At 43.5% G+C, this 922,746-nt stretch carries 730 protein-coding genes, 10 tRNA genes, 1 other RNA gene, 13 pseudogenes and 2 riboswitches (2 of these 756 only partly in view); of the genes and pseudogenes, 410 read left to right on the top strand and 344 right to left on the bottom strand.

The genetic code is table 11. From position 1 onward, the window contains the following. From JMY01_RS14155 to JMY01_RS09665, 5 genes are all read left to right on the top strand, one after another. A protein-coding gene (locus JMY01_RS14155; RefSeq protein ID WP_227677821.1) for a hypothetical protein crosses the window boundary here: on the top strand, positions 1–122 show its 3' portion. The gene continues 70 nt to the left of window position 1, outside the view; 122 of the gene's 192 nt are visible here — the last part of the coding sequence; the start codon falls outside the window, past its left edge; its stop codon occupies positions 120–122. Between the two features lie 3 nt (positions 123–125). Then, positions 126–677, top strand: coding sequence for a DUF305 domain-containing protein (locus JMY01_RS09680; RefSeq protein WP_227677820.1), 552 nt, complete (start codon positions 126–128; stop codon positions 675–677). A gap of 46 nt (positions 678–723) precedes the next feature. Continuing rightward, complete coding sequence (locus JMY01_RS09675; RefSeq protein ID WP_201574175.1) at positions 724–1,074, top strand: IS630 transposase-related protein; 351 nt, start codon at positions 724–726, stop codon at positions 1,072–1,074. Beyond that, positions 1,001–1,573, top strand: a complete 573-nt coding sequence (locus JMY01_RS09670; RefSeq protein WP_201574176.1) for an IS630 family transposase — start codon at positions 1,001–1,003, stop codon at positions 1,571–1,573. Before JMY01_RS09675 ends, JMY01_RS09670 begins: the two co-directional genes overlap by 74 nt. Before the next feature lie 376 nt (positions 1,574–1,949). Further along, positions 1,950–3,239 carry an iron-containing alcohol dehydrogenase gene (locus tag JMY01_RS09665; protein ID WP_201577468.1) on the top strand — a complete coding sequence of 430 codons (1,290 nt, stop codon included), beginning with the start codon at positions 1,950–1,952 and terminating at the stop codon, positions 3,237–3,239. Between the two features lie 205 nt (positions 3,240–3,444). Here the strand turns inward: JMY01_RS09665 and JMY01_RS09660 are convergent. From JMY01_RS09660 to JMY01_RS09640, 5 genes and pseudogenes are all read right to left on the bottom strand, one after another. Beyond that, a pseudogene (locus tag JMY01_RS09660) lies at positions 3,445–4,638 on the bottom strand (low temperature requirement protein A). Between the two features lie 175 nt (positions 4,639–4,813). After that, a complete protein-coding gene (locus JMY01_RS09655) occupies positions 4,814–5,431 on the bottom strand; it encodes a YceI family protein (RefSeq protein WP_201575372.1) in 618 nt (205 codons plus the stop codon). A 270-nt stretch (positions 5,432–5,701) separates the two neighbouring features. Next, positions 5,702–6,505: an SDR family oxidoreductase gene (locus JMY01_RS09650; RefSeq protein WP_201575371.1), complete on the bottom strand. Its 804-nt coding sequence runs from the start codon at positions 6,503–6,505 to the stop codon at positions 5,702–5,704. Then, complete coding sequence (locus JMY01_RS09645; protein ID WP_201575370.1) at positions 6,505–7,611, bottom strand: hypothetical protein; 1,107 nt, start codon at positions 7,609–7,611, stop codon at positions 6,505–6,507. The genes JMY01_RS09650 and JMY01_RS09645 overlap by 1 nt, the downstream gene beginning before the upstream one ends. A 206-nt stretch (positions 7,612–7,817) precedes the next feature. Then, entirely contained in the window at positions 7,818–8,726 is a 909-nt protein-coding gene (locus JMY01_RS09640) for a LysR family transcriptional regulator (protein ID WP_201575369.1), read from the bottom strand. A gap of 197 nt (positions 8,727–8,923) precedes the next feature. Here JMY01_RS09640 and JMY01_RS09635 point away from each other — a divergent pair, with 197 nt between their 5' ends. The 3 genes from JMY01_RS09635 to JMY01_RS09625 all read left to right on the top strand — a co-directional run bounded on the left by JMY01_RS09635 (position 8,924) and on the right by JMY01_RS09625 (position 10,745). Next, the gene (locus JMY01_RS09635; protein ID WP_201575368.1) at positions 8,924–9,322 is read left to right on the top strand and encodes a DoxX family protein; all 399 of its coding nucleotides are present in this window, start codon (positions 8,924–8,926) and stop codon (positions 9,320–9,322) included. Between the two features lie 114 nt (positions 9,323–9,436). Continuing rightward, entirely contained in the window at positions 9,437–9,991 is a 555-nt protein-coding gene (locus JMY01_RS09630) for an NADPH-dependent FMN reductase (protein ID WP_201575367.1), read from the top strand. Positions 9,992–10,061: 70 nt separating this feature from the next. Further along, positions 10,062–10,745, top strand: coding sequence for a YoaK family protein (locus JMY01_RS09625; RefSeq protein ID WP_201577465.1), 684 nt, complete (start codon positions 10,062–10,064; stop codon positions 10,743–10,745). Between the two features lie 105 nt (positions 10,746–10,850). On the opposite strand, the gene JMY01_RS09620 is transcribed toward JMY01_RS09625, so the two are convergent. Then, positions 10,851–11,186 carry a GNAT family N-acetyltransferase gene (locus tag JMY01_RS09620; protein ID WP_201575365.1) on the bottom strand — a complete coding sequence of 112 codons (336 nt, stop codon included), beginning with the start codon at positions 11,184–11,186 and terminating at the stop codon, positions 10,851–10,853. A gap of 312 nt (positions 11,187–11,498) precedes the next feature. Between JMY01_RS09620 and JMY01_RS09615 the strand changes: the two genes are divergently transcribed. Further along, the gene (locus tag JMY01_RS09615) at positions 11,499–12,206 is read left to right on the top strand and encodes a pirin family protein (protein WP_201575363.1); all 708 of its coding nucleotides are present in this window, start codon (positions 11,499–11,501) and stop codon (positions 12,204–12,206) included. 79 nt (positions 12,207–12,285) lie between these two features. On the opposite strand, the pseudogene JMY01_RS09610 reads toward JMY01_RS09615, so the two are convergent. Continuing rightward, positions 12,286–12,986, bottom strand: a pseudogene (locus tag JMY01_RS09610) (IS1 family transposase). A gap of 315 nt (positions 12,987–13,301) precedes the next feature. Here JMY01_RS09610 and JMY01_RS09605 point away from each other — a divergent pair. Both JMY01_RS09605 and JMY01_RS09600 read left to right on the top strand, forming a co-directional pair. Further along, the gene (locus JMY01_RS09605) at positions 13,302–14,240 is read left to right on the top strand and encodes a pirin family protein (RefSeq protein ID WP_201575361.1); all 939 of its coding nucleotides are present in this window, start codon (positions 13,302–13,304) and stop codon (positions 14,238–14,240) included. 183 nt (positions 14,241–14,423) lie between these two features. Then, entirely contained in the window at positions 14,424–15,032 is a 609-nt protein-coding gene (locus tag JMY01_RS09600) for a nitroreductase family protein (RefSeq protein WP_201575359.1), read from the top strand. A 202-nt stretch (positions 15,033–15,234) separates the two neighbouring features. Here the strand turns inward: JMY01_RS09600 and JMY01_RS09595 are convergent, their stop codons facing one another. The 4 genes from JMY01_RS09595 to JMY01_RS09580 form a co-directional block, all read right to left on the bottom strand. Further along, complete coding sequence (locus tag JMY01_RS09595; RefSeq protein WP_227677816.1) at positions 15,235–16,029, bottom strand: transposase; 795 nt, start codon at positions 16,027–16,029, stop codon at positions 15,235–15,237. 319 nt (positions 16,030–16,348) lie between these two features. Continuing rightward, positions 16,349–17,425: a helix-turn-helix transcriptional regulator gene (locus JMY01_RS09590; protein ID WP_201575357.1), complete on the bottom strand. Its 1,077-nt coding sequence runs from the start codon at positions 17,423–17,425 to the stop codon at positions 16,349–16,351. 165 nt (positions 17,426–17,590) lie between these two features. Next, positions 17,591–18,088 (bottom strand): hemerythrin domain-containing protein, encoded by a 498-nt coding sequence (locus tag JMY01_RS09585; protein WP_201575355.1) that lies wholly within the window; start codon positions 18,086–18,088, stop codon positions 17,591–17,593. A 63-nt stretch (positions 18,089–18,151) separates the two neighbouring features. Beyond that, positions 18,152–19,069 carry a LysR family transcriptional regulator gene (locus JMY01_RS09580; RefSeq protein WP_201575354.1) on the bottom strand — a complete coding sequence of 306 codons (918 nt, stop codon included), beginning with the start codon at positions 19,067–19,069 and terminating at the stop codon, positions 18,152–18,154. Positions 19,070–19,338: 269 nt separating this feature from the next. On the opposite strand from JMY01_RS09580, the gene JMY01_RS09575 reads away from it, so the two are divergent. The 6 genes from JMY01_RS09575 to JMY01_RS09550 all read left to right on the top strand — a co-directional run bounded on the left by JMY01_RS09575 (position 19,339) and on the right by JMY01_RS09550 (position 27,041). Then, positions 19,339–19,728 carry a RidA family protein gene (locus JMY01_RS09575; RefSeq protein ID WP_201575353.1) on the top strand — a complete coding sequence of 130 codons (390 nt, stop codon included), beginning with the start codon at positions 19,339–19,341 and terminating at the stop codon, positions 19,726–19,728. Between the two features lie 154 nt (positions 19,729–19,882). Further along, positions 19,883–21,358 (top strand): aldehyde dehydrogenase family protein, encoded by a 1,476-nt coding sequence (locus tag JMY01_RS09570; RefSeq protein ID WP_201575352.1) that lies wholly within the window; start codon positions 19,883–19,885, stop codon positions 21,356–21,358. Positions 21,359–21,516: 158 nt separating this feature from the next. Then, the gene (locus tag JMY01_RS09565; RefSeq protein ID WP_201575351.1) at positions 21,517–22,506 is read left to right on the top strand and encodes a membrane dipeptidase; all 990 of its coding nucleotides are present in this window, start codon (positions 21,517–21,519) and stop codon (positions 22,504–22,506) included. 218 nt (positions 22,507–22,724) lie between these two features. Then, positions 22,725–24,407 (top strand): BCCT family transporter, encoded by a 1,683-nt coding sequence (locus JMY01_RS09560; protein ID WP_201575350.1) that lies wholly within the window; start codon positions 22,725–22,727, stop codon positions 24,405–24,407. Between the two features lie 153 nt (positions 24,408–24,560). Beyond that, positions 24,561–26,303: a hypothetical protein gene (locus JMY01_RS09555; protein WP_265089867.1), complete on the top strand. Its 1,743-nt coding sequence runs from the start codon at positions 24,561–24,563 to the stop codon at positions 26,301–26,303. A gap of 12 nt (positions 26,304–26,315) precedes the next feature. Then, positions 26,316–27,041, top strand: a complete 726-nt coding sequence (locus tag JMY01_RS09550) for a DUF3726 domain-containing protein (protein WP_201575348.1) — start codon at positions 26,316–26,318, stop codon at positions 27,039–27,041. Between the two features lie 67 nt (positions 27,042–27,108). On the opposite strand, the gene JMY01_RS09545 is transcribed toward JMY01_RS09550, so the two are convergent. The 6 genes from JMY01_RS09545 to pstS form a co-directional block, all read right to left on the bottom strand. Further along, positions 27,109–27,471 (bottom strand): MliC family protein, encoded by a 363-nt coding sequence (locus tag JMY01_RS09545; RefSeq protein ID WP_201575346.1) that lies wholly within the window; start codon positions 27,469–27,471, stop codon positions 27,109–27,111. A 175-nt stretch (positions 27,472–27,646) separates the two neighbouring features. Beyond that, positions 27,647–28,441 (bottom strand): phosphate signaling complex protein PhoU, encoded by a 795-nt coding sequence (gene phoU, locus JMY01_RS09540; RefSeq protein ID WP_201575344.1) that lies wholly within the window; start codon positions 28,439–28,441, stop codon positions 27,647–27,649. A gap of 223 nt (positions 28,442–28,664) precedes the next feature. After that, positions 28,665–29,423: a phosphate ABC transporter ATP-binding protein PstB gene (gene pstB, locus JMY01_RS09535; protein ID WP_227678023.1), complete on the bottom strand. Its 759-nt coding sequence runs from the start codon at positions 29,421–29,423 to the stop codon at positions 28,665–28,667. A gap of 251 nt (positions 29,424–29,674) precedes the next feature. After that, entirely contained in the window at positions 29,675–30,577 is a 903-nt protein-coding gene (gene pstA, locus JMY01_RS09530) for a phosphate ABC transporter permease PstA (protein WP_201575340.1), read from the bottom strand. Positions 30,578–30,642: 65 nt separating this feature from the next. Next, positions 30,643–31,596 carry a phosphate ABC transporter permease subunit PstC gene (gene pstC, locus JMY01_RS09525; RefSeq protein WP_201575338.1) on the bottom strand — a complete coding sequence of 318 codons (954 nt, stop codon included), beginning with the start codon at positions 31,594–31,596 and terminating at the stop codon, positions 30,643–30,645. A gap of 210 nt (positions 31,597–31,806) precedes the next feature. After that, positions 31,807–32,970 carry a phosphate ABC transporter substrate-binding protein PstS gene (gene pstS, locus JMY01_RS09520; RefSeq protein WP_201575336.1) on the bottom strand — a complete coding sequence of 388 codons (1,164 nt, stop codon included), beginning with the start codon at positions 32,968–32,970 and terminating at the stop codon, positions 31,807–31,809. A gap of 319 nt (positions 32,971–33,289) precedes the next feature. Between pstS and ccmI the strand changes: the two genes are divergently transcribed. The 5 genes from ccmI (at position 33,290) to torD (ending at position 40,376) form a co-directional block, all read left to right on the top strand. Beyond that, positions 33,290–34,570 carry a c-type cytochrome biogenesis protein CcmI gene (ccmI, locus tag JMY01_RS09515; protein WP_201575334.1) on the top strand — a complete coding sequence of 427 codons (1,281 nt, stop codon included), beginning with the start codon at positions 33,290–33,292 and terminating at the stop codon, positions 34,568–34,570. Positions 34,571–35,271: 701 nt separating this feature from the next. Continuing rightward, positions 35,272–35,445 carry a periplasmic nitrate reductase, NapE protein gene (locus JMY01_RS09510; RefSeq protein WP_201575332.1) on the top strand — a complete coding sequence of 58 codons (174 nt, stop codon included), beginning with the start codon at positions 35,272–35,274 and terminating at the stop codon, positions 35,443–35,445. A 112-nt stretch (positions 35,446–35,557) separates the two neighbouring features. Further along, a complete protein-coding gene (gene torC / locus JMY01_RS09505) occupies positions 35,558–36,802 on the top strand; it encodes a pentaheme c-type cytochrome TorC (protein WP_201575330.1) in 1,245 nt (414 codons plus the stop codon). A 174-nt stretch (positions 36,803–36,976) separates the two neighbouring features. Next, a complete protein-coding gene (gene torA, locus JMY01_RS09500) occupies positions 36,977–39,517 on the top strand; it encodes a trimethylamine-N-oxide reductase TorA (RefSeq protein WP_265089866.1) in 2,541 nt (846 codons plus the stop codon). A 163-nt stretch (positions 39,518–39,680) separates the two neighbouring features. Further along, entirely contained in the window at positions 39,681–40,376 is a 696-nt protein-coding gene (torD, locus tag JMY01_RS09495; RefSeq protein ID WP_201575327.1) for a molecular chaperone TorD, read from the top strand. A 121-nt stretch (positions 40,377–40,497) separates the two neighbouring features. Here torD and JMY01_RS09490 read toward each other — a convergent pair whose 3' ends face one another. Then, a complete protein-coding gene (locus JMY01_RS09490; protein WP_201575326.1) occupies positions 40,498–40,917 on the bottom strand; it encodes a hypothetical protein in 420 nt (139 codons plus the stop codon). Between the two features lie 343 nt (positions 40,918–41,260). Between JMY01_RS09490 and glp the strand changes: the two genes are divergently transcribed. From glp to JMY01_RS09410, 16 genes and pseudogenes are all read left to right on the top strand, one after another. After that, positions 41,261–42,550 (top strand): gephyrin-like molybdotransferase Glp, encoded by a 1,290-nt coding sequence (gene glp / locus JMY01_RS09485; protein WP_201575325.1) that lies wholly within the window; start codon positions 41,261–41,263, stop codon positions 42,548–42,550. 213 nt (positions 42,551–42,763) lie between these two features. Further along, the gene (gene moaA, locus JMY01_RS09480; RefSeq protein WP_201575324.1) at positions 42,764–43,861 is read left to right on the top strand and encodes a GTP 3',8-cyclase MoaA; all 1,098 of its coding nucleotides are present in this window, start codon (positions 42,764–42,766) and stop codon (positions 43,859–43,861) included. Positions 43,862–43,937: 76 nt separating this feature from the next. Further along, positions 43,938–44,468, top strand: a complete 531-nt coding sequence (gene moaB / locus JMY01_RS09475; protein ID WP_201575323.1) for a molybdenum cofactor biosynthesis protein B — start codon at positions 43,938–43,940, stop codon at positions 44,466–44,468. 3 nt (positions 44,469–44,471) lie between these two features. Next, positions 44,472–45,308, top strand: coding sequence for a molybdenum cofactor guanylyltransferase (locus JMY01_RS09470; RefSeq protein WP_201575322.1), 837 nt, complete (start codon positions 44,472–44,474; stop codon positions 45,306–45,308). 57 nt (positions 45,309–45,365) lie between these two features. Then, the gene (gene moaC / locus JMY01_RS09465; protein ID WP_201575321.1) at positions 45,366–45,887 is read left to right on the top strand and encodes a cyclic pyranopterin monophosphate synthase MoaC; all 522 of its coding nucleotides are present in this window, start codon (positions 45,366–45,368) and stop codon (positions 45,885–45,887) included. A gap of 80 nt (positions 45,888–45,967) precedes the next feature. After that, positions 45,968–46,249, top strand: coding sequence for a MoaD/ThiS family protein (locus JMY01_RS09460; RefSeq protein WP_201575319.1), 282 nt, complete (start codon positions 45,968–45,970; stop codon positions 46,247–46,249). 35 nt (positions 46,250–46,284) lie between these two features. Next, positions 46,285–46,776: a molybdenum cofactor biosynthesis protein MoaE gene (locus JMY01_RS09455; protein ID WP_201575316.1), complete on the top strand. Its 492-nt coding sequence runs from the start codon at positions 46,285–46,287 to the stop codon at positions 46,774–46,776. Positions 46,777–46,845: 69 nt separating this feature from the next. Further along, positions 46,846–47,679 (top strand): molybdate ABC transporter substrate-binding protein, encoded by an 834-nt coding sequence (gene modA / locus JMY01_RS09450; protein ID WP_201575314.1) that lies wholly within the window; start codon positions 46,846–46,848, stop codon positions 47,677–47,679. 191 nt (positions 47,680–47,870) lie between these two features. Next, the gene (modB, locus tag JMY01_RS09445; protein WP_201575313.1) at positions 47,871–48,569 is read left to right on the top strand and encodes a molybdate ABC transporter permease subunit; all 699 of its coding nucleotides are present in this window, start codon (positions 47,871–47,873) and stop codon (positions 48,567–48,569) included. 145 nt (positions 48,570–48,714) lie between these two features. Beyond that, positions 48,715–49,578, top strand: coding sequence for a universal stress protein (locus tag JMY01_RS09440; protein WP_201575312.1), 864 nt, complete (start codon positions 48,715–48,717; stop codon positions 49,576–49,578). A gap of 37 nt (positions 49,579–49,615) precedes the next feature. After that, entirely contained in the window at positions 49,616–50,353 is a 738-nt protein-coding gene (locus JMY01_RS09435) for an SDR family NAD(P)-dependent oxidoreductase (protein WP_201575311.1), read from the top strand. A gap of 150 nt (positions 50,354–50,503) precedes the next feature. Next, positions 50,504–51,600, top strand: a pseudogene (locus JMY01_RS09430) (NAD(P)-dependent alcohol dehydrogenase). Positions 51,601–51,826: 226 nt separating this feature from the next. Further along, the gene (locus tag JMY01_RS09425; RefSeq protein ID WP_201575310.1) at positions 51,827–52,366 is read left to right on the top strand and encodes a DUF924 family protein; all 540 of its coding nucleotides are present in this window, start codon (positions 51,827–51,829) and stop codon (positions 52,364–52,366) included. A gap of 83 nt (positions 52,367–52,449) precedes the next feature. Continuing rightward, positions 52,450–53,403, top strand: a complete 954-nt coding sequence (locus JMY01_RS09420) for an arsenic resistance protein (protein WP_201575309.1) — start codon at positions 52,450–52,452, stop codon at positions 53,401–53,403. A 108-nt stretch (positions 53,404–53,511) separates the two neighbouring features. After that, positions 53,512–54,048, top strand: a complete 537-nt coding sequence (locus tag JMY01_RS09415) for a cytochrome b (RefSeq protein WP_201575308.1) — start codon at positions 53,512–53,514, stop codon at positions 54,046–54,048. 57 nt (positions 54,049–54,105) lie between these two features. After that, positions 54,106–54,396 carry a DUF4031 domain-containing protein gene (locus JMY01_RS09410; protein ID WP_201575307.1) on the top strand — a complete coding sequence of 97 codons (291 nt, stop codon included), beginning with the start codon at positions 54,106–54,108 and terminating at the stop codon, positions 54,394–54,396. 162 nt (positions 54,397–54,558) lie between these two features. Here the strand turns inward: JMY01_RS09410 and JMY01_RS09405 are convergent, their stop codons facing one another. Next, positions 54,559–55,074, bottom strand: a complete 516-nt coding sequence (locus JMY01_RS09405; RefSeq protein WP_201575306.1) for a DUF302 domain-containing protein — start codon at positions 55,072–55,074, stop codon at positions 54,559–54,561. 411 nt (positions 55,075–55,485) lie between these two features. Between JMY01_RS09405 and JMY01_RS09400 the strand changes: the two genes are divergently transcribed. After that, positions 55,486–57,276 (top strand): potassium/proton antiporter, encoded by a 1,791-nt coding sequence (locus tag JMY01_RS09400; protein WP_201575305.1) that lies wholly within the window; start codon positions 55,486–55,488, stop codon positions 57,274–57,276. Between the two features lie 16 nt (positions 57,277–57,292). Here JMY01_RS09400 and JMY01_RS09395 read toward each other — a convergent pair whose 3' ends face one another. Then, positions 57,293–57,985, bottom strand: a complete 693-nt coding sequence (locus JMY01_RS09395; RefSeq protein WP_201575304.1) for a haloacid dehalogenase type II — start codon at positions 57,983–57,985, stop codon at positions 57,293–57,295. 189 nt (positions 57,986–58,174) lie between these two features. Here JMY01_RS09395 and JMY01_RS09390 point away from each other — a divergent pair, with 189 nt between their 5' ends. Then, positions 58,175–58,783 carry a TetR/AcrR family transcriptional regulator gene (locus JMY01_RS09390; RefSeq protein ID WP_201575303.1) on the top strand — a complete coding sequence of 203 codons (609 nt, stop codon included), beginning with the start codon at positions 58,175–58,177 and terminating at the stop codon, positions 58,781–58,783. Between the two features lie 147 nt (positions 58,784–58,930). Here JMY01_RS09390 and JMY01_RS09385 read toward each other — a convergent pair whose 3' ends face one another. Together JMY01_RS09385 and JMY01_RS09380 are read right to left on the bottom strand one after the other, a co-directional pair. Continuing rightward, positions 58,931–59,584, bottom strand: a complete 654-nt coding sequence (locus JMY01_RS09385; protein WP_201575302.1) for a DsbA family oxidoreductase — start codon at positions 59,582–59,584, stop codon at positions 58,931–58,933. A 33-nt stretch (positions 59,585–59,617) separates the two neighbouring features. Continuing rightward, positions 59,618–60,172, bottom strand: a complete 555-nt coding sequence (locus JMY01_RS09380) for a carboxymuconolactone decarboxylase family protein (RefSeq protein WP_201575301.1) — start codon at positions 60,170–60,172, stop codon at positions 59,618–59,620. Positions 60,173–60,934: 762 nt separating this feature from the next. Between JMY01_RS09380 and JMY01_RS09375 the strand changes: the two genes are divergently transcribed. The 4 genes from JMY01_RS09375 to JMY01_RS09360 all read left to right on the top strand — a co-directional run bounded on the left by JMY01_RS09375 (position 60,935) and on the right by JMY01_RS09360 (position 64,045). Continuing rightward, positions 60,935–61,321 carry a rhodanese-like domain-containing protein gene (locus tag JMY01_RS09375; RefSeq protein WP_265089865.1) on the top strand — a complete coding sequence of 129 codons (387 nt, stop codon included), beginning with the start codon at positions 60,935–60,937 and terminating at the stop codon, positions 61,319–61,321. Between the two features lie 96 nt (positions 61,322–61,417). Continuing rightward, positions 61,418–62,794: an NAD(P)/FAD-dependent oxidoreductase gene (locus JMY01_RS09370; protein ID WP_201575300.1), complete on the top strand. Its 1,377-nt coding sequence runs from the start codon at positions 61,418–61,420 to the stop codon at positions 62,792–62,794. Positions 62,795–63,045: 251 nt separating this feature from the next. Continuing rightward, entirely contained in the window at positions 63,046–63,393 is a 348-nt protein-coding gene (locus tag JMY01_RS09365) for a hypothetical protein (protein WP_201575299.1), read from the top strand. 103 nt (positions 63,394–63,496) lie between these two features. Beyond that, the gene (locus tag JMY01_RS09360; protein WP_201575298.1) at positions 63,497–64,045 is read left to right on the top strand and encodes a Spy/CpxP family protein refolding chaperone; all 549 of its coding nucleotides are present in this window, start codon (positions 63,497–63,499) and stop codon (positions 64,043–64,045) included. A gap of 66 nt (positions 64,046–64,111) precedes the next feature. On the opposite strand, the gene JMY01_RS09355 is transcribed toward JMY01_RS09360, so the two are convergent. Further along, the gene (locus tag JMY01_RS09355; RefSeq protein ID WP_227677814.1) at positions 64,112–64,990 is read right to left on the bottom strand and encodes a LysR family transcriptional regulator; all 879 of its coding nucleotides are present in this window, start codon (positions 64,988–64,990) and stop codon (positions 64,112–64,114) included. A gap of 195 nt (positions 64,991–65,185) precedes the next feature. Here JMY01_RS09355 and JMY01_RS09350 point away from each other — a divergent pair, with 195 nt between their 5' ends. Beyond that, complete coding sequence (locus tag JMY01_RS09350) at positions 65,186–66,310, top strand: S-(hydroxymethyl)glutathione dehydrogenase/class III alcohol dehydrogenase (protein WP_201575297.1); 1,125 nt, start codon at positions 65,186–65,188, stop codon at positions 66,308–66,310. A 151-nt stretch (positions 66,311–66,461) separates the two neighbouring features. On the opposite strand, the gene JMY01_RS09345 is transcribed toward JMY01_RS09350, so the two are convergent. Together JMY01_RS09345 and JMY01_RS09340 are read right to left on the bottom strand one after the other, a co-directional pair. Continuing rightward, positions 66,462–67,130: a DsbA family protein gene (locus JMY01_RS09345; protein ID WP_201575296.1), complete on the bottom strand. Its 669-nt coding sequence runs from the start codon at positions 67,128–67,130 to the stop codon at positions 66,462–66,464. Between the two features lie 209 nt (positions 67,131–67,339). Then, positions 67,340–67,810 carry a carboxymuconolactone decarboxylase family protein gene (locus JMY01_RS09340; protein ID WP_227677812.1) on the bottom strand — a complete coding sequence of 157 codons (471 nt, stop codon included), beginning with the start codon at positions 67,808–67,810 and terminating at the stop codon, positions 67,340–67,342. Positions 67,811–68,322: 512 nt separating this feature from the next. Between JMY01_RS09340 and JMY01_RS09335 the strand changes: the two genes are divergently transcribed. The 6 genes from JMY01_RS09335 to JMY01_RS09310 all read left to right on the top strand — a co-directional run bounded on the left by JMY01_RS09335 (position 68,323) and on the right by JMY01_RS09310 (position 75,117). Continuing rightward, a complete protein-coding gene (locus JMY01_RS09335; protein ID WP_201575295.1) occupies positions 68,323–68,979 on the top strand; it encodes a 2Fe-2S iron-sulfur cluster-binding protein in 657 nt (218 codons plus the stop codon). Next, a complete protein-coding gene (locus tag JMY01_RS09330) occupies positions 68,976–69,968 on the top strand; it encodes a xanthine dehydrogenase family protein subunit M (protein ID WP_201575294.1) in 993 nt (330 codons plus the stop codon). Before JMY01_RS09335 ends, JMY01_RS09330 begins: the two co-directional genes overlap by 4 nt. Before the next feature lie 2 nt (positions 69,969–69,970). Then, positions 69,971–72,394, top strand: coding sequence for a xanthine dehydrogenase family protein molybdopterin-binding subunit (locus JMY01_RS09325; protein WP_201575293.1), 2,424 nt, complete (start codon positions 69,971–69,973; stop codon positions 72,392–72,394). 109 nt (positions 72,395–72,503) lie between these two features. Then, positions 72,504–73,838, top strand: a complete 1,335-nt coding sequence (locus tag JMY01_RS09320; RefSeq protein WP_201575292.1) for an XdhC family protein — start codon at positions 72,504–72,506, stop codon at positions 73,836–73,838. Continuing rightward, a complete protein-coding gene (locus JMY01_RS09315) occupies positions 73,838–74,524 on the top strand; it encodes a nucleotidyltransferase family protein (RefSeq protein WP_201575291.1) in 687 nt (228 codons plus the stop codon). Before JMY01_RS09320 ends, JMY01_RS09315 begins: the two co-directional genes overlap by 1 nt. 20 nt (positions 74,525–74,544) lie before the next feature. Beyond that, a complete protein-coding gene (locus tag JMY01_RS09310) occupies positions 74,545–75,117 on the top strand; it encodes a GNAT family N-acetyltransferase (protein WP_201575290.1) in 573 nt (190 codons plus the stop codon). A 28-nt stretch (positions 75,118–75,145) separates the two neighbouring features. On the opposite strand, the gene JMY01_RS09305 is transcribed toward JMY01_RS09310, so the two are convergent. From JMY01_RS09305 to JMY01_RS09280, 6 genes are all read right to left on the bottom strand, one after another. Beyond that, positions 75,146–75,817 carry a methyltransferase gene (locus JMY01_RS09305; RefSeq protein ID WP_201575289.1) on the bottom strand — a complete coding sequence of 224 codons (672 nt, stop codon included), beginning with the start codon at positions 75,815–75,817 and terminating at the stop codon, positions 75,146–75,148. 357 nt (positions 75,818–76,174) lie between these two features. Beyond that, on the bottom strand, positions 76,175–76,780 hold the full coding sequence (locus JMY01_RS09300) for a hypothetical protein (protein WP_201575288.1): 606 nt from the start codon (positions 76,778–76,780) through the stop codon (positions 76,175–76,177). An 89-nt stretch (positions 76,781–76,869) separates the two neighbouring features. Continuing rightward, positions 76,870–77,520: a hypothetical protein gene (locus JMY01_RS09295; protein WP_201575287.1), complete on the bottom strand. Its 651-nt coding sequence runs from the start codon at positions 77,518–77,520 to the stop codon at positions 76,870–76,872. A gap of 92 nt (positions 77,521–77,612) precedes the next feature. Further along, entirely contained in the window at positions 77,613–78,362 is a 750-nt protein-coding gene (locus JMY01_RS09290; protein ID WP_201575286.1) for a PhnD/SsuA/transferrin family substrate-binding protein, read from the bottom strand. Between the two features lie 3 nt (positions 78,363–78,365). After that, positions 78,366–78,860 (bottom strand): PAS domain-containing protein, encoded by a 495-nt coding sequence (locus JMY01_RS09285; protein WP_201575285.1) that lies wholly within the window; start codon positions 78,858–78,860, stop codon positions 78,366–78,368. Between the two features lie 108 nt (positions 78,861–78,968). Further along, on the bottom strand, positions 78,969–79,331 hold the full coding sequence (locus tag JMY01_RS09280; RefSeq protein WP_201575284.1) for a roadblock/LC7 domain-containing protein: 363 nt from the start codon (positions 79,329–79,331) through the stop codon (positions 78,969–78,971). A gap of 648 nt (positions 79,332–79,979) precedes the next feature. On the opposite strand from JMY01_RS09280, the gene gdhA reads away from it, so the two are divergent. After that, positions 79,980–81,326 carry an NADP-specific glutamate dehydrogenase gene (gene gdhA, locus JMY01_RS09275; RefSeq protein WP_201575283.1) on the top strand — a complete coding sequence of 449 codons (1,347 nt, stop codon included), beginning with the start codon at positions 79,980–79,982 and terminating at the stop codon, positions 81,324–81,326. 593 nt (positions 81,327–81,919) lie between these two features. After that, a complete protein-coding gene (locus JMY01_RS09270; RefSeq protein ID WP_201575282.1) occupies positions 81,920–82,510 on the top strand; it encodes a PepSY domain-containing protein in 591 nt (196 codons plus the stop codon). Between the two features lie 126 nt (positions 82,511–82,636). Here JMY01_RS09270 and hutI read toward each other — a convergent pair whose 3' ends face one another. The 5 genes from hutI to JMY01_RS09245 all read right to left on the bottom strand — a co-directional run bounded on the left by hutI (position 82,637) and on the right by JMY01_RS09245 (position 89,694). After that, on the bottom strand, positions 82,637–83,956 hold the full coding sequence (hutI, locus tag JMY01_RS09265) for an imidazolonepropionase (RefSeq protein ID WP_227677811.1): 1,320 nt from the start codon (positions 83,954–83,956) through the stop codon (positions 82,637–82,639). Between the two features lie 287 nt (positions 83,957–84,243). Continuing rightward, positions 84,244–85,371 (bottom strand): formimidoylglutamase, encoded by a 1,128-nt coding sequence (locus JMY01_RS09260; protein ID WP_201575281.1) that lies wholly within the window; start codon positions 85,369–85,371, stop codon positions 84,244–84,246. 101 nt (positions 85,372–85,472) lie between these two features. Further along, positions 85,473–87,035 carry a histidine ammonia-lyase gene (hutH, locus tag JMY01_RS09255; RefSeq protein WP_201575280.1) on the bottom strand — a complete coding sequence of 521 codons (1,563 nt, stop codon included), beginning with the start codon at positions 87,033–87,035 and terminating at the stop codon, positions 85,473–85,475. 55 nt (positions 87,036–87,090) lie between these two features. Further along, positions 87,091–88,824 carry a urocanate hydratase gene (gene hutU / locus JMY01_RS09250; protein ID WP_201575279.1) on the bottom strand — a complete coding sequence of 578 codons (1,734 nt, stop codon included), beginning with the start codon at positions 88,822–88,824 and terminating at the stop codon, positions 87,091–87,093. Between the two features lie 168 nt (positions 88,825–88,992). Next, positions 88,993–89,694 (bottom strand): IS1 family transposase, encoded by a 702-nt coding sequence (locus JMY01_RS09245; RefSeq protein ID WP_201575278.1) that lies wholly within the window; start codon positions 89,692–89,694, stop codon positions 88,993–88,995. 222 nt (positions 89,695–89,916) lie between these two features. Between JMY01_RS09245 and JMY01_RS09240 the strand changes: the two genes are divergently transcribed. The 4 genes from JMY01_RS09240 to JMY01_RS09225 all read left to right on the top strand — a co-directional run bounded on the left by JMY01_RS09240 (position 89,917) and on the right by JMY01_RS09225 (position 93,337). Further along, entirely contained in the window at positions 89,917–90,648 is a 732-nt protein-coding gene (locus JMY01_RS09240; RefSeq protein WP_227677809.1) for a UTRA domain-containing protein, read from the top strand. A 335-nt stretch (positions 90,649–90,983) separates the two neighbouring features. Then, a complete protein-coding gene (locus JMY01_RS09235) occupies positions 90,984–91,802 on the top strand; it encodes an amino acid ABC transporter substrate-binding protein (RefSeq protein WP_201575276.1) in 819 nt (272 codons plus the stop codon). Positions 91,803–91,855: 53 nt separating this feature from the next. After that, positions 91,856–92,539 carry an amino acid ABC transporter permease gene (locus JMY01_RS09230; RefSeq protein WP_201577445.1) on the top strand — a complete coding sequence of 228 codons (684 nt, stop codon included), beginning with the start codon at positions 91,856–91,858 and terminating at the stop codon, positions 92,537–92,539. Between the two features lie 54 nt (positions 92,540–92,593). Further along, positions 92,594–93,337 carry an amino acid ABC transporter ATP-binding protein gene (locus tag JMY01_RS09225; RefSeq protein WP_201575275.1) on the top strand — a complete coding sequence of 248 codons (744 nt, stop codon included), beginning with the start codon at positions 92,594–92,596 and terminating at the stop codon, positions 93,335–93,337. Between the two features lie 123 nt (positions 93,338–93,460). Here the strand turns inward: JMY01_RS09225 and JMY01_RS09220 are convergent, their stop codons facing one another. Continuing rightward, positions 93,461–94,408: a DMT family transporter gene (locus JMY01_RS09220; protein WP_201575274.1), complete on the bottom strand. Its 948-nt coding sequence runs from the start codon at positions 94,406–94,408 to the stop codon at positions 93,461–93,463. Positions 94,409–94,708: 300 nt separating this feature from the next. Between JMY01_RS09220 and JMY01_RS09215 the strand changes: the two genes are divergently transcribed. The 3 genes from JMY01_RS09215 to JMY01_RS09205 all read left to right on the top strand — a co-directional run bounded on the left by JMY01_RS09215 (position 94,709) and on the right by JMY01_RS09205 (position 97,057). Beyond that, positions 94,709–95,914, top strand: coding sequence for an energy transducer TonB (locus tag JMY01_RS09215; protein WP_201575273.1), 1,206 nt, complete (start codon positions 94,709–94,711; stop codon positions 95,912–95,914). Between the two features lie 131 nt (positions 95,915–96,045). Next, a complete protein-coding gene (locus JMY01_RS09210) occupies positions 96,046–96,639 on the top strand; it encodes a MotA/TolQ/ExbB proton channel family protein (protein WP_201575272.1) in 594 nt (197 codons plus the stop codon). Between the two features lie 16 nt (positions 96,640–96,655). Then, a complete protein-coding gene (locus JMY01_RS09205) occupies positions 96,656–97,057 on the top strand; it encodes a biopolymer transporter ExbD (protein WP_201575271.1) in 402 nt (133 codons plus the stop codon). 210 nt (positions 97,058–97,267) lie between these two features. Here the strand turns inward: JMY01_RS09205 and JMY01_RS09200 are convergent, their stop codons facing one another. After that, the gene (locus JMY01_RS09200) at positions 97,268–97,813 is read right to left on the bottom strand and encodes a DUF2799 domain-containing protein (protein ID WP_227677807.1); all 546 of its coding nucleotides are present in this window, start codon (positions 97,811–97,813) and stop codon (positions 97,268–97,270) included. 421 nt (positions 97,814–98,234) lie between these two features. On the opposite strand from JMY01_RS09200, the gene JMY01_RS09195 reads away from it, so the two are divergent. After that, positions 98,235–98,807, top strand: coding sequence for a hypothetical protein (locus JMY01_RS09195; RefSeq protein ID WP_201575270.1), 573 nt, complete (start codon positions 98,235–98,237; stop codon positions 98,805–98,807). Positions 98,808–99,132: 325 nt separating this feature from the next. Continuing rightward, positions 99,133–101,784 carry a type I DNA topoisomerase gene (gene topA / locus JMY01_RS09190; RefSeq protein WP_201575269.1) on the top strand — a complete coding sequence of 884 codons (2,652 nt, stop codon included), beginning with the start codon at positions 99,133–99,135 and terminating at the stop codon, positions 101,782–101,784. 242 nt (positions 101,785–102,026) lie between these two features. Here the strand turns inward: topA and JMY01_RS09185 are convergent, their stop codons facing one another. The 4 genes from JMY01_RS09185 to lon form a co-directional block, all read right to left on the bottom strand. Continuing rightward, complete coding sequence (locus JMY01_RS09185; RefSeq protein WP_201575268.1) at positions 102,027–102,584, bottom strand: superoxide dismutase family protein; 558 nt, start codon at positions 102,582–102,584, stop codon at positions 102,027–102,029. A gap of 192 nt (positions 102,585–102,776) precedes the next feature. Next, on the bottom strand, positions 102,777–103,886 hold the full coding sequence (locus JMY01_RS09180) for an META domain-containing protein (RefSeq protein WP_201575267.1): 1,110 nt from the start codon (positions 103,884–103,886) through the stop codon (positions 102,777–102,779). 39 nt (positions 103,887–103,925) lie between these two features. Further along, positions 103,926–105,002, bottom strand: a complete 1,077-nt coding sequence (locus JMY01_RS09175) for an META domain-containing protein (RefSeq protein ID WP_201575266.1) — start codon at positions 105,000–105,002, stop codon at positions 103,926–103,928. A 145-nt stretch (positions 105,003–105,147) separates the two neighbouring features. Continuing rightward, a complete protein-coding gene (lon, locus tag JMY01_RS09170; protein WP_227677805.1) occupies positions 105,148–107,685 on the bottom strand; it encodes an endopeptidase La in 2,538 nt (845 codons plus the stop codon). Positions 107,686–108,036: 351 nt separating this feature from the next. Between lon and JMY01_RS09165 the strand changes: the two genes are divergently transcribed. Next, complete coding sequence (locus JMY01_RS09165) at positions 108,037–109,398, top strand: Na+/H+ antiporter family protein (protein ID WP_201575265.1); 1,362 nt, start codon at positions 108,037–108,039, stop codon at positions 109,396–109,398. 100 nt (positions 109,399–109,498) lie between these two features. On the opposite strand, the gene JMY01_RS09160 is transcribed toward JMY01_RS09165, so the two are convergent. Then, positions 109,499–110,356: a 5-formyltetrahydrofolate cyclo-ligase gene (locus tag JMY01_RS09160; RefSeq protein ID WP_227677803.1), complete on the bottom strand. Its 858-nt coding sequence runs from the start codon at positions 110,354–110,356 to the stop codon at positions 109,499–109,501. A gap of 131 nt (positions 110,357–110,487) precedes the next feature. Between JMY01_RS09160 and fumC the strand changes: the two genes are divergently transcribed. Next, complete coding sequence (gene fumC, locus JMY01_RS09155; protein WP_201575264.1) at positions 110,488–111,867, top strand: class II fumarate hydratase; 1,380 nt, start codon at positions 110,488–110,490, stop codon at positions 111,865–111,867. A 467-nt stretch (positions 111,868–112,334) separates the two neighbouring features. After that, positions 112,335–112,766, top strand: a complete 432-nt coding sequence (locus JMY01_RS09150) for an adhesin (RefSeq protein ID WP_227677801.1) — start codon at positions 112,335–112,337, stop codon at positions 112,764–112,766. 89 nt (positions 112,767–112,855) lie between these two features. Here JMY01_RS09150 and JMY01_RS09145 read toward each other — a convergent pair whose 3' ends face one another. From JMY01_RS09145 to JMY01_RS14320, 4 genes are all read right to left on the bottom strand, one after another. Continuing rightward, positions 112,856–113,305 carry a hypothetical protein gene (locus tag JMY01_RS09145; protein WP_201575263.1) on the bottom strand — a complete coding sequence of 150 codons (450 nt, stop codon included), beginning with the start codon at positions 113,303–113,305 and terminating at the stop codon, positions 112,856–112,858. Beyond that, positions 113,302–113,685, bottom strand: a complete 384-nt coding sequence (locus JMY01_RS14150) for a transposase (protein ID WP_227678017.1) — start codon at positions 113,683–113,685, stop codon at positions 113,302–113,304. Before JMY01_RS14150 ends, JMY01_RS09145 begins: the two co-directional genes overlap by 4 nt. After that, a complete protein-coding gene (locus JMY01_RS14145) occupies positions 113,682–113,930 on the bottom strand; it encodes a hypothetical protein (protein ID WP_227677800.1) in 249 nt (82 codons plus the stop codon). The genes JMY01_RS14150 and JMY01_RS14145 overlap by 4 nt, the downstream gene beginning before the upstream one ends. A 94-nt stretch (positions 113,931–114,024) precedes the next feature. Next, positions 114,025–114,147 (bottom strand): hypothetical protein, encoded by a 123-nt coding sequence (locus tag JMY01_RS14320; protein ID WP_265089864.1) that lies wholly within the window; start codon positions 114,145–114,147, stop codon positions 114,025–114,027. 377 nt (positions 114,148–114,524) lie between these two features. Here JMY01_RS14320 and JMY01_RS09135 point away from each other — a divergent pair, with 377 nt between their 5' ends. Continuing rightward, positions 114,525–114,803 carry a type II toxin-antitoxin system RelE/ParE family toxin gene (locus JMY01_RS09135; RefSeq protein ID WP_201575262.1) on the top strand — a complete coding sequence of 93 codons (279 nt, stop codon included), beginning with the start codon at positions 114,525–114,527 and terminating at the stop codon, positions 114,801–114,803. A gap of 51 nt (positions 114,804–114,854) precedes the next feature. Then, the gene (locus JMY01_RS09130; RefSeq protein WP_201575261.1) at positions 114,855–115,154 is read left to right on the top strand and encodes a HigA family addiction module antitoxin; all 300 of its coding nucleotides are present in this window, start codon (positions 114,855–114,857) and stop codon (positions 115,152–115,154) included. Between the two features lie 102 nt (positions 115,155–115,256). On the opposite strand, the gene JMY01_RS09125 is transcribed toward JMY01_RS09130, so the two are convergent. The 6 genes from JMY01_RS09125 to JMY01_RS09100 form a co-directional block, all read right to left on the bottom strand. Beyond that, positions 115,257–115,685 (bottom strand): Hsp20/alpha crystallin family protein, encoded by a 429-nt coding sequence (locus tag JMY01_RS09125; RefSeq protein ID WP_201575260.1) that lies wholly within the window; start codon positions 115,683–115,685, stop codon positions 115,257–115,259. Between the two features lie 72 nt (positions 115,686–115,757). Further along, positions 115,758–116,603 carry a DMT family transporter gene (locus JMY01_RS09120; protein ID WP_201575259.1) on the bottom strand — a complete coding sequence of 282 codons (846 nt, stop codon included), beginning with the start codon at positions 116,601–116,603 and terminating at the stop codon, positions 115,758–115,760. A 175-nt stretch (positions 116,604–116,778) separates the two neighbouring features. Next, positions 116,779–117,588, bottom strand: a complete 810-nt coding sequence (locus JMY01_RS09115) for a MipA/OmpV family protein (RefSeq protein WP_201575258.1) — start codon at positions 117,586–117,588, stop codon at positions 116,779–116,781. Between the two features lie 112 nt (positions 117,589–117,700). Continuing rightward, on the bottom strand, positions 117,701–118,624 hold the full coding sequence (locus JMY01_RS09110) for a rhomboid family intramembrane serine protease (protein WP_201575257.1): 924 nt from the start codon (positions 118,622–118,624) through the stop codon (positions 117,701–117,703). A 132-nt stretch (positions 118,625–118,756) separates the two neighbouring features. Then, entirely contained in the window at positions 118,757–119,944 is a 1,188-nt protein-coding gene (locus JMY01_RS09105) for an alpha-hydroxy acid oxidase (RefSeq protein ID WP_201575256.1), read from the bottom strand. A gap of 80 nt (positions 119,945–120,024) precedes the next feature. Beyond that, a complete protein-coding gene (locus JMY01_RS09100; protein WP_201575255.1) occupies positions 120,025–120,339 on the bottom strand; it encodes a glutaredoxin family protein in 315 nt (104 codons plus the stop codon). 335 nt (positions 120,340–120,674) lie between these two features. Between JMY01_RS09100 and mtgA the strand changes: the two genes are divergently transcribed. The 6 genes from mtgA (at position 120,675) to JMY01_RS09070 (ending at position 125,274) form a co-directional block, all read left to right on the top strand. Then, positions 120,675–121,352 (top strand): monofunctional biosynthetic peptidoglycan transglycosylase, encoded by a 678-nt coding sequence (gene mtgA, locus JMY01_RS09095; RefSeq protein WP_201575254.1) that lies wholly within the window; start codon positions 120,675–120,677, stop codon positions 121,350–121,352. 200 nt (positions 121,353–121,552) lie between these two features. Further along, positions 121,553–123,748: a polyphosphate kinase 1 gene (ppk1, locus tag JMY01_RS09090; RefSeq protein ID WP_201577433.1), complete on the top strand. Its 2,196-nt coding sequence runs from the start codon at positions 121,553–121,555 to the stop codon at positions 123,746–123,748. A 308-nt stretch (positions 123,749–124,056) separates the two neighbouring features. Beyond that, complete coding sequence (locus JMY01_RS09085) at positions 124,057–124,242, top strand: hypothetical protein (protein WP_201575253.1); 186 nt, start codon at positions 124,057–124,059, stop codon at positions 124,240–124,242. A 115-nt stretch (positions 124,243–124,357) separates the two neighbouring features. After that, complete coding sequence (locus JMY01_RS09080) at positions 124,358–124,609, top strand: hypothetical protein (RefSeq protein ID WP_201575252.1); 252 nt, start codon at positions 124,358–124,360, stop codon at positions 124,607–124,609. Positions 124,610–124,699: 90 nt separating this feature from the next. Continuing rightward, complete coding sequence (locus JMY01_RS09075; RefSeq protein ID WP_201575251.1) at positions 124,700–125,029, top strand: hypothetical protein; 330 nt, start codon at positions 124,700–124,702, stop codon at positions 125,027–125,029. Between the two features lie 44 nt (positions 125,030–125,073). Further along, entirely contained in the window at positions 125,074–125,274 is a 201-nt protein-coding gene (locus JMY01_RS09070) for a hypothetical protein (protein WP_201575250.1), read from the top strand. Positions 125,275–125,453: 179 nt separating this feature from the next. Here JMY01_RS09070 and JMY01_RS09065 read toward each other — a convergent pair whose 3' ends face one another. Beyond that, on the bottom strand, positions 125,454–126,164 hold the full coding sequence (locus JMY01_RS09065) for a tRNA-(ms[2]io[6]A)-hydroxylase (RefSeq protein WP_227677795.1): 711 nt from the start codon (positions 126,162–126,164) through the stop codon (positions 125,454–125,456). Between the two features lie 821 nt (positions 126,165–126,985). Between JMY01_RS09065 and JMY01_RS09060 the strand changes: the two genes are divergently transcribed. The 12 genes from JMY01_RS09060 to JMY01_RS09005 all read left to right on the top strand — a co-directional run bounded on the left by JMY01_RS09060 (position 126,986) and on the right by JMY01_RS09005 (position 142,682). Then, positions 126,986–129,196, top strand: a complete 2,211-nt coding sequence (locus JMY01_RS09060; RefSeq protein ID WP_201575249.1) for a malate synthase G — start codon at positions 126,986–126,988, stop codon at positions 129,194–129,196. A 619-nt stretch (positions 129,197–129,815) separates the two neighbouring features. Further along, entirely contained in the window at positions 129,816–130,829 is a 1,014-nt protein-coding gene (locus JMY01_RS09055; protein ID WP_201575248.1) for a porin, read from the top strand. Positions 130,830–131,039: 210 nt separating this feature from the next. Further along, positions 131,040–132,230, top strand: a complete 1,191-nt coding sequence (locus JMY01_RS09050) for a porin (RefSeq protein ID WP_201575247.1) — start codon at positions 131,040–131,042, stop codon at positions 132,228–132,230. A gap of 230 nt (positions 132,231–132,460) precedes the next feature. After that, positions 132,461–134,095 carry a CTP synthase gene (locus JMY01_RS09045; protein ID WP_201575246.1) on the top strand — a complete coding sequence of 545 codons (1,635 nt, stop codon included), beginning with the start codon at positions 132,461–132,463 and terminating at the stop codon, positions 134,093–134,095. Between the two features lie 274 nt (positions 134,096–134,369). Then, positions 134,370–135,245, top strand: coding sequence for a 3-deoxy-8-phosphooctulonate synthase (kdsA, locus tag JMY01_RS09040; protein ID WP_201575245.1), 876 nt, complete (start codon positions 134,370–134,372; stop codon positions 135,243–135,245). A gap of 125 nt (positions 135,246–135,370) precedes the next feature. After that, a complete protein-coding gene (locus tag JMY01_RS09035; RefSeq protein WP_201575244.1) occupies positions 135,371–135,616 on the top strand; it encodes a cation transporter in 246 nt (81 codons plus the stop codon). Between the two features lie 99 nt (positions 135,617–135,715). Continuing rightward, positions 135,716–135,940, top strand: coding sequence for a heavy-metal-associated domain-containing protein (locus JMY01_RS09030; RefSeq protein WP_201575243.1), 225 nt, complete (start codon positions 135,716–135,718; stop codon positions 135,938–135,940). A 342-nt stretch (positions 135,941–136,282) separates the two neighbouring features. Beyond that, entirely contained in the window at positions 136,283–138,631 is a 2,349-nt protein-coding gene (locus tag JMY01_RS09025; protein ID WP_201575242.1) for a cation-translocating P-type ATPase, read from the top strand. A 333-nt stretch (positions 138,632–138,964) separates the two neighbouring features. After that, positions 138,965–140,281: a phosphopyruvate hydratase gene (gene eno / locus JMY01_RS09020; protein ID WP_201575241.1), complete on the top strand. Its 1,317-nt coding sequence runs from the start codon at positions 138,965–138,967 to the stop codon at positions 140,279–140,281. Between the two features lie 145 nt (positions 140,282–140,426). Then, positions 140,427–140,735: a septum formation initiator family protein gene (locus JMY01_RS09015; protein ID WP_201575240.1), complete on the top strand. Its 309-nt coding sequence runs from the start codon at positions 140,427–140,429 to the stop codon at positions 140,733–140,735. A 151-nt stretch (positions 140,736–140,886) separates the two neighbouring features. Beyond that, positions 140,887–141,633 (top strand): 2-C-methyl-D-erythritol 4-phosphate cytidylyltransferase, encoded by a 747-nt coding sequence (gene ispD, locus JMY01_RS09010; RefSeq protein WP_201575239.1) that lies wholly within the window; start codon positions 140,887–140,889, stop codon positions 141,631–141,633. A gap of 428 nt (positions 141,634–142,061) precedes the next feature. Next, the gene (locus JMY01_RS09005) at positions 142,062–142,682 is read left to right on the top strand and encodes a BLUF domain-containing protein (RefSeq protein WP_227677793.1); all 621 of its coding nucleotides are present in this window, start codon (positions 142,062–142,064) and stop codon (positions 142,680–142,682) included. A gap of 381 nt (positions 142,683–143,063) precedes the next feature. Here JMY01_RS09005 and JMY01_RS09000 read toward each other — a convergent pair. The 4 genes from JMY01_RS09000 to pyrC form a co-directional block, all read right to left on the bottom strand. Further along, positions 143,064–143,139 (bottom strand) — tRNA-Glu (locus JMY01_RS09000). Positions 143,140–143,191: 52 nt separating this feature from the next. Continuing rightward, positions 143,192–143,389, bottom strand: coding sequence for a hypothetical protein (locus tag JMY01_RS08995; RefSeq protein ID WP_201575238.1), 198 nt, complete (start codon positions 143,387–143,389; stop codon positions 143,192–143,194). A gap of 233 nt (positions 143,390–143,622) precedes the next feature. Further along, positions 143,623–144,282, bottom strand: a complete 660-nt coding sequence (rnt, locus tag JMY01_RS08990) for a ribonuclease T (RefSeq protein ID WP_227678015.1) — start codon at positions 144,280–144,282, stop codon at positions 143,623–143,625. Between the two features lie 294 nt (positions 144,283–144,576). Continuing rightward, on the bottom strand, positions 144,577–145,647 hold the full coding sequence (gene pyrC, locus JMY01_RS08985; protein ID WP_201575237.1) for a dihydroorotase: 1,071 nt from the start codon (positions 145,645–145,647) through the stop codon (positions 144,577–144,579). 504 nt (positions 145,648–146,151) lie between these two features. Here pyrC and JMY01_RS08980 point away from each other — a divergent pair. Continuing rightward, complete coding sequence (locus JMY01_RS08980; protein ID WP_201575236.1) at positions 146,152–147,390, top strand: argininosuccinate synthase; 1,239 nt, start codon at positions 146,152–146,154, stop codon at positions 147,388–147,390. 131 nt (positions 147,391–147,521) lie between these two features. On the opposite strand, the gene JMY01_RS08975 is transcribed toward JMY01_RS08980, so the two are convergent. Next, the gene (locus tag JMY01_RS08975; RefSeq protein WP_201575235.1) at positions 147,522–148,841 is read right to left on the bottom strand and encodes a hypothetical protein; all 1,320 of its coding nucleotides are present in this window, start codon (positions 148,839–148,841) and stop codon (positions 147,522–147,524) included. 135 nt (positions 148,842–148,976) lie between these two features. Between JMY01_RS08975 and JMY01_RS08970 the strand changes: the two genes are divergently transcribed. Both JMY01_RS08970 and JMY01_RS08965 read left to right on the top strand, forming a co-directional pair. Then, a complete protein-coding gene (locus JMY01_RS08970; RefSeq protein ID WP_201575234.1) occupies positions 148,977–149,492 on the top strand; it encodes a L,D-transpeptidase in 516 nt (171 codons plus the stop codon). Positions 149,493–149,675: 183 nt separating this feature from the next. Next, the gene (locus tag JMY01_RS08965) at positions 149,676–150,296 is read left to right on the top strand and encodes a nitroreductase family protein (protein ID WP_201575233.1); all 621 of its coding nucleotides are present in this window, start codon (positions 149,676–149,678) and stop codon (positions 150,294–150,296) included. Positions 150,297–150,550: 254 nt separating this feature from the next. Here JMY01_RS08965 and JMY01_RS08960 read toward each other — a convergent pair whose 3' ends face one another. Both JMY01_RS08960 and JMY01_RS08955 read right to left on the bottom strand, forming a co-directional pair. Then, positions 150,551–152,125 carry a CYTH and CHAD domain-containing protein gene (locus tag JMY01_RS08960; RefSeq protein WP_201575232.1) on the bottom strand — a complete coding sequence of 525 codons (1,575 nt, stop codon included), beginning with the start codon at positions 152,123–152,125 and terminating at the stop codon, positions 150,551–150,553. 245 nt (positions 152,126–152,370) lie between these two features. Continuing rightward, positions 152,371–153,957 carry an isocitrate lyase gene (locus JMY01_RS08955; protein ID WP_201575231.1) on the bottom strand — a complete coding sequence of 529 codons (1,587 nt, stop codon included), beginning with the start codon at positions 153,955–153,957 and terminating at the stop codon, positions 152,371–152,373. Between the two features lie 620 nt (positions 153,958–154,577). On the opposite strand from JMY01_RS08955, the gene JMY01_RS08950 reads away from it, so the two are divergent. After that, positions 154,578–155,567, top strand: a complete 990-nt coding sequence (locus tag JMY01_RS08950; RefSeq protein ID WP_201575230.1) for a LysR family transcriptional regulator — start codon at positions 154,578–154,580, stop codon at positions 155,565–155,567. Positions 155,568–155,848: 281 nt separating this feature from the next. Then, the gene (locus JMY01_RS08945; protein WP_201575229.1) at positions 155,849–157,237 is read left to right on the top strand and encodes an NAD-dependent succinate-semialdehyde dehydrogenase; all 1,389 of its coding nucleotides are present in this window, start codon (positions 155,849–155,851) and stop codon (positions 157,235–157,237) included. Between the two features lie 120 nt (positions 157,238–157,357). Here the strand turns inward: JMY01_RS08945 and purN are convergent, their stop codons facing one another. Both purN and purM read right to left on the bottom strand, forming a co-directional pair. After that, positions 157,358–158,071: a phosphoribosylglycinamide formyltransferase gene (purN, locus tag JMY01_RS08940; protein WP_201575228.1), complete on the bottom strand. Its 714-nt coding sequence runs from the start codon at positions 158,069–158,071 to the stop codon at positions 157,358–157,360. Next, positions 158,071–159,132 (bottom strand): phosphoribosylformylglycinamidine cyclo-ligase, encoded by a 1,062-nt coding sequence (gene purM, locus JMY01_RS08935; protein ID WP_201575227.1) that lies wholly within the window; start codon positions 159,130–159,132, stop codon positions 158,071–158,073. Before purM ends, purN begins: the two co-directional genes overlap by 1 nt. Before the next feature lie 393 nt (positions 159,133–159,525). On the opposite strand from purM, the gene JMY01_RS08930 reads away from it, so the two are divergent. From JMY01_RS08930 to JMY01_RS08920, 3 genes are all read left to right on the top strand, one after another. Continuing rightward, positions 159,526–160,632: an AI-2E family transporter gene (locus JMY01_RS08930; RefSeq protein ID WP_201575226.1), complete on the top strand. Its 1,107-nt coding sequence runs from the start codon at positions 159,526–159,528 to the stop codon at positions 160,630–160,632. A gap of 304 nt (positions 160,633–160,936) precedes the next feature. Further along, a complete protein-coding gene (gene hda / locus JMY01_RS08925; RefSeq protein ID WP_201575225.1) occupies positions 160,937–161,740 on the top strand; it encodes a DnaA regulatory inactivator Hda in 804 nt (267 codons plus the stop codon). A gap of 140 nt (positions 161,741–161,880) precedes the next feature. After that, positions 161,881–162,561 carry a DUF2057 family protein gene (locus JMY01_RS08920; RefSeq protein ID WP_201575224.1) on the top strand — a complete coding sequence of 227 codons (681 nt, stop codon included), beginning with the start codon at positions 161,881–161,883 and terminating at the stop codon, positions 162,559–162,561. Between the two features lie 115 nt (positions 162,562–162,676). Here JMY01_RS08920 and JMY01_RS08915 read toward each other — a convergent pair whose 3' ends face one another. Beyond that, positions 162,677–163,162 (bottom strand): Dps family protein, encoded by a 486-nt coding sequence (locus tag JMY01_RS08915; protein ID WP_201575223.1) that lies wholly within the window; start codon positions 163,160–163,162, stop codon positions 162,677–162,679. Between the two features lie 386 nt (positions 163,163–163,548). Then, the gene (locus JMY01_RS08910) at positions 163,549–164,208 is read right to left on the bottom strand and encodes a YcxB family protein (protein ID WP_201575222.1); all 660 of its coding nucleotides are present in this window, start codon (positions 164,206–164,208) and stop codon (positions 163,549–163,551) included. A 444-nt stretch (positions 164,209–164,652) separates the two neighbouring features. Here JMY01_RS08910 and serS point away from each other — a divergent pair, with 444 nt between their 5' ends. The 3 genes from serS (at position 164,653) to JMY01_RS08895 (ending at position 169,103) form a co-directional block, all read left to right on the top strand. Then, entirely contained in the window at positions 164,653–165,939 is a 1,287-nt protein-coding gene (gene serS / locus JMY01_RS08905; protein WP_201575221.1) for a serine--tRNA ligase, read from the top strand. 415 nt (positions 165,940–166,354) lie between these two features. Further along, entirely contained in the window at positions 166,355–168,352 is a 1,998-nt protein-coding gene (tkt, locus tag JMY01_RS08900) for a transketolase (RefSeq protein WP_201575220.1), read from the top strand. 361 nt (positions 168,353–168,713) lie between these two features. Then, on the top strand, positions 168,714–169,103 hold the full coding sequence (locus JMY01_RS08895) for a hypothetical protein (protein WP_201575219.1): 390 nt from the start codon (positions 168,714–168,716) through the stop codon (positions 169,101–169,103). A gap of 113 nt (positions 169,104–169,216) precedes the next feature. Here JMY01_RS08895 and JMY01_RS08890 read toward each other — a convergent pair whose 3' ends face one another. After that, positions 169,217–170,377, bottom strand: a complete 1,161-nt coding sequence (locus tag JMY01_RS08890; RefSeq protein WP_201575218.1) for an alpha-hydroxy-acid oxidizing protein — start codon at positions 170,375–170,377, stop codon at positions 169,217–169,219. A gap of 424 nt (positions 170,378–170,801) precedes the next feature. On the opposite strand from JMY01_RS08890, the gene JMY01_RS08885 reads away from it, so the two are divergent. The 3 genes from JMY01_RS08885 (at position 170,802) to JMY01_RS14450 (ending at position 172,909) form a co-directional block, all read left to right on the top strand. Continuing rightward, positions 170,802–171,512: a pirin family protein gene (locus JMY01_RS08885; protein WP_201575217.1), complete on the top strand. Its 711-nt coding sequence runs from the start codon at positions 170,802–170,804 to the stop codon at positions 171,510–171,512. Between the two features lie 30 nt (positions 171,513–171,542). Continuing rightward, positions 171,543–172,529 carry an NERD domain-containing protein gene (locus JMY01_RS08880; RefSeq protein ID WP_227677791.1) on the top strand — a complete coding sequence of 329 codons (987 nt, stop codon included), beginning with the start codon at positions 171,543–171,545 and terminating at the stop codon, positions 172,527–172,529. Between the two features lie 158 nt (positions 172,530–172,687). Next, positions 172,688–172,909, top strand: a complete 222-nt coding sequence (locus JMY01_RS14450) for a DUF2798 domain-containing protein (protein WP_227677789.1) — start codon at positions 172,688–172,690, stop codon at positions 172,907–172,909. Positions 172,910–172,980: 71 nt separating this feature from the next. Here the strand turns inward: JMY01_RS14450 and JMY01_RS08870 are convergent, their stop codons facing one another. The 4 genes from JMY01_RS08870 to JMY01_RS08855 all read right to left on the bottom strand — a co-directional run bounded on the left by JMY01_RS08870 (position 172,981) and on the right by JMY01_RS08855 (position 177,919). Next, on the bottom strand, positions 172,981–174,609 hold the full coding sequence (locus tag JMY01_RS08870) for a GMC family oxidoreductase (RefSeq protein ID WP_201575214.1): 1,629 nt from the start codon (positions 174,607–174,609) through the stop codon (positions 172,981–172,983). Positions 174,610–174,718: 109 nt separating this feature from the next. Beyond that, the gene (locus JMY01_RS08865; protein WP_201575213.1) at positions 174,719–175,051 is read right to left on the bottom strand and encodes a DUF779 domain-containing protein; all 333 of its coding nucleotides are present in this window, start codon (positions 175,049–175,051) and stop codon (positions 174,719–174,721) included. A 175-nt stretch (positions 175,052–175,226) separates the two neighbouring features. Beyond that, the gene (gene adhP / locus JMY01_RS08860) at positions 175,227–176,255 is read right to left on the bottom strand and encodes an alcohol dehydrogenase AdhP (protein WP_201575212.1); all 1,029 of its coding nucleotides are present in this window, start codon (positions 176,253–176,255) and stop codon (positions 175,227–175,229) included. A gap of 137 nt (positions 176,256–176,392) precedes the next feature. Then, positions 176,393–177,919: an aldehyde dehydrogenase family protein gene (locus JMY01_RS08855; RefSeq protein ID WP_201575211.1), complete on the bottom strand. Its 1,527-nt coding sequence runs from the start codon at positions 177,917–177,919 to the stop codon at positions 176,393–176,395. Positions 177,920–178,241: 322 nt separating this feature from the next. On the opposite strand from JMY01_RS08855, the gene JMY01_RS08850 reads away from it, so the two are divergent. The 3 genes from JMY01_RS08850 to JMY01_RS08840 all read left to right on the top strand — a co-directional run bounded on the left by JMY01_RS08850 (position 178,242) and on the right by JMY01_RS08840 (position 181,606). Next, on the top strand, positions 178,242–180,185 hold the full coding sequence (locus JMY01_RS08850; protein WP_201575210.1) for an AAA family ATPase: 1,944 nt from the start codon (positions 178,242–178,244) through the stop codon (positions 180,183–180,185). Between the two features lie 83 nt (positions 180,186–180,268). After that, positions 180,269–181,426, top strand: coding sequence for a type I glyceraldehyde-3-phosphate dehydrogenase (locus JMY01_RS08845; RefSeq protein WP_201575209.1), 1,158 nt, complete (start codon positions 180,269–180,271; stop codon positions 181,424–181,426). A gap of 89 nt (positions 181,427–181,515) precedes the next feature. Further along, positions 181,516–181,606: transfer RNA gene (locus tag JMY01_RS08840), tRNA-Ser, on the top strand. A gap of 157 nt (positions 181,607–181,763) precedes the next feature. Here JMY01_RS08840 and JMY01_RS08835 read toward each other — a convergent pair. From JMY01_RS08835 to JMY01_RS08815, 6 genes are all read right to left on the bottom strand, one after another. Further along, positions 181,764–182,498 (bottom strand): hypothetical protein, encoded by a 735-nt coding sequence (locus JMY01_RS08835; protein WP_201575208.1) that lies wholly within the window; start codon positions 182,496–182,498, stop codon positions 181,764–181,766. A 54-nt stretch (positions 182,499–182,552) separates the two neighbouring features. Then, positions 182,553–183,095 carry an IS630 family transposase gene (locus JMY01_RS08830; protein WP_265089828.1) on the bottom strand — a complete coding sequence of 181 codons (543 nt, stop codon included), beginning with the start codon at positions 183,093–183,095 and terminating at the stop codon, positions 182,553–182,555. Continuing rightward, on the bottom strand, positions 183,046–183,399 hold the full coding sequence (locus JMY01_RS14140; protein ID WP_227677608.1) for an IS630 transposase-related protein: 354 nt from the start codon (positions 183,397–183,399) through the stop codon (positions 183,046–183,048). The genes JMY01_RS08830 and JMY01_RS14140 overlap by 50 nt, the downstream gene beginning before the upstream one ends. A 381-nt stretch (positions 183,400–183,780) precedes the next feature. Further along, positions 183,781–184,110 carry a CopG family transcriptional regulator gene (locus JMY01_RS08825; RefSeq protein ID WP_201575207.1) on the bottom strand — a complete coding sequence of 110 codons (330 nt, stop codon included), beginning with the start codon at positions 184,108–184,110 and terminating at the stop codon, positions 183,781–183,783. A gap of 239 nt (positions 184,111–184,349) precedes the next feature. After that, positions 184,350–184,425 (bottom strand) — tRNA-Asn (locus JMY01_RS08820). A gap of 340 nt (positions 184,426–184,765) precedes the next feature. Beyond that, positions 184,766–184,841, bottom strand: a tRNA-Asn gene (locus tag JMY01_RS08815). Between the two features lie 540 nt (positions 184,842–185,381). Here JMY01_RS08815 and JMY01_RS08810 point away from each other — a divergent pair. From JMY01_RS08810 to uvrB, 7 genes are all read left to right on the top strand, one after another. Continuing rightward, positions 185,382–186,122 (top strand): SDR family NAD(P)-dependent oxidoreductase, encoded by a 741-nt coding sequence (locus JMY01_RS08810; protein ID WP_201575206.1) that lies wholly within the window; start codon positions 185,382–185,384, stop codon positions 186,120–186,122. A gap of 76 nt (positions 186,123–186,198) precedes the next feature. Then, positions 186,199–188,037, top strand: coding sequence for an NAD(P)/FAD-dependent oxidoreductase (locus JMY01_RS08805; protein WP_201575205.1), 1,839 nt, complete (start codon positions 186,199–186,201; stop codon positions 188,035–188,037). A gap of 63 nt (positions 188,038–188,100) precedes the next feature. Further along, a complete protein-coding gene (locus JMY01_RS08800) occupies positions 188,101–189,096 on the top strand; it encodes a DUF1365 domain-containing protein (RefSeq protein WP_201575204.1) in 996 nt (331 codons plus the stop codon). A gap of 89 nt (positions 189,097–189,185) precedes the next feature. Then, entirely contained in the window at positions 189,186–190,601 is a 1,416-nt protein-coding gene (locus tag JMY01_RS08795; protein ID WP_201575203.1) for a cyclopropane-fatty-acyl-phospholipid synthase family protein, read from the top strand. A 139-nt stretch (positions 190,602–190,740) separates the two neighbouring features. After that, the gene (locus JMY01_RS08790; protein WP_201575202.1) at positions 190,741–191,151 is read left to right on the top strand and encodes a DUF2177 family protein; all 411 of its coding nucleotides are present in this window, start codon (positions 190,741–190,743) and stop codon (positions 191,149–191,151) included. A 220-nt stretch (positions 191,152–191,371) separates the two neighbouring features. After that, on the top strand, positions 191,372–191,902 hold the full coding sequence (locus tag JMY01_RS08785) for an acyl-CoA thioesterase (protein ID WP_201575201.1): 531 nt from the start codon (positions 191,372–191,374) through the stop codon (positions 191,900–191,902). A 295-nt stretch (positions 191,903–192,197) separates the two neighbouring features. Then, entirely contained in the window at positions 192,198–194,309 is a 2,112-nt protein-coding gene (gene uvrB / locus JMY01_RS08780) for an excinuclease ABC subunit UvrB (protein WP_201575200.1), read from the top strand. Positions 194,310–194,408: 99 nt separating this feature from the next. On the opposite strand, the gene JMY01_RS08775 is transcribed toward uvrB, so the two are convergent. Further along, the gene (locus tag JMY01_RS08775) at positions 194,409–195,152 is read right to left on the bottom strand and encodes a hypothetical protein (protein ID WP_201575199.1); all 744 of its coding nucleotides are present in this window, start codon (positions 195,150–195,152) and stop codon (positions 194,409–194,411) included. Between the two features lie 94 nt (positions 195,153–195,246). On the opposite strand from JMY01_RS08775, the gene JMY01_RS08770 reads away from it, so the two are divergent. Further along, entirely contained in the window at positions 195,247–195,597 is a 351-nt protein-coding gene (locus JMY01_RS08770) for an IS630 transposase-related protein (RefSeq protein ID WP_201574560.1), read from the top strand. Then, the gene (locus JMY01_RS08765; protein WP_201575198.1) at positions 195,524–196,090 is read left to right on the top strand and encodes an IS630 family transposase; all 567 of its coding nucleotides are present in this window, start codon (positions 195,524–195,526) and stop codon (positions 196,088–196,090) included. Before JMY01_RS08770 ends, JMY01_RS08765 begins: the two co-directional genes overlap by 74 nt. Positions 196,091–196,223: 133 nt before the next feature. Here JMY01_RS08765 and JMY01_RS08760 read toward each other — a convergent pair whose 3' ends face one another. From JMY01_RS08760 to JMY01_RS08755, 3 genes are read right to left on the bottom strand one after another with little or no spacing between them, the layout of a single operon-like run. After that, positions 196,224–196,859 (bottom strand): IS630 family transposase, encoded by a 636-nt coding sequence (locus JMY01_RS08760; protein WP_227677788.1) that lies wholly within the window; start codon positions 196,857–196,859, stop codon positions 196,224–196,226. Continuing rightward, a complete protein-coding gene (locus JMY01_RS14135; RefSeq protein ID WP_227677680.1) occupies positions 196,835–197,074 on the bottom strand; it encodes a transposase in 240 nt (79 codons plus the stop codon). Before JMY01_RS14135 ends, JMY01_RS08760 begins: the two co-directional genes overlap by 25 nt. 45 nt (positions 197,075–197,119) lie before the next feature. Further along, positions 197,120–197,551: a hypothetical protein gene (locus JMY01_RS08755; RefSeq protein ID WP_201575197.1), complete on the bottom strand. Its 432-nt coding sequence runs from the start codon at positions 197,549–197,551 to the stop codon at positions 197,120–197,122. Positions 197,552–197,940: 389 nt separating this feature from the next. On the opposite strand from JMY01_RS08755, the gene JMY01_RS08750 reads away from it, so the two are divergent. From JMY01_RS08750 to JMY01_RS08740, 4 genes are all read left to right on the top strand, one after another. Beyond that, entirely contained in the window at positions 197,941–199,011 is a 1,071-nt protein-coding gene (locus JMY01_RS08750) for a histidinol-phosphate transaminase (protein ID WP_201575196.1), read from the top strand. Positions 199,012–199,310: 299 nt separating this feature from the next. Further along, positions 199,311–199,970, top strand: a complete 660-nt coding sequence (locus JMY01_RS14315) for an aminotransferase class I/II-fold pyridoxal phosphate-dependent enzyme (protein WP_265089863.1) — start codon at positions 199,311–199,313, stop codon at positions 199,968–199,970. Continuing rightward, entirely contained in the window at positions 199,961–200,311 is a 351-nt protein-coding gene (locus JMY01_RS14310; protein WP_265089862.1) for an aminotransferase class I/II-fold pyridoxal phosphate-dependent enzyme, read from the top strand. Before JMY01_RS14315 ends, JMY01_RS14310 begins: the two co-directional genes overlap by 10 nt. Positions 200,312–200,508: 197 nt before the next feature. After that, a complete protein-coding gene (locus JMY01_RS08740) occupies positions 200,509–200,886 on the top strand; it encodes a hypothetical protein (RefSeq protein WP_201575195.1) in 378 nt (125 codons plus the stop codon). 120 nt (positions 200,887–201,006) lie between these two features. Here the strand turns inward: JMY01_RS08740 and JMY01_RS08735 are convergent, their stop codons facing one another. Beyond that, complete coding sequence (locus JMY01_RS08735) at positions 201,007–201,399, bottom strand: hypothetical protein (RefSeq protein WP_201575194.1); 393 nt, start codon at positions 201,397–201,399, stop codon at positions 201,007–201,009. A gap of 198 nt (positions 201,400–201,597) precedes the next feature. After that, positions 201,598–201,816, bottom strand: coding sequence for a DUF6122 family protein (locus tag JMY01_RS14130; protein ID WP_265089889.1), 219 nt, complete (start codon positions 201,814–201,816; stop codon positions 201,598–201,600). A gap of 63 nt (positions 201,817–201,879) precedes the next feature. Between JMY01_RS14130 and JMY01_RS08730 the strand changes: the two genes are divergently transcribed. After that, a complete protein-coding gene (locus JMY01_RS08730; RefSeq protein ID WP_201574958.1) occupies positions 201,880–202,725 on the top strand; it encodes an IS630 family transposase in 846 nt (281 codons plus the stop codon). Between the two features lie 30 nt (positions 202,726–202,755). Here the strand turns inward: JMY01_RS08730 and JMY01_RS08725 are convergent, their stop codons facing one another. Beyond that, positions 202,756–202,944 (bottom strand): DUF6122 family protein, encoded by a 189-nt coding sequence (locus tag JMY01_RS08725; protein ID WP_201577703.1) that lies wholly within the window; start codon positions 202,942–202,944, stop codon positions 202,756–202,758. Positions 202,945–203,062: 118 nt separating this feature from the next. Then, on the bottom strand, positions 203,063–203,578 hold the full coding sequence (locus JMY01_RS08720) for a hypothetical protein (protein WP_201575193.1): 516 nt from the start codon (positions 203,576–203,578) through the stop codon (positions 203,063–203,065). 351 nt (positions 203,579–203,929) lie between these two features. Here JMY01_RS08720 and recJ point away from each other — a divergent pair, with 351 nt between their 5' ends. Continuing rightward, positions 203,930–205,777, top strand: a complete 1,848-nt coding sequence (gene recJ / locus JMY01_RS08715) for a single-stranded-DNA-specific exonuclease RecJ (RefSeq protein WP_201575192.1) — start codon at positions 203,930–203,932, stop codon at positions 205,775–205,777. Here recJ and JMY01_RS08710 read toward each other — a convergent pair. From JMY01_RS08710 to JMY01_RS08680, 7 genes are all read right to left on the bottom strand, one after another. Then, on the bottom strand, positions 205,774–206,409 hold the full coding sequence (locus tag JMY01_RS08710) for a trimeric intracellular cation channel family protein (RefSeq protein ID WP_201575191.1): 636 nt from the start codon (positions 206,407–206,409) through the stop codon (positions 205,774–205,776). The two genes, recJ and JMY01_RS08710, sit on opposite strands and share 4 nt — an antisense overlap. Positions 206,410–206,502: 93 nt before the next feature. After that, the gene (locus tag JMY01_RS08705; RefSeq protein WP_201575190.1) at positions 206,503–207,561 is read right to left on the bottom strand and encodes a multidrug resistance efflux transporter family protein; all 1,059 of its coding nucleotides are present in this window, start codon (positions 207,559–207,561) and stop codon (positions 206,503–206,505) included. Between the two features lie 61 nt (positions 207,562–207,622). Then, positions 207,623–208,363, bottom strand: a complete 741-nt coding sequence (gene queE, locus JMY01_RS08700) for a 7-carboxy-7-deazaguanine synthase QueE (protein WP_201575189.1) — start codon at positions 208,361–208,363, stop codon at positions 207,623–207,625. 409 nt (positions 208,364–208,772) lie between these two features. After that, positions 208,773–210,002: an L-2-hydroxyglutarate oxidase gene (lhgO, locus tag JMY01_RS08695; RefSeq protein ID WP_201575188.1), complete on the bottom strand. Its 1,230-nt coding sequence runs from the start codon at positions 210,000–210,002 to the stop codon at positions 208,773–208,775. Between the two features lie 199 nt (positions 210,003–210,201). After that, the gene (dapD, locus tag JMY01_RS08690) at positions 210,202–211,023 is read right to left on the bottom strand and encodes a 2,3,4,5-tetrahydropyridine-2,6-dicarboxylate N-succinyltransferase (RefSeq protein ID WP_201575187.1); all 822 of its coding nucleotides are present in this window, start codon (positions 211,021–211,023) and stop codon (positions 210,202–210,204) included. A gap of 137 nt (positions 211,024–211,160) precedes the next feature. Continuing rightward, positions 211,161–212,090 carry an alpha/beta fold hydrolase gene (locus JMY01_RS08685; RefSeq protein WP_201575186.1) on the bottom strand — a complete coding sequence of 310 codons (930 nt, stop codon included), beginning with the start codon at positions 212,088–212,090 and terminating at the stop codon, positions 211,161–211,163. Positions 212,091–212,186: 96 nt separating this feature from the next. After that, positions 212,187–213,947 (bottom strand): amidohydrolase, encoded by a 1,761-nt coding sequence (locus JMY01_RS08680; protein ID WP_227677783.1) that lies wholly within the window; start codon positions 213,945–213,947, stop codon positions 212,187–212,189. A gap of 446 nt (positions 213,948–214,393) precedes the next feature. On the opposite strand from JMY01_RS08680, the gene JMY01_RS08675 reads away from it, so the two are divergent. Genes JMY01_RS08675 through JMY01_RS08665 form a run of 3 tightly spaced genes read left to right on the top strand, consistent with a single transcriptional unit; the run spans position 214,394 to position 218,019 of the window. Beyond that, the gene (locus JMY01_RS08675) at positions 214,394–215,425 is read left to right on the top strand and encodes a TAXI family TRAP transporter solute-binding subunit (RefSeq protein WP_201575185.1); all 1,032 of its coding nucleotides are present in this window, start codon (positions 214,394–214,396) and stop codon (positions 215,423–215,425) included. Next, positions 215,403–215,978 (top strand): DUF1850 domain-containing protein, encoded by a 576-nt coding sequence (locus JMY01_RS08670; RefSeq protein ID WP_201575184.1) that lies wholly within the window; start codon positions 215,403–215,405, stop codon positions 215,976–215,978. The genes JMY01_RS08675 and JMY01_RS08670 overlap by 23 nt, the downstream gene beginning before the upstream one ends. 46 nt (positions 215,979–216,024) lie before the next feature. Next, positions 216,025–218,019, top strand: a complete 1,995-nt coding sequence (locus tag JMY01_RS08665; protein ID WP_201577414.1) for a TRAP transporter permease — start codon at positions 216,025–216,027, stop codon at positions 218,017–218,019. A 117-nt stretch (positions 218,020–218,136) separates the two neighbouring features. On the opposite strand, the gene JMY01_RS08660 is transcribed toward JMY01_RS08665, so the two are convergent. The 3 genes from JMY01_RS08660 to JMY01_RS08650 form a co-directional block, all read right to left on the bottom strand. Continuing rightward, positions 218,137–218,610, bottom strand: a complete 474-nt coding sequence (locus JMY01_RS08660) for a GFA family protein (protein ID WP_201575183.1) — start codon at positions 218,608–218,610, stop codon at positions 218,137–218,139. Positions 218,611–218,924: 314 nt separating this feature from the next. Further along, complete coding sequence (gene lipA, locus JMY01_RS08655; protein ID WP_201575182.1) at positions 218,925–219,968, bottom strand: lipoyl synthase; 1,044 nt, start codon at positions 219,966–219,968, stop codon at positions 218,925–218,927. A gap of 161 nt (positions 219,969–220,129) precedes the next feature. Beyond that, positions 220,130–220,522, bottom strand: a complete 393-nt coding sequence (locus JMY01_RS08650; RefSeq protein ID WP_201575181.1) for a carboxymuconolactone decarboxylase family protein — start codon at positions 220,520–220,522, stop codon at positions 220,130–220,132. Between the two features lie 395 nt (positions 220,523–220,917). On the opposite strand from JMY01_RS08650, the gene acnB reads away from it, so the two are divergent. From acnB to JMY01_RS08635, 3 genes are all read left to right on the top strand, one after another. Continuing rightward, the gene (acnB, locus tag JMY01_RS08645) at positions 220,918–223,521 is read left to right on the top strand and encodes a bifunctional aconitate hydratase 2/2-methylisocitrate dehydratase (protein ID WP_201575180.1); all 2,604 of its coding nucleotides are present in this window, start codon (positions 220,918–220,920) and stop codon (positions 223,519–223,521) included. Between the two features lie 200 nt (positions 223,522–223,721). Next, entirely contained in the window at positions 223,722–224,150 is a 429-nt protein-coding gene (locus tag JMY01_RS08640) for a DUF805 domain-containing protein (protein ID WP_201575179.1), read from the top strand. Between the two features lie 173 nt (positions 224,151–224,323). Further along, positions 224,324–224,767 (top strand): PACE efflux transporter, encoded by a 444-nt coding sequence (locus tag JMY01_RS08635; RefSeq protein ID WP_227677782.1) that lies wholly within the window; start codon positions 224,324–224,326, stop codon positions 224,765–224,767. Between the two features lie 130 nt (positions 224,768–224,897). Here JMY01_RS08635 and JMY01_RS08630 read toward each other — a convergent pair whose 3' ends face one another. Next, entirely contained in the window at positions 224,898–225,695 is a 798-nt protein-coding gene (locus tag JMY01_RS08630; protein WP_201575178.1) for an enoyl-CoA hydratase/isomerase family protein, read from the bottom strand. 535 nt (positions 225,696–226,230) lie between these two features. On the opposite strand from JMY01_RS08630, the gene JMY01_RS08625 reads away from it, so the two are divergent. Then, a complete protein-coding gene (locus JMY01_RS08625) occupies positions 226,231–227,043 on the top strand; it encodes an alpha/beta fold hydrolase (protein ID WP_201575177.1) in 813 nt (270 codons plus the stop codon). Between the two features lie 91 nt (positions 227,044–227,134). Here the strand turns inward: JMY01_RS08625 and JMY01_RS08620 are convergent, their stop codons facing one another. The 6 genes from JMY01_RS08620 to JMY01_RS08595 form a co-directional block, all read right to left on the bottom strand. Further along, positions 227,135–228,223 carry an HpcH/HpaI aldolase/citrate lyase family protein gene (locus JMY01_RS08620; protein ID WP_201575176.1) on the bottom strand — a complete coding sequence of 363 codons (1,089 nt, stop codon included), beginning with the start codon at positions 228,221–228,223 and terminating at the stop codon, positions 227,135–227,137. A 91-nt stretch (positions 228,224–228,314) separates the two neighbouring features. Further along, entirely contained in the window at positions 228,315–229,517 is a 1,203-nt protein-coding gene (locus tag JMY01_RS08615; protein ID WP_227677780.1) for a cysteine protease StiP domain-containing protein, read from the bottom strand. 60 nt (positions 229,518–229,577) lie between these two features. Beyond that, positions 229,578–230,396 carry an HAD hydrolase family protein gene (locus JMY01_RS08610; protein ID WP_201575175.1) on the bottom strand — a complete coding sequence of 273 codons (819 nt, stop codon included), beginning with the start codon at positions 230,394–230,396 and terminating at the stop codon, positions 229,578–229,580. Positions 230,397–230,455: 59 nt separating this feature from the next. Then, positions 230,456–231,736, bottom strand: a complete 1,281-nt coding sequence (locus tag JMY01_RS08605) for a phosphoribosyltransferase domain-containing protein (RefSeq protein ID WP_201575174.1) — start codon at positions 231,734–231,736, stop codon at positions 230,456–230,458. Then, the gene (locus tag JMY01_RS08600) at positions 231,729–232,877 is read right to left on the bottom strand and encodes an NYN domain-containing protein (RefSeq protein ID WP_201575173.1); all 1,149 of its coding nucleotides are present in this window, start codon (positions 232,875–232,877) and stop codon (positions 231,729–231,731) included. The genes JMY01_RS08605 and JMY01_RS08600 overlap by 8 nt, the downstream gene beginning before the upstream one ends. A gap of 210 nt (positions 232,878–233,087) precedes the next feature. Next, positions 233,088–234,230, bottom strand: coding sequence for an ATP-grasp domain-containing protein (locus JMY01_RS08595; RefSeq protein ID WP_201575172.1), 1,143 nt, complete (start codon positions 234,228–234,230; stop codon positions 233,088–233,090). Positions 234,231–234,524: 294 nt separating this feature from the next. Here JMY01_RS08595 and JMY01_RS08590 point away from each other — a divergent pair, with 294 nt between their 5' ends. Then, positions 234,525–235,799 (top strand): TerD family protein, encoded by a 1,275-nt coding sequence (locus tag JMY01_RS08590; protein ID WP_201575171.1) that lies wholly within the window; start codon positions 234,525–234,527, stop codon positions 235,797–235,799. 109 nt (positions 235,800–235,908) lie between these two features. Here JMY01_RS08590 and JMY01_RS08585 read toward each other — a convergent pair whose 3' ends face one another. The 8 genes from JMY01_RS08585 to JMY01_RS08550 all read right to left on the bottom strand — a co-directional run bounded on the left by JMY01_RS08585 (position 235,909) and on the right by JMY01_RS08550 (position 245,863). After that, the gene (locus JMY01_RS08585) at positions 235,909–236,517 is read right to left on the bottom strand and encodes a TerD family protein (protein ID WP_201575170.1); all 609 of its coding nucleotides are present in this window, start codon (positions 236,515–236,517) and stop codon (positions 235,909–235,911) included. Positions 236,518–236,554: 37 nt separating this feature from the next. Further along, entirely contained in the window at positions 236,555–237,307 is a 753-nt protein-coding gene (locus JMY01_RS08580; RefSeq protein ID WP_201575169.1) for a TIGR00266 family protein, read from the bottom strand. A gap of 297 nt (positions 237,308–237,604) precedes the next feature. Next, positions 237,605–238,180 (bottom strand): TerD family protein, encoded by a 576-nt coding sequence (locus JMY01_RS08575; RefSeq protein WP_201575168.1) that lies wholly within the window; start codon positions 238,178–238,180, stop codon positions 237,605–237,607. Positions 238,181–238,589: 409 nt separating this feature from the next. Then, positions 238,590–239,657 (bottom strand): DUF475 domain-containing protein, encoded by a 1,068-nt coding sequence (locus JMY01_RS08570; protein WP_201575167.1) that lies wholly within the window; start codon positions 239,655–239,657, stop codon positions 238,590–238,592. Positions 239,658–239,896: 239 nt separating this feature from the next. Beyond that, positions 239,897–240,472 (bottom strand): TerD family protein, encoded by a 576-nt coding sequence (locus JMY01_RS08565; protein ID WP_201575166.1) that lies wholly within the window; start codon positions 240,470–240,472, stop codon positions 239,897–239,899. A gap of 209 nt (positions 240,473–240,681) precedes the next feature. Further along, the gene (gene rlmKL, locus JMY01_RS08560) at positions 240,682–242,985 is read right to left on the bottom strand and encodes a bifunctional 23S rRNA (guanine(2069)-N(7))-methyltransferase RlmK/23S rRNA (guanine(2445)-N(2))-methyltransferase RlmL (RefSeq protein WP_201575165.1); all 2,304 of its coding nucleotides are present in this window, start codon (positions 242,983–242,985) and stop codon (positions 240,682–240,684) included. A gap of 139 nt (positions 242,986–243,124) precedes the next feature. Next, positions 243,125–244,309 carry a mechanosensitive ion channel family protein gene (locus JMY01_RS08555; protein ID WP_227677778.1) on the bottom strand — a complete coding sequence of 395 codons (1,185 nt, stop codon included), beginning with the start codon at positions 244,307–244,309 and terminating at the stop codon, positions 243,125–243,127. Between the two features lie 60 nt (positions 244,310–244,369). Then, positions 244,370–245,863 (bottom strand): dihydrolipoyl dehydrogenase, encoded by a 1,494-nt coding sequence (locus JMY01_RS08550; RefSeq protein WP_201575163.1) that lies wholly within the window; start codon positions 245,861–245,863, stop codon positions 244,370–244,372. A 335-nt stretch (positions 245,864–246,198) separates the two neighbouring features. On the opposite strand from JMY01_RS08550, the gene JMY01_RS08545 reads away from it, so the two are divergent. Together JMY01_RS08545 and JMY01_RS08540 are read left to right on the top strand one after the other, a co-directional pair. Next, positions 246,199–248,187: a DUF1800 family protein gene (locus tag JMY01_RS08545; protein WP_201575162.1), complete on the top strand. Its 1,989-nt coding sequence runs from the start codon at positions 246,199–246,201 to the stop codon at positions 248,185–248,187. A 63-nt stretch (positions 248,188–248,250) separates the two neighbouring features. After that, complete coding sequence (locus JMY01_RS08540) at positions 248,251–249,624, top strand: DUF1501 domain-containing protein (protein ID WP_201575161.1); 1,374 nt, start codon at positions 248,251–248,253, stop codon at positions 249,622–249,624. A 79-nt stretch (positions 249,625–249,703) separates the two neighbouring features. Here JMY01_RS08540 and JMY01_RS08535 read toward each other — a convergent pair whose 3' ends face one another. The 3 genes from JMY01_RS08535 to queC form a co-directional block, all read right to left on the bottom strand. Further along, positions 249,704–250,201 carry a peroxiredoxin gene (locus tag JMY01_RS08535; protein ID WP_201575160.1) on the bottom strand — a complete coding sequence of 166 codons (498 nt, stop codon included), beginning with the start codon at positions 250,199–250,201 and terminating at the stop codon, positions 249,704–249,706. A 159-nt stretch (positions 250,202–250,360) separates the two neighbouring features. Then, positions 250,361–250,690 carry a hypothetical protein gene (locus JMY01_RS08530; protein WP_201575159.1) on the bottom strand — a complete coding sequence of 110 codons (330 nt, stop codon included), beginning with the start codon at positions 250,688–250,690 and terminating at the stop codon, positions 250,361–250,363. Between the two features lie 175 nt (positions 250,691–250,865). Next, complete coding sequence (queC, locus tag JMY01_RS08525; RefSeq protein ID WP_201575158.1) at positions 250,866–251,663, bottom strand: 7-cyano-7-deazaguanine synthase QueC; 798 nt, start codon at positions 251,661–251,663, stop codon at positions 250,866–250,868. A gap of 307 nt (positions 251,664–251,970) precedes the next feature. Between queC and ttcA the strand changes: the two genes are divergently transcribed. Next, entirely contained in the window at positions 251,971–253,083 is a 1,113-nt protein-coding gene (gene ttcA, locus JMY01_RS08520; RefSeq protein ID WP_201575157.1) for a tRNA 2-thiocytidine(32) synthetase TtcA, read from the top strand. A 146-nt stretch (positions 253,084–253,229) separates the two neighbouring features. On the opposite strand, the gene JMY01_RS08515 is transcribed toward ttcA, so the two are convergent. The 6 genes from JMY01_RS08515 to ccoN all read right to left on the bottom strand — a co-directional run bounded on the left by JMY01_RS08515 (position 253,230) and on the right by ccoN (position 259,292). Further along, entirely contained in the window at positions 253,230–253,820 is a 591-nt protein-coding gene (locus JMY01_RS08515) for a FixH family protein (RefSeq protein ID WP_201575156.1), read from the bottom strand. A 192-nt stretch (positions 253,821–254,012) separates the two neighbouring features. After that, on the bottom strand, positions 254,013–255,422 hold the full coding sequence (gene ccoG, locus JMY01_RS08510) for a cytochrome c oxidase accessory protein CcoG (RefSeq protein ID WP_201575155.1): 1,410 nt from the start codon (positions 255,420–255,422) through the stop codon (positions 254,013–254,015). A 410-nt stretch (positions 255,423–255,832) separates the two neighbouring features. After that, positions 255,833–256,984 (bottom strand): cytochrome-c oxidase, cbb3-type subunit III, encoded by a 1,152-nt coding sequence (ccoP, locus tag JMY01_RS08505; RefSeq protein ID WP_201575154.1) that lies wholly within the window; start codon positions 256,982–256,984, stop codon positions 255,833–255,835. After that, positions 256,981–257,163, bottom strand: a complete 183-nt coding sequence (locus tag JMY01_RS08500) for a cbb3-type cytochrome c oxidase subunit 3 (RefSeq protein WP_201575153.1) — start codon at positions 257,161–257,163, stop codon at positions 256,981–256,983. The genes ccoP and JMY01_RS08500 overlap by 4 nt, the downstream gene beginning before the upstream one ends. Then, entirely contained in the window at positions 257,163–257,801 is a 639-nt protein-coding gene (ccoO, locus tag JMY01_RS08495; RefSeq protein WP_201575152.1) for a cytochrome-c oxidase, cbb3-type subunit II, read from the bottom strand. Before ccoO ends, JMY01_RS08500 begins: the two co-directional genes overlap by 1 nt. A 9-nt stretch (positions 257,802–257,810) precedes the next feature. Beyond that, a complete protein-coding gene (ccoN, locus tag JMY01_RS08490) occupies positions 257,811–259,292 on the bottom strand; it encodes a cytochrome-c oxidase, cbb3-type subunit I (protein ID WP_201575151.1) in 1,482 nt (493 codons plus the stop codon). A 1,117-nt stretch (positions 259,293–260,409) separates the two neighbouring features. Between ccoN and JMY01_RS08485 the strand changes: the two genes are divergently transcribed. Then, the gene (locus JMY01_RS08485; RefSeq protein ID WP_201575150.1) at positions 260,410–260,799 is read left to right on the top strand and encodes an SCP2 sterol-binding domain-containing protein; all 390 of its coding nucleotides are present in this window, start codon (positions 260,410–260,412) and stop codon (positions 260,797–260,799) included. Between the two features lie 130 nt (positions 260,800–260,929). Here JMY01_RS08485 and JMY01_RS08480 read toward each other — a convergent pair whose 3' ends face one another. Next, the gene (locus tag JMY01_RS08480; protein ID WP_201575149.1) at positions 260,930–261,910 is read right to left on the bottom strand and encodes a hypothetical protein; all 981 of its coding nucleotides are present in this window, start codon (positions 261,908–261,910) and stop codon (positions 260,930–260,932) included. A 503-nt stretch (positions 261,911–262,413) separates the two neighbouring features. On the opposite strand from JMY01_RS08480, the gene JMY01_RS08475 reads away from it, so the two are divergent. Both JMY01_RS08475 and lolD read left to right on the top strand, forming a co-directional pair. Further along, the gene (locus tag JMY01_RS08475) at positions 262,414–263,649 is read left to right on the top strand and encodes a lipoprotein-releasing ABC transporter permease subunit (RefSeq protein WP_201575148.1); all 1,236 of its coding nucleotides are present in this window, start codon (positions 262,414–262,416) and stop codon (positions 263,647–263,649) included. 79 nt (positions 263,650–263,728) lie between these two features. Then, positions 263,729–264,409 carry a lipoprotein-releasing ABC transporter ATP-binding protein LolD gene (gene lolD, locus JMY01_RS08470; RefSeq protein ID WP_201575147.1) on the top strand — a complete coding sequence of 227 codons (681 nt, stop codon included), beginning with the start codon at positions 263,729–263,731 and terminating at the stop codon, positions 264,407–264,409. 341 nt (positions 264,410–264,750) lie between these two features. On the opposite strand, the gene JMY01_RS08465 is transcribed toward lolD, so the two are convergent. Then, the gene (locus tag JMY01_RS08465; RefSeq protein ID WP_201575146.1) at positions 264,751–265,326 is read right to left on the bottom strand and encodes a DUF2062 domain-containing protein; all 576 of its coding nucleotides are present in this window, start codon (positions 265,324–265,326) and stop codon (positions 264,751–264,753) included. Positions 265,327–265,723: 397 nt separating this feature from the next. On the opposite strand from JMY01_RS08465, the gene JMY01_RS08460 reads away from it, so the two are divergent. From JMY01_RS08460 to JMY01_RS08445, 4 genes are all read left to right on the top strand, one after another. After that, positions 265,724–268,741 (top strand): ComEC/Rec2 family competence protein, encoded by a 3,018-nt coding sequence (locus JMY01_RS08460; RefSeq protein ID WP_201575145.1) that lies wholly within the window; start codon positions 265,724–265,726, stop codon positions 268,739–268,741. A gap of 287 nt (positions 268,742–269,028) precedes the next feature. Then, positions 269,029–270,090 carry a signal peptide peptidase SppA gene (sppA, locus tag JMY01_RS08455; protein WP_201575144.1) on the top strand — a complete coding sequence of 354 codons (1,062 nt, stop codon included), beginning with the start codon at positions 269,029–269,031 and terminating at the stop codon, positions 270,088–270,090. Positions 270,091–270,223: 133 nt separating this feature from the next. Next, positions 270,224–271,111 (top strand): alpha/beta hydrolase, encoded by an 888-nt coding sequence (locus JMY01_RS08450; protein WP_201575143.1) that lies wholly within the window; start codon positions 270,224–270,226, stop codon positions 271,109–271,111. Between the two features lie 173 nt (positions 271,112–271,284). Beyond that, positions 271,285–272,094 carry a CPBP family intramembrane glutamic endopeptidase gene (locus JMY01_RS08445; RefSeq protein WP_227677776.1) on the top strand — a complete coding sequence of 270 codons (810 nt, stop codon included), beginning with the start codon at positions 271,285–271,287 and terminating at the stop codon, positions 272,092–272,094. Positions 272,095–272,139: 45 nt separating this feature from the next. Here JMY01_RS08445 and dusA read toward each other — a convergent pair whose 3' ends face one another. From dusA to JMY01_RS08430, 3 genes are all read right to left on the bottom strand, one after another. Then, positions 272,140–273,111: a tRNA dihydrouridine(20/20a) synthase DusA gene (gene dusA, locus JMY01_RS08440; protein ID WP_201575142.1), complete on the bottom strand. Its 972-nt coding sequence runs from the start codon at positions 273,109–273,111 to the stop codon at positions 272,140–272,142. Between the two features lie 55 nt (positions 273,112–273,166). After that, positions 273,167–274,468 (bottom strand): MFS transporter, encoded by a 1,302-nt coding sequence (locus JMY01_RS08435; RefSeq protein WP_201575141.1) that lies wholly within the window; start codon positions 274,466–274,468, stop codon positions 273,167–273,169. 195 nt (positions 274,469–274,663) lie between these two features. Further along, on the bottom strand, positions 274,664–276,379 hold the full coding sequence (locus tag JMY01_RS08430) for a phospholipase D family protein (RefSeq protein WP_201575140.1): 1,716 nt from the start codon (positions 276,377–276,379) through the stop codon (positions 274,664–274,666). Positions 276,380–276,811: 432 nt separating this feature from the next. Between JMY01_RS08430 and JMY01_RS08425 the strand changes: the two genes are divergently transcribed. The 4 genes from JMY01_RS08425 to JMY01_RS08410 all read left to right on the top strand — a co-directional run bounded on the left by JMY01_RS08425 (position 276,812) and on the right by JMY01_RS08410 (position 280,707). Then, positions 276,812–278,077, top strand: coding sequence for an O-succinylhomoserine sulfhydrylase (locus JMY01_RS08425; RefSeq protein ID WP_201577397.1), 1,266 nt, complete (start codon positions 276,812–276,814; stop codon positions 278,075–278,077). A gap of 150 nt (positions 278,078–278,227) precedes the next feature. Next, positions 278,228–278,557, top strand: coding sequence for a YbaB/EbfC family nucleoid-associated protein (locus tag JMY01_RS08420; RefSeq protein WP_201575139.1), 330 nt, complete (start codon positions 278,228–278,230; stop codon positions 278,555–278,557). Positions 278,558–278,662: 105 nt separating this feature from the next. Then, on the top strand, positions 278,663–279,256 hold the full coding sequence (recR, locus tag JMY01_RS08415; protein WP_201575138.1) for a recombination mediator RecR: 594 nt from the start codon (positions 278,663–278,665) through the stop codon (positions 279,254–279,256). 128 nt (positions 279,257–279,384) lie between these two features. After that, positions 279,385–280,707 carry an HRDC domain-containing protein gene (locus JMY01_RS08410; protein ID WP_307781398.1) on the top strand — a complete coding sequence of 441 codons (1,323 nt, stop codon included), beginning with the start codon at positions 279,385–279,387 and terminating at the stop codon, positions 280,705–280,707. Between the two features lie 17 nt (positions 280,708–280,724). Here JMY01_RS08410 and JMY01_RS08405 read toward each other — a convergent pair whose 3' ends face one another. The 6 genes from JMY01_RS08405 to gcvT all read right to left on the bottom strand — a co-directional run bounded on the left by JMY01_RS08405 (position 280,725) and on the right by gcvT (position 288,275). Next, positions 280,725–281,399: a triacylglycerol lipase gene (locus JMY01_RS08405; RefSeq protein ID WP_201575137.1), complete on the bottom strand. Its 675-nt coding sequence runs from the start codon at positions 281,397–281,399 to the stop codon at positions 280,725–280,727. A gap of 120 nt (positions 281,400–281,519) precedes the next feature. After that, positions 281,520–282,227 (bottom strand): triacylglycerol lipase, encoded by a 708-nt coding sequence (locus JMY01_RS08400; RefSeq protein ID WP_201575136.1) that lies wholly within the window; start codon positions 282,225–282,227, stop codon positions 281,520–281,522. Between the two features lie 171 nt (positions 282,228–282,398). Further along, positions 282,399–285,293, bottom strand: coding sequence for an aminomethyl-transferring glycine dehydrogenase (gene gcvP / locus JMY01_RS08395; protein WP_201575135.1), 2,895 nt, complete (start codon positions 285,291–285,293; stop codon positions 282,399–282,401). 117 nt (positions 285,294–285,410) lie between these two features. Then, positions 285,411–286,163 (bottom strand): nitroreductase family protein, encoded by a 753-nt coding sequence (locus JMY01_RS08390; RefSeq protein ID WP_201575134.1) that lies wholly within the window; start codon positions 286,161–286,163, stop codon positions 285,411–285,413. 403 nt (positions 286,164–286,566) lie between these two features. Continuing rightward, the gene (gene gcvH, locus JMY01_RS08385) at positions 286,567–286,947 is read right to left on the bottom strand and encodes a glycine cleavage system protein GcvH (protein ID WP_201575133.1); all 381 of its coding nucleotides are present in this window, start codon (positions 286,945–286,947) and stop codon (positions 286,567–286,569) included. Between the two features lie 152 nt (positions 286,948–287,099). Continuing rightward, positions 287,100–288,275 carry a glycine cleavage system aminomethyltransferase GcvT gene (gene gcvT, locus JMY01_RS08380; RefSeq protein WP_201575132.1) on the bottom strand — a complete coding sequence of 392 codons (1,176 nt, stop codon included), beginning with the start codon at positions 288,273–288,275 and terminating at the stop codon, positions 287,100–287,102. 170 nt (positions 288,276–288,445) lie between these two features. Beyond that, positions 288,446–288,601: riboswitch (glycine riboswitch) on the bottom strand. 42 nt (positions 288,602–288,643) lie between these two features. Then, positions 288,644–288,771, bottom strand: a riboswitch (glycine riboswitch). 359 nt (positions 288,772–289,130) lie between these two features. Between gcvT and JMY01_RS08375 the strand changes: the two genes are divergently transcribed. The 6 genes from JMY01_RS08375 (at position 289,131) to JMY01_RS08350 (ending at position 297,326) form a co-directional block, all read left to right on the top strand. Continuing rightward, complete coding sequence (locus JMY01_RS08375) at positions 289,131–289,451, top strand: YcgL domain-containing protein (protein WP_201575131.1); 321 nt, start codon at positions 289,131–289,133, stop codon at positions 289,449–289,451. Positions 289,452–289,759: 308 nt separating this feature from the next. Then, positions 289,760–290,566, top strand: a complete 807-nt coding sequence (locus JMY01_RS14125) for a hypothetical protein (RefSeq protein ID WP_227677774.1) — start codon at positions 289,760–289,762, stop codon at positions 290,564–290,566. Positions 290,567–290,792: 226 nt separating this feature from the next. Continuing rightward, a complete protein-coding gene (locus tag JMY01_RS08365; RefSeq protein ID WP_201575130.1) occupies positions 290,793–291,659 on the top strand; it encodes a MoxR family ATPase in 867 nt (288 codons plus the stop codon). An 11-nt stretch (positions 291,660–291,670) separates the two neighbouring features. Beyond that, on the top strand, positions 291,671–292,903 hold the full coding sequence (locus tag JMY01_RS08360; protein ID WP_201575129.1) for a VWA domain-containing protein: 1,233 nt from the start codon (positions 291,671–291,673) through the stop codon (positions 292,901–292,903). Between the two features lie 837 nt (positions 292,904–293,740). After that, the gene (locus tag JMY01_RS08355; RefSeq protein WP_201575128.1) at positions 293,741–296,809 is read left to right on the top strand and encodes a YadA-like family protein; all 3,069 of its coding nucleotides are present in this window, start codon (positions 293,741–293,743) and stop codon (positions 296,807–296,809) included. 82 nt (positions 296,810–296,891) lie between these two features. Then, entirely contained in the window at positions 296,892–297,326 is a 435-nt protein-coding gene (locus JMY01_RS08350; protein ID WP_201575127.1) for an outer membrane protein assembly factor BamE, read from the top strand. 311 nt (positions 297,327–297,637) lie between these two features. On the opposite strand, the gene fdhD is transcribed toward JMY01_RS08350, so the two are convergent. The 4 genes and pseudogenes from fdhD to JMY01_RS08330 form a co-directional block, all read right to left on the bottom strand. Further along, positions 297,638–298,672, bottom strand: coding sequence for a formate dehydrogenase accessory sulfurtransferase FdhD (gene fdhD, locus JMY01_RS08345; RefSeq protein ID WP_201575126.1), 1,035 nt, complete (start codon positions 298,670–298,672; stop codon positions 297,638–297,640). A gap of 193 nt (positions 298,673–298,865) precedes the next feature. Beyond that, a pseudogene (locus JMY01_RS08340) lies at positions 298,866–301,246 on the bottom strand (FdhF/YdeP family oxidoreductase). A 226-nt stretch (positions 301,247–301,472) separates the two neighbouring features. Further along, positions 301,473–302,405, bottom strand: coding sequence for a c-type cytochrome (locus JMY01_RS08335; protein WP_201575125.1), 933 nt, complete (start codon positions 302,403–302,405; stop codon positions 301,473–301,475). Continuing rightward, positions 302,398–303,780, bottom strand: a complete 1,383-nt coding sequence (locus JMY01_RS08330; protein WP_227677768.1) for a cytochrome c — start codon at positions 303,778–303,780, stop codon at positions 302,398–302,400. Before JMY01_RS08330 ends, JMY01_RS08335 begins: the two co-directional genes overlap by 8 nt. 200 nt (positions 303,781–303,980) lie before the next feature. Between JMY01_RS08330 and JMY01_RS08325 the strand changes: the two genes are divergently transcribed. Further along, positions 303,981–306,098, top strand: a complete 2,118-nt coding sequence (locus JMY01_RS08325) for a PhnD/SsuA/transferrin family substrate-binding protein (protein ID WP_201575123.1) — start codon at positions 303,981–303,983, stop codon at positions 306,096–306,098. Between the two features lie 22 nt (positions 306,099–306,120). Continuing rightward, complete coding sequence (locus JMY01_RS08320; RefSeq protein WP_201575122.1) at positions 306,121–306,798, top strand: response regulator transcription factor; 678 nt, start codon at positions 306,121–306,123, stop codon at positions 306,796–306,798. Between the two features lie 138 nt (positions 306,799–306,936). Here JMY01_RS08320 and fabG read toward each other — a convergent pair whose 3' ends face one another. The 10 genes from fabG to JMY01_RS08270 all read right to left on the bottom strand — a co-directional run bounded on the left by fabG (position 306,937) and on the right by JMY01_RS08270 (position 319,329). Next, positions 306,937–307,656 carry a 3-oxoacyl-ACP reductase FabG gene (fabG, locus tag JMY01_RS08315; protein WP_201575121.1) on the bottom strand — a complete coding sequence of 240 codons (720 nt, stop codon included), beginning with the start codon at positions 307,654–307,656 and terminating at the stop codon, positions 306,937–306,939. 148 nt (positions 307,657–307,804) lie between these two features. Then, positions 307,805–309,142 (bottom strand): acetyl-CoA hydrolase/transferase family protein, encoded by a 1,338-nt coding sequence (locus tag JMY01_RS08310; RefSeq protein WP_201575120.1) that lies wholly within the window; start codon positions 309,140–309,142, stop codon positions 307,805–307,807. 228 nt (positions 309,143–309,370) lie between these two features. Beyond that, a complete protein-coding gene (locus JMY01_RS08305; protein WP_201575119.1) occupies positions 309,371–310,165 on the bottom strand; it encodes an ABC transporter ATP-binding protein in 795 nt (264 codons plus the stop codon). 102 nt (positions 310,166–310,267) lie between these two features. Beyond that, a complete protein-coding gene (locus tag JMY01_RS08300; protein ID WP_201575118.1) occupies positions 310,268–311,362 on the bottom strand; it encodes an RNA-guided endonuclease TnpB family protein in 1,095 nt (364 codons plus the stop codon). An 83-nt stretch (positions 311,363–311,445) separates the two neighbouring features. Continuing rightward, the gene (locus tag JMY01_RS08295) at positions 311,446–312,357 is read right to left on the bottom strand and encodes an ABC transporter permease (RefSeq protein WP_201575117.1); all 912 of its coding nucleotides are present in this window, start codon (positions 312,355–312,357) and stop codon (positions 311,446–311,448) included. A 385-nt stretch (positions 312,358–312,742) separates the two neighbouring features. Beyond that, on the bottom strand, positions 312,743–313,759 hold the full coding sequence (locus tag JMY01_RS08290) for an ABC transporter substrate-binding protein (RefSeq protein ID WP_201575116.1): 1,017 nt from the start codon (positions 313,757–313,759) through the stop codon (positions 312,743–312,745). Positions 313,760–313,826: 67 nt separating this feature from the next. Next, a complete protein-coding gene (locus JMY01_RS08285; RefSeq protein ID WP_201575115.1) occupies positions 313,827–314,873 on the bottom strand; it encodes an ABC transporter substrate-binding protein in 1,047 nt (348 codons plus the stop codon). A gap of 395 nt (positions 314,874–315,268) precedes the next feature. Beyond that, positions 315,269–315,553 carry a hypothetical protein gene (locus JMY01_RS08280; RefSeq protein ID WP_201575114.1) on the bottom strand — a complete coding sequence of 95 codons (285 nt, stop codon included), beginning with the start codon at positions 315,551–315,553 and terminating at the stop codon, positions 315,269–315,271. Between the two features lie 47 nt (positions 315,554–315,600). After that, positions 315,601–317,706 (bottom strand): methionine--tRNA ligase, encoded by a 2,106-nt coding sequence (metG, locus tag JMY01_RS08275; protein ID WP_201575113.1) that lies wholly within the window; start codon positions 317,704–317,706, stop codon positions 315,601–315,603. 207 nt (positions 317,707–317,913) lie between these two features. Then, positions 317,914–319,329 (bottom strand): GntP family permease, encoded by a 1,416-nt coding sequence (locus tag JMY01_RS08270; RefSeq protein ID WP_201575112.1) that lies wholly within the window; start codon positions 319,327–319,329, stop codon positions 317,914–317,916. A gap of 396 nt (positions 319,330–319,725) precedes the next feature. Here JMY01_RS08270 and JMY01_RS08265 point away from each other — a divergent pair, with 396 nt between their 5' ends. From JMY01_RS08265 to dcd, 7 genes are all read left to right on the top strand, one after another. Continuing rightward, positions 319,726–320,439, top strand: coding sequence for a CoA transferase subunit A (locus JMY01_RS08265; protein WP_201575111.1), 714 nt, complete (start codon positions 319,726–319,728; stop codon positions 320,437–320,439). A 93-nt stretch (positions 320,440–320,532) separates the two neighbouring features. Then, complete coding sequence (locus JMY01_RS08260; protein ID WP_201575110.1) at positions 320,533–321,162, top strand: CoA transferase subunit B; 630 nt, start codon at positions 320,533–320,535, stop codon at positions 321,160–321,162. 62 nt (positions 321,163–321,224) lie between these two features. Then, positions 321,225–322,025: a 3-hydroxybutyrate dehydrogenase gene (locus JMY01_RS08255; protein ID WP_201575109.1), complete on the top strand. Its 801-nt coding sequence runs from the start codon at positions 321,225–321,227 to the stop codon at positions 322,023–322,025. A gap of 259 nt (positions 322,026–322,284) precedes the next feature. Then, positions 322,285–323,625, top strand: a complete 1,341-nt coding sequence (mgtE, locus tag JMY01_RS08250; RefSeq protein WP_201575108.1) for a magnesium transporter — start codon at positions 322,285–322,287, stop codon at positions 323,623–323,625. A gap of 234 nt (positions 323,626–323,859) precedes the next feature. Then, entirely contained in the window at positions 323,860–325,077 is a 1,218-nt protein-coding gene (gene apbC / locus JMY01_RS08245; protein WP_201575107.1) for an iron-sulfur cluster carrier protein ApbC, read from the top strand. Between the two features lie 11 nt (positions 325,078–325,088). After that, positions 325,089–326,171 (top strand): DUF2804 domain-containing protein, encoded by a 1,083-nt coding sequence (locus JMY01_RS08240; RefSeq protein WP_201575106.1) that lies wholly within the window; start codon positions 325,089–325,091, stop codon positions 326,169–326,171. Between the two features lie 118 nt (positions 326,172–326,289). Then, positions 326,290–326,865 (top strand): dCTP deaminase, encoded by a 576-nt coding sequence (gene dcd / locus JMY01_RS08235; protein ID WP_201575105.1) that lies wholly within the window; start codon positions 326,290–326,292, stop codon positions 326,863–326,865. Positions 326,866–326,978: 113 nt separating this feature from the next. Here dcd and JMY01_RS08230 read toward each other — a convergent pair whose 3' ends face one another. From JMY01_RS08230 to JMY01_RS08205, 6 genes are all read right to left on the bottom strand, one after another. Further along, positions 326,979–327,419 carry a ClpXP protease specificity-enhancing factor gene (locus tag JMY01_RS08230; protein WP_201575104.1) on the bottom strand — a complete coding sequence of 147 codons (441 nt, stop codon included), beginning with the start codon at positions 327,417–327,419 and terminating at the stop codon, positions 326,979–326,981. Positions 327,420–327,499: 80 nt separating this feature from the next. After that, positions 327,500–328,114 carry a glutathione S-transferase N-terminal domain-containing protein gene (locus JMY01_RS08225; protein WP_201575103.1) on the bottom strand — a complete coding sequence of 205 codons (615 nt, stop codon included), beginning with the start codon at positions 328,112–328,114 and terminating at the stop codon, positions 327,500–327,502. Positions 328,115–328,269: 155 nt separating this feature from the next. Beyond that, positions 328,270–328,986 carry a cytochrome c1 gene (locus JMY01_RS08220; RefSeq protein WP_201575102.1) on the bottom strand — a complete coding sequence of 239 codons (717 nt, stop codon included), beginning with the start codon at positions 328,984–328,986 and terminating at the stop codon, positions 328,270–328,272. Further along, entirely contained in the window at positions 328,986–330,206 is a 1,221-nt protein-coding gene (locus tag JMY01_RS08215) for a cytochrome bc complex cytochrome b subunit (protein WP_374220371.1), read from the bottom strand. The genes JMY01_RS08220 and JMY01_RS08215 overlap by 1 nt, the downstream gene beginning before the upstream one ends. Before the next feature lie 7 nt (positions 330,207–330,213). Further along, positions 330,214–330,798 carry a ubiquinol-cytochrome c reductase iron-sulfur subunit gene (petA, locus tag JMY01_RS08210; RefSeq protein WP_201575101.1) on the bottom strand — a complete coding sequence of 195 codons (585 nt, stop codon included), beginning with the start codon at positions 330,796–330,798 and terminating at the stop codon, positions 330,214–330,216. A 389-nt stretch (positions 330,799–331,187) separates the two neighbouring features. After that, entirely contained in the window at positions 331,188–333,137 is a 1,950-nt protein-coding gene (locus JMY01_RS08205; RefSeq protein WP_201575100.1) for an ATP-binding cassette domain-containing protein, read from the bottom strand. A 429-nt stretch (positions 333,138–333,566) separates the two neighbouring features. Here JMY01_RS08205 and JMY01_RS08200 point away from each other — a divergent pair, with 429 nt between their 5' ends. From JMY01_RS08200 to JMY01_RS08190, 3 genes are all read left to right on the top strand, one after another. Further along, entirely contained in the window at positions 333,567–333,848 is a 282-nt protein-coding gene (locus JMY01_RS08200; RefSeq protein ID WP_201575099.1) for a SlyX family protein, read from the top strand. Between the two features lie 197 nt (positions 333,849–334,045). Further along, entirely contained in the window at positions 334,046–335,290 is a 1,245-nt protein-coding gene (locus tag JMY01_RS08195) for an OmpP1/FadL family transporter (protein ID WP_201575098.1), read from the top strand. Between the two features lie 408 nt (positions 335,291–335,698). Further along, positions 335,699–337,285: an OmpP1/FadL family transporter gene (locus JMY01_RS08190; protein ID WP_201575097.1), complete on the top strand. Its 1,587-nt coding sequence runs from the start codon at positions 335,699–335,701 to the stop codon at positions 337,283–337,285. A gap of 466 nt (positions 337,286–337,751) precedes the next feature. Here JMY01_RS08190 and putP read toward each other — a convergent pair whose 3' ends face one another. Both putP and JMY01_RS08180 read right to left on the bottom strand, forming a co-directional pair. Continuing rightward, the gene (gene putP / locus JMY01_RS08185; protein ID WP_201575096.1) at positions 337,752–339,251 is read right to left on the bottom strand and encodes a sodium/proline symporter PutP; all 1,500 of its coding nucleotides are present in this window, start codon (positions 339,249–339,251) and stop codon (positions 337,752–337,754) included. A 653-nt stretch (positions 339,252–339,904) separates the two neighbouring features. Continuing rightward, positions 339,905–340,777, bottom strand: a complete 873-nt coding sequence (locus JMY01_RS08180; RefSeq protein WP_201575095.1) for a LysR family transcriptional regulator — start codon at positions 340,775–340,777, stop codon at positions 339,905–339,907. Positions 340,778–341,124: 347 nt separating this feature from the next. Here JMY01_RS08180 and leuC point away from each other — a divergent pair, with 347 nt between their 5' ends. The 5 genes from leuC to JMY01_RS08155 all read left to right on the top strand — a co-directional run bounded on the left by leuC (position 341,125) and on the right by JMY01_RS08155 (position 346,634). Next, positions 341,125–342,543 (top strand): 3-isopropylmalate dehydratase large subunit, encoded by a 1,419-nt coding sequence (gene leuC / locus JMY01_RS08175; protein ID WP_201575094.1) that lies wholly within the window; start codon positions 341,125–341,127, stop codon positions 342,541–342,543. A 51-nt stretch (positions 342,544–342,594) separates the two neighbouring features. Beyond that, positions 342,595–343,245: a 3-isopropylmalate dehydratase small subunit gene (gene leuD / locus JMY01_RS08170; RefSeq protein ID WP_201575093.1), complete on the top strand. Its 651-nt coding sequence runs from the start codon at positions 342,595–342,597 to the stop codon at positions 343,243–343,245. Between the two features lie 114 nt (positions 343,246–343,359). Next, positions 343,360–344,013 (top strand): hypothetical protein, encoded by a 654-nt coding sequence (locus JMY01_RS08165; RefSeq protein WP_201575092.1) that lies wholly within the window; start codon positions 343,360–343,362, stop codon positions 344,011–344,013. Between the two features lie 54 nt (positions 344,014–344,067). Further along, the gene (gene leuB / locus JMY01_RS08160) at positions 344,068–345,171 is read left to right on the top strand and encodes a 3-isopropylmalate dehydrogenase (protein WP_201575091.1); all 1,104 of its coding nucleotides are present in this window, start codon (positions 344,068–344,070) and stop codon (positions 345,169–345,171) included. 341 nt (positions 345,172–345,512) lie between these two features. Then, the gene (locus JMY01_RS08155) at positions 345,513–346,634 is read left to right on the top strand and encodes a L,D-transpeptidase family protein (protein ID WP_201575090.1); all 1,122 of its coding nucleotides are present in this window, start codon (positions 345,513–345,515) and stop codon (positions 346,632–346,634) included. Between the two features lie 317 nt (positions 346,635–346,951). Here JMY01_RS08155 and infA read toward each other — a convergent pair whose 3' ends face one another. The 8 genes from infA to dinB all read right to left on the bottom strand — a co-directional run bounded on the left by infA (position 346,952) and on the right by dinB (position 356,167). Continuing rightward, entirely contained in the window at positions 346,952–347,173 is a 222-nt protein-coding gene (infA, locus tag JMY01_RS08150) for a translation initiation factor IF-1 (protein ID WP_265089859.1), read from the bottom strand. Between the two features lie 152 nt (positions 347,174–347,325). Further along, positions 347,326–348,213 (bottom strand): tRNA pseudouridine(38-40) synthase TruA, encoded by an 888-nt coding sequence (gene truA / locus JMY01_RS08145; RefSeq protein WP_227677766.1) that lies wholly within the window; start codon positions 348,211–348,213, stop codon positions 347,326–347,328. A gap of 79 nt (positions 348,214–348,292) precedes the next feature. Then, positions 348,293–348,832, bottom strand: coding sequence for a hypothetical protein (locus JMY01_RS14305; protein WP_265089858.1), 540 nt, complete (start codon positions 348,830–348,832; stop codon positions 348,293–348,295). A gap of 89 nt (positions 348,833–348,921) precedes the next feature. Next, the gene (locus tag JMY01_RS14300) at positions 348,922–349,407 is read right to left on the bottom strand and encodes an asparaginase domain-containing protein (RefSeq protein ID WP_265089857.1); all 486 of its coding nucleotides are present in this window, start codon (positions 349,405–349,407) and stop codon (positions 348,922–348,924) included. Positions 349,408–349,554: 147 nt separating this feature from the next. Next, a complete protein-coding gene (locus JMY01_RS08135; RefSeq protein WP_201575089.1) occupies positions 349,555–351,243 on the bottom strand; it encodes a FimV/HubP family polar landmark protein in 1,689 nt (562 codons plus the stop codon). Between the two features lie 57 nt (positions 351,244–351,300). Next, on the bottom strand, positions 351,301–353,250 hold the full coding sequence (locus JMY01_RS08130; RefSeq protein WP_201575088.1) for a FimV family protein: 1,950 nt from the start codon (positions 353,248–353,250) through the stop codon (positions 351,301–351,303). Positions 353,251–353,400: 150 nt separating this feature from the next. After that, entirely contained in the window at positions 353,401–354,585 is a 1,185-nt protein-coding gene (gene queA / locus JMY01_RS08125) for a tRNA preQ1(34) S-adenosylmethionine ribosyltransferase-isomerase QueA (protein WP_201575087.1), read from the bottom strand. A gap of 496 nt (positions 354,586–355,081) precedes the next feature. After that, the gene (gene dinB, locus JMY01_RS08120) at positions 355,082–356,167 is read right to left on the bottom strand and encodes a DNA polymerase IV (protein ID WP_201575086.1); all 1,086 of its coding nucleotides are present in this window, start codon (positions 356,165–356,167) and stop codon (positions 355,082–355,084) included. Between the two features lie 429 nt (positions 356,168–356,596). On the opposite strand from dinB, the gene JMY01_RS08115 reads away from it, so the two are divergent. From JMY01_RS08115 to JMY01_RS08105, 3 genes are all read left to right on the top strand, one after another. Then, a complete protein-coding gene (locus JMY01_RS08115) occupies positions 356,597–357,979 on the top strand; it encodes a cytosine permease (RefSeq protein WP_227677764.1) in 1,383 nt (460 codons plus the stop codon). 280 nt (positions 357,980–358,259) lie between these two features. Continuing rightward, positions 358,260–358,439, top strand: coding sequence for a hypothetical protein (locus JMY01_RS08110; RefSeq protein WP_201575085.1), 180 nt, complete (start codon positions 358,260–358,262; stop codon positions 358,437–358,439). 18 nt (positions 358,440–358,457) lie between these two features. Continuing rightward, a complete protein-coding gene (locus JMY01_RS08105) occupies positions 358,458–359,264 on the top strand; it encodes an AraC family transcriptional regulator (RefSeq protein ID WP_201575084.1) in 807 nt (268 codons plus the stop codon). A 62-nt stretch (positions 359,265–359,326) separates the two neighbouring features. Here JMY01_RS08105 and JMY01_RS08100 read toward each other — a convergent pair whose 3' ends face one another. After that, on the bottom strand, positions 359,327–360,328 hold the full coding sequence (locus tag JMY01_RS08100; protein WP_201575083.1) for a D-cysteine desulfhydrase family protein: 1,002 nt from the start codon (positions 360,326–360,328) through the stop codon (positions 359,327–359,329). An 840-nt stretch (positions 360,329–361,168) separates the two neighbouring features. Between JMY01_RS08100 and JMY01_RS08095 the strand changes: the two genes are divergently transcribed. After that, positions 361,169–361,705 carry a HAMP domain-containing sensor histidine kinase gene (locus JMY01_RS08095; protein WP_201575082.1) on the top strand — a complete coding sequence of 179 codons (537 nt, stop codon included), beginning with the start codon at positions 361,169–361,171 and terminating at the stop codon, positions 361,703–361,705. Between the two features lie 267 nt (positions 361,706–361,972). Further along, on the top strand, positions 361,973–363,334 hold the full coding sequence (locus JMY01_RS08090; RefSeq protein WP_201575081.1) for a ferric reductase-like transmembrane domain-containing protein: 1,362 nt from the start codon (positions 361,973–361,975) through the stop codon (positions 363,332–363,334). A gap of 58 nt (positions 363,335–363,392) precedes the next feature. Here JMY01_RS08090 and JMY01_RS08085 read toward each other — a convergent pair whose 3' ends face one another. After that, positions 363,393–364,937, bottom strand: a complete 1,545-nt coding sequence (locus JMY01_RS08085) for a histidine kinase dimerization/phospho-acceptor domain-containing protein (protein WP_201575080.1) — start codon at positions 364,935–364,937, stop codon at positions 363,393–363,395. Between the two features lie 57 nt (positions 364,938–364,994). Next, positions 364,995–365,663: a response regulator gene (locus tag JMY01_RS08080; RefSeq protein WP_201575079.1), complete on the bottom strand. Its 669-nt coding sequence runs from the start codon at positions 365,661–365,663 to the stop codon at positions 364,995–364,997. A 206-nt stretch (positions 365,664–365,869) separates the two neighbouring features. Here JMY01_RS08080 and JMY01_RS08075 point away from each other — a divergent pair, with 206 nt between their 5' ends. From JMY01_RS08075 to JMY01_RS08065, 3 genes are all read left to right on the top strand, one after another. Further along, positions 365,870–366,916: a phosphatase PAP2 family protein gene (locus JMY01_RS08075; protein WP_201575078.1), complete on the top strand. Its 1,047-nt coding sequence runs from the start codon at positions 365,870–365,872 to the stop codon at positions 366,914–366,916. A 250-nt stretch (positions 366,917–367,166) separates the two neighbouring features. Further along, positions 367,167–367,949, top strand: a complete 783-nt coding sequence (locus JMY01_RS08070; protein ID WP_201575077.1) for a glycosyltransferase — start codon at positions 367,167–367,169, stop codon at positions 367,947–367,949. Between the two features lie 51 nt (positions 367,950–368,000). After that, the gene (locus JMY01_RS08065) at positions 368,001–369,329 is read left to right on the top strand and encodes an LssY C-terminal domain-containing protein (RefSeq protein WP_201575076.1); all 1,329 of its coding nucleotides are present in this window, start codon (positions 368,001–368,003) and stop codon (positions 369,327–369,329) included. A gap of 697 nt (positions 369,330–370,026) precedes the next feature. Here JMY01_RS08065 and JMY01_RS08060 read toward each other — a convergent pair. The 6 genes from JMY01_RS08060 to JMY01_RS08035 all read right to left on the bottom strand — a co-directional run bounded on the left by JMY01_RS08060 (position 370,027) and on the right by JMY01_RS08035 (position 381,456). Beyond that, positions 370,027–373,551: an AAA domain-containing protein gene (locus JMY01_RS08060; RefSeq protein WP_201575075.1), complete on the bottom strand. Its 3,525-nt coding sequence runs from the start codon at positions 373,549–373,551 to the stop codon at positions 370,027–370,029. 230 nt (positions 373,552–373,781) lie between these two features. Beyond that, the gene (locus tag JMY01_RS08055; protein WP_201575074.1) at positions 373,782–374,366 is read right to left on the bottom strand and encodes a hypothetical protein; all 585 of its coding nucleotides are present in this window, start codon (positions 374,364–374,366) and stop codon (positions 373,782–373,784) included. Between the two features lie 14 nt (positions 374,367–374,380). Continuing rightward, the gene (locus tag JMY01_RS08050; protein WP_201575073.1) at positions 374,381–377,452 is read right to left on the bottom strand and encodes a tyrosine-type recombinase/integrase; all 3,072 of its coding nucleotides are present in this window, start codon (positions 377,450–377,452) and stop codon (positions 374,381–374,383) included. Then, a complete protein-coding gene (locus JMY01_RS08045) occupies positions 377,449–379,944 on the bottom strand; it encodes a hypothetical protein (protein ID WP_201575072.1) in 2,496 nt (831 codons plus the stop codon). The genes JMY01_RS08050 and JMY01_RS08045 overlap by 4 nt, the downstream gene beginning before the upstream one ends. 118 nt (positions 379,945–380,062) lie before the next feature. Continuing rightward, positions 380,063–381,238: an Arm DNA-binding domain-containing protein gene (locus JMY01_RS08040; RefSeq protein ID WP_201575071.1), complete on the bottom strand. Its 1,176-nt coding sequence runs from the start codon at positions 381,236–381,238 to the stop codon at positions 380,063–380,065. Between the two features lie 2 nt (positions 381,239–381,240). Next, positions 381,241–381,456: a hypothetical protein gene (locus tag JMY01_RS08035; RefSeq protein ID WP_201575070.1), complete on the bottom strand. Its 216-nt coding sequence runs from the start codon at positions 381,454–381,456 to the stop codon at positions 381,241–381,243. A 124-nt stretch (positions 381,457–381,580) separates the two neighbouring features. Between JMY01_RS08035 and JMY01_RS08030 the strand changes: the two genes are divergently transcribed. The 3 genes from JMY01_RS08030 (at position 381,581) to JMY01_RS08020 (ending at position 382,658) form a co-directional block, all read left to right on the top strand. After that, positions 381,581–381,802 (top strand): helix-turn-helix transcriptional regulator, encoded by a 222-nt coding sequence (locus JMY01_RS08030; RefSeq protein ID WP_265089856.1) that lies wholly within the window; start codon positions 381,581–381,583, stop codon positions 381,800–381,802. A gap of 225 nt (positions 381,803–382,027) precedes the next feature. Continuing rightward, positions 382,028–382,306 (top strand): hypothetical protein, encoded by a 279-nt coding sequence (locus JMY01_RS08025; RefSeq protein ID WP_201575069.1) that lies wholly within the window; start codon positions 382,028–382,030, stop codon positions 382,304–382,306. Between the two features lie 31 nt (positions 382,307–382,337). Then, positions 382,338–382,658, top strand: a complete 321-nt coding sequence (locus JMY01_RS08020; RefSeq protein WP_201575068.1) for a hypothetical protein — start codon at positions 382,338–382,340, stop codon at positions 382,656–382,658. Positions 382,659–382,761: 103 nt separating this feature from the next. Here JMY01_RS08020 and JMY01_RS08015 read toward each other — a convergent pair whose 3' ends face one another. The 3 genes from JMY01_RS08015 to JMY01_RS08005 all read right to left on the bottom strand — a co-directional run bounded on the left by JMY01_RS08015 (position 382,762) and on the right by JMY01_RS08005 (position 388,430). Further along, the gene (locus JMY01_RS08015; RefSeq protein ID WP_201575067.1) at positions 382,762–384,393 is read right to left on the bottom strand and encodes a hypothetical protein; all 1,632 of its coding nucleotides are present in this window, start codon (positions 384,391–384,393) and stop codon (positions 382,762–382,764) included. A 917-nt stretch (positions 384,394–385,310) separates the two neighbouring features. Next, entirely contained in the window at positions 385,311–387,992 is a 2,682-nt protein-coding gene (locus JMY01_RS08010; protein ID WP_201575066.1) for a DEAD/DEAH box helicase, read from the bottom strand. A gap of 3 nt (positions 387,993–387,995) precedes the next feature. Continuing rightward, positions 387,996–388,430 carry a site-specific DNA-methyltransferase gene (locus JMY01_RS08005; protein ID WP_201575065.1) on the bottom strand — a complete coding sequence of 145 codons (435 nt, stop codon included), beginning with the start codon at positions 388,428–388,430 and terminating at the stop codon, positions 387,996–387,998. A gap of 36 nt (positions 388,431–388,466) precedes the next feature. On the opposite strand from JMY01_RS08005, the gene JMY01_RS08000 reads away from it, so the two are divergent. Beyond that, positions 388,467–389,351, top strand: a complete 885-nt coding sequence (locus tag JMY01_RS08000; protein WP_201575064.1) for a hypothetical protein — start codon at positions 388,467–388,469, stop codon at positions 389,349–389,351. Then, positions 389,308–389,985, top strand: coding sequence for a hypothetical protein (locus JMY01_RS07995; RefSeq protein ID WP_201575063.1), 678 nt, complete (start codon positions 389,308–389,310; stop codon positions 389,983–389,985). The genes JMY01_RS08000 and JMY01_RS07995 overlap by 44 nt, the downstream gene beginning before the upstream one ends. Positions 389,986–390,037: 52 nt before the next feature. Here JMY01_RS07995 and JMY01_RS07990 read toward each other — a convergent pair whose 3' ends face one another. Continuing rightward, entirely contained in the window at positions 390,038–392,290 is a 2,253-nt protein-coding gene (locus JMY01_RS07990; protein ID WP_201575062.1) for an ankyrin repeat domain-containing protein, read from the bottom strand. 550 nt (positions 392,291–392,840) lie between these two features. Between JMY01_RS07990 and JMY01_RS07985 the strand changes: the two genes are divergently transcribed. From JMY01_RS07985 to JMY01_RS07975, 3 genes are read left to right on the top strand one after another with little or no spacing between them, the layout of a single operon-like run. Continuing rightward, a complete protein-coding gene (locus tag JMY01_RS07985) occupies positions 392,841–394,175 on the top strand; it encodes a hypothetical protein (protein ID WP_201575061.1) in 1,335 nt (444 codons plus the stop codon). A gap of 22 nt (positions 394,176–394,197) precedes the next feature. Further along, positions 394,198–395,196 (top strand): AAA family ATPase, encoded by a 999-nt coding sequence (locus JMY01_RS07980; RefSeq protein WP_227677762.1) that lies wholly within the window; start codon positions 394,198–394,200, stop codon positions 395,194–395,196. Between the two features lie 23 nt (positions 395,197–395,219). Then, positions 395,220–396,464, top strand: a complete 1,245-nt coding sequence (locus JMY01_RS07975) for an McrC family protein (protein WP_201575060.1) — start codon at positions 395,220–395,222, stop codon at positions 396,462–396,464. Positions 396,465–396,794: 330 nt separating this feature from the next. On the opposite strand, the gene JMY01_RS07970 is transcribed toward JMY01_RS07975, so the two are convergent. Next, positions 396,795–396,871 (bottom strand) — tRNA-Asp (locus JMY01_RS07970). Between the two features lie 56 nt (positions 396,872–396,927). Then, positions 396,928–397,003, bottom strand: a tRNA-Val gene (locus JMY01_RS07965). Between the two features lie 217 nt (positions 397,004–397,220). Here JMY01_RS07965 and JMY01_RS07960 point away from each other — a divergent pair. The 7 genes from JMY01_RS07960 to JMY01_RS07930 all read left to right on the top strand — a co-directional run bounded on the left by JMY01_RS07960 (position 397,221) and on the right by JMY01_RS07930 (position 407,961). Beyond that, positions 397,221–398,855: a cardiolipin synthase gene (locus tag JMY01_RS07960; protein ID WP_227678012.1), complete on the top strand. Its 1,635-nt coding sequence runs from the start codon at positions 397,221–397,223 to the stop codon at positions 398,853–398,855. Between the two features lie 51 nt (positions 398,856–398,906). Next, a complete protein-coding gene (locus JMY01_RS07955; protein ID WP_201575059.1) occupies positions 398,907–400,493 on the top strand; it encodes a tetratricopeptide repeat protein in 1,587 nt (528 codons plus the stop codon). 345 nt (positions 400,494–400,838) lie between these two features. Beyond that, positions 400,839–402,443, top strand: a complete 1,605-nt coding sequence (locus tag JMY01_RS07950; RefSeq protein WP_201575058.1) for a 3-deoxy-D-manno-octulosonic acid transferase — start codon at positions 400,839–400,841, stop codon at positions 402,441–402,443. 191 nt (positions 402,444–402,634) lie between these two features. Next, positions 402,635–403,390 carry a 16S rRNA (uracil(1498)-N(3))-methyltransferase gene (locus JMY01_RS07945; protein WP_201575057.1) on the top strand — a complete coding sequence of 252 codons (756 nt, stop codon included), beginning with the start codon at positions 402,635–402,637 and terminating at the stop codon, positions 403,388–403,390. 277 nt (positions 403,391–403,667) lie between these two features. Beyond that, positions 403,668–404,801 carry an extracellular solute-binding protein gene (locus JMY01_RS07940; protein ID WP_201575056.1) on the top strand — a complete coding sequence of 378 codons (1,134 nt, stop codon included), beginning with the start codon at positions 403,668–403,670 and terminating at the stop codon, positions 404,799–404,801. A gap of 127 nt (positions 404,802–404,928) precedes the next feature. Then, positions 404,929–406,599 (top strand): iron ABC transporter permease, encoded by a 1,671-nt coding sequence (locus JMY01_RS07935; protein ID WP_201577368.1) that lies wholly within the window; start codon positions 404,929–404,931, stop codon positions 406,597–406,599. Positions 406,600–406,704: 105 nt separating this feature from the next. Beyond that, positions 406,705–407,961 carry an ABC transporter ATP-binding protein gene (locus tag JMY01_RS07930; RefSeq protein ID WP_201575055.1) on the top strand — a complete coding sequence of 419 codons (1,257 nt, stop codon included), beginning with the start codon at positions 406,705–406,707 and terminating at the stop codon, positions 407,959–407,961. Positions 407,962–408,006: 45 nt separating this feature from the next. On the opposite strand, the gene JMY01_RS07925 is transcribed toward JMY01_RS07930, so the two are convergent. Together JMY01_RS07925 and JMY01_RS07920 are read right to left on the bottom strand one after the other, a co-directional pair. Then, positions 408,007–408,873 carry a methyltransferase domain-containing protein gene (locus tag JMY01_RS07925; protein WP_201575054.1) on the bottom strand — a complete coding sequence of 289 codons (867 nt, stop codon included), beginning with the start codon at positions 408,871–408,873 and terminating at the stop codon, positions 408,007–408,009. Between the two features lie 78 nt (positions 408,874–408,951). Next, positions 408,952–409,233: a hypothetical protein gene (locus JMY01_RS07920; protein ID WP_201575053.1), complete on the bottom strand. Its 282-nt coding sequence runs from the start codon at positions 409,231–409,233 to the stop codon at positions 408,952–408,954. Positions 409,234–409,589: 356 nt separating this feature from the next. Here JMY01_RS07920 and JMY01_RS07915 point away from each other — a divergent pair, with 356 nt between their 5' ends. After that, the gene (locus tag JMY01_RS07915; RefSeq protein WP_201575052.1) at positions 409,590–411,263 is read left to right on the top strand and encodes a S9 family peptidase; all 1,674 of its coding nucleotides are present in this window, start codon (positions 409,590–409,592) and stop codon (positions 411,261–411,263) included. 398 nt (positions 411,264–411,661) lie between these two features. Next, positions 411,662–413,563: pseudogene (gyrA, locus tag JMY01_RS07910) on the top strand (DNA gyrase subunit A); the annotation flags it as partial. 135 nt (positions 413,564–413,698) lie between these two features. Here gyrA and JMY01_RS14445 read toward each other — a convergent pair. Continuing rightward, on the bottom strand, positions 413,699–413,794 hold the full coding sequence (locus tag JMY01_RS14445) for a hypothetical protein (protein ID WP_374220370.1): 96 nt from the start codon (positions 413,792–413,794) through the stop codon (positions 413,699–413,701). Here JMY01_RS14445 and JMY01_RS14440 point away from each other — a divergent pair. The 6 genes from JMY01_RS14440 to JMY01_RS07885 all read left to right on the top strand — a co-directional run bounded on the left by JMY01_RS14440 (position 413,771) and on the right by JMY01_RS07885 (position 419,796). Further along, entirely contained in the window at positions 413,771–414,508 is a 738-nt protein-coding gene (locus JMY01_RS14440) for a DNA gyrase C-terminal beta-propeller domain-containing protein (RefSeq protein ID WP_227678007.1), read from the top strand. The two genes, JMY01_RS14445 and JMY01_RS14440, sit on opposite strands and share 24 nt — an antisense overlap. A gap of 197 nt (positions 414,509–414,705) precedes the next feature. Continuing rightward, positions 414,706–415,776, top strand: coding sequence for an EamA family transporter RarD (gene rarD, locus JMY01_RS07905; protein ID WP_201575051.1), 1,071 nt, complete (start codon positions 414,706–414,708; stop codon positions 415,774–415,776). A gap of 268 nt (positions 415,777–416,044) precedes the next feature. Beyond that, the gene (gene rarD, locus JMY01_RS07900; protein WP_201575050.1) at positions 416,045–417,115 is read left to right on the top strand and encodes an EamA family transporter RarD; all 1,071 of its coding nucleotides are present in this window, start codon (positions 416,045–416,047) and stop codon (positions 417,113–417,115) included. Between the two features lie 438 nt (positions 417,116–417,553). Then, positions 417,554–418,222: a glutathione S-transferase gene (locus JMY01_RS07895; protein ID WP_201575049.1), complete on the top strand. Its 669-nt coding sequence runs from the start codon at positions 417,554–417,556 to the stop codon at positions 418,220–418,222. 152 nt (positions 418,223–418,374) lie between these two features. After that, the gene (locus JMY01_RS07890) at positions 418,375–418,623 is read left to right on the top strand and encodes a hypothetical protein (protein WP_201575048.1); all 249 of its coding nucleotides are present in this window, start codon (positions 418,375–418,377) and stop codon (positions 418,621–418,623) included. Between the two features lie 42 nt (positions 418,624–418,665). Then, positions 418,666–419,796, top strand: coding sequence for a ribonuclease Z (locus JMY01_RS07885; protein ID WP_201575047.1), 1,131 nt, complete (start codon positions 418,666–418,668; stop codon positions 419,794–419,796). 134 nt (positions 419,797–419,930) lie between these two features. Here JMY01_RS07885 and JMY01_RS07880 read toward each other — a convergent pair whose 3' ends face one another. After that, positions 419,931–420,926, bottom strand: a complete 996-nt coding sequence (locus tag JMY01_RS07880; RefSeq protein WP_227677760.1) for an ATP-binding protein — start codon at positions 420,924–420,926, stop codon at positions 419,931–419,933. A 70-nt stretch (positions 420,927–420,996) separates the two neighbouring features. On the opposite strand from JMY01_RS07880, the gene JMY01_RS07875 reads away from it, so the two are divergent. After that, positions 420,997–422,025, top strand: a complete 1,029-nt coding sequence (locus JMY01_RS07875; RefSeq protein ID WP_201575046.1) for a protein kinase — start codon at positions 420,997–420,999, stop codon at positions 422,023–422,025. Between the two features lie 163 nt (positions 422,026–422,188). Here the strand turns inward: JMY01_RS07875 and JMY01_RS07870 are convergent, their stop codons facing one another. Continuing rightward, positions 422,189–423,493 carry a lytic murein transglycosylase gene (locus tag JMY01_RS07870; RefSeq protein WP_201575045.1) on the bottom strand — a complete coding sequence of 435 codons (1,305 nt, stop codon included), beginning with the start codon at positions 423,491–423,493 and terminating at the stop codon, positions 422,189–422,191. Between the two features lie 324 nt (positions 423,494–423,817). Here JMY01_RS07870 and JMY01_RS07865 point away from each other — a divergent pair, with 324 nt between their 5' ends. From JMY01_RS07865 to JMY01_RS07845, 5 genes are all read left to right on the top strand, one after another. Further along, positions 423,818–424,180, top strand: coding sequence for a helix-turn-helix transcriptional regulator (locus tag JMY01_RS07865; RefSeq protein WP_201575044.1), 363 nt, complete (start codon positions 423,818–423,820; stop codon positions 424,178–424,180). Between the two features lie 224 nt (positions 424,181–424,404). Continuing rightward, positions 424,405–424,812, top strand: a complete 408-nt coding sequence (gene arsC / locus JMY01_RS07860; protein WP_201575043.1) for an arsenate reductase (glutaredoxin) — start codon at positions 424,405–424,407, stop codon at positions 424,810–424,812. Next, a complete protein-coding gene (gene arsH, locus JMY01_RS07855) occupies positions 424,799–425,557 on the top strand; it encodes an arsenical resistance protein ArsH (RefSeq protein WP_201575042.1) in 759 nt (252 codons plus the stop codon). Before arsC ends, arsH begins: the two co-directional genes overlap by 14 nt. Positions 425,558–425,651: 94 nt before the next feature. After that, on the top strand, positions 425,652–426,962 hold the full coding sequence (locus tag JMY01_RS07850; protein ID WP_201575041.1) for an arsenic transporter: 1,311 nt from the start codon (positions 425,652–425,654) through the stop codon (positions 426,960–426,962). A gap of 291 nt (positions 426,963–427,253) precedes the next feature. Next, positions 427,254–428,237, top strand: a complete 984-nt coding sequence (locus JMY01_RS07845; RefSeq protein WP_201575040.1) for a glutathione S-transferase family protein — start codon at positions 427,254–427,256, stop codon at positions 428,235–428,237. Positions 428,238–428,525: 288 nt separating this feature from the next. Here the strand turns inward: JMY01_RS07845 and JMY01_RS07840 are convergent, their stop codons facing one another. The 5 genes from JMY01_RS07840 to JMY01_RS07820 all read right to left on the bottom strand — a co-directional run bounded on the left by JMY01_RS07840 (position 428,526) and on the right by JMY01_RS07820 (position 435,745). Further along, positions 428,526–429,479, bottom strand: coding sequence for a 2-hydroxyacid dehydrogenase (locus JMY01_RS07840; RefSeq protein WP_201575039.1), 954 nt, complete (start codon positions 429,477–429,479; stop codon positions 428,526–428,528). A gap of 331 nt (positions 429,480–429,810) precedes the next feature. Beyond that, on the bottom strand, positions 429,811–431,082 hold the full coding sequence (locus JMY01_RS07835; protein WP_201575038.1) for an LlaJI family restriction endonuclease: 1,272 nt from the start codon (positions 431,080–431,082) through the stop codon (positions 429,811–429,813). Further along, positions 431,075–432,952 (bottom strand): McrB family protein, encoded by a 1,878-nt coding sequence (locus JMY01_RS07830; RefSeq protein ID WP_201575037.1) that lies wholly within the window; start codon positions 432,950–432,952, stop codon positions 431,075–431,077. The genes JMY01_RS07835 and JMY01_RS07830 overlap by 8 nt, the downstream gene beginning before the upstream one ends. 32 nt (positions 432,953–432,984) lie before the next feature. Continuing rightward, positions 432,985–434,106: a DNA cytosine methyltransferase gene (locus tag JMY01_RS07825; RefSeq protein WP_201575036.1), complete on the bottom strand. Its 1,122-nt coding sequence runs from the start codon at positions 434,104–434,106 to the stop codon at positions 432,985–432,987. Further along, positions 434,093–435,745: an N-6 DNA methylase gene (locus JMY01_RS07820; protein WP_201575035.1), complete on the bottom strand. Its 1,653-nt coding sequence runs from the start codon at positions 435,743–435,745 to the stop codon at positions 434,093–434,095. Before JMY01_RS07820 ends, JMY01_RS07825 begins: the two co-directional genes overlap by 14 nt. Positions 435,746–436,445: 700 nt before the next feature. Here JMY01_RS07820 and JMY01_RS07815 point away from each other — a divergent pair. After that, on the top strand, positions 436,446–437,141 hold the full coding sequence (locus JMY01_RS07815) for a hypothetical protein (RefSeq protein WP_201575034.1): 696 nt from the start codon (positions 436,446–436,448) through the stop codon (positions 437,139–437,141). A gap of 59 nt (positions 437,142–437,200) precedes the next feature. Here JMY01_RS07815 and JMY01_RS07810 read toward each other — a convergent pair whose 3' ends face one another. The 6 genes from JMY01_RS07810 to JMY01_RS07785 all read right to left on the bottom strand — a co-directional run bounded on the left by JMY01_RS07810 (position 437,201) and on the right by JMY01_RS07785 (position 445,686). Beyond that, on the bottom strand, positions 437,201–438,667 hold the full coding sequence (locus tag JMY01_RS07810; RefSeq protein ID WP_201575033.1) for a TolC family protein: 1,467 nt from the start codon (positions 438,665–438,667) through the stop codon (positions 437,201–437,203). A 128-nt stretch (positions 438,668–438,795) separates the two neighbouring features. Beyond that, the gene (locus tag JMY01_RS07805; protein WP_201575032.1) at positions 438,796–439,914 is read right to left on the bottom strand and encodes an ABC transporter permease; all 1,119 of its coding nucleotides are present in this window, start codon (positions 439,912–439,914) and stop codon (positions 438,796–438,798) included. Continuing rightward, positions 439,915–442,764: a ribosome-associated ATPase/putative transporter RbbA gene (gene rbbA, locus JMY01_RS07800; protein ID WP_201575031.1), complete on the bottom strand. Its 2,850-nt coding sequence runs from the start codon at positions 442,762–442,764 to the stop codon at positions 439,915–439,917. It lies immediately after the preceding gene. Between the two features lie 83 nt (positions 442,765–442,847). Next, positions 442,848–443,933 (bottom strand): HlyD family secretion protein, encoded by a 1,086-nt coding sequence (locus tag JMY01_RS07795; protein ID WP_201575030.1) that lies wholly within the window; start codon positions 443,931–443,933, stop codon positions 442,848–442,850. A gap of 686 nt (positions 443,934–444,619) precedes the next feature. Next, positions 444,620–444,706: transfer RNA gene (locus JMY01_RS07790), tRNA-Leu, on the bottom strand. Positions 444,707–444,912: 206 nt separating this feature from the next. Then, complete coding sequence (locus JMY01_RS07785) at positions 444,913–445,686, bottom strand: ferredoxin--NADP reductase (RefSeq protein ID WP_201575029.1); 774 nt, start codon at positions 445,684–445,686, stop codon at positions 444,913–444,915. 533 nt (positions 445,687–446,219) lie between these two features. On the opposite strand from JMY01_RS07785, the gene JMY01_RS07780 reads away from it, so the two are divergent. Continuing rightward, complete coding sequence (locus JMY01_RS07780) at positions 446,220–447,122, top strand: tRNA (N6-threonylcarbamoyladenosine(37)-N6)-methyltransferase TrmO (RefSeq protein WP_201575028.1); 903 nt, start codon at positions 446,220–446,222, stop codon at positions 447,120–447,122. Between the two features lie 73 nt (positions 447,123–447,195). Next, positions 447,196–448,983, top strand: coding sequence for a GspE/PulE family protein (locus tag JMY01_RS07775; RefSeq protein WP_201575027.1), 1,788 nt, complete (start codon positions 447,196–447,198; stop codon positions 448,981–448,983). A gap of 21 nt (positions 448,984–449,004) precedes the next feature. On the opposite strand, the gene JMY01_RS07770 is transcribed toward JMY01_RS07775, so the two are convergent. After that, positions 449,005–449,670, bottom strand: a complete 666-nt coding sequence (locus JMY01_RS07770; RefSeq protein ID WP_201575026.1) for an acyltransferase — start codon at positions 449,668–449,670, stop codon at positions 449,005–449,007. A gap of 276 nt (positions 449,671–449,946) precedes the next feature. On the opposite strand from JMY01_RS07770, the gene JMY01_RS07765 reads away from it, so the two are divergent. From JMY01_RS07765 to gspK, 6 genes are all read left to right on the top strand, one after another. Then, positions 449,947–450,735 carry a TatD family hydrolase gene (locus JMY01_RS07765; protein ID WP_201575025.1) on the top strand — a complete coding sequence of 263 codons (789 nt, stop codon included), beginning with the start codon at positions 449,947–449,949 and terminating at the stop codon, positions 450,733–450,735. A gap of 231 nt (positions 450,736–450,966) precedes the next feature. After that, complete coding sequence (locus tag JMY01_RS07760) at positions 450,967–451,656, top strand: TetR/AcrR family transcriptional regulator (protein WP_201575024.1); 690 nt, start codon at positions 450,967–450,969, stop codon at positions 451,654–451,656. Between the two features lie 125 nt (positions 451,657–451,781). After that, on the top strand, positions 451,782–452,588 hold the full coding sequence (locus JMY01_RS07755; protein ID WP_201575023.1) for a prepilin-type N-terminal cleavage/methylation domain-containing protein: 807 nt from the start codon (positions 451,782–451,784) through the stop codon (positions 452,586–452,588). A gap of 3 nt (positions 452,589–452,591) precedes the next feature. Further along, complete coding sequence (gspI, locus tag JMY01_RS07750; protein WP_201575022.1) at positions 452,592–453,086, top strand: type II secretion system minor pseudopilin GspI; 495 nt, start codon at positions 452,592–452,594, stop codon at positions 453,084–453,086. Then, a complete protein-coding gene (locus JMY01_RS07745) occupies positions 453,083–453,988 on the top strand; it encodes a prepilin-type N-terminal cleavage/methylation domain-containing protein (RefSeq protein WP_201575021.1) in 906 nt (301 codons plus the stop codon). The genes gspI and JMY01_RS07745 overlap by 4 nt, the downstream gene beginning before the upstream one ends. 12 nt (positions 453,989–454,000) lie before the next feature. Continuing rightward, positions 454,001–455,071: a type II secretion system minor pseudopilin GspK gene (gene gspK / locus JMY01_RS07740; RefSeq protein WP_201575020.1), complete on the top strand. Its 1,071-nt coding sequence runs from the start codon at positions 454,001–454,003 to the stop codon at positions 455,069–455,071. 105 nt (positions 455,072–455,176) lie between these two features. Here the strand turns inward: gspK and JMY01_RS07735 are convergent, their stop codons facing one another. The 3 genes from JMY01_RS07735 to ychF all read right to left on the bottom strand — a co-directional run bounded on the left by JMY01_RS07735 (position 455,177) and on the right by ychF (position 458,652). Continuing rightward, positions 455,177–455,857 carry a TetR family transcriptional regulator gene (locus JMY01_RS07735; RefSeq protein ID WP_201575019.1) on the bottom strand — a complete coding sequence of 227 codons (681 nt, stop codon included), beginning with the start codon at positions 455,855–455,857 and terminating at the stop codon, positions 455,177–455,179. Between the two features lie 107 nt (positions 455,858–455,964). Further along, positions 455,965–457,374 carry a deoxyguanosinetriphosphate triphosphohydrolase gene (locus JMY01_RS07730; protein WP_201575018.1) on the bottom strand — a complete coding sequence of 470 codons (1,410 nt, stop codon included), beginning with the start codon at positions 457,372–457,374 and terminating at the stop codon, positions 455,965–455,967. A gap of 186 nt (positions 457,375–457,560) precedes the next feature. After that, positions 457,561–458,652, bottom strand: coding sequence for a redox-regulated ATPase YchF (gene ychF, locus JMY01_RS07725; RefSeq protein WP_201575017.1), 1,092 nt, complete (start codon positions 458,650–458,652; stop codon positions 457,561–457,563). A 150-nt stretch (positions 458,653–458,802) separates the two neighbouring features. Here ychF and JMY01_RS07720 point away from each other — a divergent pair, with 150 nt between their 5' ends. Next, positions 458,803–459,183: a hypothetical protein gene (locus tag JMY01_RS07720; RefSeq protein WP_201575016.1), complete on the top strand. Its 381-nt coding sequence runs from the start codon at positions 458,803–458,805 to the stop codon at positions 459,181–459,183. A gap of 19 nt (positions 459,184–459,202) precedes the next feature. On the opposite strand, the gene JMY01_RS07715 is transcribed toward JMY01_RS07720, so the two are convergent. The 3 genes from JMY01_RS07715 to JMY01_RS07705 all read right to left on the bottom strand — a co-directional run bounded on the left by JMY01_RS07715 (position 459,203) and on the right by JMY01_RS07705 (position 463,479). Beyond that, entirely contained in the window at positions 459,203–460,036 is an 834-nt protein-coding gene (locus JMY01_RS07715; RefSeq protein ID WP_201575015.1) for a phosphodiester glycosidase family protein, read from the bottom strand. A 103-nt stretch (positions 460,037–460,139) separates the two neighbouring features. After that, positions 460,140–461,945, bottom strand: a complete 1,806-nt coding sequence (locus tag JMY01_RS07710; protein WP_201575014.1) for a glutamate synthase-related protein — start codon at positions 461,943–461,945, stop codon at positions 460,140–460,142. 301 nt (positions 461,946–462,246) lie between these two features. Next, a complete protein-coding gene (locus JMY01_RS07705) occupies positions 462,247–463,479 on the bottom strand; it encodes an RtcB family protein (RefSeq protein WP_201575013.1) in 1,233 nt (410 codons plus the stop codon). A 435-nt stretch (positions 463,480–463,914) separates the two neighbouring features. Between JMY01_RS07705 and JMY01_RS07700 the strand changes: the two genes are divergently transcribed. Next, entirely contained in the window at positions 463,915–464,301 is a 387-nt protein-coding gene (locus JMY01_RS07700) for a hypothetical protein (RefSeq protein WP_201575012.1), read from the top strand. On the opposite strand, the gene JMY01_RS07695 is transcribed toward JMY01_RS07700, so the two are convergent. After that, positions 464,298–465,125 carry an IclR family transcriptional regulator gene (locus JMY01_RS07695; RefSeq protein WP_201575011.1) on the bottom strand — a complete coding sequence of 276 codons (828 nt, stop codon included), beginning with the start codon at positions 465,123–465,125 and terminating at the stop codon, positions 464,298–464,300. The genes JMY01_RS07700 and JMY01_RS07695 overlap by 4 nt on opposite strands. Positions 465,126–465,330: 205 nt before the next feature. Between JMY01_RS07695 and JMY01_RS07690 the strand changes: the two genes are divergently transcribed. Together JMY01_RS07690 and JMY01_RS07685 are read left to right on the top strand one after the other, a co-directional pair. Next, on the top strand, positions 465,331–466,515 hold the full coding sequence (locus tag JMY01_RS07690) for an acyl-CoA dehydrogenase (RefSeq protein WP_201575010.1): 1,185 nt from the start codon (positions 465,331–465,333) through the stop codon (positions 466,513–466,515). A 220-nt stretch (positions 466,516–466,735) separates the two neighbouring features. Continuing rightward, entirely contained in the window at positions 466,736–467,995 is a 1,260-nt protein-coding gene (locus JMY01_RS07685) for a CaiB/BaiF CoA transferase family protein (protein WP_374220369.1), read from the top strand. Between the two features lie 119 nt (positions 467,996–468,114). On the opposite strand, the gene JMY01_RS07680 is transcribed toward JMY01_RS07685, so the two are convergent. Then, entirely contained in the window at positions 468,115–468,885 is a 771-nt protein-coding gene (locus JMY01_RS07680; RefSeq protein ID WP_201575008.1) for an IclR family transcriptional regulator, read from the bottom strand. 304 nt (positions 468,886–469,189) lie between these two features. On the opposite strand from JMY01_RS07680, the gene JMY01_RS07675 reads away from it, so the two are divergent. The 3 genes from JMY01_RS07675 (at position 469,190) to JMY01_RS07665 (ending at position 473,905) form a co-directional block, all read left to right on the top strand. Further along, positions 469,190–470,644, top strand: coding sequence for an NAD-dependent succinate-semialdehyde dehydrogenase (locus JMY01_RS07675; protein ID WP_201575007.1), 1,455 nt, complete (start codon positions 469,190–469,192; stop codon positions 470,642–470,644). Positions 470,645–470,751: 107 nt separating this feature from the next. Continuing rightward, entirely contained in the window at positions 470,752–472,014 is a 1,263-nt protein-coding gene (gabT, locus tag JMY01_RS07670) for a 4-aminobutyrate--2-oxoglutarate transaminase (RefSeq protein ID WP_201575006.1), read from the top strand. Between the two features lie 433 nt (positions 472,015–472,447). After that, complete coding sequence (locus tag JMY01_RS07665; RefSeq protein WP_201575005.1) at positions 472,448–473,905, top strand: APC family permease; 1,458 nt, start codon at positions 472,448–472,450, stop codon at positions 473,903–473,905. Positions 473,906–474,030: 125 nt separating this feature from the next. Here JMY01_RS07665 and JMY01_RS07660 read toward each other — a convergent pair whose 3' ends face one another. The 6 genes from JMY01_RS07660 to JMY01_RS07635 form a co-directional block, all read right to left on the bottom strand. Then, positions 474,031–475,404, bottom strand: coding sequence for an NAD-dependent succinate-semialdehyde dehydrogenase (locus tag JMY01_RS07660; RefSeq protein ID WP_201575004.1), 1,374 nt, complete (start codon positions 475,402–475,404; stop codon positions 474,031–474,033). 40 nt (positions 475,405–475,444) lie between these two features. Then, a complete protein-coding gene (gene aguA / locus JMY01_RS07655; protein ID WP_201575003.1) occupies positions 475,445–476,644 on the bottom strand; it encodes an agmatine deiminase in 1,200 nt (399 codons plus the stop codon). Between the two features lie 58 nt (positions 476,645–476,702). Then, complete coding sequence (gene aguB, locus JMY01_RS07650; RefSeq protein ID WP_201577365.1) at positions 476,703–477,575, bottom strand: N-carbamoylputrescine amidase; 873 nt, start codon at positions 477,573–477,575, stop codon at positions 476,703–476,705. Positions 477,576–477,711: 136 nt separating this feature from the next. Beyond that, positions 477,712–479,205, bottom strand: a complete 1,494-nt coding sequence (locus tag JMY01_RS07645) for a Na+/H+ antiporter NhaC family protein (protein ID WP_201575002.1) — start codon at positions 479,203–479,205, stop codon at positions 477,712–477,714. Between the two features lie 239 nt (positions 479,206–479,444). After that, complete coding sequence (locus JMY01_RS07640; RefSeq protein WP_227677755.1) at positions 479,445–480,803, bottom strand: FAD-binding oxidoreductase; 1,359 nt, start codon at positions 480,801–480,803, stop codon at positions 479,445–479,447. Between the two features lies 1 nt (position 480,804). Further along, positions 480,805–482,148: a glutamine synthetase family protein gene (locus tag JMY01_RS07635; RefSeq protein ID WP_201575001.1), complete on the bottom strand. Its 1,344-nt coding sequence runs from the start codon at positions 482,146–482,148 to the stop codon at positions 480,805–480,807. A 641-nt stretch (positions 482,149–482,789) separates the two neighbouring features. On the opposite strand from JMY01_RS07635, the gene JMY01_RS07630 reads away from it, so the two are divergent. Together JMY01_RS07630 and JMY01_RS07625 are read left to right on the top strand one after the other, a co-directional pair. Continuing rightward, a complete protein-coding gene (locus JMY01_RS07630) occupies positions 482,790–483,530 on the top strand; it encodes a gamma-glutamyl-gamma-aminobutyrate hydrolase family protein (RefSeq protein ID WP_201575000.1) in 741 nt (246 codons plus the stop codon). Further along, positions 483,505–484,227, top strand: a complete 723-nt coding sequence (locus JMY01_RS07625; RefSeq protein WP_201574999.1) for a cupin domain-containing protein — start codon at positions 483,505–483,507, stop codon at positions 484,225–484,227. The genes JMY01_RS07630 and JMY01_RS07625 overlap by 26 nt, the downstream gene beginning before the upstream one ends. 94 nt (positions 484,228–484,321) lie before the next feature. Here JMY01_RS07625 and JMY01_RS07620 read toward each other — a convergent pair whose 3' ends face one another. From JMY01_RS07620 to carA, 6 genes are all read right to left on the bottom strand, one after another. Beyond that, positions 484,322–485,662 (bottom strand): glycosyltransferase, encoded by a 1,341-nt coding sequence (locus JMY01_RS07620; protein ID WP_201574998.1) that lies wholly within the window; start codon positions 485,660–485,662, stop codon positions 484,322–484,324. 112 nt (positions 485,663–485,774) lie between these two features. After that, a complete protein-coding gene (locus tag JMY01_RS07615; RefSeq protein WP_201574997.1) occupies positions 485,775–486,647 on the bottom strand; it encodes a TIGR03915 family putative DNA repair protein in 873 nt (290 codons plus the stop codon). A gap of 9 nt (positions 486,648–486,656) precedes the next feature. Further along, on the bottom strand, positions 486,657–487,925 hold the full coding sequence (locus JMY01_RS07610; RefSeq protein WP_201574996.1) for a putative DNA modification/repair radical SAM protein: 1,269 nt from the start codon (positions 487,923–487,925) through the stop codon (positions 486,657–486,659). Positions 487,926–488,511: 586 nt separating this feature from the next. Then, positions 488,512–488,988, bottom strand: coding sequence for a transcription elongation factor GreA (greA, locus tag JMY01_RS07605; RefSeq protein WP_201574995.1), 477 nt, complete (start codon positions 488,986–488,988; stop codon positions 488,512–488,514). Between the two features lie 329 nt (positions 488,989–489,317). Next, the gene (gene carB, locus JMY01_RS07600; RefSeq protein ID WP_201574994.1) at positions 489,318–492,596 is read right to left on the bottom strand and encodes a carbamoyl-phosphate synthase large subunit; all 3,279 of its coding nucleotides are present in this window, start codon (positions 492,594–492,596) and stop codon (positions 489,318–489,320) included. Positions 492,597–492,783: 187 nt separating this feature from the next. Further along, the gene (gene carA, locus JMY01_RS07595; RefSeq protein ID WP_201574993.1) at positions 492,784–494,019 is read right to left on the bottom strand and encodes a glutamine-hydrolyzing carbamoyl-phosphate synthase small subunit; all 1,236 of its coding nucleotides are present in this window, start codon (positions 494,017–494,019) and stop codon (positions 492,784–492,786) included. Between the two features lie 578 nt (positions 494,020–494,597). Here carA and JMY01_RS07590 point away from each other — a divergent pair. Further along, complete coding sequence (locus tag JMY01_RS07590; RefSeq protein WP_201574992.1) at positions 494,598–495,134, top strand: gamma carbonic anhydrase family protein; 537 nt, start codon at positions 494,598–494,600, stop codon at positions 495,132–495,134. Between the two features lie 49 nt (positions 495,135–495,183). Here JMY01_RS07590 and JMY01_RS07585 read toward each other — a convergent pair whose 3' ends face one another. Further along, positions 495,184–495,633 carry a hypothetical protein gene (locus tag JMY01_RS07585; protein WP_201574991.1) on the bottom strand — a complete coding sequence of 150 codons (450 nt, stop codon included), beginning with the start codon at positions 495,631–495,633 and terminating at the stop codon, positions 495,184–495,186. 199 nt (positions 495,634–495,832) lie between these two features. Between JMY01_RS07585 and JMY01_RS07580 the strand changes: the two genes are divergently transcribed. From JMY01_RS07580 to JMY01_RS07525, 12 genes are all read left to right on the top strand, one after another. Beyond that, positions 495,833–496,534 (top strand): HAD family phosphatase, encoded by a 702-nt coding sequence (locus JMY01_RS07580; RefSeq protein WP_201574990.1) that lies wholly within the window; start codon positions 495,833–495,835, stop codon positions 496,532–496,534. Between the two features lie 243 nt (positions 496,535–496,777). Beyond that, positions 496,778–497,873, top strand: a protein-coding gene (prfB, locus tag JMY01_RS07575; protein WP_201574989.1) for a peptide chain release factor 2 whose coding sequence is annotated in 2 segments (ribosomal slippage) — positions 496,778–496,849 and positions 496,851–497,873 — 1,095 coding nt in all. Because the reading frame shifts where the segments join, the coding sequence is not laid out codon by codon here. A 57-nt stretch (positions 497,874–497,930) separates the two neighbouring features. Continuing rightward, complete coding sequence (locus JMY01_RS07570) at positions 497,931–498,215, top strand: pyrimidine/purine nucleoside phosphorylase (RefSeq protein WP_201574988.1); 285 nt, start codon at positions 497,931–497,933, stop codon at positions 498,213–498,215. Positions 498,216–498,397: 182 nt separating this feature from the next. Further along, entirely contained in the window at positions 498,398–499,516 is a 1,119-nt protein-coding gene (locus tag JMY01_RS07565) for a DNA topoisomerase IB (protein ID WP_201574987.1), read from the top strand. 216 nt (positions 499,517–499,732) lie between these two features. Continuing rightward, the gene (locus JMY01_RS07560; protein ID WP_201574986.1) at positions 499,733–501,424 is read left to right on the top strand and encodes an AMP-binding protein; all 1,692 of its coding nucleotides are present in this window, start codon (positions 499,733–499,735) and stop codon (positions 501,422–501,424) included. A gap of 73 nt (positions 501,425–501,497) precedes the next feature. Next, the gene (locus tag JMY01_RS07555; protein WP_201574985.1) at positions 501,498–502,277 is read left to right on the top strand and encodes an SDR family NAD(P)-dependent oxidoreductase; all 780 of its coding nucleotides are present in this window, start codon (positions 501,498–501,500) and stop codon (positions 502,275–502,277) included. Between the two features lie 114 nt (positions 502,278–502,391). Continuing rightward, the gene (locus JMY01_RS07550; protein WP_201574984.1) at positions 502,392–502,961 is read left to right on the top strand and encodes a murein L,D-transpeptidase family protein; all 570 of its coding nucleotides are present in this window, start codon (positions 502,392–502,394) and stop codon (positions 502,959–502,961) included. Between the two features lie 435 nt (positions 502,962–503,396). Beyond that, positions 503,397–505,994: an ATP-dependent chaperone ClpB gene (clpB, locus tag JMY01_RS07545; protein ID WP_201574983.1), complete on the top strand. Its 2,598-nt coding sequence runs from the start codon at positions 503,397–503,399 to the stop codon at positions 505,992–505,994. Positions 505,995–506,172: 178 nt separating this feature from the next. After that, the gene (locus JMY01_RS07540; RefSeq protein ID WP_201574982.1) at positions 506,173–507,432 is read left to right on the top strand and encodes a PQQ-dependent sugar dehydrogenase; all 1,260 of its coding nucleotides are present in this window, start codon (positions 506,173–506,175) and stop codon (positions 507,430–507,432) included. A 167-nt stretch (positions 507,433–507,599) separates the two neighbouring features. Continuing rightward, positions 507,600–509,249 (top strand): BCCT family transporter, encoded by a 1,650-nt coding sequence (locus JMY01_RS07535; protein ID WP_201574981.1) that lies wholly within the window; start codon positions 507,600–507,602, stop codon positions 509,247–509,249. A 172-nt stretch (positions 509,250–509,421) separates the two neighbouring features. Beyond that, positions 509,422–511,050, top strand: a complete 1,629-nt coding sequence (locus JMY01_RS07530) for a BCCT family transporter (RefSeq protein ID WP_201574980.1) — start codon at positions 509,422–509,424, stop codon at positions 511,048–511,050. Between the two features lie 204 nt (positions 511,051–511,254). After that, entirely contained in the window at positions 511,255–512,910 is a 1,656-nt protein-coding gene (locus JMY01_RS07525; protein ID WP_201574979.1) for a BCCT family transporter, read from the top strand. Positions 512,911–513,012: 102 nt separating this feature from the next. On the opposite strand, the gene JMY01_RS07520 is transcribed toward JMY01_RS07525, so the two are convergent. Beyond that, positions 513,013–513,363, bottom strand: coding sequence for a hypothetical protein (locus tag JMY01_RS07520; protein ID WP_227677753.1), 351 nt, complete (start codon positions 513,361–513,363; stop codon positions 513,013–513,015). A 232-nt stretch (positions 513,364–513,595) separates the two neighbouring features. Between JMY01_RS07520 and JMY01_RS07515 the strand changes: the two genes are divergently transcribed. Continuing rightward, on the top strand, positions 513,596–513,934 hold the full coding sequence (locus tag JMY01_RS07515) for an IS630 transposase-related protein (protein WP_201574978.1): 339 nt from the start codon (positions 513,596–513,598) through the stop codon (positions 513,932–513,934). Positions 513,935–513,957: 23 nt separating this feature from the next. On the opposite strand, the gene JMY01_RS07510 is transcribed toward JMY01_RS07515, so the two are convergent. Then, positions 513,958–514,500 carry an IS630 family transposase gene (locus JMY01_RS07510; protein ID WP_265089828.1) on the bottom strand — a complete coding sequence of 181 codons (543 nt, stop codon included), beginning with the start codon at positions 514,498–514,500 and terminating at the stop codon, positions 513,958–513,960. Then, a complete protein-coding gene (locus tag JMY01_RS14105; RefSeq protein ID WP_227677608.1) occupies positions 514,451–514,804 on the bottom strand; it encodes an IS630 transposase-related protein in 354 nt (117 codons plus the stop codon). The genes JMY01_RS07510 and JMY01_RS14105 overlap by 50 nt, the downstream gene beginning before the upstream one ends. A 69-nt stretch (positions 514,805–514,873) precedes the next feature. Between JMY01_RS14105 and JMY01_RS07505 the strand changes: the two genes are divergently transcribed. After that, on the top strand, positions 514,874–515,353 hold the full coding sequence (locus JMY01_RS07505) for an IS630 family transposase (protein WP_227678005.1): 480 nt from the start codon (positions 514,874–514,876) through the stop codon (positions 515,351–515,353). A gap of 148 nt (positions 515,354–515,501) precedes the next feature. Here the strand turns inward: JMY01_RS07505 and JMY01_RS07500 are convergent, their stop codons facing one another. The 8 genes and pseudogenes from JMY01_RS07500 to dnaQ all read right to left on the bottom strand — a co-directional run. Further along, positions 515,502–515,798, bottom strand: coding sequence for a DUF3144 domain-containing protein (locus tag JMY01_RS07500; protein WP_374220368.1), 297 nt, complete (start codon positions 515,796–515,798; stop codon positions 515,502–515,504). A 196-nt stretch (positions 515,799–515,994) separates the two neighbouring features. After that, positions 515,995–517,161, bottom strand: coding sequence for a methionine adenosyltransferase (gene metK / locus JMY01_RS07495; RefSeq protein WP_201574976.1), 1,167 nt, complete (start codon positions 517,159–517,161; stop codon positions 515,995–515,997). A gap of 144 nt (positions 517,162–517,305) precedes the next feature. Then, the gene (locus tag JMY01_RS07490; RefSeq protein ID WP_201574975.1) at positions 517,306–517,902 is read right to left on the bottom strand and encodes a DJ-1/PfpI family protein; all 597 of its coding nucleotides are present in this window, start codon (positions 517,900–517,902) and stop codon (positions 517,306–517,308) included. Positions 517,903–517,960: 58 nt separating this feature from the next. Then, complete coding sequence (gene nth / locus JMY01_RS07485) at positions 517,961–518,656, bottom strand: endonuclease III (protein WP_201574974.1); 696 nt, start codon at positions 518,654–518,656, stop codon at positions 517,961–517,963. Positions 518,657–518,774: 118 nt separating this feature from the next. Next, a complete protein-coding gene (locus JMY01_RS07480) occupies positions 518,775–519,605 on the bottom strand; it encodes an RnfABCDGE type electron transport complex subunit B (protein ID WP_201574973.1) in 831 nt (276 codons plus the stop codon). 68 nt (positions 519,606–519,673) lie between these two features. Continuing rightward, positions 519,674–520,669 carry an NAD(+) diphosphatase gene (nudC, locus tag JMY01_RS07475; RefSeq protein ID WP_201574972.1) on the bottom strand — a complete coding sequence of 332 codons (996 nt, stop codon included), beginning with the start codon at positions 520,667–520,669 and terminating at the stop codon, positions 519,674–519,676. A gap of 57 nt (positions 520,670–520,726) precedes the next feature. Then, entirely contained in the window at positions 520,727–522,409 is a 1,683-nt protein-coding gene (locus JMY01_RS07470; RefSeq protein WP_201574971.1) for a hypothetical protein, read from the bottom strand. Between the two features lie 189 nt (positions 522,410–522,598). Beyond that, positions 522,599–524,098 (bottom strand): annotated as a pseudogene (gene dnaQ / locus JMY01_RS14295) (DNA polymerase III subunit epsilon); the annotation flags it as partial. Between the two features lie 413 nt (positions 524,099–524,511). On the opposite strand from dnaQ, the gene JMY01_RS07455 reads away from it, so the two are divergent. After that, entirely contained in the window at positions 524,512–525,096 is a 585-nt protein-coding gene (locus JMY01_RS07455; protein ID WP_201574969.1) for a hypothetical protein, read from the top strand. 82 nt (positions 525,097–525,178) lie between these two features. Next, positions 525,179–525,484: a hypothetical protein gene (locus JMY01_RS07450; protein ID WP_201574968.1), complete on the top strand. Its 306-nt coding sequence runs from the start codon at positions 525,179–525,181 to the stop codon at positions 525,482–525,484. A gap of 164 nt (positions 525,485–525,648) precedes the next feature. On the opposite strand, the gene JMY01_RS14435 is transcribed toward JMY01_RS07450, so the two are convergent. After that, the gene (locus tag JMY01_RS14435; protein WP_374220349.1) at positions 525,649–526,179 is read right to left on the bottom strand and encodes a YkvA family protein; all 531 of its coding nucleotides are present in this window, start codon (positions 526,177–526,179) and stop codon (positions 525,649–525,651) included. 115 nt (positions 526,180–526,294) lie between these two features. Here JMY01_RS14435 and JMY01_RS07440 point away from each other — a divergent pair, with 115 nt between their 5' ends. The 8 genes from JMY01_RS07440 (at position 526,295) to JMY01_RS07405 (ending at position 534,540) form a co-directional block, all read left to right on the top strand. After that, positions 526,295–527,563 (top strand): LD-carboxypeptidase, encoded by a 1,269-nt coding sequence (locus JMY01_RS07440; RefSeq protein WP_201574966.1) that lies wholly within the window; start codon positions 526,295–526,297, stop codon positions 527,561–527,563. 150 nt (positions 527,564–527,713) lie between these two features. Then, positions 527,714–528,736, top strand: a complete 1,023-nt coding sequence (locus tag JMY01_RS07435; protein WP_201574965.1) for a DUF1852 domain-containing protein — start codon at positions 527,714–527,716, stop codon at positions 528,734–528,736. A 55-nt stretch (positions 528,737–528,791) separates the two neighbouring features. Beyond that, positions 528,792–529,820 (top strand): methionine synthase, encoded by a 1,029-nt coding sequence (locus JMY01_RS07430; protein WP_201574964.1) that lies wholly within the window; start codon positions 528,792–528,794, stop codon positions 529,818–529,820. Positions 529,821–530,117: 297 nt separating this feature from the next. After that, positions 530,118–530,618, top strand: a complete 501-nt coding sequence (locus tag JMY01_RS07425) for a flavin reductase (protein ID WP_201577356.1) — start codon at positions 530,118–530,120, stop codon at positions 530,616–530,618. Between the two features lie 250 nt (positions 530,619–530,868). Beyond that, on the top strand, positions 530,869–531,702 hold the full coding sequence (locus JMY01_RS07420; RefSeq protein WP_201574963.1) for a sulfite exporter TauE/SafE family protein: 834 nt from the start codon (positions 530,869–530,871) through the stop codon (positions 531,700–531,702). Positions 531,703–531,964: 262 nt separating this feature from the next. After that, positions 531,965–532,126 carry a hypothetical protein gene (locus JMY01_RS07415; RefSeq protein ID WP_201574962.1) on the top strand — a complete coding sequence of 54 codons (162 nt, stop codon included), beginning with the start codon at positions 531,965–531,967 and terminating at the stop codon, positions 532,124–532,126. A gap of 310 nt (positions 532,127–532,436) precedes the next feature. Further along, entirely contained in the window at positions 532,437–533,009 is a 573-nt protein-coding gene (locus JMY01_RS07410) for a TetR/AcrR family transcriptional regulator (protein WP_201574961.1), read from the top strand. A 100-nt stretch (positions 533,010–533,109) separates the two neighbouring features. After that, positions 533,110–534,540, top strand: coding sequence for an MDR family MFS transporter (locus JMY01_RS07405; protein ID WP_201574960.1), 1,431 nt, complete (start codon positions 533,110–533,112; stop codon positions 534,538–534,540). A 229-nt stretch (positions 534,541–534,769) separates the two neighbouring features. Here JMY01_RS07405 and JMY01_RS07400 read toward each other — a convergent pair whose 3' ends face one another. Further along, positions 534,770–535,708 (bottom strand): AraC family transcriptional regulator, encoded by a 939-nt coding sequence (locus JMY01_RS07400; protein ID WP_201574959.1) that lies wholly within the window; start codon positions 535,706–535,708, stop codon positions 534,770–534,772. A 266-nt stretch (positions 535,709–535,974) separates the two neighbouring features. On the opposite strand from JMY01_RS07400, the gene JMY01_RS07395 reads away from it, so the two are divergent. Further along, positions 535,975–536,625, top strand: coding sequence for an IS1595-like element ISPssp3 family transposase (locus tag JMY01_RS07395; RefSeq protein WP_201574297.1), 651 nt, complete (start codon positions 535,975–535,977; stop codon positions 536,623–536,625). Between the two features lie 483 nt (positions 536,626–537,108). Next, entirely contained in the window at positions 537,109–537,954 is an 846-nt protein-coding gene (locus JMY01_RS07390; protein WP_201574958.1) for an IS630 family transposase, read from the top strand. Between the two features lie 80 nt (positions 537,955–538,034). On the opposite strand, the gene JMY01_RS07385 is transcribed toward JMY01_RS07390, so the two are convergent. The 3 genes from JMY01_RS07385 to JMY01_RS07380 all read right to left on the bottom strand — a co-directional run bounded on the left by JMY01_RS07385 (position 538,035) and on the right by JMY01_RS07380 (position 538,883). Further along, a complete protein-coding gene (locus JMY01_RS07385; protein WP_201577347.1) occupies positions 538,035–538,328 on the bottom strand; it encodes a transposase in 294 nt (97 codons plus the stop codon). Positions 538,329–538,359: 31 nt separating this feature from the next. Beyond that, on the bottom strand, positions 538,360–538,494 hold the full coding sequence (locus JMY01_RS14095) for a transposase (RefSeq protein WP_227677749.1): 135 nt from the start codon (positions 538,492–538,494) through the stop codon (positions 538,360–538,362). A gap of 86 nt (positions 538,495–538,580) precedes the next feature. Further along, complete coding sequence (locus tag JMY01_RS07380) at positions 538,581–538,883, bottom strand: IS630 transposase-related protein (RefSeq protein ID WP_201574957.1); 303 nt, start codon at positions 538,881–538,883, stop codon at positions 538,581–538,583. A 430-nt stretch (positions 538,884–539,313) separates the two neighbouring features. Here JMY01_RS07380 and JMY01_RS07375 point away from each other — a divergent pair, with 430 nt between their 5' ends. Further along, positions 539,314–541,725 carry a hypothetical protein gene (locus JMY01_RS07375; protein WP_201574956.1) on the top strand — a complete coding sequence of 804 codons (2,412 nt, stop codon included), beginning with the start codon at positions 539,314–539,316 and terminating at the stop codon, positions 541,723–541,725. Then, positions 541,722–543,653 (top strand): alkaline phosphatase D family protein, encoded by a 1,932-nt coding sequence (locus JMY01_RS07370; protein ID WP_201574955.1) that lies wholly within the window; start codon positions 541,722–541,724, stop codon positions 543,651–543,653. The genes JMY01_RS07375 and JMY01_RS07370 overlap by 4 nt, the downstream gene beginning before the upstream one ends. 374 nt (positions 543,654–544,027) lie before the next feature. Here JMY01_RS07370 and JMY01_RS07365 read toward each other — a convergent pair whose 3' ends face one another. Together JMY01_RS07365 and JMY01_RS07360 are read right to left on the bottom strand one after the other, a co-directional pair. Then, the gene (locus tag JMY01_RS07365) at positions 544,028–545,842 is read right to left on the bottom strand and encodes an NAD(P)/FAD-dependent oxidoreductase (RefSeq protein WP_201574954.1); all 1,815 of its coding nucleotides are present in this window, start codon (positions 545,840–545,842) and stop codon (positions 544,028–544,030) included. A 562-nt stretch (positions 545,843–546,404) separates the two neighbouring features. Continuing rightward, a complete protein-coding gene (locus JMY01_RS07360; protein WP_201574953.1) occupies positions 546,405–547,403 on the bottom strand; it encodes a DUF2939 domain-containing protein in 999 nt (332 codons plus the stop codon). A 444-nt stretch (positions 547,404–547,847) separates the two neighbouring features. Here JMY01_RS07360 and JMY01_RS07355 point away from each other — a divergent pair, with 444 nt between their 5' ends. The 5 genes from JMY01_RS07355 to JMY01_RS07335 are packed head-to-tail and all read left to right on the top strand — an operon-like array spanning position 547,848 to position 555,294. Continuing rightward, positions 547,848–549,437, top strand: coding sequence for a class I SAM-dependent DNA methyltransferase (locus JMY01_RS07355; protein ID WP_201574952.1), 1,590 nt, complete (start codon positions 547,848–547,850; stop codon positions 549,435–549,437). After that, entirely contained in the window at positions 549,427–550,812 is a 1,386-nt protein-coding gene (locus JMY01_RS07350; protein WP_201574951.1) for a restriction endonuclease subunit S, read from the top strand. The genes JMY01_RS07355 and JMY01_RS07350 overlap by 11 nt, the downstream gene beginning before the upstream one ends. Positions 550,813–550,864: 52 nt before the next feature. Continuing rightward, positions 550,865–551,713, top strand: coding sequence for a hypothetical protein (locus tag JMY01_RS07345; protein ID WP_201574950.1), 849 nt, complete (start codon positions 550,865–550,867; stop codon positions 551,711–551,713). A gap of 40 nt (positions 551,714–551,753) precedes the next feature. Continuing rightward, positions 551,754–552,047, top strand: a complete 294-nt coding sequence (locus JMY01_RS07340; protein ID WP_201574949.1) for a hypothetical protein — start codon at positions 551,754–551,756, stop codon at positions 552,045–552,047. 52 nt (positions 552,048–552,099) lie between these two features. Beyond that, on the top strand, positions 552,100–555,294 hold the full coding sequence (locus JMY01_RS07335) for a type I restriction endonuclease subunit R (protein ID WP_201574948.1): 3,195 nt from the start codon (positions 552,100–552,102) through the stop codon (positions 555,292–555,294). 453 nt (positions 555,295–555,747) lie between these two features. Here JMY01_RS07335 and JMY01_RS07330 read toward each other — a convergent pair whose 3' ends face one another. Together JMY01_RS07330 and JMY01_RS07325 are read right to left on the bottom strand one after the other, a co-directional pair. After that, positions 555,748–556,716, bottom strand: coding sequence for a hypothetical protein (locus tag JMY01_RS07330; protein ID WP_201574947.1), 969 nt, complete (start codon positions 556,714–556,716; stop codon positions 555,748–555,750). A gap of 79 nt (positions 556,717–556,795) precedes the next feature. Continuing rightward, positions 556,796–557,209 (bottom strand): hypothetical protein, encoded by a 414-nt coding sequence (locus JMY01_RS07325; RefSeq protein WP_201574946.1) that lies wholly within the window; start codon positions 557,207–557,209, stop codon positions 556,796–556,798. A gap of 458 nt (positions 557,210–557,667) precedes the next feature. Here JMY01_RS07325 and JMY01_RS07320 point away from each other — a divergent pair, with 458 nt between their 5' ends. The 8 genes from JMY01_RS07320 (at position 557,668) to JMY01_RS07285 (ending at position 564,862) form a co-directional block, all read left to right on the top strand. Next, positions 557,668–558,561 carry an inovirus-type Gp2 protein gene (locus JMY01_RS07320; RefSeq protein WP_201574945.1) on the top strand — a complete coding sequence of 298 codons (894 nt, stop codon included), beginning with the start codon at positions 557,668–557,670 and terminating at the stop codon, positions 558,559–558,561. Positions 558,562–558,878: 317 nt separating this feature from the next. Continuing rightward, complete coding sequence (locus JMY01_RS07315; RefSeq protein ID WP_201574944.1) at positions 558,879–559,169, top strand: hypothetical protein; 291 nt, start codon at positions 558,879–558,881, stop codon at positions 559,167–559,169. A gap of 50 nt (positions 559,170–559,219) precedes the next feature. Beyond that, positions 559,220–560,212 carry a DUF932 domain-containing protein gene (locus JMY01_RS07310; RefSeq protein WP_201574943.1) on the top strand — a complete coding sequence of 331 codons (993 nt, stop codon included), beginning with the start codon at positions 559,220–559,222 and terminating at the stop codon, positions 560,210–560,212. A gap of 116 nt (positions 560,213–560,328) precedes the next feature. After that, positions 560,329–561,432 carry a YqaJ viral recombinase family protein gene (locus JMY01_RS07305; RefSeq protein ID WP_201574942.1) on the top strand — a complete coding sequence of 368 codons (1,104 nt, stop codon included), beginning with the start codon at positions 560,329–560,331 and terminating at the stop codon, positions 561,430–561,432. Between the two features lie 107 nt (positions 561,433–561,539). Beyond that, positions 561,540–562,451: a hydrolase or metal-binding protein gene (locus JMY01_RS07300; RefSeq protein WP_201574941.1), complete on the top strand. Its 912-nt coding sequence runs from the start codon at positions 561,540–561,542 to the stop codon at positions 562,449–562,451. A gap of 186 nt (positions 562,452–562,637) precedes the next feature. Continuing rightward, positions 562,638–563,096 (top strand): hypothetical protein, encoded by a 459-nt coding sequence (locus JMY01_RS07295; RefSeq protein ID WP_068326698.1) that lies wholly within the window; start codon positions 562,638–562,640, stop codon positions 563,094–563,096. A 196-nt stretch (positions 563,097–563,292) separates the two neighbouring features. After that, complete coding sequence (locus JMY01_RS07290) at positions 563,293–563,544, top strand: AlpA family transcriptional regulator (protein ID WP_068034983.1); 252 nt, start codon at positions 563,293–563,295, stop codon at positions 563,542–563,544. 152 nt (positions 563,545–563,696) lie between these two features. Then, positions 563,697–564,862 (top strand): IS3 family transposase gene (locus JMY01_RS07285; RefSeq protein WP_201574940.1). Its coding sequence is split into 2 segments (ribosomal slippage): positions 563,697–563,955 and positions 563,955–564,862, totalling 1,167 coding nucleotides; the frame shifts between segments, so codons are not numbered across the junction. A gap of 565 nt (positions 564,863–565,427) precedes the next feature. Here the strand turns inward: JMY01_RS07285 and JMY01_RS07280 are convergent. The 9 genes from JMY01_RS07280 to JMY01_RS07245 all read right to left on the bottom strand — a co-directional run bounded on the left by JMY01_RS07280 (position 565,428) and on the right by JMY01_RS07245 (position 578,992). Then, positions 565,428–568,256: a restriction endonuclease subunit R gene (locus tag JMY01_RS07280; RefSeq protein ID WP_374220367.1), complete on the bottom strand. Its 2,829-nt coding sequence runs from the start codon at positions 568,254–568,256 to the stop codon at positions 565,428–565,430. A gap of 170 nt (positions 568,257–568,426) precedes the next feature. Next, entirely contained in the window at positions 568,427–570,679 is a 2,253-nt protein-coding gene (locus tag JMY01_RS07275) for a site-specific DNA-methyltransferase (RefSeq protein WP_227677747.1), read from the bottom strand. An 86-nt stretch (positions 570,680–570,765) separates the two neighbouring features. Next, on the bottom strand, positions 570,766–571,581 hold the full coding sequence (locus JMY01_RS07270; protein WP_201574938.1) for a DUF4391 domain-containing protein: 816 nt from the start codon (positions 571,579–571,581) through the stop codon (positions 570,766–570,768). Beyond that, positions 571,578–574,928 carry a helicase-related protein gene (locus tag JMY01_RS07265; protein WP_201574937.1) on the bottom strand — a complete coding sequence of 1,117 codons (3,351 nt, stop codon included), beginning with the start codon at positions 574,926–574,928 and terminating at the stop codon, positions 571,578–571,580. The genes JMY01_RS07270 and JMY01_RS07265 overlap by 4 nt, the downstream gene beginning before the upstream one ends. Before the next feature lie 115 nt (positions 574,929–575,043). Then, complete coding sequence (locus JMY01_RS07260) at positions 575,044–576,402, bottom strand: tyrosine-type recombinase/integrase (RefSeq protein ID WP_068034987.1); 1,359 nt, start codon at positions 576,400–576,402, stop codon at positions 575,044–575,046. A gap of 164 nt (positions 576,403–576,566) precedes the next feature. Then, positions 576,567–576,653: transfer RNA gene (locus JMY01_RS07255), tRNA-Leu, on the bottom strand. A gap of 124 nt (positions 576,654–576,777) precedes the next feature. Further along, positions 576,778–576,851: transfer RNA gene (locus JMY01_RS07250), tRNA-Cys, on the bottom strand. 311 nt (positions 576,852–577,162) lie between these two features. Beyond that, entirely contained in the window at positions 577,163–577,297 is a 135-nt protein-coding gene (locus JMY01_RS14430; RefSeq protein ID WP_227677745.1) for a putative transporter small subunit, read from the bottom strand. Between the two features lie 45 nt (positions 577,298–577,342). Next, positions 577,343–578,992, bottom strand: a complete 1,650-nt coding sequence (locus tag JMY01_RS07245) for a sodium:solute symporter family protein (RefSeq protein ID WP_307781409.1) — start codon at positions 578,990–578,992, stop codon at positions 577,343–577,345. Positions 578,993–579,835: 843 nt separating this feature from the next. Here JMY01_RS07245 and folD point away from each other — a divergent pair. Then, complete coding sequence (gene folD, locus JMY01_RS07240; protein ID WP_201574935.1) at positions 579,836–580,708, top strand: bifunctional methylenetetrahydrofolate dehydrogenase/methenyltetrahydrofolate cyclohydrolase FolD; 873 nt, start codon at positions 579,836–579,838, stop codon at positions 580,706–580,708. A gap of 156 nt (positions 580,709–580,864) precedes the next feature. Here the strand turns inward: folD and corA are convergent, their stop codons facing one another. Further along, a complete protein-coding gene (gene corA, locus JMY01_RS07235; RefSeq protein WP_201574934.1) occupies positions 580,865–582,079 on the bottom strand; it encodes a magnesium/cobalt transporter CorA in 1,215 nt (404 codons plus the stop codon). Between the two features lie 136 nt (positions 582,080–582,215). Then, positions 582,216–582,605, bottom strand: coding sequence for a DUF2237 family protein (locus JMY01_RS07230; RefSeq protein WP_201574933.1), 390 nt, complete (start codon positions 582,603–582,605; stop codon positions 582,216–582,218). A gap of 613 nt (positions 582,606–583,218) precedes the next feature. Between JMY01_RS07230 and JMY01_RS07225 the strand changes: the two genes are divergently transcribed. From JMY01_RS07225 to radA, 27 genes are all read left to right on the top strand, one after another. After that, on the top strand, positions 583,219–584,460 hold the full coding sequence (locus JMY01_RS07225; protein WP_201577345.1) for an ATP phosphoribosyltransferase regulatory subunit: 1,242 nt from the start codon (positions 583,219–583,221) through the stop codon (positions 584,458–584,460). 212 nt (positions 584,461–584,672) lie between these two features. Then, entirely contained in the window at positions 584,673–585,962 is a 1,290-nt protein-coding gene (locus JMY01_RS07220) for an adenylosuccinate synthase (RefSeq protein WP_201574932.1), read from the top strand. 207 nt (positions 585,963–586,169) lie between these two features. Next, positions 586,170–587,312, top strand: coding sequence for an IS200/IS605 family element RNA-guided endonuclease TnpB (tnpB, locus tag JMY01_RS07215; RefSeq protein ID WP_201574931.1), 1,143 nt, complete (start codon positions 586,170–586,172; stop codon positions 587,310–587,312). Between the two features lie 278 nt (positions 587,313–587,590). Then, positions 587,591–588,022, top strand: coding sequence for a nucleoside-diphosphate kinase (gene ndk / locus JMY01_RS07210; RefSeq protein WP_201574930.1), 432 nt, complete (start codon positions 587,591–587,593; stop codon positions 588,020–588,022). A 465-nt stretch (positions 588,023–588,487) separates the two neighbouring features. Continuing rightward, complete coding sequence (rlmN, locus tag JMY01_RS07205) at positions 588,488–589,732, top strand: 23S rRNA (adenine(2503)-C(2))-methyltransferase RlmN (RefSeq protein WP_201574929.1); 1,245 nt, start codon at positions 588,488–588,490, stop codon at positions 589,730–589,732. 154 nt (positions 589,733–589,886) lie between these two features. Next, positions 589,887–590,798 carry a type IV pilus biogenesis/stability protein PilW gene (gene pilW / locus JMY01_RS07200; protein ID WP_201574928.1) on the top strand — a complete coding sequence of 304 codons (912 nt, stop codon included), beginning with the start codon at positions 589,887–589,889 and terminating at the stop codon, positions 590,796–590,798. Further along, the gene (locus JMY01_RS07195) at positions 590,789–591,613 is read left to right on the top strand and encodes a RodZ domain-containing protein (protein ID WP_307781397.1); all 825 of its coding nucleotides are present in this window, start codon (positions 590,789–590,791) and stop codon (positions 591,611–591,613) included. Before pilW ends, JMY01_RS07195 begins: the two co-directional genes overlap by 10 nt. A gap of 96 nt (positions 591,614–591,709) precedes the next feature. After that, the gene (gene ispG, locus JMY01_RS07190; protein ID WP_201574927.1) at positions 591,710–592,825 is read left to right on the top strand and encodes a flavodoxin-dependent (E)-4-hydroxy-3-methylbut-2-enyl-diphosphate synthase; all 1,116 of its coding nucleotides are present in this window, start codon (positions 591,710–591,712) and stop codon (positions 592,823–592,825) included. Positions 592,826–593,080: 255 nt separating this feature from the next. Continuing rightward, complete coding sequence (gene hisS / locus JMY01_RS07185) at positions 593,081–594,373, top strand: histidine--tRNA ligase (protein WP_201574926.1); 1,293 nt, start codon at positions 593,081–593,083, stop codon at positions 594,371–594,373. Between the two features lie 112 nt (positions 594,374–594,485). Beyond that, positions 594,486–595,304 (top strand): tetratricopeptide repeat protein, encoded by an 819-nt coding sequence (locus JMY01_RS07180; protein ID WP_201574925.1) that lies wholly within the window; start codon positions 594,486–594,488, stop codon positions 595,302–595,304. An 84-nt stretch (positions 595,305–595,388) separates the two neighbouring features. Then, entirely contained in the window at positions 595,389–596,597 is a 1,209-nt protein-coding gene (gene bamB / locus JMY01_RS07175) for an outer membrane protein assembly factor BamB (RefSeq protein ID WP_201574924.1), read from the top strand. Positions 596,598–596,967: 370 nt separating this feature from the next. Further along, entirely contained in the window at positions 596,968–598,401 is a 1,434-nt protein-coding gene (der, locus tag JMY01_RS07170; RefSeq protein WP_201574923.1) for a ribosome biogenesis GTPase Der, read from the top strand. 219 nt (positions 598,402–598,620) lie between these two features. Further along, positions 598,621–599,586: a hypothetical protein gene (locus JMY01_RS14085; protein WP_227677743.1), complete on the top strand. Its 966-nt coding sequence runs from the start codon at positions 598,621–598,623 to the stop codon at positions 599,584–599,586. Further along, entirely contained in the window at positions 599,516–600,568 is a 1,053-nt protein-coding gene (locus JMY01_RS14080) for a HAMP domain-containing sensor histidine kinase (protein ID WP_227677742.1), read from the top strand. Before JMY01_RS14085 ends, JMY01_RS14080 begins: the two co-directional genes overlap by 71 nt. Before the next feature lie 264 nt (positions 600,569–600,832). Then, entirely contained in the window at positions 600,833–601,174 is a 342-nt protein-coding gene (locus JMY01_RS07160; protein ID WP_201574922.1) for an isoprenylcysteine carboxylmethyltransferase family protein, read from the top strand. Between the two features lie 181 nt (positions 601,175–601,355). Further along, on the top strand, positions 601,356–601,685 hold the full coding sequence (locus JMY01_RS07155; RefSeq protein ID WP_201574921.1) for a DHCW motif cupin fold protein: 330 nt from the start codon (positions 601,356–601,358) through the stop codon (positions 601,683–601,685). A 615-nt stretch (positions 601,686–602,300) separates the two neighbouring features. Continuing rightward, complete coding sequence (locus JMY01_RS07150; protein WP_201574920.1) at positions 602,301–602,906, top strand: 6-carboxytetrahydropterin synthase; 606 nt, start codon at positions 602,301–602,303, stop codon at positions 602,904–602,906. Then, entirely contained in the window at positions 602,906–603,427 is a 522-nt protein-coding gene (gene tsaE, locus JMY01_RS07145) for a tRNA (adenosine(37)-N6)-threonylcarbamoyltransferase complex ATPase subunit type 1 TsaE (RefSeq protein ID WP_201574919.1), read from the top strand. Before JMY01_RS07150 ends, tsaE begins: the two co-directional genes overlap by 1 nt. 45 nt (positions 603,428–603,472) lie before the next feature. Continuing rightward, complete coding sequence (gene mutL, locus JMY01_RS07140) at positions 603,473–605,251, top strand: DNA mismatch repair endonuclease MutL (protein WP_201574918.1); 1,779 nt, start codon at positions 603,473–603,475, stop codon at positions 605,249–605,251. Positions 605,252–605,295: 44 nt separating this feature from the next. Beyond that, entirely contained in the window at positions 605,296–606,468 is a 1,173-nt protein-coding gene (gene miaA, locus JMY01_RS07135; RefSeq protein ID WP_201574917.1) for a tRNA (adenosine(37)-N6)-dimethylallyltransferase MiaA, read from the top strand. A 424-nt stretch (positions 606,469–606,892) separates the two neighbouring features. Next, complete coding sequence (gene hfq, locus JMY01_RS07130) at positions 606,893–607,423, top strand: RNA chaperone Hfq (protein WP_201574916.1); 531 nt, start codon at positions 606,893–606,895, stop codon at positions 607,421–607,423. Between the two features lie 417 nt (positions 607,424–607,840). Next, entirely contained in the window at positions 607,841–608,833 is a 993-nt protein-coding gene (locus JMY01_RS07125) for an SIS domain-containing protein (protein WP_201574915.1), read from the top strand. Positions 608,834–608,906: 73 nt separating this feature from the next. Then, positions 608,907–609,473, top strand: a complete 567-nt coding sequence (locus JMY01_RS07120; RefSeq protein WP_201574914.1) for an HAD family hydrolase — start codon at positions 608,907–608,909, stop codon at positions 609,471–609,473. Continuing rightward, positions 609,470–610,066 carry an LPS export ABC transporter periplasmic protein LptC gene (lptC, locus tag JMY01_RS07115; RefSeq protein WP_201574913.1) on the top strand — a complete coding sequence of 199 codons (597 nt, stop codon included), beginning with the start codon at positions 609,470–609,472 and terminating at the stop codon, positions 610,064–610,066. The genes JMY01_RS07120 and lptC overlap by 4 nt, the downstream gene beginning before the upstream one ends. A 193-nt stretch (positions 610,067–610,259) precedes the next feature. Continuing rightward, positions 610,260–610,742, top strand: coding sequence for a lipopolysaccharide transport periplasmic protein LptA (gene lptA, locus JMY01_RS07110; protein ID WP_374220366.1), 483 nt, complete (start codon positions 610,260–610,262; stop codon positions 610,740–610,742). Positions 610,743–610,920: 178 nt separating this feature from the next. Further along, the gene (gene lptB / locus JMY01_RS07105; protein ID WP_201577340.1) at positions 610,921–611,631 is read left to right on the top strand and encodes an LPS export ABC transporter ATP-binding protein; all 711 of its coding nucleotides are present in this window, start codon (positions 610,921–610,923) and stop codon (positions 611,629–611,631) included. 268 nt (positions 611,632–611,899) lie between these two features. Beyond that, positions 611,900–613,336, top strand: a complete 1,437-nt coding sequence (gene radA, locus JMY01_RS07100; protein WP_201574911.1) for a DNA repair protein RadA — start codon at positions 611,900–611,902, stop codon at positions 613,334–613,336. Between the two features lie 108 nt (positions 613,337–613,444). Here the strand turns inward: radA and JMY01_RS07095 are convergent, their stop codons facing one another. Continuing rightward, positions 613,445–614,059 (bottom strand): septal ring lytic transglycosylase RlpA family protein, encoded by a 615-nt coding sequence (locus JMY01_RS07095; RefSeq protein WP_201574910.1) that lies wholly within the window; start codon positions 614,057–614,059, stop codon positions 613,445–613,447. 747 nt (positions 614,060–614,806) lie between these two features. Next, complete coding sequence (rodA, locus tag JMY01_RS07090; RefSeq protein ID WP_201574909.1) at positions 614,807–615,949, bottom strand: rod shape-determining protein RodA; 1,143 nt, start codon at positions 615,947–615,949, stop codon at positions 614,807–614,809. Positions 615,950–616,267: 318 nt separating this feature from the next. Here rodA and JMY01_RS07085 point away from each other — a divergent pair, with 318 nt between their 5' ends. After that, entirely contained in the window at positions 616,268–617,167 is a 900-nt protein-coding gene (locus JMY01_RS07085; RefSeq protein WP_201574908.1) for a D-Ala-D-Ala carboxypeptidase family metallohydrolase, read from the top strand. Between the two features lie 230 nt (positions 617,168–617,397). Continuing rightward, positions 617,398–617,955, top strand: a complete 558-nt coding sequence (locus JMY01_RS07080) for a hypothetical protein (RefSeq protein ID WP_201574907.1) — start codon at positions 617,398–617,400, stop codon at positions 617,953–617,955. On the opposite strand, the gene JMY01_RS07075 is transcribed toward JMY01_RS07080, so the two are convergent. From JMY01_RS07075 to JMY01_RS07065, 3 genes are all read right to left on the bottom strand, one after another. Continuing rightward, on the bottom strand, positions 617,952–619,517 hold the full coding sequence (locus tag JMY01_RS07075; protein WP_201574906.1) for a pitrilysin family protein: 1,566 nt from the start codon (positions 619,515–619,517) through the stop codon (positions 617,952–617,954). The genes JMY01_RS07080 and JMY01_RS07075 overlap by 4 nt on opposite strands. Before the next feature lie 52 nt (positions 619,518–619,569). After that, positions 619,570–621,078, bottom strand: coding sequence for a pitrilysin family protein (locus JMY01_RS07070; RefSeq protein WP_201574905.1), 1,509 nt, complete (start codon positions 621,076–621,078; stop codon positions 619,570–619,572). 470 nt (positions 621,079–621,548) lie between these two features. Then, complete coding sequence (locus JMY01_RS07065; RefSeq protein WP_201574904.1) at positions 621,549–621,758, bottom strand: hypothetical protein; 210 nt, start codon at positions 621,756–621,758, stop codon at positions 621,549–621,551. A 654-nt stretch (positions 621,759–622,412) separates the two neighbouring features. On the opposite strand from JMY01_RS07065, the gene ftsY reads away from it, so the two are divergent. Together ftsY and JMY01_RS07050 are read left to right on the top strand one after the other, a co-directional pair. Then, positions 622,413–623,390, top strand: coding sequence for a signal recognition particle-docking protein FtsY (gene ftsY, locus JMY01_RS07055; protein WP_227677999.1), 978 nt, complete (start codon positions 622,413–622,415; stop codon positions 623,388–623,390). Positions 623,391–623,432: 42 nt separating this feature from the next. Continuing rightward, entirely contained in the window at positions 623,433–624,005 is a 573-nt protein-coding gene (locus JMY01_RS07050; RefSeq protein ID WP_201574903.1) for a methylated-DNA--[protein]-cysteine S-methyltransferase, read from the top strand. A gap of 136 nt (positions 624,006–624,141) precedes the next feature. Here the strand turns inward: JMY01_RS07050 and JMY01_RS07045 are convergent, their stop codons facing one another. Beyond that, the gene (locus JMY01_RS07045) at positions 624,142–624,891 is read right to left on the bottom strand and encodes a YebC/PmpR family DNA-binding transcriptional regulator (protein ID WP_201574902.1); all 750 of its coding nucleotides are present in this window, start codon (positions 624,889–624,891) and stop codon (positions 624,142–624,144) included. Positions 624,892–625,378: 487 nt separating this feature from the next. On the opposite strand from JMY01_RS07045, the gene JMY01_RS07040 reads away from it, so the two are divergent. Next, a complete protein-coding gene (locus JMY01_RS07040) occupies positions 625,379–626,209 on the top strand; it encodes an ion transporter (RefSeq protein WP_201574901.1) in 831 nt (276 codons plus the stop codon). Between the two features lie 35 nt (positions 626,210–626,244). On the opposite strand, the gene JMY01_RS07035 is transcribed toward JMY01_RS07040, so the two are convergent. Both JMY01_RS07035 and aroQ read right to left on the bottom strand, forming a co-directional pair. Further along, positions 626,245–627,555 carry an AarF/ABC1/UbiB kinase family protein gene (locus JMY01_RS07035; protein ID WP_201574900.1) on the bottom strand — a complete coding sequence of 437 codons (1,311 nt, stop codon included), beginning with the start codon at positions 627,553–627,555 and terminating at the stop codon, positions 626,245–626,247. 164 nt (positions 627,556–627,719) lie between these two features. Further along, complete coding sequence (gene aroQ / locus JMY01_RS07030; protein ID WP_201574899.1) at positions 627,720–628,271, bottom strand: type II 3-dehydroquinate dehydratase; 552 nt, start codon at positions 628,269–628,271, stop codon at positions 627,720–627,722. 336 nt (positions 628,272–628,607) lie between these two features. On the opposite strand from aroQ, the gene JMY01_RS07025 reads away from it, so the two are divergent. Next, positions 628,608–628,823 carry a cold-shock protein gene (locus JMY01_RS07025; protein WP_201574898.1) on the top strand — a complete coding sequence of 72 codons (216 nt, stop codon included), beginning with the start codon at positions 628,608–628,610 and terminating at the stop codon, positions 628,821–628,823. 315 nt (positions 628,824–629,138) lie between these two features. Beyond that, positions 629,139–630,293, top strand: a complete 1,155-nt coding sequence (locus JMY01_RS07020) for a DEAD/DEAH box helicase (RefSeq protein ID WP_201574897.1) — start codon at positions 629,139–629,141, stop codon at positions 630,291–630,293. Between the two features lie 258 nt (positions 630,294–630,551). Here the strand turns inward: JMY01_RS07020 and JMY01_RS07015 are convergent, their stop codons facing one another. The 9 genes from JMY01_RS07015 to ilvA all read right to left on the bottom strand — a co-directional run bounded on the left by JMY01_RS07015 (position 630,552) and on the right by ilvA (position 638,218). Continuing rightward, on the bottom strand, positions 630,552–631,397 hold the full coding sequence (locus tag JMY01_RS07015) for a sulfite exporter TauE/SafE family protein (RefSeq protein ID WP_201574896.1): 846 nt from the start codon (positions 631,395–631,397) through the stop codon (positions 630,552–630,554). 152 nt (positions 631,398–631,549) lie between these two features. Continuing rightward, the gene (gene ccoS, locus JMY01_RS07010) at positions 631,550–631,837 is read right to left on the bottom strand and encodes a cbb3-type cytochrome oxidase assembly protein CcoS (RefSeq protein WP_201574895.1); all 288 of its coding nucleotides are present in this window, start codon (positions 631,835–631,837) and stop codon (positions 631,550–631,552) included. A 132-nt stretch (positions 631,838–631,969) separates the two neighbouring features. Then, on the bottom strand, positions 631,970–632,740 hold the full coding sequence (locus JMY01_RS07005) for a YdcF family protein (RefSeq protein ID WP_201574894.1): 771 nt from the start codon (positions 632,738–632,740) through the stop codon (positions 631,970–631,972). Beyond that, on the bottom strand, positions 632,730–633,827 hold the full coding sequence (gene murB, locus JMY01_RS07000) for a UDP-N-acetylmuramate dehydrogenase (RefSeq protein WP_201574893.1): 1,098 nt from the start codon (positions 633,825–633,827) through the stop codon (positions 632,730–632,732). The genes JMY01_RS07005 and murB overlap by 11 nt, the downstream gene beginning before the upstream one ends. Before the next feature lie 175 nt (positions 633,828–634,002). After that, entirely contained in the window at positions 634,003–634,500 is a 498-nt protein-coding gene (locus JMY01_RS06995) for a low molecular weight protein-tyrosine-phosphatase (protein ID WP_201574892.1), read from the bottom strand. 320 nt (positions 634,501–634,820) lie between these two features. Next, a complete protein-coding gene (locus JMY01_RS06990; protein ID WP_265089887.1) occupies positions 634,821–635,681 on the bottom strand; it encodes a transposase in 861 nt (286 codons plus the stop codon). Next, entirely contained in the window at positions 635,624–635,968 is a 345-nt protein-coding gene (locus JMY01_RS14290) for a helix-turn-helix domain-containing protein (RefSeq protein WP_265089854.1), read from the bottom strand. Before JMY01_RS14290 ends, JMY01_RS06990 begins: the two co-directional genes overlap by 58 nt. A 141-nt stretch (positions 635,969–636,109) precedes the next feature. After that, positions 636,110–636,529, bottom strand: coding sequence for an RNA-binding S4 domain-containing protein (locus JMY01_RS06985; RefSeq protein WP_201574891.1), 420 nt, complete (start codon positions 636,527–636,529; stop codon positions 636,110–636,112). A 135-nt stretch (positions 636,530–636,664) separates the two neighbouring features. Next, positions 636,665–638,218: a threonine ammonia-lyase, biosynthetic gene (gene ilvA / locus JMY01_RS06980; RefSeq protein ID WP_201574890.1), complete on the bottom strand. Its 1,554-nt coding sequence runs from the start codon at positions 638,216–638,218 to the stop codon at positions 636,665–636,667. Between the two features lie 256 nt (positions 638,219–638,474). Between ilvA and rpiA the strand changes: the two genes are divergently transcribed. After that, complete coding sequence (gene rpiA, locus JMY01_RS06975; protein WP_201574889.1) at positions 638,475–639,134, top strand: ribose-5-phosphate isomerase RpiA; 660 nt, start codon at positions 638,475–638,477, stop codon at positions 639,132–639,134. A gap of 135 nt (positions 639,135–639,269) precedes the next feature. On the opposite strand, the gene argF is transcribed toward rpiA, so the two are convergent. The 3 genes from argF to dnaB all read right to left on the bottom strand — a co-directional run bounded on the left by argF (position 639,270) and on the right by dnaB (position 643,008). After that, the gene (argF, locus tag JMY01_RS06970) at positions 639,270–640,196 is read right to left on the bottom strand and encodes an ornithine carbamoyltransferase (RefSeq protein WP_201574888.1); all 927 of its coding nucleotides are present in this window, start codon (positions 640,194–640,196) and stop codon (positions 639,270–639,272) included. A 166-nt stretch (positions 640,197–640,362) separates the two neighbouring features. Continuing rightward, positions 640,363–641,475, bottom strand: a complete 1,113-nt coding sequence (gene alr, locus JMY01_RS06965) for an alanine racemase (RefSeq protein WP_201574887.1) — start codon at positions 641,473–641,475, stop codon at positions 640,363–640,365. Between the two features lie 132 nt (positions 641,476–641,607). Beyond that, the gene (gene dnaB / locus JMY01_RS06960; RefSeq protein ID WP_201574886.1) at positions 641,608–643,008 is read right to left on the bottom strand and encodes a replicative DNA helicase; all 1,401 of its coding nucleotides are present in this window, start codon (positions 643,006–643,008) and stop codon (positions 641,608–641,610) included. A gap of 355 nt (positions 643,009–643,363) precedes the next feature. Between dnaB and pdxA the strand changes: the two genes are divergently transcribed. The 3 genes from pdxA (at position 643,364) to JMY01_RS06945 (ending at position 646,408) form a co-directional block, all read left to right on the top strand. After that, the gene (pdxA, locus tag JMY01_RS06955) at positions 643,364–644,485 is read left to right on the top strand and encodes a 4-hydroxythreonine-4-phosphate dehydrogenase PdxA (protein WP_201574885.1); all 1,122 of its coding nucleotides are present in this window, start codon (positions 643,364–643,366) and stop codon (positions 644,483–644,485) included. Between the two features lie 152 nt (positions 644,486–644,637). Further along, complete coding sequence (gene rsmA / locus JMY01_RS06950) at positions 644,638–645,501, top strand: 16S rRNA (adenine(1518)-N(6)/adenine(1519)-N(6))-dimethyltransferase RsmA (protein WP_201574884.1); 864 nt, start codon at positions 644,638–644,640, stop codon at positions 645,499–645,501. A 70-nt stretch (positions 645,502–645,571) separates the two neighbouring features. Continuing rightward, the gene (locus tag JMY01_RS06945) at positions 645,572–646,408 is read left to right on the top strand and encodes a symmetrical bis(5'-nucleosyl)-tetraphosphatase (protein ID WP_201574883.1); all 837 of its coding nucleotides are present in this window, start codon (positions 645,572–645,574) and stop codon (positions 646,406–646,408) included. 369 nt (positions 646,409–646,777) lie between these two features. Here the strand turns inward: JMY01_RS06945 and JMY01_RS06940 are convergent, their stop codons facing one another. Together JMY01_RS06940 and JMY01_RS06935 are read right to left on the bottom strand one after the other, a co-directional pair. After that, complete coding sequence (locus JMY01_RS06940; protein ID WP_201574882.1) at positions 646,778–647,305, bottom strand: hypothetical protein; 528 nt, start codon at positions 647,303–647,305, stop codon at positions 646,778–646,780. A 39-nt stretch (positions 647,306–647,344) separates the two neighbouring features. Next, positions 647,345–648,331, bottom strand: coding sequence for a hypothetical protein (locus JMY01_RS06935; RefSeq protein WP_201574881.1), 987 nt, complete (start codon positions 648,329–648,331; stop codon positions 647,345–647,347). Positions 648,332–648,928: 597 nt separating this feature from the next. Between JMY01_RS06935 and JMY01_RS14285 the strand changes: the two genes are divergently transcribed. After that, positions 648,929–649,060, top strand: coding sequence for a hypothetical protein (locus tag JMY01_RS14285; RefSeq protein ID WP_265089853.1), 132 nt, complete (start codon positions 648,929–648,931; stop codon positions 649,058–649,060). A 63-nt stretch (positions 649,061–649,123) separates the two neighbouring features. Next, positions 649,124–649,339 (top strand): DUF3955 domain-containing protein, encoded by a 216-nt coding sequence (locus tag JMY01_RS06930; protein WP_201574880.1) that lies wholly within the window; start codon positions 649,124–649,126, stop codon positions 649,337–649,339. A gap of 12 nt (positions 649,340–649,351) precedes the next feature. Here JMY01_RS06930 and JMY01_RS06925 read toward each other — a convergent pair whose 3' ends face one another. The 13 genes and pseudogenes from JMY01_RS06925 to JMY01_RS06865 form a co-directional block, all read right to left on the bottom strand. Then, positions 649,352–650,023, bottom strand: coding sequence for a hypothetical protein (locus JMY01_RS06925; RefSeq protein WP_201574879.1), 672 nt, complete (start codon positions 650,021–650,023; stop codon positions 649,352–649,354). Between the two features lie 308 nt (positions 650,024–650,331). Beyond that, on the bottom strand, positions 650,332–650,760 hold the full coding sequence (locus JMY01_RS06920; RefSeq protein ID WP_201574878.1) for a PaaI family thioesterase: 429 nt from the start codon (positions 650,758–650,760) through the stop codon (positions 650,332–650,334). 320 nt (positions 650,761–651,080) lie between these two features. Further along, the gene (locus JMY01_RS06915) at positions 651,081–651,698 is read right to left on the bottom strand and encodes a trimeric intracellular cation channel family protein (RefSeq protein WP_201574877.1); all 618 of its coding nucleotides are present in this window, start codon (positions 651,696–651,698) and stop codon (positions 651,081–651,083) included. Between the two features lie 644 nt (positions 651,699–652,342). Beyond that, positions 652,343–654,798 (bottom strand): annotated as a pseudogene (locus tag JMY01_RS06910) (site-specific recombinase). A 192-nt stretch (positions 654,799–654,990) separates the two neighbouring features. Next, on the bottom strand, positions 654,991–656,775 hold the full coding sequence (locus JMY01_RS06905) for an acyl-CoA dehydrogenase C-terminal domain-containing protein (RefSeq protein WP_201574876.1): 1,785 nt from the start codon (positions 656,773–656,775) through the stop codon (positions 654,991–654,993). A gap of 387 nt (positions 656,776–657,162) precedes the next feature. Then, a complete protein-coding gene (locus tag JMY01_RS06900) occupies positions 657,163–658,461 on the bottom strand; it encodes a PHB depolymerase family esterase (RefSeq protein WP_201574875.1) in 1,299 nt (432 codons plus the stop codon). 56 nt (positions 658,462–658,517) lie between these two features. Further along, complete coding sequence (locus tag JMY01_RS06895; protein WP_201574874.1) at positions 658,518–658,940, bottom strand: CopG family transcriptional regulator; 423 nt, start codon at positions 658,938–658,940, stop codon at positions 658,518–658,520. Positions 658,941–659,193: 253 nt separating this feature from the next. Further along, on the bottom strand, positions 659,194–660,987 hold the full coding sequence (locus JMY01_RS06890; RefSeq protein WP_201574873.1) for an acyl-CoA dehydrogenase C-terminal domain-containing protein: 1,794 nt from the start codon (positions 660,985–660,987) through the stop codon (positions 659,194–659,196). A gap of 423 nt (positions 660,988–661,410) precedes the next feature. Further along, complete coding sequence (locus tag JMY01_RS06885; RefSeq protein WP_201574872.1) at positions 661,411–663,108, bottom strand: bifunctional diguanylate cyclase/phosphodiesterase; 1,698 nt, start codon at positions 663,106–663,108, stop codon at positions 661,411–661,413. Positions 663,109–663,187: 79 nt separating this feature from the next. Then, a complete protein-coding gene (locus tag JMY01_RS06880) occupies positions 663,188–664,147 on the bottom strand; it encodes a 16S rRNA (uracil(1498)-N(3))-methyltransferase (protein WP_201574871.1) in 960 nt (319 codons plus the stop codon). Between the two features lie 216 nt (positions 664,148–664,363). Then, complete coding sequence (locus JMY01_RS06875; protein WP_201574870.1) at positions 664,364–665,212, bottom strand: methylenetetrahydrofolate reductase; 849 nt, start codon at positions 665,210–665,212, stop codon at positions 664,364–664,366. Positions 665,213–665,225: 13 nt separating this feature from the next. Then, positions 665,226–666,650 carry an adenosylhomocysteinase gene (gene ahcY, locus JMY01_RS06870; RefSeq protein WP_201574869.1) on the bottom strand — a complete coding sequence of 475 codons (1,425 nt, stop codon included), beginning with the start codon at positions 666,648–666,650 and terminating at the stop codon, positions 665,226–665,228. A gap of 368 nt (positions 666,651–667,018) precedes the next feature. After that, a complete protein-coding gene (locus JMY01_RS06865) occupies positions 667,019–668,914 on the bottom strand; it encodes a TonB-dependent siderophore receptor (RefSeq protein WP_201574868.1) in 1,896 nt (631 codons plus the stop codon). 340 nt (positions 668,915–669,254) lie between these two features. On the opposite strand from JMY01_RS06865, the gene JMY01_RS06860 reads away from it, so the two are divergent. Further along, complete coding sequence (locus JMY01_RS06860; protein WP_227677740.1) at positions 669,255–671,174, top strand: mechanosensitive ion channel family protein; 1,920 nt, start codon at positions 669,255–669,257, stop codon at positions 671,172–671,174. 136 nt (positions 671,175–671,310) lie between these two features. On the opposite strand, the gene JMY01_RS06855 is transcribed toward JMY01_RS06860, so the two are convergent. The 5 genes from JMY01_RS06855 to JMY01_RS06835 all read right to left on the bottom strand — a co-directional run bounded on the left by JMY01_RS06855 (position 671,311) and on the right by JMY01_RS06835 (position 675,929). Continuing rightward, the gene (locus JMY01_RS06855) at positions 671,311–671,943 is read right to left on the bottom strand and encodes a DNA-3-methyladenine glycosylase (protein WP_201574866.1); all 633 of its coding nucleotides are present in this window, start codon (positions 671,941–671,943) and stop codon (positions 671,311–671,313) included. Positions 671,944–672,336: 393 nt separating this feature from the next. Further along, entirely contained in the window at positions 672,337–673,068 is a 732-nt protein-coding gene (locus JMY01_RS06850; RefSeq protein WP_201574865.1) for a Smr/MutS family protein, read from the bottom strand. Positions 673,069–673,173: 105 nt separating this feature from the next. Continuing rightward, the gene (trpC, locus tag JMY01_RS06845; protein ID WP_201574864.1) at positions 673,174–674,043 is read right to left on the bottom strand and encodes an indole-3-glycerol phosphate synthase TrpC; all 870 of its coding nucleotides are present in this window, start codon (positions 674,041–674,043) and stop codon (positions 673,174–673,176) included. Between the two features lie 75 nt (positions 674,044–674,118). Further along, positions 674,119–675,225, bottom strand: coding sequence for an anthranilate phosphoribosyltransferase (gene trpD, locus JMY01_RS06840; RefSeq protein ID WP_201574863.1), 1,107 nt, complete (start codon positions 675,223–675,225; stop codon positions 674,119–674,121). Positions 675,226–675,305: 80 nt separating this feature from the next. Continuing rightward, positions 675,306–675,929, bottom strand: coding sequence for an aminodeoxychorismate/anthranilate synthase component II (locus tag JMY01_RS06835; protein ID WP_201574862.1), 624 nt, complete (start codon positions 675,927–675,929; stop codon positions 675,306–675,308). A 208-nt stretch (positions 675,930–676,137) separates the two neighbouring features. On the opposite strand from JMY01_RS06835, the gene JMY01_RS06830 reads away from it, so the two are divergent. The 3 genes from JMY01_RS06830 (at position 676,138) to JMY01_RS06820 (ending at position 679,444) form a co-directional block, all read left to right on the top strand. Then, positions 676,138–676,611 carry a hypothetical protein gene (locus JMY01_RS06830; RefSeq protein ID WP_201574861.1) on the top strand — a complete coding sequence of 158 codons (474 nt, stop codon included), beginning with the start codon at positions 676,138–676,140 and terminating at the stop codon, positions 676,609–676,611. 417 nt (positions 676,612–677,028) lie between these two features. After that, positions 677,029–678,438 (top strand): type I glutamate--ammonia ligase, encoded by a 1,410-nt coding sequence (glnA, locus tag JMY01_RS06825; RefSeq protein ID WP_201574860.1) that lies wholly within the window; start codon positions 677,029–677,031, stop codon positions 678,436–678,438. Between the two features lie 205 nt (positions 678,439–678,643). Then, positions 678,644–679,444: a DUF4124 domain-containing protein gene (locus JMY01_RS06820; RefSeq protein ID WP_201574859.1), complete on the top strand. Its 801-nt coding sequence runs from the start codon at positions 678,644–678,646 to the stop codon at positions 679,442–679,444. Positions 679,445–679,612: 168 nt separating this feature from the next. Here the strand turns inward: JMY01_RS06820 and JMY01_RS06815 are convergent, their stop codons facing one another. Then, on the bottom strand, positions 679,613–680,329 hold the full coding sequence (locus JMY01_RS06815) for an SIMPL domain-containing protein (RefSeq protein ID WP_201574858.1): 717 nt from the start codon (positions 680,327–680,329) through the stop codon (positions 679,613–679,615). A gap of 405 nt (positions 680,330–680,734) precedes the next feature. Between JMY01_RS06815 and ffs the strand changes: the two genes are divergently transcribed. The 10 genes and pseudogenes from ffs to JMY01_RS06765 all read left to right on the top strand — a co-directional run bounded on the left by ffs (position 680,735) and on the right by JMY01_RS06765 (position 694,084). Next, an RNA gene (ffs, locus tag JMY01_RS06810) (signal recognition particle sRNA small type) lies at positions 680,735–680,831 on the top strand. A 205-nt stretch (positions 680,832–681,036) separates the two neighbouring features. After that, positions 681,037–681,633 (top strand): LemA family protein, encoded by a 597-nt coding sequence (locus JMY01_RS06805; RefSeq protein WP_201574857.1) that lies wholly within the window; start codon positions 681,037–681,039, stop codon positions 681,631–681,633. A gap of 50 nt (positions 681,634–681,683) precedes the next feature. Beyond that, on the top strand, positions 681,684–684,695 hold the full coding sequence (locus JMY01_RS06800) for a M48 family metalloprotease (RefSeq protein ID WP_201574856.1): 3,012 nt from the start codon (positions 681,684–681,686) through the stop codon (positions 684,693–684,695). 123 nt (positions 684,696–684,818) lie between these two features. After that, positions 684,819–685,739, top strand: a complete 921-nt coding sequence (locus tag JMY01_RS06795) for a hypothetical protein (protein WP_201574855.1) — start codon at positions 684,819–684,821, stop codon at positions 685,737–685,739. A 343-nt stretch (positions 685,740–686,082) separates the two neighbouring features. Continuing rightward, positions 686,083–687,190 (top strand): annotated as a pseudogene (gene serC, locus JMY01_RS06790) (3-phosphoserine/phosphohydroxythreonine transaminase). A 290-nt stretch (positions 687,191–687,480) separates the two neighbouring features. Further along, positions 687,481–689,313 (top strand): extracellular solute-binding protein, encoded by a 1,833-nt coding sequence (locus JMY01_RS06785; RefSeq protein WP_201574854.1) that lies wholly within the window; start codon positions 687,481–687,483, stop codon positions 689,311–689,313. Positions 689,314–689,401: 88 nt separating this feature from the next. Next, a complete protein-coding gene (gene gloB / locus JMY01_RS06780) occupies positions 689,402–690,181 on the top strand; it encodes a hydroxyacylglutathione hydrolase (protein WP_201574853.1) in 780 nt (259 codons plus the stop codon). A 42-nt stretch (positions 690,182–690,223) separates the two neighbouring features. After that, positions 690,224–691,294 carry a microcin C ABC transporter permease YejB gene (gene yejB, locus JMY01_RS06775; protein ID WP_201574852.1) on the top strand — a complete coding sequence of 357 codons (1,071 nt, stop codon included), beginning with the start codon at positions 690,224–690,226 and terminating at the stop codon, positions 691,292–691,294. Then, positions 691,294–692,376: an ABC transporter permease gene (locus tag JMY01_RS06770; protein WP_227677738.1), complete on the top strand. Its 1,083-nt coding sequence runs from the start codon at positions 691,294–691,296 to the stop codon at positions 692,374–692,376. The genes yejB and JMY01_RS06770 overlap by 1 nt, the downstream gene beginning before the upstream one ends. 106 nt (positions 692,377–692,482) lie before the next feature. Further along, positions 692,483–694,084, top strand: coding sequence for an ABC transporter ATP-binding protein (locus JMY01_RS06765; protein WP_227677997.1), 1,602 nt, complete (start codon positions 692,483–692,485; stop codon positions 694,082–694,084). Positions 694,085–694,197: 113 nt separating this feature from the next. Here JMY01_RS06765 and folE read toward each other — a convergent pair whose 3' ends face one another. Further along, the gene (gene folE / locus JMY01_RS06760) at positions 694,198–694,794 is read right to left on the bottom strand and encodes a GTP cyclohydrolase I FolE (protein WP_227677736.1); all 597 of its coding nucleotides are present in this window, start codon (positions 694,792–694,794) and stop codon (positions 694,198–694,200) included. A 356-nt stretch (positions 694,795–695,150) separates the two neighbouring features. Here folE and JMY01_RS06755 point away from each other — a divergent pair, with 356 nt between their 5' ends. Then, positions 695,151–695,957 (top strand): enoyl-ACP reductase, encoded by an 807-nt coding sequence (locus JMY01_RS06755; RefSeq protein ID WP_201574849.1) that lies wholly within the window; start codon positions 695,151–695,153, stop codon positions 695,955–695,957. Positions 695,958–696,101: 144 nt separating this feature from the next. Continuing rightward, on the top strand, positions 696,102–696,803 hold the full coding sequence (locus tag JMY01_RS06750) for a YoaK family protein (protein ID WP_201574848.1): 702 nt from the start codon (positions 696,102–696,104) through the stop codon (positions 696,801–696,803). Between the two features lie 58 nt (positions 696,804–696,861). Here the strand turns inward: JMY01_RS06750 and JMY01_RS06745 are convergent, their stop codons facing one another. Then, on the bottom strand, positions 696,862–697,023 hold the full coding sequence (locus JMY01_RS06745; RefSeq protein WP_201574847.1) for a hypothetical protein: 162 nt from the start codon (positions 697,021–697,023) through the stop codon (positions 696,862–696,864). Between the two features lie 423 nt (positions 697,024–697,446). Between JMY01_RS06745 and JMY01_RS06740 the strand changes: the two genes are divergently transcribed. The 9 genes from JMY01_RS06740 to mmsB all read left to right on the top strand — a co-directional run bounded on the left by JMY01_RS06740 (position 697,447) and on the right by mmsB (position 711,029). Next, positions 697,447–698,868: a DASS family sodium-coupled anion symporter gene (locus JMY01_RS06740; RefSeq protein WP_201574846.1), complete on the top strand. Its 1,422-nt coding sequence runs from the start codon at positions 697,447–697,449 to the stop codon at positions 698,866–698,868. 216 nt (positions 698,869–699,084) lie between these two features. After that, the gene (locus JMY01_RS06735) at positions 699,085–700,284 is read left to right on the top strand and encodes an MFS transporter (RefSeq protein WP_201574845.1); all 1,200 of its coding nucleotides are present in this window, start codon (positions 699,085–699,087) and stop codon (positions 700,282–700,284) included. A 256-nt stretch (positions 700,285–700,540) separates the two neighbouring features. Further along, a complete protein-coding gene (locus JMY01_RS06730) occupies positions 700,541–702,211 on the top strand; it encodes a fatty acid--CoA ligase (RefSeq protein WP_201574844.1) in 1,671 nt (556 codons plus the stop codon). 235 nt (positions 702,212–702,446) lie between these two features. Continuing rightward, the gene (locus tag JMY01_RS06725; protein WP_201574843.1) at positions 702,447–704,477 is read left to right on the top strand and encodes a propionate--CoA ligase; all 2,031 of its coding nucleotides are present in this window, start codon (positions 702,447–702,449) and stop codon (positions 704,475–704,477) included. 231 nt (positions 704,478–704,708) lie between these two features. Next, positions 704,709–706,193 carry a CoA-acylating methylmalonate-semialdehyde dehydrogenase gene (locus tag JMY01_RS06720; protein ID WP_201574842.1) on the top strand — a complete coding sequence of 495 codons (1,485 nt, stop codon included), beginning with the start codon at positions 704,709–704,711 and terminating at the stop codon, positions 706,191–706,193. Positions 706,194–706,367: 174 nt separating this feature from the next. Beyond that, complete coding sequence (locus JMY01_RS06715) at positions 706,368–707,528, top strand: acyl-CoA dehydrogenase family protein (RefSeq protein ID WP_201574841.1); 1,161 nt, start codon at positions 706,368–706,370, stop codon at positions 707,526–707,528. 214 nt (positions 707,529–707,742) lie between these two features. Next, positions 707,743–708,525, top strand: a complete 783-nt coding sequence (locus JMY01_RS06710) for an enoyl-CoA hydratase (protein WP_201574840.1) — start codon at positions 707,743–707,745, stop codon at positions 708,523–708,525. 66 nt (positions 708,526–708,591) lie between these two features. Beyond that, positions 708,592–709,845, top strand: coding sequence for an enoyl-CoA hydratase/isomerase family protein (locus JMY01_RS06705; RefSeq protein WP_201574839.1), 1,254 nt, complete (start codon positions 708,592–708,594; stop codon positions 709,843–709,845). A gap of 242 nt (positions 709,846–710,087) precedes the next feature. Continuing rightward, the gene (gene mmsB, locus JMY01_RS06700; protein ID WP_201574838.1) at positions 710,088–711,029 is read left to right on the top strand and encodes a 3-hydroxyisobutyrate dehydrogenase; all 942 of its coding nucleotides are present in this window, start codon (positions 710,088–710,090) and stop codon (positions 711,027–711,029) included. A gap of 102 nt (positions 711,030–711,131) precedes the next feature. On the opposite strand, the gene JMY01_RS06695 is transcribed toward mmsB, so the two are convergent. Continuing rightward, positions 711,132–711,890, bottom strand: coding sequence for an IclR family transcriptional regulator (locus tag JMY01_RS06695; protein WP_201574837.1), 759 nt, complete (start codon positions 711,888–711,890; stop codon positions 711,132–711,134). Between the two features lie 764 nt (positions 711,891–712,654). On the opposite strand from JMY01_RS06695, the gene JMY01_RS06690 reads away from it, so the two are divergent. Continuing rightward, positions 712,655–713,560 carry a hypothetical protein gene (locus JMY01_RS06690; RefSeq protein WP_201574836.1) on the top strand — a complete coding sequence of 302 codons (906 nt, stop codon included), beginning with the start codon at positions 712,655–712,657 and terminating at the stop codon, positions 713,558–713,560. Positions 713,561–714,787: 1,227 nt separating this feature from the next. On the opposite strand, the gene JMY01_RS06685 is transcribed toward JMY01_RS06690, so the two are convergent. The 4 genes from JMY01_RS06685 to JMY01_RS06670 all read right to left on the bottom strand — a co-directional run bounded on the left by JMY01_RS06685 (position 714,788) and on the right by JMY01_RS06670 (position 718,447). After that, a complete protein-coding gene (locus JMY01_RS06685) occupies positions 714,788–715,558 on the bottom strand; it encodes a 4'-phosphopantetheinyl transferase superfamily protein (protein WP_201574835.1) in 771 nt (256 codons plus the stop codon). 119 nt (positions 715,559–715,677) lie between these two features. Next, entirely contained in the window at positions 715,678–716,826 is a 1,149-nt protein-coding gene (gene tnpB / locus JMY01_RS06680; protein WP_201574834.1) for an IS200/IS605 family element RNA-guided endonuclease TnpB, read from the bottom strand. A gap of 233 nt (positions 716,827–717,059) precedes the next feature. Continuing rightward, positions 717,060–717,620, bottom strand: a complete 561-nt coding sequence (gene pal / locus JMY01_RS06675) for a peptidoglycan-associated lipoprotein Pal (RefSeq protein ID WP_201574833.1) — start codon at positions 717,618–717,620, stop codon at positions 717,060–717,062. Positions 717,621–717,760: 140 nt separating this feature from the next. Further along, positions 717,761–718,447 carry a DUF6231 family protein gene (locus JMY01_RS06670; RefSeq protein WP_201574832.1) on the bottom strand — a complete coding sequence of 229 codons (687 nt, stop codon included), beginning with the start codon at positions 718,445–718,447 and terminating at the stop codon, positions 717,761–717,763. A gap of 304 nt (positions 718,448–718,751) precedes the next feature. Between JMY01_RS06670 and pepN the strand changes: the two genes are divergently transcribed. From pepN to JMY01_RS06650, 4 genes are all read left to right on the top strand, one after another. After that, entirely contained in the window at positions 718,752–721,394 is a 2,643-nt protein-coding gene (gene pepN / locus JMY01_RS06665; RefSeq protein WP_201574831.1) for an aminopeptidase N, read from the top strand. 237 nt (positions 721,395–721,631) lie between these two features. Next, entirely contained in the window at positions 721,632–723,200 is a 1,569-nt protein-coding gene (locus tag JMY01_RS06660) for an inorganic phosphate transporter (protein ID WP_201574830.1), read from the top strand. A 103-nt stretch (positions 723,201–723,303) separates the two neighbouring features. Continuing rightward, positions 723,304–725,148, top strand: coding sequence for a Na/Pi cotransporter family protein (locus tag JMY01_RS06655; protein ID WP_201574829.1), 1,845 nt, complete (start codon positions 723,304–723,306; stop codon positions 725,146–725,148). Beyond that, positions 725,135–725,461 carry a hypothetical protein gene (locus tag JMY01_RS06650; RefSeq protein ID WP_201574828.1) on the top strand — a complete coding sequence of 109 codons (327 nt, stop codon included), beginning with the start codon at positions 725,135–725,137 and terminating at the stop codon, positions 725,459–725,461. The genes JMY01_RS06655 and JMY01_RS06650 overlap by 14 nt, the downstream gene beginning before the upstream one ends. A 51-nt stretch (positions 725,462–725,512) precedes the next feature. Here JMY01_RS06650 and JMY01_RS06645 read toward each other — a convergent pair whose 3' ends face one another. Then, complete coding sequence (locus JMY01_RS06645) at positions 725,513–726,595, bottom strand: 3-deoxy-7-phosphoheptulonate synthase (RefSeq protein WP_201574827.1); 1,083 nt, start codon at positions 726,593–726,595, stop codon at positions 725,513–725,515. 276 nt (positions 726,596–726,871) lie between these two features. Between JMY01_RS06645 and lpxB the strand changes: the two genes are divergently transcribed. The 3 genes from lpxB (at position 726,872) to JMY01_RS06630 (ending at position 730,670) form a co-directional block, all read left to right on the top strand. Next, positions 726,872–728,167 (top strand): lipid-A-disaccharide synthase, encoded by a 1,296-nt coding sequence (gene lpxB / locus JMY01_RS06640; protein ID WP_201574826.1) that lies wholly within the window; start codon positions 726,872–726,874, stop codon positions 728,165–728,167. A gap of 84 nt (positions 728,168–728,251) precedes the next feature. Beyond that, positions 728,252–729,178 (top strand): ribonuclease HII, encoded by a 927-nt coding sequence (locus JMY01_RS06635; protein WP_201574825.1) that lies wholly within the window; start codon positions 728,252–728,254, stop codon positions 729,176–729,178. A gap of 250 nt (positions 729,179–729,428) precedes the next feature. Then, positions 729,429–730,670, top strand: coding sequence for a CAP domain-containing protein (locus JMY01_RS06630; protein ID WP_227677734.1), 1,242 nt, complete (start codon positions 729,429–729,431; stop codon positions 730,668–730,670). Between the two features lie 118 nt (positions 730,671–730,788). Here JMY01_RS06630 and JMY01_RS06625 read toward each other — a convergent pair whose 3' ends face one another. Beyond that, complete coding sequence (locus JMY01_RS06625) at positions 730,789–731,454, bottom strand: DUF924 family protein (RefSeq protein ID WP_201574824.1); 666 nt, start codon at positions 731,452–731,454, stop codon at positions 730,789–730,791. Positions 731,455–731,554: 100 nt separating this feature from the next. Here JMY01_RS06625 and nspC point away from each other — a divergent pair, with 100 nt between their 5' ends. Then, complete coding sequence (nspC, locus tag JMY01_RS06620) at positions 731,555–732,784, top strand: carboxynorspermidine decarboxylase (RefSeq protein WP_201574823.1); 1,230 nt, start codon at positions 731,555–731,557, stop codon at positions 732,782–732,784. Between the two features lie 284 nt (positions 732,785–733,068). Then, positions 733,069–734,343 (top strand): saccharopine dehydrogenase family protein, encoded by a 1,275-nt coding sequence (locus tag JMY01_RS06615; RefSeq protein ID WP_201574822.1) that lies wholly within the window; start codon positions 733,069–733,071, stop codon positions 734,341–734,343. A gap of 181 nt (positions 734,344–734,524) precedes the next feature. Here JMY01_RS06615 and JMY01_RS06610 read toward each other — a convergent pair whose 3' ends face one another. After that, positions 734,525–735,088, bottom strand: coding sequence for a biotin transporter BioY (locus JMY01_RS06610; RefSeq protein WP_201574821.1), 564 nt, complete (start codon positions 735,086–735,088; stop codon positions 734,525–734,527). A 114-nt stretch (positions 735,089–735,202) separates the two neighbouring features. Here JMY01_RS06610 and JMY01_RS06605 point away from each other — a divergent pair, with 114 nt between their 5' ends. Then, entirely contained in the window at positions 735,203–736,003 is an 801-nt protein-coding gene (locus tag JMY01_RS06605; RefSeq protein ID WP_201574820.1) for a BPL-N domain-containing protein, read from the top strand. 95 nt (positions 736,004–736,098) lie between these two features. Here the strand turns inward: JMY01_RS06605 and htpX are convergent, their stop codons facing one another. The 5 genes from htpX to tolQ all read right to left on the bottom strand — a co-directional run bounded on the left by htpX (position 736,099) and on the right by tolQ (position 741,233). After that, positions 736,099–737,013: a protease HtpX gene (gene htpX / locus JMY01_RS06600; protein ID WP_201574819.1), complete on the bottom strand. Its 915-nt coding sequence runs from the start codon at positions 737,011–737,013 to the stop codon at positions 736,099–736,101. Positions 737,014–737,427: 414 nt separating this feature from the next. Next, positions 737,428–738,720 (bottom strand): PD40 domain-containing protein, encoded by a 1,293-nt coding sequence (locus tag JMY01_RS06595; RefSeq protein WP_201577330.1) that lies wholly within the window; start codon positions 738,718–738,720, stop codon positions 737,428–737,430. A 149-nt stretch (positions 738,721–738,869) separates the two neighbouring features. Then, positions 738,870–739,913 carry a cell envelope integrity protein TolA gene (locus JMY01_RS06590; RefSeq protein WP_227677732.1) on the bottom strand — a complete coding sequence of 348 codons (1,044 nt, stop codon included), beginning with the start codon at positions 739,911–739,913 and terminating at the stop codon, positions 738,870–738,872. A 124-nt stretch (positions 739,914–740,037) separates the two neighbouring features. Then, entirely contained in the window at positions 740,038–740,499 is a 462-nt protein-coding gene (tolR, locus tag JMY01_RS06585; RefSeq protein WP_201574818.1) for a protein TolR, read from the bottom strand. After that, positions 740,496–741,233: a protein TolQ gene (gene tolQ / locus JMY01_RS06580; RefSeq protein WP_201574817.1), complete on the bottom strand. Its 738-nt coding sequence runs from the start codon at positions 741,231–741,233 to the stop codon at positions 740,496–740,498. Before tolQ ends, tolR begins: the two co-directional genes overlap by 4 nt. 699 nt (positions 741,234–741,932) lie before the next feature. On the opposite strand from tolQ, the gene JMY01_RS06575 reads away from it, so the two are divergent. The 3 genes from JMY01_RS06575 (at position 741,933) to JMY01_RS06565 (ending at position 747,523) form a co-directional block, all read left to right on the top strand. Then, positions 741,933–743,228, top strand: coding sequence for an NCS2 family permease (locus JMY01_RS06575; protein WP_201574816.1), 1,296 nt, complete (start codon positions 741,933–741,935; stop codon positions 743,226–743,228). A gap of 321 nt (positions 743,229–743,549) precedes the next feature. Further along, the gene (gene putA, locus JMY01_RS06570) at positions 743,550–746,819 is read left to right on the top strand and encodes a bifunctional proline dehydrogenase/L-glutamate gamma-semialdehyde dehydrogenase PutA (RefSeq protein WP_201574815.1); all 3,270 of its coding nucleotides are present in this window, start codon (positions 743,550–743,552) and stop codon (positions 746,817–746,819) included. Between the two features lie 11 nt (positions 746,820–746,830). Beyond that, positions 746,831–747,523, top strand: a complete 693-nt coding sequence (locus tag JMY01_RS06565) for a 1-pyrroline-5-carboxylate dehydrogenase (protein ID WP_201574814.1) — start codon at positions 746,831–746,833, stop codon at positions 747,521–747,523. Positions 747,524–747,713: 190 nt separating this feature from the next. On the opposite strand, the gene JMY01_RS06560 is transcribed toward JMY01_RS06565, so the two are convergent. Next, on the bottom strand, positions 747,714–749,171 hold the full coding sequence (locus tag JMY01_RS06560) for an anion permease (RefSeq protein WP_201577326.1): 1,458 nt from the start codon (positions 749,169–749,171) through the stop codon (positions 747,714–747,716). Between the two features lie 329 nt (positions 749,172–749,500). Between JMY01_RS06560 and JMY01_RS06555 the strand changes: the two genes are divergently transcribed. The 3 genes from JMY01_RS06555 to JMY01_RS06545 all read left to right on the top strand — a co-directional run bounded on the left by JMY01_RS06555 (position 749,501) and on the right by JMY01_RS06545 (position 754,954). Then, positions 749,501–749,818, top strand: coding sequence for a hypothetical protein (locus tag JMY01_RS06555; RefSeq protein ID WP_201574813.1), 318 nt, complete (start codon positions 749,501–749,503; stop codon positions 749,816–749,818). Between the two features lie 195 nt (positions 749,819–750,013). Continuing rightward, positions 750,014–754,246, top strand: a complete 4,233-nt coding sequence (hrpA, locus tag JMY01_RS06550) for an ATP-dependent RNA helicase HrpA (protein ID WP_201574812.1) — start codon at positions 750,014–750,016, stop codon at positions 754,244–754,246. A 405-nt stretch (positions 754,247–754,651) separates the two neighbouring features. Beyond that, positions 754,652–754,954 (top strand): NifB/NifX family molybdenum-iron cluster-binding protein, encoded by a 303-nt coding sequence (locus JMY01_RS06545; protein ID WP_201574811.1) that lies wholly within the window; start codon positions 754,652–754,654, stop codon positions 754,952–754,954. A 228-nt stretch (positions 754,955–755,182) separates the two neighbouring features. Here the strand turns inward: JMY01_RS06545 and JMY01_RS06540 are convergent, their stop codons facing one another. Together JMY01_RS06540 and JMY01_RS06535 are read right to left on the bottom strand one after the other, a co-directional pair. Then, a complete protein-coding gene (locus JMY01_RS06540; RefSeq protein WP_265089851.1) occupies positions 755,183–755,734 on the bottom strand; it encodes a peroxiredoxin in 552 nt (183 codons plus the stop codon). A 255-nt stretch (positions 755,735–755,989) separates the two neighbouring features. Next, the gene (locus JMY01_RS06535; protein ID WP_201574810.1) at positions 755,990–757,402 is read right to left on the bottom strand and encodes an aspartate ammonia-lyase; all 1,413 of its coding nucleotides are present in this window, start codon (positions 757,400–757,402) and stop codon (positions 755,990–755,992) included. Positions 757,403–757,622: 220 nt separating this feature from the next. Between JMY01_RS06535 and JMY01_RS06530 the strand changes: the two genes are divergently transcribed. Then, positions 757,623–758,240, top strand: coding sequence for a bifunctional 2-polyprenyl-6-hydroxyphenol methylase/3-demethylubiquinol 3-O-methyltransferase UbiG (locus tag JMY01_RS06530; RefSeq protein WP_265089850.1), 618 nt, complete (start codon positions 757,623–757,625; stop codon positions 758,238–758,240). A gap of 32 nt (positions 758,241–758,272) precedes the next feature. Here JMY01_RS06530 and JMY01_RS06525 read toward each other — a convergent pair whose 3' ends face one another. From JMY01_RS06525 to JMY01_RS06515, 3 genes and pseudogenes are all read right to left on the bottom strand, one after another. Then, a complete protein-coding gene (locus JMY01_RS06525) occupies positions 758,273–758,602 on the bottom strand; it encodes a hypothetical protein (RefSeq protein WP_201574809.1) in 330 nt (109 codons plus the stop codon). A gap of 524 nt (positions 758,603–759,126) precedes the next feature. Continuing rightward, positions 759,127–760,397 (bottom strand): annotated as a pseudogene (locus tag JMY01_RS06520) (IS256 family transposase). Positions 760,398–760,429: 32 nt separating this feature from the next. Next, positions 760,430–761,131, bottom strand: a pseudogene (locus JMY01_RS06515) (IS1 family transposase). Between the two features lie 88 nt (positions 761,132–761,219). Here JMY01_RS06515 and JMY01_RS06510 point away from each other — a divergent pair. Then, positions 761,220–761,819, top strand: coding sequence for a cyclopropane-fatty-acyl-phospholipid synthase family protein (locus tag JMY01_RS06510; RefSeq protein WP_201574808.1), 600 nt, complete (start codon positions 761,220–761,222; stop codon positions 761,817–761,819). 38 nt (positions 761,820–761,857) lie between these two features. Here JMY01_RS06510 and JMY01_RS06505 read toward each other — a convergent pair whose 3' ends face one another. Next, complete coding sequence (locus JMY01_RS06505; protein WP_201574807.1) at positions 761,858–762,349, bottom strand: M48 family metallopeptidase; 492 nt, start codon at positions 762,347–762,349, stop codon at positions 761,858–761,860. 577 nt (positions 762,350–762,926) lie between these two features. Between JMY01_RS06505 and JMY01_RS06500 the strand changes: the two genes are divergently transcribed. Together JMY01_RS06500 and JMY01_RS06495 are read left to right on the top strand one after the other, a co-directional pair. Next, the gene (locus JMY01_RS06500; protein ID WP_201574806.1) at positions 762,927–763,901 is read left to right on the top strand and encodes an OmpA family protein; all 975 of its coding nucleotides are present in this window, start codon (positions 762,927–762,929) and stop codon (positions 763,899–763,901) included. A 96-nt stretch (positions 763,902–763,997) separates the two neighbouring features. Next, positions 763,998–774,722, top strand: coding sequence for a Calx-beta domain-containing protein (locus JMY01_RS06495; RefSeq protein ID WP_201574805.1), 10,725 nt, complete (start codon positions 763,998–764,000; stop codon positions 774,720–774,722). Between the two features lie 66 nt (positions 774,723–774,788). Here JMY01_RS06495 and JMY01_RS06490 read toward each other — a convergent pair whose 3' ends face one another. Then, positions 774,789–775,541 carry a hypothetical protein gene (locus JMY01_RS06490; protein ID WP_201574804.1) on the bottom strand — a complete coding sequence of 251 codons (753 nt, stop codon included), beginning with the start codon at positions 775,539–775,541 and terminating at the stop codon, positions 774,789–774,791. A gap of 273 nt (positions 775,542–775,814) precedes the next feature. On the opposite strand from JMY01_RS06490, the gene JMY01_RS06485 reads away from it, so the two are divergent. From JMY01_RS06485 to JMY01_RS06460, 6 genes are all read left to right on the top strand, one after another. Then, on the top strand, positions 775,815–777,275 hold the full coding sequence (locus JMY01_RS06485) for a TolC family protein (RefSeq protein ID WP_201574803.1): 1,461 nt from the start codon (positions 775,815–775,817) through the stop codon (positions 777,273–777,275). A 105-nt stretch (positions 777,276–777,380) separates the two neighbouring features. Next, complete coding sequence (locus JMY01_RS06480; RefSeq protein WP_201574802.1) at positions 777,381–779,687, top strand: type I secretion system permease/ATPase; 2,307 nt, start codon at positions 777,381–777,383, stop codon at positions 779,685–779,687. After that, positions 779,680–780,849: an HlyD family efflux transporter periplasmic adaptor subunit gene (locus JMY01_RS06475; RefSeq protein WP_201574801.1), complete on the top strand. Its 1,170-nt coding sequence runs from the start codon at positions 779,680–779,682 to the stop codon at positions 780,847–780,849. Before JMY01_RS06480 ends, JMY01_RS06475 begins: the two co-directional genes overlap by 8 nt. A gap of 104 nt (positions 780,850–780,953) precedes the next feature. Beyond that, positions 780,954–781,466: a helix-turn-helix domain-containing protein gene (locus JMY01_RS06470; RefSeq protein WP_201574800.1), complete on the top strand. Its 513-nt coding sequence runs from the start codon at positions 780,954–780,956 to the stop codon at positions 781,464–781,466. Then, positions 781,370–781,996, top strand: coding sequence for an IS3 family transposase (locus JMY01_RS06465; protein WP_201577322.1), 627 nt, complete (start codon positions 781,370–781,372; stop codon positions 781,994–781,996). Before JMY01_RS06470 ends, JMY01_RS06465 begins: the two co-directional genes overlap by 97 nt. Positions 781,997–782,032: 36 nt before the next feature. Then, positions 782,033–782,293 carry an IS3 family transposase gene (locus JMY01_RS06460; RefSeq protein ID WP_201574799.1) on the top strand — a complete coding sequence of 87 codons (261 nt, stop codon included), beginning with the start codon at positions 782,033–782,035 and terminating at the stop codon, positions 782,291–782,293. A gap of 87 nt (positions 782,294–782,380) precedes the next feature. Here the strand turns inward: JMY01_RS06460 and JMY01_RS06455 are convergent, their stop codons facing one another. The 4 genes from JMY01_RS06455 to pnuC form a co-directional block, all read right to left on the bottom strand. Then, positions 782,381–782,752 carry an MliC family protein gene (locus tag JMY01_RS06455; protein ID WP_201574798.1) on the bottom strand — a complete coding sequence of 124 codons (372 nt, stop codon included), beginning with the start codon at positions 782,750–782,752 and terminating at the stop codon, positions 782,381–782,383. A gap of 219 nt (positions 782,753–782,971) precedes the next feature. Beyond that, entirely contained in the window at positions 782,972–783,853 is an 882-nt protein-coding gene (locus tag JMY01_RS06450; protein ID WP_201574797.1) for a DMT family transporter, read from the bottom strand. A gap of 152 nt (positions 783,854–784,005) precedes the next feature. Next, positions 784,006–784,632 (bottom strand): AAA family ATPase, encoded by a 627-nt coding sequence (locus JMY01_RS06445; RefSeq protein ID WP_201574796.1) that lies wholly within the window; start codon positions 784,630–784,632, stop codon positions 784,006–784,008. Next, a complete protein-coding gene (gene pnuC / locus JMY01_RS06440; protein ID WP_201574795.1) occupies positions 784,583–785,311 on the bottom strand; it encodes a nicotinamide riboside transporter PnuC in 729 nt (242 codons plus the stop codon). Before pnuC ends, JMY01_RS06445 begins: the two co-directional genes overlap by 50 nt. Positions 785,312–785,583: 272 nt before the next feature. On the opposite strand from pnuC, the gene JMY01_RS06435 reads away from it, so the two are divergent. The 4 genes and pseudogenes from JMY01_RS06435 to dnaX all read left to right on the top strand — a co-directional run. Beyond that, positions 785,584–786,729 (top strand): beta-ketoacyl-ACP synthase III, encoded by a 1,146-nt coding sequence (locus JMY01_RS06435; RefSeq protein WP_201574794.1) that lies wholly within the window; start codon positions 785,584–785,586, stop codon positions 786,727–786,729. A gap of 219 nt (positions 786,730–786,948) precedes the next feature. Then, positions 786,949–788,040, top strand: coding sequence for a peptide chain release factor 1 (prfA, locus tag JMY01_RS06430; RefSeq protein ID WP_201574793.1), 1,092 nt, complete (start codon positions 786,949–786,951; stop codon positions 788,038–788,040). Between the two features lie 114 nt (positions 788,041–788,154). Continuing rightward, on the top strand, positions 788,155–789,708 hold the full coding sequence (gene lysS / locus JMY01_RS06425) for a lysine--tRNA ligase (protein ID WP_201574792.1): 1,554 nt from the start codon (positions 788,155–788,157) through the stop codon (positions 789,706–789,708). Positions 789,709–789,882: 174 nt separating this feature from the next. Continuing rightward, positions 789,883–791,071, top strand: a pseudogene (gene dnaX / locus JMY01_RS06420) (DNA polymerase III subunit gamma/tau); the annotation flags it as partial. 149 nt (positions 791,072–791,220) lie between these two features. Here dnaX and JMY01_RS14425 read toward each other — a convergent pair. Further along, positions 791,221–791,466: a hypothetical protein gene (locus JMY01_RS14425; protein WP_374220365.1), complete on the bottom strand. Its 246-nt coding sequence runs from the start codon at positions 791,464–791,466 to the stop codon at positions 791,221–791,223. Between the two features lie 725 nt (positions 791,467–792,191). Between JMY01_RS14425 and JMY01_RS06410 the strand changes: the two genes are divergently transcribed. Further along, a complete protein-coding gene (locus tag JMY01_RS06410) occupies positions 792,192–793,091 on the top strand; it encodes a LysR family transcriptional regulator (RefSeq protein WP_201574791.1) in 900 nt (299 codons plus the stop codon). 146 nt (positions 793,092–793,237) lie between these two features. Here the strand turns inward: JMY01_RS06410 and JMY01_RS06405 are convergent, their stop codons facing one another. Both JMY01_RS06405 and JMY01_RS06400 read right to left on the bottom strand, forming a co-directional pair. Beyond that, the gene (locus JMY01_RS06405) at positions 793,238–794,419 is read right to left on the bottom strand and encodes an aspartate aminotransferase family protein (protein ID WP_201574790.1); all 1,182 of its coding nucleotides are present in this window, start codon (positions 794,417–794,419) and stop codon (positions 793,238–793,240) included. An 85-nt stretch (positions 794,420–794,504) separates the two neighbouring features. Next, positions 794,505–794,696 carry a DNA gyrase inhibitor YacG gene (locus JMY01_RS06400; RefSeq protein ID WP_201574789.1) on the bottom strand — a complete coding sequence of 64 codons (192 nt, stop codon included), beginning with the start codon at positions 794,694–794,696 and terminating at the stop codon, positions 794,505–794,507. Between the two features lie 215 nt (positions 794,697–794,911). On the opposite strand from JMY01_RS06400, the gene JMY01_RS06395 reads away from it, so the two are divergent. After that, positions 794,912–795,589, top strand: a complete 678-nt coding sequence (locus tag JMY01_RS06395; RefSeq protein WP_201574788.1) for a DUF938 domain-containing protein — start codon at positions 794,912–794,914, stop codon at positions 795,587–795,589. Positions 795,590–795,667: 78 nt separating this feature from the next. Here JMY01_RS06395 and JMY01_RS06390 read toward each other — a convergent pair whose 3' ends face one another. Both JMY01_RS06390 and purD read right to left on the bottom strand, forming a co-directional pair. Further along, positions 795,668–797,062, bottom strand: a complete 1,395-nt coding sequence (locus tag JMY01_RS06390; protein WP_201574787.1) for an AarF/ABC1/UbiB kinase family protein — start codon at positions 797,060–797,062, stop codon at positions 795,668–795,670. Between the two features lie 309 nt (positions 797,063–797,371). Continuing rightward, positions 797,372–798,706, bottom strand: coding sequence for a phosphoribosylamine--glycine ligase (gene purD, locus JMY01_RS06385; RefSeq protein ID WP_201577317.1), 1,335 nt, complete (start codon positions 798,704–798,706; stop codon positions 797,372–797,374). Positions 798,707–799,330: 624 nt separating this feature from the next. Here purD and JMY01_RS06380 point away from each other — a divergent pair. Next, positions 799,331–804,166 carry an NAD-glutamate dehydrogenase gene (locus JMY01_RS06380; RefSeq protein WP_201574786.1) on the top strand — a complete coding sequence of 1,612 codons (4,836 nt, stop codon included), beginning with the start codon at positions 799,331–799,333 and terminating at the stop codon, positions 804,164–804,166. Between the two features lie 92 nt (positions 804,167–804,258). Next, the gene (locus JMY01_RS06375) at positions 804,259–804,897 is read left to right on the top strand and encodes an HdeD family acid-resistance protein (RefSeq protein ID WP_201574785.1); all 639 of its coding nucleotides are present in this window, start codon (positions 804,259–804,261) and stop codon (positions 804,895–804,897) included. Between the two features lie 100 nt (positions 804,898–804,997). Here JMY01_RS06375 and JMY01_RS06370 read toward each other — a convergent pair whose 3' ends face one another. The 3 genes from JMY01_RS06370 to JMY01_RS06360 form a co-directional block, all read right to left on the bottom strand. Then, entirely contained in the window at positions 804,998–806,053 is a 1,056-nt protein-coding gene (locus JMY01_RS06370) for a WG repeat-containing protein (RefSeq protein WP_201574784.1), read from the bottom strand. Positions 806,054–806,095: 42 nt separating this feature from the next. Further along, on the bottom strand, positions 806,096–810,043 hold the full coding sequence (locus JMY01_RS06365) for an AAA family ATPase (protein WP_201574783.1): 3,948 nt from the start codon (positions 810,041–810,043) through the stop codon (positions 806,096–806,098). Between the two features lie 90 nt (positions 810,044–810,133). After that, complete coding sequence (locus JMY01_RS06360; RefSeq protein ID WP_374220348.1) at positions 810,134–811,762, bottom strand: exonuclease SbcCD subunit D C-terminal domain-containing protein; 1,629 nt, start codon at positions 811,760–811,762, stop codon at positions 810,134–810,136. A 347-nt stretch (positions 811,763–812,109) separates the two neighbouring features. Here JMY01_RS06360 and JMY01_RS06355 point away from each other — a divergent pair, with 347 nt between their 5' ends. Further along, positions 812,110–812,646 carry a DUF4377 domain-containing protein gene (locus JMY01_RS06355; RefSeq protein WP_201574782.1) on the top strand — a complete coding sequence of 179 codons (537 nt, stop codon included), beginning with the start codon at positions 812,110–812,112 and terminating at the stop codon, positions 812,644–812,646. Positions 812,647–812,810: 164 nt separating this feature from the next. On the opposite strand, the gene JMY01_RS06350 is transcribed toward JMY01_RS06355, so the two are convergent. The 5 genes from JMY01_RS06350 to JMY01_RS06330 form a co-directional block, all read right to left on the bottom strand. Beyond that, on the bottom strand, positions 812,811–813,305 hold the full coding sequence (locus tag JMY01_RS06350; RefSeq protein ID WP_201574781.1) for a hypothetical protein: 495 nt from the start codon (positions 813,303–813,305) through the stop codon (positions 812,811–812,813). A gap of 120 nt (positions 813,306–813,425) precedes the next feature. After that, the gene (gene cysG / locus JMY01_RS06345) at positions 813,426–815,039 is read right to left on the bottom strand and encodes a siroheme synthase CysG (RefSeq protein ID WP_201574780.1); all 1,614 of its coding nucleotides are present in this window, start codon (positions 815,037–815,039) and stop codon (positions 813,426–813,428) included. A 265-nt stretch (positions 815,040–815,304) separates the two neighbouring features. After that, on the bottom strand, positions 815,305–815,943 hold the full coding sequence (locus tag JMY01_RS06340) for a phosphoadenosine phosphosulfate reductase family protein (RefSeq protein WP_201574779.1): 639 nt from the start codon (positions 815,941–815,943) through the stop codon (positions 815,305–815,307). 58 nt (positions 815,944–816,001) lie between these two features. Further along, positions 816,002–816,592, bottom strand: coding sequence for a DUF934 domain-containing protein (locus JMY01_RS06335; protein ID WP_201574778.1), 591 nt, complete (start codon positions 816,590–816,592; stop codon positions 816,002–816,004). Further along, positions 816,585–818,270 carry a nitrite/sulfite reductase gene (locus JMY01_RS06330; RefSeq protein WP_201574777.1) on the bottom strand — a complete coding sequence of 562 codons (1,686 nt, stop codon included), beginning with the start codon at positions 818,268–818,270 and terminating at the stop codon, positions 816,585–816,587. Before JMY01_RS06330 ends, JMY01_RS06335 begins: the two co-directional genes overlap by 8 nt. A gap of 250 nt (positions 818,271–818,520) precedes the next feature. Between JMY01_RS06330 and sat the strand changes: the two genes are divergently transcribed. Continuing rightward, positions 818,521–819,774, top strand: coding sequence for a sulfate adenylyltransferase (gene sat / locus JMY01_RS06325; protein ID WP_201574776.1), 1,254 nt, complete (start codon positions 818,521–818,523; stop codon positions 819,772–819,774). Positions 819,775–819,888: 114 nt separating this feature from the next. Here the strand turns inward: sat and JMY01_RS06320 are convergent, their stop codons facing one another. Then, a complete protein-coding gene (locus JMY01_RS06320) occupies positions 819,889–821,010 on the bottom strand; it encodes a Fic family protein (RefSeq protein ID WP_201574775.1) in 1,122 nt (373 codons plus the stop codon). Between the two features lie 311 nt (positions 821,011–821,321). Here JMY01_RS06320 and JMY01_RS06315 point away from each other — a divergent pair, with 311 nt between their 5' ends. From JMY01_RS06315 to JMY01_RS06300, 4 genes are all read left to right on the top strand, one after another. Continuing rightward, positions 821,322–822,416: a sulfate ABC transporter substrate-binding protein gene (locus JMY01_RS06315; RefSeq protein ID WP_201574774.1), complete on the top strand. Its 1,095-nt coding sequence runs from the start codon at positions 821,322–821,324 to the stop codon at positions 822,414–822,416. 287 nt (positions 822,417–822,703) lie between these two features. Further along, complete coding sequence (gene cysT / locus JMY01_RS06310) at positions 822,704–823,588, top strand: sulfate ABC transporter permease subunit CysT (protein ID WP_227677730.1); 885 nt, start codon at positions 822,704–822,706, stop codon at positions 823,586–823,588. Position 823,589: 1 nt separating this feature from the next. Then, positions 823,590–824,555: a sulfate ABC transporter permease subunit CysW gene (gene cysW, locus JMY01_RS06305; protein WP_201574773.1), complete on the top strand. Its 966-nt coding sequence runs from the start codon at positions 823,590–823,592 to the stop codon at positions 824,553–824,555. A gap of 75 nt (positions 824,556–824,630) precedes the next feature. After that, entirely contained in the window at positions 824,631–825,353 is a 723-nt protein-coding gene (locus JMY01_RS06300) for a sulfate/molybdate ABC transporter ATP-binding protein (protein WP_201574772.1), read from the top strand. Positions 825,354–825,458: 105 nt separating this feature from the next. Here JMY01_RS06300 and JMY01_RS06295 read toward each other — a convergent pair whose 3' ends face one another. After that, positions 825,459–825,773, bottom strand: coding sequence for a helix-turn-helix transcriptional regulator (locus JMY01_RS06295; RefSeq protein ID WP_201574771.1), 315 nt, complete (start codon positions 825,771–825,773; stop codon positions 825,459–825,461). A gap of 542 nt (positions 825,774–826,315) precedes the next feature. Here JMY01_RS06295 and JMY01_RS06290 point away from each other — a divergent pair. From JMY01_RS06290 to bfr (JMY01_RS06280), 3 genes are all read left to right on the top strand, one after another. Then, positions 826,316–826,507, top strand: coding sequence for a bacterioferritin-associated ferredoxin (locus tag JMY01_RS06290; RefSeq protein ID WP_201574770.1), 192 nt, complete (start codon positions 826,316–826,318; stop codon positions 826,505–826,507). Positions 826,508–826,704: 197 nt separating this feature from the next. Then, positions 826,705–827,193 carry a bacterioferritin gene (gene bfr, locus JMY01_RS06285; RefSeq protein ID WP_201574769.1) on the top strand — a complete coding sequence of 163 codons (489 nt, stop codon included), beginning with the start codon at positions 826,705–826,707 and terminating at the stop codon, positions 827,191–827,193. A 64-nt stretch (positions 827,194–827,257) separates the two neighbouring features. Continuing rightward, a complete protein-coding gene (gene bfr / locus JMY01_RS06280) occupies positions 827,258–827,740 on the top strand; it encodes a bacterioferritin (RefSeq protein WP_201574768.1) in 483 nt (160 codons plus the stop codon). Between the two features lie 143 nt (positions 827,741–827,883). Here the strand turns inward: bfr (JMY01_RS06280) and JMY01_RS06275 are convergent, their stop codons facing one another. Then, on the bottom strand, positions 827,884–829,260 hold the full coding sequence (locus tag JMY01_RS06275) for a DHA2 family efflux MFS transporter permease subunit (protein WP_201574767.1): 1,377 nt from the start codon (positions 829,258–829,260) through the stop codon (positions 827,884–827,886). 336 nt (positions 829,261–829,596) lie between these two features. Between JMY01_RS06275 and yghU the strand changes: the two genes are divergently transcribed. Beyond that, complete coding sequence (yghU, locus tag JMY01_RS06270; protein WP_201574766.1) at positions 829,597–830,469, top strand: glutathione-dependent disulfide-bond oxidoreductase; 873 nt, start codon at positions 829,597–829,599, stop codon at positions 830,467–830,469. A 391-nt stretch (positions 830,470–830,860) separates the two neighbouring features. Next, entirely contained in the window at positions 830,861–831,979 is a 1,119-nt protein-coding gene (locus tag JMY01_RS06265; RefSeq protein ID WP_227677729.1) for a DUF1176 domain-containing protein, read from the top strand. A 401-nt stretch (positions 831,980–832,380) separates the two neighbouring features. Here the strand turns inward: JMY01_RS06265 and JMY01_RS14270 are convergent, their stop codons facing one another. Then, the gene (locus JMY01_RS14270; RefSeq protein WP_265089848.1) at positions 832,381–832,503 is read right to left on the bottom strand and encodes a hypothetical protein; all 123 of its coding nucleotides are present in this window, start codon (positions 832,501–832,503) and stop codon (positions 832,381–832,383) included. Positions 832,504–832,647: 144 nt separating this feature from the next. Here JMY01_RS14270 and JMY01_RS06260 point away from each other — a divergent pair, with 144 nt between their 5' ends. The 10 genes and pseudogenes from JMY01_RS06260 to JMY01_RS06215 all read left to right on the top strand — a co-directional run bounded on the left by JMY01_RS06260 (position 832,648) and on the right by JMY01_RS06215 (position 857,337). Then, entirely contained in the window at positions 832,648–834,300 is a 1,653-nt protein-coding gene (locus JMY01_RS06260; protein ID WP_201574765.1) for a DEAD/DEAH box helicase, read from the top strand. Positions 834,301–834,548: 248 nt separating this feature from the next. Continuing rightward, complete coding sequence (locus tag JMY01_RS06255; RefSeq protein WP_201574764.1) at positions 834,549–835,793, top strand: DUF819 domain-containing protein; 1,245 nt, start codon at positions 834,549–834,551, stop codon at positions 835,791–835,793. Between the two features lie 268 nt (positions 835,794–836,061). Then, complete coding sequence (uvrA, locus tag JMY01_RS06250; RefSeq protein ID WP_201574763.1) at positions 836,062–838,638, top strand: excinuclease ABC subunit UvrA; 2,577 nt, start codon at positions 836,062–836,064, stop codon at positions 838,636–838,638. 196 nt (positions 838,639–838,834) lie between these two features. Next, positions 838,835–839,287, top strand: a complete 453-nt coding sequence (locus JMY01_RS06245; protein WP_201574762.1) for a hypothetical protein — start codon at positions 838,835–838,837, stop codon at positions 839,285–839,287. A gap of 69 nt (positions 839,288–839,356) precedes the next feature. Then, the gene (locus tag JMY01_RS06240) at positions 839,357–840,100 is read left to right on the top strand and encodes a zinc-dependent peptidase (protein WP_201574761.1); all 744 of its coding nucleotides are present in this window, start codon (positions 839,357–839,359) and stop codon (positions 840,098–840,100) included. Positions 840,101–840,473: 373 nt separating this feature from the next. Beyond that, positions 840,474–842,222: pseudogene (locus tag JMY01_RS06235) on the top strand (hydantoinase B/oxoprolinase family protein). Between the two features lie 89 nt (positions 842,223–842,311). Beyond that, entirely contained in the window at positions 842,312–844,393 is a 2,082-nt protein-coding gene (locus JMY01_RS06230; RefSeq protein WP_201574760.1) for a hydantoinase/oxoprolinase family protein, read from the top strand. 161 nt (positions 844,394–844,554) lie between these two features. After that, positions 844,555–845,568, top strand: a complete 1,014-nt coding sequence (locus JMY01_RS06225) for an AraC family transcriptional regulator (RefSeq protein ID WP_201574759.1) — start codon at positions 844,555–844,557, stop codon at positions 845,566–845,568. Positions 845,569–845,792: 224 nt separating this feature from the next. Continuing rightward, positions 845,793–853,928, top strand: a complete 8,136-nt coding sequence (locus tag JMY01_RS06220; protein WP_201574758.1) for a hypothetical protein — start codon at positions 845,793–845,795, stop codon at positions 853,926–853,928. Between the two features lies 1 nt (position 853,929). Then, entirely contained in the window at positions 853,930–857,337 is a 3,408-nt protein-coding gene (locus tag JMY01_RS06215) for a hypothetical protein (protein ID WP_201574757.1), read from the top strand. Positions 857,338–857,490: 153 nt separating this feature from the next. Here JMY01_RS06215 and JMY01_RS06210 read toward each other — a convergent pair whose 3' ends face one another. From JMY01_RS06210 to JMY01_RS06190, 5 genes are all read right to left on the bottom strand, one after another. Beyond that, positions 857,491–858,165: a hypothetical protein gene (locus tag JMY01_RS06210; RefSeq protein WP_201574756.1), complete on the bottom strand. Its 675-nt coding sequence runs from the start codon at positions 858,163–858,165 to the stop codon at positions 857,491–857,493. Between the two features lie 854 nt (positions 858,166–859,019). After that, complete coding sequence (ppc, locus tag JMY01_RS06205) at positions 859,020–861,794, bottom strand: phosphoenolpyruvate carboxylase (protein WP_201574755.1); 2,775 nt, start codon at positions 861,792–861,794, stop codon at positions 859,020–859,022. Positions 861,795–862,064: 270 nt separating this feature from the next. Then, positions 862,065–863,207: an FMN-dependent L-lactate dehydrogenase LldD gene (gene lldD, locus JMY01_RS06200; protein WP_068408375.1), complete on the bottom strand. Its 1,143-nt coding sequence runs from the start codon at positions 863,205–863,207 to the stop codon at positions 862,065–862,067. Positions 863,208–863,334: 127 nt separating this feature from the next. Then, the gene (gene dld, locus JMY01_RS06195) at positions 863,335–865,143 is read right to left on the bottom strand and encodes a D-lactate dehydrogenase (protein ID WP_227677726.1); all 1,809 of its coding nucleotides are present in this window, start codon (positions 865,141–865,143) and stop codon (positions 863,335–863,337) included. After that, positions 865,140–866,846, bottom strand: a complete 1,707-nt coding sequence (locus tag JMY01_RS06190; RefSeq protein ID WP_201574754.1) for an L-lactate permease — start codon at positions 866,844–866,846, stop codon at positions 865,140–865,142. Before JMY01_RS06190 ends, dld begins: the two co-directional genes overlap by 4 nt. A gap of 294 nt (positions 866,847–867,140) precedes the next feature. On the opposite strand from JMY01_RS06190, the gene JMY01_RS06185 reads away from it, so the two are divergent. Both JMY01_RS06185 and JMY01_RS06180 read left to right on the top strand, forming a co-directional pair. After that, positions 867,141–868,046, top strand: a complete 906-nt coding sequence (locus JMY01_RS06185; protein WP_201574753.1) for a LysR family transcriptional regulator — start codon at positions 867,141–867,143, stop codon at positions 868,044–868,046. A gap of 111 nt (positions 868,047–868,157) precedes the next feature. Further along, positions 868,158–869,428 (top strand): annotated as a pseudogene (locus JMY01_RS06180) (IS256 family transposase). Positions 869,429–870,538: 1,110 nt separating this feature from the next. Here JMY01_RS06180 and JMY01_RS06175 read toward each other — a convergent pair. Next, positions 870,539–871,447: a LysR family transcriptional regulator gene (locus JMY01_RS06175; RefSeq protein ID WP_201574752.1), complete on the bottom strand. Its 909-nt coding sequence runs from the start codon at positions 871,445–871,447 to the stop codon at positions 870,539–870,541. Between the two features lie 349 nt (positions 871,448–871,796). On the opposite strand from JMY01_RS06175, the gene JMY01_RS06170 reads away from it, so the two are divergent. The 6 genes from JMY01_RS06170 to JMY01_RS06145 all read left to right on the top strand — a co-directional run bounded on the left by JMY01_RS06170 (position 871,797) and on the right by JMY01_RS06145 (position 878,124). Continuing rightward, positions 871,797–872,924, top strand: coding sequence for a zinc-binding dehydrogenase (locus JMY01_RS06170; protein WP_201574751.1), 1,128 nt, complete (start codon positions 871,797–871,799; stop codon positions 872,922–872,924). Between the two features lie 369 nt (positions 872,925–873,293). Further along, positions 873,294–874,220, top strand: a complete 927-nt coding sequence (locus JMY01_RS06165) for a bestrophin family protein (protein ID WP_201574750.1) — start codon at positions 873,294–873,296, stop codon at positions 874,218–874,220. Positions 874,221–874,376: 156 nt separating this feature from the next. Then, positions 874,377–875,741: an amidase family protein gene (locus JMY01_RS06160; protein WP_201574749.1), complete on the top strand. Its 1,365-nt coding sequence runs from the start codon at positions 874,377–874,379 to the stop codon at positions 875,739–875,741. Positions 875,742–875,840: 99 nt separating this feature from the next. Continuing rightward, complete coding sequence (locus JMY01_RS06155; protein WP_201574748.1) at positions 875,841–876,743, top strand: polysaccharide deacetylase; 903 nt, start codon at positions 875,841–875,843, stop codon at positions 876,741–876,743. A 104-nt stretch (positions 876,744–876,847) separates the two neighbouring features. Beyond that, a complete protein-coding gene (locus tag JMY01_RS06150; RefSeq protein ID WP_201574747.1) occupies positions 876,848–877,135 on the top strand; it encodes a hypothetical protein in 288 nt (95 codons plus the stop codon). Between the two features lie 5 nt (positions 877,136–877,140). Further along, on the top strand, positions 877,141–878,124 hold the full coding sequence (locus tag JMY01_RS06145) for a GTP-binding protein (protein ID WP_201574746.1): 984 nt from the start codon (positions 877,141–877,143) through the stop codon (positions 878,122–878,124). Between the two features lie 96 nt (positions 878,125–878,220). Here the strand turns inward: JMY01_RS06145 and JMY01_RS06140 are convergent, their stop codons facing one another. After that, positions 878,221–879,057, bottom strand: coding sequence for a hypothetical protein (locus JMY01_RS06140; protein WP_201574745.1), 837 nt, complete (start codon positions 879,055–879,057; stop codon positions 878,221–878,223). Positions 879,058–879,413: 356 nt separating this feature from the next. Here JMY01_RS06140 and JMY01_RS06135 point away from each other — a divergent pair, with 356 nt between their 5' ends. From JMY01_RS06135 to JMY01_RS06080, 12 genes are all read left to right on the top strand, one after another. Beyond that, positions 879,414–880,394, top strand: a complete 981-nt coding sequence (locus tag JMY01_RS06135; protein ID WP_201574744.1) for a LysR family transcriptional regulator — start codon at positions 879,414–879,416, stop codon at positions 880,392–880,394. A 176-nt stretch (positions 880,395–880,570) separates the two neighbouring features. Beyond that, positions 880,571–881,842 (top strand): NRAMP family divalent metal transporter, encoded by a 1,272-nt coding sequence (locus JMY01_RS06130; protein WP_201574743.1) that lies wholly within the window; start codon positions 880,571–880,573, stop codon positions 881,840–881,842. A gap of 384 nt (positions 881,843–882,226) precedes the next feature. After that, the gene (prpB, locus tag JMY01_RS06125; protein ID WP_201574742.1) at positions 882,227–883,117 is read left to right on the top strand and encodes a methylisocitrate lyase; all 891 of its coding nucleotides are present in this window, start codon (positions 882,227–882,229) and stop codon (positions 883,115–883,117) included. A gap of 91 nt (positions 883,118–883,208) precedes the next feature. Then, positions 883,209–884,336 carry a 2-methylcitrate synthase gene (prpC, locus tag JMY01_RS06120; RefSeq protein ID WP_201574741.1) on the top strand — a complete coding sequence of 376 codons (1,128 nt, stop codon included), beginning with the start codon at positions 883,209–883,211 and terminating at the stop codon, positions 884,334–884,336. Positions 884,337–884,561: 225 nt separating this feature from the next. Beyond that, positions 884,562–887,222: a Fe/S-dependent 2-methylisocitrate dehydratase AcnD gene (acnD, locus tag JMY01_RS06115; RefSeq protein ID WP_201577306.1), complete on the top strand. Its 2,661-nt coding sequence runs from the start codon at positions 884,562–884,564 to the stop codon at positions 887,220–887,222. Between the two features lie 113 nt (positions 887,223–887,335). Then, complete coding sequence (gene prpF / locus JMY01_RS06110) at positions 887,336–888,589, top strand: 2-methylaconitate cis-trans isomerase PrpF (RefSeq protein ID WP_201574740.1); 1,254 nt, start codon at positions 887,336–887,338, stop codon at positions 888,587–888,589. A 196-nt stretch (positions 888,590–888,785) separates the two neighbouring features. Next, complete coding sequence (gene bioA / locus JMY01_RS06105) at positions 888,786–890,087, top strand: adenosylmethionine--8-amino-7-oxononanoate transaminase (RefSeq protein WP_201574739.1); 1,302 nt, start codon at positions 888,786–888,788, stop codon at positions 890,085–890,087. Next, positions 890,084–890,803, top strand: a complete 720-nt coding sequence (bioD, locus tag JMY01_RS06100) for a dethiobiotin synthase (RefSeq protein ID WP_201574738.1) — start codon at positions 890,084–890,086, stop codon at positions 890,801–890,803. Before bioA ends, bioD begins: the two co-directional genes overlap by 4 nt. Before the next feature lie 109 nt (positions 890,804–890,912). Beyond that, positions 890,913–892,760, top strand: coding sequence for an ABC transporter ATP-binding protein (locus JMY01_RS06095; protein WP_227677724.1), 1,848 nt, complete (start codon positions 890,913–890,915; stop codon positions 892,758–892,760). A gap of 151 nt (positions 892,761–892,911) precedes the next feature. Next, on the top strand, positions 892,912–893,346 hold the full coding sequence (locus JMY01_RS06090; protein WP_201574737.1) for a hypothetical protein: 435 nt from the start codon (positions 892,912–892,914) through the stop codon (positions 893,344–893,346). A 188-nt stretch (positions 893,347–893,534) separates the two neighbouring features. Further along, positions 893,535–894,143 carry a GNAT family N-acetyltransferase gene (locus tag JMY01_RS06085; protein ID WP_201574736.1) on the top strand — a complete coding sequence of 203 codons (609 nt, stop codon included), beginning with the start codon at positions 893,535–893,537 and terminating at the stop codon, positions 894,141–894,143. Between the two features lie 205 nt (positions 894,144–894,348). Next, the gene (locus JMY01_RS06080; RefSeq protein WP_307781396.1) at positions 894,349–895,854 is read left to right on the top strand and encodes a bifunctional 2-methylcitrate dehydratase/aconitate hydratase; all 1,506 of its coding nucleotides are present in this window, start codon (positions 894,349–894,351) and stop codon (positions 895,852–895,854) included. 103 nt (positions 895,855–895,957) lie between these two features. Here JMY01_RS06080 and JMY01_RS06075 read toward each other — a convergent pair whose 3' ends face one another. Beyond that, positions 895,958–896,722, bottom strand: coding sequence for an SDR family oxidoreductase (locus tag JMY01_RS06075; protein WP_201574735.1), 765 nt, complete (start codon positions 896,720–896,722; stop codon positions 895,958–895,960). A 312-nt stretch (positions 896,723–897,034) separates the two neighbouring features. On the opposite strand from JMY01_RS06075, the gene JMY01_RS06070 reads away from it, so the two are divergent. The 3 genes from JMY01_RS06070 (at position 897,035) to JMY01_RS06060 (ending at position 901,227) form a co-directional block, all read left to right on the top strand. Beyond that, positions 897,035–897,786, top strand: a protein-coding gene (locus tag JMY01_RS06070; protein ID WP_374220347.1) for an IS5 family transposase whose coding sequence is annotated in 2 segments (ribosomal slippage) — positions 897,035–897,263 and positions 897,263–897,786 — 753 coding nt in all. Because the reading frame shifts where the segments join, the coding sequence is not laid out codon by codon here. Between the two features lie 63 nt (positions 897,787–897,849). Continuing rightward, positions 897,850–899,244 (top strand): DUF2868 domain-containing protein, encoded by a 1,395-nt coding sequence (locus JMY01_RS06065; RefSeq protein ID WP_201574733.1) that lies wholly within the window; start codon positions 897,850–897,852, stop codon positions 899,242–899,244. Between the two features lie 282 nt (positions 899,245–899,526). Then, positions 899,527–901,227: a DUF3482 domain-containing protein gene (locus JMY01_RS06060; RefSeq protein ID WP_227677720.1), complete on the top strand. Its 1,701-nt coding sequence runs from the start codon at positions 899,527–899,529 to the stop codon at positions 901,225–901,227. 82 nt (positions 901,228–901,309) lie between these two features. Here the strand turns inward: JMY01_RS06060 and JMY01_RS06055 are convergent, their stop codons facing one another. The 3 genes from JMY01_RS06055 to JMY01_RS06045 form a co-directional block, all read right to left on the bottom strand. Further along, positions 901,310–902,305: an ArsA family ATPase gene (locus JMY01_RS06055; RefSeq protein ID WP_201574732.1), complete on the bottom strand. Its 996-nt coding sequence runs from the start codon at positions 902,303–902,305 to the stop codon at positions 901,310–901,312. Positions 902,306–902,363: 58 nt separating this feature from the next. After that, a complete protein-coding gene (locus JMY01_RS06050; protein WP_201574731.1) occupies positions 902,364–902,642 on the bottom strand; it encodes a cory-CC-star protein in 279 nt (92 codons plus the stop codon). A gap of 177 nt (positions 902,643–902,819) precedes the next feature. After that, complete coding sequence (locus JMY01_RS06045; protein WP_201574730.1) at positions 902,820–904,499, bottom strand: carbon starvation protein A; 1,680 nt, start codon at positions 904,497–904,499, stop codon at positions 902,820–902,822. 375 nt (positions 904,500–904,874) lie between these two features. Between JMY01_RS06045 and JMY01_RS06040 the strand changes: the two genes are divergently transcribed. Then, complete coding sequence (locus JMY01_RS06040; protein ID WP_201574729.1) at positions 904,875–905,555, top strand: hypothetical protein; 681 nt, start codon at positions 904,875–904,877, stop codon at positions 905,553–905,555. Positions 905,556–905,663: 108 nt separating this feature from the next. After that, positions 905,664–906,227: a hypoxanthine-guanine phosphoribosyltransferase gene (locus JMY01_RS06035; RefSeq protein ID WP_201574728.1), complete on the top strand. Its 564-nt coding sequence runs from the start codon at positions 905,664–905,666 to the stop codon at positions 906,225–906,227. Positions 906,228–906,301: 74 nt separating this feature from the next. Here JMY01_RS06035 and recD read toward each other — a convergent pair whose 3' ends face one another. From recD to JMY01_RS06020, 3 genes are all read right to left on the bottom strand, one after another. Next, complete coding sequence (gene recD, locus JMY01_RS06030; protein ID WP_201574727.1) at positions 906,302–908,599, bottom strand: exodeoxyribonuclease V subunit alpha; 2,298 nt, start codon at positions 908,597–908,599, stop codon at positions 906,302–906,304. 101 nt (positions 908,600–908,700) lie between these two features. Continuing rightward, on the bottom strand, positions 908,701–913,155 hold the full coding sequence (locus tag JMY01_RS06025; RefSeq protein WP_374220364.1) for a UvrD-helicase domain-containing protein: 4,455 nt from the start codon (positions 913,153–913,155) through the stop codon (positions 908,701–908,703). Positions 913,156–913,344: 189 nt separating this feature from the next. After that, entirely contained in the window at positions 913,345–917,877 is a 4,533-nt protein-coding gene (locus tag JMY01_RS06020; RefSeq protein WP_201574725.1) for an exodeoxyribonuclease V subunit gamma, read from the bottom strand. Between the two features lie 499 nt (positions 917,878–918,376). Between JMY01_RS06020 and JMY01_RS06015 the strand changes: the two genes are divergently transcribed. The 4 genes from JMY01_RS06015 to JMY01_RS06000 all read left to right on the top strand — a co-directional run bounded on the left by JMY01_RS06015 (position 918,377) and on the right by JMY01_RS06000 (position 920,800). Then, positions 918,377–918,889: a hypothetical protein gene (locus JMY01_RS06015; protein WP_201574724.1), complete on the top strand. Its 513-nt coding sequence runs from the start codon at positions 918,377–918,379 to the stop codon at positions 918,887–918,889. An 85-nt stretch (positions 918,890–918,974) separates the two neighbouring features. Next, the gene (locus JMY01_RS06010) at positions 918,975–919,793 is read left to right on the top strand and encodes a hypothetical protein (RefSeq protein WP_201574723.1); all 819 of its coding nucleotides are present in this window, start codon (positions 918,975–918,977) and stop codon (positions 919,791–919,793) included. Positions 919,794–919,866: 73 nt separating this feature from the next. Continuing rightward, positions 919,867–919,942: transfer RNA gene (locus JMY01_RS06005), tRNA-Arg, on the top strand. A 462-nt stretch (positions 919,943–920,404) separates the two neighbouring features. After that, positions 920,405–920,800, top strand: a complete 396-nt coding sequence (locus JMY01_RS06000; RefSeq protein ID WP_201574722.1) for an ACT domain-containing protein — start codon at positions 920,405–920,407, stop codon at positions 920,798–920,800. Positions 920,801–920,920: 120 nt separating this feature from the next. On the opposite strand, the gene JMY01_RS05995 is transcribed toward JMY01_RS06000, so the two are convergent. Together JMY01_RS05995 and JMY01_RS05990 are read right to left on the bottom strand one after the other, a co-directional pair. Beyond that, positions 920,921–921,979, bottom strand: coding sequence for a zinc-binding alcohol dehydrogenase family protein (locus JMY01_RS05995; RefSeq protein WP_201574721.1), 1,059 nt, complete (start codon positions 921,977–921,979; stop codon positions 920,921–920,923). A gap of 109 nt (positions 921,980–922,088) precedes the next feature. Continuing rightward, positions 922,089–922,746, bottom strand: partial view of an SDR family NAD(P)-dependent oxidoreductase gene (locus tag JMY01_RS05990; RefSeq protein WP_201574720.1) — the 3' portion only. It continues 191 nt past the right edge of the window; the window shows 658 of its 849 coding nt (coding positions 192–849); its start codon lies off the right edge, out of view; it ends in the stop codon at positions 922,089–922,091.

Here is a 922,746-nt window from a genome sequence, read left to right as displayed (position 1 = left end):
CTTGTCAGCCTGCCAACGATGCAGCTGAGACTACCGATGCAAGTACAACAACAGCCACTACAACCGAAAATGTGGCAGCACGGATAATGCTGCTACAGATGCGCATGCTGGTCATGATATGACAGATGACAGCCATGCATAAAGAGTACAATGACTCCATGACGGTCATGCATGATGAGATGATGGTTGGCATGGGATACAATGATCCAGATGCTGCCTTTGCTCAAGGCATGCTCGGTCATCACATCGGTGCCGTCGACATGGCAGAGATTCAGCTAAAGTATGGCACTGATGCCGAGATGCGTCAGCTTGCACAAGAAATCATAAATGCGCAAAAAGCTGAGATTGAGCAGATGCAGACTTGGCTTGCCAGCAACCCTGATGCTGCTGAACCAACGGCTGATACTGCAGCCATGCAACAAGCTTATGCGGACGGCATGGATGCAATGCATGATGATATGATGGCTGGTATCGCTGATCCTAACCCTGATATGGCATTTGCTCGCGGTATGTTGCCACATCACGTTGGTGCGATCGATATGGCAGAAGTACAGCTTAAATACGGTAAAGATGCAGAAATGCGTAAATTGGCAGAAGAAGTTATCGCTGCACAGAAAGCTGAAATTGAGCAAATGCAAAACTGGATTGCCACTCATAGTATAGCTAAGCACACCTAAAAGTGTTATAAATTAATTATCAAACCCAATTGTTATTATAAAGACCATGACTTACTCACTAGATTTTCGTATGCAAGTTCTTAAAAGTATAGATGATGGTATGACCTTTGCCGAGGCAGCTGAGTTTTACAATCTGAGCCCAACCACTATACAGAACTGGAAGAGACGTGTTCATAGTAAAACAACCAGGCAAACCAAACCCTATAAAATACCAGATGACGTGCTACTTAATGATGTTCAAGAACATCCCGATGATTACCAGTATGAGCGAGCTCGTCGTCTAAACTGTAGTAAAACAGGCATTTATCATGCCCTAAAGCGACTTGGCATCAGTCAAAAAAAAGACCTTAGAACACCCAAAAGCCTGTCCGATCAAAAGAGCGATATACCACAGTAAGCTTGATAACTTTAAACAACAAGGCTATCCCATCGTCTATATGGATGAAAGCGGCTTTGAGCACGAGACCATTCGCTCTCATGGTTATGCACCGATTGGTAAACCCTGTATCGATAGTTACAACTGGCAAGGTAAAAAGCGAACCAACGTTATCGGTGCTCTATATGAAAAGATGCTGTTTGCACTAGATTACTTTAAGCACAACATTAACAGCAGCATATTCTACGACTGGTGCAAACACAAGCTAATCCCAAGTCTTAAAACCAAATGCGTGATTGTGATGGATAATGCCAGATTTCATAAGAATAAACGCATTCAAAAGCTACTGAACAGGCATGGTCATCGTATTCTTTGGCTACCGCCGTACAGCCCTGATCTGAACCCTATCGAGAAAAAATGGGCACAGGCTAAGTTTCTACGCCAAGGCTGGTTGGAAAATGACTTATCCAAGTTGTTTTATGATGTTTGTCCTAACCATAACAATTTTATTTTGAACTGACTATAGTTAATTACTTAGTGGTTAATTACTGAATGATTATTTTTAATCTTTCTTCTTAGAAGGTTTGGCATTGTTAGAAAGTATAAAGCAGCACTCTAAATTTTAGAGGGCTGCTTTTTTATGGTCATCATAAAATGGCTATTTTATGAGAACACATCAGTCATTAGTAATAGCGACATACCAAAAACTTTAATGGCACAATAAGACTATATCAGTAGCCAATGTTTTTATCTGCCGAAACGCTTGTCAGCGCTTGCTTCACACAGTCGCTATTATTTACTATATTTTTTTAATATTTTTGACAGCTCTGGTAGATAGGCCATAAGACTGTTTTTATTGCCCTAAAAAGCCTCATCAAAAAGGATTTTCTATGCTCATAAATAACCAGACCAGTATTGCTAAGTTAATGAACAATGACACTTTGCATCATGCAGGCTACTTAGCCGTTGCTAAGACTCGTGCAAAGGTACTCAAGGTGTTTTCACTTGTCATTCCTATGCCACGACCTTTGTTATTCGTCGGCGAAAATGCTTGTGATGAGCTGTGTGACATGATTATCAATGAAGGCGCCAGCAATGTATTCATCGTCACTGATGCGGTACTAAACAAGCTGGGCGTCCCCTCAAAAGTGACCGACTACTTAGATAAAAATAACATTCGTTATCACGTTTATGATGGCATTACTCCAGATCCTACTTTTGAGGTGGTCAATGATGGGCTGAGTGAATCTGTCAATGCGGGCTGCGATGCGGTACTCGCGATTGGTGGCGGCTCGGTGATTGATGCCGCCAAAATGATTGCGATGGCTCAAGGCAATAAGTGTCAGCCGAAGCAGCTTATCGGACTGTTTAAAGCCAGAAAGCCCTCTGTGCCTTTATATTGTATTCCTACCACAGCAGGCACAGGATCAGAAGCAACGATTGGCGCTGTGGTATCAGATGATAAAACCCATCAAAAAGAAATCGCTATCGATCCCAAAATGGTGTCACTGGCAGCGGCCATTGATCCAAACATCATGAAAGGCATGCCTGCCCACATTACAGCCGACACGGGTATCGACGTGCTCACCCATGCGCTAGAGGCATGGATGAGCGTAAACGCTGGTGCTGAGACAGATTATTATGCTGCCTCTGCTGCCAAAGCGGTGATGCAATATCTACCGACTGCCTACAAGAATGGTGATGATCTTAAAGCAAGACAAGAGATGGGCGTGGCGGCGCACTATGGCGGCATTGCTTTTAACAAAGCGGGTCTTGGCTATGTCCATGCCATCGCGCACCAGTTAGGCGCACATTATAGTATTCCGCATGGTCGTGCCAATGCCATTGTGTTGCCTTATATCCTTGATCTAAACCGCAAATCAAGTGAAAAGAGACTGGCAACTTTGGCAAAAAAGATTGGTCTTGTGAAAACGGGGCAAGCGGGTAGTAGTGATGGTGAGTTGGCAGACCATCTGATCGCGCAAGTGCGAGAGCTGCTAGAGACAGTAGGCATTGATCCGACGGTTAAAGGCATGCAAGAAAGCGACTTTGACAGTATCGCAAAGGCCGCTGCCAAAGAGGTCAGCGATACCTACGCCGTTCCGACCTATATGCAAGCATCAAAAATCAAAGACATCTTAATGAAGATTAAGACCGCCAGTGATGAGCGTGCTGCTACAAGCTAAAGATGGCTTTTCGTGACTGGTTTTTAAATGAAGTGCATATGACCGCTAAGGTGGTATGCGCTTTTTTTGTTTTATGCAGTCGATCTACTATAAAATAAACACAGTGCTACGGGGATGAATTTTTTGCAGCCTCTGGAGTGACGAAGTCGCACAGCAAGCAAGGAAAATTTATACCCGTAGCATGCCCTAATAGGCTAAGTGCTTTTTATGCCAACCAGTGCTTATTGTCTTGAGTAAAGTAACCAATCATCACCACAGGGGCTAGGATACTCAGCCAAACGCCATAGGTAATCGGCAAGCCCAGTACGACAGCGATATAACTAAAGCCAATGAGTGCGGCGGCGATGGTCATAGCAAGGATGTTATGGCTGGACTTGCGGCAAATCAGCGAGCGCAGGGCGGTTAAGGTGAGCAAAAACGCGAGCAACATCGCCATCAGCAAGCCCATTGCGTAAGGCTGCAACACCGCTTGCTTCGCTATATCAGTATCAACGGCGTCAGCAACCAAGTTTAGCGCACTACCGAGACCTGCTAGTGATGCGAACACAAAAAAGTGTCCATAGCCAAATAAAAATAAATCATGGCGGCGGCGTTGATTGGCCAAGATAGTATCAAAAGGAATGGTGAAATATAGCCACCATAAGGCAAACAACAAAGCTACTAAGCTTGAGCCTAGCAAGATAATGGCGTTGGCTGGATAGATGGAGTTGACCATAAAGTGATGAATAGTATTACTCACACCCAGTACACCCTCACCCAATACAATAATGGTCAATAGACCATAACGCTCAGCGATATGCTGAGGGTGCCAGTTATTAAATTGCTCTGTGCGTGCCCACAGCGGCATCAATAGCTCAGCGGCAATAAATAAAAATAAGGCAGGAGTCTGTAGTGAGGTTGGTAAAAACAACCAACTTATCCACATAGCCTGCAAGGTCAATAGACCGACAATACTGCGTTTAGCGATCTTTTGATGCCCTGGCACCTGCCGTTATACTCGCCACCATTGACTACAGCTGGCCAGACGCATAATGGCGTAACCCGTCACCCCAACCCATGTCAGCCCTTGTTCAAAAAACTGATTGATATTGGCCGCTATCATCAGGGAGCCAAACATTTGCATCATGACCGATAGACGATAGTACCAGTCGTCAGGATCATAGCCTGAGGCAAACCAAGTAAAGCTGGTCCACGCATTCCACAAAATAAAAAATGCCACGATAAAGGTCAAAAAACCTGAAAAATCATGCTCACTGAGGCGCTGATGAAAGCCGCTTGCCGCTGCAGAGACCGCAATGACATAGACCAAATCAAACAGTAGCTCAAGTGTGGTTGAGGTTCGGTTTGGCTCGTACGTATCTCGCGCTTGAATTTTTTTGATAGTGGGCAGGACAATCATATGGTGTGTTCCGGCAGGCTTTAATAAAGATCAGATGACTAGATAGTTTAAAACATAGGGCAGCAAACAAAAAGGTCAAGAAAAAAAAAGCGCCACTTTTAAGTAGCGCTTTTTGCGTCAGTTAGATAGGGTACCTCTAACTGATAACTTAGTTTTGCAGGACCAACAGATACAGTTATTTACTGTCGTCTTTTACACTGGCTTCTACCTGAATGACCAGTTTGACGTCTTTCATGATACCGCCATCTGTAAAGGTATCGATACCCCACTTAGTTCTGTCGATAGTGGTTTCGAAGTCACCACCACAAGCCTCAGTACCGAGTACAGGGCTGTCGTAACAGCCGAACTTGGTGGCTGTTAAGGTGACAGGATGAGTTTCATCAAGTAGGGTTAAGTCACCTTTGACAGACTTGACTTTATCACCATCAAACTGCCATTCAGTTGACTTGAAGTAAGCGGTTGGATACTTTTCGACATTAAAAAAGTCAGCAGATCTGAGGTGTTTATCAAAGGTTTTAATCCCTGTGCTCAAGCTGCCCATAGGAATGGTGATGCCTATAAAGCCTCTTTTATCTTCAGGAGCGTATTCAAGAGTCCCTGATAAATTATAAAAACCGCCTGCGTTGGTAGAGGTGCCAAAGTGATCTACCGTAAAGCGTGCGGCTGTATGATGAGGATCAATCTCATAGGTAGCAGCGTGACCTACAGCACTCAGCATACCCAATCCGCTAATAGCGGCAATAGCGATGGCGCGATTTGTTTTTTTAAGAAAAGCGTTTTTTGATAGAGCCATGGTAAATAATCCTTATACAGTAATTAAAAAGTGCAGTAAGTAAAAAGTACAGTAAATGAACAATCGAATCAAATTGTTAAGCATGTCTTATACAACAAGCCACTTAGTTTAGCAAATACTCACCCTGTTTGATGCCAGATTATATTAAGAAATGTGTGTTTCCGTTATCTTTTGGTTACTGTAGCCAATCTTAAGCGTCAGCTCTTGAGCTTTAATCGACACAGCTTGTTTTCTCGTGGCTTACTTTTTCATGCCTTACTTTCTCATGCTTTATTTTTTCATAGACAGGGCTACCGCAGTATTGCCTATCCAGTTCACCCATTTGACTGGGAAAAACCGCAATTGTAGTCTGATTAAATTTGCCATTACCCCAGGCACGACCAAAAACTCGCGGTTTTCTACGCCTTTTAGCATGGATTTGACGGCGTCCTCAATCTTTAGCTCACCGGCCAGTTTTTTCATGCCGACCCCCGCTTTGGACATCACCCCGACTTCAGATTGGGTGAGTGGCGTGTCTATCGTTGGCGGCGCAAAGACGGTGATATCAATACCCAATGGCTTCCATTCAAAACTTATCGACTGCATCATGCCCCAGATGGCAAACTTCGACGTACTATAAGAGCTGTAACCGTAGCTGCCAGTAAACGAAAACATGGAAGCGGTCACCATCACTTGTTTACCATGTGACAAAAACGGTCGCACGGCTGCCAGTACATTGCGTGTCCCAAATAAGTTGATGGTCATCACCCGCTCAAACTGCTCTTGACTCATGTCATCAAACGTCCAAGGCCCTGTAATTCCAACGAAGTGCATCAAGATATCTGGCGATAAGTCGCTTGCAGCCGCAGCGATTTGCTTGGTGGTCATATCGGCATCGGTCACGTCCAAATCATAGCTGGCAATCGACGCATCGTGTTTATTCATGGCTTGTAGGGTCGATACGACCTCATCAAGCGCTTGTACATCAAACAGCACAAGGTTTGAACCTTGTTTGATAAGCTGCTTGGCGGTCTCAAGCCCAATACCTGAGGCGGCACCCGTGATATAAACGGTCTTTTTAGAAAAATACCCCATTAGCCGCCTACCTTTTGTGCTGAGCCTGTTTGTAATGAACCAAACTTGGCTTCTCCGATTAAGTGGCTGACTTTGTGACCAGGAATCAGCCAATAAGGCGTGGCTTCACTGCTCGACGCGCAATTGGGAAAGTCAGGGTTGCTTGAGGGGCCAGCGATGGTTTTTTCAACGACCATAGAGATGTATTGGTCATTACTACCTTCGAGAGTATTGCCATTTAAGATGACTTCCATACCTGTCTCTTTAGCATAACGACGGATGGCGTTAACTTTCGAGTTCATCGGCGCATAAGCATCTGCGCCCACGCCATTCTCAGAAGTCACTCTGATGCCGTCTGGTACACGCGCAACTAATGAGTGATTGCCCTCGGTATGACCTGGGGTATGTACCAGCGCCAACCCTTCACCTAACTGGATGCTGCCAGTAAACTTAATCACTTTATCAGGGTCAACACCTTCAATGCCGTTGGGGCAATACCAATCCGCTTGTACTGGCAATAGGGAAGTTGTACTGAGCCATTCTTGCTCGTGAATGAGCAGCTTGGCATTGGGGAAGTAGGCGGGCTTGTCTGTCGTAGCAGTGCTGGTACCGAGCCAGCGGCGTATGTCTTGGGTGTGCAAATGATCATAGCTAATATAGTCAATGTCTTCTGGCGTCAGTCCTGCTTTGGCAATGGCTTCAGTCACATCTTGCATGACGGGGGCGACCACGCTCTCAAGCGGCGACCAGTTTGGCATTTTGTCCGTCAAACGCTTAAAAAATGGTGTCTCACGGTCAGCGTCAATGTCAGAGGGAGAGAATAGCAACGTCTTTAATTCGCCCAAAAAATCATGATACTGAATGATAAAGAGACGATTTAGAATGTGTAGGTAGGGAAATTTATAGGTGCTTTGGGTATAAACCCCGCTGTAAGCGTACCACGTTGGGTAGGGCACTCTGACCATATTGGCGCTTTGATAAAACGGCACACACGGCTCATTCATAAAGCGCTCTCTGAATGCCTCGGCTTGTTTGCGTGCTGCCTTTAGACGCTCTTGTGGTAACGGGCTTTGACGAATGTCATCAAACTCATGAATGGCTTTCATGCCTAGTGCTTGCAAATCCATAATGCATTTCCTTATGATTGATGGAGATTTTTAGAGGGTTTTACTTGTTGCCTTAATGCTCGATTGATAGGCTACTTGACAGATGAATGAGATCATCTAACTATCAGCGTAAATAAGGCTTAAACGATAGTAGCAATATTGTTTTAAGCTTGGTAGTCGCTTTAGAGCACTCTTTAGTTTTTTAAAAACAGTATTCTAAAAACGGCCTAATCAAGCTGATCCCAGTAGGGCTCATCACCAAAACGCTCAGCAATAAAATCAATCAGATAGCGGCAGCGCTGCGATAAAAAACGATTTTTTGGATAGACGGCATAAGCGTTTAAGGTCGGCAGTTGATACTGCTCAAGTATGGATACCAGCTCACCACGTGCTATCTCTTGATAAGCTATGAAAGTCGGTATAAAGATAATGCCATGGCCTTTGACCGCCATATCGACTAAGAACTCGCCATTGGTGGCTTTGATTTTGGCGTTTATCGTGTGGTTATGCTTTTTTCCTTGGTCATCTATCAATTCTAGATTGCTTGTCTTGCTAAGACCATACTGCAAAAACTCATGTTCCTCTAACTCTGCCAGTGTGCTCGGTGTGCCATTCTTACTTAGGTACTCAGGGCTGGCACAGAGCGCGTAACGAATCAGCGCTAAGCGTTTGGCTTGATAGCTCGAGTCTTGCAGCTCTCTGATACGAATGGCCAGCTCATAACCTTCTTCTACCAAGTCAACGTGCCGATCGGAGAAATCGAGCTCAAAATTCAAGTGCGGATGCAAGGTGGCATACTCATCAATCACCTCACCGAGGTGCATCAGACCGAACGACAGCGGCGCCGTCATCTTCAGCGTGCCTTCGATACGAGTGGGGGTGCCGCTGGTTTGTTCATTTAATTCATCCACGTCATTCAAGATGCTGTTTGCCCGCTGATAATACTGTGCACCCGCTTCGGTTAAGTTGGATTGACGGGTGGTGCGGTTAATCAATTGACTGCCCAAGCGTGTTTCCAAATCCTTTAGCCGCCTGCTCACGGCTGACTTGGCGATATTTAGTTGCTCTGCTGCTTTGGTAATACTGCCTGCATCGACAATGCGTACAAACATTGCCATGTCTTCTAATTGCCCCATCCTAGCTGCTCCTTTGATGATTCTCACGAGTGCTTTTTATCAAAGCTGTTATCGCGGCTGCGGTATAGTCGACTTATTGTTGCCAATAATAGAACTATCATTTGTAATTATTGCTGTTTATTGAAGTACAGTCAACGAATATAATAGCGTCATTATTTGATTACCAGCTTATTTAAACACATTTTTGGAGAACACCTATGAACAAGCTACAAACGCTTAGTGCCCCAATTGGCCGCGTACTTTTATCACTGATTTTTATTGTGTCAGGCTTTAGCAAGATTGGTGGCTACGCTGCTACGCAAGGTTATATGGAAGCCATGGGCGTACCAGGCTTCATGCTGCCTTTGGTTATTTTGCTTGAGTTGTTTGGTGGTATCGCTATTCTTATTGGCTTTCAGGCGCGGTTAGTCGCATTGCTATTTGTTGGCTTCAACATCGTATCTGCCATTTTATTCCACAACTTCTTGGCGGATGCCTCAGAGATGAATAACTTTATGAAAAACATTGCGATGGCGGGTGGTTTTTTACTGATATTTGCCCACGGTGCAGGCGCTTATTCAATTGATAATCGCAATACGACCAAAATGTCGTCATAATGACGGTTGCTTAAAATCCTAAGCGATAGCAATAATCGCTAGGATCAATAACACAATCAATCATCATTATAATCAAGATCATGATTCATAAGTTATGATTAACAAGGAGTTACTATGACCGCATCAACGAATATTGCCCTAATCATCGGTAGTTTGCGCAAAGAGTCGATCAATCGCAAGTTTGCAGAGTACATCGTGTCACAGATACCGGATAGCATCACGGTATCAGAGGTCGATATCGCAGATTTGCCGCTTTATAATCAAGATTATGATAATACGACGATTGAGAGTTATGAGCGTGTGCGCGCGCAACTAAAAGCGGCTGATGCGGTACTGATTGTCACACCAGAGCACAATCGTACGATGCCAGCGGCACTAAAAAACGTGGTAGATATCGCTTCTAGGCCTTTTAAAGAGAGTGTGTGGACGGGCAAAAAAGTAGCGTTAGTGACGGCATCACCAGGCAGTTTCGGCGGCATTAATAGCGGGCTTGATGTGCGTAAAAGTATGCAAATGCTCTCTGCGCAAATGATGATTAACCTTGAAATAAATCTAAGCCGAGCGACTGAAAGCTTGGATGAACAGGGTGTCAGCAGTGAGAGAACGCAAAAATACTTGCAAAGATTTGTCGATGAATTGGTAGAGTTTGTGGGAAACACAGGTGCCTAATCCTAATAGCTCCGCACAACAGCACAACTCTGAACAGAGTAACAATCCAAATGACAGTCAGTCAACGCAGTTGAGCTTTTGGCAGCGTTATCAGACGCCTGTGTTGCTGACGGTCGTTGGCGGTGCCATTGATACCATTGGTTTTATCACTTTATTTGGTTTCTTTACCGCGCATGTCACGGGTAACTTGGTGATGGCGGGTAGTGGGCTGGTCAAAGGTGAGGACGGTCTGTGGATTAAGCTTGCTGCCTTACCGCTGTTTATCTTGACCGTCATGGTGACCAAGGTATTCATTGACAAGAGCAAAAAGCAGCACTTGATACTGAGCCATCTGTTCTTAGCCGAAGCGGTATTTTTGACGGCCTTTATGGTCGCGGGCTTATACTTTCAACCCTTTATTGATGCTGGAGATATCACCGTGGCCATCACTGGTGGCCTAGGTTTGATTGCGCTGGCGATTCGTAATACGGCCAGTAAAACGGTGATTAAACACATGAGTCCAACGGTGCTGATGACCGGTAATACCACGCAATTGGGGATTAATCTTACCGATTATTTGGTCAATCGCAGCGCCAAAAACGCCAATGATCTGGGACATAGCTCGGCCTTGGTATTGAGTTTTTTGATAGGTGCACTGGTGGGTGCTTTGCTATATATTAAGCTCAGCTTTTGGGCCGTTGGTTTGTTTGTGTTGCCAGTATTGTATTTATCTTTTAAAGCACGCGATAAAGAATTTTTGGCGCATATTGCTTAAGATAGAAGGTCTTTATTTAGGGTCTGTTGAACATTCAAATATTATGCAATCAAAAACGCCATGCTGTGAAGCATGGCGTTTTTTTACGTTCTAAAAACATCTTTACTAAGGCGCTGCATTGTGAAACACAGAGTTGTCTTGATATTCTGGATGCTTATCAATATAAGACTTTACATAAGGGCAGGTCGGTTTGACACGCAGGCCTTTTGCCGCGGCATCTTCTAAGATGTGTTTGACTAAATAGCCTGCAATACCCTGACCACCTAGCGCTTCTGGTACCTCAGTGTGTTTGTATTCGATGCCTTTTTCGCCTTGACTGGTCGTAAAAAACTCATAGTCTTCAAGAGCAATTTGATCACCAATATGAATCTCAAAACGCTGTTGCTCAGTGTTATCGATGACTTCGTAGTTTAGTGGTTCTCTGTTTGAATCGTTTGACATGGCTTGTCTTCCTTGTTGTTGATTGTGTGTTGTTAATTGCCTTATTATTGATTGGCTGTATGTATGGATTATCACGCTTTATAAACGCAGTTTAATTAACATTAATCATATTAACAGCTTATGCTAATCGTTTTGTTATAACAATATTACCCTATCTTAATGATGCTATTGTTCTTATAATGAGAATAGTAAGTTGCTATTTATTGGGTTTATCTAATCACTGACAACAATTATAATGGTTCCATTGTTTCAAAGAAGTGAATGAATCATCAGCTTGTTTGAGATTAACCTATTAATAAGTAAGGATATATTATGAAAACCATCTATCATGCAGCAGACTCTCGTGGCAATGCCGATCATGGCTGGTTAAAAAGCCGTCATACCTTTAGTTTTGCTAACTACCACAATCCAGAGCGTATGGGTTTTGGTGCATTACGCGTAATCAACGATGATTTTGTCATTGGTGGTCAGGGCTTTGGTAAGCACTCACACCGCGATATGGAAATCATCAGTATTCCATTATCTGGCAAGCTCGGTCATGGTGACAACATCGGTAACAATGGCATTATCGAGACTGGCGAGATTCAAGTCATGTCAGCGGGTACGGGCATTACTCATAGCGAGATGAATGGCGATAACGAAGAAGCGGTTAAGTTTTTACAAATTTGGGTGATTCCAAACAAAATGAACGTAGAGCCACGCTATCAGCAAATACGCATGGACGAGATCATGCAGCCGAATAAGTTCAATCAGGTATTGTCACCAAATGCTGATGATGCGGGTGTTTGGATTCATCAAAATGCTTGGTTTAGCATGGGTGATTTCGATAAAGGTTTGACCGAGACTTATCAGCTAAAAGATCCTAGCAACGGTGTCTATATATTTGTCATCAGCGGTAAAGTCGTTGTAAACGGTAACACTTTAGATACTCGTGATGGGCTTGGTGTTTGGGATACTAAGAACTTCACCATGGATGTAGAAGAAGATGCTAAAGTGCTACTAATGGAAGTACCTATGTAGGTTTATGTGTAAACTTATAAAAATAACCCACTCTCAACTTATTTTTGTAGGGGGTGGTGTTCTAAAAAGTATACTGGCATCAGACGTAGCCATAATTGATATAAAAGAACACCAGATCGAATACTTTAAAGTGATTATCAAGCTTTTTTGAGAAGCAACAAGTCTTTCTAACCGGCCGACGCAATCGGTGTCTAAGACGACAGTTATTGCCTTCAATCCCTATCGTATGCTGTTTACCAATTCGTTTGTTATCACTTTTAAAGGCGGTTATAAAACTGTCCCAGTTGTCCATACTGATAGAGCCATAGCTGACTGTAAGCTGCTTTAAACGTGCTCTTAACTTCTTAGCCGTTTTTAGGTCACGTTTGCCCCAGACATAAGCGACAATCTCATTAGTAGCACGGTCATAAGCGTAGATGAGCCACACTTTACGTTTCTTGCGATATACGTAAGTCCAGAACTCATCAACCTCTAAGCGTTCATAGTAGCGCTTCTAGGTACAATCTTGTAAATGGATGAGCCTATGGTGCTAAGCACTTTTCCAATACTAACCTTGGCTATAACTGCTATGTCTCTAACACCACAACCTCGGACAGTCATCAGTCGTATGATGTCTTCTATTCTAGAGTGACAGCCGTTATAGGTTATCGCATGATCGCCAATAAATTGGCGTTTACAGTCCTTACATTGATAGTTCTGCTTACCATAGCTTTTTATACCATTTTTCTTTAGACTAAGACTGTGACAGTCGGGGCAATTGATCTGTATTTGTGTCTTCATAACCTCAAATATATCATCTTGCTTCGGCTGTCACCCTCCTTTATTCCCTCAGCATACTTTTTAGAACACCACCTTATAGGGTGGGTTAGCGGCAGCGTAACCCGCCAAGTAGTCTAGATAACATTCGCCAATATAACATCGGCGGGTTACATTTTATCTTCATTCTCTACGAGAATTTAATAAAACTAACCCACCCTACGAGAGCTGAGTTCAGAACTCAGTCTAGGCCCAAATCTAAAATTAAAATATTTAAGATATCTAAAACTGTATCATTAAAAAATACAGTAATAAAAAACAAGTAAGGAGAGCTGAATAATGAGTATCGAAATCCTAGAGCCACGGTTGGCAGATGTTGGCGGTATTCCTATCGCGCGTCTTTTACCGAATAAAGGCAAAAAGCCAATTGGTGCTTGGTGCTTTTTGGATCATGCAGGCCCTGCTGAGTTTGGTGAAGATGAGTCAGGCATGCAAGTTGGCCGTCATCCGCATACTAACTTGCAAACCTTTAGTTGGATGTTGAATGGCGAAGTGCTGCACAAAGACAGCTTGGGTAATGAGCAAGTCATTACCAAAAACCAAGTCAACGTCATGACCGCCGGTACAGGACTCAATCAAGGCATCAGTCATACTGAGCAAAGCGTCTTTCCAGATACTGGTGGCTCACCAGATTCCGCACGGGCACTGAGCATGGTGCAGTTGTGGATTGCGCTACCGACGGATCAGCAGATCGAACGCGGTTTCCATCATTATCCAGAGCTGCCAACTTGGACGGAAGATAGCGTCGAGATGATACTGACGACGGGAAGCTATACCAGCGTCTCAGGCGAGCGTTATGAAGCACCGACGATACAGTACTCGAAGATGGTCGGAATCGATGTGTACTTCTTGCAAGACGGTGAGGTCACGCTCAACCTAGAGCCGGGGTTTGAATACGGTATCTTGGTCACAGAAGGCGAGATCGAGTCTGAAGGCAAAGTCTGTCCGCAAGATCAGCTACTACGCTTCCATGATAGCGATGTTGCTAATAATGAAAGCATCAAGTTGGTCGCCAAAAAGGGTACCCGCGTGATGTTTATCGGCGGCGAGCCATTGAATAACCAAGTGCTGCTGTGGTGGAACTTTGTTGCTGATAACAAAGAAGAGATTGAACAATCTATCATCGACTGGAACAATGGTCATGAGCGCTTTGGTGAAGTTGATTCTGATATGAAACGTCTAGAAGCACCAGCATTGCCTGAAGGATTTAAAGGCTAGGTGTTTAATATGGCTTTTATAGTCATAATGATTATTAAGATTTATTACAAAAAAAGAATACGGGTTCTATCCATTTATTCTTATACTAAAGCAGATTAAAGGGTATGGTTACTTGAGGCAACTCATTCAACCTACCTCCTCATTTTTACTTATTTACATTCATTCATATTTTGGAGAAAGTCTATGTCAGATTTACAAACACTACAACAGCTTGCTGAGAAGCGTCGTTCTATTTATGCTTTGAGCGATCAATTACCCGTATCAAATGACGAGATCATAAAGTTGATTGAGCATGCAGTATTGCATACCCCATCAGCGTTTAATTCACAATCATCGCGTTTGGTAGTTCTGTTTGGTGAAGAACATAATAAACTGTGGGACATCACTGAAGAGACATTAAAGGTTATCGTTGGCGATGACGAGAAGTTTCAAGGTACTAAAGATAAAATCGCAGGTTTCAGAGCAGGTGCGGGTACGGTATTATTCTTTGAGGACAAAGGTGTCGTTAGAAACATGCAAGAAGCCGCGCCTTTATATGCTGACAAATTCCCAATTTGGGCACATCAAACCAGCGCTATGCATCAGTATGTGATTTGGACGGCATTGGCGAGCATTAATGTCGGCGCAAACTTGCAACATTATAACCCTGTGATCGATCAGAGAGTCGCTGAAGCATGGAATATCGATAGCGATTGGGAGCTGAACGCACAGATGGTATTCGGTGCTATTGAGCAGCCAGCAGGCGACAAAGAATTTAAGCCTGTCGAAGAGCGTATGAAAGTGTTTGGTTAATCGCTTATCTAATAGCTATACAGATAATGTATAGAATAAAATATTGATTACGGCCGAAGAGCCTCGTTAATATGAACTGAACCCCATGAGTTGGATCCAACTCATGGGGTGTTTTTATGGGTTACGATATTGCAATACAAGGTGTAATGGACAAAATTCATGCTAAAAAGTAGAAGGTAGTCGCTAATGGACATAATTCATGCTATTTGCGTGACTTTGAGAGTAAAAAGTCTTTAATAAACCGTAACTTACGGTGCTCATTTAAGCCATGATGACTGTGTAATTGCCGCTTGAGCTCACTAAATAAACCTTCAAGCGTATTGGTTGTATTTGGTATATCTAAGTGCTCATATTCTTGATAAGTAAACAACCAATCACTGTTGGTTCGCAGGCTACGATAAGCACTTCTAAGACGCTTGTGCGTGTACCAAGTTCTACCCGTATCCTCATTGGTACTACGTTCACTGAGATAGGCTTCGTGAGTCAGGTACCAGTGATCTAAGCACTTTATGAACGCGGCTTTATCAAGCTGTGTTAGGGTCAAAGTAAGCTGCCTAAGCTCAATGCTAGCGATATTCTTAGGGCGACGAGTCAGGTAGCGAGTCACTATTTGTATCTGATGAAACTGGCACATCTGACAAGGAGTACTGGTAAATAGCGTTCTAAGTCCTCGTCTACCATCACAGGTGATGCTTTGTATATCAATGCCTAGCACCTTTAAGTAATCAATCCCTTGCTTATAGGCACTATTGGTTTCATGACTGACTATAGCGTAATGGAGAACCATTCTAGTGGCGTTGTCCATAAATACCATGAGACCAAACCCACGGCCAAAATAGGTCGTGTCCATGATGATATTAGCACGCTTAGGTCGTTTGATTTGGTACTCAATACTCACTTTGTCTAAGCGTCTTTGAATGGTTTTAAGACTACAGTGGTACTTGTCAGCCAGTTGTTTATACGTCTGTTTCCCTTGCGTATATTCAGTCCAAAGCATTTGGTTATTGAGTCTTGTGCCCCCTAAAAACTGCCGTTTGCAAGATAGGCATTGGTACTGTTGTTTGCCTAGTTTGCGTCCATTCTTTTTAGTGTGTTTATCACTACAAAAAGGGCAGTTTTTTGATTCATAGCGTTGATTCCTTGCAAATATAGACAGTATATAGCGTTAGACCCTGTGTCAGCATGAATTTTGTCCATTACACCCAATACAATAATAAATCTGAGCATTGAATAATAATCTTCTAGCCAAAGCTTTATGGCATAGACATTATGTCAGCACTAACCTCAGCTGAGATATCATCTATAAGAAATTAACGTTAATTATTATCGTCTTCTGCATGACTCACAAGATTGTTTTGATAGGTTTTTGGTGTTATTCCAAACCAAGTTTTAAAAGCTTTGAAAAATTGACTATGGGATTTGTAGCCTAGTAAGTATGCGACATCGGTGGTTGATAAGTTTTTTTTAGTCAAATACAGTTTGGCCAGTCGTTTCCTAGTTTCTTCTAGAACCTCTTGAAACGAGGTACCTTCTTCATCGAGCCTTCTTTGCAAAGTACTGACGCTGATGTTCATCGACTCTGCGACATGAATACGAGTTGGAGGGATCATACCTATCACTGTCTCAATGACTATTTGACAGCGCTGTTTGTAACTAAACCCAGAAAACTGAGTGGATAGCATGTTAAATAAGGGGTTAATAAAAAACTTTCTACCAAGCTCCTCTTCAGATTTTATCAATAAACCAGTCGCGTTTTTATAATGGTTTTTACACTTTAAATCATAGACCAAGCTTGTTTTATCAGCAGGCTCGGCAGGTACACCAAAGATGGATTGGTAGTACTCCAACTCGTATGTACTATTACGCTGCGCCACAGTTATCTTTTTCAAAACATTAGGGCAAAAAGCTTCTACGATTCTATAAACCAACACCATAGCCCCATCAATTTGATTTTTATTCATAATTTCTGGCGCGTTGGAGATAAAGTCGAATCGAAGCAGTCCTTTCTCTTCAGTAAGTTTCAGGGTAATAGATTGTGTAATCAGAAAGAAAAAACGCAGTACGAGTCGGCTGACTAATAAAAAGGGCAATTCATTATTTGTATGCGTGAAAGGTCTGACACAGTCGCTAATGGCTTTATAAAAAGGCAATGATTCAATATTAACCAATAAATTTAAATTTAAGCCTAAATAGTTGTCTTGCAACACGCTAGATAAGGCATGAACTTCCTTCATAACCTCTGTTACAGGGACTCTGTCCCCTTGGTAATCGTCCAGAGATAAAAACACTTCTGCAATTTTAGGAATGTCTTGAGCGCGATTTTTATTAAACAGGTATAAAGCCGCTGCTTCTCTTATGGCAAGCATTATACTTTTGTGGGTACTGTTTTCCAATTCTATCATTTTTTTTCAACTCAATTACGAGCAACGTTACTTGTCTTGGTTTAAGTCCAAACCACAGATCTTAACCTCTCAAGCGGTTAGTTTAAATAACTTTAGCTGTCTATGATAGCCCCAAGCTTATTCTAAAAAGTACTGTTCTAAGCGCCATTATTTATCTTAACGCTCCTCATCCATGCGCTTAATACTGTCTGGACTGGCAGCATAAATAGCATCTAACTCCTCTTCTGTTAAATAGCGCTCAACGATAGGAAAAAGCTCGCGCTCTTCGAATCGTATGTGATCGTATAGCAAAGTACCAAGCTCTTTGACTTCAACAACCGTTACCTCATTAGCTTTACTATTTTTACTATCTTTGGATTCTGTTGATATTTTGACTTTCGCCATGAATTCATACAGTGACTTATGCTGCTTCTCAAGCGTTTCAAGGACTGAGGCTACCTCTGACTGAGTCTCTTTATAAGGGAGTAGTGCATTGGCAATTAGAGTATCTTCAATTTGGAAGTGTTCATGCATGTCGCTGAGATAAGCGGTTAGAGCGCTCCAGTGCTTCGTAATGGCTGCATGATCATCAGGACATTCTTTGGCGTGACGAGCGATGTTTAGGCCAAGGTGATGTTGGCGTGATAAGGGCTGTAATTGATTGGCACGTTTCATGGGTAGATACCTCGCTGTGTGGATAAAAATGACGATAGCTGTTCACAAACTATAGCAGTATTTTTATAGCAAATAGTGATCCTGAACATAGGCAATACATAACTCATAAAAGGCTTGGGCTGGCGGTGAGATGGTTTTATTCGCCAACTTAAAGATACCAATTTGCCTGTCCAAAGCTGGCTCAAGTAAATCAATCCAAACCAGCTCTGGCTCATTAGAAGGGAAGGCAAGCTTGGGCAAAGTTGTGATGCCAAGGTCATTGCGCAGTAGTGAAAATAAGGACGTGATGTTTTCGACCGTGTAGCGCGCATTGCGATTGAGTACTGCGGCAGGCGTGTTTTCAAGCAAGCGACAAGTACCGTTATAAATAAAAGGCTGCGTGACCAACTGTGTCCATTTAAGGCCTTTTTTGCGTTGGCTCTTTGTCTGACTGTTTGACTGGTTTTTTAATTGATTTAACGAATTGTTTTTTAAGCAAACCACGCCGATAGGGTCTGAGACGAGCGGAGTAAAGTCTATATCTGTCTGATCCATACTGGTACAGTTGCCCAATGCCAAATCCACCTCTCCTGTCAGCAGCCGATTGGCTACTCCGACAGCGTTATCATCTATCAATACAATCTCGATATCTGGGTATTTCTTAGAGTATTCGACCAGTACGCTAGGCAACAGCTTAGTCACCAATGAGGGCACGCTGGCAATCCTTATTTTACCCTTGTCACCTGCTGCCGCTGCTTTTAGGTCCTCTTCCAATGCTCGATAGCTATTGAGGAACTGTTCAATCTTTGGTAAACAGGTTTCGCCAAAAGGGGTCAGTGTGGCTTTATTACCACTTTCAAACAAACGCTGACCGAGTGTTTTTTCCAGCTCTTTGATAGACGCTGACAACGCTGCTTGCGTGCGATGGGCATGGTGAGCGGCGGCACGAAAACCGCCTTCTTCTACCACCAATAAAAAATGCCGTAATTGCTGTAGTTTCATGATTGTCTCACCTATCTGTAATTGCTTGTCTACGCTTTCTCATTTTTAATTTTGAAAACTTCTCTGGTGTTTATTATTTGTTACTTATCAAGTGCTTAAGAATTGACCTAAGCATTCGGCACTCAAAAATAATGATAGATTTAATCTATCATATCTAAAGTTTAATTAGTTAGATTTATCACTGGTAATTGCGTAGGATAAAGCACATACCAAATGAACACGCTAAAACAAAGATTTGGTGCCACCATTTATTGAAAGGATAGGACAGTATGGCGACTCCCTCAACCAAGCAAGCGGTTAAAACTTCACTTTATGCCTCTAAGTCACCGTTAGAGTGGGCGATCACTAATAACGGTAATTTATATACCGCGCAGATTCCTATTGACGAAGATGGTGAAGTGGTCGCAGGCGGTATTGAGGCGCAAACTCGGCAAACGCTAGACAATCTTAAGCACACATTAGAATGTGCGGGTGTTGGCATGGATTCGGTATTGCAGGTCCTTATTTATGTGACCGATCGCGAGTATCTAAAAACCGTTAACCAAGTGTATGCTGAATATTTCACCGCACCATACCCAAATCGTGCAGCGCTGGTGATATCAGGACTTGCTCGAGAAGAGATGCTGGTAGAGCTGGTGGTTTATGCCGCTGTGCCCTAAGCTTTGAAAGTCGGTGAACACTCAGTTTTCAATTCAATATGAGCTGTTGTAGGCTGTGGCTTTAGCCCAGCATTGTTATTGTACAAAGTCTTAAGCTGGGCTAAAGCCACAGCCTACGCCTCAAACTTTTAACCATTTCATTAAGGATTCTATTATGTCAGTCCAAAACACCCAAAAAGTATTACAACAAGACCCAACCAAATCAATCTATATCAATGGTGAATGGCAAGCGGGCGTCGATACGATTGCCAATATCAACCCATCAGATACTAGCGAAATCGTTGGTGAGTTCGCGCAAGCCAGTCAGGAGCAAGTCAAAGATGCTATCGCTGCTGCGCGTCAGGCCCAGCCAAAGTGGGAAGCGACGCCACTCGAGAAGAGACAGTCTATTCTGCAAGCGATCGGCGATGAAATGATTGCCCGCTGTGATGAGTTGGGTACGTTGCTCTCACGTGAAGAAGGCAAACCATTTGCGGAAGGTCGCGGTGAGATTTATCGCGCGGGTCAATTTTTTCATTACTACGCTGCCGAAGTATTACGCCAAATCGGTGATACGGCAGATTCAGTTCGTCCTGGGGTAAAAGTGGAAGTCACTCGTGAAGCCGTCGGTGTGGTCGCAATTATCTCGCCTTGGAACTTTCCAACCGCGACAGCCGTATGGAAAATCGCGCCCGCTTTAGCCTTTGGTAACAGTGTGATTTGGAAACCTGCGAACTTAACGCCTGCCAGTGCGGTGGCGTTAGCTGAGATCATTCACCGTCAAGGCATGCCAGAGGGTACGTTTAACCTACTATTAGGCGGCGGCTCTAGCGTAGGTGATGCCCTTATTAACTCAAAAGATATCGATGCAGTCAGTTTTACAGGTTCTGTCGCCACAGGTCGCAAAGTTGCAGCTGCTACGGCACCGAACTTCATCCGCTGCCAGCTTGAAATGGGCAGTAAAAACGCTTTGGTCATCGCTGATGATGCAGATTTACAACTTGCCATTGATATGGCGGTTTCTGGTGCTTTTGGTGGTTCAGGACAGAAATGTACCGCTTCTTCTCGTCTCATCGTTATGGACAGTATCCATGATGCCTTCGTCGAAGGTGTGGTCGCAAAAATGAAGACGCTAAAGGTCGGTCATGCGCTTGAGGATGGCATTTTTATGGGGCCTGTGGTCGATGATAAGCAGCTGGCAGCAAATATGGACTGGGTCGAAAAAGCCAAACAGTCTGGAGCCAATTTAGCTTTTGGTGGTGAGCGTTTGGAGATGGCGCATGATGGCTATTATATGGCGCCGACCTTGTTTACTGAGACCGATAATAGCTGGGATGTCAACCAAGAAGAAGTGTTTGCCCCGCTTGCTTGTGTCTTGCGTGTCAATAGCTTGGAAGAGGCGATCGCGATGACCAATGATACACGCTTTGGTCTGACTGGCGGCATCATCACCCAAAGTCTGCGTAGTAGTGCGATGTTTAAAGAGCAAGTACAAGCGGGCTGCGTGATGGTCAACTTAGCGACGGCGGGTACCGATTATCATGTGCCGTTTGGTGGCCGTAAAGAATCGAGCTTTGGTCCACGCGAGCAAGGTCAGTATGCCAAAGAGTTTTATACCATCGTCAAAACCGCTTATCAAAAAGCGTATTAGTCTATAACAGATAGTAAGGGTGATTTTGCGTAGGGTGCGCCACGCGCACCAATTTGAAGAGATAAGTATTTTTCTCTTCAAATTGGTGCGCGAGGCGCACCCTACGCGTAGCCTACGCCTTTGCTCATAAAATTAAGAAAGCATAAAAAGGAATGGATATGTACCAAGATCATATCGTCATTGACGGATTACAGTATAGCCATTGGGATCGCGACTACTTCAAGATGCTAAAAGATAGTGGTATCAATGCGGTACATGCCACCTTGGTCTATCACGAAGATGCGCGTCAGACCATGACTCGCTTTGCTGAATGGCACGCACGCTTTGAGCAGAACAGCGATTTGATTATGCCCGTGTATTCGGTCGCTGATATCAAAACGGCAAAAGAGCAGGGCAAAGTCGGTATCTTTTTTGGCGCGCAAAACTGCTCACCAATCGATGACGAGATTGGCCTGATTAGCGTCATGCGCCGTTTGGGTCTACTAATTATGCAGCTGACTTATAACAACCAAAGCTTACTGGCGACCGGTTGTTATGAGCAGAACGATAGCGGTGTTACGCGCTTTGGTCAGCAGGCGATAGCCGAGATGAATCGCGTCGGGATGATTATCGACATGTCGCACAGTGCTGAGAAGTCTACGCTTGAGGCGATAGAAGTCTCCTCGCGTCCGATATGTATCAGCCATGCCAATCCGACCACGGCGCATGATGCCTTGCGTAATAAATCGGATACGGTCATCAGCGCCTTAACCAAAGCGGGCGGGCTATTAGGTTTTAGTTTATATCCGTTTCATTTGCCCAATGGTAGCGCATGTACGCTTGATGATTTTTGCACCATGATTGCTAATTGCGCTGATAAATACGGCGTCGAGCATTTAGCCATTGGCAGTGACTTGTGTCTCAATCAACCGCAAGCAGTGCTTGAGTGGATGCGCAATGGACGTTGGTCAAAAGCGATGGATTATGGTGAAGGTAATGCCAGTAATTCAGGTTGGCCAGATACCCTGCCGTGGTTCGCTGGCAAGGACGGTATGGAAAACATCTATAACGGTCTGCTAAAGCATGGCTTTAATGAGACTGATGCTGGAAAGATCATCGGTCAGAACTGGTTTGATTTTTTGGAGCAAGGCTTGAAGCCTTTGGCTTAAATATTAAGACTCTAAAGCTCATTTTTGAAGGCTCGTTTTTTAGAGGTTCGTTGTTTAACTCCGAGCTTTGCAAGCTATTACTCGAAAGCGCTATAAGACGAACGACGTTTTATAGCGTTAAACCTCCTTTCAGATAGAAAGGTAATGAGATTATTGAGACATATCCAAATAATATAACGCCTGATTTAAAACGTAACGTTAGCATATGGAGCCGCATCATGGCCGATTTAAAGGGATTTAACAACGATGAGCAAGGACGCTCAGCTGTCGCCAATATAGCAGCAGATAGCGCGCATCATGTATCGCCCCCTATACAGACAGAGACCGAAACCGATACTTTAGGGCTCAAAAACCCAGCGTTTTGGTACAGTGGTGGTTTTATTGTTGCTTTTGTTCTGATGGCTATCTTTGCAGAAGAGCGCTTGGCAAAAATAGTGGAAGTGGGTTTTGCTTGGTCGGTCAATATCTTTGGTCCTTTTTGGCAAATACTGCTCCTAGCGACCTTTGTGATTGCGTTAGCCGTTGGCGCTGGTCGTACTGGACGTGTCATTTTAGGCAACTTACCTGTGCCTGAGATGGATAGCTTTAAATGGATGGCTATCTTGTTTTGTACGCTACTTGCTGGCGGCGGGGTATTTTGGGCAGCCGCTGAACCCATTGCTCATTTCGTCTCAGCACCGCCTTTATACGGTGAGTCACCAGACTTGCAACAGCGCGCATTTAACGCCTTGTCACAATCCTTTATGCATTGGGGGTTTTTGGCGTGGTCTATTGTGGGCAGCTTGACCGCTATTGTGGTGATGCATTTGCACTATGACAAAGGCTTGCCGCTGAAGCCGAGTACCCTGCTTTATCCTATGTTTGGCGAGCGCGTGCTCACAGGTCAGACGGGCGCGATCATCGATGCTTGTTGTATCGTCGCGGTTGCTGCTGGCACGATCGGCCCTATCGGCTTTTTGGGTTTACAAACCAGCTATGCACTCAATGCTTTGTTTGGTATTCCTGATACCTTCACTACCCAGCTGATTATTATCATCTTCGCTATTGTACTTTATACCATTTCAGCGATTAGTGGGCTGGCTCGTGGTATGCAGCTCCTTAGCCGCTTTAACGTCATATTGGCCTTTGCGCTGATGGTCTTTATTTTAATCTTTGGACCAACCAATTTTATTGTCAACGGCTATATTCAAGGTATCGGCACCATGGTTGATAGCTTTATCCCGATGGCAACTTTTCGCGGTGATGAAGGCTGGCTCAGTTGGTGGACGGTGTTCTTTTGGGGTTGGTTCTTGGGTTATGGCCCGATGATGGCTATCTTTATTGCCCGTATTTCACGTGGTCGTACGATTCGAGAGCTTATTACCACCGTTTGTATCATTGCGCCACTGGTCACCTGCTTTTGGTTCACCATCGTTGGTGGTTCGGGGCTTGCGTTTGAGATTGCCAATCCCGGTAGTGTCAGTAGCGCTTTTGAAGGCTTTAACTTGCCAGGCGCGCTATTAGCGGTCACGCAGCAATTGCCGTTTCCATTGATTACCTCGATACTATTTTTGATTTTGACCACCGTCTTTATCGTAACTACTGGTGACTCGATGACTTATACCATTAGTGTCGTCATCAGTGGTGAGCGTGAGCCAAACGCTATGATTCGTACCTTCTGGGGCATCATGATGGGGGTTACCGCTATCGTGTTAATCTCGCTTGGTTCGGGCGGTGTGACGGCGTTGCAATCGTTTATCGTGATTACAGCAGTTCCCGTTTCTTTTGTATTGCTGCCGTCGCTATGGAATGGGCCGCAGATCGCCCAGCAAATGGCACGTGATCAAGACTTATATCGTCCGAATCGAGTTGAGACAAATTATAAAATCACTCAAGAAAAAATCTTGAAAGGGGAAGAGTGAGATGATGACGCACTGCCTGTCAAAAGAGAGGACAAGTAGTGCGTCACAAAAAGCCAGTAACTAAATTATTGATTGAAGTCGTAAAATGGCCATCACGGGTTAAAAGTAATCACCAAGTTGCTGGCTTAATATATTATCTAAGGTGGTGAGATTATGAACATGTTTTATGCAGCAGATGAAAGCATTGACGTAGCGAAGCAGACTCTACTCAGCGCTAATTTAAGATCGCCAGATATAGTCATGAATGCTGAAAGACTGGGCGCCATGCACCAGACGCGCATCAGCTTTGTGCGTACTTTACTGCGTAAAATTGATAGAGAGAAATGGACGCTAAGCACGCATCTTTGGGATTTGGATGACAATGGTTATGGGCATGTAATTTATAGACTAACGACGCCCGAGCATACTTATCATCTGGTGGTATTCTGTAATGAGATTGCCGATGAGGAGCGTAATGATCGAGTTATCGCTCAAAAATGGGACGTTACCTTTGGTCTGGTTTTTGGTGAGATTGGTCAAGAGCTGCTCGATAATCTCAAAGCCAATGTGCCGCTACAAGAAGCAGGTCGCAACTCCAATATGGTGCTGGTGTTGGCACGCGCGAACAAAAGCGTGCGGGTCTTTGATCATATCGTTAGTGCGCTCGCTGAAGGCAAGCAGCCAGACCTTGAGGTACTCGCGCAAGTCGGATATATCCTGCGTACCACAGCAGTCTATGGCAATGGGAAATTTGGTATTTATGATTTTAAACCTTTAGATCATAGCGAAGACTTTAATCAGTCGTTTCGTGCGCAGATGTGTGCGGTTTATTTACTGCGAGAATTTAGCCTTGATTGGGTTGATTTTTTGGCCAAGAAAAAGGGCGGTAGTAAAGCGGCCGCGCTCCATCCAGAGATTAAGCGTTATCTCGGAATCGGCAATGCGACTGGTCTGGGTATGGCGCCGTATCTTATCAACCATCCTTGCGTCGTTGATCAATGGCTCACCACTCGTGAAGAAGCCGTGCAAGCGACTTTGGTCTGCGATATTGAAGCGCAAAAGGCAGCGTACTTTTCCAGCTTACTTGCGCGCGCCATTCAGCACTTTACCGAAATCGTTACCATCAATGAGCAGCAAGCCACATTAAACGAGGCTGTCGTTACAGAGTTGACCTCCTTACAAAGTGATTTGATGACGACGATTGAAGACTACAAGACATGGGCAGAGTTCCTGCAAGCTCATGATCATTTAAGTTTTGAGAGCCAAGAAGTCATCATCTCTTGCTTGATGGAGCTGTATCCTGAGCGTGTGGATGCGTTCCAAGAGATGGTCAACGCCGATGAAACCTTATCGCTACCGAAAGGCAAAGTGATTCAAGATTTGCTTGACGTCTTAGAGGCGCGTTATCAATGGGCAATTACTATTGACTTTGATGAGCCTAAAAATAGCTATTGGTTTTGGTATCGCTCGGTGGATAAAGAAGAACCACGTATGGGCGTACGCGGGCAAGAGCCTGGTGCTGATAGAGAGCTGGCATTGGACATCGCACGGCAAGCAAAAAATCTGTACTTGGCATTACAGCAAGCTGATCCACAGCAGCTGATATCTGAGTTTATGTTAAGCAAACCTAAGTACCGCTCTATCGCTCGCCGTGTATGGACCATGGGTCACAAAAAAATGGGTGATATCCAGATGAACGTCTTGCATAAGACCGCATTACCCATGCATCTGCTACGGTGTAAGCTATCGATGTTTGGCGCGACCAAGTTCGATCCCAGATCTGATCGCTGGGTGCGAATCACTTTGTTCCAAGGGGCGCCTTTATTTAGCGAGGTGCATAGTGATGAATGGCTGTTTCCTTTACTGCCCAATTTGTCAAAAGAAGCTTCGTCAATAGAAGAGTCATCCACACAATAGGGAGGTTTGGACATGATTGTATCGCATAATGAAATCGTAGCAATGGTGTATAAAGCCTTTACTGGCATGCACCGAGAAGTAGGCGAGGCTGATGTGATCGCTTCAATGGTGGCTGAGCTGGAGATGGCAGGACTCGACGGTGTACGCCACTTTAATAATGCCAGTCCATATATCTTAACTGAACAAGATACGCCCATTGATATCGTCCATCAAGAAACAGGCGCGATTCGCTTTGATTTGCATGGCAGCAGTTTGATTTGTCACTTGCCTGCCATCATGGACTACGCACTAGAAAAAATGGGCTATCTGGATCATTTTCAAATTTATATAATGAACTGTCATAATCGCTGGCTGGCCTATAGTGAGTTGGTTAAATTGGCTGATAATGGCATTGCCTGTCTGGCGAAATGGGATAATGGTACAGCACCCAAGCATACTTTATTTACGCTTAATCAAGGCTTTGTCTATCCTGATTTGTACTTTTTTAATGAACCACAAGACAATTATAATACCAACGATATGATCATTGAGCTGGCGACTGCTAACTTCGATATTGAGCAAGACATCGAGCATTTCGATCATAAGATATCGACGGATGAGCTGTTTGAGACCCATCAGCGCTCATGGAAAGAGGGCATTCATGTCGATGATAAACAGTGGGCGATACTCAAAAAAACAGCTGCGGCTATATTGGTGGAAAACAGCGAGATGTCAAGTAAAGGCGCAGGCGGGGTATAAAAACTCATGCTTATTAACCGCTGTAAAAAGCCATTAATAAGCATGAGCCGTAACAACTAGTAGACGTCTATCTTTTTAGAGTACAGTTGACCTTGTATACACGGTCGTTTACTGAGCGGATACTTAGGATGCCAACTTTGGCTTTAGTCTGCCACTCGTAGCTGGCTGTAGAGCTTGACTCTTTAACATAACGAGCACCAGAGCCTGATACTGCTTGTCTAAGACTGACTTTTTGATTTTTTATACCGAGTCTGGGTAGAGTCAGGCTTAAGTTAGCGACTTTGCCATTGGCTACATAAGCGGCGGTCACTTTAGAGTTGTCATCACAGGTAAAGGTTTGAGCTTGCGTGCTACTACTATTCATGGGTGCGTTCGTCGCGCAGGCTGCTAGTAATAAGGCAACAGGGGTGACAGCCAGTGACTTTTTCATAATATTCCTCAACGGTACTAATAATTCATCAGAGTAACGAAACGAGGCATATATTACATCAAACTGGGTTTTTTCTTGTTGTGATTTGGCTGAGTGATTGTCACAATCAAAGCGCTGAAGACGAAACAAAAGAGTAGTAACTGTTTGAACAATCCTGATTGGCCTGATTGTCTTGTCAGCCTTCGCCAGTATTTGACGAATCAAAGTCAACTATCGCCATGCTAGCTGATGTCGTACTGACTTGGCGTGCCGCCATTCTTTCATTGGCTTCTTGCACGGCTTTTTCGACCAAAGCATAGTCCGAATGGCGTACATCTTGCCCGCTAATATAGTTAATCACCAGCTCGGCGACGTTCTGTGCATGGTCGCCAACACGCTCAAGCGCGCGTAATACCCACATGATATTAATGACCTTTGAGACGTGCCGTGCATCCTCCATGATATAAGTCATCAAGGCTCGAATCGCCGATTGGTATTCATCATTGACCACGCCATCATTACGCATGACTTCAAATGCCTGCTCCGCATTGGACTGACTAAAGGCTTCTAGCGCATTGTGTAGCATGATACGAACCTGATTGCTTAAATGTTGGACCTCAGCGTAACCGTATGATGACTTGCCTTGTGCTGCAATTTTACTGGCCATTTGGGCGATTTTGACCGCTTCATCGCCGATACGCTCTAAGTCAACCACGCCTTTACTAATGGACATGACCAAGCGTAAATCACTGGCAGCTGGCTGGCGTTTGGCGACCAACAGTAAGATATGCTCATCGAGCTCAACTTCCATGCGATTGATATCAAAATCCATGTCGATGACTTCTTGTGCCAGCGTTTCATCTTTATCGATAAGCGCATGGATGGCTTTGGCGACTTGGTTGGCAGCGCTATCACCCATGTATAAAAATAAGCGAATGGCCTCATCAAGATCTTGATCAAAACTTTTAGAGATATGCTTGTCACTTTGCATGAGAGGTATTCCCTGAATATCCGTATTTTAGTTTAGTCAGTTCAACATAAAAGAAGGGCACTGTTAATGACGTGCTACTGGGATAAATTTTTCTCGCTTTCTGTGCGCAGGCCAGACAGATGCTTTGCAAAATTCACCCCAGCAGTACATGTAACTTTTAAAATCAAACAGCTATAGCGTGATATGTTTTGAGTTTACATAAATAGTTTTAATCTGCTCAACGTTAACCATAACGACCCGTAATATAATCTTCCGTCGCTTTTTGCGTAGGCGTAGTAAATACTTGATCCGTTTCGCCCATCTCAATCATATCGCCCAAGTACATATAGACTGTATAGTCTGATACTCGCGCCGCCTGCTGCATGTTATGGGTGACGATGGCAATGGTGTAGTCGTTTTTTAAATCTTCTATCAAATCTTCGATTGCGCCCGTTGAGATAGGATCCAATGCGGAGGTTGGTTCATCAAGTAACAGCACTTCAGGCTTGGTAGCGACACTACGGGCGATACACAGTCGTTGCTGCTGTCCGCCTGATAAAGATAAGCCTGACGCTTTTAGCTTGTCTTTTACTTCTGGCCATAATGCAGATTTTTTTAGCGCCCATTCCACGCGATTATCCAGCTCAGCTTTGCTTAACTTTTCATAGAGACGCACACCAAAGGCGACATTATCATAGATGGACATCGGGAACGGAGTAGGCTTCTGAAAGACCATACCGACTTGCGCGCGCAGCAGGTTGACATCGACGTCTTTGCCTAAGATGTTTTTGCCGTCAAGGTCGATATTGCCTTCTGCACGCATGCCGGGGTATAGGTCATACATACGGTTAAAGGTACGTAGCAGGGTCGATTTTCCGCAACCTGAAGGGCCGATGAAGGCAGTCACTTTCTTATCAGGAATGTCGATATTGATATTTTTTAGCGCCTGAAAATCACCATAATAAAAACTCAAATCACGAATCTGCATTTTTGCTGCAGGCATGTTTTTGGGAATATCATGCAGTGTTTGCTTGGTTAAGTTTGCCGCATCTGGCTGCTGCATTTGCGCTGACGTCGACATCGGTCTGTTTAGTAGATTGCCTGTTGGCGTATTGAAATTATTCGTATTAGTTGTTGTACGGGCTTTGCTTATGACGTCATTCATAATGTTATCCAACCTAGCTTAATGAATATAAATTTAAGTAAATGCTGTCTGTAGAGTGATTTGGCGGCAGGCTTTATTGACTCTGACTGCTATTTGGTTTGACCGCGACTGCCAATGAATCTTGCCAAGACATTTAATACCAATACCGAAGCAGTGATAAGCAGTGCCGCTGCCCATGCGAGTGCATGCCAATTGTCATAAGGGCTCATGGCAAACTGATAGATGGTATTAGGCAAGTTAGCAATCGGCTGGCTCATATCGGTACTAAAGTATTGGTTATTCAATGCCGTAAATAGCAATGGCGCCGTCTCACCGGTGATTCTGGCAAAGGCCAACAATACGCCTGTGGTAAGCCCAGCTCGAGCTGCTTTGATAGTCACTTGCGTGACCATTTTCCACTTCGGTGTACCCAGTGCATAAGCCGCTTCACGAATACTGTTGGGCACTAAATTAAGCATGTTTTCAGTCGTACGTACAACCACAGGAATGACAATCAATGCCAATGCCAGTGCGCCGGCCCAACCAGAAAAGCTTTGGCCTTTTACCATCAAGGCATAAATAAAGAGACCAATCACAATCGACGGTGCAGAGAGCAAAATATCGTTTAAGAATCGCGTCACTTTGCCAAGCATGCTGCCTTGCGAAAACTCAGACAAATAAATCCCTGTCATCAGGCCAATGGGCGCACCGATGAACAATCCCGAAAACGCCAACATGACTGAACCAACAATGGCGTTGCGTAAACCGCCTGCGCTCATCGGCGGCGGCGTGTCGGCAGTAAATATAGGCATTTGCACCATGCCTTGGAAACCTTCAACGAAGAGCGTAAATAAAATCCAAAACAACCAAATTAGGCCAAAAACCATTGCTGACATAGCAAAGCCTAGACCAAGCTTATTGGCCCAGCGCCGCTTGTTATAAAGGCGCTTGTTATAACGACCTTCAAAGCTTGTCTTAACAGGTAGCGCTGAATTCATAGCATCAGTAGGCATAACACTCATTTCCCATATTTTTATCAGTACCAATAACCATCAAAATCTGTCAAAAAACCGAGCTACTATCGATTACCTGCTTTGTGATCCATGCGCATCAGCATCAGCTTAGCTAACGACAGCACAATGAAAGTGATGACAAATAGAATTAAACCTAAATGTAATAACGACGCCAGATGCAACTCACTAGAGGCTTCTGCAAATTCATTGGCAAGGGCTGAGGTAATGGTGACCCCAGAAGTAAATAGACTGGGACTGATATTAAAGGCGTTGCCGATAAGGAAGGTCACGGCCATGGTCTCGCCAAGGGCACGACCCAGTCCTAAGATGACGCCACCAACGACGCCAGCTTTGGTATACGGCAAGATAATCTTGAACATGACTTCCCAAGTCGTCGCCCCCATGCCGTAAGCCGATTCTTTTAATAAATCTGGTACCACGGAAAAGACGTCGCGCATGGTGGCCGCGATAAAAGGAATAATCATGATGGCAAGTACCAGTGAAGCGGTAAACATCCCCAGCCCCATTGGTGCACCTGTAAATAGCTTACCGATGATGGGCAGTGGGCCAACGTGTTCGATAAACCACGGCTGAATGTGATCGCCAAAAAAGGGCGCAAATACAAACAACCCCCACATACCGTAAATGATAGAGGGGATACCTGCCAGCAGCTCAATAGCGATACCGAGGGGCTTTTTTAAGAAATTCGGACACATCTCGGTCAGAAATATCGCAATACCAAAGCTGACTGGTACGGCAATTAAAATAGCGATAAACGAAGTGACCAGCGTGCCATAAATAGGCGCTAGCGCACCGTACTCATTGGCAACCGTATCCCAGTTATTACTGGTATAAAAGCCGAGACCAAATGTTTGAATGCTTGGCCAAGCGCCAATAACTAAAGAGACTAGAATGCCGCCCAATGATAAGAGAACGAGGATGGCAAAAGCCTTGGTTGCATTGACGAATAGCGCGTCGTAACGTTTTTGTTTAGCCAGTTGGGACCTTAGGTCATTCATAAGTGTCTCAGCATTAAGTAGGGTTAGATCAAAAGTTTTAGAGAGTTTAATCAGGTCTTATCACAGCAAACTAAATCTTAATCAGTAGTGCTATTAACGGTAATTAATAACTCCACTTTTAAATTTGTTGTGATAAAACCTCTTAAACAACGACTGGAGAATAATTATTTAAGAGGGTAACTTTAGAATCATTACAAGGTTTTTTAAAAACTACTGAGCTGGAGTATAGACTGGCTGACCATCACTGCCTTTGACTTCATTCCACTGCGCTTTAAAGAGCGCAACAGCGGTATCAGAGAAAGGAACATAATCAAGGGCTAAGGCATCATCATCGCCTTGAGCGTAAGCCCAGTCGAAGAAGTTCAACACGCCAGCCACTTGCTGTGGGTTTTCTGGCTGCTTATGTACCAAGATAAAAGTAGCAGCTGCGATTGGCCATGCTTGCTCCGTCTCAGAGTTGGTGATGACTTTATAAAAGCCTGCTTGCTGTGACCAATCGATATCACCTGCCGCTGCAAAGGTCTCAGCAGATGGCTGCACGAAGTTGCCCGCCGCATTTTTTAGTGCCGCATGTGCCATGTTGTTTTGCTTGGCGTAAGCGTACTCGACATAGCCGATAGAGTTTTTCATACGATTGACGTAACTTGATACGCCCTCGTTACCTTTACCACCTGCACCCGTGGCAGAGGTTGGCCATTTGACGGTTTTATCAACACCAACGCTGTCTTTCCAGTCAGTTGAAACCTTGGCCAGATAATCGGTGAAGTTAAAGGTCGTACCTGAACCGTCCGAACGAAATACGGTGGTAATGGCAGCATCAGGCAAGGTTAAGTCTGGGTTTAGATTAGCAATAGCAGGGTCATTCCAGTTGCTAATTTTTCCTAAATAGATATCCGCTAAAGCCGCACCGTCCAATTTCAGCTGGCCTGGCTCTACGCCATCGATGTTTACAATCGGTACGACGCCACCGATAACGGTCGGAAACTGAATAAGCCCTGCTGCGTCCAACTCTTCAGGTGTCATCGGTGCATCAGACGCACCGAAATCTACCGTTTTTGCTTCGATTTGCTTGATACCACCAGAGGAGCCGATTGATTGGTAGTTCACCTGACCGCCAGTCGCGGCATTGTAGTCATAAGACCATTTGGCATAGATAGGTTGCGGGAATGAAGCACCTGCACCGGTGATATTCATGGCGATGTTTTCAGCAGATTTAAAATCAGTCGCTGTAGTAGACGCTGTACTAGTGGTGGTTTCAGCCGCTGTTACGGCGCTACTGCTATCAGCAGCTGAGCTTGAGGGGTCGGTCGATTTATTACAAGCTGTGAGTACTAAGGTACAACTAACAGCGACTGCTAATAACGAATAACGCATGTAGGACTCCTAAAGTTTGACAAGGGTGCAAGACGTATTACCTGTGAGATGTGTCGCAGTTTGCCAAGCTTTGATGACAGTTTGATGACAATAGGAAAAATCTTATGATTAATAAAAGGTCTTTTGTCCAAACGATTGAAAGTATTGGTGTTTTTTATTAGGTATAAATAGAAGTGTGATAAGGCGTTAAGAAGTAAGCGTCATCTTCCAGTGTTATTTTACAAACTCAGGACAAAGTCAGAATTAGTGCTAAAATAGCAGCCACGAGCTAAGCCATCCATCAATCGATTGAACAAACACGCGATGAAGAGAAGTTTTTATGAGTGCGTTTTCTAATTTTGGCTTATTTATTACTTTAAGCCTGCTAATCTCAATAGTGTTGGCTTTGATAGTCATTGCACCTTGGCTGCGTCTAAAAAAACATCCAGATATTGTAGTAGACAATCAACTCATCGATATCAATATTGATGTCTATAAATCAAGACTGCGTGAGCTAAGTACTGATAAACAAGAGGGAGTCATCAGTGAGTCCCATTATCAAGCGCAAAAAACAGAGCTTGAGCGTCAATTATTGGATGCTGAGCAAGTGACGACAGCCATGCAGCCCCCAAGTTTGGTCAGTCGTTTGATGCTCATACTCTGGATACCTGTGCTGGCTGGATCGGCTTATATGATTATCAGCGACCGCAGCAATGTGTTCACTTTATGGCAAGAGCAACAAGTCGTCGGTCAAGTAGCAGATGATTTGCTCACGGGCAAGATAGACGAACCGCCAGAGTGGGCAATGAAAGAAGGGTTGGCGCTTTTTTCTGCGATGCAGACCAACGTCCACCACAATGCGCATGACCCACAGCGCTGGTTAAAGCTCGCTGAGATGTTTTTGTCATTTGGGGCGACCGAGTCAGGTCTAGAAGCGCTATCGAGGGCTTATAGATTGTCTCCTGATAATGAGGATGTTGCGATGATGTATGCTCAGACCAGCTTCTTTGCTCTAGGTGGTAGCTTGGATGATAATATCCGCCGTACTTTGCAAGGCGTGCTTGATAGTAGCCCAAATAAAGAAGAAGCGCAGATGATGATGGCAATGGGTGAAGCGCGCGCAGGTAACTACGAGCAGGCGCAAGATTGGATAGCTAAGATGCGCAGCAGCTTTGAGCAAAGGGCAGGAGACTATAGTCATGAAATAAGTGGTTTAGACAATCTGGCCGCTGATATCACTAATCAACAAGCGCAGGCAGCTGACGGCTTTGAGGTGACCGTCACCGTGATACCAAGCTTGTTGCCTTTGATAGTCGCCGAGGATGTATTGTTTGTTGCTATTCGGGCAGCGGAAGGCGGAGCGCCTTATGCGGCAAAACGTGTACCGATTAGTAATTTAAAGCAAGGCCGCATTGCGGTAAGTCTAAGCAATGCAGATATGATGATGCCAGATCGAACGTTGCAATCGGCGCAAGCGTCAGGTGAGCAGTTGGTCGTGACCGCCAGAATCAGTCGTTCTGGTAGCGCAAACTCTCAGTCTGGTGATTTATCAACTAACCCAATCATGCTAGCAAACGAGCAGCAGCAAGTGAGTATCGAAATCAATCAGCAAGTGCCTTAAATGTTAGAAGCTCCTAAGTAATTGTCACTTGGTACTTAATATTTCAAAATAGCACTAACTATCAACTCAGACATCGGTTAAGAGGTTTTGTAATCAAACACCTTTAATCGATGCCACGCCTTTTTATCTACGAAATTCCTACTTATTTACGGTACTTTTTTTATCCTTAACAATCTAAACACCTATCGCAATAGCGTTTTTTCCAAACTATATTAGCCATTTTCTAGCCAATATGGTTCTTGGTTTCTTATGACTTTTGATTTATGAACAGTCTTTTTTAAGTGTACTATTGTGTACTTATATTCAAAGTTTTTAGCATTAATGGGTTTTCAATTATTTTAAAGTGATACATATAAAAAAGGTTTGATGTTTTCTGAGTGGAGTAATGCTAAAGAGAATAAGTTTCCCTCCTTTTTTAGACTAAATGTATCTAGTTTGTCACAAAATAATAAGATTTTATGTTATCCTCTATATGTATAGGGAATTAGTTTTTCAGCTAGCAGCTGACAATGATTCTCAATGATCTAAACGGTTTGAAACATCCTATATTGGATAATGGTTATTTAAAAATAAAGCATACAACCAGTCATAATCGTACTTAAAAATAAACAAAAGTTTGCGTGTTTTTATATCGTTTATAGATATCTTGCATGAACTTATTTAGGCTCATTAGCTATCGTGAACATATTGAGAGGTGTGCTATGCCACATGAAAAGCAACTGAAGCAAAAAGACCAGCAACCAGTCAAGCGTCAATGGCTCAGCGCTTTGGTGATGTCTTTTATTGCCTTGCCAATTATAGCTGCGTTATTTTTAGCGGCTTATGGCTTTATCGTTTGGTTTGGGCAAATGTGGTTCTGGGGGCCACCGTCCTAATCTATTATTAGACCGTCTATTTGGGGCGGTCTTTCCGTATATTTAGTATCTTCGTACAGAGTGCTAAACACATTACCGCATACATTATTATGAAAAATGGTAAGGATATATCATGAACGCTATTAAACGCCTACTTGGCTGGCTGCGTCGTCTTCTGTTTAAACCTTCAACACAAATCGGACTAGGCATTTTGGTCATCATTGGGTTTGCTGGTGGCGTTTGGTTCTGGGCAGGTTTTACAACAGCACTTGAGGCGACCAACTCCGAAGAGTTTTGTTTATCTTGTCACACGATGGAAGATAACATGCTGCCTGAGCTACAAAAAACAGTGCATTGGCAAAACCGTACTGGTGTCCGAGCTGAGTGTCAGGACTGTCACGTACCACATGAATTCACCGATAAAATGGCGCGTAAGATGCAAGCCTCACGTGAAGTATTGTCACATGTGATGGGCGACATCGGCACTCGCGAAAAATTCTTGGATCATCGTATCGTACTGGCGCAGCGCGAGTGGGATCGTTTTAAGGCCAACGACTCAAAAGAATGCCGTGCGTGTCATGACTATGACAGCATGGACTTTAGCAAGATGCGAGTCACCTCACAGATGATCATGCGTAGTGCGGCTGAGCGTGATGCTAGCTGTGTCGATTGTCATAAAGGTATTGCGCATGAGCTGCCTAATACTGAAGGTATGCACAACCCAGCGTTTGATTCTCTGCTCTCTGAAGCAGGAAGTGTCAAAGCCAAAGAAGGCGGAACATACTTCAACGTCATTCCGCAAGCTCTGTACACCACCAAGGATAAAGACACTCAAGCGGGTACTATTGAGATTGCGACCCCGGTAAAAGTCATTGCTCATGAAGGCGATATGACTCAGATTGAGCTTGATATGTGGCGCAAAAACAAAGGCTTTGGCCGTGTTTGGTACACATACTTTGGTCTAAATATCCCTGATGTCACCATCAATAAAGACTTAGCTCGTGATAAAGACTTAGTGACGGTCACAAGCTCTAAAGAAGATCCGTTGACGGGTCTTGAATGGCAAAAAGTCAGTGGTACATTCTGGGTCGCTGACGGTGGTCTGATGGAAAGTATCGAGTCTGCATGGGACATAGCGAGTCAGACTTACGAGGACAACTGTAGTACTTGTCACCGTCAACCTGCACCAAGCTCACACGACGCCAACCAGTGGCCTGGTCTGTGGAGTGGGATGGTAGGGTTTACCAACCTAGATGACGAGACTGGCGCGTTGGTTCTAAAATACCTGCAGCTGAACTCATCAGACTTCGGTGAAGCCTCTGAAGGTGGTTTGATTGAACACACCATTCAAGATGCCAGACCAGGGATATCTAAGTAGTCTAAGTAGTCTAAGAAGTCATGCGCTAACCGGCTAAGCAGTCGGTTAGCGACATCAAATATTAGCTAAATACTTGCTAAACAAACATAGTCAAATGGCAACTGGATTGAAGAAAAAGTCAGCCTGACGACACAAAAGCATATTGCAAAGCGTCATCTTGTAATTGGAGAAAGTATGATGAAGAACATGAATCGAAGAGGGTTTCTAAAGTCGTTAGCAGCCTTGTCAGGGACTGCGTTACTGCCGATGCCTCTACTGGCCAAAGACAGTATTGTGACCAGTGTCGTCACCAGACCAAATGGTGAAAAAGTCGATATCAGTAGCTGGAAAATGTCAGGTGCTCATTGGGGTGCTTTCCGTGCAAAGGTTGAGGCAAACAGAGTTGTTGAGATTTTACCCTTTGAGTTTGATCAGTATCCTACTGATATATTGGATGGCACACTAGGCGTTATCTATAGCCCATCGCGGGTACGCTATCCCATGATACGTCTTGATTGGTATAAAAACCGTCATAAGAGTGATACCAGTCAACGTGGTGACAACCGCTTTGTGCGTGTGGGCTGGGATGAAGCGTTAGATCTGCTTTATGAAGAGCTTGAGCGTGTGCAAAGAAACCACGGTCCTTGGGCGCTACATACAGCAAACGTCGGTTGGCGCTCAGTGGGCAACGTCCACAGCTGCGGTAACCACATGTTACGTGCCATTGCGATGCACGGTAATAGCGTTGGTACGGCAGGGGATTACTCTACTGGTGCTGGTCAGGTTATTTTGCCATATATCTTAGGATCAACAGAGGTATACTCGCAAGGAACCTCTTGGCCATTGATTCTTGATAACTCAAAAGTCATCATCTTTTGGGCCAATGACCCTGTCAAAAACTTGCAAGTAGGTTGGAATACAGAAACGCATGAAGCCTATGAGTACTTAGAAAAACTGCGTGATAAGGTCAGAGACAAAGACATTCAAGTGATTTGTATTGATCCAGTCAAGAGCAAAACTCAAAACTACCTAGATTGCGATCATCAATACATCAACCCATTGACCGATGTCGCATTTATGCTCGCGATTGCACATACTTTATATACTGAAAAGCTCTACGATAAAGAGTTTTTGGACATGTATGCGCTTGGCTTTGACGATTTTACCCCTTATCTAATGGGTAAGACCGAAGACATGGTAGAAAAGACACCAGAATGGGCGGCGCCGATTTGCGGGGTTGATGCAGATCGTATTCGTGAGCTTGCCCGTTTGATGGCCAGTAACCGTACGCAGCTTGTCTTTGGTTGGGCGATTCAACGTCAGCAGCATGGCGAGCAGCCTTATTGGATGGGAGCGATTATCGCCTCTATGCTCGGTCAGATAGGCTTGCCTGGTGGCGGCATCAGCTATTCGCATCACTATAGCTCTGTTGGCGTACCTGCCTCTGGTGCCTCTATGCCAGGAGCTTTCCCACTGAACCTAGATACAGGACGTAAGCCAAAGTATGATAATAGCGATTATCAAGGCTATAGCTCTGTTATTCCGGTGGCGCGATTTGTAGACTGTCTCTTAGAACCTGGCAAAAAAATCAACTTTAATGGTCAAGAAGTTACCTTGCCACCATTTAAGATGGCGGTTTTTTCAGGAAGTAACCAATGGCATCGCCACCAAGACCGCAACCGTATGAAAGAGGGTTATCGCAATATCGAGACAGTCGTTTCAGTAGATTATAACTGGACAGCGACTTGTCGTTTTGCGGATATTGTACTACCAGCTTGTACGCCATACGAGCGTAACGACCTTGATGCCTATGGCTCATACAGTAACCGTGGCGTGATTGCCATGCACAAACTGGTAGATCCTCTTTTCCAGTCAAAATCAGACTATGATATTTGGCGTGAATTCAGTAGACGTATGAACCGTCACTTAGAATACAGCCGCCAAATGGATGAGATGCAGTGGGTCGAGCAGATCTATGAAGACTGCCGTGGAGAGAACCTCAAAAAAGACTTCTATATGCCGCCATTTGCTGAGTTTTGGGAAAAAGGGTATGTGCTGTTCCCAGAAGGTGAAAACTGGGTGCGCCACGCTGACTTCCGTGAAGACCCTGAAGTGAATGCACTGGGTACGCCTTCAGGCTTTATCGAGATCAGTAGCCGTAAGATTGCAAGCTATGGCTACGAAGACTGTAAAGGCCATCCGATTTGGATGGAGAAAATTGAGCGCTCACATGGCGGCCCTGGCTCTGATAAATATCCTCTCTGGCTACAATCTGTGCATCCAGACACGCGTCTGCACTCACAGACGTGTGAGTCTGAAGCACGGCGTGAGGTTTATACAGTGCAAGGCCGTGAGCCTTGTTATATAGGTCCTGAGGATGCTAAGGCTCGCGGTATCAAAGATGGCGACCTTGTACGAGTCTACAATGACCGCGGTCAATTACTTGCGGGTGCGGTGATTTCAGATAACTTCCCGCCAGGGATTATTCGTATTCAAGAAGGTGCGTGGTATGGTCCTACAGGTCCTGAGATTGGGGCAATAGATACTTATGGTGACCCCAACACAGTATCATTGGACGTCGGTACCTCAAGCCTTGCCCAAGGCCCAAGTGCCAATACTTGTATCGTAGAGATAGAGAAGTTCACTGGTAAAGCACCAGCGGTCACCGCCTTTGGTGGTCCTAAATATGTCAATCCAGATGGCAGCCCAGAGACGGCAGATAGCTATTCGTCATAGATGAATGGTCAAAAGCTGTTTTATTAAATATGCCTTTGTATGTCATATTCATTATATCGAGCGATTGATAATGAGTGTGACTTATGAAGGCATTGTTTTGTATTCTAGGTTGCAAATTTTACGACTTTATTTTGTCAGAAACCCTGTATAAATTGGATATAACATGACCCTCTCAACAGACTCAACTTCAACAGATAAAACGACAGATACAGCGACACAGTGGCAAGCTGCTAATGCTGCCCGCTCTGCACTCTATCGCTGGTTTGCCGATGTTTTCGCTCGTGAGCTTACCAGTGATACTCTCAATGACTGGCAGAACAACCAAACCTTTGATGGCATCCATGAGGCTTTTGTCAGCTTGGATCTAGAGCCTTATAGTGCTCGTGTCAAAAAAGCCATTGACGATCTTGAGCAGCTGCCCAAAGAGCATAGAGCGCTTGAGCTTGCTGCTGATTTTGCCCAGATCTTCTTGCTAAGTGGTGATGACAGTGCGCCACCTTATGCTTCTTATTATTTGAGTGAAGATAAGCAGCTTTATAATGAGCCTACCAAGCAGATGCATCAGTTTTTAGCCAGTCAACACCTAAAACTGCATGCTGAGTTTCATGAGCCTGATGATCATGTGAGTGTTTACTTTATGGTCATGAGCTTGTGGATTGATAGTAGCATGGAGCAAAATATCGACATGAGCGATGTCGCGCAAGAGCAAGTCGAGTTTTTGGACACTGCACTGCTAAGCTGGCTATCTAAATTCAATGAACGTTGTCAAAAAATCCGCGTAAAAACCGATGTGTATCCGGCTTTGGTCGCACTGGCCGAGCAGTTTGTTTTGGCAGATCGGGAAGCGTTAGACTTTTAAGATTGGCTACTACGCCATTGAGTTTTGTGCTTTGAAATTTTTGCAATTGGCTTAGAGAGGCTCAGACATGCCACTATTTGCCTGAGCCTTTATTCATGTGTAAAAGACACGTAACGTAAAACTAATAAGCCGACTCTTCTGCATCTATAGCACCATCTACTGATTCAGCGTCATCGGTAGTAGCACTGCCTACAGTGGTGTTCGCTGCATCATGGCTTACGGTGTCTGCTGTTTCAGCGACAGCACCTGCATTCGCTGGCTCGTCTTGACTAGGCGCTATAGGATTGTCTTCACGATCAACAATCATAGGTGCATTAGAAGCGGCAACTTCAGCGGCAGCTTCTTCTTCGGATGTTTGAAAGTCAAACTCATGAACTGAGCTTTCTTGAGCCTCTTGGGTACAGGCACCAAGCGCCAATGCTACTGTGACCAAAGAGAGGCTAAATAGCTTTTTATACTTAAGCTGGTGAGCAAGTGACGGTTTGCACGTAGTGGATTCTATTGTAGTAGTGTCGGTGCTTTTGACAGTAGCTCTAGTCATTTTATGCTCCATTATTCAATGTATTTGATAGTTAAAGTTAACTATGATTGACGCTATATGTATATCGTAGTTCTGTTAAGTGGCTATACAGCAACGCCTTAAGCAAATCTTATTGAGCTTAGATATAGTCAGTTGAAAATAAAACCGTTATATAAATTTAAACGCGCTACTAGTATAAATTTTACTTGCGTGCTGTGTTCTTTTTAGAGTGCATCGACTATAATAGCCAGATAACAGGGCCTACTAGATAGCTGATATAATGAGGTAATAGGTATAAACCTAAACTAAGATGACGGGCTTTGCCACAAATAGTATTGTCACAAATAAAAAAGAGTATGTCACTATGATTACCGTTGAACAGCTCCAAGACGCTATCATGCAGCGTATCGATAGCTTTAATCAAACAGACTTGCCGATAGAGAAAAGAAATCATAAAACTTGTGCGTTGTTAGACAGCAAAAACCACATATTGGCAAAGAATATCTTGTCACCCTTCAGTGTGCCTAGGAATGACTTGTCTGCTATGGATGGCTATGCCATTGCTCAAGGTAGTGACCTCTCACAAGGCAGTAAGATCGATATCGTTGGCGAGTCGCAAGCGGGCAGCCCTTATATCGGTGAGATAAATGTAGGGCAAGGAGTGCGTATCTTTACTGGTGCGGTGGTACCTAATGCCTGTGATACAGTTGTCATGCAAGAAAACACAAACTTCGATGACATAAAAAACACGATTGATAAGTCGCAGTCTTATCGCATAACCCTGACTCAAGATGCCAAAATCGATAGCAATATTCGCAAGCAAGGTGAGGAGATTGAGTCTGGTGATATCATACTTCAAGCTGGCAAGCGTATAAACCCTGCAGATATTAGCTTAATCGCCAATCTAGGTATTGATAGCGTTGAGGTCTATCAGCCACTGACTGTCGGGGTGCTGGCGACTGGTGATGAGTTGGTAGCATTGGGGTCGCCACTTAAAAGCTCGGCACAAATTTATAACTCTAATACGCCAACGCTCAAGACATTATTGGCAGACTTGCCAGTAGTCATCAAAGATTATGGCATCATTGCTGATGATTCGAATGAGACCAGCAGCACGGTTGCCAAGGCGATGCAAGAGTGTGATGTGCTTATCTCTACCGCTGGCGTGTCCGTAGGTGATTACGACTTTTTGACTACCGTGATTGAGCAGTTGGGTCAAATAAATCATTATAAAGTAGCGATGAAACCTGGCAAACCTTTCGTCTTTGGTGAATTAAATAAGTCGTTGGATAAACCAGTCTTGTACTTTGGGCTTCCAGGCAATCCTTTGTCCACCATAGTCGGCACATTGCAATTTGTAATCCCTGCTTTATGGCAGCTATCGGGTGCGCGCACTACTGAAGTACCACTGACGCTAAGCATGCAAGCCACCCTAACAAACGATGTCAAAAAATCAGTAGGGCGGATGGATTTTCAGCGTGGCATCTTGTCACAAGATAGTAAAGGACAGCTACAAGTCGAGAGCTTTGCCGTACAGGAGTCGCACCGTATCAAACAATTTAGCCAAGCCAACTGCCTGATTGTGTTGGCAAAAGATGAAGGCAACCTAAGCGCAGGCGCGCACGTACAGGTAAAACCCTATCCTTGGTCATAATAAAGCTATGGCGTGTCAGTGTCGGGGTTTGAGTCGAAGTGTCAGCTACTACTAAGGTGGTAGTTGATTACCTAAGGGGTGCATAGGCTGCAATCATAAAGGTGCTATACTAACAACAGAGCAGAAATCGATAGTAATCTTCTCTCATTTTTCATTCACAACCTGAGGCAACGCTTAGAGCACACACCATATTCAATATTAACGGTAATTATTATGAATCATCTCGCCCCAACTATAGGGAATGCCACTGTGTATTCACCCCTTGTTCCTGACGGGTATCAACCTATCACGCCTTCTATTTCGCACGCCTCACTCATAAACCCTAATACGCTTACGCAGCCATTAACAGATGGTTTCGCTCGGCGTCTGACGTATCTGCGTTTGTCTATCACAGACTTCTGTAATTTCCGCTGCGAATACTGTCTGCCTAATGGCTATCAAGGCAAGCGTCCTGATGACGAGCTAAGCGTGCCTGAGATTGCTACCTTGATACGCGGCTTTGCCCAAGTGGGGACTCAAAAGGTTAGAATCACGGGCGGTGAGCCATCCATTCGCCGTGATGTGGTAGAGATTATTCAAACCATCAAACAGACACCAGGTATTGAAACCGTCGCCATGACCAGTAATGGTTATAAGCTAGGCAAGCACTTAGCAAACTGGCAGGCAGCTGGGCTGAACCAGCTCAATATCAGCATGGACAGCTTTGATGCCAGCACCTTTCATAAGATGACAGGATTTGATACCTTGCCACAGCTAATGACGGATATGGATAAGCTGTTAGAAACCACCGATATTAAGCTCAAGATAAACAGTATCTTGATGGCAGAAACCGCCTTTGAAAATCTGATGAATGCCATCGACTACGTCAAAGATAGGCGAGTGACTTATCGCTTTATTGAGTTCATGCAGACCAGTGACAACAGCGATTTATTCTTTGCACAGCATGCTCAGTCGGACATCATCACGGATTACTTATTGGCGCACGGTTGGCAGACCCATGAGCGTGGTAGTACAGATGGGCCAGCGATAGAATATAGTCACCCAGACTATCTTGGCCGTATTGGTATGATTGCACCTTATGCTGCCCATTTCTGTGACAGCTGTAACCGTCTGCGGGTGAGCAGTAAAGGCAAAGTGCATTTGTGCTTATTCGACCAAGGCAACTATGATATCCGTGAGCATCTACAGCAAGACGATATTGCAGGTCTAGTCGATACTTTGCATAGCTTTATGCCGATTAAACCTGAGCATCATCATTTGCACGACTCCAACAGTGGCATCATGCACAACTTATCTTTAATCGGTGGTTAGAGATTGGTGGCTAGGCTTTATCCTCTTTATTTTATCGTTTTTAATTTTTACACATGACATATATTAAGGACTATCCATGAGCAAACCTGCAGCTGAATTTATTCCGCTTAATATCGCCATCCTAACTGTTTCTGATAGTCGTACGCTTGCAGAAGACACTTCAGGGCAGTACTTAGTTGATCAGCTGACGGCAGCAGGTCATAAGCTGGCGGATCGCGAGTTAATTATCGATGATATCTATAAAATTAGAGCAGTATTGAGTCGTTGGATTGCAGATCCAAGTATCCATGCGGTCATTACCACCGGCGGCACAGGTTTTTATATCAGAGACAGCATGCCAGAAGCGGCGAGCGTATTGTTTGATAAGTCGGTTGATGGCTTTGGTGAGATGTTCCGTTTAATCTCAAAAGACGATATTGGTATGTCTACTATCCAATCTCGAGCGATTGCAGGTATGGCAAATGGTACGGGGATATTCTGCTTGCCGGGCTCATCAGGTGCATGTCGCACAGGTTGGGAGGGCATATTAAAAGAGCAGCTTGATAGTCGTACGCGTCCGTGTAACTTTGTGCCACACTTTATGCGTACCAATCCTAGCCATGATTGAGTGATGAATACTGATAATGTATCTAACTCAGATGTATTGGATGCATCACAGAGTCTAGCAGGGATTGTAATCTTGGCGGGTGGCGCGTCTAGCCGTATGGGCACGCCTAAAGCCACGCTTACTCTACCGACAGGTGAGCGCTTGCTAGACTATCATGTTAGGCATGCGCTCGATTTGAGTATGGCTAATAAAAACGCTCCAATTATGATTGCAGATAACGAGCGTGGCTTTACAGTCAGTTCAGATCTGAGTGCCAATCACCCACAATCACCTATCATTCATATTGCTGATTATGGTGGTAGCAGTCGTTATAGCCAGGCCAGTGAAGAGCAGAAAAGTACAGAAAAAAAAGCCGACGGTCAGATTGATACAGGCGGAGCTTTAGTTGCTATTGAGTCAGCTTTGCAAGCAGTGATAGATATAAATCAATCAGCCAACTTGCAATGTAAGCAATCATCGTGGCTGTTGGTCATTAGCTGTGACAGCTTGATACCTGCCACCGCTTTATGGCAAAAATTACAGTCTTCAGCAATGCAAACAACTGATAGTCAAGCTACCGAAAGCGAAACAACAGATAGCCAAAAAATAGAAAGCCAAACAGTTGATAAAAAGGTGATTTGCTTAGCAGATGAGCATCATTTATATCCATTGTTAGGACTTTATCAATTGAGTATGGAGCCTGAATTAAAGGCTTATATTGATAATGGGCAGCGGCGAGTGATGCAATTTATTAAGCCGCTGGTGCATGCTGTACCATTTGAAAAAAACTGGCAGCACTTGACCAATTTTAATACGCCTGAAGAATTTAAGCGTGCCTATACGGCTTTGACAGATTTATAAAATGACAGATCGATAAGTTAATAACATCGATAAGCTAATGACGAAGAGAGTATGTAAATGAGCGTGAATGCCCAAAAAAGTAATGAGTCTGTTTTGAATAAGTCAGCACTATCGCATTTAGACAGTGATGGCGATATTACTATGGTCGATGTCAGCGGCAAGACCGCCAGTACCAGAGAGGCAAGTGCACAAGGGCAAGTGCGTTTCCCAAGCGCGGTTTATAAACAAATCAAAGCCGCTGATGGTATGACTAAAAAAGGCAGCATTACCCAGACGGCTCATATCGCAGGCATCATGGCAGCCAAGCGCACCCACGATCTTATTCCACTGTGCCATCCATTACCATTAGATAAGATTGGTTTAACCTTTGAATATGATGATGCGCTGAATAGTATTATCGTCAGCGGCACTGTAAAAGTCACCCATAAGACAGGGGTTGAGATGGAAGCGCTAACGGCTGTGAGTATTGCCTGCTTGACCATCTATGACATGACTAAGGCGATATCGCATGACATTGTCATTGATAATGTTCATCTCGTTAATAAAACTGGCGGTAAGTCAGATTATAGTCATGCTTAAAAGAGTAAATACGTTTTGGCAACCAGCGATGTTATGCAATAGAGCTAAAGCTGGATAGTTTGACAAGAATGGAGAATATGATGAGTACTTTAGAAGTAGCAACCAATACCGAAGCAACGATGAATATCAATGTCTTATACTTTGCCAGCTTGGCTGATGAAGCCAACTGCCAAGAAGAGACCGTCAGCGTGCAGCAGTCGACCTCACTGACTGAGCTGTATCAGCAGCTTAGCCAAAAACACCGTTTTAGTCGTCCGCAGTCAGATCTGCGTGTGGCGGTGAATGATTATTTTGCTAACTGGACAGACCAGATCAACGATGGCGACAGTGTGGTATTCATCACTCCAGTCGCTGGTGGTTAAGTCAGGGTTCTAAAAACAATAGATAGAGACAACACATGACAGATAATGTACATAGTCATTCGATGACCATCAAACGTAGCGTCGATGAAGTATATGCAATCGCAGAGCGTGATGGCTTTGCGTTATTAGACGTTGCTATCGATGAAGACAGACTCAAAGGTACCCTCGATAATGACAGCTGCGGCGCCTTTGTCTGCTTTGAGGGCCGCGTGCGCAATCATAATAATGCCACCAGCGTTGATCGCTTGACTTACTATGGTTATGAAGACTTAGCGCTCAATCAAGGCCGCGCCATTATTGAGGAAGCCAAAAAGCGTTTTGAGATTACGCATGCCATTGCCATTCATCGTATCGGCGCTTTAGAGATTGGCGATGTGGCAGTCTGGGTTGGAGTAGTCTCTGCCCATCGTTACCCAGCCTTTGACGCTTGTCGCTGGATACTCGATACGATTAAGGCGGACATTCCTGTGTGGAAGCAGGAGTATTATGAGGATGATTCCTCTAAATGGCTGAGTAATAACGGCTAAACAAAGATAGTTAAAATGGCCAAATAGCCCTTATTAACATACTAAGATTAATAATAATGAGAATAAATCATGAGACTTAAATACCTAGTAGTGACATCAGCTTGCCTGGCTTTAATGCTGACCGCTTGTACTAAAGAGCAGAGCGTAGAGGCTACGCAACCAGATGCTAATAGCGCCACTGAACAGAGCCAAATACTGCGTATTGCAGCTGCTGCCAACTTATCGGATGTGTTACCTGAAATCATCGAAGGCTATAAAGCTGATAGAAATCTTCCTAATCAAGAAATCGAAGTCACCTTTGCTTCATCAGGTAAGCTATATTCTCAAATCATCTCAGGTGCACCTTACGATATCTTCTTATCGGCCAACCAGACATTCCCAGCTCAGTTAGTAGATGAGATGTTTAAAGGTGATACAAGTCATATCCCATTTACTTATACCCAAGGTCAGCTATCCATCTATAGTGCTACCAAACCCGTCAGCGCACTCAACCAAACCCCATTGACTGAGTTCTTGCAAGGCGATGACAAGACAAAAATCACCATTGCCAACCCAGAACTGGCTCCTTATGGCGAATCTGCCAAAGTCTATCTGCAAGATCAGAATCTATACGACTCTTTAACGACGCAAAAGCGCATCATACAAGCTGAGAATATCGGTCAAGCCTTTCAGTATGCGCATACTGGTAGTGTCGATTATGGCTTTGTCGCTCATTCTCAAGTGACCGCTATTAAAGCCACGCCTGAGCAGTTTTATATCTTACCACCAGCCTCTTATCCTGCTATCTTACAAGATGGTGTGCTCGTCACTGATGTCGCAGCAGCGGCAGATTTTACTGACTATCTGCGCTCCCCTGCAGGACAAGCTTACTTTTCTAAAGCGGGTTATTTAGCCGTTAAATAACGTATCTATAGAAAGTTGTTCTGACCGTTCTATGAATGGGCGCACTTATAATGAGGCTAAAGCTATCTTTGTAAGTGCGCCTTTATAGTATGCTGCTAACTAAATAGTATGGTTGCAAGTATGATGTGCTCAGTAGGGTACAGGGCATTACAAGTGATGCTTTGGATGAAAGGCAAATAAACAGTGATGCTATGATGTCCCAGTTTCTTATCTCAGATATGCTCCTGCCGGTATGGGTAAGTATCAAGCTTGCCGCTATAACCACCCTTTGCTTATTATTATTTGCGACGCCATTGGCCTATTGGCTCGCCAAACCGAGTCGTGGCAATATTATTGGGCGTATAAAGATATTACTAATGGGGGTGATTGCCATGCCTCTTGTTCTACCTCCTACTGTCATTGGTTTTTACTTATTACTGCTGTTAAGCCCAAACTTCGGTATTGGCAAATGGCTTACTCATTATAATATCAGTGCCTTCACCTTTACCTTTGAAGGCCTAGTCATCGGCTCTATTATTTACTCTCTTCCCTTTTACGTTCAGCCTGTTTATGCGCAATTTTTACGTATTCCAGCGAGCGTTATGGAGGTTGCCTCTCTATTAGAGCCCAGTCGCCTAAGACGTTTTATCAGAGTGTCACTGCCACAAGCGCGCGTTGGCATTATTCTTGGTAGCTTAATCAGTTTTGCCCATACCATTGGCGAGTTTGGCGTGGTGCTCATGATAGGGGGTAGTATTTCGGGCGAGACCAAAGTGGTGTCGATTGCGATATATGAGCAAGTTGAGGCGCTTAACTACGAAGCTGCGCATATGATGTCTGGCATCCTCATTGTCATGGGCATGATTATGGTGGCATTGATCGCCAGTGTGAATAAGCTGAATCAGCGCTGATCTTAGCAGCTTATAGAAATACATCTTGAAATGGTTAACAAATGTCAGAAGTGCTATGCTAAATAGTATGTACTAGGTGCAATAGCGTTATTGACGCGCATCGATAACTCTATCCATTTAATAATTAAAAAATTAAGGAAAGGTTATGACTACAGAACAGCACATTTTAGCCTGTATCGATGGTTCAACAGTGACTGAGCCAGTCTGTGACTATGCAGCATGGTATGCCAGTAGATTGGGTTTGCCAGTGGCACTGCTACATGTCAGTGACGTACCTGTGTCGACCAGACGTGATCTATCAGGAGCGATAGGAATCGATAGCCGCCAGTTTTTGTTAGAAGAGTTGACGCAGTTGGATGAGCAACGCGCCAAAGTCGTCAACAGTTATAGCAATGCCTTGATACAAGATGCCAAAAGCTATCTACAAAGTAGCTTTGAGGGAATGGAGGTCAGTACGTATCAGCGCCGCGGCAAGCTGCTACCTGCTATTGAGCACTTCAAAGAAAAAAACCGTGCCATCATTATGGGACGTCGCGGCGAAGATCACAAAAACAGCCGAATTAATATCGGTAGCCAAATAGAAACCGTGGCACGAGCATCAAGTATCCCTGTCTTGATTTGCTCAGAGCCGTATAGAGAGCCGAAGTCGTATATGGTGGCATTTGATGGCAGTAAAACAGCGATCAAAGCCACCCAAATGGTCGCAAAGAGTGAGCTGTTAAAAGGGTTGCAAGGCCATATCGTGATGGTAGGGAACAAGAGCGATGCCTTCAAAAAAAGCCTCGCTGATGCTGTTGAGCACATAACCTCAGCAGGGTTTACGGTAGAAGCTCATCAATTATCTGAGCTAGATGCCGTTGATGGGTTATTGAGATTTCAGTTAGAAAACGACATCGATATCATGGTGGTTGGTGCCTATGGCAACTCCAAGCTGCAACGGTTCTTTTTGGGTAGTACAACGACGGAAATCATTGCCAGCACACTGTCACCAGTTATATTAGTGCGTTAATAAAGCGCCTGATAAATCAATAAAAAGGAAAAATAAAATGAAATTAAAAGAGAGAGTGGCCATCGTATTTGGTGGGACATCTGGTCTTGGAGAAGCGACTGCTAAAGCTTATGCCAATGAAGGCGCAAAAGTAGTCGTCACCGGTCGAGACGAAGCAGATGGCAAACGTATTATTAAAGAAATAACTGATAGTGGTCAACAAGCGATTTTCGTTGAAGCAGATGTCACGCAAGCTTCGGAGATTCAAGCTGTCGTAGACAAAGCGTTAGAAGCGTTTGGGCAAATCGATATTCTATATAACGGTGCAGGCATTCATGATGCTTACAAGACAGCGCTGGAGTTAGAAGCAGACGAGTACGATAAATTAATGGCTATTAATGTCAAAGCTCCGTATCTGGCTGCAAAAGCAGTGATTCCGCACTTCTTGGAGAGAGGGAAGGGCGCTATCATTAATGTTGGCTCACAAGCGACACAGATGGCGGGGCCAGGCGGCTCAGCCTATATCACCTCAAAGCATGCCGTCTTAGGTTTTACCAAGCAATTGGCCTTTGATTTCGGTAGCAAGGGCATCAAAGTAAACATTCTTTCTCCTGGATTTATAGAGTCGCCAATGACCGAAGGGATTGAAGATGAGCGTTTGAATAACATCCCAGCACAGCGCGCAGGCAAGCCGGAGGAGATTGCAGCACTTGCTGTATTCCTCGCCTCTGATGACTCTAATTATATGCACGGTGCCAACGTATTTATGGATGGTGGTTGGGTGCTCGGTAGATAAACCGCGCGTTAAAAAATTAAAAACAGCTTTAGATAAGAAGGATATTCAAAAGAGATATAGAGGTAGACTGGCCTTTATATCTCTTTTAGCAATCAGCAGTGCCTATTTGTGTATGTTTAACACGCTCTAATAATGGAAGAGGGAATACTAATGGATATCAAAGCAGCAGTCACTCATAGCCAAGGCGAAGCGTTTAAATTAGAAAAGGTCAAGCTTGCAGCGCCTGAAAGTGACGAGATTCGAGTTCGAATTGTGGCGGCTGGTGTCTGTCATACCGATGTGGTTGCACGAGATTTGGGCATAGCGCCATTTCATTTCCGATTGTACTCGGTCATGAAGGCTCTGGTGTGGTGGATGCGGTCGGTGCAAGCGTGTCTGATCTGCAAGTCGGTGACCATGTGGTGATGTCGTTTGCACACTGCGGCAATTGTGGCCATTGCTTGACAGGTCATCCAACCGTTTGCGACACTTTCAACGAGCTGAACTTCGGTGGTGCGATGGATGATGGCAGCCACAGGCTCGCACAAGATGGAGAGGCACTCGCTACTTTTTTTGGTCAATCCTCATTTGCCACCTACGCGATTGCCAAGTCTAGAAATGCGGTAAAGGTTGATCCAGAGGTGGATCTAGCACTACTTGGGCCACTTGGCTGCGGTATTCAGACTGGTGCTGGCACCGTCTTAAATCGTCTGAAACCAGAGTTTGGTTCTAGCATCGTGATTTATGGTGCGGGCGCCGTCGGTCTAAGTGCAGTCATGGCCGCCAAAATTATTGGATGTCAGCACATCATTGCCGTTGATGTGCATGACAGTCGTCTTGAGCTGGCAAAAGTGCTTGGTGCGACTCATGTATTGAGCGGCAAAGACGTTGATGTAGTCACAGAGATCAAAAAAATAACAGACGGTGGCAGTCATTATGCTATTGAAACCACAGGTGTACCAAGGGTCGTAAAGCAGTCACTGAATGCTTTACGACCCTTGGGCACCGTGGCGATAGTTGGTATCACACCTGAGATGAGTATTGATGTTCACAATGACTTGATGGCCGAAGGCAAAAGCATGATCGGCGTCATTGAGGGCGACTCCATTCCTCGAGTATTTATTCCGCAGCTGATTGCGTACTATAAAGCGGGGCAGTTCCCGTTTGATAAGTTGGTTAAGTTCTATGACTTTGAGGACATTAACCAAGCGTTTGCAGATTCGGCAAGTGGCGTCACCATTAAGCCAGTTTTGAAAATAGACGGATAAGGAGCTAGTCAATATGATGAATTGTGCTCCCATCAGAGGTGTCTGTTTGCTGCCTAATGCAGAGCAGTCTCCGAGCCCTGTCGGCAGTGGGGTGTACGCTCCTTTCCGACACTGCTGCTGGAGAACAGCGTAAAATCTGTACTCTTTTCATCTAGGATTCACTATAGATAATTAGAATGAGGGCATTGAAGTTATAAACTATAAAAAAATATAAAAGGATGCATTAATGGTTAAGCAGATATTGGATTTTTGTTTTCATGAAGCGGGCAGTCAAAAATTCTTTGAGAAGGATGCAGATTTTGATCAGCTCCTTATAGAGCGTTTTAGTGAGGTACTGCAACAAGCTGCTGCGGCAGAGCTCTATACTTGGCGTACCAGTGCTGAAGGGCGCTTAGCGGAGATTATTATATTAGACCAGTTTTCACGTAATATTTATCGTGATACTGCAGCGGCTTTTGCCCAAGATGCGATGGCATTGGCACTCGCTCAAGAGGCCGTTGCAAGCGGCATATTAGAGGGGTTTGAGGCTTTAGAAAAACGTAAATTTATTCTGATGCCTTATATGCATAGCGAATCAAAGATCATCCATCAGCAAGCTGAGCAGCTCTTTAAACAGTACACTGACGAAGAAACTTATGGCTTTGAGATGAGACATAAGGTAATCATTGACCGCTTTGGGCGTTACCCTCATCGTAATGAAGTTTTGGGCCGTACTTCTACAGATGCAGAAATAGCGTTCTTAAAACAGCCAGGTTCATCGTTTTAACTGTGAAGCGAATAAAAAATACGGGCATAAAGTACTAAGCCTACTCAGGTTTGATACTTTATACGGCTTAATAGGAATGATTCATGAAGTATCTCACTTGGTTAAGTAAAAACTTAAGTTTGAGTATTCCCTTGTTTCTCATACTTGGGCTGATCGCAGGGCAAGTGTTTCAGACAGATAGCATGAAAATGCTGATCACACCGCTGACACTGCTGATGGTCTACCCAATGATGGTTGGCGTGAAGCTAAGGCAGCTATTGCAACCAGGAAACAACGCGGTACAGTTGTGGGCAGTTGCTATTAACTTTCTGCTCATTCCATTCATTGCTTTTGGCCTAGGTCGCTTGTTTTTTGCTGATCAGCCAGCGCTGGCATTGGGTTTGTTACTCGCCGCTTTATTACCGACCAGTGGCATGACTATTTCGTGGACTGGATTTGCCAAGGGTAACGTACCTGCTGCTATCAAAATCACCATTATTGGTTTGTTTTTGGGCTCGTTATTGACACCGTTTTATGTACAGTTTTTGATGGGTGCCGAGATACCAGTAGAGCTATTAAAAGTATTCCAGCAAATTATCTTGTTTGTCATTGTTCCGCTCATTGCAGGGCAAATCACACGTACAATGCTGGTACGAAAACACGGGCAACAAAAGTTCCAGAGTCATTATGCGCCGCGCTTTCCGCCCTTTTCGAGCTTGGGTGTACTCGGTATCGTCTTTGTCGCTATGGCGCTAAAGAGTGATGACCTACTGCGCTCTCCAGAGTTGATTTTGAGCATATTGATACCCTTGCTGATCTTGTATGCACTGAACTATGTGATTAGCACGGTCATTGCACGTAAGGCGCTCAATCGTGGCGATGGTATTGCGCTGGTGTATGGTACGGTGATGCGTAACTTATCGATAGCGCTGGCACTTTCTATGACGGCGTTTGGTGAAGCAGGCGCCCAGGCGGCTATCCTTATTGCTTTGGCTTATATCATTCAGGTGCAATCAGCGGCGTGGTACGTGAAGTATTCTGATAAGCTATTTGGGTAACAGGGTTTTTTATTAACAGAGAATAGACACTGTGTAGCTGTGCTAATTTATGCTGAGATTTGGTATTATAGTCGCTCTTAGGTGGCTGTTATTTATAAAAGGTGATGTATGGACAAGGTTCAACCAAGTGTGACTCAGGTCAATAAGTGGTCTGTGATGAGTCGAGTGTTTCATTGGATTAGCGCCCTGTTATTGCTCGTAACTTGGGCTATGATTTTTTTGTATGGCAATACCGATAACTCCTTGTATATCAATCTGCACAAGGCTTTTGGTGTCAGTCTATTGTTTTGGATGCTTGCGCGAGTGATCAATCGAGTATTTACCAAAGCGCCACCAGCGGTAGCGATGCCTAAATGGCAAGTAGTCATATCGCAATTGACGCATTTTGCTCTCTATGCGTTATTGATAGCCATGCCAGTAGCAGGTCTGTTAATGTCTGTCTATGGTGGCCGTCCTGTTGATGTGTTTGGTTTGTTTCAAATCCCAGTTTTTGTGGAGATAGATCGTAGTGCCGCACGCTTTTATAATGACTTGCACACGGATATTATTTGGCCGATGATTCTCGTCTTTACCGTCGCGCATATCGGTGCTGCGTTGTTTCATCAATTTATTCAAAAAGATAAATTAATCAACCGTATATTGTAGATGTTAATGGCTTTATATCAGGTTTTTTAATTTAGAGTGATTCAAAGGTTTGGTGATATGGCGGTATATGTGGACTTTGCGCGTATAGAATTCAAAGGGTACAGATGGTGCCATATGTTGGCAGATACTCTGCAGGAGCTGCATGAGTTTGCTGAACTTATAAATGTGGATAAACGTCTGTTTCATCGCAATGCCAGTTATCCTCACTATGACATTACTGTAGAGATGCGTGTCATCGCCATTGAATACGGTGCGATTCCAGCGGATAGAAAAAAGATCATTGAGTGCGCAAAGAAGTTAAAAGTAGAGCTAAATAGTCAGATGGTTATATCTGATCATTGTGAGTGACTTTTATTTTGCTATAGGCTCATGTTTGTGACGTTATCTGAAGGGCGTATTAATTAAAGGTTACGTTATTCAAAAGCTATTTGGTAAAATCTAATGAAGGTAAGGTGGATTGTGTTTTTACCAATCCACCTTATTTATGTGTTTCATTCTTCTGTTCTATGTCTATTTGGCAATGGCTGCCTGACTGATACCACTTAGCGCTTTCGAGATGTTGTCGATGGCTGTGTCACAACCTTGAATATCATGACGTGTTTTTAGGTAGTCAGGGTTGTTGTAGGACAGCCAAACCTTGTTATCTGCATCTTCGCTGATTAGAATCTTTTGTGGTAGGTCGATGGCGACACTTTGCTCGCATTGCATCAATGGCGTGCCCGCTTTAGGGTTGCCAAATATAATGACCTGTGTTGGTCGCAACTCCAGATTCACACCTGCCGCATTTTTTTGATGATCCACTCTAGCAAAGACTGTCATGCCTTTGCTTTCTAAGATAGACGCCAGTTTATCGGCCGTATCTTTCACGGAATGATTGCTCTGTAGAGTCACCAAGCCTTTTTTGGCATTGAGAGTAGTGGTGGTCTCTTTTGAGGAGTTGCTGTCAGGCGAGTTCAAGATGTTTTCGACACTGGCGCAAGAAGCAACAGCCAACGCCAAAGCGGCGATTGAGAGTACTTTAATCATAATCTTCCTTGTTTATTGTTGTTAAAAGTAATGGTGCTAGACCATCATTGTGCGTAATAGAGAGGGTTATTGCAATATAACCCCTGTTTTTTATGTACAGAGCACAATATTGATATGAATGAGCATTTATTAGTGACCAATTTATGATATAAAATACAGTCTGCTTTCCGTGTTTTTATGCTTACCTCAGGTTATTTAACTTAGGCAGCTTTGATATATATAGTCGGAGGACTTTTAAACCGCTACGGTGTTACCCGCCCTAGATGTACTCAGTGTACTATCTGCGGTCGGTCGCCTTGTAACGATTTTAAAATTCCTTGACTATAGTTTATTGGCACAAAAGGGCTAGAACCTGCAGGAGGGTAAAGCCAACATTCTCGTAATAATTATTAAAAATAGGGTTTAAAATAGATGGATACCTTAAATATCCTATATCTGGTAGGGGCATTGTTAATATTTGCCAGTATCATGGCAAGTACGCTATCGGCTCGTTTGGGTATCCCCTTGCTATTGCTGTTTTTGGCAGTAGGGGTGCTGGCGGGCGAGCAAGGTATCTTAGGCATTGAGTTTTCCCAATATAACATCGCCAACTTCGTCGGGCAGGCTGCCTTAGCTTGTATCTTGCTAGACGGTGGATTGCGCACTTCTTTTAAGTCTTTTCGAGTAGGTCTGAAACCCGCGATTACCTTAGCCACTTGGGGAGTACTGGCGACTGTCATGGTGTTAGGAGTATTCGTGACGTGGCTGCTGGGCGTGGATTGGCGCGTTGGTATGCTCATGGCTGCGATCGTAGGCTCCACCGATGCAGCAGCGGTTTTCTCTTTACTACGTAATGGCGGCGTCAAGCTTAACGATCGCGTACAGGCCACGCTTGAGCTGGAGTCCGGTGCCAACGACCCTTTAGCTATCCTATTGGTGACTGGGTTAATCGCGCTCAATGTTGACCCTGCAGGGCAAACAGCACTTGCGTTTTTAGGATTATTGTTTCAGCAACTGAGCGTTGGCTTGGGAATGGGTTTACTCTTTGGTTATTTGCTCTCTAGGCTATTGCCTAAGGTGCATTTGGCAGAGGGTATGTATGCTATTTTGATATTATCGGCTGGGCTGTCAGTGTTTGCTGCCACCAACCTGCTTGGTGGTAGTGGGTTTTTGGCGGTTTATCTGGCGGGGGTCTTGATTGGCAACTACAAGGTGCGCTCGACTGAGCATGTGATGCGAGTGATGGATAGCTTTGCGTGGCTATCACAAGCGGTGCTTTTTGTGGTGCTAGGGCTGCTTGTGACGCCATCTAACGTTATCAATGTTTGGCACTACTCAGTTGCGATTGCTGCCTTTATGATCTTAATCGCTAGGCCTATTGCCGTCTATACCAGTGTCAAACCCTTTAAGTTTAAGGACAGAGAGATTGGCTTTATCTCTTGGGTCGGCCTTCGCGGGGCTGTTCCTATTACCCTTGCTATTTTGCCCATCATGGCAGGAATAGATGAGGCCTTTTTGCTGTTTGATATTGCCTTTGGGGTCGTTGTCTTGTCTTTGATTTTGCAAGGTACGACCATTCCCATTATGGCGAATTTGTTTAAAGTGCGTATTCCGAATAATAAAGATCCAAAAGAAGAGCATGAAGTTTGGGTATCGGATAAAGCGAGCATTACCTTGTATGAGTTTGAAGTAAAGTCAGGAGCGTTTGCCATTGGTCGCCATCCTATGGGTATCTCTAAGCGTATCAGTCCTGATGAGATCAGTGTTTTTGCTCTGGTGCGTGGACAGCAAGTAATGGTGGTTGAAGAAGATACGAAGCTAAAGTTTGGTGATAGTGTGTGGTATGCGATGCGGGGTAACTACGCCAGTAAAATTGCCAAGATCTTTAATGACACAACTTTAGATCGCAAAGCCATCGATGACTTTTATGGTGATTGGTTGCTATCCCCGAGTGTGAAGCTTGGAGACTTGCCATTTTTTACTGGCGTGATGACTTCTGACTCTCTCGTAGAAAAGCTGAAATCCAAACCAGAAGATCCTTCAAAAAGCATGTGGCAACAAACGGTCGCTGAGTATGTAAAAGGCAGTCTAGGGACTGCGCCAGTCTCTGGTGACACCGTCGCAATCAATGATGAATGGTCATTGGTGGTCAAAGAAGTCGATGATAAAGGCAAGCTTAGAACCATTGGTCTAAAGCAGCAAGAGGTGGCAGAGCCTGCTTGATTGGGCTGTTATTTACTCACTTACTGCTATTAATGATTTGCTCAGCAAGGGTGACGAGATCTGCGGCCATAAAGTCAGGCGTTGGCACATTGGAGGCAGGCAACATGGCGTTATAGGGCCGTGTGACAAACGCCCCTTGGCAGCCAGAAGCTTGCGCACCAATCGTATCCCAAAGATGACAAGCCACTAGGCACAAATCTGACATCGCGACAGACAGCTCTTTAGCGACCATTTGATAAGTTTCAGGCGCAGGCTTGAACTTTTCTACTGTCTCAACGCTAAAAGACTGCTCAAAGAACTCATTCAATCCAGCCTTCTCAAGTGGCGTATTCGATGCGTTACTCGCTGAGTTGGTCAGCGTCACCAGCCGAAACCCTGCCGTACGTAACTTCGTTAACGCTGGTATGGCATCGGGGTGGGCGGGCATGTCAGCCATGCGCTGCTTAAACTCATTGATATCGTCATCTGTGAGTGTGACTTGATGGATATCAGCTGTCATCTGCAATGCACCGACACCCAGCTCGCCAAAGGATGTATAGAGACCCGATAAGGTCATGGTTTGTGAATAAAGTACCAACTGGGCGAACCATTCTCTTAATATTTTATCGTCACCGAACAGCCGAGCAAATAAAGGTGCGAGGGTGTCGATATCGAGTAGCGTCTCATTGACATCGAACACGATGATGGAGGGCGATGGTTTAGAAGACATGAAAATTCCTTTTTATCGTGATAGGTTATGTCAGCGAGACCTATCATTTTAATGATAGCAGTGACAGTGATTAACCTTACTTTAACTGGACTTGAGTAATCATTCAAGATAAAATTGAGTAGTCACTCAAACTGTATGGTGTGCTCATCTCATCAGTTGAGGTCACAGTTTTAAAAATTGGAATATATTATGTCACGTACCGCACTTTATAACCGTTCAGAGGCTTTGGAGCGTGCTCTACAGCTGTTCTGGCAAAAGGGCTTTCATGCCACCTCAATGAAAGATATCGAACAAGCACTGGATATGCGCCCAGGAAGTATCTATGCCGCTTTTGGTAATAAGGATGGACTGTTTCAAGAAGCACTTGATCATTATGCTCAAGCTGGACTGACAGCGCTTGAACGCATACTGGCCAGCCATGAATCGCCTTTACTGGGTTTGGCTGCTTATCTGCGAGAGCTTGGCGGTATTCGTGATCGAAACATACCGAGCCAAGCTTGTATGTTGGTCAAAAGCTTGCTTGAGCTTGGGGCTCGTGAGCAGTCAGCACTGGAAAAGGTTGAAAAGCTACTGGCTGGCATGGAGGCGCGCTTTATAGAGTGTTTTGTGGAAGCGCAGAGGCTAGGGGAGCTTGATGATGAGCTTGATCCTACTAGGCTTGGACGTCGACTGCAGGCTGAGATTATGGGGATACGCGCTTTCGCTCAGCGTGATGTCGATAGTGCTGCGGTACATGCGCTGGCAGATGATATGGCGTCCTCTATAGAAGCAATGCGCAATGACGCGCTTGCTGACTAATGGGTTTGTATTAGGGTCTGTTAAACATTCAACTTTGAATGAGTTAAAAATGCTTGAAGCTTTGCCAAACATAGAAAAGGGCTACTCGAATTTTTCAAGTAGCCCTTTTTATATCTAGATTTTAACAGTTTGTTTTTGGGCTTGGTATTACTCTGGTAGCTCTGACAACTGCTGCAAGATACTTTTAAAATTCTCGACCCCTTGTGCGCCGCTAACCAAGTGTTTTTGGTTAAAAATAACAGAAGGCACACTTTGAATGCCTTGCTGACGCCACTGCTGCTGCGCTGCACGTACTTCATTAGCAAAACGTTGATCTGCTAGCACTGCGAGTGCCTCGCTACGATCCAGTCCGATCTCTGCAGCGATATCGGCGAGCACTGTATTATCGGAGATATTTCTGTTATTGGTAAAGTGCGCGGCAAACAGTGCTTGCTTTAACTCATGCATGCGCCCTTGCTGATCTGCCCAATGCAAAAGCTGATGCAAATTAAAAGTATTGTGCATACGTGTGTCATCAGTGAAGTTGAACTCAAAACCAACCTCGCTACCCGCTTCATTCATTCTAGCTCGGCTTGCATCGGACTCTTGCTTGCTCGAGCCGTATTTCTCCATAATATGCTCACGCAGGTTTTGACCCTCGGCTGGCATGTCAGGGTTTAGCTCAAACGGGTGCCAGTGTATCTCATAGGCAGTATTGGTTTGCTCAAGTGCTTGTGCCAACTGTCGATAACCGATGATACACCAAGGGCAGACAACGTCTGATACGATGTCTATTCTGAGTGGAGTTTGTGGATTGGTCATAATCTCTTCCTTTGTTTTTTGTATCAATAGCTTTTAGTCTGCTTTTTGCCATTCAAACTTTTGGAAAGGCTTATCAATTGGCGTGTTGGCCAAATGGTTAGTGTAGTTACTCATAACCTTTTGCGCGGCAGCAAGCACGACTTCTAAAATCTGGCGCTTGCTAAAGCCTACATCCAAAAATGCTTGTACAGCGTCATCATCAACATTACCACGACCACGGATGACAGAGAGCGTGAAGTTACGTAAAGCTTCTAATTTTTTAGTCGGTAATGGCGTCTCGTTACGCAGGGCATCAGTGATGGTATCATCGACTTTCATACTCTTGGCAATACCTGTGTGAGCGGGCACGCAGTAATGGCACTCATGCTCGACGTTAATGGTTTGCCACACGACGGTGGTCTCTTCATCGTCAAAGCTGCTGTCCAAAAACAGCTGATGCAGACGCTGATAATCTTCTAACAGCCCAGGTGCTTCTGCCATCACAGCATGCAAGTTTGGAACCATACCAAAGGCATTGATAGAAACATCAAGCAGCTCTTTGCTATCTGCTGGTGCGCTTTGCTTGTCGTGTAAAGTAAATTCGGTCATGTAAAATCCTTATTGTGAGTATAAAAGTTAAGTGGTTTATATGCATTTAAGCATGATTACCAAAATTGAGTGATTGCTCAAATTAGATGACAATATTTGCTTAAATCCGTCAACAAACACCACTATAAATAATTTTGAGTGTTCATTCAAATATAAGTTGAACGAATGCTCAGGTTTTTTGTAAACATTGTGAATGGATAGGGGTTTGCTACCAGTCAAACTTCAGCTTTAAATGTGTAGATAGACTTGTTTATTCTGAAGGCTATTTATCATTACCTATTGTTGTTTCGATACCAGTGCTGAATTATCGTAATGAGCAGCTAAGTTACTTGCTTATTTGGTTACGACTTCTTCATATTAGGACGTATTCTCAATTTGAAAACTAACTTTTAAATGGGCCCTAAATGGCCAAACTGCTAGCTCCCTTCATATCGACAGCTCAATGCTTGTAAAGCAGATCTTATACGATTTACATTGATCTTGTGGTACTCGCCATCTATTGCTATGAAAGTAATTGTCTCTAATTAATACGATATACAAATAAATATATTAATATATGTGAAATATTGTGGACATATTATACTAAATAACATATTATTTTTAATATATGCACTTTTATTTTATTTAGATACTGACAGCGTTGTGTCCTATAGATTGAATATTGATTGTACTTATTAGATATTTTGTTGTATTTATAAATAATAGCTTATCAATATACCACTTTTTAACTGTAGTGATTCAACCACCATATTTTGAGGATTTATGATGAAAACCGCACATGACTTAGTAAGCGCTGCTAAAGAGAAAATTACTGAAGTATCATTGGCACAAGCAGAAGATGCTTGTCGCAAAGCCGATATAGTGATTGATGTACGAGAGCCAGCTGAGTATGCAGCAGGTCATATTGCAGGAGCGCTATCAGTACCACGTGGCGTATTAGAGTTCAAAGTAAATGACCTACCTGCTATTAAAGGGGCTGATACAAACATCTTAGTTTATTGTAAAACCAGTGGCCGTGCAGCGTTGGCCGCACAGTCACTAGAAGCGCTGGGTTATAAGCAAGTGGTTTCGATTGCAGGCGGTTTTGAGGCGTGGATTGAAGCTGGCAAGCCGACTGTAAGACCACATGATGGTGTTGATTTTGGTTAGTGCTTAGTACTTTGAATCAAGTATCTTGAATTAGGTGCTTTGAATGGCAATGTGTTTTTTGGGTGAAGGTAAGCTTAAGCAGCTAGGGACAGTACTATGAAAAGACTTTTTAATGATTTATCAAATATATCAAGCCAAGTGACCAGTCATGATCCAAAGACTGAGTCAAAAAATGGTCTTAACCGTCGTCAATTCATTGGTGCTGGGGTAGCAGGTGGGGCAGTCGTAGGTAGTATGGCGATGACAGGGTGCTCAAGCTTACCCACTCATCAAGACAGCCCCAGTATCGTAGTCGTAGGTGCAGGAGTAGCAGGGTTGGCAGTTGCCAATCGCTTGAGCCGCCAATTACCCAATGCCAAGCTAACGCTGTTAGATGGCCGTAAAAATCACTATTATCAACCTGGTTACACGCTGTTGGCGACTGGTGTGTGGAAGAGCGCTGACAAAGTTATCAACAGTAATGCTGACTTGCTACCTGCTGGCATTGACTGGGTACAAGAAAATGCCCGTGAGTTTTTACCCGATAGTAATCAAGTCGTGACCGACAGTGGCAAAAACATTGGCTATGATTATTTGGTGATAGCCACTGGTTTAAGATTGGGTTTTGAGGCCATTGAGGGTCTGGACATCGCAGATATAGGCTCTGACGGTATCGGGAGTGTGTATCCCAGTCCAGAGGTTGCCCTAAAGACATGGCAGCAGATGGATGAGTTCCGCCAAAAAGGTGGACGTGCGGTGATGACTCTTGCACATACCGATATGAAGTGTGCTGGAGCACCACTAAAAATGACCTTTATGCTGCATGACAGGCTTACTCAAGCGGGCACACGCCAAGACAGTGATGTGCAGTTTTTTAGTCCTCATGGCACAGTTTTTAGTGTGCCTTTGGTCAATGAAAACGTACTGTCACGCTGGGCATCATATGATCCACCAATCGGTACCAATTTTCATCAGCGTTTAACCGCCATCGATAAAGGTGCTAAAGCTGCTTACTTCACTGATGAAGCTGGCAAGCAGACTCGTCAGGATTATGACTTTATTCATGTCGTACCGCCCATGTTTGCAGTAGATAGCGTATTGAACAGTCCGCTGGCTAATGACAAAGGCTGGCTGGATGTCGATAAATATACACTACAACACAAGATTTATGACAATGTCTTTGGTGCTGGCGATATCAATGGCACGCCAAAAGGAAAAACAGCCGCAACGGTCAAACTCTCCGCACCGATAGTGGTGAACAACCTCATCGATGTAATACAGGGTAAGGCGCCCAGTCAACAATTTAATGGTTATACCTCTTGCCCGATGCTAGTAGAAGAAGGTAAAGCGATGTTGGTTGAGTTTGATTATGAAAACAACCTGACTCCTAGCGTCCCTTTGATTGACCCTTTAAAAGAGAGTTACTTTGCTTGGTTCTTGGAAGAGATGATGCTAAAACCTGCCTATATGGCGGTTGCCAAAGGCCGCGTCTGACCTTTTATAAAGAGTCAGTAGTGCATAGCAGTATGATTAATGTCATTGCGTTATGATTATATGAACTATTACATAAACCAGAGTTAAATAAACTACCCGACTCTCAACTACTTAAATATGTTGTTGTAGGCTGTGGCTTTAGCCCAGCTTAAACCTTTGTGAAAGCAAAATGCTGGGCTAAAGCCACAGCCTACGATAATCCATACTATGTTGAGAGTCGTGTACAAACTAGAAACTTCAAAGGATTGACCATGTTACTTTTAAATCAAGCGTTCATGATGTTATGGGAAGCCATACTAGAAAACGCTACCTTGGTAATAGCATTAGTGCTGATATTACTGGTGGCGTGGGGGTATTGGGTTGCAGTCGGTAGAAGCAAGCGACTCGCTTATCGTCTAGCCGCTATGTCAGCTATCGTGGTTGCGATTATTGGGTTTTTTGCATTACCAATATTTTTTAAAGCTGGCTTATCAGACATGAGCTACTGGGTAGACTGGGCGTTTCATCTGGCGACGGTGCTCGCATTGTTGGTATATGCTTACTTGGTACTGCTGCCATTGATGACAGGATTGGCGGGTTCGACTAAGTATAGAGCTTAGCGCAGAGACTAAATTATCAGTGCTATCTATCATAATTAGGCTAGCAGAATAATGCCTATGCTTATCATGTTTTATTTATTAATCAAATCATTAGGAGAGTAGGATGCAAGGTGTCAATAGATTGAAGTCGTTGAAAGCCCCAGTATTGTTAGCGGCAAGTAGCTTATTGCTAGGCGCATCATTAAGTGCGTGTCAGAGTACCATACCGACTTACAACACGGCACATATGCCAGCTTCGCCGCAATCTTCAGTAGACCTGTTGGCAGCTCCGGTTGCAGATACTGGGCTGAGTGTCGATGCCGATAGCAGCTTTCCTATCGTAGAGTTAATGCCATTCATCGTTGGTCAAGCAGATGCACTGGCGTTAACGCCTGCACAAGTAAAAGTGTTTGCTGATTATCGCAAGATGGCTATGAAAAACCGTATGGCACTGCAGGCTAATGAAAAAGCCTTGCGTGGGCAGTTGCGCACAGCGATGATGACAGGCGCTGATGATGCAACGACGACGGCACTGATGCACCGTATCAGCGAAACTGAGATGGCGCATATGAATCTACGCCATGAATGTCTTAAGAACGTCCGCAACACCTTAACGCCTGAACAGTTTGCAACGCTCATGCAAATGTATAAGCAGTCATTGCAGCGCTCTTAAGCGTTAATATGGTTAATGAGCCAATGTCATAAGCTTGGCGTGGGTTTGGCTACCAAAGCCGCCACGCTAAACCAAACGCTCTGTTAGATAATCTACCAGCAAACGAATCCTTGGGGATAAGTGGCGGTTGTGCGGGTAGACGGCCCAAATGCTTTCCTCAGGCTCTCTATAGTTATCCAATAAGCTAACTAGTGCACCTGATGCCAAGTGTCTCTGCACATAGTAATCAGGCAGCTGCACGATACCCAAACCTTTTAATGCCGCATCGACTAGGCTGTGACCGCTGTTATATTGCACAGTACCAGACACTCGCATGTTTCGTTCTTTACCCGCTTTTTTATTGTTCTCTATAAAGTGCCAGTAATCACGGGTGCCAAGCAGACAGTTATGTTCACTCAACTCGCTTAGCGTATAAGGTGTGCCGTATTTTTTGAGATAAGCAGGCGCAGCGCAGACGAAGTTGGTACGACGGCTGAGTTTTTTTGCCATCATCGTTGAGTCGCTTAATTTGCCAATGCGAATGGCCAAATCATAGCCACCATCAACCAAGTCAATTTTCTGATTACTCAAAAATGCCGTTACTTCGATATCAGGATATTGCACCATGAAGTCATTGACCAGAGGCAATAGTTGCTGTTCGCCATAAGTGACAGGGGCGGTCAGTTTAATCCTGCCTTGCGGTTTGGATTGCAGATTACTCACGGCTTGCTCAGCGGCGTCTAAGCCATCAAGGACACTGCGGCAATGCTGATAAAACACGCGGCCTTCTTCAGTCAGTGTTACCTTACGAGTTGTACGATATAGCAATTTAATATTGAGACGTTTCTCTAAAGCGCTTACTTGGCGGCTCACTTGCGCAGTGGATATCCCTAATTCTTTTGCAGCACGCGTAAAGCTCTCGTATTCTGCGACGTAAACAAACTCACTAATGCCATCCCAGCGCATGATTATTACCAGTGTGTAAAAGAGATTTGCAAATATAGCACATTGTCCTCTTGGCAGAAACAACTATAATGGTCAGTATAAAATTAAACGTTTTACAAGCTGCTACAACTGCCGCTTGCCTATACTAAATAAGCCATATAAGCTGAATAGGTCTGTCTTCAATACGCGATAAATCCATTAAAAAGAGAGAATATTATGTCAGATAAATTTATTAAATCGAAAGCCGCCATTGCTTGGGGCCCAAACCAGCCACTATCTATCGAAGAAGTGGATGTCATGCTGCCACGCAAAGGCGAAGTATTAGTAAAAATTATCGCCAGCGGCGTTTGCCATACGGATGCGTTTACCTTATCTGGTGAAGATCCAGAAGGCGTATTCCCAGCTATCTTAGGTCATGAAGGCGGTGGTATCGTTGAGCAAATCGGTGAAGGTGTGACCAGCGTGCAAGTTGGCGATCACGTTATTCCTTTATACACCGCAGAGTGTGGCGTTTGTAAATTCTGTACTTCAGGTAAAACCAACCTATGCTCAGCCGTACGCGAGACTCAAGGTAAGGGCCTGATGCCAGATGGCACCACGCGTTTTTATAAAGACGGTGAGCCAATTTATCATTATATGGGCTGCTCAACCTTTTCTGAATATACCGTCTTGCCAGAGATTTCTTTAGCCAAAGTAGATAAAGACGCACCATTAGAAAAAGTTTGCTTACTCGGTTGTGGCGTGACCACCGGCATGGGCGCGGTTATGAATACCGCTAAGGTCGAAGAAGGGGCTACCGTTGCTGTTTTCGGTCTTGGTGGTATTGGCCTCGCCGCTATCATCGGTGCAAAAATGGCAAAAGCCAGTCGTATTATCGGCATTGATATCAACGAAGATAAGTTTGAGTTGGCTAAGAAGCTTGGCGCGACTGATTGCATCAATTCTAAAGACTATGACAAGCCTATCCAAGAGGTCATCGTTGAGATGACTGATGGCGGCGTAGACTATTCGTTTGAATGTATTGGTAATGTCGATGTCATGCGTTCAGCGCTTGAGTGCTGCCACAAAGGTTGGGGCGAGTCGGTCATCATCGGTGTCGCTGGTGCAGGACAAGAGATCTCAACTCGTCCATTCCAGTTAGTGACGGGTCGAGTCTGGAAAGGTTCAGCATTTGGCGGCGTCAAAGGCCGTAGCGAATTGCCAGGCTACGTCGATCGTTATATGCAAGGCGATATCCCATTAAATGACTTTATCACTCATACGATGCCATTAGAAGACATTAACGAAGCCTTTGACTTGATGCATAAAGGTGAGAGTATTCGTACGGTTATTCACTTTTAAGAGATGCTTTCTAAAAGTAATGGTTAACGATATAGGTTATAAATTTAGCGTTATAAACTAACAGCGCTATCAAATAACAGTGTTATAAAATAAAAATGCCGCTCCTATATGGGGCGGCATTTTTTTAGCTTTGATGGTCATTCAAGTTGATTTAGTCTGTCATATTAGCCAATTGCTCTAATATATTGACATAGTTCTCAACCCCTTGAGCACCACCAACCAAATGGCGCTCATTAAAAATCATTGCTGGCACGCTTTGAATGCCTTGTTGTTGCCAATGTTGCTCAGCCTCTCTTACCGCTTTGGCAAATCGTTGGTCTTCTAGTACCGCCAATGCCTCACTACGATCTAGTCCAATCTCCGCTGCAATATCTGCAAGCACTGCATTATCAGAGATGTTTCTGTTATTGGTAAAGTGAGCGGTAAATAGCGCCTGCTTTAAGTCGTGCATACGTCCTTGTTGATCTGCCCAATGCAAAAGTTGATGCAGATTAAAGGTGTTGTGCATACGCGTGTCATCATTAAAGTTGAACTCAAAGCCGACTTCGTGACCCGCTTCCTTCAATCGAGTTCGGCTAGCATCAGACTCTTCCTTGCTCGAGCCATACTTCTCCATAATATGCTCGCGCATATTCTGACCGTCGCTTGGCATACTAGGATTCAGCTCAAATGGATGCCAGTGAATTTCATGCTCGGTATTGGTTTGCTCCAGTGCTTGTGCCAGCTGGCGGTAGCCGATGACGCACCAAGGACAGACCACGTCAGATACAATATCTATGCGCAGTGGCTGCTCTGATGATAACTGCTTTGAATGTTCCATATAACCTCTCATTGCTATTATTTATGATTCTAACTGATATCTATGGCTCTAATTAATCCATATTATTTTAACTGAGAAAACTGCTGCTCGAATATTTTCCGAACAACAGCCTTTTAGATAACAGTATAGAAACACCAAAGGGATTATTTCAACCCCAAATTGGTTGCATCGTTAACGTAATGGTTAATCTGCCTTATTAGGCAACGTGATTAATCAGCTTTGTGCCATTCAAACTTTTGGAAAGGCTTATCGATTGGTGTGTTGGCCAAATGGTTCGTATAGTTGCTCATCACTTTTTGCGCTGCAGCAAGGACGACTTCTAAAATCTGGCGCTTAGTGAAGCCTGCATCCAAAAATGCTTGTACGGCGTCATCATTAACGTTACCACGATCACGGACGACAGAGAGCGTAAAGTTACGTAGCGCTTCTAACTTATCAGTCGGTAATGGGGTTTCATTACGTAATGCTTCGGTAATCGTGTCATCTACTTTCATACTTTTAGCAATACCAGTATGCGCAGGGACGCAATAATGACAAGCGTGCTCGACGTTGATGGTTTGCCATACAACGGTAACTTCTTCATCATCAAAGCTACTGTCTAAAAACAACTGATGGAAACGTTGATAGCCTTCAAGCAAGCCTGGTGCTTCGGCCATTACTGCATGTAGATTTGGAACCATGCCAAAGGCGTTGATAGAGATATCAAGCAGATCTTTACTATCTGCTGGTGCGCTCTGTTTGTCGTGTAAAGTCAGTCATATAAAACCCCTTATTGTGGTTGTTAATTAATTATTTAATGGTTATTAGAATAAGATAGCCAATCTACTATAGACGTAATATTTTATTTGAGTGATTGCTCAAATTAATACATGATGCTTGTCTAAGTAAGTCAACTGCAACTACTATAAATGTTTTTGAGCGAACGTTCAATATTAATTGAGTGATTGTTCAATTAAGTTACAAATCGATTAAATAACGAGTCAATAAGTTTATGAACCAATGAGCTTATCTCTATATTTAAAATGAGAGTACACCTTAATCTTATTGATTTCTAATAAAAAACTATACCCTAAGCATTACAAAGTAATAACAAAGTTAACCTTGGCTGTCAGTCATAATAAAAAAATTGAGGTTACTTTTATCTTATATAAGTAACGATAATTTAATAATCATCCGCCAGCGAGAAGCCAGCATGTCTACCTTGACGTTAACAATCAATAAGCAGGATTATCAGCTCGAGAATCTTGACGCCCGTACGACACTGCTCGACGTCTGTCGTCAACATTTACAAATTACTGGACCCAAAAAAGGCTGCGATCACGGTCAATGCGGTGCTTGTACCATGCTCATCAATGGTCGCCGAGTCAACTCTTGTCTCACACTTGCTATCATGCATGATGGTGATGAGATTACGACCATCGAAGGCATCGGTATGCCGGACTCACTATCGGCGCTGCAACAAGCCTTTAAAGATAACGATGCCTTTCAGTGCGGATATTGCACCCCAGGTCAAATTTGTTCAGCGACTGCCTTAATAGAAGAAGTAAAACAAAATTGGCCAAGCCATGTGAGCACAGACTTACAACATCCTGATAGCCTTCTAGTACAAGAAATCGCTGAGCGCATGAGTGGTAATGTCTGTCGCTGCTCCGCTTATCCCAATATCATCAAAGCCATCTCACAAGTACTTGAAAATGAGATGTCAGAGTCTGCTGCCCAGACCAATGACACCTCTACACAAAATTCAAGCGTAACAGGTATTTGGTCACCGCCGCCAAGCGAGGCTCAGTTCCATAAAGCCTCAGCGAATAACAAAACAATAACAGGCAAGGCAGGAGACCACTCATGAAACGTTTTGAATATAGCCGCGCTGATGCACCTAAGCAAGCCGCAACCTCTGCTAGCAGCAAAGACGCTTCTTTTATCGCAGGTGGTACTAACTTATTAGATCTCATGAAACTAGAGATCGAAACCCCAATCAAACTGGTCGATATCACTCGTTTAGAATTAGAGCAAGTAGAAACGACTGCCGATGGTGGTTTACGTATTGGTACGCTTGTGACCAATAGCGATTTGGCCGCGCATCCTGAGGTGATTGCAAACTATCCAGTATTGTCCCGAGCTATCTTGGCAGGAGCGACTGGTCAGCTACGTAACAGAGCGACAACGGGCGGCAACTTTTTACAGCGTACTCGTTGCTATTATTTTTATCAAACAGACAGCGCTTGTAATAAACGTGAACCGGGTACTGGCTGTCCTGCAATTAACGGTGAGAACCGCCCCCTTGCAATTTTAGGCACAAGTGACGCTTGTATTGCTCAACACCCATCCGATATGGCAGTGGCAATGCGCTTACTAGATGCCACGATAGAGACAGTTAAAGCAGATGGCTCGACTCGCGCTATCGATGTCAAAGATTTTTATTGTTTGCCAAAAGACACGCCGCATATCGAAAATGTGCTAGAAGCAGGCGAGCTGATTACTCATGTTGTATTACCTGCCCCTATTAAGGGCATGCATACCTATGACAAAGTGCGTGATCGCGCTTCTTACGCCTTTGCACTGGTATCTTGTGCCGCAGTCATCGATGCTGACGACAATGGCAACCTAAAGACAGTACGATTGGCGTTCGGTGGCATCGGTACCAAGCCATGGCGTAATGAAGAGGTTGAGGCACTATTAATGGATACCGATGGCAATAGCGATGTTATCACGCAGGCCGCTGATCTATTATTGCATGATGCCAAAGGTAATGGTCAGAACGACTTTAAAATACCGTTGACGCGTCGCCTACTAAAACAAGTTATTCAGCGCGCATTAGCGGGCGAGGGAGCATAATCATGGCACTATTAGAATCAATCACCCAGTCAGAACCAACCAAAAAACTGACCATGGATGAGCCTGTTGAAACGCTATTTAGCACAACGGCAAGCAAGCTAGTTGGTAAGCCAATCAACCGTGTTGATGGTTCCCTAAAGGTTAGCGGTCAAGCGAAATACAGTGCCGAAATACGCTTGGACAATCAAGCCTATGGTGTATTGGTAGGCGCGACCATTGCTAAAGGTCAAGTTGAGAGTATCGATAGTGACTCTCTAAAAGGCATTCCTAATATTATTAAAGTAGTGACCGATCCTGAGCACTTTTTGCGTAACTCTCAACAAGGGACAAAAACTAAAGCACCCAAGCAAGGGGTTAGCGAGATTTTTTATCATGGTCAGCCTATTGCTGTCGTGGTTGCTGAGACTTTTGAGGCGGCAAGAGAAGGCGCTAAAGCGCTGAAAGTGACTTATAAGGATGAGACTGACCAAGCGGCACTGAACTTTACCCAAGAGCTCTCTAACGCACATGCGGTAGATGAAAAAAAAGGCTCTGATAAAAATAATGTCCAAGGCGATCCAGACCAAGGATTAGCTGATGCGGCAGTGACCGTTGATCGCTTTTATCATACCCCAAGTCAAAGCAACTCTCCGATGGAGCCCCATACAACGTTGGCTCATTGGGAAGGCGATAAGCTCGTTCTGTATACTTCCAATCAGATGCTCGCTTCTTGCAAACAGCAAGTCATGGATGCTCTGGACCTAAATAAAGATCAAGTACAACTGATCGCACACTATGTGGGTGGTGGGTTCGGTAGTAAGCTCGGTATTGCTCCTGAATCTATTGCAGCGGCGATTGCTGCGAAAGATCTGGGTCGTCCTGTGCTAATCACTATGACGCGTTCACAAGTGATGGAAGCAACGGTCAGACGCTCAAACACGCGTCAGCGTATCGCAATCGGCGCGAACAATGACGGCGTGATCGATACATTGATTCACGATACGATCTCTAGTAATTTGCCAGGTGAGGCTTTCTTTGAGCCAACTGCTCTATCTACGCACCATCTATATAGCGGCAAAAACCGCCGTGTGAATTATGAGATGGTAGACATGAACCAAGTGTTGTCAGGTTCTATGCGTGCGCCTGGCGAAGCGGTAGGTATGATCGCGCTTGAATGTGCCATGGATGAGCTTGCCACACAGTTGGAGATTGATCCGGTTGAACTACGCCGTCGTAATGAGCCAGAGCAAGATCCGAGTCAAGATATTCCTTTCTCAACGCGCCAATTGATTGCCTGTATGGAACAAGGTGCTGAGCATTTTGGTTGGAGTGAGCGAAACGCCAAGCCTGCCAGTCAATTAGAAGGTGACTGGTGGATAGGTACAGGCATGGCGGCGGCTGCCCGTGGTAACCAATTACAGCCATCTGAAGCACGTGCAACCCTACAGGTAGATGAGTCAAAAGCACTTGGTATCAAAGCAGTTATCGAGACAGACATGACCGACATCGGTACGGGTTCCTATACGGTGTTTTCTCAAATTGCAGCTGAGCTATTAGGACTGCCGATTGATCATGTTGAGATGAAACTAGGTGACAGTGCATTGCCACCAGCATCAGGCTCAGGTGGCAGTTGGGGTGCTGCGAGTGCGGGTAGTGGTGTCTATCTTGCTTGTGAGCAGCTGCGTGAAATGCTAGCAGAAAAAGTTGGTCTGTATCCTGACAACATTCAGTTAGACAATGGTCAAATCAAGAAAACAGGCGAGCATGCTTTAACGGCAATGGAAGCTGCCAAAAAGAGAGGCCAATCATTTGCTGACAGCACTATTGATAAGCTATCGCAAACCACAGGGCTTTCGCTATCAGGACAGTCAGCATCACAAGAGTATGATTTTGATAATACAGAGTCTTATGCGCTTGCGGATGTGGTCGCTGACTATGATGAGCAAAAAATCACTGCCAAAGGCCAGATAAAACCGGGTAAGAACGGTAAGAGCCATCGCCAAGCCTCTTTTGGTGCGAACTTCGCTGAAGTGGCGGTTCATAAAGTCACTGGTGAGATTCGGGTGAAACGTATGACAGGTGCATTTGCCGCTGGTCGTATTCTGAACCACAAAACTGCAACGTCGCAATGCTATGGCGGTATGGTGTTCGGTATTGGCTCAGCGTTGATGGAAGAAGTGATTCATGACAAACGTGACGGTCGTCTCTGTAACCATGACCTTGCCGAGTATCATGTGCCAGTTAATGCGGACGTACCGCAGTTAGATGTCATATTGGTAGAAGAAGATGATCCTTATACCAATCCAATGCACATCAAAGGTATCGGTGAGACGGCTATTGCAGGTGCTGCTGCCGCGATTGCCAATGCTATCTATAATGCGGTCGGTGTGCGTGTTTATGACTTCCCGATTACCCTCGACAAGCTGCTTTATGAGATGCCAGAGTAGTTTTTTAAATTAACTTGTATACAAAAAGAACCCGCCTAAGCTGCGGGTTTTTACACCCTAACGGTTTATAACATAAGCAAGTTATAACATAAGCAAAACAAGAGGCGTTATGAATCAAATCGCTGACATTCTCAAGCTAGCAGGTGAGGCCGCTCAACAAAACGTTGATGCTGTACTGGCAACGGTCGTCCGTACCGAAGGCTCAGCGTACCGTCGTGCTGGCGCGATGATGCTTATATGCGCAGATGGACGCTCGGTCGGAATGATAAGTGGTGGCTGCCTTGAGCCGCATATTATCAAACGTGCCTTTTGGCTTACCCGTAATGGCGCTAACGTGCAGGTTTATCAAACGGGCGATGATATTGAATACACCAAAAATGGCGAAGCGAAAGCAGCTGCTAAAGAAGAGACGTCCGAAAATGATTTTTTAAATGTTGATTTCCATGACGAGCCAGATCTTGATTTAGACGAGTTGAATTTTGGCTTAGGATGTAATGGACGGGTACATGTTTTGTTTGAGCGCTTGGCAACTGCGACGCCGTTGTTAGATACCATTAGTCAAGTTCGACATACTCAGCAGTCCGTCACGATAGCCACATTAATTCGCTCTGCTAGTCGCCAAAACTCAAATCCTGAACTGCAAATCGGTATGCGTATTGATCTGGATGATTATACCGAGTCAGGACAAATTATGACTATAGGCGCTAATGGCATTGGCACTAATCGTATTGAGACTAATAACAGCTTAAATCAATCAGGATCTGATGCTTCAAATACTCTTATCAATACGGTTGAAAATTTAGCACAGTATGAGCTTGGTGATAAAAACGCTGAATACGTGGTCATAAAAAGTGAAGACAGTAAACATTTAACAACAGAGTGGCTGGTACAAAGATTAGAGCCACAAATCCGTCTGCTGATTTGCGGTGCAGGCAATGATGTCATGCCGCTGGTCACCATGGCAAAGCTGCAAGATTGGCATGTCACAGTTATAGATAGTCGTGCGCAATATGCTACGCGTATGCGTTTCCCGCAAGCAGATGAAGTGCTGCCGCTAGCGTTAGAAGATACGGATACCTTGCTAAAGCTCAGTCATAACGCTGCCGTTGCTTTGATGTCGCATAGCTTGAGTCAAGATCGCGCTCGTTTGGCTGTATTACTAGCGCATGCCAATCATTATAAATATCTTGGACAACTAGGGCCGCGCTATCGTACCGAGCGTTTAATTGAAGAAATTAGTGCTACTAACGTCAATCCTGCGAGTTTATCTGTTGGTATAAACAAATTACATTATCCTATCGGCTATAAGTTAGGTGGCGATGGCCCCGAAGCTTTAGCTCTGGGTATCATGGCGCAAATAAATACGGTCATGCATAATCAAGCATCGCCAGCTAAATGTGTAGATTTAGCAAATAGCAATATAGCTATGATGGGCCACGCATAATGACTAAAAATCATGCCGTTATTATTTTAGCTAGTGGTCTCAGTCAGCGCCTTGGCCAAGCAAAGCAGCTACTCAAGAAAGATGGCGAACCGTTAATTCGTTATATGACCAAGCTTGCATTAGCGACCCAGCCGAAAGCCATTATGATTGTTATTCCTGAAGATAATCCATTAATAGCCAGTGCGGTTACCGAGTTAGCTACTCAGTATGCCATTATTCACATGGTTACGAACCCAACACCCGAAACAGGGATGGCGCATAGTTTATATTTAGGTATTGAGGCATTAGTTAATCTTGACGACAGTCTCATTAATCACATTTTGATAATGGGGATTGATCAAATCTTACTTAATGAGTCGCATTTAATAGAGCTGCTAGCGGGTCAACAAACTGTGGTTGCAAGTGGCTATAGTAGCTTAAGACATTGGAGCAATGGGCAGGACTTAGATGAAACAACTGATACTGAAGCCTTTAAAAAAGATATCATCGGACTGCCTTTATCGATTGATTACGAGTTGCTAAAACAATGGCAAGCATTGTTAACAGGGGATAAGGGGCTGCGTCATCTGATTCGAGGACTGCCCGTTATCCAAATCAGTAGCGTTGATAATCATCAGCTTAGCTATGACATTGACACGCCTGAGCAACTTGTTTACGCTAGGCAACAAGGCTGGGTTAATGAGTAGTTTAAAATAGCGAATATTCTATGATACCTGTGTTAGAAACAGAACGGCTTATTCTCAGGCAATGGCAGCCAACTGACTTTGCTGTTTTTGCTGAAATGAATGCCGATTCTGAAGTGATGCGTTACTTTCCTAAACTATTATCTCCTGCGTTAAGTGACGTTATCGCTAATAAATGCCAGCAGCTTATTACAGATAAAGGCTGGGGTTTTTGGGCGGTCAGCCGAAAAGGCTATTCAGAAAATGGTAATGATTTTATCGGTATGGTTGGCTTGAATGAGGCCCATGCGGATATGCCATTTGCCCCTTGTGTAGAGATTGGTTGGCGGTTGCATAAGGACTGTTGGGGACAAGGATATGCAACTGAATCCGCGCGAGCGTCGCTGAAATTTGCTTTCGAAGTTTTAGCGCTTAACGAGGTAGTTGCCTCCACCGCAGTCGCTAATAAGCACTCGCAGCTGATCATGCAGCGCATAGGCATGATAGATACACAGGAAGGTTTTTATCACCCTATGCTTGACTCTGAGCATCCACTTGCCGAGCATGTGCTCTATAAAATAACGCGTCAAAAGTGGCAAAATATTGCCACGACTTAACTTTGTTTATGATTAGCGTGAACTGGATTTATTCAACACGACCCCGTGAAAACGTTAAAATATGACCTTTAAATGGCTGATCAAGATAGGTGGTATTTTCGGGCTTGACGTGTTGACTGCTAAAACCATATTCAAGCATTTTATTGGTCAGCTTGTTTTTGCGGCCACGACCAGGGTCTACGACGATGACTTCACATTTTGGCAACGCATGACGCTCAATAAATTCGGCTAAAATATCAATATGTTGGTCCTCATAAAGTAAGTCACTGCCGATAATCATATCAAACTTGCCAAGGTGACTATTGTCCTCGGCCCAGTCTAAACGTTCAAAATTAATTTCTTTATTATTATTCAAAGTGGTATTACGATCAAGGAAGTACTCGACCGTTGGGTGATAATCAGTCGCGGTGATATCCGCATGCCGATGATTGAGCAATAAACTAGATAATGCCATGCCGCAGCCAACCTCCAAGATACGTTTGCCTGCAATATCGTAATCGAGCATATGATTGGCAAGCACCAAGCTTGAGGGCCAAATGACGCCAAACAGTGGCCAAGAAGCCGAGCAAATGCCCAAATTTAGCGCCTCATCATCTGGGTCACTGAATTGTTGATTGTCACGCAGGGTACAAATATGAATGTCTGTATTGCCAATTTCAATCGTTTGATAACGCACGCGCACAGTAGTTAGCGAAGTCATAAACCATCCTAAAAAATAAGCAAAAGTGCAAGGTTTGGCAAAGGTTGCCACGATCAGGAGTTAGAGGAAAGATGAGTTAATAGTTTATATAAAAAAGTGAGACTGGTTTAATACCAGTATGCCTGATAGCTTGGTGAGTTATTGTTACTTAGTAGGATATTATCATTAAGAGTATTACTGAGGAGGAATCTCATAGAATGGCTGGGTTTTAGAGAAAATAATTGTAGAGCGGAGAGTATGCAAAAATGATTGAGGTGAAAGTTGAGGTGATAAAAATACAAGTGCATCTGGTCTTGTGACAGATGCACGAGAGGTTCAGTTGGTTATAGAAAGCTGGTTATGAGCAGAAAGTAAGCTCTAGCTATCAAACTTAAGCCCAGAGGTTTTCAGAGCCCAAATCAATTCGATAAAGGCACGATTATTGGTCAAGGGTTCGCCATCGATGATGAGAGCATAGCCGCTCCCGTCAATCCATAAGAACACAAAGCTGGTCTCAGGAATGAGCAGATCTACTTGCTGAAAGAATGATATCGCTTGGCTTTCAATTGCCCAGCCGCGCTGCTTTTGACGTATCATAAAACCAGAAAAATCTGCCGCTGCCACACTGAGCATGTCGGCTTCTTCTTGAGTATAACCAATACGTGCTAAGCAAAACCCTTCATCTGAGGCAATAGCCGCACGGCGCTTACCTGATAAGCTTGCCACGACGTAAGGCAAAAACTGATCAAGTGGCAGATTGGGTGCTGGCAAGAAGGTCGATAGCTTTTCAATAAATCCTTGCTCAACGAAGCTTTCTAACCAAAGCTCTGAGTACTCTTCCAGCCAATCTGCTACGAGCAAGGTCTCCCGACCTGACAATAGAGCTTGTAGTGCCAGCTGCATGTCAGTTGGCTCACTTTGAGAAAATGCTTCAAACACGCCAGCAGGAGTTAGAGTAATATACGTTTTGTGAGACGTGGACATGAGAGCTACCTTGTAAGTCGTTAAAAGAAAAATAATCTATGATCTATGAACATGCAAAAACCAGGCCATAAGGGCGATGTGTTATTTTCTTAGTTTATACTTAAGGGTTCACTTTCTGCTTGATGCTCAGTATCAATCTGCTCTAGCTGTCGTTGACAATGACTCCAGCGCTCATCAAACTGCCAATCGCTTTTACCTAAGCGAAACCAAACAATAGAAAAGGCCAGACGATCATTACAAGCCAGACAATGAGCAAAAAACTCACGTTCAACTTGTTCGATGATGTTCCAATCACCTGCATCACGCGCGCTCATCAGCTCGTTGGTAATATTTTTGGCGATCTCTTTAGCATCATCGCTACTGATACGTAGTCGATGAGTTTGTACGTTAAGGGATGGCGTGACCAGTACGCTCCAGCGTGTCGCAAACTCACTGCTGTGTCTTATGTAATCAAGTTTATTAATACAATTATGAAAAGCTTGCTCTATCTGTGGATGCAGACGACCTTGGATACGAGCAAACACACTCTTAATATCATAAGGTATATCATACCAACAGCCAAAGAAAAAGTCAGCGACAGCGCCTTGCAAAGGCTCTTTTTCATTCAGTAACAAAGCCGCATTGATACGCTGTTCGTGGTAGTAGCGGTTATTGGGTGCTGAAAAAATCTTGCGCGAATAGTAGCGAAACACGCGGCGTGCTTCCCTCTCATTTTCTTTGATAAGATCTATGTCAGGCATAATAGAGTCCTTTAGGTCATGTCACTGTTGCTACTGCGCTGCGACAGGTCATGACCTAACTAAGCAAGTTGCAGAAAGATGCAAATAAGCGTCTAGTCGAGTAAGGTTTGCATCAAATCAATCATAAACTCGGCGTCTTCTTCATTCATTGCCTCAAACCCTTGAGGCATACCAAGCTCGGCCAACGCCTCTTTACCATCCTCATCGTTATGCAAATTAAGAATGGCATCCATGAATACTTTGGTATCAGGAAAACCCTCTTTGATGAGTAGGACATGGCTAATATCAGCGAGGTCACTTTCGATAAGCACGGATAGCTGGGCTTTGGTTAAGCGTGAAAAGCTGTGAAATACCTCTGCCAAAAAGAAAGCGGCTTGCGCATCACCTTTGATAACTTTTCGAGCGGCAGCTTGATAGTTCTCTGTGACATCCCAGTTAAGATCAGTCTCTTCTATATCAACGGCCTCTAGTAAGCGTAAACCAATCAGCTTAACATCACGGTTATCTGCCATAGCAACGGTTGCGCTAGCTTTGATATCTTCTAAGCTATTGATGTCGCTATTTGCGGCAGCAGCAATCACCATCTCATCGGACTTACCGATAGGGCGGGCAACCGCTTGGTAGCCTTGTTCACGAATAAGTGTCGCTGCATCAAAAGGGTTGGCATAAATGACCTGAATGTCCTCAGTGCCAATCACTTGCTCTTGCTCGGCATGTGAGGCAGGGATATTTAGGTGCATATTTAGATTGGCGCGCTTTTGAATCAAAGTGTTGAACATGTGCCAGCCTGCAAAACGCTCGGGCGAAAAATCAGGAGCGATTAACATATTGTGTGTCGTCATGATTTAATCTTCCTCATTTTGTTTCATGTCAGCATATTGGACAATAGCGGCTTCGATTTTGCTGCGAGATGGCTTACGACGTACAGACGTATAGCCTACGGTTTCACCGCGACGAACATTAGGCACTACAGTGGCATAAACCCAATAGTGGCTGCCATCTTTGCATAGGTTTTTGACATAGCCATGCCATTTTTGACCCGCTTCTACGGTATCCCACAGGTCTTTGTAAGCTGCTTTTGGCATATCAGGATGGCGCAAAATAGATTGTGGTTGACCGATGAGCTCGTCCACACTATAGCCACTAATCTCGACGAAGGCATCGTTGACATGGGTCAGAACACCGTCTAAATCTGTACGCGAAACAATGAGCTTACCATCAGGGTAGGGACGTTCGATATCAGTATCATAGATAGTGCGTGAAGTACCATCATAATAGGTCAGAGTGATTTGCTCAGCTGGCATATCAGGACTAAGTGCATCAGGAATTGGAGAGCACATAATAATCTCCTATAATTGTTATTATATTTAAGTCAAATCATCAGTTTTTGGTCGCTATTTATTTGTTACTACTTAATAGCTTTACTGAATAATACTGACGTTTGTCTGTTAGATAAGTTTTGAAAGCGCCTCTGAAGCACGCTTAATATCTAGAAAGATAAGGCCAAGTTTGGCATTAGGTTTTGCCAAGATCGTTAGTACAGCTTCTTTACCTGCTGAAGTCATGATGACGTAGCCTTTTTCACCTTGAATCATAATGCGATCAATACTGCCACGAACCAGCTCACGACCTGCTCTTTCACCCAAAGACAGTAAGGCTGCCGACATAGCACCAACACGATCCTCATCAATTCCTGTTGGCAATGCTGAAGCAATCATTAAACCATCGTTTGAGATTAGAGATGATGCTTCAACATCTGCTGATGAACTGTTTAGGTCTTCTAAAATTTGTTGGAAAGAATCTGTACGCATGTGATGTCTCTATAATTTATTATTGAATGGATACAAACCATATATTGATAAAACTATAAAAAAGCTATAGTGCTAAGATTCGCATTATAATGCCTTACTGACTATATTGATATGGCTAAACCAAAGTATTTTTTAAAAATAAAACGATTTTATGCCTTTTAAGCTATGTTTAATACCGTTCATATTAGTTTATGGACTATATAAGCGACTAAATGCTGAGGATAGAGACTTTTTGCATTTCGTCTATACTTATAGCCATTCATAATTAGTAGCATTTATATTGCAATATGGGATTGACTTTTTTGAGCAGCAAGGTAAATTAAATGGGATGGGTTAAGTAACGAGTTGTATCTAATCCTATGATAAAGCTGCTCACTATCTGCACGATCTATGTAATACTGTCTCAATCCATGCAAAATCGGCAGTTTTAAATTGATATGTAAGAAGCTTAAGAGTGATATGGTTATTCACCATGCGCCATCGCGGCTGCTCAGCCCCTTAGCCTGTCAAGATCCAATCCCGCCTGTTTTTATGTACTAAACGCATAAAAGCATCCGTAATCATGCATCGACAATATTATTTAGAGTAATACGATATTGTGCGGATGTGATCCAGCAATACCACCTGTATTATCGTTAAGGAAGCTATATGAGTATCAGCCAGGCCATCGAAAATATTGAAGCACGCTATGCGCATCAATCTGAGTTTGTTCAAGCCGTGAAAGAAGTCGCGCTTACCATTGCACCTTTATATGAAGCCCATCCTGAGTATGAAGAATTCAAAATATTTGAGCGTTTAGTAGAGCCTGACCGTGTCATTGGTTTTCGTATCAACTGGGAAAATGATAAAGGCGAAGTTCAGGTAAACCGTGGGTGGAGGGTGCAATTTTGCAACGCTTTAGGTCCTTATAAGGGCGGTGTTCGTTTCCACCCCACTGTCAACCAATCAGTCTTAAAGTTTTTGGGTTTTGAGCAAATCTTCAAAAATGCCTTGACGGGCTTACCAATGGGCGGCGGTAAAGGTGGCTCAGACTTTGATCCTAAAGGGAAGTCTGACAGTGAAATTCGCCGTTTTTGCTATGCCTTCATGCGCGAGTTGCACCATTATGTAAATAAAGACATTGACGTGCCAGCCGGTGATATCGGTGTTGGTGGCCGTGAAGTTAGCTACATGTTTGCGATGTACAAGAACCTAACCCATGAGTACGGCGGTGTATTGACAGGTAAAGGCGTAGGCTTTGGTGGTAGTTTGATGCGTACTGAGGCAACAGGTTATGGTGCGGTTTATTTTTTAGAAAACATGCTAAAAGCCCAAAACGAAAATATCGAAGGTAAAACAGTACTCATCTCAGGTGCTGGTAACGTCTCACTGCATGCTGCTGAAAAAGTCTGTATGTTGGGTGGTCATGTGGTGACTGTTTCTGATTCGCAAGGTACCTTGTATGATGAAAAAGGTCTCAATCAAGAAAAAATCGATTGGCTAAAGAAGCAAAAAGAACACAGTAAACCATTGGCTGATTATGTCGGTGTGTATGGTGGTGAGTGGTTCCCTAAGCAAAAGCCATGGCATATTAAAGGCGACATCGCTATCCCATCAGCGACGCAAAACGAAGTCAATGAAGATGATGCCAAGCTTATGGTCGAAAACGGTATCAAATATGTTGTCGAAGGCGCTAATATGCCGTTGACTGCTGATGCCGTTGATCATATCCGTCTGCACCGCGTGCATTATGCACCAGGTAAAGCGGCCAATGCTGGCGGTGTGGCAGTATCTGCACTTGAGATGTCACAAAACTCAGTACGTCAGTATAAAACCTTTGAGCAAATAGATTTGCGTCTTAAAAATATCATGAGAAATATTCATGACTGTGCAGCTGATGCTTCAGAGGAATATAACCAAACAGATAATGGTTATATTGACTATATGGCAGGTGCAAATATCGTAGGCTTCAAACGTGTGGCCGATGCATTGTGCGCGTATGGTATTTTGAACTAAAATACTTAATACCTTTGATCGGCACTCAGATTGCTATCAAGATACAGTTAATTATCAAGGCATAAGTAAGTTGAGCAATTAATATTCATACCTGCTTTATAATAGCTTTATCAAAAAAACCGCTTCTATCATGTTTATGGAAGCGGCTTTTTTGTGTTGTAAATATAAATTATACCAAACCCAAAAAGTGCGATTAACTTTGTCAAACTTGCTAAGTCTACTAGGTGTAGTACTTGCACAAGTTTTCCGCGTTACTTTAATTTTTGGAAATGGTATTAATACGCTAAAATCGCTCTATTCGTTATAAAAATCTAGCCAATGCAATGAGCATTACCTACAGTTTTTACTTAGACTAGATCGGTTTTAGCTATCAGCAGTGCTCATTTGTGAATGTTCAACAGACCCTAAGTAAAATCGTACAAATTAAAATTCTAACATTCAATAAACCCTATTAATCATAGAATGTTTTTAGTACATATTGCTACATTTAGATACTTTTATATCCCAAAGCTGTGTTTATTTAATCGTAAAATAAATATAAATCCATACTGTTTGTAAGGTATAAGGATAATAGTCTCATCAAGGAGAAAACGATGAATAAAACATTGAAGCGCCTTCAAGTCACTACACTAGGAACTTGTCTGGCTCTAGCTTTAGGCACAGGTGTGATTAGTACCACTGCTCATGCCGTTTCAGCAGCAGAAGTACGTGCCGCTCAATCTGTCAAGATTAGCTTAAGACAGGCGGTTAGTGTGGCTCTAAGAGATGTTCTTGATGATGTTTCTGTCATCCTAATCAATGCAGACTTCGACTATGAAGACAACGACTCTACCAGTGGCGGTGGGGTGTATGATCTTGAGTTTACTGATGGTAAGGCTGAATATAAAGTAAAAGTCGACGCGCGCACGGCTCGAGTGGTTGATACGGATACCGATAGTCTAGATGACAGTGAGGCAGATGACTACGAAAGACAAAAAAGAGCAAAGATAAATATTAAAGATGTTATTAATACCGTAGAAGATCGAGCCGATAGCCTTGTTTTGGGCATTGAATTCATACACAGTCAAGATTATCCTCGACATCCTACCTACTATCAGGTAGACAGGTTAAGAGGCGACCAAATCATGGAACTTAAAATCAATGCCGAAACGGGCCGAGAATTTGAGCGTAAAATCAAGAGATAAATCAGCGCCTATCAATCATCAAAACCTGCTAATCCTGTTAGCAGGTTTTTTTGGGTAAGCAAATGACATCAATAGCCCGAAAATAAAATTAATTTATTTTCGGTACAAGCTTTAATAGAAACTCTACTAACGCCATTGCCCCTGATACATTACCCCTTTAATAGGATTTAGCCCCATTTGATAAGCTAGGTCAGCAGGGCGCGCGATGTCCCATAACGCTAAATCAGCATCGTAACCCACTTCTATTTTGCCTTTTTTGGCGAGACCTAACGCTTGTGCCGCATGAACAGTTGCCCCTGCCAATACTTCTTCAGTAGTGAGATAAAATAGGGTACAGCCCATATTCATCGCTAATAACAGCGACGTCAATGGCGAAGTGCCGGGGTTGCAATCTGTTGAAACCGCAATCGGAATTTGATGTTTGCGCAATGCTTCTATCGGTGGCAACTTAGTATCACGTAGCGTATAAAAAGCACCTGGCAATAGCACGGCTACCGTGTTGCTTGCGGCCATTTTTTTAATATCATCTTCTGCTAAGTGCTCAAGATGGTCGCTTGATAGTCCTTGGTATTCTGCTACCAAAGCACTAGCGCCTATGTTTGAGAGCTGCTCAGAATGCAACTTAACTGGCAAGTCTAACGAGCGGGCAACGTCAAAGACGCGCTTAATCTGCTCAGCAGTAAAGGCGATGTTTTCACAAAAGCCATCGACTGCATCGACCAAGCCCTCGCTATGCAAGATTGGTAACCACTGGCAAACTTGTTCGATATAATCATCCGCGCGGTCCTTATATTCAGGCGGTAGCGCATGGGCGGCCAAATAAGTGGTGCTGACATGAATGTTGTGTTTGTCGCCGAGCGCGCGGGCGACTTTTAGCATTTTGCGTTCAGTTTCTAAATCCAGTCCATAGCCAGATTTGATTTCGACACTGGTCACGCCTTCTTTAATGAGCGCGAGCAGGCGTTTTTCACTTTGCGCAAACAATTCTTCCTCATTCGCTGCGCGGGTGGCGCTAACGGTTGAGACAATGCCGCCACCTTGTACCGCGATATCTTGATAACTGGCACCTTGCAATCGCGCTTCGAACTCGTTGCTGCGGTTACCGCCATAAACGATATGGGTATGACAATCGATGAGTCCAGGCGTGACCCAGTTACCCTCAACGTCTTTGATTTGATCATTTTTATATTGGGTAAGGTGGGGCTTTATTTGTTCATGCGTACCAACCCATGCAATTTTGCCGTCTTTGATACCGATAGCAGCGTTTTCTAACTGACCGTAAGGGGTACTTTTTTCTTGGTTGTTGCTTTGATTGTTGTTATAAATATCAAACCCGTATTGTGCTGAAAAGGTGGCGAGATTGGCATTAATAATGATGTAGTCAAACGATGTCAGGGTGGAATCATTTATAGGCATTTGATCTGTAGAATTTGTTGTATTAGTCATGATGTGCTCCTGCTCGTTATAGATTTAGTGCAGCCATCCATAGTCCGTTTACTTTAAAACAGATACTGTGTCGTTGGTAAAAACGTTTCTTGCTGTGGTGCTGCTGACAGAGGATGTGCAAAATTTACTTCAGTAGCCTTGTATGGTTGGTTTATTTTAAAAATGTTATAGCGTGACTGGTACAAATTTTACTCGCTTGTTGTGCGCAAGCGAGACAAAGGCTTCGCAAAATTCATCCCAGTCACTTGTATGAATACTCATAACACTTTTATTCAGTATCGATTTATTTATATTAAAAGTAAATGCTGCTCGATAATAGTCGCCAAGAGGCGAGCCGCGACTTTACAGCTGCGTGAATCAACATCAAAGGTCGGGTTAATCTCGGCAATGTCAGCCGTTTTTACTTTGCCTGATGCCATGATACGTTTGACCGCGCGCTCAACGAAGCTCAGCTCAATACCATAGGCGGCTGGCGCACTGACACCAGGTACGATGCTCGATGGCAAGCAATCCATATCAATGGTTAAGTAGATCACATCAACTTCATTGATGAAATTCTCTATTTGAGCAGCAATTTTTTTCCACTTTTTGTTGGTGCAATCTTCGTCACTGATGATATGAACGCCTAACTGCTCAGCACGGTCAAAGAGCGCGGCAGTATTGGAAAACCGACTGACGCCAATACAGCAATAGTGAAATGGCTGACCTTGTGCGTCAAGGTGCTCGGCAATTTGACGAAATGGCGTACCCGAGGTAGCGACATTAGACTGACGAATGTCTAGATGCGCATCAAAGTTAATCACCCCGATAGTAGGCATTGTGCTTGCATGGCTTTCAACATGGCTTTCAACATTATTTTTGACATCATTTTCAAAATAGTTTTCGACATTGCTAACGTTATTAGTAGGCTGATCGGTTTCTGATGACAGCGCCTGCCACAATCCTAAAAAACTGCCATAAGCGATGGCATGACCACCACCAAGTCCGATAGGTAGACCGCCTTGCTGGATAATATCACTTATCTTATCGGCATACTTTACTTGGGCTTGCTCAAGGGTACGCTCGGCAAAATCATCATTATCATGACAATGGATATCACCAGCATCACCTAGTAGAGTCGGCAGTTGACCCTCATAGCGTTGTTGTAACTCAGCGATGACCGGCAGCGCAGCAAATGCTTGACGAATCAAGGGCGGAGCCGCTCGTGCACCCACGCGTCCTTGATTACGTCTGACACCTTGGTCACAAGCGAACCCAACCAGTCCAATGCGCTGGCCGTTTTGCTGACTGGTGCTATCAAAAGCATAAGGCTGGGCTATTTGATACCAGTAGCGGGCGCGCGCAGTTTCAAACGGCTCAGCACGGCCTGTCCACCGACTCATATCAGCTGCGGTGTGGCTAACGGCTATTGTCATTGTTGACCTCCTTTCATAATATAAAACCTGACTCTCAATTTAGTATGGCTTACGCCAATAAAGCTAGATGGTTGAGAGTGGGTTTTATATATAAAAATTTGCTATTTAGACTCATACCAATCACTACGCAGTGACTGCCAGTGGCTTGTCAGAGTGCCATCTAATACCAGCTGCTTTGCTGCTTCGATATCAGGCGCTAGGTAGCGATCTTTATCATAAAAAGTGACTTGCTCGCGTAGTTTCTGATGTGCTGTCTGTAACGGCTCTGAAGTATCTAGTCCACGATGGAAGTCGATACCTTGACCAGCAGCCAATAGCTCAATACCAACGATGGTAGCGGTATTTTGCGCCATCTCATATAGGCGGCGCGCACAATAGGTTGCCATCGATACGTGGTCTTCTTGATTGGCAGAAGTTGGAATGCTATCAACGCTGCCAGGATGGGCGATAGACTTGTTCTCTGAAGCTAGCGCCGCTGCGGTCACGTGGGCAATCATAAAGCCCGAGTTCACCCCAGCATTATCAACTAGGAATGGCGGTAAGCCACCTGACAAGGTTGCATCAATTAATAAAGCCACACGGCGCTCAGACATAGACCCAATCTCGGCTATTGCCAATGCTAAAATGTCTGCAGCAAAGGCAACTGGCTCGGCATGGAAGTTACCACCCGAGATAGCCACTGGGCCATCATCGTTAGTGAAAATCAGCGGATTATCGGTTACCGCATTAGATTCAATTAATAAAGTCTTGCCTGCTTGGTTGATGATATCAAGGCAAGCACCCATGACTTGTGGCTGGCAGCGTAAGCAATAAGGGTCCTGTACTCTATCGTCTTGCTCACCATCATGGGAGGCGCGAATAGCACTGCCTTTAATCAGCTGACGATGCGCTTTGGCTATTTCAATTTGACCATGGTGACCACGCACTTCATGAATACGTGCGTCAAATGGGGCATCCGAGCCTTTGGCTGCATCAATAGACATTGAGCCGACGATGGTGGCTGTCTCAAGCAAGTCACGCGCTAAGAAATAGCCACGTAATGCCAGTGCCGTTGAGACCTGCGTACCGTTAATAAGAGCAAGACCTTCCTTTGCCGCAAGGGTAATTGGCTCAAGACCATGCTGCGCTAATGCCTCAGCAGCGGGTATTTTTTTGCCGCCAACATAGACGTCGCCTTCGCCCATCATGGCCAGCGTCATATGCGATAAAGGTGCTAAGTCACCAGAGGCGCCAACTGAACCTTTGGCCGGAATATTTGGCGTAATTTGATTATTAATTAAACCAAGTAAGCTATCGACCACAGCGCGTCGGACGCCAGAGACGCCTTGCGCTAAACTGGCAACTTTCATCACCATAATTAGCCTGACCACGTTGTCTGGTAGCGCCTCACCAGTGCCCACCGAGTGAGAAACGATAAGGTTACGCTGCAGTAGCTCAAGCTGATCATCACTGATACGGGTTTTTGCTAATAGGCCAAAACCGGTATTGATACCATAAGCGCTTTTATCACGCGCAATAATGGTACGTACATCTTCATGCGAGGCATCTATCGCCTCATAAGCACTGTCGGGTAGCGTCAATATGACAGGTTGCTCATAAATATCGCGCAACATCTCAAAGCTTAATTGGCGCGGGTATAGTGTTAGTTTTTTGATATCAGTCATGCGAGTTATCCTAGTTATATAACTATTTATTTTTATAGTGTAAAAGTGGTTTGTTCTATTTAATCATCGGTAGATTTAAGCCGTAGTCTTTCGCTGTTTTGATAGCCAGCTCATAGCCTGCATCCGCATGACGCATCACACCTGAGCCGCAATCATTGACCAGTACTCGCGCCAAGCGCTTGGCAGCCGCATCTGTGCCGTCAGCGACGATGACCATGCCAGAGTGCTGCGAGTAACCCATACCTACGCCGCCGCCATGATGCAATGACACCCAAGTGGCGCCGCCTGCGACATTGAGCATGCCGTTTAATAATGCCCAGTCAGACACAGCGTCCGAGCCATCTTTCATACTTTCTGTTTCGCGGTTTGGGCTGGCAACAGAGCCAGTATCCAAATGGTCACGGCCGATAACGATAGGACCTTTTAGCTCACCATTTTTAACCATCTCATTAAATGCCAAGCCTGCTTTGTCTCGTTCACCAAGACCTAACCAGCAGATACGCGCTGGCAAGCCTTGAAACTGAATGCGTTCTTTTGCCATGTCTAGCCAGCGATGAATATGCTGATTTTCAGGGAACAGCTCTTTAATTTTTTGATCGGTTTTATAGATATCTTCTGGATCACCTGATAATGCTACCCAGCGGAATGGGCCTTTGCCTTGGCAAAACAGCGGACGAATATAAGCAGGGACAAAACCTGGGAAATTAAAGGCGTTTTTTACCCCTTCATCAAAGGCAACTTGACGAATGTTGTTACCATAATCAGTCGTTGGGATATCCATTTCTTGTAGATCTAGCATGGCCTGTACGTGTACGGCACAAGACGCGGCGGCATCTTTGGTTAATGCGGCATGTTGGTCTGGATTTTCTTGTGCCGCTTTCCATTCTTCAACTGTCCAGCCACTTGGTAGATAGCCATTGATCAAATCATGAGCAGAAGTTTGATCAGTGACTAAGTCAGGTTTTATCTCGCCTGCATTGGCACGCTTGACCATCTCAGGCAAGATGTCTGCTGCATTACCAAGTAGCGCGATTGAGACCGCTTCACCTGCATCCGTATGTTGCTTAATCAGCTCATAAGCATGGTCAAGATTGTCAGCTTGCTTATCGACGTAACCCGTACGCAAACGGAAATCAATACTAGACTGTTGGCACTCGATGTTTAGAGAAGTCGCGCCAGCAAAGGTCGCGGCTAGTGGCTGTGCGCCGCCCATACCACCAAGACCAGCGGTCAAAATCCAACGTCCTGCCCAGTCGCCATCATAATGCTGACGACCTGCTTCTACAAAAGTTTCATACGTACCTTGCACGATGCCTTGCGTGCCGATATATATCCAGCTACCAGCGGTCATCTGGCCATACATAAATAGGTCTTTGCGATCAAGCTCATTGAAATGCTCCCACGTTGCCCAGCGCGGGACAAGGTTGGAGTTGGCAATCAATACGCGAGGTGCATTTTCATGAGTTTGAAAGACGCCAACCGGTTTGCCAGATTGCACTAATAGTGTCTCATCGTCTTCTAGTTCTTTAAGTGACGCGAGTATTTGATCATAGCTTTCCCAGTTACGGGCTGCACGTCCGATACCGCCATACACAACCAAGCTTTTTGGGTTTTCAGCGACGTCAGGGTGTAAGTTGTTTTGCAGCATGCGATAAGGCGCTTCGGTCAGCCAGCTTTTGCAATTCAGCGTACTGCCAGCCGGCGCAGCAATATTACGACTCTCATCACGACGCGTAAATTCATTATTGTTGCTGGTTCCGTTGTTGCTTATTTCATTGTCGGTAGTCATGATCATATCCTTGTGATTATCTATACAGTTTGCTGGTGACATTTTAGTAGTAGCATTATTTGGTATAACGTAAGTTGTATATACAAATTATCAAAGATTATTTTCTCATGCAAGGACTTTTTTATAAATAGTTAAATTATTGGTGGTGTTCTAAAAAGTATGCTGGCATCAGACGTAGCCATAATTGATATAAAAGAACACCAGATCGAATACTTTAAAGTGATTATCAAGCTTTTTTGAGAAGCAACAAGTCTTTCTAACCGGCCGACGCAATCGGTGTCTAAGACGACAGTTATTGCCTTCAATCCCTATCGTATGCTGTTTACCAATTCGTTTGTTATCACTTTTAAAGGCGGTTATAAAACTGTCCCAGTTGTCCATACTGATAGAGCCATAGCTGACTGTAAGCTGCTTTAAACGTGCTCTTAACTTCTTAGCCGTTTTTAGGTCACGTTTGCCCCAGACATAAGCGACAATCTCATTAGTAGCACGGTCATAAGCGTAGATGAGCCACACTTTACGTTTCTTGCGATATACGTAAGTCCAGAACTCATCAACCTCTAAGCGTTCATAGTAGCGCTTCTTAGGTACAATCTTGTAAATGGATGAGCCTATGGTGCTAAGCACTTTTCCAATACTAACCTTGGCTATAACTGCTATGTCTCTAACACCACAACCTCGGACAGTCATCAGTCGTATGATGTCTTCTATTCTAGAGTGACAGCCGTTATAGGTTATCGCATGATCGCCAATAAATTGGCGTTTACAGTCCTTACATTGATAGTTCTGCTTACCATAGCTTTTTATACCATTTTTCTTTAGACTAAGACTGTGACAGTCGGGGCAATTGATCTGTATTTGTGTCTTCATAACCTCAAATATATCATCTTGCTTCGGCTGTCACCCTCCTTTATTCCCTCAGCATACTTTTTAGAACACCACCTTATTATTTATGAAGTTGCTTTGTTAGATAGGCTGTTCTCATGGTGATTATGATAATGGTCATGATATTATGTCAGCACTTTTATAGCGGTATAGTGACACAATCGAAGACGACGGTTGAAGACGAGCATGACAAAGGTGAAGCGTGACATGACAAAAACAGTCCCAGCATATCAGCGGATTAAAAACGCAATATTGGATAATATCCATTCTGGAAAATGGCAGGCGGGCGAAGCTATCTCTACCGAAATGGCGTTGGCAGAAGAGTTTGGCGTATCGCGAATGACAGTAAACCGCGCCTTAAAAGAGTTAAGTGAAGAGCGGGTATTAGAGCGTCGGCAAGGGTCGGGGACATTTGTCGCACAGCAGCAGTTCAATCTTACCTTTGTAGAAGTGCGTAATATTGCTCAAGATTTAAAGTCGGCCAATCGCGATTATCAAGCACAAGTGCTGAGCAAACGCGCTATTACCGCGAGCATGTTAGATGATGAAATGCGCCGTAAATTTGATATTGATGCACATGAAGTTGATAGTACTGAAGCGGCTATTTTATATGAAGTAAAAATCATTCATTTCGCTGATGGTCAGCCGATACAGTTTGAAGAACGCTGGGTAGATGCGACAAAAGTACCAGCGTTCATTGAGCAAGATTTTAGCGTAGTGAATACCAGCGACTATCTCATTGCTGAAAGCCCACTTGAGCGCGGTAATTATACTATTCGCGCCTTAGCAGCACCTGATGAAATCGCTGATGCGCTACAGATTGCACCGCAATCACCGACGTTAGTGCTACGTCGTCAGACTTATTCTGCAGGGAAGGTATTGACCTTTGTGAAGATGTGGCATGCAGGGGATCGCTATCAGTTTTCGGGAGAGTTATAACGATTTTACGCATGCTCACTTTTTTTGTACGGTTATTCTTGCCACAGTACGATAGTATATGAGCTATAGCTAGTTGAAAACGAAACTGTCATAAGTTCAATAGCACATCCTCATATTTTTGCTTCTTCTATTTAGGACTAACCATACATCTAATTTTACTGTGAAGAATAATATAAAATGGTATTGAAAAAATGCTCAATATCCTCAAATCGGGCAATCAAAGCTAGATATTATAATGAACATATTTTATTGTAGTATTTTGACTGTAGGGTCTTATCCCATTTTTTATGCCTGATATACTTTTGCATCACTCACTTATCATATAAGGACGCCTTATGAAACGTCGTACTCTTTTAGCCCTTGCTGCCAGTACTGTATTACTTGCCGCTTGTGGTCAGTCTGGTAATGAAGCCAATGACAGTGCCGCGGCTGGTTCTGATTTACTGCAACGTATCAATAATGGCGGTGTTATCAACGTTGGTACTGAAGGTACGTATCCGCCGTATACTTATCATGACGAGAGCGGACAGCTGACTGGTTATGATGTCGAAGTGACCCGTGCGGTTGCAGAAAAACTAGGCGTTGATGTCGAATTTAAAGAAACGCAGTGGGATGCCATGCTGGCAGGTCTAGATGCAAAGCGTTTTGATATGGTTGCTAACCAAGTCAGTCTAACCACCCCAGAGCGTCAAGCTAAGTATGACATCGCTCAAGCATACAGTTGGTCAGGTGCGGTGGTTTTGGCGCCCAAATACGATGAGCGCTATAGTTCGTGGGATAATTTAAAAGGCTTACGTACTGCTCAATCGTTGTCGAGCAACTATGGTGAACTAGCAGAGCGCTATGAAGCCGAGATTATCCCTGTTGATGGGATGTCACAGGCAATACAGTTAGTGAAACAAGGCCGTGCTGATTTTACGATGAACGACCAGCTTGCGATACTCGATTATCTAAAGAAATTCCCAGACAGTGGGCTTGAGATTAAGCTGGTTGCGCCTGCCGATGAACAGCGTGGTTCAGGCTTAGTACTGCTCAAAGGTGATGACGCTGTCGTGGCAAAGCTAAACGAAGCGATGGGTGAGTTACAAGCAGACGGCACACTGACGACGCTGAGTGAAGAGTTCTTTGGTGCTGATATAAGTCAACAAAAATAATGCTGGCTTCTATAACGTCGGTGCTGGCTGAGCTGCTGGCACTGTTGCCATTCATGAGTCCAGATCGGGCACAGATTGTTATCAGTTCATTTTGGCCAATGCTAAAGGGTGGTATCTATTATTCGATACCGCTCGCATTGATCTCGTTTGCGATTGGTATGATGATTGCGCTGACGGTGGCACTGATTCGTATTGTGCCCCGTGCTGGCTGGTTTCATGAGATTGTTTACCGGCTCGCTCGTATTTATGTGTCTGCAATTCGCGGTACACCGATGCTCGTGCAGCTATTTATTATCTTTTACGGTCTGCCCAGTGTTGGCGTTAAGCTTGATCCATTCCCTTCCGCCATTATTGCCTTTTCACTGAATATCGGTGCTTATGCGTCTGAGACGGTACGCGCCTCGATTTTGTCCATTCCCAAAGGCCAATGGGAAGCCGGTTCAACGGTCGGGCTAACGTATTTACAAACCTTTCGCCATGTGATTTTGCCGCAAGCGCTACGGGTCTCAGTACCACCATTATCCAATACTTTTATAAGTCTGGTAAAAGACACTTCTTTGGCATCATTGGTACTCGTCACTGAGCTATTTAAACAAGCTCAGATCATCACAGCGCGTAATTATGAGTTCATGCTGGTTTATACCGAAGCAGCATTTATCTATTGGGGTATTTGTCTGATCTTGACCTTTATTCAAGGCAAGCTTGAGACCAGACTTGATCGTTATGTGGCCAAGTAGCTCATCGACTCATTCACGGGCAGTTTTAGCACTATCTGGACAACAGGAACGGTTATGATTCAAGTCAGCAATATCCACAAAGCCTTTGGTAGCAATCAAGTGCTCAAAGGCATCGATTTGACCATTCACAAAGGCCAAGTCGTGGTGATATTAGGGCCGTCAGGGTCAGGTAAAACCACCTTTTTGCGTTGTCTGAATGCGCTTGAGATTCCTGACCAAGGTGTTATTACGTTTGACGATGGCAGCTTGACGGTAGACTTTGCTACTAAGCCTAAGAAAAAAACCTTGCTAGCATTACAACGTAAGGCAGGCATGGTGTTTCAGTCTTATAATTTGTTTCCGCACAAGACGGCGATTGAAAACTTAATGCTAGGGCCAACAGTCGTGCAAGGACAAAGCAAAGCGCAGGCTCGAGAGCAGGCTTTAGCATTACTCAAAAAAGTAGGTCTCTCGGACAAAGCAGATTTGTATCCGTTTCAACTATCTGGTGGTCAGCAGCAGCGCGTGGGTATTGCGCGTGCGCTCGCCATTGAGCCGTCGTTACTGTTGTTTGATGAGCCGACCTCGGCGCTTGATCCCGAGCTGGTACAAGATGTGCTTGGAACCATGAAGCAGCTGGCCTCTGAAGGCTGGACGATGGTTGTCGTGACTCATGAGATTAACTTTGCGCGTGATGTCGCAGATCACGTGGTGTTGATTGAAGATGGCTATGTGGTGGAAGAGGGTAGCGCACAGCAGTTGTTTGAGGACTCAAAACATCCGCGTACGCAGGCGTTTTTGCAGCGTATTGAGCAGTAGTAGATTTATAGTCATTCAAGTCATCTATCAAATCTCTACAGCACAAGCCTTTCATTTTTAGCAAAATAAAGCCCCAACTGCGATGTTATGGTTGGGGCTTTTTTTAATAGCGAGTAGTAAATACTAGACTTTTTGTCGTCTTCTTAACCAACGCGGTACACGCGTGGTCGTACCGTTTAATACAGCGTTTAACAAAGCGGCTAGTAGGATAAGTACCACGCCCACATACTGAATCCACGACAGTGCTTGATGCAGCAGCAGTATAGAAAGGGCAATGGCGGTTAATGGCTCAAATATCGTAAACACTGAAGCGCGGGTAGCTGGTAATTTCTCCAGCGCTTTCATATAAAGAGCAAAAGGCACGACCGTTCCCAATAAGGACAGTCCTAAGACGTAGCCCCATGTAAGCAAAGGCAAGGTCAATAACTTCTCATAAGTTTGGTAGCTCTCAGGCAGTAATAGCAGCACACCAGCACTAATAACAATAGAGGTGAAAAACACCAAAGGGGCAGGATGCGCATAGTGCATCGCGCGTTTGCCGAGGACTCCGTATAGGGAATAGCAGACACCTGACAATAGCCCTAAAATAATACCCCAGTTGGCTTGCGCCTGCTCACCTAACATCGTCAGGCCAACGCCAAATACCGCCATTAATGCCAGTAATGCTGACTGCCGTGTAATGGACTCATTCAGAAAAAATGCTGAAAATAATAAGCTAAAAACGGGTGCCGTATAAAGTAGGGCGACAGCGGGGCCAGCACCAACATAAATAACAGCGAAGAAATAGCATACCGACATACCGAGTACACCAATCAGAGATTGGAGTACCAGCCCAAGCCATTGTTTTGGACGCAGCTTAATCAGATGTGGCCATAACTTTGGCAGCATGACGAGGATAAGAAAAGCGGCGGTCACGATGCGCAAAATGGTAATTTGCCAACCACTAAAGCCAATTTGGTTGAGGTAGGTCGAAAATATCCCTAAAGTACCCCAACAGATAGCGGCGGTGATAATTTGTATGGTGCCTATCCATGATTGCCGTGCTGACATTGCGCTATCTGTGTTTGCCATATCGTTCTCTTTTTTAGTATCTTATTGAAGCAGTTTTTTACGAAGTTTTTAATTAACCAAGATGTCTGAGCAAGAGTGAATTATCATTTCCAAAAGTAATACTGAAATAAGAAAAGACAACCCGATTGAGGGCTGTCTTTTTGTGTTATGTCAGTCTAGCACTAAACTATATATTTATTAAGGGTCAAAGGGATAACAGCTGTACAACAGCAAAAACAAAGGTATAAGGATTATAATATAGCGAAGATAAAACGATAAAGGCGCTCTTAATAAAATTTTCTTAACATGTATTGGGATATTATGAGATCAACGGATTTCAACACGCCGTCGCTTAAATTGATATTAATGGCTCTTCTTGTCGCTGTGGGGCTGCACGTGATCACAGCAGTGGCGTTAATGAATGTCAAAACATCCACGCCAACTGTTGAACCAATCCAAACTTCATCGCCGATTGAAATCCAGTTGCTCACACTACCGCTTGTGCAGGTGGAAAACTCAAAACCAGAAAGCCCTCGTTCATCAGAGACCATAAAAGAGGACTCACAAGCAAAGTCTGAGCCCGCAACAGTAGAAGATTCTAAGCAGAAAGAAGACTTGCAAGCAATAGACGAGCCTAATCAAGAAGTGCCTAATCAAAAAGAGCCTGAGCAGGTAGCAGCGTCTGAAGAAGTAGAGAATGCTGAGCCGATAGAGGAATTCACTCAAGTACAAGACTCTGAACAGGCAGAAGATATCAATCAAGTACAGGATTCTAAACCAGACGAAAATCTTGATTCAGCATCCAAAACCAATACCAGCACAGTAGAGCGCGCAGCCACAACAGTTACGACAGTCACCACGGTGATAAAAAAGTCAGACAGTGATGCAGGGTCTGGCTCAAAAGTCACAGAGTCATCGCCTGTGTATGATAATACTTACACAAGCCATTCAACCAATCCCTCTACCCCAAACACTATGGTAACAGGGGGTTTGGGAAACAATAGTGAGGGTGGGAATAGAAGAGGAGGAGCTAAGCCTCCTACTGTAGAATCGACTGCACAAACTCCTAAAGACATAAGTGCAGTAAAAAAAGCAGCAGGGTTAGCGGCACAGAAGGATTTTAGCCAAGAAGGGCGAGAAACAGACACTACTAAGGAAGAAAAAGCTGCCCAGCAGAAAGTGACAGCACAATCCAAAGAGTCAGTAATGAATGATTCAGCAGTGAATGACCCAGTAGCCACTTTTGACACTCGCGATGCCGAATGGGTGTCCACCCCTAAGTTTCATTTTTCGGACAAAGCGAAATTTGGTCTGGAACCTGAGCAGACACGTACCGTACTATTGTCTTTAATGGTGACAAGGGACGGCAGGATAGAAAGTGTAAATAGAGAACAGTCATCAGGTAATACTGTCTTTGACAGAGAAGCACTGCAGCAAATAAAAAAGTACCAACTACAGCCATTTATGAAAAACGATGTTGCAGTCAGAGGAAAAGTCATCATTCCAGTGGAATATGAAGCACCTTAACAAACAGCAGTTTTATATCATTTACTTCATAAAACTGAGTTCATAAGAAGCTACTTTTGAGAAGGTACTTTATAGTATTACCCAATCAGTCAATGCTGCTAAATTAAGCAATAAAAACTAAGGAATCTGAGATGGACTTGGCAAGCTACTGGCAATATAGTGATGTGGTTACCAAAAGCCTATTTTTTCTGCTGCTAATATTATCCATTATTTCTTGGGTAACAGGCATTGTGCGCATTATTCAGAGCCGTAAACTGGCAGTCACTGTCGGCGATGATTTGAGTCAGCAGATTCAGGCGAAACGTCCTGAATTGATGGGCTCTGATGCTGCTACTCGTCGTTTGGTCACAGAGCAGGCATTATTAAAACATATCGGGCGCTACCGTTTTGCCAGTGAGCGTGGACTACCTATCTTGGGGACAACGGCGGCGATTGCTCCGTTTATTGGGCTGTTTGGTACTGTATGGGGTATCTTTCATGCGTTACATAATATCGGTGCAAGCGGCCAAGCAGGACTTGAGCAAGTCGCAGGGCCAGTAGGTGAGGCGCTGATTATGACTGGGCTTGGTATTGCAGTGGCTATCCCAGCCGTGGTGTTTTATAACCTTGCTGTGCGTATTAATCGCCGAGTAATGTACCACGCCAATGATAGAGCACATGACTTGTTGGCACAGTCTGCCGAGCTATCAGCTGAGCAAAGCGTAATAAATAAAGCAGCCGACTAAGACACTAGGAATAATGATGGCATTTCAGTTGGGCGAAGATGATGCAGCAAGCATGAATGAGATGAATCTCATTCCGCTGATCGATGTGATGTTGGTACTGATGATCATATTTTTATTGACCGCAACAGTGCTCAATCCCACGGTAGCACTCAATCTGCCGCAGACCAGTGCTAAGGTCAGCGAGCAGCCAGCAGAAATCATTCAAATCAGTATTGATAAAGACGCAGGCATATTTTGGGATAGTGAGGCGATTAGTTTCGAGAAGCTAGATGAACGTCTGCAGGAGCAAGCGCTGGCGGGCAACGATCCTTCTATCCATCTACGCGCAGACAAAGACGGCAAATACGATACAGTCGCCCAAGTATTGGCTTCTGCCAGTCAGGCAGGACTCACCAAAATAGCATTCGTCAATGAGTAGCGTTCGTCAAAGAATAGAGTCAGCAGTAAATCAGTCAGTATTGATACGCTGTTATTCACATGAACAAGCTTACCAAAAAGACTAATAAGCCCACCAATAAAAAAATAACGACGACAATGAGAAGAATGATTAAAATAATAAAAGTTTTCTCCCATCATGTTTAAGTAAGCCTGCAAGGTTTTTACCTCTACTCTATATAGCTTCTAATACTTACCAGCCATAGCCGAACGGGCGGTAACCAAAGCGTCCATATCCATAGCCGAAAGGATAGGGAGAGCGCAGGTAATCAAGGTCACGTTGACGGATATAATAGTAGCGCCCTTGAGAATAGGCTTCTTCTAGCTTTTCGATACCTTCAAGTGGACAGACAGGCTGCCAATCGTAACCTTCGCGCCCAAGCTTATAGGCGTTTAGCTCTGTACAATAGCGCTTGAGCCCTTCTTGGCGTCCTTGCTCCCACAGGCTACGATTGGGAGCTGCACCCGCGACGTTGGCACAGCTATTGGTATAGTAACCAAAGTAAGCGCCTGAACGGCCTTGAATGCCGTCTGCATAACCGAGCTCTTGCCAGTTACTGGTCTGGCACTGCTGCGGTGTCAAGCTTTGAGTGGTGGCGCAGCCTGACAGTGCGAGTAGGCCAGCTGCCATAAGCGATAAGGTGCTGGTCGATTTTATGGTAGGTTTGAGAATAGGCTTAACGAACCTTTTAATCACGAGAAGGCGCGATAAGGGATTTAGTTTAGAAAAATAAGTCATAATAAACCTGCTCGTGTCCGAAGTTATGGTTTATCATAGCATTTTTTTATGCTAACGACTTTTTCATCCTACTATTGAATTTATTTATTTTTGCTTACTAAGCTGCTGATATTGCAGTGCTTATGCTAGAGAAAAACATATAGGACATGAGCCGTCGCTTGATTTTTTGTGTAAGGTCACGATACTAGGGTCTGTATAGACTTGACCGCGACGCCTTGAAATAGTGGTGTGGTTGGACAATATAGTGACGTATAGTCGGAGCACTTTTAAACCGCTACGGTGTTATCCGCCCTAGATGTACTTAGTGTACTATCTGCGGTCGGTCGCCTTGTAGCGATTTTAAAATTCCTTGACTATAGCAGAATGGCGATACATATATTGTTGTTAGACGTTCTTTATTCATTTATAAGGTCAGGTTGTCATGGGTGTATGGATTGCAATTGCCATTGTACTGTTTGTATTAGGTAATATGATGGCACTCAAACCTAACAGTAGTGACCAGCGCATAGATAACCTGCGTATGACGGCTCGTGGTCTGCAACTGAACCCCAAGCTTGTGACTTGTCCAGACTGGGTCAAAGGTAAAGACAACGAATATGGCAAAGGCATGATTGGACAATATGCCTTAGTATTAGAAGGGGTAAGGTTCCCGCATGCACGCTATCAGCCAATTAATGGTGAGTGGCGGCCGGATAGCAGTGTCATTAGTAGTACAGAGAGCGACGGCTCAGCACACCCGCTCAATTTTGTTTTGGATAAAGTGCCGCTAGATCTGCCGTCGACGATCGAGCCTTTTGTAAAAGCGTTATTGATAAAGGCCAATTGTATTGTTATCTATTGGGAGGATGCCGCTTATGTCCGTCCCTCAAGCAATCCAGGCTTTCATACCCGAGCTATAGAGCCTGATTTGACCGTACTAAAGTCGCAGCTTGAGGCTTGGGCACTAGCAATGCAGGCAAGCTTACAGCGCAATGCAAAATCAAGTCATTATTGAATACAGTAAGTTTTTGATAAAAAATGAACGATGAATCAATTAGCCATAAAGTGGCTGAAAGCGTTATAAATCAGACGTTATTCGAGCTGTTTTGTGCCATACCTTATTTTTACAGTTGACAGTTTGACGCTTAGCAGTGTAACGTCAAGACAAGTTTTAGCTCGTTTTGTGCATACGTAACGGGTTTACGGTTGTCGTTTTAAACGATCTTTATTATAAATAAGTCATTAATAATTTATTAAAAGTCACTAAAAACTATCACAATAAGTGATAACACTGCAGAATTTTATTCACATTTAATCAGTTTATTATGGTGTCGTCACACATGGCAAAAACCACAAGTAAAAAAAGCACTCCTACTACCGATACTACCAAAGGTAAATCTTTGGTGATTGTCGAATCACCTGCCAAGGCAAAAACGATCAATAAATACCTTGGCAATGATTTCATCGTACGCTCAAGTATTGGGCATGTACGCGACCTTCCTGTAAGCGCCAGTAAAAGTGCTAAAAAGACGGCTAGTGCTAAAAAAGATGATAGCCTTAGCAAAGAAGAAAAGGCGCAGCAAGCACTCGTACGCCGTATGGGCGTAGATCCCGAGCATGGTTGGGCGGCAGTTTATGAAGTACTGCCGAATAAAACCAAGGTTATTAAAGAGCTCAAGGCATTAGCCAAAGACGCGGATAAAATCTATCTCGCAACGGATATGGATAGAGAGGGGGAAGCCATCGCTTGGCATCTAAAAGAAGTCATCGGTGGGCCTGACAGTAAATATCAGCGTGTGGTGTTTAACGAGATTACCAAAACCGCCATTCAAAATGCCTTCAAAGAGCCATCCAAACTGGATATCGACCGCGTCAATGCGCAGCAAGCAAGGCGATTTTTAGACCGTGTTGTCGGTTTTATGGTGTCACCATTGCTGTGGCAAAAGGTCGCCCGTGGCTTATCAGCAGGGCGTGTCCAATCTGTTGCCATGCGTCTGGTCGTTGAGCGCGAGCATGAGATTCGTGCCTTTATCCCAGAAGAATACTGGCAGATCCATGCCGATACCCATATTGCCAATAGCAATAAAGACGCTGAGCAAATTGGCATTCGTTTAGAAGCCACCAAACAAGCGGGCAAAACCTTAAAGCTTGGTAATAAAGAGCAGACCGATAAAGTATTAGATGTTTTAAAGTCCAATGATTACATCGTCAAAGAACGCGAAGAGAAGCCCACGCAGTCACGTCCAAGTGCGCCGTTCATTACCTCAACCCTGCAACAGGCTGCCAGCACGCGCTTAGGGTTCTCTGTCAAAAAGACCATGATTTTGGCACAGCGTCTCTATGAAGCGGGTCATATTACCTATATGCGTACCGACTCGACGTTTTTGTCTGGGGACGCGCTTGCCGCTGCTCGAGGTTATATAGAAGACAGCTATGGTGCTAAGTACGTACCAGAAAAGCCTAACTTCTATGGCAATAAACAAAGCGCACAAGAGGCGCATGAAGCGATTCGTCCGTCAAATGTCCATATGAAGTCGACGCAGCTCAAAGCCGTGGAGCGTGATGCTATTCGTCTGTACGAGCTAATCTGGCGACAGTTTGTGGCCTGTCAGATGCTGCCAGCCAAATATCTGTCGGTGAATTTATTTGTCGCTGCAGGTGATGTTGAGCTAAAAGCGCGTGGCCGTACCCTGACCTTTGATGGTTATACCAAAGTGATGCCACCTGCAAAAACCGACGATACCTTATTGCCTGATGTCAAAAAAGGCGATGAGCTGACACTAGATAAGCTTGATCCAAGTCAGCACTTTACCAAGCCGCCACCGCGTTATACCGAAGCCAGCTTGGTCAAGGAGCTTGAGAAAAAAGGTATCGGTCGTCCTTCAACCTATGCGTCTATTATCTCTACCATTCAAGACCGCGGTTATGTGAAACTTGAAAATAAGCGCCTATTCGCTGAAAAGATGGGCGATATCGTCACTGATAGGCTGACCGAAAGCTTCCCAGACTTGATGGATTATACTTTTACTGCGGCGCTTGAAGACAAGCTGGACTACGTTGCCACTGGCGAGCGTGACTGGAAAGATGTCTTAGATAATTTTTATGGCGACTTTAAAATCAAGCTCGACAAAGCCAAAGATAAAGATGGCATGCGTCCAAACGATCCTACCGACGTGCCAGATGTGCACTGTGATCTGTGTGATCGTCCGATGCAGCTACGTACGGGCTCTACCGGTGTATTCTTAGGCTGTACGGGTTATAACTTGCCGCCAAAAGAGCGCTGTAAAGGCACCAAAAACCTGATGCCAGTGGAAGCCTTCGCCAACCTTGACGACTCAGAAAGTGACGATGAAGCAGCTGAAGTCAGAGACCTAATGGAGAAAAAACGCTGTCCGAAATGCGGCACGGCGATGAACGGTTATATCGTCGATGGTGGTCTCAAACTGCACGTTTGTGGTAACAACCCTGACTGCGATGGTTACATTTTGGAAGAAGGTAAGTTCGAAGTTCCAGGCTCCGACGCTCCGACTATCGACTGTAACAAGTGTGATGGGCAGATGGAATTAAAGACAGGACGCTTTGGCCCTTACTTTGCTTGTCAAAAATGTAATAACACTCGTAAAGTGTTAAAGACTGGTGAAGCAGCACCGCCGCGTATGGATCCAATTCATATGCCAGAGCTCAAGTCGACTAAGCATGATGATTATTTCATCTTACGTGAAGGGGCGGCTGGTATGTTCTTAGCAGCGTCTAAATTCCCGAAAGTGCGAGAGACGCGGGCGCCAAAACTGGCAGAGATACGAGAAATCAAAGATAAGATGGAAGAGAAATTTCAATATCTGTTTGAAGGGCCAAACGAAGATCCTGACGGCAACCCAACCATTCTACGTTGGTCTCGGAAGAAAAAAGAGCAATACATTGGCTCTGAGAAAAACGGTAAAGCCACCCGCTGGGGGGTTTACTGGCGTAAAGGTGAGTGGGTAGAGGAGTAATACCAAAGCCAAAAAGTGCGATTAGCTTTTTCAAACTTGCTAAGCCTACTAGGAGTAGTACTTGTACAAGTTTTTCGCGTTACTCTAATTTTTGGAAATGGGATAGCTTTTCTTAAAGCTTGAAACCAAACTCCTGATACCATACCGCGTTTGGTCGTAAATACGTTTGATTATAAATAATTGTTCAGTCACAAAAAAACCTCTTAGATACTCTAAGAGGTTTTTTATTGCTTACGATACTATTAGTTCTTTTCGATAATACCACAAGCGATACGGTCACCTGCGTCACCTGCGGGCTGGCTAGTGTAGTCATCAGCACCAGCATGAACGATAAAGGCACGGCGATAAACGCTGTACTTACCTGCTTCGGCAGCAGAGATTTTCTTATTCACATAGTTTATGGTAGCAACACCGTCTTCATTCGCTGTTAGATTTGGCAAGTCGCCAGCATGTCCATCCATATCGTCTGGGTTTGAGTGCGGCTTGTTGTCTGGATTGAAATGACCACCTGCAGCCTTACCCATATTGGCACAACTACCCGTCTCATGGATATGTAGCGCAACCGTTGCCCCTGGTGTCATATTCATCAGCTTACCATAGACCTGTACACCACCATCAACGGGGCGCAAAAATAGCTGTCCTACTTCACTATTAGAGCCATCTGTTGTGGTAAGCGTAGATTTTAGCGCAGGCTGAGCGAGTGGGTTACCCGTCTGCATCTGTCCTTCTACAGTCTGACAAGCGCTTAACGCTAGGGCTGAACCACATAATAAAGTAGTTGCGAGCATCATCTTTTTCATTATTCTCTCCATTTGTTTTTAGTAGTCTTAATTGCGAAATAACTGCGAATGTTTATCGTTATAATTTCATTAAACCGTACATCAACATTCGTTAATGTTGCAGTTAGTATAGCCAAGCCCTGGACATGGTTGTTCATCGAATGCGCAACAATCGGTTAATAAATGTAAGTAACGTATGGGTTTGAGAGTTGCTTACGGTATTTTCTTTACTTGGTTTTGCCAGACTAAGGTTTCGCCAGTTACCATCGTTTGCAGTAAGTTATAACGAGGCATATCTGTCTGATTATTTGCCGTTGACGATATTGGCTGTGAGGGTTGTAAGCTTAGTGTTAGCTGACTGCTGCTATTACGCATCAAATCAAATAAAGCGCTTTCAATGCGATTGCCTGTCTCACCGCAGCCCATGACAGTGCTGATGATGGTGCCAACATTGAAGATATGATTATTTAGTAAAAAATAAGGCGCGCGCGAGCCGTTACAGCCTGAGCTAAAGGATGCGTACTGATTGTTAGGCCAACTCTCAAAGCTCGCTGAAATAGGGTGATCGGGGTGATAGAAATTGCCCAAAGGTTTTCTAACTAACTGACCATTATCATTGTAAGTATTACTGACAGCGCTTACCAGCTGCCAATGATATTGCTCCAAAAGCTCATTGGTGATGGGTAATCCAGTGGCAGCAGGTAAGTCTTTGGCTACGCCTGTGAAGACTAGGCGCTTGCCATTTTCGATATTAAGTACCAAGCGTTTAGGGGCAGCTTTTGTATCGACTGGTGCTGATCCTGATATTGAATCTGAGTATGGCAATAATTCAAAATTAAGTCTGACAGGCGCGTACTTAGCAAATAACGATTGAATACTATTATCCTCTTTAATCGCCGTTTTGTTATCAGAGTTAGTGTCGTCATGACAATTTATGGGTGCTTTAGCAAGATGAGAATAATAGGGATAAGGCGGCGCGGACAGCGCATGAAAATCCATTCTATACTGCTCATAGCCTTGATGCAGACTGATTGAGCTAGGATCTACTTGTAAGGTAATCGGCGCAAAATCATTTATATCGACAGCTTTACCGTTTTGATTCATCACTTGTGCCAACTGCCAATCATAATGAGCTGACCATTGCATCAGTTGCGCTTCTTTGATAACAGCCTTTTCAGTAGGATTGACTGTGTCAATGCTAGGGCTATGCACTGTATCGGTTTGCTGTGAGCTTTTAATAGACGCGGACTGACAGCTTGCTAGCCCCATTGTTACAGACAAGCTGATAATAGTTAATGAGCGCTTTGTAGTTGGCAGGAGCATTGTAAGATCCTTTTTAAAAAACATGAGAATGAATAGGGGCTAAGGTGTTTTCTTTATTTCATTCTTCCAGATAAGCGTTTCGCCAGAATCTAGCTCTTGAGTGAGTAGGTAGCCAGGTATAGGTACGCTAGAAATATTAGATGTCGATGTAATATCTGGGTGGGTCAGGGTTAGTTGACTAGAACTGTTGTGCATAATGCGATCAAGATAATCTTCAATCCCATTAATTAAATCACCGCATCCCATCAAGGTTGAAGGAGAAGCGCCAATCAATAAGGTTTGATTAGTGGAGAGCGCGTAAGACCCACCAACGCCGTTACATCCCGTAAAAAACCCAACGCTTTGACTAAAAGCCCCTTGTTGATAATCGCTATGATTATATGAGTCAATATCAAAGCTTGCAGTAATAGGTACGTTTGGATGGTTTAATTGGCTAATAGGTCTATTGGTATGGTCAGTAGCACTAATAAGATGCCATTGATAGCGCTCTAATATTTCATTAGTAATGGTTAGTCCAGAGACGGCTCGTTTAGGCATAGCAGTGCCAGAAAAAATGAACATTTTGCCTTTATCGGTCGTTAAAGCCAGTTGTTTCGATGCTTTTTTAGAAAAGAGTGGCGATGAAGGCAGTACAGGATCAAACCTAAAATATGAATCTGAGTAAGGCGCAAATACAATTTCTAAAGCTCGTTGAATGTCGCCCTTATTTAAGTCACTACCCGGATGAGAAATAGCTATACAATTATCAGGTAAGTCTCTTATGTCAGGCAATGAGTAGGGATAAGGCAAGGGGCGCATAGCCTTAAAAGAACCCTGATAACGATGACAGCCTTCTTCAAATAATAAAATATCGGGGCGGACTTGCATTATCAAAGGTGGTTTATGATTAAAGGACTGAGTTTGACCGTTTTCATCAGTTACGTGTGTCAGTTGCCACTCGTATTTGGTAATCGTTTGCAAAAGTCTAGGTTTGGGCGTAGAGGCTGACCAGTTTTTATCGTCGATAACGGTACTGGTTTGTGCTGAATTATTAAGGCTGTTGGTTTGGCAGCCTAATAAAGCGAGGGGTAGTAATGTGCTTATTACAACTAGAGACACCCTTAAATGATTTAACATTGTACTTTCCTAATTAATAAACATTTGTATAAAATATAGCATAGGGTTTTGACCAGATTGTTTTTTATTATTGCCAAAAAAAAGCCGCCCATCATGACGATGAGCGGCTCTTTAATTTGTAAGACTGGATTATTAACTAATCAGATTAGTTATGCAGCGCTTTGCTTGAGGTTTTATCAACCGTCACTTTAGCTGGTTTAAGCGGCACTGGCATACTGACCAATGCTACTTTTAATATCTCATCAATCGTCGCGACTGGCTGAATGGTCAAACCCGCTTTGACGTTATCAGGGATATCGGCCAAGTCACGCTCGTTGGTCGCTGGAATCAACACATGCTTGATACCACCGCGATGCGCAGCAAGTAGCTTCTCTTTTAGACCACCGATGCGTAGGATTTTACCGCGTAAGGTAATCTCGCCTGTCATCGCAATATCTGGACGAATCGCAATACCAGTCAAGGCAGAGACCAGCGCTGTCGTGAGCGCACCACCAGCCGATGGACCATCTTTCGGAGTCGCGCCTTCAGGCATATGCACGTGGACGTCAGTGGTTTTAAAGGTCTCGTAATCAATCCCTAAGCTATCACCGCGAGCACGGACCACGCTCATCGCTGCACGAATCGACTCTTTCATGACATCGCCGAGTGAACCGGTAAAGCTTAGCTCGCCTTTACCTTTCATCGCCACCGCTTCGATGGTTAATAGCTCGCCACCGACTTGTGTCCAAGCAAGACCTGTAATACGACCAATCTCAGGCTCTTCTTCTGCTAGACCGTAGTCGTACTGATGGACGCCTAGATAGTCATCGATGTTTTTGTCATCGACCACGATTAGCTGACGTTCTGCTTTCTTCGGAGCACGTGCGCCATGGGTTTCAACCGAACCGCGAACGACTTTACGGCAGATTTTATTGACTTCACGCTCAAGGTTACGCACACCGGCTTCACGGGTATAGCTACGCACGATACTATGTAATGCCGCTTCTACAATCTCAATTTCACCTTCTTTGAGACCGTTGTTTTTAATCGCTTTTGGCACAAGATATTTCTGCGCAATATTGACCTTTTCTTCTTCGGTATAACCCGGTAGACGAATGACTTCCATACGGTCAAGCAGGGCAGGCGGGATATCCATGCTGTTGGCAGTACAGATAAACATCACTTGCGATAAATCTAAGTCCATATCGAGATAATGGTCGTTAAAGGTATCGTTCTGTGATGGATCGAGCACTTCAAGCAAGGCTGACGCTGGATCGCCGCGGAAGTCTTGCGCCATTTTATCGATTTCATCTAATAAAAATAGCGGGTTTTTGACTTCGACTTTTGCCAATGACTGGACGATCTTACCTGGCATCGCACCGATATAAGTACGGCGGTGACCACGAATCTCAGCTTCATCACGCACGCCGCCTAGCGCCATACGCACATATTTACGACCCGTTGCACGTGCAATCGACTCACCCAATGAGGTTTTACCAACACCCGGAGGACCAACTAAACAAAGAATCGGACCACGAAGCTTTTTCACTCGCGATTGGACGGCGAGGTATTCTAAGATGCGGTCTTTTACATCTTGTAAACCATAATGGTCTTCGTCTAATACCGTTTTAGCTTTTTCTAAATTAATCGAAACTTTGGTCGTCGCATTCCACGGCGTATCCAAAATCCACTCAATATAGTTGCGTACGACTGATGACTCACTCGAGGCAGGCGGCATCATTTTGAGCTTTTTCAGCTCTTGCTCAGCCTTTTTGCGTACATCGTCAGGCAGGTCAGCATCTTCTAGGCGTTGTTCAAGCTCGCCCACATCATCTTCACCATCAAATGCACCGTCACTCATATCAGACAGCTCATTCTTAATGGCTTTTAGCTTCTCGTTTAAGAAGTATTCGCGCTGGTTGTCTTCCATTTGCTGACGCACAGCATCTTGGATGTCTTGCTCGATGTTTTGTTCAGCACTTTGTTTGACCAGATACTCAGTCAAAGTATTAATGTGCGTTTTGATGTCATCTTCTTCTAAAAACGACTGTTTGACATCAAGGTCCATCGATACACGGGTAGAGATAAAGTACACTAGCTCCAGTAAGTCATCGATACGCTTCGCCACGCGCGTCAGCTCACGAGCATTACGCAGACGCGAATCCGCATAGCTTTCAAACAAAGTGGTCAATGCTTGAATGGTGTTTTTTTGCTGGCTCTCATCCATACTGACATCAAGATCAGCACGTTCGAAGCTCGCCATCAGTACTTGTTCGTGATCTTCTAAGCTATCAACACGCGCACGGTACTGACCTTCGATCAGCACTTTGATGCAATTCTCATCACTGTCATGCGGCATGGTGCTGACGATGCGGCACACGGTGCCATACTGATACAAGTTATCTTGATCAATGTCTTCGGTCAGCGAGTCTTTTTGCGCCACGACCAGTACCTTATTGCCATACTCAGCCTGTGCCAGCTCAACGGCTTTTACCGAAGGCGCACGACCGACAAATAGTGCTATCTGCATATGCGGATAGACTACCACGTCGCGTAGTGCTAGTAATGGCAGATAGTTTTCTGACGCAGTGCTTTGTATATTATCTGGCTCATTTTCTGACGATGTATTTGGCGCACTGTCATCAGTCATGGCAGTTGACACATCGATGTCGATGTTGTCTTTATCTATTTTATGTTCACTCATATATTTCTTCCTCGTTCACCAGACTTGTAAAGTCAAGTTAGTGGTTCATGTTAGGTAAATGGTGTCCTTAGAAAAAATTGCAAGGCCTTATGGCTCAACAAGGCAGAGAATAATGCGAGTTTGTTGGTGCACTGGCTAATGGCTGCTCCGTTCTGAGCATAGGCTTTATAGCGAAAATCAGGTAAACTGACGCGCGTCTGAATGGCTACGGCAGCGTTCAGTGGGCATGTCAGGCTACAAAGATGTCAGTGATAAAGTGATTTTCAGGCACTTTTAAAGCATTTTTAAGACATTGGAACGATATCAATAGACCAAACATAGGCGAGACAATACAGGGTAAGGGGCAAAAGTATGACAATCAATGCGGTGCTACTGGCGGTAGTCATCATGCTGGGGCTGTCGTTGGCACGAGTGCATGTGGTGCTCAGCTTATTAATCGGTGCGTTGGCGGGCGGCTTAATCGCTGGTTTAGGCATTACGGCGACTTTAGAAGCCTTTCAAGAAGGCATCCAAAACGGCGCGGGCATTGCGCTCTCTTATGCGCTGCTGGGTGCGTTTGCCGTTGCGATTGCGCATTCAGGTCTGCCGCAATCCTTGGCAGGAGCAGTGATCAAGCGTATCGATGCGGGTGGCACGAGTGGCATGATTAAGTACATGCTATTTGCAGGCTTGGTAGTGATGAGCTGCTTTAGCCAAAACCTAATTCCGATTCACATCGCTTTTATTCCGCTACTCGTACCGCCATTATTATTAGCGTTTAACCGTATGCAGATTGATAGACGCCTCATCGCTTGTTTGATTACTTTTGGTCTTGTCACCACTTATATGTTTATACCATATGGTTTTGGTGATATTTATCTCAATCAAATCATGCTCAAAAACGTCGGTGAAGCAGGCATTGATGTCAGTGATATTTCTGTCGTCAAGGCAATGGCTATTCCAGCTTTGGGGATGTTTATAGGCTTGTTAACAGCAATATTTATCAGCTATCGTAAGCCGCGTCAGTATCAACAGTTGACCATCAATAAAGAAGAGCGTGATGCTGTCGTAGAAGGCAACGACTTGAGCAAAAAGGCCGCTGGTGCGCAAACGCAAAGTAAGATGAAAACGCTAGTCGCTATCGCTGCGATTGTCACCGCCTTTGTGGTACAGCTCTATACGGATTCGTTGTTACTCGGCTCGATGTTTGGCTTTGCCGTCTTTATGGCAACAGGTGTGGTCAAGTGGCGCGAGGCCGATACGGTGTTTAATGACGGTATCAAGTTAATGGCAATGATTGGGTTTATCATGATTACCGCGCAAGGTTTTGCCGAGGTCATGAAGACGACGGGTGAGATTGCGCCACTCATTGACGGCGCGACCAATTTATTTGCTGGTAATAAAGCCATTGCGGCTTTAGTGATGTTAGGGATTGGTCTGATCGTGACCATGGGCATTGGCTCGTCATTCTCTACCATTCCCATTATTGCTGCTATTTATGTGCCTTTGTGTATGTCTTTAGGGTTTTCGCCACTCGCTACGGTGGCTATTATTGGTACCGCTGGCGCGCTTGGTGATGCAGGCTCTCCCGCTTCTGACTCAACCCTTGGGCCTACTTCTGGTCTCAACGTGGATGGGCAGCATGACCATATCAAGGACAGTGTGGTGCCGACCTTTATTCATTACAATATTCCATTGTTGGCGTTTGGTTGGATTGCCGCGATGGTGCTTTAATGGGTCTTATAGACTTTTAGAGATGTAAAAAAGGCGAGTGATTTTATAATCATTCGCCTTTTTAGTTTGGCTGTTAGATGTTTTTGGCTCAAAGCTACTATTAGTCAAAGTTATCTATTTCACCTGATAAATGACTCAAAAACTCGTCACTTTGCGCCAGTAACTTATTTAAACGCGCTTCATTGATTACGCTCGATAGCTCATTAGAACTAAAGGTTTGTTCTTGACTGTAGTAGAGCATCTCCCTAGCGTCATCATTTCCTAATGTTTGTAAGTAGGTATCAACCGTATCGGCGCTAGAGGCTTTTCCCTCAGCGCTATCATGAGCGGTTACATTATTATCAAACCATCTTATACCGCTTGGGGTAATCACACCATCTAAGGGCACATCCCACGGTTGCCGAGTTAACTCTTCAACCACTTGAAAATCATAACACCAGCCGATTTTGAGCGGCTTGGCAGCACCTGATCGATGGCTTTTACCCAGAGTTGTATCATAAAAGCCGCCGCCCATGCCCATACGGTTGCCGTTCAAATCTACTGCCACGAGTGGACAGATAATGATGTCTAACTCTTGCGCCCATAGCAATCTACGACTGTGATTCTGCTTCATACCTAAGCGATGGATACGTGACGGTATGTTTAATAGTTTAGAGTGATAAATCGGCACAAAGCGCAGACGCTTATCATCACGACCGAGCGAGCCAACGACTGGCAAATAAGCCTGATAGCCTAAACGCAAACACCAATCGAGCAAGGGCTGCGTGGGCAGCTCACCAAACCCATCATAGTAAAGGCCAATACGAGCGTTCGGTGGTAGACGCTGTTGCAACTTAATTAACTGTAGGCTTGCCGCCCGACTACGCTGTCTGCGCTCGCTCGCCGTCAGCTGACGACGCTGGCGAGTGAACTGGCGTCTGGGTGGATTAGTAGTGGGCATTATTTGGTTTTTTGACATCTGTTTCTCTCGCAGTCGTTGAGAAATTTTTGATAAGTCATGCTATCATAATGACGCTTTACATCCTATTCTCCTTTATGTGCAGCATGCGTTGCACTTTCTATGGATAAATAAAACCAAAGAGGACCGTTATGTCACAGAATCAGGCAACTCGTACCGAAAAAGACACCATGGGCAACGTGGAAGTCCCAGCTGATGCTTATTGGGGCGCGCAAACGCAGCGTAGCCGTGAGAACTTTAAAATTGGTGGCGAGACCTTGCCACGTCCGATGATTGAAGCGATGGCGCTGGTCAAAAAAGCCGCTGCCATCACCAATGCGAGCCTTGAGCGCATCGAAGCTGACAAGCGCGACTTGATCGTACAAGCCGCTGATGAAGTGATTAATGGTGGTCTCACCGATCAGTTCCCACTGGTCGTCTGGCAGACGGGTTCTGGTACCCAGTCAAACATGAACATGAACGAAGTGCTGGCCAACCGTGCCAACGAAATCGCTGGTTCTGAGCGTGGTAGTTATACACCAGTCCACCCGAACGATCACGTCAACCATGCACAGTCGACCAACGACAGCTTCCCAACCGCCATTCGTGTGGCTGCTGCTCGTCAAATCAACAGCCTGCTTATCCCAGCAGTAAAAGCGCTACGTGATACGCTAGACGCCAAGGCCAAAGAGTTCGATAGCATCGTAAAAATCGGCCGTACGCATCTACAAGACGCCACGCCATTGACCTTAGGCCAAGAGTTTAGCGGCTATGTGAGCCAGCTTGACCATTCGCTCATTCGTATTGATAATGCGCTACAAGGGCTATATGAATTGCCACTGGGTGGTACTGCGGTCGGTACAGGTCTTAACTCACACCCAGATTATGCGGTAAAAGCCGCTGAGCAGTTGGCTGAGTTAACTGGCTTGCCGTTTGTGACCTCTCCAAACAAATTCGAAGCCCTAGCGGCGCGTGATGCCGAAGTATTTGCTTCTGGCGCACTAAAAACGCTAGCAGCAAGCCTCAACAAAATCGCTAATGACGTACGTTGGCTCGCGTCAGGTCCTCGTTGTGGCCTAGGTGAGCTGACGATTCCTGAAAATGAGCCAGGCTCATCTATCATGCCAGGCAAAGTTAATCCCACTCAGTCAGAAGCCATGACCATGGCTGTGGCGCAAGTGATGGGTAACGACGCTGCCATTAGCTTTGCTGGTGCTGCAGGTAACTTTGAGCTCAACGTTTATAAGCCAGTCATCGCTTATAACTTATTGCAGTCGATCAAGCTACTTGGTGATTCTTGCAACAGCTTTAATGACAACTGTGCGGTAGGTATTGAACCAGTCAAAGAAAAAATCGATGACTTCTTACACAACTCACTGATGCTAGTGACCGCGCTTAACCGTCATGTTGGTTATGAAAACGCTGCGAAAATCGCCAAGACCGCTTATAAAGAAGACAAAACGCTTAAGCAAGTTGCGGTTGAGATGGAGCTGATGACTGAAGCTCAGTTTGATGAGTGGGTCATTCAATAGATAAAAAAAATACCTTGCCACATGACATGACAAGGTTTTTCAAATAACTTACTTCTTAGTGGAACAAATATGACACTGCTACAAGACGCACGCAAATTGTACCTATCGTACCTTAAGCAAGTGTCATATTTGTTCCACTAAGAAGTAAGTTATTTGAAAAACCTTGTCATGTCATGTGGCAAGGTATTTTTTTTATCTATTGAATGAACCACATACATAGCGCGAAACAATATCTTACGCTCAGACGACAAGCCAACTAATATTTATAACAGCACCAACAAAAATTTTGGTTAAAATGGTCGCATAGGTAAGAGCTGATGAATAACAATTCTTAAATAACAGCCCTAAATAACAACAAGGACAATAAGAGCGAGCAATTAGCACAACTATAAATAGTTCGCCGATACAGTCCGTGTTTATATTTTTCTTATCTATAACCCTTCTAATAATTTAATTGAGGTCATATTATGAGTAAATTAACTGCTGCACTTTCATCTGCTGGTATTATGCTGGCTGCGCTTAGTTCTGGTTCAGCGCTCGCTTATTCAGATCAAGTAATGGAACCGAGTGAGAGCTATGACACTGCTGTCAAGCACAGACAGGTGAACTATACCTGCCAAAACAACAAGAAAATCAGCGTGACTTATGGCTTTAATAAGCAGTATTTACCGACGTTTGCAGAAGCCAATCTCAATGGCAAAAAGAGATTTTTACCCATTAACCTAGCTCGTAGTGACAATACGATGACGGTATTTGGTGAAGAAGATAATTTCAGTATTATGACTGGTGAGCTGCGTTTAAATAATTATCATAAATCATCGGCCAATATTCAAAATGCTAGCAGTGAGATTCTTTATAAAGGCTGCAATGTCGCCTCTATTGTGAAAACTAAAGGCTAGTTTGTAGTAGTCTGATAAATTTAGAGAATTAAAAAGACCTTGTCGTCCTTTATTTTAGGGGTGGCAAGATCTTTTTTTAACTGCGTTCTTTATATAAGTTTTTGATTATAAAGCTCATAACATTTTTTGCCATAATCTTCCATGATAGCACCTGTTAAACCCTGCTGAGCAAAGGAGTGAGCAATACCTGCCTGAATCTGATGTCCTTTATGATTCAAAACCAAACGCGAAAACCTTGCTTTGTTTTTTGATAAAGAGCCATCAGTTTTTACCAAATTAAATTCATAATCCTTTTTTTCTTGTGTATAGTTTTCTAATAGCTTCTCAAAAACTTTACCGCAAAAAATCACATAATCACGATCAGCTTTAGTAATGGTATCTAATAAGAGTTCTACGTAAGGTTGCAACGCCTTATGAGTCATCAAGTCAGTCTTAAATGAGCTTGAACCAAACGGAACCAGCTCAAGCTGTAGTTTGTCATCTATGACGCGCTGTAAGTTTATAAACTCATCTTCATGGTCTAAATCAAGTATAGTCAATCCACAATAAAAGAGATACAACCCATATCATGAAATAGCTTAGGCAGATTATTCTCCATCCAGCCTTGGCGTAGAAACTTAGCTTGAGCCCATTTCTTTTCAATGGGATTAAGATCAGGACTGTACGGTGGTAGCCACAAAATACGATGACCATGTCTGTTGAGTAGTTTTTGGATACGCTTATTTTTATGAAACCGAGCATTATCCATGACAATAACGCATTTGGTTTTAAGGCTTGGGATTAGTGTTCGTTTGCACCAGTTGTAGAATATGGTGCTGTTAATATTCTGCTCAAAGTAATCAAGCGCAAACAGCATTTTTTCATACAATGCCCCGATGACATTCGTACGCTTTTTTGCTTGCCAGTTGTAGCTATCTATACCAGGGTGTACCTATCGGTGCATAGCCATGAGCGGATAGTCTCGTGCTCAAAGCCGCTTTCATCCATATAGACAATGGGATAGCCTTGCTGTTTAAAGTGATCAAGCCTACTCTGGAATATCGCTCTTTTGATCGGACAGGCTTTTGGATGTTCCAAGGTCTTTTTTTGACTGATACCAAGACGCTTTAAGGCAATCTCAATGCCTGATTTGCTACAATTTAAACGCTGTGCTCGCTCATACATGTAATCGTCTGGATATTGCGCAACGTCTTGAAGAAGTCTTCATTTGGTATTTTACTGGGTGCTTTATCCCGAGATTGTTTGATTGTTGGGTTTTTCAACCAGCGTTGTAATGCCGTCTTGCTAACGTCATAGAAAGTACACACGCTTCACGAATAGTCATGTCTTTGTTTTTGACGCTTTTGATCACTTGCGCCCGGAAGTCTGCAGAATAAGTCATCGTTATTAATATCTTTCTCTTAGTTTTAATAGTATTGTATCTTATTTATAAAAGACCGACTATATGAAACTCATCAAAGTCGCGTTTCATTACACTTAATAAATCAGTCATATTCACTCCGTATTATTTACAACAAAAAGTAAGTAGGGAGGGTTAGCAATACATAGGCCGCCAATCAAAAAAAAATCGGTGGGTTACGTCTAGTCTTTACTCTCTACGAGGACTTGAAGAAACTAACCTACCATACAAATCCAGTTAGTGCAGAGGGCACTATTATATATTTTTTACATATCATTATTGATATTTATCGGTTATCGATATACAATAAGTACCATAATAATGTATTTTAAAAATAAATAAAGGGTATTGAGACTTGTATGATCATCAACTTTAAATGCAGCGATACTCAAACTCTTTTTTCTACTGGAAAAACAAAGCGCTGGTCAGCCATTAAAAATGTTGCAGAACGTAAATTACTACTGCTGGATAATGCAACTATGCTAGAAGACTTGAAAGCTCCACCTGGCAACCGATTAGAAGCTTTACGCGGTGATAGGGGAGGTCAACACAGTATTCGCATCAATGCGCAATGGCGACTTTGTTTTACTTGGACAGATCAAGGCGCTATACATGTAGAAATTGTCGACTATCATTAATTTCATAAGAAATGGTATCTGAAATATAGAATATAGAAGAGAGAAAGCACTATGACTAAAAACGGTATGCGCCCTATTCACCCGGGCGAGGTGTTGCGAGAAGATTTTTTAGAGCCGCTCGATATGAGCGCCAATGCATTGGCGATAAAGCTTGCTGTCACTCCTGCACGTATCAATGAAATCATACGTGAGAAGCGTGGCATTACAGCAGATACTGCCCTGCGTTTAGCCAAGTATTTTGGTGGTAGCGCTCAGTTTTGGCTAAATCTGCAATCCACTTATGAGTTGCGTCTGGCTGAAACCGATGATTTGCAGTTCTTAGACGACATCGAGCCTATTGAACAGGCTTAAGCCCACCATGATAGGGTAAGCAAAAAAAGGGCACATGAGTAACTCAAGTGCCCTTAGCTATTTAAGCCATTTATTTAGCTTGTTAGCGAAGCTTATTAGTTGTTATTTAATCTCAAGCTTCTTACGATCTGAGCCGGTCTCTTTTGGCAGTATCAACTGCAATACGCCGTTTTCATATGACGCTTCTGCCTCATCGACTTTTACCTTATCTGGCAACTGGAAGCTACGTGAGACTGAGCCAAAGTAACGCTCACTGCGTAGTATCTTATTACCTTCTTTTTGCTCGTCTTTTTGTTCGATCTCTGCGCTAATAGAGACAATATCCCCAGTGATGGATAGGTCAATGTCTTCTTTAGCGACGCCAGGAATCTCAGCATTGACATAAAACTTATTGTCTTTTTCGTTGACATCAATCTTGATTTGGTTGGCGCTAGGCAGTGCATCACCATGCAGTGGACGCATCAAAAAGCTCGGTGCCATATCATCAAAGAAGTTGTCAAAGATAGAGTTGCGTGTGATTAGTTTACTCATAACAGTCTCCTTATGTTTGATTGCTTACTGTGTATCTTACCTACTCTATATATGAAGCTGGTCTATAGAATTTCAAGTGCTGTTTTTCTTACCATAGATATTTACCGAATTACCAGCGACTATCAGCAGCATGCCAAGTACCAAAGCCACGCTAAAGTGTTCAGAGTATAAGAGTACACCAATGAGTGAGATAAGCGGTAATCTAAACATATCCATAGTCACCACGAATGTCACTTCTGCGTATTGCATGGCTTTGGTCATACAGTAATGTGCTGACAATGCTGTCAATCCTATAATGGTAAGCCATAGCCACTCTACGCCTACTGGCGTTGTCCATCCTTCTATAAATAAAAGCAGTCCCAAAGGCGCTTGTATCAGACACATCATAAAAATAATGGTTAAGGGATGTTCCGTATTAGAGAGTGACTTTGTCGCCACATGGGAGAAAGCATAACAAATGGCGGCACCCAAAACGATTAGTGACCCATAATGGGCTACCTCTAAGCTTGGCTGTACGATGACTATTACGCCCAGAATACCTAACAATACCGCGATAATCTTTTTTACAGTTATCGATTCTTTTAAAAACAGGTATGAGATGATGATGGTCCAAAAGGGGACGGTAAATTCAATAGCAAAAACGGTTGCCAAAGGCAGCAGCCCTATGCCCAAGAACCAGCCGTATTGTCCTGCGAAATGAAATAAATTTCTGACTACGTGTAAGTTAAGACGCTTGGGAAATAAAAAGCCACGTCTCTTGGATAAAAGTATGATTGGGAGTAATACTAGCAAGCCTACGATACTGCGGAAGAATAAAATCTGAAACACACTGATTTGGCCATTCAGCTCACGTGCACCCACTGCCATCAAACAAAATGAAGTCAGCGCTCCAATCATCCAAAGGGTAGAACGAATCATAATGAGAGCAGTCCTTATTATAAAGCCCTAGACCTTGTGTCCATGTTATTAGACCTTGTGTCTATGTTATAGAGTAGGATCTGTCAAAAAACGGATAAACAAAAATAAAAAGCTGGACAAAATGCCCAGCCTTTCTACTCTACATCATAGTTTTAAAAATCACAGTTTAAAAACTCTAAAACTTATACAACAAACCTAGCGTCGTTGTCGCATCAGTACGCGAGTCAACCATAGGGCTATCGTATTGCTCATTCGGCAAGTAGCTCAAGCTTTGATTGAAGAATCCTGCCCAGTTTTCACTGAAGTCGTAGTTAGCGCTTATATTGATATAAGGGTTCAAGCTTGCATTAGAAGAATAAGCGTCAATGCCCGTGTTCGCTGATTCTTGATCACTGACCCCGTAATAATATTGGTTGTAGTCCTCGTCATGATACTCAAAGCCAAAGCTAGGATAGACTGTTAGCTTGCCTTTAGTAACTTTTGCCAGATACGTCAAGCGAGCAGTATTCCCACCACTATGATCTAAGATATCAGTAGCCGCTTGAAGACGGAAACCGCCAATAGGGGTACGGCGCAGATAAGTCAAACCAGCAGCGGCTGATGATTTGCGTTTATCAAGACCTTGAAGCGCACCATTTGCATCTTCAGGATCAAACTCTGAACCTGACAATTGAGCATAAGCAGATAGCTGATTGGTGCCATCATTATGAAGGTACACGCCGGCTTGAGCACCACGCGCATAGACTCTATTATTATCATAAAAAACGCCCGGTAATACCCGAATCTCAGTGTTGTCTTCTAAATCATAGGCTGAGTTAACTGCCATGACATTGACACCAACGCTTAGTTCAGCATCTTGGTCAGTAGGTAGGTTGTTAAAAAGTGCTGCACTGGATACGCTGGCTACGCTGAATAGTGCAGTAGCCGTTAAAGTACTAAGCAAGGCGCGCTTAGAGTTAATAGAGAGCGCTGCAAGTTTGAACATAATTGAATCTCATAAGTGAGTGGGAATGATTGGGTAGAAAATCGAGTAGGGAAGAATAAACGACTATGCTTTTTTCATGAGCTATTAAGCAATGATAAATAAGTATGACGGTTTACTCAATGATTTTTAGTACTTCTAATATTTGCAGGTGAATATCTTGCCACCACCAGCCAAAGCCAAAGGTGATGAGTAACATCATCATCCATGGTAGCAATCGCCAGATCATTGCAGGCTTGGCAGGTATGTTTGACTGGGCAGAGACAGTACGAACATCGTAGGGGTTTATGCTTGAATTTACAGGAATGTCGCTGCCAATATTACTGCTGGTTGGCGAATCAATATAGTCGGTTTGCTCGGTCGGGTAACGGTTTTGATAAATAGTTATGCTAGGGATATTCTGCTGCATGGCTGCCATGCGTTGACGATAGGCGATAGCAAAAGCCAGTGCAATCAGCAGTCCTGTGATAGCCCCGCCTATATGACCCGCATTATCAATACCCGGTACGGCAAAGCCATAAACCAAGTTGATGCCCATGATAAATACCAAGCTTCTAAGATTGAGCACCAAGCCATTCACTGATATCTTGAACAATGCTGCTATCAATAATGCCGCGCCGATACCCATGATGCCACCAGATGCGCCCGCTGAAAGCCCTGGTTGTCCAGTACCGTCCAAAATGCCTAACCACGTGACATGATTATTTAGTAAGTTACCACCGATCGCTGATAGTAAAAACAATGCCAAAAACTTAGCAGAGCCAAACATCGGCTCAGCGACTTGTCCAAAGAAGTACATGGCAAAGCCGTTAAACAATAAGTGCATCAAGCCAATATGCAAAAACGCGCTACTCACCAGTCGCCATGGCTGATCGCCCATGGTAAAAGGTAGGGCATTTGCGCCCCAGTATATGAGCGCTTCTGTCGAAGGATTGTTGATATCGACGCCTGTCAGCACTTGCATGACAAACAGCCCAATGAAGCTGACTAAGAGTAAAGTGGTGACTGGCGCTGTTTTTAACAGTTGTTTAATGGTCATAAAAGCCGAGTATCGATTATAAGTTATAAATAGAGTATAAAGGGTATAGTCAGAGCATGTCATCTAAAAGCATGTTGTCATCACTTAAGGACTGACGATCTCAATGATTGGTAGCTTTAAAAACTGATGACTTTAAAAACTAGCAGCTTTGAGGTTTTCGTAAGTCCCTTTTACTAAAATATCATCCGTCACTTGGTTGATATCGGTATGACCACAAAACGCCATACTAATATCGCACTCGTTATAGATAAGCTCAAGCGCACGGCGTACACCATCTTCACCATAAGCACCAAGCCCGTATAAGAACGAGCGACCGATCATCGTGCCTTTTGCACCCAATGATATGGCTTTTAGTACATCTTGACCAGAGCGAATACCACTGTCTAACCATATCTCGATGGCACTATTCTCTGCTTGCACCGCCTGCACGATATCGCTCAAAGCAGCAATAGATGACAGCGCACCGTCCAACTGCCGACCACCATGATTTGATACCACCAACGCATCGGCACCACTGCGGGCAGCCATGATCGCATCTTCTGGCTCCATGATGCCTTTTATAATCAGCTTACCGCCCCAAGCATCTTTGATACGTGCGACATCATCCCAGCTTAAGCGCGGGTCAAACTGTTCTGCTGTCCATGCCGACAGCGATGACATATCAGCGACGTTTTTGGCGTGACCAACGATATTACCAAAGGTGCGTCTTTTGGTACCGAGCATATTCATGCACCATTGTGGCTTGGTCATCAGGTTCAAAATATTGGCAAGCGTGGGTTTTGGCGGCGCAGAGAGACCGTTTTTGATGTCTTTATGACGTTGACCGAGTACTTGCAAATCCGCGGTCAAAATAAGCGCTGAGCAGTTAGCATTTTTGGCGCGGCGAATGAGATTGGCCATAAAGTCTTGATCACGCATGACATATAGCTGAAACCAAAAAGGCGCACTGGTGTGTGTCGCCACATCTTCAATAGAGCAAATACTCATGGTTGAGAGTGAAAACGGTACACCGAACTTCTCTGCTGCCCGCGCAGCATGAATCTCACCATCTGCCCACATCATACCAGTGAAGCCAGTCGGAGCGATGGCAACTGGCATTTTGACTTGTTCGCCAATCATCTGTGTTGCAAGGCTGCGGTTATCCATGTCTACCAATACCCGCTGACGCAGTTTGATACGGTCAAAGTCAGTCTCATTGTTGCGATAGGTGGTCTCAGTCCATGAGCCTGAATCGACATAATCATAGAACATACGTGGGACTTTGCGCTCAGCGACACGGCGCAAGTCTTCTATTTCTGTTATTTTTTTCAAATCTTTCATAAGTTTCTCATTATTACTATTTTATGATGAGGTCAATGCTACTGAGTTTACTATTATTATGACTACTATTATTATGATTACTATGGAGCTAATAGCCGCTGCAAATCCATGACTGAAAACGGATAGTTCACTCTTTTTGAGGGTGTCAAAATGACGGGGATAGTGGTGGCAAACTCCATCATCAGCGCCTCATCAAAGTCTGCAATATCGACATGCAGATACTCAATAGGTTGTACGGCTTGGAAACGTGTTAACAGCTGCTCCGCAACCTCACACAAATGGCAGTTTGAGGTGCCAAGTAACCACCATTTTTGAGTGTTATCAGGCGTATCAAGGCTTGGGTTTGCCTTAATAATCTCTGCCCGCAATGCTTCTATATTATTATCATGAGACATGCTGACTCTCTTTTCTTTATACTTGTCAAAAATTACTTCTTATTAGGGCGTGTCCTCACTTTAAAAATGGTGATAAAAATGAGGACACGGCCTAGAAGTTTAATTGAAAATATCAATATAAACGTGACTTTAATACATAATAAAGAAGTGGAGTAAATAATGACAGCGATTGTGAGATTAGGTAAGATGACCTGCTATTTATAAATACCCACTTAACTTATTTATACTCACCTAGTTTTATAGTTATCCTATCTTATTATCTTATTATCTTATTATCTTATTATCTTATTATCTTATTATCTTATTATCTTTTTAACCACTTGGATATCGCACGCATGACAAGCTTTGGCAAATTTATCAAACGGTTTTTATTGGCGTTCATGCTATTGGTGGTCGCTTTTCATGTGTTGGTTGCAGGCTTGCTGCTGATTTGGAAGACGCAACCGATTAATAATAGCATGTTTATGCTGACGCATCGTTTAACGGGCGGCACTGTCACCCAGACATGGGTAGAATATGATGCCATTGCAAAATCTGCCAAACAAGCCGCGATTGTAAGTGAAGACTCAACGTTTAGTCAGCACAATGGGTTTGATCTCAAAGGTATTGAAGCGGCGCGTAAGAAAAACGAAGAGACAGGCAAGATGTCTGCTGGCGGCTCCACGATTACTCAGCAGCTGGCCAAAAACCTGTTTTTGACCTCGCATCGCTCGTATATCCGTAAAGGCGAGGAAGCCATCATCACCGTAATGATCGAAGCATTATGGGATAAGCAGCGCATCTTGACTGCCTATCTTAATGTGGCAGAGTTTGGTAATGGTATTTATGGGGTTGAGGCGGCAGCTCAGCATTATTTTAATAAATCGGCTGCCAAGCTAAATCGCGATGAATCGGCGTTATTAATCAGTATGCTGACCAATCCAAAATATTATCAAGACAACCAAGGTGATAGGCGCCTGCGTAATAAGCAGCGTATTGTCAAAAAACGCATGAATAACGCAGTACTGCCATAAGCGCATGAGTTATTTTGTCAATGAGGTTAGTGGTAGTAGAGTAGATATAGGGTTGCAGCGCTGCGTAGTTACGGTAATATGGATATGAACCATTGCTAGCGACTAATAGCGATTGGCAGTGATGCATTATAATAAGGAGCAGTGGCATGGCACGGGCAAAAACCAATCAAAACAATGACACTCAAATGAATGAGAAGCGCATGCAAAATAGCAACGTTCAGTCAACCCAGACAGAGATTAACGCCAGTCGTACAACAGACAGTATAGCAAGTAGCAGCCAGACCCAGATTGCTTGGCAACGTTCAGAGGACGGCAGTTATTCGCCCAGCAGCTATATCCATCGTGAGTTGTCTTTATTAGACTTTAATAAGAGGGTTTTAGCACAAGCTGCCAGTCCCTTGCATCCACTACTTGAGCGCTTGTTCTTTTTAATCATATTTTCATCCAATATGGATGAGTTCTTTGAGATTCGAGTGGCAGGTCTCATGCAAAAGCTCAGTTTGGGCGACGTCGCCAGTAGCCCGCATGGGATGCGCCCGAGTGAGATTTTAAAGGAGATATCAAAGGTTGCTCGCGAAGCCATTGATGAGCAGTATCGCATTTTGAATGAAGAGGTGTTGCCTGCGCTCGCTGAGGCGGATATTCGCTATCTCAAGCGTGACGAGCTAAACGCTGAGCAGTCAGAATGGATGCATCGCTACTTTACCGAGCAGGTTTCACCGGTACTGACGCCGATCAGTATTGACCCCTCACACCCGTTCCCGCGTCTGGTCAATAAAAGCCTGAACTTTATCGCAAGTTTAGAGGGCAAAGACGCCTTCGGTCGTGATATCAATCTCGCCATTGTACCAGCGCCGCGCAGTTTGCCACGAGTGATACGCCTGCCTGATGAGCTGACAGGTGGTAAAGAGCATCACGTCATGCTATCGGCGGTGATTCATGAGCATATCGGCGAGCTGTTTCCCGGGATGAATGTCACTGGCTGTCATCAGTTTCGGCTCACGCGTAATGCAGATTTAGATCTGTCCGATGACGTCGATGATCTTGCCAAGGCGCTGGAGGGTGAGCTTGAAAACCGCCGCTTTGGTGACAAAGTGCGTCTTGAGGTTACAACCGACTGTCCTACTGAAATCAGCGATTATTTGCTCAATGAGTTTGAGCTGCATGACAATCAGCTGTACCGCGTCAATGGGCCTGTCAATTTAACCCGCTTGTTGTTTGATTTTAATATTCCAGCTTTACGTTATCAGCCGTTTAGCCATGTGATACCCAAAGCCTTTCGCCGCGATGTCGACAAGATTGATACCGCCACCAGTATGTTTGCCGCTATGCGTAAGGGTGACGTTCTTGTGCATCATCCTTTCCATTCATTTTTACCCGTTATCAATCTGTTGTGGCAAGCTGCCAATGACCCCAAAGTATTGGCCATTAAGCAGACGCTATATCGCTCTGGCACCAATTCAGAAGTGGTCAAAGCCCTTGCTGCTGCCGCACGCAATGGCAAAGAGGTCACAGCCATTATCGAGCTGCGCGCGCGTTTTGATGAGGCGTCCAATATTGCCGTTGCCAACTTTCTACAAGAGGCGGGCGCAGTTGTCGTGTATGGTATCGTAGGCTATAAAACCCACGCCAAGCTGATGCTCATTGTGCGCCGCGAGAACGACCGCATCCGCCGCTATGTGCATATGGGTACGGGCAACTATCATGCTGGTAATGCCAAGTCATACACCGATTACGGGCTATTTACGGCAGACCCTGATATTTCGGAAGACGTACACAAAATCTTCCAACAGCTTACTGGTATGGGCAAGCCTGCTCAACTCAAAAAGCTACTGAATGCGCCATTTACCTTGCATGAAAAGCTCATGAGCTTTATTGATGATGAAATCGCTCATGCCAAGGCTGGCAAGCGTGCCCATATCATTGTCAAAGTGAATGCCCTAACGGAACGTCGATTGATTGATAAGCTTTATGACGCCTCACAGGCTGGGGTTAAGATTGAGCTGATACTGCGCTCTATCTGCTGCTTACGCCCACAAGTAAAAGGACTGTCTGAAAACATCACTGTCCGCTCTGTTGTTGGCCGCTTTTTAGAGCATACGCGTGTTTATTACTTCTATAATGATGGTGATGAGCGCATGTATTGTGGCAGTGCTGATTGGATGGATCGCAACTTATTTCACCGAGTGGAGGCTGCGTTTCCTATTGAAGACAAAAAGCTGTTTAAGCAGATTTATGAAGATGGTCTACAAAACTATCTACGAGATAATGTGCAAGCATGGACACTCGATGGTGCTGGAGTTTGGACGCAAGTTCAGCCCGCAGCAGATGAACCAGTGCATATCGCACAAGAACACTTATTAAAAACCATTAACCGTGTGGGTGAAACCTCGTAATGGGCAACAGACCCTAATTAACTCACGCTTTCACATCATTTGATTAAGAGTTGCCAAGCATAGAATCTATCTGTGCTTGGTTTTTTGTTTATTGAGTTTCGAAATTGAGTGTCGAATAAGTTACAAACTTTGTTTTATCCTCACATTTATTCACATATTGATACGGCCGTACACTGGTCTAGGCATAAAAAAGCTCCCTATAATAGAAGGCATCTTACACAAGTATAAGCATTTAATAAAATATGGCTGATTGATAGAAAATGAATATAAGCGATTGATTAGCAAACATAATACATAGGAGTAATCTGATGAGCGATACCCAAAAAGACACCTCAGACATCAAAGCCGCAGCAGAGCAGGTGGATAGTCAGCAAATTGAAAAAAACCTAGAGAATAATAAAGCAGAGGACAGTAAAAAGGTTGATACACCCAAAGAGCTGACAGAAGAAGAGCAGACCTCTTTTATTAACGATGACTTGCGTACTGATAAGTAGATACTGCTCTGAGACCAACACTAATATAGACATCAAAAAAAACGTAAAAATTTACCAAAGCACGTTTATATACTTTTATATAAACGTGACTTAACACCAATGCGAGGGACACGCCATGACAGACAACAAACAACCAGATAATGAAGAAAAAGTAGTTGTTAATGATCCAGCAGCATCTCATCCACCAAATCCAGAAGACAGCTACGAGGGACGCAAGCATCAGCCAAACATTGATGGTCCTCAGCAAGCTTCTCAAGAGACAGATGAGATATATGCTGACCCACGTAAAGAAGAAGATCTGCCTGCAGGCGGTAAGAATGTTGGTGATCTGAATGCGCATGATCTCAGCAAAGAAGGCAATAAGTAGCTGTTATTTATTACCACTGCTAGGATTAGGGCTAACACCTTCTATACTCTGAAAAATATAAGAAATGCATAATATTAAAAGGACAAGATAATGCAAAACAAAGACCCAGCGCTTACCAAAACATTGATTACTGATCATGACAAGACTGATCACGACAAGATAGAAGACAGTACCACCGTCAATAAGGGTACCGATACTTTTGAAGAGGGTGTGGTTGATACTGAGCATGTCAATGAAAAGGACAATCCAGCACGTCAGCCAGACCGCCGTGATCAAGAAGGTGGTGCATTTGATGGAGGCATCAATGAAACTACTGTCGTCAGTGAGACGCCCAATAGTGAAGATTTAACAGATGAAAATCGTTATGCCAATGTCGATAATGCGCAGAAGCGCGTATTAAATCCTGATGAAAAAGATTAAATTTTCATCATAGGTAGATAATATACAGCAGATAAGGAATGCCAATGAGTACATCAAAGGACAATGATACGAACACGGATTATGAGTTAAAGGATGCAGACGATAACAACGGCATTGTGCCTGATGATGCATTACAAAAGGTCAATCCTGCGGCTGCTGAGCAAAAAACCAATGATCATGATCCACATAACGTCGCAAAAGGCAGTAAAGAGTATGACAGCACTTTGACGCAAGACAAAAGCTAATGCTGTTATAACTCCAACCTATAGATTAGTAGGCACAAATTAATAGGCAAAAAAGCGATCATCGGCTATATTATGGCTGATGCTCGCTTTTTTTAGTTTTGTAATTATGTTTTTAAATAGGTTTTTAGATAAGTTTTTAGATAGGTTTTATTGAGCTCACGCTTAAATTGAATTCAAGCTCAAGCAGGCACGCCGCTATGAAAGCGCAGCTCAGTATCTGGACTAGAGATAAGCTCAGCTTCCACTGCTTTAAAGAACGCCACACGCTCATCGATGTTATCTTCAGAGAGCGACTGCGCGAGTGCCAGATAATCTTCAAAATGTCGGCTCTCTGACTTGAGCAGGTAGCGATAATATTTTGCCAAACGTTCATCATCGATGACCGCTGCCAGCGCCGCAAAGCGCTCACAAGAGCGTGCCTCAATGAATGCGCCAATGATCAGCACATCTACCATCGCAGCCGGCTCATAAGTGCGTTTGTGCTTCAGCATACCTTTCGCATAACGTCCCGCGCTGAGGTATTCCCACTCTTGCCCACGCTCATGCATGATGCCCAGTACTTGCTCATAATGCAGCATTTCTTCACGTATCAGCTGGGCTAATTTACACTGTAAGTCGTAAGAAAATTCATAGCGAAAGATAAGGTTCATTGCCGTACCTGCTGCTTTTTTTTCGCAGTTGGCATGGTCTTGAATGATAAGAGGCAAGTTCGCAAGAGCAGCATCGACCCAAGCTTGAGTGGTGCGACTGCCCAAAAACTCATAAACAGCAGACAGGTCTACTTTGAGCGGTGTGCGTAATTGGTTGATATCGACGCTGTCTTCTGTCGTATCTTCTGCCTTGAACTCTGAGGGCGCTTGTTGATCTGAGAGGTGTTGATTGTTAGTCATAGTGTTATTTGGCTTTCTATTGTGAGTGTTTATAAGAGTGGCATTATGGTAGTTGTCGTTTGATGTTTTTTTCTGACGTCATGGTCATATGGGCATATTATATAGTGGTTAAGGCTTTCAAATCACTAGGCTTGCAAACCCGCAAGCATTTAGTCTAGTACGGTATTAATAAGCCATAGATAACCATTATGCATTCATTTGTCTTGTAATGATTACTTACAGTTTTCAGATGGTTGAGAGTTTCATCAGTTACTCATTGCCAATACAACCTCTAGGGCAGATGCTACATAGAGTATCATTAATATACAGCCCCAACATTTAGTATCTAAATGGTATTTTCTTGTTTATTTTATTATTTGATAGTAGGATGATATTTTGCTTTTGAGATATTTTGTCTTATATTGATTGTCAGTTGAGCAATCTATTGTTGGTCATTAGCGGATATTGCTTCTTAGTTGCTTATAGTTAGCTATTAGCTACTATTAATGAGTATTAATATATCAACCGCAAACGCTGTCTCAAAATATAAGAATATAGAATTAAGAATATAGATAATGACTTTTCACAGTGGATCAGTCACAACAACTAGCCAGATAGGTAGCAAGTAGTCAGCCTTAGCAGTATGAAGCGCTACGTTATGACCATTCAAATAGCTGTCTAATGACAGTTTATACTGTGCATTATCACATTCGCTTAGCGCCATATTCAAATTTGGAATGAATAGTCAGCACTAAGCAATTAATCGTTGAACATCTACTCGCTTAAACAGTTACCGTAGTAAACCAGTATCAACCCTCTCACGAACAGATAAGGACACCACTATGAGTCAGGCTTCTCACGCCAATCGTATCCAAAAAGGCATTCTTGCAATTGACCAACAGCTGTATGACTTTATTGAAAATGAAGTGCTAGCCAAAGTTGGCGTTGATTCGGATAGTTATTGGTCAGGTTTTGAAAAGGTCGTCAAAGATTTTACGCCACGTAATAAAGAGCTGCTGGCTACCCGTGCCAAGATCCAAGAGCAGATCGATCAGTGGCATCTAGACAACCCTGCCAAAGACGGCGAGATTGATTATCCTGCCTATAAGGAATTTTTGAAAGAGATCGGCTATCTGTTACCAGAAGGCGATGACTTCAAAGTAAGCACCCAAAACGTCGATGACGAGATTGCTCACATTGCAGGCCCGCAGTTGGTCGTACCAGTACGTAACGCCCGCTATGCATTGAACGCCACCAACGCACGTTGGGGCAGTCTATATGATGCACTATATGGTACGGACGTCATCAGCGAAGAAAACGGTCAAGAAGTCACCCGCGAATACAATCCTACTCGCGGTGCAGCGGTTGTCGCTTATGCCAAACAGTTCCTAGATGATAACTTTACCTTGGCTTCAGGTTCGTACAATGATGCGACTGGCTTTAAAGTAGTCGATGGTACTCTTGAGATTGTGCAAGGTGATAGCAGCACTCAGCTGCAAGACCCAGCCAAGTTCGCGGGTTTTGTTGGCTCAGCAGACAGCCCAACAGGCATCCTACTAAAAAATAATGGCCTACATGCTGAGATTCAAATCGACGGCAGCCATCCAGTAGGTAAGGATGATCCAGCAGGCATCAAAGACGTGCTACTTGAGTCAGCAGTTACTGCTATTCAAGACTGTGAAGACTCTATCGCTGCTGTAGATGCAGAAGAAAAAGTCGAAGTATACCGCAACTGGTTTGGCCTAATGAATGGCGACCTAGAAGAAACCTTCGAAAAAGGCGGCAAAACCCGTACCCGTAAGCAAAACCCAGACCGTGAATACACTGCTCCTGATGGCGGCAAGCTGGTACTACCAGGCCGCTCACTCTTGCTGATTCGTAACGTCGGTCACTTGATGCAAAACCCTGCCATCCTAGTCGATTTGGGTAATGGTCAAGAAGAAATCTTTGAAGGGTTGATGGATGGTTTGATTACGCCGCTATTGTCGCTCAATGATCTAAAAGGCAAAACCGAGCTGTCAAACTCACGCAAAGGCTCGATGTATATCGTTAAGCCAAAAATGCACGGCCCTGACGAAGTCAAAATGGCCAATGACTTATTTAACGCCTCAGAAGACCTATTGGGTCTAGAGCGTAATACGCTAAAGATCGGCATCATGGACGAAGAGCGCCGCATGACAGTCAACCTAAAAGAAGCCATTCGCCAAGCACAAGAGCGCGTTATCTTCATTAATACTGGTTTCTTAGACCGTACAGGTGATGAGATGCATACCAGTATGAATGCAGGCGCCTTCGTACCAAAAGGCGAGATGAAGTCGCAAGCATGGCAGCCAGCCTACGAGCAGTGGAACGTAGACATCGGTCTAGAGACTGGTCTGCAGGGTCATGCGCAGATTGGTAAAGGTATGTGGGCGAAGCCTGACGAAATGAAAGAGATGATGGATACCAAGGCAGCACATCCAAAAGCGGGCGCCAATACCGCATGGGTACCCTCACCGACAGGCGCAACCTTGCACAGCATGCACTATCATGAAGTGAGCGTCGCTGATGTCCAAGACAGCCTAAAGTCACGTGAGCGTGCCAGTCTCGATGATATCTTGACCATTCCACTCGCCAAAGACACCAACTGGACAGAAGAAGAGAAGCAGCAAGAGCTAGAAAACAACGCTCAGGGCATCTTAGGATATGTCGTACGCTGGGTAAACCAAGGCGTTGGTTGCTCTAAAGTGCCAGATATCAATGACGTTGGCCTAATGGAAGACCGCGCGACGCTACGTATCTCAAGTCAGCATATGACCAACTGGCTACATCACAATGTGGTCAGCGAGCAAGAAGTGATGGATGCGATGAAGCGTATGGCAAAAGTCGTTGACGAGCAAAACGCTGGCGATGCTGACTATCAGCCGATGTCTACTGACTTTGAGAACTCTCATGCGTTCAAAGCAGCCTGTGACCTAGTATTCAAAGGCCGCGAGCAGCCAAGTGGCTACACTGAGCCATTACTGCATCAAGCGCGTCTAGACCTAAAAGCTCAGCTACCTTGCAGAGCTTAATAGGCTAAATAGAGTAGGGTGGAATCAAACCCAGTTAGGCTAATAATTGAGCGCAAATCAGGGGATGACTCATGAGTAGCGCTCAATATAAAGCGATTAAAATATATCTATTCATATATTTATGGCCAGTTATAAGTAATAATTGGTTTAGATAAGTTGGCTTGAATAAATAGTTTTCAAACGTATCTTTATTAGTAGCACCTCTATCTGCAATGGCGGGTAGCGGTGTTTTTTATGGCAGTTCGCCGAATGTTGCTAGAGTCTCACTGTATATTAACGTTGAGTTCACTAAGTATTAAGCGTTCTGCAAAGAAATAAAAAAATATGTTGCAAATTATGTCAAAGTTGTTATGATTATAGCCGAAGTATGAGTTTGGTAACGGATGTTACATACTAGAGCGTTAAAGACCTACGTTTACATGATGGTTACATCAGTAGTCCCAATTATGTAAGTCATGGTTTTTTTCATCTTACGGTAATAGAACTTCGCCACACTTGTTTCTGACTAATCTCGGTAGCCAGTTACACATTATATCTTTGAGGATTTGTGACGATACCATTTGGGCAACAGCTAATAATAGCTCGCTCATTACTAAAATTGTAAAGTGGAGATACCCCCATGAAAAAACTACTTTTAGCTACAGCAGTTGCTGCTCTATCTGTATCTGCAGCCCAAGCCGCTCCTACCGTTTATGGTAAAGCATTCGTAACGCTTGATGTAAATACTGGTGATAACGACACTACGACTACAAATTATAATCCTGATGGATCAGTTTTAAGTTCTGTTAAAACTTCAAAAAGTGCTGATGGTCGTAGCCAGCTAAACTCTAATGCTTCACGCATTGGCTTTAAAGGCTCTGAAGCTTTGACTGGCAACACTGATCTACTCTATCAACTAGAGTATGGTGTAGATGTTGATGCTAACAGCGATCAATTCTATTCGCGTGATACGTATCTTGGTCTAAAAAATGCTCAGTATGGTACTTTACTAGCAGGTCGTTTGACTGCAATTGATGACTACGTTAACTTTGCGAACGTTACTCAAGGTGGCGATGCTGTACTTGCTAGCTATGAATCTCCACGTTTAAACAATACTTTTGCCTACTTCTCGCCTAGTTATGACGGTATGCAGTTCATGGCCATGTATACTATGGACGAAAACAATTTCACAGATACTGCTGACCGTGATGTTTTCGCAGTTGGTGGTAAATATGAAATGGGCCCAATGAATGTTGGTGCTACTTATACTCAGGCAGGTGATGAGCTTAAAGTAATCCGTGTCAGTGGTAACTATGCAGTTAATCCAGTATTAACGGTAGGTGCACTGTATCAAAACTCTGATTTTGATGCAGATAAAAAAGAAAATGCATTCACCCTAAGTGGCGAAATGCAAACAGCTACTCCTTGGACTGTATATGCTCAGGGCGATGTAGTTAATAACGTTCTTGGTGCAAAAGATGCTGATACTTACCGTTTGGTAGCTGGTGGCAAATATGCCATCAACGCAGCAACGACTGGTCATTTATACGGTGCGTATTTGAATGATGAATCTACAGTCCGTACTGGTGCTGTTGAAGTAAAAGAAGAGTTTGATGGCTTTGGTATCGGTGGTGGTATCGAATACAAATTCTAATTTAACCATTGGAATCTGATATAAAAAACTCATCCTTCGGGGTGAGTTTTTTTTATGCATATTGCAATATTTTGCCAAGCGTATTTCAACCGTTATAAGAGAAGCGCTAAATAAGCCAAAAATGTTAATGATATAATGATGGGCAGCAGCTGATCATATTTTGCTCCTTCATATAACTGTAAAAACCGTAAAGTAAAGGTAGATATATCTATGAAAAAACTCCTTTTAGTGACTGCAATCGCTGCTTTTTCACTATCTAGCGCACAGGCAGCTCCGAAGTTTTACGGAAAAGTGTTTTTGACGGCTGATTATATCAATGCCAAAGCAGATATGAACACGCGGCTTGGCGTCAATGAAACCACCAAAGTCTTAAGCGCTTATGATGAGGATGTCGTAGAGCTAAATTCGCACTCTTCACGTATGGGAGTCAAAGGCTCTGAGGCCATGACGGATAATATGGATGTGGTCTATCAGCTAGAATATCGCATCAGTGTGGACGGTGATGATAAAAGCTTTAAAAGCCGTGATACGTATTTAGGACTGGCTAACAAACACTTTGGCGAGTTTCGCTTTGGGCGTAACTCATCAGTACTAGGAGAGGTGGACAAGGCCATCGTCACCGAAGGCTACTGGGATAACTTGGGCGACAGCAAGCTCAAAAGCAATAATAAGCCCAGAGCACTGAACATGCTTGATGATTCACGGCAGGATAACTCCATGGTATGGATTGCGCCTAAGTACAAGGACTTACCTGTAGAGTTGCGAGTGCAATACGCCCTTGATGAGAGCAGCGCAGCTGACAGCAATGATAGCCAAGATGGTTTTGGGGCTTCTTTAATGTATAAGGCAAAAGCTGGTTATACGTTAGGTCTTGCCTATAGTAAGGATATGGATATAAGCGATGACATCAATATCTTAGACCTGACAGATCCAGATGAGCCACGTAGGAGTAAAGTTGATTACGGTGGTGACGTTATCCGCGCTGAGGTGACGGCTGATTTAGACAAGTATATGGCAGTGCCAGTCACTTTAGGGCTGCTGTACCAGCAAGCTGACTATGATTTTACAGGCTCTAAAAAAGAAAAAGGTCTGGTGGTTAGCGGTGAGATGGACTTAAAAAACTTTACCAAGCCAGCTTCTGTCTATCTGCAGTACAATAAGACAGACAATCTAAATGGTTATAATAATTCCAATTCAGAGCAAATGGTGCTTGGCGGTAAGTACAAATTTAAGAAAAATATCACCGCTCATGCCTATATCGGTAAAAACTCAGCTGACTATGTAGCCGTTGGCAAAATTAAAGGCGTGGATGTGAATGATAAAAAATACGAGCGCTATGACAATATTGAATCAGATATAGAGGTGTTTGCTTTTGGTGGCGGCTTAGAATACAAATTCTAAATTAGAGGCTATATAGATGCTATAATAGTAGAAGTACGATAAAGGCTTATCTTTCGCTGATAAGTCTTTTTTTGTTGCTTAATGTTCAACAGATCCCAAAGTAAGACGAAATTCAAAAGCCAATGTTTTGAGCGGCTTTTCAGTAAGTTTAGCCAAGTTTTATCTTTTGCCCTATATTTTGTGGCGTATTTTTAGTAAAATCCTTCTTTACCAATTACCGAAAGAGTACTATGACCAAGTTTATATTTGTGACCGGTGGGGTAGTGTCCTCACTAGGAAAAGGTATTACCGCAGCCTCTCTTGCTGCGATACTTGAAGCCCGCGGCGTCAGCGTAACGATGACCAAGATGGATCCATACATCAACGTCGATCCAGGTACCATGAGTCCATTTCAGCATGGTGAGGTATTCGTGACCGAAGATGGCGCTGAGACGGATTTGGATTTGGGCTATTATGAGCGTTTTTTACGTCATTCAAAAATGAGTAAGGGCAACAACTTTACCAGTGGTCGTATCTACCAAAATGTCCTGAATAAAGAGCGCCGTGGTGAGTATCTAGGTGGCACGGTACAGGTAATTCCGCACATCACTGATGAGATTAAGAGCAAAATATTGGCCAGCGGTGAAGGCTATGATATCGCCATTATCGAGATTGGCGGTACGGTCGGTGACATCGAGTCTTTGCCATTTATGGAAGCCGTGCGCCAGATGCAGGTAGAGCTTGGCCGTAATAGAGCCATGCTGATGCACTTGACGCTAGTGCCGTATATTGCCAGTGCTGGTGAAACCAAAACCAAGCCCACCCAGCATTCGGTGAAAGAGCTGCGTTCTATCGGTCTGCAGCCTGATATCTTAATCTGCCGCTCTGATCATCACATCTCACAAGACAACCGCCGTAAGATTGCGCTATTTACCAATGTCGAAGAGCGTGCGGTCATCATGTGTGAAGATGCCGAAAGCATCTATCAAATACCGCGCACGCTGCATGAGCAAGATCTCGATGATCTGATCTGTGAGCGCTTTGGTCTGGATGTGCCAGAAGCAGACTTGAGCGATTGGGACAAAGTGGTTGAAGCTCAGCTCAATCCTGAAGCGACTGTCACAGTTGCGATGGTCGGCAAATACGTCGAGCTGCCTGATGCTTATAAGTCTATCAACGAAGCCTTGCTACACGCGGGTATCACTCACAAGCTCGCTGTCAAGATTGACTATATTGATGCTGAGTTTTTGGAAACTGATGACAAACTAATGGCGCAGCTAAAAGAAGCTGATGCTATCTTAGTGCCAGGTGGTTTCGGTGAGCGTGGTACGTTCGGTAAGATTAAAGCCATTACTTATGCTCGCGAAAACAAAGTTCCATATTTGGGTATTTGTCTTGGTATGCAGCTGGCAGTGATTGAATATGCGCGTAATGTACTGCATATCGACGCCAATTCTTCTGAATTCGATCGTAAGGCGGCTGAGCCTATCATAGGCCTCATCACTGAATGGTTAGATGAGCGTGGTGAGTTACAAATCCGCACGGATGATTCAGACCTTGGTGGTACCATGCGTCTGGGCGCACAGCAAGCCGAGCTGGTTGCTGGTAGCAAGCTCAGCCAAATCTATGGCGCGAGCAATATCACTGAGCGTCATCGCCATCGTTATGAGATGAACAACCGCTATATCGAGCCATTAGAGCAAGCGGGCATGAGTATTTCGGGCTACTCTGCCAAGCAGCATTTGGTTGAAGCGGTCGAGATTGCCGATCATCCTTGGTTTATCGCGGTACAGTTCCATCCAGAGTTCACCAGCTCGCCACGTGGTGGTCACCCGTTGTTTAATAGCTTTGTCAAAGCGGCGAAGACTTATAGCGATAAAGGATAGGGTTTTTTAGCGTGCTGTTTAGTACAATATTAAGCTGATTATTTCTTAACGCGCCATGATAAAAAAGACTGATCTTCGGATTGGTCTTTTTTGCTTTTAGTGGGTGGTTTTAGGTTTCTGACGGCTGCAAGTTTTGTGGCCTGTTACTTATGATGACAGCTAATTACGCTTGTACACTTTTTTTTCTTAGCCTATCGGTTACAATGTCAGCTATCAGTATCAATGACGATAATATGAATAACAATAAAGAGGACAGCCCTGCATGGATAAACAGATGGATAACCTATTAACCGCACAATCACATATTCAGCTCAGCACTCCTGATAACCACAGCATCAATATCGGCAATGATCAGCCGTTTGTATTATTTGGTGGTATGAACGTTTTGGAGTCAAAAGAGCTGGCCTTTGAGATTGCTGAGCAATATATCGATATTTGTCAGCGTTTGGGTATCGGTTATGTGTTTAAAGCCAGCTTTGATAAGGCCAACCGTTCAAGCTTGCACTCGTTTCGTGGGCCTGGGCTTGAAAAAGGTGTAGATTGGCTAGGTCAAATTAAAGAAAAGTATAATGTACCCATCATCACTGACGTGCATGAGCCGTACCAAGCTGAGCCTGTCGCTGAAGTGGCGGATATCATTCAGTTGCCTGCTTTTTTATCAAGGCAGACAGACCTAGTACAAGCGATGGCCAAGACAGGCGCAATCATCAATATTAAAAAAGCCCAGTTTTTGGCGCCGCATGAGATGCGCCATATCCTTAATAAATGCTTAGAGGCGGGAAATGACAAGCTCATTCTTTGTGAGCGTGGCAGTGCCTTTGGCTATAACAATCTGGTCGTGGATATGCTGGGCTTTGATACCATGAAGCAGATGGAGGTGCCAGTCTTCTTCGATGTCACTCACAGCTTGCAGCAGCCAGGCGCACGCAGTGATAGTGCAGGTGGCCGCCGTGAGCAGATTACTACCCTCGCACGTGCAGGTATGGCGACTGGTCTGGCAGGACTGTTTTTGGAAGCGCATCCGAACCCTGAAGCGGCCAAATGTGATGGCCCTTGTGCGCTACGTATGAGTCAACTAGAGCCGTTCTTGCGTCAGCTGAAACAAATTGATGAGCTGGTAAAAGGTTTTGAAGTATTGGATACTCATTAATCAAAGCTACTTTCAGTTATTATAATTATTGGGTGTAGGCTGTGGCTTTAGCCCAGAATTCTTGACAAACTATTATAATTAGCTGCGCTAAAAGTACCAGTCTATAACTATAAAAGGGCAAGATAATGGCGATTCAAGTAGCACAAGTGAGTATCGAAAATATCGATGATGCCGAGGGTCTAGAAAGCGTGATGGTCGCCCTACAGAACATCACAGGCGTGACCGCTATTGAGCTTGATCCTGCTAGTAACGTCGCCACAGTACGTTATGAGGATACTGATACCAGTATCCATGCTCTGACTGCTGCGATTAGTATGGTGGATTATGTCACTCAGCCGTTTCCTGTTGATGCACCGCAAAACCCAGATTAACTTTGGTTAGATTAACGTTAGTCAGTTACGAACCTGTATAATAGTAAAACGCTAACGACTTTTATAAATAACAAAATACACAATAATAAGGAGCCTAACATGGCAAACCAAACTCGTATTATAAAAATTGATGGCATGACCTGTGGTGGCTGTGTCCAAAGTGTTCACAATGCCACTGCTGATATCGACGGCTTAGAGACCATGACGGTAGAGCTGGCTGATAATCAAGCCACGGTTACTTTTGATGATAGCCTGACAAGCGCGGAAAAAATCGCTGAAGCTATCGAAGACGCAGGCTTTGATGCGACAGTTGCAAACGCTTAAATTTATATCCTAGTTGCAGGGCGTGTCCTCAGTCTGAACGATGTACTCTAAATGGGCTAAAAACGGCTAAATCTTTGCCAAACCGCGTCAAATATCTTGCTAATATCCTGATACTATCTACGCTATTTTCCTAGTTTGGCTGCAATTTATCTCGTTTTTATCACCATTTCCAAAATAAGGACACGCCCTAGTAAAAACCAGCTGCTATGGCTGGTTTTTTATATAGATCGTATCGATATGTAGGTAGGTATGACAGACAGACAGTCAGTAAGCCTATGCTGTCATCGCCACAATCTTTACATTCAATTTTCTTTTTTATCATCGCCATCATGAGCTTTATATATGAATGATTTCACCAAAAAATCGACACATCAGACCAATGAAGTGGAAACTGAAATCACAGCTGCTAATCAGTCGCAGCCACAGCAGGCGCATTTGCAATTGGCGATTGATGGGATGACGTGTCAGGCGTGTGCCTCACGAATCGAAAAAGTGCTGAATAAAAAACCTGCCATCCATCAGGTCAACGTCAACTTCGCAGGCGAAACAGCCAACGTTGACTACGACTCTACGCAGACCACTCCCGAAGAGATTACCGAGTGGGTCAATAAAACGGGCTTTGTCGCCAACTTGCAAGCAGGTGATAGCTTGTTTGCGCAGACTGACAAGGATACAGCCACTGAGTACCCGTGGCGATTGATAGGCTTATGGATTTGCTTGGTGCCGTTCTTAGTTGGCATGGCAGGTATGCTCATCGGTCAAGGTATGGCGTGGATGCCACCCGTGTGGATCCAGTTTATTTTGGCGACGATTGTACAGTTTGGCTTGGCATTGCCGTTTTATAAAAGCGCGTGGGCGTCGATCAAAGGCGGTCTTGCCAATATGGATGTCTTGGTGGTCATCGGTACGGTCACTATTTGGGCATACTCGACCTATCTATGGTTTGCGCATGGTGATGGCAGCTTCGGCAGTCTGTTCCAAAGCTCAGGCGGTCATGATGGCCCTCCTGTTTATTTCGAAGCAGGGGTAATGGTGATTGCCTTTGTGCGTACTGGCAAGTACTTGGAAGAGCGTACCAAAAAGCATAGCCTAAACAGTATAGATCTTTTATTGTCATTAACGCCAGACGAAGTCGAGCAGCAGCAGCCAAACGGTGACTTCCATAATGTCGCACTCAAGGACGTACAGGTCGGTGATATCTTACGTGCCAAGCAAGGCAGTCGCGTGGCGACAGATGGTACTGTCACTGAGGGCAGTGGTTGGTGTGTAGAGAGCCACTTAACAGGCGAGTCCGTACCACTCAAAAAAGAACAAGGCGATGAGCTGTTAGCGGGGGCGTTAGTCGAGAATGGCAGCCTGTTATACCGTGTACGAGCCAAGGGCAGCGATACCAAGCTTGGAGATATGGTACAAGCGCTGAGCGATGCGCAAGGCTCAAAGTCTAATTTGGCACGTTTAGCAGATAGGGTGACGGCAGTATTCGTCCCTGTCGTCGTTGCTATCGCTATTGTCACCTTTATAGTGACATGGTGGATCACGGGTACAATCAGTACTGCACTGATGCACTCTGTCTCTGTGCTAGTGATTGCCTGTCCCTGTGCGCTTGGCTTGGCCACGCCTGCGGCAATTATGGCCGGTATGGGCGTAGCGGCGCGTCATGGCGTCTGGTTTAAAGACGCTCAAAGCCTTGAGGCAGCAGGTGATATTGATACCGTGGTACTCGATAAAACCGGCACATTAACCATCGGTAGACCCACTATCGTGGACGAGGTGATGGTTGATAAGTCGCTTGCGGCCGATGATGTACTGCAGATCGCTGCCAGTGTCGAAGTACATGCCAGTCATCCGCTTGCCACTGCCCTTATTAATGCGGCAAAAGATCGCGGCTTACCGCTACTGCCTGTTACTGATGTTAGCGTGGTTAAAGGTGCTGGTATTCAAGCGAATATCGAGGGACTTGGTACGGTAAAAGTCGGTACAGCAGAGTTTGCCAGCTTGACCCTACCAAAGCTAATGCCAAAAGTATGGCAGATCGCCAGTACGGTTGCGATTAGTATCAATGATGAGCCGTTGGGTGCTTTTGCCTTAGCGGATGACTTAAAGGCGGACACCCCGCAAGCTGTTACCGCACTACAAGATGCTGGTATCAAAGTCATCTTGATGAGTGGTGACAAACAATCAGTCGTCGACCATGTGGCAGGGCAACTGGGTATTGAAGCCGCTTATGGTGGAATGAGTCCACGCGATAAGGCCAGCCAAATCGCTGTATTGCAAACAGCTGGTCACAAAGTGGCAATGGCAGGTGACGGTGTCAATGATGCGCCAGCGATGGCCACAGCTGATGCTAGTTTTGCGATGTTTGAGGGAACGGATGTAGCACAGCATAGTGCCTCTGCACGCTTGATGGGTGAGTCGCTTATGCATATCGATGCCGCACAAAAAATCGCTCAAGCAACGCTACGCAACATCAAGCAAAACTTATTCTTTGCCTTCCTTTATAACACGCTGGGTATTCCGCTTGCTGCATTTGGCTTTTTAAGCCCGATGATTGCAGCAGCAGCCATGGCGCTTAGCTCTATTTCGGTGTTGATGAACGCCCTGCGCTTAACGCGATTCAAGACAGCGGTTGAGCTAGAAAATACAGTATCTAAACCTACCGCTGAGACTCAAAAATTAGCCGATGGTCAGTGACCCTATTGAAAGGTTAATTTGAGTCATAAAAGCTGCTGCCTAATGCGCGGTTTAAATGAATTTATGCTATGATGCAAAATACAATAGCCAGAATATTATTCGCTCAATAAAGCGTTCAGCCTAACGATAGGTTATGGCTTTTGTAAGCAGTCAATGGCTGCAAAAAAGTCTAACTAAAAAAAAGCGTGGCTGATGAGTTTTTAAAACTGGTTATAAAAATCTTGAATTTCTATTTCTATTTATAAAGATCTGACTATATCGTTTCATTTTTATATTTTTAAGTCCCTTTTTTATCCCACACACTTGGCATGACCAAAGGAATTAACAGACATTATGTACGCTGAAGAAATCAAAAACGCCACCGAAATTAAAGACATCCGCGCGCGTGAAATTCTGGACTCGCGTGGCAACCCAACGATTGAAGTTGATGTTACCCTAGCTGACGGTATTATTGGCCGTGCAGCTGCACCAAGTGGTGCATCGACGGGTTCACGTGAAGCTTTAGAGCTACGTGATGGCGATAAAGATCGCTACATGGGTAAAGGGGTCAAAAAAGCCGTTGCCAACGTAAATAGCCAAATTCGTAGTGCCCTGATAAATACAGATGTGACTGAGCAGCAGCGTATCGATGATGCGATGATTACGCTTGATGGCACTGAAAACAAAGAAAGCTTGGGTGCTAATGCTATGTTGGCCGTATCGCTAGCAGTTGCAAAAGCAGCTGCTAAAGCACAGAGCCTACCATTACATCAGTATATTGCTAACTTACGCAATCAAACATCTCTCACCATGCCAGTACCAATGATGAACATCTTAAATGGTGGTGAGCATGCGGACAATACGGTAGATATCCAAGAGTTTATGATTGAGCCAGTAGGGTTCACGAGCTTCTCAGAGGCATTGCGTGCTGGTACTGAAATTTTCCATAGCTTAAAGTCTGTACTTAAGTCTCAGGGCTTAAGCACTTCAGTAGGTGACGAAGGTGGTTTTGCCCCCAATCTACGCAGTAACGAAGAAGCCATTACCGTTATCATGCAAGCGATTGAGCAAGTGGGTTATAAACCAGGTGATGACATTCACTTAGCGCTTGACTGTGCAGCCAGCGAGTTTTATAAAAACGGCCAGTATATCTTGGCAGGCGAAGGCAATAAGTCATTCGATAGCCAAGGCTTCTCAGACTATCTCGTTGGGCTAGCACGTCAATATCCTATTATCTCTATCGAAGATGGTCTTGATGAGTCGGATTGGGATGGCTGGAAGTACTTGACTGAGCAAATCGGTGATACAGTTCAGCTGGTCGGTGATGATTTGTTTGTGACCAACCCTGCTATCTTGCAAGAAGGTATCGATAAAAAAGTTGCGAATGCGATTTTGATCAAATTTAACCAGATTGGTACGTTATCAGAAACGTTAGACGCCATTTATCTGGCGAAGAAAAATGGCTATGCAACGGTTATATCGCATCGTTCAGGTGAAACCGAAGACAGCACCATTGCAGATTTAGCGGTCGGTACGGCTGCTGGTCAGATCAAAACAGGTTCGCTATGCCGCTCAGATCGCGTAGCAAAATACAACCAGTTGTTACGTATTGAACAACAAGTACGTGCCAGCTACCGTGGCCGTGAAGAGTTCATCGGTCTACGTGGTTAACAAGCTGAGCTTAGAGCTAAAGCTAGGCAATATATCAACGATTGTATTATATAAATCATTGTATATTGTCTAGCAAGCTTTATCAGTATCTAACCCAATACCTCTATCTCATTTGGCATTTCTATCTTACTTATGTTGCGATCTTATGAAATATCTTAGCCAGTTTATGCTACTTGCTCTAGCCGTTGCAGTGCTGTTAGGACTGCAATATCAGTATTGGCTGGGTGAAAATGGACGTTTTGAGCATCATAACTTGCAAACCGAAATTGAAGAGCAGCAGCGCTTGAATGACAACCAAGTCGCCGCAAACAATCTGCTACGTGCTGATGTGCAAGATCTAAAAAATGGCCTTGAAGCAGTAGAAGAGCATGCTCGTCTAGACTTAGGTCTGATTAAACCCAATGAGACTTTTGTACAGGTATCAACCGCACCCACTACTCACAGTCGTAATTAATGCTTTTTACTATACGCTTTTCTTTTATATGTCATTTCTAGTAATGACACAGCCCATTTTAAGTTTTGCAAACCTCCCTTTTTACTCTTATTGCCATGGACATCCAACCATGAGCACCAAGCTGTGAACCCTAATTTATGAACAACAAGTTATGAACACCAAACCCTGTGTACATACCATGATCGTCGCTGCTGGGCGTGGTAGTCGTTTTGGTGCGTCTATAGCCAAGCAATATACAATGCTACAAGGGCAGACGCTATTACAGCATAGTGTCGCAAGGTTAGCATCTAGTGGATATATCAACGAGTGTCTATTGGTCATTGCTGCAGATGACAGTATCGCGCAAGGGTTGGATTTTGCCTTACCGATTCATTATGCTGTTGGTGGCGCTGAGCGTTGGCAGTCAGTACAAGCAGGCGTAGAAGCGATCATGAAGGCAGGCGCTGATGACTCAGATTTGGTTTTGATACATGATGCAGCGCGCCCTGCTGTTCTGAGCCATGATATCGATCAAGTCATCGAAGCTGCCATGCTAGAGCCCTATGGTGCTATTTTGGCAGCCCCTGTCGCTGATACACTCAAGCAGTCTCAGCCTAACACTCCTGATACCCAATCAAAATCTGCAACCACCAGTAGTTCAAACGATTATATCGCGCACACGGTTGACCGTGATGGGATGTGGCAGGCACAGACCCCACAAGTCTATCGGCTCGATCAACTGTATCAAGTACTGACCCATGTCGGTGAGCAGCAGCTTGCTATTACCGACGAAGCCAGTGCATTTGAGCATATGAATCTGCCCATTCGTTTGGTAACAGGCAGTCGCCAAAATATCAAACTGACTTACCCTGATGATGCAATCTTGCTAGGGGCAATCTTAACTGCTCAGAATAAATGAATCATGCTGAGGCATACATAAACTGAGGTTTTATTTGACTCATTGCGTTTCTCCCTTATTCATTGTTTCAATAACCAGCACTTAGCTCAATTCTTGTGTCATTACACCCTCATTCACATCTTTATTCAAACTGTTATTGCTGCTACAAATATAGCGGCACATTTTCTGCCGTCCTGCACTTATAAAATTCCGTTTTTTAGATATATGATTAGCGACTACAGGCAGCTAATATAAAATAAAAACCACCGTCATATTCTAAAAAGCTGCTCTGTTGACGTAACTAACCTATGATGTAACCAAGTTTATACAATAAAAAACAAGTCTTATAATATCAATCATATGCTGAGCCGCTTTTACATCGATAACTGTCTTGCTTTTATATTATTAGTAAAAATAAGTGTTTTTATTTCATCGTAAGGAGAAGTCGATTGCCAGAAGTTACTGATACAAGAGATGCAAAAGTAATGAATCTCTTCCAGTTCGTATATATTAGCCGTATCACTTCTACTGGAATGTCAGGCTCTAGTACGCTTAATGATATTGCTGAAGTTTCTATTAAAAATAATAAAGCCAATAATATTACTGGTATTCTTTGCTATGGCAATGGCTACTTTTTTCAGTGTGTGGAAGGATCAGAACAAGCATTAACGAATTTAAAAAATGGCTTGTTGATGGATGATAGGCACAAAGATTTACAAATCCTAAATTTCTCTCAAATTGTTTCACGCCGTTTTAGCATCTGGTCAATGCGTTCTATTGTGCTTGAGCGTTGGATGGTCAAGGACCCTAAGGCAAAAGCACTTATGCCATTCAAACCTTTTGATTGGACGGCTGATAAATGGCAAGGATTTCTAGAGATTTTACATGGCTACTATGAAGAGCAGAAGGACAGCGATGAGATCGATGCACAGCCTATCAAATACAATGCCCTGGGTGTAACGCTAGGCAAAGTGGTAGGAGAGCATCAAGCGTTCTTTTTGATTCAAACTGTCCTTGGTGCACTTATTTTATTGGCATTGCTATGGTTTATGCTATCCGATAAGTTTTAACGACAGAACCAAAAAGTCTCGTTAGCAAAATATCGTTAGCTGTGTCAAAACTGCGGTGTCCACTAAATGTATTACTGCCACTCGTTACTCTTGCTACTCTCATTTTTGTGCATAATATAAATACTCTAAGAGTAAAAAGAGAGCTTGAATATAAAAGCCAGCAAATTGCTGGTTTTTTTAGTTTTATAGCTTCTAATAATAAAGATAAACGAATACCGCTGCTCTACAGTCATTTGTAGGCTTAACAGATCTTTGAGAGTTAAACAGACCCTAGGAAGAAAAGCGTAGAATATTACAGGCATAAAAAAGACCCGTAAAATCTTATAGATTTTACGGGTCTCATAAATGCTAAAAATAACAACTGATTAGCACTTTAATATATGGCGTCCCCAGGGGGATTCGAACCCCCGTTACCGCCGTGAAAGGGCGGTGTCCTAGGCCTCTAGACGATGGGGACTAGGTACTACGCCTTCAGCTGCTTTCACCATTTGTGCTGAAGTGGGCATATTCTAATGGCGTCTGCGTTTTCTGTCAAGTCTTTTTCTTCGTCTTTTTAAAATTAAGTATCTTTTTTTGATAGCACGTTTTGGATGTAGGTCTTTACGCTTTAAATGATGGCGAATCCATAAAGAAGTACAAGCACTAATGGTCATCGCAAGCAGCATATAACCGATGATGGTACCCCATAATTTAAATTGTGGATCCATAACAAAATCCCTCTGTAGTTCCCTAAATAGCGTGTTGCATATACTATTTGGGGTATGAGTAACTTAAGTCATCTCAGACAGACGGGAGCTATAAAAAGTAAGGGAACCATCAATTTTATTGAGATAATAAAATAGACAAACTTTGGGTGACAGTTATCTTGCTTGTCATTTATCAGCCATATCCTTATTGATTATAAAGTCAAGATGGCAAAGTCATTTTAAATGCTAACGGCCTAGGTGGCATCGTTCTCATTTAACTCTACATTGGTTGGCTCATTATGTAAAGCATTGGGCAACATAGGATAATGGTTGAGAATATGACAAAACAATTCGGCTGTTTTTTGAGTGTCGTATAGGGCAGAGTGCGCATTATTACCGTCAAAATCAAGTCCTGCAGCCTTACAAGCGCGTGCCAGTACAGTCTGACCAAATGCTAACGCTGATAAGGTCACCGTATCAAATACAGAAAACTGATGGAATGGGTTATGGTTTTTGCTATTGGTACGCAGTATGGCCGCATTTAAAAAACCTAGGTCAAAGTGAGCGTTATGACCGACCAGCACACATTGGCGACAGCCTTCGCTACGGCGTACTTCTTTGAGACCTTTAAAGATACGTCTGAGCGCAGTTTTTTCATCTTCTGCGATCGCCTTGCGCATGGGGTTGTTTGGATCGATACCCGTAAAGGCAAGGGCGCTTGCTTCTAAGTTAGCGCCTTCAAAGGGCTCGATATGAGCGTTTAGCGCCTCACCTGGATAGAACACCCCGTGTTCGTCTAGCAAGATAGGAATACAGGCAATCTCTAGTAAAGCGTCGGTATGCGAGTTAAAGCCAGCTGTCTCCACATCGACAATAACGGGCATAAACTTTCGAAAACGTTCTTTTAGCGTCATAGGTGCTGACGCTTCTTGTGCTGATTCCGTCTTATCGTTATTCACATTACTACTCACGTTTTCACTCATATTTTTAATAACGCTGTCACTCTTATTAATACTATTGGTGTTGGTGTTGATATTAAGGTTAGTACAGATGTCACTGTGCTGTTTAGCGCTGATGTCTGTCGTATTGTATTCGGTGGTCATAGCAGGTCAAATCACTTCTATCGATCGTACAAGGATGTTGAGATTATGCAACTATCCCGTGCTATCTACAATCTATAGATAGCACGTGATTATATGGAATGTTGTCTATGCTTTGAGAGACCAAGGCAAGCTGTCACCAGCCAGCAGTGGGGTCAGGGTCTGTCCATCAAAGTATGGATAGCCAGTAGGTACTTGCAGAGGGGTTTTGATCAAGGTAATGGTGCTTTCATTAACCGGTAGTCCATAGAACTGGGCACCAAAGCGGCTAGCAAAGCCTTCTAACTTATCGATTTTGCCAACACTATCAAAGGCGGTGGCATATAAAGGCATGGCATGGGCGGCACTATAGCAGCCGGCACAGCCACAAGCGGCTTCCTTCTGATCTGTCGCATGCGGTGCTGAGTCAGTGCCCAAAAAGAATTTTGGGTTACCACTGGTTGCCACATCTAGCAGCACTTTTTGATGCTTTTCACGTTTTAGGATAGGTAAGCAGTAAAAATGCGGCTTGATACCACCGAGAAGTAAGTGGTTGCGGTTGAACATCAAGTGCTGCGGGGTAATAGTAGCGGCAACCTGATTGCCCTGCGCCAATACAAAGTCCGCGGCATCACTGGTAGTAATGTGTTCCATGACGATCTTTAGCGTTGGGAATTTAGCAATTATCTGAGCGAGCACTTCTTCCAAAAAGCGCTTTTCACGATCAAAAATATCGACATGATCATGAGTCACTTCACCATGGAGTAATAGTGGTAGATCGTATTTTTCCATCGCTTCAAACACATCAACACAAGCATTGATATTGGTCACGCCGTCAGCAGAGTTGGTGGTTGCACCAGCAGGATAAAGCTTCACTGCTTGAACGACACCTGATTTGGCCGCTATTTCAATGTCTTTTGCGGTTGTGTTATCCGTCAGATACAGTGTCATGCGCGGATCAAAAGCAGCTTTGCGCTCGTCGCTTAAGTCACTGTCTTGTAAGTGTTGGAGGATGCGCTGACGATAAGCCAGTGCTTCATCGGCATTTTTGACAGGCGGTACCAGGTTGGGCATACAAATAACCCGATTAAAACTGTTGGCAGCATGTGGCACAGTCGTTGCCAGTGCTTTATCGTCACGAAGATGAATGTGCCAATCATCTGGCTGCAAGATGGTTAACTCTGGAATTGAATCAGTCATAGTTTTCATATCTTCTAATAAGGAAGTCAAAGAAAGGGATAGTGCTTGTTTAAGTATTATCTGGAACTGTTTGAATGTTCAACAGACTCTAATCAGTAGCAGCTATATATAAATGTATAAAGCTTGTGAATACAAAATACGCCTGAATGATTGTTTAACATATAATTTATTTGAGTTTAATTTGTTATTGTTATGGCCTTGAAAGCGTTTTTATTATCGATGGATAAGCGACTGTTAATGACAGTATTTACTCAAGCTATCATAACAGGTTTGCTGGCATGACTAAATATCTGGCGGGTGATAAGTGTGCAAATAGTCGCACGTGACAGTATGTCTGACGCTAACGACTCTAAAGTTTTGGCTAAAACTTAGCTTTGCACGGGCGTTGCACTTTTGCCGATAGTGAATATGATGTACACTGAGCAGGCAATCTATCTTTTGACTCGTTATCTGTGTTTTACTTAACAATAAAATATCATACTATTTTCATACTAGGAGTTATCTATGGCTCAGCTTGATCCAAAAAATATCAATAAAATTGTGTTAGCGTATTCTGGTGGTCTTGATACGTCAATCATCGCTAGATGGTTACAAGAAACTTATGATGCAGAAGTGATTACTTTCACCGCCGACATCGGTCAAGGCGAAGAAGTCGAGCCGGCACGCGCTAAAGCTGAAGCAATGGGTATCAAACATATCCACATCGAAGACTTGCGTGAAGAGTTTGCTCGCGATTATGTGTTCCCAATGTTCCGTGCCAATGCTATCTATGAAGGCGAGTACTTACTTGGTACTTCTATTGCGCGTCCACTGATTGCCAAGCGTTTGGTTGAAATTGCAAAAGAGCATGGTGCTGATGCCATCAGTCATGGTGCCACTGGTAAAGGTAATGACCAAGTACGTTTTGAGCTGGGCGCTGTGGCATTGTCGCCAGATGTGGTCACTATTGCTCCTTGGCGTGAGTGGGACTTATCAAGCCGTGAAAGCTTAATGCAATATGCCGAAGAGCATGACATTGCTATCGATTATGCCAATAAAAAGACCAAGTCACCTTATTCGATGGACGCCAACTTACTGCACATCTCATATGAAGGTGGCATTCTAGAAGATCCGTATGCTGAAGCAGAAGACGATATGTGGCGCTGGTCAGTCAGTCCAGAAGAAGCGCCTGATGAGGCTCAGTATTTGGAGTTAGAGTATGAAAAAGGTGATATCGTCGCCATTGACGGTGAGCGTTTGAAGCCTTGTGAGATAATGATCAAGCTCAATGAGATTGGTGGTCAGCATGGTATCGGACGTTTAGACATCGTAGAAAACCGTTATGTCGGTATGAAGTCACGTGGCTGTTATGAGACACCAGCTGGCACGATTATGCTAAAAGCCCATCGTGGTATCGAGTCGCTCACGCTTGATCGTGAAGCCGCGCATCTAAAAGATGAGCTCATGCCGCGCTATGCAAAGATTATCTACAACGGCTACTGGTTCAGCCCTGAGCGTATGATGCTACAGGCTTTGATTGACAAGTCGCAAGAGTATGTCAATGGTACGGTCCGTGTAAAGCTGTACAAAGGTAGCGTCAGTGTGGTCGGACGTAAGTCAGATGACTCATTGTTTGACGAAAAAATTGCCACCTTTGAAGATGACGCTGGTGCCTATGATCAAAAAGACGCAGAAGGCTTTATCCGTCTAAATGGTCTACGTCTGGCTATCGAAGCTAGCCGTGGTCGTGATTTATCAAAATAAGATTTTTGATTGTTTTTAATTAAGTAGTTATTTGAAATGAAAGACAAAAACAGAGACCTATCTATAGTGTCTCTGTTTTTTTATGGCTAGTTTTTATGAGTGCTAAAGACTGTCTTTCGTCAGTCACTCTGTTATTCAGCTGCGGTTGACTCTAGGCTATCATCCTCATCGACTTTGACGATGGCCACATCTTGCTGCTGGCGTTCTTCGGCCGAAACCTGTTTCACTATTGGTTCTGCTTGAGAAGCGTTGTCAGGCTTTTGCATTTGATATTTCAAAGTGGCAAGTGCGCCAAGTCCACCGATGACTAAGATGATCAATAGAATGACAGGATTCCTCCAGAGAGGCTTTGGTGCGTCGTATTCAATCGGTGTCTCACTAGTAGTCACTGGCGTATTGTCACTATTACCCCCGAGTAACCCTAAGCTCACAAAAGGAGGCGTGGGCGGAGTCGCAGGTTCAGAGGTAATGCGTAAACGGTTGCGACTGAGATAGATATCAGAGATTTTTGCGAGCTGTAATAACCAACGTTGATGTGGCAGGGCGATAGCATGCATTTGTGCAAATACCAGCATGTCATTATGACGGCCTTGCTGCAAGTTATCAGATGAGCGCCCGATTGCTTTGAGATAGTTGGAAGTGGCTTGCTGCATATCTTGTACCGCAAGATCATGCTTTGGTTCAAAGCCAGTGAGCTCAAACCAGTAAGTATCAAAGGAAGGCGGAGTTAGAGTCAGCGCTGTAGCTTCTGAAGCTATATCAGTTATATCTTCTAAGTGCTCATTCTCTGATGCGATTTCTTGATGTTGATTTTGCTGTTTATTGATATCGTCTGCATGAGCCGCGTTTTTATTATTGGCACTATCTTGGCTTGCTTCGTTGGCATTATTGGTATTTTCGACTAATGTAGGCGTGGTTGTTAGCGCTTTTTCCTCAAAGCGCTGAGCGGACAAAAACTGCGGCTGTAGGGCAAACCATTTATCCAGCTCCTCATTGTCGAGCTTGCTATAGTCGGCTAAGATGGCAAGCTCTCGGAGCACGATGACGCACAGACAGGTAAGTAAGGTTTGTACTTGTGCCGTAGTTGCATCAACCTGCGTGGCAATATACTCACTGGCCTTGACAACGCGTGCATTATCACCAAATATGGCGTCGGCCACATCATGACGATGGTACAAGGTTGCATTGATAGTCGCAAAGTTCATGGAGTTGTGTTGACGTAGTTCTTTGACTGCTCCACGATTGAACAGCTTTTTATTGACTGTTTGACCTTGATGGCGCTGTTGATAAGCGAGTAAAGCGCTTACGATAGCCTGTAAGCTGGCACTAAGGGCAAGACGGGTCTGTGGTAGTGACAGCTGAGCTGCATCAGCCAATAACGACACCATGGGCTGGGTATCTTGGTACAAAAAGTCATACATCGACACACGTGTCGGTGAAATAGTCGTCATAATCTGCTAGCATCAAAAAAGTGTGCCTATATATTACGGTGCCAACTGCCTTGATACAATCCCCTAACATTAGAATTTTTATTATTTCTTAAATTGCGCCACAGATACTCAATAAGTAACAGCTGGGAAAATAAAATGACCAAAAATGATGCCACTGCCACGCAGATAGTGATCAATATCGCTCAGCAAACGCTAGCGGTATATCAGCAAAATAAAAAAACGGCTCACTATACAGTGTCTACTGCCAAAAACGGCAGCGGCAGTCAGCAAGATAGTGGCTGTACGCCGCTTGGTAAGCATGTCATTGCCAAAAAGATAGGTGGCAACGCGCCCATCAATGCCGTGTTTGTCGGGCGCGTGCCCACAGGAGAGGTATATGATGCTGAGCTTGGAGCGTTACACTCTGAGCGCGATTGGATATTGAGCCGTATTTTATGGCTAAGTGGTCTTGAAGAAGGAAGTAATAAAGGTAGCAATAACCAAGGCGGCTGTGATACTTATCAGCGTTATATTTATATTCATGGCACGCCAGATACCGAACCAATGGGCATCCCACTCTCACATGGCTGCGTGCGTATGCGTAATGACGATATAGCTGAGCTATTTGAGCAAGTTGTAGAGGGTACAAGGGTAACTATAGTTGCTGATTAAATGATAGGTCACTAAAAAACCTGAGTAAAACAGAATAACTTTATAGAGTTATTGATAAAATCAACTTAATATGGGCTGGTTATTTTTAAGTATATTGCTATAATGACGTCCCTATAAGCGGATGAAAATTTAACGCTAAAATTGCTCACTTAATATTTAATGGTAATAACAAGGATAATTATAATGTCTAAAGCGACTCTTGCAACTGTGCAACAAGCATTTAATGATCGTCGTTCTATCTATGCGTTGGGTAGCGATTTGCCAGTAAAGCCACAAGAAATTCTTGATGTGATTGAAAGTGTGATACTGCATACGCCTTCAGCTTTTAACTCACAGTCATCACGTATGGTGGTGGTATTTGGTGAGAAGCATCAGCAGCTGTGGGATATCACAGAGGCCAAAGTACGTGAAGCAGTTGGTGATGGCGACTTTACTGCCAGCAAGCAAAAGATTGATGGCTTTCGTGCTGCCGCGGGTACGATTTTGTTTTATGAAGACCACAAAGTCGTCCAATCGCTGCAAGAGCAGTTTGCGCTATATGCTGACAGGTTTCCTATCTGGGCACAGCAAACATCAGGCATGCATCAGCATGCGGCATGGACAGAGCTAAGCGCACTAGGTGTTGGCGCAAACCTGCAGCATTATAATCCATTGATTGATGAAGAGGTGGCTGCGGCTTTTTCAGTGGAAGACAGTTGGGAGCTGGTTGCGCAAATGCCGTTTGGTAATATTGTCCAACCTGCGGGCGAGAAGAGCTATCAGTCTATCGATGAGCGTGTGAAGGTAATCGGACTAGACAGCTAGTACCAAACCCAAAAAGTGCGATTAACTTTGTCAAACTTGCTAAGCCTACTAGGTGTAGTACTTGCGCAAGTTTTCCGCGCTACTCTAATTTTTGGAAATGGTATAAGATCCATAGTCTAAAACAGTTTAAATGCTAATAGTTTAAACAATAAAAAAGACAGCCGTTATTAAAGCGGCTGTCTTTTTTTATCTTTACTCATCTGTTCGCTCATTCAGAACTTATCGTTCAGATTGAGGATACGCTCTAGCCAGTATTACCAAAAGGTAGTGCTGCTGCGGGGTTTTTCTAAGCGTTTTTGATAGCGTTTTTCACGCTTGACTAAAGTTGCAGCAAACCAACCAGCGCCATACAAGGCATTGGGCTCAGTAGCTGATTTTTGCAAATAATAATCTTTATGGTGTAGGTTGTCGAGATATTGCCCCAGTGCTTTTTGGGCTTTGGCTAAGCGCTTTATCCAGCGCTTGCTTTGTTTTTTAGAGTATAGAGGCGCAGCAAACTCACTGATATAGCGTAAGCTCTTTAGATGACTATTTAGATGATTGTGCAGCTTATGCTGAGCCTTTTGCTCATCATTACTATTTGAGCTGACATCGCCTGCGTTATCGATGTCTAAATCATCGAGATTGTGCTCGGCTTCGAGCAGCTTGGTATGATGTTTAGATAATATTTTTGTCAATTTATCTATGGCAAGCTTGTCCGCTTGCGCTTCAGTACTAGGATCACTCATACTAAAGGCGATCAGCTCAAGTAAAGTCAGTTGGAAGTCGTTGGCCTGTACCGCATCAATAGGGGATACCTTAATGTTTTTTAGCTCTGCACTCCAATCTACAGTGGGAGCACCTTGCTGCTCAAGCTTGGGCTGTACGGTATGCGCTAAATAAGCCACTTCACGGTATTCATCCAATAAAGTAGCAGTTTGCTTAAGAATAACTGACCATTCAGGATTGAGTTGATCTGAGAAATTATTGAAAGCCTTTAAAGCAGATTGAAGCCGCTGAATACCGATACGCAGTTGCAAGATATGATCATCATCTTCGCTGCCTTCGGCGATAGCGCTACTATTTGGTAGTATTTGTAATAAACAGTTATTGACTACTGCGCGGATAAAAGTAGGTCTACTACTGTCTTTATGAACCTCAAGTTGGCTAAGATTGGCACTGACCGCTGGACTATACGCTTGCTCTGTAATCAGCAAGCCACCACGTTCCGCTTTGGTCACTGTGGACAGGCAAAGCTTATAGCGTTTGCACCAAGTCTTGGCAGTGGCAAATAAAAAGTCCAAATCCCCCGATACCAATTCAAACTCAATTTCTTTAATGGCTTGGCGCTGAGTATCGTCCTTACCATGGATGATCTTACCATGGTCATATGCCACTTCTATACTGCTTTCGTTTTTATAGTTTTTATCATCTACTAGCAGGCGAGTAGTGCGCTCTACATCAGTAACATATTGACGAGTTAAATTTTTGGCAAGTTTCTTTAGCTTAAATTTAGCCAAAGCTGGGGCGATAGCTGTGTCTTTATAAATGGTTAAATCTGGCATTAAGGCATTATTGTTTAGCATGGCTTGGACATGCTCATGATCCAAGGTGGTATTGTGCTCTAGACGTGCAGCAATGCCGTCACCACGGGCTTTGATGGTCTGTACCCAGTTATTGCCTTCTTTACGAATACGTAAGCCAATACCTGCCTGAGCCAGCTGCTGATCTGGTGTATCGTAATAGTGGGCTGCTAATTGAGTCACTTGTGAGGATTTTACTTTTGCTTGACGCATCAGACCTTTTAGACGTGCTGGTGGTATCAAAAACCTCAGTTCTATCTCTTGCACGGTCGAATCCTCCTTTGCAACTCTATTAATTTGTTACTGGTTATAGACCTACTATGTCTTAAATCAATGCATGTGACAAGAGTATCTTTTATAAAATCGCATGTAGTTAGGTTGTTTGCAGCGATGGTTAAGGGGTTTTTTTAATGTTTTTTCACAAGCATGCGCCCTTTTATATAAACGTAAAAAAGCCGCCCTATATTATAGGACGGCTTTTCTTGTAACGTGCAGTTATAGATTGTCGGTGATTAGAACTGGTTCATCGTGTTCTTGCCGCCGCCAGCTTTAAGTGCGTTGTCACCAGAGAAGATTTCTTTGTGGTCATCGCCAAGGTCAGAGCCAGCCATTGCTTGGTGCTTAACACAGTCGATGCCTTCACGGATTTCTTTACGTTGTACGCCAGCAGCATAAGCAAGCATACCGTCTTCACCGAAATAGCCTTTAGCAAGCTCATGCACGCTAAGCGCTGTAGTGTGGTAAGTAGGTAGCGTGATCAAGTGATGGAATACACCCGCTTCACGTGACGCATCACGCTGGAAGTTCTTAGCAGCGATATCAGCAGCTTCATCAAGCTCAGTACCGTCGTAATCAGCACTCATCAAGTCATCTTTATTGTACGCAGAGATGTCTTTGCCTTCTTCTTCCCACTGAGCGATGATTTGCTTACGGAAGTTAAGCGTCCAGTTGAACGATGGGCTGTTGTTATAAACAAGCTTCGCTTTTGGCTCTTGCTCTTTAATACGATCAACCATCATTTTGATGTGTTCAACGTCTGGAGTCGGTGTTTCGATCCATAGTAGGTCAGCGCCGTTTTGCAAGGCAGTTACACAGTCAAGTACAACACGGTCGATGTTCGTTTCTTCACGGAACTGATATAGACCGTTTGGCAGACGAACTGGACGTACTAGTTTGCCGTTGTGCTTAAGCAAGCTGTCGTTTTCTTTTGCATCTTCAAGAGTCACTTCTTCCATTTCGATGAAGTCGATGTACTGAGAAGCAAGGTCGCCTGGCTCTTCTGATACTGGAATTTTTTGCGTTAGTGATGCGCCTTCAGAGTCAGTACGTGCAACGATAATACCGTCTTCAACGCCAAGCTCTAGGAATGCATAACGAATCGCGTTGATTTTTGCGATGTAATCTTCATGTGGAACCGTTACTTTACCAGCTTGGTGACCACACTGCTTAGCGTCAGATACTTGGTTTTCAACCTGGATAGCACAAGCACCTGCTTCGATCATTTGCTTGGTTAACAAGTAAGTCGCTTCTTCGTTACCGAAACCAGCGTCGATGTCAGCAATGATTGGCACAACATGTGTTTCAAAGTTTTCGATTTTTTCTAGGATAGCTGAAGTATCTTGACCAGCTTCTTCTGCAGCGTTTAGCTCACGGAAGTAGTCGTTTAGTACTTTAGCATCGGCTTGACGTAAGAAAGTGTAGATCTCTTCGATTAGCTTAGGTACTGAAGTTTTTTCGTGCATAGATTGGTCAGGTAGAGGACCGAACTCAGAACGAAGGGCCGCAACCATCCAACCTGATAGGTAGATGTAAGTTTTAGACGTCGTACCGAAGTATTTTTTCTTAGCGTACATGGTTTGCTGGGCAACAAAGCCATGCCATGCACCTAAAGACTGCGTGTACTGAGACGTATCATTGTCATAGTCTTCCATATCTTGACGCATGACTTTTGCAGTATATTTTGCGATATCCAAACCAGTTTTAAAACGGTTTTGTGACATCATACGTGCCGCATCAGTTTCGCTGATATTCTGCCAGTTACCGTGCTTTTGCTTAAGTTCACGTACTAAATCGATCGCTGATTTATATGCAGTTGACATCTATAGTCTCCTTGGTGGGGTGTGAAAAATTAACGAACAAAATCAATTGGTAAAATGATCATAACTATATTTGCGTGGGATTCGCAGGGATTACAATATGGTGGCATTGATTATATCGAAGCGTCATTGCTGGTAGCATGACTAAAAATGTAGTGAGATTAGAGTAATAAACAATAATCCGTCATAAGCCTCAGCTTTATTACACTAAACAAACTTACGGATAAACACAAGGATATACTCAATAGTGCTATCATTACTTCTCGATAAGAAGTGATACAATAACCTAGTATGAGCTCAAAAACGTGTCACCAAAGTTAGGTGTGGTAGTCAGTTGATATGAGCTTTATAATCTGACCTTCGATTTGCCTACACAGGTCACTATAGCGGTCTTACTAGGATTTATCTAATTTATGATAGTTATCTTTAGTATTTTTTAAATGTATAGTGTAATGAAAACAAGTACTTAACCCAGTTGTTTTGTAGCGTGGCAGAGAGGGGTTTGGCAGATCGTCAGTAAAAATCAGGGTTTGATTATACGGTTTTAACGTATATAGATCACAATAGCGGGTAAAGTCGCCAATTTTGATAGGGCGTTTATTTTAAAGCAAAGAGAAATATGTATGAATTTGCAGCGGGTTGATTTGAATTTATTGGTACATTTAGATGTATTGTTACGAGAAAAAAACGTCACACGAGCTGCTGAGCAATTAGGCATCACCCAGCCTGCGATGAGTAATATTTTGCGGCGTCTGCGTAAGCTATTCAACGATCCGCTATTGGTACGATCTTCTGAAGGTATGACGCCGACTGAGCGTGCCTTAGAGCTGCAGCCGCGGATTCGCGAGATACTCGCGGACTTAACCCAAGTACTCGAACCACGTACTGAGTTTCGCCCTTATACCACCTCGCGTGTTTTTCGTATTATGACCTCAGACTATGCGGAAGCAACCTTGGTACCTAAGCTGGTAAAAGCGCTGCGCTCTGAGGCACCCAATGTTATCTTAGACTTTTTGACCCCATCTGATGTCTCTTATCGTGACATGGAGCAAGGCCGAGTTGATTTGGCGATCAACCGTTTTAATGAGATACCGCAAAGCTTTCATCAAGTATTGGTCTGGCGAGATACTTTTAGTTGTTTATTGTCAGCTGATAGCCCTATTGCCAATCGCTTTAACTTAAAAAACTATCTCAAAGCGCAACACGTTTGGGTGTCAAAGACGGGTATGGGTGTGGGTTTCGGTGTAAACCCAGAGAAATCTGGCGGTCTTGGCTCTATCGATCAAGCGCTGCAACGTCTGGGACAAAAGCGCCAAATCAGTGTCTTTACCCGTCATTACCAAATGCCGGCCATGCTCGCTGCTAATAAAGATTTGATAGCGACGCTGCCCACACGTGTGGCGAGAATGCAGGCAAATAACGATAGTATCGTTATGAAAGAGCCACCATTTTTTATCCCTGAGTTTGAGCTAACGATGGCGTGGTCACCATTACTGCAACATCATCCAGCCCATCGCTGGTTAAGACAGCTGATCATGCATGTCGCAAGGCAAGTGGTTGCGGATGAAGAGCATCAACCGCAGGAAATTCCAGTGATCAACCATTTGTTTTGATGCGTTGTTATTTGCTTAAGCGATATGCTTAACTGTCAGATATATAAATGAGATAAATAAAAAGGACCAGCCGATACGTTGGTCTTTTTATTGTCTTGATTCTGAGTTCAAGGGCACAGTCACATTCTTAACATCTTACGCACACTTCTTTATAACTTGTAAACCTACTCAGTGCGCATTTTGTTATGCTTAAAGGACATAGAGAAACAATGAACATCAAGAAAAAGACACGTCCTAATCAAACCAATTCAAAAATACTCTAATAAATAAGGATAATAATCATGGCAGATATTACTACTGTGAACCCAGCGACGGGTAAAGACATTAAAGATTATAGCTATATGAGTGATGATGAGGTCAACAAAATCATTGACGCATCGCATAAAGCGTTTTCGGAGTGGCGTTTGGTCAGTTCAGAAGAACGCGCTAAAGTCATCAATTCTATCGGCGATACGCTGATGAAATACAAAGATGAGCTCGCAAAGCTAATGACTGAGGAGCGCGGTAAAACGCTAGAGGCAAGTTTAGAAGAAGTTGACTTGTGTAAAGCCATTTGTGATTTCACCGCTGGTGAAGGCGTTGCGGCATTGGCGCAAGATGAGCGCGATATTGAAGGCATCAAAAAAGGGTTAGTACGCTATGACCCCATTGGTATCATCTATGGTATCCAGCCATGGAACTTCCCAGCTTATCAAGTGTTCCGCTATACCATTGCAAACTTGATGGCAGGTAACAGTATTTTACTTAAGCACGCCTCGAACGTCACAGGCTCAGGCTTGCTGATTGAAAAAATCATGCATGAGTCTGACTTACCGAACGATTTATTCCGTGCTCTAATCATCAGTCATGATCAGTCTGAGCAGGTTATTGAACATGAAAAAGTACGCGGTGTAACGCTGACAGGTAGTGATGTGGCCGGTAGAGTAGTGGCACAGCAAGCAGCCAAAGTGCTGAAAAAGACGGTCATGGAGCTTGGCTCTAATGATGCTTTTATCGTATTAGAAGACGCAGACCTAGACTTAGCAGCCACAACTTGTGCGCATGCTCGCCTATACAATAACGGTGAGACTTGTATCGCTGCCAAACGCTTCGTGGTAGTAGATAGTGTCTATGATAAGTTCCGTGATTTAGTGATTGAAAAGTTCAAAGAATATAAAGTAGGCGATCCGATGGATGACTCTACTGATGTAGGCCCTATGTCGAGTAGTAAGCAGCGTGATAACTTGCATGAGCAAGTTCAAGAGAGTGTGAGCAAAGGCGCAACGATTACGCTCGGTGGTGAAATCCCTGATAAGGCTGGTGCTTTTTATCCACCAACCATCTTGGAGAATATCAAGCCAGATCAGCCAGCGTATAAAGATGAGTTATTTGGTCCAGTTGCTTCTTTAATTCGTGCCAAAGATCAAGAAGATGCATTCCGTATCGCCAATGACAGTCGTTATGGACTGGGCGGTGCCATCTTCTCCAAAGACGAAGACAAAGCCATCAGTTTGGCTCAAGAGCACTTCGATACAGGGATGGTTTACATCAATGGTTATAACTTAGTTCATCCAGCATTGCCATTTGGTGGCGTCAAAGATTCGGGTTATGGCCGTGAACATGGCGGCTTTGGTATCAAGGAGTTTGTTAATATCAAAGCAGTACACGTCGTGGGTAAAAAACCTGCCTAACTTCTACAACTATCTGTAACGCTTATAATCATCTATAAATGCAAAAACACCCCGTTGCTAAGCAGCGGGGTGTTTTTATTGGTAGGTCATTATTTTTATTGATAAGTCGTTATTAGAGCCTTAGCCATTTAACCAAAGCTTTAAAGGAAGGGCGGGTAAGTTGGCAGACTTAGCGCCATTATTTTGAGTGGTTAGCTGATTGATATTCAATATATCCTTTGCGATAAGCATAATCGTCCACGGTAGCAGTTGATGCTCAAGCTTTTGCACACGTGCTTGCAGACTGTCCGCTGTATCCTTTTGAGCAACTTCTAGCAATGCTTGGGTCAAAACAGCACCCGCATCGAGCTCAGCTGTGACGACATGAATGCTACAACCATGGTGACGCTCACCTGCTTGGATGGCACGCTGATGAGTATCCAGACCTTTATAGACAGGTAGTAATGAAGGATGCAGGTTAATCATCGGTGCTGGCGCATTGTCGATGAATCCAGCGCTGAGTACACGCATAAAACCAGCGAGCACAATTAGATCAGGCTGCCATACCGTCAATTGGTCATTAGCGTGGCTTTCAAAGGTTTTGATACCCATGCGTTTGCCCTTAGCAACGTGTGACAACACCGCTATTGGAATATTGGCATCTTGCGCACGTGTGATGGCATAAGCATCCTCACGATTACTAATGACGCCGACTATCTCAATCGGTAGCGAACCTGCTTGCATCGCATCTATCAGTACTTGTAGATTACTACCACTACCTGACACCAATACCGCAATGCGTAAAGGTTTATTGGCTTGGTTTATAGGGTCAGCTGATAGTGTTGATACGGACATTAACGGTACACCACAGCATCCGCCTGGTCATCAGTGCTGCGCTTGACCATCTCACCCAGTTGCCATGCTGTCTCGCCAGCATCGTTCAAAGTGTTGATGGCTGCTTCAGCTTTGTCTTTTGGCACAACGATGACAAAACCAACGCCACAGTTAAAGGTACGGTACATCTCGCTTTGGCTGATATTACCTTGGGTTTGTAGCCAAGTGAATAGCTCTGAGAACTGCCAGCTATTGGTATCGATGCTAGCAGCTAGATTATCTGGTAATACACGTGGTAAGTTATCCGTTAAGCCGCCACCAGTGATATGTGACATAGCATGCAGGGCAGAATTACCAAGGGTGTCTTGCAGGGCTTTGATAGCTTTTACATAGATGCGAGTAGGCGCCATCAGCGCGTCTTGGATAGATTGCCCGTCTAGTTGCTCATCGCTATTAGTAACGTCAATACCGCTGACTTCGATGACTTTACGTACTAATGAATAGCCGTTTGAATGTGCACCACTTGAAGCAAGCGCAATGAGCACATCACCTTCTGCGACATTTTCACCAGTGATAACTTCCGCTTCTTCGACCACGCCCACACAAAATCCAGCTAGATCATAATCATCATCTTGATACATGCCCGGCATTTCAGCAGTTTCACCGCCGATAAGTGCACAATTGGCTTGTTTACAGCCTTCACCGATACCAGTGACTACAGTAGCAGCGGTCTCGACATCAAGCTTGCCCGTTGCATAATAATCTAAAAAGAATAATGGCTCGGCACCGCAAACCAATAAATCGTTGACACACATGGCGACCAAATCAATACCGATAGTATCATGACGATTCAGCTGCAAGGCCAGTTTGAGCTTGGTGCCCACGCCGTCAGTGCCAGAGACAAGTAGAGGAGAGGTGTAACCTGTTGGAATGCGGCATAATGCGCCAAACCCACCAAGCCCACCCACGACTTCAGGACGAGTAGTGGCTTTTGCTACGGATTTTATCCGCTGAACCAGCGCGTCGCCTGCATCAATATCAACACCGGCATCTTTGTAGCTTAAAGAAGGCTTATCACTCATGGTTATCTCACAATTGGGGTTAAATAATTCGAACGAACAGTCGAAATCGATAAATAGAATCAGAGAAGTAAGGTTTGAAGACAGTGGGCGCATTATACCCAAAAATAGCCCTTACTCGCAAAGCAACTTACCAATTATCAGTGAATATTAATCATAAGCACCAAATAAAGAGCTAAGAAACAAAAAATGACTGATTTTTCATCTTACTCTGCGATAATAAAGAGCTTAAATCACAGCTTCTAAAGTTACAGTTATTTAAGCTATGGTCTATAGGCAGTTGTTATGTCATAGTTTACGATAAGGCTATCGTATAAATAGCTATGGTAAATTGCTTATTATATAAAAATAAAACCAATCATCATCTAAATCAGTTTACTAGTAGGAATCCACTTAATGATTAACCAACCGATAGATCCTTTTTTTCGGCGTTTGTTTTTCGTCACTGTTCTGATAGTGTCTCTAGTTTTGATGCATTTGATGATGCCAGTTATCATCCCGTTTGTTATTGCTTTCGTATTGGCTTACCTGTTTAACCCATTGGTGAAGCGTTTATCAAAATATATCAAACGCTGGATGGCGATTATCGTTGTTTATGCAACGCTAACGCTCGGTATGGTATTGCTGCTATGGTGGTTGGTACCTACGTTGTGGCATCAGTTGCAAGCAGCTTGGGAATATCTACCGAAGATTTTGAACTGGTATAATCAGGTGGTACGTGAGTGGTTTGTAAACAATAGCCGTATTCGTTTGCCAGAATTGGAGGCTAAAGGGTTTTCAGAAACGCTGGTAGAATATATGCAGACGCATTACAAATTTGCTGATGCGAGCAGTCTAATGAGTCAAATACTTGCCTCAAGTATGAAGTTTATCAACAATGCGGGATTAATCGTGTTGGTACCGATTTTGACTTTTTATTTTTTATTCAACTGGGACAGTCGCTTGCAAACATGGGAGAAGGCACTTCCAGCCGCTTATTCTAAAAAAATTATACGCATTGCTAAAGACAGCGATCAAGCACTGATGGCCTTTATCAAAGGTCAGTTATTGGTGATGGTGTTATTAGGAGCGATTTATGCAGTACAGCTGCAGCTCATCGGTCTCGAGCTTGGGCTTATCATTGGTATGGTGGCAGGGATTGCCAGCTTCGTGCCTTATCTGGGCTTTGGTATCGGCTTTGTCGCAGCGATTATTGCCTGTCTCTTCCAGTTTGGTTTGAACTGGACATATTTATCATTAATCGTTGGGGCATTTTTGGTTGGACAAGCCGCAGAGGGCTATATCCTGCAGCCACTGTTATTAGGTGATAAGATTGGGTTATCACCGCTGTGGGTAATCTTTGCAGTATTGGCAGGTGCCAGCTTATTAGGTTTCGTTGGCATGCTCATTGCGCTGCCTGTGGCTGCAGTACTGAATGTATTATTCCATCATTTGTATGACTACTATATTAGTACCGACTTTTATCAAGGCCGCAAACAGTTTGATTTATTTGAAAAAAAATAAATATTTAATGAATAGTGCAGCAAGTAAATGAGGAATACAGTAAGTAAAGATAAGCTAAATGGTGTCAATATTTGCCCTGTACGATAGTGAGCAGTCACTTATAATAAGATATTAACGGTAAAAGACTTGTCAGTCATTTTGCAAGTATGGTATATATAGGCGCAGTGTTTGTTATGCTAGCAACCATAGTCAAAGAAGTTTTAATCTATAGGATGCAAGCTTTAAGCGTACCAAAAAACAGTTTGGCTTTTTTATTTCATTGTATTACTTATCTATTGTATTACGCGAACCGAGTTGATGATTCATGGCAGAAGCGCAGCTAAGTCTCAATCTGGACATCAAGCATGATGCGAGTCTCAGTGACTTTTCTGGTCCAGGTTGGATGTCGATTATTGATGCAGTGCGGCAATTACATGTCGGCCTGATTCGTCAACTGTACCTATTTGGTAGCACTGCTACTGGCAAATCTCACCTTTTATCTGCTATTTGCGAATCGTTTCTGGATATGGATAAATCGGCGATTTGTCTGTCACTCAACGAGCTTATACATACTGATGTCAATGTATTGTCTTCTTTAGAGAACTTCGATGTCATTGCTATTGATGATATAGAAGTACTCGAGCATAGTACCGAGTGGCAAGTAGCTTTGTTTCACCTGATTAATCGTAGCCGTGAAGGTCAGCGTCAATTGATATTTGCAGCCAATAAGCCTGCTGGTGAGCTGCCGTTTCAGCTAACAGATTTACTGAGCCGTTTGTCACAAGCACCTGCTTTTAAAGTGCCCAATGGTCATGATTTGGCTGACCGCCAAGCATTACTGCAGTCTATATTACGTCGGCGTGGTTGGCAGTTTGATGAACGTATTATCGATCATTTACTCAATGATGGTCCGCATCGTATCGGGGCAATGATGGAAGTGCTGAATTATATCCAGCCAATGTTTTCTAACCTTGGACGTAGTAATATATCTAAGGCTGTTATCAGTGATGCACTGCGTACTATCGATGAGCAGACACTTGTCGCTGAACTTGCTGATATCAATCAGGAAACACAAAATGATAATAAAATAGACAGTCAGGATAATCACACGATGTCGTTAGATTTTTAAGCGCTTTGTGCGTCAGCACAAAAGCTTTAGAGGCAGCATCTAAAATTTTTCTCGCCAAACTTTCTTAATATAGAGCCGTCAATACAAAGACCTAAACTCTAAGACATAGACTCTTAACATATACATAGATAGGATATCTTATGAAAACATCTGCCTCTTTGCTCAAAAAACTAACCATTAGTACGCTATTAATTGGCGCAAGCTCAGTGTCCATGCTCTCTCATGCAGCAGTCAAGCTGTTAGTGGATGACAATATCAAAGTGACCGCGATTAATGGTCAGGAGCTCAAACAAAGCGTCTTTCAGCCATTGACCAAAGAGTTTACTTTGCAGCCAGGTAAGCATGTCATTACTGCTAAATATGACCGTCTGTATAATCTGAACCGTGATGAACATGATTATCTGCGCTCAGGAAATGTTAGTGTCGCGGCAGAAATGATGGACAATCAAACATATCGCTTAACGATGCCTAACCAACCAGAAGACTATGCGGCAGCGAAAGAGTATGCAGAAAAGCCAACTCTAGCTGTACAGCAAGGTAATACAGTTATTGCAAGCCAGCAAAGTGTCTCTAGCGGTGGCGGACTGTTTTCAGGATTAGGTAATGCGCTCGGCGGTGTGTTCAGTGGCGGCGGTGATGCTCAGCTCCAAAACCAACGTGCTATCGCTGCCTTAGATCAGCCATCTACCACCAATCAGACAGTGGTGACACAGACTTCTAGTACAGTAACTTCTGCGAGCACATTGGATCAGTTTATGCAGCTATGGCTCAAAGCGACTCCTACCGAACGCGAAAAAATTCGTCAGTGGATTCAACAGTAAGCGATAAAACGATTAAGCAATTTCAACAGTAAGCGATAAAACGATTAAGCAATAAAAAAGCACCTTAAAGGTGCTTTTTTATTTGATAGAGATAAATTTGTTAGTCTATAGACTATTAACCCAAAAAGGCATTGTACATCCAAACCAGCTTTTCTTGCTGCTGTACATAATCGTCAACTAAGTCAGCAGTACCTTGGTCTTCTGCTTTTTCTGCCAACGCTGACACTTCACGCTGCTCTTCAATCAGAGCTTGCAGGCCGCTAACCGCACCTTTCATACAAGCGTTGCCATCTTTGACATTTTTATCTTCTTTAATACTGGCATGTTGTGCAAAGTCACTGTAAGCATGTAAAGGAGTGCCACCTAACGTCAAGATACGCTCAGCGATTTCATCAATCTCTACTTGTAGATTGGTATATAGCTCTTCAAACTGTTGATGTAGTGAGAAGAAGTGCTCACCTTTTACGTTCCAGTGATAACCACGTACGTTGATATAGAATATGTGATAGCTTGATAATAGGCTATTCAATTTAGTGATTACTTCACCCATATCTGCTTTTTCTAGTCCGATTTGATTAGTAGCATTATCAGTATTACTCATAAAATTATCCTTATAGTTTGAGTGTTGTTATAAAGTATTAAATAATTGAGGCTAGAAGTGTAGCAAGTGAAAAACCTCATTGCTATGCTCGTTAATATATTGCAGCTTTTGAACATTATAAAGTAACAATGTAAATAAGTAACAATGTAGACAAGAGCTGGTTTCTGAGTTAACAAAAACAATTATTAAGTCGAGCTTTATTTAATCAGAACTTGCTTGTATGAGTTAAATCTTCTTAAGCCTCTTTTTCAATACTTTTTAGTATAGCAAAGCACCGTGTATAAGTTAATTTTGATAAATATAAGAGTGTGATTTATTTTTTAAACCAATACTCATCGATCTGTTTCTTTTGTGCTCACTGGACTATAAAATGCCCTCACCATGTTTTATGCAGGTGGCTGCAACTTCTCAGGGTTTAGACCTTTAACAGGAATGACTTCCAGTAAGTGCTGACGAACGGTATCAAGCGGAAATTTTTGTGCTTTTAAGCGCTTAGGTATGATCTGGCTGCCTTGTTGACCCTTCATTTCAAACATCATAAAGATATAATCGTCAGTTTCATCCCAGCTCTTGATGGCACTCCATGGCACGACCGCTTGTTGTGTCGAGCCTGCGCGCATCTGCATACCGCGCATTTGCGGGTTTTGCATAAGATCTGGTTGGTTGACGGGCATTGCCATGACCAAGCCGTACTTTTGTACACCAAGTTTCATCTGACGCATCTCGTCTGGCATTTGTTGCTCGGCGACTTGCTTATCAAACTCTCTTTTGACATACCATTTAAAGCCAAGAGTACGAACTAAAAGGTAAATCACGACTGCTGCTAGCATCACCCAAAAAATAATTGTTGAGTAGCCTGAGACAAAGACCAGTCCTGCAATCGCGAGCGCCACGACTACAGCCATAATGATCCACTCTTTCATCTTGATGCCAGATAGACCAAAAGAAGGGCTAGCGCTGGCAAATAGCTCGTATTGTGCTTGGTGAAATTCGGCCTCGGTTAGATTTAAGGCAATCGGTTGTAAGGTATAAGGGTACAAGGCCATAAAGGTTTCTCAGATACTCAGTTAAAAAGCGTCAGACGTGATGAGTGATGTCACGTCTAACTAGAAGTGGATTAAAAGATATGCGCTTATCTTACCGAAAAGTGCCCCTAAATGAAACACATAACCATCGTTGTTGGTTTATTCGTTTTTATTTGCAGCAGTCGCAAATATAATGAAACTAAAGCGTATCAGCACGCGACCAACTATGTGAGCAATAAGGTATTAAAAGCCAGAGTCTCAAAAACTGTGCCATCAACGCGTGAAAACCCATTCAAAACATGGTCAAAACGGCTGGGTCTTGGTATCATAGCAGCTAAAATATCCTTGTATGATCAGCCTAAAATCAAGACCCAGCTGTACAATTGAACTGTGCACGATTGTCTTGTTACATTGCTATTGTCTTTTTAACCTTCTTATTCACTCTCAGCTCTACAGGCCAATACTATGATCGATCCAAAACTATTACGTGGTGACTTAAGCGAATTACAGCAGCAATTGGCCACTCGTGGCTACGAGCTTGATATGAGTTTTTGGCAAACCATCGAAAATGAGCGTAAATCGTTACAAGTGAAAACGGAAGAGCTGCAAGCGCGTCGTAATGCTGGCGCAAAACAAGTGGGCGCGCTAAAAAAATCTGGCGAAGATGCAAGTGCGCTGCTTAGCGAGATGCAAAGCGTTAGCGGTGAGATAAAAGCGGCTGAAGACGAGCTGCGCACCTTACAAGAGCGGATTACCCAAGCCGCCTTACAAATTCCGAATTTACCAGCAGCAGGTACACCAGTCGGTAATTCTGAGGACGATAACTTAGAAGTACGCAAATGGGGCACATTGCGTGAGTTTGATTTTGAGATCAAAGACCATACTCATATTGGTGAGACTTTGGGTATGCTTGATTTTGAAGCAGCCGCGAAGATTACGGGTAGTCGTTTCAATGTCTTAAAAGGCCAGCTTGCGCAGCTGCATCGTGCATTGATTCAATTTATGCTAAATACTCATACCATCAAGTACGGTTATACCGAAACTTATGTGCCTTATATTGTTAATAGTGAGAGCCTAAAAGGTACGGGTCAGCTGCCTAAGTTTGAAGATGATTTGTTTAAACTTACCAACCACACTCATAATGATGGCACCGACTTTTATTTGATTCCAACGGCGGAAGTGCCAATGACCAACTTGGTACGCGGCGAGCGTTTAGATATCAAAGAGCTGCCACTAAAGTTCACCGCGCATACGCCATGCTTCCGCAGTGAGGCAGGCTCGCACGGTCGTGATACTCGTGGTCTGATCCGTCAGCATCAATTCGAAAAAGTTGAGATGGTCAATATTGCCAGTGCTGAGCAATCAGATGAGCTGCTTGAAGCGATGACTGGACAAGCAGAAGACATCTTGCAGCAGCTAAATCTGCCTTACCGTGTGGTACAGCTCTGCACGGGTGATATGGGCTTTAGCGCGCAAAAAACCTATGACATCGAAGTTTGGTTACCGAGCCAAGATACCTATCGTGAAATCTCAAGCTGCTCTAACTGTGGCGACTTCCAAGCACGCCGTATGGGTACGCGAGTCAAAGACGGCAAGCAAACCAGTCTGGCACATACGTTAAATGGTTCAGGTCTAGCAGTTGGTCGTACCTTACTCGCAGTAATGGAGAATCATCAAAACGCTGATGGTAGTATCACCATTCCAGAAGTATTGCGTCCGTTTATGGGCGGTGTTGAAACTATTTCAGCTTAATATAGTCGATGCATTCTAAAAAGAACATAGCGCTACTGGGATGCTTTCTTTTAAAATACAGTTGCGCAGCCTCTGGGAACGCAGCACGCAAGTAAAATTTATACCAGTAGCGCGTTTAAATATATATAACAGTTTTATTGTCAATTGAATGATAAGCAAGCTGTTAATTTTGTCGCATTGCTTGGCACATAGTTTGTCGATGGTTTGTCGTTTGACAAAACCGATATGAGTCATTATTAAATGCAAACAGTCATTCCAATGCATTTTTGGCTTGATTCATGGCAAATATGTTAATATTGCACTTTAATTTTATAGCCTATCCATTAAGAGTGTTTATCGCGCTTTTAATGGATTATCCTCTGAGTAAACTCTCCTCTTATCAGCCAAACCCCTCATTTGAATATTAGGATACTCTATGTCAGCTCCAATTAGTGAACGTAAATTAGCCAATGCCATCCGTGTACTGTCGTTTGATGCGGTACAAAAAGCCAACTCTGGACATCCAGGTGCGCCGATGGGAATGGCCGATATTGCCGAAGTTTTGTGGCGTAAGTTTTTGAAGCACAATCCAGCTGACCCTAACTGGCACAACCGTGACCGCTTTGTGTTATCGAACGGTCATGGCTCGATGCTTATCTATTCATTACTCCATTTATCTGGCTATGATGTCAGCATCGATGATTTAAAAGGCTTCCGTCAACTGCATTCAAAGACCCCAGGCCATCCAGAGCTTGGCTATACGCCAGGTGTTGAGACGACCACTGGGCCACTAGGTCAAGGTATCGCCAATGCGGTTGGTTTTGCTATCGCTGAGAAGACCTTAGCCGCACAGTTCAACCGTGACGGACATAACATCGTCGACCACCATACTTATGCGTTTTTGGGCGACGGTTGTTTGATGGAAGGTATCAGCCATGAAGTTTGCTCACTGGCTGGCACGCTAGAGCTTGGTAAATTAGTATTCTTCTATGATGATAACGGTATCTCGATCGATGGTGATGTCGAAGGTTGGTTCACTGATGACACTGGAGCACGCTTTGAAGCTTACGGCTGGCAAGTCATCAAAGTCGATGGCCATGACGCTGATGCTATCACGCAAGCCACTGAGCAAGCGCTTAAAGAGACCACTAAGCCAAGCTTAATCATCTGCAAAACTATCATCGGTGTCGGTAGCCCAAATAAGCAAGGCTTAGCGGCTAGCCATGGTGCCCCGTTAGGTGATGATGAAATCGCTCTGACTCGTGATGCCTTATCTTGGAAGCATGCACCGTTTGAATTAGATGATGAAATCTATGAAGCGTGGGATGCTAAAGCCAAAGGCGATGTACAACAAAAGAACTGGGATGCCGACTTTGAAGCGTATAAAAAGGCCTATCCAGAATTGGCTGAAGAGCTACTACGCCGCCTAAATGGCGAATTGCCAGCGGATTTTGACAAGCAAGCAAAAGACTATATCCAACAAACCCAAGAGCAGGGTGGTGATGTTGCCAGCCGTAAAGCCAGTCAAAACGCGATTAACACGCTACAGCCATTATTGCCTGAATTATTGGGCGGTTCAGCGGATCTCGCTGGCTCGAACCTCACACTATTTAAAGGCGCGAAAGGCATTGAGACTGATGCTGACGGCAACTATATCTATTACGGAGTGCGCGAGTTCGGCATGACTGCGATTGCCAATGGTATCGCATTGCATGGCGGCTTTATCCCTTACGTGGCGACGTTCCTGATGTTTATGGAATACGCGCGTAACGCCGTGCGTATGGGCGCCTTGATGAAGCAGCGCATCATTCACGTCTACACGCATGACTCTATCGGTCTGGGTGAAGATGGCCCAACGCATCAGCCAGTTGAGCAATTGACTAGCCTGCGTACCACGCCAAATCTACGTACATGGCGTCCTTGTGACGCGACCGAATCTGCTACTGCTTGGGTAGAAGCGATTAAGTCAGAAAACAATCCATCCGCACTCATCTTTAGCCGTCAAAGCTTGCCGCATCAAGCGCGTGATAATGAGCAAGTGGCGAATATTACTAAAGGTGGTTATGTGCTAGCCAAAGAGCAGGGCGAGCTAAAAGCAATTATCATTGCCACTGGTTCAGAAGTTGGTCTTGCTATGGAAGCGTATGCAACGTTGAGCGAAAATGGCGTTGGTGTGCGTGTGGTATCTATGCCCTGTGCTGAAATATTTATGGAGCAAGAAGCCAGCTACCGCGAAGCGGTATTGCCTGCCACTATCCGCGCCCGCGTCGCTGTCGAAGCTGCGCATGTGGACTACTGGTATAAGTTCGTTGGTCTCGATGGCAAAGTCATCGGCATGACCACTTATGGCGAGTCCGCGCCAGCCAGCGATTTGTATAAAGAGTTTGGTATTACTACTGAGGCTGTGGTTGATGCGGTGAATAGTTTGGTTTAATTAACCAAAGCTTAAACTTAGTTTTTGAGTTTATAAAAGAGTTGCTGGAGTAATCTGGCAGCTCTTTTTTTGATCTGCAAAAGGACTAAACCAAGCAGCCTGTAGATTGATAAAACGGTCTTATCGATGCGATGGACGCACCTTACAACTCTTTCATATTATGTACATATACGCCCAATTAGGTGTTTATAATATGATTAGCGTTGCATTTTGTGTACTAATCTAAAGAAAGCGTTCTTTGAGGTGTATATTTGTATTGACACATTGACTAATTAAATTTGGATTGATACGTTATCTGTACAAGGATGCTAATTTAGTATCACGACATTCCACACAATAATAGGATATAAGGTCATATAATATGTCAAATAAGCCTTTGAATAACGATGAGATAGATAACATTCCATTGAGCAAGAAGGAACAAAAAAAGCAAGACAAGATAGATGCTGAGCGTAAAAAAGAACAAGATAAGATAGAGAAAGAGCGTCAAAAAGAGCAAGATAAAATAGATAAGAAGATTCAGAAAGAGCAAGACAAGATAGATAAGAAGCATCAAAAAGAGCTAGACAAGGTAGAGAAAAAACGTCAGAAAGAGCTGGATAAAATAGACAAAAAGATGCAAAAAATGCTGGATCAGATAAATCAAAAAGCTCAGAACAAGCAAGATAAAATAGATACTATGGTTCAGAAAAGAAGATATAAGAAAAAAGGTAAGGTTAATAAACAACAAGATAAGAAATGGCAGTTCTAAAATTTCTAACAAATAACAAACTTTGAGCCAAAAAGAGAGCTGCTAGATTATTCTAGCAGCTTTTTTATTATCGTTTAGGCTTGAGAGTTGTTAACTCAGTTCTATAACACCGATTAACCATTATAGGTGTCAAATTTTTCATTCTCACCCACGATATCGATATAGCTTGAGTTTAAATCAGACAGCTTGGCCGCACCCGCTAACAACATGGTTGATTTTAGATCATTACTCAAGTGCTCAATAACCGACTGCACGCCTTGTGCGCCACCTAAACCCAAACCATACATCATCGGACGACCGACTGCTACGGCATCTGCGCCCATGGCAATGGCACGCACGATATCAATACCTCGGCGAATACCACCATCTAAGATAATGGGCACGCGATTATTGACTACTTTGACGATAGGTGGCAGTGCAGTGATACTGGCAGGTACGCCATCGATTTGACGACCGCCGTGGTTAGAAACCTGTATGGCATCAGCACCTGCACGGATAAATCTGTCGGCATCGTCTGGGCGAAGGATGCCTTTGACGATAACAGGCAAGCCCGTGAAGCGTTTGATAAATTGAATGTTTTCAGGGGTCAAAGAAGTCTTTTGATCAAAAAAGTTACCAAAGCCCCCTTTCTTAGGATCATGATTGGCGAAGTTTGCATCTGGGCGGAATGGTCTGCCCATCGCTTTAAAATCTTCAGGCATACCAGGTCCTAAAGCATCAGCGGTTAGGATAATCGCTGTATAGCCCGCTTCTTTTGCACGAGTCAGTAGTGAGCGTGTTACCGCATCATCATTATTCCAATACAACTGAAACCACTTCGGGCCGCTAGTCGCTTTGGCAATTTCCTCAAGCGTGGTGTTTGATGCGCCTGATGAGCAGTATAAAGTCTTGGCAAGACCAGCACCACGTGCGGTGTCTTTTTCGCCTTGCTCGTGCACCATCATGTGTGCTCCCATTGGCGCAACCATGATAGGTGAGGGCATATCTAGGCCTAACAAGCGCGTTTTGATATCGATATCATCATTAGACAAACCAACTAAGCGTTTGGCTGCGATACGATAATCATTAAATGCACGACGGTTTTCGCGCAATGTCCACTCATCACCTGCACCGCCTGATACAAACTCATAGCCTGCTTTTGGAATAGCGCCGCGCGCTTCGACTTCTAAGCGCTCGAGACTGATAATGTTAATTTTCTTTTCTGCGGTACTGGCGAGGTAGGGCGTTGGTGGTCTGGTGGCGTCGTTAGCCGCTGCAAACACTTGCGTGCTCATCAAGGGTAATGCGCTAAGACCGATGCCAGCTGCGCCTAGTAACTTACGTCTTGAGATAGTTTTTTTTGGTTAACGTATCAGATGATGTCATTTTAATTCCTTAAATAGTTAATAATTAACGATAAGATAAATTAATAAAATGATATAAGCTTAGCCATGCTAGCGATCACTTAGACCATCATTAGTGAATTATAATAAATAATAGACGTAAATTATATATAAAATTTAAACAATAATAACAAGTTTATATTAAAGCTATCTATTCGCCTATAATATATTGTGCCGCAATAGTAATTTTTACTTCTGTTTTTCTAATGTTACTGTTTGTGGTCTGTTGATTAATGACACTGCTTATAGGCAGATACCAGCTGTATGGCAATATTACATTTAGATCAGAAATAAAGAGAGGACAAGTCTTAGTATTATGAAAACCATTCATCATCCAGCAAATAAACGCGGTGGCTCGCATCACGATTGGCTCAGGAGCAAGCACACCTTTAGCTTTGCCGACTACTACGATCGCGCGCGGGTAGGGTTTGGCGTCCTCAAGGTGATTAATGATGATCATATAGAGGGTGGTCATGGTTTTGGCTCACACTCACACCGTAATATGGAGATTGTCAGTATCCCATTGTCAGGTACGTTGTTGCACAAAGACGATATGGGCAATGAAAGTCTCATCACTAGCGGTGAGATTCAGATTATGTCCGCAGGCACAGGAATCGTGCATTCTGAGATGAATGCCAGTTTGGATACACCTGTTAAATTCCTACAAATCTGGATTGAGCCCAATAAAAAGAATGTCACACCGCGCTATCAGCAAGTCAGCATCGTTGACTTGCTAAACCAAAACGCGTTTAATCAAGTGCTATCCCCAAATGCAGATGACGCTGGCATGTGGATTCATCAAAACGCGTGGTTTAGTGTCGGCGAATTTGATCAAGGTGCGACCCAAACTTATACGCTCAACGATACTGATAATGGCGTTTACGTATTTGTCATTTCAGGCAGTGTGGTCATTGATGGTAAAGTCTTACAGGCGCGCGATGGATTGGGTATTATTAGGGCTGAGCAATTCACGATGGACGTCATTATTAATGCGCAAGTGCTGGTAATGGAAGTACCCGTTAGCTGAGTATTCTTAGGATAAAAAACAATGTCCCTTATGTCCAGTTTCAAAGGTATCTTAGGCGAGACCGTCATCAACGTAGCCATGTGGCTAAAGCTTGAAAAAGATATTTATCACCGCCTAAATAATATCACCTTGCCATTAGCCAATGGCGGCAGTACTCAAATAGACCACGTTATCGTCTCCGTGTATGGCATCTTCGTCATCGAAACTAAAAACTATAAAGGCTGGATATTCGGGAATGAAAGGCAAAGACAATGGACGCAAGTTATCATGGGTCGCAAGTACAAATTCCAAAATCCATTGCGTCAAAACTATCTGCATATCAAGACGTTGGCTGAATTATTAGAATTGGAAATGAGCTACTTTCACTCGATGATTGCTTTCATCGGTGAGTGCGAGCTTAAGACTCGCGATGAGCTGCCAGAGCATGTATTGACCAGTGGCATGGTGTCCTATGTTAAGAAAAAGCAGGATAAGATATTAACTGAAGCAGAGGTTGAATCTATCATTGAGCAGATTGAAAATAATAGATTTAGCAAATCTTGGAAAACTAACAGTCAGCATAAAGCGTATCTAAAAGACAAGCATGCCAAGGGCAATAAGCATCCAAGCAATAACCCAAAAAGTAAATCAGTTGCTAAGCCTACGCTTGAACCAAAAGCACCAGGCGCTATTAAATCTAGAGAGGTATTTCGATGGTCTGGCCAAACAGAAGTTGAACAAATCGACACACCAATTGCGCCATCTAACAACATGCAACCTAGCTCGCAACCGAACAGTGATGATTCTATTTTTATCACCCCATTTGAAGTATTGGAATCCGAGCCGAAGGTGAATGAGCCTTCTATCATTGAGCAAACTAATATTACCTTTGCCCCAATCCAAGCGCCTGCATGCCCAAAATGTAATGGTGAGATGATTAAGCGTATAGCAAAAAAAGGGGCGCGCCAAGGACAAGCGTTTTATGGTTGTCATCAATTTCCAAAGTGTCGCGGTGTGGTGAATATCGATCAAAAATAAAGCCCAATAAAGCATTGTCCTAAGTAATCAATCACTACGTTTGGTTTTTTGAAATTCAAAAACAGTATATAATTATATATAATGTTATTTATCGAATTTAGGTGGGCTAGCAACATCAGCCTATTTTTATAATATTATACTTGATCTATAGGAAAGTCATGAACTTCAAATTTAGAGTCGTTAACACTGCCATAATGTCTACATTATTATCATTTCTGATGACGATGTTTATTACATTTATCAATTTAGGGTTGTCAGAGGACTTTTTTATAAACTTTCTCAATGCATGGAAAGTTGCTTTGCCAACAGCATTCGTCGCTGTCTTAATCATCGGTCAACCCGTGCAAAAGTTAACCAAGCGCATTTTAGAGCCACAATAAAAGGCTATTATAATAAACGCACTTAATGAATAGTCCATAGCAGATCTGTCATCCCAACAATTATTTTTGTGCTAACTTTGACCATGCTCAGCTTTAATCCTGTCAGCCATTTTTTCAGCGATCATAATAGTAGGTGCATTGGTATTGCCGCTGATTAAGGTTGGCATGACTGAGGCATCGATGACACGCAGTCCGCTTACACCGCGCACTTTTAACTCCAGATCTACGACCGAGCGATCATCTGAGCCCATGCGGCAAGTACCAACAGGGTGATAGATGGTATCGGATCTATTGCGAATATAACCCAGCATGCCGTCTTTTTCAATATACGGAGCAGGGTAGTCTTCGGTGATGTATTTTGCGATTGGGGCTTCTTGCATGATCGCTCGGGTACGCTCTGCACCAGCCACCATATATTCTACGTCTTTAGGGTGAGATAGGTAGTTTGGGTCAATCAGCACTGCGTCAGAAGGGTCAGCGGAGTTGAGTCTGACAGTGCCGCGACTTTCGGGGCGCAGATAGCAGCTGTGACAAGAGATGGCGTAGCCGCGTTTGAGCTCACGACCATGATTCACCACTCGTGAGATGACAAAGTGTAGTTGGGTATTTGGCCATTCTTGCGGATCCTCGCCGACGCTAAAGAAAGCACCCGCTTCAGCATAATTGGTCGATAGCATGCCAGTGCCATCTTTTCGCCATTGTGAAAGCGCTTTAAGGAAGTTTTTGCCACCAATCATGCCGATACCGATGACATCCGTGGTGTTTACCTCGTAATCAAATACCACATCCAAATGATCCTGTAGATTGCCACCGATTTCAGGCGCATCTACCACGACATCTATACCGTGTGACTGCAAGTGTTCAGCAGGACCTATGCCCGATAACATGAGAACTTTGGGTGAGCCAAAGGTTCCTCCTGATAATATGACTTCATGACGCGCCATAACGGTTTGTTTAACCCCATCTTTTTCATAAACAACGCCGACTGCCTGATTGTCTTCAATGATGACGTGGTTGGCTTGCGCATGGGTAATGATCGTCAGGTTTGGCCGGTTTTGTACTGGATGTAGATAAGCGGCAGCGGCAGAGCAGCGTTGACCTTGTTTCTCTCCATGAAAGTGCGTCACTTGATACAGACCAACGCCCTCTAGTTTTTTGCCATTGAAGTCTTGGTTATGCTCAAGTCCATTGGCTATCCCTGCCTCTACGAATGCTTTAGAAACTTCACGAGGACTGAGTAAATCACTGACGTGCAGTGGCCCGCTATCACCATGCAGCGCATCGCTACCGTGAACATTGTTTTCTGACTTGATGAAGTAGGGCAGGACATCATCAAAGCCCCAGCCTTCGCAGCCTTGCTCCACCCAGCGCTCATAATCTAAAGGACTGCCACGAGTGTAGATCATGGCATTAATGGCTGATGAGCCACCCAAACACTGCCCACGAGGTTGGAAGCCGCGGCGGTTATTGAGGTGGGTTTGCGGCGTAGTATGAAAGCACCAGTTATTTAATTTAAGCGGTTTGCCAGGGACGAGAAGGATGAGCCCTGCAGGGACGCGAACAGCAAGGTCTTTGCCCTCACCGCCGTACTCTAACAAGCAAACACTGATGTCGGGGTTTTCTGTCAGCCGGCTAGCGAGCACACAACCTGCAGAACCGCCACCAACGATGACGTAATCAAATTTTGCGTCAAATTCCATTTTTATATTCCTTATAGCTTCCATGCCAATCAAACTGGAGAGCTAGCTTTCCAGTATATAGGTCATTGATTAGTATAGACCTAACAGAATACTGACGCTAGGCATTCATTCAATCTTCAATGGCGCATATTTCAGAGCGCACAATAAAGCGTTTGCCTTCAGGTATTTCCAGTGAAAAGCTAGCACCGCGACCATCGACTATATCGATAGTTAAGTCAGTATGTTGCCAGAGTTTATACTGAGCTTTACCCATATAAAATGGACAGCCAGCAAGCTCACCGACGAGTACGTCTTGACCGCCAACTTTGAACTCACCCAGCGGATAACACATCGGTGAGCTGCCATCGCAGCAGCCGCCAGATTGATGGAACATCAGATCACCGTGTTTGGACTTTAATAACTCAATTAACGCAACGCAGGCTTCTGTCGCTTCAAGTTTCATATCGTGCTCCTTGTTTTTAAACTTTTACCCAAACTAATCGGTAAAAAATATAAAAGGTCGTATCATCTTCACTCACATCATTCATAGCATGTGGCTGAAAACGATACGACCTAGCGTTAGTGATTAAGTGATGTTTTGTGACTAAACGTACCAATCACTAAGATGATTGCAATATCTACATAGAGTAGTCAATCACGATACGTCCCTCAATCTTGCCATCACGCATACGATCAAGAATGTCATTGATATTCTCAAGCGGCTCAGCGGCAACGGTCGCTTTTACTTTACCTTCCGCCGCCATATCTAGCGACTCTTGTAGGTCCAGGCGTGTACCAACGATTGAGCCACGAATGGTAATACCATTTAGTACCGTATCAAAGATAGAGACAGGGAAGTCGCCTGTTGGCAGACCATTACAGACTAAAGTACCACCGCGGCGTAGCATGGTTAGTGCTTGATCAAAGGCCTTAGAGGAGACGGCTGTCACTAGCACACCATGAGCACCGCCGATCTCTTCTTGCAGATACTCACCAGGATCGGTGTTTTTGGCATTGACGGTGACTTTTGCCCCCAGTTTTTTGGCAAAATCGAGCTTTTCATCGTCAATATCGACGGCAGCAACGTTCAGTCCCATGGCAATGGCGTACTGTACCGCCATGTGACCAAGTCCACCGATACCTGAAATGACGACCCAATCACCTGGTTTGGTGTCTGTCATTTTCAGACCTTTATATACCGTCACACCTGCACATAGAACTGGTGCAATCTCAACAGAGTCAACGCTCTCAGGGATAATGCCAACATAGTCAGCATCTGCCAATACGTATTCTGCAAAGCTACCATTCACTGAATAACCAGAGTTCTCTTGACTTAGGCACAGGGTTTCCCAGCCACCTAGACAGTGCGTACAGTGACCACAGGCAGAGTAGAGCCAAGGCACACCGACACGGTCGCCTTCTTTGACATGCTTAACACCTTCACCCACAGCAGTGATCAGGCCGACACCTTCATGACCAGGGATAAACGGGGGGCTTGGTTTGACTGGCCAATCGCCTTCGACAGCATGCAGGTCGGTATGACAGACACCTGATGCCTGCATTTTTACTACAATTTGACCAGGACCTGGGGTAGGGATATCAACTTCTTCAATCTGCAGAGGTTGGTTGAACTCATGCAGAACCGCAGCTTTCATTTTATTACTCATGGTATAACTCCTTATTACTAGCAGTCACTAATGCTCGACTTAGTCTTTTAAACTGCCAATTATTTTACATGTAGATGCTTAGTAAGCATCAAGTTTGTACCTTACGCTTCCTTGTAAGGCGCTTTAGCAAATAGTGTTTAAAAGAACCCCATCGCTTTTGGACTATACGATACCAGCATGTTTTTGGTTTGCTGATAATGATCAAGCATCATTAGATGGTTTTCGCGGCCGATACCCGATTGCTTGTAGCCACCAAATGCAGAATGCGAAGGATAGATGTGGTAGCAGTTGGTCCACACGCGACCTGCTTGGATGCCACGTCCGAAGCGATAGGCTTTGTGTACACTGCGTGTCCAGACTCCAGCACCAAGACCATATAAGGTGTCATTGGCAATGCTCATGGCCTCTTCGTCGTCTTTAAATTTCGTGACGGCAAGTACTGGCCCAAAGATTTCCTCTTGGAACACGCGCATGTCGTTAGTGCCTTCAAAGATAGTGGGCTGTACATAGTAGCCATCTGCAAGGTCGCCGTCATGCTTGGCTTGTTCGCCACCGACCAATACTTTGGCCCCTTCTTTTTTGCCAATATCCAGATAAGATAGGATTTTTTCTAACTGGTCTGTGCTGGCTTGGGCGCCAATCATGGTATCAGTATCTAATGGATTGCCCATTTTGATGGCTTTGACGCGCTCGATACAGCGCTTCATAAACTCATCATAAATGCTCTCGTGTACTAATGCGCGCGACGGACAAGTACAGACTTCACCTTGGTTGAGCGCAAACATCACTAGACCTTCGACCGCTTTGTCCAAGAAATCATCGTCTTCGTCCATGACATCAGCAAAGAAGATATTTGGACTCTTACCACCCAGCTCTAGTGTCACTGGAATGATGTTTTCACTAGCATACTGCATGATTAAGCGACCAGTAGTCGTCTCACCAGTGAAGGCCACTTTATTGATACGTGGATTGGAGGCAAGCGGCTTACCAGCTTCTACCCCGAAACCGTTGACCACGTTGAGGACACCTTTTGGTAAGATATCAGCAATCCCGATCGTCTCTAGCATATAAAGAATAGAGGCAGGCGTTTGCTCTGCAGGCTTGAGTACTATACAGTTACCCGCAGCAAGCGCAGGGGCTAGTTTCCATACTGCCATGAGGATTGGAAAGTTCCATGGGATAATTTGGCCGACGACACCCAGTGGCTCATGGAAGTGATAAGCAACCGTGTCATCATCAATTTGACTGATGCCGCCTTCTTGTGCACGAATGGCACTGGCAAAATAGCGAAAGTGATCGATGGCTAACGGAATGTCTGCTGCTAGGGTTTCACGTACAGGCTTACCGTTTTCATACGTTTCGGCAATGGCGATGGCTTCTAAATTGGCTTCCATCTTATCTGCAATTTTGAGCAGTAGATTAGCACGTTCAGCGACGCTGGTTTTACCCCAAGCGTCTTTGGCGGCGTGGGCAGCGTCTAAGGCTTTTTCGATATCTGCTTCTTTTGAACGGGCGACTTGGCAGATGACTTTACCGTCGATGGGGCTGGTATTGTCAAAATACTCTCCATCGGCTGGTGCGACCCACTCACCATTGATAAAGTTGTCATATTTTTTGCGGAATTGGACGGGGCTGTTTTCTGTATTGGGATAAGCGTGTAGCATTAACGACTCCTTGTTGTATTAATTTATAAAGCAAATAAACGTTCAAGCCTTTAATATATGATCTTTTGAGGTCGTATCTATAAAGTCACTTGCACGGTTTTGCCGGATCTTCCTGATCAGGTTGTCAGTCTATCGTACTGAACTTTTGTATATAAGCATAGTTACTTTTAGTAAAGCAAATCAGGTTGTTTCATAAATTTAGGTTATGCATAAGTATCTGCTTAAATTGGTTCGAAAACTTGGTACAGCTGTTATAATTGCTACCATTATGATGCTACGACGGTAGTTTCCTTTTTCTTATGTTATTGGTTGGTTTGGATATATGCGTCAATCTTCTGCTCTTAATATCTTAAAAACAGGTCAAAATGTGTTTTTGACTGGCTCAGCAGGTTCAGGTAAAACTTATACTCTCAACCAGTACATCGATTACTTACGCGCGCGCCGTGTGCCAGTTGCCGTGACTGCTAGTACGGGTATCGCGGCGACACACATGAACGGCACGACTATCCATAGTTGGTCGGGTATAGGCATCAAAGACGAGTTGTCTGATCGTGATTTGACCAATTTATCGCGTAAGCAGTTTTTAGCAGACAGACTAAAAGACACAGCGGTATTGATCATCGATGAGATTTCCATGCTGCATGCCAAGCAGCTTAATCTAGTCAACCAAGTGCTCAAGCATGTGCGCAAAAATGATGCTGCATTTGGTGGTATTCAAGTGGTGGTCGCAGGAGATTTTTTTCAGTTACCACCGATTGGGAGTAAGGGTGAGAGCAATCGAGAAAAGTTTGCTTTTATGTCTGAGGCTTGGCTCGATGCTAAGTTCCATATTTGTTATTTATCCGAGCAGCATCGGCAAGTCAGTGAGGCCGCTAATAGTGGTCTCGATCTGGATGATATTCTCAATCAGATTCGCAGACAAGAAGTCACTTTTGAGGCGATTGCGGCATTGGAAGCTACCTTTGATCAAAACGTCGATATCAATCGCACCCGTCTCTATACCCACAACCTCAACGTCAATAAAATTAATGATAAAGAACTGGCAGCGCTTGAAGGTGAAACCATGCGGTTTGAGGCCACCGCGACAGGTGATAGCAAACTGGTTGAGACACTCAAAAAGACTGTGCGCACCCAAGATGAGCTGATTCTAAAAGTTGGTGCTAAGGTGATGTTTATCAAAAACAACACTGAGCTTGGTGTGTCCAACGGTACCATGGGTGAGTTGATAGGCTTTGCTGCTGTCAAAGTTGATGACAGTCAGAATGATAGTAATGCCTTAATCGACAATGAGGATGGTGTCGATACAGATAACACTACCGACAGTGAGACAGATACTGCTAAGAACGCCAAAGACAACGCTAAAAAAGATCAAAAAAACCCAAAGAGTAAGAAAGCCGTCACGCAAAAAATGCCAGTGGTCAGACTCAATTCAGGCCGCGAGGTCATCGCTGAGCCTGAAGAGTGGATCATCGAAGATGAGACGGGAGATGTGCTAGCAAGTTACCTGCAAGTGCCGCTCTGTCTGGCATGGGCGATTACCATTCATAAATCGCAAGGCATGACTTTGGACGCGGCTGAGATTGATTTATCGCGTACTTTTGAGCTTGGGCAAGGCTACGTGGCACTATCACGGCTCAAATCGCTGGCAGGTTTGCAGCTGCTTGGTATAAATAAAATGAGCTTGCAACTTGATCCATTGGCGCGGGGCGCTGATAAGCGCTTTTTGGAGTTGTCGGAAGACGCCGATGCCAACTATGCGATGCTCGATGAAAAAAGCATGACGCAGGCTCATGATAAGTTTATTTTAAAATCAGGTGGCACGCTCAGTAAGTCAGTCATTGAGGCCTATGCCAGTCTACAAAAAAGACGCCATGAGCGCCTGCAAGCGCAGCAAGAAAAGAAGCAAAAGCGTGGTAATCAGGTTGCTGATAAATCTGAGAGTACATTGGTTGCGACGCGGCTATTATTAGAAGAGAGTCTGTCTATCGCTGATATTGCACAGACGCGTGAGCTTGCGCAGTCGACGATTATGCGCCATATTAGTGAGCTTAAACGCCAAGACCCAAGCCTTGCATGCGATCATCTGCGCCCTGAAGATGAGGTGATGACAGCTGTTGGTAATGCTTATGTGGCGATTAAAGTGGCCAATAACCCCAATGACTTCAATGATGATGGCAGCGTAAAAATTAAGCCTATTTACGAGAGTCTCAAACAAAGCGTTGATTATAATACTATTCGTTTGGCGCTGATCTTTATTACCCCTTAATGCTTTTTTATCAGTACTAATTATCAGTACTAACCTTCTATGTTCACTTACATCACTTCCTACCTTTATAGCGATACCTTGTTATGCCTGATTTTTCTAGCGCCACCTACCGACTTACGTCAGACCCTGCTGTAGCAGCGGCAGGGTTTCATGCAACCAGCGAGCACACGCAGCCGCTGAGAGTCGCCATTAATGGTTTCGGGCGTATAGGGCGAAATGTCCTGCGCGCGCTGCTAGAGCGTTTTGAAGTGTTAGGCCGCGCCATTCATGTAGTCGCCATCAATGATTTGGCACCAGCCGATATTTTATTGCATTTACTAAAGTTTGACAGTACTCATGGTCGATTGAGTCGTCTTGGCGTCAGTGCAGACATAGTAGACAGTATGGCTGATGAATATAGCCAAACCCAACTGTGCTTGACCAAAAATAACCACACCTACTGTATCCGTATGCTTTCAGAGCCAGATCCCAAACAGTTGCCTTGGCAGACGCTAGGAATCGATGTGGTATTGGAGTGTACAGGATATTTTCGTTCTTACGACCAAGCGCATCAGCATATCGAAGCGGGTGCTCAGCAAGTTATCATTGGCGCCGCGCCTTTTGATGATGTAGACGCTTGCATTGTGATGGGTGTTAATACCGAGCTACTGACATGTGAGCTACCGATAATTTCAAGCGTATCTTGTACTACGCAGGCATTGGTACCGCTGATAGATACGCTTGATAAGGCTTTTGGTGTGCAGTCGGCCATGATGACCGAAATTCATGCGGTGACCGCTGATCAAACGGTACTGGATCAGGCGCATCGTGATCCAAGAAGAGCGCGGGCGTCAGGGCATAATATCATTCCTACTACTTCTAGCAGTATTGCAGCGACAGAGCGTGTATTGCCAAGCATGGTAGGTAAGATTAACGGTCATTCTATTCGTGTGCCAACCATCAACGTCGCCGCTATTGATGTGACCTTTGTATTCAACGCGCCAGATGTCAGTGTCGATGCGATGCGAGAAGTGCTTATATCTGCGAGCCAAGCGCATTTGCTCGATATCATGACCTATACTGAGGAACCACTGGTCTCAAGTGATTTCATTCATCAGTCTGAGTCGCTTATCATCGATGGTCAGCAGCTTATGCAGGTGGGTAGTCAATACAAGGTTTTTGCGTGGTATGATAATGAGTGGGGCTATGCCAATAGGCTGCTTGATATGTGTTTGCATCTGGCCTCTAGCAAGCAAGCATAATCCAAAAAACGCTTAGTGATAAAATAATTAAAGTTTTTTTAGATATGCGCTTGCATTCTTATTTCATATCGCTATAATGATGCACAAATGGAGACGTGGCAGAGCGGTTGAATGCACCGGTCTTGAAAACCGACAAGGGTTCATAGCCCTTCGAGAGTTCGAATCTCTCCGTCTCCGCCAAATTCAAAAAGCCCCAATCAGTCAATGATTGGGGCTTTTTTATGTCTTTAATAACTGTCCAAACCAACGCACATTAACTAAAAGTAAAAGGGATGATTGGCTTCTGTAGAGACTGCTTATTCATAGAAGCGACTGATATCAATATTGCCTGTAAATGCTACTTCGAAAGGTTATTGGTGAATTTAATCTTTTGACCATCAGCTAAGGTGATGACACCGTCGCTGATTTCTATCGTCACGTCTTGTGCATTTCTAATGGCGCGCATAACATTAATATCTTCAATACTGCTTTCAATCACAATCTTACCTGATTGTTCAGGCGCTATGGGCGGTTCGAACCTTGTGAGCGGTATATTGAAACGTTTGCCTTTGGTCAGCTTGGCATCCTTCATCAGCAGTGAACCTCTAAAGCTGTTAATGGCAACTGTGCCATCATTAGACAGCATAAATTGTAACTTCACTTGATTCAAACTATCACTACTGCTGGTCTTCACGGGAAGTAGGGCGACAGAATAGGTTTGTGCCTGATTAGTACCTGTTTGTTGATTGATGATGACAGGGCTTTTTCTACCGGTTGGATTGTTAGGGTGCCGGCGTTCATATTCACGCTGCTGTATCAACGCTTGCTTGATAGTGATGCGCGGCATCGCTCCTGACTCGTATGCACCGCTAAGCTTCATACGCAGCATATAGCGGCTAAGAAGCTGTCTGTCGCTCTCAGGTAGCTGCTCAAAAGTATCCCCTAGCTTTTTTTGCCAGTGATCAGAGTCAGTGGGTATGGTTCTTTTGCTAGGATCAACTTGAGGCTGTGAGCAGCCATGCACGATCGGCAGAGCTGCTAACATGATCGTTAATAATAAAGCCTTATGAAAACGCTGATACAAACCCGCCATCGTATACCTCCTTGTATACTCATTAATAACAACGACTGCTTTGTTAATATATAGTCAATCCACAATAAAAGAGATACAACCCATATCATGAAATAGCTTAGGCAGATTATTCTCCATCCAGCCTTGGCGTAGAAACTTAGCTTGAGCCCATTTCTTTTCAATGGGATTAAGATCAGGACTGTACGGTGGTAGCCACAAAATACGATGACCATGTCTGTTGAGTAGTTTTTGGATACGCTTATTTTTATGAAACCGAGCATTATCCATGACAATAACGCATTTGGTTTTAAGGCTTGGGATTAGTGTTCGTTTGCACCAGTTGTAGAATATGGTGCTGTTAATATTCTGCTCAAAGTAATCAAGCGCAAACAGCATTTTTTCATACAATGCCCCGATGACATTCGTACGCTTTTTTGCTTGCCAGTTGTAGCTATCTATACAGGGTGTACCTATCGGTGCATAGCCATGAGAGCGGATAGTCTCGTGCTCAAAGCCGCTTTCATCCATATAGACAATGGGATAGCCTTGCTGTTTAAAGTGATCAAGCCTACTCTGGAATATCGCTCTTTTGATCGGACAGGCTTTTGGATGTTCCAAGGTCTTTTTTTTGACTGATACCAAGACGCTTTAAGGCAATCTCAATGCCTGATTTGCTACAATTTAAACGCTGTGCTCGCTCATACATGTAATCGTCTGGATATTGCGCAACGTCTTGAAGAAGTGCTTCATTTGGTATTTTACTGGGTGCTTTATCCCGAGATTGTTTGATTGTTGGGTTTTTCAACCAGCGTTGTAATGCCGTCTTGCTAACGTCATAGAAAGTACACGCTTCACGAATAGTCATGTCTTTGTTTTTGACGCTTTTGATCACTTGCGCCCGGAAGTCTGCAGAATAAGTCATCGTTATTAATATCTTTCTCTTAGTTTTAATAGTATTGTATCTTATTTATAAAAGACCGACTATACCTCGTTTGATAGCATGTTGGGTTTAATTATAGCTAAATACAGTCTTAAACTTAATGTAGGGTGAGAGACAGTTATATTTGAGCATAAAAAGAAGGGCTAATAAGTAGAAATATAGTCGGAGCACTTTTAAATCGCTATGATGTTACCCGCCCTAGATGTACTTAGTGTACTATCTGCGGTCGGTCGCCTTGTAGCGATTTTAAAATTCCTTGACTATAGAATAAATAAGAGAATCTAAAAACAACAAAAAAAGACCAAGCGCAATTAAGCAAACTTGGTCTTTCAATATTGGAGCGTGTTCTAAAAATAAAAAGTTTTAATCGTTATTTTGAAGCTCAGACAGTGGGTGAGTAATGCTATTGTCGTGTGTCACTACGATAGCTTTATCGATGATATGCTGGCTAACACCGCTTTTGCGCAAGGTCTCAATGAATAGCTCATCATGCGCTAAGGTATAGTCTTGATGGTCACGGTCGAGACCTTGACGAATGTAGAGGCGGATTAGGCCTTGAATGCGTTTGAAACCAAGCTCTGATGAGGTTGATTCTAGTAACTCAATCATCTCTTCAGAAAGACGAATACTAACTGGGCGCGTGACTTTTTGCGGATGATCAGAAAATTTATTTTTTATGCGTACAGGTATCATAGTAAACCATTACTTATAGTGAGTAGGAATAAAGGATTTTGATAAAAATGATGGGCAACCTGTCATATGTCTTTATGATACGAATGATTGCTCAAGAGTATTCTAGATAAGTATTATAAACTGAAATTTATCAACACCTCTTACCATACAACAAAATCGTCTAAAAGAATACCAGCGCCCGCAAAAACAGTTAGCCATAAAAAAACCTTCATCAATATAGATGAAGGCTTCTTATAATATGGCTCCCCAACCTGGGCTCGAACCAGGGACACACGGATTAACAGTCCGACGCTCTACCAACTGAGCTATTGGGGAATAAATTGTTATAACGGTAAACTTGCTAAGCTTGTTTACGTTATGTGGAGCGTATTTTAGCCAAGTAGTTAGGGTCTGTCAACCTTAATAAGCGATTAAAGGCAGTTTTTTCTTTTAATGCCTGATTATCAGGTGTTTGGTGCTATTTGTTAGCTCATTAATTGCCAGAGACAGAGGGTTGGCTGATAAAAGACAGCGTCATGAAAGTGACAGACATAAAAAAACCCTCAACAAACTGATGAGGGTTTTGGCAAATGCCATAATTGAATCTAAGATGATTCAAAGTACTTATGTTCGCAGAGATAGCTGAGCATATATAAAGCAGCTACTTGCTAAAATATGGCTCCCCAACCTGGGCTCGAACCAGGGACACACGGATTAACAGTCCGACGCTCTACCAACTGAGCTATTGGGGAATAAGGCGTGAGGGTTAATAATCTCACAGTTACTTAACGTAGACGCTTGAGAATAGACTCTTGCGAGTTGTTGCTAAGTGGGGCGTATTCTAGCAAAGATAAAAAATACGTCAAGCCTTTTTTGTACAATCTCTTAAAATTAGAAGTTTTTGCTTAAATAAGCGCCATTAATAGCATATTTACTATTAGTAGACCTAAAAGAGCAGACCTAAAAGCTGTGTAAAAAGACGACTATGATAAAAGTGGTGAATTAGAAGTGGGAAGGCAGTTTTTGGCTTTAAGTGCTTTTTAGCTTTAAATACTAAGCGTCAATCATGAAGGCTGTATGAAAATGGCACACTTACTTGCGAAGTCACAACATTAATTATAGAGCGTTATATTATAATTATTTTGATTTTATCAATATAGATAACGTCAAGATAGCTAACGGAAAGGCGTATTAAATATGCACAAGATAGCCCTCTGATTGCGAAAATTGATATCCGATAATTCTATGTCAAAACTATTCCTAATAGAACATTAATAAAAAGGACATTTCTAATGGCTGACTCTCCTGAAAAATCACACATCCTCATCACTGGCGCGACTTCTGGTATTGGTTATCAACTGGCTAAAGATTACTTAGCAGCAGGCCACGAGGTGTACGCGGTTGGCCGTGATGACGATGCCTTATCTGAGCTAAAAAAACTAGGCGCCATACCAATCGACTTGGATCTAATGGATCGTGACAAAGTCATTGAGGCCTTTGATAAAATCGACCAGATTGATTTAGCGATTTGTGGTGCGGGGATGTGCGAGTATTTAGACATGCCAAATTTTGATAGCAGTGTCTTTATGAAAGTGATGTCTGTCAATATGGGCACGTTATCGCATGCCATTGAAGGGGTATTACCCAAGCTGATTGCGTCACAGGGACGTTTGGTTGGCCTTGGCTCTGCATCGGCCTATGTTCCATTTGCTCGTGCTGAGGCCTATGGTAGCTCAAAGGCAGCGATTCATTATTTGATGAAAACCTTGCAAATTAGCTTAGCGCCCCATAATGTCGACGTCAGTCTGGTAGTACCAGGGTTTGTAAAAACGCCGATGACCAAGCAAAATGACTTCCCAATGCCATTTATTCAAACCACCGAGCAGGCAAGCCAAGCCATTCGTGACGGCATCGAAAATGGTGATGAGGTAATTGAGTTTCCCAAAAAGCTTACTTTACCGCTTAAGACGCTAGGATTGCTACCTGATCTGCTATGGCAGCAAGTCAGTGAAAAGCTTTACAAAGATAATTAATAGATTTTTTGGCGTAGGCTGGGTTTTTAACCCAGCATTATTACTTGTAAACAACCAAATAGAAGAAGCTGCAAATATGTCATTCATCCGTCGTAAACATTCAGCAGATAAAAATAATAATCAAAATAGTAAGATTGCAAATGCTACTACCAATGCTGATGAAGTACCTGCCAAAAAACGCATCGCTATCATAGGCTCTGGTGTATCTGGATTGACTTGTGCCCATTACTTATCTAAGCCGCCTTTGGCCAGTCAATATGCAGTGACGATATTTGAGGCCAATGATTATATCGGTGGCCATGTAAATACCATCGATGTGACGCTGCAGTATGGTAAAAAGGAAAAAGGGCTGTTTGCAAAGGATAAGCATGTAGAAAAGAGTGCGATAGATACGGGTTTTATCGTGTTTAATGAGCGTACTTATCCTAACTTTTTTCGCCTGCTTGATGACTTGCAAATACCCTTTCAGGTAACGGACATGAGTTTTTCAGTAAAAAACAGCGCCCAAAAATTTGAATACAACGGACATACAATCAATACGCTGTTATCGCAGCGCAAAAATGTATTGAGTCTTAAGTTTTGGCGATTTATTAATGACATTTTGCAGTTTAATAAGCATATCAAACAGCTACGTCAAGAGTTTGAGACCGCGCGTATAGAAGGGCAAGACACCAGTGTTTTCACTGAGCAAACTCTTGGTCATTATTTGGCAAGTAAGCGTTATGGGCGGTTGTTTACCGATAACTATCTGCTACCCATGGTTTCCGCGATTTGGTCGACCAGCCTGGAAGAAGTACAAGACTTACCCTTGATATTCTTTGCACGATTCTTTGACAATCACGGTCTACTAGACATTGTCAATCGTCCGCAGTGGTTTACGATTAAAGGTGGCTCCAAACAGTATGTCAATAAGCTCATTCCACGCTTTGTTAAGGCAGGGGGCACGGTTCGAGTCAATACTCCTGTGCAGTCGGTGGTGCGTCATGAGGGTCATGTCACACTAACCGTCACAGATAATAATATGACGACTGCGAAAGATAAGATAGATGCGCAAGAGTTGGTTTTTGATGAGGTTATCTTTGCTTGTCATGCCGATACGGCGCTGAAGCTATTAAAAGATGTCAGTGTAAATGAGGCTGAAGTGTTAGAGAATTTTCGTTTTACTAAAAATACGGCGGTGCTGCATACGGATAGCAAGCTGCTACCGAAAAAGCCGTTGGCATGGGCAAGTTGGAACTACTTGCTTGATGATGAGCTGCTTGATGGCGAGCTGATTGATGAAGAGTCAGACAAAGAGCAGACGCTAAAAGATCAGCAACTAGCTTCAAAGCCAACAGCATCAAAACAAGCAGCTGCAAAGCAGACAGCGTCAAAGCCAGTACTGACGTATCATATGAATATCTTGCAGCGTCTGACCAAGCAGCACAACTATCTGGTTACTCTCAATCCGTCTACACTCAACAGCAGTATTGACGAAGCACAAGCCATTAAAAGCATTCATTATAGTCATCCGATTTTTGATAAAGAGATGATTGCTGCGCAAAATGAGTGGTCACGCATCTCTGGCAATGGTTTACAGACGCATTTTTGTGGTGCATATTGGTTTAATGGCTTCCATGAAGATGGGGTGCGTAGCGGGCTGCGAGTGTGTCAGGCACTCGGTAGCGCAATTGACATCAAAGAGACAGTAGATCCAAACCATTTGCCTGATGGCGATAGCGCACATACGCCATTTCGTTATAAAGATATGCCTATCAAAGCAGACAGAAATACTCGTAAGCTGCAAAAGCGCCAAGTGATGAGTGCGACTACCAACCAAGAGCTCAATGATTATGTAGCTAGCTTGCAGCAGGAACCTCAGGCACCGATCAAGCAAAAGCGTGGTCTTTTTGGTCGCCGTAAAGTGAAGAGTTAATGAGGTCAAATTGTTGGGTGTTGAAGGATGAGACCCAACAAATTATCTATAAAAGAGAATGTTATGCCCACCAAAGAGCAGTCGTCTGACCCTACAAAAACTAAAACAGCAACCTTGATGCCGCATCAAATACTTCATGGCACGACATGGCATAGTCGTTTATTGCCAAGTGTGCATAAGTTTGCGTATCCGTATCGCTACTGGGGCATCAATATCAGTGCTTTGGCGGCAGGGCAGGCATTACCCGAAGTGAATGCAGCAGTCGATAAAAGCAAGTTTCTAAAAAAACTGCCCTTTAATAAAATGCTAGCAAAAGCTTTGCCGCTGTTTTCTGCTCAGCATAAAGCTTTGCAGCAATTTTATCCTGATGACTATTTGCAACAATTAGAGCAAAAGGATGTAGGTAGTACTGATGATACGACTAATGAAAGTAGGGTTAATCCAATCAATGACGACGTTAATCCTATGCAAGCTTTGCAGCAGCGTTTAAACCAAGCCTTTATTCATAATACTGATAGTGCTCCAACAGGTGATATGATCGGTATGATGGTTTGTCGTAATGTGGGTGTGTACTTTAGCCCAGTCAATTTTTATTTGGGCTTTGATAAGCAGCGAGTGCCGACTCATCTTTTGGCTGAGGTATCTAATACCCCTTGGGATAAGCGTCATTATTATGGGTTTTTACTTGATGGCACGGACACAGAGTTTTGTCATGATAAAGATTTTCATGTATCACCCTTTAATCCTATAGACCAGCTATATCGCTGGCAGGTAAAAGTGACAAAACAAGCAGATGACTGCCTACAAGTCCGTATCGCTATCAATATCAGTGATGTGCGTGGTGAGGTGCTTAAAACAGGTATTAAGATGACAGGCGTACCCATGAGCGCGGATACGGTTCGTGACAGTCTACGGAAAAACCCGCTAATGAATATCACCTCACTGACACGAATCTATTGGCATGCGCTTAAGCTCTATGCGATTAAAAAAGTACCTTATATTAACTATGACGAAAAACTGGTAGACAGTCAGCAGGATGACTCAAAAAGTCCCAGTTAGCTATTTGGTTTTAGCATAGTGAGCGCAGTTAAGAGAGTTTTAAACAGCAGGTGAAGAAATAAAAACGTATGAATAAGGATGTTAACACTATGCCAACTAGGCCAACCGACCGCACACCTAACTCAAAGCTAGAGAAGCTTAGTGCTCATGTGAGCAAAACAGTGAATGACAGCGCTTTTGCTAAGCCTGTAAGTAACAGTGTGAACTATTTGGCGAGACAGGCGATATGTCGCGCATTAAAAAACTTACAATTTGGGAGTTTGACTCTCATTGAGGCCTATGGCAAAGGTACTGCAAATCGTCAAACCTTTGGTGAGGACGTCAAAAAACCTAATGGAAAAACCCCCGCTCACCTTAGTAGCTCAGCGGTAGGCCGACATCCACTACATGTCACTATGAAAATTCATGATGCCAATGTTTATCGCCGACTGTTATTTGGTGGCTCAATTGCGCTTGCCGATAGCTATATCGAGGGTGAGTGGGATACGGAAGATTTAACAGGTTTGATACGACTGGCTGCACGTAATCTAGCCGTGTTTAATGGTCTGGAGAACCGCTTCGCCGGGTTGAGTAAAGCTCTAGAAAAAGCCAAGCATCGACTGCGCGGCAATGACAAGGCAGGGTCAAAGTCCAATATATTAGCGCATTATGATTTGGGTAATGCCATGTACGAGCGTTTTTTGGATCCGACCATGATGTACTCATCAGCGGTCTATGTAACGCCTGATACGTCTCTAGCGCAGGCACAGCAACATAAACTGGCGCTCATCTGTCAGCGCTTGCAGTTGAGGGAAAATGACCACGTCATAGAAATTGGTACTGGCTGGGGAGGCTTTGCTATTTATGCCGCCACCCATTATGGCTGTCAAGTAACCACGACGACCATCTCTGATGCACAGTATACTGAGGCGCAGCGCCGTATCGAAAAAGCAGGACTGTCGAGCAAAATCAGGCTGCTCAAGCAAGACTATCGTGAACTAACAGGGCACTATGACAAACTGGTCAGTATTGAGATGATTGAGGCCGTCGGTTATGAATACCTACCGACGTTCTTTGCAAAATGTAATAGTTTACTTAAACCAACAGGGTTGATGGTGCTGCAAGCCATCACCTTTAACGATCAAAATTATGAAGACTATTTAAAGTCAGTGGACTTTATCCAGACGCATATTTTCCCTGGTGGCTGCTTACTGTCCAATCAAGAGCTAACTAAGCAGTTTACTGAGCAGACTGATATGGTTATCAAGCAACTACATGATTACGGCTTTGATTATGCTCATACCTTGCGTGATTGGCGTGCTGACTTTTTGGCACAGCGCGACGCTATCCGCGCCCTCGGTTATGATGAAGCCTTTATTCGTTTGTGGGCGTTTTATTTTGGCTACTGTGAAGGTGGGTTTTTGGAACGGACGATTGGCGTTGTACAAGTCACCGCGGTGAAGCCAGATAATACCGACACGCTGCATTTTTCTGATTTACCAGCTGCAGATACGTTGACCGCTTGATCAATGAATAAGTTAACTTAACTTAATGATAAGCATAAGTAGACAATAGATAGATAGGCAATAAGTAGGTGATAAACAGGTGCAACCGTCATCGATATTTAGCTGCCATTATAAAACAATGTTGTAAAAGGAGACTGTCATGGGGTATGTATTTGTCTATCTAGCAGCTGTCGTTATATTTTTGGGTATTGATGCGGTCTGGCTCAAAACTATGACAGGGTTATTTTACGAAAAGCGCATCGGCCACTTGTTGGCTGATGAGCCAAACATGATAGCCGCAGGCGTGTTTTATATGTTTTATTTATTTGCTCTTTGCATATTGATCTTGTATCCGCAAATAAAAGCAGGCAGTTCGATCGGTTATATATTTTTATTAGGCGGTTTGATAGGTCTGATGGCTTATGGTACTTATGACTTTACCAGTTTAGCGCTATATAAAGGCTTTACTCTAGACACGGCACTAGTGGACTTTGTGTGGGGCGGACTGCTCACAGGGACGGTCAGTGCGGTTGTGGCATGGTTGGCATATCAGTTTAACTGGCTCAACTAAACCTTGTAAGCCTCTTTAGTATACTAATTACAGTCGGCTCACTAGTGCTGACTGGCGAATAATGACCAACAAGACACTGTGATAAAACACGTGATTCGCGCTACACTAGGGCGTGTCCTCATTTTTAGCCCATTTAGATGCAATAGCTCAGATTGAGGACACGCCCTAATGATCTATCGTTTATACAGCCCTAACAGAGCACTGCTAAATAAGGAATACTATGGCACAGTCCAACACTTCTTCAACCGCCAAAAAAGCCCCCTTAAACCACGAATTATATATGTCAATACTGATGACGCCTGACATGGCAAACTTCATTGGTAATGTTCATGGTGGTGATCTACTGAAAATGCTCGATCAAGTCGCTTATGCCTGTGCCAGTCGTTACAGTGGTAACTATGTAGTGACGCTATCGGTTGACCAAGTCATGTTTCGTGAGCCTATTTATGTCGGTGAATTGGTGACTTTTGCTGCCAGCGTCAACTATGTCGGTACGACATCGATGGAAGTAGGGATACGTGTTGAGGCCGAAGATGTGCGCGCGCGCACTATTCGCCATACCAATAGCTGCTACTTTACCATGGTTGCCATCGATGACAATGGTAAACCAACGCCTATTCCACCGCTAGATATCAAGACACCACTACAGCAATGCCGTGCTGATGCGGCACTTGAGCGTAAAAATATGCGTATGGGAAGCTCAAAGCGCCCCAGCTGTGATCTCGATAATGCAGATAATGAGCACGAGTGATGTTTTGAATAAGAGTCGATGCCAAAGATGATGCCCAAGATGCAAGCAGAGATTGAGGCGTTAGCGCTTGAGAACTGAGCATATCGTCTGGTTATTATTTATCCGATAGTGCACAAACAAAAGCCACCTTCATGGTGGCTTTTTGGTGGCATCTGCTGTTTTTATATTGGTTGTTAATAGGCTGAGATGAAGGATGAAACCTGCAATTATCCTTTAAAAAGAGCAGCTTGACCCCCATACTGTTGTAAACCTTACTTCATTATAACCTTTTATAAATACCAGGAAGAAAGCCATTATGCGAATGCCTGAACCGCGCTCGTCGCGTCAGTTAAACCAATTGGCCACTCAGCTGCAAGACGAAGCTGAAATCAGTGGTGTCAATGCCTCAGGGACACAAATATCAAGTCGTGCTTTTGAGATGGTCACGGACTTTGAGCCAGCTGGTGATCAGCCGCAGGCGATAGAGAAGCTGGTAAAAGGTATCGATGCTGGCATGGATGAGCAGTTGTTGCTTGGGGTCACTGGCTCCGGTAAGACTTATACCATGGCAAAAGTCATCTCTGAAAGCCAACGTCCCACCATTATCATGGCGCACAACAAAACGCTTGCCGCGCAGTTATATGGTGAGTTCAAAGCCTTCTTTCCGAACAATGCGGTTGAGTACTTTGTCAGCTATTATGACTACTATCAGCCTGAAGCTTATGTGGCGGCCAGTGATACCTTTATCGAAAAAGACAGTGCCATCAATGATCATATTGATCAAATGCGCCTATCAGCCACGCGGGCATTGTTAGAGCGCCGTGATGCCATTATCGTCGCATCCGTGTCTTGTATTTACGGTCTGGGTGATCCAGAAAGCTATTTGAAAATGCTATTACATATCGTCGTCGGTGATCGCGTAGATCGCACGGCGATGATTAAGCGCCTAGTTGAGATGCAGTATACGCGTAACGAGCTTGACTTTGGCCGTGGTACTTATCGTTTGCGTGGTGAGATTTTGGATATCTATCCAGCAGAGTCTGAGCAGCTGGCTGTCCGAGTGCATTTGTTTGATGATGAAGTCGAGAAGATCACTTGGTTTGATCCCTTAACTGGCAAAACAGTGCGTAGTGTGCCACGTATCACCCTGTATCCGAAGTCGCACTATGTGACTCCGCGTAATAAGCTCGAGGCGGCAAGCCATACGATTCGTGATGAGCTTGAGCATCGTTTAGAGTATTTCCGTGACAATAATAAGCTGATTGAGGCGCAGCGTATCAAAGAGCGTACTCAATATGATCTCGAGATGATTCAACAGCTCGGCTACTGTAACGGCATCGAAAACTATTCACAGCACCTGTCTGGCCGTCCGTCAGGGGAGGCGCCGCCGACCTTGTTTGACTACATTCCAGAGGATGCGCTGCTATTTATCGATGAGTCGCATGTCACCGTGTCACAAGTTGGGGCAATGTATAAAGGGGACAGATCGCGTAAAGAAAACCTCGTCAATTATGGCTTTCGTCTGCCAAGCGCGATGAATAATCGCCCAATGAAGTTTGAAGAATGGGAGCGTATCAGACCTGCCACGATTTATGTGAGCGCCACGCCAGCGTTATACGAGCTTGAACGTAGCGAGCAAGTCGTCGAGCAGGTCGTGCGTCCGACAGGTTTGATTGATCCTGAGATTGAGATACGCCCTGTGCTGACGCAGGTAGATGATGTGTTGTCTGAAATTACCAAACGTCGTGAGCTCGATGAGCGCGTACTCATTACCACCTTGACCAAGCGCATGGCAGAGGATTTGACCAGTTATCTCAAAGAATATGATGTCAAAGTCGCTTATCTGCATTCAGACATCGATACCGTTGAGCGCATGCAGATTATTCATGAGCTGCGGACTGGTGTTCATGATGTATTGGTTGGCATTAACCTACTGCGTGAAGGTCTTGATATGCCTGAAGTGTCACTGGTTGCTATCTTTGATGCGGATAAGGAAGGCTTCTTGCGTTCTGAGCGTTCTTTGATTCAGACCATTGGCCGTGCAGCGCGGCATTTGAATGGTAAAGCCATTCTTTATGCTGATCGTATTACGCCTAGCATGCAAAAAGCCATCGAGGAGACTGATCGTCGCCGTGAAAAGCAAGTCGCCTTTAACCTTGAACATGGCATTACGCCAAAAGGCGCGCGCCGAAATGTCACAGACAAAATCGATACTGGCGAAGACTTGGACGCCAACGACAATCAAGCCATTCCAGTCAAAAGTCATCTGCCTGATGTCGATATTAGCATATTACGTAGCCCTGATTTGCTTGCCAAAGAGATTAATCGTCTTGAGAAGCTCATGAAACAGTTCTCACGCGATTTGAAGTTTGAGGATGCGGCGAAGACCAGAGATAAGGTGTTAGAGCTAAAAGCGCATTTGATTTAGATGGTGAGAGAAAAATGGCAGAGTGGGTTTAATATAATAAAACCCACACTATTTGTAAAATATTCGTTTAATAATTATTCAAAAAATTTTCTTTTTTAATCAGAACAACCCATCTTGTTTGGCTGGGATGTTCACTGTCGATTCTATCCAATCTATAAATTCATTTTTAAATCTTAATCCAGAGTTTTTACCCCTATAAGTCTCGATAATAAATAGATTTTGTTTTTTTAGAGGAATATAAATATCTTCTGTTTTTTCAATAATCTTATTATCTAATAAGTATTTATTCAATGCCCTAGTGTTTTTAAAATATTCTTTACCCTCGCTTATTAAATAGTCTACTACTTCTTTAGCTGAATACCCATTATGTTCATAATATATAAAATCAATCTCATTTTTATTGACTTTTTTCTGATCTATAAACTGATTTGTATAAGTTAGATAAACTTTTACCTTCTTTTTAAGTTCTAAAGCACGTAGTATGTTTTTATGGCTTCCTTTGCTTTTACCATCCCAGACTACTAAACTGTAGTCACTATCTTCAGTCATCGCTTTATCTTTTAGTGTTTGTCTCTCTTTTTCCTTCTTAATATCTTCCATAACATTGATTAACTTCTTACGGAATACAGGAGAGCTTAAATTTCTAGGAGGACTATAGATTGAATAAACACATATGTTTTCATAATTATTTTTTTTAAAATAATCTTGTATTTTTCTATCAATTCCATCTGCATCACCGACTAATACTTCTAGCCCACTTCTTTGAATATTTTCTAAACTTTTAATGACATCCTTTGGTATTTGTTTGATAGAGATAGAACCAGATATAAAAACCTTGCTCATCTATTACTCCTAGTCTTAGTTAGTGTTACTATAGTCAATCCCACCTAAAAGTGTTATAAACTAACTATCAAATTCAATTGTTATTATAAAGACCATGACTTACTCACTAGATTTTCGCAAACAAGTACTAAAAAGCTTAGACGAGGGTATGACCTTTGCCGAGGCAGCTAAATTCTATAACCTCAGCCCAACCACCATACAAAACTGGAAGAGACGTGTTCATAGCAAAACAACCAGGCAAACCAAACCCTATAAAATACCAGATGATGTGCTACTTAATGATGTTCAAGAACATCCCGATGATTACCAGTATGAGCGAGCTCGTCGTCTAAACTGTAGTAAAACAGGCATTTATCATGCCCTAAAGCGACTTGGCATCAGTCAAAAAAAAGACCTTAGAACACCCAAAAGCCTGTCCGATCAAAAGAGCGATATACCACAGTAAGCTTGATAACTTTAAACAACAAGGCTATCCCATCGTCTATATGGATGAAAGCGGCTTTGAGCACGAGACCATTCGCTCTCATGGTTATGCACCGATTGGTAAACCCTGTATCGATAGTTACAACTGGCAAGGTAAAAAGCGAACCAACGTTATCGGTGCTCTATATGAAAAGATGCTGTTTGCCCTAGATTACTTTAAGCACAACATTAACAGCAGCATATTCTACGACTGGTGCAAACACAAGCTAATCCCAAGTCTTAAAACCAAATGCGTGATTGTCATGGATAATGCCAGATTTCATAAGAATAAACGCATTCAAAAGCTACTGAACAGGCACGGTCATCGTATTCTTTGGCTACCGCCGTACAGCCCTGATCTGAACCCTATCGAGAAAAAATGGGCTCAAGCTAAGTTTCTACGCCAAGGCTGGTTGGAGAATAATCTGCCTAAGCTATTTCATGATATGGGTTGTATCTCTTTTATTGTGGATTGACTATATTGATATAGAAAAATATAAAAACAAAAAAATTCTTATTATCGACGACTTATTTAGATCAGGCACTACTTTAAATGAGCTAACAGAAACATTATATAGCAAAGCAAATGTTGGAAATGTTTATATATAGTCAGTTCAAAATAAAATTGTTATGGTTAGGACAAACATCATAAAACAACTTGGATAAGTCATTTTCCAACCAGCCTTGGCGTAGAAACTTAGCTTGAGCCCATTTTTTCTCGATAGGGTTCAGATCAGGGCTGTACGGCGGTAGCCAAAGAATACGATGACCATGTCTGTTGAGTAGTTTTTGGATACGCTTATTTTTATGAAACCGAGCATTATCCATGACAATAACGCATTTGGTTTTAAGGCTTGGGATTAGTGTTCGTTTGCACCAGTTGTAGAATATGGTGCTGTTAATATTCTGCTCAAAGTAATCAAGCGCAAACAGCATTTTTTCATACAATGCCCCGATGACATTCGTACGCTTTTTTGCTTGCCAGTTGTAGCTATCTATACAGGGTGTACCTATCGGTGCATAGCCATGAGAGCGGATAGTCTCGTGCTCAAAGCCGCTTTCATCCATATAGACAATGGGATAGCCTTGCTGTTTAAAGTGATCAAGCCTACTCTGGAATATCGCTCTTTTGATCGGACAGGCTTTTGGATGTTCCAAGGTCTTTTTTTGACTGATACCAAGACGCTTTAAGGCAATCTCAATGCCTGATTTGCTACAATTTAAACGCTGTGCTCGCTCATACATGTAATCGTCTGGATATTGCGCAACGTCTTGAAGAAGTCTTCATTTGGTATTTTACTGGGTGCTTTATCCCGAGATTGTTTGATTGTTGGGTTTTTCAACCAGCGTTGTAATGCCGTCTTGCTAACGTCATAGAAAGTACACGCTTCACGAATAGTCATGTCTTTGTTTTTGACGCTTTTGATCACTTGCGCCCGGAAGTCTGCAGAATAAGTCATCGTTATTAATATCTTTCTCTTAGTTTTAATAGTATTGTATCTTATTTATAAAAGACCGACTATAACTTCAAATGCTCCCTTTATAATATCTTGCCTTTGAGCACAATCTTCAATTGATTTTAATTGCTGTGTGTTTTTGACTTTTTTAATGAGTTCAAAGTCTACTGGGATTTTTAGTTCTTTTCCAACCTGTTTGCAAATTTCGTGAACAGGTTGTATATCTCTTTGAACGGAAGCGGGCACAGGTATGATTACGTCAACATAAGGTAACACCAGTCTTGTTCTTAGAAACCTTGTAAGTTCATTTACTAAATAGCTAATTTGAGTATTATCACTTCGATATTTTAGTAAAAAAAGTGCTTCTCCGATATCTGATCTTACACTCGTATAGCTCCCATCAGAATTCAATGTACTAGATAAAGTATGCAAATCAAGCGCCCAACCAGCTTTCCATTTTCCGCTCAAGCTATGAGTCATAAAAGTCCCCTATATTTTTAAATGTGTTTTTGTTGTTTATATTCTAGTTCTAAAAATTCACCTATTAAACATAAGTAAGACTTTAGGATAGCCTATAATTAGCTTTTTACCAACTGCAAACACATTTACACATATTCAATGTTAAGGAACATTATTACTGTCTACTAGACCTCTTGCATAATTCGTCGTGAGAGCTAGTGACGACTTATGCAAGAGGTCTAATTTCTATTTGTTTATTAATTTCTAAAAATTAACTTTTGATTCACTAATATTAATAACTAATATTTGGCGTTTAGATAACTTGTAATTATAGTAAATGCCACTTAATATGATATCAATCAGCTGCATGGGCTTTATTACTCACGGACGACTTAGGCGGATTATATATCATGCTTACTAATACCAATAATAATACTGATAAATTACTCAAATTAGACTTCAATGAAAACTCCTTAGGCATGTCAGACTCTGCCAAAGCAGCCATCATCAACGCCTTAGGCAGCGCTGCTCGTTATCCAGATAAACAGCGTAGCAAACTATTGACCAAAGTAGCCGCTATAAATGGCGTGCCTGAAGAACAAGTTCTATTGGGTAATGGGTCCATTGAGAGTATCAGGGCTGTCGTACAAATGCTGCATGACAAAGCATTAAAGACAAACGTAGCGTTCCAACTGGTCATTCCAGATCCAACCTTTGGGTGTGCAGCGCTGTATGCAGTTTCCCTTGGCGTACCAGTGGTAAAGGTACCGTTGACTACCGATAACTATGACTTTGACTTTGAAAGACTGCAGGATGCTGCCGATGAATTTACCGGTATCAGCCTGTTTTATCTTTGTAATCCCAATAATCCAACAGCAATCATTACCGCAACGGATAAGCTGAAAACTTGGATAAAAAATGCCCCAGAAAACCATTACTTCTTACTGGATGAAGCCTACTTTGGATATGTCACAGACCCGAGTTTTGAGAGTGGGGTTGAGTGGATAAAGCAGGAGTTGTCAGATAACCTAATTGTCGTTCGTACCTTTTCAAAATTATTTGGGCTTGCAGGTTTGCGAGTAGGCTATGCGATTGCAAATCCGCAAACTATTTTAGAAATTGAATCCTTAATGTCTACGGATAATATTAATTTATCAGGTGCCGTTGCCGCGATAGCCACACTAGAAGATGAAGCGTTTTTGGCGCACAGTTTGCAAACCACCAATCAAGCAAGGCAGATGATGGAGGCGACACTCGATGAGTTGGGACTGCGTTATTTGCCATCGCAAACTAACTTTATTTTTCATGAAATTAAAGGCGATGTACAGACATATATAGACAGAATGAGGGAGCATGGCATTGCGGTTGGTCGAGAGTTTCCTTCTATCCCAAGTTTCAATCGTATCACGCTTGGTACGCCTGAAGAGATGACGGTTGTTATTGAAGCATTGCAGTTATTTCGGGAGAAAGGTTGGATTTGAGATTATATTATAAGAGAGTGGCGACTAAATAGAGGTGAATAAAGATTTAAAAGGTGAGTGGCACAAGCTGTTTCTCATCTTTTTTATTATGGGTTAAATATGGCAAATATGTTTTTTTGGCGCTAGAGAAGACTGGAAAAAAGTATCTGATGTTTGTATAGGAGACCCCTTGTAATCAAATCCAATGCCACTTAATATGGCACCCATTAATCCCATAAATTACTTACCAATTAGGCTTATTACCCATTGTGCATACTCATAACTTACTAGAGTTAAACTCTAACGAAAACTCACTTGGCATGTCAGACTCTGCCAAACAAGCCATTCTAGACTCTTTAGATATCGGCTTTCGCTATCCAGATGATCAACGCGCTGCCCTCATTAGCAAAATAGCCGAGATAAATGGCGTGACAGAAAGCCAAGTCTCGCTAGGTAACGGCTCAAGCGAAAACATCCGAGCCGTCGTGCAAATGCTACAAACCAAAGCATTAAAAGACGGCAAGCAATTCCAAGTGGTGGTACCTGATCCTACCTTCGCTTACGCAGAATTGTATGCACTCTCTCTCGGCGAGTCTGTTGTAAAAGTACCTCTGATAGCTGAAAACTATGATTTGGATTTTGACAACTTGCAAAAAGCCGCCGATGAGTTTGACGGTATCAGTCTATTTTATCTTTGTAATCCTAACAATCCAACGGCAACCATTACCGCGACGCATAAGCTGAAGGCTTGGATAAACAACGCCCCTGCGAACCACTATTTCTTATTGGATCAAGCTTATTCAGAATACATTACGGATCCAAGTTTTGAGAGTGGGGTTGAGTGGATAAAGCAGGAGTTGTCAGCGAACCTAATCGTCATTCGTACCTTCTCAAAGCTATGTGCGCTAGCGGCTATGCGCATGGGCTACGCTATTGCTAGCCCACAAACCACCGCATCTATCGAGCCTTTATGTCGATAGACAACACCAATTTGTCAGGTGCAGTTGCTGTGCTAGCGACCTTGGACGATGAAGAGTTCTTGGCACACAGTTTGCGCACCACCAACCAATCACGGCAAATGATAGAAGAGACGTTAGGTGAGCTGGGGCTGCGTTATTTGCCTTCGCAAGCCAACTTTATTTTCCATGAGGTCACAGGTGATGTAAAAACTTACATCGATAGAATGCGAGAGCATGGCATTGTGGTTGGTCGCGAGTTTCCACCTATTGAAGGTTTCAGTCGCCTCACGCTTGGCACACCCGATGAGATGGCAGTGTTCATTAAAGTGTTAAAATTATTTCGCGAGAAAGGCTGGGTTTAGTTGATAGGCTAAAAGAGGCTAGCGAATACTAAAATAGCAGTATATGTCTCAACACTAATTCTAATCTTACCAACCATAAACGCAGTTTTACACATCTAATCTTCAATGACAGTCGTTTTTCTTATAGGATAAATCAGTGGCACAGCAAGTGATCTGAGATCAAAAAACCTATAAACCTGAATCACAAGGATATAAGAATGGATGTCAAAGCGTTATTCAAAAAAGGCATAGAAAAGCAACTACTGGACGTTGAAGACTATATTTTTACCCCCAAGCGTATGGATATGAGTGTCGATGAAGGCGAGCTGGCTTGCATCTTGAACAGTGATGGCAGTGTCAATATCTTCTATAGTAAGCATGGCATAACTGACGTTAGAGCCGCGGCTCGTAAACATCCGTTTACTGACTTTGAGACAGAGTTACATCATGGGATATATGATGATGTTATCGAAGACTTGATTGATAGCGTAAATGAGATCATAAACAGTCATTCTAAATACTTTCGCAGCACCAAAGTCTTGCCCACAACTGCTCCATTACCAGATAGCTCAGTGATTACAGAGGCAGACAAGTAATAAGGCGTCACTCTAAAAAACCTATCAATATTCACTCTTCATAAAGTTGTTATTTATATAAAAAAGACACCAAGCGCAGCGTTGAATAATGTGCTCTGTGTCTTTTTAGTGAATTTACGCCTATGACTGCACAATGCTACCGTAGCAGCTCTGTAGCGATTTGGCGACAACTCTCGTGACCAGTTGTGCACGATACGCTGGGTCTATTGCTGCATTGCCCATATCAACGAGAGTTACTTGTTGCGGTGCTTGCTCACTGACGCAGCCACACACCTTACTTTGTATCGCTTCTTCTTGTGCATCTGTCATGGCAGCACTGGCAATGCGCCACGCACTTTGCTTTTCAATCTCGATGCGACACTGATTATCAACTGCCGCTTTGAATACGTTCATACCAATCTCGTTAGCAGTGCCGATAGCGTTGCCGGCATTGTTATTGACGCCGCCTGTGGTGGTACATCCAGCTAGGGCAAAAGTAGCAAGCATAGCGCTAGAAAGTAAGATTTTCTTCATGATTTAGTCCTTTAATGATTGTTAGAATTGGGGTGTCAAGATATTCACAAGAATCTGTGATTATACATTTTTATAGCATTGACTCACATAACAAATAGCTAAGGTGAGGCCTATTTATGAGTTACCTTATCGGCGAGTAAATGAGTAAATGAGTAAATGATTGATGCTAGAATTAAGTAAGCAAGTCTATCGATTATTCTAAGTTCTTAACAGATTGGCTAACCATGCGACCAACTCACGAGCAGGGGCGTCAATCAAGCACTGTGGACAATTAAGATAGGTCATGACGCAATCATTTAAATCGGTCAGCATATGTAATATGAGCCCTAGTCCAATGAGTCGATAGGGTTTCTTTAAAAAAAACATGCCTACATAAACCAGCATCGCATAATAAGTATGCAATGGATGAAAGTTAATATAGTCGGTCTTTTATAAATAAGATACAATACTATTAAAACTAAGAGAAAGATATTAATAACGATGACTTATTCTGCAGACTTCCGGGCGCAAGTGATCAAAAGCGTCAAAAACAAAGACATGACTATTCGTGAAGCGTGTACTTTCTATGACGTTAGCAAGACGGCATTACAACGCTGGTTGAAAAACCCAACAATCAAACAATCTCGGGATAAAGCACCCAGTAAAATACCAAATGAAGCACTTCTTCAAGACGTTGCGCAATATCCAGACGATTACATGTATGAGCGAGCACAGCGTTTAAATTGTAGCAAATCAGGCATTGAGATTGCCTTAAAGCGTCTTGGTATCAGTCAAAAAAAGACCTTGGAACATCCAAAAGCCTGTCCGATCAAAAGAGCGATATTCCAGAGTAGGCTTGATCACTTTAAACAGCAAGGCTATCCCATTGTCTATATGGATGAAAGCGGCTTTGAGCACGAGACTATCCGCTCTCATGGCTATGCACCGATAGGTACACCCTGTATAGATAGCTACAACTGGCAAGCAAAAAAGCGTACGAATGTCATCGGGGCATTGTATGAAAAAATGCTGTTTGCGCTTGATTACTTTGAGCAGAATATTAACAGCACCATATTCTACAACTGGTGCAAACGAACACTAATCCCAAGCCTTAAAACCAAATGCGTTATTGTCATGGATAATGCTCGGTTTCATAAAAATAAGCGTATCCAAAAACTACTCAACAGACATGGTCATCGTATTTTGTGGCTACCACCGTACAGTCCTGATCTTAATCCCATTGAAAAGAAATGGGCTCAAGCTAAGTTTCTACGCCAAGGCTGGATGGAGAATAATCTGCCTAAGCTATTTCATGATATGGGTTGTATCTCTTTTATTGTGGATTGACTATATTTCATGATATGGGTTGTATCTCTTTTATTGTGGATTGACTATACTACAGCGATTGGGTGAGAAGATAGGGGTGGCGAATAGGTGGTCTAAATCGACCAGCATGGTGGCTAGCAATATCAAATAAACGCGTTTATAGTCGCTACGGAAAAACACATAGGCAATGATCAAAGGCATACCAAAGTGTAGGAAATAATGCACAAGCGTCTGAGTCATTGGTTTTCCGATTCAAAATAGGGCTCTGAGTGAATGCTATTTAACGATAATAAAACAAAAAATCCAGTTAAGAAAATCATCTTAACTGGATTTATTTGTATAGCACGAATATTTGGATTTAGATATTCTTACCATGCTGTTTTTGCTGAATGTCTTTTGCCAGATTGTAGCATTCATTGATGTGGTCAGTCGCAATCTTTTTAAAGATCATATAACCCATGGTTGCTGCAACCATTTGCCCACCAAGCGGGATAAACTTGGTCACTTGTTTGGCAGCGATACGGCCACCGAAACCTTGCATGGTTTTTTTGATGATGCCACGTGTCGCCATTAAGCCAGCAAAGTCTACCGTACGGTCTTTTAGCGCTTGCCAGTGAATCGCGCGTGACTCTAGATCGACTGCTGACTCACGTCCTTCAATTAGGCCAAAGCGTTCGCTAATATCAGGTAGCAGTTGGGTCAACATGCCCGCATCGACAGCCACATCAAAAAAAGGCACTGGTACGATAGCCACACCGGCAGAGTACTTGGCACGTTTTTTGACCAGTTTTTGACATTCTTTTTTTACTTGATCTAAATCCAAGTTTGGATCGATGGTGTTTGGGAGTTTTTCAGCTGCTGGAGTGGTTTTCATAAAGCTTCCTTATCTAAGGTTAAATACAAAAATATTAATTTTATTAAAATAACAAGTCTTTCAGATGGTTACTATTTTATGGATTTATAGATGACATACAATCATTGCTTTGTAGCAAAATGCAGAAAAATACTATGGCTATGCAGAGTTTTTGTAAATTTAGAGCGGTTTGGTTAAATATAGCATTGTTTGATATTTTTTGGCGTAGCCATCTAATAGGTATAGTACTCTTCAAGCTTCAGCCCACTCATAAACATACTCTCCAAAGCAATGTGATGCAATGATGAAGGGTATACCGAGACGCTATAAATTGCCATTGTGACCCTGTGACAAAGCCAGTAGAATACGCTCATGCTAAATTTGATTCCCCGTTATACTGGCACTCGCATTGACGAGTTGCCCGCCGCATTGCAACCCCTTGCCGCTCAATCAGTGACGCTTGCCAGGCTTTATGCTGGTCGCGGTATCACGACGCCTGATGAGCTTGAAACTGGACTGTCAGGTCTATTGCCCGCTGAGATGCTGCACGGTGTCACGACCGCAGTGCGTCTACTAGATGCGGCGATTGATGAGGCTCAGCGAATTTTGATCGTCGGTGACTTCGACTGTGATGGTGCGACCAGTACCGCGCTAATGATGCGTGCTTTGACTGCCATGGGCGCGGTCGTTGATTTTCTAGTCCCTGATCGCTTCAAATACGGCTATGGTCTGACGCCTGAGATTGTCGAGTTGGGCATTGAAACCTATCAGCCCGACATGATAGTGACGGTGGATAATGGTATCTCAAGTCATGAAGGCGTTGCCCGTGCGCAGGCTGATGGTATTATCGTCATCATTACCGATCATCACCTCACCACCAAAGAGATACCGCCCGCTGAGGCCGTGGTCAATCCAAACCAGCTCGATTGCAACTTTAACAGTAAGGCATTGGTTGGAGTGGGCGTGGCGTTTTATGTGCTGGGACGACTGGCAAAGCTGCGCCGTGAAGCAGGCAAGTCCACTGTACAGGTCAGCCAATATCTCGACTTGGTCGCGCTTGGGACGATTGCAGACGTTGGCGTACTCGATAAAAACAACCGCATTCTAGTACATCATGGGCTGAACGCTATCCGACAGGGACGCTGCTGCCTAGGTATATTAGCACTGCTTGAGCAAGCAGGCCGTGACCCCAAGCAACTGCATGCGCAGGATTTTGGTTTTGTCTTAGGGCCGCGTATTAATGCCGCGGGACGCATGGATAATATGCGCATCGGTATTGAATGCTTATTGACGGAAGACTGGAGCACAGCTCAGCGTCTGGCGCAGGAGCTTGAGCAGCTCAACCGCACGCGCCGTCGGGTAGAAGGCGAGATGCGTGCGCAAGCAGATAGTATCGTGCAGGCATTGGCTGCTGATGATTCTGACAGCAACCGTTCTGACGACAGCCATTCTGACGCCAATAATGATGAAATAATTAGCCATGCTCGCTCTGTTAACCATAAACCTAACAGCCAACCTAATAATAATAGTAATCGCAGTATTATTTTGTATCAAGACGATTGGCATCAAGGCGTCATCGGTATCGTCGCTGGACGTCTAAAAGAAAGCCATTATTTGCCAAGTATCGTCTTTGCACCAGCAGACACACAGCGGACGGCTGACGATGATGCGATTAAAGGCTCAGCACGCTCTATCGCTGGCGTGCATATACGTGATGCGATTGAGCAAGTTGCTGAGCGCCATCCTGACTTAATCAGTCACTTTGGTGGTCATGCGATGGCAGCTGGCTTGACTCTTAAGCGTGGGAACTTCGATGGCTTTGTGCGTGCTTTTGATGAAGTCATGGCAGAGATGGATGATGAAGTGTTTGCCGAGCAAAAATTTACTGACGGACCTTTGCAGGCGGTGGACTTTAGCTTATGGTTCGCTGAGCATTTAGCCAATGCTAGCATTTGGGGGCATGGCTTTGCGCCGCCTATATTTGATGGAGTGTTTGAGGTGCTTAGCTTTAAAGTTTTAAAAGATAAGCATCTCAAACTTTCACTGCGCTATCCTGATGTGCAGTATCCGATAGAGGCGATTTATTTTAATTTTGATAGTGAAGTTTGGGACTATCGCGCTGAGCAAGTGCATGTATTATTTGAGCTTGACATCAACGAGTGGAATGGCAAACAAAGCTTGCAGCTGATGGTGAAGGATTTAGCAGTCGTTAAACCTTAATCCACTAAGCGGATAGACGGCAGATGCCAGTCGAAACGCAATGCCAACATACGTACCCAAAAAATAATACCGAGCATGATAAATTCATTGACGCCTGCATGCACACCCAAGTAATCCAGCAATAAGTACGCCACTGAGCCAACAATGCTGGCGGTGATATATATTTCACGCTGCAGTACCAGTGGTATCTGATTACAGATAATATCACGTAATAAGCCACCGATAATCGCCGTCCAGACGCCCATCATAATGGCAATCAGTGGTGACATGTCTTGGTTCAAAGCTACTTTAAAACCGATAACGCTAAAGGCAGCAAGACCAATAGCATCAAACAATTTAACCGCTCTATCAATCTTATGATAAAGATGGAAAAAGGTCTGCAGGATAAGAGAGGTTGCCGTGATGACAAACATGTAGTTAAGATCTGTCATCCAAAATAGTGGATGGCGATCTAGTGCCAAATCGCGCAAAGTACCGCCGCCAACAGCATTGGCCATGGATACTAAGATACAACCTGTGACATCAAAGCCTTTATGCTGCGCCAGTAAAGTACCGGCAATAGCGCAAGCAATCACGCCCACCATATCCAGTAGATACAATAAGATGTCAGGGAATATTAAATCATTAACCATGGTTATATTACCAAGTAGTGACCGTTAAAATGGATGGGTGCTTGAAAATTCTATAATGATTTGGAAGGCGTCGACTTAACATGAGAATGCTGTTTAGCCATCTTTTGCAAACAATATCAGTCCCAGCATAATCAGAGCGATACCAACCAGTCCCATCGCTGAAGGTAAAGCATTACCTAAGAGCAATATACCACCAATCAACGCAAATACCACTTCGCTGGCTTGGGTTGAGTCAACACCCGCAACTTCACTTGAAGTCTGTGCTTGCTCACGCGCGTACAAAAAGATGGTGGTCGCTGCAACCCCTGCCAGTAACGCGACAAGCAAGGTGTTAAATAGCTGTGAAGTATCGGGCGCTTCAGGTCGCACTATCATGCCCAAAAGCAACCAGAAAGGCAAACTACCAACAGTCATTAGCCATACTTTATTAAAGGCATTTTGCAATAGTGGCGTTTCGATGGTAGGAACGCGTGCGATGAGTGTTTGTAGTAAAGACTGAGGTTGGACAGCAAGGGAATTGCTAGACTGCATGGTGTCAGTTTCGCTTGCTTGCTGCTGCATAGCATTGATTTTCTTGGCATTAAAAGAGACTTGCCAGACCAATTGGTTACCGATGGGATAGCTAAAAGCCGCTACTAACGCAGGCAATGCACCATAAAGCAGTACTTCTGCCATTGGCGCAGCATTGATATCGGCCAGAGCAGAGGCACGGAGGCCTTCGCTGACATTGACCAGTACCACACCAATGAAGACCAGTAGCGCGTAACCAATAAACTTTTTATCGAAGCGCTGGCCAAACGCCAGTAGCACGAGCAAGCTGGCGACGACAGTGAACATAAAAGTCGCGGCGACCACCCAACCTGCGACATGGTCAGCTGCATAGCAAATGCCAGTATAAAAAACCCCAAAGCCAATACTTCCGGTCACGCACCAAAATCGCCAATGCTGCCAAAAAATAGTCGCCAGCTGTTTAATGCGCGCAAAGCCGTGTTGCTTAACGATAATGGCAGTGAGGATGAGCCACATAAATACATAACGTAGGCTTGCAGACCAGAACCAATGGCCACCTGCTGCACTCATGAGCTCGTTTAAAATAAAGGTTGAGCTAAAAAACGCGCCAGCCAATAAGCCCAGTAAAATCAGTCTGACCATTTTGCATCCTTGCAACGATTTTGAGGTGAGCAGCGATATTTATTTGTATTTTCTGCGCTCGTTATTTGCCTTTGGCATCTGCCCAAATGATTTTGTGCAGTTGCAATTGGAAACGCACAGGCAAAGCATCAGCCAACATCCACTCTGCAAGCTCTCGTGCCAGTACGGGCACGTCAGGGCTGGTTATTTCTTTACTAGTAGTGACATCCTCTGCAACGTTGAACATCGGTGAAAACCAAACGGTACCGACGAGTTCATTTAGCTTATGCTCAAACAGCTTTTCTTTCGCCCAGTCATAATCGGCGCGATTCATAATGACAAACTTGATTTGGTCATGCTGCGTCAGATAGTCGAGGTTTGACCATAGGTTTTTATCTGCTTCACCAGAGCTTGGAGTTTTGAGATCCATCACTTTACTAACGGCTGGCGGGACGTTTTCGACAGTGAGTGCGCCTGCGGTCTCAAGCGATATCTCATAACCGTCGGCCAGTAAGCGTTTCATAAGTTCAATAGCGTTTGGCTGGGCAAGGGGCTCGCCGCCCGTCAGACAGATGCGCTTACAGGGGTAGCTTTTGATGATGTCGATAATGGCTTCTAACGACTGGCGTTCTCCGCCACTAAAGGCGTATTCAGTGTCACAATATACGCAGCGTAGCGGGCAGCCTGTTAGGCGTACAAATATCGTTGGCAGACCTGAGGTCAAGGCTTCACCTTGCAATGAATAAAAAATCTCAGTCAGACGAAGACCAGCTTCAGGATCAGTGACGGGGATGGTAGCGTTGCGTAAAGATAGCTCAGTCATAATATTTTCAAATACGGTTAAGGGTTGATAAAGCGTTTAAACATTTATCAACAAAGATAAGAGGGGAGCTCATTTTGATAGCAGGTATAAACACTTAGTGCTTATCTATAGTCAATTCGAAATAAAATCGATACATTGATATTGTCGTGCTACTGGTACAAATTTTCCTTGCTTGCTTGCTTGCTTGCTTGCTTGCTGTGCGCTTCGCGCTCCAGAGGCTGCGCAAAATTTATCCCAGTAGCACTGTATCGGTTTTAAAGTGTATCAACTATATGCTTAAATACTGTCATGTTTAAATAAAAGAGAGATTATAACGTAAGCGCTCATATTAAACCCAAAAAGTCTCTGTCAGTACCATGGTCGCATATACAAACGTCTTAAGATTAGATGATACTGGCTCTGATGCTTATCAATGCGTCATGACTTCTCTGACAATATATTCGGCAATCGCTAAGGATGAGGTTGCACCTGGCGATGGTGCGTTACGAATATGGGTAATATTGCCCTGTTTTCTAATAACAAAGTCGTCCACTAAAGAACCGTCAGCCTCCATTGCTTGGGCACGGATTCCTCTGGTAGCAGGTGTTACGGAAACTTTCGCTAGAGAAGGTACATATTTAGCAGCTTGTTCGACGAAGTTCGTTTGACTCAATACCGTACGTAGCTCACGCATGGCCGCAGGCATATTTTTCGACGAAAATTTCCAAAAGCCTTTATAAGTAAGAAAGTCATAAATATCTGCAGCATTATAATCTTTACCACTGTAGTTTTCACGACCCAAAGAGATAAATGCGTTTGGCCCTATAGTCATTTGGCCATCAATGCGCTTGGTAAAGTGGACGCCTAAAAACGGATAATTAGGATCGGGCACAGGATAAATCAAGCCTTTGACATAGGCTTTGTAAGTTTCATCAATCACGTAATATTGACCAAAAAAAGGCACTATTCTGGGGGTTTCTGTATCGCCTGAGCCAGCTGCTAACCGATCAGACTGCAAGCCGGCACAAGTAATAACCTGATCGAAAGCATTATCGTGTTGCTCATTGTTTGAAGGACTGTCTGAATGACTACCTGATAAATGCACAGTAACCTTATTATTTTTCTCCGTTAAACGAACGACTTTTTTTCCGAGAATAATATGCCCGCCTTTTTGCTGAATCTCTTCAGCAATTTTTTTGGCAATATCCCCATAACTTACGATAGCAGTACGCGGAGAGTAGAGGGCTTTAGTACCAATACAATTGGGTTCGACTTCTTTAATCTCTTCGGCATTTAGCATGCGAACGTCTGGCACTTGATTAGCGATCGCTTTTTGATAAATGCTCTCTAACCTAGCTTCTTCGACTACGTTTAATGCCACTACTACTTTTCCGCATTCATCGTAGGCAATATTATTTTCCAAGCAATATTGTTTGACCAGTTCAGCACCTCGGCGACATAAGCGCGCTTTAAGACCACCGGGTTCATAATAAAGGCCAGCATGTACGACACCAGAGTTATGGCTTGATTGATGCTGAGCTACGCCATCTTCTTTTTCAAACACTGTGACATTAGATTCTGGAAAATCCAAAAGTAGTTGCCGTGCTACAGCAAGTCCATTGATGCCTCCCCCAATGATGGCATAGTGCTTGTTAATCATATCAATTCCCCTGATGAGCCGTTTGAAAGTAAATGATCAGCAGTTTAAAAGTAGACAGTAGGTAACGTATATAACCACCAATAACTTAGAAAAAAACCGACTTAGAGCAAGTCGGCTTTTTTAACTAGGGTCAACAGATCATAAATACGAAGCTAAATAACCATAGAAATAATATAACCGTTATTTAACAATGTTTCACTTATGCTAAGCGTAATAGCTCATTTACTGAAGTTTTTGCACGGGTTTGCGCATCGACTTTTTTCACAATGATAGCCGCATACAAGCTGTACGTACCGTCTTCTGCTGGCAAGCTACCTGGTACCACAACTGAGCCCGCTGGTACACGGCCGCGATGAATCTCGCCCGTTTCGCGATCATAGATACGTGTAGATTGGCCGATGTAGACACCCATAGAGATGACTGCGCCTTCTTCTACGATGACGCCTTCAACGATCTCAGAGCGCGCACCGATGAAGCAGTTGTCTTCAATAATAGTTGGGTTAGCTTGCAGGGGTTCTAAGACGCCGCCGATACCGACGCCGCCTGATAGATGCACGTTTTTACCGATTTGCGCACATGAGCCAACGGTTGCCCACGTATCAACCATCGCGCCTTGATCGACATAAGCACCGATGTTGATATATGAAGGCATGAGTACTGCACCCGCTGCGATATAAGAGCCTTTACGTGCAACAGCTGGTGGTACAACACGTACGCCAGCTTCTTTGAATTGTGCTTCAGTCCAATCCGCAAATTTAGTGGGTACTTTGTCATAGAACTGCACATGTTCGCCAGCGGCTTGAACGTAGTTATCGTTCAGGCGGAAAGAGAGCAACACCGCCTTTTTGGCCCACTGATTGACCACCCATTCGCCATCTTTCTTTTCAGCGACACGCAAGCTACCATTGTCTAGTTGTTCAAGCACTTCATTAATGGCGTCGCGTACGTCTTGTGGCATAGTAGCCGGGCTGTATTCGTTACGGTTTTCAAAGGCTTGTTCGATGGTTTGTTGCAATGACATAAATATTCCTAATAGGCAGTGGGTAGGGGTAAATGAACGTGAACTTTATATTTAAATGAATCGTACGGCTTAGACTAAAAAATGGCTTGCTGTATTGTCATTAATTTAGCAAGTTTAGCAAACCATCACAGTAACCGCTACTTACTTAGATGATGTAGCCAGCTTAAGATATCTTGGTAGACCATGGTATGGTGCTGCTCGTGTAGAGGTTCGTGACGCATGTTAGGGTATAAGCGCGCGTCTGTTTTGTTAAATCCTTGCTTGTGCAAGTGGTTGATTATATTACGAATACCGCGCCCCATATTACCAATAGGATCGTTTTCACCGCTGACAAACAGCATCGGGAAGTCCTTGTTAATGGTACTGGCCCAACCTTTATGAACGCCTGCTTGCATTAGAGTGAATAAAGTTAAAAAGCCATTATTGGTAAAGTCAAATCCTGTTAAAGGATCGGCTTCATAAGCTTCAATAGCAGCAGTATCTTCATTGAGCCACGCAAACTTCGAGGCAGAGATGCGATTATCAAGCTTGCTATTGAGTATCTTATTCATGAGGTCAGCAAACACGCTATTGGGCTTTTTCGGTGAGGTTTTTGCTAGGATACCATTGATAGGTAATATCGCCTTTATCAAGGGATTGGCATCGGAAGTACCCATCAAGATGGCACCAGCAAAATCTTGAGCATGATGCTTGAGCACCGTACGCACGATAAATGAGCCCATGGAGTGGCCCATGATAAAGTGTGGCACCTTTGGATGACGACGTTTTAAGGTATCTGCCATGACGATGACATCCTTTAATAAGGTCTGTACAGGATGTTCGCTTGCAATAAAGCCAAGCCCTTCAGGTGTTTTTACCGTTTTTCCATGACCGAGCTGATCATAAGTGGCCACTGCTATTCCATTATCCGCCAAGAATTGTGCAAAGTCTGCATAACGACCGCTGTGCTCTGCCATACCATGTACTATCAGCAAGGTGGCTTTGACGTTGTCATCTTTTGGCTCAAAAAAACGATGATGTAGATAATGGATTTTGTCAGAGGAGATGATTTGCTCGGAGGTAAACATAGGCAATTCCTTAAATGGGTAATGATCTAAAAACTGGACTAACAATAGATAAGATAACGATAGATAAAATAAAGAGGTATCCGCTAAAAGCGCTTATTATAAGGGGCGCTGATAAATGGCCTTACCCTCTTTGATGGTTTTTATCACTTTGATATCACGAATTTTATCGCTATCTACCGTCAATGGGTTGGCGTCTAAAATGACCAAATCAGCAAGCTTACCTTCGACCAAGCTACCTTTGCTGTCTTCTTCAAAAAACTCATAAGCGGCATGGCTCGTAATGGCTTTTAATGCTTGATAGGGCGTGGCTCGCTCTTCTTGACCGATGATGTTGCCTGAGCGCGACGTGCGATTGACTGCTGACCACACTGAAAACAAAGGGTCTAATGGCGTTACAGTATCATCAGAATGGTTAGTATATATGATTCCCATTTTATCCGCTGTCGCAATTGGGCTTGAAAAGTAGGCGCGCTTTTCGCCTAAGTTTTGGACGTGCACATCGCCCCAAAAATAGGCATGATTGGTAAAGAATGACGGCAGCATATTGTACTTTTTAAAGGCTTGTAGCTGGTCGGGGCGCACAAACTGCGTATGAATGGGTACAATGCGGCGGTCTTTATCAGCGGCTTGTCCCGTCTCTTTAACCGCATGTTCGTGCGCTTTGAGAATCATATCGGTTGCGGCATCGCCATTATTATGGATAAATAATTGATTGTCACGCTGATAAGCCTTGACAAACATCTCGTTCATCTCATCTTGACTGATGCTCGGCAGCCCTCGGCAATCACTCTTACAATCTGCAACTGGCGTCAGATAAGGCTCGGTAAAGTAGGCAGTTTTGCCTTGCGGTGAGCCGTCAGCGATGATTTTGGTGCCTTGCACTTTAAAGCCATTCTGATAGGTTTTCCATCTAAAGTTTTCATCGGCTAAGTTTTCATCCAAGTCGCTAACGCCTGCCAATGCTATCAAGTCAATTTTGAGCTTGCCTGCATCCGCTTGTGACTGGAAAAACTCAATAGCATCGCGCGTGGTTGAGCCATCATTGGCGGTGGTCACGCCGTTTTTGGCATAATAATCTTGAGTTTGCTCAAAGAACTGAGCTTGTTTGGGCGTCATTATCTGCAGCAGGTTGTACATAAACGGATACATTGCCGTTTCTTGTACCAAACCATTCGGCTCATTGGAGCCTGCCACTCGGGCGATATTACCACCAGCGGGCGCTTGGCTGTCAGCGGTGATATTCATAGCCGCTAAGCCTTTAGAATTGGCGACGCCCATATGACCACTGGTATGCTGAAGATAAACGGGATTATTTGGCAACACACTGTCGATCTCATCTTTGGTCGGATGACGCTCCTCGCTCAGTTGCGTCTCATCATAGCCCCATGCAAATATCCATTCGCCATCGGCAATGCTATTGTCCTCTTTGTAAGCTTTTAGCGTTTGCAGCATTTTATCTATACTATCGACATCACCGATGGGTGGTGGATTGAGGTTCGCTTGCCCCATGGTATTGGACACCAGTCCAAAATGGCTGTGCGGATCGATAAAGCTTGGTAGCAAAGTTTGGTTTTTTAAGTTGACTTGCGCAGCGCTTTTATACTTGTTTTGTGCCTCGGTTAGGCTACCGACATAGGCGATCTTGCCTGCTTTGGTCACTAAGGCTTCTACCATTTCTGGTTCATCGCTTGCCATCGTAATAATATCGCCATTGTAATAAACGGTCGCTTGGCTCGCTGCCGTTTGCGTCATTGGTTGATTTGCTGTTTGATTGAGGCTGTGATTGGTCGTACAACCAATTATGCTCATCAACCCAAGGCTTAATAAAGTTGGTTTAGCCAACATGCTTATCGTCATTATTATTTCCTTAGTTATTTTTTTAGAAGTCGTTCCGTGAGTAGGGTCTTATTATAACAGAAGGGCATAAAGACAATATTTGCCTATTTCTGATGGAGATAAAAATTATTGAGCAAATTGTGGCTGCAATTTATGGGAGTTTACATATAACGTTCAGCGTAAATAAATTAAAACACCCCCAGCATATGTTCTGATAAAGGTTTACAAAGCGTGTGAATGTTGTTTAATAATGTTCACTAATGTGAAGCTGGGTTTTGCATGGTGAAACAATCCTTGGATTTTAGATATGGTTTTTATTATATTTACAATTATAGTAGATTTATGTTGAATAACAGATTCTAGCTTAAGGATGTTATTCAATGCAGATTTATCACTTATTATAATGTTATGATGAATGAGTGTTTTGTGTAACACTACTTTGTTCTATTTTATCAAGGAAGGAAAATATGAAATCTATCACCAAACTATCTCTAATCACGGCAATGATCGCGTCTAGTATGGCGTTCACTGCGTGCTCAAATTCAGAAAATGAAACGGCGAGCGTTGATGATTCAGCAGTCGCTGGTGAGCCAGAATCTACCGCGGCCACCGCTAATGATAAGCTTGATACTAAGTTTCTGACCATAGCGACAGGGGGCGCGTCTGGCCCTTACAATATTATTGGTACTTCCTTATCAGAAGTCTATGTCAAAACCTTTGGCGTCAACTCAAAAACCCAAACGACTGGTGCCTCAGTAGAAAACGTCAACCTACTAACCCAAGGCAAAGTTGATATGGTGTTGGCGCTGAGTGATGTGGTCACAGATGCGGTGGCTGGTGAAAACAACTTTGAGCAGCCGATAGATAATATCCAGCAAATTGCTGTTCTGTACCCGAACGTGGTACAAATCGTCACTACTCAAGGCTCTGGTATCATGAATATCGAGGACTTGCGCGGCAAGCGTATCGCTGTTGGCGATCAAGGCTCTGGAACTGAAGTGAATGCGCGTACGTTATTAGAAGGATTTGGCATTACTTATGACGACGTTACGGTCGATTACTTAGGTTTCGCTGAAGCAGCTGATGGTATGAAAGCGGGTAAAATTGAAGCGGCGTTCTTTAGCAGTGGTCTACCAAACTCGTCACTGATGGAGCTTGAGCAGGGCTTAGACTTGCAGTTGGTAACGATTAATCAAGATAAGCTCAATGAAATCATTGCGACCAAACCTTATTTCAAAACCTTTGAGATCCCTGTGGGCACTTATGGCAATGAAGCAGCGATTCCGACTGCAGCCATTATGAACGCCTTATTAGTAAGCTCTGATTTGTCTGAAGATGATGGCTATAAGCTGACGAAAACGTTATTTGAGAACTTAGAAGGCCTAAAAACTGCCCACCAAGCGGCCAATGACATTACTTTAGAAACTGCTAACGTAGGTATGGTAGCGCCCATTCATCCTGGGGCTAAAAAATACTATGACGAGCAAGCAGCCAAGTAGGTATCTATGGGTATTAACTGGCGCAGCACTGAGTGTGGCGTTGGTTTTTTTAATACTATGGATAACCTCATCACCTCAGTCTGTCATTGAAGTCAGGGTAGAGGAAGGTGTGGTATTTGGTGAGACTGATAAAAGTGTCTGTTATTTTGTCGAACCCAATTTTGAGCTACGCTGGATGCACTCAGTAGAAAAACAGTGGTGGGAGGAGCAGTATCAACGTGAGAGCGCTGGACTGCTATTGACCACCACTTATTTTGAGGCGTTCGGCGCCGGTACCCCCTCAACCGAAACATTGGCTGCAATACAAAAACCTGGATATCTGGGTTATCAAATCAATGAAAGGCTACCCAATTTGGATTGGGTAGTCTCAAGGCTCACCAAAGGTGAGATTAATTATGGCAACCATCAGTTTTTGATTCATCAATGGCTGCCAGATTATTCCGCAGTCACTATTACGCCCAAGGCGTATGGTCTAATTGATAGATTAAAAAAGGACTTTTGTCATGAATTCTCAAGTGATGGATCAGGGCAGCGCGACGGCTCGACCAGATGATGATACTAGGCTGAACAACACTGCTAGCTTGTCTGAGCAACCTGATATGGATAAGGCGACTGATGCTGAGACAGAAGCTCATAACCGAGCCATACTAGAAAAGTATGATCGAGAGTCAATTACCCGCAACATCACCCAAGGACCCGTAAAATACTTTATCGCAATCATTTGTATTTTATATTCTATCTTTCATTTGTATATCACCTTTAATCCCATGCCAGCACTGCTACAGCGTTCTGTGCACGTAGGCGTTGGGTTTGCATTAATATTTTTGATTTTTCCCGCCAGTAAAAAAAGCAGCCGCAAGCAGGTGGCTTGGTATGACTGGATTTGGTTTGCATTGTCCTTATCTGGCATGGGTTATCTGATATATGAGTATCAAGATATCGTCACCTCGCGTGGCGGCATGGCCAATCAGGTCGATGTCATATTTTCTATCATCACCGTGATTTGTGTGCTTGAAGGCAGTCGTCGGATTACGGGTTGGATTTTGCCTATACTGGCATCGATATTTTTGGCTTATCCGTTTGTCAGTCATTTAGATTTTATGCCTGATCGGCTTCTCACACGTCCTTATGATATGGGTGATATTTTCGGTCAGTTATTTTTAAAGACGGAAGGTTTGTATTCTGTGGCGATTGGTGCCTCGGTAACTTTCATCTTTTTGTTTATTCTATTTGGCGCCTTTTTATCGCGTTCTGGAATGGGGCAGTTGTTTAATGATTTGGCACTCGCGCTAGCGGGCGACAAAAAAGGCGGCCCTGCCAAGGTAGCGGTCATCTCAAGTGGGTTTATGGGTAGTATCAATGGCTCAGCCTTGTCAAACGTCGTCAGTACGGGCGCATTTACCATCCCACTGATGAAAAAGGTTGGCTACGAAAAAGACTTTGCAGGGGCAGTAGAGGCGAGTGCCTCAGTGGGCGGGCAGATATTGCCACCCATCATGGGCGCCAGTGCCTTTATCATGGCAGAGACCACAGGTCTGCCCTATAGTACGATTGCGCTGGCAGCATTATTACCAGCGGTGCTGTACTATTTAGGGGTCATTGCACAGGTGCACTTTCGTGCAGGGCGCCGCGACCTAAAAGGTATCGCCAAAGAGAATTTACCACAAGTAAAAGCGGTGCTAAAAGCGCGCGGTCATATGCTGCTGCCGATTGTGTTTTTGATTTATTTATTGATTGAGAACGTACCAGTAGGCTACGCTGCTGCTTATACCATTGGCTTCACAGTCGCCATCAGTATGATACGCAAAGAGACCAGAATGGGAGTTGCTGATATTTTGGGCGCTCTTGAAGATGGCGCTCGACAGTCGCTCGCCGTGATGGCAGCTTGTGCGGTGGTTGGCGTTATTATTGGTGTTGTCAGCTTGACCAGCTTTGGTACGGTGATGACTTCCTCTATCGTGACGCTTGGTGCAGGATCACTATTCCTTACGCTTATTTTGACGATGCTTGCATCGATGGTATTGGGCATGGGGCTACCGTCTATTCCTGCCTACATTATTACGGCAACCATGGCTGCACCAGCTCTAGCAGGGTTTGATATTCCGATTTTATCAGCGCATATGTTTGTGTTTTATTTTGGTATTTTTGCCAATATTACACCGCCTGTGTGTTTGGCAGCCTTTGCGGGCGCGGGTATCTCTGGTGGCGATCCGATGAAGACAGGATTTTTATCATTAAAACTGGCACTGGCTGGATTCATCGTGCCCTTTATGTTCATCTATAGTCCCACTATGCTGATGATAGACCCAACTGGTTTGGCCGTCACTGCCAAGGACTTCCCGCTACCGCCTGTGATGGATATCATAACGGTAGTATTGACTTCGGTCACTGGTGTCATTGCGCTAAGTGCCGCGTTAGAAGGGTATTTTAAAGGTGCAATGAACCCACTGACTCGTGTAATACTGGCTGCTGGGGCGTTACTATTGATTTATCCTGAGATTACGACTGGTATAGTAGGCGCAGTGGTAGTCGTCATTATCGCGTTATTTAATATAAAAACAGCCGAGAAGCCAACGCCTACTTTAACGGTTTAAAGCGTTAGATATCTATATTAAGAGGTTGGTTAATGTCATAAAAAAGGGTGAGTAACAAAATCTGTTACTCACCCTTTTGACATTCTAAGCTTGAAAACTGGACTCTAAAAACAGCCGCTAGCGCTTAGCCACTCTTTTATATAGGCCCTGCGCAAGCGCTTTCACGATCATTGCCTGACTTTGTACAAAGCCATTGTACTTGGGCAAGTCATCGTCCATATCGCTGGCACGGCGATTATAAAACAGATGCATGGTCGGCTCAGGCAATGCAGCTATATCAGGGTAGTTGGTGGTCGGTACCAAGATGAGGCTGCCACCCAATGCCATCTCTATGCTGGGTTTATTACAGCGCGTACAAAGCCCGCGGCTAATGTTTGGCGGGAGTTTCCAGCGACGAAATTTGGTTCTGATGAGGTTTAACTGACTCACATCTGGCTTAAGTAAAATCGTGACATCATTATAAGCTTGGCCTGTGAATTCTTGGCAAATACTGCAGTGACAGATAAAGCGGCCAATGGGGGTATTGTTAATCATATAAGTATTGCTAAAACAGGAGCAAGAGCCTTCTTGTGGTATAAATTCGCTGCTCATTGGTCAGTCCTTTTTTAATAGGAAGTAAGAGTGGTATTAATTTACTATATTTACCTGACTCTCAATTTAATATGCACCATTGTAGGCTGTGGCTTTAGCCCAGCAACTTACTTCTGCAAAGTTATAATGCTGGGCTAAAGCCACAGCCTACGCAAATAATCTTAAATAGTTGAAAGCGGAGTTCTATGTAAAATATAGCACTATTCTCATTTACGAGTGTAGGTGCTTTGAATAGAGCGCAATAAAAAAGGAGACCTTTGTGAGTCTCCTTTTTATATCAATAGCTTTTAATAAATGGCTTAATCAGTCGAATATTAACAACCAAGTTTGCCTTCCGCTTCTAATGCTTTTTTGCTACGAATGGGCGCTGGGCAATCTTCGCCATAATACTGACGATCAGCAAAATAGCTTGAGCGTACCATCGGGCCTGCCCAAATACTAAAGAAGCCAATCTTTTTGCCGTAATCCATATAACGCTGAAACTCGTCTGGATGCACGTAGCGGTCAACTGGGGCATGGTTCTTACTAGGTTGTAGATACTGACCAATAGTAATCATGTCTACGTCATGCGCTTTTAGGTCGTCAAGCAGCGCATAAATCTCTTCTTCGGTCTCGCCAAGACCAACCATAAACCCGCATTTGGTCGCAATATCAGGGCGACGCTCTTTATAAAGCTTGAGCAAATCTAGCGAGTGCTGATAGTCAGAGCCTGGACGGAAGGCTTTATACAGACGTGGCACTGTTTCGATGTTGTGATTAAAGACATCTGGCGGCGTCTCACACAATAAGTCTAGCGCGACGTCCATACGCCCACGAAAGTCTGGTACGAGTATCTCAATCAAGCAGTTTGGGCTAAGCGCTCTTGACTCATTGAGGACATCAACGAAATGCTGCGCGCCGCCATCTTTGAGATCATCACGATCGACAGAGGTAATGACCGCATATTTGAGCCCCAGACCTTGAATCGTCTCAGCAGTATGACGCGGCTCATCAGGATCAAGATTATTCGGACGACCATGTGCCACATCGCAGAACGGACAACGACGGGTACAGATATCACCCATAATCATAAAGGTGGCCGTACCATCAGCAAAGCACTGCGGCAAGTTTGGGCAGGCAGCTTCTTCACAGACGGTGTAGAGCTTTTGCTCACGCAAGGTGGCTTTGATACGCGCCACCTCAGCAGGCGACGACATCTTTACCCGAATCCAGTCTGGCTTTTTCTTAGCTTCGACAGTCGGAATAACCTTAATAGGGATACGTGCTACTTTGTCGTAGCCACGTAGCTTTTCGCCTTGAACGGCTTTTTTGGGCTTTGCTCTGGCAGCAGGGACATGGGTTTGGACGGCAGTTGTCATAATTAAATCATCTCTTAACCCTCTGTATAGTAAGGGTTTATGGAATTATCAGTATGTTTTATGAGTTGAGATATTATAGCAGATAATAAGCGCTAGGCGCTTAATCAATCTTGTTAAGAATGCTTGCTCTTACTATAGCTCATCTCTTTACCCTAGCTTTATTAATCGATATCTATGTCTAGCTCATTCAGTATTTCTATGGCGGCACGAAACGCCTCTTGGGTAGCAGGCGCACCGCAGTAAGGTAGACTGTGCATTAATACTTCTCGAATCTCAGCGACACTTGCACCGTTATTGATCGCGCCGCGGATATGTCCTTTTAGCTCATTTGGGCTTTTTTGAGCGATTAAAAAAGCGATGGTTATTAGAGAGCGATACTTACGCGGCAGGACTGAATCATCTTGCCAAGTACTGCCCCAAGCATGCTCAATGATCCAGTCTTGTAGAGGCTGGGTAAACGGTGTTGCAGAGTCAAGAGAGCGTTTTACATGTGCCTTGCCCATCACTTCGGTGCGCACTTTTAGTCCATTTTCATAATTAGAGGGCTTGTCCATACTGTCATCCTTTTTTAAATTCAATAAACCATAAAAGCTATCGCTGTTGGTCTCGTTTTTTGTGCACTGTTATTTGCCAAATATTATTTGCTAGAAGTATAACAGCCACCTTGATTTTGGTTAACCTCATCTTGAAGATATTAAAAGTAGGTAGGGCTGGGCTGGAATATAAAAGAGCGGGATGAGCTAAAAAGGCTCTACAATCACCTGATTGATACCACCCATTTTTATAATAAATGTTGGCTATGTGAGTGATTTTGCCCTCGCCCCATTAACTTTTTAGCCATTATAGGCTATATTAGCGGGGATAATTATTCAATATAGTGCATCAACGCAGGCAGTCATACTGACTACTCACGTAATGTGCTGATCACCAACCGACGAGGACGACTATTGTGTTAGAAGCTTATCGTAAACATGTCGCAGAACGTGCTGAGCTAGGAACTGTACCCCTTCCACTGAATGAGAAGCAGGTAGCAGAATTGGTTGAGCTACTCAAAAACCCACCAGCGGGCGAAGATGAGTTCTTAATGAATTTGTTAGAAAACCGTATCCCAGCCGGTGTTGACCAAGCTGCTTATGTTAAAGCTGCATTTTTAGCCGCTATCCTCAAGGGTGAAGCTTCATCACCACTTATTAGCAAGAAAAAAGCTGTTGAAATTTTAGGTACTATGCAAGGTGGCTACAATGTTCAGCCATTAGTCTCTGCATTAGATGATGCCGATGTTGCACAAGACGCAGCCGAAGCGTTAAAAAAGACCTTGCTGGTATTTGACGCATTCAATGACGTCACTGAAAAAGCTGAAGCTGGTAATGACATCGCAAAAGAAGTCGTTCAGTCTTGGGCCGATGCTGAATGGTTCCTAAACCGTCCAGAAGTACCACAGAAATCGACTTACACGACGTTTAAAGTGACTGGCGAAACCAACACGGATGACTTGTCACCTGCGCAAGATGCGTGGAGCCGTCCTGACATCCCATTGCATTCATTAGCCATGCACAAAAACTCTCGCGACGGCATCACTGCTGACGAAGAGGGCGTTGTTGGTCCAATGAAGCAGATCGAAGCGCTAAAAGAAAAAGGCCATCCATTGGCTTATGTTGGTGACGTTGTTGGTACGGGTTCTAGCCGTAAGTCTGCGACCAACTCAGTACTGTGGCTCATGGGTGAAGACATTCCTAACGTGCCAAATAAGCGCGGCGGCGGTTTAGTATTGGGTAACAACATCGCTCCTATCTTCTTTAACACTATGGAAGATTCTGGTGCATTGCCAATCGAAAAAGTAGCGGTTGATAAGCTAAACATGGGTGATGTATTTGACATCTATCCGTACGAAGGCAAAATCACAAAGCATGACTCTGATGAAGTGTTGTCAACGTTCAAGCTAAACTCACCAACACTGCTTGATGAAGTTCGTGCTGGTGGCCGTATTCCATTAATCGTTGGTCGTGGCCTGACTAACCGTGCTCGTGAGTACATGGGTCTTGGTCATTCAGACGTATTTGCTAAGCCAGAAGAGCCAGCTGATACTGGCAAAGGCTTCACGCTTGCACAGAAAATGGTTGGTAAAGCTTGTGGCCTAGAAGGCGTACGTCCGGGTATGTACTGTGAACCAAAAATGACTACGGTCGGGTCGCAAGATACCACAGGTCCGATGACCCGTGATGAGTTAAAAGATTTGGCATGTTTGGGCTTCCAAGCAGATCTAGTCATGCAGTCATTCTGTCATACGGCTGCTTATCCAAAGCCAGTAGACGTTGAGACTCAGCACACCCTACCTGACTTCATCATGAACCGTGGCGGCGTCAGCTTACGTCCGGGCGATGGCATCATTCACTCGTGGCTTAACCGTATGCTACTTCCAGATACCGTTGGTACTGGTGGTGACTCGCATACGCGCTTCCCAATGGGTATCTCGTTCCCAGCTGGTTCTGGTCTGGTTGCATTCGCAGCAGCGACTGGTGTTATGCCACTTGATATGCCTGAGTCTGTCCGTGTCCGCTTCGTTGGCGAGCGTCAGCCTGGTATCACGCTACGTGACTTAGTCCATGCGATTCCTTATCAAGCAATCAAAGAAGGTCTATTGACCGTTGATAAGAAAGGCAAAATCAACGAGTTCAACGGTCGTATTCTTGAAATCGAAGGCTTAGAAGACCTAACCGCTGAGCAAGCGTTTGAGCTATCTGATGCCTCAGCTGAGCGTAGTGCTGCTGGTTGTACCATTACTCTATCTGAAGAGTCAGTGACTGAGTATCTAAACTCAAACATCACTCTACTTAAGTGGATGATCTCAGAAGGCTATGGCGATGCGCGTACTATTAGCCGTCGTATCGAGCAAATGCAAGAGTGGCTCGCAAACCCAAGCCTCATGCGTGCTGACGAAGATGCAGAATACGCCATCGACATGACTATCGACATGTCTGAGATCAAAGAGCCTATCCTTTGCTGCCCGAACGATCCAGACGATGCAAAAACCTTAGGCGATGTGGCTGGTGATACCATTGATGAAGTATTCATCGGTTCATGTATGACCAACATCGGTCACTTCCGTGCTGCCGGTAAGTTGCTACAAGACGTACCAGCAGGTAGCCTCAAAACTCGTCTATGGATTGCGCCACCAACCAAAATGGATGCGCGTCAATTGATGGAAGAAGGTTACTACAACATTTACGCTCAAGCCGGCGCTCGTACTGAAATGCCTGGTTGTTCACTATGTATGGGTAACCAAGCACGTATCGCACCGAACTCTACTGCGGTATCGACCTCAACGCGTAACTTCCCGAACCGTCTAGGTCAAGGCGCTGACGTTTATCTAGCGTCTGCAGAACTCGCAGCAGTCGCAGCGGTACTTGGTAAACTGCCTACCAATGAAGAGTATCAGCAGTACGCTGGCATGCTCAACAGCATGGGCGAAGAAGTGTATCAGTACATGAACTTCGACCGTATGGAAGAGTACACTGAAGAAGCGGATAAAATTAACGTTGCTCAGTTGACTTAATATTGGCTTTAATGCTAATTAGTAAGATAAAAAGAAACCCCGTGTCGTGATGATGCGGGGTTTTTTTATAGATTTAAAATACAACGATAACGGTTTGCAAACCTTTATTGAGTGCTTATAATCAAAGTCGCTCATTTACCTTTAGTTACCAACTCTCATTTTAGAGACTGCGAATCACTTAACCTATGGAAAATAGAAATATGCTTGATAAAGCGACGCCGCCACCCTTACCACAGAATACTGTCAATAATAATCATGCTGCGGAAGCAAACTACGGGATTATTGATTGGTTTAAAAAAGGCTTGAGAAATTACGTTAACTTCTCTGGTCGTGCTAGACGTAAAGAATATTGGTATTTCGTATTGGTACAAATGGGTCTGTTTTTTGTAGCGATGATGTTAGATAGCATGATATTTGACTCAGAAACAGGGCTGTTTTATGTGGTTGTAGCACTTGGTTTATTTTTGCCAGGATTGGCGGTGACTGTTCGCAGGTTGCACGATACCAGTCGTTCAGGATGGTGGTTTTTGATATCCATTTTACCTTTGATAGGCTCTATCATATTATTGGTATTTTTGGTGAGCGATACCAAGCGTGAAACCAATCAATGGGGTCCGCCAGCAAAATAAGCGCTTCCTTGCCAATTAGACGATAAGTGCAGCAGCTGATTTCTCTCATGATCTTAGGTATAATATAAGGGCAGGCGGAAACCGTGGCTCTGCACTTAATCTATCTTTTCTATCTCGGGACGGACCGATACTTTGATTATGCACTTATAAACTTATGTGCTTTGGAGTTTTGGTTGATTACTTTATCCCCGCTCAAACGTCGCATCGTCTATGTGATTATCTTTGAAATTATCGCCATTATTGCCTCTACTTATGTGTTGATGCTACTTAGTGATAGCGATGCAGCAGAATCGCTGCCAGTCGCGGTGATGGTCTCATTGGCAGCGGTCATCTGGAACTTTATTTATAACACCGCTTTTGAGGCTTGGGAGCGTCGCAAGCATGTGACCAAGCGCACATTTTGGATACGTAGTATTCATGCTTTAGGTTTTGAAGGCGGATTGGTTTTAATTTGCCTACCACTTTATATGATTTGGTACGATGTAGGTGTGATAAAAGCCTTTACGATGGAGGCGGCATTACTGCTCTTCTTCTTGGTTTATACTTTTATCTTTACCTTAATCTTTGACAAGATATTTACCTTACCGCATCAATATAAGACAGCTTCTGCCACTTAATGTATCATTAGACTTATGATAATGGTACTGAGCATTTTCTATAGGGTTTTACCCAAATAAAAGGCTGCCAATTGGCAGCCTTTTTAATGATATTGCAAACCTGAGTTTTATTAAAAAATACTCTAATATATTATTTACCTTGATAAACGGGCTTGCGCTTTTCAATAAATGCGGTAACGCCCTCAATGAAATCATCAGTTTTAGCCAATCTTGCTTGTTGGTGCACTTCCATATCGAGTGCTTCATTCAAGCCTGAGTAAGCGTGAGTATTGAGCATGTCTTTCATGCTAGAGAGCGCCTTACCTGGCAGTGCCGTCAGACGAGAGGCAAGCTTTAATACTGCGGCATCAAGCTCTTCCGCCGCTACCACTTGGTTGACCAAATTTAAGTCAGCCATGTCTTTCGCGCTGATTTTGTCGCCAAGCATCACAAGCTCAGTGGTCTTAGCCGGACCAACTAATTGATTTAATAAGTACACACCGCCAGCATCAGGTACGAGGCCGATGTGTACAAACGCTTGCACAAACTTCGCATTATCTGCGGTGATACGAAAATCGCAAGTTAGGGCCAAGTTCATACCTGCGCCTGCAACCGCGCCTTCTAGTTTGGCAATAATTGGCTTATGGATTTTACGCAGCTTTAAGCTGACTTCTCCAGCGCCTTCCACCATGCCTTTTAGTTTATTTGAGATCACTTCCTTATCGATACCCTCAGACAGCATCTCTTTGATATCGCCACCGCTTGAAAAGTTACCGCCTGCACCCTGCAAGACAATCACACGCACGTCCTCATCAGCTTCAGCTGCATCTAGCGCTTTTAAGACGTCTGCTTTTAGAGGTGTGCTAAACGCATTCAGGCTTTTTGGGTCATTTAGCGTGATGGTAGCAATATGGTTTTCGCTTTGGTACTCGACGAGAGATGCTGACATCTTGGATTTCCTTATTCTGTATGGCTATATGAAGGTTGATGGTAAATAAAAACTAATGTAACAAATGGGTCAGTGCTAATTACTAATGTTAATGACTAGTGTTGAATACTATAGCAGCTTGCCCTGATTATAAAAGCAGGTTTTGTAGGCGCTAAAGACACACTTATACGTCTTGCAGTATGTCCTAATAAAATGTGAATAGGCACAAGAAACATCGAAGATTTCATCGCCCAATAGTTCTTCAAAACACAGCCATTGAATATAAACAGTAAAAAACGTTACTATATTTGAGCAACTATAAAATAAATACAGTGCTACTGGGATGAATTTTGTGCAGCCTCTGGAGTGACAAAGTCGCACAGCAAGCAAGGAAAATTTATACCAGTAGCACGCCGTAATGGCTGTACTCTCGTTGTTTAAAATTTACTATATCAATGATGGTTTTCATTAAATAAACAGTGTGTTTATGCTAAAGTAAATTAGCGTTGCGCTAATCACTTTTCAATATAAATGATGGCAATATAAGGAAGTAACTATGCCCCATATTCAGGTAAATGATGTCAATATTTATTACGAAGACAGTGCACCAGATGATACGCAAAAGCCCGTTATGGTGTTTGCGCATGGACTGCTGTGGAGTACACGAATGTATGACAGACAGGTGGCGTATTTTCAAGATAAGTATCGCTGCATTGCTTTTGACTTTCGCGGGCAAGGGCAGTCGCAAATTACCAAGTCTAGCTATGATATGGAAACTTTGACTGAAGATACCCTTGAGCTGCTCTCAGCACTCAATATTGATAAGTGTCATTTTGTTGGGCTATCGATGGGTGGTTTTATTGGACAGCGCATCGCTATCAAGCGGCCAGAGCTTTTATTGTCACTAATGTTAATAGCAACTTCAGCCGATCCTGAAGATCCAACAAACATACCAAAGTATCGAAAGCTGATGACTGCGATTCGCTGGCTGGGCATGAGGCGTGTGAGCAAAAAGGTGCTGCCTATCATGTTTGGCAGTAGTTTTTTGGCAGATAAGGCGCGCAGACCTGAATGTAAAGAATGGTTGGCGCTGATGCAAGACAATCATAAGACTGGTGTGATAAAGGCCACACTGGGTGTCATAGAACGCTCAGGGACTTATGAGCAGCTTGGCGATATTAACACGCCGACACTGATTGTGGTCGGTGATGAAGATGCAGCGACGCCTTATGCCAAATCAGAACGTATGCATTTGGCAGTTGCAGGCTCTAAACTGGCAGTCATCAAAGGCGCTGGCCATACCGCAACGGTAGAAGAGCCCGAGCAGATCAATCGAGTAATGAGTCAGTTTTTAGAATGCTGTGTATAGCGTTTGAAAATGAGCACACGTCCAAATAAAAAGCCGCTATCAAAAATAATAGCGGCTTTTTAAATTGACATCGAAGTTAGATTCTTAACTGCTACATGCGTGAGCTATACTCACTATTACCGTCATCAATCGTTCCAAACACCTCAGCACGATTGACAATTTCAGCTGCCCAAGCGCGATGGGTGGCAGGCTCTAGCATGGTGTTATTATATTTAAACACCGCTTTGGCTTCACTATGGAGTATCGCTTGTGCTTCATCTAGCATGCTTTTTGGCACGCAATAAGCTTGTTGTACCAAGGCGATTTGGCTTGGGTGTATGACCGTTTTTCCTACCAGTCCCAAGCTCACATCGCGGGTCAGCTCTTGCATAAATAGCGTTGGCTGATCTAAGTACTCAAAGACAGGCGCGCTTAAATAAAAGCCGTGCGGTACGAAGCAGCCAAGCAGCTGATAGACCAGTGTGCCAATCGGTGAAGCGTAGATGATACTATTTTTAGGACGACGCAGGCGCAATGCGGCAAATAAATCATTGCCACCGATACGCAAGGCAAAGACTGGTTGATTAAAGGCTTCTTTAAAACCGATCGCCAGCTCTTGGTTATGATGCGGGTCAAATAAAGCCGCGGTCTCTAAGGTTGGCATCAATAGCTGGTCTGTGCTTAAGTTCTGACAGGCCATTCGCCAATTGGATAAACTATACATATCGACTTTAGGCAATACAAAACCATCAATCAGATCGATATGTGCAAACTCCACCAGATGCTCTAGCATCGCTGGATTACGTGGCCGTACAAAGACTAAGGGCCGTGTTGGTTGCTGATTTTTCTGACCTATTTGCTGCTCTGAATGAAGACCAGCTTGCTTTGAAGGGTCATTGATACTGTCAACATGCTCAGCCCACGTATGAAGTAAAGCTTGCAAACGTTCAAGTGCCAACTCAACATCGCTATGGCTAACAGCATCTTCTAAACAAATAATAATGCTGTTAATGGTCGATAGCTTGTCACGCTTGATGACTTGCCAGATATCTTGGCGAGTAGCAGGCATATAGAGACTGGCGCCTAACTGATAAGGGTGATGAGCACGTGGCTTAAGCATCGCATGACGTTCAGTAATCAGATGCTCGTAAGACTGAGTATGACTATAGATATTGGATTCGTTGTTTGGCATGTCGGACATAATTGGCATCGTAAATAGTGATAAATAAGGGGTTATCTGGTTATCGGCGGTTATAAGAGGCAGGACATATCAATGAGTCGATGGCAATGGCTTAACTGTCTTTGCTACGCTGCTTGATAAGGTTGATGGCTTGGTAGGGCAGTATTTTATCACCTAATACACTGATATTGATATTTCGTTCGGTACATAAATGTCGCAATAGAACGGTATCGGGATGCTCGGCAGTAGCCAGTAGAATGCGCTCGGGATCGCGGCGTAATATGGCGCGTGTTGCCTCTGCAATCGTGGGCTTAATGCGGTTACGATTGGTGATTTGATAGGTTTTTGCCAACTCATTAATTAAATCAGCAGTCTGATAGCGTGGTTGTTTAAAAGTTGGCAAACGTTGCAAAGATGTCGTTAATGCACGTCGTGCTGCATCGATATGATCGATAAACGCCAAGCTATGATCTGCCTTTACAAAGCTATCATAAAACACACTGCGGTGTAGACCCGATTGTGGCTCAGTATAAAGACTACGTGAAATCAGTCCTGACACCGTGCTATTTAATAAGCCTGATGGAATCAACCAGTCTTCTTCACTAGCAGCCAGCCACGCCACGCCCGCTGGATCAGCAAGTGTAAGTAGCGGGATGGTGTCTTTTCCTTGATGGAATATATTGGCAAAATTTGGGTGACTTGGGTCGCTAAAGACTTCTAAGCTACGAGCAAGCTCTTGATAAATGGCACCTTTACCCGTCCAGCCATCGACGAATACGATGGGGCTTTCTGGGTAAGCGTCCAATATCATCTGTAAAGCGACTGGATCAAGGCCACGATCACGGATGATGCTAATACCGTAATGCACACTGGGCAGAGAGTAATCGCTATCGGCATCTGACCCTTTCTTATCTGATAGGGCACGTTGTAATAATACGCCAACTGGCAAACCTGCTCGTACTAAGCTGACCAATACTAATGGGCGCTCAGTACTGACCGTTTGCTCGAAAGTATTGTGTAGCGTATGCGCTAAATTAGCGATATCAGTCGCGGTTCTATTTGTGCCTTGCTCTAATGCCTGCGCGTATAATTGCTCATGCATGGCTGTCGGTTCTTGCTCTAAGGTCAGCATGTCTGAATAATGGCGCTGCCCACTTTGGATCAATGCTTCTTTTTGGCTAACCGGCACGTCTGCAACCGCGTCTTTATCGACAATATCAAGCAATACGGTCACATCGCTGGCAAGGTAACTGCCTGAGCCGTATTTTTCTAATTTCTGAATATTGGGATTGGTCATAGAAGGTTTTTTACTCATATAAGCTGTTGTCGTTATTATAATTATTAATATTTGAGAGTTGTTAAGAGCTGAGAATTACTAAGAACTAAGATTGTCATGCAGTTGACCACGATTGGGCATGCCATACCAGTCTAGCAGTTGCAGAAACGGCAAATCTGCCAGACTGTCACCAAAGCCAAAACTTGGACGCTGACTATCTAAATGATGGTCTAATAAAAACTGTACCGCATGACGTTTATGAACTACATGCGGCAGTATCGCGAGATTATTTGCGTTTACATGGACATAAAAATCCTGATCAAAATCACGTATTAATGTAGGTAGCTTTTTGGCTAATTCTGCCAATGCTTGATGATCTTTTTGCGCATGTTTGATAGCCAGATAAATAGTTAGCTCTTCATTAACAGAACCATTGTCAAAGCTATCAATATGCGGTGTAAATACTAATTGACTGTCATCTTTTCTACTGTGACCCGCGAATAATTGGCTTAGCTGGTTAAGTTTGTCTTGCAAGGGGCTAAGCTGCTCATACATATGCTGTTGCCATGCGCTTAATAGTTCGCCATCAGCTGTCAAAATAATCGCGCCATGAGTCAAAACTTGCCAGCTGTCAAAAGGCAGCTTTACACGTTTGATTTCACTACGATCACGCGCGGTGACGACTATTAACTCAGTGCTAGCAAGCAACCAATTAAAAAACGTCGCTTGACGCTGACTCATAAAGCTTAATGGTTCGGCTTGTTTGTTTACTGTGGCGCAGACTAAGCTTTCAGATTCAGCCGTTGGTAAATCCCAAGCGTCGATCTTACGCTGCGTTTGAAATAGGGTATCGTCTAAATCCATTAAAGCGTAAGGTTTGATAATGTTGGAGTCGCTCTTGAAGAATGGGATGGTCATAAAAGTGTCCGTAGTAATAGATTTGAAAATCAAAGAATTTCTTAAAGGCTAAGTTAAATCTAAGGACTCACCACCAACACATTATCCAAACCCTGCCATATCTCATCTACGCTATCAGAAGCCGTTTCTACACATAGCACAATCAAATCCCAATCGCTAGGTTCAACGTTATAAGCAAAATTGGTCATACCCAATCCGTAATTATCATGAAAGCTTAGCATAGTGGTAATCGCGCCACCAAGGGCAATGGGTGAGCGTGTCAAAGCGCTAAATTTCACTGTTTGACTATCGCTATGACTATTGTTCTGTGAGCCAGTATTCTGCTCTAGCCATTCTGCTAATAAGAACGGCACCCACACAAACTCATTACTACCCAATACTAAAATACGCTCAGGCAGTTGTTCTTTATCAAACGGTGCTTGCCCACTAAAACGGGTAAATGCGGATTGAAACTTCGCTAAATAATTATTAAATCCATCTGTGATATCTAGCGTTGGGAAGCGTCCCCAATTACCAGTATTGCCTAATGGTTGACTGCCAGCCTCAGTCGTATCAACCGACGGCATAGTAATCGGCTCAGGGTTGGGTGCATCCGTCCATTGCCATGCACCAGATAATAGGTGATGACGATAAAAGTCGATATTAGGTAGGCGTGTAGATATTGTATCCTCCATATCGGCTGCATCCTGATTCTGATTTAACGACCAATCAACCAAGGTGGTGAGGTGTACCTGCCCTAATTGCGAAAGTCCAGCACTACGTAGTGCAGTCACGACATTGACGCAAGTATTGCCTGTTGAGGCTTCGTCATCAACCATAATAAGCGTCTTGCTAGCAAGTAATTGCTCTTGCGTAGCTTTATCTGCACTTTGATAAATTAAATGTTGGCTGGCGTGACTGTGGTCTTCGCTAAAAGTCGTTAATAACGTTTCACTATTATGCTGGGCATGACGCGTGGAGTTTAATAATAAAGCATTAGGATAGCGTGTTTGTAGCGCTTGATGCACACCAGCAGATAACCCAACAGCAGTCTCTGCCATACCTATGACCAAAATAGGCTCGGGTAAATCGCTAGGTACTAAATTTGCTAAGTCAGTAAAAGCATTGCGCATGGTACTAGGCGCAACTGGGATATGACGACCTAAGACTTTTGAGACGAATAAAAACGCGCGTTTAGGGTTAATGCGTTGGGCAAATCCAAGCAAGTCTTCTAATTGGTAAGTGGCATCGTTATCTAGTGCGCTATTGGTTTGATAAGTTAAATCTAATTTACCGCGAGGTAGAGTGATGCTTTGTTTATGTATATTATGGGAGATAGCATTATTCTTAATTTTAGGCATCGCTTAATTCTGCTCCATGTTTGTCGCAAAGGATTTGGTACTTATTGTCGAGTTCATTTCTTAATCTGACCAATACCGTGTTGTTTTTATGCTCAATATCATACCTATCTATCGCGCCAATCAGGTCAGAAAACTTTTTATAACCGTATTTTTCAAGTTTTATATTCTGATAATCTTGCTTGATGCGGCTAGCGATATAAGAAAGGGTTGACCAGCCATTATCAGACTTCGGATCTTCCCTTATGAGTTTATTGATCACCCCAATTAAGTGGGTTTGTGCTTGCAGCCTTTTGGTAGTCGCGCGTGTGACGGCTTTATTGCTGCTAAGCTTAGGTAGTTTGCTGACTTTATTAGCGCTTTTTTCTCGTACGTATAAAGTAGATTTGACAACTTTGGTCTCAAATAAATCAATAGTTTTGATGATGTCAGCAAGCTTTGAATATCCGTAATACTTAGGATCAAAGGAAGGATAGTGCTTTTTAATCTCATTTCCAATCAAAGCAAAATTCACCCAATGACTATCTTCTGCTTTAGGATGATCAGTAATAGCAGCGCGCAAACTAGTGAGCAGTTTGGTATCACATTTTAAACGTTTTTCATCCCATGCGGTGACTGCCTTATTATTTATCTTAGCACTGCTTTGAGTGCTTTTGTTAGGAGTAGCAGTAGGAGGACGAACCGTATGTTTAACTTGGTTTGGTGTTGGTAGTAAATCTTCTACATAAAAAAATTGATCGCAAGATTTGGCAAAAGCGTCAACAGTACTGCGTTTACCGAAGCCAAATACTTTGACACCATTTTTGCGAATGCGTAGCGCCAGCGAGGTAAAGTCGCTATCACTCGATATCAGGCAAAAGCCATCGTAGCGCTGACTATAAAGTAAATCCATCGCCTCAATCACCATGCCAATATCTGTGGCATTTTTACCTTTGACATAAGCAAAGTGCTGCATGGGATCTATAGCATATTTGAGTAGCGCCTCTTGCCAGCTTTGAATATGAGCATTGCCCCAATCACCGTAGATCTTTTTACAAGTGATGTGACCAAGTTTTTCTATCTCTTGCAAAATGTGGCCAATATTTTTTGCAGCGGCGTTATCAGCATCGATAAGTACGGCGATATTGTTGAGCTTAGCTGGCATTTATGTTCCTTAACACACTTTCTCAAAGTGACTATTTTATATGTTTTTATAATTTACTTGTTATTTCTTAACCCTGACAGCCAACCAGACATAGCGCACTGCGCTTGTTCAATTACGGTGTTGGCGCCTAATGCTAATGTGGTCTGTGCTGTCATCGCTTGCCCTCTGATCAAACTTACATTCGGGGCTTATCTGTTTTAAGGAGGTATTTTATTCAGCAGTCACTTCTTCAATTTTTACACTCATCATAATTGATCGTACCTGACAAGGCGTAATCTGCTGAGTAATATCAGCCAGTTTGGGTTTATCCGTTAAGCCAAGCCAATAAGCAAATCCCACTTGCGTTAAGTCTACACCGCTATGAGCGGTGTAGCCGATGCCACCTGAGGGGCGAGAGTTGATCTCAAGGACACGGTGTTGACCATCGTCGTCCGCCTTGGTTTGTACACTGACGATGCCATCACAGCCAAAGGCTTCAATCAGTGGGATGACGACCTCCATCACTGATTGCTCATAACCGATATGTTGGATTTTCCCCGTCTTATGGCGAGTGATTGCTGCCAATACTTCACCATGTTCGCAGACGACATCGATAGAGTACTCTTGCCCTGACAAATAAGGCATCAGTAGCATGGGAATAGGGCGCTCATGTACCATTTGGCTATTGGCGTAGGCGTTTATGAACTGTGTGGTATTTATTTTTTTCTCTTCAGTAAAGTATAAATGCTCAAAACTATCATACCGCTCACCTGAAGGTTTACCGGTATCAAGTCGCCAAAATCCTTGCGCAAAAATACCAGTGACTGGCTTTACGCATAAAGGCTGATGTCCATGCTGCGCCAGTAACGCTTCAAGCTCAGCAGTATTATCAAAACGCCAAGCATCAGCCACTGGGATGTCATGAGCATGGCAATGCTGCATAAAGGCAAATTTATCATCAATCGACTGCAATGCAGCGACGCTCGTCGCACCTGTCAATAAGCGAATGCCTGCTGCCTTAAATGTCTCACGATGCGCCTCATAGTCAATACCGTTACGACCAGTCAGCAATACTTTCACGTTTTGACGCTGAGCCTCTTCAAGTACAAACTGCCAGCGCGGCAATATGGATTCAGCCTGCGTATGCTCATCATTATTTGCAGCCGTATTGACTGGCTCGCGATACACTAAGTCAGCAAATTCAAAAATCTCAGGTCTATGATGGCGATGTGATGCGATTATATTAAAAGGGGTGGTCGATTGTGTCTTCAGTGCTTGTAGACTGGCTAACATGTCGCGCTGGCTGGACTGACCTTCAGCCAACCAAGCTGCTATTGGCATCGTGCGGTGGTTAGGGTTTGCAGGGTTATCCATAATCTTCTCAGCGTGATGATAAGTTTTATAAGTAGTTGGTATAAATAGTTGGGTCACTTGATGCAGCGATCCTAAAGCTATTATTGATAGCAGAGTCTATTATATACAAATGGCACAGGTTATAAATGTTCCTGATAAAATAGCGTCAGGGATTTGTAAGAGGGTTTTTAACGCTCAATCAATGAGCTTGCTTATTAAAAGTCTCATGATATCCATGCTACTATATGGCAATGTTTAAAATGGCAAGTAAAGCTATAAATCAATAGGTGTTATCAATAATTATAAGGACAGATTATGAGCCAAAACCAGCCGCAAAAGTTAATTGCAGGTGCCAATGCGCCCCTACCAAATGACAATATCAGTATCCGTATTTTGAGTCAAAACGCGATTGATTGCGCCGCTTACCGCTTGACTACCGATGGTAAAGTCCGCGGTGATGGCGATATGATATTTTATGGTCAGACGCGTAGCGATGATGGTAATGTGAGCTTTCGAGGTCACGATAGTGATGGGTTTTTTGATATTAACTTGCCTGCGCAGCCTGCAAGCATTGATAAGATTGCCTTGGCCTTTTCAAGTGCGCAGACTTTGGCTCAAGTCGGTGATGTGGATATTCAGGTATTGCAAGGTAGCCAAGTGCTAATGAGCTGCCAGTTAAGCAGTGCTGGTCGTAGCGAAAAAGCCATTATCTTAGCCGAATGCTATCGTCGGCAAGGCAGCTGGAAGTTTCGCTTTATTGCTCAAGGTTTTGACGGCGGTCTTAAGCCGTTATCAGAGCACTTCGGCGTTGAGATTGCTGATGAAGCACCCGCTCAAGCCCAGAACCAGTCACAAAGTCAGTCTCAACCTATTAATACGCAGCGGCCAATCAATACCCAAAAAGCAAGCAGTGCCCCTCAAGCAAGTACACCACCGCCGATTCCTTCTAGCCCTGCGGTTAATTTAAATAAAATTACGCTCACCAAAAACCAAACCAGTATCAATCTCAAAAAACGTGATGACTTTGGTAAGATCTCAGTCAACCTAAACTGGAACCAACGTCCAGATATGGACAAGCAAGCGCCCAAAAAAGGCTTGTTGGGCGATCTGTTTAAGCAGCATAAATCTGGCGGTATCGACTTGGATGTCGGTGCGATGATTCATCTAAAAAATGGTGAAAAAACACTCATTCAGGCCTTAGGTAATCGCTTTGGAAGTTTGCAATCCGCGCCTTACGTTTTATTACGTGCTGATGATAGAACGGGGCAAGTCAGTGGCGGTGAATGGCTCGATATCAATGGCCAACAGTGGTCACAGATTGAGGAAGTATTCATCTTTGCTTTCATCTACGAAGGTGCACCAAATTGGGCGCAAACGGATGGGGTAGTGACCATTCATGTGCCTGAGCAGCCGCCGATTGAAACCCGTTTAACGGAAGGCACTGGCAACTTGCCAATGTGCGCCATTGCGCGTTTAGTGAACCAACAAGGCAGCATCAATGTTGAACGTATCAACCAGTATTTTAAAGGCCATCAGGAGATGGATAAAGCCTTTAATTGGGGCTTTAGCTGGAAAAAAGGACGCAAGTAGCAGCCATAAAATATAAGAAATTCTGGACAAAAAATACTAGCCTACATTAATAAAAAACCGCCGAACGACATGTCGCTCGGCGGTTTTTTGAAACTATTGATAGTATGAGCTATGCATGCGGAGAGATAGAAGGCATCAAGTCATGGAAGGTGCGACCAGAAGCGGTCTCGCCAATAGCATGCATTTTCCATTCATTGTCATGACGATAGACTTTTGCCATTATCATAGCCGTATGACCGCCCTGTGCAGATAAATTATAACGGGCGACCTCCTGATTGTTGTTGGCATTGACGATACGGCAAAAAGCGTTTTCTACCGTCTCAAACGTTTGACCAGTAAAGCTATTGACAGTAAACATCAGCGATACCACGTTTTCTGGTATTTTTGATAGGTCAACTTTGATGACTTCATCATCGCCCTCGCCATCACCCGTACGGTTATCACCAGTGTGGAGGATACTGCCATCTTTTGATTGTAGCTGACCGAACCAAATCGCATCGATTGGCTGTTTGTTACTATCGAACATGATGCATGAAGCATCTAAGTCAATAGTGTCACCGCCACTACCACCACCAAATAACTTGCCTAAGAAGCCACCTTTTTTAGCTTGCGGGCCTTGTGCGACATCCCAACCCAGACCTAGCTTAACTTGGGTAAGCGTACCACCTGCTTCTTTACTGAGCGAGATTTTTTGCCCTTTTTGTAGATTAACTGCCATATTCTTAGCCTTATAATAGTTATGAGTAAAAATTGAGTTATAAAATATTATCTAGAAATCCGCCACCACCGCCGCGTCCACCTGAGCTACTGCCTAGAATGCTTTGTAACCAGCCTTGGTAGCTATCGCGATTGCGTGAACAGATGACGACTTTGCCAGAGCCAGAGAAGTTGAGTACCATGCCTTCGCCACTGGTGACGGAGTTGATGATGTTACTCATGATGCCTTTTTTCTTGCTGGTAGAGACGGACAGCTTATATTCAAGCTGCGAATCCCAACACACCACATGCCCATTGTCGATGATGACATCTTTGCCTGGTGTGACTTCAATCTCAAATAGCGAGCCGAAACCTGATACCACGACTTGACCTTGGCCTTGGGTTTGCATGACCATAAAGCCACCAGTATCACCAAATACTGCCCCGCCAAGATTACGTTGGATATTGGCTCTGATATCGACACCCGTTTGCGCGGCGACAAATGCACCATCACTCAGTGTATACTGCTGCGCCCCGACGTCCAAGATTTGCATATCGCCATCTAGGGTAGGGGCAAGTAGACAATCACCTTCACCATTGACCGCTTCAATCTGTTGTTGAAACAATGATTCATCATTCGCAAAACGGCGCATCAATGACTGCATGATTCCGCCTTGTAGCTTACCTTTTAATTCAAGGTTTGACTCCATCATCACCATCGCATTGGCTTCGCAATATATCGAATCACCCTTTTTGAGATTGCAATGCAAAAATGGTTCAATCGTACCGATTAAGCTAAAAGTTGCGGCCATGAGATGCAGGTCCTTATTCTATATTCTTAAATATGGTTCTTTTATTTTTTTCTAATTACGGTTTTAATGAATGCTTGTAAGTGTGGTTCTTGAGTAATACTCTCAAAGTAGCTTACTTACGTTATTAGGTATTTTGGTATGCCATTAATGTTAAGGCCATCAAATGCGATGATAGGACACACTTGATAGCCTTATTGGGCGCAATTTACTTTATGAATCACGCCTTATTATTGCGTTGAACTTAGAGTCTACATTCTAAAGCGTAAACTCTCATGCGTAACTATAGCTGTTAAAAGCTTACACATTGACGCCATAAGAAGCGGCTAATGGTCCAAGACCACCGCTGAAGCCTTGACCAACGGCGCGGAATTTCCAGTCACCGCTATGACGATACAACTCGCCAAATATCATTGCTGTTTCAGTACTGCCGTCTTCTGACAAGTCATAGCGCGCAATTTCAGAGTTGCCATTGTCATTTACGACACGAATATAAGCTTCACCAACTTGACCGAAGTTTTGATTACGGGCTTGACCTTCATAGATGATAGCGCAGACAGCTACTTTGCTCACGTCAGCAGGGATGCTAGCAAGATTGATTTTAATTTTTTCATCATCACCATCGCCTTCACCAGTACGGTTATCACCAGTGTGCTCAACCGCGCCGTTGTCTGACTTTAAGTTGTTGAAGAAAATGAAATCTTGATCGTTACGTACTTTGCCTGCTTCATTGACCAAAAATCCGATGGCATCTAAGTCAAACTCTTGACCGTCAGTTGCACGTGGATCCCAACCCAGACCAACAGTGATGTTGGTTAAACCTGGTGCTTCTTTTGATAAGTTTACGTTGCCGCCTTTCGTTAAGCTAATAGCCATATAGGTATCCTGTTTATTAATCGTTAATTATTAGTGAATGGTTGATAGTTAAATGACGCCCTACTCAAAACACATTTACAGAGTCATAGCATGATAAATACTATAGCAACTCGTATTATGCATCTTAAATAGTGTTGTATTTCACTATACTAAGCACGCCGTTACTAAGCAAGGCGAATTTTGTGCGCTTAGTCCTAAGTTTACTAAGGGACACAGTAATTTTATATAGCTGATAGTTTTTTAACAAGTTTTGTTGCCGTAAATAAGAATATATAAAGTTTACAAGTAGCCATTGATCATCGTATTTTTGAATGAGTTGTAATCATTTATTATAAAAAAGGCCATATCACATGAGTGATATGGCCTATATATGCTACGTGCTACGATATGATTTTAAAACAGTTTACAGTTAATGTTCAGTAATGTTTTTGGCTTGTCGTTTACGGTACTGAAGTGAGGCCACAAATGCCCAACCGATAAAGGCAATACCAATGAGACCAGTAATAAGCTCTGGCACATGGAACTTCACGGATAGTAGCATGATGATAGCCAACGCACCGATGGCGTAATGCGCACCGTGCTCAAGATAAATGAACTCATCAAGCGTACCTTTGTCCACCAAAAAGATGGTCATAGAGCGGACAAACATGGCACCAATCGCTAGACCTAACATAATGACAATCACGTCGTTGGTAATGGCAAAAGCACCAATCACACCGTCAAAACTGAATGAGGCATCAAGTACTTCAAGGTATAAGAAACCGATAATACCACCTTTCATAATGGCACTGGTTGCTGCTGCACCCGATCCGTCTTCTTCTAGCCCTTCCTCAAGGTCGCCCTCAAGCATACCAGATACAACCTGTACACCAAGGTACACCAAAATACCCCAGACACCCGCAATCAGAACAGCCGCTGACTGATCAGCGTTGGCCCACGATACGGCAATCATTAAGATAATGAGTGCAACAAATACGCTCATGGCATCAACTTTGCCCAGCTTCGCAAGGCGGCTTTCAAGCCAGTTGAACCAGTGCACGTCTTTGTCATCGAACACGAAGTTTAAGAATACTAATAGTAAGAAGATACCACCAAAGGCTGAGATTTCTGCATGGTGCGCCATCAATCGGGCAGAGTACTCTTCTGGGTTGTACAAGGCTAAGTTGATGACTTCCATCATGCCAAGGTCTGCGGTAACCGCAACGATGACAATTGGGAATACCAAGCGCATACCAAATACCGCGATCAAAATACCAACGGTTAAGAAGATCTTTTTCCAAAACTCGTCCCAGCCCTTAAGTACTGAGGCGTTGACCACCGCGTTATCAAACGATAACGAAATCTCCATGACGGCCAAAATGGCAGTAATCGACAGCGTGGCTATCAGCCCGCCCATACCGCCATGTGAATACCCCCACCACGCCGCTACCGCTAAGGCAATGGCCGTGAAGATAAAGTCTAAATAAAAATGTCTCATGACACATCCTGTCTGGTTGCGTAAAGCTAAGGTCGGCCTATTATAGACACAAACCGCAAAAAAGTGGCTATTGCTAACCACTTTTTATGCATAATTTTAAATGGAACATAAAGCATTATTGAACGTTTTGCTATAGAAAGTTGTGACTGTTTTGCAACTATTTGCGCTTTACATTTATCAGCACCCATTGGCAGTATATTGACGACCAATAAAGTGCTGAAACCAGCCTAGATTCAGTATTAGATATTGACGCCATACTGCTGACACATTGCTTGTAGACCACCTGAATAGCCTTGGCCTACCGCACGGAATTTCCACTCACCGTTATGACGATAAACCTCACCAAATACCATCGCGGTTTCGACAGAATAGTCTTCTGCCAAATCAAAACGTACGACTTCAGTACCAGTCTCTTCGTTAACGACACGGATAAAGGCGTTGGCAACTTGACCGAAGTTTTGACTGCGTGCAGCAGCATCATGAATAGTCACTGTGACGACAATTTTATCGACGTCAGCAGGCACTTGAGTTAAGTTTACTTTGACCACTTCATCATCACCGTCACCTTCGCCAGTACGGTTGTCACCAGTATGCTCAACGGCACCGTTGTCAGACTTTAGCTGATTGTAGAAGATGAAATCATGGTCGCCGCGCACTTTGCCCGCAGTACTCAGCAAGAACACGCTCGCGTCAAGATCAAACTCAGCGCCCGAAGTGGCGCGCTCATCCCAACCAAGACCGATAAGCAGTTTGGTTAGATTTGGATCGGTTTTCGTTAGCGATAAGTTACCGCCTTTATTCAGTGATAAAGCCATGAGTATTTCCTTATTGTAAGTGTAAAAGTTACTGCCGATTTATAGATGCTAATGGCAACGCACTATCATAACAACAAAAAATGACCCAATCAAAGTGGGATGGGTCATTCTTAATGAGAATAAATTTTTAAGCTTAGGATCTGTTGAATACAACTATTATGGGTATTCATTTGCTATTTTTCAGGTGAGAGCTACTATGTCTTATCAGTTTATGTTTCTTGACGATGGCGAATCTCAAAGCTCTGATGAATGGGCTTTTTGATATTAAAATCAAAGCCAATCGTCTGATGGGTAATATTGGTAACGTCATAACGCTGAGTGAGTTGTTCATCCAGCTCAAAACGGGTGAAGTTATTGGAGAAATATAACACTCCATCAGAAGTCAAACGGTTCATGGCGCGGTTGATTAAGGCGGCATGATCGCGCTGCACATCAAAGGTTCCTTGGAACTTTTTTGAATTTGAGAAAGTCGGTGGATCAATAAAGATAATATCATATTGTTCGGTATTGTCTTTAATCCACTCAAAAATATCGGCAGCCACAAATTGATACTTGTTACGGCTTACATCCAAACCATTCAGGACAAAGTTTTGCTTGCCCCAGTCCAAGTAATTCTGTGATAAATCGACACTGGTGACTTTTTTGGCACCGGCAAGCGCAGCATGCACACTGGCAGTACACGTGTAAGCAAATAGATTCAACACGGCTTTGCCGCGACTATTGGCTTTGATGCGCATACGCATATTACGGTGATCGATAAATAAGCCAGTGTCTAGATAATCAGTAAAGTTGACATAAAAGTATGCGCCATCTTCACGGGCGACATAGAACTTGCCACGCTTATCTGTTTGACCTTGCTTACTATATTGCTCATTACCTGATTGGCGTGCGCGGGTCTTGATAAAGACCTGCTCACGGTTAATATCAAATACCTCACGAATACCCATCAAGGCAAGATTAAAGCGTTTTTTAGCCGTTTCAGGTGGGATGGTTTTGGGCGGCGCATATTCTTGTACGTGTGCGTAATCACCATATAAATCGATGGCAACTTTGAAGTCAGGCAAATCAGCATCGTAGGCGCGTATATTGCTGACAGCGTCTTTTTTGGCCAGTTTTTTGAGCTTTACCAAGTTTTTTTGCAGACGATTGATAAAGTCTTGCGCTTCTTCAGACTCTATCTCACGCTTCTCAAAGCGGCTGACTAGGTTACCGAGCTGCCCAGCAATCAAGTTACCATAACGGAAATATACGGTGATCGCACCGTTATGGCAGCGCAAAGTTTTTGGCTCTTTAATGGGTAAAATATCGACCTGCTCAACATGAGCAGCCAGAATACCGAGCATCGGATCAATACCGCTACCAGCAAAGCTGTCTTGTAAAATCAGCCCCAATGCGTGATACAGCGGCTTAATCATCTCTTCATCGCCCAAACACTCACCGTAAGGTGGGTTGGTAATGACCAAGGGATTGCTCAATCTGCCATCTTTGACCATTGGGCGCAGAACAGAGCTGAGCTGATTAAGTGCACGGGTCTCAAGGTCTAATAGGGGAAGCAGATCTTGCAGGCCAGCAGCGATTAGGTTTTTTTCTGTGGCGATAATCGCGCCGTTGTCAGCGTCAAAACCTAAGATAAGCGGTAAGGTGTCTGGCTGCTCATTAGCGATGTCTAACGCTTCACGGAAACGTGTTTGCGCATCGTCTATCATCTGCTGCCATAGCGTCTCATCATGGTGCTGCCACTCATAAAACCCAAATTGATTGGCAGCTTTGTCAATGCCGACAGCATAATCACAGTGCATGAGTAGCGCTTCAATAATAAAAGTACCTGAGCCGCACATAGGATCGATGAGTGCATTGTAATAAGGCGTGCCATCGCTGTTTTTTTGATGCCAACCAGCGCTATACAGAAGGGCAGCGGCCAAGTTTTCTTTGAGCGGTGCTTCTGTCATCGCCACGCGGTAACCACGGCGATGCAAACTGGTGCCTGATAAATCCAAATATAGCTCTGCTTGCTTATCATTGACGGTCGCAAAGATTGAAAAATCTGGATTTCTACTATCCACATTCGGACGGCTGTCATAAGCTTCATTAAAGGTATCAGCGATGGCATCTTTGATACGCAGCATCGCAAACTGCTGACTGACCGCAACACGCTTATCGACAGATAGGCGAATAGCAAAGGTTTGCTCAAGACTAAATTGCTCAGTCCAATTGATTGATTTTGCCAAACCATACAGCTGCTCAGCCACATCATATTCGGTGTTGATGTTTTTGCGTTTGATCAGCATCAATACCCGCGAGGCCACACGTGACCAGAGGCAGATCGTATAGAGATCAGGCAATGTACCCGTAACAGTCAGACGACCTGTGCTTTTGATTTCGCTTGCAATGCCAAAGCTAGTCAGTTCAGTCTGTAGCGGTGCCTCAAGCCCATCAGCACAAGTAACGATAAGATTGAGCGACATGGTTTGTGAGGAGGCTTGTACAGAGGGAGGCGTGCTTGATGCGGTCATACGGATACCTGTGGCTAAATGTGCTGAACGAATAATAAAATAGGAGATTCAACCAGCAATTTTACCATATTTCAAGAGTGGATGGTTCAAAGCGTATAGGTTTAATATAAAGCTCATCTCAACACAATAAGGGCGTACTCTAGTCATCTTTTGTAAGAGTGACTCCTTCTGTGAGCACTTGCGTCGTCGTGGCAAACGGTTTAGTTGCAATAGGGTAGTCGACGTCCTTTGGCATGAGCAGGCGCATATGCGGGTAAGGGGTTGAGATATTGGCCGCATCAAATGCAAGTTTGATCTTTTCTTGCAGGTCTTCTTTTATCTTAGGCATGCGAGCAACTGACGCAGGCTTGACCCAAAAACGCACGATGAAAAACACTCCATATTCCCCAATCTCAGCTACTGTCGCTGAGGCCTCAGGGCGGCTGAGCACCACATCAGTATCGGACAGAACTTGCAAAATCTCCTTACGAGCAAGGTCAATATCATCCTCAAATGCAATGCGCATACGAATATCAAAGCGTATGAAGTTTTTGGAGGTCAGGTTGGTCACCTCGGAGGAGGCCACGTTAGAGTTTGGAATGATGACCGTAATATTGTCTCGGGTCAAGATATGCGTGGTGCGCAAAGCGATAACCACGACACGACCTTCATTGTCATTAATGTTAATCCAGTCGCCTACCTGAAAGGATTGCTCAAGTAAGATCGTAATGCCTGCAATAAAGTTGGCAAGCGTCGACTGGGCAGCAAAGCCCACTGCCAAACCAACAATACCTAAACCTGCGACTAAAGAGACAATATCAAAGCCAAATTGAGCCATGACACTGGCCGTTCCAAGTATCCAAATCAGTACTGAAAAAACATTCTTAAGCAGCTGTTCAATAGAAGCATTGAGTCCATAATGCTGCAATACTTTATGGATAATATGATCAGATGTCGTCCAGAGGACATAGTAGATGCCCGCCCAAATACTGGCTTTTGCTGTGGCTTTGACAGTATCTGGCTCAAAGCTCATTTGACTCATGACGGCAATCACACTGGCAACCACCCACATATAACGCAGAGTAGAGCGTGCCATTTTAATGCGGCGCTCATTCAAGCGCAGGCGCGTTTTGTTTTTCTTAATAATATAGGTCGCTAACCAATAAAAAAATCCCAATACCGCAAGCAGTATTAGGATTTTGATGCCAGTACTGACTAACTCAGCTGCATAAGAAGACCAGTTGAGTGAATCCTCTTCTATCGAGCCACCAATGGCGAGATATAGGCTGGTATGTAAATCACGAATGATTTCTTCAAAAAAATCAGTAATACCAGCGATTGCCATTATGTTATCCATGAGTATTGGGTAGTTGATACTTATCTAAAATTGTAACCGAGTCATTGTTTAAAAGCCATCTTCCTCTCTCTTTTCAGCTTGATGTGGGATAGACATTTGCTTTTGTACATCTCGTAGTGCGCTGCGTAGTCCCTCTAAAATAGTTGGATGATAAAAAGGCGTGTCCAGCAGCTCCTTAACACTCAACTCATTGGTAACGGCAACGGCCAATATATGGGCGACATACTCAGCATCAGGACCCACCATACATGCGCCCAAAATCTTATCGGTTTCTTTGCAAGCATAGATGTGCAATAGACCACAGTTGACTCCCATAATACGGCTACGCCCTTGGTTATCGAAACTGACTTTACCAGTGACATGCGTGCGCTCTGAACGTTCAATCTCTGGTAGTGACATACCAACGTTAGCGATTTGGGGCTCACAAAATACAATGCCTAGTGGGATAGCAGGTGGGCGAATATAAGCACCGACATTATCACGGCAAACCTCGCTTCCTGCACTGAAACCTTCGTCACTGGCGACATGAAGAAGAGGTAAATGTGCATTAGCGTCGCCAACGATATATAGCTGCAAGTCGCCGATCTGGCCAGTATTGATGTTTAGGTTTTTTGGACGATTTTTGTCATCGAGCTCGACTCCTAGGTTTTCTATCCCTAGCTGATTGATATTGTTGCGACGTCCAGTCGCTACTAGAACACATTCACCTTGCCACTGCTGCGATTGGCCAGCACTGTCTTTATAATCAATAAATGCTGATGGAGCTTCATTGTCTGCATTGGTTTGCGTGCCAACGTCTATGATTTTACTGTCGAGCTGCATAGTGAGCTCATGACCTAGGCACTCAATGGCTTTTTGATTGATGTCTTCATCTCTTAAACCACCGACACGATTGACTCGATTGAATAAGGTGACATCGACGCCCAAGCGAGTAAACGCCTGTGCCAGCTCTAAGCCAATAGCACCCGCGCCAACGACAGCTATAGATGCTGGCAGGTCTGTTAGTTCAAACACGGTATCGGAGGTAATCAGAGTTTTACCGAGCTTATCTACCCAACCTTCTGGTACAAATGGTGAGATACCTGTGGCGACAATGATTTTATCTGCGGCAATCAGCTCATCGTTTACCTCGATCAGTCCTTCTTTATTAATATAAGCACGCCCTGATATCTTTTTATCCTCAGGCCAGCTCTCAACTTGTCTTTTGACGAACCCAGCAAACCGATCACGCTCAGCTTGTACTCGGGACATGACTTGCTTGCCGTCTATCTGCACATCTGCATGAACGCCAAACTCCTTGGAGCTCTTTGCTTCATGGGCGCGAGCTGCTGCTGCAATCAGTAGTTTGCTTGGCATACATCCAATGGTGGCACAGATTGTGGTCCAAATCCCATCATTGATAATTACAATGTTTTCAGTGGTTTTCTGTGCTTGGCGAAAGGCGTTTTGCCCAGCGGTACCAGCACCAATGACTGCAACTGAGACTTTGCGGGTTGTTTTTTCAGAGGTATTCGTAGAGGCGTTGTTAGATTTTTGGTTCATATTACTCTCAAGTTAGTGATTTTAGTTATGATTTTGATAGCTAGATTTTCGGAGGTAAATTTCAATTATTAAGGCATCCTTTATTATCACTCAGCAGCATTAGGGTAGCAAGGAATAGAAAAAACACTGCCATCATCACTACTTTAATTAACAAATACTTACTATTTCTGTGGCATATAAATTGCAGTGAATTGCCACATTTAATGAATAAACATGCATTATTTTAGTTTGTATGTAATGGAGGTTTGAAAGAAGAGCTGTGCATTATTTTTATACCACAGCTTTGATTGAATCATAAATTAAAAATATTAAATTATATAATTGAAGGCGACTTAATGGAATGTTTTAGCAAAAAGCCATTGCTATCTACTATTGATAGCACTGGTAGCGATGCTGTGTTACAGCAAATAAAGTTTGAACCTACTGATAAGAGACAAAATTTCTATTCATTTGACTTAAAGTTGCCTATCATAAGCTCTACCGCTTTAATGCTCGCTGCCTGTGGAGGCGGAGGTGGAGACGAATCGCCAAGCACAAGTTCTGGGAATACAAGTTCTGGGAATACAAGTTCTGGGAATACAAGTTCTGGGAATACAAGTTCTGGGAATACAAGTTCTGGGAATACAGGTTCTGGGAATACAGGTTCTGGGAATACAGGTTCTGGGAATACAGGTTCTGGGAATACAGGTTCTGGGAATACAGGTTCTAGCAATACGGGCCCTGATAGTAGCAAACCCACTCAAAAACCTAACAACCCTTCCACCCTTCTGACTGATACTGACGCTGCTAGGTTCTTACAACAAGCCCAATTTTCATCGACGAAAGCTGAAATTGAATCGCTTAAAAGTATCGGTATCCATCAATGGTTAAATAATCAATTTGCTATGCCCATTGCGATCACAGGTTATGACTGGTTACTGCAACGCGGTGTGAACAATGAAAAGTATCGCTTTGATAGAAACCCTGTGGATTGGATGGCATGGCAACAACTGTTCTCTTCTAAAGATACTTTACGTAAACGTACCGCTTTAGCTCTTTCTGAAATTTTGGTCGTGTCTTCTCATGGCGTGTTTTTGCCCTTGCATTCTTTTTCTATCGCTGCCTACTGGGATGTTCTCAATGAGCATGCTTTTGGTAACTTTAGAGATCTTCTAAAGGCGATTACCTTAAACTTAGCGATGGGAGACTTCTTAGATTTAATCAGTAGCAAAAAAGCCAATGATAGAGGGCGTAGGCCAGATGAAAATTTTGCCCGTGAGCTTATGCAGCTGTTTACTATTGGGCTGATAGAGTTAAATCTTGATGGTACCCCTAAGTTAAATGGTGGCCAGCCAATAGAGACTTATACTCAAGAGACGGTAACCAATATAGCTCAGGCATTGACTGGATGGAGCGTAGATGAATCTTATGATACACACTACACTACTACAGATCCTAGCGCGCATCGTGCTCCCATGGTTAATTCACCAGACAATCATGATACTCGTAGCGTGAGTTTTTTTGGTATCACTGTACCAGCAGGAGCAAGTGGCGAGCAAGCGTTAGATATTGTAATGGACACCTTATTTAACCACGCTAATATTGCTCCTTTTATCTCAAAACAACTTATTCAGCGTCTGGTAACCAGCAACCCAAGTCCTGACTATGTCAGAAGAGTAGCCACTGTGTTTAATCGTGATGATAGTGGTACACGTGGTAATTTAAGGTCAGTTTTACAGGCTATTTTAACCGATATTGAGGCGCGAAAGTTGCCCGTTAAAGATATACCGGCTATTGGTAAAGTGCGTGAACCTATAGTGAGATATATCCAGTGGGTACATACTTTTACGAACCGTAAAAGCATATCAGGTGAGTGGGCTATTAGTAACACGTTAAGTAGTAGATGGCACTTCAATCAAAGCCCTCTCAAAGGGCCTTCTGTATTTAATTTTTTCGATGTCGATTATGCGCCTAGTACTAGTGACTTCGTTAGTAATAACTTAGTAGCCCCAGAATTGCAGTTGCATAATGAGACTTCTACAGTGGGCTACATTAATTTTATGAAAATAATTATTCAGAATGGGGTGCATTATTTATTTGATGAGTCCCAGCCTGAGATATTGCCAGAATATAGTGAAGAAATGAAACTATATGATCAACCTGAAAAGCTCGTTGCTCATCTCAATCTGGTTTTGTGCGCGAACCAGATGTCAGACGATACTACATCCCTTATCGTTGAAGCGCTAGAAGATATAACGGACCGAGATCCTGATTGGGGTAAAAACCGTGTCTATTCAGCGGTATTACTGACAATGGCCAGTCCTGAGTACTTGGTGCAAAAATAAGAGCATTGTTATTGCTATATATCAAGCATAGTACTTCGATTAAAATATTATGAGTAAATGATTATGAGTGAACTATCAAGAAGAGCATTTCTAAAGCGTTTAGGCTACTTAACGGCAGCAGGTGTAGCCAGTCCTCTTACGCTCAATATGATGGGTGTGGCAGAAGCAGCTACACACACAGCTACCGACTATAAAGCGTTAGTCTGTGTATTTTTGGACGGGGGTAATGATCAAGCAAATACTCTTATTCCAATCGATACTACCAACTACAACACTTATAAAAAAGTGCGACAAGATATTGCGTTAGATCGATCCGCCGTGTTGCCATTGAGGCCAACGACCAACTTAGCAGATGGGTTAAAATGGGGGTTTCACCCTAAGCTTACAGGCTTAAACAGTTTGTTCCATCTTAAAAAGCTTGCGGTCTTACAGAATGTCGGCACCTTAATTGAACCAACCTCGCTTGCTCAATATAAAAGCAAATCTGTCGCGCTACCACAAAAGCTATTTGCGCATAATAGCCAAAAGGATTTATGGGAAACGACCGCTTCCAAAGCCTTTAGAGAGGGTTGGGGAGGAAAGATTGGTGATTTGATTCTGAATCAGAATACGCAATCTATGTTTACCTGTATTAGTACCACTGACAACTCTTTGTTCTTAACAGGTGATCGCTCCACCGCGATCAATGTCAGCTCTGACGGTATTATTCCTATTTGGTATGCTAGAGAAAACAGTTGGCTATATAATTCACAAAAAACCGCCGCAGCGTTGAGAAAAATTATTACCTCACCCCGTAACAATATTATGGAAAACCATATTAATTTAGTTACTAGGCGTTCTATGGAGGCTGAAAAGCTTATGTCGTCTGCCCTAAGAGAGTCTGGTGAGTTAAAGACGCAGTTTACTACTGGTAATTCACTGGCTGATCAGCTAAAGACCGTGGCAAGATTGATAAAATCTCGTGATACTCTTGGGGTCAAAAGGCAGGTGTTTTTTGTAAAAGTTGGTGACTTTGATACCCATAGTAATCTGCTCAGTAGACATGAAAAGCTGATGGCTGTGCTCGATGATGCTTTATCTAGCTTTTACCAAGCCACTGAAGAATTGGGTGTGACTCAAAATGTTACTACCTTTACGGCATCAGATTTTGGACGTACCTTTAGTAGTAATGGTAACGGCTCCGACCATGGTTGGGGCAGTCATCATCTGATCATGGGTGGCGCGGTTAACGGTAGGGAGTTTTATGGGAAAGCGCCAGAGATTGGTTTGGATACTCCTGAAGATGTAGGTCAAGGTAGATTGCTTCCAACGTCATCTATTGACGAATATTCAGCGACATTAGCAAAGTGGTTTGGGGTATCAGATAGTGATTTGGGGTTGATAGCACCAAATCTTTATAAGTTTGATAAGCCAGATCTAGGATTTATGAGTCGCTAATACCAATCCTACAATCAGTCCTGCGATAATATTCAAATAAAGTCTTGCCCAAGGTTCATTCTTAGGCAAGACTTATGATTTAAGAAGCCAGCACAGCCAATAAACGTTCTGCATAGTCTTTGGCACGTAGGTTACGCTGAGCATGAGTGAGCGTACCACTTTTATCAAACACAAAGGTAGAGCGTACGAGTCCAAGCGTGATGTTGCCATACATATTTTTTTCTTTAATCACATCAAAGTACTGACATAGCTTTTCATCGCCATCACTGATCAACGGGATATGCAAATCGTGCTTGGCAATGAACTTCTCATGTGACTCCACACTATCACGCGATACGCCGATAATATCGTAGCCAAGCGTATCAAAATCATTGATATGAGCAGTAAAGTCTGTGGCTTGCGTAGTACAACCAGGCGTATTGTCTTTTGGATAGAAATAGAGAATAAGTCCCTTGCTAGAGTTTGTCACCAACTCTTTTAGACTGATATTATCATGGATAAAGTTACCATCGAGCTCACGTACGATAGTGACTGGAAAGTCGGGTAGGTCAATCACTTCAGTAGTAGGTTTAGCCATTATAAATTCCTTGTCATTTATATATTGTTTGTGAATGTTATTAGAGCTTTAGTACTGTTTGATGATTAGTTTCACACTTTGCTCTTACATTGGCAACTGCAAAACGAAAAAAAGACTGACGATTGTCAGTCTTTTATATGAGACATTTCACTTATGAGATTAAGCAGGTTTTTGTGGCTGCTTTAGGTCCAGCCCTTCGGTGCATTGCTGCAAGTCTTTTTGCATCTTTTTAACGTATGGCAGGCTTGAAGGATCTTTTTTATCCTTAGCATAGCTCTCGATTTCCCACATTTGACCGATGGTCATTTTACTACGAACACCAATGGTACAGTTACACAGTTTTGTCGCAGTACTTTTATCAGCGACTTTGTATTTGACGGCGCCAGCGACACACTGGTTGATATTATCTTGCTTGATATCGGTAGCGTTCGCTTGTGGTATAGCCATAAGACCGATCAGCGCTAAAGGTAGTGCTTGCAACAGCTTCATAAACTTCCTCTTATTTACTATGAATACAGTGGCTCATACGATAGCAATTATATTGGCTAAATAACACCGTGCGCGTGCTGTCTTGATGCAAGTAAATGTTACGCTTTTGTTTATACTATCTCGAAGCCGCCAATGCTCATACATAGTTGCCACCTGAAAGCGCTTGAGCTAGCAACTAATTTTGAGACTGATATTGGGGCTGATAGTGAGTAGGATCAGAGACGCCAGCTTGAGCAAACCCTTGACGGCGTAGCGCGCAGCTATCGCATACTCCGCACGCACGGCCTTGATTGTCTGCTTGATAACAAGAGATGGTTTGCGCATAGTCAACCCCAAGCGATAATCCAAGCTCAATGGTTTTTGCTTTAGAGAGCTGCTGTAGTGGCGTTTGAATGGTTAGCCGATGACCAGTAACCCCAGCTTTGGTTGCTAGGTTGGCCATATGTTCAAAAGCGGCAATATATTCAGGACGGCAGTCAGGATAGCCAGAGTAATCCACTGAACTGACACCGATGACGATGTGATTGGCATCGGTCACTTCTGCAACAGCAAGCGCATAGGACAAAAATATCGTATTACGCGCGGGTACGTAGGTATTAGGAATGGCATCGTTATCAATCGTATCGTATTTTTTATTAGGAAACTTATCAGCATCACCGTCTGGCACGATCATACTGTGATCAGTTAGGGATGAGCCGCCAAGCTGGGCAATGTCGATATCAATAATGCGGTGATTGACTCCAGCCGTTTCGGCAATAGTCTTTGCCGCGACAAGCTCGCTATTGTGGCGCTGACCATAGTTAAAGCTTACCGCGGTGACAGCTGCATAGCGCGCCTTAGCCCAATAAAGACAAGTGACCGAGTCAAGCCCTCCTGACAATAGAACGACAGCGTTTTGATTATTCTCTAGAGTAGTCACAGTAGAGTCAAGTTCTTGATTCAGTGAGGTAGGTGGCAGCGAAACATTAGTCATAGTGTTGGGTCTATCATCAATTGGCGAAAAGCGGCTATTTTAGCAAATTTAGCCTCATTACTGAACCGTAAAGGCAAAACGACAGAGACTATGTTAAAAATACTATGCTAAAAAGACCATACTAAAAAGACTGAGCTACAAAGCCTATGCTCAATAACGATCATATTTAACGTCATCATTTAATGGCTATCTTTTCAAACTGTTAGCAAAATTTGTTATAATCGCTGGGATTTTTATGAGACGCTTCATTTCACTCATTGACAGTCGCCTTATTGCAAACCATCCCTGTAATGATATTGAGTAATTTATGACCACAGCCAATCTATATGTACCAGAGTTGGTGCCATCATCTAATGTTACATCTACTGACACCGAGCCGTTCAATAGCGACTCTGATCATGGAGATATTGGAAAGGATAATACTGAGCAAGTGGCGACCGAGTCAGCAAGCTTTCGTAAATTACAGAAAAAACTACGCAGACAAGTATCATGGGCGATTCGTGACTTTAATATGATCGAAGAGGGTGACGTGGTAATGGTTTGTGTGTCAGGGGGCAAAGACAGCTATACCTTGCTAGATATTCTGCTGTTATTAAAACGCATTGCACCGATTAGCTTTGATATTGTGGCGGTGAACTTGGACCAAAAGCAGCCTGGTTACCCAGAAGATATATTGCCTAACTACTTAAACGAACAAGGCATCGCCCATTATATTTTAGAAAAAGATACGTATAGCATTGTCAAAAGCGTGGTGCCAGAAGGTAAAACTTACTGCTCGGCATGTTCACGCTTGCGCCGCGGCTCTTTGTATGGCTTTGCCAAACAGATTGGCGCAACCAAAATAGCCCTTGGTCATCATCGTGATGATATTTTAGCAACTTTTTTTCTTAACCTTTTTCATGGTGGCGCGCTAAAAGCCATGCCACCTAAGCTGCTCAGCGATGACAAACAAAACATTTTAATTCGTCCATTGGCTTATGTTGAAGAAAAAGACATCATCGAATATGCTCGTATGAAAGAGTTTCCAATTATTCCTTGTAACCTATGCGGCAGTCAAACCAACCTACAACGTGCCATCATCAATGACATGCTACGGGAGTGGGATGACGCACATCCACAGCGTTTGGCGTCCATCTTTAAGGCGATGCAAAATGTCGCACCGTCGCAATTAGCAGATCGTGAGCTGTTTGATTTTGAGCGATTAAATTTAGAGCGTGATGATGATGAGCGCTTATTTGAAGGTGATAATATTCAGGCAGGGCAGACCGAGAGCCTTGCTGATATTGGATTGCCAGTTGCCCCAAAAACGCAGACCTATAATCCAAGATTCGCCAATAGTAAGCTATCAGCAAATGACAGTACGACTAGCGATAATTCCAGTGTAGCGCAGAAAATACCAACGATTAATCCCGTTATTTAATCAGCATCAACACAATAAAAAACCAGCTATTTAATAGCTAGTTTTTTTATTGGAAATAATTATGATGTGTTAAAGAGTCAGATGTGGCACTGTCCACTGTCGGTAGTACTTTTTATTGATTTAACCGTGGCATATAAGAGGTATCATTAAGATTCTTTTGCAAACACAGGCAATGGATTAAAGATCACTTCTGCACTGGGCAGTTTTGCGACATCCTGCATGCGCCAATCATCCTTTCCATCATTACTTACCTGCAAGTAGTATTTGGCCTTGAGCGGATCAAGATCTACCTGCGCACTATATTTGTTACCACCTTGATGCTCGAGAATGACATCACGATCTTTTTTGATATCAGTAGCATGAGAGATAGATAACTCCAGCTTATCTGGATAAGTGAGCGGCTCACCATTTAAAAGCTTGCCAGTTTGTAGGCTTTGCTCTGGATAATTGAGCTCAAAGACAATCTCCCCTTCAGGTGAGAACTGCAAGTCACCACGTAAGTCTAAATCATAAGTGAGCTTGTCACGCGATACATCATGATACAGTGTTTTACCATCCATATACCAGTCGTCACGTACCACGCTGTCACGGATTTGATAGGAATAATAAACGAAAAAAATACAAGCCACCACGACGAAGGCTGGTAGCCCGATAACAAAGATAATCACCATGTAGTTTTTGTACCATGGCTGGCTATCTTGATGCTTAAAGTTTGGTGCTTGAGTTGGTGTAGACATAATATACCTATATGCTGTAGCAGAGGCTTACTGGATCAGAGGAAAAAACTGATAAATAACAATAAGTTCAAACAAAATTTTATACAGCCTCTAGTCCTTATTATAGCTTGATTATCCAAATCTTGCATCTGCTAAGTATGCGCTTAATGCATACCTAGCATTACAAGTTTGGCATTCTAGTCGGCTATCAGCTTATTGACCTTGAGTCGTAAAGACGTTTTGCTTACTTACTTTATATTTGCCATCTTCACTGGCGACTGTCAAAACAATGGGAGTTTGACCTGGCTCTACAATATCCGGATCACCATAAATACTAACAGACATATCGAAGCTTTCACCCGCTACAAGCGGCACATCATTAAAACGTAGCTGCAAACTTAGCCCGTCTTGCGGCTCAAGTGTAATCTTGTAGGTATGCTCATCTTGTGTTTTATTGGTCAGTTTGACGATATAGCTGTTTTCAATCATACCCTGATTATTAATCGAAGATAGCTGATTGCGGTCACGGCGAATATCAATCTCTAGCGGCACACGATCTATCAAGGTATATAAAAGTCCACCACATAATATAGTGAGCACCGCTAAGTAAGCAAAAAGACGCGGACGTAAGACACGACTTGGTTCTTTTTCGGCTAACTGTCTTTCGGTCGTATAGCGGATCAATCCACGTGGATAGCCAACTTTATCCATGATTTCATTACAGGCATCGACACAAGCAGCGCATTGAATACAAGCGACTTGCAGACCGTCGCGAATATCAATGCCAGTAGGGCAGACCTGCACACACATGGTACATTCAATACAGTCGCCTAAGTGATCTGGATTTGTGCCTTTTTTGCGGGCCCCGCGAGGCTCGCCGCGCTCATAGTCATAAGAGACAATCAAGGTATCTTTGTCAAACATTACGCTTTGAAAGCGACCATAAGGACAGATCTGAACACACATCTGCTCACGCATGTAGCCGGCGTTTGCGTAAGTGGCAAAAGTAAAGATAAACATTGCTATCCATACCCACGTTGGCCAATCAGGGAATGGGATGAAGCCTATCATCTGCCAATTGCCGTACATAAAGTCAGTACCCGCAACGTAGCTGACAAAAGTCGCTGCGGTAATGACAGATAACACAAACCAAATAAAGTATATCAAGAAGCGTTTAAAGGCTTTAGTCGCGCTCATTGGCGACTTGTCGAATTTGATGCGCTTGTTACGCTCGCCAATAACCCACTTCTCTATATGTTGATACAGGTGTGTCCAAATGGTCTGTGGACATGCATAGCCGCACCATACGCGTCCAGCGTAAACCGTTACCATAAATAAAGTAAAGGCAGAAATAATCGCGAATGCCGCGACAAAATAGAAGTCTTGCGTCAAAAACGTCAAGCCAAAAATATAATAGTGCTGAGAAGGGACATCAAACCAAATGGCTTGTCTGCCATTATAACGCAGCCAAGGTAATAGCAAGAACGCTGCCAACAGCGCATACATGGTAATGACACGGATGTTTTGATAAAAGCCTGTCACAAATCGAGGATGGACACGTTTCTTTTCGGCGTTGAGATCTATTTGTTGTACGGGGATTTTATTGGGTTGTTGTGCTGACATAAACTTGCCTCTTTAAACAAAGAATCAGTCTGCTGGCATGAGTAACAAGCACCTACTAAGAAAACTGGGGTGCGTGGGCTTGAATTGTTATCAATGTCAGTAAGTAGAGAGTAGGTATGTCAAAAATAAAACCACCATACTGTCTACCAAATGAACGATTATATAATACTGATTATTATAATGACTATTATATCACCTCCCTCATAATAATGAGGAATCAATATGAAAAAACAATCACTGAGCGCTCCAAAGCCTCAATATGTTTTGACGCTGTAGTGGGAGCATTGAAATAAAAAAGGAGAACTGTAGTGACAGTCCTCCTTTTTATAACATCTTTCAATTCCATATGAAGCAATTGCTTAAAAAACTAATATTCAGCGGCGTATATCACATAAACCATCGAATCAATATCAATTTGCAGCAGTAGCTTCAGCGGCATTAGTAGCTGTGGCTGTTGCAGGAGTTTTGTCTGATAGTGAGTAAACATAGGCAGCTAGTAGCATAATACGCTCATTACCCAGTTTAGTCTGCCACTCAGGCATCACACCAGCACGGCCATAACGTAAGGTTTCACGGAGTGATTCGCGAGTATCGCCCCATAGCCAGATGTTGTCAGTTAGATTTGGAGCACCAGTAGATATCATGCCCTTACCATCTTCACCGTGACAAAGCACACAGTTAGTAGGTTCTTTAAATAAAGCCTCACCCTGTGTAACCATCGTCTGGTCTAGATCATAATCTCTTTGATTGCCAGAGATTGACAGTACATATTCTGCTACAGCACGTATGCCATCTTCGCCAAGGTCGTCGCGCCAAGCAGGCATCGGCAACGCAGCAGGATTCTTGCTGTAGTCTATACCAGCATTTCGACCGTTATGTAAGGTCAGCAAGATATTTTCAGGCTTGCCTCCATGTATCCATTCATTATCCGTTAGATTTGGATAACCAATGGCACCCTTAGCGTTAGAGCCGTGACAGACCGAGCAGTTCTGTAAGAAGAGACGGCTACCAACTTTCAATGCATTTGGATCTGAAGATAGCTTTTCAACATAAGGTGCTAATTCAGTAACTTTGTCATCGATCTGAGTTTGTAGGTCTGCTGGTGGTTCTTCACTGCGACGCAGAGTCGTTTGCATATCAGCAAGTGCTGCTAGCGTTTTTGTCGCGTCACTGGCACCTGCCTTTGCCAAAATGTTTTGCTCAAAGTTATCGGTGAATACTTTGTTATTGCTTTCAAGTTCACTATATAACTCATTTTTTGACGACCAAGGTACAGTCTCGCCATCGACTTCTACCGTTGCGATGCCGTCCCAGTTTGCTGGTTGAATAGCTGGGAAAAATACCCAGTATGCAGCACCCCAAATGATTGAGCCAAAAAATATTACCAACCACCATTTAGGAAGCGGTTTATCGTATTCTTGAATACCGTCATAAGTATGACCAGTAGTACCGTCTTCTTCGAGATCAGGTTTATATTTTAATACATATAACAAGACCCCAAGAATACCTGCCCAACACATGATACTGAGGATGGTAATCCAAGAACTCCAAAAAAATGTCATCGTTCATCCTTATTGCGCTGCTCTTCAGATAAAGGCTCTTTGACCTCGTCATCAAGCGCAAGTTGTGCATCTTCTTCGAAGCGTTTTTTGTTTTTTGGCGAATACGCCCACCATGCAACGCCTATAAAGGCAATGAAGGCAGAAACGGTTGCAATTGTTTGTAATTCACCAATACCCATTAGCGCTGTCCTTCCATTGCAGTACCTAGCTGTTGCAGATAGGCAACCAGAGCGTCAAGTTCAGTAGCGCCGAGCACTACATCAGGGGCCCCTTCGATATCTTCTTCAGTATAAGGAACGCCGAAACGATCGCGGAATAGACGCATTTTAGTTTGGACTTTTACACCATTAACTTCGTTGGTGGCAAGCCATGGAAAGCCTGGCATGACTGACTCAGGAACTAATGATTGTGGATCAATCAAATGTTGTTTTTGCCATTCCTCTGAATAGCGCTGACCAACACGTGCCAAGTCAGGTCCAGTACGTTTTGATCCCCATAAGAATGGATGATCCCATGTTGACTCAGCAGCGCGTGAGTATGGCCCATAACGTTCAACTTCAGCACGTAGCGGGCGAATCATTTGAGTGTGACAAACGTGACAACCTTCACGAATATAAATGTCACGACCTTCAAACTCAAGCGCAGTCCAAGGCTCCATAGCGGGCAGGGGAGCATTCACCCCGCCATCTTCAGGACTTTTGTTATCATAAATCAGCGGTACGATCTCAACCAAAGTTGCAAAGCTGATTGCGATGACAATAAAGATGACCAATAAGCCTGTATTTTTTTCAATAATTTCATGCGGTGTACCAGCCATGATCGCTCCTTATACGTTAGCTGTCTGTGGTGCATCGACACTAGGTTTATGATCTGTTGGATCAGCCACATCAACTGGCTTACCTTCAGGCATTTGGAGTGTCTTGTAGACGTTGTACGCCATCACAAACATACCAGTCACATATAACAGACCACCAAAGGCACGCCCGATATATGGGTAATGCGAGAATTCAACCGTATCAACGAAGCTATATACCAAAGTACCATCAGGGTTCGTAGCTAACCACATCATGCCTTGACCAATACCTGAGATCCACATTGAAACAATATAGAAAATAGTACCTGCAGTTGCAAACCAAAAGTGAGTATTAATCAGACTGATAGAATACATTTTTGGTTTGTTATAGATACGTGGTAACAGTACATATAATGACCCTATGGTAATCATACCTACCCAACCAAGCGCACCTGAGTGTACGTGACCTACTGTCCAGTCAGTGTTATGCGATAACGCGTTGACCGTCTTGATAGACATCATTGGGCCTTCGAAAGTTGACATCGCATAGAACGACAATGCCACAATCATAAAGCGAATGATTGGATCAGTACGTAGCTTATCCCAGCTGCCAGACAAGGTTAAAACACCGTTAATCATACCACCCCAAGAGGGTGCGAATAGGATGATAGAGAATACCATCGCCAGTGACTGCGTCCAGTCTGGTAGTGCTGAGTAATGCAAATGGTGACCACCAGCCCACATATAAGACGCAATGAGCGCCCAAAAGTGAACGATAGACAAACGATAAGAATAGATAGGGCGACCAATCTGTACAGGAACGAAGTAATACATCATTCCCAAGAATGCCGCTGTTAGATAAAAACCTACTGCGTTATGCCCGTACCACCACTGCACCATGGCGTCAGTTGCACCGCCAAATAGTGAGTAAGATTTAAACGCACTAACAGGAATAGCCATACTGTTAACGATATGCAGTAATGCAATCGTAATAATAAAAGCTGCAAAGAACCAGTTAGCCACATAGATATGTGAGGTTTTACGTTTGATCAATGTTCCAAAGAAAACAATGGCATAAGAGACCCATACCAAAGCAATTAGAATATCGATTGGCCACTCAAGTTCAGCGTATTCTTTGGTAGACGTTAACCCTAAAGGAAGCGTAATGACAGCTGCTACAATAACGGCTTGCCAACCCCAAAAGGTAAACCACGCCAGATAAGGTGCGAATAACCTCGTTTTACACGTCCGTTGGACAATATAATAAGACGTCGCGAACAGGGCAGAGCCACCGAACGCAAAAATGACGGCATTAGTATGCAATGGTCTTAGACGACTAAAGGTCAACCATGGAATGTCAAAGTTAAGTGCTGGCCATGCCAACTGTGAAGCAATGAACACACCAAGACTCATGCCGACGATGCCCCATACTACGGCCATGATCGTAAAAAATCGTACGATAGTGATTTCGTATTCACGGTCAACTGGGGCGACTGCTGTGTTTTGTAAACTCATTGGATGATTCCTTTACAGCCCGAATTATCAACAGTATTAACTGATTCTACGCAATGTATAGGCTATAGCAAGGTATTTAAAACTATAGCAACACAGTAGCACATGTCGTTGTCTAACTTAATTATCACCGTAACAATTCATTAATTATCTGTTTAGGTTGTCGCAAGTTATCAGCGAAACTGATAAGAGATGAGCACTGAGAGGCGCTATGATCTCGGCCAAGCAAATCTGAGATGATTAATACATTGTTAAAGCTGATTGAAAAGTAAGCTGTCTTTTAGCATCAAACATCTGACTGTATAAAAGTATCGATACTTGGCTAATAAAAGCCTAATAACTATAGATGTATGCTAATAGCAGCTGACAAAACATGCTTATGTAACGTTCAGTTAACACTCCCGACTCTGTTTGAAGGTATTGTAACGCAATCTTAATGAAATATCATCAGGACTATACGCCAAATACAAACTCTTTAATAAATAATTTAGCCGACTATCTTTACTAATGCCTAGTAGAGCAGCGATAAATCTCTATTTGTTAATTAAGATTAGAAGCAATGATAAGACAAATGCCATCAAGCCAAATGATCCGCTCACTTTGTGTACTAAACACTATTTATAGTATTCATATATATTATCAATCCCTAAGAGCAGCGCTTTCTTATCATCAATACTGACTCGTAATTGATAACCATATGATTTAACTTATGATACTCCGATAAAGGCAAGATGTTAAGAACAAATTTATCGGAGGGTGTTTGTGATTTTTAGTTAAGTTTGATCATACAGTTAGCTTGATAATATGCATGAATAACAATTTTAGCCATCATTACCGGCGCTTATCATAACAAAAAACCCCAATATATCAATATAAGATGTAAGGGATTATTCTAATACGCTTGTCAGAACTCTATGACTGCTAGCAGTCTGGTAGAAGCTAAACGATGCTAAAAGGTCATAGGCTGTTTTTTATAAAAGATAACCGTCCATAGACCCAAATCCATGATAATTTGTTACAATTTGGCAAATGGTGAGGTTTTTGGTTTTACTTATAACAAAACCACGCCATAATGGAGCGCAGTAGTATTAATAATCATTAATTCTTAGAGGATAATAATATGGCAGTTTTTTTGACAGACGCATGGTTTGAGCAAGTTGAGCAGTTGGGAAATGAGGCTGGCGAGTTAAACTTACCACCGGCATTGGCCACTATGGTCATTAATCTAAAAGTTTCTGACGCTGAGCAAGACATTGAAGCCAATTACGCCAATGGTTTGTTACATAAAGGCTTGAATGACAACGCTACCACGACGCTATTGTTAGATCGTGATACTTTACAGTCTATTGTCACTGATTTTGATATGAATCAGATTATGGGTGCGTTTATGAATGGTAATATCCGCGTGGAAGGAGATATGTCACAGTTGATGGCGCTGCAAAGCGCACGCCCAAGCTCAGAGCAAAAAGAGCTATTCAGAAATATTAAGTCAATGACGACATTGGCATAATCACGTAAGTTTGCAATATATAAAAGCCATAAAGAAAGCCCCTAACCATGTTAGGGGCTTTCTTTATGGCTGCTGTTACATTACATAAGACAGTCATCACAAGATAAAGCCTGCCAAATGCGGTTGTTATCTAGCTCGCTTGCGACTGCTGATTTGATGATTCAGAGTTTTGATTTTCTTTATAGATCGCAGCTTGGAGCCAGATATTTGCTTGGATATAATCATTGACTTGGATAGCTTGAGTCTCTGTTGTATTGACTACGCCGATACGCACCACAAATGGGGTAGAATTTTGCTCACGCAGTATGACGACATCAAACAAAAGGATGGATTTGCCATTGAATGAGGTCTCCTGCTTGCCTAATACTTGACCTTGACACCAGGCTTCATCTTCTTGACCCAAGGTATCACCGAATAGATAAGCGCACATATGACCCAGATTAATCTCTACTGGAGCCATTTGTTCTTCGGTTTTGGGCTGCCAATTTTGGATTTGCTCTTGGATATCGTCTGGAACTTGTCCATCATTAGCAGCAACGATGTCGTTAAAGGCACGGTGATAACGAATGGCTTCCTTATCTTCCACCATGATGACTTCGTCTTGCTGACTAAGCGTAAACTCATGAGCCCAGGCGCTAAAATTGACAAAGTAAGGCGTGTTTTGTTGATATAAATGACGGTTGGCAGTATATAGTTGGTCAAAAGCATAAATGATGCTGCCATCATCACTCCGCAGGCGTAGTACTGCGTCATGTGAATTGTCATTAACGATCATACGTTCGATGGTGCAAGTCAGACCATAGGGACCATTGATACAAGGATAAGCGTTGATAAAGCATTCAGGCTTGCCATCTTTCATGGCCAACACTTGGTTAATATGGCATGGCTGATCTTCTGAAAGCAGCAAGCAGTTGTCTTGGGTGCTAACGTTAGCGTTTAAACCCTTTGGAATCGCCGCTTTTTCGATCATCTGCTGTAACCATTCTGGCACATCATGACTCATATCGTCGGTTAAAATACGCCAATGGTCAGCATGACCAGCGGTCTGCTCGTCAGATAAGGTGATTTTTGTGGGAGATTGTACGTTTTTATATTGATAATTGATGGTCATGAAAATACTCAAAATTAAGTCAGCCATGTCATTTGGTCGCGAAGACTTTATTACTAGTCTTTGTTGCTAGCGCAGTAAGTTAATGTCTAAGCAATCTATAAGGTCTTTGCTAGCTGATATGCTATGTTTATGCAGCTAATATGACTAGCAAAGGCGCATCAAACGACAATGATGGGTTAATGACAATTGTCCTTAGCATACAATATATAGGTATGGAAGCAACTAATAGCAAGCCCCTCACAAAAAAATAATAACAAAGCCAAGTTTTTTGTTAGAAAATACCCAGCAGTTTTTGCGAATGATTGGCATATGTTAGATAAATTGTGTCAAACTATCCACTTTTTGGCAGCGCCTGTTAGATAAAATTAAATAAATAAAAATAGTTAAATAATAGTTAAATAATAGTTAAATAAAAGCCAGATAAATAGCTGGCCTGTCTTAAACCAGATTGATGTGCCTAAGATAGCCAAAATAGGTATGTGAATAAGATAAAGAGTTTGAATATGTTTCGTCCTTTAGCGTTATTTATCGGCTTACGGTACACCCGAGCAGAGCGTAGTAATGGCTTTATCTCTTTTATATCGTTGATATCAATGGTGGGTTTGACCCTTGGGGTCGCAGTGTTGATCACAGTCTTATCGGTAATGAATGGCTTTGATCGTGAGTTAAAAACCCGTATTTTGGGGATGGTGCCGCAGGCGACAGTGACATCTCCTGAGGTTATTAGCGATTGGAAGTTGTTGGCTGATCGTATTGAAGAAGATCCCGAAGTCACCGCAGTTGCACCTTTTATTCAGCTCCAAGGGATGCTGACAGCAAACGGTCAAGTCGCTGGAATTATGGTGACTGGTATAGAGCCTGAATATGAAAAAAACGTCTCTATTATTGATAATCATATGACAGAAGGCAGTATTGATACGTTAAAAAACGGTGACTTTAGTATCGTGCTGGGTGAAGAGATGGTGCGGTCTTTAGGGTTGGGGTTAGGTGACAAAGTCACGCTGGTATTGCCAGAAGCCTCCCCATCACCTGCAGGGGTGATACCACGCTTTAAGCGTTTTACCTTGACGGGTATCTTCAGCATTAGTCCTGAAGTCGATAGCTTAATGGCCTTTATTCCGATGAATGATGCCGCCAAGCTCCTACGTCTGCCAGAAGGCGCACAAGGGGTACGTATGAAGCTTGACGATCTGTTTAATGCACCCATTGCCGCGCAAAACGCCGCTGCCATTGCGCCTCAGCAGTTGTATCCAAATGATTGGACACAAACCCATGGCAATCTATTTGGTGCAATCCAAATGGAAAAAGCGATGGTTGGTTTGCTGCTATTTTTGATCATTTTGGTTGCCGCTTTTAATATTGTCTCAAGCTTGGTCATGCTAGTGACGGACAAAAAAGCAGACATTGCGATCTTAAAAACTTTTGGCGCCTCACCGCGCTTGATTACGCAAGTTTTTATGGTGCAAGGTGTCGTGATTGGAGTGATTGGTACGGTCGCAGGTACGATACTTGGTATTGTGTTTGCCCTAAGTGTCAGTGATATCTTAGGCTGGATTAATCAAAGCTTTGGTCTGAACCTATTTGATGCTTATTTTATTAATTATCTGCCATCACAGCTGCGTTTGTCTGACGTGGTGCTCATTACGGGTGCTTCATTTGTATTGAGCTTTTTGGCAACCATTTACCCTGCACGTCGCGCAGCCAAAATTCAGCCTGCACAGACGCTGCGTTATGAGTAGCTTACAATACGCCCTATAGGGTTATAAAAACTACAGGGCGGTTTTTAAATTGATAATAAGTATAAATGAAGGAAGCAGTATGGCGGCCATCTTAGAAGCAAGTAACATCAGTAAGATATACGATGAGGGTGCGGTGCGTACGCAAGTACTGACGGGTTTGGATCTGTCCGTTAATGCTGGCGAGCGTATTGCTATCGTTGGCACTAGTGGCTCAGGTAAAAGTACTTTGTTGCATTTACTGGGGGGGCTGGACACTCCGACCAGTGGTGAGGTATGGCTACATGGCAAATGTCTAAACAACATGAATGAAACTCAGCGCGGTGCAATGCGCAATCAGTATTTGGGATTTATTTATCAATTCCATCATCTATTAGCAGAGTTCACTGCGATAGAAAACGTTGCAATGCCTTTATTGATGCGTCCAAAAGTCTCCACCACGGATGCGCGGCAGCAAGCAGTTGAAATCTTGGAAAATGTAGGTTTGGGACACAGATTGAATCATAGACCAGGTGAGCTGTCAGGCGGTGAGCGTCAGCGTGTGGCCATCGCCCGTGCACTAGTGACCAAGCCGTCGGTTATCTTAGCAGATGAACCTACTGGTAACTTAGACTATGACAATGCCCAAAGTGTCTTCGGTCTGTTGTCAGAGCTACAGAGTACCATGCAAACCGCACTATTGATGGTCACGCATGATCGTAATTTAGCGGCACTGGCAGATAGACAGTTGTTGTTACGCAACGGGCATTGGGAAGAGTATTAAGCTTTATCACTAATATAGTCGACCCACTATAAAATAAACACAGTGCCACTAGGATGAATTTTGTGCAGCCTCTGTGAATACAGCACGCAAGGAAAATTTATACTAGAGGCACGCTATCATAGTCGTACTTTTTTATTTAGGATTTACTATAAAGTCGCAAGATAGCTTCGACTTTAACCTACGTCATTCAAACTATAAAAAGCAACATTATGAATCAAAATGATGTTCCGGTTTCTGCTTTTGATAGTATCGAAAAAGGGAATGACCCATTTAGATAAGATAAAAGCCGTTTTAATAACGGCTTTTTTGGTTTTTGGTTCTGATTATGATGAGAGACTTGATTAAAATTTTGGTGGTTTGTTTGAACGCTGTCGTTGACGTTTTTGCCAACTAGTGACAGTTTTGTAACGCCAAATACCTTTGAATGCCAATCCACAAATAATACTGGTGATAATTGCCAGTATCGTTAATCCCAAGCAGAACGCCGTCAAAGATACCGTGCCACTATAGGTAACAAAGGGATTGGCGCCATCTGACAATACCCATAAGCTAAAGTCAGCAATCATCCTGCCGATCAGGCGTAAGCTAATCATCGGTTCACCCATAATCTTTGCGCCCACATAGTAGCCTGCATAAAAAATGGGTAGGGTCGTCAAAGGATTGGTAATCCATGTCAGGCCAAGTGCCATAGGTACGTTGGCGCGAAAAATAAGCGCTCCAATCAAGGCTAACAGCATCTGTCCTGGTAGTGGAAAAAAAGCACTGAGCACACCAATATATACAGCTTTATTCAAACTGTGGCGGTTGAATTGCCACAAACGCGGGTCAGCAAGATGCGGCGCAAATAGTTTTAAGGTGCGACTTGCTAGTATTGTTTCGGGCGTGGGCAGTAGTTTTTTAAGACTTTTATTGGGCACAGGCTTGCCTTAAATCATTATCTACATTCCGCTGGGTATAATGCGAAAGACTGGTGTGCGATTACACGATCTTGAGTAGAAAAATAGGATGGTAAGGGTCAAAAATTAGCGAATAAATGTATCCGCGACATGCCTAATTAGTATAGGCTAATATAGTAATAAATGCTATTGTCGGTGCTTTACAATGAGATATTACAAAGTAGATTGTCGATAAGTTGCTGATATTTTTGATGCCACTTTTCGCTATCTAAAGCCAGAGTCTATGATGGTCTATAGTAGGTCGTGTCGGCAATTAAAGCATTTATACTTCTACCCTCGTAATTTAATTGATTATAAGCCCTAAATTGAGAGTCAAATATTCTTGGTAAATTTTTAAATCATCAAGCAAGGAGTGCTGGTGTATTGGCTAGTTGGTATTTTAGTGATTACTATCATGATAGCGGTATTGGACGTCGCTGATGATATTGCTTTGCCAAAGGTTTCACTATTAGAAAGTATGCCGAGCTCCTTGGTTTGGCTTTTCTTAATCATAACGACCATCCTTTTATTATTTATCATTCAGCGCAACGCTTTGCCATTAAATACTAGCAATAGTTCACTTTCAAAAACCCAATCGTTTACTCGTGCTTTGTTCTTCAAGTTTTCTCGTCATCTATTGGCGATTTTAGTAGCAAGCTTTCTTATTATCAGCAGTGCGCTACAAGCGTTATCTGGCCATTGGCAGGCAGAATCGACAAAGCTTACTGAATCTATGCGAGTGCAAGCATGGGTCACTGTTGAGGGCATTAGTGATAGTGTCTATGACCCTGAGACCAACAGCGGCTATCGCCAAGTGGCGACAATACAAGCACTTTCCCCCTTGGTTTCTGAATTAAGCTCTCAAGATTTGCAGACACAAACGCAAGACTATCTTAACGAAAATAGCCTAAGTAGCATAGAGGGCGATAATAATCTCCAATATCGAGTTTTACTTAATGCATATCCACAAAGTGCTAATAAAAATAATGATTTGATGGCTTTAAACCATCTGCAGCCTAACGATCAACTGCTAATGACATTGGCAATTGCACCGTTGGCAACCTCACAGCAGGCTCTTAATAACCCATCTGGCTTTGACAGTTATCGTTGGTTGCGCGCTCGTCATATTGATGGGGTGGCGACTGTTATAGCAGCTGGAACCCCCATTAAATCAGTCAATGGCTCAGAGACTTTGGCAGCTGCATCTGAGAGCTTTTCTAACTCTGCGTCTCACTCGTCCTTGAAACGCTTACGCATTCATATTGATCAATGGCGCTGGCAGCTACGGCAGCATTTCTATCAAGATTGGCCATTACAAACTACCGCCGAGCAACAAACAAAAGCGGTGACTTTAAGCCTGCTAACGGGAGATCGCAGCTTAATTAACCGCGATACCAAAGACCTATACCAACTGGCAGGTATCTCGCATTTGCTAGCCATCTCAGGCACGCATGTTTTATTTTTAGCAATTATGTTGGCCAGTACCGCAGTATTATTATTCGATCGTCTGTGGCCCGCGCTGTATCGCACTCTACCACGTTGGCAAGTGCGTTGGTGGGTGATGATCAGTGCCGCTTTTATCTATGCTTTATTCACAGGGTTTGACGTACCAGCTGCGCGTACCGCGTGGATGTTATTAGCAATAGGGCTGATCAGGTTAACTTTATTACCTATCAGTACTATGCGCGTACTACTGGCATTAGCCGTATTGATGGCGTGGGTTGATCCCTATGTATTATGGCAGGCAGGATATTGGTTGTCTTTTATCGCCGTGGCGCTGTTGCTAAAATATGATGATACCCTGCACAGGCAAAGTCACTCACAGTTACCACAACCTCATCGGCGAGCCCCTAGCCATAATATCGAAAAAAGTAACACTCTGCTCACGCGGATATGGCTGACAGGGAAACGCATATTTAAACTGCAGTTTTGGCTGTTTATAGCGCTGCTACCTATTACCTTGCTATTGTTTGGCAAGGCATCGCTATGGGGCTTGGTTATCAATCTATTTGCCATCGGTCTATTTGGCTGGATTATTGTGCCACTGAATCTGTTGGCAGGGCTTTGCTTTGTGTTATTACCTACTGTCGCTGATAGCATCTGGGCATTGGTCAGCATGATAGTCGCCAGTTTACATGAGTTGATAACTTGGATGACATCATTGCCAGCATTATCAGGTGCATGGCTATATACACCAGTGAATATGGCTATAATATTGATAGCGTTAATGGGTATGTTGCCTTGGATATTACCACGTGGCGTGATCAGTCGTTGGTTGGCCCTGCCGCCATTGACTCTTCTAATGATGACAGTCTATGCCAATCAGCAGTCATTCTCTACAACGCCAACATTATATGTCTTGCCAACAGGTGATCAATATATAAGTGCCGCACTGTTGCAGTATCCTATTGAGGATAATAAGGGTGCTAGTGGAGACTCACACTCAGCTGCAGGTAACGTCAGCTGGCTGTTTTTAGCGGATCATCGACTACAAAGTAAACATACGATGGCTAGTACGCTAACGGCGGACAATCTGTCTGCGACTTTAGAGCAACAGTTGCGTACATTGTCTGTCAAACGCATAGAAGGTATTGTGGTACAGACCAGCGTGCCACAATTAACCGATACGCTATCGAAGCAGTCGTCAGACCAGCTAAAGCCTAATAACAGTGCTCGTCATAATACACAAGTGTCTGAGCTGCTGCCGATGACCGTTTTACAATTGAGCCAGAGCTTGCCGACTAATCAATATTGGCAGGCAGGACGTCATGAACGATGGTCGACGTTTCAGCAGTTATATAGCGACAGTAATCCATCTACAGCGGTAACGACTATCAGCGCCCAACCCTGTGATCAGGGTAAAGCTTGGCAGCTTCCCACTGGAGATTTAATGCTGCAAGCAATGACAGGTTGGAGTGAAATAGCAGATAGTAGCGTTTGGGATTGTAGTATCGCGATTGATAGTGGACAGCCAATTGAAGTGGTTCAATACAATGCTGCCAACCCGCAGCAGCCGTTACTACTCAATACTCAAAAGCTGACTACAGAGATATCAACAGTGTCTAAGCCACTATTAAAGCAACTGCCAGAACTAAACTCAATATCACAGCAGGATACTTATCAACCAGAGCGTCTACAATCACGTCTTGTGCTAGATACAGCGACTCATCAGCGTGTCTGGCAACTATGGTCACTAATATGCCCCGCTGAGCCATTGGCTACTGACAGGATGCCTAACCTTTCCGTTCAGCGGTCAATTGCTCTATCTACTCGGTGGGTAACTCATAGTATGTCGCAAGTTTCTCCTGATGTGCTAAGTCGTCAGCAAGTAACAGAGGTAGTAAGCTATGATGGTAAGGATTTAGCAGTGGCTTTACCTCTTGGTTCTGTACCTTAAAGCAGGTCGTAGTATTGCTATAGTCAAGGAATTTTAAAATCGCTACAGGGCGACCGACCGCAGATAGTACACTAAGTACCTCTAGGGCAGGTAACACCGTAGCGGTTTAAAAGTGCTCCGACTATAATTGTATAATAAGGCGACATTTCACGCTTTCACTATTGAACCGCAACTAAAAAGCCACCATACTTAGTAGCTTATTGTTTTATTGATATCGATCTGATATCAAAATCGAATAAATACTTTTTTATTTATCGTTTTAGATTGAATCTTACCTAGGAAGTTATATGCCTAACTGGCCGCCAGACCCTAATAAACGTCCTGATAACGGGACAAACCAGCCAGCGCCAATGCAACAAATGTCGTCAAATCAGCCGAGTGGACAAGAGTGGCGTCTCATTGAAAAAACTCTACTGGCTAGCGTGGAAGAGCAGCGTCGCTCGAGACGTTGGGGTATCTTTTTTAAGCTACTGACTTTCGGTTACATCTTATTGGTATTTATTACCATTGGGCGCGGTTGTAGTGCTGAAAAACCAGCGACCCTTGACGGTATCGATACCACTAAACCACATTTGGCTGTCGTCGAGGTGCAAGGTACGATAAGTGCTAATGATGTTGCCAACTCTTACGATGTGAGCAAGGCTTTGACTCGCGCTTTTGAAAATAAAAACTCAAAAGCGGTAGCATTAGAAATTAACTCGCCTGGTGGCTCACCAGTGCAGTCGGATGAAATCTGGCAAACCATGATGGACTTACGCCAAGAGTACCCTGATAAAAAGCTCTATGCTGTCATTGGTGATATCGGTGCCTCTGGCGCGTATTACATCGCTTCTGCTGCAGATGAGATCTATGTGAATCCTTCAAGCCTTGTTGGTTCTATTGGCGTCATTATGCCAAGCTACAATATCGAAAGCTTGATGGACAAGGTTGGCATTGAAGATCGAACCATCACTGCAGGTGAATATAAAGACATCTTGAGTCTGTCGCGTCCACTAAGTAATTATGAAGCGCAGCATGTCGAAAAAGTGCTGGACAACACTCACAAGCACTTCATTAATGCGGTTAAAGAAGGCCGCGGCGACCGTTTAAAAAACCCAGAAGATAACAAACTGTTTTCGGGATTATTTTGGACAGGCGAGCAATCAATTGAGCTTGGATTGGCAGATAAAAAGGGCAGTGTTGCCAGCTTAGAAAGACAGTTGGAGCTCGATAATGTGGTGAACTATACGCCGCGAGATCCATTCCAGTTATTCATGGAGCGTTTTGCAGTTAAGTTAGGTGCAGGCGTTGGCTCAAGTATCAATCTTGATGTTTTACCAAAAGAAGATGGTAATGTTGAGATGCGCTAAGTATTTTCTATAGCCGATTAAATGTGTATGATTATTCAGGCTGAGTATATGGTTATGCTCAGCCTTAATTATATATAAAACCTTACAATTATAAAAAACACTAAATAATTATATAAACCCACGAGAGTCTGTCATGAGTGAACTAAGCTTACAGAACTTTGCGTCATTACCTGTATCTCAAAAAACAAAAAAGCCTGTCATACATTTTGCGCACGCCAACGGCATGCCTAGCGCTGTCTATGAGCCATTCTTTGCTGGACTGGCTGAGTTTTTTACCATCGAATATATTCCGATGATGGGAGTCGATCCAGATTATCCTGTTGATGATCACTGGCGCAGTTTAACGCAGCAAATTATTGATAGTGTGGAGCATACCTGCGAGCAGCATGGCGTGACACAGCTAGTAGCCGTCGGACATTCACTTGGTGCTATGTGTACGTTGCAGGCGCTGTATCGTGCACCTGAGCGCTTTAACCAAGCAGTACTGATGGATCCGCCTTGGATTTATGGGACGACCAGTCTGCTGTGGCATCTGGCGAAGACAGCGGATAAATTGCCCCTGATGAATAATCGCTTGATGGATAAGCTTTCGCCTTCTGGCATTTCCAAAAACCGCCGAGACGTGTGGGACAGCCGCGAAGAAGCCTATGAAAAAATGCGTTATAAAGGGTTTTTTAAGAATTTTGATGAGCGTAGCTTTGAGGGATATATTGAGCATGGATTACATGACTGTGCGAATGGCAAAGTAACACTGGCGATACCCAAAGCGACTGAGGTGGCCGTGTTTCGGACCAACCCGTCTTGGTATTGGCTGGTACCGAATCGTAGACCTAAGCCACCTGTTACCTTGATCATCGGTGACGATAGTATATTTTTGAAACAGAAATTTCCCAAAAAAATTAAAACGCGCTTGGGTATCCCTTATGAAACCCATGCTGGTGGTCACATGTTCCCCTTAGAATATCCAGAGTCTGTCTCGAAGCAAGTCTTAACGCTTATCAATCAGCAGCTATCGACTTAGAGCTTGCTATTACTGAGACTAGGCTATCTATAAGAGCCGATATAGTCGGAGCGCTTTTAAACCGCTACGGTGTTACCCGGCCTAAATGTACTTAGTGTACTATCTGCGATCGGTCGCCTTGTAGCGATTTTAAAACTCCTTGACTATAGGTTACCATCTTGAGTTCCTGTTCTATGACAAACCATAATAAGCTTAACCCTGTTTCCGTTTTAAACAACACTGCCTCTCAGCCTGATTTTGGCCGTACACCTTTGTTTTCACGTTTGGGTGTGTTTTTTCTGGTCATCGGTATGATAGTGGCTTTTTTTATCAGCCAATTGATAGGAATATATGTGGCAGGCAAGTGGTTATTGCCGGCAGTTAAGACTGCGACAGTGGGCGATGTTTTTCTTTTTGGCGGTAACGACGGCACGGTGGTCAGTGTCTCAATCATCATCAGCTGTGCATTAATAACAGTGCTTAGCGTTTTAATCCTACGATTAAAAACTGCTGATGTGCGTCAGTATTTGGCGCTCAAACCGTTTTCATTAGCGGTCGGTATGGGTTTGCTTGGGGTGCTCATTCTCTTTATGATTGGCAGTCAGGTGTTGACCTATGTATTAGATAAGTCACCCTTAGTTTTTGTCGATCCGTTATATCAATCTGTTAGTTCGGTATGGTTGTTGGTTTTTGCGATGGTGATTGTTGCACCGATATATGAGGAGTTGGTGTTTCGCGGTATCTTGTGGTCGGCGATCGCTGAGCAGTTCTCCGCGCCCTCATATTCGGAGCAGCGCGGTGCGTTGGTTGCTAGCATAATCACCAGTCTTATTTTTGCCGTTATTCATTTGCAATATGGTATTTATGAGATAAGCACCATCGTGGTATTGGCTTTGATATTTTGTTATGCGCGCCTCAAATCAGGCTCTTTAATACTGCCAATATTGTTACACATACTCAATAATGGCACAGCGATGTGGCAGTATCTATCGCAAGTGGCTTAGTTGCTAGAGGTTTTAAACATTTGGCGAAAGTGCCAATAGAACTCACTATGCGTCAGGATTTAACTGTAGCACCTCAGATGCTGCTTGTTTAATATCTGCAATCGTTAAATGCGGCTTACCGCTCAAGGCTTGTCGCCATTTACGTGCACCCATTAGCCCTTGAAACAATCCTAAGTAATGTCGCGTCATCGTCGGCAGCGCTTCACCTTTTGCGACTTGCTCTTCTAAGTATGGATATAGCTGCGCCAAAATATCTGAGCGTTTCGGTGCGGGCTGATCCCATAAGCTATTGGCCTCTGCTAATAGGTAAGGGTTGTGATAAAAGGCCCGACCAATCATCACTCCATCGATATGCTGCAAGTGTGCTGCAATGTCTGCGACAGTGTCGATACCGCCATTGATCTCGATATCAAGCGCTGGAAACTCTTGTTTCAGGCGGTAGACATCGTCATAACGCAGCGGCGGTATCTCACGGTTTTGTTTGGGACTAAGCCCTTGCAGCCATGCAGTACGCGCATGCACAATAAAGCGTGTACAGCCAGCCGCAGCCACTGTCTGCACAAACTGCGACATAAATTCATAACTGTCGAAATCATCAATACCAATACGATGCTTCACCGTCACTGGAATGTCGACGGCCGCTTGCATATGTTTTACCAAATCAGCAACCGTCTCAGGCTCAGCCATCAAACAGGCACCAATCTTATTATGCTGTACACGGTCGGATGGGCAGCCAACATTGATATTTACCTCATCATAACCATGCTGCTGAGCGAACTCGGCGCACTCGGTCATCTCACTGATATCTGCGCCACCAAGTTGCAGCACAAGCGGATGCTCGAGGGCATCAAAGCGCAGATGCCGTGCACGATTGCCATGGATCAGCGCCCCCGTACTTATCATCTCGGTATATAGGTACACATGCGGATTAAACAGCCGCGCAAAGTAACGATAATCTGTGGTAGTCCAGTCAATCATAGGAGCGACCGACAGTCGCTTATTGGTCATATCAACCATGGTATTACCCTTAATTTTTATGCGTTCAATATCTATCTGCTATCAGCTTAGAAAGCTAAACGAGCTGGTTGATTTGTTTGAATTCGGGCAGATTATAAAAATAAAGCCCAATGATTATCCCGATAAAGCCAATAAAAGCGATATACAATGCTGGTGAAAAGCTCACAAAAACAGTGGCATAACTGAGTGCAAAAGGCACTAGGCCGCCTACGATACCATAGGTCACGTTATAAGAAAAAGCCATCCCCGTCAGACGTACATTGGTTGGGAATAACTGTACAAAAATCGCTGGTATCATACCGACGATGCCTGCACAAAAACCCAAAAGAGCATACATGATGAGGATATAATCACCACCTGCATCCAAATGATAGAAAAAAGCAAAAACTTGCGCGATGAGTAATGCAGACCCAATGACTAAGATTTTACCGAAGTTTTGATAATTAGATAAAATGCCATAAAAAAGACAGCCAAAAATCATGAAGATGATACCAAGGCTGTGCGAAAACCCAAACAAATCACTGTCTATGGTAAAACGTAGCGTGATTAACTTTGGTAGGAGCAACACCACGACAGTGACGAGGCTAGAGATAATCAATGTCAATATCATGCCGATGAATATTGAATGCTTACAATGTTTGAATAGCAGAGTGAATGGCTTTGCAAAACATTTACCAGGTTTTTGCTCTTTCATTTCGATAAAGAATGGTGACTCACTGATATAGCGCCATGCCAAGATGGGCAAAAAGCTGAGAATGGTCGCAACGATAAACGGTAAGCGCCAACCATCAGTGATTAACTGCTCTGTGGTCATCGAAGCCGTGAGCCACATAAAAAAAGCATTGGAAAATAACACACCTAGCAAAAAACTGGCCATGATGTAGCTACAGCCAGCCGAAAGGTATTGCCGAGGCACATGCTCAGCGACGAAAATCCATGTTAATGGCGCAAAGACACCAAAGGCCATGCCTTGTATGATGCGAAGTGCAATAAATAAAGCTGGAGCAGCCAGTCCCCACTGCGCATAAGTAGGTAACAATGCCATCGCTAGCATAGAAGCTGCAGTGACCAGTATGCTTATTAATAACACAGGCTTGCGGCCTTTGATGTCGCCATAACGACCAAAGATAATGCCGCCAAGCGGGCGGGCTAAGTAACCAATGGTAAAGAGCCCAAGCCCTTGCAATCTAGTAATTGCAGAGTCAGCATTGGCAGGGAAAAAAGCTGCCGAGATGACATCTACCATGTACAAGTAGATCAAAAAATCAAAGAACATCACGGCACTGCTAAAGCAAACAAATAATACTATATTTCTGTCTTTAGGAGACATGAGTTCATATTGAGGACGAGAAGGCATAATGTATCACGCATCCACATATAAAAGCGGTTATAGAGTCGGTCATCAGGTAGACAACCAACATCATAAAAAAAGCTAAGCCATTAGTATTAACGAATGACTCACCAAAATAAATATAAAGATTTTTAGATAAGCGTTGTTGCAGAAGGTTCAAGACTTAAGAGAAGACAGATATAAATAGCTGCTCTCAAAGCCCTAGAGCAGCCAATCAATCGGTAGCCACGACATGACGGTTAGCCAAACATGATCTTTAAAATCTACCTTTGGCTCTGAGGTATAAACTACTTTTTCGCCATTTTCGAGGGTATGCCACTGCAGCTGATCATTCTCTACTAACCTGACTTCATAAGCTTGACTCAGCAGATTGTCGCCAAGTGTTTCGTGCAATTGCCGTGCCAGCTCATTATCATTAATGAGTACACCCATTTCAGTATTAATATTGGCAGAACGGGGATCTACATTATAAGAACCGATAAAAACTTGATGATCATCAACCGCAAAAGTCTTGGCATGCAGACTGGTTGATGATTGACTGCGAGCTTTCCACAGTTTGTTTTCACGTTTCTCCTCACTGGCAGTAGACTTTAGCTCATAGATTTTGATACCTGAACGTAGCAATCTGGGTCGCCATTGACTGTATCCAGAATGCACAGCAGTGACATCGGTTGCATCAAAGGAGTTGGTCAAAATCTTGATATCGATACCAGACTCGGCCAACTGTACCAGCGTATTTACTCCGTCTCTAGTAGGAACGAAGTACGATGAAATGATGGTCAAGTTTTTAGAAGGACTGCCTAATAAGGTACGCAGCTGATGAACAAGATTGGTGTCAGCTGGCACAGATTTGGTCAATTTACCAACATCGTCACTCAAAAACTGCATGTCTGTCCAGCGAAACGGCACGCGCTTATTGACCAGATCGGTATCGATAGAGGAGTCCTCAATAGCGGCTTTATAGATGGCTAAGCTGCTACGCGAGTTGGTCTTTTCGTCTTCGTCTAACTTATCTAGCCCCGTCAAAAAGTCATCGGTAGCGCCTTTATTGAGCGTCACCAGCGTTTCGATATCAAAAGATATTGGCGAAGACCAGTAGCTGGCAAAGCCATTATCAATGTCGGCCACTACTTTGCCAATCAGCAAGACATCTAAGTCTGCAAACTGGCTGTTTTGATCATTGCTCAGATATTCGTTGCCAATATTTCGGCCACCGATGATGGTAATCTGTCTGTCAAAAGTCATGCTTTTATTGTGCATACGTCTATTGATGCGGGGCAGTCCAGTCACATAGTTAAGTGATTGAAATTTACGATACATCAATGGGTTTACGATACGCACGGCAATATTTGGGTGACTAGAAAAGCGCAGTAGGTGTTGATCAAACTTAGCATCGTTATTAAAATCGTCAAGTAATAAGCGCACAATGACCCCGCGCTCAGCTGCTTCCCACAAGTCTTTTAACATCAGCTGACCAGCTTGGTCATCGTGCCAGATATAATATTGCACATCAATATTACGAGTGGCCATATCAGTCAAAATACTACGTGAGGCAAAAGCATTCGCACCAGTAACAATAGGGTGATAGCCTGACAGTTCGGGATGACTCTCGTTTTGTTCAGTAATGGCTGCTACCAGATTGGTGTTTTCTATATCAGCAGGCAGTGAGTTTTCGCCATTATTTTGGTTATTATTGCTTTGAACATGATTAATATTGCTACTGCTGTCAGTTTCTTTATTTTGAGCTTCTTCTAGGTTGTTTGCTTGTTGATATAGAGCATTGACACGTGCTGATAAGGCTTGGCTTTCAGGCAAGTGTGGCTGTCCGGGCAAGATTTGACACGCACTAAGCCCCAACGTCAGTCCAAGCGTTAGGCTGAGTGACAAGTTACTTGGCTCTATACTGAACATCGACATAACTATTTACCTTGATGAGCTTGGTTTATTGTAAAGTGTACTGTAATTTAATAAGGCAAATCTAGCCATAATCTGGTCCAAAATAATCGATTAAGAATACTGGGTGAAGCAAAAGTCAAATTGCCGCTAAGCTTAGCAGGTGTAGTGATATCTTCCTATTAAAAATTCGTTATTTTTCTTAGCATGGCCAACACAGCCTGATATTCATAAGCAAGATTTGTGGCTCGTCAAAATAAGATGTTTGGAATAAAGTGACATGATATGATAACGCTGCATTTAGAGCTACTCTACAATTAAGGTTCAGATAGTCATTAATGGCGTTTCGGGCATATTCAATATGTCCTTGTGTTAGTCTTTTTAGGATTAGCAAAGTCCAAAAGTATGACCAATGCTAGCATGAACGATAATATCAATAATAGTAATGGAAAAGTTATGAGTCAGTCGCAAGCGCATGATGATAATGGTTTAGATTCGAACTGGCGTGATGACGCCCTCGATTTGGAATTGGGTTATGGTATGCAAACCATCGCTGTACGAGCAGGACACCACCGTACCGATGAGGGTGAGCACTCAGAAGCGATATTTACGACCAGCTCATACGTCTATACTTCAGCAAGCGATGCGGCCGCGCACTTTAATGGTACTAAGACGGGTAATGTCTACTCGCGCCACACCAACCCAAGTGTGCGCACCTTTGAGCGCCGTTTAGCAGCCTTAGAAAATGGTGAGCGTGCGGTCGCTACGGCCTCGGGTATGGGCGCAATTTTGACCATGTGCTTGGCTTATCTAAAGGCGGGTGATCATCTGCTTGCTGCCAATCAGTTATTTGGCTCATCTATTGGCTTATTTAATAACTACATGGCTAAGTTTGGTGTCGAGGTCAGCTATGTTGATTGCTACGATAATGAAGCATGGGCAAACGCAGTTCAGCCGAATACCAAGGTTATTTACTGTGAAAGTCCAAGCAATCCCTTAGCGCAGATTTGTGATATTGGCTATTTGAGTCAGCTGTGTAAAGCCAATAATATTTTGTTGGTCGTTGATAACTGCTTTGCGACACCTGCGCTGCAACGCCCATTAGATTTGGGTGCCGATGTGATTATTCATTCTGCGACCAAATATCTAGATGGTCAGGGTCGAGTGCTTGGCGGAGCGCTCGTGGGTAGTGATAAGCTGATGCAAGAGGCGTTCACTGTCGTACGCTCTGGTGGTATCAGTATGAGCCCGTTTAACGCTTGGGTATTTACCAAAGGTCTTGAAACGCTCAAGCTCCGTATGCAGGCTCACTGTGCCAACGCCAATCAAGTGGCACAGTTTTTGGTTAATCATCCTAACGTCAATAAAGTGCATTTTTCGGGATTGTCCGACCATCCTGCTCACGAGTTAGTGAAGCGTCAGCATCATATGCCAGAGGGTTATGGCGCCATTATGGGGTTTGAAGTAAAAGCTTCTGCTAACCGTGATGCGACCGCGGCTGCTTGGCATATCATTGACTCGACGCAAATGATATCTATCACCAATAATCTTGGTGATGCCAAAACGACTATTACTCATCCTGCAACGACCACTCACTTCCGCCTGACTGCAGAGGCACGTGCTGAAGCGGGCGTCAACGATAGCCTTATTCGCTTGTCGGTTGGGCTGGAAGATGTAGAAGATATTGTTAAGGACTTGGCGCGCGGTTTAGACAGTTTGTGAAGATGACTGTATAATCGCTGTCAACGCATGCCAATAATGCATGCTAATAACACATGAAAGCGACGTTAATTAGCTATGTTAGTTAGCTACATTAATTAAAAATGACGTTATTACTAATGACTCATTACTCCAAAATGCAAAGAGGCAACTATGAATATTCAAGCACTGATGCAGCAAGCACAAACGATGCAAAAGAAAGTCGAAGCAAACGTTGAAAACGCCAAAAAAGACCTAGCCAATAAAGAAGTTCAGGCAGAGTCGGGTAGTGGTTTGGTAAAGGTGACCATGACTGGACGTCATGTAGTGAAACGCTTGACCATCGATCCAAGCTTGCTTGAAGATGAGCCTGATATGATCGAAGATTTGATCGCAGCTGCGATTAATGATGCGGTGCGTCAAGCGGATGAGCTGTACGAAGAAACGATGGCTGGCGCGACTTCAGGTATGGGTTTACCACCAGGTATGCAAGGCCTGTTCTAAGCATTTTTATGGTAAGTACTGTATATTGAAGACAATAATGGGGTTGTTATCTATAGGATGCGACCCCATTTTTATAGCTACGGTTTATAGATAAAGGAAGCAACTTTGCTCACAGCCAAATTTGATCATCTGGTGAAACAATTGCGTATCTTGCCTGGCGTTGGCCAAAAAAGTGCTCAACGTATGGCGCTGCATCTGCTTAGCAAAAAACGCCCACAAGGCATGGCGCTTGCACAAGCGCTTGATGAGGCGATGCGTGATATCGTAGAGTGTCAGCGCTGTCATAGCTTTAGTGATGACGCTATCTGCCCATTATGCCAAGATCCAAGGCGTGACGATGGGTTACTATGCGTGGTTGAGACCGCAGCGGATGTGATGGCTATTGAGCAAACGGCAGGCTACCGCGGACGTTATTTTGTCCTAGGGGGACATCTGTCACCTATTGACGGTGTCAGTGCTGATGATTTAAATATTGATCAATTGGTATGGCGTGTCAAACAGGAGCCTGTCGAGGAGCTGATACTGGCAACGGGTACCACTGTAGAAGGCCAGACCACCGCGCACTTTATCAGCGAAGCGGTGAGTCGCCATGTTAAAAAAGTCACCCGTTTGGCACAAGGCGTGCCCATGGGCGGCGAGCTTGAATACCTTGATAGCATGACCCTTGGGCAAGCCATGCAAAACCGCTCTTTCTTATGATCTGTCATGGTTTCTCCATTCAATGAAACTTTTGTAGACTGGAAATCACTGTAGACTGAAAGCTCAGTCTTTTATCTAGGCGCTCTTGTTAGCGCTTTCTTTTCTTTTAATTATGCAGGTATCTGCCCGTGTCTGACCCTTTATCCAATATAAATACTCAATCTGACTCTTCCTCATACGCTCAGCCTGCTGATTCTATGCAAGAACAGCAGGGAAAAACAGCGACAAACACAAACGAGGCAATGTTACCTGCTGAGCCTGATATCGATGCATTATTAGACATTGCGGATGAAGTCGCCATCACGTGGGTGCGAGAGCAAAGCCAGTTGGATGAAGTGATTGATGCGTTAGAGACTTGCGGGAGGGTGGCACTTGATACTGAATTTATCAAGCGTGATACTTATTATCCGCGTCTCGCCTTAGTGCAGTTAAATATTGGTGACCATATTTATTTGTTAGATGCGCCGCAGCTGCGTTTAGAGGAATTATGGCAGGCACTGACCGAAGTTGATATTGCTATTTGGCATGCTTGCGGAGAAGATCTGGGTATTTTTTACCTGTTATCTGGCTGTCCTCCATTGACCAATATTTTTGATACCCAGATTGCACTGTCTTATTTGACAGGTCAGCTACAAATGGGCTATCAGCAAGCGCTCGATGAGCAGTTGGATATGCACATTGACAAAGAACACAGTCTGTCTGATTGGCTACAGCGTCCACTGACTGATGAGCAGGAGCAATATGCGATTGATGATGTGCGCTATTTACCCGCACTGTATCTCAGTATTGAGTATGCACTGAAATCGCAAGGGCTGTATGACCATGTATGGGAAGACTGTCAGCTTTATGCTCATGAGCTGTATCAATCGCAGCATGTCGCAGATGATGCCATATATCTGACCATGGCAGATTATCGTTATACCTCGCAGCAAATGGCAGTACTAAAGTCAGTGGCGACTTGGCGTGAGGAATTGGCTCGTGCGACCAATCAGCCGCGTACTTTTGTCATCAAAAAACAAGCGGTGCGGGAGATTATCACTGAGCAGCCGACGAGTATGCGTGGGCTTGCGCACAAAACCACGATGCACCGTAGTATGCTCAGACTATATGGTGAGGAGCTGCTAAAAGTCATCAAAGACGCCAAAGCGCTTGCGCCTGTTGAATATCCAGAACCGCCGCTACCGCCTTATCGCTCAAAAAACAAAGTGCTGTCAAAGGCAGTGCAGGAAGCGATTGATGAGCAGGCTGAGAAGCTCGGTGTCCCAGCCAATGTGCTGATGCGCAAAAAGTGGCTTGGGCAACTTTATGAGGTCATTGCTTTTGATAAAGATCTAGCAGACATGCCACAAGGTTTGCAGGGTTGGCGCTATGAGTGGGTGACACAAACGCTTATTCCAGTGATTGAAGTGCATAAAACTGAGCTACAGCAGGGCATGGGCATCAGGAGTTAGCGGTGTCTGACTATCAGCTAGCGTTTAAACTGTCCATGCTGTAAGAAATGCGCTGTTTGCCAAGCGACATCTTTATTGATAAGCATACCCGTATGGGTGACAGGCATGATGAGATGGTCGCTAGCAGCGTCAAGCTTGGTCTCAGAGACATAGACAGTGCCATCGTGGGCGAGCAGCTCATCAGACAGTGCCGTACCTGATTTGCGTAGTTTGCGGTTATGATAGTGCAAAAATGGCTGTCCCAACCCTTGGGGCTTATTGCCAGCAATCACTCCTAAATCAATATGCTCAGGCAGTGGCGCAGCAGTGCCATCTAAGGCGTTTTCATATGACTTGCCGACGATCGCTGGCGTGAGTTGCCAAATATAATCCGCGCAGACGCTGCCATTATGCGGCGTGCCGAGCGTCACGCAGCGACCAATCTGCCACTGTGGATAATTGTAAATAAAATCACGAACAATTAAGCCGCCCAAGCTATGCGCCACCAAGTCTAGCAACTGGTCAGGATGGTGATTGGCTTCAAGCCAGTTATTGAGGCGTGCGCTATTGGTCTTGATGCCATCACGCATACTGCGATAGCCATATTGATAAGTATCAAACCCTTGTGCTTGCATGCGTCTTGCCATTGGGCGCATGATAAAGGGCGCTTGATGCAGACCATGAATAAGAATCAGGCGGTTTTTTTGGCTCATGCGGTTGTCCAATGGCTATGTAATAGTAATTTATTGATCAGTAAAGCAAACAAAACGTGCCAAATCAAGTGCTGACATAGACAGCGCCTTCGATATGATGAGCCTTAGCAGTACAAAAAACTATCTCTCAAACTTACCATACTTTAAAAAGTAAGCGGTCTGATAGGCGACACTGTCATCTACCAACATCTCCATGTGCGAGACAGGCAGAGTAATATGGTCTGCAGCGTTGGGTAGCTGGGTCTCGTAAACAAAAACGGCCCCATCATGCTCGCGTTCATCGAGCGTCAAGTTGGCCTGATATTCATGATACATCAAAACAACTTGGCTAAAGTTATTGGGCACATTACCTGCAATGACGCCCATGCAAACCCCTTCTTTCAATGGTGCTATGTTGCCATCTAAGGATTTTTCATAGGATTTACCAATCAGAGGTGGTATCAAGTCCTTTATGTATTTTGCTTTGATACTGCCAATGTGAGGCGTACCTAGAGTGACGCAGCGGCCAATCTCCCATTGTGAATAGCGGGCAATAAAATCTCTGATCACCAGACCACCCAAACTATGCCCAACCATATTAATGGCTATATTTGGATCGTGGTTTTTTTCCAGCCAATTATTTAAGTTGTCACTATGCTGGTCAAGCGTTTCACCCAAGCTATCGTAATCAAACTTAAAAGGATGAAAGCCTTTGATTTGCAGTTTTTTGGCCAAAAACTCCATATACAATGCATTTTGGTGCAGTCCGTGAGTTAAGACGACGAAGGGCTCTGAGGCATCATGCTCTGTTGTTGGCGGCGTATTACTAGAGAATAGGCTGGTAAGCATGATATTTCATTCCATGGGGTGTTGGTATGGCTTTGAGAATTAATGGCTGTATAGCGTTCTAATTATTAGTAATTATACTGACCATATCAAAAAACCTCCAAATCATCGCTGACTTGGAGGTTTTTCTTTAAATTATGACAGATCAGAGTTTGCGTCTGTCAGTATCGAGGACTACATGTAGTTTTCGATACTTGGGCATGAGCACATTAGGTTCTTATCACCATAGACATCATCGACACGGCCAACCGAAGGCCAGAACTTATTCTGACGTATATACGGTAGTGGGAATGCCGCAACATCACGGCTGTACGGATGTGTCCACTCATCAGCAGTGATGACTGCTGCAGTATGTGGCGCATTAACTAGAGGGTTGTCCTCTAACGTCCAACCATCTTCACCAGCTTTGGCTTTCATGGCTTCAGCTTTGATAGATTTTAGAGCATTGATAAAGCGATCTATCTCTTCTTTTGATTCAGACTCCGTTGGCTCAATCATCAGAGTCCCTGCTACTGGGAAACTCATGGTTGGCGAGTGGAAGCCATAATCCATCAAACGCTTAGCGATATCACTTTCAGTGATGCCAGTCTCTTCTTTTAGCGGACGAATATCGATGATACATTCGTGCGCCACACGGCCATTTTTACCCGTGTACAAAACAGGGTAGTGGTCTTTTAAGCTGTCAGCCACATAGTTGGCATTCAACAATGCAAGCTTAGTCGCTTCAAGTAGACCGTCACGTCCCATCATCGCGATATACATCCACGAGATTGGTAAAATGCTTGCTGAGCCATAAGGCGCAGCTGATACAGCTGAGCAGTCGTTTTGCGCGTTATGCACAGGGCTAATAGTATGGTTGGCGATAAAGGGTGCTAGATGCGCTTGCATACCGATAGGACCCATACCTGGGCCACCGCCGCCATGGGGAATACAAAAGGTTTTGTGCAAGTTCATATGCAACACGTCGGCACCGACTTCAGCAGGCTGCATGATGCCAACCTGTGCGTTCATATTAGCGCCATCCATATAGACCTGACCACCATGTTTATGGATGAGGTCACAGATATGGCGGATGCCTTCTTCAAACACACCATGTGTTGATGGATAAGTGATCATCAAAGCGCCTAGATTCGTGCTATGCTCTTCACACTTAGCAGTTAGGTTATCGATGTCTACGTTACCATTTTCGTCAGTTTTGACCACCACAACTTGCATACCCATCATGATTGCGGTCGCAGGGTTGGTACCGTGTGCTGACTGGGGAATCAAGCAAATGTCACGGTCCGTCTCGCCAAGCGACTCATGATAGCGGCGAATAGCGAGCAGACCTGCATATTCACCTGATGCACCAGAGTTTGGCTGCATGGATATCTCATCGAAGCCAGTAATGGCTTTTAACTGCTCTTGTAAGCTATCAATCATAGAGATATAGCCAGTGACTTGGTCACGCGGCGCAAAGGGATGCACATTGGCAAATTCAGGCCATGTGATTGGTAGCATCTCACTGGTCGCATTCAGCTTCATGGTACAGCTACCCAAGGAGATCATGCTGCGGTTCATCGCCAAGTCTCTGTCTTCAAGGGTCTTTAGGTAGCGTAGCATTTCGTGTTCGGTATGATGTGAGTTGAACACTGGATGCGTTAAAATGTCGTCAGTGCGCAGATGCTCTGTATTGAGTGAAACAGTCGCAGAGGCAGGTAGGTTGTGTGCTTTATTGACAAACAGCTGAGTCAAGACGTTGAAGTCTTCTTGATCACTCACTTCACTGAAAGAAACACTGATTCTAGTATGGTTAATACGCCATAAGTTAAAGCCAACGTTATCTGCATTTTCGAAGATTTGAGTGGCCAGCTTCTCTGAACCGCAATCAACGACGACGGTATCGAAGAATTGATCATGTACCACACTCAATGAGTCGCTGTTGTTTCTAATCACCTCAGCAAAAGCGGTAGCCATCGCATGGATACGGGTTGCGATACGCTTAACGCCCGTTGGGCCATGATAGACGGCATACATACCCGCTAGGTTGGCGAGCAATACTTGCGAGGTACAGATGTTTGAGTTGGCTTTTTCGCGGCGGATATGCTGCTCGCGCGTTTGTAGCGCCATACGTAGAGCAGTATTACCTTGCGCGTCTTTTGAGACACCAATGATACGACCAGGCGCTGAACGCTTGGCTTTATCAGAAAAAGCAAAATAGGCGGCATGTGGACCACCAAAGCCCATAGGAATACCAAAGCGCTGCGTGCTACCTAACGCCACATCTGCACCCATATCAGCAGGTGATTTTAATAATACCAAGCTCAAAATATCGCTGACAACTGAGGTATAGGTTTTGTTTTTCTTAACAGCGCTGATCACGTCGGTTAAGTCTTTGACATCGCCTTCTTTACCGACATACTGGAATAGTGCACCGAAGAAATCGCCAGATTTAGCCGTTTCAAAATCACCAACCACGACTTCCCAACCGAAATACTTGGCACGAGTGCGGATGACGTCTAGCGTTTGTGGATATACGCGATCATCGACAAAGAACTGTGTTGATTTACTTTTGCTCATACGTTTTGACATTGCCATGGCTTCAGCGGCTGCAGTTGCTTCATCTAGTAGTGAGGCACCAGCAAGCTCGAGGCCAGTCAGATCGATACAAACTTGTTGGAAGTTCAATAGTGCTTCAAGGCGACCTTGAGCAATCTCAGCTTGATAAGGGGTATAAGCGGTGTACCAGCCTGGATTTTCTAGGACGTTGCGCTGAATGACGGCAGGCATACGTACCGGCGAGTAACCTTGACCAATATAGCTTTTATTGACGGTGATGTTGTCCGCCATCGCGCGTAGTCTGGCGAGTGCGCCATGTTCACTCATCGCCAAAGGCAGATTTAGCTCTTTATGCATACGCACTGGCTCAGGGACAGTATTGTCAATAAAGCTGTCCATGTCTTTATAACCGATGGCACTTAGCAAGGCAGCTTGCTTGGTATCGTTAGAGCCTAAATGGCGATAGACGAATTCCGCTTCGTTAAATAAACCTTCAAAGGTGTCGAGCGTCGGGTTTTGAGAGATAGTCATGACATTCCTTAATAGAGTCGATGAAAAAGACAGTAAGTATTGTGAGAACAAGGTTTATAAAGCAGACCCTAATAAAAAAAGTTTTTAAAAAGGTACAGCTATATCAATAATATAAATCTAAACGTAATGGACAAATTGATCTTGGTCGAAGCGAAACTGTTCACTATAGATGCCGTTGTCAGCACGCTCGCCTGCACCAATCATCATCACCACATGATGGTCATCGCCAAGGCCGAGCAGTTTTTTCATGGCAGGTTCATCAAAGCCGCCCATTGGACAGCTATCAAAACCATGTGCTCGCAGAGCCAACATTAAGTTTTCAGCGGCAAGCGCGGTATTGTTAGTCGCCCAGTTTTTGACATCATCAAAAGTATAGTAAGGGGACTTAATTGGCCCTTTAGCGCGTCTAATCACTTGAATAGCACCCCATTTGGCGGCGGACACCACATTTACTGGTCCACGCAAAAAGTCCAACGTGACGACCTTGGTGTAGTAGTCTTTGACTTTTTTGGGCACAGGATTGGTTGGATACTCACGTAACACCTGCTTGGCATTATCATGCCAATTATCCGTACGTGCCACCACAGCGATTAAGCGCGCAGATGTTTTTGCGGCGTTTTGGTTCATGCAATTTTTGATAGCACGTTTGCGACTGTTTGCGCTGTCAATCACATAAAACTCCCACGGCTGCAAATTGCTAGAGTTTGGTGCTAGCATGGCCAAGCGTAGACATTCTGCAAGCACATCATCAGGAATAGCCGTATCGGTAAAGCGGCGTACTGAACGACGCGATTCTACAACTTCACGAAACGCTTGTAGCTGCGGTGTATGCTCAGGCGTTGCTGTGTTGTCTACTTTATTCTTACTCATTTTTTATTGCTCATATAGTTACTTTGTTTATAGATACTTTGTTTATCGGTATTTTACTTATTGATACTAAGTTTATCGACACTATGTATATTGATCGTATCTGTAGAGTGGGTATAAGTATTTGCTTGATTCATATACGACTCCAAGGCGTAGCAATAATTAATATAAAGGGTAATAAAAACAGGCAGTGGCAGCGTGGCATGAATAGAATGATGCGACAGTGATTCGAGATTTTGAATTAGGTTAGGGTCTATTGAAGATTCAAATGAGGTACTGGCAGTCCCAATATTTGAATGTTCAATAGATCTTATTTATCGTAAATATAAGCAGACATCAGCGGATGCTAATATCTGCAGTTATTCTCAACAATCAATATTACTTAAAAGCATTAATGCTTTTGAGATTACAGCTCGCTTTGATACTCTTCAGCAGTCAATAGCGCTTCGTAGTCAGCCATGTTGTCAGGCTTCATTCTAAAGAACCAGCCTTCACCGTATGGGTCTGAGTTGATGATTTCAGGATCGTCTTCAAGGCTTTCGTTAACCGCAACGACTTCACCTGAGATAGGAGCATAGACGTCAGAGGCGGCTTTTACTGACTCTACCACTGAGATTTCATCGTCTACTACGATAGTGTCACCAACTTCTGGTAGCTCAACATAGACTACGTCACCCAATAGGTCTTGAGCATGGTCAGTGATGCCAACGGTAATAGTACCGTCGTCTTCTAAGCGAAGCCATTCGTGGCTAGCGATATATTTTAGTTCTGCTGGGATATTGCTCATGAAGTACTCCTTTGAGGATAAAAAATCACAAATGCCAATGATAGGCTAGGATTAACCGAAGTTGTCATAAGTTGACAACGAAAGTCTCGATTAACCCCTCATAAAACAGTATTCGTTACAGGTAGTCAATACTAAAATTAATCTACTTTAAATTAATCAAACTGCTGCTTACCGTTACGGACGAAAGGCAGCTTAAGGACGCGGACATCAACGAACTTACCTTTACCGCGTAAGTCAATTTGTACATTATCGTCATCTGATAGGCTAGCAGGTACACGAGCGATAGCGATAGAGTATTTTAGGCTAGGAGAGAAGGTGCCACTGGTGATGAGACCTTTTTGCTCATTGTCAGCGCCTTGGTTAATAGTCACTTCCATGCCTTCACGTAATACGCCACGAGTGGTCAGCAATAGGCCGACTTGCTTCATCGCCGTATTGTCTTCTTTTGCTTGTTTACGCTTGCTAACCAGTGCTTCACGACCAATAAAATCACGCTCGTCTTTTAATGCCAATGTCCAGCCCATGTTGCACTCATAAGGGCTGACGCTCTCATCCATATCATGGCCATACAGGTTCATACCTGCTTCCATACGTAGGGTGTCACGTGCGCCAAGTCCAGCAGGCTTGATGCCAGCAGCTTTTAGTTGCTCAAAGAAAGCGGCCGCATCATCAGCAGGCATGATCACCTCGACGCCGTCTTCGCCAGTGTAGCCAGTACGTGCGACGAACCAATCTGACCCTTCGAGATCAGTCAGATCAGCACCAACAAAAGGCTTGAGCTCAGCGATAATGTCAGCCCAGCTAGGCTTAACCTGCGTCAACTTCGCGACGGCATTCGGGCCTTGGACGGCTAGCATGGCAAGCTCTGTACGCTCAGTGATGGTGATATCATAGCCTTCAGCAGTCTTATGGAAGTGAGCAATGTCTTTGTCACGAGTACCAGCGTTTGAGACGATACGGTATTCGGTTTCATCTGCAGTGGATAGGCAGACAATGAGGTCGTCAATGATGCCACCTTGCTCATTGAGCATAGGAGAGTACAAAGCTTTACCGACGGTCTTAAGCTTGTCGACGTCATTGGCGAGCAGTTTTTGTAACCATGCTTTGGCGTCGCTGCCTTTGACATCAGCGATGACCATGTGTGAGACGTCGAACATCCCTGCATCAGTACGGACGGCTTCATGCTCTTCGATTTGTGAGCCGTAATGAATCGGCAATTCCCAACCAGAAAAGTCCACAATCTTGCCGTTACTATCGACATGAGACTGATATAAAGGAGTACGCTGAGGGGCTTGAGTATTCGTATTTTGAGAATTGGTATCGGTCATAACAAATCCTTATGTAGACGTTATCAGCACCAAGTAGAATAAGTACGGTGTTTGATAAGCGTCGTAACAGTAGCGAGAAGCAAGTATGCAGGGTGCAGACATTGCGCTAAAAGGTGCCACAAAAAAAACAAAGCCGTGTGCCAAACAGACGCCAAACGTCGGTTTAAGCAAAAGCCCCATCTGTCCTGTGACCTGAGATTTTCAACACGATAGCTGTATATTAAAGGCTATGTACTCAATATGAGCTCAAAACCTATAGCGTCGTGTTTTCTCCCCTTCGGTGGATAAGGCGTCGTTCGTCCTTACCGCTCTCCAGATTTGTTATGCAGTGATATAGTTTATCGCGTCAGCAGATAAACATAGCAGGCATGTGTCTTTCAGTCCTTTTACCTGAGCGATTGGCAGGGTGGATGCGCCTTCGGTGGTTGTATGACAGTATAAGTGGCGTTTAATAAACGCGCATTGCTGTCAAAAAACTCTCTCCTGAAAAACACTTTTATTATGAAAGGTTCACACGCTTTTTACAAGTCATCTACAGGATTAATGTCAATAATTTTATAAAAAGCCACCAAATCACTGTTTTTAGCCGTTTATAAGTCCAATTCTCATCATTGTATCAATAAGAGTAGTTGTAAGAATATTAGCCAGAACTACTAATTAATTACGGTAGTAGCCATAGAGCAAGAGAGTATGAAACGGTAAGCTTGTCTAGTAAGCCATAACCAAATGCCACTATAGATAGTGCAGTAAACCGTGCTAGTCTTATTATCTCGTTATGTTCGAGTTGTTTTTAAGTGTTTTGAAAGACTGTTATAATCCACATTTTTTAATTCTTAGTATGAGATAGGGTGCCTTATGCATTGTGATATTTATAAATTTCCCAAACATGACGACATGTATGTGTACATCGCTCGTCCTGACTATCCTGATGATACCGATGAGATTAAAGATTGGTTAGGTGTGTTGCCAAAAGATTTTCGAGCAGGGCTTGGAGTTAGCAAGTTTGTCATGCATTTAGACCTTACAGAGACTACCAAGCTTGCGCGCGTTGACAAGGAGGAGGTGTTGGCAAAATTACAATCACAAGGTTACTTCGTCCAAATGCCACCGCAGGATGTCATGCGCCGACAGGCTGAGCTACGTGCTCGTGAAGCTCAAGATAATATTTACGACTGATTATGAGTAGAGTCATGCTTCACAACACTAAACCGCTACTAGTGAAGGGAGCGAGGCAGGGATGATTGATAGTTGAGTCTGTATAAAACGGCTACCAAAAGCCCACGTAAAAAAGCCTCTCGATAAAAGGTGAATATGCCTTTTACTATAAAGTCGTGATAAACTAGCTACTTATCAAGCGTGCACGTTCAGCGTTATCTAGCAACCTTAACCCATCAAAGTTAAACCTTGTTGGATGCTCGGATGACTGACTTGCTAAGCCATATCAATGTCGCGCGCGACCTATAAACGCAGGTATCTAAACACGCATGGACTGGTTAAAAAGTATCTTACAAAGCTTACCATTAGATAAAATAAGCGACCTTCTCGGCGAGATTATTATTTGGTGGAGTCAGATGGTGAAGGGTGTGCCACCCGCTGATCTGCCTATGTATGCATATCTTGGTGGTAGTACTATCGTACTGCTACTATGGATATTGGTCGCGCGTATGATGCCGCGTCCATTGGGTGGTATGAGCTGGATGGTGATATTTGCCGTCTTACTTGCTCCAGGCACAGCGCTCGGTGATCCCAGTCAAATAGCACCAGCCAGTATCAGTGTTGTCTATGCGATTATGATGAAAGACATCGCTGGGGCGGTTGCCAACTCTTTACCCATTTTGGTGGTATTGGTCGTCGGGTTATTTGTTGGTTTTGTCTGGCAGCTCATCCGCGGGGCATTTGAATCAAGCCTGGACAAGGCGCGTCGCAGTACTGAGGAAGATGCGCAAGCAAATATGCAACTGGCGACAGGGAATTATTTAGAAAAAGAAGCTGCGTTAGAAGAAAAAAGCTCAGAAAAAAAGAGTGGTAAGCACTTGGTAAAAGAAGTCTTGGCAGCTAAAAACTCAAAAGTGAAAGCGCCACCAGAGAGTAGCCAGCTAACCAAGCAGGAGTCTGAAGTAAGTTTGCAGAAGCCAAGCTCGATTGCAAGCTCCGTTGATAGCAAGGCTGATTTGGCGTCACCAATTGCCCTAGAAAAACCAACCGAGCCTGTCAGTAAAGCGCTTGATGAACCTATTGATACTACTAACACCACCACACCTGTTAAAGAAGTAACTGATAAAAAGCTGTAATCTGCACACTATAGTTATATAAAGATAAAAGACACCTATGAGTGTCTTTTTTTATGGCGATACGCTAACTTAAAGTCATTGAAAATATTTAAGATTTGTTAGAACGCGCTCTAGTTAACTGCGAACGCATGAGTATTTTGGCATTCAGTAGGGCTGTGCTAACCTAAACCATCATTTTTTGTATTGATCCTCTATATCTTCTAATAATACTGATTGAGACTTAACCATGAGTACTGAAAATAACATCGCAAAACCAAGCTTTACGGGTACAGATAGCTATATTGCTACTGATGATCTGCAACTGGCAGTCAACGCGGCGATGACGCTACAAAAGCCACTGCTGATCAAAGGTGAGCCAGGCACAGGCAAGACCTTATTGGCAGAGGAGGTGGCCGCAAGTTTAGGTATGCCGCTTATTACCTGGCATATCAAATCCACGACCAAAGCTGAACAAGGGCTGTACGAGTACGATGCAGTATCGCGCTTGCGGGATTCGCAGTTGGGTGATGATAAGGTATATGAGATCGGCAACTACATCAAACCTGGTAAGCTTTGGGAAGCCTTTACCAGTGATCAGCGCAGTGTGCTCTTGATTGATGAAGTGGATAAAGCAGATATCGAGTTCCCTAATGACCTGCTGCATGAGCTCGATAAAATGTCTTTTTACGTTTACGAGACTGGTGAGACCATTACTGCCGAGCAGCGCCCAGTCGTGATCATTACTTCAAACAATGAAAAAGAGCTGCCAGATGCCTTTTTGCGTCGCTGTTTTTTCCATTATATTGACTTCCCTGATGAGCATACCATGCGTCAAATCATTGACGTGCATTTCCCTAATATTCAAGAAAAACTGGTCAATGATGCGCTCGACATTTTCTATAAGTTACGCAATATTCAAGGGTTCAAAAAGCCACCATCAACCTCAGAGTTGGTTGACTGGTTAACCTTATTACTCGCTGATGATATGGCACAAGAAGAGTTGGAAGAGAACTTACGCGGTGAAAAGTCTATTCCGCCACTGTATGGTGCGCTGCTGAAAAACGAAGCCGATGTCAACTTATTACAGCGTTTTGCCAATATGATGCGTCGTTAAGGTTAAACACTATGTTTATCAAACTATTCTATACCTTACGTACTTACGGTGTGCCTGTGAGTACTCGCGAGCTGCTTGATCTAAACGCTGCCCTTGAGCAGGGTTTGATGATGCAGCCGCATCCTGAATACCCAGATGACCCAGAGCTGCGCGATTTTGCCAGTCGGGAAGATATGTATCGCCTTATTCGTCTGTGTATGGTCAAGGACGAACGCCACTTTGATAAATTTGATCGGGCAATGGCAGATTATTTTGAGGGAGTCGATAGCTTAGATATCGATGAGCTGATGGCAAAGCTCACTGATATTCCCCAAGAGTGGCTCGACTTAAAGCTTGACCCAAAGAATCTAACAGAGGAGCAGCGGCGACTGCTAAAAAAGTACGGTTCGCTTGAAGAGTTGATGAAAGCTTTAGAAGAGCGTCTCAAAGAGCAAAAAGAGCGTCATCAAGGGGGCAGTAAGTGGGTTGGCACAGGTGGCACCTCGCCGTTTGGCGCTTATGGCGATCACCCAGAAGGTATACGCGTGGGCGGAGAGTCACGTAAACGCAGCGCGGTCAAAGTCTGGGAGCAGCGTAAATACCGTAATCTTGACGATGATAATCTGCTTGGCACCCGACAAATTCAAATGGTATTGCGTAATCTGCGCCAATTTGCACGCACAGGTAGCGCTGATGAGCTAGATATACATGAGACCATCAAGCATACTGCCAAAAAGGGTGTACTCGATATTCATATGCAGGCTGAGCGCCGTAACCGTGTCAAAGTGCTGATGCTATTTGATGTGGGCGGTAGTATGGATGTCCATATAGAATCGTTAGAAAAGCTGTTCTCTGCGGCTAAAAATGAGTTTAAAACACTTGAGTTTTTCTACTTTCATAACTGTCTTTACGATTATGTTTGGAAGGACAATAATCGTCGTCATAGTGCGCCTATGCCAACGTTTGAGCTGCTAAATAAATATGGCCGTGAGTATCGAGTAATCTTCGTAGGTGATGCATCGATGTCGCCTTACGAGCTATTTTCAGTTGGTGGTAGTGTTGAGTATATGAATAAAGAGGCTGGCGTAGTGTGGCTAAAGCGCGTCCTTGATCATTTTGACAAGGTCGCTTGGCTAAATCCTGAAAACCAAGCTTATTGGCAATATACTCAGACGATCGTCGAGATAAAAAAGTTGGTTGATAATCACATGTATCCGATGACATTACATGGGATAGAAGACATGACAGCCTATTTAGCACGCTAGTTGTTAGTCGATACTGAATAACCATGCGCTGGTATATTTGTGCGAGTGCTCTGAGTTTATTTAACATAAAAAAGCAGCCACTATATCAATAGTGGCTGCTTTTTTATTAGCTTATTTGACCTAAAGATATATATAAATAAGAGTCAAAATAATTTGTACCAACCATTCTGGTCGCGCAGGTGTTACAAGAATGTCTATCAATAATCCTATCGTTAAGTCTTGATAGCAATCATGACTAGACTTGCAGGAGCTTAATTCAACACTGGTTTTTTATGAACTTAATTCGATTTGTATTATTTGAATTTATAGATTGAAAGTTGAATGATATCTTAAGATATTCATACTTTATAATAGTCCATAACTATGGAAGATACGAGTTACTTAAGTTAAATCCTAATGATGGTTTTATAAGTTACTGTAATATATAGTATTTTTAGTAACAACTGTGGTGAGGGGTTGCTATTTAAGCAGAGTTATTATCTATATTTATCTGTTATTCATATGATAAATGACTATTATTAACCAAAAATCATACATAGAGCATAAAAAGAAAATAGTAAATTTAATCGAAAAAAATCGATAGTTATATGACGAACGGTTGTTAATGGCTGCTGAACGGTGTTGTCTGTTTTCATAAATATCCTGTAATATGAATATATATAGAGAGGTAGGCGAATTTAAACAAGATGCTGCATTTTTTAAACCTTAATAAGAATTATATTGAAGCTTAGAGTTTCAAATCATCTAAGCTTACAGCTCGTTTCATATCGTAATTTTGACTCTCTATATCATAGGTTTTTGATTTGGATCTAATAGATCTATACTGGAGTATATGTTATGAATCGCAACTATAAAGTCATATGGAACAACGCTCTTAACTGCTTCACTGCTGTCGCAGAATATGCGAAGGCACGTGGTAAGTCGTCGAAGTCTAGCGTAAGTTCTAACGCTAGAATAAACACTACTTCTAAGCATTCTTCTACAGGTATTCTGCGCTCAAGTGCGATTGGAATAGGGATGATGGTCGCTGGTTTTGGTATTCAAGCAAACGCAGCTCCTCCTGTGCCTCTTTGTGTAGGTATGACTTCAGTAGAATGCGGTATAAATGCCAATGCCAATCCTTATTACGCTATTGCTATAGGCAAACATGCTCAAGCTGATGGTGTGCTCTCTACTGCTGTGGGGACACATGCTAGAAGTAAGGGTGTTGCATCCTCGGCCTTTGGTGCAGGAGCTTTCGCGACTGAACATGGATCAGTCGCGCTTGGTGCTGGTTCAAGAACAGATAGCGCTGCTACTTCTGAGAAAGTCATGACTGTCGGTGGGGAAACTTATAAAATCGCTGGCAACGTTTTATATCACAACAACACCCTAATGCCTGGTGCGCAAGTATCAGTTGGTTCTGCTGGGTTTGAAAGACAAATTAAAAATGTGGCAGGCGGTAAAGTCAGTAAAACCAGTACCGATGCTGTCAATGGTAGTCAGCTTCATGCAACTAACACCACCATCAATCGTGGTATCAAATTCAATGTGAATGACACGCACAAGAAAACCTTTGCCTTAGGTGAAGAGATTAAGTTTGATACGGACGCCAACCTAACCACTACGCCGTTATCTACCAATGATGGAATTAAGCTAGCCCTTAACGATGTAGTCAACATCGGTACTAAAAACCCAGTGAAGATAAATGGTAAAAAAGGCACTGTCTCAGGATTGACCAACACAACATTTGATGAGACTAAGACTTATAAAAACGGTCTAGCGGCTACTCAAGAGCAATTGTCACAAGTGAATACCGACATCAACACCACCATCAATCGTGGTATCAAATTCAATGTGAATGACACGCACAAGAAAACCTTTGCCTTAGGTGAAGAGATTAAGTTTGATACGGACGCCAACCTAACCACTACGCCGTTATCTACCAATGATGGAATTAAGCTAGCCCTTAACGATGTAGTCAACATCGGTACTAAAAACCCAGTGAAGATAAATGGTAAAAAAGGCACTGTCTCAGGATTGACCAACACAACATTTGATGAGACTAAGACTTATAAAAACGGTCTAGCGGCTACTCAAGAGCAATTGTCACAAGTGAATACCGACATCAACACCACCATCAATCGTGGTATCAAATTCAATGTGAATGACACGCACAAGAAAACCTTTGCCTTAGGTGAAGAGATTAAGTTTGATACGGACGCCAACCTAACCACTACGCCGTTATCTACCAATGATGGAATTAAGCTAGCCCTTAACGATGTAGTCAACATCGGTACTAAAAACCCAGTGAAGATAAATGGTAAAAAAGGCACTGTCTCAGGATTGACCAACACAACATTTGATGAGACTAAGACTTATAAAAACGGTCTAGCGGCTACTCAAGAGCAGCTGTCACAAGTAAACAGTAATATTAACAGTACTATAGGCCAAGGTTTGAGCTTTACAGGTGATAATACCAATGTCATCGTTAAGCGTCAGCTTGGTGAAACGCTGTCTATCAAAGGTGGTGCCACTGAATTAACTGATAATAATATCGGCGTGGTCGCTGATGCTGATGGTAACCTCAATGTTAAGCTGGCCGAAAATATAGATCTTGGTGAAAACGGTCGCTTTATGATAGGCAATACCCTAATGAATCAAGACGGCTTTACATTCATCAGTCAGGGCAGTGTAGATAAAACGGTCATGCTTAGTAGCAGCGGCCTAAATAACGGTGGTAATAAAATCATCAATGTCGCAGCTGGCGAAGATGATATGGATGCTGTAAATGTTGAGCAACTAAATGCAGTCAAAAACAGTGCAGACACAGCCAATAAAGGCTGGGATATCAGCGCTCAAGGCGGCAATGTCAGTACCGTGAAACCCACGGATACAGTTGACTTCAATAGTAAGGATACCAATATTGCAGTATCTAAAGATGCAAGTAGTCATGATATATCTTTTGAGCTGAATAAAGAGCTCGTCATAGAGAGCGTGAAAGCAGGTGACAGCTTTCTTGATACTAATGGTCTCACCATTGATGGAGGCCCAACGTTTACTAAAACCAAAGTTGATGTAGCAGGTAATAAAATTACTAGCGTTGCAGATGGTACTGTCGCAGCAGATAGTAAGGATGCGGTAAATGGTGGACAGTTACATGACGTCGTTACTTCTATCGAAGAAGGTAGTATTGTGATCAATCAAAAGATCGAAACCAATACTACCAACATCCAAAATAATGCTGATAAGCTAACTGCTGGTCTCAACTTTGGTGCTGATAATGGTAACAATATCAATAAGCCTATAGGTGATGATAGCGTACTTGGTTTTGTAGGTGGTAATAACATCACAACCACTACGGTGGGTAGCAGTATTAGGTTTGATTTAAATGGCAACATTAATGTCGACAGTGTGACAACTGGTAGCGTTGTCGCTGGCAATACGACAATTAACAATAATGGTGTCACCATCGCAGGTGGCCCTAGTATGACAGTTGACGGCATTAATGCGGGTGGCAAAGTGATTACTGGAGTCGCTGACGGTGTTAAGGATACTGATGCTGTGAATAGAGGACAGCTCAACAATCAGTTCGATACGATTGATAGGTTGATCAATAGCGAGCTCGCTAATATGGACTCAAAACTTGATGATCGAGTCAACTCGTTAGGTTATAGAATTGACGATGTTGAAGACGATGCGAATGCAGGTATCTCAGCAGCAATGGCGATGTCTTCACTGCCACAGGCTTATATACCTGGTAAATCCATGATAGGTGGCGGTATTGCCTCATACAATGGTGAAAGTGCCGTTGCTATTGGTGTCTCGAGAGTCTCAGACAATGGTCGGTGGGTGATGAAGATAAATGGTACAGCAGATACTCAAGGTAATGCTGGCGGAGCTATCGGAGCAGGCTTCCACTTTTAATTCAACCAAAAGTATTATGACACTGCCTGTGCTCAAACAGGCAGGCTCTGTCAAATCACTCATGACATATTAAGGAATAAAAATGAAAGTATCTATATATCGACATGGACTGCTAGCTACCGCTCTGTTATTCGCTGCAACGGGTTGTACTTGGCATTTGAGCCCTGGTGCTCAGCATGGGTCTGTCAGTCCCGAAGACGTAGTCTTTCCTGATCAAAACTCAGCATGGCAAAAAGCTGGAAAAGTCGCTGAGCAAAAGGATCTTGCTAAGATTAAAGTTGGTTCTACAAAAGAAGAGATTTATCAAGTCATTGGCGCACCGCATTTCCAAGAAGGGTTTAATGCTCGCGAATGGGATTATATCCTCAAGTTTTATGACGACAATAACAATATGGAAACTTGCCTTTATAAAATCATCTTTGATAACGGTTATGAAGGAAAACTTCGTGGTGATAGCTTCCAAGCTACTGAGTTTTATTGGCAACCGGCATCATGTGGTCAGTATGCCAAAAATTGAGCGCTGATTTAGTAGCGATATTTAGCTAAGAGTTATAATTTTAAAGCAAGAAAAAAAGATCGAGATATTAAGTATCTCGATCTTTTTTAATGAAAAATCCTAATATTAGAACACAAAACAAAATATCTATAAAGTGAATCAACTATAGCTAATCCTGAATAAAAATATCACGCTCTATGTCACGTGCTGCTGGCATTCGTTTTCCTTGCGTGCTGTGCCTACGCTGACAGAGGCTGCGAAAAACTAATACCAACAGCACTGTATCTATTTTAAAGTGTGTTAACTATATATATTCTTTCGAACTGAATATCTTAATTACCTGAGTAGTAAGTCACTCTGTCATTACGTAAGAATCCAGCCAAGCCCAAGTTATATCTCTCAGCCACACGCACCGCCGTACTGGTAGGGGCAGACATACCTACCAACCAGGGTATGCGACCACGAATAGATTTTTGTACCAGCTCGATAGAGAGGCGAGAAGTCATAAGGACACAGTCGATATCCACCTTGTTTCGCAGTTGCCAGCCGATAAGCTTATCAAGCGCATTATGGCGTCCTACGTCTTCAAACAGATACAGTTGTTGACTATGCATCGTTGCAGCAGCATGCACGGCACCTGTCAATTGATGTATATGTTGCATGCTATCCACTTGTTGCCGTATCGATAATAGATGATTAAGACTTGGAGTGTTTGCTTTGACTTTTTGTATATCTTGAGCATAAGCATTTAGGTCAGGTAATGCCTGTGTCAGTCCAGTGATGCCGCACATACCGCATCCTGTGCGACCAGCAAGCTGACGCCTTTGTGCTTGGATACGCTGATGGCAGCGTTGGTTCAGTATCAGCTCCACCACATAAATATCATAATCTTGTAGTTGCTCTAAGCTTTGTTCAAAGACTGTTGATTCAAGACTCATATTCGTTGAATCTTGCGCAAAGGAGTCTTGCGTAAACTGTTGATAGCTTGCGCTATCGGTCAGCTGGGTCACTTCCCAATCAAGTAGTTCATGACTGTGCTCGATCAAACCTTCACTAAACAAAAAGCCGACGGCTAAATACTCTAGTTGGTGAGGACTGGCCATCAATACCGCATAGTGAATACCATTGATAATAATAGCTACCGCTGCTTCCACGGCCAAACTGGCTTGCTTACATTCCATATTGATCTGAGTACCACTATGATGACCCTGCTTATCTGATGCGTAATAATGCTTTTGCGCTATATGTTTACGCGCAAGGGGTATCGTAGACGATTCTACAGTCTCTGACACCTTGTCTATCAGGTTATCTGCCAAGCATTGATCGCTATATCTTGCGTCATACTCAGTACTATCTTCAGCTATCATCACGGCTCATCGTATCGTATTATCATGGGTATGGTTATGACCATTATCCTTTTAAGTCATCATTATACCAAACCCGAAAAGTGCGATTAACGGTGTCAAACTTGTTAAGCCTACTAGGTGTAGTACTTGCGCAAGTGTTCCGCTTTCCTTTCATTTTTGGAAGTGGTATTATTTAATCGCTCGTTTATGTCGCTTATGCAGGGTCAGTGACTCCTGTATTGCTATTTACTCTTTGCAAAACAACGGTCGTTGATTTGTATGCCGGTATGTGGGAGTCTGGCGCATGAGTGTCTAGATCAAATAGGTCATTGCATTCAGGATAGTACGCTGCTACGGCATTAGAGGCGATATCCATCTCAGTCAATATCAGTGGACCCAATGTACGAGACTGCTCTGTGCTGTCTGTATGGTTTGCGCTATTTGAACTGGCTTGACGCGATACCATAACGCTATCGCCTTTTTGCCAACCTAAGCGGCTCATCTCATCTGGATGCATAAACAGGACATCACGGCGATTGGTTTGACGATAGCGATCTTGATAGCCAAAAATCATGGTATTAAATTGATCATGACTACGAACGCTGGTTAATTGCCAAACTTTTTGACTGTTCTTTTGGGCTATGCCCTGAGCATCAGTACTATTGGTTGCTCTCGTATTGTCTTTAAAGGCTGAGGTTGTCTCTGCCATCTGCGCTGCGACATAAGTAATTGGGTATTGCGGCACTTCAAACTGTGCTTTACCACTGTCGGTATTCCACACCCGATGGCGCGCTGGATGATATAAATGAAAGCCACGCTCAGTAGCACGTATACGCTCGTTGAAGTTCTCAAACCCGTCGATCGCTTGGGCGATGTAATCACGAATAACATCGAAGTCCTCGCTCATCGCTTGCCAAGGAATAGATGAATCAGCCCCAAGCACATGGGTGGCAATGTCTGCCACAATCTGCGCTTCAGACTTTAATGTATCACTAACAGGCTTAAGACTGCCCTGAGTAGGTACTATCTGACACATAGAGTCTTCGATAGTCGCAAACTGCTCGCCTTTAGCAGTGACTATGCGTTCGGTACGACCTAAGCAAGGTAAGATCAAGTTATTTGCACCTGGATACAGCATGGTCTCATTGAGCTTAGTGCCCACAAAGATATTGAGTTGGGTAGTGGTCAAGGCCTGTTGAATGGCACTGGTATCAGGTGCTGCAACCGCATAATTACCACCCATAGCCATAAAGACTTTAAGCTTACCAGCAATTAACGCTTTGGCGCCAGAGACGACATCAAACCCATCTTCTTGCGGCATTGGACGCTCAAAGACACGCTCCAAACTATCAAGCAGGCTTTGGGCAGGATGCTCATGAATGCCCATAGTACGGTCGCCTTGCACATTAGAGTGCCCACGAACTGGGGAGGCGCCTGCACCATCAATCCCGATCATACCCATCAGTAGTAGTAAATTGGTAATCATCGCCACATTATCATCGCCTTGTACGTGCTGGGTGATGCCCATACCCCAAGTACAAATCGTGGCTGGACTTGCCGCTACCAATTTTGCAAGATTGATAATTTCTGCTTGAGCAATACCGCACCCGAGCTCAATATCTGCCCATGATTGCTCTGTCAGCCATTGCTTTAATGGCTCAAAACCTGAAGTATGGGTGGCAATAAAGTCGTTATTAATTTTATCGTTTTCAATCAGCCACTTGGCAATACCCGTCAACAGCGAGGTATCACCGCCGATTTGGATTTGAATGACATCATCAACCACGTTGTCGCTTTGACCTGCTGCCATATGGGTAGGTTTTTGCGGATTTCTAAATTTACTCAAACCTTGCTCACGCATGGGGTTTATCGAGATAATGCGGCAGCCTTGCTCGTGAGCATGAGCGAGCATTTCAAGCATGCGCGGGTGATTGGTCGCAGGGTTTTGTCCAAACATTAATATCAGCTTGGCCTGCTCAAAGTCTTCTAATTTCACGGTTGCTTTACCAATGCCTACTGTCTACCAAGCATTACTGAGGTGGGCTCGTGACACATGTTGGAGCAATCTGGCAAATTATTGGTGCCAAAACAGCGTACAAATAACTGATACATAAAGGCTGGCTCGTTGGTGACACGGCCTGAGGTATAAAATAACGCCTCATCTGGCGAATCAAGCTGTCTTAATTGCTCAGCGATACGCTTATATGCCGCTGCCCAAGAAATCGGTACATAGCGGTCTTGCGTCGCATCATAATAGACTGGCTCTGACAAGCGGCCACTGTGCTCAAGCTCGTAGCCTGACCATCCTTGTAACTCTGTGACGGTATGCCGCGCAAAAAACTGGGCATCTGCCTTTTTTGACATGGTCTCACTAGCGATGACTTTGATGCCGTTTTCGCAGACATCAATGGACTTATGTGACTTATGATCTGGCCAAGCGCAGCCCGGACAATCGAACCCCCCTTTAGGCTGGTTGCTTTTGAGCACACTTAAACTGCCGCGCAAAAAAGTCTGATAATCCATCAGTTTACGAGTAGAGGATATCAGCGCAGGCCAACCGGCAGCAGGGTGAGAGTAGACAGGGATTTTGCGCATGACAGACCTCATGAATAAATGACGATAGACTAATATGCCAACTATATAAGACCCAGCGCGAAGTTTGTAGATAATTAACCATAGATAACAAAAAAACCTTCAAGAAAAGTGCATTTTCTTGAAGGTTGGTCATGTATTTGTTCATTGAGTGCTGGTTAACTGTGTACCTATTAACTAAGCGCTTATTGAGCGATAAAAAGCATGGGCTACTATTGCTTAATTAAAATCAGTAACGCGCATCTTTCGGTTTCTTACCACTTGGCCAGTCATTTACTTTGCCAGCGAAGTCAGGGCGAGGTTTGTGCGCAAAGAACTCAGCGACGTCTACAGCATCTTGATCGGATAAGATGCCACCATGACCCCATAAACCCTTAGTTTGAACACTCATGGGCATGTTGTACTTAACAAAAGCTGCCGCTTTATAAGTACGTGCCATACCAGCCCCAATGTTAAAGGATTCATCACCCCAGAGTGGCGGGAAAACAATGTGACCAAGGTTGTCTCTCTTGCCTTCACCGTTGTCGCCGTGACAGCTAGCACACTGAGCAAAATAAATCTTCTCACCGCGATCTGTATCTGCCACTAAAGAGGTGTCTACATCACCCGCGTTTTGGATATCGACGCGTTGGCTTTCAGGAATTTTTTGGCTGAGCCATTCCATGTATGCAATCATGGCTTTCATCTCTGGCCCTTCACGATCAAGGGGTACACCATTCATAGAACGTCTAAAACAGCCATTAATCCGCGCTTCTAAATCAACCATAGACTCTGAGCGCGGCATCACGCGAGGGTAAGTGTTAAAGCTGTTGATGTACGGGTCGCCAAGTGGAATTTTGCCTTGCGAGATGTGGCAGCTGTTACAGTTCATCTCAGCGCCAACGTGCTCTGGCAACAAGCGCTTGGTCTCGTTTAATAGACGCTTGCCATAAAAAATCTCATCCGCATTGGGCTCGTTCAATATTTCTGTATCTTGTGGCAGTACATACTTACCAATATCTTCGTTAGCATCATCAGCAGTGGTCACTACGAACTCGGGAGCAGCACGCTCAGCTGGCTCTGGGTTGCCACAAGCTGTCAGACCAGAGGCGAGGAGAGCTGCCACACCCAGTACCAATACTGGGCTTTTAAGTTTATGAGTGAGGTTCGTAAAATTATTCATTACCCGCTCCTTGTGTCTCTGCAGGCACCGTCAGATCCATGGGCAAATCGGTAGCCGTCGTAGGTTTTGCATCTAAGAATGCACGCATCTTGACCACATCTGTGGTATTGATCATGGGTGCTTGGTTGGTCCAGCTGTTACGCACATAGTTCACGACTTCAGCGATATCAGAATCACTTAAATGGCTGAACTCAGGCATCGTAAATGCCATACGGTCATGCGGTGTTTTTGGCATCCGTCCACCACTCAGCGTGATTTGTAATACTGAGTCTGCGTTTCTGGCATAGACAGCACTGTTGTCCTCTAATGCTGGGAAAATACGTGGTACACCCTTACCGTCTGCACGGTGACAAACTTGGCAGTACTCTGCATATAAAATAGCACCGCGACTGTCATAATCACCATCGAGGAGCTTTTGCGTGGTCACGTCTTCTTTTGCAGGTAGTGTCACTTCTTTATTCGGTGCAGGGCTAAGGGTCTTTAGATACGCTGACATCGCATACAGGTCATCGTCAGTCATGTATTGGGTGCTGTGCTCAACCACTTCAGCCATCGCGCCAAATGCGGCAACTTTATCTGTACGCCCAGTTTTGAAGAAATCCACCAACTCTTCTACTTTCCAAGTGCCTAGACCACGATGTTCGCCGCGTAGGCTTTTGGCACGCCAGCCATCGATGACCGCGCCGCTTAAGTATTCATCTGAGCCTGCGTTGGTCAGCGTCACTTCTTGGTAGCCGATACCGCGCTCAGTATGACAGGAGCCGCAATGACCTGGACCTTCAATCAAGTACTGACCACGAGCCAGTACAGCATCGTCTGTCTCTGCAACAAACTCACGTTCAGGTGCAAACAGGGCTTGCCAGTAGGCCAAAGGCCAGCGCCAGTTGGTCACTGGTGGCAGCTCGCTCTTCAAGTTTGCCTGATTGACGGGCTTCACATCAGTCATGAAGTAGGCGTACATGGCTGCCATGTCTTCATCTGGCATGATTTGGTAAGATGGATATGGCATAGCAGGGTATAGTGCTCTATTACCAGGGGCTACGCCATGTTTGACGGCGTTTTTGAAGTCATCAAAGCTATAGTTGCCGATACCGGTTTCTTTATCTGGCGTGATGTTGGTAGAGTAAATCGCACCAAGTGGCGTCAGCATTGGCAGACCGCCAGCATAAGTTTCACCGCCCAAAGTGGTATGACAAGCCACACAGTCAGAGGTTCGCGCGACATATTCGCCTTTTTTGATCAAGGCGGGGTCAGTAATGTTAACCTCAATGTCGCTGGTAGTAGTGCGCATATTGGGCAACAACAACCCAATGATAAAAGCTATTGCCAGCCCGATAGCGGCTGCCATTATAATAATCAGTGGCCACTTTTTCATAAGCCCGCCCTCCATAATAAAATATTTGCCAAACTTGGTATTAGATGATGCTTATCTACAGCTTGGCTAATCAAAGGATACATTCTTACTATATAGTATAGGGTAGAGAGTAACATTAAGGTATTGTGGAAAACCACATTAATTATAAGGTTTTGATGAGATGTGCCAACTTAGCGTTTTAAATAGTAGAAATATCAATAATGCTTAGACGTCTATTCTTACAGGCTTCTATTTTTGCGCTCGTGATTGTGATGCTTAGTGGTGCATCAGTCTCGCAGGCGCAAACCTACTATTTAGGTGTGCTGGCTCCTCAAGGGGAGCGTGCTGCTCAAGAGCGCTGGCAGCCTTGGCTGAGCGAGATGAACACTAAGTTGTCCGATGACACTTTGGTACTGGTGCCGTTGGGACTCGAAAACTGGCAACAGCAAATTGAAGCGCAGCAGTTTGCGCTAGTACTAGGGCCACAAGTACAGTTTATTAGGATGGATACCATCGGTTGGCGCTGGCTTGCGACCTTGCAGACGGGTGCAGCCACATCTCCACTGAGCACCTCTATCGATCCTGGCTCCAAAGCTTTTAGAACTGAAAAAACGCAACAGCCGTTTTCTGCCACCGTTGTATTGGCAAATGAGTTGAACAAACTTAATGAGCTCAAGCAGTCGCATGAGCCAAGTGCGATTGAACAGGTTGCAAGTGCGCTATGGGTCAAGGCCGACAGTAATATTTATCATCTACAGGATTTAGAACAGCGTAAAGTCGTGGCTGTGGATGCTGATGCATTTGGTGGCTATTTACTCATCGCGCATTTATTGCAAAATAACGGCGTGCCGCCCAGTCGTTATCAAACGCAGTTTGTCGGTTATCCCATCGAGCGCACTTTGAGCACGCTGGCGAGCGGAGCAGTGGATGCCGCTATAGCGCCGCTTTGTTTGATGGAGGAGATGGCACAGCAAGGCAAAATTGATAAAAGTAAATATCGTCTTATCCATAAAGTAGAGACGACTTCAAACTGCCAGTCATCAACCAAGATTTATCCAAATTGGACGCTCGCAGCGACAGAGCAAGCACCTGCGGCACTGGTGCGTGAGATCAATCAGCATTTATTTGTCTCTCAAATACAGCAAAATGAATTGGGACAATCAGCAGTTAGTCAGGTTAATGAATCAAGTAGCTCAAGTGACTCGACGATTGGACTGCGCTGGTTACCGCCTGAATCGAGTAGTGATGCCGAGCGCATTTTGTACGAAATGAATCGTCATCCTGCACAAAAAACCTTAACCACTCATATGGTCGATTGGATATATGCGCATCGACTGTGGGTGGGTGTACTGGCTTTTATTATTGTCATATCGACCATCAACTATGGCTGGATGAGCTGGCTGGCATGGCGTCGGCGGCAGCAAATAATGATGCAAAACCGTCTGATTCGTGACTATGATAATAGACTGCGACAATCGGAGCACTTTGCGGTGATTGGTGAAATGAGTGGCTCAATAGCGCATGAAATTAATCAGCCACTGTCGACGATACAGAACTATGCGCAAGGATTATTGATTCGCAGTCAAAAAGCACGAGCTGACATAGAAGATGTAAAGAAGAATGCGGTAGAAAAACAAACCACGGAGACCGCGCTACAGCAAATAGTCAGTGAGACCGAACGCGTCGCAGCGGTAATCAGTAATATTCGGCGCTGGGCGGGCAGGTCGCAACCTGATGAAGTCAGTGTCGATATAGCAGCCACTTATCAGCAGTGCGTGCTACTACTCGGCGACAAGGCAAACGCGCTTAGCTTTTGGTATGCTAGTGACTATCAGCAGCTACGACTGCCAAACTTGGTGCTCGATCAGTTATTGATTAATACTATGTTAAATAGCCAACAGCAAGGCGCTGCCCATATTATGCTGCGCTGTCAGATGACAGAAAATAAGACAGGTCGTTGGCTGGTGTTGCATCTCACGGATGACGCAGGCGGATTTGATGAAGAGCGGTTGGCAGTGAATCAAACGCAGAGTCAGTATGATATCCGCTCGACGAAAGAAGAGGGGCTTGGCTTGGGGCTGATGATCTGTCAGCGGCTCTGTAAATCACTCGGCGGTATCATGCAGCTTAGCAATGTCTATGTGCAGACCGAACTTAATGATATAAAAGCTTTAGATGCGTATTATCAGCAGCGTCACAAGCGTAGCATCAATGGTAAAGTTCAGCTTATGCGTACAGAGGCTTCTTATCCACTAGCAAACGCTATTGGTGCGCAAGTGTCTTTTTATCTGCCGGTACACGTAGCGGATAAAGACCCTATTAAGACCTCACAAATATAGCCAACAAGATAGTGGGTAGTGTATGACTTCTAAGCAAATGCCAAGCGATCAGATAAGCACTCTAGTAGATACTGATAACTTATCGAATGGTCTGTCCGATGTTAGGCCTGAATCGTTAGTGATCCATATCATTGATGATGAGGAAAGCGTCCGCACCTCGTGTGATTTTTTGATCAGCAGTTTGGGATTACCAACTGAGGCGTGGGCAAGTGCAGTAGAGTTCTTGCAGCAAGTAGATATTCATAGCCCAGCGGTGGTGGTCAGCGACTTGATGATGCCAGCGATGAGCGGTCAGGAGCTGCAGGCTCATCTCAATGACAATGACAGCCCGATGGCACTGATTGCATTAACGGGCAATGGTGAAATCCCTGATGCGGTAAATATGCTCAAACAAGGCGCAGCAGACTATCTAGAAAAGCCCATTAACAGCCGCCGCTTACAAGAGGCGATTACAAACGCTCAAGCGCTCACCATCAAACGCGCAAAACTCTATGAGATTCGCAAACTTTATTCAGAGCTGACGGACAAAGAAAAGCAGGTAGCAGATGAGCTGATGCAAGGCAATATTAATAAAGTCATTGCTGACCATTTAGACGTATCAGTGCGGACAGTGGAGGTGCATCGCTCGCAAGTGATGAAAAAAATGCAAGCACAGCATGTCAGTGAGTTGATTCAGAAACTGGTGTTGCTTGCTGAGTAGAGTTGATAAATAAGTAGTAATGTTTGTAGCATGTGCCAAGCTGCACCAATGTTATAAAATATACTGTCATGAAATATACTTTTTATCGGTGCAGCTCAGCATACTCTACGTCATTTTATAAGTTTAGGTTACCACTTATTAAAACCGCAGCCCACCATTAATACTCAAAACTTGGCCTGTTATAAAGGAAGCTTCATCGCTTGCCAAGAATAACACACCGTTTGCTATCTCTTGCGGCTCCGCTAAGCGACCAAGCATGGTTTTCTCACGAATCGGATTTAAAACCTTATAAGGTATAGTTTTCATTAAGTCCGTATTGGCAAAACCTGGAGCAACCACATTGACCCGTACCGCTGCGCCTTTTCTCGAAAACTCTTTTGCCCACGTCTTTGCCATGGCAATGACGCCCGCTTTTGTCGCCGCATAGTTGGTTTGACCAATATTGCCATCTTCACCGACTATTGAGCTGATATTCACAATAGAGCCTGACCCTTGCGCCATCATCATAGGACCTATCAGCTGAGTCACGTTGAAAGTCCCTTTTAAATTGACATCGATGACTCTATCCCACATCTCTTCAGTCATTTTATGCAGCAGTGCGTCTTTAGTGACCCCAGCGTTATTAACTAAGATATCGATACGCCCAAAGGTCTCTGCAATCTCATCGACCACTGTTCTTAGACGCTCTCTATCGGTCACATCGGCTGATTTGAAGCTCAGGTTTTCTTGCTGCCACTTTGCATCACCAATATCCAAATTTATAACCGTTGCCCCTTCTCTCAAAAAGGTTTGCGCGGTTTGCTTACCAATACCTTGGCTGGCACCTGTGATAACCGCAATTTTATTTTTTAGTCGCATTTATTACTCCTTTTTGAGTGTTTTTAGATTATAGACTGGTCTCAACCAGCCAAGTCCACAGCTTACGATAGTCTATACTAAGTTGCAGGCGAGGGGATAGATGAAAGTATATGCCCATCACTCAATGACAAAGGTTTATAAACAGCGGTTACTCTATCAGTATGCCAAAATCCATTGCTTCCTGACGCAGCGCCTCTCGAAACTTTGGATGCGCGATAGATATGAGACGCTCTATGCGCTCTTTTATATTGGTGCCTTGCAAGCGGACGATGCCATATTCAGTCGCTATCATATCGATACTATTACGCGATAAGGTGACAATTGCGCCGCGTTTGAGAGTGGTGACGATTTTTGAGACTTCCACACGTTCGCCTTGCTCATTTTTGACCATAGCCGTTGAATACAAAGCGATAATACTTCTGCCGTTTTTTGCCATCTGCGCACCCAAAGCCGTATCGGTTTGACCACCTGAGCCGCTAAATTGCACATGACCAATAGACTCAGAGCAAACTTGCCCAGTCAAATCCACTTCTATGGTGGTATTAATCGAGACCATGTTGTCATTTTGGCTAATGACATAAGGATCGATGACGTAAGAGCCTTTGAGCACCATTACTGAGGGGTTGTTGTCCAAGTATTCATAAAGCCTCTGATTGCCAAGCGCAAATGAAAACACCACCTTGCCAGGATGCAGAGACTTTTTCTTGCCGTTGATAACGCCTTGCTCGATTAAATCTAGCATGCCCGAAGTCATCATTTCTGTATGCACACCCAGATTCTTTTTATCTTGTAAGCAGGCGGCAACTGCATTTGGGATACCGCCAATGCCAAGCTGAATAGTATCACCATCTTGAATCTGCCCGGCGATAAGTGCGCCGATTTTTAGGTCTTTCTCATTGGGCTCAATATCAGGCAGCACAGGCGCATCGTAATCCGCTTCAATCAAATAATCAATGTCATCGATATGCACCTCGACATCCCCAAAAGTTCTAGGATAATTGTGGTTAATCTCCAAAATGACCAGCTTGGCTTTTTCAATCATTTGCTTTTCGTAAGTATTAGACAAGGACAAGGATACAAAGCCGTGCTTGTCTGGCGGCGTTGCAGCACCGATATAAATATCAGGGGTGATATGTTTAAGTCTATCGCTGCCTGCTAAATGCAAATTGTTCGGTACAAATTCAGCATTGCCATGCCTATGCGCTTTGCGCATGGGCGGTGAGAAGAAGAGACTATCAATATTGAATGATTTTTTGTGCTGTTTATCCAAGAAAGCATTTTGATAGAGCGATAAGCAATTGGTAACAGTCACATTTTCGACGTCATTGGCTATGGTATGTAGGTTTTCCATGAACAGCTTAGCTTCAGCTGCCGCTAAACCCGTGACGATATGTTGATCGTTTTTTACCAGCTTTAGCGCCTCAGTGACGCTGATGGTTTTATTATTAATGGCGGCTTCATTGCTGATGGTTTGATCGATACTCATGTGTGTTCCTAATCGTAAATCGGGTTAATATAGTCGGAGTACTTTTAAACCGCTACGGTGTTACCCGCCCTAGATGTACTCAGTGTACTATCTGCGGTCGGTCGCCTTGTAGCGATTTTAAAATTCCTTGACTATAATAGCGGCGTAACCCAACACGTTTTTTGAAAAACTAAAAAGCCCATTCTTAAATACAGGAATGGGCTTTAATTTAAAAAGTAAATAGCTAACCTAACTCAAAATTAAACTGTCATCTTCAACCTTTTCACCCCGTGTCTGCTCAAACATATCGAGCAGGTCGTGTACGGTCATGCCTTTACGATCATCACCTGCCACATCGAGTACCACCTGTCCTTGATGCAGCATCACGGTACGCGTGCCATGCGCCAGTGCTTGTTGCATAGAGTGAGTGACCATCATGGTCGTCAGCTGATTGTCAGTGACGATCTTATCGGTCAGCTCTAAAACGAAAGCAGCGGTTTTTGGATCAAGTGCGGCAGTATGCTCATCGAGCAGCAAAATCTTAGAGGGTTGCAATGACGCCATTAACAAGCTCACTGCTTGGCGTTGCCCACCAGACAATAGACCCATGCGGTCGGATAAACGATGTTCCAAACCCAGCTTAAGGACTGATAATCTCTCTCGAAACAGCTCACGGTTGTTTGAATTGAGTGCAAACTTCAAGCTACGCTTGCCACCGCGCTTATACGCAAGCGCCATATTCTCTTCAATGGTTAATGCCTCGCAAGTACCAGCCATCGGATCTTGGAACACACGTGCGACCCAATGGGCACGTTGGTGGGCAGTTTTTTTGGTGACATCGATGCCATTGAGCAATATTGAGCCACTATCGACACGGGTCGTACCGCTTACCGCATTCAAAAACGTCGATTTCCCTGCGCCATTGGTACCAATGACGGTAACAAACTCACCGTCAGCAATGTTTAAATCAATACCACGCAGTGCAGGGTTTTCGATGGGCGTACCTGGGTTAAAGGTCAGGCGCAAATCATTGGCTTGCATCATAATCGTTATTCCTTATTGTCTCTTCAAGCGTCGCAAGTTTTTATCACTGTTTTTGTGGCTCGATATTATGCACGAACTTTACGAGTTGACTTCCTCCCCTCCTTAAACGGAGGGGATTCCTACCGCTAGACGCTCAAGCCCGAGCGCGAGAATGTTTTTTGCCGCATTGATATCGCGGTCATGAGTGACACCGCACTCACACCACCATTCTCTTATTCCAAGCTCTGTCCTACCTTTCGGACTGTTTTGGCGTGAGCCGCAACGCGAACAGGTTTGGGTGGTGTAGCTTTCATTCACCTCAATATAATGGCAACCTGCATGCTTGCATTTGTAGGTCAGTTGTCGTTTTATTTCAAACCAACCTGCGTCATAGACAGACTTGGCAAGGTTGCCCCGAGTGAATGAGTGTGATTGAAGTTTGCCAACGACAATCACGTTGTTATCTTTGCTTAGTTTCGATGTGAATTTATGGATCAGGTCTTGGCGGGTGTTTTTGATTTTGGCATGAACAGCCTTAACCCGCTTTTTATTATTTGCTCTTTGGGCAATAGCGAGCTTTTTAGCCCATTTTTGCGTTTGCTTGATGGTGAGTTTATCGCCTTGGCTGCTAATGGCTGATTCTTTACAGCCCAAATCAATGCCGACTTTACCACTACCACACTTGTTGTTTGGAAATTCCTTAACGGTGACACAGGCATACCAAAGACCACGATTGTCCTGTACCAGCTCACAGGTATTAATACTATAGAGGGCAAGGTTATAGCTGTCCCATACATCAATCGTCAGTTTTTGACCTTTAGCAAGACTAAATTGAATGGTGGATTTAAGACTTTTCTTACCCACTTTTTTAACACCGAGATATTTAATAGCGGTCTTTTTAAAGGGTATCCAGCCCAAACTCTTGCGCTTGGCTTTAGGGTTGTTGGTGCGCCAGTTGAGCTTGGCTTTGTTGAACTGTTTGCGACTTTTGGCATGGGTTTCGGTGATGGCTTGCAAAGTTTGACTGTGCAGGTTTAGAAGCTCGCCACTGCCTTTCACATAAGCTGCGATGTCGTAAGCTGAAAAGAAATGTCCTGTACGTTGAAGGTGTTTAAAGCTCAAGTCATTCACATAGTTCCACACAAAATTGACCGATCCCGCCAATGTGTTTAATTGGGTAGCATGTTTGTCTTTGATGCGTAGCTTGAGTGTTTTCATGGTATGATTATGATCTCAGCGCGGTTGGTTGACAAGGGGTATTCAGGATTAAACAACAAAGGCTGACGCCGTAAATCCACGCCCTAGAAGGACGTGGATTTACGGCGCTTTTTTGATAAAAACTTGGTCTTGGCTTTTGGCAATACCAATGCGACTACCACAAGTAGCGCTGTAATCAAGTTCAAATCCTGCGGACCAAAGCCAATACTACGCAGCGTATCACTTGATAGGGCGACCTGAATAAATAGCTTATAAAGTACCGCGCCAAGTATAACGGCAAAAGTAATCAGCCAAATACGCTTGGCGGGAATGATGGTTTCACCAATGATAACTGCTGCCAAACCAATGACAATGGTACCGATACCGATAGAGATATCTGCCCCACCTTGAGTCTGTACAAACAGCGCCCCTGCTAAAGCAATCAGACCGTTAGAGATTGCCATACCAATGACCGTCATCCATGAGGTGTTGATGCCTTGCGCCTGAGCCATGCGCAGGTTAGAACCAGTGGCGCGCATAGATAGACCAGATTCAGTACTATAAAACCAATCTAAGAATAACTTCGCCAGTATCACCACCACACCAATGATGAGACAACGCATCCAAAAGCCGTTACCGTCATTAACCAAGGTACTAAACACAGTGGTCTCACCCAACAAAGGTAAGTTTGGCGCCCCCATGATGCGTAGGTTGACAGAATATAAAGCTACCATGACTAAAATACTGGCCAGTAGCTGTAAGATACCAAGCTTGACATGTAGCCATGCTGTCACGATACCTGCCACCGAACCTGCCAACATGCCAAAGAGACAAGCAAGCCAAGGGTTGATACCCGCTATGATAGAGATACCAGCGACCGCGCCACCTAATGGAAAGCTACCGTCGGCTGTCAAGTCAGGAAAATCGAGCGTACGAAATGAGATGAGGACGCCTAGAGCCACAAGGCCATAAATCAGACCACTTTCAAGCGCACCAAAAAAAGCAATTAAAGACATAAGAGATCAGTAAGTCATAACCAAGCGTTTAATAAATATTAGGGCAGATGGGTGAGTGGCATAGACCAGTATCATCTACCTATTAAACGACTGAGCGGTGAATTTAACAGATTAAAAAATCTGCAGTTAGGGTAAACCAAAACATATCACAGTAATAAGTCATCATAAGCTTTTGTATTTTAAAGCTTTTAAAAAACAAGCCCAGCCTATCTGATTAGTAGCTGGGTCTTGTCTATGCTGAGTCCGTGCTGCATAAACAGCAATATAAAGCTAAGGTAGACGACACTTTAAGGTTTATTACAACAAAACATCTTTTACTTTGAAGGTTTCATTAATAGCATATCTATGACCGATACGCTATCAATACCCCCAGTATAACCAGTCGTTATTCTACCACTTCTTTTGCTCTATCGATAACTGCTTGTGGCAAGGTGATGCCTTCTGCCTCAGCATTTTTTGGACTGACATACAAATCAAGATTCTGCGGTGTATAAACAGGTATCTCACCTGCATTTTCACCATTCAGGATACGTACGACGATTTTCCCTGTTTCGCGACCAAGCACGTAATAGTCGACTCCTAATGCGGCAACAGCACCGCGAGCAACTGAGCTGGTGTCAGAGGCAATGAGGGGAATCTTACTTTCTTTAGCGATTTGGAACAGTGACTCATAGGCTGATACGACGTTGTTATCCGTTGAGGTATAGATCATATCGACCTTACCTTCTAGACTACGTGCTGCCATAGCGATGTCATTACTACGCTGAGCTGGTGCCTCATGTACATCGATACCGAGTGGCGCTAGGTTTTCTTTCAATGCTTTTAAGACGATGGTTGAGTTTACTTCACCTGGGCTATAAACATAACCGACGTTTTTTAGATCTGGAATAATCTGGCGCATAAGCTCGATTTGTGGCTCATACGGTAGGGCATCGGATGCACCTGTAACGTTAGTGCCAGAGCCGTCAAGCTTAGGTACCAATTTGGCTGCTACTGGATCAGTAACCGCTGAAAACACCAATGGAATGCTACTGGTTGCGGCGGCAACAGACTGAGCTGAAGGCGTGGCGATAGCGACGATCACATCTGGAGAGTCCGCCACAAACTGCTTGGCAATCTGTCCTGCTGTAGCGGTGTTACCCTGTGCACTTTGGAAGTTAATCGTTAAGTTTTCACCGTCTGTAAAACCTGCTTCATTTAGCTCATCGATGACACCTTTGCGCACATCGTCAAGCGCTGGATGTTCAACAATGGCAGTAATAGCAACGGTCTTCACATCAGTAGCTGTGTCACCAGATGCAGCATCAGTGGTCTCTTGTGCTGATTGGTTGCAACCAGTCAAGATAGCGGTACAAACGCCGCCCCATAACAGAGCCTTGGCAAAACGATTTTGGTACAACATGAGTCTTACTCCTAAAGGTAGATAGTGTTTCCATACAAAAATTAAATGTTTTTTAAATCACTGCTGATTATTTGCTGGCAGTTTGGGTATCAGTATCAACATTAATGGCATTATTAAGTAGCTCTGTGGTCAAAGTCGTGCCTTGTTCAGCTGCGTGCTTAGGGCTTGCATATAAAGTTAATGTATTCATTATTTGTGGTGAGATATCTGTGACAGCTTCACCATTTAGCACTCGATAGACCATTTTGCCAGTGGTGCGTCCAAAGTCATAATCGTTGACACCAAGGGCCGCAGTCGCGCCGCGTCGCACACTAAACTCGTCTGAAGCAATCACAGGGATGTCTAGCTCATTTGCAGCGCCTGCCATCGCTTCAAAGGCAGATACTACGTTGTTATCTAGTGACGTGTAAATAACATCTACGCGACCAGCAAGGCTACGTGTTGCCATGGCAACGTCAGTGGGGCGGTTGGCTGTCACGTCTAATATCTGAAGACCACGCGCTGGTGCGGCTTTTTTAAGCTGATTGAGCACCACCACGGAGTTGACCTCACCTGGGCTATAGACATAGCCAATGGTTTTTGCATTGGGTACAATTTTGAGAATGTTGTCTAACTGCGGCTCGATAGGTAACTCGCTGGATAACCCAGTCACGTTAGATTGAATAGGAACGTCGTTTTCATCAATGAGTTTGGCCGCGACAGGGTCGGAAATGGCGGTATAAATAACGGGTACAGTCGTGGTCGACGCAACAACGGATTGTGCTGATGGGGTAGAGATGGCAACGATGGCATCAGGCATGTCGCCTGCAAACTGCTTGGCAATTTGACCGGCTGTACCGGTATTCCCTTGTGCACTCTGAAAGTTGACGGTCAGGTTTTGACCCTCTATGTAGCCATTGTCCGCCAGCTCATCGATGATACCACGGCGCATGGCGTCCAATGAGGGGTGCTCAACGATTTGAGTAATGGCCAAAGTTTTGGCAGGTTTGTCAGTGGCTGTAGTCTCATCAGTCGTTGCAGCAGTGTCTGTAGAGTTTGAGCAGCCGATCAATCCAAGTGTGGCGCTGAGGGCAGCACCATATAGGCTAAGACGTAGAGTAGAAGCAATATTCATTATTAGTTTAACTCATTAGTGATACCAGTCTTAAAATCACGTTGACGTTGCCAGACTAGTTAAGTCTACTTGATGCAGTACTTATAATGGTCTAATTGACAAGGTTTGATTTTAAAAATGGTATTAGAAAGTGCAGGTTAGCCGAGTCAATGCTATGTTGATGCCAAGATAGCAGGCTAACAATAAAGTAATCGTTCCGTCGATCATTATGATCATATTATGACAGTAATGTAACTTATCGCAATAAAAAATTAAAGCGTATTCGTCACGGATGCTATTAATGCCGGTATTAGCTGTTTTATTGAGCTAAATTTGGTAGCTTAGGGCAATAAAAAAGATGCCACGAGAGCATCTTTTTTTATGATTCATTCATTTAGATAGCAGTCAGTTAGAGATTAATCAAAAACACGCCATAGGCTACGGAATAGCCAGCCGATCAAATAAAAAGGAATCTCTAATATATCTATAAAATATAACCAGTCCCATATACTCGAAGGCTCTGAATGACGGTTACGCCGTGAGCGTTTGATTTCCGCAGTATACACAAATAGTAAAGCGCTAATAATACCACTACCAAGCGCAATCCATATGGCGGTGGTATCATCAGTAAAGTACCAGTAGGCAACTAGACCGAGCGCTAAATATATCAGGATATCGGCGAGTAATCTCAGCAGTACCATAAGACGCTCTAATAGTGTTTTTGGATTTAAGGTACGAATTAAAGCACTTAAGCGAGCTTATCACCAACCACACAAGCATCAGGCAAAGTGACTACCGTCAGGCCAGTCTTTGGATCACCAGTCGACAATACCATGCCTTCTGAGACACCGAATTTCATCTTACGCGGGGCAAGATTGGTCACGCAAATCACTTTTTTATCAACCAATTGCTCAGGCTCATAAAATTTACGAATTCCGCTAAATACATTGCGCGGCTTGTCTTCGCCAACGTCCAAGGTAAATTGCAGTAGCTTGTCCGCGCCTTCGACATGATTGCATTCTAAGACGTGCGCCACTTTCATCTCAACTTTGGCAAAATCCTCGATACCGATATGGTCAGCTTGATCAGCATCTGTTGTCACTGGTGGCGTGCTTTTGGCTGCTGTTTTGCTGTCGTTGTTAGCGACTGATTCATTAGCAACGGGAGCATCTGCTTGGGCTAATGACGCTTTTGAGGCTTCAACCATCGCTGTCACGTCTTTTTCTTCGATACGCTGCATCAAAGGCTTGAACTTATTGATTTTATGACCAAGTAACCACTCATTACGACTGGCAAAGCTTAAATCGTCAATGTTTAAAAATTCTTTGGCATTGGCAGTCAGCTCAGGTAATACTGGCGCGAGATAAACCATCAGTTGACGGAAGATATTAATCGCAACCGAGCACACGTCTTGCACTTCTTGCTCAGTGCCTTCTTGCTTGGCAAGCGACCAGGGTTTTTTCTCGTCAATATACTCGTTGGCCTTATCTGCACACTGCATGATTAAGCGCATCGCACGGGAGAATTCGCGATTCTCATAAGCAGCGGCAATCTCATCACCCGTTTTGGTAATGTCTTCTAATAACTCTGACTCTACGCAAACATCCGACAGCACACCGTCATATTTTTTGACAATAAAGCCGGCACTGCGACTGGCAATGTTGACTACCTTACCAACCAAGTCAGAGTTGACCTTTTGCATGAAGTCTTCTAGATCTAGGTTGATATCTTCGACTTTATCAGTGAGCTTGCTGGCAAAGTAATAGCGTAAGTATTCAGGATGCAAATGCTCGGCGTAAGTTTCGGCCTTGATAAAAGTGCCGCGTGATTTACTCATCTTTTCGCCATTAACCATCAAAAAGCCATGAGCGAAGACACCAGTTGGCGTACGGAACTCACTCCCTGCAAGCATGGCTGGCCAAAACAACGCATGGAAGTAAACGATGTCTTTACCAATAAAGTGATAGACCTCGGTTTTATTTTCGTTTTCCTGCATCCAATAACGATCAAAGTCCAATTCGTTTTCGGTGCCCATGCGTTTGTCGCATAGGTTTTTGAAGCTCGCCATATAGCCGACAGGTGCATCTAGCCACACATAAAAATATTTGTCTGGCTCATCGCTTGGGGTATCTGGAATCTGAAAGCCAAAGTAGGGCGCATCACGCGAGATATCCCAGCTGGCAAGACCTGCATCGAACCACTCTTGTAGTTTGTTGACTACCGATGTTTGCAGGCGATTTTCACTACGCGTCCACTGTTTTAAAAATTGCTCAAATTCGGGCAAATTAAAGAAATAATGCTTAGAAGTTTTTAGAACAGGCGTGGCATTAGACAGGGTTGAATGCGGGTCTTTGAGATCTGTCGCATCATAAGTGGTACCGCATACTTCACAGTTATCACCGTATTGATCTGGCGAATTACATTCAGGACAGGTGCCTTTGACAAATCGATCTGCCAAAAACAGCTGTTTCTCAGGATCAAACAGTTGCTTCACATCATGAGTGGAGATATGCCCAGCACTATTAAGCCTACGATAGATCAGCTCGGAGAAGTGCTTGTTTTCTTCTGAATGGGTGGTGTGGTAATTATCAAACTCAATCAAAAATTTGGCAAAATCGGCTTCATGTGCTGCTTTGACCGATGAAATTTGCTCTTCAGGGGTGATGCCATTTTCTTCGGCCTTGAGCATGATGGCTGTACCGTGTGCATCATCCGCGCAGACATAGGTGACTTGATGGCCTTGTGCTTTCATCGCACGCGCCCAGATGTCGGTTTGAATATATTCTACAAGATGCCCCAAATGAATATCGCCATTGGCATATGGCAGCGCACTGGTTACTAGAATCTCACGCACAAAATCACCTTTATTTTGATAGATAGGGTTAGAGCTTCAAAACTATTAAGCCCAACTCTATAGAGTTTAAAAAATGTGTCTATGATACCGTAAATTGACTGAATTTGTGATATTGCTTAGCAATTATCTCAATATTGATTACCAAAAAACCCACCAAGCGCTGAACTCAGTGGGTTTTTGGAGTAAGTGTTAACGGTTTTAAGCTATTTAGAATGAACCGAATAATGTTCCTAAAGTGATGATGGCTACCACTGCAATTAACGGGATAATCATGGTCACCATAGCGACGTTTAGATAAGACTGTTTATGAGTCAAACCACAAATAGCCAGTAAGGTGATGACCGCACCACTGTGGGGCAGGGTATCAAGACCACCTGCTGCCATAACGGCAACACGGTGCATCAGCTCAGGGTCAATACCAGCGGCGACCGCCATTCTCAGATAGTCGTCACCCAACGTCGATAAAGCGATACTCAAACCACCAGACGATGAGCCAGTAATACCAGCGAGCGTGGTCATCGCCACTGCTTCTGAGATGAGCGGGTTGTTAGGGTTTAGGTTCAAGATGCTATCACGAATGATAAGGAAACCTGCAAGTGAGGCAATCACCGCACCATAACCCACTTCCGATGCCGTGTTAAAGATCGGCAACATAGAATCATAAGTACCACGGTTGATGGTTTTTTGTAAATTGTTCCAGTGACCGATACGCAGCACAATTAAAACGATACAAGCCACAACCAACGAGATGATAATTGACCATAAACCGAGTGAGCCTGCGATATTGAGATCAGGGAACTGAGTTTGCAACGCGCTAAAGTCCATTGACGGAAAGATAAAATAAGTCAGGACAGCGTTTAGGCCAATGACAAGCACCAGTGGAATCATAGCAACGGTAAATGACGTATGATGCGTACTGAGCGTTTCAGATTCTTTTTTGGCTGCACCAACGCCGCCGACATCTTCTTCTTCATGCTGACCATAGCCTTCGCCCGCTGCGTTGGCTTTTTTGGCCCGTGACTGTAGCCATAACCAACCGCCGATAAACATAATCGTACCACCGATGATACCCAAGATAGGCGCGGCAAAAACGTTGGTATTATAGTAAGGAATCGGAATGGCATTTTGAATGGCTGGCGTGCCTGGTAATGCTGTCATGGTAAAGGTGAATGAGCCTAGAGCAATCGCTGCTGGAATCAAGCGCTTAGGAATATCTGCGGCTTTGAATAGATCTTTGGCGATTGGATAGATGGCAAATGCTACGACAAATAACGATACGCCGCCATAAGTTAGAATAGCACAAACCAAGATAACCGCTAGAATGGCTTTGCTGGCACCGAGTTTTTCGACCACAGTATTGGCAATCGCTGTTGCCGCACCAGAGTCTGCCATCAAACGCCCAAACAGTGCGCCTAATAAGAAAATAGGGAAAAATTTCAGTAAGAACCCACTCAAAGCGCCCATAAATACATCGGTATAGGCGGGGATACTGCTTAAAAAGTCACCTGAAAGGAATACAGCTAAGGTCGCCATAATCGGTGCTAAAATCAACACTGAATAACCGCGATAGGCAAAGAACATCAATAGTAATAAAGTAATGACAATAGCAAGTGTGCTAAACATAAGCGCCCTCCTTGGCGAAATTAAGTCAGCGAGTATGCAGTGTCAGTCAATAGTGATCAATAGATAAATGAATACAGAGTTGTTAAGTTTTTTTATTAAATCTACCTCTGTATTATTATTTCTGACAGCTAATTGATAAATAGCCTGTTGAGCTACTGTACTGATTCTCGCTGTCCGTGTCTTAATGTTATCCTCTAGTCGCTACGAGAATAATGTGCTAAGTTAGCACAGGTTTCCCATTTATGGAATATCAATACAAAACTTATTGTTATTAAGATGATGATTACATATGATAGTTGATATGGACAAGCTCTCAAGAGAGCAGTAACTATCTACAACAGGCACCTACAAACCACACGCTTGAATAACAAATATGAGACTTGCAAGGAGATAAGCATGAGTCAATCAAAAGTATATAGCAGTGCCGAAGAGGCGCTAAAAGGTATCGTTAGTGATGGGCAAACGCTCGCTATTGGCGGCTTTGGTCTGTGCGGCATACCTGAAGCATTAATCGAAGCATTACGCGATAGTGGGGTCAAGGACTTGACCTGTATCAGTAATAACGCCGGCGTTGATGACTTTGGTTTGGGTCTTCTATTACAAACCCGTCAAATCAAAAAAATGATCTCGTCTTATGTGGGTGAAAACAAAGAGTTTGAGCGTCAATACTTGGCAGGTGAGTTAGAAGTTGAGCTAACCCCGCAGGGTACTTTAGCTGAGAAGCTACGTTCGGGCGGCGCGGGTATCCCTGCGTTTTATACCGCAACTGGCGTTGGTACACTGGTGGCTGAAGGCAAAGAGACACGTGACTTTGATGGTCGTACTTATGTGCTTGAGCATTCATTGCGCGCTGATGTGTCGTTAATCAAAGCGCAAAAAGCGGACAAAGCAGGCAACCTGATGTTTAATAAGACCGCGCGTAACTTCAATCCAGATTGCGCCATGGCTGGGAAAGTAACCATCGTCGAAGTAGAAGAAATCGTAGAGATGGGTACATTTGATCCTGACGAAGTGCATCTGCCAGGTATATTTGTACAGCGCATTGTCTTAAATAGTAGCCCTGAAAAGCGTATCGAAAAGACCACGACCAAAGCAGCTGAAGGCGCTTAAATAAAGGGTTTATCACGATAATTATCGAACGTTTAGATTATTGATAATAAAGTATTGTAAACATAAAATATCGTAAAAAATAAGGAAGTTACCATGGCATGGACAAGAGAGCAGATGGCACAGCGTGCCGCAAAAGAGTTGCAAGATGGCTATTATGTAAACTTAGGCATTGGACTGCCAACCTTAGTAGCCAACTATATTCCTGAAGATGTGGATGTTTGGTTACAGTCTGAAAATGGTCTGTTAGGTATTGGCGAGTTTCCTACCGCAGAAAACGTCGATGCTGATTTGATTAATGCGGGCAAGCAAACCGTAACAGCAGAGCTAGGCGCCAGTTATTTTAGTAGTTCAGAATCATTTGCGATGATTCGTGGCGGCCATGTCAATCTGGCTATATTGGGTGCGATGGAAGTCTCAGAGCATGGCGACTTGGCTAACTGGATGATTCCCAAGAAAATGGTCAAGGGCATGGGCGGCGCGATGGATCTGGTCGCAGGCGTACAGCGCGTGATTGTACTCATGGAGCAGGTCAATAAACATGGGGATCCAAAAATCCTTGCCAATTGTGAGCTGCCACTCACGGGTAAAGGGGTCGTCGATCGTATTATTACTGAGCTGGGTGTATTAGATGTCACTGACAATGGCTTAAAGCTGGTTGAGTTGGCAGATGGTGTCAGTTTTGAAGAGCTACAAGAAAAAACGCCAGTCAGCATTGCTCAGTAAGCAGCTGTCACCCAATGTCATATAGTCATCTTATAAAGCTACCAAATTAAGGAATATAAAATATGGCGACCGAATTACAACAGGATTTAACAGGCAAAGTAGCATTGGTCACAGGCTCTGCCAGTGGCATCGGACTTGATATCGCTGAGACTTACGCAAAAGCAGGAGCAGCAGTTGGCATCGCTGATATCAATCTTGAAGCGGCACAAAAAGCCGTGGACACTATCAAAGCTGCTGGCGGTCAGGCGCTTGCTATCGAGATGGATGTCACCTCAGAGGATGCTGTAAACGACGGCGTACAACAGCTGGTCGATACCTTTGGCGGCATTGATATTTTGGTTTCAAATGCGGGTATTCAAATCATCAACCCGATTGACAAGATGGCGTTTGCTGACTGGAAAAAAATGCTTGCCATTCACTTAGACGGCGCGTTTTTGACTACCAAAGCGGCGGTCAAGCACATGTATAAAGATGGCAAAGGCGGTACAGTCATCTATATGGGCTCAGTGCATTCGCATGAAGCTTCATTATATAAATCGCCTTATGTCACTGCTAAGCATGGCTTACTTGGACTATGCCGAGTATTGGCAAAAGAGGGCGCTGAGCACAATGTACGCTCGCATGTCGTGTGTCCAGGGTTTGTAAAAACACCACTGGTCGAAAAACAAATCCCTGAGCAAGCCAAAGAAAAAGGCATCAGCGAAGAGGAAGTGGTTAACGATATTATGCTAGTCAATACTGTGGATAAAGAATTCACCACCATCGACGATATTGCTCAATTAGCATTGTTTTTGGCAGCGTTCCCAACCAACGTATTTACAGGGCAGTCTATCGTTGCCAGTCATGGTTGGTTTATGAACTAATGACCTTCGTAGCTATATGGTCGGGAAGCTCTAAGATCAATACAAGACGACCGTGCGCAGATGGTAAAAACAGTAGATCTGGTGAGGTTAGCACTGTAGCGACTTAGAGTTTCTTTGGCTATGGCGCTGATTTGACAGTCATTACTTGCTAATAAAAGCCCAATCCATTAGCATCTGCTTTTATATTGACTTGAGCCAATAATATTGGCTCTTTTTTATTAGCGCTTGTTGCACCGTTTTGGGTCGCACGGAGTAAAAAATGAACCATGAAGCCCTAGCATTGTCATTGAGCATGGCTGCTGAACAGCAGCAGTTTGAACAAGCCATCAATCAAGTTGAAGACCTGCGACCTATTGATGTTGCTGATGTGTTAGCGCTTATTGAATCTACGCTTGCTCGGCAGTTGTTGGAGCGGCTACCCAATCGCTCGACGATATTTTCTTATTTAGAGCCTGATATTCAGGTCGCGATGGCGCATGAGTTTCCGCGAGCAAGTCTGGCGAGGATAGTGGGTGAGATGCCTGCTGATGAACGCACTGACTTATATAAGCATCTCAATCAAGAACAACGTGATGCCCTTTTGCCAGCCCTGGCACAGGCCAAACGTGAGGATATTCGCAGGCTGTCTGCCTATGAGGAGCGCACCGCTGGCGCCTTGATGACATCTGACTATGCGACTTTGGATCCTCAGATGACGGTCGCCGAAGCATTAGATGCATTACGATTAGAAGCCCCCGATGCAGAAACCATTTATCATGCTTATGTCATCGATGATGAGCGTAAATTATTGGGCGTGGTATCGTTAAGGGTGCTTATTTTAGCATCACCAGAGCAGATAATATCTGACATCATGGTGAGCTCTATCGTCTCTTCTGATGTTAATGATGATCAAGAGGACGTCGCCAAAACCGTGGCACGCTACGACTTAATCGCCTTACCGATTACTGATGCGAATGGTGCTTTGGTCGGTATTGTCACTCACGATGATGCTATGGACGTGGCTAGTGATGAGGCGACCGATGACTTTCATAAGTCAGGTGGTGTCTCGACCATGGTAGGTCGTCTAAAAGACGTCAGTATCAGAGTGCTGTATCGTAAGCGTGTGTTTTGGCTGGTATTTTTAGTATTTGGCAACCTGCTCTCTGGGCTTAGCATTGCAAGCTTTGAGGACGTAATTGCTGCCAACTTAGTACTAGTGTTCTTCTTACCATTGTTGGTCGATAGTGGTGGTAACGCGGGCTCTCAGTCTGCCACCTTGATGGTACGCGCCTTGGCGACAGGGGATGTGGTGATGCGCGACTGGTTCTCGCTACTGGGTCGAGAAGCGTTGGTTGCACTCATGCTTGGTGCTACGATGGCGGTTGCTGTCTCCATTATTGGTTATGTGCGCGGTGATGCTATTGTATCACTGGTCTTGGCTCTTAGTATGATATCGATAGTGATGATCGGTAGTGTGATCGGTATGAGCCTGCCGTTTATATTAAGTAAAATGGGTCTGGACCCTGCTACTGCCAGTGCGCCTTTGATTACCTCGATAAGCGATGCCTCAGGCGTACTTATATATCTGTTCATTGCTTCGAAATTATTGGGCATCGGCTGAGATAAACAAAGAAATAGTAGTCGTTGAGTATATGCTGTAATTCAGTGTAGAGACAGTGTCCAAAGCTTAAGCCTATTGGCGTTGTGGTTTTTTTATACTTGCAATTCAGCTACACTGCCACGATAAAAGGTTTGGCCAAACAGCTTACTGGCTATGTTAAAAAAATAGCTGCTACGATATCGATGGAGCTGTTTTTAGCATATCCACCCACTTGTATAGGTAGTAAAGGTAGCTATGTTTAATTTTATAAAAAAAATAACGTCCGAAAAACCTGAAAGTCCGCAGCAGCAAGCAGAGCGCGATAGTGCCGTGGATAAGGTACTGCTCGGCTATGAAGTAGATGGGATCAGTATTGCTACCATGGTGACGGGTCTTGAGCGCGAAGGTGGTCAGCTCACCTTAGATCTGCGCTTGCCACAAGACAGTAGCCCTGAGACCATTCAGCAAGAGCTTGGGCAACTGCTGCAACCACATGGCATCAACACTATCCATATGAATGTGCGTCTGCCAGCTGCCGCTAAGGGCGCAGGATCAAGCTTACCGAAGCAAATGCCAAAGACGACGGATGCAATGGCTCAGCAAGCTAAGTCTAGCGCACAGCCCGATACAAATAGCGAACCACCGATTACCAAAGCTGCGCCAACCCAAGCATCACTGACGCCGCATCCCCGTATTCGTCATATTATCGTAGTCGCCTCTGGCAAAGGCGGTGTCGGCAAATCAACCACTACTGTCAATATCGCCTTGGCGTTACAAAAGCTGGGCAACCGTGTAGGGGTGCTTGATGCTGATATCTATGGTCCTAGTATGCCGACTATGCTTGGTGTTGCTGAGGTCAAGCCGCAGCTAGAAAATGATCAGTTTGTCCCAGTCGATGCGCATGGCATGGCGATGCTGTCTATTGGCAGCTTGCTAGATGGCGACAACACGCCTGTGGCATGGCGCGGACCAAAAGCCACTGGTGCGCTGATGCAGCTGTATAATCAAACCAACTGGCCGCAGCTAGATTATCTGGTGATTGATATGCCGCCAGGTACGGGTGATATACAGCTAACGCTAGCACAGCGTATTCCAGTGACTGGTGCGGTGATTGTGACGACGCCGCAGCATATTGCACTGCTTGATGCGCAAAAAGGCGTTGAGATGTTTAACAAAACCAATATTCCGGTACTTGGGGTGGTTGAAAACATGGCGCTGCATACCTGTAGTAATTGTAACCATACCGAAGCCATCTTTGGCGCAGGCGGTGGCGAGTTTATCGCTGAGCAATATCAGGTACCACTATTAGGGCAGTTGCCCCTTGCTAGCGGTATCCGTGCACAAGTGGATAAAGGCGTACCAAGCGTACTCGCTGATGATGAGTTTGCGCCGTACTATCTCAGTATTGCGAAGAACATCGAAGCCAATATTAATAAATTCGCGAAGCCTGCCGATGATAAGCGGATTTTTTAAAAGGAATTACTATGGGTACAGTTGACAGTTTTAAGCAATGCAGCTTGCCCATCGTTGATCAACTTGTTCAAAACGGTCAACCTACCTTTGGCGTATTTGCTAAAGTTAAGCGCATCAACTATCTTGACTACCATAGCCATCTTATTTCGCAAAAGGTGCTGCCAAACTGGCGCAAAGATTTAAAAGCCAATCAATTCTGTTTTATCCAAATTATTCAGCCGCCTTATCGAGTCTGTTTGGCACTTGCGACGATCAAGCTTGCGACCAGTGCTTTCGTCTATCTTTATAATGATGAGACCAGTCAGCTAGAAGTTTGTGAAGCGCTACAACCTTTGACTCGCCAAACGCATTTGCAGGGTGATTGCTATCAAGGTCAGATGGTATTTACCCATGCCAAACTGACCGTCAATTTAGATTTTACGCCTTCTCAGATTAAAGTAGCGCTAGATAGCCAAAACCTTGCACTCCATGCAACGTTGGCGCGGCAATCGCAGCCACTCGCTATCTGTACACCGACGGGCAGACGAGGCTGGACGTTTACCCAAAAAGAGCCATTGACTGCCTTATCTGGGCATTTACTTATCAAAGGGAATTCAGTATTTACTACAGACTCACAAGCAGTTCAAACAGACTTTACTGAGACCACTATCGCCAATTTAGATTGGACGCTTGGCTATATGCGCCACAAGACCAATTGGTTTTGGACGTGTATTAATAGCTATCTGCCAAATGGTCGTCATTTTGCATTGAACTTATCAATGGGCGTCAATGAAACAGGTGCCAGTGAAAATGCGTGCTGGCTTGATGGGCAGATAGCTTATCTACCGCCTGTAATGTTTATACGTAAAGATTTGGACGCAGTAGCGCAGAATACTTGGCGTGTGTATCATCAAAACTTAGGCTGGAGCAATGTAGATATTGACTTAACCTTCACGCCTATCACCGTTTATAAAAAGACTGATAACTTCGGCATGGTTGCCAGTATCTTTGAGCAGTGGATTGGTATTTATAACGGTGAGGTACGGCTAGGAGATGAGATCATTAAACTTGAGAATGTGATGGGGTTGGCAGAAGATCATTTTGCCAAATGGTGATTTATTAGAGCCAATCAGTGATTTCCATAAGTATTGCTTTTAAAGTAGCCACCGCTCTATAAATTAAGCCTTCAATTACGTATAATCGTCGCTATTAAATATTTGCTAAGGAATAACAATGTCTATCAAATCCGACCGCTGGATCCGTAAAATGGCCGAAGAGCATGGCATGATTGAGCCATATGAGCCAGGTCAAGTGCGCTTCAATGATGCTGGCGAGCGTTTGGTGAGCTACGGCACTTCAAGTTATGGTTATGATGTGCGCTGTGCCCCTGAGTTCAAAGTATTTACCAACGTACATTCAGTAGTCGTTGACCCAAAGAACTTCGATGAAAAAAGCTTTATCGATATCGTTGGTGACGAATGTATCATTCCACCAAATTCATTTGCATTGGCACGCACCATGGAGTATTTCCGTATTCCACGTGATGTATTGACCATTTGCCTTGGTAAATCTACGTATGCACGCTGCGGTATCATCGTCAACGTGACGCCACTTGAGCCTGAATGGGAAGGGCATGTCACTTTAGAGTTTAGTAATACCACCAATCTGCCAGCACGTATCTATGCTGGAGAAGGGGTGGCGCAAATGCTGTTTTTCCAAAGTGATGCCGATGACGTCTGTGAGATAAGCTATAAAGATCGCGGCGGTAAGTATCAAGGTCAGCGCGGAGTGACACTACCAAGAACCTAGATCTAAAACCTAAAGCTAGACAAGAACTAATTTTGAAGGTTTAATAGAAAAAATTACAAATAAAAAAGCTGGGCGTATCAAGTACGCCCAGCTTTTTTTTGCATCAGATTTGATTATTTTAAAACTTTTAAACCTGCTCTGTTTTCGCGTTTGGGCTTAGGAGCGGTTGCATTAGGAGAGGCAGACGGTGAAGCTTGCGATTCCTCTTCAGGTTGATAGTTCTCATACTCTTTTGGATCAAAGAACATACCTTGCGAGTTCTCTTTGGCATAAATGCCCATTACCGCAGTCAATGGCACCCAAATATCTTGTGAGACGCCGCCAAAGCGCGCACTAAAATGAATATAATCATTTTCCATGCTCATATTGCCTGTGGCACGGCTGGCAATATTGAGGACGATACGGCCATCTTGTACATGTTCTGTAGGCACCTGCACATTCTCTGCAGTTGCATCAACCATTAGATAGGGGGTGAGCGCATTGTCTTCTATCCATTGATAAATGGCACGCACCATATAGGGACGGGTTGGGGTGATCGATGTGGTTTCGCTCATCTTATGGTTTCCTATACTAAGACAAATGTAGTAAGTTATTTTTGTGAGTTTATAGTTTATTGGTCATTAAATATATCAAGTTAGCGAATACTGGCCTGAAAGCTAGGACGCTCAAACAATCGGGTTTGATACTCAAACAGCGGGCGACTAATAGCGCGCGGCAAAGTAATCTGCATTTCTTCTAGTCGCCATAATAGTGGTGCGAGCAAGACATCACACCAACCAAAATCATCTCCCATAAAATAGGGCTTATGAGCAAATAGAGGTGACAGGGTAATCAATGAATCCGAGAGCTTTTTTTTGGCGATAGCTGCTTGGGCTTTATTAAAGCTGTCTGGATGCATGAGCAGGCGTTTGCCAAGTACCAACCAATCGTGTTGAATACGCCATGCCAACTGCCGAAACTGTGCGCGTTCTTGCGGTGTATCAGGCAGCAGCTTATTAGCATGATAGCGTTCTTCAAGATATTCAAAGATGACGTTTATCTCGTAGAGCGCAATCTCACGCTGTTGTAATACAGGCAAGGTATGATAAGGATTCAGTTCAGTCAAATCTTCAGGGCGCTCAGAGTGCAAACGAGATAGATAATAATCCAGCTTTTTTTCTTCAAGTAATAGGCGCACTACATGACTGTCGTAGCCGTCATCAGCGTATAGAATCAGCTGACTACTTGGAATGTCATTTGCATCAATCATGAAAGCCTAATATTAAGAGTTAAGGTTGTCATCGTAAACAATGTCGCTTAGTTTATCAAGGTGCTAAGCGTAACCTGTCTATAGTACAAGCCATAAAGCATAAAAAGGCACTACCGAAGAGTGCCTTTTTATACAATACAGTATCTAAAGTTTGTCTACTTAATGTCTTTCCAAAACTCTTTATTCAGTAGATAAACAGGGATAAGCAGTACTAGTAAAAACAGAATCACAAAAAAACCAATAACTTTACGATCATGGCGGACAGGCTCACCCATCCATGCCATATAGTTTACTAAGTCACCAACTTCGCTTTCGAACTCTTCTTGACTCAAGCTTTTTTGCATATTATGCAATACATGCGGCATAGCTGCGTTTTCGAGCACGAGGTTATTAGCGCCCCAAGGACGACTTGGATCTTCATAAAACGACAACAGATAGGTATAAACCCAATCATCACCGCGAAGTCTATTTACCATCGTTAGATCTGGAGGTGCAGCGCCAAACCACGACGCTTGAATCTCAGGGTCTATCTCAGGGTTAATAAAATCACCGATTTGATCCGTCGTCACCATCAAGTATTTTTCGACCAGCTCAGGTGGTATCTCTAAGTCTTTTGCGATACGAGAGTGACGAACAAACTCGGCTGAGTGACAGCCAGCACAGTAGTTCATAAACAGCTTCGCACCGTTTTGTAGCGAGCCCTTATTGGTAAAATCAATCGGGGCAGAGCTACAAGCCAAATGCTCTACGACACCGTCAGCGTTGGTGAATGTCCCGCATCCACCGCCGCCTGCTGCCATTGCTGTACCGGCAGTTAAGGTCAATGCCGCGCCTAAGCCCAAACCTGTTAAGGATTTTGTTAGCGTGTTCATTAGTGACCTCCGGTAACGCGTTCTGGTGGCTGTTTACACTTCTCAATAGCAGTGTAAAACGGCATCAATAAGAAGAACAAGAAATATAGAATGGTGAATACGCGTGACATAATTGTCGCGGTTGGCGTTGCAGGTGTCGCACCTAAGTAACCAAGTACTACAAAGCTGATGGCAAATATGGTCAACGCAATCTTAGATAAGATGCCTTTATAACGTATAGAGCGTACTGGCGATCTATCAAGCCATGGTATCAAGAACAACACAGCAATCGCGCCACCCATGGCAATTACACCACCAAGCTTATCAGGAACCGCACGTAAGATGGCATAGAAAGGTGTGTAATACCACACTGGTGCAATATGTGCTGGTGTTTTCAGTGAGTTTGCTTTTTCAAAGTTTGGTGGCTCTAAGAAGAAACCGCCGCCTTCTGGGAAGAAGAACACCACTGCAAAGAAGCAGATAAAGAATACTACGATACCAACCATGTCATGCACAGTGTAGTACGGATGGAATTCGATACCGTCTAGTGGTACACCGTTTTTGTCTTTCAGCTTTTTGATATCAATGCCATCAGGGTTGTTTGAACCCACATGGTGCAGCGCCACAATATGCATGAAGACTAAGCCCACAAGTACTAAGGGAATAGCAACGACGTGTAGAGCGAAGAAACGGTTCAGGGTGATACCTGAGATAATATAGTCACCACGTACCCATTCAGCAAGACCGTCACCAATCACTGGCAGAGCTGCAGGTAGGTTCAAAATAACCTGCGCACCCCAGAATGACATGTTGCCCCAAGGGAGTAAGTATCCAAAGAAACCTTCTGCCATGAGCGCTAAGTAGATACCCATGCCGATGAGCCAGATAAGCTCACGTGGTTTTTGATATGAACCATAAAGCAGCGCTCTAAACATATGCAGGTATACGACGACGAAGAACGCAGATGCGCCTGTCGAGTGCATATAACGGATGAGCCAACCACCTTTAACGTCACGCATGATGTATTCAACAGACGCAAATGCCCCTTCGGCACTTGGGTTGTACATCATCGTTAGCCAGATACCGGTCACCAACTGGTTGACCAATACGATCATTGATAGTACGCCAAAGAAGTACCAAAAGTTAAAGTTCTTTGGTGCATAGTACTTTGACATATGGTATTCATAGGTTTCAGTCGCTGGAAAGCGTGCATCTACCCAATGCATTAACTTTTTACCCATACTCATATTAAGCTTCTCCAACCGTCAAGATGGTACCATCCAAGCTGTAGTCTGGGATGGGTAAATTAAGTGGAGCTGGAACCCCCTTATAAACGCGTCCCGCTAAGTCATATTTAGATCCATGGCACGCGCAGAAAAATCCACCATACCAATCATTACCACCTAAGTCAGCAGCGCCAACATCGGGACGAAATCCGGGTGCACAGCCTAAGTGTGTACATACGCCTTCAACAACCAATATACCTGGTTCCAAAGAACGGGTTTGGTTTTTGGTGTATTCTGGTTGTAGTGATTCGTTAGAATCAGGGTCTGACAAAAGTGACTGCACAGGATCTAATGTGGCCAACATATCTTCAGTGCGTTTGACTATATAGATAGGCTTGCCGCGATACTTGACGACGATCATCTGACCTTCTTCAACAGAACCAATATCTTGGGTAACTGCAGCACCTGCAGCTTCTGCTTTTGCGCTTGGAGTCCAAGAGCGGACAAAAGGTGTCGCCACAGCAGCTACTCCAACTGCGCCAATCGCGGCAGTCGAAGCTATTAGAACTCTACGACGTTGTACATTAACGCCTTCGGCATGGCTCATTAATACTTCCTCCAGGTGAATGAAATGGGATTATCCCACACTGGGTTTGTGACTTAGAAATCTGCAATATCAATATACAAGCCACGTTAGCTGTGCCTAATCTTGCTAATTGTTGCTATTCTAAGCTATTTTGGTCATAAAATAAATTGATGTGTTAAAAATAAAACCGCTCTAATAACTCAGACTTGACTGTGAGACCTTATAAAATGGGTCAAAGTCGGTCAGATATCAGAGGCAAATTTTAATAATTACCTTAGAATTGATAAGGGTATTTAACAATAGGGGAATGATACTTGAAATTAAGGAAATGTTCACTAACTTTCCTTAAGATTGCGTCACTCTCTCTATTTATTACCATTGTAGCGTTAACTTAAGCAATGATAAATGTCTTAATCACTCTCTAGGGCTTCCCAGCGCTCAAGTTTGCTCATCATCTCATCTTCTAAAGCCAACAAGCGCTCACTAGCAGCAGTCGCCGCCTCAATATCTGTCGTGAACCATGAACCGTCTGCCAGTTTGTCTTGTAGCTGTTGTTGCTCAGTCTCAAGGGCAGCGATTTCTTTGGGCAGACTATCAAGTTCGCGTTGCTCATTGAAGTTGAGCTTTTTGACTGCCTTATTTGGTTTGGCTGTTGTTTGTGATGGTTTCGTAGTCGCCTTGCTGTTTACCGCTGAGCTGTTAGCAGACCTAGCGGCGTTTGCAGCTTGCTCACGGTTTTTTTGTACCAGATACTCTTGGTAGCCGCCGACATATTCCTTCACAATTCCGTTGCCATCCTCATCTTGGTCAAATACCCAAGTCGAGGTGACCACGTTGTCCATAAATGAGCGATCATGGCTAATCAATAGAATCGTACCGTTAAACTTACTGACCGATTCTTCTAGCAGCTCAAGGGTTGCCATATCTAAATCGTTGGTTGGCTCATCAAGCACCAAGATGTTGGCAGGCTTTAGCAGCTGTTTTGCCAAAAGTACACGGTTACGTTCACCGCCAGATAATGCCTTGACGGGAGTACGCGCGCGCTCGGGGGCAAATAAGAAATCTTGCAAGTAGCTCATAATATGAGTCTTGCGACCACCTACTTCTACAAAATCTGAGCCTTCAGAGACGTTTTGAGCGACGGTGGCTTCAAGATCTAACTGATCTCGCAGCTGATCAAAGAAGGCGATTTCTAAGTTGGTGCCCAAGGTGACGCTACCTGACTTGGTTACTTCATCATCAGACAAATCAAGCAAGGCTTTGATAAGGGTGGTTTTACCAGCACCATTAGGGCCAATAATACCGATCTTATCACCGCGCATAATAGAGGTGCTAAAGTTATCGACCAACACATTACCATCGTATTCAAGATGTAGGTTTTTGACTTTACAGACCAGCTTGCCGCTTTTCTCGCCTTCACCCATGGTGATATTGACATTACCGACTTGCTCACGGCGGGCGCGGCGCTCTTCACGTAATGCTTTTAGATCACGTACGCGGCCTTCATTACGGGTACGACGGGCTTTAATTCCTTGACGAATCCAGACTTCTTCTTGCGCCAGTTTTTTATCGAAGTTGGCGTTGTTTTTCTCTTCTGCCAAGAGCTGTTGTTCTTTTAGCTCTTGATAACGCGCGTACCCTTTTGCACCTTGGGTAACGTCGTAGCTTGAGAGTTTGCCACGATCTAGCTCTACGATACGAGTCGAAAGCTTGTCAACGAACGCTCTATCATGGGTGACGAATAATAGCGTCAAACCCTGCCAATCCAATAAGAAACGCTCTAACCACTCAATACTATCGACGTCCAAATGGTTGGTTGGCTCATCAAGAAGGAGTACATCAGGCTTGGTCACCAAAGCGCGTGCAAGTAATACGCGGCGCTTACGACCACCAGAAAGTGAGGAGAGGTCGTCTTCAGGGTCCAGTCCCATGGTGGTGATAAGGCGGGTAGCTTCACGCTCCAAATCCCAACCATGTACAGCGTCGATATCGTGTTGCAAGCTTGCCATACGCTCGCAGGCATCCATATCACCATCTGCGCATAAATCAGTCTGTTGGTTATAGCTGATGAGTAAATCTGCGGTGCGGCGACTGCCCCCCATGACGATGTCTAATATACGTCCACTGGTTTCGGGTACGTCCTGCTCGAGCATTGCAACGCTTGTACTACCGTTGATAATGACTTCGCCACTATCAGGCTGTAGTGAGCCGCTAATCAGTTTGAATAAAGTTGATTTGCCTTCGCCATTGCGGCCAATTAAGCACACGCGCTCACCAGCATCGAGGGAAAAATCAATGCCATCGAGGATAGGGGCGACGCCAAAGGCGAGATGGATGTTCTTTAAATGTATCAGTGCCATAGAGTATCTTAAGCTTATATATAGTGATGAAAGTAGTGAGTTGGATAATGGTTATATAAAGGGTGTTACTAAGTTGTCAGCAGTATAACATGCTGCTGCGCCAGTTTAGTGTGAGCAAGGCTTTTTTATCGCGCTTGTTATGCATAAGGAAGGGTTAAAAGCCATGAAGGAGAGGATGTCTCTTCATTTTAAGACAAGTATCATAGTCGAATGATCAACACGCTCTGTCATTACTGTCTATAATACGCATAACCATACCTATACTGTAGTGAATACTAAATAAAAAGAGTACAGATATGACAGCGTGCTACTGGTATAAATTTTACTTGCGTGCTGCGTTCCCAGAGGCTGCGCAAAATTCATCCCAGTAGCACTGTGTTTATTTTATAGTGGATCAACTATATAAATAGTTACGATATTGAGAAAAGTATGAATACATCAGCATCTGAAAGTAAAACGAATTCTACAACCCAAAATGATAGTGCTGCAGAGCAGTCTGAGCTGCAAGCGCAAATGATTGAGCTGCAAATGAGTATGGCGCATCTTGAGCTCACTGTAGAGCGCTTAGATCAAGTCATCACTAGTCAAGACAGACATATCCAAACCCTACAACGTCAGCTACAGCTGGTCTATAAGCAAGTAGAAAGTCAAAGTGCTGAAGAGGGGATTGCACCCTTCGATGTGATAGCAGACAGACCGCCTCACTATTAAGCTGCTATGCACTCACCTTAGGTAATGCTATTAATACAGTATGACCAAACAGTCATAAATGAGAAATAATGTGTTATTGATGTTGTTTTAGTGTTTGAAAGTCATTACCATGGCTCGCCAACGTATCATCTGCAAAGTGGCTTTTACAGTACTGGTTATTGTAGTGATATGACAATAAGGACGTTTGGAGAAATACAATGGGCACTAATTTCAATCTAAAAACACTGGCAGTTGCTGTTGCGGCTTTTTCTGTAGCCAGCATGAGTAACGCGGCTGGCCTTGATCGCTCTGGTCAAGACATCACTGCCTTCTTACAAGACGGTACCTATGCAGAAGTCAGTTATACCTATCTTGATGCCGACGTTACAGGTAAAGACATATCTGGTAATAACATTGATGATATTGCAGAGTCGTATGATTTTTTTCGTTATGGCGTAAAAGCAGATATCAACGATACCTTTAGCGTTGGCGTATTATACGATGAACCTTTTGGTGCCGCTGCTGATTATAGTGGTAAAAATGACTTTGTATCGCATGAACCAAACCCTATTTTTGAAGGGCTTATACCACCTAATGGCGAAGGTACCAATGTAGAAGTCCGCACGGAAAGCATCACAGCTATTATTGGTGCCAAACTTGGCGAAAATAAAAACTTCCAAGTTTACGGTGGTCCAGTCGCCCAACGTGTCCAAGCGGATGTAAAGTTGCGTGGTACTGCTTACAGTGTTGCTGATGGTTATACCACCCATATCAGTGCTGATCAGGATTATGGTTGGATAGCTGGTATGGCTTATAGTAAGCCAGAAATTGCTTTACAAGCTGCATTGACCTATCGTTCTGAGATTGAGCATACTACCAATGCTGCTGAGCTATATCCTTTTGCGCAAAGTCCATTAATCGGTCTTTCAGCAAACAGAAGCGGTAATATTGAAATTACTACACCTGAATCGGTAAACTTTGACTTCCAAACGGGTATCAATCCAACCACATTGGCGACCGCAAAAGTCCGCTGGGTACCATGGAGCGATTTTGCGATTACACCATCATTGTACAATGAGGCTAGTCAAGTATTAGCGACAAGACCTCAGGGTGCTGGTATACCTCCTGAAGGTCTAGATTTAGTAAGCTATGATAAAGATCAATGGCAGGTAGAGCTAGGCCTCGCCAAGCGCTTAACACCTGCTTTGGCCGTTTCAGGTAATATCGGTTGGGATAGCGGTGCGGGTAATCCAGTGACGTCTTTAGGGCCTATCGAAGGTTACTACAGTGCGGGTCTGGGTGCGAAATATAACGTCACTGAAAACTGGGCAATCTCAGCAGGTGGTAAATATCTTTGGTTTGGTGATGCCAAAGGTCAAATACCAAGTAAAACGGTTGTTAGTGATTTCCAAGACAATGATGGTTATGTACTTGGTGCAAAAATATCTTATCAATCTAAGTAACTAACCTCCTTTTAGTCTTGATAAAGAAGCGATCCGTAGTGGGTCGCTTTTTTTGTGCTTAAATGTGCTTAAAGAGTAATCAAAAGACTGCTCTATGATGTCGATTTCAATTACTAGCGGATTGAATGGCAGATAGGGTTTTAATCAAGAAAATTAAGCTGATCAGGTTTTAATCAATACAAAAATCAGGTGGCATGATCTTGATCATTGGCTAGGTTACGGACTAATTATAAATGAGAACTGTACAGTCATAATGGCGAAATAAAGTGCTTTATATGTTGTCTTAGTGTCAAAAAGCTATTACTATTCAGTTTAGGACATCGTTTGAATAGTCAGCTTGGTATTTAAAATAATGCTAGTTGCTGAATATGAAAGCGTTTATACAACTAGGACGTTTGGAGATACACAATGCGCGCCACCTTTCATTTAAAAACTCTTTCGGTAGCTGTCGCTGCTCTTTCTGTTGCTAGCTTCGCTAGCGCCGCTGGTCTTGATCGCTCAGGTCAAGATATCACTGCATTCTTACAAGATGGCACGTATGCAGAGACTGTCTACACCTATATTAATGCTGATGTGACAGGTGTTGATAATGATGGTAATAAAAGTGGTGATATTGCCGAATCTTATGACTTCTTTCGCTATGGTGTTAAAACAGATATAAACAATAGATTCAGTGTGGGTGTATTGTATGATGAGCCTTTTGGCGCAGCCGCAAAGTATGAAGGTGATAATAATTTCACTGGAGTAGCAGATATAACAGGCGCTGGGGCGATTCAAACAGTTGCTCAAACTGCTGTTGGAAGAACTCAAGATAAAATTGATCAAATTAATACACAAATAGCAGGTATTGATGCAGCTTTAGCAAACCCCAATCTGCCACCAGCGCAACAGCAAGCATTAAATCAAAATAAACAGGTTTTAGGGCTAGCAAGTGTTGCTCTAACAAATGCTGTTACAGGCTTTGAGTCATTAAATGATGCGCCAACACTTGAAAATTATAATGGTTTGATCGAAAGTACCAAACAAAATATTGCACAAACCGAAGGCAGACTTAATCAACTGTCGCCAGGGTTGTCGCCTGAGACTAATCAACTGGCACAAACTCTGTTGGACGGTAATAAAGCAGATCTAGCACAAAGTGAAGCCACCCGTGATGCAGTCGCCAACTTATTGAGCATTGATGAGGCGACCAATGTAGAAGTACGTTCTCATACGCTATCACTGATCGGTGGTATGAAGTTTGGTGCTCAGAATCAATTTCAAGTATATGGCGGCCCCGTTGCTCAGCGTTTAGAAGCAGATGTTAAGCTAAGAGGTAATGCTTATAAGGGTGCTGCTGGATATACTGCGCACATAAGCCCTGATCAGGACTATGGTTGGTTGGCTGGTATTTCTTATAGTAAGCCTGAGATTGCTTTAAAAGCAGCCTTGACTTACCGCTCTGAGATAGACCATACATTAAATGCCGCCGAATACTTCCCAGCACTTGCAATTCGAGGGTTGAACCCTAATAGCACTACTAAATTTGAAGTAACCACGCCTGAATCGGTCAACTTAGATCTTCAAACAGGGGTGAATCCAACAACCTTGGCCACTGCCAAAGTACGCTGGGTACCATGGGGTGACTTCGCAATTAGACCGCCTGTATATACTCAAGCGTCAAACTTACCGTTAGTTGATTATGATAAAGATCAATGGCAAGTAGAGTTGGGATTAGGCAAGCGTCTTGCTCCAAAACTAGCTGTTTCAGGCACTGTGGGCTGGGATAGTGGCGCCGGTAATCCAGTGTCTTCTTTAGGTCCTATTGAGGGTTACTACAGTGTAGGCCTTGGTGCTAAGTATGATGTGACTGAAAACTGGGCAGTATCTGCTGGTGGTAAATACTTATGGTTCGGTGATGCTGAAGGTTCATTGCCAGATGGTGATGTTGTTTCTAACTTCGAAGACAATGATGGCTATGTACTTGGTGTAAAAGTATCTTACCAAGCTAAATAGCTAGTTTTTATATCTAAAAACTATCGATAGTCAACGAATAAAAAAGCGATCCATAAATGGGTCGCTTTTTTTATGAGTCCGAATTGAGAAAACATAGAGATTATAAATAGTGTGATATTTTTATAATAGTATAGATTGGATGGATTCAGTCTTTTTGTTGCGAGCAAAAGTAGCGACAGTAAGATCTATGAGTATAACTGAGAAAGTATTCATTGCTTACCGTGGGTAAGCCAGATAGAGACTATAAAAGCTTGTCTTGAATAGAGTCAGAGTGTATGTGCTATTAAAAGAATGAACTATAGCTGCATTCAATTTCCTAATTACTTTGATCGATGACACGCTCTAGATAAGCGCTGATCTGGTGCAAATACAACGAGTCGGACAGTCATAAGAGACAATAAAAAAACCTCGCTACTATGACAGTAGCGAGGTTGTTGGCAAATATTTTATGAGAAGATTGTTTGACTTACTTATCTAAGTTAAGCTCCATCTCTTCAAATTTGGCAGATACTGAAGGTCTTGGACCACCAGTCATGGTACTGACAGCGAAGATGGCGATGGTACTTAAGATAAAGCCTGGAACGATGGCGTATAACCAACTATTCAATGCCACACCATTCATCTCAAATGGACCATAGACCCATAAGATGACAGTCAACGCACCAACGACCATACCAGCAACCGCGCCGTTACGGTTCATACCGCGCCATGTGAGACTGAAGATAACTAGGGGTCCGAATGCTGCGCCAAACCCTGCCCAAGCGTTAGAGACCAAGTTCAATACTGAGCTATCTGGATTAGAAGCCAATAATATAGCGACAATAGCGACGACTATTACTGAGATACGACCGACCAGTACTTGGCGCGCTTCTGGTGCTTCTCTATCAAAGAACAGCTTGTAAACGTCTTTGGTTAATGAGCTTGATACCACCAATAACTGAGAGGAGATGGTACTCATAATGGCCGCTAAGATCGCCGCTAACAAGAAGCCCGAAACCAGCGGATGGAATAAGAACTGAGTAAATACTAAAAAGATGGTCTCAGGATCATCCAAGGTCATTGCTGTTTTGGCCACATAAGCGCGACCAGCGATACCCGTCACACACGCACCAATAAGACTGATAATCATCCAACTCATACCGATTCTACGTGCTGTAGGCACGTCTTTGACTGAACGAATCGCCATAAAACGTACGATGATATGTGGCTGACCAAAATAGCCTAAGCCCCATGCCAGTAAGGATATAATACCAAGCGCAGTCATACCACTGGTAATGTCGAGCATACTTGGATCGATAGCTCTGATAGCGTTCGTCGTAGCACCTACACCGCCAAGATCGGTCAAGGCCACAATAGGTACAATCACCATTGCAAAGAGCATGATTACGCCCTGTACAAAGTCAGTCATAGATACTGCTAAGAAACCCCCGAACAAAGTATAGACAACAACGACACCAGCCGTGACCCAAAGACCAGTACCATAAGAGAGGTTGAGCGAGCTTTCGAAGAGCTTACCGCCGCCAACCAAGCTGGCAGCTGTATAGACCGTAAAGAATAAGATAATCACTATCGCTGAGATAACACGCAGCAAGTGCGACTTATCTTCAAAGCGGTTGGCGAAGTAATCAGGAAGAGTGATCGCGTTATCAGCGACTTCAGTATAGACACGCAATCTTGGGGCAACAATGAGATAGTTCAAAAACGCACCCATTGTCAGACCGATGGCAATCCAAGCACTAACCACACCATCAGCATACATAGCGCCAGGTAAACCCAATAGTAACCAACCTGACATGTCTGAGGCGCCAGCCGATAACGCTGTGACGGCAGGGCTTAGGTTACGACCACCGAGCATATAGCCTTCAGTGTCATTGGCTTGCTTGAAGTAAGCATAAATACCAATCCCAATCATCACCAAAAAATAGGCGCCCAGTGAAATCATTACGCCACTAGAAACTCCATTCATAAAACTATCCTTAACCAACTGTATTGGCTGTAATTATGTTTAACCTTCAAATTTATTATTAAGGTACGATTCGTAAAGACAAAAAAAGCCATTAAGTAAAACAAAATGGCTTTTTATTTATCTTAATTATTCGCTTTTAGTTTTATATGATTGATGGTATTTTTCGATGCTTTTCGCTTCGCCTGTGCCACATCAATAGTGCTGGCTGATGGGCAACAGATAAAATCAATCATTTAAAACCGTCTGTTTTGCTACATTGGCTGCATAATCTTTTGCCAAGTCATACGCCGATGTGCAAAGAACAAACATAAAGCTACCATTATTAGACATTGGACGTTATTCACTGATCGTTAATTTTTCTACTCTATTAAATCTACATCTATTGGAATAGGTATCTTCATAGAATCAGGGCATAAATACTATTAATCAGCGATTAAGTTAATTAGTAAATAATAACCATTCAGTGAAAGCAGCTGTGTTTTGCAGCCTTTTCGCCATAATACCTTACTCAATACATGCCGTTAAGTGACTATTTGTGCCGTTATGGTAACTATATGTTGTATAAGCAAACTTGCCGCATTATAACGTAAAGAGGTTATGATTGCGAATTGCGCCTTTAAACTCAGGGGTTAGCTATTGATCACTGTCAGTCATTAATCGATAGGAGCGAGTAGTTCAAGTAAGGCTTCAACGCTGGTCGAGCGAGTCAGTTTGGGGTTGATGACCACGCCTAAATAACGCTGCAGTTCTATATTATTCGCCATATCAATGCGTTCTAAATCCTGGCTGATTAGGGTCTGCGGTAATACCGACCAGCCAAGTCCAACAGAGACCAACATGCGAATAGACTCAAGCGGATTGGTACTCATGGTGGCATAAGGTTTTAGGTTATGTTTGGCAAACTCTGCTAGGGTTATCTGGCTGGTGAAGGTATTGGCAGAAGGCAGAATAGCAGGGTAGTGTGCCAGTTGCTCTAACGTGACATTGTTTTTGGTGGCGAGCGGTGATAAAGCGCCAGTCATAAAATATAGTGGATCTGACCATAAGGTGTGGTAAGTTAGGCGCTTGTCATAGACTGGCGGTAAGGTCAAAAATGCCAAAGACAAATTACCATCGATAACCGCTTTATGCGCTTCTTCTGAGTCTACAAAGTGTACTTCTAGCTGTACAGAAGGATAACGCTGAATGAAGTGTTTTAATACTGGCGCTAAATGATGCAAGCCAATATGATGGCTGGTACCTATGACCAGCTTGCCAGAAACGGTTTGCTTGGAATGTTGTAGATTAATTTTGAAGTTTTCATAATCATCAAGCCAGCGCTTGGCATGAGGGAGCATCTCAGTTGCCGCTTGGGTTGGAACAATGCCGCGACCCACGGTATCAAACAAAGTGATTTTAAACTCTTCTTCTAAATTTTTGATGCGCTTACTGACTGCAGGTTGGGTGATAAAGAGCTTTTCTGCGGCACCTGAGATACTGCCTGTCTGCATGACAGTCACAAACGTCGTCAAATTAGTGGTGTTCAAAACGATGTCCTTAGCTATAAAGCGAGCCATAAGTAAAAGTTGGTATACCCAGTCACAATGAATTAGAAATAAAAGTTTGTGAATAGATAAAAATCATCAATTATTATTATAGAATTAGGCTGTTATAATCACAAGGTATAGAGACACTTTTGATGAATTTATTTTGTCACATTCTAATTTGAACAGCACACAAATACTTTTTGACGTAAGACAGCGTCAGTTATGTCAATTATATAATTTATGTCAGTTATATAATATGCCACAACCACTTGAATATTATCACTGACAACGCATAACGACATATAGTCAGCAAGCAATTAGCAATTAAAATTAATAAGGATAGCAACATGGCCGGTCAAACTTTATATGACAAACTCTGGAACGCTCACGAAGTCACCAAGCGCGATGATGGCTCGAGCCTAATTTATATTGACCGTCATTTATTACATGAGGTGACCAGTCCACAAGCATTTGAGGGCTTGGAGCTTGCCAATAGAGAGCCTTGGCGTTTGTCTGCCAATATCGCCAGTCCCGATCACAACGTCCCAACGGTGACCAAAGAGCGCTCAGAAGGCGTGGAAGGTATCAAAGATAAAGTCTCACGTCTGCAAGTAGTAACTTTAGATGATAACTGCGCTAAGTTTGATATCGCTGAATTCACTATTAATGATGCCCGTCAAGGCATCTTGCACGTCGTCGGCCCTGAGCAAGGCTTAGTACTGCCAGGTATGACGGTAGTGTGCGGCGACTCACATACGGCGACTCATGGGGCGCTTGGTTGTCTTGCTCATGGTATCGGTACTTCTGAGGTTGAGCATGTACTTGCCACTCAGTGCCTGATTCAAAAGAAATCAAAAAACATGCAAATCCGCGTTACTGGTGAGCTTGGTGTTGGCGTGACTCCAAAAGACGTGGTGCTCGCAATCATTGCGCAGATCGGTACCGCTGGTGGTACAGGCCATGCCATTGAGTTTGCAGGACAAGTGTTTGAAGAGATGAGCATGGAAGGGCGCATGACCGTCTGTAACATGGCGATTGAAGCGGGTGCGCGCGTCGGTATGGTCGCTGTCGACGATACGACGATTGACTATGTCAAAGGCCGTCCTTATGCACCGACTGCTGAGCAGTGGGAGCAAGCAGAAGCCTACTGGCGTACATTGTACTCAGATGATGATGCGGTGTTTGATACGGTTATCGAGATTGATGGTAGCCAGATTGCACCGCAAGTGTCTTGGGGCACTTCACCTGAGATGGTCGTGGATGTGACTCAGTCAGTGCCCACGCCAGACCAAGCAGCGGATGAATCACAACGTGAAGGTTGGTTACGTGCCTATACCTATATGGGCTTAGAAGCTGGACAGCCGATTACTGATATTGAGCTTGATCGAATCTTTATCGGCTCTTGCACCAACTCACGTATCGAAGATTTACGCGATGCAGCTGCGGTTATTAAAGGTCGTAAAGTTGCAGATAATATCAAAGAAGCCATTGTGGTTGCTGGCTCTGGACAGGTGAAGTTGCAAGCAGAAGCAGAAGGCTTAGACACGGTATTTACCGATGCAGGCTTTGAGTGGCGCGAGCCTGGTTGCTCTATGTGCTTGGCGATGAACGCCGATAAGCTTGAGCCAGAAGAGCACTGCGCATCGACTTCTAACCGTAACTTTGAAGGACGTCAAGGTACGGGTGGGCGCACGCATTTGGTGAGTCCAGCGATGGCAGCGGCCGCCGCATTGGCTGGTCACTTCGTCGATGTGCGTACTTTTTAATGGTTTATTGGCCTTTGACGCTTCTCACATTTTTATCATATAGGAATTACCATGCAAGCTTATAACACTCAAACGGGTATCGTCTGTCCGCTAGATCGCGCCAACGTTGATACCGACCAAATTATCCCTAAGCAGTTTTTAAAGTCTATTAAGCGTACTGGCTTTGGCGTCAACTTATTCGATGACTGGCGCTATCTAGATGAAGGCTTCCCAGGTCAGGACAACAGTAAGCGTCCTATCAACCCAGACTTTGTATTGAACCAACCGCGTTATCAAGGGGCTACGATCTTGCTGGCTCGTAAGAACTTTGGCTGCGGTTCTAGCCGTGAGCATGCGCCTTGGGCACTGTCTGAATATGGGTTTCGTACCGTAATTGCACCAAGTTTTGCTGATATTTTTTATAACAACTGCTTTAAAAATGGCATGTTGCCGATAGTTTTGGACGAAGCCATCGTCGATAAGCTGATGAAAGCCACGCTTGAGAATGAAGGTTACGAGCTGACTGCGGATCTTGAGCGTCAAGTAGTTACTACGCCGACTGGTGAAGAGTATGCCTTTGAAGTAGATGCCTTTCGTAAGCATTGTTTGCTAAATGGTCTTGATGACATTGGTCTAACCTTGCAGCAAAGCGACTCAATCAAGGCATATGAGCAAAAAATGATGCAAAAAACCCCTTGGATCTTTAATGAGGTGCGGGCATAAAGTGAAGCCTGAATAAATGTCAAATAGTCAAGCATACAGCGTTGAGTTATGGTGACGAACTGGCTAAAATGAATATTAAGCACACTTCTATTTATATGAACAGTAGCCACCATTATGAATAAAAAACGTTATGCTCTATTTACTAGTACGCTCATAGCTGCCAGTCTAGCGCTGTCAGGCTGTCAGCTATTAACCGGTTATCAGCAGATTGATAGAGCTGAAAATGCGGATAAGTGGATGGGTAAGCTCATTCCTGTGGCAGGTGAGGTAAATCTCGCTTGTTTTGGTACCTATCATTGTGAAGTCACCCATATAGATAGAACCCCTATTATTTCGCCAGAAACCCATGAACCTGTTGACATGAGTATGTTGACGACGACACCTAGCGCTGACGAGGTCACTTCACTATTAGACACCAAATCGGTCAAAATAGTCCCTTTAGCACCCTCTAGTATAAAGGGGCTGACCAATTATTATGCACGAGTGAAGCCTATCAAGCGTGAAGTACATGTGAACTTTTATCCTGAAAATAATCTTGGCTATGTTGAGCGCTTTGCTATCATTCATGAGTTTGTTGATGCCACCTATCAGATACGAGCCTATCAAGATAAGTCTAATCAAGAGGCTGGTAGCTTACTCGATAAAGCATCGCCAAAACCCCTATGTGTTGAGTTGGTAGAAGATGGCACGGTTGTACGTCATTTTTGTAAACAAACGGATGCGCAGCAGCAAGGTGAATTTATCGAAGTTGCGGTCACCAAAAGCTAAGCGTAAACAACTCAGCACTCATAACCTTTTACTTAATTACCGACAAGGATCAGTATGGCAACGATATTAACATTAGCAGGCGATGGCATTGGCCCTGAAATCATGACTCAAGCCATTGATGTGCTAAAGGCCGTCAATAAGAAGTTTGATTTGGGGTTGACGCTTGAGTCTGGACTGATTGGCGGCGTGGCAATCGATGCGACGGGCGAACCACTGCCCGAAGAGACGTTGAATCAAGCGCGTAACGCAGATGCGGTGTTATTAGGTGCTGTAGGTGGTCCTAAGTGGGATGCTATCGAGCGTAGCAAGCGTCCTGAACGTGGCCTACTAAAAATCCGTAGCGAGCTTGGCTTGTTTGCCAACTTGCGTGTAGCAAAACTCTATCCGCAACTGGCAAATGCTTCTAGTATCAAGCCCGAGATTATCTCTGGCTTAGATTTACTCATCGTGCGTGAGTTGACTGGTGGTATATATTTCGGTGAGCCGCGCGGCATCCGCACGTTAGACAATGGTGAGCAGCAAGGCTACAACACCATGGTCTATAAAACCAGCGAGATTGAGCGTATCGGAAAAGTTGCTTTTGAGTTGGCACAAACTCGCGCAAAAGCAGCTGGCACACCTGCCAAAGTATGTTCGGTCGATAAGGCGAACGTCCTAGAAGTCACAGAGCTGTGGAAGCAGACGATGATTGAAATGCAGCAAGCCGACTATAGTGATGTAAGCTTGTCGCATATGTATGCAGACAATGCCTGTATGCAGCTGATTCGTGATCCAAAGCAGTTCGACGTGATGGTGACGGGCAATATGTTTGGCGATATCTTGTCTGATGAAGCGGCCATGCTAACAGGCTCTATCGGTATGTTACCTTCTGCCAGCCTTGATGAAGATGGCAAAGGTATGTATGAGCCTTGCCATGGTTCAGCACCTGATATTGCAGGCCAAGATAAAGCCAATCCATTGGCGACAATTCTTTCTGTTGCTATGATGCTGCGTTATACTTTTAAGCAAGAACAAGCAGCGCAAGCGATTGAGCAAGCGGTTAGTGATGTACTCGATGATGGTCTACGGACGCTTGATATCTTAGACAGTGATGAGAGTGGCCTGATTCAAGTGGGCTGTAAACAAATGGGTGAAGCAGTATTGGCTAAATTGTCATAAGCGAACCGCCGTTGTAAAGTTAAGTACTTAAGCTTTTATGACCCATAAACTACTGAGTGGTTTATGGGTTTTTTTGTGGGAATATAAAATTTATCAGCGCACTATTTTGGCAAGTTATGAGACTTTTTAAATGGCTTTGCAGTCAGATTGTGACGTCTATTTGATCTTTTATTATTTAGTTTTGTATAACACAGCCACTATAAGAATAAGCACTTCTTAACATAAAGGTGTTATATGCTCACAGGGCGATGTGACATGATGGTTGAGCAATAAAATAAATGGTTAGACAATAAAAAGCCAGATAACAAAATGAATAATAAATAATAACTTTAGGAGTGTTCATGTACCCATTAACAAAAGTCAGTAGTGCAGTGGTAGCTATTGGTTTATCTACTGTACTATTTATGAGTCCAAGTAGTGCTGCTACAACAAATAATACCGATATTAAAAACAATAGCAGTGTTAAAAACAGTGAGGTTAGTCCAGTAACCAATGGCGTGAGTCAAAAGATTACCCGAGATACGGAGACTGCAAGTTTACTAAATAATCTATTACCAACGATCAAATATAACACCGACAATCTCTCGACAGTAGCAAAGAAAGTGAATAATGCCAACTGGTCAGAAGGCGCTGATATCGATCGCAGCATAGGTACCAAGTTACAAGCCTTACTGAATTGGCAACATAACGGTGTTGGAGCGGTCGATGGTTATTGGGGTAAAAACACCCGAAAAGCCATGCAAGCCTTTCAAAAGACTAACGGACTAGCGGTGACAGAGCAGCTGAATACAGAGACGTGGCAAGCACTGACTAGTGATGACAAGCTTGCTACGCAGCCAGTATTGGTTAATTATACCCTCAAAGATAGCGATATTGATATTAAGACCACAACCATCCCCGCTGGTGCAGAGGCCAAGGCTAAGCTTGAGGGCATGTATTACGAAAGTGTCATCGAAGCACTGGCAGAAAAATTTCACATGAGTAAAAAGTACCTCAAAACGCTCAATCCGAACGCCAAGTTCAGGGCTGGCGAGACCATCATTATCTATAATCCTGGTAACCCAAATACCGAGCAAGTAAGCCGAGTAGTAGCCGACAAAACAACCGAAACCTTATATGCTTATGATGACAATGGTACCCTTGTTGCCAGTTATCCGACCACAGTGGGTAGCACGGCAACACCTTCACCATCCGGTACACATACGGTTGAAGTAAAAGTGCATGAGCCGAATTATACCTTTACACATGCTGATGACAGTCAGACGATTATCCCGCCAGGACCTAATAATCCCGTCGGTAGTGTCTGGATTGGTTTGAGTAAGCCTTCTTATGGTATCCATGGCTCACCAGACCCTGAGCGTATTAGTCGTCAGGCCTCGGAAGGCTGTATACGCCTGACTAATTGGGATGCTTTGGCACTCTTAGGTACCATCAAAGATGGTGCCACAGTAGAGTTTAAGTAGAGCGGATGGGAATAAAATGAATAGGAATAAAACGAGTTGAAATAAAGAAACGTTAAAACAATCTTCTTCATTAGTCGCATCCATAAAAAAATACCGCTAAAAAATTAGCGGTATTTTTTGGGCAGTACAAAACTAACGTCAGTTATTAAACGAGCCACTATCTATGGCGAGTTAGTAGACAGGTCATTGGTTTTGTTATTATTGTCATGTAAAACAGCCAAGCTATTATATTAGCTGAATAACCAGCCCACTTAATAACCCGTTTAACAGCCTATCATTGAGCAACTGTTATTTAGTACACGCCATATAACAAAAAATTAGTTTTTGCCGCGATAAGTAATACGACCTTTGGTTAAGTCGTAAGGGGTCATTTCAACCTTAACTTTATCACCAGTTAGAATGCGAATATAGTGCTTGCGCATTTTGCCTGAGATATGAGCAATGATTTCGTGTCCGTTTTCTAAACGAACTTTAAACAAAGTGTTTGGAAGGGTGTCGATGACTTCGCCTTCAAATTCAATAATTTCGTCTTTAGCCATAATCTGTATCAATCAATGAAAAATAAGCGAGTATTATACGCAGGTTTTGAGATTAAAGCAATACGGTCTCAGGTTTTTACTTGACAGCATGTAATCGTTATGTATGTCAGTACCCTATTTAAATGTTCAACAGACCCTAGCCTTACATTGGTTTAATCAGGTAGGTTGAGCCAAATGGGTGTTAGCGGTGCTTTGGGTAACAACTGCTGATAATGCTCGGGATAATAAGCGTTAATGAAGTATAGACCATCACCAGATGCAGTGGGTGGTGCGATCGTGCGATCTTTTTTGGCCAGAATGTCTAAGAAGTCTGTAGGCTGTAATTCATGCTTACCTATGGCATAGAGCGTACCCATAAGGTTACGCACCATGTGATGCAAAAAACCATCTGCTTGAATATCAAAGACAATGAACTGCCCATGGGCAAAGAGATTGGCATGGCTCACATTGCGTATGGGCTGATTGGATTGGCAGGCTGCTGCTCGGTAGCTACTAAAGTCATGCGTTCCAGCTATGTCTGCAGCGGCAGTTTGCATTGCTGCCAGGTCTAGTGGCTCGTGAATATGAGTCACTTGGTGATTGAGAATAGCGGGGCGCTGCGCTTGATTCAAAGTAATATAACGATAACGGCGAGCAATGGCACCAAAGCGGGCATGGAAGTCAGCAGGCATCGGCTGTACCCAGCGTAGAGCGATATCATCAGGCAGTAAGCTGTTGACGCCGCGTAGCCAATTGTGAGTTGGGCGATAGGCATGGGTGACGAAGTGGGCAATCATATTGCTCGCATGCACGCTAGCGTCTGTACGGCCAGCAGCGATTACCTCTACTGTCTCGTTTGCCACCGTGCTAATGGCTTTTTCTAAGGCTTCTTGTACGCCCAGTACTTCTTTTTGCCGTTGCCAGCCATGATAGTTGGTACCCAAAAACTCAATGGCAATGGCCAACGTATAAGTAGGGGTATCTTGATTTTCAGCGGCCTGTGTGAGGGTGGTTTTAGATTCGGACAATGTGGGTTGGTCAGGTGTTACCGATGAAGTCATAAAGGGCTCAGAACAAAGGGTGATGATTTGGTTTTATGAGGGGCTATAGTATATAAGGCCTCTAAGGTGTATTGTATATTTAGCGATTTCTTTTAGCGGCAGTGTCGGACTGGTTTATGGTATGAGTCCAGCGTTGGCGTCTGCGCGTAGGAGTATCATAACGCAATAACAACCACAGTAAACGCGCATAAATAGCGGCAATGGTTAAGCGACCACCGGCAAGTACGTGATAGTCGTATTGCCAACTGCCAGCCGCGTAGCTGTCGCTCACGCCGCCAAACGGGCATTGGCTGGCACACACGACCATGTGGCCTGCTTCATAAGCACGATTCAAAGCGTCAGCCAAGCCTGCAGAGTAGGGAACATTACCCGCACCAAAGCCTAATAATATGATGCCAGATGGCGGCTGCTCTAATAAAGCGCTTAGCTGTGCACTTAAGACATCAGGGCTATTAGGCACGCAATATATGGGATAAATGCTAGCGTGCTCTACATGTGCCTGAATAGATGCGCTAAGCGCTAGCTGATCATCTATCCAGTGTTGCAGGCGGGCAGCTGGCAAGCGCTTTTGGTAACTATTGGCGGGATAAGCGGCGCGCATGTGTCCAGTGAAAGCCATAAAATCATGACTATGGATCTTTTGTACCGTTTGTGCCGGCCATGCTTCACCGCCAAAGCTTATCTTGACACCAGGCTCTCCGCCAGCAGCTAAGCGTAGAGAGCACTGAGATTATCCCAAGCATCGCTATTTGCATCGATAGCATAAGTCTGCAGTATCTCACTGTCTAGTAGTGGACGCATACTACCAGTAACGACCACACAGATATCAGAACCTGCAAATGCCTCTGCCAAAAAAGCACCTAGATAACTGAGAGTATCTGTACCAGTAATTAAGACAAACTGCCGCAAGCCCTGAGCATAAGCCTCTAATAATAAAGTATAAAAATGTACAAAGTCGTTTGGTGTCAGCTGGCTACTGTCTTTAATCAGCGTATTGTCCAACCAAGAGATAGCTGGTAGGTTATCAGTTTTATTATGCTCGCTCAGAAGCTGTTGCAAAGCTGGCAAGAACACATCAGCATCAAGTGGCGCTAAAGGGCGTCCATAACTACCAAATGTACCTCCAGCATAAATAAGCTGAATAGGGGTTAACACAGAGGGTTTTTGCTTTAAAGAGGTAGAAGATGCTGGCATGAATCACCGCCCAGAATAGGATGAGTAATAACCTAGATTACCACAGGACGTGCAACGCTAAAATAGAAACAAGCATCCTATTTTCACAGAATGCTTGTAAAGAGCACGTTGGCGCTTAGTCTAGGCGTGAATGACTTTTACAGCACTTTAAGCGGTACGGGCAAGCAGCGCTTGCGCTTGACTTTGTTGTTCGCTGTTACCTTGCATGACAACTTCATTAAGCAAGCGTTTAGCACTATCGTACTCACCCAACTGCAGGTATTGCGTTGCCAAATCTAAAGTAACTTGGTTATTGTCTAAAGTTTTGACAAAATCAAAGTCAGCATCAAACTGCGCGGCAAAGTCAGCTGATGCCCCTAGCGCCACTGGAACTTGGCTGTGTGTGTCTGCATCTTCACTAAAACTGATAGCATCAGTATCATCGCCTTCAGTGGCTACTGGGGTATCAGCAGACGGTGAAGAGATCAATGCATCAAAATCAAAGTCAAAGTCATCATCGATCAGCATGTTGTCATCAGCTGGTGCGCTATCCTGTATAGAGGTATCAGTTGTCGCTGCTGTTACGTCTTCAGTTGTCGGCTGTGTATCAGTATTAATGGCAGTATCAACATTAGTATCTATATTAGTATTAATAGATATTTCGTCATCAAAACTGAGCTCATCAAGTTGCGATATGGTGTCTGCAACTCCCATGCCTAAGACACTATCAGCCTCTTCTGTTTGAGCGTTAAAGTCGCTTAAAGTATTAGCTTCATCTTTACGCTCTTCTTCATCTTCTAAGAAGAGCATAAAATCTTCGCTACTATCTATCTCTGTATTTTGCTCAGCTTTCTCGTTCTCTTGAATATCAAAATCATCTGCTTCTCTGGTAAAGTCCTCTAAGTCCAAAACAAAGTCATTTTCTAAGCTGATGCTCTCTTCAGAATGGCTTTCTTGTGCATGAGTTTTAGGGGTTTCTTCTACAAAAAGATCAGTATCTGCAGGGGAATCGAAATCAAATGTAAAGTCATTATCAATGTTTTCAACAGTACTGGAGGGCTTTTCAAAAGTCTCGTCTGCACTGATGTCAAACTCAGTGTTATCAGAGCCAGCATGAGAAGTCTCTGAGTCACTGACTTCTAGCTCCGATGTTTCGAGGTCGTCTAAAGTAAGAGCAAATCCATCATCATTAGCGTTATTATCAGAGTCAATGTGCTGTGCATCTACAGTCTCACTTTGTACATTTAGATCGAGTGTATTGAAGTCATCTGAATTGTCGAAGCTATCTACATTTTGGATAGGTTGGGTCTGCGTAGCTTGCTGCGATGTAGAAAGGTCAAAGTCTATACTTTCAAAGTCTGCTTCCTTGTCAGCTTGCGGTTGTACTGGCGTATTCTGTACTTGTTCTTGATCTAACAACGCTTTGAGCTGATTCGCTTCATCGATAGCGACTGTATCAGCGGATGAATGAATGGCATCATAGGTTTTATTAAAATCTTCATGCTGATTGGTAATAGCATAAATATTTAATAATTTAAGTGATAACTGCGTATCTTGCGGCTTGTCTTTTAAGCCACGTTCTAATGTCTCAATCGCTTTATCATAACGCTGCTGATCTATAAAACGCTGGGCGATGGTCAAAGGATCAAACCTAGTCGCACCTTGATCAATGACGCTTTGATCAGGACGGCTACTCTCTGTAGGTTTTCTTGCTACAGGTACACTAGTAGCCGTGCTTTTACTGGCTTTAGTAATAGACCTAGTGGGTGGTTTTTGCGCTTTATTTCTACGTAGTAATAATACTGCCAACAGTATAATGACCATTAGGCCTGCAACGATATTTAGCATGTTATCCATAAATACTCCCACGCCTATGAGGGCTGTTTACAGCAATGAGGCTGAACAGCTAGGCAATTATTGATTGCGTAATTTTTTTAGACGAGCTTCAAGCTCAGCCAGTTTTTGATTTTGTAATTGTAACTTTTGGGCATAACTACCAAGGGTGTTTCTGGTAGTTGCTACCCGCTTAGCTTGATCTGCTGTGTTTTGTCGAGCCGATTTAAGGGTGGCTAAGATATCAGTGCTTAAGCCGCTTCCAGTTGCCGCTGCTGCTTTGGTTTGGGTGCCATCTGCGCTACCATCACGACCAGGAGCGAGCACTGAAAATCGTGCCTGTGGTAGTTTTTTGGTGGTGGTCCGCACAGGCTTATCAGTGTCTTTAGCTGAGGGCTTTGTCGTAGCGGGTATGGGTTTCGAAGCCACTTTTGGTGTATTACTATCAGTTTTTGATAAAGGTTTTTTCTTATTACTGTCCTTTGCTTTGGCTGAATGACTCTGCGAGTAATACTGTCTTTGGGCAGCAATGGCAGTTTGTAAGCTCTGCTGTGAAGGCACAGTGTCATAATCAGGAAGTTTTAACTGAGCATCAGCTCTTAGCAAGTCGGCATCTCGTGCAATAAAGGCGTCAGGATTTTGCTCTTTGATTTGCGTCATGACGGTTTGTACGTCTAGGTTGTTTTGCTTAGCAATCTGCTGAGAGATAATCCACAGGTTATCATTACGCTGTACGGTATAAATGCTTGCTGCGGCAGCTGTATTATTTGCTACTGTGGATGAGGTAGGTGCAGCAGAATTACTGCTAGCTGCAGGTTGCATCGCCGTTTCTGCTGCCAGTGCGGCACTGGTAGTAGCGCCTTTCTCTTCGGAGGGCTTCTCATCAGCGTCACTCTTCCCAGCGCCAATCATCAAAGGTGTTGACTGACTAACAATGCTTTTATCCGTATTTTCTTTACGAGCATCTTTTTTGGCTTGAATTTGCCGTGTCACTTGGATATTTAAAATATCTAATTGTTTGTTGTCAATGTTCACCGCTGGCACAGTATTGTTTTGAGTATTGGCCTCTAAAGGTGTTTGTACAGGAGTACTAGGCTCTTGTGCCGTAACGCTGTTATTAGTCGGCAAGCTTGTGTCACTATTTTTTTCAATACTATTAGTAGTAGCGTTCAACGTGTTTGCTGTTGCAGTATTGCTAGCCTTAGCAGTCGAACTAGTGTTGTTCAAAGCGCTGACATTAGCACTGACATTATTTGCATCATTGTTATTGACCGAAGTACTGTCAGCTTTACTCCTCGGTGCGATATTGGGCTCAACTGTTTGCGGCGCACGGGCAATTGTGCTTGGTATACTTGCCGTTTCAGCTGCTTTGAAAGGCGGTAAAGCAGTCGCACTCATCGTTGGTAAGGTACTTGCGGCAGAGGTTTTTAGAGTATTGTTTTGTGGTAAGGTCTGAGTTTGTGGTTGTATCGGCGCGTTAATGTTTGGCTCTGTAAATAATGGCGGCGGTGCTCCACGCTTTACCGCCAAAGGCTGGGCAGTGGGGTTTGAGACGACTGGTAGATTTGGTTTTTTTGCACCAGCAATCACACTATTTGAAGGTTTAACAGGGACACTATTACCAAGTGGCATGAGTAAGGTCTTCGGCATCACATTACGTTGGCCACTATCATTAATCGCCAGCACCACATCCGCAAACGGCATCGATACAGGCTGTGAAGTATTGATAAGCAGCTGACCAGTCGTCGCCGAGGTTGGTATGAATCGCACCGACATTGAGGCAGTGGGAGTCAATCCCATTTGTTGATAGACGACAGGGCTTGCAATACTGGCTGCAAAGTCTTGAGCGTTGATGTCGCTGACCGCAATACTCGCGGCCAAGGGCTCGTGCTGGGCGGAGGTAATGATTGTTTTGCCCATAGTGGCAGCTTGTGCAGCAGGCAACAATACCGTAGAGCTTACTGAGTATAGTAGTGCGATTGACACCGCGCGATGGATACTGGTCAATCGGTGAGGTAAATGCCAAGACATGCGCAGCCCTTTTATAGTGACTTAGAATAATGATTGGTAATAACAATGATGATAATGTATCAATGTTGTTATAACAAAATAGTATCTAGTTTACCAGTTTAATTGATAGGCATTGCGGCCAATACAGGTAACTGCTGCTTAACTTCCCGATCAATAATCTACTCTATCGAGTAGCATGGCATCGCCGTAGCTAAAAAATCTATATTGATTGTCAATGGCGTGCTGATAAGCACATTCAATTGCACTTTTACCTGCAAATGCTGATACCAACATTAATAGAGTAGATTTAGGTAAATGAAAGTTGGTCAGCAGCCTATCGATCACCCCAAACTTAAAACCAGGATAAATAAAAATATCTGTATCTCCTGACCAACTCGCCACAAACTGTCTGTCATCTGCCGTTTTTTGATAAGCCGTCTCTAAAACACGTGCAACAGTCGTGCCAACTGCAATGATCTTTTTGCCATTGGCATGAGTTTGATTGATTAGATCGGCTGTGGCTTGTGGTAAGTGCGCGTACTCACTGTGCATCGTATGGTTGAGCAGATTGTCTGTTTTCACTGGCGCAAAGGTACCTGCACCTACATGTAAGGTCACAAAGGCAGTGTTAATGCCTTTATCAGCCAACGCAGTTAAAATAGTGTCATCAAAATGTAAGCTCGCCGTGGGCGCGGCGACGCTGGCAAGTTTTGCAGGATCATGAAAGACGGTTTGGTAGCGTGTATTGTCAGTAGCATCAGCATGGCGCTCAAAGTAAGGCGGTATTGGTAGTTCTCCATAACGCTCTAAATCAGGCAAGATAGGCGCATCAAAGCCCAAAACGAACAAGTTGTCTTGTCGACCGATCATCACACAGCCCATATTTTCGTCAGCTAACCACAAGCGCTGCCCAAGCTTTGGTGCTTTGCTGGCTTTTACATGACAAAGGGCGATGTGTTGCTGTGCAGAAATCACCTCGCTGTCAATGTCGAGGTTTTCTGTATTTGCGCTTAAAGTTTCGCCATCTACTAAGCGCTCGATTAGGACTTCAACACGGCCACCCGTGTCCTTTTTTCCGAACAGTCGCGCTTTCATTACTTTGGTATCATTAAACACAATCAGATCGCCAGTATTGAGTAGTGAAGGCAACTCAGTAAATATATAGTCTTGTGGCTGGTTTGTTTGCTCTTTTTGCTCGCTAGCAGGTAAATATAAGAGCTTGGAAGCTGAGCGCTGTGTTAAAGGGTAGCGGGCGATAAAGCTGTCAGGTAGCTCATAATCATAATCAGCGACGCTAAGATAGGTAAGTGTGCTATCAGTATTTTGATGATTGGTTTCTGAATTTGGATTGGTCATAGTAGAGTCGTTAAATAGGTGAAAATTTTGGCGTCAGTTTAGCAGAAACCCGCCAAGAACGTGACAAATTCCTAGTGATCATAAGTTATAAGATTGGTATGAAAATATTAAATAGCCTAAGCGTTATTAGATACACAAAGTCGTCCAAACGTTGTCATTTAATCACAGCCATCTAAGTTTTCATGATATCTGCATTTTTTAGATATAAATTAAAAAGACAGTTAAAAATCTAGGGTCTGTTGAACACTCAAATATTAGGGCTGCTGATAGATAAAATCGCACCAAACTAGGCGCAAACCGACGATAATATCTAGACCTTAGCTAGGTTTGTAACACTGTTTGGGGTGATTTTAGCATCAGCCCTTCGGGGCGGGACTATTTTTTGCCAATACATGGTGAAATTGTCTACCCTAGAATGACTAGGCGTCAAAAATTTCACTGCGTATTGCCTAAAAAATAGTCACCGCCAGTACCACATTTGAATGTTCAACAGACCCTAATCAAATAAATCTAACTGCGGTAGGGTTTCGGTCGCAAGCGCTAAGGAAGAGTAGGTCACACCGACCAATCTGATCGGCAAGTCGCGCGGTATATCCAAAAACAGCTTATCTAACCAGTAATGTGCCGATTCGGCACTGCTAAAAGCCGTAGATAGAGTATGTGAGCGCGTAATTTGGGTGAAATCAGCGTATTTTATTTTGAGGGTAATGGTATAAGCAATCAGCTGCTTATTATGCATTTGATGAAAGGCGTCGGCATTTTGTGCATATATTTGCGGCAGTAACTCGGTATCGTTAATTAAATTGTCTCTAAAAGTGGTCTCTGAGCCAACTGATTTGTGTTGGCGCTCAGATTTGATTGCTCTCTCGTCGCGCCCATGCGCAATATCATGGTAAAACTGTCCGCGCTTACCAAATTCATTGATGAGCAACTCAGGTGGCACTTGACGAAGGTCAGCGCCATTACTCACTCCCATTGCGTGTAAGCGTTTGGCCGTGGCTTTACCGATACCATGAAAGCGCTCTACGGGTAACGCACTGATAAAAGCCTCTGCATCCGCTGGGGTGATGACAGCCGTACCATTGGGTTTGTTCAGATCAGAGGCAATCTTTGCGAGCATTTTATTAAATGACACGCCTGCTGAGGCAGTCAGACCAGTCTGCTCTAATATCTGCGCCCGCAGCCAATTGGCCATCAATGTGGCTGAGCCTTGATGGGCTTGCAAGCCTGTGACATCCAGATAGGCTTCATCCAATGATAATGGCTCAACGTGAGGCGTTAAGCGGTGCATAATAGTGCGGATTTGGGCACTGACAGCGCGGTAGACATCAAATCGTGGTCTTACGAATATCACCTCTGGGCAACGTTTGCGTGCTTCGTAGCAGGACATGGCAGAGCGTACTCCAAACGGCCGTACCTCGTAACTGGCAGCGGCTACCACACCGCGTCCGCTCGGATCCCCACCAACCACTAATGGCTTGCCGCGATACTGCGGAAAGTCACGCTGTTCGACACTGGCATAAAAAGCATCCATATCGAGATGAATAATCTTACGTGGGGCAGGGATGATAGAGTCTGTCATGCGCTCTATTTTACCTGAATTTGTGCTTGGGTTTTAGTGTTGCTTTCCGACATAAATTTGTGCGTCAAAAGCTAGAGGGTTGATGGTGTTTATGTTTTTCAGAGCAGCTAGCCAAACAGTTGATAATTAGTTCTGAATAATTAGTCAAAAAACTAAGTTAAACTGCGCCTGCAATCAAAAACACTGCACATACAGTCAATTTATTTCTTCAAGTATTCTCTATAGTTAAATGACTATCCTCTAATCTAGCAGCTTTAGTTATAACTATGTTATGGAAGTAAAAACCTTTACAGGACGTAAAGGGTGAGGTTGGTTGCGGTTGTTGCAGGAATTAGAAGTCGATGCGTTGAGTAAAAACTATCGCATCAATGCTAGAGCCGATAATGACAGAGTAAAAAGCAACCAGCAAATTATCATAAGGAGCATGATATGGCAGGTGTGATTCAACCAAAGAATACAGGACGTAATACTTCTGATATTCCCTCTGATCCTAACCAAGAGCTGGTCCCTATCGAAGATCGAGCCACCAGAGGCTCGCTCACTATGGCATGGTGGGGAGTATGTAGTGCCATGTTTTATCTGGTCATTGGTATTGCTATGGCAGAGAACTATGGCACTAAAAATGCAATTATTGGTTTATTGATAAGCTGTGTGGCTTATGGCGTTATCAACGGAGTCATTACTCGCTATGCCATTCGCACTGGTATGTCGGTGGCATTGTTTTCTCGAGTCCTATTCGGTAATAAAGGCGCGGCTTTAGCTACCTTGATATTTTTTGCTACTGCCATGTATTACGCTGTCTTTGAGGGCTCTGTCATTGCGGTCACTTTTCATCAAACCTATCCATCCTTGCCCTATTGGCTCGCTGCTTTGATAGTCGTGGCCTATAGTGTACCTATGATTATGGGTAGCGTGCAAAACTGGCTAGATAAACTAAACGGCATACTGTTGCCGTTTTATTTAATTGGACTTATAGCTGCAGTAGTCATGGCAACCAACGAGTTTGGCTATAGCGATGCTTGGTTAAATGGAGGACCTGCTGAACCATCGCCTTTTGGTTGGTGGAATGTCGCTGTGTACTACATGGGTATATGGGTGTTGATGATGTACACTTTCGATTATGCCCGTTATGGTAAACAAGAAGACAGTCAGTATTTGTCTTGGTTCAATTTTGGCATACCTTTTTACTTAGTGGCTTTCTTTTTGAGTGGACTAGCAGGTATTTACTTAGTTAGTACCATTCCTATGGAGGGTGAGCTGTCAGAGGTATCAATCACGTTAAGTCTCGTCAAGCTAATGGGTATATTTGGTCTGATTTTTGTTGTCATTACTCAGACTCGTATCAACACTGCAAATTACTTATTAGCTACTACCAACTTACAAGCATTTCTTAAAGATACCATTAATATCAACATTCCAAAATACGTCGGTGCTCTATTGATTGGTGCATTTATTTTTGTACTCATGCTGTTAGATGTGTTCAATTACTTATTACAAGCTTTGGCTTACCAAGGCGTGTTTGTAGTAGCTTGGGTGGCTATTGCATTGACTCATATTTTGTACCCAAAAAGAGAAGCTGTCTTTGGTGCTGTACCTGTTATTGATCCGCAACGCATACCAGCCTTTGATAAGTCAGGATTGATAGCTTGGATCGTTGCTTCGATAGTAGGAATCGTATTGATGAATGTGGGAGGAAACTGGATCAATTGGTATGCAACATTAACTTTTGTTACAGCGACTATCTTGTACGCCATATTAATGCCTAAATATCAACAAAATTTTTTGCAGTCACCAATAAAAGCAATAACTTGATAACAACAGAAGTAAGGTTTTGTCGATATCGTCATTATAGAATAAAGAAAATACACCTTGAGGGGTGTTTTTTTGCTATAACTATAATAGCTTTTCGACTCATTTAAATGCGATCAAGCGGTATTTATAAATATATTCACAAATCCATCTGTTTTTTTAAGATGGTTTTTGTCTTTTTAAAACTATTGTGTGTTGAACACGCCCAAATGTTAAACGAAATTTAGTGAGGCAAACTCTAGTAAATAGGCGTTGATTATCTGACATTTAAGGATAAATGCGGATGCAGTATGATATGGATTCGAATGAAACAATGAGTGGGTACGCTGAACGTACTTTTACCATGCAACAGCAGGCTAAAAGTCTACTGAGTGCGGATGGTTGGCAAGGTACTATCAATGACACATATTTTGATCTGCAGGTACAGTTTCAAAAGCCTAATCAATTTGTGGGTCAAATTTAAAAAGCTAATTTAGATCAAATGGGTATCTCAAGCTATCTGGCTGATCCAGTGCATTATCACCGTAATGGTAAAGACCTATGCCAGAATGACGACAGCATCTTGCTGACATTTCCACTTAAGGGTTCGGTCTCTTTTCAACAGCAAAAACGCGAGTTAATCTGTCATCCCGGCCAGTTCTTTATTGAGCTGTCACATCAGCCTTATAAGTTCTTTCACACTCAAAAAGTAGAGTTACAGGTTTTAAAGGTCCCTATAGGTAAATTAGCTGCACACCAACGTTTGATCGAGCAGTATTTCGCACAGCCTATTACGACTGAAAAAGGCTCTGGCAGATTGCTTAATCATCAAATCAATCAAGCATTACAGTTAGCCACTAGTCTGCAGTTGTCTGGTGTAGAATCACAATTGTTGGAGCAGCAACTGTTGGATTTGGTTATTCATACATTGCATCGTCCCACACTGTCTCTAGCAGACAGTGATGTATCAACAATAAAAGCGGCTCATCTACAGCGTATCGAAGGCTTTATCTATCAAAATTTGGCCAATCCAGACATCTCTCTGAAGCTAGTCTCACAAGCTTGTCATATTTCTGAGCGTTATATTCATCTGCTATTTCAAAACTTGCCTTATACGTTTGCGGAGTGGGTTAAGGTAAACAGACTGACAGTCGCTAATAAAATACTAATGAAAGGCAATCATAGCTCTGTTGCTGAAGTAGGGTATCAGGTCGGTTTCACTGATCAAAGCTACTTTTCACGCATCTACAAAAGGCACTTTGGTTTTTCACCCAAAGATACTCCCTCAAATCACTCAAATTTTCTTTAAAGCATTCAAAAAGCACCCTATAAAAACGGCACATTAAATGATCAAAGTAAAGTGTTTGAGGTTTAGCGCTTTTGAGCGATATCTAAGTCACTTGAATAAGCAAATAAAGCGGGTGCACCGCCCGTATGCCAAAACAAGACACTATCCGTTTTCTTGATTTTGCCTGTACGAATCATATCTATGAGGCCGCCCATCGCACGACCTGTATAGACAGGATCTAATAGTATGCCTTCAGTTTGCGCAGTCAGAGCAATGGCTTCATTTTCGAGTGCGCCAACCACGCCATACCCTTCGCCAACATAATCGGAGTTCAGTATAAAGTCTGACTCCGAAAACTCATAATCTGCACCGATGAGTTTTGCCGTGCTATTAGCAAGAGAGAGGGTATATTGATCAAAAGGCACTTTATCGGTTTCGCCTTTATCAATATTGATGCCCATTATTTGATAGGGTGAGTTGAACACTCTATTACCAAGCATTAACCCTGCTTGCGTGCCGCCAGAGCTAGAGGCAAAGACGATATGAGTAAATGTTTCGTTTATGCTTTCACGTTGCGATTCTAATTCTTTAAAGGCCTCTACAAATGCCAAAGCGCCAAGCTCGCTTGAGCCGCCATAAGTGACGACATAGACGTTTTTGCCTGCTTGGGCCAATTGTTCAACGATTTGAGGGATGTCTTCACCTTTACGGTGACTTCCTGCCCAGTGAATATGGCAACCAAAAATTTTATCCAGTAACAAATTGCCGCTTAATTGCTCAGGTTCTTCTCCACCCAAAACCAAATGGCACTCAAGCCCCAAGCTTGCTGCAGCGGCTGCCGTCTGGCGGCAATGATTTGACTGCGCAGCCCCTGCAGTAACGATGGTATCAGCACCTTTGGCAAGCGCATCACCGATAATAAACTCAAGCTTACGGGTTTTATTGCCACCGAGTGCCAGTCCCGTATTGTCATCTCGTTTCATAAAGATTTTAGGACCAGCAAGTTCTTTACTTAATCTGGTCAGCTCAATTAAAGGGGTGGGGAAGTAGCCTAATGACTGTCTTGGTATGTGGTTATAGTCCATGTGTTGTTCACTTTATAGTTAGAGATGTTATTAGGGCATGTCCTCAATTCAATCGAAGGATACCTAAATGGGCTAAAAATGGCTAAATCTTGCCAAACAGCGTTAAATAGCTAGGTAATATCCCGATATTATCTTCGCTATTTTCCTTGTTTGACGGCGATTTATCTCATTTTTATCTCCATTTTTAAAATGAGGACACGCCCTAGATTGAGTGTTATCTATTAGTGTTAATTATTCAAGTTATTCAATATTGATACTACACAATGCATGAGTATTAAAGAAACAGTTTTTTTATTAGACACAAAAAAACCCCAAACAATCTAATGTTTGAGGCGAAACTTGCTTAAACTCGAGAGTCTAAATTCGTTTTAAATATGGCGCAGCGGACGGGACTCGAACCCGCGACCCCCGGCGTGACAGGTTAGACCCACTATATTTCATTGATATATATTAAAGTGCTTTAACCTACAAACCCTTATGTATAAAGAGTTAAGAAGAAATTATCCAAATGATGTTTAGCGTCATTTAACGTTGTTTATCAAGTCAGATACACTATTTTTGGTCACTAATAATGTATAAAAATTATACTTTGACATAAAAAAACAGGTATATATTTTATACATTAACTTTAGACCGGTATCGCTAAAAGTGCATCAATACACACCCTTACTCCTCCAAAAATCGTATCACACTGTTTCATTATTAGCGAATGGCTACTGATCGCTGAACTAGATGTGGTTTTTACTGTTATACGGCGTGATTAAGATATCCCAAGTTTAGTTATACGGATTTGACGGCAGGGGTCATATTGAACAGGTCATCAGTTTATTATTGCCTATTGTGGATGATAAAAATATTGAACTAGAGGTGGATGTTACAGACAACAAAAGCGTCTATATTGATGAAACCCTTTTATTATTGGTCATAAAAAACATCATTCAAAACGCTATTGTTTATACACCTAATAATACGAAAGTAACGATTAAACAGTTTTTCCTATCCTCTAATCATAAATTAGAACATGACTTTGGCACACAAATAGTCAAACCATATTTGAAGAACAAATCCTCATCAATAATGAATCCAGTAGTGCTTCAAGTTATGGACTCAGGTATAGGTATTAATCCAAAAGACTATGCTAGTATCTTTGAGCCTTTTGTTCGATTAAGCCAAGCTGACAATCAGATGTTTACGTCAAAGGATAGATCAGATGGTGCCAGCAAAAAGAACTATAGTATTGAGGGCACTGGTTTGGGGCTATCAATTGTTAAAACCATTTGCGAACAATCAGGTATTGGTCTTTATCTTACAGAGGCTCAGTGTGATTTAGATAATACAAATGGTCATTCTGGACTTTGTGTTACCCTAATCATTTAAAATTACGCCAACTTAATGGCTAATATACGACTGGCGTAACCTAAACGAGGTTAACGCCATCACTTCTTATATAGCTATGGCTCTATTTCAGAAAACCTTCAGAAGTTTTCGATATATTGCATGTTATAACCCCCCCCTTTGTAGTCAATCAATCTTAAAAGTGCTATAAGGCAAGCGAGCGCAAGTAATACAATTGTAGGCTAAGCGAGCTTAACGCTTTAACAGTGGTTCGGCTATATTTCAAATCCTAGATATGTAGACATTCTCATGAGCAAAACCTCCTCTTTTTTTAATGCCATTAACCATATATTTAGAAGCACTACCAAACAGCAGTGGTTTGCTTTTATTTGCTTGCTAGCCGTACTGATCGGAATCGGTGTATTACTGCCTGATGAACTGCCCTTAGTACGTTGGTTTGCCGCTTATAATGCAGGCTTGGCATTAACTGCTATGATGGTTGCTTTTGTGATGGCGACTCGGCATCCTATTTTAGAGAGACTATTAGGGGGGTTAGATAAGCTTTATATATTGCATCGCTGGGCGGGTATGTTAGCAGTGATATGTATTTTCTTACACTGGTGGTTCGTTCCACAAACTGTCCACTATAGCGATAACACGCTAGTAGGTATAGGTAGTGATACAGGTGAATGGGCAACTTTGCTATTGTTAGGATTGGTTGCTATTAGTTTTACTAATTTTTTGCCTTATCGATTTTGGAAGTGGACACATAAATTGATGGGCGTGGTTTTTATTGTCAGTGTTTTTCATCTATTATTTGCTGTTAAACCTTTTGCATTGTTATCACCAATAGGCTTATTACTTATTGCAGTATCTATCGTTGGTATATGGGCATGGGTTTATTATGCTTTTGGTTTTAATAAATCAAAGCGTATGTTAGGCAAAGTTAAAGCGATAAAACACTTAGGCGACACCACTGAGTTTACCATCAGTCCTATTGGCAATGCTGTTCAATGGCAGGCAGGACAGTTTGCTTTTATTAAATTTCTAAAAAACAAAAACATACCGACTGAATCACACCCCTTTACTATATCGTCAGCGACACCATCAGACTTTACTCAAGATAATAAGAACAATATATCGAATGAAAAAAACTTAATCCATATGCCCAGATTTTCGGTTGCGGGTCTAGGTGACTATACAAAAAAATTGGGAGAACACATTAAGCAAAATGACTTGGTTGAGCTAGAAATGCCTTATGGCGACTTTATATTCAATCCAAAGCGTAAAACACAAGTTTGGATAGGTGCAGGCATCGGTATCACCCCATTTTTGGCATGGTTACACAGCACAATCAATACCGATAATATTGATGTATATTTTTATTATTGCGTGCGCACAAAACAAGAAGCCATTTATCACAACGAAATACTGTCACTGCTATCAAGTCATCCAAGTATTCAATATCAATTGGTGTTATCAGAGCAAGCAAGATTAACGCCACAAAGGATTTTGCACGATATAGAATATCTGGATAAAAAAGACATTGCAAAGGCTGGTGTTTATTTTTGTGGCGCTACTGCCATGCGTGAGAGTATCCGTACCACGCTTATAGAAGAAGGACTTGCTCCTAATGCGTTTCATTTTGAGCATTTTAACTTTAAGCCTTAGACTTCATTATGCCTTAGGTAACTGATAAAAATCACCCACAGCTTGCCATAAAATTCACTTAAGGATTACGTCTTTGAATTTTTGCTAGAACGCCACCTTCAGGGTGGTTTTCTAGTGAAAACGCTAAACCATATAGTTGGGTAATTCGCTCAATAATAGACAGCCCAAGACCACTACCTGTTTCGGTTTGACCTGCTGGACGATAAAAGCGTTCTTGAACGCGCTTAATATCTTTTTCTGCAATGCCTTTCCCATAGTCCCGCACGCTAATATAGTCAGATGCTAACGTTAGCTCAACGAGGATGTTAGTCTCTTTGTCATTACCCTCATAAATATGATCGTCAACGCTATTACTCCCATAACGAATGGCATTATCGAGTAAATTTCTAAGCAATAGTATGAGAAGCGTATCATCACCTGTCACCCCTTTTGATAAAGGTAACACTGCTTTATCATCAACTAGAATATATCGTTTTAAAGTCACACGCTTTTCACGCGCCTGTCGATGTACACTTTTTAAGGCTTGATTACTCACTTCAATCCAATCAACTTTATCCTCTTGGATAGGCGCATTGATATTACTTTCACTATCATTAGTTATGCTATCTAAGCGAGATAAGATAAGCAATTGTTCTACCAAATGAGTGGCTCTATCGACGGACTGAGATATTTTGTGTGCATGATGCTGTTGCTTTTCTCTGTCTTGCGTCATTGTCAGCACCTCACTTTGAGCTTTAATAGCTGATAAAGGCGTTCGCAATTCATGGGAGGCATCAGCAGTAAAGCGTTGCTCTTGTTCCATGGTCTTTTTGACTCTTAAAAACAAGCGATTCAAAGCTTGAACAAAGGGATTTAATTCATCTGGCACAGTTTTGTCTAAGACCGTCAAGTCACCTGCATTGCGTTTGTCTAATTCTAGAGATAAAACTTGCAAAGGCATTAAGCCTTTACGAATCGTCCATAGGGCAAATATTATTAAAATAGGGATGGTTAAAAAAAAGACTAAAAATATAGATAATATAGAGGTTTGTGTGATTTGTAAGCGTTCATCCCACTTACGACCGATAGCAATAGTCTTACCATCATCCATTTTTAGATAAAAGATACGATTGGCATCGGTCTGCCACCAATCATTGCTGTCAATGAAGCCTTCGGGGTCTGCTTTGATGGGGAACTGTCGACCCAATTCGCTTACCATTATCAAATTATTATTGTTATCCCAAACTGCGAAACCTGCATCTAACTGTGAATCATCCTCTTTTTTAGATAGCATCACATCAGGGATAACCTCTCCACCCTGTATATCCTTATTACCGATAATAGAGGCTAATAGACGTGCCATTTGCTCTATTTCAATATCATTTTGCCGATTTGTTTCATGAAAAATAGACACGCTTGCTAAGATTAATGCAATGAGCCAAATTAAAGGCAGTCCAACCAGCATCTTACGTAACAGACTGCCCTTAATGCTATTAGCATGGGTAATATGTGAAATATCGTCTAGGGTACTATGCCACCAAGACCGCTGAAGCGCTGCCTGAGAGTTTACTGCTTGGGGGGTTAGCGACTGCGCATCTAATGGTTTAGCGTCTTTAGATTTCACAAAATAATTCCTAATAGATAATATTTGTTGACTATAGATATGGCTCATTTATATAAGTTACAGTTTTGGTTTCTCATCAAGCTGATATCCCATATTTCGCCATGTTTTAATCAAAGATTTGCCAAACTTTTTACGCAGTCGGGAGATATAAACCTCTACTGTGTTACTTTCAATATCATCATCCCAGCTATATAAGCTCTCTTCAATATCAGCACGAGAGAAGATTTTATTTGGGTGTGACAGAAGTAAATCTAATAATTGATACTCTTGTTTGTTGAGCGCCACCGTTTCTCCTTTTAGGGTTGCTACTTTATTCGTACGATTAAGTGTTAATGTACCAAAATCAATTTCATTATTACTTTGTCCACGTTGCCGACGACTCAATGCATATAAACGAGCGACGACTTCTTCTATCGCAAAAGGCTTACAAAGGTAGTCATCTGCACCTGCGTTTAATCCTGCCACACGCTCTGGCAGAGCATCACGAGCAGTCAGAATGAGGACAGGAGTTTTAATCCCTCGACTTCGCCAGTGGTTTAGCAACGCTATCCCATCAATATTTGGCAAACCTAAATCTAAAATAATAACTTCGTAAGGCGCTGTATCAGGCGCATGCAAGCCTAACGCACCATCTGTTAGCCAATCCACATTAAAGCCCATCTCACTTAAGCCACTTGAGAGAGCATCGCCAATGCCCAAATCGTCTTCAAGTACCAATATTCGCATATTAACCTTCACACTCTAGAGTTTTTTAAATGCTGAGTATAGCAAACCAAACTGAAGGGTTTCTGAACCAGTATAAAAGGATAAATAAATTAAAAATAGTGCCAGACATTCAGAAAACCTTCAGTTTTCATAGATATATTTGTCTCATTAGTTTTAAACATTCAAATAGCTACGGCTGTTTAGGATTTATCTTTTAAAGGCACATCATGAACACATCTATAGATAATCTAATAAAAGACAGTCAAACATTTACTAGTCAAGCCAATGATATTGCGAAAAATGATGTTCAGGCATATGATAAAAAACTAACGGCTATTGAATTGAGTCAAAGTCAAAATGGCACTGACAACCAAGTTTCTCCTTATCAAAATATATCACTCAAAAGATGGATGATTGCGCCAACCTTACTATTGGTTGGATTTTTTTTAACTATTTTTATAGGCAGTGACGGGTACACATCAATTGAGGGGTATTGGCAGTCACAAATGAACACCTTCCTATTCTTAAATACTCAAGCGTTGACTGTCTTGCCAGCAGAGGTTTGGGGTAATATAAATATGTTAGGTGATACCTCTGTTTTGCTAATGTTATTGTCTCCAATTTTACTCTACCAAAAGCGAGTATGGTTACTCATATTAGCATCAGCACCTATTGCGACATTTGCCTCAGCGATAGGTAAGCATTTATTAGATGTTCCTCGCCCTGGCGCTGTATTAGAGGCAGAACAATTTATAGTCATTGGTGATTTTTTGACAGCACACAACAGCTTACCATCAGGTCACACCATAACAGCATTTACAGGAATTATTGCCATCGTTATCGGCTTATCCCCTAAAATAAACAATAAAACTCAAGCCGTGTGGGTGATATTTGGGGTTCTTTTTGCAGGGGTTGTTGGTTTAGCAAGAGTCGCTGTCGGTGCGCATTGGTATTTAGATGTGGTTTTAGGGGCGTGCTTAGGCTGGTTTTCAGTAATCATGGGTATCGCTTGGTTTAACAAGTATCATCAACACTGGACATCACTACTCACAGGCAAATCTATGCTGATAATCATCGCCTTGCATTTGTCGTGCTCCATTCTACTAATGGTTAGAGCTGGTATTGGTGTCAGCAGTGGTTGGCAGATGTTAATAATCTCTGGTGTGATAGGCATATTTGTCAGCTTATCATTACTAATGACACATTTAAATAATATAAATTGGTTATCTGCTCCTAGTGCCAATCCTAATTTACCTAAGATAAAAAGCACTTAAGTGAAAAGCTTCTTAGATACAGAAAACCTTTTTATATTAAGCGCATAAAACACTTAACAAAAATAATAATAATTAGAAAATAATAATAATAATGCTTTCTCCACAGGAAGTCAGTCTAACAGCTGACTTCTTTTTTTTGACATAAAAATTATAAGTTTATTGAGTCATTCAGAAATCATTCAGAAACCCTTGCTAAACTTTAAAAATCAACATGCACTTCACAGTTTTATCTAGCCAAGGAATACACAAAATGAATATCGCAACCGCAGGCAATCCTTTTAGTATCGTTATTATTACCCTTAATGAATCTGAGCGAATCGAAAATCTATTATCTGATATTGCTAAGCAAACTTATCAAAACTTTGAAGTTATCGTTGTCGATTCAGACAGTAATGACAATACAAGAGATTTAGCAAAAGCGTTTGCCGATCGTATTCCAAACTTGACCATTCACAATATGCACACCAAAGGCGTCAGCTTAGGGCGTAACACAGGGGTGAAGCTTGCCAAACATGAACGACTGTTATTTTTAGATGCCGATGTTCGTCTTGAGCCAGACTTTTTAGCCAAAGCAGAGACACATCTAAGTGCCAATGGTATTGAAGTAGCAGGTGTGTATATGAGTGCTAAAGACTTGCCACTACATTATAAGATTGCGTATATCGGATTTAATGCGGGCATGTATTTAACTCAATTTGGATTTCCCACAGCAGTAGGGGCTTGTATTTTATCAACCAAACGAGCACATCAACAATTGGGTGGATTTGACCAAGAGATTCAGCTTTGTGAAGACTGCGATTATGTCAAACGAGCGTCTAAGACATGGCGGTTTCGATTTATCCCTGTGGCTTTCTCTTTTGACCCAAGACGACTTAAACAAGATGGATTTTTTAGCACTGGATTAAAATATTTGCATGCAAACGTTCGTAGATTCTTCTTTGGAGAACTCAAGAACAATGAAATTGAATATAAATTTGGTCACTATGAAGCTGATTCAAAACCGCTAGAAAATAAACGCATTATTAGCTCTTAAGCACAAACCATCAGCATAATTTTTAGACACAATCTTTAGGCAAAAATCATCATGTCTATATTTATTTTACTTTTGGGTGCTTTTTTCGATGCAGTTATTGGCATTAACCTGTTTGTACACGGTGAGCCTTTTTTACTCACTGCGGGTTATCAGCTATTCCATGGTTCATGGCTTGGTGTATTAGCGGTAGCAATGGGCGGTTTTATTGGTGACCAAACCAGCTTTTTTATTGGTCGTAAAATGGGTACTAACGCTCAACGTTGGCTTATTAATTGGCAACCAAAAACCAAACGTCCCATTGCCCGATTTCGTCTACTAATGCGAACAAAGGGTAATTTCTTGCTTATGTTCGCGCGCTTACTAGGACCCGTCGCATGGGTTGTGCCTTTTTTAGCAGGTAGTCAACAAATCAAATGGCAAAGATTTAGCTTTTTTTCAAGCATAGGTTTGATCTTAGGTGTCGGACTTTGGGTATTTTGGGGATACCTCTTAGCCTCAGGTATCGATATCAGCTTGCTTCTATTTCCTAATGTGAGTATATGGCTGGCGGAATTTAATATATTTTTAATAGAGCATCAAAGTGCGTTGATAATATTATTATTGGTATTTTTAGTGATGCTAAGCCGTAGATTTTGGTCTATACCTTATTATAAAACGTCGATAATAATAGTTTTATTAGGGGGCATTGGCTGGCAAAATTACAACCATTTTTTTGATAAAAGTGATGATTTTATTAATACTTCGTCGTTGGTGTCTCAGCCATTGCATACAAAAATCACTGATTTAGAGGTATCACAACAATCATCAAAACCGCTATTGAATAATAGATTGAATGATAATTTAAAAACGTATGCGGGTCAGTCATACGGATATGAAGCACAAGGCATAAATATTGTGTTTAATGGCGATAATCCAAAAGGTTTAATGCAAACCATAGGCTGGATAGAGAATAAGACCTTTTCTCGTAACGAGCTTGAAATTAGTGACTATTGGCAGTTGCTGAAAAATAAAACACCACCTGTTTCTGATTTGTTTTGGCAAGGTCAGCCACAAAATTATGCCTATCAAAAGGCAGGAACGTTAAGTAAACGAGTACATATCCGCTGGTGGTATGCAGGAATAAATCCTGACAATGATAAAAAGCAGTGGCTAGGTGCGATTAGCTATGATGATGGATTAGCAGTGACTTTCCACAAAGGTATCCCAACATTATTGCATAAGGTGGATGCGGATATAGATAGTCAAAGAGATAGCTTTGCTAAGGAGGTCTCTCAACATGCCAGCAATTTTAACACTCAGTTATTGACTATAGGGCAACCTGTTGTTGAGGATGGTCTACACGATTATTTTTCAGATGGTAAAGTGTTGTTGGTTTTGTAGAGATCCTCTTATCATTAAGTCTGTGAATGCGGTAACGATTATCTGATATTTTGGTTGCTTCAATATCACTTAAGTCAAATCGGATACCAAGGTAACGAGTTGATGGGTTCGGGTCAAAAAAACCCATACCTTGTTTAAAAAATTTATGAGTGGGTTGCGCATTCTCTTGTTTAGCTACTCCCTTATTTTTTATTATGAGATGTACACTAACTTGCTAATTTAACTTGTGGCAATTGAACTGCTATTATCACTGTTTATAGTATGAAAGCTACCTAGAGCATTCCTAGACACTCTAGCAATATGTTTTACATCTGGCAATCCGCTCCTGTCTTTTTCGAATTTGGTCACAAAATGGTCACCCCAGCCTATAAATAGTGTCACCGAGGGTTTGGTCACCGTAGTTTTTCTTAATGCATTATTAGAAGAACTTAATAATTTTTCATTGTTTAAACTTTCAGTAACACCCGCGACGTGACAGGCTAGAACTACCATATTTCGTTAAGTTACTTTAATCTACGTTAACCTATAAGTCTTTGTATGATAAGGCCTGTAGGGGTTATTTCCTTAAGACGTTTAGCGTACTTTAAAGTGCTTTGGTTAAGCTATAAACTATATAATGGTCACTTATAATGTATAATATTTATACTTTATGTCGGTTTATAAGTATAAAAATTATACAATAATATTGTGATAGGGCCTAGTGGTTGATACTATGACTGCGCTCCTTAAGTAGCTTTTTGACTGATTCTATGCGCGGTCTAATACTTTCACCTACCAGTAAAATAGAAGCTTCATAGCGGCTAAAATGATTGCTTTTATCTCTCACCGCTGACAGCCAATTAAATGACCCCTCTACTAGTACCATTCCTTTGTCTGTTTCAAACATCATTGATTTTGAGTGAATACCGTCAATCACTTTAATACTCACACCAATGTTTTGTAAAATCGATATAGCTTCTTTAGAGTTTTTTCTGCGCGTCTTTGTGTTATCGATATCCAACTTAGCATCGCAATACACAATAACCACGACGCCTCTACTAACAGCGTTTTTCAGTTCTAGTTTTAGATGATCTGATAACGCGTTGTCTGATAAAAAAGGAGATACAATGACTAACTCATTGATTGTTCTTTTACAAGCTTCAATAAGTATTTCATCGTGACGATCAAGCTGATTAATGTGCTCTTTAATAAGATTAGTATAAACTTTAGAAGGTTTTCCTTCTCCAACGAGGTCATAGACGAAACTGTTATCAATCTGTGCATCCTGATTGTTTAATAACCATTTTCCCAGGTTTCCTAGCGGCGTACGCGGCAATATCGCAAGCGTTTCCATATTGCCAAATAGTACAAAGTAGTCTCTTGCACGTGAGACGGCTACATTAAGCAAGTTATATTGGCTATTTATAAAACTTACACTGTCATTTGGACTAGCAACTAAAGAAAATAGTATAAGCGGTCTTTCAGCACCTTGAAGCGCATGCGCTGTGCCCACGGTTATTTTTTGGTAAGTCGACTTATACTGACTTAATGCTTCTTTTATCTCTAAAGTCTGCGGTTTAAATGGTGTCACTACAGCTACTATGTCATGGATATCCTTGCCATATTCTTTCTCTAAAACCTTGCTATTGGTATTAATCCAAGCAGCTATTGCTAATGCCTCTAAAGCATTAATACGACTTTTTCCACGGTGCTCACTGGCATAATCAATATGAACATAGCCTTTATTACCTAAAATAAACTCAAGGTTAACATCTGGCTTTTTACCACGCATAGGTTCAAGCTGACCACTATAAACATAGTCATTACAATAAGATATGATCTGATCGACACAACGTCTATGCTCAGTCAATAGCAAACCATTAATTAAATCTTTGCTGTCAGTACTATTTGTAGGATTATCTTCGTAAATATTGGCATATTGAGCCATTTTCATGAGTGAGCCGCAGCTACCAAGTTTTCCTTGAGACTCGTGTATATTAAGTTGGTTCTCGCTTACATCGTCAAGATCTTCACATACGTATAAGCCATAGTTCACAGTATCCATAGGCTTACTGACAGAATATATAGGTTCTATTTGTTTGGTATCACCAACTACTAGCGCAGTTTTAGCCAAAGAAAACGTAGGTAATGCGATATCAGGCGCAACTTGTCCTGACTCATCAACTATCAAATAATCATACAATTCATCATAAGAGCGCTCTTCTTTACCGTTAAAATATCGACTGTACTTTGGCGCGGAATAGAACGTAGATATAAATATTGGCGTGAGACAGGCATAACGTTGCAGTTTTGCTTTGTATGTTTGAAGTCCATACTCGGCATTAGACTTATCAGTAATTTTAGCCAGTTTCGATATATAATCAGCTTCTCGATAATGCAGAGCTAGCCAAAATGCTTCATAGCGATAGGAGATGTCCAATCTAATATTAATATCTTCTTGGGCGCTCAGGTTCCTATACTCTTCGCCAGTCTTATCATAGAGCGTATTTAGTTTAGATTGATAAGTACGATTCCAGTCTATAACTAAATGATGCCAGTCTTGCTCAAGCTTATCGATACCTTCTTTGAGAGCAATCTTTGATGTCAAATCATCTTTTTGCACCAGTAGCTTCTCATGGTTTTTGATCAGTAAGTTATCTATATGCTCTATAATATGATGGTGATTACTCCAGTCAGTCACCTTGAGTGCTGAAATATCCACTTTTGAGATAATAAGCTTAAATTGACTGGCCCGTCTGTGCTTTAAAAATGGTAAAAAACGAAATAATTTGGCGAGGAAAGGTTGCGAGTCATAAGTTTGATATAGAGCCTCTTTACTTTGTTCCCAAGTTTTCGTGTTGTTAGCCAGCTCGCTATAGTGTTGACGTGATTGAGTAATGGCATTATGCAGTGCATTAACACTCTCAAAACCCGAATAGTGCAGTATTTGCTCAATGTTACTGAAATTTGACACAGTATCTAAAGCTGAGACAATCTGCTGTTGACGTTTGAGAATTTCAGACTTTAATAACGTTTTTGCATGGACAACCGAACGGATGGCTGTGCCTAAATAATCTTGTGCATTTTTGAGAAATGATGCTTCAAGTTCATCTGCCGAGCGCTCTTCATAGTCCCCAAAGAAGCCTACTGTTTTGTTCCTATCACCTAAAGCATACATCAAATACTCTTTAGACTTTTTAGATGACATGTACAGACCAAGCGAAGAGATATCTGGTAACCAGCGATTGGTAAGAAGGTCATCATCGTCAGGAAGCGCGAATCCTGATAGTATGTTGGTAATGGCTTGATTGTTGGTTGAGCTTGCCATGATCAACGGAGGCGGTTTGTCATCTATAACATGCTGTACGGTTAGATTAGCGACGATAGACTGTAATAGCGTTGTTTTGCCTGTACCAGGTGGACCATTAACAGCGATTATTTCGCCTTTAGCATGAGCATTAAAGGCACACATGCTAACTCTCTGTGATTGTGATAACGGGAATTGCCCACTAAACTGTCCAATGTGGTTTTTATCATTCAATACTTTTTGCGGTTTAGGATATAGCTGTTTAGACACTGGTTTATCATTGATGATATTTGATAATAATTTTAAGGTATCAGTAGCGCTATCTTCTGTGAGCAGATGCTTATAGAGTGTAAACACATTGTTAGCCATACCACGTTTTGGCGCAACTTCTACACATAAATGACACCTCTCAAGACTGTTAAACTCAACAAAAGTCTTTCCTGTAATTTTACGAAATAGCGCTTCGCACTCTTTCCAATGACTCTCAATACAGTTGCTATCAAATTTAAACGATGCTAAAGCATTATCGACGGTAGCTATATCCGACAGGGCAGTATAGTTTTTGGGGTTTGGAGATAGGTAGTCACGAACAAAGAACGGCTTTGAGTTTGGTTTATTACCAGAATTTACAAATAGCTTTCCGTCTCTATCCATTTTGACGATAATCCAAAATAGCTCTACGGACTTATCTTCAGTATATTGATCTTCTACGACTATTTTTGATTGTGCAGGACAAAGCGCAACCTCTATGCTAGTGTCGTCCTGCCTTGCCTGTGCTTGACGCCATAGCTTGTCAGCAAGAGACTTGTCTAACTCCTTGATACAGTGAAAGCTATCTCGTATAAGCGGGTCATTAATAATTTCAATAGGTTTAATTTCAGCGTATTTTAAAGTTTTATACCAATAAGTTAGCCAACGATTATTAGGTGATTGCATATATTTCAGGAGCTCTAATTTAAAATGGATCAAGTAAGTAATATTATACTTATTATCTGGAGTAACGCACTTTGCTGTTAATGAGCAGCCGTGCCAGTACGGGTTATTTTGATGGCATATATGGGTTTTAATATCTCAGTAATCTTTACAGGTTTGATTGTTGATCATTATGGCGCTACTAGCGCATTTTACATTTTTGAGTTATTCCTAGTATTTAGTAGTATAAAGCTCTAATCACTATTGCTCTTTTTGTTAACAGAAGGCTTACGCTGCTTGCTGATCGTATCACGCTCCGTATCTAGCAGGTTTGCAAAATCAATCTGGCGTAAATAATTTTTACCGCGATCGAATAACGCGCTCCAAATATCACTTTTATACTCTTTGCTAAGCATTCGCAGTTGAGGCTCAATCGCCCCAGGCTTTCTTAAGGATAAAACTGAGATAGATCTAATGAAGTCCAGATAAATAAAGTCTATAACATCTTGCTCAAATGCAGCCCTGCTACTTTTTTTAGGTTGACTATAGCTGTGGAACAACGTGTTATTAGCATTAATGCTATTGATATCAAATATAGGATTAAAACAGCCACCTATTACACGATAAGTATTTGTCCCTGATCCTTGGCTAATCATTGATATATTATTGATTGGCAGTCCTCTATGAGGCTGGAGCCTAGCAGTCACATCGGCTAAAAAGTCCTGTTGACCGCCAAACACATAGGCCTCATTAATAAGTGTATATAGACTCTGAGCTAGAGGATGGAATTTAATAACTGTTTTGCTATTTGGAATTATGGTTTTAGAAGCCAAGTTCATTATTTTTTCCTAAATCATTGAGGCTGATTATCCGGTATAAGATCACCAATGATAATAAATACATAATGACAGAATACTTGCAGCGTTCTTACCGTCCATCCGCTGATAGGCAGATCAGACTCGGATCTATTTTCAATCCGTTCCTGTTCTGTTTGGCTAACCAGTGATAAATCAACACGTATCCTTTTCTGGTATTCTACACCTATATTTTGAGTGCTACTCTTCTTTATAAAATCTAATTGAGATTTCGGAAAACTCTCAATTATTGAACGCCATCGTTTAACTTCAGCGCTATCTGCTTGTTCGTAATTATAAATTTTTAAGCGTATGTCTTTTTTATATATTAGGTTTAAAATAATTTTTAGATAGCTCTTTAATATATCGGAGTCGTTGAAGTTAATATAGTTTTTATGATATTGAGAGTTTTTGAGCGTATACAACACAAACTGATGAATGAAATATTTATCATCTACCTTGTATAAGTCTCGAAATTTACTAGTCATTTTTTTCATTAAGTCTCTATCCTCGGCAAACCTATCTAGAGTTGGCAAGAGATGATCACTGTTTTCGGACGTAAACAACCTGGGTTTATTATGAATGGTTTGAAAATCAGCATGATTTCTAAGGTGCTGAGCATTATTCAACCAACTATCAAAAACATGCTGCTCTATCTCAAAAATATCTATTAACTCAGTATGCGTATAGTCCCCTTCTTGCGTGTAAGCATTTAAAACTTGACGCACGTCGTCAAACGCATATTTCTTACGTTTTTTATGCTTTACGCTTATTGTTTCTGCAAAGTTGTTTTTAATTTTAGGCTTTTTGAGCGGCTTGAGCTTTATTTTCTTAATGAAATAATCGTTCAAAGCAATCGGGTTGTTTTTCAGTTCATTTTTTCTACGCCTAGGCACACCCAACATCTCACAGTGCTCAGGTTGTAGCATGAAGTCTGTGTGATAAAGAAGTAGTCCTAGCTCAATATATATCAAATGTACGTAAGAAGAAAAAGTAGTGCTGGGGCTTGCATGACCCGCTATGCCAGCTAATGCATATATCTTCTTATACTGTATCGATGTTTCAATATAGTTCAGTAATGCACATGCTTTATCTTCATCGTAGGGCAATAAGTTTTTTAGTCTCTGCAAGCTGTCATGTTCAAAATCATCGAAACAATAGCTTTTATCATATAAAAATGACATGAGCTGAAAATTGGTCAGGCAGCTGTGCCTCAAATGATGGGTCGTTAAGTACGTAAGACCAGTGGTACCTTTGATCAAGTCTGTTAAAATACGTGACATATCACCTGACGAATATGGTCTACCAGCTTGACTGGCTATAAGAGTATCTCCTGTACTTTGATATCGCCTGATTACTACTCTTTTAAGCAGTAACATATCTGAGTCAGTCAATAGCTGATTTAATAGTACTCGCCGTAGCGCAGAGCTGCTTTTGTTATTTCCATATTTATTATCACGCACTTCTAGATAAGCTAATGACTGGGCGACATCTCTTAGCCTTATTTTAACTATTTCGCCTATTCTAAGCCCGCAGCGTTGACCTAATATCAATGAGAGCTGTATAGCCTCTGACTCATCTTTAGTTACCTCAAGGTTTTGAGCGTTAATTAGGACAGCTTGAAACATTATCTCTGATATATAGCCTGTTTTATGATGGGCTCGAGTTGCAGAAGATAATGGTGCAATAGGTTCAATATTAAAACTGTTAACCATATAACGATGAATATCATCAATATGAGCAGCTATGGTGTTCTTAGCTTTATCAGTTTTACCAAGTTCAATCAATTCATTATAGATACCCTCAAAGTCTTCCGTAGAGCAGTCGTAAAAATCTACGTTTTCAGTTACAGCTAGCCAGCGATAAGTGATCATATTGCTATAAGTTTGAATACTACTAACTTGACAGCTGTCAGTTTTAGACAGTAGCCATCCTACAATAGATAACTCATTCAAGGGTGCACTATCGGACAATAAACTTTGATGAAGTTGCTTTAAATCGGATATAAAAGTTGATTTTGAGACTTTTTGACCTTTCTTTCTTTTAAATAATTTTGCGATTTCTATAGCTATGGAGTGATTAGGTTTTTTGATTTTGTTCACACTAACGTTTAATGTATGGGACTTTAAGTCATACTGCATGCCAGTGTGATGACTGATGTTATAAATAATAGATTGCCAATTATCTCTTGGAAGACTGTATGTATGCTCCTCACCAGTAATCAGATACCAAGTATGCTCAGGTATATCTATACCAAGGTAGTCCTCTAATACGTAGATTGAACCCTTTAAAAATTTGCTCAAACCCATGTCTAACGGAGCATGGCTAGTTGAACGCTGCATTCGCAGGCTAGTGTGTAGGTCATTGACTTTAATGTCATTCGTTTTTCGAGCAGATTTTGGTTGCTGCTGATATAGGTCGATTAATCGCACAGATAATGGTGATAAAAAGACTTGAGCTTGATGTACCGCTTTTGAGTCTATAATAGTATTTGTATGATACGTCGTATCGTCAACTATGATACTGATTGAAGGCAAACCAAAAACAGATTCTATATTTAATGAACCATCAATAACGCTATTTAAAATGGTCTGTAATACTGGTGCTTTTAGTACTGCGCTATGAAAAACTATTGACAACATCAGATCTTCTAATACAAGTTGTTTTTTATTAGTTAAATCATCCATCCAGTTGATATAAAATCTAAGTATTTTTTGTCCGTCTATAAACCATGACTCAGTACGAAAACTCTTTGGTCGATCAGAGACCACAATATATTTTGGAAAGCCTACATTGATGTCATGATCTTCAATATAATCTTGGCAATAACGGATAGCTTCATTATATCCGTGGACATAGCTGCGATAGTTACGAAAACTTTTATGCTTTTTTAATTCATTGTCAAACTTCTCCCACATAATATTAAAAACTTCTTGCTTATCTTCTGATTGTGCAACCAAATCAAAATCAACGTGCTTTTTAACCAAACGTTGCGCTCGTTTGTTGCTTTTTTCTAAATTTACACTTCTATTTTTCTCTCTTTTTTCAATACAAGATGCACGCTGATTCACTTTCTTCTCTCCAGTGTCATCGTCTTAAAACCAATATTCTTAAGCACTTCATCCAAGTACACCGAAAATCGTCTCAATTCGCTACGTTTAAGGCCACTATATCGATGATAGAAATCAAAACCAAGAGCATCAGCATGTCCCATCCATGCGCCAATAATATCGTGACCAAAACTATCTTCTGAATATTCCTGTATGGAATACAAGCCCTCTTCAATGGATTGAAATGATCGGATAAAATGCCGATGCCAATTCATAGGTAGGTTGATGTGTTTAGATAATCGTTCATGAAGGTAATTCTTGTTGAGGGTAACTTCAGCAATCTTATTGGTCTTCTGATCAAAATTAAGATATACGATCAAACCGATGTGACTTTTAAGAATGCTTTGGTAAATACCACCAAGCGGATTATCTAGTCTGCATAGAATGCTGGCGTTCTTCTGCAAAAAGTGAACATACTCTTGAATTTGTTCATTTGCCGTATCTGGTAGATAAATGAACCGTCCCTGCGTATCTTGATGGTTTTCTTTATCACTGATAAAAAACTTTTTTGTCATCGTATCGATATGACTGAGCCTACCAAATGGTTCACTAACGGGACGATAACCACTCGATATTGATAACATGATATATAAATAGTCAGTAAACGTATTATGCATCTCAACCATTGATTCAAAGTCATCAAGACGTCTCTCATCAATTCGCTTTCGTAATCTATCACGCAGTATAGATACGACATCCTTCAAACGTATTTCATTAATAGCTAAAGCACTGCCTGTTTGTTTTTCCCAATATCCAGTTAACTTATCTTCTAGCAATGTGAAAAACTGACATGCATATCTACCATAAGAACGATCATCATCAAGCATATTATTTAAGTGTTCAATAAATTCATGCTGGCAACTATATAGATCGTATTGACTGACATTGAAGTAAGGGAGGGCTGATTGATGATTGATAGGCTGTTCAGTTATGACATCTATCAAAGCAGTATCACGTCCTTTTTGAGTTAAAAAGTGAGAAATATAATTTTTAACCTTGTTTATTGTAAGTCTAGTTTTATGCTCTTTATTGATGGTTTTAAGCTGATCATTTGCTTGCTGTTTAATTTGTTCAAAAAACTTTGGACTTATATCGCTTGCAATGCAGTAATGCAATTCACCCACAATTTTAGGAAAAAAAAGCGTAAGACTCTCACTGTTATCAGCACACAGGCTAGTATCCCAGCTATCTTGAATGACACTTCGTGTCGGTGCGAATCCTAAAGAATACTTATAAGACTGATAGCTTAATTTAAGGTTTTCAGAGATGAATATATTAGGCAGCCCTGATAATAAAAGCATTAGCAAATAGAGCGCTGCTTGATGATTGATATCAAACTCAATGTTTATACTATCTTGATCATATATATCGTTTAACCTTTCTAACTTCAATTTTAGTAACGTAGTCATTAGGTTGTTAACCAAGAGTTTGATGTCATCTGGATGTGCATTGTTCACATCGGTCGCTTGACTCATAGTGCGCTGATGACGACTATTTGTTTGCTGCTCTGCTCGCACTCTATCTAAATAATAATTAGTAGGCTGTGTAATAGACACCTGCGCAAATGACTGCTCTTCATCATCTTGACGCTCTTCTGACTCAAAAGCGCTAGTATCATCAACTACTTCTGTGACTAAAATTAAATCACTAGTCATATTTCCTGTGATGTCATCTACAGATTTCGAACCGACGATAAGCTTCTCAGCTTGTTTGACGTTACGTGTAATACCAGATTGATTTTTAAAGCTATTTTCAATCGGTAAAATAAACTCGTAAATGTAGCTTAATAATTTTTCACTTACTTCATCTTGTTGTGTTGACTGAACTCCACCTTCCTCAGTATGTTGAATTTTTTCAACAAAATCTTTTAAAGCATTAGGATCTGCATTTTCCCAGAAATCGTAAAGGTCATTACCTTTTACTTGCTCAAGTGTCTGCCGTAATTGTTGTAACCCCTTAATCTGTAGGATATCTGGCAAAAAAGGTGCTAAAAAGCTTCTAACTTTGGTTGTCAGATAACGGCATTCGTTTAAGGTTGTTTTAATACGGCTCTCATAGTCTGTTAACTCAACCATTTTCAGGCAAAGTAGAAAGTAAACTGAGCGATATGCATTAATTTTAGAGCAAGAAGCACGGCTTGCTAGAAACGCAATAACGTAGCGTTCACCAACTTCTTGTACAAACGATTTATCTTGAATCCCGTTATAGTAAATCGGACTGTTTTTAGGATCTATCAAATCTGAATTAGAAGGTTGTTTTTCAATCCAAGCACATAAATACTGACGCTCTTCAACAAGCTCTGTCTTGTAATGAGAAGGCATAATATTTAATAAGAAAATCAGTTCAACAAGTAGACTTTCGATTTCGTGATTGTAACTTAGTTCTAAAATATTTAAATTTAGCCACTTTTCAATATTATTGCTCTGTTTTGAGTTATTATCTTCATCAGCCATTGTTCTGTAACCATTACAAACCATTTCCTTAACTGTAGCTCCATTTATATAAAGCATCTAGCGATAAAACAAAAAAAAGACACCTGTTTGGATGTCTTTTTGTTAAATATAGGCTTTTTCATATGTTTTGTAATATTCCTCGTGCTATCAGTAGCTTATCTAAAGCACTTCCGTCTTGACGAGTTAGGTTTGGCACATAGCGAGAATACACTGTGAATAGCATTTTTGTGTTGCTATGACCCATTTGAGCAGCAATCCATTCAGGCGACTCACCAGCAGCAAGCCAAAGAGTTGCAGAGGTATGTCTACTTTGGTAAGGATTTCGCTTATCAAGTTCTAAATATCGTAGTAACGGATACCAAACTCGCTTTGTCACATTACGATGATTCAAAGGTGTACCCGCTTTTGTGCAGAACACGAACTCACTTAGATGTTTAGTTAGTTTCCGCTGACCAATTAATGCATCATAAACCAGTTGGTTCATCTGAATGATACGATTCGAACCTGAGGTTTTAGTTTCGCCTATGACACCATTGACGACTGCCTGATCAACGATGATTTGTCGGCGTTCAAAATCTATATTTTTCCAAGGCAAGCCATCAATCTCACCTGTACGCATACCTGTAAGAAATCGTACGATATAGTAAGGCTTATAATCTGCTCTCACGTTATTGATAATGAGCATGACCTCATCTAGATCAAAAGGACTGACATTATTTTTAGGCTCACTGAGTGGTTTTATATTCTTCCAAGGGCTGTCAAAATCAAAACGCTCAGAGGCTTCGGTCAGCACCATACGTAATGGCGTCATGATATGATTAATGCGAGACGCTGATAAAGTTCGTCCGTTATTACCATCTTTGACTAACTTGCCTCGAAAAGTCATGATTTTGGCTTTGCTAATGGTATTTAGCGGTAAATTGCTAAAATGAGGAATTAGGTAAATTCTAAATATATCTTCCACATTACTTATTTGAGAGTCCCGCCATTCCGGCTTTTTTTCCTCTAACCAAGCTTTGCTAAAACTATCAAAGCCTGAGCTTGAGTCCTTATGACTATTCGTTGCTCTCATAAGCTCTAAGCTTTGAAACTGCTCAAGCTTTTTACTCTGCGGAAAATAGTTTTCATATCGAAAACTACCTAATTGAATCTCTGCTTCCATTTTGCTAACGAAGTTTTCTAGACGCTTTCGATTAGGCTTAGTGTCTGCCAGCAAGGTTTGCTCTCTACAACGTTGGCCTATGTATCGAAAATCTACGTACAGATTGCCATTACGGCTATTGATACTCGCCATGATTATGCTCCCGCTGTAAATGGAATGGTATCGTCATAGCCTGTCAGCATCAACTCTTCAATCTTTTGCCATATAAAAAGGATTTTTCTACCTCCAAATGGTTTGATGTAATGAACGCCCTCAATGAATACCGCATCCTTAAGTTGATTGCGTATAGTCTTGCTGTCATATTTAATGCGTTGTGACAGCTCTTCGGTTGTTAAATAGGTATAACTCATAGTAAAATCCTTACTAAAGATTAAAGTGTTATTATCTGATAGCTTTATGACCTGCTATAGAACATAATTTACACTAAAAATAATCTTTTGCAAGACATTTTTATCTACAGTAGGTTATTTTATTATGGGGGAGGTTATGGTGAAGTGTAATTTATCTAGAATTATGGGTGAGAAAAGGTTAAAGATTGCTGATGTGTCTAGGGATACGGATGTAAATAGAGGCACAATCACACGTATGTATAACGAAGAAGCGACAAGAGTGGATCTAGAAGTTGTAGAGAAGCTATGTTTATATTTGGATATTGAAGTGGGCGACCTTTATGAGATAGTTAAGGAAGAACAATAAACCTTCCTCCTTTAGAACACAAGATAATACTGCGCTTATCAGTTATTACGCCAACTAATACGCAGCAAACTATAGCTCTTAAATAAGTTAAAGGCTCTATTCAGTAATAAAAAGCTCTATAGAAGTTTATTTTAAGTTGTAATAGCTCAAAATGTATGTATAATTTAATCTGTAGAAAGTCATTACGACTAACGGAAATGAATATTAACCTACAGGAGATTATACATGAACACATTTATTAAACCGCCGCATGCTTCAATTTGGTTAAGCGCTGAAGCGATATCGCTATCTACCAAGCTTATGGTAAACCTGCAAATACAACAGGGTTCACAGTTAGCAAAGATGCTAGGCGTCAATCCGATATTTTATAATAATGAGGCGATTAGAATATGGGTGCAACGAGAGCTAAATGAAGGATTAGCGCTGAATCGTTATACCTTAACGAATCTTGAGACCAAATTTTTGGCCATTATGAATCATTACGAGATCCCTTATTCGTTGTGATTAATGTCAACTATTTGGTTTGGAGATAACCATGAGCTTAAAACTTATTTTTAGCGCTAATGCAGATCAGTCCGACATACAACTATGTGAAGACTATTGGGCATACGGCCATGATGGGCGGTATGTAGAGCATATAGAAATACTCTGCAAACAATACCATATCGATTATCATATTTTGTTTGGCGTATTAGCGGAGTGTCAGGCTTACTTAGATGATGTGCACTGTGAGTACTGTGGACGGCCGTATCAACTTGATGTACCAGCGGATATACCTTATATCAGAAAACAATCATCTTGGTTCTGCGAGTCGTGTACTAGCTTCTCTGGCGGGCGGCTTACCGTTGGCAGATGATTATTTAAAGAGTACATAATAACCAGATTGCATATGCTCTCTGGTTTTTTCCATAAAACCTCTATTTTTAAATCTACTTATTTAGCAAGGATTATCTAAGGCGCTATTTTTCTGTCCGTTTTTCCAATTCACTAATGTTAAATCCTGATACTTTTGCTACAGCATTATTGTTTTCATTAGTCTCAGTATCTGTGATTATTTCTCCGATTTTAAATGAGGCGCGGCTAATACTATTATCATTAATGCCTAGGATACTTACTAGCGCTTTTTCATAGTAGTATAGAATCTCAACTGCCTTTTTCATCTTGCTTACATTGCCATTCTCATCATCATTAATGTTTGAGCTAATCGGCACTCCAATGATTACTGCTACTAAAACTAAAGATATAAGCAATTTAAGACCGAAAGGTGGTTTCTCTTGACCGAACTTAACAAAGATAATCATAACGATAAGTTGAGATATAACAATGACTATATTTAACAGCAAGAAGGTCAATGATGCCCCTAGTGCAACTATAGGCATAACAATGCCTTTATACGCCTGTTTTCCACTGTGCTCTATTTGTTCTTGTGTGACCTCAGCTTTTTCGCCTTGATACTTTTTAGGGTATTTAATAAAATTTCCTAATGGTTCATCATCCCCTTCACTGATATAGGTAGGTATAGCAGTATTTGGCAACAATTCTTTCAATGGTTCAGCCATCTTTAGTCGCAAGGATTCTTCAAACCCATCGCTATAAGGAATTAAGCTTAGTTCCTCTGGTTTTGCTTTTTTTCTAAAATATTTTTGAATATCAGGGTCTCTAACAAACTGGTCATAGTTAAGGTAGGGGCTTAAGGTTGATTCGAATCCTAGAGTCTTACTGACACCTTTTAACCATTCTTTGTAAACTTTCTCTTTTGCTACTGAGCTCCATATAGACTTTTCCGCCTTAGCATTTGCCTCGTAATATACCCTAGTTTTATCTTGGTATTTTTCGTAAAACTTACGGAACTTAGTATCGTCAAATTCTGGCGTTGGAATTGCTAGCTTTAGGTATGTTCCATTACTTAAAAGACATGAATTATAGTAAATAATAGTGTCTTTATATAGCTGCTCTTGCATAGGTGAATTAAGCGCATTATAAGCAAAGAAAGCCTTATCGATATTAGAGATCACACCCAACATTTCACCGCTGCCTTCAATACATTTTTTTGATGCTGAAAACAATACGTTTTGTTTTTGCTCGTAGTTATGTATAAAGCTGTCTTTCATTCCACCAATTGGCAGTAACAGCTTATTCATTGTTGTTGGTTTCTTATCGATAGTAATTAAAGGGTTGTAATGAGGCTTCATAGTCACTTGGGTATTAATGATAAGTATCGCTCTATTCCTCTCCTCAGCCGTAGAATTATCTACCATCGTTTCGATCAACTTGTTTTGCAAGTAGAAACTAAGGGGGATGCAGATTAACAGACCTAAAAACATGACTTTCAGACTTTCAGTAGCATAGTAATACTCGTCATCACCAAAACCAAACTGAGACTTAAGTGCATAAAAAATTTTCGTGAACGCGAGGGCAGCACCAACACCTGTGATGATTTTTCCCCAAAACTCCATGCCCTCAATGGTAATAAAATCACTTTTGATTGAGAGTTGTTTGAAAACAATAATGTTGATAACTACTTCAATTACAAAATATACTCCTGTAAGCCACCACAATGCTTCCCAATACATTCTTCTACTAGAATCCATCTACGATTTACCCTCTAATGATATGTTATTGCTCGTTAATTTGATTTAATTATATTTCATCCGTATGGCAGGAATTTATGAACTAAATTTAGCAGTCGTTGAGTGGACTTACTTCTTTTCAACAAAATTAATTTCGATATACTTAATCTACTATGTCCAGATATCTTTACAATAGCTAACTAGTTGGTTCGCGACATATATTGTCGCTTATTTATAGTTCATTATAAAAAATACAATTATTATGCTATATTTATTTAGCAATAATTGCGTAACATTAATTAATTATATTTTTGGAGTAACTATGAAATCACCTTTTTACTATCTATAGCTGTTTTAACGCTTTCATCTCTTATTTCTACTGTTGCTGCAGCAGCGCCTAGTTTTCCTAAAGGTATCACCATACTCGATGATCAACACGAAGGCGTGTATTCAACGCTTTGGACAGCCTATCCTATGACTGTTGAAAGTTATATTGGCACTAAACAAAACATACCATCAACTATGCTAGTAGCATTGACAGCTAACGGTAAAATGAGCGGATTTAGAGGAATTATTAACGTAAATTGTGACAATCCTCGATATTCGAGAATAGAGGGCGACAAAGACTCTAAAAGTTTAGACGAAGCAGTAGCTGATTACATAATACCTCAACAGGTAGTAAATAATCTCGCACGAAAATTCTGTATGTAAGCCAAATATATTCAAGCGAATAAAAAAGACGCCTATATAATATATAGGCGTCTTTTTTATATTTACGTGAGTCATAAAGGTTAAACTACTCAACACTCAAGCTCATACAATACCGTGTGAAAGCTTGTCAGCCTAGCTTTGATATTGTCAATAATGTCACTCGCTATATCTTCAGGGTCAGGTAGCTTATCTAGGTCCGTTAGCAAACTATACATAGGTTAGCTACTTTATCCAATAATGTTAAGTATCTGCTGTCGCACTTCTTGACCTTTATCATCTTTTTTAACCGCCATTAAAAATAAGCATTGCCCTTGGCTGTGACTTGCCCAAAGTTCGCCTACCATACGTTTCTCTGCTGAATCATCATTGGTTTCGTAAGGCTTGCCTTTATACTCCACCACTAAGATACGACCGTCCTGCAATTCAACGATAAAATCAGGATAAAAGTTGGTATGTGCCAGTGGCAAGCTAAACGACGCTTCCCCACGTCTAACTAGATTTCTTACCCAATGCTTCACTTGAGGTAATAAATCAATAGTCTGAGCACAATCAAACTCTTCACCTGAAGATTTCATGTCTTCGATTTGCGGATAATAATGTTTGTCAAACGCATAACTACCCGAATAGTAAGGAGGTCGTGTTGGATAATTATCTGCTTTGAATTCGTAACTAAAATCATAAGTCGTAAGCACGTCAGCATCATTTGCGAATAAAGTTTGTTGATATCCTTTAGTCATTGCTCGCTGTCTATATGCAGATACCAGCTCCTGTATAGAACGAGCAAGTGGATACTTATTACGTATGAGAGTAGTGAGTGTCAGCGACGGTATTTGCAATAATTGGTTGATTACCTTAGTTAAGAAACTCGTCATTTCACGCTGAGTGACATCACTTTGACGACATTCATGGTCTAGCCAGCCTATAAGCTCATCTTGGGTTACTTCGGTATTAGCCAGGTTTAGATTTAAAGTTTGTGACTCATGAGCAAGGTTGTATTTAACTTTTTTGCCTTCTACATCGACTAGAAAGCTTGTCGTCTCTTCAGTTGGCTGGTAGTCGAGCTTAGCTGGATAATCCAATAAATTCCAACCTGATACGTCCAATAATACTTCTTTCTCAACCAGTTCAAGCTCACCCTGAACCATGACACACAATCTTGGTAATGGGGCAAACTTCACTCCATTCTCTGCTGGTGACAAAGCTGCATGTACACTGAGGTTATGCCTATCAACTGAAGTCTCAATCTCTTTTTTATCTTCAACGGCCACTTTGGTAATGGCTTTTTTTAACGGCTCTGAGACTTTACCCGTAACCGTAACTACTTGTCGACCATCTACCTCAGATATTTTAATGCTACTGCGTTCTTCTTCTGATAACTCGGTAGTATCTGGCGTATCTTCCACCTCAACCATCAAAGAAGGTGGCGTCAATTTAGGTCTCGAGTTTACAGAGTCATCTTTATCTACCTGACCAAATAAATCACCTTGATTGGCATCTTGCTGTCGAAGGAACGTGGCTACCTCCATCTCTTCAAAACCCATTGAGATAAGTTTATCTGTCAGCTCTTTTGCCGCCTGTGCCAAACTTGTGGTTGCCAAATGTGCATAAGCTCTATTTAGATCTTCTATCACGCGGCGTTTTGCATAAGGCATGCGCAATACACGCCCCAATAGCTGCTCAGCATCTTTGCTAGAGGACACCTGTTTAACTGAACAGAATACGTAGGCAAATGAGCAATCCCAACCTTCTTTCAGAGCTTCTATAGTAATGATGTACTCGATAGGACAGTTAGGGTCAAAAAGATCGATACCATCTAGCTCTCGCTGCGTCCCTGTAGCTACCGCGATTTTATCCTCAGTAATATTATGATCTTCAATCAGACACTTTTTGAGTATTTCAACCGTTACCTTGCCGTTCTTATTCTCTGCCTGTAGTAGGACGATAGGACGTATATAGTCGATATCTTGTTGTGCTTTGAGCGCTAATCTATCGCGTGTTAATACCGCATCACGTACCGCTTCTTCCCAGCCATTAATATGTTCGGTCAAAATGATAGGTAGCTTGATCATCTCTTCGGCTTTTAGTTGTGCCGCTGAGACATGATATAAGATATTACTACCATTGGTCGTTGAGGTATTAGGAGTGGCAGTAAACTCGATAATAGCCGCAGGATGCACGCGCTTTAGGGTGTCAAAGGTTAATGACGTCCTAGCATTATGGGCTTCATCAACGATGACTAGAGGATTGTACAGCGCCAATAGGTTGGCAAAAGAGTACTTTATCTTACCAATATCATTGACGGTCAAACCATTTTCAGAGACGTCATCTTCGCTGACGGTTTCAAGCTTGTCATAAAAGGGATGCTGACGACTTAATTTGGCAAAATGCGGTTCAAAGTCTTCATGATACTGATATACCTTGCGATCGGACGTTTTAGCTACTCGTAAATTGGCAATCGTAGAGACGACTATGATTGTTTTATTGCCAATATCTTGCGCACGGATTTGATTGACATCAGCGATATCGTAGACACTAACTTGATTGGCAAATGCACGGTTTAAATGATCGGTATAGTCTGGGTTGCTCTTGAGCGCCGAAACGGTCTGCTGCTGAATAGTAGTAGTCGGTACTAGCCATAATACAATCGGAAAATCTTGTGATAGATAATGAGTCGCTGCTGTAGAGACCGCATAAGCGCCTAGCACAATCTTGCCACCACCTGTCGGAATACGAATACAGACATAAGGTGTATCATCAAAAGAGTAAGCACGATAAGGGGTTTCTACAAAATTGTTATCCTGTAGTGTCTGCTGAAATGCTGTGTCAATGTTGCCATCCATACGGCAACGCTGAAAAAAACTCGTAAGCGCATCAAGTGCACCTTGCTGATAACTCTTTAGCTCAAACATCGCTTATCTTCCTTTCACATCGTATGGTATTTGCTTAAATATAATATTTTCACTCTTAAGACGGGCTTCTCCCATTCGGCTCGTCTCACCATAGATGACTTTTTTACCATTTTCGGGGTCTTCAGGGTGTAGCGGTAGTATTGACAGCACTTTCGACGTGAGTACGTTGCCACCGTTAGGACGTTTATCACCTAAAATACCGTTATAAAGTAGGTAGTAAGCCACGCCATTGTGCACGCCAAGTAGTGGTGATTTAGCGGACTGCTGTAGCGATTGCCTAGTATCGCCATACCAAATATGCGAAGCCAGCGCATCAAAGCTGATACCCTCTCTTAACGAACCGTTCTCATTAAAGATGACTTCACCTAATCGATAAAACTTGAAGCCACTACCACCTGCCCAGTTGACGTCTTCTATAGTTTTTATATCTCTTATCATTTGATGTTTGCGGTAGCTTCAAAATTGATTGAAGCTATGCCAGTTGTTCAGGTCAGCTATCACGAAAAATCGTCTTGGTTAGAATGGTTGGATGAACACTTATTACTAGATGACAATCTTAAGTTGTTATCAGAAAGCAGAGACTATATACCTATCGAGAGAAGAGATTGGGTGTTTGCAGATGACAGTGAAGAATGGCAATGGCAATGGCAAATACAAGAGAGTGATTTTATTGATTTACTACTTAGCACTCAAGGTAATGATACTTGGTTGAATGTAGAAGGCGAATGGGAAGAGGTTGAACATAGTAGAATCGAACATGTTTCATTTGAAAGCATAATAGTATCCAAAAATTTTAGTCAGTCCTTACTACACACTACTATCAATCACGAGAACTATATCCATAGATGCTTTCTGTATGACTTTTGCTCGATCGATGATGGACATGACGACAAAGCATTCACAGCAGTAAAATTGCTTGAGTTAGATGGACAAAAATATGGTGTTGGCTCTATGGATCCCTTTCTTGGTGGCGTCAGAAGGATACAGCCATTTAAACTACACTCTGCTATTACAGAGGTAATAAATTGCACTCATAGCAATGATATGAAAGACTGGCAACTTGATGCTAAGCCATACTTACAAAGCACGTATTGGAGCGAGGATAAGCCAAGTCATAATGAAGACTATATAAGAAATGGTAATCAAGCGTTAGCATCTTTAGATTTATTAACCCTCATATGCAAGAAAATGGATGTAGAAATTGCCATTCAAGTTGATATTGAAAGAAGATATAAAGACTCATTCAGTAGATGGAGTAATGACGATGACCTCGGATATATCCCGCCATACAGCAAAACCTTCCTCTTATCTGCAGATGGAACGCTTAGAGACGCAACAAAGTGTTATCAACTTAGGTAAGAGTTTAACTGATAATTTTAAAGACGATGAAGTTGACGAAATAACAGCATGGATGTGTAACTATATCGCTGAAAAAATATTATTAGCTGAACAGACTGATAATGAAGTTACTAAGCAAGAATGCTTTGACACTATACTTAAGCTTTGGGAAAGACATTCTTCATTTCCTGATGGCAAACGTCCATTTGAAAATCTTGAGCCCATTTTAGAAACATTGGTTTCGCTAAATCCTAATAATCAAAATAATAGATACTTATCTAATCCATTTGCTCGGCTCTCTTCAGATAAAGATGACACTGATTTGAACGATTGGCTTAAAATGTCGAAGGTTTTAGATGAAACTTCCCGTATCCTTATCTATTTTTGTATTGACAAAGCCATTAAAGAAACTATAGATGAAGATACCAAGAGCTGGCTTAATGAAATAGCACAGCCCTTAGAAGACCCCGTTGTTAATATTAGATTCCTTTATCCAGATGAAGATGAGTCTAAAGCGAACCAAGATAAAATAGAGTCTTTGAGAGGTAAGCTCGCAATTATGGAAGAGTTCAGATCATTAAGTGAAAATGTTATGAGTGCTATTGAGGATGAAATAGCTGATTTAGAAGGACATCAACCAGCTTCAAAACTTTGAGGTACCCAAAACTTTTTTCATGATATCTTGTGCAAACTCCACATAGATGAATTTAATTCACTTCATCACTAATCTCTAAAGTTAAATGCCTGTCTATAACCTCCAGTACATCGTCAGCCTTGAAGTGTTTACAAATTCTCTCATAGCCGATAGCTTGACCATCTCTACGATCTCTATATACCGTATTGATGATGTCATCTTTTGAGTACTCAGTAGCGTTATCTAGGATATAAGAGACTAGTTCAGCTTCATTTAGCTCGCAGGCTAGTAAGAATGGAGTGTACCCGTGGATGCCATGCCAGTCATATCTAGCGCTAGGATTTGCACCTTGATCAATCAGTAGCTTTGCTATTTTGCGCATTTTGCTCAAATCGAATAACTCGTAGTTTGCCTGAGTTTGTTCTTTAAAAACTTCAGATACCTCTTTAAGAAGAGCCATTGCGTCCGAACTTTTCATCATTTGAGCAAGATGGTTCGTTACTTGTTGTCTATTGAAACCTAGACTACCTTGAGTTTCTCTAACAAAAGTAGAAAACTCAAAATCACTCATTCTCTTTATTGCAGTTTTTGGATCTTGAGCAATCATAGAAAAACGGTTATTTGACAGTTTCGAATTTTTGATCGTTCCAATTAAGAATAGGCATGTGGTTAGGGCGTCTAGATGGCTTCCACCGCCTTTTTTATTGACATCTGCTCCTAATTTTACAATATGTTCAACGACATCAAGTCGCCCTGTCTGCACTGCACTTAGTAATGGTAAAAGATGCTTTTTAGAGGTCATTGCATTAATTGTTTTTGGTGTATAGCTCAAATCTTTAAGTGCTTGATAAAAGCTATCATCTGGTTCATTAATTTCAATTAAGTTCATATATTGCAAAGCGATTAATAAAGCTGATTCGTTGTTATCAGAGAGGATATTAATGTCAGCACCAGCTTGCAAGAGTTTATTGACAGCATCTAGATCTTCTAGCAACGTATTCCAAATGAGCTGTGTCGTTATTTGTTTCTTCTTATTCTTATCTCTATGGAGCTTGCTATTTTCATTTAGCTTTACTTTCTTATTGGGTTTTTTAAGATCAAGCTCTAGCTCTTTTGCATCTAAATATACAGGTAGGATAGCTGAACTCACTTGATATTTTTCGGGTAGTTCAACTTTAAAGTCATTGAATACTTTTTGAGCATTACTCCGCCACATATTTATTTCCCAGTCTTCAACTAGGTTTTCCTTCTTCCGTTTGGCATCCTCAGTCACTATTGTAGGCAGAGTGTAGCCATATAAATTTTGGACACTTTTTAGCTTTGATATTAAGCTCATATCAGGACTCTCTTGCCAGCTAGCAATGACAAAACCAACTTCGATAATGTGATTACATAATCTTCCTGATCGATATAGACTAAGTTCAAAGGCTTTAACAAAACATTCTTTGGCCTGCTTTATTTCATCTTTTGAAAAACTGTTTAAACTAAGATCCAGAAGTTTAACAATAATAGTAGAAGGTCGATCAAAAAATTGCTCATCTTTATTCTGATATAGAGTATTTACATATTGCATATCTCTTTCGTATAGTGCTGACATTAAGTCTTCGAATTGAACCATTAGAGCTTCAAAAGATACAGGTGATTTGAAGTATTGGGTTAATAACTCATAATCATTCTGTTTTTTAAAGTACTCAATAGCGCGGGCAGTTAACAAGAAAACTAAGACGTTCTTTGGTGCATTTTGAGTGTTAAGAATAGACATTAAGCTGGTCTGACTAGGAATATCATCGCCACGACGCCATGCAGTAATCTTATCTTTATCACCTTGAGGTAAATCTGCATAAAAAGTATTCCAATCTTTAACTCGTCTTTCAATAATTTTAAAAGCAAGCTCTAAGCTTGTAGAGTTATTGGTCATTAGTTCAATGTAGTCAGTTTTTTCAAAGGGTCTTGTTCTTATTCCTAAAAAAGAGACAATATTAATTAAATATGGACAGAAAAAAGCTTCAACAACCCAAGGTCCAATCTCATCTCTATGTCGCTCTGATAGACCGTAGTTTGCTACTACCTTTAGATAATCGTCAAACATCTGAGCAATTAAAGTTTTAAGCTCGTTTTCAACCGATTTTTTTAGCTCAACTTTTTCAATAACTTTATATATATGTGTATTGATAAGTTGGTCAAGCTCATTCTTATTTAGATATAAATCTTGACACTTGTTGTCTAATAGTTCACTGTTATTCTTGCTGTCGAGTGCTCTAGCAATAGCCCTTACTACTTCAGCAGGGAGGAAATAAGGAGTTTTCTGAGTGCTTGTATTGCTCATTGCGCATATCCTTTCTTTGCATGTCTAATATCGTTAATAAAATTCTTAAGTGCCCTATGATCGCTCGGCGTTTTAGAAAAAGTAACAGACTGTCCGCATGGTGCAACGATCTGATTGTGTTTTCGTTTCTTTCTAAATAACCAACCTTGCTTTATTAGGCACTTTATATGGTTATTAAAATCTTTATTGCTTGAATATCTCATATTTTTGAAAGCAGATGTGGCTTGCTACCGCATCTACCTCTCCAAATTAATTATATTTGAATTTATTTAGGCTTTGCATTTCCGCGATTTGATCCTGATGGATTGCTTGAACCATTTTTAGTTGGCCAGTTTCCGCCGTTGCCTTGGTTCGAAGTTGGCTTTGCTTGTGTAGACTTACTCATGGTGTCGCTCCTATTGTGTGTATGCCATTAGTGGCTTAACAATATTGACAAATAGTAGCTTCAATCTCCACTGGGTTAGTGCCGAGAAAATTTTTATTTTTGATTAAATGCTTTACAAGCCGTTTTTTAGTTATATTTTTTGAGTTTTTTAGAGGAAACAACAGTATGGATACAACAAAAATAGATAGTGATTTAGTATCGAAGATTATTGAGTTAAGCCAAGACGATGCGATCACAAGTAGGCCAGAAGGCGTTGAAGAGCTTTATAAAGAGTTTTTAAGTAAGTTTCCTAGAAATGAAATAACAGAATTAACTCAGGAGCAATATTGCTTAGGTCACGGATCTATCACAGATAATTATTGTCGATGGATAGAGCGCGGGCTACAGCCTATATTTGGTCGTTATATGCCAGGCACTGCAAAAGGGCATCTACTTTATCTACAAAAAGATGGGACACTATATAAGCATCAAAGCTTAAGCGACTTAAATGACGATGATGCATTAAGTTATGTTCTTAAAATCCATCAAGTAATAATCGATGCTGACGTTAACGTTGATATCACTTGGATTGATCAAGATAATGAGGTATATGATCGCGCAGGTGTAGAGCCTAGATGTGTTATGGGAGCAGGACGTCGTGCGCGTTTAATATCTATATACAATCCAGAGACTATCTTACCAATTTCATCTACAGACCATATCGAGCACTTCCTGAAAGCGTTTAATGTTCCAGAGTCAAAAATACCACCTTATAATCATGTCATTCGACGTTTATTGATGCTCACCGACATATATCAGGCTATTAAAAAGGAACATGATTTAGGTATCACTCCGCATCAGTTTATGTCTGTGCTTTACAGCGAGCAATTAGGTATTAAGCCAAGCAGAATATCTATCTACAACGATACCAACGAAGAGTTAGATGAACTAACGATAAGCATGCTTGATAATGAAGCGCTTAATCGTATTCTCTACGGTCCACCTGGAACAGGTAAGACCTACTGTACTACAGAACTCGCTGTACAGTGCGTTGAACCCGATTGGTATGAGTCTCTAAATAATGACAAGTTCAAGCGTCAAAAGATCAAAGATAAGTATGACGAACTCACAGCGAAAGAGCGTATTGCGTTCACTACATTTCATCAAAGCTTTGCTTATGAAGATTTCGTTGAGGGAATTAGAGCAAGTACTAACGAAGAAGGTCAGATATCTTATACTGTTGAGGCAGGTATATTTAAGGAGATTTCAGAGCGTGCTTCACGCACAGTAACGAGAAATAATATATCTGGCTTATCAGATGCGCCCAATTTTTGGAAGATATCTCTTGGTGATTCCGAGCAGAAAGAGTTGCGCGAATACTGCTTCAGTAATGGTGAGGCTCGAATTGGCTGGGGGTATACTGGAGATTTGAACTCTGACATATCTGAGCGAACAGAAAAAGAGTTGTCATATCTTGAAGGACTCGGTAGCAACGATAGATCTTCTATAAACTTTTTCTGAAAAAATTCAAGTTGGAGATGTATTGCTTTGTCTTAAAAATAAAAACACTGTAAGAGCTATTGGCATTGTAACGTCAGATTATTATTTTGATACAAGCTTCAAGGGTCTTGCCGAGTTCCATCATACCCGTAAGGTAAATTGGATACTACAAGGTATAAGTTTTGATATATATGCCTTAAATAACAATATCAACTTAACTCAAAAAACTTGTTATAAGATTGATAGGTTTACATGGAATGATTTAGCTGAAAGCTTGGAAAATCAAGGTTATTCACTAGATAGCCAATCTATAAGTAATTCTACAAAAGGTTCAAATAACCATATACTTATTATTGACGAAATTAACCGCGGCAACATATCTCGTATCTTCGGTGAGCTTATTACTTTGCTTGAGCCTGACAAACGTAAAGATGGTACAGATGCGCGCGAAGTTATACTGCCTTATTCTAAAAAGAAATTCTCAGTGCCCTCAAATCTTTACGTACTAGGCACGATGAATACCGCTGATAAGTCTCTCGCTCAGTTGGATTTTGCATTACGTCGCCGCTTTGATTTTATCGAGCTATTACCTAAGCCTGAACTTTTAGATGATATAGAAGTTTATGGGGTTCCTGTATCTAAAATATTGACAATAATGAATCAGCGTATTGAAGTACTATTAGATCGTGAACACACCATAGGTCACTCATACTTCTGGTCTTTGAAAGACTTGGAGACAGGTAAAGATAGAGAAAGTGAGTTAGGCAACATTTTCAAGAGACGGATTATCCCGTTACTGCAAGAATACTTCTTTTCAGATTGGGAACGTATTGGCTGGGTATTGAATGATCCTGCCAAAGATTTTGAAGATCGATTTATACAGACTGAAAAAATAAATCCTACTATGAATCAACTTTTTCCTAGTGAAGTTCTAAGCCAAATTACAGCAGATAGACGCTATTATATTAATGCTGATGCATTTACTACGCCAAAAGCCTACCAAAGGATATTACACCTTGATGCAGCTACAGGTGAAGAATGATTCAAGTCAGAGAGTATGCTCAGTTGACTACCGATCAGACAGTATTATCTAGCTTAGATTTAGCTATTATCAAGCGAGAAACTTTTGATTGGTTAGTGGAATTGAGTGAAAAAGAGAGCTATGGACGTTTTATTACTTATAAGCGTCCACAATACTTGCAGCTGCACTCTTATGTAGGTTATTTAGAAAGTCCTTGCGGCGAAGGTATTGAAATACTGCCAAAAACAGGTTTAGGTTTACAGGAGCCAGGCAAGAGCAGAGAGGTCTTATGCAAAATGCTAAGCTCCGTATTAAACCTATCCTATAAAGAGGCTCAATTTGCCAGTCTCAATCGAATGAGCTTACCTATTCATGAGTGGATATACTACCAGTTTTTATATTTGCTAAAGGAGCTGGTAGCGTCTGGGCTCAGATTTGACTATCAAAGAATTGAAGAAGAAAGTAGATTTATTCGTGGCCAGCTTGATATTGCAGTTCAACAAAGACAAACGGTTGGCCGAGCTCATCTTTTTCATATTCGTCATGATGTCTATCATCCAAATCGACTTGAGAACCAACTAATCAAAACGGCATTGGATTACGTACAGCAGCATTGTAGGAGTTCTGAGAACTGGCGACTGGCTAATGAGCTCTCACACATCTTAGATCCTATAACGAGTCTTAGAGAGCCTCTAAACTCAATGCATAAATGGTCAGACATCAAAATATTGCAATCTTACCGAGCGATAAAGCCATGGTGCCAACTAATACTTGAAAAGCTTAATCCAAACTTTCAAAAGGGAGAGCACCGAGGTATTGCATTGTTATTTCCAATGGAAATTTTGTTCGAGAAGTATGTGGCAAACTGCTTACGACAAGATATCAAGGCTCCCTGGCAGCTAATAACACAAGCTTCTAGTAAGCACATGGTGAATGACCAAGAAGGTTTAAAATCGCGCTTTCAGTTAAAGCCTGATCTATTAATCAGTAAAGAAAGAAAAAATTACCATGTACTTGATACCAAATGGAAGTTAATAAACTCAAATAAAAAGAATTTTGATATAGAACAGGATGATATTTATCAGCTATTTGCTTATGGTCACAAATATTTGAATGGGTGTGGGGACATGATGCTTATTTATCCCAAGCATCATCAATTCGAAATACCTTTGGAATGTTTTTATTTAGCAGAAGAGTTGAGATTGTGGGGTATACCGTTTTGTATTGAAACTGACAAAATAATTATGGGTGAGTGGATAGAAAGCTTTCCATCTTTATCTAAAGCTTAGTTTGAGCTTAATATTTAAGCTACTAAACTTATCAATAAGTATAAATTTTAAGAATCAGTTACCGCAACCAACTTTCAACAATCTTGGTCACAAAATGGTCACCATTTGGTCACCGAGTACTTGGTCACCGATTTTCTGAAGCCAGTTTATCTATTGATAATCTTATATGGGATGCGATAAGAGAGAGTCCGTTAACCCTGGTGGGATAATAGGGATAAAATCAACAACCCTTATAAATAAAGACTTTAAGAGAAAATTCAGACACAAAAAAACCTCAAACAATCTAATGCTTAAGGTTGAAACTTTTGTATTAAAACTAAGTTTTAAATATGGCGCAGCGGACGGGACTCGAACCCGCGACCCCCGGCGTGACAGGCCGGTATTCTAACCAACTGAACTACCGCTGCTTAGGTCGTCTTTAGCGTCTTGCTCTTTATAGCCAGAGCCCACTTCGCTAAATGAGTGGTGGGTGATGACGGATTCGAACCGCCGACATTCTGCGTGTAAGGCAGACGCTCTACCAACTGAGCTAATCACCCTTGCTGTGGGTGTGTATTATATACATTTACACATGGCTGTCAAACAGTATTTTGACAATTTTATCAAATAAGCATAAATACCTTCTGAATATCATCAATTATAGTAGCATGAGTCAGGTATTTATTAGGGTCGCTACAAAGAGACTTAGCATTGTTACCTATTGTTTGGTGGCTAAAAGCTATTATACTGCTTATGTTTTTTGTTTTATCTTGATTGGTGGAGGCCATTATAGACGCTTTAACTACTGGGCAGTACTTTGCAGCATGGTCGTGGAGCGACTTTGCAGGGATGGGTTTGGTATTGCATATTATCCTGATGGTAGTGATGAGCTTACGTGTTGTGTCGGTACAGCGCAATATTGGGGTGACGATTGCGTGGATAGCGGTTTTGTACATACTGCCTTTGGTGGGGTTCTTCGCTTATATTTTGGTGGGCGAGCCGATGATTGGCCGTCGTTATCGTGAGCGCATGGGGCAAGCAAGTCTGCTCATGAATGATATGGCAGTGCGTGAGCGTTTGATATTCAATCAAGGGCAAGAGCTGTTATCGGACAGCTATAGCGGTGTCAGTCGTATCGGTACACGCCGGACAGGGTTTGGAGTGTTCCCTGGGCATCAGATGCAGCTACTGACGTCTCCTCAAACGATTTTTAATCATTTTATCCATGATATCGAAAATGCTAAGCGCACTATTTTTATGGAGTTTTATATTATCTATCCTAAGGGACAGGTGCTGGATGTGTTAAAAGCTCTAGAAGCAGCTGTCAAGCGTGGGGTAGAATGTCATATATTGGTCGATAGTGTCGGTAGCTTTAGTTTCTTTAACAGTGCTGAGCACCGAGCTTTGGAGCGCGCTGGGGTGTTTGTGCATCAATCATTGCCAGTAGGACTGCTCAAAACACTGTTTAAACGCTCAGATTTGCGTAATCATCGTAAAATCGTAGTTATTGACGAGTATGTTGGTTATACCGGCAGTTTTAATTTAGTAGATCCTAGGTATTTTAAACAAGATAAGAATGTCGGGCAGTGGATTGATTTGATGATACGTAGTGTCAGTGAGCAGCCGGTTAGTATCGCGACGGCGATGGCCAAAGTAGTGGTGACTGATATAGGTGCTGAAAACAATGATAATCTGCATGCCTTACATCAACGTGTAAACAGCTATACACGTAAGTTATATGTATTGAACCCGACTATCAACGATATTAATAGTCGTATAGAGGTATTGGCTGATGAGACACATGATGTCGTACCAGAGGTAGGATCGACATCGATTTTGATTCCGCAGATGCCTGCAGTTGATAATGTGCTCGCGCAGCTTATTCCTTCAGCACCGCAGTTGACCGCGCATGTGATCTATAATACGTTGGTGACGGTGATTCATCGTGCTAACAAGCGCATTCAAATCACCACCCCGTATTTTGTTCCTGATGAGCCATTATCAGGTGCCTTGGTCACAGCTGCCAAGCGTGGGGTTGATGTGACGCTTATTATTCCAGAAAAGGTTGATTCGTTTTTGGTGCAGCATGCTTCACAAGCTTATTATCAAGAATTACTGGAAGTAGGGGTAAAGATTGCGCTGTTTAAGGGCGGGCTGTTACATGCTAAAACGGTGGTGGTTGATGATGATTACTGTCTGTTTGGGACGGTAAATATTGATATGCGCAGTTTTTATTTGAATATGGAGGTCAGTCTGGCTATCTACACCCCTGAGATGGTCGCTCAAGTTGCTGATTGCCAAGAAGTTTATTTACAAAACTGCCGATTCTTAAGCCTAGAGGAGTGGCAACAGCGTCCTGACTCACAGCGTTTGTTTGATAATGTGGTGCGCTTATTTAGTCCTCTGCTATAGTGGTTATGAGTTATGCTCAAGTGATTTTTATATAAAGGATTTGTCTGTCTTATGTCCGTTCATACTGACTCTCATACTAATAGAAAAACAACCAAAACATCTCTAGATTATATGGCTGAGGGTTATTGGCAGGATTTTTTGGCAGCCGAGCCGATCGCTGGTGGTATTGCATATGAAGCGCAGCTACATGAGTGTCAGTTAGATGAGACGCTAGAAAGCCTGCAGCGAGTAGATACGCTGATCTCGCAAATTCGCCGTGACCATACCAAGTCAAACACCTTAGATGAAGCCAAACTGCTGGCTGATGATCGCTATCGTCATTTGCTATGGTTTTTAGCTTTTTATGCTGGGCGAGTGCTGGCAAGGCAGTGGCAAAGCTTGCCGCATTGGTATGGTCAGTTTGAGCTGAAAAAGCACTATCCTAAGCTTGTTTTAACTACCGAAACTACCGATGACTTTTATCAGCAAATGGCGGTGGTATATCGTGACAGTGGTTTAGCTGATATTTCAAGTGACGTTTTAGATGATGCTTTAGGCAGTGCGAGTGTATTTTTTGCATTAGAGCCAATAGGTCAGAGACTATTTGGACATATCGACCGCAAGTTTCAGGCGGTACAAGGCGGAGGGCAGGTTGCAAGTGGTCTATATCAAGCCGTCAGCTCTCGATTGCCGCCTAACAATATCGGTGCTATAGCGTCTAAAGCACCTTCTGAACATGCAGAGCTTCGTCCAGTATTAAATACAAATCAGTTTTTTGTAGAGGCAAGAGCTTCTTTGCAAAAGCACTCTACGACCAGAGCTGCGTTACAAAAAGCGCCTGCGGAGGAAGTCATTGAAGAAGACGTTTCTCCAAAAATAACGGTTAAAGATTCACGCACCCAACAACAAGTCATGCAAAAGCAAGCTGACGCAAATACTGCTGCTATAACCTCAGCAGTTAATAATGATATTGTAGATACGAGCTTGCCATTGCCATCACAGCAAACAGCTGAGTCGAGTGCTACTACCAATTCAACGTCTACTAAACGTGCAGCACCAACAGCAGAAATATTTACTCAACTGCTAGCAGAGCTTGATGATATTGACGTGTCACAGAATGTAGGTAATGATGAATATCAACAAGCACGTAAAATACTGGATCAGTTTGAGCGCCATATTGCACGGCAATCAAAGCCGCGCCATGACGTAAAATTTTCAGAGCAGCATCAAACGTCTCGCCAGCAAGCGTTGCTACTGTTGGAAAGCTCTGCCAAGCTGGGTAATACCGCTGCTATGCTGCGACTGGCAATGTATGAGCTATTGAATGAAGGACTGGTAACAGAGATAGCGGCTGGCAAAGAAGCAGGCGTGGCCCTGGTCAAACAAGCGGCTGATAAACAAGATATCCGTGCTCAGCGGTTATTGAGCAAAATGTATTATCAAGGTGTTGGTGTGCCACAAGATATTAATAACGGTCAACACTGGCTAGAGCAAGCCGCTAAAAATGGCCATGAAGAAGCGGCAGAGCTGGTAGCGCAGTGGCAAAAAGCGCAAGCGTTGATAACGACGCAGCAGCAAGAACAACATAGTATTAAGCGCTATCAATTATTGATAGGGTCAGTAATTGTGTTTGCTTTGTTGTTAGTGGTTTTTGTATAAATAAAAGGCTAACTTATCTTTCTTTAATTGTTGATATGTTTTAACCTGACTCTCAAATTAATGTGGGCTATCGTAGGCTGTGGCTTTAGCCCAGCTTAAATATTTGCAAAAGCAAAATGCTGGGCTAAAGCCACAGCCTACGCCAACATATTTAGATAGTGGAGAGTGGGACATATTTTACCGATTTGGCAATAAGAGATAGGGTTGGTCTGTCAATTACGCTAAAATTGGCACATTTTTTGCCATTATTTTGGCTGGTTTTTTCATACCATTTGGTTTTTTTGACTAGGGCTTGTTGAGCACTTCTTTGCAAGTGCCACACTTTCTACTAATTTGGTCTACTTCATGCCATCTTCTTCTACGCCGCCTTCAACGACTGAATCTAAGTCGCCCTCTAGACAGGCATCGCTAAGCAAGCGCGCCGCTGTCAAGCCGCCTTGGTATTATCGGCTTATCATTGCCTTATTGAAGCCCCTGTATCGGGTGCAAGTATGGCGTCGTTCGCATAAGCGTGAGAACTATCCGCAAGAAGTGGCAGAGCGCTTTGGCAAGCAGTATCCACCGCGGCCTATGTCTGGTGCAGATCATGCCACGAATAAGGTGGTTTGGTGCCATGCAGTTTCTTTAGGAGAGACCAACACAGTGGCGCCCCTACTGGATGCATTGTTAGCGCAGGGCTACCAAGTTTGGTTGACCAATACGACGCAGACTGGTCATGCGCGCGCTGCTAGTCGTTTCGCTGACGAGATTGCCCAAGGTCGTATGAGCCATAGTTACGTACCAGTAGACACACCTACGGTTATCGAAACCTTTTTAGCGCATGTGCAGCCAATTGCTGCTTTGTTTGTAGAGACTGAGCTGTGGGCAAGTATTTTGGCAATACTCTCTCAAAAAAATATCCCCAGTATCCTCGTTAATGGGCGTTTATCCGCGGCATCTTTTACACGTTATCAAAAGATAACGGCGGTCAGTGCCAGTATGATGCAAAATTTATCTTTAATCATTGCTCAAGATGGTGAATCTGCTAAACGCTTTCGCGAGTTGGGCGCGCACTGCACTCAGATACGTGTTGCTGGCTCGCTTAAATGGGTGATTAATACCCCCAAAGCGACTGAGGCTAAAAAAGTCACCGAGCCTAAAAAAAAGGTTGAGCCCGAAAAAACTACTGATGAAACCAGAGAAGACATTGCCACTGTGAATCCGCAAGGTTCAGGTCATGCAGTGTGTTTAGATCGTCCCGTTTGGATAGCTGCGAGTACTCATAACGGTGAAGAAAAAGCGGCTTTAATATTACAAAAGCAACTGTTAGACATAGCTGAATTGAACAAAACCTTGCTAATTATCGTGCCCAGACATCCTGAACGCTTTGATGAAGTGGCGACATTGATTAAAGAGTCAGGATTGCAGATGGCAAAGCGTAGTATGAACGAAGCTATCACTGAGCAAACGCAAGTATATCTGGCGGATAGTATGGGCGAGCTCATGCACTGGTATGCGCTGTCAGATGTGGCGCTGGTTGGTGGTTCTTTGGTAGATATTGGTGGGCACAATCCAGTTGAGCCTATGAGTGTCGGAACTCCGGTGCTAATGGGTCGATATACGCAGTCATGTCAGAGCGTGGTAGATAAGCTTGCGAGTGTCGGTGCTTTATATCAGCCAGATAATGACTTTTATCAACCGATTACCTTAGATAATCAGCCAATCTCTGAGTCTATGGTTGCGTCTTTAGCACCGTCATCTATAACAGATACTGACGTTGCGATAAGCGATGATGTTGAGCTCATTTATCAGCAATTAAGGCTTTGGCTCAGTCATCCAAAAGTTGCCAAGCAGGCAGGGCAGGCAGGCGAGAAAATGACGGTGCAGCAACAAGAGGTATTAACCCGTCAGCTAAACATGATTGAAGAAACGATTGAATATTTTGTAGGTGCTCAACAGACGTTAATATAGTCAGCGTAAAATAAAGCTGAGGTATTGATAGTTGGATAGATAATAGCTTGATACTGGAATAAACTTTCCTCGCTTGCTGTGCGCTTTGCACTCCAGAGGCTTCGAAAAGTTTATCCCAATAGTACTGTATCGCTTTTAGAGTGTTTTAATTATAGTGCCCATTTTCTTGTTTTTATGAAGCGATATGCTGTATGAACTGTATCTTATTGTCTGAATCCGATATTGCACTGCCTTATGCGCAAATTAATGATCCTGCACAAATTACCCACATTCATAAAGTGTTGAATCTGCAGCCTGGTGATACCCTAAAAATAGGCCAGCTAGGTGGTCATCTTGGTACAGCGATTATTAATGAAATGACACCTAATAACATACAGCTTGCTGATGTGCAGCTTGATACTGCACCGCCGCCTAAGCTCGATGTTACGGTAGTGTTGGCCTTGCCGCGCCCAAAAGTATTACGACGCTTAATCATGGATATGACGGCACTGGGTGTGCGTGATATTATTTTGATTAACAGTTATCGTACCCAAAAAAGCTATTGGCAAAGTCCACTACTGGCGCGACTTGATGAGTTTGTCTTGGATGGGTTGCAGCAAGGCGTTGATACGGTAGCGCCGCGTATTCGTTTGCAAAAACGCTTTAAGCCTTTTGTCGAAGATGAGCTGGCCAGTTTAATCACCCATGATGCTATTGTTGCGCACCCTTATAGTGAGCTGTCATTTACACAGTATATACAGCAGCATGCTTCACAGCCAGCACCCTCTACAAAAGCAGCATTGCCAAATGTGGTTTGTATCGGTAGTGAGGGCGGCTGGATTGATTATGAGATTGAGCTGCTTGCCGCGCAGGGTTGTCAGGCCGTCCATATGGGTTCAAGGATTTTACGGACGGAGGCCGCGGTCAATGTGCTTCTTGGGCAGTGGCTATTACATAACGGTGAATAATAGCGAGTATCAAAGATGACATCCAAACCGAAAGTAGTGGAATTTAAGTCGCTGAAAAATACTGTTAAAGGCATTCTTGTCAGTTATGCTGTTAGGTATGACAAATGTATTGATAATTAATCTCATTTAGATTAGTATATGGTTTTAGTTTTATGACTGACTGGCTCTTTATTAGTTCAATTTATTAGTTTTAAAGATTAATCAACAGCTCATCATATAATGCTATTAATGCAATCTCACCTATCTATTATTTATCGCGCTAATTATGGAGAAAGCCATGTCATTGACTGCGATTACCGAGAACTTATCGTTGTCTCGTCCCGTTAAAGCCACTTTATCTGTTGCTATATTCAGCATGATGATGGGTCTTGTGGGCTGTAATAACGCCTCAACGCCTGCAGAAAATGCCGATGTCGATTCGCAAGCCCCTGACCAAGAGACGGTAACTGATACCGCAGCAGTGGCGACTGATAGTGATCAAGTGGTTACCATTTATTCATCGCGTAATGAGCAGCTGATTAAGCCGTTATTAGATAAGTATACCGAAGCCACGGGCGTAAAAATTGAACTGGTCACTGATAAGACGGGTCCACTCATGGCGCGCCTTGAAGCTGAAGGCCAGAATACGCCTGCAGATATGTTGTTGACGGTTGATGCGGGTAACCTATGGCAAGCCGCACAGCAAGGATTGTTGCAGCCAGTCGCTTCGTCGGTACTAGAGAGCAATGTACCCGCCAAATACCGTGATCCAAAAGGTCAGTGGACCGGTCTGTCACTACGTGCGCGGACTATATTTTATGATCCAAGCAAAGTAGACGCCAATCAGCTCTCTACCTATGCAGATCTTGCCGATCCAAAGTGGAAGGGTAAGCTGTGCTTGCGTACGTCAAATGCCGTCTATAACCAGTCATTGGTTGCTAGCATGATTGAGAATTTGGGCGCGGAAAAAACGGAAGAAATCATTCGTGGCTGGGTAGATAACCTAGCGACGGACGTCTTTAGCAATGACACCAGTATGCTAGAGGCCATTGCCGCAGGTCAGTGTGAAGTTGGGATTGCCAATAGTTATTACTATGGCCGTGTACTTGATGAGAAGCCTGATTTCCCTGTGCAAATATTCTGGGCTAATCAAGGCACTACAGGCACGCATGTGAATATTTCTGGTGCTGGCGTGGTCACCAACTCAGACAATCCAGATGGCGCGCTCAAATTGATGGAGTGGCTATCTTCTGATGAAGCACAAGGTATCTATGCCAGTGCTGATAAAGAATATCCTGTCAAAGAAGGTATCGATGAGTCAGAGATGCTCAGATCTTGGGGTACGTTTACGCAAGATAATATCAATGTGCAAAAGTTTGGTGAACTGCAAACTCAAGCCATTCAAATGATGGATAAAGTGGGCTATAAATAATCTGTTATAAAATAGAGCGTGTTTTGCATTCACAAATAGCCGCTGTCAGTGCTATGATTGCATGCTAAACACGCCCTATACAATTTGGCCTTTATGCGTATGACACGGTAGTATTTTTATTATGACAATGACAAAAGCTTCTACTAAAGAAGGTAATGCTGTCAAAGAAGACACTGTCAGTGACAACCATGCTATCGGTCAAGAGCATGTCATCATTAAGCGTATTTTATCGAAATCAGTCCTAGGGCTGATTTCGTTGTTTATGCTGATTCCGATTTTAATTGTACTCTTTTCATGGACACAGCCAGTCGCAGATATCTGGCAGCACATGACGGACTATGTACTGCCACAAGTAATTAAAAACACCGCTATTTTATTGCTGATGGTGACGGTGATAGCCGGTAGTATCGGCACCGCATTGGCTTTGATAACAAGCATGTACCGCTTCCCAGGACAGCGGTTTTTTTCGTGGGCGCTGATGTTGCCGCTAGCGATGCCCGCCTATGTGCTGGCCTTTGTCACGGTCGGAATCGTTGATTTTAGTGGGCCATTGCAGACTGGGCTACGTGACTTGGGGTTTAGCACCGCGATACCATCAGTACGCAATGTCTGGGGTGCTGGGCTGATACTGTCTCTGGCGTTTTATCCTTATGTATACTTGCTGGCAAGGCAGGCTTTTTTGTCACAAGGAAGGCGGGCGATTGAAGCAGGTCAAATGCTAGGGCTTAGCCGTGGTAAGGTACTGCTTCGTTTGGCATTACCACAAGCGCTGCCTTGGATAATTGGCGGGTTGTTATTAGCCTGTATGGAGACGCTCGCAGATTTTGGCGCGGTCTCAGTGTTTAATGTCGACACTTTCACCACGGCTATTTATAAAGTGTGGTTTGGCTTTTTTAGTCTAACCACTGCCGCTCAACTGGCCGCGCTGCTCATTGGGGTGGTGTTCGTTGTGGTGTTCTTTGAGCAGTATTGGCAAGCTCGGCGCGGCAGTACGGTGACCCAAGGTAGCAATCGCCGCTTTGAGACCAGCACTGCTGCCAAAATTGCGATGACGTTATTCTGTACGACCGTGTTTTTGATTGCGTTTTTAATACCGTTTTTACAGCTTCTGTATTGGACAGCGATGAATTTTCGCCAAGATTTTGATGCGCGTTACATCGATTTTGTCACCAATAGTCTGATGATAGCGGGTATGACCACGCTGCTGATTGCCTTTCTTGCCGTTATCATTGCGTGGATTAAGCGTCAGTATGCTGACAAATCAACCAAGCTCATGATAACTCTGGCCAATTTAGGCTATGTCGTACCGGGTACGGTATTGGCAGTCGGTGTTTTTATTCCTATCGCTTGGCTAGATAATCAGTTAATCGCCTTTGGTATTACCTCAAAACAAGTATTATCAGGCAGTGTCATTATCATGCTGCTTGCGCTCTCAACCCGTTTTATGACAGTGAGCTTTCAACCTATCGACCGTCAGCTACAGCGCTTGACTGTCAATCAAGAAGCTGCGGCAAAAATACTCACCACCAATCCCCTGCAGCGGTGGCGTCAAGTGGTCTTGCCGGTACTCAAACCAGGTATGCTGACTGCTCTTTTAATGGGTTTTGTCGAAGTAATGAAAGAGATGCCGATTACGCTTATGACGCGGCGGCAAAGCTGGGATACGCTTGCCGTGCGAGTGTTTGAGATGACCAGTGAGGGGATGTGGGCGAGAGCAGCCTTGCCAAGCTTACTTATTGTGCTGGTTGGACTGATTCCTGTTTGGATATTACTGCGGCAAAGTGATAAAAATAGCTAGTGTTTTTTGTCTAGTCTGGTTTATTCGCTTATCATTACTTATTACTCATCGTTATTGTTATCATATTCATCCTTTTACTCATCCCATCGCTTATTGGTAACGCTTATGCATACTGACCTGATTAAAGACTCAGCCGATCAATCCAAGCAAACTCTTACTCATCACAAAGCCCAGTTTGAGAGTGTCAAGCAAGCGACAGCGACTGCTGATGAAAAGCCTTATTTGAGCGTTAAAGATTTGGTGGTTGGCTATGATGACATCACCATTGTTGATGGTTTGTCTTTGATTCTGAAGCAAGGTGAGATTGGGTGTTTTTTGGGGTATAGCGGCTGTGGTAAGACGACAGCATTACGGGCTATTGCAGGGTTAGAGCCTACGCGTCGAGGGATCATTAGTTTGAACGGTCAGCGTCTCACGGAGCAGACAGCGCGTACATCTTTTGCCGTCGCACCTGCCAAGCGTGGCATGGGTATGGTGTTTCAAGACTATGCGCTATTCGGACACTTGACGGTCGCCAAAAACATCGCTTTTGGACTCAATAACTGGTCAAAGGCAGACAAGCAGGCACGAGTGACTGAGATGCTGAGTCTTGTTGAGTTGACTGAGCATGCTGATAAGCGTCCTGCCGAGCTTTCAGGTGGGCAGCAGCAGCGTGTCGCTTTGGCACGCGCTTTAGCACCGAAACCAAAGCTATTGTTACTTGATGAGCCGTTTTCCAACCTTGATGTGGTACTGCGTGAATCACTTGCCATGAGTGTCCGCGATATCCTAAAACGTACGAATACCACGGCGATACTGGTCACTCATGATCAGAACGAAGCCTTTGCTATCGCTGATAAAGTGGGTGTCATGTATAAAGGAAAGCTGGTGCAGTGGGCAACACCGAGCGATCTCTATCATGAGCCTATCAGTCCGTTCGTTGCCGAGTTCGTCGGTGAAGGGGCGATGATAGATGGGATTATTCAAGAGGGACACGTTGAGACCGCACTCGGTGATATCTATCGGCGGATGGAAGTCTATGATGAGTCAGGGCAGCCGCAGTACTGTGAGTACGATTATCCAAATGGTACGCCGATCAAAGTATTGGTGCGTCCAGATGACATCATTCACGATGATGAGAGTACTCAGACAGCACTGGTTGTCGGTCGCGTCTTTCGCGGTGCCAATTATCTATATCGCTTACAACTTGCCGATGGTCAGACCGTTCTCTCTCTCGTCCCCAGTCATCACAATCATGAGATTGGTACTCATATCGGTATTTTGCCCATACTAGAGCATGTGGTGGTGTTTGATGAAAAAGACATCAATGCCACGACTTGGTCAGAATATGATCGAGCTTCGATGGTGGATGAAACCGAATAGCTACTCCATATGATCTAATAAAGCTTGAGTTTAAGACGGTGATATTTATCGAGTGGCCATCACATGCAGATAGCGTCCGAGCCATTTATAAGGCTCTTGTTGTGAGTAGCGTAACTCCATTCGAATGACGGCTTCTGGGTCGTTATGTCCACCGCGCTTTAGCGGTGCATAGTCATGAAAGACCCGCAGACCGCTCCCTAGCACGATTTTATAATCATGCTGCTGTAGCCAAGCGGCTACTTCTTCTTTGGCGACTGGATGATTGGGAGTTAGGCTTTTTTTGTTGTCTGCTTTATTGCCACTCTCATCAACCAAGGCATCAAGCATGTTGAAATTACCCATAATTAAATTACGATAATCAAAGCTCGCTGGATTGTAAAAGCACAATGAAAGCACGCCACCATCAGCCAACTGCCTATCAAAGAAGTCCATCACTGCCTCAGGCTCTGCTAGCCATTCAAGCAACGCGTGACACAGTATCAAATCAAACTTAATTGCATCATCTTTAGCCAGCTTATCTTCAAGCGCTTGATAAGGGCAGACATGCCAAGTGATGTCTAAATGCTTATCAGTCTGGTTTGCGTTTGCTTTGGCTTTTTCGAGCATGTTCTCTGAGATATCATTAATCACCACGCTATGGCCTTGCTTGGCAAGCTCAAGCACAATCTGAGCCAGACCAGCGCCCACATCTAAGATACGTAAAGGCCGCCCAAGACTTTGGCTCATCTGTGCGCTATATGCAAAAATATCACGGCGTAACACCGCCAGTCGAATCTCACCTTTTAAACCACCGTAGACCTTTTTTTCAAAATGATCAGCAATGGCATCAAAGCTACGATCCGTCCGTTCTTCTTGTGGTAGCACTATTGAGTTGTCTACTTGATTTTGCATATTTTGATTATCAGTTTGCATAGGAGGTTTAGGTCGTTAAAATTTTGGACTTATTAGGACATTTGACGGGTTTTGTATTTAAGGTGTTCACTTAAGCTCTTAGCGCTTCAGCCTTCTGTTAATCACCCATTTAAAGACTACTTTGGATAAGGTGATGATGACAAAGACCACTGCGACAAATACCCACATACCATTGCCTTGTAGGTTTTCTTGGTAGGCTTGCGCTAAATAAGCGGATAAAGCCATAGCGGCCAACAGTGCTCCCCAGCGGATATAAGGCAATGCGCGGTTGTCATGGTTAGGAAAACTGGCAACATAATCGCTAGAAAAGCTGTACAGCACCATGGCCAAAATCCAGACGATAGCAAGAATGATATCCATAATAATGAGAGCCTGTTTAATAGTTACTTAAGAGTAGTGACTTGAAGTAATGACATTTAGGGTAAAAGTGATGAGACAGTGTAGCGGGTAGAAATTTTTTGTCTACAATATCTGAATGTTTTTATGGTATCAAAAGTGATTTTTAGAGCGGCGCGTAACTTTAGCATCGAAAGAGGAGAAGTATCTAGTGAGACGTTTTGCGGTAGCTTTTTATAAGGGTTTACGGTATAAACAGTAAGGTATAAGAAATAGCATTAAAAATTTATACTTATTAAAAAAAGCTCACAAAATGGCTTTTATATACTGCCAAGGATACAAGGTAGTTTTCTATTTTATCACTGCTAAGGATAGAAATCATGATTAAATCTAAACCTGATACCGCACAAGACTTCCGTTCAGATTCGTTATCTGTTTTGACCAGTATTAAAAATACATCAACATTAACGCGCTGTATACTGACAGTCACGCTAGCAAGCAGCCTACTAATGGCGGGTTGCGGAGAAGATAGTAACTCTAGTATTTATTATAATAATGCACCCAAACCGATCGCCACCTTTACTCCGAGTCAAATAGATGCAGAGCTGTATAAAGCCTCAGAGATAGGCAAAGCAGTCACGCCAGATGCCGTCTGCGGCGTTGCAGTAGAAAAAATCAGCTATCAGACCAAAGGTTCAGCAGGTGAAACGACTAATGCGACTGCGGCTCTGATGTTACCAACTGGTGATAGTGAAGACTGTCAAGGTGATCGTCCTGTATTATTGCATGCACATGGTACGGCGACTGAGAAGTCGTATGACTTTACTCAAGTAGGCAATATTGATAATCCTGCTGGTGCGAGAGCAACTTTGATGGCGGCAAACTTCGCTGCCCAAGGTTATATCGTCGTCGCTCCTAACTATGCGGGATATGACACATCTACGCTCGATTATCATCCGTATTTAAATGCTAAGCAGCAATCAGAAGAGATGGTGACAGCCTTAGATACTGCGCGTACGATGATGCAACAACAAAAAAGCGCAGGTAATATCAAATACACCAAGGTTAATGACTCTGGCAAGCTATTTTTGACAGGTTACTCGCAGGGTGGGCATGTTGCGATGGCAACGGCACGACTTTTAGAGCAGCAAGGAAAGTCAGTAACAGCGATGGCACCCTCTTCAGGCCCTTATGCGCTCGCAGCATTTGGTGATGCAATATTTGCAGGGAACGTCAATCTTGGTGCCACTGCCTTTGCGCCGTTGTTGGCGAGAAGCCTACAAAACGTGAATAATGACATATATGATCGTCCTACCGATCTTTTCTTACCGCAGTTTGCAGATTCCAAGTTACCAACAGCATCAAGCTTTGAAGATCTTATAATAACTGGAAAACTGCCGCAAACGGCACTCTTTCAAACAGCCCCGACTGGTATTCCAAGCCTTGATGCCACTACTCCAGAAGAAGGTTTTGGTTTTGCAGATAGCAATTACTTGATTCAAACCAGTTTTCGCGCAACTTATTTGATGGATGTTCAGTCAAATCCTGATGGATTGTTGGTCAAAGGTGGCAATGCCATGCCAGCCTTAAGTCCAGGCAATACACTACGAAAGGCCCTCAAAGTCAATGACTTGCGCGGCTATGTACCCACTATGCCAACTTTAATATGTGGTGGCAATCAGGATCCAATGGTGTTTTTTGATCTAAATACTGGCTCAATGGCTGCATTGCTACAAGGCGCAAGTCTACAGAACCCAGCGGCAAACATTAATGTCACAGTATTGGATGTTGACGCTACTAATTTAGCAGATCGTAATCAAAGTACATTAACTACAATCGGCCAAGCGTCGACGAATCCTTGGGATATTCAAGCGATTGTTGATAATGTCCAAGCTAACTTCTCAAGTACAGCTCAGCTAGTGATGGACAATGCACCCTCTCAAGGTGTATCACCAGAAGTGGCATTCATAAGTACGTATCACGCTGGTCTTGTGAGTACGGCTTGTACCAACGCCACACGCCAGTTCTTCGATCAAGAATTTAATTCGATCTAAAAAGCTTTAAAATTTACGTTAGGCAAATAGTATTAGCATTAAAAGACTGTATCCATTGGATGCAGTTTTTTTTATAAAACAGCAAAATCTATCAATCTAAATAGATATGTCGCTAGGGTCAGTGAAATGTTAATAAATGGTCTAAATAATGACTACTAGTAACCTGATTTGCTTGATTTTAATACCGTGCAAATGCCCCTAACACGGCAAATTTGTGCTAAAATGGCTTCTTTTATTCAACATTAAAACTATCGCTATTTCTCTATAGGTTTGAGTTGTTTGTAAGCTTTTTTGATGGTCACTAACTTAATAAAATAACGGCGCATTTGTGCCGTTATTTTTGACTGTAAATGCTTATATATAAATACTAGAGAGTAGGTGTGAGTGAAGGAGTGTATATGAGCGAATCGGTCAGTCCTATTGGCATCGTAGAGGAACTAAAGCAATCCTATTTGGATTATGCGATGAGCGTGATCGTCTCGCGTGCGCTGCCTGATGTGCGTGATGGGTTCAAGCCTGTACACCGCCGTGTGATGTATGCCATGCACGTGCTATCTAACGACTACAACAAGCCTTACAAGAAGTCGGCGCGTGTGGTCGGTGATGTCATCGGTAAATATCACCCGCATGGCGATAGTGCCGTCTATGATGCGATTGTGCGGATGGCGCAGGACTTTAGTTTGCGTTATCCAATGGTTGACGGTCAAGGTAACTTTGGCTCGATCGATGACGATCCACCGGCAGCGATGCGTTATACCGAAGTACGTATGACCAAGCTTACCCACCAGATGCTCGCTGATCTGGATAAAGACACGGTTGATTGGGAAGATAACTACGATGGCTCTGAGCGCATGCCAAGCGTGATGCCAGCGCGTATTCCCAACCTACTGGTCAACGGTGCGACTGGTATCGCAGTCGGCATGGCGACCAATATGGCGCCGCATAACCTGACCGAAGTGATCAATGCTTGTCTGGCTTATGCTGAGAATCCGCAAGTTTCGGCGGAAGAGCTGATGTCACACATATCGGGTCCCGACTTTCCAACAGGCGGTATCATCTATGGCCGCGCAGGTATTTTAGATGCTTATCGTACTGGTAAAGGTCGTCTACATGTACGTGGTCGCTACCATATCGAAGCCATGAGTGACAGCGGTGTCAACCGTGATCGTGAGCGTATTGTCTTCACTGAAGTTCCTTATCAAGCCAACAAAGCCAAGCTGATTGAACGTATCGCAGAACTGGTACGTGACAAAAAAATCGAAGGCATCAGCGAGATTCGTGACGAGTCTGATAAAGACGGCATGCGTATCGCCATTGACCTGCGTCGCGGCGAGACGGCTGAAGTGATTGTTAACAACTTGTTCCTACAAACGCCACTAGAATCAAGCTTCAGTATCAACATGGTGGCGCTGGATAACGGTCAGCCAAAACTACTGACCTTGCGTCAGCTGATTGCTGCTTTTGTCCGTCATCGTCAAGAAGTCGTGACCCGCCGTACTATTTTTGAGCTGAATAAAGCGCGAGTTCGTGGACATTTGCTAGAAGGCCTAACCGTTGCACTGGCGAATATTGACGAGATTATTGCTACTATTAAAGCCTCTGCTAGTCGCGGTGAAGCACGTGAAAGCTTATTGAATAACACTTGGGGCTCAGGTAGCGTGGTAGCCATGCTAGAAGCTGCTGGCAGTCAGTCTGTACGTCCTGAGTTTATCGAAGGTGAAGATCCAAAAGCACCGTTTGGCTTAATCGATGGCAGCGTTGAAGGTGAACAGCGCTATCGTTTGTCGCTCGATCAGGTCAATGCTATTTTAGAGATGCAGTTGCATCGCTTGACGGGTCTTGAGCAAGACAAATTGACTGAAGAATATCAGGATCTCTTGCGTGAGATTGCTCACTTAGAGTCTATCCTTGGTGATTTTAATAAGCTGATGACCATTATCTCTAACGAGATGATCGAAATCCGTGATAACTTTGGTGACGAGCGCCGCACCGATATTATTGATTCACGTACTGACTTTAGCCGTGAAGACCTGATCCCTGAACAAACGGTTGTAATGACCGTATCGCGCACTGGCTACGCCAAAACTCAGCCGATTGATGATTATGTCGCACAAAAGCGTGGCGGCAAAGGTAAGTCTGCTACGGCGATGAAAGAAGATGATGTGATTGATCATCTGGTCGTGACCTCCACCCATGCCACTGTACTTTGCTTCACTGATAGTGGCCGTGTCTTTAGCTTACGTGGTTTTGAAGTGCCTATTGCCAGTCGCGGCTCTCGTGGTCGTCCACTCGTAAACCTAATTGGCTTGAACGGCGATGAAACCGTTACGACGATATTGCCCATTCCAAAAGTAGTGGAAGAGTTATCTGCTAAAGGCGATACAGCATTAACAGACACTTCAATAGATAATGATATAAATAGTGATGACGGCTTATTAGAAGATAGTAACGAAGGCAGCAACGAAGCAGAGCCGCCTTTTGTATTCTTTGCAACCGCCAATGGTACGGTGAAGCGGGTAGAGCTCAAGCAGTTTGCTAATATCCGTTCGAACGGTTTGATTGCGGTTGGTTTGGAAGAAGGCGATAAGTTGGTGAGCGCACGTATCACTAGCGGTAGCCAAGAAGTGATGCTGTTTGCTTCAAGTGGTAAAGCCATTCGTTTTGATGAGAATGATGCCCGCGCTATGGGCCGTACTGCAAAAGGCGTTCGTGGTATGCGTCTGGCTGCCGATGAGTTTATCAAGTCATTGGTCGTTATCGAAGATGATGTACGCGAAATCTTAATCGCTTGTGAAAACGGCTATGGTAAACGTACCTTTGTCGATGAGTTCAACACCCAAAATCGCGGTGGCGGCGGTGTGATCGCTATCAAGACCAGTGACCGTAATGGTGCACTCGTTCGTGCCACTAAGGTTGAGCCTGAAGATGATATTATCTTAATCTCAGACAAAGGAACGCTAGTACGCACGCCAGTTGAGCATGTGGCCAGCTCTGGTCGTAATACGCAGGGTGTCACTCTTATTCGTCTATCAAAAGATGAAAAGCTGGTCGCTATGGCGCGTGTTGAGCATGAAGAAGATGACAATGAACTAATCGACGCCATGAAAGAAGAAGGCACTTTTGAATCAGAGTCTCATGCGCAAACAGAAGTAGATGCTACGGATATTCTTGTGAATGATGACATCTCCATTGACAGCGATATTGATAATGAAGATGGCGGTGATGAGGCTAAAGATGACGAATAAATGTCTATCTAAATAGTTTTTAGTCTGGTTTTTATAACTGTTCTAAAAAAGCCTCTGACGTTATCGTTGGAGGCTTTTTTTCTGCAGTCAGTGCAAAAAAATGAAGTAAGTAGACCATAGGTCTTTTTTAATTCTTAACGGCTCTAAGATTTCTTATAAATAATGCCAACAAAGTTCTATTTTTTAAGGCTGTTTTCATGATAACTACCAATCGCACCTTTCAAGGAACCGTTGCCTCGGTATCATCAAGTTTTTTATTCTCATTGATGTTTTTGTTTGGCCTGTTTATGCAACCCTTATCGGGTACCCAAGTAGCATCATGGCGCATACTCATGATGCTATTAAGCTTGGTGTTATTGGTCAGTTTTACCAAACAGTGGCAGCATGTTTTTGATTATATAAAAAAGTTAAAAGCCCCCAAAGAGTGGCTGTTATTTGTGTTGCCAACGCCGATATTGGGTGGGCAAATCTGGCTGTTTATGTGGGGGCCAGTCAACGGTTATGGTCTAGATGTGACCTTGGGTTACTTTTTACTACCACTGGTGATGATACTGATTGGGCGCTTTTTTTATCACGAAGATATGAGTATCTGGCAGTGGGTAGCAGCGCTCTGTGCTGCGATGGGTGTAGGCTTCGATATCTTTCAATATGGTTCGATATCTTGGGTGACTTTGTTTGCGTGCTTGGGTTATCCGCCCTATTATTTATTGCGCCGTAAACTTGCCGTACCACCGGTTACTGGTTTGCTGTCTGATTTGACCTTACTGTCGCCACTGATGTTAATCATGCTTTATAGTAGTGGTGGCTTTAGTCTGGCGTTGGAGTCTGTCAAGTTTTGGTACTTGTTGCCGCTATTGGGTGCGTTTAGTGCGCTTGCTATGGCGCTGTCGATGGTTGCCAGTCGTAAATTACCTGTCTCGTTATTTGGTGCTTTGAGCTACCTTGAGCCGATGCTGTTGTTTGTGTTGTCCGTGACGGTATTGAATCAAAGTATCGATGAAGGCGGCTCTCTATTTATGTATGGCATGGTCAGTTTGGCATTATTATTCATGATTATGGACAGTATAATGGGCTATATTACCCGCAGCCGTGAGGGTAGCTTGCATGGGTACAATGAACCACAAATAGACACGTACCCGCCGCGTCAACGCTTGATAAATCGCCGTATAGAAGGGGTATTAAGGGCACATAGATTTCGCAGAATTCGTCGCTATCAAGAGCGGATAGATAGAATCAAGCAAAAAATTGAGCAGTTAGATTCAGAGTAAGGTGTTATATAAAACCAATTAATTAAACTGAACGTATAAGTTGACGGATCAGTTGCGTAAGTTCATTGTTTATCTGCTCTGACTTTGACATAATGCTGCCCATGATAAAAGCTAAGCAAACCCAAAGCATTTATCGCAGAATAAATACTATGATTATCTTTGTAGTATAGATATCGTATAGACAAAAAGCCTCCGACGTTCGCGTCTGAGGCTTTTGTTTTTTTCTAAAATTGCCAAGGAAGCGCGCTAACTCTTTAAGGCTATTGTTATGTTCACCACCAACCAAACTGCGCAGGGTACTGTTACTGCGGTGGCGGCAAACTTCTTATACTCGTTATTGTTTTTATTCGGCTTGATTATGCAGCCGCTGTCAGGTACGCAAGTGGCTTCATGGCGCGTCCTTATGATGCTGTTCAGTTTGGTGCTATTAGTGACTGTGCTGAAGCAGTGGCAACATATCTTTGATTATTTAAAGACATTAAAGACCCCGATGGAGTGGTTTTTATTCATCATTCCAACGCCGATTTTGGGTGCCCAAATTTGGATCTTTATGTGGGCGCCAGTGAATGGCTATGGTTTGGATGTTACCCTGGGCTATTTTTTATACCCGATGATCATGATTATAGTGGGGCGGTTTTTTTATAATGAAGAGATGAGTCCGCTGCAGTGGCTTGCAACCATATGTGCAGGCGCAGGCATTGCTTATGATATATTTCAATACGGTACGATTTCTTGGGCGACCTTGTTTGTCTGTTTGGGATATCCGCCTTATTATCTTTTACGCCGTAAACTAGCAGTTCCGCCAATCACAGGGCTTATCTCTGACCTGATTTTACTGTTGCCAGTGGTGCTGGTAGCGCTCTATGTTAGCGGTGGTTTTGAGCTTGCCATCACGACCAATAAGCTTTGGTATCTATTGCCGTTATTGGGTGTCATCAGTACGGCTGCGATGTCGCTAACGATGGTTGCGAGCCGCAAGCTGCCAGTCTCTTTGTTTGGCACTTTGTGCTATCTTGAGCCGATATTTTTGTTTATATTCTCCATCACTATCTTTCATCAAAGTGTCGATGAGGGCGGCTCTGTACTGATGTACGCTATGATCTTCATCGCACTGATGATTATGATCTTGGATAGCGCGCTTGGTTACTTAGCACGCCGCCGTGACAATCGGCTACATGGCTACAATGAGCCACAAGTCGGTAGCTTTCCGCCGCGTCGTCGTCTAAAAAACCGCCGAATTCAAGGTGTGTTGACGGCGCATCGATTCCGTAAAATCAGACGTTATCAGCACAAAATAGATAAGATGGCGCATAAGATTGACCAGCTATATTCTAAGTAGTAACAATATCTGCGATATAATTAAACACTTGAAAATAGGTACAGTGCTGCTGGTATTGATTTTTCGTAGCCTCTGTCGGCGTAGGCACAGCACGCAAGGAAAATTAATGCTAGCAGCACGTGACATAGAGCGTGCCAGTATTATTTAGGATTAACGATAAGGTGGTCACGACGCCTAATACGATGGGTGAATAACTGATGACCGCATCAGGCGCAGAATGATAAATCAACGCTGGCTATAAAGCTGACTCTACAGGCACAGTTTTCTTGATGTTTTCGCGACGATTGCCTGTCTAAGTTATATTAATAGTAGAACAAGTGCGTTATTATCAACAGCAAATTTGTGTCGCTCTGCGGCATTGAGGCTACAGTTTAAAATACTTTGCTGAGTAAAATATAAATCTGGTTCATCAGCATTTACTACTATGAGGATAAGTCTATGTTACACCTGCATCATTTGGAAAACTCACGCTCGTTTCGTATCATATGGTTGTTAGAAGAGTTGAATGTCGACTATCAGCTGACGAGTTATCAGCGCAATAAAGATTTTCGCGCGCCTGAGAGCTTGAAGCAAATCCATCCACTCGGTCACACGCCTATATTGGAAGTGAATGATCGGCCACTGGTTGAGTCTGGTTTTATCATTGAATATCTGCTCAAGCACTATGATAAAGAACAAAAATTTAAGCCTGCTGATGATAATGAAGAAGCGTGGGAAGCTTATACTTTTTGGCTACATTTCGCTGAGGCTTCAATCATGCCGCTATTGGTGATGCGTTTGGTTTTTACCAAGGTTGTCGAAAAATCGCCATTACTCATCAAACCTGTTAGCAAAAGTATTCATAAGCAAGTTGAAAACAATATGATTAATAGCAGTTTGACAAAGATGCTGACGATGATGGAGCAGCAGCTACAGGACAATCATTGGTTCGCAGGCGATACCTTTAGCGCTGCGGATATTCAAATGCACCTCGCCGTCGTCGCTACCAATGCTGGTGAAGGGCTGGACAAGGTCAAATATGCAAACATACTGATTTGGCTGAAACGCTGCCAAGAACGTGAGGCCTTTAAACGTGCTGAAGCTAAGGGCGGTAGCATCCAGTTTTAAGCAATACCAAACCCAAAAAGTACGATTAGCGGTGTCAAACTCGCTAAGTCTACTAAGTGTAGTACTTGCACTCGCTTTCCTAGCTACTCTGATTTTTGGAAATGGTATAAGTCTCGTACTCAGTGTGGCAAGAACTCTCAAAAGGTAAAACAATGACAGATCCTAATAAACTCAATACTAAAACCACGGATACTGAGGCCGATAGCATTGCAAGGCAACAGGTGAATGCGCAGCAAGTATCCATTAAAGCATGGTCACAAAAGCTGTTGGTGGTTTTGTTATGTGTGGCAAGCTTTTACGGCGGCTGGAAGTCGCATGAATCCAGCATGGTAAATCAATGTTTTGCCAGTGGTGGGCAAATCGTTGAGGGCGCTAAAACCATCCTGTGTGAGCTACCTTAAGCGGCATTAGCTATTATGAATCCATTATATGAATGACAACGCATGCTACAACTGACTTTTTTGGGCACATCCGCAGGTGTACCGACCAAGCAGCGCAATGTGACCGCGCTGGCGGTTGAGTGTCTCAATCCCTATCTATCAGGCTCCAAGCAGTATAATAAAAAGTCGCGTCCGTGGTTGCTCATTGATTGCGGCGAGGGGACGCAGCAGCAATTGCTGCATACCAAACTATCGCTGCATCAGCTTAGCGCTATTTGCATCACTCATGTGCACGGCGACCACTGTTATGGACTACCTGGGCTGCTTGCCAGTGCTGCCATGTCAGGACGGACTGCGCCACTGACGCTTATCGCACCAAAAGCGATCGCTAAATTATTGGATACTATAACGCTCACCACTGAACTGTACTTTCCATTTGCCATCAATTTTATGGCCATTGAAGATTTGCTATCGCAACCAGACAGTGAAAGTAACGGTAAGGTAGACATTCATTTGGACAAGCAACAGCAGCTAACGATTGATATTCATCCTTTATCGCATCGGGTACCTTGTTACGGATTTGGCATTACTCAGAGCATCAATCGTCGTACCCTGAATACCGATAAACTTCTGGCAGAAGGTATCCCAGCCAGTGAATTATGGGGAAAGTTACAGCAGGGCAAAGATGTGTCTACCGAGGGTGGCAGACAGCTACGCTCGAAAGACTACGTCGATATTGAAGAGCTGCGTAGCAGAATCGTAGTAGCAGGCGATAATGACACGCCAGCTTGCTTGACCGCGGCACTTAGGGATGCAGACCTATTGATACACGAAGCGACCTATACCGCTGATGTGCTCGCAAAAGTACAGGCTAAGATGCAAGCCAGCCATTCGGACTACGACCCGATGCACAGTAGTGCCGCGCAAGTGGGTCAGTTTGCGCAAGACATTGGTCTGCCTAATTTAATACTGACTCACTTCAGCGCCCGTTATCAAAGCTTTGATAATCCTAACAGTGATACGCCAAACATGGGACATATTCGTTTAGATGCCGAAAATACTTACAAAGGCAATCTATGGTTGGCTGCTGATTTTGATCAATATAGGGTCAATGGAGCAGTAGAAGTTACTGATGGGCAAAAAGACAGCCGCGTACAGTATTTAGGCTCTGTACGCAGCGATGCAAAATCATAGCAAGACCACTCTGCGTGACTCTGATTTTTGCAGATGTCATCATCTAAGATTGGCGGTGGTTGATTTAATTTAGAAGAAGTACAAGGCAACCGAGTGCAGATGTATATGTCATACTTTAAGCGAGGTTAACGCTGTTACTCTTTTAAAGTGGATTGACTATTATCATCAGCGGCCAGTTTTGCTTGCCCTATCCAATAGCGGCTAAATTGATAGGCCACACGTCCCGAACGTCCTCCACGTTGTGATGCCCAGCGTAATGCTTCTGCTCTGATGTTTTCATCAAGCGCTTGATCATCGCTGTCGTTGCTAGTATCAGCGTCGACATTAACATTAGCCACACTGTCAATTATCTGCGCTTGTTGCAAACTTAAATAATGCTGAACGATCTGCAAATAAGTCTGTTGGTTCATCGGATAAAAAGACAACCACAAGCCAAAACGATCAGAGAGGGAGACGGTCTCATCAATGGTTTCATAAGGGTTGACCTCGTCGGTTTGCCCATCATAAATATTGACATTGTCTTTCATCAATTGTGGCAATAAATGGCGGCGATTACTGGTGGCATAGACCAATAAATTGTCTTGCTCAGAATCAAGAGATCCATCAAGCACACTCTTGAGCGTTCGATAGCTCTCGTCTTGACCATTAAAAGCAAGATCATCACAGTACACCACATAGCGGCAACCACAATCCGCTGGTAGCTCATTGATGGCGGTGCGAATCTTATCTAGCACCAGTAAGTCATCACGGGCGATTTCGATGATGCGCAGCCCTTCGCTATGATAGGCTTGCAGTAATGCTCGGATAAGTGAAGACTTACCTGCGCCGCGTGTACCTGTCATCAGTACGTGATTAGCCGGATAGCCTTTGAGGAATTGCCGCGTGTTTTGTACCAGTTTGGATTTTTGCGTATCGATACCTTGCAGGTCGTCTAAACTTAAAAACAAATTGACCGATAATGGTTCTAAGTGTCCAGTGCGACCACCGACCCAGCGATAAGCCAACTGGCTAGGGTCAATTTCAATCGTTGGGGTCACACGCTCCTTTAAGTATTGACTTAATAAATCCAACAAAGGGTCGGGCAGGGCATAATGTTCAGATGAGGTAGACGCAGTAGATAATGGAGACACAGTGACTCTAATAATTAAAAGGTGATGTTTAATGTGGTTAATAACAGGCTTATAGGGGCATTACTATATCATGAAAGATAGTGTCAGTAATCTAGCCTCTATACCAGCTTTGCAAGTGCAAGCTGTGCAAATATTGCCACCAGTGACGGCGGCATTGTCAAAGCTAGGCTATGCCGAGATAGTGCATCAGCGTATTGCTCAGCAAAACACTGAGCAAAATGTGTATGATAACGATACTATTTATCAAGGGCTCACACGTGCGCAGCAGTCACAGTTTGGTCGTGTGATGATTAAATGGCAGCTTGACACTCATCGTATGCAGCAAAAGTTAGGCTTACCCTATGAAGTGGGTATTTTAAAAGAATTAAACCATCTATGCTTATCTCAAACTCATGCTAAGCCTGTCTCATTTATAGCGCCGCCCGTCTTAAGTTGTGAGGCGCTACAGATACAAGTTCTACAGCAGAGTTGGCAGCTGAGCCTCCTTACCATGCCGTACTATACCAATGGTAGTTTGGCGAGTCTAATCGATGGTAAAAAACATCGCTCATTAATTGACAAACACAAGCAGCAACTCATCCTACAAGCCGCCCACCTCATAAACAACCTACACCAAGTCGGTTGGCTACATAACGATATCAAGCCAAGCAATATTTTGCTAGAGATATTGCAAGCAAATGATGCTGATAATAGCAGCATCTCATTTCGTTTATTGTTGAATGACTTTGCCTTGGCGGAGCGGTTTGAGAGGGCTGATGAAAATAACAGGGTTGATAGCCATAAATCGGCCGGCACGCCTGCTTATCTGGCACCTGAGCGCTGGCAAGGGCAGAGTGCAACGCTGCAAAGCGATATCTATGCATTTGGTATCATGATGTATCAATTATTAATCGGTGAGCGCCCTTTTAAGGTTGCATCACAAAGCAGCGAGCCGCTAAGAGACTGGGCACTGCAGCATTGCCAACAGCCCATTCCATCGTTGCCGATAGAGTACGAGCATTATCAAACGATCATCAATCAGACATTAGCCAAGCATGTAGAGAAGCGTTATCGGAGTATGGAGGAGGTATTAAGGGATTTAAAGAATTTACACCAGTAGCGCGTTTAGATCTATATAACAGCTCTACTTTCAACTGATTATAGCCAGTTAAAGATAAAAATGAGATAAATGCAGCATTAAAAAAGGAATGAGGGTTTTGTTGACCAATCATTCCTTTCTTTTTGCTAGCTTACTCTTACTAAGTGCTAATGTCTAAATAGCCTTACCAAGCAGTCAATGATGAGGCGCTGGTTTGACTGACAAAGCCATCAGGTGTCTGACCATTATCCGCCTGCCAGCGCTGAAACGCTTTACGGGTGTTAGTACCGAGAATGCCATCTGCACCTTTGGTATCGTAGCCAGCACTGGTCAAACGCTGCTGTAAGCGCGTGACTTGAGAGGTTGAGAGTGGACGTTCATAGCGTGGCCATGAGGTGCGTAGACCAGTTTGGCCAGCGATTGCCTTCGCCAGCAAGCTGACACCTAGAGCATAGTTTGAAGAGTTGTTATAGACTTTGATCACATCAAAGTTAGGGCTTAGTAGCAGTGCTGGGCCGTTTTTTCCAGCAGGCAACCAAAGCTCCATCTGTGTATCAGCATCCAAAAATACATCATCTATGGTATCAACCCCAAGTGCTGCCCATCGAGCGGCAGGCAGCTTAGTACTGACAGTAGAGTAATCAAAAGACGGTGGCAATACCACTTCATAGAAGGGTGCTAAGCCACGTACCCAACCAGAATTACTTAGATAGTTAGCCGTTGAGGCGAGGGCATCAGCCGTTGACCAGGGATTACGATGTCCGTTGCCATCACCGTCGACACCATGATCAAGCCAAGTGCCAGGGATGAACTGAGTCTGTCCCATGCCGCCTGCCCAAGAGCCTTCGAGCTGTGACCAAGAGACATCACCGCGCTGTAACAGCGTCATTAGAGACAATAGCTGAGTCTCTGCAAACTCTTGGCGACGACCATCATAGGCCAAGGTAGCAAGTGCGCTCGGCAGGTGACTGTTGCCTGTCACTGCACCAAAAGACGACTCCATTCCCCAGATCGCTGCGATGATCTCGGCATTCACCCCGTATTGTGACTCTAGACCTGAGAGATATGAGCGCTGCTCTGAAAACTTGTTTTTACCTGTTGATACTCGGCCACCTGACACGGCAGAATCTGCGTAATCCCACGGCATTTTAGCAAATTCAGGCTGACCTCTATCCAGCGAAACCACTTGTTGGTTTAGGTAGGCGGAGCCTAGTAGACGCTGCACATCCGAAGCACTGTAACCAGCAGACATGGCACGCATAGAAAAGTCTGACTTCCAGTCCGAAAAGCTACCATAGGTCGGCTTGGGCGTTATGACCGTTTCTTTTTGAATGATGACGGGGGCAGGTTTGACTTGAATGGTCTGGGTTTGCTCAATCTTAACATTGCCTTGGCGCACCGGTTTACTGGTTTGCTTGGTTGGTTGGCTGACACAGCTGGCAGCGAACACGATGGGTAACAGGGCAAAATAGCGCTTTTTTAACATCATAACAGGTCTCGGGTATCGGTAAGGACGACAAAGGGTTGTAGAAAAATAGGTCAAATTTACAACAAGGTTAAGCTCATAAAGCGTCTGTGCTGAGGGTTGTCACTTAGCAACGCTGAAAAATAACTGTAGCAATAAATAGGGATAAAGTCGATGGGTTAGATAAGCTTATTACTTTGTTTTAGTAAATGTGCTCGAATCATATTGTTAAGTGCTATCAGTCACTTGTATATATTTTTGATAAGTCATGGCAGTGGCTATGAGTAGCCGGCCACCAATAAACTATAATTTTTGACATTAAATTAATATGTCTGTATTATTGGACATATGGAAATAATAAATGCTATCGCAAGCTTCGCTGCGCTCTCTCAAGATACTCGTCTCAAAGCCTTTAGGTTACTTGTCAGTCAAGAGCCCGAGGGTTTACCTGCGGGTGAGATAGCCCGTCAGCTGTCTGTACCACATAACACTATGTCGGCGCATTTATCGGTGCTGGCACGAGCAGGGTGGGTAGTGTCAAAACGCCAAAGTCGGCAGATAATCTATCGCGCGTCGTTGTCGCATATGGAGGCGGTCGTGCAGTTTTTATTGCAAGACTGCTGCGCAGGACATCCAGAGCTGTGTGCTTCGCTGCTGGATAGTTTAAGCGGCTGTGAGACTGCCAAATCTAATAAACAAGACAGTTTTTAGGGCAAGCGCTAAGCTAAGCAGCTAGCTACTTTAATAAACATCTTCTTAATAACTATAGTCTATTCTAAATAAAACAGATACATTATATGTCAACGTGGAACTGGTATAAATTTTTCTGGCGTGCTGTGCCTGCGCAGATAGAGGCTGCGTAAAATTCATCCCAGTTCCACTGTATCGTTTTTATGCTGAATTCTCTATAGATTCAAAAAATAGGTGAGATTGCTATGAAACCATTAATTTTTCATAATCCTAACTGCGGTACTTCTCGTAATACACTAGCCATCATGAAGGCGTCAGGCGAGCAACCAGAAGTAGTAGAGTATCTGAAAAACCCGCCAAGCCGTGATTACTTGGTTGAGCTATTGGCAAAAATGAATATCTCGCCAAGAGAGTTGCTACGTAGTAAAGAAGCCATCAATGATGAGCTGGGCTTAGATAATCCTGAGTTATCTGATGATGAGATTATCGATGCAATGATTGCCCATCCTATTTTAATCAACCGTCCTATCGTGGTCACAAATAAAGGCGCAGCGCTATGCCGACCATCAGAGCGAGTGTTTGAATTGTTAGAAAATCCAGTGAGCAGCTTTACTAAAGAAGATGGAGAGGTTCTACATCATGGTAAAGGTTAATACAGGGCAATCTGACGTCGATGACTTATCCAATCTAGATGACTTGCCCAATATTGATGCAAGTAAATTACAACCGATTGATATTGAGTCGTTGATTGCCCCAAATGACCCACGTCATCCGCCAAAGATACTCGTGCTATACGGGTCGTTACGTGAGCGCTCATTCTCTAGGCTAGCGGCCGAAGAGGCAAGTCGTCTGTTGCGTTGGTACGGCTGCGAGGTACGGATGTTTAATCCATCGGGGTTGCCGCTGCCTGATGATGCTGATAGCGATCATCCAAAGGTACAAGAGCTGCGCGAGCTGGCGCAGTGGTCAGAAGGCATGCTGTGGGTAAGTCCAGAACGTCATGGCAGCATCACCAGTATTATGAAAGCACAAATTGATTGGATACCACTCGCACTGGGCGGCGTACGACCAACTCAAGGCAAAACCTTAGCGGTGATGCAAGTCAGCGGTGGCAGCCAAAGCTTTAATACCGTCAATCAGCTGCGCATTCTTGGGCGTTGGATGCGTATGATTACTATCCCCAATCAATCGTCTATCCCTAAGGCCTTTTTAGAGTTTAACGACGATAATCGCATGGACAAGTCGCCCTTATATCTGCGTCTCGTTGATGTCTGTGAGGAGCTAGTAAAGTTTACTTGGCTTACTCGTGGACGCTCAGCCTATCTGACTGATCGCTATTCAGAACGGGTGGAAAGTGCCGAAGCAGTATCGCAACGTGTCAATCAAAAGTCGCTCTAATCTTTTGTATATTAAATTGACTAAACTAAGTCGTTTAAAGCAAATCGGTTAAAACAAGCCGGTTAAAAAAAGTCAGCTCAAATAAGGTTGCTCCATGCTCGCATTAATTATCTTTATCGTGACCTTGGTTTTGGTGATATGGCAGCCTAAAGGCTTGGGTATTGGTTGGAGCGCGCTGGGTGGGGCATTGGTCGCTTTGGCTTTTGGCGTGGTGCAGCTATCCGATGTCGCTGTGGTATGGGACATCGTCTGGGATGCGACTTTTACCTTCGTGGCGCTAATTATCATCTCGCTTATCTTGGATAGAGCGGGATTTTTTGGTTGGGCGGCGCTACATGTGGCCAGACTTGGCAATGGGCAGGGACGGTTGTTGTTTCCCATGATTGTGATATTGGGCGCGTTTATCTCGGCGTTTTTTGCCAATGATGGCGCTGCATTACTTCTGACACCGATTGTCATCGCTATCTTGCTACGGCTTAATTTCTCACCGCCGTCGGCATTGGCTTTTATCATCGCCACAGGTTTTATCGCTGATACCGCCAGCCTGCCGTTAGTGACTTCTAATCTGGTTAATATCGTCAGCGCCAATTATTTTGATATCGGCTTTGGACGTTATGCGGCGGTCATGGTGCCAGTCAATATTGTCTCTGTCATCGCAACATTAGCAGTGCTGTGGGTAGTCTATGCGCGCCAAATTCCAACACAATATTCCATTGCCAATCTTAGCGCGCCTGCATCTGCTATTGAAGATCCGCTGGTGTTTAAAGCCGCTTTTCCGCTATTAGCATTGTTATTGGTTGCTTATTTTGCGACTGAATCACTAGGTATTCCTATTTCCTTCGTGACTGGCGCTGCTGCGTTGGTGCTGATGGCTATTGCAGGCCGCTGGTGGCAGGGCGGGCGAGATGCCGTTGTTTCTGTATCTGACGTCGTACGTAAAGCGCCTTGGCAAATCGTCTTGTTTTCTGTCGGTATGTATTTGGTGGTGTATGGCTTGGGTAATGCAGGGCTAACGGCTTATGGTGCTCAAATACTGAATTGGTTAGGACAACAGGGCAATATCATCGCTACAGTAGGGACTGGATTCCTTTCAGCGATTGTGGCTTCTATCATGAATAATATGCCATCAACCTTGGTAGGCGCGCTGGCTATTGATAGCGCGCAAGTACCCGCAGCGACTCGCGAGCTGATGATTTATGCCAATGTGATTGGCAATGATTTGGGACCGAAGTTTACGCCCATCGGTAGCCTTGCGACCTTGTTATGGCTACATGTCTTAGCAGAGAAGGACTATAAAATAAGCTGGGGGCAGTATATGAAAATCGGCCTACTTATCACGCCGCCGGTATTATTAGTCACGCTGTTGGCCTTGGTGTTTTGGTTACCCATGCTGCCAAATCAATAAAAGCCAGTTTTATGTAGGATCAACTCTATATTAGTTTTATAGTGGATGGATCATAGGAGAATTTCTTCAAAGTCTTGGCTGTGTCATTCTCAAGGCATACTGTCATCTGATAAACAACTGTTCTCCAAATCAGAACTTTGATTTGTGATTGCTGCTGTTTATTTCGCTTGAGTTAACCAGTACACTGTTATTATGCTTTGGCGAAATATTAAGGCGTGTTGAAGAGATCCTAATGAAGAATACATAATGCAGGATAAATAATTGGAAATAAATACTAACAAGGAGCGCGATATGGGTTTATTAGTGGATGGAAAATGGCAAGATAAATGGTACGACACAGAGGCTAGTGACGGCCGTTTCCAGCGTGAAGAATCTGGCTTTAGAAACTGGATCACCGCAGACGGCAGTGCTGGGCCATCAGGTATTGGCGGCTTTAAAGCCGAGCCCAATCGTTATCATTTGTATGTGTCTTTGGCCTGCCCTTGGGCGCACCGTACCATGATTTATCGTAAGCTAAAAGGCTTGGAGGATATGATATCAGTCTCGGTGGTGCATCCGTTTATGGGCGAAAACGGTTGGACGTTTGCAGAAGGTGAAGGGGTGGTCGCTGATCCAGTACTCAATGCAAATTATCTTTATGAAGTCTATATAGCAGCCAAGTCCGACTATACAGGGCGCGTCACTGTACCGACGCTGTGGGACAAAAAAACCAATACCATCGTCAGTAATGAGTCGTCTGAAATCATTCGGATGTTTGATTCGGCATTTGACGAGGTGGGTGCTTTATCAGGTGATTGTACACCGTCCGCGCTATTAGCAGACATCGAGGCGATGAATGATCTGATCTACCCTGCGATCAATAACGGTGTGTATCGTACTGGCTTTGCGACGACGCAAGCAGCCTACGAAGAAGCGGTTGTAGAGATTTTCGATGCGCTAGATATATTAGAGCAGCGTCTGGCAGATCGTCGTTACCTGACGGGTGATACCATCACTGAAGCAGATTGGCGCTTATTTACAACTTTAGTGCGTTTTGATGCGGTATATGTGGGTCACTTTAAATGTAATATACGCCGTATCCTTGATTATCCAAATCTTTGGGGCTATCTGCGCGACTTGTATCAGGTACCAGGTATCGCAGAGACGGTGGATATGGATCATATCAAGGAGCATTACTACGGCAGCCATGCAAATATCAATCCAACGCGCATCGTGCCTGTCGGGCCGTATCTGGACTTTACCACGCCTCATGGTCGTGAGCGCTTCTCGGCTTAAGGGTTTATCAGTCGTGAACCAGAAGAGCAGGTGGTAAGCTCATGACCTCTGCAACCATATCCTTATACCAAACCCAAAAAGTACGATTAACTTTGTCAAACTTGCTAAGTCTACTAGGAGTAGTACTTGCACAAGTTTTCCGCGTTACTCTAATTTTTGGGAATGGTATTAGATATGGACTCATTAAGAAGTTTCCAATAAATAAAAACAAACCTACCGCCACGATAGGTTTGTTTTAAGCTGTTTTAAAGAACCGTACTTTAAAGAACTGGTCTAAAGCACAATTTGCTAAAGAACAATGTTTTCTTGTTCGCCTTTTTCCCATTTAACAATATTGTCAAAGGTAATTTCGGCTCTTCTTACCATCGCTTCTTCTGTTGCAAAGCCGATATGTGGAAGTAAAACGACATTCGGAGCAGCTAGGATCGGGTAGTCTGCGGGAACTGGTGGCTCCATATCGACTCTATCTAAGCCTGCGCCCGCGATTTCTCCCTTGCGCAGTGCTTCTGCCAATGCATCATTATCAACAATCGGACCTACTGCGGTATTGATTAAGAATGAGCTGGTTTTCATCAATGCTAGTTTATCTTTATCAATTAAGTGTTTGGTTTCATCGGTGAGTGGCGTATGCAGGGTCACAATATCACTCGTCTTTAGGACTTCATCTAACGACTTATACTCGACGCCTTTACTGATCAACTCTGGCTTTTCACTTCTGTTATAAGCGATGACCTGACAGCCGAACGCTAAGCCTAGTTCAGCGACTGCCCCGCCTATGTCTCCCGTACCTAAGACGCCCAAAGTTTTACCTTTTAAATCAAGCTGTCTGTAGCCATCTTTGGTACCGCCGTCTCTGACGACCGCCTCTAAAGGGACAATATTACGTAACAACGAAATGATCAGCCCAAACGTAATTTCTGCTACAGAGTTGGTACTGTAACCCGCAGCATTGGAAACTTTAATCCCTTTCTCTTTGCACTTTTCTAAATCGATATGATTGAAGCCCGTGAAGGCGACTGAAATATATTTTAAATTTTCTGCAGTATCGATGACTTCACCGCTCAGTGGTGTATTAGCGAGGACTATAACCTCTGCATCTTTGATCCGTGTTTTGAGCGTCTCATCGTCTAATTTTCCATCGTCATATACCACCAACTCATGGCCATTATCCGTTAAAGGTTTTGATAATGTATTTAATACTTCATCACTAATTCCTAGCGACTCTAAGATTACAATTTGCATTTTTTTATTTTCCCTATATTTTATAGCTACAGTTAACAATACGTTTAAATTATTAACTAAGTGTATCATTATTCAGGATTTTTTTGAAATGTCTTCATGTGGACAATCAAGATGTCGATGAGCATCCCTGCTTTAGCTTTACTGTATCGCGGCGTTTTAATAAACTGTCTGAAGCTCATTAAACGTAGCTGCTTGCTGTAAGTGATCTAGGGTAGTGAGCTTCATTGAGTTTTTGAAAGGGCGATGAGGGACACGAGAAACCATGTTTTTTAGAGTTAGTGGCTTGCCCAGCTCAAACAAGTAATAATATCATTATGTTAAATTTATCGTCTTATTTTCCAGCTATGCGTTCATAAGAGCCTTGCTCAATAACTTGAGAAAGCTTATCCTTTTCATAGTCATGAAGACTTGACTTAATGGACATAAGGTGCTTTGTATCTACAAGTATACCTTTTACAGATTCGTAAGAGTAAGCATCAGCTTTCCAATTAGCTTTAGTTGTACCGATTAGTAGATAGTCTTTATCAGTAGAGAAAATAGGATGGTTTTTTCTAAAAGGCATCAAAAAAGCGTTAAAAACTTTTAGATCGGTATTACATTCATGATTAGCAATGTGTTCACCATAGGTAATTTGCTTATTGATGTCAGAGGAATAAGGAAGGTGCCTCTTTTCGTCAGCAGTCTCACCATATTGATAATATTTTGCGTCTAACACAAATATATTATCTTTTCTCATAATCGTATCAGGTTTTAATTTACTACTATCAGTGTCATTACCGAAATATAGCTCCCAACGCGCTTTGGGGAAATAGCGCTTTTTATCCATATTACCAAATACTTCTTCAATAATATTTTCCCATATGTATTCAAAATTATGAGTGCCAAAGTGTAGAGGCTCATTTTGTTTAGTAGGTCTATCTGAGGAGCTTATGATATCAAGCATACTTTGAAAAAGCTTTTTATCGCTATCTTGATTAACGCTCAATAGCTTAGTATTTAAAGCTATTATGTATCTTGTCTTATTAAAAACTAAGCTAGGTTTTGGTGGAAGTTTAAGATTGTATAGCCATCCAAGTTTGAGAAAGCTTTCATAAACACAGTACTGACTAATCTCAGTTATTAAGTTCTTATCTGTAAAATTATTCTTTCTTACCTGCATAGTGAGATACGCGACCCCACTTTTTTGAACCATAGGTCTCTCTTTTCTAATAGTTCGGTTCCAATTTACCTTACCAGAGCTACGACTAACGTAAATTTCTTCATACTCTTGGTAATAACCGCCTCTATTCAGATAATCATATATAAGTACTCTGTATGCATTTATAGGAAAAGAATTATATTTTGTAGAGCTGTCTTGAGTGAAATTTGGTAGAGAAGAGTGCATATCACCATAATCGCGAAGTACAGACATGAGTTGTAATATCTCTTGCCTGATTGATATGTCGTCTTCTGAAATTCTGTAGCCGAGTGGGAACTTGACTTTTACAATATATTTTTTTTGAATTTCATCCCAAATATAACTTAGACCAACGAAATCATCGCCATCCTGATTCGTAGCATTGCTGCATAGACTAGCTAAAGTAGTATCTTTATCATTACTCATCTAACAATGGCTCTAGTTGTAAACCTTCATTTTCGGATAGCTTTGTAGCTAACTCTTTGATGAAGATATTAAATCTTTTATCAGTTCTAAGTGAGGCGAAATCGTTAATCACTTGCTCCAAACTTTGATAATGACTATCGAATAATTGCTCTCTGTTAAACTTATAGACGTCATCCCAAAGATACTTTATAACCTTTTCAGAGAAAAAAATATGCTCAGTTTGGTCATCTAATTCCTGCGTCAATACATCTTCAGAAATAAAGTAAGCACCTAATCTCTTATCTTCAGATGACAATGTTGCACCACTATTGTCTAAAATATGTTGATTAATTAAAGTATTAAACACCCCCCAAGTAACTGAAGTATCTAATATTTTAGTGTCCTTAAAGCTGCATTTATCTATATTATTTTCTATCATTTGCATTTGCCATCTACGCTGAAAAGCTGTATCTAAGGTAAAGACATTTTGGTCTGCAGTATTCATCGTGGCAAGAATAGTGAGGTTACTAGGAATCCTTATTTTAGTATCAACCTCATCATTAATATATTCAGAGATATCTTGGTTTGATATAGCGTACTTACTTATTCCATCCGAATCTCTATCCAGTAATTGAAAAATCTCACCAAAGATAGCTGGTGCATTACCTCGATTAATCTCTTCAATAATCAAATAGTAATGACCATTCGTATCTTCAATAGCATTTTTTAAAATTTTAGTAAAAGGACCAGCTTTAAATTTGTAGCTAATCATAATACCATCTAATTTAGGCAGTATTTGGCCTATGAAATCTGTATTCATATAGTCTGGATGAAATACTACTCGTTCAATTTTACTAGGGTCACTACAGTATTGAGTTTCGATAAGGTGACTTTTACCAACTCCAGGAGCACCATAAAGCAATATATTTTTGCCGCTCATATTTTTAGATATAGTGTAATTAGCATTGTCAGAACGAACCATGTTTTGACTGTCAACAGTGTTGTCAAGGCTATCTACTTCATAAAGACTTTTAGTGGAACCTAGAAAATCAAGGTATATGTTGGGATCTAAAGTATACTCTTTTAATTTTCTCTCAAAGTTAACAACCTTTTGAGTAACTTCTACAAGTTTTTCTAGGTTTAATTTTATTTTATTATTTTCTATATGTAAATTTTCAAGATATGGGATAACACTCAGTAAGTGATTAAAGTTATTAGATTTATCAATGTATTCTTGTAGTTTATTTTCTAATTCACTGTCATCTGAGTCTCTATATAATTTAATTAATAATAATGTGTCCAAAAAGTCAGTATATTGTTTAGTGGTCACTATGAAAGTTCTGTACTCAGTTATAGAAACTTCGTGGGTACCTGTTGCGATACCAAGCTCTAAAAGTATCTTATAAAGTAATAAAATAGGATGTAAGCGAAACTCACTACGAGCTTTCCCAGATGCAGATTCACGATCAATAGAGGAGCTTAAATAAATTTTTTCAATTTGGCGATTAACAATATCTTGATAAGATCTAGTATTTTCGAACTCTCCTTTGCAACGATTAGTAATCTCTGTAAAGGTTGCTGTAGGCTCTTTTTCTGATGCTAGTCTTGCATGAGAAACTAAACCGTAATACTCTCCAACATTTGTTATTCTTGTACCGCTAGACAATGTTATACCTTTTGAGGATAGCCTCTTATTCTCTTCATTAATTTCCTTACTAACAAAGTCCTCTATTTCTTTTGGGGTAGTGAAACCATTTTCCTTGGCTAGTTTTATTTTTGAAATAATATAACAAACATTTATAAAATCAGCTCTATGTCTAGGGAAGTACCAACATTCTCCTGGTTCAGTAATGTCTAATTCATCTAGTTTTTGTTTTAAAAGGGGGTTCATAAACTATAGCTCTTAATAAATATTTTTTTGTTTTAGATAAGCTTGGTCGAAATTTTATCAGCATCTGTAACTAGAGTTTCAACAAAGTTTGCCCAAAAATAAGACATTTTTGGTGGAACTGCATTTCCTATTTGTTTACAAACAGAGGTTTTGTTACCGTAAAATATGAAGTCATCAGGAAAGCTTTGAATTCTTGCAGCCTCTCTTGGTGTCAAAGTTCTGTGTTCAACTGGATGAATAAATCTCCCACCTGTTGGGGTATCAAACCTTGTTGTAATTGTCGGTGCAACATCATCCCATCTCAACCTACCATAAGAACCACTATGTACAGATTTGATATCCTCATCAAGAGAAGTGAAGTTATCGCCATTAGCTATTTTTTGCATTCTTTCGACTGCTACTTTTGAATGATTAGTTTTAATATGGTTGCTTAATGTAGCCTCTCTGGTTGCTAAATATTTTTGATAAGCACTTACAGGTACAGGGTTAGCAACATCTCCATTGTTAGTGACAGTAGGCATATTACAAATAGCATCATATACAGTAACGGGATCAAAGAAAGTTGGATGTTTGTTGATGATTCTCTGAGTTGTTCCCTTTAGCTTAAGCTCAAATTCAATAGAAGTATCCCTAATTCCAATTATAAAAAGTCTTTCTCTTTTTTGTGGTATACCTAAGTCAACGGCCTTCAGTACCTTATGATAAATATGATACTTTGTCCCATTCATTAAGTTTTCATCTGAAAAAATATTACATATTTCATCAAAGGTTTTACCCCCTTGCATGGTCATCAAACCTTTGACATTCTCCATAATGAATATTTTAGGCTTAACAGTCCTGACTATATTAAAGAAGTGCTTAAACAGATAGTTACGATCATCATCAATAAAACCATCCCTGATTCTAGCACCTGCCATCGAAAATCCTTGACATGGTGGACCACCTATTACTATATCTGCATCACCTTTATTAAAGTTGTTACAGTTATCTATATTGCGTATATCATCAACAAGTATCTCGATTTCGGGATGGTTCTTTTTATAAGTATTAGCGATGCTTGAGTCAAACTCAACTGCTTTGACTATTTTAAATCCATTTTGAATAAACCCGAGAGAGAGTCCTCCACAACCTGAAAACAAATCAATTACTTTCATTATTATCTTTTTCACCCATTCTATATTTGTATGCAAAGTTTTTTATATACTCACTCTCTTCGTTATTTAATTCATATAGTTCATTGATGTAGTTATCAATGGCATGAATTTCATGAATACAAAGTTTGTGCTTATACTCATATTCTACCTGCTTAGTACCTACGAACACTTTAGTTTTTTCTAACTTGTTCTCAAGTAATGTTGCTAACTCAATAATACGTTTGCTATTTACTGGTTTAATAGGTAGTAGGAAGTTCTCTAATTCCTTATTAGTAATATGCCAACAATCCGAAATACAAACCCAGAACCACCAAAAAAGAGATGAGTTTAGTAGGCACATCGCTAAAGCAACAGATGATTTATCACTGCAGCCATATTTTTTATACTCACCTCCTACCTTTCCATTTAAGAAGGCTTTCATCCAAAAGGTGGATCGCATATTCAAATAAACTTCTGCATTACCACTGTTGAGTAAGTCTTTAAGTGTCTCGTTGCCCTCAAACAACCGCGTACCAGAGTGATTAGAGACTTTTGAATATATCTGACTATCTAAAGCACAGCCTAACTTAGGAATAAATTTGTCTTGGATATAGTGATTTTCAATGACGCATGTTTTCTCAAAAAGATTAGGGCGCTCATATTTGTACCAGTATTGGTAATTGCTTGTATATACAGTTTTAGGACTGTTACCTTTCTTTGCGATAAGAATACAAAGTTTTTGATGAACGGAAACGAATAAGCAGTCGGGCCTATCGGAGTAGTTTATAATGTACTGAGTAGGCATTATGTCAAATAATGCATCTCTCACTTTCTTCATTCTCGGTGTCGCAATATAAGATAAGGGGATAACAAAGGCAAATGAGCCATTTTTAGAGAGCATTTTTGCTGAGTTGTGAAGTACGTTGGCGTATATGTTGCCAAACCTCTCTTCTAATTCACCACTGTATTTAGAGCTTTCAACATATGGTGGATTGCCAATAATAATATCGTAAGTTCTTAGTGAGGGGTTGCTGACAAAATCATTATTATCAAAGTTTGGTATTAATATATTTGCAAGTCCTTTGATTGCATCAATTCCAAAATAGCTTAAAACAAGCAGTAAGATCCTTACAATTGTGATTGAAGTTGATAGCTTGTTAATGTCATTGCCATAGATGGTCTTAACTGCTGTGTGGACAGATTCTTTAGTTGTTATGTGAGGCCTGCTAGTAAATAATTTGAATTTGAGCTCAAGTGCATGTAATAGGAATTCACCAGTTCCACATGTTGGCTCAAATATACTGCGCTCAAATACAAAGTCCTCGTAGTCAATATCGTCAAGTAAAAGTGTTGAGATATTGTCGGGATTTAGAGTGTCGTAAAACTGCTTTATGCTATTAATAGTAATAAAATTAACTAAATCTTTTGGTGTGTAGTAAACACCATTTTTTTTTCTGATACTTTCCTTTTCATTAAACACAGATAATATGCTTTGCAGCTTATCATAAGAAATTTCATTTTCTATTACATTATTGCTTGTAAAATCAATATCTTTTAAGCAGTCAATTTTTGATAGTTCATTCGCAATTGTATCTTGATCTTCAGTGGAGTAGTTTGGTCTTATAAAAGTAGATAAGACTTCATGTAATCTGTTATTCATTCAAAACCTGTTAGCCTTTAGTTGACGAGAGTGGAAAAAAGCCATTAATCTAAGAGATGGTTTTCCATAGATGGTACTGAGAATAGGTGATCGGAGTTGAAGCTTACTTGATAGTTATGCCTTTAGCAAGGCATAGAGGCAAGTAATATTCTAAAGTTAATATTAATGCATTTTTAGTGATAAACCTGCAGAACATGAACATTCAAGTCTATAGAGACGGTTTAATTGAGGTGTCTCTATAATGTTCTTTCACCTATTTAGAATATAGCAGATACTAACATATAATATAATTTGAATATGAAAACACGCGACATCTAGAGTCGTGTTTGTTTGAAAATTTTTTAATTTTAAATTTTACAAGCTCTGAAAGCAGCTGCTTTCTTATATCGTAATGTTGTCGATAGCATCTAATTGTGACTTTATTATATGAAATTTAGGGGTTTAACTCTGAGCTATCTAGTCACCTTTTATGCCAATCACTATAATGTTTCAGGGTTTGTGCTGGGCTAAAGCCACAGCCTACGGGCTAACCGTTTATAGCATAGCTTTTTACTAAAGTAGACCATATATCTAAAAGCCACCGAATAAGGGATAATAGCCGTTATGGATTCTGTGACACTATAACAGCTAAAATAAGCCGAAACTTATAGCCATAGATAGACATCCAATATCGCAAACTTATATAACAAGGCAGTCCTGTATGACCAAAGATAATCCTTATAATTTTTTGCCGCTACAACCTACCGGCAGAAACGAGACAGACAACGTAAATACCTATGCTCCTGAAGACATGATAAAGATATATGAGCAGCAGTTTCTCACGCAAGTACCTGAAGACCAGCTAACCGAGTTTTTACCTGCGCTAAAGCGGTTTTATGATATCGATAATAATACTTTAGACATCAGCGCTGTCATCTTTGATGCCATAGCCGACTCTACTATCATCTATAATCACAAAGTAAAAACAGGCAATTATCAGATAGTAGGGAGCTTAGTCACAGAGCAGATTGAAGTAGAAGAAGATGAAGAAAGTCAAGAAAGCCTAGACAACCAAGCCTACACGATAGACTGTATGCGTACCTTTTTTATCAATGATGTAGAGATACCTTATCACTTTAATTTGTTTGTTCAAGGCGACGGTTATTCTACCTTGACCGAAAAAAACACCGCATTAGAAAAAATATACTGGCTGGTAAATGCGGGGTTTGAAGAGCATCTATTGGGTGATCCTAAAGAATTAGCAAGCTTAGAGTCTATCAACGAAGAGCTGGCCAGCTTAGGTATCAGGGAGATGGATCTGAACACCATCCATCAACTGGTCAATTATATTGAAGACAATCTGATCGATGATGAGATGGCAGAAGCGCTGAATACCCTAATAGATGACGCTGAATAGGGTTTAGTTCTGTATATGATAGGTGCGCTGTACTCTAGAGTAAGCCGACAAGCCATCAGTTAAGATGGCTGGTTACTCGTTGACCAGCCACCACCAAGCGCTTTATTAAGGTTTATTAGCATTTGTGCTTGAGCGAGTCGCGACTTAAGCAAATTCTCACGCAGCTCTTGCGATTCAAGCTGAGCCCTTAGCGCATAATCCAGAGTATGATGACCATAGCGGAATAGCTTTTGTGCATCGCTGGCATGTTGCTCAGATTGTCGATAAGCAGTCTCTAACAGGGATTGCTGCTTTTGTAGCGCATAATGGAACTGGTAGGCACTGTCTACTTCGCCGAGTGCGCGTAATAGAGTTTGGTCATACTCTAATAAAGCGGTCTGTAATCTGGCATCCGCATTGTCAATATTGGCTTGGATACGGCCATTGGTAAATAATGGCAGCTGTACGCCTACGTTTAAAATACTACCCCAGCCTTTTAATTTAGGCACGTCGCTATCAATATCAATACGACCCCCTTGACCCAAAAAGTTAATCGAGAAGCGCGGGAGCAAATCAGCCTCAGCACTGGCCAGTTTGGCAGAGTAGGCGTTTACCAGTGCGGCGTAGGCTCTGATATCTGGACGACGCTCAAGTAGGCCTTGCGGCGTCTGGCCACTGGGAGCCGATGGCAGATGAGTAAAAATATCTTTGGGTGCTTTAGGAAGGGTAAAGCTTTGCGGCGTCTGACCTATTAGCACTGCGATACTGCGTACATTTGCGGCATACTCAGCATTCAAGGTGCTTTTTTGGGCACGCGCAGCGTTGAGCTTACTTTTGGTATTATTGACCTCATTAATAGTAGCGTCACCGGCGTTAAAGCGTAGCTGTACGTAGCGTTCGAACTGCGTCAGAGTAGCGATACTTTGATCAATGATGGCTTCACGTTTTTGCGCTGCACGCGCCTGCAAATAGTGATCAGCTATTTGGCTTGCCACCAGCATTTGCGCGCCATAAACCTTTTCTTGTACTCCTAGTGCTGCATAATAAGCAGCATCTGCATCGCTTTGCTTTTGTCCGAAAATATCAGGCTCCCAAGCTGCGGCAAACCCAACCGATCCATAGTCGCCACTGGTGCGCACACGATCTTCTAATAAGGGTACGCTCCCGCCAGGCAAGCCCAATCTATCGGTAGAGTAGATATTGGATGAGCTCCTTGTGATGCCTGTAGAGGCATTAACACCAGCTTGAGGACCAAGGTCAGCGTTGGCTAAGCGGCTGATGGCAGAGGCTTCGGCAAGACGACTTTGGGCCACTCTTACATCAAATCCACTTTGCAGTCCCTGCTCAATAAGCTGGGTCAATACTGGATCATCCCAGCGCTGCCACCACTGACTGATATCTTGACTGCCTTTTGCTGCTTGATCTTGGCTAAAGCTGGTTGGAATGAGTACATCGCTTTGTCTAACCACCTGTGTGGGCTGAGTTTGACAGGCGCTGATAAATAAAGTTAATGCGCTCAACGCAACCACTCTGGATACTGGCAACATAAGCTACTCCTAATTATATGGCTATATAGCGGCGTTATTTTTATAAGGTTATCGTATATAACTACAGTAAATTAATAACGCTATTTTGAATATCTCTCCTTTATATTGGACTGACTCTATCTAAGTGGTTATCCCAATTGCTCAAGCATGGCTTTGAAGCGTATCAAAGCAAAAATAAGAAACAATCCTCCGATACCCGTCATCGCCAATAGCTCAGGCCAAACAATATCTAATCCTGCATTACGAAATAACACATTTTGGCCAAAAGCAATGAACTGGGTAGTGGGCCAATACTCACTTAGCAGCTGCACCATCTCGGGCATATTACTGCGCGGCGCTATAGAGCCAGATAACAATAGTGAGACCACCAATACCGGCAACATCAACAGCGCAAACTGTGGCATGGTCGGTGCTATGGTCGATAGCATGATCCCCAAAGCAGATATCGAGAACAGATAAACTGCCACGCCGATACCGAATAGCACTAGTGAGCCGTTAATAGGAATACCGAGGAAGTACTGCACCATAAAAACCATCGACAGCATAGAGGCCACCAAAATAACCACCCCGTTGGCCAGTATTTTTGACATGACAATCTCGGTGGCATTAACGGGCATCACCAATAAGTGCTCGATAGTACCTCGTTCACGCTCGCGGATGACGGCAGCTCCCGACAAGCCGAGTGCCAAGAGCGTGATCATATTAGAGACCTCCATGACTGGGGTATACCAATAGCTGTCTGCATTTGGGTTATAGACCATATTGAGCACAGGCTTAGCTATTAGTGGTGGATCTCCTTGCTTCAAAAAGCTGCTGATTTGTTCATTAAATATTTGGGCGATATAAATCTGTCCCACACCCGCTTGGGTCATGGTGGTGGCGTCAATCAGTAGCTGGGCTTGCGGTTTGCGTCCAGCCAGCACATCGCGCTCAAACCCAGGCGGAAAATCCAATACAAAGATAAGCTCGCCTTTATCCATCAACTCATCAACCTCTTCGCGCTTTACGTCAACGGGCGGGATGAAGTAGGGCTGCTGCAAAGCTTCTTGGATTTGTCTGGTCAGAGCGGTACGGTCTGAATCTATAATACCTATGGGGGCATTACGTACCTCGGTATTGATACCGACGGCTACTGTATAGATGGTGACAGAAAAAACCACGCCGATCATCAAAAATAGGACGGTATCTCCAAACAAGCTACGCAACTCTTTGATGGTTAAGGTCCAGATATTCTTTAAAGAGCGCATTTACACCTCCTGCTTTTTCAGGAAAATAGAAGCCAGTGTGATAAACGTGAGGGCAAAGGCAGCCAGAACCATATACTCAGTCAAAAAGCTGCTCCAGCCAAGTCCTTTGGTAAAACCGCCAATACTGATACGCTGATACCAAGATGCTGGAAACCCGACACCCAGAGCATAAGCGAAACCGTCCATACTGGAGATGGGGTAGAGCAGTCCAGAATAGTTGATGGTAGGTATGAGAGTCACGATAGCGGTTATCAGTAGCGCTGCAATTTGGGTGCGAACCAAACTGGATACTAGCAGCCCCAGTCCTGTAGATACATATACCAATAATAAGGCACCAAAGGACATGCCCAAAAAAGAGCCTTTTACCGGTACTTGAAACCAAAAAACAGCCATTAATACCAGGATGATATAGTTGATAAAGCCTAGAGCGACATAAGGCAGCTGCTTGCCAATGAGGTATTGTGGCACACTGGCAGGTGACGTATAGAGGTTGGATATCGAGCCAATTTCGCGCTCACGTACTACCCCAAGTGTGGTCATCATCGCTGGAATGAGCATCAGGATCATCATGATCACACTGGGGATGACGGCGCTGACACTTCTAAAGTCCTGGTTATACATAAAACGCGGGACTATTTCAGCAGCAGGCGTTAGATCGATAGGCAAGCCCGTGTCCTGAAAGCGGTCCTGCATATACATCCTCATGATGCCGCCCACATAGCCCTCAATGTTAGTCGCATTAAAGGGGACAGTTCCATCGATATAAAAGCTGACTTCTGGCTGTCTGTTGGCTGCTATGTCACGTCCAAAACCCGCTGGAATATCGATCACCAGTTTGGCCTCGGAGCTTTTGAGTGCATACTCAGCCTCTTCTAAAGAATATACAGGCGGCTTGGTGATAAAGTATTCTGAACCAGAAAAATACTCGGTTAACTGTCGACTTTGCATAGTCTGATCTCGGTCGAGAACAGTATATGGCAAATTATTGACATCAAAAGAGATACTCCAGCCAGTCATAACCATTAGGATGATGGGGCCGAGAATCGCAAAAAAGAATCTGATTTTATCGCGCAGTAGCTCTTTAGCTTCACGAGTTGCAAATGTCCAAACAGTACTAAACCAGTAGCTAAGCGTATCAGTCTTATTGGCCTGCTTCTCAGGTGCAGATGCTATGATATCTGAGCCGATAGGGCGGTCTTCACTTTCAGCCGTGCTGCTTTTAGCTGTGCTGTTTTCAGCTGTTTTAGTTGGCTGGCCTTGACTGTCATTTGTGTTGTTTGCATGTTCTGCGTTCTGACTGTCCTCTTTTTGACTTTGCTCATCGTCAAGCAGATATTGCACAAAGGCTTCTTCAAGGTTTTCCGCCTTCTTATTGCGTGTTAGCTCTGGCGGCGTACCAACATCGAGCACGCGCCCTTGATGCATAAAGGAGATTCGATCACAGCGAGAGGCCTCATTCATAAAATGAGTAGAGATAAATATCGTCACTTTTTCTTCGCGAGAAAGCTCTATTAGTTTTTGCCAAAACATATCACGCGCTTCTGGATCTACCCCTGAGGTTGGCTCATCGAGGATTAATACCTCTGGACGATGCAAACAGGCGGCTGCCAGCTGTAGTCTTTGGCGAATACCAAGCGACAATGAGGAAGGGTCAGTCTCTGCCACATCAACCAAATCAAACTGCTCTAAAGAGTCCTTGACCGCTTGCTGTCCGCGTGCGCCTTTTATCTGATAAAGCCTAGCGTGTAGCTCTAAGTTTTGCCGTACGGTCAGCTCTTCATAGAGTGAGAAGGTCTGCGACATGTAGCCAACTCGCATGCGAGTATCGACATTTTCATCATCGATAGATTGACCAAGTAGCTTTGCTGATCCCTCAGTCTTATCAATCAAGCCAGTAAGCATTTTCATAGTAGTGGATTTACCACAACCATTAGAGCCTAAAAAACCAAAAATCTCTCCCTTTTCAATACGAAAGCTGACACTATCGACCGCAGTGAAGTCGCCAAAACGCTTGGTTAAGTTTTCGGCCTCAATGGCGGGCGGCGCATCTGGATCGGGCTCGAACGGAGGGATTTTTAGTTTGCCTGAGTTGGTTTGTTTCTCTGCTGGCAAAAGCTTGATGTACGCCTCTTCAAGCGAGGTGACCCCAAGCTGCTCCATGACGGTTTGCGTGCGATCATTGGCCAGCAGCTTACCATCATCCATCGCCAGCAAGTATTCAAAGTCTTCGGCTTCTTCTATATAGGCGGTCGAGACGATGACGGTCATCTCTTTGCGTTCGGCTTGCAGCGAGGCCACCAATGCCCAGAACTGGCGACGGGCTAAAGGGTCCACCCCAGTGGTTGGCTCATCAAGGATAAGCAGCTCTGGGTTGTTCACCAAGGCGCAGCAAAGACTAAGCTTTTGTTTCATGCCACCTGAGAGCTTGCCAGCCGGACGATCTGGAAAGGGATCTAGTCCTGTTGCCTTAAGTAATCGAGCGATTCGGGCACGGCGTTCGTGCGCATCCAAGCCAAACAAACGCGCATGAAACTCCACATTCTCGTACACTGAAAGCGTGGGGTAGAGGTTGTGTCCCAGCCCTTGCGGCATAAAAGCAATATGCTGCGATAAATCGTCACGCACCGCTTTTTTTGCCATGTCCTGACCGAGCACTTGCACCGAGCCTTCTTGAATGATCTTGACTCCAGCAATAACAGACAATAAAGTGGATTTTCCCACCCCGTCAGGACCAATCAGGCCCATGGTGGCGCCGCGTGGAATGTTGAAGGAGATATCATCAAGAGCAATCGTCTCGCCATAGCTATGAGAAACATGGCTAACCTCAACTGTATTAAGCTGGCTGTCCATACATCATCTCTTTATCTTGTACTGGTAACTTTTCTATCATCGTAAGGATTCAGTTTTATTGACCATAAAAGCTGCTGAATAATTTATGATGCATTTTGCACAGGCATTTTTACTGCAGGAAGCTTGATCGTTAGCTCATCAGGCCACGCTACATCAGTATCGCTACGCACATAACCGTTCCCTGTCATACCGCCCTTCAGTAAGCCTTTATATTTTTGTGCCACTTCAAGAGGCAATTTAATACGCACCTTAAACATCAGCTTTTCGCGCTCATTTTGAGTCTCTACTGATTTGGGCGTAAACTGAGCTTCTGAAGCAATAAACGAGACTTGTGCCGGCCAGACACTATCGAGCCCATCGAGGACAATTCTTGCGTCATCACCCACCTGTAAACTACTCATCTGCTGGTTAGGAAGGAAGATGTTCATATATGCATCCTCGGTATCGAGCAGGCTAACTACTTTACTGCCTGCAGCAATGACACTACCAACCTCAGCAATACGGTACTCGACACGCCCAGCTTTAGGGCTACGGATGAGCATATCGTCATTCATTGAAGTAGCGGCTTGTTGCTGAGCTTTTGCCTGATTGACGCCAGCTTTGGCTTCTGCTATTTGAGCATCGACTTGTTGCGCAGCTGCTTGGGCTTCTGCTCGTGCTGCTCGCGCCGCTTGCACCGCTGCAACGGCACCATTGTAGGCCGCCATTCTCTTACTGACCTCTGAGTCTGAAATCAAGTTTTCACTGCGCATCTTACGTGCATTGTCTAAATCCATTTTTGCTACTTTTTGCTGTTCAAGATGAGCATTGATCTCAGCTTGGGCGCGAGCCATTGCCTGCTCAGCTTGATTACGTCCTGCTTGAGCCTGCGACACCATTTGATAAGCGCGCTGCTCAGTAGCCTGCGCTGCCATGAGCTGGCTTTCGCTTTGAGTGGAGGACAGCTTAACCAACAATTGATCTGCCATGACATCCTCTCCCTCATCAACCAGTATTTGCTCAATGCGTCCTGGATAGAGGCTGGCAATATCAAACTGTTCTAGCTCTAGCCTACCGTTTGAGCTGACTATGCCTGAAGGAAGGGCTTCGGCCTGTTGCTGCTGTTGCCAGAAGTACCAACCGACAGCAGCAGCCACAACTAGGAGAATTAAAATCCACGACTTTTTCATGATGAGTTCCTATTCTTCTCTATGCATCTTTTTTATGCGGAAAACAGAACGGAAAACGACCAATCGATATGTTGGCTAATTCTGTCATCCTCAAATATTTTGAAAGTTTTTCAGTAATTTTTAACAACAGAGGCTAAAAGCAACCTTTTACGATGATCATAGTGGCTTATAAGTAAGCTGACAAAAACCCTGTGTCACTTGAAAACACTATATTCGATATAAATCGATAGACTGATTTTTGAGAAGTAGTTTGTTTTTTGGAAATAAATATTAAAAATAAAGGCTGTTTCACTAACAAAGCCATAATAACCATAACTAAAGTGTGGTTATGATACGGGATATTGGTTCAATAAACTACCGTAGCGAAATCTAATGTGAGAACTGCTTAGTTTATCAATCAGTAGGTTATGGTGTTGCCTTATCATAAAGCGCTTATTATCGGTAAAGCTACTGCTCATGAGTTATACCAAACTCAAAAAGTGCGATTAGCTTTGTCAAACTTGCTAAGCCTACTAGGTGTAGTACTTGCACAAGTTTTTCGCGTGACTCTAATTTTTGGAAATGGTATTAGTTAGCGCAAATAAGCAAATATAGAGCAACTGGACGGTTATGAAGATGATTTGTTAGACAATATTGATAGGCAATAAAAAACCCTCACAATCAATAGACTGTAAGGGTTTTGTATATGGTACCAGTGGTCGGACTCGAACCGACACGCTTTTAAAGGCAACGGATTTTGAATCCGTCATGTCTACCAATTCCATCACACTGGCATGTAAGGTGATAAGTTTATACTGCTAAACATTATCGAATTGGGCTACAGGGTTAACTGTATAGGCTGCGTATTATAACAGCCTATTTTGGAGCGTCAAGAATTATTTACTGGGATTTTGCTATTTTGGCGTAAAACTTTAGATTTAACGCTTCATAGCTGGCCATACCTAACAAATCGTACTCAATTGATTATTAGTATGACTACTTAACCGACAAAGGCACGCTCAACCACATAGTCCGCTTGCACGCCCATACGTGGTGAGACCGTGAGACCAAAGTCGTCTAAAATTTTGGACAGGTCAGCGTTGAAAGGCATACTACCGCAAATCATAACGCGGTCATCTTCTTTGTTCATCGGAGGTAAACCAATATCTTCAAAGAACTTGCCAGACTTCATTAAGTCCGTGATACGACCCGTATTTCTAAACTCATCGCGTGTGACGGTCGGATAGTAGATGAACTTTTCACGGAACCACTCACCGAAGATCTCATCATTGGGCAGCTCGTTTTCGAACATATCACGATACGCCAAATCCTCTACATGGCGCACACCATGTACCAAGATGACTTTATCAAAGCGCTCATAGACCTCAGGATCGCGTGACAAAGACAAGAAGGGCGCAAGTCCTGTGCCGCTTGAGAGCATGTATAGGTTTTTGCCCGGTAATAGATCGTCTAATACCAGCGTGCCTGTGGGCTTTTTGCTGACCAGTAGCTCGTCGCCGACCTTGATATGCTGCAAGCGTGAGGTAAGCGGGCCGTCTTGAACTTTGATCGAAAAGAACTCTAAGTGCTCTTCATAATTAGGACTTGCAAGTGAGTAAGCACGCAGCAGTGGCCTGCCATCGACAACGAGACCTATCATCGCAAACTCGCCATTGCGAAAGCGTAAGCCGTCGTCGCGCGTGGTTTTGATGCTAAATAGAGAGTCGTTCCAGTGATGAACCTCTGTGACCGTTTCGGTGCGAAGTTTTGACATAAAGTCCTCGTTTATAAGTTGCTGTCTGCGTCAGTAGGTTTATACGTCTATAAATAGGCGCTAAATAAAACTTTTCAATGATGAAAATAATGGGCTAAATTTTATCAAACCAACAAGTTGTTATCGTTATAGGAAATGCTTGTTTTTCGAAAACGTATTCATAATATCAATAATACTGCGTATGTATCTACTAGCTTATGGGGCGCTATTCTAACATCTTATGCCGCATTATAAATAAGTAGAGGTGCCTATAGCGTATAGAGGATGCTTGTAGCGCTTAGTTAGAGTACGGTAAAGTACGAAATTAAAAGGCCTTCCTCGAATTTCCCGCTCATAATACCAAACTTTAAAATAAAAGTCCGTATGGCAGCGACTGTGTGGCATGATAAAATGGAATATCGTTAGTGAGTAATTTTGTATCATGAGACATATTTGTTTTACCTAAGGTAGATTGTCACTATTGCAGAGATTTTTAGACGTTTTTTTGGAGAAGGTTTTGGAGGGGTATTTGGAAGTTTTTTTGGAGGGATTGTATGTCTGCTGACAATGCATGGTTAAATGGTTATCATCAAGCGCCCATTATTGGCTATCACCGTGCGCCTTTATCACAGAAATTTGGTGCGCCAAGACAGCCAAACTTGGTTGCGCTGATGAGCGTGATTGAGATGGTGGCGCCTTACGATGTGCCCGAGGCGTTTGTCGGTTTAGAGCATTTTAGCCATCTGTGGCTCAGTTGGCAGTTTCATCATAACTATATTAAACAAGCTAAAGCTAAGCAAAATGAAACTAAAGGCCATTCTAACGAGCGCCATAACGAGCAGTCGAACACAGCAAATGCAAATAGCACTACGTTTCGTCCGCAAGTCCGTCCACCAAGACTCGGCGGTAATCAAAAGGTTGGCGTATTTGCCAGTCGTAGTATGTATCGACCGTCAGCTCTGGGACTGTCTGTGGTCAAGCTTGAGCGCATTGAGGTGATCGAAGGGCGCGTGCTACTGATGATTAGCGGCGCTGATATGATCGATGGTACGCCGATTATCGATATTAAGCCTTATATCGCTTACAGCGATGCTGTGGCTGACGCTAAGAGTGGCTTTGCGACCGCTGCGCTTGAGAAGTTAGTAGTGCAGATGACTGACACAGCCAAGCAGCAGTTTATGCACATCGCTCATGAGCAACAGCAGGCTCAGCAAAACGCTGACAAACAACCATCGACGCATGACAGCGTGCTCTACCATCTACAAAGCCGCTTGATAGATGCAGATATTGAGCGTATTAAAGACCTTATCGCCTATGATCCGCGCCCTGCTTATCGCCGTGATGAGATGAATACCACCTTTATCATACGTTATAAGTCGGTCGATGTGAATTTTCAGCTCATAGAGTCGGGGCAGTTGCAGATAACGGCTGTTGTAGAGGTTAAGGATGCCTTATAGTATTGCAGGCTGATTTTTAAGTTGTTGAATCTACTATACCAATTATATTTGACCATTATAAAAGAAGAAAAATATGTCTGCTCAGAAGTATTCGATAATGATTGATCTGCGTTGGTGCTTAGATGAGCTACTAGCGGATAGAGTCATTGATCAGCGCGGCTATAATTTAGTGATGACCAGTCGCCGTGATAAAGATCAGCATCCACTGTTGACCATCAGTGAGTTTGGGCTGCCGAATGGCCACGCCTTTGGTAGCGACCCAGAGCAAACATTGACGCTGGCATGGCTCAATCAGTGGCTAGCAGCCAAAGCAGATATGGCGCTTGTGCGTATTGATCCGCTAAAGATCGATGTGCCCGCCGTGACGCAGCTGATGTCGTTTGAATACGCGCGCTCGCAGCATATTTTGCCGATTGAAGTCACGATGGATGAAGTGGTCATTGGTACTGATCAGCCGTTTTATACGGATTGGCACGCTAATATAGAAAAGCTGATTAAATCCAAAACTTATCGCACCGTCTATATCAATCCTGAACAGATCAATCGCTATCGGCAAGAGTTCTATCAAGTCACGCAAGCGATTGCAGGTGCCAACTCCATCCATAAACGCGCTGCTGCGGATGTAACCAACGTCGAGGCGCTATTACAGCTGGGCGACAACAATAATCCCGATGCCAATGACCAACATATCGTCAAAGTCGTCGACTGGCTACTGCAATATGCCTTTGAGCAGCGTGCCAGTGATATCCATCTAGAGCCACGGCGTGAGACAGGCAAGGTGCGCTTTCGTATCGATGGAGTGCTGCATACGGTTTATGAGATGCCACTGGCGATTGTAGTAGCAGTGACGGCGCGAATCAAAATCCTAGGGCGGCTCAATGTTGCAGAGAAGCGCAAACCGCAAGACGGGCGTTTAAAGACACGTACCCATAATGGCATGGAGACCGAGCTACGTCTGTCTACCATGCCGACTGCCTTTGGTGAAAAGCTGGTCATGCGGGTATTTGACCCTGAAGTGTTGGTACGCTCGTTTGCTCAGCTTGGCCTGTCAGGTAAGCAGCTCGAGACTTGGCATGAGCTGACCGCGCATCCAAATGGCATTATTCTGGTGACAGGCCCGACAGGCTCAGGTAAGACCACGACTTTATATAGTACGCTCAAGCAGCTCGCCACTGAGCAAGTTAATGTCTGTACCATCGAAGATCCTATTGAGATGATTGAGCCGGCTTTTAATCAGATGCAAGTCAATCCAGGCGTGGACTTGCACTTCGCTGACGGTATTCGCTCCCTGATGCGTCAAGATCCAGACATTATTATGGTCGGCGAGATTCGTGATGCTGAGACCGCCAATATGGCAGTGCAAGCCTCACTGACTGGACACTTAGTGCTATCAACTTTGCATACCAATGATGCGCCCAGTTCTATCACTCGCCTGCATGACTTGGGTATTCAGCCGTTTTTGACGTCGGCGACCATATTGGGCGTGATGGCACAAAGATTGCTACGGACCTTATGTCCGCATTGCAAGCAAGCAGTGGAGGTGAGTGCAGATAGTGAGGTGGCCATCCAGTGGCAGGAGTTGGTACAGCCTTGGCGTGCTGCAGTGCCCGCTCAAGTTTATACAGCGCGTGGCTGTGAGCACTGTCGCCATACTGGCTATCAAGGCCGAGTCGGTCTTTATGAAATCATGCCCTTATCAAATGAGCTAAAAAAGCTGGTAGCGGCTGATGCCAATTTGGATGTATTGAAGCAGCAAGCCTACCGCGAAGGCGTGCAGCCACTGCGCCTATCTGGTGCCAAGCGCATCAGTGAAGGGGTGACGACCATAGAAGAAGTGATGCGCGTGGTGCCTCTTAATTGACTATAATGGTCTCAGCTGTTTTTAGCGCTCCCAGCGTACATTTTGGCGAATGATTTTTGCAGGTGTGCCTGCGACCATACAATTTGGTGTTTCGATTGGTTTGTTCACAAAAGCCCCTGCCGCAATGATACAGCCACTGGCAACAGAGACATTTTTAGAGATGGTAACGTTGGCGGCAACCCAAATCTGGTCTCCTAAAATGACATCGGAATGAGCATTATTAAGCCTTACATCCGAGTCCATATCGTAGACCTTGTGGACGTCAGTTGCACGAATTTCAATACCTCGAGATATCATGCAAGCTTTACCGATGGCCACGCTTTTGTCACGTGCCAAAACATAGCAATCAATGGCGGTGGTACGGTCACCGATGTGAATGTGCAAATGGTTACCGACGATTAATAATTGACCAGAGAATTTGACATGTTCACCGATAATTATTTGATTGTGATTGCCATTGATATCGATTTTTAACTTGTTAAATTTACCATGCTCACCAATCGTAATATGATTGTCATGACCTTTACGAATGGTAATGGCTGAATGGCCAATAATGCGCGCATCTTTAGCAATCTGGATATGATTATCATGCCCTTTGTCTTGCAATAGGAATCGTTGCTTGTACAAATACTTAGGCAGCAGAGTCTTGATAATAGGTGGCAGGGTAATCGTTTTTTTCTGGGTCATAATAACAGGACTTTTGAAAGGTGAATAAAAAATGCGAAATTTTTGTTACTACCATGCCATTATCAGCGTAGCGCTTTTGTAGGCTGTTCGCCATACTTATAGCACCAATAGAGCAAATTTAAATATTATGAACAGCGAACCTGATAGTTTACTGTTAATGACACCTTGAAAACAGCCCTCTTTAGAGCAATGATTAGTATTACGATCACCAAATTTGATTACCAAATCTATTGTTTAAAATATTCCACTTACTAATTTTTATTAACGAGATAGTTTATGTTTACTGATAGTCACTGTCATCTTAACCGTTTGGATTTAACGAAGTATGATGGTCAATTATCTGGCGCGATTGCTGCGATGAAAGACGCCCAAGTCACTCGTGCGATGGCAATTATGTGTGATTTTGCTGAATACGATGAGATTGCCAACATTGTCAGCACCTATAGTGATGAGACATTAAATCTAGGGATGAGTGTCGGTATTCATCCTTGTGAAGACATCAATGTCTTGCAGTCAGCGACCGTCGAGCGTTTGGTAGAAACTGCCAATGCCGAGCATGTGTGGGCAATAGGGGAGACAGGTCTGGATTACTATTGGTCAACCGAAAACGCCCATGAGCAGCGTGAAAGTTTTGCGCGTCACATTCATGCCAGCAAGCAACTCAAAAAACCGCTCGTTGTGCATATGCGTGATGCCAAAGAAGACACGATGGATATCTTAAAAGCGGAAGGTGCTGAGCATGGTATCATTCACTGCTTTACTGAAGACTGGGAAACGGCAAAGCGCGCACTGGATTTAGGGTTTTACGTGTCGTTTTCGGGCATTGTTAGCTTTAAGAGCGCAAAAATGATTCAAGATGCCGCTAGACAAATGCCTAGAGACCGAATACTTATCGAAACCGATAGTCCTTATTTAGCCCCTGTACCCAAACGTGGTAGACCTAATGAACCTGCATACGTACCTTATGTGGCAAGCTATCTTGCAGACATGTATGGATGTAGTAGCGATGAAGTCGGCGCACTCACTGCAAAAAACTTTGAAAATCTACTGGCACAGTACCATTAAAATGGTTATGCTATGACCAGTCAGTCATTCACTGGATAATTTGAGCGCTGTGCTATTGCATATTTTGCGATAAAGCTAACAGCATGATTATCAATGACTATTCAGAAAACATAAGCATGGAAGCCTTTTATAGTCATCGTATGGTTTTTGTACGGTCATCATGACCTGTCATATATTTAGCTATTGCAACTATAAACCTATGCTTCATCTTGTCAGATTTTAGGAGACGTTATGAGTCGTCAACACCAATTTAAAGTACGAGAAGAAAATATCTTGGCGATGGCTGAGCAACTGTTACTTGAATCTGGCGATGGTGATATCACTTTGGATAGCTTGGCCGATCAGCTTGATTTGGCCAAAGGCACACTGTACAAGCACTTTTCTAGCAAAGATGAGTTGTATTTGCGTATTATCATTCGCTACGAAGAGCAATTGTTTGAGATCAATCGTATCGATGATACGCCAGCAGCAGGCATTTCACGTATGATCTTGCAGCAGCTGATGAATCCACAAAAAGCCATGCTGCTCAATCAAATCGAGGAGCGTCTGGCGGCTTCTGTAACTGGTCTCAATCGATTATTTGGCGAGCTATACGATATTCGTCGTCAGCGCATGAAGCGTATGATTGACATTATTAGCTTGTATCTAAAAGATGAGCGCAGCCGGATGACGACTCGTGATTATTTGTCTTCCCTTTGGGCGCTGGGTCAGGGCGGTGCTGGGCTGTTAAATTCAAGCTTCTATCAGCGCTATCTTGGTCGCCGAGATACCCTACGCTATGCTTTTGTGCAGCAGATTTTAGAGCTGCCCAGTCATTATCCTATCTATGCCGATGATGAAGAGGTGATGGATGAGGACATGCAAGAGCTTGTGGAGCAAATCGATACGGAATCAGAAGAGCATCGTAAGACGACTTATTAATCACTTAAAGTATTAACCAGTCATTATTTACACTGGTTAATACTCAAAAGTTTAGCTTACCCTAAAGACTGTCCTCTCAAATCACCTCTATTGCGATATCTCACATTAATGATAATAGGTGCCCTATGCCGGTTACTGTCAAAACTCAGTCCAGCTCAGCGCCTTATCCGTCTGCTGCCAATCATATTAAATCTTTATCCTCTGAGCACATATCTATTAAGCGTATACCTTCTACTTCTAAACAGCTATGTTTTAAAGAAATATCATCTAAACATATAGGCAACCATGCACAAGCTGGCTTCACCTTGGTTGAGATTGTGGTGGTGGTGGTTATTTTGTCCATATTTGCTGGCATGATGAGTCTGTCTGTCGGTAGCAGTGAGTCTCGCAAAAACCGTGCTTTTTATGAGCATCTGACAGATTCACTCAGCTACGTTAGGCTATTAGCTGCTGAGGGTATGCAGCCGATGGGATTAAGTTTGCAAGCAGACAAGCAAGGTCAAGTGACGCCTGTTATTGTGACTTTATCAAATCCATATATTGGTTACCAGACTCAAGCGTTAACCACAAGTGGCGGTGATAGTACGCTCAAAAACTCAATGGAGTTGTCTGCTGATTTGTCTGGAGTGTCAGGCACCTCCGGAAACCAACCACCAACCCCAAGCTGGGAGCTTGAGCCTGCAGTGTCTTTGCCAACATTGCCTGCTAGGGTGAGCCTGAGTATTGAGAGCTTGGAGACGAATATGTCTGGTATCGCACAAACGCAAACCTTACAGCCGTGGTTTAGGTCGCAAACAGTGCCGCAAGTATTATGGTTTGGTAATGGCCAGGCAACGCCTGTGACGATAGAGGTGCGTCATGACTCGCGCTTGGTCGGGGAAGTCATTACTATCATGCCTGATGGTAGTATAAAGATAGGGCATGGGCGTTAGCAGATGAATGACAAGAATAAACTAATAAAGAAACCTATCAGCCAAATCCCAATGCTATCAAAGCGAGAAGGCGGATTTACCTTGATAGAGGTGATGGTGGCGCTCGCAATTTTAGCAGTAGTTGCGGTTGCTGCCAGTCGTGCCAGTAGCGCTTATTTAAGCTCAGTCGATGTACTGCGTACGCAAACGCTTGCGCACTTCGTGGCACAAAATGCAGCGGCTGATTTACGGATTCAAGAGGCTTGGCTCACGGCCAGTCGCACGCAAACCATCAACGCTCAAGGTCGCGCGTGGCAAATAGTGATGACGGTTTCGGACAGTCTTACGCCCGCATTAAAAGAGGTGAATATCAGTGTCGCTCCTATTGTTGATGGGCAAGCGCGTTCAGCGGTGACGGACATTGATGTGATGATTAGCAATGAGCAGCAAGAAATTGGCAGTCTCGACTTGAGTGGTTTAGGTCAAGGCAATCTGGGGATGTCGGGAGGTAACCCGTGAGGCAGCAGCGCGGCTTTACCTTGCTCGAGCTGATGGTGGCAATGTCGATATTTGCCATGCTTGCCGTTGCAGGTTGGCAAGTGTTTGATAGTGTCAACCGTGCTCGCGAACGCGCACAGTTTCATGCTGACAACTTAGCTGCATTGCAGTATGCCTATTTACAGTTGCAACAAGACATGGGGCAGATCATTGCTTATCAAGCGCCACCGACGCAAAATATTAGGGTAGATACTGCCAGTGCGCCTGACTTGAATAATACTAATGAAAATGCTAACAACAATTCTGAAAATAACAACAACGTTAATAGCAATTCAGGTAATAACCAAGTTAACCCGATAGCTGCTGAGCCTTTTATGAGTTTGGATGCTGAACGGGTTAGCTTTGTGCGTTATGCCGATCCAGATCCGCGTTATCAAACCAGCCTAAGCATACAGCGTGTAGACTATATCTTTGCAGATCAGCGCCTTATTCGTCGGCAATATAACAGCGTCGAAGAGGGTGCTGAGAGCATCAGTTTAGATACGGTACTGGTAGATGAGGTGACAGCAGGGCGCTGGCAAGCCTACCTACCTGAGGTAAGTGCCAAGTTCCCTAATGCAAATAGCCAACAGGGTAACAATGGCAATAATCCTATGAATGCTAGTCAAGGCAGTAGTGAAAGTAATAAAGCGCAGCCTATGTTGCCTAAGCTACTGCCAAAAGGGGTGGGCGTCAGCTTTACTTATCAGGACATGCCAATCACCTGGCAGTGGGCACTTGCTCCGCAAGCCATACCGCGTAACGGTGGTGGTCATGCTGCTAAGACAGCTAATAATAACGTCAACAACACAGAAAGTAATTCTGATAATAAACTCAAAAACAATCTTGAAAACAACTCTGAAAACACGCCAACAGATCAATAATACGAGGGACTTATGACAATGCCATCAAAGCTGCCATCAGACTCCCAGCGCGGCGTGGCACTATTGACCATCTTACTATTGGTTGTCAGTATCACGGTCGTGGCAGGGGCGATGCTTGCCAGTCAAAAGATTGTCATTCGCCGTAGTGGTTTATTATTCAATCAGGATCAGTTGTTGCAAGGTATCAATGCAGGGCAGCAGCTGGCATTGACGGTGATACGTGCTGACAATCAGCTCAATGATACCGATAGCGCGCAAGACGTTTGGGCTCAGCCATTAGCCCCCTATACTATAGGTAGGCACAGCGTCACTACTGAGCTACGCGATGAGGCCAGTCGTTTTAATATCAATAATTTATATCACGATGGTACGGTGGATACAGCGGCACTAGCTGTGTTTCAGCGTCTATTGAGTCAGCTAAATCTAGAGCCTGACATAGCCGTTGCCGTACTGGATTGGCAAGATGCGGACAGCGAAGTCTATAATGATGGTGGTGATGAAAGCGTGGTCTATGCTCAGCAAGGCAATATAGCGGATAAAAAACTCCCAAATCAGCCTTTTATAAGTATTGAGCAGTTAGCAGAAGTACGCGGAGTAAGCGCTGAGGTGCTTGCGACCCTACGACCCTATATTACTGCAGTGCCTTATTTTTTACCCATTAACGTCAATACAGCAAGTCCGGTGTTACTCGCAGCGTTAGTAGAAGAAGCGACCACAGAACAGATGCAAACGCTGATAAAATTGCGCGAGCAGCAAGTACTAAGTGCCATCGATGAGTTGTGGCAGCTACCACCTCTTAGTACTTTAAATACTGAGCAGCGTCAAGCACTGACCCCATTATTGGCAGTAGAGAGTCAGGCATTTATAGCGCTGATTACGGCGACGGATAGTAGTCCTGATGAGGCACCGCGGCAGAGGTTTGCGACGGTGCTGATCAGTAAGGTAAGCAATAGTAATGAGAGTAATGGTGATATTAACAACAATGCCAACGACCGTTCTAATAGCGCTGATGGTGACGCTAATCAGCCAAAAGTAATAAAAGTAGTCTCGCAGCGGTTGTGGGCATTTCGTCCTAGTCTTTAATACCTAATACAGTCGTTAAAAATAAAGTAGGAACGCAGTACTGTATTAGGTCTAAAATGAGTCGGCTGTACTCTAACTGTGAATCTTGTTAATGGCTTCAAGCTATCAATCGTTAAGCTGCGTCTCTTCGCTGGATTTCCAATTATAAGCGCCATAAAACAGCATCTGTGCCTGACGGGTGCAATTGTGTAACATCAGCTGCTTTTTCGCTTCAATCTCCGCTGAATCAACCTCATCATCATGCTCTTCAGAATAAGTTAATTCTAGCCAGTCAATAATCCAAGAAAAAAACATATTGACCCCAGCTTCAGCGAGTAGGCGACGGTCATAGTCATTGATATGAGCAAAAGCAGGCTGTAACGCCAGATCTTCCCCTAAAATCTTGCCGTGCATTTTTACCAAATTACTAATGGCTTTACGCACTGACTCTGAACCACCAAAGCGTTCACTGACTAGGAACTGCCAATATTGTGGCTGGGCGCTGACGGTGTGCAAAAACAGTTGAATACTCTTGGCAATTTGCCGATCAAAACTGCGTTTACGGCCGATTTGTAAGCCGTCACGTAAGATGGCAAGCGTGCTGCCGAGCTCCTCAACCACCAGTGCCTCGCCCAAGGATTCCATGTCATCAAAATGACGATAGAAAGCCGTCGGCACGACGCCAACCTCACGAGTTACCTGTCGTAGGCTGATAGAGCTAAAAGACTGCCCTGTCATACACAAGTCTAATACCGCACTAAAAAATGCGTGCCGAGTTTGAAGTTTCTTTTTTTCGCGACTGCTCATAGTATTTAATCATTATCCAATAGATGTTTATGATACTCATTTCAACGCAAAGATACGAATGAAATTCTTATTACTCATATTTCAGAATGCTTAACATGGTCTAGTTATTAGACGATTGTGCCCAGATGTCCCTGCAATTCTTGCGCCAATCTATAGGCTTCGTGGTCATTCATCCCAGTGATAAAGTCTAGAATATTGAGAATGTTTTGATAGATATCCTCTGATAAGACACGGCGATGCTCATCAAGATGTGGTTGCAATAGGCTTAATAGTCTTTGCTGCTCAAATGGCTTTGGTGCTTTCGTCAGTGCCATCCATGCTAGAGGCATAAAAGCATCAAGCAGGCGATGGAGGCACTGATTGGCCATCAGCTCCATGCGTACTTTGCTAGGATGATTAAAGATTTTTTCACGGGCCAAGGCTTTGGCTTGATTGATGCCGCTCTTTATCGTCGGATCGCAGTGCGCAAATAAGCTGCCGCTGAGCGTTCCTGCAAGCAAGGCATCGCTATTGGCCACAAAGGCGTCAGTGACGGCATTGACCAAACGCATCATGGCGCGAGCGCGCAGCGCTGCCAGCTGCTGTCTGGCAGACATTTGCGCTGGTAGCGTGATCGTGTCAGGGCGCTCACCGATTAATTGATAGAAGATGTCTGCCACTTCTGCGTAGCTGAGCATATTGAGGTGGATGCCGTCTTCTAAGTCTATCAGCGCGTAGCAAATATCGTCTGCCGCCTCTAGTAAATAAGCCAGTGGATGGCGTGCATAACCGTCATGCTGCTGTGAGCGCGGCAGATTTAAGCACTCTGCCAACTGTTCTAGCTGAGCGGCTTCACTATAAAAACAGCCAAATTTCTGTACATCGTCAGTGAGCTTGTCTGCATCCTTGTTATTACTATGAGTGGCCAGCCATGGATACTTCATAAATGCGCCCAAGGTGGCGCAAGTCAAGCGCATACCGCCATTATCAGGGTGGTGCTCGTTGCGTACCAATAGTCGAAACCCTTGGGCATTGCCTTCATAAGCGAGCAAGTCCAAACGCTCATTGATGCTGAGGTGCTGCAAGATGGGCTCGCGATCTGAGTGCATAAACCAGTCGCGAATGGCGTACTCACCAGCATGACCAAAGGGTGGGTTGCCAATATCATGGGCGAGACAAGCCGCTTGTACGATGACGCCGACATCCGCAGGCGTGACACCTGAAGGTAGGCCGTTATCTAATTTATCATGCAGCTTTTCTGCTGCCATCATGCCAAGCGAGCGCCCAATGCAGGAGACTTCTAGCGAATGGGTCAAACGGGTACGGATACCCAGTTGATTGGTCAGCGGGTGTACTTGGGTTTTTTGATTGAGCTGACGAAACGAATGTGAAAATACCAAGCGATCATAGTCTTTATGAAAAGAGGAGCGCGCGCTATCTTGAGTAGGTGGCAGCTTGTCGCTTCCTAAGCGTCTGGCATTGAATAGTCTTGCCCAGTGCTCGCTTGCGTTCTTTGGTCTATCTAATTGAGTGCTCATAAACTACATTCCATTATTTATTAATATTGTTTGTTATTATTATTTTTAAAGTGGCTTGTCTATTTTAACTTTTATTTTTTAAGTCTCGTTAGCTAAGTTATTATAATAGAAAAAGCCAGCAATGCAGCTGGCTTTTGGTTGTTCTATGCTAGGCTTTGTAAGCGCTGTATGGAAATGTCGAATTGTTTATACGTTAAAGCGGAAATGCATCACATCGCCATCTTGTACGATATAAGTTTTACCTTCCAGACGAGACTTACCAGCGGCAGCTGCGCCTTTTTCACCGTTGTATTCGATAAAGTCCTCATAAGAGATCACTTCGGCACGAATAAATCCGCGCTCAAAGTCAGTGTGAATCACCCCTGCTGCTTGCGGGGCAGTTGCGCCAATGGCTACCGTCCAAGCGCGTACTTCTTTGACACCAGCGGTAAAGTAAGTCTGCATGTCAAGCAACTCATATCCGCCGCGAATCACTTGATCAAGGCCAGCTTCTTCCATACCCATGTCTTCTAAGAAGTCTTTTTTGTCTGCTTCATCCAGCTGGGCAATCTCAGATTCGATTTGATTGCATAGGGCGATGACGATGGAGTCCTCGCCAGTCGCATAGTCACGGACGGCATCCAGGTACGGGTTGTTTTCAAAACCGTCCTCAGAGACGTTGGCGATATACATGGTTGGTTTTAAGGTAATCAAACCATAGCTTCTAATGAGTTTCTTTTCATCATCATCTAGGTTGGCTGCGCGCGCGGCTGTGCCATCAGCGAGTAATGGTTCGATTTTTTTGAACACATCAAGCATAGCAGCAGCGTCTTTGTCGCCGCCTTTGGCTTTTTTGGAGAGGTTTGTTATCGCCCGTTCAACTGCTTCTAGGTCAGCGAGCGCCAACTCGGTATTGATGGTTTCGATGTCATCAATGGGACTGACGCGGCCATCGACGTGTACCACGTTATCATCGTCAAAACAGCGTACCACATGAGCAATGGCGTCAGTCTCACGGATATTGGCTAAAAACTGGTTGCCCATGCCTTCGCCTTGTGAGGCGCCAGCGACTAGGCCTGCAATATCTACAAACTCCATAGTGGTCGGTAATACACGCTCAGGCTTGACGATATCGGCCAGTTCTTTAAGGCGTGGGTCTGGTACAGGCACAATGCCAGTGTTGGGATCTTTGGTACAAAACGGAAAGTTTTCAGCCGCGATACCTGCTTTGGTTAAAGCGTTAAATAGAGTGGATTTACCCACGTTTGGTAGGCCGACGATGCCGCAGTTAAAACCCATAATAGTCTCTCAATATTTTGATAAAATCAGTTAGTGATATGTTGAATAAAAATTGGCGCTATTGTAGCAAAGTTTAGCTATTAGCGGGCGTATAGATGTGCTAATTTCATAGTAACGCATTGTTAAATAATGCGAAACTGAGGCAAGTGCATGAAAAGCTTGAACGAAAAAGAAGCGGTATGGATGGCATTGTCAGATTTGTTCATTGATAATGAAATAAATCACGAGTACATCGCCAAACGAGTTGCCCATCTGACCATCCCTGAAATAGAACACATTTTGTTTTATGAAGTGGCGCCGATTTGTATGAGTAACTTATTAGTACCCACGCCTACTGTCTGGGAAGGGTTTGATGAAGATTATATTATCCCTGAGATACAGCAGCACTTGCAAGAGATGCAGTCTAATTGGCTTTATAACCACAAAGTCTTATTAAAAATAAAGTTTTATAAGGTTTTTTTGAATAAAGATTGGTCAAAGTTGATGGTAAAAATAAGTCAGGAGCAAGCCAAACAAACAGATGATCTTTAAGCTTGAAAGCAGTAAATCCTTAATTGTCTGTATCAACAACCACCCCGATTATCACGCCCATCTCTTTTTTGTCATGCTTGTCGATACTGGGCGCATAAAGTGCCGAGGCGATACCGCCGTCCAAAAATAACGCATTAGGACACTTTAAATCATCCCTAAACAATGACGCAAATTGATAGAAGCTCACAGGCTCGTTACTATTGACAAGCTGTATGCTGCCATCGCTGCAAACGCCTGCGCCATTACGAAACTTCAATGACTGACTGTCTGGATTAAACTGCGGATGAATCTCTCCATCAATGACCAGCATCGGCCCTGACTGAGTCGCATACCAAGGCTGCGCTCGGCCACTGTTAAGCTGCGTATTCAAAGCATTACTTTCGCTAATCTGCACCTTGCCATCTTTATCCCACCAGAGCACCCCGTTAGGCAATAAATGAAAGTTGCCGCCACCCTCTTTGGTATTCAAGGCGCGAATCTCTTTACCTTCGATGACGGTATAGCCAATCGGCGCGTAGCTTTCGTTATACATGCCTGCGTTCATTGCAAAGGCAAGGTTTTGCTGCGCTGGCAATGCATCTATCAGATTATCAAAAGTGAGTAAGGGCTCAGAGCCATCGGTCTGTTGCCAAAATAGCTGTAGCGAATAGGGCGAGTCTGTTTTATCACCCAACACATCGGCGTTTATGTGACAAGCGCTATAACGAAAGGGCGAGTCTTGCACCTGACATGACCAATCCTCAGTTGAGGACATATAGGCATCTGAGGTGGTAGGCTGGCACGCGCTTATGCTCAAAGCAAAAAGCGCTGCTGCCAGTAAAGTATAAGGCGTTGTTAGAGTAGAGCGGGGCATGAGTCACTTATCTTTGGTCATTTAGAAATGAGCGGTCGTCTCTGTTTTTGTTCATATAAATAGCTATATAGCTGTTAAGGCTCACGCTCCGCGCTTTTTCTTTTTACTCATTGATGGGCGGAAAGTCGCGAAAGGTATTATTGACATTACCAATCAATCTGCCACCATCTATCTCATCGTACTCTGGGCTACCAATAGTTTCTTCGGTTGGCGCATTGGTTTCTTTACCTTTATCACGCGAGTCTTTGTTGTAAGCGATTAGCGCATCGTTATCGGCTAGGAAACTATCAGGATTTGCCATCACCCACATCTGATTGAACACGTCTGCACGGGCGCTATGATCAAGTAGCGCACCTGTATCAGTAAAGTAAAAGAACTTCGATAGCAGTTTGATCTGTCCATCATCGAGACGTCTGGCAATATGATACGGTTGCAATTGACTTGGATGCTGTAGACCAACGGCAGCCACGATACTGGCGAGAGAATTCAAAGTGTTTTTGTGATAGTTTGCCACGCGCTCAGCTTTACTTGGTACATCGAGGGCTTTTTGACGATAAGGGTCTTGAGTGGCAACGCCAGTGGGACAAGTGTTGGTGTGGCAAGAGCGCGATTGAATACAGCCGACCGCAAACATAAAGCCACGTGCTGAGTTACACCAGTCTGCACCCAGTGCGATTAAGCGCGCAATATCAAAGCCTGAGACGATTTTGCCACTGACGCCCAGTTTGACCTTGTCACGGATACCAGCACCGACCAAGGTATTGTGAACCAATAAGAATCCATCAACCATTGGCATACCCACGCTGTCCATAAACTCGACTGGAGCAGCACCTGTACCGCCTTCTGCACCATCAATGACAATAAAGTCAGGATAGTTATCAGCTTCTATCATGGCTTTGACGATTGCCATAAACTGCCAAGGTTGACCGATACAGAGCTTAAATCCAACAGGTTTACCGCCTGATAGCTCACGTAGTTGTTGCCAAAAATCAACTAGCTCACGCGGGGTGCTAAAAGCACTATGTGATGAAGGCGAGATGCAATCCTCACCTACTGGGACTTCACGCGTATCAGCAATCTCTTGCGTGATTTTTTCTGCCGGTAGCACGCCGCCTTGACCTGGCTTGGCACCTTGAGAGAGCTTGATTTCAATCATTTTGACTTGCGGATCGACGGCTTTTTCGGCAAAAGACTGAGGATCAAAGTTCCCATGAGCGTCACGGCAACCGAAGTAACCCGTGCCCAGCTCCCAAATCAAATCACCACCAAACTTGCGGTGATAAGGACTGATTGCACCTTCACCCGTGTCATGGGTGAAGCCGCCCATCTTGGCACCTTGGTTGAGCGCCATAATCGCATTGGCTGACAAGCTACCGAAGCTCATCGCTGAGATATTAAACACTGACATATCGTGGGGCTGCTGGCAACGCTCACCACCGACAATGATACGAAAGTCTTTATTCTGCAGTGGCTCGCTGATAGATGACTGCAAAAACCACTCTTTACCATGCGTATATAAATTATCAAGAGTACCAAAAGCATTGGTATCACTGACGTTTTTGGCGCGTTGATAGACGAGCGCCCGCTGTTGGCGTGAGAACGGCACTTGTTCCTTATCGTCCTCTAACAAATACTGGCGAATCTCAGGACGAAAATCCTCAAGTACATAGCGGATGTGACCAGCGATGGGGTAGTTCTTTAAAATTGAGTGCTTAGACTGTGCTAAGTCATAGATACCTAAGGCGACTCCCAAACCACCGATAACTATCAACCACCAGTTGATAAGCAGCAGTCCTGCAAAGAAGAGCATGACGACCGCGGCAAAGGTGCTATAGCGTAGCAAGACACCAGTCAGGTAAGGGGAGTTGCTTACAGGCTTAGGGTTTAAATTGGTACGAGACTCAGGCATAGCAAAACTCAACGATAAAGTATAAAAGTCAAAAAACGCGATAGTAAGGGACTGTCAGAAAATAGCCACCCTACTTAACGCGCGTATTATAGCCCTATAATATCACGGCTTGATAATATTTGAGTAACAGTGTGCTGCGGTACGGATGATTTGTCCGCCGCCTTCGCCTGTGCTGCCATCTATTTTTAGGGGTTTGGTTTTTGACATGAGATTACTTTTTCCTTTTCAGCCAAGCACAGCTTAGCGCTTGCTGCACCTTGCGAAGCAGTGCTTCTCAACCCAGACCTTTTATTAACACTTCTTACCCCTTCACACAAACCACCTGACGCAGCGTATGCACCACCTCTACCAAGTCACTTTGCGCTTTCATTACATCATCGATGTCTTTATACGCTGCTGGAATTTCATCAATCACTTCTTTATCTTTACGGCATTCTACGCCCTCAGTCTGCGCGATTTGATCATCTACCGTAAAGGTCTTTTTGGCCTCAGTGCGCGACATGATGCGACCTGCGCCATGCGAGCAAGAATGAAACGATTCTGCGTTACCCTTACCGCGCACGATAAAGGACTTTGCGCCCATAGAGCCGGGGATAATACCGTACTCACCGACACGCGCACGTACCGCGCCTTTGCGAGTGACGAATACTTCCTCACCGTAGTGCTCTTCTTTATCCACGTAGTTATGGTGACAGTTCACCGCTTTTCTTTGGGCATTGAAGGGTTTGGTAACCACTTTTCGCAGTGCTTTAATCGCATTTTCCATCATAATTTCACGGTTTTTAAAAGCAAAACGCTGCGCCCAACCGACCGCAAACCAATAGTCATTGAAGTGCTCAGTCCCTTCGGCAAAGTAAGCCAAATCTTTATCGGGCAAGTTGATAAACCACTTACGCATATCCTCCCGTGCCAGCTCGATGAAGTAGCGACCGATGGCGTTACCCACGCCGCGCGAGCCTGAATGCAGCATAATCCACACCTGATTGGTTTCGTCTAAGCAGACTTCTACAAAGTGGTTGCCTGTACCCAGCGTTCCCAGATGCTTAAGGTTATTGGTGTTTTTAAGTTTAGGGTGCTTTTGGGTTATATAGTTAAAGTCATCAACCAGTGCTGCCCAACCATCTTTAACCGTGTCATCAGGATTTGACCATGCGCCGACATCACGATTTGAGCCGCGACCACGAGACTTGCTACGACCATGAGGAATCGCTTTTTCTAGCTCGCTGCGCAGACCGCGTAAGTTATCAGGCAAATCATCAGCGGTTAGGGTGGTTTGCACCGCCATCATTCCGCAGCCGATATCGACGCCAACGGCAGCAGGGATAATCGCTTCTTTGGTCGGCAATACGGTACCGATGGTTGCGCCAATTCCAACATGCACATCAGGCATCACCGCAAGCCACTTATAAATAAATGGCATTTGCGAGGCTTTGATAAGTTGGTCGTGCGCTTTTGGATCGACAGGGACGCCCTTGGTCCAAAGTCTAATAGGAGTTCCACCATCTTGAATGATGTTATGGTTTATCGGTTGCATAAAAATTCTTCCAAATTTATCAATGTTAATTTATTAATGACAGGTGTTTTTAATAATTATTTAATCGTTATTTTTTTATTAGCTAAGGTTAGGCCAAAGCTATAGTTAAGACCCTTTAAAAATGGTGTAGTACTGTTAGTATAAATTTTCCTTGCTTGCTGTGCGACGTTGTCACTCCAGAGGCGGCGCAAAACCCATCCCAACAGCACATGTCAAAGATAGATGTACCAGTTTTAATTAGGACCAACTGTATAGCATTATAGCATATTCTGATTTAAGTTATTGATATTAAAGGTAAAAATAAATGGCAATTGATTGTGTAAGTGTTTTTAGAGTAAAAGGTAAGTATTTAATGAGGTTTAGGTTTAGCTCTGCTGAGTTGGGGTAGACTTATATGGCACACTATCAGTTTTACTTAATCAATGGAGCACTTACATGCCTTCTTTTAAAACCATTAATTATATGCTAATAGTTGTCTTACTGACTGCTTGTAATCCATTGTATCAACCAGAGCATAGGGGTGAGCCCGTTGTTAATGAATCAATTGCAATGATAGGTATTAGCGAGGATGTCGCACTTAAATGGTTATTAGTAGCTTTAGAGCAGCATCAGGTTGCTGATCTTGATTGTTTGCAGTTTCGTACAGAAAATAACTTTGCTACGGATTCTGAATTGGTTTGGGAGTTTGCAGCTGTCGAGATTCATAATGAAACTTGCGGTGGTGATCCTAATATTGCTCATGTGCGTAATCGCTATAGGGTTAATGCAGATGGTTCAGTGATGGTCTACGATATCGTAAATGCTGAATACCAACCGTTTTAAACACCACTGCCAATCCTCTCAGCCAATTCCTGCAATTTGGGCACGATTACCTTTGCATACTCTTTTGCTTCCCAGTTGGCACTCGGCACACTGGCATTGAGAGAATAGGCATAGTGTCCCGTTGCGACATCAAATACCCCAACCGCGACCGCCAAAATATCATTAGAAAACTCACCATCTGATAGCGTATAGCTGTGCACTTGATAATAGTCTACTGCTTCATCTAGCAGATTTTGCGCTTGCTCATACTCAGCTTTAGATAAGTTTTCTTGCAAATTAGTATCAATAACCTTTTGTCTAGTAGGGTTGCTGACAGCATAAAAAGCGCGGCCAATGGCTGTCCGTGCCACTGGAACGGCTGAGCCAACTTGCAAATTGACCGATAGGCGCGCAGGGCTACGGCAGCAGGCCAGATAGCGCATCTCACCCTCGACTTCTGTCGCTAAGTTCACTGACACTTCGTTTTGATCGGCAAACTGACGTAACAGCGGCTCTGCAAACGCGACCACATCATGACGACTCCAAGCGATAGCGCTCAGGCGCACTGCATTACTGCCCAGTTGGTATTGTCCATGTATCGTCGTGCGCAAAAACCCAAGCGTGGTCAAGGTGTAGATAAGACGGGTGACGGTCGCTTTTGGTAGCTCTGTCATTTTGCATAAGTGTTGATGACTGAGCTGATCATGATGTTCAAATGCAGCAAGTAAAGTCAGCCCACGCCCGAGAGCAGTGACAAATTGCCTATCGTCATTCTCCTTGCTTTGAGCTAGTTTGGTAGTCATGCGATCTAATAATGGCGCTGCTGTCGATGAGTCTTTTTTCATTTTTATGACCATATTTGTGGATAAAGGTTTACAGACACGATAAATTTTGCTTAAATAGATATAAATTATGAAACTAAGTTTTGCACAGCGAAACTATTAAGTCAATCATAAGTTAAGAGCTGTGATAAATTAACAATCGCTTAAAGCAATTTGTTCACTCAACCATCATTCGTCGGTCAGGATGACTGACACCAAGGAGCACGATATGTCAAATTACACGGTCCCGAGTTTTGATTGGGAAGATCCATTTTTATTACGTGATCAGTTAACCGATGAAGAGCGTATGGTTAATGACAGCTCACGTCAGTTTTTTCAAAAAGAGCTAATGCCTGGCATCATTGAAGCCAACCGCAATGAGAACTTTGACCGCAATATCATGCGTCAAATGGGTGAGATGGGTCTGCTAGGTGTGACCATCGATGGCTACGGCTGTGCGGGTCTATCAAGTGTGGCTTATGGTTTGATTGCCAAAGAAGTTGAAGCAGTAGATTCAGGCTATCGTTCTGCGATGAGCGTACAGTCAAGTTTGGTCATGCATCCTATCCATGCTTACGGTACTGAAGAGCAAAGAGAAAAATACCTGCCTAAGCTTGCCTCAGGTGAGTATGTCGGTTGCTTTGGTTTGACCGAGCCAGATTCAGGATCAGACCCTTCATCGATGTCAACGCGTGCGCGCGCTGTCGATGGTGGTTACGAGCTGACTGGTACTAAGATGTGGATTACCAACAGTCCTATCGCTGATGTATTTGTGGTATGGGCAAAAGATGATGAAGACGTGATTCGCGGCTTTATCTTAGATAAGGGCATGAAAGGCTTATCAGCACCAAAGATCGAAGGTAAGTTTTCACTACGAGCTTCTGTCACAGGTGAGATTGTGATGGACAAAGTGTTTGTCCCTGAAACCAATGCTTTCCCAGATATCCGTGGTCTAAAAGGTCCGTTTGGTTGCTTAAACAAAGCCCGTTACGGTATCGCTTGGGGTGCAATGGGCGCTGCTGAGTTTTGCTGGAAAGGCGCTCGTCAGTACACCCTAGACCGTAAGCAGTTCGGACGTCCACTAGCAGCCACGCAGCTTGTGCAGCTAAAGCTTGCCAATATGCAGACTGAGATTGCGCTTGGCCTACAAGCAGCACTACGTGTCGGTCGTCTAATGGATGAAGACAATGCAGCGCCTGAGATGATCTCACTTATCAAGCGTAATAACTGCGGTAAGGCACTCGATATCGCGCGTGTTTCTCGTGATATGCATGGTGGTAATGGTATCTCAGATGAGTTCCATATCATTCGCCATGTGATGAACCTAGAAGCGGTTAATACTTATGAAGGTACGCATGACATCCATGCACTGATCCTAGGTCGTGCACAGACTGGTATTCAAGCGTTCTTTTAATGGTATTTAGCTAATAACTAAATGTTAGCCAACTACTATTAGCACATCTTTACGTTATTACGTACGTTACTGTTTGGCTTTTTACGAAGCGATTTATAGGCAGTAGCGTACGTTTTTCAGTTGTTATTCATCATTTATTATTCAGCTTTTTTATCGAAAATTAAATAATGAATAACAGTTTAATGGTAAGAATAGCAAAGCACACGTGACACAATAAGGGATTATTATGACTGCCACCATCAATGAATCTTCACAGCCTGAAAATGTTAATAATGCTACTGGCAATGATGTGCCACAAGGGGCATTGCAGGGTATCAAGGTACTGGACTTATCTCGAGTGTTGGCCGGCCCCTCTTGTACGCAAGTGCTCGCTGATCTCGGCGCAGAAGTCATCAAGGTCGAGCGTCCAAAGATAGGTGACGAGACACGCCACTGGGCACCGCCTGCGTTTAGCGATGAGACGTCTGCCTATTACGCCACTATTAATCGCAATAAAAAATCATTGACGGTCGATATTACCACACCTGCGGGACAGAAGATTATTAAGCAGCTTGCCGCTGATAGCGATATCGTGGTCGAAAACTTTAAGGTCGGTGGTCTAAAAAAATACGGCTTAGACTATGACAGTCTAAAACAAGACAATCCGCGCCTGATTTATGCGTCCTTAACGGGTTTTGGTCAGACAGGGCCTGATGCCAAGCTGCCTGGTTATGATTACATTATCCAAGGCTTATCAGGGCTGATGAGTATCACAGGTCCGAGTGATGGTGAGCCGCATAAAGTCGGCGTGGCAGTGGTGGATTTATTTGCAGGCTTGCAGCTGACGATCGGCATCCAAGCGGCGTTGCTAGCACGGCAGCATACGGGTCTAGGTCAGCATGTCGATGTGGCATTGCTAGACAGTGCTTTGTCTATGCTGGCTAACGTTGGTATGAACCATTTGGCTTCAGGCACCGTGCCACCACGCCTAGGCAATCAACATCCCAATATCGTGCCTTATCAAGTGTTTGCAGGAGCAGGGAAGCAGCACTTTATCTTAGCTTGTGGTAATGATCAGCAGTTTGGCAGACTCTGCCATCTACTCGACGTTGATTGGCATCAAGACAGTCGGTTTGCGACCAACCCCTCACGAGTCGCCAATCGTCAAGTATTGTGCGATATGCTGGTAGAAAAGTTTGCTGAGCAATCGCGTGTGCATTGGCTGGATGTGTTGAGTCAAGCAGGCATACCGTGCGGACCGATTAATAACATCTCTGAGGCGTTGGCGATGCCGCAAGCTCAGGCACGTGAGATGGTCGTAGATTTCGCAGCGCAGGGTAGCCCTGTAAAAGCGCTAGGTAGTCCGATCAAGCTTTCAGCATCACCTGTTACTTATCGCACGCCGCCACCACGTTTGAGTGAGCATACCGACAGCACACTCGCAGACCTTGGTTATGATAGCGACATGATAGCGAAGCTAAAAGCCGATGGCATTGTTTGATCTGAGTTTAAAGTTTGACTTGAGCTTAGTGTAATAAGTAAGCATTAGCAGCCCGATTCAATATTTTGAATCGGGCTGCTTATTTTTTGGCTGCTTATTTTTTGGCTGTTTTTTTTTAGCTAAGCTGATTGAGCACTAATAAAGCCCAAGCGTTGTTCGATTTGTTCTGCCAGCTCGATGAGCGCGGTACTGACTTCTTCATACTTAGACTCGTATTCTGCCTGTAAAAAGCTGACGGCCATGCCTGCAATCGCATTGCCTGAAGCGTTACGAATATAAGTACCTAAGCAATACATGCCATCACGCAGTTGTCCGTCATCGAGCGAGATACGGCTATTATGAATCGCACTTAATTCATCAGACAAGGCTTCAAAGCTGTTGACACCATTAGAGGTGATCGGCTCAGGAAACTCGCCTTCGTACAAAGATTCGATGGTGTGGTTCGACAGAGTAGAGAGCATGGCTTTGCCCGTTGCCGAAAACACAGCAGGTACGCGCACACCGGCACGGAAGGTAAAACCAAGCGGAGCAGGGGCTTCATGACATGCCAAAAACACCACCTCACCCAAATCCAACTTCGATAAAGTGACAGTATGCTGAAGCAGAACTGGATACTGCAAAATAAGATCTTTAAATAACTGTATCACCCCTTGTTGACGCTCATACTCACCTGCCCAGTACAGTAGATATGAGCCCAAATGAAAACGACCGTCGTTGTCTTTATAGATGACGTGCTTGCCCAGTAAGCTCTGTAGGATATTGTGAGTGGAGCTCCGTGGCAGATCTAACTCCTTAGCGACCTGTGCGGCTGTTAATGGCTGCGATGACGCCGTAATTAAGTCTAGAATTTGAAAGGTTTTGTCCAGTGCTGGTACCGTAGTCGCAGTCATAAGTTACCTATATGAAGAGGGTGAAATAATAAATGTGCAAAATAATGCACAAAAAGACAAATAAAGCTGTAATAAGGGTTGCAAATAGTAGCATATCATTCCTATAATGATGTCTCTTATATGGAATTAGTGTTCAGTATATTGAACAGATATATAATTATCAATAGTTATATATGAATGAAAGGTTTTATCAAAGATGTTTATGAAAACCGCTTATGAACGCCATAAAAAATATCGTTGATGAAATAATTGTAGATTCCAATGACCCTCATAACCGCCAAGCTTACCGACAAGGAGTGTTGATATGCTAAAGCTATCAAACCAAGATCTCATCAAACAACAGTGTCTAATCAAAGACGGCTGGCACGCTGCCAGTGACGCCGCTACTATTGACGTGAGCAATCCGTTTAATGGCGATATCATCGGTACTGTGCCAAGCCTGACCAAACAAGACGTCGATGACGCTGTCGCCTATGCTCATGAAGTACAAGCAGCATGGGCTGCTAAGACTGCGCAAGAGCGCGCAGATCTATTGCAAAAATGGGCAGATCTTATCGATGCCAATAAAGAAGATCTGGCTATCATTATGACGGCTGAGCAAGGTAAGCCTTTAGGTGAGTCGCGTGGTGAGATTGGTTATGCCAATAGCTTTATTCGTTGGTTTGCAGAGGAAGGTAAGCGCGTCTACGGCGATGTTATTCCGGCCAACAAATCACAACTGCGTCACGTCATTCTTAAGCAGCCAGTCGGTGTTTGTGCGGCCATTACGCCTTGGAACTTCCCATCAGCCATGATCACCCGTAAAGCTGCTCCGGCGCTCGCGGCCGGCTGTACAATGATTATTAAACCGGCAACCGAAACGCCATTTTCAGCTTTGGCATTGGGCGCATTGGCCGAGCAAGCGGGTATTCCAGCAGGCGTCATCCAAGTCGTCACTGGTAAGTCATCAACCATCGGCGATATCCTCACGGGCGATGCTCGCATTCAGAAGCTATCGTTTACAGGCTCCACCGAAGTGGGTCGTACTTTGATGGCTCAATGTGCGCCAACCGTCAAAAAATTGTCACTAGAGCTCGGCGGCAACGCACCGTTCATCGTCTTTGATGATGCCGATCTTGAAAAAGCGGCTGAAGGCTTAATCGCTTCCAAATATCGTAACGCTGGTCAAACCTGTGTTTGTGCCAACCGTGTGTATGTTCAAGACAGCATTAAAGATGAGTTTTTAAATATATTTGTCAAAAAAGTCGCTGAGCTTAACGTCGGTAATGGTTTGGAAGAAGGTATTGATATTGGTCCTCTCATCAACCAAAAAGCCTTAGAAAAAGTGCAAGCCTTATTAAAAGATGCGCTGGATAAAGGCGCTAATCTAGTCGCTGGTGGTAGTACGAACAACGCATCAGAACTGACCTACAATCCAACCGTCATCACTGATATTAGTAGTGATATGGATATTGCGCACGAAGAAATCTTTGGTCCTATTGCCACCATCTTTACTTTTAAGGATGAAGAAGAAGTCATTCGTAAGGCCAACGATACTATTTATGGCCTAGCCGCTTACTTCTATAGTGGCGATTATGCCCGCTCATGGCGCGTTTCTGAAGGCCTTGAGTACGGCATCATTGGTCATAATACAGGTTTGATTTCTACCGAAGTTGCACCATTTGGCGGCGTGAAGCAATCTGGCTTCGGCCGTGAAGGCTCAAAATACGGTCTCGAAGAGTATGTTGTGACCAAGTACTGGTGCTCTGACATCAGCTAGTTTTTGTGTTCTACGTAAATGTAACATCACTCAACATCTAATACTTTTTAGATAAATCGCCACTCAATAATTGGCACTTACGTTAAAAAAGAGAAAAGGACATTCTTATGACTACTACTAATCAATCATTACTCGAACGCCGTAAAGCTGTCTTACCAACAGGACTTGGTGTTGCTTTTCCTGTCTTTGCCGAAAAAGCACAGAACTCAGAAGTTTGGGATGTGGAAGGCAATCGCTATATCGACTTTGTTGGTGGTATTTCGGTATTGAACACGGGTCACAGCCATCCAAAGATTACCCAGCGTGTACATGAGCAGCTAGATAAGTTTACCCATACTGCTGCACAAATGATCAACTACGAGTGCTACGTAGATCTTGCAGAAAAGCTTTGCGAAAAATCACCCATCAGCGGTGACAAAAAGGCGTTTTTCTTAACCACTGGCGCTGAAGCAGTCGAGAACTGCATCAAGATTGCACGTGCGAAGACAGGCCGCCCAGGTGTCATCTCTTTCGTTGGTGGTTGGCATGGTCGTACCCTTATGTGCATGAGCTTGACTGGTAAAGTGTTGCCATACAAAAAGAACTTTGGCCCTATGCCAGGTCCTGTCTTTCATGCACTGTTCCCTGCGCAAGAGCTTAACGTCACTGAAGAGCAGGCACTGCACAGCCTTGAGATGATCTTCCAAGCGGATATCGATCCTAGTGAAGTGGCGGCGATGATCATTGAGCCAGTACAAGGCGAGGGCGGCTTTCATCAAGTGACACCCTCATTTGCTAAAGCCTTGCGCGCTATTTGTGATGAGCACGGTATCGTACTAATTTTTGACGAAGTACAGTGTGGTTTTGCCCGTACCGGTACTTTGTTTGCCAGTGAGCAGTTGGGTGTTGAGCCTGATCTTATGACCAGCGCTAAGAGCTTGGCGGGTGGCTATCCTATCTCTGCTGTTATCGGCCGTGCTGACATCATGGATGCTCCACAAGTTGGTGGTCTAGGTGGTACTTATTCTGGCAACCCGCTTGCTTGTGTCGCTGCATTGGCAGTCATGGAAGTGATTGAAGAAGAAAACCTACTTGAGCGTAGTGTTGAGATTGGCGATAAAATTGCCTCGTTCTTAAAAGACTTAAATCTAGGCAGTATCGGTCATATCCGCCATAAAGGCGCAATGCTTGCATTTGAGCTGATCGATAGCGAAGGTAAGCCAGACACGGATGCAACGGCTAATCTAAAAGCAAAAGCGTTTGAGCAGGGTCTACTGTTAGCCTCTTGCGGTATGCATGGTAATGCCATTCGGGTAATGGTGCCGTTAACTGTCCAAGATGAAGTGCTACAAGAAGGCCTAGATATTATCAAAGGTATTTTGACGGCTTAACTTTTAATCAAACATCGTTTTGTTTAAAAGGTTGTTTGACTACAACAAGGCTGCTCTTATGGCACTCGCTCTAAGTAAGTAAATGACAACGGCGCCTTGTATCACAGGGCGCCGTTTTTGTTTTCTGATTTCAACAATGCCAAACAAACACTTTTTATGGCATCTTGGTTTTTGATAAAAATACTGAATTAATGTCGAATATAAGTGGCATAAATATGTTTATCGGTTTACTCTGTATAGTGTCAGTTTTTTGTTGCTACATATATGAGTAAGATGTTGAAACACTATATTACAGGTAGCGACAGGCAAATATGAGGATACGCTCTAATAAAATGATATTTAATAAAAAATAAATCGTAAGCTAAATAAAAACCAACTTAACCCAAAAAGAGTAGAGGGTTAACATGGACGAAACTTGGACAAGGAGTAGGTTATGTCTGTAATGAAAAAATCGCTAGGGGTAGTCGATATTATTGCCTTAGCATTCGGGGCTATGGTTGGCTGGGGCTGGGTAGTACTGGCCGGTGGTTGGGTGTTTTCAGCGGGTACTTGGGGCGCTATGACGGCGTTCTTTATTGGCGGTCTGATAGTAATCATGATCGGTATCACTTATGCTGAGCTGATTGCATCCATGCCAGTGACTGGCGGTGAGCATACATATACCCACCGAGCGCTGGGGGTTAATGCCTCCTTTATATGCTCATGGAGCATGTTGTTTGGTTATTTGTCAGTAGTGGCCTTTGAGGCTGTGGCACTGCCTACAGTGGTTGAGTACCTGATTCCTAACTATAATCAGGGCTATTTATGGTCAGTCGCTGGCTACGAGGTGTATGCGACTTGGGCAGCCGTCGGTATGGCGGGCTCCGTTTTGGTCACTTGGCTGAATACCCGCGGGATGGAGGTCAGTGCTTGGTTCCAAAAGACCGCAGTAGCTGGGATTTTATTTGTTGGAACGTTACTGTTTATAGGTGCGGTGTTGTTTAACCCTGAGGCGACCAATACTGAGCTATCGCCAGCTTTTGTTGGTGAAGGCTTCTCTGGTGTTGCTGCTGCTATTGCAGGGGTTATTGTGATGGTGCCCTTTATGTTTGTCGGCTTTGATGTCATTCCGCAAGCAGCTGAAGAGATAGATTTAACCCGTCCCAACATTGGTAAGTTTTTGATTATTGCCTTGATTGTGGCTGTGATGTGGTATGTGGGCGTCATCTGGAGTGTCGGGGTAACGCTACCCATGGCATTGGCAGAAACCTCTACTTTGGCAACGGCTGATGCGATGGAAAGTGCATGGCAGGGTAGATGGGCAGGTGTTTTACTGGTGATTGGCGGTGTACTCGGTATTATGTCGAGCTGGAATGCCTTCTTAATTGGGGGTAGTCGCTTACTATATGCGATGTCTAAGACTCATATGTTGCCGGCGTTTTTAGGTAAACTGCATCCTGTGCATAAGACACCAATCAACGCTATTTTATTTATTGGTGGTTTGGCAACGCTTGCGCCGTTATTTGGCCGTAAGATGTTGGTATGGATTGTGACTGCTGGTGGTTTCGGCGTGGTCATTGCTTATACTTTGGTAGCAGTGTCATTTTTGGTATTGCGCTATCGTGAGCCTGAGATGGTACGTCCTTTTAGAATACCGCAAGGTAAAATCGTCGGGATGATTGCTATCGTACTTGGATTGGGCTTATTTGTTCTGTACTTACCTGGTATGCCAGCGGCACTTAGTGGTCTTGAGTGGTCAATATTCCTTGGCTGGACAGCATTGGGGATTGTATTCTTCGCTTATGAATCCATGAAAAATCCAGGAATGAGTAAGAAGGTCATGGATGAGGAGTTAGAGGGGCTCAAAGTCATCAATCAGCAGTGGGTGAAGGATAACCCTTATAAAAAGTAGTTTATAGAAAGCAATGAATAGAAAGTCGCTTGTATAAAGTGAATTAGAAAGTTCTAAATAAAAAGAAAGCCTAACGTTGGACGTTAGGCTTTCTTTTTTCTGAATGAGAGCTGTGCCAATATCAATTAAGACATATCACGAATCAGCTTATGATTTAAGAATTCTGTGATACCAAGCGTACCCAGCTCACGCCCAAATCCTGAGCATTTAACGCCACCAAACGGAGTGTTGGCTTCACTGCCAGACGGGGCGTTGATCGTTACCATGCCGACCTCTAGTTTGTTTGCGATGTCTGCTGCCAAAGCTGGGTCTTGCGTTTGGACTGAAGCGCCAAGACCGTATGGTACGTCGTTAGCAATCTTAATAGCATGCTCTATATCACGAGCTTTGTAGACGACAGCCACAGGTCCAAATAACTCCTGACGATAGACATCCATTGAGTCATCAACATCGGCCAGTACAGCGGGTGCAAACCAAGCACCAGGCTTATCTTTTAGTAGACCGCCCTCGACTAAAACGTTAGCACCAGCTTGTACTGCGCTATCGAGCTGTTGCTGCAGACCCTGCGCTGCCGCTTTTGATGACATTGGGCCGATTGTGGTTTTATCATCTAATGGATCCGCCAAGGTCATCGAGCGTACAGCATCAGTGAAGCCCTCGACGAACGTGTCGTAGACAGAGTCAACGACGATAAGGCGCTTAGCTGCGTTACAGGCTTGTCCTGTATTGCCAAAGCGTCCAGAGATAGCGCCTTTGATGGCCAGTTCAATATCAGCATCTGCTGCGACGATGAACGCATCCGAGCCGCCAAGCTCTAAGACGACTTTTTTGAGTGCGTCGCCAGCTACTTTGGCGACTGCTTGTCCAGCACGCTCAGAGCCAGTCAAAGACACGCCCTGTACGCGGCTGTCTTTGATGATGGTTGCCGCTTGATCGTTGGTGGCAAACACATTGTTATAAACACCATCAGGCAAGCCTGCTGCTTCGAAGATCTCAACGATGATTTCTGCTGTTTTCGGGCACTGCGGCGCATGCTTTAGGATGATGGTGTTACCTACCATAAAGTTTGGCGCAACGAAGCGAGCGACTTGATAATGGGGATAGTTCCACGGCATGATACCTAGTAGCACGCCAACAGGCAGTTTTTGTACAGAGGCTGAGCCTGTATCCACTTCGATTCTGTCAGGTGCCAATAGCTGTTCAGCATTGTCTGCATAATAGCGAAAGATCTCAGCAACCAGACCAAGCTCACCCTTGCCTTGGGCAACAGGCTTTCCCATCTCCGCAGTCATGATACGTGCCAGCTCGTCTTTACGCTCAAGATAGATATCAGCAATCTTATGGAGGATGGCACTGCGCTCACTAAGCGCTACCTGACGCCAGTCTTGATAGGCGCTATCAGCACGCTCAATCACCTGCTGGATATCATTGTCGCTGGCAGTAGGATAGGTGGCTTCTACTTCGCCAGTGGCTGGGTTGTTAACTTGATAATCGCTCATAAATATTCCTTAGGGTCAAAATCCGTTTTTGGTTATACTTTCATGAATTAGTGCATTTTTTAACTGCGGGCTGCTGCTGAGTAATACAATGAATATTACCACCACCAAAGACAATCTCTTTGGTATGTACCCCAACTACCTGATGCTGAGGAAAGACTTTTTCAAGCTGCGCGATTGCTAAGCTGTCATTTATATCATCGTATTGCGGCACAATGATAGCGTCATTACAAATCAAAAAATTGGCGTAAGAGGCGATACAAATATCACCAGTACGGCGAGCCTTGGCATCATCAGACTGCACAATGTCATAATTGTCAGGCAAAGTCACTGGATGTTTAGTACAGCATAGCTTATGGACTTTCAAACGTCTGCCTTGTGCATCTGTCATGTTAGAAAGCTGTTGATAAGCTTTTTGCGTCGCCTCATAAAAAGGATGTTCAGGGTCGTCAGTAAATAAGCAAACCACTTCGCCAGGTCGGGCAAAGCAGGCAATATCATCGATATGACCGGTAGTTTCATCAGGATCAATGCCGTCATCAATCCATAGTACTTTTTGAGCATTAAGATAAGCTTTGAGCTTGTCTTCAATTTGGCGCTCGGTAAGATGTGGATTACGTCCTGGACTGAGCAAACACATGCGGGTGGTCAGTATCGTGCCTTCGCCATCGACATGAAACGCACCGCCTTCCATCACAAAGCCATCAGTACGGTAGCGTTTAATGCCAAGGTACTCACATAAGCGGGCAGCCAGCCTATCATCGTCATCCCAAGGCGTATACAGCCCATCATAATCGCCGCCCCATGCGTTAAAAGTCCAATCACAAGCGCGTAGCTCGCCGCTATCATTAATCAAAAATGTCGGCACAATATCACGTGCCCAAGCATCATTGCTTGGCATAGAGATGACTTCGATATCATCAGCGAGGCTGTCGCGGCACGCTTGATAGTCATCAGCAATGACTAAAACGGCAACCTGCGCAAAGGGCCGGATCGCCATAGCTACTGCCGCGTAAGCTGCTTTGGCAGGGATAGCTTGCTGCCGCCAGTTGTCAGCGCGGTATGGCCATACCATCCATACTTTTTGTATTGGCGCAAACTCCGCTGGCATATAAAAACCGTCATCAATCGGAGTTGAGCCTGTGATTAGCAAGTTAGGTGACTCTTTAGATAGTTCTTTAAATGACTCTTTAAAAGACTCTTTAAAAGACTCTTTAAAAGACTCTGTATTTGCTGTAGACATATAAATAACCTTATCAAACAATAGTATTTATAAGTGGTATTTAGGACTGAGCTGTATATCAGCCATGCGTCAGTAAGGTTCCATACATGGATGGGCGACGATCACGGAAGACGCCCCATTGGCGGCGCTCGATAGCCAGCTTGTCCAAGTCAAAGGTGACGTTTATAAACTCATTTTTATCGGCTGATGCTTCTTGTAGTATCTCGCCGCGACCATCAGTGATAAAAGAGCCACCATAGAACTGTACTGTGTTGTCATGGCCTTGGTGCGTGATGGTTTCTGCGCCGATACGATTAGAAGCAACGACTGGCATTAGGTTGGCTGCTGCATGACCTTGCATACAACGCTGCCAATGTGCCTTTGAGTCTATATCTAATGTTGGCTCATCGCCAATCGCCGTCGGGTAAAATAATATCTCAGCACCCATTAGCGCCATACTGCGCGCACATTCAGGGAACCACTGATCCCAGCAGATACCGACACCAATCTTGGCGTACTTGGTTTGCCAAACCTTAAAGCCAGTATCTCCTGGGGTAAAGTAAAATTTTTCGGCGTAAGGAATGCCATCAGGTATATGAGTTTTACGATAAGTGCCCAGTATCTCACCATCAGCATCAATGACAGTCACGCTATTAAAAAAAGTATTGCCTGATTTTTCATAAAAGCTGATGGGTAGTACCACTTCTAGCTCTTTAGCCAACTTTTTGAAATATTGAATGGCAGTATTGTCTGCTACTGAGGTAGCAAGCTTAAAATAATCAAAATTATGGACTTGGCAGAAGTAAGGGGTCTCAAACAACTCTTGTAGCAAGACGATATTGGCACCAGCTTTGGCAGCTTGAGTGACCAAATCGGTAGCGGTATCAATATTTTGTTGTTTGTCCCAACTGCAAGTCATTTGGGTTGTAGCAACGGTTACGGTGCGCATAATCTAAATCCTTTTAGTAGCGAATACGAATAAGTAATGTCAAACAAAAAAAAGGTGTTGGACAGTTAGCAATGGGCAACTACTCATCAGTAATTGCCCATAATGTAACGAACGGTTTGGTAATAAGGCTAAGTTATACTTAAGCCATCATATAACCCAAAGCTAAGAAGGTCACGACGGACAGTACCGCACCGAGCATCGCATAGGGGAACTGCGTAAAGGCATGCTGCATGGGTGAACACCCTGCACCTTGCGCTGCTAGTAATGATGAATCACTAAAGAAACACGCATGACTACCAAATGAAGAGGCAGACAACAACGCACCAATCATGAGGGGCGTGCTTACGCCAAGCGCTAACGAGATTGGAAATACAATCGGCATGGCAAGGACGTATAGACCCCAGCTTGATGAAGTTGCGAAGGTTAAGAAAGCCATGACAGCAAAAATCACCGCAGGGAAAATGATGATAGTCATATAAGGGGTGATGGAATCAATAACATAGGTGGTCATGCCTAGCTCATCATTGATGGCTTTTAGAAAGAATCCACCAACGACAGTTGATAGTGGATATAGCATGACTTTAAAGCCTTTAAAAATGGCTTCAACTTGAGTCTCAAAGCTCAGAATGCCCTGTGCCCAATAGACAACAACGGTCACAAAACAAGTCAGTAATGCACCACGTAACAGATCAATCTCAAAATAAACGGTTGAAATAATCAGCAAAATCATTGGAAAAGCAAAGTTCATAATATTGGCTTTGAATGATAGTTTGCGTTTTGCTTTGACGTTTGAGACCAATTGCTCTTCTACGAACGCTTCAGGAACAGGGTTGCCAGCTTTGGCGCGAGCCTCTGCCTTTTTCATTGGGCCCCAATCACCTAAGATGCCGTAAGCCACTAGGAATACAATGATAAGTGCAAACCAAGCATACGCCATAAAAGGGATGGCGCTGATATAAAGCCCAATACCTTCACCGTCTCCAGCGACGCCGTTCTCTTCTAACAGACCAGCGAAGTATACCGCCCAAGTAGAGATAGGCACGATGATACACATCGGTGCTGCAGTTGAATCGACAATGTAGGCCAGCTTTTCGCGTGAGACGTTATATACGTCAGTCAGCTTTTTGACCGAGGTCGAAACTGCCAAACAGTTCAAATAATCATCAATGAAAACGACAACACCCAAACCAAAAGTTGCTAGCAATGACTGCCGACGCGACTTGATGACTTTTTGTAGCCATTCACTAAAGCCGTCTAGACAGCCACTGATTTCAAGTAGCTGAATAAGACCACCCATCAAACCACAGACAAGGACAATCCAGATAATGGTTTCATTACCCAGTACCATCGACATGTTGTCAGCAAAAGGAGAAATCAGATCAAAGGGATTAAGCATGACTAGGCCGGCGACACAGCCGGCTATCATGGATTCAAATGGACGTCTAGAGATAATGGCAGTGACTAGTACTAGTAAGGTTGGTAGTAGTGATAGGGCGCCCCAAGACTCAGTACTATCGCGGCTAAGAGACATCCAGGTAAAAGCAAAATAAATAGCCACTGCGACTATTAGGGTTAAAAATACTCGCTTGTTATGATACTGATCTTTGACAGCATCAGTGAGTTTCATGTTCATAGTTACGCTCCCTGTAAAACTATAGTTTTTTTTAAGATTATTGCTTGATAGACAGTCACGGTTTGACTGTCTATCGAGCTATTAACAACAATCCATTGTTGTGAAGGCGTACTCTGACACCTATCCTCAAAGTAAAATCTCTATCTAATAAGCATGTTTCTAATAAGCGTGTTTCTAATGAAATCCTCTCTAAATTTTTTAATAAAGCTGCGCAGCCACGCAGCGGGTAACAGGAAAGACTACATTCCCGTGCGATCTTTTAGCGCATACCACCATGAGCCCATCATAGAGTAAGGTACTCGCAAGGCGCGGCCACCTGGGAAAGGTATCCACGGAATCTTTGTAAAAGTATCAAACTCTGCCGTATTACCATTGATAGCGTCAGCCAGTATCTGTCCAAATAAATGCGAGCCTGTCACGCCATGGCCACTATATCCGTGGGCGAAATAAACCCTGTCATGGAGTTTGCCCATTTGTGGTACGCGAGAAAAAGACAAGGCAAAGTTACCACTCCACGCATAGTCAATCTTGACGTCACGTAGCTCTGGGAAAATCTTATTCATATTGGGTCTGATTTTGGCAGTGATATCTGCTGGATCTTGACCGCCATAGACAGTGCCCCCGCCGAATAACATGCGCTTGTCTGCAGAGAGGCGATAATAATCAAGGATATAGCGCACATCCTCGACACAGACGTCAGTCGGAAGTAGCTGGTCTGCCAAGTCTCCTAGAGGCTCGGTGGCGATGATTTGAGTAGACACTGGCATCACCCGATCGGTCAGTTTTGGGATGACTTTATTCAGATAAGCGTTGCCACAAATGATGGCCTGCTTACAGGTCACACTGCCAAACTCGGTGATGATTTTAATTGAGTCGTCAGCATATTCGACATCGACGACTAGCGTGTTTTCATAAATAGTACCACCACCTTGCTCAACAGCAACAGCCTCGCCAAGCGCAAGATTTAGCGGATGAAAGTGCCCGCCTGAATGATCTATGATTCCGCCCACATAGGCATCGGTTTTTATGTGCTCTTGAATGCCAGCTTTGTCTAGCATCTCTCGATCATGCATGCCGTGACTTTCCCACAGGGCATGGGTCTCTTGTAAGTCTTTTAACTGGCCGTTATTCAAAGCGGCAAAGATGTTCTTTTCTTTGAGATCGCAGTCGATATTATAATCGCTAATAAAACGGCGAATAATCTTGCCACCGCGAGTGACTAATTGACCGACAAAGTCTGCATTGTCTTGTCCATAAGACTTTTTGATCTTTTGCAAACTGGCATTCAGACCGTTGACGATTTGACCGCCATTGCGACCGGATGCACCCCAACCGATTTGTGCGCCTTCAAGGACGACGACTTCATGATCTGTCTCGATTAGATGTAGCGCCGCTGATAGGCCGCTATACCCACCACCAACCACACAAATCTCAGCTTGGATATCATTCTCTAGGGTAGGTCTATCAGGCTTAGGGTTGCGACTGGCAGCATAATAGCTATCAGGGTATTGTCCTTTGTCAGAATAATGCGGAATATTGCGCTTGTTATTAGACTGGCGGCTTGGGCTCATAGGTGGTGTAGCATTGCTATTTGACATATTAAACATCCTGTAAATAGGTGAGGTACTCAAGATTGGTTACTTGTAAAGCAAAGCGTTTGGCTTCTTGCTTTTTGACGGCAGTTAATAGCTCAATCATCTCGGTTGGAAATAGTGAATCGATTAAGTCGCTGTTTTCAAACTCACGAATGGCAGAGAGCCAGTCTAAAGGCAAGGTCTTAAGATTTGCTTCATCATAAGTAATGCTGTTGATTGGCTCAGGGGCTTCAAGCTTGTTTTCGATACCATACAGCATGCCTGCTAGTACAGCGCTACAGACCAAATAAGGGTTGGCATCTGCACCAGAGACACGATGCTCAATACGGCGCGCTTTGGTGTCGCCACCAGGGATACGGACGGCAGCCGTGCGGTTTTCATAGCCCCATGAGACATTGTTTGGCGCAAGCGTACCAGGGGTAAACCGACGATAAGAATTGACATGTGGGGCAAACAATAGAGTGCAGTCTGACATGGTGGCCAATAGACCAGCGACCGCATGACGTAGCATGTCTGATCCTGCTTCGGTCCCGTCATCAAAGACGTTGTTACCGTCTTTATCCAGTAGGCTACAGTGAACGTGAAAGCCGTTTCCTGATTGAGTGCCAAACGGTTTTGCCATAAAGGTGGCGGTTAGCTTGCGGCGTGCAGCCACAGATTTGACGACTTGTTTGAATAAGATGGCATCGTCCGCAGCTTTTAAGGGGTCATCGACGTGTAGTAAGTTAATCTCGAATTGACCACAGCCGTTTTCGGCCAAAGCAGCATCAACAGGGATATCAAGTTTTTCGCACTGAGCATAAATCTCATCTAAAAACTCATCAAACTGTAATAAATCATTGATGCTTAGAATAGAGGTCTTATTGAGTCTAAGGCCGCTTTTTGGGCGGATAGGCGGTTTAGGAGTTTCGCCTTCGGTATAGTCAACCAGATAAAACTCAAGCTCTGTTGCCATGACAGGCGTGAGTCCAAGCTCTTTGAATCTTTTGCTGATGTAATCTAAAACATGCCTGGCGTCACCATAATAAGGCTCGTTGTCTTCGGTATACAGCCAAACGGGTAACAGAGATGAGGGTGAGCTGGTATTAAGGAGTGGATATGCTGCGCGCCCAGTAGGACGTGCAATGGCATCAATATCACCATTAGACTGTGAAGACTCAATGACATCTGCACCCCAGATATCGACACCTAAAATTGATAAAGGCAAGCGTACGCCGCCGCTTTCTGCTTTATCCATTTGGTTAAATGGGATGCGCTTACCACGAAGTAAGCCATTGATATCACCTGCTGCAATATATACATATTCGGTGTTGTTTGCAGATTCGACCATTCCATTGGTTGTCGTCATGTCTATTCTTCCTGTTGGTTTTCAGACTGTTGGTTTTCTAACTTAAAAATTGGTTTTGCTAATTTTGATGCACGTTATTTAAAGTTGATGCCAGATTTGGAATAAATACAGGGATTAAAAATGAAATAACTGACGAAGCTTCCATGATTGTCGTTACCGTCATTTAAAAATCGGGTGGTGTTCTAAAAAGTATGCTGGCGATAGAAGCCAATAAAAAATCTATGCTAAGTTCTCTGATTCTATAGGGCTTTCAAGGCTTCAAAAACTGTTCAAGTTTTAATCAGCATACTTTTTGACACACCACCAAAAATCGAAATCAGTATTTATGCCTTAATATCAAGCGCTTAACCTCGCTTGGTATTGTTATTTATCAACCTATTTGGTGTGCAGATTGTTTCTTTTATGTTACTAATGACCTTCAATATATAAGTGAAATCTATATATGTCAATTATAATCTGAAATATTAAAAAGAAACTTAAAAAATGCTATTTTGCCCCATAACTGATAATAGTGAGTTTTATAGTTTACATTCGTTGATGGGTTATGATAGATTTTAGGCTAGTACAGATGCTCATAGCATCTGAAATCAGCGCATTATTTGAGTTTTTAACGTTCACTGTAACAATCAAGGAAGAATAATATGCAAAATCGTAGACCCATTATTGCCATTGTGTCCTGTCATAAGATAGTTGATGGCCAACCAGCACAAGCGGTATATCAAAAATATATCGATGCAGTACATTTTTATGGTGGCAACCCTATTTTGCTGCCAAATACCGCTGCCGAAGGTGAAAACTTTGACGCATTGATAGCAGTGGTAGATGGTATTTTGTTAACAGGCAGTTATAGTAATGTGGCACCAGCGCGTTATAACGCATCACATGTCGAAGAAAAAGAGGATTTGGGTCGTGATGAGTTGAGCTTTAAACTGTTAGCACACGCCAAAAACCATGACATTCCTTTACTGGCGATATGCCGCGGCTTGCAAGAGATGAATGTGTATTTTGCAGGCACGCTACATCCAGATTGGCGTGAAGTAGAAGGATTCTATGAGCCACACTTAGAAGACAGTAGTGCACCACTTGAAGTGCAGTATCAGCCAGTGCATGACGTTATCATCCAGTCTGATGGCCGATTGCAGACCTTTGGTGATAAGTGGCACGTGAACTCTCTACATAAGCAAGCGATTAACAAGGTGGGTGAGGGGTTATTTGTCGAAGCGTTGGCGCCAGATGGATTGGTAGAAGCCATCAGCCTGCTAGAACATCCGTTTATGATTGGTGTACAATGGCATCCTGAGTTAAATTATGCACAAGATAACTTGTCCAAATTTTTGTTCACGGAATTCATCCATTATGCCAGCCAAACCCAAGTGCAATAACGATATTTCTAATACTGTTGACATCGACGATAGTATCGACCATCAAGAGACTGAAGATAGTTGCATCGGCGATATCAGTATAGTAGACGAGAGTGAGTCTACCTCTAGCCCAGCACAGCAGGTATCTGCGGCGATTGAACTGGCAGAGGAAGATATCGGCAAAAAAATCAATCAGATGCGTCTTGATAAAGGCTACTCACAGCGTAAGCTGGCAAGAATGGCAGGACTGACCAATACGGCGATCAGCTCTATCGAGCGCAACAAGGTGAGTCCTGCTATCAATACCTTGAAGGCCATTTTGCAGGTTCTTGATTCTGATTTGGCGACGTTTTTTAGTGATGAGTGGAAAGAGCGTAAGCCAAGAGTGGTCGTTACGCCAAAGGATTTGCTAGAGCTGAGTGAACCCAATAGTAAGGTGTCTCTGAAACAGGTGTATAACTGTAGTACCACAAAAAACTTAGGGTTTCTGATAGAGACGTATCAGTCAAACAGCTCAACAGAAGAGAAGATCACTCATGAAGGTGAGGAGATAGGGACGGTTATTGAGGGTAAAATTCTCATACGGATTGAAGACACTACTTATCTGCTAAATGAGGGTGATAGCTATGTGATTGATACCAATCATCCGCATACTTTCATCAATCCCACGGATGCGATAACGCGTATTGTCAGTGCCCATACGCCAACGACTTACTAGGGTGTGCCATCAATTAGAGCATTTATATTTTTACCCTCATAATCTCATTGATGACAAGTCCTAATACAGGTCTAATAAAAGCGAGCGATTGGTACTATTTATTTTGCTTATTTTTATTCTCTGTGTTTTTAAGATTTTCTTTTTTGACCAAACCGTCTGTTTTAGGCGGTTTTTCTATTTGTCGCTCTGAGATTTGAGGGCTTTTCTTCTTTAGATTAATGGGCTCGGTTTTGATGAGTCTATCAGTAGACTTTAGGTGTTTCTTGATTCTGCGTACTGAGTCCGCATCTGCTTGTGCCTGTTGCTGTGCTTGTGACTCATCGTAGAGGCTTTGATAGACGGCAAGGGTCTCTGTGATCATCTCACGCATGGTGAATTTATCAGTCATCTCAGGACGAGTAACGCTCTCCAACTGACTTTTGATCACTTTACACAAGGCTTGGGCATTATATTTTTTGACCAGACCTTGTGGATACAGAGGCTGTAAAATCTCACTGAACGCGGCTTGATCCCAGCCAACCACTGGCGTGCCCAGATGAATAGCTTGCAGCGCGTTGATACCGATCGATTCGGGTTGATTGGCAAGTGCCAGCACGATATTCGCTGCAGATAGCCACTCGCGCATGTCATTACGCTTTTGCCCAACGTAGGTAATGCGCTCAGACAGATCAAGCGTGTTGGTTCGTTGGCGGAAATCCTCATGTGCCACATCGCCATATCTCAGATCCTCATCCATGATAATGACGTGAATATTAGGAAACTGTTCTTGCAAATTCCCCAAAATATCAATCAACCATTCTTGTCCGTATTCGTTGCCAATAATAGTCGGAAAGACTAGCCATTTTTTGTGCTCAAGCTCAGGGTATTCTGCAAAAGTGCGCCGCAGCCAATACACTGAAGGATTATGCCGATACGGATAGCGGCGGGTATCGACACCGCGATAAATACGTTTGATCACTCTGTTACCGATACCCTCACGTTTCAGACCTTTTTCTAGGTAGTTTGTTACGCTGTCTGATACGGTAATGATGGTGTCGACATCGAGCAAGGCCTGTGAGTACTTATTAATCGAATAAAAGCCATACATGGTTGAGACCAGCTTTGGGCGAGGGTTGACCCGAGCACGGCGCAGCGCTAAGTGCAATATCCATGCAGGCGTGCGCGAATGCACATGAATAATGTCAGGGTTGTATTGCTCGATAAGGTGACGCAGTGGCGCTACTTGCAGGAGCGATAACCATGACTTTTTGTACATATGCAATTGATGATATATATTGCCATCACGCTCTAAGCGTTTGACCAACTCATTATCATCATCAGCGCTAGAAACAATGATGGAGGTATGCTCATTTTTGACCAATGCGCGTCCAAGATGAAAAATACCACGTTCGGATTCATCATGCTTCAAAGACGACAGTAAGCGCATAACTTTCATAATAGCGTCGGCCACCGGTTAGTAATATCAAGTTGCTATTGTCAATTAAAAGCGCTCAAAACTCAACCTTGTAGCTTGATTGATTGTGACAAATAAATGAGGTCAGTCAACACTAACGTTTTTTTTGCAGATGCTCGGCATTTGGCAGCACTTGCTTTTCACTCAGGTATTTCCAATAGCGCTGCGGTAGATATTGCTTATGCAAGCGCGGGTTTTTACGCTCTTTTATATTAACGTTGGTAAAATATCCTTGCCAGAATTTTTGATAACGCTGTTCGTCCGCGCTATGGATACTGGCAGGATTATGCAGGACGGCATCATCAAGGTCAGTGATAGTTTGCAAAGCAGCAGGACGCGACCGTGTGCTTTGGCTTTTATCATAATAAATACCATAACCGCGTGCCAAATCATAAATCGCCCAGTGTTGGTCTTGGTAGCGCTGACGAAAATGCTCACCAATCAATGGCAGCACATTGAAGTCAGGCTCAACGCGGGCAAAGTAGATATCATCAGTGGTATGCTCAAACCGCACAAAAGCTTCCATGCGATGCTTCTCGCGACCGACAGACTTGACCGTCTGTACCAGTTCAAGCACATCTAAATTAACTAAATCCTGCATAATATGACGGCTAGGGTAGTCAATGGCATACTTCACCACTTGAAATAAAGTGGTGCCGATGTTGTCTTTTTCAGATAAAAACCCCCAAAGCAAGTTACGCATACCTGAGCGACCTAATAGCTTATTTAACTTGGTTAGTACCCGTTCGGCTTTATCTTCATCGGTAGCAACACTCGTCGCCTCGGCTATTAGTGAGGGTACATAACAGTCCTGAGCGGTCAGCTGTAACGCTTCACCGTCTTGTAATCGGTTGGCATAAATGTAAAATACGGCACTTAGCCAGCCTTCAAAGCTCGGCTCGTAAAGCACAATACTGGACGTTATATTTCCGACTGCAAAGGCATTGTTTGGCATCAGTTGCGACATAAGATCCCCTTAAAATAACGCCAACTGGCCACTACGCTGATCTTTATATTTCGTCTGGGTCTGCGCCAGCACGTATTGGCGAAAGTTATCACGGGTTAAATGGGCCAGATGCTCATTTTTGCCTGTGGTAGCGATGAAGTATTTGGCGCGATTGACCGCAGCCCCCATCTTTTTTAGATGATAAAGGGTCAACTGATTAAACTTACGTGCTTTTACTATTTTTTTAGCCGTCTTAGTACCGATACCTGGGATGCGTACAATCATCTCATAAGAGGCGGTTTGAATATTGACGGGGAAGTGCTCGCGATGACGAATGGCCCAAGCCAGCTTTGGGTCACAGTCCAAATCCAAAAAGGGTGCTTCTGGTTCCACGATTTCATGTGCGCCAAAACCATAAAAACGCATCAGCCAGTCGGCTTGATACAAACGGTTTTCACGTATCATGGGCACAGGCGTGCCAATCGCTGGCAAGCGACTATCGGATAGCATCGGTACGTAACCTGAATAGTAAACACGCTTGAGATCATACTGTTTATAAAAATGACTCGATAGCTGAATTACCTGCAAGTCGGTCTCATTACTAGCGCCAACAATCATCTGGCTGGTTTGCCCAGCTGGGGTGAATTTAGGTGCTTCTTTATGCGTTTTACGGCTTTCACGGATGGTAATGATTTCCTCTTTTACCGTCTCCATCGGTGCTTTTAATTGCTCATGCGACTTCTCTGGTGCAAGCAAAGCAAGTCCAGACTTGGTGGGAATCTCAATATTGACGCTAAGACGGTCTGCGTACAGTCCTGCTTCTAACAATAGCTCTTTTGAAGCGCCAGGGATGGTTTTTAGATGAATATAACCGTTGAAGCGCTCACGAGTACGCAGTATCTTTGCCACTTCCACCAAGCGCTCCATCGTGTAGTCGCCACTTTTAAAGATGCCTGAGCTGAGAAATAGCCCTTCGATATAGTTACGGCGATAAAACTGCATGGTTAGATCAACGACTTCCTCGACACTAAAAGCGGCACGCGGCGTGTCATTGCTCTTGCGTGAGGTGCAGTACGCGCAGTCATAAATACAGTGATTGGTCAGCAAAATTTTCAGCAAGCTAACGCAGCGACCATCTTCGGTATAGCTGTGACAGATACCCGTTGCTGAAGCGTCACCGAGGCCACCGCCTTGATTTTTGCGAGTGCCAGCAGAGGATGAGCAAGAGACGTCATACTTAGCAGCGTCCGCTAAGATATTGAGCTTGCCTTGTAATCGTTCATAATTGATGGTTGCCATAAGCGGTAGTTACAATCAGTTAATAGGGTATTATTTTAGCAAAATAACCGATAAGTCTTTGTATTTATAGGATAATTTATAAAACAACACGACAGATAGTGTCGCACTGTGGATACAGGGTTTTACTGGTAAGGAGTGATTAAACGACTGTATGACAAAGTAATGAAAAGCTATCACCAACTAAAAAAAGTCTTGCCGACTAAATATTTAGCCCACAAGACCTTTTATCAACTTTAATATTTTTTGAGTTTCAACCTCAGTTTTATCTTTATTGAGCATTGGCACATACTACCAACTTGTTGAATGATTTGATAGCTAGGATGTTTTTTGAATATTCAACAGACCCTAGATATCGAAGTTAAGATCATAAAAGACTCCTTTAAAATAACAGCAAATGTCGCAGCCAAAAACAATAAAAAGTAGCAAGAAATAATGCTTGAATAAGAAAAAACCCCGTTAAATGACACGGTAAGGCATGCCAAATAACGAGGGTATTGAGTACTGATAACAGTTAAACTTAACTGTCACTAAAAATGCTTGTATCGCACCTGTTTTTTATAAGAACGCGCGAAAACAGTCTGTCACGCTAGCCGTAAATCACTTTCATAATTTCATACTCGACCACGCCTTTTGGCGTTTCGATACGGGCTTCGTCGCCTTCAGATTTACCGATAAGGCCGCGAGCGATAGGAGAGTTGACAGAGATTTTGCCAGCTTTAAAGTCAGCCTCATCATCACCAACGATCTGATAGCTTCTTTCTTCTTCAGTGTCCATGTTTTCGATAATGACGGAGACACCAAATACGATGCGCCCATCTTTGGGTAGCGTGGTTGGGTCGATCACCTGAGCAGCGCCAAGCTTGGCTTCAATATCACGGATACGAGCCTCACAAAATCCTTGCTGCTCACGAGCGGCGTGATATTCAGCATTTTCTTTTAAGTCGCCGTGTTCGCGTGCGTCAGCGATAGCCGCAGTAATGCGTGGACGGTCGATGGTTTTTAGCTGTTTTAATTCGGCTTCTAAAGCCGCGTGTCCTTGCGGAGTCATGGGGTAACGTTGCATGTTTTTTCCTTAAACCAATAACACCACACCACCTCCTACTGAATAGTGAGATGGTGTCAGCGTTGTTGCAATGGATATTAAATATAAAAAGAGTAATGGTTAAGACTGAATAATAAGTAAGTGAGCCATCGTTTATGAGTGTGTCTCATCTCAATGCAAGAGTAGGCGCACTTAAGCTTACGTAATAAAAAGCATAGTCGCAGTTTAGCCACTATGCTTTTTAGGTCTATTATTTTAAAGATGTTGTCTTCGAGCATTATTTGATATAAATAAACAATGCTCAAAAAGGCTTTTAGGCGTGCCTAACGATTATGCTTAATCTACTGAAGTTATTCAACCAAGTCAATAGACTTTGCTTGCTCATGCAAATCTTGGAGCTTATACACATCAAACGGTAAGTCGATGGCATAAGATTTACAGACTGCATCAGCAGCACCTAAAGTAGTCACATAAAAGACTTTGCCTTGTAGCGCGCTACGGCGGATAGAGAATGAATCCTCTTGCGCCTGTTTGCCTTCAGTGGTGTTAATAATAAGGTCGATTTTACCATTTTTCAAGGCATCGACGATATGCGGACGGCCTTCGGTGACTTTGTTAATCTGCTTACACTCAATACCATTATCACTCAATATTTTTTGTGTACCAGTGGTAGCAACGATATCAAAGCCAAAGTCGATGAGCTGACGGGCGATCGGAGCGACTTGCTCTTTATCGCTATCACGGACTGAGATAAAGACCGTTTTTGTCTCGCCTTCAGTTGGTAGGCCAGGCAAGCGCTCATTACTACCAATCACCGCTTTGTAAAATGCTTCGCCAAAGGTTTTACCCACGCCCATGACTTCACCGGTTGATTTCATCTCAGGGCTCAAGATAGGGTCAACACCTGGGAACTTGGCAAAGGGGAATACCGCTTCTTTGACTGCGTAAAACGAAGGAACAATCTCGGTCGTAAAGCCTTGGTCTTTTAGTGACATGCCAGCCATACAGCGAGCTGCCACTTGCGCCAATGAGGTACCGATGCATTTAGAGACAAACGGCACGGTACGCGCGGCACGAGGGTTGACCTCAAGAATATAAACGGTTTCACCTTTTACTGCGAACTGCACGTTCATCAGACCGACCACGCCAAGCTCTTTTGCCATGGCGACTGTTTGCGCACGCATCACATCACACAGCTCTTTAGAGAGTGAGTACGGTGGCAGTGAGCACGCAGAGTCACCAGAGTGCACGCCAGCTTGTTCGATATGCTGCATGATACCGCCAATCACAACGTCAGTACCGTCGCAGACACAATCCACATCGACTTCAATGGCATCATCCAAGAAGCGGTCAAGGAGTACGGGTGCTTCGTTAGATGCTTGTACCGCTGTGCGCAAGTAATGTCTTAGCTCATCTTCGTTATAGACGATTTCCATCGCGCGACCACCAAGTACATAAGAGGGGCGGACAACCAATGGATAGCCAACGTCTTTGGCTTTGACCAAGCCATCTTCCAAGCTCGTCGCTAGGGCGTTTGATGGCTGGATAAGGTCTAATTGATGAATCATATGCTGGAAACGCTCACGGTCTTCAGCACGGTCAATTGCGTCTGGGCTGGTACCGATGATTTTCACGCCAGCAGATTCTAAAGCGCGCGCCAGTTTCAATGGAGTCTGACCACCGAACTGTACGATGACGCCATCAGGGTTTTCGATACGCACAATCTCTAACACGTCTTCTAAGGTGATTGGCTCAAAGTACAGACGGTCTGAAGTGTCATAGTCGGTTGAAACGGTTTCAGGGTTACAGTTGACCATGATGGTTTCATAACCATCTTCGCGCATAGCTAGGGCAGCGTGCACGCAGCAGTAGTCAAACTCGATACCTTGACCGATACGGTTAGGGCCGCCACCAATCACCATGATTTTTTTGTTATCTGTTGGGTTGGCTTCACATTCGCTGTCATACGTGGAGTACATATAAGCAGTGCTAGTGGCAAACTCTGCCGCACAAGTGTCCACACGTTTATAAACGGGATAAACACCCAAATCCCAGCGCTTTTTGCGCAGTTGCTTTTGGGAGACGCCAAGTAATTTTGCCAAACGCAAGTCAGATGAGCCTTTACGCTTAAAGCTACGTAGGTTCTGTTCGGTCAAACCGCCAAAGCCTAAGGTTTTGATTTGTGCTTCAGTGTTGACGATATCTTCTATCTGTACCAAAAACCATGGGTCGATTTTGGTATAGTTAAAGACTTCATCGACGCTCATACCTAGGCGGAAAGCATCAGCGACATAATAGATGCGTTCAGGCGTAGGAATGGTCAGACGATTAATGACTTCAGAACGGGCTTTTTCAGCGCTCAGCTTGCCGTCTTTGATAGCGGCAAAATCAATCTGCTCGTCAAAGCCATCAGAGCCTGTTTCCATGCCGCGTAGCGCTTTTTGCATCGATTCTTGGAAGTTACGGCCAATTGCCATGACTTCACCGACTGACTTCATTTGCGTTGATAGGATATTGTCTGCTTGTGGGAACTTTTCAAAGTTAAATCTTGGTATTTTAGTGACGACATAATCAAGCGCAGGCTCGAAGCTGGCTGGCGTTTTGCCACCAGTGATGTCATTTTGCAATTCATCTAGCGTATAACCAACCGCCAGTTTGGCCGCGATTTTGGCAATTGGGAAGCCAGTGGCTTTTGATGCCAACGCTGATGAGCGTGATACACGTGGGTTCATCTCGATAACGACCATGCGCCCAGTCTCAGGGTTGATACCGAACTGCACGTTTGAGCCGCCAGTTTCCACCCCAATCTCACGCAGTACCGCTAGCGATGCGTTACGCATGATTTGGTATTCTTTGTCGGTCAATGTTTGTGCTGGCGCGACGGTGATCGAATCGCCCGTGTGCACGCCCATTGGATCAAAGTTCTCAATCGCGCAGATGATGATGCAGTTATCGTTTTTGTCACGCACCACTTCCATCTCATATTCTTTCCAACCGATTAATGACTCATCGATAAGCAATTGATGGTTCGGTGATAAATCAAAGCCGCGCTCACAGATTTCGATAAACTCGTCGCGGTTATAGGCAATACCGCCACCTGATCCGCCCATCGTAAATGAGGGGCGAATGATACAGGGGTAGCCCATTTTTTCTTGAGTGGCAAAGGCCTCTTCCATGGTCTCAGCGGTTTCGGCACGTGGACACTCAAGGCCGATACGCTTCATGGCTTGGTCAAACAGCTCACGGTCTTCTGCCATCTCGATTGAATCTTTGGTCGCCCCAATCAGCTCACAGTTGTACTTGGTCAATACGCCATGCTTGTCTAAATCTAGCGCACAGTTCAGCGCCGTCTGTCCGCCCATGGTTGGCAAAATGGCATCAGGACGCTCTTTGGCAATGATTTGCTCAACCGTCTGCCATGTAATTGGCTCGATATACGTCGCGTCAGCCATGACAGGGTCGGTCATAATGGTCGCAGGGTTTGAGTTGACCAAGATGACGCGGTAGCCTTCTTCCTTTAGCGCTTTACACGCCTGCGCGCCTGAGTAGTCAAACTCACATGCTTGGCCGATGACGATAGGGCCTGCGCCAATGATAAGAATGCTTTTTATGTCGGTACGTTTTGGCATAGTTAGGGCTACCTTCGTTTGATTGATATTTTAATTGAAATGTTCAGTATGTTTTTTAACCGGTATAGATGTAGGCGCTGATAGTATTGATAGTATTCTAATGACTGTCATTGATATCTGCGCCTTATGTGCTGATTGCAAGGTGAAAGCGCTATTCGCCTTAACCTTGCTAAATACCTCGTTACGCTTATGCAGACTTCGCCTTTTCCATCATCTCCGCAAACTTATCAAACAGCGCAGCAGACTCATGTGGACCTGGGCTGGCTTCTGGGTGACCTTGGAAGCTAAATACAGGCTTGCTGGTCAACTCGATGCCTTGGTTAGTGCCATCAAATAACGAGCGATGGGTAGAGTTAATATGTTCAGGCAGCGAGTCTTCATCGACCGCAAAGCCATGGTTTTGACTGGTAATCATGACCTTGCTAGAAGCTAAGTCTTGTACTGGATGGTTGGCACCATGATGCCCTGTTTTCATTTTCAGGGTTTTTGCGCCGCTGGCAAGGGCAATGATTTGATGCCCCAAACAGATACCGAAAGTTGGGATGTCTGTTTGCTCAATGATATGACGGACGCTATCGATGGCATAATCACAGGCTGATGGATCGCCTGGACCATTGGATAAAAAGATACCGTCTGGATTCATTGCCAGTACCTCTGCGATAGGTGTTTGCGCGGGTACAACCGTCACATGGCAGCCTCTATCTACTAGCAACCGTAGTAGATTGGTTTTTATACCAAAATCATAGGCCACAACATTGAATTTTTTGTCAATATGAGTACCTATTTGTTTGAAAAACCCGCCCGTGCCACTGTCATGGCTACCCACTGCATCACGGTTGAGTAGGGTATCTGATAACTCCCACGTACCTTCTGTCCATTCAAAAACAGTCGGAGTGCTACATTCTTTTGCCAAGTCCATGCCTTTGATACCAGCGAACTCTTGCGCCAGTTTGATGGCTTGTTGCTCATCGTTGCTGCTGATAGTCTCACCATTAGAGGCAGTCATGATACAACCGTTTTGATTGCCTTTTTCACGTAACAAACGCGTGAGCTGACGGGTGTCAATCTCAGCGATGGCGACAGTGTCATGGCGCTTTAGGTAATCGGTAAGAGGTTCAGAGTTGCGGAAGCTTGACGTGGACATGGTCGCATCACGAATGATAAGGCCTTCTGCCCAGATTTTATGGCTATTGCCAGATTCAGCGTCTTCAGCGTTGGTGCCGGTATTGCCAATGTGCGGATAGGTAAGGGTAACCAGCTGACGCGCATAGCTTGGGTCGGTTAGGATTTCTTGGTACCCTGTCATGGCTGTATTGAATACCACCTCACCGACACGATGACCGAGGCTACCGATACTCACACCGCGAAAAATAGTACCGTCTGCTAGTGCCAAAATTGCTTGTATATTTGCCGATGAATTCAAGGGTTGCCTCCGCTGTTGTTAGTGAGTGCCACTATGTTTTGTGAGTAAATATGTCTGCCAAAAACAACCATTTATAGCTACAAAAAACGACTAAAACTAATCACTTAAGACAAAAATTTCCCACAAAAAAGCGAGAAGACATTATCGATGGAAACTACAAAACCCACTGGGTAGTGAATAGGTAACTTGCATCATGTCCGCTCGCTTAGGCACAGATTTTGCGCATTATATACAATATAGGCACAGATAGCCAGACGATTTTGTGGCTGCGGCGCAGTTATCACCCAGAAAGAACGAATACTCGTAGATGTATAAAACACTTCAATGGCTTAGCAGCAGTTGCTTGCGTTAAGATGAACAAAATAGCCTAAGCGAGAGGTCAAGCTACTCTATCATCTGTAAAATCGATCAAACACCTTAAATCTAAAAACGTCTAGATTTTAAGAGTCGGCTTTGTCACAATGGGTGTCGTTATTTACTTAGCTCATCAGCCATAAGAGTGGCAAATACTACTTAGGAATGTTTACCACGACCTAATACAACAACTAATAAAATCACCAGTAAAACAAGGAATCGTTATGATTTATCAGTATTTAGACAAAGCACCTGAGTTTGCCGTACCATTTAACGGTTGGGTGGCAGACACCGCACGAGTGATAGGCGACGTGTACTTAGGTCATCAAGCCAGCGTATGGTTTGGCGCGGTGATTCGCGGTGATAATGAGCGCATTCATATCGGTGACTATAGCAACGTGCAAGAGAACAGCGTCATTCATACCGATGCAGGCATTGAGGTCAAAATAGGTGATTATGTCACTATTGGACATCTAGCGATGCTCCATGGCTGCGAAGTCGGTGATAATAGCCTGATTGGGATTGGCGCTGTGGTGCTGAATAACGCCAAAATTGGTAAGAACTGTATTATTGGTGCCAAAGCCTTGGTCACTGAAGGTAAAGAGATTCCAGATAACTCGCTGGTCATGGGTGCTCCTGCAAAAGTAGTTAAGACCTTAACCGATGAGCAAGCGGCTATGTTGAAGCTGTCAGCGCTGCATTATGCGGAGCGTTGCCAAAAGTTTAAAACTGGTCTGGTAGAGCTTGAGCAGCCAGAGTAACAGAGCTATAAGGGATTGGTAATAAGTGCTGGGGTTTATGGGCTTAAGTCTAAACGACTAGCATCATAATTAGCCAGATTAGGCCAAAGATGACAATGCCAATGACGATGCCACGAAAGACGTCATGGCGCACAGCATAGTCATCGATATAAGGGTGATGGTAGTCTGTATCGTCGCTACTCAAAGCGTTGACACTGTCTGCACCCGCGCTCTTACCGAAAATTAAGCCGATCAGTGCGCCTAGCGCTAACATAAAAGGCGCGAATAACCACAGCATCTCGCCATTACCAATATCCAGTATTGAACGAATAACTACAATAGCAAGATCTATGAGTAAACCAACGAAGCCATACATCAATCCATTTAGGAGTGCGTATATCACGCGATCCATCGGCGATTGATAAGCATCACCTAACTGCCGCCTTCTAATCTCTTTGATTGAGCGCGCAGGCCGACGAGGTCTTTTAACAGTAGAGGTTTTACCAATAGGTGGTTTCATACGGTATTCTTACTTTCTTATTAGGATTGAGTGCTATACAGCCCCTAGGCGCTCTAAAAGATTGGCATACCTATGTTAAGCTACCACAAATTTGCTCATTAAGCAGTAAAACTGTCGCGCAGTAATTTGCTGGTTTTTGCGTTTAAATTTCATCACAAAGCGATTTATATCATTTAATAATCAAAGATAAGGTCTCAATATGCAGGCAACTCACTTACAAGTCGATAAAAAAGAACTGGCATTATTTGATTTGGATCATACGCTCCTAGATGTCGATAGTGACTATCTATGGGGCGAGTATATTGTCAAGCACGACCTCGTTGACGAAGCCGAATATCGTACTGCTAACCAGAAGTTTTATAACGACTACATCGAGGGTACGCTTGATGCCACTGAGTATAATGAGTTTGTGGCAGAGTTTTTGAGTAGCTTGCCCATGCAGCGCCTGCATGAGCTGCGTGAAGACTATATCAACAGGGAAATCGAGCCACATATTCGTCCAAAGGCTTTATCTGTACTGCGTCAGCATATTGAACTCGGTCATCATGTCGTGATTATTTCGGCAACCAATGACTTTGTGGTATCAGCCATTGCTGAGCGTTTCGGGGTGGCTGCTGTCGATGTGTTATCGACGCCACTTGAAATAAAAGATGAGCGTTATACTGGCAAATTAACAGATAAGCCAAACTTCAAAGAGGGTAAGATTTATCATCTGAATAAATGGTTAGAGCAACGAAAATCTGAAGGGATTAGTTTTGATAAGACTTACGCTTATTCAGACTCCAAAAATGATATTCCATTACTGGAATGGGCAGATATTGCCATTTGTGTCTCACCTGATGATGCCCTGCATGCGCATGCATTGGCGCATCGTTGGGCGGTAGAAGACTGGTCAATTTAGTTTTTTAAAAGTCATTGCAAGGACAATTAGCCAACTATTTAGCGTCAATCTCATTTAAAATAGCGCAGTAGGGTTAACACACTCTAAAATAAGTACAGTGCTGCTAGGATTAATTTTTCGCAGCCTCTGTCGGCGTAGGCAGCACGCAAGAGAAATTGATACTAGCAGCACGTGACATAGAGCATGCCAGTTTTATTTAGGATTAACTATATTAGCCAGACATTTATTACTTTAGGAAAACTTATGGAAATCAATCCGTATCAAGAGAAAATCAAAGATTTATCCGAGCGTGGACAGGACCTCAGGAGGTATCTTTGACTTCGATGGCAAGCAAGAACGCTTAGAAGAAGTCAATTTAGAACTAGAAAACCCTGAGCTGTGGAATGATCCAGAGCGTGCGACCAAGATTAATAAAGAAAAAAGCCATCTTGATAGTGTCATCGATGTGGTTGTCTCGCTTGAGACGACATTAGAAGATGCTGCTGCGATGCTTGATTTGGCGGTAGAGGCAGAAGATGAGTCGTTGCTGGCAGATGTGCAAGCAGAGCTGGACAGTGCTGAAGAGAGAGTTGCTGACTTAGAGTTTCGCCGTATGTTTAGTGGTGAGATGGATACAAATAACTGCTACTTGGACATTCAGTCAGGCAGTGGCGGTACCGAAGCGCAAGACTGGGCGGAGATGCTACTGCGTATGTACACGCGCTGGGCAGAGTCACATGGCTTTAAAGTTGAGGTGATTGAAGTTTCTTCTGGCGGGGTGGCGGGCATCAAATCGGCGACTATTGCTATCAAGGGCGATTATGCCTTTGGCTGGTTGCGTACCGAGATTGGCGTGCATCGCCTAGTGCGTAAGTCACCGTTTGATAGTAATCATGGTCGTCATACGTCATTTGCTGCGGTATTTGTCTCGCCTGAGATCGATGATGATGTCGAGATTGATATCAATCCTGCCGATTTGCGTATCGATACCTATCGCTCATCTGGTGCCGGTGGTCAGCACGTCAATACTACCGATTCGGCTGTGCGAATCACTCACGAACCAACTGGTGTCGTAGTGGCCTGTCAAAATGAACGCAGCCAGCATGGTAACAAAGCCACCGCTATGAAGATGCTACGTGCCAAGCTTTATGAGCTTGAGATGCAAAAACGCATGGAAAAACAACAAGTAGTTGAAGATAATAAGTCTGATATCGGTTGGGGCAGTCAGATTCGCTCTTACGTGCTCGATGACGCGCGTATCAAAGATTTGCGCACTGGCGTTGAAACCTCAAATACCAGTGCTGTACTGGACGGTGATCTTGATCAATTCATTGAAGCAAGTCTAAAAGCGGGACTGTAAAAAATTTATAGGATTTAAAGAAACCAGAAATTAAACAAAGCTACTTAAGGAAAAGCCATGCTAAGCGTAAATAACTATTTTGATGACAAAGTAACCTCTATTGCCTTCCAAACGGCGACCAAGCCCGCGACTGTCGGTGTCATGAGTATCGGTGAGTATGAGTTTGGCACCAGTGAGTTTGAGACCATGACTGTGGTCAGCGGTGCATTAACCGTTAAACTGCCAGACAGTAATGACTGGCAAACCTTTAATGCTGGCGAGTCATTTACCATCGAAGCTAACCAGAAGTTTAATGTCAAAGTGGAAGTAGAGACGGCTTATTTATGTACTTATGGTAAATAATCGCTTTTAATCAATGCGTATTAGATAAATTAACGCCAAGTGTTTGACGCTTGGCGTTTTTTTGTGGTTGTTTATTAAGCTAGGTTTTACACAGCATTACACTTTATCTGTGGCAAGCAAACAGCAAAAACTGCCGCAGTTATTTATGCTAAAACGATAACTTTTAACAGGCGTACTATTTTATGACAAAAGCAAACCAGCAGCTGATTAAAGAGGATTTGCGTCATGACTATGAACGTCTGGCACGCCGTGCCAACTTGCGCTATGTCAGTGACAATGAGCCAGGTTATGAGCGCAGACGTTGGGGTCGCGGATTTACCTATCGCGATGCGACTGGCAAAACAGTAAAGGATAAAGCGCTGCGTAAGCGCTTTGATGCCTTGGTGATACCGCCGATGTGGTCAGAGGTCTGGATATGCCAAGATGACAAAGGTCATCTGCAATCGACAGGTCGCGATGATAAGGCGCGTAAGCAGTATTTGTATCATCCAGAGTGGGATCGAATACGTGACCAAGCCAAGTTTGATGCCATGATAGGGTTTGCGACCGCATTGCCAAATTTACGCGCGCAAGTCGAAAAAGACTTAGAGGCTGAGTCATTGTCGCGTGAAAACATATTGGCTGCAATCGTCAAATTGCTTGAGACGACCTTGATTCGTATTGGCAACAGCCGCTATGCCAAGCTGAATAAAAGCTATGGGCTAAGTACGTTACGTAGTAAGCATGTCAGTGAAACAGACAATGGACTGGCGTTTGATTTTGTCGGAAAAAGTGCCAAAGAGCATCACATTAAATTGCAAGACGAGCGTTTAATTGACATTGTGCAGGCTTGTAGTGAGCTGCCTGGTTATCAGGTTTTTAAATACTTCGATGACAACGGTGACAAACAGGTCGTGGATAGTGCTGATATCAATGATTATCTGCGCACACATACTTGCGGTAATGAGTGTGAAAGCAAAATGTACAGCGCAAAGGACTTTCGCACATGGATGGCGAGTGTGCTTGCTGCCAGCTATCTGTATGATGAGCTGCAAACCTCGGCAGGCAAGGAAGTTTTGGCAAGTGAGCCTGATAGTGATGAGCGGCAGCAACTGGTGACTGATATGGTCAAAGAGGTGGCAGATGAGCTAGGCAATACACCGGCAGTGTGCCGAGCTTCCTATATCCATCCCATTATTATTGAGCGGTTTTTAGCGGGGCAATTCTTTGAGCCATACAAACACGGCCGCCGTGGACGCACAAAACAACATCAAAGCATGGATGAAAAGGCGTTACTTGGATTTTTAAGCACTGTGAAATAACACTCCAAAGTAGAACCCTATCAGCCAAAGAAACCATAAATCTATAAAAATGATACGTTACGTATTGAAATAAACATAGAAATGCGTTACTAATAGGGTGTCTTAAATATAAGAATACCAAACGGTCCATAGGATATGACTGCTTTTCTATTGAAACCAGTAGATAACAGGTCTCTCCAGTGACTGTTTATCTCTCAATTGCTAAAGGATTAGCTCATGACTCTCTCATCTTCAAACACCTCTTCATCTGAAAACACGCTTACAAGCTACGCCGATTACTACAATAACTTCGATAAAAACGCCCTACTGAAAGAAATCTTTGGTGCGCATTTAGACGATCGTCTCAATGCCTATATGGCCTGCTGTGGACGTCATGTGCGAGATGGCGACGCTGATGCTACTGCTTTGGTGCATGAAGGTACCTCAGGCACTGTGACACGCATGAGCTTCGATGAGCTGGACAAAGCAAGCGCACAGGTAGCGAATCTACTGCTGTCTTACGGGGTACAGGCTGGCGATCAAGTATCGACCATGCTACCGCGTACGCCTGAGCTACTAACCATTGTATTAGCAGCTTGGCGGATTGGGGCAGTGTATCAACCGTTATTTACCGCTTTTGGCTATGATTCGATTAAGTATCGGATGGATAAAGCCAATACAAAAGTGGTTTTCACCAATCAAGAAAACCGTAGCAAGTTTGCAGACTTAGCACAGCAAACAAAAATGGTATTGATAGGCAGTCAAGATGAGTCTCAAAGCTGGGGCGATGACAATTATGCCAATAAAAAGGCTCTGCAGTCTCAGGAGTGTGCTCCAGTATTGTTAGACAGTGATGCGCCATTCTTACAAATGTTTACCTCAGGGACAGTCGGCAAGTCCAAAGGGGTGAGTGTGCCATTAGCAGCGCTGTCAGCTTTTTATCTATATATGCGCTATGCCATTGACCTGCGCGCAGATGATAACTATTGGAACATGGCAGATCCAGGCTGGGCATATGGCTTGTATTATGCGATTACTGGACCTCTATTATTAGGTATCACCACTTATTTCAATGAAGCGGGTTTTGATGCCACCAATACGCGCGATTTTATGGTGCGCCATAAGATTACCAACTTAGCCTCTTCACCAACGGCATTTCGTATGATGAAGTCTAGCGGTGTCTTTGAAGAGATTTCTGAAAATAATCCTTCGAAATTATCATTACGCTGTGCCAACTCAGCAGGTGAAACTTTGAATACGGAAGTAGTAAGCTGGGTGGAGAGCCATTTAGGCTGCCGAGTCTGTGATCAGTATGGACAGACAGAGACTGGCATGACTTGCTGTGAGCATCATGCGCTAACGCATAAGTGTCCAGTAGGCTCGATGGGTATGCCGCTACCAGGACATACCCTCGTGGTATTAGATGATGACATGCAAGTATTGCCTGATGGCGAGCAGGGACAATTGGCAGTGGTGGTCAGTCAGTCGCCAGCGTTTTACTTCCGTGGTTATAGCTGGAATGAAAAACAAGCCTTCGCTGATGATTATTATCTGACAGGTGATGTGGTCGAGCGTCACAGTGACGGTACTTATTGGTTCTCAGGGCGTGACGATGACATCATTACGACCGCAGGTTATCGTGTTGGGCCAACCGATGTCGAAAACACCGTGTTAGAGCACGAGGCGGTTGCAGAGTCGGCTGCAGTAGGTGTACCTGATGAGATACGCGGGCATAATATTAAGTCGTTTGTGGTACTAAAAGAGGGTATTGAAGGCAGTGATGAGATTGCGCAGCAGATTAAAGACTTGGTACGCGAGCGCTTAGCAAAACATGCCTATCCACGCGATATTGAGTTTGTTGCAGCATTACCAAAAACGCCAAGTGGTAAGATCCAACGCTTTTTGCTGCGTAGTTTGTCTGCTGAATAAATAAACTTCATTGTCGTAATATCGCAATTTTTAATACTTTCAACTAACAATATTAAATGGTTAAGGAATGATCATGCAAATTCAACAACACAGCTTTTTGGTTACTGGTGGTGCATCGGGTTTAGGTGAATCAGTCGTTCGCGCCATCGTCGCTGAAGGCGGCAACGTCGTCATCGCTGACCTCAATGAAGCAGCGGGGCAAGCGTTGGCAGATGAACTGGGCGCCAACGTACGTTTTGTGTGCTGTGATGTTACGAGTGGCGATGAGGTACAGGCCGCTGTCGATATGGCCGAAAAAGCGTTCGGTGGTCTGCAAGGATCAATCAACTGTGCGGGTATTGTGGTGGTACAAAAGCTACTGGATCGCGAAAACAATCCAGCGGACCTTGATGCCTTTAGCCGCGGTGTTAATATCAACCTCGTCGGCTCATTTAACGTAGCGCGCTTAGTCGCAGCCAGTATTGCCAAGCGCGTAGCGACTGACGATGATGCCGAAAAAAACGCCGACCAAGGTGTAATTATCAATACCGCCTCCATTGCTGCCTTCGACGGTCAAGTAGGACAAGCCAGCTACTCCTCATCCAAAGCTGGCGTGGTGGGTCTGACCTTACCATTAGCACGTGAGCTGGCACGTCACGGTATCCGCGTCATGACAATTGCGCCTGGCGTCTTTGCTACTCCTATGATGCAAAGTATCCCTGAAAAAGCACGTGAACAGCTAGAAGCAGGTGTTCCTTATCCTAAGCGTATGGGTGCACCTAATGAGTTTGCCAAACTGGCCATGCATATCATTGATAACGCTTATCTAAATGGAGAAGTCATTCGCCTAGATGGTGCGATTCGTATGATTTAGTCCTCTTTCAAACGTGTTTATGGTTTGATTCATAAGTTTTGCACAAAACTTGGCATGGTCTTTTGCTATTTTATAAAAGTTGAATTTATTCATTAATAATAAGAAGCAAAAGTCATGTCATTTTTCTTTAAAGGCTCTAGGAAACACTCAATTTGGATGTTGATGGCGATAGGGATTAGCCTTACAGTCATTCTTAGCATCAGAGTCAGTGCTTCTTCTGCTAATACCGCAAAACAAACACAGCCCATCCCTAACACAGTGGTGATTGATAAAGTGTTTGTTGATAAGTCAGAGCGCCGGATGCAACTCTTGAGCGGTGATACCGTTATTAAATCTTATCCTATTGCACTAGGAGATAGTCCAGTAGGTCACAAGCAGCAAGAAGGTGATCAGCGCACACCCGTGGGAGCGTACATCTTAGATTATAAAAATGAGAACTCTATTGCCCATCGCTCCATCCATATAAGCTACCCCAATGCTGCTGACAAAGCTCGGGCACGATCACGCGGCGTCCATCCTGGTGGCGATATTATGATTCATGGGCAGATGAACGGCTTCGGTCATCTAGCATGGATTAACCAACAACGTGATTGGACCGATGGTTGCATTGCCGTCACTGATAATGAGATGGATGAGATTATGGCGGCAGTTAAGGTTGGTACATCGATAGAAATTGTAGAATGAGCGTTATGTTAATGCTGACTATCGTGTAGTAAATTTTTAGCATTTACAGCGCATTAAAATCTCTGCTATAGCTGTCTCTTGCTTGCCTTTCATTATCGAGCAAGCTTCTCTTTTAGTTGTTTTTTTTATTTATCCTCTTGAAATACTCTCTTAGTGTGCCTATTGATAGTTTGTGATAATATCATTGCTATGGGTAAGGTTTTTACCTATATAAAATCTTACTATTTTTCAGTATTTACTAATAAGTCATAGATATTGATTGACAACTTGCATAGGTAGGTTGAAATCTTGTATGTTATACCCTATATATATAACAACTAACGGTGATTGAGACACGATAAAACTAACGATAAGCGCTATATTTTAAAGGCTGCGCGTTCGGTATTTTATGTTGCATCCACTGACTGATAATACTAATTATAAAAGGACACAATTATGAGGTTCGAAAAATTTACCCAGAAACTACAATCAGCTATTCAAGAAGCACAAAGTCTGGCGTTAGGCCGCGATCACACCGGTATTGACCCTGTGCATTTACTCGCCGTATTGTTGCAGGATGAGTCCAATTTATCAATTTGCCAACAGGCGGGTGCTTCTATTCCTGCGCTGAAGAACGGCGTGGCAAAAGCATTGGACAATCAAGCGACGATTAGTGAGCCAACCGGCGATGTGAATTTAAACCCAAACTCGGTGAAAATCTTGAACTTGGCAGACCGTCAAGCGCAAAAAGAAGGCGACGATTTTATCGCCACTGAATGGGTGATGTTGGCGCTCGCTGAGCAAGGTGAAACCAAAAAGATATTTGAGAGTGCGGGCGTAACAGCGAGTAAATTAAAAACAGTCATTGAGCAATTGCGAGGTGATGATACCGTGAATAATCAAAATGCTGAAGATCAGCGTGATGCGCTGAATAAATATACCATTAACTTAACTGAGCAAGCAGAACTTGGCAAGCTTGATCCAGTGATCGGTCGTGACGAAGAGATTCGCCGTACTATCCAAGTGCTGTCACGCCGTACTAAAAACAACCCGGTACTCATCGGTGAGCCAGGTGTTGGTAAAACGGCTATCATTGAAGGTTTGGCACAAAAAATCATCAATGGTGACGTACCAGAAGGACTACGCCGCAAAGAAGTGTTGTCGTTAGATTTGGGCTCATTGATTGCGGGTGCAAAATTCCGTGGTGAGTTTGAAGAGCGACTCAAAGCGGTACTCAGCGACTTATCAAAGCAAGAAGGCAATGTCATCTTATTTATCGATGAGTTGCATACTTTAGTAGGTGCTGGTAAAGCCGATGGTGCGATGGATGCCGGTAATATGCTAAAGCCTGCGCTTGCGCGTGGTGAGCTACACTGTGTCGGTGCGACAACTCTCGATGAGTATCGCCAGTACATCGAAAAAGATGCGGCTCTTGAGCGTCGTTTTCAAAAGGTACTGGTCGATGAGCCAACGGTCGAAGACACCATTGCGATTTTGCGTGGTCTAAAAGAGCGTTATGAGCTGCATCACGGTGTTGATATCCAAGACAGCGCGATTATTGCTGCTGCGCGGATGAGCCATCGCTATATTACTGATCGCAAACTGCCGGATAAAGCGATTGATTTAATTGATGAAGCGGCGAGTCGTTTACGTATGGAGATGGACAGCAAGCCTGAAGCCTTAGGTAAGCTTGATAGTCGCTTGATTCAGTTGAAAATGCAGCGCGAAGTGCTTAAAAATGAAGAAGACGCTGGTGCGCAAGCCGAGCGTAAAGTGCTTGATGCACAAATTGAAGAGCTAGAAAAAGAGTACGCTGACCTTAATGAGATTTGGCAAGCAGAAAAAGCATTGGTCAAAGGCAGTCAGCAGCTAAAAGACGAGCTAGACAAGGCACGTATTGCTTATGACAAAGCCAGCCGTGAAGGCGACTATGAGACCATGAGTAAGCTACAGTACGAAACGATACCGCAACTTGAGCGTCGTATCGCTGAGTCGGATTTGGCTGAACAAGAAGAGCAGGCAGATGATGCTATAGGTGGCAAGCTGCTACGGACTAAGGTCACTGATAACGAAATCGCAGAAGTCGTAGCGGCAGCGACAGGTATTCCTGTGAGTAAAATGATGCAAGGCGAGCGTGACAAGATGATAGCGATGGAAGAAAAGCTCCATGAACGCGTCATCGGTCAAGATGAAGCAGTCGAAGCGGTAGCCAATGCGGTACGCCGTAGCCGTGCTGGTTTGTCTGATCCGAATCGCCCTTCAGGTTCGTTCTTATTTTTAGGACCAACGGGTGTCGGTAAGACTGAGTTGACCAAGTCACTAGCGAACTTCTTATTCGATAGTGAGGATGCGATTGTTCGTATCGACATGAGTGAGTATATGGAGAAGCACAGTGTCAGTCGTTTGGTGGGTGCGCCTCCAGGTTATGTGGGCTATGAAGAAGGTGGTACTTTGACGGAAGCGGTACGCCGTAAGCCTTATAGTGTTATTTTGTTTGATGAGGTCGAAAAAGCGCATCCAGATGTGTTCAATATCTTATTGCAAGTGTTGGACGATGGGCGCTTGACGGATTCACAAGGTCGCGTGGTCGACTTTAAAAACACCGTTATCATCATGACCAGTAATTTGGGGTCGCACAAAATCCAAGAGATGGTTGGCGAGAGCTACGAGGATATCAAAGCGGAGGTAATGGAGTCGGTTGGACAGCATTTCCGTCCAGAGTTTGTCAACCGTATTGATGAAATCGTGGTATTCCATCCGCTAGGTATGTCGCAGATGGCAGGTATCGCTGATATTCAATTGGACAGACTGCGTCAACGTTTACAAGAGCGTGAGCTGGATATTGAGTTATCGCCTGACGCGATGAGTAAACTGGTTGCGGTTGGCTATGATCCGGTGTATGGTGCGCGTCCGCTGAAGCGTGCTATCCAGCAAGAGATCGAAAACCCGCTGTCATTGAAGCTGCTGGCAGGTGACTTTGTCGCTGGTGATATCATCAAGGTCGATGTCGGTGTTGATGATAAGCTAACTTTTGATAAGCTTAGAATGAGTTAATACAGTCAGTTCAGAAGTAACCAACCCCTTACTTGCATGGGCAAGTAAGGGGTTTTTTCTTTTTTAAGACATCGGCTATAGAAAAACATAATCTGTACCAGAGCCTGAGCGATGCTTGCTATATTGGGAGTAGATATCATTAGAAGTGATATAAAAGCAAACTGAAAGGATTGATATTATGACAACGACAATTATGCATTTGAAAGTGCCTTTGACCATCGTAGCATTACTGTTTAGTGCTTCGGCTTGCTCTAACCCATCAACGACCAATGCTGAGAAGGCCGCTTTACAATCAGAAGCATCAGGCAATGCTGCCACCGATACACAACCTGCCAATACACAAGCCAGTGCTGCCAAGCCTGAGTTTACGACGACGCCTGTCGCCAGTTTTGATGAGCCATGGGCAATGACAGCGTTACCTAAAATAGATAATGAATCACCAAAAATATTGGTGACGCAAAAAACAGGTGAATTGTTTATCGTCGATACCGCTACAGGAGAAAAGGTAACCGTGAGCGGCGTACCTAACGTGGCTTACGGTGGACAGGGCGGCTTAGGGGATATTGTACTTACGCCAGATTTTGCAGATAGCATGATGGTCTATCTTAGCTATGTCGAGGCAGGCGTAGGAAAGGACAGTAATAAATATGGCGCCAAAGTCATTAAAGCTAAGCTTGTAGACTTAGACACCGCGCCAAGCCTACAGCAGATTACTCCGATCTGGCAGCAGACCCCGAAGCTTAAGGGGCAGGGGCACTATAGTCATCGATTACTTTTTTCACCTGATGGTCAGTACTTGTATATCAGCTCAGGTGACAGACAAAAACAAGATCCTGCACAGGATATGAGTGTGAACTTGGGGAAAATAATACGATTGAACCTTGATGGTTCTGTGCCAACAGACAATCCATTTGTCAGTGATGCTGCCAGCCCTAATGATATTTCTAGCCAGTTTTGGACGACAGGACATCGCAATGTGCTAGGCATGACGTTTGATGATACGGGCAGACTTTGGGCACATGAGATGGGACCAAGAGGCGGTGATGAGTTTAATTTGATCGAAAAAGGCAAAAACTATGGTTGGCCGATAGTATCAAATGGTCGTAATTATTCTGGCATTGATATACCTGATCATGACACACGTCCTGAATTTGAAGCGCCTAAGATCACTTGGACACCAGTAATATCACCGTCATCGATGAGCATATACTCATCGGGTCAGCACAATGACTTTCCAGCATGGGAGGGAAGTGCTCTGATCAGTGGATTGTCATCAAAGGCGCTGATAGTGGTTGATATGGACGAAAACAATGAGGCTTCTGAGCGTTACCGTTATGATATGGGAGAGCGTATCCGTAGCGTATTGGCTGTGGATGGTGAGGTGTGGTTGGTAGAAGATGGCGATAATTCTCAGTTGTTACGCTTACTGCCCAAATAGTTAGGAGGTGTTTAGCAGCACAACGAAAGCTGTGTTTTTAAGAGATATATAGCAGAACCATGAGAGTGCAGCTGTTATTTCTAGTAAGTTAAGGATTGTAATTTATTGATAATAAACAGTTAATTTGTTATGGTGGCACTCCTAAAAAAATTAAGGCTAATGAATAAATGGATCATGTAAAAGTTGAAAGATTAGGCCTATTTCCAAGGGTGAATAAACCTGTCTTTATTACATCAGGTATTTTAATCGTCGGCTTCATTATATTTGGTGCGTTCTTCACTGAGACCGCTGGCGCACTTTTTAGTTTTTTACAGGGCTTTATTACCACAAACTTCGGTTGGCTATTCATTATTTTGATGAACGTGGCGCTGGTGTTTTGTATTTACCTAGCAGCGAGCCGCTACGGTGATATTCGTTTGGGCAGACAAACAGAAGAGCCGCAATACCCCTTATTCTCGTGGATTGCGATGCTGTTTTCAGCGGGAATCGGTATTGGGCTAGTGTACTGGGGAACAGCAGAGCCGCTATATCACTTTATGGCACCGCCACTTGGTGAGCCAGAAACGGTAGAAGCTGCCAAGCAGGCGATGAACCTCTCGTTTTTACACTGGGGTTTACATGCTTGGGCTATTTATACCATCGTTGCTTTGTCCCTAGCTTATTTTCATTTTCGCCGCGGACTGCCGTTATCGATTCGCTCAACGCTATATCCTATCTTGGGTCAAAGGATTTATGGTCGTTGGGGGCATACCGTCGATATCTTAGCAGTATTCGGCACTATGTTCGGTGTCGTGACTTCCTTGGGTCTTGGGGTGATGCAGATTAACTCTGGTCTTGAAGAGCTATTTGGCATACCAAACACCATCATTATGCAGTTCATCATTATTGCTTTTGTGACGGCATTGGCTTGTGGCTCGCTGATGTTAGGTCTTGATAAGGGTATCAAGCGTTTAAGCGATATTAATATGGGGTTCACCGGTGTGCTGTTGGCATTTATGGTGATTTTAGGCCCGACACTCTTCATTTTTGATAGTTTCATTGAAAACATCGGTAACTATCTGACAGCGGTCGTTCCATTGGGTTTTTGGGGTGAGGCTTATAGCAATACCGATTGGCAGGGCGCATGGACGATTTTCTACTGGGCATGGTGGGTTAGTTGGGCACCATTCGTCGGGGTATTTATCGCTCGTATTAGCCGTGGCCGTACCATTCGTGAGTTTGTATTAGGTGTATTGTTAATACCAATGACCATTTTGTTTTTCTGGTTTACGACTTTTGGCGGCGTGGCCATTCATATGGAGTTGCTGGCAGCCATTAATCCTGAACTGGTTAGCCCAGGATTGGTTGAAGCGGTACAAGCAGATACAGGTAGTGCCATCTTTAAGTTGGTCGAATACTACCCACTCACCAAACCTATTACGTTTTTGATCGTTATCATGATTGTACTATGGTTTGTGACCTCGTCTGACTCGGCCAGTTTTGTTATCGACATGCTGACCGCTGGTGGTGATACCAATCCACCAAAAATCCAACGTCTGTTTTGGGCGATCATGCAAGGTCTGATTGCTGCCATATTGTTAGCCGCAGGTGGTTTGGGCGCTCTACAAGCCGCAGCGATTGTTGCTGGACTACCGTTTGCTATTGTGGTTTTTGTCATGATGTATGCATTACTGCGTGGTCTTAGTCGCGATCGTCTCATTTTATATCGTAATCAGCTGCGCTTCATTACTGATGAGTCGGCAGAGCACAACTCGGCTGATGAATTCGTCGATGAGCACTTGCTAAAAGGTCCACCCAAGATTGTGGATGGCGATTAATTTTTGATTTGAGACTGGGTGTCAATGACAGTTTCAAGAGATAGCTTCAAACAATAGCTCTGATATTTCAGGGCTATTTTTTTGTATCAAAAATAACAAATATGGGCGTTATGTTTGATAATTGGGTAACATCTTGTTAAGGTTGTTAACTCTAAAATATTGGATAAGTAATATGAGTGAACTCAAAATAGGTCGTTTAGGGCCTTTTCCACGAGTGAATAAACCTGTGTTTATTGCCTCAGCGGTATTGATTGTCGGGTTTATTATTTTTGGTGCCCTATTTCAAGAACTGGCAGATACTATATTTACGAGTGCGCAGAGTTTTATTACCCAACGATTTGGTTGGATGTTTATTATCCTGATGAACGTTGCTGTGGTTTTATGTTTGTATTTGATTTTCAGCAAATATGGTGATATTCGCTTAGGTCATCAGACTGAAACACCGCAATACAGCCTGCCATCTTGGATAGGAATGCTATTCTCAGCGGGTATCGGTATCGGTATTATGTACTGGGGTACGGCTGAGCCGGTTTATCACTTTATGGCGCCGCCACTAGGTGATGCAGAGACCGTAGAAGCTGCCAAACAAGCAATGAATATCTCGTTTTTACATTATGGGATTCACGCTTGGGCAATTTATGCTGTCGTGGCATTGTCATTGGCCTATTTTCATTTTCGCCGTGGTCTCCCATTATCGATTCGTTCTAGCCTTTATCCAATATTGGGCCAGAGAATTTATGGCAAATGGGGACACACGGTTGATACGTTGGCAGTATTTGGGACGATGTTTGGTGTTGTGACAACCTTAGGTTTTGGTGTGTTGCAGATTAACTCTGGACTCGAAGGGTTATTTGGCTTGCCTAACTCTGTCACGGTGCAAGTGATCTTAATCGCCCTCATTACGATGCTGGCTTGTGGCTCGTTGCTAATGGGCTTGGACAAAGGTATCAAACGTCTCAGTGATACCAATATCATTCTTACTTTTGTGTTGTTAGGGTTTGCTTTTATCATGGGCCCAACTCAGTACATTATGGACAGTTTGGTCGAAAACACTGGTAACTATATACAAAATATCGTGCAATTAAGCTTTTGGAGCGAGGCCTATAGCAAAGGCGATTGGCAGTCTTCATGGACGATATTCTACTGGGCTTGGTGGATCAGCTGGTCACCATTTGTAGGGGTGTTTATCGCTCGTATTTCCCGTGGTCGTACCATTCGTGAATTCCTACTCGGTGTGCTATTTATTCCGATGATTATCCTGTTTTTCTGGTTCACAACCTTTGGTGGTGTGGCAGTAAATATGGAGCTAATCGGTAACCCTGGGTTTATTGAAGTTGTCCAAAACGATTATGGTAGTGCTATCTTTAAGCTGATGGAGTTTTACCCATTTGCCAAAGCCACCACCATGCTGATTGTGCTCATGATTGTACTGTGGTTTGTGACGTCATCAGACTCAGCCAGCTTTGTCATTGATATGCTGACTTCTGGTGGTGAAACCAATCCGCCTAAAATTCAGCGTTTGTTTTGGGCAATTATGCAGGGTTTGGTTGCCGCGATTTTACTCGCAGCTGGTGGTTTAGGGGCGTTACAGGCCGCTGCTATCGTCGCAGGATTTCCTTTTGCTATTGTTGTGTTTATTATGTTGTATGCGATGATAAAAGGGTTTAATCGTGATGAGTTGATACTTTATCGTGCAGAACAACGATTTATCACTGATGAGTCGGTTGAGCATAATACGGCTAATGAGTTCAGGGATGAGGAGCTACTAGAAGGTCCGCCTGAGGTTGTTAAAGGCGATTAAAGACTGACAATAGATATATTCTGCATTCAGTGGCATCAATAAAAACCCCAGTCTCATTGTAGGCTGGGGTTTTATTTTGCCCAAAGATAATACGCTTTTATAATCAGGTGACTCTGTGTATACAAAACGCAACATAACAGGGTTATATTTGATAATTCGTTAACATCTTGTTATGGTGACGCTCTTTTGTCTTTGGGAAGATCTATGGATCATGTGAAGGTTGGCAGAGTAGGCCCTTTTCCGCGAGTAAGTAAGCCGGTGTTTTTAACCTCAGTGATTTTAATTACTGTCTTTATTATTTTTGGTGCGTTTTTTAATGAGCAAGCAGAAGTAGTATTTAATCAAGCCAAAGCATTTGTTTCTCTACGTTTTGGATGGTTTTTTATTGTGGTGATTAATGCCACTGTCTTGATGAGTATCTATATGATATTTAGTCGATATGGTGACATCAGGTTGGGTCATCAGAATGAGGAGCCTGAGTATAAGCTCATCTCTTGGATTGGTATGCTGTTTTCCGCAGGTATCGGTATCGGACTCCTATATTGGGGTACGGCTGAGCCGCTATATCATTATATGGCACCACCTCTGGGTGAGGGTGAGACGGTTGCATCTGCTAAGCTTGCGATGAACATCTCATTTCTACATTATGGTATTCATGTATGGGCGCTCTATGGCATGGTGGCTTTGGCTTTGGCTTATTTTCACTATCGCCGCGGTTTGCCATTGGCTATTCGCTCAACGCTATATCCAATATTGGGCAAAAAAATCTATGGTGGCTGGGGACATACGGTTGATACCTTAGCGGTATTCGGTACGATGTTTGGGGTAGTGACCACCTTGGGTCTTGGGGTTTTGCAGATTATCTCTGGCCTTGAGAGCTTATTTGGTATTCCTAACAACATCAGTGTACAAATCATCTTAATTGCCGTTATTACGGTACTTGCAGGGATGTCACTGTTCTTAGGGCTGGATAAAGGTATTAAGCGCTTAAGCGATATCAATATCTTTTTGACTATTATACTATTGAGTTTCGTTATCCTCTTGGGGCCTACGCAGTTTATTTTTAATAGTTTTATTGAAAATATCGGTAATTATTTACACCAAGTCATTCCATTAGGTTTTTGGACTGAGTCTTATGAAGGTCAAGAAAACTGGCAGTCTTCGTGGACGATTTTCTATTGGGCATGGTGGATTAGTTGGTCGCCATTCGTTGGTGTGTTCGTGGCTCGTATCTCTCGTGGTCGTACCATTCGTGAGTTCACATTGGGCGTGTTATTAATCCCTGTGGCGATATTGTTCTTGTGGTTCACCGCTTTCGGTGGTTCTGCGGTACATATGGAGCTGATGGCTGCAGTCAACCCTGATATAGCAAGCCCTGGTCTTGTCGAGGCTGTTAGAGCAGATACCGGCAGTGCCATCTTCAAACTAATGGAATCTTACCCGTTAACAGCAGTATTTAACCTACTCATTGTTATCATGATTGTGCTATGGTTTGTGACTTCATCGGACTCTGCCAGCTTTGTGATTGATATGCTGACCTCAGGCGGTGATACCGATCCTCCAAAAGTCCAGCGCTTGTTTTGGGCAGGGACTGAGGGCGTCATCGCGGCAGTGCTATTGGCGGCTGGTGGCTTAGGGGCGTTGCAAGCAGCTTCTATCGTATCAGGTCTGCCATTTGCAGTGGTGATATTGGTGATGATGTATTCATTATTACGCGGTTTGAGTCGCGATCATCTAATTCTCTATCGTCAGCAGCAGTGGTTTATCACTGAGGAGTCAGCAGAGCACAATTCAGCAAATGAGCTCCCTGATGAAGATTTACTGAAAGGTCCGCCAGCAGTCAAAGAAACAAGTGAGTAATCGTTTTTGACTTACCTACGATAATACGGCACTGAAAATGTAATAAGTAAAAATCCCAGTTTGTTTTAAACTGGGATTTTTTGTAAATGGCTTATCTGTAAGTTATTCTAATGTCGCGTTAGGTTGGATGCATTCTCCTTTTACATAACCAATCGCGGCAGCTGTGCCACAGGCTGAACAGGCGTTGCCCGCCGTTCGATAACTGACTACCGAGCCAACTTTGGTGGTAACGCAAACAGGGTCATATTGCATAGTACACATGTTTTGCTCTGGGTTGTGAGGCGGGCACTTAGTAAACAGATTGTCACTGGGTGCTGGTTGGTTGATAGGCGGTATATGATTCGAAGTGGCATCAGGCTCGGCGACACTCGGTATATTACTACAGCCTACTAATGTCATCGCTACGGATAGTCCTAGTAACGATAGCCAAGATTTACATGAATTTTTTATCATGATGAACATCCTTATAAGTGAGTGTAATAACCTCCTGTTATTATCATACCAATCCCAAAACTACGTTTGACTATGCCAAACTCATTAAGTCTACGAGAAGTAGTACTTGCGCTCGTCTGCTTATGGTTATAGTTCTTTGGAATGGTATATATCAGCATAAAATCAAAAGTATAGTAGGGTTCAGATAAAACCGATACAATACATAAAAACTAATCAATTATTTAGATAAACCATGACTTATTCAATCGACTATCGTAAACAAGTGCTGTCTAGCATCGATAATGGTCTGACTGTTAGAGAAGCTGCTGCTTTTTACCAGCTTAGCACCAGTACTATACATAGCTGGAGACAGATTTTAGAGCCTAAGAAAGGGCGAGATAAAGCCCCGACTAAAATACCTGATGACGCTTTGCTTCATGATGTTAAAGCGTATCCTGATGACTATCAGTATGAGCGCGCAAACCGTCTTGGCTGTAGTAAAACTGGCATTCATCATGCCTTAAAACGATTGAAAATCAGTCAAAAAAAAGACCTTGGAACATCCAAAAGTCTGTCCGATAAAAAGAGCTAAGTATCTCAATCATTTGAGTATAGTCAATCCACAATAAAAGAGATACAACCCATATCATGAAATAGCTTAGGCAGATTATTCTCCATCCAGCCTTGGCGTAGAAACTTAGCTTGAGCCCATTTCTTTTCAATGGGATTAAGATCAGGACTGTACGGTGGTAGCCACAAAATACGATGACCATGTCTGTTGAGTAGTTTTTGGATACGCTTATTTTTATGAAACCGAGCATTATCCATGACAATAACGCATTTGGTTTTAAGGCTTGGGATTAGTGTTCGTTTGCACCAGTTGTAGAATATGGTGCTGTTAATATTCTGCTCAAAGTAATCAAGCGCAAACAGCATTTTTTCATACAATGCCCCGATGACATTCGTACGCTTTTTTGCTTGCCAGTTGTAGCTATCTATACAGGGTGTACCTATCGGTGCATAGCCATGAGAGCGGATAGTCTCGTGCTCAAAGCCGCTTTCATCCATATAGACAATGGGATAGCCTTGCTGTTTAAAGTGATCAAGCCTACTCTGGAATATCGCTCTTTTGATCGGACAGGCTTTTGGATGTTCCAAGGTCTTTTTTTTGACTGATACCAAGACGCTTTAAGGCAATCTCAATGCCTGATTTGCTACAATTTAAACGCTGTGCTCGCTCATACATGTAATCGTCTGGATATTGCGCAACGTCTTGAAGAAGTGCTTCATTTGGTATTTTACTGGGTGCTTTATCCCGAGATTGTTTGATTGTTGGGTTTTTCAACCAGCGTTGTAATGCCGTCTTGCTAACGTCATAGAAAGTACACGCTTCACGAATAGTCATGTCTTTGTTTTTGACGCTTTTGATCACTTGCGCCCGGAAGTCTGCAGAATAAGTCATCGTTATTAATATCTTTCTCTTAGTTTTAATAGTATTGTATCTTATTTATAAAAGACCGACTATAGTTATATAACTCAGGGTTATCCCATTGTTTATATGGATGAAAGTGGCTTTGAAGCTGAAACCATTAGACCTTACGGCTATGCACCGATAGGTAAACCTTGTATTGATCGCTACAACTGGCAAGCAAAAAAGCGTACTAATGTCATTGGTGCTCTGTATGAAAAGATGCTATTTGCGCTTGATTACTTTGAGCAGAACATTAATAGCACCATATTCTATCACTGGTGTAAATACACACTAATACCAAGCCTTAAGAGAAAATGCGTGATTGTGATGGACAATGCTCGGTTTCATAAGAGTAAGCGCATTCAAAAATTGCTCAATAGACATGGCCATCGTATTTTATGGCTGCCACCCTACAGTCCTGATCTGAACCCTATTGAAAAGAAATGGGCACAAGTAAAATTCCTACGCCAAGGATGGATGGAGAATAATCTACCTAAACTGTTTCATGATATGGGCTGTATCGATTTTATATTAAACTGACTATATCTGATAATTGCTGCATCATTTTATCTTAGACTATTTTTTGGTAGTCATCTAGCCCATATACTCTTGATAAAAAACCAGGCCCAATAAAAAACCCAAGCTTAGTATTAAGCTTGGGTTTTGAGTACTTTAATGCTCCAAAACTTTAGTCAGCAGCTTTGTCGTCTTTATTGAGCTGTACATATTTATCAAAGTTTTGTGCATAGTCAGTTAGGTTGTCGCTTAGCATCTGACGGTACTGTTTGACATAAAACTCTACGATGTCATCTTTTTCTTTAGCAAAATCATCACCTTTTACAAAGCCAATAGATGCGACTGAGGCACTGTAACGGGCGGCAGCATATAATAAAGAAGCGCCTACTTGGCCTGAATGAGCATCAGGGCCTAATTGGCTGTTTGCCACACCGATGATGGCATCGGCGCGCTGGTAAAACGCCTGCATTTCTGGGGTGATTTCGATGTTAGCGTCAACACCATTATCTTGGTCTTGAGTCGTATCTTGTGACATTAGCTACTCCTGTAAAGTTTAGATAAACGAGTAAGTATGAGTAATTTGGCTCTTATCTCCTGAACAACCCTATCATAACGGATGAGACAGAGTTGAATCAGTGGTAGAAACCAGTTGTAGAATTTAAGATTTATAGGCCAGCATCTGCTTTTAAGATTTCGGCTTTGTCTGTTTTTTCCCAAGTGAAGGCGATGTCTGAGCCAACACGACCAAAGTGTCCGAACGTGGCTGTTTTTTGGTACATTGGCTGTAGCAAGTTCAGCATTTGTGTAATGCCATAAGGGCGCAGATCAAAATGCGTACGAATCAAGCGAATGATTTCCTCAGAGCTGATCTTGCTGGTGCCAAAGGTATTAACAGAGATTGAGGTAGGTTCAGCAACCCCAATAGCATAGCTAACTTGTACTTCACAGCGGTCGGCTAAGCCTGCAGCGACGATGTTTTTGGCAACATAACGTACGGCATAAGCCGCACTACGATCAACTTTTGAAGGATCTTTGCCGCTGAATGCACCGCCGCCATGACGAGCCATGCCGCCATAAGTATCAACGATGATCTTGCGACCAGTGAGTCCTGCATCTCCGACTGGACCGCCAATGACGAATTTGCCAGTTGGGTTGATGTGATAGCGGGTACCAGCATGCAATAGATCAGCAGGTAATACTTGCTTGATGATATTTTCCATCACCGCTTCTTGTAAGTCTTTTTGTGAAATGCTTGGGTCGTGCTGAGTGGAGAGAACCACAGCGTCAATAGCAGCTGGAATATCACCATCATATCTTAGAGTGACTTGTGCTTTGGCATCTGGACGTAACCAAGGCAGGTCACCAGCACGGCGCAGCTCAGATTGACGTTCCATCAGACGATGCGCAAACTCGATTGGCGCAGGCATCAAGACGTCTGTTTCATTACTGGCATAGCCAAACATCAACCCTTGGTCGCCAGCGCCTTGCTCTTCTGGACTACTGCGATCAACACCTTGCGCGATTTCAGGAGATTGCTTGCCCAGCATGTTGATAACGGCGCAGGTCTCACCGTCAAAGCCAAGGTCTGAGTGGTGATAGCCAATGCCATTGACCGTATCACGCACAATACGTTCAACATCGATGTTGGCAGTAGTCGTCACTTCGCCTGCTAATATTACGGCACCTGTTTTTACTAAAGTCTCGCAGGCAACACGTGCTTGCAGGTCTTCACGTAAAATGGCATCGAGGATAGCATCGGAGATTTGGTCAGCCATTTTATCAGGATGGCCTTCACTCACGGATTCTGAAGTAAATAAGTTGTATTCACGCATAATGGGATCGCTTAATAGCAAGGACTGTCATTAGTAAGACCAGTCATAATTGAATGTTAACGGAAAATAAGAGGCAAAAGTGAATCAAAAAATTAGCACATTTTACCGTGAATCGGGTTAAAACTCTAGTGTTAGGCATTGCTGCTAACAATTATAGAAATCATCAAGCTGGCTGTCTTCTTGCCAGCGGTATTCTGTATAGCTAGCAATCTGCCGCGCGGTATCAATATCATGTCTATCGGCAATAAAACCAAGCGCCATATCCACTCCAGCACTGACGCCTGAGGAGGTGTAAAATTTACCATCTACTACCCAGCGTGCTTGCTGTACCCAATGAACTTTATTTGATTGCTCAATAACCCATTGCCAAGCAAGCTTATTAGAGGTTGCGCGCTTGTTATCTAAAATACTAGCCTTCGCCAATAACGCACTACCAGTGCAGACGCTAAGCACCCAGTCGGCATCATCACAAAGCTTGGTAAGAGTTTGCAAAAACTGGTTATCCTCGATTACTTGGCGAGTACCTTTGCCACCAACAATCAATAAGATATCAGTTTGATGCTCTAACTCTGTTACCGCGATAGTGTGCAGGGCAACCCCATGATGATTATAAATGATACCACCTGTCAAAGAGGTAAATTGGATATGAAAATGCTCAGGCAGGTTACCGAACATCTCGATCGGTCCAAACAGGTCTAGCGTTTCAAAATTATCAAATACTAGGGCAGTGAGTGTTTGCATCACTCTTCCTTAAGTTAAAATGGCTATGAAAGGCAATGCTAACAATAATAAAGAATTTTTAGATCTCTAAAAACTTGGCTTTATCCTTAAACATGCATTCCTCAAAGACAGGACAGGCACCGCATTTTGGTGTACGTGCTTGGCAGGTATAGCGCCCATGCAGAATAAGATAATGATGGGCATCAACGATTAAGTCTTCTGGGATACGCTCGACCAGTTTTTTTTCGACCATCAACACGGTTTTGCCAGTAGCCAGACCTGTGCGATTACCAACTCGAAAGATATGGGTATCGACGGCCATGGTCGGCTGTCCAAAAGCAGTATTTAAGACCACATTAGCGGTTTTGCGGCCAACGCCTGCCAACGACTCCAAATCTTTACGGTTATCGGGAACTTGACTGTCGAATTTTTCAATCAAGTCGCGACAAGTTTTTATGACATTTTTGGCTTTAGAGTTATATAGGCCGATGTTTTTTATATAAGATTTTAGCCCTTCTTCACCCAGAGCCAAGATTGCCTCTGGTGTATTTGCCACTGGATATAATTGTTGGGTGGCAATATTGACGCTCACATCAGTCGCTTGTGCAGACAAAATGACGGCGATAAGTAGTTCAAAGTCACTACTGTAGTTTAGTTCGGTTACTGGCTCATCAATAGTGGCGGCTAGCTTTTCAAAAAACGGCCGAACATTACGATTGGGCAATCGTCTTGATGGCGGTGTCTCTGCAGTCTTGTGTTTGACAGTTTTACTCATGGTATTTTGATTATCTTTTAACAGTAATATTTAAAAGCGGTGGCTTTAAATCTTTTAGTATTATATTTATGCGCTGAAATAACGTTAAACGTTCTTTGCTTTAACGAAGCCTTTATAGTTATAGTTTTGCAAGTTGTGCTTGTAGCTCTGTCAGCTCTAAGCGCTTATTGCTATTCTCACGCACGCTTAGCTGTTTTTCGAGCTTTTTAATTTTGCTTCGCAACTTGGCGGCGGCAATGGTGTCTTTGGCTTGTTGTTCACTGATATCTAATGTTTGGCTGGCGGCGTTATTGAGTTTGGCTTCAACCATACTGACGACAGGCTTGGTATTACTGCTATCTGCAAGCTGCAGAGTCACGCGGTTTAGATGAGTATGATAACGCTGACGCAAATTATCCTGTTCTTGAATACGTACACTTTCAGTGAGCTTGCGCTCAATAGGGACTAAGTCGATACAGTCAACAGGGCAGGGCGCTATACATAGCTCGCAGCCAGTACATAAATCTGTAAAAATCGTATGCATGTGCTTGCCGGTACCGATGATAGCATCCACTGGGCAGGCAGGAATGCATTTGGTACAACCGATACAGTCATTTTCACGAATGACGGCGCGAACCTCGGTTGGGCGCTCAGTGCTAGGATCTATTGGCCATTGTGATGCGGCAGCCGTTAATGGCTCTTTACTATCAATGTTAAGTATTTGATGAATAGCGTCTGTAACAGGCTGTCCACCCGGCACACATTTATTATACGGCTCACCCTCTACCACGATCGCAGTAGCATAAGGCAAGCAGCCATCTGGGTGCTCACAAAGTCCACATTGAGTCTGCGGTAGACAGGCATCAATGGCTGCAATCTGCTGCTGAATATCAGACGGCAAAGAAGCTAAGGTCAATGTGTCAAATAAGAGGGGAAGATTTTCTAAGCGTGTGTCAATATTACTGGGCATGTAAATAACGGCCTTAAAACTGGCGATAAATAATGGGGTTTATACGTGGGTATTCAATCATAACTTATCTAAAGTGACATCCCTTGTTCATGCATAATCTGCGCGATTAGTTCATAAGCGATACTGCCTTTAAAAGGTATCTTAGGCAGATTTGAGAGATCAAAAAAATCAGCATGCGACAGCTCTTTTTGTTGTATGGCAATCTCGCCGCTGGCATACGACGCGCGAAAGCCCAACATCAAATTAGAAGGAAAAGGCCACGGCTGACTGCTCACATAGCGTATGTCCGTTAAGCTGATGGCCACTTCTTCAGCGACTTCGCGTACGACCGCATGCTCCAAGCTTTCGCCTACCTCTACAAACCCTGCAATGAGACCGTACTGTAGCTCCGAGCTTGGCTTGCCATAGCGATGATGGTGGGCCAATAGTATTTGCATCTCTCCAGTCTTAGGATTTGGGCGAGTAATAGCAGTGATGATACAAGGCTGCACACGTGGATATTGACGTAAACGGCAGACTTGACAAACCATGGCACGCTCACCAGATTTATCTGCATGGACTGGCGCACTGCAACGACTACAAAACTGCGTATCTGCCTGCCAGCGTAAGAGTTGAATAGCTTGGCTCAACTGCGCGGCAAGCGCAGCAGGCAGTTGCGTAATCAGCTGCCGATAAGAAATAAAGTCGACAGTGTCACTAGGCTGAGAATTATCAACAGCGCCTTCTGTTTCAGGTGTAAAGAGGAGCGTATCAGAAGCTGTACTCAAGTCTGGGATAGCAATACCGTGCACTTCTGCATAATGAGACGTAATGGCACTGGTCGCGCGAAAGTCTTTAGTCTCAGTATGTTTGAGTGCTTCTTCCCAGTGGCTGGGTGCTAAGCTTTCTATAAGCTCCACACGTCCTACTTGATAGGCATCAGCATCAGTCGCATCACTCACTACAGCATCGTTTTGTAATGCAAGGTCTTCAGTGTTTGGGAGCATCACTTGTAATGGCCACCAACCTGCCACTGTATGTCGACACAGTATGGTCTCGTTATCAAGTACAAAAGCGGTGGTCATCGTCAACTATCCAAACTATGAGTGAGCGTGCATAAAAGCGATACATGCTGAGGGTATTTAAGCAGTCAGCAGCTGGTTTAAACTATCCAATGCAATATCAAGAGACTGCTTGCTAATAGGGCGATTGTTTTCAAAACCCTCCAAGCGATAATCTACCGCCATTATGACGTCAGCGATACGTGCCAGTGTTTGCTCATCGATAACAGAGCCATCTGCCAAGCGCTCTTCTATATAAACAGAAAGCTGGCCAAACAAGTTGGCAGCGGCAGGAATCTGCAAAAACCTGACCGCGCCTGCCACTTGGCGGAGCATTTCAGGAGTGTTTTGAATTTTGACTATGTCGCGGTTGGGATCGGCTAAATAATCAGTGATGGCTTGCTCGATACTGGATATCGTCAAGCGACTCTCTTTAACCAAGGTATCATAAGCTGTATCTAGCTGATGTAATGAGATATGTTGGTTATTCATAGGCAGGTGCGTCATACCTGGGGTATGTCTTCTTGCCATCGCCGTCGAGGCGTTTTCTGCAAGCATCAGAGATAAGAGTAGGTGATCAAAATCCTCTGAGGTCGGTGTCTGCCATTTTGCTACTTTTGCAGCAGCAGACTCAAGCGCACTTGCGGCATCATCTAAACCCAGTAACTGCATGGCCGAGCTTAGTTCAGTTAAACTTTCTGTTATCGAAGACACTTGTAGGACAAGTGCGTCAGAGGTATCGCCACGTCCATAGCTTTCGGCTTTTTCTTTAATGCTATTGATTTGATTTTGAATGATATGATTCAGTGTGTCGGTAATGGCGCGATTAGGCCCAAACAAAAAGCGTTCCATTTGCTTGCGCTGCGGCGACTCTAGCTGATTGATAGCGTATTGCTCACGCAGTTTTTGTGCCTGTTCATTATCACGCCGGCAAGCAAAGCTGACTAAATCAGCAAAACGCCTATCCATGACGGGCAGATAGTTTTGAAACTGCTGTTCTAGATAGATAAGGGTATGTTTCTGGCTCATTTTCAGCGGTAGTATGTCTTTTAGATCAGTGACTGCCGCCGTTGCCGCTTGCCAAAATAAACTGCTGGTATGCGCTGCGATCAAAGCACAGGCTGCACTCATGGCATCCAGTTTTTGCTGTGCATCTGGGGTTAATAGGCTGTTGTTTTTGGTGAGCGCCACACCCAGACCACTACGATAAGCACTCGTTAATAGCTCGATATCGAGATTGAGCTCACTTAGCGGCTGATAGTTCTGTTCAGGGTTGGCGATGACGACACTACTGCTACCAAAATTAGAAAAATAGCTGGCATCGATAGTATCCTGCTCACTATGGATATGCAGCTTATTAATGATCGGTAGTAATAACGTTGGCTCTACCGTCTCTTTTAACAAAACAAATTCAACGTAGCGATCAAGCGTCATAATGGCTTCTGATAGATCCATAATCAGCGCCGTATCATTATTATTGCCATTGTCGTATAGCTTCTGAAAGCCAAAGGCGATCGCTGTGCTTAATATCTGTCCACCCTTTAACCCGATCAGCTCAAAAATACGGGACAGCTGCGTCAATACATCAATGGAGTCTAGTAGTAAAGGTGCCTGTGCAGTATCATCATTGAACTCGCTTAAGTGAGTTTCACTGTCTTTAAGAATGACAATGATCTCATCATAGAGCAGATGCAATGATGGTAAGTTAAAGTTAGTGATACTAAGGGCAGGCGGGCTTGCAGTGGTTTTTTCAGCTTGGCTCATAGTTGTTTTCCACAAAATGCTGATAAATTCATATTCTGATGATAGATGAAAATGACTAATAATTCATGGTTAATTTAAGTTATCAGCCATAATCTATTAAATCCGTTAAGGCAGATATCTGCTAAGTCAATATATGTCAATAATAGTCATAGCGTCTCAGAGTGTTATTTGGGAGGGTGTTTATCACTTTTACCACTGAGACATGTTGGTTTTTATATCGGGATAATCTTCTGCTAAGCCTGCAAACCAGCTCTGATTGGCGCTGCTGTCAGCTTTGGACTCCAATAACATGGCAGCAAGACTGGCAAAGCTCGCATGAGCGGTATGACCACCATCTGCTTCAGCATCATCCTCGATAGCTAGCGCGACCTGACCACCAGTCATCGCCAAATAGACTTCGGCTAAGATCTCTGAGTCAAGTAAAGCGCCGTGAAAGGTTCGGTCTTGTTTACCCACATCAAGGCGGCGTACCAGTGCATCAAGGGTGTTTTTCTGTCCTGGGTATTGCTGTTTGGCCATCGCCAGCGAGTCAGTGACTTTTACTCGCTGCGCAAAGTCAGTCATACCAACCTTGTCAAACTCCATGGATAAGAAGGTCATATCAAACGCCGCGTTGTGAGCGATGATCTCTGCACCATCCATAAATTCATAGAGCGATTTGGCTACTTGATCAAAGGTTGGTTTGTCGGTTAAAAAAGCCTCAGAGATACCATGAATACGGATGACTTCTTCGTCCATACTGCGTTCTGGATTGATATAAACATGTAGCTTTTCGCCCGTGAACTTACGACCGACTAGCTCAACGATACCCACTTCGACTATTCGATCCCCTTTTAGAGCATCAAGACCTGTGGTCTCCGTATCCATAATCAATTGGCGGTTGGCTTCATGACGATGAATAGGCTTGGGTAGCAGTGGGCGAAAATGCGGATTGGCACGGCTGGTATCGCCGTCAAACTGTGGCAAATCTGCCGTCTCATCTGGCAAGTTATTATCTGCTGTCATTGCATCTGTACTCATAGACTCGGTACTCATTGGCTGTATATCGTGGCTCAGTTGGCTACTGACTTGCATGGAATGTGAGAAGCTATTTGTTGCATCTAAAAGTGTCTCGTCTGAAGCGATGTCATCTAACACTTCCTCTAATAGGGCTGCCTCGTCATCCATCATATCAAAGCCCAAGGGATCAAAGTTAAGCCAGTCATTAGCGGTTATTTGAGTTTTTTTTTAGCATTATCTTTATGATTATCATCTTTAGGCGTGCTATTGCCTGCAGCTGACGGCTCACTACTTGAAGTGACTCCAAGGTTGGCCAGCTCGTCGGCCTTTTCATTGCCTGCATGACCTGCATGACCTTTTACCCAATGCCAATCAACATCGCGATCCTGACGAAGCTTATCTAGCTGTTGCCACAAATCCTGATTGGCAACGGGCTTTTTGCTGGCGGTTTTCCATCCGCGTTGTTTCCAATTGGCAATCCACTGCGTAATGCCGTTTTTTACGTAGCTAGAGTCAGTCCAGATTTCAAGCTTTGAGCCGCGTGGGCTGTGCTCTAGGGCTTTTATTGCTCCCATCAGCTCCATACGGTTATTGGTGGTTTCTTTATCGCCGCCGTATAGGTCTTGTGTACGTCCATCGCTAAATATCAGATGTGCGCCCCAACCACCAACGCCCGGGTTGCCTTTGCAAGCCCCATCAGTATAGGCGACGGTGGTGTTTGCCTTCACTGCCAGTGGGTCGGCTGTATTTTGCTGACGAGTACTTGCAGCGCTTACTGATACGTCAATAGAAGCGCTAGAGGCATGCAGTGATGAAACATGATTGTCTGACATAAAAACTCAATAACCTATTAAATACTAACCTGCAGCCACACACAATTTATATAAAAGCATGGCTCAACTGCTGCTAGTGTCACTTAAATGAATGCGCTTGATTATAGCAAATCCATGACCAATATGTGCTCTTGCTAATGACGAAACTGTAAAGCGACATATCAGCACAGCAGGATAGAAATTTTCTGTTAAAATAAGCCTGATGAATTCACCTTAATTTGAATTGAGCTTTTCAGGTCTCAAAACCCTTTATTGTAGGATAATCCTAACATGCCTAAACGCTTAGACGGTCGCTTAGTCACTATAAACAGTAAACTATGCAATAAACTTGCCATTCTCGCAATCAGTAGCATAGCCTGCAGTGCGTTATTTTTAACTGGGTGTAACGACAGTAGTCTTTCAGACGCTGAGAATACAGAGACAAAAGCTGAAGCGGATTTATCTGTCTTTGCAGGCTGTTATACCGTCAGCCATAACGAACCTGCACAGATTAAAATCAGTGAGCAATCAGGTGAGTGGGTGATGCAGATGAAAGAGCCTGCAAGTGCTAACCGTGTCTGGGATGTCGCTGAACCGTTAGAAATCGTTGATAACAGTGAGATACCTAAGTTTTTCTCCATCGATCCTGATAATGTCGATGCAGTCATTGCGCGTCCTGATAGGGTATTGGTGTTGGCACATGTCAAACCTGTCTATGCCAATATTGATCCACTCCTTGACAGTGAGTATTTGTCTTATATTTATAGAGGGGCCAATACCATTTATCGGGTAGATTGTGATGAGGTTAATACGGATATTTTAGCCAATCCACATGCCAACATTGTGATTAATAATGTCAATGAAGACAGCTATTAATGATGGATATAAAGGCCCTTAGACAGTTACTGATTGTTTGAACAGTGTTTGCTATCCAGTGTTTTGTAATAGAGTTAAAAATATGAATTTTTTTAGTTATGTGGTGTTAGGCGGATTGTCTTATGCAGCTGGTTGGGCAATACGAAATTATGTACTGAATAAAAAGCCTGCACCTGAACAGCCGTATGGCTTGAAACATCCAACGATTTTGGGGTATCTAGGTGGGTTTTTTATCATCATGCTGGTGGTGTCGTGGCTGATTGGTCGCTACTTGCTCGGTCATGTTAGCCTTGATCTGCCGTTTATTGTTATCAATAGTTTGGTTGCGACCTTCGTCTATTCATTTGGTCTAAATCCAGAAAACTCACGTTATGATCTGCCGAACTGAACAAGCAAAATGAATAGCAGCAGCACGTGACAAAAAACGCATCCGTTTTTTAGGATTCACTATAGAGCTGATAAATAAGCAACGACGGGTTAATAAAAACCGTGAGTCGTTGCTATTTTTTGTGGTCTTAGTTGGGCGCTTTAGTTAAGAGCTTTAGTTAAGAGCTATGGGCTGTCAGAAAGGGTGTTGTTGTCATCGGTCTTTTCTGCTTTTATCTCAGTCTCAGTCTCAGTCTCAGTCTCAGTCTCAGTCTCAGTCTCAGTCTCAGTCTCAGTCTCAGTCTCAGTCTCAGTCTCAGCTTGAGCTTTGAGAGAAGTTTGGCGTTTTTTCCATGACTGATACTTGTGCAGATCTTTTTCGACCAGTTTTAAGCAAAAAGTAATGACTAAGGCATCATCAATATAACCAATAATTGGGATGAAGTCCGGAATGATATCGATAGGATTTAGAATATATAACAAGCCTACGACGACCGCTGATATGGTTTTGTAGGGAATGTCTTTATAGTTGCCTTGATAGTAGTCTTTCACTAAGCTCATAAACAACATCAAGTCTTTAGTAAAGCGTTCTAGATAGCTGTTGTCTTGCAGCTTGTCTTTAAGTTTTTCTTCTTCACGAATGATGTATTCGAGGTCAGCATCAGCAATCCTGTCAGTGTTGCCGTTTTTGCTACCCTCTTTATAATCAGCAGTCATTACTATTCTCCTTCCACGTATTTTTAGTATATTCATACTATAGCAAGCATATATCTATAGACCAAATTCGATTCGTGCTCTATTTTAAGATAATTTTTTAAGGCAATGATCCGTTATGCGTGCAACCACAAAAACTCTACAGCAGTCATCAACAGACACTACGACAAACAACGAGCTTAATCGCCGCCAGTTTTTTTGGCAGTTAGGCATGACTGCAGGAGCAGGGCTGCTTGCAACCCAGAGCCTTGCGCAAAGCTTGAGCGTTGCTACAAGAGACCAAAAAAGTGCTACATCCTTGACCAAAGACGAATTACCTCTCTCAGAGTTGCCTACCTCAGCGGTTGAAGATAATCAGTTAATAGGGTCTACCTCAAAGTGCATAATACCTACGATTGAAACGCGTCTATTTGCCAGCTCCAACGTTGGCGGTAGTAATGAGCGCAACCAGCTAGCATTGGAGCGATTGGCCTGTGCAGGTTTTGAGGTACACAATCCTGCTATCACCAAACGCCAGTATTTACGCTTTGCTGGTACGGATGCGCAGCGGGCCAGTGACCTGCAGAATATCGCCACTGGTGCCATTAAAGCGCCCAAACTGCTACTCGGCGTGCGCGGTGGCTATGGCGCCATACGCTTGCTACCGTTGATTGATTGGCCGACGCTAGGACGTGTTATGCACGAGCGTGGCACTATATTGGCTGGTTTTAGTGACGTCACTGCTATTCAGTGTGCGCTATTGGCACAAGGGAAAATGAGCTCGCTTGCTGCGCCCATGCTCTACAGTGAGTTTGGTAAAACCACACCTGATGAGGTGAGTTGTCGCCAGTTTGTAGCGGCACTCACTAATCCTAATTTACGCATCGATATACAGAGTGCAGCGTTGACCAGTGCCCAGCTACCCACGATTTTAGCCACTGATGATAGTCAAACATTAACAGGAACGATTTGGGGTGGTAATCTCAGCGTGGTATCGGCGCTGGCAGGGAGTAAGTACTTACCGAACATTGATGGTGGCATTGTCTTTTTGGAGGACGTGGGCGAGCAGGCATATCGTATTGAGCGCATGCTCTATGACTTGTATTTGGCTGGCGTGTTTCAGCGTCAGCAAGCCATTGTTTTTGGGTCGTTGTCTGGTACTGGTGAAGACAGCTATGACAAACGCTATGATGTGGCGATGGTCATTCGTCAGTTGCATAAGCTGACTGGACTGCCTATCTACAGCGGCATGAGCTTCGGGCATATCAGTAAAAAACACAGCTTCCCACTGGGCGCAAGGTGTGAGATAAGCCCGAACGCTCTAGGCGGCTATGGCATGAGCTTTACTGATTATCCAGTCATTGATAATAAAAACATGATAAGTGTTGAGGGGCTGTGGCAAGTTTGAGAAGTACGATAATTGCTCAACATGAATTTTATTCATCTTATGTTTAAGTTAAGTCGTTTTTATTCATGTTCTACTTTGGGTATGATTCACCCCATACACAAATTTGGTTTTATCTCAGTTAATGAGAGTAGATTAAGGTAGCAGATTATCATGAGTAAACAGTTCACATATACCATCTCACACATTCGTTTTGACGAAAACTATCAGCCTGCAGACAGCACGCGTCTGACCACTAACTTTGCGAACTTGGCACGTGGCGACAATCGCCAAGAGAACTTACGCAAAACGCTTGCCATGATAAACAATCGTTTTAACGACTTGGCGCACTGGGACAATCCAACCGCCGACCGTTATTCTGTTGAAGTCGATATCATTTCAGCAGACTTAGATATCGAAGGCAATGGCAATACGTTTCCAGTCATTGAGACGCTGAAAACAACGATTGTCGACCATAAAGAAAACACCCGTATCGACGGTATGATTGGCAATAGCTTCTCATCTTATGTACGCGATTATGACTTTAGCATTGTGTTACCAGAGCATTTCGCAAACCATCCAGACTCCGCGCCACCAACTGATTTTGGCGATTTGCACGGTAAGCTGTTTCAACATTTATTACAATCAGAGGCCTATCAAGCCAACTTTCACAAGCAACCTGTGATTTGCCTGAGTGTGTCAAGCAGTAAGATCTATCAGCGCACGGGCAATGAGCATCCTGTATTAGGGGTCGAATACAGACAGGATGAGTATTCATTGACCGATGACTACTTCCACAAAATGGGCTTAACCGTTCGCTATTTCATGCCTGCAGGTAGTGTTGCGCCTTTAGCGTTTTATTTCGCTGGTGACTTGCTACGTGATTACACCGACCTTGAGCTGATCAGTGCCATCAGTACGATGGAGACTTTCCAGAAGATCTACCGACCTGAAATTTACAATGCCAACTCTACCGCTGGTCACATATATCAGCCAAGTTTGAAGTACCAAGACTATTCATTGACTCAAATTGTCTATGATCGCGCGGAGCGCAGCCAAATGGCGGTGACGCAAGGTAAGTTCACGGAAGATGAGTTCATAAAACCCTATCAGGCCATTCTTGGTGAGTGGGCGGCAAACTATGTTGTGACAAGCGAGACAATTCAAAAAGAAGCGGCTAAAAAACGCGCAGCTTAATAGACCCTTATCAACCAAAATATAAAAGATTAGATAATAGAGAAGATTAAATATTATGGAATTATTATTACCGACGTCAACAGCAGGCAGCTTACCAAAACCTTCTTGGCTTGCCGAACCTGAAAAAATTTGGTCACCTTGGGCATTGGAAGGCGAACAACTGCTTGAAGCCAAACAAGATGCGCTACGGGTGTCATTACAAGAACAGCGGCATGCAGGGATAGATATTGTCAGTGATGGCGAGCAGACCCGTCAGCATTTTGTGACCACCTTTATTGAACATCTAGATGGCGTCGATTTTGAGAACCGTAAAACGGTCAAAATCCGTGATCGTTATGAGGCGAGTGTGCCATCTGTCGTTGGGGCTGTGAGCCGTCAAAGACCAGTATTTGTGGACGACGCCAAGTTTTTACGTCAGCAAACAGATCAGCCGATAAAATGGGCGCTGCCTGGCCCAATGACGATGATTGATACGCTGTATGATGGTCATTATAAAAGCCGTGAAAAACTGGCTTGGGAATTTGCCAAAATTCTCAATCAAGAAGCCAGAGAGTTAGAAGCGGCTGGGGTAGATATCATCCAATTCGATGAGCCTGCCTTTAACGTGTTCTTCGATGACGTCAACGACTGGGGCATCGCCACGTTAGAGCGTGCCATTGAAGGTCTAAAGTGTGAGACGGCGGTGCATATTTGCTATGGCTATGGTATCAAAGCCAATAATGACTGGAAAAAGACGCTAGGTTCAGAGTGGCGCCAGTATGAGCAAGCATTTCCAAAACTGCAGCAGTCTGCTATCGATATTGTTTCACTCGAGTGTCAAAACTCACATGTGCCGATGGATTTGATTGAATTGATTCGCGGCAAAAAAGTGATGATCGGTGCCATTGATGTGGCAACCAATACTATTGAAACTCCTGAAGAAGTTGCGGATACGCTACGCAAGGCCCTGCAATTTGTTGATGCTGATAAGCTTTATCCTTCGACCAACTGCGGCATGGCACCTCTGTCTCGCCAAGTGGCACGTGGTAAGCTTGCAGCATTAAGTGCAGGTGCGGCAATCGTTCGTAAAGAACTGACAGCTTAGTACGTATTGCACGGCACTTACTACATAGCATCTATTACCCAGTACTAACCAATCTTAAGATGTGTGGGGATCAATGCTCGAGAGTTTGGTTTGATTGTAAAATCCGATTAGAATCATTAAGTAATCCTATCGATAACTGAAGAAAATCTATAGTCGAACCACGCTTAAAGTGTTACGGTATTAAGTCCCTGTGCCTATCATTATAATACTTGCGCGCTTGCCTTGTATTGTTTTTAGGATTGACACGCCCTACTACTTACCGAGCTCAAATTTAGGATTACAGTAATGATTAAGGATATGATTGAAGCAACCGACTTTAGAGATGCAATGTCTATGTTAACGACAGCGGTCAATGTGGTCACCACAAAAGGCCCTTCTGGTATGCATGGGTTTACCGCATCTGCGGTATGTAGTGTCACGGACACACCGCCAACCTTACTGGTCTGTATGAATCGGATGGCTCGATCACATAAAAGTTTTATTGAAAATAAAATCTTGAGTGTCAATGTGCTAGGGGTACAGCATGAATATATATCCAATACCTTTGCCTCCAAACTCGGTTCAAAAGAGCGATTCAAACAGGGTTCTTGGACGCAGTTAGCAACAGGCGCTCCTGTTTTAGAAGATGCGCTCGTCAGCTTCGATTGTGAGATTGAGCAAGTTCAGGAAGTTGGCACGCACAGTATTTTTATATGCCGTGTTGTCGCTATCAAGCAGGAGAAGCAAGATGGGCAAAATGAAAGTTTGGCCTATTTTAATCGTGCCTATCATCAAGTGGGTCAAGCCGATCAAGGGTAAACCGCGTACATTATTTTCTAGGGTCTGTTGGATATCCAATAGACCCTAATTACTATCTAGCTAAAATAACTATAGTTGATACACTTTAAAACCGACACAGTGCTACTGGGATAAATTTTGTGCAGCCTCTGGAGTGCGAAGCGCACAGCAAGCAAGGAAAATTTGTACCAGTAGCACGACAATATAAACGTATCGATTTTATTTCGAGTTGACTATATTTAACTAAATCTAAATAAGAAGTAACTATCCTGTGGAATTAATCATTTTTTTAATAATAGGGGCGCTAGCAGGGTTTGCTGCAGGGCTATTTGGCGTGGGCGGCGGCACCATCATCGTGCCACTGTTATTTATCGTTTTTACGCAAATGGACTACAGTCCTGACAACATCATGCATCTGGCGTTAGGTACCTCACTGGCAACCATCATTGTCACCTCGATCAGCTCGTTAATGGCACACAATAAAAAGGGCGCCGTCATGTGGCCTGTCTTTAAAAACTTAGCGCCAGGTTTAGCGATTGGTTGCTTTTTGGGTGCGGGAATAGCAGGGCAAATATCTGGGCTTTATCTGCAGCTTATTGTCGGTGTATTTTTGCTTTGGGTCGCCTATAAGATGTTCTTCGGTGGCAAAAAACAGGTCGCCAGTCATGCTAATAATGTCAGTAATGCCAACCATAATAATACAGAACTGCCTTCAAAACCTAAACAGTTGGCAGCAGGCGGGGTTATTGGCGTTGCTTCGGCCATTTTTGGTATTGGTGGCGGCAGCTTAACGGTGCCTTATCTCACCCGTTATAATGTGGTCATGCAAAAAGCGGTTGGTACATCCGCTGCATGCGGCTTGCCGATTGCCATTGCTGGTGCGCTAGGGTATATGGTATTTGGAACGCAGGCGCAAATAAATGTACCTAATACCATTGGCTTTGTGCACATTTATGCCTTCTTAGGTATCAGCATCATGAGTTTTTTCACCGCGAAGGTAGGCGCAAAAGTCGCTCATATACTATCACCAGCATTGTTAAAGAAATGCTTTGCGCTGTTATTAACCGTGGTGGGATTTTATTTCCTTTATAAAGGGTTAATTTGAGTATAGTCGATACTAAATAAAATGAATACGTTATTTAATAACGCGAAACTGGTATAAATTTTTCTAGCTTGCTGTGCCTACGCCGACAGAGGCTGCAAAAAATTCATCCCAGTTCCGCTGTATTTTTTTCATATTGTACTGGCTATAGTCATAGTTAAGATCATCAGAGGTTATAAAGAATCATTCATTATGCAAAATACTAGAAATATAGTTAATGATAAGAAAGTACTAGAAGAGCTATCGGGTAAGGAGCCAGTTTATTATGGAAGATGATAAAAATAAGGGCAAATATTCTTTAGGGTCTTGGGTTGGATTAGCTATTGGAATAGGAGTTGGAGCGGCGATAGACAATTATATTATCGGAATTTCTATTGGGGTAGTTTTGATGCTAGTAATTAATTTTGTGAAACCTAATAAAAAATAAATTATGAGCTTGTCTTAATACTAATTAAGTTATCGAATTTAAAACCTATATCATTACCACGTCTTTAAGTAGCCTCTTATCCGCTCTTTGATTTATCTAAAAACAAAAAACACTCAACTTGGTTGGGTGTTTTTTTTGTTTCAAGCAAAAGCTAAGTGAGACTAAGAAAAATAGTCAAAGTCATCTGTAAATCATTTTGAGAAGAATGAGATTTACTTCTAGCATATCTTTATAACATTGACAGATAGGAAAGAACTCACTATCATGCGCAACTAATAGACCGGTTGTTATAATTTTAGAGGTTTTAATAATGGATGACAAAGTAAAGCCAAAAGATGTGCTCATTGAGACGGCGTCACGCCTGTTCAAGGTACGCGGATATTGCGGAGTGGGTCTCAATGACATTATTGAGGAAAGCGGAATACCTAAGGGCTCCTTGTATCATTACTTTCCAAAAGGCAAAGAACAGTTGGCGATTGCAGCAATCAATAACACCAAAACATTGGTCATGGAAGATATCAAGGCCGTTTTCGATGGTGCCTCCAATCCGGTAGATGCTTTTCAGGCTTATGTATATGAATTGTCCAGAGTATTTGGGGAAGGCGGTGATCCTATTGGTTCTCCGATTGGAACCATCGCTGGAGAAAAGCATTCTACTAGCGAACCAATTCGATTGGCATGTGAAGCAACTTTTAAGGATTGGCAATCCATCTATACGGAGAAGTTCCTGGAAGCAGGCTATCCCAAGGAGCAAGCCACTAGTTTAGCGACAGTTTTCCATGCGCTGACTGAAGGCGGGATTTTGTTGGCGTTAACGATGAAAAGCGGCAAGCCACTTGAAACGATAGCAGAACAAATCCCCTCATTATTTACTGAAAAGTAAATCATACAACATAGCAAAGAATGATTTAGCTAGAACGTGTGCTCATCTGAAACTTATCGTTCAGATTGAGGGCACGCCCTGATAAACGAAGAGAGTTTTAATGTCTACAATTGCAATTGAACAAAGTCAAGCAGGTATAAAACCAATCCCCATTTTAATATCCTTTTTAATAGCAGGGTTCGCTGGATTATTTAGCGAAACGGCTTTAAATATGGCGCTTGGCAACTTGATGAGTGAATTTAATGTCGTTTCTTCGACGGTGCAGTGGATAACCACAGGCTACTTATTGACAATGGGCATACTCATTCCCGTATCTGCCCTATTAATACAATGGTTCAGTACTCGGCAGTTATTTGTTGCCTCTCTACTATTTTCAATTGCTGGAGCGATAGTCTCTGGTATGGCGCCTATTTTTGAAGTGTTACTCTTAGGACGTGTCATTCAGGCAGTCGGCACGGGTTTATTAATCCCGCTTATGTTCAACACCGTATTAATCATTTTCCCTATTCATAAAAGAGGGACGATCATGGGGTTGGTTGGACTGGTCATGATGTCAGCACCAGCTATTGGACCGGCTACTGCGGGATTAATTATTGAAGTACTGAGTTGGAACTGGATTCTTTGGCTACTCATTCCATTTCTGGCTTTTTCATTAGTATATGGACTGCTTTTTATGCAGAACGTATCTGAACTGACAAAACCAAAAATAGATGTGCTTTCCATCATCTTATCGACGATTGGCTTTGGCGGCATTGTATACGGCTTTAGTATCGCAGGACACAAAGGATGGGGCAGTCCATTGGTCATTAGCACCCTTATCATTGGTCTAATGTCTCTTCTTGTATTTTCGTCAAGACAGTTCAAACTCGATAATCCCATGTTGGATCTGCGGACTTTACAGTATCCCGTGTTTACCTTAGCCTTGCTAAGTGTCTCTGCTACCTTCATGATTATTTTGTCATCTATGATTCTTTTGCCATTATATCTACAGATTGGACTCGGGCTATCAGCGCTCACTGCTGGTCTGATACTGATGCCAGGGGGTGCGCTAAATGGTATTTTGTCTCCAGTCGCAGGGCGTGTATACGATAAGTTTGGTTCCAAATGGCTTTTTACACCGGGTTTTATCATAATGATTATCATGTTGTGGAGCCTGTCGAATGTCACTACTGAAACCACTATTTTAATGGCCATTCTCTTGCATTCTGGTCTTATGATTGGCGTGACGTTCGTCATGATGCCCTTGCAAACTCATGGTTTGAACGCACTACCCAAAAATCTTTATCCAGACGGAACCGCTTTGATAAACACGTTACTGCAAGTATCTGGATCAATCGGAACCGCGCTTGCAATCACAATTATGTCTACTTTACAAAATAATTTTTTGAAGACGGTTACCGATCCTTCAGATCCCTCTGTCGCAAGTACGTCATTGACCGCTGGTGTACAAACAGCGTTTATTTTGGGAATTGTACTGGCGGTTAGCGGGCTGATTATGTCGTTTTTTATAAAACAACAAAAAGAGTGTTAATAAGGAGCGCATGCTTTGTGAATTGTCTTTAGCAGGGGTGTTCAAGCGTCAGAAAAAGATCGTATTTGGCTCTTTATCTGTAAAGGGCAAAGATAAAGGGAAAAGATATCTATGATAAACATGATGATATGGCGATGGTTATCCATCAACTGTACAAGTTGACTCGATTACTTATCTATAATGGCCTCGTTTTTGAGCCTATTCGTAAAAACATAGCTTCCTATAGACCTTAATTGCTTATAGCAGCTTGTTGCCGTTCTCGATACGCTTTCGGTGACATACCATATACTCGCTTAAATGCCTGGCTAAAAGTTGAGTTTGATGTGTAACCAACTAGCTCACTGATTTGACCGATACTATTATGTTGTAGGCGTAGTTGGCGAGCAGCAAGACACAAGCGGTAGGTAGTCAGGTAAGTCAAGGGCGGCACACCCATAATGTTTTTGAAGCGCTGAGTAAAGCTTGAACGAGACATGCCGACCTTTTCTGCCAGCTCATGAGTCGTCCATTTATGATCTGGTGAATCATGAAGAATGGCTAGTGTTTTTGATAAATACGGATCTCTCATAGCAAACAACCAATTCTCTGCCTTCTCAGGCAATCTTTCAATATATGTGCGTAAGCATTCAACCATGACAATACTTGCCCAAAGATTAATCATCGCAAGCTTACCTAAGCGCTCATATTGAGACTCTATTGTTAAGAAGCCAAGGGCCCAGCCGAGCGCTTTAAATTGACTTCCATGGCTTTCATCATGCTCAGGCAAAATGGCGGGTAATGCTGATAGTAGCGGTCGAAGCAGGTCTTTATCGTATTGACATTCGATTACTATAAATTGCGTATTAGAGTTACTGTCTTTGAGAGGGTCGGCAGGACATTTATCACCCTCAAGCAAAGTTTTATCTAACTCTTGGACATGTTGACTATGATAGTCTGGTGCATGACAGACATGTTTATTGGAATTAGGAATCATCACAATATCACCAGTATACACTTGTCGTGATACTTCATTTATAGTGATATAAAAGCTGCCAGCTTGAATCAAATAAAAATAAATATTGTCGCTACTCGTGAGTGAAAATGCCCAGTCACCAGAAAAACTCAAACAATAATATTTAGTTTCCTTTAGGTGCTGAGATTGCTGCAGCAACCTACTCAGTGCATCCATAAGCCTCTTCCTTAGTCATCAATCAGCTTCGAGATCCTTGTCATCGTTTCCTGTCTAAAAACATTGTTGATACTAGGTTTGATCTCACGATGAACGGTGCATTTCTCCATCTAAAAAACCATCAAATATAGTCCGATCAGGTGTAAGAATCTAGCCAGTAACCATATCTAAAAGAGTGTGTCTAATTTTATACTACCAAATATCGTATGTTATTTACTTTAAATATGGGGCTGTCCTAGATAAGTAAAATTATTTAGGATAGCACTATGAGAAAAAGCAAACTAAGTTGGTATAAACAAAGCAGACTAATCGAGTTATTTGTTGCCGGTTCTACCGCCAGAACAGCAGCAAGCCTAGTTGGTGTTAATAAAACTACAGCCAGTTATTACTTTCATAGGCTACGACTACTTATTTACGAGAATAGCCAAGACCCTGGTCTATTTGAAGGCGAAATCGAAGTAGACGAATCATACTTTGGTGGAACTCGTAAAGGCAAGCGAGGGCGAGGTGCTGGTAGCAAAGTGCCCGTGTTTGGCCTACTAAAGCGTAATGGCAAGGTCTACGCTTGTATTATACCCAATGCTAAAGCAGATACTTTGATCCCCATCATAAGAGAAAAAGTGAAGCCTGATAGCATTGTTTATACTGACTCATTTAAAAGCTATAACGCATTAGATGTCAGTGAGTTTACTCATTATCGTATCAACCACTCTAAAACCTTTGTTAATGACAAGAATCATATTAACGGTATAGAGAACTTCTGGAACCAAGCTAAACGGCATCTACGTAAGTTTAACGGGGTCCCAAAAGAGCATTTTCACCTCTATTTAAAGGAATGTGAGTGGCGTTTTAATCACAGTGACCCAAAGTCGCAATTACTACAATTAAAACAATGGGTTAAACAGGGTTTGAGCTAATTATCTAGGACAGCCCCTTAAATATTGTAGGTTTTTGAGGAAATACCAGCTAAATGGTTATTTCGCAGGGTCAGCTATATCTTTAGCGAAGATATTTTTTGTCCTATAAGTCAGGTAGTTAGGTCATTTTTAGTGTTTGCATAGATAAAAAGTAGTAGCGAGATGGTAGTAGAGCATGTGATGCGGTCAAGTTAAAGGATAAAAAACCTAATAATCAAAAGCTTGGTGCTCAATATCAAGATGATGGTCATAAAGCCCTCTAAAAAAGTGATTGCTAACCAGTAGAAATCCAAGACAAAAGGTAATTTATCTATATAAATTAACCAAACATGTGTTTATTGTCTCTATGTTTTTAGTCGTAGCACATTATCATCAATTTGGCTTGCGACATATTTAGTAGATGGTCTATGTTGGTGTTATATAGTCGGTCTTTTATAAATAAGATACAATACTATTAAAACTAAGAGAAAGATATTAATAACGATGACTTATTCTGCAGACTTCCGGGCGCAAGTGATCAAAAGCGTCAAAAACAAAGACATGACTATTCGTGAAGCGTGTACTTTCTATGACGTTAGCAAGACGGCATTACAACGCTGGTTGAAAAACCCAACAATCAAACAATCTCGGGATAAAGCACCCAGTAAAATACCAAATGAAGCACTTCTTCAAGACGTTGCGCAATATCCAGACGATTACATGTATGAGCGAGCACAGCGTTTAAATTGTAGCAAATCAGGCATTGAGATTGCCTTAAAGCGTCTTGGTATCAGTCAAAAAAAGACCTTGGAACATCCAAAAGCCTGTCCGATCAAAAGAGCGATATTCCAGAGTAGGCTTGATCACTTTAAACAGCAAGGCTATCCCATTGTCTATATGGATGAAAGCGGCTTTGAGCACGAGACTATCCGCTCTCATGGCTATGCACCGATAGGTACACCCTGTATAGATAGCTACAACTGGCAAGCAAAAAAGCGTACGAATGTCATCGGGGCATTGTATGAAAAAATGCTGTTTGCGCTTGATTACTTTGAGCAGAATATTAACAGCACCATATTCTACAACTGGTGCAAACGAACACTAATCCCAAGCCTTAAAACCAAATGCGTTATTGTCATGGATAATGCTCGGTTTCATAAAAATAAGCGTATCCAAAAACTACTCAACAGACATGGTCATCGTATTTTGTGGCTACCACCGTACAGTCCTGATCTTAATCCCATTGAAAAGAAATGGGCTCAAGCTAAGTTTCTACGCCAAGGCTGGATGGAGAATAATCTGCCTAAGCTATTTCATGATATGGGTTGTATCTCTTTTATTGTGGATTGACTATAAGAGCTTTACTATAACAGATTAGAATTCTTGGAAGGTATCCGACTCACTAGTAATTTCAGTAGTAATCTATATAGTCAGTTCAAAATAAAATTGTTATGGTTAGGACAAACATCATAAAACAACTTGGATAAGTCATTTTCCAACCAGCCTTGGCGTAGAAACTTTACCTGAGCCCATTTTTTCTCGATAGGGTTCAGATCAGGGCTGTACGGCGGTAGCCACAAAATACGATGACCGTGCCTGTTCAGTAGCTTTTGAATGCGTTTATTCTTATGAAATCTGGCATTATCCATGACAATCACGCATTTGGTTTTAAGACTTGGGATTAGCTTGTGTTTGCACCAGTCGTAGAATATGCTGCTGTTAATGTTGGCTTAAAGTAATCTAGGGCAAACAGCATCATCTTTTCATATAGAGCACCGATAACGTTGGTTCGCTTTTTACCTTGCCAGTGTAACTATCGATACAGGGTTTACCAATCGGTGCATAACCATGAGAGCGAATGGTCTCGTGCTCAAAGCCGCTTTCATCCATATAGACGATGGGATAGCCTTGTTGTTTAAAGTTATCAAGCTTACTGTGGTATATCGCTCTTTTGATCGGACAGGCTTTTGGGTGTTCTAAGGTCTTTTTTGACTGATGCCAAGTCGCTTTAGGGCATGATAAATGCCTGTTTTACTACAGTTTAGACGACGAGCTCGCTCATACTGGTAATCATCGGGATGTTCTTGAACATCATTAAGTAGCACATCATCTGGTATTTTATAGGGTTTGGTTTGCCTGGTTGTTTTGCTATGAACACGTCTCTTCCAGTTTTGTATGGTGGTTGGGCTGAGGTTATAGAATTTAGCTGCCTCGGCAAAGGTCATACCCTCGTCTAAGCTTTTTAGTACTTGTTTGCGAAAATCTAGTGAGTAAGTCATGGTCTTTATAATAACAATTGAATTTGATAGTTAGTTTATAACACTTTTAGGTGGGATTGACTATATTTCAATATCTCTGTTTAAGAGTATTGCTAGCCTCTAAAGAGTTATTTTCTTTATATATTATTTAAAAAAACTGGGAGAGTATTGAGTTTATTTTGCTAAATAAATTATATTAAGAGACTAATTGTTATTGTTAATATATCTAAAATGGGTTATATCATAATTAATCTTAAGTATGGTTTGAATATCAAGTAAGGATTGTGACAAATATAAAATGTTTTTGAGTTTGAATTATGGTGGTAAATGTAATTTAATCAAATTAAACATTTTTTTCTAAACAGACGAAATTTCATTTTTATGGGCAAGCATGAGTATGTTGAGTTGATGGTTTTTATGTGCTAGTCCAACCTACACAAGGATTTGCTCCATGCCAAATATTCATGCGTCTATACCAACAACTTCCTTACCTACAGAACTTGCTGTTCCAAACAAGATTGTCACTAAATATGAGACATTCACGCTAATTCCGCGACTGGGACCACTTACTTACACGCATTTGCGAACCATCGGACTTAAGCATTGGGATAGGATCAAAACTACATATCTATTATTAGATGCTGTACAAAAACAAAAAGACGAGTGGAGTGTAGCGCCGATTCTGTTTATAGATCCGTCCGTTGTTGTTCTTGAGCCGCCACCGATTAGAAATTACGTCCCTAAGCGTGTAATTAATGTAGATCGTGCATCTACCGTTGCTCATGATAGCCATGTTTTGCTAGATATTCTGCATGACGTGCGTGGACTGAGTACGTCAGATGTTGAAATATTATCGTTAGAGATGAGTGCAACTAATCCCAATGCTAATAATCAGCTGGTCAACAGTAATAGCTTTATATTGCAGGCAATGAGAGAGTCGAATCCAATAGTAAAAAGATTGGTAGAGTCAGGGAAGTTGATTGATAAAAATGGCGAGTTCAGAATGGATTTAGCCGCATTACCTCCAGCGGAAAAGATGACAAAAATTTTAAAGGCTTCAACTACTAAGGGGCGAAAAAGCAACGCAGTTGAAACAGCGTTAGCTAAAACAATCTTTGATGAAGTATCCAGTATGCATATCAAGGATAACCTTAAAGATGTTGTGCTAACAGAAGCCAAATTAATCACTAATTCAATCGCCGACGCTTTAAGATCTGCTGGAATAATCTCAGATGATATGCAGAGCGTTGACGACTCAGTGATTGTTGACAGCCGTGAATGGGCATTTTTACGCCACGAACGAGTCGAATTAATCATAGGTCAACCGCAGTTTCGGGGTCCGTTGTCCGTTGACTCGGTGGCACCTAACAGCGAGCTTTCCTATAGCAGCAGCCAGACTGTTGCAAATCAACAAATTGGTGTTGCTTCCAATGAGCGCGGTAGTCGTTCAGGGACCAGTCAGTTGGTCTCTAGTAAAATGAAAGAAAAACTAGGTACGCTTTATGATTATGGTTCGAACCTAGGGCAGACCATGAGCGAGCAGGGCTTTTCTCGAGATGTCTCTAAAGGTGAGAAGCGCTCAATGGTTGAAGCGACACTACTTGAAATATCAGAAAAAAATGCATCAAAGACCATATCTGCATCTACGGTGAGTAATGCTTTAACGCGAGAGTATCGGACAGAAGGCAAAGACACTGATTTTGCGACTACAGCAGTGTCATTCGAGGCATTTGCTCCCGTAGAGGTTACGCACTATTTAGATGAGATCGGTGCGGTTTGGTCGCCCAGGATGCGTAATCCGTTTTTAGCGTTACACCGGAGAATTGAAAGGTTCGAGAGAAATACACAGGCGCAGTACATCGCTGAAAACTACGTAGTAGATCCAGCCGAACCTTTACCTAGTTATGAAGGCTTTGAACGCATAACAGGTAAAACTAAGAAGGTATTGGAAAAGGATTATAAGAATGATGATACAAACCATATTTACAGAGCCGAAGTTACTATAGAGCTGACAGATGCTCAGAGCAATAATGGTTACTTTTTAGACGCTGATGTAGAGTTAGAGTTTATACAAGATACCAGCGATGACGATTTTGAAGCTGACCAGTACAGGGTATTCGATCCTGTAGTAGTCAATCATGTGCCCAACAAAAGTATTACCATTTCCACTCGTGTACAAATTCTGGATTTTCCATTTTGGGACGATCCGGACTATTTTTATCTTAAGGTATCGGTCAGTAAGTACAAGTATACTGCGGCATACTTGGAACAACTAAAAGATTACAACAAGACTATAGGGGAAGTTAATATAGCGCGGCGTGCTGCAGTGAAAGCTCAGGCTAAGAAATATGCGCGACTTAAAAAAGAAGAGTTGATCAGTCGCTACCATAACGATCCAGTTGAATTACGAGACTATACCTTTATATCTCTAATGAAAATGATGTTTGGTGTATCGGCTGACGCCCACTGGTCGTACTACCATGGCATCATAAAGAGTTGTATTGATTGGGATAATGCTAGATTTGATTCTGAGCCAGCAGATCCTAGCCATCTGGCTGCCGATGGTCTTTCGCCTTACCATTTCTTGAACGTTAATGCGATCCGCTTTTTTCTGCCTATCCATAAGGGCTCTGAAGCTGCCTTTTTTGAGGCTGTGGGCAATACCATGGATGCTGATTGGGCAGCGCTGTTTGAGAAAGTTAAAGAATACATAGATACACAACGAAATTTAGTCGCACTCATGACGGAGCGTATGAATGATGAGGATATGGCTCAACTGACTTTGGACAAGTACAAATCAGAGTTAGTGTTGGGGCAACATCTTGAAGCTGTACTTAGCCAAACTAAGTTTTTAGAACGATGAGTAACTTTGGCAGAATACCAGTCGAGGTGCCTATAGCACTAGCTGGTGCAACCGGAATAGCAAGTGTTGCGACAGCAACTCTGAAGCCGGTTGGCTATCCCAATCGTCTTAATGATATCGCAGTGTTTGGTCGTACTGGGGTATGGAAGCGCAGCTGGCTGCTGCGCCCCAAATATGCAGGTCGTTATTTATTCTTACTTTATCCTGTAGATAATATCTCAATTACTACAGTGATAAGAAAAGAAGTTAGTTTCCCTAATTTCAATAGCGCGCCAAAAACGGTAGAAATACAAATTCCCACTACGTTACGTGATTTTCGTAGTTGGCATTGGCGTTTGATAAAGATCGAAGAGTTAGATTCTTCAGAGAAAGAGTTTGAATTACTTGACATATTGCAGCAGCCAGGTGACGGGTTGTTAGACGGTCAAAGTTCTGCGGATATGGCTTGTGAAGCACATCTGAATAACTCGTTTTCATATTTATTGTATGAAGCGCGCTCTGTTATGGAGGCTAGCATTGAGTTTTCTGAAGAATCTAATCGAGTCATGTCACGAATGGTCGTATGGTCTTGTCACCAACCCTATACCTCCGGTCATAGTGGTGCTGAGGTTCCAGCAGAGCGCGCCGAAATTATGCAGTGGTACGCGCATCAGGTAATCAAGTTTGAACCGCATCGTATCTGGGCACTAGGAGATTCGAGTTATTCTGACGGTACCGGCTCGTTAAACTTTGTCGCTCAGGTGAACAATAAATCGGGCTGGCATAATAATTGGGACTTACGTAAGGACTTATTGTCGCTATACCGGTTGAATTACCGTTTTCACTGGAGTTTTGACGCCATGCAAGACGTGATGCGGCGTTATCCACACATTGCTATGTGGGATGATCATGAGATTCGTGATGGTTATGGTAGTGATGCTACGGATTTTAGCGATGAAAATACTGTTATGAAGCAAATTGCCTCTCAGGCCGCTCAAGAGTATTTGTTTTCGTGGAATACTCCCTTGCGTAGCGAGTCGAAACGTAATCTTAAAAGTGATAACCATCTTGCTTACGTCGATAATCCGATTGCGAGTTTTATTTTTGACGGTCGCAATAGTCGTAATTATGGTAAAGACCTACCTATATCTCCTGATATACCTCTAATTGCATCAGCACTAGCTTCAGCTGGCATAGCGCTTGGAGCTTTAGCAGGAGGGCCAATTGGGCTCATAGTTGGAGCCGCGACGATTGGAGCTACAGTTGGATCCACGATTGCTATCGAAAAATACCTTATTGATATGTATCGTTGGGATAACCCAGGTGCAGTGATTTCAGATCAACAACTACGTGACTTTGAAAGATTTTGTCGTCATATTGCTGGGCAACCAAATGTTAAGTATTTGCTACTTGGTAACAGTGTACCTTTTATTTATGTGAATGATATTATTGAAAGCTTAGCGTCAGAATTAGAATTAATGGCAGGCGATCTTGGTCAAGAGGCCCGTGATGATATGCGTGACAGCTGGCATTCACCAGGTAATCGACGGCAGTTGAATCGCCTAATTGACATTATGCGCGATTTACATCAAAAGCGTCCAGATATGGAGATGATAAATCTGTCGGGTGATATTCATATCTCGAATGCATTTAGTTATCAGCCGCCGGGATTTACAAAGAAAATATATCAGGTGACCTCGTCTGGCTTAACAAATCCACCATCTATTGCGAATGAAGATGTAACCAATTTTATTAGCATTGACGGCTCTTTAGGGTTTTTGGAAAGCTCTGAAGACTTTGGAGATGTGCATCGATTATGGCATGAAGGTCTTTACCAAAACTTCTTAACCATAAATGCAAATGAAGAAAGAATTGAGCTTAATTTGAGAGTATTTAATCGCGATGGTGAAACAGCGTTTGGAAGTAGAGATAAGTTGTTAATAATTTAGATAGCAAATTAATAGGTGCGAAATTGAATCTTACCCGGTATACACCTATAAAGTAATTAGGCAATGGTCATTAAGTGCTTTCAATGCAGCATATGGCACTAAGGATCGACTTCGGTTTTGTTAGTATTACATTATTTGCAGGCTCTAATTGATTGAGACGTTTGGTACAAATGGAGCAATGTTAACCACGCTACACAACCATTAATTTCCAGACATGACCATTTTTAGGTATGGTTAAGGAATTTTGCCCGCATGAGCAAAGCAACTCGTAATAATTAGCTGACCTAATACAAAAATGGCCGTACTGAATCAAACCAGTGCGGCCATCATGCTTACCATTTTTTGTCCGTTATTTAGAGTAGTAGCGCTCAAACTTACTCTAAGTGATGAACTTCCTGTAAACCATAAACAGGCGTTTCTATCCCTTCCATTCTGGCCTTAAGTTGCAGTGATAAGTATTGAGAGTAGTGCCGCGACTGATGCAAGTTTCCGCCATGGAACCATAACGCCTCTTGCTGCGTTGGTTTCCACATATTTCTTAACTCACCTTCCCAAGGGCCTGGGTCTTTTTTGGTATCTGAGCCCATTCCCCAGCACTTACCGACTTTATCGGCTACTTCTTGGGAGATTATTTTTGCCGCCCAACCGTTCATAGAGCCAAATCCAGTAGCATATACAATCAAATCTGCCTCTAGCTCTGTACCATCCGTTAGCACCACTGAGTTCGGCTTAATGTGATCAATACTAACACCAGATTTAAGCTTTATCTTCCCTTCCGCTACTAGCTCAGAAGCACCGACATCGATATAGTAACCAGAGCCTCGACGTAAGTATTTCATAAAGAGACCAGTATGATCTTCACCAAAGTCGAGCATAAACCCTGCGTCAGTTAACTTTTGATAAAAGTCAGCATCTAACTCTGCTACTTTACGGTAAACAGGCTCATGAAATTGCGGCATGATTTTAAAAGGAATAGAACCAAAGGTCAGGTCTGCCTTATAGGTAGTCATTCCATTCTCAACTGCTTCTTCAGAATACAAACCCCCTAATACCTCATCCATCAAAGTATCTGATTTAATAATATGCGTTGATGAACGTTGTATCATGGTGACGTCTGCGCCATTTTCCCAAAGGGCGGCACAAATATCATGCGCTGAGTTATTGGCACCTAGTACGATACATTTTTTTCCTCGATAAGCCTCACCGCCTGGGTGCTGGCTTGAGTGATGCTGCTCTCCAGCAAAATCTTCCATACCAGGAATTTCTGGTATGTTTGGCAACCCTGACATACCAGTCGCCAAAACCAATTGCTTAGGATGTAATACTAAATGTTCACCCGCTCTATCAACCTCTACGTTCCACTGCTTTAACTCCTCATCGAATTCAGCACTGATACATTCAGTTGATCCCCAGTAGTTTAACTCCATAACCTTGGTATACATTTCTAACCAATCACCAATTTTGTCTTTTGGCGTAAATACTGGCCAGTTCTCAGGGAAGGGGAGGTACGGCATATGGTCATACCAGACAGGATCATGCAAACATAATGACTTATAACGATTACGCCATGTATCACCTGGTCTAGGCTGCTTATCTATGACAATTGTCGGAACGTCGAGTTGCCGTAAGCGAGCTCCTAGACCGATACCGCCCTGTCCACCACCGATAACTAAGCAATAAGGCTGCTCGCTATAACCGAGGTTTTTTTCTTCAATTTCCCGTTTTTCCTGCCACGTTAGACGATCAGGGTCAGCACCATGTTCAGCGCCTTTTGGACGTAATCTTTTACGCTTTTCAGGGAAATCTTTGAGCTCGGTCATAGTGGTTAATAATGTCCAAGCTTTACCATTACGCAGACGTAAGTGTCCATAGCCTTTTGCCACCTTGGTGTTGAAGGTTATCCAAGCTTCTATAACACCATCGTTTTCTACTGCATCTTCTTCAAGCTGCCAATTATATGGTTCAGCCGTTTCTAGGGTATGCGAGAGCATATCTTTAATTTTATCTTGTCCCTCTAATGTCTTGATATTCCAAGTAAATGAAACTAAATCACGCCAATACCCTTCGGCTTCAAAGTACTCAGCTGCTTGGTCTATATCTTTTGTGCGCAAGGCTTGATCAAAACCTTGCAGCCAATTAGTGACTTGTTGGCTTGCGGATAACTCATTATCATGCTTTTGAGTAGTCATAAAATTCCTCTCCATGGTTATTTTTATTTACTCTATTGCTAAGCTTCATGTGCAGCAGTGAAAATTCACTAAACACCAAATAGCATACTTTTCGAAGTGAATCGAAAAGTGTGAGCTTTTGATATCAGTGAGTGTCATTTCAAAACAGAAAGTTAATACACTTAAGAAAAAGAATATTCTCTATGGATAGTAACTCCTTATAAGAGCTATAGCCTTTAAGACTATAGCTCTTATAAACAGATGTTGTCAATTCTAGTGTATGGTTGTTCTATCATCTATTAGCTATCCTGATAAAATGTAGTATTTATATAGTGAGTCCTAAATAAAAAGAGTACAGCTTTTACGGCGTGCTACTGGTATAAATTTTCTTTGCTTGCTGTGCGACTGCGTCACTGTTCGATGCTGCATAAAATTCATCCCAGTAACACTGTATTTGTTTTAAATTGGATCGACTATACTCATTTTCGGTTGGATTGCTTTGGGTGATTTATGGTGAGGGTGAGCTGTATTATGTGCCAACTACGGGTGTTATCTAGTTTGTAGATTAACTATTAACTATTTATTAAGTACAGTTGTTCATATACTCTGCTTCTGTTAAGTCTGGGTTACGACAGTCTTTCAATCCATCATACCCATCGTCATAACGTGAACGTTCGATAATGAATTTACGTAACTCACCCTCTTGACTACCATCAAGCGTGAAATCATTCAATAAATCTATCATGTCTTGTGATGTTTCTATGTCATTGTCAACGAGATAATCAATGCGGGCCGCTTGTGCGGGTGTTAGTGATTCGGTTATTTGTACAGCGTGGGCACCTGTACCATTATTGTAGTAGTCCTCATCATAAAAACTATCAGTGTCGATATTACTATTTCCAATATCAGCTACTTCTTCACTATCAATAATGCCGTGAAAGACATCTTCAAACTCATCATTTTCAGTGGTATATATTTCATCCTCTGCATCAGCCCAGTCTAAGTCAGCGACAGATGGTTCTTCGACTGTATTATTAGACTCTTTATCGTTTAAGTCTAAGGGAAAGGCAATCCTTGTGACTTTCCAGCTAAGGCCGTCTCTATGCATAATCACATCTAATGACTCTTTATCAGCATCATCAAAGATCTGAACTTTGAATCGATTAAATGACAGGTAGCCGGCTTTATAATCAATATACTCATTTTTGGCTTCAGGCTTATCTTCAGAGGTGTCATTATTTAAGTCAAAATCTAGTTTTTGCCCTTGAAGCATTAATGCAACGCCATCGGGTGTGACTACACTGTCTATAATTGGGTCTATCATCGCAGTGGCTAACATGGTGCCCAAAGCCTCAAAGCCATCTTGCTCATCACTTGAAGCAAGATCCTTAAGCATAGCGGCTTTGACTTGATCCTTCATACTTTGTTTCACATTAGGGAAGTCAATGTACCCCGAGAGCTTGTCTGCATCTCCTTGTACAGCAGCATTTTTAATATTGTTCAACGCTATATAGGGTGATGCATAAAGGTAGATTGCAAATATAACAAGCAAGCCCGCTAACCAAGGCAAAAGTTTTTTCAAAAAAGCTCTCCTAAAATATGGATGAAATGAGTTATTAACCTATCGCGCACAAGATATAGTCGGAGCACTTTGAAACCGCTACGGTGTTACCCGCTCTAGAGGTACTTAGTGTACTATCTGCGGTCGGTCGCCTTGTAGCGACTTAATAATCGTTGAAATTCTGGTGTATACTTACAAAGCAGTGATTTTTAGCAAGGAATATTAACATTGCTTGACATATAAAACAATTTGATAGAGTGTGATTGGCTAACTCTTGAACCTTTGTAAAGAAAATACTAAAAATAGCTGATAGCATATGTGGCCAAAGTATCGCCACAATCACACTCATTGCTCATATTTATCTAACAATCTAATAATAGTCAAAGCATAGTCAAAGCATAGTCAAAGCATAGTCAAAGCAATGACATAAACCTTTATTTAAGAAAAGAAGGAAGTTAAAGAAACATGGCTAAAACACCTGCAAATAAGAACGACCAAGCCAAAGATGGTCGCTTTGAAGAAGCCCTTTGGGATGCTGCTAATAAATTGCGAGGTAGCGTCGAATCATCAGAATATAAGCACATCGTCCTTAGCCTGATTTTCTTAAAGTTCATCAGTGATACCTTTGAGCAGCAGCGCCAAAAGCTCATCGATACAGGCTATGAGAAGCACATCGACATGGTGCCTGCTTATACCAAGGATAACGTGTTCTATTTGCCAGAGGAGAGCCGTTGGAGTTTCATTCAGCAGAATGCCAAGCAAGAAGATATCGCGCTCAAGATTGATACGGCGCTTAGCACCATTGAGAAGACCAACCCATCACTCAAAGGCGCATTGCCTGATAATTACTTCTCTCGTCTTGGTTTGACTGCTAGTAAGCTTGCCGCCTTGATCGATGTGGTCAATAACATCGATACTATCGGGAATCCTGAGGAAGATACTGTAGGGCGCGTATACGAGTATTTCTTGGGTAAGTTTGCCGCGACTGAAGGCAAGGGCGGTGGTGAGTTCTATACGCCTAAATCGGTGGTCAACCTCATTGCAGAGATGCTAGAGCCGTATCAAGGCAAAATCTATGACCCCTGCTGCGGTTCAGGCGGTATGTTCGTGCAGTCCATCAAGTTCATCGAGAGTCATCACGGCAATACCAAAGACGTGTCTATCTATGGGCAAGAGTACACCAGCACCACCTACAAACTCGCGAAGATGAACCTTGCTATTCGTGGCATATCTAGCAACTTGGGTGATGTGGCTGCCGATACTTTCTTTAAAGATCAGCACGAAGATCTCAAAGCCGACTTCATCATGGCAAACCCACCGTTTAACCAAAAGGATTGGCGCGCCGCTGATGAGCTGGTCGATGATCCGCGCTGGGCAGGCTATCCGACACCGCCGACGGGCAATGCCAACTACGCATGGATATTGCACATGATATCTAAATTGTCTGAGCATGGGACTGCGGGTTTCGTATTGGCAAACGGTTCGATGTCTACCACCACCAGTGGTGAAGGTGAGATACGCCAGCAAATCATCGAGAATGACTTGGTCGATTGTATGATCGCGCTACCGGGACAGCTGTTTTATACCACGCAAATTCCGGTGTGCTTATGGTTTATCAGTAAAGATAAACAAGCCAAGTCAGCACATAGCCAAGCTCGCGGCTTGCGTAATCGTAGCGGTGAAACGTTATTCATTGATGCGCGTAATATTGGCGCGATGATTAGCCGTACTAATAAAGAACTCACAAAAGATGATATCGAAGCAATTGCTAAGACGTATCATGCGTGGCGCGGTGAGAAAGAAGCTGGCGGTTATGAAGCCTATAGCGACGAAGCAGGCTACTGTAAATCGGCAAGCCTTGATGATATCAAAGCCAATGACTATGTACTGACTCCGGGGCGTTATGTCGGGGCTGCGGCAATAGAAGATGACGGCATCTTGTTTGAGACTAAGATGTTAGAGCTAAGCCAAACGTTATATGCGCAGATGCAAGAATCATCAAAATTAGATACAACCATACGTCAGAATTTGGAGGTATTGGGTTATGGCGAATGATTGGGAAGTTGTGAAATTTAAAGAGCTTTATTTAATTCCGTCTAGAAATGGTTTGTCTAAACCAAAAAAAGTTAGAGGAGAAGGTGTTAAATTTATCAATATGGGAGAAATTTTCAAGTTTGATAGGATGTTTAATATTCCTACTGATAGAGTCCCTGTAAACAAGAAAGAGTTTGATAGTTCTGAATTGAGAAATAATGACTTGTTATTTGCTCGCCAATCATTAGTGCTATCGGGCGCAGGTAAATGTGCTATTTTTCTTGGTGATAATGAACCTGTAGTTTTTGAGTCTCATTTAATTAGGGTTAGACCAGATGAAAAGAAAGTTTATTCAGAATACTTATATTACTTTTTCAAAAGTCCTCAAGGTCGTTCTGAAATATGGTCGATAACCGAACAAGGGGCTGGTCAATCTGGCATAAGAGGTTCTGATTTAGAAAATGTTAATGTTCCGATGCCATCGCATCAAGAACAAAAAGCCATTGCTCATATCCTCGGTTCCTTAGACGACAAAATCGAACTCAACCGCCGAATGAACGAGACGCTAGAAGCGATGGCGCAGGCGTTATTTAAAAGTTGGTTTGTGGATTTTGACCCCGTGATTGATAATGCCCTAGCAGCAGGCAAGCCGATTCCTGATGAGCTGTTAGATCGTGCCGAGCAACGTAAAGGGATTGAGAAAAAAGACAGCCCAGATATTCAGAATTTATTTCCTAATGAGTTTGAGTTTACTGAGGAAATGGGCTGGATTCCCAAAGGCTGGGTAAATGAACCTTTATCTAGCTTTATTGAAAAGTCGAATACTGGCGCTGATGCCATACAGAAAGCTCCGATAGTAGATTACGATACTGGTATAAAATGCGCTCGCATTGGCGATTTTAGTAACAATAGGGATATTGCATCTTGGGGGTTCTCCAATGTAACAGCTGAAAATTTTGAAAAATTTAAACTGTTAAAAGGGGATATCCTAATAACACGTACAAGTATTTTAGGACTAAGTAAGATTATCCTCGAAGACTTAAGTGCAGTTTATAATAATGGTCTAATTAGAATACGAGTTAATACTAACCCTATATATGTATATCAAGCATTTCAGACTAAAGAGTTTAGAACTTATATTGATAGAATCACTGGAGAGTCTTCAACTCGTCCAAATATGAAGATAAGCTATTTATTAGAATATCCATTACTACACCCCAGCACAAAGTTACTAAAAAAAGCCTCGAATATTTTTAGTGACAGTTTAGTTAAAAGAAAAGAGCTGGATTTGCAAGTAGAGATAATATCCAAACTTCGCGACACTCTTTTACCTAAATTAATATCAGGTGAGTTGCGTATCTCAGACGCTGCGGCACTTGTGGATGAAGCTATATAGCTTTTGACAGTAAACGTTTATCCCAAAAATACAATCATTAATGGAGTTTAAGATGAAGAAGCTTTTACTTAGTTTGGCACTTAGTTTAGGTGCTTTATCAGTAACTCCTGTAATGGCTGCCGCTCCTGCTTTCTCTGCCAGTCAAATGGCTCAGATCAAAATCAAAGACTTAAGCTTTAAAGAAGTCATGCGTCAGTTTTATAGTGGGCGTATGGGTCAGCAGTTTGTCAATGATGAGGATATTAAGTCCATGCCCAATATTGGCTTAGATAGTGTCGATAGCGATGGCGAAAGAACGGTTGCCGTCATGCATCCTGTCATGACGTATAAAAATACGGCTGGAGAATCCCGTTACTTAGTGACTATCGAAAAAGTTCAAGTCAATAACGGTTCACTGGTGCAGTGTCATGCGTGCGACGCGACGGCTGACTTATACAGCTTTAAAAAACTCAGTAACGGACAGTTTCAATTGGTGAGTCGCACGCCAAAAAACGTTGAGTTCTCGACCAGCTGGGGTCGTGTTGGACTGTATGCTGAAGATGTTAAAGAGGGTTTACAGCCATTAGGGAAAAACCTAATAGGCAGTATATTTATGAATGGTTACAGCTCTACGGGCACAACGGAGAGCTGGTGGGATGTCCTACATTTACCTGAAAACGCCTTTATTGATGTCTATACACTAGGGGATGCAGGTTCAAGCAATGCGGGCAACTATGAAGAAGACTCACCTTTATATTATGACTATGAGGTGACTTTTAAGGTATTACCTGATGCCACCACCTACTACCCGATCAAATTAACTTTTAAAGGCGATAAACCGACTGAAGATTATGAGCGTATCAACAGTGTCAATTACAGCAAAATTATGAAGTTCAATCCTGTAAAAAAAGAGTATCAGTAAAATAACTGAGCTTATGTTTTAATCAATTTGGAATTCAAATATGGCCTATTTAAGTAAAATTGAAGATAAAGTAACCATTAAGGCATTGTTAATATATATTCTTATTAGTATATGGGTGCTTGGTCTAATGATATTTTTCAGACTAAACGAATCCTTTGATGTTTATTATGCTGGCTATGGAGACATGCCTGTAGAAATTCAAAACGACAGTTATGGTGATCCAGTGCCTGTTGAGATAACTAATCACAAGTTAGATGTAGAAGTGACTAATCATGAGCTTGATGTCGAAGTAACCAATAGTTGGTATAACGCAGTTCCAGTTGAACCTCGATAAATTCAGGCTTTTAAGTTGAAAGTAGTTTATAAGATCATACGAGGACGTATCATTGAAATTCACTGAAGACAGGCTAGAACAAGCCATTATCGAGCTACTAGCAGCTGAGGGCTATCCACATAGCGTAGGCGCGGCGCTTAGTTTTGAGACTGGCCGTAATCCTGATGACGTGCTCATCAAGTCTGATCTTCGACAGTTTTTAGCGACTCGCTATAAAAATGACTTGATCACAGAGTATGAGATTGAGTCCATCATTCATAAGCTGGAATACCTTCCGGCATCTGATCTCTACGACACTAACAAAGCTATTATGAAGTTTGTCGCTGATGGTTTTACTCTCAAGCGTGAGGACTATACCCAAAAAGACTTATACATTCAGCTACTTGATTATGAAGCACTGGATAACAATCGCTATCGCATCGTCAATCAGATGGAGATACAAGGCTTTGAGCTGCGTATTCCTGATGGCATTCTTTATATCAATGGCTTACCACTGGTGGTGTTTGAGTTTAAGAGTAGCATCCGTGAAGATGCCACCATGTTTGATGCCTACACCCAGCTGACCACTCGCTATAAGCGCGATATTCCAGAGCTGTTTAAATACAATGCCCTATGCGTCATTAGCGATGGGGTCAACTCAAAAATGGGCTCATTCTTTGCCCCTTATGAGTTCTACTACTCTTGGCGTAAAGTCACTGGCCATGAGAAGTTAGAGAAAGACGGTATCCACTCCTTATTGACCATGATGAGCGGTTTATTTGATAAAGCGCGCTTGCTTGATGTCATCCGTAATTTTATTTACGTACCTGACAAATCAAGCAAGGAAGAAAAAATCGTTTGTCGCTATCCGCAGTACTATGCGGCCACCAAGCTATACGCCAACATCAAGCAGCACATGAAGTTGCTCGATAGTCATGGCAACTTGATTGACGATAATGGCTTACGTGACGGGAAGGGTGGTACGTACTTTGGCGCGACTGGCTGTGGTAAGAGCTTTACCATGCTGTTCTTAGCCCGTCTGCTAATAAAAGACGCGACGCTTGGTAGCCCAACCATTATCTTAATCACTGACCGCACCGATTTGGATGATCAGTTATCCAAAACCTTCACCAATGCCAAGACCTATATCGGCGATGAGAACATCATCAGTGTCGAGAGTCGTGCTGAGCTACGAGAAGAGCTCAAAGGACGTAAGAGTGGCGGCGTATTCCTAACCACCATTCATAAGTTCACCGAAGACTTAGCCCTACTAACAGAGCGTACCAACGTTATCTGTATCTCAGATGAAGCGCACCGTAGCCAAATCAACCTCCAGCAAAAAATCACCGTTACCGAAGATGGCGTCAAAAAGACCTACGGCTTCGCTAAGTATCTGCATGACTCATTACCCAATGCCACTTACGTTGGCTTCACAGGCACGCCGATTGATGCCACCCTTGATGTCTTCGGTCCCGTCGTTGATAGCTACACCATGGTCGAGTCGGTATTCGATGAAATCACCGTGCGTATCGTCTATGAAGGTCGCGCCGCTAAAGTGCTACTCGATAGCAAACAGCTTGATGAAGTAGAGAAGTACTATCAAGAAAGCGCCGACGCTGGCACCAATGAATATCAGATAGAGAAAAGCAAAAAAGCCATGGCGAGCATGTCTACCATACTTGGTGACCCTGACCGCATTAGAGCTATAGCAGAAGACTTTGTTCAGCATTATGAAGCACGAGTCGCTGAGGGCACCACACAAAAAGGCAAGGCAATGTTCGTCTGTAGCAGCCGTGAAGCCGCCTATCAGTTATATAAAGACATAATAGACCTGCGTCCTGAATGGGATGAGGTACGAGCGTGCGAGGAAGGCTCAACCTTATCGGAAAGTGATAAGAAAAAAGTTAAACCTATGGAGCGAGTCAAAATGATCATGACTCGAAACAAGGATGATGAAAAAGGCATGTGGGATAACCTTGGTAATAAAGACTATCGTAAAGAGCTCGACCGTCAGTTTAAAAATGGCAAATCTAACTTTAAAATCGCCATCGTCGTCGATATGTGGCTCACAGGCTTTGACGTACCTTTTCTCGATACCATATACATTGATAAACCTTTGCAAAAGCATAGCCTGATTCAAACCATCTCACGGGTCAACCGTAAGTTTGAAGGTAAAGAGAGCGGCTTAGTGGTCGATTATATCGGCATCAAAAAGCAGATGAACCTAGCGCTCTCGCATTACACTGGCGGTCAGATTCAAAACCTAGAGGATATTCAAAAGTCAGTGGTGGTGGTCAAAGACCATTTAAACCTACTGGATACGGTTTACCATAAGTTTGACTCTAGTCTTTACTTTAATGGTACGCCACTGCAGCAGCTTAACTGCTTAAATGCGGCGGCTGACTTTGCGCTGCAATCTAAAAAGCTAGAAAAACGTTTTATGGATTTAGCCAAGCGTTTGAAGTCTGCCTATGATATTTGCGTCGGTAGCAGTGAGCTCACAAAGGCGCACAAGGACAAGATTCATTACTACCTAGCCATACGTACCATCATCTTTAAAATCACCACTGGCGGCGCACCTGACGTTGAACAGATGAACCAAAAGGTACGTGATCTGGTGAAAGATGCCCTACTTAGTGATGGCGTTGAAGAAATCTTTAAGCTCGGTGACAATACCGATGGTGAGATTGATATCTTCGATGAAGACTACCTAGCCAAGCTTGAAGTGATTAAGCAGCCCAATACTAAGCTTGAGCTACTACAGCAGCTACTCGCTAAAGCCATTGGTGAGCTGAAAAAGACCAACAAGGTAAAGGGCGTTGATTTCAGTAAGAAGATGAATGCTTTGGTCGAGAAGTATAATGACCGTGACGAGCAGGACTTACTACGTGCCGAAGTCATTGGCGACTTCTCTGATGAGATTATCAAGCTATATCACGAGCTACGCGACGAGATGGCATCGTTTGGTGAGATGGGTATCGACTTTGAAGAAAAAGCCTTTTACGACATTCTGCTGTCACTAGCGCATAAGTACGACTTTACCTATCCCGAAGACAAACTGATTGAGCTGTCTAAAGAAGTGAAAAAGCTCATCGATGAGAAGGCTAAATATACGGACTGGAACAAGCGTGATGACATCAAAGCGGAACTACAGTTTGATTTGATGGTATTGCTTGACGCGTGGGGCTATCCGCCAGTTGATTCAAAAGAGGTCTATAAAGAGATATTCGAACAGGCGGAAAACTTTAAGAAGCATAGGGTGGTTTAAGCATAGCAGATATATTTTTGATTTAATCACCTCTTAGTATAGTCGATCCACTATAAAATAAATACAGTGCTACTGGGATGAATTTTATGCAGCATCGAACAGTGACGGAGTCGCACAGCAAGCAAAGAAAATTTATAACAGTAGCACGCCGTAAAAGCTGTACTCTTTTTATTTAGGACTCACTATATGACGTTTAAACTGAACATTTTGATAGCTCGCACAAAGAAAAACACCGCAAATCATAACGATTTGCGGTGTTTTTAGTACTACTATAATGGTACCCGGAGCCGGAACGGTAATTCGTGGTTAAGCATTTGATATATATAGATAAATATTTAAATATGTATTTTAGTACACTTGTCAGTATACTTAAGATTCGTTTTTCAGTTTTATGGTAATTTCGTAACAGAGAATTGATGGCTTCAATCACTACTGAGTTACTAATTGGTTTTTTTATGCTCTTCCAACCTTTTGCTTTATCAGCTTGGCGTTTATCGAAAAAGGATCGCCATCAGCTATTTTATCATCAATGTTGTGAAGATTCTCATCTGAAGCTAGATTACTTTCAGTAGCCTGTAGTTTCGTTAGTGGATCATTACCTTTCATTGTGGAGATATTTGTAGTTGCAATCATAACTTCATGACGATTAATTTCCTCACCAATTGAGTTTTCAGTAGCAGTATCGTCAACGTTATCCAAACTCACAGTTTTATCATCAGATTGGTTCTGTTGAGCATTTACGATTGGCTCGGCATTGTCAGTGCAAACAGAGTCTTCAATATCTGGTGGTAAGTCTAACGCCTTAACCTGAACGTTTACATTTATTATATCATTGCCCTCACAATCGACTAGTAGATGCTCAGGAGTATTATTTTGTACTTGTAAAGTTTGCTCAGTTTCAAACTGACTAATATGAGGTTTCTTATAGTGTCTAAGCCAATTGTTATTTTTTTTATTATAAACTGTAGAGATAGCTTTAAATGATTGTTCTTTTAATGTATGTTTATTGATATATGCTATTTTTGAAGTTTTTGTAGTGGGTTTATTGAGCTTAGTATTAGAATCGATATCCTTTAGAGTCTTTAATCTTGATTTTTGCTTTTGCCATGTATTTTTCATGGTTCTTATAAATTTAGTTCTTGTTTCAAAGGTATAGTGATTTAAGGGTACGGGGCTAGAGATAGTAGTAGAGTTAAGGAAAATAAAAGCCATGTAATCAAACGAAGCTAAGATATGATTGTATCGACTAGCGGTTTCATCAATATCAAAATAAATATAATCACTTGCACCAAGATAAGTATTTAAAGTGTTGTCTTTACTTCTCTTATTCAGCATATATTCATACGCCCAATCAATTTGTTTCCTATCTTTTCTATCTAACCATTCAAGTTCATTATCTCTAATTTTACTTAGAATAAACATATCTCTAAGTGTATTCAGCACAGCTATTTTTTTATGAACTGTATACTCTAATTGGTAATCTTTAGGGTTTATTATTTTTCTAGAGAGATAGTAAATTTTTTGAATAGATGATATCGTGATTGGCTGTCATTATCTCTTCACGAGTAGTTATATATTTTATTCTATAATCAGACGATCTTAATGCCATTATAAACCATAATGTTGCTCTATCTTTTCCATGAAGCCAGCTAATATGACTCTGTGGAATTATAATAGCAGACATCTCAGCTAGCAAATTATCGACTCTAGTAGGTGAGAAATTTCTTATCTCTAAAACAGTAATTAGTTTTTTCTTGCAATTCCTATCATCCTTTACTAGAAAAACTTTTTCTACCGGATTTATTTGATTTAAGTAATATAAACACCAGTATGATTCATGAGCCGTTAGTTGATTTACTTTGCTTGTTATGTATTCTTTATTAGAGATAATTTTATTTAATTTAGGTTCTTCCATAATAAAAATTACATCCATGATTAGAGTATATAAGGATCGAAATCTACCTAGTTCTGCGTAGTCAAAATCAATAAACAAGCTCTATTATATCGCAAAAAATGGTCATCATATACTGTATTTTTGGTCAGAATATTGTCAGAGGATATGATCGCTATACCTTGAGGTTATGGATACTGTACGGGGATTTCTATGCCAAATTACCTTCATTATGACTCTAACTCCATTCGAACCACTTCCTTATACTAAAGGGTAGCTTAGGATTGGATTTAGCTAAATACTCAGCTCTGCTTAGGATATAGTCTACTTTAATACCATGTTACAGATCGGGTATATATATTATTAACACACACACTAGATATGTTTTTCTAAACTGAGAGAGTAGCTCTCAGTAATTATAATTATAAAATTACTAAGTCTTATTAACTTATGAATACAAATTCATAAGGATGATAATCACGATGTATAACTCGGTCAATAACTCCAAAATAATATCAGATGTTGATATTCTCGTTAGAAAGATAATATATCAATGCATTTCGCTTAAGAATGTTAAAAGTGAATTGAATAGGCTGTATTATCCATTTATGACAATTTTAGATGATGAATTAGCGTACTCACAACCAATCAATGCATTTATAAGTACTACCAATGCTATTGTTGGTGATTCCTACCCATTCAACGTTTCATGGAATAATAGTTTGACTGAGAGTTTTATTCGGTTGCTGTTATCTTATAAAAGCCATATTAATTATGACTATAATAAGTGGTACTCACAAGGAATAAGTAATTCCAATAAGCTTGAAAATAGTATAAGAAAACTATTTATTAAAAGATCTAGACTGCTTTTTGTACGTGTTGACTTAAAGTATTTTCAGGAAGTTAGTGACCATATTACTATTTACGATTTCGATGCTCACATGCAGAAACTGCGGGATTTCATAGGTAATAAAAGAACTTGTTTTGGAGACTTGCTTTTAAATGCTTGGTCCTTAGAACAAGGAGAGGAAAACGGTAGTTTTCACTGTCATCTATTACTCGTTTATGATGGCTCAGAGCGTTATAGCGATACGTATTTGGCTATGAAAGTGGGGGAGAAATGGCAAGATATTACAGAAGGGTTAGGGTATTTCTTTAATTTACACACTCCTAATTATAAAAAGCGGTTTGAATATAAGAATACGCTTGGTATAGGCATGATTCATCGGAGTAATATTCAGGAAGTTGAGAATGCCGTCAACGCAGCATTATATTTAACCAGACCATTTAAATCAGATGATAGTTACCAACGTCTTAAAGTAAAGCTACCTGGTATGCGTACCTTTGGTAAAAGCATAAAAAAACAAACTACATAGTTTTTACAGTTCTAGCTTACTCTTGATTTTAGTGATACATCAAGTGATATAACCCATCATTTTAAAAAATAAATATTGTGTTCGCCAGAAAGATATTTATTGAGAAAAGTAATGTTGTTATAGGTTTTTCTTAAATTTAGTTTAACAAAACTAATTTTAAATAGATTGGCTATATTAAAATAATTTTAAATATATATTATCCCTATGAGATCAGTCAGGAAGCATCGCTCTCCTGACTGTTTAACCCCAATCCATCCTAATTAAAGGTCTGCTTAATCGCAGGCCTTTTTTTATGCGCAATCTAAAAGGAGCTATTTATGAGACCCATTTGCCCACACTGTCATTCAGCGAACGTCAGAAGCACTACGGATACTGACAGTCCTTTTAATATCTTCGAGCAACTGTGCTCACAATCTGCCCTATCAGGTCTTGGTGTAAGCATCTGTAGGTACTACAAAATCAATTCAGCAATTGGTGTAGTGGTAGGTACTGCACTGGCTTCTGCGATTAGCTTGGCTAAAGACAAGCTACAACAGCCACCCTTACTCGTTTTGGCAGTAAAGCCCAGTTATACCTGCAATACCTGCTCAAGAACTTTCAGCATTTAACCTATCTATATAACCCATAATTCTAATCAAATCTAAAAGGAAAAATCATAATGGCACATTTAATCGAATCAATGGCATACGTTGGCGAAACCCCTTGGCATGGTTTAGGTAATGAGCTGGCTCCCAAGCAGTCTATCGAGATCTGGGCAAAGCAAGCGGGTATGGATTGGCGTATCGAATCATCAGACGTCAGCTACATGGCGAATAACGATAAAGGGCATAACCTGATTCTGCCCTTTGCAGAGCAAAAGGTGTTGTATCGTAGCGATAACTTTGAGCCGCTATCGGTGGTCAGTCAGCGTTATCAAGAAGTACAGCCGCGTGAGATTTTAGAATTCTATCGTGATCTTACCGAGCAATCCGACTTTGAGCTGGAAACGGCAGGCATCTTAAAAGGAGGTCGTAAGCTATGGGCATTGGCTCGTACAGGGCAGTCAGCAACGCTTAAGGGTAAAGATGTCAGTAATGGCTACTTGCTTCTTGCAACCGCTTGTGATGGCACGCTAGCGACCACAGCACAGTTCACATCCATTCGTGTGGTGTGTAATAACACGCTTGCTATCAGCTTAGCGAACGGTTCAGGAGGCATCGTTAAAGTACCGCACAGCACCTCGTTTGATGCGCAAAAGGTCAAGCAGCAATTAGGCGTATCGGTGAAGCAATGGGATGAACACAGCTATGAGATGAAGCAGTTATCAGAGCGCCGTGTTACTCAAGCAGAAGCTGCTAATTATCTTAGCCGTGTATTTAACGATCAGGACAATGACATCATTCTTTTTAACAGCGCTAAGAAAGAGAAAGACGCGGTGCCCAATGCCAAGGCGATGAATCAGGTGATGAACATGTTTAACGGTCAAGGTCGCGGAGCCGATCTTGATGCTGCCAAAGATACCGCTTATGGCTTGCTATGCAGCATCACTGAATACGTCGATCATGAAAGACGGGCGATGTCGAGAGACCATCGATTAGACGGCGCTTGGTTTGGCTCTGGCGCTAAACTTAAACAAAAGGGCTTAGAAGAGTCGCTGCTGATGTTGGCTTAACCAGCCACATTTAAAATCTGACAACACAATCAACCACGCCTTCGAGCGTGGTTTTTTTATGCCGTCTTTTTAATAAACAGTATTAACCAATAACAAATCTAACGAAGGAGTTCACCATGAACACAATCGCTTTAAACCATATCGCTCAGCTAAGACAAACCAAGCGTGTAACCGTTAAGGTAAAAACGCCCATCACCACAAAAACCAATATAGATAGTGAAACGGTAAAGCCGTCTGCCACTCAATCAAACACCGCAAAACGTCTGGTCAATACCAAAACGCTCAGTCATGAGGAATGGCTACAAGTTCGCAAGCAAGGTATTGGTAGTAGTGACGCAGCAGCAGCTTGTGGTATTCATCCGTATCTCTCTATGCTTGAGCTGTGGATGATCAAGACCGGTCGTTTGCACTCACACTTAGATGACGATATTGATGGCTATTCTCCCTTGTACTGGGGCAATATCTTGGAGCCTATGGTTGCTAAGTATTATCAGCAGCACACAGGCAATAAAGTTCGGCGTGTTAATGCCATCTTGCAGCATCCTGATCCTGACAATCACTTTATGCTGGCTAACTTAGACTACGCCATCACAGGTAATGAAGAGGTGCAAATTCTTGAGTGCAAAACCGCAGGGGAGCATGGCGCTAAGCTCTGGAAGCATGGCGTGCCTTTGTATGTCACTTGCCAAGTACAGCATCAACTGGCAGTCACTGGTAAACAGGCTGCTCATATCTGCGTGTTAATCTGTGGACATGAGGCGAAGATATTTAAGGTTGAGCGTGATGAGAAGCTGATTGCGTCCATCATCGAGCATGAGCGGCTGTTCTGGCAATACGTGGAGACCGACACCCCGCCAACGCCTGATCACTCTGAATCAGCAGCTCGTGCATTAAAGCTGCTTTATCCAACTCCTGAGCCCTCAAGCAAGGTTGATTTGCGAGATGATGATGGTGCCAATAAGTTATTTGAGCAACTGCTGAGTTATCGTGATTACATGCAAGAGCTAGAGCAGCGCCATGATCAGGTTAAGCACCAGCTGCAAACACTGATTGCCGATAATGAAGTCGCTGTGTTCGATAAAGGCGCAATCTCTTGGAAACGCTCGAAAGATAGTATTGGTTTGGATAGCAAGGCCGTTATCACAGCGCATCCTGAGCTGTTAGCTAAATTTAGTAAAACTAAGCAAGGCAGTCGCCGCTTCGTCATCTTAAACGACTAAGTCGAAACCTACTACATTTAACCAAAACAAGCGCATAACTGCCCACCCTAATCGGTGGGCTTTTTTATGGCTAAACACATTTTATTAAACCTATAAGGACTATCATCATGATTAAAGGTCTAACCATAACCCCACCAGTTTTAGGCCGTATCAGTATTGGACGTGTCATTCAAAAAGATGGTAAGCGTTTGCCTGCTAAAGACGATCAGTTCACTATCACCAGTCAAGTTCAAAATAAGGATGGCTGGATTAATCATCCACTCGATGAAAAGCTACGCGCAAATAATGACGGTAAGCTGAGACAAATACCTGTGCGTATGTTGTTCAATGATCCTGAGCTTAATTTGCGAGCAGAATATACCTTGTTTGATCGTCAAACTGGACGCCCGCTATGTGTGGGTGACGGTGAGCAGTGCCAACGCCGTACAAACAATGGCGTGGAAACACTGCCTTGCCCATCACCTGATCGTTGCCCATTAGCGCAAGGCGGTGCTTGTAAGCCATATGGCAGGCTCTACGTCAATCTGTCTGAGGACGATGAGCTAGGTACGTTTATCTTTCGCACCACAGGCTTTAATAGTATTCGTACATTAGCCGCACGGCTGAGCTACTTTGCTGCGGTGTCAGGTAATAAGCTGTCGTGTTTGCCGTTGCAACTCACCTTAAGGGGTAAAAGCACCACGCAAAGCTATCGTACGCCGATTTACTTTGTTGATTTAACGCTGCGTGATGGTGTGACACTAAAGCAAGCAGTGCAAGATGCACAGGCAATTGATGCGGAGCTTAGCGAACACGGCTTTGATCAAGCCGCGCTAGAACAGGCTGCAAAACAGGGTTACGTCAATTCATCCTTTGAAATTGATAATGATGGTTTGTTAGACGTGGCTGAAGAGTTTTATCCCATGCAGACAGATGACGTTAGCAATAGTCAGCAGGGGAATTATCAGAACGGGTTAGCCACTCATAACGTGACTAGCATAGAGCAAGGGCTACGGCAAAGCGTGACGGCGGTGAGCTAAAGTAATTGAGGAAGATATGCGGCGTAAATTAGTTAGGTTGAAACAAGCGATTTTAGGTCGCTTGTTTTATTTCTTATCGGTTTATTTTTAGTGGCTTAATACCTAGGTTAAGTCTTACAATGTGCTAGTTCTTCATAACGGCATATTAAAAACAGATTATTACTGTTTAACGTAAGGATAGCTAAAATGGATTTAGAAAAGACAATGGCATTAAGTAATTCAGTACAACTGTCTAAGAAAATATCTAAAAGAATTGCCAATCAGACTGAACGTTATTTACAGAGCTTTGGTGAAGATACGGTAACCACAAAACCTCTTAAAAATGTATGGGATGATATTTGCTATAAGTTCCAAACAGAAGAATTTTGCGGCAAGGTTTACGAGTCCATGGTTGTAGAATATGTTGGTTCACTGGTCGATGCTTTAGAAGACTATGAATTTAATGCCCTCTACCTTCAAATTGAAAGCCTGCGTACGATCCTAGCTGATTCAGCTAAGAGTACGCCATCAGACATAGATGAACACAGTCTTATCAGCATGCGTTTTTTCAAAGATCGAGTTATTTTATATCTCATTGAAGAGTATATTTATAAACGGGCTAAAGGCTACACAAACAAAAGGCTTAGGAAAGCTCTAAATAGTTAAGATAGTCGTGTATGTAACTTATTATTAAAAGTATTTTTGACACAAAAAAAGGAGCTGAATCATCAGCTCCTTTTTATTACTCTATGTTATTACTCTATGCATAAGGTCTATCGGACGATATAAGTCTCATAAAAAAATACAGGACTCCCTGACTGTATGAGAACAGATGTTCCCATACAATAATTCGGAGATAATCATGGAAAATTTAAACGCAGCACAGCCAGTAATCGAGCAATGTAATCACATACCACAACTACTGAGTATTAAAGATGTTGGTAGCTATACTGGTCTTAGTCGTTCTACGATTTATGAGATGGTTAATGAAAATTCTGATCGTTATGACCCAACATTCCCTAAGAAGGTACAACTGACACAGGTAAGAGTAGTGTGGGTAGCAAGCGAGATTGCAGAATGGATTAATACGAAGATTGCAGAACGTTCAGTATAGATTTATCTGACCGCCCTAACTTTAAAAGTAGGGCGGTTTATTTTTTTGTATTATGAGAGGTTTCTTAATCTAATACACTAAGTAATATGAGCTATGCTGAAGAAACCGTACAACTAAACTTGGTAAACTAAGCACAATTATAGGAGTTTACCATGACCAAGAAATTAAGAACCTACAGTAACGAATTTAAAGCTGAAGCTGTCAAGAAGATAGCAGATAATAATGGCAATATCTCAGCTACTGCAAAGCAGTTAGGTATTGCCATGCAAACGCTATCAAACTGGCATAACAAAGCCAATCAAGGCAAGCTTGTTGGCACAGAGCAATATGATCCTGACCTTATGAGTGCTCTTCAAGAAATAAAGCAGCTCAAGCGTCAGCTCAAAGTGGCTGAAGAGGAGCGCGAGATTCTAAAAAAGGCGACCGCGTACTTCGCGAAAAACAGCCCGTAAAGTACGCTTTTATCAAAGACAATCGTCAGATATTTAGCACCACTACTATGTGCCGTGTATTAAGCGTTAAGCCCTCAAGCTACTACGATTGGCTAAGTCGTGACTTAAGCGAGCAGCAGATACATCGTAATCAGTGCGAGTTACTGGTTAAAGCTGCGCACAGTGAAACCAAGGAACGCTACGGCTTTGAGCGTCTACAGGCGCACCTAAACGGGCAAGGACATGATATCAGCCCTTACATGGTTAGAAGCATTAAAGAGGAGCATGGCATCAAATGCCGTCGCCACAAGCGCTTTAAAGTCACCACTGACTCAAACCACAACAAGCTGGTCTATGACAATGTTTTAGATCAGAGGTTTGACGCTAAGCGTCCTAACGAAGCATGGGTCAGCGACATTACCTATATCTGGACTGCTGAGGGCTGGTTATATTTAGCTGGAGTGAAAGATTTATACACCAAAAAGCTTGTCGGCTACGCTATCAATAAGCGCATGACCGCTGATTTAGTATGCCGTGCACTCAATATGGCAATCAAGAACAAACGACCTACTCAAGGACTGATTGTTCATTCAGATAGAGGTAGCCAATATTGTAGCCATGCGTACCATAAGATTATCGAGCAGCATAAGTTTACAGGCTCAATGAGCGGCAAAGGTAATTGCTATGACAACGCACCTATAGAAAGCTTCTGGGGCGTCTTGAAGAATGAGCTAGTATATCATCAAGATTATAAAACGAGGTTTGCAGCCACTAGCGATATCATTGGGTATATTGAGCTGTATTATAATCAGACTAGGATTCAAAAGGGCTTGGGCTATCGAGCGCCAAGACAGGTGTGGTTTGACTACTATCGTCAGGCTGCGTAATTAAAATCTCCCAAGTTTGGTTCTACGGATTTGACAGCATGGGTCAATATACTTTAGGCAGAAGAAAAGGCCTCAGCCACTTTGTGTTTACAATTAAAGTTTTATCGCAATTAAAAGGCTATTTCATGCGCAAAATCTTGTTAGGAAAAAATTGTGTAGGGTGGTACTTGGCGTTCATAGAAATAGGCAAATAGTCTTTCGAATAAAAGACTATTTAAACAGGCTAAAAGACTATTTAAAGATTCTTCAAAGACTATTTTTCACTATTAAACATATATAAAACAAGGATTTAAGGGTCTCTCTAGAGAGGTGATAAAAATATTTATCTTATTAATAATCATCTATCACTATCTTGATCAAAAGCAGCCGCTAGTAGGGCGCTGTAAGGGGTCGCCTCATTCTCATGCATATAGATTTAATAGGATGACGATGAATGGCTACTTCTTAGGTGTGCCGAGTTATTGAATGCACATAAACTAAGCTATTTACGTATATCTTACTTCAATAAAAAAGCCACCTTGCGTAATGCTAAGGTGGCTTGGTTTTTTACTAGGTCATGGATACTTTATCCAACCAGCTTTAATAACTCATCAAAGCTGTCAATCACACCATACTTTACAGCTTGACCTGCAAGGCTGTTGTCCTCACTGGCTTTTAAATTTAATGCATCAAAGAAACATTTAGCACTCTCTATCCGATACTTTTCTTTTTCACGCAAGTCTGCATCGACCATTGAACCTTTAGTTTCAGCGACAAAATAAATATGACGCACTTTGCCTTCGTTGAAAGCAATGGCCCAGTCAGGATTGTAGTCGCCCACTGGGGTTGGTATTTTGAATCTATCAGGCAGCTTGGCATATACCGCTACATCATCAATGGCACCTTCGAGCTCCTGAGCAAAGCGCCTTTCAATGCTCGAGTCAGTTGCTACATAGTCAAAGACGTGTCGGCTAACCTTTAGCGAGTCACTAGGAATTTTTTGATTAGACATAAAAATCTCATTAATCGGGTAGGTCTGGTCGGTCGTATAATAAGTAAGTCCTTGGATAACCATCTTGATACGTGCTTCGTTGATAAGGCGAGCTACCTCACGGATGAAAGCCTCAGGGTTATTTTTGAACTGCGCAAAAATACCGTTATTAATACCTTTTAAAATAGTCACGATACTACGACGGGTGAGATCAGTTTGTTCACTCAGTGAGCCTATCAAGTCATATTTTACTTGTGAACGTATAGAAACATCTGCTGATTCAGTCGAGGTAGTAGGGCTATCAAATGACTGCCTAGCGGTCAATTCTTCATGAGTAATAGTATCGCGCTGAGTAGATTGAGCGAGCTTATAGCTAAGTGATTCTACAAAGTTATTATTCCTTTGCTTTGCGGCTGCTTCAACGGATTGAATGCTCTGCGCTATAAGTTTTTCACTATCGATCTGAATCTCAAATACTGCCTTATGATTAATAAGATTCCATAACTCTAAGAATTCTTTTCTCTTGATGTTGTTCTCATTAATCGGGTTATGCGTGGTTTTGTTATCATTCTCGGTCATACCTTCAAGGTCTTTGGGATTAAAGATACCGCCGATTAGTTTTACTATTTGATTTGTTAAAGGTGCAAGTGCCTCTGGTAGCGGTGCTAAGCTGTCATTATTGACGGCTTCATGATAGCTATCCGTGATATGATTATCAAAATCTATGTAATCATTTTTAATAAGATAATGGACAATCATATCAGCATCACGCTCGCTTACCTCATGCTTGCTACCATTATCTAGCGTTAGTACTTTATTATAAAAATAGTCTTTGGTTGCCTTTGTGGGGCGACTAGACAAGGCTGCTGCCAACTCTTTTTGCAAGTTAGTCACAAAGTCGGTGTAGCTTTCATTAGTGACTACAGTAAGATTGTTTATAAGATGAATATCACCTTTGGATAAATGGTTGGCATCCATACGCATACCGTCTTTACGTACTGCCAAACGTAGACCACGACCTACTTCTTGACGGCGAGAAATGGTGTTTTCTGAATGTTTTAAGGTACAAATGACAAATACGTTAGGGTTATCCCAGCCTTCTCTTAGCGCAGAATGTGAGAATATAAAGCGAACATTTTTCTTATGACGAGTCTCTTCTGAGTCATGTGGCTCCGGAAATGACAGTAAGCTTTCTTTATCTTTTAAAATAAGATCGTAAGCATCGATATCATCTGTAAGACTGACTTTACCGCCCAGCTCTTCATCTACAAAGTTTTTGGTTGTAGGATCAACCATATGCTTATTTTTATCCAATGAGAAGTAGCCATTATGAGTGCGATCGACGTCGATCTCACTTAGATAGTTAAGATAAGCATCGTTTTCTATATTTAGACCTACCATCTCATTGACCAATTGTTGATACTGCTCAACGAATATCTGCGCATACTCTCCATCAATACGATTGCCTTGGTCATCGTACTGACGGTATTTTGCTACTTCGTCGATAAAGAATAAGCTCAGTACTTTCAGTCCTTGATCAAAGAGCAGGCGCTCTTTATCTAAGTGAGCGCGAATAGTCTCTCGTATCTGAATAGTACGCATTAGCTGCTCGTCGATTTGACCGAGTGCCTCACCGACGTGGATTTTGATACCATTAGTAAAAGTCAAAGACTGATCGCGAGCGTCTATTTCAGCGACGACGTAACGGTCTTTGTACTGTGCAGCTTGGTTGGATAGTGTGTAGAGGTCATCGCCTTTTTGGACACGGCGAACACGACGCTTGACGCCTGTTTTGGTTTTTTCTTCGATATCAAGCCTAGCCGTAGGGTCGGATGAAGACACTTCTATATCTTGTAGATACAAGTAGCTATGAGCGCCAGACAATCCTTTGACTTCAACCCCTTTGACGGTAATCTTTTTAACCAGCTTTTGATTGTAGGCATCTAGCGCGTCCAAGCGATAAACCAGATTGTATTCACGCTTATGTGTCGCTGAATAACGCATGATGAATAAAGGATTAAAATAACTCAGGCTCTCTAACGTGTTCTTAGACTGCATTTTCTGAGGTTCATCCAGAATAAGGATAGGGCGGTTGCGACGTATCACATCAATAGGGCGACGTGAGCCAAAGTCATCCATTTCAGCATAAATCTTACGGGCGGCTTTATTGTTAGCGCCTTGCTTTATGGTATTAAAAGCTTGAACGTTAATTATCATTGCATTAACGCTAGCGTCTGAGCTAAAGGTTTCAAGCTCATGTAACTGGTCAGAGTTATAAATAAACGATCTGGGCTTTTTGCCAAACTCTTCTTGGAAGTGGTTAGCCGTCATCTCAAAAGTTTTTGCCACACCTTCACGGATAGCAATACTCGGTACGACGATAATAAATTTTGACCAACCATAACACTTATTTAATTCCATCATAGAGCGGATATAGCAATAGGTCTTACCCGTACCCGTTTCCATCTCAATGTTTAGGTTGATAGCACTAGTGGTTAGGTTCTGTCCTTTACCACCTTTAGTAGAGGTGTCATCCGTGATTAGCTCAGATGACTGTGGTAAGCCTTGGCTTGCCTGCACACGTTTTATGTTCTCTAATACTTTTGAGGGGTCGTCAATAGGCGCATTGGCATAGCCGATATGTAGCTCATCGAATAATGAGGATTGCCCAGTGCTAGCCAGCTCGTCATTGGTGAATAAGGATAAGTTTTCGCCTTTTGGCTCAGGTAATAGGTTTTGCTTACCTTGGTCATAGTATATCGCTGCGCAATCCCTTTGGGTTGTCCGATAAAGCAATCTGCAACCGCATTAACCGAGTCAAGCTGGTATTGAAGCTCTTTAAATTCAATTTTCATGACTGAGCTCCTTAGATGAATTTCACTTGCGGGTGACAGTTGAGCAAAACGTGCTTTAATATTGGTTTTGTCTTGGTCATGAGCTATTGCCAGCTCGCTTGAGACAAATTTAAGGGGCTTGTCCTTTGATATCTCATCTATTAAATCAGTCGTTAGCGTATCAAAACAAGCGACTAAGCTATCTATACCCACGTAATAGACTGAGCTGCCTTGAATGTCTTTGACATCAATAGGTAAGGATAAAGGCACACCCCAATCGAGCATGACTTGGAACAGCAAGTCTTCACCTGAGCGGTCTTCTTTGATATGCGACTCAAGATTGGCTAAGGTAGCTTGGTCATAGCTGTCAGGTGTGTAGTACACATCCTTCATATTGGTGCTGTCGATTTTAAGTACGCGAAAGCCGATATCGAGGTTTTCGATACCGTCTTTGTCTTGATTGTCTGCTACGATTTTCTTACCTGCTCTGCGTATGCGTTCTTTAGATATTTCAGAGATAGTAGAATAACCTGCTTTATGAGCTTCAGATTTTTCTTCTGTATTCTCATTGATTTGAACCATTACAAATTTGCGATTCCTCCCGTCTTCAGCATTTAGTTGCATTACAGCATGGGCAGTGGTTGAAGAGCCAGCAAAGAAATCAAGAATAATATCTTCTTCTTTTGTAACTGAATCAATTAATTTATTAGCAATATAGACTGGTTTAGGATTATCAAAAGGCATATCCAATGCCCTGTCACTACCACCACAATATAATAGAGATGGCACGTTTTCGTACAAGTTTTCCTTTAATAAGTATTTTCTACGTGGTTGAGTACTTTCATCCACCCCAAAAATTATGAGATTGTTTTTAAGCAATTCTTTCATTGTTTTTTGTGGATTGCGCCATCCTTTATCTGGTATAGGGCATGGTTTTCCTGTTATCGGATGAACTAATGGAATGAAGTATTCATCAGGCGCCTTTTTGCTATTAGGCCATGCCATTGATACTGGTTGGAATACTTCACCTTCATCATCAATCTGGTTATAAGCTAGTTCACCACCGCTAAAGATTTGAGTTTTAACCCAGTCTTTGAAGAGAGCTCTTGTACTATCACTAAGACCATACTTATTTATAAGATATGAAGCTTTGGATAATATTTTTTCAGCATTTTCTTTTTTTTGTTTTAACTGACTCTCTTGTTTGAATATATTCCTATTCTTCGCAAATAAAATTATATTTTCATGCTGACTGGCTACATTAATAGAATCTCCTTTAGGGTTTCTTTTGTCCCAAACAATATTTCCTAAACTATTAGCTTCTCCAAAAACCTCATTTAGAATTTTCCCCAGATTAGCATACTCATGTTCATCAATATGAATTACTATCACACCGTCATCTCTTAGTAGGTTTCTAGCCAGTTTCAACCGACTATACATCATGGTTAGCCAGTCAGAATGAAAGCGACCGTTGCTTTCGGTATTGGTCACTAAGCGATTGCCTTCTTCATCGAGTTGCTCTGAACGCGCTAAAAAGTCAGCAGTATCCTCGCTAAAGTCATCTTCATAGATAAAGTCATTCCCCGTGTTGTATGGTGGGTCAATATAGATCATCTTGACCTGCCCTAGATAGCTCTCTTGCAGTAGCTTTAACGCCTCTAAGTTATCCCCTTCTATAAATAGATTTTCGGTAGTATCAAAGTTCACACTCTCATCACGCGCAGGACGTAGCATTTTAGCGATAGGTGAGTTGGCTTCTAGTATCGCTTGACGCTTACCCGGCCAGTCTAACCGATAGCGTTCTTGCCCGCCCTCAACCAACGACTGTGACAGCTCTTGACGTAGCAAATCAAAATCTACCGCCTTTTTTAGATTACCGTGTTCATCCTCTGACTCCGTAATACAGTTGGGAAACAGGGCCATGATTTTTTGCACATTATCATCGACTAGGTTAGGGCTGTGCATGTCGAGAGTATCGCTATCATGTTTGTTTGCTTGTGCGGCGTTGGTCATCTAGGTCTTCCTAAATCTGGTGAGTATGAATGAGGTATGACAATTGGTTGTAGAAATTATTTGTAAATAAGTTTTATTAATGAGCTTTATTGATGAGCTTTATTAATGAGCTGATTGAGCTGCTCTTTAAGCTTGTGCAAACGCATATTAAGCTCAACTTTTCGATTAAATTGAGGCTCTTTTTTGACCTTTTTTTGAAGTTGCTCGACTTGTTTGGTCAGGCTCTCTACTTGCTGCACGTGCTTGAGCTTATCTTCTATACCCATTGTGGTAGTCATAGAGACGGTAGCTGTTGGCTTCAGCTCTGCTTTTGCAACGATACTCACTTCAGTAGAAGGCGTGTTACTCTCAATAGCTTTTGGCTTAATATGTTGACTAGGCGGCTTTGGCGTATCAGTATGCTTATCCGTCACAGCAACACTAGGAATACTAGGCAGCAACTGCTCAATCAAATGAGTATATAAATCAGTCAGATTAAGTATCAGTGGCAAAGGCTTGCGCTGATCATCAGCTAGCCATGCTGAGCTATAGTATTTATTGAGTACAACTTTTGACTTATCTGCTTGGCTAACCCGCTTATAAGTAGCAATGACCTTAACCCGATCGTTATAGACAACTTCAAAAATAACGGGAGTAGGGATGAGCTTATCGATGTACTTGATGATACTTAGGTCTATATCAGCAGTGCGAGCAACAATTCTAAATATCTGCACCTCTTGAAACAGAGTATCGGTTTGAATATTTAGCGAGCCAGCAGAGAGCTTATATGCCCAAGTAATTTTTGCAACTTCATCGATAAACTTTTGCTTAAGCTTACTGTTAGCAGCGCCTTGCTCATAGAGCTTGTTTTTGGGTATGGATCTATCAACGGCAGCTGATTGAGGGTATTGGTATAAAATCATAATTCGCTAGCAGTTCTTATATGTTGAGCATTGTTTGAAGTTAGCTCTTCTACCACAACAAACCCAATAAGTTCAAAGTCATTGAGCTCTTTTATGTCGTTTTTTAAAGCGGTAGTCGTCATGCCGCTGAATAGGCTATCGATATCTTTGTCAGCTTTAACTTCCTTAATGGCTTCTATAGCTAAGTCTAGTAGTAAGCTATAGTGACTCATATCTTGACCGTCAGCGGTGCGCTTATTAAACGTCTTACATACTTCTAATATGGGCTCAGGCTGACCACGGCAAGCCTGCCGTGCCAAGCTAAGCAAATGCTTCGCTTGAGTATAGTCCGCTATGATTTTGCCATCGTTATCAATATACATGAGATAATAAGGGTAGAGCTGGTTGGTTTTTTCACCGTCAGTTTTATGGTTTGTACGACCATTAACTTCAGAAGTTTGGCGTGCTTTCAGAGCAAAAATAACACCAGCAGGTAGTCCTAATCTGTCATTAGCAGGAACGACGGCATGTAGTCCATTAGGCAGTCGCTTTAAGGTGGGATTGGCGTCTATATAGCTCAGTAAATCCATTCGAAAATCGTTGAGGCCTAAATCAGTAATAGATACGCCAGTATTGGCGTCTTCTAAATCTAGTACTTCAGTCTGCATACGTTTTAGTTGTTCATGTCGGTAAGCGATATCATTGGCTTTAGCACTGAGTACGTTATCATCACCTGTACTAGCCATATCGACAATAATCATGCGATTTTCAACGCGCTCACGCAAATTAATGTACTCATCTAGGCTGATATCTGGCCAGTAGTTCACCAGTTGAATTTGATCGTTGGTAGAGCCGATACGATCTATTCGACCAAAGCGTTGAATGATACGCACAGGATTCCAGTGAATATCATAGTTGATAAGATAATCGCAGTCTTGTAAGTTCTGCCCTTCAGAAATACAGTCGGTGGCTATTAAGATATCTATCTCTCTAGTCTCATCAGGAAAGATATCATCTTTCTGTTTAGATCTAGGCGAAAAAAGTGTCAATAACCCTTGCATGTCGTAGCCCTTACGACTGCCAATCATACTCTTAATAGTAGTATGATTTTCACTACCAGTGATTTTAGCAGTATGTAAATTGAAATCATGCAATAGCTCTGGCGCTATATGCTCGTATAAATAATTAGCAGTATCGGCAAAAGCAGTGAATATCAGTACCTTTTGGTTACCAGGATTTATAGGGTTGTTAATTTTATTGATAAGGTGTTTTTTGAGGTGTTGAAGCTTATGATCACGCTCTGGCGTGACCGTACTAATAGTGGCGATTAGTCGTCTGACAACAGCGTAGTCTGCCTTCAAATCTGTGTGCCACTTTAATATATCCATGTCATCAAGATGAACCTTAAGCTTACCACCCACCCAATCATTAGGATTAACTGACTCATCAAGCCCTTCATCATAGGCGTCATCATCGTATCCTGTACTAATATCTATAGATAATAGATCATTACTTTTTCGAGCCTGATACTCAGCGATGCTAGATAAGGCTTGCTCCAAGCGATTTTTTAAGTTGTGCAATGTTAAACGAAACGCATGAACAGAGCTCTCTAAACGTTTGAGTAAGTTGACTGTCATCAAGGCTTGTAAGCTTTTTTCTCTATCTTGTTGTTTGAATTGTCTTTTACCTTCGATCTCAGTGTCATATAGGTCTTCGTATTTCTCTAAAGCGCTAGGAAATATGTATGTAAGCGGTGCATACACAACCATTCTAATTGAGGCTAGCTCTTTGTAAATCTGATTGAAGGCAATACTATTGTCTTCAGTAATGGCACAGCGATATGAAAGTGGCGTTAAGCGTGTCGGGAATTGTCCGACTTCTTTGGTGTCGTAGAAGCGCTGAATATGCTTACGTGAACGTGCAATAGTGACGCTATCTAATAGTTTAAAAAAGTCAAAATCCAGCATATCCAGTATGGCTTTAGTGGTGCGATTCTCCACTGGCAGTTTTGACCAGTTGTTGAAACTTGCCTGAGCATTTCTGAATATAGTGTCAATATCTCGCTTAGTATCGAGCTTATCATCTAGGTTCTTACTATCCCCTTCGTATGCTAACGCAAGCTGATTCTTTAAGTCATTAAAGCGGTTGTTTACTGGCGTAGCTGAAAGCATCAGCACTTTAGTTTTCACACCTTGTTGTATGACTTGCTCCATCAAGCGATCATAGCGAGTCTTCTTATCTTTGAAGTTCTCACGGTTACGAAAGTTGTGCGATTCATCGATAACTACTAAATCATAGTTACCCCAATTGATTTTCGCTAAGTCTATCCCTAGGGTTTCACCGCTATTTCTAGATAGGTCGGTATGAAAAAGCACATCGTAATTGAAACGATCTTTAGCAAAAATATTGGTGGTCAAATTGGCGTTATAGTTAGTCCAGTTGGCACCAAGCTTTTTGGGGCAAAGGACCAAAACGCTTTTGTTGCGTAGCTCATAATACTTAACGACTGCAAGAGCAGTAAACGTTTTACCTAAACCTACGCTATCCGCTAAGATACAACCATTATAGGTTTCAAGTTTATTGATAATGCCTACGGCTGCATCAGTTTGGAAGTTATAAAGCTTTTGCCATATAAGAGTGTCATGATAGCCTGTTAGGTCGTTAGGCATAACGTCTTCATTTAGATCTTCAAGAAACTCTTTAAAAACATTATAGAGTATTAGAAAGTATATACGCTCAGGATCATTCTCTTGATATACCGACTCAATATGGCGAACAATATCGTCAGTAATATCAGTCACCTTTTGCTGATCCTGCCATATTTGATTAAATAAATTCAGGTAGGGTAGCGCATAGTCTGAATCAAACCGATTAACCATGTTTGAGACAGCGTCGCCTTTTTCATAGCCAAGTCCAACAGGGGTAAAGCCTTGGATAGGCATGTAAGTAAATAATGATGCATTGTCTTTAACGCATACAAACTCTTGCATAGGCGCGTTGGTAGTATTTGACTTAAAAACAGCTTTTTTACGTATCCATTCGGCACATTCTTTAGCAATAGCTTTTTGAGTCAGTTTGTTCCTTAGATGAATCTCAAACTCAGTGCCATATAGGCTGTCCTCTCTATTAAACTTAGGAATAATAAACTCACGCTTTTCTTTCTTAAACTTATCAGTGACATCATTAGGTACAAAAGTGGGAGAGGTAAATAAAAACTGCATCCCATCGATATTCTTAAGCTCTTGCTTTAACGCAGCATAAGCATAAATAGAAAAAAATGAGGCTGCTATCTGTAGCTTAGAGCCAGCATGCAGGTTTTCCTTTATGTCATCGCCAAATCTGTGGTTTAAATTGTCTATAAGTTTCATGGGTCAGCTTTTAATTGTGTGATAAATTGGTAGGATAAGAGCTATAACTGTTTTATAAGTAAAACTAAGTTTTTAATAGATACTATATTACTCAATATTATTTCAAATTTCAGTCTCAGGATTTACTCTTAAGCATTTCAAGCACTTTATCTTCTCCCAGCTGATCAATCAATATTTGCAGTTGCGCGTTAGAGTCAGCTTTGGTTTGCGCATCTGCTTTAAACTCTGCTGTATCTCTACCTTCTCTCAAAGCATCTAAATAGTCAGCCCATTTTTGCATCATTTCCGCACGATCATCAATGTACTCAAATCGACCGTAAGCCGTTCCATTAGGATCTTTCGTTGTATGACCCAGTGCCATCTCTACAAGCACTAGAGGGTACTTCAACTGCTCTTGCAGTATGGTCTTAGCCGTCGCTCTAAAGCCATGAGCACAATGTATATCTTTATAACCTAAATCCTTTAGACGCTTATTAGCAGTCGCATCAGAGATAATCTGATGCTTTTTTGCCGTCTGGCTAAAAAAGACATATTCAGTATGGCCATTAATCTTTTGCTGTTCGCGCAATATAGCCACAGCTTGACGAGGTAGGGGAACCACCATGTCCTTGACCATATTTACCTTGCCTTGACCCTTCAATGGCTTTAATTGCCACCTACCAGCCTCTAGGTCTAGATCTGCCCAGCGCATGCGCCTTAGGTCACCGTTACGCACAAAGAGTAAAGCTAATAGCCTAAGGGAATTTATGGTGTTTGGGTCACCTTCTATTGTCTCGATAGCTTTAAGTAATTTAGCCAAGTCCTTCGGTTTAGTAACCGCAGGACGATGACCGTAATTTGACTTAGCCAACTGGCTCTTAATGAGCGCCGCAGGATCGCTCGTACAGAAGCCTCGTGCTCCAGCATAGACAAACACATCACTGGCAATGCCAGCACAGCGTTCAGCCTTGTCTGTGGGCTTACCATCCTTGTTCAATGAGTTTGCTTGAATGTCTAACAGCACTTCAAGCATTTTAGGTGAGGTGATATCGCTGATTGGCTCGTCACCAATATATTTGCATATAAGCTCAAGACGACCTTTCTTACGAATGAGGGTATTGCTCTTCTGAGTCTGATCTAGACTGTCAAAATACTCCCAAGCAAAATGATTAAAAGAGTTTTTAGTTTTACTAATAATACTTTTCTTAATTTCTTCACGATGGAGTTTTGGGTCAATACCTTTGCTCAACAGATTTTCATACTCACGCCAAACTTCACAGGCACGAGCATACGAGATATTTGGATATATACCGATGGAGATAATGCTTTGTTTAGGATTGGAAGGTGGGTAGTATCGATACATCCATGACTTAGTCTCAGTAGGACGTACCATTAGGAAGAGTTTAGGATGATTTTTGACAGCAACGAAGTACTTTCTATCTTCAGGCTTATGGCTGCTGATGCTTCTGTCTGAACTGATCGCTTTTCTTTCCATATCCTAGATCTCCATGAGTAGACTCAAAACTCGGTATACTTGACAGTATACTCAAAGTGCATGGATTAGGATAGATTCATAGGACAGTATGGAACGTCAGATACAACAAAGCCCCTGATATCAGGGGCTTTAGCGACTTCAAAAAGAAGTATAGAACTATATAATGGTACCCGGAGCCGGACTTGAACCGGCACGCTATTGCTAGCGAGGGATTTTAAATCCCTTGTGTCTACCAATTTCACCACCCGGGCAAAACTTGTTTTATCTTTAATGTAAACTAGCTGATAGACCATCTAGTCACTAGATAAGTGGTCGCTATTATAAGCGGTTACGCTAATAATGCAAGCCTAAATTAACGTAAAGTTAATAAATAATTGGAGGCTGGAGTCGGAATCGAACCGGCGTTAACGGAGTTGCAGTCCGCTGCATGACCACTCTGCCATCCAGCCAATCAAGGTGGACTATATTAGCAAAGATAATTTAAATTACAAGTCATTTTTTAGCCAAAACCCAGTTATTTTAGCAAACAGGCGTTTTTAAGCACGCTAACGGTGCCTAGCCGTCATAAAAACACTGAAAATTGATATTTTATGCTTACTGTTTTTAACGCCTACTGCTAGATAATGGTACAAACCATAAGGCCACGCTATTTTGGTCAGCGTGGCCTTACTTAAAAACGCATCATCACTAAACGTATCACCACTAAAGTAGTACTTTGTGACGATGCTTAGGCTTATAAAGATTGCAACCAAGATAAAGGTTAAACAATGTCCTTATTTTGGCGGCGGGCCTTTTTTACATCACGGTAAGTTGCGGTGCAGATAAGTATCAACACGGCCAATGTGAGTGCAGGCCAAATTAAAATGTACAATCCGTATATAAACACATTATCCATATTAGCTCCTTATATAGTATTGGTCAGATGAGAATGACAAATGAGTTAGGCATTGGTTTTTGATCCTAGATTTGCTTTTGGTTTGTCATAATTGCCCACCCGCTTTTTGATCAAGTCAAAGTCAAAGTGCTCATCTCCCATGAGACTGACCACAACACAAACGATCGTACTGACGCCATAAGCGGTCAAAGAAGCGACCAAGACCATGTATTGACGTAAAAACCCTGTCGCATAGATGAGCATCAATATCAAAGTGATGGCAGCGGCAAGCATGCCTATCTTACGACCCAAGAAACCAAACACCATCAGACCGATGACGACAGCCGCACCGACACTTGCCATAACCTCAAAGAATAAAGCAGTAAAACCAGTGATTGGTATGAGCTCAAAACGCGCAATACAAAAGAAAATCAGTGCGACAATTACAGAGGAGGTAAAAGCAACATTGGTCACACGATTCCAGAACACACTGGCAATCACAGGGAAGACCACAGCACCCCATAGAGCACCTACAAATACCAGCATGACCAAAATATCAAGCTTAAAGCTGGCAAATATCAAACCTAAAACAGTGGCAACAATCATGGTCGTACGACCAACGAGTATCATTGTTTTGGGTTTCACCCGACCTTTGGAGATATTTTTACCATAGATATCAGCCATCATAATCGTTGACAGGGCGGACAAATCAGAATCGGCTGTCGATGATAGCGCGCCAATCACCAAAATGAAAAACAGTCCAATAAATACTGGATGTAAATAAGTACTCACCATCTGTGGTATCAAGTTGTTCATATCGCCATTCAGGGGTTCAATACCAACGGTCAGCGCCATGAGACCAATCATACCCAAACCAATGACGATGCCAGCGTAGCCGACAGTGGCTGTTAGAAAGGTGGATTTAATCTTCGTCTTTTCAATGGCAAATAAACGCTGAGTAATAGTTTGGTTACCAATGGCATAAGCCAATACCGCGACAAAATAAGGCGCTCCTTGTTGAAAAAACGCTTCAGATGAAAAGAAATCCTGCTGCTGCAGGGTGAGATTGGGTAGTCCGCTAACCATCGCTGAAGGGCCGCCCATCGAAAACAATATCAACGGAATAATGATAGCGCCAATTGCCATCAGGGCTATGAGCTGCGCAAAGTCAGTAAAGACAGAGGCACGGAAGCCAGACGTTAATGTATAGCTAAGCACGCCAACGCCTGCGACTATCACCCCAGTTTGGAAAGAGAGAGGTGATAGTACGGATACCAATGCACCAGCTGCAGTGAAGTTGACCATCAAGCTAATTAAGCTGCCCATAAGGTTAGATACTGCTAAAATTAATTGGCTTGATGATCCATGGCGAGCATTGATGAGTTCGCCTAATGTGTGTCCATTGGGTGCAAGCTCTCGAAAACGCTTACCAAATGGATAGATGAATAAAATCATCAAGGCGCCCCAAAAACCATAATGAATCGGCCCTGATACCCCATATTTGTATCCAGATGTGGCCGCTGCATAAAAGGACGCCGCCCAGATCCAAGTGGCTGTCATACTGGCCGCGCCCATACCGAAACCGACCCCATGACCTGCTACCATAAATCCAGAGGTGGTCTCCTTGTCTTTTTTAATCAATAAGGACAGTAAGTATGTACCACCATAAAACGCTAACAATAATAAAATAATAGTTAGCGCTGAGAATTGGAACAATGACTCAGTTTTCAAATTGATACCTCGCTATTGTTAACTATAAAAAGCTGACATCATCAAATATAATCTCAGCTCTTGATGATTGAATCAGCAGTCTATCGCTATCGAGAGTGGCAAAATTTGCATTATCAACTGGCCTTATTAACTATCAGTTATTAGAGCCAATCATTGGCGTGAAATCTAATAAGCGTGATGCGCTGGTACAGCTATGTACCAAACTATAGGCGCAGTCTATGGCTAGCGTTTGATAATGGCATTGCCATGATGCTGACAAACGATGCATTTGCATGTCGCGATAATGACTGCATACCAGCATTCATTACGATGTGGATGCTGGTTGATCTTGATAGGCATATTGGCAAAAGTAATTGGCCAACTGCAATTGATACATAAGAAGTAAGATCTATTGAGTTCATCAATAAAACTACAACTATGTTAAACATGTGTAACATTTATGGATAGTAAGGGTAACGTATTACCAGCTTAATCTCAAATCTCTTGATTTTTAGTTTTCAAACTGAATCGCACCGTCATTTGAATGCTTAAAAATAACGATATTGAGATAATAATATTCGCTTGAAGGTATCTATAAAGTAGGTCAGTTTCTGGGTATGTTTTTGCTTAAATCATATTGAATACTAGGCTTTTGGCGGCTAGACAGGTACAATACGCATGTTTAATTTGGTGCTGTTAATGGTTATATATTGATATTATTATGATCAATATATCGATTGACATTCATGTATGTAAAGACATATTTGCATGCCGATACATAGCTATTTCTAGCTAAAAAACCTGCCAGCGCTATTCATATTTTTTATCGCTTTCTCTATTGGAGTTACTATGTCGACTGCCCATGGGTCCGCTACCGTTTTGGACGGCAAAGCACTTGCTAAACAAATAGAACAGCTACTGCGCACACGCGTGGACGCCATCAAAGAAAAGACTGGACGCACACCAAGCCTTGCTACGATATTGGTCGGTGAAGATCCCGCTTCTGCCACTTATGTGCGTATGAAGGGCAATGCCTGCAAACGCGTCGGTATGGATTCTATTCGAGTAGAAATGCCAAGCGCGACGACCACAGAGCAGTTGATGGCTAAGATAGACGAGCTTAATAATAACCCAGACGTACATGGAATCTTGCTCCAGCATCCAGTACCTAGCCATATCGATGAGCGCGCTTGTTTTGAGCAGATTGACCTTGCAAAAGATGTGGATGGCGTGACTTGCTTGGGCTTTGGACGCATGAGTATGGGGGAGTCAGCCTATGGCTCATGTACCCCGCAAGGCATCATGCATTTATTAGCGCATCATGATATCGAGCTTGCTGGCAAGCAGGCAGTGGTGGTGGGGCGTAGTCCTATCTTAGGTAAGCCGATGGCGATGATGCTCCTGAATGCCAACTGCACAGTGACTATGTGTCATTCAAAAACCCAAGATTTGGCTGAGTATATTAAGCGTGCTGATATTGTCGTTGGAGCGGTAGGCGTGCCAGAGCTCATCAAAGCAGCCTGGATCAAAGAAGGCGCAGTCGTCATCGATGCAGGCTTCCATCCAACGGATGATGGCGGTGTCGGCGATATCGAAATGCGCGGCGTAGAAAACATCGCTAGTGCCTATACGCCAGTACCAGGCGGCGTAGGGCCGATGACCATTAATACCTTGATTCGTCAAACGGTTGAAGCGGCTGAGAAATCGGCAGGTCTGATCTAGCCAACCACTCAGCTAAAATAAAAAAGGGGCTAAATATAATATTTAGCCCCTTTTTATATTTAATTTTCTCAAGTGAATGGGTTATGTCGTTGCCAAAAATTATGCCAACTAGCTTACACCAAAAAGTTAGATAGTGGAGTATGTTGAGTGTATGACTTACAACCAACCCAAGCGCTTAAAGTTGTAGTATAAATAGCCGCATAATGAGCCGATGACTAACATGATGACAAGATATGAATATTCCCAGTGCAGCTCAGGCATAAAGTCAAAGTTCATACCATAGATCCCCGCTATGGCTGTCGGTACTGCCAATATACCCGCCCAAGCGGCAAGCTTACGTACGACCTCGTTCTGTCCCATATTGACCATGGCCATGTAGGTGTTCATCACCACGCTCAGCATCTCATTTAAGCCGTTGATGGCATCTAAAGAGTGTAACAAATGGTCATTCACGTCACGGAAGTAGGGTCTGGCTGCTTGCGAAAAAGGCGAGACTAAATCACTGTGGTTATGATTGATAAAAAAACTACAGATATCTTGGACTGGCAAGATAACCGCGCGCATATGTACCAACTGAGACTTCAATCCGTACAAATTGTGCAGCGTCTCTTTATTAAACTCATAAGTAAATATATTACGTTCTTGCTCACGTAAGTAGCTGCCTAAACGATCGGTGATAGGCATATAGTTATCGACGATAAAGTCAAGAATGGCATGCAAGACAAAGATAGGTCCCATGCGCAGTTTTTCAGGACGGCGGTGGCAATGGTCACGCACTGGAGCATAAGAGTTTGAGGGACCAGTGCGAATAGTAATTAGGTAGTTTTTACCCATAAAAATGGCGGTCGTACCATAGCGAATCACACTGCCTTCTAACTTTGCCGTCCGTATCACTAAGAAGATGGTGTCGTTATTATAGCTTTCTATCTTGGCGCGTTGATGATCTGCAAAAGCATCTTCAATCGCTAGCTCATGCAAATCAAACGCACTTTGTACTTCAGCGATGGTTTGAAGGCTAGGCTCATATAGACCGAGCCAGATGAACTGGCCGTTGTTGGTGAGTGCCTTGCTGACATCACTGATCGCTACCTGATTGAGTCGCTCGCCTGTCTTTCGAGAGTAAGAGTGACAGTTAACGATCTCATTGATGCTTAAAGGCTCAATGTCTTCATAGCGTTCAGCATCAGGGTCGTAGACCGTCATGGTCTCTAGGGTATCTTCTGCGGTTGCATCTGCATCGCCATAGATATAACTGTCATAATTGACCCGATAAGGGTGGTCACTGTTATTAACAGAATACAGATGATTGATATTGGAGTCAGGGGTGATACGTGTGGTCATCTTGATAGGCTGCTTGTCATCGTGATTCATATCACCTCCTGTCATATCGTATAAAAAAAATCGCTGCTGATGGCGTAAGCTACCAAGACGCCGCAGTTATAACTTATGATGTGTGTTGCCAGCCAGCGTAGATGCTACGCAGACAGGCTAAATGAAGTTTTTACATTTATAGGGCATAGCGCTTCAAAGTGTCGATATCGACTAGTGCTAACAAGCTTTCGTGACAAGCTTCAAGCTTAATCTGCGGGGCAACACCGAAGTCCAAAGCTTCGACCCAACGTAAAGCGCAGACACACCAGTAGTCGCCTGGCTTTAGACCAGGGAAGTTGTATTCAGGTAGCGGCGTGATTAAGTCATTGCCACGGCTGGCTGAAAAGTTCAAAAATTCACTGGTCATTTTGATGCAGACGGTATGTTGACCAACGTCATGATTGCCAGTATGGCAAAAGCCATTACGATAATAGCCAGTAATAGGGTCAAAGCAGCAGCTGGCAAGGGCAGTGCCCAGTACGTTGGTTTGATTGTCGGCTGGGTTAGGATGGTAGTCAGATGACATAGGGTCTCCGAGGTAGATGATATTATTATAGGGTTTGGTAAATGAATTAAGCGTATGCCCTCGCAATCGATAAATATCGCTATGCATGATGGCACCGTCAAATGTGGGTTAGTGTAACATGGGTTCGATAGGATATTGTCATACAAAACATTGCTATAAATTTCAAATGCTTGTCTACGGGTATCAAAAGCTAGCTGCGAACAGGGTTTAGGATAGATGCACTCTAATCATTTTAAGAGAGCATTCAGCTATCCATAACTTCCTATAACAACTAACCCTATATTGGCTGTAATTGTGACTAGGCGAAACTTGGCTGCTATGCTAAACTTAAAACTTAAAGTGCCTTGATCATTTATCGCATTAATTTAGTCGTTTTATCATTTCCATTTATGCTCATTATCCCTATTTTTTGGTATTACCTAGTTTGTTTATCATAATTGGGTCAATGATGGTGCGTTTAAAAAACACAGCTCATCATTAATGAGTTCATAAAAACACCCTTATAATGCCGCGTTTTTTTGGTAAGCGATACGCCAAACAAGGATTTATTGTGTCTGCAAGTTCTGAATCAGCTGTTCTCGACCTATCACGCTCTGAAAGCAATACCCAGTCTATGGATCATAGTACCGCATCTGGTGGTGCTCCACATTTAAGCAATTCTCATTTGAGTAACTTCAGTGCAGAGGTTGCCAATAGTTGGCTATTGCCTGATGGTGTCGTCGATGTGTTGTTTGAAGACGCACAAAAGCAAGAAGTGCTGCGTCATCAACTGACTCAGCAGCTCATTACGCATGGTTATCAACTGGTATGTCCACCGATGATCGAGTATACCGAGTCATTGCTGAGTGAGGCGTCAGAAGATCTTAAACGTCAGACTTTTAAGATTATTGACCAGCTGACGGGCCGCTTAATGGGCGTGCGCGCTGACATCACACCGCAGATTTTGCGTATTGATGCGCATCATGGAGGCGATGGTATTGCTCGTTATTGTTATGCAGGCGATGTGATTCATACCTTGCCATCAGGGCTATTTGGCTCACGTACGCCGCTACAGTTGGGTGCAGAGATATTTGGCTGTGCGTCGCTGAGTGCAGATATTGAGCTGATAGATGTGTTGTTTACGATGATAAACAACCTAAACATGAGTGCAGCGCTGCATATTGATTTGGGTCACGTAGCGATATTCAAGCGCTTAGCCATATTAGCAGAATTGCCTGATAGTGATACCAAACAGTTGATGCACTTATATGCGAATAAAAACCTACCAGAGTTGAAACGTGTCTGCCAAGCGCTGCCAATGGGTAAGGATTTTTATGCATTGGCGCGTTATGGGCACGATATGTCTCAATTGTTGGCCAAGCTATCAGATACGGCGCAGCAAGACACCGATATTGCCACCGCAGTCGATGAGCTGCAACGCTTAAAAGAGCATCTACAGCAGCAATGGCAGTGTGATGTCAGTATCGATATTACTGAGTTGTCAGGCTATCACTATCATACTGGTATCGTCTTCAATGGTTATATCAATAGTGAAACTCAGCCACTGGTTCGTGGTGGTCGGTTTGACGGTATGCAAATCCATAATGAAGAGCCAAGAGATGCTACCGGCTTTAGTATGGATGTCAGCCGTTTGCTCGCCCATACACATTTGGATGACCCCACAGTTGTGGTCATTAACTACAGCGATATGAGTCATGCTGATGGCTTGAAAACACAGGCTTTACAGCAGCAAGTAAAAAGCTTACGTCAGCAAGGTTGTCGTGTCACCATGCCGCTAAATGAGCATGATCGTCCCGTTGGGCTCACACATCGTTTAAGCATTATAGATGACCAGTGGCAGCTACAAGCCGTATAGCCAATCCATTATAAAAGAGTGACAGCGTTAACCTCGCTTGGTGTATTACTTATACATCTGTACTCGGTTGCCTTGACTCTCTTTCAAACTGAATCGACTATATAGCCAAATGCTATCTGGATTGAAAAACAACATCACTTTATAGATGTTTTAAAATTTTAAATTTACAAAGTTATCGTACACACCTCAATACATCATTGTAAGGATTAATCATGGGTAAGAACGTCGTAGTTTTAGGTAGCCAATGGGGCGATGAAGGTAAAGGAAAAATCGTTGACTTGCTCACCGAAAAAGCCTCAGCCGTTGCACGTTTCCAAGGCGGTCACAACGCAGGTCATACCTTGGTTGTCGATGGTAAAACCACTATTTTACACTTGATTCCCTCAGGTATCTTACGTGAAGGCGTCACTTGCTTCATCGGTAACGGTGTGGTGTTAGCGCCAGATGCCCTATTAAAAGAGATGAAAGAGCTAGAAGACAACAACGTACCGGTACGCGCGCGTCTGCGTATCTCGCCTAATTGCCCACTCATCATGCCATACCATGTGGCACTCGACCAAGCACGTGAAGCCAAACGCGGCACGGGTAAAATCGGTACGACTGGCCGCGGTATCGGTCCTGCGTACGAAGATAAGGTTGCTCGCCGTGCTATCAAGCTTGCTGACTTATTCCGTGCAGATCTAGAAGAAAAACTACGTAATTTAATCGAATATCATAACTTCCAACTGACTCAGTACTATAAGGTTGATGCCATCGATTTTGATGAGACTTTCAAGCTGTGCCAAGAGTGGAAAGAAGAGCTAACTGGTCTGGTCACTGATGTGACTGAAGATCTGAATCAGATGCGCCTTGAAGGTAAAAACTTGATGTTTGAAGGTGCTCAAGGTACGTTACTTGATATCGATCACGGTACTTATCCGTTTGTGACCAGCTCAAGCGTCACTGCAGGTGGCGTGTCTACTGGTACGGGTATCGGTCCACTGTATTTAGACTATGTACTTGGTATCACTAAAGCCTACACCACACGCGTTGGTAGCGGTCCGTTCCCAACTGAGTTGTTTGATGATGTTGGTGCACATTTAGCGCGAGTTGGCCATGAATTTGGTGCGACGACTGGACGTGCGCGTCGCTGTGGTTGGTTCGATGCCGAAGCGCTACGCCGTGCGGTGGTACTTAACTCTATGTCGGGTATCTGCTTGACCAAACTTGACGTGTTAGATGGTCTTGAAGAGCTACTCATTGGTATAGGCTATGATTTACCAGAGACTGAATGTGCAGGCGCGCATGATGCTGAATTCTATGAGTCAGTGACGCCAAGATACGAAACATTAGAAGGCTGGAGCGAGTCGACGGTTGGTATTACTAACTATGATGACTTGCCAGAAAATGCCAAAAAGTACATCAAGCGTATCGAAGCCTTGATTGACTGTCCTATCGATATCATCTCAACCGGTCCTGACCGTGAAGAGACGATCGTACTGCGCGATCCATATGATGCGTAAATAGATAGACCGAAAGCAGACTATTTTAAGCGAATAAATAGACCCCGATGCCTGAGCATGGGGGTTTATCATTTAAACACTGTCGCTGCTTAGGATTTATAGCATGTCTTACTGTTAATTTTACGTTTAACATTTCAGCGCAGAATTCCCCTACCTCTTAGGTGGCGGGATGAATGCGTCAGACTTTTGATATGGTACAATAGCTTCATGCCAAAGCAAATTCTAAAAGCCCATAAAGTCAGGCTGTACCCTAATGAAGAACAGCAAATATTCTTTGCCAAATCATTCGGCTGTACACGCTTTATCTGGAATAGGATGCTTAGTGACAAAATTGAGCATTATAAAAACACCAAGACCGAGCTTAAAAACACTCCAGCTCAATATAAGAAAGAGTTTGAGTGGCTCAAAGAAGTCGATAGCTTGGCACTGGCTAACGTCCAGCAAAATCTTAGAGCCGCTTATAGTAAATTCTTCAAAGGTTTTGGCTTCCCAAAATTCAAAAAAAAAGGACACCGCGACAGCTACACCACCAACAACCAAAAAGGCACAGTAGCGGTCACAAACAACACCGTCAAACTGCCTAAAATTGGTCATATTAAAGCCAAATTCCCAAGTATTATTAATGGCTTAATCAAGTCAGCGACCATCAGTAAAGAGCCTACAGGTAAGTATTTTGTCAGTTTACTGGTTGAAACGGTTGTCGAACCATTCACTAAAACACACTCAAAAGTAGGTATTGATTTAGGATTAACCGACTTTATCGTCTTATCGGATGGCACAAAAGTGGCTAATCCTAAGTTTTTATCGAAACTGCAAGATAGGCTTGCGCGAGAACAAAAGATATTAGCCAAACGTAGAGAAGTGGCCAAGGCCGATCAACGCAAGCTGTCAGACAGTCGTAATGACCAAAAGCAAAAAATTAAAGTTGCCAAAGTATATGAAAAAATAAGCAATGCCCGCAAAGACTTTCTACACAAACTCTCATTCAATCTCATCAAAAACCACGATGTGATTGCCATAGAGGATTTGAATGTAAAGGGTATGGTCAAGAACAAAAAACTGTCCAAAGCCATATCAGACAGCTCATGGTCAGCGTTTACCACCATGCTGGCTTATAAAGCAGACTGGTACGGTAAGCAGCTTGTTAAAATAGACAGATGGTATCCATCGTCTAAAACCTGCTCAGGGTGCGCTCATGTGCTAACTAAGGCTGATTTGCCGTTGTCATTAAGATCATGGGATTGCCCAAGTTGCTTGCAAAAAAATGATAGAGACATCAACGCCAGTATCAATATCCTCAATGAGGGTTTGAGACGGCAAGACTCAAAACCGTCGGTGCGACGGGGTTAGCTTAGTCCATTTGCCTAACCGCTGATACAGAATATCGTATCAAGTATGGGTATTACCTAAGAAACCCCTACCTCTTTAGGTAGTGGGTAGTTCATGTAAGAGACAATCATAAATTAACCCTATCATTTATAGCGTCAATCATTATAATAGGCAACAATCTTACGTTGAGTGTTGTGTGTCCGTATTGGTGATACATAGCAATGGACTTGGCGTGATGGCTAGAGATAAAACAATCCCTTTCATTTCCTGTTTAACCAACCATTTATTAGGAGCTTTTTATGGCTAACGAACGTACTTTATCTATCATCAAACCTGACGCTGTTGGCGGCAACAACATTGGCGCAATTTACAGCCGTTTTGAAGACGCTGGTCTAAAAATCGTTGCGGCAAAAATGCTGCATCTTGATGACGAAAAAGCAGGCGGTTTCTACGCTGAGCACAAAGAGCGTCCATTCTACAATGACCTAGTATCATTCATGACTTCAGGTCCAGTTGTTGTGTCTGTATTGGAAGGCGAAAACGCTATTGCTAAGCACCGTGAAATCATGGGCGCAACCAACCCAGCTGATGCTGCTGAAGGTACTATCCGTGCTGATTTTGCTAGCAGCATCGATGAAAACGCCGTTCATGGTTCAGATTCAGCTGAATCAGCCAGCCGTGAAATCAGCTACTTCTTCAATGATGATGAAGTTTGTGCACGTACGCGTTAATAGCGGTGATTATTGATATCATCTGTTATGATTAAGGATGATTGTTAATAATTATACCAAACCCAAAAATTACGACTAGCGGTGTCAAACTCGCTAAGCCTACTAAGTGTAGTACTTGCACTCGTTTTCCTAGCTACTCTAATTTTTGGAAACGGTATTAGTTTCGCCAAGCGGCTTATATCTTATGGTATAAGCCGTTTTAGCTATTATAATAATCGTATTCTTTATTGAAAACTGTCGTTGTTTCCCTCATTATCTATAATTACTCAGCATTATCAATCCCTTATCAGCATACTTTTATCAATTGCTATTTATGAGTTCTAAGCGTTCATAGTAAATGAATACAATGTTAAATTGATAAAACCTGCGCTCATAACGGATTGATCATGCACCACGGTATGGTCAAATCCCTATAAATAATTGCAAAGCTCGTATAAATACGCTCATGCAAAAAGGTTGTCTATTATGTCCACTATTCAAACACCCGTTCAGCACGTACCTGCAAAGACTACTAATAGCATTAAGCTGGTAGATGAGGCACAAGCCAAGACCAATCTATTAGGAATGACGCAAGCGCAACTTGCCGACTACTTTAAAAGTATCGGTGAAAAGCCGTTTCGTGCGACCCAAGTGATTAAGTGGATATATCAGCACGGTGTGACTGATTTTGAACAGATGACCAACCTTAGTAAGTCATTGCGTGATAAATTGTCACTGAATGCTTGTGTGACTCCGCCCAAAGTCATTCATCGTCAATATAGCGATGATGGCACACGTAAATGGGTGTTTGAAGTGACGGGTGGCTCGCTGGTTGAGACGGTGCTTATTCCCGCAGATGACAGTAAGGTAAACGGCCGTAAGACCTTATGTGTGTCTTCACAAGTTGGCTGCGCGCTTGACTGTAGTTTTTGTAGTACTGGCAAACAAGGCTTTGAGCGTGATCTGACGGCGGCGGAGATCATCGGGCAGCTATGGGTCGCCAATGCCTCATATATGACTGATGAGCATGACAGCCTAGAGGGTGTTGATCACAGCTTATGGGAAAACAATGTGACCAACGTGGTCATGATGGGCATGGGCGAACCGCTATTGAATTACAAGCCAGTGGTCGGCTCGATGGAGCTGATGCTCAGCGATCATGCGTATGGTTTATCAAAACGCCGTGTCACCTTATCGACATCAGGCGTAGTACCAAAAATGTATCAGCTGGCGCAAGATATAGATGTGGCACTCGCCATTTCACTGCATGCACCCAATGACGAGCTGCGTAATGAGCTGGTACCAATTAACAAAAAATATCCGTTAGAGGAGCTCATTGCCGCCGCAAAAAACTATGTCTATGACGTCAATCCGCGCCATAAAAAGCATGTGACCATTGAGTATGTCATGCTAGATGGGGTCAACGATAGCGATGAGCATGCCAAACAAATGGTTGCGCTGCTCGATGGCTTGCCAAGTAAGATTAACTTAATCCCGTTTAACCCATTTCCGCATGCGCCTTATGACAAATCAAGCAATAACCGCATTCATGCTTTTAGCAATATCCTGAGTGAAGCGGGTTTTGTTTGTACCATTCGTCAAACGCGTGGTGATGATATTGATGCCGCCTGTGGTCAGTTAGTTGGGCAGGTAGCGGATCGAACCAGACGCTCGGCAGCATGGCAACAAAGCATCAAGGATCGCGGTATGAATAGTGATGTAGAGGTTTGATATCTCTTTTATCATAGCTTGTAGCAAGAAATACAGCTGTCATTCATACTCTGAAACAATGAGGAAATGTAGTAATGTAAACTAAATTGTACTTAAGGTATCTAAATCCATTAAACTAATGGCTTTGTTGATTTGCAGTTTTATGAAGGCGGCTATGATGACCATTAAAAACGCTTGGCGTAAGCCGAAATGTTTACTCCCTAAGTACTTAATGCCTAAGTACTTAATGCCTAAGTGCTTACTGATAGCAAGTGCGCTTATGGCCTTGATGGCGGCTGGGTGTCAAAGTACGCCCAGTAACGAGCTTGCTGGGATGGAGTATCAAACCTCAACCCAGCCCAGCAATAATCGCAACCTTGATAAGCAAGAAATCGCCCGCGTTCGCACGTCGCTTGCGGCGCAATATATCCGCAAAAACGAGCTTGATACCGCACAGCGTCAACTAGAAAAAGCCTTCGCTGCTGATAGCCGATATGCACCCGCCTATGATATGATGGGCGTCCTGTTGCAGCAAGAGGGCAGCCGCATTAATCTTGAAAAAGCAGATCAGTATTTCAAGAAAGCGATTGCGCTAGATAGAGATTTTGAACAAGCACGTAATAATTATGGCGTTTACTTATCCCAGATGGGACGCTATAGCGAAGCAGTAGAGCAGTTTGAGGTTGCAGGCTCGGCTTTGGGTTATGAAGGACGCATCGGCGCGCTTGAAAACCTAGGGCGTACGTATTTGCAGCTTGATAATAGACACGCCGCGGCCAAAGCTTTTTTACGGGCATTAGAGGGTAATCACAACAGCATCATTGCTCATATCGAGCTGGTTGACTTACTCCTTGAACAACAGCGTGTGCAGCAAGCGCAAAGACTCTATGATGAGACTTTGATACTGGTAAAGGGGCAGGGTATGAGCCCGCGACTTCTGTTGCAAGGTATCAAACTTGCCGCCGCGCAAAATGACATAACGGCGCGTCAACAGTTGGCGCAGCAGTTGCTATCCGCTTATCCATTAAGTGATGAAGCAAAACAACTTAAGACTTGGCTTAACAATCCAGAGGCACCATGGAAATGACCAACCCATCAACGAACAATCAATCTAACGCTCAGGGATCATTTGGTGCCATGCTGCAGCAAGCCCGTAAGACTAAGCAATTAAGCTTAGAGGATGCATCACGCGAGCTGTTTATTTTAAAGCGTCATCTGCAAGCGATGGAAGACGAAAACTTCTCAGCGCTGCCACAAGCTGCTTTTGCCCGCGGTTTTGCTATTAATTATGCAAAGTTCCTAGATTTAGATCCTGTACAAGTAGCGACCAGTTTTGATGCAGCTTACCCTAATGAATTGAAGGTACAGTCGACAAGTAATATTGACTCCCCATTACGGCCGATGGGTACCTTGCAACGTGATAGCCGTAGCCGGATTCGCTTCAATCCGTTACTGATCATTGCCGTCATAGGCTTGATTATCTTGGCAGTGTTTTTATTCCGTATGGTGACCAATGCCAGTAAAGACTCTCAAGACACAACCCCAGTTGTTGAAAACCTGTCAGCATCAGAGCAAGCGCAAGGAGCAGCAATCGATACGAGCGCTATCGATAATGTCGGTGCATCTGGCTCTGCGCTCAATTTAAATAATACGGCTGCTATGACAAATGCGGCACTAGACGTCAATGTAACGGCTAATGCTGATATCACTATCACCGATGCGTCAGGCGCCAGCCTGATGTCTGGTCGTCAAACGGTTGGTGACTATAAGCTGTTTGGTACACCTCCTTTCAATATTCAGATTGATAATGTAGACAATGTTAATTTATCGCTTAATCAAGAAGCGGTTGCTTTAGATCAATATGCGACCGATAAACAGGCCAGCTTTGCGCTAACACCTTAAGCGGTCCTGATTTTTAGAAGCATTCATTTCAATTAGCGCATTCATTATCAATTCATGGTTTAATTCTATCTTTTGCTATGCTTAAAGGATTCATATATGTCAACGTCATCGCCTATTAACCGTCGTCCTACCAAAAAAATATATGTCGGTGATGTCGCGATTGGCGGCGATGCACCGATCAGTGTGCAGAGTATGACCAACACTGACACTTGTGATGTGGCAGCGACGGTTGCCCAAATTGAGCGCTGTGTTGAAGCAGGTGCTGATTTGATGCGTATATCGACGCCCACAATGGATACGGTCAAAGCTTTTGCTGAGATTCGCAAACGTGTCAGCGTGCCCTTGATAGCCGATGTACATTTCGATCATAAAATTGCGCTTGCGGTTGCCGAAGCGGGCGCGGATTGTTTGCGTATCAACCCGGGCAACATCGGTAGCGATGCCAAGGTACGTGAAGTGGTTGCTTGTGCCAAAGACTACAATATTCCAATTCGTATTGGCGTCAATGCTGGCTCACTCGAAAAAGACATTCAGCGTAAATATACTGAGCCAACTGGCGAAGCGATGCTAGAGTCGGCCATGCGCCATATCGATATTTTGGAGCGTCTAAACTTTGACCAGTATAAGGTGTCGGTCAAAGCCAGTAATGTATTTTTGACTTTGGATGCGTATCGCTTGATATCGGCACAAATCGATAACCCGCTGCATCTTGGTGTCACCGAAGCTGGCGTCTATCGTACTGGCGCGGTCAAGTCTGCTATTGCCCTGGGTGGTTTATTATTAGATGGTATCGGCGATACCATACGCATCTCCTTGGCAGCAGAGCCTGAAGAAGAGATTAAGATCGGGTTTGATATTTTAAAATCGCTCAATATCCGCTCTAACGGCGTCAACTTCATTGCTTGCCCAAGCTGCTCACGCCAAGAGTTTGATGTCATCAAAGTGATGACGGCGCTAGAAGCGCGTTTAGAAGATATTCGTGAACCGATGAACCTATCGGTTATTGGCTGTAAAGTGAACGGTCCAGGTGAAGCGAAAGAGGCTGACATCGGCATCGTGGGTGCAGCGCCAAAATCATTGGTCTACCGTATGGGTGAAAAAAGTCACCTCATCGATACCGATAATTTGGTTGATGAGATCGAGGAAATGGTACGTGCGCATGCTGATGACTTGGCAAAGCTGCGTGAAAACGAAATCATTAGAGTTAAGTAAGGTAGTGATAAATCATTACGATTAGCTAATAACTACCTGATTCTCAACTTATTACGAACTATCGTAGGCTGTGGCTTTAGCCCAGCATTGTGCTCCTATAAAGTTTCAAAGCTGGGCTAAAGCCACAGCCTACATCAATAATTTTAGAATAGTTAAGAGTGGGGTTAATAACTATAATTGGTTAATAGTTATAAATTTGGCACCGATAACAACAATAGAAACAACGGTTATAACTTTTAAGGATATGATTGCATCATGATCAAGGCTATTAAAGGGTTTAATGATATCTTGCCAGAACAGTCGGCTAAGTGGCTAAAGTTGGAAGCCATATTGGCAGATGTATTAGGTAGATACGGTTACGAGCATATTCGCTTACCGATCGTTGAGCAGACAGATTTGTTCGCTCGTGCTATCGGCGGTGCGACCGATATCGTCGAAAAAGAAATGTATAGCTTTGCTGACAAATCAGATCCGCCAACGCCTCTAACCTTACGTCCTGAGGGCACGGCAGGCGCGGTACGTGCGGTGATTGAACATAACCTACTGCGCGGCGATACGCCAAAGCTTTGGTACATTGGGCCGATGTTTCGCTATGAGCGTCCACAAAAAGGCCGCTATCGTCAGTTCCATCAGATAGGCGTGGAGAGTTTCGGTAGTGCGTTGCCAGATGCTGATGCCGAATTGATTGCGATGACGCATCTGATGTGGCAAGAGCTGGGTCTAAAAGATGAGATGCGCCTAGAGCTGAATAGCCTAGGAGAGACCGATGAGCGTCGTGCTTATCGCGAGGCGCTGGTGGCTTATTTAACCGATAAGCAAGATCAGCTTGATGAGGATAGTAAGCGCCGCCTAACCACCAATCCACTACGTATCCTCGATAGTAAAGATGCCAATACACAGGCGCTACTTGCTGATGCGCCCAAACTGGCGGACTTTTTGGGTGAAGAAAGCATTGCGCATTTTGAGCAAGTGCAAGCGTATTTGACGGAGCTAGGCATTGATTATGAAATCAATCCGCACTTGGTACGCGGGCTTGATTATTATAATAAAACAGTCTTTGAGTGGGTAACAGACAAGCTTGGTAGTCAAGCGACTGTCTGTGCTGGTGGACGTTATGACGGACTAATCGGACAGTTAAAGTCTGTCGGCGCGCGCGATGATAAGCCAGCCAAATCTGAGCCTGGCGTTGGTTTTGCAATGGGTCTTGAGCGCTTATTATTGCTTATTGAAGCAGTCGCTCCGATGCCAGAGACCTCGGCCTGTGATGTTTTTGTCGTTGCTCATCCTGACGTATTCAGCGCAGGCTTTAGTTATGCGCAAAGATTGCGTTATAGCCGCCCAGATCTCAGAGTAAAAATGGCGAGTGCGACCAGTTTGAAAGCGCAAATGAAAAAAGCGGACAAGTCAGGAGCGGCATTGACCGTCATCATTGCACAGCAAGAGCTGGATGACAGCACCATTAGCATTAAAAACATGCAGACGGGTGAGCAGAGCACTGTGGCGCAAGATTGGCTAGAGGCAACAGAGAACTTTATGCGTCCTCAATAAATTCGTTATTGGTTGAAATGTCGTCAGATGCATTCAATTTAGCAAGCTAACTTATAATCACTCGCTCTTTCGCAATGAGTTTTAATAACTAGATTTTATCAGGTAAACAAACATGGTTCAGAATACTCAATCGCCAAATGCAGACAATTCGATGCAAGCGCTCAAGCAATACGGCAGCTATATCGTCACCGCTATTCTATTAGCACTGGCAGGCTATTTTGGCTGGACCTATTGGCAAGACAATCACGCGCGGGTAGATACCGTTGCTGCCGATCACTATGCTGATATCCAAAGACTGAATGAACAAGTCAGCTTGGCGGCGCAAAACCCAGATCTAGAAGCAGAAGCGCTAGCAGAGCTGGCTGCGAGCCGTGAACAGCTCAATCAAGATATTGATGCTTTAGTAAGTACTCACGGCAACTCGGTCTATGCTTGGCAGGCACTCATGATTAAAGCTCGTCAGCAAGTTGATAGCGATGACTTCGCTGGTGCTACCGAAAGCTTAAAACAAGCGTTATCAATAGACTTGGGTGATGCAGGATTAAGTGCCATTACTCGCTTACGCTATGCGCAGACACTATTGTCAGCGGGTGATGCAGATGCGGCGCGGTCGGAAGCAAATAATGATGTGCCTGTTTCTTTTGAAGCGAGTCAGCAAGAGCTGTTAGGTGATATCTATTTGGCACAAGATAATAAAGAATCAGCCATAAAGTCTTACGAAAATGCGTGGGAGCTACTTCGTAAGCGTCAAGAAACCCGTGCAGTATTGGCTTTAAAGATGGAAAGTTTAGGTATCGTGCCTGAACCAATCAGCGAGCAAGCCAGTCTTATTCAAGCTGCCGCTCCAGCAGCAGAGCCAATACTAATAGAAAACGGCAGTATTGAAGCCGGTGTTAACAATAGTAACGATTCTGACTCAGCAGCGCAGTAAATCAGCAGTACAATAAGCCATAGTTTATATTGATGATATCTGTTATTTTATTGACAGTTAATTTATTCGTAGTGAGAACATACAATGACCCGATCTATTCGCTTCAGCAAGATGTCAAAGGGCAAAACCATAAAGACCACTGTCATGCACGTGGCGGTATTGGCGCTAATGACGACTGCTGTCGTTGGCTGTAACCGCGGTATCAAGCCAGTCGTAAACGATCCAGTAAAACTGGTGCAAATTGCGCAGCCTATAAGTGTGCTGCAGCCTGTGTTTAGCGTTGATGTCGGTAATAAAAAAGCCAGCAAAAAAGACCCACTTAATTTGCAAGTGGGTTATGGTAATGAGCAAATTATCACCGCTTCACGTGGAGGTGATTTAACTGGCTTTAATACTGCTGGACAGCGCCTATGGTCGGTGAATGTTGATGATCAAATCACAGGTGGCGTGACATTAGACGAGTTTAGCCAGACGGCTATTATCAGTACCCGTGGCGGTTTGGTGATGGCGTTTGATAGTGCGACTGGCGCCAAACACTGGCAGAAGCAGCTATCGGGATCCGTGCTGACACCTGCGCTTATTAGCAATAATCGAGTGGTTCTATCTGCCAATGATGGTTTTTTACATGGGTTGTCTCTCCAAAACGGACAGTCAGTTTGGCAGTTTGCAACCCAAGTACCAGCGATTAGTATTCGCGGCACGGCCGCCCCGACATTGCTAGACGATAAGACAGCTTTGCTTGCTACGGCTGATGGTCGTCTGCATGCGCTTACTATTGATAGCGGTCTGCCACTGTGGTCAAGACGAGTCGGTGTTGGTACAGGCAGCAGCGAAGTTGAGCGCATGAGTGATGTGGATGGCATGCCTATCATCAATAACAATCAATTATTCGCCATTAGCTATAGCGGACAGTTAATTGGTATTGATTTAGCATCGCGTCAAGTGATGTTCGTCAATGAACTTGCCAGTCTTAAGTCTTTAGCAGTCAATGCTCAGCAAATCGTTGCTACCAGCTTGGATGGTAAAGTAGTCGCTTATGATCGTACTAATGGTCAAGTGATGTGGGAGAGTGAAGCACTGGCTTATCGTGCGTTAACTAATCCTGTGATGATTGGCAACTATATCGCTGTTGGTGATCTTGAAGGAGTCGTACATTTATTTGATCCTGGAACGGGTGACATTGTTAGCCGAGTTGAGACCAAAGGTGCGTTAACCAGTCTGCAAGTACAAGGTAGTCGTTTAATGACTCAAAGCACATCAGGGCAAGTTGCTATTTGGCAAATGGTTCGTTAAACGTACTTTATACGATCTATTACTGCGTGATCGCTATTTAGATCTATAAAGTAAGAAGAGTATGGCTTGTATTGAATTTAAACGCTGCTGAGTCAGCGTTTAATGTCTTGTGTAACTGCTGCATTTCACGTAATCTATGCGCCCCTGATCCTGATATAATGCAGCAGCGACAACCTTGTTAATAAGCTGTGCCTACTTATCAAGTGGATGACTTTCATCCGTCATCTGGTAGTAAGAGACGCGTCTATACCAACACGCCTTGTCTTGCCTTATATAGTATCCATCTAAATTTTCGGTAATATGACGCCTATTCGCTGTCATCATTATCCGCTACTGTATCCATAACTATGCACACAATAGAGAGTAACGAATGAGTATCAAGCCTGTGGTCGCTTTAATTGGCCGCCCAAACGTAGGTAAGTCTACCTTGTTTAACCAATTTACCAAAAGTCGGCAGGCACTTGTTGCCGATCTATCAGGTCTGACTCGTGATCGTCAGTATGGTGATGCAGTATATGAGGGCAAGGCATTCATCGTTGTCGACACTGGTGGTATTGGTGAAGCAGATGATGGCCGAGGGGATATCGATGATTATATGTCTGAGCAGTCGCATACAGCGATTCATGAAGCTGATATCATTGTCTTTGTCGTCGACGCTCGTGCTGGTATGATTGGCGCGGATGCTGAGATTGGCAAGTTTTTACATACTTTAGGCAAGCCTGTCTATGTAGTGGCAAACAAAGTCGATGGTGCTCATGATTCTGCACCTGCCGAATTTTATGCACTGGGACTGGGTGAGCCGTTTCCAATGGCCGCGAGTCATGGCCGCGGTGTCGGTAACTTGCTAGAAGCCATCACCACTGACATGCCTGAACAAGAGACAGTACGTGAGCCTAATGGCTTAAAGCTTGCCATCATTGGTCGTCCAAACGTTGGTAAGTCGACGTTGGTGAATCGTCTACTGGGTGAGGATAGGGTTGTCGTCTTTGATATGCCTGGTACTACCCGCGATAGTATCTACATTCCTTATAAGCGCGATGGCAAAGACTATGTATTGATTGATACTGCTGGCGTACGTCGCCGCGGCAAAATCGATGATAAGGTAGAGAAGTTCTCTGTTATCAAGACATTGCAAGCGATTGAAGACTCAAACGTCACGGTTATTGTGATTGATGCCCAAGAAGGTATCGTTGACCAAGACTTGCATATGATTGGCTATGCGCTTGATGCTGGCCGTGCCCTAGTGGTTGCGATTAATAAGTGGGATGGTCTGACTCAAGAACAAAAAGACTATATCAAAATTGAGATGGATCGCCGTTTTAGCTTTATACCTTATGTGAAAGTGCATCTTATCTCAGCATTGCATGGTACTGGCGTAGGTAATCTCTATCCGTCTATATTACGTGCTTATCAATCTTCGATGTTTGAAGTTTCTACCAATCGCTTAACGCAAATACTGCAAGATGCGGTCACAGCAAATCCACCACCAACCGTTGGTGGTCGCCGTATCAAGCTACGTTATGCACATATCGGTGGTCATAATCCGCCGGTTATCGTTATTCATGGTAATCAAACTGGCTCACTACCTAAGAGCTATCAGCGTTATCTTGAAAATCAGTTCCGACAGGTGTTCAAGCTTGAAGGTACACCACTCAATGTAGTCTTTAAGCTCAATGAGAATCCGTACGCCAATAAAAGTGATACGCCAACCAAAGCCAAAGCGCAACAGCTGCTTCAGCGTCAGCGTAATCGCAAGCAAAAGTACTCTAAATCCGATAGAAAGACCGATAAAAAAGGTCGCTAAATGCTTAATTGACTAGATAGCTGATTAATTAGATGGTTTTTGAATAGGGGGCTGAGTTTTATATACCTCTATGAGCTGTGAATATTTAGAGGCAGATAAGAGTTTTGTAAATCAAAAAGGGAGCAGTGGTGGCTCCCTTCTCAATAGCTTATAACTACCCTTAAGCTCCATGCGTATCATGTATTATAAATAAAAATCAACCCACCTTGAGTGAGTTACATGAGTAGAGACTCAGTTAAAAACATACCTACGCTTATTCGACGTACTATTTTTCAGGCCATCAGCTTTTCAGTATTGGCGGCTTTTGTGCTGTCTTTTTCCTACACCTATGTTTATCAATACCAGCAAAAAGCCATCCATGTTCAGAACTTGGGTGAGCTGCTTGCCAGCAATGCCTCAAGTCCTGACGGTGCAAACTTAGTTGCGAGACAAGTCAGCTCGTTGCTAGAAGATGACCCTACCTTACAAAGCATTCTGTTTTATTCTACTGACCAACCCATATCCGACGCCAATCAAACTGCTATTGGCCGTATAAGTAGCGATTGGTACAATGCCTTATTCAGTGATTCTATTAGCTTCAACTATCCAGTGACCAGCCGTTATCTGAGTGGTAGTAGTACTCAGCGAGATAGTTCTGTACTACAGCTTACTCCTGCAACTGTCAATAATGAGATGGACACAGCGGAATCATCAAGTCAGACGGCTACTCCGAATGCTTTGGTTGGTTATATTAATATTACTTTAGATATTCATAAGCTGCGTTGGCAGTGGATATATATCAACTTATTATCATGGTTTGCAACTATCTGCATTCCTATATTTATCGGTTGGTTTGTATTGCGTAAACTAAACCAACCGACCAAAGATCTTACTGAGCTAGTTAAGGTGTGTGATGTCGTCATTGATGATCCAGAGCTTGAACATTTACCGGTTATCCAGCAGAAGTTTTATTTTCAAGAACTGCTAAAAGTTAAAAAAACATTGGTTGTTTTATTTGACAGGCTGCAAGCTGCACAAAAAGACTATCAAGCTCTCGCTGACTTTGAACTGCAATTGCACAATAAAGACTTATCACTTGATATACAGCGCTCCAACTTTCAAAGTATGATCACTCATGAGCTTAAGACCTCACTCAATGCTATTTCAGGGGGGGTTGCAGCTATTGGACAATCAGTATCTCAATGATGAACAAAAAGACACGCTGGCCATTATTCGCAAGGGCAGTCAACATCTAGAGTTTACTCTTGAGCAGATTATTCAGCTCAATAAGATAGAAAAAGGTCAAGTAGCAGTGAGTCTCAATGAGTTTAATCCATTACAAATGATAGCTGACTTATTATTAGAGTTTGAACCAGTAGCCAAAAAAAAGGGGTTAGATCTGGTTAGTCGCGTTCATCATACTGGTTATATGCTTGAAGGAGATACGACGAAAATTCAGCAAATCTTGACCACGCTCATTAATAATGCGATTAAATTTACAGAAAATGGTCAAGTCGTTATTGAGTCTCAACTGACTCACCTTAATGAAAGCATGCGTTGGCAGGTGCATATTATAGATACAGGTATAGGTATCGAAGATATCTATTTTGAAGATATTTTCTTGCCATTTTTTCAGGTTGACTCTTCCCAAACTCGTGAGTATGAAGGCATAGGGGTTGGCTTATCAGTAATCAAGCAAATAGCTCAGCTTATTGGCGCCTCTATTGAAGTCAGCAGTGATCTGGGTGTGGGCAGTCAGTTTACCGTAACGATGCCACTGCGTCAGAGATATCAATCGAAGCAACAAAGCTTGTTGCAAGATATTAATATCTTATATTGTCACCAAGATGAAACAGGGTTTGAGGTAGAGACGCTGCAACGGTTCGGCGCTAATGTCACCTGTCATCAGCATGAGCAGCTGGTGTTGGATCATTTGGCTGAAAAGGAGGTAGCTATGGTGATGTTTGCTGAAGAGGTGCCACCAGAGCGGGTAGAGCGGCTGGCTAAGCGTATCCGTGAGCATGAAACGACGTATCGAACATTACTTATCTATTGGTATCCACCAGATGAAGAGCGCTATCTCGATGATTTTGAGCCTGGCTTAAAAGCAGCTGGAGTAGACTACTGTCATAGCGCTACACGAGATCCTAGAGTATTGAGTCGTTTGCTCAGTAAATGGTTGTATTGAAAAATCCCATGCAAATAAAGTATGGTTTTAGCTGACGATACTTTGTTTAGAGTATGTCTCAATAGTCCTCTAACGAAATCACTCTGCCTGCTGTAGATACAAACAACACTTTCACACAAGTATTATTTCAGTACAAAATAATCAATAGCATAAAGTTTACTACCTGCTACACTGAATTGATTGGCAATCATAAAGGGCTTGGCCAGCGTTATCAAACAATAAAATGTGCTGAAAGTTATCTATAAATATGAGCAGGGTAAAGCCATGAACTCTCTAGAGCTTAAAGTACCACCGGTAGCACAAGTCATTATCATAGCGATTGTCATGTATGGCGTCTCTAAAATCATGCCAAGCTTACAGTTCTCGTTTAATGGCTCAACTTTAATAGCTATTGGTTTGATAGTTTTAGGTCTATGCATCGGCATGATGGGCATTGCTCAATTTAGAAAAGCGCAGACCACACCGAATCCGCAGGCGCTTGACAGGGTATCCAGCTTAGTGACAAGTGGCATCTATCAATACAGTCGCAATCCCATGTATTTGGGATTAGTGCTAGCCTTATTTGGTTGGGGTTCTATTTGTCTCACGTTCTACCGTTTGTGCTAGTGCCAGTTTTTATGCTTTATATGACGCGCTTTCAAATTCAGCCAGAAGAAAGGATGATGGCGCGAAAGTTTGGCAATGATTATCAAGCTTATCTGATGCGAGTACGAAGATGGATATAGCGTTTAGTAAGCAAAGAATTTTATGATGAATAAATAAATATCTACATCAGGGAGAAGATGTCATGGAAATGAAGAATATACCTTTTGGTATTACTGACTGGACGCAAGTAGAAGTAGTAGAGAATAAAGGTGAGACTGGCACAGGATATTGGAAAACCTGCGAATTTAACAACATTAATGTGCATATGGTTGAATACTCCGCAGGCTACCTAGCTGACCACTGGTGCTATAAAGGGCACATTTTGCTGTGTGTTGAGGGAGAGCTTAATACTGAGTTAAAAGATGGTCGTACTTTTACCTTAACACCAGGTATGACTTATCAAGTAGCGGATGATACGATTGCTCATCGCTCGTCAACTAAGACAGGCGCTAAGCTATTTATTGTGGATTGAAAATTCCCATAAAGATGCTAGGAAAGCTCAGTTTAGTGTTTTCCTAGAATACTGTTGTCATCTTTCTTGGATTTTTTGGCCGCTTTTTTCTCTTTTGCGGTTAACAGCGGTTTCTTTTTGACATTCTTCTTACTATCTTGACCTTTGCTCATGATTTATTCCTTTTGAGGCATCGTATACCGCCCTTTATATCAGACTGTGCTGAGCTAAGGGCTATATCGATACAGTTGACGCAATGATTGCGAGCTGTCTTGAGTATAGTCCTAAGCCTACGCAATAGGTAGCAATAGCAGAGTTCGCCTATGATTCAAATCAGATTCTCAACTCAATCCTTTTTTCATCTAATATTTATCCAAATCAACCTTCCTATATATTTGCCAAATCAAGCATAGTTGGTTTAAGGCTGTTGAGTAAAACTCCTAATCTAAGCTTCTAACCTAAGTTCATAAGCTAAGCCTAATGGATTCGTTCAATCAATATGAGTATTAATAAGTGCTTACTTACGGATAGATGGCGATTTGCTATAATGAGCAGCAAGCCGATCAATATATGCGGCAAACTCTTACACATCAATATTTAGCACAATGGTGCTTACTGTTTTGGTTAAAAATTATTATGCGTATTCGTAAACTCTTTAAATTTGAAAATGCTCATATTGTGCGAAACTGTAGCTCTGAGCGCTGCAAACACTCTATCCATGGTCATAGTTATCAGATCGAGCTGATACTTGAGGCCAATCGTCTAGACCACGGTCAGATGGTGTATGATTTTGGCTTATTAAAATCTTCGATTAAGGACATTATCGATAGTTTTGATCATGCGATTTGTTTTTGGAATAAAGACGATCCTGAGTATATCGCTGCTTGTAAAAAATTCAGCGCACGCTGGATAAGTTTGCCAGTCTCGCCATCAGCAGAGCAGTTCTCGCGAGTGATATTCTTTTGGGCGCAAGAAATCTTGCAGCAAACCCAAATGCAAAATGGTGAAGCCGATGTCAGCGTATACTCTGTCATTGCGCATGAGACTGCAACTGGCTACGCACAGTGTTTTGCTGATGATGTGGCCAATGAACAAATGGGTAAGCTGGTGTTAAAGGAGTTTGACTTTAGCGATCAAGTTCGTGCTGAGTGGCACGATCCTGAGTTGTATGACAAACTGATTCGCGGTGAAAGCTTTGTCAATCCAACAGTGACTATGCAAGTACAGGCAGGTACAGCCTGATGCATCATGATAACAATATAGCAGATGATAAAAACTTGCAAACCTTGACACTGCATTCTGAAGACGATACCCAAGCATTGGCTAAGCAGTTGGCTGCTTTGCCATTGACGGGGAGTGTGTGGCTGTCAGGTGATTTGGGCGCTGGTAAAACGACCTTGACGCGTTATTGGCTACAAGCGCTGGGTCATACAGGCGCGGTTAAAAGCCCGACTTATACTTTGGTTGAGCCTTATAGTATTCAGCAAGATGATGGTACGACTAAGCCCGTTTACCATGCTGATTTGTATCGTTTGCAAGATCCAGAAGAGCTGTCTTTTATAGGCTTTGATGAGTATCTAGATGAGCCAAATGCCTTGGTCATTATTGAATGGGCGAGCCGTGCAGATAGTTATCTACCGCCGCCGACATTATTTATCGATATAATGCAAGGCGACAATAATAGCCAATCACGTCAGGTTGAGCTGCGACTATCGAAAGCAGGACAAGCGCAAGGGTTAGACTTGTCGGTATTAAAGATTTAGCTTTAACCAACATGCCCTAATATTTAAAGAATATGACACTCATTCATGCCAGATAATTCTTCTAGTATCCGTATAAAAAAACTATCGCCGCTGCTGATCAATCAATTAGCCGCAGGTGAGGTGGTGACACGTCCAGCCGCTGTGGTTAAAGAGTTGCTGGAAAACGCTATCGATGCTGGTGCGAGCAACATTGAAGTTCACATTACCCAAGGTGGCATGGGTATGATTGAGGTAGTGGACGATGGCGTTGGTATTCATCCAGATGATATGGTGATGGCGATTACCCGTCATGCGACCAGTAAGGTCGCAGATGTCGCCAATTTGCATGGCATTACGACGTTGGGTTTTCGCGGAGAAGCATTGGCAGCAACGGCCGCGGTTTCTCGTTTGACCCTAACCAGTAGTCATGATGACAGTGGTATTGGTCGTCAGTTGCAAGTTGCAGGTATCTTGGATGATAGGCCAAAACTGCTCCCTGTCGTACATAATCGTGGAACGACGATTACAGTCAAGGACTTATACTTTAATGTGCCGGCACGTCGCGGTAACTTAAAATCTATCGCAACAGAATTTAACCATATTGAAACGATTGTCCGTGAAGTGGCTCTAGCACGAGCCGATGTGGCACTTACTCTATTTCATGATAATAAGAAGCGGCTGTCATTATCTGCAAGGTCTATTGACAGTAGTCACGATAGCGCCAACCGTCTGCCCTTATCACGTCTCGAGCAAGCAACTGGATTGCTATTGACCGATAACGCGCTAGAGATTGTGATTGATTTATCCAGTCTCATGCAGCAGCCTATAGAATACAGCGATCATAAATACTCAGATAATCAGGCAAGTATTAGTGGTTGGTTATGGCCTATCACTGACTCAAAAGATGCTTTACCAAAATTGCTATATGTGAATGATCGTTTGGTCAAAGAGCCGATCGTTAGCAATCAGTTGCGGCAACTTGCTCACAATGCTGGGCTAAGTAGCCTAGGGTATGCTCTGTATTTCGATATGCCAACTGAGTGGCTCAATATCAATGTACATCCCTCCAAACAGCGTATCAAAATCAGTCCATTAAACAATATTATGGCGCATTTAAGCCATGCCATTCGTGCAAGACTTAAGACGCTAAGTAACACTGATACGCTAGTAGCTACCAACTATGATAGACAGGCGCTAAACGATAACACCTATAAAGGTAAATCGTTCGATAATTTATTGCCCAAGATATCTACTATTGATTCAACACAGAGCAGGCAAGTACAAGCTCCGAAATATCCGTATCAGCTGTCAGCAGGCAAGCCGTTTTCTAAAAGCTCAGCAAAATCTTATATTGATGAATCGTCTGATACTAATGTTAATACTGTAAGTGTGGCTATAGCTGATAGCGTTAATGCTTTTAGTAGCCCATTTATAGAAACAGGACGATTACCCATTTGCTTGGATGTTATTATCAGCTTAAATGGTTTAGTCAATGAACCTACTATCAATAAAGAGGCTGATGATAAAACGCTACCTTGGTTATTGTTTTATAACCAAGGACGATGTTTACTTATTAGTGCAGTGGATTGGCAGTCAAAGCTACGTTTGTTATTTGAGTCCCATGTACTTAGCAGTAATGTATTCAAAAAAGACCAAAATTTAAATAGCGCAGCATCTATCAATCAGCAACTTGCTACCATCAGCACGCAAATGTCAGCGCAGGATGTGGCAGTCTTTATCGTAGATGTTGAGGAGTTACTGAGTAACAACGCAATCAAAGTTATAGATCGCAATAGATTGGTTTCGTTGATGTTGTCGTCCGTGTCCGAACAATTACATAGCTAAATGCTACTCCTGCTACTCACAATATAACTAGTAAAGGCAACTCTATGCGACATTCGTCTGATGGCTTATCTCATGGTTTGAGTCCTAATTTAGCGGATAATAGCGTGGTGTGCCTGATGGCACCAACAGCGAGTGGTAAGACCGCACTGGCTTATGAGCTATATGATACAGGGCGTTATGAGCTAATCTCGGTAGACTCAGCGCTGATATATCGTGACATGAATATCGGTACGGCAAAGCCAACGGCGAGTGAGCTGGCGCGCTATCCGCACCATTTAGTCGATATCATAGACCCTATGCAGAGCTATAGTGTCGCTGAGTTTGTCAGTGATGTCGCACATTTGATTGGTGGCTGTCATGAGAACGGCAAGATACCCTTGTTGGTAGGTGGTACCATGATGTATTACATGGCGCTACTTGATGGACTGTCTCCTGTGCCAGATAGCGATGATAGCGTCCGCATGCGCGTAGAGCAGTGGCGACAAGACGAGGGCATTAGTGCGCTCTATGATTATCTTGGCAAGGTTGATCCTGTGAGCCACCAGCGTCTCAATGCAACCGACACTCAGCGTATTACCCGTGCTGTTGAAGTCTATCTGCAAACAGATATTCCAATAAGTGAATGGCAGCGTAAGCCCAAGCAGGCATTGGCACATAATCCCAATCAGCAGTGGCATGCGCTGGCTGTGATGCCTGATCGCGTATGGCTGCATGAGCGTATTGCGCAGCGTTTGGATATCATGTGGGACGAGGGGCTAGTGGCTGAAGTCGTTAGTTTGCTCGAGCAGTATCCTCTGACACCCAACTTACCATCTATGCGCTGTGTTGGCTATCGACAGGTATTGGAGTATCTGGTACATATCAATCATCCAGTATTAGAACAACCGCATTTGGATAAGGCACAGTTTTATGATGCTTTTGGAGAGCTTGATGAGTCAGGTAGTCCAAAAGCAACACAAAATAAAGTAATTCAGCCGCAAGCGCAGCCATCAAATAGCGATAGTCAGACCGAAGTGCTTGCTTTTCAGCAGATGCAAAACAAGTCGCTATATGCAACCAGGCAGTTGGCAAAGCGCCAATATACGTGGTTACGTAAACTGACTCAGTTGCCAAGTGAAAACCTTGTTGTAGAAACCTCATCTGGCACATCAGCTAACAAAATAGAGATCGCTTCATTTACGACAATGACCCAAGCAAGTGACTATTTACTAAAGTGACTGTTTACTTTATTTAGTATGTACGTTAATTATTAGTTATCTAGGTGAAAGGAGAAAGTCTTACGTTTATAATGAATATTAAGTATTCATAACAGCAATATGTAAAAAGCAGGTGACAATAAGTTGCAAAAACTAGCCAAAATAACTGTTATAATTTATTATTATAGTATTGACAGACGGCTAGATATCGTTACAAGCAATGGTTATGAACCCTAGGTTTTAACAAAACGCTCGTTGAAATAACTGGTTACTTAATTATTTACAATAATATACCATTCGCGATAAAGTAGAATGACTTAAGAACAAATAAGTGTTTATTTAGATACGTTTTATCAATAACAATTTACTATTGTATCTGCTACTAACCATTATAATTAAACAAGCACTTATACTATAACTATATATATTATTTAGGAGAGTTTTCATGTCAAAAGGACAAACCTTACAAGATCCGTTTTTGAACTCGCTACGTAAAGACCGTATTCCTGTCTCAATTTTTTTGGTTAATGGAATTAAATTGCAAGGTCAAATCGAATCATTTGATCAGTATGTGGTGTTGCTGAAAAACACAGTGAGCCAGATGGTCTACAAGCACGCTATTTCGACAGTGGTACCAGCGCGCAATCCACGCAGTAGTGGTACAGCATCAACGACTGGTAGTAGCACGACTCAAGGTGCTGCCGGTTACCAAGGCGGTGCTGTAGGCGCTGGCTTTGAACGTGGTGGCAGTGCAGGTGGCGGTTTTGAAGAGCGCGGATTTGCCTCTAATCGTAGTGGCTTCAATCGTGGTGGATTTAGCCAAGGTCAGGATCGTGGCTTTGAGCGTGGCGCTTTAGGTCAGGGAGCTGATCGCGGCTTTGAGCGTGGTGGTTTTGGTCAAGATCGCGGCTTTGAGACACCGGCAGAAGGCACAGGCTCTGAAGGGTCAAGCAATGATTTTGATGACAATAAATAATAAATAGAGACAGCAAGTCGCTATTTAGATGCTGCTATCGTTAAAGGTACGTTATCGGTGTGCTTTTAACGGACATACTTATATTACAACTAGACCTGCTATATAAGTGGGTCTTTTTTTATATAGTCGATCCACTATAAAATAAATACAGTGCTACTGGGATGCTATAGCATTAAAATATAGGTTATGCAGCATCGAACAGTGACGCAGTCGCACAGCAAGCAAAGAAAATTTATACCAGTAGCACGCCGTAAAAGCGGTACTCTTTTTATTTAGGACTCACTATATAAAGCATTCCTATACTAGGCGAGAACTATCTATTTTCTCCTATATTATTAATATGGCTATTAATATAGTAAAATACCTCACTGATTGATAAGAACACCTCACCGACTAATAAACGTATTGAGCTAAACGATGAATAACCGTGCAAAAAACCTGACTCATGAGCAATTTATAAGTACCGCGATTGACGCGATAAATACTGAAAAAGCTGCCTTGGCATTATTGACAGAGCAGATTGATGATAGGTTTGCGCAGGCGTGTGATATTATTTTGGCTTGTAAGGGTCGGGTCGTTGTGACTGGTATGGGCAAGTCAGGACTCATTGGCCGCAAAATAGCCGCAACCTTCGCCTCTACTGGTACCCCTGCTTTTTTTATGCATCCAGGTGAAGCGGGTCATGGCGACTTAGGAATGCTGGTAAAAGGCGATGTGCTGCTGGCTATTTCCAATTCTGGTGAGTCAGATGAGATTAAGATGTTGCTACCAGTGGTCAAACGCCTAAATATCCCATTGATCAGTATCAGCCGTGATAAGCGTGGCATGTTACCGCGCGCAGCTGACATTGTATTGACATTGGGTAAGTCGCAGGAAGCTTGTCCGCTCAATCTTGCACCCACCTCAAGTACCACTGCTACTTTAGCACTAGGGGATGCCTTGGCTGTTGCTTTAGTACATGCGCGCAATTTTACTTCAGAAGACTTTGCCTTATCACATCCTGCTGGTGCGCTTGGTCGTCAGTTGTTAACGCGGGTTGAAGATTTGATGCATAGTAGTGTAGAGGACTTACCACTCATCAATCAGCAAGCGCCACTGCAAGAAGCTTTGTTTACGATGTCTGCTGGACGTTTGGGTATGACAGTAGTGACCGATGATGAGCAAAGAGTCGTTGGGGTGTTTACCGATGGCGACCTGCGCCGTGGACTTGAGAAGGGAATTGATTTGGCTACTCCTATGAGTGCGGTGATGACCAGCAACCCACGCCAAGTCAGCAGAACGATGCGTGCTTCTGATGCACTAAGTGTCATGAATGAGAACGCGATTAACCAGCTATTGATAATGGACGAGCAGGGTCATTTAGATGCTATTATTACTGTCCATGACTTACTGCAAGCGGGTGTGAAATAAACCCTCGTCTCTACATAAATTACGCTTCATATTCAACAGATCCTAATAAAAAGACTTGATAAGAGAATAAACTATGCAGGACTTAATCAAAAAAGCGGGACAAGTAAAGCTACTGGTAATGGATGTTGACGGTATCTTGTCAAATGGACAGATCATCTATGATGGCAACGGTGTCGAGACCAAAGCATTTTCGGTACACGACGGCGTAGGGGTCAAATCTTTGGCGCGTTATGGTATCTTGACGGCTATTATTACTGGTCGCAGCAGCGCTATGGTAGATAAACGCGCGGCTGAGATGGGTGTTAACCATGTGGTACAAGGCCGTGATGATAAGCTTGTCGCTCTAAATGAGCTACTTGCAACCTTAGATCCTGCGCTCAAAATTACCGCTGCCGATTGTGCCTATATGGGTGATGACTTGCCTGATATAAAAGCCATGCAAACGGTCGGTTTTGCCGCCACCGTCCCCAATGCGCATGCCGAGGTCATTCAGCGTAGTGACATGGTGACGACCAGATCTGGTGGTACAGGCGCGGTACGTGAAGTATGCGATCTTATTTTAAAAGGTCATGGACATTATCAAGATTTTATCGCGCACTATACGCTTGATGAAACCAATACTCAGGATGAATTGTCGTGAGTACTCGTGTTTTAATCATCATCGCCTTGATTATTGCGGTCATCGCTGGCTGGTTCTTCCAAAAGCAAGGTGAAATAACACCTCCGGTCAATATAGAGGCTTCAGAAGTAGACTATGAAGCGACCGATATTCAAGCGATACAGACCAACGAGCAAGGCGAAACTGAGTACGAGCTCAATGCCGATTCGTTGACACACAACCCAGTGACCAATCAAGATGAGATGTCGGGCATTACTATGAACTGGGAGCCTTCTGATGAGCAGCGCTATGTTATCCAAGCGGGCAGTGCTACTATTAATCAACAAACTGGTGAGCTGCGTTTATCTGGTGGCTTTAGCTTAGTGAGTGAAGAGAAGACAGGTGAAGAAGGCGCTGCATCTGATATCGAACCAATCAAGATCACGGGTCAGACGCTCAAAGGCAATACTAAGTCACGACAAGTTTACAGTGATGAACCTGTCAAAGTTGAACAAGGCATGAATCGTTTTCAGGCCTCAAGTATGACAGCCAACCTTGAAACTGGTGAGTATGAGTTTGGGCAAGTGGCCGTCACTTTCAACCCTGCTAAGCGTCAAGATCAGGCGCTGTTTTGATCGTTTTTAATCACGCCTATTGCTCTCATATAAGCTAAAATAAACGTTTAGAGTGAGCTAACGAACCCTATTTATTTCTCTAACACTCATTGCCTACTCATTATAAAAAGAGTCACTGCTTATGAAATCAAGTTTTTTGCTTACTAAACGCCTCAATCATATCCAGCGTTATTTATGCGTATTGCCGACAGTGATGCTATTGGCTTTGCCTCTATACGGTCATGCATTGCCATCTGATGCCAATCAGCCAATTAAGTTGCTAGCGGATAAAGCGACTTATAGTGAGCGTACAGGTGTCACCAGTTATTCTGGTAATGTCATTATTACTCAAGGCACGCTTAGGTTGACTGCTGATGATATTACGGTAAACCTCTCTCAGCAGCGTAGCATTAATTCGGCGGTAGCGACTGGACGTCCAGCGACCATGCAGCAGATAGTCACTAAAGAAAAAGGCCTAGCAAAAGGCCAAGCCAATAAAATAGATTACAATGCGGTCACGGGCATCATCACCTTAACGGGTAATGCCAAGCTAGATCAAAACGGTGCCAGCTTTGCAGGTAATGTTATTCGTTATAGTCTCAAAGCGGGAGATGTAGAAGCGACTGCTGGCGGTAATCAGCGTGTTGAGTTGATACTGCCACCTAGTAATAGTACTAACCAGAGCAGCATACGCTAAGACAATTCTGTGGTTTTGCCTAAGCGCTTAAATTTTGCATGAGTATGAGTATGATATGAGTGATAGCAAAGATTTAGATAACCATTCTGTAAATAGTAGTTCTATCAATAGCAGTTCTGACAGTCAAACAGTAGCCGCAACGAGTGAGCCAACCTCGCCAGTCAATGCGCGACTGACGATGCAAAACCTAGGCAAGCGCTATGGCAAGCGCTGGGTAGTCAAAGATGTCTCATTCTCTGTTGAGCAAGGACAAGTGGTTGGGTTATTAGGGCCTAATGGTGCGGGTAAAACGACCAGCTTTTATATGGTAGTCGGTCTGGTCAATATGGACAAAGGCCGTGTGACGTTAGGCAAGATGGATTTATCCAAATATGCCATGCATGAGCGTGCCCGTGCTGGTATTGGCTATTTGCCGCAAGAGGCTTCTATCTTTCGTAAGCTGTCTATTGAAGACAATATCTTGGCTATTTTGCAGACGCGTAAGGAGCTGACGGCCGCCGAGCAGCGCCAAGAGCTAGAAAAGTTAATCGGTGAGTTCAATCTAGGACATGTGCGCAAGTCTTTGGGGATGAGTGTCTCCGGTGGTGAGCGTCGTCGTTGCGAGATTGCGCGCGCGTTAGCTGCTGATCCTAAGTTTATCTTATTGGATGAACCTTTTGCGGGCGTTGACCCTATTTCTGTGGGTGATATTAAAGAGGTCATTTTGACCCTGAAGAATCGCGGTATTGGAGTGCTAATCACTGATCATAATGTCCGTGATACGTTGGCAATTTGTGAAAAGGCTTATATCGTCTCAGAAGGCGCTATTATCGCTGAAGGCACCCCGCAAGACATCTTGAGCAACGATTTGGTTAAGTCTGTCTATCTAGGTAAGGACTTTCAAGTATAAGTAAACTATGGTTATAGCCACTTTTTGATAAAGCCTTGTCTCATCTATAAGTGGCTAACTGTAGCAGTATGAATGGATTCAAATAAAAATATTTAAAACCCTGTTATTTAAAGTCATTTTCTTTGTATCTCTACGCTAGCGTTATTATCCCTCATTCATTTTTATCAAATATCTTACTGGCTCATCATCGTCCATGATGATTCAACCTGCATCAATAAAAACATCTTTTCTCTTCTTTATTTTAGAACTTAAATAAGGCGCACATACGATGGCAAAAAATAAAAGTAGCTATGTCTGTCAGCACTGCGGAGCGCATTTTGGCAAATGGTCAGGACAATGTTCTGATTGTGGCGAATGGAACAGTTTGGTAGAAGCCCCCAATGTTAGTATGCCGCATCATAATAAAAACACTGCCAAGCCTAGTACCAGTCGAGCTGCCTCTCGTAATGCAGGTGCACCTGCTGGCAACTATTCTGGAACGCACAGTGCAGTCATGCCGCTCAATGCTGTCAGTGTTACGCTAGATACGCGTCTGCCAACAGGCATCAGCGAGTTTGATCGAGTGTTGGGCGGTGGATTGGTGGCAGGTTCAGTAGTGTTGATAGGCGGTGATCCCGGTATTGGTAAGTCAACGATTTTGCTTCAAACAGCAACCAATATGGCACGCGCAGACTCTTTAGCCGGTAGTGCGCTCTACGTGACAGGTGAAGAGTCGCTGGCTCAGGTAGCCATGCGAGCCAAACGCTTGGATTTGCCTGCTGATCGATTACGAGTACTGGCTGAGACCAATGTAGAGACTATCTGCGCGGCGCTAACCCAAGAGCAGCCAGCGGTTGCTATTATCGACTCCATTCAGACCATCTATACCGATGCCATTAACTCTGCACCAGGCGGTGTCAGCCAAATCCGTGAGTCGGCTGCTATTTTGACCCGATATGCTAAGCAGACAGGGACGGCGCTATTTTTGGTGGGTCATGTCACCAAAGAAGGAACGCTGGCAGGTCCACGTGTGCTTGAGCACATGGTCGATACGGTCTTGTATTTTGAAGGGCAGTCTGACTCACGCTTTCGCATGATTCGAGCCGTTAAAAACCGCTTTGGTGCGGTGAATGAGCTGGGTATCTTTGGTATGACGGATGTGGGCTTAAAGGAGGTGGCCAATCCATCCGCCATATTTTTGAGCCGTTATGATAAGCCCGTTGCTGGCTCAGTCGTCATGGTCAGCCGTGAAGGTACCAGACCGCTACTGGTCGAAGTGCAGGCACTGGTTGATGACTCGCAAGGACAGCCGCGACGTATGGCACTTGGTCTTGATTATCAGCGTCTATCAATGCTGCTAGCGGTTATGCATCGTCATGGTGGCATTCATACCAGTGGGCAAGATGTTTACGTCAACGTGGTTGGCGGTGTCAAGGTGATAGAAACGGGTTCTGATTTAGCCGTGTTATTGGCGTGCGCATCGAGCATTAAAGAAAGAGCGTTACCATCATCGTTAGCGGTATTCGGTGAGGTAGGTCTATCGGGTGAAATTCGCCCTGTACCAAACGGGCAGGAGCGTCTAAAAGAAGCAATGAAGCATGGGTTTAAGCATGCCATTGTACCCAAGTCTAATGCGCCAACAACTAATTCTGCTCAATTTAAAGGCATTAATATAATCGCTGTTGAGCGCTTGGACGATGCGATAGAAAGGGCGTTTGAGCTATAGCTTTTAAATAGATCACCCATAAAAAAACTGCCAAGCGTAATACGCTTGACAGTTTTTATTTTAACATTACAGTTCTAAAGTACTTTAATATCAATTAAGTGTTTAAGACTAAGGTCCATCAACCCGCTCAATCGAAACGTTGCCAACCCCTTTGTTGGTGATACCCAATTGTTTAGCTGCCCCATAAGATAAATCCATGACGCGGTTGCCATGAAAAGGCCCACGGTCATTGACTTTAACCACGACGCTTTTGCCATTGGTTTTATTGGTTACTTTAACATAGCAGTTAAGGGGTAATGAGCGATGGGCTGCAGTCAAAGCATTCATATCAAATGTTTCACCACTGGCGGTTTTACGACCATGAAACTTACGACCATACCAAGAAGCCAGACCAGTCTGCTTAAATTTGCTCACAGAGTTCGACGCCACAGCAGTTAAACGCTCTAATACGTCTTCGTCATCAGTGACTTGGCTGGTATCATTGGCTAATAAAGAGCTGTTCAATGCTAACGATGTCGGCTGACGGGCGGACTTGACTAGGCTTGAAGCATTATCATGTTGGCGAGTAAGCTCACCGAGCACGCGATCAATATGGGAGGCGTTATCTTGTGACAAAGTCGCAAGGGATGTTTTTGCTTCTACTGCGTTTGCGTTAGATGCCACTGCAGATCCAGCACATAAACACACCGACATTGTAAGTAAACCAGACAGACGCTTATTCATAAATTCCTCTATAACTGATACGTCAGAACCTAACTTTGTCATTACAAGTAAGTCATAAAGCCTTTAAATATGCGAATATAAGATATTCATCATGGCTTTATAAATAGGTTTTGACGTATGGTTAAGCTTCTTATCATCTTTGATGAATTTACAGGTAGTAACTATTACCAACTGATATTCATGAGATGTATTAATAATATAAATATTAATGCCACTAAAAGAATTTGGCACACTGTTAGGAGTTTTCTACATAGGTTTTTTGACTTGCTTAACTAAATAGCTTTGCGTGAATCTTTGTTAGTAAAGCGTTAATTAAGTAGTGCGTATGAAAACCTAGATGCTCACTATACGGATGAGCTCCGACTGAAGTATGATTGATTGCTAACTTTATGAGTAGCTATGTATAAGTTATGTATCAACACGTATTGACAAGAGATTAGCGCACTTTTTTGCAAATAACAAGCATTAAAACTTATAGGTAATTATGGATTACTACTTGCACTGGCAAGGAGTTCTACATGTTTATAAGGTCTTATTTTAATAATATCAACTACTTATATGACCTATAGGTCTAATGTATTTATATATTATACAAGTGACAATTTAATACTAATTGCAAAAATAAAGTTATAGCTTTTGCTTTTTCTATAAAATTTTACTGCATAAAATTAGGAGCGGGTACGGTGCTAGATAGGTGAGTATTTTCCCACTTGTATTTATATATGATTCAACAATATGACCCAATAGCTAATATGATTTGTGAGTATGGATGGACATCAGTAGTCCAAATCCCGCCATTAAGGTCACTATCGCTGTGCCGCCATAACTGATAAACGGAAGCGGAACGCCCACAACGGGCAAAAGTCCTCCGACCATGCCGACATTGACAAATATATAAACAAAAAATGACATGGCGATCGCCCCTGCCAGTAGGCGACTATAGGTGTCAGGGTGAGTAAAAGCAATGTATAGCGCACGTGTCAATAGGCAAGCATAGATAAACATTAGCAGTATCACGCCAAACAGACCAAATTCTTCTGAGAATGCCGCAATGATGAAGTCAGTATGCCCTTCAGGTAAAAAGTGTAGATGTGACTGCGTGCCTTCTAGGTAGCCTTTTCCAGAGAGTCCGCCAGCACCGATTGCTGTCTTGGACTGGATAATATTCCAGCCAGCCCCTTGCGCATCGCCTTCAGGATTGAATAAGGTTAAGACGCGAGTACGTTGGTAATCGTGCAGTAAAAATTGCCATGCAAAAGCGACTAAAGGTATGGTCAGCGCCAACGCGCCTGATATCATTCGCCATGACAAGCCTGCCAAAAATAACACAAAAATGCCACTGGCAGCGACCAGTAAGGAAGTGCCAAGATCGGGCTCTATAGCCACCAATAGCACAGGTATGATGATAATCGCTAATGTCACTATAACGCTTAAGAATGAGGGCGGCAGCTCACGTTTAGACAAAAACCAAGCACACATCATAGGCATGCCAAGCTTCATAAATTCTGACGGTTGCACGCTACCAAATCCAGGAATATCAATCCAACGCTTTGCCCCCATCCGTACTTCACCAATAATCTCAACCAACACCAGCAAAACGATGCCTAATATATAAAATATCGGTGTAAAGCTGCGATAAATATTCGGTGGAATCTGTGCCATGATAAACATCACGGTAAATCCTACGCCATAGCTCACCAGTTGGCGAATGACCATTGCATTATCTTGCGAAGAAGCGCTATAGAGTATAGTCAGCCCAATGCTGCAGATAGTTAGGAGTAGTATCGTTAGCCATGGATCTATATGAATGCGTTGCCACAAAGTCGGCTCATGATGTTGACCGAAATGATGGCTTTGACGTGAAAAACGATATTGTGGATTTAGAGACATATATAAAGGCAGCTATAAGTGGCTATAATTTAAGTAACTATAATTTAAATGCATGCAAACAGTGACTAAAATTAGCGATAAGTTAATCGTAATAGCGTGCAAGGTGACTGTTGTCAGGTTTTTGCAAAAGCTAGCGGTCATGGATGATGGGAGAGTAAGTTTGTATAAAAGCAAACTCGTCAAAGGTAACGTAATTATAAAAATAATGATGATAAATGTTAATTAGATTTCTATTACCTATTATACGATGCAATAGTTTAGCTTGCCTGCATAAAATTTGATAGTATCGATAAAATGTTTTTAGCGATAATTGCCCACATGAAAAATACGAACAGTAGTATTACCTTTATAAAAAAATCCATGATAGCTCTTGCTGTATGTGCCAGTAGTGTGGGTGCTCAAGCGGCCATCTTGCAAGACAATAGTGAGCGCCGCATTCAAATACGTCAAGGTACGGCTGTTACCAGTAATTATTCTAGCAACTCTAATCAGGCGCTATCAAGCGATGATCGTATGCAGGGGCTGATCAAACAAAAACAGCGCGAATATAATTTTGATGCCAACGTATCAATAGAAGAAAACAAACGCGTGTATATCAATAAGCCTAGAGCAAGCACTGGTTATAACAATAGTTATAGCACAAGCGATAATTATTATAGTAATGCCACTGCGATGGATTTTAACACTTGGCTCAATAGCAATCGCTTTCGGGCACAAGAAGTTGCAAACTACCAACGTTACCTAAGCTCGCAAATCGGGGCTCATAATGTCCCACCGCTTGAACAATTGCTTACCACAGCGCGTAGTTGGGATAAGTGCGGTTATGAGCCTTATCAGCTGCCACCGCAAGACTTATGGTCAAATATCGTGCCTACGTTGCGGCTCTATAGCTTATTAAAAAATCAAGGAATCTTGCCAGCAAGCACGGAAATCCGTTCTGTCTATCGTAGTCCGGGACTCAATAGCTGTGCTGGCGGTGCTAATAGCAGTAAGCATATGACTGCGGGCGCAATAGATATTTGGGTTCCTGAGTACCAAGATAACTTTTGGCTACTGAGTAAGATGCAAGACGATCTGTGTCAGTTTTGGCAATATCAAGGGGAGTCTTATAACTTTGGACTGGGTTTGTACTCAACAGGCTCTGTGCATTTAGACACGCAAGGTTATCGTAAGTGGGGCTTTAATCATGCTACGAGTAGCTCGTCTTGTCGGTATTAGTATCACTCTAAGCAGCCTATGGGTACAGGGGATAGTATCAATCAACCAGTGATGAACGAAGGTACTAGTAGCCTTGATCGTTGATGCGTTATAAATTTGAGCTGACGTATAGGTCACTGAAAGTTAGTGAGATTTTGGTTATATATGTTTTAATAGCCATGAATTATTGTTTGTTTTAATGACATTCATTCATCAAGTAGTGACATAAGTGTTTGATATAAGCAGATTTTATGAAAAATACTAGGTTTTCAATGGCTGCTATACGTAAGTTTAAGCCAAGTAAATATATTAATAAAAAAGAGCTAGCATTGATTGTTACAGCTGCATCCGTGCTTTTTGTGAGCAATGCTTGTAGCCCAAGTGATCCTAATACAAGTTTGGTTGATGTAAACCCTACAGCAATCAAGCAACAGCAGCAAAAAGCTGCTGAAATTGAGGACAATATCAAAAACTCCTATGCGCGGCTAGCGGCTCAGCATGCTGATATATGCCCCAAGTTGCTGCAAGGAAGTATAGGTGAAGCTACTATTGAGCGTGCTTCTGAGGTGATGGTGAATGATCACTGCGATTATTTTTTGTATTTACGTCGCGGACAGAAGCTTGCTGTTACTCTTGACAATAGACAGATAGAAGCATTACTAATTGTGCCTACGCTGCATAATTTTGCCAACGGCGACTATGAGGTGGTGTCTTCATATGATAAACATGTCATTCGCTTAGCTTATGATGGTGCCACCTACAAGCCTAAGCACTTAAGCTATGATGTAGCCATAACGGTTACAGACTAATCTGTAACCTTATTCTCAGTTGAGACTTTCAGTTTCGGATCCTCTGCTCCTACCGTCACAATCAAAAAGCGATCAGGATCAAGTGTCTCACGCATGGTCTGATTGACTGCTAGTAGCTGGACGTTGTCAATGCGTCTCATATAGTCGGTCAAATAGTTATCTGGTAGTTTATAAAAATTCATCATCCCCAATAAACCATTAATCCCTGCATTACTCGCAAAACTCATCGGAAAGCTATTCTTCATGTTGTCCGTGGTCAAGCGCATCTCATCAAGAGTAATTCCCTTGTCTAACGTGTCGTGAATGACTGCTAAGCTGGCATCGATAGCATCGCGGGATTTGTCATTACGTGTGGAAAACCCTATCTGATAAGGGCCGCGAGCCAACATTGGACTCATAGAGCCTGAGATGCCATAGGTAAGCCCAAGGTTTTGACGTATTTGTGTCATCAGTCGGGCATTGAAGTTACCGCCTGCCATGACTTCATTACCCACTGCAAAGTTGGTTTGCTGCTGCTGAGCCTTGGTATCAGTGGCGCGCTTGTTGCCCAATTGACCCATTAATACCGTGGTTTGAGTACTGGGAAATGGAATATGAATGTGCTGTGCTTGGGTGAGTGGTTTTGGTTCAGGTAAGGGCTCAGCGGCTTTACCTGTAGGTAAGTCGCCAGTGATGGCGTCAGCGAGTTGTTTGGCTTGGGCTAATGTTAGATTGCCCGTCATGGCAAGTGACGCATTGGCAGCGACGAGGTAGCGGTCTTGAAAGTCCGTCAGATCTTCTTTTTTGATGCTTGGTACGGTCTCAAGTGTGCCCGATGAAGGGTGGGCATAAGGGTGCGACCCATACAGAGCCTCATTGAAAGCGAGGCTGGCAAGGCTGCCTGGGTCTTGTTTTTGCTGCTGTAGACCGACCAGTAATCTTGCTTTATTGCGCTCCAAAATCTGCGGATCAAAAGTTGGCTGGGTGAGGGTTTGGGTCATTAAATCAACTGCGGGTAGCAAATGCTCATCATCAGACAAGCTGCGCAGCGAGACGATAAACATGTCTTTGTAGGCACGACTCCCTAAATCAATACCTAAAGTCTCAACAGCGCGGGTAAAGGCCTCTTCATCTAAGCGGTTGGTGCCTTGAGTGAGCATCGTAGCGGCCATGTTGGCGATACCAAAACCATTGTTACGTATATCCCCGTCACGGGCGCTACCAGCATTGAAGCGCAAGTCGATATCTACGATAGGGAGGGTAGTTGCACGCACAAAAGAGACGGGCACACCAGCAGAGGTCTTGAAATGCTCAATCGTTGGTACAGTGAGCTGTAGCGGTTTGGCGTTATCAAGGCTGGTAAGCTTAGATAATGCTGCAATGGGTGCGCTTGCATCCACAGTCGCGGTAGAGTCGCGATAGCCGTCTTCGGCAGCCAAAGCAGCATGAGCTGAATTTGTATAAGCTGGAGTGGTCAGCGCTGCTAACCCCAAAACCATACCCGCACTGAGAGAGGATATACGCATAGATTTGGTGCGTTTTTGCTGTGCTAGAGTTGCGTGTTGTAGTGTTGTTTTTAGCATGGATATAAAAGCCTTCTTAGTCATATTTTTCTTCTTAGTATTAGGACACGGTCTAGTCAGTCGTTTCTGCTGTGCTTGTCTCAGCTTTATCCGTTTGACTGGCAGGTGGTACGATATGCATCACGGTCAGATTGTCTGGCACTAGGTATTTTTTGCTGGCGGCTTGGATGTCAGCGACACTCACGCTATCTAGCTTGGCGGGCAGGGTTGCAAGTAGTCTGTCATCGAGTCCGATAGTCTGTAGTGAGCCAATCATCTGGGCTTGTCCTTGCATACTGTCTTGCGCGTAAACTAGACCAGTGACAGTATTGGTCTTTGCGCGGCTTATTTCATCGGCATTGATGGGGTCGGTAGCAAGCTTGCCTATCTCAGCCGTGATGGCGTCTTGTGCTTGCGTCAAGCTAATACCTTCACGCGCAGTAGCTTGTATCAGAAACAAGCCGTCGCCGCGATCAAGCAAGTTATAAGAAGTTCCCACAGAGGTCAGTAGGCCTTGTTCACGGATGAGCCGACTCTCTAGTCGAGCAGACAGACCGCCGTCAAGCACATCTTGCGCAAGTGACAGAGCGTATGCTTGCTTTTCATTATTTACAGCAACTGTTGACAGACTAGGTACGTTATAACCCATAAGTAATACGGGTACCTGAACCGCTTGCTCAGAGTCTACTTTTTGATAGCCACGAAAGCCTTGTTGGCTGACGGCAGAACGCTCAGGCAGAGTAGTGCTGGGTTTTAGATCGTCAAAGTAGCGTTTGACTTGCGTCAGCACGTCTTCTGGTTCAACATCACCGACGATCACCAAGGTTGCGTTATTAGGTGCATACCATGTTTTATACCAGTCTTTTAACTCAGCCAGTGTAATAGACTCAAGCTCGCTCATGGGTCCGATTACAGATTCGCCTTTAGGGCTGTCAGGTAGAGCTAGTAAGCGAAATGACTCATAGGCCTTGGCCAGTGGGTTGTCATCGGTACGTTGGCGGCGCTCTTCCATGACGACTTGCCGCTCTTTATCAAACGCGGCGGCATCGAAGCGCAAATTAGTCATACGGTCGGCTTCTAACTCTAGCGCGAGCGGCATACGGTTCGCTGGAAACAGCTCATAGTAACCAGTATAGTCGTAGCTAGTAAAGGCATTATTTACCCCGCCAAACTTGGCAATCAAACGCTCATAGTCATCACTTGATACATCAGCAGTGCCTTTAAACATCATGTGCTCAAGTAGGTGCGAGATGCCGCCTTTATCGTGCGGTTCATCTGCTGAGCCCACACGATACCAAATTTGTGTCATCACGACTGGGGCACGGTGGTCTTCTTTTACGATGATTTTAAGTCCATTGTCTAGCTGATACTCATGCCGACCTGACATATCCATAGCCAGCGCTGAAGACTGCTCAGTTGCATCTGTTGTTGGGGTGCTAGGAGTGACGGTTGTCACACTGGTTACATCGGGTTGTGCGGTTGGTTTAAGATTACTGGTTTGACAGGCAGCAAGGGTGGTAGCAAGCGCTAAGGCACAGGCCATGCGTAGTGAGTTAGCAGGTAGTGATAAAGACAGAGACATGATAGGTTCTACTTATAAAATAACGGCTGAATATGGCTAAATAAAGAAGGGTTATTGTGTACGATATAGGCTTTATAGAGATTTATGTCCACCAACAATAACGCTAGCGGTTGGCTTGAATTCTTGAGTTGTGCTACAACCTACGGCTGCTAATAATAAAATGCTCATAATCATAGCGACCATAATTTTTATGATGGTGTTCGCACGCGAAGTGGTTGACGTCTTATGAGTTGATAGTATTGCTGACATAAATATTCCTGATTTTTAATATAGTGAATCCTAAATAAAAAGAGTACCGCTTTTACGGCGTGCTACTGGTATAAATTTTCTTTGCTTGCTTGCTTGCTTGCTTGCTTTGCGACTGTGTCACTGTTCGATGCTGCACAAAATTCACCCCAGTAGCACTGTATTTGTTTTATAGTGGATCGGTTATAAAAAGTTGTTTTAAAAAGGTAAGACAATAAGACGTATTACAATATTTTTTTCATATCGGAGATTAAGATGGCCGTGGGTTCAAGTGCTTGCATGGTGGCGCAGCCTACGGTTGAAAAAGACAAAGCCAATAAAACAAGCGGTAGGCTTAATTTATGGGTTTTTCTATAAATAGAGTCGCTCTTAAAACCCTGCTTAATATTAGGTTTGATGTCGCTCGATGGGCATGATTGAGTTAGCGGTAACATGTCTGTTCCTGTTTAAATAATCGCTTATAGCTGACTGTAGCGAACTTTAACATCAGCAAAGTCAGAGATTTGTGTCCAAACCTTAAGAGAAGCTTGCTCAGCTGATTTGTCACGCATCAGCGGTTACTGTTATTGACGTCGCTGAGCTTGCCTTGAATTATGCTAAACTAGCACAAAAACCATCTCTTATTCTAATGATGCCGTTGATACTGCTATAAACGGCACAACAAACACATTACTGACAGTGATAACCTTTAGGGCAAGCATATGAATAATCCAAATAATAGCAATCGTGTGGTCATCAACTTGGATGGTGACCTTGATGATTTAGATGACGATGATATTACCTTACCCAGTTTGCCAGCGCAATCCGTCCCCATCATAGATGAGCCTGAGACGAGTGCTGTGCGCACGCAAGAGAGTACAGCAAAGAATATAGGCGCAAATGTAGAAGTATCAACAGCAAACGCTGCAGAAAGTATCGAGCTGGGTACGCCAATTGTATCGACTGACACAAAAGATACGTCTGAAAGCACGGCGGCCAACGAACAACATATCAAAAGTGATACCAATCGGCCTACTATCCCAACGATGCCTTTGCAAGAGCATGCAAGTGAGAGCGCAGCAGCAAAGTCATTAGTAGCCAGTACTGAGATGGCTGAAGCTAAACCAAAGCATGTAGATGAGAAGCAAGGTCGTCAACAGGGCAGCTGGTTTAATCGGATGAAATCAGGACTCAGTAAGTCACGTAAGAATCTAGCAGAAGGCATGGTTAGTATCCTTATCGGTGGCAAAGAGATCGATGATGAGCTGTTAGAGGAAGTTGAAGACCAACTGTTGGTCGCTGATATTGGGGTAAATGCGACCAATCGTATTATTAAAAGTTTGACTGAGCAAACAGCTCGTGGTGATTTGATTTATGCGCATTCACTGTATAAGGCCTTACAAAGCGAGCTGGTTGACATCTTAACGCCAAAAGTAGCGCCGCTGGTGATTGATACCAGTAAAAAACCCTTTGTTATCTTGGTTGTTGGCGTGAATGGTGTAGGTAAAACGACTACCATCGGAAAGCTTGCCAAGCGTTTACAAGGTGAAGGTAAGTCGGTCATGCTAGCGGCTGGTGATACTTTCCGCGCCGCTGCTACCGAGCAGCTACAGATTTGGGGTGAGCGTAACAATATTCCAGTCGTCGCTCAAGGTCATGGCTCTGACAGCGCTTCGGTCATCTTTGATGCGATGCAATCTGCAAAAGCCAAAAACATCGACGTGCTGATTGCGGATACTGCAGGGCGCTTGCAGAATAAGACTTACTTGATGAACGAATTAGAAAAAGTAGTACGAGTGATGCAAAAGTCAGACCCGAGTGCCCCGCATGAGGGCATGATTGTCCTTGATGCTGGTACAGGTCAAAATGCCATCAATCAAGTGGAGCTGTTCAATAAAGTGGTGCCACTAACGGGCATTACCATTACTAAGCTTGACGGTACGGCCAAAGGTGGGGTGGTATTCAATATCGCTGAAACGACCGATGTACCCATCCGTTATATTGGGGTTGGCGAGTCAATTGATGACTTGCGTGCCTTTAGTCCCAAGCAGTTTGTTGCCGCTTTGTTTGAGACGGATGAAAGTTAACCTTTTAGCAAGATGAGCAGTTAACAAGGCAGGGGAGGTATTATGATTGTAACAATGACAAATTTTGCTCAAGATCAATTAATTTTGATAGCAAGCACAGATGAGCATCAAAGCCCCAAGCTTGTTGAGATTAATTGGCTGTCAAAAGATCAGTCATGGCGACAGTCTAAATCCTCTGCCAAGCTCAAAAAGCACTATAAGCTTAGCGAGGATGATTTCATATTCATAGATAAGAATAGCCTAAGTAAACAGTATCCTGCTCAGGCTTTACTGCTTGATGCCATTAACCAGCTTAATGAATATGCTGCTGGCAAGCGCGATAGTTTTGACTTGCCACTAGATACCTCAATGGGTACTGATTTTCAGCAAAAAGTATGGCAAGCACTACAAGCTATCAATTACGGTGAGGCTATCAGCTATGCTACGCTAGCACAGCGCGTGGGTAATCCAAAAGGCTTTCGCGCGGTGGCCAATGCTAACGGCAAAAACCCCTTTAGCATTATTGTCCCTTGCCATCGGGTCATTGCCAGCGATGGTAAGCTTGGGGGCTATACTGGCGGGCTAGATAAAAAAGCGTACTTGCTAGCACTTGAAGGGGTGCAGTATAAAACCTAAAACTCAAAATGAGTATTCAAAACTAGTATTAAAGCTCTCTGCTAGAGAGATGTAAACTGAGAAGCAGGTAAAAAGCCAAACGTTATCTATAGCGTTTGGCTTTTTTATTTCTTAATGAGTGAACTATAAATGCAAGCTACTCTTCAAGCTGAGCCATCACCTCATCGGTGAAGCTGACGTTGGTATAGACCTCTTGTACATCGTCTATATCCTCCAGCATATCGATCATTTTCATTACTTGTTGTGCATCATCGATATTATCAATTTCAGCTTGCGTAGAGGGTGACATAGTCACTTCAGCATTGTCTGAGACAAGACCAGCAGCATTAAGGGCATCTTTGACCTGACCAAAACTTTCCCATTCAGTGATGACAAGCAGGCTGTCGCCATCATTTTCGATATCAAGAGCGCCAGCATCTAGTGCGGCAAGCATAACTTCATCTTCTAAGCTTGTGTCATTAAAGGAGATCTCACCACGCTTAGTAAACAGATAAGCCACTGAGCCTGAGGTGCCAAGGTTGCCATCGTGCTTAGTAAAAGCATGACGCACCTCACTGACGGTGCGATTGACATTGTCGGTCATGGTTTCGACAAGCACAGCCACGCCGCCGACGCCGTAACCCTCATAGCTGATCTCATCCATATTGGTAGTGTCGCCGCCACCAGTACCACGATCGACCGCACGATTAATAGTGTCGCGGGTCATATTGACGGACAGACCTTTTTCGATAGCGGCCCGTAGACGCGGGTTTTTATCAGGATCAGGATCACCTTGTTTGGCGGCTGAGACGATTTCACGGATAACTTTGGTAAACACCTTGCCTCTAACTGCATCCTGACGGGCTTTACGGTGTTTTATATTTGCCCATTTTGAATGACCTGCCATATTATATCCTTAAGTTTCACTGGCTATTTAGTACATGCTCAATGTGAGTCACATACATGATAATGTTTTTATTTATTAGCATGTTCAATATGCTCTAGCAATCACGCTTTGTAGAGGTGTGTCGATACACTTTCCTAGCGTAACCAGCTTAGGCTTATGCTTGCGAATTGTATGTCGTTAACAGCAGTTTTTTGCTACACTGTGGCAAATTATGTGCCATGATGGTGAGCTTGAGCGGTCTATATTATAAACCACTTCTGCGCATTTTGACTAACCCGCGCTTATCTCTATTACGTCAAACCATCCGATATTATGTATAGTCAATTCAATATAAAAGAGGCACATTCAAAATAGCGTTCTGCTAGTATCAGTTTTTCTCGCTTGCTGCGCACTTTGCACGGTTTGATGCTGCGAAAACTCATGTTAGCAGTACTATTTTTTTAACTGAATCGACTATAGCTACTGACTTTATGAGCCCACAGATTCTATGAAGCAACCAACTGCTGAAGCCATTACTTATCTACGTAACCGCATTCATATTATTATCGAAGGCACAGACACCCGTTTGGGTAAGTTTTTCGATATTGTATTGTTAATTGCGATTTTGACCAGTGTCGGCGTAGTGATGCTTGATAGTGTGCTATATATGCGTTTGCAATATGGGACGATATTTTATTATGCAGAATGGTTCTTCACCATTTTATTTACTTTTGAATATCTTTTAAGACTGTTTTCAGCGCCCAATCGTCTTCGCTACGCTTTTAGTTTTTTTGGTGTAGTAGATTTATTGTCCATCTTACCAAGCTACTTAAGCTTGTTTTTTGGTGGTGTACAGTATCTACTGGTCATACGAATTTTACGTATCTTACGCGTGTTTCGTGTGCTCAAGCTAAAAGCCTACATGCAGCAAGCGGGTTTTTTGGCATCTGCCCTCAGAACCAGCCAACAAAAAATCACCGTATTCTTTTTATCATTGGTGCTACTGGTAACAATTTTCGGCTCAATTATTTATGTGGTAGAAGGGCCTGAGAATGGTTTTACCAGTATTCCAGTCTCTATCTATTGGGCAGTCGTCACGATGACCACCGTTGGTTATGGTGATATGTCGCCAAAAACACCACTGGGTCAGGCTATTGCGACCATGGTCATGATCACGGGTTACTCTATCATTGCGGTGCCGACAGGGATTTTTACCTCTGAGCTGGCGCGTAACATGCGCCCACAGCTCAATCCTGTCACCTGCCCAAACTGCGGTAAGTTTGGTCATGCAGTAGGTGCGGTATTCTGTGATCGCTGTGGCCATGCTCTGCATGTGTGAGTTTTATTGATATTAAGTTATTAACATCTAACTTATTAATACTTTGGTGTTTCCAAGTATTCCTCTACCAGTGGCGACAAATCTATCTCGACGCCTAGGTTTACCAAGTTCCAATATTGTCCCGATACCGTACGATCGAGCATCATAGTCGTCGCTGACGGTTGAAACTGACCAAAGTACTTCAAAGACGTCCGCATCTGCGTAATGGCTTCATGATGGACTTGGCTACCCGCAAAATCAAAAGGGCCTTCTTGATAGGGCGCTATAGACAGAGGTTTTAGGCCAATGGCAAGCCACTGCTGGTAAAACTCTCCCGGTACGTTTTTTTCATCATCACGGCGGATGCCCAACGCGATCAAATCTTGTTCAAGTGCTATCGTATCGCCTTTTACAGCATGATAAGCGAACCTGCGAAACAACTGTACTTCCGCATTGCTATAGCTGCGGATACCACCGAAATCATAGGCAACGACGCTGCCGTCAGGGCGAAAGGCAAAGTTGCCAGGATGCGGATCACAGTGCATGCGATATAAGCCAAATAACTGACCTGCACTAAAGTGAAATAGTCGCTGAGCAATTTTTTGTTTGACGCTGTTGTCCCAAGTCGCCGCAGTGGTCAGGCTTTCTCCCATCTCTTCCGTCAAGGTCAAAATCCGCTTGGTAGAATGACTGCTGATAACTTTGGGGATAATGAGACCTTCGTCGTCGGCGTGGAAGGCGCCAAATACTAATAAGTTATGCGCTTCCTTGATATAGTCGAGTTCATCATGCAAGCTTTGACGTATCTCATCAAACAGTTGCTCTTGCAGTTTGCGACTCATATTAAGCACGCCTGCGACTTTTAAGGCCATGCGTACTTGTTTGAGGTCACTGTCGCAGTTTTCATCGACATCGGGATACTGCACTTTGACCACTACCTTTTGTCCGGAGGGTAAGATGGCTCTATGAACCTGACCGATGGATGCTGCCGCAAAAGGCACGTCTTCAAATTCAGTAAATAACTCATTAATAGGTGCTTTGAGCTCGCGCTCAACCTGCATACGAATCTGAGCGTAAGGCATTGGTGGCGCGTCTTTTTGCAGTTTTTCTAGAGCGGTTGCGACTTCAGGCGGAAACACATCTTTATACTGTGAGGCAATTTGTCCCACTTTCATGACAGCGCCTTTCATCTCACCTAAGGTCTCAGCAATCTGAATCCCCACATCTTGCATCATCTCAGAGCGTGCTTGCAGACGCTTTTCTTCGTCACTAGACAGGTGCTTTAATGAGTTCTTAGCCGCTTTGCCTGCGATGCTTGCAGTCATACCAGCAAGTTTCATAAAGCGTTTTCCGGACGATTTTGCCATTCATATCACCGTGTGTTGAGTCATTATTGGTATATTAAGTCGTTATGTTGATGCAGCTCTATTCTAATTAAGCCCAAGCGGTTTAGCCAGTATGCTTAAGTTACTAAATACTCAAGTTTTCAATACTTAAGAAGCTTAGCTTGTCTGACAGATCTTAAAGCCAATCAGTCAGTTAAGGCTATGTTATATGTATGGAGCAACCAATAATCAAGCGCCATCTGATAGCCAAAATGACCCAAACCGCAAATGACACCGACGGCTATATCGCTTAGATATGAGTGCTGACGAAACGGCTCGCGGCTATGCACATTGGATAAATGCACTTCGATAAATGGTTTTTGGGTGGCGAGCAGGGCGTCACGTAGCGCTACTGAGGTATGGGTAAAGGCAGCTGGATTGATAATAATAGCGTCTACCTGTGATGCTGCATTGGCTAGTAGGCCATGATGTTGAATATCATCGACCAGTTGTCCTTCGTGATTTGATTGAATGCAAATAAGCTCAATATTGTGTTTGGCTGCACGAGCGGTCAGCTGTGCTTCAATATCAGCAAGTGTGGTGTGACCATAAATTTCAGGCTCACGCTTACCTAATAAGTTTAAGTTCACCCCATTGATCAATAGAAGCTTACGTGTCAGTGTAGGCTTTGTCTCTGTATCAGAGCGGTCTGTTGTTGTGGTATTTGTCGTTACTGATTGATGAGAAGGTGCGCTCATAGCTCTCTCTATACTCTATAGATGACTGGAAATAGGAAAATGATAAATGATTAACAGGATAAAGAATGGCTTTATAATAACAGCTTGACCACCATGTTATAAAAAAATTACATAAAAACCCCACATAAGTGCTAAAAACCATGTTAAAAGGCTTTGTGTTACTAAAAACACGTGTTATGATATTTTTTATACGATAAGTATTGCAAGTTTGTTACAAATATCGTTTTGGTATTTGAGACAACCTGTTTATTTTTTGATTTCATGATTTTAGCACCCGTTTATATGCAATGTTGCAAAGGAATTTGGGGCTAATCGCACTTTTTAGGAAGCACTATTATGTCAGCTCGTGAACAAGGTACTGTTAAGTGGTTTAATGACTCAAAAGGCTTTGGTTTCATTCAACGTGATAGCGGAGAAGACATCTTTGTCCATTTCCGCGCGATTCAAGGTGATGGCTATCGCTCTTTAAAAGATGGTGAAAAGGTTGAGTTTAGTGTGGTTGAAGGTCAAAAAGGCCTGCAAGCCGAAGAAGTCAGAAAAGTAGACGAATAATCAGCCTGGCCAATATGAGTGTTTAACCATATTGCAGAGCAAACTACTGATATACTACTGAGTCAAGCCGGTCATAACTTACCAATGTTGAGCATGTTGCAATGTTTTGGTAAAGGGCAGACATAAGGCTTGGCTTTTTTGTGCTTATAGATTTTATATGTCATTATACTGTAGAGTTTGCTGAGTTTGGCCACTCTTGTTTGCATTTACTATAAGCCCAGCCAAAACTTGAGATAAGCCTACTGTTGATTTATATATAAGCGATTTATATACAAGCAATTCATATATCAGCGATTCATACACAAGGATAATTTTTTGAGTAATTTTAAAACATTCACTGATCTCCCACTTTCAGAGCCAACCTTAAAAGCGATCAGTGATTTGGGATTCACCGAATTGACTGCCATTCAAGCCCAGATATTGCCGCATACTTTGGCGCATCAAGATGCTATTGGTCAGGCGCAAACCGGTACTGGTAAGACAGCGACGTTTTTGCTGACCATTATGGAAACCTTACTAAAGCGCTCTTTCGCTGATGACGAACAGCGGTTTTTAGGTGAGCCGCGCGCAGTCGTTATGGCGCCAACACGTGAGCTGGCACAGCAGATATTCGATGATTGTATCGCGCTGACCAAATATACCTCATTACATAGCGTCTGTATCATGGGCGGCACCAACTATGAAACGCAGCAGCACGAGCTTGAGCGTCAATATGTTGATATTTTGATTGCCACACCTGGACGTTTGATTGATCTGATGAACAAAGGCATGGTGTATCTTGACCGTGTAGAAGTATTGGTATTGGATGAAGCAGATCGTATGCTCGATATGGGCTTTATCCCTGATATCAAACGCTTGGTTGGTCGTATGCCACCGAATACAGACCGTCAGAGCTTGTTATTTTCCGCTACCTTTAACCAAGATGTAATGAATCTTGCCTACCGCTGGTTACATGAGCCGCAGTTTGTTGAAATAGAGCCTGAGCACAAAACCAGTGAATTGGTCGATCAGCATTTTTACTTATTGACAGAAGACCAAAAGTTAGATGCCTTACAAGGTATTTTGGCTGATACAGCAGTGGATAAGGTAATCGTCTTTGCCAATCGCAAGGATCAGGTAAAGCGCTTATATCATAAATTGCGTCAAGGCCATAAAGTTGTGATGCTGTCAGGTGATGTGATTCAGCAAAAGCGTGAAAAGTATTTACAGCGCTTTAAAGATGGTCATGCCTCTATTTTGGTAGCGACCGATGTTGCAGGACGTGGTATTCATGTCGATGATATCAGCCACGTGGTCAACTATACATTACCAGATCAGCCAGATGATTACGTGCATCGTATCGGTCGTACAGGCCGTGCTGGGCAAACGGGTATCAGTATCAGCTTTGTCAGTGAAGACGATGCCTTCAACATACCCGCGCTTGAAAAGCATTTGGATACTAAGTTTAGCCTTGAGCAATGGCAAGCATAATATAGTCGGAGCACTTTTAAACCGCTACGGTGTTATCCGCCCTAGATGTACTTAGTGTACTATCTGCGGTCGGTCGCCTTGTAGCGATTTTAAAACTCCTTGACTATAGCCTAGCGTATAAAGTTGTTTTGCTTGTTTTATAAATAGCCATCATAAATAGCTATTATAAATGCCTGTTAATAAGCAATTATAAAAAAGCCCTCAACGATGAGATGCACGTTGAGGGCTTTTCTGTGGCTAATTTGGTTTGGTGCTCAATTATTGAGTGTGATCCACAGTCTCTGCATGTTCATTCATGTCATGTGTGCTGTTGTTCATCTGACTCATATCTTGATGGCTAGCGTTATCTGCTTCAGACACCATAGCAGAAGGGCTACCATGATCCATCTGTGCATGATCGTCTTCTCCGCCATGCCCACCATGTCCGCTATGCATGGACATCATAATCATAGGTACAAAAATAACGGCCATACCTGACAGTACCATTAGTGCGCCATTTACTTGGCGTAAGCGGAAACGTCCAATTTTATCACGTAGCCACCCAACGGTCTCATGAGTAGCAACCAACATCGGGACTGTACCTAGACCAAAGACAAACATCAGTGCCGCACCGCTCAACGGATCATGGGCAACGACAGCGATCAGCAATGCGCCATAGACCAGTCCACAGGGTAAGTAGCCCCACAACAGCCCTGCCGCCAGTGCGCGAGGATAAGTATTGAGTGGAAATACTTTTTGACGTACTGGGCTAAGATACTGCCAAAAACGCATGCCTACCCGCTCAAGTTTGTTCAAAAACGGCATACCAAGCATGGTAACGCCTACAAAGACTAAGACCAGTCCTAGCAAGATACGCGGTGTACTGTTACCTTTCATCAGGGGCTCTAAGACAGTCGTACCGATGAGACCTGCAACTAAGCCCAAAATAGAATAACTGACTAGGCGTCCAAAATGATAGGTAGCGATTAGGCGACGACGCTTGGCTGGGCTGACGTCTTTCATAGATAGACTAAAAGCCGCGACCAGACCACCGCACATGCCCAAGCAGTGTGGTGAACCCAAAAACCCCATTAAAAATGCCGCAACTAATAACGCTGTGGTCATAAGGACTGTCTCCTAAATAATGCATAGTATGCAAACCTGTTTTTCACAAATAAAGACAACAGGTAGTGGATGAAATAGTGAATCTAAAAGTCATACTTGATCGCAGTGCCTAACGGCAAGGCTTGAAAACATGGTTCAAAAAAGGTTTAGGGCTATGTTTTGGGAAGATCAGAGTCTTTGGCTTGGATAGGGGCAGAATCATCCAAACTCATGTCTTTAGCCTCATTATCAAGAGCGCTCGCTTCAGCTTCTTCAGTAGGATTGAGGGGCTCATGAGACTGCAAGACTTGACGCCGCTCTTGTCGGTCATCCAATATAATGCGCTGTGAAGCATTGTCCAAATCTTCAAATTGATTGGATTTTACTGCGTAACGCACCGCCCAAATGGCCACCACAAACAGCATCAAACTCAACGGGATTAATAAAAATATACTGAGCATGGTAAACCTCTTAAATAGCAGTTTCTTATATTATTATACACTTTTTGCAAGTGTAATAAGTGACCTGTATAGATCGAACATTTAATAGATCTTAATGACGCGTTAAACTTGTTTTTAAATATGTGGCTGGTGTCAGTTAAAGGTTTTGACCGCCTTACCTCTCGGCGTTAGTAGCTGCTCGATGGTGACTTCGTCTGCCCGGCGACAATCTGACTGCGGGCGCAAAACATCCCGCAGGTAGGCCGCTATTTCATAGACTGCACGCCTAGAATGGCTTAAGTTTTGCGCCGGTTCCATCCAGTCACGATTGACGGGTAGTGGGGCGCTGAGAGGTGTACTATTAATACCATTTAAGGCCAGCTGTCTGCGTGCCCGTGCCATGTGGTAACTGTCGGTCACTAGGTAGACATGCTGTAGCGGGATACGCTTGGCAATAAAACGTGCATTTTCGCAGGTATTCATACTGGCATTTTCACTTATCGAGCCTTCAATACCATGTTCGATAAGCCATTGATTCATCCAAGGAGCTTCAGCGCCACTTAGGACAATCGGTAATGGCAGATCATGATAGGCTGTCGCAGCAGTGCGAACACGGTTTAAGCTGTAGCCATTTAGGATGATTTGGTTGTTATTGTCGTTGGTAAGGCCACCACCTAATATCACGTAAGCCGTTGGTGGTGAGCTTGTCGCTGTAGGCGGCATAGCAGATAGGGGCAGGTGTTGAAACATATATACCACCGCACGCGAGAACAGCGGGGTAAATAGGCTGACAAGGACAAGAATAATCATTGTCGAGCCAAGCAAAAAAGTGATGTTAATGATACGAAATAATCTTATCATACGCTCAGCTGAGCGTAAGTAATGACGCCACAGCCGTTTTGACCATGGGCGTTTAGACCGCATGCTCTTGTCCAATCGTACCGTCAGCGTTTACCCAAACTGGTTCACGACACAGGGTAATGGCAAACTTGTCATAAACGCTGCTTGCGATATGGTTTTGGGCTGTTGCCACGTCTGCTTGGGTAGCTTGATAGGGAGTATGGTTGGTAAGCACGAGCGCTTGATGCTTATGAGTGACTATCGGCTCAATACCGCTACCTTTTAGCCCAGCTTGCTCTATCAACCAACCTGCAGCGACTTTGACGGTTGATGTGGGCATAGGGTAGCCGACAATATTAGGGTAGATGCTCTGTAATGATTCGAACTGGTTTTGAGAGATGATCGGATTTTGGAAAAAGCTGCCGCAGTTTGGTAATTGCTGCGGGTCTGGTAGCTTTTGTTTGCGAATATCAATGATGGCATGCATCACATCGCGTGGGGCAGGTAGGGCACGCCCTTGCTGCTCAGCATAGGTTTGGGCAACGGTTTGTACATCGCCGTAATTGGCTAAAACTTTGGTTGGATCAGTATGCAAACGAAAACCGACACGGCTGATGAGCCAAGTATTGGGCGTGCGTTTGAAAAGACTGTCTCGATAGCCAAACTCACAGTCTGCGGCAGTTAGCTGATGCCAAGTTTTGCTTGGTAAATGATAAGCACGGACATATTGCATATAGTCTTCAAGTTGAACACCGTATGCACCAATATTCTGTACAGGGGCGGCACCTGTCAGCCCAGGAATGAGGGCTAAGTTCTCGAGTCCATACCAGCCTTGGTCAACGGTATGGATGACCAAGTCATGCCAATTTTCACCTGCCATGACTTCGATTTCTACATAATCTTGAGTTTGCGCGGTGATGGTGATGCCACGCATTTTTGGTCGTAACACAATAGCATGGAGCTTTGAAGGAAGCAGGACATTACTACCACCAGATAATACAAATAACGGCTGACTGCTATCGGTGCTTGCCATAAAGGTATCAAGCTGAGACTCAGCTGTGAGCGTCACCACTGTGTCAGCCAGACAAGCAAGTGCCATCGTATTAGCATGAGAAAGGTCATACAATGGATCATTTTGCTTACTGGTATCAAGGCACAAGTCTGTAATCATAAGGCAGTCTATTTAGCAAATAAATGAGCGTGAGTAAGGCTATGATCAGAGATTAAATAGACCTTAATACGCTCGTTATTATAAGGCATACACAAGATAAAATCAGATAAAACATGCAGGTTTTGTGGTTAGTATCAGCAAAGCTCTGAGCGATATAAATGTCTATCAGATACAACTACATAGCATTCCAGCTCTCAATCCAAGCTTGTACACTGGATTCGATACGCTCAATGACTTCTTCAAAGTCATCCCCGTCACCTTGATAGGGATCAGGAACATCATCGCCACCATAGTTGGGATCTTCTTCGCTAAACAATGCCAGTCTAGCCAGTTTATCATCTGTATTTGGCAGGCCATCTTTAATCGCTTGCAGGTCAGCTAAGTTTTGCGTATCCATGGCTAAGATAAGATCAAAGTTATAAAAATCCTCTGCACTGACTTGACGCGCAACCAACTTACTGAGGTTATAGCCCTGACTTTTGGCATGGCGCTGTGAGCGCGGATCGGGCGCTTTACCGATATGCCAATCACTTGTACCTGCAGAATCTATTTTTAGCGAAAGTCCTGCTATGGCAGCTTGTTGGCGAAAGATCTCTTCGGCCGTCGGTGATCTACAAATATTGCCCAAACAAACCAATAATACTGACGATGGTGTAGACGCTTTAATCTGCATAATATGACCTTTTATGACAATAAAAAAACATGCTATAAAAAACCAGCACTTTTAATGCGGCTCACTAGCATGTGATTGGTTGAATAAATGAAGAGTGAAGAAGTAGTAGCTTTCAATGTTCTAATGATCGAGCTGTTGAAGCTTGTCGCAAGGCGTTTAGCGTAACGCTTAATGTCGTAAATAACAAGGGCATGCTCTAGGCAACAAAGATCATGCAAGGAATGCAGTCTATGAACTACCCACTACCTAAAGAGGTAGGGATTTCTTAGGTAATACCCCTACTTGATACAATGTTTTGTATCAGCGGTTAGGCAAATTGACTAAGCTAACCCCGTCGTACCGACGGTTTTGAGTGTTGCCAGCTTCAATCCTTCGTTTAGGATATTGATACTGGCGTTGATGTCTCTATCATTGTCCTGCAAGCAACTTGGGCAATTCCATGTCTTCACCTGTAATGGTAGCTCAGCTTTAGTCAGCACATGAGCGCACCCTGAGCAGGTTTTAGAAGATGGATACCATCTGTCTATTTTCACCAGCGTTTTGCCGTACCAGTCCGCTTTATAAGCCAGCATGGTAGTAAAGGCTGACCATGAGCTGTCTGCTATGGCTTTAGCTAACTTTTTATTCTTAACCATGCCTTTGACGTTCAAATCCTCAACAGCAATCACATCGTGGTTTTTGATGAGATTGAATGAGAGCTTATGCAGAAAGTCTTTTCGGCAATTCGTGATACGCTCGTAGACTTTGGCGACTTTAATTCTTTGCTTTTGATAGTTGCGACTGTCTGATAATTTGCGATTGGCGGCTTTAGCAACCTCTCGTCGTTTGGCTAAAATTTTTTGTTCTCGCGTAAGCTGAGCTTGTAGCTTTGCTAGAAACTTAGGATTAGCCACTTTTGTGCCGTCTGATAAGACGATAAAGTCGGTTAAGCCTAAGTCAATGCCGATGTTTGAGTAGGTTTTTGGTAATGGCTCTACAATAGTCTCAACCAGTAAACTGACAAAATACTTACCTGTAGGCTCTTTACTGATGGTCGCTGACTTGATTAAGCCATTAATAATACTTGGGAATTTGGCTTTAATATGACCAATTTTAGGCAGTTTGACGGTGTTGTTTGTGACCGCTACTGTGCCTTTTTGGTTGTTGGTGGTGTAGCTGTCGCGGTGTCCTTTTTTTTGAATTTTGGGAAGCCAAAACCTTTGAAGAATTTACTATAAGCGGCTCTAAGATTTTGCTGGACGTTAGCCAGTGCCAAGCTATCGACTTCTTTGAGCCACTCAAACTCTTTCTTATATTGAGCTGGAGTGTTTTTAAGCTCGGTCTTGGTGTTTTTATAATGCTCAATTTTGTCACTAAGCATCCTATTCCAGATAAAGCGTGTACAGCCGAATGATTTGGCAAAGAATATTTGCTGTTCTTCATTAGGGTACAGCCTGACTTTATGGGCTTTTAGAATTTGCTTGGTCATAAGGAGCTTGTTGTTAATTGGCGTTATAATTATTAATTATAATACCATAGGGAGTAAGGGTAGTTATCAATAACGCATTCATCCCACTACTTTAGAAGTAGGGGAATTCTGCGCTGAAATGTTAAACTATTTTAGTGTTTTTTAGTCTTGCTGATGCTTAAAGCGCTGCAGGTCGCGACGTTGTTTTTTGTTGGGCTTATTATCAGGGCGTGCAAGATTAGCAAGCTTGCGCTGTTCAGCATAATAAGCGCGGCGCTCTTCGCTCTCTTGGGTTTCTGAATACAAGACTTGCGCAGCAGTCGCATTGCCACGCTGTGCCGATAGCGCTTCAACGATGACGGTTTTTTCCGTCATTGCGGTTGCCGACCCTTGTCGAATGGTCAACTCGTCACCGACAGCAATCTCTTTACTGGTCTTTACACGGCTGCCAGCATAATGTACACGTCCGCTTTCAATGGCTTGCTTGGCAAGGGTACGCGTGCGATAAAAACGCGCCGCCCATAACCATTTATCAAGACGGATTTTAGTTGGTGTACTAGGCGTATCGTTATTTTTACTCATCAAAACCTCGTTGATAGATTATGATATCAATCGCTAACATTAGTAACTAACTTAGCATTTAGGCGTGTTTCATAGACCCTAATATAGCTTAGTTGTAAATGAAATGACACGCCTGAATGTTTACGTCTTTATTTTTTATTTCAAAAACAACTGATAACCAATATTGTCATTGAGCATCGTACAGTCATAGCCGATATCGAGTAGAGCGTCTTGTAATTGGCGTGAGTTACTTTCTGAGGCTTGTAAGCCTACCAGTACACGACCTTCAGCGGCGCCATGATTACGGTAGTGGAATAAAGTAATATTAAAATCATTACCAAGCTTTTCTAGGAAAGTCAGCAGCGCTCCAGGTCTTTCTGGAAAGACAATTTTTAATAATTGTTCATTTTCAACATGCGCATGACCCCCAATCAAATGACGAATATGCGATTTTGCAATATCATCATCGGTCAAATCGTATGCCGTATAGCCGTCATTTGCCATTTGATTACTGATAGTCTGACGCTCTTTATCGCCTTCTTTGAGAGCGATACCCACAAATATTGAAGCAGGCTCCATCGAGTCAGGTGACAGCTGATTGTCAGCACGATAGTTAAATTCGGTGATGTTACGGCCTTGTAAGCTGCGGCAAAAGTCTAAAAATGCGCCAGTTTGCTCAGGGATAGTGACTGCAAAGATGGCTTCTTTCTTTTCGCCAATCTCGGTACGTTCCGTGATATAGCGCAGACGGTCAAAGTTCATATTAGCACCGCAAACGATGCCGACGCAGTTTTTACCTTGGAGATTATTGGCATTAATATACTTTTTCATACCCGCGATTGATAGTGCGCCAGCAGGCTCAACAATGCTACGGTTCTCTTCAAAGACATCTTTTATAGCGGCGCAGACTTCGTCATTAGTACAGGTCACGACTTCAGGCTCAACAATAGTGCCCGAACCATCGCTCTTTTGGGTACGAATAACATCAAACGGCAACTCGCCGATTTGGGCAACGGCGACGCCATCGACGAACAGTCCGACTTGTTCAAGTTTGACGCGCTCACCAGTTTCTAGCGCCGCTTTTAGGCAAGCTGATTGTGCTGCTTCTACCGCGATGACCTTGACGTGTGGTGCCACTTCCCCTAAGAATGCCGCAACACCTGATATCAGGCCGCCACCGCCGACCGCGACAAAGACATAATCCATATTGCGCCATTGCTGAGTCAGCTCAAGACCAATAGTTCCTTGCCCAGCAATGACCAGCTCATCATCGTAAGGTGGTATGAAAGTCAGACCTTCACGCTCAGCACGGTCAATGGCATAACGATTGGCTTCATCAAAGCTGTCACCATGCAAGTCCACATTGCCACCCAGTGCTCTGACAGCATCAACTTTGATGTCTGGTGTGGTGGTGGGCATGACGATAATATTATTCAGATCTAACCTACGGGCAGAGTAGGCAACACCTTGAGCATGGTTGCCTGCCGATGCGCAGATAACGCCGCGTGCTTTTTGCTCATCACTCAATTGACTGATACGGTTGTATGCACCGCGCAGTTTAAAGGACTTGACGGGCTGTAGGTCTTCGCGTTTTAGACGAATATCATTAGCAAAACGTTGAGTGAGCTTGGGTGCAGCTTCAAGTGGAGTCTGAATGGCGACGTCATAGACAGTGGCTTGTAAGATGGCTCGTACCCAATGTGATAGCATAATGATTCCTAAATAGGCAATAAATGGAGATAAAAATGAAATAGATTAGCCTATGCTGATTTTTGTCATCTTGCAAGACTCAATTGCAGTTTTCATGGTTGTTTTTATGACAAAGTATGAATGACTGGCAAATCCATATCAAAATTCATCAACTGACACAAGTTAAATTACAATCACTCCTGCGCTGACATCTTTTGTGGTCATCGGGTATAATGGCCGCGCATTTTGATATTTTTCACGTTGCCAAGGATTTATAATGAGTGATCAGCAAACACAAAAGAAATCTGCTGCCAAAGCGGCTCTAGAGTATATCGAAGATGGAATGATATTAGGAGTAGGGACGGGCAGCACCGTGAACTGTTTGATTGAGTTGTTACCCACAATTAGGCTTGCAGGCGCTGTGGCTAGTTCGCAAGTGACCGAAGATAGGCTAAAAGCCCTTGGAATTGAAGTGGTGGATCTGAACTTTGCCGGAACATTAGACATATATATCGATGGCGCGGATGAAGTCAATGAGCACCTACAATTGATCAAAGGGGGTGGCGGCGCGCTCACACGTGAAAAGATCGTTGCTGCCGCTTCCAAGAAGTTTATTTGTATGGTCGATGAAAGCAAACGTGTAGATATATTGGGCCGAAATTTTCCAGTGCCCATCGAGGTGCTACCGCAAGCGCGCTCATATGTTGCAAGGCAGTTGGCTGAAATGGGCGCAGAGCCAGTATACCGTGAAGGGTTTGTCACCGATTATGGTAACGTCATCTTAGATGTGTACGATTTGGATGTGAGTAATCCAATAGCTCTAGAAAAAGAGCTAAATAATATCGTTGGCGTGGTGTGTAACGGTATTTTTGCTGCAAATCAAGCAGATGTACTGTTAAAAGCGGGTAATAATGGGGTTGAAACGATAACACGTTAAAGTAATAATTATTAAACCATCCGCAGTTTTTGGGTTTGATATAGTCTTAAATCTCGAGCATATATAAAGGCAGACTACATAAGTAATCTGCCTTTTTGCTACTATCTTAAGATTGTTTTAGCTCAAGCTAAACGGTTATCGATCTGATAGTTTGATCTTATCTTTTAGCAAGAATTCCATCAATGCCTTTTGTGCATGCAAGCGGTTTTCTGCCTCATCCCAGACGACAGAGCGCGGATCATCAAGCATGTCGTGAGAAATCTCCTCACCGCGATGCGCAGGCAAGCAGTGCATAAAGACCACATCTGGATCGGCCTTGTCTAATAAAGACGGTGTAACTTGATAAGGGGCAAAGCGACGCGCACGGGTATTTTGCTCGGACTCTTGGCCCATACTTGCCCAGACGTCAGTGACAATGAGGTTGGCGTCTTTTGCCGCATCTTGTACGTTTTCGACGAGGCTAACGCAATGTGAAAAGCGTTCCATTAACTTTGCATCAGGCTCAAAGCCATAAGGCGCTGCAACGCGTAGCTCAAAACCGAATTGATTCGCTGCTTGCATAAAGGAGGCGCACATATTGTTGCCATCACCGACCCAAGTGACGATTTTATTTTCGATACTGCCACGATGCTCGTAATAGGTTTGCATATCGGCCAATAGCTGGCAAGGATGAAAGTCGTCGGTCAAGGCATTGATGATGGGCACACTTGAGTATTCAGCAAAAGTCTCAACCTTTTCGTGTCCAAAGGTGCGAATCATGATGATATCGACCATGCTAGAGATGACGCGAGCTGAATCTTCTAAAGGCTCACCGCGACCGAGTTGGGTATCATTTGGTGATAAAAATATCGCATTGCCACCAAACTGTCCCATACCAGTCTCAAAAGAGATGCGAGTGCGGGTTGATGACTTTTCAAAAATCATACCAAGCGTACGGCCAACAAAGGGCTGATAGATCTCGCCAGCGTGTTGCATTTTACGCAGTTCGCTTGCACGTATAATGAGGTTTTGTAATTCTTGTTTGGTTAAATCAGATAAGGTTAAAAAGTGGCGCAAACTCATAGCAATCCTAGCAGTCGATCACAGTCAATGAAACGTTATCAGCCGTCAGTGGCAATAGGAAACTACCCAAGCCATGGCGACAACAAACTTTTAGTATAGCGTAATTAGTTTCAATGTAAACGCCAAATTTTTCTAAAAATTCTTCTAAAATAACCCAGTGGTAAATTTACACCAGTTTGCGGAGGGGACGCGCACTGAGCCTACATAGTAGCTCATAACCAATCGTGCCTGCATGATTAGCGACCTCATCGACATGCGGCTTCGCCCCCCAAAGCACGACTTTGCTATCAAGCGCAATATCTACTTGAGCCGCACTCAAATCAATGACAATCATATCCATGGCCACTCGTCCTCGGATAGGACAGGGATAGCTGGTGTTGCTAACAGCATCAATCATCATGACATAAGCATCATCACTGATGACACGCGGATAGCCGTCACCGTAACCAATACTGACGAGAGCGGTTCTAGTATCTTGCTGAGCAGTCCAGCGACTGCCATAACCAATCGCCTCGCCAGCACTGACTGTATGTACCGCCATGATCTGCGCACTGAACTCCATCGCAGGCTGTAGGTCTAAATCCTCAGCCGATTGATCAATGACTGGTGAGCTGCCATAGAGCATAATACCTGGACGTACCCAGTCATAATGATTATCTGAGAAGTTTACGATCCCTGCAGAGTTGCACAACGAGCCCTTGATATCTGCACTGACATGCGCTTGTAAGTGGCTTAGCATGTCAGAAAAGCGCTGTATTTGCATGCTGTTGAGCGGATGCTCGCGACTATCAGCATTGGCAAAGTGCGTCGTGAGAATAAGTTGGTAACCAGCATCATGTAAACGCTGCGCTGCTTCTACAACCGTTTTTTCGTTGAAACCTAAACGATTCATGCCAGTATTATATTTTATCCAGACCTGCCGTGTTGGGCTTTTGGCTGCTGGTATATTGGCCAGTGCCCAGTCTAACTGCGGTGAGTGGTGAATCACGCAGCTGCAAGCGTTATCAATGGCTTGCTGCCACTCGTCGGCGCTAAACACGCCTTCAACCAAACCAATCGTTTTGTCCCAGCCTAATTGCCGAGCCTCTAATGCCTCAGTAAATGTGGCAACACCAATCCCATCTGCTTGCTGCAATGCTGGCAACACGGCAGCCACGCCATGACCATAAGCATTGGCTTTTACCATAGCCAATACTTTGGAATTGGGCGCGCGCTTCTTTACTTGAAATAAGTTGTGAGTAAGGGCTTGAGGATTAATGGTTACGGTAGCAGTACGCATAATTAAGATCTTTATTAGTATTTTAGGCCGACAGTTGAGCAGGGCTATAGATATTAATAGTCATTTTATGGTGTAAAATAACTTGTGGTTAGGTTTTGGATATTACAGGTACAGATCATTCATGGCTAAGCGTTATTCATCATCAAAAGTAACACCTTGATAGTACTCAGGTGTCAGGTTGATAAAGCGGGTAAACTGACCTTCAAAACCCAAACGTATGGTACCGATAGGGCCATTACGCTGCTTGCCGATAATGATTTCAGCCACGCCTTTGTGATCTGAGTTTTCATTATAAACCTCATCGCGATAAATAAACATAATCAAATCCGCATCCTGCTCGATGGCACCAGACTCACGTAAATCTGACATGATAGGACGTTTGTTGGGTCGGTTTTCTAGACTACGGTTCAGCTGCGATAAGGCGATAACAGGGCATTCAAGCTCACGTGCTAAGGCTTTTAGACTTCGAGAAATCTCGGAGATTTCGCCAACGCGGTTGCCATCAAGACTAGGGACTTTCATCAACTGTAGATAGTCGACGATGATGGCGCCAAGCTTACCATCATGGTTTTTGGCGATACGGCGACAGCGTGAGCGCAGCTCTGATGGTGGCAATGCGGTACTGTCATCGATATATAAATGCTTAGACTGCAAATGTTGAATAGCATTCATCATTTTTGCCCATTCGTCTTCGTTCATTTGTCCTGAACGCAGATGGGTCTGATTGATAGCACCCCAAGATGACAGCAAACGCATGACGATAGATTCCGCTGGCATCTCCATAGAAAACACCACCACAGGCAGATCTTCATTGAATAAGACGCCTTCTGCCAAGTTCATCGCAAAGGTGGTTTTACCCATAGAAGGACGCGCCGCAACAATGATTAAGTCACCAGCTTGCAGCCCTTGGGTTTTGTTATTTAGCTCAGCAAATGGCGTCTGCAATCCAATCATGCCGTCAGGATTGGATTTTAGCTCTTGAATTTTATCAATGACATTGGTTAGTACTGAGGTGATGCCAACGGGGCCGCGTTGTTCTGCGCGTTTATTGTGCTGCTCATTAATACTAAATATTTTGGCCTCAACATTGTCCAAAATATCACTAACGGTTTGATCTTTGGGGTTGTAGGCAAGGCTTAACATATCATTGCCAGTGGTAATCAATTGGCGCAGTGTCGACAACTCTCGTACACGTTGAGCATAGGCGGTCAGGTTAAATAATGTCGCAGGGCTTTGACTCAAAATATCAGCCAAATAACTGTCACCACCTGCAGATTTGAGCAGTTTCTGTGCTTCTAGCCAATCATGTACCATCACGGTATCGTAGGGTTCATTGACCGCTGCTAGATGAGCGATGGCATCAAAAATATGCTGATGGCGTCCTGCATAGAAGTCATCTTTGGTAACGATATCGGCAATCTTGTCATAGGCTTCTTCGATACTCATCAAAGAAGCCAGTAGCGCCTTTTCAATATCGATATTGTGTGGCGGCTGCTGATTGAGTAAGTCGTCGTTTTTGCTAGAGTCTGCCATGAGTGCCTAATTTATCTAAAAGTCGGTAATAAGGTATGCAAAAAATGGTAATAAAGAGAGAACAAGAACTGTCATTATCGTAAGCAGTGAGTGCTATCACTACATTAGTGGTACTAAAACGCGTCAGAGCAGTGTAACAAATGGTGCTACAATCAAAAGCGAAAGTTTAACACATTATAGGATTTTTTCTTGCTCTATCAGTACCGCGTTAGTCAGTGATGTATCAGTGAGTATCTGTGTATGTAGAGATAAGGGTTCAAGTCTGAGCAGTAAAAATCGTGACATTAAACAGCGTTAGACTTAATGAGAATATAATAATATTTGATAGTTAAGATAAAGTAAGGATGATTTTATAATGACAAAACAACCGTTGTTAATTACCACAGGCGAGCCAGCTGGTATTGGTATGGACGTAGTATTACTGTTGGCGGCTGAGGGTAAGCTGCAAGGTTTTGCTAGGCCTATTTGGGTGCTCGCTGAGAATGAGGCCATGCAAGCGCGCGCTGATGAACTCATCGCTGCTGGCGTGTTAACTGAGTCTCCAACTTGGCAAACTGTCGCCGCACCTATAGATATTGCAGAGTTTGCGCAGCAGATGTCATCGCTGTATCTGGATGATAAAAGTGAAGGCACTGGCGGCAACAGTAGCGAGAATCATAGTCAGGAGAGTCATAATAACGCTTTCACTTTGCTTGAAGTCAATTGCGGTGCACCTGTGGTCGCTGGTCGGATCGATATTAATAATGCCATCATGGTGGCGCGGCAATTGGAGGTTGCTCACCAACTGGCAGCAAACAACATCGTAGAAGCTATTGTCACAGGCCCTCTACAGAAATCTGCGCTGATCGATGCCAATATTAAATTATTGGATGGCATCATGTTTAGTGGTCATACCGAGTTTTTTATGCAGCAAAGTGGCTGCGATAAAGTGGTGATGATGCTTGCCAATCAAGCCATGAAAGTTGCGCTTGTGACTACCCATTTGGCTCTAAAAGATGTGCCTGCTGCCATCACGCAAGACAGTGTCCGTCAAACTGTGCAAATCGTTGTTGATGAAATGCGTTCAAAGTTTGGTATAGATGCGCCGCGTATCTTGGTCTGCGGTCTCAATCCGCATGCTGGTGAGGGTGGACATCTAGGCATGGAGGAGATCGAGATTATCAATCCAGTATTGCAAGAGTTTATCGCAGCTGGCGTAGACATATCAGAAGCGATGCCTGCTGATACCTTGTTTACTTCTCGGCATCTGGAGAGCTGTGATGCGGTGATTGCAATGTATCACGATCAAGGCTTGCCAGTGCTCAAGTCACACGGCTTTGGTGATACGGTCAATTTAACTTTGGGATTGCCCTATATTCGTACGTCAGTCGATCATGGAACGGCGCTTGATTTGGCTGGCAAGGGCGGTGCGAGTGCCACAAGCTTGTATCAAGCGCTAGTGATGGCGAATGAGATGGCAGATAAAGCATTAACGTAAGTGATAAATACCGCATTGAATATGACGCCAAAATACAGTCTGATTGTCAGCTGTGTTATAATTTCACACTGCTTACAAAGCTTTAAATCCAATGTTCTTATGACGTTGAATTTATTCACAGTTTTTTATTTTTTAATCATTAAGAATCCTTTATGTCCACAAACTCGTTTGACGCTAAGACATTAGCTGCCAGCTTGCGATCTGCCAAACACCAACCGCGTAAACGCTTTGGTCAAAACTTTTTGCATGACAGCAGTATTATCCGCCAGATTGTCGATAGCATTCACTTAAGCCGTGACGACAATTTGCTAGAGATTGGCCCAGGTATGGGGGCATTAACCGAGCCGTTATTGGCAGAAGTTGATGCCATGACAGTCGTCGAGCTGGATCGGGACTTGGCAGACAGTCTACGTATTCGTATTGGTGCTAATAGTCATCCTAACTTTACGATTGTCAAAGAAAACGCCATGAATGTGGACTATCGTGAGTTCTATAGTCCTGAGCGCGGTAAACTGCGTGTAGTGGGGAATCTGCCTTACAACATCTCAACGCCAATATTGTTCCATTTGCTCAGTTACGCTGATGTCATTCAAGACATGCACTTTATGCTCCAAAAGGAAGTCGTTGAGCGTATTACCGCTGATGTCGGTAGCAAGATTTATGGTCGTCTGTCGGTGATCATGCAATATTATTGCGATACGGACTATCTGTTAACCGTGCCACGGGGTGCGTTTAATCCACCGCCAAAAGTCACCAGCGCTGTATTTCGTCTCACGCCGCATATCGATAAGCCAGTGGTGGCAGAGGATGAAGAGTATTTTGCTATTGTGGTACGAGAGACCTTTAATCATCGCCGTAAAACCTTGCGTGCCATCTTCAAAAACTCAACCCTATTGCCAACATTGACTGAAGAGGACTTTGCTGCCTGTGGTATCGATCCACAAGCACGTCCAGAGACACTCAGCGTCAGTGATTTTGTGGCTTTAAGCAATCAGTCCAAGCGTGTAGAGGTTTGAGCTTTGTTTGCTTTCGATGAGTGATAGTTATAGAGTTTAAATAGATTATTTAAGTAATTATTGAGGGTTTATGAGTTTTCGCCACCAATACGTCATCGGTGACTTGCAAGGGTGTTATGCTGCGTATCAAAAGCTTCTTAAGACCATAGACTTTGATCCCAAGCAAGATAAATTATGGTTTGCTGGGGACTTAGTCGCACGCGGAGAAGATTCATTAAGTACGTTACGTCATGTCAAAGCGTTATGTGAGCAGGGCGCTGCTGCGACTGTGCTTGGTAATCATGACTTAAACTTACTTGCTGTATGGCGCGGAGCGACTAAGATCAAGAAAAAAGACAAGACGGCGCCGATTTTTGCTGCAGACGATAGCGATGAGCTGCTACATTGGTTGCGACATCAGCCGATTTTAGCCTATCCTGATGAGCACACAGTATTGGTGCATGCTGGTATACCGCCGCATTGGTCTATCAATGATGCTGCAGAATATGCGCAGCAGTTAGAAGCGCCGCTAAGAGGCAGTTTAAAGAAACTCGATAAGTTGTTACCTAAACTTTATAGTAAGACAGCCGATCATTGGCATGACAATATCGAAGGCTTTACCAAGCTGCGGGCGATATCCAATTATTTCACACGTATGCGCCTTTGCAAGCAAGACGGCACGCTTGAGTTTAGTTTTACAGCAAGTCTAGATGATCATATGCCAGATGGGTTTTTGCCCTGGTTTGCATGGCAGGTGCCACGTGAGCGCAAGATACTATTTGGACATTGGGCAGCACTCAGGGGCGAGGTAGACTTGCCCCACGCGCGCGCGCTTGATGGTGGCTGCGTCTGGGGTAATGCTTTATTGGCTTATCGTCTAAGCGATGGTAAAGTGATTCGCTCAATTGCGCACTGTCCAAACTCTTAATGACCGCTTATCTAACCTTGATATACAAGGCTAGATAAGCGGTCTGTTTTAAGTGGTTCTGTTATAGCAGTCTATTTTGAGTGGTCTATTAATAGGCTTAAAGCGCGGAATTACTGGTTCCACTGAGGTATGTTCTTTTTAGAGTGCATCGACTATATGATTGCTTCGCTTATTTCTTATGTATTGTCTAATTGAAATAACAATTAGAGCGATCAAAATTGGATAAATAATGAATATATCTACTCTTATTATCGCTCCAATTTGTGTTCTAGACCATATGCCTATATAAATTTCCCATACAATATAAAGTAGTATGGCGATTATCGTTGCCATTTGCACTTTGGTAATTTTTTTCACAGGTTTTCTCTCTTATTTATTCTGAAGATAGGTTGGAAATGCAGAAGCATGTGCAAATATTTTAGATTGCTCATCCCATCTCCAGTATTTTTGCGTTTCTTCAGTATCGCCTGTTGGGGTCGGAATTACCCATACTGACGTTAGAATATTGCTTTCCTGTTCAAATGTAACATATGTGCCATTACCACCCCATTCTTTATCTTCTGGTAAAGGGTAGACCATACCATTTCGGCTATCCACCATCGCACCACTGACACAACCTGAACCACAGCCCCATGTTATTACTACGTAATGGCTTGCAAAATTTACGTCCTGTTTCGCATACTCCTTACTAATTACAGTTCTATAACGTTTTGCAATTGGATGACTGTCGAAATTTATATTCGATTTTTCGATAGCTATTGGTTTAGCTTTTACCAGCGCCGTCTCTTCAAGTACAGTATCAATAGCGGTAGTATGCATAAGATCCGTATTTGTACAAGCAGTTATGGATACAGTTAATGCTAAAATTAACTGTATTTCAAAGTTTTTATATAGCACTTGCTTTATCCTATTATCCAGTAAACTTTTAAGAGGAGTTTAAAACTCATTAACCGTGTCAACTACAAACTGACGAGAAGCTTCCCCATCCTTCATATCATACTGAATTTGGCGTGTTTTACCTTGTGGATTGGCATTGCTATCGTCTTCTAAATAGAGTGGGAAACGTCTAACCAATACATTCTCAACCAATGCAAACGCATCGTGCCCCATATAACCTTGTTTGAGTGTATCAGTCAGCTCTGGATAAGAGACTTCACTCCATGACAGCCCTTTATTACTCGAATAAGCAACCACGTCACCATATGAGCCACTACCCACGCTTTGGGTGAACACCAGAATTTCAGGATATCCATCGCCATTCATATCACCCACATCAGCACTAACAACAGGATCGCTAATTGGTCGCTCGATAATGTCTTCGCCCATTGACTGAATCTGCAAGATATAGCCACCATTACCGTCAGAGGTGCTGGTCACTTGAGTAGAAAAATCACCATAGTTGAGTGAGGTAGCGTATTGCGAGTTGTCCAATTGTCGAGTATCCAGCGTATCGCTTAATTTTTGATATACGCCACCAAGCGTTGCACCGCCGCTACAATAAAAAGCTGTTTTTTGTAGACGGGATGTTTCACCTTCAATGGATAAGCTATTGTCGTTAAAGCGAAAATAAACGGGATTATTATCTACCCAAAACTGATACCGTCCATCATGAGCCTTATGAAGTACGGTGTCTAATGTACAAGTAGGTTTCTTTTTGTCTATGCGAGAACGAATAGACACACTAATAGCATCTTGACCAGCATCACGTACGCTGATCGCAAACCAGTCGTAACCCTCGTTACGCTTTGTATAGCCATCTGTGACGTAATCGCCCGTTATATTGTTAGTATGTTTATCGGTTGCGGTTGTCGTCGGTAGGTTGTTTTGTAAAACTGTTGTTGTCTCAATGCCCTGTGTATTAGTGTTCTGGCACGCAGTCAGACTTACTAACAGCATGCTGAGCAGTAACGTTTTTCTCATCATAATTTTTAGTTCTCTAGAAGGTTATTATTTATATAGGCAGATCATAATAAATGTAGTACAGCCCATGTTATTTAGCAGTTTAAGAAAGTCATTATCCATTCTTGTAGTGGAATATTGATTTGTACCTATTTTTTTCGATAGGATTCAAGTCAGGACACTGAGATAGTGGAGTTCAAAGCCTGTGACCATGTGTATTCAGTAACTTTTTACTTTTTATGAAAGTTTGATGCTTAAGCATAAGCTGCGATTTATGCTTGGGAAAAGCAGTGTTTCTACACATAAAGTGACAATAATGTTGCATTTTTTTGTTTTCCCGTTACTAGAGTAGATTGATACTCGATGTTTTCAAAAAGCTCACAGTGACCCAAAGTCGCAATTACTACAATTAAAACAATGGGTTAAACAAGGTTTGAACTAGTTATCTAGGACAGCCCCTAATTTAAATCATCCTACAAAACACATGGTATGAATAGTTTGTGAAAAGAATAAGCTACAGTTCTTTTTATTTCTAACTCATATAAGATAGACCCAATTCAATATTGTTGTGGTTACTTGTTTACTTAGGATCTCTATATAAATATTAAAATGATTGTGATCATGGCTGTTACTACCATTCTTGCTTTCTGGCTAGGTATCAAAGCTCACGAACGTCACTATAATGATGTTTGCTTAGATCTAGGCGGTGGTCAGAATCCAGGACACTATCCTATTTGTGTCATTGAAAGATAACGATACTGCCGCAATGAGAGAAAGCATGCTTATGACCTCAATTTATCATCTCAAGGAGCTTTTATGAAATCTAAACTATTTATCGTTGGCTCAATACTGTTAGCGGTTGCTGCGTTTTTTGGACTAATGGAAACTATGTTTTACGGCGGCATTGATTCTGAAGGCGTACTTCAAGAAAGTCTGTTTTTACCTCTGACTTTTATCTGTCTAGCTTTATCAGTAACTTTTTATGCTTCATCACTAATAATGCAGGTAAAAACGAGACTAACGCATAATTAAAGCCATTAACGCTTATTCTACGATAACGTCATCAACTAAGCTCAACCCTTCATCTACATCAAACGTTAGCCTATGAGCACTTGAGTTGATTTCTTTATCTTGGTCACCCTGTGTTGGATACTGACGTATAGTGACATCAACAATCTTTTTTCCATCATAATCTATCGCAGTCAGTGTACTGTACTTACCTAAGAGCTGTTGCCCGTATTGGTTGATGTCATTGGTACGGTAATCTAGCTCAAAAGCACCTAGATAGAGTGCGCTACTAGGTAGATCAGGGCTATCCAGACTGGATTTTTTATCCGTATCAGGATTGGTATTCGTTAAAGTATAAGGTGCAACAAACTTAAAAATGTTCTTATCATTTGAAATATTCAACGCAGTGATATTAGTATAGTCAAGCCATGCTGCATAATGTTCATTGTTTGACAGAACGCCTTTTACATAAGGCTTTTCATTTTTACTAGTGTTCAACTTGGTAAACTCTGTCAATTGGATTTGATTCTTATGATCGGGAAAAGTGATATAAAATGACTTATCAACATCAATACTGAATAACTTTTTCATGACACTAGGGGATTTTGTTTCTAGTGATGTCTCTAATGACTCATCAGTTTTTTGGCAACCAGTTAGCGTGGATAAGGCTGCTAATAAAATGATTGAGCCGAGTTGTAAAGTCTTCATGGTACTCTCTTATAGTTTAGTAGGTTATTATAATTAATCTCTGACTCTAACTTGTAACTGACGCGGTTGATCCAAATATCCTTGATACTCAAGACTGGTATCTTAGATTAAATAGTAGACTCGATCGATGATGATAGTGTCTGTATGATTGGTATACCATGAAGTACACTGAAACTATTTCTGTGATTATAGCCTTTGATATCATTAGCTTGTAACTAAAGATTTAAGTCCTCACTAGGGTACTAGACCAGTAAAGACGCCTGATCTACTCCCTAGGATTTAAGCAAAGGGCCTTAAGTTGATATCTTTTACAGATTTTCAGACTTGTTCTCGGTTGGTGGTACTGAGTAGGTTCCCACAACATGGGCAACTAATTCGTCAGATCCATCTGAGTATAAAGAAACCTCACCTACGACTAGACTCCTTCCCACTTTTAGCAGTTTGCACTCAGCAATAATACGTGATTTTGCAGTGGGCTTACGTAAAAAGTTGATAGTTAAACTTGTGGTGACTGCTAACGGTACTATGCCAATTCTACCTAAGATAGCCACATAAAGAGCCACATCAGCAATTCCCATCATTACAGGTCCCGACACAGTACCTCCAGGTCTCAACTCATCTATCCCAATATCATGGGATAAAATTGAGCCATCGCTATTTACCGCCTCAATCATGTACTTTGCTTGAGGGAACTCAGACTTCATGAACTCAGCTATCTCTTCCTTGGTTGCTGACATAAGGCTTCCTTTAATCTAACTGTTATTGGCACCTCTATTCTATCCTAACTTTCCACCTTACTACGATAAAAAATTATAGAGTCATTTTAGGTCAGAGCACTAGTTTTAAAGTGCTTGACGGTTTGATGAGAGGTATACCATACTTACTAAGCCTTAATGAAGCTTGTAAATATGCTAAAAATTAGCTAGATCAGCATATTTTTGGCGTTAACCACTCAAAAAAAGAGTCAGTATGATGGTAGAAAAGTAGAGAGCCTTGAAGGCTCTCTGAAATAACACAGCTCGCTCGTAGACATCCTTACAACGGTAGGGTCAATATTTTATTTCGCATTCTCTAACAAACGAAATACGGGTAATCGCCACTTTGCTCTAACTGCTACCATACGGATTAAGTAACCAGTAACTAAACTAATAATGACGCTGACATTACTACTAATAGCAAAATGCTGAAGTATCAAATATAAACAAGCAATGATTAAAGAAACTGAAGCGTATAACTCATGATGTAAAACCAATGGGGTTTGGCGACATATTAAATCACGCAGCAATCCGCCAAAGACGCCTGTTGCAATGGCCGCAACTATACAAACACCGTAATGGAGTCCCATATTAAGCCCTACTTGACAACCAATGATACTAAAGGCCGCCAGCCCTAAAGCATCCAAACGTATGAAAATGCCATTAAATTTAACAACCCATTTAGCCAACCAAGTCGTTATAAGCCCGGCCACACAGACAATTAATAAATATTTAGGATGTTCTACCCAAGTTAAAGGGTAGTTACCAAGTAGGATATCTCTTACACTACCACCACCTATCGCTGTTACACTCGAGATAAGCATAACCCCAAACCAATCCATATTCTGTCGCCCCGCGCTTAGTGCCCCCGTCATTGCCTCTGCTGTAATACCAATAATGTAAACTATACTCAAAAGCATGGAATACTCACCTTAAATCTATCTGATAGTGTAAATAAAGGGGGATTGTAAAGATAAAGCTGGTGTATTACGAATGATAATTTGAATCGTTTTGAAAACATCGAGTATCAATCTATTCTAGTAACGGGAAAACAAAAAAATGCAACGTTATTGTCATTATTTGGTAGTGTTCAAAATTCTGTGTCATTCCCCTAAACTATGTAAAAAAACAAGGAATGACACCATGCAAAACTTTGACTTTAACGAAGCCTTAAAAGGCATTTAAGCAGGTAAACCTATCACAGGCAGTGACGGGGTACTTGCTCCACTCATCAAACATCTCAAGCTTGAGTGCATGGTATTGACGGTAGGGGTCAATATTTCTTCAGTGGCAATTACTGATTAGTCCTAAAAAGATTTAGTTTTGATCAAGTTATGTCAAAGCAAACTTAGTGAGCTAAAACGCTGTCCTCATTAGCCTACAGCCTAAGATTCAAGTCCTCACTAGGGTACCGAAATCACTGAATGAAGAAGTACTTGCTAAGATACCTTAATTGGGTTCAGTTCCCTATACAGACATTGAACGTATTCTAACAATCGATGTCATAATAAATAATTTTTAACCTAAATAAGTCTCTAACGATTAAAATACCAAAACGGCCGCATTAACTAGGTAGATTAGGCGGCTTTTTTGGTTTTGGCAGTGATGTTTTGGCATCTCCTGCCACTTTGCTCTCAGAACTGCTTATTGTATCTGCGCTTTGTGAATCATGATTTGTATTGCCATCGATAGCGCCAAGCGTTTTTGTTATTTTGTCGTACTGGATATCATCAGTGTAGGGCACACTATTGAGCTCTTCATCTACGAGACCATCATCGAGATCCACCACTTTGGTAGACGGGGCATGAGGTTGTATATGATTACCCTTTGGCTGGTTGTCGTAGTATATATCTGTGGCTGTGTCAGCGCTTTGTGCATTGCCCTGCCTAGATTCGGGTAGGACTCTGACATCAGACAAACGCCGTACGACATAATTACTAGGTAAGGTTTTGCCGCCTTTTTGTGCTGACGTATCATCAAATATCATATGGCCTTGACTATCGATACGCGCATATTTCATGGGTTTATCACGCGGCCAAAAGAAGTCAGATGGATGACTAATAATATGACCAAAAACCAACTTGGTAAGTCGGCTCCACTCAAAGAAGCGTACTTCTTTTGAGCGCAGCGCTACGATTAAGGCCAGTGAAAAGCTGACCATGAGGTTGACCAAACCGATAAGTGCAACCCCAAGGATAGAGACCAAAATTAAAGGCCAACTGATTTGGGCTGCTGATAAGTTAAACAGTCCGTGTGCTAGGTTTGCGGAGGCAAAGGCAATATGGCGAATATCAATGGGTAAGCCAAATAAGAAACCTATGGTGGCGGTACTCCCTAAGAACACCCCGAATAAGAAGTTACCCATGATAGCGCCGAGGTTGGCCTCAACAAAACGACCTAAGCGTTGGAGCCATGACTTAGGCATCATATATTGCAGTAACCAGTGTTTATAGATACGAGCGCCAATTTGATTATATACGGCCAAATTATCATAGTAACCCGCAATGAGGCCAGACAAAAATAAATAGACTCCAGCTATGGCAGCATGAGGGAGTGCCAAAGAATAAAAAGGATCAAGATCATGTAAGAGGCTTGCCGCCATATTACTATCGATCATTGGTGCGCCAGTATACTGCAGCCAGGCGAAAGAGATGATTAAAGCGACTGGCACAGCAAGCATGACGTTACCCATGATGGCGATGAACTGAGTACGCAGGATATCGACTACCAGCTCCGATAGCTTGGTAAGTTGATGTGATTTTTTGCCAGAGCCATCTGATATGGTTGAGGCGATAGCAGCGGCAGTCATCGCTGGCTGTTTGGTCGCGACGGTACCGTGCACGATGTGGATAAACACAAAGCCTAGACCATAAATCATACTGTTGACAAATGCCCGGCCCATGGGAGCAAGCGCCAAGTGGTAAGCCAATATTTTTAGGGTCGCCATAAAGGCAATTAAGAATCCGCCAATCGAGGCTTTTTTGAACATTTTTTGATAGCCAGCTCTATCAGTGCTGATGTAGTGTTCACCAACACGGCTGGCATTTTCAGTGACTTTTCGCGACAGTAGCTTGGTATTATTGTCTATCAAATAGCCGATACTATAACGACGATTAGCCGTTGTAATGATGGTTTGTATCAGCTCTATGATGGCTTTATCGCGATTAGGGCTTTTGTCAGCGACCAAATCCGTCAAGATACGCATACGTTGCAAGCTTTGATCAAGGCGCAACATCATATTGGTCAAACGAATCGAGATGCCAGTTTTATAGATACGCTTACGCACGGTGGCGACGATATCATCACATTGCTCTAACATGACCAGTAAGGGCGCTTGGTCGACGGCGTGCTCTGGAGTAATATCAGTCAAAGTGTCAAGCTCATGTGCTTGCCGATACTGGTTGACGAACAGTACTGCTTCTTGGTTTTGTGCGACAAAGGAGGCGGAGTAGTTTAATATCTGGGGGGATAGGCTTCCATCAGGTCTGGATGCAGGCCAATCCCGCTAATACGATAGGACAAAATCACAATCGCATTCAAAATATTGTTTTTTGCCGTGGCCAACAGATGCAGGTGTTCTTCTTGCACTTTAAGAAGGCTTACGAGGGTATCCCACTTATCTTTTTCGACATTTGCCAGCCAGCGTTCATCTTGGGGCTTATCAAACAAATAACCGACCAGCTCAACCACAGAGTCATCTTGCGGTAATAATGGCAAAAACCTGTGACCAACCAGTCGACGTAAACTACTAAAAAACCCTTCATCCGACATAATGCCAGTATCTGTATAAAGGGCGATTTGACGATACTGAATGATAAGCTTTAAGACAAAGCTGGCGAGACCATCTCCATATTCTGGATGCTGACGTAAGATGTCGATCAGAGTCTGAATTTTCTGATTGGCAAGGGCAGGCTGCTTTTCAGTTACTCGCAGCTCCTGGATTAAGCGCTTAAGCATCGCTGGATCTGGTACGTCAGCTAAGGCGGTAATCTGCTGTAAAATGCGTTTTATTTCGGACACATTGTACCCTTTATCGTTGTTATTCTATTGTGATGTGACGAGAGGTTTAATAAGGGTTATTCTAATCGTAACCATGCATAGATAGTTAATTATTTTGTTAGCAGTTATTGTGAGCGTCATTTTGGCAAAAAAAGGGACAGTAGCATAACTGTCCCTTTCATTAGAATATTATAGAGTGCGTTCGATGACTACTTAGCTAGCAGGTACGTCAAAGTAATCCAGATCAAAGTTCATCATTGGATCACTACCCGCTTTAACCATCTGTGCATGAGCATCAATGCGTGGCAAGATGCGACCAACGAAATAGTCAGCGAGCTTGGCTTTATTGGTATAAAACTCGCCTTCTTTACCATTAGCGGCTTCCACCATCAACGCAAACATGTATGAGTAGGCAAGGTAGCCAAATGCATGCATGTAGTCAACGGCACAGCCATTAATCTCATTTTTACGTTCACTGATATTGCTAAGAACACTGGTGGTCAATTCTTCAATTGTATCAGCAGCATCTAGCGTTGCTTGTTTGATACCGTGCTCCGCTTGCATGTTATTGACAAAATCACGAATCTCACCCAAGAAGTGAGTGACATATTTGCCGTTATTACGAGCGACTTTACGACCCAATAAATCAAGCGCTTGAATACCGTTGGTGCCCTCATAAATCTGTGCAATACGAGTATCACGAACGATCTGTTCCATACCCCATTCACGGATATAGCCATGACCGCCAAATACTTGTTGGCAATCAATGGTCGCTTCTAGCGCTTTGTCCGTTAAGAATGCTTTGGCCACTGGCGTTAGCAGCGCAACACGAGCGGCTGCGGCTTGAGCGGCATCAGGATCGGTACTAAACTTCTCTTCATCAAGGTTTTTGGCAACATACATGGCAAAGCAACGAGAGGCTTCAGTATTGGCTTTTGCGTTCAATAGCATACGGCGCACATCGGCATGATGGATGATGGCATCAGCGGGTTTTTCTGGGCTTTGAATCTGTGTATCGCTACGACCTTGACCACGATCATTAGCGTATAACGCCGCATTTTGATAAGCAAGCTCAGAACCACCTAGGCCTTGCAGACCCATGGTGACACGCTCGTAGTTCATCATAATGAACATTGAAGATAGGCCAGTGTTCTCAGCACCAACCATCCAGCCTTTGGCACTGTCAAAGTTCATCACACAGGTCGCAGAGGCTTTGATACCCATTTTGTGCTCGATAGAGCCGACTGCCAAGGTATTGCGCTCGCCTAAGCTACCATCTTCATTGACCAAGAATTTTGGTACCACAAACAGCGAGATGCCTTTTGAGCCTTCTGGTGCATTGGGTGTTTTTGCCAATACTAAGTGAATGATGTTGTCAGTTAGGTCGTGCTCACCGCCAGTGATAAAAATTTTGGTACCAGAAATATCATAGCTACCGTCATCATTAGGCACAGCTTTCGTCTTAATAATACCTAAGTCAGTACCAGCATGTGGCTCAGTTAAGCACATCGTACCTGACCATTCGCCAGAATACATTTTTTCTAGGTAGGTTTTCTTTTGCTCTTCAGAGGCAGCCGCATTCATACAAATGGTCGCACCAACGGTCAAGTTTGGATACAAGGCAAAAGATTGGTTGGTAGTAAAAACCATCTCTTCGGTCAGCATGGTCACCATCTTTGGAAAGCCTTGACCACCATACTCAGGGTCACCGCTTAGGCCAACCCAGCCTGATTCGGCATACTGTTTGTAAGCGTCTTTAAAACCTGTGGGCGTAGTGACAACGCCATCCCCTTCAAAAGTTGCGCCTTCTTCATCACCACTGCGGTTGATAGGTAATAGAATGTTTTTTGACAATTTTGCCATTTCTTCCAAAATCATATCGACCGTTTCTATGTCAACGTGAGCCAAGCTTTCGTTATTTTGCCAAAACTCAGGCGCTTTAAATACATCGTTTAAGATAAAGCGCATATCAGTAAGAGGGGCGTTATAAACAGACATAAACATTCCTTTGGTTTTAAAGTAGAAAATTAACTTATTTTGAGATTGGAGGTGTCGTTTGCAAATGATAAATAAAGTTTAGCAAATTAGCTAATAAGCTTGTGTATCTCTTAGTGAATTATGCGTACACTAAAAGTTAACCCAAACGCTTGCAGTACTTAGATAGGACATAATGTATCATATAATACTATAAACCAGACTCAGATAGCTGAATCTAATATCACAGTTTTGGATGAACGAACCACACATGAACAGTAAGTAACTGTTTATGAGAGCGTAAGACGCTAGGCTATGAGAGTAAGATGCTTGAAGAGCACAGGACACTTTATGTTAAAATCATTTATTGATGAGGCAGGTTTTTGCCTCACCAAGCGAGCGTGTGAGCAATTAACGATTCAAGAAAAACCGCAGCATCTCCTTTGAAGCATCTGGCCCATTGGGATCAGTATAAGACCCTGCGCTACTGCCACCTGCCCAGCTATGCCCAGCACCGTGCATCTTCCAATACTCCAACTGACTAACGCCTTTGTCATCCTTAATCTCTAGTTGAGTACTGCGACAATTTTGCTCAGAGCTCTTTTTATGCTGTTGTATGTTTAAACCAGTCTTTTGCGCTTGTAAACGCTGTTTTGCCTGCTCGACGACCTGCTCACCATTACGAATACTCACCGTATGATCCTGATCACCATGAAACACAATCATCGGTACAAACTGACTGTTTTTTGCAGCTTGTAGATCAGCCGAGCCACCCTTATGCATCGCTAGCATTGCTGATGGAAAATCGGTGGCACTGCGATAAGCCAATCCTGAATGCACACCAACTGCAGCATACAATTCTGGATAAGTCTCAGCCATAATCACCGCCATAGCAGCGCCAGCAGATAACCCTGCAATATACACCCGTGATGGATCTACTGCGTAATCTTTGACAACGGATCGAGTCAATTCTGCAAGCCATGCAGGCTCACCTTGACCTTGCTGTTGATCAGTAGGTCTAAACCAGTTCCAACAGCGATTGGGGTTGGCAGAGGCGGGCTGAGAGGGATAGACAATTAGGCACTGGTGCTCTTCTGCTAATTCATTCATGCGTGTGCCCACGGCAAAATCTTCTGGCGATTGAGTGCAGCCGTGTAGCATAACTATCAAAGGCACTTGTAAGCTTTGCTCTACAGCTTGTACATAGTTTGAGGGAATATATAGTCTGTAGTCATGACTGCCTTGAGAGGACTTAAATGTACCTTTCAGAAACTGCGCATTCTCAGGAATAGTCGGCTCAATATGCGTATTAAGTCCAGCGCTGATACCACTTATATTCATAGCTGATGGCAAGTCTAGTTTAAAGTTCTTAATCTTATCGGTAAGACTTTGTATGCTATCAGGCAGCTTATTGGATGATTTACTAGCAAACTCTTCAGTATTTGCCATATTTTCTTTTTTTACAGACTTTTCTTTTTCTGTGGGCTTTGCTTTTTTTGTGGTTGCGCTATCTTGTAGCGTGGGTCTATCAGGCGTTACATCTTTCATTGTATTGGTATTACTGGTGTTGTCAGTAGTATTGCTGTCTGATACGTTGCCGCTTAAGTTATTTTGAATGAGGGTAGTGGCCTCTTTTAATCGGCCTGATTTCATCAGTTCCATCGCCTCTTTAAGATGCGGCGGTGTCATATTAAATTTTGAAAAATCCATGGGGTGTTTTCCGTTATATGTCTATAAATTTTGAGGGTAATTGTCAAAGCAGATACTTAACTCATTTTGTTGGCCAATACGGCTTTTATCTCTCGGCTTGCCTGAAGCACGCCTAATACAGTAATGCTTTCGATCGTGGCCTCCACAAGCTCTGGTGTCACGTCAGCAGCGATGGTCGCCAGACCCAATACTTGAATGTGTAGTTTTTCATTACGCTCTTGCACCGCTTCAAGATCGGCGCGGGTGTAATGACGTAAGCCTAACTCTAAGGTTTTACGAGCAACGGTTTGACGTACCACATCAGCATGGGTGGTGAGCTGATTGCGTATCGCCGTGCGGATAAAGTCGGTGCGATTAGAATAAAAGCCTTCTTGCACCATCAAATCTACTTGCCCAAGATCGACGTAACCTAGATTGATAGTGACCTTTTCTGTCTCGCCTGCGCGGGTGCGAATGGGCGTTGTATTCTTGCTTGCCATCGAATATTCCTTATAAGAAAACTTCTGAATATCGATATTATACTCCAATTGGAATCCATTTGGAGTATAAATAGTGGTTTTTAATAAAAATTAACATGAACGGCTTAAAATACTTTTAAATTTGCAGATCATTAACAACCCCGTATACAAAAAAATCGGCAACACACCGAAGTATGTTGCCGATAGGTATATTGTTGCCAAACTCTCAATCAATTAAAAGATTAAGTACTGAATCAAGAGTTAAAACATTTAATTAAAAGGCAAACTGATCAACATCCATGCTCATGTACGGCTCAACACCCGTGCTGATGCGCTGTACGTGGGTAGTAGTACGTGGCAGAAGTTTGGCGAAGTAGAACTGCGCCGTTTTGATCTTGGCATCATAGAATGCTTTTTCGCCGCGACCTTCTTTTATAGCTGTCTGAGCGACCAACGCCATACGTGCCCATAAGTAGGCGAGGGTGACGTAACCACTGAAGTACATATAATCAACGGCAGCGCCGCCTACAGCGTCAGGGTTTTCAGTGGCTTGCATGCTGATACGAGCGGTCAGATCGCCCCATTCTTTTAGGTGCTTGGCAAGTGGGCGGATAAACTGACCCATCTCATCATTGTCTATGTTTTCTTTACAGAAGGCTTCGATGATATTGACAAAGTTTGCTAGCATCTTACCTTGTGAGCCCAAGACCTTGCGACCTAATAAGTCCAGCGCTTGAATCTCAGTCGTACCTTCGTATAAGCAAGCAATGCGTGTATCACGTACGTTTTGCTCCATGCCCCATTCACTGATAAAGCCATGACCACCATACACTTGTACACCATGGTTCGCAGCCTCAAGACCAGTTTCAGTCAAGAAAGCCTTGGCAATTGGTGTCAATAGTGACAGCATTTGGTCAGCGAACTTCAGCTCATCGCCTTCGCCTTTTGCGACGGTATCGGCAAAGTGTGAAAGGTAGTAAACCAACGCGCGGCCACCTTCAGCAAAGGCTTTTTCGGTCAATAGCATATTACGGACTGCTGGATGTACGATGATAGGGTCGGCGACTTTATCTGGCGCTTTGACACCTGATAGTGAGCGCATGGCCAGACGTTCTTTAGCATAAGTCAATGAGCCTTGGAACGCGTACTCTGCAGCCGTTAGACCTTGAACAGCAGTACCGATACGGGCGACGTTCATAAAGGTAAACATGCACTGTAGACCACGGTTTTCAGGGCCAATCAGATAACCTGTTGCACCATCGAAGTTCATCACACAAGTCGCAGAGGCTTTGATACCCATTTTGTGCTCAATAGAGCCACAGGTAACTTGGTTGTCTTCGCCTAAGCTATTGTCTTCGTTGACCATCACTTTTGGTACGATAAATAATGAGATACCTTTTGTGCCAGCAGGAGCACCAGGCAGGCGAGCCAAACAAATATGAATGATGTTTTCTGCCAGATCATGCTCGCCCGCTGAAATAAAGATTTTTTGACCAGTGATGCTATAGGTGCCATCATCATTAGGCTCTGCTTTGGTACGGATGATACCTAAGTCAGAGCCTGCATGTGCTTCAGTCAGACACATGGTGCCAGACCATTCGCCCGTGACCATTTTTTCTAAATAAGTGTCTTTTTGCGCATCAGTGCCATGATGTTCAATGGTTTGAATAGCGCCATGTGACAGACCAGGGTACATAGAGAATGACCAGTTGGCAGTACCGACCATCTCATTGATGACAGTAGACAGTGAGAACGGCATGTTTTGACCGCCGAACGCTTCTTCTGCAGTCAAGGCAGGAAACCCAAGCTCACAATATTGCTTGTAGGCTTCTTTAAAGCCTTTAGGAGTCGTAACCTTGCCATTGTCAAACTGACAGCCTTCAGCATCGCCGCTTTGATTTAAGGGAGACAGCTCATTTTCAGCAAAGCTTGCAGCCATCTCAAATAGGCTGTCCATCAATTCACGGTCGGCCTCTTGAAACTTTGGCAGACGCTTGTAATGGCTTTCGCTGTCAAGTAACTCATGCATCACAAACTGGATATCACGTAGGGGAGCTTTGTACTGCATAACTTTCTGTCCTTTTTTGGGATATGAGCGACAACGACGGCATAGCTAAATGTATGACTGTCTGCGTTGTTTATAGTTTTCTGATGCCAGATTATCCATAGTTTTTATAGATAATGACATCGGTCATATGGAGTAACGTTGAGAAGAGATAAAAGAAATATGACTGTATTCGTAATTCGTAGATTCATGACAAAAGATAGGCTTTCACCAAGAATTATACAAGTTTAGTCATAATACTGATAAGTCATGAACCCTTCTTGCATCCTTATTCGATCAACGTTGTAGGACAAAAAACCACTTTAGAATATTGTAATGAGGAGAGAGATATGAGGAATGACAGGTACTAAATGAAGTCGTAACAATAGGGCTGTTATAAAAGATAAATCACATAAATGGCTATCAAGCTATCTATTTGCTAAGTATCTATTTGCTAAGAAGGGATTCAGTCAGCAGTGTGGTTGCCACCTCAGCGGCAACAGGCCGGCCAAACCAGTAACCCTGACCATACTTGCTACCCATTTGTAATAACAAATCACGTTGTTGTTCAGTTTCGATACCTTCAGCGATGGCGCTCATGTCGAGAGCCGTAGCCAAATCTAAGATGCATTGCACGATAGCTTGTTGAGTGCGGTTATGAGCGATTTCAGAAATAAAGCTTCTATCGACTTTAATAAAATCAAAAGGGTATTCCTGCAGATAGCTCAATGACGCATAGCCAGTACCAAAGTCATCGAGTGCCAAGCAGACTCCCAACTCTTTAAGTGCAATCAGCTGCTGTTTAATATTGGCATGGCGCAGCATTAAAGAGGATTCGGTGACTTCAATGTGTAGCTGATAAGGATGGATAGGGTAGCGATCAAAGAGCTGACTGACGAAGCCAAAGAATTCAGGATGGCGAAATTCAGCCGCATCGGCATTGATGCTGACATATTGGGTAAAGCCCATGTCTTGCCAAATAGACAGTTGCTCGGTTATTTGCAATGCCATTTGACAAAATAGCTCAAACGACATTTTATGTCTGATAATAGCGTCGATAAAGTCTTTTGGTGAGAGCAGGCCGCGGCTAGGATGTCGCCAACGTACCAATGCCTCAAAGCCTGTGATTGCTCCAGTACTTAACTCGATTTTGGGCTGATAGTATGGCTCAAATTGATTGTCATTGATTGCTTTGCGCAGCTCAGACTCAAGTTGTAAGTTATCTATTGCTATATAGTTCATCTTATCGCTATACCGACAGATACCGTGACCACCTTGCTGCTTGATATAGTGTAGGGCTTTTTCAGCTTTATTAACCAAGTTGGTTACTTGGTTGCCGTCTTGAGGATAGTAGCTCACTCCAATAGATATCTGCAGATAGATATCCTTACCTTTTACTTTAAAGGGCCGTTCACACATTTGCAAAATACTGTCAAGCTCACTACAGATCATATCGGTATCTTTACACTCAAACAGCAAGCCAAAGTCATCACCGCCAAAATGGGCAAAGCAGTGTAGTTTTTTGAGCCCTAAACTATTGACCCGACCGACAAACTCTATCATAAGATTGTTGACCAATTCTTGGCCAAGGCTATTGGTAAGCGTACGATAGCGATCTATATTGGCTCGAGCGATGACTAATTGTTGCTCAGTGGTTATTAATAAATCGTGGCTATGACTCAAAAATACTTTGCGATTGGCTAAGCCTGTCAACTGATTGTAATTGAGTAAATGGGTCATTTGTTGTCGGTCTTTGACAGCTGATGAGATGTCACGAATGATAGCAAAATAATAGGTGGTTGCCTCAATACACGTTCTATTGAAGGCTATATAACAGTTGATCTTTTGACCATAACGAGAGGCTAAAACAAATTCATTTTCATAGAAACCATTACTGTCTAGGCGATCGGTAATATGTCTTAAGAGAGCGGCTTCCTTTTCTGACAAAAACTCAGAAGCATATATCCCCAAAGGTCGTCCAAGCAAAAAATCCTCGTCATAACCGAGCATATCCTCGTAGGCAGCATTGATGGCCAGATAGCGCAGTTCAGCATCTAGGATAAATATAGCATCGTCAAGGCGTTCACATAGTTCAGAGAGCAGCTGCTGCTTGATGGGTGATGATATTTGTTTAAAAGTGCTCATGACTATGCTCAAGGGTAAAAAATACAGTGGATAAATAGAAGTTAAATAGGTAGTGATTTTTAAGGGTGATAAAAGCCTATCAGTGGTTATGTTGCAATTGATAAAGTGCATCAAGGGTGGCTAAAGCAACCACCGGTGCCGTTTCAGTCCGCAAAACCCTTGACCCAATTTGCCAAGGTGCAAAACCAACGGCCTCGGCTTGTTTACATTCATCGTCGCTGAGCCCGCCTTCAGGGCCAATTAATAGCTCAATAAAAGGCGAGTCCTGCTTTAATACTGTTAATAACGACTTAGGCATAGCAGGCTGTCCAGCTGCTGGTACGCTCATTTGCAGGCGCATATCTGCTGGTTGCTGTAACACTTGATAATAAGCATCCTGACTTAACGCTGCCACGATAGGGCTGACTGATATGCTGCTAACAGTCTGGTCGTCGTTATTATCGTTGTTACTAGCGTTTTTATTATCATCGCTCTGATTAATAATCATGCTACCAGTTTCTGTTTTTTTGCTCTTTAACCATTGCGAGACAGGCTGCGGCGCAACAATAAGCGGTGGCCGATTGAGTCCGCACTGCTCACAGGCAGCGATGGCAACTTGCTGCCAATGGAGAAGTTTCTTATCCACTTGCGCAGCTTTTAGGTTGACCTCACCATGGTGGCTGCTTAGAAGTTGGATGGCGGTTACTCCAAGCTCAGTGGCTTTTTGAATCGCATAATCCATACGCTCACCGCGACTCATGACCAGACCTATGTTGCTGATAATAGGTGCGGCGCGATCATCGCTTAGATAAGCAAGTAAAGTGACAGTGGCCTGTTTTTTACTGATTTCTTGTAGCTTTACTTGATATTCACCGCCAAAGCCGTCGAATAAAATGCCCTTATCACCGACATTTGCGCGGAGTACACGGCACCAGTGATGCACGATGCTCTCTGTTAAAGCGACGCTCGTACCAATGGCTAAGCGACTAAGTCGAGGATTATCAGTAGTGTTAGTGTTGCTTGTAGTTTCATTATTTGTTGCATAAAAAAAACGTCGCACAGTTTTTCAGTCCTATAGTCCGAACAATAATCCGTTTAAATATATTAGCAGAATATTCATTGAGTAGGTAAAAGTATTGTTATTCTTATCAAAATATTTCGCCCATTGCTCATTGTTATTGTTTTTAAGAAAGTGGTTTTGATAAAAAAGCTTCAACAATAAAAAAACTGGCACTCCTAAGAGCGCCAGTCGTTTAGAAATAAACACACGTGTCGTTTAGCCAGTCAATCCCAATGCTTCAACCAAGCGTTTATTTGGCTCAACCTTATTCATGCTATAAAAATGCATGGCAGGGACGCCCTCAGAGATTAAACGCTCACATAAGCGATAGACAACATCAAAGCCAAACTCGCGAATGGCGGTGCGGTCATCGCCGAAATCAGCCAGTTGCTTACGCACATAACGCGGGATATCAGCGCCACAGCTATCAGCAAAGCGTACGAGATTGCTAGAGTTGGTAATCGGCATGATACCCGCTACCAATGGCTGTGCAACGGTATCGATACCGCGACCTTCTAAGGCGTCACGCAAATACAAATAGCTATCTGCGTTATAGAAGAACTGGGTGATTGAAGAGTTTGCACCCGCTTGGTACTTATTGACTAGATTGTCGATATCAGACTCAAAGCTACGCGCTTGTGGATGCATTTCAGGGTATGCAGCGACTTCGATACGGAAGTGATCACCTGAGTGTTCGCGAATGAACTTCACCAAGTCTAAGGCAAACGGTAGTTCACCCATGCCGACCTGACCTGATGGCAAATCACCACGAAGTGCTACTAAGCGCTTAATGCCCAAACTCTTGTAAAGATCGAGCAACTCAGCGATTTCACTTTTGTCATCACCAATACAAGACATATGCGGCGCAATTTCAGTCTCACCGCGCGCGCACAATGCTTGTACGATATCTAGGGTGCGGCTACGAGTTGAGCCGCCCGCACCGTAGGTCACCGAAAAGTACGCAGGTGATAGTTTATTCAACTCATCGTAAGTGCTGAGTAGCTTTTCGTGCCCTTGCTCGGTTTTGGCTGGAAAAAACTCAAAAGAGAAAGCAGGCTTACTCACAGTCTGACTCCTCTTAGTATTTATAAGCGTCAGGCTTGAATGGCCCTTCGACAGGAACACCCAAATACTCAGCTTGCTTTTCGGTCAGCTTGGTTAGCGTACCGTTGAAGCCTGCAACCATGGCAGCAGCGACTTCTTCGTCTAGCTTCTTCGGTAATACTTTGACGTATAAGTTGTCAGTACGCTCATCAGCTGGCAAGTCAGCGAATTTTTCTTCAAACAAATACATCTGTGCCAATACTTGGTTGGCAAATGAGCCGTCCATGACGCGTGATGGGTGACCAGTGGCATTACCTAGGTTTACCAAGCGACCTTCAGCAAGCAAGATGAGATAATCGTTTTCATCGTCTGAGCGGAAGATTTGATGTACTTGTGGCTTAATCTCAACCCAGCGCCAGTTGTCACGCATAAACTGCGTATCGATTTCGGTATCAAAGTGGCCGATGTTACAAACGACAGCGCCAGGTTTTAATGCCGCTAGCATATGCTTATCACAGACATGGTAGTTACCAGTGGTGGTTACGATCATATCTGTATCTTGTAGCAGACGGGTGTTGATACCTTCTGCGCCGCCAGTATTGTCGCCATTGATGTATGGTGACAATACTTCATAGCCGTCCATACAAGCCTGCATGGCACAGATTGGATCGACTTCTGAGACACGAACGATCATGCCTTCTTGACGTAGGCTTTGCGCTGAGCCTTTGCCCACATCACCATAACCAATAACTAAGGCACGACGACCTGCAAGGAACATATCGGTTGCACGTTTAATCGCATCATTTAAGCTATGGCGGCAGCCGTATTTGTTATCATTTTTAGACTTGGTAACCGCATCGTTGACGTTGATCGCTGGTACTTTTAGCGTGCCTTTTTGAAGCATCTCAACCAAGCGATGAACACCAGTGGTTGTCTCTTCTGAGACACCATGGACGATATCAAGCATTTGCGGATACTCATTATGAATCAATGCCGTCAAATCACCGCCATCATCCAAGATTAAGTTTGCATCCCAAAGCTGACCAGATTCTTCGCCGCCAACATGGATTTGTTGACGCAAGCACCATTCGTACTCTTCTTCCGTTTCACCTTTCCAAGCAAACACAGGAATGCCAGCAGCAGCAATGGCTGCAGCAGCATGGTCTTGAGTTGAGAAGATATTACATGAAGTCCAGCGTACTTCTGCACCTAGCGCGACTAAAGTCTCGATAAGGACAGCCGTTTGAATCGTCATGTGGATACAGCCGACGATTTTGGCGCCTTTAAGTGGCTGTTCGGCTTCGTAGCGACGACGCAAACCCATGAGGGCAGGCATTTCAGCTTCGGCGAGAGTGATTTCACGGCGGCCGTAATCAGCAAGGCTGATGTCAGCGACTTTATAGTCAGTGAAAGAGGGATCGATCGTATGGGCAGAGGGTATGTTCGACACTGCGTCCATAATATGCTCCTATCAGTGGTAAATGATTGATAAAAAGAATAAAAACGCAGGTGCCGTTGTTTGCGCTGTCAGTGCTCAGATAAAATAATGAGCACATAACAGTTACCGAGCCTAACATAGGATGAGATTGGCATAACAGTAAAGCTTAAATGCGCAAGTCCATTCTTATGGTGCAACACCTCTCGGAGGGTCATTATTGTAATAGATGAGGCCTCAAATGTCACCTATTGTCACTTATTTACTGATATAAATAATAGCTGGTAACATCCCATAAGGTAACGGGATAGTTTTGACCATAAAAAAAGGCCATCGATTGATGACCTTAATTTATTTTGATAACGACAGGCTTTTTATACTGCTAGACAGATTTATTTCCAAGTATAAGTCAGAGAGGTTAGGAAGTTAGTACCGTCAGTGTTATAACCTGGCTCAGTGAGGTATTTTTCATTAAATACGTTATTTAAGCGAGCCGACATTGATAAGTTCGATGACAGCTGATAGTTGCCGCTGATATTTACAATATTGTAGTTGTCAATTTTAGACGTATTTTCAATATTACTATAGTAATCGTCAACATATTGGTACTCTGCACGAATGTCTAAGTCAGAAAGTTGGTAGCCAACATAGACTATACCTTTATGTTTAGGGCGAGTAGGCAAATAATTACCGTCGTTATCTTTACCACTATCATCTTTAGCTTCTTGATAATCATAGCTTAAACCAAACAAATAGTTATTGAAAAACCAGTCGTTAGTTAAGGTGATACCTTCAATTTTGGCCTCAGCATAGTTTTTACGTTGATAGTTTGCATCACTTGCGATCATATCTTCTACTTTATTACGATAGCCAGTTAAGCGTGTAGATTGGAGTAAGGTGTCATACTCAACAAAAGTTTCATAGTTATCACTTGTCTCAGGTTTTAAATTTGGATCACCACCCCAGTCAAATAAATCATTAAAAGTTGGAACACGATAGCCTTTGGCGTAGTTAACACCAACACGTAGATCTGGTGTTAAGCGATAAGCAGCACCTAGGTTATATGTAGTTTCACTATCATACTCAGAGTAATCATCATGGCGTACGTTAGCTTGTGCATCAATCTTACCTCTAGATAGCATATAGCCTAGAAAGCCACTGGTTACTTCTCGATTGTCAGCTTCGGGGTATGCACTTGTATCTATTTCTTGTTTTAAATGCTCTACACCATATAGCAATTTATCAGTCGCTACTGAGTGACTACCTACTAAGCTAACTTGTTTTTGTGTCGTATCATAGAAGCTAGTATAAGTAGTAGCTGTCGTTTGAGATTCATCGATAGAGTGACCATATGATAGTTTTACTGATGACGTAGGCGAGTAATTCCAATCGATGAATGCTTGAGCCGCACCGTTTTTTTGCTCTGCCTGGGTAAAATCTTTCCCCGTAGTTTTGCCACTGTCAAAATCAGTCGTTGACTCACTGTATAATCCGCTAACGCCCACTTTTAAATCTGGATTGATTTTTTGGCTAAGGTGTAGGCTGTAGTTATCACTTTTGAAGCCATCTTCATCTAAATTATGAATGCCCCAAGGGTGAGTAGGAAGCGTAGCGTTAATGCCATCCGTTTCATTATGACTGGCAGAGATACTTAAGCTGGTACCTTGGTCATTAATAAATTGAGCAGTAGCACCATATAAAAACTGATCGTGCGATCCTGCACCCACTGTGACTGATAGTTGACTTTGATCAACATTACTACCTTTGGTAAATACTTGAATAACACCGCCCATTGCGTCAGAACCATAAATACTAGAGCCTGATGCACCGTATAATATTTCAATACGATCAATCTGATCTGCAGGTAATAGGCTTAGAGCAGGCTCTCCAGTAGATATTGAACTATAGCGAATACCATCAATAAGCACCAATATTTGCTTGCTATCATAACCACGGGTATAAAAACTACCTACCGTTCCTAGTCCACCATTTTGTTTGTAATTGAAGCCTGGTTGGTTTTTAATAACATCTAAAGCCGTTTGACCTTGATAACGCTTAAGCACTTCGCTATCAATGACGCGAGTCTGGGCAATGGTATTGCTGATTTTAGTTGGCGTACGCGTCGCGGTTACTACAATTTTATCAAGCTCGACCTGTGGCAGCTCGTTGTCATTAGCAGCATTAACGTCTGTAGTAGCAGCCATTGCTGTATTGACAGCAAATAAACCAAGCGCGCTTAAGATACTTAAGCGAAGATAGGTGGTCGAAGAAGAACGTAAAAAAATCATAAATAATCCAAAAGTTATCAAGCAAAAGTTACCAAAACGTTAGACAGTTACAGCAGCGCTTATTATCTACAAAAGTTACCACTTTATAAACTTATTTAACCTAATGTTTCTTCACGGTAAGCTGAGTTATTTTCATGACGAATCGCCATTTATGCACTTGAGTGCTGATATTGTTATTTATGTCAGTGGTTTATTATGAATGTTGGCAAGGTAAGTGTGAGAAGTAACAACACTGATGGCTATAAAAACCTGCAATCAAAGCCACTACTGTGATAAATAATTGTTATCATAAGCAGATTTTATGATTAGTGGTCACACATCAAAAGCTAAGAGGTTTGTTTTGTCTATTAAGCACTATTCTATACCTAGTATTACCTCGTCTGTATTGGTGCCATTAGTAAAAGCACCGCTAATGGTGGCAGTACTTCTAATTGCGCTGATATTAAGCTTGGTATTACCAAATAGTAAGGCGGTCGCTGCTGAGGCAGGAGTGCTTGGTGTTGGCGGTGGTACTGAAGAGGTCGTCCGCGAATCGATACCAGACTCATTTGGGCGCGATACACCGCGGCAGACAGTACAAGGGTTCATTAGTGCCTTAGGAGAGAATGACTATCTGCTGGCGAGTAACTATCTAAACTTGTCCAAATCTGACAATCCCACCACAGAAGTGCGTCAGTTCAAGCAGGCGCTTGATGCGGGTGGCCGCTTTCAAGCTGACTTGCAGATTAATAACACGCCTGAGGGTAATTTAACCGATCAGCTGCCACCAAGCCAAGAGAATGTGGGTAGCATTAAGGTCGGTGAAAAAAGCGTGCCGCTGATACTTGAGCGCGTCGTGTCAAAAAATGGCGAGCAGTATTGGCAGTTCTCTTCTGAGACGCTCAGTTCGGTGCCAGAGGTGATCGAAAATACTGAGCCGACTTTGGTATCGCGTTATACCATTGATTCGTTAGAAGGTAAAAAGCTGCTTGGCTATCAGTTGGCGGATTTGGTGGCTGCCATCATCATGATTGTTGGTAGTTTTATACTGACTTATATCATGGTGTGGTTAGGCTATCACTTGCTAAGAATTGCTTATCCACGAGTGCGCGGCGTACCATTACCTCTGCCAAATAGAGTCATATTGCCTTTATCTGTCGTGGTGATGGCACTGATGCTGTCTGAGATAATGGTCTCTGCTGGCGTGTCAGTGACGCTACGCGAGCCGATTAATCGTTTCACTGAAATTGCTTCTTGGCTGGCCGTAACTTGGCTGCTACTAAGGGTGATTGACGCTATATTCACCCGAGCGGTCAACCTAAGCTATAAGAAAAACTATACTGAACGAGTCTCTATCTTAGGTTTGCTGCGTAAAATCGTCAAAGCGCTATTATTGATATTTGCGGTTATTGTCATCTTCGGCAATTTGGGCTTTGATTTGACGACCGGTATTGCCGCATTAGGGGTGGGTGGTTTGGCCTTAGCCCTTGGTGCGCAAAAGACGATCGAAAACCTCGTTGGTAGTGTCGTGGTGGTTGCAGATTCGCCAGTGCGGATAGGCGACTACTGTAAGTTTGGGGATCAAGAAGGGACGATTATTGATATCGGTATTCGCTCATCACGAGTACGTACCTTGAACCGTACTGTAGTTACTGTGCCCAATGGCGACTTTTCATCGATGCAGATTGAAAACTTTGCCTCGCGTGACATGTTTCACTTTTTGCACAGTTTATACATAAAACGCAGCGCTGATATCAACGAAGTGTTCAAAATGGTGGGCGCTTTAGATAAGCTTTTGAAAGAGCATGAGCTGACCAACCAAGAATGGAATCAGGCCAATATTTTGGAGCTGCGTCAAGACTGCTATGTTATTCAACTAAGAGCTTACGTGAATTCTGTTGATGTTATAGAGTTCTACGGCAAACAAGACACATTGTTGGTCGATATATTGACAAAAGTGAAGAAGTACAAAGTTGAGCATGCGCTACCAACACAGCAATTAATTGTTGAACAAAGTGAGCTTGACCATCATATGGAAAACAGCATCGAAAATGATCCTATTGATTCTGTCGATGAGACATCAGAGGCTACTGATCATAGCGAAGCAGAGGCTGTTGAGTTGAAAAAGGAAGTTGATAACACTGAGGAAAACAAACAAGCTGATGATAAGCAAGCAGTACGAAAGGTTAACAGGAAGAAAGCTCGCCGCTATACGTTAGCAAAAAGGAAGTTTAGGTATGTCAAAAAGAACCTTAAACTCTCTATCTGGAACCAACCTTAATACTGACTTTAGGGGACTTTTTAAACAGTTTGCATAGCCAGTTATAAAGATAATAGCTGCTCATATACTCATGTAATTAGTGCGATTATGGCTATTTTTACTACAAATCTGACTACATAACTTACTACATAAATTACTACAAAGGCACTGCGGTTTTATTACGTAAAAAACCGTAGTGCTCCCATAGCAGTAAGCTTGCGGCACTAAGGTGTGGCGACCAGTCTTGGGTTAAATTCTTTAGCTGTTTCGGCGTTGGGCGCTCTGTCAGGCCTAATAAATGCATGGCAGCGACTTTGATTGCCAAGTCATCGACAGCGAGTATGTCCGCGCGCTTTAGAGAGAATAACAAATACATCTCAGCTGTCCAGTTCCCAATGCCAGTCACAGCCGTAAGGGTCTTGGCTACGTCTTGATTGGTCATCGCTTCCAGTGCTGCAAAATCTATATCATGCTCTACTAAAGATCGAGTATAGCGGATTTTTTGCTTAGATAATCCTTGTGCCCGCAAGGTGTCATCGGTTGCTTCACGAATGGCTTGCGGAGCAGTCAACCCAGCATCTATGAGTCGTTGCCAGATACTTGCCGCCGCTGCCACAGACAGCTGTTGGCCAACCATCGCTCTCATGAGCTGCTGAAAGCCACCTGCATTATGTCTCAAGTTGGGTACGCCAACTTGCTCATAGACAGAAGCAAATCTTGGCTCGAGTGCAATGAGTTCGATGATATGCTCTTTTAGCTCTTTTGCAGTTTCGATGGTCTGTCGGCTCATAAGTGACTCATAATCAATAGTTTGAAAGGCAGTGGTAATAAACGGACAATATCTTAGATGGTTTAATAATACCAAACCCAAAAAGTGCGATTAACTTTGTCAAACTTGCTGAGCCTACTAGGTGTAGTGCTTGCACAAGTTTTCCGCGTTACTCTAATTTTTGGTAATGGTATAAGTATCTAAATAGTTATTTAAATAACTATAGTCAGCTGAATGTAAAACTGTTGTGGATTTAAACGCGCTACTGGTATAAATTTTACTTGCGTGCTGCGTATCCAGAGGCTGCGCAAAATTCATCCCAGTAGCGCTATGATGTTTTTAGAGTGTATGGACTATATAATCACAAAAAGGACTGCAAATTTGCAGTCCTTTTCTGTTTTTAATCATTAAGATTTATTTGCTATCGGCTTTAGGCTTTTTGAGTAGTACCAATACCGCGCCATTGCCACCATCTTTTGGCGGTGCAGAGCAAAATGCCAGTACTTCTGGTATTTGACGTAGCCAACCGTTGACGCACGTTTTTAGAATGGCTTCACTGCCTTTACCATGGACAATTTTTACCATGGTTTCATTGTTTTGCTTGGCTTGGTTCAGTAGTTGGGTCATGGCCACGCGTGCTTCTTCGATGGTACAGCCATGAATATCGACCGCGTCATACCAACGTAACTGGCCTTTTTTGAGCTGATCAAAGATCTTGTTTTGCAGGGTAGGGTGTTTGTAAGACAAATACGCTTCACCAGCCACAGGGTTGAGTAGAGCCTGCATGTCTGATAAACCCGCACCTAAGTCTGCATCATCACTGCCTTGGGCGGCGGCACGTTTTGACAGGGTCGCTGCATCAAGCTTGTTTGCTTTTGTCGCACCAGCAGGTGAGCGCACGTTTTTGTCTTCTAGTGGGTTGACGCCATGCATGGCTTGCATAAACAAGACTTTGTCGTCATCGACATGCTCACTGCCCAGCTGTTTGACGGTTTTTTTAACCTGCTTTTGGGTTGGTAATGAAACAGGCTCAGTGGGCTTTTGGTCTTCGCCGTCAGGTGATGTAGTATCGCGGCCTTTGCTCAGTTGGCCTTTGAGCTCTTTGAGCTGGTCTTGCATTTCTTTGGAAAATAGAGAGTTTGACATAAAAGTTAACGTATCATTGGTTAATGGATGAATGAGTAGATTAATCAGTTATACAGTTGATAACAGTTAATAATCAGGCTAAAAATTTGCAAATATGGTCATACTTTACGCCTGTGCTGCAACGCCCGCAAGTAAGGATTGTAACGCTTGTCCAGGCTGATCGGTTTTCATAAACTGCTCACCGATTAAAAAGTGCTGAATGTCGTGATCCAACATCAAACGAATATCTTCGCTATTATGAATACCACTTTCAGTAACTATCAGGGGTTTTTGCGCTGTACCATCAGCATCAGCAGCTAATGCTTCGAGCAAGATGTCTTTTAAATTGAGCGTGGTTTGCAGGTCAACGTCAAAGGTATTTAAATCACGATTGTTAATACCGTAGATATTGTGCGCTGAACGAGGCAGTTCTAGTGCGCGTTCAAGCTCAGCCTGTGTATGGACTTCAATTAATACATCCATGCCAAGCTCGATACTCAGCGCATGTAGCTCTTGTACTTGCGTATCATCGAGACAGGCCATGATTAATAGAATGCAGTCGGCACCTAGTAAATAGGACTGATAGATTTGATACACATCAATCATAAAGTCTTTCCGTAGCACGGGTAAGCTGGCGGTATTAGACGCGGCAATAAGATAGCTGTCATCGCCTTGGAAGTAGTCACGATCGGTGAGTACTGACAGACAGCTGGCACCAGCTTGCTCATATTGCTGGGCAAATAATGCAGGCGAGAAGTTATGATTGATAATGCCTTTAGAGGGTGAAGCTTTTTTGATTTCAGCAATAATACCGATGCCATTCTCTTTAGTGCTCGCAGCTCGTAGGGCTGCCGCAAAACCTCGGCGTGGTTTGTTGTCAGCGGCTACTTTTGCTTGCAAATCTTCAAGAGATAGTGCTGCACGTGCAGCCTTTACTTCCTCTTGTTTGGTAGCGACAATGCGTTGTAACACTGAGGGAATATCTGTATTGGTCATGCTCATATCCGAATATAGTTAAATTTAAAAGGGCAGTAATGGCTAAGTTTGCGTCTTTATTTTGTATGAAATAGGCTAAGCGCTCACCGCCAGCTGCTGTGTATATTTGGCTAAGGACTCAAGTTTGGCTAGCGCATCGCCATTTTGAATGATTTTTTGTGCTCGGCTAACACCATTAGGATAGTTGCTGGCAAGTCCTGCCGTATAAATAGCTGCTCCAGCATTTAGGGCAATCATATCACGCGCTTTGAGTACCGCCCGATCATAAGTATCTGCACCTGATAAAGCGGCGCGTATCAGCTCGAGACTTTGCTTAGGAGAGTCGACGTCAAGCCCGATAAGGGTTTGTGATTCGATACCCGCATCCTCTGGCATCAGCTCATATACAGATATCTCACCGTCTTTTAATTCAGCAACGGTAGTTGAAGTTGCTAAGCTAATTTCATCTAAACCATCTTTTGCGCCGACGACCATCACATGACGTGCGCCTAAGTTTTTCATCACTTTTGCGATAGGCTCGCACAGTTGAGCGGTGAATACGCCGATAACGAGATTGGGCGTGCTAGCAGGGTTGGTTAATGGCCCTAAAATGTTAAAAATCGTCCGTGCCTTTAGCTCACGGCGCACTGGATTGGCATAGCGCATCGCACTGTGATGATTGGGCGCAAACAAAAAGCCAATGCCTTCGTTCTCTATACAGTCTCTTGCTTGTTCAGGGGTGAGCGCCAGACTGATACCCGCTTGCTCAAGTAAGTCGGAGCTGCCAGAATTGGTAGAGACACCGCGGTTACCGTGCTTAGCAACTTGCGCACCAGCTGCTGCTGCCACTAAGGCTGAAGCGGTAGAGACGTTAAATAAATTGGCTCCGTCACCGCCTGTACCAACGATATCAACCAGATAATCACAGCCTTTTGGCTCAATATTGGCCGCCAAAGCACGCATGGCACTCGCTGACGCGGTAATCTCATCGATTGATTCACCCTTCATGCGTAGACCAGTCAAGATAGCGCCCATCATGGCATTACTACATCTGCCTTGCATGATGATAAGCATGACTTGATACATCTCATCAAAGGTTAGATCAATATGCTGAAAAATCCTGCCCAGTGCAGTTGTCAGCAATTTATGAACATCGTCATCAGACAGTTGAGCAATATCATCCGGTGTAGTTGCAGTGGTCATTAGGGTCTCGCTTATTATTATCTTTTGTATGTATTTATAGATGTTTGGGTTGTCGTTAACCGTTTAGGATTGCTCAGTCTTTAGCCCACTTGCGGCAAATCCTCTGAGCTTAATACAGCTAATCTGTGAGTCTGCAAAAAGTTATTAAGCAGTTGATAGCCTGCCTCACTTAAGATGGACTCAGGGTGAAACTGTACCCCTTCAATGGCAAAGCTGTTATGGCGTATTCCCATGATTTCTTCAATGCTACCGTCGGTGTTTTGTGTCCAAGCAGTTATCTCGAAGCAATCTGGCAAACTGGCTTTGTCAATCACCAGTGAATGATAGCGCGTGGCTTGCGATGGGTTAGGCAGATCTGTAAACACACCCTGTCCATTATGATAGACGGCGGACAAGCGTCCATGCATAACTTCACCAGCTTTGACCACCTTGCCACCGAATGCTTGCCCAATCGCTTGATGACCTAGGCAAATTCCTAAAATGGGAATGACGCCTTTAAAGGTATCAATGACTTCTAGCGAAATACCTGCACGATCTGGATCACAAGGGCCAGGGCCAATGACGATAATGTCAGGCGCTAGAATTTTAATCTGTTCGATGGTGACCTGATCGTTACGCCAGACGATGATATCCTGCTGCAATTCACCGAAGTACTGTACAATATTGTACGTAAAGCTGTCGTAGTTATCGATCATCAGAATCATTATGGTTTCAACCTATTGATGTGGTGGTGCTTATAAGCTTTGTATCTTACCACTATTTTGCAAGGTATCAAATGCGGCTAATAGTTGGCAGTCATTTTCTGTTCATCAGTTAGCAGAAAATTATGATTATAGCCGTCAGCCGTAATTTAGGTAGCTACTGTTATACCTATTGAAATGTTATGCCTATTTAAAAATTAAGAGGTAAGAGATGAAAGTTTTTTATAGAGCGGTGTTATGTGGCTTGTTATTTTATATGCCCGCTTATGCTGTCGCTGTAGAGTTATCCGAGACTGATAAAGAGCTGATCCGTCATGGAATTATTGATAATACGCTTAGATACACCGATTTGGCGTTAGCAGCAGACTACTTTGGTTCAGTGACCAGAGCTGTTGCTGCCTCTTTACCTATGCCGGTAAATAATCAATTGCAGGTTGAGCGCGTATTTATGAGCCCTTACTTCAGTGAGTTTACGTATCGTTATACGATAGCATTCACTGCATTAGAAAAAAGGATGCTCAAAGAGGAGTTTTTATCTGAGCGTTCTATCAAAGATTTTTGTAACGATGATTATCTCTCGGAGAATTTCATGCCAGCGAATGGTCACATTTTAGTCTTTAAATATGTGGATGAGAGCTTTGATCCCATTGTCGATATCAAAATGAGCCCAAAGACGTGTCAGTAATCATCGAATATTTTTTAAAAGTAAGTAAATATAGTATATTTAGATGCACCATTTTAATATTTTATAAATATAAAACGCACTAATTTGGTGCGATTTTTATTTAAATACAGACTATTATTGTGCATAATGTTTGAGTCTTATAAGTTAGCAACGTTATTTTCGGACCTTTAATTTTCGCTTATCAAGTCTGAAGCTAGAGTAGGACTGCTCTACAGGCTTTTAGCCAAATTTCTTGGCACAGCGATTGCACTTTGTATTTTGTAAAAGCTTATTGCGATAGTCCAAGTGACAGATAAGCGAGGAAAGAGGTTATATCAGTTCAGCATTATTGATCAGATATTGCTAAAATAGCGCCAGCACTGTGTGCGCACAGCATATTAAAACGCAGAAACATGATAACCATTAGGGAGACCATTCATGTCGAATAAATTATTAGAGCTTATCGAATCATCAAATGCCAAATGGGTTGATTTTCGCTTTACCGATACCCGCGGTAAAGAGCAGCACATCAGCTTCCCAGCGCATAGCGTTGACGAAGAGGTGATGGAAGATGGCAAGATGTTTGATGGCTCATCCATCGCTGGCTGGAAAGGTATTGAAGCCTCGGACATGATTTTGCGCCCTGACCCCGAAACTGCTTTTATCGATCCGTTCTTTGATTCGGTGACTGTGGTAGTGACTTGTGACATCATTGAGCCAACGACCTTGCAAGGCTACGACCGCGACCCGCGTTCTATCGCTCGCCGTGCTGAAGAGTATTTAAAATCAACGGGTATCGGTGATACCGCATACTTCGGTCCTGAGCCTGAGTTTTTTGTATTCGACGAAGTGAAATGGTCGATTGAGATGTCAGGTGTCAGCCACAAGATTGTCGCTGAAGAAGCGGCATGGTCGACCAATAACGACTATGAGTGGGGCAATATGGGGCATCGCCCACGTGTCAAAGGTGCTTATTTCCCAGTACCACCAATCGATAGCTCACAAGACATGCGTTCTGTCATGTGTGAGCGTCTAGAAGAAATCATCGGCGAAGGCTGTGTTGAAGTGCATCACCACGAAGTCGCACCTTGTCAGTCAGAGATTGGTGTCGCGTTCAACACCCTAGTACGTAAAGCGGATGAAGTGCAGCAGTTGAAATATGTGGTACACAACGTGGCGCATCAGTTTGGCAAAACAGCCACCTTTATGCCAAAGCCTGTGGTTGGTGATAATGGTTCAGGTATGCACGTGCATATGTCTATCTCAAAAGATGGCGTAAATACTTTCTCTGGTGATGAATATGCTGGCTTGTCTGAGACAGCGCTATACTTCATCGGCGGTATCATCAAGCACGCCCGTGCCTTGAATGCGATTACTAACCCATCGACCAATAGCTATAAGCGTCTGGTGCCGCATTATGAAGCACCTATTAAGCTGGCTTACTCAGCCTCTAACCGCTCAGCATCTATTCGTATTCCACACGTTAGCAGCCCAAAAGCGGTACGTGTAGAAGCGCGCTTCCCAGATCCTGCGGCCAACCCTTACCTCACGTTTGCTGCGCTATTGATGGCTGGCCTTGATGGTATTCAAAACAAGATGCACCCTGGCGATGCAGCGGACAAAAACTTGTATGATTTGCCACCAGAAGAAGAAGCACAAATCCCAACGGTTGCAGAGAACTTAGAAGTGGCGCTACAAGCATTACGTGATGATCATGAGTTCTTATTAAAAGGTGATGTGTTCACCGAAGAGATGCTAGAAGCATTCATCGCGCTAAAAGAGGAAGAAGTACAGCGCGTCAATGTCACTGTGCATCCTGTTGAGTTTGACTTGTACTATAGCTGTTAATTAGCTGTTAAAACTTTAAATTCTTGATTAAGAAGAACCAGTTGAGGGAATCTTAGCTGGTTTTTTTATGCTTGTAAAAAGAGACAGTTGGGTTAAATCACCAACTTTCTAGGACACACTTACTGATTTCACAAGTTAAATACCGCATAATAGTATTTGTAGCATTATATTTATTAATAATAAGCACTGATTAGGTTGACTGACTATGCACCCAACTTTCCAAGCAACAATAAAAACCCAGCCCATACTGCAATTCAACAATCATAAACTCACTGGGCTATTGCTAGGTTTGGTCATGGGTGCAGCAAGCCTTTGTGCGCCTATGGTCAATGCTGCGCCCATTTACAAAGTAATCGATGAAAAAACAGGCCATGTCACCTTTACTGATCGTCCGCAAAACTATGAGCAGGAAGCGGGTAAACAGATCAGTCAAACGGATGTAATTAGTAATGCTAACATTAATAGCAGCTCTAACAATGCACCTGCTGCAACACCAACCACAAGCTCGGCGGCGGTAACAACGCAATTAGCCGCCAATGCATCCACAAAAGCACCAGTGAACTATCAGCTAACAATGACTGAACCTAATGAGGAGCGCGCTTATCGCCGTCCAGCACAAAGCATTGAGGTGAATCTGCAATTAAAGCCTGCGCTACAAGGTGGCGATAGGGTGGTTATTTATCTAGACGGTGATGAAGTAGCGCAAGGCTTGAGCGCTTCTATTGCGACGGTGGATATCATGCCAGGTGCGCATAATATACAAGCTATCGTCAAAGATGATGCTGGACGGACACTGGCGCAAGCTGAGCAGACGGTTTATGTTATTCAAAATACGCAAACACTGCAAAATAATAAGAAAATTGCCCAACAGCTTTTGGCTTATGAGCGTCTACCTTGGCATCAAAAAGTGTTGTTGAGGTTGCGTCAAAAAGAGAATAATCAGCAAAACATACAAAACAGCCAGCCTGTGACTAATGATGCTTTTGCTAAAAAAGTTGGGAGATAGCTTAATTTGGGCAATAGCTAAATATAGTATGACGCCTAAATTATTTGGTCTTTAGGAGTTTGAAAAAGGGGCAGTTACTGTGATAAGTAACTGCCCCTAGCTTTTGTTCAATGGCTCAAGAATTATTATAGCTCAGTGTTTAATTTACACTGAATGAACTTAGCGCACTTATTTGGTCAGCTCAATCGTACCGTTGGCAGTGACTGAAATGGTGCTATTACCAGACTCAAAGCTTTGGCTAGGTACTGAGGCATCCGCTGCTTCTGCTCTCATATTCATGCTGCTATACATGGGACGTGGGTAGTTGCTACCCGTATTTAGTTTGACATTCACCACACGATAACCGCTCGCATCCCATGCGCGGGTTAGGTTTTTGGCTTGACTTTGAAAGGCGCGAGAAGCTTCGGTCATGAGCTTTTGTTCTATTGCATCTTTTTTGGTATCTGAGACCCCAAAGTTTAGGTTTTCCATGACTAAGGTTTCTTGCAAGTCGGCAATGAGCTGGCTGGTCGCTGCAAAGTCTGTGCTCTTTAAATCTATAGTTGCCTGTCCTGTCCAGCCGATGATTTTGTCGTTCTTATCATAGCGAGGGTAGGTGCGCTGCTGACCCGTACTGACAGTCACACTAGGGTAGCGTTTGGCAATTTTCATGGCGTTATTGATTGAAGTATTGAGCGTTGTGGCCAGTGCCTTGGACGTGGTTGCTTGCGCTTTTTTGTACATACTTGCGCGAACTTCATCATTTTGAATCTCTTCTTTGACTTCGGTTTGAAAAGTAAGCTGATTGTAGCCCGTTGGCTCTGCATGGGCGCTACCCATCATTACTGTCAGCAATGCAGCGGTACCAGTGGCTAGTGCTGCTTTATTAAGTAGAGTGGTTTTCATTATTATCTCCTAAGTGAGTGATGGTATTAATATTTATATGAGTCGTATAGTGATGAGCTCATTTTTATACTGACGTGACTATATTTACATTCATTTATTTATATAGTCAGTTGAAAACAAAACTGTCATAAGTTCTAAAGCGCTACTGGGATGAATTTTGCGCAGGATCGAACAGATACAGCACGCAAGGAAAATTTATACCAGTAGTGCTATAACATTTTTAAATTGAATCTACTATATTCATTTCTTATTCAACACGCCCTAACTAAAATAGCAAAATTTAAAAGTGCTGCTGTGAGAATTTTGTCACTTAAGTTACAGGGTTCTTTGTCCCATAAATCAAAGAGTTTTGAGCTAGGGGTTGCAATACTAAAAAATCCTTGTATAATATGCAACTGGTGGCTCCATTGGTAGCCTCGCAACATTGTTCTATGAATCCCGCCAGGACCGGAAGGTAGCAACGGTAATAGTTATAATGTGTGCCGAGGATGTGCTGGTGGAGTCGCTTTTTTTTGCCCAAAATTTGAGTAAGGCCCTAAAAAAATATTAAGAATGCTAGATTGAGATAGTAAGCCCTTTATTATAATGGGCTTTTTTTGTGCCTGCATTTCGTCTGATTCTGAGGTTTCAGTGGTTCAGATGGGTTAAAATAAGATGATTAAATTTATCACTATTGGTATGAATACTGAAAGCTTTGAGGGTCATTTATGAAAATGTTTGTTTGGCTGTTTATCATTATTGTGGTGCTAATTGTTGTTTTTGGCGTGTCGATATTTAACAAGTTGGTGCGGGCGCGTAACCAAGCGAAGAATGGCTTTGCACAGATAGATGTGCAGCTAAAGCGCCGTCATGATTTGATTCCAAACTTGGTAGAGACTGCCAAGCGTTATTTAACCCATGAAGAAGAAACACTGACCTGCGTGATTAGTGCGCGGAATCATGCCCAAAGCTTGCAGGATTCTAGTAAGCATCAACCAGACTCGCTTGAGCATATGGCATTATTTGCCAAAGCAGAGGGTATGCTGTCCAAAGCCTTGGGGCAATTCTCAGCGGTCGTGGAAGCATATCCTGAGTTAAAAGCGGACAGTATGATTAAAGAGTTGATGGATGAGCTGACCAATACGGAAAACCGTATAGGCTTTGCCCGTCAGCATTATAACGATAGCGTGATGTTTTATAACAATGACCGCGAAGTGTTTCCAAATAATCTTGTCAGCAGCACCTTTGGCTTTCGCCCACTTAGCCCGTTAGTGTTTGAGGATAGAGAAGCAATTGCTCAAGCGCCTACCGTCAATATGGGCTGATATTTCATTATATTCAGATGCGTTTAGCTATCTTTAAGTCAGGCATATAGATGGATTTTTTTGGTGAACAGCGGACACGTACTCAGCGCAGCCTGTTGCTCTATGGGCTTTTTTTTCTCATCGTATTTGCACATATAGCAGTGGCGCTTGGGGTAATGGCGCTGCTGCTTACCCTATTTACTGGTGGTGTGTATTATTGGGCACTGGTACTGGTCATTGTTTGGACGTTGGCTAGCTTTATTGGTGGTAGCTTTTTAGAGTATCGCCGTTTAAAGGCCGGTGGTCGTGCTATTGCCCAGCGCGTGGGTGCGGTGCGTTTGTTTATCGATAACAGTCAGGACGCTTGGGAACACAGCAGCGGCGTCGCCCATCAGCATGAGTCTGTTGCCAAGGTTCGCTTTAGTGACCGTCATATAGCGGTACGTAATGAGCGAGATTTTCCGCCTGTTTATCGGCGTTACTATGAGATTGCCCAGCAGTTGGCTATTGCTTCAGGTTTGCGTATGCCGATTCTCTATGTGCTGCCTGATGAGCAAGGCATCAATGGCTTCGTCGCGGGTCGCCATAGTCAGGATATGGTGTTAGTCGTTACCCAAGGCGCGCTTGATAAGCTGTCTGATGAGGGGTTATATGGGCTTATAGGTCATGAATATGGTCATATCCTGCATGGCGATGCGACATTCAATTTGCAGCTAATGGTGGTATTGGCAGGCTTGCAGATAGTCTATGACTGGAGTGATCCTATCAGTAATAAAGCCTCTGGTTATAGTCGGCAAGGCAGTTATTTCGATGGCTCGATTGATAGCTCTTTCAATAGTGCTGTCAATCGAGACACGCCTTTGCCACAAAGCGCAATCGATAGTCGTGCACGCAGCACTGAGGCGCAGACAGCAAGCTTTACGAGCCATAGCGAATGGGTAGCATATTGGCACAGCCAGTCACAGAGACAGCAGTCATCAGCAAAAATTCAGTCGAGATGGCTAGAGAATAGACCTGTAATTGATCGGCAAGCACCGCGCAGTGTTTGGACATTGCTGTTACATGGGTTGAGCTTTTCGAGTATGGCAAGTGCTCAGCTCATTAAGCATAGCTTTAACCGTCAGCGTGAATTGCTCGCTGATGCGACTAGCGTGCAGCTGACACGCTCGCCTGCGATCATGGAAACCTTAAAAGCCATTCATCAAGACTCGCTTGGTTCACGCTTATCAAATATCGCTGATATTAACGGGCTGAGTCACTTCTTTTTTGCCAGCAGTGGGGCGGATCTGGGTGATGTTTCGTGGTTTGCTACGCATCCTAGCTTAAGCGAGCGCATGAGTGCCATCAATGCCAATGCTTATCATGACTTTGCCGTTCAGGTCGCAAGAGAGAAGCGCATAAATCAGCAAAAAATAAAAGAGATATATGAACAGCGTCGTCTTGGTGATTGGAGAGCAATAAAAGCAAATAGCCTAAGCAGAAATAAAGAAGCAATCACACCCCAATCTCATATATCTAAAGCTCACTCAACATCTGTTAATCATGCTGTTGATAATAATTTCATCGAAAATCCTAATGATATGACTGACAATGAAGTTTCAGCTTTTTCTACTGATGAATCTAGCAATGAATTAGAAATAGATGCAGGACTTGAATTTGTCGTAGAGGAAGATGTGGTTGTTGATGGGCGTTTGCAGGTAGCAGAAGATATTGGTACTTATCAGCTGTTAAAACCATGGATGGCAAAACCTGACAGCGATTTGCCATCAGCAGCTTTGATTAGTGTTGACGATATAAACAAAGTGACATTATCACAATATGTGCTCAATCACAGTCATCATCCATTAGGGGTGCAAGCACTAATAGAAGCCATCATGCTTTGTCATCAAGGACAGGCAATATCTACGACTGGCATGTATGATTTAAAAGATATTTGGCTTGGGCTTCCAAACGATAGAGTATTTGCTGCTGACACCAATGCTAATACTAAGATGAAGACTGTTACTTTCAGTAACCCTCAAGTTTTAGCGCATACGCTAGACCATAAATTATTAAAAATAATTGCAAATCTTGATAGACGTTTAGATAGTGCTTTGATTGCATTTTCTGTAAATAAACTACGCCAGCATAATTTATCAGAAAGCACCATTGATCAATTACGTCTAAAAAGCGAAACCAGTCATAGTAACCAAGCCCATCAACACTATGTAAAGCAGCAAAAATATCGTACGATGCTGTCGCGCTATCAACAAGGCTTAATTGAGTTGTTTGGGAAACAGCTATCAGCTGATCTGACCAAAAGTTTTTCTGATAACCTATCAGATGAAAAAAATTTAACAGGTGATGCTCAGTCAGTACCGACTCCTTTGAATAATGCGACAATATCAACTCCAGCGCAGCAAGCTTCACCAATTCTATCGTTATGGCAGGCGCTGCATTTACAGCAATTACTGCCAATATTTTCCGAAATTTTAAACGATAATGATGGAGACATACAGGCTGAATGGCAACCGCTATTACAGAGGGGTATGAGTGAGATATTTGCTCAGCTTGATCCTTCAGGACAGGTATTTAATGGCCTTAATGTGGCTAAGAGAGCTATAGTAACGTTGCTTGCATACCGGCTATCGAAAGACGTCAAAGGTCAAGTGATATCGACGTTAGATAGCTCAATACATGTGTCAGGGCTTGGCTATAATAACGACAGCGTTGCGCACTATATCGTCGATTTGCGCCGCCATGCGCGCTTGATTGATATTGATTTAACCGCGGTCAGTGATGCCAATTTGCAGTGGTTATTGTTAACCGCTCAAAGTCTAAATAGCGTTCAGCTATTGGCTATAATTAACGCTGTGCCTGCCCATCCTGCATCTATTGCTACGGACTCTATAATAGAGACTCAGGGCAAAGAGAATTATCCAGAGAGGCAACAAGAAAGCAGTCAAATAGACTATAATGAGTATCGACAATGGCTAAGTACATTGCATACCGTCATGTTACACGATACGATAATCAGTCAGGATGAATACGACTGCTTGATGGTACTCGCAGAGCGATGGCTAGGCGTTCGCGAGCTTTTTTGAATGCAGCTTAGTTGACACCTCAGAAGTCATTCAGCAGCTATGATGAATACTTTGGTTAAGCTGTCAAACTGATCAGCACATCTTTAAATGATTCAAACAAAATGAGCAAGGTAATAGAGACACATGAGTGATATCCAAGAACCGCTAATTGTATTGCAGCGCCGTATGCAGCAGCGCCAAATCCTAGCGATGGTGGGTATTGAGCAGTGGGTACAGCCGAATTCAGCGACGTTAAATATTACGGATATTGAGGCGACTGAAAGCGAGTTTGGCTTATCAAATCAAAGCGCCTCTAACCAAAATATTGCACAACCAAGCGTTGAAGCAGAAGTCGTGGCGCGTTTAAATCATAACTCTTTAGACAATGAATCAGCAGACTCTATACTGGATACAGAAAATACGCCTGCTAGCGATTATGGTGATATTCAGAGTTATAATGACGTTCAAGATATTAACGAGCATGCCAATGAGCAAAGCCCAGTAAGCTATAGATTTGACAGTACGACAAACCATGCATCGAACTCTCCAAGCAATAGCGACTCTCAAGATAGCTTACAACAAATACCACAAAACGTTGAGCAAGCGGTCACCCCTTTAATAGAAACAGTTACGACAACTTCCATTACGTCTATCAATCAAACGCATACCGCCGATATTAGCAATGACGATAGCTTTAAAAAAGTAGCACCGTTTGACTTACAAGGTGGTCGCTATGGCGATTGGGTAATTTTGGTTGATATCCAAGCACTTAATAATGACAGCCAAAAGCTATGGCAAAATATCACGCAAGCGTTATCAATCACCTGCGAGACAACTTCCTTTCCGATATGTGAGGGTATGGATACTGCCGAGCTTGCCAATGCCAGCCTTGCTGGATATGTGTTTAAAATTGGTCGCACTGAAGAAATAAAAGTTATGTCATTAACCGCGCTGCCTGATGACCTTGACCATCCTAAACTTACTGCAGTACCTACCTTGGATGAGATGCTCGCTGATAGTAACCTCAAGCATCAATTGTGGAAGCTGCTGTCGAGTCAGAGTTAAAGTTAAAGTTAAAGACTTACTTCTGCAAATGTTAAAAAGAAATTAAAAATTGTGATTAACAAAATAGAGATATAAATTATAGTGAGTCCTAAATAAAAAGAGTACAGCTTTTACAGCGTGCTACTGGGATAAATTTTCTTTGCTTGCTGTGCGACTCCGTCACTGTTCGATGCTGCATAACTGTATTTTAAAAGAAAGCATCCCAGTAGCACTGTATTTATTTTATAGTGGATCGACTATACCTTAAGGCGTTTTAAAGCTGAAGTTTGAAAACTTGGCTTCTAAACTTAGCTGTTAAAACTTATATAACCACGATGATTTCATCATATTTAGGATATTGATTATGACCAGTAAAGCCGCTCCTAACCGTGTACCTAATTTTTCAGCGGGACCCGCCACTATACCGACCGCAGTGCTAGAGCGTGCGCAAAGTGAGCTGCTTGATTGGCAGGGGCGCGGTATGTCGGTCATGGAAGTCAGTCACCGTAGTAAAGAATATGTCGCGATTACTGAAAGCCGAAGCTAAATTGCGCTCGTTAATGGATATTCCAGATAACTATAAGGTGCTATTTTTGCAAGGCGGTGCCAGCTTACAGTTCTCAGCGATACCATTGAACTTATTAAATGGTGGGCGCGGTGACTATCTGACTACCGGTGCATGGTCAGGTAAAGCGGTCAAAGAAGCCAAGCGCTATGCCAACTTAGGTCTTGGTGAGGTTAATGAGGTGGCAACGGGTAAGGACAGTAACTTTACAGACGTGCCGGCTCAAAGCGATTGGAACCTAAGCGAAGATGCTGCGTACTTCCACTACTGCGCCAATGAGACTATTCATGGTCTACAAATATTTGAGCCGCCACAAGTTGATGCGCCGATTATCGCTGATATGTCTTCTTGCATTTTGTCACAGCCAATTGACGTCTCCAAATTTGGCATGATTTACGCTGGCGCACAAAAAAACATCGGTCCAGCAGGGCTGATCATTGTGATTATTCGTGAAGACTTACTGGGGCAGGCAAGTGAATGGTGCCCGCTACTAATGAACTACGCGCATCAGGCTGAAAAAGAGTCGATGTCAAACACGCCAGCGACGTATTCTTGGTATTTGGCAGGGTTGGTGTTTGATTGGTTAGAAGAGCAGGGCGGCGTTGAGGCTATTTATAAAGTGAACAAGCAAAAAGCAGATTTGCTCTATAAGACAATCGATGACAGCAGCTTCTACAGTAATCCAGTTGATCCTAAATATCGCTCTATCATGAATGTGCCGTTTACGTTAGCTGACAGCAGCCTTGATAAAGTATTTTTAGAAGAGTCAGAAGCTGCAGGTTTGATGAATCTAAAAGGTCATCGTGATGTGGGCGGTATGCGTGCCAGTATCTATAATGCGGTGTCGCTAGATTGGGTACAGCAATTGGTTGACTTTATGATCGCGTTTGAAAAAAAGCACGCTTAAGTCAGCACAGGCTTTAAAACAAAAGACGCAGCTTTTATAAGCTGCGTCTTTTTTTATGGGCATTAGCGTTTTTTAAGCTAAATAATCTGTCATGTAGCAATCTTAACGCTGCAAACCATTAGGTTAAAAAACTGAAGTTTGTTATGATAAAATTTTGCAGTAGTTATGAGAGCTTATGATATGGCGTTTTTTCGTTTAGTTCTCATTTAAGATGCAATACACTTTCAGTCATTAGGTAAATTCTCCATATATCCATTTGGTTTAGCAGAGGGGTTTGTTATAACTTTATTATGATAAAAAATACCATGCTAAAAACTGTCCTGTTAGTGGCAGTTGTGAGTTGGATTCCAGCCAGTATCGCGGTGCCAATCACTACTACTGCGCTTGGTCATAATAGTACCACCGAGTATATTGACGTGCCCTTTATGCCCTACGCCAATCCAAATGCGCCGACAGGTGGCACGCTCTCGCTTGATGCACGTGGTACCTTTAATGCGGCCAATAAATGGATGATCACAGGCGTGGCGATGGTTGGTACGGACTATTTATATGATACCTTGATGACTGGCTCACTCAACGAAGCCTTTACCATGTATCCGCAGCTGGCAAGCAAGGTAACTTATGACCCTGATGACACCAGTTGGATTATCTATCATATTAATCCTGCCGCCCGCTTTTGGGATGGTTCAGCGGTAACCAGTCACGATGTCAAAGCCACTTATGATGCGATACTGAATAAAGGGCCGATGTATATTCGCAGCTATTTGGGCGATATCAAAGACATTGAAATTATTGATAAGCAACGAGTGAAGTTTGTCTTTGCTTCTGATGACAATAAAGAGATTCTATTAACAGTCGGGCAGTTTCCTGTTTTTGCCAAAACTTCTATCGATGCTGACTTTGAAAAAATTAGCTTAACGCCATTGATGGGTAGTGGACCTTATAAGCTCGGACGCGTTGATGCAGGACGCTCGGTCAGTTATATACGTGATCCTAATTATTGGGGGCGTGATTTGATGGTCAATCGCGGTCGTTATAACTTTGATATGATTAAGTTTGTCTATTATCAAAGTGATGAGATTGCTTTTGAGGGTTTTAAATCAGGGCAATATCGTTTCCGTCCGGAGAATAAAGCTTCTAATTGGGCAACCGGTTACAATTTCCCAGCCGTCAAAGCAGGTATGATTAATAAAGAAAGCATCAGCAGCGAAAATCCCGTACCGATGCAAGCACTCGTCATGAATATGCGTCGACCAATTTTTCAAGACATTCGCGTCCGCCAAGCATTGACCGCAGCTTATGACTTTGAATGGATGAACAAGACCTTATTTCATGGGCAGTATGAGCGTCTGCAAAGCTTTTTTCATGGTTCAGAGCTTGCCGCTACGGGTACGCCATCTGCTGCTGAGATGCAGGTGCTGAGTCCATTGCTATCGAAGCTTGAACCCGTTCAACGTCAAGCGGTGTTAGCAGAATGGCAACTGCCCACCAGTGATGGTAGTGGTTTTAATCGCGAAGGATTATTACAAGCCAGACAGCTATTGCTAGATGCAGGCTTTTACTATGAAGATATGCAGCTATATCAGCCTGATGGCGCGCTTGCTCAGATTGAGATTTTGATGACGGGCGAAACCATGGGGCGTGTATTACTACCTTATATTCGAAATTTAAAACGCTTAGGGTTCGATGCGACTCTCCGCCAAGTGGATGGTCCGCAATATTACGAGCGTGTGCGCCGTTTTGATTATGATATGGTGGTTGATGTATTTGCCCAGAGTCTATCGCCTGGTGCTGAGCAAGCGGCATTTTGGGGTAGCGCGGCGGCTGATCAACCCGGTAATAGAAATACAGCCGGTATCAAAAACACAGCCGTCGATGAAATAACAGCTGCGCTTGCAAATGCTGAAAATCGAGACGAGATTGTTTTATATACTCAGGTGCTAGATCGTCTGCTGCGTGCTGGTCATTATGTCGTACCCTTGTATGGCAAGTCTGGCACCAATGTTGCCTATTGGGATCAGTATCGTCATACTGAAAAACTACCAACCAATGCCGTCGGTATCGACTATTGGTGGGTTGATAAAGAAGCCGAAGCACGCATCAACAAATATTTAAGACAGTAACGGATGGTGGTTTTTGATTTCAGGGCTTTATTAAAGTTTTGAAATCAAAAACATTAGCAATAAAGATAACTACTGGTAAGGACTTAATATGAGTATTCGTATTCACCCGATTAAAGCGTTCAATGATAACTACATTTGGACATTAATTAATGAGAATAACAAGCAAGTGATTGTCATTGATCCGGGTCAAGCTGAGCCAGTCATTGCTTATTTAGAAGAAAATGAGTTGGAGCTGACTTCGATTTGGACCACTCATCATCATCATGATCATATCGGCGGCGTCGCAGAGCTACAAGAATCTTATCCGATGACGCATCTGGTCGCACACAGTGAGCATACGGTAGATGAAGATCAAACTATTAAAGATGGTAGTACGGTAAGTGCTTGGGGCTGCTCCGCGCAAGTTTGGGATGTGTCAGGTCACACCGCCAGTCACATGGCTTATATACTAGATATCGATGGTAGTAAGCATTGTTTTTGCGGGGATACCTTGTTTAGTGCGGGCTGTGGACGTGTGTTTACTGGGACAATTGAGCAGTTGCATGAGAGCTTTAAGCGTTTAAATGGCTTACCAGCTGAGACGCAACTTTACCCAGCTCACGAATATACTGCCAGCAATCTACGCTTCGGCCTATCTATTGAGCCTGCTAATGAAGCGATGCAGCAAGCATTGGCGAAAGCTGAAGAGAAAACCGCACAAGGTATTCCAACATTACCTGTGACCTTAGAACATGAGCGTGCGATAAACGTGTTTTTACGGACGCAAGAGCCAAGCGTGACTGCAGGTGTGAAGTCCAAAGTGACTATCGATGATGAGAAGTCTTTGACTGTATTTGCCGCTTTACGTGAGCTTAAAAATAACTTCTAAACGCTCAGTTGTCATACCTGTTTATACTAGGAAGCTGCCATTATGGGTCGTTATATCTTAAAAAGATTGCTACTGATATTACCGACGCTATTTTTGATATTGCTGGCAAACTTTGTGATTGTCCAAGCAGCGCCTGGTGGTCCTGTTGAGCAGCAACTGGCGCTTATTGAGCAAGGTGCAAAAGACAGTGTGCTCGGTGGTAATATCGGCGCGGGCAGTGCAGGCGGCAACGATAGCACTTATCAAGGTACTCGCGGTCTATCTGAAGAGATGGTTGCGGCAATTAATGCCCAATACGGCTTTGACAAGTCAGCCCCTGAGCGCTTTTGGCTAATGCTGAAGAACTATGCCCAGTTAGATTTTGGTGAGTCGTTTTTTAAAGGTCAGACGGTGACCGACCTGATTATAGAGAAACTACCCGTATCGATATCGCTTGGGCTTTGGAGTACGCTGCTGATTTATATGATCGCCATTCCATTGGGGGTCTATAAGGCCATGCATTATGGCTCAGGGATTGATAAATTCACTGCTATGTTACTTGCCATTGGCCATGCGATACCCGTCTTTGTATTTGCCGTCATACTCTTGGTATTTTTTGCGGGCGGTAGCTACTGGAACATTTTTCCACTGCAAGGATTAACTTCTGAAAACTTTGATCAGTTAAGTGTACTTGGTAAAGTGAAGGATTACTTTTGGCATCTGGCATTACCGCTGCTGGCGAGTACCGTTGGTGGTTTTGCAGGCTTAACCTATTTGACCAAGTTTAGCTTTCTAGAAGAGCTGGGTAAGCAATACGTGCTAACTGCGCGAGCCAAAGGCTTAGGTGAACGTCAGGTTCTATATGGTCATGTCTTTCGTAATGCGATGCTGATTATCATCGCTGGCATTCCAGCGGCCATCGTTGGGATTTTCTTTGCTGGTAACTTCCTCATTGAGATTATCTTTAAGCTTGATGGCTTAGGGCTGTTAGGTTTCGAAGCCATTCAGCAGCGCGATTATCCAGTGATATTTGGTACGCTATTTATCTTTACCTTGGTGGGACTGTTATTACAGTTAATCAGTGATTTAAGTTATCACTTAATTGATCCTCGTATTGATTTTGAGGGGCGCTAATGTCAAGCCATCCATTACCTTCAACGTCCTCAACCGCATCTTCTATTCCACTAGAAAAAAAACCTCGCCTAAATCCTATTTGGCAAGCGCGCCTAAATCGCTTCCGCCATAATCGTCTTGGGGTGATATCGCTGTTTGTTTTTTTGGCGATATTTGTTATTTGTATGGCAGCCAATGTGATTGCCAATGACAAGCCGCTACTGGTGCAGTATCAAGGCGATTACTATTTTCCAGTGTTGAAAGCCTATCCTGAGACGACTTTTGGCGGGGTATTTGAGACCGAAACCAATTACAAAGACCCTGCGGTGCAAACGCTGATTAATGATCAGGGTTATTATGTGATGCCGCTCATTCCCTTTGCCGACCAGACGCCAAACGTTGAGTTGGGTATTCTCTATCCGGCCGCACCTAATAGCCAGAATTGGCTGGGTACTGATGATATGGGTCGTGATGTGCTGGCGCGCATACTTTATGGCATGCGCGTATCTTTATTGTTCGGTCTGGCACTGACGCTGGCGGGCGCATTGATTGGCATCATCGTCGGTGCGATACAAGGGTATTATGGTGGCTGGGTAGATTTGGCAGGGCAGCGTTTCATGGAAGTGTGGGGCGGTATGCCGCAGCTGTTTATGATTATTATTTTGGTTAGCTTGTTTAGCCCTAGTATCTTTATGCTGTTTGCGATGATGCTGTTATTTGGTTGGATGGGGCTGGTCGGTTTGGTACGGGCGGAGTTTTTACGGGCGCGTAATTTTGATTATGTCCGTGCTGCTCGTAACCTTGGCGTTTCGGACAGTCAAATCATGCTCAGGCACATCTTGCCCAATGCGTTAGCCTCAAGCTTGTCCCAATTGCCATTTATCCTAACCGCTAATATCATTGCTTTAACAGCGCTAGACTTCTTGGGTTATGGGCTGCCGCCTGGGTCACCGTCACTGGGTGAGCTAATGGTACAAGGAAAAAATAACCTCGATGCGCCTTGGTTGGCATTATCTGGATTTTTTAGTTTAACTTTTATTTTATCGTTGCTTATCTTCGTTGGCGAAGCGCTACGTGATGCCTTTGATCCGAGGCGCTCTTAATATGACAACCACGATAACCACTACTACCACAAAAACGGCTATTGGGCACAATAAGTCTTTGGATGACAGTCATAGCAGCACACGCAGCAAGGTACAAAGCAAGCTAATGTTGACAGTCGATACGCTTAGTATTGTCACGGCTACAGGCGCGGTTTTGGTCGACAAGCTATCTTATGAGCTTAGGCAAGGGCAAACGCTAGCCATCGTTGGTGAGTCGGGCTCTGGCAAATCGATTGCCAGTCTTGCACTGTTGGGCTTGCTGCCAAATAGCTTGACCGTTACTGGTGAAGTGCAGTTAGCAGATGCGACAGGAATGGCTACATTGCCGATAAGCAATCACAAAACACGTGATGCTGGGCTACGCTCTATCCGTGGTCAACGCATCGGTATGGTATTTCAAGAGCCGATGACGGCGCTCAATCCATTACATACGGTTGCCAAGCAAATCGCTGAATCACTACGTCTCAGTGGTGTAGCCAAAAAGCAATGGCGAGAGAAAAGTATCGCTTTGCTAGATGATGTCAATATTAGCGACCCTGCTGATAAGCTGAATCGCTATCCGCATGAGCTATCGGGTGGTCAACGCCAGCGGGTGATGATTGCCATGGCATTGGCACAACAGCCAGATATTTTAATCGCTGATGAGCCAACCACCGCGCTTGATGTCACCTTGCAGCATGACATTCTTGCGCTGCTCAATGACCTTAAGCGTGAGCACAAGATGGCGATGATACTTATCAGCCATGATCTCAATTTGGTTAGACGCTACAGTGATGAAGTCATCGTTATGCGTCAAGGGCACACTATTGAGCAGGGGAAAACTGCAGATGTGTTTAGTCAGCCTAAAGCCGACTATACTCGCTCGCTTATTAAGCAAGACTTTGGGCTGGCGCTAAGTTTATTCGCTAATAGCAGTGAGCAACCAACCGTATTGCAAGTGAGTAACCTACAAGTGCAGTTTCCTATAGAGAAAAGTCTATTTGGCGGTACCAAACGCTGGTTCGATGCGGTAAAAAATGTCGATATGACCCTGCAAAAAGGGCAGGCGCTGGGTATCATTGGTGAGTCAGGCTCTGGAAAAACCACGATTGCCCTTGCGCTAAGTCAATTGCTCAGCAATCAAGCGCGTATCGGTGGCCAGATAATGGTTAATGGGCAAGATATCTCGGCATTATCAAAACGTGAGCTGCGTACCTTTCGCTCGCAGATTCAAATGGTATTTCAAGATCCCTTCGCCAGTATTAACCCGCGTATGACGGTCATGCAGATAGTCGAGGAAGGATTGCTCGTGCAAGGTGTTGCTAAGGCAGCACGCCAGCAGGCAGTAATGGATAGTCTGGCGACCGTGCACCTGCCTGCTGAGTTTGCGCAGCGTTATCCTCATGAGCTATCGGGTGGGCAGCGTCAGCGGGTGGCGCTTGCACGCGCACTTATTATGCAGCCAAGTCTACTGATATTAGATGAGCCAACTTCTGCACTTGATAGCACTACACAAGTCACAGTGGTCAGCTTGCTACGTGAAATTCAGGAAAAAATGCAAATTAGTTATGTATTTATCAGTCATGATTTAAAAGTAGTCCGCGCGTTATGTCAGCATATTATGGTGCTAAAAGAAGGCGCGTGCATTGAGTATGGTCGTACTGAAAAGGTTTTTAATAACCCAGAACATCCATATGCTCAGCAGTTATTGCAGGCGAGTATAATATAGCCTAAGTAAAAACTTGTTATAAATTCTCACCATATAATCAACAAAAAAGGACGCTTAGGCGTCCTTTTTCATATTTCTTAATGTGTTTGTCTTAACTATCAGGTAATAGATCCTTAAAACGCTGGTTGACGCTTAGGGACTGCATTTAAAAACTCATTGCGCGCTTGATTGTCATGAACAAACTCGCCTAGCATGGCCGTACTACGGGTGGTTGAATGTTGCTTGTTGACACCGCGCATCATCATGCACATATGGGCAGCATCCATGATGACAGCGACGCCGCGACAGTCTGTCACATCCATGATGGCCTGTGCTACTTGTTCGCTCAGGTTTTCTTGAATCTGTAGACGACGGGCAAACATATCGACGATACGGGCAAATTTCGATAAGCCCAATACTTGTCCATTGGGCAAATAGCCAATATGGGCAACGCCATGAAAAGGTAGCATGTGGTGTTCACACAATGAATAAAATTCAATGTTTTGTACCAAAACCAATTCACGGTTAGTCGATGGGAATACCGCCTCATTGACGACTTCATCCAAGTTTTGATGATAGCCTTGAGTCAGATGTGCAAATGCTTTTGCCGCCCGCATAGGCGTATCTACAAGACCGGGACGCGCCAAGTCTTCGCCAGTTGAGGCGATCAGCTGACGATAAGATTCGATGCTTTCTTGATAATCTGATGTTCTTATTGGGGTGTTACTCATAAGTTTGGCAGCCATCCAAAATGTGGGTATAGCTTAACGCTAAATCCTAAGGATCTGTTAGATAATCAAACAGACCCTAGTTATAAACAAAGGTTATAAAGGATTTTAGCAAAAATGTGCAAGCTGGGAAGGGCTGTGATTATACTTGAAATTTACCCAGTTTAATACTGCTAAGCCTAATGTTAAGCATTTAACCTAGCGCTAAAAATGCCTTAAAATGGTATTAGTTTACGACTGTTTACTTAATTTGATTCGTGTATAATGAATCATCTGATTATTTTGCTGCCATTAAGCAGTGTTTATTTATCATCTCGAATGTATTTTGCATGCATCCGATCGGTCAACAAGGAAATATTATGCTACTGCAAGGACAACGCTTTGTCGTCACTGGTATCGCCAGCAAACTTTCTATCGCATGGGCCATTGCCGAAGCGCTGCATCGCGAAGGCGCCTCTTTAATCCTAACCTATCCCAACGACAAAATTAAAAAGCGCGTCGATATGGCAGCTGAGCAGTTCGAAGCGGATCTTGTGCTTGAGTGTGACGTCGCATCTGATGACTCTATAGCTGCTTGCTTTGAGCAAGTTAGCAAGCATTGGGGTGATGGTATCGATGGTGTGGTACATGCGATTGGCTTTGCACCCATGGATCAGCTTGATGGCGACTTTACCAGTGCGACGACCCGCGAAGGCAGTCAGATTGCGCATGATATCTCTAGCTATAGCTTTGTGGCATTGGCCAAAGCCGCGCGCGAGCTGCTTGCCATGCGTAATGGCTCTATGTTGACCTTGACCTATGAAGGTAGTATTTCAGTATTACCCAACTATAATGTCATGGGCATGGCCAAAGCCAGCTTGGAAGCCAGTGTGCGTTATTTAGCGACTTCATTGGGCGGTGAAGGTATTCGTGTGAATGCCATTTCAGCTGGCCCTATCCGCACGCTTGCCGCAAGTGGTATTAAGTCATTCCGTAAGATGCTGGATATCAGCGAAAAAATAGCACCACTGCAGCGTAATATTACTCAGACAGAAGTAGGTAATGCCGCATTATTCCTATTATCACCATGGGCTTCTGGTATTACTGGTGAGATTATGTTCGTGGATGCAGGTTTTAATACGGTTGCTATTAGTGAGCAGCTAATGATGCTCGATGAACCTAAGTAAAGATGCTCCGTAATGATGCTGCATCATAAGTTTTGATCATAAACGATATAACTTAAAATATAACGAAGACAGCCAAAAGGCTGTCTTTTTTGGTTATACTTATGGCTTTTTTTGATCATGAGCTTTTAGGCTTAGGCGGCGAATATGATAACCAGACTTCCAAGGTGGATATTTTGGGGCGGGGCGGTGTTGGCATTCAGCGCGGGCTGTGTCAACACCGCTGCTTTGATGGGTTTTACCAGACTGTCTGTCTCACATGTCACTGGAAACGTCAGTTTGTTTGCTGCTGCCCTTGCGTACCTTGACATCAGCAGTATACTTTTTATTGGCGCCGCATTATTATCATTTTTGGCAGGAGCGATACTCAGTGGGTTTGTGATTGGACAGACTTCGCTAAAGTTAGGCAGGCGTTATGGAAGTGCGCTATATATCGAAGCCGCGCTGCTGCTGATTAGTTATTTGCTCTACCAACAACATGATTACTTGGGGCAATTGGCCGCTGCGATGGCTTGCGGATTACAAAACGCCATGGTTGCGACCTATAGTGGCGCGGTCATTCGTACTACGCACTTAACAGGGCTGACCTCAGATATGGGGGCTGCAATTGGCAACTGGCTAGCAGGACGTTCAATCAGTAAGCCTACGCTTGGCTTTCAAGCCATTATTTGGTACTGCTTTTGTGGCGGCGGCGTCGTGGGGGCATTTTTATATGCCAGAGTAGGCTATGGTGCTTTTCTTTTGCCTATCGCGATTGTGCTCCTTGCTGCGTTTATATATAACTATGCCTCAGACCATTTACCTGAAATCAGGCAGCCAGACTCAAAAAAACGCTCATCAAGCCGATAAGCGTTTTTGCATTCTTTTATAAAATAGGTTTTATGAGGACAAACAGATAAATAAAGACTTATTTATCTTCATCCTCACTATGATCTTCATGCTCGTGTAGACCTTGCATCATATCAAGCGCACAGTCATCCGTACGCTGCTGATCTTCTTTGGCAAGGTCATCTTGGTTAATATCTTTCGGTGCCAACTTAGTGGTTGAATCAACTTTATTGCGTGGCATAAAACACTCCTGTTTATAGTTATCAGATTACTATCATCAGTTGTTAAATTAATTGGCGGCTAACACTGATTTAATGACCTATTCAGTATGTAATATTGATTATTATTTGTACAGGGTTAGACTGAGCGAGTTTAGTGACTGTGTGTAAATGCGGTGTACACATGGTGTACACATGGTGTAACTTAGACAGTATCGATGCATTTAAGTATCATCGAGTGTTTTTTCGACCTGCAGTGCTGTTTGTCATAGAGTAAATAGGCTCTGTATTTGTTTTATAATGGATCGACTATAGCGATAGCGTATCAGTAGAAAACAGTTGCTGTTTTGTGAGCGCATTTTTAAATTTTAATACTTTTTAATACTAGGGTGTATTGAATATTGGTACATACGTCCTGTTCTAGGGTGCTGTAATAAGGACATTTTATGTCAAAGCAAAAATTAGATAGTCATCTTCCTACAGATGGCAACGAGTATTTATTTACCGATACTTTCCCAAAGGGTACGGGTAAAGGGCTAGTCGTCGTCGCAATCGCTGCGATTATCAGTATGGTTATCTACAACGTATTACCATTCGATGTTAATGCCAATAAAGGCCTAGCAATGCTGTTTTTTATCGGCGCATTGTGGCTAACTGAGGCTGTACACGTCACCATTACCGCGATTTTGGTTGTCGTCGTGGGGGCGCTGATAGGCATTCCAGATTTCGATGCCAAGATTGGTTTACAGAGCTTTGCCAGTCCGACTATCTATCTGTTCTTCGGTGGTTTTGCGCTAGCAGCCGCTTTGCACGTGCAGCAATTGGATAGAAAGATTGCCTTAAAGATTCTGTCAATGTCAGGTGGCAAGCTTGGTACGGCGGTATTTTTGATCTTCGGTGTCACTGCGTTTTTATCCATGTGGATATCGAATACCGCCACTGCCGCGATGATGTTGCCCTTGGCTCTTGGTATCTTAACGCAAGTCGATCGTGAAAAAGATCGCGGTACTTTTGTGTTTGTATTACTGGGTATTGCCTACTCAGCAAGTTTGGGCGGCTTGGGTACCATTGTTGGTTCACCGCCCAATGCGATTGCAGCAAAAGCGCTGGATATCGCCTTTGTCGATTGGATGAAGTTTGGTGTGCCAATGATGCTGGTACTCTTACCAGTCCTATTGGGTGCGATGTACTTTGTATTAAAACCCAAACTTAATCGTCAAGTGACCATCTCTGACGAAGCGCCTATTCCTTGGAACAAGCCACGTGTGGTCACCATTATTGTCTTTATAATCACGGCGCTGAGCTGGATATTTTCCAAAAAGATTGGCGCCGCACTTGATATCACTGATACGGATGCCATCATCGCACTGTCTGCCGCAGCCGCTGTGGTCAGTCTAGGGCTGGTATCATGGAAGGAGGTGTCGGACAACACTGACTGGGGTGTGCTCATGCTATTCGGTGGTGGTATAGCCCTATCGACAGTGTTAAAAGTATCAGGTGCCTCTTTGATACTTGGTGAGACGGTCGCCAATGCGTTATCTGTCGCACCGCTTATCGTGGTGATGATTGCGATATCTGCATTTATTATCTTTTTGACTGAGTTTGCCTCCAATACGGCTTCTGCGGCACTGTTAGTACCAGTATTTGCCGCTATCGCTGAGCAAATGGGACTGCCTCACGAAGTCTTGGTATTGGTCATTGGTATTGGTGCCTCTTGTGCCTTTATGCTTCCTGTTGCCACGCCACCAAACGCGATTGTATTTGGTACTGGCTTGATCAAGCAATCAGAAATGGTACGTACTGGAGTGATATTGAATATCATTGCGACATTTGTGGTTGGGTTATGGGCGTATTTCTTCTTAATCTAGTCAACAAATAGCCTGCAAAAAACCGATGTCTGACTCATAATGCAGACATCGGTTTTTTTAATCCTTCTATTTTTTAAAAAGTAAGCTATGCTCTTAGCCATTGAATTAATAAAATAAAAATACCTCTCATAAATCAAATACCTTTCTTATGAATCTAATCCATAGCACCTACAGAACAACTCATACAATAGTGCTTAGCCAAATGGTGCGTCAGTAATGTCATTACCCATACCTACTTCTCAAAGTCAGTCGCCCTCTTGGGTTTTAAAGCTCACCATTGGTTTAATCGGCATGTTTGCTTTTTTGCAGGTCTATGCCATTCAAGCACTACTACCTGTACTGATGATAGATTTTTCTGCAACCGAGGTGCAGGCAGGGATGGTCGTAGGCGCTACGGTAATGGCGATTGCAATCATGTCGCCATTTTTGGGCATGCTTTCTGATGCTATTGGTCGCAAGTCTTTCATTGTAGGTGCGTTATTGTTTTTAGCGATACCCACAGCGCTGATTGCTCAAAGTCCGACCATAGGTTGGCTTGGGTTATGGCGCTTTATGCAGGGGCTGTCTGTGCCTGGTATTACGGTGGTGACCATCGCTTACATAGGTGAAGAGTTTGAGGGACGAGCCGTGGCAGAGCTGATGTCGTTTTATGTCTCAGGCTCGGTATTTGGCGGTTTTATGGGACGTTTTTTGCTCGGTCATTTGCATGAGTTTATCGGTTGGCGTCATGGGTATTATGTGATGGCAGCCATGACGCTGATAGGTGCGTTATGGGTAGGTAAGATGCTGCCGTCATCGCGCTGCTTTGAAGCCAATCCAAACTTTCGCTCAGCGATACAGACACTTGGCGAGCATCTGACCAATCGCTATGTGGTGACCGCCTGCTTGTTGGGCGGCTGTGTGTTGTTTTCGCTAGTAGGCTGCTTTACGTTTATTAATTTGCATCTTGCCGAGACTCCATACGAGCTGAGCACTGGGCAATTGGCGAATATTTTTGCAGTCTATCTCATTGGTGTGATTATTACGCCTTTAACGACATCATTGCTGCGTAAGTTTGGGGCGGCACGGATCGTGCGAGTCGCTGTTCTAATTTCAACGATAGGGGTTCTTTTGACACTGGTCACGCCGCTTTGGGGGGTGATTGCTGGTCTCATTATCATGTCATCGGGCGTTTTTATTACGCAATCAGCGACCATCAGTTATATTGCGGTCAATGTCAAAAAGGGACGCTCATTGGCATCTGGGCTGTATTACATGGCTTATTATGCAGGCGGCACTATGGGGGCGTGGATTTGCGGGATTGCTTATGCGCGCGGAGAGTGGCAGCTCACGGTTTGGTTGTTATTGTTCGTACAGATATTGGCGCTACTGGTTGCAAGCTTTGGCATGGTAAAAAGAAAAATGCAACCTGCCTAATAGGTGAGCTCGAAGCAGCCTTTGATAAGTTAAGCATGGACTAACACCCACTGATAAAGAGTAGAAGTATTATTTGTAGACACTGAGTTCAGCTTGACTTACGAGAGTATGCTTTACAGGGTATTGGTTTTTTCTTACTATCAATAAACACTATGGATTGTGTGTTTGCGTGCCACTACTAATGACTATTATTAAGTGGAAGCAAATGCTTATGTCATGCCTGTGTTCTTTTCAATGACCCACAAGGAAGTAAAAAATGTCCGATATCTATAAAAGTGCGCCATCAGCTTATGAGTTTCCGCTGCTTATTAAACAACTATTAAACCGTGCCAAGACGGTGTCCTTAGAGCAAGAAATTATATATGCCGATAAAAAACGCTTAACTTACAAAGATCTGTTTGCGCGTATCAATCGCTTGGCGAACGTCTTAGCTGATCTAAACTTGGCAGCGGGGGATGTCGTAGCAGTGATGGATTGGGATAGCCATCGTTATCTTGAGTCTTACTTTGCCGTGCCTATGTCACAGTACGTCTTGCAGACAGTCAATATTAGACTGTCACCCGAGAAGGTGCTGTACACCATTAATCATGCCAAACCCAAAGTATTAATGCTGAACTCTGAGTTTGCCGCCTTGGTAAAAGACTATCAGTTTGAGAACTCGAGTATTGAGCATATCATTTGGCTTGATGACAATGATATTACGGTTGAAGGCGTGTTTGGAGACAATCAAGGCCGCGTCATCGGTGAGTATGAAGCGCTTTTAGAAGCTGCTGACAGCACTTTTGACTTCCCTGACTTTGATGAAAACACCATTGCCACGACTTTTTATACCTCAGGTACGACAGGTGATCCAAAAGGGGTGTACTTTAGCCATCGTCAGTTGGTATTACATACCCTCACAGAAGCGGCGTCGCTTGGTATGTTGCCAAACAAACAAGGTGTCAGCTACGGTGATGTCTATATGCCGATGACGCCGATGTTCCACGTGCATGCATGGGGCTTTCCATTTACTGCCACCATGATTGGCCTTAAGCAAGTATATCCTGGGCGCTATGCACCTGATACTTTGCTAGATTTAATCTTGAACGAAAAGGTAAGTATTACCCACTGTGTGCCTACGATATTGCAAATGGTACTCAAAGAGGCGCAAGATCGAGATGCCAACTTTAATGGTCTAAAAATGATCATAGGAGGCTCAAGATTGACAGAAGGCTTGGCTAAGAGTGCGCTGGCACAAGGTATCGAAGTCTATACGGGTTACGGTATGTCAGAGACGGCGCCCTTGATTAGCTTGACTGACTTTAGCCTTGATGAGCCTGAGATGTCTGAGGAAGAAGACATCACTCGCCGCTATATGACGGGTAAGCCAGTACTCATGGTCGATGCGCAAGTCTGGGATACTGACAATAACTCGGTGGGTCTCGGTAAAGAAAACACTGGCGAGTTGGTACTAAGAGCGCCTTGGCTCACCCAAAGCTACTTCAAAAATGACGATGCAGGTACTGAGCTGTGGGAAAATGGCTATATGCACACCCAAGACATCGCCTATATGCGCCCCGATGGCTACATCAAAATCACCGATCGTCTCAAAGACGTGATTAAATCTGGTGGTGAGTGGATTTCATCGTTAGAGATAGAAACGATATTGTCCTTACATCCATCAGTAGATGACGTATCAGTGATAGGCATACGTGATAAGCAGTGGGGTGAGCGCCCATTAGCGTTGGTAGTACTTAAGCCTGGCAAAGAAGATACCACTGCTGATGACATCATCGCCATTGCAGAGCAAGCTGTCAGCAAAGGTATCATTCCCAAATACGGTGTGCCCAGTGACTTTAAGTTCGTAGATGAGTTGCCGAAAACCTCAGTCGGTAAACACGATAAAAAGGTAATGCGTGAGATGTACGCCAATCAGACGGGCGTCTAATTACTCAACACGCCTAAGCGCATAGCAGTTTATGCGCTTAACAGTTGACCTTTATCGATAGCTCTGCTACATTTTAAACCGATATACATTAAATCGATACATTGTGTATCGGTTTTCTGTTTTAGTTATTGATAGTAGGCATGGATAGCCTATGCTTCGTTACGATACCACTCGTAAGAAATGACCTTATTTTATGGTGTTGCACCATATTTCGTTTACGCTAAGGATAGCCACTATGAGCGAACAACCCACTAATAAAGCTTCTCAATCCCTATCAGACTCTCAGCATTCCCCATCCTTTGCTGATATTTATCAATCCTCTATTGATAATCGTGAGCAATTCTGGGCCGAGCAAGCCCAGCGCATCTATTGGCATAAAGAGCCTGAGCAAATCCTTGACGACAGCAACTTGCCTTTTGCCAGATGGTTCGTCGGCGGTGAGACCAACGTCTGTTATAACTGCGTTGATCGTCACTTGCTCGACCGTGCTGAGCAGGATGCTTTTATTTGGCTATCGTCCGAGATTAACCAAGAGTTGATTGAGACCTTTCCTGCAGTCGTTGATGCTTTTAGTGATTTGGGCAATACTGTCGAGTTTTATACCGACTATACCAAGCGCCGTCTGACTTACAATGACCTTTATAAAGAGGTCAACTACTTTGCAGATGTCTTGCAGCGTCATGGGGTCGGCAAAGGTGATCGAGTCATTATCTATATGCCGATGATTTTGGAAGCGGCTTATGCCATGCTGGCCTGTACCCGTATTGGCGCGATACACTCAGTGGTTTTTGGCGGATTTGCCGCGCACAATCTGGCCATTCGGATGGATGATGCTGAGGCAAAAATGCTCATCACCGTTGATGCAGGCTTACGTGGTGGTAAAATTATCAATTATAAAAACCTAATCAATCAAGGCGTTGAGCAAGCCAATCATAAACCAGAGCATGTCTTGGTCGTCAACCGTGGTATCTTGCCTTTTGAGTCACAGCCGATAGATGTCGATTATGCCACTGAGCGCCGTATCAGCTGTGACGCCAACGCTATCGTAGATCCTGTCTGGCTTGAGTCTAACGAACCTTCGTATTTGCTTTATACCTCGGGCACCACTGGCACCCCAAAAGGCGTGCAGCGCGATACGGGCGGTCATGCGGTGGCGCTTACGACGTCTATAGACTATATCCATGATGGCAAAGCAGGCGAGACGTTTTGGACCATATCCGATGTGGGCTGGGCGGCAGGGCATTCCTATACTATTTATGCACCGCTGCTGGCGGGTATGACCAGTATCATGTATGAAGGCCTCCCGCATCGTCCCAATCCAGGTATTTGGTGGCGAATCGTTGAGGCCAATAAAGTAAACATATTGTTCACCGCACCAACTGGCGTGCGCATGCTCAAAAAGCAAGACGAGACGTGGATGACCCGCTATGATGTCTCAAGTCTCAAGTCCTTCTTTTTGGCTGGCGAGCCGCTTGATGAGTCGACTGCCAGCTGGCTGACTGAGCATTTGGGTGTACCCATCTTAGATCACTATTGGCAAACAGAGTCAGGCTGGCCTATCTTAAGTCATACGCCAAAATTCAATCACAAACCGCACAAGCAAGGCTCTCCTGGTTATCCAATGTATGGCTATGATGCACACGTCATTAACGAAGAGACTGGCGAGCCTTGCGCCGCTGGGGAAAAGGGGCTGCTTGCTATTACTGCGCCGTTGCCACCAGGTTGTCTGACCACCGTATGGCGTAATGATGAGCGTTTTATCAGTAGTTATTTTGACTTATTTGATGGCAAGCAATACTCTACCTCAGATTATGCGGTCGTTGATGAGGAGGGCTACTTCCATATCTTGGGTCGTACTGATGATGTGATTAATGTGGCAGGGCATAGGATAGGCACACAAGAGATTGAGGAGGCGATTAGCACACATCCTGAGATCATAGAATGTGCGGTGGTTGGTATTGCAGATGAGCTAAAAGGCGAATTGCCCATTGCCTTTTGTGTGCTCAAAGATCATGAACAAGTCGCAACCACCGAAAACCGCTTTCGTCTTGAGCAGCAAATCATCGGAGCTGTGGTCAAGTCGCTTGGGGGTATCGCCCGTCCAGCAGCGGTTTATTTCCCGCAAGCGCTACCAAAGACGCGCTCAGGTAAAATCCTACGCCGCTCTATTCGCGCGTTAGCAGAAGATAAGCCAACGGGTGATATGTCAACGCTTGATAATCCACCTGCTATTGATGCGGTTAAACAGTCTATGAAGGATTATTAATGGATTCTTAATACTATGATCTATGAAAGCTCATGAGTCGTCATGGGCTTTTTTATTAAAATGCAATAAAGCACTTGACCCTAAATTCGATTTGTTGTTATAGTCAATAACGATACGAAATAAATCATTTTAAATAAAGTTTAATTAGCAGACGTATTTGGTTTTTAAGCTCTTTTATCAATATTAAGACGTCATATAATGGCAGTCTCGCAAACAAGATAAGGATATCTTATGCATCACGTTCAGCAGCTCATCAATGGCCAATTTGTGGAATCTAACACCAAAGAATGGATTGATATCACCGATCCTGCCACGCAAGAAGTCATCGCCAAGGTGCCACAAACCACCGACGATGAAATCAATCAAGCCGTCGCCGCTGCCCACGCCGCCTTTCAAACGTGGCGCAAGACGCCAATCACCACGCGTGCACGTATCTTTTTAAAATATCAAGCCTTGATCCGTGAGCACATGGATGAGCTCGCAGAAATCCTAACCGCTGAGCAAGGCAAAACCATTGCCGATGCTAGAGGTGATGTATTCCGTGGTTTGGAAGTGGTCGAGCATGCAGCAGGCATTGCCAATCTACAGATTGGTGACTTTGTCGAAAACGTCGCCTCAGGCGTTGATACTTATAGCATATGGCAGCCACTTGGCGTTTGTGCAGGCATTACACCCTTTAACTTCCCAGCGATGATTCCGCTATGGATGTTCCCAATGGCAATTGCCACGGGTAATACTTTTATCTTAAAGCCTTCTGAGCAAGACCCAATGGTCACCATGCGTTTGGTCGAGCTAGCAGTGGAAGCGGGCGTACCTGAAGGTGTGCTAAACGTCGTACATGGCGGCAAGGCGACGGTTGATGCCATTTGTGATCACCCAGATATCAAAGCGGTTTCGTTTGTTGGTTCTACCGCTGTTGGGAAGCATGTCTACGAGCGCGCGAGCAAATCTGGCAAACGTGCCCAGTGCATGATGGGGGCTAAAAACCATGCCGTGATACTACCTGATGCCAATAAAGAGCAAACGCTGAATCAATTGGCGGGCGCAGCCTTTGGTGCTGCAGGTCAGCGCTGTATGGCACTGTCCGTGGTGGTATTGGTTGGCGCAGCAGGGGAATGGGTTGACGATATCAAAGCCAAAGCAGAAGGCCTAGTGGTATCAGCAGGTAAGCATGATAAAGACTTAGGTCCACTGATTTCTCCTGCCGCAAAAGCCCGTGTTGAGCATTTAATCGGTACGGGTGTCGAAGAAGGAGCAAGCTTGGTGCTCGATGGTCGCGGTATCACTGTCGAAGGCTATGAGCAAGGTAACTTCGTAGGACCTACTATATTTGATAATGTCACTGCCGATATGCATATTTATCAGCAAGAAATCTTTGGCCCAGTGCTTTGCATCATGCGTGCAGCCGACCTTGATGAAGCGATTGAGCTACTGAATGCCAACCCACATGGTAATGGTACGGCTATCTTTACTCAGTCAGGGGCAGCCGCACACAAATTCCAACAGGATGTGCAGGTCGGTCAAATCGGTATTAACCTGCCGATTCCCGTGCCGTTACCGATGTTCTCATTCTCAGGCTCGCGTGCCAGTAAGCTTGGTGATCTTGGCCCTTATGGTAAGCAGGCAGTACAGTTTTACACGCAAACCAAGACGGTTACCGCCCGTTGGTTTGATGATGAAGCGAGTCGTGGGGTCAATACCACTATTTCAATTTAATCGTTCATTCACTATGTTGGTGGTATAGGGTCAATGTTACTTAGTATATTATTTACTAGTAATGCACGATTTTATGATTATCGTTATGCCGCTACTATAGTAAACTTATGAAATTAAACTGAAACTTATAAAGATTTTCCACCATATTTGCTACGCATGCACAAGGATGACCTTATGGATTTTTCATTGACCGAAGACCAAATCGCCTTTCGCCAAACCGCCAGACAGTTTGCTGTAAAGGAGCTTAAGCCAAACGCTGCTGAATGGGATCGCACCTCACATTTTCCAGTTGATGTCATCAAAAAATCAGGCGAGCTGGGTTTCTTAGGGCTGTATACCAACCCAGACTATGATGGCTTAGGGCTACCGCGCTTAGACTCTGCCATGGTGTTTGAGGAGCTGGCATGGGGTGATACGGCCGTTGCTGCCTATATGAGCATTCATAATATGGCGGGCTGGATGATCGGTGAGTATGGCAGCGACGCTTTGTGCAAAAAGTATTTGCCTAATATGGTCAGCGGTGAGTGGCTTGGCAGCTACTGCTTAACTGAGCCCAATGCTGGTTCTGATGCGGCTTCATTACGCACCAAAGCCGACAAACAAGGCGACTATTATGTGCTCAATGGAGAGAAAACCTTTATCTCAGGCGCAGGCTCGACCGATGTGTTGGTAGTCATGGCACGTACAGGCGATGCAGGGGCAAAAGGTGTATCAGCATTTGTGGTAGATGCTGATAGCGCTGGTATTGAATATGGCAAAAACGAGCATAAAATGGGCTGGAAAGCACAGCCAACGCGCACCATCAGCTTTAAAGATGTCAAAGTGCCAGCAGAAAATTTAATCGGTGAGGAAGGTCAAGGTTTTCGTATCGCCATGAAAGGCTTGGATGGCGGCCGTATCAATATCGGTATCTGTGCGGTAGGTACCGCGCAGTCAGCGCTAGAGACCGCAACCAATTACGTGCAAGAGCGTAGCCAGTTTGGTAGTCCGATTGCCAGCTTGCAGTCAGTACAATTTAAACTTGCTGATATGCTCACCCAGACCATTACCGCGCGGCAAATGCTCTATCTAGCCGCCAATAAAGTCGATAACAACGATTCGCAAGCCTCTACCTACTGCGCGATGGCAAAGCGTCTCTCCACTGATCTTTGTTTCGATGTCGCCAATGAGGCCTTGCAGCTGCATGGTGGTTATGGCTATCTAAGTGAATACCCACTTGAGCGCCACGTGCGTGATCTGCGTGTGCATCAAATACTAGAAGGTACCAATGAAATCATGCGCGTAATTGTCTCGCGTCAGCTCATGCAAGATGATGCATTGAGCCAGTTGCGCTAGATACTATGTCAGCTTTTACCTGACTCTGAACTTATTATGAACTATCGTAGGCTGTGGCTTTAGCCCAGCATTTTGCTTCTGTAAAGTTTCCAAGCTGGGCTAAAGCCACAGCCTACACCGATAATTTTAGAATAGTTGAGAGTGGAGTAACTTTTATAACTTATTATCGCTATCACTAAATCATAGCAAATTCAGATAAAATAAAGGATTATTTATGACGGATTATACCAACCTGAAACTCTCGATTGACGGTCATACCGCCACCGTGACACTCAATAACCCACCCGCGCATACTTGGACAATGGAGAGTTTGCCAGCGCTCAAGCAGCTCGTTAATGACTTGAATGCCAATGATGATGTCTATGCGTTGATCATTCATGGTGACGGCGAGAAGTTCTTTTCAGCTGGTGCTGATCTAAACAACTTCTCCGACGGTGACAAAGGCCGAGCGATCAGCATGGCCATTGCTTTTGGTGAAGCGTTTGAAGCCTTGTCAGCTTATCGCGGTGTCAGTATCGCGGTCATCAACGGCTATGCCATGGGCGGCGGGCTTGAGTGTGCGTTGGCCTGTGATATCCGTATCGCAGAAGACCATGCACAGATGGCGCTGCCAGAGACAGGCGTTGGGCTTTTACCTTGCGCAGGCGGTACGCAAAATCTACCTTTGCTCGTTGGTGAAGGCTGGGCGAAGCGCATGATATTGTGCGGTGAGCGCGTCGATGCCGATACCGCACTGCGTATTGGTTTGGTTGAGGAAGTCGTGGCGAAAGGCGAAGGGCTACAAGCAGCACAGAAGCTTGCGCAAAAAGTCGCTAAGCAATCACCCGTCGCTGTCAGCTACTCTAAAACACTTATTCAAGCTGCGAGAGATACCCCGCCTGCACAAAACCTTATTAATGAGCGCGAAGCCTTTGTGAAGCTATTTGATACCAAAGATCAGCGTGAAGGCGTGCAAGCATTCTTAGAAAAGCGCAAACCTAATTGGCAAAATAAATAGGCTGTAGGTAAGATGCTTTGGCTATAATGTTTACTTTACTCATTCTAAATTTTGTAGGTCTTTTTTATGACAGCAACGGATAATAATAATCAACAGTCCACAGAAAACACCGAGCAACAAGCGCCAGTATTGTTCAATACCGAGCCAACAGATTGTGGGCATCTGCTTGGGATAATGACGTTAAATATGCCAAAATCTCTCAATGCGCTCAGCGTTGAGATGTGTCAGCTGTTATCGCAGCAGCTAGATGAGTGGCAAAGTGATGAGCAGGTAGTGGCACTGGTACTAAAAGGTGCAGGCGATAAGGCATTTTGTGCTGGCGGCGATATCCGCAAGCTCTATGACAGCATGTCAGAGACGGCACCGATGCCGAACCCTTATGCCACAGAGTTTTTTGGTAATGAGTATAGTCTCTATCGGCAGATGCACTTTTACCCGAAGCCCATCATCCTTTGGGGCGATGGCATTATCATGGGTGGCGGTATGGGGCTGATGGCGGCTTGCAGTCATCGTTTAGTCACCGAGCGCACGCGCTTTGCCATGCCTGAGGTGACCATTGGATTATTCCCTGATGCCTCTGGCAGTTGGTTTTTGCAGCGTATGCCAGCCAAAACAGGCCTGTTCCTAGGTCTTACTGGTGCCATGTGTAATGGCAACGATGCCATACTCTCTAACCTTGCAGAGTATGCCGTCGCTAGCAGTGATTATGATGCCATCATACAAAGTTTAAAAAAGAGCGATTGGCAAGCAGCAGCGAACAGCCCAGACAAATGCCACAACAATAGCGCTCATAGTATCGTCAGCCGTGCACTGGCAGCGCAGCCTGTCGCTGAGCTACCTGCTAGCAAGTTAGCAACCTATTGGCATCCTATCGGACAGCTGATGAATAGCGGCGGCTTGGGCGATATTGATGAACTGCTACAGAGCGATGAGGCGTTAGCAAGCCTAGATGCAGACTTTGCAGCAGATAGCTGGACGCAGCGAGCGGTGGCAACTTACCGAGCAGGCTGTCCAGTGACGGTGGCTTTGACCTATGCGCTCTATCATAAAGTCACTGACTTATCGCTAGAGCAAGTCCTATATCTTGAAGCCAACGTCGCGGTACACTGTGCCGCCAATCCAGACTTTAAGGAAGGCGTCCGTGCATTACTGATTGACAAAGACCGCAATCCAAAGTGGTCACGTTCGTTGGCAGAGTGTCTCAGCGCAGAGGGGCAAGCGTACATCCATCAGCACTTTGTAAACCCTTATGCTAAGGGTGAGCATCCTTTGGGAGATTGGCTAGGGGATGAAGCCCTAGGCAGTCAGTGTGTACGCTGATTACTAGGATCTGTTGAACATTCAAATATTAGGGCTGCTGATATAGTCGATGCACTTTAAAAAGAACATAGCGCTACTGGGGTGAATTTTGCGCAGCCTCTGTGATAACAGCACGCAAGTAAAATTTATACCAGTAGCGCGCTTAAATTTATGTAACAGTTTTATTTTCAACTGACTATAGATAAAATCAGTAATTAAATTTATGACATACACCAATAATAAAGTCATCAAGGAGTGATGCTATGACTACAAGAGATGCAACTTCAAGCGAAGGTAAGACCAGCAAGCCAAAAATCGGCTTTATCGGTCTGGGTAATATGGGTGCGCCAATGGCGGAAAACTTGTTAAAAGCAGGTTATACGCTGAAGGTTTATGATTTGTCAGCAGAGGCGACCCAGCGCTTGCAGCAAGCAGGTGCCAGCGTAGCTAGTAGTCCTGAAGACGCTGCAAGCAATGCGCAAGTTGTGATCAGTATGTTGCCTGCTGGTCGACATGTACATGCGGTGTTCTTGGGTGATAGTGGCTCGAACGGCTTACTCTCAACCTTGCCCAAAGGCACGCTGGTCATCGATAGCAGCACCATAGCCGCTGCTGATGCGCGTAAGGTAGCAGACGAGGCCACTAAGCTTGGCATAGATTTCTTGGACGCGCCAGTATCTGGTGGTACTGGCGGTGCTATCGCAGGGACTCTGACCTTCATCGTTGGTGGTCAGCCAGAAGCATTTGCCAAAGCTAAGCCGATACTGGATGTGATGGGCAAAAACATCTTTCATGCTGGCGATCATGGTGCCGGACAAGTTGCCAAGATCTGTAATAACATGATGCTAGGTATCTTAATGGCAGGCACCGCAGAAGCCATCAATTTGGGTGTCAAAAACGGTCTGGATGCCAAGGTGCTATCAGATATCATGCTGCAAGGCTCAGGTCGTAACTGGGCGTTAGAGGTCTATAACCCTTATCCGCAAGTGATGGAAAACGTCCCATCGAGCAATAGTTATAAAGGCGGGTTTATGGCCAATTTGATGCAAAAAGATCTCAATCTGGCGATGGAAACAGCCAAAGATACTGGTGCTAAGACCCCGATGGGTGCCAAAGCCACTGAGCTGTATGATGCGCATGTGGTGGAGCATGGGGAAAAGGATTTTTCTAGTATCATGGCGCTGCACGATAGCTCAGTTCTCTAGTCTACTGTGCGTCAGCTTCTTTAAACTTAATAAAAAACGGTCTGCGTTATCATCGATAGCGCAGACCGTTTTTTATTGAAAAGTATACTTTGAGGACAGACCCTAGTCTTGCAGCTCATAAACAAGTGTTTGGATGTCCTTTGCAGCGGCTTGTAAGCGTGGCACATGAACCATTAGCTCATCTAGCGTTACCCGTATAGTGGGCGCATGCACGTACAATGATGCCAAATAGCGTGATTTCTTGTCCAGTATGGGTACCGATATCGCCACCATCTCTGAGATAAACTCCTCATTATCAACGCCGATGCCCGTCTTGGCAATATTATCCAGTTCAGTATTTAGCGTCTCAATATCGATGATGGTGTTTTTGGTAAACTTAGTTAAAGGCAGGTTTCGTAGCATCTTACGGCGGCTAGCTTCTGAGAGTTGGCTTAGATAGAGCTTGCCAGTGGCAGTGCACCACATGGGTGACTTTGCGCCGACTGGTAAGTAGATTTGCAGTGGTAGAGAGGTCGCTACGCGATTGCTATAGACCATATCCATATGATAGGGAATACCAATACCGCAAGTCTCTTCGATATCATCAACCAGCTTTTGCAAAATAACTTGCCGCTCGTTAAAGAACTGCCGCTGCTGCCAGAGTGCCACGCTTAGATTGCGGACACGCTTGCCAGGGATAATGCCGCCACCGATATCTACCGCGACAAAGCCTTCTTCGACCAAGTTTTGAATCAAACGATGAATGGTTGGTTTGGGAATATCAAGCTCTTGCGACAGCTCAAGGGGAGTGATGGGTTTGGGGGCATAAGACACCGCTTCTATAATCTCTAATACACGGGTAATCGATGACACTTTAGGCATAAGAATAGCTCGAAGATAATGAATAAAAAGTAACCCAAGTACAGAGCATTAGCACATTAATTGATAATATAAACGACATATCATAGCTATCTTATTTAGATATCCTTTATAATCTATGACGTAATGACTGCATCATGTACATTTTAACCAATTTTTCAATTAATTAAAATGATATAAAACAAATCATTTATATGTTTTTGGCATTTATAAAAACCTCAAGCGATATACAACTGAGATATAAGCGATATATCGAGAGAAAAACATGAGTTTGTTTACAATCTGCCTGTATATGTAACCCTTGATACGTCAACTCACAAAGTATAACAACATAGAGCCCTAGGTAATATAACTACTACTGAGTTATGTGACAAATCATAGTATAATCAATGTATTAAATAAGTGAAAGCCTCTAATACTTGATTGCACGATTTCTCATAGATGGCTTTATGTATATGATTGGCTGTTACGCGAACAATAATAAAACCGTTCCGATAAGAAGCTGTCAGTCGATGCGTATTTCTCTTTGATACCGCTGAGTTACTTTGGGAGTATCGTGTAACCGAATTTCGATGTTTGGCGGGTTCAAGTAGTAATTATTACAATACCTATGCAATCTTTACATAATGGTAAATAAAATGTGCGTATATAGGGGTGACTTTTTGAGCCAAAATTGTTTTAATCGCCTCAACAAAATGATTGTTTGAAAATACAATAAGACAATCTTTTTTTGTGGGCTAGATATTTCATACTTTAGGAGAACACAGATGAAACTTATTAAATTAACTGCTATTTCTGCTGCTGTTTTGGCATCAACTGCTGCACTAGCAGCTGAGCCAGTTGTCGTCGTTGATGGTAACGACGCAGTGGTATACGAAGCTGAGCCAGTTGCTGTTGCTTATGAAGCTGAGCCGGTCGCTGTTGCTTATGAAGCAGAACCTGCTAATGCTGGCATGATGGGCAAAACTGCGGGTGCTGTCCGTAATACGACGGGCGCTGTCGTTGGTGGTACCAAGACTTTCTTTAACACGGCTGTAAATCCAGCTGCTGTTAGTGCTGAGATTGGTACACTAGGTTATGGTGCCAACGTTGCTTGGGCACTAAACGACAAGACTGAACTACAAGCCGGTTGGGCAGGTGGCGATGTTGCTGATCTATTCGGCGGTGATTTCGATGCTGGCGATGTAAACTATGATGTTGATGCAGACTTCAGCAACCCATACCTAGGCGTACAGCTGCGTCCTGCTGGTAACTGGTTCACGGTTGGTGCTGGTATCATCGTACCTGACAACGATCTTGACGTAACTGCTAATGCTGACGGTGGCTTCTTCAAAATTGATGGTCAGCAGTATAATTCTGCTGATGTAGGTACTCTACAAGGTACTATGGAGCACCGTAACAAACTAGCGCCTTATGGTACTATCGGCTTCCGTCCAAACATCGGTAACAACTGGGGTGTCTTCGGCGAAATCGGTGCAGCTTATATGGGCAAAACTAATGCCACTGTAAATGCTGTTGATGAGAATAGCATAGTTAATTATACTGATGCGAATGGTATCAACCAAACAACTACTGCAGGCGATGTTGCTAAAAAAGCAGAAAAAGAGCTTGAGGATAAAGACTGGTTAGAGTGGATGCCAATTGTTAAGCTTGGTGCAACTTACCGCTTCTAAGCCAATCACAGTTTAAGTACTGTTATTAGTTAGCAAAAAAAGAACGACCCTTTTTAGGGTCGTTTTTTTTATGCCTATAGATTAATAGCTTAGACCATCATGACGCGCTATAGAGTTATGGAACTTATCATTGTACATGGTATGGCCTGTCTATATTAAAGCCATCGTATGCAAGCTATTTAAACTCACATTGTCTTACTGTATGTACCATTTCCAACATCGTTACTATATTGCTGTACATTTCATAAAGTAAGCATGAGTAACTTTTAGTAAGTGTTTGTTCTTTTGATGGTTTCGTATCATTTTGGTCGTTATATTGCTCGGCTACAATTTTTATCCTGTGGTTACTATGCTTGATGACACTGAGTGTAATGATACTGAAAAAGTATATCTATATTGTAATTATGTAGGCAGAGAGGTATTGCATACTCGCCAGCGTACTCACATAAGATGGTCATTGCTCTTGTTCCAATTAATCATCACTGGCGGTTTATGGAGCCTTGTGGTTCTTCACCACTATCTGTTTAAGAGATCGTGGAAGTGTACTGCCTGTGGACAGAGACAATAGAGTGAGCGCTTTGTCTATATTTTAGCCGATCATGGTCTCATGACTTCTTTGATAAATGCGCCACACGCGCATAAAAATCTCTGCTATACATCAGCTCTAAAACCTCACTGCTAAAACATCAATTAATTCGTATATATGGAATGACGAATTAATTTTGTTATAAGAATAGACTAAATTCGGTTTTATGGATATAATAATATCCTCAACCAACAAAAGTGTATTCTTAAACTACTATGTGTGATGACATCGAAGAGAGATACGGGTATTGCGAGATTGTAAATAGAGAGGTAGTGCACACTCGCAAACGCACCAAACAAAACTGGGCATTGATTGTATTTCAGCTACTGATCACTGGGGGTTTGTGGGTTTTTTTTATTGTTCATAACCTGTTGTTTTCTGCACCATGGAAATGCAGTGTTTGTGGGCGAAGGTATTATTAATTAACAAGTCCTCCCTATCTTAAAGCTATCGGTCGATGGTTTATTATTAAAAATACTTAACATATGTATCATTGTTATCAAAGCGATCCTAGTCAATCCTAAATAAAAGAAGCATATCCATCGTAGCGTGCTACTGATATCAATCTATTAATCAATCAACCAATCTTGCTCACCTGTCGTAACTGCTTAACCAAATCAGCTGCTAACAATAATAGCTGTTCAAAAGACGATGATGACCTGTTGGGTCGGCGAAAATACGATTTGATAGCCAGATTCAGGGTGTTCAGAAAATCCGATTGCCGCGCTATTTGACTCAATATCTAAGTCGCTAATGACAGGCGCGTAGTTCATTCCTAGGCCTTGCGCCAGCGTATACTGATGAACCTTGATAAAGCTCTCTTTTACTTGCCACAACAGCTTGGATGCTAGAGGTCGATTTGCCGCTGGTAACAAGTTGAGCTTTGAGATCTCATCAGAATGATAAAATCGCTGCGCTACATGCCACTCCACATCATGAGTTTCGATATCGATGCCAACCGCACGTCGATAGCTGATCGCGACTGCAACCTTGCTATGTGAACGGTCACCTGAGTGGCTAAAGCATACATAATACCTGTGCTCTGACAGCTGATAGGGGAACTGTGATTCGTCCAAGGTATCATCAATATCCAGTGTCAAAAGCAGCTGCTGCAGTAGCAAACGCACACCAACACGCTGCTGCTGGCGTTTATTCTGGGCACCTTTGTGTGCTGATACTGGCTGTTGCTCAGCAACGTATTGCCAAGCAATATTGCTAAGATCAATTAAGGGATTGTACTTATTAGCATTGCTGCTATTGCTATGAGGTGTAGCGGGTACTCGCGGTGTCAAAAAGGGCGATAAATGATGAGCGTGTGTGGGCTGCGCCATTGAGCTAACATCGGCAGTGGCACACCATGTTGTGGCGTCAAGCTGAGTATATTGAATCCGACTGAGCTTTAGGTTTTGCATAGTCTGTACATATCTATCAGTAAGTTTTAATGAACTACCCACTACCTAAAGAGGTAGGGGTTTCTTAGGTAATACCCCTACTTGATACGATGTTTTGTATCAGCGGTTAGGCAAATGGACTAAGCTAACCCCGTCGCACCGACGGTTTTGAGTGTGGCCAGCTTCAATCCTTCGTTTAGGATATTGATACTGGCGTTGATGTCTCTATCATTTTTTTGCTGACAGCTTGGACAATTCCATGATCTCACCTGTAATGGTAGCTCAGCCTTAGTCAGCACATGAGCGCACCCTGAGCAGGTCTTAGACGAAGGATACCATCTATCAACTTTGACTAGCTTTTTACCGTACCAGTCCGCTTTATAAGCCAGCATGGTGGTAAACGCTGACCATGAGCTGTCTGATATGGCTATGGACAGTTTTTTGTTCTTGACCATACCCTTTACATTCAAGTCCTCTATGGCAATCACATCGTGGTTTTTGATGAGATTGAATGAGAGCTTATGCAGGAAGTCTTTTCGGCAATTCGTGATACGCTCGTAGACTTTGGCGACTTTAATTCTTTGCTTTTGATAGTTGCGGCTCTCAGACAGCTTGCGTTGATCGGCCTTGGCCACTTCTCTACGCTTGGCAAGTATCTTTTGTTCTCGCGCAAGCTTATGTTGCAGCTTTGATAAGAACTTAGGATTAGCGACTTTGCTGCCGTCCGATAAGACGATAAAGTCGATTAATCCTAAATCAATGCCGATGTTAGAGCCAGTCTTAGGCAGTACCTCAATAACCGTTTCCACCAATAAGCTGACATAGTACTTGCCTGATGGGGTTTTGGATACTGTCGCTGATTTTATTAAGCCACTTACCTTGCTTGGAAATTTAGCGTTGATATGACCAATCTTAGGCAGTTTGACAGTGCTATCTGTGATCGCCACTGTGCCCTTTTGGTTATTGGTGGTGTAGCTGTCTCGTTGACCTTTTTTCTTAAACTTAGGAAAGCCTAAACCTTTGAAGAATTTACTATAAGCGGCTCTTAGGTTTTGCTGGACGTTAGCCAGTGCCAAGCTATCGACTTCTTTGAGCCACTCAAACTCTTTCTTATATTGAGCTGGAGTGTTTTTAAGCTCGGTCTTGGTTTTTTTATAGTGCTCAATCTTGTCACTAAGCATCCTATTCCAAATAAAGCGTGTACAGCCGAATGATTTGGCAAAGAATATTTGCTGTTCTTCATTGGGGTACAGCCTGACTTTATAGGCTTTTAGGATTTGCTTGGTCATAAGGAGCTTGTTGTTAATTGGCGTTATAATTATTAATTATAATACCATAGGGAGTAAGGGTAGTTATCAATAACGCATTCATCCCACTACTTTAGAAGTAGGGGAATTCTGCGCTGAAATGTTAAAACTGCTTAATCAAAACCGTTCGATCAAAATCGAAAAAGCCTAGCAATATGCGTATTGCTAGGCTTTTATTATATATGCTGTGAGTGACTAATTTTGATTAAAACACCTTAGTAAGACAGCTCAGCACGGCGGTTTTGGGCATGGGCTTCTTCAGTAGTACCAGTGGTGGCCAGACGCTCTTCACCATAGCTGATGACACGGATATTGTTGGCAGGGACGCCTTGGGCAGCTAAGTAACCACTGACAGACTGTGCACGGCGCTCACCAAGTGCCATGTTGTACTCGCGGCTACCGCGCTCATCAGTATGACCTGCGATAAGCACGCCTGCTGCTGGGTTTGAGCTGAGCAGACTGGCATGCTGATTTAAGATATTGGCAGCATCTGCTCTGATATCACTTCTATCAAAATCAAAGTAAACCACAGCTTGTAGATTGTCAGCAGCAGTCACGATGGCATTTGGATTATCGACGATGATAGCGCCGGTATATCCTGCTTGACCGCCTGGGATACCCAAAGGCGCGACCACAACCTCAGAGGTAGAGCGCTTGGTAGCACACCCTGTAGTGAGTGCTACAGCACTTGATAACACAGCCAGCGCTGCGATTTTAGCAAAGCGACTGCTGTTAGAGATAGAGACCAGCTTAGATGAAGTTTGAATAGTTGACATGTCGAGCTCCTAAATTTTTAATCAATTTGTTATTGTTAAAACTGCTTATAAGAAAACCTAGGCAATTGCTACCCATAATAGAATCGTTGTTACGTTATGTAAATAGCATTACTGTAAATGATGTCAAATTCAAGCAGTTTTTACCAACGATGCTTGTCCCAGTTTTCAGGATTGGCCCAATAATCGCTATTCAGCCAGTTGGGCAGTTTTTTATAATCATATAAATTAAATTGCCACAAGGTTAATGATGGCTCTGATCGTGCAGGTGGTAGTGAAGATGTTATGGGTAATTGAGTCTGCTCCAAAAGATCCAGCGGGGTAAAACCATAGGCGCGCAAGTCTAATGCCTCATCAAGAGCGACGAGCATGTGTGCCGCATACAGATCACGGTAACGCATGAGTAGTGGTATATGCTGCTGCAGGGTCTCAGCTGATAGGTTTGGTAACCAAAAGCAGGCGAGTTGATGGCGCTGCGGTATCGGCTGCATGGTAAGCTCTTGTAGGGTAAACAAAGCCGCCTCGTGAACTACATCTTCTTCATCGCCATTGACAGCACTGGCCTTCTGGTGATGGTTAGCGAGTAGGGGTCGCAACTCGCTGAGTGCTTGTTGATTCTCTACTGCCCAAAGTAGCTCAGGTATTGGCTTGGCTATAGGTTGGCTATGAGAGGTTTGTGCCGCCTGTCTCGAGTCTTCAGGCAAAGTGTCACATGCTTTGCTAGGGTTATTTGGACTGCCAAGCGTGGGCAACAATGCCTGTATATAGTCGTGTAAAAACATTAGGGTAGTGGTATTCAGGTCGGTAGTGTTTGCCGATCTGGCTGTCATAGTGTCTTACCAGTTGGTTGGGGTCTATATAGAGTATGGTTAGTATAAAATATAAACAGTAGGTTTGCTGACTGAGTTTCTTTACTTTGAGGATGAATAGTCTTTGGCTTTTGCAGCCATTAAGTCTTGAAAGCTATTGAAGTTTGACAATGTTAGGCCAATCTAGCATTAGAGTTGAGTATCATGTAGCCTATGGCTCAACACTCATATTTTGTATTGTAAAAATAACAGTATTGTATTAACAGCCACAAAAACCATCACAAACCAACAGTCCCAAAAAACAGCCAAAATAATAGGAATACCCATGTCTATCACTGCAACCGATGTCCCAGCTATCAATACTAGTATCAATCCAGAACTGCCTGATGTACCGCCACATGCTCCAAAGAAGATCCATCTAAAAGACTATCAGCGACCAAGCTATGATGTAGATACGGTCGATTTAGACATTAGGATTTTTGACGATTATGCGCTGGTAGATAGCAAGCTGGTTATGAATCGTCAGGCAGCAGGCGATTTAGTGTTATATGGTGAAGATGTCGAGCTGCTGAACATAAAGATCAATGGCGAAACGCTTAGCGTTGACCGTTACAGCCAACATGATGGCAAGCTGACGATTACCGATGCGCCTGACCAATTAACGGTGCAGCTGCAAGTACGGATTTGTCCGCAAACGAATACGGCACTGGAAGGTCTATACATGGCTGGCACTGGTAGCGAGACCATGTTTGTCAGCCAGTGTGAGCCAGAAGGCTTTCGCAAGATTACCTTTTATCCTGATCGTCCTGATGTGCTTGCAATCTTTACCACGCGCCTTGAGGCCGATAAGCGCTATCCAACATTACTCGCCAATGGTAATTTAATCGAGCAGGGTGATGTCGCTGATGCACCAGAGCGCCATTATGCGATCTGGCATGACCCGACCAATAAGCCAAGTTATCTGTTTGGCTGTGTGGTGGCAGACTTGGATGTGCTTACGGATCGTTATACGACCAGTGAAGGTCGCGAAGTGACACTTGAGCTATATGCAAAAACCGAAGACATCGATAAATGCCATGTCGGTATGCAGGCACTCAAAGACGCCATGGAGTGGGATGAGGTCAATTATGGCCGCGCTTATGATTTGGATCGTTATATGATTGTAGCGGTCAGTCAGTTCAATATGGGGGCGATGGAAAATAAGGGCTTAAATATCTTTAATACCGCCTGTGTCTTGTCTAGCCCTGAAACCACGACGGATACACGCAGCTTCAATGTCAAAGCGGTCATCGCTCATGAGTACTTTCATAACTGGACGGGCAACCGCATTACCTGCCGAGATTGGTTTCAGCTGTGTCTAAAAGAAGGCTTGACCGTCTATCGTGATCAGTCTTTTTCAGCAGATCATCAGTCAAGCGCGGTGCAGCGTATTGATGATGTCGCAACTTTACGCGCCCATCAATTTGCAGAGGATGCAGGGCCGCTCGCGCATCCAGTGCGCCCAGAGAGCTTTGTGGAAATCAATAACTTCTATACCACCACCATCTATGAGAAAGGCGCAGAAATCGTACGCATGTTGGCCAATACTTTAGGCCCCGAAAAGTTCCGCCAAGGGACCGACGAATACTTCCGTCGTTATGATGGGCAAGCGGTGACGGTTGAGGACTTTTTATCCGCATTGAGTATTGCTGATAGTAAAGTCGAAGACTTTATCCATTGGTATCGCCAGCCGGGCACGCCAGTCGTTTCAGGTCATCAAAACTATGACAGCCAGACGCAAACACTAACCATTACTTTGAGTCAGCAGACGCGTCATGTACCTGGGTTTGATGCTCCAAAGCCCTTGCCAATTCCTGTTGCAACGGCGCTGTTTGACTCAGATTCTGGAGCGATTATTAGTGAACGTATGTTATTGCTGGAGCAAGCTGAGCAAAGCTTTAGCTTTGAAGGTGTGAGCTGTGAACCTATCGTCTCATTACTGCGCGATTTTAGTGCGCCAGTGCAGCTCAATTATGACTATCAAGATGAAGACTTGGCGTTCTTGCTCAAACATGAGACCAATGGCTTTAACCGCTGGCAAGTGACACAGATACTGGTTAATCGTATCTTACTACAAAATCATAACCCTAGCGTTTATTTACAAGCGCTGGCCGATACCTTGCCACAGCTAGCCATAGAAGATGCAATGTTGGCGGCGCGCTTGCTCGATATTCCCTCAGCGCGCGAGCTGGCCTCTGCCATTCATAAAGATTATGATCCAGAGTTGATCAAGCAGCAGCGTGATGGCTTGTATCAACAAGCCGCGGACTCGTTAGCCGAGCAGTGGACGGCGCTTTATGAGCAGCTACCGATACAGGACTATGAGGATAGCCCTGAAGCGCGCGGCGCACGTGCCTTGCGCAATGTGATATTAGATATGGCTTTGACGGCTAACGTTGCCCATGCGGCTGAGTGGGCGCAGCAGCAGTATGAGAATGCTGGCTGTATGACTGAGCGTTTTGGTGCGCTAAAAGCAATGGTCGATCATCAGGTTGCAGGTGCAAATGATTACTTAGCTGATTTTTATGAGCGTTTTCAAGAAGACGACTTAGTCATTGATCTGTGGTTTAGCGTGCAAGCATCTGCTGATAAGGTCAATACTGATGATATTACAGCGCTGCTCAATCATGCAGACTTTGATTGGAACACACCCAATCGTGTGCGCTCAGTGATCAGTGCCTTTACTGCGCAGCCCACTGTTCTATGGACATCAGAAGGCTTGGATATCTATACCGATGTGATTCAAAGGCTCGATGAGGCCAACCCTGTGCTAGCTTCACGGTTATTACAGGTGCTCGCGCGTTGGTATACTTTGATTGAACCACGTCGTCAAATGGCACAGGAGCAATTAATAGAGCTGCAAAAACAAGCGTCATCAAAACATGTGCTTGAGAGCTTAGATAGCGTGCTAGGTGCAGCTAAGGGTTAATCTATGGGCAAATATTGACGTTTTGAGATGTTGAGTATTAAAAAAAGCTAAACTGGTTCGCTGGTTTAGCTTTTTAAATGCCCATTATTTAATAACCTTTGAATTAAAGCTATACTGATAGTGTGGATTTAGTTATTCTAAGAACACCTTGTAGATAAATCAGCACACCCTCCAAAATCTGGTTGATATCCTTTTATCAGATGTCTCTTTTATCCAGCAACAAAAGGCATGTGTGGCATGGATCTAAAAAGTATTGAAACAATTGAGAAAAAGTCAGGCTTTAGTCGCGGAGAAGCGCTGCGCATGGCTTGGGTGTTGGTATTTATCATGGGGGTGATGCTGTACACCCATTTTAATACTGCTGATGTGCCTGGCCGTATGATGCTGATCGTAGCGGCGATGATTGGCGGCTATATGGCATTGAATATCGGTGCCAATGATGTTGCCAATAATGTCGGACCTGCTGTCGGTTCGCAAGCTTTGACCATGGTCGGGGCGATTATTATTGCGGGCATATTTGAGGCAGCTGGGGCATTGATTGCTGGCGGGGATGTGGTCAGCACGATTAAAAGCGGTATCATCGATCCCAGTATGATTCAAGATAGTTCGGTTTTTATTTGGGTGATGATGGCGGCCTTGTTGGCAGGCGCGGTGTGGCTGAACTTTGCTACGGCAGTAGGCGCGCCAGTATCGACCACGCATTCTATCGTCGGCGGCGTGATGGGGGCTGGCATCGCGGCTGGGGGCTGGGGCATCGTCAACTGGAGTCAGATGGCGGCGATAGCTTCTAGTTGGGTCATCTCTCCGGTCATGGGCGGTATTATTGCCGCCGGCTTTCTTATGCTTATCAAACATACCATTACTTATAAAGACGACAAAATAGCAGCGGCCAAGCATATGGTACCGCTGCTGATATCATTAATGGCATGGTCATTCACCACTTATCTCATCATGAAAGGGCTAAAAAAGCTATGGGAGCTGAGCTTTCCCATGGCGTTGGGCATGGGTTTTGTCGTTGCCATTGTCATTTATCTAATTATCAAACCTTTAATAGCCAAAGCCGCTGATAAAATTGAAAATGATAAAAATGCCATCAATTCTCTTTTCACGGTGCCTTTGATATTTGCCGCGGCTATGCTTAGCTTTGCTCATGGAGCCAATGATGTTGCCAATGCTGTAGGGCCACTCGCGGCGATTAGTGATGCGATTACCAGCGGCGGCATCGCTAGCGAAGCCTCTATTCCTTTGTGGGTGATGATGGTCGGCGCGATAGGCATCGTGCTAGGTCTAGCGCTATTTGGCCCCAAGCTGATTCGTACTGTGGGCTCGGAGATTACCGAGCTAAATAAGATGCGTGCTTTTAGCGTGGCTATGGCGGCATCGATTACTGTGATCATTGCCTCACAATTGGGCCTGCCGGTGAGCTCTACCCATATCGCTGTGGGCGGTATTTTTGGGGTAGGGTTTTTGCGTGAATATATCAAAAAATCTTACGATATCATGGTCAGAGAAATTATGGAGCATCATAAAGCGTCTGAGCATGAAGTGGTCGAGGCGTTTTTAAAAGACTTTCAAAAAGCGTCAGTAGCTGGCAAGCATAGCATGCTGCAAACGCTAAAAGAAAATAACACAGCAACTCACTTTACCAAGCGCGAAAGAAAAAATTTAAAAAAGGTCTACCGCCGTGAGTTGGTAAAGCGCTCGGCACTGCTTAGAATCGCCGCTGCTTGGGTGATAACGGTACCAGCCTCTGCTATTTTGGCCGCCTTAATTTTTTATACCATCAGAGGTGCATTGCTGCCTTAATAAAACAGCACTTTTTCATTTGGTTTTTAGGATTTGAATTTTTAATGAGGTCTTTAAAACAGCTTTTTAACATAAGTTTTGTCATCAGCAGGTAAGCCATCGCATGTATAGAAGAATAATACTGCTCACTGTATTCTTAGTTTTATCTTATGGTTTTTGGATCAGTCCTAACCTAAAGCAAATCAGTGCGGGTGTGGCGATATTCTTGTTTGGGATGCTGGCGCTAGAAGAGGGCTTTAGAGCTTTCACTGGCGGACTGCTTGAGAAGATTTTGAAAAAAACCACCACCGGTCTTTGGAAAAGCATGAGCTTTGGGGTGGTTACCACTACCTTGATGCAGTCTAGCTCTTTGGTTTCTGTCATTACCATCTCGTTTTTGTCCGCAGGTTTAATCAGTTTGGCATCGGGTATTGGTATTATTTTTGGCGCAAACTTAGGGACGACGACAGGGGCTTGGCTGGTGGCAGGCTTTGGTCTGAAAGTCGATATCGCTGCCTATGCGATGCCCATGCTGGTGTTTGGAGTCATCTTAATACTACAAAAATCCAAACACTTAAAAGGCGTGGGTTATATATTGGCAGGCCTAGGGTTTTTATTCCTCGGTATCCATTATATGAAGGAGGGCTTTGAGCTCTTTCGGGAGAATATTGATTTAACCGCTTATGCCATGACAGGCCTCAAAGGCTTGCTGCTCTATACCTTGATTGGTATTGCGGCAACGGTGATTATGCAATCAAGCCACGCCACCTTGGTGCTGATCATAACCGCTTTAGCGAGCCAGCAAATTACTTATGACAACGCTTTGGCACTGGCTATTGGCAGTAATATCGGCACCACCATCACCGCGATAATCGGTGCCATCAGTGCTGGGGTCAATGGTAAACGGCTGGCTGCCGCGCATCTGGTTTTCAACGTGATTACAGGTTTAGTGGCAATTGCTTTAATCTCACAATTGATGTTATCGGTTGACTGGTTGTCCGAGCGCTTAAAAATAGCGGCTGACAATTACACCCTAAAACTGGCGGTCTTTCACACCTTATTTAATCTATTAGGCGTCATTTTAATGGTGCCTTTCATCGGTAGACTGGGCGATGCCATTACCAAACTGCTCCCCGATAAAGCTTACGCAGTTGCTGAACCCATGTATTTAAAAGACTCTGCTTTGGATATTCCCGAGCTTGCCGTAGAGGCCGTCCACAAAGAAATCCTAAATCTAGGTGATTACTTCTTTGGGATAATATGTCATGGATTGAGCTTTAGGGTAAAAGATATTCGCTCAAATACACCGATACAAGAGGTCATAGACTCTTTTGAAAAACCCATTCCTGTCAATTTGGATGAGGAATATACCAATAAAATAAAAGGGCTTTATGTAGAGATAGTGAACTATATTGGCAGAATAAATAACGAAAACATGTCTGCTGCGCAAAGTAATGAGATATTCGAGCTACGCTCTGCGGGCAGAAGTATGCTGGCCGCCATCAAAAGCACCAAACATCTCCATAAAAATCTATCCAGATATTTGAGTGATCCCAATCCCTATGTGCGCGCTGAATATAATAAAATCCGCTATCGCTTAGGGACTATTCTTAGAAGCTTGGCTGAGATACAAGAGGATCCCGATGAACTTAGAACGGTGCTACCGACCATTGAGGCAATGAGGGTGGATATAATGCAAGCAGATCAGCGTTTTGTCTCTGATATGAATCAACTTATTCGCGAAAGAAAAATCACCGGCGCTATGGCGACATCCCTGATGAATGACAACAACTATACCAATAATATCGCCAATCAGCTGCTTGAGATTGCCACGATACTGTTTAAAAGTGCTGATGCAGACATGCATGAAGTGGAACAAAGCCTCATGCTAGATGAGCAAGAAACTGCCGATGCTATTGCCGCTCGTAAAATCAAAGAACAGGAGAGTGTGACCCATGAAAGCCAATAAAATAATGGAAATGGCAGACGAGTATCTGGGAGCTGACAACCGCAAGCGTAAAGAAAAGATAAAGTACTTAAAAGAAGTCCTCAAAAAACTCAGGAAACGGGAAAAGAAGCTGGAGTTAAAGTTTGCAGAGGACGACAGTAATAAAGAGAAGATATCTAACGAACTCGCCTTGATTCATGCGCATAGAAAAAAGGGATTAGACCTGTTGCAGCAGCTTGAAAAAGAACGTAAAGAATCCAAGCTGGCAAAAAAAGCAGCCAAGCTAGAAGCTCAAATAGAACAAACAGAGCAAGATACTAAAAAGCCCCTTTAATACCATGAGTAGAGTACTAGAGGGGCTTTTTGGTTTTCATAAAGTACAAGGTTAACGATTAGGCAATACGTCTTTTACCATGTCACGTAAATTGTGTAAAGCAGTAACCGTGCTGTCCCAGTCGAGGCAACCATCAGTGATAGATTTACCATACTCAAGCTGACTCAAATCAGCGGTGAGCTTTTGATTACCGCCTTTGAGATGACTTTCTATCATCATACCGATGATGGACTTGTTACCGTTTTGAATCTGCTCAGCAACGTTTTTGATGACCATCGGCTGTAAGTAGGGGTCTTTACCAGAGTTGGCATGGCTTGAGTCTATCATAATCTTGGAGCTAACTTTGCCTTTGGCGAGCTCGTTTTCTACTTGAGCGACCGCAGTTTCATCATAGTTAGGCTTACCGTTACCACCGCGAAGTACCACGTGCGCGTAAGGGTTACCTTTAGACTTGATGATAGAAACCTGACCGTCTGCCGATAGACCTAAGAAGCTATGACCGGCTTTGACCGCTTGCATGGCGTTTACCGCGACTGTCATGCCGCCGTCTGTACCGTTTTTGAAGCCGACAGGACATGATAACCCTGAGCTCATCTCACGGTGTGTCTGACTCTCGGTAGTACGTGCACCAATCGCTGACCAGCTAATCAGGTCTTGCATGTACTGCGGCGTGTTTGGATCTAGTGCTTCGGTGGCACAGGGCAAACCTTTTTCGTTTAGATCGATCAGGAGTTTACGCGCAGTACGTAGGCCTTTTTCGATATCAAAGCTGTCATTCATGTCAGGGTCATTGATCATGCCTTTCCAGCCAACTGTGGTGCGCGGCTTTTCAAAATAGACCCGCATCACGACAAAAATACTGTCTTCAACTTCTTTTGCTAATACGGCCAAGCGATCAGCATATTCGTGTGCTGCCTTGATATCGTGGATAGAGCAAGGGCCGATGACCACAAACAGGCGCTTATCTTCACCGTTCAAAATATTTTGGATGGTCTGACGACCTTTTAAGACAGTATGATAAGCTTTATCTGTCAATGGAAGCTCAGTTTTTAGCTCAGCTGGAGTGATCAAAGGGATGAATTGTTCAATATTCACGTCATCAATATCTGCGTTGTGAGTAACTGGTGTTGTCATAATTATACGTCGTCTAGCTAATTTATAGGGATATTCATTATGGGGTGAAAAACGTCCGTTGACAAGGGCAGTCGGCAAGATTATTGACTGATAACAGGAATGTCACAACCAAAACTTTGTTATACTTGCCCGCCATTTGAGTCTGTGCAGTCATTTTGAGCCTGTATGGCTTGGCTATTGTGACTGTCGTCACGTATGATTGTTATAGCATCTGTCTGCTGTATTATTATGTTCACCAGACCCTACTTCCTATCCTATTCACCTTGAGAGTTTGTTATGACTGATTCTGTGACGCCCCTCGTATCTACATCATCTGTTATAACGGATGCCCAGAGTGAGAATGAGGGACAAAAGAAGCCACTGGTCATTGGTATCGTTGCAGGCGAGGTGTCTGGCGATAGCTTGGGCGCAGACTTTATGCAGCAGATGAATAACTTACGGGATGATATCGTGTGGGTCGGTGTGGGCGGTGCAAAAATGCAGGCGCAAGGACTGCAAAGTATCTTTCCGTTATCACGCTTAGCGGTGATGGGTCTGGTAGAAGTGATGGCACAGTTGCCTGACTTGTTGAAGGCGCGTCGCGAGTTGCTAGAAGCCTTCAAAACAGCTCATATTGATTGGTTTATCGGCATAGATGCCCCTGATTTTAACCTACGTGTCGCCAAAAAGCTGAAGCCAAAAGGCGTATTCTGTGTGCAGTATGTCAGTCCCTCGATTTGGGCATGGCGTGAGTCACGTATCCACGGTATCAAGGCGGCGACCAATCTGGTGCTGTGCTTGTTTCCATTTGAGCTAACAGTCTATGAGCGTCACAATCACCCTGCGATCTGCGTCGGACATCCGCTATTACGCACGATCAATCAAAGGTTAGTAGATACACCGACCAATCAGCTGCGCAGTGAGCTGGTTTGGCATAATGATGGCTTGCAGCAGTTTTTTATTGAGCGCTTTGATGACGTCAGTCAGCTTATTTGCGTCATGCCAGGGTCACGCCGCGGGGAGATTAACGCTATCTTGCCTTTGATGCTAGATGGTATCCAAAGACTGCTGTTACTTGATCCTAAGCTGTGTTTTATCATTCCAACCGTTGATCAAAACCATCAGTATATCGTCCAAGACGTCATCGATCAGCGCTCAGAGCAACTGCGTGGCGCCATTGTCGTCGTCTATGATGAAAGCCAACCAAACTTTAGTCAACAAGCGATGGCGTCTTCTGACATTATTATGTTGGCATCGGGTACTGCGACGTTTGAAGCGATGCTACTTGAGCGTCCAATGGTGGTCATTTATCAGCTCAATAAACTCACTTATCAGCTGGCTAAGCGTTTGGTAAAAGTCCCTTACGTGGCGTTGCCTAATATTCTAGCTGGCAGCGCAATTGTGCCTGAGCTGATCCAAGAGCAGGCCAGTGGCGATAATATCTGTCGTACCGTGATGCGGCTGTTACAACCCCGTGCCTATGCTGAGCAACTGCAAGATCTGGTGACCACCAAGCAAGAGCTACAGCAACAAAGCAACCATGACCCTGCAAACAGTGTGGTTGCAGAGTGGTTCGCTCAAAGAAAGTCTTAACGACGACTCATTGAATTACTAGAGAGTGCGCTAATAAAAACTACCTAAAAGTTTAATAAAAATTTTCATAAAAAGTCTAATGCTATGAGTAATGAGTGTCATCTAAAAAGCAATATCGAAAGTCGTAACAATACTGACGTTGGTCATGATAAAGAGGGCAGGATTAAAGATATTACGACTATTAATCGTCATATAAACCATATCGATGTCAAAGGCCAATACGTTAGCTTGGTGGCTCCGATTCATCTAACAGGCCAGCTGCATGTTACCGATGAGTTTCTACAGGACTTATCTAAATCAAGCTTAGACGTAGAACGTCGTCCATTACAAATAGGCGTTGATGAAGCAGGTCGCGGGCCTTTGCTCGGCAGCGTCCATGTGGCTGCTGCCATATTGCCAACGACGTGGTCAGGTCTGATTGAGATGCAGCCATTGAAAGACACGCCACTATCGATACTGACCGACTCTAAGCAGCTCAGTGAAAAAAAACGCGACATGCTTTATCCCATCGTGCAGCAGCATGCTGTTGGATATGTCGTGGCTGAAATTCCAGCGGCGGTGATTGATCAGGTGAATATCCTGCAAGCAACCATGCTCGGTATGCGACTGTGTACAGAAGAGTTATTAGTCGTGGTCGCAGAGCATGTTGCGCGCGCTACAAATGCTGTCTCTTGTCCGATACAAGCGCAAATACTATTCGATGGCAATCGTTGCCCTGAGCTTGATTGTAAGCGACTGGCGGCATCAAAAATAACGCAATCAGCTATCGACTGCCAAGCATGGGTAAAAGGCGATGCGCGTCATACCAGTATCGCAGCGGCGAGTATATTAGCCAAAGTCAGTCGTGATCAAACCATGTATGATTTGGACGCTCAGTACCCGCAATACGGTATTGCTAAGCATAAAGGCTATCCGACTCGCGCTCATATAGAGGCGATTGAGAGTTATGGGGTATTGTCAGAGCACAGACGCAGCTTTGCACCTGTGAGGCGAGCGCTCGAAAATACATAAGCGGAAGTTTTAACAAGTCAGCTGTATACTAAAATAGCCTAAGCAAAAATAAAATTATCCACGCTGATCTTAAGTCATATTCATTACATCTCTTAAAGTAATCCTCAAAACCCATATGATATGATGTCAAACTATTTTTTACAGAAGGTATATTTGTGGTTATAAACGGTGATTGCGTCCTAAATTGGCATAATTATTGCTCATTTTAATCATGGTTGCCCCACATACTTATACAGTTACTTTAGGATAAATGATGACATTTAATACTTCAGAGAGAAGACTTGCCATTGCCCTTTTTGCGGCGCTGTTTTTGACAGCTTGTGGTGGGGGTGGGGATGGGAGTGATAGCCCGAGTAACAGTAATGATGGTAACCCTATACCTTCCACACCAGAAACACCTTCTACACCTTCGATACCAGAAGAGCCTTCTGAGCCTATACAGCCTAATGTGCAAACTGAAAATGACAAAGTGATCGCTAGTAATGATGCATCAGCAGCACTGGTTGCAAGTGGTACTATCAGTTCTGCGCGAAGAGGCTGTGGTCTTAGTGGTCTCTCCGATGATCCAGCGCTTGAAGATATTGCGATCAAACATGCTAACTACATTAAGTATGTGTATGCTAAGAGCACACCGACAGCATTTAATGCGCATTATGAAGGTGAGATTGAAGATATTAAAGCATGGACAGGAAGTAACAACCCGTTTTTTACGGGTGATATGTTTGAGGATCGTATAAGAAAGGCTGCATACCCTAATTCAATGTATGGCGTAACTGAAAACATCGCGCAAACGGAGTACTTTAACTCTGATGGCATCCTTGTAGCGCCAGAGGTTGCTGCACTCTCAATGACCAAGTCACTGCTGGCCGCGCCTTATCATCTGCGCTCATTAATGCTGCCAAGCTCAAGCCTGACCAGCTCTGCCATGGTGGCTTATAAGCCTTATGGCAAGGACTCTACCAAGTACCAAGGCTATATAATGGTCAATCACGCTTCAGCAGCTTCTTCAACTAAAAATGATACGGTTGAGGGTATCTTTACTTACCCTTGTCAAGGCGTCAGTGATACGGTAACGGCGCTATATAATGAAAGCCCAGATCCATTTAGAAACCCTAATGGAGGACAACCTACTAGGGATTTAAGAATCAATCCTATCGGTCAACCTGTCTATATCAGCATGCCAAAAGCTACAAATATCAAAGTTAGCAATATCAAGTTTCGTGATATTCAGCGTAACATAGATGTGCCAGTAGACCTGCTAGATTATAGTAATGACCCTCATAAGAGAACTGCCTACGAATTACCGCAAAACCAAGCTTTTATACTACCGCTGACTGATAGTCTCCAGAGTTGTGAAGTTGGTCGTAGAAAAGGTAAGAACTGCGGTCTTTATGGTAATAGTAAATATCAAGTCAGCTTTGATGTATTGGTTGATAACAAAACTTTAGAGAAACAGTCATTCACTTTTACAACGGGTGAAGTAACTTATTAGCTAAGCGCCCTAAATAGGCATTAGGCTAAGAAGGGCTGAAGCAGATAACTGCTTCAGCCCTTCTTGTTTAGAAAGTGTTTGAAACTATGAAACGTGTAAACTCCTGAAAATTGCTGTCTTAAAACGATGAATTTGGCTGCTTTAAGAACGCTTCTTCTGCGTCAGTCGACTCACGATCTAATACGTCGTTACGATGTGGATAACGGCCAAATCGATCAATGATTTCTTTATGACGGTGTTCAAAATCTAGGGTGTTTGCATCATTTAGCTGCTCGAACAGCGGCAGATAGCGTTCATGTATCATCGCTGACTCAGAATGCATAAATGGCATGATAATAAACCTGCGCCACTGCATCGGCAAATTATCAAACTGCGGCTGCTTAATGGCTTCTTGTGCCAATACCAGTGCCATGCCATCCTGTGCAAAAGCATCCGCTTGCCCGCGACATAGATTGCGTGAAAACTGATCTAACACAATAATTTCTGCCAGTCTTCCAGCCAAAGCTGTGATAGAGCTGTTGCTGTCTGTCTGTGATGTTGCAAGCCGCCAAGTCACACATTCACCATGTTTTGCAGCTTGCCAAATGTTGCCAAACTTCTCTTTTATCTGCTTATCAAAGTCGTCGTTTTGCGCAAACCAATATTGCTCATTGTTTTTATCAAACCAAAAATCCAAGACTGCACGCGCATCAGAGTTCAGATGCGTTAAGTCAATATTATTTGGATCGAGCTGAGATAAATTGGCTTGGCTAGTAGCGGTGGAATAATCGGTTGAGAGTGACATAAGATATTCTAATTATGATGGATTTAGTCTACTATAGCGCAAATAACTAACCCTGTCATGGTCTGTCATGCTGCCAACAGCAGCTATTAGGTAACCTCTTATGAATCCAAAAAATTCGCTACAAAGCAATAATTCATCACTACCGCCAACACCTTACTACTTGCTAGATGAAGCGGCAATCGTTGCCAATATGCAGATTATCGCTCGTCTCTGCGAGCTGTCTGGCGCCAAGGCATTACTCGCACTCAAATGCTTTGCGACTTGGGGCGTGTTTGATGTCATGCAGCCTTATTTGCATGGTACGACCTCATCGTCACTCAACGAAGTGCGTCTAGGCTATGAGACCTTTGGCAATAATAGTGCTGATAATGAAGGCAATGACAAAGATAAAAAAGAAACGCATGCCTATAGCGTGGCCTATAGCGCGGATGAAATCGATGAAGTATTAAGCTATGCAGATAAAATTATCTTTAACTCAATCTCGCAGCTAAATGCTTTCAAAGAGCAAGCCCGTGCACAGAACATTCCAGTAGGGCTGCGATTAAACCCAAAGACCAGCAATTCGTCTTTTATCATTGCTGATCCTGCGCGGCCTTTTAGCCGTCTTGGTGAACATGACAAAGATAAAATTGCCGCCGTGCTTGATGAGATTACTGGGGTGATGATTCATAACAACTGTGAGAATGATAGCTTTGAGGCGTTTAGCGCAAGCTTGGCGGATATCGAAGAGAGGTTTGGTGACATTTTAGCACAGCTCGAATGGGTAAGCTTGGGCGGCGGCATTCACTTTATCGCCCCTGATTATCCGCTGGAAAAATTAGCCGCTCGTTTAAAAGGCTTTAGTGAAAAATATGGCGTACGGGTCTATCTTGAGCCAGGCGAGGCGAGTATTCATGGCGCTGGGTCATTGGTGACGACAGTATTAGATACCATGCACAATGAAAAAAACTTAGCCGTCGTCGATGCCTCTATTGAAGCGCATATGCTAGATTTGCTAATTTACCGTGAGTCAGCGCCAATTGCGTCTATCAATGCAGAGTTAATGGATATTATGCCTGTCAATAAAGACCAAGTAGATGACGCCCCTGAAAATACTATTATATACGGTCGTTCTTGCTTGGCAGGCGATATATTTGGCGAGTATGTACTACCTAGCCATTTACAAGTAGGTGATAAGATTGCGTTTGGCAATGCCGCAGGGTATACCATGGTAAAGAAAAACTGGTTTAACGGTGTCAACATGCCCGCAATCGTTATCCGTCGTCTGGATGGTAGTATCGATATTCAGCGCGAGTTTGATTATCAAGATTACAAAGCCAGTTTGTCTTAATTTAACTGTTTTATTGGCTTGTTTTATACTATTAAAAACAAAGGCTTAAGGCTATTTTTCGGTAAGTTTAATAACTGTGTTTTTTATGCATTATTTTTACCGATAACTGAATAAAAGTTGTTATAATCGCCTCGGGCAAATAGCCATTAAAAAGATGGTGCTTGCCCGACGGGTGCGTGGGTTTTCCTCGGTCTTCCTTTTTAATTCACGCATATCATTCACTCGTTTCTGTTTTGCATAGCCATATCAATGGTATCGACAGGGACACAAAGGAGGATTGTTCATTGAACACAAACCAAAAAACCAACCAAAGCAAAAAAGACGTACTCATCATCGGAGCAGGCGGTGTCGCTCAAGTGGTCGCGCATAAGTGTGCGATGCATAATGATGTGCTCGGCGAGATTCATATCGCCTCACGTACCAAAGACAAATGCGATGCCATCGCTCAAAGCGTAAAAGACAAAGCGAGCTTTAAGCAAGCTGCTGTCTTGCATACGCACCAAGTCGATGCTATGGACAGCCAAGCTGTCATCGATCTTATCAACGATACGGGCATTCAAATCCTAATCAATGTCGGCTCGGCATTTATCAATATGACTGTATTAGAAGCTTGTATTGAGACGGGCACTGCCTATATCGATACTGCCATTCATGAAGATCCACGCAAGATTTGTGAGACGCCGCCATGGTATGAAAACTATGAATGGAAACGTAAACAGCGCTGTGCGGATAATAATGTCACGGCAATCTTGGGTGCAGGATTTGATCCTGGTATGGTCAACGCTTATGCACGTCTTGGCTATGACATGATGGATGCCGGTTCAGTGACTGATATTGATATTATCGATATCAATGCGGGCAGCCACGGTAAGTACTTTGCCACCAACTTCGACCCTGAGATTAACTTCCGTGAGTTCACTGGTACGGTCTACTCTTGGCAGGACAGTAAGTGGCAGTCTAACAAAATGTTCGAAGTGAAGCGTACCGATGATTTACCAGTTGTTGGCGTACAAAACAGCTACTTAAGTGGTCATGACGAGATACATTCTTTATCAGCCAACTTAGACGTGCCGAATATTCGCTTTTGGATGGGCTTTGGTGAGCACTACATTAATGTCTTCACTGTACTACAGAGTTTAGGCCTATTGTCTGAGCAGCCGGTGATGACTGCAGAAGGGCAAGAAGTGATTCCGTTAAAAGTGGTCAAAGCCGTCCTACCAGATCCAAGCTCGCTGGCGCCGAATTATACGGGCAAGACCTGCATCGGTGACAAGGTTAAAGGTAAAATAAACGGCGTTGATACTGAAGTGTTTATCTACAATATCTCAGATCATAAAGAAGCTTATAACGAGGTCGGTAGCCAAGGTATCTCTTATACCGCAGGCGTGCCACCTGTTGCTGCTGCGATGTTAGTTGCAACTGGCGAATGGGATGCTGGCAAGATGGTCAACGTTGAAGAGCTGGATGCCAAGCCATTTATCAATCTATTGAATAAGATTGGTTTGCCAACGCGTATCAAAGATAGCGAAGGCGATAGGGCGTTAGAATTCGATATTTAATACGCTATAGCTGCTTAAGAGTAACCTATCTATTATTGAATCGAGTTTGTTATTGAATCCAGTACAAAAGATTGGGTAATTAATTGCAAAAGGACTGAACCCTGTATTCAACAGGGTTCAGTCCTTTTTATTTAAACGACAATATTTAATTAGATCGTTGGGCGCTTTAGTACAGCTATGATTATAGCTTTGAGAAAAACTTATGCGTTGGTACGACTAGGGCAGCTGCCAATACCGCTTTGATAATGCCACCAATGATAAACGGATACAAACCAAATTGTAGGACAGTTCCTTCTGGTACAAACAAAGATAAATGCATCAGACCAAACACAAAAGTAGCGGCAGTTGCGATAAGTGCAACCACAGTGCTCATAAAGTAGCTCTTTAATATGCCTTTATCACTGAAATACCCTAAAATGGCAACCGTGGCAATAAATCCGTACAAATAGCCACCTGTAGGGCCAAAAAAGGCAGCAATGCCTGCAGAGCCATTGGCGAATACAGGAAGACCGATAGCGCCTTGGAACAAATATAGAAGTACTGCTGCTATGCCAGCCTTTCTACCTAATGAGAGACCTACTACCGTAACAGCAAGGGTTTGGCCTGTGATGGGTACTGGGTACATTGGTACTGAGATTTGCGCAAACAAAGCGATCATCAAAGATCCAAAAATGGCTTTAATAAAAAAAGCGGCCTGCTCATGAGAAATAAGCCACTGTTTAGTCGATGTTAATACGGTTGACATAGGTATTCCTTTCTTATTGATTTATAGTGTACGGATGTATACTTGAATTAAAAAATATACTATTGCTCATTGAGTTGCAACTTTTTATTTTAATAGCTTTGGGATCTAACTTTTATGACAAAGAAGGCAATCAGTATCTGGGTGTATGATGACGAAGGCGCCAGTGAGTTGAGCGTAAGATCTGCATTAGCAACTGCCAAAACGAAACTGTCAGCAAACTATACTATACAAGTGAGTACTATCTCTAGTAAAGATATTCTGGATAACAAACTCAATGAGGAGACGCAAGATTTAGGTGTTTTGATTATGCCGGGAGGCGCGGACCTACCTTATTGCAAAAAGCTTAACGGACTTGGCAATGATATCATTCGTGACTTTGTTCATCGTGGTAATCTTTATATCGGTATCTGTGCAGGCGGTTATTACGGAGCTCGTGACATTGAATTCTTTGGTGAGGGTTATGAGATTAGAGGTGCTCGTGAGTTGGCTTTCTTTTCGGGAACAGCAATCGGTAGCATAAAGTCGTTGACCAATGGGCAGCTGTATGATGAGAAAGTTGGCTCTAAAGCTGTCATTAACTTGGACTATGCAGATGGAAAGCAAGACAAAGTGTATTATCATGGCGGCTCATATTTTTTGAGCGATGAAAATGCTGCTTTTGATATGTTAGCTACGTACAGTGATGGTAAAAATGCCGTTATCAGCGGTGATTTTGGGCGAGGGCAGTATTTACTCTCAGGCGTGCATTTTGAGCTGTGTCCTGAGGTCTATGAACAATATGCACTCGCGCAAGCAAATGCTACTGATATAGAAAAAGAAAAGTCTTTGTTATCGGCCATCAGTAATGAACGCTACGGCGCGCTTATATACAACCAAATTGAAAATATGATTGCAGAAGTATTTAATAACAACTGATAGATGCGTAGGGTATGCACGCTACGCATCTATCAGTTTAAAGCCATACCAGTGACATGCAGTAGCATATCAAGTGTTTTATATCACGCTTCTTACTATGCCTTACTAGGATTATACTTCCTCAACGCCGCAATACGGTCATCAAGCGTTGGATGTGAGCGGAAAAGGTTTGCGATACTAAAGCCTGTAGACTGCCCTGAGGAAATCGCGAACGCCTTCATACTCTCTGGCATTTGATCTGGACGTTGTGCAGAAGGACGCAAGGCATCAAGGGCACTAATCATTTTGTCTTTACTGGCAAGCTTTGCACCCATCTCATCAGCACGAAATTCGCGTAGGCGTGAGAACCACATAACGATAGCAGACGCCAAGAAACCAAGCAGAATATCCATCGCAATACTGGTAACAAAGTAACCAATACCAGGGCCGTCGCTGGTATTCTTAAAGACAGTACGGTCAACGAAGCTACCGATAATACGGGCAAAGAACATCACAAAGGCGTTTACCACTCCTTGGATGAGTGCAAGGGTCACCATGTCACCGTTGGCCACATGACCAATCTCATGCGCCAAGACTGCTTCCACTTCGTCAGGTGTCATGTTTTGTAGTAGGCCAGATGACACCGCAACTAGCGCCTTGTTTTTATTCCAGCCTGTTGCAAACGCATTTGGCTGGGTGTTATTAAAAATCCCCACTTCTGGCATACCAATATTGACTGCGCGGGCTTGTTTAGCGACGGTATCTACCAGCCATTGTTCCGTGGCATTGCTTGGCGTTTCAATGACAACCGTTCCCGTTGATCTTTTTGCCATCCATTTTGAGATAAATAGCGAAACCATCGAGCCAACCATGCCGTATATACCGCACATAATGGCAAGACTGGTGTAATTTAGCCCACCTGCGCTGTGTACGCCACCAATCCCAAAAAATCTGGATAAAATACCAAACACGATGCTAAAGACCACAATCACCGCTAAGTTGGTTAATAAAAACAATCCAATACGCATCATTACGCTAACTTCCTAATTCAAATTTAATATTTTTTATGTTTTAACTTTACATTAAATGGCGTTGTTTTGATAAATAACAATCCCAGTTAATGTCCAAAGATTAGTGGCTGTTGAATTGGTAACCGCTGCCCATATTCAACCATATCAATAGTCATAGGAAAACAACTAAGAATACATAACAAAAAAACGCCCAATAAATTATCGAGCGCTTTTTTATATTAGGGCGTGTCCTCAATCTGAACGATTGCATCTAAATGGACTAAAAATGGCTAAATTTTGCCAAACGGCGTCAAATAACTGGCTAGTATCCCGATATTATCTGCGTTATTTTCCTTGTTTGACTTCAATTTATCTCATTTTTATTATCATTTTCAAAATGAGGACACGCCCTAACGACCTTACAAAATAATAGAGTTATTTAGGACTTGCTGACCATACTGGTGAGCGGATGATACCTTGTCCTGACTTGCCAAATGCTTCGCCACCATTTAGAGATTTGATGGTCAATACCCCTTGACCACCTTGGATAGAAGCGTAAACGACACGTTTGCCATTCGGTGAGAAGCTTGGGGCTTCATCAATGCCAGTATTACCAAGATTGGTGGTCACTGCGCCATTGCTATTCATAATGGCTGCTGAACGACCGCTTAAAAAAGCAATTTGGCTACCGTCACTATTGAACTGTGGGCTGGTCGCATAGCCACTATTAGACACTTGCGTAGTACGTCCAGTCCCAAACTCATGACGATAAATTCTCGGCTGGTTAAAGCCTGTTCTATCAGAGACAAAAACAAAGGACTTGCCGTCAGGCGCATAGCTTGGCTGTACCTCACTGCTTGGCCAGTTGATTAATCTTCTAGGTTGACCGCCGCTGGCACTTATCTCATAAATATCCGCACTACCTTGATAGCTGCTAGAAAATAATATTTTGCTACCGTCAGGTGAAAAAGAAGGACTTAAATTACTGCCAGGGAAGGGTGTCAGAACGTTAGCACCGCCGCCACTGACGTTTTGTACATAGATGGTAGGATATGATTTTTCACGCTGCACACTATAAGCGATACGATTACCATCAGGTGACCAAGCAGGCGAGAAGATAGAGCCATTGACTTCGGTGATGGTTCTGGCATTTTCACCATCAGCATCCATGACCTTTAGGCGAGAGGTTTTATCTTTACCGCGTCCAGTTTCCTCGATATAAGCAATGCGTCCTGAGAAGTCACCCGGCGTGCCAGTGATCAGCTCATAAACTTTATCGGCGATGACATGACCAGCATAGCGTAGGCTTTGTTGGTTGTTATCTGCGGTTAGACTTTGTTTGCCTTCAAGTACTTGGCCTGATTTTACTTCTATCACTTCATAGTCAATGACAATTTTGCCACGATTGCTACGGGTACTACCAACTACTAGATAAGGAATACCTAGGCTTTGCCAAACTGGTAAGGTGCCTGCGAGCTCGCTACTACTGCGCGGCTGTTGCGGCAGATCTCGACTAGTGACAGTCAGCTCCGTGCGATTCAAGTCATTTAAAATAATAGGTGAGAGTACGCTATCACCTGCAAAAGGCACAAAAGCCACTTGGTTTTGCTGTACTGGGATCTCATAGTCTAATTGTAATACAACAGGTTCAGCGAACACACTAGGAGCAACCAGTAGGCCCGAAGCGCTGGCAAGTAATGTTATTAATAGTTTTTTGTGAGTACGCATAGCCAAATCAGGCTCCTAAAATCGTTAATAGATAAGTATGATGAATTTTAAGGGGATTATTACGTTAAGACAATAAGGCGTTCAGTGCAAGTTGCTTAAGCAAATTACTTAAGAGGATATTGGCGATAATCTGAAAAGATGACACTCAATTAGTTGCTACCGTTAAATTGTACGGTAAAAGTAGGGTATTTAGGATCGTCGACATCGATTGGGAAGTTACGTGTATCGAGCACTGCTTGTCTGGCCGCCTCGTTCACGGCACTGTCAGAGCCTGACGCAGAAACATTGACCACATCGCCATTGCTATTGACGGTAATGGTCAAGGTTGCCCGTTGAGTAGAGCCTTTAACAGCTAATGGTGGGCTATAATTGCGCTTAATTAAATTGATGATTTCGCTGTTACTAGTACCTCGGCTGCCACTTGAGGCAGAGCGACTACTGCCTTTTGCCGTGCTCGCAGTATTAGAGTCACTAGATACCGTGGACTGACCATCTGATAAGCTAATGTTCTTGTTTGAACCATCCGAGCTGCCCGTGTCGATTTTTATATTAAGATCGCTGCTGGTAGGACGCTCAATCTTAGGTGGGTTGTTCTCCTTGTATCTAAGCTCTCTAAGCTTCTCACGTTCAGCTTCAAGCTCTCTTTGTTTGCTTTCATCGATACGCTGCAACTCTGCTAGCGCGGACTCGTCTAGCTGCGCTGCCATTTCAGCTATATTGCGCTCGTACTCTTGATTTTGTTCAAGCAAGCGTTGTCGATGTTCTTGTGACATAAGCATCGGTTCATCAGCATCAGTATCAGCAAGGTCATCTGAGCGCATAAAAACTGGCACTCTTTGCGAGCTTTTCCCAGCGCTATCTTGAGTGGCATTATTACTATTGTTTGCACTCATTTGTGTGACAGAGGCTGTGTTGTCGCTACTGGTTGTACTTTCACTGCTACTAGCAGCTTGTGCAGCAGCGCGATTGGCCAATATCTGCCCTTGCATCTCAGCCAGTTGCTCTGGTGATACCATGGTTGTTTCAATGCTGCCAGCTGTCTCTATTTCAGGGCTTTGATAGGTGTAAATTAATAATCCAAGCACAATGCCGTGTGCCAGTACGCTGAGTAGCGTAGGCAGCGTTATTCCATCACCTTCAGGCTGGGTTGGAACATAGACGACAGGCGCATTATTCATGATTTGAGTACTCATCAGCTTGACAAATCAGACTATCTGATAGGTTGATACAGGTATGTATAGTGTTGATTTTAAACGATAATATGTTTTTGTGGTAATATTTTTAATGGACGTTTTTAATGGACATTGTTAATGGAAGTTATTGTAGCTGAGGTGTTGGCAGTGGTGAGCCAGTTAATAAGCCTACCTTTTGAATACCTGCTTGCTGCAAGTTTGCCATTAATGCCATGATGGCACCGTATTGGTTGTTTTGATCAGCATTGATCATCACTTGTATGGGTGGCTCGCCAGCATTGTTATTTTGCATCTGTAAATTCGATAAAGTACTAATCAGCTCAGGCTCACTGATGGGCATATCGATATTGTTTTCATAGCTGATAAAGATCTCGCCGCTGCTTGTTAAGGAGATGATGACAGGCAGTTGGTTTTGGCTCATGGCATTGGTCTGCTCTTTGGGCAAGTCGACATCGACCCCTGTGGTCAGCATCGGCACGGTCACCATAAATATCACCAATAGCACTAACATGACGTCGATATAAGGAATGACGTTCATTTCAGCATTGAGCGCTTTTTTTTCACGGCGATAAGGACTGTGTCTCATAGTCCTTTCACCTGAGCGACAGTGGCTCTGCCTTCAGCAATGGCAGTTTCTCTCTCCATCGTATTTTGGCTGCTGGTTTCGCGCTGTAGCATACCGGTCATCTCATCGCAAAACAAAGCGCGTGACTCATAGAGTCGACTTGACTTGGCGGTAAAGTGGTTATAAGCCAACACTGCAGGGATAGCGGCGAATAGCCCCATCGCAGTCGCAATCAAAGCTTCAGCGATACCTGGGGCGACAGAGGCGAGGGTTGCTTGCTCTGTCTGCGATAGACCTAAAAAGGCGTTCATAATACCCCAGACCGTGCCAAACAAACCGACGTAAGGGGCAACCGACCCGATACTGGCGAGCGTCGCTATACCTGACTCAAGTAGCTGCTGCTGACGACCGAGTCCAACACGCAGCTTACGCTCAACACCATCAATAATGTCATCTTTGGGTTGGCGTTTTTTATGCATTCTTAAGTATTCAGAAAACCCGACATAAAAAATTTGCTCAAGCCCTTGGCGCTCAGGTGAGCCTTGAACGCCTTGATAAAGTTTGGCTAAATCCTCACCTGACCAAAACCAAGTCTCAAACTGTTCATCGAAGTTTTTGGCGGTGCCGAGACGCGCACTCAAGCGAAATATAATCACCCAGCTGACCAAAGAAGCCAGTAACAACAGCGCCATCACAATCTGTACCAACAGGCTAGCTTGGGTAATAAGATCTATAATATTTAATGATTCAGGCATGTAACGGACTCGCTAATGATTAACAATAACTGATTAAGCAGCTTTGCTGAAATCAGATAAACCCCAAGGAAATATAACGTAATTTTTATGATAGATACTATAACTATATTTTAACTGTCTAGTTTACTTCTAAATGAGACAAAGGTCATTTATTAATGCATTAAATAGCCACTCAATAGTCATTTTGACGAATACTCAATAGAAATGGTCAAAAAGGGCTTTTTTATCTAACGTTAGAGATGTATTGTGGTTTTGGACCCGCAAGGCACGGGTAATGATTGAATTTGTGTGCTAATTTCTCTAAAATGTTGCGCTTTGTTACCGCTGCCTTTTTATAAAGACGTCGCAAAACTTTTGCTGACGTCTTAGGGCGTGTTGAGCATTCGACCATGGCACTGACAGAGACTATTTTTTAGGCGGTTCAAAGTTAAAAACAGTAAGCTTAGTCATTCTAAGCGTCTATTTTAAACACAGAAGCGGCAAAAAAGAGTCCTGTCCTTTCAGGCTGAAGCTAAAATGCTCCCATACTTTGTTGCAAGTCTAGCTAAGGTATCAACATTATCTTCGACTTGCGCCTTGTCTGGAATCATTTTAGCTATCAGCAGAGCCTGTTTGTGAGTGTTCAACACGCCCTATTTATTTCAGGCGCTTATAAATCGGTTCTTTTCACTAGTCACTAGCAAGCTGGGCGCGACACTTATGAATGCAATTGAACGCTATTTTGGGATCAACGGTGAAAACACCACGATCAAAACGGAAATCCTAGCCGGTATTACCACCTTTTTGACGATGGCTTATATCATCTTTGTCAACCCTAGCATATTAGCAGAGGCGGGTATGGACAAGGGCGCGGTATTCGTCGCTACTTGTCTTGCCGCTGCGATAGGCTGTTTTATCATGGGTATTTATGCCCGCTTGCCGGTGGCCTTGGCACCAGGGATGGGGCTTAATGCCTTCTTCACTTATGGTGTGGTCTTGGGTATGGGCTATACTTGGCAGACAGCTCTGGGCGCCGTGTTTTTATCCGGTTGTCTATTTATCCTGTTAAGTTTGTTTAAGATCCGCGAATGGATTATCAATGCCATTCCGTTAAGTCTGAAGCAAGGTATCGTCGCTGGTATTGGGGCGTTTTTGGCGTTTATTGCACTACAAAGCTCAGGCATTATTGTTGGTCAAGATGCAACGCTAGTGACACTGGGCGATATGAGGTCATTCTCGCCAATGATGGCTGCCTTAGGCTTCTTTGTCATTATAGGACTGGTGTACAAAAAGGTACCAGGGGCCGTGACGATAGGTATCTTACTGATTACCATAATCAGCTTACTGACAGGTCATACTGAGTTTGCAGGCATCATGTCAGCGCCGCCCTCCATCGCGCCTACGCTCATGCAGCTTGATATTGCAGGTGCCTTTGACGTAGCGATGATCAGTGTGATTTTTGCTTTCTTATTTGTGGATTTATTCGATACCACAGGCAGTTTGGTTGGGATCGCCAACAAAGCGGGTCTGATTGACAAAGACGGCAATATCCCAAATATGGATAAGGCGTTATTGGCAGACTCAACAGCGACCGTTGCAGGCGCTATGCTCGGTACGTCATCAACCACCAGCTATATCGAAAGTGCCTCAGGGGTTGCCTCAGGTGGCCGTACTGGTCTGATGGCGGTGACCGTCGGTGTGCTGTTTGTGCTCAGTATTTTCTTTGCACCGCTGGCAGGTATGATTCCAGCCTACGCAACTGCGGGCGCGATCTTTTATGTGTCGGTTTTGATGTTGTTTACCCTAAAAGACATCAATTGGGAAGATTTAACAGAATCAGCCCCTGTCGCGGTTGTATTACTGCTCACGCCTTTGACTTACTCAATCGCTGATGGTATCGCTCTTGGGTTTATTACTTATACTGCCGTCAAGCTGATGACAGGCAAGTTCTCTGACATCACCATCCCAGTCTGGGTACTTACATTTGTACTACTGGCAAAGATTGTACTGTTATAAGTCTCATTATCTATTCTAACTCTTCTAAAGACCCTTCTTATTCATTAAGTAATAAGAAGGGTTTTTTTTTAGATAATTTCTCTGTCACTAACTGTATTTATACTCGATGCTACTCAATCATCATAGAGGATAAAACCTATTCGTGGTAGCATGATCGGGTTAAGCGCATCACCTCAATCAACGCCGTAGAGGTTTTTCTTATAGTGAATGAGCAATGGACTGTTTTCACGATCAATAACAATAAGAAGAAGGCATTAATGCCGCTTAAAAGCCCTAGCGACCATTTAGCATGGTTTTTTAAACGACAGTTGTGGAGTTGCTATGAACCCAATAGATCAATTTACCCCCAAAGAGCCCATTTTATTTAAGCCCACTGACTTGCTTACCTCTGAGTATATTACCAAGTCAAGCAATGAGCTGTATGCGCGTATCTCACCACTGTATAGTGTGGATGAAGATCGCTGGCTCACCGAGCTGCTGCCACTGGCGAAGCCGACTGACAAAGAACGAGAGGATGCCAGCGAGCAGACGCGTAAGTTGGTAGAGCACGTACGCAGTGATGGCAAAGCCGTGAAGATGGTCGATTCATTATTGCTTGAGTACAGTCTTGATACCCAAGAGGGTATCTTGCTCATGAGCTTGGCTGAAGCCTTGATTCGTGTGCCAGACAGTTATACGGCTGATGCCCTTATCCGCGACAAAATGAGTGTCGCTGATTGGAAAAAACATTTAAAAGATGATAATAATTTTATCGTCAATGCCTCGACTTGGGGCATGATGATGACTGGCCGTGTGGTCAGTATTGACAGCAGTACCACAGCGTCTGGATTTTTGGATCGTATGACCAAAAGAATGGGCGAGCCGATGATTCGTGCTGCGATGCAAAAAGCCATGCGCATCATGGGTCATCAGTTTGTGCTGGGTGAGACCATCGAAGAGGCGAATAAAAACAGCCAGCCATATCGTAATAAAGGCTATACCTATTCGTTTGATATGCTTGGCGAGGCAGCCGTTACCAATAAAGATGCTGAAAAATACTTTAATGACTATTTACATGCGATTAAATCGACTGCCAATGTCAAAGTCAAAGAAGGCATGCCAAAGCCGTCAGTCTCTATCAAGCTGTCTGCCCTGCATCCGCGCTATGAAGCCACACAAGAGGCGCAAGTTCTCGGGTTATTACGTCAGCGCTGTATGCTACTGATTGAAGCGGCACGTGAAGTCGATGTCGATCTCAGTATCGATGCCGAAGAAGCCGATCGCCTGGAGATTTCTTTAAAGCTATTTGAGTCCTTATATCGTGATGCGTTGACCGCTGGCTGGGATGGACTGGGTCTGGTCGTGCAAGGTTACTCAAAGCGCGCTATTGCGATATTTGCATGGCTGGCACGCTTGGCAAAAGAGGTCGGTGATCGCATTCCGATTCGCTTGGTCAAAGGCGCTTATTGGGACTTTGAGATCAAACTCGCACAAGAAAAAGGCCTATCAGGCTATCCAGTATGGACTCGTAAGGAAGGAACGGACGTCGCCTATCTTGCCTGCGCACGCTACTTACTATCTGAGCATTTGCGCGGTCTCATCTGGCCACAATTTGCCACTCACAATGCGCATACCTTAGCATCTGTGATGACCATGAGCACGCACAAGGAATTTGAGTTCCAGCGCCTGCATGGCATGGGTGATGCGCTGTATGATCATATCTTACAATCATATAATATTCCTGTACGTATCTATGCCCCCGTTGGCGCGCATCAAGACTTGCTTCCATACCTAGTGCGCCGTCTATTAGAAAATGGTGCGAACAGCTCATTTGTCCATCAGCTCCTAGATAAATCTTATCCAATCGAGCAGCTCACTGTCCATCCGTATGACAAGCTGTTGGCGAATGAAACTTTACACAATCCAGCGATACCCTTACCGCTAGATATCTATGGCAAACGCCGTGCCAGCTTTGGTCCTAATATATTTGTAGAGTCGCAGTGGCAGCCGTTCAAAAATGCCATTGACAGCCATATGAATAAGACTTGGTCAGCGACGACGATTATCAATGGCCAAGCGATTAGCGAATATGAAGCGGATGGCAAAAAACAAAAGCTTGAGAGCCATAGCGTGCATGCGCCTTGGAACCATGAAGTCATCGCTGGTGAAGTACTATATGCCAATGCTGAAGTCGCGCGCCAAGCTATCGATGCAGCAGTCGCAGGGCAGCAAGAGTGGCAAGCCGTTCCTGCTGTTAAGCGTGCCGAAATACTACGTAAAGTCGCTGACTTATATGAAGAGAACTACGCTGAGGTCATGGCACTATGCCAAATCGAAGCGGGTAAAACCACCCAAGACGGCATTGATGAGATCAAAGAAGCAGTCGATTTTTGCCGTTTTTATGCCGATGAAGCTGAACGTTTAGATGGCGTTGCTCATGAGTTTACCGACTTGGCAGGTAATCAGTCGCGTCAGGTCTACAAGCCCCGTGGCACCTTTGTCTGTATCAGTCCTTGGAACTTTCCATTTGCTATTTATAGCGGTCAGATCATGGCGGCCTTGGCGGCAGGCAATACTGTGGTGGCAAAGCCGGCTGAGCAAACCAGCTTGGTGGCGCACTTTGCTGTGCAGCTTATGTATCAAGCGGGCGTGCCGACCAGTGCGCTACAGTTCGTAACGGGTGGCGGTGAAGTTGGCGGCGCCTTGACAGCAGCAGACAACATAGCTGGCGTGGTCTTTACCGGCTCGACGCAAACGGCTCAGCGTATCAACCAAAGCTTAAACGACCATGCACAAGCCAGCGGTGAGTTGCCAGTATTGATTGCCGAAACGGGTGGTCAAAACGCTATGATTGTTGATTCAACAGCATTGCCTGAGCAAGTCGTACAAGACGCTGTACTTTCAGCATTTGGCTCAGCAGGTCAGCGCTGCTCGGCATGCCGTATTCTGTGTATCCAAGAAGACATCGCCGACAATTTGATTGAACTGCTGCAAGGTAATATGGCAGAGTTAGTGGTCGGCAATCCAACGTATGTCGCAACCGATGTAGGCCCAGTCATTGATGCGACGGCTAAGAAGTCTCTTGAAGCTCATATCGAACGCATGCAGTCTGAACCGACAGCCAGTATCTTGGCGCAGACACCGATGAGTGCGAACTCAGTGGTCAGCGAAGCGCAGTCTACCTTTGTGTTGCCAACTGCAATCGAAGTGCAAAATATCGATGTGATTGGTGGTGAGCATTTTGGCCCGATACTCCATGTATTACGCTATCAAGCTCGTGACTTGGATAAGCTGATTGACGCGATTAATGCCACAGGATATGGGCTAACACTAGGTATTCATAGCCGTATTGAAAGCGTCTCTGAGCATATCGAGCGCCGCGCGGTGGTAGGAAATACCTACATAAACCGCAACCAAATCGGTGCCATCGTCAACGTACAGCCGTTTGGTGGTTGCGGCTTGTCTGGTACAGGGCCAAAAGCAGGTGGTCCACATTATGTAGCCCGCCTAATGCGCCTTACTAATGAATCATTAATCCCTGAAAAGCTGAGCTCTGAAAAATCAGCCACTAAAAGCATGATGGCTTCATCCACTCAAGCAGCAATCGCATAAGGAGTAACAACATGGCGACTGAATTTAAAAAAGATCATGCCCAGGTTTGTGAAGCTTGGCGATTACTGAGCGCGGTAGAGCGTGCGGTCTATCTGGAAGCAGCGATACCCAAGCTGGCACTGCTGACAGGTGATGCCAATAAGGCGCGCCGCCTGTTCAATCATTTGTTAAGCGCAGCACCCAGTCTCGATGAAGTGCATCGGATGACAGGCGCTACTGGCGAGTCTAACGACTTGTATGTGACTGCACGTGGCAAAACTATGGTCATCGGTGGCGAGTCAGCCAAGGCAATGGCAGTGCTTGGCCAGCTTATCGCGGCATTATTAACGGGTAATGAAGTCATATTACATTGCCCAAGCCAAGAAGACATGTGTGAAGCGGCCGCAAAAGCGCTTTATGCGACGGGTATCAGTGATAATGTGCTGAGCGTTGCCAATGATTCACAGACGGTCACTTTGTTACATATCGATCGCCTCGCGCAAGTAGCCGTGGCAGGCAGCAGTGCTGAAATTCAAGAAATCAGTCAGACGTTGGCTAATACTGATGGTATCTTAACGCAAGTAATAGCCGTGACAGATATGGAAGGCTTTTTAGAAATGCTCACGCCAGACTATCTGTATCGCTTTGTCACTGAACGCGTCATTACCATCAATACGACGGCGATCGGTGGTAATGCCAGCCTGCTAGAGTTGGGTGCAGATTAATGTTTCTGATACTCCTGTAAGTGACTTAGTACAAGTTTTCTTTTCTATGAAGGCTAAACTCAGTTAAAGCGCATAAAAAAGAGGTCTATCAATGGATAGACCTCTTTTTTTCTAATCGTTAAGAGCTAAATATTTATAAGTAGAAAGCTTTTAAAGCAGCAAGCTTTGGTAAGTTTAATAATGGGTCAGCTTAATAATATCCAAGGACTTTCCACCAAATCAAACCAGATCCAATCCAAATTACCAAGTTGACCACACTCATGACGGCTCCAATAGTCCACCATTCACGTAGCGTGGTATAGCCTGAGTTAAAGATAACAGGCGCGGTACCTGTCGCATAATGAGTCAACGTCATCATGATGTTACCTGCTGCGGCCAGAATTAAGGCGTACAACATAGGAGGTGCCCCTAAACTCAGACCAACTGCATAAAAAGCGGCAAACATAGCGGTAATATGAGCAGTGGTACTGGCAAAGAAATAATGCATGTATAAATAAACCAGAGTCAAGATGGCCACAGCACCCATCCAGCCTACACCAGTTAGCCCAATAGCAGATTCGATGCTAGAAGAAAACCAAGAGATTAATCCCAGCTTGTTTAGATAGTTGGCCATCATCACCAGTGCGCCAAACCAAATAATGGTATCCCATGCTGACTTTTCTTTTAGCACATCTTGCCAAGTCAGGACGCCTGTGATGATCAGTAGCGACAAACCCAAAAAAGCCGTCGTGGTAGCGTCTACTGATACCTGCTCACCAAATATCAGGGCAGGTATGTTTGCCCAGAGTAATAACATCAACGCAAAGACGCCAAGCATAATCTTTTCGTGAGTACTAATCTTGCCAAGCTTATCCAAATTGTCAGTAGCATATTGTCTAGCGTTGGGCGTTTCTTTGACTTCAGGCGGATATACCATATATACGACCAATGGCATAACTAATAAACAGAGAATACCTGGCACAAACATGGCCAAAGCCCATGTCGTCCAAGACAGCTCAATTTGGCTACCAGTGGCTTTGTTTACCAAGTCGACTACTAATGGGTTGGGCGCAGTCGCTGTGATAAACATCCCAGAGGTAATAGGGTTGGAATGATAGTTCACCATCGCAAGGAAACGGCCAATCTTATTTTGTGTGCCTTCCTCAGGTGTGGAATGGAAGCTGATGGCGATTGAGCGCATGATGGGATGAATGATACCACCACCACGGGCAGTATTAGATGGCGTGATAGGTGCTATCATTAGCTCTGCTGCGGCGAGAGAGTAACCAATGCCAAGGGTTTTTTTACCAAATACTGAGATAAAGTAATAGGCAATGCGAGAGCCTAGACCCGTCTTAATCAGTCCTCGCGATATCATGACAGAGATACCGATGAGCCAAATCAGCGGACTCGAAAAGCTCGATAGCGCATCATTGATGGCTTGTTTGGGTGTATCTGCTGTGACTCCTGTGAGGGCGACCAGTGTCACGGCTATAATAGCCAGTGCTCCAAGTGGTAAAGCCTTACCAATGATCGCTACAATAGTCGCCACAAATAATGCCAGTAAATGCCAAGCATTGTCTGTGACGCCTTCTGGTACTGGAATGACAAACCAGATAATCAGTCCGATGGCGATAGCAATGGCTGTTGACACGGGATTAAAGGGCAGTTTGTTTGATGTATCGGACATTGGAACTCCTAGTACTCTGATAGTATACAAAGTTTATAAGTACAGAAGATTTGTAAAAAACTTACTATCTATAGGTGCTTAGATAATAGTATAACCTGTGTTTTTGAGCAGAGTTTCACTCGTAACAAATAACAAATAAAACTTTAATACACAGCTGTCTCATTGTTATTTGTGGTACTTTTTAACGGTCTATATTCAGAAACCAAAGGTTATAACGCATTTTAATCATGAAAAAACAGGCAAAATCGCTGTTATTTCTGAGATTCACAGTAATATCTTTGAGTATAAATAAAGGGAGTTACCATCGTATGGCTTTAAATATGTATTTTAAGAACGGCATGATTCGTAAAACACACTGCCAAATCTCTGATGACTTAGTGCCGCCTCTTTATCAGATTCATGATAATGCCAATTTTCCGCAATTAACTTGGCTCATTAATAACCTTTATGACAATCCGCAGATTGAGCCGGACATTGCGACGGCATTGGCTGATGAGATGGTCGCGTTTGAGAGGTTGATACTCTCCTTGCACTTGCCTTTTCCTATGGAGTCATTGCAAAAGCTGCAGACCTTTTTTAAAGAGGCTGCTACTAAGGAGCAGACTATCTATACTAGTGGTGACTGACTTTGTTATTTAGGCGGTATGTGAACTTTCTTTAATGGGATTGATAATACAGTTGTCAGTGCCATTAAAGGGAGCGTCTTTAAAAATAGCTCAAAGAAGTCTCAGTTGCCAACCAAACGCGACAACCAACTTGAATCACACCTCCATAACCTCCATAATCTAAGCACTTTTCTATAATAAATAGCCTAAGCAAATATGCCTAATAATTTTCAAGACTCTGAAAACTCCAAACAACCAGTATCTGCACAGCCTACTACTCACATAGCCAATGCTGAGCGTCCAGTTGCGCCGTTATCTTCTGGCGCTGCCAATAATGCTGATTTGCCCGTACTTGCCAAAGACAAATACTATCTAAGTCGTTTAGAGCGTGAGCTGGCGCGTGCCGCTGTCGCTAAGAATAAGAAAGCTGATAACGACTCTGATAATAAAGCAGAAAAGGAACTCGTCAAAAAACGGGCTCAATACGACAAAATAAAAACCCGCTCACAGCAGGCGGTGCAAGCGCGTATCGATAGTATTCCAGACAAGTTAGCGGAAAAGCTCAATCTAGAGCTGCCAGTCAGTCAGCGTGCAGAAGATATCGTGCAGGCTATTCATGATAATCAAGTCATCATCGTTGCAGGCGAGACTGGCTCTGGTAAGACCACACAGTTGCCAAAGCTTGCAATGCTGGCAGGTCGCGGTATCACGGGACAGATAGGGCATACGCAGCCGCGCAGGTTAGCAGCACGCAGTGTGGCGAACCGTATCGCAGAGGAGCTGGGTGAGCAGCTAGGTCATACGGTCAGTTTTAAAATTCGTTTTAATGAGCAAGGTACTGCGCAATCAGTTGTTAAATTAATGACCGATGGTATTTTATTGGCTGAATTGGGTCATGATCGATTTTTGAGTAAATACGATACCATCATCATTGATGAGGCGCATGAACGTAGTTTAAACATTGATTTTATTATGGGTTACCTCAAAAAGCTACTGCCTAAGCGCCCCGATTTAAAAGTCATTATCACCTCAGCAACCCTTGATACCAAGCGCTTTAGTGAATACTTTAGCCGCTATGACAGCAAGCTTAAACGTCAAGTGCCTGCGCCTATTTTTAATGTCGAAGGTCGCAGCTTCCCTGTAGAGGTACGTTATCGTCCGTTGACTGACGAGCCGGTCAATAGCTCTGATGAGGACAGCTACGATGACTTTGAAGAGAACTTGCCACGTGCGGTGGTTGCTGCCGTAGAAGAATGCTTTAGTGATGCGCAAGGTAAAGGCCATGCCGATCAAGCCGATATCTTGATATTTGCGGCGACTGAAGCCGAGATTCGCGAGCTGCAAGAGGTACTTGAGCGTCATGGACCCAAACACACCGAAGTGTTGCCATTATTTGCGCGGCAGACTTATGAGGAGCAGCAACGTATCTTTCAGCCGTCAGGTCGAGGTCGGCGTATCGTTATCGCGACCAACGTTGCTGAGACGGCACTGACCGTACCTGGTATTCGTTACGTCATCGACTTAGGGTTTGCGCGTATTTCACGCTATTCCTACCGCTCACGGGTTCAGCGTTTGCCGATTGAGGCGATTTCGCAAGCAGCAGCCAATCAGCGTAAAGGTCGCTGTGGCCGTGTCGCACCAGGCGTTTGTATTCGTCTGTACAGTGAAGAAGACTTTACCAGCCGTCCTGAGTTTACCGAGCCTGAAATCTTGCGTACCAACTTGGCGTCCGTCATTCTACAGATGGCCAATTTGCGTTTGGGCAGTGTCGATGACTTTGCCTTTATTGAGCCACCTGATAGCCGATTGGTCACTGATGGTCATAAACTGCTTGATGAGCTGGGTGCGATTCCCTCAAAAAGTGAACAGGCTGATGCTAAGCCAAGTGGCAAACGCAAACAAGGTCTTGACCATCTGCGTCTGACCCGTACCGGTCAGCAAATGGCACGCATGCCGATCGACCCACGACTGGCGCGAATGCTGGTTGGTGGTAGCGATTTTGATTGTATGCGTGAGATGCTCATTGTGGTTGCCGCGCTGGCGGTACAAGACCCGCGTGAGCGTCCTGCGAATAAGCGCACGCAAGCGGATCAAAAGCACGCCTTATTCCGTCAGGATGATTCTGATTTCTTATTCTATTTGAGTCTATGGAAAGCCTTGTTTGAAAAAGACGAAAACGGCAATAAACTGTCAAATAGTCAACGCCGCCAATTTGCCAAAAAGCACTATCTCAGCTTCCCACGGGTGCGCGAATGGCATCAAACCCATCGCCAATTGCTGCAAATGGTCACCGAGCTCAAGCTTAGCGCAGATAAAGGCAACGGTAAGGATGCGCTCAATAGCGACCCTACCAGCGTTGACGATGAAGAGATCAAAGCGGTGCGATACGCGCATTTACATCGCGCTTTGATGACAGGGTTATTATCCACCATCGCCCATAAGACTGAAAATCGCGGTGAATATCTGGCAGCACGTCAGCAAAAAGCCAAGATATTCCCATCCAGTACCGTATTCAAGCAGACACCGCCTTGGGTAATGGCGTTCCAAATGGTAGAGACATCTCAGGTCTTTATGCGTAACGTCGCCAAGATTGAGCCTGAGTGGATTATCTCGGCAGCGGGCGACTTGCTGAAATACCATTACTTTGAGCCGCATTGGTCAAAGAAGACAGGACGGGTCAAAGCCTACGCCCAGATTAGCCTATTTGGGTTGATTATCATCAGTAAACAGCTGACCAACTATGAGCAAGTCAATCTGAGTGAGTCGCGGGAGATATTTATCCGTGATGGTCTGGTGACGGGTAATTTTGGACGTCAAGCGCCGTTTCTGCAGCATAATATGGATAAGATTGCCCATGTTGAGCGCATTGAGGATAAATTGCGTCGTCGTGACCTGCTGGTCGATGAAGAAGCACTATATCAGTTCTACGATAATAAAATCCCTGAGCATATTGCCAGTCGTAAGGCTTTTGAAGACTGGCGTGCCGAGGTAGAAAAGAGTGATAGTAAATATCTGTTTTTTACCGATGGCGATGTGCTCAACAGTCAAGCGCCGACCACAGGCGACTTCCCTGAAGTTTGGCAGTTGGGCGACTTACGCTTGCCGCTGCGCTACGTCTTTGACCCAGCCAGCGATGATGATGGGGTGACCATTCGTGTGCCCCTTGCCGCACTGCCGCAGCTGGATGCTATCGAGCTGTTATGGGGCGTACCTGGTTGGCGCTTTGAGCTGGTATTGCAGCTGCTAAAATCCTTACCCAAAGAGATTCGTCGTCAGATCGTACCGATTCCTGATACCGCTGACAGCTTGTTCGATGAGTTAGAGCCTGAAGGCGAGCAAGGTCTGCTTAAGCAGCTTTGCCACGCGCTTAACCGTCGCGGTATTATGTCGGTGACGCCTGATAACTTCAATCCGTCTAGCATTGACCGCTATTTGCAGCCACAAATCTGCGTGGTCGATGACAAAAACCGTATCATTGAAAAGGGTCGCGACCTACAAACACTGCAGATTCGTCATGCCAGTGAGACCAGTCAAGCAGTGACCGAGCAGCAAGGCGTGCATACTCAGTTCCCTGAACACTATAGTTTTAGTAAGAATCGGCATAGCGCAGGCGTAGTGATGAAGCAGTTCTCCGCCTTGGTCGCTGACGAGGCAGGCGAGGCGGTCTCGATTCATCAATATACTGACGTGAATGCCGCTCTAAAAGCGCATCGCACTGGGGTTTTGACCCTCATGAAAGGCAAGCTTGGCTCGAAGAAAAAACAGCTGACCAGTCAAATTGATAAGATATTCAAATTGGCTTTTGCTCCTCTTGGTGATATGGAGGCATTGAAGACCATAGTCATTGATGCGACCTTAGATGCCACGCTTGAAGAGCATTACGTATTGTTTGATCACGCCTCAGACCTGCCTGAGAACGCTGATGAGAAAACGGTTGGATTGAGTGAGGAGCTGCCCTTTACAGCAGAAGAGTATCAGCAAACCGAAGAAGTCGTGTTAAAGAACTTCCTATTGACTGGCCAAAGCGTCATCAAGACTCTCAAAAATGTCTACACACGCTGGCAGCGTGTTCGCCAGAGCCTGCTGATGCTAGACCGTGAAGTATTCGGTGAGTCTATTGACGATATCGAAGACCAACTGCAAGATTTGCAGCTGTCAAAATTTATCTATCAGATGGATTATAGCCATTGGCAGCAGTATCCGCGTTATCTTGAGGCGCTAGAGGTGCGTATTGAACGCCTTGAACACAACCTTGAATCCGATCTTGATGGTGTCTACGCGCTGGACGTGCACATGGAGCGGTTGGCAAATCGTGCCAGTGATGAGGCCATCAGTGAGTACCGCTGGATGGTGGAGGAGTATCGTATCCAACTATTCGCCCAGCCGATGAAAACTCGCATGGCAGTATCACCGAAGCGGCTCAGTAAGATGTGGGATAGGGTGAGTTAAAAAATTGAATTGATGTTTTGCATCGCAAGGAAGCTTTTGTTTGAGTTAGCCTTAAAGGGGAGTTTTTTGAAGTGGGTTAGGATAAAATTCGGTTTTGTAGGGTGGGTTAGCGGATGCGTAACCCACCGTTTTTAATGCTTTAAATATGTTAGAACCCATTGCGCTTTTCGCTACGACAGAACAACCGCTTTAGAATTTGTGAAAATGCGAATTCCCTTGTGCTCGGACAAAGCATTGCTTTGTTCTCGCTCAGGCTAGCAGTAAGCCCATGATTCTGCAAATATCAATCGTGGTTAGAGTGCTTTCAGCTAAGTGGCTAGATGTGAGTTGGGCGTACCTAAATAAAATTCACACTGCTACAATATCTCCCATAAATCCAAAATAACTCTAAAAGAAAACCATAATATGAAAATTGCTATTACTTCACAAAATAAAAAACACATCACCGCCCACGCAGGCAAATGCCGCAAGTTCTGGTTGTTCGATATTGTTGATAATGAACTAGTATCCAAAGAGCTGATTGAACTGCCAAAAGAGGCGAGTATTCGTGCCAGTGGTCAGATGCCTGACGAGTTGCAAGGCATTGATAAGTTTATCACCAGTGGCATGGGTGATGGTATGAAAAGACGCTTGCTGTCTGTAAATATTGATTGTGAGATAACAGAAATGGTTTTGGTTGAGGATTGGTTGGCTAATCATTTAAATTAAACCTTAATATTTTAATAATAGTATCTCGTATATCAATTATCCGTAGCCAAAAAAAAGCCCCGCTAGCAACTAGCGAGGCCAATCAAAGTTTATCTTAACAAACTTGCTTCAAGCCAATTAAAGCGTTTTTTTACTGAAGTACCAATCCGTGTAGTCGTAGCCTTCAGCTTTACGAGCTTCTGCTTCAGCTGCCGTCTTGGGTGGTGGAACGATCACAGGCTCACCTTTCTACCAGTTCTCTGGTGTTGCCACTTGGTTCTCATCGCTGGTCTGTAGTGCATCTAGTAGGCGCAAGAACTCATCGACGGAACGACCATTACTCATTGGATAGTAGACCATTGCACGTAGCACACCTTCTGGGTCGATGATAAAGGTAGCACGTACTGCAGAAGTGTCACTCGCACCTGGCTGCACCATACCGTAAGATTTGGCCACTTGCATGGATAAGTCTGCGATGATTGGGAAAGTAATTTCTACCCCAAAATTCTCCTTGATATTACGCATCCACGCAATGTGCGAATGTACGCTGTCAATGGATAGGCCTAATAACTCAGCGCCTTTGGCACGGAAATTATCTGCTTTGTTAGCGAAAGCCATAAACTCGGTGGTACATACTGGCGTGAAGTCAGCTGGGTGTGAGAACAGAACCAACCATTTACCTTTATAATCCGCTAGGGTTTTTTGGCCATCTGTCGTTAGAGCATCAAAATCTGGTGCTGGACGATTAAGCTGTGGGAATTGAATCACTTCTTGTACTTGATTGTTGATATCATTACTCATGTTGATCTCCTTGGTGGGTTACATCGCTTGATTTGATAATTTAAATATACTATTTTATATTATGTTTTAAAATATAATAAAATATATGCTTACGATTGGTTTTATAAATCAACTCAAGGAAAGCTATTTATTTGCATGAGATAATGAATGGTTAATAAAGCGAGTATTATAATTGTCCAGTAAGTGCCAGTAGACGCCCAAAGAAAAGGCTGGATTAGCAATTGCTAACCCAGCCTTTTCTTTATCAAAAATCCATTAAGGCGCTAATTTAGCCTTTGGATATACCATATTGGCAGGAGACAGCAGATTGTCTAAGGTCTCTTTATCCATTAGTTTTTCTTCTAAGACGATGTCATAAACACTGCCGCCTGTTTCTTGTGCTTTTCTCGCCACATAAGTAGACGAATCATAACCAAGATGCGGGTTCAGCGCAGTGACCAGACCGATATTGTTAAATACTTGCACACTACACATATCATTATTCATCATCAGCCCATCGATACAGCGGGTGGCAAACATCTCACAAATATTGGCCATCATGCTCATACCAGTAAACAAGTTAAAGGCAATCACTGGCTCAAAGACGTTAAGCTGTAGCTGACCATTTTCTGAGGCCATGACGATAGCGCTATCAATACCCATCACATGAAAGCAAGCTTGGTTGACCACTTCTGGAATCACAGGATTTACTTTACCAGGCATGATTGAGCTGCCAGGCTGCATTTCTGGTAGACGATATTGTGCTAACCCTGCGCGAGGGCCAGAAGACTGCAAGCGTAAATCATGAGCGATTTTAGACAAACGAGCCGCGAACAGACGCACATTACCAGACAAAGCAACATAAGCACTGGTATCTTGCGTCGATTCAATCAAATCCTCAGCGATGTAGTAGGGTCTGCCAGTCAGCTCTGTCAAAGTCTCAGCACACAGCTCAGAATATCCAGCTGGAGCGTTCAAACCAGTGCCAATAGCTGTACCGCCCATATTGATTTCGTGAAATAGCGCACGACTAGATTCGATACGCTGCATCTCTTTTTTTATCATCGTCGCAAAGGCATTAAACTCCTGACCTGCTGTCATAGGTACTGCGTCTTGCAAGTGCGTACGACCCATCTTTAAATGATCAGCGAACTCTATGCTTTTATTTACCAAACTTTGATGCAACATTGCCATTTTATCTAGCAAGCGCGTGCAGTAGTCATCTAGCGCCACATTTAAGGCAGTTGGGTAGGCGTCATTGGTTGACTGCGAGAGGTTGACATGGTTGTTTGGATGCACATGCTGATATTGGCCTTTTTCATAGCCTAAAATTTCTAACGCTCGGTTGGCAATGACCTCGTTAACGTTCATATTGGTTGAAGTACCTGCGCCGCCTTGGAACATATCGACAATGAACTGGTCGTGATATTTGTCAGCGATTAAGTCGTCACACGCTGCAACGATAGCGTCTTTGACGGTGTCATTTAGCACACCTACTTTATTATTAGCAATGGCAGCGGCTTTTTTGACAGTGGCAAAAGCACGAATAAAGGTAGAGAATTGATTCAAACGTACACCACTGACGGTGAAGTTTTCAAAAGCACGTAGCGTTTGAATGCCGTAGTAAGCATCAGCGGGAACATCACGATGGCCGAGTAGGTCATATTCTTGGCGAGTAGCAGTAGTCATTAAAATTCCTTCAATAAAAAGCCCTAGTTGAAATGTGCATATCTTATCATTTTTATAAAAAATGGCAGTTTGTAAGATTAGATTGACCACATGCCCGAGTAAGTCAATCCAGCCAACATTATGGTATAAGCTTTTTGAGTTGCTATTAATAATGAATAATTATTGTATGATGCATAATTAAATAACTGAATTAAATAATTGAGTTAAGATGGTCTCAATCATGAATAAGGAAAACATAATGTGGAACGAACGCTATAGCGAAGCCGAGTATGTCTTTGGTACAGAGCCTAATGACTTTTTAAAACAAGAGTTCGTCATAATACCTGCAGGCGGGCGCGTGTTGTGTTTGGCAGAAGGCGAGGGTAGAAACGCAGTGTTTTTGGCTGAGCAAGGCTATCAAGTGACAGCCATGGATTTATCTGATGTGGGCTTAAACAAAGCTTTAAAGCTTGCCAGTGAAAGAGGCGTTGAAATCACCACGCAAGTAGCGGACTTGGCTGACTATCAGTTTGGGAAGGAGCAATGGGATGGCATCGTTTCCATTTGGGCGCATATGCCTGAAGCGGTTCGCCAGCATGTCCATGCTCAGATTGCGCCTGCCTTAAAACCAAACGGCGCATTCATCGTTGAGGCTTATACCGAGCAGCAGCTCACAATGGATGCTGTTGGCGGGCCACCTGCGACGCAAAGAGAACGCTTTGGGTCGTTAGAGAGTTTGCGATTAGAGCTGTCAGAGCTTGAAGAGGTCATGGGTGTTGAGACATCACGTATGATATCAGAAGGTAAGCGCCATCAGGGAGTCAGCGCCGTGGTGCAGTTTATTGGTCGTAAAAAATAACGCATGTGATTGGCTAAAAGTATTTGCCGTTATCAATTGCTAAGCGAGTTTTTGAGCGTATAGACGCTATAAAATAAGAATGATAACAACGCTAATAGAGCAATAAAAGACGTGAAGAACCAAATCAATATATTAATTATGATTGCTGAGAGTAAGTTATTAAACATATCAATATCGGGAATCAGATATTCGCCAACGACATCAACCACTCGCTTCGCAATAGGGAATAACAAAGTGCTCAAAGCCAGCAGGTAGGTATGCTTAGTCAAACTAGGGTCATTCGTCAGTACACCAAAATAAAACAAGGTAAAAAATATGGTGCTTAGTGCCCAACATTTGAGTGTGTAGTTTAAACGTAGCATAATAGACCTCCTAATATATTGCTTGTTAATAATGTCGTGGGACTGGTCTAGATGAGTAGGTAAGTTATATATTCTATAATATGAATATATAGGTAAATAGTCAACTATTTTCTGTTAATGAGATGATAGATGAGAACTGGTATATATTTCTAAAACAACAAATCCGCTAATTTATAATGGTTGTTGATAATAAATGGCTTATAAAAGTCATCTAAATCTATTTTTGAGCATCATTACTAGAGGTTGAAGTAGGCAACTGGTACTTGCAGATTATAAACAGACTAAATTGTCGTTATTTACGAGACTTAAGTTTGGCTTTAATTGCAGTTTTCGGTAAATTTCGATAGAAAGGTTATTTTGAGAAAGCTTGACTTGTGAGTGAGCAATATGAGCTAACTAAAAGTGTGAAATACTATTAATTGTTAATTAAAAAAGGAGGTGGTGTTCTAAAAAGTATGCTGGCATCAGACGTAGCCATAATTGATATAAAAGAGAGCCCATCCCAGATTCTGTGTAACTGCCATTTAGATTAAATGCCTGCTGATACGGTCATCAAACATAATCATAAAGCGATTTAAAGCAGACGTCCAGTTACGGATTGGCATCGACCACTTTTTAGACGCCTGCTGGGTGGCTAAGTACACCACTTTAAATGCTGCCTGATCAGATGGGAACACCTTACGCTTATTCACTGCCGTCCGAATCACACTGTTTAGCGACTCTATCGCATTAGTAGTATAAATCGCTTTTCTAATGTCTTTAGGATAATTAAAGAACACCGTTAAGCCCTCCCAGTTATTGCGCCAAGACTTGACCACATGCGGATAACTTTCGCCCCACACCTCATCAAAGTGCTCGAGATTGGCCTCTGCTATCTCAAGCGTATCAGCGCCGTATATGGCCTTTAAATCAGCCGCTACGGCCTTTTTATCCGTCCACGGCACAAACTTCATTGAATAGCGCACCATGTGCACGATACACAGCTGAACCTTGGCTTTGGGATAAACGGTATTGATGGCATCAGGGAAGCCCTTTAGACCGTCAACACAAGCGATTAAGATGTCTTGTACGCCGCGGTTTTGTAGTTCAGTGAGAACACCCAGCCAGAACTTAGCGCCTTCATTCTCTGAGAGCCACATACCAAGCAGCTCTTTTTTACCATCAAGCCCCACGCCTAGCGCCAGATAAATAGCCTTGTTGATGATCTGCTTGTCTTGACGTATCTTCACGACGATGCAGTCTAGATAGACGATAGGATAAACACTGCTCAGCGGCCGGTTCTGCCAAGCGGTGATGTCCTCTAATATGTTATCGGTGACTCTTGAGACAAGAGAGCTTGAGATGTCGACATCGTAGAGCTCTTTAATGCTCTCTACGATCTCAGTGGTGGTTTGACCCTTGGCGTAAAGGAATATGATTTTATCATCGAGACCTGAGATACGGGTTTGATGCTTGCGCACCCACGCGAGCACAGCTCTTGTCTTGCGCTCGGGCGAAAGCAGTCTTCGCTATTTCCTCGCTCAGGTTCAAAGTCACCATGACGGTCTCTTGGGGTGGAGATTTCAAGATCGCCTGTGTCACTGCGGACGGTCTTTTTAGTGTACCCGTTACGCTTATTAGGTTTATCCGCCTTTTCATGCTTGGGGTAGCCAAGATGGTCTTCCATCTCAGCCTCTAAGGCAGTATCGATAAACGACTGCATGAGCTGCTTTTGGAAGTCTTTGATGTCATCGAAGCTTTTCATGCTACCAGCCATTTTCTCGGCCAGTTTCTTGATGTCAGATTGAGTAGTCATTGCTTATTCTCCGGTTAGTGGATTATAAGCAGTTACACAGTTTTTAGGAAACTCCCATAAAAGAACACCAGATCGAATACTTTAAAGTGATTATCAAGCTTTTTTGAGAAGCAACAAGTCTTTCTAACCGGCCGACGCAATCGGTGTCTAAGACGACAGTTATTGCCTTCAATCCCTATCGTATGCTGTTTACCAATTCGTTTGTTATCACTTTTAAAGGCGGTTATAAAACTGTCCCAGTTGTCCATACTGATAGAGCCATAGCTGACTGTAAGCTGCTTTAAACGTGCTCTTAACTTCTTAGCCGTTTTTAGGTCACGTTTGCCCCAGACATAAGCGACAATCTCATTAGTAGCACGGTCATAAGCGTAGATGAGCCACACTTTACGTTTCTTGCGATATACGTAAGTCCAGAACTCATCAACCTCTAAGCGTTCATAGTAGCGCTTCTAGGTACAATCTTGTAAATGGATGAGCCTATGGTGCTAAGCACTTTTCCAATACTAACCTTGGCTATAACTGCTATGTCTCTAACACCACAACCTCGGACAGTCATCAGTCGTATGATGTCTTCTATTCTAGAGTGACAGCCGTTATAGGTTATCATGATCGCCAATAAATTGGCGTTTACAGTCCTTACATTGATAGTTCTGCTTACCATAGCTTTTTATACCATTTTTCTTTAGACTAAGACTGTGACAGTCGGGGCAATTGATCTGTATTTGTGTCTTCATAACCTCAAATATATCATCTTGCTTCGGCTGTCACCCTCCTTTATTCCCTCAGCATACTTTTTAGAACACCACCAAAAAGGAAAATGAAATGTGGGATCAGCGTTATAGTAATGCAGAGTATGTCTATGGCACAGCACCCAATGATTTTTTGAGAGAGCAGTTCCAAAAGATACCTGCAGGCGGGTATGTCCTGTGTCTGGCAGAAGGAGAGGGCAGAAACGCGGTATTTTTAGCGGAGCAAGGTTATAAGGTTACAGCCATTGACCGATCGGAAGTCGGCCTCAATAAAGCGCTAAAATTGGCCTGTGATAAAGGCGTTGCGATCATTACTCATGTGACAGACTTGGCTGATTATGCATTGGGTGAGGCGCAATGGGACGGTATTGTTTCTATCTCAGCGCATATGCCAGAAGCAGTGCGCCAGCACGTGCATGCACAGGTAGCACCTGCATTAAGACCAGGTGGCGTCATGATTCTTGAGGCTTATACTGAGCAGCAGCTTGAGATGGAAGGAGTTGGTGGGCCGCCTGCCTCTCAAAAAGAGATGTTTATGTCGTTAGAGAAGTTGCGAGCAGAGCTTTCTGATCTTGAAGAAGTCAAGGGTGATGAAGTTCAGCGAAATATTTCGGAAGGTAAGATGCATAATGGGCCTAGTGCAGTTGTGCAGTTTGTCGGTCGTAAAAACTAAACGGTACCTTGCAGAAACAACAAGCAGCAAGCTTTTGCTTACGACAGTTCACGCCAGTGCAGCCACAAGCGAGTATCCAGCTCAAGCTGATGATAGTCGGGCTCCATATGACAGCATAGCTGATAGAAAGCTTTGTTATGCTCATGCTCTTTGAAGTGTGCCAGTTCATGCACGACAATCATGCGCAAAAACTCAGCTGGAGCCTCTTTAAATAAGCTCGCGACTGCGATGCTGTTATGGGACTTAAGTTTGCTGCCCTGTACTCGAGATTGAAAGGTATGGGTGCCCAAGGCATGTCTAAGTACTTTGAGCTTGCTGTTATAACTGACTTGAGTCAGAGGTCCGCTTTTACGCATATATTGATTTTTTAGATCATTTACGTATTGATATAGGGCTTTGTCACTTTGTATTTGGTGCTGGCTAGGATACTTCTCTTTAAGATAACTCCCCAGTTGACCATTGCTAATGAGCATTGCTACTTGGCTGTGAATGTGCTCAGGGTAATGAGCGATGTATTTTAGAGTAGTCATCTGCTGTATCCTTCTAAGACTTGCATTGAATAGTTCGAATAAATAGTTTGTAACTCGCTCTGATAAATAGGTATGTGCTTTCTAAGCGCTGTACATCTGGTTTCCTATATAATTTGCTGTCATTTTGGCGGTTACCGAGGCGCTCTAGTAATCATGCTAAGTTCTCGTTTTTATTCTCTATGACATTTTTACACTATCTATACATTATAGAAATGTATTGTGTCATGATTTGTTTGTGATATTTCGGGTCAAAATCATTTTATCTTGTTACTTTCCGAGCTAAGTTGCCTCTTAAGGTCTTTTAGGTAAACACATACTCTATATAATAAATGGCCTGAAAGGTGTTACTGTTAGCAGCTTACAGAGATAATTCAAATAACAAAAGCCATTGAGATTTAACATACTGATTCTTCGGCGCTATATTCAATGGACTTTAAACTTTAATATATAAATATCTTTATTAGTACTGAGTACTCAGCAAACAAGAATTATTGTATTTTTTATAAAAAATGGCACGAAACTTGCCAGATATATTTATTAACGATCAATTTTATAAGCGATTATTTAGAGGTTAGTTATGAGAAAGGGATTTAAAAACACTATTGCTGCAGTTGCCTTGCCTTTTGTTTTATTTGCTATGTCCTCTTACGCTATGATTGGTGGTATCGATAATGAAGGGGACACTCGTCGTGTTGATGGTGTGATGTGGCACAACCAAGCCGATACGGATATCAACGAAGTATTAAAAAAAGAAGTGGCTAGTGACAAAGCCCGCTTGGTGTTTATTCGAGAAAATGATGACTACTCTGAGCAAACCAGTGCCAATATCGCGGTAAACAATCGGTTTCAAGTCAGTTTGCATGCAGGCAACTATACGATGGTTGAGTCCTGTGCTGGTATCAATCAGTTGAGTGCCCATGCCACAGGTTTTAAGAATAATAATTTATTGGCAGACAAAGAAGACTATGCATTAACCGGCGGGCAAACCTACTTTTTTCATATCAATATGAACGAAAAAGGACAAAGCACATTAGAACAGATTACCTCCCAAAATGCCTTGCCATTACTGTCGCAAAAGCGTTATCAAAGCCATCAAATCAGCCGCGTCATTCCCAATAATTGCCCACCATCTATAGCAACTATACAACCTATAACTCCCCCTCCAATGGTAGAGACACAAACACCAGTCTTGGCTGAGAAAGTGACTATTGATCTTGAAGTACTGTTCGAAACTGATAAAGCCATTATGCGCCCAGAGTATTATGCAAAAATAGCCGAACTAGCAGAGTTTATGAAGCAGTACCCTAATACGGTTGTAACTATTGAAGGGCATACGGACAGTCGCGGTAAGGATGATTATAACCAAGCCTTATCACAACGCCGAGTAGATGCGGTAAAACAGGTATTAATCTCTCAATTTGGGGTTAGTGTTGAGCGTCTAAGTGCGATCGGTTATGGAGAGTCACAGCCCAGAGCAAGCAATGATACCGTAGAAGGTCGACAACTCAATCGTCGAGTTGTCGCTGTGGTTGAAGAGCGTTCGGGCAACTAATAATTGTATTAACTTTTGGCAAATAAAGCTGCCTAATATGAACATATCTCAATCTGTATTATTTGACTTAAAAAAATAGAAGGTATAAACAAGAATATGAATACTATTATCGTGAAGACTAATGATGCCACTCAGACCGTAGACCAAGTACAAGTAGTGACTAAAGATGGTAAGCCTACAATCATCACCGCTATGGATAAAGTGAATTACGAGTTTCATGATACTGCTATAGGTCGTGCACCCAACCATATTATCACTAAGCGCCTTAAAAATGATTTACATATCTCATTTGAAGAAGACGGTGAAGAAAGTGATCTTATTATAGAAGGCTTCTACGATAGCGCAGACAGTGCATTGCTTGGTATTGCTGAAGATGGCGAGTACTATTATTATATTCCAGATACTGGTGAGACCTACGACTATGTAACTCAATTAGAGATAGGTGATATTGAGGGTCAAGCTTTAGGAGGTCAGGAATATGTAGCAGTTGCTGCCATACCTTGGTGGATACCTGCCGCAGCTGGTCTGGGAGCAGTAGGTATCGTTGCGGCTAGCAGTAGTAATAATAACTCGTCAATCACTCCACCTGTTAATCAGGCACCAGTTGCCAAAGACGATACGGCAGAAGGCGAAACGGGTCAGCCTGTCATCATTGATGTGGTGGCAAATGATAAGGATCCTGAAAACGATCTAGACCCAACAAGTGTTAAGCTGATCGACCCTGTTACGGGCGATGAAGTCACCAGTTTAGTGGTAGATGGCGAAGGTACTTGGGAAGTAGATAGTACTACTGGTACAGTCACCTTTACCCCAGAGGCAGGTTTCACTAATGACCCAACGCCAGTTGATTATGTAGTATCTGATAAAACGGGTTTAAAGTCTAACGAAGCAACCATTACAGTCGATTATCCAGCATTAGTCAGCATTAGTGGTACCACAAGCTTGAATGAAACCGCCGCAGATGGCAGTGCCAATGAAGCGACTTATACCATCAGCATCAGCAAACCAAGTACGGAAGATACGGTGATTGAAGTCACCATTAGTGATGGCAGCACCGAAGGGTCAGCGGACTATACCGCGCCTGTCACCCAGCTTGTGACTATCCCAGCGGGTCAAACGACGGTTGGTATCAGCGTTCCGATTGTGGATGACAATCTGTTTGAAGGCCCCGAGGACTTTACCGTTACCGTGACGGATATCACTTCAGGTACGGCAACGATAGGCCCTGATGACAGCGTCAACACCACCATCTATGATGATGGCACCACCGATGGCACAACCCCTGTCGATCCTAACGATCCTACGCTAGGAGATGACACCCCAGTGGTATCTATTACTGCCACTAAAGACACTGCCATTGAAGGTGTCGATAACTTGCTTATCTTTGATGTCTCGCAAGATAACCTGAGTAACTTTGACACTATTGTCGACGTTAAGATGAATACAGTAAATAGTACTATCGAAGCGGCAGATATTGCTTCTATTAGTTACACTAATTCAGACGGTATTGTAGTGACATTAGGTACCCAACCTCAGATCCAAGGCTTCCTAGACGATGGCGCAAGCGTCAAGATTGCAGCGGGTCAAACCAAAGTCCCAGTCATCACCATTACCGTGACAGATGACGCTATTTATGAGCGTTCAGAGGATTTAGTACTGGATATCACGGGTGCGACTAATGCCACCGTGAATACTGATCCCACCAAAAACAGTGCCACGGGCACCATCTTAGATGAATCTGATGATCCAAATAATCCAAGCGCCAATACTGAGGGTGACAAACCGACGGTCACTGTTGGCGATGCCACAGCGACCGAAGGCGGCGACTTAGTGCATCAAGTCACGGTGAATGGCGACACCCAGGCCGATGTCACCTATGACTTTAGTCTCACAGATGGCAGCACTGATCCTGCCACAGCGGGTAGTGACTACACCAATGCACCAGTATTTAGTAATGGCGTCATCAATAATGGTGATGGCACTATTACCGTCCCTGCTAGGGTCACTGACTTTACCGTCAGCTACCCGACACTCAATGACAACATCCTTGAGAACGATGAAACCACCACGCTGACCATTGGTAATGACAGTGGCACCGGTACTATTATCGATGCTGGGGATGCGATTCCTGTAGTGAGCATTGCAGCGACTACTCCTCAAGCGATAGAAGGGGTTGGAGACGCTATCGTCTTTACCGTATCGCAAACGGGCTTAACTGATAAAGACAGCACGGTCACCGTCAAACTTGACCTACCAGGCGGCATCGGCGGCGCGCTAGCTGCGGACATTGATACGATAGTCTTAACCAATAGCGATGGCAGCACTCAAAGCATCAGCGTCGCTGACGCCATAGTTGGGGTTAATGTGACTATTCCAGCAGGCACCGCCCTAGCTGACATGCCATTCTTTAGTATTACCCCTGAAAATGACGACATCTACGAGCAATCAGAAAGCTTGGGCATGAGCATCAGTAATGCACAGAACGCCATTATTGGCACGGACAGTGCGACGGGTACCATCTTAGAGGGCGACCGTCCAACGGTTAGTATAGAGGCGAGCAAAGACACCGCCATAGAAGGGGTGGACAACACCTTAAGCTACACTGTCAAACAAAACAACGAGAGTAACCTTGCCACCGTTGTCAGCGTACAAGTGGCGACGGGTAGCAGCGACGTGGAAGCGGCGGACATTGCCTCTATTGGCTACATTGATGCCACTGGCAACCCTGTGACCATTACCGATAGCGCCGCCATCCAAGCGCTACTTGATGGCACCAGCACTTTGCAAGTGAAAGTGCCTGCAGGCAGCAAGGTCGCGCCTGTGATTACCGTCACCGTGATTGATGATGCCATCTATGAGGACAGCGAGCAGCTGAGCTTTGAGATCACCGCCGCTGATAATGCGGATATAGACAGCACTGTTGCCACCGGTACGATATTAGATGAAGACGCTGTAGACGGCACCCCGCAAGAAGGCGACAAACCGACCGTCAGCGTTGGCGATGCAAGCGTCACCGAAGGCGGCGACTTAGTGCATCAAGTCACCGTTAATGGTGAGACAACGCAGGCGGACGTCACTTATGAGTTTAGTTTAACCCCAAGTGGTAGCAACCCTGCCACCGAAGGTACTGGTAATGACTACCTCAACAATCCCGTCTTTAGTAATCCAAACATCGTGTATGATGCAGTTGCGGGCACTATTACCGTCCCTGCAGGAGTCACGGACTTTACCGTCAGCTACCCGACCTTGAATGACAACATCCTTGAGAACGATGAAACTACTGAGCTGACCATTGGTAATGATAGTGGCACCGGCACGATTATCGACAACGATACCGCACCGACACTAACCGTAAATGACAACAGCGTTACCGAAGCGACTGGTGATACTGTTTCAGGTAGCTTTGATATTACCGATCCACAGAGCGTTACAGCGTTAACCGTCAACGGTCAAGATGTCACTCTAGCAACCTCTGGCAATCCTATCACTATTAACGGTAGTGCGGGCACGCTAGTCATTACTAACTATGATTCACAAACAGGTATTCTCACCTACGAATATACCGAAAATGGTAATGCAGAGGATCATAGCGCTGGTGCTGTATTCGATCAGTTTGACGTGGTATTAACCAACACCATTGGCGATACCATCAATGACATCTTAGATATTGAAATCAACGACACCGCACCAACAGCTAATGATGATAAAAACAGTGTTACTGAAAATATAGATGTAGATCAGGCATCTGGCAAAATTACAGCAACTGGCAACGTAATGACGGGTACTGCTCCTGATCAAGCTGACGATTTAGGTGCAGATGCAACTACGGTAACGGCAGTGGAATTTGGTAGTGTCTCAGGTAGCATTGGTAGCAGTATTCAAGGTAATTTTGGTGAATTAACTCTAGAAGCTGACGGCAGTTATACTTATGACATTGATAACAGCGCTGTAGAATTTTTAGCAGTGCGTGAGAGGCGAGAGGAGACATTTGAATACACCATAACCGACGCTGATGGTAGTACTGATACTGCCAAGCTTACCATTACTATCACCGGCACTAATGATCAACCAACCATCACTGCTGATAGTAATGGCAATATTGCGAATATATCTTTCGTCGAGCAAACAGATGACTCAGTGATTACTCAAAGTGGCATTATTGCTTTTAGTGATATTGATGTCAGTGATACGCTGACACTGGGCTATATCAAAGATGAAAACCAATATATCTTTGATCAAGGTAATTCCACTTTAAAGTCTCTCACTACTAAGCAAGAAGAAGCATTAGAAGATATTTTCTCAATAACTCAAGCGACCAATAATAATGGAGTTTGGGAGATTGAAGCAAAAGATACTGATATTGACTTCCTCCCAGAAGGCGAAACCATCACCATCCGCTACGCGGTACAAGTGAATGATAATAAAGGAGTGGATACTGCTGCTAACGGTAACGAAATCAGCACCAGTGAAATCCGCTACGTTGAAGTCACTATCACTGGTACAAATGATGGTGGTATTGCGTTGGCTGATAATACGATTACCATCAATGAAAACGGAACGACAACTAAAAGTGGCAAGCTAGCCACTATCTTTGATGCAAATGATACTGATGACCCAGATGTAGGCGAGCAGCTAACGGTAGAAAGCTTCCAGATTGGTGGTGGAACCGCTATTGCTGTAGATCCTGTCAATACAAACAATACCGCTCAAAATGTTGTCATCAACGGCAATACAGTTGGTACCGTAAAGTTCAATAGTGACGGAACTTACGAGTATAAAGCGACCAGTGACTATAGTGGTACGCTACCTGTCATCACTGCGAACGTCTCAAATGGTGTTACTGGTGCTACTCGTGAAACAGATAGTCAGACCTTAACAATTACTGTCAAGCCAGTATCTGACAAGCCTATACTTGCACCTAATAAAACAGTATTTATAGACGAAGATAATACCAAAGCATTAGGTCTCAAAGCACCTATTATCAAAGACGCGATAGACCTTGATGGTACAGGTAACAATACCGATAACCCTGAACGCATTGGTTTAATTACTTTAAGTGGTGTCCGTGCGGGCACAACGTTGAATTATAAGCTCAATGGCGTGGACAAAACTATAACATCAACTGGCGCTAATATTACAATTAAGCTTGATGATGTGCCTACTATTAATAGCGCAGGCACTGCTACCGCTACTATGTCAAAAGCTGATTTTGAGGCAATGACACTCACACCGCCTAAAAATGATGCCACTAACTTTAATATAAATATGTCAGTGACGGAATATGAAGTTAATGAAAGCGGTGATATTGCGCGGGTTGACGCCAATGGCAGTCTTGTTAACACAGGTGGCACAGCTGTTGCAGGAGCGACATCTACAACCACTATCAAGGTCGATGTTCAAGCCGTGACTGATAGTAATGATAAAAACCAAAGTGGTGATGATGCTAGCTCGTTTGGTTATGATCAAAGTGAAGTTGTTGGGGATACTTTAACCGTAACTCTTAAAGAAGGTGAATCTGTTGAGTTACCAATAACTACTACCTTTGGTGATTTAGTAGGTAGTGCCGCTAAAGGCGATGCTGAGACTTATGGCTTTGTGATTACAGGTCTAGTCCCTGGGGCCATTATTAACTTTACACCTGCTGGTAGTACTGAGCCGCTTCCTCCAATCATTGCTGATGGTAGTGGTCAGGTATTGATCGGTATTGATGCTCTCGATACTAATGGCAAGCCTACAGAGACTAAAATCGTGGTTAATGGTGACTCACAGCCAAAAATCACTATTCAGACTGGAGAGTTTGACTCACTAGATATGAGTGATATCGAAGTATCACTTTATACCCAAGATCATGATCCTGACTCTGATCTTGATCCAAACACAACTGGTAATCAAAGAGGTGCAACTGTTGAGCTTATCGGGACAGTAAAAGTAGATCTCACCGTCACCCCAGTTGCTGGTCAAGTCGAGCTTGATAATGCAGGTGTTGAAACCAAAGAAGATACGCCAGTCACCCTTGATAGCTTTGGCTTTACCGTGCAGGATGATAAAGATGATAACGGTCTATTACCAGAAACCATTACAACGATACAGTTTGTTTTGCCTGAAGGCTGGACTTATTCGGGTGCTGGTTCAGTAGAGCCAGATGGGAAAGTCACTATCGCTGTTACGGAGGCTGATAATAATGACTTAGATGGATTTTTAGCAAATCATTCTATTACACCGCCTGCACACTCATCAAAAGATGCTGATTTTACCTTCACAGTAACTACGGTAGATCCCGATGATGATGGTGGTATTGGTCTACCAGCAACAGGTAGTCAAGATTTAACGCAAAAGGTAGTCGTCACCCCAGTCGCTGAAAAAGTTGTTGACGATAATGGTGACGTAGTAGACAGTGACGGCGATGGTACACCTGACCTAACTATTAATCCAGATAAAACTTATACGACTAACGCAAAAGAAGATACTGCTTTTGATCTTAATACCGATGGGTTTGACCTAAAAGGTTATTGGGAAAACCAAGACACCTCCGAAGACACTTTCGCTATTATGGCTTTTGGTTATAATGATACAAAGGGTTTTCAATCGGTTGAAGGGGCAGTATTTACTTATAATGACGGCAATGGTCTAGTGAGCCTAACCGACAACGGTGAAGGCGTTGAGATTCCTATGGAGTACCTAGACACCGTCACCGTAACCCCACCGCAAGACTATAGCGACTATACGGCGACATCATTGTCAGGTGAATCAACTGCAAAAACAACCATCAAAGTCCAAGCAAAAACCGTCGATGTTGACGAAGATGGTGGCGCAACAGATACAGCCATCAGTGGCGAAAGTTTCTTAACCTTTAAAGTCAAAGGCGTGGCAGATCCTGTAACCTTAGCAGTCGATCCTGCTTATGGTGATGAAGATCAAGCCATTATTGGTGGTAACAATCGTGATGGTTCAATACCAGCAACGATTGATCCTGCTCTTGGTATCCCGCTCGATATCCGCCCAAGCTCGCGTGATAATGATTACTCTGAAACTTATGAGGTTCGGATTAGCAATATTCCAGATGGGGCAATATTATACGTTGGCTCAAACCCAGCTGCCTTAACGCTAGATACCAGCCCTAATGCTGAACCAAATACATATACGGCCATCATATCAGGCTATACTGTAGATAGTGCGCCAGACTTGTATTTCGTCCCACCCGAGAACTTTAGTGGCACTGTGCCTCTCAAGGTTCAAGCAAAAAGTATCGAAAATGATGGAGACGAATCGGCTTTCTTTCCAGCAGGTACTCCAAACAATCCAGCATTGACACTGCCAGTTAAAGTCATTGGCAAAGCCGATCTGATTGTTGGCGATGAGCTAGCGATAGATACTAATAATAGTAACTTCACTTACGTAACTAACGAGGCAACGCTAGACAGTACAGGAAACCATCAGATTGCCTTATCCAGCGTATTTGCTAGTGTTGCGGATATTGAGGCATATGATGGTGACAGCCCAGCTGCTGAGCAGGTGGTCTATCGGGTCGAAGACTTACCTGCTAGTTTTAACTTAACTGGTGCAGGGGTCACTTTCTTAGGTAGCAGTGGTTCTGATCGAGTATGGTCAGTGACCCTAGAGGCGCTACAGAATAATACCGCACAATTAAAGACACCAGATAACTTCGCTGGTGAAATTAACTTTACCATCACGGGTACCACGACCGAGACCAAATCTGGTGACAGTGTGACTCATGATACCAAAGACGTTTCTATTCTAGTGACCCCTGATGCTGCTGATGGCACGATGAGCAATCCTCAAGTCGTTGCCACTGAAGATTTGTGGGCGACAATTGATTTTGAGTCAGCATTTACAACCACAGATCAAGGCGGTTTAACTGAAGGTCAAGAAGTGCTTGAGAGTATCACGCTATCAGCAACTGATCTAATGGCTAAAAACGTCATATTACGTGTTGACGGTATTGAAGTAGACTTAACAACTAATCCACCACCAACTTTGACATTTACGCCCGATCAGACAATCGAGATTATGTACGATGACGATAAACGCCATAGCGATGATAATGTCAGCATAGACTTTGGCTATACTTATACTGACACCGCTAAATTGACTGATAATTCAGAGATTAATGAGTCCACTTCAGGTAGTGCTACTGTTAATGTGACCTTCCAAGCGGTCACTGATGCACCAAACATGAGCTTGAATGTAACAGATGGCACTATTAATAATAGTGGTGCAGATAATACTGCTTCTGTCACCGTCTCACTATCGTCAGATGACCAAGACGGCTCAGAGAGCTTTACTCGCCTAGAGGTCACTGATGTTCCTGATGGTCTAAATGTAGTAGGTGGTATCCTGTCAGATGGTATTTGGTACGTTGATGTCCCTAATGATCCAGCTATTACCGACACTGCAGCGACTTATGAGCTAGTGCTTGAGCGTAACGACAGCACAGTCAATATACCTGAAGGTTCTCTTAATATTACAGTGACGGGTATTACGCAGGATATCAATGGTCAAGGTAGTGACGGTAGCGAAGCGCGTGTAACCGAGAGCTTTGAGATCGCAATAGAGAGGACAGATGGTGGTGTTACACCTGTCAAGCCGGACTTAATAGATAGCTTTACTAGCAAGGCAGAAATACCAGCACAGGTAGAGGATACTGGTTTTACTCTTGGCGATATACTAGATGCGACTCTAAATCCTGCGACCGCTAACACGGTCAGATCTTATGCTTTCTCATTGACTGACCTACCAGCAGGGACTAAAGTATCTATCACCAATCCAGCCATAAGCGTGCAGCAGATTGGCGGTAAATGGATCATCAGTGTGGATGATGCAAGTAGCCTCAGTCCAGAAGATGCTCTTGATGCAGTGACAGTGACTCCGCCGAAAGATTTTAGTACCAACGTCACAGACGGTAGCCAAGATCTTACCTTTAATACCAACTTTACTGCGTTAGATAAAGATGGTGGCGAGGAACGAGTGCAGGTTAACGACGTCAAGGTTGAGATCAAGCCAGTTACGGATCCGATAGACAATGATGGTAAAACCACGACAGTTGATACGGATGAGGACACCAAAGTAGAAATTGAGATCGACTTAACCAACACGGCTGACGGTAATAATGTTGAGATTATTAATAATAAGCTATATCTGCAGCTGGATGAGTCTGGTCTAACGACTGATAATGGCACTAGCGGAAAACTAACGGATGACAATGGTAACGACTTGACGCTTGTAACATTGGCAGATGGTGACGTTGCTGATATTCCAGCTGGTGATTATTATATCGTAGATGTCGGCACGCCTATTTTTTATGAACCTGCCGAAAATGAAGACGGCACGGCAACGGTTGATATATATGCCGCTCATAAAGAGAGTCATAATATCAGCGGACATGACAGTGGTACAAAGACTTACAAGCACAGTTATGACGTCACAGTCGAGTCGCAGCCAGACAATCTAAGTATTACTGATAATAGTGATCAATCAACCACTACTGCTAGCGGTAATGAAGATACTATGATTGCTATTGACTATAAGATTGCGACTATCGATAAAGACGATACCGATGCCGCTACTGCCATCACCTTAGACAATATCCCTAATGGTTATCTGGTCTACTATACCGATACTAATGGCGATCCCGTCTTGGCAAGTAACAATGGTAATTCTGGCGGTAATAACTCATGGTCTATTGACGCCTCCAAACTGGGTGATATTAATACTGGCGAAACGTCAAATATATTCATCATGCCACCGGAAAACGTCAGTGGTATCGTGTCTGGTATCGAGATGAAAGTGGTCAATGACAGCGGGATGATTAGTGATCCGCTAGAGATTGATCTTGAGGTCAAACCAGTCGCTGATGGGGTAGCTGCTAATCCTTCTACTATTCTTGGTAGTCAGGGTAAGTGGACCACGCTGAATCTAAACGCAATTATGCAAGATACGGATGGTAGTGAGACCGTTAATATAGTTGTCACTGATAATGGTGTTAGCTTAACCGATGATGTCTTACGCCTTAGAGTGAAGAGTACAGGTGAAATGTTGACTGCCGTGTGGGATGATGTCGCTAACAGCTATACCATAACGGGTATTACTCCTGAGCAAATCAATGATTTACAAATTCAGTCTTCCATACCGTTAAAAGGCGATCTGGACTTTGCGCTTAGTACTACCGATAAAGCTACAGGTATGGCTGATAGTGTATCAACTGAAGTGACCGAAAAGGTATCTGTAGATATTGTCTTTACCAAAACCTTTGGAGGCACACCTGAAGATGATATCTTTGATGCCTCAGGACAGTCCGTACCTGTGAATTATAAAGGCGGCGCAGGTGATGACACCTTAATCGGTGGCAGTGGTAATGACTTCCTTGATGGCGGTACAGGTGCTAATACGCTGATAGGCGGTGCTGGTAACGATAAGTTGGTGTTCTCTGCTGATAACCTACTGATGGATGGTGGCGACGGCATCGATACCTTGCTGATCAATACCGCTGGTACGACTATCGACTTTAGTAGCTTTGATAGTAGCGTGATTGATAACATGGAAGTGATTGATATGATAGGTAATGGTTCACAGTCATTGACCAACCTTAGTACCAGTGATGTCATCGCTATGACTGATAGTAACAATGAGTTATTTATCAATGGCGATAATGCTGATAATGTGGAGCTGTCTGGTAATGATTGGACAAATACCAATACAACCACTACCCAAAACGGTAACACTTATGAGGTTTACAGCTTTAGTGATACGAATGGCAGTTATAATGTGATGATTGACACTGATATCACTACCACAGTGATATAACGCAAAACATATCAGCAATAGCAATATCCAAAAAGCCATACCTGTGATGGCTTTTTTGTTACCTATCTAGTTGTTCGCTGATTCATCTAGTGAAGTGATAGGCGTGATGGGATAGTCAGGCGTCATCATCTCATCAGCGGGGCTGGCAAGTATAGGCGGCTCTATAGGCTGGTTGGCATGTCGCGCATCGATTTGCTGTTGATTGCGTTGCTTGACCTCATTAATCAGCTTGGAGAGTTGTTCGCTGTCTTTATCAATATCTGCATTTAGCTGCTGAGTTTCTTGGGTTTGCTGCAGTCGATATCCAGACAGATTTTGTTGCTCACCATTGACAGCTCTGTTATTGATAGTCGTCACTGAAAGATCATCATTGTCATCGCTATCCTTGCTCAAAGAGGCCCTGCGGCTTGTCTCTATAACAGACGGCTCTTGTGACGAAGTGGGCTTTTGGGGTGGTGTATGCTCTTGCGGTTTATGGTTTTGGGTCGCAGTATTGTTGTTTGATACGTGGGCTGCTGATGCGGTAGGTTCTGTATTTGCGCTCACTTTAGCGGTAAAAACCTCTGTATCATCAACTGTGACCTGATCAACCGCTATTTGATCAATTGTGATTTTAGTGTCTTCTGCTATCATAGGTTTGCTGGTAATAGGCTGGTTTTTATTTATTAAGGCTTGCGATTCAGACGTTTTTTTGTGGTCGAATACGGTAAAATAGACAACGATTGCCAGCAAAACATGCAGTAATAGAGCCAATACGATGGTTAGGGTTGGCTGATCTTTTGGTTTGCTCGTTGGCGTAGGCGCTGAAGGGTGAGGCATAGAGTAATCCATATGTTGACGCTGAGGCTCAAAACTTTTTAATAAACGCTTCAATACGTCTTTAAGCATTGATAATCATCACGATGAACTTTGTTATTATCTAAAAAACAATAGCAGCAAAGAAGCCATAATATCATGTTGCACTTTTATTTTTATCCCGATCAATCCCAAGCAATGATCAAAAAGCCAATGTTTAAAAGGTGCTTTATCATAAAAAAACTACGTCATAGCTTATCACCTTTGGTATCGACAACCGCAATAGGTATGTTACTGATGACGCTATCAAGTGCGGCATTTGCCAATGCTGATATGCATGTCAACACCTTGATCAGTCAAGCCATCCAGAGCCATCCGCTGGTCGGCGCGGCGCGTGCAGAACAACAAGCCACGACTGAGAGTATTCGTGCTGCCAAGCTAAATATGCTACCTGCTCCTACCTTGTCATCAGGCTATGATCGCGACGATGGCATGGTCTCTCAGCTGCGGCTGCGCCAGTCTTTATGGACGGGTGGCAAACTGACCGCCAACGTCAATCAAGCTGTCTTTGATGACAAAGCCGCGACAGAATATGTCTATGAGCAACAAAACCAAGTGGCCAAAACCACCATAGAGGCATGGCAAAGCTATATCACAGCTGTGTCTAAGCAGCGTGTCTATTATGATAACTTGCAGCTGCTGACTGAGTTTGAAGAGATGATGCAACGCCGTGTCAGTCAAGGAGTATCGGCACGTATCGAAATGGATTTAGTGACCAACCGTATATTACAAGAGCAAAACGCTTATCAAGCGGCGGTAGAGCAGCAGCGTATAGCGATGGCGCGTTTAGAGCAGATAACTGGCCGCCGGCTATCAGCTGTTGAGCTACCAGTACCGAATCTAAGCGAGCTTGTCAGCCAAGCTAAAGGCTACTCACAAACCTTTGAGCAAATGGCTTTTGATCAAGCCAGTTTTTACAACCCTACTGTAGTAAAAGAACACTATCAAGTTGAGGCTGCTAAGCAAGGGGTAAAGTCATTACAGGCAGCGCGTTATCCTACTTTTTATGCGCAGTACGAATACGACTACTATCATGATAAAAATAAGAATAACAATCAAAATGAGAGTGATGGCGAGTTTTCTATAGGTCTGAGCTATGATCCAGGAGCGGGTTTATCTAATCTGGCGCTGGCGCGGGCATCAGAGTCGCGAGTGAACAGTCTTGTACAGTCAAAAGAAGCATCAAGACGTTCAGTGCTTGAAACCATCCAAACTCAGTATCAGCAATTTGCCAGTGCCAAAGATCAAGAGCGCTCCTTGATCGCTGCAGTTGCAGGTGCGCAGATAGTAGTCAGCTCTTACCGTCGTCAGTTCATTGCTGGTCGTAAATCTTGGCTTGAAGTGCTCAATGCAGTACGTGAGCATTCTCAGTATCAGGCACAGTTGGTTGAAACCCGAACCTCTATCATTGCAGCTTATTATAAGCTGCAAGTTGATTTTGGTATGATGTCTTGGCAGAAGTTTGATCAAAGTCGTCAGCCAGAGCCCTTATTCCATCCGCTGGATCCTGTTAAAAAATGGCTGACCCGTCAAGATGTGGCAAGACAAGCGCCTGATCAGGCAGTCATTCAACCTATCGTTATGAAAGAAGAGGATAAAGGTATGGTAACTTATCCTATTAACGATCCTATCAGTGACGCTTTGAGTAATAACTATCTTAGCGATACCAGCACAGGCTTGCTAACAGATAGCCCTTAATCCTTTTGCTTTCTAAATCGTAAAACGTTTATGAATAAATAAGATGACTTTTATTCGCGTTACTTATCTATTTAACTACCTGTTAATCAGTAGGATATATTTATCATGAGTACACCTGTCCCAGCTTCGAGTGACCCTACATCTGACAGTGAGCTGACAGCAAATCCTACTTCAAGTTTATTGACACTTGATCCCGATGAGCAAACAAATGAGCAGGGGGCACAGTTGGCTGCTGCGCTACACACTTTGCTCACTCAGCAAGGGTATCCTGTTGATAGTGTGCGTCTTTACGGAGTGATACATCAGCAGACAGAGCTGACAAGACTGGCAAGTATTGTCAAGATATTGGAGCAGTTAGGAGTTGATCAGCTGCCAGAGGCTTTACCAATGCCAGATGCGGCATTTTTGCCTTTATTGGCTTTACATCCCGTCCAGGGATGGGGAGTAATTCATCAACAGACCCCGCAGGGGCTGTGGCAGTTTAGCCAGTCTGAGAAAATTAGTGTTCATCCAAGTGATGCGTTTACACAATTACTGCGTATTCGCTTAGAAAGCGAGCCCAGCAAGCGTAAACAGCTGTCTTTTGACCAACTATTAAAAAAAGATCTAAAAAACTATCGTGGTATTGTCGTTGAAGCGGTGGTAGCGTCATTTTTGATTAATATTTTAGCATTGGCAGTGTCGCTTTTTTCGATGCAGGTTTATGATCGTGTGATTCCAACCCGGAGTGAATACACTCTCATTATTTTAGCCAGTGGGGTGGGTCTCGTCATCTTATTTGAAACTTTTATGAAGTTTGCCCGATCCAAGATTATGGATAAAGTAGTGGTCAACTTAGATCAATACCTATCTCGCGAAGTTTTTCAACGCTTGCTGAATGTACGTATTGATCAGATGCCAGGTTCGGTAGGGTCGATGGCAGCGCAGCTACGCGGTTATGAGCAGGTGCGCGGATTCTATACCGCCAGTACGCTATTTGGTTTGGTTGATATACCGATGGCGATTATATTTGTGACGCTCATTGTCATTATTGGCAATCCGTTGGTAGCCCTAGTGCCTATTTTGGCTGCTGTTGTCGCAATTATAATAGGATTCAGTGCGCGCAAAAGAATCGATAGTATTGCGGCGGTTGGCGCGTCAGCTTCTTACCGTAAAACTGGTATCTTAGTTGAGACCGTAGAGGGCGTTGAAACGATAAAGGCTGGATCAGGCAACTGGAAGTTTTTGTCACGTTGGCTTGATGTGATGAGTATCACTACCAAAAACGATCTGGACATGAAACATGCCAATGATAACTTGAGTTTTTTGTCGCAGATGATACAGCAGACTAGCTATGTAGGCATTGTGATTGTTGGCTCGTTTGTCGTGATGTCAGGAGATATGACCATGGGTGGCTTGATTGCCTGCTCTATTTTAGGCGGTCGTATTCTAGCACCAATTATGGGTATTCCCAATCTACTGGTACAGCATTCACATGCCAAAGCAGCAAAGCTTAATATTGAGCAGCTGTTCTCGCTAGAACAAGATAACCACGGGGTCAGTCATCCGCTATCGCCCAGTCATATCTCGGGTAATTTTGACCTAGATAAGGTAACTTTTAACTATCAAAATAATGACCAGCCTGCATTGGCTATTAACAGACTTCAAATAAAGGCGGGCGAGCGCATCGCGGTTTTGGGGCCAATTGGTTCTGGTAAGTCGACTTTGTTAAAAGTGCTATCAGGATTGTATGCACCTACTCAAGGCCGAATATTATTAGATGGACTTGATATTCAACAGATTAGCCGCGAGTCTTTAAGCGCGCAAGTCGGCTATCTACAACAAGATCATCGTCTATTTGAAGGTACTTTACGGGAGAACTTATTGATTGGCCTACCAGCCCCAAGTGATGATGTCATGCGTGATGCACTCATAAAGACGGGGTTGATTAAGTTGGTTGCCAGCCACTCTAGTGGCTTAGACTTGCCGATCAGTGAAGGAGGTAAGGGGTTATCAGGTGGTCAAAAACAACTGGTGGCGTTTACTCGCTTAGTACTAACCAAGCCTTCCGTTTTGTTGATGGACGAGCCGACAGCCTCTATGGATAGTCGGCAAGAAGCTCAATGTATCGAAGTACTTAGCAAAAATTTTGGCAGGGAGCATACTCTAATTGTTGCTACCCATAAAATGCCACTATTACGCTTGGTCGATCGTATTATTATTATGGACAACCAACAAATAGTAATGGATGGGCCCAAAGAAAAAGTACTTGCACAGTTAAAAGGTAATGATGATCAAAAGAATACAAAGAGGACTTCAGTTAAGATTAGTAACCCTAAGACGCGCATAGTCAGTAAAGACACTTCAAGCATTGAGCTAAAAACCGATGATCAATCTCATCAAGATGATAACCTAGGGCCAAATAATGAATAACTACCAACATAAATCTCATGATCCTAAAATTGGACGTACACGGATTATTATTTGGGGCGCGCTGATTGGAATAATTGTGTTAGTTGTTTGGGCTTATTTCGCCCAAATTGACCAAGTGACACGTGCAACAGCAACGGTCATCGCTAGTGCGCGAACGCAGGATATTCAAGCGGTAGAGGGTGGGGTGCTGACTGAGATATTGGTTAAAGAAGGTGAGGAAGTCACTAAAGGGCAATTGGTTGTCACACTTGAAGAAGAGCGGGCACAAGCAGCAGTGGCCAATGCCAGCTCTAAAATAGCAGCGCTAAAGGCTAAGCTGGCGCGATTAGAGGCTGAAATATATGAGCGACCATTAAGATTTCCAGATGACATAAAAAGCTATAGTGAGTACGTCGGAAACCAAACCCAACTCTATAATCGTCGTCGACAAGCGATTGACCAAGATGTCAGCTCTTTACAAAAGATGATGGTACTGGCGCAGCAAGAGCTCAGCATGAATGAGCCGCTATTAGAATACGGTGATGTCAGTCAAGCTGATGTGATCAAATTGCGCAGACAAGTGGCTGAGATCCAAGCCCAAATCACCAACAAGCGTAATAAGTATTTTGAAGAAGCACAGTCAGAGATGACCAAAGCCCAAGAAGAGCTGGACACTGAGCTTGAGCAGCTGCGTGACCATTCACAAGTGTTAGAAGAAACCAAACTATTTGCACCGACAGATGGCAAGGTTAATAATATTTTGATTACCACTATCGGCGGCGTTGTGAAACCTGGCGAGGTTATTATGGAGATATTGCCGACCAGTAGTGATCTTATTGTTGAGGCCAAAGTCACCCCAGTGGATGTCGCTTATGTAAAAGAACAACAAGCAGCAACTGTTAAGCTTGATGCTTATGATTATTCTATTTTTGGTGCTATGAATGGCACAGTAACATACATCAGTCCTGATACATTGATGGAACAAACGCCCAAAGGAGAAGAGCCTTACTATCGTGTGCAAATAAAAATCACCGGTGCTGAGTTCGCTGAGCGTAGTGATGAGATTGTGATCAAACCAGGGATGACTGCTTCAGTGGATATCAAAGCACAAGAGCGTTCAGTCCTTTCATACTTAACCAAGCCTATTACTAAGACTTTCTCTGAAGGCCTAGGAGAGCGCTAAATATGTCCTAGCAAAATACGGCCATAATAAATAGCCAAAGAAAAACCTACGTAATGAATTGAACTGCCCCCCATAAGTTGGACACAACTTTTGGGGTTTATTTTATGCGTTACGATCTAGACTTTAAGATCAAAGTCATTGCATACTACAAAGAAGGACATAGTAGCAGTGCGACAGGTGAGAAGTTTGGACTTGATAACAAGATAGTATCTAAGTGGGTTCAGCAGTATCAACATGGCGGTATAGATGCCATCAAACCTAAAACCAGTAAAGCTAAATACAGTAGCGACTTTAAACATCAAGTACTAACCACCATGCTGACGCAAGGATTAAGTCAATCTGAGACGGCGCTGACATTCAATATCAGCTCACCAGCTCTTATCAGTCATTGGCATAAAGCTTATCGGCTCTACGGTATGTCTGGACTCACATCCAAATATAAAGGTAGTACTATGGCATCTCCTATCACAGACAAACCCGATGATGAAAAGACCCCAGCAGAGCTCAAGCGTGAACTGCAATATCTGCGTGCGGAGAACGCCTATCTAAAAAAGCTCGATGCCTTGCTTCGGGAAAAGGAACAAGCTGTCAAAAAGCAAGGCTCATCGAAGGATTAAGACTAAAGCACTCGTTATCTGACTTACTCACCATAGCAAAGCTTGCAAGGAGTAGTTTCTACTATCATAGAGCACAGCTTTGGAGTGAAGATAAATACGCTGATCTCAAGCAGCGTATCAGGGATATCTACCATCATCATAAAGGTCGGTATGGCTATCGTCGAATTACCCAAGCGCTTAAGAATGAGGGCCTAATTCACAACCATAAACTGATTGCACGGCTTATGAGTGAGCTTAAGCTGACTGCTAGAATCAGACAACAGAAGTATCGATCCTACAAAGGACAGTGCGGCGTCATAGCTAAGAATAGAGTCAAGCGCAAGTTCAGGGCGGGTGCGCCTAATCGCAGGTGGTTTACTGACATTACTGAGTTTAAAGTGGGCGAGGATAAGTTGTATCTGTCTCCTATACTAGATTGCTATAACAATGAGATCATCAGCTATACGCTCTCAAGACGACCGGTATATGACTTAGTGAAACAGATGCTAGATAGTGCACTTAAAGGCATACCTAAAAAGCGCAAGGAGTAGCTAACACTACATTCAGATCAAGGCTGGCATTATCAGATGAAGCCGTTTGCAAAGTCGCTTAAAGCGAATCATATTAAGCAAAGTATGAGCCGTAAGGGGAATTGCTTAGACAATGCATTGATGGAAGGCTTCTTCGGTACGCTGAAGTGTGAGACGATTTATATTGATAAACCTAAAACCGTTGAGGCTTTAGAGAAACAGATTCATGAGTATATTCATTACTATAATCATGAGCGTATTCAGCTTAAACTAAAAGGACTGAGCCCTGTACAGTACAGAACTCAGTCCTTAATATAAAATTAAACTGTCTAAGTTTAGGGGGTCAGTTCAAATTACGTAGGTTTTTCTCTATCTAATGGCAATAACTGTGATTGTTATTATTGATTAAAGCTCACAATTAACGCTGTACGTCTGACCATTGTCTGAAGTGATAGTCATCACACCAAAGTCAGCTTTAGTATGCCAGTCATAAGTTGTTTTAGGGTTAACGTTGTTGACATAACGAGCGCCAGAACCTGATACTGCTTGTTCCATCATGACTTCGGCGTTATTTAGGCCGACTTTAGGCAAAGTAACGTTTAGCTTTGCCGCTTGACCGCTCGCTGAGTAGGCAGCTGTAACCATACCATCATCTTCACAAGTAAAAGACTGAACCACTTGTTGGGCGTCAGTGCTTGGTGCGGTAGTAGTAGGTGCATTCGTTGCACAGGCTGCTAGTAATACTGCGAAAGGTGCTACGGCTAATAGTTTTTTCATAATGTTTTATTCCTCAAGTTGGTGGGTGAATGTTAGTTGTGACACCGAGCAATATGATACAACAGAAGATGTAATTTCATGTTGTGATTAGAGTTCATGAAGGTAATTTTTACGACCTTTTTCGTGAGTATCTTGTATACAGGAGTTACTACCTAGCGTGCGTTATTCTATTGAGTGCTAAACTCTAACGTGCAAGCTTTGATAGTCCATTTATGCTATTTAAATTGGTGCTTTTAAAGTTTTTTTATTTAAAATAAATACCAGTACTGCCCCTAAGATCACCGAGCTTGCTATTACAAACTCTAGAGTCAGCTGCTCAGACAAAAACACCACGCCTAATACCGCTGCAAGTACTGGCACGCAAAGTTGTACGATTGCCGCTTGCGTGTTTTTTAATAATGGCATGGCCATATACCAAATGCTATAACCAACCCCAGAAGCGATTGCCCCTGAGGCGCAAGCAAGTAATATGCCTTGCATGCTGATCTCTCCGAGCCTACTCATCGCTACTAATAAGAGTATAGGAACCGCTACAAGGCTTCTGATGAAGTTAAAACCAGTAGCGCGAAGAGGGGACACACAGGACTTACCGCGTATGCTATAGACTCCCCAGGCGCTACCGCTAATCGCCATGAGCGTCGCTGCTGATAATGAAGGCATCGCTGCCGAAGGTAGCATCAAATATATAAATCCTGCTACTGCTACTATAAATGCCAGCCACTGCAAGGCGCTTAACTGCTCTTTTTTATAAATGCCCCAACCAATCATGGTGAGCTGCACCGCTGAAAATAAAATGAGCGCGCCAGTACCCGTATCTAGCTCTACATAAGCGATTGAAAAACACAGCGCATAAATGACTAAGCTTGTGCTACTTAACCAACTGCCTTTTTCCTTTACAGTTGCACCATCAAGGCTACGGTTAAGCTTTAGATACTGTGTATGCACTGCGATGATAATACCAAGGCAGGCGGCAGCGCTTATTAGGCGAATAATGGTAAAATTCCATGCGTCTATATATCCTTCTGCTAAGGCCATTCTGCAAAATAGAGAGTTTGCGGCAAAAGCGATTAACGCAATGACCGTATAGAGCGTGGCTTTCAAAAGTAATTCCTAATAAGTTCTAAGCTGGGCTAAAAGTACCAGCCTACGCCAATAAAGTGAAAGAGTTGAAAGTGGCGCATGAATAAACCTTAATAATCATAATAAAAAATTGCCTAAGCAAAAATTGGTTAAATAACTGATAAATATTAAAACTATCTTAAAGCCTCAAGCCATTCAACCACTTGCCGAACTCGCTCATTTCTATCACCACCAATACGCCTAAATGTTTTATTATGAGTCTCTAGCTGACTGGCAAAATACGCACTCATCTCTTCACGCTCGTGAGGCGCATCACGCAAATCATCAGCGACCCAAGGCGTATCAACTTCGGTTAACAAAATCAAATCATAGTGATGCGCCAATGCTGCTTTTGTAAGCGCCTCAGGACAATCACCGTAATACCAATTGGAGTAGACCATCAGCTCAAACAGACTGGTATCACAAAACAAATATTTTTTTGGATTAGAGTCTTGTTCACTGCCAATACTACTGGGTTGAGTATTTTTAGTCGCTTGTTGAGCCAGTTCATTTTCTAGCTCTATTTGACCCTGCGCGATGGGCAATAAGTCGTCCCAAGTGCAAGTTGCTTGCTCACTATCCCATTTTGCTTGCAGATAAGTGCGCATATATTCTGGCACCCACGGGCTCCTAAAGTGCGCTGATAAGTCACGGCACAAGGTCGTCTTACCAGTGCTTTCTGCACCTAACACAGCGACTTTGAAAACTGACTTAGGCGTATGCTGCGTGAGATTGAATGCGGTAGCGTCGTTGCCATTCATAATATGCCCAGATTGCGATGAGGGTGAATACTACATACTGTAGTGCGGTGAAAGTAAGGCCCTTATAAAAATATAATGGCACTGAAATGGCATCGGCGACTATCCATAACAACCAATGCTCGATTTTGCGGCTGGCCATCAGCCACATGGCGATCAAAAACAGCGCCGTGGTCAGCATATCGGTGTAATCGATCCAAGTAAACAAATGCAGTCCCATTACAGCACCGTCGAAACTGAAGTTATTATTAATCACTGGACGGAAATAATAAACCAGTGCCACAAAGCTGACAGTTGCGATAGATAATAGCGCCATTGTCGGTATATCACTAGCCTCAATATGTTCAATATCTATGTCATTTGAATTGGCGTTGCTATTGTCTTTATTATGCTCAAGGCTGTTATTTGTGTTGGTTTTATTCTTTGTCCAATTAAACCAACCATACAGACCCATCACGGTATAATAAGCGTTGATAAACATATCGCCAAACAACTGCCATTTCCAAAGTAAATACACAAAGATGGCAGTACTGACTAGGCCAATAGGGAAGACCAATACATTGAGTTTGCGGGCGAGTAAGACGCTAGTGACACCAAAGACAACGCCAATCAATTCAAGTATGATGAATAGGGTTGGGTAGTCGGCGTATTGTCCAAACAGCCAGTCTATAAGTCCTGTCACAATGCCTCCAGTTGGTTATTATTATGATTGGTCGTATGTAAAGTTTGCATGAGGTTTATTATATAGCAGCACTAAACCAAATGAGCCAGAATTCATAAGTTTTCGCTCAGACTTTGATTATTTGTAACAAGGTATTAGAAAAATAATTATATTCAGGCATAATAAGGCATTGTTTTTAAGTTTACAGTTATGCACCGAAAGTAAACGACACTTACTTCTTACCTTTTATGCTTAATCACTAAGCGCAACAGTAGTAGACAAGGAAGCTTATCATGACGACTTGTATTACCGGCACCGGCCTGTACATCCCCCCTTATAGCATCAGCAATGAAGAGCTGGTGGAATCATTCAACCAATATGTTGATAATTATAACGAACAGCATGCTGACGAGATAGCAGCAGAGACGGTGACTGCACTTGAGCACTCCTCAGCGGCATTTATCGAAAAAGTCTCTGGCATTAAATCGCGCTACGTGATGGAAAAAGACGGCATCCTAAATCCTGAAATCATGGCGCCAGTCATTGCCTATCGTAATCTGGGTGAAGAGCTGTCTGTCATGGCCGAGATGGGTGCTGCTGCGCTGAAAGACGCGCTTGCTGATGCCGGTCTTGAAGCCAACGACTTAGACGGTATTATTCTTGCCTGTTCGAACTTCCAGCGTACTTATCCTGCCGTCTCTATCGAGATTCAGAATGAAATCGGTATGGTTGGTGGTTTTGCCTATGACATGAACGTTGCCTGTAGTGCGGCTACTTTTGGTCTATCACAAGCACATGGCTCAATTGTATCTGGTCTTGCCAAACGTGTCGCTGTGGTCAACGTCGAAATCACGTCAGCGCATCTAAACTGGCGTAACCGTGACAGCCATTTCATCTTTGGTGATGTCGCAACGGCTTGTATCGTAGAAGAGTTGGATACACCAAAAGGTTATGAAATCGTAAACTGTAAGCTGTTTACTGAATTCTCTACCAATATCAAAAACGAATACGGTTTTATGGATCGCTCAGAGTTCTTGGCAGCCGAAACGCAAATGTATCCGGATATCAAAGAGCCCGTCACGGATAAGCTGTTTTTACAAAATGGCCGTAAAGTATTCCGTGAAGTCTGTCCAAAAGTGTCCGAAATTATCCTTGAGCACTTAAAAGAAAATGATATCCAGTCGGATGAAGTCAAGATGATGTGGCTACACCAAGCCAATGCCAATATGCTCGACTTAATCTTGCGTACGGTCATGGGTAAAGAGGCGGATAAAGGCATCGTGCCAAGCGTCATTGACGAGTTTGCCAATACCAGCTCTGCCAGTCCTATGATTGTCTTCCATCGTTATAAAGATGAGCTAGTATCAGGTGACTTGGGTGTAATCTGCTCATTTGGGGCTGGTTACTCTATTGGTTCAGTATTGGTACGTAAAGTTTAATATTTAACTAGAGTCTGTTGTCATTATAAAAATAGCCAAGAGAAATCTTGGCTATTTTTTATGATATTTCTTAAAATATGACAAGTTTAGAGAATATTTAAAGAATATTGAGAGAGGTATGCTGATATAAGCGTTAAGATTACGCACTGGTTTTAATTTACCCCTAAAAATTTGCTATAATCTCGGTCTTATTTTCCTCATTTAGATAAAAGCCCTTTTATGAAAGAATCCTTGCGCTTACGCTTAGACCAGATGGTAGACCGCTACGAAGAGGTTACCGCCTTATTGTCCGATCCTGGTGTCATCAGCGATAATAATAAATTCCGTGAGCTGTCGGTTGAACACAGCGACTTGATGGACATCACTACTTTATGGCAAAACTATGTGCGTGCTGAAACGGATCAAGCCGATGCCGAGAGTATGCTGGCCGATGCATCAGATCCAGAAATGAAGGAGATGATGCAGGAAGAGATTGACAGCGCCCGCGAAGCTATCTTAGAGATGGAAGAAGCGCTCAACGTCATGATGTTGCCAAAAGATCCGAATGATAAAGTGCCTGCTTTTTTGGAGATTCGTGCGGGCACTGGCGGTGATGAAGCGGCGATATTCTCAGGTGATCTGTTCCGTATGTATCAGAAATACGCACAGACGCAAGGGTGGACGATAGAGATACTATCCGCCAACGAAGGCGAGCATGGCGGTTATAAAGAGATCATCAGCCGTATATCGGGTAACAGCGTTTATGGTCGCTTGAAGTTTGAGTCTGGTGCGCATCGTGTTCAACGTGTCCCAGATACAGAAAGCCAAGGCCGCGTACATACCTCTGCTTGTACCGTGGCAGTGATGCCAGAAGTTGAGATTGATGATACAGTAGAGCTCAATCCTGCCGACATCAAGATGGATACCTTCCGCTCAAGCGGCGCCGGTGGTCAGCACGTTAACACCACAGACTCTGCGGTGCGTTTGACTCACATTCCAACAGGTACGGTGGTTGAGTGTCAGCAAGAGCGTAGTCAGCACAAAAACCGTGACAAAGCGATGAAAATGCTGGTCTCAAAGATTCAGCAAGCCAAAGTACAAGCGCAGGTCGATGTGGCAGATTCTATACGCCGCGACTTAGTGGGTAGTGGTGATCGTTCAGAACGTATCCGTACTTATAACTTCCCCCAAGGTCGCATGACTGATCATCGTATCAACCTAACGCTGTATAAGCTTGATTCCATTATGGAAGGTGACTTAGACGAGCTGCTAGATGCTCTATTACGTGAGCACCAAGCGGACTTGATGGCAAGCATCGGTGGTGGAGATTAGTAGAGCCCGTAGGCTACGTAGGTGTCAGTAGCTACAACAACAAGCTACTTATTATTAATCTAAATTTATTATTTTACTTTATTCATCGAATTATCTAACAATTTTGAGAATTTTATGTCAAAGCCCAACAATCAAAATCAAAATCAAAATCAGAACCAAGAACAAGCCCCAACTGTCGAGGAAGCCAATGAGCTTATCGCCCAACTACAAGCGAAGCTAGATGACATCAAAGCTTCAGGCAAACAGCCATATCCAAACGATTTTAAGCGTACTGATTTTGCCCAAGATCTGCAAACTGCCTTTGAAGGCGTCCCAAAGCAAGAAATTGAAGATAATGCTGCCAAAGGTGAAAAGACACAGGTCAATGTGGCTGGTCGCGTCATGCTCAACCGCGGTGCATTTATTGTCATTCAAGATATGACAGGTCGTATCCAGCTGTACGTTGCACGTAAAGAGCTAGATGAAGAGACGCTTGCTAGCATTAAGTCACTAGACTTAGGAGATGTGGTTGGCGTATCGGGTTATATTGGTCGCTCAGGTAAAGGTGATCTTTATGTCCACATTGAAGAGTTTCAATTATTAACCAAAGCCCTGCGCCCAATGCCAAATAAGTTCCATGGCTTGGCAGATGTGGAAGCGCGTTATCGTAATCGCCATCTGGACTTGATGACTAACGAATCTACTCGTGATACTTTTGTTGTGCGCAGCCAAGTGATCAGCGGTATTCGCAAGTTTATGCTGAATGAGCGTTTTATGGAAGTCGAAACGCCGATGATGCATCCTATCCCTGGTGGGGCGGTGGCGCGTCCGTTTGTAACCCATCACAATGCACTAGATATGCCGCTATATCTGCGTATCGCGCCTGAGTTGTATCTAAAACGCTTGGTCATTGGTGGTTTTGAAAAAGTATTTGAGATCAACCGCAGTTTCCGTAATGAAGGTGTATCCACGCGCCATAACCCTGAATTCACCATGATTGAGTTTTATCAAGCGTATGCTGATTATCATGATTTGATGGATTTGACCGAACGCTTATTCAATCAATTAGCGATGGATATTTTGGGCACGACTGAACTGACGTATCAAGGTGAGAGCATCAGTCTAAAAGCACCATTTGCGCGCATAACGATGACTGAGGCTATCGAAAAGTACGCCGAAGACTTTGATATGTCACGCATTGATGACCGAGAGTACTTAGCTGACTATGTCGCCAATACACTTAAGCAGCCAGTAAATGATGTCTTTGGCGTTGGTAAGTTAATCACTATCATATTTGAAGAGACAGCTGAGCATCAATTACGTCAGCCAACCTTTATCACTGAATACCCAGCTGAGACGTCACCGCTGGCACGCCGCAACGACGACAATCCTGAAATCACGGATCGTTTTGAGCTGTTTATTGGCGGTCGTGAATTGGCCAATGGCTTTAGTGAGTTAAATGACCCTGCTGATCAGGCGGAGCGCTTCCGTGATCAAGTCGCTGAAAAAGATGCAGGTGATGTAGAGGCCATGCACTTTGATGAAGAGTATATCGAAGCCTTGTCTTATGGTTTACCACCAACGGCAGGTGAGGGTATCGGCATCGATCGCTTGGTTATGTTATTCACTGACTCTGCCAGTATTCGTGATGTTATTTTATTCCCGCATATGCGCCGCAAGACTGATTAAGTGGGAGTCAATCTTTGAGTAAGGCTACTTATAATAAAGCCACTTATTGAGCGTACTATCAGTCACTGTTAAATCGGTAAGAAGCCAGACGAATGCGCTGGCTTTTTGCTACAATGAATAATCAAAACCTCACTTCAAACAAGTACTTCAAGCCACTTGGCATAATGGATAGATATGACGCAGCAATATCAAGTCTTAGCGCGTAAATACCGACCCAAAAACTTCCATGAGTTAATCGGGCAAACGCATGTCTCTCAGGCGTTAATCAACGCGATTGATTATAACCGACTGCATCATGCTTATCTGTTTACTGGTACACGCGGTGTTGGTAAGACCACCATTGCTCGCATCTTAGCGAAGTGTCTGAACTGCGATACTGGTGTGACCAGCACGCCGTGCGGTGTCTGTGATAACTGTGTGTCGATTGATCAAGGTCGCTTTATCGATTTGATCGAAATTGATGCCGCCTCGCGTACCAAGGTTGAAGACACGCGTGAGCTGCTTGATAATGTCCCTTATGCGCCAAGCCAAGGCCGCTATAAAGTGTATCTTATTGATGAAGTGCATATGCTATCGACGCATAGCTTTAACGCGCTCCTCAAAACCTTAGAAGAGCCGCCTGAGCATGTCAAATTCTTACTCGCGACCACTGATCCACAAAAGCTGCCGATTACCATTATCTCGCGCTGCTTACAGTTTGTGCTGCGTCCTTTACCGCAAACCTTGCTTAGTGAACATTTGGCCAATATTTTAACCCAAGAGCAGGTGGGCTTCACGCAGCCTGCACTTTGGCAGCTAGCAAGTGCTGCCAAGGGCTCGGTTCGTGATGCACTGTCATTAACAGATCAGGCGATTGCTTTTGGTCAAGGTGGATTAGATGATGTGACGGTCAATGCTATGCTTGGCTTGATCGACGCTGCTGATTTGGTCAGTTTGATCACAGACATTTATAATCATGATAAGCCTGCTGTTGCCGCCCATATCGAGCAGATGCGTGCACAAATGGTCGATGCGACCAGCATGTTTGATGGGTTGGCTGAGCTACTTCACCAATTGGCATTGGCTCAGTTATTACCTGAGGTTGCTTTGAATGTGAACGAAGCGCAAGCGCAGGATATTAATACGCTTGCCCAGCACATAAGCCCTGACGTCTTACAGTTATATTATGAGATTGTGATACAAGCACGAGAAGGCATCAAGCTTGCTAGTACTCCCATGCAAGCGCTTGAAATGTGTATTCTACGCCTACTCGCATTTCGCCCGTTACCGACCAATGAAATATTAGCTGAGGCACCTGCCACCACGGCCACGGCGACATCAACTGCACCTATAGAAAACACTTCCTCTACTGAGCCTGCAAAAGTCTCTGGACACATGGAATCGCAAGCGCCGGCGCAGACTTATGACATTGATTATCAAAACCAAAGTAAAATAGAAAATTCAACAAGTTATTACGCTGATATTGAGCCAGTTCTAGACGACAGTCGTAGCGACATTGATGAGTTGCCAACGTTAATTAATAACAGCGCGCCTGAACCGATTGTTGAGCCTGAACCGATTGTTGAGCCTGAACCGATTGTTGAGCCTGAACCTGATTGTTGAGCCTGAACCGATTGTTGAGCCTGAACCGATTGTTGAGCCTGAACCGATTGTTGAGCCTGAACCGATTGTTGAGCCTGAACCGATTGTTGAGCCTGAACCGATTGTTGAGCCTGAAGCGATTGTTGAGCCTGAACCGATTGTTGAGCCTGAACCGATTGTTGAGCCTGAACCGATTGTTGAGCCTGAACCGATTGTTGAGCCGAGTCGAAATGATTCTCAATTAATATCACAGTCGAATGATCCGCGTGTACTACTACGTTGTCCACCGCAAGATCTAACGGGGGAATGGACGCCAGAAAAGTGGGACTACTGGTTACAAACTGCTCGTGAGGCAGGTAGCCTCGCAACAGATGAGCTGGCTCTGGCGCGTCAAGGCATGATGAGTGGTAGTTGTAATGGTAAATCCGTCTTTGTGACCGCTGTAGATAGCAAACACTTACAAACCACCTTTGAAGCATTGGCTGAAAAGTTGCAGCACCAGTTCCCGCAAGCGGAGATTGCTTTACAAGTAGATGGTAGCGTGATGCAAGATGAAAATAAGACTCCTGAGCGCCGCCAGCGTCAAAGGGTAGCACAAGCTTCTTCAGTGGCAGAAACGATGTTACTTGAGTCACCAGTGATGCAGTATTTGCTGAGCCGTGGAGAAGGGAAAATGGGTAAGGTTAAGTTAACTTAAACAATTGAGGGAAAATTGGTTCTATGCCTTAGTAAAAACACTCAAGGTAGTATTGAATAATGGTTTTTTACCGTAATTCATTGATGTTATTGAGTATTAATAAAGTATGGTTTGCGTAGTGATTTGTGGAATGGCTATATACTCCGCTATAATAGTTAAGTTATATTAAAAAATGAAATTAGCTGAAAACAGCTTAGGTGAAACTATGTTAGATAATTTACGCGGTATGGCCGTGTTCGCCAGCGTGGTCGGACACGGTTCTTTTAGTGGCTCAGCTCGTGAGCTTGGTATTACAACCAGTGCAGTTAGCCAACAGATTCGATCGTTAGAAAATGAGCTGGGCGTGGTGCTATTGCACCGTTCTACTCGTAAGCTAAGTCTAACCGAAGCCGGCGCGAGTTTTTATGAAGCGGCAAAAGATGTGGTCAGCGCTGCTGAGCAGGGTCGAATTAAGGTCAACCAGTTGCGTGATGAGTTAGCGGGCAGTCTACGTATCGCTACTACCCCTGAGCTAGGTGTCAATCATATTTTACCCGCCTTATCCACTTGGATGGCGGCACATGATGATTTAAGTATTACTTTTTTGGCAGACAACCACTATGTTGATTTGATCGATGAGCGTATTGATATCGCCATTCGTATGAGCCCTAGCATTAATGATCTAACATTGAGTAATCATCCCCTGTCTGATGTGCGTCAAGTGCTAGTGGCTTCACCGCAATATCTGCGCCATCACAAAAAACTCGAGTCTCCCAAAGACTTAAATGAACATCAGCTCATTTGTATCGAAATCATGAAAGACTCCAACCAACTGGATTTCATCCAAACCGAAACCGGTAAAAAAACACGGTTAAAAATGACATCACGTATCCATACCAATAATGTATTCATGGCGACGACTTTGGCCAAAGAAGGTCATGGTGTAGTCAGAATGATGGAAATGGACATCAAAAAAGAGCTTGATAAAGGTGATTTGGTTGAGGTGCTCACGGGCTACCAATTACCAAGCTTTGTTCTATATGCCGTAACCTTGAACCGTGAGCAGCAACCTGCAAAAGTTACGCGCTGTTTAGAGGTATTAAAAAAATACTTTCATGCTGGTTAATTATCCAGAGCAAAATATAAAAGCTATTATGCATAACTAAAAACCTCCAGATTTTTTATCTGGAGGTTTTTTTAACTGCAGTTTTGGATAGTCAGTATTGAGCGTTCTAAGCGTTGACACTTATACTAAAAAACTAAAAACAGCGGCTAAAACAAGGGGTTTAATAAGTTTAATAACCGTTCGACGACTTGCTCGCTTTCGTTACGCTTCATATTTAATGGCGGCAGTAAGCGCACAACATGTCCGCCAGTGACGTTAATGATGAGATTTTGCTCATCGCGTGCACGGTCCACCAACTTACTGCAGTCGATAGACTCAGGTAGGGCGATACCTATCATCATCCCAGCCCCACGACTACTGACCCCATGCGCTTGCAGTTTGTCTGTTATGCTATCACGGATGAACTGCCCCTCAGTGACAGCATTGCTCATGATATCGCTGTTAGCCAATACTTCATAAACACTATGTACTACGCGGCTTGCAAGTGGCGTACCGCCATAAGTAGAGCCGTGGCTGCCGGCACCAAACAAACCATTGGCGCGGCCACGAACCATACAGGCACCGACAGGAAAGCCATTACCAAGGCCTTTTGCAGTCGTTAAGACATCGGGACGGGCGTTGCTGTGCTGATAAGCGAAATATTTCCCTGTGCGACCATTCCCAGTTTGCACTTCGTCGAGCATAAATAGCCAGTTATGCGCGTCACATTCAGCTTGTAGCTCTTCCAAATAGGCAAAGCCATTGATCGCTGTATTCAGTCCACCTTCACCCTGAATAGGCTCTACAAACAGCGCACAGATATCATCGTGATCGGCGGCAGCTTGCTTAACGGCTGCAATATCACCAAAAGTCACACGGATAAAATCATCATCTAACGTAAAGAAACCCTCGCGTGCTTTAGGGTTGGCAGTCGCTGATACTGATAATAGCGTGCGACCATGAAAGGACTGCTCCATGACAATGACTTTAGGGCGCTTAAAGCCTTGTTGGTAGGCATATAAGCGTGCCATTTTTAGTGCCGCTTCATTGGCCTCGGCGCCGCTATTGGCAAAAAATACGCTATCCATGCCAGCGGCAGTACAAAGTGATGCGCCAGCACGCTCTTGCCACTCTATGCCGAATAAGTTGCTGGTATGGACTAAAGTAGCTGCTTGCTGCTGAATGGCCTCAGTGATTTGCGGATGGCAATGTCCAAGACCGCATACAGCGATGCCTGTTAGCGCGTCTAGATAGGGCGTATCATCTTTGGTATATAACCAACTGCCTAAGCCGCGGGTGAAGCTAATCGGTTGACGATTATAAGTAGGCATCAGATAAGTGGCTGACATACGGACATCCTTAGCGTGTTAAATAAATCAATGAAGTAAAGACATATTAGAGAAGATAGAGTTATAAGAGGTTCTCAGTATTAGGTTACAACTCGTCAGAAAACGGTGTTGTCTCAGCAGGGACACTATATTCTTCATTTGCCCAAGCACCTAAATCAATCAGTTTGCAGCGATCACTACAAAACGGCTTATATTTATTATCCTGCCACGCAGTGAGAGTGCCACAGTTTGGGCATGGGTAGGTTTTGGGTGCGGAATTGGGAGTAGGTTCTGTCATAGTAAAGTGAGGTTGCCCTAATGATATCAATATTGTATTGAGGAGAGTGTTATCAATGAATGAGAGCGGTTATAATAGCACGCAGTGGCTAAAAGACAAATACAAGTCCATATACATGTAAAAAATGACGATAAAACATCCATCTACTAAGTAAAATAGCCTAAGCAATTATCGTCTAACTAAAAAACTAAAATATAAACCAAATAGAGTAATCCATGAACCAAACAGAACCCTATTCCCATAATCAAAAAAGAGCTTTTCAGCCTGAAAAACTTTCAGCACCACGTAATTTTAGCATTCCAAAAATTATTCAAAGTGATAATAAACTACCATTGATACTTGAGATTGGTGCAGGGAAGGGCAAGCATGCATTAAGCTTTTCCGCAGAAAACCCTGACAAGCATCTAATTGCTATTGAGCGTACACGCAATAAGTTCGAAGCTTTTACCAAGCTATTTAACCAACAGTCGCTTGACAATTTGACTCCTATCCATGCAGATGCGATCGCGTGGACGGTATACGCTATCCCTCCTAGCAGTCTCGCCAGCATATATATCTTATATCCCAACCCTGAGCAGCATAACCCTAATCAGCAATGGTTAAACATGCCGTTTTTTGAGTTTTTATTATCACGCTTGCAAACAGGAGGGGAGATTGTATTGGCCACTAATATCGAGGCTTATATGGACAATGCAGAGCAGCAAACTTCGAGTCTTTGGCAGCTACCACATGAGCGGCAAGTAGTAGCAGCGGAGAGTCAACGTACTCATTTTGAAGTGAAGTATCTGGCTCGTGGAGAACGCTGTTGGCAGCTAACCATGACAAAACCACAAGGCTATAGAACCAGATTTGATAGTTGGCATGCGCCTGCTGTTGATAAAGATATTAAATAAATAGCCTAAGCAAAAATAATTGTCAAAATTAAAACCGCTACAAAAGAGCGGTTCCAAAATTTAAGTACTTTTATAGATTCATAAAAAAGGCTTTACTAGTTTTTCAGAGTCAGTATGAGCATTCACTACCGTTAAGAATGTGTAAGCACCGATAAACTTACGGCTAATAAACATAAACTCTTTCGGAGGCAAATTAAATTCAAAAGACTGCACTGCTTTGGTAGCACTTGCCGATATACGAGAATGTAGTTTACTGTTTGCCCAGATATAACGGTTTTGTGAATCCAAGCAGTCTGCTGGAATGTCTGGATTTGAGTCAGGATGACTAAATGGCTCGGTAGCAAGTAAGAACAAAGAGGCAATATCAGAGCGCACTTTGTCACTCATCGTATCGAAAAATTCATAACCCGTCATACTTTTCATCATTGCTTGATGATCATGATGATAGCCTGCACGTAGGAGGTTATGTGCAATTGTTAGAAGACCATCATCAAACTGACGAATAGCACCAAAATCTAACAATACCAGTTTATCTATCTCATTTTCATTATCGCTAATGCGCACCAAGTAATTTCCAAAGTTTGGGTCGGTCTGCATCTCGCCCCAGACAAAAATCTCTCGCATCATGATCTCGATTGCCGCTTGACCAATAGCATTTTGACGTTCATGCGGTAATAGCTGAAGTGCTTCGGAGGTGACAGAGACACCAGGCTCATAGGTCATGCATAGCAAGCGCTTACTTGAGTACTGACGATTAACTTTTGGCACGATATAACGTGGATCATCTATCAAGCGCTCATAAAAGCGTTCAGTCGTATTTGCTTCCGCATCATAATCAACCTCGTGGTGGAGTAGGTCGCGGATTTCTTCGAACCAAGTATCCAGCGCACGTGTTTGCGGCACCATATTGCTTACCTTAAGTAAGCGTTTAAATAAGGCAAGATCGGAGTCGATAGCTTCTGCAACGCCCGGATATTGAATTTTTAATACGACTTCTTCACCAGTAGCAATGACAGTTGCACGATGCACTTGGGCGAGGGAGGCGGTACCAATAGGTACAGGATCGACTTCAAGTTCATCGAGTTTTTCTCTCAGAGTGCGGCGCAACGTCTGTTCGATTTTTGGCCAGCTGAGAGTGGCAGTGTCATCGTTGAGTGCTTGTAGTGCACGAGTGATTTCAGGTGGCAATACATGCTCACCATATAGTGCCAGCATTTGGCCAATCTTTACCACTGAGCCTTTTAACTTACCAAGCTCTTCTACGACATAATTTGCCTGCGCCTCCATAAACTCTTGGTTGCGCTTTGAGCGAGTGTCTTTATCTAAGAATATGCCAGACATACTGTTACCCGCCCAACGTCGGCCGATATTGAGAGATGTCTTAGCGATTGACAGTCGACGCTCAAACCCAGAAGTTTTTAGGTTGTCAATTGACTGCTTATTATTAGAAGGTTTAGATGTATTTTGTGCCATAGATATAACCATTCATCAGTTGCAACTGATTTGCGGGTTGAAGACCAACAATACAAGAGATATGTAATGTCAGAATACAAAATCGTAATGACTCGTAGGTCATAGTACGAATGATGGTATTACGGTATCAAAGCAGATGCATTAAAGCTCTTCATTTATCGTAATATTTTTTACGGTAGTAATGTACTGTTCTAAAGCGACTGTATTAAGTAGTAAGGAGCACCGGAGCACCCCAGTCTTTATCAAAACTGGGGTTTATCTATAGAGTTTATCAGAGAACCAAGGGCTTTGTCCCAGTAGTGTTTAGCCTTAAGAGTCTTTACGAGCAATCGCGTGGTGCCCGATGTCGCGGCGATACTGTGCTCCATCAAAACTAATCGCAGCAGTAACCGCTAAAGCCGCTTGTTGTGCACCCAAGATACTATCCGCAAGGGCAGTGACGCAAAGCACGCGCCCACCATCGGTGACGACTTCTTTAGGATGGCTGGTGCTGGTATCCGCGTCAAAACTATCATGAGTAAACGCAGTACCTGCATGAAAGACCTTGACTGCTGAAGTGTCATGAGGATCTAACTCTGGCAGACCAGTAATGACATCACCTTTAGAGGAGGTCTCGGGATAGCCTTTCGATGCCATGACGATACCAAGGGCGGGGCGCGCATCCCAGTCTGCTTGACTTGGCAGCTCGCCTGCGAGACCTTTAGCAACCAACTCGACCATCGACGATTGCAAACGCATCAAAATAGGCTGCGTCTCTGGGTCGCCAAAACGGCAGTTAAACTCAATCACGTAAGGGTCGCCTGCTTTATCAATCATCAAGCCTGCATATAAAAACCCAGTGTAAGGGTGACCAGCAGCATTCATCGCATTAACAACTGGCTGAATCACTTGTGCCATCACTTTATCATGAACGTCTTGAGTGACCACTGGTGCAGGAGAATAAGCGCCCATACCGCCGGTGTTCGGGCCTGTATCGCCTTCATAAGCACGTTTATGATCTTGGCTGGTCGCCATGGGTAAGATGTTATTGCCATCAACCATGCAAATAAAGCTGGCTTCTTCGCCTTCTAAGAATTGCTCAATGACCACACGGCTACCAGCATCACCGAATTTATTGTCTGCAAGCATGTCATCGATTGCTGCATGTGCTTGTTCAATGGTCTCAGCAACGATCACGCCTTTCCCTGCTGCCAGTCCATCAGCTTTGATAACGATAGGTGCGCCTTGCTCGTCAATATAAGCTTTGGCGCTTGTAGCGTCTGTGAATCCTTGATAGGCAGACGTTGGGATATTATGCTCTGCCATGAATTCTTTGGCAAAAGTCTTAGAGCCTTCGAGTTGTGCGCAATACGCTGTTGGCCCCCATGCTTTGATACCAGCAGCACGGCAAGCATCGATGATACCAGTGACCAATGGCGCCTCAGGACCTACGATGACCATGTCAATGGCATTGTTTTGGCAAAACTCGATGACAGCGCTGTGCTCACCATTGGTATCTTGCAAGATAACATTCTGGCATTTAGGTTCAAGGGCAGTGCCAGCATTACCAGGCGCGACGTAGACATTTTTTACAGAATCATCTTTGGCACACTGCCATGCCAGCGCGTGTTCGCGACCACCTGAGCCAATCACCAAAATATTCATCATACGTTTTGCCCTTAGTATTAATAGTATTAAGCGTTAATAGTAAATCTTTAAGCACTGTTAAATATAGTGCCGTATTCTAACAAAAAAAGCGCAGCGATTGCCATGAGTATCCACTTGCCAGCACTGAATAGTGACGATAAAAAACAACCGACCGCTTTGCTATCTTGTTTTTGGCCCATTATTAGCAATTATTAGACTGTCATCGGTATAGGGATAATCATATCCCAACAATCAGCCAATAAAACTATCTAATAAATGTTGGGTAATAGCGTAAACTGTTTATATGAGTGAAGTATTTAAGTGAGCAATCAACTAGGGTCTGTTGCAGTAATAGACACTAAATTAATAATAATTCATGAAATAAATTTTTACACTTTAGCTATTCGTTCAGGTGCGTTACACTCTTATAGATTGATGGGCTAATGGCACTCAAAACCTAGGTTGCAAAGTCATCTACTAATCTAGATGCATCATTAAAAGGGAAGAGATGGAGGGTTGTGACTCAAATTAATCTAGTGTTGACCTGCTAGAGAAACATACCGTTTAAAAACATCAATAATTGCAATAAAGATTAAACTGATTTTATTTTAAATACCAAACCTATAAAAAGGACAGAAAGTTATGCATAACTCTCTTGGAATCACGGAAGAACGCATTGGCCAGATTAGCGATATTGCCACTAACTATGTACAAACGGATCAATCATTGCTTGAGCGTTTTATTCATAGCTATTATGAGCTACTCCATAATGAGGTAGCTGCTGCGATTAGTAACGCCGACTTAGCAGGCATGGCGTTACATCATTTCACGCTACTAAAAGCCTATGATGGCAATAAACCCGTACTCGCTATTTTTAACCCTGTCGCCGAAGAACATCATTTTCACAGCTCACACAGTGTTATCCAGATGGTTGCGTATGATCGCCCATTTTTGGTAGATACTATGCTTATGAGTTTGGAAGCTCAGGGCATTGATGTACACCGCATTTATAATACGATTGTCAGTGTAGAGCGCAATGAAGATGGCAGTCTTGCAAAAATTGATAGTGCGAGTGAAAGCGCTACCTCTCATATGTCGCTGATTCATTGTGAGATTGCTTATCAAGACACTGAGGAATTGGCAACACTATATCAAATATTGTTAGACAAAGTGGATACACTCGATACCGTAGTCGGTGATTGGAAACAGATGCGGTCGCGTTTGATTGAAATCAAATCTGAGTTATCACAGCAGCCATTGCCTGAAGTGTTTTATCCACAGCAAGAAATACAAGCATTTTTAGACTGGATATTAGATGATCACTTTATCTTTTTGGGATACCGTGAATATCGCTTAGAAAATGGCAAAAAAGTAGCGTTAGATAGTGAAGATGCTGATCTGGACTTATATGCCATTGGTAACAGTGGTCTGGGTTTATTGCGCGGCGCAGCAGAGGACACACTATCAGAGAGCTTCAATAAACTTCCTAAAAACCTCAAGCAACTGCTCACTGAACCACGGGTATTGATGCTCTCGAAATCAAGTCGTGTTTCACCCGTGCATCGCTCCGTCTATATGGACTTTTTGGGTATTCATAAGTTTGATGAAAATGGCGATCTGGTCGGCGAATGTCGCTTTATTGGCTTATTGACCTCACAAGCCTATCAATTGCGCGTGCAAGAAATCCCGCTGTTGCGTGAAAAAGCCAACAAAATAATGGCGATGGCAAAGCTGCCAAGTGAAGGTCATGCTTATTATAAAATGATGCATGTAATCAACACTTTGCCACGTGATGACTTGTTTCAAGCCAGCGTTGAAGAGCTGTATCCTATGGTGTCGGGAATCAGCCAATTACAAGACAAGAAGAGCTTGCGCTTATTCAGCCGTATTGACCATTATCAGCGTTTTGTCTCCTGTTTGGTATATATTCCACGCGATAAATTCAATACTGAACTGCGACTCAAAGTACAAGAGGTACTAAAGGAAGCTTACGGCGGCACTTCATCTGGCTTTACCACCGAATTTAATGAATCTGAGCATGCCCGCGTCCATGTCCATGTACGTACAGTACCTGGTCAAATAAACGAGGTAGACACCGCTGTGCTTGAAGCCAAGCTCTCTGCACTGATGGAATCTTGGTCTGATCACTATCAGCGTATGCTGCTAGACAATGTCGGCGAGCAACAAGCCAATACCTTAAAGCGTCAATTTTTAGAGTATATTCCAGCTGCTTATGAAGAACGTTTTGATGCGCGTTCTGCTGTCGAGGACACCAAGCGTCTGGCCGCTTTGAGTGATGAGCAGCCGATGAACTGGCATTTGTATCGCTCTACAGGGGATGCTGGCAATAAATTGCATTTAAAGCTATATGGCCGCGAGCAACCCACCATATTGTCTAAAGTATTACCCATACTTGAAAACTTCGGGGTGTCGGTGATCTCAGCACAAACTTATGAGTTTGATCTGCCAGAGCAGCCCATTTGGATGCAAGAGTATGAATTAATATTGGAGAATGTCGAAACGGTCAATATGCAAGTGGTAGGCAGTCAGTTTGAAGACAGTCTCAAGCAGATTTGGGCGGGACGTGTTGAAAACGATAGTTTTAATGAGCTGATACTTACGACCCAACTAGGTACTTATGATGTAGTGGTGCTGCGGGCGTTGTCGCGTTATATGGTACAAGCACGAGCGCCATTCTCTAGCACTTATATTCAGCAAACTGTCGCAAAAAATAGCACTATAAGTGTGGCGCTGTCTGAATTATTTGATGCGCGTATGAATCCTGAACACAGCGAAGAAGAGCGTGCCAGCAAAACTGAGAAGATTCAGGAACAAGTTTTGGCGGCTCTGGCAAATGTCAGTAGCTTAGATGAAGATCGTATCTTCCGTTGGTTCTTAGATTTGATTAATGCCATGGTGCGCACCAACTTTTATCAAAGAGAGGCTGACGGTCAGCGTAAAGACCGCTTGTCGTTTAAGTTTTTGGCGGATGATATTCCAAACTTACCGAAGCCGAAACCCATGTTTGAAATCTTTGTCTATTCGCCACGTATGGAAGCGGTGCATCTACGTGGGGGCAAGGCCGCCCGTGGTGGTCTGCGTTGGTCAGATCGTATGGAAGACTATCGTACCGAAGTGCTCGGCCTAGTCAAAGCTCAGATGGTCAAAAACGCTGTCATCGTCCCTGTCGGTTCAAAAGGCGGTTTCATCGTCAAGACCAAAACCATGGCCGATGGTCGTGAAGCGTTTCAAGCGGAAGGCATTGCCTGCTACCAAGCGTTCCTTCGCGGTATGCTCGATGTCACTGACAACATTGTTGATGGAGAGATTGTCCCGCCAGCCAATACCGTGCGTCATGACGAAGATGACCCGTATTTAGTAGTTGCAGCCGATAAAGGCACGGCGACCTTCTCTGATATAGCCAACGCCTTATCTAGCGAGTACAACTTCTGGCTCGATGATGCCTTTGCCTCTGGCGGTTCAGTTGGTTATGATCACAAAGCAATGGGAATTACTGCACGCGGTGGTTGGGAGTCGGTCAAACGTCACTTCCGTATGCGCGGTATGGATATTCAAAATCGTGATGACTTTACGGTTGTCGGTATTGGTGATATGAGTGGGGACGTATTTGGCAATGGTATGCTCAGATCCACTCATACCAAGCTGGTCGCCGCCTTTAACCACTTGCACATCTTTATCGATCCAAATCCGGATACCGCCGCTTCTTTTGCAGAGCGCGAGCGCTTGTTTGAGATGCCACGCTCGACCTGGGATGACTACGAAAAGTCTCTCATCAGCCAAGGTGGTGGTGTCTTCTCCCGCCAAGATAAAACGATTGCGATCAGCGCTGAGATGAAAGCGCTGTTTGACATCAGTGCAGATAGCTTATCCCCAAACGAGCTCATCAGCGCGTTATTAAAATCGCCTGTCGATCTTATTTGGAATGGTGGCATCGGTACTTATGTCAAAAGCGCCAATGAAAGCCATGCGGATGTCGGTGATCGTGCCAATGATGCGGTACGGGTCAATGGTGGTGAGCTGCGTACATCTATCGTTGGTGAAGGTGGCAACCTAGGCTTTACCCAACAAGGTCGTATCGAATACGCGCAGACGGGTGGACGCATCTATACTGACGCTATCGACAACTCAGGCGGCGTCAACTGCTCAGATCATGAAGTCAATATCAAAATCTTACTTGGCAAAGTGGTCGAGCAAGGTGATATGACTCTCAAGCAGCGTAATGAATTGCTTGAAAGTATGACAGATACCGTCGCAGAGTTGGTACTGCGCCAAAACTATCTACAACCACAAGCGATTGAGCTTAGCCACATTCGTGCGGCGGCCAATTTAAATGATCATCAGCGCTTCATTCAGATGTTAGAAGGTGAAGGACGTCTGGATCGTGCGATTGAATACCTACCATCAGACGAAGAGATTGCCAAACGTCAAAAAGCGGGGGCTGGATTAACCAATCCTGAGCTAGCAATCGTCATGGCTTATGGCAAAATGTGGGTGTATGACAACTTGTTATTGTCAGATTTGCCAGAAGCGCCGTACTTCGTTAATGAGCTGAGCAAATACTTCCCTGATGAGCTGGTGGGGCGTTTCTTTAACGAGATGAAAGAACATAGATTGCATCGCGAGATTATCAGTACTTATCTCACCAATAGTGTGGTCAACCGCTTAGGTATCGAAGCATTATTCCGCTTGTTTGAAGAAACAGGACAAACCCTTGCCACTATCATTCGTGGCTATGCGATTGCCCGAGATGTCTTTGATGTGCCGACTGCTTGGAAGACGCTAGAAGCGTTGGATAACAAAGTCGATGCGACTTTATTGTTGGAGCTTGAGCTGCGTCTGCGCGATGCCATTGAGCGCGGTGTGGTCTGGTTTATCAATGCCTTTGGTCAAGACTTACAAGTCGCTGACATGATCAGCCGCTTTGAGGGTAGTGTCGAAAACCTAACCAAATCTGGCGGCTTTATTGAGCAGCAGTTTGCCCAGTATTTGCAAGAAGATACTACCAAGTTAACGCAAGACGGTCTGTCAGATAGTGATGCGGCGCTGTTTGCTATGTTGCCTTATCATGTCGATGCGCTGGATGCAGCATTACTTGCTGAGCAATATGAGCGCCCTGTCAATGAGATTGCAACACTGTACTTTGAGGCCTATCAAGTACTGCAGTTAGATTGGATGATGGATAACATCGCCTCCTTACCGCAGCAAGACTATTGGGATCGCCGTGCACGCCACGCATTGGTAAATGAGTTATCACGTAGCTTGCGTCTACTAATGGATGCAGTATTGTCAAAGCCAGATGCCAAGCAAGCATTTAGTGAGTGGCGCTCACGTCATCTCGATCAGTTAGAGTCAGTAAAAAGCGAGATGCAAAAGCTTGACGACAATGATGATAGCGTGATCAGCCTATCTACTTTGTCAGTATTGATGAGTGAGCTGAGTAGTTTGGTTACTAAATAGGCTGTTCAGTAAGCGACTAAGCCAGTCTGCGTAACAATCCCTTATCATTCTCTTGTTAATAAAACATAATAAGAGAATATTAAGGGAAAGTTATGAACACGCAAATCTTTAAAATGGTCAGGAACTCAATTAAATATTGGTATATACCACTTATTATTGGAATCATCCTTATTGGGTTAGGGATTTATACGTTTACTTCACCACAAGAGTCTTATTTAGCGTTGGCTTTACTGTTTAGCCTATCATTTTTGCTATCAGGCTTATTTGAAATTGTATTTTCTGTTGTTAATAGACAAGTATTAGATAATTGGGGTTGGATATTGGCTTTTGGTATTTTGACGTTTGCCATTGGTGTATTACTTTTAATTAATCCAGCAATCTCAATAATCACTCTTGCTTTCTATGTCGGGTTTTTAGTGCTCTTTCGCTCTATTAGTGCCATTGGTTATGCAATAGATTTGAAGCGCTATGGTATTTCAGATTGGGGTGTTTTAATGCTCGTGGGGGTCTTAGGTTTGATATTTTCATTCTTATTAATATGGAATCCTATTCTCTCTGGCATGACCGTTGTTATTTGGACTGGCTTAGCGCTAATCACCAGTGGTGTCTTTAGCGTTTATTTTTCATTCAAACTCAAAAATTTAAATGCTCTGCCCAATAAAATCTCTGATAGACTGCGTAATCAGATAGAGTTGGTGCAACAAGAAGTTAATGAAGAATTAAGAAGATAAGCTATTATTATATTTTTGATGCAAAAAGCCACCATTAATGGTGGCTTTTTATTGGCTGACTATCACCAGAGTGAAATAAAGGTCATAATAAAAGCTACATTTAATCCAAATCAATCAGACTGTTTAAACGCAGCATTTCGCCATTCTTTTCAAACCATACCTTATCTGCGTCGTCACGATAGCTGTCAAACTGTGGCTCTAATATGACATTGCCTTGATCGTTAATCAAACCAACCTTGCCAGCTTGCTTATAAGTATAAAGTTGATGATATAACAGCTTTCTAATAGGTGTGTCTGAAGAGAGAATTAGCTTGCCATTGGCATCAATAATTTGGGCGCTCTCGATATCGTCTTGAATATCCTCGCTCATGCCCTCTGCGGTACTGCCAGCGACCAAAGTACTGCGCAGAAATAACGGCACATCGCCATAACTGTTAAACAACTCAATATGTTGGTTGGCTGCCAGTAGAATGATGACATCATTATTTTGGTCAATAAGCGCGGTTTTATTTTGCAGGCTTACTTGTAAATATAAAGGCTCGCCTGTACAGGCATTTAATGGATAAATCGCATCATACTGCGGCATCACTGCCCAGTAACCTCTATCATCAAGCAGTCCTGTTAGCCCTTCGTCATCAGTGACTATAAAGTAATCTTGGTCATAATCAGGGTCGTATTGCGCGTGTTGGATATGCACATCTGCTAATGGATAAATCCAGTCACCTTGACGATTGATGATGCCTTGTTTAGTGGCATTGCTGGCATCGTCTGATGTATTAACACTGACGATAAAGCTGGTCACAATATCAGGCTCTGTTTGAATTTCATCATACTTAAAAGGCACGATAGTCTTGCCAGCGGCATTGATGACGCCATATTTCCCATGCTGTTTGGCAAGCATATAAGTGTCCATCAATATATAAGCATCGGTGAGATTGCCTATGATGACATTACCATTTAGGTCATGTAGTTGCTGCGACCCGTCGGTTTGCTCGACCAACTTGCCAGCAAAAGACTTATTGTTTTCGATACGCTCAAAATAGCTATTGGGGAGGTAGCCGGCACAATTGATGGTAGCGTGGGCAGGGGTGATAGCACTAACTGCACCAACAGACAAAATAGATAGCCATGTTAAGAGCGCTAATTTGTTAGGCATTACCATTTCCTTATTATCACACTTTTTACTTATTGTTTTAACTTATGAGGCTTTTTCATTGACAATTCTGCGACAGCCTTGACCACTGATTTGGCTAAAGCCGCCAGAGAGTTTTTCAACCTTGATTTGGGTTAGGATACGATCCTTTAATGCTTGTACGTGCGAGATAATGCCAATGAGCTTACCTTCTTGCTGCAAGTTGGTTAAGGTGTCGAGCGCTATATCGAGTGACTCTTCATCAAGCGTACCAAAGCCTTCATCCAAAAATAATGAATCGACGCGAATGTTGTGACTGGCCATTTGCGATAGCCCAAGTGCCAGTGCCAGACTGATAATAAAGCCTTCACCGCCAGAGAGATTTTTGGTACTACGAATATCGCCGCCTTGATAGTTGTCGATGACATTGAGCTCAAGGGGATTGCTGTCATCATGAATGAGCAAATAGCGGTCACTCATTTTTTGCAGTTGCGTATTAGCATGGCTAATCATGACCTCAAACGTTAATCCTTGGGCAAAGGTACGATATTTTTTACCATCAGCCGAACCGACTAACGTATGTAGCTGCTGCCAAACTTGTAGTTTCTGCTTTTGCTCATCAATGGCTATAAGCTGTGCCGCTTGTTGCCCTTTTTGGCTATCATTATCTTTGAGCTTTTGGTCAATCGCACCGATTTTTTGACTTAACTCATCAGTATCTATTTGTATTTGGTGGTGCTGGCCAGCAATTATTTCTCGGCTTTCATCTGTCATGGGGTTGGCAAGTTTTTGTTCTAACGCTTGCTGAGTGCTGTCCAACTGCAACTTAGCTTGATGCAATGCGTTATTAATCTCTAATTTACGTGTATGTAGTGCTTCGCGCTCTTCTTTAGGCAGGCGGGCACTCAAAAAAGCGGCTTCATTGACGAACTGTGACTCTGCGAGTAAATCAGAAAAGGTGCTTTGCTGCGTATTGAGTGTGGTAGTCGCCGACTGTAGCTCTGTATCTAGCTGTTTCTCTCTAAGTTTTAATTGCTCTAGAGCCTGCTGTACAGAATCTAACTGTCTTTGTGCTACTACTTGCTTGGTTTTAGCTGCATCAACCGCACTGCGTAATTGAGTTTCTTCATTGTCTGGATTTTTATCTGCGAAAATCTCGTTTCTATCTTGCTTTAATTGTTCGATAGCCTTGGTCTTATGAGCAATTAGACTCTCTAGTTCTTTGAGCGCTGTGTCATCATTGCTCAGCTGTGCTTGCTTCGTTTCAATCTGCGCAGTCAAACTGCTTAAGGTATTGGTTAGCTGCTGCTGACGGTTTTTCTGTTCGTTAAACTGTCGCTTTAACTGGTTTAAAGCGCTGCGCTGTTGACGTAGTTTTTCGATATGACGGTCATAGTCTGCGCTGTCTATTACGGTTTGTTTATCAAAACTGTTATGCAATTGTTTAAGTGCGTCAGATAAGTCTACCGCATTGAACGCTGTAGTTGAGTTTAAGTGTTCTTTATATTTATCCGTTGGGTATTTATGCGTTAGAGATGAAACGGTAGTCATCAGGGGCGCTAGCTCTAAGAAATTAGCGTCAATCTTATCTTTTATTCCATCAACTTTTTGTGAGTTAAGCTTAATGTCAGTTGTTAGATTATTAATATCGCGACTAACTGCCTGTTGCTGCTTTTCATCGGCTTCGATGGCAGTACTGAGCTTTGCCGCACTTTCAGTTAGGCTGTCATATTCGACTACTATGGTTTTAAGAGACTGTTTATGTTCAGTTAGGTCATGTTTAACAGTGTCTAATAAGCATAAGCTATGATCTATATTCGTGATGGTCGCATTAATATCATCGTTTATCTGAGTAAGAGGATTGATAATTGCTGCGATTGCTTCAGAGTAATTGTTTTTAGACTCAAATAGTGAGGCTATGCACTCCTGAATATCACCATGTAATATTTCGGATTTCTGCTGTAAGGGCGTTAGTTGTTGTTGCTGGTTGTTAAGAGCTTCTTTCTTTGTGGCGTATTCGATATTGTATGTTGATAGAGCTTGTTCAAGGTTATCGATAACGGTCTCTAGTTCCGCTATTTGCTGCTGAGTTTGTTGTATCTTAGTCTGTTTTATTGTGGACGACTGTTTTTGCTTGGCATTGTCATCGCTATTACTATTATCTAATAATGGATGATGTTTGCTATAAGGATGCTCATGCGCGCCGCATAACGGGCAGGGCGATCCATCTTCTAGCTCTGCTATGTAGTCTTCAAGCTTAGCGACCTTTTGTAGTAAACTCAGATGCTCTTGCTTTTCTTGGCGTTTAAGTTTGGCGTTTTGAATATTTGATTGATGACCAGCAATCATTCCTACTAAGGTCGTTAATTCCTCGTTTAGTGCAGGTAGCGAGAGGTTGATTTTTTTGATTTGCCGAGCAAGTTCAGACAGCTGCTGTAATTTAAAGCTGGCTTGCGCAATCTGAGTGTTGATCTGATCCACTTGCTCTTGCTCGCCGCGCATACTAGCGAGAGATTGTTTTTCGATGAGTGCGTCTTGCTGTTGTTGTACGCTGACCAATTGCTCGCGTTTTTGCTTAATTAACAATTCATCTGCGTCTTGTTGCTTGGATAGCTTATCGAAATGAGCTTGTAGTTGGCTTGATTGGTTGTCATGCGCAAGTTTATCCGCCGCTAAGTTGACATTATCTTCTAGCAGCGCCACTAATCGGGTACAGCTGCTATCAAAGGTCGCCATATCTGTATCGAGGTCGTTTAACTCTTGGTAATCGCTAAAATACTTTTCTATATTGGCAAGTTGAGCCTTAGTCTCTTGCTCTGTTTGTCCATGGCTGGCTATTTCTTGGTGTAATCGTTGCGTATTATTGACTAATATGTCTTTACGTTGATTATCATCTGTTAAAGAATGGGATTGCTGTTTTATCTCAGCATCGAACTCGCGTGTCTTTGCAATGATAGGCAAGGTGTCTTGTAAATTGTCCGTGGCTTGCTTTTCAATTTTATTGACATCGTTTACATGGGTAGAGGCTTGTGCAAGCGCTTCTTTCTGAGATGGAATCTTACTAAGTAAATCCTGTTGTTCAGTACCTAGCCGCTTGACCATATCACGACTATAGCTCAGCTCTCGAAATTGGCTGTCAATCTCTAGGGCTTTATTAGCAATATCTAGGCGCTGCGCTTCTGGAGTAAAGTCTGTCTGTATCTGCTGTGCTGCTGCAAACTCGGTCTGATAGTTCGACAGATTTTTCTGTAGCTGCTGAACACTATCTAGCCATTGCAGTTGCTCACTCAGGGTTTCGAATGTTTGTCGTTGTGTGCTTTGCTGTTGATTAAGGCTTTCTAAATCTGCTGCCAGTAGCTTTTCATCTTCAAGACTTAATAATGATAAGCTACTAACGCCCGCTTGTAGCTTGCCAAGCAATTCTTCCTCAAAGCGTTTCTTTTCATGGACGTTTAACGATATCTTGGCATAGATAGCAGTGCCCGTTATTTTCTCTAAAATCGCTGCTCTATCGCCAATATCTGACTTTAAAAACGCGGCAAAACTGCCCTGTGCTAGCATGATAGAGCGGGTAAATTGATTAAAATCCATGCCAATTAGGTCTTGAATATAGGCGGATGTCTTAGATTTCTTCTCTTCTAAAATCTTGCCCGTTTTGACCTCACTAATCTCATGCTTAATCGGTAATAAGTTACCCTTGGCTTTTTTGTGGGCGCGATGCTGGTACCAGTAGCATTGATAGCGTTTGGAATCTATTTCGATAATAACTTCTGCTGAGCATTCCCCCGTACCTTGGGTCATTATTTCGTTCGTTGAGCCGGTAATATCACCCAATCTTGGCGTTTGACTATATAGTGCTAAGCAAATCGCATCCAAGATGGTGGTCTTGCCAGCGCCCGTCTGCCCAGTAATGGCAAAAATCCCTTCATTTAGAAAAGCCGGATCACTAAAATCAATGTGCCATTCGCCTTTTAAGGAGTTTAAGTTTTTAAGTCGTAGTTCAATCAGTCGCATGGGCAGGTCTTATTTTTATATAGAGCAGTGATAAAAAGAGCAATGATGAAAATGAAGAAATTGTTGGCTGGCATCTAAAATGCGCTGCTGTTATTCGGCCTGAGTATCTTCATGACGCAGGTTATAAACGATTTGATCATAGGCGTCACGTAAGGACAATTTTTGCTCATCAGGAATATTGTGAGCGGTTAAGCAGCGCTCAAATACCTCCTCCTCATTTAAGTCTTGTAGCGTTTCAGTGCTCTGTTGTTGGTTAAGTACTTTATTATAGGTGCGCGTGTTTTTTATTTTTAATACTTCACACGGCAAGCCATCTACCATCGCCTGAATATGCTCACGCAACTCGCTGACCACGTCATCACCCGTATAAATAACTTCTAGCCAAATAGATTCTGTTGCCTCAAGAGATTGGATGGTTTTATCAATAGTCTGATGAATAGACTCCAAATTACCTGAGATTTGCGCCAATTTTTGGAATTTTGGAATAGGTAGGGAGATTACCTGCATCTGACGTGAATTATCATGATGCAACAGTTGAGTGGTTAATTTAGCGGCTAAAGCTGAGGTGGCTTTCGAGTTGATATCAGTTGAATTGTTATCAATAATACTCTGCGTAGCACCTGTTTGAGTTAAACCTTCTTTAACCGTGCTTTCTTCCTTTACATCACTTTCTACTGAGTCATCGAAGCCAAACAAGTCATCTATAAAATCAGTCGCCTGACCTGTTACTTTTTTAGCGGCTTTTTCTACCGATTTTTCAATCGTGGTAACTGTATTGGTAAGTTGAGAAGTAATGCTTTCAGCAGTACTATTTGACGCTGATTTTTGATCCATAAAACCATTTTCCACTTCGCCAAACTGTACCAGCAATACTTGTTTTTGTTGCTTAGCCTCACCAAAACCCATGGCGATAGGCGATCCTGAATAGCGAATGCTCTCACGACCACCGACACGCTGCGGGACATGCAAATGCCCAAGTGCCACATAGTCAAAGCCTTCATCGAACATATCAGCAGAAATCTTACCGAGTGAGCCGACATAAAGCTCACGCACGCCATCATCTTCAGTAGTCGTACCACCTGCCGCGAATAGATGCCCTGTAGCGATAATAGGAATGTAACGCTGGTTTGCTTCGGCTAATTCAGTTTGCTTCGCTTTGGCAATGCTAGCGACTTCATCATAATGGGCGCGAATGCCTTTGATAACGTTGGCATCTTTACTATCTGCGGACTCGCCAGCGCTACTGCTACGCACGTCACGGTCGCGCAAATAAGGGACTGCGGCGATGATGCAATGCGGTGTACCGTCTGCATCGTCTAACACCAAGACCTCATCGTTTAAGTCTTCACAAGCGGTGCCAATGACATGCACGTTTAAAAATTTAAGCACATTACTTGGAGCGTCCAAAAAAGTCGGGGAGTCGTGGTTGCCGGCGACGATGACGATATGCTGGCAGCATGATTTTGAGACCCTGCCTAAAAACTCATAATATAGCGCTTGTGCTCTGTTACTCGGCGTCATGGTATCAAAGATATCACCCGCGACGATAAGGACATCGACTTTTTGCGCGCTAATAGCATCCTGCAGCCAATTTAAAAACGCTTCAAATTCATCATAACGCATACGCCCATAAAGCCTACGCCCCAAATGCCAATCTGAGGTATGTAAGATGTTTAAAGGTTTCATAGGCATGAACTTGGTATCGGCAGGTGTGGACATAGTTGCGCTTAAGAATATTTAGTAGAAAGCTGTCATTCTAGCAAGATTTGTTGCGGTTTGCTGTGCTTATAAACTTCTTAGAAAAGCAGAATAGATCAAGTCGAATAGCGGTATTTAGTATTTAGTGGTGGTCACGTAGATGATGAATTATTAAAGCATATTTGCTATTAAATAGCTGGCCATGGAACACTGTTTATTCATAGCACCAAGTAACAAATGCATGATACTAAAAAAACCCTATATTTAGTAATATCTAAGCCATCATTAATAAGGGTACGTTATGCTATTTATCAGATTATGCCCATTGGCTTTGATTTTCAGCGCGTCTTTAGCAGCTTGCAATGGTTATGAGTCAGCAAATATGGATAATAAAGCAAATATTATCCAAGCTTCTGAAGCTATCGCAGGATAGAGAGCAGCAGAAAATTACTCTTGTGGCTAAAGACGGAAAGACTTATTCAGCATTGATTAGTAAAACTAATTTCGGTCAAGAAAATGCCTATCAAATGCAAGAACTGGCCATCGGTGACGTTGTAGAAGTGATGGGAGAGCAATCGACATTACAGTCAGGGTTAAATAATATAAGCCATATCACTGTCCGTGCTATGCCTTATATTTTACGTAAAATCATCGTCGCTGATTATCAAGAGGATTGTGTTGGCGTTGGACCACAGAGCTGCTTGCTTACGAAACTTGCTGGACAGACTCATAGTCAAACAGGTTGGGAGTATCGGTATAGTAATATAGAGGGTTTTGATTACGAGCCTGATTATGAATACACTTTACTCATTAAAAACACACCGATGAACAACCCACCGGCTGATGCATCGTCCGTTCATAGTAAGCTGATGAAGATACTTGAGAAAAAAAGGACTACAGAGTAAGGGTTACAGAAATCGCTATTAGAGATTGCTTAGAGTATTAATGCATTCTGGCTTGTTACGAATATTTTGTGAATTTTCTAATGCTTGGCTTGCGCATCCTGTCACAGTTAATCAACCCCAAAAACCAACTCTTTATTAACACTAATTATTAATATTGAATTTCATTACGGTTTGGGCTTATTGTCCCAATCAAGCAAGAATTTTTTACGCAATTCAGGGGTTAGGATTTCAATAGAATGTATAGTTGCTACTCTATCCGTTAAGCATTTTTCATTACCAGTAGTTTGAAGTGGAGGAAGACTTTTTTTATCAATAAAACCGCCTCCTGCGTAAACTTCTGTGTCAAATGGAACTGATGTTTCGTTTAAAATTACAGTCTCTGAATCTAGGTTAACCCTGATATTACTAGATTTCGTATCAAACACTGGAGTTGTATAACCATCTTCATCACCAAATAGAAGACAGCCATTCTTCATTGTAAATTTACCTGATAATAATGCAGTTAGTTGAACATTGTTGCTTTCATCATAGTAAGAGAATAGATCGAGTGAATTATTCGCTCTTATCACTGGGTTAGACGTATTACTTACTATCTGATCAGAACAACCAAACTGAAATAGAATTACGATAGGAATTAGGAACAAATATCTATTTATCATGCTTAATAACCTCATGGCACTGATGGAATAGTAACGGATATTTCATGTGCAATATTTATTGAGGAAAAGTATTTTGGTAATGAAGAGACTATCTCGATAGTCGCTTCACCTTAATAGTAATTAGCCAATCACCAACTGCTCCAAATCTTCTTCCTGTTGTCCAGCCAAATTAGCGACCATAGATAGCGCATGCGCTTGCTGGCTCGTAAATTGTTTTGAATCTTTGTCCGTAGTAGCTGATCCTTCACGTAGCCAGTTACTAGCTGTATGTTCACTATTTTGATTGTTTTGCTGATTATATAGGTTATACCAAGCCAAATCATGATGTAAGCTGACGACGTCACCCATGATAAGTAAGGCAGGGGTTGGTAGTTGTGCTTGTTCTTGCTGAGCAACAATAGTCTCAAGCGTACCAGTTAATACTTGCTGATTGGGCATACTGGCGTTGGAGACGATAGCTATCGGGGTGTCGCTACTGCGCCCAGCGTCAATTAAACCTTCAGTCAAACGCGCCAGCGAATGCAAACCCATATAAAACACCACGGTCTCATCAGTATTTAAAAAGCTTTTAAAATTGCTATTGGGTGCGCCAGCCTTCAAAAATCCAGTGACGAAACGTACTGATTGTGAGTGGTCACGGTGAGTCAGCGGAATACCAGCATAACTGGCGGCAGCGTTAGCAGCGGTAATACCGGGTACGACTTGATAAGGTACACCATGCGCACGTAAGCTTTCAATTTCTTCACCGCCACGTCCAAAGATAAAGGGATCGCCACCTTTTAGACGAACGACGCGTCGACCTTCTTTTGCACTATTGACCAACAGCTCATTGATACCAAGCTGAGCTACCGCATGGTTGCTACGCTTTTTACCGACAAATACTTTATCGGCATCGCGGCGGCATAAATCCAATACTTGCGGTGATACTAGCGCATCATAATAGACAATATCGGCTTGCTGCATAAGACGCAGCGCCTTAAAGGTGAGCAGTTCTGGATCACCGGGTCCTGCACCAACGATATAAACTTCGCCCATTATATTTTTTACGGTTTGGGATTCTGTGGATTCATTCTCTACTGTATTTTTTTTCTTGATAGCGGATGCAGTGTTATCTAAATCCGCTTGCAATTGGGCAGTCGCTTTCTTCTCATTACCAGCAAATATCAGCTGACTGACTTGACCTTCAAAGGCGCGCTCCCAAAACTGCCGACGTCCTGTAAGAGTTGGTATCTTAGTTTTTACCTCGCTACGAAACTCACCTGCTAGCTTGGCCAATTTGCCATAACCTTGCGGAATTAGAGTTTCAAGACGTGCACGCAGTAGACGTGCCAGCACGGGCGCTTTACCATTGGACGAGATACCAATCACAATGGGATTGCGATCGACGATTGCTGGAAAGATGAAATCACATAAATGCGGAGTGTCGACCACGTTTACTGGAATATTAAGGTCGCTAGCATCAGCGTGAACTTGATGATTCAGCGCCTCAATATCAGTCGCGGCGATGATAACGCGCGCACCTGTCATATAAGCTTTATTATAATTTTCATAGATGAGTTCGTGCTTACTATCTGATAGCAAGGCTTGTATTTCAGCACTGATACTTGGTGCAAGAATCGTAATGGCAGCACCAGCGCGGCTGAGTAAGTCTGCTTTACGTAGCGCGACATCACCGCCGCCAACGATAAGTACTTTGCGGTCTTCTAATTTAAAAAATAAGGGAAAGGTGTTCATAGCATCACCAGCAATTTATTCAATGTAAGAGATGTTGCCATTATGAGGTATCACAGGCGCACTCTCACTTAGTGAATTGGCATTAGCATATTCGTTTTTGTCATGTTAGCGATAAGTTTTGGTGGAAAAAAGAATAGGGACAACAATAGAAAGAAAAATAAAAAAGCAGATGAGAATAGAGGAGAATAAAGGTGTTTGCCATAAAAAAGCCCTCTTACCTATGTATAAAAGGGCTTTCAAAATTATGGCTGACTATAGCTTTGTACTACAGCTGCGTATGTAAACCACACTCACGGCTTTCTTCTACCTTAGTCGGATCAAAGTAATCAAACTCATTTGGCAGATTATGCTCAAGCAGATAATCGTCTAAATCAGCGTCTGTTTTTTCAAATAAAGGCGCTACTTTTAGCACGCCATCTTTTGATAAGCTAAGCACATCAAGACCTTGGCGGAATTCGGTTTGATCTTTGCGAATGGCATTGAACCACACGTCAGGCTTCAGCTCATCTAGCGCGCGGCGGAATGGCTCAAGTTTCACTTGTTCAGTGAACTCGCCATGTTGCGGGTTGTCAATGCCTGGGATGCCATTCATGGTGGCGTCACGATGGGCAGCGGTTTGTTTTGGAATATACGTCACGACGTTGAGATCAAGATCACGAATCAATTTGTTGGCAAACTGATAGGTCGCATCGGTGTTATAGCCTGAATCTACCCACAATACCGTGATGTCAGGGCGCTGCTTGGCAACCAAATGCAAGATCGCTGACTCATAAGGACGGAAGTTGGTGGTGATGATTGGGTTTTTGGCTTGCGTCAATGCCCACTCAACGATTTGCTCAGGTGATTTACCTTGCAAATCTTGGTTTGCTTGGTCGATATCTAGGTTTGGGTGTAATTGGCTCATAATACATTCCTTAATAATTGTTAATATAAAAATAGCGATTTGATAGTGAATAATAAAATCAGTTTTTTGAGAACATCGGTAATGCTGAAGCGTCTCGACCATCATAGCTACTGGCTAGGGCAGTGAAGGCTTGGCTAATATCAGATTTAGCATCATGCTCATTGAGTACAAAGCTAGTAGCACCAGCGCGCAGCAAATAAGCGATTTGATCACGACCAAACGCGCCTGCCATGCGAATATCACCTTCATAACCAAGCTGACGCAGGGTCTGTGCAAAACTAAAACCGCGACCATCCACAAAACTTGGGACATGAATGACGATCAAGTCTTGCGTCAATAAAAATTCTTTTACATCAGACAGATCATCAGCATCGGTGTTGGATGTGATCCACACACCCAATCGGCTGCTGTGCTGCTTTAGGATATCCAATACTTGCGCGAGCAAACCGTTTGCCAGTTTTCCATCAGCATTTAATAAATCTGCTAATGGGACAAGTACATCAACTTTTTCTTGTTTGTGTAACAGCTCAAGTAAGGTCAGGCTTGATAACGCGATACCGTCAGGCAGCTGCGCTGTCGCTAGCGCTTGCCAAGTATCTTCGCCACTGATGTCTGCGCCATGGCTATCAAGCACATGATGATTAGCCATAGACCTTCTCCTTAAAGGGGGCGATACCAACGCGGTCAATCACGTCACCAAAACCCTCAACATCTTGTTCGTTAGTGCCGCGTATATCGAGATACACATCTAAAATGGTTTGTAGCGTGCTGGCCACATCATCCGCTGGCACCGCTTTTCCTAAGATTTTGCCCAACTTGGCGTCATTACTAGAGTTACCGCCAAGGCTAATCTGATACCAGTGCTCGCCTTTTTTGTCCACACCCAAGATGCCGATATCACCTGTGTGATGATGGGCGCAAGCATTCATGCAACCTGACATGTTTAGGCGAATATCACCAAGATCATACAAGTAATCTAAATCATCAAACTGCTTTTCGATTTGCTCAGCGATATTGTGCGTAGTCGCATTGGCCAGTGAGCAATAATCCCAACCTGGGCAGACAATCATGTCGGTTAAGGTGTTGATATTGGCGCGTGCTAAATGCAAATCTGATAGCTGCTGCCACAATTCATAAAGCTCATTGGTTTGCACATCAGCGAATACTAGATTTTGCTGATACGTACCGCGCAATTCACCAAAGCTATAACGATCAGACAAATCGGCAAGCGCATCCATTTGCGCATCACTCAAGTCACCTGATGGCACATAACGACCGTCCACCAGTCCGGCTTTTAAAGAGATTACTACCGCACGGTAACCGTCCACCTTATGTGCCACGGTGTTTTGCTTATACCAATCAGCGAAATCTTTATTGTCTGCCAATTGTGCTTGCAACTCTGATTGTACTGCGAGCGCATCAAATGACTGATAATCAGGCATGCTAAAATAGCTGGCAGCGGTGTCAAAATTGTCATCCGTCAAGGTCAGCGGACCGTCTTTGGTGTGCGCCTCCCACTCAGCCTCCACCAATTTGCCAAACTGATCGCCGCCTAAGCTGTCGACCAAAATTTTAATACGGGCTTTGTATTTATTGTCACGACGACCATGCAAATTATAGACGCGCAAAACCGCATCAAGATAACTGAGTAAATGCTCGCGCGGTAAAAACTTGCGAATCGTTTTACCAATAATAGGCGTACGTCCTAAGCCACCACCAACGATCACTTCAAAGCCAAGCTCACCTGCGTCATTGGTAACGACGTGCAGACCCACATCATGTACTTGCGTTGCCGCACGATCCGCTTCGGTACCGATGACTGCAATTTTAAATTTACGTGGTAAAAAAGCAAACTCAGGGTGGAAGGTTGACCACTGACGAATGATTTCGCAATAAGGACGTGGATCAGCAATTTCTTCTTTATGGATACCCGCATAAGGATCCGTTGTGGTGTTACGGATACAGTTACCTGAGGTTTGGATGGCATGCATCTGTACCGTTGCCAATTCTGCCAAAATGTCTGGCACTTCTTCTAGTTTTGGCCAGTTCAGCTGAATATTGGTACGGGTGGTCATGTGCCCATAACCTTTATCATACTTACGGGTAATCTCAGCCAATTTGCGTAGCTGATAGCTGGCAAGCAAGCCGTAAGGAATGGCGATACGCAACATCGGCGCATAACGCTGGATATAGAGGCCGTTTTGCAAACGCAGCGGCAAAAATTGCTCTTCTGGCAGCTCGCCTGCCAAAAACCGTTCGGTTTGGTCGCGAAACTGGGCGACTCGTTCTTCTACCAAGGTTTGGTCAGCGTAGTTATATTGATACATGACGTAATCTCAATTTTTTAAACATAAAAGCAGCGACGAAAATGATTGGCGTGTGTAATCAATCTTATTGCCAGTCGCAAGGTAAACAATTCAGAGTCACATCATATAAGCTTGCGCCTGCAAACATAAATTCCTTTAAGACATATGTATATCCAAAGTCAGCATAAATTTTCATAACGAAAGTTAGGTAGCCTATGCTTATCAAATTTATCACGACTTATTTCATCACTACCTATAAAGGTTTCAAAAAATGACATCTACCACTGCTAATCAACAGCCATCAAAACTTGTTCCGCCACATGGCAGCAGCGAGCTTAAACCGTTACTATTAAAGGGTGACGCCCGCAACCAAGCATTGAAACTTGCCAGCAACTTGCCGACGATTACTCTGAGCTCGCGTGAGCGTGGTGATTTGATTATGCTCGGTATTGGTGGCTTTACGCCGCTAAATGGCTTTATGAACCAAGCGGATTGGCAAGGGGTGGTTGATGATATGCGCCTGCAAAGTGGTGACAATGCTGGCTTGTTTTGGCCGATTCCCATCACGTTATCAGCGCCTAAAGCGACTGCCGATAACTTAAACCAAGGTGATAAAGTCGCGTTAGTGGCGCAAGATGGTGAGATTATGGGCATCTTGACGGTAGAAGAGACTTATATCATTGATAAAGAACATGAGTGTCAGCAAGTCTTTACCACTACTGACAGTGAACATCCAGGCGTGCAACAAGTACTCAACCAAGGTGAAGTAAATATCGCAGGTAGTGTCGAAGTATTGAGCGAAGGCGAGTTCCCAACCTTATATCCGGAAATTTATAAAACCCCTACTGAAACGCGGGAAATACTGGATGCCAAAGGCTGGAAAACGGTTGCCGCTTTCCAAACGCGTAATCCAATGCATCGCTCACACGAATACCTTGCCAAGATTGCTATCGAGATTTGTGATGGAGTCTTGATTCATTCATTGCTCGGGGCATTGAAGCCAGGCGATATCCCAGCCGAAGTGCGTCAAGAAGCCATCAAAACCTTGATTGATAATTACTTTAAACAAGACACAGTCATTCAAGCCGGTTATCCGCTAGATATGCGTTATGCAGGACCACGAGAGGCGCTACTACACGCGGTGTTCCGTCAAAACTACGGCTGTAGCCATCTGATTGTCGGTCGTGACCATGCGGGCGTTGGTGATTATTATGGTGCGTTTGATGCACAGACTATCTTTGAATATGTCGGTAAAGATGATTTGATTACGCAGCCGCTAAAAATTGGCTGGACGTTTTGGTGCAATGCTTGTAATGCCATGGCTTCAGACAAAACTTGCCCGCATGAAGCGTCTGAGCATGTCAAAGTATCAGGTACTAAGCTGCGTAAGGCATTATCAGAAGATGAAAACGTGCCAGAGAACTTTAGCCGTCCAGAAGTATTGCAGATTTTGCGTGATTATTATGCGGGCATCGCAAAAGAGGAACGTGCTGAGGTGAAGTTAGTCGGTGCATCTTCGGTATAGATTCTATTAGTTGTAGCTAACACATTTAAAAAAAACCCAGTCTAACGACTGGGGTTTTTGCTTTTTTATCTATTCTATATGAGTCTATGCTATCTATATAAGCCTGCGCTAAATTTACAGCACCACCTTATAACTCGTACTACGTCCTGAAGCAGCAGACTTCTCTAACATGCCTTTTTCTACCAAATCATTAATATCTCTTAATGCGGTATCCGCTGAACACTTCGTCATCGTCGCCCACTTTTTGGTCGTGAGCTTGCCATAAAAGTCAGTCAGTAATATATTGAGCATCTTTACTTGCCTTGGGTTTAATGATTGCTGACGGTGGGTCTGCCAAAAGCTGGCTTTGCTGATGATTTTATCCGTTGTTTTCTGTGCAGATAATAGTGCTTGCTCTAGCGTTTGTAAAAACCAAACCAACCATTCTGTAATATCTGAATCCCCTTTTTGAGTACGCTCTAGAATTTTGTAGTATTCATTACGCTGTTTAAGTATTTGAGCCGACATGCTGTAAAAGCGTTGCATGCTACCGTCACTCTGCGCCAGCATTCTTTCGGTTATTGCACGTGTTAAGCGGCCATTTCCATCATCAAAAGGATGCAGTGTCACAAACCATAAATGAGCGACACCTGCTTTGATGACGAGGTCTAAATTATCCTGTTCATTAGCTGAGGTATTGAACCATGATAAGAAGCGCTCTAACTCTATGGGCAACCTATCTCCACTTGGTGCTATAAAATGAACCTGTTCACGCCCGTAGCCACCAGACACCACTTGCATAGGTCCTTTACTGTCATCACGGATTGCTCCTGTTTTAATGCTATAAAGCCCACTATATCCTGTCGGGAACAAAGCGTTATGCCATCCCAGTAAGTCGTTTAGTGTCAGCGCTGTCTGATAACCATAAGTGGCCGCAAGCATCATCTCAACAATCGCATCAATTTCGCGCGTGGCAGCAGGCATGTCATAAGTTTCTATGCCTAAGTGCCGTGCGACAGAGGAGCGTACTTGCTCATCATTTAACATCTCGCCTTCGATCTCAGATGTTTTAACCACTTCAAGAGTGACCGCATCTAACTGTGCTTCAACGTTCAAATCAAACCCTAACGTTAATAATTTTCCAAGCAAATGTCCCTGCAATATCCGCACACGACTCACTAGTGGTAGCAATTGTTTATCCGACCAGCACCACTGTGTCCAGTCTGGTCTTTCATGGATATAAGTCACATGTTTCATCGTTATTCCTAAGTGATGCGGTCATTAAAAGCCTAATCTCTGCATATTATGCGGTGATTATAGGGGTTATTCAATGCATTTTGAGTATTCAGGTCATGTGCAGCATCTTGAATCCTCAAGCTCGCCTTACTACCGTACTTACAAATCGTTTTTTTTTATATCACAGCGAGCACGTACTTTTATGATCATTTGCCTGTCAATCTCCTGTTATTCCATTGTGGCAATAACATACGCATATTCGTCATTAAACATAATAACAAGGTGCTGTTAGCATAGCTGCATTACATAACAAACACCTTTTGGGGCATTTAATGACATCTTACACTGCACGCTATCAACACAAAAATAAAACCCTTTTAAGCATTGCTGGAGTAGCGCTCACGCTAGGTCTGGTTGGCTGTAGCAACAGCGACCAGCCAGAAGCCGCTGCTAATGCTGATGGCACGCCAGCAGCAGAAACGCAAAACATTGAGTTGCTAAACGTCTCTTATGATGTGGCACGCGACTTTTATAAAGACTATAACCCGCTGTTCGTTGAGCATTACAAAAGCGAGCACCCAAACAGCAATATTCTAATCAAACAGTCTCATGGCGGCTCAAGCAAGCAGGCATTGTCTGTGGCTAACGGTCTACAAGCAGATGTTGCGACCATGAACCAAGGCTCAGACATTGAGCTACTAGAGAAAGAAGGTTTGGTTGAGTCAGATTGGGAAAGCAAATTCCCTGATAATGCGGTGCCATTTACCAGCACCATCGTATTTTTGGTACGTAAAGACAATCCAAAAGGCATCAGTGATTGGCAAGATTTGACCAAAGAGGGCGTTGAGATTGTGATGGCCAACCCAAAAGTGACGGGTAACGGTCGTTATGCGTTCTTAGGCGCTTATGGTTACGGTCTACATGCTTTTAATAATGAAGAAGCACCTGCCAAAGGCTATGTCCGCGACATGCTCAAAAACGTCAAAGTCTATGAGAATGGCGGCCGTGCAGCGACGACGACTTTCGTGCAGCGCGGTATCGGTGATGTATTGGTCACTTTTGAGAACGAAGCCAACCTTGCAGCGACTGACTTTGGGGTTGGGCAAGTAGACATCGTTTATCCTAAGTATTCGATCAAATCTGAAAGCCCAGTTGCTATTGTGAAGTCGGTGACGGATAAGAAAGGCACAACGGACGCGGCAACAGCCTATCTTGATTACTTATGGAGCGAGCCTGCTCAGCAGTTAGCGGCCAACCTATATCTGCGTCCTAGCGTACAAAGCGTGCTAGAGAAGAATGGTGATAAGTTACCTCCAATTGAAACTTTCCGTCCAAATGACGCCTTTGGCACATGGGATGAGATCATGGGTACGTACTTTAGTGATAATGGTGTCTTCGATCAATTAGCGATAAATGCACCGCAGTAATGATTGATACGGTCGCGGTACTAGCAGCAACAGTCATGCAGTCACCAGTCGTAAACAATCATCAATCGTCATGAAAAACCGCATAAAGGACATGGTATATACGCTATGTCCTTTATACCGTAAGCATACTAATAATAAGTTCGATACCTCACTCTCAACTCTCAACTGCTCTAAAGCCACAGTCTACGATAGTTCAAAACAAATTGAGAGTCAGGTAGTTCGATATAACAGGGTCTTACGATAAGTAGCAATGCTAAGTGCTATTAGTTAAGCAACAGGACATCACTATGAGTGCAACAACATCTTCTGCCCGCAAAGCCCCTGCCAAAAAAGGTTGGCTGACCCGTTTGCGTCAACGCAATGTACTGCCAGGTTTCGGTCTGAGTATGGGTATCACTGTCTTTAGCTTATCGCTATTGGTGGTACTACCGTTTGCCATGATGGCCTATACCACCACGCAAATGGGCTGGACGGGATTTTGGGAGACCATCTCTCAGCCGCAAGTGACTGCAGCTATCAAGCTAAGTCTATGGATGTCGTTTTTAGCGATGCTGACCAACATGGTGTTTGGGACGTTGGTTGCTTGGGTGCTCGTGCGTTATGAGTTTTGGGGCAAGTCTATGATTAATGCCTTGGTTGATCTGCCGTTTGCACTGCCAACCGCGGTCACTGGTATCTCACTTGCCACCCTTTATGCGCCCAATGGCCTCATTGGCCAATGGTTTGCCAAGTTCGATATTCAGGTGGCTTTTACGCCATTAGGTATTTGGCTGGCCTTGGTCGTGGTCAGTTTTCCTTTTATTGTCCGCGCTGTCCAGCCAGTACTTGCAGAGTTATCGGTTGAATTTGAAGAAGCGGCTGCAGTACTCGGTGCCAATCGCTTAACGACGTTTCGCAAAGTAATCTTACCAGAGCTGTTGCCCGCACTACTGATGGGCGCAGGCATGATGTTTGCCCGCGCGACTGGCGAGTACGGTTCAGTGATTTTTATCGCGGGTAATATTCCGATGCAGTCTGAGATTTTACCCATCATTATTATTAGTAAACTTGAGCAGTTTGATGTGCAAGGCGCATCGGCAGTAGCATTGTTTATGCTGCTTATCTCTTTTGTTATTTTACTAAGTATCAACATCGTACAGTGGAAACTGTCGCGCCGCGTAGGAGCCCGCTGATATGCAAATATCCAATAGCTACGACTATCAGAGCAACCCTGCAACCAAAGACACCCCATGGATTAGACGTATTTTTATCGCGGTTGCGGTGTTATTTATGATTGTCATGTTGGTCATCCCTTTGCTGGCAGTGTTTTATGAAGCCTTTAAAAACGGTTGGCAGTTATATATCGCATCCTTAGTTGACCCAGAAGCGCTACAAGCGATTAAGCTGACGCTGATTACCGCTGGTATCGTGTTACCGATCAACATGGTGATGGGTATCGCCATTGCTTGGCTGGTGACGCGCTATCAGTTTAAAGGTAAACAACTGGTCACCACCTTGCTTGATTTACCGTTCTCGGTATCGCCCGTGGTGGCGGGTTTGATGTTTGTATTGCTATTCGGACTCAATTCTACCGTTGGTGGCTGGCTTGAGAGCATGGGGTTTCAGGTTATTTATGCCGTTCCTGGCATTATTTTGGCGACATTATTTGTCACCTTCCCATTTGTGGCACGTGAGCTGATCCCGCTTATGCAGACCCAAGGCGATAGTGAAGAGCAGGCTGCGCTCACTTTAGGCGCTACGGGTTGGCAGACTTTTTGGCATGTGACCTTGCCAAATATCAAATGGGCACTGCTTTATGGCTTAATCTTGACCAACGCAAGGGCGATGGGTGAATTTGGCGCGGTAAGCGTGGTATCAGGCCACATTCGCGGTGAGACCAATACCATGCCGCTGCTCGTCGAGATTGCTTATAACGATTATAACTTTACGGCAGCTTTTGCTTTGTCGAGCTTACTTGCCGGACTGGCTTTGATAACCCTATTGGTTCAGCAAATCATGACCAAGATGCAAGAGCGCAAGTTTGCCAAATCCGCACGGATTGAGAACATTCCGACGTTATTGGTCAGCACTGAAGCAAGTACTGACACGGATGGCGAAACTAGAGCCGATCTAAACAAAGCATTGGCTAACAAAAGCTAACTTGCTTTGGGCGTGTCATCACTTAGATGGCGAGGCTTAAAATGATATAAGAAATACAAAATAAGAGAGACAGACATGAGCATCGAGATTCGCAGTGTTAACAAAACTTTTGGCGACTTCACCGCCTTAGATGATATCAATATCACGGTACCGACTGGTAAGTTGACGACTCTGCTTGGGCCTTCTGGCTGTGGTAAGACGACTTTGCTACGCATTATTGCGGGTCTGGAGTATGCTGACTCTGGGCAGATTTTATTTGATGAGCTGGACGTGACCAATACCCCAGTACAAAAGCGTCATATCGGCTTTATGTTTCAGCACTATGCGCTATTTCGACACAAAAACATCGCCGATAATGTCGCATTTGGCTTGAATTTATTACCAAAAAATGAGCGACCAAGTAAGGCTGATATTAATAAGCGCGTGGCAGAGCTCTTAGACTTGGTACAATTGCCGCAACTGGCGAATGCTTATCCGCATCAGCTATCTGGTGGTCAGCGTCAGCGGATTGCGCTGGCACGTGCTTTGGCAGTAAAGCCAAAATTATTATTACTCGATGAGCCGTTTGGTGCACTCGATGCAAAGGTACGTAAAGAGCTACGCACTTGGCTAAGAAACATTCACCACGAGCTGGGAATCACTAGCATCATGGTAACTCATGATCAAGAAGAGGCGCGTGCGGTATCGGATGAGATTGTCGTCATGAATCATGGCCGTGTGGAGCAGGTCGGTACATCAGAAGAGTTGATACATCAGCCAGCCAGTGCCTTTGTGAGTGATTTTTTAGATTTGGTGTAGGTTTTTTCGTTTCGTACTGCAACAAATTTTGACCCAAAAAAAGACCTATAATAATTTATAGGTCTTTTTATAAACATGATAATAAAAGAGCTTGCCAGCGAAGCGTTATATCTCTTCGGCATGAATTTTGTAATCCAAAGCATGATAAGTGGTTTCTAAGATGTCTAGACACCACTCAGGCAAATTATCGGCTACTTCATACCACATCCAAGTACCATCACGAACACAATTGAGGATACCGAGTTTTCTAAGATGGTTTAAATGGCGCGATATGGTAGGCTGTGGTTGATCAAGCATCTCAACCAACTCACCGACACAGCGAGACTCTTTTTGAAAAAGTATTTGAAATAGCTTGAGACGAGTAGGGTCGGAGAGTACTTTGAATAACTCTAGCGGCTCTATCTGAATATGGTTAGACATAAGGATTTCCAAGTAGTGATGAGATCTGAATAATATCTCTATAGCTAGTGAACTATCATTTGCGTTTAGCCAATGTCTGAGCAGCCATATTTGGTTAGTGAAGAGGATATTTCACAAAATAGCGGCTACAATCTAGCAAATAGTAAGTTTGTATCTCTATATGCGTAGAAATAAATATACCAACATTCATGAGTTTCGTAATATTTAATTTATTGGCACTTATTAAGAATTTACCATTTGTCCGCATTATAGCACCTTTCATCTAACCTGAGAAATGTCGATTACATTAAGTCACTATTAGATTTAGTATTCACTTACATAAATACAAACCACACATCATTATTGATTTGTGTAAAGCGAGTAAATAATAGCTTCACAAAAGTTATTGAAAATAACAATGATTATCGTTATCATAAAAAAATAGATAATAACATGATGCTATCGCGTGCTGATTTAATGGTCTGAGATATTATTTTTGCAAAAAAGCATCATATTTATCAAAAACTTTATGAATATTGGTCCTATCCTTAGGAGAGAAGCCCATGCATGTATGCATCTGCAATAACGTGAACGATAAGCAAATCAAAGCTGCTATTGCCTCAGGAGTTGACACCCTTGACGGTCTCAAACAGACACTGAGCGTTGCAACATGCTGCGGATGTTGTGAGCCAATGGTCAATGACTACTTAGATGAGCACTACGCTAAGCTCGATGTGTTGGCTTATGCGGTATAGGCATAACTTGATTGAATGACAATCAGCTTGGTATTGTTAATCGGCTTGCAGCCTTTGTGCTGACTGAATACTTTTACATCGTAAAGATCCTCGTTGGCTTAAGGCTTACTTAGTTTGCTGACAAGAGGGTTATGCTATATATTGAGTAATATAAACAGAGAATAAGCTAAAACAATAACTATAGGAGAGTACACATCATGATAGGTAGCCAAAAGGTCATAGATTATCTGAATTTTTTGTTGGGCGGGGAGCTGGCTGCACGTGACCAATACTTTATTCACTCAGAGATGTATGCTGAGTGGCAGTACGGCAAATTATTCGATCGTATCAATCATGAGATGGAGGATGAGACTTTACATGCTCAGGCCATTATCCGCCGTATCCTAATGCTCAGTGGCACACCCAAAATGACCGTCAATGAGATCAACATCGGAACTAGCGTACCTGAAATGCTACAGTTCGATCTTGATTTAGAATACGAAGTACAGCAGCACCTAAAAGACGGTATTGCACTCTGCGAAGAGGAGCATGACTACGTCACACGTGAGATGTTGGTTGAGCAGCTGAAGGACACTGAAGAAGACCACGCGCATTGGCTTGAGCAACAACTGCGCCTCATCGACATGATTGGCTTGCCCAATTATCTACAAAGCCAAATGGCTGAAGTCACTCCTAATACTGTTTGATACTATTATGGATATGATTAGCAATAATATTTAGATAGATAGCAGACATGAAGGGAGAGAGAGGATGAAAGGGAATAAAGAGGTCATTCAAGCTTTAAATAAGGTTCTTGGACAGTCACTGATTGCGATAAATCAGTATTTTTTGCACGCACGTATTGCACGGCATTGGGGGTTAGAAACGCTTAATGATTCGTTATACAAGCAGTCCATCACCGAAATGAAGTGGTCAGATGATTTGATTGCGCGTATCTTGTTATTAGGTGGTCTGCCGAATCTGCAAGAGTTAGGTAAAATATTGGTGGGTGAAGATGTACCAGAGGTGATTGAATGTGATCTGCGCCTAGAAAAGCAAAAATTCGCCATCCTTACCGATGCCATTACCTTATGTGAAGCGCAGCGCGACTATGTCTCTCGTCAGCTGCTCACCACTCTAAAAGATGGCAATGAAGAGTACCAAGATTGGCTTGAGACACAAGAAGACTTGATTCAAAGCATTGGGGTAGAGCGCTATATCCAATCGCAAATGCATGACGATAGCGCACCATAGAACTATCATGCGCCAGCCTATGTTTTGATAAGTCTCAATTTGACTTGTCAAAACATAGGCTGGCATTTTTGCGGTTAGACTTTATGCATTTCTATTTAAGCACTTCTAAAAGACAGGTGTTTTTACCTGTTTTTCGTTGGCACTCAATATAAGCCGCGACCATCTTCAGGTTTTAAACGTAAGAAATATAGCCCCGACAGGATAGTTAGACACCCTAGAATCCAATAGGTGGTCTGGAAGGCGGCTAGAGTGTCGAGATGAAACTGCTCTCGTAACAAGTTTAGTACCGCGGCACCAAAAGCAATGCCAAAACTGATGGCCAACTGCTGATTGACTGCCATTAGACTATTGCCACTACTGGTTTGTGTGCCCTCTAGGTCACCAATGGTAATCGTATTCATGGCGCTGAACTGCATGGAGTTACAAGCACCCATTACGATCAACAGAGGGATAAACCATAACCAGTTTGACGGATCATTGAACTGTGCCAACAAGATGATTAATATGCCAATCAAAGTAGTGTTATAGACCAGTACGGTGCGATAACTGTAGCGCTGGATTATTTTGCTGACCCAAGGTTTAATGCCCATCGCCCCTATAGCGATGGGTGCAAGTAACCAACCTGCCTTGGATGGTGAGTACTCAAACACTACTTGTAATAATAGTGGCAGTAAGAAGGGTACAGCGCTGATGCCCAGTCGGGTAAATAAGTTGCCCGTGATACCGATTCGAAAGGTGCGAATATCAAATAGGCTTAAGGGGAATAAAGGCGCTGATCGGCGTTTGGCATGTGCCACATAAGCCCCTAACAAAACACTAGCAGCCACAGCCAGCACGAGACCATAAAGACCGCGCCCAACCTGTGAGCCAAACTCGACAGCAAGGGTGAACCCGCAGGCAGCAGCGGCAAACAAGACAAAGCCCAACCAGTCGAGGCGTTTAGTATCTTCAAATAACGCGGGTATCAGTTTTTTACCGATGATAAAACCCGCCAGCCCCATTGGGATGTTAATTAAAAATATCCAATGCCAACTGGTGTATTCAACGATATAACCGCCAAGTACTGGGCCTACTAAAGGCGCAATCAGTGCTGGTATCACTGCAAAGTTCATAACCGTCAGTAGCTGATTACGTGGATACGACTTCACTAAAATCAAGCGGGCAACAGGTGTCATCATGGCGCCGCCAATACCCTGTACAATGCGTGAACCTATCAAGAAATCTAAACTAGGCGAGGCTGCACATAGCAAAGAGCCAATAGAAAAAATAACAATGGCAGATAGAAAAACACGGCGTGTGCCATATTTATCAGCTAAGAAGCCGCTGATCGGAATAAAAATAGCCAGGGTCAAAGCATAGCTGATCACCGCCCATTGCATTTTGAGTGGTGATTCACCAAGTGCTTGCGCCATTTGTGGTAGTGAGGTGTTTAAGATGGTGGCATCCAGAATTTGCATAAACAGCGCCACCGCCAGTACATAAGGCAGATATTTACTTTGTGTTTCTGTGAGCGTTACCATATGTACATCACCATAAAACAGATAAAGCGGCCGAGAGCTAATAGCTCTTGGCGGCTTGGGGCTATATAGAATTCATCTCTGAAACTCTATATAGCCTCTAATAAAAAAAACGTCAATGATAACGTGATTAACTCAGATTAGAAACCACTACCTTAGGGTCTGTCGAACAGATCCTATTTACAAGAGGGACTTTGAAAAGCTGCTAGACACTCGTTATAGTAAGGCCAATATACATTTGTAGCCGCTGTATCCTAGTATCAATGCATCCCAAACCATCAATCATTTGTACACTTATCAAACCGTTCATTAGGTTTTTATAATAAAAAAGGATAGATTATGAGTAATATTGATAATAAAACCCAGACCGATAGCGACGCCAATACCAACAATAATGGCTATACACCGCCCAAAGTGTGGAAAAATGATAAAGAAAATGGCGGTAAATTCGCTAGTACCAATAGCCCAACTGCTGGCGCGCGCCATGAAAAGGTGTTACCAGTAGGGGATGCACCGCTTCAGTTGTACTCACTAAATACACCGAATGGCGTTAAGATAAATATCCTTTTGGAAGAATTGGCCGAGCTTGGTATCAAAGACGCTGCCTATGATGCCTATAAAATTGATATCTCTGAAGGCGATCAGTTTGGCTCAGATTTTGTCTCTATTAACCCGAACTCTAAAATACCAGCCTTGGTGGATTACTCTCCCAATACAGAGGACGGGAAGCCTATAGCTGTTTTTGAATCGGGCGCCATTGCATTATATCTTGCAGAAAAATTTGGCAAGTTTGTGCCGTCTGCGGCTGGAGCGCAAACCAAAGCTCGAGCAGAGTGCTTATCATGGCTGATGTGGCAAATGGCTAGTGCTCCTTATTTAGGCGGCGGCTTTGGGCATTTTTATGCTTATGCGCCTGAACCTATGGAATATCCTATCAATCGTTTTACCATGGAAACCAAGCGTCAACTTGATGTTCTGGACAGACATCTAAAAAATAGTGAATATATGTGTGGTAATGGCGAAGATGCCTATAATATATCTGATATGGTTATTTGGGCATGGTATGGTCAGTTAGCACTCGGAAAGCTCTATGATGCTGCCGAGTTTTTGCAAGTTGATGATTATTCTCATGTCCAACGCTGGGCGCAAAAAATAGCCGAGAGACCTGCGGTAAAAAGGGCTGTAGAGTTAGAGTTAGCTCCTATTAGATAAGACGGTTTTAGTAGTTGTTAGCTGAGAGATATCACATAAGTTATCCATGTCCGTAAGACTAATAGGTGTCATGCTTATTAGTCTTATTTTTGCGGGCATGAATAAATTGATAATTAGCAGATATTCAACTAAAGTTGTTTACTTATGGAATTACATAATGCTACATTAGTATAATAGACTGAAATATTAATGCGCTAACATTAGACGGGTACAAAACAGACTCGATATTTGCTTACCAGTGTTGATGAGTAAAAGCTATGAAAATGAATGAGCATTGGCCTGTATCCTGTACCGCTATAGTAAAAAGCGAAATATAGCAAAGAGCGAAACGTAATAGCAGTTATATTATGAATACTAATAAAAAAACCATTTTATATGGTTATTCGAAGCAGTGAGAAATAACAAATTGATGGATAAGTTGATAAAAACCAATATTTTAAAATATAGGCTGGCGCTGCCAATAGTGATGGCTATCAGTACCGCTGCCATCAGTCCAATGAGTAGCGCTGCATCGTCGGCAGTGGAGATGACTCATCATGATTGGCAAGTGGTGTGCGACAATACACGCACATGCCGGCTGGCAGGTTACCAAGCTGAAGGTAATAGCGAGCTTCCTGTATCGGTTTTATTGACACGCCGTGCAGGTAGTAATGCTAGCGTGACTGGTCGCGTCAAGATCGGCGCTGCCAAAGAAAGCTCTACCAAAGCATTGCTACAGTTGGGCAGACGTCATCGTATCTCGCTGGTCATCGACGACAAAGACCTGGGTGAAACCAAACCTTTTTTGACAGCCGCTGGCGATGCGGAGTTGACTTCAGCGCAAGTCACAGCTTTGCTCGAAGCATTGACCAAATCGAGTAAGATTGAGCTGGCACTGCGCAATACTCGCTGGCAGTTGTCTGACAAAGGCGCTGCAGCTGTCATGCTAAAAGCAGATGAGGTACAAGGCCGAGTAGGGACGCCGAGTGCTTTTGTGCAGACAAATCCTCCGACGAAATCCAATAGTAGTGTGTTGGCACCGCAGCCTGCACCGCAGCTACAGCTTATCATCCCAAGCTCTAGACCAAATACCAATAGAAAATTTAGTATGAAGTCATCACAGCTTACCGAGTTGGTCAAAGGCACCGTCAAAGATGTCAGTGCTGATTGTCCAAAGTTAACGGACAATTCGCCTTGGCGTGTTAATCGCTTGAATAGTAGCCAGCTCTTGGTACAGCATAGCTGCTGGACAAGTGCGTACAACTCAGGCACTGGTATGTGGGTAATCAATGACGGCAGCCCATATAGTCCAGCGCTCGTGACCACTGATGCGACAGAATATACTAACGGTAAGATAAGCTCGGTACAAAAAGGACGCGGGGTTGGTGACTGCCTATCCAGGACCGATTGGATTTGGACTGGTAAACGCTTTGTCAAAAGTTATGAAGGCACCACAGGACTCTGCCGTATGGTTGAAGCGGGTGGTACCTGGCAGCTCCCAACCTTCGTAGCGGAAGTAAAAAGCATCTAAGCTAATAAGCTAAAGGATATCTGAGGTAAAGGGCATCTAAGATTACAGTGGACATGTTGCGTGCTGCCAGCCAATCGATTTATGTATTATCAAATCCTTTGGGGTGCCAAAAAGCAGTCGGTTAAGGTCTTTCAGCTGTTTTTGAGGGCTGTAATTGATCATAAATATGACCGTGTTGATCGAAATTCAAAAATAAAGCGTTTATTATAAGTTTACTGTGCTATACTGCGTCCCCACGTTAGCATAGACTAGCGTGAATTATGAGATTGATAACATCGCCTGCGATTTTGGGTCTAGGATTGACCGAGAGTAATTGTTGCCGATGATTTTGTGTACTTAAATAATCAATTATTATTTTTGACTCATATCTTATCTACTAGCCAATGAGGCTAGATTGGTTGTTATTTGCCTTTATCTGCTTTGGACAAAGCTTCGATAATGCGCTTATAGCAGACAAGGATGAGACACTCGGCACTACCACCAAAATACGTCAGACAACGCACAACCCCTTTTATAGAAGTCATGGGCTCCAATGAGCCTGGCTGCTAATTGTCAATAATTTCATTATTATTGACGATGATTAAAATGAGATTGCGCGATGAACGGTTATCAGTGGTGTGCATCAAGTTTGCTGAATTTACAGCAGCTTAACACCACCAAGGATCTTCATGACTGACATCTTATCTACAATCGCTGCCGAAAACGGCATCATCGAAAGCAACAAAGCCTCAAATTCTGACACTCAAGCGGCCAATACTGACGCTGCTGAAGAAAATCAAGTAACCTTTAAAGACCTCAATATTGCCAAGCCGATTCTTAGCGCGCTTGATCGCAGTGGTTATACCAACCCAACTCCTATTCAAGCACAAGCCATTCCTTTTGCTCTAGACGGCCGTGACCTTTTATTGTCGGCGCAAACGGGCAGTGGTAAAACAGCTGCATTCGTTATTCCAGTACTCGACCGCTTAAGCCGTGCTACTAGTTTTGACAAACTAACCAAAGCCCTTATCTTAACGCCAACGCGTGAGCTTGCTCAGCAAGTCCATGATAGCGTACGTACGTATTCTAAAGATATGCGCGGTGTATTTTGTGTACCTTTGGTTGGCGGCGCACCTTATAACGGTCAGATCACCGCTTTGAAAAAAGGCGTACAAGTTATTGTTGCGACTCCTGGTCGTCTACTTGACCATATCAATGCTGGCCGCGTTGACTTATCAAACCTAGAAGTGTTGGTACTTGATGAAGCTGACCGTATGCTAGACATGGGTTTTGCTGATGACATCAACGACATCTTAAAAGCAGCACCTTCTAACCGTCAAACGATTATGTGTTCGGCTACTTGGGACGGTCCTGTTGGCAAAATTGCTGCCAGCTTCACCAAAAACCCAGAGCGCGTTTCAATCAAGGTTGAATCAGCACATATTGACGAAAAAGTGTACTACTGTGATGATTTTGATCACAAAAACAGATTGCTTGACAAAATCGTTTGCCAGCCTGAGATGGAGCAAATTATTATCTTTGCTGCCACTAAGCGTAGTACTGAAAAACTGGCGAAGTCTTTACAAGAACAAGGCCATAAAGCCAGCTTCTTACATGGTGACTTGCCACAAAGCAAGCGTAACCGTATCGTGCAAGACTTACGTAATGGTAAATGCAAAATCTTGGTAGCGACTGACGTTGCTGCTCGCGGCCTTGACGTGCCAGCACTATCGCACGTAATCAACTATGATCTGCCGCGTCAAACGGAAGACTATGTACACCGTATTGGTCGTTGTGGCCGTGCTGGTCGTACGGGTGTTGCAGTGAGTCTATGTAGCATGGATGATCGCCCACAGTTAAACGCTATCAATCGCTATCTCGATCGCAAAATGGAAGTCAGTGTCATTGAAGGCCTAGAAGCCAAAAAGACTTATGTTCCTAGCGAAAACAAAGGTGGTCGTGGCCGTGGTCGCGGACGCTCAGGTGGCGGTCAAGGCCGTGGTCGTTCAGGCGGTGGTTATGCTGGCAAGTCTAGCGGCGGTGGTCAAGGCCGTGGTCGTTCAAGCGATAGCAATACTGGTCAACGCGCAAGCAATGACAGCGGCTATCAAGGTAAGCCACGTGACTCATCTGGTAAGCCAAATGAGCGCTCTGGTGGCAAGCCATATCAAGGTAAGCGTAGCGGTGGCCCTAGCCGCGGTGATGGCACTGGCGTTCCACGCGGTGATCGCGCTGCAACGGGTCGCGGTCGTCCAAGTGGTAGCCAAGGTCGCCCAGCAGGTCGTTCTGATAGCCGTGGTCAAGGCCGTCCAACTGGCGGTAACCGTGGTAGAAACTCGTAATAAAGTGATTGCTTGCGTTTAATAAAGGCTTAATATAAAGCCATATACTTAATCGTATTGCGTAGCACGAAAAAAAGCCAGATACTTGTTATCTGGCTTTTTTGTGTTTGCTGTTCCGTCCTATAAGTGTCAAAACCCTGTTAGAGCCAAGAGTAATCAGACAATACTTGCTTGCGTGTCTTTTTGGCCTTGTCTATACTGACCCATTTTTATAATTTGAAATTACTCAAAACATCCGGAGCGCTTTGATGCCCGCCACCTCAAATTTAGCAATTGATAGTCTGCCATTAGCGTTTGGCATCATCATGGCCATCATCGGCTTGGTTTTTTATACTCAAGGCTTGCCAGGAAAGTTCTGGCGCCGTTTTTATGCCGTATTGCCAGGGATTGTTCTGTGCTGTTTTATACCCGCGACGCTCAACAGCTTAGGGGTGTTTGCAGACGGTGTGGGCTCGCAAATTTATGGCTTTACAGCTACCTATCTATTGCCAGCCAGTTTGCTGCTCATGACCTTGTCGATGGACGTTCCCAAGATACTTGGCTTGGGCTGGAAAGCGATTGCGATGTTTTTCGCTGCTAGTATCGCCATTGTGATCAGTGGCCCGATGAGTTTGGGTGTGGCCAAATGGGTGTCGCCCCAGATGTTTACCGATGATACTTTATGGCGCGGGTTTTCGGCGGTCGCTGGCAGCTGGATCGGCGGCGCGGCAAACCAAGCGGCGATGAAGGAGCTGTTTGGCGTCAGTGATGACTTGTTTGGTATGATGATATTGGTCGACACCACCAATGCGTCGTTATGGCTACTGGCTATCTTGGTAATGGCTAAGCATAGCGATAAGATAGATCGTCTATTAAGGGCTGATAGCAGTAGTATTGATAAAGTCATCGCAGCGGTTGAGAGTTATGAGCGCGATCATGCACGTCCAGCGACAATAAACGACTTAATGGTGATGTTTGGCTTATGCTTTGCGATGGTAGGGGTGGCACACTTTATCGGCGGGCAGATAGCAGGCTTCTTTGCGCCATACAGCTGGGCAGTACAATACAGCTTTGCCAGCTCATTCTTTTGGATGGTGGTGATTATCACCTTAATAGGCGTTATCTTTTCCTTTACCAAGATTCGCAGGCTCGACCATGTTGGGGCTTCAAAAATCGGTACGGTATTTATCTTTGTATTGATTGCTGCTATCGGTATGCAAATCAATCTAGCCGGCATCGTCTCACAATGGCGTTTATTGCTCATTGGTCTATTATGGATGAGTATTCACGTCGTGATTATCTTTGCGGTCGCTAGACTCATTCGTGCGCCATTTTTCTTTTTGGCGGTCGGCTCCAATGCCAATACGGGCGGCGCGTCATCGGCACCGATTGTCGCTACGGCATTTCATCCATCACTTGCGCCAGTTGGAGTATTCTTGGGTATTCTTGGCTATGCGGTGGGTACGTTTGGTGGTTATATTAGTACGCAGATGATGCGGCTGGTGGTGGGGTGAGAATATTTCCTATTTCGGATATTTGATGCTCATAGAAAAAAGACCCGCCTAAAGGCGGTCTTTTTTTAGCTCATTAATTCCCGAGCGCTACTAACAACTGCTGATTGTTTAAGTTATCGTTTTGTCTATCTATGTATTAATACGTAAGCCTATCCATAGCTATCGATAGGTACGTGTTAACCTTTCTTCAAATAGGTATCTGTCTGCATTTATAGATATCTCACTACGTCTCTTATGAGAAAAACGATTTGCGAGGAATGATAACTTTATGGCTAATTCTAATAAAAATAAAATTTCCGACAGTTTTAACAGTCATGTGCATAATCAGAATCAAATTCAAGTCAGAGGCGCACGTGTTCATAATTTAAAAAACGTTGATGTTGATTTACCGCGTAATGCACTAGTAGTCTTTACGGGTATATCAGGCTCTGGTAAATCATCTTTAGCCTTTGGGACTTTATTTGCTGAGTCACAGCGCCGTTATCTTGATTCCGTATCGCCTTATGCGCGGCGTCTGATAGATCAGGTCGATGAGCCGGATGTCGATGCAATAGAAGGGTTACCACCCGCGGTCGCATTACAGCAGCAACGCGGTACGCCCTCTGTGCGCTCATCTGTTGGTAGTGTCACGACCATATCGAACGGCCTGCGTATGCTGTACTCACGAGCTGGCGAGTACCCTGCGGGTCAGGAGATGCTATACGCCGACGCATTTTCGCCCAATACGCCAGAAGGGGCATGCCCAACGTGCTCGGGCATTGGTCGTGTGTTTGAAGTCACCGAAGCGCTGATGGTGCCTGATGCGACTAAAAGCATTCGTGAGCGCGCTATTGCCTCATGGCCGCCCGCGTGGCAAGGGCAGAACCTCAGTCGTATATTAACGACGCTTGGCTATGACATTGATACGCCATGGAATAAACTTCCCAAAGAGACCCGCGACTGGGTTCTATTCACTGATGAGACGCCGATGGTGCCTGTCTATCCTGAATATAATATCGAGCAGACACGTGAAGCGATTGAAAAAGGTGAGAAGCCAAACTATATGGGCACCTTTACCAGTGCAAAGAACTTTATCTTGCACTCATTTGCTAATACCCAAAGCCCACGCACCAAAAAACGTGTTTCGCAATTTATGCAGATATCCGAGTGTTCTGAGTGTCATGGGAAGAAGCTAAAAAAAGAATCGTTATCCGTTAAATTTGAAGGGCTAGATATTGGCGAGTTATCGCAGCTCACCTTAACCGAGCTAGCGCTTAAACTCGAAAAGACGGCTCGCACCAAGGTCGCTAATGAGACACCCAACCGCGAAAAAGCCATCGTTGCTCAGCGTATCGCCAGTGATATTCTCGCTCGTGTCGAAGCATTAACGAGACTGGGCTTGGGTTACTTATCACTTGAACGCACGACACCGACTTTGTCGCCAGGTGAGTTACAGCGTCTGCGTCTGGCGACCCAAATTCGCTCGCAGCTGTTTGGCGTAGTCTATGTGCTTGATGAGCCATCCGCTGGCTTGCATCCTGCTGATACACAGGCGTTGCTGGGTGCATTGGATGAACTCATCGCTGCTGGTAACTCAGTGTTTGTCGTTGAGCATGATGTGAGCGTTATCCGGCATGCTGATTGGGTAGTAGATGTGGGGCCAAAGGCTGGCACGCACGGTGGTGAAATTGTGTATAGCGGCCCTGTAGAGGGACTACGTGATGTCGCTTATTCACAAACGGCTCAATATCTATTTACTGATACTGATACTGATACTGATTTGGCGGATTCAACGACAAATCAGCTATCTACACCATCACTAAGACAGCCAACAGCGTGGCTAAAGCTGGCTGGTGTTGAACGCAATAATATACAAGGGTTAAGCGTTGAGTTTCCGCTAGGCGTTATGACCAGCGTCACTGGCGTATCTGGCTCTGGCAAATCAAGTCTTGTGAGTCAGGCATTGGTTGAGCTTGTCAATGAGGCTTTAGGACAAAAAGCGCACGTGGATGCTCCAACGGGCGAAGCGGATTTGCTTGAGCAAGAGTTTGAAACGGTTACGAATGGCAAAATCATTGCTGGCATGGACAAAGTCAGTCGTCTTATTAATATCAATCAAAAAGCCATTGGTCGTACACCGCGCTCAAACCTTGCGACCTATACTGGACTGTTCGATAATGTCCGTAAATTATTTGCGGCAACTGAGCAGGCCAAAGCGCGCGGTTATGATGCGGGTCGCTTTTCATTTAACACGGTCAAAGGCCGTTGTCCAAATTGTGAGGGTTTAGGTTTTGTCAGTGTTGAGCTGTTGTTCCTGCCTAGTGTCTACGCGCCTTGCCAAGTCTGCCATGGTCAACGCTACGATGATGAAACGCTTGAAATCACGTATCGAGATAAAAACATCGCTGAAGTGCTAAATCTAACGGTGGAAGCGGCTTATGAGTTCTTTGCCGATGAGGCGTCTATTGTGCGTGCACTAGCTGCATTACTCCAAGTCGGGCTCGGTTATCTGCGTTTGGGTCAGCCGGCGACTGAGCTATCAGGTGGTGAAGCCCAGCGCATTAAGCTAGCAACTGAGCTGCAGCGCACGCAACGAGGTGATACGCTCTATATCCTTGATGAACCGACCACCGGTCTACATCCAGCAGACGTATCGATGTTGATGGCGCAGTTGAACGGACTCGTCGATGCGGGTAATACCGTCATTATGGTTGAGCATGATATGCAAGTGGCCAGTAATAGCGACTGGATTATTGATATCGGGCCAGGGGCAGGGGATGAGGGCGGACAGATAGTCGCTCAAGGCACACCTGATGAAGTGGCAAAGTCAAAGACCAGCCGAACTGCGCCCTTTTTATTAGCGTAACGTTAATTGGCGTAGTGTTATCGATTAAAGTACTATCGTTAGATGGGTATAAATAAGATGAGATAGATAAAAACCCATTTGTCGCAAAATTTGCGTTAACTGCCACAGGTAGTAAAACCTACTCAGTATTTAATACAGGTTATACCTCTAAATATCTACAATATGTGAACGACTTAATTTACTCAAGGATATAAGTATGAATGCACAAGAATCGGTTTATCAAGCCTCAGTAGTTCTAGTGCAGCATTTCTCTAGCTGTATTAAACGAAAAAAAGCAGGTATTCCATCAGGAGTGCACTCTAGGATTTTATCTCATATTCTTCACCCAGAAGCGGAGTTTGTTGCTGTCGGAAGATCACAAGCGGTCGTAAATGGAGCAACTCCTTATCCAGAGCATATTGTTCCGTGCTCAACTATAATATGGGAATCAATTCGCTTACTTGAAAAAGGAAAACCAGAGGAGGAGGTTGCTAAACTAATAGCTAAACATTGGAAGATTGTATTCATCTCCAAAAACGAAGCAAAATTTATTGATACTAAAAAGGGGCTAAATCTTCAACGTAGTATGCCTAAAGATTGGGATTTTGAAACTGATGATAGCTTTGCGCGCTTAGATTTAGCTGAAATAAAGGTTTTACCACTAGATTAGAGTTAATAATAAGACTTAAAGTTAAAAGCAAAACTCCTCTATTAGCAATAAGGTAAGGATACAATATCCATGTTTAGCATAATAAAAGACTGGCGCGAGCAGCGTATATTGGATAACAGCGAGTTTACTGATGCAGATTGGATGCAGGCTGCTGAGCGTATTGTCATACTTGATAGGTTAGACAAGGATGAAATGTCTCGTTTGTTTGAGCTGGCGACATTGTTTTTGGATGACAAATCTATTAATGGCGCTCATGGTTTTGAGATTACAGATAGCATCAGGCAGTCTATTGCTTTGCAAGCCTGTCTACCTATCTTAAACTTAGGGCTTGAATGGTACGCTGGCTGGTCGTCAGTCATCATCTATCCTGGTTCGTATAAAAGCGAAACCAAAACAGTAGATGAGTTCGGTATTGTGCATGAGGGCACCCAACATCGTAGCGGAGAAGCGTGGCAACGCGGGCCGGTCATATTGTCATGGAAGGATGCCAAGCACTCAGGCGAACGTGATGGTCACAATGTCGTCATTCACGAGTTTGTGCATAAGCTCGATATGCTTAATGGCCGTGCTAATGGCTTCCCGCCACTACAGCCCGATATGAACCCTGAGCGTTGGACTGAGGTTATGAGCCGAGATTTTGAAGACTTCCAAAAGCATCGTAAATCAGGATTAGATCGTTATGGTGCGACCAATCCCGCTGAATTCTTTGCGGTGCTTAGCGAAGTGTTTTTTGAGACCCCACGAAAACTGGTAGACGCTTACCCTGATATTTATGAGATTATGGTGAAGTTCTTTAAACAAACGCCACTATAGTTCATATATAAATATGAATATATGGTAATAATATGAAACAAACAAGGGCAGTGCATCGTATGTGATGCACTGCCCTTTGTCATAGTAAACGTTAAGCGCCTCTGACAAAGATCGAAAATAGACTTTTTTTGATAAAGGTGTGCACTCACAGTCAAAAATTCTGCACTGTCAGCCAATCTATTTGCCAAAAACCCCGTTATAGTAAAAAAGCTTAGTCATTAGGATGGATGACAGCCAGACAAAGAATGAGGGTATTTGTAAACATAAACGGCCACATCGGCCTATTTTACATATCACTTTTACATAGTCTCTCATATCTTCTGATATAAATTACTAGACAGGGAGTCTCACATGAGCAACGCTCACACTTCAATTGATCCTATTTCCTATTACTTTGTCCGTCGTACGGGGTGCCTTAGAAACGGCACAGCGCGAGATGACGACAACTTTAGAAAAAACCACCCGCTCTAGTGTCTTCAACCTAGCTCACGATTATAGCAACGCGTTGTTTGATCATCTGCCTGAGATGATTTTGCAGGGTCAGGATATTCCTATTCATTTAGGTTCACTCATGCCCGCCATGAAAGCCGTTGCCGAATATTATGGCGATGATATTCATGAGGGCGATGTTATTTATCACAACGATCCTGTGATGATGGGCAGTCATATACTAGATTGCTGTATGTATAAGCCCGTATTTTATCAGGGCGAGTTGGTGTTTTGGACAGTGTGTAAAGGTCATGTCACTGATATTGGTGGCCCAGTACCGGCAGGCTATAACCCAGATGCCAAAGAAATATATGCCGAAGGCCTACGTATCCCGCCCATCAAAATCTGGGAAAAAGGCGTTAAACGCCGTGATGTCATCAACTTAATTCACAGTAATATGCGCTCTCGTCGCAACCAAGAAGGCGATCTCAATGCCCAGTTTGGGGCTTGTGCGGTTGGTGAGCGTAACATGATTGCGCTGCTAGACAAGTATGGCGTCGAGACAGTACGCGCGGCAATTGAAGAGCTAAAAAACATGGCTGATACCCATATGCGCTCTTTAATCGCCTCTATCCCAGATGGTCAGTATCATGGCGAGGCGGTATTATAAGACTCGGGTCACGGTTTGGGTGATTTGACCATCAGCGCTGATATTGAGATTACAGACAGCGATGTGCACATCAAGATCACCAGTCCGCCGCAAGTGCCTTACTTTATTAACTCCTACGCGGGAAATTCGATGTCTGGTGTGCTACTGGGGCTGATGATGTTTGCGCAAGTAGATCCTCCTTATAACGAAGGGCTGTATCGCTGTGTCACCGTAGACTTAGGCGAGCATGGCACGCTGTGTAATGCCAAAGAGCCAGCGCCCCATGTCAACTGTACCACCACACCGATGGAAACCTTGACCGATGCGGTACGTATGGCATTTGAAGATGCTGCCCCAGATCGGGTGATTGCCTCTTGGGGTCATGCCTCTGGCATCAATATCTCAGGTATCGACCCAAAGACGGGCGAGCAGTACGTCACCATGATATTAGCCTCGATCATCTCTGGTGCGGGTGCGACTCAGCAAATGGATGGCTGGCACGCTTGTGGCCCCTTGTGCTGCTTCGGTGCTCTGAGCTCAGGTGACATCGAGCTGCTCGAGTATCAGTATCCCATCTTGATTCATAAGTATGGTCTGGCAGAAGACAGTGGCGGCGCTGGTGAGTATCGTGGTGGTTGCGGCACGGTATGGGAAGTTGAACCTCTAGGTCATGAAATGACGGTAGTCGCCTTTGGTGAAGGCCGCGAGCATCCGACGATGGGCGCTGCAGGTGCTGAGCAAATCTCACCTGAGCTGAAGCTAGGACGCTTGGAGATTATCCATAAAGACGGTGTCACTGACCTATATAAGCAAAACACCGTGACCGAAATCCAACCTGGTGACCGTGCGCGTAATACCAACCCTGGCGGTGGCGGCTACGGCAGCTCGTTTGTTCGACCCATTCCAGCCGTATTAAAAGACGTACAAGAAAGAATCATATCAGTAGCAGCGGCTAAGACTGAATACGGAGTGGTGATTGACCCACAAACACTGGCAGTCAATGAAGCCGAGACTGACGCGCTACGTCGTAAGCTGACGGCATAACTATATAAAAATCAAATGGCAAATGGTAAATGACCAAATAACATTACGACACTGAACTGATATTAAATAATTTGAGTTAAGGATGACTTATGAAAAATGATTTCCGAATTGGCGTCGATGCTGGCGGGACGTTCACTGACTTTGTACTGGCAGAAAAAAGCGGCGACGTGCATCTGTTTAAAGCACCGTCTACTCCTGAAGATGGCACCTTGGCCATTGCCAATGGCTTACAGCAAATCGCCACCCAGTTTGACCGTCCTATCGAAGAGATTATTCAAGCCTGTGATCTATGTATCAATGGTACGACCGTGGCGCTCAACGCCTTGATTCAGATGAAAGGGGTTAAGGTCGGACTATTATATACCAAAGGCCATGAAGACAGTATCGAGATACGCTTAGGCCATAAAGAAGAAGGGCACCGCTATGATGCCAGTTACCCGCCAGCGCCACAAATCGCTACCCGTGATCGTCGCTTTCCCATTCGCGGCCGTATCTTAGCTGATGGTACTGAGCATGAACCACTAAATGAGCAAGACGTCCTCGATGCCATCAAAGTATTGAAGGAAAAAGACGTCAAAGCGGTGGCCATCTCTTTTGTCTGGTCTATTCGCAATACCCAGCACGAGCAGCGCGCAAAGGAGCTGGTTGAGCAGCATATGCCGGGGGTGTTTGTCTGCTGCGGCAGCGACGTATATCCGCAGATTAAGGAATATACTCGTACCTCAACGACACTGGTCAATGCCTATTTAAGCCCAGTCATGGCCTCTTATGTCCATAAGATTGATGATTATTTTAAGGCGTTAGGCGCAGAGCAGCCCGTGCGTTATTTTCAATCGAATGGCGGACTTGCGGTTGGCGAGATCATGCGTGAACGGGCAGTGAATGCCATCAACTCAGGGCCAGCGTCAGCACCGCAGGCCGGTCTGTATATCGCCAGTCCTTTTGGTATTGACGATATCATCACGGTCGACATGGGCGGCACGTCTTTTGACATCACCATGGCAAAATCCGGTAGAACCAGTCTCAACCGTGATATTGATTTTTTGCGAAATCGCATTGGCGTGCCGATGATTCATGTCGAGACCTTGGGCGCAGGCGGCGGCTCTATTGGTCATGTCAATACCTTTGGTATGTTAGAAGTCGGCCCTCAAAGTGCTGGCGCCACCCCTGGGCCGGCGTGTTATGGTAAAGGTGGCGAGCAGCCAACGGTGACTGATGCCAACTTGGTATTGGGTTATCTACAGCCCAATGCGGTGTTAGGCGGTAGTGTGACCTTGGATAAAGAAAAAGCAGTACAAGCGGTACAGACGCATATTGCTGATCCACTGAAGATTGATCTGGCTCACGCGGCTTTTGGTATCAGTGCCATCGTCAACCAAAACATGTCCAATGCGATTCGCCGTATTACTATTGAAAAAGGTTATGACCCGCGTGACTTTACCCTGATATGTGCTGGCGGCGCGGGCGGTATGCATATTATCGCGCTTGCTGAAGAGATGGGTATTGGTACTATCTTAATCCCCAAGATAGCTTCTTGCCTGTGCGCCTTTGGCCAAATCATCTCTGATATCAAGTATAACTACTTGGCGACACAAATGATGATCATCGCCCCCGAGGCAGATCTGCATGATCTCAATACAAAACTACAAGAGCTCGAAGAGCAAGGCGTACAAAAACTACTCGAAGATGGCTTTACAGATGAAGACATCTCTATCGAACGTACCATGGAGATGCGCTACGTCGGTCAGGTACATGAATGTAATGTGCTGATACCAAACGGCAAGCTCGATGCTGAGAGCGTGCAAACCATCTTGGAGTCGTTTCATCAGCGTCACAAAGAGTTGTATACCTATGATGAGCGTGATAGTAAGGTTGAGCTAGTCAATATTGAAGTGGCGGTGATTGGTAAGATTAGTAAGCCAAAGCTACCAACTCTGCCTGCCCAGAAAGGTGACATCAGCCAAGCTCAGATTGACAGTCGTAAGATGTTATTTGATCAATCTTATGACTGGATCGACACGCCTATCTATGATGGCGAACAGTTCGGAGCTGGCGCTGTGGTCACTGGCCCTGCGCTTATTCAAGAGCCAACTACGACTCTGGTGATTAAGGACGGCTGGCAAGCAGAGCTGCATGAGACTGGGACCTATAAGTTGACCAGAGCGGCATAAAACAAAATTTAAGCTTTGTATTAACGTTAAGGCGTCAGGTATTGAACAGCGTTCAGTTCCTGACGCCTTTTTTGGCTTTATTTAGAATATAAAAGAGAATCGTTCATTATTAACTGCTAGGATATCAGTACAGTTGTGTACCAATTACTGAGTATTCAAGGATGACTGCAAATCACAAGCCAAACAACCCTCAATACACTGATCAAAATCCATCAGTTGAGTTATCGGTCACTGTCAAAGATACCTTAGATGATAAGAGTGTTTTAGACACCTCTGTGTTAGCGATACCACCGATAGGTAGGGTGCAGACACTAGACGCATTTGACTGGAAGCGCACCATTAATGATACTTATTTTGATCTTGATGTCAGCTTCAGGCAGCCAAATAAGTTTTCTGGTTTTTTGCAGCATTCTAAGCTGTTAGATATAGGCGTGTCGCGTTATTATGCTAATACGGTGCACTATGATCGCGGTGTGCAGAGCTCTGATTATACTGACGACAGTATTTTGATTACGTTTCCTATCACAGGCGATGTGCATTTTGCCCAAAAAGGACGGCAGCTGACTTCTAAGCCTGGGCAGTTCTTTATTGAGCTATCCAATTTACCTTACGAGTTTTACCATCTGCATGAAGCGTCGCTATATGTGATCAAAGTACCGCTCGCATTACTCACTGCGCAAATACGCACCATAGAGCGCCAGTTTGCCCGTAGCCTATCTATCGATGAAGGCGCTGGCAGGCTACTGGTTTTTCAGATGCGGCAAATACTGGAGTTTATGCAGAGCCATCAGCTAGACGATTTGGAGATAAAAATACTAGAGCAGCAGCTACTAAATCTCATTGTATTAACGTTGAGTGCACCTAAAGAAGTCATGATGAGTAACACTTCTTCTATACAGTCGGTGCATTTAAAACGTATCGAGCATTACGTATATTTGAACTTAGAAAACCCTGCTTTGACCCCAAAAAAAGTCGCCGCTGCTTGCCATATTTCTGTCAGATACCTGCACAAGCTTTTTGCTGACCTGCCTTATAGTTTTTCAGAGTGGGTAAAAGAGCTGCGTCTAAAACAAGCCAATCATATTTTAAAGAGTAAAAGTTATGTGACCATTGAGGAAGTCGCTCATAAAGTAGGCTATGGCGATCAAAGTTACTTTTCGCGTATCTATAAATAGTATTTTGGTTATACGCCTCGGGATACTTCTAAGCTGTGATATGCTGTCATATACAGACCTTGATGCTGTTTTTCAAGGAAAATTATTAATAAATTAACAATTATTTACAAAAATAAGGGGTGAATTGCTCATTAAGTATACAAATTGTGCTATTTTTAAGTAAATCTTGATTGTTTTATAAGGCAAGCAAGGTTCTAAGAGCACTTGAATAGGAAGGTGACAGGATGTCGATACTTCTCACAGAGTACTACCAAAACCAAGGTATTCCGTACTTGAATGTGCCCAAGCCTATTCAAGACTTTATCGAACACTTTGAAATCGATATTGAGTCGCCAGAATCCTCACCAGATGTATTGATCGTATCGGGCAATCTGAAGCCGACTGATTCTTATGCCTTCCCAAAGACATTGGATGTCGGTATTGGTGACTTGACGCTGCCATTAACCAATGGCGGCTTTCCCGTTAGATTGATCGCCATGAAAGACGCTAATGGTACGGTCGACGGTTGGCAATTGGAGATTTTTTTATCAAATCTAATACTGACAGTAGAAGGGCTACGCCCCGCCATTTATGTTCCTGAGCAGGGTACTGCGCCCAGACATTTGCTTGCTGATCCTAAAAATAACAAGGTCCAAATCATCGGGCAGTCTGCTTGGTTACGTCTCTCAAGCCCCGTAGGAACATCAGGAGTAGACTTTTCATTTGTTGAGCAACCTCAGTCGGCAGAGGAGCTTCAAGGCTCACAAGCATTTTCTTCGGTCTTTTTTAGCCCTTCATCTTTTTTTATTGGATCCTCCGACTTTGGCCTGATAGTCGGCAAGGTCGTCTTTGATTTTTCAGAACAGCTGTCTCCTGCTTTTATCTCTAATGCTAGTGTGGGACCTGACTGGATGGGGCTTGCCATTCAAGAAGCGACATTTTATGCACCGCGCAACTTACCTTTGGTGGGCGATCTATCAGGGGGCGTACGTGAGGTTTTGTTAGGCAAGCCCTTTGGGCTTTATGGAGAGCTCGAAGTTCAGTTTGGTCGTAGTCCATTAGACCCCAGTACCTTTGAGTTTAGGCAACAAGACATCACCCCCGATATACCATTAGAAATAGCGGGCTCAGGATTGTCGCGAAAAGTTGAGATTGTGGCCACACAAGAGGAAAACGTGTTGATAGATGTGGCATTGACCGCGGCTGCGCCTACGCCTGATGGAAACCGTTGGACGGCGAGATGGACTTGGGGAGATAATGCCTCAGAGGAAGGATTGACAACCACAGGCACAGCTTGGAATACCCGTAAGCTCATCGTTGAGCCTATTGAAATAATCGTTGAAGAAGATCAAGAAACGCGCCTTCGTCATCCAGCCATTACTTTTCGGTTTAAGGCTTCTGGCACTGCACCAACGACAGTGAGAGCACATTTTGATAACAAGCCTTACGAAAAAGTCATTCATGTTAGTGGTACTGCCGCGGATATCAGCACCATTAAATGGTATGCAGTGCCTACACTACCTGCTGATGGCAATGCTACTCATACAGATAACAGTACTTATCAGTGGGAGCTGACCAATACTGCATTAAGCAAAAGCGGGCAGGGAGTGGTATTTGACCTCAGTGAGGTTGATGCCGATGAGTCTGAGCTATTAGGGCATCACACAATCAAATTGACCAAAACAACAGTCGTCGGTAGTGCTGAGACCAAGCAAGTCAACTACTTGCAGTTAGAGATATTGGCTGCAGGTGACCTACTGTTTGGTACCCAAAATGGCGTATTTAGCCACACAGATGAAAACAACCCCGTCAAACTTGCCGCTGTCGAAGCAAATTATGAGCTTTCTGCTTTTCTCACTCGAGGAATATTAATCTTTCATCCCTATCGAGCCGCTATCCTACCCACCAATCAGACCCAGCTAGACTTGCCAGCTGACAGTCTGGCTCAGGTCATCATAGCGCATCCTCTAAGCACTGAAACCTCTAGCTCCAGCCCCAGTATCGAAAGCAGTACCCTTGACCGTCATATTCAGGTGTTGATGGAATATAGTGAAAATCGGGTTTTACAATGGGGTAATAAAAACCCTGGTATTAATACCAAGCCGTCATTTGCCAATGAGGCAGATTTGCAAATACAGCTGCTTGCTTGGGCGGCCAAGTACCCTGGCGCAACTTTTGTTGTTATTGGCCGTTGTGATGATATCGGACAAGAAAAACCTAATATCGAGCCTGATGCCGCCAATATCGAGTTGGCAAAAAAACGGGCAAAAAAAGGTCTGGAGTTATTGACTAAGCTACTGCCTGGCGCTACAGGCGAGGTCATTGCCGAAAGTCAAGTTTGTGCACGCGGCGAAACAACCGATTGGCAGGCAAACGCATGCAGGGCTAAAGAGGCCAGCTTGGCCGATGCAGTCATGATGCCAGAGGAAAAGGCGGAGGCGATTAATGCTGCCTTTAATTATGGTTGGCTGATGAGGCATAGATACCCAGAGCACCTCAATTGGGTCAACACCTTAGACAAGAGCAAGGATTACGAACGTTTTCGGCAACAGTACCGCCGCTTTGATATCTATGCCATTGGTGGTCAGCCAACGGCAGAGGCCGTCATTATCGATGAAGTCACTAACACTACGGATACCGCGAATTTACGGCGTTCTATGATCGCCTCAGTCGATAGTCGAGCTGCGCCTACCGTTTCTAGTACCAATGAGATGGACTATCGAGTAAAATTGGTAGCGCGCTGGGCAAGTCCTTATGTGACTCAGCTAAAAGACGCCATTCCTGTTTTGGCTGAGGCAGAGTTTGCTTGGACACCAGATACCGTGCCTGCCATAGAGGGCCAGCCAGTACTGAGTAGTGGTACAAAAGTTCTGACGGCTTACGCAAAATGGATACACGATGCGCACACTGGCTTTACCAATACCACGCTAGGACTACGCTCAGAAGGCGATGCCGATGGTTTGCTATCGTCCGAAAATACAATCCTCGTTTCAGCGTTAGCTTTTGGTCCAGCCCTGCTCTCGACGGTAGACTTGGACCAAGACGTCATCGGCGCGGGCGGGCGTCTGGCAGCATTAATTGGTGTCGCTGTCGCTGGTGGCAATTATTTCGTCGATAACGGCAAGGTTGTGCTAATGAGCGTAGAAGCACAGGCTCAGACCAGCTCGATTGCACAGCCTACACAAGGCTATCAAGTCAGCCTGCTTAGCGATTACGTCTGTACCATTCATGCTGACAGCAAGGTTATGGGCATACAGACAAAAGCCGATCGGCCACTCAAAATACGCTATAAATCCGTTGGTGTTGAGTTTGATAACACCAAAACTGAGTGGGAAAAAATCGGGTTGGTATTTGATGACCAAGTCTCGATGGAGATTGAAGACTCAGGCCAATGGCAGATCGATGGGGTGTTAGCAGACCTGTTACGGATTGTCGATATTAGCTTTGGTACAGGTTCGATATGGGTAGAGATGGGTATTGCTGCTGCGCTCGATATTGGGATTGTAGAGATCTCTCAAGCTATTGTTAGAATCACCTATACAGACGCCTCACCCAAGTTTGAGTTGCGCGGCTTTGAGATTAAGGCGGACATACCCAATATCTTGACGAGTGTCGGCAATCTGAGGATAGCGGATGGAGGATTGATCAGAGCAGGGGTAGCGGTAGATATCGCCCCGCCTGTTGGCTTAAGCGGTAATGCAGCGCTGGCGATGCAAAAAGTAAACGCCTCTGCTACTACCCCTGAATATGTGTTTTTATCCCTTCTGCTTGGGGTGCAGTTCTCAACGCCTCTGCCGATAGGCCCAACTGGCATGGCGATATATGGATTCATAGGCAGTTTCACGATGCATGGCCGCCGTAATATGGGTACAAACGCTGATCCAGTAGCAAGGGAGCTGGATTGGTGGGCCAAACCTGCTTTTGATAAATACACAAAAGCACATGGGCAATATGCCTTAGGGCTCGGTGTGGTCGTAGGAACCTTGCCCGACTTAAGCTTTAGTTTCTCAGCCGCTGGCATGTTAGTCATGGCCTATCCCAACCCTGAAGTTATTTTAGGCGTCGATGTCAGCTTATTAACATTACCTGATACCGAGGCTACTGACGAAGGGGGAGCCGCTGGAAACTTAACAGGCTTGATTGTCATTAATGACACGGCGATAACGATCGCTGTTTTGGGCAGATACGAGATAGACAATCTACTGAGTATCAAAGTACCGTTTGGCGCTTACTTCCCAAGCGGGGGCAAGGGCACCTACGTTCGCCTGGGATCAGATGGTAATACCGATATTGCCAAACCCAGATACGGCGAGCCTATTACCCTGACGTTGTTACCGACTACCATCAATGAGCGGGCTTGGGCGTTTTTGATGATAGAGCAAGACGGCATAGAGGCACTACATGGCAATTTAGACTTTAGCTTCGATGGCTTTGCCGTCGGGTTTGGGGCTGGCTGGGGAATAGATTGGGGATCAGGAAAGATAAATCTATCAGCCTCAGCAACTATACTGGTGGGCTTTGGCACCAAGCCACTGATGATAAAAGGCGGTATATTTGTCAATGGTGAGCTGAATTTAGGCCCTATTTCTATCTCTGCTCGCGGCTCATTGACACTCACCTATATGAATGACAATGTTTATTTAGACGGTGAGTTTTGCGGAGAAGTCGATTTATGGTTCTTTAGCATCTCTGGCTGTGTCGGTGTCAGTATCGGTAGCAGTCATAGCTTAGAAGCGCCTGAGCCTCCTGCTCCACCGCTGGTTTCGATCACTTTAACCGATCGACATAATAAAATCATGGGCATGGCCGCCAAGGTAAATTACAATGATGAGGTAGTCTTAAAAAAACAAGCTATTTTTAAAATTGATGAGAATGGCAATAACATCGGTGCCAAGCCAGCTGACAATCATACCGTATGGCCAGATACTGCACCTGTGCTCCAGTTTTCACACTATATCCATAACGCCTTATCAGCAGATGTACAGTTTGCAATTGAGTCAACACCCATCCAGCCCAAGTGGTTTGGTAGCCATCAATTAAAATACACGTATCGCATGGACAAATTGACCTTATCTGACGTGACAGATCCTACTAACAAAAAATTGGTGGGTGAGATAAGCGTTGGTCAGTCTAAAAAACTACAGTCCACTTGGATGACATCCCCTTACCGTCAAAGCAATAGTAGCGGTGATAACAACCCGCTGCCAAGCGAACATGAAGGTCCGAACCTAAAACTCCTAGACATGAACGCCCTGTCTTGGGTAGCCAATATGAGTAATGGCGCAGAGGGCACTGATGGTGACCCTGCCAAAACCATCGAGCAAGTATGTGAGCCATTACCAGCGCCTAAGCATGGCTGCGTGTTTGGGCAGTCTGCTCGTAGTATCGGTCAATTCAAAATAAAAATAATTCAAACCCCAAGAGCCACAACCCCTTATCCCAGCCGCTTTTATGTTGTCGGTCAATCGGTCAATCGTGCATTTGGTCGTCTTATCGCTGGCAGAGACTTGGCGCAATTGCTGGCAAGTGCTTCTAACATAGCGCTGCAACCAGGCCGTATGATTGAGCTGCCAAGAGCCATCTCACGACATGGCACAGCCTTACGTCAAGGCTATAAACTACCTGCCATTCAAGTGATCGATCAAGACACAGCGCTTTGCCTGCCCATGCCATGGGAGGCGATGTTTGATAGACAAGTGCTAGACCCGATCGTCACCTTGCTGGTATGCCGAACCAGCACTTACTCTACTATAGCAAAAAAGAAGTGTGAAGCATTTGAGACCATCAAGCCTTATGGCTCAGGTCTTAGCAAAACCAAGCTTGAGCTGACCGACATGACCATAACAACGGTCAACCCTAATCACAACTTTAGTATCACGGATAGTGTGGATAAAAGAGTAGCGCCTGCGCGGGCAGGAAGGGATGGTCATGCAGACTTGTCTTTCCCTGATAGTGGTATCTATGTGTCGTTTGCTCAGCCTGGTAAACAAATAGAAGCTCGCTTTATGATACTTAAGCCTAAAGATATTAAGGTGCAAGGCTATAGCGAGCAAGGTGATAGGATAGTGAGTAAGACCCTAACCAGCACTCGGGATGAGCCCCTGATTGTACGCTTAAACGCCCGTGATCCCATTCAGCGGATCAAAATCACAGGGGGTGGCAATGCAGCGGTCTTATATCAGATCTGTGTGATACCCACTAACGACTTGATAACCGCAACTGAGCCCACTGAACCAACAACCAAGCTTATCTGTGAGCGCTTTAATGATTTAAAACCAGTATCGCGTCGGCAAAAGACACTTAAGCACAGTATTTTTTATATCACCCCTCTAGAGGCAGATCGTTATCTACAATTGGTAGATGCTGTAGATCAACGTAGAAAAGTACCTGTAGTCGGCCGTGATGGCTCATTAGATATTGCCCTTCCTGATACAGGTATACACGTCTCTTTATCAGCGCCATGTCACTATCTCGAGCTGTGGGTGGTGAGCTGGGCTAAATCCTCGATTAAGGCACAGGCGTTTAATAAGGATAAGAAAGTTATCGCCTCTATGACAGTATCAGGCGGCGCAAAAGAGTTTCATCGTATACAACTTGATCCTGAAAATACTGAGGACGGCATCACTGCTTTTACACTGCAAGGCGGTAGGAGTGAAGCTGTCCTTTTCAAAATCTGCTACAAGTTACCTGTTGAGACTGGCAAAAAAAGACGACTAGCGTCTTTATTGGATGCAGAGCGCATAGATATCAACAAGGTGATTGCCCATACTCAAACCACGTCTACAGAAGCAGATTCAGCAACGACGTCTAGAGTGAATAGCAAGATCAGCGGTGTGCCAAAGGTTACTGGGATTGTAAACGATGACCCGTCATTAATGTGGGATTATAAGATCATCAATTTGCCGACACTAGCAGATGACTGCTATCTGGTCGAATATCGCCCTGCGCCTAATAACAGACAAACTGCTTGGAACGGGTTTGCGATAGAAAGTCAGCCTAATTTTGATGTCAGCGTACTGTCAATATGCGCAATAGATAAGCTGGCAGTAGACAATCAAGAAGCCGATCAAGCCGCTAGGCAGAGCCTGCAAGAGAAAATAGAGCATCTATTAATAGAGCTGGATGCTAATGAGCGCCGTGAAATCCTATTAGATGCAGGCTGTACTTATGAGATAGCCTTGGACTGGTCATGGCAATCATGGCAACCAAAAGATGATGAAACCTCTCCACCAGATCCTGTAGCGGCAGATTGGACGGCAGGGGACTCACAACGATTCCAGTTTGCCGTAGCAGAGGAATCAGCGCTAGCTGATGATACCCAAGATGGGCTAAACGAGTATATTTTTGACCCAAGAGATATCGCTCGTTATCTCAAACTGGTCGAGCCTGACAATGGTCAGATAGCACATTTTACGGAGGATCCATTATGGGTGCATTTTGAGACTGGTCACGTTGAGCAGTTGCTGGCACGATATGATCGAAAGCTTTGGGTAGAAGTAAAACGTACAGATCCACCGCCGCAGTCTACCTTTAGTAGACTGCAAGCAATACTGCAATCCTTAAAACCCAAATCTCTTGACTGGCTCAATGCACCCGATCAGCTCAATAGCTTGGGATATCAGCGCATTAATGAGGCAGTAATGCAGTCACCTTGCTTACCTGATAGTACTTTGATGGGTGGGGCGTCGCTACAAGCCAGCTTTGAGCTGGAGCCCAATGCCATGTATGACTTCAATCTTATTGCATTAAAAGACGATGAAAGTGATCCTTTGGTGATATCAGCTTCTAGATTTAAAACCTCTATTTACGCGGGAGCTGACGAGCTGATCGAGCACCTAGGGTATGATTTAAGCGGTTCAGTCAATCCATATTACCCAAGTGATATTATCTTACCTAGTGGTACGGTCATAGCAAATAGTGATTTGCAGGTGTCTGACAGCCTGATAGATGAGCTCTTAACTATAATGGGCGTGGATATCTTACCGCTACCCGGGCGTCATCCGATGACTTATGCCGTTTGGTCTCTTACCGATTCTAATATCCACTCTCATGGCGATACCAATAGCAGCTCATGGCGACTTGAGGGTTTGTTTATAGACAGCCTAGAGCCTTTAAAACGTACTGGTGCGGTAGCCAGTGATGATAAGGCGATAATAAAAGACACGTTGATGCTAAACAAGGCGCTTATAAGTGGTCAAACGCTTAGTGTCCACAGTGCCAATAAAAACTGGACACGGGTGTTTTTAAAGCCTGCTCAGCCACTGCTGATATCAGATACAACCTCTCATATTGCATTGGTATTTATGAGTAAAGAAGGCATTAAAACGGGTAAAAAAACCATCAGCAATCAACCCGCTATTATCAACAGAGAGGGCTTATAACATGTTGCCATTAGTGAAACCAGGACTCTTTAATGCCCAAGCGCTGTCAGTTGATAATAACGACTCTCATCTACATAAGGGCAACTATATTAGACTTTCGGCGCACCCAAAACTGGGGTTGCCAGTCGCGCCTTTTGTGATTAAACGTACCGTTACCACGGCCAAAGATTTAAAATACCGTAATTTATTGCGTACGGCAGCTGTCTTCATCGACTCGATGGGATATGCTCTGGAGCCACCTTTTGATGTCACCCCTGATAATCCTGTTATTGCACGAATACCGTTACAAGCAGATGAGGTCTGCCTTTGGGCACAGGTTTTGGTCAAGCAGCCATCACGCCCTATATATAAATTTATAGATCAGAAATATGAGCGAGTACTAAACCCATTAAACAGAGTAAAATTTTTGGGTGGTAAGCGGCTGCCTGACACTGTCTTTGATAGCTTTGATAGGGTAGTCGATTACAGTAGGCGTAAGAAACCCTCAGTAGGCAAGTCATCATTACAGTGTGAAGCCTTTGTTAATACAGCCAACAGCGGACTTGCGTCAATTGGGAAGCGCTCTCAACATCGCTATGTGTTCAACTCACACAATATCACCGAGATTAAGATCACAGGAGTAGGTGAGGTAACAGGCATAGAGTGGATAGAAGCAAAAGAGCTGACCCAGCAATCACAGGGCAAAAAAGCCATTTCATACTTTCAGCCTTATGCTGTGCTCAATTTACCGCATGCCGGAGGCTTACGATATCTGTCACTACCGAATGCCGAGCGCCGCGCTTTTGAGCGTGTCAAAGCGCAAGCGCCTAAACGTCGACCGCTGCAAGAGACACTTAATACGCCTGCACCTGCTACCGCGCCGCTAAGTGATGATAGGTTTGAGAGTCGGCGAGTGGCTTCTTTATATGAGGGTATGGATGATGATTTAGAGTTATTACTCACAGGCAGCGACTCGCCATTTGCACAGACGATTGAAGAAGACATCATTGATGAAAATGCCACCCCAATTGGCAGCAATAACATATCGCGCTTAAGTTATTTTAATCAATTACAGATAGATCCTGGTACAGCTGCCCTTATTGGTTATAAATTATACGATGATACTCCAGCAGCTTCTGATCATGACATAGTCATCTATCAAATCAATGGTTTTTTTAACGACTACTCAGAGCCGATGCGCTCAACAGGAACAGGTAAAATTGCAGAGTGGCTAGCGAAATTAAATAATGAAGATCTATTATACAAACTATTACTGAATGATATTCCGCAGCCTTACAAAACAGCTTCGTCAGAAACCGTGATGGATTGGTACGTAAAATTGACGGAAGGTAAGTCAGAGTTTATGTTAAATAGACGTGTGTTGCAAAACTTTGCAAACACCAAGCGTTATATTGGTATAAGTACCATCGTCATTGCCGATCAGGGCTCTATTTTAGATCAAGTGAATGCGCCTACTATTAACAAAGCGGAGCATGTAGATTGGCTTCCCGCTATACCTCCGCTAGCTAAAAGGCATGTCAGAGTGGATTTAGCAGATACCTTGGTAGCAGGGTTACTGGCCGCTGGCAAGCAGCCATTGATTAAAACAGGTCAGTATCAAGCCCTAAATAGAAAGAATGCCAGAAGATTTCACATGCCAATCGTATTATCAATCAATACCAATAGTAGTATTGGTGACGTTGTCTCTGAGCCAGGTACAGGGTTTATCAGTGATCGCCTTGCCGTGCCTGAGGCGATCAAGTATGCAGTGGCGCAGCAAGACAGGTTTGGTCGTTGGTCAAACTGGACTTTTATCACAGCAGCAGCAGGTCCTCGTCCATATCCGCCACGTCCACAGCTTCAGGCGTTTTATACCATACCGACAGCCGAGGCGGCGGCAAGTGTCGGCGGTGAGATACTGATCAAAGTACCAGTGCCAGACTCTGATGTATTGGCGCCTGGCAGCTTCTTACTCAAAAAATTAAACCTAAGTTTGACAGATCTATCTACTCAAGAGCGCACTACCTTAACGATATTAGAATCCACAAAAGTTATTGTTGATAGCCTTCATAGCAATGCTAATAACAGCACTCATCACGACCCTAATCTTGATAACTACTGCTTGATGATCACTGTTACCGCACCGACACTTGAGCCAGCAGAGCAGCGCAAGATGCGTATCGTTGCCACGTGGCAAGATACCAACAATCGATTGTCAATGGAATCTGAACCCCTGACGCTGGTATTAAATGACCCACGGCCACCTGCACAAATAGATATTGAAAATACAGTTCAATATGCGGCACGTCCAGATATAACAGGTGTCAGTTGGATCGAGTATCGCTGGCAACCAAAAGATAAGCAAAGCACTTTTGACATATATTATACCGATGAAAACCGCTTATTAGCGCAGTTAGAGGCTTTGGGGAAGGGGGGTATATTAAACGATGCAGCCACTGCAGCGGATCGGGCAGCGATTTATCGTGAGCACCAAGCGTTTTTCCACGATGCCTTATTTGAAAAGCTAGCAGATGTGCAGGTGGTTTTTAATGCAGAAGAGGTTGGGTTTCGTCATGGCGTGTCAGGCTCATTAAAACTGCTCAACTTTTATAAAGTGGCGACAATGGCATCCACAGGAGCAAAGCCTGACCTAAAGCAGTTGGATATGCTGATATATGCCATTCCTAATACTGATCCGCCAGCTAGCCCTAGTATCTCGGTAACGCAAGTACCTGCAGAGCCATCTGAGCCTCCTTATGTCGCCAAGGTAGCGCTGACCTTAGAATCTGGAGTAACGCCAGGTCATCGCTGGCGCTTGAGACGCTCTTCTGTTAGCAGTAGTAATATACAAGACATGCTCATCGTTGCACAAAACTTGCCACTAGAAAACACCACAACGGGGCTACAGACAGCCATCTATCGAGATGATGGTAGCGTCGAAGTTGCAGCGACTGCACAGTTAAAACCTTGGGTTGAATATAGCTGGGTTGCAGAAGTACAAGCAGAACCAGAAAGCGAAACGGCTTCTAGTGTCGTAGCTGGACGTTGGAGCCGTGCATCAAACCCTGTCAGCTTGATTTTAGCACCTGCTACTGCGCCAAGCGCTCCGAGCATCGAAGAGATAAAAGGGACAACTGGCCCAACAGGCCTTAAAGAGGTTCAATTAATCGTCGATCATGAGGATGACTTATCTGGTGGCAAAGTAGGTAGCTATCGCATCCAAATAAGACGCAGATTAGCTACAGAACAAGCATTTGCTGTGATTAGTGAGGTCAAGGTATCAGGTAGAGGACCTTTTGTGATTAATGATGTTTTAACCGACCTTGCAAATGAAGAGGTTCCTTTTGGAACAGAATATCAAGTTGAACTGATTGACCCCTTAGGTCGTATCAGCGTAGCGAGCGCGATTGCAGCAGTAAATGCGATATAAGAATTGGTTTACTACAATATATGTTAAAAAGTGAATATGCTAGTGGTTTTTAATAGCACGAGACTTTGTGGCAGAATACAAAAAAAGGGCAGTGCCTGATAGATACATTGCCCTCAATCTTTAATATTTTTCATCATCTAAACAATCAAGCGCCTATACTGTCCATTGTTCATTAATAATAGCAACTAGGTAGCGTTTTCCCTGATACTCATCAAATACCAAACGCATGATGCGCCAGTCCATACCGTCAAACTCTTCTGTTCCCTTATAGTAAAACTCAACAAATTCTGAGTTTTGATATATATTTTTTAAGTTGTTTATCATGTTTCCATTTTGCTTAAACTCATTAACACTCAGGGTAGATTCATTAAACTTATCAGCATCGACCCAAGTCTCCAAATAATCTGGTAGTGGAATGACTAAGGGATCGCCAGTACCGTCACGTTCACCCCAAGTAAAGCGAATTTTAGATTCTTGTAGATATTGGGCAAACTGGTCACGGCTAAAGACTTTATCTGACTCTGGACGTACATAGGCATACATCGAAAAACGCACACCGCGAGTTGGATGGATGTCGTTGGTGATTCTGGCATAGTCGTTATTGGCAAGCGCACGTTGGATACGTAATGCTTGCTGTCTAAGCGTTTGCTGACTCATGTCAGAGACGACAGGCGCTGATGAATTGCCGTTTTGATGATTGGGAATGGTCGTGTTGGACTCAGCAGAAGATTGACAGCCAGTTGCAGTTAGGATGGATGCGAAACACACAGCAGCAGATAACTTATATAGACAAGACTTAGAGATACTAAGGCAAGATGACGGCATCATAAAAATATCCTTATCGTAACTAAATTAAGTTAATTGAAATTATAATCAGTACTGCAATAAGCTTTGATTGAACAATGCTTGATTAAGCGTACAATGAATATCCTTACTAAATTAGCAAACATTAGGAGGGAGTTTTGTAATATTTGGTTTACAGAATACTCTCAAAGCTGTTAGTTTGTTTTCGCATAATGTATATTATGTTAAATGATGGCTGTGTGGTGTTGAGTTCATGATATCTGTTTAATGCCTTCTAGCTCAATAGCAACACATAGTCTACAACTTATTATTCGGTTCTTACTTTGACCTACTTCACTATCTATTTATAGTTAAACAGTTCTTACGATCTGCCTGGGGTTTTTGTACGCCTAAATATTTTTGGACTATAGTGTATTTTTGATTTAGCTCAATGTACTTATTAATACCAATAATGCGTTCAAATCTTGCCAGTACACCAACTTGCTATTCGGTGATTCCCACATGCTTTGTATTGAAGTATTATCAAAGCAATTGTCATGTTCTGATCTTTATCTTTAGCCTCTAAAATTATTGACCCCTATAGTCAAATCTATATAAACAAACTTGATATATTTTAGTTAGGCAGCCTGACGATAGAAACTCACCCACATCTGCATCCGTAATCTAGAGCTCAAAGGAACTACTAAAAACTGACTTATTCCATCTATTATCATTTGTCATAACGTTTCTTATAAAGATAAAGATTAGTTCCTCATACAGACATTCAGCTACTAGTATAGCTGAATGTCTAAATTAGTTAACCCTACACTTCTTCAACCTTCCTAAGTTGATTAGAGTAAAGTAATGTATTTAGGTATCTGAATGTACTTCTCTAGCAATCATCCCGTATTGCGCAAACCTGCTGCTAAAGCATTGATACTGCGTACTAAAGTATCTTCAACAGCAAGATCACCGTCATTACCAGTAGCATCTTTTTGTCTGGCACGTTTTAACAGCTCGATTTGTATATAGTTAATTGGATCTAAATAAGCATCTCGCCATTCAAGGGAAGCGGCAAGATTCTGCTGATGCGCCAATAATGAGGTCTGATTAAGCAGGGAGTTTAAACCTGAATAAGTCAGCTCATGCTCGTCAGTCACCGCTTTCATAATCTGTTCACGTAAAGTCTCATCGTCACATAATTGGCTATAGGCATGAGCAATACTCATATCAGACTTAGTAAACGCCATTTCAATATTGCTAATAAACACGTTAAAAAATGGCCAGTAGTCAATCATTTCCTTCATTAATGCTTCATCATCGATGACGCTATGCAGTGCACTGCCAACGCCATACCAAGCTGGCAGTGTAAAGCGCGCTAATGACCAACCAAATACCCAAGGAATGGCACGCAAAGTGGTTTTACTTGGTAGGCCTTTATTACGGTGCGACGGACGTGAACCAATATTTAATAAAGATATTTCTGCCACTGGCGTCGCTTGTGAGTAGAATTGATAAAAGCCTTCGGTATGGTCAGTCAGCTGACGATAATGCTGTTCACCCGCGTCTGCTAAACGCGCAAAGAGTGCTTCGTAATGTGGCAACTCAGGCGGTTGTATTACAAATTTTGAGGAGCAAGCTTTGAGCGTGCCAGTGATACCCATGGTCAGCTCAAATACCGCAGTATCAGTGTTGGCATATTTGGCATAAAGAACTTCGCCTTGTTCGGTCACTTTGATTTGCCCATGCAGTGTACCGGCAGGTTGCGCCGCAATTGCTTTATGGGTTGAGCCTCCACCACGACTGACTGAGCCACCACGGCCATGAAACAAGCGGGTTTTGATACCATATTCCTCAGCGATACGGTTAATGGTTTGCTGCGCGCTATACAGCTGCCATGCAGAGGTGATAATACCGCCATCTTTTGATGAATCTGAATAACCCAGCATGATTTCTTGCGTGTTATCTAAGTGTTGCAGCAACCCTCGATAAAGCGGATTATCCAAGACGGCAGGTAAAATCTTATCGATATTTTTAAGGTCTTCGATGGTTTCAAACAAGGGTGCGACGGGTAAGTCAGCGGACAGTTGCCCTTCGTCATTCACTGTACATAAGCCTGCAAAGCGCATGAGTAGTAACACTTCTAATAATTGACTGGCGTTATTGGTCATTGATATGACGTAACTGCCGAAAGTATCTTGCCCGACCAGTTTACGTAAGGTTGCCACAGAGTTCATCAAAGCCAATTGTTCGCGTGTTTTATCACTCAAGTTATCGGTATAAATGAGCGGTGTACCGGGCTTTTCAAGTAAGCGCGTTAGCCATTCTTGGCGCTCAGTTTCAGTGAGCATTTGATAATCTGGCAGATTAGAGGCATTGGCAAAAATATCAGCTATCACCTCGCTATGATAAGAGGACTCTTGACGAATATCGAGCGCTGCCAAATGAAAACCACAGGTTTTGACCAAACGAATCATATCAAGTAATAAGCCTTCGCCATGTGCCGTATCGTGAGTATTGACACTTTTCCGAATGATGCGTAAATCTTCTAACAATTCTTGCGGATTGGTGTAAGCATCTTTTTCAGCCTCGCTATCACTACCTTTGCTTTGAATATGGCTATTAGTCGATTTTATTTTGGCAAGAATAATCGATAACAGTCTTCGGTACGGCTCATTGTTGTAATCGTCAGTATTGTAATCAAAGACTCGTCTGTCGAGCTCACGATAACTTTCAATTTTTGTATACACGTCAGGTTCGATAGCGACAATTGTATCGCTGTGAATCAGTTCACGACGCAATTTTTTGATCAACACTTGATAGTGACGCAAGACGGTATTGGCATGCATCAATACGGCCATTTCTGTGGTGTCATGAGTGACAAAGGGATTGCCATCTCTGTCACCACCGATCCAAGAACCAAAGCTCATGAACGCCGGTAAGGGATAGTCTGTTAGCTCAGGATAGATATCAACAATGGCGTCTTTAATATTACGGTAAACTTTGGGAATGGCGCTGAATAAACTGGCATTGAAATAATGCAGGCCATTATTGATCTCGTCATAGACTAAAGGTTTACGCGTCCGTACTTCATCAGATGACCATAATAAATCAATGGTTTGCGCCGTTTGTTCTTTCGCTTGCTCATAGGCGAAACTGTTTTCAGGAAGATTATTCAAAGCATCGCTATGCTTGAATAAACTCTGCAATAGATTCATCGTCGTACGGCGACGCGCTTCAGTCGGATGGGCGGTGAACACTGGGATAAATTTTAGTTGCTCAATCAGCTCTTGCATTTGGGCGGGTTCAATATTGCGCTCACGACATTCAAGCAGCGTACGCCGAAACGAGCCTTCCCAGCTATGTTCCGATTGCATACGCAAGGCTTGACGTTGTTCTCGTAAGTAATTTTCTTCACTGAGATTGGCTAAGAAGAAATAGATAGAAAAGCTGCGGATGACATTTTTTAAGGTTTGGTTGTCTAACGAGGCAATAAAGTCGATGAGTTGTTGCTGGTTCGCTGCGTTAGGCGCCCGGCGTTGCTGGATAAAACCTTGGCGTAGGGTTTCAATCGTGTTGAGTGTTTGTTCGCCCGTTTGCCGAGAAATCGCCTCTCCTAGAAATGAGCCTAATAAGCTGATGCGTTCACGTAGTACGTCGTTATCAATAGTCATCCTTGATCTCCTGATCAAATTCATTCAAATATAGTCGTGCGGTCTTAAATGTAGGTTTTCTATGGTGTAAGCCATTTAACCTGTTTATGTGGATCTCGAAGCTCTCGCTTCTCATCAGCCAAGACGTTGTCAGCTTTATGTATTAATCATTTATTTTTTGGTGATACTGGGTCAGCCATTCCTGTAATGGTATATCTGTCTATCCCTAGTCAGCCAACAATATTATGAGTTTCATTATTACGATTGATGACTAAACTAACGGCTTCAAGTTTAATTCTCCAGCTTTACTAAACAGTCAGAATTAATATCAGCAATCGTTTTGGCACCAGTCAAGGTCATTGCGACGCGTATTTCTTTATCTAGCAGTTCTAACAAATTGCTTACCCCTGCACCGCCATCCGCTGCTAAAGCATAAATAAAAGCGCGCCCTAGCATGCAAATATCAGCGCCCAAAGCCAACATACGCACAATATCTAAGCCATTACGTATACCAGAGTCGGCTAAAATTTTAATCTCTCCTTTAACTGCATCGGCAATAGGAGGCAGAGCACGTGCACTGGATAAAACACCGTCCAGCTGTCGCCCACCATGATTCGATACGACTATGCCGTCGGCTCCAAAACGCACCGCATCTTTGGCATCTTCTGGGTCCAAAATACCTTTGATGACCATAGGCCCATCCCAGTACTCGCGAATCCAATCTAAATCTTTCCAAGAAATAGAGGGGTCAAAGTTATTACCTAGCCAGCCTATATAGTCTTCCAATCCTGTTGGCTTACCTAAATAAGTAGAGATATTGCCCAGATCGTGCGGACGGCCATTTAGCCCTACATCCCATGCCCATTGCGGATGCGTCATAGACTGTAAGTAACGGCGCATAGCAGCATTTTTACCGCTCATACCAGAGTGCATATCTCGGTAGCGTGCCCCTGGTACTGGCATATCTACCGTAAAAACCAAGGTCGAACACCCCGCCGCTTTGGCACGCTCCAAGGCATTTTTCATAAAACCTCGGTCCTTTAATACATAAAGCTGAAACCACATCGGACGGTTAATTTTAGGCGCTACTTCTTCAATCGGACAAACCGAAACTGTCGACATGGTAAACGGAATGCCTTTTTGATCGGCTGCCATAGCGGCCTGCACTTCTCCGCGGCGGGCATACATACCTGTCAGACCCACGGGTGACAACGCGACAGGCATAGACAGAGTTTCATTAAATAACTGCGTCTCGAGACTAAGCAGTGACATATCATTTAGTACACGTTGTCTAAGGGCAATTTTCGATAAATCTTCAACATTATGTTTTAAGGTATATTCCTCATAAGCACCGCCATCTATATAATGAAATAGAAATGGTGGCAGTCGGCGCTTGGCAGCAGCCCTGTAGTCGTTTGGAGATGAAATAATCATACGCTTGCCCTTATTCTGTTAAATATCTATGTAATATTTTTGAATCTCTAATTGTTTATTGATTAGTGCTAAACGATGGATGCAATTGGCTTATTTTTGAAGCGGCAAGCTCAACCCACACTCACTATTACACACAGCACGAGCAATTACGTTTGGTTTTCGACATTTTACCGATGCCGGGATTAAAGCTATTGGTTGGGTCTAGGCTTTTATAGAAATTCTGCAAATCAGGCTCTGCTTCGTATAGATGCCCTACATTATGCTCAGCAGGATATTTGGCTCCGCGTGCGCTCAATAGCTCTAACATCATCTTTTTAACAAGGTGTGCATCACTGCCCTTCTTCAAAATATAATCTTGATGAAACACATAGCAAAAGAAGTGTCCGTAATACAGCTTCATCTCTAAGTGTTTTTCAATTTCTTCAGGTAGGGTTTCAAGCCATTCTAATTCATTACGCGGTATGGCAATATCTAATGCCAATATCTCACCAACTTCTTTTTCATGTATGATTTCATAGCGTAATGCGGCACCGGCTGCCGCAAAACGATTTAAAAGCGCGCTTTCTGACTCTTCCTGGCTACATTCAAAATAGTTACCCGTGTCTGAAGCAGCAAAGAAGGTCTTCAGAAAATCCTGTGCCTCTGCTATCCCTTCATCACTCATTTTTAAGATTAGGTGATGCTCATATTGTTCACGATACTCAATCATGCGCTTCGGTAAATGCTTTGGAAATAGAGTAGCGATGAACTGCATGACTTTGTCAGTAAAATGCTTTGGCATCCATGACCACTTATGAAATTTAGCGTCAATAGCGCCTTTGATAGAAAACAATCTAGGTAAGGCATCTGTGCCGAGATGCTTAATACTTAGGAACGTGTCTTTACCGTATTTAGCGGAGACATCAAATATATCACGATGCATATACTCGCCCACTTCAGGGATATTGTCGAAGCTTGATAGTATCTGCCTTCTGAGCTGTGCAAGCTCACTCACACTGTTAGTGCCTATGTAAAAGGTTTTCTCTTTTGCCGCTATTGGATAAGTGTCAAGACGTACTGCAAACACCGCAAGCTTGCCAGCGCAGCCACTGGCTTCATACAGTCTGCGCTTGTCCGCATTAAAGCGACTGGGCGTGCTTGCATCAACGTCTTTTACTCTGGCGATGTACTCTTTGTCAGATGCGAGCTTGCCACTATCAGGTAATTCTCTTTTATCAAAATTACCATTTTGCAAATTAGTCAGTATTTCTTCTGGCGTATCACCTAGCTCTACGTCTAGATGATTAACCAATACCAGCTGTCCTTGTTCGTTTATTTGGGCAAACAACGCAAGCTCGGTATAGGCAGGCCCTCTTTTGACCAAAGCCCCACCAGAGTTATTAGATATACCGCCAATAATAGACGCGCCTAACGTCGAGGAACCGATGACGGAATGAGGCGCTCTATTGACAGCATTAAGCTGACTTTGTAGCTGATGCAATGTCGCACCAGGCAAGCTGATCACTTGCTCGTTGTCATTCACCAAATACAACTGGTTCATTGCAAGCGTATTAATCACCACCACGGGTCTGTCGTAGTCATTACCGCTCGGTGTTGAGCCTTCAGTCAGACCTGTCTTAGCCGCTTGCATGATAATAATACAATCGCCTTCCACACATATCTCTAAGCTACGCCAAATCTCCAGCAACGTTTGCGGAAACAAAACAGCCAAAGCATTGCCGCCACCAGAGCGCCACCCCATTCTATAGTGTTCGTTTTTTTCTGGATCGGCCTGTACATTGCTAGCTCCCAGTAAATGGGTTAGCTTATCTAACACTTGCTCAGGATGGAGTGTATCTTGATCTTGATGCACTATGTTTGATGAAAAAAGGTTTGGTGAAGCTCTATTTAATGAAGGCATATGACGCTCTTTATTTAGTGATTGTGTGTCACTCATGATGCTAAAGGCCCTTGAAAACCAAAGAGGTAAATGGCAGCCATAACGATAATCCCGCAGAACAACACATAATAGATGGTAGGTAAAATAGTACGCCTAAGTGTGGCACCCTCCATACCAAGTAAACCCACCGTTGCTGATGCAGCCACCACGTTATGTATGGCAACCATATTACCGGCTGCGGCACCAACCGCTTGCGCCGCGATGATTAGAGAAGGTGAAATATGTAAGCTCATGGCGGCTTCATACTGAAACTGACTGAACATCATATTAGATACGGTATTAGAGCCGGCGATAAATGCACCTAAAGCACCAATGGTTGCACTAATCAATGGAAAAACATTGCCAAAAGTACCTGAAAACAACTCTGCACTGGCGACTGGCATACTCGCCACATCTGATAAGTTTATGCCTGAATTAATAAAAATTCTAACCATTGGAATCGTAAAAATAAGTACAAAACCTGCCCCTAACACGGTCTTGCCTGATTCTTTAAAGGCACTGTTTAGGGCGCTGACGGGCTTTCTAGTTTGAAAAGCGGCGGCAACCAAAGCACTAATTAGTAACAAGCCGCCTGGTAAGTATAAAGGACTAAAACTGGCACTGATATCTGTCTCACCTAAAATCGAGGTTAGGTCTACTGCCACACTGTTAAGTAAAGACTGAAAGCCTGTAAATACTCTTGAAAATACCAGTAAAAGGGCAACCAGTAAATAAGGGAACCACGCCATAAGGGTGGACATCTTCTTATCACTCAAGGTCAGCGTAATATCTTCTTTACTGACCACTAACTTACCAAGCCATTCACTCGGCCAGTTTTTTTGCGGTTCAAAATCCCATGTGGTTTTTGGTACCAAAAACCCTCTTTTAGCAGCATTAACAACGACAGTAATACTAACCAAGCCACCGACCAGTGACGGAAACTCTGGCCCTAAAAAAACACCGGTTATCATATAAGGGATTGTAAATGCCAAGCCTGCAAAAATCGCAAACGGCCAAATAGCGAAGCCTTCTTTCCAGCTTTTATTCTTACCAAAAAAGCGGGTGAGCATCATCACCATAAACAGGGGCATAAACGTACCAATGACACCGTGAATAATGGCGACTTGACTGGTAATCAGTTGTAAAAATTCGCCCCACTGTACTCCTTCTTGTGCCAGTTGAGCGCTAATGGCAGCTTTATCTAACCCATCATTTACCCCTATCACAATAGGCGTACCGACCGCACCAAATGATACAGGTGTACTTTGTATCATCATTCCCATCAGCACTGCACCCAGCGCCGGAAATCCTACTGCCACCAGCAAAGGCGCTGCAATAGCGGCAGCTGTACCAAAACCAGAGGCACCCTCAAGAAAGCAGCCAAAGCACCATGCAATAATAATGGCTTGCACACGCCTATCTGGCGATACATTGGTAAACCCAGCACGGATAACGGCGATTGCACCAGTGTGTTTCAATGTATTCAACAAAAAAATAGCACCAAAGACTATCCACAATACCGAAACCGTAATGACCAAACCCTGAATAATAGATGATGACACTCGGTTAAGCGTCATATCCCATATAAAAATGGCAAGCGCTGCGGTAACCACTAAAATGATAGGCATTGTTTTTTTAGCTGACCATTGCAAACCTATCAGAAAAATACCACAGAGAACGATTGGCAGTAATGCCAAAAGCCCATATATTGTTTGATTCAAAATTACATCCTTTTGATTGTGTGATCTTCCTTGAACCAAGTCATCGAAGCCTTTATTTTGACGAATTCATGATGACTAAGTTGTATTAAATATTCACAAATAGGGACTGCTTATTTACTAAAGCTGTCTTGTAGACAAAGCCGAGCACGACTTGCGACAGTTTATGTCCCAATGTCAAAAACGCCCTGAAATAGTCTACGCCTTGTTAATTCATTGATATATTGCATCAATGGACAATGTTATTTTCCTTTTTTGCTATAATCTAATCCGCATTACGCCAATTGGAGCACAAGTATGGTCAAAGCTGACGATATGATTTTATTCGTTCAAGTTGTTGAAGAAGGGTCATTTTCTAGAGTCGCTGAAAAATTATCATTGACGAACTCAGTAGTGAGCAAGCGCATTGCAAGATTAGAAGAGAACTTAAATACTCAACTCATTTATAGAACCACTAGAAAGTTGAGCTTAACCGATGCCGGCAGGACGCTTTACGACAAAGCTAAAATTGCTAAACATGCCTTTCAGGAAGCTGAAGATGCAGTAACGGGTTACAGCGAGGATATGAAAGGCACCATACGAATAACCCTGCCTGTGGTCTCTGCAAATTTGATATTGAGCGAATCTATTGCTGAATTCTGTAAACAACATCCTGAAATATCGGTGGATTTACAAATTACCAATCGCTTGGTTGACTTGATAGAAGAAGGTTTTGATTTGGCAATAAGGACCGCTGTGCTTGAAGATTCCTCACTCATTGCAAGGCGCCTTATAGATAGCCAATGGATTATATGCGCGACTCCAGCCTATTTAAAGCAATATGGTACGCCTCAAACTCCTGAACAGTTACAGAATCATGAGTGCTTAGTTTACAAGTTTGATAATACGGCTAACAGTACATGGCCGCTATATATAGACGGCAAAGAGCAATTAATATCTGTCAATGGTCGGTTTCATAGCAATCATCTGAGTGCAATTAAGCAAGCCGCGCTTAGCGATTTAGGTATCGCTTTTTTACCACAAGTGTTGATCTATGAGGAAATACAGAAAAATACACTCACGCAGATTTTACAATGTTTTACCAGCAAGAAGCTGGGGCTATATGCGGTTTATCCTAAGGCCAGACAACCGGATCAAAAGTTAAAACTGCTCGTTGCACATTTGCGAGACTCATTACATCGGAAACAGGCTTACTACTGCTAAGTAAAAAGCCTATTTTGATGTCTATAAAAAGATGAATGAAATAAAAAAGCTAATAGAGCCTTTCCTAAAAACTGTGTAACTGCTTATAATCCACTAACCGGAGAATAAGCAATGACTACTCAATCTGACATCAAGAAACTGGCCGAGAAAATGGCTGGTAGCATGAATAGCTTCGATGACATCAAAGACTTTCAAAAGCAGCTCATGCAGTCGTTTATCGATACTGCCTTAGAGGCTGAGATGGAAGACCATCTTGGCTACCCCAAGCATGAAAAGGCGGATAAACCTAATAAGCGTAACGGGTACACTAAAAAGACCGTCCGCAGTGACACAGGCGATCTTGAAATCTCCACCCCAAGAGACCGTCATGGTGACTTTGAACCTGAGCGAGGAAATAGCGAAGCACTGCTTCGCCCGAGCGCAAGACAAGAGCTGTGCTCGCGTGGGTGCGCAAGCATCAAACCCGTATCTCAGGTCTCGATGATAAAATCATATTCCTTTACGCCAAGGGTCAAACCACCACTGAGATCGTAGAGAGCATTAAAGAGCTCTACGATGTCGACATCTCAAGCTCTCTTGTCTCAAGAGTCACCGATAACATATTAGAGGACATCACTGCTTGGCAGAACCGGCCGCTGAGCAGTGTTTATCCTATCGTCTATCTAGACTGCATCGTCGTGAAGATACGTCAAGACAAGCAGATCATCAACAAGGCTATTTATCTGGCGCTAGGCGTGGGGCTTGATGGTAAAAAAGAGCTGCTTGGTATGTGGCTCTCAGAGAATGAAGGCGCTAAGTTCTGGCTGGGTGTTCTCACTGAACTACAAAACCGCGGCGTACAAGACATCTTAATCGCTTGTGTTGACGGTCTAAAGGGCTTCCCTGATGCCATCAATACCGTTTATCCCAAAGCCAAGGTTCAGCTGTGTATCGTACACATGGTGCGCTATTCAATGAAGTTTGTGCCGTGGACGGATAAAAAGGCCGTAGCGGCTGATTTAAAGGCCATTTACGGCGCTGATACGCTTGAGATAGCAGAGGCCAATCTCGAGCACTTTGATGAGGTGTGGGGCGAAAGTTATCCGCATGTGGTCAAGTCTTGGCGCAATAACTGGGAGGGCTTAACGGTGTTCTTTAATTATCCTAAAGACATCAGAAAAGCGATTTATACTACTAATGCGATAGAGTCGCTAAACAGTGTGATTCGGACGGCAGTGAATAAGCGTAAGGTGTTCCCATCTGATCAGGCAGCATTTAAAGTGGTGTACTTAGCAACTCAGCAGGCATCCAAAAAGTGGTCGATGCCGATTCGTAACTGGACGTCTGCTTTGAATCGCTTTATGATTATGTTTGATGACCGTATCAGTAAGCATTTAATCTAAATGGCAGTTACACAGAATCTGGGATGGGCTCGTTACCTGTTCAAATAACCATTGTAATCATCACTAGTATAATTACTAACTGATATACTCGGGGCGGCTCAATAACCTTAAATGATTTAGTCAATCTAAAATATTCTTAGACACGTTGCCCGTAGCATTGAACTCTAAAAAGCATTGTTTCACTACTTATAAATAGCTAATAACCGTTGTGGAATTATGAAGTTCTCCATTAACATACTCCCAATCCTCTTTGGAGGCGTCTGGATTATACGCTGTTCTAACATCTAAATTCCCTTAATTATCATAGTCTAACAGTATTAAAAGACATCTCCCATTTGCTAGATAGATAGTTAGATTCAACAGTTCAACCTCTTTTTCTGCGAGCTCATTTTCTATTGTTATCTTCCCTCTACAATAAGCGTTTGACTTGGCTTATCAATCATACGTAACTGGTTTATTTCCCTTGCCTTCTTTACCTAAATATCCAGAAATAGTTACTGATACCAGATACCATCTCCGCCTTTTCTAGCCATTGCTGCATTGTCAGCTTTACAGTAATCGCATACATTAATAAATGAGGATTATCGTACTCAGTCTAAGTTGAATATTAAGGTTCATGAACCATTTATTTTTATATTGACTATAGGTCATTGTTTTTAATAGATAATTATCTATTTTAACTCGCGAACCCAACTTTAGGTAGCCATAAGTTAAATAGGCTCTATTTGTGATTAGGCTCAGAAGTTTTTTTATTATATTTATCAGTTATTTATATAGGACACTGTATCCATAGGAACTTTGTTTCAGATTTATCTTGTTACTGTCACTCTTGCTCTGCATTGTTGCTAATATCACTGATTCTTATATCAAATCATACGTCGGCAATATTCTGTTTAATTCTCACGCCATTAAGGTGCTTTCGTATCTTCTGCTGTACTCTGCCGATCGCTTAACCAAAATTGGTCTGTGAAAAATGCTATGAGACTATCTTTGATTTTGATACTGCTTGTAAAACCTCTTATAGTATCTACACTCGTACCAAAGACAGTCATTAAATATTATCTACTGCTACTTGATAATCAGTGATATCAATCTGATTAATATTTATTTTCATGATGCTTCCTCTTTTATTCTCTCAACCAAAAAGTCTACGGCCGCTTTTACTTTTGGCACTAGATAGCGCTGCTTTTGATACAGCAAATACACGGCCATATCAGCATGTTGCGTGATAGCCAGTTCATGCTCAAACTTAAGCGCTTGCAACTGCCCTGACTCAAGATAAGACGCTAACGCCCAGCGAGTTGACATCAGAATGCCCTCGCCCTCACAGGCTTTTCTCGCCAGCCACGGCACATTATTTGAAATCGCAACCGCTGGTCCTGAAACATCATGCCATTGACCATCCATATGACATAACCAAGGCGTTGGCCCTGTCGGCGCTTTAAAGTACAGACCATTATGTTGCTTTAACTCCATCACATTTTTAGGCATACCGTATTTTTCTAAATAGCTTGGTGAAGCGACAGGGATAAAACTATTATCCATGAGCCTTATCGCTAATACACGCTCATTGGGTGCGTAACCACCACGAATAGCGATATCAACATCGTCTCGCCCCAGCGTTGATAACTCATCACTTAAGCTGACATCTAGGACAATCTCGGGGTATAACGCGCTAAATTCATCCAATAATGGCAATAGGATTTTTTCACCAAAACCCACCATTGAGCTGATGCGTAAACGTCCCATTGGCGTGGTTTGGTAACTGCGCACCGTTTCATGGCTTTGTTTTAATTGACTTAATATTTGCTGTACATCGTTATAGTAAATCTGCCCCACTTCTGTCAGTTTGACGATGCGGGTCGAGCGCTTTAATAACGTCGCACCCAAACTCTTTTCTAAATCAGCGACTCGCCTTGAGAGCGATGAGGGCGGCACATCAAACACTTTTGCCGCTTTGGTAAAGCTGCCCGTTTCGGCGACTTTACTGAAATAGCGTATTGCCCGTAATTGATCCAACTCACTTCTCCCTTTAAGAAACAATCATCAATAATTAGCTTTTAAGAAGCATCTACGCATTTTCGCTCTATTATTGTCTTAAAAGCAATAGTGATTCACATTTACCCTTATATACAAGCCAATTAAAACCAGTAATAATAGATTCAACTTAGACATTGCAGCCTTAGTTTCGTTTCTCTGGCAGTAAAAACAACAATCACACTAATAGTGGAAAAGTGACTAATACCGAATAGCATTTATCAGTCGAAGCACTCAAACTAAGCTCTATCTAAATTCAATAACACATACTTTGACCAATATAAAAAGTGATTGGTTTAACACCCTTAATTATTTGCAGGAGCAAAACACAATGTCAGATACAAACATCCAACTGGTTTCAACCATCAGCGCAGACAACAAACTAACCTTATCTTTGCAAGACATCGATATGCCGCAGCCAGGTGCTGACGAAGTCGTCGTGCGCATTGAAGCAGCGCCATTAAACCCATCTGACCAAGCGGTGTTGTTTAGCGCTGCTGATATGTCCACAGCGACTCAGTCAGGTACAGAAGAGCGTCCCGTTATCACAGCGGACGTTCCCGCGCAGTTCATGCCAGCGCTGAAAACGCGTATTGGTAAAGACACACCTGTAGGCAATGAAGGCGCAGGAACCGTGGTTGCAGCGGGCTCCTCACCTGCAGCACAAGCATTGATGGGTAAAACGGTGGCAGTGATTGGCGGCGGTACTTATCGTCAATATTTATCTGCTAATGTACAAAGCTGCTTAGTATTAAAAGACGGCACAACCGCTAAAGAAGGCGCTTCCTCTTTTGTGAATCCGCTGACTGCACTGGCAATGGTTGAAACCATGCGTGCCGAAGGTCACAAAGCCATCATTCATGCGGCAGCTGCCTCTAGCCTCGGTCAAATGCTCAACCGTATTTGTATGGCTGATGGCATTGATTTAATCAACATCGTACGCAAAGAAGAACAAGAAACCTTGCTACGTGATATGGGCGCAAAATATGTGGTTAACTCAAGCAAAGATTCTTTCCTTGCTGACTTAACGGCAGCAATTGTTGAAACGGGTGCGACGATTGCATTCGACCCTATCGGTGGCGGTAAACTAGCCAGCGATATCCTGAACTGTATGGAAGCGGCAATCACTCGCGATGTCGAAGAATACAATGTGTATGGCTCTAATACGTTCAAACAAGTTTATGTTTATGGCGGATTAAACCGTGGCCCTATTACGCTAAATCGTAACTTCGGTTTTGCTTGGGGTGTTAACGGCTTCTTGTTATTCAATGCACTAGGCAAATTAGGCACTGAAACGGTCATGTCGATGCGTAAACGTGTGGCAGAAGAAATCACCACCACCTTTGCTAGTCGCTATACCCATGAAGTGTCATTGGCAGAGGCGCTACAATTGGATTCGATAGCAGCTTACTCTAAACAAGCGACAGGTGAGAAATACTTAATCACCCCGCAAAGCTAGTGGTTGCTTAGCTAATTAGGAATTAGGTTTTTAATAACTGGTTCGTTCATAACTGGTTTCTAAATAGAAAAAGCAGATACCCATCAATGAGTATCTGCTTTTTTTACATGCTCGTAAAAGCATATCGGTATTACCAGAGAAACAACCGATTATTTTTAGAGACTGTGATTTATCGTTATAAGCCAAGCGTACCTTGTCGCGATTTACCCGAACGCTTTAAAGCAAGGGATTCAGCATATTAAGAGGATTAACATTGGCTTGACAGCTTTTATTCGAGCAGCAGCTGTACTATCATGCCAATGCACAAGCGCCAATTTTACACTTAAATCCTTAATACTGCAGTCATTGCCCCATCGCTAGGAAACTGACATGATTGTCCGGCAGAAACCAAATGCCCTCAAAATATTTTTTACCCTCCGTGGCTCAATCATCCCGAAGATTTACTATCAAATACTGCTGATTACTTTTTTGAGTTCTTTAATTACGGCTATTCAGCACTGGTATCCCAGTTATTTCTCATCTTATGGTACGGCTCCTTTTATTTTACTGGGCGTTGCCCTGTCATTATTTCTTGGATTTCGTAACAATGCCAGCTATCAGCGTTGGTGGGAAGCTCGAGGATTGTGGGGTCAATTGGTGTTTGATGCACGTAGCCTGACCCGTCAAGTGATTTCCTTTATAGACGACGATACTGAGACTGGGCGCGATACCCAGCGGCAAATGATCCATCTAACCATCGCTTTTACCCATGCTTTGCGTCACCGACTTCGGGAGACCTCGCCTTGGGAGGACGTCGAGCGCTTTGTGGAACCAAAGCATCATGCAAGCATGCGGCAAACACAAAATCTGCCTGACTATTTAATGCGCCTGATGGGCAAAAAGCTTGGTGATAGCCGCCGTCAGGGGCAATACTCGGAGCTGATGGTACAAAATATGGATGAGCGTTTGACCTCTATGACCATTGTTTTAGCGGCCTGTGAGCGTATTCACAACACTCCTCTACCCTTTGCTTATATGCTCTTGGTACATCGTACTACCTACTTATACTGCTTTATGTTGCCCTTTGGCTTGGTTTCATCTTTGGGCTGGGCAACGCCTTTAATCTGCGCCGTGATCGCTTATACTTTTTTTGGTTTAGATGTCCTCAGCGAAGAGTTGGAAGAGCCTTTTGGCTTGGCTGCCAATCAACTGCCACTGACCGCTCTGTCACGAACTATCGAAATTAACTTGCTAGAGGCATTGGGAGAAGATGAACTTCCGCCTGCTATTATTCCTGAGAATGGTTACTTACAGTGATTAGTCATTCTCCTAAAACTCTCCAAAAGTTTGTGTTTACTACCCTGTCTATGAATTTAGATCTACCTCCCAATCCTTAAGTGAATTGACTATAGTGCTCTTTAGGCCTATATTTAGAAATATAATTTCCAAAAAATCAATACCATGGAGTGGGATATGAGCAGGGTTGTCAAAGGATCTGTTTCAGTCATAGACATGGTCGCCGACCTAAAAAAAGGCAACCTTTGTCCAGTTAAGCTTGTTGAAAAGACCTTTGCGGACATCAAATCTTCCGACCCGACCATTTTTACAGAATTGCTCGAAGAACGGGCACTTAAAGAAGCTCATGCCTCAAGGAAGCGGCACCGCGAAGGCAATCTGCTCAGTGCCTGGGATGGTATCCCTGTTGCGTGGAAAGACCTGTTTGATATAGAAGGCCGTGTGACCACCGCAGGATCGGTGGTGCTCAAATCCAACGCGCCAGCTACCCGCGATGCCAATATGGTAGCAAATGCCAGTCAAGCCGGCCTTATCTCAATAGGCTGTCTGAATATGACTGAGTTTGCCTACTCAGGGCTTGGTCTCAACCCTCACTTTGGCACACCCAAAAACCCACACGCTACTGGCCCTGATCGCATTCCTGGTGGCTCCTCCTCAGGTTGCGGAGTCGCTGTCGCCCGCGGATTGGTGCCACTCGCTATCGGTAGCGATACTGGCGGCTCAATACGTATTCCTGCGGGACTAAATGGCATAGTTGGCTACAAAGGCTCTAGTATAGCCTTTCCAAAAGGAGGGACGTTTCCACTCTCACCGACATTGGATACCTATGGTCCACTTGCCGCTGATGTAAAAAGCTGCATCGGTGCGGCAGAGATTCTCAACGGTCGTAATATCAAAACCCCTCTCCCAACACCTATTCACACGCTTAAATTCTTTATTCCGACCAATGTTGTCTTTAAAAATGCGCAACAGGCAGTGATACAGAATTTTGAAGAAAGTGTCCGCGCGCTTGAGCTGGCAGGCGCTACGGTGGTACGTGGAGTCTGTAGCGAGTTTGACGAGATAGGCAGGCTTGCTCGGGAACATGGCTACTTAGTTGGCCCAGAAGCCTTAGATATACACTGGGATCTGGTGCATTCTGAGCGTGCGTCGCAGATGGATCCACGAGTGCTTGAGCGTATTTTTGATGCAGGAGACATGACGGCACGTGACTTACTGGTGATTTTAAGAGAGCGCGCTAGATTGATTCAAAAAAACCGTCAAATTCTGGGCGATCAAATTGTGCTATTTCCTCCTACACCCATCACCGCTCCTGAGCTAAAACCAATTGAGAAAGATGATGAGCTATATATTTATACCAATGCGCTAATGCTACGCAATACAGCACTTGGTAACTTTTTGGACTGGTGCGGGGTCGCCTTACCTAATGGTGTAGATGACAATCAGATGCCTACCAGTATTTTGCTGTCGATGACCGGTGGCCGAGAAAGCGACTTGCTGGCTGCTGCGCTTTCTGTAGAAAGCTTACTTGCTCAAAACTGAAAACAGCGATTTATAGAGACAATTAAATAAAGGTAAAGTAAATAAAGTTAAAACAAGCAAAGGAAGAAGAAACAACCCATACCATCAAAGGAGTGAGACATGTCTAAAACTATTATATGTGGATTCGGCACGGACGTTGATTCAGTGGCAGGTCAAATCGGCTCGTACGGCGGCGGCGAAAGCCCATCAGACATTCAGCGCGGTGTCTGGGCATCCGAGGTCGGCGTCCCGCGCCTATTACGGCTGTTTAAGAAATACGATATGCGCACCTCGTTTTTCATCCCTGCGCATAGTATCGAAACCTTTCCTGATATTGCTAAAATGATCGTCGATCACGGTCATGAAGTAGGCGCGCATGGCTACTTACATGAAAACCCAATTGCCATGACCCGCGCTCAAGAAGAAGCGGTTATGGAGAGATCGGTTGAGCTGATTATAAAGCTGACTGGTCAAAGCCCGCGTGGTTATGTGGCACCATGGTGGGAGATGTCAGCTGCGACTCCTGAGATCCTCGCCAAATACGATTTTAAATACGATCATAGCCAAGGCTACCGTGATTTTCAGCCGTTTTATGCTCGGGTTGGCGATAAGTGGAACGTGATCGATTATTCAAAAACAGCGGAAGAATGGATGCACCCTATGACCCACGGTGAAGAGATCGACCTGGTCGAGATTGGTGCCAACTGGTACATGGATGATTTGCCACCGATGATGTTTATGAAAAACGTCCCCAACAGCCACGGGTTCGTCAATCCACACGATATCGAAGAGATGTGGCGTGACCAGTTTGATTGGGTTTATCGCAACATGGATTATGCGGTCTACCCCTTTACTATCCATCCAGATGTATCTGGGCGTCCGCAAGTATTGCTGATGCTTGAGCGGCTCATTGATTACATTAATAGCCATGAAGGCGTGGTTTGGATGCCGTTTGAAGATATTGCTGCAGACTTCCGTAAACGCTTCCCGTTTGAAAGTGGTAAACGTCCAGAGGTTATTTAAAAGCTATTAAAAATAGAGGCTTTCAAGAATAGTAGCAATGTTTAACATTGGCTTTGGCGGCGTTAGCATTATTGTCACCAAAGCCAGTAATAAGGAGAATAGCGATGTGTAATGCATGTGGTAATCCAGCGGCTCCAGGGCATTGGACAGAAGCAGGCGCACAAACTGGCGGTATCCGCCTCAGAGCCATGTTTCATCGAATATCCATACTAAAGCGCGTACTAAAGCCTTATGGTTTTTCAGTATATGCGGATGGGGTAATCCCGCAGATTCAGCTGATATGTCCAAGCGGAGCCCGCGTCATGGTCAATAATCTAACCGAGCTTTGGGCTGAAGTAGAACGTCGTCAAGGCTTTGCAATCGATCCCTTAACGATGTATGCAGTGGCCTGACCTCAATGCAAACCTCACAAGACAACCGTCTGGATATCGTTCTACTAAGTGGCTATCTGGGTTCAGGGAAGACTACATGGCTGCGTCATGCGCTTTTTACTAAGACGTTTGGTCACGCGCAAGTCTTCACTCAAGAAGCGGCAGAGCAACCTGTTGATGACCTGCTATTAGGCGAAGCGATGAGCGTCAAAGTTCTGACTGGAACCGCGGGCACCCCAAAAGGTAAAGAAGAATTAATATCAGCACTGCTTGAGGTTGCCGAATCCCGAACAAACGGACAAAAGATTGATTTGACTACCACTCAGCCTGACATCTCTCCTACTCCTGATACTCTGATCATAGAAACCAGCGGCTTAGCTGATCCCGAAGAGATTATCGTAGCGATTAGAGAGCACCCTATTCTGGTTTACCATTTTGCACTTAAAGAAACCATCATCATGGCTGATGCGCTACATTTCCACGTAGCGCTAAAGACTGACGCTTTATGCCGTCAGCAAATTCTATCGGCTGATCGCGTTGTCATTGCAAAATCAGAGAAAGTATCCGAGCAGTCTTTATCCAACCTTGTTTCAACCCTCAGCAAAATCAATCCAGCCGCCCCGATTTCATTATCCGCATTCGGTGTCGAAAGCCCTGTGCCACCACTGCCAGAGCCGACCGAAATCTACGAATCAATTCTCGCTAATGGGGGAACACCAACGACTGTGGTTTCGCTACCGATTCCAAAAGAAATAGATTGGGTTGAGTTTACCGTTTGGCTGTCGGCGTTGCTGCATGCTCGGGGTGATACAATCCTGCGAGTCAAAGGCGTATTGCAGACAGACGAAGGCGCGCTATTACTGCAGTCTGTACGTAAGGTTATGCAACAACCAGAGATCCTGCCTGCGGAAGAAAGTGACTCTAGACCTGGAGATATTGTGTTTATAGGAGAAGAGATGAATCAAGAGGCTTTACTGAAATCTCTGTCTTCTTTCATTGGAAAAGAATAATAACAATGGAAGTCTGAGCTAAAACAATGAAAGGCATAGTAAGTATTGGACATGGAAACATTCAGTTGATCTTATACCTGCTTACTATCATTGATGCTAGTCTGGAACTTCACGGTATATAACAATCTGTGCTTCTTCTCTAAAATCATCGAAACTTATGGCAGACTCAGACTCATTTTGGGAGGCCTCGTCATCTGTTTTTTCTACCGTCTTGTCTGGAAGTTTTAATGTCTGTGTTCTCGTGACCATCCTAGGTTTGGTATCTACAGGCTCATAATCTTCAGTACCAGCAGCGCGCTTGACAGAATAGACTGTGCTGAGCTCACCTACCTCTGTATTCTCTACATTTTCATTGGTTGGTTTGGCTGCAGCAGTTATGGAGAGATGACTCAAGTTGTCATCTTCTATCTTTGAATCACCTGTATTGATACTTTCACGGTCAGTGACTGTTTCATCTGCTACCGCTTGCGCGCTCTCAATAACTGGCGAGCTGCTGCTCACCATTGCCGCTTGAGAATCACTAGAAGCTAAGCGATCGGTTAACGATACCAAGACGCCTGTGGCATTTAATATCACCACGATAACGCCAATCAATAAAGCAGCGCAGAAAACACCAAGAATAATCAACAGCTTGACACTACTGCTCGACCTGTCCTCTATTGGCTCTGCGTGTTTGGTAGAAGTTGTCTTTGCTTTTGCTGCTGTATCAAAAGAAGTGTTTTTGCTTGATACGACTGTTTTATCATAGCTAGAGACGTTATTATGAGCGTTTACTGCACTGGGCGGCTTATCAGAGCTGTTATCCTGCATCACCTTTTTGAGGTAGCGCTCATACACACTAAGGCTGCGGTCATTAATATTTAGTCTAAGATCATCGTCAGCAAAACCTGAGCCACCATCATGGTTACCTGTATTATTATTTGAATTTTTCATAAGATGATACCCAGTCAGTTCGCATTGCAAATCAGGTTAAGGGAATGTTATCGTCGATTTGCGTCTTTTCTGGAATCTTATCAGCGACCCTCAGTGACTATATGCGAATATTCATAACGCTCTATATAAGCGTTGAATTGACATTATGAGGGCAAGCTTTGATGGTAAGCAACAGATGTTGGGATGAGTAATACAATTGACCGATAAACGGTTTTACAGCATATTTTTAGCATCATAAGAACCTTATATCTCTTTATTTTTCTCAACATAAGTCAACGACAAACAGGTATTGAGAGTGATAAGTCAGTAAAAATGCAGTATCAAGCAATAAAAAGGTCTCTTGTAAGGACATAATCATGGATTTAAAGCAGCTCAACGCCTTTATTGCCATTGCTGAGTTACAAAGCTTTAGCGCAGCAGCGAAGATGACAGGTTTATCGCAACCAAGCCTTAGTCGACAGCTGAAACAGCTCGAGACAGAAATGGGCGTGGTGCTGGTTGATCGTTATCATAGGCCGCTGCAACTGACGGAAGCTGGCCAGTTTTTTTATGACAAAGTCAGCACGGTACTGACAGAGCTCAATAACATCACTAGCATGACTCAGCGGCTATCAGCGCCAAGTACGGCACTGAACATTGGTTTTGTACCCTCCGTACTTTATGGGTATTTACCAGAGATTATTGCGACGTTGAAACGGCAAAACCCTGATATTGCGGTTAATCTCAAAGACATCAGCTCCTACCAACAAATCGAGGCACTTAAATCTGGTGAAATTGATATCGGCTTTGGCCGCTTTGCCCATCAAGATGCTTGGGTGCAGCAGATTTTATTACGTCATGAACGCTATTTGGTGGCATTACCCAAAGCACATCCCCTTGCTGATAACCAAGAGCAGCGCTTGATTGACTTGGCAGATAATCGTTTGATTCTGTATCATCAAACCCATTTGCCCGTGCCTACTATGACCAATGCAACCACCAAAAGTTATAGTCCAGATGATACGCCACCAACGAACAAACCAGTCACTGAACCTTTGCTGTATTTATTTGCTCAGTATGGCATCACACCATTAATGACGACCGAAGTCAGTGATCTGCAAGTGGCTCTTGGGTTGGTCGCTGCTGGTGAAGGCATTACTTTGGTGCCCGCTAGTCTAAAAACCGTGCGTACTGAACAGATCAGTTATCAGCGTCTGATTCATGAAAACGCCACCTCCCCTATTTATTTGCACACTCTCAAAGATTTTGTGCATCCCAAAATACCCAACTTGCTCAGTGCTGTCTATCGGGTCTATGAGCAGCGCGGTATTACCTATCGTCGTCAGCAGTTTGTCTAAGGATGATAACCAACTATCTATTGGCAGTAATAGAAAAAATAATTATTATCATGCACAGCATGAGTTGTGATACAGTCGGAGATTATTTTCTTAAATTTTCCTAATGCGCTGTCATGTTTACTAGCAGTGCATCACAGGCCAGTTATGACTGGCCTTTTTATATACTTGAGGTATTCATGACCGCACAACCCCTTAACACTGCCAATAGTGACGCAGCGCCAAAAGGCTTTAGTTGGCGTATATTTGGCCCAGGTATCTTGATGGCGACGGCTGCCATCGGTGGCTCACATCTGATTTCATCCACCCAAGCGGGTGCCATATACGGTTGGCAGTTGGCGATTATGATTATCCTTGCCAACTTTTTTAAGTATCCGTTTTTCCGTTTTGGTACTGACTATGTCTATGAGACCGGTGAGAGCCTGATTGCAGGCTATGCCAAGCGTTCAAAAGCCTATCTATGGATTTACTTTATCCTTTCGATCTTATCTGCAGTGATTAGCACAGGCGCTGTGACGCTACTGGCTGCGGTGATTTTGGGCTTTATGCTGCCAGCTTCTGTGGGGCTATCTAGTATCAGCTTAGCGGTCATAATCGTTGCGGTATCGTGGTTCTTTCTGATTGCTGGTCATTACAAGCTGCTTGATGGAGTAACCAAGTGGATTATGATTGCTCTGGTCACTGCAACGGTATTAGCGGTCATGATTGCTGCTGGCAAGCCAACAGTGATGACGCCTGATTTTGTCGCAACTTCCCCTTGGAATTTAGCGACGCTAGGGTTTATTGTTGCCCTTATGGGTTGGATGCCAGCGCCACTTGAGTTTGCAGCTATCACATCAATGTGGACCTCTGCTAAGGCAAAAGCTGATTACACCACGCATCGTCAAGGCTTGCTTGACTTCAATGTGGGTTTCTTAGTCTCTGCTATCCTAGCGTTGTTCTTTTTGTCACTGGGTGTCTTTGTGCAGTATGGCTCTGGTCAAGAGATTGAACTGGTTGGCGGTGCCTATATCAATCAGCTCATAAACATGTATACCGCCACGATTGGTGAATGGTCAAGACTGCTGGTCGCCTTCGTTGCCTTTATGTGTATGTTTGGTACCACTATTACCTGTGCTGACGGTTATGGACGTGCCAACGCTGAGTGCTGGCGTTTGATCAAAGGTGAAAGCGAAATCAATAAAAAGCAGGTTGCTTTTTGGACGACTTACGCGATTGGTGGTGGACTGGTTATTATCACCTTCTTCACTGGACAGTTAGGCGCTATGCTGAAGTTTGCCATGGTATCTGCCTTTGTATCCGCACCTATCTTTGGTTGGCTCAACTACACATTGGTAAAAAATCACAAAAAACTCTCCCCTGGTATGAATGCCTACTCGATTGCAGGCTTGCTGTTCTTAAGTGGCTTTACACTGCTATTTTTGGCAAACCTTGCTGGTCTATTTGGCTAAGGTCTTATCAAGTAAAAAACGCATTGAATAAAAAAGCCCTTGTAGCTGATAGCTATGAGGGCTTTTTTACGGGTATGTTTGAAAGGTGACACAGAATTAATGTAACAAATTATTTCCTAGAGTTAAACGTTATCCTAGCCAATTTTACTGATATGAATAATGGTCACAGCAAATCATTACTATACGGATATTACTATTCGTAATTCAAATACTACTACTACAAACCAACGCTTTGCTAGCGTAAGCGAAGGCATTAAGGATAATCACCACTTCCATATAGGGGGAATTGCGTATACTCTAAGTCAACTAAGGTTCAATGAATGCCCAGTGCTACTTATTTATTTACATTAAAATAAGACCAACTACTTACCCAAGGATTATCAAATGACATCTTCAGCTGGCGCGCGCTTTCGCAGTGCAATGAAACAAAAAAACGATAATAATCAACCACTACAGATTGTTGGTACCATCAATGCCTATACTGCTATGATGGCAACACAAGTCGGTCATCAGGCACTATATCTTTCAGGTGCCGGCGTAGCAAATGCCTCGTTTGGCTTGCCAGATTTGGGTATGACGAGTCTTGATAATGTCCTAGAAGACGCTCGCCGTATTACTGATGCAGTAGATACGCCACTATTAGTCGATGTTGATACGGGTTGGGGCGGCGCCTTTAACATCAGCCAAACCGTTAGAAAAATGGAAAAAGCGGGCGTCGCAGCGGTACATATCGAAGATCAAGTAGCTCAAAAGCGCTGTGGTCATCGCCCTAATAAAGAAATCGTCAGTATCTCTGAGATGGTCGATCGTCTAAAAGCGGCGTTAGATGCCAAAACAGACCCTGATTTTGTGGTCATGGCACGTACTGACGCTTTGTCTGTTGAAGGACTGGACGCTGCTGTTGAGCGCGCGGTCGCCTTCCAAGAAGCAGGCGCTGACATGATCTTTGCTGAAGCATTAACAGACATTGAGATGTATCGTAAGTTTACCGACGTGCTAGATATCCCAGTACTAGCAAACATGACTGAGTTTGGTCAAACTGATCTGTACACCACTGAGCAGCTGTACGGTGTTGGCGTAGACATGGTGTTATATCCATTATCAGCCTTCCGTGCGATGAATAAAGCCGCTCTCAATGTTTATCAGCATATCTTGTCTGATGGCACACAAGAAAACGTCGTTGACACCATGCAGACGCGCATGGAGCTCTATGACTTCTTGAACTATCACGAGTTTGAGCAAACACTAGACAAACTTTTTGCTGACAACAAGTAAGGTAAAAACTTGTTTTCTCATTGAGAATTTTTAACAATTAACCCCGTTCAACCCAAGCGAGCAACAAAACCATTAACAAAAGGAATTTATCATGGCAGCAGGCAAGCAATTATCAGGCGCAGGACTACGTGGTCAGGTCGCTGGCAAGACTTCATTATCAACTGTCGGAAAGTCAGGCTCAGGTCTAACCTATCGCGGTTATGATGTGTCAGATCTTGCAGAAAAATGCATCTTTGAAGAAGTAGCATATTTGCTACTTTATGGCAACTTACCTACTCAAAGTGAGCTAGATGCCTATCAAGCTAAGCTCAAAACAATGCGTGGCCTACCACAAGCCCTAAAAGACGTGCTTGAGCGTATTCCGGCTGAAGCCCATCCAATGGATGTGCTGCGTACTGGTTGCTCAATGCTTGGCAACCTTGAGATGGAAACGGACTTTGATCAAGAGAACGATAAAACCGATCGTATGCTGGCTGTGTTCCCATCCATCATCAATTACTGGTATCGTTTTACCCACGACAATGTGCGCATCGAAACCGAAACCGATGATGACACTATCGGCGGTCACTTCTTACATCTATTAAAAGGTGAGAAGCCAAATGAGCTACATGAAAGAGTGATGAACGTCTCACTTATCTTGTATGCAGAGCATGAGTTCAACGCCTCTACCTTTACCGCGCGCGTTTGTGCCTCCACCCTGTCTGATATTCATTCATGTATCACAGGTGCTATTGGCTCACTTCGTGGCAACTTGCATGGCGGCGCGAATGAAGCAGCTATGGATATGATCCAAGACTTCAAATCAGCTGACGAGGCTGAAGAAGAGATGATGGCAATGCTGGCGCGTAAAGATAAGATCATGGGCTTCGGTCATGCGATTTATAGCGAATCAGATCCGCGTAACGTTATCATCAAAAAATGGGCTGAAAAACTGGCCGAAGACGTTGGTGATACGGTCTTATACCCAGTATCAGTACGCTGTGAAGAAGTGATGTGGCGTGAGAAAAAACTGTTCTGTAATGCTGACTTCTTCCATGCATCAACTTATAACTTCATGGGTATTCCAACCAAGCTATTCACACCAATTTTTGTATGCTCGCGCCTAACAGGTTGGGCGGCTCACGTATTTGAGCAGCGTGCAAACAACCGTATCATTCGCCCAAGTGCGGAGTACATCGGTGAAGAGCCAAGAGACGTGCCAGATATTGCTAATCGTTAATTTTTTGAGGTAAAACTTGTAGGGTGTGCCTTGCGCACCCTACATTTCTACAGCTTTTAGAAAAATCAAAACTTTCCATACGTTATTCTTATGTTTGTTTAGCAAAATCTATCATTAATCATAAATTTTGCTAAACAAATCTTCTCCTCTCTTTCATCTCACAATAAAGGAAAGCACGCCATGAGCGACAACAAGCAGCCTTTAACGCAAGTTAATCCGCAGACCATGAATGAAAAGTACAAAAAACCACTGCCAGCTCTTGATAATAGCAGTACCGATTTGCATTACTTTGATGTCGAGCAAGCGGTCAATGAGATTGAGCCTGGTGCTTATGCCAAGCTGCCGTTTAGCTCAAAAGTATTGTGTGAAAACTTACTACGCCGCTGTCCTCCAGAGGATTTAACGGAGGCCTTGTCACAGCATATCTACCGTAAGCAAGATATCGACTTCCCTTGGTACCCTGCCCGTGTCGTTTGTCACGATATTTTAGGTCAGACCGCTTTTGTCGATTTGGCAGGCTTGCGTGATGCTATCGCTGCTGAAGGCGGTGACCCCTCCAAAGTCAACCCCATCGTGCCAACACAGCTTATCGTTGACCACTCGCTAGCAGTAGAGCATGCAGGTTTTGAAGAAGACGCGTTTGAAAAGAACCGTGCTATCGAAGAGCGCCGTAATGAAGACCGTTTCCACTTTATCAACTGGTGTCAGTACGCTTTTGATAACGTCAACGTCGTACCGCCTGGTAACGGCATCATGCACCAAATTAACCTAGAAAAAATGTCACCAGTCGTGCAAGTAGTGGCTGATCAAAATGGTGATGCGATTGCCTTTCCTGATACATTAGTCGGTACCGATAGTCATACGCCTATGGTTGATGCATTGGGTGTTATCTCAATCGGTGTTGGTGGCCTAGAAGCTGAAAGCGTGATGCTTGGCAATCCATCATACATGCGCCTACCAGACATCATCGGTGTCGAGCTGACGGGTAAATTACAAGAAGGCATTACTGGTACGGATTTAGTACTAGCAATGACGGAGTTCTTACGTGATGAAGGCGTTGTGTCGTCTTATTTAGAATTCTATGGCGAAGGTGCACGCAATCTAACGGTTGGCGACCGCGCTTCTATCTCCAATATGACCCCAGAATATGGCGCAACCGCTGCGATGTTCTCTATCGATGAGCAAACCATTGATTATTTACGTCTAACGGGTCGTACTGAGCAGCAAATCAAAACCGTTGAAGCTTATGCTAAGCAAGCTGGCCTGTGGGCTGATGGCATGGAAGGTGCTGAATACGACCGTGTATTACGCTTTGATTTATCAAAAGTGGTGCGTAATATCGCCGGCCCTTCACGTCCTCATGCTCGCGTCTCGACGACTGATTTGGTTAAAGAAGGTATTGCTCATGGCGCTGATCAAAAACAGCCTGAGCCAAAAGATGGTTTGATGCCAGATGGTGCAGTGATTATTGCCGCCATTACCAGCTGTACCAATACCTCAAACCCACGCAACATGGTTGCTGCTGGTATTGTCGCTCGTAACGCTGTCGAAAAAGGTCTCGTGCGTAAGCCTTGGGTAAAATCATCACTAGCCCCTGGCTCTAAGACTGTTAAGCTGTATTTAGAAGAAGCAGAGTTATTACCAGAGCTACAAAAATTAGGCTTTGACGTGGTTGCGTTTGCTTGTACCACTTGTAACGGTATGAGCGGCGCATTAGATCCAGAGATCCAGCAAGAAATCATAGACCGTGATCTATTTAGTACGGCTGTCCTATCTGGTAACCGTAACTTTGATGGTCGTATCCATCCGTATGCCAAGCAAGCGTTCCTCGCCTCACCGCCTTTGGTTGTGGCTTACGCTATCGCTGGTAATATCCGCTTCGATATCGAAAAAGACTCACTTGGCAAAGATAAAGACGGCAACGATGTGTATCTAAAAGACATCTGGTTTGATGATGCTGAAGTTGATGCCATTGTTAAGTCAGCGGTTAAACCTGAACAGTTTAACCAAGTATATATCCCAATGTTTGATGAAGCCAAATCAGATGCTGGTCGCAATGAAGCCTCTGTCATTGACCCGCAGTATGACTGGCGTGAGATGAGTACCTATATCCGTCGCCCTCCTTATTGGGAAGGCAAAATGGCAGCGATGAACAAACTAAAAGGCATGCGTCCGTTAGCAGTATTGGGTGACAACATCACCACCGATCACATGTCACCGTCTAATGCCATTATGGGTGATAGCGCGGCTGGCGAATATCTTGATACGATGGGCTTGCCTGAGGAAGACTACAACTCCTATGCGACTCACCGCGGCGATCATTTAACCGCACAACGTGCGACCTTTGCCAATCCAAAACTACTAAACGAGATGGTACGTGATGAAGAAGGTAACGTCATCCAAGGGTCACTCGCTCGTGTGGAGCCGCAAGGTGAAGTCATGCGTATGTGGGAAGCAATTGAAACTTACATGAATCGTGAACAGCCGCTGATCATTATCGCTGGTGACGGTTATGGTCAAGGCTCTAGCCGTGACTGGGCTGCCAAAGGTGTCCGTTTGGCTGGTGTGGAAGTCGTCGTGGCTGAAGATTTTGAGCGTATTCACCGTCAAAACTTAGTCGGTATGGGCGCACTCCCCGTTCAGTTCAAAGAAGGCGTCAACCGTAATACGTTAAACATCGATGGCAGCGAAGTGTTCGATATCGAAGGCGAGGTCTCTGCTGGCGGTGATATGACACTGGTCATTCATCGTAAAGATGGCAGCATCGATAGAGCGCCCGTTATCTGCCGCTTAGACACTGCTGATGAGGTGAAGATGTACAACTCTGGCGGTATGCTCCAGCGTTTTGCTAAAGAGTTTATCGATGGCACACTAGATATTGCGTAAGCGTCATGATTTTTAAGTAATTAAAGAACCGATGTTGTATAGATTGTCTATATGGCATCGGTTTTTTTATTAGCATTTATTAAGCATATAATTTATATAAAGGACTCTACATAATGACCCAATCAAAGCCAAAATTCGCCCCACAAATCTCCGTATCCGCCACCTATATGCGCGGCGGCACGTCAAAAGGCACCTTCTTTAAGTTATCTGACCTACCAGAGCGTTGCCAAGTACCAGGGGATGCGCGTGATAATTTCTTATTACGTGTCATCGGCAGCCCAGATCCTTATGGCAAGCAAATCGATGGCTTAGGCAACGGTAGCTCTAGCACCTCAAAGACAGTGATTTTGTCTGGAGCGAAACAACCAGACCATGATGTAAACTATCTGTTTGGACAGGTCAATATTGCAAAACCCATGATCGATTGGGCAGGTAATTGTGGTAATTTAACTGCTGCGGTAGGCGCTTGTGCGATTAATATGGGCTTAGTTGACGCGGATAAAATTGCTAGTAGCATTGATAAAGACGCGGAAAGCGGTATTTGCGAAGTGCGTATTTGGCAAGAGAATATCAGCAAAACCATTATCGCCCATGTGCCTGTTCACTTAGATGCGAATGGCAAGGTACAAGTCCAAGAAACGGGTGACTTTGAGTTAGATGGTGTCACCTTCCCTGCTGCTGAAGTGAAAATCGAGTTTATCGATCCGGTTGATTCCTCTAGTGATATGTTCCCGACCAACAATCTAGTCGATGATTTTGATGTCTCTGGTTGTGGTTTAAATACCGATAGCGTTAATGCGACCTTTATCAGCGCAGGTATCCCAACTATTTTTATGAAGGCAGAAGACTTAGGGTTTACAGGCACTGAGTTGCAAGGCGATATTAACAGTGATAGCGAAACCTTAGACAAGCTTGAAAAAATTCGCGCCCGTGGAGGCGTTGCAATGGGCTTATTCAAAGATGTTTCTGAGGCGCAGGCAAGTCAGCATATACCCAAAATCGCTTGGGTCGGCGCTGCACAAAGTTATAGCGCTTCTAGCGGTAAAGAAGTTAATTCAGCAGACATTGATTTAGTCGTACGCGCTATGAGTATGGGACAACTGCATCATGCGATGATGGGTACAGCAGCAGTTGCTATTGCCGCTGCAGCGACTACTCAAGGAACGCTCGTTAACCAAGCAGCGAGCGCTGGCCAATCTGAAAAACAGTTAGGTGAAGTGCGATTCGGTCATCCATCAGGTACGTTGCTCGTCGGTGGTAAGACCGAACAAGTCGATGGACGCTGGCAAGCCAAAAAAGTTTCCATGAGCCGCTCAGCGCGTCGTATTATGGTTGGTGAAGTTTTTGTACCAAATGATAGTTTCTAATCTTTTAATATATTCCTATACGATGAAAGATACAAAGCACTTATTCTTATGAGATAAGTGCTTTTTTATAGTATTAGCTTTATAAAATCGCTCAAAATGAATGCTGAAAACCCAAGGCTTTTATAATGCATCTTAAATTCAATAACATAGCTTCATCTAATCTACTTTAAAATTTAAAAATAGAGAAATAATAACAATGTTTGACACCTCTTTATCTGATAGCGCCTTTGATGAGCAGCATCTTTGGCACCCTTACACCAGCTTACCGCCAACGTATCCAAACTTAATCATTGAACGTGCAGAGGGCGTGTACTTGCACACCCAATCAGGCGAAACACTGATAGATGGCATGTCATCTTGGTGGGCAGCAGTTCATGGTTATAACCACTCTGCATTAAATGATGCGGTGAAAAATCAGCTCGATAATATGGCACATGTTATGTTTGGCGGTCTAACGCATAAGCCCGCTATTGAGCTAGGAAAAACCTTGTTGTCTATCGTTCCTAAAGGTCTAGATGCTATTTTTTATGCTGATAGCGGCAGTATCGCGGTCGAAGTTGCCTTAAAAATGGCATTACAGTATCAGTTGGGCTGTCATCATAAAAATCGTAAGCAAATAGCCACCACGCGTTCAGGCTATTATGGTGATACTTGGCATGCCATGAGCATATGCGATCCTGAAGCAGGTATGCACTCCATCTATGGCAAGCAGTTGCCTATTCAGTTATTTGTTGATGCTCCCACCGATGGATTCGATAAGCCAATGTCAGCCAGTAGCCGACAAGAGCTGGAGGCGTTTTTTGCAGCAAACCATACTAAAATGGCTGCGTTTATCATCGAACCTATTGTGCAGGGCGCTGGTGGTATGCGCTTTTATAATCCAGAGTATTTGCAACTGCTTCGTAAGCTGTGTGATGAGTATCAGGTACTGCTCATTGCAGATGAGATTGCCACAGGCTTTGGGCGTACGGGTGCTATGTTCGCCTGTGAGCATGCAAATATCGTCCCAGATATTATGACAATGGGTAAGGCATTGACCGGTGGTTATATGACATTTGCCGCTACTTTGTGTACACGCCATGTCGCAGATACGATTGCCAGTAGTGACAATCCTGCGCTTATGCATGGGCCCACATTCATGGGTAATCCGCTTGCTTGTGCTGTAGCAAACACATCATTACAGTTAATGATTGAGGGTGACTACCCTGAACGTGCACATCACATTCAGGTGCTATTAGAAAAGCAGTTATTTGCATTAAACACTCAAACGGCTGTCAAAGAAGTACGCTGCTTAGGAGCGATTGGGGTCATTGAACTATTTGACAGTTTAGATATGCCTCGTTTTCAACAGTTGCTGATTAAACATAAGGTTTGGGTCAGACCTTTTGGAAGGCTGGTCTACATCATGCCACCAATCATCATGACCGACGAGGAGGTAACGTTGCTGTGTGAGCGTTTAAGTGCTGTTCTGACTGAATATTTGGAGGCCTTGTTATGAGTGTGCTGTTCGTCACCGGCATTGACACCGATATTGGTAAAACCTATGCAACTGGCTATTTGGCCCAGATGCTGTTAAAAAATGCACCTGATAATCCCAATGCTGTCATCACCCAAAAACTGATACAAACAGGATGCACAGGAATTGCAGAAGATTTATTAACGCATCGAGAGATGATGGGGTTGCCGCTACAGGATGTTGATAGCAACCAGATAACTTGCCCATTTGTATTTGATGTCCCTGCATCACCGCATTTGGCCTCACGGCTTGAAAACCGTGTGATTGATATTGATATAATCACCAAATCGACGCAAACACTGCTTCAAACCTATGACACCGTACTGCTAGAGGGTGCCGGCGGTTTGATGGTGCCTATTACCGAAAACTTACTCATTATTGACTACATTGCCGCGCAGAGCTATCCCGTTATATTGGTCACCTCGGGCAGACTGGGAAGTATCAATCACACGTTGCTTAGCTTGGATGCCTTGAAACAGCGTAATATCCCGCTACACACTTTGGTTTACAATCACTGGCAAGGATCTGATTCTGATACAGAAAATGACCATCCTTTGTGTGACAATCAGACGGATGGTAATCAAGCGTCAGTAGATAATCAAATTGCCAATGACACTCGATTGTTCTTACAACAGCACATAGCCAATCATTATCCAAAAGCAAAATGGCTCGATCTACCCAACTTTAAAGCAATCTAAAAATTAGCAGTGATTAACGACAAGCTTTATACATACTTGCTCTGTTGAGTACGCTCTAACGTGGTTAAAATAGTGTTTTTGAGAATTTATCAACGATAAGTATACTATTATGGCCTCATCTCCAAAACGTGTCCCTTTAGATAATAAGCCTCCCACTAAGAAAACAGAACGGGGGGCTTTGTTGTGGTCTATTTTAAAAAGACTTGGAGAGTTTGCCAGACCCTATCGCGGACTATTTATATTAACCCTTATACTGACGGTTCTTGGGTCGTTTACCGCTCAGGTTAACGCCTTTGTACTGCAATATACCATTGATACCTTAACCAACCTTGTTGACTTGCCTGATCCGTGGGAAGAAGGTTTAAATTTACTGATACTCATTAGTACGGTTTTATTGGTAAAAGAGGTGCTAAATGTCTTCATCACCTTTGGTCAGCGCTATTTTGGTGAGCGTATCCGTATTAACTTGTCGCGTGATCTCTCACAAAAAGTAGTCGATCGCATTTTGTCTTACAAGATGGCGTTTTATACCAGTGATGAAAACGCCAGTGGTAAGCTACAAACCCGTATTGATTTGGGTGTTAGCAGTCTGACGCAACTGGTGCAAAATTTCTTTATTGACATGCTGCCGCTGTTTGCCAGTGCCATCGTGTCATTAATCATTATGTTTAATGCCAACTTTTGGGTCGGTATGGTCGGGCTAATCATCGTACCGATTTATTTCTTTGTTAGTCAAAAACAGGCGAATCGTTTACAAGGGTTTCGCAAACAAATGCGCCAATACCGTGAGACCAAAAGCGGATTGGTCATTTCAATTATCGACTCTATTACTGTCATTAAATCCTTTGTGCGTGAGCCGATTGAGTCTGATAAGCACTGGGAAATTCAGAAGGACATGACGGCCAATCAGCTGCGTATTCGCAGTATCGCCTTTATGTATAATGCTGGTAAGAGCTTTATTGAGCAAATCGGCGTCGTGGTAATTATTATTCTAACCGCTTATTTCGTGCTTAATGGGCAGATGACCATTGGTGCGATTATGTTTCATATCTTACTGTTTCAAAACGTCGCCGCCCCTATTCGTGAATTGCACCGTATCTATGACCAAATCAATAATGCCCTGACCTATGCCGAAGGCTTCTTTGATATCTTGGATGATGATCAGGCGATTGAGAGCGAAGGTAAAGTTGAATGCACCGACTTAAAGGGTCACATTGAGCTAAAAGATGTTAATTTCTCCTATCCTAACGGTAAGCAGGCGCTCAAGGATGTGAGTTTTAATATTTATCCCAATCGCATTACGGCTTTGGTTGGATTAAGTGGTGCAGGTAAGAGCACTATTATCAATCTATTGGTGAAGTTTTATGATCCAAGCAGCGGCACTATTTGCTTAGATGGTCGTGATTTAGAAGAGTACAGTACCCAGAGCTTACGTGAGCAAATCGGCTTGGTACTACAAAAAAACCATATTTTTTCGGGTACTATCGCTGACAATATTCGTTATGGTGCCATGGATGCCACTGATGAGGAGATTGTTGACGCGGCGAAACAAGCCTCTATTCACGAGCAAATAATAGGCATGCCTGAAGGCTACGAAAGTGAAGCCAAACTACTCTCTGGCGGTCAGCAGCAGCGTATTGCGCTGGCACGTATGTTCTTAAAAGATCCACCGATTGTGTTTTTGGATGAGCCAACGGCCAGCCTTGATGCCATTGCTACGCAGCAGATTAAGCAGAGCTTAGATTTAATAAAAAAAGACCGTACCGTAATTATCGTCTCACACAATATCTCACAAATTATCGATGCCGACGACTTGATAGTTATTGAAGATGGACAGGTTATGGAGACAGGAACACATGAAGAGCTGTATGCCAATCATGGTAAGTACTATGAGATATTTAATGCTATGTCTGATAGTTTGAACTTGGATAAAATCAGCCAGACTATCAATGGTTGATCTAAGAGTCTTAGCATTATAAAGCGCTTCTCATGAGGACACGCCCTCCTCATAAACTCATGATTTATAAAATAAATAACTATGATTAGTGGTTGCTAATTGTCATCATCGGAGTAGAATGCCCATTATTCATACTAACAACGAGACACAAATGATTGATTTTTCAGCAGTTGGCTTTTCATTACCGACTACAATACCCACACTTTCAGCACCTGCCTTGAGACTTCAAAAAAAAGCTCTAGAAATGTACTTGGCTATTCCACAAGTAATGGCCACTCGTATCTGGAAGATTGCTACCACGCCTATGGATTCTAGTGCGCAGCAAGAAGAGATATACACCATGGTAGCTGAGAAAGAAAAAGCATTTATTGAGTCTATAGGCGATATCAACTCGCAAATCATAGCGTCGCAAATTGCCTTGGGCAAACAATGGATGAGTGATTGGCAGCGTCTTATATTAGGTAATTACAACGCCTTTAATGACTATGGCGTGCACATTGATGTAGAGGCCACCAAGATTATGGACAAAGGCATTAGCCCTTATGCCAAAACGGTAGAAGCCAATAAAATGCGTTTGGTCAATTAACACCATTTTAATCACACCTGCCATTTTATTACCATCAAATGGTAGTGGTATCAGTATCAAGGGATTAAGAAAGACAGCTTTCTTAATCCCTTTTTTCTTTAATATCCTTTTTTCTTTAATAAGTAGACAACTGTTATAATGACAGAAACTCATATTAAACCCGTTTAAGGCATAAAGAAACCCTCACTATGAATTGTGAATTTTCAATAAAAACCTTTGATGAGCTAACCTCAGTTGACCTCTACCATATTCTCAAAGCCCGCTCGCAAGTATTCGTTGTGGAGCAGAACTGTGCTTATCAAGACATGGATGAGGTGGATTTTGATTGTTTGCACCTAATCGCTCATCAAAATCAAGCACTGGTTGGCTATTGCCGCATCATCGGACCTGAATTCAATCCTAAGAAATCTTTAGAGCATCCATCATACTCAATGCCTGCCATTGGTAGAGTGTTGGTGTTAAGTGATTATCGAGGTCATGGCTTGGCGCGACAGCTAATGACGCACGCTATCAAACACTGCCGCAAAAAATACGGCAAAAAACCCATCATTATCTCAGCACAGACCTACTTGCTTAGTTTCTATCAATCACTGGGGTTTATCCTTGAAGGGGATTATTATCTTGAAGACAACATCGAACATGTCGTCATGGTGTTACCAATACTTAAAAAAGTCAAAGTAAAGAAGCCAAGAGCCGTCAGCGCAGAAGGGTCAGGATTTGTGACTAAGCTGTTGAGCTTTTTGTTGTTGGTACTAGGGCTTATGTTTATCGCAGGTTTGGTTTATTTAATGACTTAAGCAACTGCTTAGAGTTTACTGAGTACTTAAATCAGTCCCTAAAATCAAGCACTCAAAAAACACTCCTTTAAAAAAACGTATTTATCATCACATAAAGTACCAAGTCTTCTTACACTAAGTCACTGTTGTTCCATATTGAGTATGTTACTTTTGAATCATGACGATCAATAATTGTCAAAAAAGTAGCGAACTCAAGGAAGAGGTAATGACTATGTCCAATGTAGAAAGCAATGTCCGTCCAGAATATGACGATGAGATTCAAAAAATCGCCGATTACGTGCTCAATTACTCCATTGATAACGACTCTCCAAATAGCGCTGATGCCTGGAACACCGCGCGCTACTGCTTAATGGATACATTGGGCTGCGGTTTACTTGCCCTGCGCTTCCCTGAATGCACCAAGCATCTAGGGCCTGATTGCGCTGATCAGATAACGCCTAATGGCGCACGCGTTCCTGGTACTTCCCATAGGCTAGACCCTATCAAAGCCGCTTTTGATATTGGTTGTATGGTGCGCTGGCTTGACTATAACGATACGTGGCTTGCTGCCGAATGGGGACACCCCTCAGACAACTTGGGCGGTATTTTGGCAGTGGCGGATTATATCAGTCAGAAAAACGTCAGCCAAGGTCGTGCAGCGCTCACTATGAGAGACGTGCTTGAGGCCATGATCATGGCGCATGAGATTCAAGGTGTGATGGCACTTGAGAACTCATTCAACCGCGTTGGGCTAGACCACGTGCTGTTAGTTAAGCTGGCCTCAACCGCTGTCGTCGCAAAGCTATATGAATTACCACGCGAGCGCATCATGGCGGCTATCTCACAAGCCTTTGTCGATGGTCAAGCGTTACGCACCTATCGTCATGCGCCCAATGCTGGTAGCCGTAAATCATGGGCGGCAGGTGACGCAACCAGCCGTGCTGTACGTTTGGTCGATATTACCCGTCGCGGTGAGATGGGAGTGCCTGGTGCATTAACCGCCCCGCAGTGGGGGTTTTATGATGTCTTGTTTAGTCATACCAATAAAGATCTGGCACTCAAACCTGAAAGCGAGCGCCGCTTTACTTTCCAGCGTGACTTTGGCAGTTATGTAATGGAAAACATCTTGTTTAAGATTAGCTTCCCCGCTGAGTTTCACGCCCAAACTGCCTGTGAAGCGGCGGTGATATTGCATCCACGTATCGAAGATAGAATCGATGATATCGAAAAAATCGTCCTGACCACCCATGAATCAGCGATTCGTATCATCTCCAAAGAAGGAGCGCTTAATAATCCTGCTGACCGTGATCACTGCCTGCAATATATGGTTGCTGTACCACTGTTGACTGGGGATCTAATGGCAGAGCACTACGAAGATGACTATCATGAACAGCATCCACGTATCGATGTGCTGCGACGCAAAATGGTCGTAGTAGAGGACGAAGATTACTCAAAAGACTATCATGATCCAAGCAAACGCTCTATCGCCAACGCCATCCAAATCTTCTTTAAAGATGGCAGCAGCACTGACAAAGTCGCCGTTGAATACCCCCTTGGCCACAAACGCCGCCGCGAAGCAGGCATTCCTATCTTAGAAGCAAAGTTTATGGCTAGCCTTGCCACCCGCTTTGTCGAGAGTCGTTGTGACGAGATCGTTGAGCTGTGCGCTGATCAAGCCCGACTGGAACAGACGCCAGTGCATGAGTTTATGGACTTGTTTGTTATTAATTAGCCGGTGAATAACTGGGTTTTATGCATTAAATGTCTATAAATTAAAAGGGTGTGTTATGGATTTAATCTACAACACACCCTTTTTGATTTTTCCAAGCTCTAATTTACCACGGGATTGACTCCCCTGCCCAATCGACAAAACTGCCTGACTCATCAGCACTCATACCTGATAGTACTTCCAGTAGGCATTCTGCGCTGTAGGCTGGCGAGAACAACTGCCCATCCGCGACATTACCTTGAAACGGTGCCGACAGCTGCGTATTGACCGTACCTGGTTGCATTACCACTATGCACACGTCTTTGAGTGAGCGCGCCCATTCTATACTGAGGTTTTTCATACCCATATTCAGCGCCGCCTTACTCATTCGATAGCTATACCAGCCGCCCAATTGATTGTCACTGATACTGCCCACACGAGCTGATATGGTCGCAAAAATCGCAGGTTTGTCAGCACTGCGCTCTGCTTTTGCGAGCAGTGGTCTGATGTGCTTGGCTATAAGCAACCCTGTTAATGCATTGATTTGCATGTTTTGTAAAAAGAAACCCGTTTCCACCTGCCGAAGTGCCTTCTCTGGCTGGGCAGATTCAGTATGCAGTAGCCCAACGCAGTTAATGACCCAGTCAAGATGGGTACTTTGCTGCTTAATATCGTCGGCAGCTTGCTTGATGCTGCTCTCATCGCTGACATCCATTTGCAGCCAATACAGATTATCCGCCTCAAAATCAGGCACGCTTCTATGGTAAGTGGCAAATACTTGAATGCGATTGTTGTCATCTTGCTCATTAGCCGTCGCTGTTACCAGCTGCTGAACCATAGCCTGACCAATACCGCCCGTACCGCCGATGATGAGATAGGTTTTATTGTCCATATGGCACCTTCCTTTTCAGTTTTATTCCTTTTATGTATCATTTTAATATAAACGCTATTGTTAGCTTTAACATAGCATACTGTATGGCAGATAATTAGAGACAATTTATTACTAGCTGAGAAGTTGCCAAGGTATAACTATTGTTTGTTTTTGTGAAAAATACGCATAGATTAAGTATGAACAATCCTAAATAATACCAATGCCAAATGCGCTACAATACATCTGAATGACTAGGGCATGTCTTCAATTGGATAAGCCCTAAATAATAGTTACAATACCGCATCTATTGAGTCGATGCGAGAAATACAAGTTATGGCAAGAAAAGCATTAACAGATACGCTTTGGGATCAATTGCAATCGACGATGATAAAGTACGGCTGCTATCAAACTCAAAACAGCCGAGAGATCATGGAAGCCATACTATGGAAGCTACGCACAGGCGCTCCTTGGCGTGACATACCTGAAGAATTATGCTCGTGGAAAACAGCCTATAGTCGTTTCAACCGCTGGTCGAAAACTGGCTTATGGGCGGATTTTTTTTTAGCTTACGAAAAGAAATTGATACGGAATGGGTATTCACAGACGGAAGCTATGTTCGCTGTCATCAGCATGCAAGTGGAGCTCGGCTTGGTGAAGAGCGAGCAATTGGACGAAGCCGTGGCGGCGCAACTACAAAGATACACCTATCCTGTGATGCCGATGGATATCCGCTCAATTTTAAAATCACTGGGGGTGAAGTCCACGACAGTCAAGTTGCAGGTGAATTGATTGAAATGATTGGACAAGCTGATTACTTTATCGCTGATAAAGGCTATGACTCAGAGTCTATCAGAGACAAAGCTCGAAGCCACAATATGATACCCGTCGTGCCTAAAAGGAAAAATGCCAAACAGCCTAATCCAGAGTTTGATAGCTATTTGTACAAATTGCGTCATCTTGTTGAAAATATGTTTGCAAGGCTTAAGCATTTTCGTAGTATCGCTACTCGCTATGAGAAGTTAGCTCGTAATTTCAAGTCTATGCTCTATCTAGCGTGTACTATCATTCATTGTAAAATGAATTGAAGACACGCCCTAACTACTTGCACGACTTAATACTTGTTTTATTGACACGGACATCACCCCATCATGCTATCACCACAAGACCAATTAACCGAGCTGGTACGTTCGCTTGAGACCCAGCAGCATGTCTTTACGACCGATCCATTGCTGGTGACGGAGAAGATGCAAGCAGAAGAGGGTAAGCCCCTGCAAAAACTACATCGGCGGGCGTCACGTATAGACAGTAATGGCAATCTGGCGCGGGTACTGGGTAAAATCGACGGCCGTATCAAGGGCATCATGGTCATCATGAGTATCGTGTGGTGCGTGTCAGGATTTTTAGGGCTATTTACCTTATTGCAGTCCAATGTCGTTAATTTCTTTTATGTGCTGGTCTGCTTGCTGGGCTTTCATACCATTATGCTTGGCGGCTGGCTAGTCATGACCCTGATCAATCAAGGTCGCCAGTCGCCTAGCTGGTTTGCAAATTTTGTCAGCCCGAGTTATTTGATACGCGGTAAGGACGATGTCACCAAGGCGGCAGTCGACTTATACGAGCGTCAACTGCAGCACAGCGGTATGCGTTGGTATCTCGGCCGTTTTAGTCATCAGCTATGGCTAGCTACCTTGACAGGAATGATGTTTGCCATCATCTTTTTACTGATTGTGCGTCAGTATAGTTTTAGCTGGGAGTCAACACTGCTCTCTGATCAAGCGCTGATTGGCTTGACCAACGTCCTTGGCTGGCTACCAAGCATGGTCGGTTTTGATGTGCCAGACAGTGCTGCCATCGTGCAAAGCCGACTGGTCACAGAGGCTATGCCATTATCTGTGGCACGGCAATGGGCAAGCTTGTTAATCGGCAGTTTACTGATGTACGGTATCGTCCCCCGTGCAATAGCGTGGGCATTTTGCGCGCTGATGTTTCGCCGCAAAAAAATGCGTTTGGATATCAAACTACCCTACTACCAAAAGATTCTGAACTTTTGGCAGCGGCAAGTAGTTGATGCTGATGACTTTAAAGAAGCACCCGCTCCGGTCGCCCCAAAAGCGACTGTGCGTGCGGGCAAGAAGTTAGTTGCTTTACTTGAGTATCCTTCAGAGCAGGATAACTGGTGGCAAGTAGGACTTGACGCCCCTGATAATGACATCGATGACATTGAAAACTTTGGTATCGTTGATGATCGTGATGATATGGATCGTCTGACTACTTATCTAGAGCAGCATCCAGTACAGGTATTATTGGGTATTCATAGCCAAGCACTGCCGGGTCGCGGTACGCTGCGTAAGCTTGATCGTATTGCCAACGCCGCAAAACACGGCCTGATTGTGCAATTGTTAAATAACGAAAGCACTGATACCGATACCATCCCGACACCTACGACAAACGCTAATGATCCAAAAAACCCTCAAGCTGTCCGTTATCAACAATGGCAAACGGCACTAGCCGCACGAAAGATTGGCTTGATAGCTAACAGTTAGCAGTGTTAGTCATCAGCTCAGTTAAGTAAGCAGCCGTTGACTACTGACTGAGCCAGTTATTACTTGATAGCTATATTCACCTTAACTGTGTTTGTTGTAGACTTGGATGGACAATTGAATAATATAGCTATTAAAATCATCTTCTTAACTGTCTTCACGTAGGCTGTGGCTTTAGCCCAGCATTTTGCTTTCGCAAAGGTTTAAGCTGGGCTAAAGCCACAGCCTACGATAACTCACACTAAGTTGAGAGTCAGCTATTAACATTAAAAATAAGATCCTAATATGAACCACGACAATAATAATTCTAATACTCAGCCCAAAGGCCTCTTTGCAGACAAGGCTTATCCTCGAGAGCCTGATGTATCACAGCCTACTGACATTAATAAGCCTATTGATATTAATAAAGAGCAAAAGGTCAATAACTCTATCTATCCTGCGGATGAGTCTCTTTCAGCTAGTAACACGCCGCTGTCAACAATAGCGCCTGAATCATCTCAGCACCCTACAGCCAACAAAACCACAATCGCCAGTGATGAGCCGCTAAAACTGGCCGTCGTTGGTCATACCAATACGGGTAAGACATCGATATTGCGTACCCTACTACGTGATGTCTATTTTGGAGAAGTCAAAGACGAGGCTGCCACGACCCGCCATGTAGAGAGTGCACAGCTGACAGATAACCAAACAGGCGAAGTGTTGGTGACTCTATACGATACACCTGGTTTAGAAGACGCCTCTGGCTTGATGGATTGGTTAGAAGACAATACTGCCAGTCGCCGCGATGGGATTGAGCGTCTGCAGCAGTTTTTGGCGGCAGATGTTGCGCAAGGTGATGCTTTAGATAGCAGCGAGGACTATAGTCAAGAAGCTAAGGTTATTCGTCAGCTGCTGGCAAGTGATATGGCCATTTATGTAGTAGATGCGCGTGAGCCTGTACTCGGTAAGTATAAAGACGAGTTAAGCATTTTATCGTGGGCAGCGATTCCTGTGATGCCAGTGTTTAACTTCACTGATAGCCAAGACGCCAATATTGACGAATGGCAAACCATGCTGGCACGTCGAAACTTGCATATTTCTACCCGTTTTGACTCGGTGGCTTTTGAGTTTGCAGATGAAATGCAACTTTGGCAAAATCTTGCTACGATGCTGACTCATGCGGAAATGCTTGAGCAATTGATGCAGCGCCGTACGGAGAATTGGGCACGTCTTTATGAAGAGGCAAATATCATCATCGCTGATTTTTTATTAAATGTCGCAGCCTTTGTGCATGAGATTAACGAAGACGATGACCCACTACCAGTGTTGCAGCAAATGCAAGAAGCCGTACGCCAGAGCGAGCGTAGCATGCAGCATAAGCTATTAAATCTTTATAAGTTTTATGATAATGCGGTAGCAGCGACTCCGCTTGAGTTGCAAGCTTACCAACAAGACCCCTTTGATCCTGAATTGCTCAAAAGCTATGGTATTCGTACCACTTCAGGTGCAGCAGCTGGCGCGTTACTAGGTTTGGGTATTGATGCGGCCGCATTAGGTACTACATTAGGATTGGGTGCAGCATTGGGCGGTATCGCAGGTGGACTGTTATCTAATACTGGTAGTATTGCCGATAAGATAATTGGCGTAAAGCGTTTGTATATCGACCCCGCCACCCTAACCTTGCTTGCGACCCGAGCTATGGACTTACTGGTAGCCTTGCGCCATCGTGGTCATGCTGCCACTGATGCCACGCAGCTGCTATATGCCAAAGAGCAGTATGCTAAAGAAAAAATAACAACGGATAACAGTGAGCTTGTTGATGATGAGAGCAACCCGATTACCCCTTGGCCGACACATAAGTTGCCAAGCGAGCTAAAAAAGGCTCGCGGCAAGCCGCAATGGTCATCGCTCAGTAGTGGCAAGTCAGAACAAGCCGAAAGTTTACGAATTGACGCTGCGTGGTCGCTTTCAGCTAAGTTACAGTCGCATAATCTTGATCGTGAATGATTGGTTTTTCTTAATTTTTTATTGTATTCGGTATAGTCTATACGAAAGTCTATATTAAGTTGAACTAGGCTTACGGTCAGACTTAGCTTAATAACGTACTCAAAGCTTCAGTTCCGCGCACGTCTGTCTGCTGTAAATAGATTGGATATACTGGATAATCTGCAAAGCTGCTTTCAATCTCATTCATGAGCTGCTGCTGCCTATCGGCACGTTTGCGCCAAAACTCATCCGTCTGCATAGGCGTTATCAGTTGATTGACGACAATTGCTGCTGGCGTGAGCGTGGTCTCTTCTAACTGCTGTATGGCACGTTTGGTTTCGGCCAAAGGCAACACATCGGCAGTCATCACCAATACAATGGCTGTTTTCTCACGATCATGTAGCAGTGCTCCTGCCTGACGAAACAGTTGCTTGCGTTTCTCTAGTACCGATACTGCCTGTTCCCAGCGATCTGGTTTGTGTTTGGTGAAAGGATTACTAACATCAACCTTTTTCTCAGTATCTAGACTGCTTGCTACCGAGCGCAGTTTAGCCTGCCGCCTTTGTTGTGCCAATAGCCCATCTGTCCACGCTCCCATCATCTCTGGTAATACCAATAAACGTAAGGTATGTCCAGTCGGCGCCGTATCAAAAACAATGTGCTCATAGCCGGCATCTGCTGCCGCTACCAAGTGCTGACACATGGACTCGAGCATGGCGGCTTCTTGTGCCCCTGGTGCAGATTTTGATAGACGCAAATGTTCGCGAATCTTGGGCATCATATCAGGATTGGCGTAGCCTTTGATGGTACGCTCAACTTGCTTGAAATGTGCGTCAACGATGACATCAGGATTGAGCTCAAGCGCATCAAGGTAAGGGGTAATTGCCGTTTTTTCATTACTTAGTGACATATTAAGTACATCACCTAAGCTATGCGCGGGATCAGTTGAGACAATCAGAGTCTTTTTTTGCTGCGCGGCATAGCGGCTGGCAAGTGCTGCCGCTGTCGTTGTTTTGCCCACGCCACCCTTACCACCGACAAATATAATCGGTTGAGTCGCCAACTGTGTGACCAATGCATTTAAAGGTTGTAAAGCCATGATGTTTTCTCGTTTTTTCGATTTATATATTCTTAATATAACCAATAGCCTACACTAATTAGCAGCAGCCAATATGATCAAAGGGACATTTCTCCATCCCCATACGTGTATGCCATTCATGAAAGTTTTCCAAAAACAGCGGTTGCAGCTCCAGGGTATAAAAACTGGCGGGATTATCAATGCCGAGGCTCTCTGCAAACATCATGAGCATAAAGAGATCTTCTTCATCACGTGCTGCCCGCGCCATCGTTTGTCGATATGGGGCATGATAAAACTCATTAAGCCCTGCAAGGAACCTTTGCCATAAGGGCTGGTCGTTTTTTTTAATATCGTCCATAGTTCTGCCTTAATCTTAAGAACTTATTTAGATATTACCATTAAGTGGCGGGTTACGCTGCGCTAACCACACCCTACACGATCTCAAAACATAAAAACGCCAGCAATTGCTGCTAGCGTTTTTTTCTCTAATACTATTTTGAAGACTACTGTCGTCATGAACAACTATACGTACACATCACGCTTTATCTTTGCCTTTATGTGATGACCACTCACGGCGTAAGACAGAGAAACTCTCAAAAGTCACTAAGATTGTGGCAATCAAGATGATGAGATCCATGATGATAAGCAACCAGTTACCATCTACGTAGAAGGTTTTTAACTGAATCAGCAAGGCAAAGATGGTCATCATTAATAAGAACGACAGTGGCGCTAAGGTATACCAAACCGTCTTGCCGTTACGCAGTAAGATAACTGTCACGATCATCAGCGTGAGCGCCGCCATTAGCTGGTTGGTCGTACCGAATAGTGGCCAGATAATCATACCGCCTGAGCCATCAATACCGCCGGCACCGAATGCTAATAGCAAACAAGTTCCCACGGCTAACAAAGTGGCAACCACACCTTTGGTCAATATTGGCAAGTTATAGAACTCTCCAAACTCTTGGAAAATATAACGTTGCAAACGCACGCCTGTATCCATTGTCGTACCAGCAAACAAAGCCGCCATGACGGTGAGCATGGTCTGGGATAATACCATTTCTATACCAATGCCTGCGTTCAAGATAGCAGCACCGCCATCAATAAAGGCACCGATAGAGCCGTCACCAAACTTTTGATAGACTGCTTGCCAATCCCCAAGAGTAGCAAATCCTGCAGTGGCAGCCAAAATAGCCCCTAGCGCCAACATCCCTTCACCAAGCGCTCCGAAATATCCAACAAACCGCGCATCTTCTTCTTTGTCAATTTGCTTGGACGTTGTACCCGTTGCCACCAGACCGTGGAAACCTGAGATAGCCCCGCAAGCAATGGTGACAAAGAGCAGCGGCATGATTGATGGTGTACCTATCGGCAAATCAGTATTAATGGCTGGCGCGACAATATCGGGCGTAGAGATAAAGATGGCAGCATACAGTAGAATCAAACCAACGAATAACTGCAGTCCATTGATATAGTCACGTGGTTGCAATAGCATCCATACTGGTAGTAGCGATGCAATTGCAGCATAGGTGAATAGAATGATGATCCAAATAGCGTTGTCTGGTAAACCAAAAAGAGTCTCAGGTAACACGACTGGGAACATAGGCCCAAGATAAATCAATCCGTATAATGCCGTTACCCCAATGACAGAAACCCATACTAGGCTCATATTATAGCGATAAATACATTGACCAATGATAAAGGCAACAATCAACGCACCCCATACTGGCAGTACCGCTGATGGGGTTTTAATCAGCATATTGGCGATGGCGACACCGAATACAGCGTTGACCATGAGTAATAATAAAAATATAACCACCATCATGAGGCTGCGGACGCGGGTACCCATCACTGTGCCCGCAATAGAGCCAATGGATTGACCACGATTACGCATACTTGCCCAAATGGCTGACATATCATGGACCCCTGCCATGAATATCGTACCAAAGACTACCCAGAGTACCGCTGGTACCCACCCCCAAATAACAGCAATGGCTGGACCGATAATGGGAGCCGCACCAGCGACAGAGGTAAAGTGATGCCCCCAGAGGACATATTTATTGGTGGGTATATAGTCCACACCGTCTTTCATGGTATGGGCTGGTGTGGGGCGACTATTATCTAATGCCAAAATCTTAGTCGCAATGAACTTCGAGTAAAAAAAGTAGCCGCAGAGCATAGCGGCAATCCCAAGTAATAATACAATGGCACTATTCATCTTATCTCTCCTTAGACAAGTGGCGACGGACAATCCATCTCATTTTATACTTTTAGTTAATTTTAACCTCGAGTCAATTGTAGCTTATCTCTTATAATATGTAACCTTTATTACCTATAAAGAATGAATGCTGTAACAAAGCCATCGCTATAAAAAATACAAGCTTAGAATCTGCTGAACATTCAAATATTGGGCTTATATCTTTTTGATACAAAACACAACCCCCTAAGCACTTAAGTAAGGCTACGTTTTAACATTTTTTGTGGTGACTATTTGGTTATAATAAGGCCACATCTAACACGTCACCATTAACACGTGCTCGTAACTTGAATACTAAACCACAGTTAATAGATTTTAATGAATTAAAGGGCTGGCATGACATACTATTTTGGATTTATACCCTCAGACAAATTAAACCAGATGATTGATGAAGCTGAGCATGTCATCACATCAAATGCACAAACGGAGTATTATCCGTATCGTAACGAGCTTACCCAACAAATTGCTCGCGAACTGATTGATAATTTACTTGTCGGCCTGATTGACGTCATTCCAAACTCTGAACGTCAAGCCGCTATGAAAAAAATTGTCGGTACCATAGAGCGCACTACAGAAACGCTGTTAAATGTACTACTTGGTAAAGACGAAAACGAAGATATTCTACCCAGTTTTAATTTTTTGAAAGATCAGACAATGTTTATAGATAATGATGGCATACGCCGCGTAGGCTATGAGTTGTCTGAGGAGTCAGCACAGACTATTATCAAAGGCTTTGAAGCTGTCAAACTTGAAGTGGTCGATAAGCCTGCTTTTGAAAAGGCACTGGAAACCATCAACGAAGACTCTCTTACCCACTTTCTTACCCGATTCACTGAAACTCTAAAACTGGGTATGATCAAACGTAAATCGATTCCAGTAGCAAAAGCCGCTATTGATAAAGGATTGAGTATGGCGCTGAACAAGCTACTGCCGCAGCTACCCGATGCTGGGCTCAAGCGTTTGGCACGTTTTTATCAGCCATTTTTTGTTGAGATAGCAGACGAATCAACCAACTAATTACCCAGTCTCTCTCTGTAGTAATTTACTTTGCTTAAAGAGCAGTTGGTATTGGGCAAATTCACTAAAATTTGCTAAAATAAGCGGTTTTCACCGAAGGCGCAATTCATGACTCAAATCAGTAATCAAGAGATAGAAAAAACCCTGCGTAATTCAGAGTGTCTTATCAGTAGCATTGAAGTTGCCGCTGCTTATGAACGTCTTGCTGCGCAGCTAAACCTTCATTATGCCGGTCTCAATCCTATTGTGATGGTGGTTATGAATGGTGGCCTTATCCCAGCTGGTCAATTACTGACTCACCTGACTTTCTATCATCGTATGCATTACATTCATGCCTCACGCTATCGTGACAACGAAGGCACCAACGAGCTTGATTGGAAGTTTAAGCCAGATGTTAGTATCGAGGGCGAACACGTCTTATTAATTGATGATATTTTTGACGAAGGCATCACTCTCAAAGCCATCGTAGAAGAGTTGGGTAAAGAAAAACCTTTGTCTATCGAGTGCTGCGTCTTACTCAACAAAGAACACGACCGTAAAGTAGCTGACTTCGATGTTGATTTTGTGGGTATCAATGTTGATGATCGTTATGTTTATGGCTGTGGTATGGATTTCCATGGTTACTTGCGTCACTTGCCAGGTATCTACGCTATCAAGGAAGACAAGATTTAGTCAGTCTTCAGTTTGAGCAATAAAAAAGCACCCAATTGGGTGCTTTTTTATTGCCTAAATAGAGGGAGCAGCAACTAAAACTGTAATGCCAAACCTGTATGGCGCTCAGTAGGTGTTTGGACGGCCTTCTCTAGTGCATGTTTTGTACTATATATGGTTACCTGTTTTTTGGCGCGTGTCACTGCGGTATAAATGAGTTCCTTGCTCAGTAGCCTTGCATGACTATTATCAAAAGTAATGGCCACATGCTCAAACTCAGAACCTTGTGATTTGTGAATGGTCATCGCATAGGCGGTGGCAATCACCTCTTCATTAAGCAGATTGACGGCTATCCCCTGCTTCTTATTTTCAAAAAACACTTCGAGTCGACTGCGCTCATCACCAGTTTGCAAACAAAAACCAATATCGCCATTAAATAATCCTAGCTCATAGTTGTTTTGAAGGACCATAACGGGACGACCATGAAACCATGTGTTTTGACCCAGTGGTAGCTTAAGCTTAGTCAGATGCCATTGAGTAAAGTAATTATTAATATAATGGTCGCCCCACTCGCCATTGTGGCTGGCAGTTAACATCCTGAACTGATTAAAGGTTTCCATTAATGAAGCAATGGTATTTTTAACTGATTCTGGTACGGATTTTTCGATCGGATTCTTTAGTAATTTTTTAATTTCTTTTATATATGAATGGTAATTTGAAGTGAGGTTTGAGATATTTTTATTTTTGCTTAGGCTATTTTTTATTTTATTATCTAGAGAGGCTTCTGCTTGTAAGGCGTTGACGCTATTCACATACTGAAAACTCAGTGCCTTATCATGCTTTAACAGCTGCCAAATAGCTTGAGTATCTGTCTCTGCCTTGTTGATTTGATAAGCAAGCTTGCCAATACCCGAGTCTGCTGTAAATCGGCGGCTCTCTGTGAGTTCTGCATGGATAGGCTCTAACCGCGGAATACGGCACAAGTCAGCCAGTACCGCCCCTGCATCTACAGCTGCCAATTGGTTCGCATCTCCTAATAAGATCAGCCTTGCGCCAGGCTTTACCGCACTCACAAGATAGTTCGCTAGCTCCACCCCTAGCATCGACGCCTCATCGACGATGATAATATCTTCGCCAAGTGGATTGTTAGCATGGTAACGCGGTCTGCCCGTCCGACCAATACCTAATAAGCGATGAATGGTTTTTGCCTCTTGCAACTGTAGTTCAACATCCGCTGCGTCTAACGCCGCCTGCAGAGACTCTTGCATCCGCTGTGCAGCTTTACCAGTTGGTGCTGCTAATGCCAAGCTGGCACTGTCAGTGCTGAACCTAATGCTTTTAGACGCATCTGCCCCACTCTCTGTTGCCTGTTGCAGTGCTATCACTAGCTGAGCAACGGTGTAGGTCTTCCCCGTCCCTGGCCCACCAGTAATAATGCTAAAGGCATTGTTATTAGCGACATTAATTGCCTTTATCTGATGTTCATGAAGGTTTTCGGATATTGCTATCTCTAGCGGTGTTACCTGCTGGTCTAAAATAGTATTGATGCGCGCGGCTAAGTTAAATTCTGCTTGCCAAGCTCTGTGTAACCAAAAAGTGATTGCTGCGTTGTGTTTATCAGCCTCTTTGTTATTGATGAGCTGATAAACGATAGGCTGATTATTTTTGCTTAGGCTATTTTTATTTTCATTATTGTTTGCGTTAGCATTAACGTCAGCGAACAAATTGTGCTTATCGATTAACTTAGAAAAAGACGTTAAGTTGCTATTTTTCAATAACTGGTAGAGTGCCGCTACTGCATCAAACCTTTTAACCAACATCTCTTTTTCATGATTACTGAGTGCCAGCTGCGCCCATAGCTGGTCTTGCTTAGCAAACAAAGTCTCTAGCAATAAAAATATTGATGCCTCAGCCGTAATACCCACCTCTGATTGAACCTCTATTTGAGTATCAATCAAGGCAATAAGCGGCATTGCTAGCGTCTCTAACAGCTGCTGTTGCCAAGCATATAGTGTCACCAGCTCGCCATTGATTTGACCGCTCAGCGGCACCTCATGCTCAGTTTCCTGAATGGTGAGTACAGTATGCCCCTCTTCTAAATGCGTCGCCAACATAGTGAATAAAGCCGTAAATAAGCCACTATCTGGTGTTTTATCTATTTTTGCGCTATCAGTATCAGTATCAGTATCAGTATCAGTATCAGTATCAGTATCAGTATCAGTATCAGTATCAGTATCAGTATCAGTATCAGTATCAGTATCAGTATTAGGCTTGGCATCGGTCACGCTATACGCGAAATGCGTTTGCTGACGGCGCAGCAAAATATAATCACTGATGTTGCTGGCCCAGCTTTCTTGTAAGCTAATAGCAGCGCTGCTCTTATTATTATTCATAGATTATTACTCATGGTCTGTTTTTCTCTATATTTATATGATTAATCGCTATAGTAATTTGTTGTATCAAACCCGTTATTTTATGCATTTTGTATAGCCTGCTAACTTGGCATGCCAAACAATGCATCTAGGGCTTTAATAAAATCAGTAGGAATGTCCCAAGTCACCAATCCATAGCGGGCACTGCTTATTGAATTACTGTGCATTAAGTTGCTACCGTCAAGCGTATTAGCCTCTTCTGCTGCTTTAATAGCTAACGGGGCAGCTGGATCATATACGCCCCGTAAAAAGACATACTCCACAGCGCCTAAATACTTATCTTCATTGCCTGTATAGTCATGAATCCTCATCGATAAGAATCGATGCAACGCTACCTGATAAATTGCTGCTTGTAACCAATACCCTGCTTTGGACATTGCTTGCTTGAGTGTATCTTCGTCATAATCGCTTAGGCTATTTCCTAAAAAATTACTCTTATAGTCGACGACGTAATACTTGCCAGCATGCTCATACACCAAATCGATTTCACCACGTAAATAACGATATAAATGCGCTTTGTTTTGCGGAACAAGATTGACGTGTTTGTCGGTTTCATTAGGCAGGTACTGCTGAAAGAGTCTATTAATATCTTGGGCTTTAAAACGCTCTGACAGCCCCATATTGAACTCTAATTCAGCGAACCTTTGACTTGCATCGATAGAGCATAACGGTTGATTGGACGCCAATAGCGGCGTATGTAGCACCTCTTCAATCCAGCCAATGAGAGCTGCATGCTTGCTAGCATCTATCGAGTCCGAATCCAATGAATCAGTGTTAAATGAACTATCATCGCCTTGCTCTTGCTTCTTCGCTTGTAATCGACGACTTTGGGTTTCGGCACTGCTATACAGCAATGGCAGCTGATAGCTACTAATAGCTCTATCGATAACCTGAGACCACTGGGATTTATTGTTAAAATCAATTTTTTCAAATATCTCATGCAAAAATGTACCCGCATTGGCACCTTTCACAAAAGTAAAACGAATATCATCCTCTAGCTTGAGATTTAACTTATCTACTTGGTTGGCAAACTCATTATTATTCAGTGATGGCACAACTGAAACCGAAGTTTCGGTCATATCAATATCTATCGCATCATCAATACGCTCATCCATCACAGCCATTGTCTGAGCCGACTCGTCTAGCTGACGGGCTAAAGCGGTAAAACTGGTCTTAGCCCAACCATAAAAGTAATTGATTTTCATGACCTCTGAAAAATCATCATACTCAATAGGTTCGGTTTTGGGCGTAATAGAATCGGGCGATCCACTTTCCGTTAATGTGTCTGCTTTAGCGGCAGCACAATTATCGTTATAGAACTCATTGACCTTATGCCCTCTAATCATACCTATGGTGCCTTTGAGTCTATCTGGCAATTCAAATTTTGGCTCTGGTGAATCAAACCAATAGAACACCGGCTTTAATTCAAACCCTGTTTTGTTGTGGGGATCTCGCAGTACCACATAAAGCTGCTCACTGGCGCGAGTAAATGCCACATAACCCAGCCGGCGCATCTCATCAAAGCCCTCTTGCGTCTCAATATTGGTATAGTAGCCCTCTGTGGTCGCAGAGCCTTGTACAGGAGAGAATCGGCGCTGATTGCCTGTCGATTGCTGAGCTAGCGCTGACTGGTTTTGTTGAATAGCGTCTTGTTGAATAGCATCTTGCTGGCTAGGATTCTGTTGCGCGTTATAAAGATACAATCCATAGTCTTCTTTATTACCTGACTTCCTACTGGCATCGCCCATACCCAGCACATAAACAATGGGAAATTCTAACCCTTTTGATTTATGAATGGTCATCAGCTGCACGCCAGACTCTGTCGGTAACGGATACTGCTTGGCCCAATCACTGCTAGGCGCGCTATCTATGTTTTGTCTAAACCAGGCCAGCAGCTCATATTCACCCATGCCGATACCATACTGCGCTAATATATCCATCACATGACGCAAGTCCATAATATGACGATCGCCTTCTGGATGCGCTGCTAATGCTTGCCAAACGCCTTGCGGCTGCACAGGGCTTTGATCTAACAAGTAGTGCATGGCCGATAATATGCCAAAGTGCTGCCAACGCTGTGTGCCTTCTTTTAAATAGCTAATAAAGTCTTGATAGCTTTTCTTATTATCAACGGCTTTTGTATTAGCGCTATTTAAATCTACAGACCCTGACTCATGGTCAGTCATCATGGCTTTGATATCTTTGATACTCAGGCCATACAAATGACTGGTCAGCACCCGATTAATCATGTCATGACGATACGGATATAGCATGGCACTCAGCAGCGCTGCCACATCTTCTGCCATGACGGTTTCAAAGATACTGACATCACTGGTGGTCAAGGTCGGCACATTGAGCTTTACCAGCTCGTCTTCCACCCGTTTTAAGTCTTTTTTGGCACGTGCCAGCACGCCGATATCGCTCGGCTGAATCGGCTTGCCTTTTAATGTCTGACCACTGCTGAGTAAGGTCGCAATATGACGCGCTGTGATTTCATGTTCATCGTATTCAAGCTCTTTGTCCTTATCGTAAGGTAGGTGCAACACACTCACTGGCTGAGCAGAGAGTACGTCATTTACTAAGTCGCTATTTAGGTCGCTGATTAGTATGTCTGGCTCATTAAACCAAGACAGCTGATTTTCTTGCTTTTCAGCTTTAATGTGTTGATAATAAATGCCACTACCTAACTGTGCGAGCCTATTCTCATGAGTCACTGGCGCAGGCATACCAAACCAGCAGTTTAGAGCATTAATCACACTAGCGTTTGAACGACGGTTAATATCGAGCGTCCAAAGGCTGCTTTTGTCAAACTGGGCTTTCATATAATTGTAATTGGCAACATCACCGCCGCGAAACCCATATATGGCCTGCTTAGGATCACCTACCAATAATAAAAACTCATGGTTGGCTTCATTGCTAGTAGCCTGCTTGTCATTGGCCGACGGTTTACGTTTACGCTTTGGCAGATAGATGCTTTCAATCATAATGGCTTGCTCGCCATTGATATCCTGCGACTCATCAATCAGAGCCACTGGATAATGATGACGAATATAACGCGCCAGCTTCTCTCCTTGTCGACCGATTAACGCTTGGTTTAAGCGTACCATCTGCAAGCTAAAGGTGGTTTCACCGCGCTCTTCTAAGATAACCGGCAGTCTGTCACGAACCGCCAGCACGATATGGCGATTGAGATTGGCTAATACGCTAACTATGTATTCATCAAGCTTTTTACTTTCTTCAATATACCGTTTAAAGTCACGAACCACCTGCAACTCATTAAATATTAAATTAACTCTTTCACCGTCTTTTGGCTTGTAGAACTGTTTGCCTATATCATCAGTTTTCTGAAAAGCTTCAATTAACTTTCCAGTATAAGTTTTTTTGTCTGATATGAACTTATAAGAGGCGGGACCAGACTCTTCTAACACTTGAACGATTTTCGGCCAAGACTCTCTGTTATTCTGCAACTGTCCTTTGGGAACTTCATAATATTCGCCATCAGGCTTAAAAAAAGCATCAAGCTCATCGCTGCGCTCAATGATACTGTGGATAAGCCTCTCATAACCCTCAAAAGAAAAATCACTGCTTACAACTTCATTAATCGGCGCAGAAATAAAATTCAGCGACCGAGTTACATAACTTTTATGATCGCCCACCGCCGTCAGCTTACCTTGCTGATCCATCAATGCATACAATTTAGGCTGCTCGTGATACAGCCTACTTTGAAACTGACGCAGTTCATCATGAACAATACTGTCCGTCACTTGCTCAATACTGCTGTCTTCAATAATAGCCATGCCTTGCTGATGACCGGTCTCGCTACTGTACTCCTTCAACCATTTTTGCGCCAAACTATCAAGAGTGCCGACAAACAGCTTATCCAAGGTGGTTAATACCAGCGCCGTGCGTCGAATGGCTTCTGTCATTGGATAGCTGTATACATGATCAAGCAAGTAGCCGACCAGATGCAGATTGATAGGGTCTTGCATGATGTCATCTAAGCGCACATATTTAGCCTGAGCGACTAACCAATCCTCACGATCTTTTGTTGCTTGTGCACGCTTTTCAGCAGCGGCTTTTTTGTCATGAGCTTTGTCATAAACAATGTCTTGATTTAGTTCATCAACATCTGTTTCAGCGTTTGAATCCGTATTTGAGCTATTGACTGCTTGTGCTTGCTTATCCTTATCACTATCAGGTGTCACCTGTAGTATATGCGGATACAAACTGTCTTTATTAGCGGGGTCAGCACTCAGGCTATTCACCCATTGCAGCAGCTGATAAAAATCCACCAAACGATCATGAATGCGCTGACGCATCTCAGCAGCCGCAGCGCGGGTAAAGGTCGTCGCAATGATTTGCTCTGGCGCACGCCGTGCTTCAATCAACAGACGCAGTACAATGCCAGTTAGTGTCCACGTTTTACCAGTACCGGCTGACGCTTCGATAAGATGCCGACCCGTCAATGCAACATCAACCGCTGGTATCACCTCCGCCTTACTGTTAGGCTTGGTCATGTCGTGATTCGCAACCTCACTGTCAGTCATACCCTGATATGTATCAAATGAGTGTGGCTGGGTAGAAATGTCCATGATGTGAGTGGTGGCGGTAAATTCTGTCATAGGGGCGTACACTTTTTATTATCAATTAAACCAAAGGGCAAAAAACGAACCGTTTTAAACAGTTTTAAGTAACCAGCTAGCCTGCTAATTATCTAGACCAACTAGCGCTGTGAACATTGGCTCATACAGCGGCTGTGCTAACGTCGTTAATGCTGCTGATAGGGCTTTAAATGCGTCTTGATCACGCAGTACGTATTGCCAAATGGCATGCTGCGAGCAGGTATCGTATACCGTGTCTACGTGATAGTTAGGTCTTAGCCAATCTGAGAAGTCTGCGCGTTTTGGCCAATAGCTGCCGCTCTCATCTTCACTCTCTGCCGCGTTTGCACACTTATCAAGATAACTGAGCGCATATTCTGGCAATAAGGTAATCGGCACTTGACCGACTAGCTTGCCAAATATCGCCCACTTTATCAGCTCAACCACGGCATCTTCATACACAATAGGGCTTAACTTAAATGCGATTACATCTTTATATTTACCAACTTGCGAGTTGGACTTGTTAAAGCGCCAAATACTCACGCCATCATTCAGAGCCACTTGCTCAGCAGTGGTACGTCTGGCAACTTGCCAATACAGATGCGACAACCAAAACTTGATTAAATGTTTGGGACTGGCAGAATTGGGCAGTATGTTTAACCACTGCTTGGGGGATTGCTCGGCATAGGATACGCCAGCCTGTAGATTAGCGCGATGGTGATTTGCATCTATCGATACTGATGTTGGTATTGATGTAGGAACTGATATTGGTACTGAGCCTTTTATCTTAATGAATTGGGGTAATAGCTTCAGTAATGGCGCATTATCAGTATCATTTAATACAGCCGCTAGCTCTAGCTGAACGGGATGTTCGGTGGTTGGGGTCAGTAGCTGCAAACCACCTATATCGCTCGCCTCCAATATCTGAGCATCATCCAAGCCATTGTCCCAGCCATTAGCAATTAGCTGCTCTTTAAATTCCTGACATTGCTGCTGCAGTTTTTGTTGTTGATTGGGCAAGGTCGTTTGACGCGCCACACCTGCTGGCATGATTTTTTGATACATTAGAATTGGGCTGTCTTGCGTGGCTGTGCTGTCGGTACTGCTATTAGCTGCATCGCTCGCCAGCTCATTAATCAAATACTCTTTAATCTGATAAGTTGTCAGATTGTCTAGAAATAGCGGCTCTTGATGAGCCATCGCTTCCTCGCCTTGCACCACATGCACCTTTTGAGTACGTAAAAATGCCTTAGCAGGATGCCGCACTTGATACGCCAATACCCCTTCAACGTCTATCTCTCCAATGTTAAATACAGTTTCGGAAAGTGCCTTTTTAGTAAGGTCATTAATCTCACCAGAATCACTGGAGACAGCGGTCGCTTCTAATGACAGCATCTCAGCCAATGTAGCTAAGGTTTGATTGTCTACTTGTCCTAACTGACCTAGAGATTGACCAAGCAGCTGAGCGATTGATTCGTACTGTGCTTTGGTAGGCAAGCCAACCAGTTCTGCATGTTCACTAAATGCTCGGCCTTTTAAGGTATGAAACACAGCTTGCCAAAGCGGCGCAGGCGGAAATTGACGTTTTTGCGCCAGCTTGGTTTTGCGCATGGCTTTATTCAAAAGAACATCTAACCCATCTGCATTATTAATAAGGCTGTTGTCTTGAATATTATTGTCAGTGTGGATAGCTGCGCTTTCATGCAAATTGAGCTTAGGAGTGTCAGACGCTTGCTCACAAACATCTGCGTCTTCAATGTCTGTTTCAAACAAACTCTCATGAAAAGGCAAAGCTGGATGCTCAGTCACCAGCCACTGCTTAATCAATTTAGGTAAATAACGCTTAAGGCTCTCGGTGATAGAGTCAACATTCTCAGGCAATGTGTCTAACGCTTCAAGCGAGTTGACCTGCCACTGCACCTCACCTTGCAAAAACTGCAATAGCTCACTCACTGGGTTGGCTGGCAGGTGCTCGTGGGTGTCTGTCAGACTTTGACCGTTATAAAATATCCAGCAAGCACTGCGCGCACAAAGCAATGCGTCTAAAAACGCACCATTATCATCATCTTCACTGACTCTATCACCGCGGCGGGCATTGGTGGCTTTCATCAAATCATAGCGATTATCAAGATCACGCCCAGGGAATTCAGAGAGATCCATATTGAGCATCACCACCAAATCAAAAGGCACGTTTCTTAACGCACCAAATCGACCAAAGGTAATCACCCCAGTCGGCTCGGCACTGACCTGCTGACTCTCAAGCTCCGCCTCAATACTGTCCAACATAAAATTTAGCTTTAATGGCAACTGCTCAACGCCTGCCAGCCTTTGCTCTACTTCTTTTTTGTTAGCATTCCTGACACTATCACTACTGGCATACTGTCTATAGTGGCGATTGGCTCTCAGGCTTGATTTAAAGCCATTCATCGCATTGTAGATGGCGCGCATCGTACGGGTTTGATCGACATCACCAAAGTAGCGGTGAATGACTTGTTTCTCAATCTGATCAAGCCAATCCTCCGCTTTAAGTTTTTGTGTATGATCATCACGGCGCGCGGTCAAACCGGCATAAATACGACAAAGCGCTTCAACAATCATCGCATCATTTAGGCTCACTTGCGGCAGCGGCAAACTCATCTCTGGCAAGGCAGTGCTTGGCCAATCTTCCTGTGCCAAAGGATATAAGCAGTCGCTCAAACTGGCCTCTGGCATCACCAGACCCAAAGTCAATCTATCTAACGCTTGAGCAAAGGTAAACCGGTAGTCATAGTCGTTGCTATCTAGGGTTTGTTTAAGATGCCATTCATCAAAGCCGCGAATAAAGCCTGCCTCTACCAGTAAATCACAGCCACGGCTCATCTGGTCATGGGTTAAGCCAAAACTTTCATACAGCGGTGGCAGCATTAGCCAATCAAGCACCTCAGCGGCTTCAAAGCGGGCACTATGGCTGCCTAATAGCTTATAAAAACCAATAATGGCTTCCCATAGCTGACGAATATCCGCATCGACAACACCCGTAACCTTTGCAGGCAGGGTTAAACCGTCTTGACCTTTACCGCTGACGAAAATAGAGCTGATCAGCGCATGGTGACGCTCAACATCGGGCAGCAACACGACAATATCGGATATATGGCGCTTTTTCTCACCAGGTTTTAATGGCTCATTCAACCAGCGCCCAATCATAATACGCAGTACTTCAAGTTGACGCTGCAAACTATGGCATGAATGAATACTTAGGCTATTATCTTGCGCAGACATGGCCCAAAAACGCTCCTTCTCAAAGCGTTTATTCTCTAACGCTTCATCGTCATACCACGGCGTTTCTTGCTCGTCTTGATTAGAGCCCGTCTCTAGTTGTTTACTGACTGCTTGTGATACTTTGGCCGCGGTTGCTTGCTGGGTAGACTGCTCATCGAGCATCAACACATCATTTTGCAAACGCCTTAATAAACTTGCGCTATCTTGCATATGTTGAGCGCTGTCATCAAAATTAATACCGAACTCGTCGCGCAAGCCATCATTGCTATCATCGCCCTCATTAAAAATATCCTGCCACTCGACGAGTGCATCTTGGTATTGCTCATTACCCGATAAATTAGCAAGCATCGCAAAGGTATCACGTGACTGCTTACCCAAACGCGATAGCAAACTGTGCCCATAATCGCGCAGAAACACGCTTTCAGGGTTAATAATCTGCTGACGCTGTAGCCACGACTTATCAACAATATCCGCCCAAAACAGCTTGGATGGGTTGTAGTGCAGCAGTGTGATATCCATATATTGTGACAAGCGCTGTAAAAAGTCGAGCTCTGTTTGTGGCAATTGCTGAATGGTAAAAATACGCAGAACTTTTGGCAGTTGAGCACGCTCATTCGCCTTGTTTTCTTTTAAGGCTAACCAAAAGGTATCTTCAAGTGCCACACGGTGCTGATGCACATCGGCAAACAAATGCGACCATAAGAAACGCTGGGCGACCTCTAACTCTACATAGTGCGCCACCAACCATTCAGGGGTGCCACGTGCATACTTATCGAAGCGCAAGGATAGTGCATCCTTATCCGCTATCAGCGCATCTACATTAAGCTGCTTATTGTGTGACCATAGATCTAACCAGTCCTCACGATGGGTCAAATAGCGGTTAAACACCCTCGCCAAATCACTTGCCAGCTGCCAAATACGCGCATCTTGCTGTGCCTTATCCTGCTGATCTTCTTCTTGCGGCTCATCAATCAAAGACGCCAGCAGTGGATGAACGGGATGTTTTTCATCAGCGACAATCGCCTCTTGGTAATAAGTCAAATAACCAAATAAGCGCCACTGCATTACCGTTGGTGACAGCACTGCCACCTCAGGCACATTCAACGTTGACGCTTCAGGGTTTTGTTCTAGTAAATAGGCATTGTGGCGGATCAACACATCCTGCATCAATGTCCACTGATACTGACCCCAAAACGTCGTCGTCACTAAGGTGCTGATACCCGCTTGGCTTGCAATAGACTTATCTAGCCAATCACCAAGTACCATTGACGGCACAATGACCACAAACTCTTCAAAAATGGGTTGGTTTTTGGACTTATAAGCTTCCAACAACTGCTCAACCAAAAGCTCGGTACGGTGGGACTGAATGATTTTAAACATAGGTTGTATTCTAATTATGATAATAAGATGAAAAACATGCAAAAAACTGACCGCTAAATAAAAATATAGACCATAAGCTTTTAGCTAAAAAAGTCTAAATGGAACCAAATAAAATAAGCAAGTACAGCATAATACGTCATCAAATGCTAAAAAACGATGTATAGGCGCGAGAAGATAAAAGCACAACCTCATGAATTCATGTTTAGCTGTCGTACCTATTATATATTTCTGCTAAGATGACTGCGTTGAATGATAGGCTGCATACAAGACAATTGATTGTTGCAGATAGTGTGCCACTGATACCTTCAATTTACTAGCTCACTACCGAGATACCAGCAGCACTTACGACAACCAGTGTCGCCTTGTCTTAGTTTTGATTTTGCTATTATCATTTATTATCCAAAAGTCATATATTTACCAATTTTAGTAGCTACTAGCTTGGCCACCATGTCTTTAACCTTGTAACAATTAACCTTGCAATAACGAGATAACCTAATTTATGCCACTGCGTCCCATAGATGCTATTTTTGTGAATCCCGAAAGACGACGTTATGTCGTTTACTTTCGCGGTGAGCTGTGGCAATTGCCTCGCATGAAAATTGATTACGCCGCTTGGCAGCGTCGCCAACCGTATGATGGCGACATCAATACGCTGTACCTAAGTAGCAATCAAGCCATCGCTGATCCTATATTGGCGCAAAAGCTGCGCACTTTAAACTTGCCCGCCGCAGTACGTGGTAGTACACTTCCGCGCTTTGAGTCATGGTGGGCATTTCATGGTTTTGAATGGCTAAAAGAGCTACTAAATGCTGGCAAATCGCCATTGGCTGCTCACCTATCAACCACCACAATACCCAGCTCAGATGACAAGGCTGCAAAAATCTCGGTAAAAAACGAGACAAATGACACTATTAATAATACTAACAACCCCTCTTCCTCTTCTGCAGAAACTGATGTCTTTGCCGATATGCTCGCAGACTTAACTAATGACGTGCTCAATCGTCACCGCTGATTTAACAATAGTAATCAGAGCAATTTATATATAACAAACAAACAGTAAAAAACCGAATAATAAATCAATAAATGAGCCTTGCATCATGAAAGACCATAAGTTCCTACTGGCCATGCTAGTTTTGCTAATACTGATCATCTTTATTGGTATTTTTGCTTGGCTATGGAGCAACAATCGCAAGAATATAGACCCAATGCCAATTTCATTTAGCGAAACTCGTGAAGAAACTATCGACAGTGAGGAGGATACGGAGAAGGTTGCTACTGATGTATTGCACCTACAAGCAGAGGACGATCTAAAGACCGCTCTGGATGATGTCATCGGCCATTTTGAGGCCCGTCATTCAAATGTGCAAGTCATCGCTCACTACGTTCCCACTTATCGCTTGATGACCTTGCCAGACACTTCTAACAGTCTGCCTTCTAAATACGCTGTCAACACCGACATTATCTTGGCCAATGATAGATTGCCTGAAGAGCGCTTGTCGCCGCTACAGAGCCTACTGAATGATGCTCAGAATGAAATTAATAATAATACTGATACTATCAATAGCCCAGCACAAGACGATGTCGTAGCAGATAACATGACCGGCGATGACGAAGCCAGCGAGGGATCCGTTCAAGATGACAATACACAGGCGCGTAAACTGGTGTCCTTTAGCTATGCTCTCAAAGGCACTCAAGCAGTAGATGGTGTCATAGTGACAGATAACCCTGCTGCAGTCAGCTTTCGAAACTTTTTGCTGTCAAGCATGGGACAAGATATCTTGAAACAATATGATTATAGCAATATTGAAGGCTATAGAAACACTCTTGATGATTTGTTCAATCCCACCTCACGTGCACAACCTACAGAAAATGAAAGCTCAGTAGAAGTTGCTGACGCGCTCAGTAATGGCGAATAAATACAAACCTTATCTATTTGGGTTTTATTAATTGCTTTTATGGCTTCTTTTTTCTACAATGTCACCCCACAATGCGCTTATAGCTCAACAGGATAGAGCAGTTGCCTCCTAAGCGATCGATCGGGGTTCGAGTCCCTGTAAGCGCACCAGTTAATATATGAATAACCCCAGAAAACCCTTGTAAGTCTTATACTACAAGGGTTTTCTGGTATCTATATATAACCTTATGTACTCTAAAAACCCATACTCAAATTATCCAAACCAAATCTATACTTGTTATAGATTTACTTAACTCTGATGGGTCGAAAAAGCCCCATACGCTATTACTAATATAATATGAAAATCTGATGTGTAAAGTATAATTCTCTCAGTAGATATTATTAATGAGGTGTTCTTGGAAAAGAAACATGTCGGTAAGATTGTTTTAAAAGTTTGCTAGGAGTAACTATTCATACCTCCTCACGGATACAACCTCTGTTATTTAAACTCTTAGTAGTAATACTATTCAGTATAGATTATATTTTAGGAGATATGCTTAGGCATCGACAACAATCACTTCACCATTAATAAAGAACGGGATATAGACTTAGTTCACACCAAATGGAAGTAATATGTCAGGAATCAAAGACTTAGATCAGCTACTTGCTTCGATGAAGCCTGAACTTACTCAAGACAAATTCGTGTTTTGTACGGTTTCAGGAGAGCTGTCTGAATATATAGAGTTAAAGCCGGTTGCCACGTTTTTAGAATCAGAGGGCTTAACTTTGGTACTAACCAAGGATCAAGCTGATAAAGCAGGTCTGAAATACGAAGGTATTTTTCGAAAAATCACCTTGATGGTCCATTCCAGTCTTGATGCTGTTGGCTTGACGGCAGCCGTGTCAACCGTACTGACCACAACAGGCATTAGCGCCAATGTTATTGCGGCTTACTATCACGACCATACTTTTGTATCAGCTGAAAAAGCAGAGCAGGCTTTATTAGCCCTAAAAGAGCTCAGTCAATAATACTGAAAAACATAAAACTTCGCCTACAAAACCTGAATCAAGCTTGTCCGAGTAAACTTTGTAGGCGAAGATCAACCTGCTAGAGACTCCACAGTACTAAAAGCCATATAATGTAACGCTTTATACAGGCCAGCCTTCTAATACCACTTTACCATGCGCTTGACGATTCTCTAACATCTGATGCGCACTGCGTAAATGTTCAGCCGTTATAATGCCAAGGTTATGAGCAACCGTGGTTTTAATCTCGCCGGCATCAATCAATTTTGCCACTGCATTTAATAAACGGTGCTGTTCAATCATGTCTGGCGTATTAAACATTGAGCGGGCAAACATAAACTCCCAATGTAGGCTTAAGCTTTTGGCTTTAAGCGCTAGGACGTCTAATGCTGCTGGGTCATCAATCAGTCCAAGTTTACCTTGAGGCTTTAAGCATTTAATAATTTCTTCATAATGCTCTTCGGTGTTATTGAGACTCACGACATAGTCTACTTCAGTAATGCCCGTTTTTTGCAGCTCATCAGACAAAGGATTGCGGTGATTGATAACATAGTCAGCGCCCAAATCTTTGAGCCACTGTACACTCTCATCTCTTGAAGCAGTACCAATAATGGTAGCTGACGTTCGTGCTTTTAATAGTTGCGTCAAGATTGAGCCTACCCCGCCCGCCGCGCCAATCACTAATACTGAAACGTCATTAGTATTCTCATCATTACCGTTTTCATCCGTCGAACTATCAGAAACAGGCACTTGTAGACGGTCAAATAACATCTCCCAAGCAGTGATAGTAGTCAGTGGTAAGGCAGCCGCCTCAGCGAAAGACAAAGAGGCTGGCATGTGCCCAACGATACGCTCATCGACGAGCTGATACTGAGCATTGCTGCCTGAACGAGTCAAGTCGCCTGCGTAATAAACGTTATCCCCTACTGAAAATAGACTAACCTCGTCACCGATAGCCGTCACAGTACCGGCAGCATCCCAACCAATCACAGCATACTCACCCTCTGGTGCAGGACGCGATGCACGGATTTTATAATCTACTGGATTGACGGATATTGCTTTAACTTCAACCAATATGTCATGGCCTGAAGCAGTCGGTTTATTAAGAGTGATATCTTGTAGTGCTTGTTCGTTATCGATAGGTAAATTGTCTTGATAGCCAATGGCTTTTGTAGTTTGCATCGTTTTTATTCCTGATGATAAATGAATTGAATGTGGTAATGCTTAGAGTAAAATTATTTTTAGGATGACGTTACTGGTGCAGCTTTTGTCGCTATAGATTTTGTCGCTATTATGAAATCGACTGCAATACTGTCTGAGTTTGGCGTTCAAGCTCTGCAATAGCTTCTTTATTTAGAGCGTCTGCATGCGGTTGTCCGAACGCCCCTCTTGCGTCACCATGGACGCCATCTTTAATGTCATTATCAAAATATTTACCAGTATCGTCAGCGAACTCATCTGAGATGGCAAGTTCAGTTAGGATATTTGCCCCTTTATCTGCTGATGACCAATGTTGCCCATAAGCTTCATCAACCATTTTTGTATTCAATAGCGAGCCTGGATTGACAGCGATCACATTGATGTCATCTGCCGCAACTGTGTCGGCTAAATCCATACTCCACATCGTTAGTGCCAGCTTACTTTGCGCATAGGCATCTTTATCAGCGAGATGGTCTTGTCCTGCAAATGCCTTATATAATATGGGAGCTTGAGCCGCTGAGCTTAGATTTACGATACGAGCTTTATCAGACTTCTTAAGCAGTGGTAATAAGGCGTTGGTTAACTCGTAAGGCGCTAGATAATTGACCACGAAGCGTACGTCCAATCCGTCTTTGGTCGTTGGCGATGCGGTTGTATAAATCCCTGCGTTGTTTATGAGTACATCAAGCTTTGGCAGCTTTTCGTTCACTTCTGCTGCCATCTTGAGTACATCGGTTAGATCAGAAAAA

The sequence above is a fragment of the Psychrobacter sp. H8-1 genome, from assembly GCF_904846575.1.
GTDB lineage: Bacteria > Pseudomonadota > Gammaproteobacteria > Pseudomonadales > Moraxellaceae > Psychrobacter > Psychrobacter fulvigenes.
Note: the sequence above shows the minus strand (reverse complement) of the source record. Positions and strands in the feature narration are given on the sequence as shown.

Coding starts and splice junctions, on each gene's coding strand:
- JMY01_RS09680 (WP_227677820.1), top strand. CDS start 126: ATGACAGCCATGCATAAAGAGTACAATGACTCCATGACGGTCATGCAT.
- JMY01_RS09675 (WP_201574175.1), top strand. CDS start 724: ATGACTTACTCACTAGATTTTCGTATGCAAGTTCTTAAAAGTATAGAT.
- JMY01_RS09655 (WP_201575372.1), bottom strand. CDS start 5,431: ATGGCTCTATCAAAAAACGCTTTTCTTAAAAAAACAAATCGCGCCATC.
- JMY01_RS09650 (WP_201575371.1), bottom strand. CDS start 6,505: ATGGGGTATTTTTCTAAAAAGACCGTTTATATCACGGGTGCCGCCTCA.
- JMY01_RS09645 (WP_201575370.1), bottom strand. CDS start 7,611: ATGGATTTGCAAGCACTAGGCATGAAAGCCATTCATGAGTTTGATGAC.
- JMY01_RS09640 (WP_201575369.1), bottom strand. CDS start 8,726: ATGGGGCAATTAGAAGACATGGCAATGTTTGTACGCATTGTCGATGCA.
- JMY01_RS09635 (WP_201575368.1), top strand. CDS start 8,924: ATGAACAAGCTACAAACGCTTAGTGCCCCAATTGGCCGCGTACTTTTA.
- JMY01_RS09630 (WP_201575367.1), top strand. CDS start 9,437: ATGACCGCATCAACGAATATTGCCCTAATCATCGGTAGTTTGCGCAAA.
- JMY01_RS09620 (WP_201575365.1), bottom strand. CDS start 11,186: ATGTCAAACGATTCAAACAGAGAACCACTAAACTACGAAGTCATCGAT.
- JMY01_RS09615 (WP_201575363.1), top strand. CDS start 11,499: ATGAAAACCATCTATCATGCAGCAGACTCTCGTGGCAATGCCGATCAT.
- JMY01_RS09605 (WP_201575361.1), top strand. CDS start 13,302: ATGAGTATCGAAATCCTAGAGCCACGGTTGGCAGATGTTGGCGGTATT.
- JMY01_RS09600 (WP_201575359.1), top strand. CDS start 14,424: ATGTCAGATTTACAAACACTACAACAGCTTGCTGAGAAGCGTCGTTCT.
- JMY01_RS09595 (WP_227677816.1), bottom strand. CDS start 16,029: ATGCTTTGGACTGAATATACGCAAGGGAAACAGACGTATAAACAACTG.
- JMY01_RS09585 (WP_201575355.1), bottom strand. CDS start 18,088: ATGAAACGTGCCAATCAATTACAGCCCTTATCACGCCAACATCACCTT.
- JMY01_RS09580 (WP_201575354.1), bottom strand. CDS start 19,069: ATGAAACTACAGCAATTACGGCATTTTTTATTGGTGGTAGAAGAAGGC.
- JMY01_RS09575 (WP_201575353.1), top strand. CDS start 19,339: ATGGCGACTCCCTCAACCAAGCAAGCGGTTAAAACTTCACTTTATGCC.
- JMY01_RS09570 (WP_201575352.1), top strand. CDS start 19,883: ATGTCAGTCCAAAACACCCAAAAAGTATTACAACAAGACCCAACCAAA.
- JMY01_RS09565 (WP_201575351.1), top strand. CDS start 21,517: ATGTACCAAGATCATATCGTCATTGACGGATTACAGTATAGCCATTGG.
- JMY01_RS09560 (WP_201575350.1), top strand. CDS start 22,725: ATGGCCGATTTAAAGGGATTTAACAACGATGAGCAAGGACGCTCAGCT.
- JMY01_RS09555 (WP_265089867.1), top strand. CDS start 24,561: ATGAACATGTTTTATGCAGCAGATGAAAGCATTGACGTAGCGAAGCAG.
- JMY01_RS09550 (WP_201575348.1), top strand. CDS start 26,316: ATGATTGTATCGCATAATGAAATCGTAGCAATGGTGTATAAAGCCTTT.
- JMY01_RS09545 (WP_201575346.1), bottom strand. CDS start 27,471: ATGAAAAAGTCACTGGCTGTCACCCCTGTTGCCTTATTACTAGCAGCC.
- phoU (WP_201575344.1), bottom strand. CDS start 28,441: ATGCAAAGTGACAAGCATATCTCTAAAAGTTTTGATCAAGATCTTGAT.
- pstB (WP_227678023.1), bottom strand. CDS start 29,423: ATGCCTGCAGCAAAAATGCAGATTCGTGATTTGAGTTTTTATTATGGT.
- pstA (WP_201575340.1), bottom strand. CDS start 30,577: ATGCCTACTGATGCTATGAATTCAGCGCTACCTGTTAAGACAAGCTTT.
- pstC (WP_201575338.1), bottom strand. CDS start 31,596: ATGAATGACCTAAGGTCCCAACTGGCTAAACAAAAACGTTACGACGCG.
- pstS (WP_201575336.1), bottom strand. CDS start 32,970: ATGCGTTATTCGTTATTAGCAGTCGCTGTTAGTTGTACCTTAGTACTC.
- ccmI (WP_201575334.1), top strand. CDS start 33,290: ATGAGTGCGTTTTCTAATTTTGGCTTATTTATTACTTTAAGCCTGCTA.
- JMY01_RS09510 (WP_201575332.1), top strand. CDS start 35,272: ATGCCACATGAAAAGCAACTGAAGCAAAAAGACCAGCAACCAGTCAAG.
- torC (WP_201575330.1), top strand. CDS start 35,558: ATGAACGCTATTAAACGCCTACTTGGCTGGCTGCGTCGTCTTCTGTTT.
- torA (WP_265089866.1), top strand. CDS start 36,977: ATGATGAAGAACATGAATCGAAGAGGGTTTCTAAAGTCGTTAGCAGCC.
- torD (WP_201575327.1), top strand. CDS start 39,681: ATGACCCTCTCAACAGACTCAACTTCAACAGATAAAACGACAGATACA.
- JMY01_RS09490 (WP_201575326.1), bottom strand. CDS start 40,917: ATGACTAGAGCTACTGTCAAAAGCACCGACACTACTACAATAGAATCC.
- glp (WP_201575325.1), top strand. CDS start 41,261: ATGATTACCGTTGAACAGCTCCAAGACGCTATCATGCAGCGTATCGAT.
- moaA (WP_201575324.1), top strand. CDS start 42,764: ATGAATCATCTCGCCCCAACTATAGGGAATGCCACTGTGTATTCACCC.
- moaB (WP_201575323.1), top strand. CDS start 43,938: ATGAGCAAACCTGCAGCTGAATTTATTCCGCTTAATATCGCCATCCTA.
- JMY01_RS09470 (WP_201575322.1), top strand. CDS start 44,472: ATGAATACTGATAATGTATCTAACTCAGATGTATTGGATGCATCACAG.
- moaC (WP_201575321.1), top strand. CDS start 45,366: ATGAGCGTGAATGCCCAAAAAAGTAATGAGTCTGTTTTGAATAAGTCA.
- JMY01_RS09460 (WP_201575319.1), top strand. CDS start 45,968: ATGAGTACTTTAGAAGTAGCAACCAATACCGAAGCAACGATGAATATC.
- JMY01_RS09455 (WP_201575316.1), top strand. CDS start 46,285: ATGACAGATAATGTACATAGTCATTCGATGACCATCAAACGTAGCGTC.
- modA (WP_201575314.1), top strand. CDS start 46,846: ATGAGACTTAAATACCTAGTAGTGACATCAGCTTGCCTGGCTTTAATG.
- modB (WP_201575313.1), top strand. CDS start 47,871: ATGATGTCCCAGTTTCTTATCTCAGATATGCTCCTGCCGGTATGGGTA.
- JMY01_RS09440 (WP_201575312.1), top strand. CDS start 48,715: ATGACTACAGAACAGCACATTTTAGCCTGTATCGATGGTTCAACAGTG.
- JMY01_RS09435 (WP_201575311.1), top strand. CDS start 49,616: ATGAAATTAAAAGAGAGAGTGGCCATCGTATTTGGTGGGACATCTGGT.
- JMY01_RS09425 (WP_201575310.1), top strand. CDS start 51,827: ATGGTTAAGCAGATATTGGATTTTTGTTTTCATGAAGCGGGCAGTCAA.
- JMY01_RS09420 (WP_201575309.1), top strand. CDS start 52,450: ATGAAGTATCTCACTTGGTTAAGTAAAAACTTAAGTTTGAGTATTCCC.
- JMY01_RS09415 (WP_201575308.1), top strand. CDS start 53,512: ATGGACAAGGTTCAACCAAGTGTGACTCAGGTCAATAAGTGGTCTGTG.
- JMY01_RS09410 (WP_201575307.1), top strand. CDS start 54,106: ATGGCGGTATATGTGGACTTTGCGCGTATAGAATTCAAAGGGTACAGA.
- JMY01_RS09405 (WP_201575306.1), bottom strand. CDS start 55,074: ATGATTAAAGTACTCTCAATCGCCGCTTTGGCGTTGGCTGTTGCTTCT.
- JMY01_RS09400 (WP_201575305.1), top strand. CDS start 55,486: ATGGATACCTTAAATATCCTATATCTGGTAGGGGCATTGTTAATATTT.
- JMY01_RS09395 (WP_201575304.1), bottom strand. CDS start 57,985: ATGTCTTCTAAACCATCGCCCTCCATCATCGTGTTCGATGTCAATGAG.
- JMY01_RS09390 (WP_201575303.1), top strand. CDS start 58,175: ATGTCACGTACCGCACTTTATAACCGTTCAGAGGCTTTGGAGCGTGCT.
- JMY01_RS09385 (WP_201575302.1), bottom strand. CDS start 59,584: ATGACCAATCCACAAACTCCACTCAGAATAGACATCGTATCAGACGTT.
- JMY01_RS09380 (WP_201575301.1), bottom strand. CDS start 60,172: ATGACCGAATTTACTTTACACGACAAGCAAAGCGCACCAGCAGATAGC.
- JMY01_RS09375 (WP_265089865.1), top strand. CDS start 60,935: ATGATGAAAACCGCACATGACTTAGTAAGCGCTGCTAAAGAGAAAATT.
- JMY01_RS09370 (WP_201575300.1), top strand. CDS start 61,418: ATGAAAAGACTTTTTAATGATTTATCAAATATATCAAGCCAAGTGACC.
- JMY01_RS09365 (WP_201575299.1), top strand. CDS start 63,046: ATGTTACTTTTAAATCAAGCGTTCATGATGTTATGGGAAGCCATACTA.
- JMY01_RS09360 (WP_201575298.1), top strand. CDS start 63,497: ATGCAAGGTGTCAATAGATTGAAGTCGTTGAAAGCCCCAGTATTGTTA.
- JMY01_RS09355 (WP_227677814.1), bottom strand. CDS start 64,990: ATGCGCTGGGATGGCATTAGTGAGTTTGTTTACGTCGCAGAATACGAG.
- JMY01_RS09350 (WP_201575297.1), top strand. CDS start 65,186: ATGTCAGATAAATTTATTAAATCGAAAGCCGCCATTGCTTGGGGCCCA.
- JMY01_RS09345 (WP_201575296.1), bottom strand. CDS start 67,130: ATGGAACATTCAAAGCAGTTATCATCAGAGCAGCCACTGCGCATAGAT.
- JMY01_RS09340 (WP_227677812.1), bottom strand. CDS start 67,810: ATGGTTCCAAATCTACATGCAGTAATGGCCGAAGCACCAGGCTTGCTT.
- JMY01_RS09335 (WP_201575295.1), top strand. CDS start 68,323: ATGTCTACCTTGACGTTAACAATCAATAAGCAGGATTATCAGCTCGAG.
- JMY01_RS09330 (WP_201575294.1), top strand. CDS start 68,976: ATGAAACGTTTTGAATATAGCCGCGCTGATGCACCTAAGCAAGCCGCA.
- JMY01_RS09325 (WP_201575293.1), top strand. CDS start 69,971: ATGGCACTATTAGAATCAATCACCCAGTCAGAACCAACCAAAAAACTG.
- JMY01_RS09320 (WP_201575292.1), top strand. CDS start 72,504: ATGAATCAAATCGCTGACATTCTCAAGCTAGCAGGTGAGGCCGCTCAA.
- JMY01_RS09315 (WP_201575291.1), top strand. CDS start 73,838: ATGACTAAAAATCATGCCGTTATTATTTTAGCTAGTGGTCTCAGTCAG.
- JMY01_RS09310 (WP_201575290.1), top strand. CDS start 74,545: ATGATACCTGTGTTAGAAACAGAACGGCTTATTCTCAGGCAATGGCAG.
- JMY01_RS09305 (WP_201575289.1), bottom strand. CDS start 75,817: ATGACTTCGCTAACTACTGTGCGCGTGCGTTATCAAACGATTGAAATT.
- JMY01_RS09300 (WP_201575288.1), bottom strand. CDS start 76,780: ATGTCCACGTCTCACAAAACGTATATTACTCTAACTCCTGCTGGCGTG.
- JMY01_RS09295 (WP_201575287.1), bottom strand. CDS start 77,520: ATGCCTGACATAGATCTTATCAAAGAAAATGAGAGGGAAGCACGCCGC.
- JMY01_RS09290 (WP_201575286.1), bottom strand. CDS start 78,362: ATGACGACACACAATATGTTAATCGCTCCTGATTTTTCGCCCGAGCGT.
- JMY01_RS09285 (WP_201575285.1), bottom strand. CDS start 78,860: ATGTGCTCTCCAATTCCTGATGCACTTAGTCCTGATATGCCAGCTGAG.
- JMY01_RS09280 (WP_201575284.1), bottom strand. CDS start 79,331: ATGCGTACAGATTCTTTCCAACAAATTTTAGAAGACCTAAACAGTTCA.
- gdhA (WP_201575283.1), top strand. CDS start 79,980: ATGAGTATCAGCCAGGCCATCGAAAATATTGAAGCACGCTATGCGCAT.
- JMY01_RS09270 (WP_201575282.1), top strand. CDS start 81,920: ATGAATAAAACATTGAAGCGCCTTCAAGTCACTACACTAGGAACTTGT.
- hutI (WP_227677811.1), bottom strand. CDS start 83,956: ATGACTAATACAACAAATTCTACAGATCAAATGCCTATAAATGATTCC.
- JMY01_RS09260 (WP_201575281.1), bottom strand. CDS start 85,371: ATGACAATAGCCGTTAGCCACACCGCAGCTGATATGAGTCGGTGGACA.
- hutH (WP_201575280.1), bottom strand. CDS start 87,035: ATGACTGATATCAAAAAACTAACACTATACCCGCGCCAATTAAGCTTT.
- hutU (WP_201575279.1), bottom strand. CDS start 88,824: ATGACTACCGACAATGAAATAAGCAACAACGGAACCAGCAACAATAAT.
- JMY01_RS09245 (WP_201575278.1), bottom strand. CDS start 89,694: ATGAAGACACAAATACAGATCAATTGCCCCGACTGTCACAGTCTTAGT.
- JMY01_RS09240 (WP_227677809.1), top strand. CDS start 89,917: ATGACAAAAACAGTCCCAGCATATCAGCGGATTAAAAACGCAATATTG.
- JMY01_RS09235 (WP_201575276.1), top strand. CDS start 90,984: ATGAAACGTCGTACTCTTTTAGCCCTTGCTGCCAGTACTGTATTACTT.
- JMY01_RS09230 (WP_201577445.1), top strand. CDS start 91,856: ATGAGTCCAGATCGGGCACAGATTGTTATCAGTTCATTTTGGCCAATG.
- JMY01_RS09225 (WP_201575275.1), top strand. CDS start 92,594: ATGATTCAAGTCAGCAATATCCACAAAGCCTTTGGTAGCAATCAAGTG.
- JMY01_RS09220 (WP_201575274.1), bottom strand. CDS start 94,408: ATGGCAAACACAGATAGCGCAATGTCAGCACGGCAATCATGGATAGGC.
- JMY01_RS09215 (WP_201575273.1), top strand. CDS start 94,709: ATGAGATCAACGGATTTCAACACGCCGTCGCTTAAATTGATATTAATG.
- JMY01_RS09210 (WP_201575272.1), top strand. CDS start 96,046: ATGGACTTGGCAAGCTACTGGCAATATAGTGATGTGGTTACCAAAAGC.
- JMY01_RS09205 (WP_201575271.1), top strand. CDS start 96,656: ATGGCATTTCAGTTGGGCGAAGATGATGCAGCAAGCATGAATGAGATG.
- JMY01_RS09200 (WP_227677807.1), bottom strand. CDS start 97,813: ATGACTTATTTTTCTAAACTAAATCCCTTATCGCGCCTTCTCGTGATT.
- JMY01_RS09195 (WP_201575270.1), top strand. CDS start 98,235: ATGGGTGTATGGATTGCAATTGCCATTGTACTGTTTGTATTAGGTAAT.
- topA (WP_201575269.1), top strand. CDS start 99,133: ATGGCAAAAACCACAAGTAAAAAAAGCACTCCTACTACCGATACTACC.
- JMY01_RS09185 (WP_201575268.1), bottom strand. CDS start 102,584: ATGAAAAAGATGATGCTCGCAACTACTTTATTATGTGGTTCAGCCCTA.
- JMY01_RS09180 (WP_201575267.1), bottom strand. CDS start 103,886: ATGCTCCTGCCAACTACAAAGCGCTCATTAACTATTATCAGCTTGTCT.
- JMY01_RS09175 (WP_201575266.1), bottom strand. CDS start 105,002: ATGTTAAATCATTTAAGGGTGTCTCTAGTTGTAATAAGCACATTACTA.
- lon (WP_227677805.1), bottom strand. CDS start 107,685: ATGAGTGAACATAAAATAGATAAAGACAACATCGACATCGATGTGTCA.
- JMY01_RS09165 (WP_201575265.1), top strand. CDS start 108,037: ATGACAATCAATGCGGTGCTACTGGCGGTAGTCATCATGCTGGGGCTG.
- JMY01_RS09160 (WP_227677803.1), bottom strand. CDS start 110,356: ATGTCAAAAAACCAAATAATGCCCACTACTAATCCACCCAGACGCCAG.
- fumC (WP_201575264.1), top strand. CDS start 110,488: ATGTCACAGAATCAGGCAACTCGTACCGAAAAAGACACCATGGGCAAC.
- JMY01_RS09150 (WP_227677801.1), top strand. CDS start 112,335: ATGAGTAAATTAACTGCTGCACTTTCATCTGCTGGTATTATGCTGGCT.
- JMY01_RS14145 (WP_227677800.1), bottom strand. CDS start 113,930: ATGTATGAGCGAGCACAGCGTTTAAATTGTAGCAAATCAGGCATTGAG.
- JMY01_RS14320 (WP_265089864.1), bottom strand. CDS start 114,147: ATGACTTATTCTGCAGACTTCCGGGCGCAAGTGATCAAAAGCGTCAAA.
- JMY01_RS09135 (WP_201575262.1), top strand. CDS start 114,525: ATGATCATCAACTTTAAATGCAGCGATACTCAAACTCTTTTTTCTACT.
- JMY01_RS09130 (WP_201575261.1), top strand. CDS start 114,855: ATGACTAAAAACGGTATGCGCCCTATTCACCCGGGCGAGGTGTTGCGA.
- JMY01_RS09125 (WP_201575260.1), bottom strand. CDS start 115,685: ATGAGTAAACTAATCACACGCAACTCTATCTTTGACAACTTCTTTGAT.
- JMY01_RS09120 (WP_201575259.1), bottom strand. CDS start 116,603: ATGATTCGTTCTACCCTTTGGATGATTGGAGCGCTGACTTCATTTTGT.
- JMY01_RS09115 (WP_201575258.1), bottom strand. CDS start 117,588: ATGTTCAAACTTGCAGCGCTCTCTATTAACTCTAAGCGCGCCTTGCTT.
- JMY01_RS09110 (WP_201575257.1), bottom strand. CDS start 118,624: ATGACCATTAAACAACTGTTAAAAACAGCGCCAGTCACCACTTTACTC.
- JMY01_RS09105 (WP_201575256.1), bottom strand. CDS start 119,944: ATGAAAGATTTGAAAAAAATAACAGAAATAGAAGACTTGCGCCGTGTC.
- JMY01_RS09100 (WP_201575255.1), bottom strand. CDS start 120,339: ATGTCTCATGATAATAATATAGAAGCATTGCGGGCAGAGATTATTAAG.
- mtgA (WP_201575254.1), top strand. CDS start 120,675: ATGACAAGCTTTGGCAAATTTATCAAACGGTTTTTATTGGCGTTCATG.
- ppk1 (WP_201577433.1), top strand. CDS start 121,553: ATGCAAAATAGCAACGTTCAGTCAACCCAGACAGAGATTAACGCCAGT.
- JMY01_RS09085 (WP_201575253.1), top strand. CDS start 124,057: ATGAGCGATACCCAAAAAGACACCTCAGACATCAAAGCCGCAGCAGAG.
- JMY01_RS09080 (WP_201575252.1), top strand. CDS start 124,358: ATGACAGACAACAAACAACCAGATAATGAAGAAAAAGTAGTTGTTAAT.
- JMY01_RS09075 (WP_201575251.1), top strand. CDS start 124,700: ATGCAAAACAAAGACCCAGCGCTTACCAAAACATTGATTACTGATCAT.
- JMY01_RS09070 (WP_201575250.1), top strand. CDS start 125,074: ATGAGTACATCAAAGGACAATGATACGAACACGGATTATGAGTTAAAG.
- JMY01_RS09065 (WP_227677795.1), bottom strand. CDS start 126,164: ATGACTAACAATCAACACCTCTCAGATCAACAAGCGCCCTCAGAGTTC.
- JMY01_RS09060 (WP_201575249.1), top strand. CDS start 126,986: ATGAGTCAGGCTTCTCACGCCAATCGTATCCAAAAAGGCATTCTTGCA.
- JMY01_RS09055 (WP_201575248.1), top strand. CDS start 129,816: ATGAAAAAACTACTTTTAGCTACAGCAGTTGCTGCTCTATCTGTATCT.
- JMY01_RS09050 (WP_201575247.1), top strand. CDS start 131,040: ATGAAAAAACTCCTTTTAGTGACTGCAATCGCTGCTTTTTCACTATCT.
- JMY01_RS09045 (WP_201575246.1), top strand. CDS start 132,461: ATGACCAAGTTTATATTTGTGACCGGTGGGGTAGTGTCCTCACTAGGA.
- kdsA (WP_201575245.1), top strand. CDS start 134,370: ATGGATAACCTATTAACCGCACAATCACATATTCAGCTCAGCACTCCT.
- JMY01_RS09035 (WP_201575244.1), top strand. CDS start 135,371: ATGGCGATTCAAGTAGCACAAGTGAGTATCGAAAATATCGATGATGCC.
- JMY01_RS09030 (WP_201575243.1), top strand. CDS start 135,716: ATGGCAAACCAAACTCGTATTATAAAAATTGATGGCATGACCTGTGGT.
- JMY01_RS09025 (WP_201575242.1), top strand. CDS start 136,283: ATGAATGATTTCACCAAAAAATCGACACATCAGACCAATGAAGTGGAA.
- eno (WP_201575241.1), top strand. CDS start 138,965: ATGTACGCTGAAGAAATCAAAAACGCCACCGAAATTAAAGACATCCGC.
- JMY01_RS09015 (WP_201575240.1), top strand. CDS start 140,427: ATGAAATATCTTAGCCAGTTTATGCTACTTGCTCTAGCCGTTGCAGTG.
- ispD (WP_201575239.1), top strand. CDS start 140,887: ATGAACACCAAACCCTGTGTACATACCATGATCGTCGCTGCTGGGCGT.
- JMY01_RS08995 (WP_201575238.1), bottom strand. CDS start 143,389: ATGGATCCACAATTTAAATTATGGGGTACCATCATCGGTTATATGCTG.
- rnt (WP_227678015.1), bottom strand. CDS start 144,282: ATGACGCTAAAAGAACGTTTTCGAAAGTTTATGCCCGTTATTGTCGAT.
- pyrC (WP_201575237.1), bottom strand. CDS start 145,647: ATGACTGATTCAATTCCAGAGTTAACCATCTTGCAGCCAGATGATTGG.
- JMY01_RS08980 (WP_201575236.1), top strand. CDS start 146,152: ATGGCTCAGCTTGATCCAAAAAATATCAATAAAATTGTGTTAGCGTAT.
- JMY01_RS08975 (WP_201575235.1), bottom strand. CDS start 148,841: ATGACGACTATTTCACCGACACGTGTGTCGATGTATGACTTTTTGTAC.
- JMY01_RS08970 (WP_201575234.1), top strand. CDS start 148,977: ATGACCAAAAATGATGCCACTGCCACGCAGATAGTGATCAATATCGCT.
- JMY01_RS08965 (WP_201575233.1), top strand. CDS start 149,676: ATGTCTAAAGCGACTCTTGCAACTGTGCAACAAGCATTTAATGATCGT.
- JMY01_RS08955 (WP_201575231.1), bottom strand. CDS start 153,957: ATGTCAACTGCATATAAATCAGCGATCGATTTAGTACGTGAACTTAAG.
- JMY01_RS08950 (WP_201575230.1), top strand. CDS start 154,578: ATGAATTTGCAGCGGGTTGATTTGAATTTATTGGTACATTTAGATGTA.
- JMY01_RS08945 (WP_201575229.1), top strand. CDS start 155,849: ATGGCAGATATTACTACTGTGAACCCAGCGACGGGTAAAGACATTAAA.
- purN (WP_201575228.1), bottom strand. CDS start 158,071: ATGTCCGTATCAACACTATCAGCTGACCCTATAAACCAAGCCAATAAA.
- purM (WP_201575227.1), bottom strand. CDS start 159,132: ATGAGTGATAAGCCTTCTTTAAGCTACAAAGATGCCGGTGTTGATATT.
- JMY01_RS08930 (WP_201575226.1), top strand. CDS start 159,526: ATGATTAACCAACCGATAGATCCTTTTTTTCGGCGTTTGTTTTTCGTC.
- hda (WP_201575225.1), top strand. CDS start 160,937: ATGGCAGAAGCGCAGCTAAGTCTCAATCTGGACATCAAGCATGATGCG.
- JMY01_RS08920 (WP_201575224.1), top strand. CDS start 161,881: ATGAAAACATCTGCCTCTTTGCTCAAAAAACTAACCATTAGTACGCTA.
- JMY01_RS08915 (WP_201575223.1), bottom strand. CDS start 163,162: ATGAGTAATACTGATAATGCTACTAATCAAATCGGACTAGAAAAAGCA.
- JMY01_RS08910 (WP_201575222.1), bottom strand. CDS start 164,208: ATGGCCTTGTACCCTTATACCTTACAACCGATTGCCTTAAATCTAACC.
- serS (WP_201575221.1), top strand. CDS start 164,653: ATGATCGATCCAAAACTATTACGTGGTGACTTAAGCGAATTACAGCAG.
- tkt (WP_201575220.1), top strand. CDS start 166,355: ATGTCAGCTCCAATTAGTGAACGTAAATTAGCCAATGCCATCCGTGTA.
- JMY01_RS08895 (WP_201575219.1), top strand. CDS start 168,714: ATGTCAAATAAGCCTTTGAATAACGATGAGATAGATAACATTCCATTG.
- JMY01_RS08890 (WP_201575218.1), bottom strand. CDS start 170,377: ATGAGCACGCAAGTGTTTGCAGCGGCTAACGACGCCACCAGACCACCA.
- JMY01_RS08885 (WP_201575217.1), top strand. CDS start 170,802: ATGAAAACCATTCATCATCCAGCAAATAAACGCGGTGGCTCGCATCAC.
- JMY01_RS08880 (WP_227677791.1), top strand. CDS start 171,543: ATGTCCAGTTTCAAAGGTATCTTAGGCGAGACCGTCATCAACGTAGCC.
- JMY01_RS14450 (WP_227677789.1), top strand. CDS start 172,688: ATGAACTTCAAATTTAGAGTCGTTAACACTGCCATAATGTCTACATTA.
- JMY01_RS08870 (WP_201575214.1), bottom strand. CDS start 174,609: ATGGAATTTGACGCAAAATTTGATTACGTCATCGTTGGTGGCGGTTCT.
- JMY01_RS08865 (WP_201575213.1), bottom strand. CDS start 175,051: ATGAAACTTGAAGCGACAGAAGCCTGCGTTGCGTTAATTGAGTTATTA.
- adhP (WP_201575212.1), bottom strand. CDS start 176,255: ATGAGTAATAAAATGAAAGCTGCGGTTCTGCATGAGTTCAACCAACCT.
- JMY01_RS08855 (WP_201575211.1), bottom strand. CDS start 177,919: ATGCTACACGCTTATCCCAATACAGAAAACAGCCCCGTCCAATTCCGC.
- JMY01_RS08850 (WP_201575210.1), top strand. CDS start 178,242: ATGCGTCAATCTTCTGCTCTTAATATCTTAAAAACAGGTCAAAATGTG.
- JMY01_RS08845 (WP_201575209.1), top strand. CDS start 180,269: ATGCCTGATTTTTCTAGCGCCACCTACCGACTTACGTCAGACCCTGCT.
- JMY01_RS08835 (WP_201575208.1), bottom strand. CDS start 182,498: ATGGCGGGTTTGTATCAGCGTTTTCATAAGGCTTTATTATTAACGATC.
- JMY01_RS14140 (WP_227677608.1), bottom strand. CDS start 183,399: ATGACTTATTCTGCAGACTTCCGGGCGCAAGTGATCAAAAGCGTCAAA.
- JMY01_RS08825 (WP_201575207.1), bottom strand. CDS start 184,110: ATGATACCTGTACGCATAAAAAATAAATTTTCTGATCATCCGCAAAAA.
- JMY01_RS08810 (WP_201575206.1), top strand. CDS start 185,382: ATGGCTGACTCTCCTGAAAAATCACACATCCTCATCACTGGCGCGACT.
- JMY01_RS08805 (WP_201575205.1), top strand. CDS start 186,199: ATGTCATTCATCCGTCGTAAACATTCAGCAGATAAAAATAATAATCAA.
- JMY01_RS08800 (WP_201575204.1), top strand. CDS start 188,101: ATGCCCACCAAAGAGCAGTCGTCTGACCCTACAAAAACTAAAACAGCA.
- JMY01_RS08795 (WP_201575203.1), top strand. CDS start 189,186: ATGCCAACTAGGCCAACCGACCGCACACCTAACTCAAAGCTAGAGAAG.
- JMY01_RS08790 (WP_201575202.1), top strand. CDS start 190,741: ATGGGGTATGTATTTGTCTATCTAGCAGCTGTCGTTATATTTTTGGGT.
- JMY01_RS08785 (WP_201575201.1), top strand. CDS start 191,372: ATGGCACAGTCCAACACTTCTTCAACCGCCAAAAAAGCCCCCTTAAAC.
- uvrB (WP_201575200.1), top strand. CDS start 192,198: ATGCGAATGCCTGAACCGCGCTCGTCGCGTCAGTTAAACCAATTGGCC.
- JMY01_RS08775 (WP_201575199.1), bottom strand. CDS start 195,152: ATGAGCAAGGTTTTTATATCTGGTTCTATCTCTATCAAACAAATACCA.
- JMY01_RS08770 (WP_201574560.1), top strand. CDS start 195,247: ATGACTTACTCACTAGATTTTCGCAAACAAGTACTAAAAAGCTTAGAC.
- JMY01_RS08760 (WP_227677788.1), bottom strand. CDS start 196,859: ATGTATGAGCGAGCACAGCGTTTAAATTGTAGCAAATCAGGCATTGAG.
- JMY01_RS14135 (WP_227677680.1), bottom strand. CDS start 197,074: ATGACTTATTCTGCAGACTTCCGGGCGCAAGTGATCAAAAGCGTCAAA.
- JMY01_RS08755 (WP_201575197.1), bottom strand. CDS start 197,551: ATGACTCATAGCTTGAGCGGAAAATGGAAAGCTGGTTGGGCGCTTGAT.
- JMY01_RS08750 (WP_201575196.1), top strand. CDS start 197,941: ATGCTTACTAATACCAATAATAATACTGATAAATTACTCAAATTAGAC.
- JMY01_RS14315 (WP_265089863.1), top strand. CDS start 199,311: ATGTCAGACTCTGCCAAACAAGCCATTCTAGACTCTTTAGATATCGGC.
- JMY01_RS14310 (WP_265089862.1), top strand. CDS start 199,961: ATGTCGATAGACAACACCAATTTGTCAGGTGCAGTTGCTGTGCTAGCG.
- JMY01_RS08740 (WP_201575195.1), top strand. CDS start 200,509: ATGGATGTCAAAGCGTTATTCAAAAAAGGCATAGAAAAGCAACTACTG.
- JMY01_RS08735 (WP_201575194.1), bottom strand. CDS start 201,399: ATGAAGAAAATCTTACTTTCTAGCGCTATGCTTGCTACTTTTGCCCTA.
- JMY01_RS08730 (WP_201574958.1), top strand. CDS start 201,880: ATGACTTATTCTGCAGACTTCCGGGCGCAAGTGATCAAAAGCGTCAAA.
- JMY01_RS08725 (WP_201577703.1), bottom strand. CDS start 202,944: ATGACTCAGACGCTTGTGCATTATTTCCTACACTTTGGTATGCCTTTG.
- JMY01_RS08720 (WP_201575193.1), bottom strand. CDS start 203,578: ATGAAAACCACTCCAGCAGCTGAAAAACTCCCAAACACCATCGATCCA.
- recJ (WP_201575192.1), top strand. CDS start 203,930: ATGCTAAATTTGATTCCCCGTTATACTGGCACTCGCATTGACGAGTTG.
- JMY01_RS08710 (WP_201575191.1), bottom strand. CDS start 206,409: ATGGTTAATGATTTAATATTCCCTGACATCTTATTGTATCTACTGGAT.
- JMY01_RS08705 (WP_201575190.1), bottom strand. CDS start 207,561: ATGGTCAGACTGATTTTACTGGGCTTATTGGCTGGCGCGTTTTTTAGC.
- queE (WP_201575189.1), bottom strand. CDS start 208,363: ATGACTGAGCTATCTTTACGCAACGCTACCATCCCCGTCACTGATCCT.
- lhgO (WP_201575188.1), bottom strand. CDS start 210,002: ATGATTAACAAGCACTATGCCATCATTGGGGGAGGCATCAATGGACTT.
- dapD (WP_201575187.1), bottom strand. CDS start 211,023: ATGTCATTGCAACAAACCATCGAACAAGCCTTTGAAAACCGTAACGAA.
- JMY01_RS08685 (WP_201575186.1), bottom strand. CDS start 212,090: ATGTTTACCTCCGAGCAAATCATCTCCTCTGACAAAATCCATTATCTA.
- JMY01_RS08680 (WP_227677783.1), bottom strand. CDS start 213,947: ATGACGATAAGCATGTTGGCTAAACCAACTTTATTAAGCCTTGGGTTG.
- JMY01_RS08675 (WP_201575185.1), top strand. CDS start 214,394: ATGAAATCTATCACCAAACTATCTCTAATCACGGCAATGATCGCGTCT.
- JMY01_RS08670 (WP_201575184.1), top strand. CDS start 215,403: ATGACGAGCAAGCAGCCAAGTAGGTATCTATGGGTATTAACTGGCGCA.
- JMY01_RS08665 (WP_201577414.1), top strand. CDS start 216,025: ATGGATAAGGCGACTGATGCTGAGACAGAAGCTCATAACCGAGCCATA.
- JMY01_RS08660 (WP_201575183.1), bottom strand. CDS start 218,610: ATGAGCAGCGAATTTATACCACAAGAAGGCTCTTGCTCCTGTTTTAGC.
- lipA (WP_201575182.1), bottom strand. CDS start 219,968: ATGACAACTGCCGTCCAAACCCATGTCCCTGCTGCCAGAGCAAAGCCC.
- JMY01_RS08650 (WP_201575181.1), bottom strand. CDS start 220,522: ATGGACAAGCCCTCTAATTATGAAAATGGACTAAAAGTGCGCACCGAA.
- JMY01_RS08640 (WP_201575179.1), top strand. CDS start 223,722: ATGCTTGATAAAGCGACGCCGCCACCCTTACCACAGAATACTGTCAAT.
- JMY01_RS08630 (WP_201575178.1), bottom strand. CDS start 225,695: ATGTCAGCATCTCTCGTCGAGTACCAAAGCGAAAACCATATTGCTACC.
- JMY01_RS08625 (WP_201575177.1), top strand. CDS start 226,231: ATGCCCCATATTCAGGTAAATGATGTCAATATTTATTACGAAGACAGT.
- JMY01_RS08620 (WP_201575176.1), bottom strand. CDS start 228,223: ATGTCCGACATGCCAAACAACGAATCCAATATCTATAGTCATACTCAG.
- JMY01_RS08615 (WP_227677780.1), bottom strand. CDS start 229,517: ATGAGTAAAAAACCTTCTATGACCAATCCCAATATTCAGAAATTAGAA.
- JMY01_RS08610 (WP_201575175.1), bottom strand. CDS start 230,396: ATGACCATCCCATTCTTCAAGAGCGACTCCAACATTATCAAACCTTAC.
- JMY01_RS08605 (WP_201575174.1), bottom strand. CDS start 231,736: ATGCCTAAAATTAAGAATAATGCTATCTCCCATAATATACATAAACAA.
- JMY01_RS08600 (WP_201575173.1), bottom strand. CDS start 232,877: ATGCCAGCTAAGCTCAACAATATCGCCGTACTTATCGATGCTGATAAC.
- JMY01_RS08595 (WP_201575172.1), bottom strand. CDS start 234,230: ATGGATAACCCTGCAAACCCTAACCACCGCACGATGCCAATAGCAGCT.
- JMY01_RS08590 (WP_201575171.1), top strand. CDS start 234,525: ATGAGCCAAAACCAGCCGCAAAAGTTAATTGCAGGTGCCAATGCGCCC.
- JMY01_RS08585 (WP_201575170.1), bottom strand. CDS start 236,517: ATGGCAGTTAATCTACAAAAAGGGCAAAAAATCTCGCTCAGTAAAGAA.
- JMY01_RS08580 (WP_201575169.1), bottom strand. CDS start 237,307: ATGGCCGCAACTTTTAGCTTAATCGGTACGATTGAACCATTTTTGCAT.
- JMY01_RS08575 (WP_201575168.1), bottom strand. CDS start 238,180: ATGGCTATTAGCTTAACGAAAGGCGGCAACGTAAACTTATCAAAAGAA.
- JMY01_RS08570 (WP_201575167.1), bottom strand. CDS start 239,657: ATGAGACATTTTTATTTAGACTTTATCTTCACGGCCATTGCCTTAGCG.
- JMY01_RS08565 (WP_201575166.1), bottom strand. CDS start 240,472: ATGGCTTTATCACTGAATAAAGGCGGTAACTTATCGCTAACGAAAACC.
- rlmKL (WP_201575165.1), bottom strand. CDS start 242,985: ATGACCGCATCAAGCACGCCTCCCTCTGTACAAGCCTCCTCACAAACC.
- JMY01_RS08555 (WP_227677778.1), bottom strand. CDS start 244,309: ATGGCAATCGCTGGTATTACTGATTTTTTTGAAGAAATCATTCGTGAT.
- JMY01_RS08550 (WP_201575163.1), bottom strand. CDS start 245,863: ATGAACCAAAAATCTAACAACGCCTCTACGAATACCTCTGAAAAAACA.
- JMY01_RS08545 (WP_201575162.1), top strand. CDS start 246,199: ATGGAATGTTTTAGCAAAAAGCCATTGCTATCTACTATTGATAGCACT.
- JMY01_RS08540 (WP_201575161.1), top strand. CDS start 248,251: ATGAGTGAACTATCAAGAAGAGCATTTCTAAAGCGTTTAGGCTACTTA.
- JMY01_RS08535 (WP_201575160.1), bottom strand. CDS start 250,201: ATGGCTAAACCTACTACTGAAGTGATTGACCTACCCGACTTTCCAGTC.
- JMY01_RS08530 (WP_201575159.1), bottom strand. CDS start 250,690: ATGAAGCTGTTGCAAGCACTACCTTTAGCGCTGATCGGTCTTATGGCT.
- queC (WP_201575158.1), bottom strand. CDS start 251,663: ATGACTAATGTTTCGCTGCCACCTACCTCACTGAATCAAGAACTTGAC.
- ttcA (WP_201575157.1), top strand. CDS start 251,971: ATGACCACAGCCAATCTATATGTACCAGAGTTGGTGCCATCATCTAAT.
- JMY01_RS08515 (WP_201575156.1), bottom strand. CDS start 253,820: ATGTCTACACCAACTCAAGCACCAAACTTTAAGCATCAAGATAGCCAG.
- ccoG (WP_201575155.1), bottom strand. CDS start 255,422: ATGTCAGCACAACAACCCAATAAAATCCCCGTACAACAAATAGATCTC.
- ccoP (WP_201575154.1), bottom strand. CDS start 256,984: ATGACATTTTTTTGGAGTTCTTGGATTACCATCCTCAGTATCATGTGT.
- JMY01_RS08500 (WP_201575153.1), bottom strand. CDS start 257,163: ATGGGTATTGGTGAATTACAAACAATTGCAACCGTTTCTGCCTTCATT.
- ccoO (WP_201575152.1), bottom strand. CDS start 257,801: ATGGCTGGTACACCGCATGAAATTATTGAAAAAAATACAGGCTTATTG.
- ccoN (WP_201575151.1), bottom strand. CDS start 259,292: ATGAGTTTACAAAACACAGCAGTCGCCCCAGTTGACCGTGAATACGAA.
- JMY01_RS08485 (WP_201575150.1), top strand. CDS start 260,410: ATGGCAGTTTTTTTGACAGACGCATGGTTTGAGCAAGTTGAGCAGTTG.
- JMY01_RS08480 (WP_201575149.1), bottom strand. CDS start 261,910: ATGACCATCAATTATCAATATAAAAACGTACAATCTCCCACAAAAATC.
- JMY01_RS08475 (WP_201575148.1), top strand. CDS start 262,414: ATGTTTCGTCCTTTAGCGTTATTTATCGGCTTACGGTACACCCGAGCA.
- lolD (WP_201575147.1), top strand. CDS start 263,729: ATGGCGGCCATCTTAGAAGCAAGTAACATCAGTAAGATATACGATGAG.
- sppA (WP_201575144.1), top strand. CDS start 269,029: ATGCCTAACTGGCCGCCAGACCCTAATAAACGTCCTGATAACGGGACA.
- JMY01_RS08450 (WP_201575143.1), top strand. CDS start 270,224: ATGAGTGAACTAAGCTTACAGAACTTTGCGTCATTACCTGTATCTCAA.
- JMY01_RS08445 (WP_227677776.1), top strand. CDS start 271,285: ATGACAAACCATAATAAGCTTAACCCTGTTTCCGTTTTAAACAACACT.
- dusA (WP_201575142.1), bottom strand. CDS start 273,111: ATGGTTGATATGACCAATAAGCGACTGTCGGTCGCTCCTATGATTGAC.
- JMY01_RS08435 (WP_201575141.1), bottom strand. CDS start 274,468: ATGCCTTCTCGTCCTCAATATGAACTCATGTCTCCTAAAGACAGAAAT.
- JMY01_RS08430 (WP_201575140.1), bottom strand. CDS start 276,379: ATGTCGATGTTCAGTATAGAGCCAAGTAACTTGTCACTCAGCCTAACG.
- JMY01_RS08425 (WP_201577397.1), top strand. CDS start 276,812: ATGAGTCAGTCGCAAGCGCATGATGATAATGGTTTAGATTCGAACTGG.
- JMY01_RS08420 (WP_201575139.1), top strand. CDS start 278,228: ATGAATATTCAAGCACTGATGCAGCAAGCACAAACGATGCAAAAGAAA.
- JMY01_RS08405 (WP_201575137.1), bottom strand. CDS start 281,399: ATGAGCCAAAAAAACCGCCTGATTCTTATTCATGGTCTGCATCAAGCG.
- JMY01_RS08400 (WP_201575136.1), bottom strand. CDS start 282,227: ATGCTTACCAGCCTATTCTCTAGTAATACGCCGCCAACAACAGAGCAT.
- gcvP (WP_201575135.1), bottom strand. CDS start 285,293: ATGACTATCTCTCAAAACCCGACGCTCGACACCTTTGAAGGTTTATTT.
- JMY01_RS08390 (WP_201575134.1), bottom strand. CDS start 286,163: ATGAGTAAGAATAAAGTAGACAACACAGCAACGCCTGAGCATACACCG.
- gcvH (WP_201575133.1), bottom strand. CDS start 286,947: ATGAGCAATATCCCAGCAGAACTAAAATATATCGCTAGCCACGAATGG.
- gcvT (WP_201575132.1), bottom strand. CDS start 288,275: ATGACCGATACCAATTCTCAAAATACGAATACTCAAGCCCCTCAGCGT.
- JMY01_RS08375 (WP_201575131.1), top strand. CDS start 289,131: ATGCATTGTGATATTTATAAATTTCCCAAACATGACGACATGTATGTG.
- JMY01_RS14125 (WP_227677774.1), top strand. CDS start 289,760: ATGGACTGGTTAAAAAGTATCTTACAAAGCTTACCATTAGATAAAATA.
- JMY01_RS08365 (WP_201575130.1), top strand. CDS start 290,793: ATGAGTACTGAAAATAACATCGCAAAACCAAGCTTTACGGGTACAGAT.
- JMY01_RS08360 (WP_201575129.1), top strand. CDS start 291,671: ATGTTTATCAAACTATTCTATACCTTACGTACTTACGGTGTGCCTGTG.
- JMY01_RS08355 (WP_201575128.1), top strand. CDS start 293,741: ATGAATCGCAACTATAAAGTCATATGGAACAACGCTCTTAACTGCTTC.
- JMY01_RS08350 (WP_201575127.1), top strand. CDS start 296,892: ATGAAAGTATCTATATATCGACATGGACTGCTAGCTACCGCTCTGTTA.
- fdhD (WP_201575126.1), bottom strand. CDS start 298,672: ATGATAGCTGAAGATAGTACTGAGTATGACGCAAGATATAGCGATCAA.
- JMY01_RS08335 (WP_201575125.1), bottom strand. CDS start 302,405: ATGAATAATTTTACGAACCTCACTCATAAACTTAAAAGCCCAGTATTG.
- JMY01_RS08330 (WP_227677768.1), bottom strand. CDS start 303,780: ATGAAAAAGTGGCCACTGATTATTATAATGGCAGCCGCTATCGGGCTG.
- JMY01_RS08325 (WP_201575123.1), top strand. CDS start 303,981: ATGCTTAGACGTCTATTCTTACAGGCTTCTATTTTTGCGCTCGTGATT.
- JMY01_RS08320 (WP_201575122.1), top strand. CDS start 306,121: ATGACTTCTAAGCAAATGCCAAGCGATCAGATAAGCACTCTAGTAGAT.
- fabG (WP_201575121.1), bottom strand. CDS start 307,656: ATGCGACTAAAAAATAAAATTGCGGTTATCACAGGTGCCAGCCAAGGT.
- JMY01_RS08310 (WP_201575120.1), bottom strand. CDS start 309,142: ATGAGTATCGATCAAACCATCAGCAATGAAGCCGCCATTAATAATAAA.
- JMY01_RS08305 (WP_201575119.1), bottom strand. CDS start 310,165: ATGATGCAAGCCAATGATTTGCGCCTGACCTTTAACCCAGGTACGCCC.
- JMY01_RS08300 (WP_201575118.1), bottom strand. CDS start 311,362: ATGAAAACACTCAAGCTACGCATCAAAGACAAACATGCTACCCAATTA.
- JMY01_RS08295 (WP_201575117.1), bottom strand. CDS start 312,357: ATGTCTTTAATTGCTTTTTTTGGTGCGCTTGAAAGTGGTCTGATTTAT.
- JMY01_RS08290 (WP_201575116.1), bottom strand. CDS start 313,759: ATGTTGTACCAAAATCGTTTTGCCAAGGCTCTGTTATGGGGCGGCGTT.
- JMY01_RS08285 (WP_201575115.1), bottom strand. CDS start 314,873: ATGAATATTGCTTCTACTCTACGTCTTAGCCTATATGGTGCTGCCCTC.
- JMY01_RS08280 (WP_201575114.1), bottom strand. CDS start 315,553: ATGGTACTGCTGAGATTACTCGCCGATATCCTGATATATTTAGCGCTC.
- JMY01_RS08270 (WP_201575112.1), bottom strand. CDS start 319,329: ATGTTTAGCACACTTGCTATTGTCATTACTTTATTACTATTGATGTTC.
- JMY01_RS08265 (WP_201575111.1), top strand. CDS start 319,726: ATGAGTCAATCAAAAGTATATAGCAGTGCCGAAGAGGCGCTAAAAGGT.
- JMY01_RS08260 (WP_201575110.1), top strand. CDS start 320,533: ATGGCATGGACAAGAGAGCAGATGGCACAGCGTGCCGCAAAAGAGTTG.
- JMY01_RS08255 (WP_201575109.1), top strand. CDS start 321,225: ATGGCGACCGAATTACAACAGGATTTAACAGGCAAAGTAGCATTGGTC.
- mgtE (WP_201575108.1), top strand. CDS start 322,285: ATGAACCATGAAGCCCTAGCATTGTCATTGAGCATGGCTGCTGAACAG.
- apbC (WP_201575107.1), top strand. CDS start 323,860: ATGTTTAATTTTATAAAAAAAATAACGTCCGAAAAACCTGAAAGTCCG.
- JMY01_RS08240 (WP_201575106.1), top strand. CDS start 325,089: ATGGGTACAGTTGACAGTTTTAAGCAATGCAGCTTGCCCATCGTTGAT.
- dcd (WP_201575105.1), top strand. CDS start 326,290: ATGTCTATCAAATCCGACCGCTGGATCCGTAAAATGGCCGAAGAGCAT.
- JMY01_RS08230 (WP_201575104.1), bottom strand. CDS start 327,419: ATGAGCGAAACCACATCGATCACCCCAACCCGTCCCTATATGGTGCGT.
- JMY01_RS08225 (WP_201575103.1), bottom strand. CDS start 328,114: ATGATTGATGCAAATGACATTCCAAGTAGTCAGCTGATTCTATACGCT.
- JMY01_RS08220 (WP_201575102.1), bottom strand. CDS start 328,986: ATGAACACGCTAACAAAATCCTTAACAGGTTTGGGCTTAGGCGCGGCA.
- JMY01_RS08215 (WP_374220371.1), bottom strand. CDS start 330,206: ATGGGTAAAAAGTTAATGCATTGGGTAGATGCACGCTTTCCAGCGACT.
- petA (WP_201575101.1), bottom strand. CDS start 330,798: ATGAGCCATGCCGAAGGCGTTAATGTACAACGTCGTAGAGTTCTAATA.
- JMY01_RS08205 (WP_201575100.1), bottom strand. CDS start 333,137: ATGGCACTGATACATTTAAAGAACATCCATCTCGCCTTTGGCGTCGCC.
- JMY01_RS08200 (WP_201575099.1), top strand. CDS start 333,567: ATGAATACATCAGCATCTGAAAGTAAAACGAATTCTACAACCCAAAAT.
- JMY01_RS08195 (WP_201575098.1), top strand. CDS start 334,046: ATGGGCACTAATTTCAATCTAAAAACACTGGCAGTTGCTGTTGCGGCT.
- JMY01_RS08190 (WP_201575097.1), top strand. CDS start 335,699: ATGCGCGCCACCTTTCATTTAAAAACTCTTTCGGTAGCTGTCGCTGCT.
- putP (WP_201575096.1), bottom strand. CDS start 339,251: ATGAATGGAGTTTCTAGTGGCGTAATGATTTCACTGGGCGCCTATTTT.
- leuC (WP_201575094.1), top strand. CDS start 341,125: ATGGCCGGTCAAACTTTATATGACAAACTCTGGAACGCTCACGAAGTC.
- leuD (WP_201575093.1), top strand. CDS start 342,595: ATGCAAGCTTATAACACTCAAACGGGTATCGTCTGTCCGCTAGATCGC.
- JMY01_RS08165 (WP_201575092.1), top strand. CDS start 343,360: ATGAATAAAAAACGTTATGCTCTATTTACTAGTACGCTCATAGCTGCC.
- leuB (WP_201575091.1), top strand. CDS start 344,068: ATGGCAACGATATTAACATTAGCAGGCGATGGCATTGGCCCTGAAATC.
- JMY01_RS08155 (WP_201575090.1), top strand. CDS start 345,513: ATGTACCCATTAACAAAAGTCAGTAGTGCAGTGGTAGCTATTGGTTTA.
- infA (WP_265089859.1), bottom strand. CDS start 347,173: ATGGCTAAAGACGAAATTATTGAATTTGAAGGCGAAGTCATCGACACC.
- truA (WP_227677766.1), bottom strand. CDS start 348,213: ATGACTTCATCGGTAACACCTGACCAACCCACATTGTCCGAATCTAAA.
- JMY01_RS14305 (WP_265089858.1), bottom strand. CDS start 348,832: ATGGCTTTCACTGGACACATGCGCGCCGCTTATCCCGCCAATAGTTAC.
- JMY01_RS14300 (WP_265089857.1), bottom strand. CDS start 349,407: ATGCCAGCATCTTCTACCTCTTTAAAGCAAAAACCCTCTGTGTTAACC.
- JMY01_RS08135 (WP_201575089.1), bottom strand. CDS start 351,243: ATGGATAACATGCTAAATATCGTTGCAGGCCTAATGGTCATTATACTG.
- JMY01_RS08130 (WP_201575088.1), bottom strand. CDS start 353,250: ATGTCTTGGCATTTACCTCACCGATTGACCAGTATCCATCGCGCGGTG.
- queA (WP_201575087.1), bottom strand. CDS start 354,585: ATGACCAATCCAAATTCAGAAACCAATCATCAAAATACTGATAGCACA.
- dinB (WP_201575086.1), bottom strand. CDS start 356,167: ATGACAGACTCTATCATCCCTGCCCCACGTAAGATTATTCATCTCGAT.
- JMY01_RS08115 (WP_227677764.1), top strand. CDS start 356,597: ATGGCAGGTGTGATTCAACCAAAGAATACAGGACGTAATACTTCTGAT.
- JMY01_RS08110 (WP_201575085.1), top strand. CDS start 358,260: ATGCAGTATGATATGGATTCGAATGAAACAATGAGTGGGTACGCTGAA.
- JMY01_RS08105 (WP_201575084.1), top strand. CDS start 358,458: ATGGGTATCTCAAGCTATCTGGCTGATCCAGTGCATTATCACCGTAAT.
- JMY01_RS08100 (WP_201575083.1), bottom strand. CDS start 360,328: ATGGACTATAACCACATACCAAGACAGTCATTAGGCTACTTCCCCACC.
- JMY01_RS08090 (WP_201575081.1), top strand. CDS start 361,973: ATGAGCAAAACCTCCTCTTTTTTTAATGCCATTAACCATATATTTAGA.
- JMY01_RS08080 (WP_201575079.1), bottom strand. CDS start 365,663: ATGCGAATATTGGTACTTGAAGACGATTTGGGCATTGGCGATGCTCTC.
- JMY01_RS08075 (WP_201575078.1), top strand. CDS start 365,870: ATGAACACATCTATAGATAATCTAATAAAAGACAGTCAAACATTTACT.
- JMY01_RS08070 (WP_201575077.1), top strand. CDS start 367,167: ATGAATATCGCAACCGCAGGCAATCCTTTTAGTATCGTTATTATTACC.
- JMY01_RS08065 (WP_201575076.1), top strand. CDS start 368,001: ATGTCTATATTTATTTTACTTTTGGGTGCTTTTTTCGATGCAGTTATT.
- JMY01_RS08060 (WP_201575075.1), bottom strand. CDS start 373,551: ATGCAATCACCTAATAATCGTTGGCTAACTTATTGGTATAAAACTTTA.
- JMY01_RS08055 (WP_201575074.1), bottom strand. CDS start 374,366: ATGAACTTGGCTTCTAAAACCATAATTCCAAATAGCAAAACAGTTATT.
- JMY01_RS08045 (WP_201575072.1), bottom strand. CDS start 379,944: ATGGCTGATGAAGATAATAACTCAAAACAGAGCAATAATATTGAAAAG.
- JMY01_RS08040 (WP_201575071.1), bottom strand. CDS start 381,238: ATGGCGAGTATCAATAGCCGTAATGGCAATCTGTACGTAGATTTTCGA.
- JMY01_RS08035 (WP_201575070.1), bottom strand. CDS start 381,456: ATGAGTTATACCTATTTAACAACCGAAGAGCTGTCACAACGCATTAAA.
- JMY01_RS08030 (WP_265089856.1), top strand. CDS start 381,581: ATGGGGGAGGTTATGGTGAAGTGTAATTTATCTAGAATTATGGGTGAG.
- JMY01_RS08025 (WP_201575069.1), top strand. CDS start 382,028: ATGAACACATTTATTAAACCGCCGCATGCTTCAATTTGGTTAAGCGCT.
- JMY01_RS08020 (WP_201575068.1), top strand. CDS start 382,338: ATGAGCTTAAAACTTATTTTTAGCGCTAATGCAGATCAGTCCGACATA.
- JMY01_RS08015 (WP_201575067.1), bottom strand. CDS start 384,393: ATGGATTCTAGTAGAAGAATGTATTGGGAAGCATTGTGGTGGCTTACA.
- JMY01_RS08010 (WP_201575066.1), bottom strand. CDS start 387,992: ATGTTTGAGCTAAAGAGTTATCAGCAAGGTGCACTTGATGCGCTTACG.
- JMY01_RS08005 (WP_201575065.1), bottom strand. CDS start 388,430: ATGATAAGAGATATAAAAACTATAGAAGACGTCAACTGGGCAGGTGGT.
- JMY01_RS08000 (WP_201575064.1), top strand. CDS start 388,467: ATGCCAGTTGTTCAGGTCAGCTATCACGAAAAATCGTCTTGGTTAGAA.
- JMY01_RS07995 (WP_201575063.1), top strand. CDS start 389,308: ATGGAACGCTTAGAGACGCAACAAAGTGTTATCAACTTAGGTAAGAGT.
- JMY01_RS07990 (WP_201575062.1), bottom strand. CDS start 392,290: ATGAGCAATACAAGCACTCAGAAAACTCCTTATTTCCTCCCTGCTGAA.
- JMY01_RS07985 (WP_201575061.1), top strand. CDS start 392,841: ATGGATACAACAAAAATAGATAGTGATTTAGTATCGAAGATTATTGAG.
- JMY01_RS07955 (WP_201575059.1), top strand. CDS start 398,907: ATGTCCGTTCATACTGACTCTCATACTAATAGAAAAACAACCAAAACA.
- JMY01_RS07950 (WP_201575058.1), top strand. CDS start 400,839: ATGCCATCTTCTTCTACGCCGCCTTCAACGACTGAATCTAAGTCGCCC.
- JMY01_RS07945 (WP_201575057.1), top strand. CDS start 402,635: ATGAACTGTATCTTATTGTCTGAATCCGATATTGCACTGCCTTATGCG.
- JMY01_RS07940 (WP_201575056.1), top strand. CDS start 403,668: ATGTCATTGACTGCGATTACCGAGAACTTATCGTTGTCTCGTCCCGTT.
- JMY01_RS07935 (WP_201577368.1), top strand. CDS start 404,929: ATGACAAAAGCTTCTACTAAAGAAGGTAATGCTGTCAAAGAAGACACT.
- JMY01_RS07930 (WP_201575055.1), top strand. CDS start 406,705: ATGCATACTGACCTGATTAAAGACTCAGCCGATCAATCCAAGCAAACT.
- JMY01_RS07925 (WP_201575054.1), bottom strand. CDS start 408,873: ATGCAAACTGATAATCAAAATATGCAAAATCAAGTAGACAACTCAATA.
- JMY01_RS07920 (WP_201575053.1), bottom strand. CDS start 409,233: ATGGATATCATTCTTGCTATCGTCTGGATTTTGGCCATGGTGCTGTAC.
- JMY01_RS07915 (WP_201575052.1), top strand. CDS start 409,590: ATGATTAAATCTAAACCTGATACCGCACAAGACTTCCGTTCAGATTCG.
- rarD (WP_201575051.1), top strand. CDS start 414,706: ATGATAACTACCAATCGCACCTTTCAAGGAACCGTTGCCTCGGTATCA.
- rarD (WP_201575050.1), top strand. CDS start 416,045: ATGTTCACCACCAACCAAACTGCGCAGGGTACTGTTACTGCGGTGGCG.
- JMY01_RS07895 (WP_201575049.1), top strand. CDS start 417,554: ATGTTACACCTGCATCATTTGGAAAACTCACGCTCGTTTCGTATCATA.
- JMY01_RS07890 (WP_201575048.1), top strand. CDS start 418,375: ATGACAGATCCTAATAAACTCAATACTAAAACCACGGATACTGAGGCC.
- JMY01_RS07885 (WP_201575047.1), top strand. CDS start 418,666: ATGCTACAACTGACTTTTTTGGGCACATCCGCAGGTGTACCGACCAAG.
- JMY01_RS07875 (WP_201575046.1), top strand. CDS start 420,997: ATGAAAGATAGTGTCAGTAATCTAGCCTCTATACCAGCTTTGCAAGTG.
- JMY01_RS07870 (WP_201575045.1), bottom strand. CDS start 423,493: ATGATGTTAAAAAAGCGCTATTTTGCCCTGTTACCCATCGTGTTCGCT.
- JMY01_RS07865 (WP_201575044.1), top strand. CDS start 423,818: ATGGAAATAATAAATGCTATCGCAAGCTTCGCTGCGCTCTCTCAAGAT.
- arsC (WP_201575043.1), top strand. CDS start 424,405: ATGAAACCATTAATTTTTCATAATCCTAACTGCGGTACTTCTCGTAAT.
- arsH (WP_201575042.1), top strand. CDS start 424,799: ATGGTAAAGGTTAATACAGGGCAATCTGACGTCGATGACTTATCCAAT.
- JMY01_RS07850 (WP_201575041.1), top strand. CDS start 425,652: ATGCTCGCATTAATTATCTTTATCGTGACCTTGGTTTTGGTGATATGG.
- JMY01_RS07845 (WP_201575040.1), top strand. CDS start 427,254: ATGGGTTTATTAGTGGATGGAAAATGGCAAGATAAATGGTACGACACA.
- JMY01_RS07840 (WP_201575039.1), bottom strand. CDS start 429,479: ATGCAAATTGTAATCTTAGAGTCGCTAGGAATTAGTGATGAAGTATTA.
- JMY01_RS07835 (WP_201575038.1), bottom strand. CDS start 431,082: ATGAGTAATGATAAAGATACTACTTTAGCTAGTCTATGCAGCAATGCT.
- JMY01_RS07830 (WP_201575037.1), bottom strand. CDS start 432,952: ATGAACCCCCTTTTAAAACAAAAACTAGATGAATTAGACATTACTGAA.
- JMY01_RS07825 (WP_201575036.1), bottom strand. CDS start 434,106: ATGAAAGTAATTGATTTGTTTTCAGGTTGTGGAGGACTCTCTCTCGGG.
- JMY01_RS07820 (WP_201575035.1), bottom strand. CDS start 435,745: ATGAATAACAGATTACATGAAGTCTTATCTACTTTTATAAGACCAAAC.
- JMY01_RS07815 (WP_201575034.1), top strand. CDS start 436,446: ATGACCAAAGATAATCCTTATAATTTTTTGCCGCTACAACCTACCGGC.
- JMY01_RS07810 (WP_201575033.1), bottom strand. CDS start 438,667: ATGTTGCCAGTATCCAGAGTGGTTGCGTTGAGCGCATTAACTTTATTT.
- JMY01_RS07805 (WP_201575032.1), bottom strand. CDS start 439,914: ATGCGCTCTTTAAAGAATATCTGGACCTTAACCATCAAAGAGTTGCGT.
- rbbA (WP_201575031.1), bottom strand. CDS start 442,764: ATGGACAGCCAGCTTAATACAGTTGAGGTTAGCCATGTTTCTCATAGC.
- JMY01_RS07795 (WP_201575030.1), bottom strand. CDS start 443,933: ATGAAAAAGTCGTGGATTTTAATTCTCCTAGTTGTGGCTGCTGCTGTC.
- JMY01_RS07785 (WP_201575029.1), bottom strand. CDS start 445,686: ATGTCAAAACTTCGCACCGAAACGGTCACAGAGGTTCATCACTGGAAC.
- JMY01_RS07780 (WP_201575028.1), top strand. CDS start 446,220: ATGTCTGCTGACAATGCATGGTTAAATGGTTATCATCAAGCGCCCATT.
- JMY01_RS07775 (WP_201575027.1), top strand. CDS start 447,196: ATGTCTGCTCAGAAGTATTCGATAATGATTGATCTGCGTTGGTGCTTA.
- JMY01_RS07770 (WP_201575026.1), bottom strand. CDS start 449,670: ATGACCCAGAAAAAAACGATTACCCTGCCACCTATTATCAAGACTCTG.
- JMY01_RS07765 (WP_201575025.1), top strand. CDS start 449,947: ATGTTTACTGATAGTCACTGTCATCTTAACCGTTTGGATTTAACGAAG.
- JMY01_RS07760 (WP_201575024.1), top strand. CDS start 450,967: ATGAGTCGTCAACACCAATTTAAAGTACGAGAAGAAAATATCTTGGCG.
- JMY01_RS07755 (WP_201575023.1), top strand. CDS start 451,782: ATGCCGGTTACTGTCAAAACTCAGTCCAGCTCAGCGCCTTATCCGTCT.
- gspI (WP_201575022.1), top strand. CDS start 452,592: ATGAATGACAAGAATAAACTAATAAAGAAACCTATCAGCCAAATCCCA.
- gspK (WP_201575020.1), top strand. CDS start 454,001: ATGACAATGCCATCAAAGCTGCCATCAGACTCCCAGCGCGGCGTGGCA.
- JMY01_RS07735 (WP_201575019.1), bottom strand. CDS start 455,857: ATGAGCAGTCGCGAAAAAAAGAAACTTCAAACTCGGCACGCATTTTTT.
- JMY01_RS07730 (WP_201575018.1), bottom strand. CDS start 457,374: ATGAGCACTCAATTAGATAGACCAAAGAACGCAAGCGAGCACTGGGCA.
- ychF (WP_201575017.1), bottom strand. CDS start 458,652: ATGGGTTTTAACTGCGGCATCGTCGGCCTACCAAACGTGGGTAAATCC.
- JMY01_RS07720 (WP_201575016.1), top strand. CDS start 458,803: ATGAAAAGCTTGAACGAAAAAGAAGCGGTATGGATGGCATTGTCAGAT.
- JMY01_RS07715 (WP_201575015.1), bottom strand. CDS start 460,036: ATGCCCCGCTCTACTCTAACAACGCCTTATACTTTACTGGCAGCAGCG.
- JMY01_RS07710 (WP_201575014.1), bottom strand. CDS start 461,945: ATGCCTGAGTCTCGTACCAATTTAAACCCTAAGCCTGTAAGCAACTCC.
- JMY01_RS07705 (WP_201575013.1), bottom strand. CDS start 463,479: ATGCAACCGATAAACCATAACATCATTCAAGATGGTGGAACTCCTATT.
- JMY01_RS07700 (WP_201575012.1), top strand. CDS start 463,915: ATGCCTTCTTTTAAAACCATTAATTATATGCTAATAGTTGTCTTACTG.
- JMY01_RS07695 (WP_201575011.1), bottom strand. CDS start 465,125: ATGAAAAAAGACTCATCGACAGCAGCGCCATTATTAGATCGCATGACT.
- JMY01_RS07690 (WP_201575010.1), top strand. CDS start 465,331: ATGTCAAATTACACGGTCCCGAGTTTTGATTGGGAAGATCCATTTTTA.
- JMY01_RS07680 (WP_201575008.1), bottom strand. CDS start 468,885: ATGACTGCGACTACGGTACCAGCACTGGACAAAACCTTTCAAATTCTA.
- JMY01_RS07675 (WP_201575007.1), top strand. CDS start 469,190: ATGCTAAAGCTATCAAACCAAGATCTCATCAAACAACAGTGTCTAATC.
- gabT (WP_201575006.1), top strand. CDS start 470,752: ATGACTACTACTAATCAATCATTACTCGAACGCCGTAAAGCTGTCTTA.
- JMY01_RS07665 (WP_201575005.1), top strand. CDS start 472,448: ATGTCTGTAATGAAAAAATCGCTAGGGGTAGTCGATATTATTGCCTTA.
- JMY01_RS07660 (WP_201575004.1), bottom strand. CDS start 475,404: ATGAGCGATTATCAAGTTAACAACCCAGCCACTGGCGAAGTAGAAGCC.
- aguA (WP_201575003.1), bottom strand. CDS start 476,644: ATGTCTACAGCAAATACAGAGTCTTTTAAAGAGTCTTTTAAAGAGTCT.
- JMY01_RS07645 (WP_201575002.1), bottom strand. CDS start 479,205: ATGAACATGAAACTCACTGATGCTGTCAAAGATCAGTATCATAACAAG.
- JMY01_RS07640 (WP_227677755.1), bottom strand. CDS start 480,803: ATGTCAAATAGCAATGCTACACCACCTATGAGCCCAAGCCGCCAGTCT.
- JMY01_RS07635 (WP_201575001.1), bottom strand. CDS start 482,148: ATGACGACAACCAATGGAATGGTCGAATCTGCAAACAACACCGAATAT.
- JMY01_RS07630 (WP_201575000.1), top strand. CDS start 482,790: ATGCAAAATCGTAGACCCATTATTGCCATTGTGTCCTGTCATAAGATA.
- JMY01_RS07625 (WP_201574999.1), top strand. CDS start 483,505: ATGCCAGCCAAACCCAAGTGCAATAACGATATTTCTAATACTGTTGAC.
- JMY01_RS07620 (WP_201574998.1), bottom strand. CDS start 485,662: ATGAAAGTTATGCGCTTACTGTCGTCTTTGAAGCATGATGAATCCGAA.
- JMY01_RS07615 (WP_201574997.1), bottom strand. CDS start 486,647: ATGTCGCAACTGATGCCAAACAATGCCTTTGCAGTCGGAAATATAACG.
- JMY01_RS07610 (WP_201574996.1), bottom strand. CDS start 487,925: ATGGCAACCATCAATTATGAACGATTACAAGGCAAGCTCAATATCTTA.
- greA (WP_201574995.1), bottom strand. CDS start 488,988: ATGCAACGTTACCCCATGACTCCGCAAGGACACGCGGCTTTAGAAGCC.
- carB (WP_201574994.1), bottom strand. CDS start 492,596: ATGCCAAAACGTACCGACATAAAAAGCATTCTTATCATTGGCGCAGGC.
- JMY01_RS07590 (WP_201574992.1), top strand. CDS start 494,598: ATGATTTATCAGTATTTAGACAAAGCACCTGAGTTTGCCGTACCATTT.
- JMY01_RS07585 (WP_201574991.1), bottom strand. CDS start 495,633: ATGAAACCACCTATTGGTAAAACCTCTACTGTTAAAAGACCTCGTCGG.
- JMY01_RS07580 (WP_201574990.1), top strand. CDS start 495,833: ATGCAGGCAACTCACTTACAAGTCGATAAAAAAGAACTGGCATTATTT.
- JMY01_RS07570 (WP_201574988.1), top strand. CDS start 497,931: ATGCTAAGCGTAAATAACTATTTTGATGACAAAGTAACCTCTATTGCC.
- JMY01_RS07565 (WP_201574987.1), top strand. CDS start 498,398: ATGACAAAAGCAAACCAGCAGCTGATTAAAGAGGATTTGCGTCATGAC.
- JMY01_RS07560 (WP_201574986.1), top strand. CDS start 499,733: ATGACTCTCTCATCTTCAAACACCTCTTCATCTGAAAACACGCTTACA.
- JMY01_RS07555 (WP_201574985.1), top strand. CDS start 501,498: ATGCAAATTCAACAACACAGCTTTTTGGTTACTGGTGGTGCATCGGGT.
- JMY01_RS07550 (WP_201574984.1), top strand. CDS start 502,392: ATGTCATTTTTCTTTAAAGGCTCTAGGAAACACTCAATTTGGATGTTG.
- clpB (WP_201574983.1), top strand. CDS start 503,397: ATGAGGTTCGAAAAATTTACCCAGAAACTACAATCAGCTATTCAAGAA.
- JMY01_RS07540 (WP_201574982.1), top strand. CDS start 506,173: ATGACAACGACAATTATGCATTTGAAAGTGCCTTTGACCATCGTAGCA.
- JMY01_RS07535 (WP_201574981.1), top strand. CDS start 507,600: ATGGATCATGTAAAAGTTGAAAGATTAGGCCTATTTCCAAGGGTGAAT.
- JMY01_RS07530 (WP_201574980.1), top strand. CDS start 509,422: ATGAGTGAACTCAAAATAGGTCGTTTAGGGCCTTTTCCACGAGTGAAT.
- JMY01_RS07525 (WP_201574979.1), top strand. CDS start 511,255: ATGGATCATGTGAAGGTTGGCAGAGTAGGCCCTTTTCCGCGAGTAAGT.
- JMY01_RS07520 (WP_227677753.1), bottom strand. CDS start 513,363: ATGATAAAAAATTCATGTAAATCTTGGCTATCGTTACTAGGACTATCC.
- JMY01_RS07515 (WP_201574978.1), top strand. CDS start 513,596: ATGACTTATTCAATCGACTATCGTAAACAAGTGCTGTCTAGCATCGAT.
- JMY01_RS14105 (WP_227677608.1), bottom strand. CDS start 514,804: ATGACTTATTCTGCAGACTTCCGGGCGCAAGTGATCAAAAGCGTCAAA.
- JMY01_RS07500 (WP_374220368.1), bottom strand. CDS start 515,798: ATGCAGGCGTTTTACCAGCGCGCCGATGCCATCATCGGTGTGGCAAAC.
- metK (WP_201574976.1), bottom strand. CDS start 517,161: ATGCGTGAATACAACTTATTTACTTCAGAATCCGTGAGTGAAGGCCAT.
- JMY01_RS07490 (WP_201574975.1), bottom strand. CDS start 517,902: ATGCAAACACTCACTGCCCTAGTATTTGATAATTTTGAAACGCTAGAC.
- nth (WP_201574974.1), bottom strand. CDS start 518,656: ATGAGTAAAACTGTCAAACACAAGACTGCAGAGACACCGCCATCAAGA.
- JMY01_RS07480 (WP_201574973.1), bottom strand. CDS start 519,605: ATGCCCAGTAATATTGACACACGCTTAGAAAATCTTCCCCTCTTATTT.
- nudC (WP_201574972.1), bottom strand. CDS start 520,669: ATGACCACCGCTTTTGTACTTGATAACGAGACCATACTGTGTCGACAT.
- JMY01_RS07470 (WP_201574971.1), bottom strand. CDS start 522,409: ATGAGCCAAGCTGAAAAAACCACTGCAAGCCCGCCTGCCCTTAGTATC.
- JMY01_RS07455 (WP_201574969.1), top strand. CDS start 524,512: ATGCCTAAACGCTTAGACGGTCGCTTAGTCACTATAAACAGTAAACTA.
- JMY01_RS07450 (WP_201574968.1), top strand. CDS start 525,179: ATGAATTTTTTTAGTTATGTGGTGTTAGGCGGATTGTCTTATGCAGCT.
- JMY01_RS14435 (WP_374220349.1), bottom strand. CDS start 526,179: ATGACTGCTGATTATAAAGAGGGTAGCAAAAACGGCAACACTGACAGG.
- JMY01_RS07440 (WP_201574966.1), top strand. CDS start 526,295: ATGCGTGCAACCACAAAAACTCTACAGCAGTCATCAACAGACACTACG.
- JMY01_RS07435 (WP_201574965.1), top strand. CDS start 527,714: ATGAGTAAACAGTTCACATATACCATCTCACACATTCGTTTTGACGAA.
- JMY01_RS07430 (WP_201574964.1), top strand. CDS start 528,792: ATGGAATTATTATTACCGACGTCAACAGCAGGCAGCTTACCAAAACCT.
- JMY01_RS07425 (WP_201577356.1), top strand. CDS start 530,118: ATGATTGAAGCAACCGACTTTAGAGATGCAATGTCTATGTTAACGACA.
- JMY01_RS07415 (WP_201574962.1), top strand. CDS start 531,965: ATGGAAGATGATAAAAATAAGGGCAAATATTCTTTAGGGTCTTGGGTT.
- JMY01_RS07410 (WP_201574961.1), top strand. CDS start 532,437: ATGGATGACAAAGTAAAGCCAAAAGATGTGCTCATTGAGACGGCGTCA.
- JMY01_RS07405 (WP_201574960.1), top strand. CDS start 533,110: ATGTCTACAATTGCAATTGAACAAAGTCAAGCAGGTATAAAACCAATC.
- JMY01_RS07400 (WP_201574959.1), bottom strand. CDS start 535,708: ATGGATGCACTGAGTAGGTTGCTGCAGCAATCTCAGCACCTAAAGGAA.
- JMY01_RS07395 (WP_201574297.1), top strand. CDS start 535,975: ATGAGAAAAAGCAAACTAAGTTGGTATAAACAAAGCAGACTAATCGAG.
- JMY01_RS07390 (WP_201574958.1), top strand. CDS start 537,109: ATGACTTATTCTGCAGACTTCCGGGCGCAAGTGATCAAAAGCGTCAAA.
- JMY01_RS14095 (WP_227677749.1), bottom strand. CDS start 538,494: ATGGATGAAAGCGGCTTTGAGCACGAGACCATTCGCTCTCATGGTTAT.
- JMY01_RS07380 (WP_201574957.1), bottom strand. CDS start 538,883: ATGACTTACTCACTAGATTTTCGCAAACAAGTACTAAAAAGCTTAGAC.
- JMY01_RS07375 (WP_201574956.1), top strand. CDS start 539,314: ATGCCAAATATTCATGCGTCTATACCAACAACTTCCTTACCTACAGAA.
- JMY01_RS07370 (WP_201574955.1), top strand. CDS start 541,722: ATGAGTAACTTTGGCAGAATACCAGTCGAGGTGCCTATAGCACTAGCT.
- JMY01_RS07365 (WP_201574954.1), bottom strand. CDS start 545,842: ATGACTACTCAAAAGCATGATAATGAGTTATCCGCAAGCCAACAAGTC.
- JMY01_RS07355 (WP_201574952.1), top strand. CDS start 547,848: ATGGCTAAAACACCTGCAAATAAGAACGACCAAGCCAAAGATGGTCGC.
- JMY01_RS07350 (WP_201574951.1), top strand. CDS start 549,427: ATGGCGAATGATTGGGAAGTTGTGAAATTTAAAGAGCTTTATTTAATT.
- JMY01_RS07345 (WP_201574950.1), top strand. CDS start 550,865: ATGAAGAAGCTTTTACTTAGTTTGGCACTTAGTTTAGGTGCTTTATCA.
- JMY01_RS07340 (WP_201574949.1), top strand. CDS start 551,754: ATGGCCTATTTAAGTAAAATTGAAGATAAAGTAACCATTAAGGCATTG.
- JMY01_RS07330 (WP_201574947.1), bottom strand. CDS start 556,716: ATGTTTATTCTAAGTAAAATTAGAGATAATGAACTTGAATGGTTAGAT.
- JMY01_RS07325 (WP_201574946.1), bottom strand. CDS start 557,209: ATGGAAGAACCTAAATTAAATAAAATTATCTCTAATAAAGAATACATA.
- JMY01_RS07320 (WP_201574945.1), top strand. CDS start 557,668: ATGTATAACTCGGTCAATAACTCCAAAATAATATCAGATGTTGATATT.
- JMY01_RS07315 (WP_201574944.1), top strand. CDS start 558,879: ATGAGACCCATTTGCCCACACTGTCATTCAGCGAACGTCAGAAGCACT.
- JMY01_RS07310 (WP_201574943.1), top strand. CDS start 559,220: ATGGCACATTTAATCGAATCAATGGCATACGTTGGCGAAACCCCTTGG.
- JMY01_RS07305 (WP_201574942.1), top strand. CDS start 560,329: ATGAACACAATCGCTTTAAACCATATCGCTCAGCTAAGACAAACCAAG.
- JMY01_RS07300 (WP_201574941.1), top strand. CDS start 561,540: ATGATTAAAGGTCTAACCATAACCCCACCAGTTTTAGGCCGTATCAGT.
- JMY01_RS07295 (WP_068326698.1), top strand. CDS start 562,638: ATGGATTTAGAAAAGACAATGGCATTAAGTAATTCAGTACAACTGTCT.
- JMY01_RS07290 (WP_068034983.1), top strand. CDS start 563,293: ATGGAAAATTTAAACGCAGCACAGCCAGTAATCGAGCAATGTAATCAC.
- JMY01_RS07280 (WP_374220367.1), bottom strand. CDS start 568,256: ATGATGGAATTAAATAAGTGTTATGGTTGGTCAAAATTTATTATCGTC.
- JMY01_RS07275 (WP_227677747.1), bottom strand. CDS start 570,679: ATGACCAACGCCGCACAAGCAAACAAACATGATAGCGATACTCTCGAC.
- JMY01_RS07270 (WP_201574938.1), bottom strand. CDS start 571,581: ATGATTTTATACCAATACCCTCAATCAGCTGCCGTTGATAGATCCATA.
- JMY01_RS07265 (WP_201574937.1), bottom strand. CDS start 574,928: ATGAAACTTATAGACAATTTAAACCACAGATTTGGCGATGACATAAAG.
- JMY01_RS07260 (WP_068034987.1), bottom strand. CDS start 576,402: ATGGAAAGAAAAGCGATCAGTTCAGACAGAAGCATCAGCAGCCATAAG.
- JMY01_RS14430 (WP_227677745.1), bottom strand. CDS start 577,297: ATGGATAATGTGTTTATATACGGATTGTACATTTTAATTTGGCCTGCA.
- folD (WP_201574935.1), top strand. CDS start 579,836: ATGTCGACTGCCCATGGGTCCGCTACCGTTTTGGACGGCAAAGCACTT.
- corA (WP_201574934.1), bottom strand. CDS start 582,079: ATGAATCACGATGACAAGCAGCCTATCAAGATGACCACACGTATCACC.
- JMY01_RS07230 (WP_201574933.1), bottom strand. CDS start 582,605: ATGTCATCTGACTACCATCCTAACCCAGCCGACAATCAAACCAACGTA.
- JMY01_RS07225 (WP_201577345.1), top strand. CDS start 583,219: ATGGATCATAGTACCGCATCTGGTGGTGCTCCACATTTAAGCAATTCT.
- JMY01_RS07220 (WP_201574932.1), top strand. CDS start 584,673: ATGGGTAAGAACGTCGTAGTTTTAGGTAGCCAATGGGGCGATGAAGGT.
- tnpB (WP_201574931.1), top strand. CDS start 586,170: ATGCCAAAGCAAATTCTAAAAGCCCATAAAGTCAGGCTGTACCCTAAT.
- ndk (WP_201574930.1), top strand. CDS start 587,591: ATGGCTAACGAACGTACTTTATCTATCATCAAACCTGACGCTGTTGGC.
- rlmN (WP_201574929.1), top strand. CDS start 588,488: ATGTCCACTATTCAAACACCCGTTCAGCACGTACCTGCAAAGACTACT.
- pilW (WP_201574928.1), top strand. CDS start 589,887: ATGATGACCATTAAAAACGCTTGGCGTAAGCCGAAATGTTTACTCCCT.
- JMY01_RS07195 (WP_307781397.1), top strand. CDS start 590,789: ATGGAAATGACCAACCCATCAACGAACAATCAATCTAACGCTCAGGGA.
- ispG (WP_201574927.1), top strand. CDS start 591,710: ATGTCAACGTCATCGCCTATTAACCGTCGTCCTACCAAAAAAATATAT.
- hisS (WP_201574926.1), top strand. CDS start 593,081: ATGATCAAGGCTATTAAAGGGTTTAATGATATCTTGCCAGAACAGTCG.
- JMY01_RS07180 (WP_201574925.1), top strand. CDS start 594,486: ATGGTTCAGAATACTCAATCGCCAAATGCAGACAATTCGATGCAAGCG.
- bamB (WP_201574924.1), top strand. CDS start 595,389: ATGACCCGATCTATTCGCTTCAGCAAGATGTCAAAGGGCAAAACCATA.
- der (WP_201574923.1), top strand. CDS start 596,968: ATGAGTATCAAGCCTGTGGTCGCTTTAATTGGCCGCCCAAACGTAGGT.
- JMY01_RS14085 (WP_227677743.1), top strand. CDS start 598,621: ATGAGTAGAGACTCAGTTAAAAACATACCTACGCTTATTCGACGTACT.
- JMY01_RS14080 (WP_227677742.1), top strand. CDS start 599,516: ATGAGCTTAAGACCTCACTCAATGCTATTTCAGGGGGGGTTGCAGCTA.
- JMY01_RS07160 (WP_201574922.1), top strand. CDS start 600,833: ATGAACTCTCTAGAGCTTAAAGTACCACCGGTAGCACAAGTCATTATC.
- JMY01_RS07155 (WP_201574921.1), top strand. CDS start 601,356: ATGGAAATGAAGAATATACCTTTTGGTATTACTGACTGGACGCAAGTA.
- JMY01_RS07150 (WP_201574920.1), top strand. CDS start 602,301: ATGCGTATTCGTAAACTCTTTAAATTTGAAAATGCTCATATTGTGCGA.
- tsaE (WP_201574919.1), top strand. CDS start 602,906: ATGCATCATGATAACAATATAGCAGATGATAAAAACTTGCAAACCTTG.
- mutL (WP_201574918.1), top strand. CDS start 603,473: ATGCCAGATAATTCTTCTAGTATCCGTATAAAAAAACTATCGCCGCTG.
- miaA (WP_201574917.1), top strand. CDS start 605,296: ATGCGACATTCGTCTGATGGCTTATCTCATGGTTTGAGTCCTAATTTA.
- hfq (WP_201574916.1), top strand. CDS start 606,893: ATGTCAAAAGGACAAACCTTACAAGATCCGTTTTTGAACTCGCTACGT.
- JMY01_RS07125 (WP_201574915.1), top strand. CDS start 607,841: ATGAATAACCGTGCAAAAAACCTGACTCATGAGCAATTTATAAGTACC.
- JMY01_RS07120 (WP_201574914.1), top strand. CDS start 608,907: ATGCAGGACTTAATCAAAAAAGCGGGACAAGTAAAGCTACTGGTAATG.
- lptA (WP_374220366.1), top strand. CDS start 610,260: ATGCTATTGGCTTTGCCTCTATACGGTCATGCATTGCCATCTGATGCC.
- lptB (WP_201577340.1), top strand. CDS start 610,921: ATGCAAAACCTAGGCAAGCGCTATGGCAAGCGCTGGGTAGTCAAAGAT.
- radA (WP_201574911.1), top strand. CDS start 611,900: ATGGCAAAAAATAAAAGTAGCTATGTCTGTCAGCACTGCGGAGCGCAT.
- JMY01_RS07095 (WP_201574910.1), bottom strand. CDS start 614,059: ATGAATAAGCGTCTGTCTGGTTTACTTACAATGTCGGTGTGTTTATGT.
- rodA (WP_201574909.1), bottom strand. CDS start 615,949: ATGTCTCTAAATCCACAATATCGTTTTTCACGTCAAAGCCATCATTTC.
- JMY01_RS07085 (WP_201574908.1), top strand. CDS start 616,268: ATGAAAAATACGAACAGTAGTATTACCTTTATAAAAAAATCCATGATA.
- JMY01_RS07080 (WP_201574907.1), top strand. CDS start 617,398: ATGAAAAATACTAGGTTTTCAATGGCTGCTATACGTAAGTTTAAGCCA.
- JMY01_RS07075 (WP_201574906.1), bottom strand. CDS start 619,517: ATGCTAAAAACAACACTACAACACGCAACTCTAGCACAGCAAAAACGC.
- JMY01_RS07070 (WP_201574905.1), bottom strand. CDS start 621,078: ATGTCTCTGTCTTTATCACTACCTGCTAACTCACTACGCATGGCCTGT.
- JMY01_RS07065 (WP_201574904.1), bottom strand. CDS start 621,758: ATGTTACCGCTAACTCAATCATGCCCATCGAGCGACATCAAACCTAAT.
- ftsY (WP_227677999.1), top strand. CDS start 622,413: ATGGCTGAAGCTAAACCAAAGCATGTAGATGAGAAGCAAGGTCGTCAA.
- JMY01_RS07050 (WP_201574903.1), top strand. CDS start 623,433: ATGATTGTAACAATGACAAATTTTGCTCAAGATCAATTAATTTTGATA.
- JMY01_RS07045 (WP_201574902.1), bottom strand. CDS start 624,891: ATGGCAGGTCATTCAAAATGGGCAAATATAAAACACCGTAAAGCCCGT.
- JMY01_RS07040 (WP_201574901.1), top strand. CDS start 625,379: ATGAAGCAACCAACTGCTGAAGCCATTACTTATCTACGTAACCGCATT.
- JMY01_RS07035 (WP_201574900.1), bottom strand. CDS start 627,555: ATGGCAAAATCGTCCGGAAAACGCTTTATGAAACTTGCTGGTATGACT.
- aroQ (WP_201574899.1), bottom strand. CDS start 628,271: ATGAGCGCACCTTCTCATCAATCAGTAACGACAAATACCACAACAACA.
- JMY01_RS07025 (WP_201574898.1), top strand. CDS start 628,608: ATGTCAGCTCGTGAACAAGGTACTGTTAAGTGGTTTAATGACTCAAAA.
- JMY01_RS07015 (WP_201574896.1), bottom strand. CDS start 631,397: ATGACCACAGCGTTATTAGTTGCGGCATTTTTAATGGGGTTTTTGGGT.
- ccoS (WP_201574895.1), bottom strand. CDS start 631,837: ATGCTCAGTATATTTTTATTAATCCCGTTGAGTTTGATGCTGTTTGTG.
- JMY01_RS07005 (WP_201574894.1), bottom strand. CDS start 632,740: ATGCGGTCTAAACGCCCATGGTCAAAACGGCTGTGGCGTCATTACTTA.
- murB (WP_201574893.1), bottom strand. CDS start 633,827: ATGATTACAGACTTGTGCCTTGATACCAGTAAGCAAAATGATCCATTG.
- JMY01_RS06995 (WP_201574892.1), bottom strand. CDS start 634,500: ATGCAGATTAAAGCGTCTACACCATCGTCAGTATTATTGGTTTGTTTG.
- JMY01_RS14290 (WP_265089854.1), bottom strand. CDS start 635,968: ATGACCAAGCAAATTCTAAAAGCCCATAAAGTCAGGCTGTACCCTAAT.
- JMY01_RS06985 (WP_201574891.1), bottom strand. CDS start 636,529: ATGAGTAAAAATAACGATACGCCTAGTACACCAACTAAAATCCGTCTT.
- ilvA (WP_201574890.1), bottom strand. CDS start 638,218: ATGCTATCACATTGGGTACGAGCCATCTTACAAGCCACTGTCTATGAC.
- rpiA (WP_201574889.1), top strand. CDS start 638,475: ATGAGTGATCAGCAAACACAAAAGAAATCTGCTGCCAAAGCGGCTCTA.
- argF (WP_201574888.1), bottom strand. CDS start 640,196: ATGAGTTTGCGCCACTTTTTAACCTTATCTGATTTAACCAAACAAGAA.
- alr (WP_201574887.1), bottom strand. CDS start 641,475: ATGCGTACTGCTACCGTAACCATTAATCCTCAAGCCCTTACTCACAAC.
- dnaB (WP_201574886.1), bottom strand. CDS start 643,008: ATGGCAGACTCTAGCAAAAACGACGACTTACTCAATCAGCAGCCGCCA.
- pdxA (WP_201574885.1), top strand. CDS start 643,364: ATGACAAAACAACCGTTGTTAATTACCACAGGCGAGCCAGCTGGTATT.
- rsmA (WP_201574884.1), top strand. CDS start 644,638: ATGTCCACAAACTCGTTTGACGCTAAGACATTAGCTGCCAGCTTGCGA.
- JMY01_RS06945 (WP_201574883.1), top strand. CDS start 645,572: ATGAGTTTTCGCCACCAATACGTCATCGGTGACTTGCAAGGGTGTTAT.
- JMY01_RS06935 (WP_201574881.1), bottom strand. CDS start 648,331: ATGATGAGAAAAACGTTACTGCTCAGCATGCTGTTAGTAAGTCTGACT.
- JMY01_RS14285 (WP_265089853.1), top strand. CDS start 648,929: ATGGCTGTTACTACCATTCTTGCTTTCTGGCTAGGTATCAAAGCTCAC.
- JMY01_RS06930 (WP_201574880.1), top strand. CDS start 649,124: ATGAAATCTAAACTATTTATCGTTGGCTCAATACTGTTAGCGGTTGCT.
- JMY01_RS06925 (WP_201574879.1), bottom strand. CDS start 650,023: ATGAAGACTTTACAACTCGGCTCAATCATTTTATTAGCAGCCTTATCC.
- JMY01_RS06920 (WP_201574878.1), bottom strand. CDS start 650,760: ATGTCAGCAACCAAGGAAGAGATAGCTGAGTTCATGAAGTCTGAGTTC.
- JMY01_RS06915 (WP_201574877.1), bottom strand. CDS start 651,698: ATGCTTTTGAGTATAGTTTACATTATTGGTATTACAGCAGAGGCAATG.
- JMY01_RS06905 (WP_201574876.1), bottom strand. CDS start 656,775: ATGTCTGTTTATAACGCCCCTCTTACTGATATGCGCTTTATCTTAAAC.
- JMY01_RS06900 (WP_201574875.1), bottom strand. CDS start 658,461: ATGGATTTTTCAAAATTTAATATGACACCGCCGCATCTTAAAGAGGCG.
- JMY01_RS06895 (WP_201574874.1), bottom strand. CDS start 658,940: ATGGCAAGCAAGAATACAACGCCCATTCGCACCCGCGCAGGCGAGACA.
- JMY01_RS06890 (WP_201574873.1), bottom strand. CDS start 660,987: ATGCAGTACAAAGCTCCCCTACGTGATATCCAGTTTGTGATGCATGAG.
- JMY01_RS06885 (WP_201574872.1), bottom strand. CDS start 663,108: ATGAGCACTTTTAAACAAATATCATCACCCATCAAGCAGCAGCTGCTC.
- ahcY (WP_201574869.1), bottom strand. CDS start 666,650: ATGGACGCAGTGTCGAACATACCCTCTGCCCATACGATCGATCCCTCT.
- JMY01_RS06865 (WP_201574868.1), bottom strand. CDS start 668,914: ATGATTTTTTTACGTTCTTCTTCGACCACCTATCTTCGCTTAAGTATC.
- JMY01_RS06855 (WP_201574866.1), bottom strand. CDS start 671,943: ATGAGCCGACAGACCATCGAAACTGCAAAAGAGCTAAAAGAGCATATC.
- JMY01_RS06850 (WP_201574865.1), bottom strand. CDS start 673,068: ATGTCAAACTCTCTATTTTCCAAAGAAATGCAAGACCAGCTCAAAGAG.
- trpC (WP_201574864.1), bottom strand. CDS start 674,043: ATGACCAATACAGATATTCCCTCAGTGTTACAACGCATTGTCGCTACC.
- trpD (WP_201574863.1), bottom strand. CDS start 675,225: ATGACCACTGCAACTACACCGGATGATATTGCTCAACTGTCTGATGAC.
- JMY01_RS06835 (WP_201574862.1), bottom strand. CDS start 675,929: ATGATTCTGATGATCGATAACTACGACAGCTTTACGTACAATATTGTA.
- JMY01_RS06830 (WP_201574861.1), top strand. CDS start 676,138: ATGAAAGTTTTTTATAGAGCGGTGTTATGTGGCTTGTTATTTTATATG.
- glnA (WP_201574860.1), top strand. CDS start 677,029: ATGTCGAATAAATTATTAGAGCTTATCGAATCATCAAATGCCAAATGG.
- JMY01_RS06820 (WP_201574859.1), top strand. CDS start 678,644: ATGCACCCAACTTTCCAAGCAACAATAAAAACCCAGCCCATACTGCAA.
- JMY01_RS06815 (WP_201574858.1), bottom strand. CDS start 680,329: ATGAAAACCACTCTACTTAATAAAGCAGCACTAGCCACTGGTACCGCT.
- JMY01_RS06805 (WP_201574857.1), top strand. CDS start 681,037: ATGAAAATGTTTGTTTGGCTGTTTATCATTATTGTGGTGCTAATTGTT.
- JMY01_RS06800 (WP_201574856.1), top strand. CDS start 681,684: ATGGATTTTTTTGGTGAACAGCGGACACGTACTCAGCGCAGCCTGTTG.
- JMY01_RS06795 (WP_201574855.1), top strand. CDS start 684,819: ATGAGTGATATCCAAGAACCGCTAATTGTATTGCAGCGCCGTATGCAG.
- JMY01_RS06785 (WP_201574854.1), top strand. CDS start 687,481: ATGATAAAAAATACCATGCTAAAAACTGTCCTGTTAGTGGCAGTTGTG.
- gloB (WP_201574853.1), top strand. CDS start 689,402: ATGAGTATTCGTATTCACCCGATTAAAGCGTTCAATGATAACTACATT.
- yejB (WP_201574852.1), top strand. CDS start 690,224: ATGGGTCGTTATATCTTAAAAAGATTGCTACTGATATTACCGACGCTA.
- JMY01_RS06770 (WP_227677738.1), top strand. CDS start 691,294: ATGTCAAGCCATCCATTACCTTCAACGTCCTCAACCGCATCTTCTATT.
- JMY01_RS06765 (WP_227677997.1), top strand. CDS start 692,483: ATGTTGACAGTCGATACGCTTAGTATTGTCACGGCTACAGGCGCGGTT.
- folE (WP_227677736.1), bottom strand. CDS start 694,794: ATGAGTAACACCCCAATAAGAACATCAGATTATCAAGAAAGCATCGAA.
- JMY01_RS06755 (WP_201574849.1), top strand. CDS start 695,151: ATGCTACTGCAAGGACAACGCTTTGTCGTCACTGGTATCGCCAGCAAA.
- JMY01_RS06750 (WP_201574848.1), top strand. CDS start 696,102: ATGATAACCAGACTTCCAAGGTGGATATTTTGGGGCGGGGCGGTGTTG.
- JMY01_RS06745 (WP_201574847.1), bottom strand. CDS start 697,023: ATGCCACGCAATAAAGTTGATTCAACCACTAAGTTGGCACCGAAAGAT.
- JMY01_RS06740 (WP_201574846.1), top strand. CDS start 697,447: ATGTCAAAGCAAAAATTAGATAGTCATCTTCCTACAGATGGCAACGAG.
- JMY01_RS06735 (WP_201574845.1), top strand. CDS start 699,085: ATGTCATTACCCATACCTACTTCTCAAAGTCAGTCGCCCTCTTGGGTT.
- JMY01_RS06730 (WP_201574844.1), top strand. CDS start 700,541: ATGTCCGATATCTATAAAAGTGCGCCATCAGCTTATGAGTTTCCGCTG.
- JMY01_RS06725 (WP_201574843.1), top strand. CDS start 702,447: ATGAGCGAACAACCCACTAATAAAGCTTCTCAATCCCTATCAGACTCT.
- JMY01_RS06720 (WP_201574842.1), top strand. CDS start 704,709: ATGCATCACGTTCAGCAGCTCATCAATGGCCAATTTGTGGAATCTAAC.
- JMY01_RS06715 (WP_201574841.1), top strand. CDS start 706,368: ATGGATTTTTCATTGACCGAAGACCAAATCGCCTTTCGCCAAACCGCC.
- JMY01_RS06710 (WP_201574840.1), top strand. CDS start 707,743: ATGACGGATTATACCAACCTGAAACTCTCGATTGACGGTCATACCGCC.
- JMY01_RS06705 (WP_201574839.1), top strand. CDS start 708,592: ATGACAGCAACGGATAATAATAATCAACAGTCCACAGAAAACACCGAG.
- mmsB (WP_201574838.1), top strand. CDS start 710,088: ATGACTACAAGAGATGCAACTTCAAGCGAAGGTAAGACCAGCAAGCCA.
- JMY01_RS06695 (WP_201574837.1), bottom strand. CDS start 711,890: ATGCCTAAAGTGTCATCGATTACCCGTGTATTAGAGATTATAGAAGCG.
- JMY01_RS06690 (WP_201574836.1), top strand. CDS start 712,655: ATGAAACTTATTAAATTAACTGCTATTTCTGCTGCTGTTTTGGCATCA.
- JMY01_RS06685 (WP_201574835.1), bottom strand. CDS start 715,558: ATGCAAAACCTAAAGCTCAGTCGGATTCAATATACTCAGCTTGACGCC.
- tnpB (WP_201574834.1), bottom strand. CDS start 716,826: ATGACCAAGCAAATCCTAAAAGCCTATAAAGTCAGGCTGTACCCCAAT.
- pal (WP_201574833.1), bottom strand. CDS start 717,620: ATGTCAACTATTCAAACTTCATCTAAGCTGGTCTCTATCTCTAACAGC.
- JMY01_RS06670 (WP_201574832.1), bottom strand. CDS start 718,447: ATGACAGCCAGATCGGCAAACACTACCGACCTGAATACCACTACCCTA.
- pepN (WP_201574831.1), top strand. CDS start 718,752: ATGTCTATCACTGCAACCGATGTCCCAGCTATCAATACTAGTATCAAT.
- JMY01_RS06660 (WP_201574830.1), top strand. CDS start 721,632: ATGGATCTAAAAAGTATTGAAACAATTGAGAAAAAGTCAGGCTTTAGT.
- JMY01_RS06655 (WP_201574829.1), top strand. CDS start 723,304: ATGTATAGAAGAATAATACTGCTCACTGTATTCTTAGTTTTATCTTAT.
- JMY01_RS06650 (WP_201574828.1), top strand. CDS start 725,135: ATGAAAGCCAATAAAATAATGGAAATGGCAGACGAGTATCTGGGAGCT.
- JMY01_RS06645 (WP_201574827.1), bottom strand. CDS start 726,595: ATGACAACACCAGTTACTCACAACGCAGATATTGATGACGTGAATATT.
- lpxB (WP_201574826.1), top strand. CDS start 726,872: ATGACTGATTCTGTGACGCCCCTCGTATCTACATCATCTGTTATAACG.
- JMY01_RS06635 (WP_201574825.1), top strand. CDS start 728,252: ATGAGTAATGAGTGTCATCTAAAAAGCAATATCGAAAGTCGTAACAAT.
- JMY01_RS06630 (WP_227677734.1), top strand. CDS start 729,429: ATGATGACATTTAATACTTCAGAGAGAAGACTTGCCATTGCCCTTTTT.
- JMY01_RS06625 (WP_201574824.1), bottom strand. CDS start 731,454: ATGTCACTCTCAACCGATTATTCCACCGCTACTAGCCAAGCCAATTTA.
- nspC (WP_201574823.1), top strand. CDS start 731,555: ATGAATCCAAAAAATTCGCTACAAAGCAATAATTCATCACTACCGCCA.
- JMY01_RS06610 (WP_201574821.1), bottom strand. CDS start 735,088: ATGTCAACCGTATTAACATCGACTAAACAGTGGCTTATTTCTCATGAG.
- JMY01_RS06605 (WP_201574820.1), top strand. CDS start 735,203: ATGACAAAGAAGGCAATCAGTATCTGGGTGTATGATGACGAAGGCGCC.
- htpX (WP_201574819.1), bottom strand. CDS start 737,013: ATGATGCGTATTGGATTGTTTTTATTAACCAACTTAGCGGTGATTGTG.
- JMY01_RS06595 (WP_201577330.1), bottom strand. CDS start 738,720: ATGCGTACTCACAAAAAACTATTAATAACATTACTTGCCAGCGCTTCG.
- JMY01_RS06590 (WP_227677732.1), bottom strand. CDS start 739,913: ATGAGTACTCAAATCATGAATAATGCGCCTGTCGTCTATGTTCCAACC.
- tolR (WP_201574818.1), bottom strand. CDS start 740,499: ATGAGACACAGTCCTTATCGCCGTGAAAAAAAAGCGCTCAATGCTGAA.
- tolQ (WP_201574817.1), bottom strand. CDS start 741,233: ATGCCTGAATCATTAAATATTATAGATCTTATTACCCAAGCTAGCCTG.
- JMY01_RS06575 (WP_201574816.1), top strand. CDS start 741,933: ATGAATGCAATTGAACGCTATTTTGGGATCAACGGTGAAAACACCACG.
- putA (WP_201574815.1), top strand. CDS start 743,550: ATGAACCCAATAGATCAATTTACCCCCAAAGAGCCCATTTTATTTAAG.
- JMY01_RS06565 (WP_201574814.1), top strand. CDS start 746,831: ATGGCGACTGAATTTAAAAAAGATCATGCCCAGGTTTGTGAAGCTTGG.
- JMY01_RS06555 (WP_201574813.1), top strand. CDS start 749,501: ATGGCTTTAAATATGTATTTTAAGAACGGCATGATTCGTAAAACACAC.
- hrpA (WP_201574812.1), top strand. CDS start 750,014: ATGCCTAATAATTTTCAAGACTCTGAAAACTCCAAACAACCAGTATCT.
- JMY01_RS06545 (WP_201574811.1), top strand. CDS start 754,652: ATGAAAATTGCTATTACTTCACAAAATAAAAAACACATCACCGCCCAC.
- JMY01_RS06540 (WP_265089851.1), bottom strand. CDS start 755,734: ATGAGTAATGATATCAACAATCAAGTACAAGAAGTGATTCAATTCCCA.
- JMY01_RS06535 (WP_201574810.1), bottom strand. CDS start 757,402: ATGACTACTGCTACTCGCCAAGAATATGACCTACTCGGCCATCGTGAT.
- JMY01_RS06530 (WP_265089850.1), top strand. CDS start 757,623: ATGAATAAGGAAAACATAATGTGGAACGAACGCTATAGCGAAGCCGAG.
- JMY01_RS06525 (WP_201574809.1), bottom strand. CDS start 758,602: ATGCTACGTTTAAACTACACACTCAAATGTTGGGCACTAAGCACCATA.
- JMY01_RS06510 (WP_201574808.1), top strand. CDS start 761,220: ATGTGGGATCAGCGTTATAGTAATGCAGAGTATGTCTATGGCACAGCA.
- JMY01_RS06505 (WP_201574807.1), bottom strand. CDS start 762,349: ATGACTACTCTAAAATACATCGCTCATTACCCTGAGCACATTCACAGC.
- JMY01_RS06500 (WP_201574806.1), top strand. CDS start 762,927: ATGAGAAAGGGATTTAAAAACACTATTGCTGCAGTTGCCTTGCCTTTT.
- JMY01_RS06495 (WP_201574805.1), top strand. CDS start 763,998: ATGAATACTATTATCGTGAAGACTAATGATGCCACTCAGACCGTAGAC.
- JMY01_RS06490 (WP_201574804.1), bottom strand. CDS start 775,541: ATGCCTCACCCTTCAGCGCCTACGCCAACGAGCAAACCAAAAGATCAG.
- JMY01_RS06485 (WP_201574803.1), top strand. CDS start 775,815: ATGACGCTATCAAGTGCGGCATTTGCCAATGCTGATATGCATGTCAAC.
- JMY01_RS06480 (WP_201574802.1), top strand. CDS start 777,381: ATGAGTACACCTGTCCCAGCTTCGAGTGACCCTACATCTGACAGTGAG.
- JMY01_RS06475 (WP_201574801.1), top strand. CDS start 779,680: ATGAATAACTACCAACATAAATCTCATGATCCTAAAATTGGACGTACA.
- JMY01_RS06470 (WP_201574800.1), top strand. CDS start 780,954: ATGCGTTACGATCTAGACTTTAAGATCAAAGTCATTGCATACTACAAA.
- JMY01_RS06460 (WP_201574799.1), top strand. CDS start 782,033: ATGAAGCCGTTTGCAAAGTCGCTTAAAGCGAATCATATTAAGCAAAGT.
- JMY01_RS06455 (WP_201574798.1), bottom strand. CDS start 782,752: ATGAAAAAACTATTAGCCGTAGCACCTTTCGCAGTATTACTAGCAGCC.
- JMY01_RS06445 (WP_201574796.1), bottom strand. CDS start 784,632: ATGAATGGCAACGACGCTACCGCATTCAATCTCACGCAGCATACGCCT.
- JMY01_RS06435 (WP_201574794.1), top strand. CDS start 785,584: ATGACGACTTGTATTACCGGCACCGGCCTGTACATCCCCCCTTATAGC.
- prfA (WP_201574793.1), top strand. CDS start 786,949: ATGAAAGAATCCTTGCGCTTACGCTTAGACCAGATGGTAGACCGCTAC.
- lysS (WP_201574792.1), top strand. CDS start 788,155: ATGTCAAAGCCCAACAATCAAAATCAAAATCAAAATCAGAACCAAGAA.
- JMY01_RS06410 (WP_201574791.1), top strand. CDS start 792,192: ATGTTAGATAATTTACGCGGTATGGCCGTGTTCGCCAGCGTGGTCGGA.
- JMY01_RS06405 (WP_201574790.1), bottom strand. CDS start 794,419: ATGTCAGCCACTTATCTGATGCCTACTTATAATCGTCAACCGATTAGC.
- JMY01_RS06400 (WP_201574789.1), bottom strand. CDS start 794,696: ATGACAGAACCTACTCCCAATTCCGCACCCAAAACCTACCCATGCCCA.
- JMY01_RS06395 (WP_201574788.1), top strand. CDS start 794,912: ATGAACCAAACAGAACCCTATTCCCATAATCAAAAAAGAGCTTTTCAG.
- JMY01_RS06390 (WP_201574787.1), bottom strand. CDS start 797,062: ATGGCACAAAATACATCTAAACCTTCTAATAATAAGCAGTCAATTGAC.
- purD (WP_201577317.1), bottom strand. CDS start 798,706: ATGAATATTTTGGTGATTGGCTCAGGTGGTCGCGAACACGCGCTGGCA.
- JMY01_RS06380 (WP_201574786.1), top strand. CDS start 799,331: ATGCATAACTCTCTTGGAATCACGGAAGAACGCATTGGCCAGATTAGC.
- JMY01_RS06375 (WP_201574785.1), top strand. CDS start 804,259: ATGAACACGCAAATCTTTAAAATGGTCAGGAACTCAATTAAATATTGG.
- JMY01_RS06370 (WP_201574784.1), bottom strand. CDS start 806,053: ATGCCTAACAAATTAGCGCTCTTAACATGGCTATCTATTTTGTCTGTT.
- JMY01_RS06365 (WP_201574783.1), bottom strand. CDS start 810,043: ATGCGACTGATTGAACTACGACTTAAAAACTTAAACTCCTTAAAAGGC.
- JMY01_RS06360 (WP_374220348.1), bottom strand. CDS start 811,762: ATGTCCACACCTGCCGATACCAAGTTCATGCCTATGAAACCTTTAAAC.
- JMY01_RS06355 (WP_201574782.1), top strand. CDS start 812,110: ATGAGTCAGCAAATATGGATAATAAAGCAAATATTATCCAAGCTTCTG.
- JMY01_RS06350 (WP_201574781.1), bottom strand. CDS start 813,305: ATGATAAATAGATATTTGTTCCTAATTCCTATCGTAATTCTATTTCAG.
- cysG (WP_201574780.1), bottom strand. CDS start 815,039: ATGAACACCTTTCCCTTATTTTTTAAATTAGAAGACCGCAAAGTACTT.
- JMY01_RS06340 (WP_201574779.1), bottom strand. CDS start 815,943: ATGAGCCAATTACACCCAAACCTAGATATCGACCAAGCAAACCAAGAT.
- JMY01_RS06335 (WP_201574778.1), bottom strand. CDS start 816,592: ATGGCTAATCATCATGTGCTTGATAGCCATGGCGCAGACATCAGTGGC.
- JMY01_RS06330 (WP_201574777.1), bottom strand. CDS start 818,270: ATGTATCAATATAACTACGCTGACCAAACCTTGGTAGAAGAACGAGTC.
- sat (WP_201574776.1), top strand. CDS start 818,521: ATGACATCTACCACTGCTAATCAACAGCCATCAAAACTTGTTCCGCCA.
- JMY01_RS06320 (WP_201574775.1), bottom strand. CDS start 821,010: ATGAAACATGTGACTTATATCCATGAAAGACCAGACTGGACACAGTGG.
- JMY01_RS06315 (WP_201574774.1), top strand. CDS start 821,322: ATGACATCTTACACTGCACGCTATCAACACAAAAATAAAACCCTTTTA.
- cysT (WP_227677730.1), top strand. CDS start 822,704: ATGAGTGCAACAACATCTTCTGCCCGCAAAGCCCCTGCCAAAAAAGGT.
- cysW (WP_201574773.1), top strand. CDS start 823,590: ATGCAAATATCCAATAGCTACGACTATCAGAGCAACCCTGCAACCAAA.
- JMY01_RS06300 (WP_201574772.1), top strand. CDS start 824,631: ATGAGCATCGAGATTCGCAGTGTTAACAAAACTTTTGGCGACTTCACC.
- JMY01_RS06295 (WP_201574771.1), bottom strand. CDS start 825,773: ATGTCTAACCATATTCAGATAGAGCCGCTAGAGTTATTCAAAGTACTC.
- JMY01_RS06290 (WP_201574770.1), top strand. CDS start 826,316: ATGCATGTATGCATCTGCAATAACGTGAACGATAAGCAAATCAAAGCT.
- bfr (WP_201574769.1), top strand. CDS start 826,705: ATGATAGGTAGCCAAAAGGTCATAGATTATCTGAATTTTTTGTTGGGC.
- bfr (WP_201574768.1), top strand. CDS start 827,258: ATGAAAGGGAATAAAGAGGTCATTCAAGCTTTAAATAAGGTTCTTGGA.
- JMY01_RS06275 (WP_201574767.1), bottom strand. CDS start 829,260: ATGGTAACGCTCACAGAAACACAAAGTAAATATCTGCCTTATGTACTG.
- yghU (WP_201574766.1), top strand. CDS start 829,597: ATGAGTAATATTGATAATAAAACCCAGACCGATAGCGACGCCAATACC.
- JMY01_RS14270 (WP_265089848.1), bottom strand. CDS start 832,503: ATGACTTCTATAAAAGGGGTTGTGCGTTGTCTGACGTATTTTGGTGGT.
- JMY01_RS06260 (WP_201574765.1), top strand. CDS start 832,648: ATGACTGACATCTTATCTACAATCGCTGCCGAAAACGGCATCATCGAA.
- JMY01_RS06255 (WP_201574764.1), top strand. CDS start 834,549: ATGCCCGCCACCTCAAATTTAGCAATTGATAGTCTGCCATTAGCGTTT.
- uvrA (WP_201574763.1), top strand. CDS start 836,062: ATGGCTAATTCTAATAAAAATAAAATTTCCGACAGTTTTAACAGTCAT.
- JMY01_RS06245 (WP_201574762.1), top strand. CDS start 838,835: ATGAATGCACAAGAATCGGTTTATCAAGCCTCAGTAGTTCTAGTGCAG.
- JMY01_RS06240 (WP_201574761.1), top strand. CDS start 839,357: ATGTTTAGCATAATAAAAGACTGGCGCGAGCAGCGTATATTGGATAAC.
- JMY01_RS06230 (WP_201574760.1), top strand. CDS start 842,312: ATGAAAAATGATTTCCGAATTGGCGTCGATGCTGGCGGGACGTTCACT.
- JMY01_RS06225 (WP_201574759.1), top strand. CDS start 844,555: ATGACTGCAAATCACAAGCCAAACAACCCTCAATACACTGATCAAAAT.
- JMY01_RS06220 (WP_201574758.1), top strand. CDS start 845,793: ATGTCGATACTTCTCACAGAGTACTACCAAAACCAAGGTATTCCGTAC.
- JMY01_RS06215 (WP_201574757.1), top strand. CDS start 853,930: ATGTTGCCATTAGTGAAACCAGGACTCTTTAATGCCCAAGCGCTGTCA.
- JMY01_RS06210 (WP_201574756.1), bottom strand. CDS start 858,165: ATGATGCCGTCATCTTGCCTTAGTATCTCTAAGTCTTGTCTATATAAG.
- ppc (WP_201574755.1), bottom strand. CDS start 861,794: ATGACTATTGATAACGACGTACTACGTGAACGCATCAGCTTATTAGGC.
- lldD (WP_068408375.1), bottom strand. CDS start 863,207: ATGATTATTTCATCTCCAAACGACTACAGGGCTGCTGCCAAGCGCCGA.
- dld (WP_227677726.1), bottom strand. CDS start 865,143: ATGAGTGACACACAATCACTAAATAAAGAGCGTCATATGCCTTCATTA.
- JMY01_RS06185 (WP_201574753.1), top strand. CDS start 867,141: ATGGTCAAAGCTGACGATATGATTTTATTCGTTCAAGTTGTTGAAGAA.
- JMY01_RS06170 (WP_201574751.1), top strand. CDS start 871,797: ATGTCAGATACAAACATCCAACTGGTTTCAACCATCAGCGCAGACAAC.
- JMY01_RS06165 (WP_201574750.1), top strand. CDS start 873,294: ATGATTGTCCGGCAGAAACCAAATGCCCTCAAAATATTTTTTACCCTC.
- JMY01_RS06160 (WP_201574749.1), top strand. CDS start 874,377: ATGAGCAGGGTTGTCAAAGGATCTGTTTCAGTCATAGACATGGTCGCC.
- JMY01_RS06155 (WP_201574748.1), top strand. CDS start 875,841: ATGTCTAAAACTATTATATGTGGATTCGGCACGGACGTTGATTCAGTG.
- JMY01_RS06150 (WP_201574747.1), top strand. CDS start 876,848: ATGTGTAATGCATGTGGTAATCCAGCGGCTCCAGGGCATTGGACAGAA.
- JMY01_RS06145 (WP_201574746.1), top strand. CDS start 877,141: ATGCAAACCTCACAAGACAACCGTCTGGATATCGTTCTACTAAGTGGC.
- JMY01_RS06140 (WP_201574745.1), bottom strand. CDS start 879,057: ATGAAAAATTCAAATAATAATACAGGTAACCATGATGGTGGCTCAGGT.
- JMY01_RS06135 (WP_201574744.1), top strand. CDS start 879,414: ATGGATTTAAAGCAGCTCAACGCCTTTATTGCCATTGCTGAGTTACAA.
- JMY01_RS06130 (WP_201574743.1), top strand. CDS start 880,571: ATGACCGCACAACCCCTTAACACTGCCAATAGTGACGCAGCGCCAAAA.
- prpB (WP_201574742.1), top strand. CDS start 882,227: ATGACATCTTCAGCTGGCGCGCGCTTTCGCAGTGCAATGAAACAAAAA.
- prpC (WP_201574741.1), top strand. CDS start 883,209: ATGGCAGCAGGCAAGCAATTATCAGGCGCAGGACTACGTGGTCAGGTC.
- acnD (WP_201577306.1), top strand. CDS start 884,562: ATGAATGAAAAGTACAAAAAACCACTGCCAGCTCTTGATAATAGCAGT.
- prpF (WP_201574740.1), top strand. CDS start 887,336: ATGACCCAATCAAAGCCAAAATTCGCCCCACAAATCTCCGTATCCGCC.
- bioA (WP_201574739.1), top strand. CDS start 888,786: ATGTTTGACACCTCTTTATCTGATAGCGCCTTTGATGAGCAGCATCTT.
- bioD (WP_201574738.1), top strand. CDS start 890,084: ATGAGTGTGCTGTTCGTCACCGGCATTGACACCGATATTGGTAAAACC.
- JMY01_RS06095 (WP_227677724.1), top strand. CDS start 890,913: ATGGCCTCATCTCCAAAACGTGTCCCTTTAGATAATAAGCCTCCCACT.
- JMY01_RS06090 (WP_201574737.1), top strand. CDS start 892,912: ATGATTGATTTTTCAGCAGTTGGCTTTTCATTACCGACTACAATACCC.
- JMY01_RS06085 (WP_201574736.1), top strand. CDS start 893,535: ATGAATTGTGAATTTTCAATAAAAACCTTTGATGAGCTAACCTCAGTT.
- JMY01_RS06080 (WP_307781396.1), top strand. CDS start 894,349: ATGACTATGTCCAATGTAGAAAGCAATGTCCGTCCAGAATATGACGAT.
- JMY01_RS06075 (WP_201574735.1), bottom strand. CDS start 896,722: ATGGACAATAAAACCTATCTCATCATCGGCGGTACGGGCGGTATTGGT.
- JMY01_RS06065 (WP_201574733.1), top strand. CDS start 897,850: ATGCTATCACCACAAGACCAATTAACCGAGCTGGTACGTTCGCTTGAG.
- JMY01_RS06060 (WP_227677720.1), top strand. CDS start 899,527: ATGAACCACGACAATAATAATTCTAATACTCAGCCCAAAGGCCTCTTT.
- JMY01_RS06055 (WP_201574732.1), bottom strand. CDS start 902,305: ATGGCTTTACAACCTTTAAATGCATTGGTCACACAGTTGGCGACTCAA.
- JMY01_RS06050 (WP_201574731.1), bottom strand. CDS start 902,642: ATGGACGATATTAAAAAAAACGACCAGCCCTTATGGCAAAGGTTCCTT.
- JMY01_RS06045 (WP_201574730.1), bottom strand. CDS start 904,499: ATGAATAGTGCCATTGTATTATTACTTGGGATTGCCGCTATGCTCTGC.
- JMY01_RS06040 (WP_201574729.1), top strand. CDS start 904,875: ATGACATACTATTTTGGATTTATACCCTCAGACAAATTAAACCAGATG.
- JMY01_RS06035 (WP_201574728.1), top strand. CDS start 905,664: ATGACTCAAATCAGTAATCAAGAGATAGAAAAAACCCTGCGTAATTCA.
- recD (WP_201574727.1), bottom strand. CDS start 908,599: ATGAATAATAATAAGAGCAGCGCTGCTATTAGCTTACAAGAAAGCTGG.
- JMY01_RS06025 (WP_374220364.1), bottom strand. CDS start 913,155: ATGACCAAGCCTAACAGTAAGGCGGAGGTGATACCAGCGGTTGATGTT.
- JMY01_RS06020 (WP_201574725.1), bottom strand. CDS start 917,877: ATGTTTAAAATCATTCAGTCCCACCGTACCGAGCTTTTGGTTGAGCAG.
- JMY01_RS06015 (WP_201574724.1), top strand. CDS start 918,377: ATGCCACTGCGTCCCATAGATGCTATTTTTGTGAATCCCGAAAGACGA.
- JMY01_RS06010 (WP_201574723.1), top strand. CDS start 918,975: ATGAAAGACCATAAGTTCCTACTGGCCATGCTAGTTTTGCTAATACTG.
- JMY01_RS06000 (WP_201574722.1), top strand. CDS start 920,405: ATGTCAGGAATCAAAGACTTAGATCAGCTACTTGCTTCGATGAAGCCT.
- JMY01_RS05995 (WP_201574721.1), bottom strand. CDS start 921,979: ATGCAAACTACAAAAGCCATTGGCTATCAAGACAATTTACCTATCGAT.